Source organism: Bradyrhizobium sp. CB2312, assembly GCF_029714425.1.
Classification (GTDB): domain Bacteria; phylum Pseudomonadota; class Alphaproteobacteria; order Rhizobiales; family Xanthobacteraceae; genus Bradyrhizobium.
Window position 1 is genome coordinate 1,306,716 of sequence record NZ_CP121668.1, and the last position, 902,249, is coordinate 2,208,964.

Consider the following 902,249-nt stretch of genomic DNA (forward strand, 5'->3'; position numbering starts at 1 on the left):
GCCGTGCAGCGCGCCCTTGGCCCACAGCCCGCCGGCCTGGTCCAAGAAGTTCGCCATCTGCGAGGCCATCCGGCCGAAGCGGGTGCCGGTGCCGACGATGATCGCGTCGTAATTGGCGAGGTCCTCGATCTTGGCGATCGGCGCAGCCTGGTCGACCTTGTAGTACGAGGCCTTGGCGACTTCGGCCGGCACCAGCTCCGGCACGCGCTTGACGTCGACGGTGACGCCGGCCTCGCGGGCGCCTTCGGCAACGGCATTCGCCATCGCTTCGATATGGCCGTAGGCGGAATAATAGAGGACGAGAACTTTGGTCATGGTGGTCTCCGTTGGGTGGGTTTGATGTGTTGAGTTGTTTTGTTCGCTGTCATTGCCGGGCTTGACCCGGCAATCCATCGGGCTTGAAAAGCTCCTTGCGAAGGTGATGGATGCCCGGCTCAAGGCCGGGCACGACGAGTTGTTTTGTGGTTACGCCGCGTCGACGAGTACGATTTCCGAATCTTCCAGCGCCGTGATCTTCAGCTTGGCCTCGTCGCGGATCGCGGCGCCGTCGCGGGCGTTGACGCGCACGCCGTTGATCTCGATCGAGCCCGCCGCCGGCACGAGATAAAGATGCCGCGCCGTCTGCGGCGCGTACTCGGCGCTCTCGCCGGCCTTCAGCGTGGTGGCGAGCACCCGCGCATCGGCGCGGATCGGCAGCGCATCCGTGTCGCCTTCGATGCCGCTCGCGATGGTGACGAGCTTGCCGGAGCGATTCGCCTTCGGGAACGGCTTCGAGCCCCAGGTCGGCTGTCCCCCGCGCGCCGTCGGCTCGATCCAGATCTGGAAGATCCGGGTTTGCGTCGGCTCGAGATTGTACTCGGAGTGGCGGATGCCGCTGCCGGCGCTCATCACCTGCACGTCGCCGGCTTCAGTCCGCCCTTCGTTGCCGAGGTTGTCCTGATGGGTGATCGCGCCCTCGCGCACATAGGTGATGATCTCCATGTTGGCGTGAGGATGAGCCGGGAAGCCCGTGTTCGGCGCGATCTCGTCGTCGTTCCACACCCGTAAAGAGCCGTGACCCATGTTGTTCGGATCATAGTGGCTGGCGAAGGAGAAATGATGCTTGGCCTTGAGCCAGCCGTGGTCGGCGCCGCCGAGCTTGTCGAAAGGTCTGAGTTCGATCATTTGCGTAGTCCTTGGTTTGAACGGGCGGGCGTTGATCAGGCGTTGAAACCGCCGTCGACGTTGAGCACGGTGCCGGTGACGAAAGAGGCTTGCGGGCTTGCGAGGAACACGACGCCGGCGGCGACCTCCTCGGGGCGGCCGAAGCGCTGCAGCGCGTGCTGCTTGCGCTGGGTCTCGGCGAACTCGCCGCCGTCCTTCGGATTCATGTCGGTGTCGATCGAGCCGGGCTGCACCACGTTCACTGTGATGCCGCGCGGGCCGAGGTCGCGTGCCGCGCCCTTGGTGTAACCGACCACGGCCGCCTTGGTGGCGACGTAGTCGGCAAGGCCAGGGAACGAGGCGCGGTCGGCGAGCATCGATCCGACCGTCACGATGCGGCCGCCTTCACCCATCAATTGCGAGGCAGCGCGGATCGCCGCGATCACGCCGTGCACGTTGATGCCATCCTGGCGGGCGAACGCTTCGGTGTCGGCCTTGGCATCGTCGATCGCACCACCGGCAGCGACGCCGGCATTGTTGACGAGGATGTCGAGATGGCCGAACTCCTTGGCGACATCATTGACGAGCTGTGTCACGTCCTTGGCGGAAGCCTGGTCCGCCCTGAAGGCGCGGGCCTTCACGCCCTTGGCCTTCAATTCGGCGACGACCGCTTCAGCCTTGTCGGGCGAGGCGACATAGCTGATGGCGACATCCGCGCCTTCATCGGCTAGAGCGCGGGCCGAGGCCGCGCCGATCCCGCGCGAGCCGCCGGTGACGAGGGCAACCTTGCCTGAGAGCTTCTTGGTCATTGGATTTCTCCAGTTCCTGAATGTCTGATGACCCTTGGATAAGCCTCCGCCTGTGGTATAGAAATAGAAACTGTTGAAACGCATTGTTTCCTGAAATATCCCTGACGGACCGACGCCCATGGCAAAACTCCCCGATTTCGAGGCGCTCGCGATTTTCGCAAAAGTCGTGGAATTACGGTCGTTTGCGGGGGCGGCGAGCGAACTCACGATGTCCAAGGCGACGGTGTCCAAAGCGGTCACCCGGCTGGAGGAGCGGCTCGGCGCCCGCCTCTTCAACCGCACCTCGCGCCGGCTCGCGCTGACCGATGCCGGCCACAAGCTCGCCGACCGCGCCACGCGCCTGCTTGCCGACGGCGAGGCGGCCGAGAACGAGGCGCTGGCGCAATCGGTGGCGCCGCGCGGCCTGGTGCGGCTCGCGGTGCCCATGACGTTCGGCATCAAGGCGGTGGCGCCGCTGCTGCCGGAATTCTTCGAGACCTATCCGGAAGTCTCGGTCGATCTGCACTTGAGTGATGCGACCGTTGATCTCATCGGCGAGGGTTTTGACATGGCGGTGCGGATCGCGCGGCTGCCGGATTCTTCGCTGATTGCGCGGCGGCTCTTCACCATGCCGCGCTTCACCGTGGCCGCGCCGTCTTATCTCAGGAAGCATGGCCGGCCGACGCATCCGATGCATCTCGCCGAGCACAAATGCTTCAGCTACGCCTATCTCTCCACGCCCAATGTCTGGCACTACACCAATTCGGCCGGCGAGCAGGCGAGCGTGCGTCCGGGCGGCCCCCTCAGGGTCAACAATGGCGAAGCCGTGATGCCCTCGCTGCTCGCCGGCCTCGGCATCGCGGAGCTGCCGGAGTTCATCGTCGGCGACGCCATCTCCTCCGGCGCCCTCGAAGTCATCCTGAAGGACTGGAAGCAGGCCGAAGGCGCCGTGCACCTCGTGACCCCGCCCGGCGGCCCGCGCCCCGCGCGCGTCGAGGCGCTCGCAGATTTCCTCGCGGCGAAGCTCCCGGGCACCTGCAAGCGGCAGCCGAGGAAGGGCGGCAAAGCCGGATAGATTGGTGGGCACGGCGCTTTGCGCCTTTGCCCACCCTACGAGTCTATCGTCCGCGCAAGCTATCGTAGGGTGGGCAAAGCAAAGCGTGCCCACGTCTTTGCCTGAGGGATCGCAAGTGTGTCGATATCGACGCGCTCAGGGCAGGCCGTTCTTCTTCGGCGTTGTGCCGCAGGGATATGCGCGACATCGCGGGGCAATTCGGTGAGTGATGGTGGGCAAGGCGCTTTGCGCCTTTGCCCACCCTACGACACCTCGCTTTTCGGCCTGACTACGGCACCTTCACGCCGTCGATCGCGATGATGCGCAAGTTCGGCTTCAGCGTCTCGTCCAGCTGCGTCTTCAACTCGTGCACGCGCGGGTCGGTCGAACGCGCCGCGCACACCGCGTATTGATGGACCGATTGCGCCAAAGCGCGCCGCGCTTCCGGCGTTCGCGTCAGGTCGGGCTTCGAAAGCCGCAGGACGATCGCTGCGAGATTCACCAGCATCTCGTCCAGGGCGACGTCGATGGTAGCAAGATTACGCATGACCCACTCCTGGAAGGGCAACCGCCGCTCCAGGGATGCGTTCCGGGCCGGGCTGAACATGGTGAATGCCTGGTAAACGTCTTGTTCTTGCCGATCGCCACGCTAGGCTGGGGCCGAAACAAGAAAAGTCCAGGGAGGGGAGTTGCCATGGATCGACGCGATATCCTGCGCGCCGTTGCCGCATTGCCGTTGTTGCGAGCTGCATGGCCGGAGCCGGCCTTCGCGCAAGCCTATCCGGCGCGCAACATCACCCTGATCGTGCCGTTTCCGGCCGGCGGGCAGGCCGATCTTGCGGCGCGTCCCGTCGCGATGGCGCTGGAGCGGATTCTCGGCAAGCCCGTGATCGTCGACAACCGTGCCGGCGGTGGCGGCGGATCGGTCGGCAACGCCGCGGCGGCGCGCGCCGAGCCCGACGGCCACACGCTGCTGATGACGCTGTCCTCGCTCGCGGTGCTGCCCGAAGCCGACCGGCTGTTCGAACGGCCGGTCGCCTACGAAGTCTCGCAGTTCATGCCGATCGCGCGCGTGCTCGCCGATCCCACGCTGCTCGCGGTGCCGGCCTCGGCGCCATGGAAGACGGCGCAGGAGTTCGTCGAGGATGCAAAGAGACGGCCCGGTCAGATCACCTACGGCTCCTCCGGTCCCTACGGCACGCTGCATGTGGCGATGGAGATGTTCGCTGGCAGCGCCGATATCAAATTGCTGCACGTGCCGTTCCGCGGCGCGGGGCCGGCGCTGACCGCGCTGCTGAGCGGCACGGTGCAGGCCATCGCCGCGGCACCCGGCACGCTGAAGCCGCAGGTCGACGACGGCAAGCTGCGCGTGCTCGGCAATTGCGGCGCCCAGCGCATCGCGAGCTTTCCTGACGTGCCGACGTTCCAGGAGCTCGGCTACAAGGACGTCGAGATGTACATCTGGGCCGGCTTGTTCGCACAGAGCACGCTGCCCGCGCCGATCGCGACCCGCTTGCGCGAGGCGATGGCGCAGGTGATGTCGAGCCCCGACGTGCTCAAATCGTTCGAGGCTTCGGGCAGTCTCGTCGCCTATCAGGACGCGCCGGCCTTCTCCGAATTCGTCGCGGCCGACAGCACGCGCCTGATCGCGGCGGTGAAGAAGATCGGCAAGGTGGAGTAGGTTCCAGCCGCACTTTCACATTTTTTTGTTGGTTCAGAACCTGACCGCGTCTCATTGATTGAGGACAAATTGAGAGAAGCGAGAAGGATCTGGATATGCGAACAGAGCGGATTGCGCTGGGTGTGGCGCTCGCGATCGGCGGCATCGTCGCGCAGGGCGCCGCCTTCGCGCAGGAATATCGCGGCACCATGGAACAGCAGATGGCCTGCACGCCGGATGTGTGGCGGCTGTGCAGCGACCAGATTCCGGACGTGAACCGCATCGTGGCCTGCCTGCAACAGAACTCGCCGCAACTCTCCAGTGGCTGCCGCGCGGTGTTCCGGTCCAACAACCAGGTGCAGCCGCAGCAGCAGGTGCCGCGTGGTCGTGCCGCGCCGTCGCCGCGCTATAACAATGCGCCGCCGCCACCTCAGCAGGTGCAGCCGCGGCCCTACGACGATGACGACGATTAGCGCTGTCTAAAGCATGATCCGGAAAAGTGCGCAGCGGTTTTCCGAAAAGATCATGCGCAAACCACAAGCCAAAGCGCGATGAAGATTTCATCCTGATCTCATCGTGCTTTTGCGCATGATCGGAAAACCAGGCAGCAGTCGGCGCGAAAGATTGCGATCGTGCCGCCTGGTTCAGCGCTCTGGCTTGCTGTCCGATTGAGGTCGATGTCCAAGCGCCGTCCGCAAGGCCACGGCAAAGAGAATGGCTGCGACTGGCCAATGGAACCAGATCTTATGGCCAGTGAAGAGATTGATCAGAATCAGGAAGACCGACACCGTGAGTGCCGCTGCAACCGGCCGGGGCAGCTTTCTGAGCCAATCCGTGACGACATTCGTCGACGATGGTGGCGCGCGCCTGTCTTCCATTCGCGGAGCACGCGCTCTCTCCGAGGGCGTTGCGTTTCCCTTGATCGGGAAGCTCCCTTGCCCGGCGGTCCCGCCGCCAAGGGTCAGCCGATAGCTGGTCATGGGAGCAATGTTCTTCATGGGGCGCTGGCCGAGACAGTCGAAGCCAACGGATAATTTGTTGTGCACCTGATCGTAGACGGAGCTCGAGATCACGACGCCGCCGGGGTCAGCGAGTTCTTGCAGCCGCGATGCGATATTGACCCCGTCGCCATAGATGTCGGAACCATCGACCATCACGTCGCCGAGGTTGATGCCGATGCGAAACTGCATCGGGTTCGCCTGAGGCGCGTCCGAACCTTGACTGGAAATTTCCTGCTGAATCTCGACCGCGCATTGAACGGCCTCGACGACGCTGGCGAACTCGGCGATCACGGCATCGCCCCAGGTATTCACGATGCGGCCGTCATGACGCTCGACCAGTCGCGCAATGGCGGTGCGGTAGCGGCGGAGCGTCTCCAACGTTCCGGTCTCGTCCGCTTCCATGAGACGAGAATAGCCGTACACGTCAGCGCACAGCACGGTTGTCAGTCGTCGTTTCACCTTGTCGTCGGTCATCCTCAGTATGGTAGCCTTCCTGACGGACAAATGCATCAGGCATCGCATCCGGAGCCGCCTATCCCGAAACCGTCATAATCGTGCAACGTGGCACTCAGCCAAGGCCTAAAGCATGATCCGGAAAAGTGCGAAGCGGTTTTCCGGAAAGATCGTGCGCAAACAACAACCTAAAGCGCGATGACGATTCATCCGAATCTCATCGCGCTTTAGACACGAGCTTGGTCTGGGTCCGCCGTCGCCTCGATGGACGGTGCGAAACGTTTCGGCCCTCCGGCGGCGCCCATCAGCCGCCCCCAAACCTGGTGGCTTCCCGCACCAGGATGTCGATCAGCATTTTGGCAGGCATTTCCCGCACAAGCGCGGCTGCCTGCCCTGACCAGAGTGGCATGAAGTCGGCGCTCCCATTCGGCTCCGCCGCAGCACGCAGCGGCGGCAGCTCGCCCATCGGCAGTGGAAAGTCCGGTGCCGCGTCCGACCAGGGACCGATCTCGGCGGCAAGGCGATTGACAAGAACTCTCGCCGGTCGTCCGGAGAACACGTTTGTCACGACAGTCCGGTTTGCCCGCGCATTCCGCAGCGCCTCGCGATGGAGCGGGGGTGTCGCCGTCTCGGTACAAAGCAGAAATGCAGTCCCGATCTGCGCGCCGGCGGCTCCGAGCGCGAACGCCGCCGCGATCCCTCGCCCATCCGCGATTCCGCCTGCAGCGATCACGGGCACGCCGACGGCGTCGGCCACCTGGGGCACCAGGGCAAATGTACCGGCCTGCGAGGCGATCGCGCGCTTGCGATCGGAATCGAGGAATATGCCGCGATGCCCTCCGGCATCATATCCCTGCGCGATGATCGCATCAGCGCCATGCTTTTCGAGCCAGCATGCTTCGTCGACCGTCGTCGCGGATGAAATCACCTTGCAGCCTGCGGCCTTGACCCGATCGACCAGCCTGGGCTCGGGCAAGCCGAAATGAAAGCTCACCACCTCCGGCCTGACATCCTCGACCACGGCGCACGCCGCCTCGCCGAAGGGAGCGAGATCGAGGCGCGGTGTCACCGTTGCAGGGTCGATGCCGAGTTCGCGATAATAGGACGCAAGCTTCTCGTGCCAGGCTCGCTCGCGAGCGGCGTCCGCTTTCGCCGGATCGTGGCAGAAGAAATTGAGGTTGATCGGTTTCGTCGTCAGTCGTCGGAGCTCCGCGACATTCTTCAAAACGAGTTCCGGGGCCATGATCGCGCAACCGATCGAGCCGAGGCCGCCGGCATTGGACACCGCGGCCGCAAGTTCGACCGTGCAAAATCCGGCCATCGGCGCCAGCACGATGGGATGGTCGATCCCAAATAGTTCAACGACACGTCGGTCGGACCACATTGCACACCTCCTACCAGCGACCAGCGGACGCGCCGCCGTCGACATGCATGACCTCGCCGGTGACAAAGGCCGCTCGCTCCAGATACATCACGGCATCGACGACCTCCCGTGTTTCGCCCATGCGGCCCATTGGCTGCAGGCTCGCGAGGAAGCCAAGCGCTTCCGGCGCGTGCATCGGGGTCGCGATCGCACCCGGAGAAACGGCGTTCACGCGGATATTCCGGCTTGCGTACTCGATCGCGAGCGAGCGGGTGATCGCGTTGAGCCCGCCTTTGGTCAGTGCCGCGAGCGCCGCTGCCAGCGAGGCCATCGGCTGCTCGGCGATCGTGGCCGTGATGTTGACGATGTGACCCGAGCCCGCGAGCAGCATCCTCGCCGCCGCCCGCTGCGTCAGGTGGAAGAAGCCCGCGAGATTGACCCCGACCATCGTGGCAAAGTCGGCTTCGGAATACTCCGTAAAGGGTTTTGCAATGAAAAGGCCGGCGTTGTTGATGAGCGTATCGATCCGTCCGAAGCGTTCGATGGCCAGTCCCACGATGCGATCGGCGGTTCTTGCGCTGGTTATGTCGCCCTCGACCGCAAGAGTCGACGGATCTTCGCTCTTTGCAATCGAACGGGAGGTGGCAACGACGTGATAGCCGATGTCGCGATAGGCCCCGAGCAACGCCGCGCCAATGCCTCGCGATGCCCCGGTGATGACGGCAACTTTCCGTTCGGATGTCATATTCGCTCCTTCACGCAATCAGTGTGCGGATGAGCGAACAGTTACCTTGATCGAGGTCGCGCGCCTGTGCATCGCCTGCTCAGCTATTGTCATTTCCTGCTGTCGGCGGCAGCAGATCATTACATCCGTAACGAAGTCAGGCCAGCAGGCTGCGCCGATATTGCGCCGGCGTCTGGCCGGTGGCGCGCCGGAATGCACGGGTGAAATTGGCCTGACACGAAAACCTGAGCGTGAGCGCGATGTCGACCAGGGCCCGGTCGGCGTCGCAGAGCAGATCCTTGGCGCGTTCGAGGCGCCTTGCACTGACATGCCGATGCGGCGATTCGCCGAAGGCGGTCTTGAACGCGCGCGAGAAATGAAATTCGCTCAGGCAGGCAACCGAGGCCAGCCGCGCCACCGTCAGATCGCTTTCCAGATTGGCTTCGATATAGTCAAGCACGCGCGCCAGTCTGCGCCGGTCGAGCCCCTCCCTTGAAGCGGGGTTGGCCAGGTCGGACGGCGACGCACCGGCATGGTTCTGGATCAATCTTGCCACCAGACTCAACGCCAGGGTTTCGGCGAGCAGCCTGCCCGCGGAAGTCTCGTGTTCCAGTTCGGACATGATGGCGTAGGCGATCTCGGCAAGCAGCGGATCGTGGAAACCACCCTCGCGATGGAGTGACCTGATCGCCGTCGTGTTGAACCCGTCCCCAAAATGGTCCGACGAGAACCGACTGGGAGGAAGGTAGAGATGCAGTATCGCTGGCACCGGCTCGGACATGTCGATCAGGCCTTCCTGCACGCCGGCCGGACGCAGCCAGATCGTTCCGCGTTCGGACACGGTCGAATCGATGACCCCGTCCAGCCGTCGCGTGATGACGGACCGACTGCCGCGGACATCGATGCAGACCTCGGCATCCGGCTGCGGCTTGTTCCAGGTGACCGTACCGCTGTGGCTGCGAAGCTCCGCCGCGAGATTCGACCAACCCCGCGTGGCCGATGAGGCCAGCAGCCCGGCGACGCCGTATTTGTTGAAGCTGCGTTTGCCCGGCGGCGTCGGCTGAGGTGCCAATTCCTGATTTCCACCAGATGAATTCACGCGGATGCTACCCTGGAAACATGCCCTGCCAGCTCGATGGCTTTGATGTGGTCGGCCGCGAGGCGGACCGCAATTCCCGCCGGCCCCCATCACGCATCTGCGATCAAGGCGGCGTGAGCCGCCCGGTTCCGCCATCGCGTATCGACGCCTCCCTAAGGCCTGACCTCGCAAACGTCGATCCACTCGGCGCCGACGAGCTCCGCCATGCGGTCCGGCGCGATGCGCACGGCGCTGTGGGTCGAGCCGGCGGCCGGCACCACGACATCGAACGCCTTCAGCGAGACGTCGCAATAGACCGGCAGCGGTGATTTCAGCCCGAACGGGCAGACGCCGCCGACCTCATGGCCGGTGATGTCGGCGACCTCTTCCAGCCCCAGCATCTTCGGCTTGCCGCCGAACTGCGTCTTGACCTTCTTGTTGTCCATCCGTGAGGTGCCGGCCGCGACGATCAGGATCACGCGTTCGCCGACGCGCAAGGACAGCGTCTTGGCGATCATACCCGGCTCGACACCATAGGCCTCGGCGGCCAGCGTCACGGTCGCGGAGCTGATCGGGGATTCGATGACGGAGATGTCGGGGGCTTTGTCGGCGAAGAAGGCGCGAACGGATTCCAGGCTCATTCCAGTCTCACGGGCGGGCGGCGATACCTGGGTGACCCCTAGATGATCCCTGGCAGCTCGGACAGCGCGCGGACGCGGTGGTCCGGCGCGAAGCCAAGCTCGTCCATCTGGGTGCGGATCGCCTTGAACATCGTCAGCGGTGCCACGAGTTCGTTCTCGACGCAAGCCAGCGCCATCGCCTCGGGCGTGACGCGCTCGATCCAGGCGACGTTCAGTCCGAACGACTTTGCCCCGGCGACGTCCCAGGGATTGGAGGAGACGAACAGCACCTCGTTCGGGGCGGTGCCCAGCGCCTCACCGATCAGCTCATAGGCCTCAGGGCTCGGCTTGAAGACCTTCTTCGCATCGACACTGATGGTGGCATCGAGCAGGCCGTCGAGGTTGGTGTTGCGCACCAGCGTGTTGAGCATGTCCGGGCTGCCATTGGAGAGGATGGCGAGTTTTCGCGGCTTGAGCGCGGCGAGTGCTGCCGCCGCATCCGGATAGAGATCGAGATGCAGGTACTTCTCGATCACGCGCTCGAATGCGTCGTTCTCGTAATCAAGCCTGAGCGCGCGCAGCGCATAGGCCAGCGAGTCGCGGGTGACGGCGGCAAAATCCTGGTAGCGCCGCATCAGCGAGCGCAGCCAGGAGTATTCGAGCTGCTTGATGCGCCAGACCTGCGTGATGATCTCGCCGTAGCCGGGAAACGCATCCTCGGTGATCTCCGCGACCGACTGGATGTCGTAGAGCGTTCCGTAGGCGTCGAACACGACGGCTTTGATGGGCATTGGCTGTCCTTCCCGGCAGTTGCGGTCACAAGAGGTCCGCTTGGGGGAGTGCGCATAATCGTGAGCCTACCAAAGCAGAACGGAAGTCTGCCACTGCAGGCGTGATCGGCAGCTAGCGCACCCCTGAGCAGACTCTGAGGACGCCGATACAGCGGAACCGCCATCACGATGATCGGTACTGTGGTGCGGATACGGCTTGCAGCTCAACTGACATGGCGTTCGCTTACAAAGCAAACAGACGGAAAGATCGGTTTCGAAGTTGGTCAGCATCGCTGTCCAGTGCGTCTTCGCCGCAACAGCCAGTGAGAAATGCGATCCGTCCAGCCTCACGCCTTTGTTGTGGCGAATCCAAAAGATAAATCGATGCAGGATTGGGGCCGGGCTGAACACGATGTGTGGTTGGATCGATTGGGGGAACCGTGGCCGCGCGGCTGGCGACGTTGAAGATTTGGCAAGCAAGCTGTATCGCCGGCGCGCTGACAGCGACTTCGCTTGCCGCGCTTGGTCAACTTGCGGTACCGCGCCCAAGCACCGCAACGCCGAATGTAAGAGTGGCTGATGCCTTCAGCGGCATCCCGCTGAATGTGACGACGGTCCTGACAAATGCCGGCGCCGCGTTTCCGGCCCCGGCCATCGAAACGAAATTTGATACAGGATTGTCGGCTAATGCGATTGTTGCGGCGGGATTCAGCGCCGCGGCGCGGGACTCGGTGCCGCCGTCCGATGTATCCACTTCTCCAGAGCCAAGGTTGCAGGTCGCCAGCCTTGAGGCAACATCGCCCGAGAACTCGGCAAAGCTACAGCAGGACGGTCCGCCCGTTGCTTCGCCCAATCCGGCCGAAGGCAAACCGTCGTATCTCAAATACTACGTCTACTCGGAAATTCCGCCGCCGGAGAAACCCGCGAAGATCGCCTTGTCGGCGTTGCGCGACGTTCCGCTCGGAACGCCCGTCCAGGAGATCGAACGTGCAGCCGAAGCGTTCGGTGTCGATGTCAACTTCATGAAGGCGGTCGCCAAAATCGAATCCGATTTCAATCCCAGGCAACGCACCGGCTCCTATATCGGCCTGTTCCAGCTGAGCAAGTTTGAGTTCGGCAAATACGGATCGGGCGACATTCTCAATCCTCGCGACAATGCTATAAGTGCGGCCTACAAGTTTCTCAGCGAGGCTGCGCTATTCGAAATCATGACGCAGAAGAAGCCGACCCTTTCCGACCTCTACCTGATCCACCAGCAGGGCTGGGAAGGAGCCGCCCAACACATCAGCCGTCCGCAGCGGATTGCCTGGAAGTCGATGTGCGCAACCCGGGAGGGCTCGGAGAAGGGCGAGCGATGGTGCAAGCGCGCTATCTGGGGGAACACGCTGCCTGCGGTCAAACGCGAATGGAAGTCGGTCGATAGTCTCACCTCGGGTGCGTTCGTGGCGATGTGGCGGGACCGCGTCGACACGCTCTATGCCCGCTATCCTATGCTAACTGCGGCGGCCGAACGCGCGAGATGAACAGCTGGCGACTGCCCACACGCACACCTCTGGGGCCACATTCGTTTCGTCGAGATGTTGTGTCGGCAATCTAGTTTTCGGCGCCGGGTCAGTTTGCGCTCCGCTTCGAGACTGGGTGGTTGTTCGGCTCCGGCGGCCGGATTGACCCAACACCTCGACCAGTGCCGCTCCGCGGCGCAATCACGCCCGCTTCTGGCCCGAGCCGGACTCAGCACGAGCTGCGCCAACGCGCTGCTGTCAGGGCGGAGCAGACCCCGGACGAAGAGCAGCGCGAGCTAGACAGTCTGTGGATGTCCCCGCCGCGTCCAGGTCTCCCGCTCGGCGAAGACCCGGCTGACCTCAGCCATGTGCTCGGTGCCCCACGTGCAGAGCGGCACCAGCGCTTGGGCCAGGCTGTGGCCCAGAGGCGTGAGGCTGTAGTCCACCCGCGGCGGCACTTCCTTGTAGTCGGTTCGCTTCACGAGACCATCGGACTCCAGCTCCTTGAGCTGCTGGATCAGCATCTTGTCGCTGACGTCGCGCACGGACCGCCGAAGCTCGCCGTAGCGGGTCGGACCGCCCTGCGCGACGAAGTACAGGATCAGCGGCTTCCACTTGCCGGCGATGACCCGCAGGGTTGCGTCGAGGCCGCACGTGAAGCCGGGCAAGGTCGGCGTGCAACCCTGGACGGGTGATTGAGGCGGCGCGGGCGGCAAATTTTGCTTTGAATGATCTGACGACATTTTTTGGGTACTTACCAAAAGGTGCATACTTGTCGATAGGTGGGTAGGCCGCCAGCTCAGTGCAACCTCAATGAAGGGAGCACATCATGAGCAGACTACACGGCAAGACGGCAGTGGTGACCGGCGGCGGAACCGGCATCGGATTTGGAGCGGCGAAACGGTTCGTCGACGAAGGCGCGTTCGTCTATCTCTTCGGGCGGCGGCAGGAGCCGCTCGATGCCGCCGTTGCGCAACTGGGTCCCTCGGCGCGCGCCGTCAGGGGCTCGGTGACCGATCTGTCCGATCTCGACAGGCTGTATGCGGCGGTGAAAGCCGAACGGGGCGGGCTCGATATTCTGTTTGCCAACGCCGGGACCGGATCGTTCGCGCCGCTCGGCGAGATCACGGTCGAGCACTACGACCAGATCTTCGACGTCAACGTGAAGGGGCTGGTGTTCACGGTGCAGACGGCTCTGCCGCTGATGACGAAGGGGGCGTCGATCATCCTCACCGGTTCGAGCACGGGGGTGATGGGGACGCCGCAGTTCAGCATCTACAGTGCGACCAAGGCTGCGATCCGCAATCTGGCGCGCAGCTGGGCGCAGGACCTGCGCGGCACCGGCATCCGCGTCAATGTGCTGTCCCCGGGGCCGACCAAGACGGAGCTGGCGCTGGAGGTCGTAGGCGAGGAAGCGTTCGATGCGCTCGGAAACTCTACGCCGATCGGGCGTGTGGGCGATCCCTCCGAAACAGGGGCGGTGGCCGCTTTCCTCGCATCCTCGGACAGCAGCTTCATGACGGGCGGCGAGGTCTTCGTTGATGGTGGCCTGGCGCAAGTCTGAGGTTTCGTTCACCTCTCCCGCTCATGTCCGCCGAAGCCTTTGGCGAAGGCAGATGCGGGAGAGGTCGGCGCGTCCCGGGCGATGCGAAGCATCGCCCCGCGCGCCGGTTGAGGGCTTTCTCCTCTTGGTGATTGTGCCATTGCGGAAACACCCTCTCCCCGACCCTCTCCCGCAAGCGGGAGAGGGAGTGCGCCTCCGACGCTTTAGGCTAGATCCCCAGCAGCTTCCTTGCGTTCGCCTTCAACACCTTCGGCCGGATCTCGTCGCGGATCTCGATCTTGGCAAAATCCGACAGCCAGCGGTCCGGCGTGATCACCGGCCAGTCCGAGCCGAACAGCATCTTGTCCTGCAGGATCGAGTTGATGTAGCGCACCAGGATCGGCGGGAAGTATTTCGGCGACCAGCCGGAGAGGTCGATATAGACGTTCGGCTTGTGGGTCGCGACCGACAGCGCCTCTTCCTGCCAGGGGAAGGAGGGATGGGCGAGGATGATCTTGAGGTCGGGGAAATCGGCCGCGACGTCGTCCATGTACATCGGGTTGGAATATTTCAGCCGCATCCCCATGCCGCCGGGCATGCCCGAGCCGACGCCGGTCTGGCCGGTGTGGAACAGCGCGATCGCGCCGCCATTGTTGATCTCTTCGTAGAGCGGATAGGCCATGCGGTCGTTGGCGTAGAAGCCCTGCATGGTCGGGTGGAATTTGAAGCCGCGCACGCCGTATTCCTCGATCAGCTTGCGCGCCTCGCGCGCGCCGAGCTTGCCCTTGTGCGGGTCGATCGAGACGAAGGGGATGAGGACGTCGAGATGGTCGGAGGCGATCTCCAGCATCTCCTCGTTCTTGTAGCGGCGGAAGCCGGTCTCGCGCTCGGCATCGACCGGAAAGATCACCGCGGCGATGTTCTTGGAGCGGTAGTAGGCCGCGGTCTCCGGCACGGTCGGCGGATGCTTGCGCGGCGACTTGAAGTACTCCGCCATCTGCGCCTGGAAATCGTCATAGCCGTCGTCGGGATGGGTGCCGCAGGGCTCCTCGGCATGGGTGTGGATGTCGATGGCGACGACGTCGTCGATGTTTGGCAGCTTCAGCTTTGGCATTGGTGTCCTCCCGACGGGTTGTCAAATTGATTATATGATATAACGAATTTGGCAAGGCGTTGCCGGCGGCAAAAGTGCTGCCTGCAAAAGTCCTTGCTGTGCCTGGCCGCGAATGGACAAGATCGGGCCGATCCGGCCGTTTCTACTGTGCATGGGGTTGTTTTCAAGAATTTGCTGGCCCGGAACCAGGCAGTTAACATTGACATGACCTCCCGCCATGCCTTAAGAACCGCCCCGTCCCGGGCGGTCGGTCCGCCAGCGGGAAAAATCTCATTTTGCCACATTCGCGCGTGCCGAAACGGTAGTGCCGAACACGGCCTTTCGAACGTTCAGGATTCTGCCATGAAGGTCCGTAACTCCCTGAAGTCGCTGCGCGGTCGCCATCGCGCCAACCGCCTGGTCCGCCGCAAGGGCCGGGTCTATGTGATCAACAAGGTGCAGCGCCGCTTCAAGGCTCGGCAGGGCTGAGCTAAGCGGCTGATTGCCCTCGCGGTCGCCTTTCGCGCGCTCCCGCAAGACCACGGTCTCACACGAGTTTGACGCCGCCCCTGCTATGCAAGGGCGGCTTTGCGCGTTTAGACTTTGATCATGGCTGTGAGATTCCCTTTCGCGCGCACCCTGTGTCTAGCCCTCGTGCTGGGAACCGCCGGGCTGGCTCCAGCCCTGGCGCAACAGGTCGAGCCGCCGCCCCCGCCCGGCAAGCAGAAGAAGCTCCCGGAGGCGCCTTCCAAGCTGCCGAAGGTCGATCGCAGCAAGAATCTCGATTTCCTGTTCGGCGCGCTGAAGGCTGCACCCGATGAGGTCAGCGCCAAGCATGTCGAGGCGCGGATCTGGGCGATCTGGATCCAGACCCCGAGCGACACCGCGGCGCTGCTGATGGCGCGGGCCAAGACCGCGGTCGAGGCGCAGAAGATCGACATCGCGATCAAGCTGCTGGACTCGGTCATCAAGCTCAGGCCCGACTATATCGAGGCCTGGAACCGGCGTGCCACGCTCTACTACATGCAGAACGATTATGGCCGCTCGCTCGCCGATATCCGTGAGGTGCTGATCCGCGAGCCCCGTCATTTCGGCGCGCTCGCAGGGCTCGGCATGATCATGCAGGAGGTCGGCGACGAGAAGCGCGCCCTCGAGGCCTACCGCAAGGCGCTCGCCGTCAATCCTCACCTCGAGAAGATCCCCGAGCAGGTCAAGGCGCTGACCGAGAAGGTCGAAGGCCGCGATATCTAGAGCACGGCTTTCCAGGAGGATCGTGCTCAAACAATACGGACAACTCGATCAGTTCTTGAGCCGGTGCGGCGGCGGTGGATTAACCACGATGAGACGCGCCGCGTTGCAAGGGGGACTGGCGCCACGGCCGCAGGCTTACCTTCATGGCAGGAGCACAGCCATGAAGCGTTTGATCCTTGCAGTTACATTGCTGCTGGCGTGGGGGACGGTGAGTCTCGCCGACGGGTTGTTCTGGGTGGTCGGCAACCGCGCAACCGGCAAGTGCAACATCGTGACCAGCAATCCCGTGATCGACGGCGACATCTGGTTCGGCGATGGTCCCTACAAGTCCAGGGACGACGCCAAGCTTGCCCGCTCGACCATCCGTGCCTGCCCTGCCGTCACCCCTGACGAGGAAAAGGACGAGGACAGCACGAACTAGGCTGACTGCGTCCTAATGCAGGACGCTGCCGCCGCGCTCAGTCAGTCCGTGATCGGCTGCCGCGGCGTAGGCCCTTGCCAACTCCGCCTCGAGATGCTCGTTGATCAGGAGCAGCGCCCGCACGGCACCGCGCAGATCACCGTTGCAGCTCGCCACGATCTCGTCGATCGCAGTGTCGTTCGATCTGAAGCTCATCGAAAATTCTCCGGTTCAAACCAGGACATATCCTGCCGGCCGTTCCTCGCATCCCCTGAGGCTGCGAGGAGGATCGGCGCCCACCCGCGTCTAAATGGCGGAACCGACCATGGCGATTATATGGAAGCCGCGATGACGACTGCATGAAGCTGGTCCGAGGCTTGTGTGTCACGAGGGAATGGCGTTGATTTTACTCGGCTTTTTAGTTCGGCAATTATGCACATATCCACAGCCCCTCAATTGCGTTGGAAGCGCTGACGCTCTCCGGGCGAAACTAGCGCGTGCAAGACCCGTAATTACCCTGTGCCCTGGAACGTCCGGATTCTCCCCATGATCGTGATGTCAGTCGTGACGGCGCTGGTTCTGCTGGCGCTGGTCACGCAAGCCGGAATCCTGGCCGTGCAGCGCGCCTTTCCACCGCAGGGCCGGATGATCGAGGTCGAGGGCGCGACGCTCCACGCCTTCGACATCGGCCCCCGCGAGGCCGGTCTGCCGATCGTGATGCTGCACGGCGCGAGCTCCAATCTCGAAGCGATGCGGCGCCCGCTCGGCGACATGCTCGCGAGAGATCATCGCGTCATCCTGATCGACCGTCCCGGCCATGGCTGGAGCACACGCGCGCGGCGGCAGGATTCGACGCCGGAGATCCAGGCGCGGATGATCGACGAGGCCCTTGGCAAGCTCGGGATCGAACGCGCGGTGTTGGTCGTACATTCCTGGAGCGGGGCGCTCGGCGCGCGGATCGCGCTCGATCATCCGTCCCGCGTCGCCGGCCTCGTGATGCTCGCGCCCGTCACCCATCCGTGGCGCGGCGGGGTCGGCCGCTACAACCAGATCATCGCAACGCCCGTGATCGGGCCGCTGCTCGCCTACACCATCACGCTGCCGCTCGGCTATTTTCTCGCCGAACCCGGCGCGCGCAACGTGTTCCTGCCGCAGATGATGCCGGATGGTTTCGTGCAGGACTCCGCAACGCCGCTGCTGCTGCGCCCGCGCGAGTTCATCGCCAATGCCTATGATCTGGTGACACTGAAAGAGGCGGTGATTGCGCAAGCTCCGCGCTATGGCGAGATCAAGGTGCCGGTCACGATCATCGCCGGCGAGCCGGACAAGACGGTGAAAACCAGCATCCACGCGCGCCCGTTCGCCGCGACCGTGCCGAATGCGAAGCTGATCGTGCTGCCCGATCTCGGTCACATGGTGCAGAACGCCGTGCCGGATCTGGTGAAGACGGAGATCGAGGCGATGATCGGGAGAATAATCCCGGCGCAGGCGGTCGCCGACTAAAGCGCAGTCGAGCGAAGCGGATGCCGGTTCGCGTGAGAAAAACGCGTCAAAACAAGAGGCAAGAGCTTCGGTTCTGATTCAATCAGAACCGAAGCGGCCGCTTGCACGCTTACTGCTTGATCTTCCCGTCCTTGTCGAACTGCGAGACATAGGACCAGAGATTGTTGATCTCGTTCTCGTTCTTGATGCCGGCGAACGCCATCTTGGTGCCGGGGATCTTGGCCTTGGGGTCCTTGATGTATTCCTTGAAGGTGGCCTCGTCCCAGGTGATGCCGGAATTCTTGTTCGCGTCCGAATAACTGTAGTCCGGCGCGGTGCCGGACTTGCGGCCGTTGAGGCCGTTGAGCTCGGGGCCGACCTTGTTCTTGGCGCCTTCGCCGATCGCGTGGCAGGCCAGGCATTTGTTGAATGACGATTTGCCGGCCGCGACATCCTGCGCCATCGCGGCGGGTGCGGCGGCGGTCACGGTGAGGATCATCAGTGCGCCAAAAGTCAGTTTTGTCATCGGGTGCTCTTCGTCTCTTCCCTGGTGGGTTTGGCCTGTTCGGTCTCTTGCCTGGTCGGCAGTCGTCGAACCCGCCGGTTGTGGCAGGCCCGCCCGGCTTGGACAAGCTTTGAAACCATGACAGGTTTCATGGCTGCCTACTTGTCCCAGAGCGAACTCGCAGGAGATCGCGGCTCCGACTTTCGGATGGCCTACCCAAACCCTCGCGGACGTGATTGATTTGGCGTGACAAATTGATCGTGCGGCGTGAGCCGGAAGGATTTGCCATAAGGGGTTTGATATGGCCATCATGATGCCTGCGAGCGACCAGGCGGTACTCGCGCGCCGCGCTGAGATCGTGGCTGCATTGCGCGCAATCGTGCCCGGCGAGGGCGTGATCGATACGCCTGCCGAGATGCGGGCCTATGAATCCGACGGGCTGACCGCCTACCGCCAGCCGCCGATGGTGGTGGTGCTACCGGATACGACCGAGCAGGTCTCGTTGATCCTGAAATATTGTGCCGGGCAGGGCATCAAGGTGGTGCCGCGCGGCTCGGGCACCTCGCTGTCAGGCGGCGCATTGCCGCTTGAGGACGGGGTGCTGCTGGGGCTCGGCAAGTTCAAGCGCATCCGCGAGATCGATTTCGACAACCGCGTGGTCGTCACCGAGCCCGGCGTCACCAATCTCGCGATCAGCCAGGCGGTCGCGCATGCCGGCTTCTATTACGCGCCCGATCCGTCCTCGCAGATCGCCTGCTCGATCGGCGGCAATGTCGCGGAGAATTCCGGCGGCGTGCACTGCCTGAAATACGGCATGACCACCAACAACGTGCTCGGCTGCGAGATCGTGCTGATGAGCGGCGAGATCCTGCGCATCGGCGGCAAGGGGTGCGAGAATTCCGGTTACGATCTGATGGGCGTCATCACCGGCTCCGAAGGCCTGCTCGGCGTCATCACCGAGATCACGGTGCGCATCCTGCAGAAGCCGGAGACGGCGCGCGCGCTGATGGTCGGCTTCGCGCAAGTCGAGGCGGCCGGCGAATGCGTCGCGCGCATCATCGGCGCCGGCATCATCCCCGGCGGCATGGAGATGATGGACAAGCCGGCGATCCACGCCGCGGAAGCCTTCGTCCATGCAGGCTATCCGCTCGATGTGGAGGCCCTCCTCATCATCGAGCTCGACGGTCCCAAGATCGAGGTCGACGAGCTGATCACGCGCGTCGAGGCCATTGCCAACGGTTGCGGCTCGACCACCTGCCAGATCTCGACCTCGGAGGCCGAGCGCAATTTGTTCTGGGCGGGCCGGAAAGCCGCGTTCCCCGCCGTGGGCCGCATCTCGCCGGACTATCTCTGCATGGACGGCACGATTCCGCGCGGCGCGCTGCCGAAGGCGCTGGCGCGCATTCGCGAGCTCGGTGAAAAGTACCAGCTCGGCTGCGCCAACGTGTTCCACGCCGGCGACGGCAATCTGCACCCGCTGATCCTCTACGATGCCAACAAGCCCGGCGAGATCGAGCGCGCCGAAGCCTTCGGCGCCGACATCCTGCGCGCCTGCGTCGAGTTCGGGGGCGTGCTCACAGGCGAGCACGGCGTCGGCATCGAGAAGCGCGACCTGATGCCGGACATGTTCACCGAGATCGACCTCAACCAGCAGCAGCGGCTGAAATGCGCCTTCGACGCGCAAGGCCTGCTCAACCCGGGAAAAGTGTTTCCGACCCTGCACCGCTGCGCCGAGCTCGGCCGCATGCATGTCCATGCGGGCAAGCTGGCCTTCCCGGACATTCCGCGGTTCTGAGCGATCGCGCGGAGGGAAGAGGCCCGTGAGCCCTTCCCTCCGCAAAACACTCACAGCAGCCCGTACTGCGCCCGCTCGCGCTTTGCCAGCAGCGGCAGCGCTTCGCCTGCGATGCAGGTCTTGAAATGGGCGCTCTCCTGGTGCGCCTTGAACGCGGCCTCGTCGCGGAACAGCTCGTAGAACAGGAACTGGGCCGGATTGTCCTTGCCGCGCGAGATCAGGAACAGCTTGACGCCGTCCTCGCGCTGCGCCTCGGGAAGGAAGCGGTCGAGGATCCCTGCGACCTTGTCGGCCTCGCCCGGCTTTGCCTCCCATTGCGCGACGACGAGCAGGCCGCCGCCATCGACGGCCTCGCTCAGGGATTTCTGCGTGGCATAGTGGTTCATGGCTCTCCTCCTTGCTGTTCGCCTTCAGTCTCGATCGCGACCGGTGTGAGCTTGTAGCGACGGCCCGAACCGGCTTGGTTCGCCGGTCATCGAAGTGTCGATGTCGTGAACGCTGCGGTTATGATCGCAGCGTTGCGGTGGGCCGCTGCAGGATCACGAGCGCGATGGCAATGGTCGCCGGCGTCACGCCGCATTTGATTTTGACGGCGAATTTCGCTACCGCCTTTTCCCGTGGACACGCTCAGGGTCAGAGACGCCAAAGACGTCGAAGAGGTGGTGCGCGCGGCGATTGCCAATGAGCAGCCGCTCGAGATCATCGGTCATGGCAGCAAGCGCAGCATCGGCCACGCCATGGCGACCAACGCCGTGCTCGACGTCTCCGCGCTCAATGCCGTCACCTCCTACGAGCCGAACGAGCTGATCGTCACGCTCCAGGCCGGCGCGCCGCTGGCCGACGTGCTGTCGCTGATCGATGCCAAGAACCAGCAATTCGCCTTCGAGCCGATGAACACGGCGCCGCTGCTCGGCACGCCGGCGGTCGGGACCATCGGCGGGATGATCGCGGCGGGGCTCGCCGGCCCGCGCCGCATCAGGGCGGGCGGGGCGCGCGATCATCTGCTCGGGGCGCACGCCGTCTCCGGTTTCGGCGACAGCTTCAAGACCGGCGGCAAGGTGGTGAAGAACGTCACCGGCTACGACCTCTGCAAGCTGCTCGCGGGGTCCTGGGGCACGCTGTCGGTGATGACTGAAGTCACGCTGAAGGTGATGCCCAAGCCCGAGGCCGAGCGCACCCTGCTGCTGCGCGGGCTGGAGGATGCCGCCGCCAACAAGGCGATGACCGCGGCGCTCGGCTCGCCCTTCGACGTTTCAGCAGCCGCGCATCTGCCGAAATCGGCGTTCCGCGCCAAGACCGAGGGGCTCGGCGATATCGCCGGCCAGGGCGAGGCGCTGACCGTGCTGCGGCTCGAGGGCATCACGGCGTCCGCCGCCCACCGCGCCGGGTCCTTGCGCGAATTGCTGGCGCCGTTTGGAACCGCAACGCTGATCGAGGATGCGGCATCCACCGCGCTGTGGGCCGCCATCCGCGATGTGCTGCCGTTCGCGGTCGGCGGCGCGCTCGGCGCCTGGCCGGTCTGGCGGATCGTCTGCCCGCCGGCATCGGGCGCGGCGCTCGGCACGCAATTGGCGCGCGAGACCGGCGGCGACGTGATCTATGACTGGGGCGGCGGCCTGATCTGGGCCGCGCTGCCGCCGAAGGGGGACGCGCATGCGCCGATCGTGCGCCAGCGCGCGGATGCTTTTGGTGGACACGCCACGCTGATCCGGGCGGCCGAGGACGTCAGGCGCGATGTCGACGTGTTCCATCCGCAGGCGCCTGGCGTTGCTGCGCTGAGCGAGCGGGTGCGCGCCAGTTTCGATCCGAAGGCCATCTTGAACCGGGGACGCCTGAGGCGGGGCGTTGCGGCATGAAGACCGAATTCTCATTGGCGCAGCTTGCCGACCCCGACATCGCGGAGGCCGACAAGATCCTGCGCGCCTGCGTCCATTGCGGCTTCTGCACCGCAACCTGCCCGACCTATGTGCTGCTCGGCGACGAGCTCGATAGCCCGCGCGGCCGCATCTACCTGATCAAGGAGATGCTGGAGAAGGATCAGGCGCCGACCGCCGAGGTGGTCAAGCATGTCGATCGCTGCCTGTCGTGCCTGGCCTGCATGACGACCTGTCCGTCGGGGGTGAACTACATGCACCTCGTCGACCAGGCCCGGGTCAGGATCGAGCAGCGCTATGAGCGCCCCCTGGCCGAGCGGCTGCTGCGCCAGGTGCTGGCCTTCGTCCTGCCGGATCCGCAGCGCTTTCGTATCAGCATGTGGCTGGCGCGGCTGGCCCGCCCGCTCGCCGTATTCCTGCCGACGCCGCGGCCCTCGGCGACACCCGGCCTGATCCAGCGACTCAAGGCGATGCTGGCGCTGGCGCCGGACCGGCTGCCTGCGCCGGGGCCTGCCGCCGGCAGCGTGTTCGCAGCCCGCGGCAAGAAGCGCGGCCGCGTCGCGCTGCTCCAAGGCTGTGCCCAGCAGGTGCTGGCGCCGCGCATCAACCAGGCCGCCATCAGCCTGCTCACCCGCCACGGCATCGAGGTCGTGCTGGTGCGGGACGAGCAGTGCTGCGGTGCGCTGACCCATCATCTTGGCAACGACCACGATGCGTTGGCGCGGGCCCGCGCCAACGTCACGGCGTGGCAAAAGGAAGCGGCCGGGGAGGGGCTCGACGCCATCCTGGTGACGACCTCCGGCTGCGGCACCGTGATCAAGGACTACGGCTATCTGCTGCGCGAGGACACGGCGTTCGCCGCCGATGCGGCCAAGGTGTCCGCGCTCGCCAAGGACATCACCGAATACGTCGCCGGCCTCGGACTGGAATCGACTGCACGGCATGACGACATCGTCGTCGCTTATCACTCCGCATGTTCGTTGCAGCACGGGCAGAAAATCACGGGCCTTCCGAAAGAATTGCTTTCCAAGAATGGATTCGTGGTGAAAGATGTCCCAGAGAGCCATTTGTGTTGCGGCTCGGCGGGGACCTACAACATTCTCCAGCCCGAGCTTGCGGGCAGGTTGCGCGATCGCAAGGTCGCCAACATCGCAAGCGTCAAGCCGGACATGATTGCCGCGGGCAATATCGGCTGCATGGTGCAGATTGCCAGTGGCACGTCAGTTCCGGTCGTACACACGATTGAGCTTCTCGATTGGGCTACGGGCGGGTCGCGGCCGGCATTGAACGCGCGAGTTTGAGCTTTCAAGGGCTGGGCTTTCGTCCGCAGGTGACGGCAGAACGACGCCCGATCGACCATTGTTCGGCGGCAACAGGAGGACCACGATGGCGAAAGCGAAGAAGAAGAAAAGCAAGAAGGCCAAAAAGGCCAAGAAGGTTGTAGCGGCGAAGAAGACCGCGAGGAAAGCAGCCAAGAAGTCCGCGAAGAAGTCTGCCAAGAAAGCCAAGAAGTCGGCCAAGAAAGCTGCGAAGAAGGCCGCGCCGAAGAAGGCTGCGAAGTCGGCCAAGAAGGCTGTGAAGCAGGCTGCGCCGAAGAAGGCTGCGAAGAAAGCAGCACCGAAGAAAGCGAAGGCAGCTCCCGCGCCGAAGCCGTCAGCGCCGGTGGCGCCGGCTCCGGCTCCCGAGCCCGCTGCCGAGACGAGCTGGGCGATGCCTTCGTCTTCTGCGGAGCCGACGCCGGCCGACGGGCAAGGCTAGGCCGCGAGGCTGGCCTTGGACTGGGTCTTGGGCCGGGTCTTGGACTGGGTCCCAAGGTTCGGCGAAAGGCTGGGGCCACCCAACGACGACGACCGACAACAGCAAAGGCCGCGGCGGTGACGCTGCGGCCTTTTTGCATCGTCGTGATGGTCGGGGGGGCGGCGGTCGTTCTCGCCGTCAGCCCGATTCGTGGCGCGGACATCACTGCAGCTCGGTTCTCCGTAGTAACCCGGGCCGCCCAGTGCACTTTGGAATGCAAATAATGTGATCGAGAAGACACACAGCCTGACAACCTTTCGTGGAATCGCCAAAACGCCCAAAAAGTCGGCAGATGCCCGCGTTTTTTGCTTCACGGTTTACCCGCCCCAATCCAAATTGCCGCAGTTACGAATTTTTGAAGTCAGATCGTCTGCCCCGGGGGGCTTCCGGGGGACTGGCTGGTGAGAACTGGTGATGGGGATCGAAATGAAGAAAGTAGCTTTGTTGGCAACGGCGCTGGCAATGGTGACGGGTTCGGCTTTTGCGGCAGACATGCCGGTCAAGGCATTGAAGGCTCCGCCGCCGCCCGCCTTCGACCCCTGGGACATCGCCTTCGGCGGCGGTATCATGAGCGACTACATCTTCCGCGGCGTGACCCAATCCAACCACCAGCCGTCGGTCGCCGCTTATTTCGAGCCGCGCTACAACGTCAACAAGGACCTCCAGCTCTACGTTGGTACGTCCGCGGAGAGCATCTCGTTCCCGAACCGCGCTGCGGCCGAGGTCGACATCTACGGCGGTATCCGCCCGACCTTCGGCATGTTCGCCTTCGACTTCGGTATCTGGGGTTACCTCTATCCGGGCGGAAGCTGCTTTGGCTCGCAAGGCACCCTCGCTCAGGGCAATTGCGGCAGCAGCCTCGACAACTCGGTGGGCCCGATCGGCCTGCCGATCAACGGCAATTTCGCCAAGAAGGACGCGAGCTTCTACGAAGTCTATGCCAAGCTGAACATCACCCTGAACGATCAGTGGGCGGTCGGCTTCAACGAATACTACTCGCCGAACTTCCTGAACCTCGGCGCCTGGGGCAACTACGCTTCGATCACGGGCAAGTGGACCGCGCCCAGCACGACCTTCGGTGCCAGCGGCGTCGGCATGTATGTGTCGGGTGAATTCGGCCGTCAGTGGCTCGGCACCTCCGACATCTTCTACGGCATCGCGGGTGACCCGCGGTATGCCAACGGCATCAAGGAGCCCAGCTACAACACCTGGAACATCGGTGTCGGCTTCACCTACAAGGTGTTCACGCTCGATCTGCGCTACTATGACACCGACCTGTCGAAGGGCAATTGCAACGCCTTCACCAGCGACTTCTCGGCCACCAACTCCAGCCCCGGCTTCGTCACCCCGATCAACGGCGGTGCAAACGCAACCACGGCGTTCGGCTCCAACTGGTGTAGCGCTGCTGGCGTCGCCAAGCTCTCGGTCGACCTGACGGCGATGAGCAACCTGAAGTAAGGTTCTTCCCGAGACGACCTTACGAGGGCGGCAGGGCAACCTGCCGCCCTTTTGCTTTGGGAGGGCTGCCGGAGTTCGCTCCGGATGACCTGTGCGGTCAGGTTCGTTGCCGCTACAACGTCATGGCCGGGCTTGTCCCGGCCATCCAAGTTGCAGCCCGAGGCAACAAGGACGTGGATGCCCGGGCCTTCGCCCCGGGCATGACGAGTCGGTGGAAGCGGCTATCCAAAAACGCGCGTCCCGAACTGGCGCGGGTGTGCCCACCTCAGCGCGCCGCGGTCGTCTCCGCCTGGGCCGCCTCGCCCAGGGTGTGGATATTGCCGTCCTGCACCATCATCACCTTGCGGGTGTGGAAGGCATCCAGCGTCGAGCGGTGGCCGATCGAGACGATGGTGGCCTGCGGCAGCTTGTCCGCGAGCAGCCGGTACAGCCGGGCCTCGGAGGGCTCGTCCAGGGATGCCGTGGCCTCGTCCAGGAACAGATAGTCCGGCGTATGCAGCAGCGCGCGGGCGAGCCCCAGCCGCTGCTGCTCGCCGAGCGACAGGATCCGGTTCCAGTGACCGTCCTCGTCGAGCCGTTTGGCCAGCCGCGGCATGCCGACCGCGTTGAGCGCCTCCGCGATCTTCTCGGGCGCGACCGTGCCGTGCTCGGACGGATAGATCACGGCGTCGCCGAGCGGGCCGATCGGAAAATACGGCCGCTGCGGCAGCATCATCAGCCTGGCCTTTTCGGGAATGGCGATGCTCCCGGTGCCGAATGGCCAGATGCCGGCGATCGCCCGGAACAACGTCGACTTGCCGGAGCCGGATGGCCCGCTCACCAGCACCCGCTCCGCCGGCTCGACCGTGAAGGCATCGGCGCTGACCAGCGGCTCGCCGTTCGGCAGATCCACCAGCAACTGCGCAAGGGTGATTGCCTTGCCACTCGAGCGCGCAACGCCGATGGTCGGCTCGCGCGCGGCGAGGGTGGCGGCGGAGCTGACCGACATCTCGAAGCCGTCGAGACGGGCGACGATGGCGCGCCATTCGGCGAGCGAGCGGTAGGCCGTGACGAAGAAGGACAGCGCATCCTGCACGCTGCCGAAAGCCGAGCCGGTCTGCATCATGTCGCCGAGCTGGATGCGTTTGGCGAAGTAGGCCGGAGCGACCACGACGTAGGGAAAGATCGTTGCCGCCTGGCCATAGCTCGCCGTGAAGGCGGTGAGGCGCTTGGTCCGGCTCATGATCGCGTACCAGTTGGCGATGACGAAGCCGAAGCGGTGCAGCAGATGTCCTCGCTCCGCGCCCTCACCCTTCAACAGCGCGATCTGCTCGGAATTTTCGCGCACGCGGATCAGGTTGAAGCGGAAGTCGGCCTCGAAGCGCTGCTGCTCGAAATTGAGGTTGATGAGCGGAGCGCCGATCCAGTGCGTCAGCCCCGTGCCCAGGACCGCGTAGACCAGCGCGCACCAGACCAGAAAACCCGGGATGACGATATCGGTGCCGTAGATGTGCAGGGGGGCCTTGTTGGACAGGCCCCAGAGGATGACGACGAACGATGCCAGCGTCACGATCGACGACAGCAGACCAAGGCCAAGGACGAGCGTTTGCTCGACGAAGTTCTTGACGTCCTCGGTGATACGCTGGTCCGGGTTGTCGGCCGGGTCGCCCTTGAGCTGCATCCGGTAATGCGTGGCGCCTTCGAGCCATTCGCCGAGATAGTGTTGCGTCAGCCATCGCCGCCAGCGGATCTGGAGCCACTGGTTCAGGTAAAGCTTGTAGACGGCCACTGCGACGTAGGTGAAGGCAAGGCCGATGAAGATCCAGACCTCCATGACGAACTCGTTGAGATCGTAGGCCTGGAGCGCGCTGTAGAACCGGTTCTGCCATTGATTGAGCAGCACGTTGATCGCCACCAGCGTCAGCTCCATCGCGATGACGACGCCGAGCAGGCCGCGGCCGGCCCATTTGTCTTCCGATCGGAAATACGGACCGGCGATTCGCCAGACGACCGCGAGCGTGGCGCTGATGTTCTTCACAGAGCAGGATCTCCTCGAGGGGGGTGTGCACAAGTGCCGGGAGTCAAATGGCTGCGGCCATGCGGAATTTGGCTGCGCTTAGACTAAAGTCGCAAGTTCTGCAATTTGCGTTGGCTTGTCGCGGCTCGCAACCTTAGCATGGGCTTCGACGGCGCGGGGTGGGGGCCTCCAGGATTTCGCGAGCTTGTGAGCGGACGGGAACCGCCACAATTTGCAAGGAATTCGCGTCCAGCTCGGGGGTTATCTTCCCAGCGTCAAGCAGGCTTGGCCGTCCACGCAAGGCCGCCTGCCACAACACATGCGTGGGGGAGGAAGACCATGTGGAATCAAATCTATGATCCGCTGCACAGCCCCGTGCTGTCGACGATCGCCGCGGCGGTGCCCGTCGTCACGCTGCTGGTCCTGATCGCGAGCGGCCGCGTCCAGGCGCATATCGCAGCCGTCATCGCCGTGATCGTGACCAACCTGATCACGATCTTCGTCTTCACCATGCCGGCGAACATGTCGATCCGCGCCTCGATCCTCGGCATCGTGACCGGCTTTTTTCCGATCGGCTGGATCGTCCTCAACGTCATCTTCCTCTACCAGGTGACGGTCTCTACCGGGCGCTTCGAGCTGCTCAAGCGCGCAGTTGGCGGCGTCACCGAGGACCGGCGGCTGCAATTGCTGCTGATCGCATTCTCGTTCGGCGCCTTCTTCGAGGGCGCCTCGGGATTCGGCACCCCGGTCGCGATCACCGGCGCCGTCCTGATCGGCCTCGGCTTCTCGCCGCTCGCCGCATCCGGCCTGTCGCTGATCGCCAACACCGCGCCGGTGGCTTACGGCGCGCTCGGCACGCCGATCCAGGGCCTTGCCTCGGTGACCGGGCTCGATCCCTACATCCTCGGCGCGATGGTCGGCCGTCAACTGCCGTTCTTCTCGCTGATCGTGCCGTTCTGGGTGGTCTGGGCGTTCGCGGGCTGGAAGGGCATGAAGGACGTCTGGCCGGCGATCCTGGTCACCGGCGTGTCGTTCGCGATCCCGCAATTCGTGATCTCGAACTTCATCAATCCCTGGATCGTCGACATCGGCGCATCGCTGATCTCGATGGGCGCGCTGATCCTGTTCCTGCGCGTATGGCAGCCGCGGCAGCTCTGGCTGTCGCCGGCCCTGCGCGGCCATGATGAATCGGCCGCCACCATGGCGACGGCCAAGCCGCTCGACAAGACGCCGTTGACGCAAAGCGAGCTGTTCAGCGCGCTGCTGCCGTGGATCATCGTCTGCGTCGTGATGCTGATCTGGGGCAACGGTGCCTTCAAGACCTGGGCGAACGGGATCTTCGTCTGGAACTATCCAGTTCCCGAGCTGCACCAGATGATCAACAAGATGCCGCCGGTCGCGCCGGCGCCGACCAAGGAAGCGGCGGTGTTCGGCTTCACCTACCTGTCCTTCACGGGTACGGGCATGTTGATCGCGGCGATCATCTCCGGCTTCCTGATGGGCGTCGGTCCGGGCCGGCTGCTCGTTGAATACGGCCGCACCATCCGGCTCTGCGCGATCTCGCTGATCACGATCTCGGCGATGCTCGCGATCGGTACCTTGACGCGGCTCTCAGGCGTCGACGCGACGCTGGGTCTCGCCTTTGCCGCAACCGGCGTGCTCTATCCCTTCTTCGGCACGCTGCTCGGCTGGTTGGGCGTGGCGCTGACGGGATCGGATACGTCGTCGAACATCCTGTTCGGCAACCTCCAGAAGATCACGTCGCAGCAGCTCGGCCTCTCGCCGATCCTGATGGCGGCGGCGAACTCGTCCGGCGGCGTGATGGGCAAGATGATCGACGCGCAGTCGATCGTCGTCGCCTCCACCGCCACCAACTGGTACGGCCATGAGGGCACGATCCTGCGCTTCGTGTTCTGGCACTCGATCGTGCTGGCCTGCCTCGTCGGCGTGCTGGTGACGTTGCAGGCCTATGTCTGGCCGTTCACGGCAATGGTCCTGAAGTAGCTGTCGGCGTCCTGCTTCAACGCCAATCCCCGCGAGGCTCGCCCTCGCGGGGATTTTTGCATCGTGCGCAGGCGAACCTTCTCAACGGCGCCGCCGTCTTATAGAAGGTGCCGCAAATCGGGTCGGTCGAGAGGTGTCATGGTTTCGTTCAAGCTGGTGGTGTGTGCGGCGGTTGCAATGCTCGCGACGTCCGGCCTTGCTCGCGCCGAGGAGGGCTTTCCGTTCGGCACCGAGATGACGCTGGAGGCGCTGCCGCAAGCAGGCTCGAAGCGGATTCCCAACATCGAGATCGGCGACAATGGCGAGGTCGTGCTGGAGCTCTGGTGCAAGGGCGGCAAGGGCCAGTTCTCGGTCGCCGGCAACACCGTGATCTTCGTGCCCGGCCAGATACAGGATCGGTCCTGCCCGCCGGCGAGAGCCCAGGCCGACGACGACCTCGTCGCAGCGCTCGGCAGCATCGAAACCTGGAAGCGCCAGGGCGACGTGCTGACCCTGATCGGCCCGAAGCCGCTGCGCTTTCGCGTGAACGGGAATTAGCTCTCTCGCGTCCCGGACAAGGCGTAGCGCGCAAGCGCTACGACGCAGAGCCGGGACCCAGTTTCTTATCCGCGACTTCGCTTGTGACTTCTGGGACCCGGCTCCGCAGCGCTTTCGCGCTGCGTCCGGGGCACGAGAGTCACGTCACTTCCACACCGACTTGTCCGCGTCCCACCGCTGGCCCTTCAGCTCCTTGGCGAGCGCCTCGATTGAGCCGTTGTCGTCGGGCTGATCGCCTTCCTCGTCGGCCGAAGCGTCATCCGAGAGATTGAGCTTGGCGGCGCTGCTCTCGTCGGCGGTGCTGGTCGCGGGGCTGCCGATCCACAGCATCAGCTTGTCGGTGGTGCCCGGCTTGTCGGGCGAGATCAGGCCTGCGACCTCGATCGTGTCGGTGAGCTCGAGCGCTGGGAAATCCTGGTTCGGCCGCTTGAAGACCAGCTTGAGCTTGCCGGTGGCCGGGTTGAAATTGTGCGACACCGGCTTGGCTGCAAGCGTCCTGCTCAGCACGCCGGCGACGGCCGAAGCGAGCTTGTCGCGGTTGACCTTGTCGCCCTCGCGCCAGTCGGCGGCGGGAATGCGGATGGTGCGATCCATCTCGGTCATCCCCGCGGTCCAGCCGGCCGCGGTGACGCCGGGCATTGCCTTGAACTTGCCGAGCAGCGCGGCTGCACGCTCCGGATCGACCGACATGTTGATGGTCTGCTCGCCGGCGCGCAGCGCGTCGCAGCCGACCGAAAGGCTTGCCAGCGTCACCTCGACGTCCTGGCCCTTCAGGCTCTTCAGGAACTCGGTCGCAGCATCCAGCTTGATCTTGACCGCGATCGCCTCCGGCGAGACGTCGGTGAAATCCTTCGGCTGCGGCGTGATGCCGTCGTCGGAGGTCTGGTTGTCCAGAAACTCCTTTTCGCTGAGATCGGAATTGTCCGGCGAGGTCACCTCGGTCACGGCCTGGCCAATCGAAATCTGGCCTCGGAATTCGAACGTGTCTCCGGTCGGCTTGCGCAGCAGCTTGACGCTGACCGGCGATTTCTCGCCGAGGCTCTGCGTCGTGCCCGTCAGGTTCTGGCCGGCGACCTGGAGATTGACGACGAAGCGGTCCTTGCGCTCCGAATTCTTCGCGATGGGATAGCAGACGTCGAGCACGGCCGCTGTGACGGTCTTGCCCTGGCGCGTTTCCTTCAGCACCACGTCGGCATTGCCGTCCATCAGCCCGTCGATCGAGGTGAAATAGCGCGTCTCGGTTCCGCCCGGCGCGGCGGCCTTCGGCGACAATTTCATCTGGGCGGATGCGACCTCGGGCGAGGCGGCGAGCAGAGCGGCCAAAATCATCGTCGGGCAAACCAGGAGAGCGCGCATCGCCGAAATCCTCGAAGGAACAGAATCGGCCGCCACCGTAATTGGTTTTGGCCGTCGGTTGAATTGCAAAGCGTCAGGGAGAGGATCGGCAAAAAAGAAGGCCGCCCGGAGGCGGCCTTCGTAGGCGCTGTAATGAAGGATGGGCTTAGAAGCCGCCCATGCCACCGCCGGCGGGCATCGCGGGCGCGGCTTCCTTCTTCGGCATCTCGGCGACCATGGCCTCGGTCGTCACCAGCAGGCCGGCCACGGAGGAGGCGTCCTGCAGCGCGGTGCGAACCACCTTGGCGGGATCGATGATGCCCTTCTCGATCATGTCGACATAGTCCTCGGTCTGGGCGTCGAAGCCGAAGGTCTCGGACTTGTTTTCCAGGATCTTGCCGACCACGATCGAGCCCTCAACGCCGGCATTCTCCGAGATCTGGCGGATCGGAGCTTCCAGCGCCTTCAGCACGATGTTGATGCCGGCCTGGACGTCGGCATTGGCGTTGGTGAGACGGCCGACTGCCTTCTTGGCGCGCAGCAGCGTGACGCCGCCGCCGGGGACGATGCCTTCCTGCACCGCGGCGCGGGTGGCGTTGAGCGCGTCCTCGACGCGGTCCTTCTTCTCCTTGACCTCGATCTCGGTGGCGCCGCCGACGCGGATCACCGCGACGCCGCCGGCGAGCTTGGCAAGGCGCTCCTGGAGCTTCTCACGGTCGTAGTCCGAGGTGGTCTCCTCGATCTGGGCCTTGATCTGGCCGACGCGGGCCTCGATGTCGGGCTTCTTGCCGGCGCCGTTGACGATCGTGGTGTTCTCCTTGTCGATCACCACCTTCTTGGCGCGGCCGAGCATCTTCACCGTGACGTTCTCGAGCTTCATGCCGAGATCTTCGGAGATCAACTGACCACCGGTCAGGATTGCGAGGTCTTCAAGCATGGCCTTGCGGCGATCACCGAAGCCCGGCGCCTTGACGGCGGCAACCTTGAGGCCGCCACGCAGGCGGTTGACGACCAAGGTCGCCAGCGCCTCGCCCTCGACGTCCTCGGCGATGATGACGAGCGGCTTGCCCGACTGCACCACGGCTTCGAGCACAGGCAGCATGGCCTGCAGGCCGGACAGCTTCTTCTCGTGCAGGAGGATGTAGGCGTCCTCGAGCTCGGCGGTCATCTTCTCGGGGTTGGTGACGAAGTACGGGCTGAGATAGCCGCGGTCGAACTTCATGCCCTCGACGATGTCGACTTCGGTGTCGAGCGACTTGTTTTCCTCGACGGTGATGACACCCTCGTTGCCGACCTTCTGCATCGCCTGGGCGATCATCTTGCCGATGGCGGCATCGCCGTTGGCCGAGATGGTGCCAACCTGGGCGACCTCGGAGGAGGCGGCGACGGGCTTCGCGCGCTTCTCGATGTCCTTGACCACGGCCAGGACGGCGCTGTCGATGCCGCGCTTGAGGTCCATCGGGTTCATGCCGGCGGCAACCGCCTTGGCGCCTTCGCGCACGATGGCCTGGGCCAGCACGGTCGCGGTGGTGGTGCCGTCGCCGGCGAGGTCGTTGGTCTTGGAGGCGACCTCACGCACCATCTGGGCGCCCATGTTCTCGAACTTGTCCTCGAGCTCGATCTCCTTGGCGACGGTGACGCCGTCCTTGGTGATGCGCGGCGCGCCGAAGCTCTTCTCGATGACGACGTTGCGGCCCTTCGGGCCGAGCGTCACCTTGACGGCGTTGGCGAGAATGTCGACGCCGCGCAGCATGCGATCGCGCGCGTCTCCGGAGAATTTGACGTCCTTGGCAGCCATGGTCTGCAGTCCCTCGTGTTGCGTGATGTGTCTTGGTTCGTGCTGTGCGGCGGAATGATGGATGCCCGGATCGCGCGATCCGGGCATGACATTCAGCGGCCGTTCAGGCGGATGGCCTTAGGCCAGCACGCCCATGATGTCCGACTCCTTCATGATCAGGAGCTCTTCGTTGTCGATCTTGACCTCGGTGCCCGACCACTTGCCGAACAGGACGCGGTCGCCCGCCTTGAGGTCGATCGGAATCAGCTTGCCGGTCTCGTCGCGGCCGCCGGGGCCGACGGCAACGACCTCGCCCTGGGACGGCTTTTCCTTGGCGGTGTCCGGAATGATGATGCCGCCCTTGGTCTTTTCCTCGGCGTCGATACGTTTGACCACGACACGGTCATGCAGCGGACGAAATTTGGATTTAGCCATGACGTTTCCCTTTGGAGGCTCGCTTCGGAAGTAGTGAATTCGGTGGGGCGGCGCTACCGTTCCTCCTCTTCCCGAGGATCGAACGGCGCGCTTAGCAATCGGGCTTTCCGAGTGCTAAGAGTGGCCCGGGAATATGGCTTGGCCGCGATCCTGTCAAGCAAAGGTGGTTAAGCGATTGGTGAGGCGGATATAGGATGGTGGCATTAGAAACTTGGTCGGGGCGCCCGCGTATTAAAGGACGTCATTGCCCCGGCGGCAGTTTTGCGCTTGGCTGCGGGAGGGGTGCGGCCATGGTCTTGTTCGGGGGAATGCCATGATCAAATCAGCTCGCGCGCGCACGGTCGCCAATCTGGCCGCTGCCTCTGGCCTGGCGTTGCTGCTTGGCGCCTGCGGCGGCGGCATGAGCCTGCCGTCGTTCTCGTCCTCCCAGCCGGCACCCGAGGCCGAGCCCGGCGCCGGTCCTGAAATGCCGGCGAGCATCCGTGCCGACGAAATCGTCGGCCGCTGGGGTCTCGCCTCGTTCCAGAACCCGGCCGACCGCGCCCGCACCGAGGCTGCGGCGAGGGCCCAGTGCAAGAACCCCTACGTGATCACCGCCGGCTCCTCCGGTGGCGTGATCATGCATCTGGCCGACCAGGCCACCCCGCAGGAGCTGCGGCTGAAGGGCTCGCCCAGCGGCAAGAACTATATCGGACCGGCCGGCCCGACCCCCGGCGAGCAGGACCGCGAGATCGTCTCGTTCGACGGCCGCGTCCTGATCACCCGCTTCATCGACAAGGACGCCGCCACCCGCTACGGCAACATGGTCTACGTCCGCTGCGCGCCACGGGCGTAGTCTCTCTTCCTCTTCGTCATGCCCCGCGAAAGCGGGGCATCCAGTACGCCGCGGCCTCTCGATTCAATCACTGCCGTCTCTGGAATACTGGATCGCCCGGTCTTCGCCGGGCGATGACAGCGGGGGACGCCGCCAAAAACAAAAACGCCGGCCCCTGGGCCGGCGTTTTGCTTTGTCCGTGTCTCGCGCGCTCAGTCGAACAGCGCGTCGATGTCGTCCTGCGAGGCGTGGCCGACGTCGCCGGCGAGCTTCGGGCCGTTGAGGAGCTTCTCGTCGTCGCTGCGCTGATCGACCGGCGCCGGCACATGGGCCTTGATCGCGTCGACGCCGCCCCAGATGTCCATCATCGCATTGATGTGCTGCTCGATGAACTTCATCGTGGTCATGACCTTGCTGATGCGCTGGCCGGTCAGGTCCTGGAAGTTGCAGGCTTCGAAGATCGAGATGACGCGTTCCTGGATGTCGTCGGCGAGGCGCTTCTGCTGGTCGGCCGAGTCCACCTTGGACATCGCGCTGGCGGCCTGGTCGATCGACTCGGCGGCTTCGAGGATCTGCTGGGTCGCCTGCTCGGTGCCGCCGACGACCGCGCCGAGCTCGCCATTGACCTTGGCCATCTCGCCGCCGTCGAAGCTCTTGCCGTGCAGCGTCGCGATTTCGCGCTTGGTGCGGTCGATGGCGTCGTGGATCAGGTCGAGCTCGACCTTCAGCTTCTCGCACTGCTCGATCTGCGCCCGGTAGGTCTCGAGCATGGTGCGGGCTTCGGACAGTTCGTGGGCCGTGGACGCGTCGATCGCCGCCATGGCCGCGCTGCCGGACAGCGGGGCAGCCACAACGCCCTTCGCCATCTGTGCGCGGATCGCGCGCAACTCCGCCATGATCTCGCTATGCATCGGGCCTGCCTCTTCGGTTACGTCAAGAATCGGCATCTCGCCACCGACGATATCTTCGACGCGAAAACGTTTGCGGTGAACAGCCATCAGGATACTCCCCCCACCTCACTCACGCGTCTTTGTAGGCAGAAGCGATTTAACACGAAGTTCACAGCCGGAACTGTGTTTGCAGACGCGCGCGACGGCGCGCAAAGACGCGATTAACCATGCGTGCGCGGCATTCATCGAAAATAAACGCTGATCGCCAAATTGCAGCCCCGTGTACGACGTGGTGAATCGAAACGCCCTTTCCGTTTACCAAACAAAACGGCTTTTGCTCTTTATTGACCACGTCGAGGAGCGCGATCAGCCATCAGCTCTCCATGACGCAAATGATCTAGACGAAACAGTACAGAGTACGTCGATGTTCAAGAAAATGTCTGTCGCGCTGCTCGGCAGCGCTTGCTCCTTCATGGCCGGCGCGAACAGCGCGAGCGCCTTCGACAACACGGTGCCGAACGACCCTCCTGCGGTGCTCTACGCCCCGCAGGTGCCCCCCGCGCCGGTGCGCGTTGCCTCCAATTCGAACATGGGCGGCGGCTTCATCGAGTTCCTGTTCGGCGATGGTCCTGGCCGCGGCCCGGCCTACGCGCCGCAAGCGCCGGTCTATCAGCAGCAGCCCGGCTATTACGACCAGCGCCGCCTGCCGCCGATGGGCGAGCCGCAGATGCAGGGCGGATATCAGCAGGGCGCGCTCCAGCAGGAAGCGATCGATCCGCGGCAGCGTCCGTTCGATCCGAGATTCGAGAAACAGATCGTTGACTATAGCGGCAAGGAAAGTGCCGGCACGATCGTGGTCGATACGCCGAACAAGTTCCTCTATCTCGTCGAGGGCAACGGCAAGGCGATGCGCTACGGCATCGGCGTCGGCCGTCCCGGCTTCACCTGGTCCGGCGTCAAGTCGATCACGGCAAAACGCGAATGGCCGGACTGGACGCCGCCGGCGGAAATGATCGCGCGCCGTCCGGATCTGCCCCGGCACATGGAAGGCGGCCCGGAGAATCCGCTCGGCGCCCGCGCGATGTATCTCGGCTCGACGCTCTACCGCATCCACGGCTCCAACGAGCCCTGGACCATCGGCACCAACGTCTCCTCCGGCTGCATCCGCATGCGCAACGAGGACGTCATCGACCTCTACGGCCGCGTCAACGTCGGCACCAGGGTCGTGGTGATGTGAGCTCTCTTAAGCTTCTCGCCTTGCGGGAGAGGGGGCATCGCAAAGCGAAGCCGGGAAGAGGCGAGCGTCTGACGTTCGAGATGAAAACGGCCGCCTCCCGGGCGGCCGTTCTTGTTTGTCACGCTATCGGGCAGCCTCACGCGTAATCGCTGCCGCCGTCGTCACCGCCGCCGAAATCGCTGTCGTCGGCCATGTCCATGTTGCCGTCGTCGTGATCGTCGTCGTAATTCTGGTCGTTGTTGTCGCGATCGTTCGAGGCCTGGTCGGAGAAGCCCTGACGGGAGTCGCGGCTCAAGCCGATGTCGCCGAGGCCAGCATCGCGCGCGAGCGAGCCGCCGGACTGATCGCCACTACCACCCCACGGACCGCCACCACCGCGTTCCTCGATGATGGTGGTGTCGCCGAAGGCCTGCTGGTGCCCTCCGCCCATCATGCCGCGGATGCTGGAGAGCAGCAGCGAGCCGCCGACGACGCCGGCCGCGGCTGCCGCGGCCGTGCCGAGGAACGAGCCGCCGCCACCGCCGACCGGCGGGGCGCCATAGCCCGGAGCTTGGCCCTGACCCGGACCTTGTCCGTAAGCCTGACCATAAGGCGGCTGGCCGTAGCCCGGCTGGGTCTGGGGCATCGCCTGGCCGGTGTTCCAGACCGGCCGCTGCTCACGCGGCGGCACGTTCGGAACCGAGCCGCGAGACTGGCTTCCGCCGAACAGCGTGTCGCGCATGGTGTCCAGGAAGCCGCCGGACTGCTGCTGCTGCTCGGGCGCATGGGCCGCTTCCAGCTCCTGGATGCGGTTATGGGCGCGCTTCAGCGCTTCGTCCTGCAACAACGTGGTCTGCACCAGGGCGTAGACCCCGCCGGGGGCCTTGCGCAGGCCGTCGGAGATCGCGGTGATCGCGTCGGGATCACGCGGTGCATTTTCCAGTTTCGAAAGCCGGTCGAAAAGCTCGTCAACGAGCTGGCGTTCCTGCGGCGTCATGATCAGTCTCCCTCGCGCAAACCAAGCGCGAGCAAGATGTAGGGTTCCATTGTGGCCCCAACAGTGCCGGCCATATTAAATTTCGGTATGCGACAAGCTGACCCGCGGCTTGTTTTTGGCCGGGTTCATCCCAGCGTGACGCCACTGTCCGCCAGCAGGCGCGCAAAGGCATCGCTGGCAAGATATGCGTGCTCGCGCTCGCGGACATCGGTCATCGGATCGAGGCCGGTGAGGACGTCATCGACGAAACCGGGATGACACATCACGAGGCCGCCGTCGGGGAGGCCCTGAAGGAATTGCCGCATCAACGCGCCGAAATCGGTAGCGCGCGTGAAATCATAGGCGCCGGCAAAACCCGGATTGAAGCCGAGGCCGGCGCTACCCGCCCGGCGGCGGAATTGCGCGCTGAGGATGTCGAGCACCATGGCCTTCGGTGAGGCCAGCCGCTGGGCAAGCGGCAGGTCGCGGCCGCCCTGGCGCACCCAGGCGTTCGGCGCGCCCTCGCTGACGGCATCGACAAAGCCGTCGCGCACTTGCGGAAAGAGTTGCACATGCTGGTGGCCGTCGACGAAGTCCGGCGCGCGGCCGAACGCTTCCACGAAGGCCATCAGCTGCGCCTTCACCTCGTTGCGAAAGAATTCGCGGTCGAGCCGGCGCGCAAGGCCAGCTCGCAGCAGCTTTGGAAATGGCATGAACATGTCGCCGTCGAGCGGGCGGAAATGCATGGTCAGCGGCCGGAACGGCGCCGACAGCGTCACGTGCAGTCCGATCGCGCCGCGCGGGTTCGCCTTCACGGAGGCCTGGAGCGCCTCGACCTCGCTGCGTTCGATCGCGGGGCCGACCATCATCACCGAGGTTGCGTTGAGACGGCCGCGTTCGATCAGGTCGCGGATGGCGCGGTTGACGCCGGGGCTGATGCCGTAATCGTCGGCGCAGAGCCAGATCCGCCGCAGGCTCGCGGCCGCGCTCATTCGGCCGCGGTCCTCTTGGCGGCGTCATCGGCCTCGAAATGCTTTTCGCTGTGCTCGGCGACGAAGTAGATCGGGCGCGCCTTCAGCTCGGAAAGGATCTTGCCGATATATTCGCCGACGATGCCGATCATGATCAGCTGCACGCCGCCGATCGTCATCAGGCCGACCACGAGCGAGGGATAGCCGGGGACCTGCTTGCCTGTCGTGAAGACCTCCCAGAGGATCGACAGGCCAAACAGAAAGGCGATGCCGGCGAGGATGACGCCGAGCAGGCTGGCGAAGCGCAGCGGCGCCACCGAGAACGAGGTCAGCCCTTCGATCGACAGGCCGAGCAGCCGCGCGGCGTTGAAGGTGGTGACGCCATGGGCCCGCGGCGCCGGCTCGTAATCGACGCGGATCTGGCGGAAGCCGATCCAGCTGGCGAGGCCCTTGAAGAAGCGGTTGCGCTCCGGCAGCTGCCGCAGCGCCGTGACCGCGCGCGGCGAGAGCAGGCGGAAGTCGCCGGCGTCCTCCGGGATCTTCTGGCGTGCGCCCCAGTTGATCAGCGCGTAGAAGCCATGCACGGCGAGCCGGCGCAGGAAGGTCTCGTTGTCGCGATGCGCCTTGGCGGTATAGACGACGTCGTAGCCGTCATCGATCCAGTGCCGCACCAGCTGCTCGACGAGAGCAGGGGGGTGCTGGCCGTCGCCGTCCATGAACATCACGGCGCCGAGCCGGGCGTGGTCGAGGCCGGCCATCAGCGCCGCCTCCTTGCCGAAATTGCGCGACAGCGACACCACCTGGATGTCGATCGCATCGGCCGGCAGGCTGCGTGCGATCGACAGCGTCGCATCCGCGCTGCCGTCGTCGACATAGACGACCTCGCAGGACAGCCGATAGCGCTGCCGCAGGGTCCTGGAGAGATCGCAGATGCGCTGGTGCAGGGCGGAAAGGCCCGCCGCCTCGTTATAGACGGGGACGACAATCGACAGCCCTTTTGCGGCGGCATTCGCTGCGGTGGTCGTCAGGGCGGAAACATCAGAGCCCAGCGTCATCGATCAAGGTTCCAGAGGCGTTCAAGGTCATCGGAGCAGCATATGGTAGCTGCCGTTTGCTGTCGCTACGCTGAACGGACCTGGGGCTCACTGCCGCAGGAACGCCTCGAGCCTGGCGAACAGCGGGTTTTCCCGGTCGAACACATAGTCGAGCGAGACCACCGAGACGGTCTCGGCGCCATGCTCGCGCAGGAAGCTGGCGAGCGCATAGAGCTGGCCCGGCGGGCAGTGCAGCGTCAGCATACCTGACGAGGTCGGGCCGCCGAACGGGGCTTCGACGCCGAACCGGCTGTGGGCCTCGCCGAGCAGGGCGTCGTCGCACTGGCGGAAGCGGGTCCGAACCTCGCGGTATTTGTTGGCCCGCGCTCTTGCGGCGATGTGATCGAGGATGACGCGCGCGGTCTCGCGCGCCTGCGGCGACCAGTCGGCGTCTTTTGACGCCACAAGATTGGCCTGGCTGCGCAGGATCACGCCGTCATCGAGAACCCGCAAGCCGTTGGCGGCAAGCGTCGCGCCGGTGGTGGTGATGTCCACGATCAGTTCGGCGCTGCCCGCCGCCGGCGCGCCTTCGGTCGCGCCCGCGCTTTCGACGATGCGGTAGTCGGTGATGCCGTGGTTCTGGAAGAAGGCGCGGGTGAGGTTGATGAACTTGGTCGCGACCCGCATTCGCATGTGATGCTGCTCGCGGAAGCCGGTGGTGACGTCGTCGAGGTCGGCCATGGTGCGCACGTCGATCCAGGCCTGCGGCACCGCGACGACGACGTCGGCATAGCCGAAGCCAAGCCCTTCGATCAGCGACACGCGCTTGTCGGCGTCCGCGATGTTCTCGCGTACCAGGTCCTCGCCGGTGACGCCGAGATGCGCGAAGCCGCGCGACAGCTGTGCGGCGATCTCGCTGGCCGAGAGGTAGGCGACCTCGACATTGTCGAGGCCCGCAATGGTGCCGCGATAATCGCGGGCGCCGCCGGCCTTCGACAGCTTGAGCCCGGCGCGGGCGAAGAACGCCTCGGTGTTTTCCTGCAGGCGGCCCTTGGAGGGAACGGCCAGAACGAACGGCGCGCTCATGACTTAAGCTCCCACCTTGCGGCCGATCTGGCTCAGCGCATCGATCCAGACCGAGAACCCGACCGCGGGGATCGGCTCGGCCGATCCAAGCTGGGTCATCAGCCCGTCATAGCGGCCGCCGGCGACCAGCGGCTCGGCGCCGTTGCCGCGGTGATGCAGCTCGAATTCGAAGCCGGTGTAATAGTCGAGGCCGCGCCCGAACGCGGTCGAGAAGCGTGTCTGCTTCACGTCGATGCCGCGCGCCGCCATGAAGCCGACCCGGCTCTCGAACTGGTCGATTGCGGCAGCCAGATCGAGCTTCGCATCAAGCGTGAGCGCGCGCAGCGCGGCGATGGCGTCGTCCGGATTGCCTGATATCGACAGGAAGCGCTTGAGCACGGCGATCGCCTCGCGCGGCAGCGCGCCGCCCTTCAGCGTCGATTGCTCCAGGAAACGATCAGCGATCTCCGCCGTGGTGCGGCCGCCGACATTGGTGGTGCCGGCGATCGACATCAGATCGGTGACGAAGGCCAGCGCCGCCTTGCGATCGGAGCCGGCGAGTGCGGCGAGCACGCCCTCATATTCGCTGCGGGTCGCGGTGGCCGCGGCCGCCAGCTTCTCCAGATCTTTCTCCAGACTGATCTTGCGGTTGAAATCCTTGACCAGGCGGCGGCGCCAGACCGGAAAAAGATTCAGCGCGTCGAGCAGCGCATTGAACAGCGCGACGTCGCCGGTGCGGATCTCGACGTCGCGGACGCCGAAGGCGCTGGTCGCTTCCAGCGCCAGCGCCAGCATTTCGGCATCGGCCGCGGCGCGGTCCTGACGGCCGAATGATTCGATGCCGGCCTGAAGGAATTCGCTGGCCTGGCCGCTGCGGTAGCGGAACACCGGACCGAGATAGCTGAATCCGGCCGGCTGGCCGGCGCGGCTAGATGCGAGGTAGTCGCGGGCGACCGGAATGGTGAGGTCCGGGCGCAGGCAGAGCTCCTCGCCGGAGAGGTCCGTGGTCAGGTACAGGCTCTTGCGGATGTCCTCGCCGGACAGATCCAGGAACGGCTCGGCCGGTTGCAGGATCGCCGGCTCGGCCCTGACATAGCCGGCCTGCGCGAACGACAAGAGCAGCGTATCCGCCCAGGCGGCGGAGCCGGCAGCATTTGAGGTGGCAGTCGCGGTCATCTCAGGGTCCATCGTCCCGGTAGAACCGGGCAGGGCAAGGGGAGGCGAATTGGCGCAGCCCTTAGCATGGCCCGAAAGCGGTTTCGACCTCCAATGGATCAATCCCTTAACGGCTTTGGAGCGGGGAGGCCGCAATCTCGCGGAAAGTACTTCAGGTATTTTAATACCTCGGAAACGCGAGGTGTGGCTTTCACTTGGTTTGGCCAGGGACGTCTATGCACACGTCATCGGTGGAAGCGAAGCCAAGTACTGCTGCTTCGAGCGCAGCGTGATCTGCGAACTGCTCGGTCAGCTTGAGAATTCTGCGCCTTTTGGCCCGGGTCCCTTATGCCGAGAAACCGCTTGATGAGTCTGAGTTCCTCGCGCCGCCGCACCCGAGCGACAGTCTCATTGCTGGTCGCTGATTTCGTCCGCCGCATGCGACTCCCTGCAGCAACCGCAGGGCTCGACGTCACATTGAGAAATTGAGCGCGGTGGGCAAGTCGTCGCATACTCATTTTGGGTATGGCGGATCAACCGTTTGCTGCCGCCTTCGTTTACAGTGTGAACATTGGTTTCCGATTCATGCGCAATGCTCCAGATGTTATCCGGGCGGTCTCGCGGCATACGTTGGCCTATATGCTGTTCTCGATCAGCGAGATGTTCCGGCATTACGACGAGTTCGATCCGCTGGACCTTCTGATCGTTCATGCAATTCTCAACGCGAACGTCATCAATGTGATGAACGACCCGTCGCTGGACGAGAGCTTCTCCAGCATTCATGCGGTCGAGCCTGATGCGATCAAGCAAGGTGTGTCGCGGGCGGCGCTCTCTCGCTTCCTCAGCCTGCCGCTCGAGACAGTTCGCCGTCGCGTGACAGGACTTAAGAGGCGAAAGATTCTCGCCGAGACCAAGGCCGGGCTCATCGTGACCGAGCAGAACGCTTTCAGGTTTGGAAACAATCACGAACTGCAGAAGACCAATATGTTGTTCCTGACCAAGCTGCTTCGCGATCTCAAGCGCGCCGGCATCAACGGGCCGGACGATCTGCGCGTCCGCAAGGGCGCTGCATCCACGAGGAAGGCGAAATAAGCGGTAGGATATGGATCGAAGCCGTCTCAACATCGCTCGCGACGGAGCGCAAAAAGTAGCGGCGAACGGGGTGCTGTCGTTCCAGGGGCTGCGGCCATCCTCAGCCCTCGAGCTTCAATCGTACGACTTCGATCATTTCGGCGAAACCGAGCGATATGCCGGCGCATCCAGCATGCCGTTGTCTGCCGGGACAACTGCCATCATGCGCGCCAGGCTCAGCCTGCCAAACATGACCCTCTCGCTGGTGAGGACCTTCCCGCGGATCATTCGCGGTTATGACCTGGCCCATGCCGTCGCCGTGGTGGTTCCGATGGATCATGTGACCGCGACCCGGATCAACGGGCAGACGATTGGCAGCTCGATCGTGATTCTAAAGGGGGTGTCCGACTGCCTGGTCTATGAGCCCGCGGGGCGCCTGATAGGTGTTGCGTATTTCAGTCCGCCCGGGCGCGAATCTTGGGCACAACTAAGCGACGGCTATCACCTGCTGAATACGGCACCTTGCATGCTCGCCGCTCTGCGCGGCTTGATCTCCGCGACGCTTGAAACCGCAGCCTATGATCCAGATTTCCCGGACGAGCCAGCCTCGCGAGGCGTCGTCGAGCAATCGCTATTCGGCGCCATCGATGCCGCAATCCGGACCGGCGTGAACAGTGCGCCTGTCCCATCCTTGACGAATCGCTATCGGCGGATCGTCGTGGACATGGAAGAGTCGATCCGGCGCAATCTGATGATCTGGCCCAAGACCACCGAACTGGCAGAGCAGATGGGCGTGTCTGTGCGGACTCTCCAGAGTGCGACGCTGGCCATCTGCGGCATGAGCCCGAATCGCTACAGCCGGGTCTTGCGCCTTTGGTCGGTGCGCAAGCAGCTGCGTGTCGGCCCGGCAGCGCGCAGTGTGAAGTCCTGCGCGATTGCGCATGGTTTCTGGCATCTCAGCGAGTTCGCGGCGAGCTACAGGGCAGCATTCGGAGAACTGCCGTCCGAGACCCTGCACCGGTCGCTGCGAGGGGAATAGGCTGGCGGCCGCAACTCACTTCGACTTCAGCGCATCAGGTGCTAGTCCCCGCCGCCGCCCCAATCGCCCAGCACCGCCTGCACCAGCGCCAGCGCCGCCACGGCGGCGGTGTCCGCCCGCATGATCCGGGGGCCCAGGGCCAGCCGGAGGATCTTGGGCTGCCGCAGCAGCAATGCCCGCTCTTCCTCGGCAAAGCCGCCTTCGGGGCCGATCAGCACGTCGATCCCCTGGCCCGCGGCCTGCCGCGCGTTTTGCAGGCTCCGGACGGAATTTTGGACATCTGCCGCCTCGTCGCAAAAGATCAGCAGCCGGTCGGCGGGGCGCTGGCTCAGGTAGCGCTCCAGCGGCACCGGCTCGGCGACGGTGGCGATGCTGAGGATGCCGCATTGCTCGGCCGCCTCGACGACATTGGCGCGCATCCGCTCGGTATTGACCCGGGAGGCCTGGCTGAACCGGGTCAGGACCGGTTGCAGCGTCGCGGCCCCCATCTCGATGGCCTTCTGGACCATGTAGTCGAGCCGGGCATGCTTGAGCGGGGCGAAGACGTAAGCGAGGTCGGCCAGCCGGTCCTGGGGTCGGGTCTGCTGCAAGATCACCAGCCCATCCGGCCGCTTGCGGCCCTCGATGGCGGCCTGCCACTCGCCGTCGCGGCCGTTGAAGGCCAAAACCTCGGCCCCGGCGGCCAGCCGCAGCACATTGCCGAGGTAATTGCTCTGGTCGCGGTCGAGCGCGACCTTGGCGTCCTGGGCGAGGGGAGCGTCGACGAACAGGCGGGGGGCGCGGAAATCGTGGGAGGGCATGGTCCAAAGGTCCGATTTGCCGGCGTTCTTAACCGAAAGCAGCACTTTCGGGGGTAAATATCGCCAAATTGGTGCGTCCCGACGCCGCGCTCTTGCCCTATTCGACGGGTTGTTAAGGGCCGGCGGGAATCGTAAAAACGCGAGCACGCTGGTTGCGCTTCAATTGGGAAGACGCCGAACCCCGTAAGCTCCTGCCGGAGAGACTATCTTGATGATCCGTCATTTGATGGTTCCGATCACTGCCGCCATGGTCAGCCTGGGCGCCGCGGGCGCCTATGCGCAAAGCGCCTTCCCGGCGCCGCTGCCGAACCAGGCCGCCAGCAGCTCGGCCTTTCCGCCCGTGAATGGCTCGGCCCCGACCGCTTCTGTCGGCGCGGCACCGCAATCCTCGTTTCCCGTGAATGGCGCTGCGCCCGTCGGCGGCGCCGGCGCCTTCAGCGCCGCTCCGCCGACGCAGGCCGGTCCCGGCGAGGACTGCATGAAGGCCTTCATTCCTCTGCGCGAGGAGGCCGAGAAGCGCGGCAAGTTGATCAAGGCCGCGAGCGACCGTCACGCTCAGCCGGACGAGGCCTGCAAGCTGATTCGCAATTTCAGCCAGGCCGAAACGAAGATGATCAAGTACATCGAGACCAACGCGGCGAAGTGCGGAATCCCGCCGCAGGTCGGCGCGCAGATGAAGGATGGCCACAAGAACACCGAGGCCATGGCGACGAAGGTCTGTAACGTTGCGCAGCAGATGCAGAACCAGCCGCGCGGTCCGGCCGGCCCGTCGCTGAGCGAGGTGCTGGGGTCGGGCTCGGCGCCTGAAGCCAACGCCGGCAAGAAGGGCGGCAGCACCTTCGACACGCTCAACGGCAACGTCCTCACCCGATGAGCGACACATCCGCCCGTGTTGCCGATTCCACCGGCAACTGGGTCGATACGCTCGCGCCACGATGGGCGCGACCTTACTTGCGCCTGTCCCGCTTCGATCGTCCGATCGGCTCCTGGCTCTTGTTGATGCCGTGCTGGTGGTCCGCGGCGCTCGCGAGCGGCATGGCACACGACATCCGCCGCCTGCCGCTCACCATTGTGCTGTTCTTCATTGGCGCCTTTGCGATGCGCGGGGCAGGCTGCGCCTGGAACGACATCACCGATCGCGACCTCGACGCCAGGGTCGAGCGCACCCGCTCGCGGCCGCTGCCCGCGGGACAAATCACCGTGAAGCAGGCGCTGGCCTTCCTGGTCGCGCTGGCGCTGGTCGGCCTCGTCGTGCTGCTCCAGTTCAACCGCTTTGCCGTCCTGACCGGCATCGCCTCGCTCGTGGTCGTCGCCGTCTATCCCTTCATGAAGCGCGTCACCTGGTGGCCGCAGGTCTTTCTCGGGCTCGCCTTCTCCTGGGGCGCGCTGATGGGCTTTGCCGTCACCTTCGGACGCATCGATGTCACCGCGCTGGTGCTCTATGCCGGGTCGATCGCCTGGGTGATCGGCTACGACACGATCTATGCGCATCAGGATGCCGAGGACGACGCGCTGATCGGCGTCAAATCCACTGCGCGACTGTTCGGCGCGCACACCCACCAGGCCTTGATCCTGTTCTACGGTCTCGCGGTGGTGCTGATCGGTGTCGCACTGGCATCAGGCGATGTGCGCTGGCCGGCATGGCTCGGGCTTATGGCCTTTGCGGCGCATCTCGCCTTTCAGATCGCGCGGCTGAATATCCACGATCCGGCGCTGTGCCTACGCCTGTTCAAGTCGAACCGCGATGCGGGCCTGCTGCTGTTCGCGGGATTGCTGGCCGACGCCGTCATGAGGGCGGCGTAGGCCTCGTAGGGTGGGCAAAGGCGCCCTTGCGCCGTGCCCACGATCTTTCTCAATTCGATGGAGGAGGTGGGCACGCTTTCGCTTTGCCCACCTACGGCACCTGTGATGGCCGTTCAATTCCGCGCGATGATCTCGCGTTCGCCGTGATGAACCGGCAGTTCGCGCGCGATACCGGTACGGCGACGCATCAAAAATTTCGGACGGCGGGTGCGGATCGCGTTGGCGCGGCGACGGCGGGCTGCGGGCTTGCGCGCGCCTTCGTCTAGCTGCGGCAGCGCGAAGAGCTCGCTCCAGATCGCCCAGGCCTCGTTGAGTTCTTCGCCATCGGCGCTGACCAGCAGCGGAACGGAGAGCGAGGGATCGCGATGCACGAGGACGAGCGCCTGCGCCTCGTCATTGCCGCGCAGCGCGACGCCCACGAAGTCGCTGACGCGCACGTTGATCGCCATCTGCATGCCGCGGACGGCACGGCGCAGCACGACTCGTTCGCGATGAAGCTCGATCTGCCTGGTGTGTCCGTCGGCGCGCGGATCGTGCGCATCGAAGCGGACCGGAAGGGAAAGAGGGTCGAGCCGCAAGGAGCGGCTCGACCCGGCGGGAGCGACCCCGCATGTTGCTGTTTGACGCCTCACGGCTTTCATTCTCCCCGCCGGGATTATGTTCCCGGTCGATGCGAGGACCTTAGCGCGGCCATTTCCGAAACCGCTTAAAAAGGCTGGTTAATCCAACCTCACCGCCGCGCATGATTGACAAGACCTTGGCGCGCATGATTGACGAGACGTTGCCTTGGCCGTGCGAATCTGAGCTTTTTGCGGGCTGAAAGTGCTTGAAGTCCGCACCATTTGGGCACATCTGGTGGTCAGGGCGCCGGTCGCCCCGAAACCTCCCGCGCCCCAACAGGATTTCGTTTGTGAACCCTTCACCAAGCTCGACGCTTTCGCCCCAGGGCTCTTCACAGGGCTCTTCAAAAGCCAATCGCGATCTGTTCGACCAGTCCGCGCTGTCCGATCTCGCACAGCGGCTGGTGGAGGCGGCGAGGCGCGCCGGCGCCGATGCGGCCGATGCGGTCGCGGTGCGCGGCGTCTCGCAGGGCGTCGAGGTGCGCGACGGCCGCGTCGAGGAATCCGAGCGGTCCGAGGGCGACGATGTCGGCCTGCGTGTCCTTGTCGGCCAGCGCCAGGCGGTGGTCTCGACCAACGACGTCAGCGGCGATGCCGTGACCAAGCTTGCGGAACGCGCGGTCGCGATGGCGAAGGTCGCACCATCAGACAAATATGTCGGTCTCGCCGATCCCGCGCTGCTCGCGCGCGATTTCCCCGAGCTCGATCTGCTCGATCCCGATGTGCCCGCAACCTCGGAGCTCGAGCGCCGCGCGCTCGCGGCTGAAGCCGCCGCGCTCGCCGTGAAGGGCGTGACCAAGTCGGGCGGTGCCTCGGCCTCCGCAGGCATGGGCGGCATGGTGCTCGTCACCTCGACCGGCTTCCACGGCTCTTATTTGCGCTCCAGCCAGGGCATCTCGGCCACCGCCATATCAGGCGAAGGCACCGGCATGGAGCGCGACTACGACTTCACCTCGGCGCCGCATGCCTCCGATCTGTTGTCGCCGGAGGTCGTCGGCCGTTCCGCCGGCGAGCGCACGGTGGCGCGCTTCAATCCGCGCAAGGTCGAGACCTGCAAGGTGCCGGTCGTGTTCGACCCGCGCGTCGCCGGCTCGCTGGTCGGCCATCTCGTCGGCGCCATCAACGGCGCCTCGATCGCGCGCAAGACCAGCTTCCTGAAGGACAAGCTCGGCCAGCAGCTGTTCGCCAAGAACATCCGCATCGTCGACGATCCCCTGCGCAAGCGCGGCCTGCGCTCGCAGAGCTTCGATGCCGAAGGCGTCGCGGTGAAGCGGACCGCGCTGGTCGACGAGGGCGTGCTGACGACCTGGCTGCTCGACTGCGCCACCGCGCGCGAGCTCGGCCTTACCACCACCGGCCATGCCCATCGCGGCGTCTCGTCCTCGCCCTCGCCGGGGCCGTACAATCTGCATCTCGAAGCCGGCACACCGACACCAGCGGAATTGATCGCCGACATCAAGCAGGGCTTCTACGTCACCGATTTGATCGGCTCGGGCGTCAACGGCGTCACCGGCGATTACAGCCGTGGCGCCTCCGGCTTCTGGATCGAGAACGGCGAGATCACCTATCCCGTCAGCGAGGTGACGATCGCCGGCCACCTGTTCGAGATCTTCAAGTCGATGCAGCCGGCCAACAATCTGGAGTTCCGCTACGGCATCAATGCGCCGACGGTGCGCATCGAGGGTTTGACGCTTGGCGGACGTTGACGCGCACTCCCTCGAAACCATCCTGACGCGTGATGCGGCGCTGCTGAAAGACACGGTGCGGGAGGCGGGCAGCCTCGCGCATTCGATGTTCCGCACCGAGCTGAAGAAGTGGATCAAGGGCGCGTCCTCGCCGGTCTCGGAAGCCGACATCGCCGTCAACGACCTGCTCGAGGCGCGCCTGCGCTCAGCGACTCCCGGCTATGGCTGGCTGTCGGAGGAGAGTGCCGACGATTCCACGCGGCTGTCGCGGCGGCTGACCTGGGTGGTCGATCCCATCGACGGCACCCGCAACTATCTCAATGGCCATGACGAATGGTGCGTTAGCGTCGCGCTGGTCGAGGATGCCGCGCCGGTGCTGGCCGCGGTGTACGCGCCGGCCAGCGACGAGTTCTTCTTCGCGGCCCGCGGCCAGGGCACCACGCTCAACGGCAAGACCGTTCGGGCAGCGGGCGGATCGGCGCTCGACTTCTCTCGCGTCGCCGGCCCGAAGCCGATGGTCGAGCGACTCAATACCGCCGGCGGCGACATCAGGCTGCATCCGCGAATCGGCTCGCTGGCGCTGCGCCTGTGCCGGGTCGCCGATGGCGTGCTGGATGCGGCTTTTGCGGGCGGCAACAGCCATGATTGGGACCTTGCGGCGGCCGATTTGATCGTGCAGGAAGCGGATGGTAGGATGAGCGACCTCTCCGGAGATCCCATCCTCTATAACCGCCGGGAAGTGGCGCACGGGGTGCTGGTGGCAGCGGGTCGCGATCGTCATGCGAGCATTGTCGCGCATTTTCGAAACCGCCCCTTAGCCTGAAGCGCTTTCGTCGTGCTTGTCGGTCACTGCTTTGCCGGGCAGCCCGTTAGGAACAGAACCCATGCCAGATAGTGCCCCGCAACAATTGCTGCATCTCGTCATCGGCGGAGAGCTCGTCGATCTCGAGCACAACACCTTCAAGAACCTGGACGACGTCGAGATCGTCGGCCTCTATCCGAACTACGCGACTGCCCACGCCGCCTGGCGGGCCAAGGCGCAGAGCACGGTCGACAATGCGCAGATGCGCTATTTCATCGTCCATCTCCACCGGCTGCTCGACCCTACCCAAGAATCGAAGCCGGCGCGTTGAAGAAACTGCTTCGCAATACGCTGCGAAGCAGCTGGTTTCAGCGTGCCGTCGGGATCCTGGCGGCCGAATATCTGCGCTTTGTCTGGCGGACCAACACGTTCACGTTCGAGCCGCCCGACGTCTATGACATCGTCGAACCGCAGATCCCGGCGATCTTCGCGTTCTGGCACGGCCAGCATTTCCTCACCCCGTTCATCAAGAACAAGGACTCCTACAAGGCCAGGGTCCTGATCTCGCGGCACCGCGACGGCGAGTACAACGCGATCGCCGCCGAACGGCTCGGCATCGGCACGATCAGGGGGTCCGGCGACCATGGCGGCGCCTTCCACCGCAAGGGCGGCGTCGGCGCCTTCAAGGAAATGGTGCGCACGCTTGAGGACGGTTGTAATGTCGCGCTGACCGCCGATGTCCCCAAGCGCGCGCGTGTGGCCGGGCTCGGCATCATCATGCTGGCACGGGAATCGGGGCGGCCGATCATGCCTTTCGCGATGGCGACCAGCCGATTCATCCGGCTCAAGAACTGGGACCGCAGCACCATCAATTTGCCATTCGGGCGGGGCGCATTGGTCGGCATCAAGGAAATCCACGTTCCGCCGGACGCCGACGCGGCCATGATGGAAACCCTGCGGCTCGAGCTGGAAGAAACCCTGAACGAGGCGACCCGCCGCGCCTATGCGCAGCTCGGCCGTCCGGGACCCGCAGATGGCTAGTTCGCTTCCGATGACGCTGCGGATGTATCAGCACCTGGCGAGCGGCCTGGTGCCGCTGGCGCCTGCGCTGATCAAGCGGCGGCTGAAGCAGGGCAAGGAGGATCCCGCCCGCGTCGGCGAGCGGCGGGGTCTGTCCCAGGACGTCCGTCCGCATGGTCCGCTGGTCTGGATCCACGGCGCCAGCGTCGGCGAGGTCCTTGCCGCGGCGGCGCTGATCGAGCGCCTGCGCGACCTCAACCTGCGCATCCTGCTCACCTCGGGCACCGTGACCTCTGCGGCCGTCGTCGCAAAGCGCTTTCCGCCCGACGTCATCCATCAATACGTGCCCTATGATTCGCCGCGCTACGTCGCGCGCTTCCTCGACCACTGGAAGCCGTCGCTGGCGCTGTTCATCGAATCCGATCTGTGGCCGAACCTGATCCTGGCGGGGGCGGCGCGCCGGGTGCCGATGGTGCTGATCAACGGGCGGATGTCGCCGCGCTCCTTCCCGCGCTGGCGGCGGATGCACGGCACCATCTCGGCGCTGCTGTCGCGCTTCGACATTTGTCTCGCGCAGTCGAGGACCGATGCCGAGCGTTTCTCCGCGCTCGGCGGCCGCGACGTCGTCACAACAGGCAATCTCAAGCTCGACGTTCCCGCGCCGCCGGCCGATCCCGCGAGGCTGGAGCGGCTGATGGCGATGACGCGCGGGCGTCCCATCATCGTTGCGGCCTCGACCCATCCGGGCGAGGACGACATGCTGGTCGCGGCCCATCGCAGCCTCGTCGGTTTCTTTCCGCAACTTCTCACCGTGATCGTGCCGCGCCATCCGGATCGCGGCTCCTCGATCGCGGGGGTGATCACGGCATCCGGTCTGAAGCCCGCCTTGCGCTCGCGCGAGGAACTGCCGACCGCCGCGACCGACGTCTATGTCGCCGACACCATGGGCGAGCTCGGCCTGTTCTACCGGCTCTCGCCGATCGTCTTCATGGGCGGATCGCTGATCCGCCATGGCGGCCAGAATCCGATCGAGGCGATCAAGCTGGGAGCCGCGATCGTCCATGGCCCGCACGTCTTCAACTTCGCCGACGTCTACGAGGCGCTCGATGCGAGCGGTGGCGCGCGCCAGACCGACACGCAGGAAGCACTGGTCAAGCAGCTCGGCCAGCTCCTGGCCGATCCCACCGTGCGCGACAAGATGCAGCGCGCCGGCGGCGGCGTGGTGGATCAGCTCGGCGGCGCGCTCGACCGCACCATGAGCGCGCTCGAGCCCTATCTGCTGCAGCTGCGGATCGAGATGGGAGCCGCCAATGCGTGAGCCGGCCTTCTGGTACCGGCCACGTTCCCCGAAGTCGCATCTCTTAAGCCCATTGGGCGCGCTCTACGGCGCCATCACCGCACGCCGCATGGCGCGCAAGGGCTTTGACGCCGGCATCCCCGTGATCTGCGTCGGCAATTATCATGTCGGCGGCGCCGGCAAGACGCCGACCGTGCTGGCGCTGACGAAGCTGCTGCGCGAGCTCGGCGAAACGCCGGTGGTGCTGAGCCGCGGCTATGGCGGGCGTTTGACGGGCCCGGTGATGGTCGATCGCGCGCGTCACACGGCCGCCGACATCGGCGACGAGCCGCTGATGATGGTGCGCGACGTCCCCGTCGCGGTCGCGCGCCGCCGTCTCGACGGCGTCGCGCTGGCGAAGTCGCAAGGCGCCACCGTGATCCTGATGGATGACGGCTTCCAGAACCCGCATCTGAAGAAGGATGCGTCGTTGATCGTGATCGACAGCGAGCGCGGCCTCGGCAACGGCAAGGTGTTCCCGGCCGGCCCCTTGCGCGCGCCGCTCAAGGCGCAGCTCGCGCGCACCGATGCGCTGGTGCTGATCGGCGACGGCCATGCCGCGGACGATGTCGCGGCCGAGCTCGAACGGCGCGGCAAGCCGAGGCTGCGCGCACGCTTGACGCCGGATACGGCCTCGGTCGCGCAGCTGTCCGGCAAGTCCGTTTTCGCCTTCGCCGGCATCGGCGATCCCGAGCGCTTCTTCCGCAGCTTGCGCGCCAGCGGCATCGATGTCGCGCGCACGCGCCCGTTTGCCGATCACCACAGGTTTTCCCACGACGAGCTCGTCCTGCTTGCGGCGGACGCCCGGCGCGAGCAGCTCACGCTGGTGACGACGGAAAAGGACCTCGCGCGCCTGCGCGGCCGCAGCGATGTGCCAGGCGGCATCGTGCCGTTCGCCGTGCAGCTCACCTTCGACGATCCGGCAACGCTGCGGCAGCTGATCAGCGATCACCTCTACAAGGCGCGCGAGCGGCTGTTTTCCAGGCGATGATATTGTAGATCGCGTAGTCTCGTAGGGTGGGCAAAGCGCAGCGTGCCCACCATCATCAGAACCATCCGGGTTGAAAGTGAGAGTCGTGGGCACGCTTCGCTTTGCCCACCCTACAGCCGTTACGGCTGCCATCGCGGTTCAGCACTCGGTCGTGCTCACCACGCCCCAACGGCTATCATTCCGATAATGGTCAGGCACGAGGCGCAGGCCACCATGAAGGTATAGCATTCGGGTGTATTCATCGCTTCCTCCCAAACTGCAGCCAATTGCTTGGCCATTGCTACGCGGGAGAGATCGCCGGTCTTGTCGGCGGTCTTGGAGCCGCTTCAATGCGGCGTACTGCGGCCGGTCTTGCGGTGCGCCTTCGTCCCATCCTCGTCAGCCTGATCCGCAGGAAGACAATTCGCTTCGAGAGCTTCGAAGCGTTCGGTTGCGATCAGAAGCTGCTTGCGCATCTCAGCGAGACGGGCGCGGCAATATTCACGATAGAGCAGGTCCAATATGGTGGGCATGATCACCCCCATCGGGCGATATTCGATTGACTGATGTTCCACCTGCAAATTTTCGAGGTGATCCTAGCCCGTCAGATGGCTCTTCGATATGAGCCCGTTCACAGACTGCGCCAATTCCAATGCTCAACGGCTTTTGGTTGACTTGATTGTCTGCGCGATAAAAGCAACAGGGCCAATTACCTAACATGCATGTTAGCAGCACTGTGTTTCACCAAGACTTCGTCAAACAACTTAAGCGCGCCGAATTGCAACAAAGAATCCAACTACAGCGCGAAATGACTCACCATTGAGTGCACGCGCCGTTCGATGCAACGCAGACCGGCATGATGAGGTCATTTGTCTGTGAGACGGGCGGTTCGAGCGAGCGCGAATACCGTCGGGACGCCGGTACTTTCATCGCCATGCCTCGAGATCGCGCCTTCGCTTTGTCCATCCCGCGGCAGCCGGCCATTCAGGTGACATTCATCGCAAGGCGCCTATCGATGTCGGACGTTCGGGAGAATTCGATGAGATTGCCGTCCGCAGCCTTTGCCGCGAGCTTTGTGTGTCTGATCATTGCGCCGGTGCTGGCGCAAACGCCGGCGCCTGCGCCAAGTCCGACCGCCACCGTGCCGGTTCCCGCGACCAAGCGCGTGACCTGTCTTGCGACGACGCAAAATTTTAAGGGGCAGGAGAAGCGCGACCAGATGCAGCTCTGCATGGCGCAGGCGCGGCTCGATTGCCTGAAGCAGGCGATCGATCAGAAGATCGTCGGCGAAGCGCGGAAGAGTGCGATCAAGACTTGCGTGGGCATGGATGGTCCCGAGCCACAATAGCGGAGCGATGCCACGAGACCGGTGCCATAGGGTGGGCAAAGCGGCTTGTCCGCCGAAGCTCGGAGAGCGAAGGCGGAAGCGTGCCCACGTTGCTCGTCGTGATCTTGAAGAGATGGTGGGCACGGCGCTACGCGCCTTTGCCCACCCTACGAGATCTATGAAATCACGCTCACGGCTGCTTCAGCGCGCCCGGAAAGTGCCGCTGCAAGACGGCAGCAGGCGTGGCGTAGGCTTCCTGCAAATCGACGCTCCAGTATTTCAGCTCGTCGAGCGGAATGCGCGTGTCGGTGATGGCGCAGCGCACGAAGGTCCCCGGCGAGATCACGCGGAAATCGCCGTCGAGATACTGCACCTGCGCTTCGCCATGGCCCGAGGGGCCGAACTTGTTCAGCACGGTCGAAAGTCTCCGTGGAGGGGGCCGCTCCGGGGAAAACCCGGGAGGGCGATGTGTTGGACGGGATGTAGCATAGATAGGGCGGCTTGTCCGCCCGTTAAACCCACCGGTTTGTGATGTTTTGCCGCCGTTTCCCCGTGATAGTGCTGGGCCGAAGGATAGTGACGCAGACACCGATGCGCCTTCGACTGACCGCCCTGTTCCTGATGCTGCTGATCCCGGCCGCTCATGCGTCGCCGGCGCCGCAGCAGGTCGACATTCCGCTGTCGTCGGGCGTGCTTCATGCGCAGCTCTACAAGCCCGAAGGCGAGGGGCCGTTCCCGACCGTGATCGCGCTGCATGGCTGCGGCGGCCTCGGCAACCATTCAGAGCCGGTGCTGCCGCGCTATCGCGACTGGGCCGAGCACCTGCTCAAGGCTGGCAATGCCGTGCTGCTGCCCGACAGCTATGGCTCGCGCGAGCTCGGCCCGCAATGCCGCGTCAAGGAGATGCACGTCAAGGCGCGGCGCGAGCGCGTCGCCGACATCGCGGCGTCGCGCGCCTGGCTGATGAAGCAGACCTGGGTGGCGCGCAGCCGCGTCAGCCTGATCGGCTGGGCCAACGGTGCCAGCGCGCTGCTCTGGGCGGTGCGGCCGCAGGGCGGCGCGCGCGACGCGAGCCCGGATTTCCGCGCCGCCATTGCGTTCTATCCCGATTGCCGGATTTCCGCTGGTCTGGGGTGGAGCACGCGGGTGCCGACCCTGGTTTTGATCGGCGGCAATGACGATGTCTCCTCGCCGCCGGCCTGCCGCCAGATGGTGGACGGCGCGCACGGGCGCAGCGCGCTCGCGCGCATCGTGGTCTATCCCGGCGCCTATCACGATTTCGACCGCGCCAACACGCCGCTGCACGCGGCCGCTGCGAGCGGCGACGCCGCCGCACCCGAGCATGGCCATCTCGGCACGGATTCCGAGGCGCGCGCGGAGTCGCAGAAGGAGGTCGCGGAGTGGCTGGCGCGGTAAGCGGGGCCGCCCGAGGAACAAGGTGAGGCGGACAGCCCCGCATCGACCACCGCCCTGCACGGAGCCTGATGGCCGACCGGGAATCTACGGATCGCGCGCGGTACGAGTTTCAACAGGTGACGGCGCCATCATTCGACCACGATGTCGATTAAACGCAATCCTCATGCGCAATCGCATCACTCTCTTCGCCTCCGCCCTGATCGTCTTCACCGTCGCGGTCTTCCTGTTCGAAGCCCACGCCGGCGCCCCCATGCGCGCGCCGGACCATTGCGGCTTCTGGACCACGATCGACGCGGGATTGTCCTGCCGCTGAAGCTCAGCCTGCTAGTCCCGTCACCCTGAGGTGCTCGCCTCTTCGGCGAGCCTCGAAGGGCGACGGCCCGGCTGCATCTCGGCCGTACATCCTTCGAGGCTCGCTACGCGACACCTCAGGATGAGGGTCTGACATGACGGGGCTGAATGGGCTACGCACTGCCTCCACATCGTCATTGCGAGCGTAGCGAAGCAATCCAGAGTCCCTCCGCGGAACGATTCTGGATTGCTTCGTCGCAAGGGCTCCTCGCAATGACGAGGATGAGAGCGCTCGCCAAGCCACCTCGAAGCCGCCCCTCGCACCTCAGAACAAGCTGCCCTGATCCACCGGCTTGCCGACGCGCTTCGGCGCGGGCTTTGTGTCCTGCGCGGCCGGCTTCGGCTGCGCCGGCGCGCGCTTTGCCGTCGGGACGGTGCGATCCGCATCCGCGGTCGCGCCGACGCGGCCGTCCGCAAACTCGATCTCGACACGTGCGCCGGGACCGATCGAGTCCGCCGCATGCACGGGATGGCCGGCCTCATCGCGCACCAGCGCAAAGCCGCGCGCGAGCACGCTGCGATAGGACAGGGCCGAGAGCAGCTTGCCGCTGTTCTCGACGCGGGTATCGAGCCGGTGCAGCAGCGTTGCCAGCGCGCGCTGCGCGCGCTCGGCGAGGCGATGCGTGCGCTCGCGCTGGCGCGCAATCGCGTTGCGCTGCGCCTGTGCATTGGACAACTTTGAAGCGCGCAGGCGCACCTCGAGCCCGGCAAAGCGGTCGCGCCGCTGCCGCAGCAGCGAGCGTGCGGACAGGCCAAGCCGCTCGCCGCATACGGTGAGGCGGTGATCGGCCTGAGAGATCTGGCCGTGCAGCACCCGCAGCGTCAGTTTTGAACTGGCCGCGGTAAACCTGCGGAAATGCGCATGCGTGTTGGCCTTGAGACAGCGGGGCAGGGACGCGCCCGCCGAATCCAGCCGCTGCCGCGGGATCGCCAGCAGATCACCTGCCGCCGGCAGCGCACGCGCGGCGGCACGCAATTCGCTGCGACGGCTCTCCTGGGCGCGCTGCCAATAGGCGCGGGTGCGGCGACCGAGATCGGCGACCTCGACGAACAATTCGCTGCGCACGGGGACAGCCATCTCGGCCGCCGCCGTCGGTGTCGGCGCGCGCTTGTCGGCGACGAAATCGATCAGCGTGATGTCGGTCTCGTGGCCGACCGCCGAGATCAGCGGGATCATGCTCTCGGCCGCCGCGCGCACCACGATCTCCTCGTTGAACGACCAGAGGTCCTCCAGCGAGCCGCCGCCGCGCGCCACGATCAACACGTCGGGGCGCGGGATCCTGCCACCCTCGGGGAGCGCATTGAAGCCGCGGATCGCGGCCGCGACCTGCTCGGCCGAGCCTTCGCCCTGCACCTTGACCGGCCACACCAGCACGCGGCGGGGGAAACGGTCCTCGAGCCGATGGAGGATGTCGCGGATCACGGCGCCGGTCGGCGAGGTCACGACGCCGATCACCTCCGGCAGCCACGGCAGGAGCTGCTTGCGCGCCTCGTCGAACAGGCCTTCGGCGGCGAGCTTCTTCTTGCGCTCCTCCATCAGCGCCATCAGCGCGCCGATGCCGGCCGGCTCCAGCGCCTCGATCACGATCTGGTATTTCGAGGAGCCCGGATAGGTCGTGAGCTTGCCTGTCGCGATGACCTCGAGCCCCTCCTGGGGCTTGAAGCGCATGCGGCCGTGCACGCCCTTCCAGATCACCGCCTCGATCTTGGCGCTCTCGTCCTTGAGCGCGAAATAGCAGTGGCCGGAGGAGTGCGCGCCGCGAAAGCCGGAGATCTCGCCGCGGACCCGGACATGGCCGTAGGTGTCCTCCACCGTCCGCTTCAGGGACTGTGAGAGCTCGGAGACGGTGAATTCGGGCGCGTTGTGAAGTTGTTCCGCAGGCGGCATCGGCAATCGATTCGGCATTTTGGGGTCAGACCCGACGTTAAGGATTTTCGCCGCGCAGTGCCAATCCGGGGATTGATCGAAAGAGTACTCTGTATTATAGAGTTCTCTATTGTTGATGAGTTTGAGGAGGTGAGCCATGGCGATCCGGTTGCTGCGCGGCGTTTTGAACGGACTGAAATGGGTTCTCTGTGCGGTCGGCGGCGTGGCGCTGATCCTCGCCGCCATGATCGCAACGCCGCTGGAGCGGCCTCCCGAACTGCGGTCGGTCTCCGACTCCAGCAAGGGGATCGACTGGTCCACGCTGCCTCCGCTCGAGCGCTTTCAGGCCCGCGACGGCACCTGGATCGGCTTTCGCCACTACGCGCCGAACGGTCCTGCGACCGATCGCGGCGCGATCTTCATCCACGGCTCGTCCGGCTCCAGCGGCACCGTCAATCACGCGCTGACCCATGCCATCGCGGCGCGCGGGGTGGAGACCTGGGCGCTCGACATCTGCGGCCACGGCGGCTCCGGCACGCGCGGCGATATCGGCTATGTCGGCCAGCTCGAGGACGACCTCGTCGATTTCGTCGCCCATGTCCGCAAGAGCGCGCCGGATCTGCCGCTCACCCTGGTCGGCCACTCCGCCGGCGCCGGCTTCTCGCTGCGCGTTGCCGCCACCCCGATCATGCAGGACATGTTCGTGCGCACCGTGCTGCTCGCGCCCTATCTCGGCTACGACGCGCCGACCAACAAGCCGCATTCCGGCGGCTGGGCCAATGCCGACGTGCCGCGCGTCCTGGGTCTCGCCGCCCTGCGCAAGCTCGGTATCGACTGCTGCTCGCAGCTGACGGTGCTGGCCTTTGCGGTACGGCCGGACTTCGAGAAGATCCTCGTTTCCACCTATTCCGACCGCCTGATGCGCAATTTCGCCACGCGCGGCTATCGCGTCGATCTACCCGCTGCGACACATCCGATCACGATCTTCGGTGGCGCGGAGGACGAGATGATGATCTCCGACAAATATGCGGAGACCGTGCAGGCGATCAAACCGTCGGTTGACGTCAAGGTGCTCGACGGCATCAACCACATGGGCATCGTCACCAATCCGAAGGCGATCTCGGTCATCGCCGACGACGTCGCAACGCGCGGGGCAGGGCAGTCATGATCGACAGCAAGGAAGCGTCCGCAGCGCTCGCCGACATCGACGACATCGTCCAGCGCGTGAAGCAATCCCAGCTCTACGAGCTGGCAAGCCAAGCAGCGGTCTGGTGGGGCGTGCTGGTCTTCGCGGGCAATCTCGTGACCTGGCTCTGGCCGGTCTACGCGGCCTACGCCTGGGTCGTGGTGGACGTGTTGGGCGTCGGCGGCCTGGTTGCGCTCCGCCTGCTCAATCCGCCGCATCATCCCCATGGCGCAGCCTTCGACATCAGGCTGGTGCTGGTTTTCGTGCTGTTCTTCGCCTTCGGCTATCTCTGCACCAGCGTGATCGGCCATTTCGGCCCGCGTCAGCTCGGTGCGTTCTGGCCGCTCTATTTCATGCTGTTCTATACGCTGGCCGGTCTCTGGTTCGGCTACGCCTTCGTGGCGATCGGTCTTGGCATCGCCGCGCTGACGCTGATCGGTTTCTTCTACATCGGCGAGGCGTTCCCGCTGTGGATGGCCTTCGTCAATGGCGGCGGCCTGATCCTCGGCGGGCTCTGGATGCGGCGGATCTAGCGGATGGCCGAGCTCGACGACATCATCCATCAGCCGCTGCGATTGAAGATCATGGCGGCCTTGAACGCATTGCCTGCGACGGCCGGGCTGGAATTCGCGCGCCTCAAGAAGCTCACCGGCGCCACCGACGGCAATCTCGGCGCCCATATCGAGACCCTGGCCAAGGCCGGCTACGTCTCGGTCGACAAGGCCTTCGTCGGCAAGAAGCCGCAGACGACCGTCACCGCCACCGCGACGGGGCGCGGCGCCTTCGCGCGCCATGTCGCGACGCTGCAGGAGATCATCGCGGGGAAGCAGGTGTAGTCTATCGGCAAGGCCGGTACTGTTGGGTGGGGGACTGCCAGCGGGCCACTCATTGTAAACCTAGCGTTTTGGGAGCGCCGGTTAGATGTCTCGTAGCAGGCTTTTGGAGGTCAGCGCGTTGGCTGGATCAATCATGCTCGTGTCCTAGAACCGGAGCGCCCGGCCGCCAGCCTGCTCAGCCAATGCTACGAATGCTTCGCGCGCGGTGATGCACGGGACTTCAGCGCCGCGTCGCCTCAATCACACTTTGCACAGCGAATCTCGCGGATGCCACCTTGTTGTTGTCGCGGATCGCGTCGAGGATAAACGCCTGAGCGTATCTCTCCAGTTCAGGCGACAGGACGATCCGCTGTCCTTTGTGCACGAGGTCTCCGCGGAGGTCCATCAAGGCGAGTACCTTCTCTAACGCGGCCTTATGTAACTCTGAATCTTTCCGATATAGGCGGCTAAGATAGTTCTTTATGTTCTTTCCCGTTAGAATTTCGAGCGCCGTGACATAAGAAACTACTTTTGAGGCGTTGTCGTTTGCCGAGAACGCTGACCCAGCGAACCAGAGCGCGGCATGGGTCCGATTATTCCGCGCATCAAATCGAGTGTCTGGATTGTCATCGGCGAACTTTATTGGTGCCCAATCGACAGGGGACGGACCAACAACGCCGAGCGCTCCGCTGAGGAACTTTTTGCGAGTAGTGCAGAAGTAGGAGGAGAACAGGCAGCGACCAAGCAAGACATTCCCGGACAGTAGCGAGATTAGCCCAAGCGCATCAAACGATCCTGTGAGAGCGGGTGCCTCACGATCATGATCAGATTGACGAGATGCCAATATCATCAACGTCTGATCGCTTAGAATGATCTTGCGCGCAGTGACGTGGATCGCGCCAGCTTCCGCACTGTACGAAAAAGATAGCGTCTCGACCGGAATTGAGAACTCTAACTTGTCGTCGATTGTTACGAACTTAATCATGCCATCGTCGGGTAGTTCGACGGAGCGAGGGAGATATGCTTGCACAAATTCTTGCGTAAAATCCGGGCGACCACGCCATGAGTAGGCTCTTACGTGAAATACTCCATTATCATCCTGACTAGGTTCTGATTTTGGAAAGGCGGTCAGGGTGTCAGCTAGATGAACTTCAAACGCCGAAGGCTCATCCGCGAACCACACCCAAAATCGATCTCCAACCGTTGCCCGGTTTGTTGGCTCCTTTGGATTTCTCTGGTCGATTGATCCGGTCGCGCCCATGATTCTGCCGTTGCTATTTTCCTTAGCGTCACCGCCTGCCGATGCGCTTGGCGAACGCCTCTCGCAGCGGAGCGAGACTCTTGTCCGGACGCTCCGCCAGCTTGCGTGCTCGCGCGTGCCTTCGCACGATCTGCGAGCCCATTTTGCCGCACCGTCGCTTAAGGCCATCCACCTTTGAGCAAATGGCACTTCTTGTATTTCTTGCCGCTACCGCAAGGGCATTTTTCGTTCCGACCGATCTTTGGATTCTTGCCGGCCTGCTTGATCAATGACTCCAACGCATCAATAGATCGCGCCTGTGGCATGTTGGCGGTGGCGGCGTCCATCGCGGCATCCTTTTCCCAAGGAAATTCGATCAATCCACCAAAGCGTACAGTACCGGAGCCGGGCTCCAGGAGTAAACCCGCCCATCTCCCAGCCTTCACGCTGTACTTGCGCAACTCGCAGTGGCGTCGAAGTCTTTCATCCGCGATTCCATTCGGCAGGTTGTTGGTATGAACGGTGATGCCGCTTGCCGCTTCTGAACTCGCGACCGTGATGTCGTGGTGCTTTTTCTCCTTTGCGGCGGCAGCAACTATTGCATCGATCCCTCGGCTTAGCTTTCTGACACTCTCCTCGCCAAATTTCAGCAATTCGAGGCCGACGCCAATGGCCGCCGGCTCAGAGCGGCGCTCGATCTGATTTATAATGCGGCCAACTGCCGTCTCTTTGAGAACGGTGAGGATGCCCGGTGGCACCTTCTCACCCGGCAAGCCATCGCGGCGAGCCGCCATCGCAACGTCCAGATCGACGCTGAGATCATCTTCGAGCGCGATGAAGTCGTTCTCGCCAAGCCACAGATTGCGTTTGAGGTGAAATCCTAGCGCGTTGATCTCATGCGTTCTCGCCAGCTCTTGCGCGCAACTCGAGATAGCTCAAAAACCGCAAGGGAGTTTCTAGAAATTCAGTGACGACGTCGATAAAGAATACGTCGCACACGAGCGGAGTTTGGATGACGCTCGTTGTCTTGAAGGAAAGAAACTGCCGAGCCTGAAAGCTTAGAGCGGGGTAATGATCAGATACAGCGCAGATTGGATAGACCTGCTTGAGCGACGGAAGCGCGATCTCATTTCCTTCAGAGTCAGTGAACGTCACCGAATTGCTGATTAGCTTTTCGCTGCATAGCATCGCTTGGTCACAAGCATCCTGCACAGCGCCTTTGAAATCGGCTCGAAGCTGAAGGTCGTTTCCCTTGCGTGCAGCCAAAGTAAGCTTTTTGGACTTTGACTGCAGAACGATGGCGCGATCTCCGAAGAGAACGAGCGTATCGATCTCGCTGACCTTCTTCTTGCGTGCCTTCGTTTCCCAGATGTCGACATTTCGGAGCACTTTGGTGCTGCCGAACACTCTCTCCAGTCGATCGGCGGTAAATTTTTCTGCGAATAGACCGCGATTTGTCATCGCGGTCGCCTCATAAGGCTTGTCGGCCGCCATCCAATAAAACGGGGTTTCGTACAACGCTTCGGCGAGGCTCGCATAGAGAAAGAGAGTATAAGTCCCGTCCTTTTCCTTAAGGATCGGAAACGCATTTACAGCATTGAACTCATGGAGCGCGGTAAAGGTTGGGTTGCCGTCATCAGGAAAACAAAATGCAGCAAGCACCGCGTCAACTGTCGCGGGATGAATACCGGCACCAGTGACGACATCGGCCGCTGTGAATCCGAATCCACCCAACATGGTCCATTGTTCGGTCGGCAACCCTTTTAAGCTCTTGAGGGTCTTCAACAGATTTTCGCTAAGAAATTCAGAGATCGCGGTGACAACCTTCTGGGCGTCTTCTGCAGAGAACCCCTTATTCTCGGCCAACCACGTGCCATCCCTGCCATACTTCAAAACGGACAAGTCGCGGTATTGCGATGAATAAGCAGACTCCGCGCCATAAAATATTGGCTCGCGCAACAACGCCGCCCCGGTAAAGGGATTGGTCGATCCCGAAGGATCAGCAAAAGCAGCGGCCAGCGCCGCCCTTGCGGGTTCGTTTAGCGCTTCGTGCAGCTCCTTCAGAAGTACTTCTGTGCGTTCAAGATACGACTGGAGTGTCTTCTCGTCAGGGAGCGTCAGGTCGCGTGGCGCTCTAAGCATCAAGCCGATGAGCGTCGAGATTTCGGTGCGGATAAGTCGGTCGAGCGAGAACAGCTTTGCGTAATCTTCACCACGAATTACGTCGCCAAAGCCGATAACGTGATCTCGGTAGCAGAAGTGCGCGATAGCGTGAATGTAACCAGGGCTTACGCACAGGGCCGCGAGATCATCGAAGATCGCTTGTTCTGGGCGAGGGAGAAGAGCTCGAGGAATTGAAACCATGTTGAAAACTCAAGAGCAAGGGGCGGCATTCAGAATGATCAATTAAGAGTTGTAGCTCGGTGATCCGGCAGAACCAAGCCGGTATGCCCCTTTGCGTCACGGCGCAGGGCCACATGCGACGAGCCCAAACCGTGCTTGGACTGAGTCGGCTATAGGGCTCGAAAGGAGGTCTTTGTGCCCGGGCCGACGCCTGCACTGCGCGTCCTGGAATGACGGGAAGGTTGTGGTACCCCCCTTGAGCCCCACCCCGATTCGTGCGACCTCCGCCCCCAGCAAAACCCCTCATTTCGAGCCCTCGATGCACATTCTCCTGCTTGGTTCCGGCGGCCGCGAACATGCCCTGGCGTGGAAGATCGCAGCCTCTCCCCTCGTGACCAAATTCTGGTGCGCGCCCGGCAATGCCGGCATGGCGCGCGAGGCGGAGTGCGTGGCGCTCGATATCGCCGACCATGCCGCGGTGATCGAGTTCTGCAAGAAGAATGCGGTCGAGCTCGTGGTGGTCGGCCCGGAGACGCCGCTCGCTGCCGGCATCGTCGATGATCTCTCGGCCGCCGGCATCAAGGCATTCGGGCCGAGCGGCGCGGCCGCGCAGCTTGAAAGCTCCAAGGGGTTCACCAAGGCGCTCTGCACCGAATTCGGCATTCCGACCGGCGCCTACAAGCGCTTCACCAAGCCTGAGGATGCGCGCGACTACGTCAACAGCCAGGGTGCGCCGATCGTCGTCAAGGCCGACGGCCTTGCCGCCGGCAAGGGCGTCGTCGTCGCCAAGACCGTGCGCGAGGCCGAGGACGCCATCGCCATGATGTTCGAGGGCGCCTTTGGCGAGGCGGGGGCCGAGGTCGTGATCGAGGAATTCCTGCCCGGCCGCGAGATCAGCTTCTTCGCGCTCTGCGACGGCGAGACCGCCATCCCGCTCGCCTCGGCGCAGGACCACAAGCGCGTGTTCGACCATGATGTCGGCCCGAACACCGGCGGCATGGGTGCCTATTCGCCGACGCCGCTGGTGACGCCCGCGATCCACGATGCGATCATGGCGAAGATCATCCTGCCGACGGTCGCTGGCATGAAGCAGCGCGGCACGCCGTTCCGCGGCATTCTCTACGCCGGCATCATGCTGACGACGCAGGGGCCAAAGCTGTTCGAGTTCAACGTCCGCTTCGGCGATCCCGAGTGCCAGGTGCTGATGCTGCGCATGATGTCGGACATCGTGCCGGCGTTCCTCGCCGCCTGCGACGGGGAGCTCAAGCATTTCGACCTGCGCTGGCATCCGGAATCCGCGCTGACCGTGGTGATGGCGGCGAAGGGCTATCCCGGCGATTACCAGAAGGGCACGCGCATCGAGGGGCTCGATGACGCCGCCAAGGTCGATACCGTCGAGATCTTCCACGCCGGCACGGTCGAGAAGGACGGTGCGATCCTCGCCAATGGCGGCCGCGTGCTCAATGTCTGCGCGCTCGGCAAGACCGTGACGGAGGCGCAGAGCCGCGCCTATCAGGCTGTCGACCGGATCAACTGGCCGGACGGCTTCTGCCGCCGCGACATCGGCTGGCAGGCGGTGGAAGCGGAGAAGGCCAAGGGCTGACAGGCTTTTTGCCGGCCGGCGCGCGATTCCTGCGCGCGCCCGTCGGCACTCCAAGAATGCACAGGCAGGCCTTGAACTTAGCTACTGTGCATGGGGTTGTTTTCGACTTTCATGTCGAGGCGCCCCCGCGACTGACCAGACAAGGATGCAGAAAGATGTCCGATCTCGCCGACCTCTATCCCGGCTTCGCCTCGGAATGGATCAACACTTCCTTCGGCCGCATCTTCGCCCGCGTCGGCGGCAGCGGCCCGCCGCTGTTGCTGCTGCACGGCTTCTCCGAGACGCATGTGATGTGGCACCGCGTGGCGCCCGAGCTTGCCGACAGGTTCACGCTGATCATCGCCGACCTGCCCGGCTATGGCTGGTCCGACATGCCCGAGAGCGATGCGCTGCACATCCCCTACAGCAAGCGCGCGATGGCGAAAGCCATGGTCGAGGCGATGGAGCGGCTCGGCCACGTCCACTTCGCGCTCGCCGGCCACGACCGCGGCGGCCGCGTCTCGTATCGTCTGGCGCTCGATCATCCCGGCCGGCTGTCGAAGCTCGCCGTGCTCGATATCCTGCCGACCTATAATTACTGGGAGCGGATGAACCGCGCCTACGCGCTGAAGATCTATCACTGGACCTTCCTCGCCCAGCCCGCGCCGCTGCCTGAGACGCTGATATCTGGCAATGGCGAGTTCTTCCTGCGCTTCAAGATGGCGAGCCAGACCAAGTCGAAGACGCTGGATGCGATCGACAAGCGCGCGCTCGAGCACTACCTCGCCCCCTTCCGCGACCCCGCTCGCGTGCACGCGATGTGTGAGGACTACCGTGCCGGCGCCTATTTCGACTACGACCTCGACAAGGCCGATTTCGAGGCCGGCAAGAAGATCACGGTGCCGATGCTCGCCTTGTGGGGCAATGCCGGCATAGCGCAGGCCGCCGCGACGCCGCTCGACACCTGGAAGCAATGGGCGACCAACGTGGACGGCATGCCGGTGGATTCGGGGCACTTCCTCACCGAGGAGAACCCTGATGTGACCGCGAAGGCGCTGCGCGAGTTCTTCCTCGCGCCTTAGCGGCGCTCCCGAAAAAACTCCTTGAGCAGCCGCGCCGCCTCGCTCTCACCGACGCCGGAATAGACATCCGGCGCGTGGTGGCAGGTCGGCGAGGCAAAGAACCGCACGCCAGACTCGACCGCGCCGCCCTTGGGGTCGGCCGCGCCGTAATAGAGCCGGCGGACCCTTGCAAAGGAGATCGCGCCCGCACACATGGTGCAGGGCTCCAGCGTCACGTAGAGGTCGCAGTCGACGAGGCGCTCGCTGCCGATCTTCCTGGCCGCCTCGCGCAGCGCGATGATCTCGGCATGGCCGGTGGGGTCATGGTCGGTCAGCGTCCGGTTGGCGGCGGTGGCGATGACCTCGTAATTGCGGACCACCACGCATCCGATCGGAACCTCGCCCGATTTTCCGGCGTTTTCGGCCGTCCTGAGCGCCAAATCCATGAAAGAAGGGGCTTTCATGCCTCGTATCATCGCCAGAAACCTGCTAGTAGCTCCGCCTTCAGCAAGAGTGAATACCGGTTTTGCCTGAGCATGCGGCTCGGAACGAGCGCGCGCACTGCTCCCGCGCCGCCCCCTTAAGTGAGATTATTCATGCCTCGCGACAGCGACAAAGACAACGATTCCCGCGGCCGGCGAGGCCCGGCCAAAGGCGGCCGCAGCGGCAAGCCGCGCGGTCCCGAGAAGAAGTTCGCCAAGCGCGGCTTTGAGGGCAAAAGCGAGCGTAGGGACGACCGCGACAGCCGTCCGCCCCGCGGCGACCGCGACAGCCGCCCGTACCGCCGCCGCGAGGAGGGCGATGCCCCGCGCCGCGATTTCTCCGACCGCCCGCGCTTCAAACGCGACGACCGCGGCGGCGAGGGCCGCGGCGAGCGCAGCTTCAAGCCGCGGGGGGACCGTCCCTTTTCTGATCGCGGAGCGCGCGATGGCGAGAAGCGCTCCTTCAAGCCGCGCGGTGATCGCCCCTCCCATGGCCGCGACGACCGTCCGCAGCGCAGCCGGGATCGCGATGATGCGCGTCCAGCCGGTCGCTTCGGCGACAAGAAGTTCGGCGACAAGCGGCCGTATGCGCCGCGCGGCGAGCGTCCGGAGCGCAAGTTCGACGGCGAGCGAAAGTTCTCGCGCGATCGTGGCGAGCGGAGCGATTCAAAGCCGTGGCAGAAGCGCGAGGATCGTCCGCGCAGCGATCGCCCCCGCAAGAGCTTCGACAAGGATTTCGGCGGCCGCGATCGCGGCGAGGAAAAGCCCTGGCGTCAGCGCGATGATCGCCGCGAGGGCGGCCGTGGCGGCGAGGACCGTCCGCGCTTCTCGCGCTCGCGCGATGATCGGGCGTCAGGTGATCGTCCGTTCCGCGATCGGCCGAAATTCGATCGGCCGCGTGACCGCGACAGCGAACGTGGTGACCGCCCGAAATTCGATCGCCCGCGCCAGCGGCCTGAAGGCCGGATGGACTGGCAGGAGCATCCGCGCAGCGAGGGCCGCTTCCGTGATCGCCCGCGCCGCGACAACGAGGACGACAGCAGGATCTTCGAGAAGCGTCCGGCCTTCGGCGGGCGCGGCGCCTATCGCGAGCGCGACCGCGATTTCGAAGGGCGGCCGCGCCGCGACGAGGCGCCGAAGCCGAAGAAGACCGGTGAGCGCATCGCCAAGGCGCTGGCCCGTGCGGGCCTCGCCTCGCGCCGCGATGCCGAGGAAATGGTCACGCAGGGTCGCGTCACCGTCAACGGCCGTGTCATCAACTCGCCGGCGCTCGACATCACGCAGAACGACGTCGTCCTGGTCGACGGCAAGCCGTTGCCGCCGCGCGAGCGCACCCGACTGTTTCTCTATCACAAGCCGCGCGGGCTGATGACGACACATGACGATCCCGAGGGGCGTCCGACCGTGTTCGACAATCTGCCCGAAGGCCTGCCGCGGCTGATCAGCGTCGGCCGGCTCGACTTCAACACCGAAGGCCTGTTGCTGCTCACCAATGACGGCGGGCTCGCGCGCACGCTCGAGCTGCCGGACACCGGCTGGCTGCGCCGCTACCGCGTTCGCGCCCATGGCGACGTGACGCAGGCGCAGCTCGATCAGCTCAAGAGCGGCATCGAGGTCGAGGGCGTCAAATACGGTCCGATCGAGGCGACGCTGGAGCGCGACCAGGGCGCCAATGTCTGGCTGGTGTTCGCGATCCGCGAAGGCAAGAACCGCGAGGTGCGCAACGTCTGCGCCCATCTCGGGCTCGAGGTGAACCGGCTGATCCGGGTGTCCTACGGCCCTTTCCAGCTCGGCGAGATTCCCGAAGGCCAGGTCGACGAGATCAAGTCGCGCGTGCTGCGCGAGCAGCTCGGCGACAAGGTGATCGAGAAGTCGGGCGCCGAGTTCGACGTGCCCGCGAAATCCGCCGGTCGCGGTGACGAAGCGCCGAAGAAGCCGATGAAGCGCGCCGTGATCGCCGACCGCAAGGGCCGCCGCGTGCTGGTGCAGCGCACCGGCAGCGAGGAGGCGCGCGAGCGCAACGAGATGGAGGCGAACGGCTACGGCCCGCCGCGCCGTCCCAAGCGCGGCTATCACGGCAAGCGCGACCTGACGCCGCGGGAGGACTAGCTTGCGCGTCGTCGGCGGAAGGTTGAAGGGGCGCAATCTCGCCTCACCGTCCTCGCGCGACATCCGCCCGACCGCGGATCGCTTGCGCGAGTCCGTGTTCAACATCCTCGTGCACGCTTATGACGATCCGATCGAGGATGCGCGCGTGCTCGATCTCTTCGCCGGCACCGGCGCGCTCGGCATCGAGGCGTCGTCACGCGGCGCGAAGTTCACGCTGTTCGTCGACAACGGCGCGGAGGCGCGGGCGCTGCTGCGCAACAATGTGGAATCGCTGGGCCTCGGCGGCGTGACAAAAGTCTATCGCCGCGATGCCACCGATCTCGGCCCCGCCCATCCCGTCGAGCCGTTCTCGCTGGTGTTCCTCGATCCGCCCTATGGCAAGGGCTTTGCGGAGAAGGCGCTTGTGTCCCTGCGCGATGGCGGCTGGCTGACGCCGGGCGCGCTGCTGGTGGTGGAAGAGGCCAAGGCCGCGCAGTTCGTGACGCCGGAAGGGTATGAGGAATTGGAGCGCCGGGCGTACGACGACACGGAGTTTGTGTTTTTGAAGAAGCCGTAGCGCCGCTGCCGTAGGGTGGGCAGAGCGAAGCGTGCCCACCACCTGTCTCGATCATGCAGAGGTCGTGGGCACGGCGCTCTGCGCCTTTGCCCACCCTACGGCAGCGCGATTACGGCACCGTCACCTTCTCCCGAACAGCTTCTCGACATCAGCGAGCTTCAACTCGACATAGGTCGGCCGGCCGTGATTGCACTGGCCGGAGTTCGGCGTCTCCTCCATCTCGCGGAGCAGGGCGTTCATCTCCTCGGGCCGCAGCCTACGGCCGGCGCGGACCGAACCGTGGCAGGCCATGGTGGCAGCGACGTGCATCAGGCGGCGTTCGAGAGGAAGCGCCTCGTCCCATTCGGCCATGTGCTCGGAGAGATCGCGCAGCAGCCCGCCGGCATTGGTCTTGCCCAGCAGTGACGGCGTCTCGCGGACCGCGACCGCGCCCGGGCCGAAGGATTCGATCGCGAGGCCAAACGAGGCCAGCTCCTCGCTGCGCTCCAGCAGGCGCTCCACCGTGGCCTCGTCCATCTCGACGATCTCGGGGATCAGGAGGATCTGCCGCTGCACGCCGTTCGCGGCCAGCGAGGCCTTGAGCCGCTCATAGACGATGCGCTCATGCGCGGCGTGCTGGTCGACGATGATGAGGCCGTCCCGGGTCTGCGAGACGATATAGGTCTCGTGGATCTGCGTGCGCGCCGCGCCGAGCGGGCGATCGACGAGGTCCGCTACCGGCTGTGTTTCGATCCTGATGTCAGCGCTCGGGGCGCCGACATCGAACGTAGCCTGTGCGCGCTCCGCGAAGACGGGCGCGGCGGAGCCTTCGAATGACGGCATCGGCGCGACCGGAGCGGATGGCGAGGCGCGCCAGTCCCAGCCTGCCGGGCGCTGCGGCGCGAAGGCGGGCCGGAACGAGGCCAAGGCGCTCTCGCCGCTGTTGGCGGCGGTGCGGCGGCCCTCGCGCGCGAGCCCTTCCTTCAGTCCGTGCACGATCAGCGCGCGGACGAGGCCGGCATTGCGGAAGCGCACCTCGGTCTTGGCCGGATGCACGTTGGCATCGACCTCGCGCGGATCGAGCGTGACGAACAGCGCCAGCACCGGATGCCGGTCGCGCGGCAGGTAGTCGGCATAGGCCCCGCGCACCGCCCCGAGGATCAGCTTGTCGCGGACCGGGCGGCCATTGACGAAGAGATATTGCCCGAGCGCGTTGGCCTTGGTCAGCGCGGGCGCCGCTGCATAGCCGGCAACGACGACGCCCTCGCGCTCGGCGTGGACCTCGAAGGCATGGCTGCGGAACTCCGCGCCCAGGATGTCGCCGAGCCGCGTCAGGCGGCCGGCTGCGCCCGGCAACGCTGCGGCCCAGGTCACCGGCGCGCGCTCTTCGCCCGCCAGTGTGAAGGCGACGTCGGGCCGTGCCATCGCAAGTCGCCGCACCACCTCGCGGATCGCTTCCGCCTCGGTGCGGTCGGTCTTCAAGAACTTCAGCCGCGCCGGCGTCGCATAGAAGAGATCGTTGACCTCGACGCGGGTGCCGTGGGCCAGTGCCGCCGGCATGATCTCGGACTTCTCGCCGCCCTCGACCGTCAGCGCCCAGGCGTGCGGCTCGCTGGCATGCCGCGTGGTGATGGACAGCCGCGCCACCGAACCGATCGAGGGCAACGCTTCGCCGCGGAACCCGAGCGTGCGGATCTGGAGCAGATCCTCGTCGTCGAGTTTTGACGTGGCATGGCGCTCGACCGCGAGCGCGAGGTCTTTTGCGGTCATGCCGCTGCCGTCGTCGGTGATGCCGATTCGCCGGCGGCCGCCGCCATCGGTGAAGACGTCGATCCGGCTCGCGCCGGCGTCGATGGCGTTCTCGACCAGTTCCTTGACCACGCTCGCCGGACGCTCGACCACCTCGCCGGCGGCGATGCGGTTGACGACCTGTTCTGGCAATTGGCGGACGGGCATGGGCTCTGGGCTTAGGCTTGCGATCTGGATTCGCTGACGGCGCTATCTTAAGCCGTGTTGCGTCAAAAGCATGTGTTGGGCAACAGCCGTGTGGCGGGCTGGGGAAGAGGGCTGCCTATCACATTGAAGACATTGGGCGTTCGAGAAAATCGCGCAAGCCGGATCAAGCGACGTCCAGCGACCGTCCTGATTGTGGGGGGCCGGGCCGCGGTGTAGCATCGTGAAAAAATGGCAACAGGACGGGAGGACGCCATGTGCCATCTCTTCGCGCACCAGCCCCAACGCGACTACGAATCCCAGACCCGCTCTTTAAGGATCGGCGGGCACTGCACCTCGATCCGGCTCGAGATGGCATTCTGGGACACGCTGGAGGAGATCGCGGCCAAGGAGAGCATGAGCCTCGGCAAGTTCCTGACCACGCTCTACAACGAGGTTCTCGACCACCACGGCGAGGTCAACAATTTCGCCTCGCTGCTGCGGTGCTCGTGTTTGATCTACCGCTCGAAGACGATGGCGCCGGTGCAGGCGTTCAAGCCCACGGTGGCGCAAATCCTAGACGCGGCAGAGTAGTTCCACCGTCATTGCGAGCAAAGCGAAGCAATCCAGAGCCTTTCCGTTGAGGCAGTCTGGATTGCTTCGTCGCAAGTGCTCCTCGCAACGACGGGGAGAGAGCGGTGTGCCGGCCTCAAATCTCCTTCTTCTGCATCGCGCCCGCAATGTAGTCCGCCTGCCGGATCGCCAGCGCGACGATGGTCAGCGTCGGGTTGCAGGCCGCGCCGCTGGTGAACTGGCTGCCGTCCGAGACGAACAGGTTCTTGACGTCGTGGCTCTGCCCGAACTTGTTGACCACGCCATCCCTGGGCTTCTCGCTCATCCGGTTGGTGCCGAGATTGTGCGTGCTCGGATAGGGCGGGGTCGGATAGGTCACGGTGGCGCCGACGGCATCATAGACCGCGGCGCCCTGCTTGTAGGCATGGGCGCGCATCGCGACGTCGTTGGGATGATCGTCGAAATGCACGCTCGCAACCGCCTGCCCATGCTTGTCCTTGACGACGGGATCGAGCGTGATGCGGTTGGTCTCCTGTGGCATGTCCTCGCCGACCAGCCACATGCCGGCCATCCTGGGATAGCCGTCGAGTGCCGACGTGAACGATCGGCCCCAGGCGCCGGGGTTGAGGAACGCTGCCATGAAGGGCAGGCCGATCGACAACGTCTCCATCTCGTAGCCGCCGACGAAGCCGCGCTTCGGATCGTTGACGGATTCATCGCGGATGATTCCGGCCATGGTGGTGCCGCGATACATGTGCACCGATTTCTCGAAGACGGCATAGACGCTGCCGGTCATGTGCCGCATGTAGTTGCGGCCGACCTGGCCCGACGAGTTCGCAAGCCCGTCGGGGAACATGGTCGAGGCGCTGTTGAGCAAGAGCCGCGGGCTCTCGATCGAATTGCCGGCGACCGCGACGATGCGCGCCTTCTGGCGCTGCATCGCGCCGCTCTCGTCGGCATAGACCACGCCGGTGACCTTGCCGCTGGCATCGTGCTCGATCTTGACCACCATGCTGCTTGGGCGAACTTCAAGGTTGCCGGTCGCCTCTCCCTTGGGAATCTCGGTGTAGAGCGTCGACCATTTTGCGCCGGACTTGCAGCCCTGGAAGCAGAAGCCGATCTGCTGGCAGGAGCCGCGGCCGTCGCGCGGCTGGCTGTTGATGGCCATGTTGCCGGTGTGCACGGTCTTGTAGCCGAGCTTCTTGGCGCCAGCCTCCAGCACCTTGAAGTTATTGTTGCCGGGAAGTCCGGGAATGCCGTTGGTGCGGGTCACGCCCATCTTGTTCTCGGCCTTGGCGTACCATGGCTCCATCTCGGCCAGTGTGACCGGCCAGTCCAGAAGATTGGCGCCGGGAATGTTGCCATAGGTGCTCTTCACCTTGAACTCGTGCTCGTCGAAGCGCAGCGAGGCGCCGGCCCAATGTGTCGTGGAGCCGCCGACCGCCTTGACGATCCATGCGGGCAGGCCTGAGAAGTCTTTGGCGACGCGCCAAGTGCCGGACGTGGTGCGCGCATCGGTCCAGGCGAGCTGGGAAAAACTCTCCCACTCGTCGTTGACGAAGTCCTGGTTCTCGATGCGGGGGCCGGCCTCGAGGATGACGACCTTGACGCCCTTCTGCGCGAGCTCGTTGCCCAGCGTGCCGCCGCCGGCACCGGAGCCGACGATCACCACAACGCCGCTGTCGTTCAGATCGAATTTTGCCATATGCGTTCTCCTGAACCGTTGGGGTGCGATTAAGCCTTCGGCAGCCAGTCGATGTCGGCGAAGCCGCGGTTGATGTAGCCGCCGTGCTCGGCGGAAGAGCCCTCGTAGCCGAAGCGAGGCCAGACCTCTTTCTGGTTGTAGAGGGAGACGACGAGGTCGCCGCGCACCTTCTGGAAGAAGTCGCTTCCCTCGATCTCCTTCAGCAGCACCACGCGATCGGCCTCCCAGGGCACCTCGGCATAGGGCGCCTTGTGACGATCCTTCGCGTTCTGATCGAGCCTTGCGATGCCGTCGCTGATGAGAGCCTTGACGGCGGGATCCTTGGCGGCCTTGCCGTCCCACGGCTTGATCGCGATGATGTAATAGCTGTCGCCCAGCACATCGTGCGGATAGATGTCACGCGCGACCTTCAGCAGCGTCTTCATCGTCGCAGGCGAGAGCGCGGTGGCATCATCGGCCCAGGCGTCCTCGATGCTGACGGCGACGCTGGTCGCGACAGCCACGACCGGCACGGCGGTCGCCGCGCCCTTGAGAAAGACGCGGCGGCTGTGCTTGCTTCGACGATCGACTTCTCTCATGGCATTCCTCCGTGGATTTTTGTGATTTGGATTTTCTGTGATCAGCCGAAGCGTCCGCCCCGCTGGATCACCTCGATCTTGTAGCCGTCGGGATCGCTGACGAAGAAAAAGCGCGCCAGCGTCCTGCCGTCGTGCTTGAAATCGCGTAACGGGCCCGGTGCGAGCTTCTCGCGCTCGAAGCGGGCATGTTCGGCATCGAGATCCTCGACCACCACGGCGAGATGGCCGTAGCCATCGCCGAGCGCATAGGGCTCCTTGCGATCGAAATTGACCGTCAGCTCGACCTCGAAAGGTGAGGAGGGGTGACGCAGATAGATCAGGGCGAAGTCCGCGAATTTCAGGTGGTCGGCGACTTCGAGACAGAAGGCACGCCTGTAGAAGTCGAGCGAGCGCGCCTCATCCAGCACGCGGATCATGGAATGAACGGGCTTTGCCATTCAGTTCTGCTCCTTGAGGTAAGCAATGATGGCGGCGCGCGTCTCCGGCTTGGCCTGCCGGTACACCATGGTCACGCCGGGAATGACGGCTTGCGGATTGGTCAGCCATGCATCGAGCCTGGTCTCGTCCCAGGCGAAGTCCGCCTTCGCGAGGGCTTCCGAGTATTTGAAACCGTCGACCTTGCCGGCTGGGCGGCCGACGATCTTCACCAGTGGTGGGCCTTGCCGCGTCGGCTCCGACGAACTCGTGGTGTGGCACACCGCGCATTGCTGCTTGAACAGCGCCGCGCCATCCGGCGGCTTTGCGACCGGCAATGGCATTTGCGCATCGGCGATCCGCACCACCAGCACCATCGCGGTGCACAACCCCAGCACGACTGCGCGCATCGTCAAGGCTCGCCCGTCCACATCAAATCCAGTGTGCGCAAACTCTAGGCGTCGCCAAAGATGCGGTGGTAGTAGCGGGCTATTTTCGCTGCGCGCGGCATGTGGTGTTCCGCGCTGCCTTATATGCGGAGCACAATTCCGCGAAAGCGCCGTCAAATCCCTAAACGATCACCACACCATGCGCATTGCATGACAGCCGCGCCGCTCGAACTCTCTACGCGATGCGATGGCCCGGTGCAGACGAGCGGCGTGGGGAGCCGCCGAGCCACTGATCGCGAAAAAATCCAGGAGAAATGGATGAAGTTGGTGAAGACCTCGATGATCGCATGCGCCCTGTCGGCTCTCATTGCGACGCCCGTTCTCGCGCAAGGCGCCCCGCCCGCCAAGACAGGCGGCACCGTGCAAAGCAAGCCCATGCAAGGCACGATGGGCAGTGGCGATGAGGAGATGAATGCCCAGCCCGGCGCGGCGGGTGAGAAGACCGGCATGAAGCCGAGCAAAGGCACCCGAGGCACGGTCGGCACCACGGGCAGCGCCGCGCACAAGGGGACCGCCGACGATCCCACGGCGGGCGGCGCCGCCCCATCCAAGCGTTACTAATCCCGCCGGGTGACACTGAAAACTCCGGTCGCGTTGCGGCCGGAGTTTTTTCACCTGTGCTTGCTAATCGTCGAAGCGGCCGCCTCGGCCGGCCTTGACGTCGCTGCGGCGCTTCTTGCCGTCGAGCCGGCGCTGCTTGGAGGCGAAGGTCGGCCGCGTCGCACGGCGCGGCGTCGGGCGCACCATGGCCTCCTTGAGGATCTCGACGAGGCGGTCGATGGCGTCCTGGCGGTTGCGCTCCTGGGTGCGGAAACGCTGCGCGTGGATCACGATCACGCCGTCCTTGGTCATGCGCTGGCCGGCGATGCGGGTGAGCCGGATGGCTGCGTCCTCCGGGATCGCCAGCTTGCTTGTGTCAAAACGCAACTGGGCCGAGGTCGCGACCTTGTTGACGTTCTGACCGCCCGGGCCGGAGGCGCGGACAAAGCCGATCTCGATGTCGTCCTCGTCGATGACGAGATCGCGGGATATCCGCAGCATGATGGCACCATTCGTGATGCCCGGACATATCGCGGACGTCCACGTTCGGCAATGGCGCTCATGCAAACGCAAATGGCCGGGACGAGCCCGGCCATCTGAGGAAGCGTATAGAGAAGGGGTCAGTTCGACTTCGTCGCCGGTTGCGCCGCGGCCTGCGGGGTGCGGCCGACCACGACGGTCAGCAGGCCCTGGCCCCAGAGGCGCTTGGCGGCGGCCTTGGCGTCGTCCAGCGTCACCGCGTCGACGATGGCGTTGCGCTTCTCGATATAGTCGATCGGCAGCTTGTCCTGCTGGTACTGCAGCAGCGCCTGGGCGAGCTTGGAGGAGGTGTCGAGCGCCAGCATCTGCGAGCCCTTGAGGTAGGACTTGGCCTCGTCGAGCTCCTTCTGCGTCGGGCCCTCCTCGGCGATGCGGCGCACCTCCTTCTCGATGGCATCGATGGTGTCGCCGGCGCGGTCGGCGCGCGTGCCGGTGTTGCCGATGAAGACCGCCGAATGCTCCATCCAGAGCAGCGATTCGAATACCGAATAGGCGAGGCCACGCTTCTCGCGCACCTCGCGATAGAGCCGCGAGGACAGTCCGCCGCCGCCGAGGATGTGGTTGACGACATAGGCCGCCATGAAGTTGGGATCGCTGCGCTTCACGCCGGGGCCGCCGAAGGTGATCACGGTCTGCGGGACGTCGAGCGTCACGAAGGCGCGCTGCGGCGGCTTGGCCGCCTCGATGTCGGGAACCGGCGTGAGGTTGGCCTTAGCGGGAAGGCTGCCGAAGGTGTGGTCGAGCAGCTTGCCGAGGGTCTCGGGATCGACGTCGCCGACCACCGCGATCTTCAGCCCATCCTTGGCGAGGACGCGGCCGACATAGTCCTTCAGGTCGGCGACCGTGATGGTCGGCACGCTCTCCAGCGTGCCGTTGGTCTGCCGGCCGTAGGGGTGATCGCCGAAGGCGACCTCGAGGAATTTGCGGCTCGCCAGCGAGGTCGGGTTGGTGGTCTCGCGGCGCAGGCCGGAGATCACCTGCGAGCGGATGCGCTCGACATCGGCGGTGTCGAAATGCGGCGAGGTCAGCGCGCTCCTGAGCAGGTCGAAGGCTTCGTCCTTGTTGTCGCGCAGCATGCGCAGGCTGCCGCGGAACGTATCGCGGGTGGCGCTGAAGGAGAGCTCGATGGCGCGGCGATCGAGCCGCTCATGGAAGGTCTTGGAATCGAGATCGCCGGAGCCCTCGTCGAGCAGGTCGCCGACGAGATTGGCGACGCCCGACTTGTCCTTGGGATCCTGCGCCGAGCCGCCGGCAAAGGAATATTCCATGGCGATCAGCGGCACGGTCGCGTCCTGGACGAACCAGGCCTCGATGCCGCCGGGCGAGACCAGGCGCTGGATCTTTGCGGCCGCTTGCGACGGCGAAACGGTCGCGAGCGCAAGCGCCGCGCCGGTGGCAAGGGAGAAGGCAACGCGTCGAAGGAAGGGATAGGTCACGAACGCTTCTCCTCGCGCTTGGCGGTGGCGGTGTCCTTGATCAGATAGCCGGTCACCGAGCGCTTCTTCTCGAGCCATTTCTGCGCGACAGCGCGCACCTGCTCGGCGGTGACCGCTCGGATGCGGTCAGGCCAGCTCCTGATGTCCTCAATCGACAGGCCCGTGGTCAGGGCGCCGCCGTACCAGCGCGCCAGCACCGCCTGGTTGTCCTGGGCGTAGATCGCCTCGGCAATGAGCTGGGTCTTCACCCGCTCGAGGTCCTCGGCGCGGATCGGGTTCTGCGCGATGTCGGCGATGACGCCGTCGATCACCTGCTCGACCTCGGTGAAGCTGATGCCCGGCTTCGGCGCGGCCGAGATCGCGAACTGGGTCGGGTCGAGCGAGATGCTCGAATAGCTGGCGCTGGCAGAGACCGCGAGCGGCTTGTCGACGACGAGGGCGCGGTAGAGATAGGAATTGCTGCCGCTGCCCATCAGCTGCGCGAGCACGTCGAGCGCTGCGCTTTCGCCGGCCGCGGCGGTCGTCGCCGAGGGCACCAGATAATAGCGCCGCAGGTTCGGCTGCTCGACGCGCGGGTCGGCCAGCGTGACGGTGCGCGGCGCCGCCGGCTCCGGCTCCTGCGGGCGGACGCGCCGCGCCGGGATCGCGGGCTGGGCCGGGATCGCGCCGAAATTGCGCTCGACCAGCGGGCGGATGTCGGCGGCCTCGACGTCGCCGGCGATCACCAGGATCGCGTTGTTCGGCGCGTAGAAGCGGCGGTAGAAGGCGAGCGCATCCTCGCGATCGAGCTTCTCGATCTCCTGGTGCCAGCCGATCACCGGCCGGCCGTAGGGATGGTTGAGATAGAGCGCGGCCATGATCTGCTCGTTGAGCCGCGCATCCGGATTGTTGGCGACGCGCATGTTGTACTCTTCGAGCACGACGTCGCGCTCCGGCAGCACGTTCTCGTCCTTGAGGATCAGGCCGGTCATGCGGTCGGCCTCGAACTCCATCATGGTCGGCAGCTGCTCTTTCGGAACACGCTGGTAGTAATTGGTGTAGTCGACCGAGGTCGAGGCGTTCTCGTTGCCGCCGACGCGGAGCACGGTCTGGGAGAATTCGCCGACCGGATGCTTCGAGGTGCCCTTGAACATCAGATGCTCGAGGAAGTGCGCGAGGCCGGACTTGCCCGGCGTCTCGTCGGCCGAGCCGACCTTGTACCAGATCATCTCGGTGACCACGGGCGTGCGGTGATCCGGGATCACCACGACCTGCATGCCGTTGTCGAGCGTGAAGCTGGCGGGCGGAGCCGATGTCACAGTGGTTTGGGCGAGGGCGCTGGCTGAGAGGACACTCGTCGAAAGCAGCGCGGCAAGGAGGCAGGCGGCCGATCGGTAAGAGGACATCATGATCCCTGGTGAGAGGCCGAGGTCCGGATCTCCGGCTCGGTGGCGCGGTATGCTACGCCGCGCGGCTGAGGCTTCGCGTCACGAAGCAGCAAACTCAACGCGTAGGCAAGTTACTGATAGGCAATTTATCGATCGCGGCCGGCGTGCAGGGGCCGCCGGCGCCAGGTCCGCTTGTGTCAGGATGTCGCGTTGGGACGGAACGTTATTGTTCCTTGTCCTTGCCCGACATGATGTCGAAGTAGGTCTTCTTCGTGTTGTCCTTGCCGGCGCCGTAGGTGTAGTTCGGCGAGGGCGTCTGGTAGCCCGGCGGCGGCTCGACCAGCGACTGGCGCGGCGGCTCGCTGGTGAATTGCTTCTCTTCGGGGGTGCCGCCCTTCAGCATGCCCCACAGGCCGCCGCTGAAACCGAGCTGGGCGGGACTGAGCGACGGATTGGAGTTGGTGCCCGGCTGAATCGGATCATTGCTGGTACGCTCGGGCGCCGCGGTCCTGCCGACTTCCATCTCGGCCGGTGAAAGGGTGCGGCCCGCCTGCCAGTTCTCGGTCGCCTTGACCGCCTTCTTCCGCGCGGCAATGGCCTCCTTGCGGCGCTTCTCGTCGGGGTCCTTCGGCCAGTTCGGCGCATTCTTGGCCTGGGCGCCGGCCGGCGGCGGCAGGTCGAGCTTGGGCGGCACGACCAGCGGCGAGCGCTCGCGGTATTCGATGCCGGGCTTTTCCATGCTCTTGGCGCCGATGCCGGACATCAGATTGTCGATGAGCCTCTCTTCGAAGGTCATCCCGTCATCTTCATCTTCGTCATCACCGGCGCGGGCGGCGCCCGTCGCCATGACGAGACCGATGCCGAGCGCGACAGCGGACACTTTCAACGCCCGCCAGACCCCGCCTTGGGGATCTCGAACCATTGAACCGCTGGTTTTCGAGCTGCGCATCGCTGTACCTGTTCCATATTGTGGCAGATTGCCGCTCGCGCGCGGCCTAACCTTCGCAAAAGCAGGGTTCCACCTGTCGGTCCGTATCGGCCGGGATCAGGGCGCTTTTGCGGCGGGTACCCCCAGGAAGGAATCATACAATAGCGCCGCCACCCCAGCAACGATGGCCACGTCGGCGAGGTTAAACACGTACCAATTATAGGTATTTCCGGCGATCTCGATGTGGAGCAGGGCGAAATCGACCACCGCGCCATAGGCGAGGCGGTCGATGCCGTTGCCGATCGCGCCCCCGATGATCAGGCCGAGCGCGACCGTCGCCAGCAGGGTGTGCGAGCGGGCCATCCAGATCGCCAGCGCCACCACGGCGATGGCCTTGACCGCCATCAGCGCGATCTGCGCCGCCTGGCCGTCGTTCTGGAGCCAGCCGAAGCTGATGCCGATGTTCCAGGCCAGCACAAGGTCGAAGAACGGCGTCACCCGCACCGCGCCGCGATGGGCGAGGTCGAACACGTTCAGCAGCCAGAGTTTCGAGGCCTGGTCGAGGATGACCGTGACCACGGCCGAGAGGATGCCGGCGCGGAGCGGGGTCATGGCTGGCCGATCAGACGCTCACGCCCAACGCCTTCCATTCGCGCAGTGCCTGAGCATCGCGCGGGGTGACGTCGGGATATTCGGCGTCCTCGCCGACGCTCGGCGAGATCTTCCAGGAGCGGGCGCATTTGGTGCCGACCGCCTTCTCGACCACGACCGCGACGCCGGGGACGGCATCGAGGCGGAACGCGCTCGCCGGCGCCTCGCCCTCGCGCACCTCGTAGTTCGAGGTGATGCAGACTTCGGCGAGATCGACGTCGAACAGCGTCATCATCATGTCCCTGTCGGCGACATAGATCACCGGTGAGGCCTCAAGCGAGGAGCCGATGTTCTTGGCGGCGCGTTCGAGCTCGAGCGCGCCGGTGACGACGCGGCGGACGTTGCGGATCGTCTCCCACTTCGCGGCGAGCTTGTCGTCGCGCAGGCTTTCAATATCCGTGGGGAACAAGGTCAAATGGACCGACGGCTCCGCTTTGGGGCGGAACATCCGCCAGGCCTCATCCGTGGTGAAGCTCAGGATCGGCGCGAGCCACTTCAAGAGGGCATCGCACAAAAGCTCGATCGCGGTGAGCGCGGCCTTGCGCGCCACCGAGGACGGCGGATCGCAATACAGCGTGTCCTTGCGAATATCGAAGTAGAACGCCGACAGCTCGGAGTTCATGAAAGCCGACAGGCTTGCGACCACGGTCTTGTAGTCGAACGCGGCATAGGCCTTGCGGATGGTTTCGGCATGCCCGGCCAGTTCGTGCAGCATCAGCCGCTCGAGCTCGGGCATCTCGGCATAGGCGATCTTCTCGCTCGCCTTGAAGTGATGCAGCGTGCCGAGCATCCACCGGAGCGAGTTGCGCAGCTTGCGGTACGTCTCGATGGTGTTCTTCAGGATCTCCGGGCCGATGCGCTGGTCGTCAGCATAGTCGGTGGCGCAGACCCACAGGCGCAGGATGTCCGCGCCGGAATCCTTGATCACTTTCTGCGGCTCGACGGTGTTGCCGAGCGACTTCGACATCTTGCGGCCGTTCTCGTCGAGCGTGAAGCCGTGGGTCAGCACGATGTCGTAAGGCGCGCGGCCGCGCGTGCCCGAGCTCTCCAGCAGCGAGGAATGGAACCAGCCGCGATGCTGGTCGCTGCCTTCGAGATACATCACGGTGTCGTCGCCGCCGTCGACTTTGCGAACGATGTTGCCGAGCTGCGGGAAGTTCTGGCGATCTTCCAGCACGAAGGCGTGCGTGGAGCCTGAATCGAACCAGACGTCGCAGATGTCGTCGACCTTCTTCCAGTCTTCGCTCGCGCGGGAGCCGAGGAAGCGCTCGCGGGCGCCGTCCATGTACCAGGCGTCGGCGCCTTCCTCCATGAAGGCTTCGGTGATGCGCTGGTTGACGATCTCGTCCTGGAGGATCTCGGCCGAGCCATCGGCCTTCTCGCGCACGAACACGGCGATCGGCACGCCCCAGGCGCGCTGGCGCGAGATCACCCAGTCGGGGCGGTTGGCGATCATGCCGTTGATGCGGTTCTCGCCGGACGGCGGCACCCATTGCGTGACCGAGATCGCATGCAGCGCGCGGGCGCGCAGCGTGTCGCCCTTCTTCGCATGGCCGTTCTCGCTGACGTCCTTGTCCATCGCGATGAACCATTGCGGCGTGTTGCGGAAGATCACCGGCTTCTTCGAGCGCCAGGAATGCGGATATTGGTGCTTGAGGCGCCCGCGCGCCAGCAGCTTGCCGCCCTCGATCAGCGCCTTGATCACGGCCTCGTTGGCATCACCCTTCTCGCCCTTGTCGTTGAGCACGCGCTTGCCGGTGAAGCCGGGGGCCTGTGCGGTGTAGGCGCCGTTCTCGTCGACGGTGTAGGGGATCGCGGTCGAGATGCCGCGCGCATCGAGCTCGCGGGTGTTGGCCGTCCAGACGTCGAAGTCCTCGCGGCCGTGGCTCGGCGCGGTGTGGACGAAGCCGGTACCGGTATCGTCGGTGACATGCTCGCCGGCGAGCAGCGGCACGATGAACTCGTAACCGCCGCCGAGACCGCGCAGGGGATGGGCGCATTCGACGGCATCCAGCGTGTCGCCGGGAATGTCGCGCACCTTCTCGTAGGACGTGACGCGCGCCTGCTTGAACACCTCTGCGGCCAGCGCATCGGCCAGGATCAGGAGATCGCCGGTCTTGGCCCAATTGTCCGCCGGCGCATCCGTCACCTTATAAAGGCCATAGGCGATCCTCGGCGAGAACGAGATGGCGCGGTTGCCCGGGAGCGTCCAGGGCGTGGTGGTCCAGATCACGACCGAGGCATTGGCGAGCGCACCATGCGCGGGCGAGGTGACGGGAAACTTCACCCACACCATGTCGGAGGTGTAGTCCTCGTATTCGACCTCGGCTTCCGCCAGCGCGGTCTTCTCGACCACACTCCACATCACCGGCTTGGAGCCGCGATAGAGCGTGCCGTTGGCGGCGAACTTCATCAGCTCGCGCGCGATCTGCGCTTCGGCCGGATAGCTCATGGTCTGATAGGGATGATCCCAGTCGCCGATGATGCCGAGCCGCTTGAACTCTTCGCGCTGCACGTTGATCCAGTGCGTCGCATAGGCGCGGCATTCTTTCCGGAACGCCACCATCGCGGCGGAGTCGCGGAAATCCGGCTTCTGCTTGCCCTTCTTGCGGTAGTTCTCCTCCTCGATCTTCCATTCGATCGGCAGGCCGTGGCAGTCCCAGCCCGGCACGTAGTTGGAGTCGAAGCCGAGCATCTGCTGGCTCTTGGTTACGACGTCCTTGAGGATCTTGTTCAGCGCGTGCCCGATATGGATGTTGCCGTTGGCGTAGGGCGGGCCGTCATGCAGCACGAACTTGGCGCGGCCTTCGGCGTCCTTGCGCAGCTTGTCGTAGAGACCGATGTCGTTCCAATATTTCAGGATCTCCGGCTCGCGCTGCGGCAGGCCGGCGCGCATCGGGAATTCTGTCTGCGGAAGGAACAGGGTCTTCGAATAGTCTTTGGCTTCAGACTTTTGGGACTTTTGCGGCTTTTCGGACATGAGGCTGACTGGCTCGGAAGGGCGCGGGAACGGATGGCGACAGGGAATCGCGGGGTGAAACGTCAAAATCCCGGTCTTGCGCCGAGCCTTCAGGCTCAGGCGGAAGCCGGGCCGCTAATCCCTATGATGCGCCGCGCAAACATGGGCCCTCCATAGCAGCCGGGCGGGGCAAGCGCAAAGGTTCGGCGGGTCGGATTCGGGCCTCAATCGATCACGCCAAGCCGCGGAAACGCGTCCGGGGCGGCGGCCAGGACAGTGCGGGCGCGGGCGGAATCGTCGTCCATCTGGCGGATCAGGGCCTCCAAACTGTCGAATTTCAGCTCCTCGCGGATGAAGCCGACGAAGGCGCAGTCGAGCGTTTGGCCGTAGAGGTCGCCCTTGAAGTCGAACAGGAAGATTTCCAGGAGCGGGGCGCCATTATCAAAGGTCGGGCGGCGGCCGAAGCTCGCGACCCCTTCCACCCGCTCGGGCCCGCGGCCGACCCGCACCGCATAGATGCCGTGCTTGAGCCCGCAATTGGCATCCAGGCGGATATTGGCAGTGGGGTAGCCGAGGTCGCGGCCGCGCTTCTCGCCGTGGATCACCTCGCCGGTGATGAACCAGGGCGCGCCCAGCATGGTGGTGGCATCATTGAGCAGCCCTTCGGCGAGCGCGATCCGGATCGCGCTGGAGGAGACCGGCCGCTCGTCGATGTCGACATGCGGCTGCACGTCGACCTCGATGCCGAGCCGGGGTGCCTCGTTGACCAGCAGGCTCGGCGAGCCGACGCGGCCTTTGCCGAAATGGAAGTCGTAGCCGACCGCGATCCCGCTGACGCCGAGGCGCCCGATCAGGTCATGGTGAATGAAGTCTTGCGCGCTGGTGCCGGCGCGCGCCTTGTCGAAGGTCATGACCACGGCACCGGCAAGCCCGGTGCCGGCCAGAAGCCGCAATTTGGCCCGTTCGTCCGTCAGGCGGAATTGCGGGGTGTTGGGGCTGAAAAACCGCCGCGGATGCGGCTCAAAGGTCAACGCCAGCGCAGGACGGCCATGCGCCCGGCCCATTTCCAAGGCCGCAGCGATCACGGCCCGATGGCCGAGATGAACACCGTCGAAATTGCCCATGGCGACCACGGCGCCCCGGGGAATGGCGGAATCCGGCGTGCTGTCGCGGATAACGGTAAAAGGCGGAGCCATCAGGGGAATTCTCGGAGCCGGCGGGACCGGCCGGGACCGTGGCGCGACCGGCCAGATGAAGTCAAGCGGCTGGGTGGGACCGGATTGAACACGATTTCAATTCTTCGAAGGCCTCCCCAGTTAACGGGCTGTTTAACGCCTTGATGCTAGTCCTTGAGCGTGGAACCGCCGGGCTCCGGTCTGGCAGGTCCGATCGTAATATTCCTGGGTTATGCGTTGGGGGAGTCGAGATGGCGGTTGATTTGTCGATGCCGGTTCTGGTGGTGGATGACTATAGCACCATGATCCGTATCATCCGGAATCTGCTGAAGCAGCTTGGCTTCGATAATATCGATGATGCCAGCGACGGTTCGGCGGCGCTGAACAAGATGCGCGGCAAGAAATACGGGCTCGTGATTTCCGACTGGAACATGGAGCCGATGACGGGCTACGACCTGCTGCGCGAAGTGCGCGCGGATCCCAATCTCGCCACCACGCCCTTCATCATGATCACGGCGGAATCGAAGACCGAGAACGTGATCGCGGCCAAGAAGGCCGGCGTGAACAATTACATCGTCAAGCCGTTCAATGCGGCGACGCTGAAGACCAAGATCGAGGCGGTCTTCCCGGACATGGCGAGCGCGTAAGCGCCGCCTGACCACAAAAGAGCTATCTATAGAGATCGTCATGCCCGGGCTTGTCCCGGGCATCCACGTTCTTGGATGCTGGAAGAAAGACGTGGATGGCCGGGACAAGCCCGGCCATGACGGCGTTGGACACTTAGCAATTGGTCTAAGCCGGCGTCAGTTCACGCCGCCGCGTCACTACCACTTCAATTCGCGCATCAGCGCCTTCGGCGGATGGCCGAACAATTCCGTCACCGAGTTCGGGTCGAGCTGGTCGAGGCCCTCGAACTCCTCGGCATGGATGCCGCGGGTGACGAACAGGCAGTCGATGCCGAACTCGCGCGCGCCGGTCAGGTCGGTGCGGACGGAATCGCCGATCGCCAGCACCTTCTTGCGGTCGATCATGTGGCCCTGGCGTTCGCCGGCGAGCCGCATTGCGCGCTCGTAGATCGGCCGGTGCGGCTTGCCGTAGAAGATCACCTCGCCGCCGAGCTCCCGATACAGCTCTGCGACCGCGCCGGCGCAATAGATCAGCCGGTCGCCGCGCTCGACCACGATGTCGGGGTTGGCGCAGACCAGCGTCAGATTGCGCTCGCGCGCCTTAAGCATCATGCCGCGATAATCTTCCGCCGTTTCGGTCTCGTCGTCATAGAGGCCGGTGCAGACGATGTAGTCGGCCTCTTCCAGCGGCGCGGTGGTCGCATCGAGGCCGCGGTAGATCGAGTTGTCGCGCTCGGGGCCGAGCCAGAACATCTTGCTTCCGGGGTGCTCGGCGACATAGAGCCGGGTCAAATCGCCCGATGACACGATTGCGTCATAGGTCTCGTCGGCGACGCCGAGCTTGCGCAATTGCCGCTGCACGGAGTCGGCCGGGCGGGGCGCGTTGGTGATCAGGATCACCGTACCGCCGCGGCTGCGATAGGTGTGCAGCGCCTCGCAGGCTTCGGGGAAGGATTCTAGGCCGTTATGGACCACGCCCCAGATGTCGCTAAGCACGACCTCGACGCCGCCCACGAGCTCGCGCAGGCCTTGGGCGAAATGCAGCGTGGTCATGACGTGCGCGGCCGATCAGATGCGGCGCGCGAGCGCGGCGTTACCGGTGATGCGTTGTGTCGGAGCTGCGGCTGACGTCGCGCTTGATGTTGAGCCTGGGCTGGGGGAAGCGGAGCCATTGGATCCCTGAATGTCCTGCGCCTGGTTCGGCGCGGCCCCGCCGGTAGCAGATGCCCCCTCCGGCCGCAATGGCCGCGGCGGCGCGAACAGGAAGCCCTGGCCGAACCGCACGTCATAGTCGAGCAGATCGACCACGGCCCGCTCGCCCTCGATCCGCTCGGCGATCAGGTCGATGCCGAAGCGGCCCAGCAGGTCGGAAAGGTCGGACGGGTGGATGTCAGAGGTCGACGCCTGCCTGGGGTCGAGCAGCAGCGTCGCCGGCACCTTGATGAAGCGCACGCCCCGATCGGCGAGCTCGCGCGGCTCGATCCTGAGATCGGTGACATGGTCGATCGAGAAGCGGAAGCCGCGCTGGGCCAGCGCGGCGAGATTCTCGGTCTCGGCCGGGCCGAGATTGCGGAAGGTCGATTGCTTGAACTCCAGCACCAGCGAGGGCGCCAGCGCCCGGTTGGCTTCGAGGAAGTCGAGGCATTGCGCGAAGGTGGTGGAATTGCCGAGCGTGGAGGCCGCGACGTTGCAGAACACGCCGACATCCTTGTTGCGCACCATCAGGCGCCGCAGCACCTGCACGCAGCGCAGCATCACCATGTTGTCGATGCGCCCGATCAGCCCGGAGGCCTCGGCGATGCTGATGAACTCCTCGGCGGCGATCAGCTGGTCGCGCTCGTCGCGGACCCGCGTCACGGCCTCGTAGAACCGCACCTTGCGCTGCGGCAGCGTCACCATCGGCTGGAGGAAGATGTCGATGCGGTTCTCGTCGACCGCGTTGCGCAGCGTCGCTAGCAATTGGGTCTGGCTGCGGCCGCTCGCGGCGTGAGCCTGATTGACGGTCTGGGTCTGGACCGCCGGTGCGGCGGGGCGTGGTGGCGGTGCGGCAAGCGGGGGAGGGGCGACCGGCTTCTGATCGAACGGTGCAAGCAGGTCGATTGGCGCCTCCGACTCCGGCCTTGCGACGGGAGCGGGAGAGGGCCCTGGCGCCGCGCCGGCCAGGAGATCCTCATGCGCCGACACCGTGGTGGCGAGCTGCTTGACCAGCCCGCCAAGCTCGTTGATCTCGCCGACCACCGACTGGATGCGGTCGGAGTTGGTCGAATTGGACGAGGCGATGCGGCCCTCGATCGCAGCTAAGCGGCGGCCGAACTCGGCGACCTGGCGGGCGAGATCGGCGGTGCCGCGCGAGAGGTCTGCGATCTGGCCGCCGACATCGCTGCGGTCGCGCAGCCGCATCGACACCGCATTGTAGAGGATCAGGAAGGTCAGCGCGGTCAGCGCCACGATCGCGGATTCGGTTCCGCTGATGCCGGCGACCGAGTAGAGCACCAGCCCGAGCGAGGCGGCGACCAGAACCATGCAGATGGCGATGAAGATCGTCGAAATGCGAATCATGCCGCGCGTTACGCCTCAAAGAGCTGACTGCCTCACCCCGGGAAAACACGGGTCGCGGTCCGAACCCCGTCACGCCTCATGCTCGCCCAAGCCGCACGAGCTTAACATCATTGTTGATTCGAGGGGATAGCGGCGTCCGTGCTGCTTATTTCAAGCCGGCCCGGCGAAAGCCCTCGAGGTAGTGCTCGCGGTCGGCGGCGAGCTTGATCGGCATGAACTCGGCGATCCAGGCCAGCGACACGTTCGGCTGGGTGCGACGGAGTTCCTCCAGGGCGGCATGGGCGATCCCGGTTTGACCGGCCATGCCCGCGGCCGCGGTCAGCACCCGGTGTGCGCCGACGAAGTCGCTGCGCTGGCGCAGGGATTCCTGGGCGAGGCGGATGGCTTCCTGATAGTCGCGGCCGAGGAAGCGGGCATAGGCGGCGATGCCGAAATAGACGGGGGCATAGGGATCGCGCGGGCTGAGGCGGATCGCCCTGCGTGCCGCCTCGTCGGCCTCCTGCCAACGGCCGCAATAGCCCAAGGCCAGACCATAATAGCCCTGTGCCAGCGCAAAATTCGGATTGAGCCGCAGCGCGGTCTCGAATTCGGCGAGCGAGTCGTCGAACCGCCGCGCGAACAGGTTGACGTGGCCGAGCGCATTATGCGCCCAGGCATCCTCGTCGTCGGCCCGGATCGCGGCCCGCGCCGCGCGCTCGGCAGCGGTGATGGCCCTCGCCATCTCCATCCAGCCCATATGCGCAGTGAACATGTAGCTGGTGCCGAGCAGGCCGAGCGCCTTGCCGTAGTTCGGGTCGAGCGCGATGGCCTTTTCGAGCAGCGCCTGCGCCACCACATGGTCCTGCCGCGTCACGCGCCAGTAATGCGACAGTGCGCGCATCACGAGGTCCCAGGCGTCCATGCTGTCGGGCGGCTTGCGCTCGGCGCGAAAATTTTCGGCGGCGTAAAGCTGCGGCTCGATCGCGGCGACGATGGCTTCGGTGATCTCGTCCTGCACGGCGAAGACGTCGGCGAGCTCGCGGTCGTAGCGCTCGGCCCAGAGATGGCTGCCGGTGGCGACGTCGTTGAGCTGCGCGGTGATGCGGACGCGGTCGCCGCCCCTGCGGACGCTGCCTTCGACGACATAGCGCACGCCTAACTCTTCGGCGACCTGCCGCAGATGCACCGTGCGGCCCTTGTAGATGAAGGAGGAGTTGCGCGCGATGACGAAGAACCAGCGCAGCTTCGACAGCGCGGTGATGATGTCCTCGCTGATGCCGTCGGAGAAATAATCCTGCTCGGGCTCGCCGCTCATGTTGGTGAAGGGCAGGACGGCGATCGCGGGACGATCGGGCAGCGGCAGTCCGGTCGGCGCTGCGGTCGTGGGCGCCGCCAAGGCCGCCGGCTTCGCTGCGTCCGAGTGCTCGGTCACCGCGCCGACGAAGCGCACGCCCTTGCGTGCGATGGTGCGGATCAGCCGCTGCTCCTCGCCGTTGTCATTGACCGCGCGCCTTGCCGCGTTGATGCGGCTGGTCAGCGTCGATTCCGAGACGACGCGGCCGTTCCAGACTGCGTCGAGCAGATTGTCCCGCGTCACCACGCGCTCGCGGTTGCGGACGAGATAAATGAGGAGATCGAACACCTGAGGCTCGAGCGCGATGAGCGCGTTCGCCCGCCGCAATTCGCGGCGCTCGGGATCGAGCACGAAATCCTCGAACTGAAACGTCACAATCCCTCCTCGGCTCCCGCGCGGAAATCAAGGCGGCCTCAGCGTAAAATAACGCCGCTCTCAAGGCCAGCGATGCGCATGCGCCCTATCGTCCCGGCGTTTTTCAACCCGCAGGAGTTTGCTCATGTCGACATCCGCCGCACTCAAGCCAGCCACACCCGATCTTGCCGCCGTCAAGCATCGCCAGCACGGCGCCTGGTCGTCCGGCGACTATGCCGTCGTCGGCACCACCTTGCAGATCGTCGGCGAGCAGCTCTGTGAGGCACTCGACATACGCGCCGGCAGCAAGGTGCTGGACGTCGCCGCCGGCAACGGCAATGCGACATTGGCCGCGGCGCGGCGCTGGTGCGACGTCACATCCACGGACTACGTGCCGGCGCTGCTCAAGCGCGGGCAGGAGCGCGCGGCGGCGGACCATCTGACGGTCGAATTCCGCGAGGCGGATGCCGAGGCGCTGCCGTTTGCGGACAACAGCTACGACGTCGTGCTCTCGACCTTCGGCGTGATGTTCACGCCGGACCAGGACAAGGCGGCATCCGAGCTCGCGAGGGTCTGCAAATCCGGTGGCAAGATCGGCCTCGCCAACTGGACGCCGCAGGGGTTCATCGGCCAGCTGTTCAAGACCATCGGCAAGCATGTCGCCCCGCCGGCCGGCGTGAAGTCGCCGGCGCTGTGGGGCACCCCAGCGCGGCTCGAGGAGATGTTCGGCAGCAAGGCTTCCGAGATCGTGGCCGAGCCGCGCATGTTCGTGTTCCGCTACCGCTCGCCGGACCACTGGCTCGATGTCTTCAAGTCCTTCTACGGGCCGATGCTGAAGGCGTTCGCCGCGCTCGACGAGAGCGGCCAGGCCGCGCTGAAGCGCGATCTCTTGGCGCTGCTCGGCGAGTTCAACCATGCTGACGACGGTACGATCGTCGTGCACAGCGAATATCTGGAAGCGGTCATCACCAAGCGGTGAAATCCGGCGCGATCAGGCCGGATCAACTCCGGCCTGATCGTCGCCCTTGGCTAAAGCATGATCCGGAAAAGTGCGAAGCGGTTTTCCGGAAAGATCATGCGGAAACAACAACCTAAAGCGCGATGACGATTCATCCAAATCTCATCGCGCTTTAGAATGGTGCGGTGGCGCCGACCGTGTCGGCCGAGACCGCCTCGCGGCTGCCGAGCGGCTTGGGGCGACCGGTCGTCGTGTCGCGCAGGGTCTGCCGCTCGATCTCCGAGTTCAGCTCGGCGCCGAACATGATGACGATCGCCGACATCCACATCCACATCATCAAGCCGATTGCTGCGCCAAGCGAGCCGTAGGTCGCGTTGTAGTTGGCGAAGGATGAGAGATACCAGGACAGCAGCGACGAGCCCGCGATCCAGAGAATGGCGGCGATCAGCGCGCCGGGGCTCAGCCATTGCCAGCGCGGCGCATCGCGGCTTGGCGCGTAGCGGTAGAGGATGGCGAGCGCGACCATGAGAATCAGGAACAGCAGCGGCCAGCGTGCCAGCGCGACGATCAGCTTGCTCTCGGGGGCGATGCCGAGATGATCGAGCGCGAGCGGGAAGGCGACGACGGTGCCGACCATCACAAGGAGCGCGAGAATGCCGCCGACCGTGAAGGCCAGGGACACCAGGTTCAGCTTGATGAAGCTGCGCTTCTCCCGCTCCTCATAGGCGACGTTGAGCGCGTCGAAGATCGCCTTGACCCCGGCATTGGCGCTCCAGATCGCGAGCACGAGGCCGAACAGGAAGGTGGCGCCGAGCGCCGTATTGCCCTTCGACACCACGCGCCCGACCTGTTCCTCGACGATCTCAAACGTGCCCTGGGGCAGCATCATTGCCAGCTTCTGGAGATTGTCGCTGATGGTGGCGGGATCGGCGAACAGTCCGTAGGACGAGACCAGCGCGGTGACGGCCGGAAAGATCGCGAGCAGTCCGAAGAACACGACGCCGCCGGCGGTGGCGAGCAGGCGATCGTCGTCGATGCGCTGATAGGTGCGCCAGAAGATGTCCTTCCAGCCGGCCCAGGGGATCGCGAACGGGCTTTTCGAGCGGCGGCCGTGGCCGGGCTGCGCCGCCGCGCCGGCCGGGCTGGTTTCCGGCGAGTTCGCCTCGCTGTTGCGATGGTCCGGCGGAGGTCCGGCCCGGGCAAGGCCGGAGTCCTGGAAATAGCGTTCGGCGGTCAGCACGAACACGGCCGTGGCGGCGATCAGCAGCCAGGAATCGAGCTGGTCCGTGCGCCGCACCTGCATCTCAAGCGTCCAGTCTGGGACGGTTGCGCCTGCGGCGTGCAGCCGTGACGCCCAGCAGACCGATTGCTGCGAGCATCAGGCCAACCTGCACGGGGCGGTTGGCGCCCGCCGGCCGACGGCCGCCATGGCCGCGCTCGCCCGGCGCGAGCGGCGCCAGGGGAATCGTCGTGGCCACCTCCTTCACTGCCTGCTTGACCGTTCCGCGCGGGATGCGCGGCGTCGCGATCGCAACCCGCAGCCGGCTCGCAAGCGGCACGATCGGCTTGGCCTTGCGCTTCATCTGAGCCATCGCGATCCCGGCACAGACTGCGGCGAGCACCAGCAGCACGGCGCCGACGGCACCAAAGCCCCAGAATTGCCCGTGGGTGATCGCGACCCAGCGGTAGAGGGCGACCAGACCGACGAAAAATGCCGCGACCACGAACAGGCCCGCGACCGCGAACAGCCCGCCGGCCACCGCGTAGGATGTCACCTTGCCGGTTGCGTGGCTGGTCTGGTCACGCAGATAGGATTGAGCAGCGCGTTTGACGTGATTGAGCTTCAGCGCCATGCCGGCGCGCAGCAGTTCACCCGATGGCGCGAGCATGCGGACATCCTCCGAGAGCGAGAAATTCGTCGGGGGGTGAACGTGGCGGAATTTGACTTGTTCCGTTGGACGGTGATCGCCGCGACGGATCAGCCGAGGTCGGCGGCCGAAATCCAGAACACCTCGCCCTCGGATTCCTCGGTGTCGAGCCAGAGCAGCGGCAGTTCCGGAAACGCCTCGTCGACCACCTCGCGGCCGCGGCCGATCTCGCAGATCAGGCCGCCATTCGCCGTGAGATGATCGGGCGCGTCTTGCAGGATCCGGCGCACCACGTCGAGACCGTCGGCGCCGCCGTCGAAGGCCAGTTTCGGCTCGGCCCGGCATTCCGGCGGCAATGCCGCCATGCCTTCGGCATCCACGTAAGGCGGATTGGTGATGATGAGGTCATACCTGGCATCGCCGAGCGGGACGAACAGATCGCCGCGGTGGAGCGTGATGCGGTCATCGAGCCCGTGCTCGCTGACATTGCGCGCGGCGACCTCGAGCGCGCCCTTGGAGACGTCGACGGCATCGACCGTGGCATTCGGGAAATGATGCGCGGCGAGGATCGCTAGACAGCCTGAGCCGGTGCAGAGATCGAGCACGCGCTCGACCCCCGTGGGGTCGTCGATCAGCGAGCCTGGCTCGCCGTCGCCGCCGAAATGCGAATCCAGGAGCTCGCCGATGAAGGACCGCGGAACGATGACGCGCTCGTCGACATAGAACGGCATGCCGCGCATGTAGATCTTGTTGACGAGATAAGCCGTCGGCTTGCGTGTGGTGATGCGCTTGTGGATGAGATCGAGCAGCATCTTGCCTTCCGCCGCGGTGACGCAGGCATGGCCAAAGATCTCGAACTGGTCGGGATGCAGATGCAGCGCCTCGCAGACCAGAAACACGGCCTCGGCGACCGGATCGGTCGTGCCGTGTGCGAAGGCGAGCTTGGCCTCGGTGAAGCGGCTCACCGCATAGCGGACGAAATCGATCAGCGTGAGCAACTCGCCGCGGCCGACCTTCGCGAGCTTGGGTGCCGCTTTCGCAAGCTTCGGTGCGGCGCGGCCGCGCGTGGTCTTCTTGGATGCTCTTGCCATCAGGATTTGGTCCAGCGTGCGGCAGCCTCGTCGTCGCGGGCGTGGGCCTCGACCCAGCCGGTCCCGGTGGCGCTCTCTTCCTTCTTCCAGAACGGCGCGCTGGTCTTCAGGTAATCCATCAGGAACTCGGCCGCTTCGAACGCCGCCCGGCGGTGTTGCGAGGCGGTGAGCACCAACACGATGTTCTGGCCCGGCATGAACCGCCCGACGCGGTGGATGACCGTGACGCCGTTGAGCGGCCAGCGCGAGATGGCTTCGTCGACGTGGCGCTGGATCTCTTCCTCCGCCATGCCCGGATAATGCTCGAGCGTGAGCGCCGAGATCTTCGAACTGTCCTCGTCGGCGCGGCAGATGCCGGAGAAGCTCACGACCGCGCCGATGTCGGTGCGGCTCTTGGTCAGGACCGCGATCTCGCGCGCGATGTCGAAATCGTCTTCCTGGATGCGGATGGTGACGGGGCAGGTCATGAGCCTAGCCGCCGGTCATCGGCGGGAAGAACGCGATCTCGCGGGCGCCGGCGATCGCGGCATCCGACTTGACGTGGGCGTGGTCGATCGCGGTGCGGATCACCTTGGGCTTCTCGAAGGCATAGGCGTAGGCCTCGCTTTGGCCGGACAGCCAGGCGATCAGCTCCTCGACGGTGCGCACGGTCGCGGGTGGCTCGATGGTCTCCTCGGCCTTGCCGATGCGCTCGCGCACCCAGGCAAAGTACTTCACCTTCATGCCTCATCCTCCTTGATGAGGTGATGGATGCCGGCGCGGAAATAGTCGTAGCCGGTGTACATGGTCAGCAGCGCCGAGGCCCACAGCAGGACGAGGCCGATCAGCGAGACCACGGGAACGAGCTCGTCACCGGCCGGGCCTGCGAGCAGGAAGCCGATGGCGACGAGCTGAACGGTGGTCTTCCACTTGGCGAGCTTGGTCACGGGCACGCTGACGCGGAGCGCGGCGAGATATTCGCGCAGGCCCGACACCAGGATCTCGCGGCACAGGATCACGATGGCGGCCCACAGCGACCAGCCGTGGATGATGCCGTCGGCGGCCAGCATCAGCAGGCAGGAGGCGACCAGCAGCTTGTCGGCGATCGGGTCGAGCATCCGGCCAAACGCCGATTGCTGATTCCAGATCCGCGCGTAATAGCCGTCGAGATAGTCCGTTACCGCGGCGCCGATGAAGATGGCGACCGCGACCCAGCGCAGCCACAGCGGATAGTCCATGATCGACTGCGCATAGATGCATCCGACCACGACCGGGATCGCGGCGATCCGGCCGTAGGTGAGGATGTTGGGGAGGGACATCGCGCGGCTGGTCGTCCCTCGTGTCGTGGCGATGTTCATCCGTCCTACCAATACCGCTGATGGCCTAAGGTCAACCGTCCCTCCCACATGGGGTACGGGATGCGACGACCATATGACCCTGTCCCCTTTAGTTCATCCCGGCTGGGGATGGAAATACTCGAAAATCCGGCGGGCACTCTCGGCGCTCACCCCCGGAACCTTGCCGAGATCGGCGATCGAGGCCCGTTCGATCTCCTTCAAGGTTCCGAAATGATGCAGCAAGGCACGTTTGCGCGACGGGCCGATGCCCGGAATTTCTTGCAAACCGGCCTCGCGGATGTCCTTCTTGCGCAGCTTGCGGTGCGAGCCGATGACGAAGCGGTGGGCCTCGTCCCGCAGCCGCTGGATGAAATAGAGCACAGGATCGCGCGGCTCGAGCTTGATCGCCTCGCGCTCCGGCATGAACAGGGTCTCGCGGCCGGCATCCCGGTCCGGCCCCTTGGCGACCGACATCAGCGACACCTGGGTCAGGCCGAGATTGGCGAAGATCTCCCTGATAGCGTTGAGCTGGCCCCGGCCGCCGTCGATGATGACGAGGTCGGGCCATTGCGGGAAGTCGTCGTCCTTCACCTTGCGGGCGGCGTCCTCGGGCGGATTAATCAGGCGCTTGAAGCGGCGCTCCAGCACCTCGCGCATCATGGCGTAGTCGTCGCCCGGCGTGAGCCCTTCCGACTTGATGTTGAACTTGCGGTACTGGTTCCTCACGAAGCCGTCGGGCCCCGCGACGATCATGGCGCCGACCGCGTTGGTGCCCTGGATGTGGCTGTTGTCATAGACCTCGATGCGTTTGGGCGCATGCGGCAGGCTCAGCGTGGTCGCCATCGCGTCGAGGAGGCGGCTTTGCGTGGCAGTATCCGCGAGCTTGCGGCCGAGCGCCTCGCGCGCATTGGTCAGCGCGTGGGCGACGAGCTCCTTCTTCTCGCCGCGCTTGGGTGCGGTGACCTCGACCTTGTGCCCGGCCTTGATCGCCAGCGCGTTGGCGAGCAACTCGCTCTCCTCGATCTCGTGCGAGAGCAGGATGTTCTTCGGCGGCGGCTTGTCGTCGTAGAACTGGGCGAGGAAGGAGCCCAGCACTTCCTCCGGCGTGAAGGTCTTCTCCGCGCGCGGGAAATAGGCGCGGTTGCCCCAGTTCTGGCCGGTGCGGAAGAAGAACACCTCGACGCAGGAGAAGCCGCCCTCCTGGTGGATGGCGAACACGTCGGCTTCCTCCACGGTGCGCGGATTGATGCCCTGCTGCGACTGGATCGCCGACAGCGCGGCGAGGCGGTCGCGGTAGAGCGCCGCGCGCTCGAATTCGAGCTCGCTGGCCGCCTTCTCCATCTCGCCGGCAAGCTCCTGCTTCACCGCATGGCTCTTGCCGGAGAGGAAGTCGGTCGCCTCGCGCACCAGCGTCGTATAGCCGCCGAAGTCGATCTCGCGGGTGCAGGGACCGGCGCAGCGGCGGATCTGGTAGAGCAGGCAGGGCCGGGTGCGGCTCTCGAAGAAGGAGTCCGTGCAGGAGCGGATCAGGAACGCGCGCTGAAGCGCGGTGATGGTGCGGTTGACGGCGCCCGCGGAGGCGAACGGGCCGAAATAGCGCCCGGGCCGGGTCTGCGCGCCGCGATGCTTCAGGATCTGCGGCGCCCAATGGTCGCTGGTGATCAGGATATAGGGAAACGATTTGTCGTCGCGCAGCTGCACGTTGAAGCGCGGCCGCAGCTGCTTGATTAGGTTGGCTTCCAGCAGCAGCGCCTCGGTCTCGGTGTTGGTCGAGACGATCTCCACGGTCACCGTGGCCGCGATCATGCGCAGGATGCGGGCCGGCTGCGGGGCGCTCTGGCGCGCGTAGTTCGACAGGCGTTTTTTGACGTTCTTGGCCTTGCCGACATAGAGCACGTCGGCGTTGGCATTTAGCATGCGGTAGACACCGGGCGAGGTCGGTGCGAGCCGGACCGCGCGCTCGATGGCCTCATGGCCGGTCGCCAGCGGACCTTCGCCGACCGCGCCGCTCTCTTCGAGGATGTCAGGCAGCAGCGCATCGTCCTCGTCCTCGCCGCTCGTGGTGGCGGGATCGAGGTCCGGCTGCGTCAGGCTCTCCGGCGGGGCGTCGGTCGCGGCAAGGCGGGGCGGTTTGCACTCGCGCTCGTCCGGATTATCGGGGGAATCGTGAACCATGGAGCGAATTTAGGCGCTAGGGGGGCCGATTTGAAGTTCCGGCCATGCCGCACGCACAGGCTGGCGGTGCAGTTCCGGTAACGCTTGCTTAAGCCTGTTAACAGCGCGGTAACCCGGCTTAACAGGCCTTTAACTTAAAACTCTCGATAAATCCTACGCGAAAAAGTCGTGGTTCCGTAACCATGCGGTGGTCTCGCGCGGCGGCGCGGCATCGCGGGCGACGGCAGTTGTGTTGGAGAGTACCGATGAAGAGGTTCGTTGTGGGCGCAGCCGCGTTGGTTGCAGCCGGCTGGACAGCTTCGGCAGAGGCCGCCGATTTCAATTACGGGCAGGGTGCGCCCTATACCGTCAATCAACCGCTCAATGCATATAGCTGGGCCGGTCCCTATCTCGGCGGCAACATCGGTTACGAATGGGGTTCGGTCGACAACAATCCGGCAAAGCCGTCCGGCTTCGTCGGCGGCGTGCAGGCCGGCTATAATTTTCAGAACGGCCCGTGGGTGTTCGGCGTCGAGGGCGACATCCAGGCCGCCGGCGCCGACGACACATTCGCGCCGTGGAAGTTCTCCAATCCGTGGTTCGGCACCCTGCGCGGCCGCGCCGGCTATGCGTTCAGCAACGTGCTGTTCTACGGCACCGCCGGCCTCGCCTTCGGCGAGCTGCGCGCGCAGACCTTCGGCTGGACGGAGTCGCACACCAGCGCCGGCTGGACCATCGGCGCCGGCGCCGAAGTCGGCCTCGCGCCGAACTGGAGCGCCAAGCTCGAATATCTCTACATCAATCTGTCGACGAGCCAGTTCGCGATTACAGGCGTGTCAAACGGCTATAGCGCCAGCGTTGTGCGCGCGGGCGTGAACTATCACTTCTGATAGCTGAAGAAGAAAATACCGGACACAACCTCCCGGTCGCTCGCGGCCGGGATTTTTTTTAAGTCAGTCGCGCTAGGAGAGGATGACCAAGTTGACCGCCTTCGGTCCCTTCCCCTTCTTGTCCGGTTCGACTTCGAAAGTAATGCGCTGTCCTTCGGCAAGGTCCTTCAATCCCGCCCGCTCAACAGCGGTGATGTGAACGAAGACATCGCGACCGCCGTCGTCCGGCTTGATGAAACCGTAGCCGCGCTCGCCGTTGAAGAACTTGACCGTCCCCGTCATGGCCATCGGGAAACTCCCCCTCATTGCTCCTCCGTCGCGACGCAGACTCACGTCACGACATGACCGGACCTTACGAAGCCCGGGAGCTGGCCATCCTTTGGCGGACCTCATCGGTCCGGTCGGATCTTTCTTAGGGCCTTCACTCCGCCGCAACCATTCGCGGAAGCGGAACGTAAAGCCAGTCACGCAAACAGCATAATACGGTTCGTTGCAGATTGACTACCGCTCCTGCATCTTTTTCCCAAGAATGCCGGAGTGTTACGGTCGAGGTACCTCTAATCGGAATCTGGCAGCGCCGCCCTGGCCGAGCGGCACTTCCAGCTCGGGCAGGATGGTCTTGAGCTCGCCGTGTAGCGTGTAGGGGGGATTGACAATCAGGAGTCCCGTGGAGGTGAGCGCTGCGCCATCAAGCTGCGGCGCGACACTGAATTCGAGCCGCAGACATTTTCCCGGAGGCTTTGCTGCGGCTGCGAGCCGCGCCACCGATTGCGCCAGCGTGTCGGTGGCGCGGCGGTTCTTGGCCGGATACCAGATTACATAGATACCGGTCGGCCATTTCGCGAAGGCCGTTGCGAAGGCTTCGCCGAGTTTTTCGAACTCGTCCTTGGCCTCGAACGGCGGATCGATCAGCACGAGGCCGCGCCGTTCCTTCGGTGGAACGAAGGCTGGCAATGCAACCCAGCCGTCGAGATCGACCACGCGGGCCTGCTCGTCACGGCGCAGCACGTCGATCAGCGCCTTGCGCGCTTTCGGCTCGAGCTCGCAGGCGACGAGCCGGTCCTGCGGCCGCAGCAGGCCGCGCGCGATCAGCGGCGAGCCCGGATAAGCCTTGAGCTCACCCTTCGGATTGAAGGCGCGGACGATGTCGAGATAGGGCTTCGTCAGCGCCGCGGTCTCGTTCGACAGGCGCGCCTGCATCAGCCGCGCGATGCCGGTCAGCCACTCGCCGCTGCGCCGCGCCTCGTCGCCTTCGAGATCGTAGAGTCCGGCGCCGGCATGGGTGTCGATGACGCGGAACGCCCCCGGCTTGTCCTGCAGATAAGTGAGAATGCGCGCGAGCACGATGTGCTTGATGACATCGGCGAAGTTGCCGGCGTGGAAGGCGTGGCGGTAGTTCATGGCGGACAGTTACGACATCGCGCGATGAAAGTAACTGCCGTCATTCCGGGGCGGTGCGTCAGCACCGAACTATGGTACGCAATTGCGCACCTGAGAATCTCGAGATTCCGGGTCTGGTGCTAGCGCACCATCCCGGAATGACGACGAGAGCGTTGTGCCTCAACCACCCCTGATCGGCGGCATCGTCACCTGGTCGCGGCGGCAGGCGCGGCGGTCGGTTTCCTCGCAGGCGCGGAACTGCAGATCCTTGCTGAGGCAGATGCGCACTTCGGACAGCCGTGTCCGGTTGCAGGTAACCGAGATGGCGGCATTGCTCAGGCCTGGATTGGCCTTGATGAAGGCCTCCTCGACCTCCGTCGGCGCCACGGTCTTGGCCTGCGACAAGTCGAGATATTCGGCCGGAATCTTGATCGCGGCGCGCGCCTTGCGGATCGTTTCGAAATAGCTGCGGCCTTCGAGGCCCGAGCAGGTGCCGTGCTTGTCCCACTCGTTGAAGATCAGGCCCGGCGCCGGCATCAGATCGAGCATCGAGGAGACGATGTTGCGGTTCAGCCGCGGCGCCGGCCGCTGGCAATATTCGGGGAAGCCGCTCTCATATTGCGGCCACAGCCCGTGCACCACGAAAGAGTAGGGCCGGCCGCTGCACTGGATCTGGGAGCGCCCACCGCGCTCCGCCGCCTCTTCGCAGAACGAAGGCGACCATGACAGGGACAGTACATAGAAATCGAATTCGCCGGGCGCGTTCTGCCGCTTGTCCTGCGCCTTGGCGCCGCCGGCCAGCGTGACCAGCCCGGCAGCCAGGGTCAGCGAGATCATCAGGCGCGAGAATGAATGCAATCTGGAATGAAACATGGCGACGCCCCTCAACTAGACTGTGCAGTCAGCCTAGCAGGCGATAGGAACATTTCAAGAACAAAATGGACGCGAGACGCATTCGGCCGCTTGATCGGGCCGAATCGGGCTTCTCGAATTACTGCCTGGCGGCGCGGCAGGCCGGATTGTAGGCCCAGTTGCGGTCGAGCCCGACCACGCACCATTCGACGCCGTTGCCGTAGCTGGCAAAGCCGCCGTCCTCAATGATCGAGAAATGCACCTTGCGCACCTTGCCGTCGTTGAGCAAGGCATCGCCGGTGCAGTAGCGGCGCGGAATGTTGTCGGACTGCCAGGGCCGGAACGCGACCTCGTGAACGGCGGCGAAGCCCGTGATCTTCAACGGAGAATTCCAGAACGAGCTTTCCTTCTCCCAGAACTGGCTGGCGATCGTCGGCAGCGCCCTATCGCAATCGGCGACGGCGCCGTCATAGCGCGGCCCGCTCAGCCAGAAGTTCAGCTCAAGCGGATTGGCGGCCCTGGCCTCGCCGAGCGACAGCGCTCCGAACATGAGGCCGAGCACGGCGGCGAAGCGGAGCGATTTCAGGGGGAGGGCGCGCATGGGCAATCCGGACAGCTGGTCTTGCGAAGTTCGGACGGTGCCGCGAAGGCCGGGCGGGGTCAAGTGCAGCACGGCAACACTTGGCGAGGAGTTGACCGTAAGGGCGCGCCCGGCAGGGCTTCGGTTCTTTTCACTTCCATCCCGGCACCGTAAACTGGCGCCAACCAATTGGAGTAACGGGAATGCGAATCATTGCGGCCGCGGGCCTTCTCGCCCTGGGGATGATGGCGAGCCAGTCGGCGCGTGCTGACCTCCTTCCAGTGCCACCTTTCAAGGGCAACGACACCGGTGGGATCATCGCCTATTCGATGGCGACCCAGGTCGATGCCCGTCAGGTCGCGGTCGATCACTGCGCGCGCTACGGCAAGGTCGTGAAATTCCTCGCGGTGCAGGCCTATGAGGGCGGCTACATCTCGTTCTCCTGCCGCTGGGTGCCCTATGGCGCCGCCGAACGGCCGATCCGCACGCTGTACTGAGGCGTCGTAACGCCGCCTCTCTCAAGCCGGGAGCCTCCAACATGACGCGCAAACTCGCTTTGCTCGGCTCAAGCCTTTGCCTCGTCTTGTCGGCCGGCGTGGCCAGTGCCGACGACCTGCCGGTGCGCAAGGCCGGCCTTTGGGAAATGAAGATGGTCAGGAGCGGCTCGGCGATGCCGGAAATGACCATGCAGCACTGCACCGACGAGACCGTCGACAAGGAGATGAGCAACAACGTCTCCCCGATGGCCAAGCAGATCTGCTCCAGGCAGGACATCAAGAAGACCGCAACCGGCTATGTCAGCGATTCCGAGTGCAACGTCGCCGGCATCAGCACGACCTCGCATGCCGAGATCACGGGCGATTTCAATTCGGCCTACACGGTGAAGACCTCCTCACACGCGCAAGGCGGCGTTGCCGGCCCCGCGGGCCGCGATACCTCCATGACGCTCGAAGCGAAGTGGCTGGGCGCCTGCAAGCCCGACCAGAAGCCCGGCGACATCGTGATGCCCGGCGGTTTCAAGATGAACGTGCGCGACGTCGATAAATTGAAGGCGCTGCTGCCGAAATAGGTGGGCGTAATGGCGCTGACCGGGATCAAGGCGATCGCGTTCGACGTTCAGGGGACCTGCGTTGATTTTTTCCAGCCGCTGCTGCGCGCCGGAGCCGCGATCAATGCGGCCAAGGGGCTCGACATCGATTGGGCGGCCCTGTCGGCGGAGTGGCGCGAGCTCTATCGCGCTTCGATGGATGCCGTGATCGCCGGCCGCCGCGACTGGTTGCGGGTCGATCGCATCTATCGCGAGGCACTGGACAAGCTCGTCGAGACGCGCGGCCTGTCTGATCGTTTTGACGGTGCCGAGCGTGACGCGCTCAACGAGGTCTGGACCAAGCTCGATCCCTGGCCGGACACGATCGAGGGCTTGACCCGGCTTCGCCGGAGATTTTGCACGGCGACCCTGTCCAACGCCGGTATGGCCAGTGTGATCGCGCTGGTGAAGCACGCCGATTTGCCGTTCGATGCGATCCTGACGGCGGAGCTCGCGACCAGCTACAAGCCTGCGCCGGCAGTCTATCAACTCGCCGTCGACTATCTCGGCTATGGGCCGGAACAGATCCTGATGGTTGCCTGCCACAAATATGATCTGAAGGCGGCGCGCGCATTCGGCATGAAGACGGCCTTCGTGCCTCGCCCATTGGAGTTCGGGCCCGACGCTGCGCCCGATGTCTCGCCCGAGAGCTGGTTCGACGTCTACGCGACCAGCTTCGTGGATCTGGCAGATCGTTTGGCGGCGTGAATGTAGAAAGCTGAAGATCGCGATGCCTGAATAGGTGAGATCGTAGCCCGGAAGCCGGTGCGCTCCCTCGCCCCGTTCTTACGGGGAGAGGTTGGGGTGAGGGGCCTCTCTCCACAGGAGCGATCGTCGAGGGACCTGAACCCCCTCACCCGAATTCGATCTGCGATCGAATTCGACCTCTCCCCGCAGGCGGGGAGAGGTGAAAAGCCAGCTACACCGGTATTCTCACACTCGCCCTCAATCCCCCCATCGGGCTGTCGCCGAGCGTGATGTCGCCGCCATGCGAGCGGGCGATGTCGCGGGCGATGGCGAGGCCAAGGCCCGTGCCGCCTTCGTCCTGGTTGCGGGCGTTGTCCAGCCGCAGGAACGGCTTGAACACTTCTTCGCGCAAGTGAACGGGAATGCCGGGGCCGTCGTCGTCGACGGTGACGGTGAGATAGCGGTGATCGCGCTGGCCGGTGATGGCGATGGCCTTGCCGTAGCGCGCGGCGTTGGTGACGAGGTTGGCGAGGCAGCGCTTGAACGAGGCCGGCTTCACCGTCACCACCGGCAGGCCGTGGAACGCCACCGTCGCGGCGTGGCCGTGGCGCTCGGCGTCGCTGCGCAGCTCTTCCAGCGCCTGCGCCATGTCGGTCGGCTGTGACTGCTCGCCGGAATCGCCGCGGGCAAAGGCGAGGTAATCCTCCAGCATCATTGACATCTCGTCGACGTCCTTGCGCATGCCCTCGAGCTCGGGATTGTCGCCGATCAGCGCCAGCTCGAGCTTGAAGCGGGTCAGGATTGTGCGCAGGTCATGGCTGACGCCGGCGAGCATCGCGGTGCGCTGCTCCATGGTGCGCTCGATGCGCGACTTCATCTCGATGAAGGCGACCGCCGCGCGCCGCACCTCGCGCGCGCCTCTGGGTCTGAAGTTCGGCGCCTCGCGGCCCTTGCCGAAACTTTCGGCAGCGTCGGCGAGGCGCAGGATCGGCTTGATCTGGTTGCGCAGGAACAGCACCGCGACGATCAGGAGGATCGAGGACGTGCCGACCATCCAGAACAGGAAGATCTCCGAGTTCGAGGCATAGGCGGCGCTGCGCTGCGCGAACACGCGCATCACGGCATCGTCGAGCTGGATGCGGATCTCGACCAGGTTGGAGCGACCGACCGTGTCGATCCAGAACGAGCGTCCGATCTGGCGGCCGAGCTGCACCGACAGGGTCTGGTCGAGCAGCGAGAAGAACGGCTTTGGTCCCGGCGGCGGCATGTCGCCGGCGGGCAGGAAATCGACCACGAGGCCGAGGCGCTGCTGCGCGATGCGGCGGATCTGGTCGCGGTCCTTGTCCTGCGGATAGCCCTTGTAGACGTCGATCAGCGCGGCGATGTCCTGCACCACCGCGGCCGACAGGCGGCGCGTCACCGTGTTCCAGTGCCGCTCCATGAACACGAAGGCGACGACCGATTGCAGGATCACCATCGGCACGATCATGATCAGCAGCGCACGGGCATACAGGCCGGTCGGCATCCAGCCCTTGAACGCATTGCCCATCCAGCCATTGGCGGCCGAGACGCGGCCGGCGGCGCTCTTCAGCAGCGTCAGGCCGGTATCGATCGTGCTCATCGCGCGCGCTTCACTGATTTATGGCGAGGCCACCAGGCGGTAGCCGATGCCGCGCACCGCCTGGAGGAACAGCGGATTGGCGGGATCGGTCTCGATCTTGCGCCGGAGGCGGTTGATCTGCACGTCGACGGCGCGTTCGTTGACGCTGCCATTGCCGGTCAGCGCGCTGCGCGGCACGGTCTCGCCCGGCGTTTCCGACAGAATCCGCAGCATCTCGCGCTCGCGGTCGGTGAGGTGAATGACCTCTTCGCCCTGGCGGAGTTCGCCGCGATCGAGATGATAGACATAGGGGCCGAACGCGATCTTCTCGACCGCCGCGGTTTGCGGCGGCGGGGCTGCGCGCTTGAGGATGTTGTTGATGCGCAGCGCCAGCTCGCGCGGCTCGAACGGTTTTGCCACGTAGTCGTCGGCGCCGATCTGCAGGCCCTCGATGCGGGCTTCCGCCTCGTGCCGCGCCGTCAGCATCACGATCGGCACCGAGGAGGAAGTCCGGATGAAGCGGGCGAGATCGAAGCCGGTTTCGCCGGGCATCATGACGTCGAGGATCAGCAGGTCGAAATGCAGGCCCATCAGCTTCGAACGCGCGTCGCCGGCGCTGGCGGCGGTCGAGACGCGGTAGCCTTCTGCGGCGAGGAAGCGCGAGAGCAGATCGCGGATGCGGCGGTCGTCATCGACCAGCAGGAGATGCGGGGCGTCGTCGGCCGGTTGCACCGGCGGTCGTGCGAGCGTGGCAGCGAGCGGCACGGTCACTCCTTGCTGTCTTGATTGACGGAAGCGAAGATCGTCTCCAGCACCTTGTCCGGATCGTCGCGGTCGATCATCGCGCGCAGGAAGCGCTTGACGGTCTCGGCATCCTGCGGCGCCATCTCGGCGAGCGCTTTCGTGATCCGCGTGGTCTGGAGCCCGGCGAGCTTCTGCACCAGCGCCTCGCCCTTCGGCGTCGCGTAGAGCAGGCGCTGGCGTCGGTCATTGTCGCCGGTCTTCTGCACGATATAGCCCTCGTCCAGCAGCTGCTTGAGCACGCGGCCGAGCGACTGTTTTGTGATCCTGAGGACGTCGAGCAGGTCGGCAACCTTCAGTCCGGGATAGCGGTAGACGAAATGCATGACCCGGTGATGGGCCCGGCCGAAGCCGAAGGCCTCAAGTTCCTGGTCGGGATCGCCGACGAAATCGCGGTAGGCGAAGAACAGCAGCTCGATGATATCCCAGCGCAAATTGCCTCCGTCGCCTGCGGCCGGCCGTGGCTCGGCAGCGTCTTGGGGGGGAGTCGCGAAATTTATGTCAGGCATATTGACGTATCTTGGGTTCAATGTTACAAAACCATCGACCCGCACGAAATTTTAGATCGCTTCGCGTCGGGTGGCATCGTAGCAGGGCGGCCGGAGTGAGCCGACAGGCGGCGACGGCCGGAGCAGATCTACCGTGCGATTGTCGAGCGGCATTTCGGCAAAACATACTGGACTTCCGCCTTCCGCAAAAGCATGTCCTCGGCGACATGCTGGCCACGGAAACCGGCCGCAACATGGCTGGCGGCGGTCCGGCCAGGAACCAATCAAGCCAGCCGGGCCCGGAAGCGGGCAGGCGGGCGCGAGAAACCGCGCCGCGACCGGCAGCGGGAGGCAAGGACATGAGCATGACATTCGACATCCAGCCCGCATCCAATCCCACGTCCGAGAAGGATCGCACCGCCAAGCTGGTGGACCCAGGCTTCGGGCGGGTCTTCACCGACCACATGGCGATCGTCCGCTACAACCAGGCCAAGGGCGGCTGGTACGAGGCGAAGATCGAGGCGCGCGCCAGTTTCCAGCTCGATCCGGCCGGCGCCGTGCTGCACTACGCCCAGGAAATTTTTGAAGGCCTCAAGGCCTACAAGCGCGACGATGGGGGCGTGAACCTCTTCCGCCCCGACGCCAATGCGCGGCGCTTCAAGGATTCCGCCGACCGCATGGCGATGGCGCAGCTGCCCGAGGACGTCTTCATCGAGGCGGTCGAGCAGGTCGTGCGCATCGACCGCGCCTGGATGCCGGGCGGCGAGGGCAGCCTTTACCTCCGCCCCTTCATGATCGCGAGCGAAACCTTCCTCGGCGTCAAGCCGTCGTCCGAATACATCTTCGCGGTGATCGCTTCGCCTGTTGGATCCTACTTCAAGGGCGGACCTGCGCCGGTCTCGATCTGGGTCTCGGAGAATTATACGCGCGCTGCCATTGGCGGCACTGGCGCGGTGAAGTGCGGCGGCAATTATGCCGCGAGCCTGCGCGCCCAGGCCGAAGCGATCCAGCACGGTTGCGATCAGGTCGTGTTCCTCGACGCGGTCGAGCGCCGCTACATCGAGGAGCTCGGCGGCATGAACGTGTTCTTCGTGTTCGACGACGGCTCGCTCTCGACGCCGCCGCTGGGCACCATCCTGCCCGGCATCACCCGCGACTCCATCATCAAGCTCGCCCGCGATGCCGGCAAGACCGTGCGCGAGGAGCCGTACTCGCTCGACCAGTGGCGCAAGGATGCGGCCTCGGGCCGCCTGAAGGAAGCGTTTGCCTGCGGCACCGCCGCCGTGATCTCGCCGATCGGCCAGGTGCGCTCGGTGAGCGGCGACTTCGAGATCTCGGGCGGCGCCGCCGGCCCCGTCGCCATGGGCCTGCGCAAGCAGCTCATCGACATCCAGTACGGCCGCACCAACGATCCCCACAACTGGATCCGCAAGGTGTTTTGAAACTCTTCTTCCTTCTCCCCTTGCGGGAGAAGGTGGCGCGAAGCGCCGGATGAGGGGTTTGTCTCCGCGAATTCAAATGTGAGTTCGACTCGCGGATAGAACCCCTCACCCGTCTCGCCGCTTTGCGGCGAGCCACCCTCTCCCGCAAGGGGAGAGGGCAGAAGCGCAAGGTTTGTGGCTTATTGCGCACTGAACGTGCTGCTGCCGCCGAGCGACAAAGCCAGGACACAACAAGCATCCTGGACATCGCGATCATGGCAACAAAGCTCTCCCAGCCGCTGAAGTGGATCGTTCTCGCCGCCATCACCGGCGTCAGCGTTTTCGGCATTCTGACCATCGGTCCTGTGCCGGAAGTCGTCGCGCAAGACCGCTCGCCGATCGTCGACGTGCGCACCACCGACCCCGAGATGAACGCCGCGATCGCCCGCGCCCGCGGCACACTCCCCACCTTCTGGGCTTCTTACGAATCGCCCAAGTCGTCGGAGACCGGTCATTCCCTAAAAGTGCGCTTTTCGACCCGCAAGGGCGGCGAGCACATCTGGATCGCCGAGGTGAAGAAGCTGCCGAACGGGTCTTATTCCGGTTTCTTTGCCAACGAGCCGCGTGACCTGCCCGGCAAGCACGCAGGCGACGCGGTCAAGTTCAGCGAAGCCGACATCTCGGACTGGATGTTCATGCGCAACGGCAAGATCGTCGGCGGCGAAACCATCAAGCCGACGCTGAAGTCGCTGCCGAAGGCGGATGCGGACGCGCTGAGGGCGCGGATGGAGCAGCCGTAAGAGGTTTTCTTCCCTTCTCCCCTTGTGGGAGAAGGTGGCGCGAAGCGCCGGATGAGGGGTTGTTTCCCCGGGGGCTCTCTCGCGATCGTGCTCGGGGATAGAGACCCCTCACCCGTCTCGCCGCTTCGCGGCGATCCACCCTCTCCCACAAGGGGAGAGGGGAAAAGGCCCCGGTTGCCGCCACCGGCCCCGGCTGGTAAACGCCGCGCATGGCCGAGAAACCCAAAAAACCCCAGAAACTGAAGGCGCGCCTGCCGCGCGGGCTCGAGGATCGCGACCCCTCAGCGATCCGGGCGACGCGCGAGATGGTCGAGAAGATCCGCGCCGTCTACGAGCTCTACGGTTTCGAGCCGGTGGAGACGCCGGCGATGGAATACACCGACGCGCTCGGCAAGTTCCTCCCCGACCAGGACCGGCCGAACGAGGGCGTGTTCTCGTTCCAGGATGACGACGAGCAGTGGATCAGCCTGCGCTACGATCTGACCGCGCCGCTCGCGCGCTATGTCGGCGAGCGCTACGGCACCGACGGTCTGGTCCTGCCCTATCGCAGCTACCGCGTCGGCTACGTGTTCCGCAACGAGAAGCCCGGCCCCGGCCGCTTCCGCCAGTTCATGCAGTTCGACGCCGATACCGTCGGCTCGGCGACGCCGGCGGCGGATGCCGAGATCTGCATGATGGCGGCTGATACGATGGAGGCGCTCGGCATCGCGCGCGGCTCCTATGTCGTGAAGGTGAACAACCGCAAAGTGCTCGACGGCGTTCTGGAAGCCATCGGGCTCGGCGGCGACGAGAACGCTGGCCGCAGGCTGACCGTGCTGCGCGCGATCGACAAGCTCGACAAATTCTCCGCCGACGAAGTCCGCAAGTTGCTCGGCCCTGGACGATGGGATGGCGGCGAGGAAGGCAAGGGCGACTTCACCAAGGGCGCCAACCTGAGTGAGGCTGAAGCCGACGTCGTTCTCGCCATCACCAAGCCGCGCGACGACTGGAAAGAGGCGATTGCCGCAGCGGAAACCTACCTCGCCAAGAGCCAAGTCGGTCAGGCCGGCGTCAGCGAGCTGGAAGAGATTGCAAAACTGGTGACGGCGTCGGGGTACGGCGCCGATCGCATCAAGATCGATCCCTCCGTCGTGCGCGGCCTCGAATATTACACCGGCCCCGTCTATGAGGTCGAACTGCTGCTGGAGACCAAGGACGAGAAGGGCCGCCCCGTGCGGTTCGGCTCGGTCGGCGGCGGCGGGCGTTATGATGGTCTCGTCTCGCGCTTCCGCGGCGAGCCGGTGCCGGCGACCGGCTTCTCGATCGGCGTCTCGCGCCTGCAGGCCGCGCTGACCTTGCTCGGCAAGCTCGACACGCGGCCCGAGTTCGGCCCCGTCGTCGTCACCGTATTCGATCGCGACCGCGTCGCCGACTACCAGAAGATGGTCGCGAGCCTGCGCACCGCCGGCATCCGCGCCGAGCTCTATCTCGGCAATCCCAAGAACATGGGCAATCAGCTCAAATATGCCGACCGCCGCAACTCGCCTTGCGTGATCATCCAGGGCTCGGACGAAAAGGCGCGTGGCGAGCTGCAGATCAAGGATCTGATCGAAGGCGCGAAAGCGGCCGCCGCGATCGCCTCCAACCAGGAATGGCGCGAGACGCGCCCGGCGCAGTTCTCGTGCGGTGAAGCCGATCTCGTTTCAAAAGTGCGCGAGGTCTTGGGCCGCCATGACGTAAAGTGGGGATAGCCATTCCGGCAGGCCGTCATGCCCGGGCTTGTCCCGGGCATCCACGTCTTGTTTGATGGAAGGGAACGTGGATGGCCGGGACAAGCCTGGCCATGACGAAAGCAGGGAGACAACGATGCCTGAGATCACCGTCAGCATGGCCGAGGGCCGCACCGACGAGCAGAAGGCCGGCATGATGCGCGACATCACCCAGGCGCTGGTGAAGAATCTCGGAGTTGACGCCGATGCCGTCGTCATCCAGATCAACGAGGCCCCGCTCCGCCACAAGATGAAGGGCGGCAAGACCTTCGTGGAGCGCGCGGCGGCGGCGAAGAAGTGACGCGTTCGCGTCATTCCGGGGCAGCCCGCCAGGGCTGAACCCGGACTCTCGCACCGTAAACTTCTGGATTCCGGGTTCGCGCTTCGCGCGCCCCGGAATGACGAGCAAGCACCATGGACGCACGCGACTTCATCAAGGTCGGCATGAGCGCCGAGCGCACGCTGGTGGTGCCGGTGGAGCGCACGGTCGGGCATTTCGTGCCCGGCATGCCCATGGTCTATGCGACGCCGATGATGATCCTGGAAATGGAGGTGACGTCGGGCGATGCGATCCGCGCAGCGCTCCAGCCGGGCTGGGTCACCGTCGGCACCGAGGTCGACATCCGCCATCTCGCAGCAGCGCTCGTCGGCGCGACGGTGCGGACCACGGCGAAAGTGGTCGCGGTCGAGCGCCGCGTCATCCGCTTTGAGGTCGAGGCGTTCGAGGGAACGCGCAAGCTCGGCGAGGGCCGCCATGCGCGCGGGCTGGTGAATGTCGCGATGTTCAACAAGCGGCTGGGGGCGTAGCGGCAGGGCACGGTCCCGTAATGCCGTAGGGTGGGCAAAGCGAAGCGTGCCCACGACCTTCATCGCCATTTGAGAAATTTGGTGGGCACGGCGCTTTGCGCCTTTGCCCACCCTACGACACCGTCTACTTCGCCAATTCCCTCGACCGTTGCGTCGCCGCCGCGATGGCGCGGATCATCAGCTCGCGCAGACCCGGCTCGCCCATCAGCACGGCGAGGGCCGCGGCGGTGGTGCCGCCGGGCGAGGTGACGTTCTGGCGCAGCGTCGCGGACGGGAGCTCCGACTGGTGCAGCAACTCGCCGGAGCCGGCGACGGTCTCGCGCGCGAGCTTGGTCGCCAGCGCTTCGGGCAATCCGGCTGCAACGCCGGCACGGGCGAGCTCTTCGGCGAGCAGGAACACATAGGCCGGGCCCGAGCCGGACACCGCGGTCACCGCGTCCATCAGCCCTTCGTCGTCGACCCATTCGACCGAGCCGGTGGCGCGCAGCAGCGCGTCGGCCACGGCGCGCTGCGCGGCGCTGACATTCTTCGCCGCGACCGCCACGGTGATGCCGCGGCCGATCGCGGCCGGCGTGTTCGGCATGGCGCGGACCACGGCGCCGCCGATGACCTGTTCGAGCGAAGCGATCGTGGTTCCCGCCATGATCGAGACCACCGAGGTCTTGGCGGAGACGAACGCCTTCAGCTTGGCGCCAGCCTCGCGGAACATCTGCGGCTTCACCGCGACGACCATGGTCTCGACGGTGCCTGCCGTCGTGACATCGGGATTGAGCGCGACGCCCTTGGCGGCCAGCGCGGTGATCTCGGGCGAGATGAACGGATCGACCACCGCGACGCGGCGCGGGTCGAGCCCGCCGGCCAGCCATCCGGTCAGCATCGCGCCGCCCATCTTGCCGGCGCCGGCGAGGAGGATGGTGCCGGTGATGTTTTGAAGAGTGCTGTTTGCCATCGCTGCCGCCACACGTTCGCCGTCGTCCCCGCGAAGGCGGGGACCCATAACCACAACTGGTTCTAGTGGATGGAGGTGTTGGCAACAAGCCGCGTGCCACAAGCGAAATCACGCGGTATGGATCCCGGATCTGCGCGCGCTTTGGGCGCGCTTGTCCGGGATGACGTGGGGAGGGAGCGTCGGCTCTCCTACGTCGTGAGGCGCCCTATGCCTCGCCCACCGTGTCGAACATCGCGGCGTCCATGGCCTGCGCGGTGGTCTTGCCGGCCCACACCACGAACTGGAACGCCGGGAAGTAGCGCTCGCAGGCGTGGATGGCGCCGGCGAGCATGGCCTCGCATTGCGCGGTCGAGGCGGTGAGGCCGCCCGGCAGCACCAGCGCCTGGCGATGCATGATCATGCCGGTGTTGGTCCACAGGTCGAAATGGCCGACCCATAATTGCTCGTTGACCGCGGCGACGAGCCGCTGCACCTCGCTCCGGCGCGGAAGCGGAATCTTCATGTCGAACGCGCACGCCAGATGCAGCGCCTCGATCTCGCCCATCCAGGTGAAGGAGATCTGGTAGTCGGTCCATTGTCCCTTCGAGACAATGGTGAGTTCGTCCTCGCCGGAGCGTTCGAACGGCCAGTTGTTGCTGGCGGCGATATCCTCGACCACCGCGAGCGGGTGATTTCGGGAATCGATATTGCCTTCGAGCAGGGACATGCCGTCTCGACCTCTTGCCTTCTTGTTGTCTTTGATACGCACGCGGTTGGGTCCGGCGCGCGCTCCCTAAACGTCGTCGATCCCGGGAGTCGCTTTCGCGATCTCCCTCGGATCGGCGCGGCCTGTCGCGGATCAAGTGATGTGATTTGCGGAATCTGCGCAACGGGGTCGCGAGTCCGTCCACAAGCCAGGACTCCTTCGTCCACAGCTCATCTGTTGGCCACAATTGTTAACGACGAGAACAAACCGGAATCGGATTCCCTGAAAGCGCCAATCGTTAATTCCGCCGCGCGATGTCCGGGCTGCCATCGCGGCATGGGACCATGCGGATTTTCCATGCGGAACACGCTTGCTGCGGCCCCGAACCGGCGTCATATTTCCTTCTAGGTCGCTCAATCCCGAGCGGCCGATGTTCTCAGGGCGGGGTGAAAGTCCCCACCGGCGGTAAGGGCCGAAAGGCCCAAGCCCGCGAGCGCCTTCCGTGAGGGTTATCCCGAAGGGAAGGGTCAGCAGATTCGGTGCAACTCCGAAGCCGACGGTTAAAGTCCGGATGAAAGAGAACGGTCGGTGGCAGACGCATCGCAAGATGCGGCTGTTTGTCGTTCCGTGTGCCCTGATTCTGGTCCTTAACTGAGGAAAGCCATGAATCAGATGTTGCAAGATCCCCAAACCGAAACGTCCCAAGCGAAGACGTCCGAAGCCACCCGACCGCTGGTTCCACAGGACCCGGTGACGGAGCATCCGCGCTTTGCCAAGCCGCAGCGGGTGGCCTTCGTGCAGGCCTGCTGGCACCGCGACGTAGTCGCGGAAGCCCGCATCGCCTTCATGAAGGAGGCCGAGGCGCGCCACCTCACCCATGTCGACGTGTTCGAGGTGCCGGGCTCGTTCGAGATCCCGCTGCACGCGCAGATCCTCGCCAAGACGCGACGCTACACCGCGATCGTCGCGGCCGGCCTCGTCGTCGACGGCGGCATCTATCGCCACGAGTTCGTCGCCGACACCGTGATCAAGGCGCTGATGGACGTGCAGCTGCGCACCGAGGTGCCGGTGTTCTCAGCCGTGCTGACGCCGCAGCAATTCCACGAGACCGAGGTGCACTACGACTTCTTCCGCCGGCACTTTGCAATCAAGGGCGTCGAGGTCGCGGCCGCCTGTGCAGAGACCTTGCATGGCCTGGAGCGTCTACGCGGCCAGGTCGCGGCGGGGATCGTCGGCTAGGCAGGCTGCCGTAGGGTGGGCAAAGCGCAAGCGTGCCCACCATCCTCGCTACTGAAGTCATTCCGGGGCTCGCGAAGCGAGAACCCGGAATCTCGAGATTCCGGTTCGGCGCTGGCGCGCCGCCCGGAATGACGGTGGTAGATCAAATCAGTCGAAGAGGCTCGACACCGACTCTTCCGCGGCGGTGCGCGCGATAGCGTCGGAGATCAGGCTGCCGATCGGCAGCGTGCGGATGTTCGGCGCCTTGGTCACCGCTTCCGTCGGCAGGATCGAGTCGGTGATCACGAGCTCCTTCAGCCTGGAGCCGGCGATGCGCGCCGCCGCGCCGCCGGAGAGCACGCCATGGGTGATGTAGGCGTAGACGTCCTTGGCGCCCTTGGCGATCAGCGCGTCGGCCGCGTTCACCAGCGTGCCGCCGGAATCGACGATGTCGTCGACCAGGATACAGGTGTGGCCGGCGACGTCGCCGATCACGTTCATGACCTCGGACTCGCCGGGGCGCTCACGGCGCTTGTCGACGATGGCGAGCGGGGTGTTGATGCGCTTGGCAAGGCCGCGCGCGCGGGCCACGCCGCCGACGTCGGGCGAGATCACCATCACCTTGGAGAGGTCGAACTTCTCCTTGATGTCGCGCACCATCAGCGGCGCCGCGTAGAGATTGTCGGTCGGGATGTCGAAGAAGCCCTGGATCTGGCCGGCATGGAGGTCGAGCGTCATGACGCGGTCGACGCCGGCCTGCGTGATCAGATTGGCGACGAGCTTGGCCGAGATCGGGGTGCGCGAACCGGACTTACGATCCTGCCTTGCGTAGCCGAAATAGGGCAGCACCGCGGTGATGCGGCGGGCCGAGGAACGGCGTAGCGCATCGGTGATGATCAAGAGCTCCATCAGATGGTCGTTGGCCGGGAACGAGGTCGACTGGATGATGAAGGCATCCGAGCCGCGGACGTTCTCCTGGATCTCGACGAAGATCTCCATGTCGGCGAAGCGCCGGACCACCGCCTTGGTCAGCGGCAGGTCGAGGCCTTGCGCGATCGCCTGCGCGAGAGCCGGATTGGAGTTGCCGGCGACAAGCTTGATGGAGCCGTTCTTGGCCGACATGGACGCTTCCTCCCGCGCTTTGCTGGATACGACGTTCAACATCAGAGAATACCCACTGGGAGCACGGTTACGACGAGCGAGCAAATATCAGGCCGAAGCGTGCAATGGCAACCCGGGATGCTACGTTTTCCCTTCGAAAATCCTGAGTCGGGCCAACGGCTTGGCCGCAAACTGAGCCCGTGGTTTAGCGGGGGTTATTGCGCGGCATAGCCGAGTGCCGAGGCCGGCATGTCCGGCACTGGGACCTCCTTGATCGCGCTCGCCACCGCTGGTCCCCGCAGGGCCGGAGAGGTGCCTGGGGCATCCGGCGTCCCGTTGATCATGTTGGAAAGTCCGCTGAATCCGGCCTGGGCGATCTTCCGCAGCACCAGGTCGTCGGCCGCAGCCCAGGGATCGCGGGTCGCATCGCGGCCGCCCTTGGCGGAAGTCGGTTCCTCGCCGGAGAGGCGCAGCGCCCGCTGCTGACTGGCGTCGTAGACGTCCCAGACCCAGGCGATCACGGTCTTGCCGCGCACCACCTGGGCGGAGAGGTAGCTGCGCACGCGGTAGGCGGCCGTCCCCTCGCGGGAGACCACGGACAGGCTGCGCAGCTTGGATTCGCTGTCGAGCACGCCGACCATGCGGTCGAACACCTGCGGCGGCGGCCCGTCGATGGATTCGAAGGCGACCGTCGCGCCGGAGCCGGCGCTCGGCGCCATCGCATAGGAGTTGGCGGCACCGCCGCCACCGGCGCAGCCGCCGAGCGCGGTCGCCGCGGCCAGCAGCATGACCGCCAGCACGCGCGAACCCGCGCGGCCCAAGATGAATGACGCATCCCTCATTATGGAGGGCAGCGATATCGTTAAAACGCATTAACGTCTAGGGCGGAGGCGACATAGACCACTGTCGTCGCGTCTACCCACCGTCATTCCGGGCGTCTGACGGACGGACTATGGTGCGCAATTGCGCACCTGAGAATCTCGAGATTCCGGGTTCGATGCTTCGCATCGCCCCCGGAATGACGCGAGGTTGCCCTTGTGTTCACCCCTCCAGCGCGATCGCGTGGATGTGCCGGCCGTAATCCGGCTCCTTGCGATGCACCGAGCGGCGGTAGCTGAAGAAGCGTTCGTCGGCGTAGGTGTCGAGACCCAGATCGTCGATCATCAGGATGCCGGCGGCCTCGAGCCGCTTGCGGATGAAGCCGGCGAGATCGAACATCGCGTGTCCGTCGCGAATTGACGGGATGAAGAACATGGCGTTGTCCGCATCCGCCTCGATGAAGCGCGCCACGAACTCGTTGCCGACCTCATAGCTCTCTTGCCGGATCAATGGGCCGATCGCGGCGATGATGCCGCTGCGTCTGGCGCCGAGTTTTTCCATCGCCGAGATCGTTGCTTCCAGCACGCCGGTGAGGGCGCCCTTCCAGCCGGCATGGGCGCCGCCGATCACGCCCGCGTTGGGATCGACGAACAGCACCGGTCCGCAATCGGCGGTGGAGACGCCGAGCGCGATGCCCGGCGTCTTCGTCACCAGCGCATCGCCCTTCGGCCGCGGGCCGCTCGGCCACTGCGCGTCCGCAACGCGCACGTCGGGCGAATGGATCTGGTGCAGGCTGAGAAAGCGCTCCGGGGCGACGCCGACATGCTCGGCCATGCGGCGGCGGTTCTCCGCAACGAGGGCCTGATCGTCGTTCGAGCCGAGCCCGCCGTTCAACGCCGAATAGATGCCGCTGGAGACGCCGCCTTCGCGGGTGAAGAAAGCGTGGCGCAGGCCGGGCACCGCCGACAGCAGCGACGAAGTGAGGGTCATCAATTGCCTCCGTGGTGCTCGAGATCGCTGAGGCCGGCGATGCCCGACAGCCGCGGCTCGGAGATGCCGAGCACCTTGAACATCGAGCCCATGCCGCTGCGCCCGGTATCGGTCAGGCGCTTCAGCGCCACGGAAATGTCGGTGGCCACTTCCGGCGTCGCCTTCTGCATCAACGCGGCGGCCCGGGTGTCGATGCCGACACGCTTGAGGAAATCGCCTTGCGTCACCGGACCGTGCACGCGCGCGCCGACGTCTTCTGCTGCACGCGCCAGCGCCTGGAAATCGACATGGGCGGTGACGTCGGCCTGGCCCGGTGCCTTCAAGGGGTCAGTGAAGGTGTGGCGCGCGATCGCCTGGAAAGTGTCGCCGGCATCGCTGCGCAGATGGCCATAGTCGATGATCAGCGCCGCGCCGTCCTGGTCGCGCACGCGCGTGGCGAGCTTCATGATCTCGGCGTCCGGCCGCCATTCGAACACCGCGCCGATGGGCGCGGCGCGCACCAGCGGCGGCAGCAGCACATCGAAACGCGGCGTCGGCTCGGCCGCCGCGCCGAATTGAAGCTTGCCGTTGGGGTCGAGCTCGATCACGCGCTCGTGCCAGCCGCTCTCGTGGCGGACCATCTGGTGGATCGGCAGCACGTCGAAATATTCGTTGGCGAGGATGACGCTGGGGCCTTCGGGCACGTCGTCGATGCTGTCGTGCCAGGCGATGTTGCGCACGCCCGACAGGGTCGCGCTCTGCCGCTCGCGCAGCACGGGATTGACCTCGACCATGTGGATATGGAGCGCCTGATACAGCGGCGGCAGCACGCGGAGCGCGCGCAGCGCATCCGCCATCATGGTGCCGCGGCCGGGGCCGAGCTCGATCAGACGCAAAAATTCCGGCGAGCCCATCTGCTTCCACACCGAGGCTGTCCACAGGCCGAGCAGCTCGCCGAACATCTGGCTCACCTCGGGCGAGGTGGTGAAGTCGCCTTCACGCCCGAGCGGGTCGCGCGAGATGTAATAGCCGTGGCGCGGGTGCATCAGGCACAGTTCCATGTACCGCCAGACCGGCATGGGGCCTGAGGATTTGATCAGCGCCTTGATCTCGTTGAGTAGCGGCTGGTCGGTCACGGCGTGCTTTCTCGAAATGAATTAACGAACGGCCTTGTTCGGCTTCGGCGCACCGCGCCGCACTGCCCATACAATAAGTATGCCCCCGACAATAAGCATCGGGATCGACAACAGCATGCCCATGGTTAACCCGCCCCAGAGGAAGCCGAGCTGGACGTCCGGCTCGCGGAAGTGCTCGCCGGCGATGCGGGTCAGGCCATAGATCAGGATGAAAGCGCCGAGGATCATGCCGGGCCGTTTCAAGGCACCGAAGCGGATCATGATCGCGAGCACGGTGAACAGCAGGATGCCCTCCATGCCGGCTTCATAGAGCTGGCTCGGATGGCGGGGCAGCTGGGTGGGATCGTTCGGGAAGATCATCGCCCAGGGCAGGCTGGGATCGGTGGCGCGGCCCCACAATTCGCCGTTGATGAAATTGGCGATGCGCCCGAGCAAGAGTCCGACCGGGGCGACAGCGGTGGTGATGTCGCCGAGCGAGAGGATCGAGATGCCGTTGCGGTAGGCAAACCACATCACCGCGACGACGCAGCCGAGGAAGCCGCCATGGAACGACATGCCGCCCTCCCACAACCGGATGATCGCGGCGGGGTGCTCCATGAAGAAGGGCAGATTGTAGAACAGCACATAGCCGGTGCGGCCGCCGAGGATGATGCCGAGCGTGACCCACAGGATGAAGTCGTCGATCTGCGCCAGCGAGATCGGCGCCGGTCCGCCCCACAGCCGCTGGTTCTTCAAGAGCGAGCGCGCATAGAGCCAGCCAAACACGATGCCGCAGATATAGGCCAGCGCGTACCAGCGGATCGCGAACGGACCGATCTCGATCGCGATCGGTTTGAAGGCGGGGAAGTCGATCAGCAGAAAGGGCATCAGGCCTTCTATGTCTAGACAAGATTGCGGCGATAGAGCGCCAGTAGGCGCTCCCAATGCCGCTCGGCGGCGTCGCGGTCGTAGACCGGGCGCTTGGGAAAGGCAAAGCCGTGATGCGTGCCGGGATAGATCTCGACCTCGGCTTTGGCGCCGCTCATGCCCTGCCTGACTTTCTCGATGATCTCCGTGGGCGCGTAGATGTCGGTCTCGGCGCAGGCGAAATAGAGCTCGGCCTTGGTCTTGCTTGCCGCAAGATGCGGACTGTCGTCCCGGTCGGTCGCAAGCTGGGTGCCGTAGATCGAGGCGGCGGCCTTGACGCGATCGGGGAAGTGCGTGGCGGCGTTGACCGCGTAGCGGCCGCTCATGCAATAGCCGACGGTGCCGACGATTTTGGTGTTCGCGGCGGCCTGGCCCTCCGCATAGGTGAGCAGGGCGCGGGTGTCGTCCATGATCATGGGAATCGTGAGCGAGCCCATCAGGGCGAACATGCGCTTGCGCTCGGGCGCGTTCGGATCGGCCGGCAGCGGGCCGAGCTCCATCACGCCGGAGCGATAATAGAGGTTCGGCAGCATCACGTAATAGCCCGAGGTCGCGAGCCGGCGCGCCATGTCGCGCAGCTCCTCGCGGATCGCCGGCGCGTCCATGTAGAACAGGATGACCGGAAACGGTCCGGCGCGTTCGGGATGGGTGATGAAGGTTGCGGTGTGGCCGTCCTTGGTGGGGATCGCGATCTGCTGGTCGATCATCTCGTGCGCCTTCTGATGCTTCTTATGGCGGGACGTTGAATACGATTGCAAGTAAACCGCGGCGTGACAAGGATACCGCCGCTTCGCTCTTGAACCGTGCGGCGCGGATTGCCATTGTCTTCTCGCGAGTTCGCGCAAAGTTTATCGGCGGCGCCAGGAGACCGACATGACCCAGACCAGCAACCGATTTTTCGACGAGATCGGCCGCCTGATGAACGACGCCGCCGGTGCCGCCCAGGGCGTCAAGCGCGAGTTCGATACGGTGATGCGCACCCAGGCCGAGAAATTCCTGCGCGACATGGACCTGGTCAAGCGCGAGGAGTTCGAGGCGGTCAAGGACATGGCCCGCCTGGCGCGCGAGGAGAACGAAGCCCTGAAGGCACGGATCGCGGCGCTGGAGGCCAAGCTGGGCGGGTCATGACGACTCCCGTAGCCCGGATGGAGCCAACGGGTCGGCGCGAAGCACCGCCCGATGACAGGCTCCGCGAAATCCGGGATCTCGCTCGGCGTTGGAACTGACCCGGATTGCGCTCCGCTCCATCCGGGCTACCAGGGGCCGGTACCTTCCGGCCGCCCATTCTCCTTGTCATTTCCACATCTTCCGGGTAAAAGCCCGCCACGTCCGCGGCCCCCGCACCCCTGGAGGCTTGCTGTGGATGATGCCATGGGCCGCGCTGCGGCCCATTAACTTTTGCAAAAACAAGGACTTAACGACATGGCGACGACCGTCAAGGAATTGAAGGCGACCGCACGTCCGAAGAGCGGCAAGGGGGCCGCCCGGGCTGAGCGTCGCGCCGGGCGAGTTCCCGGAGTGATCTATGGTGACAACCAGCCCCCGCTGACGATCTCGATTGCAGATCGTGAACTGCGCCAGCGCATCCTCGCCGGCCGGTTCCTGACCACGCTGGTCGACATCGACCTCGACGGCAAGAAGCACCGCGTGATTCCGCGCGACTATCACCTGGATCCGGTCAAGGACTTCCCGATCCATGTCGACTTCATGCGGCTCGGCGAAGGCGCCACCATCCGCATCAGCGTGCCCTTGCACGTGGTGAAGGCGGAAGGCTCCCCGGGCGTGAAGCGCGGCGGCACCGTCAACATCGTCGCCCACGCGATCGAGCTCGAATGCGGCGTCGAGAGCATTCCGCAGTACATCGAGGCCGACGTCGGCTCGCTCGAAATCGGTCACTCGCTGCATCTGTCGGACGTCAAGCTGCCGGCCGGCGTCAAGGCGCTGACCCGCGAGGACGCGACCCTCGTCACCATCGTGCCGCCGTCCGGCTACGCCGAAGAGCAGAAGGCCGCGGCTGCGGCTGCTGCTGGTGGCGCGGCTCCGGCTGCGGGCGCTGCTGCTCCGGCGGCCGGCGCGGCTGCTCCGGCGGCTGGTGCTGCTGCTCCGGCGGCTGCCAAGGCTCCCGCCGGCGGCGACAAGAAGAAGTAATCTCTCAAAGCTGGCGCGTGGTCTCTGACCGCGCGCCGAGCGAGGGGCGCGCCGCGTCATGCGACTCTTTGTTGGGCTCGGCAATCCCGGCGCGAAATACGCACGTAACCGGCACAATATCGGCTTCATGGCCGTCGACGAGATCGCGCGGCGTCATGGTTTTTCACCATGGCGCCGTCGTTTTCAGGGCGAGACCTCGGAAGGTGCGCTCGGCACTGAGCGCGTGATCCTGCTCAAGCCCACGACCTACATGAACGATTCCGGCCGCGCCGTGCAGGAAGCGGCAGGCTTCTTCAAGATCGCGCCGGGCGACGTCACCGTGTTCCACGACGAACTCGAACTGCCGCCGGGCAAGGTGCGGGTGAAGATCGGCGGCGGCATCGCCGGCCACAACGGCCTGCGCTCGATCTCCGCGCATATCGGCAACGACTACCGCCGGGTGCGGCTCGGCATCGGTCATCCCGGCGTCAAGGAACTGGTGCACGGCCACGTGCTGTCGGACTTCGCCAAGGCCGACAACGACTGGGTGACGACGCTCTGCGACGCGGTCGCCGAGCACGCGGCACTGATCGCCAAGGGCACGGACGCGACCTTCGCCAACAGGGTGCATCTCGCCATGCAGGCGAAGGGATTTTTGACCAAGGACGAGAACGGCAAGGAATAGGGGCGCCGTTTTGTCCGTCATGCCCGGGCAGAAGCGCGAAGCGCGTCTTCGCGCTAGATGTCCCGGGCATCCACGATCTTCGTTCCGCGCGTTAAGGCGTGGATGGCCGGGTCAAGCCCGGCCATGACGAATACGGATAGAGGACGACCATGGGATTCAAATGCGGAATCGTCGGATTGCCCAATGTCGGCAAGTCGACCTTGTTCAACGCGCTGACCGAGACGGCCGCGGCGCAGGCTGCGAACTATCCGTTCTGCACCATCGAGCCGAATGTCGGCGAAGTCGCCGTGCCCGATCCGCGGCTCGACAAGCTCGCGGCGATCGCCAAGTCGGGCCAGATCATCCCGGCCCGGCTGACCTTCGTCGACATCGCCGGCCTCGTCCGCGGCGCCTCCAAGGGTGAAGGCCTCGGCAACCAGTTCCTCGCCAACATCCGCGAGGTCGACGCCATCGCGCATGTCGTGCGCTGCTTCGAGGACTCCGACATCACCCATGTCGAGGGCAAGATCGCTCCGCTCGCCGACATCGAGACCATCGAGACCGAGCTGATGCTCGCCGACCTCGACAGCCTCGAGAAGCGCGTCGACAACCTCAGCAAGAAGGCCAAGGGCAACGACAAGGACGCCAAGGAGCAGCTCGACCTCGTCAACCGCACCCTGGTGCTGCTGCGCGACGGCAAGCCCGCGCGCCTCGTCGAGCGCAAGGCCGAGGAGGAGCGGGCGTTCTCAATGCTCGGCCTGTTGTCGTCCAAGCCCGTGCTCTATGTCTGCAACGTCGAGGAAGGCTCGGCCGCGACCGGCAACGCCTTCTCCAAGGCGGTCGAGGAGCAGGCGGCGAAGGAGGGCGCGGTCGCCGTCGTCATCTCTGCCAAGATCGAATCCGAGATCGCCACCATCTCGCGCGAAGAGCGCGCCGACTTCCTGGAGACGCTGGGTCTGGAAGAAGCCGGCCTCGATCGCCTGATCCGCGCCGGCTACTCGCTGCTCCAACTCATCACCTATTTCACGGTGGGTCCGAAGGAAGCGCGCGCCTGGACCATTCATCGCGGCACCAAGGCGCCCGGCGCGGCCGGTGTGATCCACACCGATTTCGAGAAGGGGTTCATCCGCGCCGAGACCATCGCTTATGACGACTACGTCGCGCTCGGCGGCGAAGCCGGTGCCCGCGATGCCGGCAAGCTTCGCCTCGAAGGCAAGGAATACGTCGTCGCCGACGGCGACGTGATGCATTTCCGGTTCAATACGTAAGGCACCAACACCGGTGCCGTAGGGTGGGCAAAGCGAAGCGTGCCCACCGATCTCTCAAATCGCGGAATGATGGTGGGCACGGCGCTTTGCGCCTTTGCCCACCCTACGGCACTTGCGCCTGCCTCACTTCATCCCGCCGCCCTGATCCCGGATCGCGCCGAGATGCTCGTTGATGCGGAATACGATCAGGATCAGCTCGGCGGCGATGCGCGAGAACACGACGCCGACGACGACGCTGGCGATCGACGACAGCAGCACCAGGAAGCCGCCGAACGGACTGATCGCCATCGTCGCCAGACCCGAGAAGATGCCGGAGAGGCCGAACAGGCAGATCAGCGCGATCACCAGCCAGTAGAACGTCTTGATGATGGTCGGCGTGATGAAGCGGTCCCATTGAAACAGGTCGCTGAATGAAAACATTGCTCTCCCCAGGGCAAATCGGGACTTTCGGATCGGGACGTCACTCGGGCCTCGGCCTTGACCCGACTCAAATCAAGACAGCCGCCTCCTGTGTAGCACGAGCCATGCGGGCCGGCGGGTTGAGATTGCCGCAAACTGCGGCCACAATCTGTCATTTCCGCAACGCACTCCCAAGATGACCCTGACCTTCGAAGACTTCCCGACCGGCCGGTTCGGCACATTCGGCCCGCGCCATGTCACCCGCGACGAGATCCTGGCCTTCGCCGCCGAGTTCGATCCGCAGCCGATGCATCTCGACGAGGAGGCCGCCAGCAGGAGCATGCTGCGCGGCCTGTCCGGCTCAGGCTGGCACCTCTGTTCGCTCATGATGCGGATGATGGCCGACGGCTTCATCACCCGCGCCGCCTCGCTCGGCTCGCCCGGCGTCGACGAAGTGCGCTGGCTCTCGCCGCTGCGGCCCGGCGACGACCTCATGCTCGACGTCGATGTCGTGGAGGCGCGCGCCTCGAAGAGCCGGCCCGAGCTCGGCATCGTCAAGTTCAAATGTACCGTGCGCAACGCGGTGGGGGAGGCGCTCGCCGAGATGACCTCGCCGATCCTGATCAAGCGGCGCGAGGGGGCAGCCTGATGCGGTTCTTCGAGGACATCGCGATCGGCCAGCGCCGCGAGCTCGGCGCCTATACGTTCACGGCCGAAGCCATCAAGACCTTCGCTGCAAAGTTCGATCCGCAACGCTTTCACCTCGACGAGGAAGAGGGCAAGAACTCGCTGTTCGGCGGGCTCGCCGCCTCTGGCTGGCATGTCGGCTCGGCCTGCATGAGCCTGGTTGTCGCCGACGGCCAGCGTCTGGCGCGCGAGGCCGCGGAGCGCGGCGAGGAGGTCGCGGTATGGGGCCCATCGCCTGGCTTTCGCGACCTGCGCTGGATCAAGCCGGTGCTTGCCGGCGATGTCATCTCTTTTGCCAGCGTCGTCATCGACAAGCGCACCTCCGCCTCGCGTCCCGGCTGGGGCATTCTGACAGCCCGCACCACCGGCACCAACCAGCGCGGCGAGGAGGTCTATTCGATCACTCCCTCGGCCTTCGTGCCGATGCGGAAGACGGGCTGATTTAGAATCGATCGAGCCGGCTGCCTCTTCACCTCTCCCCGCTTGCGGGGAGAGGTCGGATCGCTCTTGCGATCCGGGTGAGGGGTACAGGTCCTTCGATGAATCTCATCCGCGGAGAGAGGCCCCGCACCCCAACCCTCTCAGCGCGAGCGAAGCTCGTCGCGGCCCCGTAAGAACGGGGAGAGGGAGAGGAGAAACCGAGCGAGTGTTGCCCCCGCGCTATGGACGCGATTCCGGGTCGCTGCCATAAGCCTGCTCAACATGGTTACCCGCGAAGCAGTTGGCGGAACCATCGAGTTGCTAACCAATTATGAACCTGTCGCTGTCTAATTGAAACGAATTAGCAGAGGACAGGGGACGAGGACCATGGCAGACCGCGGCGCACTCAAGCTGGTCGGATTCATTTTTGCTACCGCCACGCTGGCCGTGATGCTGGTTGCCGGCATGGTGGTGAAGGGCTACGCCGACGGCGCCTACACCCTGGAAGCCTCGACCGTGGAAGCGGCCAGGTAAGATCTCCAGTAAGATCTCCAGGTAAGATCTTAAGTCTTCGCGGCCGGGATCGGCCTTTCGCTCAGCGACTATAGACGAACGCCAGGACGGCGATCGCAACCACGAGCAGCCCGACAAAGCGCAGCATGATCGTGCCGAACTGGTTCGGCGCGGGCTGCAGCGGGATGGGGTCCGTGTTGTCGGGCCGAATGCTTTCCATCTGACATGTCCCCGGCCCGGCCGTGACGGCACGGGCGCCTGGCATTGGTCGCGGGGAAGGGGGCGTGGGTTCAAAGCGTACACTGCTTCACCTCTCCCCGCTTGCGGGGAGAGGTCGGATCGCTCTTGCGATCCGGGTGAGGGGGTACAGGTCCCACGCTTATCTCGCGTGTGGAGAGGCCCCTCACCCCAACCCTCTCCCCGTAAGAACGGGGAGAGGGAGAGAGACATCCCTCCAGAATCAAAACCGCCGCGCTCCCTTCCGGGAACGCGGCGGCCGGTGATGCTTGGCGCTGGTGCTTAGCTGTTACGCAGGCCGTCGGCGGCGCGCTTCCACTGCGCGACGTTGTCGGAAATCATGCGGGTCGACTTCATTGCGGCCTGGCTGAGCTGGGCGTAGCCGGAGATCTCGCGCTGGACGCGCTGGCCCTCGGCATGGAGCAGGTCGCGCAGGCTCTCCAACTCGGAGATCAGGTTCTCGATCTCGGCGAGCGAAGTGCCGGCGACGCGCTGGATCAGCGAGTTGACGTTGGTGACGGTGGCTTCCGCGCTCGGGTCGAGCGGCGGCGCGTCGGTGGTCGGCGTCGCCGGGCGGCGCAGATAGGCGATGTCGTTGCGGACGAAGTCGCGAATGCCGGCCTCGACCTCGGTCACGGCGGCGAGGTCGTTGTCGACCGTCTCGGTCTCGGTGGATTCGATCTTTTCCGGACGAGTAGCGTTCATCGTTGTTCCCCTGATCGCGTTGAGCGCAGCGCGAGTGTCCCCGCACGACGGCGTTCTGTGAAGGGACTAGGGCGCCCGATTTTGGCCGCAACTGGGCCAAGATGCGGCAAGGGCGGACCATTCGGGGGCTTTGCCGTGGCGTATGGTTAGGGAAGTGTGAACGGCTGCTGTGAAGATGATCCTATCTCTCATTGCGCCTCAATCCTTCGAGACGCGCTCCTTCGGGCGCCCTCAGGGTGAGGGGAAAGGGTGGAGGCTAGGCCTACCAGCTCTTCTTGAAGCCCGCCGTCACGCTCTTGTTGATGGTGCCCTGCGAGGTCTCGCCGACCGAGCCGGAGACGGTGACGTTGTCGAACAGTTTCTGCTCGGCGCCGACCTTGCGCAGCCATTTGTCGTCGGTGGTCGACAGCGACTGGCCGGCGCTGATGCTGGTGCCGGTGTCGGTGATGGTGACCTTGGCGGTCTGGTCGGTCTCGTAATTGCGGGTGATGTGGCCGCCGATGCCGGGCACCGCGGTGGTGCCCTGCTGATTGACGCTGTAGCCGTTCTGGAGCGTCAGCGAGGTGTCGCCCGACAGCGGCACCGACTTGGTCAGCGACGCCCCGAGCTTGCTCTGCTCGGAGCCGGGATCGACGCGGGCTTCCACCGCAGTCTTGTCCCAGATCGAGCCCGCGCCCGGCGCGGTCGCGGTCGCCCAGGCACTGCCCGAGGATTGCGGCAGGCTGCCGCCATTGGCGGCCTTCTGTGCCAAGAGCTCGGACATCGTCCTGGGCTCGCTCGTCACCGTCATGTCGGCGCCAATTCGCGTGTCCCAGAACTCGAACACCGACTGCTTCACGGTCACCGCCGAGGAGCCGTTGGCGTTGGCGTTCGACGACCAGTTCAGCCCGCTATTGGCCGCGGCCTGGGCGCGCTTCTTGGCGGCGATGATGTCGTTGAGCGTGCCGGCGTCGATCGCGAGCTGGCTCCAGTCGAGCTTGTCGACGTCGATGCCCTTCATCACGTCGGGATCGTTGACGTCTGGGGCCTCGGCCGCCTCAGCCTCCTCGTCGGGCGCTGCGGCCGGGCCGGGCGAGAAGGGCGGAATGATCTGCGCCGAAACCGTCAGCGCCGAGCCAAAAATGAACACGGCCGCCAGCACCGGCAGCCTGGTCCAGCCAAAACCTGTCGAGAATTCCATCGTCCTGCCCGCGAGCCCCGGCGCATGCCGTCCGCCAATAATATAAGGCGGCCTTCGGTGATGACCATGCGCCATTCGGTCCGCCGGCATAAATGCTGATCTATCGTTGCGAAATTGTGGCAACTCGCGTGGACGCGAACCAACGGGCCGCGCGAAAAGGCGCGCGCCCAATGACGAGCTCGTGACACGACGGCATCCGGCGGGGCTGGAGGCCAGGACGTCGCGTCAAGCGTCGTCATCGGTCCCGGAGAGCGGGACCCGTTGGCGTCCCCCTCAGCCGGCGCTGGTCATCTTCGGCAGATGAATGGCGCGGCCGAGTGCCTGCTCGACCAGGTCGAAGGTGTCGATCAGCACGCGCATGCTGATCAGCTTGCCCGCCCTGAACTGCGCGAATTGGGCGACCCGCAAGGAGATCGGTTTGTTGGAATCGAGCGCCGTCAGCGAATAGCGCAGCATCGAGGCGGCGGAATCGACGCCCAACATGATGCTCTCGCGGTCGAAGCGGCGGACCTGGAAATTGTCGGCAAGCTGGCGGATGACCTCGAGCACGGCATCCCGGCCCTGGCGCGCGCCGAGGAACGGAAACATGTCGATCGGACCATAGAGCGCCCACTCGACGTCCTCGTCGATCAGGGCCTCGATGTCATCGAAATGCCGGTCGTTGATCGCGCGGTGCAACGCGCGCGAGAAACGCCAGAGGCTGTGCTCTGTCATTTGGGGCAATCCTGAAGCTGGCTTGCAGAAAAAACGGAAAACAGCCCCATGCACCGCAATGTGCCCCGGGGGCGTTCAACTCATTTGTATGCGAACAAGGTAGGGGATTTCGGCCAAAACGCAATTCACGTTTTTGCAATGCACAATTGATGGCGTTTTGTGAGATTTACAACAGAACCCCGTAGTTTCCCGGTTTCTGCCTCACCTCTCCCGCTTGCGGGGAGAGGTCGGCTCGCTCTTGCGATCCGGGTGAGGGGGTACAGATCTCACGGCGACCTGATACGTGGAGAGAGCCCCTCAGACTCAGTCCACCCGCTGCCCCATGATCAGGGGCCCGATCTCGCGCTCCAGCACCTGCTGCACCAGGTCGTAGGAATCGATGATCTCGCGGATCTGCGAGACCTGCCCGCCGCGGAAGGTGTAGAACACCGCCATGTCGAACTGCACGATGCGGTCGTTGCTGCGCTTCTTGAAGTAGCCGTGCAGGTAGGTCGCGACCTCGTCGCCGTCGGCGAGGATGTGCGGCGCCTTGTAGCGGATCTCCGAATAGCGCGACCAGATCGTCTGCCAGAGCTCGCGCAGCTCGGCCTTGCCGTGACGCGGCACCATGTGCGGCAGCACGTCGATCGGCGCATGGGTGAGGAAGTCGACGTCCTCGGTGCAGCACGACAGCGCGGTATCGAGATCGCCGCGCGCGAAGGCGTCGAGCAAATGCAGCACACGCTGCCTATTCAGCTTTTCAACCGTCATGCGGCGCCGCCTTTCCTCGGCCGTGGATTGCAAGGCTATCGCGCGGTGCGCGCGCTTCAATCCGCAAAAACACAGGAAAAAAACAGGACAAGCACACAAGGTATGACGCGCGAGCACAATGCCCGGTTCATGGGGTGCAATTGCGGGTTGCTTCTGGATTCACATGCGCGAATTCGGCCGCGCCCCGTGACACCCCTGCACGCACCGGCGGGCGCGCCGCGTCAGGGAACCCGGCCCGCTTGCGCCCGTTGAGAACTGGACATCGCTCCGGAGACATCGATCCATGAAATCCCCGCTTCCCGCCATCGCCGCCGCACTTCTGATGCTCGGCGCGAGCTCCGCCGCCAACGCTAAGGGCTGCATCAAGGGCGCCGTCGTCGGCGGCGTCGCCGGCCACTATGCCGGCCATCACGGCATGCTCGGCGCCGCTGCCGGCTGCCTCTATGGAAGGCATCATGCGAAGGAGCAGGCGAAGCAGCAGCAACAGCAGGGTCAGGTGAACGGGCAGGGCAAGCTGTAGCGCTGGTCGTTCTCGTGCGAGTCAGGCGGCCACCACTCTCTCACTCCCTCCCCCCTTGCGGGGGAGGGGCGGGGAGAGGGGTGGCCACGAACGCTGACCTCTCCCGGAGCCACCCCTCTCCCTAGCCCTCCCCCGCAAGGGGGGAGGGAACGCAGCGGAGTTCGTCGCTACATTCGCGCGAACGGCGAAGCCGTAAGACTCTGAAGCATCCACACTTGTTCGGCGCCCAAAGGCACGTGACCCATCTCACATCACCTCTCCCGTGGAGCAGCTAACGTCACGTGCATGTCATCAGGGAGACATGCCATGGCCGCCACCATCGCCGCCGCGAGAAAGTCCCGCCTCCACAACGCGCTCGAAGGCCTCGCGCTGACCGCGACGCTGCAGAGCTTCCCGACCTTCGCCGCTGCGGCCTTCCTGCTCAAGCTCGTCGGCAACCACGACCTCGTCGGCGACCCCGGCGTCGCCATCTTCGTCGCCGTGGCATCGCTCGCCCACGCGATGTTAGCTGTGACCCTCGGCCCGAGCTTCCCGGCCTTCTTCAAGACCGTCTACGAGCCGAAATTCTTCGAGGCCCATCTGTCGCTCTCCGACAAGATCATCGCCTGGCGCACCCAGCCGGTCGCGTCACTTCAGCTCGTGACCATCGTGCTGTTGCTGTCGGTGATGGCGGTGGTGACGGCGAGCGTGGGGTAGGGGGACATCTCTCCGCCGTCATTCCGGGGCGCCGCGAAGCGGCGAGCCCGGAATCCATAACCACGAATGGCGCCGCTGCGCCCTACCTCTTCTTCCACCCGCCCCTTCGCCCCGGCACGCCACCCGTCGACTTCGGCGCGGGCCCGAACTCCGGCCCGGACTGCCTTGAGTCCGTCGGCTGGATGATCCGGCTCGTACTTCCGAACGGCTTTGCCGGCAGCGCCGGGCTTGGCCGGTAGGGCAGGGATTCCGGGCCGTGCATCTCGTCGAGATGCGGCTTGTGCACGCGTGAGCCCTTGCCGCCGCCGGCCTTGAGCGCGGTTGCTGCGCTCTTGTTCTTCATGGCGCTGACGGGGAGGTTCGCGGCGTCGCCGTACTTCTTGGCGCCCGCATAGGCGCCGGCCTTGCTCTGCACCGCGCGCTGTTTTGCGGTGGGATCGTCCACCACCGCAAGCTCCGTCGCGCGCAGGCGCTTCACTTCGTCGCGCAGGCGGGCGGCTTCCTCGAAGTTCAGGTCGGCGGCGGCCTCGCGCATGCGCGTTTCCAGATCAGCGAGCACGGCTTCAAAATTGTGACCGATCGAGATGACGTCGTCGGTCATGTCGTGGCCGCCGACCTCGACCAGCACATGGTCGCGCTCGTAGACGGAGTTGAGGATGTCGCCGATCTGCTTCTTCACGCTCTCCGGCGTGATGCCGTTGGCGTTGTTGTACTCGACCTGCTTCTCGCGGCGGCGGTTGGTCTCGGCGATGGCGCGCTCCATCGAGCCGGTCATGCTGTCGGCATAGAGGATCACCTTGCCGTCGACGTTGCGCGCGGCGCGGCCGATGGTCTGGATCAGCGAGGTCTCGCTGCGCAAAAAGCCTTCCTTGTCGGCATCGAGGATCGCGACCAGCGCGCATTCGGGAATGTCGAGGCCTTCGCGCAAGAGGTTGATGCCGACGAGCGCGTCGAACGCGCCCAAGCGCAGATCGCGGATGATTTCGATGCGCTCGATGGTGTCGATGTCCGAGTGCATGTAGCGGACGCGAATGCCCTGCTCGTGCAGATATTCGGTGAGGTCCTCCGCCATGCGTTTTGTGAGAACGGTGATCAGTGAGCGATAGCCGGCCTGCGCGGTGGCGCGGACCTCGCCGACGAGATCGTCGACCTGGGTGCGGGCCGGACGAATGTCGACCGGCGGATCGATCAGCCCGGTCGGGCGAATGACCTGCTCGACGAACACGCCGCCGCTCTCATTCAGCTCCCAGCCGCTCGGCGTCGCCGACACCGCAACCGTCTGCGGCCGCATCATGTCCCACTCCTCGAACCGGAGCGGGCGGTTGTCCATGCAGGACGGCAGGCGGAAACCGTATTCGGCCAGAGTCGCCTTGCGGCGGAAGTCGCCGCGGAACATGGCGCCGATCTGCGGGATGGTGACGTGGCTCTCGTCGGCGAAGATCAGCGCGTTGTCGGGGACGTATTCGAACAGCGTCGGCGGCGGCTCGCCGGGGCGGCGGCCGGTGAGATAGCGCGAATAGTTCTCGATGCCGGCGCAGCTTCCGGTCGCCTCCATCATCTCGAGGTCGAAGGTGGTGCGTTGTTCCAGCCGCTGGGCTTCCAGCAGACGACCCTGATCATGCAGCTGGTCGAGCCGCTGCTTCAATTCGAACTTGATCGACTTGATCGCCTGAACCAGCGTCGGGCGCGGCGTCACATAGTGCGAATTGGCGTACATCTTGATGAATTCGAGCTCGTCCTGCTTGTGGCCGGTGAGCGGGTCGAACTCCTCGATCTGTTCGATGGTGTCGCCGAACAAATTCACGCGCCAGGCGCGGTCCTCATAGTGCGCCGGGAAGATGTCGATGACGTCGCCGCGGACACGGAAGGTGCCGCGGGTAAAATCGGCCTGGGTGCGCTTGTACTGGAGCGCGACCAGGTCGGCGATCAGCTGGCGCTGGTCGATGCGCTCGCCCTTCTTCAGCGCGAAGGTCATCGCGGTGTAGGTCTCGACCGAGCCGATACCGTAGATGCAGGACACCGAGGCGACGATGATGACGTCGTCGCGTTCGAGCAGCGCGCGCGTCGCCGAGTGGCGCATGCGGTCGATCTGCTCGTTGATGGATGAATCCTTCTCGATGTAGGTGTCCGTACGAGGGACATACGCTTCCGGCTGATAATAGTCGTAATACGAGACGAAATACTCGACCGCGTTGTCCGGAAAAAAGTTCTTGAACTCGCCGTAGAGCTGGGCGGCGAGCGTCTTGTTCGGCGCGAGGATCAGCGCAGGGCGCTGCGTTGCCTCGATCACCTTGGCCATGGTGTAGGTCTTGCCGGAGCCGGTGACGCCGAGCAGCACTTGGCTGCGGTCGTTGCGCTCGATGCCCTCGACCAGCTCCTTGATCGCGGTCGGCTGATCGCCGCGCGGCTCATAGGACGACTTGATCTCGAAGCGCACGCCGCCTTCGGACTTTTCCGGGCGCGGCGGGCGGTGCGGCGTCCACACCTTCATGGAGCCGTCGTCCTTGCGGAACTCCGGCCGGCCTTCGCGGATCAGCGATTCCAGGGCATCGGCGGTCGCCTTGACGCCGAGCGCCTCCATCTTGGAGCGCGGCGGACGCGCCAGCGCTTCGGCGTCATCCTCCTCGGTAGGAAGGCCGAGCTGCCGCGCCAATTCCGGATCGAGCGTCGGGATCGTGGCCGCGGTGCCGTAATTGGCCTGCGGTGCCTCGTCGAAACCCTCGGTCGAGACGCGCGCCCCCGGCGGCTGCGGGTTGGGCCGCAGCGGCATCGGCTTGGCCGTGTCTTTGGCCGTGTCCTGCGGAAACTCCTTCGGCGTCGAGGCGCGCGCGCGATGGGCGGCGGCCTCGCCGCCAGCGCGGCGGTCGCGCGAATTGTCCGGCGGCGGCTGCAGCCCGGTGCCCGATCCCAGCCCGGCATCGCCGCGATTGATCGCGGGATTCAGCAGCTCGGCCAGCGCCGGTCCGATCGGCTGCACGTCGGGCCGATGAGCCTTCGAATTCGGTGCTTTGGATTTCGGGGATTTCGGGGGAGCAGGTTTCTTCGCCATGAGCCGAATATGGGACGAGTCCGCCCCTCAATAAAGGGCGAATGACCCACCATGCTCAGGCTGCTGACAGCAGGTTGGCAGCAGGACCCGCTCACGCCGCCGGCAGCGGGCCCTCGTCGTCCCCGGCCGCCTGATGCGGTTTCAGGATGTCGAGGTGGATGCCTCCGCAATCGGTGCAGCGCATGGTCCAGTACTCGCATCCGGCGCGGCCGCCGATCACACGGAGCACCGCGAGATCGCCGTTGCATTCCGGGCATTTCGACAACACGCTGCGGGTGTGGATCCGAGGCCGCGGTGTGTCTTCGAATTCCATGACTGACATGACCGGTTCCCTGCTTTACCCCGCTGCTGGTCCCTCGGAAATCCGCCTATTCGTCGTCGCTGTCGGCGCGCCGGCGGAAGCGATCGATGTGGTGCTTGGCGTCGGCAATCGCGGCGTCGCTGTTGGGCCAGGCGAAGCCGACTTCCATGGCCGGAAACAGCACGCCGTCGATGGCAAGCGGGCTGAAATCGGCGCGCCGGATCCGGGCATGCCAGAGGCCTTTGCCAGCCTCGAAGGATTCAATGTCAAAGCCGTCGTAGAGGGTCGTCATTTGTAGTCCCCAAATGCTCTTGTCGGAGGGTTAGAGGACCACGTTTGCCGATTTCGGTATGTGAAGCCGTTCACATGCGGTCCGGCTTTTTCACCCGTACGGGTGAGGGGCCGGAGCGTTTGGAAGCTGGAACTAGCCGCGTGCGGTAGCCCGGCCGAGCCGCCGCGGCCGGGCTGCGGGTTCCGATGCGACGCGCATGATCCAGCGGCGGAACGCGGCGAAGTCGCGCTGCTCGGTCTGGAAGCTGCGATAGACGAGATACCAGCGCATGCCTTTGGGCACCGAGAGATCGAATGGCGCGACCAGCCGGCCGGCGGCGATGTCGTCGTCGATATAGGGCCGGATGCCCATGGCGACGCCGAGCCCGTCGGCGGCAGCTTGCAGCGCCTGGCCGTAGAACTGGAACTCGGGTCCGCGTGGATTGATGCGCGTGAGGTTCGCGGCCTTCAGCCAGATCGGCCAGTCCTCCGGCGAATGTTCGACGCGGATCAGGCTCGGACCTTTGAGGTCGGCCGGGCGCTTCAACGACGTGGCGAGGCGTGGCACGCAGACCGGCGTAAGGTCGCCGGCGAATAGCGGCTCCGCGACCAAGCCCGGCCAGTCGCCGGTGCCGAGCTTGATGCCGCAGCTCCAGTCCTCGCCGAACGGCACCGAGGCGCCGCCGGTGGTGAAGCGCACCTCGATGTCGGGCTCCTCGCTGCGAAACTCCGACAGGCGCGGGATCAGCCAGCGCATCGCGAAGGTGTGGCCGACACCGATGGTCAGCACGCGCATGCCGGACGGCGCCGTCACCTGCGCGGTGAGGCTGGCCAGCGCGTCGAAGATCGGCGTCAGCCCGCTCTGATAGGCGCGGCCGGCCTGCGTCAGCACCAGCCGGTTGGCCTTGCGCTCGAACAGCGCGACGCCGAGCCGCTCTTCCAGCAGATGCACCATGCGGCTGACCGCGGCCGCTGACACGCTGAGCTCGAGCCCGGCCGCCGCAAAGCTGCCGGTCCGCGCCGCCGCCTCGAATGCCTTGATGCCGTTGAGAAACAGCAGCCGCCGCAATTGCCCGACCCTCAGGAAAGCTGATGCCAGGCCAAGATAACTCAGTTTGCGCGAGGTGAGCAAGCGAGGCAGAAATATCAACGTAATTCGGGCTGATTTGTTGAAGGCGGAGCGCGGCCCCTTCGCCTCTCCCCGCGCGCGGGGAGAGGCCGGAATTTGCGCAAGCAAATTCCGGGTGAGGGGGACTCTCCGCGAGTCTCACTGCTTCCGTCCCCGCGGAGACTCCCCCTCACCCCACCCTCTCCCCGCAAGCGGGGCGAGGGAGTGAAACAGTCTGCGTCCCTTACGTGCCCTCTACAGGAGAACCCCTACGTGACGCCCATCATGATCGCTGCCCTTGGATTGCTGATGGTGGCCACCGCGTTCCTGTCGGGGCTGTTCGGCATGGCGGGCGGGCTGATCCTGATCGGCGTGCTGCTCGCCTTGATGCCGCTGCCGACGGCGATGGTGCTGCATGCGATCACGCAGATGGCCTCGAACGGCTGGCGCGCATTCCTGTGGCGGTCGCATATCCGCTGGCGGCCGGTCGCGAACTATATGGTCGGCGCTGCCATTGCGCTCGCGGCTTGGTCGATCACGCGCTACGTGCCGGACAAGCCGGTAGCGCTGCTGATGCTGGGTGCGACGCCGTTCATGGCGCGGCTGCTGCCGTCGAACATCAAGCCGGACCCTGATAGGCTCTGGCAGGGCACGGTCTACGGCACGATCTGCATGGGCCTGATGCTGATGACCGGCGTCTCCGGCCCACTGCTCGACACCTTCTTCCTCGGCGGCGATTTCGGCCGGCGCGAGAAGGTGGCGACCAAGGCGATGTGCCAGCTCGTCAGCCATTTCACCAAGCTGATCTATTTCGGCGGCGTGATCGACCAGGCCGCAAGCCTCGACCCCGTGCTCGCCGGTGTCGCGATCGCGGCCTCGATGCTCGGCACCACGCTGGCGCGGCGCATCCTCGAAGCCATGACCGATCAGCAATTCGTGGCCTGGTCGAACAAGCTGATCACCACAATCGCCTGCTATTATATCGCCTATGGCGGCTGGCTCCAGCTTCGCGCGCCGGTGCTTGCCGCCTTTGCCAAAGGTGGATTGCAATAAAGGGAGGTTTGCAATGAGCGGTAACGCCGATCCGCTGGTGCTGGACTTCGTCGAATGGGTCGCGCGCGAGCCGCGCGCCTATGCCGAGGTGATCGCGACCTGGAAGACCTCGTGCCCGCGCCTCACCATCTGGGAAGACGCCACTGAGCGTGGCTACGTCGCCCGCGAGACACTGCCCGGCATCGGGCTGGTCATCGCCGTGACGGAAGGCGGCGAAAGGTTGCTCCGAACGAACGGGCGGTGAGCGCGTTGCTTCCGACGGGCTCTTGCCGGAGTGCTAGCGCGAAGGCGCCGCCAGCCGTGGCCGGATGATCTCGACCATACGTTCAGCCGAAGTGCCCGGCGGAAAGAAGCCGAGATATTTTCCGTCGCGGCCCATGAGATAGATGAAGGACGTGTGGTCGACCGTGTAGTCGCCGGCGTCCTTGCCGATCGGGACCTTGGCAAAATAGACCTTGTAGGCCTCGGCTGCCGCCGCGATGGCGTCGAGGCTGCCGGTCAGCCCGAGCAGCCGCGGATGAAACATCGGCACGTATTCGGCGAGATGCTCGGCCGTGTCGCGTTCGGGATCGAGCGTGATGAAGACCGGCTGCACGGCGTCGGCATCCGGCCCGAGTTGCTCGAGCGCCTGTCCAATCGCCATCAGGTCGGTCGGACAGACGTCGGGGCAATAGGTGAAGCCGAAATAGACCAGCATCAGCCGTCCGCGAAAGTCGCGATCGCTGCGATGCTTGCCGGTCTGGTCGATCAGCTCGAACGGCCCGCCGACCGGCTCCCGATTCCACATCAGGATGTCCATGGTCTCCGCGGCCGAGCGCGCCTGCGCCACTCCCGCGCAGGCGAGCGCCAGCATCACGCAAAGCCAGCGGCTGGCGCCTCGCATCACAGCCCGAAGGTGAGGCGGCTGCCCGTCGTCGTCACCACCACCTTGCCCTCCATCTGGGCATTGGCCTCCTGTGCGAAGTTGAGCCCGCTGCAATGCATGGGCACCACGACATCAGGATTGAGCGCCTTGATCTCGCTCACGACCTGCGTGAGGTAGTCCTTCGGCGCGGGGCCGAGATGAAAGCCGCCGACGATGGCGTGCACCTTCTCGATGCCCGACACCTCCTGCGCCTGCTTCACCGAGTTGACGATGCCGACATGGCCGCAGGACGAGATCACGACGAGGCCGAGATCCCGCACGTTGAAGCAGGTGGCATGCTCGTGGATGTGCTCGTCCGGGACGATCTTGCCGTCCATCTCCGCGGGCAGATAGTGGCCGACATTGCAGCCTAGCCCGTCCTTGATGCCGAACTCGACCAGCGTGTTCGGCAGCACGCGCTCGCTGCTGCGGCGGGTGATCTTGCCGGTGGTGAAGGCATGGTCCGCGATCACGGTCGGCGTTTCGCACAGCACGGTCGTCACCTTCTGCGCCGCGAGCTGGCGGCGGTCGAGGGTGCCGAAATCGGCGAACTGCCCCTGCGTCGGCGTCGGGGTGACGCGGTGGCAGAAATTGTCCTCGCCGCCCGCATAGAGCTTGAGGTCGGCGGGGAGCTTGTCGCGGAACTTGTCGAGGAAGCCGTTCAGGCCGCCGAAATGATCGTAATGGCCGTGGCTGACGATCAGCGCATTGAGCTTGGCTGGATCGACGCCGATCAGCGCCACGTTGTTGAGCAGAACCTCCGGCGTGTAGCCGTAGTCCAGCATCAGCGTGCGCTGATTGCCGCCGCCTTCGGATTCCAGCCAGAGCGACAGGCCCCATTCATTGTGCAGCGACTTGCGGAAATCTCCGCTGCGTGCAGCCGGCGCGATCGAGACGCCATTGATCTGCTTGGGGCGGAAGAACAGGTCGAAGCTCGAATCCACGAGAACGCGGATCGAGAGCTTGTCGACGGTCGGAACGGCGATCGGCGCGGCGCGCGCGATCTCGACACAGGTGAAGGCGTTTGCGGCTGCGGCTCCGGCGAGGGCCGCTGAGCCGAGAAGGAAATCGCGCCGTGGAAGGGTCCTCGTCATTGCAATGCCTCCCGCTGTTTGAAATGCCCGAGCTTAGGTCCAATCCGGGGCCGGCTCAACAAGCAGCGGCCGGTCCGGCGCGAGGGCGAGGCCATCGGTTTGCCGGGTCACACCCCGACACCGGCGACAGGATGGTTTTCTTGCGCTCCCTGCCACGAAGGCTACTCTGTTCGGCAGCTGCAGCAATGGGATTGATCATGTCACTCAAACTGTTCGAACTCGTCGGCACCGACGCCGCGCGCCCCTTCAGCCCGTATTGCTGGCGCGCGCGGATGGCGCTGGCCCACAAGGGCCTTGCGGCGGAATCGCTGCCCTGGCGTTTCACCGAGAAGGGCGCGATCGCGCCGCACGGCTCGGAAAAGGTTCCGGTGCTGCTGCATCACGACAAGCCGGTGGTCGATTCCTGGGCGATCGCGAATTATCTCGAAGACACTTTTCCGGATCGCCCGTCGCTGTTCGGCGGCGAGGGCGGCCGCGCCATGGCCCGCATGATCAACGCCTTCGGCGACATCGCCATCGTCGGCGGCATCTTTCCGCTGATCGTCGCCGACATTCCCAAGAACCTTGCCGAGACCGACGCCGCCTATTTCCGCCAGTCGCGCGAGGCGCGTTTTGGCGGCAAGAGCCTGGAAGAGGTGATGGCGAGCCGCGACACCGGCGTCATCGCGTTCCGCAAGTCCCTGGAGGTGATGCGGCAGACCCTGAAGAAGCAGCCCTTCATCGGTGGCAGCGCGCCGAACTATGCCGATTACATCGTGTTCGGCGGCTTCCAATGGGCGCGGGTGACGAGCCCGTTCAAGCTGCTGGAGGCGGATGATCCGATCTACGCCTGGCGCGAGAAGCTGCTCGATGCGTTCGACGGCATGGCGCGCAAGTCACCGGGGCACGCGGTGTAGGGCACACTGTCGTCCCGGTGAAAGCTTCTTAGGGTGGGCAAAGGCGCGAAGCGCCGTGCCCACGTCTTTCCCGCACAGGCAGTGACAATCGTGGGCACGCTTCGCTTTGCCTACCCTACGATGCTGGAGAATGTCGCGCGTTCTCGCGCTTAACGAGCGCCTGCCGCCGCCTTCCGCAAGCATTCCCGGCACAGACAATCCTCGCCCTTGACCGGCATCGGCAGCTTTGCCGTTTCCTCCGCGCACCAGCAATTGCCCGAGAGGTCGCAGCCGAACTCGGTGCCGCAGCGGGAGCAGGCGAGGCGGCGCGGTTCCGGCAACGGAAATTCTTGCGGAATTGTCATGATTTGCCCAAAAGCTGCGCCGTCATTTTCATGTCGGGTTCATCTGTCGCTGCGGTATATTAGGCGCCGCGCAGCTATCAGGAAAGCGGCTGGCAAGGCGCGAAGGACAAATCGATGGCCCGCGATTCGCAAGCCGCGCTCGTCGCGCTCAACCGCTTCGGCTTCGGCGCCCGCGGTGGCGCCTCGGGCGATCTCATCAATGCAGCCTCCGATCCCCGAGGTTTCGTGAAGGCGGAACTGGCGCGCCCCAATGGCGTGCTGCTCGAGGCGCCGGGCCTGCAATCGACGCCGCAGCTCGGGCAGGCGGTGTTTGCCTATCAGGACCAGGTCAAGCAGGCGCGTGAGGCGGCCGCCAAGGCCGGCACGCCCCCCGAAGCGCAGGCACCATCAGATCAGAAGCCGGGCCTCCGCCGAAACCTCTCGCTGAATGCGGTCGCAACCGAGATCGCGGGCCAGATGACGGATGCGAAGCCGGCCGACATTGCGGCAAAGCCCGAGACCATGCAGCCGGGCGCTGCTCCGCCGCCGGCCGCAAAGCCTGCACCGCAGCCGCTCAACGTCATCCAAAAGACCTTTCGCGCCGAGGCGCTGGCGCGGTTGCAGCGCGCGACGCTGGTGGAGTGCGGCTTCACCGAGCGGCTCGTCGTGTTCTGGTCCAATCATTTCTGCATCTCCGCCAGCAAGGGCGAGCTGGCGCGGATCTGGGCCGGCGCGTTCGAGCGCGAGGCGATCAGGCCGCACGTGCTCGGGCGTTTCGCCGACATGCTGAAAGCCGTCGAGCAGCATCCGGCGATGCTGTTCTTCCTCGACAACCAGCAATCGCTCGGCCCGGACTCGCGCGCCGGGCAGAACCGCAAGCGCGGGCTGAATGAAAATCTCGCGCGCGAGATCATGGAGCTGCATACGCTCGGCGTCGGCGGCGGCTACACGCAGGAGGACGTCACCTCGCTCGCGCGCATCATCACGGGGTGGACCTTTGCCGGCCGGCAGGGGCAACTGGGAACGCCCGGCTCCTTCGTGTTCAACACCAATGCGCATCAGCCCGGGCCGCAAGTGCTGCTCGGCAAGACCTACGAACCGGCGGGCCTCGCGCAGGGCGAGGCCGCGCTCGCCGACATCGCGCGCCATCCCTCGACCGCGAATTTCATCGCGACAAAGTTCGTCCGCCACTTCGTCGCGGACGATCCGCCGCCGGCGCTGGTGGCGCGGCTGCGCGACGTGTTCGTCAAGACCGACGGCGATCTCAAGGCGCTGGCCACCGCGCTGGTCGATTCCGACGAAGCCTGGAAAGCGCCGCTGACCAAGATGCGTAGCCCTTACGACTTCCTGGTCGCGAGCGGCCGGCTGCTCGCGCGCGTGCCGGAGGACCCCGGCGCCTATCTCAACAATCTCAATCTGCTGGGACAGCCGCTGTGGTCGCCGGCCGGCCCCAACGGTTTCCCGGATACCAGCGCCGCATGGGCTGCGCCCGAAGGCATCAAGCTCCGGCTCGACATCGCCGCGCAAATGGGCGCGCGGCTCGGCAACAACATCGATCCGCTCGACCTGCTCGAATTCGCCGCTGCGGACGCGGCGTCCGTCGAAACCCGCAAGACCATCGAGCGCGCGGAGTCGCGCCAGCAGGCGCTGGCGCTGCTGTTGATGTCGCCGGAAATGCAGAGGAGATGATGATGATCGACTGCGTCGAGAACCGGCTCCTCACCTCGCGCCGCAGCCTCCTGCTCGGCGGCGCCTCGTTCGCGGCCTGGGCCTATTTGCCGAAATTCGCGCGCGCGGCCGACGGGCGCGATCCCAGGTTGATTGTCGTGATCCTGCGCGGCGCGCTCGACGGGCTCTCGACCGTCGCGCCGGTGGGCGATCCCGATTATGCCGGTCTGCATGGCTCGATCGCGCTGGCGGCCGACGGCGCGCATCCCGCGATCATGCTCGATCCTTTCTTCGCGCTGCATCCGTCGATGCCGGAATTCGCGCGCATGTATCGCGACATGCATGCCGCAGTGATCCACGCGGTCGCGACGCCCTATCGCGACCGCTCGCATTTCGACGGCCAGGACGTGCTCGAAAGCGGCTATGCCGGCCCGGGCCGCGTGCAGTCCGGCTGGCTCAACCGCGCGCTGGAAGCGCTGCCGCGCGGCGAGCGCGTATCGAGCGGGCTTGCGGTCGGCCCGACCACGCCGCTGGTGCTGCGCGGCAATGCGCCGACCGTCGGCTGGGCGCCGGTCGTACTGCCGCAGGCCGATGACGACACCGCGATGCGGCTCGCCGATCTCTACCGCCACCGCGATCCCGCGCTCGCCGCGGCCTTGTCGCAAGGCCTCCAGCTCGAGAAGGCTGCGAACGGCGACGACATGAAGCGCAAGCCCGGCAACCAGGTCGTGCAGATGCGCCAGGTCGCGCGCGGTGCAGCCAAGCTGATGGCGGCCGACGACGGCCCGCGCATTGCCGCGCTCGCCTTCGACGGTTGGGACACGCATGCCAATGAAGGCGGCCCGGTCGGGCGTCTCGCCTTCCTGCTTGGCGGTCTCGACGGTGCGCTCGCCGAATTCGAAAGCGGCCTCGCTGATCGCTGGCACGACACCGTCGTTGTCGTCGCCACCGAGTTCGGCCGCACCGCGCGCATCAACGGCACCGACGGCACCGACCACGGCACCGGCACCATCGCGCTGCTCGCCGGCGGCGCCGTGAAAGGCGGCCGCGTCATCTCCGATTGGCCCGGTTTGAAGCCCGCAAACTTGTATGAGGGCCGCGACCTCAAGCCGACGACAGATCTGCGCTCGGTGATCAAGGGCGTGCTGCAGGGGCAGTTCGGCTTGTCCGATCGCATGCTGGCGGAAACAGTGTTCCCCGACAGCGCGGCGGCACGGCCGATGAAGGGATTGGTGGCCTAACCCACAAGCGCCGTCATTCCGGGGCACGCGTAGCGCGAGCCCGGAATCCCTACTCCCGATTGGGGTTATGGATTCCGGGCCCGCGCCTTGCGGCGCGTCCCGGAATGACGACATGATGAGCCGGACATCAGGAGATCACCGCATGTACATCGCCATGAACCGCTTCCGCGTCGCCAAAGGTTCCGAGGCCGATTTCGAGCAGGTCTGGCTCACGCGCGACACGCATCTGGACAAGGTGCCGGGCTTCGTCGAATTCCACCTGCTGCGCGGGCCGGAGCTGGAGGACCACACGCTTTACGCCTCGCACACCGTGTGGGCGAACCATGCCGCGTTCGAGGCCTGGACCAAGTCGGAGGCGTTTCGCGCGGCGCATCATCGGGCGGGCGACAACAAGCCGCTTTATCTCGGCCATCCCCAGTTCGAGGGCTTTGAGGTGATGCAGACTGTGGGGCGCGGCGCCAAGTAGGCCGCGCCGCAGAGATCAGCGCCGCAAAAATCAGCCCAAGGTGATCCTGTCGATCTCCGCCATCTCCTCCGTGCTGAGCTTCCAGGCGATCGCCTTGACGTTCTGCTCGATCTGCTCGACGCGGGTGGCGCCGGCGATCACGCTTGACACCTGCGGGCGCGCGGCGAGCCAGGAGAAGGCGAGCTCCAGCATGCTGTGCCCCCGCGCAGTCGCGAAGGCCTGCAGCTTCTCGACGATCGCCTCGTTGCGCGGCGTGACATAGCGGTCGCGCAGCCGCGGCGTCTGGCCGAAGCGGGTGTCGCCGGGCGCGGCTTCGCCCTTTTTGTACTTGCCAGTCAGAAGGCCGCTGGCGAGCGGGAAGAACGGCAACAGGCCGAGCTTGTACTCCGTTGCGGCCGGCAGCAGGTCCTTCTCGATGTCGCGCACCACCAGCGAATATTCGTCCTGGCACGAAACGAAGCGCGTGGTGTTCATCGCGCGCGCGACATACTCCGCTTCCGCAATGCGCCAGGCCGGAAAGTTCGAATTGCCGATGTAGCGCACCTTGCCCTGGTGGACGAGATCGTCGAGCGCGCGCAGGCTCTCCTCGATCGGCGTCAGCGGGTCGTAGTCGTGCTGCTGGTAGAGGTCGATGTGGTCGGTCTTCAGCCGCTTCAGGCTCGCTTCCACGGCCTCCATGATGTAGCGGCGCGAGGCGCCCTGCTTGGTGCCGTCCTCCGCCATGGGCTTCGAATATTTCGTCGCCAGCACGATGTCCTTGCGGCGATCGCCCAGCACGGTGCCGAGCACGGTCTCCGAGCCGCCCATGTTCGAATAGATGTCGGCGGTGTCGAACAGCGTGATGCCGAGATCGAGCGCGCGATGGATCACCTTGCGCGAGGCCTCTAGGTCGATGCGCTGGCCGAAATTGTTGCAGCCGAGCCCGACCACGGACACGCGAAGGCCGGAGGCGCCGAGATTGCGAATTTCCATGGGAGGTCCCTGTCACAAGTCTACAGCGGTGTATTGTGACCGCGGTGCACTCGACCGGCAAGGAGCCCACCTGCGCTGCTGCCATGCGGGCAAAAAAATGCGGCCCCTGTCAGACGCGGCGACTGACGGGGACCGCTTGGGGCGCTTGATCGGTGACGGGGGGCCTGATCAGACGCAGCTGCAACTTAATCCCGGTGTGTTACGCGCCGGTGACAGGCAAAGTTATCCACAGGGTGTCCGTGTGGCTCGCAGAACGGTCAAATGCGGAAGGGTCCGTCATGCCCGGGCTTGTCCCGGGCATCCACGTTCTTGATACCGCGCGAAGATCGTGGATGGCCGGGACAAGCCCGGCCATGACGGCGCCGAAGCGTAATGCCCGGCCCGCAAAAATCAGAAGATCTTGCGATAGACGATGAAGCCGGAGCGCTCCGCGACCTTGTCGTAGAGGCTCTGCGCGGTGACGTTGGTCTCGTGCGTCTGCCAGTAGACCCGCGGGGACCCCGCGAGTTTGGCGCGCTCGTAGACGCCGTAGATCAGCGCCGAGGCGACGCCCTTGCCGCGCGAAGCTTCCAGCGTGAACAGGTCCTGCAGATAGCAGGACGGCTCGATCGCGGTGGTGCTGCGGTGGAACAGGTAGTGCGTCAGCCCGACCAGCTTGCCGTCGCTCTCGGCGACCAGTGCATGCACCGGCTCATAGGCATCGAAGAAGCGCTGCCACGTCACCTTCGTGATCTCGGGCGCCAGCGCGGTCGGGCCGGAGCGGCCGTAGAAGGCGTTGTAGCCGTCCCACAGCGGCAGCCATTGATCGTAGTCATGCCTCGTGACGGCGCGAATGGTGAGCGACATGTGAGAATTCCGCAATCGATGAAGCGTCCTTCATACGTGATAAAGGGCGCGTCGATCAATTGTCTGCCGCTCTACTCCGCCACGCGCAGATATCGGATCAGCTTGCGGTTCGAGGGATCGCGCAGCGAGCGGTAGTAGTCGGCGCGCTCCGGCGCGTCGGTGTGGCGGACGAGGTCGGTGACCGGCGTGTAGCTCAGCATGCGGCCGCCGTCGGGCAGCGCGTTGCAGACGAAGCGCAGCACCTCGCCATTGCGCAGCTTGATGTTGATCGGCGTGGCATCGCCGATCCGCACCATCTCCATGCGCTGCGCGATGAAGGTGCCGAGCTCGTCCTCGGGCAGCTCGAACGCGCCGGTGTCGCGGCCGTGATACATCAGCGCGATGAAGGGCGGCTTGCCGTCGGCGATCTCGTCCGGCAGCGCAAAATAATCGCGGAAGGCGCGGTTGATGAATTCGGCCCGCGTCTCGGCATCGAGCAGCACGATGCCGATGTCGACCTGGTCGAGCGCGGCCGACAGCCGCGCGGCAGTGGCGTGGCTCTGGCGCTCGGCGGCGAAGCTCGCGAGCAGCCGCTCGCGCATCAGGCCGGTGATGCCTGCGGTGCCGAAGGCGGTGACGGTGAGAAGGCCGACCAGATCGGCCGCGGCATGGAGCGACATGGCGCGGTGGCCGAGGCAGAACAGCGCCGCGCCGATCACGGCGAGCACCGCGCTGGTCATCGCGGAGGCGAAACCCGACAGCGCGCCCGCAAGCGCGACGACACAGACGAGCACCGGCGCAGGCGAGGAAAGAGGAATGGTGCGATCGAGCAGGATCGCGAGCAGCGCAACCGCTACCGTCAGCACCGGACCGGAGATCGCACGCCATCCGAACCGCATCTCGTTCCTCCCTGAACGAGTAAGGCGGTCAGACTGACCTACCGTTGCGCCAGCGCAATCCGATTTCGTGCGGCGCGCTTAAGAGGCGCTTGCGGTTCCAGGAAAAGCTTTCGGATGATTTAGAGCGTTTTCGAGCGAAGTGGATACCGGTTCGCCTCAAGAAAACGCATCAATACAAGAATCTGGAGCACCGTTCCGATTCCGGCGGAGCGGGGCTCTAGCCCAAATGCGCGTGCTTCATGCGCTCTTGCTGCGCGGGGACATGCAGCGTCGACGTTCCCGGACCCTTGCGCGTGCCGACCAAGATCAGCAGCGACGCCGCGACCAGGATGGCCGCAGTCAGGGTGATTGCAACGATGACCACAGGCGATTTCATCGACGTCCTGTCGCGATGCCGGTTGGAGCGGGCCACGCGGCGCCTTGAAGGCTAGTCGAGGATGAGACGGGAATCAGACCGGCAGGCCCATCGCCATGGTCGCCTTGGTCGACAGCACCGTCAGGGTGACGATCAGGCACAGCGAGAGCGCGGCGACGGCGAGCGAGGCCGCGACCGCGTTGGTCAGCCGGGAAGACGAAACGGTATCGGTTCGGCTTTGAAAGCCCGCCGTGCCGGACGCCCGAATCATGGTCTAAATCCTTCAATGTGCGAGCGAATCACCCGCGACATCGAACAATTTCACTATTTCAACGGGCAATATTGGGGCGGCTATCGCGCCGAAAATGGCGAGATTGCGGCGAGGATGAACCTTATGCCCACTATTCGCCAGCGCGGGCGAGCCCTCAGGCGCCCGCGGCGATGCTGGCGGGATTGTCGATGTCGGCCGGCCGCCAGTCCATCGATACATAACCGGGCGTGGCTTCCACCCGCTTCAGCCAGTCCCGGATCGCCGGGAAGGCCTGGAGATCAAAGTCGCAGCGCTCGGCGAGGTGGGTGTAGCCGTACAGCGCGATGTCGGCGACCGTGAGCTGGCGGGCGGCGAAATAGGCGTTGGTCTTGAGATGGTTCTCCATCACCTGCAGCGCGCCATAGCCGCGCTCCATCCAGTCCTCCAGCGCGTGGGTCTGCAGGTCGCGGCCGCCCTTGACCAGTGACAGCCAGAAATAGGCGGCGCCGATGTTCGGCTCGAGCGCGTGCTGTTCGAAGAACATCCATTGCAACGCTTCGGCGCGGTCGATGCGATTCTCCGGCGCGAGCGGCGTGCCGACGGCGACGTACCAGAGGATGGCGTTGGACTCGGCGAGAAAGCGGTCGTCGCCGACATCGAGCAGCGGCACCTGGCCCGACGGATTCTTGGTCAGAAAATCCGGCGTGCGGCTTTCGCCGCGCAGAATGTCTACCTCGATCGCTTCGTAGGGCACGTTGAGCAGCGCCAGCGCAAGGCGGACCTTGTAGCTGTTGCCCGAGCGTTGCATCGAATAGAGCTTGTACATTCGGGGAGTTTCGAATCCGTGGTTGGGAATGGCGCGGCACGTGTTGCCCCGCAGCGCGGGTAAACAATGATGCCGATGCGAATCCGCCGCAAGGGCCAGCCGATAGAAAAACTCGAAAACCCTACCGCACTGCAACGCCGCGGAAGATCATTTCCGCGCGACGATGCAAATGAGTTCACGCTTGCGTCAACGCACGGGATGCATTCGACCGTGCATTAGTGAGACGGTTGAGCAGTCAGAGCTGGGACGCCGAGATCCTCCACATCGTCATGGCCGGGCATAGCCGTCCGAAGGACGGCGTCGCTTCCGCTCGCCTATGACCCGGCCATCCACGTCTTAGCGACGCCGCACGAAGAACGTGGATGCCCGGGACAAGCCCGGGCATGACGACCTTTGGTCTCATCGCAACACGCAAAATTGCTCCGAGGACAAGCCTTGCGGGATATGAGCGGTTTGCCCGACAAAGTTGCGGAAAATTGCGGGAAATCGCGCCTTGAAACGCTCCAAATCCGTAAACTTTTGCCGGATCGGGCCGAAGTTTCTTGCGGCGCAGCGATACACGTTTTAGGGTGGCTGCATTCCCACAATTGGAGTCGTGAGGCCCAAGTGCTCACGACGCTTGTCAGGAGATGACGATGTCCTTCCTTGCCGCTGCGCTCGACCGTGTGAAGCCGTCCGCGACCATCGCGGTCACGGATAAAGCACGCGCGCTGAAAGCGGCGGGCCGTAACGTCATCGGCCTTGGCGCCGGCGAGCCCGACTTCGACACGCCTGCGAACATCAAGCTGGCGGCGATCCGCGCCATCGAAGCCGGCAAGACCAAGTACACCGCGGTCGACGGCATTCCCGAGCTGAAGGACGCCATCATCGCGAAGTTTCAGCGCGAGAACGGCGTCGCCTACAAGCCGAACCAGATCATCGTCGGCACCGGCGGCAAGCAGGTGCTCTACAACGCGCTGATGGCGACCATCAATCCGGGCGACGAGGTGATCATCCCCGCGCCCTATTGGGTCAGCTATCCCGAGATGGTGGCGCTCGCCGGCGGCGAGCCGGTGCCGGTGGTCTGCACCGCCGCGACCGGCTTCAAGCTCGGGGCCGAGGCGCTCGAGCGCGCGATCACGCCGAAGACCAAATGGGTGATCCTGTGCTCGCCGTCGAACCCGACCGGTGCCGCCTACACCAGGGCCGAGCTGAAGGCGCTCACCGACGTCTTGGTCAAGCATCCGCATGTGTGGGTCATGACCGACGACATGTACGAGCACCTCGTCTATGACGACTTCCAGTTCACCACGGTCGCGCAAGTCGAGCCCAGTCTCTACGACCGCACGCTCACCGTGAACGGCGTGTCGAAGGCCTATTGCATGACCGGCTGGCGTATCGGCTATGCCGGTGGTCCGGCGCAGCTCATCAAGGCGATGTCGACCATCCAGTCGCAGTCGACCTCGAACCCCTGCTCGATCGCGCAGTGGGCTTCGGTCGAGGCGCTGAACGGTCCGCAAGACTTCATCCCCGCCAACAACAAGGTGTTCAAGGAGCGCCGCGACCTCGTCGTCTCCATGCTCAATCAGGCCAACGGCATCGAGTGCCCGCGGCCGGAAGGCGCGTTCTACGTCTATCCGTCCTGCGCCGGCACGATCGGCAAGAAGGCGCCGTCGGGCAACGTGATCTCGAACGACGAGCAGTTCGTCACCGAACTGCTCGAGACCGAAGGCGTCGCCGTGGTGCAGGGCTCGGCCTTCGGCCTCGGCCCGGCCTTCCGCATCTCCTACGCGACCAAGACCTCCGACCTCGAAGACGCCTGCAAGCGCATCCAGCGCTTCTGCGGCAATCTGCGTTGAGCCGAAGACAGTGCGAATTGGAAAGGCCCGCTTCGTGCGGGCCTTTTTGTTTGTGTTTCGATGAACGGAGTCGGATGGACCTCTGCTCTGGTCGGCGTTGTGCATGGCCCCTCACCCGGATCACATCTGCGATGTGATCCGACCTCTCCCCGCAAAGAGCGGGGAGAGGTTAGTCCGCCGATAGCGCGAATTTTTGCTGTGAGGGATGCACGGTTCTCTCACTCTCTCTCCCGTTCTTACGGGGAGAGGGAGTGAGGGGCCTCTCTCCAAGCGTTCATTTCAGATACGTCCGATCTGGCAACTCCAAAATTCCTGTGGCATAGACCATCACGCAACACGGGTGGGGCGCTCTCTCTGCTCGCATCACATTCATAGCCGGAGATCTTTCATGCGCCGTTCGTTCATCTTCGCCGGGCTCGCTGCCGCCAGCCTCGTTGCCTCCGTCGCAAACAGCGATGCGCAGCAGCAGCGGATGGTCCGCGTCGGCGTGCTCGAATGCCGCGGCGGCGCCAGCGTTGGCTTCATCGTGGGATCGGTGACCAATCTCGGCTGCGTGCTGCGCGCCGAGGGCGTGCCTGAAGATCGTTATGTCGCGACGATCCGTAAGGTCGGCCTCGACATCGGCATCACCCAGGAGACCACGCTGGCCTGGGGCGTGTTCGCGCCGGTCGACCGGCTCGGACCCGGCGACCTCTCCGGCAATTACGCGGGCGCGCAGGGCAGCGCCTCGGTCGGCGTCGGCCTCGGCGGCAACGTGCTGGTCGGCGGCTCCAACAATTCGATCGCGCTCCAGCCGCTCAGCGTGCAGGGCCAGGTCGGCCTCAACGTCGCCGCCGGCCTCGAAAGCCTGGAACTCCGCCCGGGCCGTTAAAATTTTCGGTCATCGCGGATGAAACGCTCTCCTCACCTCTCCCTTCGGGAGAGGTGGAACGGGCGGCCGATAGCCGTGTCAGTCATCAAGACTTGTTCTAATTGATTTTCTAACCGACGACGCACCGCAGCGACGTTTGATGCTTGCCAAAACTCGGCGACGGGCAGAGCATCACCGTTTGCCGACCCAATCATGGGCCGAGCTCCACACCAAGGAGGCGGCGAATGGGACAAGACGTCAGAAGTCCCCGAGGTCCACGGTGCATTGCGCTGGTGGGCCCTTTCCAAAGCGGTAAAACCACACTTCTCGAAGCAATCCTGGCGCGAACGGGCGCAATCCCGCGTGCCGGCAGCGTCGATGCCGGAACATCCGTCGGCGACGCCACACCCGAGGCCCGTCATCACAAGATGACCGTCGGCCTCACTGCCGCCACCACGAGTTTCATGGGCGACAGCTACACCTTCCTCGATTGTCCCGGTTCCGTCGAGTTCGCTCACGACATGCGCGCCGCGCTGCCCGCGGTCGATGCCGCGATCGTGGTCTGCGAGGCCGACGAGAAGAAGCTGCCGCAGCTTCAGATCATCCTGCGCGAGCTGGAAGAGCTGAAGATCCCGCGTTTCCTGTTCCTCAACAAGATCGATCGCGCCAGCCAGCGCATCCGCGAGACGCTCGCGATGCTCCAGCCCGCCTCACGCGTGCCGCTGGTGCTACGCCAGATCCCGATCTGGAAGGGCGATCTGATCGAGGGCTTTGTCGATCTGGCGCTGGAGCGCGCGTTCGTCTATCGCGAGCACAAGGCCTCCGAGGTGGTCGCGCTCGAAGGCGGCGATCTCGATCGCGAGAAGGAGGCGCGCTTCTCGATGCTGGAGAAGCTCGCCGACCATGACGATGCGCTGATGGAGCAGCTGCTCGAAGACATCCAGCCGCCGCGCGATGCCGTGTTCGATGATCTCGCCCGCGAACTCCGCGAAGGGCTGATCTGCCCCGTGCTGCTCGGGGCCGCCGCGCGCGAGAACGGCGTGCTGCGCCTGATGAAGGCGCTGCGCCACGAGGCGCCCGGTATCGCGGAGACCGCAAAGCGGCTCGGCGTTCCCGACACCAAGGATGCGCTCGGCTACGTCTTCAAGACGCTGCATTCGCAACATGGCGGAAAGCTGTCGCTGACGCGATTGCTCGCCGGCCATCTCGACGACGGCGCGACGCTGCAATGCTCCTCCGGCGGGATCAGCCGCATTTCCGGCATCCTTGCCGTCAACGGCGCCTACGACACCAAGCGTGCCGCGGCGGACGCCGGCGACACCGTCGCGCTCGCCAAGCTGGACCCGTTCAAGACCGGTGACACGGTCTCGAACGGCAAGACCCCGCCGGCTGCGCTCACCGCCCCGGAGCCGACGCCGCCGGTGCTCGCGATGTCGATCGCGTCCACCGACCGCAAGGACGATGTGAAGCTCGGACAGGCGCTGGCGCGCCTGCACGAGGAGGATCCCTCGCTGGTCATCGTGCAGAATCCGCAGACCCATGACACCGTGCTGTGGGGGCAGGGCGAGATGCATCTGCGCGTCGAGGTCGAGCGCTTGCGCGATCGCTTCGGCGTCAAGATCTCGTCGCATCCGCCCGCGATCGGCTACCAGGAGACCATCCGCAAGCCGATCACCCAGCGCGGCCGTCACAAGAAGCAGTCCGGCGGCCACGGCCAGTTCGGCGACGTCGTGCTCGACATCAAGCCGCTGCCGCGCGGCGACGGCTTCAAATTCGCCGAGAAGGTGGTCGGCGGCGCGGTGCCGCGCAACTACATCCCGGCGGTGGAGGAAGGCGTCGTCGACGGCTTGACGCGCGGCCCGCTCGGCTTCCCCGTCACGGACGTGCAGGTGACGCTGACCGACGGCTCCTATCACAGCGTCGACAGCTCCGATCTCGCCTTCCGCACGGCGGCGCGGATCGGATTGAACGAAGGCCTGCCGCAATGCCAGCCGGTGTTGCTGGAGCCGATCCACGTCGTCGAGATCGTCTGTCCGACCGATGCCACTGCCAAGATCAACGCGATCCTGTCGGCACGGCGCGGCCAGATCCTCGGCTTCGACACCCGCGACGGCTGGAGCGGCTGGGACTGCGTCCGCGCCATGATGCCGGAAGCGGAGATCGGCGAGCTGATCGTCGAGCTGCGTTCGGCCACGGCCGGCGCCGGCAGCTTCACCCGCCAGTTCGACCACATGGCCGAAGTCACGGGCCGCGCCGCCGACCAGATCATCGCCGCGCATCAGCACGCGGCGTGATTTGGCTCTCGCGCAGTAAGGGGCGCGCACTCTCTCACACCCTCTCCTCGCTCTTCGCGGGGAGAGGGTGGGGTGAGGGGCTGTCTCTAGGCGTGCGGCGTTTTCATTTAGCTCGAGCTCGCGCCCAAATCTCCGTCATTGCGAGCGCAGCGAAGCAATCCAGACTGTCTCTGCGGAGGCAGTCTGGATTGCTTCGTCGCAAGTGCTCCTCGCAATGACGGTGGGGACAGACGGGCTCGTAAGCGAATTCCCTTGCCCTCCTCGCTAAATGATGTATTTTACATCATTGTAAATGCTCCAGACATCACTTATAAGATCTGATACGTGAGGCCAAGGTGATCACGTCGTTCCAGATGCGGGCAGCCCGCGCGCTGCTCGGCATTGACCAGAAAACCCTGGCCGAGCTCGCCGGCGTGTCGCTGCCGACCATCCAGCGGATGGAGGCCTCGACCGGCAATGTTCGCGGCGTGGTCGAGACCTTGATCAAGGTGGTCGAGGCGTTCGACCGGGCCGGCGTCGAGCTGATCGGCGAGCAGACGCGCAGCGACAGCGGCGGGCGGGGCGTTCGCCTGAAGGAGCCGGGGCCGCCGCGCCGCGTGGGGGCATGATCGCGTTGGTCGTGCTTGGGATCAGGATGAGCTAGCGCATCGCTGCGCAACGCGCCGCACGATGCATGGAGCATTGTGGGGGCAGCGGAGCACTTTGCCGACATGAGCATCACAAGCGATCACGCAAGCGGGCTGCATCGGCTGCGCCGGCCGACCTTCGCCGAACTGTACTTGCCAAAACTCGTTACCGTCTGGCGCGAGGGCTATGGCCTATCGGATTTCCGCGCCGACGTCTTTGCAGGCCTCACGGTTGCGATCGTCGCGCTGCCGCTGTCGATGGCGATCGCGATCGCTTCCGGCGTGACGCCCGACCGCGGCCTCTACACGGCCGTCGTCGGCGGCTTCATCGTCTCGCTGCTCGGCGGCAGCCGCTTCCAGATCGGCGGGCCCGCCGGCGCCTTCATCGTGCTGGTCGCGGTGACCGCGGAGCGGCATGGCGTCGACGGTGTCATCCTCGCCACCATGATGGCGGGCGCCATCCTGATTGCCGCGGGCCTGCTGCGGATCGGCACCTACATCAAGTTCATTCCCTATCCCGTCACGGTCGGCTTCACCGCCGGCATCGCCGTGATCATCTTCGCCAGCCAGCTGCACGATCTCGGCGGCATCACGCTGGCAGGGAAGGAGCCCAGCGAATTCGTGCCAAAACTGGTCGCGCTCGCCGGCGGCCTGCACACCATCAATCCGTCCGCGGTTGCGGTTGCGATCGCCAGCATCGCCATCATCGCCGCATTGCGGATCTGGCGGCCGTCCTGGCCGGGCATCCTGATCGCGGTCGTGTTCGCGGCGATCGTGTGCGCGGTGTTCTCGCTGCCGGTCGAAACCATCGGCAGCCGTTTTGGCGGCATCCCGCGAGAATTGCCGTCACCCGCGCTGCCCGCATTCTCGCTTGCGAAGGCGAAAGGCGTGCTGCCCGATGCGATTGCCTTCGCGCTGCTCGCCGCGATCGAGTCGTTGCTCTCGGCGGTAGTGGCCGACGGCATGACCGGACGACGTCACCGTTCCAATTGCGAGCTGGTGGCGCAGGGCGTCGCCAACATCGGCTCGGCGCTGTTCGGCGGCATCTGCGTCACCGGCCTGATCGCGCGCACCGCCACCAACATCCGCGCCGGCGCGCGCGGGCCGGTCGCCGGCATGCTGCATGCGGTGTTCCTGCTGCTGTTCATGCTGATCGCGGCACCGCTCGCGAGCTACATCCCGCTCGCCGCGCTCGCCGCCGTGCTGGTGGTGGTCGCCTGGACCATGGCGGAGAAGCAGGAGTTCGCGACGCTCTTGCGCTCGTCCTGGGGCGACGCGGTGGTGCTGCTCGCAACCTTCCTGCTCACGATCTTCCGCGATCTCACCGAAGGCATCCTGGTCGGCTTTTCGCTCGGCGCGGTGCTGTTCATCCATCGCATGGCGGAGATGACCGGCATCGAGGAGCGCCTGCCGCTGGTGGCCGCCGACCGCCCCGATGACGGCAATGGCGAGCGCGTTCCCTACGATCCCGCGCTCGCGGTCGATCGCGACGTGCTGGTCTATCGTATCACCGGCGCGTTCTTCTTCGGCGCGGCCTCGGCGATCGGCAACGTGCTCGACGGCGTCGCCGACAAGCGCAAGGGATTCGTGGTGGATTTCGCCGCGGTGCCGTTCCTGGATTCGACCGCGGCCAACGTGCTCGGCCGCGTCGCCGCCAAGGCGCATCGCCAGGGCATCCGCCTGTTCATCACCGGCGCCACGCCCGCGGTCCGGCGCGCGCTGCTTACCCATGGCGTGACGCCGCCGCGCGCCCGCTATCGCGAGACCATCGCGCGCGCGGTCTCGGACATCAAGGGCGGTGCGGCGAAGCCGGCGCCGGGCGATGTGGCCGGGAGCTGATGTCGCACTGAGCCTCCCGGCTTGACAGAGCCCGCGGGACGCGAAATGGATCGCCTCCAAATACGACCCCACGGAGGCGACGACAGTGACCAAGGCTCCCGCAGCCTGCTTGATCGGATGGCCGGCCGCGCATTCGCGCTCGCCACTGATCCATCGTTACTGGCTGCGCACGCTCGGCATCGCAGGGGGCTATGTCATCGAGGCGGTTCCGCCCGACGATTTGCGCGATTTCGTGCTGCGGCTGTCGCTGCGCGGTTTTGTCGGCGCCAATGTCACCATCCCGCACAAGGAGGCGGTGCTGGCGCTCTCGACACCCGACGCGCGCGCGCGGGCCGTCGGCGCCGCCAACACGCTGTGGTTTGCGGATGGCGAGCTGCGTTCGACCAACACCGACGTCGAAGGTTTCATCGGCAATCTCGACGCCAGCGCACCCGGCTGGGACAGGGCGGAGGAAGCGCTAGTGCTCGGGGCCGGCGGTTCCTCGCGCGCGGTCGTGTTCGGCCTGCGCGAGCGCGGCATCAAGCGCATCCATCTCGCCAATCGCACCATCGCGCGGGCCGAGACTCTCGCAGAACAGTTCGGGCCGAACGTGCATCCTGTTACGTGGGACCGGATCAACGACGTGCTGCCGCGCGCAAAACTTCTCGTGAACACGACCTCGCTCGGCATGCACGGCCAGCCGTCGCTCGATGTTGATGTCGCGCGCCTGCCGAACGAGGCCGTCGTCGCCGATCTCGTCTATGTCCCGCTGGTGACGCCGCTGCTTGGGGCCGCGCAGGCGCGCGGGCTCGAGACCGCCGACGGGCTCGGCATGCTCCTGCACCAGGCGGTGCGCGGCTTCGAATTGTGGTTCGGCCGCAGGCCCGAGGTCACGGCCGAGCTGCGCGCATTGGTCGAGGCCGATCTCACAAAGACTTGAGAGAATAGTAAGAGGTCTTCGGCGTTCTCCATCCGTGGGGACAATCGGAGACCGTCATGACCGTTCAACGCCAAACTTTCACGCGCCCGCTCATCGCTGTTGCGATGGTGGCCGCTTCCACCTTCTATGCTTTCGCGCAGAAGGCGCCGGTGCCGACGCGCGTGCGCGGCACGATCGAGAGCGTCAATGGCGATACCATGCAGGTCAAGTCGCGCAGCGGCGAGGACGTCAAGCTGCGCATCGCTCCTGACGTGAACGTGTCAGGCATTACAAAGATTTCACTCGCCGACATCAAGGTTGGCTCCTTCGTCGGCGCCACCACCGTGCCGGGACCGGACGGCGGCCAGAACGCGGTCGAGGTGCACGTCTTTCCGGAGAGCATGCGCGGCACCGGCGAGGGTTCGCGGCCCTATGACCTCAAGCCCAATTCCAGCATGACCAACGCCACGGTGTCGGAGAGCGTGGTCGGCAATGACGGCCACACGCTGCTGGTGAAATACAAGGACGGCGAGAAGAAGGTGTTCGTCGCCGACAACACGCCGGTGGTGACCTTCGTGCCCGGCGACAAATCCGATCTGAAGGCCGGCGCGAAAGTCATCGCCTTCATGAAGCAGCTGCCGGACGGCTCGTTCGAGACCAACCGCGTCAGCGTCGGCCGCGACGGGCTGACCCCGCCGATGTGATCGGCCGAGCAGGGAATAGCGGCGGTCGCACGGGGTTGCCGTGATGTACCGCCGCAACGTCCTGGAGGGACAAGGCCATGCCGACACTGATCAACTGGATGCCACGCGCCGCCGTGGCTGCATTCGTCACCTTTATTGCCGTTTCATCCGCCTCGGCGCAGCAGGCGCCGACGGTCCGCATCCGCGGCACCATCGAGAGCGTCGACGGCAACATGCTCGGCATCAAGACCCGCGAGGGCAGCGACGTGAAGGTGCGCATGACCGACAACGTCGCGGTCTTCGCCGTGGTGAAGACCGAGCTCTCCGAGATCAAGGAAGGCTCCTATATCGGCGTCACCGCCATGCCCGAGCCGGATGGCACCCAGAAGGCGATCGCCGTGCACATCTTCCCGGAGAACCAGCGCGGCGCCGCCGAAGGCTTCCGCCCCTGGGACGCCCGCGCCAATTCGACGATGACGAATGCGACCGTGGCGCAGACGGTGAAGGGCACCGACGGCCAGAACATCACGGTGAAATACAAGGACGGCGAGAAGAAAGTCGTGGTGCCGCCGGACACCCCGATCGTCACCTTCGTTGCCAGCGACACGTCGGAGGTGAAGCCCGGCGCCAAGCTGATCATCTTCGGTGCGGCGAAGAAGGACGACGGCTCGCTGGAGGCGAACCGGGTCAATGTCGGGCGGGACGGGATCACGCCGCCGATGTGAGTGATCGAGCGCTGGACTCGTAGGGTGGGCAAAGGCGCACTTGCGCCGTGCCCACGTCTTCTCTCGCTTCGGGAGAATTGGTGGGCACGCCTCGCTTTGCCCACCCTACGGCACCGTCGCTGCGGCTACACCGCAATGATATGATCGTCGATCTCGTCGATCCGGTTGACGCCGCACAGACCCATTGTGGTCAGCAGCTCCTTCTGGATGATGTCGATCGCCTTGGCGACGCCGGCCTGGCCGCCGGCGCCAAGCCCATAGGCATAGGCGCGGCCGATCATGCAGGACTTGGCGCCGAGCGCGAGCGCGCGCATCACGTCCTGGCCGGAGCGGATGCCGCCGTCGAACATGATCTCCATCTTGTCGCCGACCGTGTCGACGATCTCCGGCAGCGCCTCGATCGAGGATGGCGCGCCGTCGAGCTGCCGGCCGCCATGGTTCGACACCACCAACGCCTGCGCGCCGGTCTTGGCGGCTTCCTCGGCGTCCTCGACGTCCAAAATGCCCTTGATGATGAGCTTGCCCGGCCAGATGCTGCGGACCCACTCGACGTCCTTCCAGTTCAGCGTGGTGTCGAACTGCGAGTTGATCCAGGTCGACAGCGACGTGATGTCGTCGCTGACCTTCAGATGACCGGCGAGATTGCCGAAGGTGCGGCGCTTGCCCTGCAGCACGCCCGAGACCCAGGCCGGCTTGGTGGCAAAATCGATCAGCTTCGCCAGCGACCACTCGGGCGGCACCGTCATGCCGTTCTTGATGTCGGCGTGGCGCTGGCCGATGACCTGCAGGTCGACGGTGAGCACCAGCGCGCTGCACTTCGCGGCGATGGCGCGCTGGATCAGCTCCTTGATGAAGCCGCGGTCCTTCATCACGTAGAGCTGGAACCAGAACGGCTTCTCGACATTGGCGGCGATGTCCTCGATCGAGCAGATCGACATGGTCGATTGCGTGAACGGGATGCCGGCGGCCTGCGCCGCGCGGCAGGCGTAAATTTCGCCGTCGCCATGCTGCATGCCGAGCAGGCCAACGGGCGCGAGGATCAGCGGCATGGTCGAGGGCTCGCCCAAAATCGTGGTCGAGGTGTCGCGCTTGGAGACGTCGACCAGGATGCGCTGGCGGAATTTGATCGCCTGCATGTCCTCGCGGTTGGCGCGCAGCGTTTCCTCGGCATAGGAACCGCGGTCGCAATAGTCGAAGAACGCCTTCGGCACGCGGCGCTTATGCAGCGCGCGAAGATCGTCGATACAGGTGATGTGCTTCATGAACGTGTCCCCGGCCCGTCGTAGCGGAAGTCTTGCGTCGGAAGATTGAGGGGTCATCTAGCATGGTTGGATGCACAGCCAAATCGTTTGAGAGGAGGGCGCCATGACGAAGCCACACGCGGGACCGTCGCCGGAACAGATCAAGGAGAAGCAGGCTCTCGAGGAGGCCCTGGAAGAGGGGCTGGAGGAGACCTTCCCGGGCTCTGATCCCGTCAACGTCACCCAGCCGCCGCCGAGCCGTGACGACGGCCATGTCAAGCGCTCCGGCTAGGCCGGGTTCCGCCCCCGTTTCGGCGCTGCGGCGGGAAATATAACGTTAACAACCCTTTATCGACGCAGGGAGTACCCCTGTTCCGTAACGATTGATCACATTTTTTGAAGCCAAATTGACCGCATTGGGCTTATAAGACCTCAGCAAATCAGGGATGCGGGGCCCGAACGGGCAGCCCGTGGTTGTAGAGGGGTCCCCTGGTTGTTGCGCTGGGGGACGATATGAGTCGCAAATATTTCGGGACGGACGGGATCCGGGGCCGCGCCAACGGACTGATCACGCCGGAGCTCGCGCTCAAGGTCGGCCAGGCCGCCGGCCTTGCATTCCAGCGCGGCGACCACCGCCATCGCGTCGTGATCGGCAAGGACACCCGCCTGTCCGGCTACATGATCGAATATGCGATGGTCGCGGGCTTCACCTCGGTTGGCATGGACGTGCTGCTGGTCGGCCCGATGCCGACGCCGGCGGTCGCGATGCTGACCAAGTCGATGCGCGCCGATCTCGGCGTGATGATCTCGGCCTCGCACAATCTGTTCGAGGACAACGGCATCAAGCTGTTCGGCCCGCAGGGCTTCAAGCTCTCCGACGACGTCGAGAAGCAGATCGAGCAGCTGCTCGACGAGCCCATCGACAAGCGTCTCGCACAGAGCGCGAGCCTCGGCCGCGCCCGCCGTATCGACGGCGTGCATGACCGCTACATCGAATTCGCCAAGCGCACCCTGCCGCGTGACCTCTCGCTCGACGGCCTGCGCGTCGTGATCGATTGCGCCCACGGCGCCGCCTACAAGGTGGTGCCGGAAGCGCTGTGGGAGCTGGGCGCCGACGTGGTGCCGATCGGCGTCGACCCCGACGGTTTCAACATCAACAAGGATTGCGGCTCAACCTCGCCGGAAGCGCTGTCGAGGAAGGTGCGCGAGATGCGCGCCGACATCGGCATCGCGCTCGACGGCGACGCCGATCGCGTCATCCTGGTCGACGAGCGCGGCCACCTCGTCGATGGCGACCAGCTGCTCGCGGTGATCGCGCAGAGCTGGAAGGAAGACGGACGGCTGTCGCGGCCCGGCATCGTCGCCACCGTGATGTCCAATCTCGGCCTCGAACGCTTCCTGAAGGGGCACGGGCTCGATCTCGTGCGCACGCCGGTCGGCGACCGCTACGTGCTCGAGCAGATGCTGAGCGGCGGCTACAATCTCGGCGGCGAGCAGTCCGGCCACATCATCCTATCCGACTATGCCACCACCGGCGACGGCTTTGTCGCCGCGCTGCAAGTGCTCGCCGTGGTGCAGAAGCTGCGCCGTCCGGTGTCGGAGGTCTGCCACCGCTTCGATCCGCTGCCGCAGATCCTCAAGAATGTCCGCCACAAGGGCGGCAAGCCGCTCGATGATTCCGAGGTCAAGTCGGCGATCTCCGACGGCGAGAAACGCCTCAACGGCCACGGCCGCCTCCTGATCCGCTCCTCCGGCACCGAGCCCGTGATCCGCGTCATGGGCGAAGGCGAGGACCGCATTCTGGTCGAGGACGTCGTCGACACCATCGTCTCCGCGCTCGGCCAAGCCGCGGCGTAAGCGAGCCGGATCAGGGGTCTCTGTCCCCGCCACAAATATCGTAGGGTGGGCAAAGCGAAGCGTGCCCACGCATCTGTCACCGTATCGGAAAGATGGTGGGCACGGCGCAAATGCGCCTTTGCCCACCCTACGATATCGGACACGCGGCGGGGGTTCTTCCTTCTCCCCCTGTGGGAGAAGGTGGCGCGAAGCGCCGGATGAGGGGTTGTCTCAGCCAGCTCAAATCGAGAGGTCCATGCGCGGAGAGATACCCCTCACCCGTCTCGCCGCTACGCGGCGAGCCACCCTCTCCCACAAGGGGAGAGGGTAAGACCCGCGCATTCCAGCCATTTGCGATTGGCGCTGGTTCTACCGCGCGTTGCATCGTAATGAGCGGCTGCGGCGGTTCGCCGCGCCCGCCGGGATGCTCCATTGAACAAGCCTGTCGTCGTACCTGCGGAAACGCTGACCGAGCCCGTTGTCGTCAGCGACGTCGCGCCCGTTGCCAAGTCGGCGGCGGGGCCGGCCTATATCGTGCTCGCCGGCATCAGCTTCTCGCACTTCCTCAACGACACCATGCAGTCGCTGATCGCCTCGGTGTATCCGATCCTGAAGGACACCTACGCGCTCGACTTCGCGCAGATCGGCATGATCACGCTGGCCTTTCAGTTCACGGCCTCGCTGCTGCAGCCGGTGGTCGGACACTACACCGACAAGAAGGCGCAGCCTTATTCGCTGGCGATCGGCATGGCCTCGACCTTCTTCGGCCTGTTGCTGCTCAGCGCCGCGCACCAATATCTCGTCATCCTCGTCGCCGCCGCGCTGGTCGGTCTCGGCTCGGCGGTGTTTCACCCCGAATCCGCGCGCATCGCGCGGCTCGCCTCGGGCGGCCGCTACGGCTTTGCGCAATCGGTGTTTCAGCTCGGCGGCAGTTTCGGCACCTCGATGGGGCCGGTGCTGGCCGCGCTGATCGTGGTGCCGTTCGGGCAGGGCAGCATCGCCTGGTTCTCCTCGATCGCGTTCCTCGCGATTCTCATTCTCTGGCGCATCGGGCGCTGGTATGCGCCGCAGATCGCGGCGAAGAAGGCTGCGCCGATCCATACCCAGCCCGGCGGCCCGAGCTCGCGCCGCGTCGCGGTTGCGCTGCTCGTGCTGGTGGCGCTGCTGTTCTCGAAACAGCTCTATGTCTCCAGCCTGTCGAGCTACTACATCTTCTACCTGATCGACCGTTTCGGCGTGTCGACGCAGGCGGCCCAGATCTATCTCTTCATCTTCCTCGCCGCGAACGCGGTCGGCGCCTTCTTCGGCGGTCCCTTGGGTGATCGCTTCGGGCGCAAGATCGTGATCTGGATCTCGATCCTCGGCGCGCTGCCGTTCACGCTGGCGCTGCCCTATGCCGGGCTCTACACCAGCGCGGTGCTCAGTGTGATCATCGGCCTCATCATCTCCTCGACGACGTCGTCGATCATCGTGTTCGCGCAGGAGCTGGTGCCGCACCGCTTCGGCATGATCTCCGGCGTGTTCTTCGGCGTCGCCTTCGGCATCGGGGGCTTAGGCGCCGCCGTGCTCGGCAAGCTCGCCGATCACACCTCGATCGCGTTCGTCTATCAGGTCTGCGCGTACCTGCCGGCGATCGGCCTGCTTGCCGTGTTCCTGCCCAAACTGCCGCAGCACGCGCGTTAACAAAACCTGCTCCGCTGTATTGCTGCTTCATACATCGTTAGCAATTGCGGCGTCCACAAAGCGTCTTCCAGCGAAGTAGGCACTTCCTGCTGCCGCATTTTTGCAACGCTCTCACCGCATCCCGCGTGTGCGCTCAGAAAAAATCAACCTTAAAAATTAGGGTTAAGTGGCGCTTAAGCATTTGATGCCATCGTCCTCCCGTGAGTTTCCAGAACGTGGGGCGTCTGCATTTTGCCTCACCGGCCATAAGGACGAAGCCAATGCGTAGCGTTAAGTCTCTTCTTGCCGCGGGTGCGGCATCCCTGATCTCGTCGATGGCGTTTGCCGCCGACATGCCGATCGCTGCCCCGCCTCCCATGTACGCGCCGCCGGCTCCGCCCGCCGATTTCGGTGGCTGGTATCTCCGCGGCGACATCGGCTTCAGCAATCAGAGCGTGAAGAATATCCGCAAGTCCGATCCTGCAGCCTATTCCCAGATCAGCTCCCTCAACGAGACGACGGGCTTCGACGCGGCGGGCATCTATGGCCTCGGCGTCGGCTATCGCGTCAATAGCTGGTTCCGGACGGACTTCACGGCTCAGTACCGCGGCAACTCCAACTTCAAGGGCACGGATGTCTTCCAGGCCTCTGCCTACGGTGTCGGTTATTCCGGGATCGACAATTACCACGCCAGCAAGTCGGAATTGCTCTTCCTTGCCAACGCGTACGTCGATCTCGGCACGTGGTGGTGCATCACTCCGTTCATCGGCGCCGGCGTCGGTGCGGCGCGCGTCAACATTTCGAACTTCACGGATACTGGTGCCGTCTCGCCTTTCGTGGCGCCTGGTCCGACCGTCACCAACGGAACGTTTCCGGGCTTCGCGACCGCAGCTAGCGGCTCGAAGTGGAACTTTGCGTGGGCAGCCCATGCCGGTCTGGCCTACAAGGTCAACCCGAGCCTGACCCTCGAATTGGCCTACAGCTACGTCGATCTCGGGAGCGGCACCACCGGAGCCATTTCGGACTTCACGGGCTTCACCCGCGGCAATACCTTCAAGTTCAACGACATCACCTCGCACGACGTGAAGCTCGGCGTGCGCTGGGATCTCAGCAGCCCGCCGGCCTACATGCCGCCGCCGCTGGTCACCAAGGGCTGATCTTCGAGCCCATCGGTTAAAGTCTCTTAACGGCGCGGGATCATCCCGCGCCGTTTTGCTTTGCGTATTTTTCATGGCTTCGCGGCGGCGAAGAGCTCCGGCGCAACCATTGGTTAAGGTTAACGAGCCATGATCATGGCGAAAGTTCGAGTTTATTTGGAGCGTTGCGATGCGTGGGCTTTTGTTGGCGGCGGCGATGTTCGGGACGGTATCTGCCGCGCATGCGGCCGACATGCCGGACCTGCCGATCCTGCGCGGCAGCGTCACCGACGGTCTGTCGAGGACGAACCACAATTGGGACGGCTTCTATGTCGGCGGCACCGCCGGCTACACGGCCGATGCGACCGATTTCGGCCAGAGCGTCGTCGGCCTGACCAACTACATCTTCCGCGACAGCGTGCTCCAGGGGCCGACGTCCACGTGGTCGCTGCTGCAAAAGGCCAACACGCAGGGCGTCAATTACGGCGGCTTCATTGGCCGCAATTGGCAGTGGTACGACGCCATTCTCAGTCTCGAAGGCACCTACAGCTATTTCGGCAACCTCTCGACCGGGTCGACCGGCTCCAATGCGCTCGTGATCGTCAACCCGCCCGGCGAGGTACGGCCCGACGGCATCACCCACAATTATGCCGTGTCGCTCACCGGTACCGCCACGGCCCAGGTCAAGGACATGGTCACGCTGCGCGGTCGCGTCGGTTGGGATGGCGGCCCCTTCATGCCCTACGCGTTCTTTGGCGCTGCCGTCGGACGGATGGACGTCACCCGCACCGTGACGAGCGACGTGAGATTGCGCACGGACACGACGATCACGAACGGGTTGGGCGGCTTTACGACCATCATCGGAACGACGTGGGATCCCGTTCCGACGCAGTCGGGGACGCAGGGCCAGCACAGGACCAACACCTTCGCGGTGGGTTGGACCGCCGGCCTCGGCCTCGAATATTGCATCTGGGACGGATTGTTCGCACGCGTGGAATACGAGTATGTGAGATTCTCGCCTGTCATGAACACGGTCGTCACGCTGAACAATGCGCGCGTCGGGCTTGGCTACAAGTTCTAACGCTGCTTCGTCGCGTCGCGGTTGACAGGTTCGCTGCGGCCTGATGCTCTGTTGCCCGACATGGGGTGACAGCGATGCAGATCTACGGCGACAGCAATTCCGGCAATTGTCTGAAGGTGAAGTGGGTCTGCGATCACCTCGCATTACCCTATCAGTGGATCGAGATCGACACCCGCAAAGGTGAGACGCGCACGCCGCAATTCTTGGCCATGAACGGCGCCGGCCAGGTGCCGACCGTCGCCTTCGACGACGGCCGCACGCTGGCGCAGTCCAATGCCATCATCCGCTATCTCGCCCGCGACAGCGCGCTGATCCCGCGCGACGCCTTCACGGCGGCCAAGATGGACGAATGGCTGTTCTGGGAGCAATACAGCCACGAGCCCTACATCGCGGTGTGCCGCTTCCTCATCGTCTATCTCGGCAAGGCCGCCTCCGAGCTCGACCCTGAAAAGGTCAAGCGCGGCTATGCGGCACTCGACCGCATGGAGCAGCATCTTTCCGGCGGCCGCTACTTCGCCGGTGAGGCAATGTCGCTCGCCGACGTCTCGTTGCTCGCCTATACCCGCGTTGCGCATGAAGGGGGCTTCGATCTCGGTCGTCACGCGGCCATCCGCCGCTGGATTGGTGAGGCCGAGGCCTTTCTCGGCCTGCCGCCGGCGCGCTAAGGCATGATCCGGACCCGGAGGGCCGCGTTAGCGCAAAGTGCGCAGCGGTTTTCCCTCGCGACAAACGCGGAACGCGTTTGCGCGGAGATCATGCGCAAACAACAAGCTAAGCGCGATGACGATTCATCCCGATCTCATCGCGCTTTAGGCTGGAGTTTTTCGACATGACCGACAAGTCCGTCTCCATCCGTCCCGCGCGCCGCGAGGACGTCGCAGCGATCGTGGCGATGCTTGCCGACGATCATCTCGGGCGCGGGCGCGAGCGCGTCGAGGATCCGCTGCCTGCGGCCTATTACGCGGCATTCGATCGGGTCGAGCGCGATCCGAACCTGACGCTCGTGGTGGCCGAGAGCGAGGGCAGGGTGGTCGGCTGCCTGCAACTCGCAGTGCTCGGGGGCATCAGCTCGCAAGGCGGCGTGCGCGGTCTGCTCGAGGATGTGCGCGTTGCCGCCGATTGTCGCAGCCGCGGCATCGGCGAGCAGTTGGTGCAATGGGCCGTTGCCGAAGCGAAAGCGCGCGGCTGCAAGCTAGTCGAACTGTTGACGCATCAGACGCGCGTCGATGCGCAGCGCTTCTACAAGCGGCTGGGATTTACCGCGAGCCATGTCGGCATGACTGTCCGCTTTTGAGGCAGTAGGAGCGTTTTCGAGCGAAGTGGATACCGGTTCGCGTAAAGAAAACGCGTCAATACAAATATCCAGAGCCCCATTCCGATTGTATCGGAATGGGGCTCTGGCCCTTGGCGTTGCGCAAGCAACCAAATCGGATCGCGCATTCATTCATCTTAAGAGCTGATAAACTACCCGCCCGTCGTTCACGTTCCCGCAGGAACGAACGGTGCTAGGCAGCGTCAGACACCGGGCTCGGTCGGTTCGGGGATTTCGATGACAAGCTATTCCATGATCAAGGTCGGCAACGGCTACGTTGTGCAGGCCAATGACAAGTGCATCTTGAAAGTCAGCAGCCGCCGCCGGGCCGCGCAATTGATCAGCGAGGCCACGGACTTGCTGAACGCGCTCGCGGCGGTTGAATCGCCCGATATCGCAGCCGAGCCGCCATCACTCCGCCGTGAGCCGCCGGAACTTTCTTGACTGGTCTGCCCGATTCCCGTATCAGCCGCGGCGGGACACCTCCCCCCAACGGGAGGCTTACTATCTGGAAGGGTAGATCATGACTGTAGCGAAGCCCGCTTCGCGGCCGACCGTGCCGCATTTCTCCTCCGGCCCCTGCGCCAAGCGTCCCGGCTGGAACGCCCAAAATCTCAAGGACGCAGCACTCGGCCGTTCGCATCGCGCGAAGGTCGGCAAGACCAAGCTCAAGCTCGCGATCGATCTGACGCGCGAAGTGCTTGAAGTGCCCGCCGATTATCGCATCGGCATCGTGCCGGCGTCCGATACCGGCGCGGTCGAGATGGCGCTGTGGTCGCTGCTCGGTGCACGGCCCGTCACCACACTTGCCTGGGAATCCTTCGGCGAGGGCTGGGTCAGCGACATCGTCAAGGAATTGAAGCTCAAGGACGTCACCAAGCTCAACGCAGCTTATGGCGAGATTCCCGACCTCTCGAAGGTCGACCCTGCGAGCGACGTCGTCTTCACCTGGAACGGCACCACCTCCGGCGTGCGCGTGCCGAACGCCGACTGGATCAGCGCGACCCGCGAAGGCCTGACCATCTGCGACGCGACGTCCGCCGCGTTCGCGCAAGCGCTTGACTGGTCCAAGCTCGACGTCGTCACCTTCTCCTGGCAGAAGGCGCTCGGCGGCGAGGCCGCGCACGGCATGCTGATCCTGTCGCCCCGCGCTGTGGAGCGGCTCGAGACCTACAAGCCGGCCTGGCCGCTGCCAAAAATCTTCCGCATGACCAAGGGCGGCAAGCTCAACGAAGGCATCTTCGTCGGCGAGACCATCAACACGCCGTCGATGCTCTGCGTCGAGGATTATCTCGATGCGCTGAACTGGGCCAAGTCGATCGGTGGCCTCAAGGCGCTGATCGCCCGCGCCGACGCCAACACCAAGGTGCTGGCCGACTGGAAGGCGAAGACGCCGTGGATCGACTTCCTCGCCAAGGACGCGTCGATCCGCTCCAACACCTCGGTGTGTCTGAAGTTCACCGATCCCGCGATCACCTCGCTTTCCGACGACGCGCAGGCCGACTTCTCGAAGAAGCTGGTGGCGCTGGTCGAGAAGGAAGGCGCCGGCTACGACTTCGCCTATTACCGCGATGCGCCGGCCGGCCTGCGCATCTGGTGCGGCGCCACGGTGGAAGCAAAGGACGTCGAGCTGCTGACGCAGTGGATAGACTGGGCCTTTGCCGAGACCAAGGCTTCGCTCGCGAAAGCCGCGTAGTTGTTTTCTTCGCCTCTCCCCGTTCTTACGGGGAGAGGCCGGGTCGCGCAGCGATCCGGGTGAGGGGCTCTCTCCGCGAGCACTTCGCCTGTGGCTGCCCTCACCATAGCCGATGCTCCACATCGGCGTCCTTTCTAGGAACGGCGGTCGAAGGCCGCCTATGCCCTCTCCCCGTAAGGACGGGGAGAGGGAGAGCAACAAGCTTCCAAGTCACTCACGCATTTCCGGCTCTCGGGCCGATCCTCCCTTAGGGACGGTGAAGGACACATCCCCATGACCAAACCCAAAGTTCTCATTTCCGACGCTCTGTCTCCCGCCGCCGTGCAGATCTTCAAGGACCGCGGCGTCGAGGTCGACTTCCAGCCCAACCTCGGCAAGGACAAGGACAAGCTCGCCGAGATCATCGGCAATTACGACGGCCTTGCGATCCGCTCCGCGACGAAAGCGACCGCCAAGATCCTGGAGAAGGCGACCAACCTCAAGGTGATCGGCCGCGCCGGCATCGGTGTCGACAATGTCGAGATCCCGGCCGCGACGGCCAAGGGCATCATCGTGATGAACACGCCGTTCGGCAATTCGATCACGACCGCCGAGCATGCGATTACCCTGATGCTGGCGCTGGCGCGCGAGATCCCGCAGGCCGATGCCTCGACCCAGGCCGGCAAGTGGGAGAAGAACCGCTTCATGGGCGTCGAGATCACCGGCAAGGTGCTCGGCGTCGTCGGTTGCGGCAATATCGGCTCGATCGTTGCCGACCGCGCACTCGGCCTGCGCATGAAGGTGGTCGCATTCGATCCGTTCCTGTCGCCGGAGCGCGCCAAGGACATCGGCGTCGAGAAGGTCGATCTCGACGAGCTCCTCAAGCGCGCCGACTTCATCACGCTGCACACGCCGCTGACCGAGAAGACGAAGAACATCATCGACGCGGCCGCGATCGCCAAGATGAAGAAGGGCGTGCGCCTGATCAACTGCGCCCGCGGCGGCCTCGTCGACGAGCAGGCCGTGGTCGAAGCGCTCAACTCCAAGCACATCGCGGGCGCTGCCTTCGACGTCTTCGTCGAGGAGCCCGCGACCTCCAACGTGCTGTTCGGCCATCCCAACGTGATCTGCACGCCGCATCTCGGCGCCTCCACCACGGAAGCGCAGGAGAACGTCGCGCTACAGGTCGCAGAACAAATGTCGGACTATCTGCTCACCGGCGCGATCTCGAACGCGGTCAACTTCCCCTCGATCACGGCGGAAGAGGCGCCGAAGCTGAAACCCTTCATCGCGCTCGCCGAGAAGCTCGGCTCGTTCGCCGGCCAGCTCACTGAGTCCGGCATCCGCAAGGTCGAGATCACCTATGAGGGCCATGTCGCCGAGATGAAGATCAAGGCGATCACCTCCGCGGTGCTGTCGGGCCTGCTGCGGCCGATGCTGGGCGAGGTCAACGTGGTGTCCGCGCCCGTCGTCGCCAAGGAGCGCGGCATGGTGGTGGACGAGATCGTGCGTGCCTCCCAGAGCGACTATGAGAGCCTGATCACCGTCACGGTGGCGACTGAACGCCAGGAGCGTTCGGTTTCCGGCACCGTGTACCATGACGGCAAGCCGCGCCTCGTCGACGTCAAGGGCATTCGTATCGACGCCGAGTTCGGCAAGTCGATGATCTACATCACCAACGAGGACAAGCCGGGCTTCATCGGCAAGTTCGCAAGCCTCCTCGGCGATGCCAAGATCAACATCGCGACCTTCCATCTCGGCCGCGTCGCCCCCGGCAGCGATGCCATTGCGCTGGTCGAGGTCGACGGCGCCGTGCCGGCCGACCTGCTCGCCAAGGTGCAGGCCCTGCCGCAGGTCAAGCAGGCCAAGGCGCTGACGTTCTGATCCTTCACCTCTCCCGAAGGGAGAGGTCGGATCGCATCGCAAGATGCGATCCGGGTGAGGGGTTAGGCTCTCACCGTATGCTGCGGCCCCTCACCCGGATTGCTGGCGCAATCCGACCTCTCCCCGATGGAGAGAGGTGACACAGCAAGCCGACAGAGTTGGATTTTATCGCACCAGTCACCGATATATTCCGACCTACGGAACAACGCCGCCTTCCAACGAGGGCGGCGTTTTTATTTTTCCCGCGCCCGGCAATCTCAGTGTACCAATGGCGTCAGGACAATTCGTTCAGAGAACGTTCTGCTCAAATCGTTCGACAAGGGAGAAAACAATGCGTGAAGCCGTCATCGTTTCCTATGCACGCACGGGCCTCGCGAAATCCGGCCGCGGCGGGTTCAACATCACGCCGCCGATGTCGCTGGCGGCCCACGCCATCCAGCACGCGGTCGATCGCGCCGGCGTCGACAAGGACTATGTCGAGGACTGCTATCTCGGCAATTGCGCCCATGGCGCGCCGAACATCGGCCGCCAGGCCGCGCTGCTCGCCGGCCTGCCGAAGACCACCGCCGGCGTGTCGGTGAACCGCTTCTGCTCCTCGGGGCTGCAGACCATCGCGATGGCCGCCAACTCGATCCGCTCGGATGGCGCCGACTGCATCGTTGCCGGCGGCGTCGAGAGCATCTCGATGCCGGGCGGCGGCACGCCGAAGGAATCGATCGATCCTGAGCTGCTTAAGGTCGCCCCCGATATCTTCATGGCGATGATCGACACCGCCGACATCGTCGCCGAGCGCTACAAGCTCAGCCGCGAATACCAGGACGAGTTCTCGCTGGAATCGCAGCGCCGCATGGCCGCGGCGCAGCAGGCAAACAAGTTCAAGGACGAGATCGTCCCGATGAAGACCAAGATGAAGGTGGTCGACAAGCAGACCAAGGCCGAGAGCATCGTCGACTACGTCGTCGATCGCGACGAATGCAACCGGCCTGAGACCACGATGGAAGGATTGGCAAAACTCGAGCCGGTGAAGGGTCCCGGCAAGTTCGTCACCGCTGGCAATGCCAGCCAGCTCTCGGACGGCGCCGCCGCCGTGGTGCTGATGGAAGCCAAGGACGCCGAGAAGCGTGGCCTCAAGCCGCTCGGCCGCTTCGTCGCCTGGGCGACCGCTGGCTGCGAGCCCGACGAGATGGGCATCGGCCCTGTGTTCGCGATCCCGAAGCTCTTGAAGCGCACCGGCCTCAAGATCGACGACATCGATCTGTGGGAGCTCAACGAGGCCTTCGCCAGCCAGTGCCTCTATTGCCGCGACCAGCTCGGTATCGATCCGGCCAAGTACAACGTCAACGGCGGTTCGATCGCGATCGGCCATCCCTTCGGCATGACCGGCGCCCGTCTCACCGGCCATCTGCTGCAGGAAGGCGCCCGCCGCAAGGCCAAGTGGGGCGTCGTCACCATGTGCATCGGCGGCGGCCAGGGCGGCGCGGGGCTATTCGAGATCTACAGCTGAGATCAGGCTGCATGAATGCGAAAGGGCACGGCGCAAGCCGTGCCCTTTTTGTTTGGGTTTTGACGGCTGAACAGTAGGAGACGCGCCGCGCTCTCACTCCCTCGCCCCGTTCTTACGGGGAGAGGTTAAGGGTCTCACGCCCCCGCCACCACCGGCGCGAACACGACTTCGATCAGCGTGCCGGAGCTGCCTGCGCTCTTGATGTTGAAGCGGGCGCGGTTGGCTTCGACCAGCGCCTTGGTCAGCGACAGGCTGAGCGCCGAATTGTCCGAGGCGTCCCCGGGCGGCGGGGTGCGGAACGGCTCCATCGCGGCGGCGAGCTCGCGCTCGGAGAGGCCGTGGCCGGTGTCGCGGATGCGCAGCGCGATCTCGCGGCGGTCGGTCATCGCGGTGGAGACGATGACCTGGCCGCCGGCGCTCGCGAGCCGGATCGAGTTCGAGATCAGGTTCATGGTGATCTGCCGCATCGCGCGCGCATCGGCTGCGACCTGCGGCAGCGCATGGCCGAGCGAGGTGCGGATGATGATGCGCTCGCGGTTGGCCTGCGGCTGCATCACCACGACGCAGGCCTCGACCAGGTCGTTGAGGTTGAGATTGGCGAAATTGAGATCGAGCTTGCCGGTCTCGATCCGCGACAGCTCCGAGAGATCGTCGATGATCGTGATGACGCGCTCGCCGGAGGCGCGGATGTCCTTCAGGTATTCGCCGTAGCGCTCGTTGCCGAGCGCGCCGAAGCGCTCGGAGATCATCACCTCGGCAAAGCCGATGATGGCATTGAGCGGCGTGCGGATCTCGTGGCTGATCCGCGCCAGCATGTCGGCTTTCGCGTTGGCGGCTCCGTCGACGAGCCGGCGCGCCTGCGTCAATTCGCTCTCGCCCTTCTTCGCGTGCGAGAGGTCGCGGAACACGGCGAAGAAGTTCGGGCCGTCAGGCCGCGTGCGGCCCATGATCATGGCGAGCGGAATGACGCCGCCCTTCTTCTCGCGCCCCAGCACCTCGCGGCCATGGTCGAGCAGGCTCGCAATGTCCTGGCTCTTCACGCTGTCGAGATAGTCGGCGACGATCTGCTGGCTCTCGGGCGCGAACAGGCTGACGAGGTTCTGCTCGAGCAGCGTTGCGCCGTCATAGCCGAACAGCGCCTCGGCGCTGCGGTTGCAGGCGTGGATGTTGCCTTCGGCATCGAACATGACGATGCCCTCGGCCGTGGTGTCGAGGATCGCGGCGAGATCTTCGGCGTCGGCATCGCCGGCTTCGGGCTCCGGCTCGACCGGCACCACCGCGACCGCTTCAGTGGCAACAGGCGGCGCAACGACAGCCTGCGGCAGCGCGCAGATCAGCGCATGCGCGCTGTCGCCGTCCCAGTCGATGGTGTGCAGATGCGCTTCGGTGGTCGCAAGCGGCGCCTCGCCATTGGCGATCGCCGCGCTGATCGTGATCGGCGTGCCGGCTTGCGAGGTGCTGCTCGCCGAGGACACGCCCATTTCGACATAGAGCGCATCGAGCCCGCCGGCATCCTCCAGCGCGTGGATGCTGGTGTAGCCCATGCGCGCGAGGAAGGCGGGATTGGCATAGAGCAGGCGGTCGAGGCGATAGATCAGGATGCCGGTCGGCACGAGGTCGAGCAGCGCGCGGTCGCGCATGCTGTGGCCGAGCGCGGGCGGGGCGGGCTCGGTCAGCCATTGCGCCGCAGCTTGCGGCGCCTCGGGCTCAACCGTCGGCGCTGCGATCTCCGCAGCCATCGGCTCGGCCGCGCTGATCGCATCGCGCTCGCGCTCGAGCCGCTCGGAGAGTTGCCGGGCGAGCTCGTTGAACGCGCTGTTCTCGACCGGCGTCAGCGTCGGCGATCGGGCGTCACCGGGCGGGCGGAACGGCACGACATTGGGCGAAGTTTCCAAGGGCGTTTCCGAGGGAATTTCCGAGGGCGTTTCCACTGGCGTTTCCGGATCGGTTGGATGTGAATTCGCGTCGGGAGTGGGGTCGGGCAGTTCGGCGACAGGTTCAGGCGTAGCTTCAGGCTCGGGGGCGGGCGGCTCCATCGGCGGCGGCTCTGCTTCAGGCTCGGGCTCAGGCGCGGCGATGTCGGCGGGCGCCTCGCGCTGCGCCATTGGTTCGACGAACAGCTCGAAGCGGCGCAGCGCATCGAGCCGGTTGAGGCCATCGAGATCGCGGCAGACCCCAAAGCCCCGAAAGCCCGCAAAGTTGCGCATCCGGTCGTAGATCGGCAGGCCCGCAAGCTCGACCGGAATATGCTCGCCGCCATCTGCCGGCCAGCTCACGGTGATGCCGGCCCAGGTGTCGTGGCTCGCCAGCGCCTGCGCGACGCGCCCCTCCGGGTCGAGCGAGAACTCTTCCGCGATCTCGCGCCAGGGCCGGCCGAAGCCGGCGGCGGTGTGCGCGCCCATCAGACGGATGAACTCGTCGGAGCCGAGCACGAAGCGGCCTTCTGCATCCATCTGCCACAGGAAGCGCAGCGGATGCTGGCGCGGTGACGCTGCTGACGGCGACTCACCCATGCCGGATGTGATCGGCGCGGCTTGGGGCGGCACAATGGCTGCGGGCGGGTTTTCAACCGGAGTTTGGGCGTCGTCGTCGTTCGAGTCGTGGACGGTTTCTTGGACGGTTTCTTGGACGGGCTCCTCAGTCGCTTTGACGGCGTCCTGGATCGGGACGATCTCTGCTGCCGCTTCGCGCGCAAGCGGCTCGGACGTGCTCTCGATGGTGTCGTCTACCGTCTCGACCGGCTCTGCGAAGGCATCGAACAGATCGATACCGGCAGGCGCGTCCTGCGATGGTGGCGCTTCGCTCCGCATCTCGGCGGCTTGCTGAGCAGCCTGAATCGGCGCATCCGGCACGCTTGCCGGCGCGGCCTGCTGCACAGCCGGCGTGATCAGCGCGACCAGGGCGACATCGGCGCCTGTGCCGACCCGTTGCAGCACCATCCGGCCGTGAGCGATCGCCGCCTCGGCGCGGCCGTATCTCAGCGCATCGCTGCGGGCCCGGTCGAGCCCGGCACCATTCAGATCCTGGCAACCGAGCAGGAGACGGGCGGCCTCGCTGGCGCCGGCGAACACCCCGTCGGGCGCGAACGCGGCCATCGGCACCTTGGCGCCGGCGACGAGGCGATGCAGCCGCTCGGTCAGCGGCATGCTGCGCGTTGCGGCATCCATCGCGGTGATGAGCACGCCAAAACTTCCATCAGCAAACTCGAGCCGCGCGCAGGCGCAGGTCATCAGCATGCCGAGCCGGGCGCCAAAACCTTGCAGCCGTTCCAGCCTGACCGCGCCGCCCACCGGCAGCCGCCGCGCCAGCCGCGCGACCTGGCGGCGATGGCTGTCGGCCGGGCCGAAGGTTTTTTCCGAGAGCGCCGCGGCATGGGCCGCGCCGAAGAATTTTGCGCCGACCGGATTGGCCCACAGCACGCGGGCGCCGTCGATCGACCAGAGCCAGCTCGGCAGTGGCGAGGTCGCGTGCACGGCCAGCCGGGGATCGCTGACGCCTCGCAACTGGAAATCCGAACTCGTCATCCGACCGGCTTTAAGTCCTGCGTATCAGCTTCAGAAGGCAGACTGCCGGGAATGACAGCCTTAAGAAAGGGTTAGTATCGCCCGCGGGCGCGGGCAGGTCCACGGCCCCCCGTCCGCAGGGGCGGCCATAAGCCGCGATAACCTTAATGTGGCCGTACCCGCAAGCCGCAAGCCCGGTTGCATCCGCAGGAATCGGCGGGGACCGGCGTCTCGCGTCATACCGGCAATACCGTCCGCCGCTAGTCTTGGCGCGGGCGCGCCGGGGCACGGCCGACATGGCCGACAGCAGCAGGACAGGAGTGGAAGGGATGACCCAGCAGGGACAAGACCGTTTCGAGCTTCCGCCGCAGATGCGCGCGATGGCGGAAACGAGCTTCAAGCAGGCGCGCGAGGCTTTTGAGAAGCTGCTCGCCAATGCCGAGGCCGCCGCCGGCTCGATCGAGCAGCGCGGCGCCAGCATGCGCTCCGGCGCCCGGGACATCGGCGCCCGCGCGGTCGCCTTCGCCGAGACCAATGTGCAGGCTTCGCTCGACTACGCCCAGTCCCTGGTCCACGCCAGGGATCTGTCCGAGGTGATGCGGCTGCACGGCGACTACGTCCAGGGCCAGATGAAGACCCTGGCCGAGCAGGCCAGCGAAATCGGCCAGATCGTCAGCCGCGCCACCATGGACGCGACCCGGGCGAAGCACTGAAGCTTGATGGGATGAGGCACTCGCGCCCCGACGGCGGTGCGTTCCCTCCCCCCTTGCGGGGGAGGGCTAGGGAGAGGGGTGGCCCAGAAAAAGGTGCCGGTGTTGATGCACCGGAGAGTGCGCTCCAGACAGAGTCCCCGTGTGGCACCCCTCCCCCTGCCCCTCCCCGCAAGGGGGGAGGGAACGGAGAGACGGTTGATTAGTACCGCAACCCTGAGTTCCCCACCCCGGGAACTTCACCCTTCAAGATTAAATTATCGCACCGCCCCCCTGGATCACATTGCGGTGCACAATGTTGACATGATGGGCAGCAATAGTGATCGCGCTGGGCGAGCCATCTCCATTGTTTCGCGTTTCCAGTCTTTCGTACCCGCTGAATTTGAGGCCTTCGGGGCCCGGCGGGCGCGCCAGAAGGCTCACTCCATTTTTTCATCATCGTGAGGGACGACCATGACAGGTGCGACTGATCCGTTTTCTGCCTCGATCATTCCGTTCGAGGTCCCCGAGCAGATGCGTGCGTTCGCCGAGAAGGGCGTGTCGCAGGCCCGCGAGAACTACGCCAAGTTCAAGGATGCCGCCGAGACCCATAACGGCACCGTCGAGGCCGTGTTCACCACCGCCAGCAAGGGCGCGAGCGAGTACACCGCCAAGCTGGTCGAGTTCATGAAGGCCAACAGCTCGGCCTCGCTGGACTTCGCCCAGGAGCTGCTCGCCTCCAAGACCCCCTCGGATGCGTTCACGCTGTGGACCGGCCACGCCCGCACCCAGCTCGAGACCTTCCAGGCCCAGGCCAAGGAGCTGGTCGAGCTGACCCAGCGCATCGCCAACGAGACCGCCGAGCCGATCAAGGCGAGCGCCTCGAAGTTCTACAAGCCCGCCGCCTGATCAAAACGGCGGATCGCACGCTTAAGAAACCCGGGCCGCGAGGCCCGGGTTTTTCTTCACCTCTCCCGCTTGCGGGAGAGGCCGGGAGAGGGCTCTCTCCTCACGGGGAGTGTCGCCGCCAAGCGGGCGAGGAGAGCGCAGCACCGCTGTGGTCACCATCAGGCCCGATTTAGTCGGACGGAGTGTGATTTACGCTGGTTTTTCGTCCGTTTGCGGCCTTGCCAAAAACCCCCGTTGCACCTAGTTTCCGCCCCGTCCAGCCCCCCTCGGTGACCAGCCCTCCCAGGGCGTCCCAAGGCGCGGCTCGCAAGGATGCAGTTGTAGCTCAGTTGGTTAGAGCGCCTGTCTGTGGAACAGGAGGTCGGTGGTTCGAGCCCACCCAACTGTACCAAGGTTGCGGATAACGCCGCGTTCTCAGCATCTTACTGATAGACCAGCCGGATTTGCGCCGCCTAAAATACAAAAGGCTGCACAAATGGCGTTGCGAATGGTCGCACTCAACAGACTTCCTGACAATCGATGGTTCGCCCGCAAGGTTATCCCCGAGGACGTTCGGGAGGATTACCAACGGCTGCACGGCGTGAAACGCGAGGCCCATCTGAAGTTGCCCGCCGACACGCCCCGACATGAAGCTAAGGTCCGCTTGGGAGAGTGGGCAGCCGAGGTCGAGACTCGCATTGCCACCCTGCGGGCCCAGAGGAACGGCGAGGGACAGCCGCTTACAAGACTGAACGCAATCGCGCTCGCCGGCCGTTGGTACAATTGGTTCGTGAAACTGCACGAGAATGACCCTGGACCGGCAAAGCGCTGGAAGGAAATGGGCGATCACCTCGTGTGGGATGTGATTTATCCCGAGGCACCCGAAACCTACCACGACAACCCCAAGGCCGATCCTCACTGGGAGTGGCAGAAGGAGCCCGAGGTCCGCGAAGCGGTGAGGCCGCAGGTTGCGGAGCTGGCGCGTGTAGCGACATTTCTTGCCAGTGAGGGTAAGGCGCTGAACGCCACCGCTTATGCGCTTTTTGTCGATGCTGTTAGCGACAATCTCCTGCTCGCCATAATATTGCTGGAGAGGCGCGCGAATGGCGACTACTCACGCGATGACTGCGGATTCCGCTCGATGTCGCCCACCATTCCGAGATGATCTCGCCCACCATTCCGATTTGAAGTCGCCCGCCCGTTCCGAGATGATGTCGCCCACCATTCCGGGATGATGTCGCCCGGGTGACGAGACCTCTTCTGGCTCCCATAGGGTCAACCCTTTCGGCTTTGCGAAGGGGACCTGGATGCCGACGGAGAGGCTTGCGATGCGCCGTGTGCGCGATGTGATCAGAATGAAGGCGGCCGGGCTGCCGAGCCGCGAGATTGCGCGACGGGTGGGCGCGGCACCCTCGACGGTGCGGCTGGCGCTCCGGCGGTTCGAGGCCGCGGGCTTGAGCTGGCCGTTGCCAGACGACGTCACCGACACGGTTCTGGAACTTCGCCTGTTCGCTAAGACCGGCAATGGCAACCGTCAGGGTCACCGCCGCATCGCCGAGCCCGACTGGGCGACGGTGCACCGCGAGCTCAAACGCAAGCACGTGACGCTGTCGATCCTGTGGGAGGAATATATCGCCACCGAGCCCGGCGGATACCGGTACTCGCGCTTCTGTGAGCTCTACCGCGCCTGGGAGGGCCGTCTGTCGGTGACGATGCGCCAGGCCCATGTGGCTGGCGACAAGCTGTTCGTCGACTACGCCGGCGATGGCGTGCCGGTGGTGGTCGACCGCCTGACCGGTGAGCGCAGAACGGCGCAGATCTTCGTCGCCGTGCTCGGCGCATCGAGCTTCACCTACGCGCAGGCGACGTGGACGCAGGGGCTCGCCGACTGGATCAGCGCCCATGTTGGCGCCTTCGCGGCGATCGGCGGCATACCGGCGCTGCTGGTGCCCGACAACACCAAGGTCGCGGTCATCAAGGCGAGCCTGTACGACCCGCAGATCAATCGTACCTATGCGGAGATGGCGGCGCATTACGGCACCGCCATCTTGCCGGCGCGGCCGCGCAAGCCGCGCGACAAGGCCAAGGTCGAGCAGGCCGTCCTCATCGTCGAGCGCTGGCTGCTCGGTCGCCTGCGTCATCGCACCTTCTACAGCCTGGCCGAGGTCAATGCGGCGATCGGCGAACTGCTCACGAGGCTGAACGAGGAACGGCCGATCCGACGGCTCGGCGTGACACGCCGCCGGTTGCTCGAGGAGGTCGACCGGCCGGCGCTCAAGCCATTGCCGGTGTCCCCTACGTCCTCGCCGAGTGGCGGATCCGCCGCGTCAGTCTCGATTACCACGTCGAGGTGGAGAAGCATTACTACAGCGTTCCGCATCGCTTCGCCCGCGCCGAGGTCGAGGTGCGGTTCACGGCCCGCACCGTCGAGATCTTCCACAAGGGCGAGCGGATCGCCGCGCATCAGCGCATGAGCGGCAATCACAAACACACCACCGTGCCGGAGCACATGGCCTCCAGCCATCGGCGCTACGCCGGCTGGACCATCGCGCGTATCCGCCAGGACGCCGCCGCGATCGGGCCGGCGACCAGCGCGTTGTGCGACCTCATTCTCGACGAGCGCTCGCACCCCGAGCAAGGCTTCCGCGCCTGCCTCGGCATCCTCAGGCTCGCCGCCTCCTATGGGCGCGAACGGCTGGACGCCGCGGCTGCGCGGGCGATCGACATCGGCGCGCGCACCTATGGCTCGGTCAAGTCGATCCTCGCCAATAATCTCGATCGGCGTCCTGCTCACCAGCGCTCCGCGGACGATGCGCCGATCCTGCATGCCAACATCCGCGGACCGCGCTACTACAATTAGGAGATCATCCCTTGCTCACCCATCCGACCCTCGACCGCCTCAACGCCCTCGGCCTCCACGGCATGGCCAAGGCCTTCGCCGACATCGAAGCCACCGGTGAGGCCGCAAGCCTCGGTCACGCCGAATGGCTTGCTCTGCTGCTCGAACGTGAAGCCTCGCTGCGGCACGACAAACGGCTCGCCACCCGCCTGCGCTACGCCAAGCTGCGCCAGCAGGCGTGCGTCGAGGACATCGACTACCGCACCCCGCGCGGTCTCGACCGTCCGCTGTTCGCCAAGCTTGTCGAGGGCCGCTGGATCGACGACCACGTCAATCTCCTGATCTGCGGCCCGGCCGGCGTCGGCAAGAGTTGGCTCGCCTCGGCGCTCGGCCACAAGGCCTGTCGCGACAATCGCTCCGTGCTCTATCAGCGCGTCCCGCGCCTGTTCGACGATCTGGCGCTCGCCCGCGGCGACGGTCGCCATCCACGCCTGTTGCGCGGCCTTGGCCGTGTCGATCTGCTGATCCTCGATGATTGGGGGCTCGAGCCGCTCGATGCCGGCGCCCGTCACGACCTCCTGGAAATCCTCGAAGATCGCTACGGTCATCGCTCCACCATCGTCACCAGCCAGCTCCCCGTGGACCAGTGGCATCTGCTCATTGGAGATCCCACCTATGCCGACGCCGTGCTCGATCGCCTCGTCCACAATGCCCATCGGCTCGACCTCACCGGTGAGAGCCTGCGCCGAAGCCGGCAACCCGCCCGAAAGACCTGAGCCCGTCGCCCTGTGGACATGCCGCTGCGCTTGGACAACGCCAAGGCGTTGCCCACATGCCCACAGCAACCGCAACAGAAACAGAAGAGTTCAAGCCGCGATTCCGGGTTGACCGCCCGGCTCGCCCAATGCCAGAAAATCTATCGGCCAGAATGCCTCGCTCCCGGGCGAGATCAAATCGGAAAGGTGGGCGACATCGTCTCGGAATCCCCGGGCGACTTCATATCGGTACACCCGGGCGACTTCGTCGGAATCCGCAGCGATGACACCCCTGAGAGCTTTCCGCAGTTCACGGACGGACCCGTGCGCGGCTCAGGCGTGAGCTGCTGGGAATTGTTCGAGGCTTTCGTTGTTGCGACAACGCCCGCACCTAACACGGTCGCACGCTGGCGAGCCGTATTCCTCGAAATGCAACGTGAGTTTGCCGAGGTGGGCGCGGATGGGATCACCGAGGACGCTGCGCGCAAGTGGGTGCATGGTCTCATAACCGAGGAACGTACGGCGATCACCGTCCGCGAGATTTGGCTTTCTGCCTCGCGTCGAGTGTTTGGATGGGCGCGCGAGCATAAGCGCGTTCGCCAAAATCCCTTCAAGGAAGTCAAGGTTGACGTTCCCCGCAAGGTGCAGACTCGCGAGGACGGTCGCAGCTTCACCACCGCAGAGGCCAGCATCATTCTAAAAGCCAGCCTTGCGTATCAAAAGCCGGACACGCCAACCGAGAGGGCGCGCCGTTGGGTGCCATGGCTGTGTGCGTATTCGGGAGCGCGGTCAGGTGAAATCACCCAGTTGCGCGGCGGCGACATTGAAGAGCGGAATGGCTTCTATGTGATGAAGCTGACGCCCGAGGCGGGCACGGTCAAGACAGGCAAGCCACGCGTTGTGCCAATCCACGAACACCTGATCGCTCAGGGCTTCATCGAAATGGTGCACCAGGTTGGCAAAGGGGCGCTGTTCTACAATGACAAGACGCCACAGAAGAAAAGCAATGATCCTTTGAAGCCGTCGCGTTCTCGCGCCGACACTGCTCGCGCTCACTTGGGAACATGGGTTCGAGGATTGGGTGTTGATGATCCCGAACTCAGTCCTAATCATGCTTGGCGCCACCTCTTTAAGCGAATCGGCGATGAAATTGAGATGCCGGAGAAAATGAACGACGCCATCACAGGGCACACGCAGGCGACTGAGGGGCGCAAATATGGCCCGCCGACTGCGGTGGCCATGGCCGAAGCTCTAAAGAAATTCCCGCGCTACAACCTGGATTGAACGTGTAACCCCTTCGCTGGACAGGTCGCGTCTGACCGCTGAGCAAGCCAACGTCTACATGCGGCACCAAGGCAAGCCGATGATGGCGCAAGATGGCTAAACTACGAGAAGCGGACCAAGCTCTAGCCGTCCAGCAAGTCTCATTTTGAACCATGGCCGACGGTGGCCACTTTGGAACCGGCGCACGCTGATCGGCATATTAGGAATCGGGAACTCAAACCCACGGTTAGGACCCGAGGTAGCGTCATGCAGAAACGCCGACGATTCAAACAGCAGGTGTCCCTTGAAGAGCGCCTTGCCGAAGAAGCCAGACGCCTCCGCGAAGAAGCCGAATTGCTCCCTCATGGGCCGGTACGTGACGAGGCCCTGCGCAGGGCTCGCCAAGCCGAGACGGGCTCGCATATGAGCGAATGGCTGGGGTCCCCGGGTTTGCAGCCCCCGAAATGAGACTGATTAACAACAAAACTGATGTGTGCTAGTTTATCTCCATCACCGTCAATAGTCTGGGCGACGGTGACTGAGAGTGCTTCAGGCTCCCGCCTAGTTCGAGTGGCGAGCCATGTGTGAGAAGTGCCAAGAACTTCAGGGTCGCATCGATAAATTCCAGCGCGTTCTGGCTCATCATTTTGATCCCCTCACAAAGGAACTGCTGAGAAAGGGCCTTGCTGAGATAGAGGCCGAAAAGGCTGCGCTTCACGAGGAGCGCAAGTGAAGGCTCCTCACGAATCGGCCTTCCGCAGAGCTTGTCCGCTTTGAGCATCTCAATGAGCGTGTTATTGTTCGCGCATCACCGGCCGAGGTTATGCCCATAGGCGTCGGTGGCTGAGAGACGCGATGCGCTCCCGCCTAGAAGCGTCGAGGATCGCGTGCCCCGATACTATTTTAATGTCAAAGACGGCAAGACTACCCTTGATCACGAGGGGACGAACCTCGCTGATTTGGATGCCGCGCACAAGGCCGCTGTGACGCTCAGTGGGGAAATGCTGCGCGAGGGAGCGAGTAAATCGCTGTGGAGCGGCTCTCCGTGGGAGCTTTGGGTTACGGACGAGCCGGGCGGCCTCGGGCAAACTCTCTTCACGCTGTTTTTCTCAACAGTAAGGGGACCGTGAAAGTCGGCGGTCGTGGCCTTTTTGGAGAACTCTCGCCTCATGAACTTGGAAGGGCGCTATGGAACGGTATTTCTTCGATATTCAGAGCGGCCGCGAGTTGTTTGCAGACGGGGAAGGGTTGCCTTTGCCGAATCGAAAAGCAGCCGAAGTTGAAGCAATTCAAACCCTGGTTGGGATCGTCAAAGAGTCGGTCTTTAGAAGCGAGCCGCCCGACTTGGCGGTGGAAGTTCGCTCGGGGACCGAGCGGTTGTTCTGTGTTTCTATAGTTCGCCGCAACGCAAGTACTAAGCATTAAGGCCGCCGTGCATTGCGTGTCGTCTCCTTCTGGCCCGCTGCTGACCTTGCCACGAGCCCCCGCATGGTCCGCTATCCGTCGTAGACCTGACCAGCCCTGAAGTAGGGTTTTAGTCGCAGTTTGACCCTAAACCGACATTCGGTCGGTCGAAGTGTTCGAAAATTCCCGAGCTGCCATTGGCGGTGTCGGTATCGCAACGTTTATCAGTCAGTTCTGCTGTTATTAACCAGTTGTTTATACCTGACCAACAGGAGCGGAGCATGCCCAGCGCCTCCGAATGCCGCGAGCTAGCCAGCAGCTATAATAACCAGTCGACAGTAGAGGGGATCTCCCCGAGGCGATCCACTCTGCTTAGAAACATCGCGCATAGCCTGAGCAGTTTAGCGCACCAATTGGAAATGCTCGCGCAAGATGTCGCCTCGCGAGAGTAAGTGCCCACGGAGGGGAAGCCGATGCGATATGCTAGAAAGGATTTAGCTGTCTCTTCTCTCCCCCTCGTCAGCGGGGATTATTGATGGTGAGCGCTCCTCTAATTCCCGAAGCCGATCGATTTGGCCTCTAAGGCTCTCCGGTTGCTCCGGCGTAGGCTTCAGCGACGTACGCAGTTGCTGGCCGATCAGTTTCATTATTGCTCGGCTGTGTTGGTGGTCTATCTCGTTGCGATGAGGCATAGCGAAGTCTCCTTCGACAAAAAGCGCCGAGATCAGAAACCAGCGCCTGCCGACCGCAGCTCTTCCGCTTCCCGGGCATTCCGTGAACTGGAGACCGCCGCTTTTGGCTATCTGCGCGAGCGCTTTGTAGTTGAGAACAGCGGGTCCTATTGGACCTTTGGCTATCCGCGACATGCGCCGTTTTAGTTGACGGCGAGCGACGGTCTCACCGTGCCAAGTCGGGCCGAGACACTTCGTTCCGAATTCTCTTCGCGAAGATGCGTCTGGCTTGCTGCCCAAGACAGCGGCCGCGCCGCAGACTGGCCGGGCTTACGCCGGCTCCGGCGACCTATCCGGTCGCAGATGTCTAGGCTCACACGCCGGGTTAGTTGCGCAATGGACTTCGGGATTTGTTCGATTGGTAGGTTTGCTTTTGTGGCGCTAAGCGGACGGATCGATTTGTGAATGCGAGTCCCAAGAGAGGCCGCCCGCGGGCTCCCGAGGGAAACCTGGGTGCGGCCCTGTTTCTTGTTACGCTGCTTTCACGAGGTAGCTTTTCGATCCCCGGCCGACGCCGGGAAGGTAGGTTACCTTTCCCTCCCTGAGCGCCTGTGTGGTCGGGTGCTCGCTGTTATTCAGCGTTTCTCGTAGCTTCTTCAAGCTGGGGAGCTGTATGTCCCGCTGAATAATAGACAAGGATACCGGGCCAGCGTCCTGCTTCTCCATATAGGCGATGAGCCTGACGTGAGAGCTGCCGATACGAGGTTTCTTCTCCTTCGGAGCGTCCAGCGCGAAGGCCCAGTCCGTCACCTTGATCCCCGGCATATCGGCCTTGATGTCATCGAGCACCGCATCACCAAAGGCATCCGTGGGCAGCACAATAAAGATGTCAGCAGGAGGACAGCGGCCCTCGGCATCAACCACTTGTCGGCAGCGAATACGGTTTACAGCTTGGATCACAGACACGGACATCTGGCGTTGCTCCATCACTTGGCGGACGTTCTTGTATTGCTTCCATTCCGGTGATTGCAGCCATTCGTCATCCTGTGCCCCTTGGAGCGCGCAGAACACGCCGGTGGCCCACGTCTGAGGAAGATAGGGCAGTCCAAGGATCACGGCCGTATCGCAGTCTTGCCATGTGTTCCGACCGTCTACAGCGCCCCAGTGCCCTACGGAGTATTGCTTGAATGGCAATTTCTCAACCCAGCTATCGCCCCCGTTCTTAGACTTCTTTGTAATGACGGCCTCAACATCCTTGTGAACGCATAGAAACACTGAGCGCTCTGGGCCGATGGCTTCTTCGAGGCCCTTCTTGATACGGGGCAGGCGCTCATTGATCTTATCAATCATGGTGTTCTTTCCGACGCCGCCGCCCCGAGCCACATGAAGCGTTACGCTGCTGTAGTCCCGCGCATGGCTGGGGACAGGGATCAGTCTGTGGCGGTCTTCAAACAGGTCCCAGAGGAAGTTGGCTTTGGCTGTGGCATCCATCACCACAGGTCCGGGAGCATCCAAGGGAACAGCGAGGGATGCTGTGTTGATCGAATGCCAATCACCTGACCGGGAGTAGTAGGCGAACTGCTCAAGACACGTCTGCACCGTCGTGATTGTGTCCGCTACACGCTCGGCTAGTTGGGCCCGGTCCTTTGTACTGCTCCGAGCATACACAATCTTATCGTAGGGCAGCGCGCTCATCGCCAAGATGAAGGGGGCGAAGTCTGCATCGACCGGCGCACCCCCTTCTCCCCAAATCATCGACATGGGGCTGGCATGGTCATCAGAATCGGCGAAGGCAACAAGTACGCGATGCACCTGTTCGAGAACGCCAACCTGCTGCGGAAACGCGGAGCGGAGTTCCGGTGGGATGAGGTTGATGACAAAGCCAAGGTTCTCGGTGGTGGCGTGGCTTTCATCAACCACGTTAGCGAGCGCCTCGTCGATAACAGTTAGGTACCTCTCCCCACCACGCCAAGACACCAAACGGTCCCAAGCTTTCCAATCGCGCCCCTTGGTATCCCGCTTGGCTTTGATGAACGCCGCGTGGGTAATAATCACAACATCACTCGCGTGTAGTTGCTCTGGCGTAGCGTAGCTGTCGGAATGATGCACGACAGCCACATCACGTCCTGCCAAGGTGTTAATGGTTTTGCGTATAGTGTCAGCGTCCTCTTTCAGCCGCGTAACGATGAGCATACCCACGGGCTTTAGTTGCGTGCCTTCGGCCTCGTGATTGAGGCCCGTTTGCATGGCAGCGTAGACACAGGCGCCCTGCGTTTTGCCTGTACCTGTCGGTGGCTGTAAGATGCGCCAGGGTGATTGAACACCGGAGGCAGATTCCACTGTTGCTAGCTGGAAGGTTTCGCCCATGATGCGCCATAGGTTCATCAGGGCTGACGATGAGTGGAGCCCTAGCCCATTAGGCCGGAGTGTCGTCCAGTACTGGTTCATCCGCTGGGCGAACTCAACAGGGCAAACAAGAGCGAGAGCGTGCTGCTCCCGGAGAAGAGTGGTGGTAGGGGTCATAGTGGGTGGTGTTCCTTATGGACACGACAAGCCGATAGGTGCCCTTGGGAGCACCAGCGGTGGGCTTGTGAATGGGATTAGGAGATTGGCGGCGGTCGAATACGACCTTGATGGAAAGCACCCCTCGAAAGCCCTAATAAGGAAGACATTAGAGGGTTCAGGGGGTCCTTTGCGGACAGGCAGGAAATGTTTCAGAGCGTAATGGGCAGGGTCCGCTTTTGAAGGGCACAGGACTTACCTGCCGATTTCACCCTTGGATTTTGACTAGCCCAGCATAGAGAGCAGATTGCAGAAGCTAATTAGCCAGCAATTAATAGCTGCTGTTATTCCCCTCCGCTGTTTTCTACGGGCCTCTGTTAGCAAGCTCATCGAGCACACCCTCAGCAGTACCCGTAGCTAACTGTAGGACCGCCATGCGCGGTAGCTTCGTGTACTTCATGATGATGGCCAGCGCCGCCAGCTTGTCGCGTGTCCCTGTGGGGCCCAAGGCCAGCTTGAAGACTTCTCGGAGCGTTGCCTCTGCCATACCATCATCTGTATCTGGAACAGGGACGCTAGACTGCGCTGCTGCTGTGGAGGTTGCTTCTGCTGTTTCTGGAAGCACACCGGCACCCTTTAGGGTCTGGATGGCCGTGCCGGCCTGTGTGTCAGCAATAGCCCAAAGGCGGTCAGCCTCCTCTCGACGCATCCCGTTGGGAATTCCCGTCCGCTTAAAACGCTCAGGGTCAGCTTTGCGCAGCTCTTCCCTTCTGCTGTCCCGCTCGGCCATCTTGGCCCTGTATTCCGGTTCGGCCCATTTGGCCTTCATGGCCGCTGAGTGAGATGGTGGGTGGTTAGTCTTGCCTCTTGGTAGTCTCGCCATTGTGTTGTCTGTGTTCCTTTCTAGCGCCGCTGCGGCGCGGCTGAGTGCTGTGTGTGGTTACTGATATTGGGCAAGCGTCGCCTGACTGTCGCGCGGCGATCAGGATGGAAGGCAGCGTCAATCAAGGTGAGAGAGTTTCGCTGGGCTCGTGACGTAGGGAGGGCGTAGCCCGACCGGAGTTACGAGCCCAGCGTCGGCGCGATCCCGAGGAGGACCGCGCCGACTGGTGATCGCGGCCGGCGGGGTTATGCAAGTGGTTCTTCCGCCAAGAGGAATCACTCGCGTGCCCGGCCGACACATCACAGATCACCAGATGAGGCTCTACATGAAGTACCGTCAGACCGATAGCCCGCCAGTGGCGGCGGCCAAGGCATCATTCAGTGCGTCGACCGCCTATCGGATCGAGAGAGACCCCCGATTTCCATCGCAAAGGAAGGCGCCCCGCGGCCGGCGACGGCCGGACCCGCTGAGCGACGTGTTCGAGACCGAGATCGTCCCGATCTTGAAGGCGGCACCTGGCTTACGGCCGGTGGCGGTGTTCGAGGAGATGCTACGGCGTCATCCGGATCTCGGCAGCGGTATCCGTCGTACCCTGGAACGTCGGATCCGTGCATGGCGGGCGATCCACGGCGAGGAGCAGGAGGTGATCTTCCGCCAAACCCACGAGCCTGGCCAACTCGGCCTCTCCGACTTCACAGACATGGACGAGTTGGGTGTTACGATTGCGGGTGCACCGCTCGATCATCGTCTCTATCACTTCCGTTTGGCCTATTGCGGGTTCGAGCACGCCCATGTCGTGCTTGGCGGCGAGAGCTTTGTTGCCTTGGCCGAAGGCCTGCAGAATGCCCTCTGGTCGCTCGGTGGGGCGCCGCGGGAGCATCGGACCGACAGTCTGTCGGCCGCATTCTGCAATCTCGATCGTGATGCACGGGACGATCTGACGCAGCGATACGAGGCCCTTTGTGCCCATTACGGCATGCGGCCTTCCCGCAACAATCGAGGTGTTGCTCACGAGAATGGTTCGATCGAAGGGCCCCACGGTCATCTCAAGCGAGCAATCGCGGATGCCTTGCTGCTGCGCGGAACTGTCGACTTCGATGATCTTGCCACCTATCGCGGCTTCATCGACGAGATCGTCAGCCGCCGTAATGCCCGCAACGCCAAGCGGATCGATAGCGAGCGCGTGGTGTTGCAGGAGCTGCCCGATCGGCGCACCTCCGACTACGAAGAGGTGATCGTCCGCGTGACATCGTCCGGCGGCTTCACCCTGCGCAAGGTGTTCTACACGGTGCCATCGCGCCTGATCGGTCACCGGCTGCGGGTGCGCCTTTACGATGATCGTCTCGACGTGTTCGTCGGCGGCACCCATCTCGTCACCCTGCCGCGTGGGCGGCCGCATCCCAATGGCAAGTACGACCAGGTCGTCGATTATCGGCACGTGATCCATTCCCTGCGGCGCAAGCCGATGGCGCTTCTCAATCTGGTCTACCGAGATCGGCTGTTCCCGCGCGATGCCTATCGGAAGACCTTCGATCGCTTGCGCGAACGCTTGCCGGACAAAAAAGCCTGCCGGATCATGGTCGATCTCCTCGCGCTCGCTCATGAACGCGGCTGCGAGACCGAACTCGCCGATCAGCTCACCGCCGACCTCGAGGCCGGCCGACTGCCCGACCTCAACCGGCTACGTGCTCACTTCGCCCCCGATCCCGCCAACCTGCCGAACGTCGTGGTGCAGCTCGTGCCGCTTGCGACCTACGAATGCCTCATCGGTACCGCCGAGACCGGAGGTGCCGCATGAGCGTAACGAACACGGTGGATGCCGCGCGCCTCAATCTGTTGCTCAATGAGCTCCGGCTGCCTGCCATCAAGGTGCTGTGGGCGCAATTTGCCGAACAGTCCGACAAGGAAGGCTGGCCGGCCGGCCGCTTCCTCGCGACCATCGCCGAGCACGAGATCGCCGAACGCGGCCGCCGTCGGATCGAACGACACCTTGTCGAAGCACGTTTGCCCGCCGGAAAGACCTTCGACAGCTTCGACTTCGAAGCCGTGCCGATGATCTCGAAGGCGCAGGTGATGGCGCTCGCCGCCGGTGACAGCTGGCTGGGCAAGGGCGCCAATTTGCTGTTGTTCGGCCCGCCCGGCGGCGGAAAGAGCCACTTGGCGGCAGCGATTGGCCTGGCCCTCATCGAGAACGGATGGCGCGTCCTCTTCACCCGGACCACCGATCTCGTGCAGAAGCTCCAGCTAGCGCGACGCGAGCTTAACCTCGAGGCGGCCATCAATCGTCTCGATCGCTTCGATCTCCTGATTCTTGATGATCTCGCTTACGTCACCAAGGATCAGGCCGAGACCAGCGTGCTGTTCGAGCTCATCAGTGCACGCTACGAGCGCCGCTCGATGCTGATCACCGCCAATCAGCCATTCGGCGAATGGAACAGGGTCTTCCCGGATCCCGCCATGACCCTCGCCGCTATCGATCGCCTCGTTCACCACGCCACCATCGTCGAGATGAACGTCGAGAGCTATCGCAGACGGACCGCCCTCGAACGAAAACGCGGTCCAGGACGGCCGCCATCGCACGCGACACCTAAAACCGTGGCTGATTGACGCTGCGCGACAATCAGAGTTCAACAAAACTCTTGCGCGCGACAATCATCGCGGCAATCATCATCAGGCCGCGACACTGCCTCGCCATCCTGATCGCCGCGCACTTCCTACCCAGATTGCCGCGCTACAGCCTGACAGCGAACCCAAGTTACTAGCTGTGATGGTTGGTCATCTGTGATGCTGTTGGGCTGCGTGCCTTTGGGAGGGCGCCACGATGGGAGCCTTCCTCTATAGAGCGGGCCTGATAATTGGCTAAGTGCTTGAGTCTGTTGCTTCCAGCCGGATTGATACGCTTGCTGTAGAACGTAGGTACGTTTGAAAGCTAAGCCGCTGGATTCATTAGGAATCGAGGGTCAATTTGGGGCCCAATACGGTACTCTCAAGAAAGCGCACCGTGCTGTTTAGCTGAGCAGCGGCTTTGGCCTTTAGCCCGACCTTTTTGAAGCCACGGGGGCCCAAAATTTCCGGCAGGGGCCCCAGGTCGGCCCGGAGTCCCGTTAGCTAACTTTTCGGTTGTGAAGCGTGAGTGCGACCCTTGCTGTAGTACGTCAGGGTGATAATTCGCTAAGTCGATGGATTCGCTAGGAGCGCATGGGTATTTGGGGCTAGCTCAACCCCGCTCCAGCACGTTAGCTACGGACTGCGCGTACCAGCGTCCGCCACGAGCCGTAGGGATACCGCGCGCATTCAATGCGTCGGCAATCTGCCGCAGCGTGCTCGCACCGGCCTTCTGGGCCTCGCGGATGATCGGCAGCACATTCGCAGCGTAGCGGTCGGCCTCGGCCTTCACAGCCTCCACAGCGCCCCTGCGAGCAACATGGAGCTTAGGATTGCCCAAGGTGACACCGCGTGCCTTAGCCGCCGATAGGGCCTGCCTTGTGCGGGTGGAGATGAGCGCGCGCTCCTTCTCAGCCAATGCGGCGAACAGGTGGAGCACGAACGGATCGACATCGGGCCCCAACTCAGCGACCACAAAAGGCACCTTGTGCGCCATGAGGCCGGAAATGAAGTGTACGTCCCGGCTGAGCCGGTCCAGCTTTGCTACAGCGACGTGGCACCTCAGTTTCCGTGCGGCGGCCAAGGCAGCCTTGAGCTGCGGTCGGCGGTCGAGAGCGTCCGAGCCCTTGCCTGTCTCCACCTCAACAAACTCACGTACCACTTCGTATCCCTCGGCATTCGCGAAGTGAGCGAGGGCGTGCCGTTGCGCTTCAATGCCCAAGCCTGAGCGCCCCTGAGCCGAGGTGGACACGCGGATATAGGTGATGAGCGGCGCGCGTTGCATTGCTAAGGCCCTTCCGTCTGTAAAGAACCTTATCGTCCGTTTAAGTTATGTACACCGGTCGTTTTGGAATCCCTGCGATTCCGTTTTGCATGCCTGTCCCCAATGCAAGGGTTGGGGAAAGCTGGGACAGCGCACGTTGCGCGGGTAGCGCTGGAGGGCCTGCACGCGGGAATCAGATACATAGGGAGGCTGAAGGGCAGGGGATTATCCAATGGCAGAACAAGACCATACCGCCGAGCGTGGCTCACTCATCCGCGTTCAGCAGTTCGATGTTTCCCAGTTGCCTCGTCGCGAGGATCTAGGGCGCGAGTGGTCCTTCGAGGCGGCTGTGGCCCCAGCCGAGCGCGCCATCGCCCTGTTTCAGTTGGTCCCTGAACACATCGTGCCGCTGTTGCCGCCAAGCGCTCGTAACCAACTCCGGGCAGCTGCCGACACGGTCTACAGTCTCTTTGAGCAGATCAGAAACTTTTCTGCCCAAACGCCGAACGCAACGGCCGAACGACAGGGGCTCATCAATAGCCTCAGGGACAACTACGAAACCTGGTTCAACCAAATTCAGCCAGCGCTCGTTTTCTCTACCAGCATTCAGCGCGATTTTTCGCGCCTTGAAAACGAAGCCCGAGCGGCTGCGCAATCGGCGAAGGACGAGGCCGCTAGGCTTACTTCGACGTTAGCTGAGCACCAAAAGGAAGCCGAACGTGTCTTGGAAGACGTTCGTAGGGTCGCCGCAGAGCAGGGGGTTGGGTTTCAAGCAGCTTACTTCAAATCTGAAGCAGAGAAGCACGACGCAGCCGCAGGAACGTGGCGCGTCTGGACAATCTTGGCGGCGGCTCTGGTGGCCGTGGTCGCAGGAGCATCCTTGTTCATTTCAAAGGTCGAGCTGCTTAAGCCTCAGGATGCATATGAGGCCATTCAACTGTTGGCAGCTAAGTTGGTGATCTTTACCACAGTGGGCTATCTCGTCGTGTTGTGCGCGCGGAATTTTCTGGCGCACACCCACAACGCCATCGTGAACCGCCATAGGCAAAACGCGCTGCTCACCTTTCAAGCTCTCGTGGATGCCGCGAAGGGAGAGGACAAGAAGGACATTGTGCTTACTCAAGCCGCCGCGTGCATGTTTGCTCCTCAGGAGACCGGCTTCACTAAACATCAGCCCGAAGGTGGTCCAAGTATCATTCAGATGTTGGGAAAGCTTCCGGCCGACAAAGCGGCACATGGCTAGTGACAGTCAGTCCACCCGCACTTCCATAGAGAAGCAGAATGGCACGTAAACCACCAGAAACAACCTACCGGCCCGCAGAGTTGAGCATCGAGCAAATCCAGCGCGCTATTCCAAGACTGGAGAGGAGGATTGCTGATCTGAAAAACCTGAACACGTCTGGAATGCACGACCGGGGAGGTCCAGCAATCCAAGCCATTAAGGTTTCGATTGAGCAAACTCTGGAAGAGGTCTTTGGCGCGTACACAACAGAATACAAGCGGTACAGTCCGGCAGCAATTTTGTCGGGCGGGCCGATAATCGTCGGCCGAGGATCGTCGATCGACCACCGCCCGTACTACGAAAGGAGCCGTCTGGCGTCGATAGCTCTTCTGGAGCAGGCAGTGCAGAGCTTGATTGAGCGCAGAGACGACCTCGTTGGTGTTCAAACTGTCGTTGTTGAAGACGAAGGACAGGATGAAGTCGAGGTCTCCAACAGGATTTTTGTTGTCCACGGTCGAGACGGCGAGCACCGGGAAACAGTGGCTCGCTTTCTCGGGCAACTCGGGCTCGAAGCCGTCATTCTTCATGAGCAGCCGAATAAGGGACGGGCGCTGATTACAAAGTTTCAGGAGGTTGCTGCCGACATTGGATTTGCGGTCGTCTTAATGACCCCAGATGACTTGGGAGGTATTCGGGATGGCGAGCAGCATCTTCGCGCGCGTCAGAACGTGATCTTTGAGCTGGGCTTCTTCATCGGGGCGCTGGGGGCGGACCGGGTGGCTGCATTGGTGAGCCCCCAGGTAGAACGTCCATCGGACTTCGATGGAGTTGTTTACATCTCATTGGAGGGTGAGTGGCGGCTTCCCTTGTGTAGAGAGCTTCGTGCGGCCGGTTATGATGTTGATCTTAACAAGGTTCTTTGAAAAGCAACTCCAGACCCTACGAAACCCGCTGAAGACCCACCCAATCGCTGCGCCAAGGATCAGTGTCAATCGGCGTTCGACTGGGACCCCCTATCGGCATCCAAAAGGGACCCCTTTGATCGGCGCGCTCTGCTGGTAGCGCTCGGGTCGTCGGAGCTGGTCGGGGTTGCGGAGACGGCGCGAGCGCGGGTTGTTTGAACATCGTCGCGGCTTTTGAAGCGCCAACTGTCGTTGCCGGTCTCAACGATGTCGCAGTGATGGGTCAATCGGTCGAGTAGCGCGGTGGTCATTTTGGCATCGCCGAACACGCTGGGCCATTCGCCGAACGCAAGATTGGTGGTGACAATGATGGAGGTGCGCTCGTAGAGCCGGCTGATGAGATGGAACAGGAGCTGACCGCCCGATTGCGCGAACGGCAGATAGCCCAGCTCGTCGAGAACGATGAAGTCCATGCGGGTCAGATGCTCAGCGAGCCGTCCCTGCCGTCCGTTGCGGGTCTCGGTCTCGAGCCGGTTGACGAGATCGACGACGTTGTAGAAGCGTCCTCTAGCACCATCGCGGATGCAACTTCTGGCAATGGCGATGGCCAGATGGGTCTTGCCTGTGCCGGTGCCGCCAACCAGCACGACGTTGCGTTGCTGGGCGATAAAGCCGCCGCCAGCGAGATCATTGACGAGAGTTTGATTGATCGGCGTGCCGTCGAACTGGAAGTCCGCGATGTCCTTGGCAAGCGGCAGCTTGGCAATGGTGAGCTGGTATTTGATCGAGCGGGCTTGCTTCTCGTTGATCTCGGCGTTGAGCAGGTCGCCGACAATGCGCTGGGGTTCGTGCTGGCGCTTGACGGCAGTTGCCATGATCTCGTCGAAGGCAGCCTTCATGCCGTAGAGCTTGAGTTCGCCCATGAGGTCGAAGATTTGGGTTCGTTCCATCAGATGGTCCTCCGGAGGTTGTCGTAGCGGGCACAATCGGCGATCGGTGCATGACGGAGTGTCAGTGCGGCCGGCGTCATGATGTTGGCCGGTGGGGCGGGTTCACGTTGACGGGCCAGGATATTGAGAACGACATCGGCGGAATGGACGCCATGACCGAGCGCTTCGGCACAGGCCGCTTCCACCGCGGGCAGACCGTCAGTCAGCACCGCGTTGAGGATGTCGACCATCTGCCGATTGCCATCGTCGGTGCTGGCAAGCTTGCGCCGGATCCGCTCGATCGCAGCCGGCAGCACCCAGTCTTTGAAGGGAGCACCGTTGCGCAAGGCGCCGGGTTTGCGGGCGAGCACCGGCACATAATGCCAGGGGTCGTAGACGGTATCGCCGCGGCCAAAGGATCGCGGGTGCTCGGCAACGATGCGCCCATCCTGACGGATCACGATACGATCGGCATAGGCTTGAACCTCGACCGGTCGTCCGACTGCGCTGGCTGCGACGGAGTACTTGTTGTTGTCGAAGCGCACCAGGCAGGTCTTCGAGACCGATGCCGTCACCGCATGGAAGCCGTCGAAGCGGCCGGCATAGGGAACGAGTTTGGGGCGCTCGGCTTCGAACACGTCCCAGATCGTCTGATCGGTCAGCTCCGGATGGCGATGAGCCTTGGCGTAGGCGATGCATTTGTCGAGCAGCCAGGCGTTTAACTCGTCGAGGTTCTTGAAGCGCAGCCGCGGGGTGAAGAAGCGTTCGCGGACCAGCCCGACCTGGTTCTCGACCTGCCCCTTCTCCCAGCCCGACGCCGGCGTGCAGGCGACCGGATCGACCAGATAGTAGCTGCACATCTGCAGGAAGCGGCGATTGTAGAGACGGCCTTTACCGACGAAGATCGTCTCTACGGCGGTCTTCATGTTGTCGTAGATGCCGCGGGTGCAGGTGCCTTTGAACAGGGCGAACGCCCGGTCGTGGGCGTCGAACACCATCTCCTGCGTCTCTCGCGGATAGGCCCGCACGAACAGCATGCGGCTGTGACAGAGCCGGACATGAGCAGCCTTCACCATCACTGTGGTGCCGCTCAGCAGGACGACCTCGTGGCTCCAGTCGAACTGGTAGGCTTCGCCTGGTGCAAAGCTCAGCGGCACATACGCCGACGCTGTCGAGGTGCCGCGTTCCTTGCTCCACCGTCGTGCGTATCGACGAACCGCATCATAGCCGCCGACATAACCGAGGCCGCGAAGCTCTTCGAATATACGGATCAGCGTCAGCCGTTCCCGCGCCGACTTGCTCTCATTCCCTGCCAGCAACCGGTCAAGCTCGGCACTCCAGGCACCCATCTTCGGGAGCGGCTGCGTCTCGCGCTCATACCGGAACTCCGTCGCTTGAGAACGAATGACCTTGCGAACCACCTTCCGCGATACGCCAAGTTCTCGGCAGATCGCCTTGATCGGACGACCATCAACAAAGTAGGCGCGACGGATCTTACCAATCGTCTCCACCACCAGCATCCCAACCTCGGCTTCCATGACTCGATGGAAGCCACTGTGGACCCTTGTCCCGGGGTCCCGATTGGATGCCGATTACCCCGAATACGGGGTCCTTATTCCATGCCGAAACACAGATCAGTAGGACCACGGGCGGCAGGGTAACCAGCCAAGCCTCTTGGGCCTGATCGCCTGGGCTGCTGTATCTGGCGTTGATCGCCGTCAGAATATCGTCGCAGCCGCACCGACTTTTCCGCCTGGACGTGCGGCTTCTCGTTTCAGCTCGGCATCTAAGACATCAGCAGGGTCGCGGCGGCTCAAAGAGCCTAGAGCTTCGCAAAAAGTCGTAGACGTGGTTTGCTCGCGCGCACGTTGCGCCAGTCCAACTTAATCAATAGTGTCGGACGATTCCCGGGGGGCCGGAAATGACCGATTGGTACTTATGGGACGGTGAAAGCCAGCGCGGTCCGATGGATCGCCGCGAACTGGATAACCGTATTCAATATCATCCTAACCCAAGCCTTGTTCGCGTTTGGCGTCAGGGGTTTTCGGGGTGGCAGAAGGTTGAGGATGCGTTTGATGTGGCGCAGAAAAGCCCGTTGGCCCCCTCGACCTTCGAGCGGCCTTTGGAATCAACCGGCAGTTCAAAACGTCAGAACGTCGTTGCTCAACATTGGCGGGGCGAGTATCCGCTTGGGATTTCGTATTGGCTCATTGGCTTTATTGGCAACATTGCTGCGTATGTTGTCGTCGCAATAATTTCCGCTTTGATTGGTGGGGCAATCAACCCAATCGGCATCCTGCTTTTCTATATTTCGCTCTGGTCGTTCATTGTCTGTCTCGCGATATGGCAATCAGTAGGCATTTGGCGGTCAGCGCAACATAGGATCGATCAACGTGCCACCTTGAGCAAACGGGCTCCCTGGGCTGGGCTAGCCAAAGTTATGGTTTGCCTCAGTGTATTGCAGACAATCGGAGTCCTCGCAAAGACGGCTATTCCGCAAATCGCGGAGGCAACCCGTATTGCGTTTATGGATGATCCGGACATTCCCCCATATTCAATAAGAGTCATGGGCAACGGATCGGAAGCCGAGATATCTGGCGGTATCAAGTTCGGTCTCTCTGATGAATTCGAAAAGGTCCTAAATGCATCAAGGGGCGTGCGCGTCGTTCACCTCGACAGCATTGGTGGCCGTATTGGTGAAGGTCAGAAGCTCAACGCTCTTATCAAGACCCGCGGTCTCGATACTTATGTCGATGTAAAATGTTTGTCTGCTTGCACCTTGGCCTTCGTTGCAGGTCGAAACCGAATCCTGAAGCAGGGCGCCCGGTTAGGATTTCACAGAGGAGCTTTCGCTGGAGAAGATCAGATCGACGGTAGCCTAGAAAGGTCAATCTACGCAGCATCTGGCGTCAGCGTTGCGTTTGTCGATCGAGCTTTGGCGACAAAAAATGCCGACATGTGGCGACCTTCAGACGCGGATTTGGTGTCAGCAGGGGTCGTGACTAAGGTCACAAGCGGCGACGAGTACGCAATCGCTGGCGATGGTGGCAGGCTAGCACGCGAAGATTGGGATAAGGGGCTTCAAAAGGCCTCGCTGGTGTACAGAGTGATGAAGGAGAAGTATCCGCACTTGTATGGTGAGATACTCGACACGTTCATGGATGGCACGATCAAGGGAGCACCGCAGGCTCAAGTGATCGCAGAGGCTCGAACCAAACTAAATAATCTCATAAAGGCGCGCCTTCCTTATGCCGACGATGCTGTTTTGGTCGACTTTGGACGCCTTGTCGTTGACCAATATCGCGCGCTCCAGAGCCAAGACAAAGATGCCTGCTACCGATTTGCATCAGGCCAGGGCGATCAAAACGTAATTCGATTGATTCCCAAAGAACTCACAGAACGCGAACTGGAGTTAGATGCACGCATTATCTCCTCAAGCCGAACCCAATATGGCGCACCCAATAACGACAAGGCTTGGGAAAAAATCGTCTCGCGCCTTACCTCCAGGGGGTACTCAGCTAAAGACCTTCAGCTCTTGACGGGCACGGTTAACGCTGCTGACCACGCTCGTTACTGTGACTTGGCCATCGTACTCTACCAGGAGATAGGCAACTTGCCGTCTATTGAGGCTGCTGCGCTTCTTCGAGAGTTCTTCGCGCCGTCGTAGTTTGGATCGTCGCGTATGAACCCAGTCAGTCTCGGGGCGCGCGCCTGCGCCGTATTTCTTGCACTGGCGCTCATTTCCGAGCTCACGTTCGGTCATGGTTGTACCGGCCGCAGACTCAAATTTGAGAATTAGATACAGTCGGCCGCAGCGGCAAGCAACAATTTAGAATTCCCCGGAATTCCGATTTGCAGGCGCGCGTCGCAGGTGCGAGGAAGAACCCGCCTAACTGCTGAGAGGGGCCGCAGCAATCTTGGGTTCCCTTATTGCCGCATCTCGCTATAAAGTAGATCAGGGCACCGGCGCTGGCGAATTCGGCCAAGCGCTGTCAGTTCGGGGCGGCGGAAATTTCGAAAACAGAGGAATTGCGATTGCACTTTGACCGTGCGGGGCCTGTCCGCGGCGGACGTTTTTCATTTGATCACAGTTAGCTATGGCAGGATTTTCACAGGTATTCGATCAGGGCAATTTGCTGCGCGCCTATCGGTGGATACTCAGCAACCCAGAGCCGTTTTTCAAAGGGCATTTCCGCGCGGCGTATTCCGATTATGCGCTTTCGTCCGAGGCTAATCTAAAGTTCCTGAAGCGGCAGATTAGTCAGGAGCGTTTCACGCCGACACCGGCTTCTAAACTCTACCTCCCAAAGACATCCGGCATTTTGAGGCCAATTTCCCTTCTCACCGTTAACGACCAAATAGCCTATCAAGCGGTGGCAAACCTTGTTGCTGAAGCGGTCTTCAGAAAAACAAGAGCACGTTACCGTACTAACGTTTTTCAGCACCTATACGCGGGCAAAAGCTCTCGCTTCTTTTACTTGAAATGGCAGGACAGCTATCGTGCATATGCTTCGTATGTACGTTCCTATTATCACGCGGGCTATCAGTATGTGGCCAGCTTCGACCTGACAGCGTTCTACGACACGATTGATCACCACGTGTTGAGGACGCTTTTGCGAGACTTGCGCATTGATCACGATACCGTTGATTTTTTGATGCGATGTCTGCGCGAGTGGACCTGCGCGACCTGGAGTGACGGAAGAAAGCCCATCTACCATGAGCACGGCATCCCACAGGGACCGTTGTCATCGGGTATAATCTCGGAAGTCGTTCTGCGACACATTGATGATGCTGGCTTGCGCTCGGTCAGAGACATTCGCTACCTGCGCTATGTCGATGACATTAAGATCACGGCCAAGTCAGAGGATGCTCTTCGGCGCAGATTGGTGACCCTTGATCTGGCAGCCAAGGAAATTGGGCTGTTTCCGCAGTCCTCAAAGATTGCTATCCGCAAGATCAGTGATCCTGCCGAAGAAATTAAATCGGTAAGTCAGCCTCCTGAGCCATCGGTACTCAGGGGGAGCAGTCAAGAAACGATCAGGCGTCGTGTTCAGCTACTGGCCAATCGCGGCATACCAACGGATGTAACCCGCTTCAGATATGTCTTGGCGTCCCTTGCTCCGTCGGCAAAAACAAATGGCGTTTTGCTAAAAGTTCTTCGGCGTCAACCTCAATTGTCGGATACCCTGATCCGGCACTGGGGCAAATACAAAAAGCTGCCCATAAAACTATCCCAAGCCCTGATCGACTTGGTTTTGCAGTCTGAAATCTATCACGCGGTGAATGCGATGATACTTGACCTCCTTTTGGGTCGCGTGAACACCTCGCAAGAATTGGTGCTTTCAACGTTCGCTTACGAGCGTCTGTTTGCTGGACGGTATCGCAGCTCTTCCATTGCGCGGCCGCAGCCAACCTATAAAGTCGCGCTGGCGCGGTGGGCGTTGCTCTCGGGCCGTATGACCTATCGCGATTTTGAAACACTGCTATTCAGTGAACGGGATTGGTGGGTTCGGCAGGGGATGCTCCATCATCTTGACTCTGCCAAGTTTGGTAATCCTGGCTATGCTGCACTCCTGAATGCTTCCATGCGGGTAGACAACGACCCCGACTTTTCGAGGGCTGGTGCTGCGCTTCTCTTTCAATCTACCTTGCCGTTAACGAAACCCTACGACGATTGTGCTCTTTCAGCCCGTCTTCTCCTGAGAGCGACAAAGATTATACCCAAGGCTGGGCGAGCCCCAAGTCTAATTGGACCGATCCTTGCTTACGTTCTCGGTGTGCCGAAGACACCTTACGATTGGCAACGATTTTTCGGGCCAGACCATGCGGCAGCAGAACAAATCGCCATAAAGGCAAAGCAGCGGTTTGAGACAGACATCGACGCTTGCGTCGTATCGATTGACAGTTTCTGTGATGCTGCCATGCGGAAAATCTACCAGAAGCGGGGCCTGATCATGCCAGCGTATGGCGCCGCGGTCGGGGCATCATCACCAGCTTGGCTCCGAGCGTTACCCCTCTTGAAGGACGGGCTTTACGAGTTGCATCAGCTGCGCATCAAATCCTTCACAGCTCACCCGGTCCATACGAAAACAGGAACGGCCAATACCCGAATTAAGCACTCTCAATTTTATAGGGTGCGGAAGCTACTGGTTGCTGCCTTCCGCCAGCTGGAGGCGAGCATTGTGCCGTAGGTTGAAATAATACAAAAAGTGGGTACAAACCACACGTGACTGGCGCAAAATTATGCTTGTTTATCAACACGTAAGCTGAGTGCAGGCAGTACCCACCCAACTGTACCAGTCCAGTTGAATTGCCCCGCATAGATCTGACGTATTTGCGCCGCCTGGCGGGCGGTACCCACCCAACCAAGCGTGGGCAGCGGGCGCAACGACGTTGATTTGCATCAAGGGTACGACAGAAACAACGTCGATAACGGCAACGAGCCGCGAACGGTGCGGTGGCGCATTCGCCTCCCTCAATCAGCGGGGATCATCATGCCATGCTCCCGGCCTAACGATCCAAGCCGTCGCCTTGTTCTCAGCGCACTTGCGGCGCTCCCAACATTCTCCATGCCGGTCGTTGACAATGCGCAGGCGCAAACAACAACCGGGCAAGCACCCGGTCCGGCCGGGGGCGGCTTTTCATTCGCTGCGGTCGGCGATACCCGACCCATGATGTACCTCCCGTTGAAAGAAGGACAACCGGACCTCAGCAAGTTCTTCGTCGAGATGTTCGGGTTGGTCATGCCGGAAAAGGTCGCCGAGGCCGTCGTCGCGAAGGATGTGAAGATGATCTTCGATCCGGTCACAAAGGACCTGATCAAGATTGTCATGCCATTCGCATCCAAGACGGAAGTGATGACCCTGACGGTAGATAAGGGTTGGGTCACCGAGGCATCCGTTGAAGACGTGAAACTGCTCCCTGGAGTCCATCGGACGATGTTCCGGCTTCAGGGCGGCGAATGGGTGACCCGTGAAATCGTGAAGGACGTTCAATCCGGTCGCGCCAAATTCGTGGTGAATAGCGGTGACGCCGTCTGGTGGGGCAATCAGGGCTTGACTGTCAGCGAGAGCCCATACTGGAAGCGCGTGAATGATACGATGTTGAAGAAGCTACCCGCGCCGGATGACGAGATGCGCGCAGCCGGTCTGGATGGGCGCTTCTTCATGAGTGTGGGCAATCATGAGGTGTGGGCCGACCCGAAGATTGAGGGCGTTCTTTCGGCGGTGCCGTATCTGAGGAAATTCGGCGTCACGCCGGAAAACCTCATCTACAAATTCGATTTCAAGGGCACCCGCCTCATCTATCTCTGGAGTGGCAAGTACGACTACCGTTCGCCGTCGCTGTGGGACGCTGATCGGCCAAAATATGCCGAGCAGATGACCCAGCTTCAAAAGTGGATGGACGAGGCGAAGGCCAATGGCATTCGGAAGGCGTTTATCGTCTTCCATTATCCCGTGTTTGCGCGGTCAGGCTTGGGCCCGATCCCGGCTCCCGATAACCCGCACAAGGTGATTGCGTCGTATGCCAAGGACATGGAGGTGGTCGTATTGAACGGGCATGTCCACACCACGGAAATCTATGACGTAGATGGGATAAAGTATCTGATGTTGGGCGGTGGGGGCGCAGAACAAGACCCGATCCTGCCGGGGCGAACCAGCATCAAGGTGCCCGCTGACTATCCGCAGGACCTCTACTGGAAGGGCCAGCCTCCGCAAGAGGAGTACAACTACGTGCTGGTGGACGTCGAACCAGGCCAGAAGACGAAATTCACCCTCAATCGCTTCCGGCCGTGGTCGGCAGAGCCATTCGGGACCGAGGAACTCTTCAAGTGAGCAGGGCACCTGTGTTTACGGAGTGAGGTTCTGGCGACAGCTATTCTGATCATTCACGGCTTGGTCGCGGTCGCACTGCTTGGCGCGATAACACACCAGACTTTAGCGGCATGGGGATCGGCGGGCGCGCGACGCGGCTCGTTCTTTGGCCGCTTTCGTTCCATACCGTCAGTCACGTTCGCCAACGCCGTGGTCGTGCTGTACGCCATTTCCACGCTTCTGGGTGGGACCCTTTATCTTTATTTCCGTGTGGATGTCAGACCCGAATTGGAGCGTGCGGGTCACTGGCATGTCCTCGGCTTCTTCGACCTCAAGGAACATTTTGCAGCAATCGGGCTGGCGTTGCTGCCCGCCTACTGGGTCTGCTGGCGCCGGCCGCTTGCCAACGAACCTGCTCAGACGCGCACGGCGCTCACCTCGATACTTGCCTTCATCATTTGGTGGGGCTTTCTGTCCGGTCACGTCGCTAACAACATCATGGGTTTCGGCTCATGACTTCATCAGCCCCGTTCCGCCGCTTTGCATTCGCATTCGGGACCACGTTCGCGGTCCTCTACGTGGTCGCGCTCGCAAGGGACCTTGCTCTTTTCACCGTTTTCCCGTCGCTCGGCATCGTGCTCGCGGGCACGCATCACTCGCGAGACGTTGCTGACCCTGCGATGGGATTTCTGGCTCCAGCGATGTACTGGTACGGGTGGGCCGCGACGGCCGCGCTCGGGGCACTGATCGTCGCTCTCGTTGTTGCGTCGTTCGCCGAACGCTTGGCGCGATACGTTTGGCCGGGATGGGTGTGGGTCATTCCTGTCCTCTCGATGATCGCTTGCGTCTATCTCACTCTGCCTTGGTTTCGACTTTAGCTTGGTTCCTCGGCCGCATCGCGTCCAGCCTTCCCGAGGAAATTCGAGCGCAACAATCGTTGGGGATCTCATGTCGAACGTAAGCGTAGCGCCGAGGCCCTTTGGATTGTTTGTACGGAGTCTTGAGAGCACCGCTAGAAGAGTCATCTTCTGCAAGGGTGCTCATAATGGACGACCAATCTGACGACATAAGACGACCGTTGTCACCACGTATCGAAGTGTATGCTGGTGCAGGTCGCAAGCGCTGGCCGGACGATTTGAAGGCGCAGATTGCCGCCGAAAGCCTCGAGCCGGGTGCGGTTGTCACGGATGTCGCCCGTCGTCATGGCTGCCGGCCCCAGCAGGTGCATGACTGGCGGCGCCGGGCGCGGTTGGGCCAGTTGGTGCTTCCGGCGTCGGCGGACACGCTGTCGTTCGTGCCGGTGGTATCGGAATCGGCGTTGCCGGCGACCGCAGAACCGTCCGGGTCGCCGGAAGCCGCCGTTGTGACGGTCGAGTTCCAAGGGGCGCGCGTAGAGGTGCGCGGGACGCCTGGCCTTGCTGTGCTGAGTGATGTGTTCCTAGCGCTCCGACGGACACGTCCATGCTGACAATGCCCGCGAGCCTCATGATTTACGTGGCGACGCAACCTGTGGACTTCAGAAAAGGTGCGGAGGGCTTGGCGCTGTTGGCGAAGGAGACGCTGGGCCATGACCCGATGAAGGGCGTAGCGGTGGTGTTCCGTGCGAAGCGCGCCGATCGGGTGAAGATTGTCGTCTGGGATGGCAGCGGCCTTGTGATGTATTGGAAGCGGCTCGATGGCAGCGGCTTCAAATGGCCTCCCATCGTGGCCGGCGTGATGCGGATGAATGCCGCCCAGTTGTCGGCGCTTCTGGCCGGCATGGATTGGACACGCATGCACGCGCCTCGAATCCCGCAGCCGAAAGCGCTTGCGTAAAAATACAAATCTTCGCTGCATCACGGCGCGAAGCATGGCAAGCTCGGGCCATGAGTGATTTGCCCGATGAGCTGCCGAGCGATCCAGCCGAGTTGCGTGTCTTTGCCGCGGCTCTGCTGGATCGCTGCGCCAGGCTCGAGCGGTTACTCAAGCTTGCGAAAGATGCGCAGTTCGGTCGATCCTCGGAAAAGCTGGACGCTGATCAGCTGCAGCTTGTTCTGGAGGACATCGAAGAGGCCGTCGCGGCCCTCGAAGCCACCGAGGATCGCGCCAATCCCAGAGTTTGCGAGAAGAGGACGGCCGAGCGCAGAACCAACCGTGGTCAGCTGCCGGAGCATTTGCCGCGCATCGTGGAAACCCTGATGCCGGCCGAGACCTGTTGCCCGTCTTGCGCGGGCGACCTCTTTGAGATTGGTCGGGATGAGAGCCAGAGGCTGGACGTCGTTCCGGCGCAGTATCGCGTCATCGTCACCCGCCGGCCTAAGCTCGCCTGCCGCGCCTGTCACGGCGTCGTCCTCCAGTATGCTGCTCCCGAGCGACTGATCAGGGGAGGATTGCCCACCGAGCGGCTGGTCGCGCATGTGATCGACGCGAAGTATCATTGGCATTTGCCGCTTTACCGCCAGGCGCAGATGCTGGCGACGCACGGAATAGCGCTGGACCGTTCCACGCTCGCCTTCTGGGTCGGCTATGCCGCCCAGGAACTGAAGCCGTTGTGGCATCGGCTGCGCCAGCTTCTGCTCGCCTCCTCGAAACTCTGCGTCGATGAGACCCCGGCGCCGGTGTTGGACCCGGGCCGCGGCAGAACGAAAACCGGCTACTTCTGGGCGCTGTCGCGCGACGACAGGCCCTGGGCCGGGCCTGATCCACCTGGAGTGGTCTATGCCTATGCACCGGGCCGCGGCGCCGTTCATGGCTTGCGGCTGCTTGAGGGCTATCGCGGCATCATCCATTGCGACGGCTATCAGGCCTACAAGACCATGACCCGAGAGACGCGTGCGGACGCCCTGTCCGGGACGCTCGCCTTCTGCTGGTCGCATCTGCGGCGGCAGTTTGTGAAGATCGAACGGGAGGTGGCGCCAGCGCCAGCTCCGGTTGCCCGCGAGGCTCTCGAGCGTATCGCCCAGCTTTATGCGATCGAGAAGGCTCTCCGCGGCCGATCTGCGGACGAGCGCCACGCCGGCAGGCAGGCGCATGCCAGGCCTCTGGCCGCAGCCTTGAAGCAGTGGTTTGAGGCCAAGCTTGATCACCTTGCACAGAAGAGCGACACGGCGAAGGCTTTGCGCTATGCGCTGCGGCATTGGAACGGCCTGACGCTATACCTTGATGACGGGCGCATCGAGATGGATACCAATGCGGTCGAGCGAGCGATGCGGCCGATCAAGCTCAACGCCAAGAACTCCCTTTTTGCCGGCTGCGACGAGGGCGCCGAGAATTGGGCAGTTCTGGCTTCGTTAATCGAGACCTGTAAGCTCAATGGCGTCAGTGCCGAGCACTGGCTCGCTGATGTTCTCGCGAAGCTCGTTAATGGCTGGCCTGCGGCGCGACTGGACGAACTGCTTCCCTGGGCATCGACCTATACGATGCATGCGCTCGATCCGAGACTGGCAGCATGAGCCTTAACACGACCGTCGTCCGGATCAGGGTAACCCTCAAGGACGTGAAACCGGAGGTGATGCGGTGTCTTGTCGTACCGATCACTTTACGTCTTGACCGGCTGCATCTGACGCTTCAGGCGGCGTTTGGCTGGACGAATAGCCATCTCTTCGAGTTCCTAGCCGGCGGCGGCCGTTGGGGTATCCCTGATCCCGATGGAGATTTTGACCCTCAGCCCATCGATGCCCGCAAGACGCGGCTCTCCAATATCGTTCAAGAGACCGGCGCCAAGACGATCCATTATCTCTACGACTTCGGCGACAGCTGGGATCACGTGATCAAGCTTGAAAAGTGGTTCGACAACACGACAACGGAAGGACTTCCCCTCTTGCTCGAGGCCGCCGGCCGTTGTCCTCCGGAAGATGTCGGTGGTGCGTCAGGCTATGCCGAATACCTCGACGCCATCAGCGAGCCCACCCATCCGGAGCACGAACAAATGCGCCTCTGGGGCCCCGAGCAGTTCGATCCCAACGTCATCGACCGCAAGGCGCTTGAGGCGGCGGTCAACGCATTGTCCGACATATGGAAGCCGCGACGACGCGCTACGCGGACAAAGTAGGCGTCAAGCATCAATCAAAAGGGCCGCAGAGCTACGCTTACTGTCGAACTCCGATCTCGCGTTGTCGATTGCGCTTGGTGTCGGTCTTGCGGCCGCGACGGGCCTCCGGGTGTTCCTGCCGATGCTGGTTGCCAGCGTGGCCGCTTACTCGGGTTCGCTTGCTTGGGGCGACGGTTTCGCGTGGCTTGGAACACCTGCCGCAATGCTGATGTTTGGCGTGGCCGCGCTCCTGGAGGTTGCTGCGTATTTCATTCCCGGCGTGGACAATTTGCTCGATGTCATCGCCGCGCCTGTTGCCGTGATCGCCGGAGCCATCGTGTCGGCGGCGACCATGGCAGATCTTCCACCGATGATGAAATGGACGGCCGCCATCGTCGCGGGTGGCGGCGCGGCCGGCATCGTGCACGGCGTCACCGCGGCTCTGCGGGCCAAATCGACAGTCATGACGGCCGGCCTCGGCAACTCGACCGTCGCGACCGCCGAATTGGGAGGTGCGCTCCTCGTCTCAATTCTTGCCCTGGCCGCGCCGGTAGCCGCATTCGCGATCGTCATTCTGATGCTCTGGCTGGCGATACGTTTGATCCTGCGCTTGCGGAGATCAGTTCCTCGCAAGGATGCACCGGGATGACCGCGTGACCGCTCGTGCTGCTACCCTACCCACACCACGATCACCACCACCACTCGCGCCTGACCGCCGCATTGGCTGCCGATTCACAGGAAGAAAGGGCCTGGGGAGATCCCCGAATTGGGCGCTTCTCCATCGACAACTAATGATTGCCGTTGCTGGCGGCATCCAACACGGTTTAGACTGACCTTAGGAACACATCGCGGAGATGTGCCATGCGTCGGATTTGGTCCGAATTCCTTTCATTCGCATTTTTCATCAGCGTAGGAATGCCCTCGGGCAGTTGCGTAGCACAACCGGTCATTGACGCCGAAGTCGTGCTCCAAATTTGCCAAGCGTTCTCGAAAAAGTCCGCCGAGAACATGCCAGCGATCATTTTACCGGAAGCTGGCAAGTCGTTCATTGAAATTTATGGCAGGCTCTCCGGCTTACTTGAAGGCTGTTTGTCAGCGACCGAGACCAGCCGCAATTCAGGTGGCGTCACTTTTCTGGTCCAGAATACCCGTTACGACAGCGTCTGGTACTTTTCCACTGACGAGGGATCGATCCGACGTATTAATATCGAACGATATAAACCAGTTACTTTGGCCGATGACGAGTTATGGCAATCTCCATTTGCCATTGCAGCAGCATCCCAGGCCACTCTTGGTATAGCAGGTCTATTAGCGGGAACAGCCGAAACAGACTCTACAGCTCCCATAACTAAAGGTGGGCCGCCCAAAGCGATAGCCCCGCCGTCCGAGCCATATACCGTGGAGTTCTTCTATGCGACGGACCGAAAAGAGTCCTCTGACGCAATAGAGTTCGAGGGACGCACCAGCACCCAGACAAGCGACGGTTCTACCTATAGCTCGAACGGTTGGACAGCTGTTAGCGGCTACACGGGAGAGCGCAGCCATGATCTTAGCTTCGGTGCCATTCGGGTTCGCGTCCCGGAAGGGCATCATATTGGAAGGATAGAATTGCCATCGAACAGGAGAATCTTTGGCATTACCTTCTCAAGGGATGGCCCTGATCCCAAGAAGCATTTTACGATCCGCAGCATCGCAAAAACGAGCGAAGATCAGTGGATCAAATCGCTATCGTCGACCAAGAAAAAGAAAGCCCTAATATTCGTGCATGGGTTCAACACCAAATTTCGAGACGCCGTCTTTCGCACAGCCCAGATAATTTGGGATCTTCAATTCGGCGGTACTGCAGTTTTGTTCTCGTGGCCGTCTCGTGGCGAGATAGCGGACTATCTCTATGACAAAGACAGCGCGCTTAGTTCACGTGTAGCACTACTCCGCGTGATAGATAACCTTCGCAAAGCAAAATTCGAAACCGTCGACATCATAGCCCACAGCATGGGCAACCTGATTGTAGTGGATGCATTGTCAACTACTGCGGCAACAAAATCGCCTACTGTGATTGCTCAACTGGTTATGGCCGCGCCGGATGTTGACCGCGACATGTTCATTCAGGAAATTCCGCGAGTTGCAAAGGTCGCCAAAGGCTTAACACTCTATGCATCTAAGAACGACAAGGCCCTTCAGCTTTCGAAACGAGTTGCTGGCAGGATTCCTCGCGCTGGAGACGTACCGGAGTCCGGGCCGATTATCATCAAATCCGTATCGACCATCGACGTTAGCGCTATCGGAGACGAATTGTTCGGGCTCAATCACAACACATTCGCTACAACCCGAAACGTTTTGAATGATCTTAAAATACTCCTTGAAACCGGCGCACCACCGCCTAGGCTAACTGAAGTTCGCGGCGTTCCCGAGCCTCCCCAAACAGCCTCTTATTTCCGATATGCGCCTTAACTTAGAGTGCTAACGCGCTGGCGACGAGGCGCATCATTTTCGGCAACTATCCCGAGAAGGAATGACGGTGACAGTGCACCAAACTCTCGACGCGGGGAGGGCCCTGTCCGCAACGCTGCTCAAGGCCAATTTTGTGCGCTGTCACCGTAGCTCCTTAGGTCGCAATGCGATATCGGTAGCGAGCCAAGGACGTTGATGGAAAAGCAAGCTGGGCGAGAACGATCGTGAGTTTCTTCGAGCGTCTCAAGACAGAAGCATCCGTTGAGTGGCGGGCCTACACCGAGCATCCCTTCACGGACGGATTGGCAGACGGCTCGCTCCCCGAAGCGGCGTTTCGTCACTACCTGGTTCAGGATTACCTGTTCCTCATCGAGTTTGCGCGCGCGTACGCGCTCGCGGTCTACAAGTCGCCCAGACTTGCCGACATGCGTGAAGCCGCGGCCGGCCTTTCGGCCATCCTCGATGTCGAGATGAACCTGCACGTGAAGCTCTGTGCCGGTTGGGGTCTATCCCCGTCCGATCTTGAACAGGCCCCGCCGGCCGCCGAGATGCTGGCCTATACACGCTACGTGCTCGACGCTGGAATGCGCGGCGATCTGTTGGCACTCAAGGTGGCGCTTGCCCCCTGCGTGATCGGGTACGCGGAGATCGCAACGCGGCTCGCCTCGCGACCCCAAGCGGACGCTGCGACGAACCCCTATCGCATCTGGATCGCCGAATACGCCGGCGCGCCGTACCAGGAGGTCGCTGCCAGAGCGCGGGCGCACATGGAGCATCTCGCCGATCTCTATGCCACGCCGGCCCGCGAGGCCGAGCTGATCGCGATCTTCAAGGAAGCCACCCGGCTCGAGGCAGATTTTTGGGAGATGGCCTGGCGCGCGGGCTAAAGCGCGATGAGATTGGGATGAATCGTCATCGCGCTTTAGGTTGTTGTTTGAGCATGATCTTTTCGGAAAACCGCTTCGCACTTTTCCGGATCATGCTTTAGCGTGCTGAATAGCGGTCCCGGCAATCGTTTGGGCTCATGACCTGAAGGTCATGCGATGACGGGAGGGCGAACGGCCTCTACAAAATCTGGAAGTGCCGCCCCTACCTCACCCCCGCCACCATCACGACCACCACCGGCAACGTCACCGCCGCCAGCAACGTCCCCAGCGCCACCGCGCCTGACACCGGGTTCACCAGCCGCTGATACTGCGCGGCAAAAATGTAGGCGTTGGCGCCGGTCGGCATCGCCGCGAACAGTACGATCACGCCGGCAGCATTCGGCGGCAGGCCGAGCAGTTTTGCCAGCACGAACGCTGCCGCGGGCATCGCCACCAGCTTGAGCGCGCACATCACCAAAATGCTGAGCTTCTCGCCCTTCACCTCGAAGCGGAACAGGTTGATGCCGAGCGCGATCAGGGCGGCTGGCGATCCCGCCTGCGCGAGCAGCTCGACCGTCCTGTCGACGACGGGATTGAGCCCGAGGCCGGTGAAGCGCCACACCACGCCGAAGCCGATCGCCAGCATCAAGGGGTTGCGGGAGAGATCGGCGAGCACGGGGCGGATCACCGACAGCGGCGAGCCCGTGCGCTTGCGGCTGACGAGCTCCATCTGCAGGATGCCGCAGAGCCAGAGCAGCGGCGTGTTCACCGACAGGATCAGCGCCATCGGCCCCGCTCCCTCGTTGCCCAGCGCCGAGAGCACGAGCGGAATGCCGAGCATCACGATGTTGCCGTAGACCGAGCCGATCGCGAACACGACGCCGTCCTCGCGGTCCTCGCGCCGCGCGCGCAGCAGGGCCGAGAGGATCAGCGCCGCGATCCAGGTGAGCGCGAGCGCGCCGTAATAGGCACCCCACATGCGCCACGGGCTGACGTCGGGGAATTCCGACACGACGATGGTGCGGAACAGCAGCGCAGGGATCGCGATGCTGAAGGCGAATTCGCTGATGCCCTTGTGCGCGGTCTCCGAGACGAAGCGGAACAGCACCGAGGCATAGCCCGCCGCGATCAGGGCGAACACCGGCGCGACGATCAATACGGTGGCCATGCGCCCCTCAACCTCACGGGGATATGGCCTCACCACCCCACGCGCCCTCGATGGTGCCATCATGCCCCTGTTTTGCCCGACGTGTCAAACGGATTTCGTAAAATCCGCAAAGGTTGCGAAATTCGCGAGGCAGCCCAGTGCCATGGCTACTGTGCATGGGGTTGTTCTCGAATTTTTGCCCGACCGACCCCACCGCCGTCATCCCCCGCGAAGGCGGGGGATCCAGTACGCCGCGGCTTATCGGGGAACATCAGGCGTCTCGGAGTACTGGGTCGCCCGGTCAAGCCGGACGACGACAGCGGAGGAGATGGCGGGCTCCGTCAACCACGGCACCTGCGCCACGGCCCCGCCGCTGTTGCCGAGAGCGCACAGCGGCCCGTTTTCGCTTCCCCCCTCGGTTGCCAACCAACCGCCGTTCACCCACTATTCCCTCCTGTTCGACATTTGGGGGGAACGATGCCGGTGTTTCGCTTCAGACAATCCATGGCTGCCGCAGGCCTCGCGCTTGCGCTGGCCGTCCTGGTCCAGCCAGGCTCTGGCTTTGCCTACACGCCCGAGCAGCAGCAGGCCTGCACGCCGGATGCGATGCGGCTGTGCGGCGAGTTCGTTCCGAACGTCGACGCCATCACCGCCTGCATGATCCAGAGGAAGTCGCAGCTCTCGCCGCAATGCGCGGTGTTCTTCCGCCGCGGCCCGGAGCGGGGCGAGGCGGCCGCGCCGCGCGCCGGCAGGCCGACCAACGTCGCGCCGAGAAGCGCCTCGACGACCTCGAAGAAGAAGCCGGCGGCGAAGGCAAGCAAGAAGAAGAAAACCGACGAGGGCTGAACGCGGCTAGCTGCGTTCCTCGCTTGAAACCTTGTGATGCCCGGGCGCTCCCCCGGGCATTTGCATTCCGTGCTCCGCTTGTGACCGATGTCACGCAGGCTTGCCGTTCCCGGGGCGGAACGACTCCCGCCCTCAGCCTCGCGACAGCTTCCGGACTCCTTTTGTTCGCGCGAGCGCCGCGCGGATTTGCGGTCCTTACGGACGCGCGCGATGGAAAAGAGTCGGTCGAAGGTTTGCGCGGGCAGGTTGCATTCCGGTTGGCCCGCCGCGCTGCTCAAAAAGCGCACAGGCGCTTGCATTACAGGCGTTTCATTGCAGTTCGCGTCTCGTCGCTCCCGGCAGTGTGACTCAAAAGCCAACACGTCTTGTTATTTCGTGGCGGCGACGCAACTCCCGATAAATTTTTCTTTCCCGAATCAGCGGGGTGATTCATTTTCGTGGCCTGGGGTCAATCTGGGAGGCCGAAGGTATGAACGTTATTGTTTTTGCATCGCGTAAAGGCGGCTCGGGGAAGAGCACCCTGGCTGCACATCTCGCCGCGCAGATCAAGGCGACCAAGCCCATTCTGCTCGTCGATGCGGATCCGCAGGGCTCGCTCACGCTGTGGCACAAGCTGCGTGGCACCAACGAGCCGCCGATCAAGGCGGCGGTGAACTCCGTCAGCGGCATCGTCTCCGCTGCCAAGCGCGACGGCTATGAATGGGTGTTGATCGACACGCCGCCGAACCTGTCGGCCGTCGTCGACGACGCGATCAAGAATGCCACCATGGTCGTCATTCCCGCCCGTCCCGGCGTGTTCGACGTCAACGCGGTGCAGGAAACCATCCAGATGTGCCGTGCGGCGCGCAAGCCCTATGCGGTCGTGCTCAACGGTGCGCCGGCCAAGCGCGACGAAGCCGAAAGCCCGATCGTCACCATCGCCCGCGAGGCGCTGGCGAAATTCCGCGCTCCGGTGTGGGGCGGCCAGATCACCAACCGTTCGGATTTGCTGATGGCGCTGAGCCACGGCGAAGGCGCGCGCGAGTATCAGGCCGAGAGCCGCGCGGCCCAGGAAATCGCAAGGCTGTGGGCGGCGATCGAGCGTTCAGTGAAGGCTATTCGCGGCACGGCGTCGGCGTCCGGCGCAATGCACAAGCAGGCAGCATAATTTCACACATCACTCCCCGGACGACGAACGCGCGGATGCCCGCGCGTTTTGCGTTTCTGCCTTCGCCCGTCATTCCGGGATGGCGCGCAAGTGCCAGGCCCGGAATCTCGAAATGAAAGTCACGCCACCATCAGCATGTAGAACACGATGACCGGCGACAGGGTCAGGATCACCGACCAGATGCCGACGGCCCAGAGAATGTCCCCGGTGGTAAAGTTCTGCTGTGTGGCGTCGTAATGCGACGCCGCCTCGTTATGACTATTCACAAACGCCCCCGCGATTTCTTCGCTTATGGGCGTGGACGATAGGCGGGATGCTTTAAGATTCCGTCCCGCAGGCTCCTGCGCTTTTCCAGCGCATTTGCCACCACGGATTAACCATCCGCGCGGCGCGCCGCCGTCAGGTGAGCCAGATCCGAAACAGCAGCACCGGCATCAGGCCGAGCACCACCGCCCAGAATCCGAACGACGACACCACGAGAATTCCCTGCAAAAGATCGGCGGGCGCGAACTGGCTTGCGGCCGTAGGCCGGTTGCGATTCCCCATTGGATATTCCCCCTTCGGTAGACTTTGAGGGAAACGATAGGCGCCCTTGCGTAAACGAGACGTGGATGCGCCATGGGGCAGTAGCGAACGGAATTCGCGCGCGGTTAACCACGGCGCCTCTTATCCTCTCCCCTTGCGGGAGAGGGTGGCTCGCCGCGTAGCGGCGAGACGGGTGAGGGGTCTCTCCTCACGGGCAGTCTTGCGCGTGGACAGAGACCCCTCATCCGGCGCTTCGCGCCACCTTCTCCCGCAAGGGAGAAGGTGCAGCGTGCTTGGGGAGAGAGTGACTACGCCGCGACTTTCATCCGTCGCGCGATCTCGCGATCGATTGTCGCCGCGAGCTCGCTGCTCACCTCCACCATCGGCAGGCGCACCTCGGGGCTGTCGATCAGGCCGCTGCGCCACAGCCAATACTTCGCCGGCGCCGGGCTCGGCTCTGCGAATAACAACCGCGTCAGCTCCGCGATCTCATTCCAGCCCGCCTGCGCGGCATCGTGGTTGCCGCGCTTGTGCTCGCTATAGATCGCCGCGAACGCCGCGGTCTCGACATGGGCCGACAACACGATGCCGCCGTCGGCACCGTCGGTGAGCGCCTCGAGATAGTTTGCGTCCTCGCCGGTCAGCACCCGAAAACCTTTCGGGCGGTCGCGCAGCAGCGCGATCGATTGCTCGCGGCTCGCGCCGCAATCCTTCAGCCCGACGATGTTGGGATGCTCGGCAAGCCGCAGCATGGTCTGGTTGGTGATGTTGACCGCGCAGCGATAGGGAATGTTGTAGAGCGCGAGCGGCCAGGCGGCGTGATCGGCGAGCGCCTCGAAATGCGCCGAGAGCCCGCGCTGCGATGGCCGCACGTAATAGGGGCTTGCGATCAAATAGCCGTCGATCGGCCAGTCCGCGGTCTCGTCGAGGCGATCCTTCAGCCGCGCCGTGTCTGCGCCCGACAGGCCGAGGCAGATCGGGATGCTGCGGCGGCCCGCCGCCATCTCCTCGCGCACCACGGCAACGAGGCGCTCGAGCTCGGCTTCGCGCAGGGTCATGCCTTCACCCGAGGTCGCCCCCAGGATGAAGCCGTCGATAGCCTGTCCGCAGTAATGCCGGGTCAGCCGCCGCAGCGAGGTCTCGTCGAGCTTGCCGCCTTGAAACGGCGTCACCAGCGGCAGCCACAGGCCGTGCAGTTGATCGCGTAGTCCGGTCATGTTCCATCTCCTTCTCGGGAAAAAACCTGAGACGGAGGGCACATGAAAAAACCCCGTCCAGGTGGCGGGGTTTTCGGGATTGGCTCGCGATGACGAAGTCAGCCTAGCGCGCGCACCATTCCGAGGTCCCCGGATGGGGGCCTTTTTTCGAAACGAGGGCGCACGACTTCGTGATCATGGGCAAATGATGCGGGGTATGCCTGGAACTGTCAATACACGCGGAGGGCGAAAGCCGAATGACAAGAAAAAAAGCCGGGCCCAAAGAGCCCGGCTTAGGTATTGGCCACGTGAGGCCGACACAATCACCTTCCAAGAGGGATTACTGAACTCCCGCGCCACTGGAGGAGGGGGACAAATGCGCAACGCGAAGGCTCAGCGTACAAACAGTATGGGCTTCTCCAGCGCCATGCAGCAACAGCCGAGGCCGCATGTCAGACATGCGGAAATCAGGACGGCCAGCGCTGCGCCTTGCTGACCACGAAGTCGCGGAACACCTGCACGCGCGCGACCGTCTTCAACTCCTCGGGATAGACGAAGTAGGTGTCGAGCTGGATCGAATCGGACTCGCCGAACAGTTGCACGAGGCGGCTCTGCTCTTCGACGAGATAGTCGGGCAGCGCGGCGATGCCGAGGCCCTGCTGACAGGCGCGGACGAGGCCGAGGATGTTGTTGACCTTGAAATAAGCCTCGCGCGGACCCGAGCCGTTGCGCGCAGCTTCGACCAGCCAGTTGCGGTTCTGAAGATGCGGCGCGAAGTTGCCGTCGGAGAGCGTGATGATGCGGTGGGAGTCGAGCTCCTCCAGCGTGCGCGGCGTGCCGAAGCGCTTGATGTATTCCGGCGAGCAATAGGCGTGGAAGCCCATCGCGAACAGCTTGCGCTGGATGAGATCAGGCTGCGTCGGTTTGCGGGTGCGGATCGCAACGTCCGCCTCGCGCATCGACAGGTCAAGCTCCTCGTCGGTGACGATCAGCGAGATCCGGATCTCCGGATAGAGCGCGGTGAACTCGCCGAGCCGCGGGATCAGCCAGTTGATGCCGACGCCGGGCGTGGTGGTGATCTTGAGGTCGCCGCTCGGCCGCTCGCGGCTGTCGGTCAGTTTGGCGCGCGCCGCCTGAAGCTGCATGAACACGTCATGCGCGGTGCGGAACAGGAGGTCGCCCTGCTCGGTGAGGATCAGGCCGCGGGCGTGGCGGTGGAACAGCGAGACCGAGAGCTCCTGCTCCAGCGCCGAGACCTGGCGTGACACCGCCGATTGCGACAGGCCGAGCTGCTCGCCCGCATGCGTGAAGCTGCCTGCTTCCGCCGCCGCGTGAAACACCTTCAGCTTGTCCCAGTCCATGTCTGTAAATCCGTCGCGTGTTCGAGGCATGATCGTTATTCCGCTGCAGCGCGCTCGCTGGCGCGCAGGGACAGGAATCGTTCGGCTTCGAGAGCTGCCATGCAGCCGAGGCCCGCGGCCGTGACCGCCTGACGGTAGGTCTCGTCGGCAACGTCGCCGGCGGCGAACAAGCCGGGCACCGAGGTCGCGGTCGAGTTCGGGGCGACCTCGACATAGCCCGACGGTTTCAGCTTGACCTGGTCTTTCACGAGCTCGGTCGCCGGCGCATGGCCGATGGCGATGAAGATGCCGTCGGTCTTCACGTCCTTGAGCGCGCCGGTCTTGACGTTCTTGAGGCGCACATGGGTGACCTTGTTCGGGTTCTCGGTGCCGCAGATCTCGTCGACGGCAGAGTCCCAGATCACCTTGATCTTGGGGTGCTTGAACAGGCGCTCCTGCAGGATGCGCTCGGCGCGGAAGTGATCGCGGCGATGCACGATGGTGACCTGCGAGGCGTGGTTGGTGAGGTACAGGGCCTCCTCGACCGCGGTATTGCCGCCGCCGACCACCATGACGTCCTTGTTGCGGTAGAAGAAGCCGTCGCAGGTGGCGCAGGCCGAGACGCCGCCACCCTGGAACTTCACCTCGGACGGCAGTCCAAGCCAGCGCGCCTGTGCGCCGGTGGCGAGAATCACGCTGTCGGCGAGATAGACGTCGCCACTGTCGCAGGTGAGGCGGAACGGCCGCTGCGAGGTGTCGAGCTTGATCACCAGGTCGGAGACGATCTTGGTGCCGACATGGACCGCCTGCTTCTCCATCTGTTCCATCAGCCAGGGGCCCTGGATCACGTCGGCGAAGCCGGGATAGTTCTCGACGTCGGTGGTGATGGTGAGCTGGCCGCCCGGCTGGATGCCCTGGATCAGGATCGGCTCGAGCATCGCCCGCGCGGCGTAGATCGCCGCGGTGTAGCCGGCGGGGCCGGAGCCAATGATGACGACCTTTGCATGAACAGGAGCGGACATTTCGATGGACGCCTTTCACGGGGGATTTGCAGCGCGGGCGCGGAACGTGCCGGGAGGCCTCGCGGAGGCGCTGAAATATCAGAGCTAATCTAAGCCTTCTGGTGAGCCATGCAAGAATTGCATTCCCTGTCAGCGGATTTTTCCAACACGGAACAAAAGTCGATTGCGCTGCACGCGCAATAAAATTGCGCTGGCCGCGCGGACTGGGTATGAGGATTGCGACAAACCACCCAATACCGCCGCAAAGGCCAGGAGTTCCAATCACGTGTCGCGGAACCTAGACGAGATCGACCTGAAAATTCTGACCGAAATCCAGGCCGACGGTCGAATCACGAATGTCGAGCTGGCCAAGCGGGTCGGCATCTCGCCGCCGCCGTGCCTGCGCCGCGTCCGGACGCTGGAGGAGGAAGGCTATATCCACGGCTACCGTGGGCTCCTCGACGCCCGCAAGCTCGGCTTCGACGTCACCGTGTTCGCCGCCGTGCACCTCTCCAGCCAGGCCGAGGCGGATTTGCGCGCCTTCGAGGAGTTCGTCCGCGCCGAGCCCTTGGTGCGGGAATGCTGGATGCTATCGGGCGAGGTCGATTTCATCCTGAAATGCGTCGCCCCCGACATGGCGACCTTCCAGGATTTCGTCACGCACCTCACCGCCGCCCCGCACGTGCGCAACGTGCGGACCTCGCTGGTGCTGCATAATTCGAAATACGAGGCCGCCGTGCCGCTGGACGTGAAGGGAAGAAGGTAGGGCGCAAGCCTGTTGGACCCGTCATCCTTTCGAGGCTCGCCGAAGAGGCGAGCACCCTCAGGGTGACGGTGAAAGAGCGGCCCGCTAAAACAAAAAGGCCGCGCATCGCGCGGCCTTTTGAACATTAGCGCAGCGGGAAAACCCTACCGCCACTCCACCTTGGTAATCTCGTACGCCTTGGCGCCGCCGGGCGTATTCACCTCCACGGAGGCGCCCTTCTTCTTGCCGATCAGCGCGCGGGCGAGCGGCGAGGTGATGGAGATACGGCCCTTCTTGGCGTCGGCCTCGACCTCGCCGACGATCTGCCACACCGTCTTCTTCTCGGTGTCCTCGTCGACCAGCGTCACGGTGGCGCCGAACTTGATGGTGTCGCCGGAGAGCTTCGAGATGTCGATGATGTCGGCGCGCGCGAGCTTGTCCTCGAGCTCGGCGATGCGGCCCTCATTGTGCGACTGCTCTTCCTTCGCGGCATGATATTCCGCGTTCTCCGACAGGTCTCCGTGCGAGCGCGCCTCGGCGATATGCTCGATGATCCGCGGACGGTCCACGGACTGGCGCTGCTTCAATTCTTCCCCGAGCGCGACAAAGCCGGCCTGGGTCATCGGAACCTTTTCCATCTCTTCTCTCGTCCTTCGGCTTCGCGCCCCCGCAAACGGAGGGGCGCGGCAACCTTGATTCGTCGCTATGTCCGGGGCTGAGCACGCGGCCACGGAGGGTTATGTGGGTCTGGCGCCGGAACAGAACAACCACATGGCCGGACAGTTCCTCCGGCCATTGTGGCTTCATTGCCAATCACTTAGCGGAAAGGCTGAGCTTTCCGCGCCCGCGATCAGGTTTCCGAAAAGTAGCTCTGCAGGGTACGAACCTCAAGGTCCCCGCCCAGATAGGCGCGGATGCCCTGCGCGGCCGCCACGGCCCCGGAAAGAGTGGTGTAATACGGCACTTTATGCAAGAGGGCCGCGCGCCGCAGTGAACGGCTGTCCGCCAGCGCCTGCGGGCCTTCCGTGGTGTTGAAGACGAGCTGGACATCGCCATTGGTGATGGCATCGACGATGTGCGGCCGCCCTTCCAGCACCTTGTTCACCTTCTCGGCCGGGATGCCCTCGTCGGTGAGGAAGCGCGCCGTGCCCGACGTCGCCAGCACCTTGAAGCCGAGCGAATGCAGTTCGCGCACAGCGTCCGCGATGCGCGTCTTGTCGCTCTCGCGCACCGAGACGAACACCGTGCCCTTGCGCGGCACCCGCGTGCCGCCGCCGAGCTGGCTCTTGGCAAAGGCGACCTCGAAATTGCGGTCGATGCCCATGACCTCACCGGTCGAGCGCATCTCGGGACCAAGCACCGTGTCGACGCCGGGGAAGCGTGCGAAGGGAAACACCGATTCCTTGACGCCGACGTGCTTGAACTCGCTCTTCTTCAATTTGAAGTCGGCGAGCTTCTCGCCGGCCATGATGCGCGCGGCGATCTTCGCGACCGGCGTGCCGATCACCTTGGCGACGAAGGGCACCGTGCGCGAGGCGCGCGGATTGACCTCGAGCACGTAGATCTCGCCGTCCTTGATGGCGTATTGCACGTTCATCAGGCCGACGACGTCGAGGCCGAGCGCGAGCTCGCGGGTCTGCCGCTCCAGCTCGTCGATCATCTCCGCGTCGAGCGAGTGCGGCGGAAGCGAGCAGGCGCTGTCGCCGGAATGGATGCCGGCCTCCTCGATGTGCTCCATGATGCCGACGATGAAGACGTCCTTGCCGTCGCAGAGACAGTCGACATCGACCTCCGTGGCGTCCGACAGATAGCGGTCGAACAGCAGCGGGTTCTTGCCGAGCACGGTGTTGATCTGCCCGGTCTTGTCGTTCGGATAGCGCGCCTTGACGTCGGCTGGCACCAGCTCCGGCAGCGTGCCGAGCAGATAGTCGTTGAGCTGGTTCTCCTCGCGGATGATCTGCATCGCGCGGCCGCCGAGCACATAGGACGGGCGCACCACCAGCGGCAGACCGAGATCGGCGGAGACGAGCCGCGCCTGCTCGACCGAATAGGCGATGCCGTTCTTCGGCTGCTTCAGCCTGAGCTTGTCGAGCACGCGCTTGAAGCGGTCGCGGTCTTCGGCGAGATCGATGGCGTCGGGCGAGGTGCCGAGGATCGGCACTTCGGCAGCTTCCAGCGCGCGCGCGAGCTTCAGCGGCGTCTGGCCGCCGAACTGCACGATCACGCCGTGCAGCGTGCCGTTGCTGCGCTCCTTCGCGATGATCTCCAGCACGTCCTCGGCGGTGAGCGGCTCGAAATAGAGCCGGTCGGCGGTGTCGTAGTCGGTCGACACCGTCTCCGGGTTGCAGTTGACCATGATGGATTCGTAGCCGGCGTCATGCAGCGCGAAGCAGGCGTGGCAGCAGCAATAGTCGAACTCGATGCCCTGGCCGATGCGGTTGGGCCCGCCGCCGAGGATGATGACCTTCTTCTTGTCGGACGGCGTGCTCTCGTCCGCAGGCGCGCCAGCAAACAGCGCCTCATAGGTCGAATACATGTAGGCGGTGGGCGAGGCGAATTCGGCGGCACAAGTGTCGATGCGCTTGTAGACGGGGCGGACGTCGAGCGCGTGGCGCTTCGCCGTCACCTCGGCTTCCGTCATATGGGCGAGCACCGCGAGGCGCGCGTCGGAGAAACCCATGGCCTTGAGCGTCCGCATGCCGAAGGCGTTGCCGGGCAGGCCATTCTTCCGGACCTTCTCCTCCATGTCGACGATGCCGCGCATCTCGCCGAGGAACCACGGGTCGATCTTGCAGGACTTGAAGATCTCCTCGTTGGTCCAGCCGAGGCGCATCGCCTGGGCGACCTGAAGCAGCCGGTTTGGCGTCGGCGTGCCGAGCGCGGCGCGGATCGCGTTCTTGTCGTCGTCGCGACCCAAACCCTCGATCTCGATCTCGTCGAGGCCGGTCAATCCGGTCTCGAGCCCGCGCAAGGCCTTTTGCAGGCTTTCCTGGAAGGTGCGACCGATCGCCATGACTTCGCCGACCGACTTCATCGACGTGGTCAGCGTGGTGGAGGCGCCGGGGAATTTCTCGAACGCGAAGCGCGGCACCTTGGTGACGACGTAGTCGATGGTCGGCTCGAACGAGGCGGGCGTCGCGCCGCCGGTGATGTCGTTGGCAATCTCGTCGAGCGTGTAGCCGACCGCGAGCTTGGCGGCGACCTTGGCGATCGGAAAGCCGGTCGCCTTCGAGGCCAGCGCGGAAGAGCGCGACACGCGCGGGTTCATCTCGATGACGACCATGCGGCCGTCCTCGGGATTGACGCCGAACTGCACGTTGGAGCCGCCGGTCTCGACGCCGATCTCGCGCAGTACCGCCAGCGAGGCGTCGCGCATGATCTGGTATTCCTTGTCGGTCAGCGTCAGCGCCGGCGCGACCGTGATGGAATCGCCGGTGTGCACGCCCATCGGATCGAGGTTCTCGATCGAGCAGACGATGATGCAATTGTCTTTCTTGTCGCGCACCACCTCCATCTCGTACTCTTTCCAGCCGAGCACGGATTCTTCGATCAGCACTTCGTTGGTCGGAGACGCGTCGAGGCCGCGCTCGATGATGTCGAGGAATTCTTCCTTGTTGTAGGCAATGCCGCCGCCGGTGCCGCCCATGGTGAAGGAGGGACGGATGATCGCGGGCAGGCCGATCTCGGACAGCGCCATCATCGCCTGTCCGAGCGCATATTCCTGATAGCGCTTGCGGCGGTCGCCTTCGCCGAGCGTCCATTGCCGGTCGAGCTCTTCGACCGCCGCGCCCGACAGCTTCTCGCGTTCGGCGTGGTATTTGTCGCGGAAGGACTTCTTCAACTCGGACGCGTTGGCGAGCCGCGACTTCGGCGTCTGCAGCCCGATCTTCTCCATGGCGTTGCGGAACAGCTGGCGGTCTTCGGCCTTGTCGATCGCATCCGCGGTGGCGCCGATCATCTCGACGTCGAACTTCTCCAGCGTGCCCTGCCGGCGCAGCGACAGCGCGCAGTTCAGCGCGGTCTGGCCGCCCATGGTCGGCAGCAGCGCGAAGCCGCCGGGAATGACGTGGCGTTCCTTCTCGATGATCTTGGCGACGATCTCGGGGGTGATCGGCTCGATATAGGTGGCATCCGCCAATTCCGGGTCGGTCATGATGGTGGCCGGGTTGGAATTGACGAGGACGATACGATAGCCCTCTTCCTTCAGCGTCTTCACCGCTTGCGTGCCCGAATAGTCGAACTCGCAGGCCTGCCCGATCACGATGGGACCGGCGCCGATGATCAGGATGGTGGTGATGTCTGTACGTTTGGGCATCAACTCTCGCCGGACTGGAATTTGGGCACAAAAAAAGGGCGCGCCTGTTGCGCGTCCCTTTGGCCGAGAGCGCGGTGGTCTCCCTCGCGCGCGGGTGGGTCTTAGACCAGTTTTCGGGGCGGCGAAACCCCGAAAAACGCCCATCAACCGGCAATTTTGACGGGTTTTGGCCGTGCCTGCCAGCCGCGGGCGAGGTGCACCAGAAGCGAGGCCGCAACGCTCGATCCGCCGATCCAACCGAGGTCGGTTGCCGACAGGGTGGCCAGCACCGCGCCGCCGAGCGCCCCGCCGATGGCGAAGCCGAGATACATCGCGGAGGCATTGAGCGAGAGCGCGATCATCGAGGCCTGCGGCTCGATCCGGATGATGCTGGCGATCTGGGCCGGATAGAATGCCCACCCGGAGAGGCCCCAGAGGAAGATCGCGCCCAGCACCGCGTAATGCGCCTGGCCGGGCATCAGCTTCAGGACCAGCGAATGCAGGATCAGCGCGCTCGCCATGCCGGCGAGACCGAGGGCCGCGGTTGCGAGCGTGCCGAGCCGGTCGGCGAGGATGCCGCCAAGCATGTTCCCGATCGCGGCGGCACCGCCGAACACCAGCAGCGCCAGGCTGATCTGCGAGGCATCGAAGCCGAGGCCATGCAGCGGGACCGCGAAATAGGTGAACACGGTGAAGCCGCCGAGCGCCCAGAGAATGGTGATCAGCAGCGCGATCACGACATTGCTGTGACGCGCGACCGCCAGCCGTTCGCCGAGCGAAGCCGTGTTGCGCGGCAGGCCACGGGGCAGACCGAGCAGGAGACCCGCGAGCGCGGCGGCGCCGATCAGCGCGACCATGGCGAAAGTCGCGCGCCAGCCGAGCAGGCTGCCAATGAGATTGCCGAGGGGAACGCCAATGACCGTCGCAACCGTGAGGCCCGAAGTGACCAGCGCCACCGCGCGGCCGCGCCGTTCGGGGGATGCGACGGCCACCGAGACGGCGAGCGCCGTCGGCATGCATAGGCCGGAACCCAGCGCCATCAGCATCCGCGAAGCCAGCAGCAGGGCATAGTTGCTCGCCACCATGGCCGCGAGATTGCCGGCGATGAAGGTCGTCAGCGCCAGCGCCAGCACGGTGCGGCGGTCGATATTGTTCAGCGCCACCGCCAGGATCGGCGATCCCACGGCATAGGTGAGGGCATAGGCGGTGACCAATTGGCCCGCGGCGGAGACCGATATCGAGAGATCATTGGCGATCGCCGGCAAAAGGCCAGCAATGACAAAGCCTTCGGTGCCTATCGCGAAGGCCCCGAGGGCCAGCCAGAATACGCTCATGTGCAGTGGATCCCTATGTTCAATGTTTATTGAACTATCGAGCGCAACGGTTTCAGTGTCAATTGGTTCAAGAACTATTGAACATTGCGGCCGCTTTGCTATGATTCCGGATCATGAGCCGCACGCCTCTCCATCCCACCCGCGAGCAGATCGAGCTGCCGATGGTTCTGGATTGCCTGAGCGATCCGATCCGATTGGCGATCGTCTACCAGCTCGCGCAGCAGGAACGTGTCAGCAGTGAGCTCTGCTGCGGCGACTTCTCCGCGCTCGCCGGCAAATCCAACCTCGCCTATCACTTTGCAAAGCTGCGCGAATGCGGCCTGATGCTGACGCGCGTCGCCGGCACCAACCGTTTCATGCGGCTGCGCCGCGAGGATCTGGATGCGCGGTTTCCGGGCCTGCTCGATGCCGTGATCAGCTCGGCGGCCAAGGATGCGGACCGGCTTCAGCTGCTTCCGGAGTGCGAGGTGGTTGAGGCGGACTGAAGTTGAGACGATTGCGTGCGATTTGGCCGGCAGTCCGTCTTCGCTTTCGCTTCGCTCCAGCTACGCCGGACACGCTTCGCCCCTTTCGGGCCTTGCGTGGCTGCGCCACGCGTAGCCCCGAAAGGGGCGAAGCGTGGAGACCCGGCCTGGATTTGAACCAGGATGAAGAGCGTTGCACCGCCCTCGCGTAGACGCTTCCGCCACCGGGCCGTCGCGATCATGCCTGATCAGGATACCGCGGGCCACCTCAGCTAATTATTATGCTTAACGAACCAAAGGCGGCCGCGCGATGAAGGACATGCGCCAGCGATTGTGGCCGATATTGCCGTGGGCGCGCTGGACCGCGAAGCCCGCGGCCCTCAGCTTGGTGGTGATCTCGTCCTCACTGTAGCGCTGGAGCCCGATGCGCGAGCGCAAGTGACGGTAATCTGACAGCGCGGTGCTGATCAGCCCGACCAGCGCATCCTTCAGAAAACCGTGCCGCAGGCCGAAGCTGAGCAGCGCCATCACGTCGCGGCCCATGCCCACATTGGGCTGCAAGATATCGCCGAGCACGAGCTTGCCGGAGGGCTTCAGGATGCGGCGGATGTTGAGCAGTGCGGCGTCGAGCTCGTCGGGTGTCATGTATTGCGCGACCGAGTTCATCACCGCGAGGTCGATCGACTGGTCCTGCATCTTGCGGACGTCGTCGAGCGAGCGGACGCGGATCTTCGTGTTCGGGGCAAAGCGCGCGATCAGCCGGCCGCGCACGCCGGGGGCCGGCTCGGCGAGGATCAGCTTGCCGCAGGCCGATGCCACCTGGCCCGCCGACAGCGCCTCGCCGCAGGCATAGTCCAACACCGTCGCGTCGGGCGAGGGGATGTAACCAATGATGTCCCGCGCGATGATCTGGAAGTGCAAATCGCGATGCAGCTTGCTGACATAGATCGTATGCGTCGAGTCGTAATAATCGATCCAATCGTCCATGATATCCGAGGGTCCGGGCCGAATGGTTCCTGCCAAGGAACCGGCGCTGGCCGCCTTGCGTTAGGGGTGCGACGGCGCGCCGTCAATGTCCGCGTCCTAACAGGAAGGTTCATCGTGAGCAAAGCCCCCAGCAAGGTCTCGCCCGACCTCGACACCCCCACCGATTTGTCATCCCAGGCGGTCAACAAGGTTTCGGAGGCGCTCAATGTGCTTCTGGCCGACGCGTTCGCGCTGTATCTGAAGACCAAGAATTTCCACTGGCACATCAGCGGCCGGCATTTCCGCGACTACCATCTGCTGCTCGACGAGCAGTCCGACCAGATCTTCGCCACCACCGACCAGCTCGCCGAGCGCGTCCGCAAGATCGGCGGCACCACGCTCAAATCGATCGGCCAGGTCGCAAAGCTCCAGACCATCAAGGACAACAACGAGGACTACGTCCCGCCGCGCGAGATGCTGCGTGAGCTGATGCAGGACAACAAGCACGTGGCCGCCGCGATGCGGAAGGCGCATGAGGTCTGCGACGAGGCCGGCGATGTCGCGAGCGCCAGCATCCTCGAAGTCTTCATCGACGAGACCGAGCGGCGGACGTGGTTCCTGTTCGAAGCCACACGGCAGGAAGGTGGCAACGAGGCGTAAGGGCCGGCTGCTGTAGCTCCGTAGGGTGGGCAAAGCGACTTGTCCGCCGTAGCTCGAAGAGCGAAGGCGGAAGCGTGCCCACGAACTGCATCTTGCCGATAGGTTTGGTGGGCACGGCGCGCAAGAGCGCGCCTTTGCCCACCCTACGGCACCGTCTTTGTAGCTACCGCCACAACCGCATCAACGCGCCATTCTTGCCCGTCACGGGATCGGTCGGCGGCAGCGCCACCTTCGGAATCGCCTTCAATGCCTTGGCGTGATTTTCCGGCGTCGCGCGCGTGATCTCCATCTTCGCACCCGGCGGATAAGCACCGATCACGCAGAAATCACTACTCGCCCTGACGCACTGATGCCCGGTGCCGGCGGGCAGGATCGCGACGTCGCCCGCCTTGATCTCCAGCTCCTGGCCGTGATCGCCGCCGAAGCGGACTCGCGCATGGCCGCGCGCGACGCCGAGCACTTCATGCACGGTCGAATGATAGTGGAGATAATCGTAGACGCCATTGCGCCACGTGCCGCCCCAGTCATTCGCCTCGAACAGGTTTTCGATCGTCTCTTCCGGATGCTTGGGATCGAGCTTCACCGCACCCTGGTAGACCAGGAAGGGAAGGATGTTGTTCGGCACGAGCCCGTCATCCTCGAACACGATGGCGAGCGGCTCGGCCTTGTCGCGAACGACGGACATGGCTGGGGCTCCTGCGTGAGCGTAGCAGGGAACAACGAGGGGCGGGAGACGACGTTCCTCTGACGAAGAAGCCCGGGACCAGGCCCGGGCTCGATGCGTGACACAGCTTTGCGAGCGAGCTTACGCGCTCTTCTTCTGCCGCATCAGATCGGCAAAGCGCTGGAACAGATAGTGTGAGTCGCGCGGACCCGGTGAGGCCTCGGGATGGTACTGCACCGAGAACACCGGCTTGCCGTCGAGCTGGATGCCGCAATTGGATCCGTCGAACAGCGAGATGTGGGTCTGCGTCGCGCCCTTCGGCAGCGTCGTCTCGTCCACGGCAAAGCCGTGATTCATCGAGGTGATCTCCACCTTGCCGGTGGTCTCGTCCTTCACGGGATGATTGGCGCCGTGATGGCCCTGATGCATCTTCTTCGTCTTCGCGCCGACGGCAAGGCCCAGCATCTGGTGGCCCAGACAAATCCCAAACGTCGGCGTGCCCGACTTGATGACGTCCTGGATCACGGGCACGGCATATTTGCCGGTGGCGGCCGGATCGCCCGGACCGTTCGACAGGAACACGCCGTCCGGCTTCATCGCCAGGATGTCTTCCGACGAGGTCGTTGCCGGCACCACCGTCACCTTGCAGCCGACACCGGCGAGCAGGCGCAGGATGTTGCGCTTGATGCCGTAGTCGATGGCGACGACATTGAACTCCGGCTTGTCCTGGCGGCCAAAGCCCTTGTCCCACAGCCAAGGGGTCTCGTCCCAGGTGAAGCGCTGGCCGCTCGTGACCATCGGCACGAGGTCCATGCCCTCGAGGCCAGGCCATTCGCGGGCTTCTTCCTTGAGGCCGTGCAAATCGAATTCGCCGGTCCTGGAATGCGCGATCACGGCGTTGGGCATGCCCTTGCTGCGGATCAGCGCGGTCAGCGCCCGGGTGTCGATGCCGGAGAGGCCGATGATGCCGCGCGCCTTAAGCCAGGCGTCGAGATGCTTGGTGGCGCGGTAGTTCGAGGGATCGGTGATCGCGGTGCGCAGGATCACGCCGCGCGCCCCTGGCGTCGCTGCCATGTTCACCGTCTCGATGTCTTCCTCGTTGGTACCGACATTGCCGATATGCGGGAAGGTGAAGGTGATGAGCTGGCCGGCATAGGAGGGATCGGTGAGGATCTCCTCATAGCCGGTCATCGCGGTGTTGAAGCAGACTTCACCGACGGCGTGGCCTTCGGCGCCGAGACCGAAGCCTTCGAGCACCGTGCCATCGGCGAGCACGAGGAGCGCGGTCGGTTTATGGTCCGGCCAGGCGGTATCGTTTTCATGTTGGGTCATGAGCCCGCTTCATAAGCCCCCCACGGGCGCCCGTCAAAGCGCAGAAGCGCCGATTCACATGCGTTTTTGCATATTTGACGGGCGGCTTCAGGCACTTAGGCAGGAACCAGCAACTTTGCGCCATTTCGGCCCCTGATGGGGAAACAAAGCACCGGCAGCCGGTCCAGTCTGGCCTCTTGGCCGCGAACGGCTTAGATCAGGCGCGACAGATTGAGAGGATCCCGGCCATGCTGCGCGACGACATCAACAATGCGGTCAAGGAGGCCATGAAGGCCAAGGACGAGCGCAAGCTGTCCACGCTGCGCATGGTCAACTCGACCATCAAGAACGCAGACATCGACGCGCGCGGGCAGGGCAAGCCGCCGCTGACCGACGCCGACCTGCTCGCAGTGCTCCAGAAGATGATCAAGCAGCGCCAGGAATCGGTCGAGCTCTACGACAAGGGCGGCCGCGCCGAGCTCGCCGCGCAGGAGCGTGAAGAGATCGCGGTGATCTCGGCCTATCTGCCGAAGCAGATGTCGGACGACGAGGTCATGAAGGCGATCGCGGACGCCATCGGCGAAACCGGCGCTGCCGGCATGAAAGACATGGGCAAGGTGATCGCGGTGTTGCGCACGAAGTATGCCGGCCAGATGGATTTCGGTAAGGCGTCCGGATTGGTGAAGGCCGCACTGACGGGCTAGCCGTCATTCCGGGGCGACGCGAAGCGTCGAGCCCGGAATCCATCGTGCTGCTCAGTCCGTTGCTTAATGGATTCCGGGCTCGCGCTACGCGCGCCCCGGAATGACAAGAAGAAAGGGAGAGCAAAACCGATGACCGGCGCGATCAAGCCGTTCCGCATCGCCATCAGCGACGACATCCTCGCCGACCTCAAATCGCGCCTCGACCGCACGCGCTGGCCGGAGGCGGAGCTGGTGGACGACTGGAGCCAGGGCGCGCCGCTGCAATGGATCAAGGAGATCTGTGGCTATTGGGCGAGCGGCTACGACTGGCGCGCGCGCGAAGCGAAGCTCAATCGCTTCGATCAGTTCACCACCGAGATCGACGGGCTCGACATCCACTTCATCCATGCCCGCTCGAAAGAACCGTCCGCGCTGCCGCTGATCATCACCCATGGCTGGCCGGGCTCGATCGTGGAATTCCAGAAGGTGATCGCGCCGCTCACCGATCCCGCCGCGCATGGCGGCAATCCCGCCGATGCGTTTCACGTGGTCTGCCCGTCGCTGCCGGGCTTCGGCTTCTCGGCCAAGCCGAAGAGCACCGGCTGGGGTGTCGACCGCATCGCCGCGACCTGGGCCAAGCTGATGGACCGGCTCGGCTATAACAGTTACGGCGCGCAAGGCGGCGACTGGGGCTCGGCGGTGACGACCTCGCTCGGCGCGCAGGACGCCGAGCACTGCGCCGGCATCCACATCACGCTCGCCTTCAACGCAGCCCCGAAAGTCGAGGGCGAGCCGACGGCGGAGGAGAAGCGCGCGCTCGCCGGCCTCAAGCACTATGTCGATCTCGACTCCGGCTATTCCAGGCAGCAATCGACGCGGCCGCAGACGCTCGGCTATGGCCTGACGGATTCGCCGAGCGGGCAGGCGGCCTGGATCCTCGAAAAGTTCTGGGCTTGGACCGATTGCGACGGCCATCCCGAGAACATTTTTAGCAGGGACGAGCTGCTCGACAACGTCATGCTCTATTGGGCGACCGAGACGGCGACCTCGTCCGCGCGGCTCTATTGGGAGAGCTTCGGCAAGCGCCGCACAACGCCGGTGGTCAAGGTGCCGACCGGCGTCGCGGTGTTCCCGAAGGAGATCATCACGCCGGTGCGGCGCTGGATGGAGCCGAACTTCCACAACATCACCCATTGGAGCGAGATGGAGAAGGGCGGCCATTTCGCCGCCTTCGAGCAGCCGGAGCTGTTCGTGCGCGATGTCAGGACGTTTTTCCGGACGGTGCGGTCTTAGTGCGTCGTCATTCCGGGGCGCCCGAAGGGCGAACCCGGAATCCATCGGGCCGCAGCAAACGCTGCGCAATGGATTCCGGGCTCGACGCTGGCGCGTCGCCCCGGAATGACGCCTGAGAAACAAGATGCCTCCCCATCGTCATGCCCGGGCTTGTCCCGGGCATCCACGCGCTTAAAGTGGCTGTTCAAGCAAGAAGAACGTGGATGGCCGGGACGAGCCCGGCCATGACGCCGAGACTCCGGGAAGACGACCAAGCCCATGCTCACCGAAGCCGCAACCTACGACGAGCTCTATCGCAACTTCCGCTGGGACATCCCGGCCCGCTTCAACATGGCGGAGGCGTGCTGCGACCGCCATGCCGACGGCACCGGCCGCCTCGCGCTGGTCTATGTCGACGAGAACGGCGCGACCACGCGCACCTCGTTCGACGAGATCGCGGACATGTCGCGGCGCTTCGCCAATGTGCTGAAGGCCGACGGCCTTGTGCGCGGCGACCGCGTCGCGGTGTTCCTGTCGCAATCGCTGGAACTGCCGATCGCGCATCTGGCGGCTTTCCGCGCCGGCCTGATCTCGATTCCGCTGTTTGCTCTGTTCGGCGAGGACGCGCTGGAGTTCCGCCTGTCGAATTCGCAAGCAAGAGCCATCGTCACCGACGAGGCGGGCTGGGAGAAGCTGACGAAGATCCGCGATCGGTTGCCGTATTTGCAGGACATCTATATCACGAGCGGCGCGGTTCATGCCGGCGCAAAACCGTTCTGGTCAGCGATCGAAACCGCGTCCGAGGACTTTGCGACCGTCGATACTTCCGCCGACGATCCCGCGCTGATCATCTACACCTCAGGCACCACGGGCAACCCGAAGGGCGCGCTGCATGCGCATCGCGTCGTGCTCGGCCATCTCCCGAACGTCGAGATGTGCCACAACTTCCTGCCGAGGCCCGGCGACCTGATGTGGACGCCGGCGGATTGGGCCTGGATCGGCGGCCTCATCAACGGCCTGTTCGCATTCTGGTACCACGGCATCCCGCTGGTGGGACATCGCGCGCGAAAGTTCGAGCCGCAGGCGGCGATGCAGATGATGGCCGATCTTTCCGTCCGCAACGTCTTCCTGCCGCCGACAGCGCTCAAGCTGATGCGGCAGGCGGGCGTGAAGAATCCCGGCGTCAAGCTGCGCAGCATCTTCACCGGCGGTGAATCGCTCGGCGGCGAGCTGCTCGGCTGGGTGCGCGAGACCTTCGGCATCGACGCGCACGAAGTGTTCGGCCAGACCGAGTGCAATCTCGTGATCGGCAGCAACTCGAACCTGTTTCCGATCCGCCCGGGCGCGATGGGCAAGGCGACGCCGGGCTTCGACGTCCGCATCGTCGACGACAAGGGCGAGGAACAGCCGCGCGGCCAGCGCGGCATCATCGGCGTGCGCCAGCCGTGCCCATGCACGATGCTGGAATACTGGCGCAATCCGGAGGCGACGGCGAAGAAATATGCTGGTGAATTTCTCTTGACCGGCGATCTTGGCGTGCAGGATGAGGACGGCTATTTCTGGTATGTCAGCCGCGAGGATGACGTCATCACCACCGCCGGCTATCGCGTCGGCCCTTCCGAGATCGAGCACACCTTGATGAAGCATCCGTCGGTGGCGATGGCCGCGGTGGTCGGCATTCCCGATCCGATCCGCACCGAGTCCATCAAGGCGTGGATCGTGCTGCGTCCGGGCTTTACCGGCAGCGATGCGCTTGCGCGCGAGATCCAGGACTTCGTCAAGGTGCAGCTTGCCGCCCATGAATATCCGCGTTTCGTGGAGTTCGCCGAGACCTTGCCGATGACGGCGACGGGCAAGGTGCTGCGGCGCGAGCTGCGGGCGAGGGGATAGCTTCCGACAATGGCAAAGGCCTCTCAAGCCGCGGGGCTTCACCGCGCCTCGCTCGACAAGCTGCACGATCTCGATGCGGCGCTGGAGCTGATGTATTACGGCTGGCGCGGCATGACGCTGGAGGCAGACGAATATCTTGCGAAGCAGGGCCTGTCGCGTCCGCATCATCGTATCCTCTACGTGGTGGCGCGCCGGCCCGACATCGCGATCGGCGCGCTGATCGAGATCCTCGGGATTTCCAAGCAGGCCCTGAACCGGCCGCTCAATCTGCTGCTCGAGCGCAAGCTGGTGACGTCGAAGCGGTCGCCCGAGCAGCATCGCTCGAAACTGCTGCGCCTGACCGCCGCGGGCCAGCGCATCGAGCAGAAGGCGTCGGACCATGAGCGCAAGGTCCTGCGCGAGGCGTTCGACCGGGTCGGGGCGCCGGGGGCGGCGGCATGGATGGCCGTGATGGGATCGATCGCCGACAACAACTGACGAATCCTGAAGTCAACATAGTTGACATGAGGCGCGCGCTTTGCCACCTTCCCGGCAACGAGCCGGGGAGGGCTGCGTCATGGGCGCAAAGAAAATGGATCGCGCGGCCGCCGAGCGCTTCGTCGCGGCTTGGTGCGCGAACTGGTGCAAAGTCGACATCGACGCGGTCGTCGCGCATTTTGCCGATGACGCACAGATGCGCAGCCCTCTGGCGCTGTCGCTGACCGGTTCTCCCGTCGTCACGGGCGCCGAGAACATCCGTGCCTATTGGCGCCAGGCCTATGGCCACATCGAAAGCGCCGACCTGAAGATCCTGAGCTGGAGCTGGGACGAGGTCATCGCGCGCCTGATCGTGTGGTGGCAGCTCGGCGACACTCGCGCCAGCGAGTTCATGGATTTCGACGATGCGGGCCGTGTGGTGCGCAGCGAAGCTTTTTACGGAAAATGACCATGCACCTTTCGGATTTCGTCCTGCTGCTCAACGCGCTCTGGTTCGGTGGCGCTTTCATTCAGTTCAGCATTGCCCAGCGCAACACGCTGAAGATCTTGCTGCCGCGAGAAGAGCGTAGCAATCCGATCGCGCCGACGCTTGCGGCCAGCGTTGCGTTCCTCGGCGGGATGAATCTGCCGATCGGGTTGTTGTCGCTGTATCTTCTGGCCGCTCGCCCCTCGTTCTTCCAGCCGGTCGAGGCGCAGCTCGCGCTATTCCTGTTCTTCGCCGCCTGCCATTTCAGCCAGTTCGCCTACAATCCCGGTCCTGATGCGCGGAGGGCGCGTCGGGGTGGCATACTGGCCGGTGCTCAAAGGCCCGATGCTCAGGATCTTCGTCATCGACGCGGCGCTGTTCGCGGCCAATCTCGGCGTGGCGCTGCTGCTCGTATCTCGCTGACTTGAGCATGATCTTTTCGGAAAAGTGCGCAGCGGTTTTCCGGAAAGATCATGCTCAAACATCGACCGAAAGCGCGATGACGATTCATCCCGATCTCATCGCGCTTTAGCGCGACGGCGCCGACAGGGCCGACCGCAGCGTCGCGGCGAGGTCCTGCCGCCGGAATGGCTTTGTCAGGATGCGGGCGTCGACCCCATCCGGCGTCTTGACCGGATTTTGGCTGTAGCCGGACGTGAAGAGCACCTTGAGCCCGGGCCGCAATTGGTTTGCTTGCCTCGCAAGCTCCGGCCCGAACATGCCGCCGGGCATCACGACGTCGGTGAACAGCAGATGGATGTCCCCGGGCTGGCGCAGCACCTCCAGTGCCGCAGGCCCGTTCGACGTTGCAATGACGCGGTAGCCGAGGGTTCTCAGCTCGCTCTCGACATAGGCTCGCACCATCTCGTCGTCCTCGACGACGAGAATGGTCTCGTGTCCGTCGGGGGCAACGATCGGCTCCGCTGGTAACGGCTCCTCGCTCGGCGCCGTCGCAATACGGGGGAAGAACAGCCTGACGACGCTGCCCTGTCCCGGCTCGGACTGCAATTGCACGAGTCCGCCGGATTGCTGCGCAAATCCGTAGACCATGCTGAGGCCGAGGCCGGTCCCCTTGCCGACCTCCTTGGTCGTGAAGAACGGCTCGAACGCGCGGCTCGCGGTGTCCGCCTCCATGCCGCAGCCGGTATCGGTCACGGCCACCATGACATAGTCGCCCGGCCGCGGCTCGCCGTTGACGTCGAGATCGGATTCGCTGAGCGAGTTGTTGCGCACCTCGACCGTCAGCTTGCCGCCGTCAGGCATCGCGTCGCGCGCGTTGAGCACGAGGTTGAGCAGGGCGGTTGCCAGCTGACCGGGATCGACGCTGGTCAACCATAAACCCGGTCCGAACGCGAAGCTGCACTCGATGTGCTCGCCCAGCGTCCGACGCAGCAACTGCTCCATGCCGAGGACTCTTTCGGCAATGTCGATCTCGCGCGGCCTCAAGGGCTGCTTGCGCGCGAAGGCGAGCAGGCTGCGTGTCAGGTCGGAGCCGCGCTCGGCGGCGGTCGCGATGTCGTCGGCGATCCCTTGCAGTTCCTTGTTGCCCGCCAGCCTGTCGGCCAGATGCTCGGAGTTGCCGAGAATGACGGTCAGCAGGTTGTTGAAATCGTGCGCCACGCCGCCGGTGAGCTGGCCCATGGCTTCCATCTTCTGGGACTGGCTGAGCTTGTGGCTTAGGTCGGCGATGGCGGCACGTTGCTGCTCGAGCGACTCGGCGGTGCTGTTGAGGAGCATCATCAGTCCGCCGAGCTCGCCCCCCGGATAAGGCGGCGGAATGCGTGCGCTGAGATCGCCGAGCCCGAGCCGTTTCGCCATCGCGGCAAGCCGCCCGACCTGGCGCCCGACGCTGACGGTCGCGAGGATCCAGACGCCGGCGAGCAGCAGCAGCGAGGCCACCGCGAGAATCGCCATGTCCTCGTAGAGCCGGCGGTTCGCCGCCGCGACCAGCCCGTCCTTGGACCGTCCAACGATGATATAGAGGCCGGCCTTGCGCATCGACGGTGAGCGGGCGACGGCCCAGACCTGCGCGCGGCCTTCGCGATCGGTCAACTCGCGCGAGGCCTCGCCGTCGGACGAGGCCGCGAAGCGGAACAGGTCCGAGCCCGCGATCGACGCGCCGACGGGCTCGCGCCAGCCACCTAATTTGGGCGCGACCAGCACCGTGCCCTTGCTGTCGACGAGCAGGATCTCCTTCTCGGCGAGCAGACGCCTGTCGTGAAATTCCGCGAATTTGTTCAAATTGAACGAAGCGAGCAGGACGAATTTCAGCGCGCCAGCGTCCGAGCGCACGGGATAGGCGATCTGGAGCACCGATAGTCCGGTGAGGCGGCCGAACACCGGCTCCACCGCGACGACGCCTTGCGAGACCTTCGCCTGCTTGAAATAGGCGCGGTCATTCAGATCGAGCGTGCGGTTCGTCCGCAGCGAATCGCAGAACAGGCTGCCGTCGGGATCGATAGTCAGGATTCCGGTGAACTGCGGGTATTCCTCGCGCACATCGGACAGGAACGCCGAGCATGCCGCCTTGTCGCGTGTGTCAACGTCGCGGGCGCGGGCCAGGCCATAGTGGAGCTGGGCGGTGCCCTGGATCTTCTCGTCCAGGTCGCTGGCGATGTCCTCGGCGGATGCCGCGAGATTGGCCAGGGCCGCGTCGATCTCGCCCATCCGGTTCTGCACGAAACGCAAGCCGACGAGGATTGCCGGCACGAGCATGGCCGCGATGACGAGGATCAGTAACCGGGTACGCAGGCTCATCGGTGGGGCGGATCCGCTCTTCGCGCGTGTTTGTTCGGAGGTACAATTTGCGGCACGATCGTCTGCTCAGTCCATAGGGATGGGCTCGAAAATCGCACGGAAGAGACAAGCATCTCGCTTTGCGCGTATTGTATCATCATTGCAATCTTCGCGTCATCCGCCATCGTTGCATGTGGGCGCGGCAGCGCTAATATTGTCATCCGCGCGCGACGAAAGATCGCGCCGGCAGACGAGGGAGGAAGCCGATGTCCATCTCGGGCAAGGTCGATCCGGTGGTGCGTGCCGTCGCGGCGACCGACATCGCGGAGGCGCTGGTCGAGGGCCTGCGCGATTTCCAGGCGCTGCCGCTCTACGGCCTTGTCTTTGGCGCGCTCTACGCCGTAGGCGGTATCGTCATCATGCTCTGCCTCACCGCCTTCGGCATGGTCTATCTGGTCTATCCCCTTGCCGCCGGCTTCGCGCTGATCGGGCCTTTCGTGGCGATCGGCCTTTACGAGGTCAGCCGCCGCCGCGAGCGCGGCGAGCCGGTCTCGTTCGGCGCGATCTGGTCGACGATACGCTCGCGCAGCGAGATCGGCTGGATGGCCTTCGTCACGCTGTTCGTGTTCGTGATCTGGATGTACCAGGTGCGGCTCCTGATCGCGCTGCTGCTCGGCCTGCATGCCTCGTTCTCCAGCCTTCAGGAATTCATGACGGTGGTGCTGACGACGAACGAGGGCCTGCTGTTCCTCGCGATCGGCAATGCGGTCGGCGCCGCGCTGTCGCTGATTCTGTTTTCGCTGACCGTGGTGTCGTTTCCGCTGCTGCTCGACCGCGAGGTCGATTTCGTCACGGCGATGGTGACGAGCGTGCGCGCGGTGGTGACGAGCCCGCTGCCGATGATAGGGTGGGCCGCCGTGATCGTGATGCTGCTGATCGTGTCAGCGCTGCCGTATTTTCTCGGACTGGTGGTGACGCTACCGGTGCTCGGGCACGCGACCTGGCATCTGTATCGGCGGCTGGTGGTGCCGGTGTCGTAGTCATCCCGGCCTTCGCCGGGGCCACTCAGTGCCGTAGCGTGGGCAAAGCGAAGCGTGCCCGCCGGTCAGTCGTGGGCACGGCGCAAGGGCGCCTTTGCCCACCCTACGATTTTGATGGTGTCGTGTGATGGCGTTGGTGCCCATCAAGGTCGTCGCCCCCGCGAAGGCGGGGGCCCATAACCCCAGGGAGACGTGTCGGGCGAGCCGATAACCGCGAGTCTTCGCCAAACCTCTTCCTGTGGCTATGGGTCCCGGGCTCGCGCTTCGCGCGCCCCGGGACGACAGCTTGATCTGTAACGCCTACGGCGTCTTGATCCCCATTGCCTTCAGCGCATCGAGCATGCGCTGCGGCGGCCCCATTTTCACCACCAGCGGCTTGCCGGTCTCGAGCACGCTCTTGAGGCTGGAGAGAATCGCGGGCCAGCCGGAGCGGCCGCCGGCGAGGATGTCGTCGCTGAGCGGCCGGTCGTGGCCTTCGCTCATGGTCAGGCGCACCGCGTCGCCGACCTGTTCGATCTCGTAGGTGACGAGCGTCGGCCCAAGCTTCTCGATCAACTCGGGCCAGTTCACGTTGAACGTGACCGAGAGCTTTCGCGGCGGGTCGTAAGCGAGAACCTCGCCGCTGATGTGCAGGGCCCCATCGGGCGTGCGCACGATGAACGCGCCGCCAAGGCGCGGCTCGACCTCCACGCTGTTGCCGAAGAAATAGAGCCTGCTGAACCCGGCCGAGGTCAGCGCCTCCCAGACTTTCTCCGGCGTGGACGCGATGTAGATGGTGTAGACAGTCAGAGGCTTGAACTGATCGAGGTTCATTTTGCGTCGAATCCCTTGTTGAGGGCTGCGCGTGGGATGCCGAGCAGCTTGCCGGTCTCGAGCAGGCTCTTGAGTTGGGACAGGATCGCCGGCCAGCCGTTGGAGACGGCGCCGAGATATTTACCGCCTTCGACGAAGCCGTCATGCAGCACGGTCAAACGCACGAGCGAGCCGAAAGGTTCGATCGTGAAGACGACGCGCGAGATCGGTTCGCCGCGCAGTTCCTCGAATTTGTGGTGCTTGAAGCTGTAGGACAGGCGTCGCGGCGGATCGGCTTCGAGAATTTCACCGGAATCGGTGACCTCGCCGTCGAGCATGAGCGCGAAGGGAGAGCCGACCTTCCAGTCCGACTTCACCTCGGCGCCGAACCAGTATTGCCGCGTGAACTCGCTCGACGTCAGCGCCTCCCACAGCTTTTCCGGCGTGGTCTCGATGTAGCTCACATAGACGAATTGGGGCTTACTCATCGCGCTTCTCCAACTGGCGTTTCAACTCGCTGAGCGCGGCGAGCTTGCCGCGCTCGAACTTCTTGATCCAGCGTTCGCCGATCTGATGGATCGGCACCGGATTGAGGTAGTGCAGCTTCTCGCGGCCATGCCTGATGGTCGTGACCAGGTTGGCCTCTTCGAGAATGACAAGGTGTTTTGTGACGGCCTGCCGCGTCATCGCGAGGCCTTCGCAAAGTTCGTTCAGCGTCTGGCCGTTTCTGGCGTGAAGCCTGTCCAAGAGCGAGCGTCGTGACGCATCGGCGAGCGCTTTGAAGACCTCATCCATGGTGGCAATAATAGGCAACCAAATGGTTGCATGTCAAGTGCGGCGTCATTCCGGGGCGCGCCACCGGGTCCGCGCAAGGCGCGGCCCGATGACAGGCTCCGCGCGAACTATGGTGCGCAATTGCGCACCTGAGAATCTCGAGATTCCGGATAACCGCTGCGCGGTTTCCGGAATGACAACTTGAGAAATCGTGTTTTGGTCGCCAACAATCGGCCGTGCTAGCGTTGAAGCTCAGCCAACACAGATTGGTTCCGGGAGGACTTTGATGTTCCGTTGCGTCCTGACTGCTGCCTGCCTCGTCCTTTTTGCCGGCAGCACTGTTGCCCACGCGCAAAAACAAACCATTGGCGCGCCGCCGGAAGCTTCCAACATGAAGCTGGTCGGCAGCAACGACCTCCAGGCGCGCAGTGCCTATCAGCCCACCATCCATCACCAGGGCGATCGCTGGATCGCCTATATCGGCCATCACGGCGGTACCGACGACGTGCCGGCTCCCGTCAATCCGATGACGGGGCAGGCGGAGCCGAACGGAACCTCGATCGTCGATGTCACCGATCCCGCGCGTCCCAAATATCTGCGGCATCTGCCGGGGCAGGAAGGCAAGTATGAGTCCGGCGGCGCGCAGATGGTGCGGGTCTGCGACGGAAAATCGTTGCCGAAAGGCGATCCCAATGCGGTCTACATGCTGCGCACCTTCGGCAGCGAAGCGCATGAGATCTGGAACGTCGCCGATCCCGCCAATCCGGTGCTCCTCACGCGCATTGGCGGTCTGAAGGACACGCACAAGAGCTGGTGGGAATGCGACACCGGCATCGCCTTTCTCGTCTCGGGCGCACCGGACTGGCGCACGCGGCGCATGACGCAGGTCTATGATCTCAGCGATCCCGCGCATCCCCAGAAGATCCGCGACTTCGGCCTGCCCGGCCAGGAGCCGGGTTCGACCGGCGCGGTGCCGACCGAATTGCACGGGCCGATCTCGACCGGGCCGAACGGCAACCGCATCTATTTCGGCTACGGCACCAACAAGGGCGGCATCCTGCAGATCGTCGATCGCGAGAAGCTGTTGAACGGGCCGAAGGAGCCGACGCCGGACAATCTGCGCTATCCCGAGATTTCGCGGATGCCGATGTCCGCCTTCAACGGCGCGCACACGACGTTCCCGATGCTCGACATGCCCGTCGCCGAGTTCGCCGAGGACAAGGATGGCAAGACGCGGGACATCGTGATGATCGTGGACGAGGCGATCCTCAACGAATGCGGCGAGGCGCGGCAGATGGTGTGGTTTGCCGACGTCACCACCGAGACGCGGCCGATGATGATCTCGAGCTACACCGTGCCGGAGGAGAGCGGGCGGTTCTGCCAGCGCGGCGGCCGGTTCGGCTCGCATTCCTCGAGCGAGAACATGGCGCCGGTCTATTACAAGAAGATGGCCTTCATCGCCTTCTTCAATGCCGGCGTGCGCGCGCTCGACATCCGCGATCCCTATCATCCGAAGGAGGTCGGCTATTTCATTCCATCGATCACTAGCGCGACCGACAAGCGCTGCATTCCGGTCGAGGGCGGCGAGCGCTGCAAGGTCGCGATCCAGACCAACAATGTCGAGACCGATGAGCGCGGCTACATCTACATCGTCGATCGCGCCAATACCGGCCTGCATATTCTCGAGCTGACGGGACCTGCGCGCACCGTGGCCGGCCTGCCGAAGAACTGACGATGCGACGCGCGGCGATCATGCTGATGGTCATGCTGGCTCTCGGCGCGCCGTGGCGCGTGTGCGCAGATGAGGCGGAACGCGTCGGGCAATGGCGGGAGATCAACTGGCCGTTTTCCCGCGATGGCTGGCCCACGGGCCGCGCGTTCCGCTGCACCGCGGGCGGATGCAATGGAGCCGAGCTCTACGTCCGTGCCAAGCGCGGTTTCTGCAATTGCGACACCGGCGTTGCCGATGACGAGGAGGTCGACCGCGTCACCGATATCGATCTGGTCAGCCCGCGCTTTGCGCCTGTCGCGCCAGGAGAGGAAGTCAGCGTTGCAGCGATGAGCGGCCGGGCGAGGCGGTATGATCTCGACATGCCCGATGGTGTTCATCACGCCGCGATCGGCGTCGCAGTCTCGCGCCGGTGCGATCTGTTCGTTGCGGTGGTGCAGGGGCGTGGAGAGGCCGGTGCGATGCAGCGCGCGGCGCTCGTCTTTCTGGAGACGGAGGAGATGAGAGGATGGATGACGGCGGCGCTGGATGGGAAGTGAGGGAGACGGGGTCGCGCGACCAACTCCGCTGTCGTCACCCGCGAAGGCGGGTGATCCAGTACTCCGAGGCGGTCGTGGGGTACGGAGAAGCCGCAGCGTACTGGATACCCCGCTTTCGCGGGGTATGACACCGCTGGTTGGGCGCGCGCCCTGCGCTCAACTCACTTCCGTTCCCCTCCATCCCATGCATTAATATCCCCAAACCCTCCTCAGCCGAGTCCCGCCCATGATGTCCATGCAAGCCTATCTCGCCTTCGTCGCCGCCTGCATTGCGCTGGCGCTGCTGCCGGGGCCGATCGTCACCCTCGTGATCGCCAATGGCCTGCGCCATGGCACGCGCGCGGCGCTGACCAATGTCGCCGGCGCGCAAGCCGGCCTTGCCATCGTGATCGGCATCGTCGCGATCGGGCTGACCTCGCTGATGGCGACCATGGGCTACTGGTTCGACTGGGTGCGCTTTGCCGGCGCGGCCTATCTGGTCTGGCTCGGCGTCAGGCTGATCTGGGCGCCGGTCGAGGGCGTCAATGTCGACGAGCCGCCGGCGCCGCCGCGCGGCGGCTTCTTCCTGCAAGGCTTTCTGGTGCTGCTGTCGAACCCGAAGGTGCTGGTGTTCTTCGGCGCCTTCATCCCGCAGTTCATGGACATGAACCAGCCGCACTTTCCGCAAGTCGCATTGCTGGGCGCCACCTTCATGGTCACCGCCGTGATGACCGACGCGCTCTACGCCATCGCCGCCGGGCGCGCCCGGAAATTCTTCTCGGCTCGCCGCACCCGGATGATGTCGCGCGTCTCCGGCGGCTTCATGATCGGCGGCGGTATCTGGCTGGCGCTGACCCGGGCCAAATGAGCCCCGTTGAACCTTCGTAGGCGGCAATGCGTCCAAGGGAGCATTGCCGCTGACGAAGGATTATTGCCGTGCCGAATTTACCGCCGCTCGTTTACGCGATGCTGCTTGCGCCGCTCGCGCTGATCCTGATTGCCGCTGTCGTGAAGACCTGGCAGGCGCGCGAGGCGCGCAGCTGGCCGCAAGTCGCCGGCAAGGTGGTCACATCCGTTGCCGAAGTGCGCGAGGTCAAGGTCTCCGACGACGAGCGCGAGGACGGCTTTCGCACGGAGAGCCGCAATTTTGCGAATGTGACTTATGAATACGCGGTCGGCGGGCATAAGCTGAGCTGCAACCGCATCTCGATCGGCGAGGACCTCGGCAATTTCCAGGTCGCCGAGAAGCTTGCGAAATACCCGGCCGGCAGCATTGTCACCGTCTATTACAATCCGAAGCATCCCGATCAGGCGGTGCTGGAACGCGATCTGCCCAAGGGCCTGTGGGGCTGCCTTGGCATCGGTTCAGTGATCGTGATCGCCATCATCTTCGGCTCGACCTTCGGCCTCAACCAGAGCTACCAATATTTCGCGCACCACATCGGCCGGCCCGATCTTGCGGGTCTCGTCGTCGGCTTCGGCGCTTTCGGCCTGGTCATCGCGCTGATGGCGTGGGCGGTGCAGCGGCAGGCCTCAATGGCGACACGCTGGCCGGTCGTGCCGGGCACCATCAAGCTGTCGGAGATGGAAGAGTATCACGAGGCGAGCGAGCCCGGCGAGGCGCGCGGCGTCGAGATGTTCGCGCGGCGTGTGTCCTACACCTACAGCTATCAGAACGTCCGCTACACCAATGAATGTGCGCGAGTCGCTGCGGAAACGCCGGCGGCCTCCGGCAAGATGCTGGAGAAGCTGATGGCCCGCTACCAGGACGGTGCCACCGTCGAGGTTCGCGTCAATCCCGACAACCCGGCCGAGGCCACGCTGGACGCCCGCGGCGACGGCCGCTTCGCCTACGTGCTATGGGGCATCGCCGCGATCTTTGCCGCACTGGCGGTGTTCGTCGCGACGCGGGGCGGCTAGAAGTGAGAGGCCGATCAGTTCGTCGTACTCCGCTGCGCTCCCTCCCCCCTTGCGGGGGAGGGCGGGGGAGAGGGGTAGCCCAGCAAAGACTGTATCCGTCGTCGAGAAGAATTCTCGCTCTCATGAGAGAGCGCGCCGTGTGGCACCCCTCTCCCTAACCCTCCCCCGCAAGGGGGGAGGGAACGCACCGCGTGTCGTGGCGGCACTTTGCCTTACACCAACAGCTCCGCCCGCAACTCCACCTCGATCTCGGCAAAGATCCTTCCCAGCCGCTCGGCCCATTGCTGCTGGCCGGCCTGGTCGGCGATGAGATCCTGGCGGATCTCGATGCCGGTGTTGACGAGGCCGCGGGCTTCGCCATGCACGGGGATGGTGTAGTCGCTGAGGTCGCTGACCGCATAAGGCTCGTTGTCGCCGACGACGAGATCACCCTCGCTGCGCAGATGTTTCAGCAAGAGCTGCGGCAGCACGGTGTCGCGGTTGTAGAGCGCGCCGATGTGCCAGGGGCGTGCGACGCCGGCATAAACCGGCGTGAAGCTGTGCAGCGACACCAGCACCGTCGGCCGCTTGTCATGCAGGCGGCGGTTGATCGCGGCATCGATGCGATGATGATAGGGCTCAAAAATCTCGCGCCGCCGCGCCGCGCGCTCGCTCTCGGTGATGGCCTCGTTGCGCGGAACTCTGGTGGCTTCGGAGATCACGGGGATCGAGCTTGCGACGCCGGGCGAGCGGTTGCAGTCGATCACCAGCCGCGAATAGCGCTGCGCGATCAGATGCGCGCCCAGCATCTTGGCCAGCCGCTCGGCAACGCCAGCGATGCCGATGTCCCAGGCGATGTGTCTGACAAGCTCGCTCTCGGCGACGCCGAGATCGCCCAGCGCGCGCGGCAGCACCCGTCCGTAATGATCCGAGGTGAGCAGGAACGGCGATGCGCCTTCTGCATTCACTTCATGCACCGGTGGAATGTCCCCCTCGCCAAGAAGTTGATCGGCCGTGTCGACTGCGTCCAGCGTCATTCCTGATTGCCTAACGAAAATGCAATTGCCCCTCGAAATCAGGCAGGAATCGCCTGTCCGAAATTGATCCCAGCTTGCCGGACGATGCCGCCACCCGCGATTCATCTCAAGACCGAATATCGCGCGCTCCCGCCCTTGATTGGGGCGACATTTGCCACGCGCGACGCTGTCGCTTCGCGTGATTGGCGGTTATAGACACGCCATGACCTCCGATCGTCTCTTCGTCTACGGCACCCTGATGCGCGGCTTCGACCATCCGATGGCGCGGCTGCTCGCGGGCCATGCGGATTTCCTCGGCGAAGCGACCTGCCGTGGCCGGCTCGTTCTTGTGAAGCATTATCCGGGCCTGCTGATGTCGGATGCGGCCTCCGACATCGTTCACGGCGAGCTGTTTCACCTGCGCGTGCCGGACGAGCTGCTGGGCGAGCTCGACATGTACGAGGCTTGCGGCGAAGGTTTTCCGGAGCCGACCGAATATCTGCGGCAGCTGATCGACGTGACAGGCGCGGATGGCAGCACAGGCAAGGCCTGGACCTACGTCTACAACTGGCCGGTCACCGACCTGCCGCGCATCGAGTCCGGGCGTTTTCTAGAGCACTAACCGCGGATGCCGACTTCACCTCGCCCCGCTTGCGGGGAGAGGTCGGATTGCATCGAAGATGCAATCCGGGTGAGGGGGAGCCTCCGCGAGTCCAATTCTCACCGTCCTTGCGGAGACTCCCCCTCACCCCAACCCTCTCCCCGCAAGCGGGGCGAGGGAGCAGACCGTCATCGTGGCTGCTTTCTGGCTCACTAAGCCGACAGCACTTCCTTCACCACGCGCACGTCGACCTCATGCTCGACATAGGTCCATTCCTCGGTTTGCCTGAGCATCCCGACCAGCTCCTCGAACAGCGAGGCGTCCGCGGGGGCGAATTCGAACCAGGTCAGGAAATCGAAGGGGCCGCCGAGGTCGCGGCAATGATAGAGCTGGCGCGCGATCGCGGGCAGGAAGCGAAGACTGCTCGCGATGTGGTGCGACTTGTCCTCGAAGATCTTGCGGCGCTCTTCCTGCGTCAGCTCCCACCACGCCTGCGATTTGCGGATCGGGATCAGCGCCGCGCTGGTGGCTTCCAGCCGGCCGAGCCCGGCCTGCACGGCCACGAGCTGCTCCTTCTCGGCCCGCTCGGTGTAGCGCAAGCTGGAGGGCACACCGACCAGCCGCCAGGCATTGCGCGAGGGTACCAGCGGCAACGAGACGGCATCGCTGTCGGTGACCGACAGCGCCGGCACGAAGGGCAGGGGCTCGCCCGTCACCGGTGAAATCGAGGTGACGCGCCAGCCCCCGCTGTGACCGCCTCGAAAGGTCCTGAACATGGAGCCATGGAAGCGTGGAAGCGGGCTGGGTTCAAGCCTTACCACCATCATTCCGGGATATTGGTCCCGTCATCCTGAGGTACTCACACTGCATAGCTGTGTGAGCCTCGAAGGATGAATCGGCCCGGATGCAGCCCGGCCGTCGCCCTTCGAGGCTCGCCGAAGGGGCGGCACCTCCAGCGACAATGGCTTCGCCATTGCGCGGGGGTGACGGGACCAGGCCCTGTGAATAGGTCGAATAACCCGGATAACCCGCCTAAAGCTGGCCTTTAGCCGGCCCGCACCTATATCCCTGATCCTTCGCCCGACTCACCCCGGTTTGCGCTACACCCAGGCCATGCGCTTCACGCCCCAGTTCCTCGACGAGCTTCGTGCCCGGCTTTCGGTTTCCGAAGTCGTGGGCAAGCGCGTCAAGCTGAAGAAGGCGGGGCGGGAGTGGAAGGGGCTGTCGCCGTTCCAGCAGGAGAAGACGCCGTCCTTCTACGTCAACGACCAGAAGGGATTTTACCACGACTTCTCCTCCGGCAAGCACGGCGACATCATCACCTTCGTGATGGAGACCGACGGGCTGCCGTTCGCTGAAGCCGTCGAGCGGCTCGCGGGCATGGCGGGCCTGCCGCTGCCGGCGGTGACGCCGGATGCGGCGCGATTCGAGCAGCGGCGCAAGTCGCTGCATGACGTCATGGATCTCGCCGCGAAATTTTTCGCGGAGACATTGGCCTCGCGCGTCGGAGCCAAGGCGCGCGGCTATCTCGCCGACCGCGCCATCTCGCCGGCGACGCAATTGCAGTTTCGCCTCGGCTATGCGCCGCCGCCGCCCGAGCGCTTCGCGCTGAAGGAGCATCTCGGCAAGCTCGGTGTCTCCGTCGAGGACATGATCGAGACCGGCCTGCTCGTGGCGGGCAACGACATTCCCGTTCCTTATGATCGCTTCCGCGACCGCGTGATGTTTCCGATCACGGACTTGCGCGGTCGCGTCATCGCCTTCGGCGGGCGCGCGCTGGAGAAGGACGTTCCGGCAAAATACCTGAATTCGCCGGAGACGCCGCTCTTCCACAAGGGCGACAATCTCTACAATCACCAGACCGCGCGCAAAGCCACGCATGATGGCGGCGCGCTGATCGTGGTCGAAGGCTACGTCGACGTCATCGCCATGGTCACCGCCGGTTTTCCAGGGGCCGTCGCGCCGCTCGGCACCGCGCTCACCGAAAGCCAGCTCGCGCTGCTCTGGAAGATGGCGGACGAGCCGATCCTCTGCTTCGACGGCGACCGCGCCGGGCAGAAGGCCGCGTATCGCGCTGCCGACCTCGCGCTGCCGTTCCTCGCACCGGGAAAAAGCCTGCGCATTGCACTGCTGCCGGAAGGGCAGGACCCCGACGATCTCGTCCGCTCAGGTGGGCGCGGCGCGATCGAGGAGGTGATCACAGCGGCCCGTCCGCTCGCCGACATGATCTGGTCGCGCGAGCTCGAAGGCGGCAATTTTGCCACCCCCGAGCGCCGCGCCGCGCTGGAAGCGCGCATCAAGGAGCTCACTGGCGGCATCCGCGACGAGGTGGTGCGGCGCTATTATCGCGACGATTTCGTCGAGCGGCTTCAGCGCACCTTCGCCCCCGAGGGCGGGCGCGGCTTTGGCGGCCGGGGCAATTTCCGCCCCGGTCAGGGCGGACGGTCGTTCCAGCCCAGGGGCGGGGCCGGCGCGAATCGATTCGGCGGCCAGGGATTCGGCGGCCAAGGGCGCCGCGGCCCGCCCGGGCCCACGCTGCTGCCCTCCGGCCCCTACCAGGCGGCGAGCCCGCAGCTGGCGGCTAGCCCGATCATGAAGGGCCAGCGCAGCGCCATCTCCCGCCGGGAGGCCCTGATCCTGCAATGCCTGATCAACCACCCCTGGCTGCTGCATGAGCACCTCGAGGAGGTCGCCGCCCTGGAGCTGGCCCATCCCGAGGCCCACAAGCTCAGGGCCGGAATCATCGCTGCCTTCGCCAACGACCATCACCACTCCCCGGACCCCGAGGAGCAGGCCGAGAAGATGCGTGGCGACCTCGAGAAGAGCGGTTTTTCGCAGCTCCTTCAAAGGGTTGAGAATGCCATCACCACCGCTGCGGTGTTCGGGGCCCGCGAGGGTGCGGCGCGGGATGACGTTCTTGCCACCTGGCACCAGCTCGTTGCCTTGCATCGGCAATACCATTCACTACTTAGAGAGCTGAAAGACGCCGAGCTGGCCTTGGGGGAAGACCCCAGCGAGGCCAATTTGGCGTGGCTGCGTGACGTGAAGGCTCGGCTGGCCGAGGTCGACGGTACCGAGGCCCTGATCGAGGGTTTTGGCGAGCTGTCGGGCCGGTTCCAGAAGAGCGTGTGATGAAAGAATCATGCGGACGGCCGGGGTCGGAACCGCTAAAAGACTCGCCAAATCCAAGGTTTGGCGGCAAAAACAGGGTTAATCGAGGCTTAACGGTCTTGTAGCACTTTGGCCACCAGGCGGCCGCAGGCAGAACAGACGCGTCAGGAATGAATCCGCGCAATCGCTGTTGGCACTACACCTGCATCCGCTGCGACAAAGAGGCTCACGAAGCGTTAGGCAAATCCGGCGAGAGAGAGTTGGGGGTGGCGAGAGACACGTGCGCCGCCTTTTCCGTGTCGAGAGCTGCCGAAGCGAGAGCGTCGAGCAACAGGTTCAAGTGGATTCACGCGGGGCGCGGCGATCGTCTCGCATGAAGCGCGTTTAGGAGCAATGGATGGCCACCAAGGCAAAGACGCTGCAGGCGAAGGACAAGGAAAAAGACGACAAGGCAGCGGATGCTCCCGAGAAGGATTCCCAGGACGCGCCCTCGCCGTTGCTCGATCTGTCCGACGCGGCAGTGAAGAAGATGATCAAGCAGGCCAAGAAGCGCGGCTTCGTGACCTTCGATCAGCTCAATGAAGTTTTGCCGTCCGACCAGACCTCGCCCGAGCAGATCGAGGACATCATGTCCATGCTCTCGGACATGGGCATCAACGTCACCGAAGCCGACGACAGCGAGGGCGAAGAAGAGAAGGACGAGGCCGACGACGAGACCGATAACGAGCTCGTCGAGGTTACCCAGAAGGCCGTCACCGAGGTCAAGAAGAGCGAGCCGGGCGAGCGCACCGACGATCCCGTGCGCATGTATCTGCGCGAGATGGGCACGGTCGAGCTGCTCTCCCGCGAAGGCGAAATCGCGATTGCCAAGCGCATCGAGGCCGGCCGTGAGGCGATGATCGCGGGCCTGTGCGAAAGCCCGCTGACCTTCCAGGCCATCATCATCTGGCGCGACGAGCTCAACGAAGGCAAGATCTTCCTCCGCGACATCATCGATCTCGAAGCGACCTATGCCGGCCCCGACGCCAAGGGCGGCATGAACACCGCGATGATCGCCGGTCCCGCCGGCGAGAACGGCGAAGCGCCGGCCGAAGGCGGCGAGGCCGTCGCGTCTGCCGCTGCGCCCGCGCATGTCGCCCCGCCCGCCGCGCCTCCGTCGCCGACCCCGTTCCGCGCCGCGCAGCCCGCCCCTGGCGGTCAGGGCGGCGAGGAGAAGGATCCGGGCGAAGCCGCCGCCGAAGCCGACATGGACGAGGACGACGAGTTCGAGAACCAGATGTCGCTCGCGGCCATCGAGGCCGAGCTCAAGCCGAAGGTTGTCGAGATCTTCGACAAGATCGCCGAAAGCTACAAGAAGCTGCGCAAGCTTCAGGAGCAGGACATCCAGAACCAGCTCGAGAGCACCTCGCACGGTCCCTCGCTGTCGCCGCACCAGGAGCGCAAGTACCGCAAGCTCAAGGACGAGATCATCGTCGAGGTGAAGTCGCTGCGCCTCAACCAGGCGCGTATCGACAGCCTCGTCGAGCAGCTCTACGACATCAACAAGCGCCTCGTCTCGCACGAGGGCCGCCTGATGCGTCTCGCCGACAGTCACGGCGTCGCGCGCGACGACTTCCTGCGCAACTACACCGGCTCGGAGCTCGATCCGCGCTGGCTCAACCGCGTCTCGAAACTTTCCGCAAAAGGCTGGAAGAACTTTGTCCACCACGAGAAGGACCGCATCAAGGACCTTCGTCACGAGGTGCATCAGCTCGCGGCGCTCACCGGGCTCGAGATCATCGAGTTCCGCAAGATCGTGCACTCCGTGCAGAAGGGCGAGCGCGAGGCACGCCAGGCCAAGAAGGAGATGGTGGAAGCCAACCTCCGTCTCGTGATCTCGATTGCGAAAAAGTACACCAATCGCGGCCTGCAGTTCCTCGACCTGATCCAGGAAGGCAACATCGGCCTGATGAAGGCGGTCGACAAGTTCGAGTACCGCCGCGGCTACAAGTTCTCGACCTACGCGACGTGGTGGATCCGGCAGGCGATCACCCGATCGATCGCGGACCAGGCGCGCACCATCCGCATCCCCGTGCACATGATCGAGACGATCAACAAGATCGTGCGCACGTCCCGCCAGATGCTCAACGAGATCGGCCGCGAGCCGACCCCGGAAGAGCTCGCCGAGAAGCTCGGCATGCCCTTGGAGAAGGTCCGCAAGGTTCTCAAGATCGCCAAGGAGCCGCTCTCGCTGGAGACGCCCGTCGGTGACGAAGAGGATTCACATCTCGGCGATTTCATCGAGGACAAGAACGCGATCCTCCCCATCGACGCCGCGATCCAGTCCAACCTGCGCGAAACCACCACGCGCGTGCTCGCCTCGCTCACCCCGCGCGAAGAGCGCGTCTTGCGCATGCGCTTCGGCATCGGCATGAACACCGACCACACGCTGGAAGAAGTCGGCCAGCAGTTCTCGGTGACGCGCGAGCGTATCCGCCAGATCGAAGCGAAGGCGCTGCGCAAGCTGAAGCATCCGTCGCGGTCGAGGAAGCTGCGGTCGTTCCTCGACAACTAATTCGGATCGTCATGCCCGGGCTCGACCCGGGCATCCATCCAAACGAAAACGGCGGGCCGAAAGCCCGCCGTTTTTCTTTTATGCCGCTGCTTCGCGCGACCCGCGCGCAGCGCCTACTTCTTCTTCGCCCCCACCCGCTCGATCCGCTTGATCTCGAGCGCCGGCCGTCCCGACTTCTCCGCGATCTCGCGGTCCTGCTCCATGATGAAGTTGCGGGCGGGTTCGTCGCCGTCGAGGCCGCCGAGCAGCTCGGCGGGGACGCGGCGGTTGGAGCGCTGGGAATCGTCTTCATAGACGACGTTGAAGAAGGCGAATTCGCCTTTGGGATTTGTTCCGGGTTTCTTGGCCATGGCGGCTTGTCGTCGATCAGGCCGCCGCAGTCAAATGACTTCGCGACTTGTCAAATGCGAAAGTGAGCCGCCCTTGCAATCGATCGACGATATCTGTTCGTGAGATTGAAGCGCCCGGCGCTTCGCGAGGTTCGAAGCGAGCCCTCAATAAACGGCGGGCCGCGAAAGCCCGCCGTCTATTTTTGGTCTTCAGCGTTGCCCGGGGCTGGCAGGGCAACAACCTAGAATAGAAGCGTATAGACTGCGTCATGCGGTGGCAAGACAAATCATGGGAGCGCCGATGTCGCAGCGAGCGCAGCAGATATGCGCTTGTCGTGGTGTCAAGTTCCAATGCAGCATCGAAGCAATTGTTTGGATTATCAAAGCAGTTTGTTCGCATCTGCGGCTCTTGCGATGCAGCGAGAGCGATCCGGCTTGTAGGAATACGCGCCGATCTGCACATTCTCCCGTCCGCGTCTGGATCGCGCGATAACATATGTTAATGGCAGCGGCGCCACGCGACGTGCGTTCACCTTGTCCGGGCGCGCTTCGCCAGCTCCTGCGCGGCGAGTCGCGATCCGTGGCCGCCACGTCCGCCGTCATCGTCCTTGCGCCCCTGCGCCATGATCGCGCTGCCCATCGCCGTGGAACCGAAGGTGATGAGGAACGACGCCAGCAGCAGTCCAAGTGCGACGCCGCCCGCGCGGTCGGCGAAAATCAGCTCGCGCAGATGCGCGGGGTTCAGCCAGAGCAGTCCGCCGACGAGCAACACTGCGGCGCAGGCGCCGATCGCGAGGTTGATGGCGAGCAGGCGGAAGAGGGGACTGCGGAGGAGATCGGTCGGTCGAGGTTGCTGATTGTTGGGCATGGCCTGCTGCCTCATGCTGGCCCAACGCACCAACTGACGGCGCCGCGCGAGCATCGATACTATAGCGGCTAGTCTCTCATCCGTCACTCCGGGCGCGCGTTGCGCGAGCCCGGAATCCAAGTACTCACCACCTCTGCTGCGTGATGGATTCCGGGTTCGCCCTTCGGGCGCCCCGGAATGACGAGAGCAGGGGGTTACGGTGCCACCAGTTCGACCCGCCGGTTCAGCGCGCGGCCGGCGTCCGTTGCGTTCGAGCCGACCGGCGCCAGCAGGCCGACGCCGGCGGTGCGCAGCCGCGTCGGCACGATGCGAAAGCTCTTCACCAGCTCCGCTGCGACGGCCTCGGCGCGTCGCTTCGACAGATCGAGATTGTATTCATAGGCGCCCTGGCTGTCGGTGTGGCCGACGATGAAGACGCTCAGCTGCGGCTGGCTGGTCAGCAGCTTTGCGATCTGCTCCAGCGTCGGGCGGCTTTCGGGTTTCAGCACCGCCTTGTCGGTGTCGAAATAGATACCGTAGAGCGCGATGTGGCCGGTCTCGCCGAGACCTTTCGCCATCGCAGCGGCATCCACCATCTTGTTCGCGATCGCACCTAACTCGGCGACGGTAACCTGCGCATAGATGTCCTGGTTGTTCTGGCTGACGAGGACGCTCGCAAAAGTCTCGCGGCCGCCTTCGGTCTTGCGGCCGGCAAAGTAGCGGTAGCTGAAGCCGTCGACCCACATCTGCGGCACCGGGAGTGTGTCGATGCTTTCGGTGAAGGGAATGGCGCCGCAGGCATCGGTGTCGCAGGCAAGCAGCGTCTCGAAGCCGGCCTTGGCCAGCTGCGTCTCGAAATTGCGCGACACTTCCAGGATCGAGGGGCCGGGATTGGTGCGATAGGCGATGCGGACAATGCGGCCCTCGAGCCGCCGTGCGTCCGTCGGCTGGCCGTCTTTGAAGGGCGCCGCCTGCATCCGCGCCGCGTCAAATTCCTTCACGACATAGCCGGTGATGACGCTGCCGGCGAAGCGGCCGATGCCGGGATAGTCGCGCCCTCCTGCGACATCGCGCGTCTGCGCGGAGGCGGCAACGGTGTGGAGCGAGAGCAGAGCGAGGACGGCGAGCATCCGGCAACGAATGGGCATGGTCATCTCGATCAGGTTGGGGCAGGGGTGAGCGCTGCTCCTTAGTCGCGTTCGCGGCGGGATCGGTTCTGGCGAGTTTTGCCGCTTTGACGCGAATCCGGTTCCCGGGCATGATCGCCTGCTGCTTTCCTACGCAAATTCCAAAAGGACCTCCGCATGTTGAGACCGCTTCTCGCCGCCGCCTCCATCCTCTTGCTGGCCGGCGGGTCGGCACAGGCTGCGCGCTGCGGCGGCGACTTCAACAGCTTCGTCGCCAGCATGGCTGCGGAAGCGCAAGGAGCCGGCGTCTCGGCGAGCGTGACCAGCGCGGCCTTCAGCGGCATCACCCAGGATGGCGCGGTGCTCGCCTTCGACCGGCGCCAGCGCTACACCTTCAACAAGAGCTTTGAGCAGTACGTCTCGACCCGCGTCGGTGCCGGCCGCATCAATGGCGGCCGCGCGCTGCTGCAGCGTCATGCCGCACTTCTCTCGCGCATCGAGCAGCAGTTCGGCGTGCCCCGCCAGATCTTGGTCGCGATCTGGGGGCTGGAGAGCGATTTCGGCAAGGGCGACATTGGCAAGCTGCCGGTGATCCGAACGCTGGCGACGCTCGCGCATGATTGCCGCCGCACCGATCTGTTCCAGGGCGAGTTGCTCGCCGCGCTCAAGATCGTGCAGCGCGGCGACCTGCCGCTGCGCGATCTCATCGGCGCCTATGCGGGCGAGATCGGCCAGACCCAGTTCCTGCCGTCGTCCTATATCAAATACGGCGTCGACTTCGACGGCGACGGCCATGTCGACCTCCGCCACAGCGTCCCCGACGTGCTCGCCTCGACCGCGAACCTGCTGCACACCAATGGCTTCAAGATGGGCCAGCCCTATGGCGAAGGCAGCGCCAATTTCGAGGCGATGCGCGAGTGGAACAAGGCGGTAGTGTACCGGAAGACGATCGGCTATTTCGCGGACCGGCTGATGGGGCAGTAGGGGCTGAGCGGCTGAGCGTGCGCCACACATTCACTGTCATCGACCGCGAAGGCGGGCGATCCAGTACGCCGCAGCAGCTCGATTCTAGCCGCGCCGTCTCGGAGTACTGGATTCCCCGCCTTCGCGGGGAATGACAGTTCGTAGGGTGGGCAAAGGCGCAAGGCGCCGTGCCCACCATTTCCGTCCGTTATCGGAAGTCGTGGGCACGCTTTCGCTTTGCCCACCCTACGACAGCGGTGGGTGAGGTGACGCCATCGCGTCCCTGATTACGTCCCCTTCGCCATCTTCTCCAATCGCCGCTGCAACGGCGCCCAGTATGTCCCCGGGCGGAAGCGCTGGAGCAGGTCCATGAAGCGGGCGTCGTTGCCGATCAGGATGCGCGGCTCGTTCCGCTCGATGCCCTTGATGATGCGCAGCGCCGCGTCCTTCGGCGTGGTCTTCGCCGCGGTCTCGAACCGCTCGATCATCTGCGAGCGGCGCTCATTGTCGGTGACGCCGACGCCGGTGCGCGAAGAACGCGCAATCGCGGTGGCGACGCCGCCGGGATGGACGACCGACAGCTTGATGGGACTGCCCGCCACCGCAAGCTCGTGCCGCACGCTCTCGGAGAAGCCCCGCACCGCGAATTTCGCGGCGGCATAGGCCGATTGCCCGGGCGGGGCGATGATGCCGAAGATCGAGGAGAGGTTGACGACATGCGCCTCTGGCTTCGTCTTCAGATGCGGCAGAAAGGCGCGCGTGCCGTGCACCACGCCCCAGAAATTGATGTCGAATAGCCACTCCATCTGCGCCTGGTTGATCTCCTCGAACGTCCCCAGCAGCGCCACGCCGGCATTGTTCACGACAATGCCGAGCGCGGGATGCGCCGCGATCGCATCGGTCGCGAACTGCGCGATGTCGCTCGCTTCGCCGACATCGACGCGGTGCACGCTCACCTTTCGCTGTCCTCCGATCTCCGCAGCGAGCGTCTTCAGCCCGGCCTCGTCGCGATCGGCGAGCGCGAGATCGCAGCCGCGCCTGGCGAGCTCGATTGCGAGCGCGCGGCCGATGCCGCTGGCGGCTCCCGTGATGGCGGCAGCGCCGCGAATCGCAGTCATGATGTTCCCCCAAGCCCCTGATGATGGAACCACGATTTACATTTTTTTGAAACGAAACCGAACCGTAGCCTCTCCCGGTTTTTAACATACGTTACGAAAGCAAGCATTGGAGTCGCTGATGGGACAAGCAAAACCATTTCGCGCGACAGCGCTGATCGTTGAAGACGACGCCATGCAGCGGGAGATGCTGTGTGTCCTGCTGGAAGAGAGCGGTTACCAGGTGATCCAGTGCGAAAGCGCCGAGGCCGCCGAGCGCATCCTCGACAAGAACGCGGGCGCGCTTTGCCTGATGATGACCGACGTGCAGCTCGCCGGCCGCATGAACGGGGTCGAGCTCGCGCACGTCGCCAAGGACCGCAACCCCCGGCTCGACGTCGTCGTGACCTCCGGCCGTCCCCTGAAACAGCCCTTGCCTGACGGCGCGAAATTCTGGGCCAAGCCATGGGCGCCGCTGGATGTGCTGCGCGAGGCCGAGCTGGCGCAGATGTCTTGATGGGCCCAGTTGTCCTGACGGCCAAGTCCGGCTTTCTTGCAGTGAGGCGGACTGCTAAGCTCCGGCCATGACCTGGTCCTTCCTGCTCACTTCGCTGATCGTCGTCGCCTCGCCCGGCACCGGCGTGCTCTACACATTGGCGGCGGCGCTGACGCGGGGCTCGCGCGCCAGCGTCGCGGCCGCCTTCGGCTGCACGCTCGGGATCGTGCCGCATATGACGGCGGCGATGCTCGGGCTTGCCGCGGTGCTGCACACCAGCGCGCTCGCCTTCGCCGCGCTGAAATGGTGCGGCGTGCTCTATCTGCTCTACATGTCCTGGCAGGCGCTGCGCGAGACGGGGGCGCTTGCGGTCGAGGGCAGGATCAAGGAGCGGTCGGCTGGCCGCGTCATCGTCACCGGCTTTCTGATCAACATCCTCAATCCGAAGCTGTCGATCTTCTTCCTCGCCTTCCTGCCGCAGTTCATCGCCGCGGACGAGGTCCATGTGCTGGCGCGGATGCTGGAATTGAGCGGCGCCTTCATGGCGATGACCTTTGCGGTGTTCGTCGTCTACGGCCTCTGCGCCGCCTCCGTGCGCGAGCGCGTCATCTCCCGTCCCGCCGTCATGGCCTGGCTGCGCCGGAGCTTTGCCGCGGGCTTTGCCGCACTCGGTGCCAAGCTGGCGTTCGCGGAACGGTAAATTCCTCACCTCGTCCCCGTTGCTTCCTTCACCTCTCCCCGCCTACGGGGAGAGGTCGCATCCCATCGCGGATGGGATGCGGGTGAGGGGGTACAGGTCCATCGACGATCTCGCGTGTTGAGAGGCCCCTCACCCCAACCCTCTCCCCGTAAGAACGGGGAGAGGGAGAAACCAGCAGCGCAGCGGGCCAATAAAAAAGCGGGCCTGTTGCCCGCCACCTTCAAACCAGCCGTGCCCGATACCCGGGCGGAGCGAGGCTCCACCCGGGCAAAGAAAAAGAAGCCTCGTTACTTCTTCTTCGCCTTCTTGGCCTTTTTCGCCTTCTTCTTCGTCGCCTTCTTCGCTTTCTTAGCCATAGGATCCTCTTAAGGGTTAATGGTGAAACGCGACACGAGGAACGCTCGGCGGAGGGCCAGCCTCGCAACATCCTCAAAGACGAACTCAGCAGATTCGCAGCTCTCTGCCCCGCGTTGTCACATCTGTGTCATCCCGTTATCCACAGCTCAGATGCATTTTCAGGTGATTTTGACCCGCGAATCCGCGTCGCGACGCGCGGCGAGGCGACCGTGCCTCGACACAGGCGACGTGCCTAACGATCCGATAGTCGCGGCACGGCGTTCATGAATTCAAAACCAAGGGCGCGCTTTCGGCGATCGCAGTGAGGTTCCGTTAAGCGCAATCCGCGCATGATCTTCCGCAAGAACACGGGGACGGGGTCATGGACGAACTTCTGCCAGAGACAGGGGGCGGGACGCTGCGCGTATCGCGGGCGCCATGCTGAACGTACCGACGCTTTGGACCGTCATCATCATCAATTTTCTCGCGCTGGGTCTGATCTGGGCCTATGTCGCCCACGCCTATCCGAAGTTCGAGGCGGCGCGGTATTGGACCGCGGCTGCGGTGTTGGCGGCAGTCGGTGCGGCGATAACGATGCTGCGCGAAGTGATGGATCCGGGCTTTCCCTTGATCGCAGGCGGCGCCCTGATGATCTTTTCGTCGTGGCTCGCCTGCATGGGAGTGGCCAGATTTTATCACCGTCCGGTGTCCTGGACCGTGGCAGTCGCCAATTCTCTCTTATGCAGCGCTGGCCTCGCATTCTTCCTGCTCGTCACCGACAACATGCCGATGCGGGTCGTGATCTACTCGCTGGCGCAATCGACGCCGGTTGTGATGACGCTGCCGCTGCTCCTGCGCAGGCAGGAGGGCCGGGAAAATCCGGGTGCGCGTCTTGCTGCGATCGTGGGTTTTCTGCTGTTGTCCATCCACGCAGTCCGCTCTGCCGCGGTGCTGTTCGGCTATGGCGGGGCGATCACCGCGATCAACTTCAACGGTCTGCAAGCCCTGATGATCCTGTTGCTGGTGTTCCTGGCGATGGGCTGGAATTTCGCCTGTCTCCTGATGGCGATCGAACGATTGCGGGGCGAGGTCGCCGACCTCGCGCTGCTCGACGATCTCACGGGAGTGGCCAACCGCCGCCATCTGTTGCAGCGGCTGTCGGAGGAATGCGCCCGTTCCGAGCGCAGCGGCGAGCCGTTCTCGCTGCTGGTGATGGATCTCGACGGCTTCAAGACCATCAACGACACCCATGGCCATGCCGCCGGTGATGCCTGCCTGCGGCACTTCACCCTGATGGCGCAGACGCGCCTGCGGCCCGGCGACATGCTCGCCCGCACCGGCGGCGACGAGTTCTGCGTCGTGCTGCCGTCCTCCTCCTTGCGCGAGGGAGCCACGATCGCCCGCCGCGTGCTCGAGGTGTGCCGGCAGGATGCCGTGAGCTGCACCGGCACCGACATCCCGATCGCGATCTCGATCGGCGTTGCCGAGTGGGACCGCAGCGTCGGCCAATTCCCTGACAGGCTGATCGCGCATGCCGACCACGCGCTCTATGCCGCCAAGAAGAACGGCAAGAACGATTTTGCGGTCTACGATCCGGCCCCGCCGCTCGCGCCCGAGCCGGGCGGCTTAGCCGAGACCGCGCGCAAATTCGCGTAAAGCCTGCTAGGGTTCGGGTTCGTTATTGGACCCGCATGATGATCTCCCGCCTGCTCGCGGCGATTTTCGCCGCACTCCTCCTGACCGCACCAGCCGCCGCAACCGACACCGAGCTCGCAAAGCTCGCGCGCGCCTCCGGCACGCCCGACATTCCCGGCCTGAAGATCGTCTGGCTCGCGCCGTGGGGCGACGTCCAGAGCGCCCATGCGTGGCGCAACATCATCGTGCACCAGACCGAGGGGCCATCAGGCTCGGCGCGAGGCGGCGCGGCGGAGCAGGCGAAGAATCCGACCCGCCGCGGCGTCACGGTGTGGGTCGAGACCGACGGCACGGTCTATTGGGCGGTCGCGGAAAACCTGGTGCCGACCCATGGCGACGGCGCCAACCGCAACGACAACAAGTACATCGACAACAGGTCGACCTACCGCCAGGTGGTGCGCGACAATTCGATCGGCGTCGAGTTCGCCGGCAACTATCCCGATGTCACCACGGGTCCGACCGATGCGCAGGTCGCAGCCTGGAAGATCCTCGTGAAGGTGCTGCGCGCGCGCTACGACATCCCGCTCGACCACGTCTATGCCCACAACTGGATCGACCACAAGGACGCCCGCTATTGCGAAGGCTGCTGGCTCGCGACGCTGGCGCGGGTGTGGGGGGAGTAGAGCTAAAGCGCGATGACGATTCATCGAAATCTCATCGCGCTTCAGTGAGCCTTCCCCGTTCAGGGGAACGCCTTGGGGAGGTCGGCCGACGGCTTCGTGACGATCTGATGCGCATCGCGCCAGATCACCTCACGCTGGTGCGAAGTCGTGATCGTGCGCACCGGCAGGCCGCCCTCCTCGAGCAACCAGGCGCAGTAACGCGCGCGGCTGACCGCTTCGCGGGCCCGGGGATCGAACCAGCAAATGCCCCAGATCGAATCGCGCCGCTTGAAATGCCGCGCGATGCGCCCGGGAAGCGGCAGATGCTGTGCGAACCAGTCGAACTGGTCCGAGAGCTCCTGCCGGATCCAGTCGGGACAATTGGTCCGCTGGATGTACCAGGACGCACGGAAGAAGCCGCTCTCCACACGGCTGCGCGGGTGGATGAGCGGTGTAACGAACCGCAAATACATGACGACACGGCGTGACGCCGTGTTGCGTCACGCCCCTCGTAACCAGATGGGATGAAATGGAAGAACAGCCGCGAAGCGGCGTTCAGCTCAGGACCGGTTGCCGGTCGCGGATGGGCGGCGGCGGTCGGAACATGTCGATCTCAACTTCATGCCGCCTCCCTTGTGAGCGTGAGCAAAGCGGCGCGGTATTGCGCCGGGGCCGCAGCACATACACCAGCCGACGTCGTGGGACAAGCGTGGCGAGGTGACCTCACACCGGCTGCGCCATCCAGCCGAACAAGCGCCGGATCAATCCCGGTTGCCGCGGCACCTCCGGCGGGCCGTCCGCCGCCAGCACGCGCTTGAAGAAGTAGTCCAGGAAGACCATGTCGTTCGGCTCGGTGACGGTGAACGTCTCGTCGCCGAAAAACACGCTGTAACTGAAGAAGAACGGGCCCATGAGTGGGATCGTCGCTGTGCCCGCATAGTCCTTGGAGATCACGAACTCGGACGGCTCGAGCCCGTGCTCGCGCATGGCTTGCTCGACCAGCGGCAGCTTGCGCATGAACTGGGCGGAGAAGCCGCCGACGGTGGACTGCAGGATGATCGACACGGTGTCCGTCCATGGATGCTGTCGGTCATTTTGGGTCGGTTGACCGGCCGCGCGGGTTCAAGGCAAGCTTGGTTCTGAACGATGTTGGGTGAGGTTGATCACCCAATGGGCGGATCGGCAGGCCCGACTCGGTATAGGCATCAGGCATGGGAACACTGACATTCGAAGAACGCGCCGAGGAATATCAGTGGGCCAGCGATACGGCTTTCGACGGTATCCGATTGGAAGTTCTTTCGAGCGGAGGGGATGTGCTCTTCGACGTGAGCGTGCCGGACAGAGGTCCGATCACTGTCGACACGTTCGGTAAAGACGTCGCCGCAAACCTGCTGATGGTCGCGATCGAGGTTGCGCAACGCCCGCGATAGTCAGTTCGCCTCTCTAGGAGCCGGGCACGCCAACATCATATCCGGCGATCGCCGAGAAACCTGCACGTCGCCCAAACAAAAAAGCCGGCGTTGCCGCCGGCTTTCCGTCTTTCTCGATCCGCCAATTCGTAGGCGCTAAACCCTCGCCTTAGAGCGCGGCTTCCAGCGCGGCCTGTTCCTGCCTTGCGATCGTGCCCTTGACCGCGGACTGTACCTTCTCGAAGGCGCGGACCTCGATCTGGCGGACGCGCTCGCGCGACACGCCGAACTCGGCGGCAAGATCTTCCAGCGTCATCGGCTCATCGGCGAGGCGGCGGGCCTCGAAGATGCGGCGTTCGCGCGGGTTGAGCACGCCCATGGCGCCGTTCAGCGCGTCACGGCGGTGATCATACTCCTCGTGCTCCGCCATCAGGGCTTCCTGGTTGGGCGTGTTGTCGACCAGCCAGTCCTGCCATTCGCCGGCTTCGCCGTCGTCGCGGATCGGGGCGTTGAGCGACGCGTCGCCACCGAGGCGGCGGTTCATGTCGATCACGTCCTGGTCCGTCACGCCGAGGCGCTTGGCAATGGTCGCGACCTGGTCGGGGCGGAGATCGCCTTCGTCCAGCGCGTTGATCTTGCTCTTCGCCTTGCGCAGGTTGAAGAACAGCTTCTTCTGGTTCGCGGTGGTGCCCATCTTCACGAGCGACCAGGAACGCAGGATGTACTCTTGAATCGACGCCTTGATCCACCACATCGCGTAGGTGGCGAGACGGAACCCCTTCTCGGGTTCGAAACGCTTCACCGCCTGCATCAGGCCGACATTGCCTTCCGAGACGACCTCGGAGATCGGCAGGCCGTAGCCGCGATAGCCCATGGCGATCTTGGCGACGAGCCGGAGGTGGCTGGTGACGAGTTGGTGCGCCGCGTCGCGATCGTCATGCTCACGCCAACGCTTGGCGAGCATGTATTCCTGCTGGGGTTCCAGCATCGGGAACTTGCGGATCTCAGCGAGGTAGCGAGAAAGGCCAGATTCTCCATTGAGAATCGGCAAAGCAGCGGTACGGGCCATAGTGCGCCCTCCAAAGGTTCAGGCCCCCGATAGCGGCGGGCCAGGCAGACGACCGCTGTGTCAAAGCCGGCCGGGCTGCGATGTTCCGCGTTGGTGAATTTCAACGCAGGGGCAATATACCCCATGGGGGGTCGAAAAGGGAAGGATTGCTGACGTCACGTCCCCGTGTGGCAGCTATAACTTTTTGTAAGGTAACGCTTTTCTGGAACCGCCTGCGTCATAGCGCCGCTTTTAGCGCGCTCTGAAGGAGAAGCAAATCCTCCGGCAGCGGCGCTTCCCAGTGGAGTAATTCTCCCGTCCTGGGGTGCTCCAATACCAGCAGATAAGCATGCAGGGCCTGCCGTCCGAGCGCCGCGAGAGCGGCCTGCGACTCTGGGCCGAGCTGGTTCGCCTTGGTCTTGAAATGCGGGCCATAGACGGCGTCGCCCATCAGGGGATGGCCGATATGGGCAAGGTGGACGCGGATCTGGTGGGTGCGGCCGGTCTCGAGCTCGCAGGCGAGCAGGGCGGCAACGTCCTTGCCGTCGCGCCCGGCAAAGCTCTCGATGATCTCCCAATGCGTCACGGCCTCGCGGCCGCCCTGGCGCACCGCCATCTTCTCACGCGCATGCGGATGGCGGTCGATCGGCGCATCCACTGTGCCGCGATGCCGGCCGGGGAGCCCCCAGGCAAAGGCCATATAGCCGCGCCGCATCTCGCCGGTGCGGCCGTGATCGGCGAACTGCGCCGACAGCGAGGCATGCGCCATGTCGTTCTTGGCGACCACCATCAGCCCCGTGGTGTCCTTGTCGAGCCGATGGACGATGCCGGGCCGGCGCACCCCGCCGATGCCCGACAGCGAAGCGCCGCAATGGGCGATCAGCGCGTTCACCAGCGTGCCGGTCTCGTGGCCGGCTGCGGGGTGCACGACGAGGCCCTTGGGCTTGTTGATGACGATGATATCGTCGTCCTCGAACACGATATCGAGGGCGATCTCCTCGCCTTTGGGCTCCGCCGGGGCCGCCTCCGGCACGTCGATTATGATCGTATCGCCGGATGCGACGTGATAAGCGGGGTCCCGAATGGCGGCGGCCTTCAGGCTCACCGCGCCCGCCAGGATCAGGGTTTTGAGCCTCGATCGCGACAGGTCCGGCAGGCGTGCCGCCAGCACGCGGTCAAGCCGGGCCGAGCCCTCGTCGCCTTCGACCACGACCTCCAACCTTTGCGCTGACCCAGAGCTTTCCATGACGACGTCTGATACCGCTATTCCCGAACCGACCCCCGAGCAGGCCGCGCTGTTCGCGCGGGTGCGGCGGATGATGCTGATCGCGGGGTTGACCACGGCGCTGGCGATCTGCGCCGTCCTGATCGCGGTGGGCTACCGCCTTTTCAAGTCGGAGGGAAGGGCGGTTGAGACCGCCGGCGACGTCACCGCGACCCTGCCCAAGGGCGCCAGAATCGTCTCGACCGGGGTCGCGGGCGACCGGCTGGTGGTGACGCTCGATATCGGCGGGGTCACCGAGATCCGCACCTTCGATGCCCACACCCTTAAGCCCGCCGGAAAGCTGAAATTTGCCAATGAGCCGTAAAAGGGCGGTTCGGGTCCTTGCGGCGGACAAATTTCGAGGCTATTGGCTACCCCTCACGCTCCCTTCGTCTAGCGGTTAGGACGCGGCCCTCTCAAGGCTGAAACAGGGGTTCGATTCCCCTAGGGAGCGCCAAATCCGCGATATTCCTCGACTTTCTGCGACAACATACGACATCGGGCCGCGCGACGGCGCCCGGTCATAGGTTGCGCGCCGCAGCGTCGCCGCTGATGAAGTGATCGCGTGAACCCGCCTTGCATTCACTCCGGCGCAAAATGAACCACATCGCGCCGTCGCTGCTGCGCCGCGCGATGGTTGCATGACGAGCGCATGGCTCGGGCTCCTCTCAACGCCTGTTCGAGCCGTGATCGCGAGAGGAGCCCTGGCCGCAAGTCCTGGCCGCAAGTCCTGGCCGCAGGTTCAGTGATGCGCCGAAATGCTCCTGACGGTCTCGGTGAGCATATCACCCGACGCGGAACGGCCGACGTCGCCCAAGCTGATGATGCCGACCATCCGCTTGCTCTTGTTGATCACCGGCAGCCTGCGGACCTGCAGCTTCTCCATATGATGCATCGCCTTGGCGAGGTCATCGTCCTCGCGGCAGCAATGGATGCCCTCGGTCATCACGTCGCGCGCCGTCGCGCGGCCGGCATCGAAGCTGTGGCTCGCGAGCCCTTTGCAGACGATATCGCGGTCGGTCACCATTCCGACCAGCTTGTCGTCCTCGCCAATCGGGATACAGCCGATGTCATGCGCCCGCATCAGTTTGGCAAGCTCGGTGATTGGGGTGCTGGGGCTGACCCAATCGACACCCTTGTGCATCACGTCTTTGACTTTCATGGCGAGCCTCCGTTCGTGGGTTTCGAGTGCGTTGATGCAATGCAGCGGCAGCCCCATCTTCCGAACTCCGACCAGACAAGCGCAGACGCGCTCGCCGCCACCCTGCTGAACAGTATGACGGCGAGCTCGCGGCCAGAGTTCCCGCCCAAGATCGCAAGGACAATGGGCGGTGTACAAAATCCTCAGTCATGCGCGCTGAAGCGCCCGTGCGGTGCGTTGGCCGTCAGGCGCGCAAACTGCGCGTGCCCCATATGAAGCAGCGTCTCGTGATCGCCGGCTTCCATGTAGATGTCCGGCTGCGCCCCGATGCTGTCGTCGACGATGATATCCAGTCCGTAGCATTTGCCGACGGCGGGAACTGCACCGCGAGTACAGTCGCTGAACAGCCGATTGATCTCGGCTTCATCGGCCATATGGACATTGTCGCCGAGGCTTGTCCTCAGGTCTGACAAGCGAAGGTGATGCGATGCGGGCAAGATGGCCAGCATGTATCCGCCGTCGCGCCGCAACACGATGCCCTTGGCGAGGCGGTCGCCCGAGATATGGCATGCCTCGGCCGTTCGAGCGGACGTCATGCTGAGCTCGTGCGGAATCACCTCGTACTGGATGTTCTCAGCGGCTAGGTATTTCTGGAGCGTGGGAGCAATGGCCATAGCATCACCTCCGATGCAGAATGGAAACCATCCACCGTGAGGTCGACCCTGCAGACTCTCGCCATACGATGGGCGGCTGCCTGACTAGAAACCCAACATAGGTCTTCCATCCGCAAGCTGCAATTCATTTCCCCTCGGAGCCGCAGCGAGCGTGCGCGGGAGCAAGCTTGCGCAGGCTCGGCGCGGGCGCTCTCTCACGCCGTCGTGCCGTCGATCGAGCGGCGGATCACCCGCTGCACTTCAGCATTCGAAAGAAACAGATCGTGGTTGATGATGCCCCAGCCTTCCTGGGAGGCATCGACCACGCGCACGCCGAGCCGCTGAATGACATCCTTCTCGGCGGCGCCGACTCTGGTCATTCCACCTGCGATCTGGCCCGACAGCGCGAGTGCGCGATCGTTCGTCGCGGCGATCACGGTGATCTTGCCGGCGAGCGGACCGATGCGGTGGATTGCCGACGAGAATACGTCCATGTCGATATCGGGCGCGGCAAACACGACCGCGCCGATCTTGCTCGTCACCGTGTCGCCGTATCGCGCGTAGAGCTGACGCAGGCTTTCGAGCGTGAGCATGGTTCCCATGCTGTGTGCAACGATATGCACGCGGCCGCCTGGAGCCGACACCAGCGCAGAGAGCACGCGCTCGAAATCGTCGCGAGACCACATCGCGCTGTCGCGGTCATAGGCATAGTCGAACAGTCCTGCCTTGGAGGGCCAGGAGAATGCCATGGTCCGGCCGCGGAACTTGATCCCATCGGAGAGATGGGCGGCATCCAGCACCGCCGTCTCGAATGTCTGCTTGAAGCCGTGCACATAGATCAGCACGTCCCCTCCGCCGGCCTGCGCGGCGAGATCGCCGGCGTCGGCCGACACCGGCTCGATCCGGTCAAGGCGCCAATCGCCGAGCCCAACCGAGGCGAGAGACAGGCGGCTCTCGTCCGGCGCCACCAGCTTGGCCCGCGCGACCGTCATGCTCGTCGCACGTTCCGGCCCAAACCAGGGTTTGGTGCGGCCGCCGTTGATTGGCTTGCGCGTGGTGGTGACAAGCAAGGTGGGATCAACGGAGAGTGACGACGCGTCGAAACGCGCGCCGGTCGCGCCCAGGCCGGCGCATCCGCCGAGCGCGAGGGCACTGCCTGCCGACACAAGCCCGCCGAGCAGTGCGCGGCGCGAAACAGAAATATGAGAATCGCGTTGCAGATGACGTCGGACGATCACACGGAACCCCAGGGAACTTTGCCCACCGTAAGCCGCCCCGCCTGACTCCCTGAATGACAATGCGGGCGAGAAGACGGCAGAGCAACTTCGCGCTCGGTTGCGTGGACGTGGCGTTCGCGTACGGCGCCGCCGGACTTGCGAGCGTCCGGCGAAGTTCCCTAACTGTGTCCGAGAGTGGACATCAGATCAGCCGACGATTTCGATCTCATGCAGCGCGCACCACTCGCGCAACGCTCGCTCCGTGGCTTTCGCCTGGAACGCATGCCAGCGATCGATCGCGCCTCTTCTGGCAAGCAGCACTTTGAATTTCGGATAGGCGCCCCGTTTGCTGAAGAAATAACGGACGTCGTCGACATCGTCCGGCAGAAACTCGCGGGCAAAATCCAGCACCAGTGGCTTGCCCAGGCCGAGTTCACGCTTGTCAGGGAGCGGGACGTACTTCTCCTCGTCGTCGATGTCGTCAGGCGGGTCGTCGTCGAAATCTTCTGAGTCCAGGCCCTTGGTCTGATAGTAGATCTTTCCGGTCTGTCTGCACACGAAGGCACGAAACTGCGCCACGCCGCCGTCGGTGTTGGCGAACTCGAAGGCTTCGGTGATGTCCCCCAAACTCACTGGCACTGTGTTCTCCATCAACGACAAAATACAGCAACACGCAGATATTGTAACAGGGGTAAGGTCCTCGATCGCGAACTGCCCGTCGGACAAAACAGTCCGTCACTGCCAACGCCTTATGCCGAAATATTTCCACGTTACCGAAATTCGGATTTGTCGCAGCTATCGGCCCTTCGTTCAGCGCAGGAGTTATGGGTGCCAGCTGGCGCCCGGTCTTCCCTGCGCCCCTTCTTTCGAGAGGCTGCGAAGAAGCGCAGAGCTCGGGCAAGTCATGCCGCGAGATTGCGAGCGCGTGTCTGCTATTCGCCTGCCAAAATGCTACCACATGCGGGCATGATGCATCGGCATCAACGAGGGTGGTCGTTGTTCGCGGAATCTGCCTTGATGCGATTTCAGCGCGGAGGAGTTTTGATATGAGCGGTTTGGTGATCTCTGGCGGCCGGGTAGTGGATCCCGCGAGCGGGATGGATGCCGTCGGCGACGTGGCGGTGGTGGACGGCAGGATCGCCGCGGTCGGTACAGGCCTCGGCGGCGCCGAGCGGGTGATCGACGCCGCCGGCCTCGTGGTCGCACCTGGCTTCATCGATCTGCACGCGCATGGCCAGTCGATCCCGGCCGACCGCATGCAGGCGTTCGACGGCGTGACGACCACGCTTGACCTTGAGGCCGGCGTGCTGCCGGTCGGGTCCTGGTACGAGCGCCAGGCGCGGAAGGGCCGCGTGCTGAACTACGGCGCCGCCACCAACTGGGCCTTTGCCCGCATCGGCGCGATGACGGGCTCCAATGCCGAGAGCTCGCTGGAGGCGTTCGGCAACGCGATGCGCGACCGCCGCTGGATGGACAATGTCGCGAGCGATGCGGAAGTCGCCGGCATCATCGAGCGCCTTTCGCGCGGCCTCAACGAAGGCGGCATCGGCATCGGCATTTTGAACGCCTATGCGCCGGGCGCCGGCGTGCAGGAGCTGACCGCGGTCTGCCAGCTCGCCGCCAAGCAGGACGTGCCGACCTTCACCCACGTCGCCTACATGTCGCGCATCGACCCCGAAAGCGCGGCGGAGGCCTATATCCGCCTGATCGGCTATGCCGGCGCCACCGGCGCGCACATGCACATCTGCCATTTCAACTCGTCGAGCAAGACCGACATCGAGCGCTGCCGCGTGCTGGTCGAGAAGGCGCAGGCGCAGGGCCTGCCGATCACCGTCGAGGCCTACCCTTACGGCACCGGATCGACCGTGCTCGCCGCCGCGTTTTTCAGCGATCCGCAATTCGTCGAGCGCAACGGCACCGGCTACGACTCCGTGCAGCGCGTGACTGACGGCTATCGCTTCCACGACCGCGAGGAGCTGCTCAAGGCGCAGGCCGAGGAGCCGTCCTCGCTGGTGCTCTGGCACATCCTCGACACCGAGAACAATGCGCATCACCGCGACCTGCTCGACATGTCGGTGCTCTATCCCGGAGGCGCGATCGCGTCGGATGCGATGCCGTGGACGACGTCGGATGGCAAGACCTATACCGGCGACGCCTGGCCGCTGCCGGACGATGCCACCTCGCATCCGCGCTCGGCCGGCTGCTTCACGAAGTTCATTCGCGAATGGGTGCGCGAGCGCAAGACCGTGTCGCTGCTCGAAGGCGTGCGCAAATGCGCGCTGATCCCGGCGGAGATCCTGTCGCAAAGCACGCCCGCAATGCGCGCCAAGGGCAGGCTTGCGAAGGACGCCGATGCCGACATCGTCGTGTTCGATTATGAGAAGCTCTCGGATCGCGCGACCTTCACGGCGATGAATCGTCCCTCGGAAGGCGTGCGGCATCTGATCGTGAGCGGCCAGGTGTTGATCAGCGACGGCGTGCTCGATGTCGCGGCGCGGCCCGGAAAGCCCGTGCGCCGCCCGATCGTCGAGGGCTGACCCATGCCGGTCCCCATTCTCCTGGTGACAGGCTTTCTGGGGGCAGGCAAGACGACTGTCGTCAATCACCTGCTGGCGAACGCGGAGGGGCGGCGGATTGCCGCCGTGGTCAACGATTTCGGTGCGATCAACATCGATGCGGAGTTGATCGCGGGCGCGAGCGACGGCGTGGTCAGCCTTTCCAATGGCTGCATCTGCTGCTCGCTCGAAGGTGATCTACTCCGTACGCTCTCGACGCTGCTGCGGCGCGATCCGAAGCCGGACTACATCGTCATCGAGACCAGCGGCGTCGCCGATCCCGGCGACGTCGTGCGCAACCTGATGGACCCCGTGATCCTGCGCGAGGCTCCGCTGGAGACTGTGCTCTGCGTGATGGACGCCGCGACGCCGCCGGCTGCGCTCGACGACGCCCTTCAGCGCTCGCAGTTGCGCGTCGCCGATATCGTCGCGCTGGGCAAGCTCGATCTGGCGGACGAAGGCGCGGGCGCGCGAATGCGCGAGGCCATCCGCGCGCAGCGCGTCCCCGCCGTGGTGGTCGATGCCAGGCACGGTGAGATTCCGTCCGCGCTGCTATTCCCAGCGCCCCCGGATCGCGCGTCCGCGCTGCGCGATCCGGGGCCGAAACGCCCGGCCGAAGAGCGCTTCGAGACGCTGAGCTGGACCTCCGAGCAGCCGCTCTCGCTGCCGCGCTTGCAACAGGCCATCGGCCGGCTCGCACCAAAGCTTGCGCGCGCAAAGGGCCTGTTCGAGACGATCGAGCAGCCCGGCCGGATGATGGTGTTCCAGTTCGCCGGCGGCCGCGCCACGCTGGCGCCGGGCGAAGCTCCGGCGGAAGGCGTGCCGCGCGCGCGGATCGTCTTCATCGCCGAGCTCGGCGTGCTCTCGAAGGCCGAGCTCGACGGGATCATGGACGCGTGCGTTGCGGGCTGAAGCTGTCGCAGCCTCACGCAAACTGCGCGATGCCGTTTCCGACCGACCAGTTCTCCGCGGGCGCATCGAGCACATTCACGAACACGTCCTCGGGACGGATGCCCGGGTTTTCGCCGAGCAGCTCCGCGATGCGCCGGTACAGCGCCTTCTTCTGCTCCGCCGTGCGCGAGGCGAACACGGCGATCTGGATCAGCACGGCATCGTCGCTGCGCTTGACGCCGTAGGCGTTGCCGCAGCGGAAGTTTGCTGGCGAAAGCTCGCTGATGGTCATGAACTCGTCGCCCTCGGGCACGTTCAGCGCCTCGCGCATGGCGCGATAGAGGCTGTCGAGGATCGCCTGCCGGTAGGCGTCCGGCTTTCCGGCGCGCATCGAGATGTGGAGGAGAGGCATCAGCTGGTCCCTTTGCATGCGGCGCCGATCGGCCGCGGCGCATGCAAGCGCCGGCCGTCCGGCCCGTTGACGAAACGGGCTATCAATCCCAATTTGTTTTTGACACGATGTCGAGAAACCATGTTATTGACATCGTGTCAAATATTATTGCGGGCAAGAGGAGCAGCATTTGAGGCCGCGCGAGTTCGACCACGACGAGGTGCTGCGTATCGCGTTCGACCAGTTCTGGCGCAAGGGCGTGCGCGGCACCTCGCTGTCCGACATCGCGCGCGATGCCGGCGTTCAGCGCGGCAGCCTCTATAATGCCTTCGGCAGCAAGGAGGCGCTGTTCCTGCTGGCCTATGAACGCTACGCGGGCGATTACCTCGTCGCCCTGCAAAAGGCGCTCGGCGCGGGCAGCTTGCGCAAACGCCTCACCGCGTTCTTCGACCTGACCATCACCAACTTCCGCTCGGGTTCGCCGCCACGCGGATGTCCGACCACGCGCGGATTGATGGAGCTCGGCGCGGCTGAAGGCGAGGGGCTGGACGAAGAGGCGCGCCAGGCTTTTGCGAGCCTCGTGTCGCGCATCACCGCTCTGGTTCAGAACACGTTGGCGGCGGGTGCGGAGCGCGGCGAGTTCAGCGGCAATCCCGCGGCCGTAGCGCTTCACATCGTCACGGTGACGCGGGGCCTTGCCGTGCTCGAACGCGCCTTCGATGACGAGCCGCAGCTACGCAAGATTGCCGCTCACACGATCGATCTCGTGCTCGGCAAGAAGGGCGGCTAGGCGATAATCACGAGAACGACGACCCCAGCGGTGGTCGCGCTGGGATCGTCTGGAGGTTTTCATGGAGGGCATCGAGCTCTGCGTCTCCATGGCGAAGTTGATAGCGCAAGCCGGCTTTATTGGCGAATAGAACCCGTCAAAGCATCAGCACAAGGCGAGCGCATTGACCGCGCGCGTGGCGGCAGCCTCCGCCCCGGAGGGAACGAACTGGCACATGATGGCCTCAAGCTCGCCAGGCTGCTTGCGTCGCGCAACCGCCAGCAGCCGCATCAACTCTGCCTCGTCCTGCGAGAGGCGCCGGCACGACGGCGGCATGAAGCACAATTCGCAGGGCCGGCCGCTGCGCAGAATCCTGACCAGCGCGGCCGCCCGCGCCACCAGCAGCGGGCTGTCGGCGATGTCAGGCGCCTCGTCGGCATAGCGATACGCCGCCTCCCAGCAATCGGACGCGCCGGTCGCATAGGCCGCCCCGATGAAGCGGAACAGCGACAGCGCGATGCGGCAAAACTGATCGTAGCTTTCGACGCTTCGCGGCGTCGCATGCACAGCCTGAAGCGCACAGCGCGGCGACTGGCCGGCTTCCGGGATCGGCACGGAACCGCACGCATCCTGCATCATGAACGATCTCGTCAATGCAGCGTGGGGCTTCCGACCAGCCAGGTCTTCATCGCCATCGTCCGATCATGATCGAAGGATCGAACATGTCGGTCGGGCAGGATCAGGCCGGCCATGCGGAAGATCGTTGCGAGCCCCCGCACGGGCGCGAGCGCCCAATCCGCACCCACCGGCGGCAGCCAGGATTCGAATTGCTCACGCGCGATGTCGATGCGTTCCTGCTGCGCGGCGGCGATGGCGTGCAAAATTCCGTGCTCGCTTTCGCTCATGCGCGGACAAGTGGGGCAGTGCACCTCGATCGCCGTATGGGCGGTGCAGGCAAAGATCTCGATGATGGACTCCAGAGAGGGCACGGCATCGCCGACGCGGAAATGATCGTACACCTGCTGGATGTCGGCCGCGGTCGGCACGGCACTGCCGCTGCGCGCCTTTGCCCGAAATCCCCAGATGAACAGCCGCTCCGCCGCGCACAGCGCGGGAAGGTCGAGGGACCTGCGATATGTCGATTGATGCATTGAGCCTCCGGCCCTTGGCGTGCGCGCATGCCGTAGTATGCGCTGACGATCTGTGCCGATGGTTCGGTCAGGGCCGTCTGCAAGTCAACGCGTGGAGGGGCGATATCGAAATGTTCTAGATTGGAAGAGCTTGCATCTCGAACGCGGCTGACGGGAACCCGAATGCAGGCGATCGCGCACAGCGTGCAGGAGGACACCAACCAGGTCTCGCAAAACATCTCCGGCGTCACCGATGCGACGGCGGAGACCGGCCAGGCGGCGGGCCTCGTGCTGCAATCGAGCGGAAGGCTGACCCAGAAGCTGCAGTCGCTGGAGAACGAGGTCAGCGCCTTCGTGGCGGGCGTGCGAGCGGCCTGATACGGCGCCGACAGCGTCTGCCGTGGTGCGGATAATTCGCCGCGTCGCGGCGCATGCGGGCCATTGATATTCCGGCCTGCGGGACCGGTCATCGCGACCGGCTTTCCCGCCCTTGACGGCTGCGGCTAAAGTGAAGAAGCAGGATCATCGAACCTGCCGACCCGCGGCCCGCGCGGGCATGGAGATCGCCGCATGTCGTTCAAGAAACTCCTGATCGCCAACCGCGGCGAGATCGCCATCCGCATCGCGCGCGCGGCGGCCGATGCCGGCATCGCGACGGTCGCGATCCACCCCGCGGACGATGCGCTGTCGCTGCATGTCCGGGTTGCCGACGAGGCAGTCGAAATCCCCGGCCGCGGGGCGCGGGCCTATCTCGATATCGACGCTGTGGTGAAGGCGGCCAAGAGCGCGGGCTGCGATGCCGTTCATCCCGGCTACGGCTTCCTCAGCGAGAACGCGGCGTTCGCAAAAGCCTGCGCTGACGCGGGCATCTACTTCGTCGGACCCAAGCCGGCGGCGCTCGAACTGTTCGGCGACAAGGTCGCGGCGCGCCAGCTGGCAAAGCGTTGCGGCGTGCCGATCATCGCCGGCACCAGCGGGCCGTCGAGCCTCGAGGAAATCGCGGCATTCTTCGCCTCGCTCGGCAGCAATGCGGCGATCGTGATCAAGGCGATGGCCGGCGGCGGCGGTCGCGGCATGCGCATCGTCGAGAATGCGGCGGATCTGGCCGAGGCCTATGCGCGCTGCCAGTCCGAGGCGAAGGCCGCGTTCGGCTTCGACGGCGTCTATGCCGAGCGGCTGATCCGGCAGGCGCGCCATATCGAGGTGCAGATCATCGGCGACAAGCACGGCGCGATCTCTCAGCTCTGGGAGCGCGAATGCACCATCCAGCGCCGGCACCAGAAGCTGATCGAGGTGGCGCCGAGCCCGTCGCTCAGCGACGGCTTGCGCGGCCGTATCATCGAAGCGGCGAAGCAGCTCGCGGCTGCGGCCTCGTATGACAATCTCGGCACGTTCGAGTTCCTGGTCGACGGCACGGCCGAGGACAGCTTTGCTTTCATCGAAGCCAATCCGCGTCTCCAGGTCGAGCACACCGTGACGGAAGAGGTGCTCGGCCTCGATCTCGTCCGCGCCCAGCTCGCGGTCGCCGCCGGTGCCTCGCTGGCCTCGCTCGGTCTGGCACAAGGTTCGGTCACGAGGCCGCGCGGCTATGCGATGCAGCTCCGCGTCAACATGGAGACGCTGGACGAAACCGGCGCGACCCATCCGACCGGCGGCGTGCTCGCCGTGTTCGAGCCGCCGTCCGGGCCCGGCGTGCGCGTCGATAGTTTTGGTTATGCCGGCTACAAGACCAGCGCCGCCTTCGACTCGCTACTTGCAAAAGTCATCGTGCATACGCCGGGCGAGGCCTGGCATGACGTCGTCGCAAAGGCATCGCGCGCCTTGCGCGAGTTCCGGATCGACGGCGTCGTCACCAACATCGCCTTCCTTCAGGCCGTGCTGGCCCATCCTGATTTCAGGACCAACCGCATCGCGACCGATTTCATCGACCGCAACGTTGCGAAACTGGTCGAGGCAGCGGACGGGGCAGCCAAGCCGCTCTACTTCGCGGCGACCGAGCGCGGCGATCACGGCGCGGAAGCGCATATCGCGCAAGTCGTGCCCGAAGGCGCGGTGCTGGTCGCAGCGCCCTTGCAGGGCACCATCGTCACTATCCAGGCGAAGGAAGGCGAGATCGTCCGCCCCGGACAGCAGCTCGCCGTGATCGAGTCCATGAAGATGGAGCATCTGGTCATGGCCGAACAGGGCGGGCGGGTGACAAAACTCGTCGCCGGCGACGGCGTCACGCTGATGCATGGCGAGCCGATCATGTATCTCGAGCCGCTCGACGTCGCGGCTGACAGCGCCGCGGCGGAAGCCGACATCGATCTCGACCATATCCGCCCTGACCTCGCCGAGCTGATCGCGCGCCAGGCCAATACGCTTGACGCCAACCGCCCGGCCTCGGTCGAGCGACGCCGCAACACCAACCAGCGCACCGCGCGGGAAAACGTCGCGCAGCTCGTCGACGACGGCTCGTTCATGGAATATGGCAGCCTTGCGATCGCGGCGCAGCGGCGCCGGCGCAAGCTCGACGATCTCATCAAGAACACGCCGGCCGACGGCCTCGTCATGGGCGTTGCCACCGTCAACGCCGGGAAGTTCGGCGGAGACGCCGCGCGCTGCATCGTCGTGGCCTACGACTACACCGTGCTCGCGGGCACGCAGGGCCACATGAACCACAAGAAGATCGACCGCATGCTGACGCTTGCGGAAGACTGGCGCGTGCCGCTGGTGTTCTACGCGGAGGGCGGCGGCGGCCGGCCCGGCGACACCGACCGGCTCGGCATGACCGGCCTCGACGGCCCGTCCTTCGTGCAGTTCGCAAAACTCTCCGGCCTCGTGCCCGTCATCGGCGTCGTCTCCGGCTATTGCTTCGCCGGCAACGCGGCGATGCTCGGCTGCTGCGACGTCATCATCGCCACCAAGAACGCCTCGATCGGCATGGGCGGCCCGGCGATGATCGAAGGCGGCGGGCTCGGCGTCTATCATCCGGCGGAGGTCGGCCCTGTTACGTTCCAGTCGCCGAACGGCGTCATCGACATCCTGGTCGAGGGCGAGGAGGAGGCGACGCGCGTCGCGCAAAAGTATCTGTCCTATTTCCAGGGCGCGGTGCAGGACTGGGAGGTGGCCGACCAGCGCCTGCTCCGTCGCGCGATTCCTGAGAACCGGCTGCGCGTCTACGACATCCGCAGCGTGATCGACCTCGTCGCCGACAAGGACAGCGTGCTGGAGCTGCGCCGCGACTACGGCGTCGGCATGATCACCGCGCTGATTCGCATCGAAGGCAAGCCGTTCGGCCTGATCGCCAACAATCCGCGCCATCTCGGTGGCGCCATCGATGCCGATGCCGGCGACAAGGCGGCGCGCTTCCTCCAGCTCTGCGATGCCTTCGACCTGCCCATCGTCTCGCTCTGCGACACGCCCGGCTTCATGGTCGGGCCCGAGGCCGAGAAGACCGCGATCGTCCGCCACGTCTCGCGCATGTTCGTGACGGGCGCGAGCCTCACCGTGCCCTTGTTCGGTATCGTGCTGCGCAAAGGCTATGGCTTGGGGGCGCAGTCGATGATCGGCGGCGGCTTCCACGCCTCGTTCTTCACCGCGGCCTGGCCGACCGGCGAGTTCGGCGGCATGGGCCTGGAGGGCTATGTCCGCCTCGGCTTCCGCAAGGAGATGGAGGCGATCGCCGATCCCGAAGAGCGCGAGACCTATTATCGCAACAAGGTTGCCGAGCTCTACGCCAACGGCAAGGCGGTCTCGATCGCCTCGGTGTTCGAGATCGACAACGTCATCGACCCCGCCGAGACGCGGCGCTGGATCATGGCGGGCTTGCGCTCGGTGCCGAAGCCGGCGCCGAGGGCAGCGAAGAAGCGGCCGTGTATCGACACGTGGTGAGGGCGGTGCAGCAACGCGCGCTTTAACGATCTGGGCAATCTGCGTCCACACCGTCATGCCCGGGCTTGTCCCGGGCATCCACGTCCTTTCGCATGCGCGGCATAGACGTGGATGGCCGGGACAAGCCCGGCCATGACGATGAGGAGACAGCGCGCCGTGCTTGCGTTCCCGGTTCCCGATTGACATCCCCGCCCGTGCTGCCAGACTTTGCACGATAATATAGGGTGGAGACGTCCGCGATGGCCAGCCTTTCGGCCTCGAACCATGTCGCCCGTGTTCTGTCCGTCGCCAATCATGTGGCCGACGTCGATGCCTCCTCGCGTATCGCCAATTCGTGGCGGCGCTGCCTGATCAGCCACAAGCTCGATCCCGCCCGCCAAGGTCCGCCGCAGACGCTCACCGAGGCCGAGATCCGTCACGTCGCAGGACCCATGGAAGAGGTGATCAGGCTCGCGACGCCCGACCTCGACGATCTCGCCCGCGTGCTGCGCGATGCCGGCTATTGCGTCAACCTCGCTGACGCGAACGCGACCATGCTGTTCAGCCGCCTGCCCGGCGAGGCCGACGCGAAGATGTTCCTGGACTGGAAGATCTACACCGGTTCGAACTTCGCCGAGACGTTCGAGGGCACCAACGGGCTCGGCACCGCGCTTGCGGAGGAGAAGCCGATCCTGGTGCATCGCGACGAGCATTTCCGTGCGCAGTGGCGCATGTTCTCCTGCGCGGTGGCGCCGCTGTTCGACCAGGCCGGGCGGCTCGCCGGAGCCATCAACATCACCTCCTGCCGCGAGGATCTCGAGCGCACGGCGCATCAGCTGGCGCTGGCGGTGACGATGGAGGCGACGCGGCGGGTGGAGGGCGCGATCTTCCGCGGCCATTTCCGCAACGCCTGGATCGCGACCGTGCCGGGCGACGGCGGCAGCGGCCTCATCGCCTATGACGACGACCGCCGCATCGTGGGCGCCTGCCGCTCGGCGCGTGCGCTGCTCGGCCTTACCGATGGCATGATCGCCTCCGGCATCGATCTGTCGCGCTACCTCAAATTCGATCATCACGCCGGGCGCAGCGCGGACGATGTCGTCGCGCTGCGCCGCGCCGACGGCAGTGCCTTGGGCCAGGGCCATATCGCGCCGCCGCAGCGTGCAAGGTCGCCCGTTCCGCGGCGAGATGTGCCCGCGGATCGCTTCGACGCGCTGAACCGGCTCGCCGGCCGCGATCCAGGCCTCGTCAAAAGCGTCAAGCGTTTGAGGAGCATCGGCGATCACAATCTGCCGGTGCTGCTGCATGGCGAGACCGGCGTCGGCAAGGACGTGTTCGCACGCGCGATTCACGCCGCCAGCAACCGCGCGCGCAACGATTACGTCGCGCTGAACTGCGCGGCGATGCCGGAAAGCCTGATCGACGCCGAGCTGTTCGGCTACGAGGCCGGCGCCTTCACCGGCGCGCGGCGCGAGGGGTCGAAGGGTCTGATCGTGCAGGCCGATGGCGGCACGCTGTTCCTCGACGAGATCGGCGACATGCCAATCGCGCTGCAGACGCGCCTCTTGCGGGTGTTGGAGAACCGCGAGGTCTGGCCGCTCGGCGCGCGGAGGCCGGTGCCGGTTGACATCCGCCTGATCAGCGCCACCCATCGCGACCTCGGCCGCATGGCGGAGGAGGGCGCCTTCCGCGCCGACCTCTATTTCCGCCTGCGCGGCATGGAGGTGCGATTGCCGGCCTTACGCGATCGCGCCGACAGGGACGATATCATCCGCCAGATCGCGCGCGAGGAAGCGCCGAACTGTCGTCTTTCTGAAGAGGTCTGGGCGCTGCTCTCGGCCTATCCCTATCCCGGCAACATGCGTCAGCTCCGCCACGTGTTGCGGCTCGCCGGCTGCACGGCAGAGAACGGCGTCATCACGGATGCGGACCTCGATCTGCCGCCGTTCGGCGGACGAGGAGCGGAGCCCGATCTGGTAGCGGCCGAGCGCGCCACGATCGTCGAGGTCTTGCGCAAGCACAGCGGCCGCGTCACCGAAGCGGCCCGCGCGCTGAAGCTCAGCCGCGCCACGCTGTATCGCAAGATCAAGCAGCTGAAGATCGAGACGGCGCAGTAGGGTTTAATTGCACGCCGCGAGCATTCTTCCCCTCTCCCCTTGTGGGAGAGGGTGGCTCGCCGCTTAGCGGCGAGACGGGTGAGGGGTATCCATCCGCGAGTCCAATTCGCATTGGAATACGCAGAGACATACCCCTCATCCGGCGCTTCGCGCCACCTTCTCCCGCAAGGGGAGAAGGTGCAGCGAGCTAGCCGCGCCGCCTACGAAAAATCCGTCCAGCTCAGATGTCGCGAGTCGAGGTCGCCGACTGAAACGGTCTCGTGGATTTCGTCAGGGACGTGGAAACTGCTCCGCAGATAGACCAGCGGCCTCGCCGCGTCCGAATGCGATACCCCACGCACCTCGCCGACGAAGATCGAATGGGTCTCGGTTTCGAACTCCTGCGCCAGCACGCAGTCGAACGCGGCGACCGCATCGCTGAGCACGGGTGCGCCGGTCGCGCCGCGCGCCCACTGGCCGAAGGCAAAACGGTCGTCGCCGTTGACGCCCTTCTGCCCGCTGAAGGTCAGCGCCAGCAGCGCGTGATCCTCGTGCAGGAAGTTGATCGCAAAGGCGCCTTCCTCGCGGATGCGCGCATGTGCACTGGCGTTGCGGTTGACGCAGACGATCAGCGACGGCGGATTGTCGGACAGCGAGCAGGCCGACGTCACGGTCAATCCGGTGCGCTTGCCGTGCTCGGCGCCGACCGTGACCAGCGCCACCGCGCCTGCGCATTGGCGCATGGCCTGCTTGAAATCCTTTGCGTCGACGCTCACGCCGAAATCTCCGAAATGAAAGCGGGTGCGGCACGATCGCGCCGCACCCGCATCGGGTCAAGCTGCCTTGCGCGCGGAGCCGAGATGCGTCAGGCGCGGCATCACCTCGTTCTTGAGCAGCGAGAGCGAATGGTGCCAGGCTTCGGCCTTGTGCTTGTAGTCGAAGCCGAACACCAGCAGCACGCCGAAGCCGCCGACCTCGTCGTAGATCTTCTCGATCTTCTCGGCGACGGTCGCGGGCGAGCCGACGATCCAGTTCCGCTTGGCGCAATATTCGACCGTGACGTCACTGTCGGGCACGTCAGGTGCGTGCTTCAGATAGTCCTTGAAGCCGAAATGGCCGAGCAGCGGCAGGAAGTATTCGTGCATCATCCGGCCCATCATGTCGCCGGTCGAGAGCTTCCAGGCCTCTTCATCCGTGTCGGCGACGAACACCTCACGCACCAGCCGCCAGTCCTGCCGGTTCGGTTTGCGCCCGGTCTTGGCGGCGCCGATCTCGACCGAGTCCCAATGGCTGCCGACATAGGCCGGGTTGAGGTTGAGGCTCATCGGGATGAAGCCGCGCTCGCCCGCGAGCTTCAGCGTGTCCGAGTTCTTCGATAGCCCGGCAACGCCGATCGGCGGATGCGGTGCCTGCAGCGGCTTGATGTGCGGTTTCAGGAAGTCGAACATCGTGTCCGGCTTGGTCACCGTCCAGTATTTGCCCTTGTGGGTGAACGGCGCCGGCTCACTCCAGAGCTTCAGGATGATCTCCAGCGCCTCGCGGGTCATGTCGCGGTTCTGCCCGCTCATGCCGTCGACGTTGAACATCGCCCAGTCGCTCGGCAAGCCGCTCGCCGCGACGCCGAAATTGAGCCGGCCCTCGGACATATGGTCGAGCATCGCGACGCGGTTGGCGAGCTCGGCCGGGTGGTGATAGGGCAGCAGGAAGCCGCCCGGCCCGATGCGCAGGCGCTTGGTCTGCATCAAGGCCTGTGCGATCAGCAGGTCCGGCGTGGGATTGGGTTCCCAGGGCGCGGTGTGGTGCTCGCCGACCCAGGCCTCCTGATAGCCGAGCTCGTCGAGCCAGCGCATGACTTGCAGGTCCCAGTCGTTCCCTTCCTTCAGGCCGCACTCCGGCGGATGCGAAGGCATCGTGAAATAGCCGATCTCCATGGGTTTCCTCATCTGATGTTGACGCGTCTTGCTGCGCGGTTCACGGACGTGAGTGGAGAGGCTTCAGCAAGGCGTGTGCCAGCGCGGACCACAGCTCAGACCTGCGAGAAAAGGCTGGTTTGCGGCCGCAATAGCCGATATCCCGGGGCTGATTTGCGAGGCCCCGTCTCATTGTCGCGAGACGGCGTCTTGCCGCTGAGACAAGGATACGCGCCACGATGACCGAACCCGCTTTTGTCGCGGTGGACTGGGGCACCAGCAGTTTTCGCCTGTGGCTGGTCGACCGCGCCGGTCAGGTTCTGGCGGAGCGCCGCAGCGGCGAGGGCATGCTGACGGCGGCGAAGGCCGGCTTCTCCGGCGTGCTTCAGTCGCATCTTCGAGCAGTCGAGGCGCCCGATCCTCTGCCCGTTCTCGTCTGCGGCATGGCCGGCGCAAAAACCGGTTGGGTCGAGGCCGGCTATGTCGACACGCCGGCGCCGCTCGCCGCCATCCTGAAGCAGGCCGCGCGCGTGCCGGGCGAGGCGCGCGACATCCGCATCCTGCCGGGCATCGCGCAGCGCGACGCCAGCGCACCGGACGTGATGCGCGGCGAGGAGACGCAGCTGCTCGGCGCGCTTGGCCTCGATGCCGCCGGCGAGGCGCTGGTCTGCATGCCCGGCACCCATTCGAAGTGGGTGCGGCTGATGGACGGTACGGTCGCTCATTTTTCCACCTTCATGACCGGTGAGCTCTTCAGCGTCGTTTCGCGCGAGACGATCTTGTCGCTCGCGGTTGCCAATGCCGACGACGCTGAAGATGTCGCGAGCTTCAAGGCGGCGGTGAAAGCTGCGTTCGAAGCTCCGGCCTTCGCCGCCAATCTCCTGTTCGGGGCGCGGGCGCGGCAGCTGCTGTTCGGCGGCACGCCGGCTGCGGCGCGCGAAACGCTGTCGGGCACCTTGATCGGCGCCGAGCTTGCCGCGGGGCTCTCGGGTACGGTGCCGAAAGCGGGCATCACGCTGATTGCGTCGGGGCGGCTTGCGACGCTGTACCGGCTCGCCTTCGATGCGCTGTCGGTCACCGTGCAGCCGGTCGATGCGGATGAAGCGGTCCGCCGCGGCCTGTCGATGGCCGCTGCGGCGATCTGGACCAAGTAAAAGGATTTTTGAGATGAGCGTTCCCTTTCCGCCGATGCAGCGTCCGCTGGTCGCGATCCTGCGTGGCGTCAAGCCGGAGGAGACCGGGGCCATCGTCGGCGTGCTCATCGAGGCCGGCATGACCGCGATCGAGATTCCCTTGAACTCGCCCGATCCGTTCCGCTCCATTGCAACAGCCGTGAAGCTCGCGCCGGCCGGCGTACTGATCGGCGCCGGGACGGTCCTGACTGCCGCAGACGTCGACCGCCTCAACGATGTCGGCGGCAAGCTGATGGTCTCGCCCAATGTCGATACTGACGTGCTGGCGCGCGCGCATCAGCACGGCATGGTGACCTTGCCCGGCGTGTTCTCGCCGACCGAGGCGCTGCTCGCGGCACGCTCCGGCGCATCGGGCCTGAAATTCTTTCCGGCGAGCGTGCTGGGGGCATCTGGCATAGCGGCGATTCGCGCCGTGCTGCCGGCGGGCGTGATGATCGCCGCCGTCGGCGGCGTCTCCGATCAGAACTTTGCCGAGTACATCAAGGGTGGCGTGACGGCGTTCGGGCTGGGCTCGAGCCTCTACAAGCCCGGCATGTCGGCCGCCGATGTCGCGGCGCGCGCGAAGGCGACGATTGTGGCCTATGATCGGGCGATTGCGAAAGACTGAAGCACCAATAAACCAGCCGTGATGCCGTCACGGTCGCGCTTTATCCTATCTTGCTCTACCGGCGAGATCAGGAGACCGACATGACGATCAACAATGTGGCCGATCTGTTCGTGGCGACACTCGAACAGGCCGGCGTCAAACGCATCTACGGCATCGTCGGCGACAGCCTGAACGCCCTCACCGAGGCGCTGCGCCGCCGCGCCACTATCGAGTGGATCCATGTCCGGCACGAGGAGGTCGCGGCCTTCGCGGCCGCCGGCGAAGCCGAGATGACGGGAAACCTCGCGGTCTGCGCGGGTTCCTGCGGCCCGGGTAATCTGCATCTGATCAACGGCCTGTTCGACGCGCATCGCAGCCGTGTTCCCGTGCTGGCGATCGCGGCGCAAATTCCGACCGCAGAGATCGGCGGCGGCTATTTCCAGGAGACACATCCGCAAAACCTCTTTCGCGAATGCAGCCATTATTGCGAGCTGGTCTCGGACGCGAGCCAGCTTCCTTATGTGCTGGAGAACGCGATCCGCGCGGCGGTCGGTCTGCGCGGCGTCGCCGTCGTCGCCATGCCCGGCGATGTCGCCTTCCGCTCGCCGCCCAAGCGCGAGATATCGACGATGCGCGGGCTTGCGCTGGTCGCGCCAAAGGTCGTGCCGCAGGCCGATGAGCTCAAGGCGTTGGCGGATCTCCTCAACGGCGCCGAGCGCATCACGCTGTTCTGCGGCCGCGGCTGTGCCGGTGCGCATGCGCCGCTGATGCAGCTCGCAGAGAGCCTCAAGAGCCCGATCGTGCACGCGCTCGGCGGCAAGGAGCATGTCGAATACGACAACCCCTACGATGTCGGCATGACCGGCTTCATCGGTTTCTCCTCGGGCTATGCCGCCATGCACGCCTGCGACGCGCTGGTGATGCTCGGCACCGATTTCCCCTACAAGCAATTCTTCCCGACCGATGCGAAGGTCGCGCAGATCGACATCCGTCCGGAAAATCTCGGCCGACGCTGCAAGATCGATATCGGCCTCGTCGGCGACGTCAGGCTGACCATCGAGGCGCTGCTGCCGCTGCTCAAGACCAAGACGCAGCGCCGGCATCTCGACGATGCGGTCGCGCACTACAAGAGGGCGCGCGAGGGCCTGGACTCGCTTGCGAAGGGCACGCCCGGTAGCAAGCCGATCCATCCGCAATATCTGGCCAAGGTCATCAGCGACCACGCGTCCGACGATGCCGTGTTCACCGCCGATGTCGGCACGCCCACGGTGTGGGCCGCACGCTATCTCGACATGAACGGCCGGCGCCGATTGATCGGCTCGTTCGCGCACGGCTCGATGGCCAACGCCATGCCGCAGGCGATCGGCGCGCAGGCTGCGCAGCCCGCCCGGCAGGTGATCTCGCTCTCGGGCGACGGCGGCTTCACCATGCTGATGGGCGACCTGATCACGCTGACGCAGATGAAGCTGCCGGTGAAGGTCGTCGTCTTCAACAACGGCGTGCTCGGCTTCGTCGCGCTGGAGATGAAGGCGGCGGGCTTCGTCGACACCAATGTCGATCTGGAGAATCCCGACTTCGCGGCGATGGCGCGTGCGATGGGCATCTTCGCCAAACGCGTCGAAGACCCCGGCGAGCTGCCGGGCGCGACGAAGGAGATGCTGGCGCACAATGGCCCCGCGGTGCTCGATGTCGTCACCGCGAAGCAGGAGCTGTCGATGCCACCGACCATCACGGCCGAGCAGGTCAAGGGCTTCAGCCTCTGGGTGTTGCGCGCCGTGATGAACGGCCGCGGCGACGAGGTGCTCGACCTCGCGAAGACCAATCTGCTGCCGCGGTGATTTCAGCTGAGGAAGTTCGGTTCACCTCTCCCCGTCGGGGAGAAGTGGGCACCCGATTCAGCTGCGCTTTGCGGACGGCAGTGGCAGCCGCTCGTGGCGGCGTTGGAAGCGCTGCCAGTGCAGCACGATGCCGATCAGCAAGGCCGGCAGGAAGCCGAGCGCGATCAGGAAATGCGGCAGCTGCGTCGGCGAGATGAACGCCATGGCGATGTCGGATATCAGCCAGAGCGCCGCGAACATCACCGCGAAATCGGTGCGTGGGCAGCGCAGATAGTAGAACACGGCGGTGATGACGATGGCGGGCCCGATCGCAATCCCGATCATCACCGCCGTCAGCTCTTTCGGCGTCAACGCGTCGAGCACCATCGCTGCCAGCAGCCAGAGCGCGGCGAACATGGCGACGATGTCGAGCGGATGCCGCAACCCAATACCTCTCGCAGGAAATGCGCTATCGTTGTGGCCCGGCCCCCTGCCGTCAAGGGAAAATACGCCTATTCCTCGTCGCTTCCGGGCGTTGGCCGCAGCATCAAATGGCCGAAAGCGGTGGCGATCGGCTTGTCCGCATCGTCTTGCCAGGCCCGCGCCTCGAAAGCGACGATGCGCCGGCCCTGCTTTACGATCGAGACATCGGCAATGCTGTCGAGCGCGCGGCCGGAACGCAGATAGTTGACGGTGAGCCCGATCGGCTTGGGCAGCGCGGCGATGCCGAGCTCGCGCGTTACGCCGACGATCGCGGTGGTCTCGAGAAAAGCGCCGGTCATGCCGCCATGGATCGCGGGCAGGATCGGGTTGCCGATGATTTTCGGCGAGAACGGCATGGTCAGCGTGCCGTCGTCATTGATGCGGATGCCGAGGCAGCGTGCGAACGGGCTGCTTGCGAACGGGCCGTCCGGATCCTCCGGTGCTTCCAGCGTCGGGATGCTGCGCGCATCCATCCTGCGGTCGGCGAGCATGTTGGTGCGGTTGGCGCCGATCATGAAGCAGGCGGTCGCGGTCGCGACCGGATCATCCTCGGACTCCTGATACGCCGTGGAGCGCACGAACGCGATCGAGCGCGTCGTACGGTAGCAGACCGAATGCGCCTTGATGTTGAGACCCGGCGTTGCCGGCTTCTGGTAGTCGATGCGCAAGTCCAGGGTTGCGATCGCTCGTGTGCCGTCGAGCGCGAGTTGCACGGCCATTCCGCAGCTCTCGTCCAGCATCGCGGTGACGACGCCGCCATGTAGCACGCCGGTCTCGCTATCGCCGACGAAGACGGGGCGGTAGGGCAGGCTGGACCAGGCCTCGCCGGGCGCAAAGCGGTCGAGCTGGAGCCCGCTGATATGGCCGTAATCGGAACGGCGGCCCTTGATCGCCTCGGCGAGTTCCTCGAAGGGGAGGGTGGCAGGTGGAGTGGACATGACGACGTTCTAGACCAGTGGCGGGCGCCGCGCAAAACCCCCGAATGCGCCGGCAGGCCGGGCCGGTTGGGCCTCGACAGGGCGGTCGGAAGCAACGATGGTGGGCGCTTCGTTCGTTTCGACCAGCCGCAAGGAGCGCCCATGACCGACCCCGAAACGCCCGCCCAGGGGCCCGTCACCATTTCGAGCTCGAGCTCGGAGCGCGCGCCGATCATCTATTTCGACGGCGCCTCCTGCTTCGGCCATCACAACGGCGCGATCCAGATCGAGCTCGCCGCGAACCTGCTGATGCCGGTCGGCGCCGCGGTCAGGGTCGACGTGGTCCAGACCGCGCATCTGCGTTGCAGCGTGGCCGCCGCGCTTGCCTTGCGTGAAGCGCTCGACAAGGCTCTGGCGATGTACAAGCAGGGCCAGCAGCAGCCGGCGGAGGAGATTCCGACGGTGAAGAATTGAGATCACCACGAAATCAGATCTCATCCTGAGGGCCCGCCAACGTCGGGCGTCTCGAAGGATGGCCGCAAGCGCGCGGCCCTCCGCAGCGAATAGCTTCGCCTAGCTCACATGCACCTTCGGCTTCTTGCCGCCGTTCCACTTGCCGTCGAGCGCGCGCTCGATCTGGGCGGCGAGTTGCAGCAACAGGCCGTCATTGGCCTGCTTGGCGATCGCCTGGATGCCGAGCGGCAGGCCGTGGTCTTGCGCCGCCATCGGCATCGAGATCGCCGGCATGCCGCAGAGATTGGCGAGCGGCGTGAAGGCGAAGAAGCGCCAGAGATTGCCGAACCAGTCGAGCACATCGGGATTGTCGGAGATGGTGAGATATTCTTTTGTGCCGACCTTCGGCGTCGGCAGCGCGGTGATCGGCGTCAGGATCACGTCCCACTGCTCGAAGAACGCGCCGAAGCCGCGCGAGGTGGTGTTGAATACGCCCTGCATCTTCGCGCGCTCGGCGAAGCTGGTGTGACGGCCGGCTTCCCAGATCCGGATATTCATGGGCTCGATCAGGTCTTCCGGCGGCTTTTCAAGCCCGCGCGCGGCGAGCATGTTGGAGATCACCACGGCAAAATTGCTGATGTAGCAGGTGGTCTGTGCCGCGAAGGCAGCGCGGAAGTCGAGCTCGGGCAGCGCGTAGTCGACGTGATGGCCGAGGCCTTCGAGGAAACGGCCGGTCTTCTCCAGCTCGGCGGCGATCTCCGGCGTCGCGGTGTAATCGCCCCAGGTGTGGGACAGCGCGATACGGAGCTTGCCCGGATCGCGCTTGATCATCTCCAAATAAGGCTGCGCCGTGGTCCAGAACGGCATGAACTCGCCGGGCGCGGGCCCACGGGCGTGATCGACGAAGGCGGCGGTGTCGCGCACCGAGCGCGACTGGCAGCCCTGGATCGAGACGAGGCCGGTGAGGTCGGACATGTGCGGCGCGAGCGAGAACACGCCGCGCGAGACCTTCAGGCCGATATTGCCGTTGACGCCGGCGGGAATGCGGATCGAGCCGCCGCCGTCGGTCGCGTGCGCGATTGGCACCACGCCGGCCGCGACCATCGCGGCGCTGCCTGCCGATGATCCACAGGTGGTGTAGTCGGTATTCCAGGGATTGCGCGTGACGTAGACGGCGGGATTGTCGGCCGAACTGCACACGCCGAATTCCGGCGTCGTGGTGCGCCCGATCAGGTTCAATCCCGCCTGGCGAAACTTGCCGGTAAGGAACGTGTCGGCGGCGGCGCGATTGCCGCGCATCAACAGCGAGCCCATCTCCTGGAGCCGGCCCTTCATGGTCGGGCCGAGATCCTTCATCAGGAAGGGCAGGCCTGCGAAGGGACCTGCGAGATTGGCGCCGTCTTTGGCGGGCTCGGCGATCACGTCCTCGAACAGCTCGACCACGCCCGACAGCGCCGGATTGACCTTGGCTACGCCGGCGGCCGCCTGCCGCGCCAGTTCCTTGGCCGTCAGCTCGCCCTTGCGGACGCGCGCCGCCAGCGCGACGCCATCGTGCTGCGCCCATTCATTCCAGCTCATCGGCAAAGTCATGAAGTCAAATCCCCTAAGATGCGGGCGCCACCTTTTTCGCAAGGGCCCGCATGAATCAACCGAGCCGGCGCGAAGGGCAGGGTTGCGCCGGGCGGAGGGGTCGCGGCGTCATTAAGGCAGCCGCGCGATGACCGCAACCGGCCCGCCGCCGGCCGGCCCCTGATGCTCGGCGCCGCCGGAGACGTAGATCGCGCCGGTGCCGGCAAGCCCCGCGATCAGGCCGCCGACCGCGGCGCGAGCATGGCGCGTCGAGCTGATGTCGGTGTCTTCCAGCATGGTGTGCCGGTAGCCGCGCACTGTGCCATCAGGCGAGGCCTCGGCCTTGGCGAAGATGTTGACGAGCTCGCGGCCCGGCTGCGGCGTCGTGCCAAGCCCGACGCTGTTCAGCGCCGACACCACTGCAGGGGCATCGATCGCATCACTCATCACGGCATGCCCGATCTCGAGCTCGCTCGCTGACGACGCCGAGTTGCCGAGCACGATGACGACATTGTGCATCAGCTCGATGCCTGATGAGGTCGAGGCGACGTTCGAGAACAGGTCGTGGCGCCGCAGCACGTCCTCATCGCGAATGTCAGATGAGGTCTCACCGAGCGCGACCGCAACCCCGAGCGCGGAGGCGCCGCGCGAATAGGCCATCGAGCTGTAGGAGCTCGTCGTCGCCGTCTTGTTGCCGCGCGCGATTGCCGCCGCGACCCGTTCGCTGGTGAGCAGCGGGCATTTGATCTGGACGAAATGAACGTCAGTGGGATCGGTGATGCCGGCATCGTCCATGGCGGCTTTCACGGCCGTGGCCGTCTCAGCGATCTGAGCGGTGCGGCCAAGCTCCTCGGGCAGGAAGTCTCTCGTATGCGCCATGCCGATGCTGAGCCGCTTGCCGGAGAGGCTGGCCGTTCGCTCGGCCTCGCGGCGCGTGAACACCGTGATATGCGGGCTGAGCACGCCTTCGGTGCCGCCGGACATCACGAAGGCGATGCGTTGCTCGACGGCCTCTGGCGACAGCCCGAGCTTGGGCGCCAATGCCGTGCACAGCGCGGCGACGGCGTATTCCCGCGTAAAATCGTTGACGCCGCCATTGCCCTCGGTCTTGCCGAGAATGGCGAGGATCGATGTGGGATCGATCGCGCCGGAGCCGATCAGGGCCATCAGGCCGGAGACGTCACCGGGGCCCCTGGTGGCGATCTTGAAGACGCCGACCGCAGTTGTCCGCATGATAGTCCTCGTGTGGAGTTCGGTGGTCCGGCAGATCAAACAGGCGCGGAACACGGGGCTGATGTCAAGCGGCACGCGTTCATCTCTGACCGTCACCCTGAGGTGCTCGCCTCCTCGGCGAGCCTGACGGGTCTGCTGTTCTGGTCTGCCGTGACGCAAGCGAGAAGCCGCCGACATCCCACGATTGTGGCGAGATCGCATCGGTCTGGCAAAAAAATCCCTTGTCGACGGTCTGTCGCGGTACCTTGATGAATCAACCTTGGTTGGTCCATAAGCGGCGTCCCGCGGCCGGATTTCGGTCTGCGTCGCGTGCTTGGATAGAGGGAATTCTCGCGTGGCAAATATCAACCAGAAAATTGCGCAGGAGCTTGGGGTTCGGGCCGAGCAGGTCGAGGCGGCGGTGACGCTGCTCGACGGCGGCGCCACGGTTCCCTTCATCGCCCGCTACCGCAAGGAAGCGACCGGCGCGCTCGACGACGCACAATTGCGCACCCTGGAGGAGCGCCTGGTCTACCTGCGCGAGCTCGAGGATCGCCGCAAGGCCATTCTGGAGTCGGTGCGCGAGCAGGGCAAGCTTGATGCCGCGCTCGAAGCGTCGATCATGGCCGCCGACAGCAAGGCGAGGCTCGAAGACATTTATCTGCCGTTCAAGCCGAAGCGCCGCACCAAGGCGGAAGTCGCCAAGGAAGCCGGCCTCGAGCCGCTCGCCAATCAGCTCATCGCCGAGCCCGGTAACGATCCGAAGGTTGTAGCCGAGGGCTTCATCAACGCCGAGAAGGGCGTTGCCGATGCCGCCGCTGCGCTCGACGGCGCGCGCGCCATCCTGGTCGAACGCTTCGACGAAGACGCCGACCTGATTGGCGCCTTGCGCGAAGACGTGTGGACCAATGCGCGCATGGCGTCCAAGGTGCGCGACGGCAAGAAATCCGAGGGCGAGAAGTTCGCCGACTATTTCGAGTTCTCCGAGCCACTGACGAAACTCCCCTCGCACCGCATCCTCGCGATGTTCCGCGGCGAGAAGGAAGAGATTCTCGATCTGCAGATTCAGGCCGAGGAAGCGCCGCCCGCGGGCGTTCCGGGCGCCTATGAACTGAAGATCATGAAGCGGTTCGGCATCGCCGACCTCAAGCGCGCCGGCGACCGCTGGCTGATCGACACCGTGCGCTGGGCCTGGCGCACCAAGATCCAGGTGCATCTCAACATCGATTTGCGCATGCGGCTCTGGAACGCGGCCGAGACCGAGGCCGTCCGCGTGTTCGCCTCCAATCTGCGCGACCTGCTACTCGCGGCGCCCGCCGGCACCCGCGTCACCATGGGTCTCGATCCTGGCTACCGCACCGGCGTCAAGGTCGCTGTCACCGACGCGACCGGCAAGGTCGTCGATACCGCGGTGATCTATCCGCATGAGCCGCAGCGGCAGTGGAACGAGTCGCTGGCGACACTCGGCCGGCTCGCCATGAAGCATCGCGTCGAGCTGATCGCGATCGGCAACGGCACCGCCTCGCGCGAGACCGACAAGCTCGCAGGCGATCTCGTCAAGGGCCTCGCCGAGCTGAAGATGTCCAAGATCGTGGTGTCGGAAGCCGGCGCGTCGGTCTATTCGGCCTCCGCCTTCGCCTCGGAGGAATTGCCCGGCCTCGACGTTACCCTGCGCGGTGCGGTCTCGATCGCCCGCCGCCTGCAGGATCCGCTCGCCGAGCTCGTCAAAATCGAGCCCAAGGCGATCGGCGTCGGCCAGTATCAGCACGACCTCGGCCAGGCCAAGCTCGCCAAATCGCTCGACGCCGTGGTCGAAGACTGCGTGAACGCGGTCGGCGTCGACGTCAACACCGCCTCCGCGCCGCTGCTGGCCCGCGTGTCGGGCGTCGGCACGGGTCTTGCCCAGAGCATCGTGGCGCACCGCGACGCCAACGGTCCGTTCAAGTCGCGCAAGGCGCTCAAGGACGTGCCGCGGCTCGGGCCGAAGGCGTTCGAGCAGTGCGCCGGCTTCCTGCGCATCCTCGGCGGCGAGGACCCGCTCGATGCCTCCGGCGTGCATCCGGAAGCCTATCCGGTGGTGCGCCGGATTCTCGCGGCGACCAAGAGCGACATCAAGGCGCTGATCGGCTCAAGCGAGATCGTTCGCACGCTCAAGCCGAAGGACTTCGTCGACGAGACCTTCGGTCTGCCGACCGTCACCGATATTCTGCGCGAATTGGAAAAGCCCGGCCGCGACCCGCGTCCGGCGTTCAAGGCCGCGGTGTTCAAGGAAGGCGTCGAGGAAATCAAGGACCTCCAGAAGGGCATGATCCTCGAGGGCACCGTGACCAACGTCGCCGCCTTCGGCGCCTTCGTCGACATCGGCGTGCACCAGGACGGCCTCGTGCATATCTCGGCGATGTCCAGGAACTACATCAAGGATCCGCGCGAGGTGGTGAAGCCCGGCGACATCGTCAAGGTGAAGGTGCTGGACTTCGAGGTGGCCCGCAAGCGCATCTCGCTCACCCTGCGCCTCGACGACGAGGTCGGCGCCAAGAAGGACGCGCCGGGCATGCAGCGCGACAACTCGCGCAACACGAGCCGCATGACCTCGTCGGCGCCGCGCAAGCAGGAATCGTCCGGCGGCGGCGCCCTCGCCGAAGCCATGCGCCGCGCCGCCGAGAAGAGCAACGGCAAGCGGGCTTGATTTCTTTAACCTCTCCCCGCCCTTTGCGGGGAGAGGTCGGAATTCGCGCGCAGCGCGGATTCCGGGTGAGGGGCAGTGCAAACTCTCGACCAGATCAATGGTCCATCCGGCTCCTGTGCGCCCTCAATTTAAATCGAATTCGTGGACACAGCCCCACCCTCTCAGCGCGAGCCAAGCTCGTCGCGCCCCCGCAAGAACGGGGAGAGGGAGTGCACGAGCTGGGCCTCCCTAACACCCGCGTCAGAATCTGGCGCGTTTGTAAGTTGAAGCTGCCCGTTCCTTCCCCTCATCTGATCATCCTCGTGCGGCGCGGTGACCGCCGCAGTGAAGGAGGATGCTTCGATGAACAACAGGCTTCTCAAAAGCTTCACCGCGGCGACGCTCGCAGCGATGATGGCGGTTGCTTCACCAGTGCTCGCGCGTGGCGGCGGTGGTGGCGGTGGCGGCGGACACGGCGGCGGCTTTGGCGGTGGCGGCTTTGGTGGCGGGGGCCATGGCGGCTTCGGCGGCGGCGGGCATTTCGGCGGCGGCGGCATGCATGGCGGAGGTTTCGGCGGCGGCATGCGTGGCGCAGGTTTCGGCGGCATGCGTGTCGGCGGGATGGGCGGCGCCAGCTTCGCCCGTGTCGGCGGGCCAGGCTTTGCTCGACCTGCCTTCGGCGGACCACGCTTCGCGCATGCGGCGATCGGACCGCGCTTTGCCGGCGCCGGCTGGCACGGCAGGACCTTCATCGGCCGCCACGCCTTCTTCCGGCATAATCACTTCCGTCGTTTCGCTTTCATCGGCGGGCCCTTCTACGCCGATTATTACAACTATTACGACGATGGCTGCTGGCGCAGGAGCTTGACGCCCTATGGCTGGCAATGGGTCAATGTGTGCGGAGACTATTGGTAGACGCATCGCCGTACCGCACCATTGTCGCGATCGCCACCGGGCGGTTCCGCTCAGCCCCGGAACGGGATAGTCTGGTGGCGATCGTCGCGCGGAGTTTCGCATGACCGGAGGTCACCGCCGCATCCTGGTCGTCGAGGACGATCCGGAAACCGCAGGCCAGCTCGTCGAGGAATTGACCACCTCGGGCTATGAGGTCGATCTCGCCGCGACCGGGCGCGAGGCCCTCAGCCACGGCGCGGCACGCGACTATGCCGTGATCACGATCGACCGGATGCTGCCCGATATCGACGGCATCACCGTGATGCGGCAGTTGCGCGATGACGGCATCGCCGCGCCCTTCCTGATCATCTCGGCGCTCGGCGAGGTCGATGACCGCGTGCGCGGCTTGCGCGCCGGCGGCGACGACTATCTCGTCAAGCCGTTCTCCTTCGTCGAGCTTCTTGCTCGTCTTGAGGCATTGGGCCGTCGCAGCGAGACCATCGCCAAGGAAACCATCCTGCGCGTCGGCGATCTCGCCGTCGACCTGATCGCGCGCAATGCCAGCCGCCGCGGCCGCAAGATTCCGCTGCTGCCGCGCGAATTCCAGCTGCTCGAATATCTCGTGCGCAACGAGGGGCGCGTCGTTTCCCGTGCGATGCTGCTCCAGCATGTCTGGGATCTGCATTTCGATCCTTCCACCAACATCATCGACGTCTATGTCGGGCGCGTCCGCCGCAAGGTCGACGATGCCCAGGCCTATCCGCTGATCCACACCATCCGCGGCATCGGATATTGCCTCCGTGCTCCTGGCTAAGACGCTCCGCTCCTCGACCTTTCGCCTGGCGCTGATCGCGATCGCGGTGTTCGGGCTGATCGTCGCGGCGATCATGGCCTATGTCTATTTCGGCACGCTTGCCTATGTGCGGAGCCGGGTCGGCAATGCCGGCGATCACGGCGACTTCACCGCGATGATCGGGCTCGCGATGTTCGCGGTCGCCTTGCTGCTGGCCATGCTGGCTGGCCTTGCGGCAGTGCTGGTGACGCGGCGCACGGTCGGCCGGATCGAGGAGATCAATGCCACCAGCCGCGCGATCATGCTGTCGGGCCTCGACCGGCGCATTCCCTTGCGCGGCAGCCACGACGAATGGGACCGCGTCGCCGAAAACCTCAACCAGATGCTCGACCGCATTGAGACCCTGATGGGCGAGGTCAAGCAGGTCAGCGACAATGTCGCCCATGATCTGCGCACGCCGCTGACACGGATGCGCGGGCGGCTGGAAAAGGCCTACCACACCCCGCGCAACAGCGAGGCCGACGCCGCGCTGATCGGCGACACCATCGCCGATCTCGATGCCGTGCTCGGCATGTTCGCCTCCATCACCCGGATCTCGGAGATCGAGACCCGCGCCCGCAAGGGCGCTTTCCGGAGGCTCAATCTCGTCGAGGTTGCCAGCGAGGTGGTCGAGCTCTACGACGCCGCCGCCGAAGAGGTCGCGACCCGTCTCAGCATCAGTGGCGACCGCGAGGTCTCCGTGACGGGCGACCGCGACCTGCTGTTCGATGCCATCGCCAATCTCGTCGACAATGCGATCAAGCACGGCCGCGCAGGCGGGCAGGTCACGGTGACCTGCCGCAGCGCCGAGGGCGGCGCTGACATCGCGATCGCGGATGACGGTCCGGGCATTCCCGCCGAGCAGCGCGATCACGTCTTCAAGCGTTTCACCCGGCTCGAACAGAGCCGCTACACGCCGGGCAACGGCCTGGGCCTCAGCCTCGTCGCAGCCGTCGCGCGCCTCCACGGCGCCGAGATAACCCTGCACGACAACGCGCCGGGTCTCACGGTCCGGCTCAGCTTCCCCACGTCATAGCTCGATCACGCCGCGGCGTGCGGCATGCGCGACCGCATCGGTGCGGCCGGTGGCATCGAGCTTGTCGAGCAGCGAGCCGACATGGAATTTCACCGTGTGCACGGAGATGTTGAGCTGCCGCGCGATCATCTTGTTGGAGGCGCCCTCAGCCATCAGCGCCAGCACGTCGAGCTCGCGCTGCGTCAGCGCGATATCCTCGGGCATGCGGCGCGGATCGCGCGCGATGACCGTCGCAGCAGCCTGCTCGCCCGGGGCGGCAAGACGAAGCCCCGCGACGCTGCCGAGCAGCGTTGCGAGGCGATCGGCAAGGGCGGGATCGTCGATCTCGAGGGACAGAACGATCTCCGGCGTCGTGTCCGCGCTCACGCCTCCGGCCTCTCGCCGATCGTGACCTTGAAGCTGGCCGGCTCGCCGCCGCGGCGCACCGCGACGTCGACCACCGTGCCGACGCTCGCCGGCCCCAATGTCCGCGACAGCGCCCGCACGCCTGAGAGTTTCTGGTCGTTGACCGCGACGATCACGTCGCCCTGGCGAATGCCGGCCGCGGCGGCCGGCCCCGCCTTGTCGACATTCATCACCATCGCGCCGACGCCGTCGTCGAGCCGCACCGGCTGGAGCCCGAGGCCGAGATAGCCGCGGGCGATGCGGCCGCGCGTCTCGAGCTGCGCCGCGACGCGCTCGATCGTCGCTGTGGGAATGACGAGCACGCGCCGCGGCCCGAGCACGGCCATGCCGAAGGCCTCGCCCGATGCATCGAGCGCGAGCCCGCCCTCCTGGCTATCGCGCAGGCGCACGTCGAGCTCGATCCGCGCATCGATGTCGCCGCCGCGTAGGGAGCGCCAGCCTTTGCCCGATGCCGATACCATTCCAAGCGCCGCGCTCGGGGCGTCGCGATCGGTGGTGACGACGACCGAGAGCGAGCCGAGGGCGGGCACCGTCGCGGCCCGTTTCACCGGCGCGATATTGGTATTGGCGCGCAGCAGCGCAATATCGGTGGTGTGGTCGCGACCGGCGATCGTGGCGGCGACAGCGCTGCCGTCGGGCAGGCCGATCTGGACCTCGCCCTCGTCGGCCAGCGCCTCGTCGGCGGTGACGATCAGGCCAGGCTTCCAGACGAAGCCGGTCGAGCGGGAGCGATGCGAATGCACGGAGACGATGGACGGCGCGGTGCGCGTCACGACGTCCGCGAGCGCGGACGAGAGTGAAGACAGAGGAGTGGGGTCGGTCATAGCGGGCTCCTGTAAGCTGCCCACAATCTGGGATGTCGCCGGCATTTGCGAAACTGGCCGGGTGGCCAGGACTTCGCGTCAGGACTTCGCGTCAGGACTTCGCGTCAGGACTTCGCGTCAGGACCTGGCTTCCGTAAGAACCACGGCCGACGAATATGTGATTGGGAGGCGCTCACGGGAACGTGTAGCAATCGCCAAATTGCACCGCCCGGCCTCGAGCCTTTTCCGCGAGCCCTGACTGATGACCATCGATCTCACCCGCCGCACCCTGCTTCAACTCGCCGGCGCCGGCTCGCTCGCGATGGCCGCCGCGGCGGCCGCCCGTGCCGAAGGCACGCCGCAGGGCGGCGGACCGACCTATGCCAGCCGTACGCCGATGCGGGTCGGCATGGTGACGCTGCGGGTGAAGAACCTGGACACGGTCGCGGATTATTACCGCGACGTGATCGGGCTCACCGTGATGGAGCGCTCCGCGACGGGTGCAAAGCTCGGCACGGCCGGCATCCCGCTGCTGGTGCTGGAGGCCCGTCCCGAGGCCGCGATTGAGTCCCGCAGCGCCGCCGGCCTCTACCACACAGCCTTCCTGATGCCGACGCGCAAGGATCTCGCACGCTGGCTGGTACACGCGGCCTCGCACCGCGTGAAGCTGTCAGGCTTTGCCGATCATCTCGTCAGCGAATCCGTCTATCTCGATGACCCCGAAGGCAACGGCATCGAGGTCTATGCCGACCGCGATCCCTCGCAATGGCAGTGGAGCGAGGGCAGCGTGAAGATGGCGACCGACGAGCTCAACATCCCCGACCTGTTGTCGCTGACCAATACGCGCGTGCCCGATTATGCCAAGGCGCCGGACGGACTGCGCATCGGCCACATGCATCTGCGGGTCGGCGATCTCGCGCAGGCGCAGAACTTTTACCATGGCACAATCGGCCTCGACCCGACCCGCAGCCGTAACGGCGCTGCGTTCCTGTCGTCGGGCCGCTATCACCATCATCTCGGCATGAACGTCTGGCAGAGCCAGGGCGCCGGTCAGCGCGACGAAACTGCGACGGGCCTTGCCTGGTTCTCGCTGGTGATGGCGAAGCAGGAGCTGCTCGCCGCGCAGGAGGAGCGCCTGCGCAAGGGCGGTGCGAAGGTCACGGCGCTTGCGGATGGCGTGGAGGCGATCGATCCCTGGGGCACGCGGGTGCGGCTGATCAAGGTTTGATCGCCGGCGCGGGCATTGGTAAGACCGGTCAGGCGCTAGCCAGCTTTCGTGGCCAGCTTTCCGGGGGCCCACCTGACATGACCGATTTCCACGGCGTCTTCCCCTATCTTGTCTCGCCCGTCGATGCGGATGGCGCGATCCGCACGCAGGTGCTCGCAAAGCTCTGCGACGATCTGGTCGGCGCCGGCGTGCACGGGCTGACCCCGCTGGGATCGACCGGCGAGTTCGCCTATCTCAATTCCGCGCAGCAGATGGCGGTCGTGCAGACCACGATCGAAGCCGCGAAGGGCCGCGTGCCGGTCGTGGCCGGCGTCGCCTCCACCTCGACGGCGGATGCGGTGGCGCAGGCGAGGGCGTACCAGAAGTGTGGTGCTAGCGGCATCCTGGCGATCCTGGAGGCGTACTTCCCGCTCGCCGATGCCCAGGTCGAATCCTATTTCCGCGCCATCGCGGACGCCGTGGACATTCCCGTCGTCATCTACACCAATCCGCAATTCCAGCGTTCCGATCTGACGCTCGACGTGATCGCGCGCCTCGCCGAGCATCCGCGCATCGGCTACATCAAGGACGCCTCGACCAATACCGGCCGGCTGCTCTCGATCATGAACCGCTGCGGCGATGGCTTGCGCGTGTTCTCGGCCTCCGCGCATATCCCCGCCGCGGTGATGCTGATCGGCGGGCTCGGCTGGATGGCGGGCCCGGCCTGCATCATCCCGCGCCAGAGCGTTGCGCTCTACGACCTCTGCAAGGCCGGCCGCTGGGACGAGGCCATGGCGCTCCAGCGCAGGCTGTGGCGCATCAACGAAGCCTTCGCCCGCTTCAACCTCGCCGCCTGCATCAAGGCCGGGCTTGCGATCCAGGGCTACGACGTCGGCGATCCCGTCCCGCCGCAGGCCCCGCTCACGGCGGATGCGCGCAAGGTCGTGGAAGCGGCTTTGAGGGAGCTCGATTAGCGAGCCGTCATTCCCGACACGATCAGTGCCGTAGGGTGGGCAAAGCGTAGCGTGCCCACGATCTTCGCGTCCGTCGAGCGATGGTGGGCACGGCGCAAGCGCGCCTTTGCCCACCCTACGGAATCGCAGATTTACGGGACGGCATGCCGAAATCGCGGATATTCCGTCCAAAACCGCGGCTGGCCTCGCATGCCTCGATCCGCTAAAAGGCGCCCGCACTTTGAGGCTTAGAGGACCCCACGGAATGAACATTCTTCCCGGCAATTTGCGTTTCGGAGCGGGCCAGCCCGTCAAGCGTTTGGAAGACCAGCGGCTGCTCACCGGGAAGGGGCAATTCATCGACGACAAGCCGGAAGACGGCGCGTTGTGGTTGCATGTGCTGCGCTCGCCGCATGCGCATGCGAAGATCGTCTCGATCGACACCAGCGCCGCGGCCGCGATGCCCGGCGTCACCGCGATCTACACCGGCGCAGATCTGATCAAGGACGATATCGGCGCCATCCCCACCTTGAGCATCTTCAAACGCCCCGACGGCAAGCCGATGACGGTGCCGCCGCGCCGCCTGCTCGCCCATGAGATCGTTCGTTACGCCGGCGAAGCGGTGGCGGCAGTCGTGGCTTCCTCTCGTGCTGAGGCGCAGAGCGCGGCCGAAGCGATCGCGATCGAATACGACGTGCAGCCTGCGGTGGTCGATCCGGTCGAGGCCGTAAAACCCGGCGCGCCCGCGGTGTGGCCGGAGGCGCCCGACAACATCGTCGGCGCAATGAGCTATGGTGACGCTGCCAAGGTGGACGAGGCGTTTCGCGAAGGCCGCGCATACCGTCGAGCTCGACCTCGTCAGCCAGCGCCTTGTGCCCTCCGCGATGGAGCCGCGCTCGACCATTGCCGAGATCGACAAGAAGTCCGGCCGTCTCCTCCTGCACGTGCAGTCGCAGACGCCGGCCTCGACCCGCGACGTGCTGGCGGAAGCCGTGCTGAAGCGCCCGAAGGACAGCGTGCGCGTGCTGGTCGGCGACATCGGCGGCGGCTTTGGCCAGAAGACCAACCTCTATCCCGAGGACGGCATCGTCGCCTATGCCGCGACCAAGCTGAACAAGAAGATCCGCTGGCGCGGCGACCGCACCGACGAGTTCGTCGGCGGCACCCACGGCCGCGATCTCACCTCGACGGCGTCCTTCGCGCTCGACGAGAAGGGCAAGGTGCTGGCCTATCGCGTCAAGTCGATCGGCTGCACCGGAGCGTACTCGTCGGGCGCTGCGAACATCATTCCGCTGGTGCTCGGGCCGTTCGTGCAGACCGGCGTCTACGATCTGCCGCTGGTGCATTTCGAGGTGCAGTCGGTGATGACCCACACCGCACCAGTCGGTGCCTATCGCGGCGCAGGCCGCCCCGAGGCGGTCTTCATCGTCGAGCGCCTCTTTGACGCCGCAGCCCGCAAGATCGGCATGGATCCGCGCGCGATCCGCAAAGCCAACTACATCAAGCCGGCGCAGCTGCCCTACACCAACGCCGCCGGCCAGGTTTACGATTCCGGTGCCTTCGCGCACATGCTCGACCGTGCCGTAAAGCTTGCTGACTGGGACGGCTTTGCCGCGCGCAAGAAGGCCGCGAAGAAGAAGGGCCTGCTCTACGGCCGCGGCCTCACCTCCTACATCGAATGGACCGGCGGCCGCGCCCACACCGAGAAGGTCAGCCTGCACGCGACCTCGCAGGGCCGCGTCGTGCTGCATTCCGGCACCATGGCGATGGGGCAGGGCTTGCAGACCACCTACACCCAGATGATCTCCGACACGCTTGGCATCTCCATGGACAAGATCGACGTCGTCCAGGGCGACACTGATCTTGCCATGGGCTTTGGCAGCGTCGGCTCGCGCTCGCTGTTCGTCGGCGGCACGGCCGTGGCGGTGTCCTCCAACGATCTGATCCAGAAGGCGCGCGAGAAGGCGGCGAACGTACTGGAGACCTCGGTCGAGGACATCGAGTATCAGGGCGGCGTGCTCACCGTGGTCGGCACCGACCGCTGCATCAGCCTGTTCGATCTTGCCGAAAAGGAAAGCGGCGCCAAACTCAGCGTGGATTCGGAAGGCGAGGTGGACGGTCCGAGCTGGCCGAACGGCACGCATATCTGCGAGGTCGAGATTGATCCGGAGACCGGCGTCTCCAAGGTCGTGCGCTACACCACCGTCGACGACGTCGGCATCGCCGTGAATCCGATGCTGGTCACCGGCCAGATCCATGGCGGCGTCGCGCAAGGCATCGGCCAGGCGCTGTATGAAGGCGTCTCCTACGATGCCGACGGCCAGCTCCTCACCGCGAGCTACCAGGACTATTGCATCCCGCGCGCCGACGACGTGCCGCCGATCGTGGTGACGCTGGATGATTCCGCACCCTGCCGCACCAATCCGCTCGGCGCAAAAGGCTGCGGCGAATCCGGCGCCATCGGCGGCCCGCCTTGCGTCACCAACGGCGTGATGGACGCGCTCGCCGAGCTCGGCATCACCCAGCTGAACACGCCGCTGACGCCGCAGAAGATCTGGCAGGCGATCCGGGACGCGAAGGTGGTGGCCAAAGCGTAGAGTTATTGCGCGCAAGCTGTAGCCGCATTCTCAACCGTCGTCCCGGACAAGCGCGCCACAGCGCGCGCCGATCCGGGACCCATAACCACAGGGAGTAGTTTGGCGCGAAGCTGGCAACTCCGAGTCCCCGTAACCACATCTGCCTGTGGTTATGGGTCCCGGATCTGCGCTTACGCTTGTCCGGGACGACAGCGGAGGGTGTCGCGCCAGTGGGGGCTACAACGCTCAAATCCCCAGCATCATCTTCGCAATAATATCGCGCTGGATCTCCGACGTGCCGCCGAAGATCGTGTAGGCCCGGCCGTTGAGATATTCCGGCACCACCGTCAGCATGTCCTCAGGCGTTGCCGGCTCGTGGTTCAGCCTGTAGAGCGGGCGCATCGGCTCGACGGCGAGGGCGTCGTGGCCGATCACGTCGGCGCCGAGGCGCGTCACGGCCTGGCGGATCTCGCTGTTGCGCAGCTTCAGGATCGACGACACCGCGCCGGGATTCTGCCCGGTCTGGAGCGCCGAGAGCACGCGCAGCTCGGTCATCTCGAGCGCGTCGATGTCAACCTCGACCTCGGAGATGCGCGAAGCGATATCGGGACTGTCGATCGCGCGCCCGGTCAGGTCGGACTCCGCGAGCTCCGCGATGGCCTTCAACCCTTCGCGCAGCTTCGCTGACGCGATGCCGGAGCCGCGCTCGAACTCGAGCAGATACTTGCCGTAGGTCCAGCCCTTGCCTTCCTCGCCGACACGGTTGGTCACGGGCACGCGCACGTCGTCGAAAAACACCTGGTTGACCTCGTGGTCGCCGCCGATGGTGAGGATCGGCCGCGTGGTGATGCCCGGCGTCTTCATGTCGATCAGGATGAAGCTGATGCCGTCCTGCTGCCGCGGCCCGTCGCTGGTGCGCACCAGCGCGAACATGCGGTTGGCATGGTGGGCGTGCGTGGTCCAGATCTTGGTGCCGTTGATGACGTAGTCGTCGCCGTCGCGCACCGCGCGCGTCTTCAGCGAGGACAGGTCGGAGCCGGAGCCCGGCTCTGAATAGCCCTGGCACCAATAGTCCTCGCCGGAGAGAATCCGCGGCAGGTAAAAATTCTTCTGCTCGGGCGAGCCGAAGCCGATGATGACGGGCCCGACCATCTTCACGCCCATCACGTTGACATTCGGCACGCCCGCGCGTGCGGACTCGGTCTCAAAGATCCAGCGCTGCGCCGGCGTCCAGTCCGGACCGCCATATTCGACCGGCCAGCCCGGCGCGCCCCAGCCGCGGCTGTGCAGCGCGCGCTGCCAGGCCATGCCGATATCGGGGTCGGAGAATACCGACGGCGTTAGCGCGGTCGCGCGCTTCACCTCGTCGGTGAGGTTTTTGGCGATGAAGCCGCGCACCTCGTCCTGGAAGGCGCGCTCCTCGGCATTGAACGTGAGGTCCATGATGCGCTCCTGGGGTCAGGCCGTACGGCCGAGCTGGGCGTGGCGGGCATAGTGGTGGGCGCTGCCGCCGAACAGCGTGTCGAAGGCGACCAGCCGCTTGAAATAGGCGCCGACCTCGAGCTCCTCGGTGACGCCCATGCCGCCATGGAGCTGGATCGACTGCTCGCCGACGAAGCGCGCGCATTTGCCGATTTTTGCTTTCGCGCCTGATGCCGCCCGAGCACGCTCGAGCGGCTCAGCATCCACCTTCAACGCCGCCCGCAGCGCCATCGAGCGCGCCTCGTCCACCTGCATCGCCATGTCGGCGAGGCGATGACGGATCACCTGATTGGCGGACAGCGGCCGGCCGAACTGTTTTCGAATTTTGGTGTAGTCCAGCGTGGTGTCGAGCAGCGTCTGCATGATGCCGACGGCTTCTGCGCCAAGCGCAGCCATGGCGCGGTCGACCGCCCATTCGATCGCGGGCAGTGTGTCGCTATCGTCACCGAGGAGAGCATCCTGCGGCAGCTCTACGCCTGATAGCTCGATGTTGCAGGCCCGTCCGCCGCCGAGACGTTGATAGTCACTCATGGCAACGCTCGGCGTTTTCGCCGGTACCAGGAACAGGCCGATGCGCCCCGACGGTCCCCGATGATCGTGGATATGCGCGGAGACGATGATCTCATCGGCAGCGTGGCCGTCGAGCACGCCGATCTTGCTGCCGGAGAGGCGCCAACCCTCCGCTGTCTTGTGAGCGACGGTCGCGACCTTGGCGAGATCGAACCGCGCCGCGCGCTCGGAATGCGCAAAGGCGAGTTTTAGCGATCCGTCCGCAACCTTCGGCAGCCGCGCCTCCTTCTGCCCGGTGGTGCCGCACTTCTCGATCAGGGCCGCTCCAAGCACCACGGTCGCGATGTACGGCTCGGACACCAGCCCGCGGCCAAACGCTTCCATCAGAATCCCGATCTCGACCGGGCCGCCGCCGAGCCCGCCAAACTCCTCAGGGATCGGCAGCGCCAACCAGCCGAGCTCGGCGAACTGCTTCCAGACATCGGGGCTGAAGCCAAGCGGATCGCTCGCCATCTTGCGGCGGTGATCGGCATCGTAGCTTTCGGCCACGAAGCGCTCCGCGCTCTCGCGCAGCAGCCGTTGCTCGTCACTGAGATTGAGGTCCATGTCGCTACTCCGCGGCCGCCGGCGGCTTGCGCACGGAGGGATGCAGGCCGGACGGATCGACGATCATGCTGAACTCCTGAAGGTTATGGGCGTGGCAGAGCTGATGCAGCGCAAAGGCCTGGTCGATCGCGGCAGGCTGGCCCATCACGTCGACCGAGCGGTTCACCGCCTCCTTGGTCAGCTTCAATGCAAAGGACGGCTTTGCTGCGATCCGGCGCGCCAGCTCCAGCACGCGTGCCGACAGCTCCGCACGCGGCACGACCTGGTTGACCATGCCGAGCTGATGCGCCTCTTGCGCGCTCCAGCTGTCGGCGGTGAACAGAAACTCCTTGGCCTTGCGCGGGCCGAGCTCCCAGGGATGCACGAACCACTCGACACCGCAGACGCCCATGGTGACAACGGGGTCGCAGAACTGCGCATCGTCGCTGGCGACGATGAGGTCGCAGGCCCAGGCCAGCATCAATCCGCCCGCGATGCACTTGCCATGCACCTCGGCAATGGTCGGTTTTGCCAGATTGCGCCAACGCCGCGTGATCTGGAGATATATTTCCTGCTCGCGTGCGAAGTGGCCGTGTGCATTGGGTTCGGCAAAGCCGCCCCAATTTCCTACCGGCGGAAAATCGACGCCTGCGGCATTCTTAGCCCCGGGGCGCAGGTCATGGCCTGAAGAGAAGTGCGGCCCGTTGCCGGCGAGGATGATGACCTTGACCGTATCGTCCTGCACCGCCGCGTCGAAGGCGGCGTTGAGGTCGTAGGTCATTTGCAGGTTCTGCGCGTTGCGCGCATCTGGCCGGTTCATCACGATCCGGGTGATCGCCGGCTCCGGCCGCTCCACGAGGATGGTCTCGAACGAGGACATCGCGTTCCCCCTGGCGTTTCCATTGTTGTTTTGCCGGAGTTGACTATGCCAGCCGGGGATAGGCAAGAGGCTTGCGTCTGTCGGCTGCCTTTAGTGTCGTCGCCAAGACGTCTGGCGTCTCGCGCATGCAATCTGGTAGTTTGCACCAGATTCCACCGGGAGAAATTTGATGCGCAAGATCCTCACCGTGCTGGCGGCGCTGGCCTCGCTCAGCCTCACCAATTGCGGCTACAACGCGATCCAGACCGAGGACGAGCAGATCAAGGCCAACTGGTCCGAGGTCGTGAACCAGTATCAGCGCCGCGCCGATCTCGTGCCCAACCTCGTCAACTCGGTGAAGGGCTTTGCGCAGCAAGAGAAGGACGTGCTGCTCGGCGTCACCAATGCCCGCGCCAAGGTCGGCAGCATCCAGGCAACGCCGGAAGTGCTGAACGATCCCGCCGCCTTCCAGAAATTCCAGGCCGCCCAGGGCGAGCTCTCCAGCGCGCTGTCTCGGCTCCTCGTGGTCACCGAGAACTATCCGCAGCTCAAATCGGATGCGCTGTTCAAGGATTTGATGTCGCAGCTCGAAGGCACCGAGAACCGCATCACGGTTGCCCGCAACCGCTACATCAAGGCGGTGCAGGACTATAACGTCACCATCCGCTCGTTCCCGAGCAACTTCACCGCCATGGCGTTCGGCTACAAGGAAAAGCCGAATTTCTCGGTCGAGAACGAGAAGGAGATATCGACCGCGCCGAAGGTGGATTTCAACGCCGCGCCTGCGCCGTCGAAGTAGCCGCGTTCGGCACAGATGCGCGCCCCACCCACCACTGTCATTCCCCGCGAAGGCGGGGAATCCAGTACGCCGCGGCTCCTCCGTATCCCACCGGCGTCTCTGGAATACTGGATCGCCCGGTCGAGCCGGGCGATGTCCGCGAGGGTGTGGCGGGCTCGTTCGGTCATGCTCTCTCGGATTGCCCTCGCCGTCGCGCTGGTCCTCACCTTTGCCGTCCCCGCCTTTGCCGACGTCGCCGTGCCCCAGCTCACCGGCCGCGTGGTCGACCAGACCGGCACGCTCTCCAGCAGCGACGTCGCCACGCTCACGCAGAAGCTGCGCGATTTCGAGACGCGCAAGGGCAGCCAGGTTGCCGTCCTGATCGTGCCGACGACGCAGCCGGAGACGATCGAGCAATACTCGATCCGCGTCGCGGACGCCTGGAAGATCGGCCGCAAGAAGGTCGACGACGGCGCGATCCTGGTCGTCGCCAAGAACGACCGGCATTTGCGCATCGAGGTCGGCTACGGCCTCGAAGGCGCGCTCACCGACGTCACCTCGCGGCGGATCATCGACGAGATCATCACACCGAAATTCAGGACGGGTGATTTTGGCGGCGGTATCTCGGACGGCGTCGATCGCATGATCCGCGTCATCGACGGCGAGCCACTGCCGGTTCCTTCACCGAGCGTGAATTTTGGCAATCTGGACGACCTCGGACCGCTCTTCATCGTGACGCTGTTCGCCTCGATCGGGGTGGGCGGGTTCTTTCGCGCCATGCTGGGGCGGCTGGCCGGATCATTGGTGACCGGCGGCATCATCGCCGCGCTCGCCTGGTTCATTCTCGGCTCTTTCGCACTCGCCATGGTCCTCGGTGTCGTCGGCTTCATCATTGGGTTCATTGCCGACCTGTTCTCGGCGATGGCGCCAAGCACGAGGTCGTCGCGCGGCGGCTCCTGGTCGAGCGGCAGCTCGGGAGGCGGCTGGAGCAGCGGATCGTCGTCCAGCGACAGCGGCAGCTTCAGCGGAGGCGGTGGCAGCTTTGGCGGCGGCGGCGCCTCGGGGAGCTGGTAGGTCATGAGCATCAGGCGTATCACCAGGCATCTGCTCCAGCACCATTGGCGGGCGAAGCAGATATTTCCGCAAGCCGTGCTCGACCGCATCGAGCAGGCGATCAAGAGCAGCGAGACAACCCATTCCGGCCAGGTCCGCTTCGTGGTCGAAGGCGCACTCGACGGCCGACCGCTGTTCCGCAACCAGCCGGCGCGCGCGCGTGCGCTCGACGTGTTCTCGCATTTGCGGATCTGGGACACCGCGCACAACAACGGCGTCCTGATCTATCTGCTGCTCGCCGACCGCGATGTGGAGATCATCGCCGACCGCGGCATTGATGCGAAGGTGGGTGCCGAGGGCTGGGAGAGCATCTGCCGCGCGATGGAGGCCGAGTTCGCCGCGGGCCAGTTCGAGCGCGGCGTGATCGGCGGCATCGCCGCGGTGTCGCGGGAGCTGGCCAAGCACTTTCCGCCGGGCGGCCCGCATCCGAACGAACTGCCGGATGCGCCGGTGGTGATGTAGCCGGGGCGATAGTCCACCCCCCGTCATTGCGAGGAGTCCCTGCGACGAAGCAATCCAGACTGCCACCGCGGAGACATTCTGGATTGCTTCGCTGCGCTCGCAATGACGGGTTTGACAGAGGCGCTCGCAAGCCTCAATCATCCAGCTTGTTCAGGTCCCGCACCGACTGCATGATCGGCTCGAAGTTGGAGCGCGCGTCAAGCGCGTCGAACAATTGCGCGGTGTCTTCCAAGAGGCCATGCGAGCGTGCGATCGCAATGCGGACGTCCTCCTGCGGGGTGTCGGACAGCCGCCCATGTCCCGACAGCAGGATCTTCGAGTCCAGCCCCTTCAGCCGTTCCAGCGACTGGATGTAGTCGGCAATGCTGCCGGAGCCGAATACGCCCATCACCCCACCCGGCATCAATGTGTCGGCGGCGAACAACAGGCCCTTGTCCTGGTCGTACAGCGTGATGCAGGCCGAGGTGTGGCCCGGCGTATGCATCACGTTGAGACGGAAATTGCCGAGGTCGATGAGATTGCCTTCCTCGAGCCAGATGTCGACATTGATCGGCACGTTCGGCTCGTTGAACATCTTGCGCAGCATCGAGAAGTCGTCGCGCAGCATGATCTTGTTGGCGGCGAGCCGGTGCGCGGCGATGAAGGTGCGGCGCTCGTTGAAGTGCCAGGCGGCGCCGATATGGTCGAGATGCTCGTGGCTCAGCACCACCATGTCGATTGTCTCCGGCGGGCACTCGGCGAAATTCAGGCACTCCACCATCGCCGGGTAGTTCGAGGACAGGCCGACATCGATCAAGATGGTGCGCGCCGAGCCGCGCACGAGATAGGCATTGGCGGCGCGGTTGGCGAAGCGGATCTGGTAGACGTCGTCGGCGGCCTGGATCAGCGAGCAGGTGTCGTTCTTCATCAGGACCGGAAAGGCGGTCGGCTTGCGGTCGCTCATGATTGCGCCGCCCGATAGGTGACCGCGTTGGAGGCGCGCAGGCGTTTTGAGAGCGCATCCATCACCATCAGCGCGAACGCCGGCTGCTGGCTGACGAGATAGACGAAGCGGGCGTGATTGATCCGCATCACCCTGGTGTTCGGCGCCGCCGCGATCGCGGTCGCCGAGCGTGCCGAGCCGTCGATCACGGCCATCTCGCCGAAGAACTCGCCCTTGCCGAGCTTGACGATGGTGGTCCTGCTCGCGCCGTTCACCTTGGCGATCTCGACCTCGCCGTCGAGGACGACGAACAGCTCGCGGCCGGTCGAGCCCTCCTCGAAAATGACGTCATCGACACCAAACACGTTGATGCATTTCTCGATCGTCATGGCACCCCCTTGGCACCCCCAAACGCCTTCTGGCTGACGGGACCGCCCATGTTAGCCGGAGGCCGATGACGGGCAAGCAGCCCCTTCGGCTAAGGCGAGGGTACGCCGCACAGCAGCATCGGCTGACGATTTGTTGCACGCCGCCACGCCGGTTCCATTTTCCCGACCCAATTCGGCCCCCGATGAGTTCCTAAAATTTCGGTAAGCGGGTCCGGAGGTAAGGATTTCGCAAGCAATGAAAGTTACCAAAAGGTCAATCCAGACTGGAGTATTTGAGCCGTGAGCGAACCAATGCCCGAGCAGGCTGCCCAGGAGACCGGCGAACAGACGAGCGTCGTCGAAGCCGCCGCGACCGCGCCGCAGGCCGTCGAGGCTGCCGCCAGCATCGAGGCCCCCTCGATCGCCCCCGATCATGAGGCGCCGCCGAAGCCTGATCCGGTGAAAGCAGATGCCCCCAGGATCGAACCGCCCCGGATCGAGGTGCCGAAGTTCGAAGCCAAGCCCGAGACCAAGACCCAGACTAAGCCCGAAACCAAGCCCGAGCCGAAGCCCGGCAAGCTCATCGTCATGGCGCCCTCGGACCGGTCCTGGGAGCGCGAGGAGTTTGCCCCGCATGTGAAGCCGGACACCCCGCGCGCGACCAGCGACCAGCGGCGCCTGTCGGCGATGGCCGCGGTGGTCGCGATCGCCGCTTGCGTCGGTGCCATCAGCGGCGCGCTGGCGACCGCGGGCATGATGCATTTCGCAGCCCTGGCCCCGGCCCCCGCGCCGGCGCAGGTCGCGGACACCAGCGCGCTGGAATCCTCGGTCGCCAGGATCGATGCCGACCTCGTCGCCCTCAGGGCGAATGTCGAGCACACCTCCAAGACCGGCCTCAGCCAGTTCAACCGGGCCAATGACCGCCTCGACAAGCTCGAGAAGGCGCAGGCCGAGCCGATGGCCAAGATCGCAAGACTGTCGGAGACCGTCGACAAGCTCCGCGCCACCCCGCCCGTCGCCCCCGCACAGGCTGCGGCAGCGCCCGCCAAGGAGACCACCGGCTCGATCGCTCCGACCCAGGTTGCGACCGCGGCCGCCACACCGGCTCCCGCGCCGGCCGCGCCCAAGACCGAGGTCGGCCGCTTGCCGACGCTCGAAGGCTGGAGGCTGCGCGACGTCGCCAATGGCGGCGCACTGATCGAGGGCCGCGACGGCCTATATGAGGTCTATGCCGGCGATCCCATTCCCGGGGTCGGCCGCGTCGATGCGATCCGTCGCCAGGACGGCCGCTGGGTGGTCGTCACCAGCAAGGGCCTGATCGTCGCGCGCTGAGTCGCCAATATCTTGTTTTTAAGGAGGCGCTTCACCACCGTGTGAAGCGCCTTTTTACTTGAATAGGCTGGCACACGCGGTGTTACTGGAGGCATGAGCCGCGCGTTGCGAATTCTGGTTGCTGTTGCCGCATTGGCCGGCGGCTCTGTTCCGCTTTTCGCGGCCGAGAGCGCGCTGATGCGCGGCACGGCGATCACCGATCCCGATCTGCTGAAGAAGCTAGACCAGAACGACGTGCTGACGATCCCCCGGCTGCTCTGGCCGGAGCGGAACGCGAACGTTCCGCTGACGACCGACCAGATGTTTTCGCAACTGCCGCAGCTCAAGCAGATTCCGCCCGCGATCGACACGGAGCTCGACCGCTACGTCGCGCAGCAGAAGGCGGCCTGGCCGAGCGAGACCATCGGCGTCGGCGAAGGCTTTGACGTCCAGCTGTTCGATCGGGCCAATCTGAAATCGCCCGACACGCGCTTCGTGCTGGCCGGCATCGTCAACCGCATGGACCGCGCCTATGTCTCGGAAGAATCCTGCGGCGAGATCCGGCTGATCTATCGTCTCGCGCGTTTCGACAACAAGCCGGACGGCGGCAAGACCGCAACGCGCCTGCCGATGACGTTCAATCTGGTGATGAAGGCGAGGGACCCGCACCAGACGGATGCGAGCGGCAAGCCGCTCACCTGTGCCGAGGTCGCGCGGCGCTGGCTCGACAATGGCGACTGGCAGCGACTGATCGGCGGCAGCGTTCATCCTTCCGACGCCACGCTCGACCGCATCGAGACCAACATCCAGGTCTCCGTCGCGCCGAAATCGGCGCTGCACGATTTCCGCTCCGACTATCTGCTCAAGGTGTTCAAGTACGACGCCGCGACGAAGACGTTCGAGGAATCGACGCTGGAGAACCAGATCGATCGCGACCGCATCGTCGCGGACGATGCGCTGCGGCGCGATTTCAAGGAATGGCTGCTCGCGCCGGATAATCTTCGCGCGTTCGATCGCGGCACCGTGCTGATCCCCGAGAAATTCCTGGCCAAGGCCGCGGTGGTGCCGACGCCCGCCGGGCTCGATGCCTCCGCGTTGCAGCCGGAATTCGGCATGATGGCAGGTGAGGGCAGGGACAATCCGGTCTTCACCGACAACGACGTGGTCGGCGCGCTGAAGCAGGCCGCCGCGCGCGGCGACATGCAGAACGTCCGCTCGGTCGCGGGCTTCCAGCGCCGCCTCAACGACGTTACCTGCGCCGGCTGCCACCAGACCCGCGGCATCGGCGGCTTCCATTTCCCGGGCGTCGACTGGCTCGCGGACAAGCCGTCCAACTCCACCATCGTGCCGGCCTCGCCGCATTTTGTCGGCGACCAGGTCCGCCGCCGCGACATCCTGACCGCCTTCGCCGCGGGCAATCGTCCTGATTTCTCACGCGGATTTGCCAGCCGGCCGCAGACCCGCGGCAGCCAAGAGCTTGCCGGCACCGAATATCAGGACGGCTGGGGCGCGCATTGTTCCCTGCAAAATGCGGGATCGGGAACGCGGGATGAGAGTTTTACGTCATGGAGCTGTGCTAAAGGTTTGACCTGTCAGGCTGCCGCGGCCTCGCGCCGCATCGGCATGTGCTTCATCAAGACGCGTTAGCGCGTGATCCGAAAAAGTGCGTAGCGGTTTTTCGAAAAGATCACGCGCAAGATAAGGCCAGCAAGCGATTTTGGATGACCCATGACGGATACCAGCGACGCCGACAAGGAGCGCAATCGCGAGATCGCGCGCAATGAAGAGGCCAAACAGATCACCGGCAGCGTCCGCGTCAGCACCTGGGCAGTCGCGGTGGTGGTGATCGTCGGCGGGATTTTATTTACGCTGGGCTGGCTGGCGTTGAGGTAAGCCGCGCTTTCTTGCGATTGAAAGCGCGCGGAGCGAGCGCGGGGTTCACCTCTCCCCGCTTGCGGGGAGAGGTCGGATCGCTCTTGCGATCCGGGTGAGGGGTACCGGTCTCGCGGCGATCTCGCGTGTGGAGAGAGGCCCCTCACCCTGACCCTCTCCCCGTAAGAACAGGGAGAAGGGAAGAAACAGCAACCTCACTTCGCGTAATTCACCATCCGTTTTCCCGGCAGCAGCTCATACGCCGATTTCCAGCCAGGCAGCGCCGCCATGCGACCGAGCCAGGCATGGATGGCGGGATGGCTCGCCGCGAAATCGAAACCGTGCTCGTCGCTGGGATAGTGCAGATACGCCATCATCGAGATGTCCGCGACCGTCGGCCTGGCGCCGATCGCGAAGGCGTTGTGCTGGAGATGGCCCTCGAGAATGCCGAGAAAGTCGTCGAGCCGCCGGCGGAAATGCTTCAGCACCTGCGGATCGTTTTTCTCGGTGAAGGCCCGCATGAAGCGATAGGTCGCCATGTAGCCGGTGAGCTTGTGGTTGTCCCAGAACAGCCAGCGCAGCAGCTCGAATTTTTCATCCTCGGTCTCGGCGCCGAAGCGGCCATATTGTTCGGCGAGCTTCAGCAGGAGCGGCGCGGTCTGCGTCATCTTCACACCGTCGATATCGAGCACGGGAATCTCGCCCATCTCGTTGACGGCCTTGCGCCATTCCGCCGTGCGCGTGACGCCGCCGCCGAAATCGGTCCACACCGGCTCGAACGTCTCGCCGCACAGCGTCAGCATCAGCGCCAGCTTGTAGCTGTTGCCGGATTCCGGGAAGTAGTGCAGGCGGTAGCTGGGCATGGGACCTCACGGCATTTGTGTTTTGCCGATTGTTATAGCGAGATCGCTCCACATCGTCATTGCGAGCGCAGCGAAGCAATCCAGCAATGCATCCGCGGAAAGACTCTGGATTGCTTCGCTGCGCTCGCAATGACGGAGTTTGCGGAGACGATGGGGCTAACCCACCGCCCCCGACCCCCTCAGCGCCTTGATCGCCGCTTCGTCGTATCCCGCCCCGCGCAAAATCTCGTCACTGTGCTCGCCGACCGCGGGCGGCTTGCGCGGCTGGACCTTCTTGGCGCCGTCGATCCAGATCGGGCTGGAGATCGTCAGCATGGTGTCGTTCTCGAACGGCACCAGCACCTCGTTGTCGAGCATCTGCTTGTCGGTGGGGATGTCGTCCAGAATGCCGACGATGCCGAACACGAGCCCGTTGCCGTCGAGAATTTTTCGCCATTCGGCGATATCCTTGGTGGCAAAGGTCTCGTCAAAAATCTTGATCAGCTCGACCGAGCGGACGTGGCGATCCGCCTTGGTGGCGAAGCGCGGATCGGCGATGAGGTCTTCGCGTCCCAGGCACTTCGCAAGCGTCGGAAACTGCTTCTCCTCGCTCAGCAGCGACAGGATCAGCCAGCGGCCGTCCTTGCACTGGTAGTGATTGGCTACCGCGTTGAGCGCGCGCTCGCGTGGCCGCCGCTCGGCGAACTTGGCGCCGCAGAGTTTTGCCTGTGCCAGCACGCTCGCGGCCCACACCCCGTTGGCCATCAGATTGGAGGCGACATGGGAGCCCTTGCCGGTCTTCTCGCGCTGATAGAGCGCCGTGACGATCGCGCTGTAGAGCGCCATGGCGCAAGGGTGGTCGCCCATGCCGGCGACCGAGCGGGCCGGAGTGGTGTTGGTGTCGGCGCGGACGAGGTCCATCAGGCCGGAACGTGCCCAATAGGCGTTGCTGTCGAAGCCGGGTTTGTTGGCCTCTTCGCCCTTCTCGCCATAGCCGGTGAAGGAGGCGTAGATCAGCCGGTCGTTGAGATGGGCGAGGTGGTCATAGGTGATGCCGAGCTTGGTGCGCACAGGCGGCGGCATGTTGGTGATGAAGACGTCGGCCTCTTCCACCAGCTTGTAGAGCACGGCCTGCGCCTCGGGCTTGGCGAGGTCGAGCGCGATGCTCTTCTTGTTGCGAGCCTCCAGCAGCCAGGCGTAATTGTGCTCGCTGCTCGGATAGCCGGGAATGTTGGGCAGATTGCGATAGGGGTCGCCGGCGCCGGGCGGCTCGATCTTGATGACATCGGCGCCGAAATCCGACAGCACGGTCGCGGCTGCGGGCGCTGCGATGAAGCTCGCGCAGTCCAGAACCTTCAGCCCCGCAAAAATGCCCTTTTCCATCGCGGCGTAGCTCCCTCGCTCTTGTTGTTTCCCGTGCGCTGGAATTGGCGCAGGCCAAGTCATGCCAGCATTAGACCGATGTTTCGCGGGGATGCAACGGCGCTAGGCGCAGGGCTCATTGCTGTGCTCCGTCATCCTGAGGTGGCCGCGAAGCGGCCCTCGAAGGATGACGGAGCTGCTATCGTGCGCTGATGCGGGCCGCGAATTCAGACGCGTTCTCACTCCTCTCCCGCCAGCAGTGCCGCGTTGCCACCCGCGGCCGCGGTGTTGATCGTCACCGTCTGCTCGGTCGCAAAGCGCGCGAGGTAGTGCGGGCCGCCGGCCTTGGGGCCGGTTCCGGACAGGCCATTGCCGCCGAACGGCTGCACGCCGACCACGGCGCCGATCATGTTGCGGTTGACATAGATGTTGCCGACCTGGACGCGGTCGATGATCGCCTCGATGGTGTCGTCGATGCGCGAATGAACGCCGAGCGTCAGCCCGTAACCGGTGTGCGCGATCGCCTGCAGCACGTGCTCGAGGTTTTCCGCGCGGTAGCGCACGACGTGGAGGATCGGGCCGAACACCTCCTCCTTGAGCTGGCCGGCGTCCTTGAGCTCGAAGATGTGCGGCGCGACGAAGCAGCCTTCGGGCGCCTTGCCGGCAAAGTGCAGCTTCGCCTCGCGCGTCATCCGCACGATATGCGCATCGAGCCGCTGTTTGGCCTCCTGGTCGATCACCGGGCCGACATGGGTTGCGACCTCCGCGGGATCACCGATCTTCAATTCGCGCGCCGCGCCCGCGATCATCTCGATCATGCGGTCGGCGACGTCCTCCTGCACGAACAAGAGCCGCAGCGCCGAACAGCGCTGGCCCGCGGAACGGAACGCTGAGGTGACGACGTCGTCGGCCACCTGCTCGGGCAGCGCGGTCGCATCGGCGATCATCGCGTTGATGCCGCCGGTCTCCGCGATCAGCGGCACGATCGGCCCGTCCTTGGCGGCGAGTGTGCGGTTGATCAGGCGCGCGACCTCGGTCGAGCCGGTGAAGACGACGCCCGCGATATCCTGATGCGCGGTGAGCACTGCCCCGATGCGGCCGTCGCCGGTGACGAGATGCAGTGCGCCCTTGGGAATACCGGCCTCGTGCAGCAGGGCGACCGCCTCGCGCGCGATGCGTGGCGTCTGCTCGGCGGGCTTTGCCACGACGCAGTTGCCGGCCATCAGCGCCGCGGTGATCTGGCCGAGGAAGATCGCCAGCGGGAAATTCCACGGCGAGATCGCGACGAACACGCCGCGACCACGCATCGCGAGCGCATTGCTCTCGCCGGTCGGGCCCGGCATCGCGGCATCGACGCCGAACAGCTTGCGCCCTTGCGCGGCGTAATAGCGGCAGAAGTCGGCGGCTTCGCGCAACTCCGACAGCGCATCGTCGAGCGTCTTGCCGCCCTCACGCTGCAACAGCGCGATGAAATGCGCGCCGCGGCTCTCCAGGAGATGCGCGGCCTGCTCCAGCGCCGCCGCGCGCACCGCCGCCGGCGTCCGGCTCCAGGCGGCGAAGCTGGCGCGTGCCGCTGCCACCGCCGCATTGGCCTGATCAGGCGCCGCATCGGCAATCGGCTTGAGATCGGTCGCCTCAGCCCGGACGTCCGTCAGCAACTGATCGAGCGCGGCATGCTCACCGAACTCGACGCCGCGTGAATTGCGCCGTTCCGGCGCGAACAGATCGCCCGGCAACGGAATTTTTGGATGCGCCGCCGCCTGCGGCCGGACGATGGCATCCGCCGGTCGCTGCAACAGCGCCGGGACCGGCACGCGATAATCGGCGGCCTGCGCGACGAAGGAGGAGTTGGCGCCGTTCTCCAAGAGCCGTCGCACCAGATAGGCGAGCAGGTCGCGATGGCTGCCGACCGGCGCGTAGGTGCGGTAGGCGATATCAGGGTGATCCTTGGCGAGCTGCTCGTAGAGCGCTTCGCCCATGCCGTGCAGGCGCTGGAATTCGAAGCCGCCGCTGCCATGCGCAAGCTCCAGCACGGTCGCGACCGTCAGCGCGTTGTGGGTGGCGAATTGCGGGAAGATGCGCGGCCGCAACGCCAGCATCTTGGCGGCACAGGCGACGTAGTTCAGATCCGTCATCGCCTTGCGTGTGAACACGGGATAGCCGTCGAGCCCGCGCTCCTGCGCGCGCTTGATCTCGGTGTCCCAATAGGCGCCCTTGACGAGGCGCACCATCAGCTTGCGGTCATGAGCGCGGGCCAGCGCATCGACATAGTCGATCACGGCGCTGGCGCGCTTCTGATAGGCCTGGATCGCGAGGCCAAAGCCGTCCCAGCCGGCGAGTGATGGGTCGGCGAGCGTCGCCGCGATCACGTCGAGCGACAGCTCCAGACGGTCGGCTTCCTCGGCATCGACGGTGAAGTTGAGGTCATACGCCCTGGCGCGTTGCGCGAGATCCAGCAGCAGCGGCACCAGCTCGGCCATCACACGGTCACGGCTGATCGCCTCGAAGCGCGGATGCAACGCCGAGAGTTTTACCGAGATGCCGGGCCGGTCGGGCAAGGGATGGGGACCCGCGGCCTTGCCGATGGTTTCGATCGCACTGGCATAAGCATCGAAATAGCGTTTCGCATCCGCCGCGGTGCGGGCGCCTTCGCCGAGCATGTCGAAGGAATAGCGTGGCTTCTGGCCGGAGCGCGGCTTGCCCCGCTCCAGCGCCTGCTCGATGGTTTCACCGAGCACGAAATGATTGCCCATCAGCCGCATCGCCTGGCGCGTCGCGGTGCGCACCGCCGGCGCGCCCAGCCGCTTCACCAGCCGGCCGATGGTGCCGTCGGGCGTCTCGCCGGGCTGGATCACCCGCGCGGAGAGGCCGAGCGCCCAGGCCGAGGCATTGACGAGGAACGCGGTGGACTTGGTCTCGTGATGGATGAAGTCGCCCTCGCCGAGCTTGTCCTCGATGAACTGGTCGGCGGTGCGGGCATCAGGCACGCGCAGCAGTGCTTCGGCCAGCACCATCAGCGCCAGCCCTTCCTTGGTCGAGAGCGCGAACTCCCGCAGCATGTCCTCGACCCCGCCGAGCCGGTCGTCGCGCTTGCGGATCGCCTCGATCAGCCGCGTCGCGGTGCGGTCGATCCGCGCCTCCTGCGGCGGGCTCAGATGCGAGGCCGGCAGGAGCTTTGCTGCGATCTCGGCATCATCGGGGGCGTAAGGCGCGGTGAAGAGCGGTGGAATGTTGGGCATGGCGTGTCCTGTGGCTCAAATTCAGGATAAGGCCGGCATGACCGCAGTTCGATAGACAAGATAGCTATTTTGCCTTAGAAAATGAAGACAAATAGTAATATGGCCACATAAAATATGGAACTTGATCGAATCGACCGCAAAATTCTCTCAGTCCTGCAGCAGGATGGGCGAATCGCCAATGTCGAGCTGGCCGAGCGCATCGGCCTGTCGCCGACCTCGATCGGCGAGCGGCTGAAGCGGTTGCAGCGCGAGGGCTTTGTCGAGGGCTATGGCGCGCGCCTCAATCCGCACCGGCTGGGCCTTGGCCTGCTGGTGTTCGTCGAGGTGCTGCTCGACAAGACCACGCCGGACAATTTCGAGCGCTTCGCGCGCGCGGTGAAACTCGCGCCCGAGGTGCTGGAGTGTCACATGGTTGCAGGCGGCTTCGACTATCTAGTGAAGGCGCGGCTTGCGGACATGACCGCCTATCGACGCTTCCTCGGCGAGACCCTGCTGTCGATGCCGGGCGTGCGCGAGACGCGAACCTATGCGGTGATGGAGGAGATCAAGCGCGACGCACCGTTGCCGGTGGAGTAACGAAGTGCGGTCGCGATTGTCATTGCTGTGGCGTTGAGGATGCGGTTTTCGCGGGAAAAATAGCTCTCCGTGTGCAGTCGCAACCCCTGTCGTCGAATGCACTGGCCGTCTTCTGAAATTTTTTTGGCCCCGCTCCCGGACTGATCCGGGAGGCAGCAAAGGCTGGCGGGCTTATACTTTGAGGTTCTCTGCGGAGGTCTTGCCCCGGTTTGCGATCTCTTCGTATTCAACCGTCTGTCCCTCGTTCAGGGTGGACAGGCCGGCTTTCTGCACTGCCGAGATATGCACGAACACATCTTTGCCCCCCGACGCAGGCTGGATAAATCCATAACCCTTCGTCGGGTTGAACCACTTGACCGTACCTTTAGCCATCACGACTTCTCCGCGGGTCTTCCTCCGAGATTGCGAACCGCCAGTCCCCGCCAACCGGCCGGTTCGGTCCTAACAGGATACGCGGATTGTGGCGGGCTTGGTAGCTCAAACCACAACCGCATTTCGCCGAATTCCGCTCAACTTCGCGGCGTTTTTGCCGGTTTTGCCCGTTTGGCGGTCAAATGGCCGGGAGTGCCCCTGCCGTCCATCAATAAGTCGCGGCCAGGTAATCGACGATCTTGCCGACATCGGCATCGTCGATCGGTGCGCCATAGACCTTGATCATCTTGGTGACCTCGGCCTGCCAGAAGCCCTTCTTGTCCTTCATCGGCGGCTGCGTGGCGACATAGTCGGACGAGTGGCAGGCGGTGCAATTGCCCTGCACGACCTCGAGATTGGGCCCGGGCTTGAACGCGGCGACCTCATCGGGGGTCTTGTAATTGATGGGCGCTGCAAGCGCCGAGCCCAGCAATGCGACGAAGACAAGCGAGGCGGCGAGGAGAACGGTGCGCTGCATGATCATTCTCCCTCAGGCCACGGTGACGCGCGTGGTTTCGACGACGTTGCGCAAGTATCCCGCGGGGTTCCAGCGCGGCGTATCCGGCTGGGTCTCGCCGCCATTGCCGGTGGCGCGCACCTTGAGCTCGACCTGGCCGGCCGCAAGCTTCACCGGCAGCTTCCATTCGCGGAACGCGTATTTGCCGAGATCCTTGCCGAGCTTGGCGGGCACCCAGGTCTTGCCGCCGTCGGTGGAGACCTGGACCTCCTTGATGCCCTTGCCGCCGTCGAAGGCGATGCCGCGCAGCGTCGTGCGTCCCGCCTTCAGCTTGGCGCCGTCGGCGACGCTGGTGATGAAGGAGCGGATGGTGAAGCGGTTGATCGGGATCGTCGCCTTCGGCGCGGTGCCCGGCTCGACCGCATTGTTCGGCGTATCGGGAATGCGATAGGCCGACTTCATCCAGAAGCCGTCATAGACGTTGTCGATGACGGTGATCTCGTTGAGGTGCTTGACCCAGTAGGTGCCGTAATAGCCGGGCACGACCAGGCGCAGCGGGAAGCCGTTGAGGAACGGCAAATCCTCGCCGTTCATGCCGTAGGCCAGCATCACTTCACCGTCGCTGGCGTGATCGATGTCCAGCGCCTTGATGAAATCGGGCGTCTTGTCGCTGGCCGGGCCGTCCATGCCGTTGAAGGTGACCTGTTTGGCGCCGGCCTGCACGCCGGCCATCTCGAGCACGGCCTTCAGCGGCACGCCGCGCCAGCGCGCGCAGCCCATCGCGCCGTTGGCAAGCTGGCCGCCGGCAACGCGCGGCTCGGAGAAGCCGCGGCTGTTGCCCGAGCACTGGTTGACGGCGACGATCTCGGTCGCCTTCATCTTCCTGATGTCCTGGAGCGACAGCTTGAGCGGCTTGTCGACCTTGCCCTTGACCTCGAGGGTGAACTTGTCGGGGTCGAGATTGTAGGGCAGGTCGGAGAGATGATAGCGCACGAAGAACGCGTTATTCGGCGTGATCGGGCCGTCGTTGAAGACCGCGAACGGCGTCTCGAGCTGCGGCGGCCGGCTGGTCAGCCCGATCATCGGCCGCTTCTGCGGATACTTCACCAGCGGCCGCTCGCCATTGGCGAAGGGCAGCGCGACGGTGTCGAGGGCCAGCGCTTTGGTGGAATTCAGTGTGGCCGCCATGGCGGCAAGTCCCGCTCCTTTGAGCAGGTCGCGTCGATCGAACATGTCGTCTCCTCCCGGAGCTTTCGTTGGACCAGCGGTCATCACCGCGATCCCGTGCTCATCTGTCGCAACGACTCGGGCGAAGTCAATTCGTGCTTTCGCAGCAAGCCCATGCCGCTGCGTTGCAGCAAGCCGGTGTTACGTTTGTAACGAGATTGATCCGAACTGTAGCGGCGAACGATGGTGCACCTCTCCCGCTTGCGGGAGAGGTCGCGCTCCGGGCGATGCGAAGCATCGTCCCGCGCGCGGGTGAGGGCTTTCTCCTCTAGGGGATAGGGCTTTCTCCTCTAGGGGATTGTCCCGTTGGGGAGAGACCCTCTCCCCAACCCTCTCCCGCAAGCGGGGGAGGGAGCGCACTTCCGGTGTGGTTAGGCGTCTTACGCCGCCACGCGCTCGCCGCGGTCGACCAGCGCCGCAAGCTCTCTCGCATCGGCGACCACGCGCACGGCCATCGGCTCGTCGCGGCCGCGGATCGCGACTTCCTGCTGCGGCAGCGAATCGTCGCCAAGGCCGGCGGTGCGGCGGACTTCCTCCGAGACGATGGCCTCGCAGGCCAGCGTCTTGGTCATGTCCTGGAGGCGGGCGGCGACGTTGACGGCGTCGCCGAGCGCGGTGAACACGATGTGATCGCGATAGCCGATATCGCCGATGATGACTTCGCCGCCATGGATGCCGATGCCGAAGCCGATCGGCTGGCGCAAATCATGGCTGAGGAGCTCGTTGAGCTCGTCGATATTGGCGGCGATGCCGCTGGCCGCCTTCAGCGCCTGCCGGCAGGCGTGTTGCGGATCGGCCGACAGCCCGAACAGCGCCAGCATGCCGTCGCCGACGAACTGGTTCGGCTGGCCGCCATGCTCGATCACGGCCTGCGAGACCGCGCCGAGGAAGCGGTTGACGATGAAGACGGTGTCGAACGGCAGCCGCTTCTCGGCAAGCTGCGTCGAGCCGCGCATGTCCACGAACAGGCTGACGAGATAACGCTCCTGGCCGATCCGGGCCGGCGTCGAGGCGTGCGCGCCCGCCGACAGCGTGTGCGGTGTGAAGAGCTGGAAGAAGGAGAGGTCACACTCCGGCCGCAGCTGGCAGGCAAGCCGGATCGAGGGATCGGCGGTGCCGACGCGGGCGAGCACGAACGCTTCGCGCTGCGACGGCTCGGGCAGAGCGGCATGGTCGCCGATGATGCGGATGCGGCAGGTCGAGCAGCGGGCGCGGCCGCCGCAGACGCTGGCATGCGGCACGTTGTGGCGCAGGCTCGCCTCCAGCACGGACAGGCCCTTGGGCACCCGCACCGTCTTGCCGTTGCCGTAGGACAGCGCGATCATGCCGCCGCGCCGCTCGCGCAAAGCGCGCACGCCGCGCGCCGCCAGCACCAGCCCGAGCAGGCCGACATAGCCGATGGTGAGGGTGTTGGTGATGCGGTCGAGCGTTGCGGCCTCGGCCGTCGAGCCGAGCTGGCGGCGGGTCAGATTGTGCGTGCGCCATTCGCCGTCGTCGGCATCGAACATCACGCTACGGCCGCCCTGGTAGACGCCGAGCAGCGACAGCGTCGGGATCAGCACGGCGGCCGCGAGCAGATAGGGCGCCGCGCGCATGAAAAACGGCTTCAGACGAAGCCAGAAATAGATGCCGATGCAGCCGTGGATCCAGGCGATGGTGAGCAGGGTCGTCATGCTCCAGATGCGGTTCGAGCTGAAGAACAGATAGAGCTCCTGCGGATAGAGCTTCTGGTGCCCGTACAGCGTCTGGCCGAGCCGCACGCCGATCACATGCGCCATGACCAGCGCGGGGATGCTCAGTCCCAGCACGAGCTGGAGCGGCTCGATGGTCTTCCAGCGGAACTGCCGGCGCTGATACAGCGCGTAGACGCCAAGCCCCATATGGGTCAGGGCCGCGCCGTAGAACACGATCGCGACAGGCAGGAATTGCCAGAACGCCGTGTGATAGTAGACGGCGATCTGCATGGCATCGACCGAGATGTTGCCGAGCGCATGGTTGAGGAAATGGCTGATCACGTAAGAGAACAGGATGATGCCGCAGACCAGCCGCACCTGCCGCACGCCGGTCGCGCGGACGAGTTCGGGCATGTGGACGGGAGCGGTGGCCATGATTCGCTTGTATCAGTTCATCAATGAGAACAGCCAGCCTAGCTTTTAATTCCCGGAGTGGACAGCTGGCCCGATCACATGCGCGATAGTTGCCAAATAAGCTGCTGTCGTCCCGGACAAGCGTAGCGAAGCGGAGCGCCGATCCAGGACCCATAACCCCAGGGAGCGGTCGTGTGACGGACTGGTAACTCCGAGTCTTCGCCAAACTCCGCCCTGTGGTGATGGGTGCCGGGTCTGCGCTTCGCTTGCCCGGGACGACACCGATGCTGGGACCCCACATTGACTCCCCCTTCCAAGTCGGGGAAAAGCGCGGCCGTGACGATCGCTCCCGACATTTCTGCGAAGCCGGCCGGCGCCCAGCGCCGGCTCATCCTCGTTGCGGTGCTGATCATCGCCGCGATGACGGTGCTGCGCATCGTCTACGCCTCCGCGATCGAGCTGCGCACCGACGAGGCCTATTACTGGACCTGGTCGAAGGAGGGCGCGCTGAGCTTCCTCGACCATCCCCCCATGATCGCCTGGTTCGTTCGCTTCGGCACCGCGATCTTCGGCGACACCACGCTCGGCGTGCGCTTCGGCGGCATCGTCGCCATGCTGGTGACGCAGCTGCTGCTCGCCGACATCGTCCGTCGTCTCACCCATGATGCGCGCGCGGTCATGTTCGCGGTGCTGATGCCGGAGGCCGCGCTCTATTACGGCCTGCTGATGGCCAAGGTCGCGCCTGATGTCGCCATGATCCCGTTTGCGGTGGCGATGATATGGGCGCTGGTGCGGCTCGCGCAAAGCGGCGACGGACGCTGGTGGCTCGCGGCCGGGCTGTTCGCCGGATTGTCGCTGCTGTCGAAATTCACCGCGATCATGTTCGCGCCCGCGGTGGCCGCCTTCCTGCTGGTGCCGGATTGGCGCTGGCGTTGGCTGCGCAGCCCGTATCCTTACCTCGCGGTGCTGATCGCCGTCGCTGTGTTTTCGCCGGTCTTGATCTGGAACGCGCAGCACGATTGGGCCTCGTTCCGTTTCCAGGGCGTGCGCGCCACCACCAATTACGGCGTCTCGCTGCGCACGGTCGGCGACTACATCGGCCTGCAATTCGGCCTCGTCGGCTTCGTCATGCTGCCGGTGATCCTCTCGGCTCTCGCGATGACGGCATGGCGCGGCTACCGCAGGCGCGAGCCGGTCGCGATCCTGCTGTCGACCGCGGTGCTGGTGCCGTTCTTCTATTTCCTCGTGAAGTCGATGACGCTCCGCGTCGGCGACACCTGGCCGATGTTCATGTGGCCGGTCGGCTTCGCCGCCGCCGCCGTCAATCTCGCCGTGCTGTCGCGCGAGGGTCGGTCGGCAAGGCTGATCCGGTTGAGCGTGTTCTGGCTCAACACGGCGGTGGTCTCGGGCATCGCCTTCGTCGTCATCGTGTTCCTGTACTACATCGCAGCGCCCTGGAATCTGCTCGGCAAGATCGACCCGATCGGCGCCGAGGCGGGCTTCGAGCAGGTCGCAGCACGTGCCCAGGCCGCGCTCGACGAGACCGGCGCGACCTGGATTGCCACCACGGACTACCGCACCTATGCCATGATGCGCTGGCTGTTCCGCGGCCGCGTGCCCGTCATCGAGCTCAACGAGCGCGGCCGCTTCCAGGATTTCGGCGACCCCGGCCTGGACCAGATCAAGGGCCACGCCGGCATCTATGTCGGCCGCGAGCCGGACAATCGCGCACCGGTGTGGGAATCGATCCGCGCGCAGCGCCAGCCGCTCGGCGACGTCGAACGCCGTTGGCGCGGTGTTCTCACGGATACCTATGTGATTGAAAAGCTCACCGGCTGGACCCCGGAGCTGTCCCCGCCAAAGGATTCGCCGCTGTTTTGGTGGAAGGTGCTGGCGGGGGAATTCGAAAAGCGTTCGCTCGGATAGCGCGTTTCTCTTCCTTCTCCCCTTGTGGGAGAAGGTGGCGCAAAGCGCCGGATGAGGGGTATCTCTCCGCATATTCCACTGCGAGAGCTTCATTCGCGGTGAGAGACCCCTCACCCGTCTCGCCGCTTCGCGGCGAGCCACCCTCTCCCACAAGGGGAGAGGGTGCCGCGAACGCGCGGCGCGAAGGATTACTCCTCCTCGTCCTTCTTCCGCAGCAGATCCGTCGCGAGGTCCGACAGTTTCGGCGGCGGCAGGGCCGCGAACGGCAGCGGGCGCGTCACATCGATCGCGGCCAGGCCCAGCCGCGCCGTCAAGAGCCCGTTCAGCACGCCTTCTCCCAGTCGCTGCGACAGCTTTGCCGCTATCCCATGGCCGAGCATCTGCTGCACCAGGCTGTCGCTCGCGGCCATGCCGCCGGTGATGGCGAGATGGGCGATGACGTGGCGGAGCAGGCGGATCATGCCGAGCGCGCCGGGACGGCCGCCATAGAGATAGGCGAGCTGCCGGATCAGCCGCAGCGCGGCGACGAACACGAACAGCACGTCGATCGCTGCGCGGGGCGAGACCGCAGTCACGATCGAGACTTTTTGCGCGGCCGACGACACCAGCCGCCGCGCCTCCGCATCCAGCGGCGACATCAGCTCGCGCTCGGCGAGGCGGATCATGTCGGCGCCGTCGATGATCTCGCCGGCGTGGCTCTCCAGCGTGGCGCGGGCGCGCGCGAGCTGCGGGTTCTGGTGCGCGATCTTGATGAGATCCTGGACGATGACGCCGCTCTCCTTGCGGTCGTCGCTGGCAAGCACCGCGGCTGCGCGCTGATGCAATTTCTCGATGGTCGCAAGGCGTGCAAGTCCAAAGGCCTCACGGCCGATCACCACCGCGAGCGCCAGCGCGGTGACGAAGGCGAAGGCGAGACCGACGAAGCCGAGGCTTTCGCTGCGCGCAAACAGATCCTCGATCAGGTGGACCACGCCGAGCCCGGTGCCGAGCAGCGTCAGCCCGGCGAGGCCGGACCAGAACAGCGTACCCCACGGAAAGCCGCGCCGCGACGGCAGCGCGGCTTCAATCGGCACCGGCAGCGCCTGCGGATCGTGCTCCGGCGTGATCTGGATGGTGGCGCGGCTGAGCCGGCTGGTTTCGTCGGCTTCGGTGACGACGACGCCGGGATCGTCGAGCCGGAACGTTGCCGGCCGCCGTGGCTTCGATCGGTCGTTCATGACAGCTTGTCTCCGATCAGGAACTGCAAGGCACGGTCGAGGCGGATGTGTGGCAGCGTGGGCTCGTTCGCGCCTTCGCGCTCGAGCCTGGGCGGGCGGAAGCGCAGGAAGCGGAAATCGCTCTTTTCGGCCGCCTGTGTCGACAGCCCGCGGAACGCGTCCCTGCCGTTGAACAGCGGCTCGGGATCGAGCGGCAGATCGCCCGGAAAGGTCGCAACTTCGGTGTTGCCGTCGAAGAACTCGCCGCCGGCGCTTTCGCCCGCGGCCGGCGTTCCCAGGATCGACGGCAATTTGTCGCGGCCATGCGCGACCTGCGCCTCGCGCGTGGCACGCACCGCGGCGAGCGCGACGACGTCGATCGCCGCGCCGGTATTTTCCGCGCGCGCAACCGCCCGGGTCACCGCTCGGCGCAGCACGGCCTCGAGTCGGTCGTGGCTGGAATGATGCAGATGGTCCGCCTTGGTCGCCGCGAACAGGATGCGGTCGATCCGGGGTCTGAACAGGCTGGAGAGGATGGTGCTGCGGCCGATGTTGAAGCAGTCGAGAATGCCGGCCAGCGCGGCTTCGAGATCGTGCAGCGCCTCCGGGCCGGAGTTGAATGCGGCGAGCGCGTCGGCCAGCACGATCTGGCGATCGAGCCGGGCGAAATGATCCCTGAAGAACGGCCGCACCACGACGTCCTTGTAGGCCTCGTAGCGGCGCACCATCATCGCCCACAGCGATCCCTCGCCCGCCTGACCGCCAACGGGCACCTCGAGCGGCGCAAAGGTCAGCGCCGGTGTGTCGGCGAGATTGCCGGGCATCAGGAAGCGGCCGGGCGGCAGCAGGCTCATCGCGAACTGCTCGTCGCGGCAGGCGCGCAAATAATTGGTGAAGAGCTTCGCCGCCGTCAGCGTCGCCTGCTCGTCCTCGCGCGCTTCGGGCTTCAGCGTTGCGAGATGGGCGTGCCAGTCCGCGGCGAGATGCGCTCGCGGCGTCTCGCGCGACAGGGCCAGGCTTTCGGCGGACCATTGCTCGTAGCTCTTCTGGAGCAGCGGCAGGTCCAGCAGCCATTCACCGGGATAGTCGACGATGTCGAGCGTCAGCGTGCGGTCGGCGCCGTTCGGGCGCTGGTAGTCGATGACGAGGCGCAGCTCGCTGATGTCGACGGTCGAGTTCGGCCAGCACCGCTCCTCGATCAGCGCGCGCAGATGGTTCTCATAGGCAAAGCGTGGCACGGCATCGTCGGGCTGGGGCGCGAGATGCGCCCGCGCGATCCGGCCCGAGGCATAGGCCTCGAACACCGGAAACCGCCCGCCGCGGGTGAGGCCATGGATCAGCGCCGTGATGAATACGGTCTTACCGGCGCGCGACAGGCCGGTGACGCCAAGCCGCACCGTCGGGTTGAAGAAGTGCTCACCATAGTCGATCAGCGCCCGGGCCGACAGGCGCGCCTCCTCGACCATGTCCTGGAAACTGAATGCCATATGAACGTTGAGGGGGCTCGGGCGAGGGATACGCAAAATGGATTAATCACAAAAGTGGCAACTGCCTGATGAAAATCAAGCTTTCATACTTCTACCGTCTTTGTCGGCAAATCAGCCGTTTGAACGACGCGCCGGCCCCGAAAGACGCATACAAAAGGGCATTGCCTCAAGCTTTCCCGGATTGCCATGACCGTCTTCCAATTGAAACAGTTCGCATCCACCTCCGTCCACGCCGCAGCCGACGTGATCGGCTGGAACTACGATCGCGCCGAGATGATCGCCGACGGAATCATCCATGGCATCGGCGTCCTCGCCGGCCTCATCGCCGCGACCGTACTGGTGGTGCTGACGGCGATCTATGCGACCGCGATCGACATTGTCGGCGTCTCGATCTATGTCGCCGGCCTGCTCTCGATGCTGGTGTTGTCGGCGACCTATAATCTCTGGCCGATCTCGCCGGCCAAATGGCTGCTGCGCCGGTTCGACCATTCCGCGATCTACCTGCTGATCGCTGCGACCTACACGCCGTTCATCCTGGAAGTGAAGGACAGCGTGTTCGCGCTGGTGCTGCTCGCCGGCGTCTGGTGCGTCGCCATCCTCGGCATCGTGCTGAAGCTGTTTTACCCCGGCCGGTTCGACCGCGTCTCGGTCGGCATCTATCTCGCGATGGGCTGGAGCGGCCTCATGCTTTACGACGCCGTGGTCCGGGCGCTGCCTGCGCTGGTGCTGGGTTTCATCCTTGCGGGCGGCCTGTTCTACAGCTTCGGCGTGATCTTCCATGCCTGGCGGCGGCTGCGCTTCCAGAATGCGATCTGGCACGGCTTTGTCTTGGCCGGCGCGGCATGCCATTATACCGCGGTGCTCGACCTCGTGTTGAGCTGAGCAGGATCCGCGACGCGGAATAAGCGGCGCGGTATAAAGCGGTACAAGACAAGAGGAGACGTCGCATGCAGGTGACCGGCAAGGTCGTGGTCGTCACGGGCGGCGCCAATGGCATCGGCAGGGCGCTGTGCGAGGCCTTTCACCACGCGGGCGCAGCCAAGGTCGTGGTCGCGGACATGGATGCCGCCAACGCGCGGGCGGTCGCCGCCACGGTGAATGGAGCGGCGTTCAAATGCGACGTCGCGCAGGAAAAGGACATCACGCACGTCATCGAGGAGACCGAGCGGCAGTTCGGCCCCATTGATCTCTTCTGCTCCAATGCCGGCATCGGCGGCGGCTTCGATCCGATGTCGGAGAATGCCGGCGGCGCCTCCGACGAGCCGTGGCAGCGCAGCTGGGCGATCCACGTCATGGCCCATGTCTATGCCGCGCGGCATCTGATCCCCCGCATGAAGGCGCGTGGCGGCGGCTATTTCCTCAACACCATCTCGGCCGCGGGCCTCTTGTCGCAGGTCGGCAGCCCCGCTTATTCCACCACCAAGCACGCCGCGGTCGGCTTTGCCGAAAACCTCGCGATCTCGCACAAGGCCCACAACATCAAGGTCTCGATCCTCTGTCCGCAGGGCGTCGACACCAACATGCTGCGCTCGATCCCCAAGGGCCCGCAATCCGGCGACGGCGATCTCACGCCGGAGCAGGTGGCGAAGGACGTCCTCGCCGGCCTCGAGCAGGAAACCTTCCTGATCCTGCCGCACCCCCAGGTGCTCGGCTACATGCGCAAGAAGACCGAGAATTACGACCGCTGGATCGGCGGCATGGCGAAGATCCAGGCGAAGATGCGGGAGGAGTTCGGGAAGTAAGCGACGCTGTTTCCACGAACGACCTGTCATGCCCCGCCTAGTGCGCAATTGCGCACGGGGGCGGGGCATCCAGTACGCCGCGGCCTATCGATTGAACCATTGATGTCTCGGAGTACTGGATCGCCCGCCTTCGCGGGCGATGACACCGAGACTGCAGCTACGCCGCCGCCTCATCCTCCATCCGGCTCGCCCGCAGCGCCCGCGCATAGAGCGTCATGCCCTCGCGCACCGTACGCTGCTCAGCCGGCGTCAACGCCGCCAGCGCCCCGCGCACCTGCTGCCGGCCGAATGCGTGCAGCGCGTCCAGCGTGCGCCGTCCCTTCGGCGTCAGCGACAGCAGCTTGCTGCGCGCATCCGCCTCATCCGGCGTCTCCCGCAGTTCGCCGCAATCGATCAGCTTGCGCACCAGGCGGCTGACGCTGGATTTCTCCAGTCGGAGGAAATCGCCGAGCTCGCCTGAATTCATCGGGCCGCGGATGCCGATTTCCAAAATGGTGTGGACCGCCGACGGCGGATAGTCCGATGCCGCCACCGTGGCATCCATGAAGCCAAGCTCGCGCACCATCAGCCGCGAGGCGGCGCGGATGTCGTCGATCAGCGAAAGCTCGGCCATCTTGACTCCCGGCTTATAGTTGTATCATACAACTATATGCGCGCAACGAAGCGCGCAAGCGTTTTGGAGTGTGCCATGAGCGGAACTTTGCCATCGGGGATGCGGATGCGAGGTAAGGTCTGCCTCGTGACGGGTGGCGGCAGCGGCATCGGCCGCGCCACGGCGCTCCGGATGGCGTCCGAAGGTGCGGAGGCGGTCATCGTCGCGGGCCGGCGCGAGGCCGAGATCGACGCGACTGCCGCGGCGTGCCGCGAGCTCGGTGTGGAAGCGATCCCACTCAAGACCGACATCACGAAAGAAGAGGACGTCGCGCGGCTGGTCCGTGCGGCCATCGAGCGCTGCGGCCGTCTCGACGTCGCCTTCAACAATGCCGGTTTTCAGGAGCGCCGCGCGCCGCTGGAGGAGCAGGGCACCGAAACCTATGACAGCGTGTTCGACACCAATGTCCGCGCGCTGTTTTTGTGCCTGCGTCATCAACTGCCGGCGATGCTGGCGCAGGGGCGCGGCAGCATCGTCGTCAATGCCTCCGTCAGTGGCGTGCGCAACCCCAATCCCGGCTTCTCGCTCTATTCGGCCTCGAAGGCCGCCGCGATTTCGCTGACGCGTTCTGCCGCGATGGAGAATGCCCCGCGCGGCATCCGCATCAACGCCATCGCGCCCGGCCGCGTCGTTACCGACATGATGCTGCGCGCCGGCGTCGGCGATGTCGCAACCGTCAGCGCAGGCCTGCCGCTGCGGCGGATGGGCAGCCCGGAGGAGGTCGCGGAGGTCGTGGTGTGGCTGTCGTCGGATGCGTCATCCTATGTCGTCGGCCACGTGCTGGCGGCGGACGGCGGATTTCTCGCTTCGTAGCTTCGTTGTGGTGCGGCAGATTCGGTGTCGTAGCCCGGATGAGCGAAGCGTAATCCGGGAATCGTGCCACAAGCGCGTCGGCCCCGGATTGCGCTTCGCTCCATCCGGGCTACACGCGCCTCAATGCTTCTGCCCGTACAGCACCGGCACCGCCGAATCCACGATCACCTCGACAAGGCTCGCGCCCTCATGCGCCATCCCGCGCTTGAGCGCTTCGCCGAGCTCCGCCGCCTTGCTGACCCGCACCGCATGGCATCCCATGCCTTCGGCGAGCCGCACGAAATCGATCCCCGGCAGCTCGAGCCCGGGCACGTTCCGCACCTGCATCACCTGGCTGAACGAACGCATGGCGCCGTAGCCGGAATTGTTGATGACGACAACCGTCACTGGCAGCTTGCGCTGCGCCGCGGTCCACAGCGCCTGGATCGAATACATCGCCGAGCCGTCGCCGATCAGGCACACGGTGCGCTGCTTCGGCTTGCCGAGCGCCATGCCGACGGCGGCGGGCAGCGAATAGCCGAGGCCGCCGCTCGCCATGGTGTAAAAACTGTCCTGGCCCCGCATCGGCAGGAATTTTTGCATCGCCGGCCGATGCGAGGGCACCTCCTCGACCAGCGACGCCCCATCCGGCATTGCCTGCGACAGCGAATGCAGCAGGAATTCGATCGGCAGCGGATCGGCGGCCTGCGGCGCCGGCGGCAGCGCGCGGCCTTTTGGCGTGGCGCGCTTGCTCTCGGGCAGAAGGTCGAGCAGCATCGCGAGCGCCGGCTTCATCGTCGCGATGATGCTCGTGCCGACGGGCGTCACCGCCGCGGCGTCCGGATCGTCCGTGATCTGGAAGATCGTCGCGCCGCCGTCAAAGATCGCGGCATGGCCCTCGACATGGAAGGTGAACACCGGCGCGCCGATGACCACAACAAGATCATGCTCGCGCAGCGCATCGGAGAGCTGTGCGGGCGAAGCATGCAGGAAGCCTGCGAATTGCGGGTGGCGCTCGGGGAACGAGCAGCGCGCCGAGAACGGGCTGACCCAGACGCTGGCCTTGGCCTTCTCGGCCACGCGCACCATCAGATCGACCGCGCCGGCGCGGTCGACCCCGGGGCCGACGACGAGGGCAGGGTGCTTTGCAGAGCCGAGCGCCGCCACCAGCGCTTTCATGGCGTCCGGCTCGGGCCCGATCTCGCGGCTGACCTTGCGCGCCTCGACCGGCGCGCAGGCATGGGCCCAGTCGTCGATCGGGATCGACACGAAGGTCGGCCCGCACGGCGGCTGCATCGCAGTGTAATAGGCCCGCGCGATCGCGGCCGGGACGTCCTCGGGCCGCGCCGGCTCGACGCTGTACTTCACATAGGGCCGCGGGAACTCGGAGGCGCGCTCGGCGTAGAGGAACGCCTGGAGCGGCAGGATCGAGCGCGCCTGCTGGCCGGCGGTGATCACGAGCGGCGTCTGGTTGCGATGCGCGGTGTAGATGTTGCCGAGCGCGTTGCCGACGCCGGCCGCCGAATGCAGATTGACGAAGCCGGCATTGCGCGTCGCCTGCGCGTAACCGTCGGCCATGCCCACCGCGGAGGCTTCCTGGAGCGCCAGCACGTAGTCGATGTCGTCGGGCCAGTCGCTCAGGAACGGCAGCTCGGTCGAGCCGGGATTGCCGAACACCCTGTCGATGCCGAAGGCACGCAGCAGGTCGAGCGTCGCCTGCTTCACGGTGACGGACTTGCTGCCGGTCTTGCCGTTCTTGGACATTGGTTTCCGTCCCTTGTTGCTTATGGAAGGTAGCAGCCTCACCCCGTCATTGCGAGGAGCCCTTGCGACGAAGCAATCCAGACTGTCTCCCCGGAGGGATTCTGGATTGCTTCGCTGCGCTCGCAATGACGACGGGGAGACAGCGGTGACTCACCACACCGCCGTGCCCTTCATCGTCGGCTGCCCTTCCGCGTTCGCGGTCCACAGCTCGGTCCCCGTCTCGGTCTCGTTGGCGTTGATGGAGAACTCGGACCCTTCGAACAGCGGCTGCACGCCGCGATAAGTAAATTTCTTCGGCGCCTTGCCGCCGCGAAGCTTCGCCGCCATCTCGATGATCAGCGCCGCCTGCAGCGGGCCGTGGAAGATCAGGCCCGGATAGCCCTCGACCTTGGTGACGTAGTCGCGGTCGTAATGGATGCGGTGGCCGTTGAAGGTGAGCGCGGAATAGCGGAACAGCAGCACGGGATCGGAGACATGGGTCTCGCGGTGCTGCGCCTTCGGCGGCGGAGGCGGCGCCTTGGCGCTCGCGGGTGCGCTGCTCGTCATCTCGCGATAGACGATGTCCTGCCGCTCGCGGATGGCGGTGCCGCGCGGGGAGGAGATGCTGTGCTCGACCGAGACGAAGCACAGCGCGCCGGTCGAGCCCGTCTTCACCTGCACATCGGCGATGCGCGAGGTTCGCGTCGATTCGTCGCCGACGCACAGCGGCTGCAGGAACTCGATCTCGCCGCCGGCCCACATCCGGCGCGGCAGCGGCACCGGCGGCAGGAAGCCGCCGCGAGTGGGATGGCCGTCGGGGCCGAGCATCGACATCGGAAACACCGGCTGCGCCAGGCACCAATGCACCGTGAACGGCGCGGCGTCACCCTTGTTGGGCTCGCCCACGTCCTGGAACAGTGTCGCGCGAAGACCCTTCACGAGCTGCGCGCTGACGATGTCGGTGGCCTCCGTGCTGCGGCCGATCCATTGCCGCAAGTGATCGATATCGAGCTTCTCGGTCATGACGCCTCGCTCTGTTACTTCTTCTGGGGCTTTTCGCCGACCGCGGGCACGGCGCCGTAGGCGCGGGTCTCGCCGACGACGATCGGCGCCGGCGCGGGATAGCTGACGCGGCCGTTCGGCGTATCGACCTCGATGCGGCGCAGATGCGGATGGTTGGTGAGGTCGGCCATGGTGTTGACCTCGGCGAAGGCGATGTCGGCGTCCGAGAGCCGCTTGAGCAACTCGTCGCGCGTCATCCTGCCGAAGATGTCGGCGACCGTCGTGTCGGTGAAATCGCGATTACGCACGCGCTCGACCATGTTGGCGACGCGCGGATCGGCCGGAAGATCTGGCTGATCCAGCACCTTCACGCACAGCGTCTTCCATTCACGCTCGCTCTGGATCGAGATCAGGATGTCCTTGCCGTCCTTCGAGGTGAACACGCCGTAGGGCGCGATCGAGGGATGGCGCAGGCCCATGCGCTTGGGCGGATTGCCGGCCTCGGAGTTGAGCAGCGGCACGGTGCACCAGTCCGCCATCACGTCGAACATGGAGATGCGGATGTCCGCACCTTTGCCGGTGCGCCCGCGCCCGATCAGCGCTTCCAGGATCGCCGCGTGCGCCGTCGCGCCGGTCGCGACGTCCACGATCGACATGCCGACGCGCGAGGCGCCGTCGGGGTTGCCGGTGATCGAGGCAAGGCCGCTTTCGGCCTGGATCAGGAGATCATAGGCCTTGCGATGCGCGTAGGGGCCTTCGTCGCCATAGCCGGTGATGGTGCACGAGATCAGTTTGGGATAATCCTTCAGCAGCCGCTCGCGCGAGAAGCCGAGCTTGTCCATCGAGCCCGGCTTCAAGTTCTGGATCAGCACATCGGCGCTTGCGATCAGCTTCTCCAGCTCGGCGCAGCCTTCTTTCGTGGCGAGATCGACCACCGCCGATTGCTTGCCGCGGTTGAGCCAGACGAAATAGCTGCTCTGGCCCTTGGCTGCCGCATCGTAGCCGCGGGCGAAATCGCCCTCGGGCCGCTCGATTTTGATCACCTCCGCGCCGGCATCGGCCAGGCGCGAGGAGCAGAACGGCGCCGCGACCGCCTGCTCGACCGCAATCACCCTGATCCCGTCAAGTGCTCCCATGATGGTGGCCTCAGTACGAGCGCGGCATGCCGAGCACATGCTCGGCGACGAAGGACAGCACGAGATTGGTCGAAATCGGCGCGACTTGATAAAGCCGCGTCTCGCGGAATTTGCGCTCGACGTCGTATTCCTCGGCAAAGCCGAAGCCGCCATGGGTCTGGATGCAGGCATTCGCCGCTTCCCACGACGCGTCGGCCGCGAGCATTTTTGCCATGTTGGCCTCCGCGCCGCAGTCGAGCCCGGCCTCGTATTTGCGCGTGGCTTCCTTCACCATCAGCTCGGCCGCGCGCATCGAAGCGTAGGCCTTGGCGATCGGGAACTGGATGCCCTGATTCTGACCGATCGGCCGGCCGAAAACGCTGCGCTCCTTGGCATAGTTCGTCGCCTTTGCGATGAACCATTTGGCGTCGCCGACGCATTCGGCTGCGATCAGGATGCGCTCGGCATTCATGCCGGAGAGGATGTAGCGAAAGCCCTTGCCCTCCTCGCCGATCAAATTCTCCGCCGGCACCTTCATGTCGGTAAAGAACACTTCGGTGGTGGCGTGATTCATCATGGTGCGGATCGGGCGGATCTCGAGACCGTTGTTCTTGGCCTCGCGCATGTCGACGATGAACACGGAGAGACCATCCGTGCGCTTCTTGACCTGCTCCTTCGGCGTGGTGCGCGCCAGTAGCACCATCAAATCGGAATGCTCGGCGCGGCTGGTCCAGATCTTCTGGCCGTTGACGATGTAGCTGTCGTTGCCTTCCTTGCGCGCGAAGGTCTTGAGCGAGGAGGTGTCGGTGCCGCTGGTCGGCTCGGTGACGCCGAAGGCCTGCAGCCGTAACTCGCCGCTCGCGATCTTCGGCAGATATTTTGCCTTCTGCTCGGCATTGCCGTGCCGCAGCACGGTGCCCATCGTGTACATCTGGGCATGGCAGCCGCCGCCGTTGCAGCCCGCGCGCTGGATCTCTTCGAGGATGGCTGCGGCCGCCGAAAGCTTCAGGCCCGCGCCGCCATATTCTTCCGGGATCAGCACCGAGAGATAGCCGGCCTCGGTCAGCGCATCGACGAAAGCCTTCGGGTAGGCCATCTCGCGATCGAGCTTGCGCCAATATTCGCCGGGAAACTGCGCGCAGAGCTTTGCGACGGCTTCGCGGATGTCGGCATGATCTTCGCTGTGGTGTTCTTCACTCATGGCGTTTCCCATTGGTAGCGGCAGTCAAGATAACGCCGGCCAACCCTCTGGCGTTGTGAAAACATCGCCAGCCCCCTATGCTCATTTGCTATAGCGTATGGAGTAGCCTTCCAGGATTGGCAAGCATGGATTTCCGGCAGCTCAGGACCTTCAGTTGCGTGGCGGAGCTCGGCAGCCTCAGCAAGGCGTCCGACACGCTGCGCGTCGCGCAGCCGGCGCTCTCCAGGCAGATCAAGCTGCTGGAACACGAGCTGCGCACCGAGCTGTTCACCCGCAACGGCCGCGGCATGGTGCTGACCGAAGCAGGGCGTCTCTTGCTGGCTCGCACCTCCGGCATCGTGCGGCAGATCGACCAGATCCGCGACGACATCCAGTCGGCCAAGGGACCGCCGTCCGGGCAGGTCGTGCTCGGCCTGGTTCCGACCGTGAGCTGTGTGCTGTCGGCGCGCTTTGCGCGGCGCTGCGTCGAAAAGTTTCCCGGCATCACGCTGCGCATCGTCGAGAGCTACAGCGGTCATCTCGTCGAATGGCTGCATCGCGGCGAGATGGATCTCGCCATCCTCTACGGCCGTTCCGCCGATCTGCACCTCAATGTGCAGAGCCTCGGACGCGACAACATCGTCGCGGTCGGCCCGCGCGGCTGCGGGCTTGCGCGCAAGAAGAGCGTCGACATCGGCTGGCTGCTGCGGCAGCGCCTGGTGCTGCCCAGTCATTCCCACGGCCTCCGCGCGCTGATCGAGCACGCCGCCGCCCAGCGCAAGATCAAGCTCAACGTCCAGTTAGAGGCAGATTCGTTCCGGGTGCTGACGAGCCTCGTCGAGGAAGGCCTCGGCTTCGCGCTCTTGCCGCCCTCGTCGGTCCACGGCGAGGTCGCGGACGGGCGGCTGGAAACGACAGTCGTCTCGAAACCGATGACGCGCGAGCTCATTTTTGCTTCTCCGATCGACCGCCCGCCCTCGACGGCCTCGCTGGCCGTCACCGCGCTGTTGCGCGAGGAGGTCGCCGCCTGCCGCAAGGAAGGCGTGTGGGACATCAAGTTGAGTTAGCGCTCGTGTCGTAGACCAGCCGCGCGCGGTCGGCCCTTCGCATCCTTTGCGAGCTGTCATGCCGGAATTTTATAGCTGGGCTAGGGTCGCCCACTCTTAGCCCCACTCTCGGCGTCATTGCCCGCGAAGGCGGGCAATCCAGTATCCCAGAAGCCGCAGTGCTTGAGCCGAGAAGCCGCGGCGTACTGGATGCCCCGCCTTCGCGGGGCATGACAGTGAGAATTGGAGAGGCGGCCCCCTCCAAGGTCGTCCCGACAGCAGCGCCTATCCCGGAATCCTCACCGGCAGCGACTCATATCCCTTGATGAAGCTCGAATAGATCCGCTTCGGCTCGCCGACCACCTCGATGCGGTCGAAGCGCTTGAGCATCTCCTCCCAGACGATCCGCAATTGCAGCTCGGCGAGGCGCATGCCGACGCAGCGGTGGATGCCGAAGCCGAAGGAGAGATGCGTGCGCGGGCGGGGCCGGTCGATGATGAAGTCGTTCGGGTTCTCGAACATCTCCTCGTCGCGGTTGCCGGAAACGTACCACATCACGACGCGGTCGCCCTTTTTGATGTGCTTGCCGCTGATCTCGGTGTCTTGCAACGCCGTGCGCCGCATATGCGCGAGCGGTGTCTGCCAGCGGATCACCTCGGGCACCATGGAATCGATCAACTCGGGATTTTCGCGCAGCTTGTCGTACTGCTCCGGGTTCTCGTTCAGCGCCAGCACCGAGCCGGACATGGTGTTGCGCGTGGTGTCATTGCCGCCGACGATGAGCAGGATGATGTTGCCCATGAGGTTGTCGGGGTCCATGAAGCGCGTGGCGTCATTGTGGGCCATCAGCGACAACAGATCGTTGCGCGGCGCGGAATTGACGCGCTCGTTCCAGAGCTTCGACATGTAGGCGTAGCACTCGTCCATCTCGCGGCGGCGCTCTTCGGCGGAGGCGACGATGCCGCTCTTGGGCAGCGCGGTCGCGACGTCGGACCAGCGCGTCAGCTTGCGCCGCTCCTCCCAGGGGAAGTCGAACAGGGTCGCCAGCATCTGCGTCGTCAGCTCGATCGAGACCCGCTCGACGAAATTGAAGGTCTCGTTGCGCGGGAGGTTGTCGAGCACGGTCTGCGAGCGCTGCCGGATCAGCTTTGCCATCTCGTCCAGATGGGCTGGCGTGAACATCGGCGAGACCGTCTTGCGCTGCGCCGAATGCCTGGGCTGATCCATCGCGATGAAGCTCGGCCAATCGTAACCTTCCGGCACGTCGCGGATGCCGATGCCGCCGAGCGTGGAGTCCGAGGAGAAGATGCCGTGATTGGTATCGACATGCATGATGTCGTTGTATTTCACCACGGACCAGTACGGCTCGATCGGCGCATTGGTGCAGTAATGCACCGGCTCTTCCTTGCGCAGCCGCTCGAACCACGGCCACAGCGTGTCGTCCTGGAACAGCCTCGGCGCGCCGGGATGGAACTGCGCCAGCGGTGTCGCATAGGCCTCCTCGCGCGCCCGGCGCATGCGTTCGGCCTTGTCCACTTTAACCGGCGCTTGGATGTTCATGGTTGTGGCTCCAGTTGGTTCTTCCTTCACCTCGCCCCGCTTGCGGGGAGGTCGGATCGCATCGTTAGATGCGATCCGGGTGAGGGGGACTCTCCGCGAGCCCAATTCTCTCCGTCCCCGTGGAGACTCCCCCTCACCCCGACCCTCTCCCCGCAAGCGGGGAGAGGGGGAGTTCTTCGTTCACGCCGCAATCTTCACCGGCAGGGTTTCCAGTCCCTTCACGAAACTCGAATAGACCCGCTTCGGTTCGCCGACCACGTCAATATGGTCGAAACGCCTAAGGATCTCTTCCCAGATAATCTTGAGCTGGAGTTCGGCAAGACGCAATCCGACGCAGCGGTGGATGCCGAAGCCGAAGGACAGATGCGTGCGCGGGCGGGCGCGGTCGATGATGAAATCGTAGGGCTTTTCGATCGCCTCCTCGTCGCGGTTGCCCGAGACGTACCACATCACGACCTTGTCACCCTTCTTGATCTGCTTGCCGCGGAACTCGAAATCGGAGAGCGCGGTGCGGCGCATATGCGCGAGCGGCGTCTGCCAGCGGATCACCTCGGGCACGAAGCTGTCGAGCAGCGCAGGATTCTCGCGCAGCTTGCGATACTGCTCCGGGTGCTGGCTCAGCGCGAGAAGCGAGCCCGACATGGTGTTGCGCGTGGTGTCGTTGCCGCCGACGATCAACAAGACGAGATTGCCGAGGAAGTTCTTGGCATCCATGTCGCGGGTCGCCGCGCCATGCGCCATCATCGACAAGAGATCGCTCTTCGGCGGCTGTTCGATGCGTTCCTTCCACAGCCGCGAGAAATAGCCGGCACATTCGGTCAGCTCGGCCAGCCGTTCGTCCTCGGTCGCGACGAGGCCGTCAGGCCCGGGAATGGTGGTGGCGATGTCGGACCAGCGCGTCAGCTTGCGGCGGTCTTCCCAGGGGAAGTCGAACAGCACCGCGAGCATCTGCGTGGTGAGCTCGATCGAGACCTGGTCGACCCAGTCGAACACCTCACCGCGCGGCAGATTATCCAGGCACTCGGCCGAGCGCTTACGGATGTTGATGGCGAGATTGTCCAGATGCGTGGGCGTGAACATCGGCGCCACGGTCTTGCGCTGCGCGGCATGGCGCGGCGGGTCCATCGAGATGAAGCTCTCGCGGCGCAGGTCGGGATCGATGTCGCGGATGGTGATGCCGCCGAGCGCCGAAGCCGAGGAGAACACCGAATGGTTGGTCTCGATCTCCATGATGTCGTTGTAGCGCGTCACCGACCAGTACGGCCCGAACATCGAGTCCTTGCAATAGTGCACGGGGTCCTCGCGGCGCAGGCGGTCGAAATAGGGCCAGAACGTATCGGTCCTGAACAATTCAGGATCGCCGGGATCGAACTGCTCCAGCGGCAGTGATGACGCGCGCTCGCGCAATGCGTCGAGCTTGGACGCGCTCTCCATGGTCCCGTGCATGACCGTCTCCCTGGCTTCCCCCGCGCCTTTTTATGAATTCTGCGCTGCGGGATTTGATTTGCAATTACAGCCGGTTGTCTGCGCCGGAGCAAGGGAGAGTTTTGCCACATCCAACCTTTGCGAGAGGGATTGGGCGGACGTCACGGGGATGTGTCAACGTGATCTCCCGCACGCCGTTTGTCATGAAATCCTGTCAGAAATCGGCTGGAATCGAGCTAAATCGAACCCGCCCATCTTGGGGTTCGACTAACCCCTGATCTATAAGTTTGATCCCGACAGGTCCGCACCCCGAGGTTGCCGCCGTGAACGACATGCAATGGACCCCGATCGGGTCCGAACCCTTACCGCCGCCGCTGCCGCCGACGCGGGTCGATTTCACCGGCAACCGCACCGAGTTCCGGAAAATGGTCACCAAGGGTGCCATGCTGGAGCTGGTCACCTTCGGCTTCTACCGGTTCTGGCTGGTCACCGACATCCGCCGTCATCTGTGGTCGAACACCGCGATCGACGGCGACGCCGCCGAATACACCGGGCGGGGCAAGGAGCTTTTGATCGGCTTCCTGTTCGCGCTCGCGATCCTGGTGCCGATCTATCTCGCCTATTTCCTCATCGGCATCGAGTTCGAGCGCTGGCAGGGCTTTGCCTCGACGCCGCTGTTCATCAGCTTCTACGCCTTCGGCCAGTTCGCGATCTTTCGCGCGCGGCGCTATCGCCTGACCCGCACGGTCTGGCGCGGCGTGCGGTTCTGGATGGACGGCTCGGGCTGGGCCTATTCGTTCCGCGCCATGGCGTGGGGCTTGCTCGTGTTCCTCACGCTCGGCCTGGCGCTGCCCTGGCGCGAGGCTTCGCTCGAACGCTACAAGATGCGGCACACCCATTTCGGCGATCTGCAAGGCGAGTTCGAAGGCAACGGCTGGACCTTCTTCAAGCGCGGCTGGTGGCTGTGGCTGCTCAGCCCGATCGCGCTCATCATTTTCCCGCTCGCCCCGTTCTTCTATGCCGAGTTCAAGGCGCGCGAATGGCGCTGGTGGCTCGAGGGCATCCGCATCGGCGGCGTCAGCGTGTCCTCGGAGTTGCCGCACAATGCGTTCTATGGCCTCTACTGGAAAGTGATCGGCTGGTGGATGCTGCTCTCCACCATCTTCGGTTTCTATCTCGGCGGAGCCACCATACTCCTCGTCAAGCTGAGCGGCCTGCCGGCCGAGCAGGCGTTCGGGCCCGACAATGCCACCAGGAACATCCCGATGATGGTGGCGATGGTCATCGGCTATCTCGCGTTGGCACTTGCGATCAACATCGTCATGCGGGTGTATCTGCAGCGCGACATCTGGGCCAAGGTGCTGGAAACGGTCGAGGTGCACAACATCGGCGCGGCTGCGGACGTGCGCGGCAGCGGCGAGCTTGCCAGCGCGCTCGGCGAAGGCTTTGCCGACGGGCTCGATGTCGCGGGATTCTGATCTGTGAGTGAGCTGTCCACCGAGGCCCCGGCGCAGTCCGCCAAGCCGACCATCTTCTTCGACGGCGTTTCGAGCCGCAGGCGGCAGGTGACGCTCGCGCTCGGCGATGCGCTCGAGATCGTCGAGGAGGGCGAAGCGCCGGTGCGCTGGGCCTATGCCGACATCCGCCGCGCCGACAGTCCGGCCGGCATCTTGCGGCTGTCCTGCACGACCGCGCCGCTGCTGGCGCGGCTCGAGGTCCGCGACGTCGCGCTGGCCACGCAGGTGATGGTCCGCTGTGCGCGGCTCGACGAGCACCAGACCTCGCGCCGCGGGCTGGCAAAAATCGTCGGCTGGTCGGTGGCCGCCGCCGTCTCCATCGTCTGCGTCGTGCTGTTCGGCGTGCCGCTCGCCGCCGACCGGCTCGCGCCGCTGGTGCCGAAGCCGATCGAGCGCCGCATCGGCGATGCCTCCGAAGTCCAGGTGAAGACCATCTTCGGCCGCAGCGTGTGCGAAGAGCCCGCGGGCAAGGCCGCGTTCACCAAGCTCGTCAACCGCCTGCGCGATGCCGCCGGCCTCGACGATGATGCCATGACCGCCGGCGTGCTGCCGACGGCGGTGCCGAATGCGTTCGCGCTGCCGGGCGGCAAGGTCTACGTGCTGAGGGGCCTGCTCGACAAGGCGCAAAACCCCGACGAGCTCGCCGGCATCCTCGCCCACGAGCTCGGCCATCTCAAGCATTACGACAACATGCGTGGGCTGATCTACAACGGCGGCACCTCGTTCCTGATCGGCCTGTTGTTCGGCGACGTCACCGGCTCGAGCGCCGTGATCTTCGCCTCGCGCAGCGTGGTCGAAGCCTCCTATTCGCGCGAGGCCGAAACCGGCGCCGACACTTTCGCGATCGAGATCATGCACAAGCTCGGCCGCTCGCCGAAGCCCGCCGCCGAGCTGATGTTCCGCATCACCGGCAAGGAAGGCGGCAGCGGCTTCACGATCCTCGCCAGCCACCCGCTGACCGAGGACCGCCTTGCGCGGATGACGAAAGAGGATCGCCCCGCCAGCGGCCCGCCGCTCTTGACGGACAAGGAATGGCAGGCGCTGAAGGGCATCTGCGGCAGCGGGAAGATTTAGGGCGCGTACCCATAATTCCAGCAAAAGTCTGTTTCACCTCTGAAAGCAGACATCACGGCGTCGAAGACCGAGGACTACTGGGGGCCAAGAAGAGACATCCGGGCCGGAGCGCTGACTAACCTGGCAGCGCTCCAACGAAGGATATGTCGAGGTCCTTCTTCGTCCGCTATGCCGATCGGCGACCCAGCGACCTGTATCAACGCCGCGGGTCGACAGCGAAGTGCGAGGTGACGTTATCGATCTCGCCGCGGGTAATGCCCATATCCCTTAGTTCTCTATCATTTAGAGAGTACAAATCGGCTTGCGCCCTCTTTCGTTTTCGCCTTGCTTGAAACGCAACCCAATAAGTTTCGAAGAAACGGAAGGCACGCTGTGTCGAAGGGATGGAAGGGATGGTCTGTCCCAACTCGTTCGTCTTCATAGCTGCACCTCTCGAGCCTGCTTTGGCTTGAAGACTGTCAAAGCAAGTGCCGGCGCGCTTAATGAATGGCTTACATTTCCTTTACCGCAGGCTTATTCTTTGTATTTCACTCCAGATTAGAGCGCCTTTTGATATCCGAAGACTACCAAGGAGAATGGTGCTTTGCGCTATGTCTTTGAGGACTACGTCTTTGACACGGACCGGCGCGAGCTGCATCGCGGAAGCGACGTGGTCGCTATCGCGCCGCAGGTTTTCGATCTGCTCGATTACCTGATCAGAAATAGGGAGCGTGTCGTCACAAAGGACGATCTCATCAGAGCTGTTTGGAATGGACGCATCGTTTCGGATGCCGCACTGACGACTCGCCTCAACGCCGCTCGGAACGCGATTGGCGATTCTGGCGAGAAACAGCGCCTAATCAAAACGTTGCCGCGCAAGGGCTTCCGCTTCGTTGGCGCAGTGCAGGAGGCGCAGTCTATTGGGGCGCTCGTCGTTGCCGATGAGGGCGACCTGAATCGCAAAAGCGTTGCCCGCCCGGAACATCCCTATACTGTGCTCGGGGATGAACTTGGCTTGGGGACTGACGACGGAGGAGCGGCGTCGATGCCGGCTTTGGCACCGCGCTTGTCTATTGTTGTTCTACCATTTACCAGCATCGGCGGTGATCCCGAGCAAGAGTATTTTGCCGACGGCGTGACCGAAAGCCTGACTACGGACCTATCGCGCATCAGAAGCTCGTTCGTAATAGCCAGCAGCACATCGTTCAACTTCAAGGGCAAAGCAGTTGACGTGAAGCAGGTCGCGCGTGAATTGAAGGTCCGCTATGTGCTGGAAGGCTCCGTGCAGCGAAGCGGAAATCGGCTTAGAATTAATGTGCAACTGATCGACGCGGAAACAAGCAATCAGCTATGGGCCGAACGCTTCGATAAGTTCATCGCCGACCTTTTCGATATGCAGGACGAAATCGTATCAAGGCTCGCCAATACGCTGGATGCCCAGCTCATTGCGGCCGAGGCGCGGCGAGCCGAGCGTTCGTTACATCCAGACGCAATGGAATTGTATTTCCGAGGTATTGCATGCCTACACAAGGGGCTGACCAACGAACACCTGGGGCAAGCGCGAAGCTTCTTCGAGCGCGCCTTGGTGCTCGATCGCGATAACATCGAAGCACTCGTTGGCGCGGCGGCAGTCGACTTCAATAAGGCCGCTAACTTTGGTGTTGACGATCGGGCCGTGCTCCTCGCGACGGCCGAGGCGACCTTAATGAGGGCGTTGTCGCTGGCTCCGCAATACGCCGAGGCTCACATGTATCTGGGCGCCGTTCATATTTTTATGGGGCGCGTCGCCCAGGGCATTGTCGAATGTGAGCAGGCTTTGTCGCTGGATCGCAATCTCGCGAATGCTCACGGCTGGATCGGTCTTGCCAAGCATTTTCTTTGTCATGCCGAGGAGACCGAGACCCATGTCCGTGAAGCGTTGCGCCTCTCACCCCGCGATGTGTTCGCGCACCGGTGGATGATGTGGGCTGGCATTGCGAGCGTTTACCTCGATGCCAACGCCGAGGCGGTCGCCTGGCTGCGCCGGAGCGTCGAGGCCAACCGCAATTTTCCCCTCGCGCATTTCCATCTTGCTGTCGCGTTTGCGCTGCTTGGGTCGCTCGAAGAGGCCCGCGCCGCCGCGGAGGCGGGGCTAGCGTTGGATCCAGCCTTTACCATCCGCCGGTTCCAGAGCCAGTCACCCAGCAACAGTCCGAGTTACTTAGCGCGGCGCGAACGCTTCTACGCGGGCATGCGTATGGCCGGGGTACCTGAAGGGTGATGTCAGACATGGGTCACGATCAGACATCCCGGACTTTGCCCAGCTTGTCCCCTAAGTCCCTGCACCGGGACCGTGAGCAGCACCAAAGCAAACGACATGGCTGAACAAATGATCCTGGCGGCTTGTGATCGGCGAACCACTTTCGTCATCAGTGCGTGTCCGAATGGTTGGTGTCGGGGTCGCGGATGCACCGCGCCAAGCGGCCGTGTCTTGGTCGCTGGCAAGGAATTTTCCGTTCAGAAACGACGGGAAGCCCGTCCACTGTGTCAAACAAGAATCTAGGTTCGCCGCTTATCGCGTCCCGTAGGCGCGATCGCCGGCATCGCCGAGGCCCGGCAGGATAAAGCCGTTCTCGTCGAGGCCTTCATCCACCGCAGCCGTCCAGATCGGCACGTCCGGATGCAGTCCGCGCAGCCGCTCCAGTCCTTCCGGGGCGGAGATCAGGCAGGCGAGGCGGATATCCTTGGCGCCGCGTTCCTTCAGCCGGTCGATGGCAGCGACGGCCGTGTTGGCAGTGGCGACGACAGGCGTCACCACGATGGCGAGGCGCTCGCCGAGATCGGACGGCGATTTGAAGAAGTACTCAACCGCGGCAAAGCTGTGCGGCTCGCGATAGAGGCCGATATGGGCGACGCGCGCGGTCGGGACCAGGTCCATCATGCCGTCGACGAAGGTCGTGCCGGCGCGCAGCATCGGCACGAACACCAGCTTCTTGCCGGCGATTTTTGCCGAGTGCATCGTCGCCAGCGGCGTCTCGATCACGGTGTCAGCGAGCGGCAAATCGCGCGTCACCTCGTAGCACAAGAGCATGCCGATCTCCTTGATCAGCTCGCGAAACGATTTGGTCGAGATGGATTTGTCCCGTACCAGCGTCAGCTTGTGCTGCACCAGCGGATGATCGACGATCGTGACGCCTTCCATGATCGGCTACCTTTCTTCCTTCTCCCCTTGCGGGAGAAGGTGGCGCGAAGCGCCGGATGAGGGGTTCTCTCCACTTGCAATACCGTTGGTGAGGATAGAGACCCCTCACCCGGCTTCGCTTTCGCGAAGCCACCCTCTCCCACAAGGGGAGAGGGTTTAGAAAACCGTGCCGTCGCTGATCACCCTGAGCGGCGGCGAACCATCGGGGCGGCGCGCAAAGGCGATGGCGCGGCCCGCGGCCCAGCTGCCGCCTTCCAGGATGCTGGCGAGCGGCAGTGTCTCGGGCGTGCGGCCAAGTTTTGCGCGAACCAATTCGGCGAGACGGTCGAGCAACGCGACGGTCAGCGCGCGCCATTCGACGACGAGCAGGGAATCCACCTCATGCGCACGCTCGGCATCGGCAGCGTCGCGCAGGCGCAACACCTCGTGATCGACGAACAAGCCGCCATTGCGGTACTCGGCAAGCCCGGTGAGCCCATCGATGTCCGTGACCTCAAATCCAGCCCGCTGGAGTGGCTCGATCAGCGAGTAGCTCAGCCATTGCGACAGCTTGTGCAGCGGCACGAGGCCCGCGGTTGCGTCATCCGTCTTGAGCGCCGGATGGCGCCAGCAATCGCCGAGCGGGACACCCGCGAGCTCGAGCCGCGATGGCCAGATCGGCCCTAGCTGGTTCAGCACCGCGGACAGGATGGCGGGCGCGGGAATGGCCCCGTCCGTAGCCTGCGCAGCGATGTGGTCGAACAGGCCGCCCGGCCGCGGCGTGTCTTGCAGGCCGAAAATCTCCGCACGGTCCGCAACGAGTTCGCCCAGACGCCGCAGCAGATCGGTCCGTCCCTCGAGCCCAAGCAACGGATTGGCATCGTTCACCTGGAACGCGGATGTGAGCGCGGCGAGCGGCAGCTCTGCGAGCACGCCCGCATCGACCCTGAACGGCGCGCGGGTATCGCGCGAGAAGAGGCCGCTCGCGAACATATCGAGGCTGGCGATCGCAAGCCCCTCGGACCGGCCGATGCTTTCCCCCGTCACCGCGTCGCGATAGCGCCACGCGGCGCCCGCGCCGGCATCGAGCAGCACGCTGACGATGGCGAGATCGAACTCGGCGCGCGCCCGCGCTGCGCGATCCGGCCATGATGCAGCGTCGGCGAACCGCGCCCAGCGATCGACGCCGCCAAGCACAAAATGCCGCCAGCGCGCATGGAACGGAATGTCCAGCGTCGGATAGGCTTTTCGCGTGACTGCGAGCACGGCCTCAGCGACGCCGTCCATGCGGTCGAGATCGATCGTGAAGTGGCTCAAACCGCCGGCGAGGCCGGTCTCGAGCATCTGCCCAGCCCGTGCGCGCACCGCTGTCGCGGTGAGCAGCGAGCGTGCCTGTCGTTCCAAAGCGTCCGCCATCGCGCGATCAGTATTTTTCCAGCGAACGGCCGACCACGCCGTCCATATCCTTTTCCGGCGCGATGTCGGTCGAGTAATAGCCCGCGGCCTTCTTGGCGGCGATCTCGACATGGGCGTCGGCCGGGATCAGCTCGGGCGGGATCGGCACGCGCTCGACGATGTCGATGCCCTGCGAGGTCAGCGCGTCGTATTTCATGTCGCTCATCGACAGGAAGCGGTCGATGCGCTTCAGGCCCAGCCAGTGGATCGTATCCGGCATCAGCTGCTGGAAGCGCGCGTCCTGCACGCCGGCGACGCATTCGGTGCGCTCGAAATAGGCGGCGGCGGCGTCGCCGTCCTCCTGGCGCTTGCGCGCATTGTAGACCAGGAATTTCGTGACCTCGCCGAGCGCGCGGCCTTCCTTCCGGTTGTAGACGACGAGCCCGAGCCCGCCCTCCTGCGCGCCGCGCGCCGATTCCTCGATGCCATGGATCAGATAGGGCCGGCAGGTGCAGATGTCGGAGCCGAACACGTCGGAGCCGTTGCACTCGTCATGCACGCGGCAGGTGATCTTGGTGCGATGGTCCGGCAGTTTTGTCACATCGCCGAACATGTAGACGGTGGTACCGCCGATCGGCGGCAAGAACACCTTCAGGTCCGGCCGGGTCACGAGCTCGGGGAACATGCCGGCGGTCTGCTCGAACAGCGTGCGCCGCAGCTCGGTCTCGTTGGTGCCGAACCGCGTCGCAAGGCCGGGCAGGTACCAGACCGGATCGATTGCGATCTTCACCACCGAGACGCTGCCATTGGCGTGCACGACCTCACCGTCGGCGCGCAGCCGCTTTGCGGCCAGCGCTTCGCGGATCTCCGGCAGATCGAGCCGCGCCCGCGTCACCGCGATGCTTGGGCGGATATCGACGCCCTCGGCGATGTCCTTGCCGAAATTCTCGGCGACGAGATGTCCCCACGGATCGAGTGCGACGATCTTTGCGGGATCGCGCCATTGCTCGAACGGGCCGATGGTCGCGGCCGGGAAGGTGTTGGTGAGATCGGGGCGCTTGATGGGATCGAGCGCGCCGGCGGAGACCGCGAGCGCGCGGTACATCGCGTAGGAGCCGCCGTGGCTGCCGATCACGTTGCGATCTCCGGCGCGCGACACCGTGCCGATGATCGGACCGCGGGCGCGCGCATCTGCGGCACCCCAGTGGATCGGGAAGGCAGCTTTCTTGCCCGGCTCCGGATGGGAGGTCAGGCGGATATGCTCGGTACGGTTCGCGCGGCTCATGTCCAGGCTCCCAAAAAGCCAACGGCCCGCCGCTTGGACGGGCCTGGCTCACCTGCATCGCCCATGCGGAGCACCGGCGACGCAAGCTCAATCCAACATATTGTAGCGGCGAGCCACGACAGACAAGTTAATCGTAGGTCGGGGCGGGCTACCTCCCATGAGATATGGCGCAGGGCTGCCGGGCGCCATGGTCCGGGCGGACCGCCGGGGCACATTTGCCCGCGCGGGAATTCTGTAAGATATTGAAATTACTATATTTATCTTGCTGGTGGGGAGCCGCGCCGAGCGCTTGCGTGCCATGCTCCGCGCGCGGTGCGGCCGCGACCGACTGGATAAGCCGCCCGCATTCGGACATATGGTCCGGATCGGCTCTGCCCCGGAGAATGCCATGTCCACCGCCAGCTATATCGACCCGCGCAACGGAAAGCTCTACCCGCTCGACCAGCCGCGCTGGTGCTCGGACGAGCGCACGCCGCTGCTGGTGACGCCGGGGGCTGGCATCTCGCGGGATGACATCGACAGCCGCACGCGATCGCTCTGGCGTTATCGCGCGGCGCTGCCGGTCGAGATCGCAATGCCAATTACGCTCGGCGAAGGCTGCACGCCGCTGGTTCAGCAGGGTTGGGGTGACCTGCGGCCCTTTTTCAAGCTCGAATGGTTCAACCCGACCGGCAGCTTCAAGGACCGCGGCTCCTCCGTGATGCTGTCTTTCCTGCGGCAGATCGGCGTCGACGCCATCCTGGAAGATTCCTCCGGCAATGGCGGCTCGTCGATGGCGGGGCTGGGTGCCGCCGGCGGCATGCGCGTGAAGATTCTGGCGCCGGCCTCGACGTCGCCGGCCAAGATCGCGCAGGTGCGCGCTTACGGCGCGACGGTGCAGCTCGTCGAGGGTCCCCGTGAAGAGTCGGAAGCCGAGGCCATCCGCCAGTCGAGCCAGACCTTCTATGCCAGCCACAATTGGCAGCCGTTCTTCCTCGAAGGCACCAAATCGCTGGCCTATGAGATCTGGGAAGACTTCGGCTTCCGCGCGCCCGACAACGTCATCGTCCCCGTCGGCGCCGGCAGCAGCCTGCTCGGCTGCGCCTTCGGCTTCCGCGAGTTGCTGAAGGCCGGCCAGATCGCAAGACTGCCGCGCCTGTTCGCGGCGCAGCCGCAAAACTGCTCGCCGATCGATGCGAGCTTCCAGGCCGGCGTCGATACGCCCGTCGCGCGCGAGGTGAACAAGACCATTGCGGAGGGAACCGCGATCAAGAATCCGCTGCGCCTGCGCGAGATCATCGCCGCCTTGTGCGAGAGCGGCGGCGGCACCATTGCGCTCACCGAGGACGAGATCGTCGCCGCGCTTCGCCGTCTCGCGCGGCAGGGCCTGTTCGCCGAGCCGACCAGCGCCAGCGCGGCGGCTGCATTGGAGAAACTTTCCGCGGCTGGGGCCATCAAGGCGAGCGAGACCACGGTCGCCGTCCTCACCGGCACGGGGCTGAAGGCCGCAACCACCGTCGCCGATCTCGTGCAGTAGGGCGAGGAGGCCGCACTTTCTTCCCTTCTCCCCTTGTGGGAGAAGGTGGCGCGAAGCGCCGGATGAGGGGTCTCTCTCCGCGTACTCAAGCTAGAACTGGACTCGCCGAGAGAGACCCCTCACCCGTCTCGCCGCTCCACGGCGAGCCACCCTCTCCCACAAGGGGAGAGGGTGAGGGATCACTCCTTCAGATCATTCACTTGCTTCACCCAGGCCCGGACATCCGCGAGCACTTGCGGCAGAACGGCCTTGACGTCCGGTACGGTCATGCCGGCCTTGATGCGGGGGTCGTAGAGCAGGTTGAGGATGTACTGGTCGTAGACGTCGAAATAGCCCATCGAGACGTTGTCGTTGAACATGGTCCAGGGCACGCTCGTGGTGTCGTTGATCGGCCCGAGCGATTGCAGCAGCTCCTCATAGGCGCAGTCGAGGAAGGTGAAGTCGCCGTTGTCGACGGTGAGGATGACGTCGGAATGCTCGATCTCGAAATCGTCGTTCTTGCGGAACCCGGACAGGCATTGCGGATCGAGCGAGGAGCGGATCTCGCGCGCCTTGTCCACGCCGTAGAAGGTCGCGATGGTGCGGAAGAGATCGCGGTCGCGCACGAGCTTGACCCGCACGTTCGCAGCTTCGCTGGTCCCGGTCATGGCGATGTCGAGATGCTGTACGCGCTTGCCGATGTCGGCCACGACCTTGGCGAGCTGCGCCTTGCGGTCGGCGCGGTCGCTCTCGGCGTAGACCCGCACCGGCCCGTCGAATTTGCGGATGCGGTCGACGCGGCCGGCGAGGTGATATTCGGCGCCGAACGCCGTCTTGAAAAAGCCTTCGACGATCTCGCCGTCGGTAAAACTCTTCTTCTCGCTGCGCTGGCGCGAGGCGATCGCGGGCAATTCGCCCGCGGCGGCGATGGTAGCGGTGTCAGGCACGGATGCGAGCGCTGCAAGCGCCAGCAGGGCGAGGCGGACGGCAGCCGAGGGCTGGTTGAATGCGCTCATCGTTGCGCGACGCTGCCGTATTCGCCTCGCGCGCACAAGCCCACAAATTCACGCGCCCGGCGGGTTCCCCGCGCTCAAGCACGATGCCTAGGGTGGGCAAAGGCGCAAAGCGCCGTGCCCACCAACTCAAAATGGTTGGTACACCAAAGGACCGCGCGTTGGCGCGATCCTTCGGCTTTGCCCACCCTACGGAAGTTCGCGCAGGCCTTAGTTGTTCAGCACGACCACGGGAGTGCCGACGGAGACGCGGCTGTAGAGGTCGGTGACGTCGTCGTTGGTCATGCGGAAGCAGCCCGAGGACACGGCCTGGCCGATCGTCTCCGGCTCGTTGGAGCCGTGGATGCGGTACAGCGTCGAGCCCAGATACATCGCGCGTGCGCCGAGCGGATTCTCGATGCCGCCCTTCATGTGGCGCGGCAGGTCGGGCCGGCGGGCCAGCATCTGCGAGGGCGGCGTCCAATCCGGCCATTCCTTCTTGGCGGTGATCCTGTGCACCCCGCCCCAGCGGAAGCCGTCGCGGCCGACGCCGATACCGTAGCGCAGCGCCTGGCCGTTCTGGAGCACCAGATAGAGCCGGCGCTCGGCCGTGTTCACCACGATCGTGCCGGGGGCATAGTTGCCGTTGTACATGACGGTGGTGCGGGGGATTGGGCTCGAGCCGCCGCGGAAGAAGAAGTTCGGTCCGCCGCCCATGATGTCGCGCGAGTCGAACCCTTCGGCGAATGCGCCGGGCACGGTGGCGGTCAGCAGTGCGATGGCGGCAATCGGCGCGGCGAAAAACCGGATCATTGGTACCCCCAAGCAAAAAATCTCTTCAACAAGGGCCAGAGGCCATATTCGCGGGCTTTTCGCAAGCCACGGCCCCGTGAGGAGGCCTTGCTTAACGAATGGCGTTAGCAAATCGGCAACCGCGACAGTTTGCCGGAAAGCATGAGAGCGTTTTCAAGCGAAGTGGATACCGGTTCGCATCAAGAAAACGCGTCAAAACAAGAATCTAATGCCCATTTCGATTCCATCGGAACGGGGGCATTAGCCAAGCCCGCGAATTGCGGCGCGGGGCAGGGCCGCAATGGCCGCTCTTGCTTTGACGGCACGCGCGAACAATGATTGATCGCGGGGATCACTGGAAATCGCCGGTTGCGGGAGCAGACAGAATGAACGGTGCGGAAAGCCTGGTGCGGACGATGGTCAAGGGCGGGGTGGACGTCTGCTTCACCAACCCGGGCACCTCCGAGATGCATTTTGTCGCGGCGCTCGACCGCGTTCCCGGCATGCGCTGCGTGCTCGGCCTGTTCGAGGGCGTGGTAACGGGCGCCGCCGACGGCTATTTCCGCATGAAGGGCACCCCGGCCTCGACCCTGCTGCATCTCGGCCCCGGCCTCGCCAACGGCCTTGCCAATTTGCACAACGCCAAGAAGGCCAATTCCGGCATCGTCAACATCGTCGGCCAGCACGCGGTCTACCACATCGGCTACAACGCGCCGCTGACCTCGGACATCGAGGGCCTGGCCCGGCCGATGTCGTCCTGGGTCCGCACCTCCCCGGATTCCAAATCGGTCGCCGCCGACGGCGCCGCGGCCATTGCGGCTGCGAAAAGCGCGCCGCCGCAGATCGCGACCCTGATCCTGCCCGCCGACACCGCCTGGAACGAGGCCGACGGCATCGCCGAGGTGCCGGCCGAGCAGCAGCGCGCGAGCTATTCGCCGCAGGCGGTCGAGCGGGCCGCCAAGATTTTGCACGGGGACGGCGAAGGTACGCTGTTGCTGATGACCGGCAGCGCGCTGAGCGAGCAGGGCCTGGCGCTGGCCGAACGCATCGCCGGCAAGACCGGCTGCACCGTGATGGGCCCGACCTTCCGCCCGAAGATGGCGCGTGGCCGCGGCCGCTTCTCGATCGACCGCATCCATTACGTGATCGAGAACGCGCTGCCGATGCTGGAGAAGTTCCGCCACATCGTGCTGGTCGAGTCCGACGATCCCGTGGCGTTCTTCGCCTATCCGAACAAGCCGAGCATGCTCAAGCCCCAGGGCTGCGAGGTGCATCGCATGACCTCCTGGGGCGAGAATTCGGTCGCAGCGCTCGAAGCGCTGGCCGGCGCCGTGAAGGCGAGCGCCAAGGACGTCAAGCCGCAGGCGTTGGCTGAACTGGTGAAGCCGACCGGCGCGCTGACCTTCGCCTCGATCGCGCAGGCGATCGCCTGCGCCATCCCCGAGAACGCGATCATGGTCGACGAATCGCTGACCACCGGCCGCGGCTTCTTCCCGCCGACGGCGGCGGCTGCGCCGCACGACTGGCTGCAGAACATGGGCGGCTCGATCGGCTTCTCGACGCCGCTGTCGATTGGGGCTGCGATCGCCTGCCCGGACCGCAAGGTCATCACCATGGTCGGCGACGGCAGCGCGATGTACACGATCCAGTCGCTGTGGACGCAGGCCCGCGAGAATCTGAATATCGTCACCATCGTGTTCGCCAACCGCATCTACCAGATCCTGCGCGGCGAGTTCGACAATGTCGGCGCCGGCGAGCCCGGCCAGCGCGCCAACGACATGCTCCGCCTCGACCGCCCGACGCTCGATTTCGTCGCGCTGGCCAAGGGCATGGGCGTGCCCGGCCGCGCCGTCACCAATGCCGACGAGCTCAACAAGGCGCTGGCCGAGGCGGTCGCCGAGCCCGGGCCGCGGCTGATCGAAGTCCAGATGTAGGGCGTACCAACCCAGAGCGCCGAGGCCCGGAGGCACGATGCAGACCGAGCTGAACAAGGTGATCGCGGCGCTCCGGGACTTCTACGCGCACGAAGCATTCTTGTTCGAGAAGGACATCGGCGAGCGTGCGATCACGCATCGCTTCGCCGTTTACCTGGAGCGACAGTTCTCGGGCTGGGCGGTCGACTGCAATTACGACCGGCTCGGCGAGCGCACGCTGCATCTGCCGCACGGCACCATCATCTCGACCGACGATCATCTCGGCAAGTCGATCTATCCCGACGTCGTGGTGCATCAGCGCGAGATCCCGAACAACCTGCTCACTGTGGAGATCCGCAAGGCGAGCAATCACACGCCGCTCGATCACGACCAGCACAAGCTGAAAGCGATGACCGATGCGCATGTCTGGTTCGCCTATTGGATCGGCGTGCTGCTGGTGCTGGACAAGTACGGGGTGACCACGTCGGAGGTCTATGCCGGCGGCATCGTCGAGCAGCCGCTGTCGCGCTGGTTCGCGACGCGCCTTGGCGAGAGCGGTCTCGGCGCTGCGCGTTAACGGCTGTGGAATCAATGTCAGCCCTCGGGTATGCCCGCCAACAGCATGCCATCGCGAATACGCCTGCTTCCGGCACGAAACGTTGGATCAGTGCTCAGTATGAGCCCTCGCGTGCGGCGTGTTGTGAAGGCGGGGTCGAGCGCAAGTCCCTCGCGGGCGGCAGCCTTTGCGTCATCGATCAATCCCACCAGCGCCAAGGCCGCAGCAAGCTGGAGATGCACGATCGTATTGTTCCGGTTCGCTTCAAGACTCCGGCGCAACCAATCGATCGCCTCTTCATAGGCGCCCAGGATCAGCTTGGCGACACCGAGCCAGTGCATCCATCGATAGGTGAAACTGTCGCGGGGAGAAATCCGGAGCGCTTGCTGGATGTGAGCCTCGCTTTCGGCGCCTTGGCCAACAAAGACCTTTGCAAATCCGATCAGCGCATGGGCCGTGGCCATGTTGCGGTCAAGCGCCAGCGCCTGCTCGAACTCCACGATTGCCTGCGAGCCGCGTCCCGTGAACAGGTGCAAGACGCCAAATGCAAGACGTGCGCGGGCGTGGCGCGGGTTCATCGACAGGACCTTGGTCAGGTTAACGTCCGCCGCATTGAAATACGCGTCACGGTCATTCACCATGAACGTGGTGGCGGTTGACAGGTCGACGTGAGCTATGCCGACCAATGCTTCGACATTCTCTGGATCAAGCACCAGGGCCCGTTCAAAAAAGCCGCGAGCTTGTGCCAGGCGTTCGGGCGTTAGTCCTGTGTTCCACAAATGGCGGCCTTGGAAACACAAATCTATCGCATCGGGATGCGGCGCGCGCTCCGCGCGTCGCGCCTCGGCTTCGATCAGCTGAGCATCCAGGGCATTGGCAAGTCTGGTAACGATTTCATCCTGCATTTCGAGCAGGTCGGTCATCGGCTTGTCGAAGCGATCGGTCCAAAGATGGGCGCGTGTTTCGGCATCGATCAGCTGGACGTTCACGCGGAGCCGATCGGCTCCGCGCTGAACCGAGCCCTGCAGGACGTACTTTACATTCAGCTCCCTGCCGAGCTGTCGCACGTCTATGGCCTTGCCGCGGAAAGTGAGCGCAGTGTTGCAGGCAATCACGAACGTGCCGTCGATCCTCGACAGATCGGCGGTCAAGCTTTCGGTGATGCCGGCGGCGAAATAATCCTGGTCCGGCTCACCGCCGAGGCTGGCCAGAGGAAGCACTAGGATGGAAAGATGTGGCGGTGACGGCACTGGCGTCGAGCTGCCGTCATGCATGGCCGAGCCGGCAGGCTCAACCATAGCGTTATCCACGCCCTGCACGGCGCCAACGAAGCGGAAACCTTTGCGCGGAAGCGTCTTGATGAGACGCTGCTGTTCTCCGTTGTCGCCGATGGCGCATCGTACGACATTCAAACGGGTCGTGAGCGCGGCATCGGATACCGCGCGTCCGTTCCAGATCGCGCTGATCAGCTCATCCTTGCTGACGACGCGTTCCCGGTGACGTATCAGGTACGCGAGCAGGTCAAATACTTGCGGCGCCACGGCCAACACATCCGGTCCGCGACAAAGCTCGCGCCGGTCGGTGTCCAATGCGTGGCCCTCGAAGAGATAGCGCAAGATCGCTCCCGTCTGGCATCAGAAATGTAGCATAGGGCGCAACGCAAAAAATAAGCCGCTGGTGAGGAAAATGTGAGCCCGGCGTCAAGCGCGCTCCGATCTGTCTTGGCAAGGTCGCCCGGTGGGTAGTCACCCCCCGGAGAGAGCGATGAGCACGATTTATGCTGCCGCGGGATCGGCGCAGACGTCCGTGTCGACGCGGCGAGCCCCAAATTTTCTCAAGAGGTATTTTGACGCCTATTGTGCTTGGCGTATCCGTCAGACCTTGCGCGCGACGTTGGACGGCCTGAGCGACCTGGAGCTCAGGGACATCGGGGTCGCGAGAGGCGAGATCGACTATCTCGTTCGAGCTGATCCGTCGATCGACCCACGCGGCTTCTAGACCGGAATGAGCTCTGGCTGCATCGACGCGGCCCTGGGGCGCGCGGTTCGCCTATCCCCCTTGGGACGCGAGTAGACGACAAGGCCGCCCGCATGACGCGAGCGGCCTTTCATCGTTCGTCGCAAGCTCAGTGCAGCGGATCGCCCTGGCCGAGCGCGTAGGCGACGAGGTCCTTCAGTGCGAAGCCGGAGCCGGTTACCGGGGCCCATTGCGGGTCGAGCGACAGTACGGAGGAGCTGTCGCCGAACATCAAGCCGAGGAAGACCTCGGCGACGATGCGGCCGCCGACGGGGCCGAGCTGCGGCGTGTTGACGGTGCCGGGGCCGCCGGTGACGGGAATCGTGACGGCGGTCTGGAATTGCCGCGCCTCGGCCAGGATATAGGTCCAGAGCGGGCAATTGCCGGCAAACACGCCGTTCGCGATGGTCGCGATCTTGGTTTGGGGGTCGCCCGCCTCGGGGTGGTCGACGGCCTTGCCGATGATGATCTGATCGTCCGTCAGCGGTGTCAGGTTCATCGCCCTGGCGACGGCTTGGCCGGAGGGCAGGCCGAGCCGCCAGCCGCGTTCGAGATTGCGCAGCGCCAGCGAGGCCGGATTGGAGGCGACTTCCGGTGGCAGCTTGCGCAGCGGATCGACCAGCGAGGTGTCGATGCGATAGGCGAACTGAAGCCGCCGCTTGTTGTCGGGATTGCTCTCGTCGTTCTCGTCGCCAAAGGGGCGCGTGTCGATGTCGATGAAGCGGCCCCAGTCGATGGCGCGTCCCGGGCCCATGGCGCGGAAGCCGGTCAGCGCGTTCTTGTCGGGATTGTTGGGATCGGGGAAGATCTGAAGCAGCATGTTGTCCGCGTCGTTGAGCCGGTAGCCCGGGCGGATCATGGAATGCCCGAGCCGGTAGGCGGCGACGGAGAACTCGACCGGCATGAACGGGTAATTGTGCCAGTGATAGTGGGCGAGCTTGCTGCGGTCGTAGCTGCCCGCGGTCTTCAGCGCGTTCAATACGTCGGCGTGGACGATGCGCGGCAGGAAGTCGTTCAGCACGACATATTGATAGTGGAAGCGGACGCGCTGCTGCACCTCCTCGAACGACAGGCTGTCATTGTCGTCGACCATGCGGTTGTGAAAGCGCAGCATCAAGCCCTGGAACTGCGAGACGATGCTGTTCTCGTCGTTGCGGGGATCGCCGATCAGCGCGCGGCCCTTGAAGCGCGGCAGGTCGTTGGCGTCGGGGACGCCCGCGCCGGTCAGCTTCTCGCCGAGCAGGAACTTGATGCCGTCATACATGTAGGGCTGATCGTTCGGGCCGCGGCCGTAGAGATTGTCCAGATCGAACGACGGCGTGCGGAAATCGACCAGCCCGTCGGGATCCTGCTGCTTGGTCAGCGAGCTGACCGGATCGAAGGTGATGTCGTGATCGACGAACTGGCCGAAATAGGTGTAGAGCGCGGGAATGCCGCTCTCTTCCGCGTCCGGCGGGTTTTTCGGCGCATCGAAGCTGCCGATCATCTTGTCGGCGAGCGCCGACAGGTTGGCGATATTGTCGGCGTCGGTGGGTCCGAACTTGGCCGGGTTGAGGCTGAGCTTGCGGAACATGCGGCCGAAGCGGCCTTGCGAAAGCGGGGATCGGATCGTGTTCAATCCGCGCGGAATAATTGCGTGGCGGCTGCTCATTTCAAATTCCTCCCTGAAAAGTCACATGGAAAATCGACTAAAGTTAAAGTTGTTCGAAGCAGAATATGCATGTGACGCTAGATCAGGTGATTGGGCGCCACAAGCCGCTGCTTCACACAATGCGCGATGTCGATGTCGTTCCGGGGAGGGCGCTACGCGCAAGCTGCGGTCGTGCTTTGCAAATTTTTCCCGGAGCGATGACGGATAACATTCTCGTCATCGACGGGAGCAAGCAGTTTTTCGCGCATGAGTTCGCCGGAGTATCGGCGAAGCAGAAAGTCTTCACGTGAAAATTGTGGCGGCGCGCGCCTCGTGCGCACGCCGCCACAACGTCGTCAGTAATAGCGCTGCTGCGAGAACGCGTAGCGCGGATTGATGCCGCAATAGGCCGACGTGCCGGATGCACTGGCCTGGCACTGCTGATAGCTCGCGAATTGGCAGTTGCCGGGATAGCCCCAGCTGCGGCCTTGCAGGCAATACCGGTCGTTTGCGGCGTGAGCCTGGGCCGCCGGGAAGGTCGCGGCGATCAGGGCTGCAAACGATGCGAGGGTGAGGATAGTGCGACGCATTCAAACTCCTTCGAGAGCGAGTGAATGAGGAACCGCAAGCTCCATCTGCGTGTTCCGGGACTTGGCCGACACTTTGTCGTGCCCGTCTTGGTCTGCGCAGTGGGCACTGCGTTCGACATGGGTCTATGATGCGGCGCGAGCCGCGGTCAGCAATGTGATCTCGGCCACAGTTTGCGGCAGGCTTCGCGCCTATCGTCCGCGGACTTGCACGCGCCGATCCCGGGACGCGGCGGCTTCGTCTCGTTCGGGTCAGGTCATTTTGGAGGCTTTGATGCAAAGGTCATATTTGCTGGCTGCGACAGCAGTGCTGGCGCTTCTTGCGCAAACACCGCTCGCGCTGGCGCAGAACGCGCCGGCCGCCGGCGGAACCGCAGCGCCCGCGACCACCGCTGCGCCGGCGGCGACGACAGCGCCGGCGACGACAACGACAACGCCGGGCACAACCACCGACAGCTCCAGCCAGCCATCCGACTCCAAGAAGAGCGCGTCGAAGAAGTCCGCGAAGAAGAAGATGACGCGGCAGCAGGAGATCGATCATTCGATCGACAGCGGCACGGTTCCGGCGCGCTATCGCAGCTCGGTGCCCAAGCAGTACCAGCAATATATTCCGTTCGATAAGCAGTGACGCATTGCACGGCGGTGCGGCGCGACTCGGCGTCGCGCCGCACCACTGGTCCTGCCGGCCGGAATCGGGCGATACATCCCTTGTGGCGGCCTGCCCGAGCGGTGCTAGAGTAGGCCGAAGCCCCGGGGGGAGTAATGAGCGACGACGTGAAGGATGCTGGCCTTGTGGCCATGATCAGCAGCATCCTGGGGGGTAACAAGCGCGCGGACAGCGTCGTCGCGCCGCCGCTCGCGGAGGTTCCGCCAACCGCGCCGTCGAACGGATTTGATGCGGCTGCCGCCATCGTCCCCGAAGCGAACCTCGTCAAGCGCGCGGACGCGGCTGCACCGATCGCGCCGGAGCCGGCCGCGCCGCCCCCGAAAATCACGAGGACTGCCGACGGCAGGCAATTGCTGCCCGCGGAAGCGATCGCCGAGCTCGTGCTCGGCGAGCTGCACAAGCTGGAAGATTTTCCGGCGACCGGTGCCTCGGTCACGGTCTATGGGTACCGTCACTGGAACGCCATGATCACCTTCGCGCCGTTCTCGACCAGCTTCCAGAACGCCACGCGGTTCCGCCAGGCCATGCCGGATCTCGTCTTCAAGCTCCGTCGTTTCGTCCAACTTGAGATATAAAGCGTTTTCAAGCGGAAGTGGATTCCGGTTCGCGTGAACAAAACGCGTCGAACCAAGAAGCGAGAGACGCGTTCCATCGGAACGGGACTCTCGTCAGGCAAATCGCCCGCGGCGCCCGCGCGCCGCAATCAGCCAGACAAGTTCGACAGGATCTTCGAATTGAGCGTCGCCTTTACCAAGGAAGAAAGCGCCGAGACCGCATCCGAGACGCTGCTCCCGGATCGCCCGATCTCGCCTCATCCCAACCTCGTGACCGAAGCCGGCTTGCAGGCCTTGCAGTCGGAGCTCCAGGAGGCGCGCGCGGCCTATGAGGCGGCGCAAGCCATCGAAGACGTCAACGAGAAGCGCCGGCAGTCGGCGGTGCCGTTGCGCGACGTTCGCTATCTCACCGAACGGCTGCGCACGGCGCAGGTCGTCGCGAAGTCCGAGTCATCAGATACGGTCGCCTTCGGCAGCACGGTGACCTTCCGCCGCACTGACGGCCGCGTGCAGACCTATCGCATCGTCGGCGAGGACGAAGCCGATCCCAAGGCCGGATCGATCTCGTTCGTCGCGCCGGTCGCGAGATCGCTGATGGGCAAGGCGGTCGGCGACGTCGTGGGCTCGGGCGCGCAGGAGATCGAGATCCTGTCGATCGCGTAGCGAGCGGTGCGCCCTCTCCATTCCGTCCCCCCTTGTGGGCAGGGCAATCGCATATGAGTTGCACGATGCGGCGGCATGGGCACTGGGCTCCCTCTCCCGCTTGCGGGAGAGGGTTGGGGAGAGGGTGCCTCCGCAACGGGATAATCCCCAAGAGGAAAGAGCCCTCACCCGCCGCGCTCTGCGAGCGCGTCGGCCTCTCCCGCAAGCGGGAGAGGCGGAGCAAGCCCGCAGACAATCCTCGTGAAATTCACATGCGATTGCCCTACCTTGTGGGGGAGGGAACGCACCTCGGTCGAGGCTTGCAGATCTCACCTTATGAGACCTCTCAGACCTGCGGCAGCGCAACCCCGGTCAGCCTGCCCAATTTCTCGATGAGCTCATCCTGAAACTCCGGATCGGTCGCCTCCCTCGCCGGCTGCTGCTGCTCGAGATGATGCCAGTAGCGCCCGCTGACCTGAGCCGCGGCATCCCCACTCACCGCCAGCCAGGACTGGGTCCGCTGTCCGGTGTCGAGATCGACCGGCGCGCCCGCGCCACCCATCTTCGTGCGCACCCATCCGGGATCGACGGCGTTGCTCAGCACCTTGGGCCAGCGTCTTGCCAGCGCGAAGGCCAGCGCGACCACGTGCAGCTTGCTCTCGGCATAGGCCTTGGCCGAATCCCACGCCCGCTTCGTCCAGTCGAGGTCATCAAGCGAATCCTCGCCACCCCGGTGCAGTCCGCTGCTGAGATACACCAATCGGCCGGGCCGCTTGATCAGGGCGGTCAGCATGTAGGGTGCAAGGGTATTGATGGCGAGTGTTTCGGCATGGCCCTCCGGCGTCGCGCCGCGGCCCGGCCGCGTGTAGACGCCGGCATTGTGGATGATCGCATCCATGCGCCCGATCGCGTTGACCTGATCGGCGATGCTCCTCACATCTGCACCTCGCGCGAGATCGCCGACCACCATCCCGGCGGAGCGCGATGCGAGCTCGCCGATCGCGCTGGTGCGGCCCGCCGATCGCGCGTGCAGCACCACGCGGTGCCCCTGATCGGCGAGCGATTGCGCCGCCGCCCGGCCAAGGCCGTCGGTGCTGCCGGTGATGAAGATGGTCGCCATGCGCTGCTCCTCGAAAGCGTTTCTGCACGCACTCTACAATGCGCGCTCATGGCTTCCGATACTGTTCGTCGCTCACTTTCTCCAGCCAGTCCACGTTCTTGCCGCCGGAGGATTCCTGGATGGCGATATGGGTCATCGCCGTCGTCGGCGACGCGCCGTGCCAGTGCTTCAGTCCCGGCGGAAACCACACGACGTCGCCGGGCCGGATCTCCTCGATGGCTCCGCCCTCGCGCTGCACCCACCCCAGTCCCGCGGTGACGACGAGCGTCTGCCCGAGCGGATGTGTGTGCCAGGCAGTGCGGGCCCCCGGCTCGAAAGTGACCTGGCCCGCGCCTACCCGGGCGGGATCAGGAGCCTGGAACAGCGGATCGATCCGCACCGTTCCGGTGAACCAGTCCTGTGGTCCCTTTTGTGACGGGCGCGATCCGTTGCGCTTGATGTCGATGTCCATATGAGCCTCCTCTTGTGCCGCCGATGCGCGCGCCTGCGTCCGGCGGATTCCGATCACAACGGCGCTGCCGCCAATGAGCACGTCCCTGCGCCTGATCACGTCATGTCTCCGCTCATCGCGGCCGCTTTTCGAGGACGTCCTTGATAACCGGCGCCGCAGAGAACGCGTTGGGCCATCCGGCGTAGAAGGCGAGATGGCCGAGCGCCTCGCCGGCTTCCTCCCGGGTCAACCCGTTATCCATCGCGCGGTTCAGATGGTAGGTGATCTGCGCGACCTGACCGGTCGCGATGAGCGCGCTCACGGTGACGAGGCTGCGGTCGCGCGGCGCCAGGGCCGGCCTCAGCCAGAGATCGCGGAACAGTGCGTCGGTCGTGTACTGCACGAGGCTCGGCGTGATCTGCCCGAACTGCTCGCCGACGCGTGTCGCCCGCTGTTTCTCCGCGGCTTCGTCGAGCGGCAGGTGTGGCTCCGAAGCCGGCGGAAGCTGATCGGCTCCGATGTTGCGGCTCTTGAAGACCTCGCGTGCCGCCGGGATCGCGTCCATCGCATTGGCCCAGCCGGTGTAGAAGGCGAGGTGCGTGATGATCTCCGATATCTCCGACGGCTTCACGCCGTTGTCGAGCGCAAGTGCCAGATAGTGCGGCAGCTCGACCGTCTGGTCGCGCGCGATCAGGGCCGCGACCGTGACGATGCTGCGGTCTCGCGGCGAGAGACCTGGTCGCTTCCAGAGATCGCCGATGACGAATTTTTGCGCATAGCCTTCGAGCGCTGGCGCAACGGCGCGGATGTCTTCCGATGTCGACATGGGATTTGCTCCTTTGACGGCTGTTTGCTCCGCGGCGACCGGGTCGCCGGCGACCAGCCAGACCGACAACAAGGTGCTTGCGAGCGTTCTCATTGTTGATGTCCTTCGACGGTGAACGGGTGAGCGAGCAGCCACCAGGCGACCAGTGCGGCGCAGAGCACGGTGAGGGCGCTCGCGAGAAACAGGAGGTTCAGCCGCGCGCCGCTCGCGATCAATCCGAGCGCGGGGCTGGCGATGCCCTGGGCGAGGTCGAGAAAGGCGGTGTAGGCGCCCATGGCGAGGCCGCGATTCTGCGCCGGCACGCGGCGCACCGCCTCGACGCCGAAACCGGGATAGATCAGCGAGAAGCCAAATCCGGTCAGTGCGGCGCCGGCCAGCGCCATCTCGGGTCGGCTCGCCAGCCAGATCAGGGCCTGCCCGGCGGCTTCGATCAAGGCACAGAGCAGCGCAACCCTGGCGCCGCCGATCGCATCGGCCAGATGACTGAAGAAGACGCGCGCCAGTATGAAGGCAACCGCATAGGCCGTATAGGCAAGCCATCCATCGGCCCATCCGCGGCTGGCAAACAGCAAGGCGACGAACGTCGTCACCGCGCCGAAGCCGACGCTGCCGAGGGCCGATCCGAAGCCCGGCACCCATACGGCGCCGAGCACCTTGGCGAACGACAAGCGCGCCTGCTGCACCGGCGCGACCGTTGGAAGCTGCGCAACGAACAGCAGCGCCAGCAGCGGCGCCGCTAACGTGGCGAACGCGATCGCCGCGAAGCCATAGGCGGCGTAGAGCGCGGCGCCTGCGGGCGCACCGATGGCGAAGGCCGCGAACATCGCGGAGCCGACCCAGGCGATGACCTTGCCGGTGTTGCCGCTGTCGACGAGTGCCAGCCCCCAGCTGACTGCGGCCGTGATGATGAAACTTTCGGCGCCGCCAAGCAGGCCGCGGCCCAGCAGCAGAATGGTCACCGAGGCCAGCGGCGCCTCGGTGAAGCCGAGCGAGAGCAGGTACAACAGCCCGGATGCCGCGGCCGCGACGAGGCCGGCGATGACGCCGCGCTTCGCCCCGCGTCGGTCCGAGAAGTGACCGGCCCACGGCCGCGAGACCAGGGATGCCGCGAACTGGCTGCCAGCGACGAGGCCGACCACGAACGTGCCGAACCCCAATCCGTCGTGGACGTGGAGCGGAAGCACGGGCATCGCCACGCCGATGACGAGGAAGGCGAGGAAGACCACCGCCATGATCGGCAGCAACGTCGCGGTGACGCGAAGCGATGCGGCGGGCTGCATGGTCGTGACCGGCATGCTGGTTTCGGAGCTCCTGGTGGCTGCTCCGAACCTAGGGCCTTCGCTGATCCCCGATTAGATGATAGATTTCGAATGCGGTTATTAGGACTGCTAATCAATGCACCGGGACGACGCGAGCGACCTTCTTGCCTTCCTCGCCGTGGCGCGGGAGCGCAACTTCACGCGCGCCGCCGCAAAGCTCGGCATGACGCAGTCCGCGCTGAGCCAGATCATCCGCAATCTGGAAGAGCGGCTGGGTGTCCGGCTGCTCAATCGAACGACGCGAAGCGTCACGCCGACCCAGGCCGGCGAGCGGCTGTTCGAGAGCATCGGCCCCAAGTTCACCGAGATGGACAACGATCTTGCTGCACTCAGCGAGTTTCGCGAGAAGCCTGCCGGGACTGTCCGGCTGACGGCGACGGAATATGCCGCCGGCGAGATCCTGCTGCCGGCGCTGGGAAAGCTTCTGCCGAAATACCCCGACATCCATGTCGAGATCATCATTGATTACGGCCTCACCAACATCGTGGCGCAGCAGGTCGATGCCGGCATCCGTCCCGGCGAGCTCGTCGCCAAGGACATGATCGCGGTGCGCGTCAGCCCCGATCTCCGGATGGCGGTGGTCGGATCGCCCGCCTACTTCGCCGAGCGCAAGCGGCCGAAAACGCCGCAGGATCTGACCCACCACAATTGCCTCAATCTGCGCCTGCCGACGCATGGCGGCAGTCTCTATGCCTGGGAGTTCGAAAAGAACGGGCGGGAGCTCAACGTGCGGGTCGAGGGCCAGCTGGTGTTCAACAGCGCAGGGCTTTTGTTGGAGGGAGCGCTGAAGGGATTGGGCCTCGCCTATCTCACCGAGGGACACGTGCAGCCCTATTTGTCACAGGGCCGTCTTGTCCGCGTGCTCTCGGATTGGTGTCCGCCGTTCTCGGGATACCATCTCTACTATGCCAGCCGACGTCAGCCGTCTCCGGCTTTCTCGCTGCTCGTGGAGGCGCTGCGATACCGCGGCAAGTAGAATTGGGCGGCTGTCTTGCGCATTGCGTGGCAAAGAGCGCCCTCGACAGGAGCCATTCCATTCGCCTAAAGCATCAGCCACCCGCTTCCGCTGTCTTGTCCTGATATCGATGGTCTCCGCTATGTCCGCGCAACACATCCCGATGGTTGGATGAGACGGTTTCTGTCGGGAGCGTTGCCGTTCTACGCGCTGGCGGGCCTCGCCATGTGCATGTACCTCGTCCTGTACAAGACTGAGCTCTTCGACCTGAACGCCGTCGTCCAGGGCGCGACCGGTTCATGGTGGTTTCCGGTCTTCATGTTCGGCTGCGTGCTGCTGGAGTCGGTCTTCCCGTATTTCGGCTATTTTCCCGGCACCGCCCTGATCCTGATGTCCGTGGCACTCAATCCGAAGCCCGCCGACGTCTCCGTTTTCATTATGGCGTGGCTGGCCATCATCGTGGGCGCGGTCTTGAGTTACGGACAGGCGCGTTTCTTCAGACCGTTCCTGCAGCGGGTCGCCTCGAAGGCGGCCCTGACCCGATGCGAGTCCCTGTTCGACGCCTACGGTCCCTACGCGCGCGTCGCCTTGTTCGTTCATCCCAACGCCTCTGCGATGTATTTCACCGCACTAGGCCTGCTCGGCCGCAACCTGACGCGAGAGCTCGCCTATCTCTGCGCAGGCGCCGCGGCCGCCGTGGGCATTCTGTTCGTCATCGTGACCAGATTAGTGTCGTCCGTCGGCGCCACCGATGACGGGCAATTGCAGGTGCTGCTGGCGGCGGGGCTGGTCGCCATCGGAACGCTGGTTGGTCTCTACGCGGCGTTGCGGCCGGGGCGGGTCGCGTAAAGCTTGGAGGCGTGAACCGGCGCCGTCTCTCCGTGCTTCCGTCATTGCGAGCGCAGCGAAGCAATCCAGTCTGCCTCCGCGGACACACTCTGGATTGCTTCGCTGCGCTCGCAATGACGGCACGCGGGACTTCCGATGCTGCCATCATGCGCCTGTTTTGCCCGACGGGTCAATCAAAATTCGGAAAAATCGTAACCCATTGATCCGACTGATGTCGGCTACTGTGCATGGGGTTGTTTTCGAGATTTTTGACGAGGCAGCCCAAAAAGCTGCCATGCACCGATGGTCGTCCGCAACCGATGGGGTTCAGAGAATGGATGGTGGGCGCACAAGGGATCGAACCTTGGACCTCTCCCGTGTGAAGGGAACGCTCTCCCGCTGAGCTATGCGCCCGGGACCATCATGCAGGCGCCCGGACTTGTCAGTCGGCCGGTGCATTGGAGCCCGCGATTTAGAAGTGCGGGCCGAAGGTGTCAAGTTTCGAGGTGCCTTGCGGAGGCGAAAACCTTGGCCGATCGCGCAATCCGGCCGCGAGGCCGGGTTTCGGCCCGCTTACGCGCCCTGCTGGCGGGCGCGGGAGGCGTGGGCCTGCAGCGCCCGGATGCGTTCGGCGAGCGTTCCACCGCCCTCGGGCAGGCTCGGTGCGCCATTGGTCGCGGCGTCGTTGGCCGGGCGCGGCGCCGGCTTCGGCGGCTGGCCGGCCTCGGCCGCGAGCAGGGCCTCGATCGGCGAGTTCGGGCCTTCGAGCTGCATCGCGAGCTTGGCCACTTCGGCGGCGATGTCGTTGATGCGCTCGCGCAAGAGCGCGTTCTCCATGCGCTCGGTCGCCCAGGAGCTTTCCGCCTGCTGCTGGATCGCGTTGATGTCGCGCTGGAGTTTGCCGCGCTCGTCGCGCGCGGTGCGGAGCTGCTCCTCCAGCGCGGTCTTTTCCGCGCGCAGCGATTCGAACGCGGCCGACGACTTGCCGCCGCTCAGGGCCGCGATCTCGACGCGCAGCTCCTTGACGGTGCGCTCGGAGGTCTCGTTGGCCTGACGGAGCTGGTTGTTCTCGTAGTCGCGCTCGGCGAGCAGCTTGCCTTGCGTGGCGAGGCGGCCTTCGAGGTCGGCGACGCGGCCCGACAGCATCTCGGCTTCCTTGACCTGCACGAGGAGCTGGCGGTCGAGCTCGTTGACGCGCTGGCTGAGATTCTCGACCCGGCCGCGCGCGTCGCCAAGCTCGCGCGAAGCGGTTTCGGATTCGGTGCGCTCCTGCGCGAGGCGCGCTTGCGTGGCGGCGAATTCCTTCTCGGCATCGCCGACGCGGTTCTTGAGCTCTTCGATCTGGGCGCGCACCGCGACCAGCTCGACCTGGCGGCTCTCCGCCATCATCGAACGGTCGGACAGCTCGGAATTGATTTTCGCGAGCTCACCCTGCTTGTCGGTCAGCGCCTGCTCGGCGGTGCGCAAGGATTCGGTCTTGGCGCTGAATTCCTCTTCGGTGGCGCGAAGCTGCTCCTTCACCGCCTTCTCGCGCGCCTCGAGCGCGAAGATCGTGGCGTTCTTTTCGCCGAGCTCGATCTTCATGCGGTTGATGGCATCGCTCTTCTTGCCGAGCTCGGCGAGCTGGCTGGTGGTCTTGTTCTTGAGCTGCTCGACGCTCATCTCGAGCCTGCGCGCCGACATGGCGAATTCGGCACGGAGCTGGTCCTTGTCGGCCTGGATCTCGGCCATCGACAGCGGGGTCGCGGCCTCGAGCCGGCGCGTGGTCAGGCGGACCGCGCGGTTATGCACCAGCGGCACGATGGCCAGCCCGCACAGCATCGAGAGCAGGAAACCGATCGCCAGGTACATGATCGGTTCGACCATGGGCCAGAACTCCGAGAGCTAAGGAAAAATTTACCAACAACAATGCATGGCGGGCCGGCAAAAAGCCAGCCCCGCCCTGTCGTTAACGTGAATCCGGAACTTGTCCGGGGAGGGCGCTCTAGAACGGGTTCCAGGTCGCGCGCGGCGTGTATTTCAAATAGCCGATATTGGCGCCCAGCCGCAGGCCGAGGCCGGAGCGGATCGGCACCAGCACGATGTTGTTGGCGGTGAGCGCGGTCATGCCGAAGCCGCCGATGATATAGGCCGAGCCGTCGATGCCGGCGAAGCGCTGGTAGATCGCGTTGGTGGCGGGCAGGTTGTAGACCAGCGTCATGGTGCGCGCGCCGTCGCCGCCCCAGTCGAAGCCGAGCGAGGGGCCCTGCCAGTAGACCCGGAGGTCGCCGGCGTTCTTGGTGTAGAGCGTGCCTTCGCCGTAGCGCAGGCCCGCGACGAAGGCGCCGGAGCCTTCCTCACCCAGGATATAGCCATTGGGCAGGCCCCATTGGCTGACCGCCTTCTCGATGATCGAGGCGAGCCCGCGCGAGACGTTGCCGAAGAAGCGGTGACCGGCGCCCACCAGCTCGTCCGGCCCATAGGTGTTGGGCGTCGGGGTCCGCTGCGGCGGCGGCAGGTTTGGCGGCGGCGCCTGCTGGGCGGAAGCCGGCACGATCCAGCCCACCATCGCGGCAAGCGCGAGTGCAGCAAGGCGTGATGCGAAAGTCATAAAAGAACCCCTGCTATCGAATCCGATCGCTTCCTTAACCTGACGCCAACAGGCACGGCTCTAGGTTGCGCCGGATGTCCCCTCGACTCGGATGTTATCCGCAGCAACTATGACGGCACAACGGCAGGAAGATAGCCCTTTGCGCCCCGGAATTGCCTTGATCGGGCTCGCGATCCGCCTTCTGGCGGGCCTTTGGCTCGCCTGCCTGGAGCTGCCGGCGCAAGCGGCCACCACCGAGCGGATCGTGGTCAACCGCTTCTCGGGCGTCGCCATCGAGGGTTTTGACCCCGTCGGCTATTTCGTCGACGGCACCGCCGAGCAGGGGACGGCGGAGTTCGAGGCGAACCTGTGGGGGGCGGTCTGGCGTTTCCGGAACGAGGGCAATCGGGCCTCCTTCCTGGCCCATCCCGAGATCTATGGCCCGCAATTCGGCGGATATGACCCGGCCGACATCGCCCGCGGCGTCACGGTCCCCGGCAACCCCCGCTTCTTCGTGATCGCGGCGCAGCGGCTCTATCTGTTCAGCCTGGAAGCCAATCGCGACGCCTTCGCAGCCGATCCCGAACGCTTCCTCTATGAGGTCGGCAAGCGCTGGCCGGCGCTCCAGGACAAACTTAGTCAGTAGCGGCCTACCGCCTGGGGGTCGCCCCAGGCGATGAAGTCCGGGATGATGAAGCCGCTATCGCGGCGCTGGCCGAAAAGGAGCTCGCCGCCCTTGCCGTCGGTGACCTTGCCGCCGGCAGCGGTCACGACCGCGCAGCCGGCCCCGACGTCCCATTCCGAGGTCGGCCCGAAGCGGGGATAGATGTCGGCGCTGCCCTCCGCGATCCGGCCGAACTTCACCGCCGAGCCACAGGTCATTCTCACGGAATTGGGCCGGCCACCGATGAACGCCTCGCTTTGGGGATCTCCATGCGAACGGCTCACCGCCGCGACCCAGGGCTCGCCCTCGGTCGGCAGCTTGCGGGTGCGGATCGGTTCAGCAGCACCGATGGTGGCGCCGTCAAACCTGACGCGCTCGGCGCCGCGCCCGACGATGCCGCGCCAGAGCAGCCCCAGCGCGGGCGCGCTGACGATGCCGAGCAGCGGCACGCCTTCGGTCACGACGGCGAGGTTGACGGTGAATTCGTCGCGGCCGGCGACGAACTCCTTGGTGCCGTCGAGTGGATCGATCAGGAAGAAGCTGCCCTGAAACGGCGGCGAGGCGAGCTGGGTCCGCTCCTCCGAGAGCGTCGGAACGTCGCTGGCGAGCTGCGCCAGGCCGTCGGCGATGATGCGGTCGGCGGCCAGGTCGGCCTCGGTCACCGGCGATCCGTCCTGCTTGCCCTCGACCCGCATCGCCTCACGGTTGACCGCGAGGATCGCCTCGCCCGCCTTCACCACCAGCGCGGTGAGCGGCTCCATCAATCGGGCTGCGGCCTCGGCGTCGATGATGCTCACCTGCATGCCTCATTCATCGGCAAATATCGCCCCTCTTCACCTGATTCGCCCCGATCGATTCGCTTGGGCCTTTATGGCCGCTTCGAACCTATCGCAAGCTAGCTGCCACAGGCTGGCGAATGTTAGAACCCGCAGCATCCGTCAAGCATGCGTGATTCGCGGCGTCCAGCGCCGTGCAATTCCAGGAACCCTCCAGGACCCCTTTATATGTCTGACGCCTCGTCGCCCGCGACCGCTACTGCCCCCGATATGCTCGAACTCGCAGCTCTCCTGTGCTCGCGGGTTTGCCACGATCTCATCAGCCCCGTCGGCGCCATCGTCAACGGGCTCGAAGTGCTCGACGACGATCCCAAGCCGGAAGACCGCGAATTCGCGCTCGACCTGATTCGCAAGAGCGCCAAGACCGCCTCCGCCCGCCTCCAGTTCTGCCGTCTCGCCTTCGGCGCGGCCGGCTCGTCCGGCGCGCAGATCGACCTCGGCGACGCCCAGACAATGGCGCGCGGCCATATCGAGGACGGCAAGTGCGCGATCACCTGGAATCTGCCGCGGCTTTTGCTGCCGAAGAATCGCGTCAAGCTGCTGCTCAACATGCTGGTCGTCGCCCAGCATACGATCCCGCGCGGCGGCATGCTGACGGTCGATCCGATCGGCGAGGGCGAAACCATGAGCTTCCGCATCACCGCGACCGGACACAATGCGCGCCTGCCGCAGAACATCTCCGAGCTCCTCAGCGGCGAGCGGGGACCTGCCGCGGATGCGCATGCGATCCAGCCTTATTATACGCGCCTGCTCGCACAGGCCTGCGGCCTCACCGTGAAGCTCGCGCCGGAAGGCGAGGCCATCATCGTTACCGCTTCGTAAACGCGCCCGTCGCGGTTCGAACCGTTAATGTAATCTTTACGAGGCGCTTCGGCTTGTCCGGAGCGCCTTATCTCTTTGTTGGTTCCGTTCTTTTGCACATACTCAACCATTATTAAACGCTTTGCGGTGAAGCTGGCTTCATTCCGAAATGGCGCATCACGTCTCGTGCGCGCCCTCCCTGTATGAAGGCCTGTTTTCATGGATGATCTGTTGCGGGAGTTTTTGACGGAGACCAGCGAGAGCCTGGACACCGTCGACAATCAGCTGGTGAAGTTCGAGCAGGAGCCGAACAACGCCAAGATCCTGGATAACATCTTCCGCCTGGTCCACACCATCAAGGGCACCTGCGGCTTCCTCGGCCTGCCGCGGCTCGAAGCGCTGGCGCATGCCGGCGAGACCCTGATGGGCAAATTCCGCGACGGCATGCCGGTGACCGGCCAGGCCGTGACGGTGATCCTGTCCTCGATCGACCGCATCAAGGAGATCCTCGCCGGCCTCGAGGCAACCGAAGCCGAGCCCGAAGGCAACGACCGCGATCTCATCGACAAGCTGGAAGCGATGGTCGAGCAGGGCATGGCCGCAATGGCTGCGGGCGCTGCTGCTCCCGTTGCTGAAGCCCCGCCGCTGGTACCGGAGGCACCCGCCGCTACACCCGCACCCGCAAAAGAAATGACGAGGGGTTCGCTGATCGAGCAAACCCTGGAGCGCCCGCTGCGTCCCGGCGAGGTCTCGCTCGACGAGCTCGAGCGCGCCTTCCGCGAGACCGCGATCGAAGCGCCGGTCCCCGCGCCCGTCGCGAAGGCCGAGCCGGCACCTGCGCCGGCGGCCGCGGTTCCCGCTCCCGCAGCGAAGGAAGCCAAGGAAACTGCAAAGCCCGCCAAGGAGAAGGCCGCGCCGAAGAAGTCGATGGCCGACGAGAGTGTCGGTGAGGGCGACCGCATCGCCAACCAGTCGATCCGCGTCAACGTGGATACGCTGGAGCATCTGATGACCATGGTCTCCGAGCTGGTCTTGACCCGCAACCAGCTGCTGGAGATCTCCCGCCGCAACGAGGACACCGAGTTCAAGGTGCCGCTGCAGCGCCTCTCCAACGTCACCGCCGAGCTGCAGGAGGGCGTCATGAAGACGCGCATGCAGCCGATCGGCAATGCCTGGCAGAAGCTGCCCCGCATCGTTCGCGACCTCTCCAGCGAACTCGGCAAGCAGATCGAGCTGGAGATGCACGGCGCCGACACCGAGCTCGACCGCCAGGTGCTCGACCTGATCAAGGATCCGCTCACCCACATGGTGCGCAACTCCGCCGATCATGGCCTGGAGACCCCCGCCGAGCGCTTGGCTAGCGGCAAGGGCGAGCAGGGCACCATTCGCCTGTCCGCCTATCACGAGGGCGGCCACATCATCATCTGCATCGCCGACAACGGAAGAGGCCTCAACACCGAGAAGATCAAGGCCAAGGCGCTCTCGTCAGGTCTCGTCACCGAGGCTGAGCTCGAGAAGATGAGCGAAGCCCAGATCCACAAGTTCATCTTCGCGCCGGGCTTCTCCACCGCGGCCGCCATCACCTCGGTGTCGGGGCGCGGCGTCGGCATGGACGTGGTCCGCACCAATATCGACCAGATCGGCGGCACCATCGACATCAAGTCGGTGGCGGGTGAAGGCTCTTCCGTCACCATCAAGATCCCGCTGACCCTCGCGATCGTCTCCGCGCTGATCGTGGAAGCCGCCGGTGACCGCTTCGCGATCCCGCAGCTCTCGGTGGTCGAGCTGGTCCGCGCCCGCGCCAACTCCGAGCACCGCATCGAGCGCATCAAGGACACCGCGGTCCTCAGGTTGCGCAACAAGCTGCTGCCGCTGATCCATCTCAAGAAGCTGCTCAAGATCGACGACGGCGCCGCCTCCGATCCCGAGAACGGCTTCATCGTGGTCACGCAGGTCGGCAGCCAGACCTTTGGCATCGTCGTCGACGGCGTGTTCCACACCGAAGAAATCGTGGTCAAGCCGATGTCCACGAAACTGCGTCACATCGACATGTTCTCCGGCAACACCATTCTGGGCGATGGCGCGGTGATCATGATCATCGATCCCAACGGCATTGCGAAAGCGCTCGGCGCCGCCGGCTCCTCGGCCCATGACATGGCCGACGAGAACGGCGCGCACCACATCGGAAGTGGCGAGCAGACCACCTCGCTGCTGGTGTTCCGCGCCGGCTCGTCCCAGCCCAAGGCGGTCCCGCTTGGCCTCGTCACGCGCCTCGAAGAGCTGCCCGCCGACAAGATCGAGTTCTCCAACGGCCGCTACATGGTGCAGTACCGCGAGCAGCTGATGCCGCTGGTGGCCATGGAGAGCGTCACCATCGCTTCGCAAGGCGCCCAGCCGATCCTGGTGTTCGCCGACGATGGCCGCTCCATGGGTCTCGTCGTCGACGAGATCATCGACATCGTCGAGGAACGGCTCAACATCGAGGTCGGCGGCTCCTCCTCCGGCATTCTCGGCTCGGCCGTGATCAAGGGCCAGGCCACCGAGGTGATCGACGTCGGCCACTTCCTGCCGATGGCGTTCGCCGACTGGTTCACCCGCAAGGAGATGAAGCCGTCGATGCACTCGCAGTCGGTGCTGCTGGTCGACGACAGCGCCTTCTTCCGCAACATGCTGGCGCCCGTCCTCAAGGCCGCCGGCTACCGCGTCCGCACCGCGCCGACCGCGCAGGAGGGCCTTGCGGCACTGCGCGCGCAAAGCTTCGACGTGATCCTGACCGACATCGAGATGCCCGACATGAACGGGTTCGAGTTCGCGGAAGTGATCCGCTCCGACAACAACCTTGCGGCAACGCCGATCATCGGTCTGTCGGCGCTGGTGTCGCCGGCGGCGATCGAGCGCGGCCGGCAGGCCGGCTTCCACGATTATGTCGCCAAGTTCGACCGTCCCGGCCTCATCGCGGCGCTGAAGGAGCAGACCGCGGGCGCGGCCGGCGCCTCCGAGCTGAGCCGGGCGGCGGCGTAAGAGCGCGAGGAGATATCTGAGATGAGCAAGAAGACGCAAATTGGCGAAGGCGCCATGGTCGAATACGTCACCGCGATGATCGGCGGCCAGCTGTTCGGCCTGCCGATCTCGCGCGTCCAGGACGTGTTCATGCCCGAGCGCGTCACCCGCGTGCCCTTGGCCTCGCGCGAGATCGCCGGCGTGTTGAACCTGCGCGGCCGCATCGTCACCGTGATCGACATGCGCGCCCGTCTCGGCCTGCCCAAGGTCGAGGACGGCAAGGCGCCGATGGCGGTCGGCGTCGACCTTCGCGGCGAATCCTACGGCCTCCTGATCGACCAGATCGGCGAGGTGCTGCGCCTGCCCGAGGACGGCAAGGAGGAAAACCCCGTCAACCTCGATCCCCGCATGGCCAAGCTCGCCGGCGGCGTCCACCGTCTCGACGGCCAGCTCATGGTCGTCCTCGATGTTGACCGCGTGCTCGAGCTCGCGCCCGAGATGATGGCGGCCTGATACGGCAGCAAGCGCCGCCGACGGACTTGCAATTGGAAGTACCCCCCGCAAAGGGGGAGGAAGCAGAGGTTCACATGCGAACTTGTCTCGTCGTTGACGATTCCAGCGTCATCCGCAAGGTTGCGCGCCGGATTCTGGAGGGCCTCGACTTCCAGATCCTCGAAGCCGAGGACGGTGAGAAGGCGCTGGAGGCCTGCAAGCGCGGACTTCCCGACGCGGTGCTGCTCGACTGGAACATGCCCGTGATGGACGGTTACGAGTTCCTCGGGCACCTCCGCCGCATGCCCGGCGGCGACCAGCCCAAGGTGGTGTTCTGCACCACCGAGAACGACGTCGCGCATATTGCACGTGCGCTTCATGCCGGCGCCAACGAGTACATCATGAAGCCGTTCGACAAGGACATCGTGACGGCGAAATTCCAGGAAGTCGGCCTGATCTGAGTAAGCACCCGGAGGCTGAACGGATCCTTCGGCGATTGTTTTCAACTGAACCGTTTCAGTCTGAGTTGGTGAGTAATGAGTGTTGCGTTCGCAGGTAATTCGACCACGGGTCCCTCGCGCGAAGCCGGGCCGCTGCGGGTGATGATCGTCGACGACTCCGTCGTCATCCGCGGTCTGATCTCGCGCTGGATCGGTGCCGAGCACGACATGGAAGTCGCGGCCTCGCTGCGCACCGGGCTCGAGGCGGTCAACCAGCTCGAACGCATCAATCCTGACGTTGCGGTGCTCGACATCGAAATGCCCGAGCTCGACGGTCTGTCGGCGCTGCCGCGACTGCTGGCGAAGAAGCGCGACCTCGTCATCATCATGGCTTCGACCCTGACCCGCCGCAACGCGGAGATCAGCTTCAAGGCGCTGTCGCTCGGCGCGGCCGACTACATTCCGAAACCGGAATCGACGCGCGAGGCGCAGGCCGCGGACATCTTTCATCACGACCTGATCCAGAAAATCCGTCACCTCGGCGCGCGGCTGCGCCGCAAGCCCGCGGTTGCGAGCCCACCGCTGGCGCCCGCGAGCCCGGCTCCGGCCGCACGTGGACCAGCTGTTGCGCGGCCCGCTGCGCCCGCGCCGGCTCCGGCGGTGCATGCGCCGTCGTCAGGGGTGTTGTCGACGCGCCCGTTCTCGACCCAGGCCCCGAAGGTGCTGCTGATCGGCTCCTCGACCGGCGGTCCGCAGGCGCTGATGGCGCTCGTCACCGAGCTCGGCCCGGTGATCGACCGCTTCCCGGTGCTGATCACCCAGCACATGCCGCCGACCTTCACCACCATTCTCGCCGAGCACCTGGCGCGTTCGAGCCGCCGCCCCGCAGCCGAGGCGGTCGACGGCGAGCCGGTGAAGCCGGGACGGATCTATCTGGCGCCCGGCGGCAAGCACATGCGCGTCGCGCGCAGCGGCGCGGACGTCGCGATCGCGCTCGATGACGGCCCCGCCGTCAATTTCTGCAAGCCCGCGGTCGATCCGCTGTTCACCTCCGCCATCGACATCTGGCACGGGAGCATCCTCTCCGTGATCCTGACGGGCATGGGCTCGGACGGCATGCGCGGCGGCAAGGACATCGTCGCGGCAGGCGGCAGCGTGATCGCGCAGGACGAAGCCTCCAGCGTGGTCTGGGGCATGCCGGGTGCGGCCGCCAATGCCGGCATCTGCGCGGCGATCCTGCCGCTCAACCAGATCGGCGCCAAGGTCAATCGCCTGTTCGCGGGAGACCGCTCGTGACGCCCGCAGATTACGATTATCTGCGCAAGTTCCTGAAAGAGCGCTCCGGTCTCGATCTCTCCGCCGACAAGCAGTATCTGGTCGAGAGCCGCTTGCTGCCGCTCGCGCGCAAGGCAAGTCTTCCCGGCATTCCCGATCTCGTGCTGAAGATCCGGAACGGCGATGGCCGGCTTGCGACCGACGTGGTCGAAGCCATGACCACCAACGAGACCTTCTTCTACCGCGACAAGATTCCGTTCGATCATCTGCGCGAAACCATCCTGCCGGGCCTGATCCAGGCGCGCGCGGCGCGCAAGTCTTTGCGCATCTGGTCGGCAGCGTCCTCGACAGGGCAGGAGCCCTATTCGATCGCGATGTGCGTGAGGGAGATGGGCGCGGCGTTCGCCGGCTGGCGCATCGAGATCGTCGCCACTGACCTCTCGCAGGAGGTGCTGGAGAAATCCAAGGCCGGCGTCTACAGCCAGTTCGAGGTGCAGCGCGGCCTGCCGATCCAGCATCTGATGAAGTATTTCACGCAAACCGGCGAGCTCTGGCAGCTCAACGCCGACATCCGCGCGATGGTGCAGTTCCGCCAGCTCAACCTGTTGCAGGATTTCTCCCATCTCGGCACGTTCGACGTGATCTTCTGCCGCAACGTGCTGATCTATTTCGACCAGGACACCAAGGCGGTGATCTTCGAGCGGATGGCGAAGGGGTTGGAAGCCGACGGCACGCTGTTGCTTGGCGCCGCCGAATCCGTCGTCGGCATCACCGATGCGTTCCGTCCCATCACCGAGCGCCGTGGCCTCTACCAGCTCAATCCGGCACGCTCCGGCCGTCCGATGGGCGGATTGATGCCGCAGCCGCTGAAGGTCGCCGCGGCAAGGTGATTTGCCGCACGGCGCGGCGATCGGAGTGAGTGACGTTGATGCGGATGACCGGTAGCACCTGCCGGCCCCTCCGTTGCACGCGACGCTTCACTCGCAATTGAGCAGCGCAGATTACTCGGCTACCGCGCAGCAGAGCGCGCGCGGCGATGCGACGCGATCGCGCTCCTCATCAGCATCTGGCGGTTGTGCTATGGTGCCGATCGTCCCGCCGGACAGAGGCGGGAATTCGCTCAAGATCATGACCTATTTCGAGGAGGACATACTATGCGAATGTCTTGTGCCTCTTATTTCCTGCTGGCGGTGCTCTCGTTGCCTGCGACGGCTGTTGCCGGCGAGCAGGTACTCGAATTCAAGCTCGTCACCAAGCCGATGGACGTCAAGGTCACGGAAGTCGCGAATGTCGAAGGTCAGACAGTCATATCCGGCAAAATGTTCGGCGTTGCCTTCTTCAAGGACGGCCGCATTGCCGTGAAGGACTTCGTCAATTCCTCCGACTTGCTCAAGGGCTCAGGACCGATTTTCGGCTACAGTACCTACACCTTTGACGACGGCTCCTCGATCACGGCGCGCTACGCCGGCGCGGTCAAGGACGGAAAGGCGAAGGGCGAATATACAATCTTGTCGGGCACCGGGACTTACGCAAACGCGACGGGCACGGGTGGCTTCGAGAGCGTGCAAAGTGGGTTCAAGGGCGCCGGTCTGTACGACGGAAGATTTATCGTCAAGACCCCCTAAGCCAGCACGCGAACCTTGGCGCTCGCGCGCCTTTGCCGATGAGGTCGCGAGCGCATTTCACAAAATCGCATGCGGCAGGAAGCGCGAGCTGTTGCCCGTGATCGGACTCTCGTCCTCGCGGATCGACAGGCCGCAGGGCTCGTGGTTCACCAGCCAGCTTCCCACCACGGGATAGACGCCGGAAAAATTCGGCAGCGGTGATAGCGCCTGGCGCACGAAGCCTTCCGCACCGTAGGGGCCGGCGTGCTCGTCGAGCGGCATTCCGCCCGACACCAGCGTGACATTGGCGCCTTCGCGCGACAGCAGCGGCTTGCGTACATACGACGTTCCGAGCTCCGCCGCCCGCGCGTCGTCCTCGAAGAAGGCCGGCAGCAGATTGGGATGGTTCGGAAACATCTCCCAGAGCAGCGGCAGGATGCCCTTGTTGGAGAGCACGGCCTTCCACGGCGGCTCGATCCAGCGCGTCGGCGCGCTCGCGAGCTTCGCGCCAAAGGCGTCCTGGAACATCCACTCCCAGGGATAGAGCTTGAAGACAAGCTCCATGTCGCGGTCGTCGAGATCGACGAAGCCGCCGGCTTCATCGCGCCAGCCGATCTCCTCGATGTCGAGCAGCGTGGTCGAGAGCCCCGCCTGGCGTGCGGTGTCCTCGAGATAAGCGAGCGTGCCGGCGTCCTCCTCGTTATCGGTAGCGCCGGTGAGATGCAGATGCCGACCGGCGCCGGTCGCCTTCCACGCCTCGATCAGCCGTTCGTGGATGGAGTTGAACTGATCGGCGCGTGCGGGGATGATGCGGCGTTCGATCGCCTGTTCGAGCCAGGTCCATTGAAACACCGCGGCCTCGAAGATCGAGGTCGGGGTATCGGCATTGTATTCGAGCAGCTTTGCCGGCGCTCCGCCGTCGAACTTCAGATCGAGCCGGCCGTAGAGGCTGCGGTCGTCACGCTCCCAACTCTCGGCGATCAAACTCCAGAACGCCTCCGGAATCTTCAAGCGCCGCAAGTAACGCTCATCACTGATGACGCGGCCGGCGAGCTCCAGGCACATCGCATCAATCTCGCCGGTCGGCGTCTCGATGCCGCGTTCGATCTCGTCGAGCGTGAAGGCATAATAGGCGCGCTCGTCCCAATAGCGCTCGCCGTCGATGGTGTGGAAGGCGAAGCCGTATTGCTCTGCGGTCTCTCGCCAGTCGTCGCGCTCGGGACAGACGATGCGTTGCATGGATCAACCGCCGTGGCCGCCATGGCCATGACCGCCATGGCCATGTCCGCCGTGGTCATGTCCGCCGTGGCCGTGCATGTGATGCAGCGTGCCGCCGAAACCGCCATAGTTCGGGCGGCAATAGGGCTTGCCGTCGAGGCCGGGAACGGCTTCGAGCCCGGGGCCGCATGGCTGTTCGCGCCTGGTGAATCCCATCGAGGCCGCGCTGACCGCGGCGCTTCCCATCAACGTCAGCATGACCCTTCGCGAGCGTTTCATGTTGCGTCCTCCCGCGCGACTTTAAGCAGACCGGCGCGCGGCGTTGAATTCAAAACCTCGCGCTTCAGCCGCCGCCCGAAAAACCATGGCCGAACGAGCCGAAGCCGCCGCGGCTCACGCTGCTCGAGCCTGAATCGGACGACGTGCCCGACGAGGAGTGGCTCGAGGAATCGCTGCTGAAGAAGCTCGATCGCGACGACCAGCGCGAGCCGCCGTTGCCGCCTGACGAACTGCTGCTGCTGGTGCTGCACGTCGTGGTCGTCTGCCCCGGCAAGGCTCCGGGGGAGGGCTCGCAGGTCTGGTGCGGCATCAGCGTGTAGGCGGTGGTGCCGACCGCGATCGTGCCCATCACCAGCAGCGCGACATGGCCGGAGCGCTTCACCGGCGGCCGCGAAGGCGGCGGCTCAGCGGGCGGCCGGCGCTTGCCGAAATCCTTTTTGGTGGGTTTGTCCGCCATATCAGTTGATCACGTCAGTAGATCATGCAGGCGGCGTTCAGGAGGCCAGCGGCGAGCGAGGACAGGCCGAGCCAGATCGCGGGCGCAAGCTCGCCGGCAGCAATCCGCGCCGACAGGTTCGGCACCGGCACCTTGACGAGAAACAGCACGATGATCTGGACGATCAGCGCGATGATCGCCCAGACCATGCAGTCCAGCACATTGGCCGAATGCGCGATCGCGCTGACCAGCGGCGCCACGAAGCCGAGCAGGCTGAGGCCGAGCGCGATCGCAGCGGCCGGCTCGTTGTCGCGGATCAGCTGGAACTCGTTGTGCGGGGTGATGCGGGTATAGATGAACAGATACGCCACGATGGCGATCAGGCCGGTGCAGAAATAGACCAGGAAGGCGGGCAGGCCGGCGAGTGATTGCAGGATCATCGTTCCCCCATCGTGCAGCGACCATTCGTCGGCATCGGGAGGATAGCGGTTCAATGCCGGGGGAGCGACGAAGCGGCGCTCCCGTCCCCAAAAACAAAACCCCGCCATTTGCGGCGGGGTCCAGGCTGGGAGGAGCGAGCCCGATGGCTCGCGACGTAAAGGGATCAGGCCGGGATGCGCTCGTCGGCCTCGTGCGGCTCGCGCAGCACGTAACCGCGGCCCCACACGGTCTCGATGAAGTTGCGTCCCTCGGAAGCGTTGGCCAGCTTCTTGCGGAGCTTGCAGATGAAGACGTCGATGATCTTCAGCTCGGGCTCGTCCATGCCGCCATAGAGGTGGTTGAGGAACATTTCCTTGGTGAGGGTCGTACCCTTGCGGAGCGAGAGCAGCTCCAGCATCTGATATTCCTTGCCGGTCAGATGCACGCGCTGGCCGCCGACTTCCACCGTCTTGGTGTCGAGGTTGACGACGAGATCGCCGGTCTGGATGACCGACTGGGCGTGACCCTTGGAGCGGCGCACGATCGCGTGGATGCGGGCCACCAGCTCGTCCTTGTGGAAGGGCTTGGTCATGTAGTCGTCGGCGCCGACGCCGAGACCCTTGACCTTGTCCTCGATGCCGGCGAGGCCGGAGAGGATCAGAATCGGTGTCTTGATCTTGGAGACCCGAAGCTGCTTGAGCACGTCGTAGCCGGACATGTCGGGCAGATTGAGGTCGAGGAGAATAATGTCGTAATCGTATAACTTACCGAGATCGACGCCTTCTTCCCCCAAATCGGTCGTGTAGACGTTGAAGCTCTCAGACTTCAGCATCAGCTCGATCGACTGCGCGACGGCGCTGTCATCTTCAATCAGCAAAACGCGCATGCCAGTTCCCCATAGTCGCCGCTCCTGGGCGTCAGGTCGGCCGCATTCGCGGCACTCAACAAAACGCCTTTGAACAACTGATTCGGATCCTGACGACAGATGGTTAACAAATCCTGATTCTGGAACGCAAGTCCCCCCGGTGCAATTTTTCTCGAATCGCCCTAAGGTGTTGCGCGAGAAGCAGCTTTCGTCACCCGACTCCGTTCAAGTTCCACTTTAAGAGGCGGCGCTAACCGACTCCCGCGACTCAGCCTTCTTCTGAAGGGAAGTCACGCTCAGTCACAAAGACAGTGACGCAATGATTAATGATGCGGGTAAACACGAAGTTAAGCGCCGTTCAGAAATATGGCGAAACTTAAGGTTTCCACGGTGAGGGCCAAATCATGAAGGCGCGCTCCTGATGAAGGCTCTTGCCGAACAGATCGGCGACATCGACGGCGTCAACATTTATGGCCGCGTGGTCGGCGTGCGCGGCCTCATGGTCGAGGTCGCTGGACCCATTCATGCGATGTCGGTCGGCGCGCGGCTCGTGATCGAGACCGGCGCCAATCGCTCCATTCCCTGCGAGGTGATCGGCTTCTCCGGCAACAACGCTGTCGTGATGCCGTTCGCCGGTCTCGACGGCGTGCGCCGCGGTTGCAAGGCGGTGATCGCCAATGCCGCAAATCAAGTGCGGCCGTCGTCGGCCTGGCTCGGCCGCGTCGTCAACGCGCTGGGCGAGCCGATCGACGGCAAGGGGCCGCTGCCGCAAGGTTCCTCGCCGATGCCGTACCGCAATTCGCCGCCGCCGGCGCATTCGCGCAAGCGCGTAGGCAGCCCGCTCGATCTCGGTGTGCGCGCGATGAACACCTTCCTCACCTGCTGCCGCGGCCAGCGGATGGGCATCTTCGCAGGCTCGGGCGTGGGCAAATCGGTGCTGCTCTCGATGCTCGCGCGCAACGTCGATGCCGCGGTCAGCGTCATCGGGCTGATCGGCGAACGCGGCCGCGAGGTGCAGGAGTTCCTGCAGGACGATCTCGGCGAGGAGGGCCTGGCGCGATCCGTCGTCGTGGTCGCGACCTCCGACGAGCCGGCGCTGATGCGGCGACAGGCGGCGTATCTGACGCTCGCGGTCGCCGAATATTTCCGCGATGAGGACCAGGATGTCCTCTGCCTGATGGACTCGGTGACGCGCTTTGCGATGGCGCAGCGCGAGATCGGCCTGTCTGCCGGCGAGCCGCCGACCGCCAAGGGCTACACGCCGACCGTGTTCACCGAGCTGCCCAAGCTGCTGGAGCGGGCTGGACCGGGCCTGGGCGAGGGCGCCATCACCGCGATCTTCACGGTGCTGGTCGACGGCGACGACCATAATGAGCCGATCGCGGATGCCGTGCGCGGCATCCTCGACGGCCATATCGTGATGCAGCGCTCGATCGCCGAGCGCGGCCGCTACCCCGCGATTAACATCCTCAAATCCGTCTCCCGCACCATGCCGAAATCGGCCGATCCGCAGTTCTGGCCGACCATCCAGCGGGCGCGCCAGGTGATGGCGACCTATGCCGATATGGAGGAGTTGATCCGGTTAGGGGCCTACCGGGCCGGCTCCAGCCCCGAGGTCGACGAGGCGATCCGCCTGCACGAGCCGCTGGAGGCCTTTCTGCGGCAGCGCAAGGACGAAAATGCATCCCTGGCCGATGGCTATCGCCAATTGGCGCAAATCCTCGGTAATTTGGAAACGGAACGCTAACTTTGTCGCGTCATCATCCGCTCCCACAGAGTAGCAGAGCCGGTCTTGGCCCAAATTGGGCCTGTGGGGAGACCGGTGTCGTCCCACGCGCAGCTAGGGGACTTCTGGGGAGTACGAGTCGATGAAGTCACGAGATACCCTCATCCGCCTGAAGAAGTTTCAGGTCGACGAGAAGCGCCGCCGGGTCACCCAGATCGAGACCATGATTGCCGATTTCCAGCGGATGTCGGTCGATCTCGAACGCGAGATCCAGACCGAGCAGGAGCGCGCGGGGATCAACGATCCCTCGCATTTCGCCTACCCGACCTATGCCAAGGCCGCGATCCAGCGCCGCGAGAACCTGACCCGCTCGGCCGACGAGCTCAAGGGGCAGCTCGACGAAGCCAAGGCCGCGCTGGCCGAAGCCTTCGAGGAGCTGAAGAAGGTCGAGCTGCTCGACGAGCGCGACCAGGCCCGCGAACGCGCCGAGGAGAACGCCCGCGAGCAGGCCGACCTCGACAGCATCGGCCTGATGCGCGCCCGCATCGGAGCGGTCGCCTAAAAGGCGCTGCCGGCAAACCTGCCGAGAATTCACAAAACCCGGGCCGCAAGGTCCGGGTTTTGCCTTTGCTGTCCACAGTGTGGCGCCGCGCCCCCTTGGTGGTCGGCTTTGCCGCGCGCTATGGTAGCGGAGTGCCAGGGCCTGCGCGAAAAGCGGCGGAGCCGTGCGCGTTTGGGGGACTGAATGCTGACGCCAGCAGAGCTGGTCGGGCTGATCGAGGCGGTGGCGAAGGGCGACCAGGCCGCGTTCGAGCGCCTCTACGCGGCCACGCGGGCGAAACTCTATGGCGTCGTGCTCCGTATCTTGCGCCGACAGGATCTCGCAGAGGAGGTCATTCAGGAGACCTACGTCAAGATCTGGAACGGTGCCGCCCAGTTCAATCCGGCCTTGTCGTCGCCGATCACGTGGATGGCGTCGATCGCGCGCAATCGCGCCATCGACATCATCCGGAAGAAATCCGAACTCTCCATCGAGGAAGAGCCTCAGGCGATGGAGGTTGCGGCCGACAGTCCCGATCCGCTGGCGCGGCGGGAGATGACCGAGGAATTGAAGCGGCTTTTGGAATGCATCGGCCGGCTCGAGCCGGATCGTCAGAGGCTCGTTCTTCTCGCCTATTACAACGGCTGGAGCCGCGAGCAGCTGGCCGAGAAATTCGCCGCGCCCGTCAACACGGTGAAGACGTGGCTGCGGCGCAGCATGCTGGATATCCGGGAGTGCCTCGGACTTTAGAGGATGATGAGAGTGGCACGAACCAAAGCGGCAACAGTCGACCTCTCCCCGTCGGGGAGAGGTCGGCGCGTAGCGCCGGGTGAGGGGCCGCGGATTTCACGAGAGAGCGTAACCCCTCACCCGGACCGCATCTTGCGATGCGATCCGACCTCTCCCTTCGGGAGAGGTGAAGGAAAGTGATGGCCTACACGGAGGACCATATCGCGCTCGCCGCGGAATATGCGCTCGGCACGCTCGACGCCGAGGAGCGCGCGCAGGTCGAGACCATGATGGCGGTGGACAGGGCGTTCGCCGACATCGTGCAGGCCTGGTCTTACCGGCTCGGCGTCCTCAACCAGATGGTCGGCAATATCGAGCCGCGTCCGATCGTGTGGGAGAACATCAGGTCCGAGATCGCGCGCACGGCGCTTGCGCAGGAGCCGCCGGCCCCGTCCGCAGTCGTGCCGCCGCCACCTCCGCCGGTCGAAACCGCGCCGCCGGACTTGCCGTCGGAGCAGACGCCGGAGCCTGAGCCGCAGCCTGCCGAGGCAGAGCAGCCCGAGACGATGCGTCCTTCACCCGATGCGATTGGCGACATCGCGCCGGTCTTCATGCCGCAGGTCCACGCACCCGATCCTGAGGTCGTGCACGTGCCGCAGGTGCCGATCGTCGACGACACCAACGTGATCTATCTCGAGGGCCGCGTGAAGCGCTGGCGCACCATCGCCTCCGCCGTCGGTACGCTTGCGGCCGCGCTGCTGGTGACGCTGTCACTCCAGATCTTCCGGCCCGACGCGCTGCCGGGTGCGTTGCGTCCCGCACCGCGCATCCAGACCGTGGAGGTGAAGACGCCGGCGGCGCCGCTCGCCGCCTCTGCGCAATATGTGGCGCTGTTGCAGGGCCAGGGCGGCGGCCCGGCCTTCATTCTCACCATCGACGGCGCGACGCGGAATTTCACGGTGCGCAAGGTCGGCGCGACACCGGAGCCCGGCAAGAGTTTCGAGCTCTGGCTGATCTCCGACAAGCTGCCGCGCCCGCGCTCGCTCGGCGTGATCGGCTCCGGCGATTTCACGGCACGCCCCGTTCTCGGCTCCTACGACGCCGATGTCGTCAGCGGCGCCACCTACGCCGTCACCGTCGAGCAGGCCGGCGGCTCGCCGACGGGACAGCCGACCTCCGCGCCGGTGTTTTCCGGCAAGCTGATCGAGACCGTGCCGCCGTCCCAGCCGCAGGCGCCCGCGAAGAAGTAGGCGACAGGAACTGGTTCCTGTCGCCACGGTCCATCCCGCCGTCGCATTCCGACAAATTCCGCCCAATCCAGCCCCGATTTGAACCTCCCCGCAATTCTGGGCGTCAAATGCCCGGAATTTGCAGTCGGCGTCGCCGATCATGATGGCGCGCGCGCGCCGGAGAGGGGCAGGAAATCAGATGGATGCAGCAAGGACGCCGGGCATCTTCGTCCACCAATATGCAGGACTGCCGCACGGTCCGGCCTTCGAACAGTGGCGCGAGCGGGCCTTCGGTGCCTGCGGTCTCGACATCGGGCCGAGCCACGGCGACAGCATCGACTGCCGGCTCCAGATCAGCGTGGTCGACAATATCGCGCTCGCCCTTCCCGAAGGCGCCTCCGCGCAATACACGCGCACGCAGAGCCATCTTGCCGACGGCAGCGACGACCTCGTGCTGATTTCGGCCCATGCGGGCCTCGTTCGGGTCGGGCAGAACGGCCATACCGTCGAGCTTGCGCCGGCGCAGATGGTGCTGGTCGACATGAGCGTCACCGGCACCGTCGGGCACACCGACGAGGACCGCTTCACCACCATCCGCATGCCGCGCCGCGCGCTGCTCGACATCAATCCGCGCGCCGAGGAGAAGCTGTCGCAAGTGCTCTCCGACGGTGCGGTGGCCGAGACCATCTTCCGCTATCACGCGCTTGCCGCCCATCACGCGCCGCATCTCGACGCCGTCGGACAGCGCCTGACCGCGCAGCACATGGTCGATCTCGTTGGCCTCCTGCTCGGCACCGATGCCGAGCATGCAAGCCTCGCCCGCGGCCGCGGGCATGCGGCGGCACGTCTCGATCTCATGCGCGCCGACGTGATGGCCGCGCTCGGCCGCAACGATCTCTGCCTGTCCGAGATCGCAACGCGCTCGGGGCTCAGCCCGCGCCAGGCGCAACGCCTGTTCGAGCAGGCCGGCACGACCTTCACCGAATTCGTGTTGGAGCAGCGCCTGTTACAGGCGCGCAAGCTGCTCGGCGATCCCCGCGCCAGGGCGCGCAAGATCAGCGACATCGCGCACTCCTCGGGGTTCTCTGATCTGTCCTATTTCAACCGCGCCTTCCGCAAGCGCTTTGGCGCGACGCCGTCGCAATTGCGCGAGGCCTGAGCCACGTTTTTGTGCAGCGGGTGCCGCGCTGCCGCAGTTGGTCGGCCGGAGCCAATGCGCTATACCTGCCAGCGCGGGCAGACCGTAGGAATCCTTGGGAAAGCGTAGTAGGCGGACATGGCGCGTATCGTCGTGCTCGGCGCCGGGTTTGCAGGCCTGTGGGCGGCCATCGGTGCCGCGCGCATGCGCGAGGAGATCGGCGCTAACAGCGACATCGAGATCCGCCTCATTGACCGCAATCCCTATCACAACATCCGCGTGCGCAATTACGAGGTCGATCTGTCCGAGGTCGCCATTCCGCTGCCGCAACTGCTGGATCCGATCGGCGTCAGTCACGGCATCGGCGAGGTCGAGACCATCGATCCGGCACGGCGTGAGATTTCGCTGGTCACTGACCGCGGTGACGAGACGCTGAGATACGACCGCCTGGTGCTGGCGCTCGGCAGCGAGGTGATGCGGCCCGACATTCCGGGCCTTGCCGAGCATGCGTTCGACGTCGATACCTATGCCGCGGCGCTCAATCTCGAGGAGCATCTCACCTCGCTCGGACGCAGCGTGCCGTCGCCGGGGCGCTCCACGGTCGTGGTGGTCGGCGCCGGCTTTACTGGCATCGAGGTCGCGGCCGAAATGCCGGACCGGCTGGCGCGCGCGGGCATCACCGGAAGTCGCCGTATCATCCTGGTCGATTCCAATCCGGCCGTCGGCGCCACCATCGGCGCGCATGCGCGTCCCGTGATTGAGACCGCGCTGGCTTCGCTCGAGGTCGAGACAAGGCTCGGCGTGCGTGTCGCATCGGTCGAGGCCGCCGGCATGCACCTGAGCTCGGGCGAGTTCATCCCGACCCAGACGGTGATCTGGTGCGCGGGGATGCGTGCAAGCCGTCTCGCGGCGAGCTTTCCGGACGCGCGCGACCGCCTCGGGCGCCTGCTGGTCGATCCCTTCATGCGGGTGGCGGATGTCGGCGGCGTGTTCGCGGCCGGCGACGTCGCCTCGAGCGTCGTCGATGGCTTGCATCCGACCGTGATGTCCTGCCAGTTCGCGCGGCCGATGGGCCGTTTCGCGGGCCACAATGTCGTGGCCGATCTCGCGGGCCGGCCGATGCTGCCGCTGCGGATCGACTGGTACGTGACGGTGCTCGATCTCGGCGGCTGGGGCGCGCTCTATACGGAGGGGTGGGATCGCGAGGTCCGCACGACCGGTCAGGCCGCGAAGGCGACCAAGCAGACCATCAACTGCAAGCGGATCTATCCGCCGCTCTCGGGCAGCAAGGACGAGCTGTTCGCAGCCGCAGCGCCGACGGTGCAGGCGCCGCCGCCGACTTACGGGGTGAGGTAGTTGGGGCGGGCGACGGCCGCGCCCTTTACTCCGTCATTGCGAGCGCAGCGAAGCAATCCAGAATCTTTCCGCGGAGACAGTCTGGATTGCTTCGCTGCGCGCGCAATGACGAGGTACCCAGACATGAGAAAGCGCCCGTGGGGGGCGGGCGCTTTCTGTAGTCGACTTGGGGTTGGGGTCGTCTACATATCCACGCGGCGACTTTGGGGGGCTGGTAAAGAGCCGCGTGAATTCACAAAACTCGCTAGATCTCCTTATCGAACGAGGGACGCGTTCGAGCTGGTGATAACGACCGGCTTGCCGGCCTTGATGACGCGGGCCGTCTGGGTCAGACCTTCATCCGAACCCGAGCGTGCCGTGATGCCGAAGCCTGCCACCGCGATCCCTGCGACGAGGGCCACGACCACAATCTTCAAATGGGTCGAGCGATCGGCGCTGTAGATCGAGTGGTTCATGGAAGCCTCCTGCCGCCATCTACCCGAAGTAGTCGCCGGCCGTTTCAGGCAGGTTCATGCTTCCGGTGCCCAACAACGTAGTATTGGGGGGATTCGTTCCCAAGAGGCCATCACAAGAGCGTGAAAGGACGTGAAAGATCGCGATCAAAAACGACGCTGGATCGTTCGATTATATAATTATTTCAAAGATGTAATGTGCTCGTCGGGCGCCTTTTCGGCCTTTGGTCGACAAAGCGCCAGGAACTCAAAAACCATTTGCCTGTGGCCGAAAAACACACGGCTTCTTAAGGCAAATCAGATGCTTCCGACCGTTTTCAACCTCGCCCTGGGGTGGATTTCAGCCTGCGACAGCACGGTCGTCTGGGCCCGGAACCGCTCGACCAGGGAACGTACGAACGGACGAATTGCCGCAGAGGTGACCAGCACCGGAGCCTCGCCTTCGCGGGCGGCGCGCTCGAACGCCTCGCGCACGGCCGTCATGAACTCCGACAGTTTCGAGGGCTGCATCGCGAGGCTGCGCTCCTCGCCCTGGCCGATGATGGATTCGGCGAACGCCTGTTCCCACTTCGCCGAGAGCGCGATCAGCGGCAGATACCCGTTGTAGGAGGTGTTTTGCGCGCAGATCTGTCGCGCCAGGCGGGCGCGGACGTGCTCGACCATGGTCGCGGGATTGCGCGAGAAGGCGAGCGAGTCGGCGATGCCTTCGAGGATGGTCGAGAGGTCGCGGATGGAGATACGCTCGGCCAGCAGCAGCTGCAGCACGCGCTGGATGCCGGAGACCGTGACCTGTCCCGGCACGATGTCCTTGACCAATTCGCTCTGCTCCTTCGGCAGCTCCTTGAGCAGCTTCTGCACCTCGCCATAGGAGAGCAGGTCCGACATGTTGGCCTTGAGCAGCTCGGTGAGATGGGTCGAGAGCACGGTCGCGGCGTCGACGACGGTGTAGCCCTTGAGCGAGGCCTCTTCCTTGAGGCTGGCATCGACCCAGGTCGCGGGCAGGCCGAACGTCGGCTCGGTGGTGTGGATGCCGGGCACCTGAACCTGGCTGCCGCCGGGGTCCATGACCATGAACTGGTTCGGCCAGATCTTGCCGGTGCCGGCGTCGACCTCCTTGATCTTGATGATGTAGGTGTTGGCTTCGAGCTGGACGTTGTCGAGGATGCGCACCGCCGGCATCACGAAGCCCATCTCGATCGCCAGCGAGCGGCGCAGCGCCTTGATCTGCTCGGTGAGGCGGTCGGTGCCGTCGGGTCCGTTGACGAGCGGCAAGAGGGCATAGCCGAGCTCGATCTTGAGGTCGTCGATCTTCAGCGCCGCGGAAATCGGCTCCTCGGCTGCAGCGGCGCCCGGCGCGCCGGGCTGACCTGCCGCGGGGGCGGTCTTGGCGGCTTCCTCGGCCTTGACCGTGGTGCGCTTGTGGTTGCGGGCGTGCCAGGCCAGCGCGCCGGCGCCGGCGCCGAGCGCGAGGAACGGGATGGTCGGAATGCCCGGCAGGGCCGCCAGCACCAGCATCACAGCCGAGGACATCGCCAGCGCCTGCGGATAACCGGAGAACTGCTTCATCAGCGCCTTGTCGGCCGCGCCGGAGACGCCGGCCTTGGAGACGAGCAGGCCCGCCGCGGTCGAGACGATCAGCGCCGGCACCTGGGTGACGAGGCCGTCACCGACTGTCAGCAGCGTGTAGCTGCGCCCGGCGTCGGCGAAGGAGAGGCCCTGCTGCGCGACGCCGATGATCATGCCGCCGACGACGTTGATGAAGACGATCAGGAGGCCGGCGATGGCATCGCCGCGGACGAATTTCGAGGCGCCGTCCATGGCGCCGAAGAAGCCGCTCTCGTCCTCCAGCTCCTTGCGCCGCTGCTTGGCGACCTTCTCGTCGATCAGGCCGGCGGAGAGGTCGGCGTCGATCGCCATCTGCTTGCCGGGCATGGCATCGAGGTGGAAGCGGGCGGCGACTTCGGCGATACGGCCCGAACCCTTGGTGATGACGACGAAATTGACGATGATCAGGATGGCGAAGACGATGATGCCGATGACGAAATTTCCGCCCATCACGAAGCTGCCGAAGGCTTCGATGACGTGACCGGCGGCATCCGTGCCCTCATGCCCGTGCGACAGGATCAGGCGCGTCGAGGCCATGTTGAGCGACAGGCGCAGCATGGTCGAGATCAGGAGGATGGTCGGGAAGGCCGAGAATTCGAGCGGCGCCTGGATGAACAGCGAGGTCATCAGGATCAGGATCGAGAGCGTGATCGAGATCGCCAGGAACAGGTCCAGCACGATCGCGGGCAGGGGGAGGATCAACACCACCAGGATGGTGAGGATGCCGAGCGCGAGCGCGATGTCGCCGCGCTTGAGGACGCTGACGATCTCGTTGAGGGAGGGGATGCCGGGCTTGGCTGCGCCTACGCCCTGTCCCGCGGTGACGTCGACCATGGTAGCTGCCTCCCCGCGCGACTGCCGGCCGCGCGCCCCAAATGTCTGCGCGGCGGCCGAGGGGCCGCCGTTCCGAAAGTGAGGCACCGCACTGGCGTCCACAGGGGATCCCCCGTTCTAACGCGGCCGACGACACTCGACTTCACCCGGCAATTTTTGCCCGGTGTATGGTTAGCAAAGGGTTAACGAAGGGTGCGGCAGGAGGTCTGGGCAGGGGAATTCGGGGGCTGCGGGCACGGAAGAAGTCGTCATGCCCGGGCTTGTCCCGGGCATCCACGTTCTTTGTGCCGCGTGGAAAGGGGTGGATGGCCGGGACGAACTCGGCCATGACGTCGTGGAGGTGTCTGGTGCTCAAGTCGGCGGCGAGGAAGCCGCCGCCTACTTCGCCTTCTCCATCTTCGTCACCGTGTACCCGGCCGGCGCCTCCTCGGCCTCGAAGGTCACCTTGTCGCCGACCTTCACCTGCTTCAGCAAAGCGGGGTCCTTGACGCGGTAGACCATGGTCATGGGCTCCTCCATGCCGAGGTTCTTCGCCGGGCCGTGCTTGAGCGTGATCTTGCCGGCGCCTTCGTCGATCTTCTTGACCTCGCCGCTGATCGAGGCGGCGAAGGCTCCGGTGGCAAGGCTCGCCGTCAGCGCCAGTGCTGCCGCGATGCGGATGATGCGGTTCATGGGAGTCTCCATCAGTTTACGGTGACGTGGCCGACCATGCCGTAGTCGCGATGGCCGGGGATCAGGCAGGAAAACTCGAACGTGCCAGCCTTGGTGAACTTCCAGAGGATCTCGGCAGTCTTGCTCGGCGCGAGCCGCACGCCGTTGGGATCGTCGTGCTCCATGTGCGGATGCTTCTTCATCACCTCCGCATGCGCGAGATTCTCCTTGGGTGTCGCGAGCAGGAACTCATGATCCTCCTTGCCGACATTGCGCAGCACGAAGCGGATCTGCTCGCCGCGTTTGACCTCGACCTTGGCGGGCGCGTAGTCCATCTCGTTCATCAGGATCTCGATGATACGCGCGGGCTTCTTGGGATCGCCCGGCTCGCCGGCCGAAAAGGTCCCGTGATCGTGCTGGTCGTGGGCAAAGGCCGGTGCGATTGAAAGCGCAGCCAGCGCGAATCCGAGTTTGATCGTCGTCTTCATCTTCTTCTCCAGTTGGTGGTTCATCGAAACGCTCACATCTTCATGTGCTTCATCGGCGGGGTGCCGCCTTGCTGCCGCGCCGGCTCTGCGGCCGGTGGGGTGACTTCGTAGGCGACGGTGCCTTGCGGGAATTTGTAGGGGCCGGGATCGCGATAATCGTCGCGCGCGAGGTCTTCGCGGATCTTCATCACCGTGAACATGCCGCCCATCTCGATCGGCCCGAACTGGCCGGTGCCGGTCATCATCGGCAGCGTGTTGTCTGGCGCGGGCATCTCCATGTTGCCCATCGCCATGCCGGTCGAGCCCATGGCCATGCTGTCGGGCGCGAGCTTGCCGACGGCCTTGGCAAGATCCTTGCGCGACACGCCGATGAGCGTGCGCACCTCGTGTCCCATTGCGTTCATGGTGTGGTGCGACTTGTGGCAGTGGAACGCCCAGTCGCCGGGATTGTCGGCGAGCACGTCGAATACCCGTACCGCGCCGACGGGAACGTCGGTGGTGGTTTCGGGAATCTGCGCGCTCTCCGGAATCCAGCCGCCGTCGGTGCAGGTCACCGCGAAGCTGTGGCCGTGCAGGTGGATCGGATGGTTGGTCATGCTGAGATTGCCGATGCGCACGCGCACCTTGTCGCCGAGCCGCACCGGCAGCGGATCGATTCCCGGAAACACCCGCGAATTCCAGGTCCACATGTTGAAGTCAGTCATCTCGTTGACCTGCGGCAGATAGCTGCCGGGATCGACGCGATAGGTGCTCATCACGAAGACATAGTCGCGGTCGACGGGCCGGAAATTCGGGTCGCGCGGATGCACGACGACCATGCCCATCATGCCCATCGCCATCTGCACCATCTCGTCGGAATGCGGGTGGTACATGAAGGTCCCGCTCTTCTTCATCTCGAACTCGTAGACGAAGGTCTTGCCCGGATCGATGTGCGGCTGGTTCAGGCCGCCAACGCCGTCCATGCCGCTTGGCACGATCATGCCGTGCCAGTGCACGGTGGTGTATTCAGGCAGGCGGTTGGTGACGAAGATGCGGACCTTGTCGCCCTCGACCGCCTCGATGGTCGGGCCCGGCGACTGGCCGTTATAGCCCCACAAATTCACCTTCATGCCTTCGGCGAACTCGCGCACCACGGGCTCGGCGACGAGATGGAATTCCTTCCAGTCGCCGTTCATGCGGAACGGCAGCGACCAGCCGTTCAGCGTGACCACGGGGCGATAATCGGGTCCGCTGATGGGGTGCAGCGGCGGCTGCATCACCACCTTGTCCATGTGCGGGGCTTCCGGAATCGAGGCCGCCTGCACGCGGCCGCTGACGACGGATGCGCTGGCGAGCGCGGCAGTGCCTAAAAATCCTCGGCGGGAAAACATGATGGCCTCCGTCTCAGTGGTCGCCATCGGCAGACGCTGCCGCAGCGATGGTGGTTGAAGGGTCGCTGCCGGAAGTCGGCGAGCCGCCGCCATTGACGGCGGTCTGCAAGTCGGCCTGCGCGAGGAAGAATCTTTGTCTGGCATCGATCGCGCCGCGCAGCGACGCCAGGCGCTGCCGCGCCTCGGTCAGCAGTGCAAAGATGTCGACCTGCATGCTGGAGAAACGCAGCTGCATCTCCTCGGTGATGATCTTGCGCAGCGGAACGATCTCACGCTGGAAATGGCTGGCTATGTCGTACGTGGACCGATAGGTGCGATAAGCATCGCGCGCCTCCGAGCGAACGTTCACGGCACGCTCGGTCAGGCGGTTGAAGGCGAGATTGTAGGTCTCCGCCGCCTGCCGCACGCGGACCTCGCCGCCGTCGAAGATCGGAATCTGGAACTGCACGTCGAAGCCGCGTTCGCGGAACGGCGGCCCTTCCGGATCCTGGGTGCGGCGGGAGATGCCGGCGAGATCAAGCAGCGTCACGAAGCGCGTCGCCTCGGTGAGGTTCAGCGCTTTTGCCAGCGCCGTCAGTTCCAGCCGCGCGATCTGCAGGTCGATGCGATGGGCGACCGCGTCGGCCTCGATCGAGGGCAGGGCTTGCGGCCGGCCCGGCAAGGGCGGCAACTGATTGGGCAGACGGAAGTCGAGGCCGTCGTCCCACAGTCCCATCAGGCGCGCGAGTCTTTCGCGCGTGCTCGTCGCGGCCTGCCGCGCTGTGGCAAGGTCGGCGGTGGTCTCGGCGTAGAACACCTGTTCGCGGGCCTGGTCGAGCTTGTTGATCGAGCCGGTCTCGCCGAGCTTCACGGCGAGCTGGGCGGTCGATTCGGCCGTGGCCTTCGCGTCCGTCAGCAGCACCACCAGCTCGTTGCAGGTGACCGCGCGGACATAGGCGCGGCGCACGTCGGCCGCGAGCCGCAACGTCGCCAGCGCCGCGCGCAATTGAGCCTGACGGAAGCGGTCGCGGGCGATCTCGGAGCGGAACGGCAGTGTTGCGAGGGCGAGGATGTCGCCGACGACCTGGCGCTCGATCTCGTTTGCGCCATTGCCCGAGATCCGCGAGATCGAGAACACGGGGTTGGGTGGCAGGCTCTGCTCGACCTGTTCGGTTTCGGCCAGCGCCAGCTCGTTGTAAGCGGCTTGCAGCCCCTTGTTGTTGAGCAGCGCGATCTGCACGGCGGTCTCGACGGTCAGCGTGCGCGCCAGCAACCGGCGGACGGTCGCGTCGACGGCCTCGGCGCCTTCGGCCGATCGGACGAAGGCGACGTCCTTCTTGATGGTCTGGCTGGTGAGGTCGGAGACCATCGTCATGCCGCCGTCCGGTGAGAATGCCATGCAGCCGGAGAGTCCGAACGCGGTGAGCATGAGCAGGCCCCGCGCAAGATGATGTGCCATGTCGCGCTCCTACCGGTCTTGCTTCGGCTGCGGCGCGACGGCGTCGTTGCGGTCGCGCCATGGTGCCGGGGTCGCGGGCCGCAGGCTGGTGTAGGGCGCGATGGTCGAGCGATAGCCGACGCGTGCCACCTTCGCCGCCGGATCGGCGGGATTCGCGCTCGCAATTTGCGTGGTTGCCGGCATGCAGCCGGACAGCGCCAATGCAGCCAAGGCCAGCAGCGGCCAATTGAATAGAAAGCGTCCTCGACGCGCCGCAGATGCGGCGGCGGACTTCGCCCCGGAAAGCGTAAGCATGAATCATCCCTGATCTGTCTGGAGACCACAGGTCCGCGCGCGCGGATGCACGCTCGGCCTGACGTCGTCGCGTGTCAGATCAGGCGATGGGAGGGCGGTAGCGCTGAGGCGGCGCCGTGCTGTGCAGGCTGGCCACGATCTCGGGCGCGCAGGCGGAGACGGGCTGAAGCGGCTTTGCGACGCTGGGCAGATCGGCCGGCAGCGCGCTCACGCACATCATCGCGCAGCACGGGCCAGCCTTGCCCTTGCCGTCATGATGATGCGACGCGGGTGCGTCCTGTGCGGCGGTCTGGTGATGCGCGTGCGATCCTGCGCGGTCATGAGACACGTCGCCGTGCACATGATTCGCGGCCATCTGGTGATGTGCCGGAACGAGGTCGGCAAGACGCGCGTCGTCGAGGCATGGCGCTGGACCACTGCCCCAGGCAAGGGCGGCTGCCGGCGCGAGCACGCAGAACAGGTAGGCGAGAGCAATGAGGCGCCCCACCCTGATCCGCATCGATCGTGTCAATCGCAACAACATTCCGCCGACATGCTCTTCGCGCGGCAATGTTGCACACGCAGATTGCAAACTAATGGCAAAGCGCGGTTTCGCCAAGCTCCTTCTTACCGCAGTGCACCGCGCATGCCCATTATCGCGGCACGATGCTTGACCGCGAGGCGATCCGCGAACATGGTCCGCGCCGTGCACGCGCCAAATCATCCAGAACAAAGACCGGCTTCCTTCACTCCTGATTCCCGTCAGGCATGGGTGCGACTGCTGCTCGCGCTGCTGATCGGCTCGATCGGGGGCGTCGGCATGTGGGCGATCGTGGTGATGATTCCCGCCGTGCAGGCCGAGTTCGCCGCCACGCGCGGCGCGGTGTCGCTGGCCTTCACGCTGATGATGTTCGGTTTCGGGCTCGGCGGCGTGATCGCGGGCAAGATCACCGACAGGTTCGGCATCGTGCCGGCGATGGCGATCAGCATCGCCTTTCTTGGCGTCGCCAATACGCTGGCGGGGTTGTCGACCCAGCTCTGGCAGTTCGTGGCGGCCTATTTTCTGATCGGGCTCGGCACGTCCGCGACCTTCGCGCCGCTGATGGCAGAGGCTTCGCACTGGTTCGAACGCTATCGCGGCCTGGCCGTGACCATCGTCGCCAGCGGCAATTATGTCGCCGGCACGATGTGGCCGCCGCTCGTCAATTGGGGCATGCAGACGATCGGCTGGCGTACCACCCATATCGGCATCGGCCTCGTCTGCGTGGGCCTGATGACCATCCTGGTGCTGGTGCTGCGCGCGCAGATGGGCAATGACACGGTCCATGACCACGCCAAGGCACCTCCGCCACGGGTCGATCTCAAGCTCTCGACCAACACGCTGACAGTGCTGCTCTCGATCGCCAGCATCTCCTGCTGCGTCGCCATGGCGATGCCGCAAGTCCATATCGTCGCCTATTGCGGCGACCTCGGCTACGGCGTGGCGCGCGCCGCCGAGATGCTGTCGCTGATGATGGCCTGCGGCATCATCAGTCGGATCGGCTCTGGCTATCTCGCCGACAAGATCGGCGGCATCCGCACGCTGCTGGTGGGATCGCTGACGCAAGGGTTTGCGCTGGTGTTCTACCTGTTCTTCGACAGCCTCGCCTCGCTCTACATCATCTCGGCGATGTTCGGCCTGTTCCAGGGCGGCATCGTGCCGAGCTACGCCATCATTGTGCGCGAGGCGATGCCGGCGAGCGAAGCCGCAACCCGCGTCGGCATCGTGATCTTCGCCTCGGTTTTCGGCATGTCCTTCGGCGGCTGGGTGTCGGGCGTCATCTTCGATGCCACCGGCTCCTACGGCGCGGCCTTCGCCAACGGCGTCGCCTGGAACGCGCTCAACATCGGCATCGTCGTGCTGCTGCTGATCCGTTCGCGGATGGGCTCGGTCAGGGCCGGTCCGGGCTTGGCCACTTAGACCGCCTGTCCCGCCTTCAGCAGCGAGCAGCCGGTGATCTTGTAGCTGCCGTCGGCCTGCTGCTCGAGCGTGTACAGTGCCTCCCAGGCTTCGCCATTGGCGTCGACGATGTGGACGTGCTGGGCGATCCAGTTGCCTTCGCTCTTGCTCTCGCCGAACTCAAAGCTCTTGTGCCGGTAGACCGGCGCGTAGCCGTTCTGCACCATGGACATGAAGATGTCGGGGGCGGGGAAGATCTCCTTGATCGCCGGTGCAGCGTAGGAATAAGCCGCGGCCGCATCGTTGCGGCCGAACGCCTGCTCCTGGGCGCGGATGACGCTCTGTGCCGCCGCGACATCGTCGGCACGTGCTGAGATCGGGCTGAACGCGATACTGAGAGCGACGAGCAAGGCGGCGATGCGCATGACAGGCTCCGCGTTGAAATCCCGGCGGTGCTGATCCTAGCACGACCTTTGGAGGTACGGGCTCGCTACCGCTTCCGTTTCACCGCCGGCTTCGCGGGCTTCGTGGTGCGCGCCTTGGCCTTGGCGGCCGTCTGCACCCGCAGCCCGTCCACGAACACGTCGAGCATCCGCAGCACAGAGGATTGCCAGCCGGGCTGGTCGTGCATGTAGCACATGCCGAAGAACGCGCGCAGCAAGTCCTCGGGACTGATGTCGGCGCGCATCTCGCCGGCCGCGACTGCGCGGTTGAGCAGCGAACCGATGGCCTTCGTCAGCCGATCGAACGAGAAGGCGTGCAGCTCGGAACCGCTTTGGACCGCAAGCGCCAGGGCTGCCACCATGCCCTTCTTGGTGGCGACGAATTCGACACCCGAGCGCAGCCAGCGTTGCAGGGCATCGACCGGATCCTTGGCATTCTTCAACTGCTCGGCAAGCTCGCTGAGCTGCTCGACCTCTCGTCGGTACACCGCCTCGAACAGATCCTCGCGCGTCGGGAAATGCCGGTAGAGCGTGCCGATGCCGACGCCGGCGCGTTTCGCCACCGCTTCGAGGCTCGCCTCCGGACCGCCCGCGTTGAACACGACCTTGGCCGCTTCGAGCACGCGCTCGCGATTGCGCACGGCGTCGGCGCGGGGCTTTCGGGTCTGGTCAGTGTGGTCGTCCATATCAGGCAATGTAGATCACGAATTGGTTAGATTGAACCCTTGGCTGGCTTCATCGCGTTGTATGCGCATGGGCTTTTGACGATTTCCAAATATTTTTGCGCGGCCCTTGTTAAGCGGAGGGTGCCTCCGTATCTTCGTTGGGATGTTGGCCGGGTTCCGCCCGGTCCACACGATATCGACGGCGGCCACGGCGGTGGCGCGCCGAGCGATGAGCCATGTCCATATCTGATCGGAGCCTTGTATGAACCACTCCATCAGCCTCACCGTGAACGGTGCGCGGCGCGACTTCGTCCTCGACGATCCGCGCGTCACGCTGCTCGATCTCCTGCGTGAGCGCCTCCATCTCACCGGTACCAAGAAGGGATGCGACCGCGGCCAGTGCGGCGCCTGCACCATTCTCGTCGACGGCAAGCGCATCAATTCCTGCCTCGCGCTCGCCATCAGCCATGACGGTGCCGACATCCTCACCATCGAGGGCGTCGCGCGCGGCGACCAGCTTCATCCGGTGCAGGCCGCCTTCATCGCCCATGACGGATTCCAGTGCGGCTTCTGCACGCCCGGCCAGATCATGAGCGCGATCGGCATGATGCAGGAGGCGCAGGCCGGCAACGATCCCGAGCGCATCCGCGAATGCATGAGCGGCAATCTGTGCCGCTGCGGCGCCTATGCCGGCATCGTCGATGCCGTGCTGGAAGCGCAGGCCGGCATGGACGAATCCAATCAGAGGCGCTCCGCATGAAACAGTTCGATTATGTCAGGCCGGTCACGATCGCTGAAGCCGTCGCTGCGGCCGCCCAGCCGGGCGCTGTCTATCTTGCCGCCGGCACCAATCTGCTCGATCTGATGAAGGGCGGCGTCAGCCGTCCGGATCGCCTGGTCGACGTCACGCATCTCGACGGGCTCGATCAAATCGAGACCCTCGCCGACGGATCGTTGCGCATCGGCGCGCTGGTCAGCAATGCCGATCTCGCGCATGATGCGGAATTCGCGCGGTCGTATCCTGCCGTGGCCGAAGCGCTGCTCTCCGGCGCGTCGGCTCAATTGCGCAATGCCGCGACCGTCGGCGGCAATCTGCTGCAACGCACGCGCTGTGCGTATTTCTACGACACCGCCAGCCGCTGCAACAAGCGCGAGGCCGGCTCTGGCTGCGACGCTCGCGAGGGTGAGAACCGCACCCATGCCGTGCTCGGCTGGAGCGAGAGCTGCATCGCCGCCCATCCGTCCGATTTCTGTGTGCCGCTCGTCGCGCTCGACGCCGTCGTCGAGATCGAGGGCAGGAGCGGCCGTCGCGAGATCGTGCTCGACGAGCTGCATCGCTTGCCCGGCAATACGCCGGAGCGTGAATCGGCGCTGGAGCCCGGCGACCTCATCGTCGCGGTTCGCCTGCCGCCGCTCGCCCGCGGCTTTGCCGCGCATGCGCGCTATCTCAAGGTTCGCGAGCGCACATCCTATGCCTTTGCCGTCGTTTCGGCTGCGGCTGCGTTGCGGATCGAGAACGGCAAGATCGCCGAAGCGCGGCTTGCGCTCGGCGGCGTCGCCGCAAAGCCCTGGCGTGCCCGCGCGGCGGAGGATGTGCTCAAAAACGTCGCGCCCACGGCCGACGCATTCCAGGAAGCCGCCTGGCGCGCGCTCACCGACGCAAAGCCATCCGGCGACAACGCCTTCAAGATCGAGCTCGCGCGCCGCATCGTCGTGCGCGCGCTGACCCTCGCCGCCGCCGGTACGCCCGCGCGCATCCCCGCGCTGCCGGCCTCTCCCTTTGCCTCCACATCCGGAGCCATCCATGCCTGAGCTCAATCTCACCAGCGCACCCGCCCATCTGCGTCACGGCTCGAACATCGGCCAGCCGCTGACCCGGCGCGATGGCGTGCTCAAGGTCACGGGCCGTGCGACCTATGCCGCCGACAATCATCCGCACGGGATGCTGTTTGCGGTGATGGCGGTGTCGGGCATCGCGCATGGCCGCGTCACCTCGCTCGATGTCGCCGCCGCAAAACGCCATCCCGGCGTGGTCGACGTCATGACGCCCGACCACAAGCCTGCGCTCGCGATCGATCCGGAGATCAAGACCAATCCATTCGTGTTCCGGATGGAGGTGTTGCAGAGCAATGAGGTCCGCTACGCCAACCAGCCGATCGCCGTCGTGATCGCGGAAACGCTGGAAGCTGCCACCGAAGGCGCCGCATTGCTGGCGCCGCGTTACGAGACGCTGCCCGCGCTGGTCGGCCTCGATGCCGGCGGAAGTTATGTGCCGCCGGTCGTCGGCGTCGGCAATCCCACGGAAAACCACCGCGGCGATGTCGAGGCGGGCCTTGCCGCGGCCGAGAAGCGGATCGATGCGATCTACGAGACGCCGCCGCAATATCACAACGCGATGGAGCCGCACGCGATCGTCGCTCATTGGGACGGTGACAATCTCCGGATCGACATGCCGACGCAGGGCCTGATGCTGTCGCTGGCGCGCGTTGCCGAACTGTTCGGCATTGCGCATGACAAGATCCACATCCGCAGTCCGTTCCTTGGCGGCGGCTTCGGCTCGAAGGGGCTGATGGCCGGTCCCCCGGTTCTCGGCATCATGGCGGCCAAGCTGGTCGGCAAGCCGGTCAAGCTGGTGTTGCGCCGCGAGCAGATGTATGGGCCGGTCGGTCATCGCGCGCCAACGCGCCAGCGCCTGCGCGTCGGCACCGACGGCGAGGGGCGGCTGACCGCGCTCGATCATCACGCCAGGACCGTGTCGAGCACATTCGACGATTTCTACGAACCCGCGGCCGATGCCTCGCACACGCTCTATGCCGCGCCGGCGATCCGCACCTCGCATGACGCCGTGCGCGTCAACACCGGCACGCCGCTGTTCATGCGCGCGCCGGGCGAAGCGACCGGCTCGATCGCGCTCGAAAGCGCAATCGATGAGATGGCCTGGGCCTGCGGCATCGACCCGCTCGCCTTCCGCCTCAAGAACTATGCCGAGGTCGAGCCGATGACGGGACGACCCTTCTCCTCAAAGGCGCTGCGGGCCTGCTACGAGCAGGGCGCGGCGCGCTTCGGCTGGGCGAAGCGCTCGCTTCAGCCGCGGCAGATGCGCGACGAGGCCGGCCTTCTGGTCGGCTGGGGCATGGGCACCGCCACCTTCCCGGCGCTGATGTTCCAGGCCGAGGCGCGCGCTGTGATCCGCCGCGATGGCTCAGGTGCCATGGAAATCGGCGCACACGACATGGGGCAGGGCGCCTGGACCGCGCTCGCCCAGATCGCGGCCGATGCCGTCGGTCTCGACATCGACCGTGTCGAGTTCAAGGCCGGCACATCCGACCTGCCCGATGCCGGAATCGCTGGCGGCTCGGCCCACACGGCGACCGCAGGTGCCGCGATCCACAGCGCCGGCGCGGCCGTGATCGCAAAGCTCGCCGATCTCGCGACCGGCGACGAACGCTCGCCGCTGTTCGGCGCCGGCAATGCCGGCGTGATCGCGCGCGATGGCCGGTTGATCCGGCGCGACGACGAGAGCCGCGGCGAAAGCTACACTGAGATCCTGGCGCGCGCCGGCGTTGCCGAGGTCGAGGCGCGCGGCACCGGCGCGCCGAATCCTGCGGCGATGGAGGAGTATGCGATGCATGCCCACGGCGCGGTGTTCGCGGAGGTGAAGGTCGATCCCGAACTCGGCCAGGCCCGCGTCACCCGGATGGTCGGCGCCTTCGCGGCCGGGCGCATCGTCAATCCGCATCTGGTGAAGAGCCAGCTGTTCGGCGGCATGATCTGGGGCATGTCCTTCGCGCTGCACGAGGAAGCCATCACCGATCGCCGCAGCGGGCGGATCATGAATGCCAATCTCGGCGAGTACCATATCCCCGTGAATGCCGACGTGCCGCCGCTCGACGTGATCACGGTCGAGGAGCACGATCCGCATGTCAATGCGCTGGGCATCAAGGGTGTCGGCGAGATCGGCATCACCGGCAGTGCCGGCGCGGTCGCCAATGCCGTCTGGCATGCGACCGGCGTGCGCGTGCGTCGGTTCCCGATCAGGATCGAGGAATTGCTGACGGAGCGTTGAAGCAAAAGGCGGGGCGAGATCGTCTCGCTCCGCCGCGCACATCTAAAGCGCGATGAGATTAGGATGAATCGTCATCGCGCTTTAGGCTGTTGTTTGAGCATGATCTTTTCGGAAAACCGCTGCGCACTTTTCCGGATCATGCTTTAATGCAGCTTCTTGCGGAGCGCCTTCAGCGCCTCGCGCTGCGTCTCGATGTACTCGGCAATCGCCTTGCGCAGCTCGCGCGAATGGAGCTTGTCGGCATCGCGCTGCACTTCGTCGAGCGCAGCCTCTGCATTGGCGAGCGTGATCTTCATCTGCGAGCCTTATGAAGCGGCGCCGGAATGTCTCTCGGCTACGGCTCGCATCATATAGAGGATCGGCGCGCGGAAATTGAGATGGATCAAGCTCCGTAAGACACCGGGCACTCCCGTAGGAGCCCGGATAGCGCTGATCGCGCGTTAGAACGTCGGCGGCGTGCAGGCCGAGATCACTTCGCACGGCTTGCCGCCGACACAGCGGAAGCGATGCGGGCGGCGGCTCTCGAAATAATAGGCATCGCCAGGATTGAGGATGCGGCGCTCGTCCTCGACGGTGACTTCGAGCTTGCCCGAGATCACGATACCGCCTTCCTCGCCGTCATGGACGAGGTGCACACGCCCGGTGTCGCTGCCGGGCTCGTAACGTTCCTTCAGGATCTGCAGGCTGCGGCCGAACAGATTGTCGCCGACCTGCCGGTACGAGATCGGCTTCTTGCCGACCTCGGTCAGCTCCTCGGCGCGGTAGAAGATCTTGCGCCTGGACTCCGGCTCCAGCGCGAAGAATTCAGCGAGCCCCATCGGGATGCCGTCGAGGATGCGCTTGAGCGCGCCGACCGACGGGTTCATCTGGTTGGACTCGATCAGCGAGATGGTCGAATTGGTGACGCCGGCGCGCTTTGCCAGCTCGCGCTGCGACAGCTTGTGGCGCGCCCGGATGAATCGCAGCCGTCCACCGATGTCGACGCTCATGCCCTTGGCCCTGTTTCAGGTGTTGCGGATCGCGCAAATATGGACCGGCAGCCCCAGTGAAATCAATGGCTTGCAGGTCACCAGAAAAGGACTTGTTGCGCTATCGAAGCCGTGGCTCTGCTAGCGGGTCAGCAAAGGAGCGCGGCCGTGACCCTTCATCAGATTCCAAACACTATCAAGACCGACTCGTTCTGGATGCCGTTCACGGCCAACCGTCAGTTCAAGAAGGCGCCGCGCCTGTTCTCCTCGGCCGAGGGCATGCACTACACCACGGTCGACGGCCGCAAGGTGATCGACGGCTCCGCGGGCCTGTGGTGCGTCAATGCCGGGCACGGCCGCAAGCAGATTGCCGCGGCGGTCGAGCGGCAGCTGATGACGCTGGACTTCGCGCCGACCTTCCAGATGGGCCATCCGCTCGCGTTCGACTTCGCCGAGCGTCTCGCCGAGATCGCGCCGAAGGGCCTCGACCGCGTCTTCTTCACCAATTCAGGCTCTGAATCGGTCGACACCGCGCTGAAGATTGCGCTGGCCTATCACCGCGCCAACGGCCAGTCGAGCCGCACCCGCCTGATCGGCCGCGAGCGCGGCTATCACGGCGTCGGTTTCGGCGGCACCTCGGTCGGCGGCATGGTCGCCAACCGCCGCGCCTTCGCGACCCTGCTGCCGGGCGTCGATCACATTCGCCACACGCATGACCTTACCCGCAACGCCTTCGCCAAGGACCAGCCCGAGCATGGCGCAGAGCTCGCCGATGATCTCGAGCGTCTGGTCGGCCTGCATGGCGCCGAGACCATCGCCGCCGTCATCGTCGAGCCGGTGCCGGGATCGACCGCGGTGCTGCCGCCGCCGAAGGGCTATCTGCAGCGTCTGCGCGAGATCTGCGACAAGCACGGCATCCTCCTGATCTTCGACGAGGTCATCACCGGCTTCGGCCGCCTCGGCACGCCGTTCGCCGCCAACTTCTTCGGCGTCACGCCGGACCTGATGACGACGGCCAAGGGCATCACCAACGGCACCATTCCCTGCGGCGCCGTGTTCGCGAGCCGCAAGGTGCATGACGGCATGATGGTCGGCCCCGAGAACCAGATGGAGCTGTTCCACGGCTACACTTATTCCGCGCATCCGACCGCCTGCGCCGCGGGTATCGCCACGCTCGACATCTACAAGGACGAGGGCCTGCTCACGCGCGGCGCCACGATGGCCGAATACTGGCGCGATGCGCTGCATTCGCTGAAGGGTCTGCCGAACGTCGTCGACATCCGCAATTGCGGCCTGATGGGCGCGGTCGAGCTCGCCCCGCGTGACGGTGTCGTCGGTGCGCGCGGCTATGACGTGATGGTCGACTGCTTCAACACCGGTCTCTACCTGCGCATGAGCGGCGATAGCTTCGCGATGTCGCCTCCGCTCATCGTCGAGAAGAGCCATATCGACCAGATCGTCTCGATCCTCGGCGACGCCATCAAGAGGGTGGCCTGATAATTGCCCTCGCCGCTGTGGAGTTTTATCTTGCAGCGGCGAGCGTGATGCCGCGGGAGTTTGACCAAGCGTGAAAGTTCTGATCCTCGGCAGCGGTGTCATCGGTGTCACCTCTGCCTACTACCTCGCACGTGCCGGCCACGAAGTGACGGTCGTTGACCGTCAGCCTGAACCGGCGCTGGAGACGTCGTTTGCCAATGCCGGCGAAGTGTCGCCCGGCTATTCCTCGCCATGGGCCGGCCCCGGCGTGCCGGTGAAGGCGGTCAAGTGGCTGTTGATGAAGCACGGCCCGCTGGTGATCCGGCCGAAGCTCGATCCCGTCATGTGGGTCTGGCTGCTCAAGATGCTGCGCAACTGCACCAGCGCGCGCTATGCGGTCAACAAGAGCCGGATGATCCCGATCGCGGAATACAGCCGCGATTGCCTGCGCGATCTGCGCCGCGACATCGGCATTCAATATGACGAGCGCGCCCAGGGTACGCTCCAGCTGTTCCGCTACCAGGCCCAGCTCGACGGCACCGCCGAAGACATCGCCGTGCTCAAGCAGTACGGCGTGCCTTTCGAGGTGCTGAGCCGCGAAGGGTGTATCGCGGTCGAGCCGGCGCTATCAGGCGTGAAGGAAAAGTTCGCCGGCGGGCTTCGCCTGCCGCAGGACGAGACTGGCGACTGCCACATGTTCACGCAGGCGCTGGCGAAGCACGCCCAGGCGCTCGGCGTGCGCTTCATGTTCAACACCGGCATCGACCGCATCGTCACGGACGGCGCACGCGTCACCGGCGTCGTGACCAGCGCCGGGATGTTGCAGGCCGACTCTTACGTGCTCGCGCTCGGAAGCTGGTCGTCGCGCCTCGTCGCGCCGCTCGGCATCTCGCTGCCGGTCTATCCGGTGAAGGGTTATTCGATCACCGTGCCGATCAAGGACGCCTCTGGTGCGCCGGAATCGACCGTGATGGACGAGAGCTACAAGGTCGCGATCACCCGTCTCGGCAATCGCATCCGTGTCGGCGGCACCGCCGAGATCTCCGGCTATTCGAGCAAGCTGTACGACGCGCGCCGCGCCACGCTCGATCATTCGTTGACCGACCTGTTCCCGCGCGGCGGCGATCTCTCCAGGGCGACGTTCTGGAGCGGCCTGCGCCCGATGACGCCGGACGGCCCGCCGGTGATCGGCCCGACGCAATACGCCAATCTCCACCTCAACACCGGCCACGGCACGCTCGGCTGGACCATGTCCTGCGGTTCGGGGCGCGTGCTTGCGGACATGCTGTCGGGCAGGAAGCCGGAGGTCGATGTCAGCGCGCTGACGGTGGAGCGGTATCAGCACCGGTTTGGATGATTGACGCTGTCATTCCGGGGCGCCTCGAAGAGGCGAACCCGGAATCTCGAGATTCCGGGTTCGGCTCTTCGAGCCGCCCCGGAATGACGGCGAGTTACCCCGCCCCCGTCACGCAATTCACCCACAGCACCACGGCCTTCGCATCATTCGCCGGGTTGGAGAACCGGTGCGGCCTGCGGCTCGCAAAGCGAAAGCTGTCGCCGGTCTTCAGCGACCACGTCTCGCTGTCCACCGTCAGCATCATCTCGCCCTCGAGCACGAGGCCGGCTTCCTCGCCGTCATGGGTGTAGAGCTCATCGCCGGTGGAGCCGCCGGGCTCCAGATGCACCAGGAACAGGTTGAGCCGGTTGTCGGGACTGGCCGGACTGAGCAATTGTTTCGACACGCCGGAGCGCCACAGCTTCAATTCGGGCCGCTGCAATCCGCGCGTCACCACCTGATCCGATACGCCGTCGGCGCTCGGGCTGGCGCCGAACAGTGCGGCGATGCCGACGCCGAGCACGTCGGCGAGCGTGGCGAGCACGCGCAACGACGGCGAGGAGAGGCCGCGCTCGATCTGGCTGAGGAAGCCGATCGAAAGCTCGGTGCGCGCCGCGACCGTCTCCAGCGAGAATTGCCTGACACGCCTGAGATCGCGGATGCGGCGGCCGACTGCGACGTCCATCGCCGGCTCGGCCGGCTTGGCGGTAGCCTTGACCGGCACCTTCTTGGCCTTCACCTTCGTCGCCGGCTTTGCGGCGGCCGGTTTGCGCATTCTTTTGCCACCGCTCACGTCAAACCGCTTCCTTCATGTGCATGAAAACCGCTTGCATCGTCCGCGAAAGTGTGACCAAATTTTCATATTGGTGAAAATAGGCCGAAACGGCTTGGCCCGCAACGTCTGATCACGATGCGCGAGCGCCGTCATCGGCCAAGCCCAAAAGGGGGATGCGATGAAGCGTTTTGGTCTGGCCGCGGTCGCGGCACTCGCAATTGCAGCGATAACGCCGGCTTCGGCGCAGCAGGTGCTGAAAGTCGGCTCGACGCCGACGGGCATTCCCTTCACCTTCCTCGACACCAAGACCAACACCATCCAGGGCATCATGGTCGACCTCGTCACCGAGGTGGGCAAGGATGCCGGCTTCAACGTGCAGATCGAGCCGATGCAGTTCTCGGCGCTGATCCCGTCGCTGACCTCGAGCAAGATCGACATCATCGCCGCCGCGATGTTCATCACGGCGCCGCGCAAGGAAGTCGTCGACTTCTCCGACCCGATCTACACCTATGGCGAAGGTCTGGTGGTGCCGAAGAGCGACACCAAGGCCTATGCCACCCAGGACGATCTGAAGGGCGAGACCGTCGGCGCGCAAGTCGGCACCGCTTTCGTCGATGCGCTGAAGAAGAGCGGCCTGTTCGCCGAGGTCAAGGCCTACGACACCATCCCCGATATCCTGCGCGACGTGAACACCGGCCGCCTCAAGGCCGGCTATGCCGACTATCCGATCCTCGCCTACAATCTGAAGCAGGGCGGCTTTCCCGAGGTGCGCCTCGTCGACGGCTACAAGCCCGTCACCGTCGGCTCGGTCGGCATTGGCGTACGCAAGGGCGAGACCGCGCTGCTCGGCAAGATCAACGCGTCACTGGCGAAGCTGAAGGCCAACGGCACCATCGACAAGATCCTCGATAAATGGGGCCTGAAGGCCCAAGGTTGATCGAGGCCGATAGCGCGTCATTGAAGGCTGCCCGATGAAAGGTTTTTGGCACGACACCGTCGAGTTCTTTCCGATCCTGATGAATGGCGTCGCGCTGACGATCATCGTCACCATCGGCTCGCTGCTGCTTTCGACGGTGCTCGGCCTGATCTGGGCGATGATGCGGGTCTCCGGCATCAAGGCGCTGTCGATGCTCAGCGCCAGCCTGATCAACGTGATCCGCGGCATCCCGATCATCGTGCTGCTGTTCTACCTCTATTTCGTCATGCCCGATCTCGGCGTCAGGCTGTCGGCCTTGCAGGCCGCGATCCTCGGGCTCGGCATCGCCTATTCGGCCTATCAGGCGGAAAACTTCCGCGCCGGCATCGAGGCGATCGACAAGGGCCAGATCGAGGCGGCGCAGTCGATCGGCATGGGCTGGTGGCTGACCATGCGCCGCGTGGTGCTGCCGCAGGCCGTGCGCATCGTGTTGCCGCCCTACGGCAACGTCATGATCATGATGCTGAAGGACTCTTCGCAAGCCTCGACCATCACGGTCGCCGAGCTCGCGCTGCAAGGCAAGCTGATCGCGTCATCCACCTTCAAGAACACCAGCGTGTTCACGCTGGTGGCGCTGATGTATCTCACCATGAGCATTCCGCTGATCCTGCTGGTCCGTCACTTCGAGAAGCGGGCCGGAAAGAAATGATCGAGCTGAACGACGTCCACAAGAGCTTTGGCAAGGTCGAGGTGCTCAAGGGCATCACAGCCTCCGTGCAGAAGGGCGAGGTGGTTTGCATCATCGGGCCCTCAGGCTCCGGCAAGTCCACCATCCTGCGCTGTATCAACGGCCTCGAAAGCTACGACCGCGGCGAGATCAGCGTCGAAGGCCTGAAGGTCGACCGCGATGCGCCGTCGATCGTGAACATCCGCACCCAGGTCTCGATGGTGTTCCAGCGCTTCAACCTGTTCCCGCATCGCACCGCGCTGGAGAACGTCGTCGAAGGACCGCTGTTCGTGAAGAGGGAGCCGCGCGCCCGGGCGTACGAACACGGCCGCGCGCTGCTCGCCCGGGTCGGGCTTGCCGAGAAGGCCGACGTGCATCCGCCGCAACTTTCCGGCGGCCAGCAGCAGCGCGTTGCGATCGCGCGGGCGCTGGCGATGCAGCCCAAGGCGATCCTGTTCGACGAGCCGACCTCGGCGCTCGATCCCGAGCTTGTGGGCGACGTCCTCGGCGTGATGCGCAAGCTCGCCGACGAAGGCATGACCATGGTCGTCGTCACCCACGAGATGGGCTTTGCCCGCGACGTCGCCGACCGCGTGTTGTTCATCGACGGCGGCGTCATCGTCGAGCAGGGGCCGGCCAAGGCGCTGCTCAACCAACCCCAGCACCCGCGCACGCAGGACTTCTTGCGCCGCGTGCTGCATCCGCTCTGACCGGACTTCTATAATGACGCGCCTGCCACTGCCGCCCTCGCTTTACGCCGACACCGCCGTCGCGCCGGTCGCGACGCCGCCGCTCGATACGGACAAGAGCGTGTCCGTTGCGATCGTTGGTGGCGGCTACACCGGCCTTTCCACCGCGCTGCATCTGGCGGAGCAGGGCGTCGAAGCCCTGGTGCTGGAAGCGCAGGAGCCGGGCTGGGGCGCGTCCGGCAACAATGGCGGCCACACCAATCCCGGCCTGAAGCACGACCCCGATCAGATTGAGGCGGACTTCGGCGCGGAGCTCGGCCGCCGCATGATCGCGTTCTCCTACGGCACCACGAACTTCACGCATGATCTGATCCGCCGCTACCAGATCCCGTGCGAAGCGCGGCAGAACGGCACGCTACGCGCGGCCTATAACGAAGCCAGCGCCGCGGCGATCGAGAAGACGGCGCAGCAATGCATCCGTCGCGGCATGCCGGTGTCGTATCTCAATCGCGAGCAGTTGCGCGAGACGACCGGCACCGACCGCTATATCGGCGCGATGCTCGACACGCGCGGCGGCGATTTGCATCCCCTCAGCTACGCCCGCGGTCTCGCGCGCGCTGCGATCTCGGCGGGCGCGAAGGTCCACGGGGAGACGCCGGCGCTGTCGTTGCGCCGCGACGGCAGCCGCTGGCGCATCGAGACGCCGCGCGCGGTGGTGCATGCCGACAAGGTCCTGCTCGCGACCAATGGCTTTACGGACGATCTCTGGCCCGCGCTCCGCCGCACCATCGTGCCGGTGTTTTCCTCGATCGCCGCCACCGCCCCGCTGTCGGACGCGGTTGCCCGCTCGATCATGCCGACGCGCCCCGTTCTCTACGAGAGCGGCCACATCACCGTCTATTACCGTATCGACCAGCAGAACCGCCTCTTGATGGGCGGCCGCGGCCCGATGCGCTGGATCAAGTCACCCAACGATGTCGCCTATCTCATGCGTTATGCGGAGAGACTGTGGCCGCAGCTCAAGGGCGTCAGCTGGACCCATGGCTGGAACAGCCGCCTCGCCATCACCGGGGATCATTACCCGCATGTGCACGAGCCGGCGGAAAGCATCCTGATCTCGCTCGGCTGCAACGGCCGCGGCGTCGCGCTCTCGACCGCGATGGGCGCGCAGCTTGCGCGCCGGCTGATCGGCGGCGCCAAGGCCGAGATCGACATGCCGATCACGGGCATCAAGCCAATCCCGATGCATGCGTTCTGGCCGGTCGGCGTGACGACCGCCGTGATCGCGGGCCGCGTGCGCGACCGGCTCGGCATTTGAAGAAGAAGGCGCCGCCCGGTCAGGAGCGACGCCTTGCAACACTTGCAATTAGGAGCGTCAGCAGCGGCCCTGTTTCCACAGCCCGGGCGGGCAACCGTGACCGCGCCAGCCGACCTTGCGTCCATGATGCCATCCGGGCGGAGTTCCATAGCGATGCACATGGTATCCGCCATGATGGCCATGGCCATGGCCGTGACCATGACCGCCCTTGGCCAATGCCACGCTGGGCATGGTCAAGCCGGCAGCGATGATCATTGTTGCGGCGAGCGCGAGCTTCTTCATCCGAAATCCTCTCTTGTTAGGCACGCATCTGTCGGTTCGACGAACCGACATCGATCGCGATGTCGCGCGCAAATGCGGAGGAGTCGTGACGCTCAGGATTCGACCACTGCGTCGGCCCAGGGGTGGAAGATCTCGACCGCGCCCGAATTGCTGTCGCCGTCGCGCATCACCACGCTCGGGCAGGCAAATTTTTGCGGCACGGCCTGCACCCGGCTCTCTTCATAGTCGAAGCGGCTGGCCAGGACTTCGCGCACGTCCGCCGGCAGTCTGGCATCGCCGATCACGATCGCGCCCTCGCTGGCGTCGATGCGCGGCTGGTGGATGGCGGCATCTAAGTCCATGCCGAAATCCATCGCAAAGGACACGAGCTGCATCACCGAGGGCAGGATGCGGCGGCCGCCGGAGGCGCCGACGGCGAGGCGCTTGCCGTCTTTGGTCTCCGCGATGACGGGCGTGTAGTTGCAGAGGCAGCGCTTGCCGGGCGCGAGCGAATTGGTGGTGCCCGGCGTCGGATCGAACCACATGATGCCGTTGTTCATGGTGATGCCGCTGTGCGGCGTCACGTATCTCGAGCCGAAGGACGAGAGCAGCGTCTGCGTCACCGCCGCGATGTTGCCGTGGCGGTCGACCACGGAGAAATGCGTGGTGCAGGCGGGCGCGAGATATTCGGCGCCGAGCGAGCGCTTGCCGTCGGCATCGCCCATGTCCTTGAGCCGCTCGCGGAAGGCCGCCTGCAAGGCGAGCGCATATTCGACATAGGCGGAGGCATCCGGCGTGCCCGCCGGCTTCAGGCTCTGCTGCAACAGGCACAGCGCATGCGCCATGGTCGGCCCGGCCGTGAGCTCCGGCGTCGCATAGACCTTGCCGTCGCGATAGGGAATTGCCAGCGGCTCGCGCAGATGCGCGCGGAACGCGGCGAGGTCCTCCACCGACAGCGAGCCGCCGTCGGCCTTGATGTCGGACGCGATGCTCCGGGCAAGGTCGCCCTGGTAGAAATCGCGCGGGCCGGCTTCGGCGAGATGCGACAGCGTCGCCTTGAGCGCATCCTGCGGCAGTCGCGTCTCGGACTTGATGCCCCATGACGCGCTTGGCGGCAGGCCATCCTTCAGATACGCGGCCGCGCTGGCGGGATAGCGCCTGAGATCAGCGGCCGAGCCCGCGATCGTCAGCGTTGTCCACCAATCGGCCAGCAAGCCTTCGCCGGCGAGCCTGGCTGCCGGCGCGACCAGATCCTTCCACGGCATCTTGGCGTAGCGGCGATGCGCCTCCTCCATGCCGGCGACGACGCCGGGCACGGCGACCGAGCCGGGGCCGTGGATGTTGCGGTCGTCCTTCACCCGCGGCCAGGGGAAGAGGTCGGAGGCCGCGCCTTCGCCGCTGAGTGGATAGTCGGCGGTGCGCAGGCTCTCCGGCGCGCACATGCCGTAGTCGATCACCTCGGTGCGATTTTCCCTGGCGCGGTAGAGCACCATCGCGCCGCCGCCGCCGATGCCGCTGTTCCAGGGCTCCAGCACGTTCAGTGCGAAGGTGGTCGCGACGATCGCGTCCACGCAGTCGCCGCCCGCAGTCAGCACCTGCGCCCCGACTTCAGCCGCCCGCCGCGATTGCGAGGCGACGATGCCGCCCTTGGATGTGACGGCGGGCTTGCGGACGGTTTGGTTGAGGCTGAACTGATGAGGCATGATGTCGTCTTGATCTCTGTTGTTTTTGGTTTGTGGCGCTGGCGCGGAAGCTCAGCATTGGCGGGGCGCGCGGAGGATGGCACATTGCCGTCAACGAGAACAAACGGAGGCGCGACATGGCAGGTGTGAAACAGGCGCGGGATGGCGCGGTCGGGATCCTGACGCTCGACGAGCCTGCAAGCCTGAACGCGATGACGCCGGACCTGCTTGGCGCGCTCGCGGCCGCTATCGCCGAGATCACCGAAGATGACGACGTCCGCGCGCTGGTCCTCACCGGTGCGGGGCGCGGATTTTGCTCAGGACAGAATTTGAAGGCGTCCGAAGCGCTCGGCGAGGACATCGCCGCCGGCGTGATGCGCTTCTACTGGCCGGCCTTCAAGGCGCTCCGCGAATGCTGCGTGCCGGTGGTCGTCGCCGTCAATGGTGTCGCCGCCGGCGGCGGCTTCAGCCTCGCAATGGCCGGCGACATCATTGTTGCGGCGCGGTCGGCGAGCTTCATCCAGGTGTTCAGCCGCATCGCGCTGGTGCCCGATCTCGGCTCGACCTGGCTGCTGCCGCGCCTGATCGGCCGGCAGCGCGCGCTCGAGCTGATGCTGCTGAACGAACCGCTGACGGCCGAACGCGCCCAGGAGATCGGCCTGGTGCGTGAGGTCGTCGACGATGCCAGGCTGATGGACGAGGCGCTCGCGTTGGCGCGCCGTCTCGCCGACGGCCCGACGCGCGCTTTGGTCGCAACCCGCGCGCTGGTCGAGGAGAGCGAGCACGCGACCTACGAGGCGCAGTTCCGCCGCGAGATCGAGCTTCAGGCGACGATCCGCAAAAGCGCGGATGCGATCGAGGGCCGCACCGCCTTCGTCGAGAAGCGCAAGGCGAAGTTTACGGGAAGTTGAGGAGAAGACCGTTCCCCCACACTCGTCATGCCCGGGCATAGCCGTCCGAAAGACGGCGTCGCTCACGCTCGCCTATGACCCGGGCATCCACGTCTTTGCGTCCCAAGAACGTGGATGGCCGGGACAAGCCCGGCCATGACGGAGAAGATCGAGATGCTGGGGAAAGCCGCCGCGCTCAGAGCGAGCGGTTCAGCCGGCTGGCCTGGTACTTGGCGTGCCATTTCGGGCCGGGCCCGCGCATGTAGTGAAGCTCGGGGCGATAGGGGTTGCCGGCGATCCGCACCAGCTTCTGCCATTTGGCGGCGACGAAGCTGAGCGGCTGGCGAATGAGGCTGAGTGACAGCACGGCATCACCTCAATGCGGCTTGCCGAGCATGGCGGTGAAGGGGAGATCGAACAGATCCTCGCCGTCGGAGCCGCTGACATGGATCACCCAGTCGCGCCAGTCTTCGGCACCTGGCGTCAGGATCATCGAGCTCATGATCTGGGCGGCGCGGTCGCGCGCTTCGGTCAGGTTGGCGACGGCAGCGCCGCTGCGATCGATCAGCGTGCCCTCGGTGTTGGAGCAGTGAAAGTAGACCTGGACCATATGCGTCTCCTATTGGGAGCGATTGGGACGGCAAACCGATACCACCGGAGGCCTTCGCGAAACATTCGGGGCGAGCCCGGTAAGGGAATTTACGGAGATTGGTCGGCTCCAAGGTCGTTACGGGTTTAATCACAGGCGGGTGATGATCGACTGGACGGCGTATCGGCGGCATGGAACAAGCTTTACGAGAAAGTCCGGGGGGCCGCCGTGAATCAGCTCACATTGTCGCGGAAATGCCGACGCCTGTTGGCGGCGGTCCTCGCCGGCGTGCTTGGCGCCGCGCCAGGAGCATCCTCCGAACAGGTGAAGAAAAGCGGCTATGCGATCGGCACGGACCTCTGCGGCAGCGGCGATCTCGCCTTTCCCAGGGTCCAGATCGACATGAAGGCAGGGTTCTGCGCCGGCCTCGTCGCCAGCGAGGAGGACCATCTCAAATTTCCGCGCTCGATCGTCCAGGTGCCGGGCCGCGACCTGTTCGTGGTCGCCGACATGGGCGGCTGGGGCCACACCGACGGCCGGCTGCTGCTGCTCGATCCGCGCGCGCCGCAGGGCCAACGCTTCAAGGAGCTGCTGACCGGGATCGAATATCCATTCGGCCTCGTGATCGGGCCCGACAAGAAGCTCTATGCCTCGTCCGCGGAGGCGATCTTCCGGTTCGATCCGCTGGCGGAGAATCCGCGCGGCACGGTCGAAACCATCATCCGTCACATGCCGGGCCGGCGGATCAAGCTGCCCGACGGCACCAGGCTCGACGAGAGCGCGCATCCGCTCAAGCAGTTCGTCTTTGATAAAAATGGTCGGCTGTTCGTCAATGTCGGCTCGCACAGCGACGACTGCATCACGCCGGCGCCGATCACAAAGTCCTGCGCAGTGGCCGAGGGCGAGTCGGCAATGGCGTCGATCTGGCTGTTCACGCCGCCCGCAGGCGGCGTCTTTCCGGTCTTGAAGCCGAACGACCCCGATCCGGCGCATACGGTTTACGCGCGGGGACTGCGCAATTCGATGGCGCTGGCGCTGCATCCGAACTTCCCCGACGCCGGCTACGCCTTCCTGCAAGGCGAGAACGGCCGCGACCTGCCCGATATCTTCAAGCCGAACGAGGAGATCAATGCGATCGAGCAGGGCAGGCATTATGGCTGGCCCTATTGCTATGACCTCTCGACGCCGAGCCCCGAATTCCGGCTGGTGCTGCAAACGGGAATCTACAAGTCGCTGTGTACCGTCAATGCGCTCTACAAGCCGCCATTCTCGCTACTGCCGCCGCACGGCGCGCCGCTCGCGATGCTCTATTATCACGGCGCCAAATTTCCGGAGCTGGAGGGCAAGCTCCTGGTCGGCCTGCACGGCTATCGCCCGACCGGCAGCCGCGTTCTCGTCTATGACGTCGACGATCACGGTTTCCCAAAACCCGCTCCGGCGCCGGTGCGCTATCATGTCAGCTGCGCCGCCGATCCGACCCACAGCTTCCAGACCGAGGCGGGCGAGGTCGCCGCCGCGCCGTTCGAGGAACTGATCGCCGGCTGGCACCGCGTCAACGGCGCGCGGCCGCAAGGTGCTCCGGTCGGCATGACGGTCGCCGAGGATGGCGCGATTTGGCTGGTGGAGGACAAGAACCAGACCGTGATCCGCATCGATCGCGCCGCGGGTGATCCACCGGCGCCGCTCCCCTGCGACACGCGCAGCCAGGCGATGATCGACCAGCTCGCGGTCTTCGTTGCGAGAGACGCGCAGAACAGCATCCGTCTCACCACGCTTCGCAAGGGGCTCGTTGAAAAGCACTGCGTCGGCTGCCACTCCGATTTCGGCCTGAAGGCGGGACAGTCGGACGCCGAGAAGGACAAGACGGTGCTGCGTTTCATGCTGTCGCAGGACGGCTGGATCTACCCCGGCGACCCCGAGTCCGGCCGGTTGCGCACGCGGCTGCGCGGCATCGGCGCGGAGAAGCTGATGCCGCCGGGCGGCGAGAGCCTGCCGAAGACCGAGCCCGGCTACACGCGCCTGCTCGACACCGCGGACTTGCTGGTCGCGAAAATGGTTCCGGGCACGCGGATGCGGATCAAGGCCGGCCCGCCGCAACGCAAGTTCTTTGGCAAAACCAACAAGGAATGCGGCGAAATACCGGCCGGCAAGGTCGTCGTCGTGACACAAAGGAGCGCTGTAGACAAATCCGGCTTCAGCCGTTTTTTCCGGCCGGCCGATCCCTATCTGAATGGCGAGTGCAGCGACGACGATGGCTATTACATCCGGCAGGAATATCTGGTGCCTGTGCAGTAGCATTGTCCTCGTCATTGCGACGGCGTCCGCTCAAGCAGACACGAAGCTGTTCGAAAGCGTGCAGGTGACGCCGGGCGGCGAATACACCTTTGGTATCGAAGGGCCCGCCGCGAATCTCGACGGCAATCTCTTCGTGGTCAATTTCGGCAAGCCCGGCACCATCGGAAGGCTGCCCGTGGGCCGCGCGGCGTCGGAGCTGTTCGCGACGCTGCCCGAGGGCAGCGTCGGCAACGCCATCCGCTTCGATCGCAGCGGCACCATGTTCATCGCCGACTACAAGAAGCACAACATCTTCGCGATCCCGAAGGGCGCGACCGAGCCCGTCGTGTGGTTTCATTCCGACGAGATGAAGCAGCCCAACGACATCACGCTCGCGCGCGACGGCACGATCTATGCGAGCGATCCGAACTGGAAGGGCAGGGAAGGCCACATCTGGCGCATCGCCAAGGCCGCCGATGGCTCGGTGCAGGGGCAGGTAATGTCGGCGCCGCGCGCGATGGGCACCACCAACGGCATCGATCTCGGCCCCGACGGCAAGACGCTCTATGTCGGGGAATCCAGCAGCGGCCAGATCTGGTCCTATGCGATCAACGGCAACGAGCTCACCGGTGCGAAGATGGTCAAGGCATTTCAGCCCGACACCATCGACGGCCTGCGCACGGACGTCGCCGGCCGCCTTTTCGTTGCGCGCATCCTCAAGGGCACCATCGCGGTGATGAAGCCCAATGGCGCGGTCGAGCGCGAGATCGCGCTGAAGGGCAAGGAGCCGACCAACCTCGCCTTCGGCGGCAGCGACGGCAAGACCGTCTTCGTCACCCAGCGCCAGGGCGGCTTCATCGAGGCCTTCCGCACCGACCAGCAGGGCCGCGAGCACTGTCTCCAGCGCGGGCGCTGCTGAGCATGATCCGGAAAAGCGTGAAGCGGTTTTCCGAAAAGATCGTGCTCGAATAAAGAGCGTCGAACGCGTTCTGCTTTCGGCGCAGAGCGGCGCGGCAAGGGCGGCATTCTTCTTGCTTGCATCCGGCCGCCGCAGCGATCAAGACATCTGTGGCACTATTCCAAGAGCGCATGCCACGGAGTGTTTGAGTGAAAGCCGTCCATACCGAGCTGCACCGCAGCCATGATCCGCAATTCTTCCTGGTTCGCGGCGTCGTCAAGCGCACGACCGAGCAGCCCGAGCGCGCCGACCGCCTGCTCAAGGGTCTGAAGGACGGCAAGCATCAACTGGTCGAGCCCAAGACATTCGGGCAGGGGCCGCGTGCGCGCATTCACAGCCCGGAATATCTGTCGTTTCTGAGCGAAGCCTGGGACGCCTGGACGGCGCTCGGAGATTCCGGCCCGGAGATGATCGGCAACATCCATCCCGTGCGTCATGCCGCGACTTATCCGACCCATATCGTCGGCAAGCTCGGCTGGCACACCGCCGACACCGCGGCGCCGATCGGTCCCGGCACCTGGGCCGCGGCCTGCGCCGCGACCGACGTTGCAGTCACCGCCGCGCAGATGGTGATGGACGGCGAGGATGCGGTCTACGCGCTCTGCCGTCCGCCCGGCCATCACGCCTATCGCGACATGGCTGGCGGCTTCTGTTTCCTCAACAACAGCGCGATCGCCGCCGCACATCTGCGGCTCAAGCACGAGCGTGTCGTGATCCTCGACGTCGATGTCCATCACGGCAACGGCACGCAAGGCATTTTTTACGCACGGCCGGACGTCTACACGATCTCGATCCACGCCGATCCCGTCGCGTACTATCCCTTCGTGTGGGGCTATGCGCATGAGCGTGGCGAGGGCCCCGGCCTCGGCACCAATCTCAACATCCCCCTCGCCATCGGCACAGGCGATGACGGCTATATCCAGGCGATGGACATCGCGCGCAAGGCGATCGAGTCCTTCGCGCCCGGCGCCCTCGTCATCGCGCTCGGCCTCGATGCCTCCGAGCACGATCCGCTGCGCGGCCTCGCCGTCACCACGCCCGGCTTCCGCCGGATCGGCCAGGCCATCGCCAAGCTCGGCTTGCCGACCGTGTTCGTGCAGGAGGGCGGCTATCTCTCGGATATTCTGGGAGCCAACCTGACCTCGGTGCTGGCGGGATTCGAAGAGGCGAGGTGATCCAGATCAGCCAACAAGACAGGTGTTACGAACCTGTCTTGTTGCCGGCCAGCGCTTCACCGGCTTTTACTGCGGCCTTCAAATTATCAAGGATCGTCGCTGCGTTGTTTCCGGCAGTAGCCAGATCGCTGAGAGTTAGATTCTTCAGAGGATCGGCGAGCTTTCTGTTCTCGGCGAGGACAGCCTTTGCCAGGTCGGCGATCGGTGGTGTCCCCCGGAGCTGGTTGCGTTTGGCGGCATACGCGGCATAGGCTTCGTCCAGTCTCGTGCCTGAATCGATGGCGAAGAGCGGGGGATAGCCGCGGACCTTCGAGAGTGGATTGTCGCGGATGAAGCGTAATTTCTCCTGCGCACAGGAGTCCCATTTCACGAAGGCAGCATGCTCGTTGCCGACGAACACGGGATAGAACTTCTTCACGTTTGCGACCGCCGCCTCCAGCGGCGCCTCCATGCGTTGAGCGGCCTGCTGCATCTTGACGGCATTGAAGTTCAGTACCGCACTGCTAATGACCGCTTGAAACGCTGATGCGGCGGCCGCCGTTCCCGTCGGGAATCCCGGCACGTTGTTGGCGACGTCCTTCGCGATGCTCGTCAAGCTCGCGATGTCCTCCTGCGCTTGCTTGTTGGCATCAGCGATCGAGTTCAGCGTCTTCAAATAGGCGGCCAGGAAGATAAGGCTCTTCTGCCACGCCTCGGACACCTTCTCTTCCTTGACGAATTGCGCCGGATCCTTGGCGCTTAGAAGCCGTCGTTGCTGCATGTCGTTCGGATCGCCGCAGCTATACGACCCGGCTGACATGAAATCGAGGGTGTCATTCTCGAGTTGAAGTTGGGTGATGAGCGTCGCCTCGCGCTCAGCGGTCGTCTGAAATGCCGCCTGAAGCTGTGAGACCGAGCCCGGAACGAGTTTGGAAAGATCAGTACCGACGCAACCAGAAACGAGCGTGCCAAGCACGCCGCAGCAATGACGGCTTTCATGAAATGCCCCTTTTCAAATCCCCGTGCGAGTGTTGCAATTGCAGGATGCATATGACTAGGAGACGAGGTCGCAACGTCTCCCTTATCCCCACAATTAACAGTTGTGGGAGCGGTAGCTGGTTGAACGCAGAGGGGCGTCGTCGCGTTTCAGTTGACGGGGCGCGCTGGCAGGTTCGTAAAGCGCGATGAGGCGAGCTTTCGGCCCTTGCGCCGAAACGGGAGAGGACGACGAACCTAGAACATCCCGCTCACCGCGAGCGCCTTGCAGACGTGCTGCATCTCGGTCTCATCCGCGACCATGTCGAGCATGATCGTGGTCAAGCCCTTCGCCGCGAACGCCTTCAGCTTCGCGCCGATCTCCGCGTAGCTGCCGACGAGATAGGGGCAATCGGCCTGGAAGGTCAAAAACGGCAGCAGCCAGTAGCCATTGTCCTGAAGTTCGCCGTTCTGCCCTTCATACAGCCGCCGCTTCCACACGGAGTCGCTATTCTCCACCGTGAGCGCCAGCAGCTCGCGATCATCGACGCTATCGCGAAAGCGCGCCTTCGCCGCTCGCCGCGCCTCGTCGCGGCTCTCGCGGGCGAAAATTCCAAAGTTCATGCCCGGTGCATCGAGGCTGTGATCGAGATCGGGCGGCAGCATCTGCATCTTGATGCAGCCGGTCTCCTTCGCCACGCGCTGCGCCGTCTCGGACTGGCCTGCGATCAGAAATTCCGGCATCAGCTCCGCCGGCAGGCGCGGACGCAGTTGCAAATTGCTGGCGCGGTAGAACCGGCCGTCGATCGTCACCGGGCGCGGGCTCGCGAGCAGCTGGCGCATCAGCGCGACGAATTCGCCGAGCCTGACATAGCGATCGCCATGCGACTGCTCATCGCCGAGGCCCTGCAAGTCACTGACGGCGGTCCCCGTGATCATGTTGAGGTAGACCTTGCGGCCGTAGAGCTGCGCGAAGGACGAGACGAACTTCGCCGCCGTGAACGGGTGCATGTAGACCGGGTTGACCGCGATCAGCGGCGAAGACCGCGCCGTTTCCGCCATGATGTGCTGGGCCATCGCCCAGGGCTCGACGAACACGTCATTGCCTTCGAACAGCAAAATGCCTTCGAAGCCGTTGCGGTCGGCGAACTGCGCCACGCCCATCAGCTCGCCGACATATTTTCTGGGGTCGCGGTTGCGCGAGATCGCGGGAAAGACGCGCAGCCGCGCCGGCGTCATTCCGCCGCTTCCTGGAACGGCCAGGCGTTGCGGCTGATGGGAAGGCCGCCGTCTGCGCGGGAGCCGTCGGCGATCGCAAGGCGATGCGACGGGGAGGGCGAGCACAGCGAGAAGCGCCACCCCTGGGGATCGTCGGCGATATCCGGTTTGAAGCTGATCTCGATCGCCTCGCGCGAGACCTGCATCGCGAAGGCGTCGAGCGGCAGGTTGAGCCCAAAACCCCTCGCCTTCAGATAGGCCTCCTTGAGCGTCCAGTAGTCGAAGAAGCGCTCGATCGCGGCGGGCTCCGGCAGTCCGCGCAAGGCTTCGACCTCTTCCGGCGCGAAGAAGCGAAGCGCGGTCGACAGCGGCGCCACCCGCCGCGACACGGTCTCGACGTCGACGCCGACGGCCTCATGCCTGGACACGACGCAGGCGACGCAGCCGTCGGCATGCGACAAGCTGAAGTGCAGCGCGGCCGAGGTCTTGGGCGCCGCGACATACGGCCGTCCGTATCGCCCGGCACCAAACGACCAGTCGGAGGGCGCGACGTTGGGCGCGACCTGGGACAGCGCCAAGCGCAGCATCGCGTGCGCGAAAATATACTGCCGCCGGTGCCGCTCGAACACGAAGCGGTCGGCGCGAACCCGTTCGTCGACCGAGAGCAGGCGGCGGCACGCATCGGCGGCGCCCGGCGCGTCAATGGTCTCGATCAATCCGACAAACAGTTCAATTCTGTCGTCTGCCATCAATTGGGCCTTTGGCATCGGGCTGAGGCTGGATTGCCGGTCCCGACAGAAGAAACAACTGAGCAAGAATCAACTGAGCGGACCGTTTGTAACGGTCCACCCGGGCAAATTCTTGTCGATTTGCAGGCCGGTTTACAGGCGCAAGCTTGTGCGAGACCCCAACTCGACGCGCGAGCGGCCGATTTCCGTAGAATGAAGCCCGAGGATTCGTGCGGCGTCCCGGCCGACGAACCTTACTTCTTCTTCTTGGCTTTCTTCGCGCCGCCCAGCACCGAAAGGCTGGCGTCGACGTCCTTCAGCGCGGCCTGGAGCTTCTTCTTCTCGTTGCTCAGCAGTTTTTGCAGGGCCTTGCGGTCCTTGTCGCTCAACGAGGTACCCTTGGTAAATTTGATGAAACCCATAACATACTCCCCCGGTTGAAAATGATCGTCCAAATCAAAAGGCGGGAATAATCTTGCGCGGTGGCGCCAAATAATCAAGATGCAACTTGCCCATTCACAGCTTTGGCGAGTGAACCCGTATTCGCCCGTGCTGTATAGCCGGTCATGCCGCTCGGCGCGCGAGCAATCGGCCGAGCGGTGTGTTGGGTTGGGCGCTGGCGGCCGCCAGCAGCGCGACGAGATCCTCCATCCACTCGCCGATCATACCGCCGTCGAGCAATTCGCTCTTGTAATTGCATGACCCCGTGATTCCGGTCGGGCGCTCCTTGAGCATCAGCGACAGCCAGGTCTGGTCGATCGGCAGCACAGGCTGGCCTTCGCGCGCGACGTTGCCGATCGACGTTGTCGTGAGATCGGGCAGGTCGAGCGGCTGGCGCAGCGGATTTTGCAGCGTGAAATAGACCTGGAGCAGGGCGGCCGGATCGATCCCCTCCTGCTCCAGATGGTCGGCCACGATGTTGAACGGCAGCTCCTGCCGCGCATGCGCGTCGAGCACGCTCTGGCGTACCCGGGCCAGGGCTTCGACGAACGACAGCTCCGGCGAGATTCTCGTGCGGACGATCACCGTGTTCTCGAACGGGCCGACGATTCGGTCGGTGTCCGGCTGGGCACGATTGGCCATGGCCGTGGCGACCGCGATGTCGCTACGGCCGGTTCGCGCCACCAGCAGGGCCTTCAGGCCGGTGAGGAGGCACATGAACAAGGTGCCATTGTGCTGGCCGGCAAAGGCTGTGAGCCGTGCGATCAGGTCGGGCTCGAGATTGACCGGATGATGGCCGGTGGATGGGCCCGGGCTTGATTCGCCGTCAAAGAGCGCGGCCGCCCCGCGCAAATTCTCGATCCAGTCGGCGGCCTGGCGGCGGGCGGCGTCGGTGCTGCACCACCAGCGCTGCCAGCGTGCGACGTCCGCGAAGGCCGGTGGCGGTTTCGGCAGCGGCACCGACGGATATCCGGCCAGCGCCGCATAGCGGCTCGACAATTCCTCGAACAGCACGCCGATCGACCAGCCGTCGACGATGGCGTGATGCAGCGTCAGCAGCAGCACGTGATCGTCGGCATGGAGCCGCAACAACCGTGTCCGCAGCAGCGGCGCCTGCGTGGTGTCGACCGGGGTGTACGTCTCCTGTTCGATCAGGAGGTCGATCTTCCTGAGTTCCAGGGCCTTGCGGCGCTTGTTGTTGTGGGGGTGACCGTCGCCGATCGTCTCGACCGTCAGCACGCGGCGGAGCTTGCCCGGCGGCATGATGCGGCTGGTCGGCTCCTCGTCAGCCCAGCCGAACGTGGTCCGCAGCGATTCGTGCCGGGCTGCGACATCATCGAGCGCCTGCGCCAGCGCGGCCGGATCGAGCGGGCCCTGGAGACGGAAGGCAAAGGGCAGGTTGAACAGCGGCAGTCCCGAAAGGTTCTGCTCGATCCGCAGCATCTGGTCCTGCGCGATCGAGAGCACGGGAAGTCCGCTTTCGGCCAGCCTTGATTCAATCAGTCTTGATTCAAACGGCCTCTGCAAGCTAGCGGCAGGCTTGCGCGGCTTTGCCGCCACGGCCTCGTCGACCCGCCGGGCGAGCTGTTCGATCGTCGGTGCCTCGAAGATCGTCTTGATCGGCAGCGACACGCCGAGCGCGCGGGCGATACGCGCCATCGCCTGGCCCGCCAGCAGCGAATGGCCGCCGAGGTCGAAGAAATTGTCGGTGACACCGATGCTCTCGACCTTCAGCAAATCGATCCAGATGTCAGACAGCACCTTTTCGGTGAAGCGCCGCGCCGGCACGGCCGCATCCGGCCCGGACGTCTCTACCTGGGCAGGTGCCAGCAGCGCCGACCGGTCGATCTTGCCATGGGCATTGAGCGGTACCTGCTCCAGGAACAGAAATGCGGACGGGACGGCGTGGGCCGGCAGCCGCCTCTTCAGGAATTCACGCAGCTCGCTGGCGCTGCTCCTGCTCCCCGGCTTTGCGACGATATGGGCGATCAGCCTGACATCGCCGGCCGCCTCGCGGCGCGGCTCGACGATGCCGGCGCGCACAGCCGGATGCTCGGCAAGCGCGTTCTCGATCTCCTTGAGCTCGATGCGGTAGCCGCGGACCTTGACCTGATGGTCGGCGCGGCCGAGGCATTCGATCGTGCCGTCACTGCGGCGGCGGGCGAGGTCGCCGGTCCGGTAGAGACGGCTGCCGGCTCGGCGCGCAAACGGATCGGGCAGGAAGCGCTGCCGGCTCTGCGCGGGATCGTTGACGTAGAAGCGGCCGACCCCGGCACCGCCGATGCAGAGCTCGCCGACCACCCCGACCGGCTGCGGCTGGAGGTTTGCATCGAGCACGTAGAGCTGGGTGTTCGGCAGCGGCGCGCCGACCGGCACGTTGGTTGTCGTCATCGCTGGCGCCCTGGTGAGGCGATGCAGGGAGACGTCGTCGGAACATTCCGACGCGCCATAGGCGTTGATCAGCGGCACTTTCGGGCAGCGGGCAAACCAGGCGCGGCAGAGATCGACCGGCAGCGGCTCGCCGGTCGAGATCATCAGCCGCAGTTTTGCGAAGGCGCGCCGGATCTGGGGCTCGTCCATGCGATCGAGGATCACGCGGAGCAGGGAGGGCACGATCTCGAGCACCGTGATGCCCTCGCGCGCGATCTCCTGCGCGAGCAGGATCGGGTCCTGCACGGTCGCGTTGGCACAGACATGGACCCGCGCGCCGACCATCGGCCCGGCGAGGAATTGCCAGACCGAAATGACAAAACTCTGCGGCGCGGTCTGGGCGATCACGTCCCTGGCCGTGAGGCCGAGCTCGGCGATCAGCGAGGCCAGATGGTTCGACAGTCCGCGCTGCTCGATCATGACGCCCTTCGGCGCGCCGGAGGAGCCGGACGTGTAGATGAGATAGGCAAGGCTCGCGGCGTCGCGCGGTGCGGCGCGGATCGGCTTGGCCGCCCCAGGCGCGATCGCGTCTTCGAGCTCGGCCACATGGATGCGCGCGACCAGCGGATCGAGCAGCGCCTCGACCATGGGCGATTGCGCGCGGGCAGCCAGCAGCACCCCGGCGCAGCTCGATCCCAAAATGGTCGCGAGCCGCGCTGGCGGCTGCTCGGGATCGAGGTTCAGGAAGGCCGCGCCCGCGCGCTGCACGCCGATCATCGCGGCGACGAGGTCGGGTCCCCGCTCTGCAAGCAGTGCAACCACGCTCTCGGCGCCAACGCCTTCGCGCGCCAGCCAGCCCGCCACAGTCTCGCTGCGGCGCGCCAGCTCGCGATAGGTCAGGGACGTTCGACCATCGGACATAGCGATCGCGTTCGGCGTCTTCTTCGCCTGGGCGTCGAAGCGTTCGCTGAGGTTGCCGCGCTTGCCAAAATTGACGCGGGCTCCGCGGCCTTGCGCCAGCAGCTGCCGGCGTTCGGCCTCGGCCAGCAGCGGCAGGCGCGAGATCTGCTGTTCCGGGTTGGCGATGGCGGCCTTGAGCAGGGTCTTGAATTGTGCGGCCATGTCCTCGATCGTCGCCGCGTCGAACAGGTCGGTGGCGTATTCGAAGAAGCCGGTGAAGCGGCCGTCGGCCTCGACCAGCTCCAGCGTGATGTCGAAGCGCGCGACCTTTGGATCGATCTCGATCCGCCGCGTCGACAGGCCAGGGAAGCGCGCCGCCTCGATCGAGGCGTTCTGGAGGATGAACATGATCCGGAACAGCGGATTGCCGTCCGTCCGTCGCGCCACCTGCAAGGCGCGCAACACCTCCTCGATCGCGAGGTCCTGGTTGCGGTAGGCATCGAGCGTGACCTGCCGCACCCGCCGCAACATCTCGCCAAAACTGGGATCACCGCCGAAATCGTTGCGCAGGATCAGCGTGTTGGCGAACAGCCCGATCAGGCGCTCGCTCTCGATCTGGTTGCGATTGGCGATCAGCGATCCGGTCGCGACGTCCTCATGCCCGGTGTGGCGGAACAGCAAGCACTGGAACGCCGCGAGCAGCGTCATGAACGGCGTGACGCCCTGGTCCTGGCTCAGCGCGCGGATATCGCCCGACAGCGTCGTGGAGAACTCGAAATAATGACGGGCGCCGTGACCGCTCCAGACCTCCGGTCTCGCCCGGTCGGTCCGCAGCGGCAGCGTGGTGACGCCGTCGAGCTGGGTCCTCCAGTAATCAAGTTGCTCCTTTGCCGCCAGCGTCTGCGCCCAGCTCTGCTGCCACAGCGCAAAGTCGCGATACTGGAAGGTGGGCGAGGGAAGCGCCGCCACCGCCTTCTTGCGTGCCGCGGCGTAATGGGCGGCAAGCTCCTCCCAGAACAGCCGCTGTGACCAGCCATCGGTGACGAGGTGATGAACGTTGACCACCAGCGCGTGGCTGGATCTGTTGAACGAGAGCAGCGTGACCCTCAGCGGTGGCTCGCGCGACAGATCAAATGGATATTGCGCGAGCTTGAGCGCCTCGCGCTCGACGACCGCGGCCAGCGTGCCGGCAGGGCAGGGCTTGAGCTTGATCCGATCGAACCGCGGCGGCGATCGCAGCACGCGCTGTGCCGGCTCGCCGTGCTGTTCGACGAAGACCGAGCGCAGCGCCTCATGCCGCGCGCAGATCGCGGTGAGGCCCGCAGAAAGCGCAGGGACATCGACTTGGCCTTTGAGGATCGCGACTTCGACGACATTATAGTTGTAATGCGTCGGATCGAGCCGGGAGAGCACGTACATCCGCTGCTGCTGGAACGACAGCGGCGCGTCGGTTTCTCTCGCCTGGCGCCAGGCCGGCAGCCCGGCTTTACGATAGCTTGCGGCGGTCTCGATCCGCGCCGCAAGCGCAGTGACCGTGGCGCAATCGAAGATGTCCTCGAACGAGAAGTCGACGCCGAAGCGTTCGCGCAGGCGCGAGCGCATCTGCGTCACGGCGAGCGAATCCGCGCCCAGCGCGAAGACGTCCTGATCGATACCGACCTGCGGAAGCTCGAGGAGACTGGCCCAGATCTCAGCGAGCTGGGTCTCCAGCGTGTTGCGCGGCAGTTGCTCCTCGTCGGCGTCCTCCGCCGTCGCGATCAGCTCGGCCAGCGCATTGCGCTTGACCTTGCCGCTGGCGCCTTTCGGCAGCGCCGCCACGCTGCGGATCAGGCTCGGCACCTTGTAGGCCGCGAGACGCTTGCGCGCGAATTGGCGCAGCTGGTCCGAAGTCGCCTCGGAATTCGGCCGCAGCACCACGACGGCGGCGACATTCTCGCCGAGCTTTGGGTGCGGGACGGCGAACACGCCGGCCTCCAGCACCGCCGGATGGCTCAAGAGGATCTCTTCCACTTCGAGCGGCGAGATCTTCTGGCCGCCGCGGTTGATGACGTCCTTGATGCGGCCGACGATGAAGAGATAGCCGTCGGCATCGAGATAGCCGAGATCGCCGGTCCTGAACCAGCCGTCGCGGAACGCGGTCCGCGTCGCCGCCTCGTCATTATAATAGCCGCGGCTCATGTTGGGGCCGCGCAGCATGATCTCGCCGCGCTCGCCGCTCGCAAGCAGCCGGCCGGTCTCGTCCATGATCGCGATCTCGGGGCCGGCGGCGCGCCCGACCGATCCGACCTTGCGTAGCTCGAACGGATTGGCCGCGATCTGCGAGGCCGCTTCGGTCATGCCGTAGGTCTCGAGCACGGGAACGCCGAACGTCGCCTCCAATCCGTTCAGGATCGCGGGCGCGAGCGAGGATGACGCCGAACGGATCACGCGCAGCGACGACGAACGGGCGCGGTCCGGGTCGGCTTCCGCCGCCGTCAGCAGTGCGCGATGGATGGTCGGCACCGCCGTGTACCAGGTCGGTTGCAGCTCCCGCATCCAGCCGAAGAAGGACGCGGCATCGAAACCCTCGGTGCAGATCACGCTGGAGCCTGCGGCCAGCGCCGTCAGCAGGCCGGAGATCAGGCCATGGGCGTGAAATAGCGGCAGAACGTTGAGCAGGCGATCGTTCGGCGCGAGCGACAGCACGCGGCCGGCATTGTAGGCGGAGAGGCACACATTGCGCTGTGTCAGCGGCACCATTTTCGGTCGCGCCGCCGTGCCCGACGTCAAGAGGATGAATGCATCGTCGTCGCCGCGCGAAGCGCCGCTGCCGCTGGCTGGAGCGACCGTCGGGCCGATGAATGCGCAGCCGCCGAGGTTGTCTTTCGGCCCCGGAACGAAATCGATCATCGCGATGTCGAGCGTCCTGGCGACGTCACGACTTGGTGAGTTCAAGTCGGCCCGGGTGACGAGCGCGGTGAGCTCCAGTTCGCTGAAATAGCGTTGCAGCTCGTCCGCGGTCAGATCGGGATTGACGGGAACGCAGGCGCAGCTTGATGCGACCGCGATCAGCGCCAGCGCGCTGTCTGCACCGCGTGGCAATGCAACGGCGATCCGGTCCGCAGGGCCGATGCCAAGTCCGCGCAGCGTGCGGATCAGATGCCGGATCAGCTCGTCCAGCCCGCCATAGGTGAGGGCCGGCCGGCCAGGGGCGAGGAGGGCCGGTGCTGACGGCGCTTTCCGCGCATAATGCTCGAGAAGACCGCCGATATGGGCAAAGGTGCTGGTTTCGGCACTTTCGCCGTCCGATCCCTCTCCCGCTCCGGATGCAATGTCGGACAACGCCATTCCCTTTTGATCTGATTGGGCTATTCTTCCCAAGACTTAGGGAACGCGTCCAGTCTGAGGTGAAGTTCGGGCCTCAAAATCTGTGGTTGAGGGCCCCAAAAGCCCTTCGACGGAGTGATGGTCGGGCAGAATCACCATGCTGGAGAACGAACCGGACACGGGAACGGGAAGCGGGCTGAAGCGCTGGCTTGAGGATATCGGTCTCGGCCATTACAGCGATCTCTTCGCACAACACCGCCTCGATCTCGACGTCATGGCGGACCTGACCGAATCCGATCTGGTCGAGCTCGGCTTGCCGCTCGGCGATCGCAAGCGGCTCCAGCGGGCGATGGCCGCGCTGTTCAAGGCGGAAACCGCGGAGACGCCGGCGCCAGCGCCGCGCCCGCAAACCCGGACGGAAGTCGGCGCCGAACGGCGTCAGCTCACCACCATGTTCTGCGACATGGTGGATTCCACCTCGCTGTCGGTGCAGTTCGATCCGGAAGACGTGCGCGACATGATCGCGAGCTTTCGCGAGACCTGCGTCCGCGTGGTGAAGCATTACGAAGGTTTCGCCGCCCGTTTCGTCGGCGACGGCATTCTGGTCTATTTCGGCTATCCGACCGCGCATGAGGACGATGCCGAGCGCGCGGTGCGTGCCGGGCTCGAGATCGTGCGCGTGCTTTCGACCGCCCGTGCGATCGAGCCGCGCGGGGCGCTCAGCCACTCGCCCGCCGTCCGCATCGGCATCGCAACCGGCCTCGTCGTGGTCGGCGACCTCGTCGGACAGGGCACCGAGGAGCGCGACTCCGCGGTCGGAGAGACCGTCAATCTCGCCGCGCGCCTGCAAGCCCTGGCGCCGCCCAATGGCGTCGTGATTTCCTCCTCGACCCAGTCGCTGCTGAAGGGGAAATTCGACTACCGCAATCTCGGCGTCCATGTCCTCAAGGGCATCTCGGAGAAGGTGCAGGCCTGGCACGTGGTGCGTGCCTCGCGGGTGGAGACCCGCTTTGCCGCCGCCATGGGCGGACGGCTGACGCCGCTCGTCAACCGCGAGGAGGAGATCGCGCTGTTGATGGGCCGCTGGCAGCAGGCCAAGGACGGCGACGGCCAGGTCGTGGTCAAGTTCGGCGAGCCCGGCATCGGCAAGTCGCGCATCATCCAGGAGATCTTCGAGCGGATCTCGGGCGACCGCCATGGCCAGGTCTCGTTCCAGTGCTCGCCCTATTACACCTCGACCGCGTTCTATCCGTTCGCCGAGCAGCTCAAATTCTCGCTCGGCCTCGACCGCGAGGATCCGTCCGCGATGTCGCTGGCGAGCCTGGAGACCGCGGTCGCCGCCGCGCATGGCGACATCGAGCAGGTCACGCCGCTGTTCGCCGCGCTGCTGTCGATACCGACCGGCGATCGCTATCCGCCGCTCGACCTGTCGCCGCAACAGCAGAAGGACGCGACCGTCGCGGCGCTGGTCAATCATTTCCTCGGGCTTGCGCGCGAGATGCCGCTGGTGATCGCGTTCGAGGATCTGCACTGGATCGATCCGACCTCCCGCGAGGTGATCGACCTTCTGGTCGACCGGGCGCAGAACCGGCCGATCCTCGTCATCATCACCGCGAGATCCGAATTCCAGCCGAGCTGGAACGCGCATTCGCACATCACGACGCTGGTGCTGAACCGCCTGAGCCGGCAGCTCCGCACGACGCTGGTCGAGCGCGTCGCCGGCAGGGAGCTTCCCAAGGAGGTCGTCGAGGAGATCATCGTCAAGACCGACGGCGTGCCGCTGTTCCTGGAGGAGCTGACCAAGACCGTTCTCGAATCCAACCTGCTGACCGAACGGCACGGACGCTACGTGCTGTCGGGCCCGTGGCGGCAGCTTGCGATTCCGGCGACGCTGACCGACTCGCTGATGGCGCGGCTGGACAGGATGGGTCCGTTCAAGCGGATCGCGCAGATTGGCGCCACCATCGGCCGCGAGTTCTCCTACGAGACGCTACACGCGGTCGCCAACACGCCGGCCGAGCAGATCGAGGCTGCGCTCAATCATCTGGAGGAGGCGGGGCTGATCATGCGCCGCGGCCATCCGCCCGATGCGCTCTACTCCTTCAAGCACGTGATGATCCAGAACGCCGCGCATGCGAGCCTCTTGCACAGCGAGCGTCGCAAGCTGCATTCCCGCATCGCCCAGGTGCTGGGGGAAATGTATCCGGAGAAGACCGAGCGCGAGCCGGAGCTGCTCGCCCATCACCTGACCGAATCAGGCCAGAGCGAGGGCGCCGCCAGCTTCTGGCTCAAGGCCGGCAAGCAGGCGGCCAAGAGCGGGGCCAATCTGGAGGCGATCGGCCATCTACGCCGGGGCTTGAGCGTCGTGCAGGCCAATGCGCGCATGCAGGGCGCCGACGAGATCGAGCTCGAGCTGCGCATCGCGCTCGGTAACGCGCTGATCGCGGCCAAGGGCTATGCGGTGCAGGAGGTCGAGGAGAACTACACCCGCGCGCTCGAGCTCGGTCAGCAGCTCGACGACGAGGAAAAGACCTTCGCCGCCACGCGTGGCCTCTGGGTGTGCCATTTCATCCGCGCCGACCTCACCCGCGCGCACGATCTCAGCGTCGAGCTGTTGAAGTTCGCCAAGCGCGAGCGGCTCAACGACCGGACCCACCCGGCGCAGCAGACCGGCTATCTGATCGAGGCGCACCGCTCGATCGCGATGACCATGCTCTATCGCGGCCGCTTTGCCGCGTCCCAGCATCATCTGCACCGCTGCATCAACCTCTACAGCCCCGACCTGCACTCCGATCTGATGGAGCGGCACGGCACCGATCCCGGCGTCGTCTCGCTGTCCTATCTCGGCTATCTCCTGTGGTTCCTCGGCCGGCCAGATGCCGCGCGCCAGCACAGCGAGCAGGCGATCCTGCATGCGGAGAAGATCCGCCATCCCTTCTCGCTCGCCTTCGCGCTCGTGTTCGGCGCCTATCTCTGCCAGCATCTGCGCGACATCGAGGGCACGCGCGACTACGCCAACCGCGCCATGATCATCGCCACCGAGCACAATTTCCTGCACTGGAAGCAGCAGGCCGCGATCCTGCGCGGCTGGGCGCTGGCGCAGCTCGGTGAGGCCGACGAAGGCATCAGCCAGATGCGCTTCGGCCTCGACGAATACGAGGCGATGGATTCCTGGCTCGCCGGCTGCTGGTTCCGCTGCCTGCTGGCGGAAGCCTATGCCAAGGTCGGGATGCGCGATGCCGCCTTGCGCGCGCTGGACGGCGCGCTCGCGACCGCGCGGCGGACCGGCGATCACTCCTACCTCGCCGAGGTCTATCGCCTGCAAGGCGAGATCACGCTGCTCGACCGTGACCCGGCCTCGGTGCAGGAGGCCGAGGATCTGTTCGCGCTGTCGCTGGAGACCGCGCGCAAGCAGGGCGCGCTGTCCTGGGAGCTTCGCACCGCCGTCAGCCTTGCGCGCCTGTCGCACGAGGCCGGCAAGCGCGAGCACGCAAGCCTCCTGCTGGTGCCGATCGTCGGCAAATTCAGCGAGGGCTTTTACACGCCGGACCTGAAGCAGGCGATGCAGCTCGTCAACGAGCTCGGTGCGGAAGTATCCGTGCGCGAACCGGCTGATCCCGTGCGATGAGTGACCTTGCCGCCGCGCGTGCGCGTTACGTCGCGATGATTGCCAAGCGCGAGCGGATTTCCTCACCGCGCTTGCTCGAAGCGCTGGCTGCCGTCCCGCGCGAGGATTTTCTCGCCAGAGGCCCTTGGCGTATCAAGAGCGAGGCGGCGCGCAGCTACCGGCTGACGCCAGATGCCGATCCGGTTCATCTCTATGACAATGTGCTGGTCGCGATCGACGCGCGCCGCAAGCTCGACACCGGGCTGCCGAGCCTGTGGGCGCATTTCGTCGATTTGCTCGAGGTCAAGGAGAAGGACCGTGTCGTGCAGATCGGCTGCGGGCTTGGCTATTTCTCGGCGGTGCTGTCGAAGATCGTCGGCCCAAAGGGCAGGGTGCATGCGATCGAATGCGACGAGCGGCTCGCGGCGCGGGCCGCGACCTATCTCCGCGCCTATGATAATGTCGCGGTCGTCCACGGCGACGGCTGCCGCGACATTGGCGAGCCGGCCGACGTGATCATCGTCCACGCCGGCTTCTCGCATCCGCATCCGCTCTGGCTGAAGTCGCTCCGCCCGCGCGGACGCCTTTTGGTGCCGTTGACCCAGCGCGACCGCGAAGGCGCCGCCCTCAAGATCACGCGCAAGGGCAAACGCTTCGAAGCCGAGGCGGTGCAGCAGATCCGGATCTTTCCCGGCCAGGGCCGAGGCGTGACTGCGCTCGACGACCGCGTCGCAGACTGGTGGCAGCGCGCCTCTGCCCTGGCCCCACTGCGCTTTCGCGGGATAGAGCAGGGGCTGCCGTCGGATGGCTAACGATTCGTTTCATTTTACCTTGATTGCGAATCCAAGTTTCCAATGTCTCGCACCGCTTGTATGACTGCGGCTCGATGGCCATTCGGGCGCGCTCCATGCATTCCGTTGCACTGCTGACTGCCAGCTATGCCAAGGATATCGAACGCTTTTCGCTGCTCAGCGAGAGCATCGACACCTGGCTGACGGGATACACGCGGCATTATGTTCTCGTTAACGATGAGGATGTGCCGCTGTTCGAACGGTTCGCGTCCGACAAGCGCGTCATCGTTCCGGCCTCGCGTTACTTGCCGAAATGGCTGTTCGCGCTGCCGCCGGCGCTTCAGTTCATCAGCAGCCGCAGGGTCTGGCTGTCGCTGCTGTCGTCGCCCGTGCACGGCTGGCACATCCAACAGATCCTGAAGATCGCCGGCGTCCTCAACGCGCCCGAGCAGCGCGTCTGCATCCTGGACTCGGACAATCTGTTCTTCCGCGAATTCGACGTCGGCCAGTATGCCGGCGGTGAGAAGACGCCGCTGTTCGTCACGCGCAAGGGGATCGACGCTGGTCACCCCTTGCATGTGCTGTGGCTGCGCACCGTCGACCAGCTCCTCGGCGTCAGGGACCGGTCCTTCCCCGCGGACGACTATGTCGGCAACGCGCTGGTCTGGGACAAGGACAGCGCGCGGGCGATGACCGCCGCCATCAAGTCGGCGACGGGCCTGAGCTGGGCGCTGGCGCTGTGCCGGAAGAAGAAGTTCTCCGAATACCTGCTTTACGGAAACTTCGTCGCGAACTCGCCGGAACATCTGGCGAGGCATCGGGTCACCGAGGACAGCATCGCCGTCTCGCACTGGGACGACACCCGCCTCGACCGCGCCGCGATCGAGGCGATGATGCGGGCCGCTTCGCCGGAGCAGGTCGCGCTGTGCATCCAGTCCTATTCGTCGACCTCGATCGACGACATCCGCGACGTGTTCCGCTTCAGTTCGCGCGATCGCCGCGCCCCGAGTCTTTCGCCGGATCACATCGGCGATGCGGCGGAATTCGAAGTGCCGAAGACCCTCAAACGTCCTTCGTGAACTTGCTGATCACGTCCATGAACGGTTTTGGCTTGAACTCGCCGTCGAGCGGCAGCGGACGGTTCGGCTGCTTGTCGGCGCGGGCGAAAACGCCGTTGATCCAGCTGTAGCGGTCCGAGAGACCCCAGGTCAGGATCGAGCGCACCGGCCCGCTGGTCGAGATCGCCGTCAGGAGATCATCGACGCGTTTGGCGACGATGGCATCGCGCTCCGCCGCATTTCCGGTTAGCTTCTGATCGTCGACGTCGAGCTCGGTGACGTAGACCTCGAGCCCCCACGCGCGCAGCTCGGTGACGAACTCGGCGAGGCCGTGCGTGTCGATCTCGAGCTCGGCATGCAGATGCGATTGCAATCCCACGGCATGCAGCGGCACGCCCTGGTCGAGCAGGTCCATGATCAGCGTGCGGTACGCCGCGCGCTTGGCGATGAACGAATCCTTCGCCGACTCGATGTCGTATTCGTTGATCGCGAGCTTGACGAAGGGATCGGCCGCGGCCGCCGTGCGGAAGGCCAGAGGGATCCAGCGCTCGCCGAGATGCTGCGTCCAGAACGTGTCGCGCCGGTCCTTCACACTGCGGGGATTGTCCAGGATCGGCTCGTTGACGACGTCCCACGACGTCAGCTTGTCCTTGTAATAGGACACGACGGTGCCGATGTGATCGACATAGGCGCGCTCGACGCCTTTGGCGTCCTTGATCTGCTTGGTCCAGTCCGGAATGTCGTGATACCAGGCGAGCGCGTGGCCGCGCATCGTCAGATCGTTCTTCTGCGCGAATTCATAGATGGCGTCGGCGCGTTCGAACGCGAATGTATGGGCATCCGGCCGCAGCATCGGCCATTTCAGCTCGAGCACCGGCACCACCTGGGTGCAATAGGTGCTGATGGCATCGCCAAGCCGCGGATCGGCTTGCAGGTCCCACAGTGTCGCGGCGGCGCCATAGCCGGGACGGCGCTGGGCGAACTTCGACGTCGGCGCGGCAGACGCCGACGCGCCCGCGACAAGGGACGCGGCACTGCCGAGGAGAAATTCGCGTCTGTCGAGCCTAGTCACGGCCGTCCTTTCGGAACCAACGCGCCATCGTACCAAGCGGCGCGTTGCGACGCCGGGGTTTTCCGTTGTTGGGTTAACCTTGTGGCGTTGTTCCAGTCTGGATCAGGGCTTTCGCCTCGCGGTCGCGAGAATCGCTTCGGCGAAAGGGCAAATTTAACGCTAACGGGCGAAAGCGGCGTCAAAACCTCATTCGCCGCCCGGTCTGCAGACTTATGTGACACTCTTGCGCGATGCTGCGGCGCGGTTCGTTCGCCCCGCCAAGATCCCGTTAAGGCCCATTGATTGACGGCCGTCATCATCGCAACGGTCCCGCATGCTGAACCGCCATTTCTCGATCTATCTCGTCGCCTATATCCTGCCCGCGGCGGTGGGCTTCTTCGCCGTCACGGCCTACACGCGGCTGCTGACGCCCGCGGAGTACGGCGTCTATGTCGTTGGCATCAGCCTTGCCGGCATTCTGGGCGCGATCTTCTTCGCCTGGATTAAGCTGTCGGTGTCGCGCTATCAGGCGATGTCGGCGGAGGTGGATTTCCGCGGCACGGCGATGGTCGCCTTCGCACTGACGGCGGCGGTGCTCTGCGCCACCACGCCGCTGGTGTTCCTGTTCCGCAGCGATCTCAGCGCCGAGCTGCTGCTGGCCAGCATGTTCGTCGCGATCATGGCCAATGCAGTCGATGTCGGCCAGGAGTTCGAGCGTGCCAAGCTGCGCCCCTATCGGTTCGCCGCGATCTCGATCGTGCGCAGCATCTCCAGCGTCGGCTTCGGCCTCGTCGGCATCTGGCTCGGTTGGGGCGGCCTCGGCCTGCTTGCGGCCTTTGGCCTCGGCTCGCTCACCGGCATCATTCTCAACCTCGTCGGCGACCGCAGCAAGATCGCGCGCTTTCAGCGCACCCAGTTCATGCAGCTGGCGCGCTACGGCCTGCCGCTGACGCTGGCCGGACTGTCCGTCGCGGTCTATTCGGCCTGCGACCGGCTCATTGTGGCTTATCTGCTCGGCAAGGACGCGGCTGGCATCTTCGGTGTCGCCGCCGATCTGCCGCGCCAGTTCATGGTCATGATCGCCTCCAGCGTCGCCGCGGCGACCGTACCGCTGGTGTTCCGGTCGCTGTCCGAGAACAGCAAGGAGACGACGCGGGAGCGACTGACCGAAAGTCTCGAGCTGCTGCTCGTCGTCGTCGCGCCGGTCGCGGTCTGGCTTGCGCTCGCGGCCGACCAGGTCGCCGGCACGCTCGTCGGCGTCGACTTCCGCGCCGGCGTGTCGGCGCTGCTGCCGACCCTCGTGCTCGCGCGCTTCTTCGGCATCGCCAACCAGTTCTATGTCCAGATCAGCTTTCAGCTCGCCGAGCGGCCGTTCATGCTGGCGGCGCAGTCCTTCCTCACGCTCGTTCTGAGCGTGCTGCTGATGTTCGTCCTGGTCGCCGGCTACGGCCTTTACGGTGCGGCGCTGGCGACGCTCGCGACCGAAGCCATCGGCTTCCTGGTCGCCGTCGTGCTGATGCACCGCGCCCATCCGGTCCCGTTCGATCTCAACCGCCTCGCCGGCGTTGCCGCTTCCGCCGCCGTGATGGCGGCTGCAATCCTGGTCGCGCGATCGCAAGCCGGCGGCACTGGTCTCGTGTCGCTCATCATCGTCAGTCTTACCGGCGGCCTTGCCTATGCCGCGACGGCCTGGCTGCTGAACGTCGCCAATGTCCGGACGCTGTCGCTGCGCTTCGCGCGCACGTTCAACCGGAAAGCGCTGGGCGTCTAGCCGGGCGCATCACACCCGGAGGCAGGTCTGACGCATGCGGCGATATGTGATCCGGATTGCGATCTTCGGTCTGCTCGGTCCCGCAGCAACGTATCTCGGCCTCTATTTGCTTGTGAGACATGCCGAGAGGTGGTGGTGGCCGCAGCCTGCGATCTATCTCGTCGAACTGCCGCCATTTCTTCTTTGCGCCGTCATTGACGGCGCGCTGAAGGATGCGCGCGCCTGGGAGCGTGCGGTCATCGCCGGGTTCAGCGCGCTCGTCGCATCGAGCCTGGCATTGGCCATTGCCTATGGAGGGCTCAGAGCCTGGACGCTCGGCTTGGTCGCGCCGTTCGCGGCGGTTGCCTGCTCCATTCTGGCGACAGGGACGGATGTGACGGGCAGCACGGATCCGATCGACCGGCTCTAGGTGGCGAGCATCTTCCGCGGTACCGCCGTCCGCCGCATGCGAGTTTCCCCTTGCGTTCTATTCCTTGTCACGGAATGCTGCGGACGAGCCGGGCCAGCCACGCCACATTTCATAGCGGCGGCCCGAGCCATGTCGTTAGCGCTTGAAAAGCAAAGTTCGTTCTGCTCATTAGGGTTTAGAAAATGCGCTGCAACATGCGCAAAAAGCCCATCGACTAAAGTCGATAGCCAGCGAGGAAACAAACAATGCGCAAGCTCACTTTGGCCATTGCCGTGATCGCCCCGATGCTCGGTCAACCAGCTTCGGCTGAGGACACCATCAAGATCGGCTATATCGATCCGCTCTCCGGCGGCGGCGCCAGCGTCGGCGAGGGTGGTTTGAAGACCTTCCAGTATCTCGCCGACGAGCTCAACGCCAAGGGCGGCATCCTCGGCAAGAAGATCGAGATCATCCCGCTCGACAACAAGACCAATCCGCAGGAGAGCCTGGTGCAGGCCCAGAAGGCGATCGACGCCGGGGTGCGTTACATCACGCAAGGCAACGGCTCGTCCGTCGCCGCGGCGCTCTCGGACTTCGTCACCAAGAACAACTCGCGCAATCCCGGCAAGGAGGTCCTGTACTTCAACTACGCCGCCGTCGATCCGAGCCTGACCAACGAGAAGTGCAGCTATTGGCATTTCCGCTGGGATGCGAGCTCCGACATCAAGATGGAGGCGCTCACCAACTACATGAAGGACGCGCCGTCGATCAAAAAGGTGTACCTGATCAACCAGGACTATTCGTTCGGCCAGTCTGTCCGCACCGATGCGCGCAAGATGCTGGGTGCGAAGCGGCCCGACATCCAGATCGTCGGTGACGAGCTGCATCCGCTGCTGAAGGTCACGGATTTCTCGCCGTACATCGCCAAGATCAAGGCCTCCGGCGCCGATAGCGTCGTCACCGGAAATTGGGGCCAGGATTTTGCGCTGCTGCTCAAGGCCGCGGCTGATGCCGGTCTGAAGGTCAACTGGTATACTTATTATGCCGGCGGAGCCGGCGGCCCCACTGCCGTCAAGCAGACCGGTCTGGATCATCAGGTGTTCCAGATCACCGAAGGCTTTGCGAATTCCGGCAACAAGGCTGCGATGGACTACGAGAAGGCGTTCCGCGCCAAGGTCAATCTGTCGCTGTGGTATCCGCGCGCAGTCAACGAGATGCGCATGTTCAAGGCGGCGGCCGAGAAGGCCAATTCGATCGACCCCGTGAAGATGGCGGCGGCGCTCGAGGACCTGAAGTTCGAGGTCCTCGACGGCGGCCAGGGCATCATGCGCAAGGACGACCATCAGTTCCTGCAGCCGATCTACATCTCCTCCTTCGGCAAGCTGACCGAGAGCGAGCCGTTCGACGAGGAGAGCACCGGTTGGGGCTGGCATCTGGTCTCGAAGATCGACACGCCGCAGGCCATGGTCTCCACGACCTGCAAGATGGCGCGGCCGTAATCACTGAGCTTGTCGTTGTCCCGCGGTCATCATGGGCCGCGGGTTGACGGCAGCAGGACTGTGTTTGATTGGTCGATGTTCACCGGGGCCATCAGGCCCCGGATATCCATGAGTGCGCTGTGCTTGAACTCATTGTCATTTCGACCCTGAACGGCGTGCTGTTCGGCATGCTGCTCTTCCTGTTGTCGAGCGGGCTCACCGTCATCTTCAGCATGATGGGCGTGCTCAACTTCGCCCATGCCAGCTTTTACATGCTCGGCGCCTTCTTCGGCTTCCAGCTCACCAAGTGGTCCGGCTTCTGGCCGGCGCTGGTGCTGGCGCCGCTGCTGGTCGGCGCCATTGGCATGGCCGTGGAGCGTTACGGCCTGCGCAACACCCACAAGCACGGCCATGTCGCGGAACTGCTGCTGACCTTCGGCCTTGCGTTCGCGATCGAAGAGATCGTGTCGATGATCTGGGGCAAGAGTCCGGTCGATTACCGCGTCCCCACGCTGCTCGACTTCCCGGCCTTCACGGTGTTCTCGACCAACTACCCCGCCTACAAGATCTTCATGCTGGCCGTGTCGGTCGTGATCTTCGTCGCGCTGCTGATCGTGCTCAAGCGCACCCGCGTCGGCCTGATCGTGCAGGCGGCGCTGACGCATCCGCACATGGTCGGGCATCTCGGCCACAATGTCGGCCGTGTGTTCATGGTCGTGTTCGGCGTCGGCAGCGCGCTCGCCGGCCTTGCCGGCGTCATCGCGGGACCGGCCCTGGTGACGCAGTCCGACATGGCCGCGGCGCTCGGACCGATCCTGTTCGTGGTCATCGTGTTCGGTGGCCTCGGCTCCTTGCCCGGCGCCTTCATCGCTTCGCTGGTCATCGGCCTGGTGCAGACCTTTGCAGTGGCGCTGAACGGCTCGCTCGCCAGCGCGTTCGGTCCGCTCGATCCGTCGGCGGGGCCGTCCGTCCTCACCGACGTCTGGAACGTCACGATCGCCCAGGTCGCGCCGATCGTGCCTTATCTTCTGCTGGTGATCATTCTGATCGTACGCCCCATGGGCCTGATGGGGACGCGCGAGTCATGACCACCACGAATACGTCGACATCCAAGATTGCAGACAAGCCCGCCGGCGACGGAATGCGCTTCTACGGCGTCTGGCTGATCGGCATTGCCGCACTGATCGTGCTGCCGATGGTCTTCTCCTCCGGCGGCTCGCTGACGTCGTTCAGCCTGATCGGCATCGCGATCGTGTTCGCGCTGTCCTACAACATCCTGCTCGGCCAGACCGGCCTCTTGTCATTCGGCCATGCCGTGCATTACGGCCTCGGCGGTTTTGCCGCCTGCCACATGATGAATGCCGTGGTCTCGCACGGCTGGCCGATCCCGCTGCCGTTCATTCCGTTGTTCGGCGGGCTCGGCGGCCTGGTCTTTGCGATCATCATCGGCTGGGTGATGACCAAACGCGCCGGCACCGTGTTCGCGATGATCTCGCTCGGCATCGGCGAGCTGGTGGCGTCGTCCTCGCTGATCCTGCGCTCCGTGTTCGGCGGCGAGTCCGGCATCACCACGGACCGCACCGCGCTGCCAAAAATGTTCGGCTGGTCGTTCGGGCCGCAGCTTCAGGTCTACTACCTCATCGCGTTCTGGCTCGTGCTGTCGGCGATCGCGATGTACGCGCTGACCCGGACGCCGCTAGGGCGGATCAGCAATGCCGTCCGCGACAATCCGGAGCGCGTCCAGTTCATTGGCTACGATCCCCACGTCGTCCGCTATCTCGCCTTCTGCTTTGCCGGATTCTTTGCCGGTGTTGCGGGCGGGCTTGCCGCGATCAATTTCGAGATCGCCAACTCCGCCTATCTCGGCGCGATCCAGTCCGGCCTCGTGCTGTTCTCCACCTTCATCGGCGGCACTGCCTATTTCTTCGGCCCGATCCTCGGCGCGATCCTGGTGACTTATCTGCAGCTCGGACTGACCAGTGTCACCAGCGTGTGGCAGCTCTATTTCGGCATCATCTTCATCGGCATCGTGATGTTCTCGCCGGGCGGTATCGCGGGCCTCGTGATGATGCACCGGCCGCTGGTTCGCGCCGGAACGCTGTGGACGGTGATCCCGTCCTATCTCGTCGCCGTTGTGCCGACCGTGGCGCTCGCCTGCGGCGTCATTCTCACGATCGAGACCATCGCGCGCTATTCGGGCGGGGACGTCATCAACCTGTTCGGGATCGGCTTCAGGCCGACATCGCCGGTGACCTGGGTCGCTGCCGCGGTTCTCGTGATCGGCGGCGCCTTCGTCGCGCGGCTGACCTGGCGGCGGATCGCGGATGCGTGGGACAGGGCTGCCACGGTCGCCCGCGACCGGGGGTATTTGGCATGACCGTAGCGATCGAAGTCCGCGCCGTCGAAAAGCGCTTCGGCAATGTCGGCATCATCCGCGACCTCAATCTCAGCGTCGCCCAAGGTGAGCGTCACGCCATCATCGGCCCGAATGGCGCCGGCAAGTCCACGACGTTCAACCTGATCAGCGGGCACATCAAGCCGACCTCGGGCGAGGTGATGCTGAATGGCGACCTGATCTCGGGCCTGAGGCCCTTCGAGATCAACCGGCGCGGCCTGTCGCGCTCGTTCCAGGTGACCAACGTATTTGCCCGGATGTCGGTCTGGGAGAACGTCCGCTGCGCCGTGCTGTGGGCGACGGGGCATCGCTACGCGTTCTGGAAGAACGTCGACCACCTGCCAGAGGTGCGCGAGCGCACCGCGCAGATCCTGGATGACATCCATCTGACGCATCGGCGCGACGTTCCGGCTGGGCTGCTCACCTACGCCGAGCAGCGCGAGCTCGAGATCGGCATCACCATCGCGAGCGGCGCCACGGTCGTCATGCTGGACGAGCCGACCGCCGGCATGAGCCATGCCGAAACCGATCGCGCGGTGTCGCTGATCCGCCGGCTGACCGAAGGCAAGACCCTCGTCATCGTCGAGCACGACATGAGCGTCGTGTTTGGTCTGGCCGATCGCATCTCGGTGCTGGTCTACGGCCACATCATCGCCTCGGGTACACCGGAAGAGATCCGGCGCGACCCGAAGGTCAAGGAAGCCTATCTCGGCGAGGAAGCGCACTGATGCTCGAGGTCAGGGATCTCCACGCCTATTACGGCAAGAGCCACATCCTCCAGGGTGTCGATCTCGACGTCGCCGCCGGCGAGGTCGTGAGCCTGCTCGGCCGCAACGGCGTCGGCCGCTCCACCACGGTCAAGGCGATCATGGGCGAGGTCGCGCCGCAGGGCACGATCCGCTTCAAGGGCAAGGACATCGCAGGGCTTCCCAGCTACAAGATCGCGCGGCTCGGCCTCGGCTATGTGCCTGAGCATCGCGATATCTTTCCGAGCCTGACGGTTCGCCAGAACTTGTTGCTCGGGGTCAAGGACACGCGCCGTCCCGGCAAGTGGCGGCTGCAGGACATGCTCGACATGTTTCCCAATCTCGCCGCGCGTGCCGACACGGCCGCGGGCGTGCTGTCGGGCGGCGAGAAGCAGATGCTCACGACCTGCCGCACGCTGATGGGCGATCCGGATCTCATCATGATCGACGAGCCGACCGAAGGCCTCGCGCCGCTGATCGTGCAGCAGGTCGGCGATCTCATCGCGCGTATCGCGGAGGCCGGTGTCGCGATCCTGCTTGTCGAGCAGAAGCTGTCGATCGCGATGCGGATTTCGAAGCGCGTCTACATCATGGGCCACGGCCGCGTCGTGTTCGAGGGCACGCCCGACGAGCTCAAAGCCAACGCCGCGGTGCGGCAAGAGTGGCTCGAAGTCTGACGCTCACAGGGCGGACATCCGTTCGCGTGCCGATCCGCCCGCACCCCGGCTGCCTGGCAGCCATGTGACACAGCTCTGTGTGATGACCGTCACATCCTGCCGTCTCCGGCTGGCCTAGCGTAGGTCCGTTCATCTTCGCCCCGGTTCTGGTCATGACCGCCACCGACTTTGCTGCCGTTTTGCGCAAGCTGGGTCTTGCCGCCGCGCTCATCTGCGCGCTCCTCAGCCTCACCGTGTTCGCCGTGCTGCTGATCATGCAGCATGAGCCGGCCGCGCAGGCCGCAGTGCGCGCGTTGCCGCTCATGGTCTTTGCGCTATTCGGCCTGTTCGGCGCCGCAATGACCCGGCTGATCGGGCGCCGGACCCATTAGCCGGACATTCTGCCGCAGTGATTCCCCAGCCCCGGATCAGCCCCGGCCCCGGGCCATCTTCCGCCTTTCCGGGCCGTCGTATATGAGAGATTTGCCGCCGGACCGGTCCGAATATCGCCAGATACGGAACGCAAGGTGGCTGCGAATTCTTAATCCAAAGATCGCAATCTGACATGCGATCGACACACGGACGCGGACTGGACCGGGGTATGGGCATGAAAGACCTGATGACGACGGCGCAATCCACGATGGCGACGCGGCGTTGGCGGACCTCCGGACTTGTTGCGCTCGCGACGATCGCCGCCCTGACCGGGCTGACCGCCAGCGCCGAAGCGGCCAAGCAGGCCCGCCAGGCGGCCGAGGCGGTGGCGCCGCGCGAGGCCGGCGAGCCGATCATGGCGATCGTGTCGATCAAGAGCCAGCAGGTCATCTTCTACGATGCCGACGGCTGGATCCTGCGTGCTCCCGTGTCGACCGGTACCACCGGACGGGAGACGCCGGCCGGCGTCTTCGCCATCATCGAGAAGGACAAGGACCATCACTCGACCATGTATGACGATGCCTGGATGCCGAACATGCAGCGCATCACCTGGAACGGCATCGCGCTGCATGGCGGGCCGCTGCCCGGCTATGCCGCCTCGCACGGCTGCGTGCGCATGCCGTTCAACTTCGCCGAGGGCCTGTTCGACAAGACCAACATCGGAATGCGGGTGATCATCTCGCCGAACGATGCGGCCCCGGTCGATTTCTCCCATCCCTCGCTGTTCGTCCCGAAGCCGGAGGCCATCGCGGCGGCCCCTGGCCGTATCGGCAAGCTCTCGGCTGAAGCCGAGGAGGCGACGCGTGCTGCTGACGAGACCAAGAAGGCAGCGGCTGCGGCGGCGAAAGAGGCGCAATCGCTTCCGGCGACGCTGCGCAAGCTGGAGCAGCAGAAGACCCGCACTGATGCCGAGAACGCCTATGCCGACAAGCTGCTTGCGAATGCCAAGACCGACCAGGCCAAGGCAAAGGCCGAGGAGCTGAAGCAGAAGGCGGCCGCCAAGGCGGCGGACGCGGCAACCCAGCTCGATGCCGCCAAGGCCGCGGCGCAGCCGAAGCGCGATGCCGTCGCCGCCACCAAGGAAGCCGCGAAGGTTGCGGCGACCAGGAAGGCCGATGCCGTGAAGGCGGCACTGGACGCAAAGCTCGCGCTCGAGCCGGTCTCGGTCTACATCAGCCGCTCGACGCAGAAACTCTATGTGCGGCGGAACACGCACAAGCCGGCGCCGGACGGCGGCGGCGAGGTGTTCGACACCAGCATCGAGGTCCCCGTCACGATCCGTAATCCGGACCAGCCGCTCGGCACGCACATCTTCACGGCGATGGCGAAGAACGACACCGGCCTGCGCTGGAGCATGGTCACGATCGACGACGGCGACAATGCCAGGAGCGCGCTCGACCGCATCACCATCCCGCAGGAAGTGTGGGATCGCATCGGGCCGACTGCCTTGCCGCGCTCGTCGATCATCATCTCGGACGAGCCGCTGAGCAGCGAGACCAACTACCGCACCGAGTTCGTCGCGGTGCTGAGCAACCATCCGCAGGGCGGCTTCATCACCCGCAAGCCGACCGCGCCGCCGATGGCCGTTGCCAGCGATGACGGCTACTGGGACAATGGCGGCAACGGCTTTGGCTTCTTCTTCCAGCAGCCGAACCCGCAGCAGCCCGTCAATCCGCGTCGCCGCGGCCAGTACCAATATTATCAGCCGGCGCAGCCGATGCCGCGGAGCTTCTGGTAGGAGAGCGCTCTAAAGCATGATCCGGAAAAGTGCGAAGCGGTTTTTCGGAAAGATCATGCGTAAACAACAACTGAAAGCGCGATGATGATTTATCCAAATCTCATCGCGCTTCAGGGTGACCCCGTCGACATGCCCTGCAGCTGTCGAAGCGGATTGAGCGGGCCAAGCGGGATCAGCTCGAACCGCATGAGATGCGCTTCGCCCAAGGGCAGCTTTTCGAGCATGTCGTGAGCCGCCGCGACATCCGTGACGTTCAGGATGAACGCGACGCCGACGCGATCCTGCAGCGAGTACCACTGGTCGATCTTGCCCTCGAGATAGAGCTTCACCGTCTCCCGCACTTCCTTCGGCAGGATGGCGCGCGCGGCGGCGGCGTCGGCGCCGGGGCTGATCGTGCCGATCGCGAGAATTCGGGTGGTTGGCGTCGGCGGCGTGGGTGACTGCGCGCGTCCCGGGACCGCGGACACCAGGCAGAGGACGAAAGTCACCAAGGCGGCAGCGAGTGTAGGTTTCATTCGAGTTCTCCTTGCCCTGAGGTTTACGCTGTTCAACTACATAGGCTGCGTCGTGCTGCATCGCCGCCGGCGCGCGGCGGCGATGCAGGCTCGAACTTCAGGCGCAGGTCCAGCGCATTGTCACTTGCCTTGATTCACTTGCCTTGGATCAGAAGACCCAGCGGCGCGAGCGGGCCGACCGGCATCAGCTCGTAGGTGCAGAAGCCGTCAGTCACGAGCGGCAGTGCGTCCACGGTCGCCTTAGCCTGTTCGACGGACTCGGCGTTCATCAGGAAGACCACGCCGGGCTTGTCCTGGCGAAACCAGAACTGCTCGATCTTCCCGTCGAGATACAGCTTGAGCGTAGCCGGGACTTCCCGCGGCATGATCTGCTGCCGCTGCTCCGGCGTCGGCGCTTTGGTGATGTTGCCGATGGCGATGACTTTCATGGGGCTCTCCTTTTGGATGGTGTTCGTCAAAGGACGGCGTCCGGTCCGAAGGCCCTGCAGAGAGGGGCGAAAGCGCCAACTTTGGAGGCATTTGCGCCATCGATAATCGCGTCGATCATCCGCAAAAGCGTTGTTTTCTCAGATCGCTACGACTATCTCTCGTTCGCGGTGTGGGCCTCGGACCGAGCGCCGATGGGGAGTAGGCTAGGCCGCCCTCCGCACGAGCGGTATTGTCGTAAACGACAACTTTGAGAGCATTTCCGCCATGCGCATCGCGTTGCTCGCCCTCGAGGGATTTTGGGACACCGGGCTGACCGTGACGCTCGATGCATTCACGATCGCCAACAACTTCGCAGCCGCCCAGGCGGGCGGCGCACCCCATTTTGACGTGTCGATCGTTGGCGTGCGGAGGAAGGTCCGCTCCGGGCAGGGCTTTGCGCTCCCGGTCAAATCCGTGACGCCCGACCTGAAGCCGGACTGGGTCATCGTGCCGGCGTTGAATACGAGCCGGCCGGAACAATTGATTCCGGCGCTCGGCCGTCGCGACGTCAGGCAGGCGGTGGGGCAGCTTCAGTCCTGGTACGCCAATGGTGCGCGCATCGCTGCATCCTGCATCGGGACGTTCGTTCTTGCCGAGGCGGGGCTGCTCGATGGACAGGGAGCGACGACCACGTGGTGGCTGTCACCGCTGTTCCGTCAGCGTTACCCGAATGTCAGGCTCGATGAGAAACGCATGCTGGTGACATCGGATCGCGTCGTCACGGCGGGCGCCGCCATGGGACATCTCGATCTCGCATTGTGGTTCATACGTCAGGCCAGCCCCGAGCTTGCCGGCGTCGTGTCGCGCTACTTGCTGGCCGACCTGCGCTCTTTGCAGGCGCCGTTCATCATTCCCAATCATCTCGCGCAGGCCGATCCGCTCATCCAGCGTTTCGAACGCTGGGCGCGTGGGCATTTGAAGCAGGGGTTTTCGTTGCAGGAGGCCGCCAGCGCGCTCGCGACCAGCGCGCGAACCTTGCAGCGCCGCTGCGAGGCGGTGCTCGGCAAGTCTCCGCTGTCCTACTTCCAGGACCTCAGGGTCGAGCGCGCACAGTCGCTGCTGCATGGCAGCGGTCTCGACGTCGATGCGATCGCCGCCGAGGTCGGCTATGAGGACGGCGCGACGCTCCGAACACTCTTGCGGGAACGTCTCGGACGCGGCGTGCGCGAGCTTCGCGCGAACCTGCGCTGACCGTCCGCGGCTACGGCCGCGCTTCGATCACGATCGCCTGGATCTTGCCGTCGATTGCGCCGGAGCCGTGGCGCGACCGAAGTTCCTCGGCAACGAGATCCGTCGCGGCCTGAAGCTTGCTGGCATCCCTGGCCTCGATCTCGCTGCGCAGCGGCGTGCCCTGGCAGAGCGCGATCGCGACATAGTCCGCCGACGGTGCATGGCTGATTTCAGTTCGCGTTTCGATCGAGATATCGCGGAAGCCGGCACGCTCGAGGTCGAATCTGATCAGCGCCTTGTCATGATAGCCGTGCGGCGTCCGGCTCATGAAACGGGGCGGATCATCGGGAAACATCCTGGCGAGCGCGATCGTTGCTTCGTCGCTGAGCACATTGTCCTCGATGCGGTCCCAGACGTTGAACACGAATGTGCCGTCGCTCTTCAGGACACGCTTCACTTCGCCGTAGGCCTTGACGCGGTCCGGAAAGAACATGGCGCCGAACTGGCAGCAGACCACGTCGAATTCGGCGTCGCCAAAGGGCAGCGCCATGCCGTCCGCCTGGCGCCAGGTGATGCGGTCATCGTCGCCTTGCCGCTGCGCCGCGACCGTGAGCATCGGCTCGTTGAGATCGGTCGCGACATAACGGACGCCGTGCGGCAATGCCGCCGCCACCGCGCGCGTCACTGCGCCGGTGCCGGCCGCGATCTCGAGCAGCACGGAAGGCGAGCGCGCCGCGATGCGCCTTGCGATGTCTTCCGCGTAAACGGAGAAGATCATCGGGACCAGATATTCGTCGTAGATTTTTGGGATCGAGCCGGCGAAAACCTTGTCAGTGCTGGACATGCTTGCCTCGCTGAAGGTTCGGACGCGAGGCTAATGTTAGCACAGCTCCCCGTCTACCGCGCCAGCAGCACGGTGACCCCGCCGGCGATAAGCGCCTACGATTTCGTGACGACTTCGCGGATCGGCCGCGTGCCGTCCCAGTTTGCCGCCGCCTGCCGGACTTTTTCGAAGAACGGCCCCTTGGTGCCGCTGATGTCGGAGATCTCGATGATCGTTCCCGGGTGCGCCTGTGTATCGAAATAGGCAAAGCGTCCCTTGTCGCCGCCGATCTGACCCTCATGGCCGATCCTGTAGCCGAGCCCGATCGCCTTGTCGTAGAGCGACTGGTAGTCATGGCTCCAGTAGGACATGTGCTGCAGCCCCTCGTGGCCGGCGTCGAGGAACTCCTTGTACAGCGAGGGCGCGTCGTTGCGCTGCTGGATCAGCTCGATCTGGAGATCACCTGAGTTCGCCAGCGCAATGCTCATCTCGACCGCGGAGTCCTGTCCGCGATGACGGAACCAGTCGGTCTTGACGCGGTCCATGTAGTACCAGGGGCCGACGCCCATCACCTCAATCCAGTGTTTCATCGCGGCCTGGATGTCCCGCACCATATATCCGTTCTGGCGCACCGCGCCGAAGATGCGGCTCATGCCCGCGCTCCTCTTGTCTATCTAATCACTTCACCTCGATGCCGGCGTCCTTGGCAACCTGCTTCCAGGCCGCTATGTCGCGGGCGTTGATGTCGCGCTGCTCGTCGCCCGGGACGAATTGCGGCGTGATGCCGAGCCCCAAAAGCTTTTCCTTCACCTCGGCATCGCCGAGCGCGTCCTTGAGCGCCGCCGACAGCTTCGCGGCGATCGGCGGCGCGAGGCCCGCGGGCGCATACATCGCCCAGGACAGGCTGCGATCGAACGGCACGCCCTGCTCCTGGTAGGTCGCAACGTCCGGCAGGCTCGGCGAGCGCTCGCCGCAGGCAGCCAGCGCCTTGATCGAACCGTCCTTCACCAGCGGCGTCGCGGTCGCCATGTCGAGCGTCGCCAGCGAGATGTGGCCGCCGAGCAAATCGCCCGCGAGCTTGGCGATGCCGTTGAACGGCACGTGCTCCATCTTGATGCCGGTCTGCTGCATCAGGATTTCCGCGCAAAACTGCCCGGTCGAGCCGATGCCCCAGCTGCCGTACTGGATCGGCTCGCCCTTCCTGGCGAGCGCAATCAGGCCCTTGATGTCGTTGGCGGCAAAATCCTTGGTCGCCACCAGCATGATCGCAGAGACGCCGATGCGGCCGATGGTCGTAAAATCCTTGATCGAATCGTAGGGCAGCTTGGGATAGATCGCGGGTGCCAGCACATGCGTGGTCATGCCGCCGACGGTGATGGTGTAGCCGTCATTCGCTGAGGTCGCGACCATCTGCGTGCCGAGCGTGCCGGCCGCGCCGGTGTGGTTCTCGATATAGATGCTCTGGCCGAGCGTCTTGCCCATCTTGTCGGCGAGCAGACGGCCGATCACGTCGCCGCCACCGCCGGCCGCGTAAGGCAGCAACATGCGGATCTTGCGGGTGGGGTAAGCGGCAGGGTCTTCGGCGTGCGACGGCAGCGCCATCGACAGCAATGCGAGAAACGAAAGCGTGACGGTGCGCAGCATCATGATGGCATTCCCCTAATCCTCGAAACGAAATCTGTAGGCGTCGCCGTACCGGATCACGCGGCCCGCGGTCGGCGCCGGAAAATGGCCGGTGAGCAGATAGCTTGGCGTGTCCGCAAGCTCCTTCAGTAGCGCCACCCGCGTCGCGACCGCGGCGGCCGGATCGACGTCGGCGGCGTTCGACAGCCACGGCGCGGCGCACTGGATTGGATGATGGATCACGTCGCCCGACATCACCGCATGATCGTGACCGCCATTGAGATGGATCTGCATGTTGCCGGCGGTGTGGCCGGGCGCCGGCGCGAAGCGCAAGGCGGCGTCTCGGTCGTGGAACAGGCGATGATCGGTCTCGACGAGCTCGGCGAGGCCCGCCGCGACCACCGGCAGCACGGAATCCTCGAACGAGCCGTGATTGACCGGACTCCTCGGCGCGGCATTGTGTGCGGTCTCGAAATGCCGGTACTCCTCGCGCCCCATCAGATAGCGCGCATTGGGGAAGGTCGGCACCCAGCGCCCGTCGAGGAGGCGCGTGTTCCAGCCGACGTGATCGACGTGCAGATGCGTGCACATCACGAAGTCGACCTGTTCGGGCTTCACACCCAGCGCCCGCATGTTCTCCAGATAAGGCTGGTTCAGATTGTTCCACGCCGGTACGCGCGGCCGCTTCTTGTAATTGCCACAGCAGGTATCGACGATCGCGGTCCAGCGCGGCGTGCGCACGAGGTAGGAGTGATGGCTGAGAATGAAGCGGCCGGTCTCCGGCTCGATATAGCGGTGATCGAGCCAGCTCCGGTTCTCCGCGATCACCTCGTCGGTGACGTTGGCGAACAGCCAGGTCTTGTCGAAGGCGAGCGAAGGGATCTCGCTGACGAGATCGACCCGCATGCTGCCGATCTTCACCTGTCGCATGCTTCAGTTCTTCAGGAGGTCGCCGAACGGCACCCAGCGCGAGCCGTCGAACCGGATCAGCTGCAGGCTCATCATCGGCGTGTAGTGCTCCGGCGAATTGTTCACAGCGGTGCCGTTGATCAGCATCGGCAGGTGCACGTCCCTGAGTGACGTCGCCTGCTTCATCACATTGGCGCGGGTGAGGTCGTTGCCGGAGGCCTTCAGCACCGTCACCAGTGTCTGCGCAATGGTGTAGCCGTAGACGTTGAGCCAGTCGTACTTGTTCGCCTCCGGCAGGCACTTGTCCATGAACGCCAGCCATTCCTTGTAGCCGGGGTCGTCCTTGTTGGCGGGATCGGTGGCGTCCTTCAGATACTGGCTGGAGATGACGTCGGTGGAATTGTCCTTGCCGGCCGGCTCCAGCACGCCGCTGATCGAGGCCGAGACGTTGGAGATGATGGTCGTCGGCTTCCAGCCGATCTCGCCGATCTTGCGGATCGCCTGCGCGGCAAATTTCGGCGTCGCCGCGACGAGCACGACGTCGGCGCCCGCGGTCCTGAGTTGCAGGATCTGGGTGTCGACGGTCGGCGCCGAGGTCTCATACGCCGCGCGGGCGACGATGGCCTCGCCGCCGCCGAGCCCTTCCTCCAGCGCCTTCAGATAGTCCTTGCCGAGATCGTCGTTCTGGTAGAGCACGCCGATCTTCGCGTTGGCGTGGCTCGTCTTGATGTATTTGGCGTAGGCGATCGCCTCGTCGCGATAGGTCGGCTGCCAGCCGACGGTCCAGGGGAAATTCTTGGGATCGTCCCACTTCGCCGCGCCTGAGCCCAGGAAGAGCTGCGGCACCTTGCGGTCGTTGAGATATTTGTGAACGGCGCTGTTGGTCGGCGTACCGACACCGCCGAAGATCAGCAGCACCTCGTCGCTCTCGACCAGCTTGCGCGTCTGCTCCACCGTCTTCGGCGGGCTGTAGGCATCGTCGGCGATGATCATCTGGATGCGCCGCCCGTTGACGCCGCCCTCGTCGTTCACCTTGCGGAAATAGGCTTCCGCAGATTTTGCGATCTGGGCGAAGGCCGACACCGGCCCGCTCAGCGGCGCGGTCGTGCCGATCTTGATGGTCTTGTCGTCGGCACCGGGATCGTATTTCGCGGTTTGAGCAGAGGCGGTGCTGGCCGCGAGCAACGGCAACAGGATGCAGGCCGCGGACAAGCGAAGGCGGGCAAGGCGCGCCATGGGTCGTCTCCCCAAATTTGCTCTCCGCCTCTCATTGGAGCGGAGTTGAAACGCGAGAACGTTGCCCTTGCGGGCCACGATCGCTGCCGCCAGACTGGCGAGACGAACGATCGTTCGTACGGTTGACTAGCGAACGATCGTTCGTTAGTCAAGCCGTCATGGCTGTCCATACCTCCAGCGCGGCGGAAGCGGCTGCGCCCTCGACCCGCGAGCGCATCCTCTCCGAAGCGCTGAATTTGTTCGCGCAAAGCGGCTATGGCGGCGCCTCGATGCGCGAGCTGGCGCGCCGCGTCGGCATCCGCGAGAGCAGCCTCTACAATCATTTTTCCGGCAAGGCGGCGATCCTGGAAGCGATCGTCAGCGAGCACGGCCCGGCAAGCTCGGCGAGCCGGCTGGAAGAAGTGCGCTACAAGCAGCTGGCGCGCCAGCCTGCCGCGTTCTGCCGGCAGTTCGCGCTCGACCTCGTCGAGCAATGGTCCGATCCGCGCGAGCACCAGTTCCAGAAGGTCATCACCGCCGAGCGTAACCGCGTGCCCGGCATCCGCGCCAAATTCGCCGACCATTTCTATGCGCGCGAGCAGAGCATGATGACGGATTATTTCCGCGGCTTTGCGCTCGCCGGCCTGATCTCGACCACCGATCCGCGCGAGACCGCGCGGCTGTTCGCCGCCGGTCTGATCTATATCCGCCTCGAGCATTACGTGATGGGCGCGGCGCCCTCGCCGCGGCCGAAGGTGATCGAGGCGATCGACCGCTATCTCACTTTCTTCCTGTCGCTGATCGCGGCAGATGACGGGGACGACGACAACAAGAAACGAAAGCCGAAGGGAGAGAACCGTGGCAAGGCTGCCCCTGATTGATCCTGAGACGACGAGCGGCGACATCCGCGCCTCGTTCGACCGCATGCCGGTCAAGCTCAACATCTTCCGCATGATGGCCCATGCAGAGGCCAACATGATCCCGGCAATGCGGCTCGGCAATTCGATCCTGCACAAGCAGAAGCTCTCGGCCGTCAACCGCGAGCTCCTGATCCTCCAGGCTGCGCAGTTAGAGGGCGGCGCCTACGAATGGCGCCAGCACGTGCCGATCGCGCTCGGCGTCGGCTGCACCCAAGCGCAGATCGATGCGGTGGAGCGAAGCGATTACGACGCGGCCGGCTTGAGCGATGCCGAGCGCGCGCTGCTGAAGTTCGGCCGCGAGGTCGTCGAGAACGTCCGCGTGCCCGACGCGACCTTCGCCGCTGCGCGAGAACATTTCAGCGACCAGGAGATCGTCGAAGCCATCGTCGCCCTCGGCTTCTACATGATGATGGCGCGCCTGACCGAAGTGACCGAAACCGATCTCGATCCCGCGGCCGGCATGAAGGTCTATGATGGCGGCAAGAAATAGGCGGTTGAGATGAGCGATACCGAGAGTAAGCCGGAGCGCTATGTCCGCCCGCCAAGCGCGGAGTCGTTAGGTGAAGCGCCGGGCAGGGCACGCCTGAAGGGGCGCCGCATCCTGATCGTCGGCGGCGGCCAGCGCGTGTTCGACGCGGCCACCGATCCGATCGGCAACGGCCGCGCCATGAGCATCTTGTGCGCGCGCGAGGGCGCGAAGGTAGCAGTCGCCGATCTCAACCGTACCTCCGCCCAGCAGACCGTCAAGCACATCACCGATGAAGGCAGCGAGGGCTTTGCCATCACCGCCGACGTCACCTCCGAAGCCGACGTGACGCGGATGATCGAGGAAGCGCACCGCGCGATGGGCGGCCTCGACGGCATGGTGCTGAACATCGGCACCTTCGGCAGGACCGGGCTCGATAATGTCAGCCCGGAGGAGTGGAATAGGATCTACGACGTCAATGTCCGCGGCCCGATGCTGTGCTGCCGCGCAGGCCTGCCGAAATTCGACAATGGCGGCGCCATCGTCTTCATCTCCTCGATCGCGGCCCTGAAAGCGGGATCGCAGATGGCGGTCTACGACTCCTCGAAGGCCGCGCTCGGCGGCCTGATGCGCAACATCGCCCATCTCGGCGCGCGCCGCGGCATCCGCGCCAACCTCGTCTATCCCGGTCTCGTCGACACCCCCAACGGCCGCGAAGCCGGCGCCGGCCGTCCCAACCGCGGCAAGGGCCACGTCCCCTTCGGCCGCCAGGCGACCGCATGGGAGATCGCCTACGCCGTGCTGTTCTTCCTGTCGGACGAGAGTGTCTACGTCACGGCGCAAACGCTGGCGGTCGATAGCGGTTTGAGCGGGATGTAGCTCCCGCCGCGCGAGCCGCCCCGGATTACGCTGCGCTCCATCCCGGCACCGGCGACCTCGCGCCTTGCGTGAACTCAGCGTGAAAGACCGCCGAGCCACGTCTTGCCAGGGAGTCCGTCCCGCGCGATAATGGCCCTCATATTGAAGCCTGAAGTTGAGCTGCGCCGGCTAGCCGGCGATTGATTTCGTCAGAACCATCTGTTTTCCGGAGCGGTCATGCGCCAGCTGAAGGTCGACGGAAAGCCGCATGATGTGAATGTCGAGGACGACATGCCGCTGTTGTGGTGGCTGCGTGACGAGCTCGGCAAAACCGGCCCGAAATATGGCTGTGGCATCGCCATGTGCGGCGCCTGCACGGTGCATGTCGGTGGCCGGCCGGTGCGGTCGTGCTCGCTCAGGATCGGCGACGTCAAGGACAACGCCGAGATCACCACGATCGCCGGGCTGGAAACGCAGGCCTTTCACGCGGTACAGGCGGCGTGGATCGAGCATCAGGTGGCGCAATGCGGCTATTGCCAGCCCGGGCAGATCATGGCCGCCGCAGCGCTGCTGCAGGCCAGGCTGGTCGAAGGCAATCCGCCGCTCGCCGAAAAGGATTTCGACGTTACGGTCGATCACGTGATGTCGGCCAATCTGTGCCGTTGCGGCACCTACACGCGCATCCGCGCGGCGATCAGGACCGCTGCCGCCCGGCTGCAAGGACAGAAGTCGTGAGCCGCGCGGGAACGATCTCGCGGCGCATTGCGCTGCTCGGAGCGGCCAGCGTGGCGGGCGGGCTCGTGTTCGGCTTCTACTATACCGAGCCGTTCCGCGTGAATCGGCGCCTCACGAACGGCATCAAAAAGGGCGAGCACATGCTGACGCCCTATGTGCGGATCGACCAGAGTGGCGTCACCCTCATCACGCCGCGCGCCGATCTCGGCCAGGGCGCCTATTCGGTGCAGGCGGCGCTCCTCGCCGAGGAGCTGGATATCGCCTGGAACGACATCAAGGTCGATCCGGGCGCGCCGAGCTCGGTCTACGCCAACACCACGGTGGTCAGGGAGGGCGTGCCGCTCTCCGTGATCGGCCATTTCAATTCCGTTGCGGAGATCATTGGCCAGGGGGCCGGCAAGATCCTGGGCCTCCAAGTGACGGGTGGCTCTTCGACCGTGGCCGACGCTTGCGACAAGCTGCGTGTTGCCGGCGCCACCGCGCGCGAGGTGCTGCTGCGCGCGGCCGAGAAACAGACCGGTGTTGCAAGAGCCAAGCTCGCGACGCGGGACGGCACGGTGATCCTGCCGGACGGACGCGCGCTCAGCTACGCGTCTCTCGCCGAGACGGCGGCGACGATCGAGGTTCCGTCCGGCATCGTGCCGAAGGATCCGAAGGATTGGCGCTATCTCGGCAAGCCGATGCAGCGGATCGACATGATGGCCAAGTGCACGGGCACCGCGACCTTCGGCATCGACATCCGCCTGCCCGGCATGGTCTACGCCACGGTCTGCACCAATCCGCGCCTCGGCGGCGCCCTGCGCAGCTATGACGATTCGAAGGCCCTGAAGGCAAGAGGCGTGCTGAAGATCGTGCCGGTCAAGGGCGGCGTCGGTGTCATCGCCGACAACACCTGGCGCGCGTTCGAGGCCGCAAGGCAGATTGAATGCGACTGGGGGGACGCGTCCTATCCGGCCAGCAGCGCAGCGATGTTCGATGCGGTGCGGGCGTCCTTCGTCCCGAAGTGCCGCCTGATTATCGGCAGGAACGATGGCGACGTCGATGCTGCATTCGCCGCCGGCAAACCGATCAAGAGCGAATACTGTGTGCCGTATCTCGCCCATGCCCCGCTCGAGCCGATGAATGCCGTGGTCCAGCTCAAGGATGGCCGCCTCGACATCTGGACGGGGACCCAGATTCCGGCATTCCTGGTCAAGACCGCACGGGAGATGACCGGGCTGCCGGAAGACGACATTCACGTTCACGCGCAGCTGTGCGGCGGCAGCTTCGGCCGCCGCCTCGAGGACGATTATGTGCGTCAAAGCATCGAGCTCGCCATGGCCTATCAGGGGCCGCCGATCAAGATGACATGGACGCGCGAGGAGGACATGACCCACGACCTCCCGCGACCGCTCGCCGTCGCGCGCATGAGCGGGACGGTGAAGAATCGCCAGGTCGAGGCCTATGATCTCGCCATCGCCGCGCCGTCGGTGAACGCCTCGCAATTCAGCCGGCTGAACCTGCCGTTCCCGGGGCCCGATGCGGCGATCGTGGCAGGCGCCTGGGATCAGCCGTTCGCGATTCCGAATTACCGGGTGCGGGGCTACCGCGTCCCCGAGCTGGTGCCGGTCAGCTCCTGGCGCTCGGTTGGTGCGTCCGGCAACGCCTTCATGCACGAGTGCTTTTTGGACGAGCTGATTCATGCCGCGGGCGCCGATCCGCTGGAGGAGCGACTGCGGCTGTGCGCGAACAATCCTGTGTACGCGCCATCCTACAAGGTGCTCAAGGCCGTCGGCGAGATGTCGAACTGGGGCAGCAATCCCGGCGCCAACCGCGCGCGCGGCCTTGCCTTCACGCTGTCCTTCGGCGTGCCGGTCGCCGAAGTGGTCGAGGTCGAGAAGGTTGGTGATGCCATCGCGATCAGGCGCGTCTTCGTCGCCGCCGAGGTCGGCACGGTGCTCGATCGCGACAATCTGACGAACCAGGTCGAGGGCGCCGTGATCTGGGCGCTCGGGCACGCCATGAATGCCGAGCTGACTTATGATGATGGCAAGGCGATGCAGAAGAACTACCACCAATATGAAGGCATGCGCTTCTATCAGGCACCGCAGATCGAGGTCAGGCCGCTGGAAAACACCGGGCTCGAACACATTCGCGGCATCGGCGAGCCGGCCGTTCCGCCGGCCGCGCCCGCGCTCGCCAACGCCATCTTCGCTGCGACCAATATCCGGGCGCACGAACTGCCGCTGATCAGGCACCCGCAAATCAGGTTCGTCTGAGGGGAGGGGCCGATGATCCCCTACGCGCTCGCCATCCTGCCGGTTGCGGGTCCCGCGCAGGCACTGGCGGAGGATTCCGCGTCCGGCCTCGCGCTCTGGAGCAAGATCCACGAGGTCTTCTCGCATCCGCGCTGCGCCAACTGCCATGTCGGAACCGATCGGGTGCCGATGTGGTCCGGGCCTGAATACGGCGCCACGCCGCGGCCGCATGGCATGCACATCAGTGCCAAAGGTGGCGACGACGGCATCAACTATCTCGCCTGCACGACCTGCCACTCGAAGCAAAACTCGCTGACGCCGCACGGTCCGCCTGGGGCCACGAGTCCAAAGGGCGAGGCGGAGTGGCAGCTCGCGCCGGTCAAGATGCAGTGGTTCGGCAAGTCGAGTGCCGAGATCTGCAAGCAGTTCAAGGATCCGGACAGCAATGGCGATCGCAAGACGATCACCGAGCTCGTTCATCACGTCACGACCGAGCCTCTGGTGCGCTGGGCATGGACGGTGGAGCGGGAGCGAAGGCCGCCTCATTCGGCGGAACAGCTCGGCAAGCTCATCGAGGATTGGGGCAGCGCCGGCGCGCCTTGTCCGTAGAGCGAGTTGCGCCTATAGCGGGGTTGAGGATTCCATCGCGCGCATGATGCGCGAATGACATCGGCTCACCTGCTGTCCAAGACCTTGACCCCATGAAAACCACGCTGCTGACATCCGAAGACTATACGCGCTCGCCCTGGAAGAACGGCGGCGGCATCTTCACCGACATCGCGGGTGCGCATCGCACCGACGCTCCGGTGAAGGATTGGAACAGCCTGCTCTGGCGCTTTGCCTCGACGCCGATCGTGGCGCCCGGTCCCTTCTCCTACATGCCCGGCATCGACCGCCTGCAGATGATGATCGCTGGGCGCGGCCTGGTGCTGAAAGCACCGGGTCGGGAATTCGACGAGCGTGAACCTTTTACGACGGTGCGCTTCGCCGGCGAGCTCGAGATCGTCACCGCGCTCGAGGCAGGCCCCGTCGAGGTCGTCAATCTGATGGCGCGGCGCGGTGCGGCGGAGATCGCGCTTGTGGCGCTCAGGGAACCCGGCGACCGTGACCTTGCCGCCGGCACGCATCTGGTTTACGCGGTTTCCGGCGATTGCGGCATTCGTCTCAATAGCGAGGATTTCGTCATCCCTGGCGGCTGCACGCTGAAGGTCGAGCTGACTGAGGCGTCCCGACTGGCCTTCGTGTCGGGACCTGCGGTGCTGGCGTCGATCCAGCTCGTCGGCTGAACGGTCTGTCCCTGGCCGCTGCGCACAATCTGCGCAACTGGCCAGGTTGACGCGGCGCCGCCGGAGCACGATATCTGCCTGATGCAGGACCGCCGCGAAGGGCAGGATATGAGCGCGCCAGACACAAAACCCTCCGCCACGCTGTCACCCTCCGCCACGCTGTCCGACGGCGTCGTCGACTGGATGACCAACGGAACGCGCGATCAGCGCTTCATCGACAACATCTTCGCCGAGATGTGCATCCGCCTGCAGCAGGCCGGCATTCCGCTCAAGCGGGCGACGATGCACATCCGGATCCAGCATCCGCAATGGCTCGGCGCGGGCTTCATGTGGTCGGACGGCATGCGTGAGGCGAAGATCACGCGGGTGGACTTCGACGTCGTCGAGCGATCCGAGTTCATCGGTAGTCCTATCAATGAAATGATGGACGGCGCGACCGAGCTACGCGAAAGGCTCGAGGGCGATCCGTCGCTCGGCCGCAAGCATGCGATCTATGACGAGATGCGCGCGAAGGGCCTGACCGACTATGTCGTCTGGCCGCTCCATCACACCCTCGGCAAGCGCCATTTCGTCACCTTCGCAACTGACCGGCCCGGCGGCTTCGACGACGCGCATGTCGCGGCCTTGAAGAACGTGTTGCCGGTGCTGGCGCTGGTCAGCGAGATCCGCATCAAGAACCGCCTGGCGCGAACGCTGCTGGAGACCTATGTCGGCTCGCACGCCGGCGAGCTGATCCTCGCCGGCGCCACAAGGCGCGGCACCGGCACCACCGTGCGCGCCGCGATCATGATCTGCGATTTGCGCGATTTCACCAAGATCTCCGACAATTGGCCGCGCGACGACGTCATCGATCTCCTCAACGACTATTTCGACGCGATGTCCGAGCCGATCGCGAAGCATGGCGGCGAGATCCTCAAATTCATCGGCGACGGTCTGCTTGCGATCTTCCCGCTGAGCCAAGCGGATGCCTGCGCCAACCTGCTGCATGCCGTGACTGAGGGGCGCGAAGCCATGGCCGCGCTGAACGCGCGCAACAACGGCACCGGCCGCGCGCCGCTGAACTACGGCATCGGCGTCCATGTCGGCGACGTCATGTACGGCAATATCGGATCAATGAGCCGGCTCGACTTCACCGTGATCGGCCCCGCCGTCAACATGGCCTCGCGCCTGGAGGCGCTGACCAAGCAGGTCGGGCGAAACGTGCTGCTCTCGCGCGACTTCGCCGAGCTGGTCCAGCCCAAATTCGAGCTGGAGCGGGTCGGCAAATACGAGGTGCGCGGCTTCAGCGATCCGATCGAGCTGTTCGCGTTTCCCGGCTGACACGCGCGCGAGCGCGTGGTCGTCACCCATCTCCATGTCACCTTTCGGTCAGGGCCGGCTTGAATGCCCGCGCCCGCGATCAGGCCTGCCTTCTCGCGGCATTTTCCGAGATCGAACGAAAATTCGGATCCGTCGACCTGACGTGGCCTGCCGGTTGCGCAAACGCACGCTTGCACGGCTCGCCCTTGATCCGCGATGGGGCAAGTCGTGCGGATGGGCAAATGGAGAGGCCCGGTTGAAAGAGATTGCCGCGCAGGACTCCTAAGGTGGTTTCGTTGGCGATATCCGGCGTGACAACAGAGGAGGCTTCAATGCCAACCTGCTCCGAAACTCTTCACGGCCGAACCGGGCGATGCGCAGTCTGCGACGGCAAATTTGGTCTCGTTCGCTACTACACGTGGCGCAGGCCTCTTTGCTCGAAGAGGTGCGTCGAGCGTTTCGCGGCGCGCCGTCAGGATGATCGCGACTGGGTCGGGCGTTTCCCGATCGCTTTCGACAGGCTTGCAGAAAACCCCGTGAGGATCCCATGACGCTCCAGATGTCACGACGTGGCAAGGAATATATGGAAACGGCGCAGAGCCTGCTCCGCGCGGCCCGCAGCATGACTGACGATGCGGTCGCGGCGCGGCTGAAGATGCTGGCCGAGGATTATCAGCGGCGCGCCGAAAAGGCCTCGAGCGCCGATGCAGCGAGGCCAGTGGCGCGCTCGGCCGCTAGAACCGGGTACGACTGGTCGAAGGAGCTGGCGTGAGATGATCCGGATCATTGCCGTGCTCTGTCGTCTTGCCTCTCCGACGGACTGCCATGAACAGATCGTCACGACCTCGGACTTCGCCGATGTGACGATGCAGTCCTGCCTGATGGGCGCGCCGCAGCTCGCCGAATGGATGGCGCAGCATCCGGCCGAACGTCTGGCTGCCTGGCGCTGCACGATCGGCAAGCGAGGCGACGGCGGGGGTGCTTAGGCTGCGGAGAACGGGGCAACGTGCCGGCAAGCACCGTTGCCAACGCGGCAATGTCCGATTACGTTTTGGCCGAGGTCAGCCAGACGTTCCTGTGATCGGCCGCAGGTCATGCCAAAATTCCTTCGCATCGGTCTCCATCAGTCGAACGTCTCCGGGTACACGTCGAAGGCGTGGTGCGTCAGGCGCGTCGGCTCGACCATTTTCCTGAAATGGGGCGCCGTGGAGGTCCAGGGCACGGGGAGCGGCCGCAAGGTCTACTGGAGCCGTACGCCGCAGGAGAAGACGATCCGGTGCGGCAGCGCGGAGCGCGCCCAGGACTATGCGAAATCCGCGATCACGCGGCGCCGCAGCCATCGCTATGAGCCGCTCGGCGGGTCCATCGCGAACCGGCCCCGATCGGCCGCGTCCAGCGTCGAGCTCAAGCAGGCGCTCGCCACCATCCTGATCGTCGATATCGTCGGTTCAACTGCGAAAGCCGCAAAACTCGGCGATGCACGCTGGACCAAGGTGATGGGCCACTATTACGCAGCGGTGCGCAAGGAACTGAAGAGCTCTCGCGGCAAGGAGGTGGTGACGACCGGAGACGGCGTGCTCGCGACCTTCAAGGCTCCGGCCGCCGGCATCAATTGCGCGACCGCGATCCAGAAGGCCGTGCGCACGCTGGGCCTCGAGATCAGGGTGGGGCTGCATGCCGGCGAGTACACCATCAGCGGCGGCGAGATGGTCGGGCTCGCCTTCCACATCGGCACGCGCGTCGCGGCCAAGGCGCGCGCCGGCGAAGTCCTGGTGTCGAGCGCGGTCAAGGACCTGATGAAGACGCCGTCCACGATCCGCTTCAGGGATCATGGCAGCCATCAGCTCAAGGGCGTGCCGGAGCGCTGGCGGCTGTACCGGGTGGAGGGGTGAGGGCTGCGCGTGCAGCCAGCCCTTCGTCGTTCATCCCATCGCGGCTGCGCCACGCGGACACCAGGCCCTCCAGCTCGCGCCGAACGTTGTCCACGACGCCGGCCCAGTCATCTCGCTTCGGCTGCCGGAACAGCCGCATCGACCGGTACCACGGGCTGTCGTCGCGATTGAGCAGCCAGCGCCAGTCCGGATTGAAAGGCAGCATGGTCCAGACCGGCGCGCCGAGCGCGCCCGCGAGGTGAGCGACGCTGGTGTCCACCGTAATCACCATGTCGAGACAGCCGATCAGCGCCGCGGTGTCGCAAAAGTCCGTGAGATGATCCGTCAGGTCGACGATATCAGGACGTTCGCCGAGGAAGGCTCGGTCCAGATCGCGGGGGCCCTTCTGCAAGCTCACGAACTGAACGTCGCAATCCAAGAGAGGAGCGAGCGTCTTGAGTGCGATCGATCGGTCGTGATCGTTCTTGTGGGCCGGATTGCCCGACCAGACGAGACCGACGCGGAAGCGATTGCGGGCGCCAAGCCGGTCTTCCCACGCCTTCACGCGCGCCACCGGGGGCGCAGGAAGGTATGGCTCCGGGCTCGGGATCGTGTCGAGCCGCGTCTTCAGCGCTAATGGCAGGGTTCCAAGGGGACAGTGGAGGTCGAACGGCAGCGACGCCGCGGACGGTCGGCCGACACACATTGCGACGCCGGACACCTCGGATAGCAGCTGCTGGATCGGAGGCTGGACCTCCAGGATGACCCGTGCTCCGAGCGCGGCCACCATGGGGACATAGCGCGCAAACTGGATTGCGTCGCCGAATCCCTCGTCGGCATGAAGCAAGATGGTCTTGCCTTCGAGCGGTTGGTCACCAAGCCAAACAGGCTGGGAAAAACCGCGATTGAGCAAACCGACAGGAAGTTTCCAGCGCGCTTCGCGCCCGAGCCAGCCTGGCTCGAAGTCTCCGGTCAGCAACTGAAGTGTCGCCAGATTGTAGGTGGCCACCGCATTGCCCGGGGCGACCGTCAGCGACCTGCGGAAGGTCGCGAAAGCTTCATCCAGAAATTGCAGATTCAGCAGGACCAAGGCCCTGTTGGAAAGCGCTCCGGAAAAAGCCGGTTGAAGCTCGAGCGCCCGATCGAAACACGCCAATGCCCGGTCCATTCGGCCAAGTTTCACATGGAGCACGCCAAATTTGTTGTGCGTGTCGGCCAGGCTGGGGTCGAGCGCAATGGACGTCTCGTAGGCGGCCTCCGCTTCCTCGAACCGCTTCATCTCCTGGAGGCAATCGCCGCGAATTTGATGCAGGAGTGCGAAATCCGGGTCCGGTGTCTCGGCCACATCAAGGCATTCGAGGGCTTCCGCATACCGTCCGAGACTGAACAACAGCCTTCCGCAGCAGTTCGCCGCTTCCAGATATTGGGGATACAGCTCTAACGCCCGCTGGAAGTGCAGCACGGCCTCGTCCGTGCGCCTGTGTTGCCGGTGCATATGGCCGAGGTAATTCGAGACGACTGCATCCAGCGGTTTGGCGATCGGGGCCTTGCTCGGGAGTTGCCGTGCTCCCGACCGCCATTTGGACACCAGCCCATGGAGCTCGCGCCGAACGCAGTCCACGACGCTGACCCAGTCGTCTCGCTTCGGCTGCCGGAACAGCCGCATCGACCGGTACCACGGGCTGTCGTCGCGCTGGAGCAACCAGCGCCAGTCCGGGTTGAAGGGCAGCATGGTCCAGACCGGCACGCCAAGCGCCCCGGCGAGGTGGGCGACGCTGGTGTCGACCGCGATCACCAGGTCGAGACAGCCGATCAGCGCCGCGGTTTCGCAAAAATCCGTCAGCTGCTCCGTCAGGTCGACGATGCCAGGCCGTTCGGCGAGAAAGGCCCGGTCCTGATCCCGAACGCCTTTTTGCAAGGAGACGAACTGGACGTCGCAATCGAGCAGCGGCGCGAGCGCGCGCAGCGCGATCGATCGATTATGATCGTTGTTGTGATCCGGATTGCCCGACCAGACGAGGCCGACACGGAAGCGGTCGCGCCGGCCGAGCCGGTCCTCCCACGCCTTCACCCGCGCCGCCGGCGGGGCAGGAAGGTAAGTGTCCGCGAACGGGATCGTGTCGAGCCGCGTTGCGAACGCCAGCGGCAGGCTGCCAAGCGGACAGTGCAGGTCGAACGCGGTCGACGCCGCGGCCGATCGGCCGATGCATGCTGCGACGCCGCTGTTGCCTTCCAGAAGTGGCTGGATCGGCGGCGGCACCTCCAGGACGACCCGAGCCCCGAGCGCGGCCACCATCGGCGCATAGCGCGCGAACTGGATCGAATCGCCCAATCCCTCGTCGGCATGCAGCAGGATGGTCTTGCCTGCGATCGGGGTGTCGCCGAGCCAGAGCGGTGCGGAAAAGCCGCGATCGACGAGGCCAAGCGAGGCTTTCCAGCGCGCCTCGCGTCCCAACAGGCCCCGCTCGAAATCTCCGGTCAGCATCTGCAGCAGCGAGAGATTCCAGATCGTGTGCGCGTTGGTCGGATCGGCCGCCAGCGCCGCGCTGAAGGCCGCGAAGGCCTCGTCCAGCAATTGCATGCTCCACAACGCCCGCGCCTTTTCGGTCAGCGCTGCGGGGAAGTTTGGACGAAGTGCGAGTGCGCGATCGATGCAGGCAAAGGCCTGCTCCATTCGGCCCAGCCGCGAATGAAGCGTGCCGAGGTTCTTGTGCGTCTCCGCCTCGAGGGGGGCGAGCGCAATCGACCGCTCGAAATCGGCCTGCGCCTGCGCGAACCGGCCGAGGCGCTGCAGGCAAAGCCCGCGCGTCTGATACAGCGGCGCGATGCCGGGATTGTGCCTCTCGAACAGGTCGAAGCATTCGAGCGCTTCGGTATAGCGGCCGAGATGAAACAGCGATTGGCCCTGCTTCAAGGCCTCGAAATGCTGCGGCAAAGCTCGTGGTGCGACCGTTTTGGACTGTTGCTTGGCCGCAGCCCGGCGCTCTTGGCGATTCATGTGGTGACCAGAAGGAGACCAGGTAAAAATTGCTGACCGGGCCAGGTGTGCGGAATCCACCGAGCACGGCCATAGCGTCCCGTTGGGGCAGTTTCTGGCGCGAAGCTGGTGTGAAGCTGATGCGGATTGAACGTTCCGTGATGGAATGTTCAGGATTCGCAACAAAAATTGCAGCTTTCGTCGCGGGAGACGTGAGGGTTGAACCTGCAGCCAGACCGTCATGAGCGGCCCGACTGAATTCTTGTTTACGTTCGATGCGGGGCAGTCGAATCCGCCCTTACGGCTCGTGTTCGCGGGCGATTGCACGCGCCTCAGGCAAATCGAAAACGACTTCGTGACTTGGGAATAAGCACCGGGCTACGCACGTCTAGGCGTGGTGGATTGGATCTCTTGCCTCGCGGGAGATCGCCCAATCGAGAAGGAGTAGCCACGATGACATCATTCAGAAATCCCATGGGGTCGGTGCTGTTCAAGGCCCTGTTGACCGGACTGGTCGTCACTGCAATCTCTGGCACGCCGCTGCAGGCGCACGAGCATCGCGCCAGCGATCGACACGCCGAGCAGAGCGTGGGGTCCAGCTTCCGTCGCATCGCGGGCGATCGGTCGATCGCGACGCCGGCCTACCACGCATTTGCGCCGGCGCCCGCGGAGCAGCCGGGTGGCGTTTGCGACCACGGAGATAACCCGATGATATGCTGAGGGCGGACGGCGCGGTGCGCATTGTGGTGGCAGCGCTGTCAATTGACGGGTCTTCGGATCCGTGAAGATGGTAGAGCCGTTGAGTGCACTGTCACCGTAATCCTCGAAGGTCGTCGCTTTTCGATCCTCGTCGCCAACTGGGAACCGCGAGCAAGGATGACGCTCAAGATCGGGGTGATTTCGGACACGCATGGGCTGTTGAGGCTGGAGGCCGAGCACTGCCTCGCCGGCGTGTCCCACATCATCCACGCCGGTGATATCGGCACTCCGGAGATCGTGGACCGCCTTAACCGGATCGCGCCCGTGACCGCCATCAGAGGCAACGTCGACACAGGCGACTGGGCGAGGCGCTACCGTGACACCGAAACGTTGCGCCTTGGCGGCCGCGGCCTCTATGTCCTGCACGATCTCAAGCAGCTTACGATCAAGCCGAAGGAGCTTGGGATCGATGTCGTGATATCGGGCCACTCCCATCGCGTCACGATCGAGACCGTCGATGGCGTGCTCTACCTGAACCCGGGAAGCGCGGGGCGCAGGCGCTTCAAGCTGCCGATCACGCTGGCAACGCTCGATTTGGATCGGATTGGCGCTCTCCAACCTGTCATTCATGATCTCGGCAACGTGTGACAGCCGCACGCAGGCTCCTGCGGTCTAAGTGCAACAGACCGTTATGAGCGGCCGAATGTTGGTCAGCTCCGTTGATCTCCTGCGATCTTGTTCGAGCCCAATTGCTTTGGTTGCGTTTCGTTCACGCCGTTCCTGGTGCGAAACTGGTGCGATGCTCCGAAACTTGCCTGAAGGCCCTAAGTCGGCGATCGGCAGCGTTTGGTAGCGCAGACCTTTGGACGAACTCGCAAGTTGCAAAATTGGTCCAAGAGTGGACCAAAACGGCCATGATTGCTTTCACGATCGGCCTTTTGCGGTCATCTCGGTTGGAGTCCGATCGGATCCGCACATCTGGGTATGGGCCGGACAGCGGCGCGCTTAATGGGCGCTTAATGCTTTTGCGCAACAGATAGATTACCAGCGCGGAATTAGTCCTAGTTACAAATGCGAGCCGAGCTCCCGAGGAGGGGAAATCGGATGGGACTGCTTTTTGTCGGAGTGCTGGCAGGAGTCCTGATCGGCTTTGGCTGGTTTGCGCCTTCCCGGGGGTATTTCCTCGGGTGCGCGTCACGACCCTGTTTCGACAGGGTTGCTGTCGCCCAATCCGCGCAGCCAATGCCGAAGGCGTCGGCGCCAGAGCCTGCGGTCGTCAGATCGAATTCCGCAACGCCGGCAAAGCCCGGCAAGACATCACCTCCGAAGAAGCGGGGATCGACCGATCTTGCCAAAGCGGCGTCGCCGCGGACGACGATCAGCGTCCCGGCGCCCGAACGGGCCGCGGAAATGTCGGATCCTGCTCTGGACAAGGCGAAGGTTGCGATCGCGACGCAGATGGGGGCTCCGGAAACGGTCGAACTCAGCGACGTGAAGCGCGCAATGCGAAAGAACATGCTTGGACGCCCCGTGGATACGATTTGCGGGCGCGCGAAAGGAAGAAACGCGTCAGGCGGCGAGACCGGAGAGCGGCCGTTTCTGTATCTCGTGAAGGAGGATGAAGCATATGTCGTCGACGGCAGGTCAGGGTCGGCGGCGTCAACAGCGTATCGAAATATCTGCAATTTAGGGGATGCGTCGACGGCGCCACCGGACGGTACACGCCCCAAATGATTTGAGCGGAAAGAATTTCCACCCAGGTGTCAAGTGATCCCGCAGCGGATGCGGAACTAACGGCGGCACTGCGCCGCTCTCGTGATGATGCATTCAGGATGAGTGCAGCAGCAGGGGAGACGCAATATGGAATGGGAATATCGCGGAAGTTCTTTTCAGCTCGAGGACATCATGCACGACATAACCAGCACTTCAAAACGGCTCAATGAATCGCTTCACTTGCCGGTTCTGGTGATCATCGAGCCGCTCCTGTTGCCTCGTACATGTATTCTGCAGATCCTCAGGAGGGAGTTGGACGAAGTTGAGATCCTTGACATGGCAACGGCCCAGGGCCTGGACTGCACGTCAGCCCGCGATGTTCGTCTGGTGATGCTGAGCATCGCGGACAAGCCCATCGGCGATCCCTCGGTTGAGGACGATCTCGCCTTCGTTGCGGAGTGTTGTCCCAACGCCGCCACCGTGGTCCTGTCAAACCATGACGACGAGCCGACCGTGCAGGCCGCGATGCAGCGGGGCGTGCGCGGTTTTCTTTCCACCTCGCTACCGATCGAGATCGCGATAGCCGGCCTGCGCCTTGTTCTTGTCGGCGGCGCCTACAGGCCGTTGCCCGTGGCCGGGATCAACAGGATACCGGATTTCGAGCCACCGGATGCGCGCGGGCCCGCATATCTGGTGAACGAGGGAGCCAGAGTGGCTATCGACAGGAGCGTGACCGATCTCACGCCTCGTGAGCAACAGGTTCTGGCGGAACTGGAGCTCGGCCTGCCCAACAAGCTGATCGCCGCCAAATTGGGCCTCTCGGAAAGCACGGTCAAAATGCACATTCAGCATATCATGAGGAAATGTGCCGCGCACAATCGCACGGAAGCCGTCCTCCGCTGGCGCGGCCGGTTGCCCGCGCAGATTCGCGATCACGACCCTGGCGCTGCTCCCATGCAGGAGACCTAGTCTTCTCTGAATGCACCACGGAAGCTGTCGAGCAGGGGCCTGAGCGCGTAGAGAGCCACGGTGCCGCGCCCCGTCGTGATGAACACTTGAACCGGCATGCCGGGGACGATCTGGATGTCGTTCGCGACGATCTGCCCGTCGTCGATCCGGATCTTGGTCGCGTAGTATGGCTGGTCGGTACGCTTGTCGAGGAGCCGGTCTGCGGATACGTGCACGACGGTTCCCTTCAAGCGAGGTACGCGACGCTGATTGTACGGTACGAGGTGAACCTCGGCGTTGAGGCCGGGATGAACCACATCGATGTCCTCGGGCCTCAGGCGCGCGGTTACGATGAGACGGTCTTGCCGGGGCACCAGGTCCATGAGCGGAGCACCCGCCCCGATGACGCCGCCGGCTGTATGAACCCGCAGATCGGTTATCACGCCGTCCTCGGGCGCCTTGACCTCCGTTCGCGATAGCTGATCCCTGGCCGCAAGCAACCGCTCGCGGAGCTGGAATATCTGGTTCTGTGCTTCACGAAGCGACTGTGCGATCTCGTTCTGCCTCTCGCTCTCGAGCTTGAACAACGTGGCCTGCTGTTCGCTGATGACCTGCCCGGCGCGGGCAATCTGCGCGGCGGTCTCGCCGCGGCGGCCCTCGACCTCGGCCAGCTCCCGCTGCAGGTTCAGAAGCCGCGGCCGCCGTTCGAGCCCCTTGTTGACGAGGGTCGCGACCATATCCAGTTCCTCCCGAACGATGTCGACCCGCTGCCCGGTGGCGGTTTCCTGCGCCTTGAGACCTTCGATCTCCTTCTCGACCTGATGCCTTCGTTCGCGAATGACCGCAAGCTGCGACTCGTGAACCTGCAGGCGCGCCTGGAAAATGAATTGCTGCGCCGACACTGCAGCGGCGGCCACTCCGCTCTGCCTGCTGTCCTGTTCCAGCGCGTCCGGAATTGCGATGCTCTCGAACCTCTGCTGCTCGGCTTGAAGCCGAGCGGCTCGAGCAGCCGCATCCCAAAATTGGCCTTGAAGACTTTGCACCTCCGAGCTCGCCCTTGTGTCCTCCAGCGCGATCAGCGTCTGGCCGCTTCGCACGATATCGCCATCCGACACCAGGATCTTGCTGACGATACCGCCTTCCAGGTGCTGGATCGTCTTGCGGCTCGATTCCGATTCCACGACGCCGGACGCGATCGCGGCGCTCTCGAGCGGCGCGAGGCTCGCCCATGTCCCGAGCCCCAGCATGAAGCAGAGCACCAGCAGATTGCCCGCAACGGTAATACCGCGAAGCCTTCCGCGCGGAGAGGTCGGCGTGGGCGTCGAGCACCATGGAAATTCCAGAGGCTCGTAATCGTCGATCGCGGTCACCACGACGCCAGATCGCCGCACGGGCGGGGGGCTTGTCGGCGCTCGCATGAGCTGGTCCCAGATCATGGGAAGCCTCGAGACGGCGGGATGCTTCCATATGGTGAGAGAATTCCAGATCATGGCGCAATCTGCGAAGTAACCTGCGGGCGGCTCAGGTGCCGTTCAAAGATGTCCTCGCTGTCGCCGAACGCGGCGACCGCACCGTCCTCCATGATGGCAATCTTGTCCGTGGCGGCGAGCAGACCCATCCGGTGAGTGACGACGACGAGGATGACCCCTGCGAGCTTCATGCGCTCGATCGCATCCAGGAGCATTCGCTCGCCCCCGTAGTCGAGGCTGGCGTTGGGTTCGTCGAGAACGACGAGGCGTGGACTGCCGAAAAAGGCGCGGGCGAGACCGAGGCGCTGGCGATACCCGCGCGAGAAGGTTGCTTCACTCTGAACCACCGTGTCGTACCCCAGCGGCAGGCGCATGATCGCCCCATGGATACCGACGAGCTTGGCCGCTTCGATGACCTTCCGCCGATCGACATCTTCAAGGCGTGCGATGATGTCGTTGATCGTGTCGCCGAGGAGGCTGATGTCCTGGGGGAGATATCCGAGGCGGTCGCCGTTTCGGCCCTCGCGAAGCAGCGAGACGTCGGTGTCGTCGAGAAGGACACGGCCGCGCGTTGGCATCGACAGCCCGGCGATCACCTGGCCGAGCAAGGACTTGCCCGACCCGGACGGACCGATAATGCCAAGGCATTCTCCGGGCATGAGGCTGAACGAGACGCCGTTCAGGAGAAGATGGTTGGTCCCCGCAAGCCGCACGTCGACATTGTCGACGACGAGACCGCTTCGCGCCTGCGGCGGAGCAACCTCCGCGCTCTGCTGCCGGGCGACGGGAAATGCGGCAAGCAGAGCGCCGAGCCGCTGACAGGCGCTCGCGGCCGTCACGAGTGATTTCCAGCCTGCGACCGCGCTTTCGACCGGGGCGAGCGCCCGGCTGAACATCAGCGTGGCAGCAAAGATGATGGCCGGACTCTTCCCGTGATCGAGGACGAGCCATGCGGCGGCGCCCATGATCAGGACCTGCGACAGCGCGCGAACCGGCTTGGCGGCCAGTGAGACGATCTCGCCTCGCCGGAGTGCCACATCGTGCTCTCTGCGCGCGTGCTGCGCGTCACGGTGGATCATGCGTGCGGCGTTGTCGAACATTCCCATGGCGCGGATCATGTGGATGTTGCTCGCTGCAGTCTGGAGGCGGCCGCAGCTTCTGGACAGCGCGGCGCCGGATCTGAGCAGAACGTCTTCCGTGACCAGCTCTCCGGCAACCGTGAGCGCGAACAGGAAGGCGACGCAGCAGGCGCCGACCACGCCAAGCAGGGGATGGATCAGGAAGAGGACAAGGAGGAACAACGGCGCCCAGAGCGCGTCGAACAGCATCGGACATGCGCCGGACTCGACGAACTGGCGCAGCACGGTGAGATCCCGATATGCGCCCGACGCCTGCGTCCAATCGCTGCGAAGCGCCGATTCGAGGCCGGCCGAGAGCACGCAAGGACGAAGGCGATCGTCGAGCCAGGCGCCAAGGCGCCCAAGGACGGCGCGCCGCAATGCATCGAACACGCCGCCGACGACCACCGTGACCGCGACAATGAGCGTGAGCAGGAGCAACGTGTCGCCGCTCCGGCTCGACAACACCCGGTCGTAGATCTGAAGAAGATAGATGGAGGGCGCAAACAGAAGCAGGTTGTAGCTGCAGCTATACGCGAATACGAGACCGAGCGGTCCTGCGCAGGACCGGAGGGCCGCGTGCAGTGGGGTCCCGATCTGCGGCAGGATGGGCAACCGAAGGGGCGGCATCAGCATGATCGTCACCGCCTGAAATCGAGGTCCGGCGCACTTGGCCGGCGTACTTGGCCGATGGCCAAAATCATCCGCCGACGGGTTCGGCGGGGTATGGGCCCGAACTTCAGGACCGGTGGCGGCGGCCACCGGTCCTGCCGGACGAGCCGGTGATCAGAACGTGTCGAGATGGAAGCTGACTTCGCCGCCCAGCGCGGCGTTGCCGTCTCCGCCATGGCCGCCGATGCCGGCCACGACCTCCTGGTGCTGGTCCACCGCGACCTTGTTGATCTGGGTCGCGTCCGTATTGGCGTAGACCTTGGAGGTATCGTGGCCGCTGTAGGACTTCTGGCTTCCGTTCGACTCGGCGTCGCCGCCATGGGCCTTCGAGAACCACGAGGCCTTCGCGTTGGCGCCGCCGGCATCCCAATCTGCCGTCTGTTTGACGTGATCGCCGGTGTTCACGTGAACGTCGGCACCGACTGCCTTGTTGGTTGGGTCGAAGTTGAGCGTCGGCTTGCTGATGATGGCTCCCTTGAAGGTGCCGTCGCCGCCATTTCCGACGCTCTGACCACCGGTGCTGATCGATTTGAACTCGATCGAGTCCGAGATGTTGATCGCTTTGGGCATCATGTGTGCCTCCCTCTGTTGGCTTTCGTGCATCATCCATCCCGATCAGGCGGACGCGCGCGGGAAGTCTGATCCGCCCACGCGCGATGGCGATAGATGTCAAATCGGACACCATCCGGCTTGGTCGACCTACGTACGAAAGTATGACGTTCGTCGCGCAACGCCGGAGCGCGAGACATCCGGGGGGCCGCAGGGCGAGCTTGCATGCGCAGAGCATCGACGCAGCTCGCGATCGAACTTGTGCGAGCGGCACGATGTCCCGCTATGCCATCAGGTGAAGATCCGACAGAAGATGGGCGGAGAGATCGCCACCCAGCGCGAGATTGCCGTGGCCGCCGTCCCCGCCAACACCGGCGATCTGGATCGCACTCTGGTCGATGTGCACGTTGTTGACCTGATCGGCTACGGCCGTCGAATGGGGACCTGCGATCGCGATATTGATCGGTGCATAGATCGCGACGCTGACATCGATCAGGCTGCCGGCAAAATATCCGTTGCCGCCATTGCCTGCGCCGTTCGAGCCGGTCGCGATCGTGTCGGAGCCGCCCCACAGGCCATGGGAAAGAAGGTTTGCATGGCCGCCCGCCGCGGCGTTGGCGTTGCCGCCGTGCCCGCCAATGCCGGCGATCTGCATGATGGATTGATCCACGTAGGCGTCGTTGGTCTGGACCGAATGAACGCTGGAGCCATAGCCTGCGACCGCGATGTTGATCGGGTCGTACACCACGACGGAGGAATGGACGAGACTCCCATGGAACGCGCCGTCGCCGCCATTGCCGGCCTGGCTTCCGCCGGTTTGAACGTCCCCGACGCCCCCTCCGTTGCTTGATCCCCAGCTGGGGTCGAGCGTCATGACGCTGCCGCCGGCGGCCACGTTGCCATTTCCGCCACTGCCGCCGACGCCCGCGATCTGGGTGGCCGACTGATCGATGTCGACCGTGTTCGATTGACTTGCATGCGCAGTGCCGCTCGAGGCCGCCACCGCGATGTTGATCGGATGATAGATCACCACGGGAGCGTCCACGATCGCACCCGAGAAATGGCCGCTGCCGCCGTTTCCGGCGCCGTTGTCGCCGCTCGCGATCACGCCGGCGCCTAAGGACGTACTGACGCTGCCTCCCAATGCAATGTTGCCGTTGCCGCCATGGCCGCCGACGCCGGCCATCTGAAAGGCGGATTGATCGACATTCAAATTGTTGGACTGGTTGGCCAGGGCGATCGCGCCGTATCCCAGGCTCACCGAGATGTTGATCGGTTCATAGACCAACAGGGACGCGTGAATGAGACTTCCGTAGAAGTAGCCGTCTCCGCCGTTCCCGGCCGTGTTGGCCCCGCTCTCGACCGTCGCAATGCCCGTTCCGGGATGCGATACGCCGGACGCGGGTGTGGTGGACGAAACATCCAGGCCCGCCGCAGCGTGATTGCCGGCGTGGCCGCCTACCTCGACCTCCGATGTGGGGTGTTTGGATTGAATCGGGTCGGAGTCACGATACTGGGTATTCGCGCTCGCGGCGTGCGCTTCAGCGGACGGGCCGGGACGATGGACCAGGGTGCCACCACCGACCGCGTCGGTCGGGAACGGAGCGCTCGGTGCCGGACCCGCTTCGTCGTCGCCATCGTACCCATCGTGCCGATGAGAGGCGTGATGCAGCCGGATCCCATCCGACATCCGCGAAAAATCCATCCTAGCCTCCCTCATCGCAATCGCTCCACGCAATCGGACGGGTTCTGCACGGACAGAATGTCATCCCGGGAAGGTCGAAAGCCCAGTCGTCAGTTCGGATATAGCGCTTCGTCTGGCAGCCGTAACATCGGCTACATCCATTCGGGTAAAGTGACAGCCTTCGCAACTTTGCGCGCGCCAATGCTTGAAAGTGCGACCTTGAGGGGATGGCGAAAATGGACAATCGAGCTGACGGCCAAGTCGCCTGGATCGTCGCCTGCATCTCGCCTGCGGCCAAAATAAATCCACCGCGTTGCCTGATTTAAGTCGCATTGCGACCTAGATCACGGCCAAAACTTCCGTCCGGGCAGGGGGCGCAACACCGGGGTTTTTCATGTCCGGTCATTTGCGAGTTTATTACGCCGCTTTTGCGTTTCTTGCGGGTCTGTCGACATCATCCGCGTTTTCGGCTCCCCTTTCCGAACTCTTCAATGCCGGTCCCGCCACAGCCCCTGCGTCCGCTTCCGCGGAAGCGGAGTGCTTGACGCGGCCCGGCAAGCCGAGCGCCGATGGCCAGCACTGGTTCTATCGGGTGGAAGGCCAGCGCAGATGCTGGTTCCAGATCGCCAAAGGAACGGAGACGGCGAAGAAGCTGGTTCAGCAACGCGCCACCAAACAGCGTGTCGCCACGGCCGAAGAGAACCAGACCGCGGCGCGCAAGCGGAAGTCTGGCGTGGATGCGCGCGCGGAGCTGCCGCGCTCCGCACCTGCGGATACGTCCCGGCCGAGCCCGTCCGTGCCCGTGCAGGTAGTTGATGCCAGTCCCGTCCTCGCCGGGATCGCAACCCGCGCGTCGCTGGTCCCCCTTGCCAAACGCGACCGGCTCACGGCCGACGAGATCGCGCTGCGCCAGGTCGACGTTGAGGCACTCCTGGTGGCGACGCCGGCCGCCAGCGAGGTTGTTGCCGCTGCGACGATGCCGCTCGCACTTTCCACCGCCGAGGCGGACGATGACGGATGGGTCTGGACCTGGCTTGGCATGCTGCTGATGGCTTTGGGTCTTGTCTCCGTCCTGAGCGCTGCTCGAACCACTCGGTGGGATGTGCTGCTTCCCCAGCTGAGGTCATCTTTCGCTGGCCAGAGGCTGCTGCAGGTCAAACGCGACCTCGCGCAAAGGTGCGGCAAAGCCGTCACCGAGGCCTGGTTCTACGTCCGCCCGTACAGCGTCAGCAGGTCTTCGCCATCCAGCTTACATATTCCAGAGACAATGCACTTAATTCATGAGCCTTCGAACCCGCGGAGCAGCCGGGTTCATTGACTGCACTGTCACCGTAATCCCGACGCCAGACATGCCTGGATGTGCGGGTCACGCAACGGTGAGCGTACTGATTTGCCGTTCGCGCAGCTGTGATTTTCCACTGCGTGTCTTTTCTCAAGCGCGTACCTACCTAACCCCTGTCCAAAAAAAGTTCGAAGGAAACGCTTTCGACAGAGCAGCCGATTCTGGCCAGCGGGAATGCTCCGCACGAAACAACAACCGTTCGGAGCACGACTATGATTGGATTCAGGACTTCCATTATTGCAGCAATTATGTCGATTGGCGCGATAAGCTCTGCAAGCGCCCAGTGCCCGACGTGGGCTACGCAAAATCCAGCTTCGTTTCAGGCGCAATATCCCGATAGGGATGTGTTGAACGACTGCGAATTGACGCCAGCAGGCAGAATGGGCCTCGAACTCCCCGGCGGCGCGGCTCCCTGGTTTGGGCCCAACAGGGCCTATGGGGCAATGCCTGGCGTTGCTCAGCACCACAGCTTTCAGCACCGATCGCGGTGAGTATCTGAAGATAAACCCGAATGGTCGGATTCCGGCCCGTCGATCGCGATATCGAGAAGTTCGAGGCCGCCTCCAAGTCAGGCAATACATAAAATCTGATTGATCTGATTAGGCGGATCTTATGCCTGCTCCAAGGCGGCGGGAATGATTTACCGCGTGTTCAGGACCGAGTGGTGTCATGGCCCATTCCTTTGAAATCCCGCTTTTGTCGTTCGATTATTTCAAACTGCGAGCGCATCAATGGCTGGTATCACGTCATTCTTGGCCGAGTTGGACGAAGCAGTTGCGAGAGGAAATCCCGAGAGTTGTCTGCGGGCGCTCTGGCATGCGGCAGACATCCTGATCGCCGGCACTTATTCCGAGGAGCAGATCTGGACTTTCGGTGAGGTCATCGGTCGTCTCGCGCAGGAGATTGAAGCGAGCGCGCGGGCGAAGCTCGCAGGAAAGCTCGCATGCAGCCCAAACGCGCCCTATGCGTTGACCCGGCAGATGGCAAGCGACGACTGCATCGATGTCGCGTGGCCGGTTCTCAGTCAGTCGGAGCGCCTTGACACCGAGACATTGATTGCGTGTGCCAAGAACAAGAGCCAGCAACATCTGCTTGCAATCTCCAAGCGACAAACGGTCCCGGAAGCGGTCACCGATGTCCTGGTGGTGCGGGGATCTCCCGAGGTCGTAACCTCGGTCGCATCGAATGCTGGGGCGAATCTCTCGAAATCCGGATTTCTGCACCTGGTGCGACGGTCAGAAGGGGATTCGATCCTTGCTGAGTCGGTGGGACTTCGAAAGGATATTCCTCGGCATCTCTTCCACCAGTTGATCGCCAAAGCCTCTGAAGAGGTGCGGCAAAAGCTGAAGAGGGAGCGTCCGGATATCGAAAATCAGGTCCATCGCGTCGTGGTCGATGTCACCGGGGCCATTCACGCCAGGTTTGGCCCGGCGTCGAAGGATTACTTCACGGCGAAACGCACGGTGGCAAAACTGCACGAGAGAGGCGAATTGACAGAAGACAAGGTCTTCGAACTTGCTCACTCTCTCAAGTTCAACGAGACCACCGTTGCCCTGTCGTTGCTCTGTCGGCTTCCAGTAGACGTCGCGGAACGGGCATTGATCGAGAGGGATCGCGAGCCGGCGTTGATCTTGGCCAAGTCTCTCGATTTCTCATGGCCCACCACGATGGCGCTGCTGTTCCTGGGCGCCGCCAACTACCGGATAACCGCGGGCGAGCTGGATCAATTGAAGATCAATTTCCACGGGCTGAACGTCAAGGCGTGCCGGGAGGTCGTCACCATCTACCGAACGCGAAAGGAGGAGGTTTTCGGCGGCTCGTTTCAACAACCCCGGCGCATGATCTAGGATCGCAATCGCGGTGACGGTGCACCTAATTGATGAGCCTTCGAACCCGCGAACGCGGCCGAGATCATTGACTACACTGTCAAACTGATCCGACCGCAATCCCGGATAAGTCTCGTGCCGGCGCCTTCGCTCCTTGGTTTCGGTGCGGCACGCCTCGTTTCAAAAAGGCCTGCAATACAGCACGGTTTCTTCGGGGTAGATCGTAAAATGATCCAGCCACATCTTGTAGCCGAGGTTCAGGGAATTGATGAAGAGGGGAATGTCGACCCAGTCATTCGGCTTGTGGTAGACGCAAATCGCCAATGATGGTTTGAACCGTTCGAGCGTGCCCACGGCGCCTTTGAGCGCGGAAAGCTCGGCCCCCTCGATGTCCATTTTTATGAAATCGACACGGGGCAGATTTCTCTCACGAACCATATCGTCGATGGAAATGGTTCTGACTTCGGTCGCGCCGTGGAAGAGGGGGCGTTCGGAAACCTGGCTCCCCGGACCATTGTTCATCATATAGAGTATCTTTTCGGATGTCTCCCATACCGGTCTCTCGATGATCTCGATATTCGACGCATATTTGGGATTCAGTTCCAGGTTCTGACGCAAGATATCGAGATTTTCTGGTATGAATTCGAACCCGATCACCTTGCCCTCGGGTCCCACCTTCGTTGCAAAATACAGGCTCGTATCACCGTAGCAGCTGCCGGCTTCGATGACGATATCCCCGGTCTTTGCTGCGATCGCTGGCTTGACACCGCTATACTCGTATTGCGTTTTCAGGAACGTGGCGTCGATCCCGATGGGAGCGGAAAACAGATTGAGATCGTAGCCGATGTCCTTCAGATCGAAATGAGTCAGCTCGAAGTTCATGTTCCTGATTTTCTTCGCAGGCAGACGGTTCGTTTGCAGACTTCGTGCCAGGCTCCGTTCCTGCCAATATTTTGGCGAATTTCGAAAGAGCTTGACGAGGTCATGCCCTATCACGCGTTGAAGATACAACTCCAACAGGACGTCTTTCGAGTAATCGTCTTGCAGCAACTGCCAGGTATCCAGCAAGACCAGAGGAAGCGCCTTTGAGTTTTTCAATCGCGCCATTGCCTGGAGCTTGCTCTGATGCTCTTGCATATCGTGGCCCAGCGTTCGCTTGGGCTCAGGTCAATAACGATCCGCCTCGTGGTTTCGTTCAAGGTCTCTCGTGGCAACCTCGTACACCTTGGCCTGCAGGTGAGACAGGAATGAAATTGCAACATCTGCGGACATTTGAGCTTCTGACGACATTTGAATGGCTGAGCCTCTCTTCGATCCGGCGGCAGTCGGGACCCGACAGTGCACCTCATTCCGAGCCTTCGAACCGGCGAACGCGACCGGAGTCATCGAGGGCACCGTCACGGCAGGTTCGCGTTCTCGTGCCGTCAGTTCGCGTTCAGCTGTGCTTGCGGGGTCCACCGTGCGCGGCCGTAGCGTCCGGTTCGGGGAGTTTCTGGTGCGAAGCTGGTGCGAGGCTGGGCGGCCTGAATATTTCATGACCTCATCCGTCAAGGCGCCCGGCTCTCCGCGCGGCCGCGCCACGCGTAGCCCGAAGGGCGAAGCGTGGTGGGCCCGGCAGGACTCGAACCTGCAACCAGACCGTTATGAGCGGCCGCCGGCCCCGAGCCCCTATTTCGCGCTCGCGAAAACATCCGCTGCGTAGACCACCTTGCCGCCCACGACCGTCAGCAGAGACGTCGTGGCGCCGATTTGCTCGACGGGGACGGACATGAAATCCCGATCGAGAATCACGAAGTCGGCGAGCTTGCCGGCCTCTAACGTGCCGCGCCGCGTCTCGTCGAAGCAGAACCAGGCGCTTCCCACGGTGTACAGGCGCAAGGCATCTTCGCGGCTGGGTGTTTCGTCCGGGCCGCGCGTCGATAGTCCGCCGACGGTCTTGCCGTCGAGCATCCATTGCAGCGCGACGAACGGATTGTAGGATGCGACCCGATGCGCATCCGTGCCGGCTCCGACATGGACGCCCGTGCGCAACGCCGTGACGATGGGCGGCATGCTGCGCGCGGCTTCGCCCGCCTGCGCTACGATACGGTCGCCTCCGAGGTACATGGCGTCCTGCATGGTCCAGCCGACACCGAGGGTCTTCATGCGCGCCAGCGTTTCGGACGAGGCGTTGTCGAGATGGGCGATCGACCAGCGCAGCGGGGCGATCGGCGTCTCCTTGTTGACCTCTTCATAGAGGTCCAGGAGTTGGTGGACGGATTTGTCTTCCTGCCAGTGGATGGTGACGGTAAGCCCTTGTTTGGCTGCCCAGCGAACGATCTCGAGGAACTTGTCCCTGGCGGCCGCGTCGGGCGCGTTGTTGTTGTACATGGCGCCGGTGATCCGCTCGCCGATTCCGTTGAATCGCAGCATGTCGTCGCCGAATCCCATCGGCAGGAATGGCGTGAGACTCTTGTACTCCTCGAATTCCGCGCCGACATTCTGCGCGAACAGGCTGAAGGCTATTCGCACCGAAAGTGATTTCTCGCGCCAAAGCTTTTGCAAGGCGGCGTAATGGCCAGGATAAATGCTGAAGCCGCCGGGATCCACGATCCCGGTAATTCCGAGGCGATTGAGCTCCGTGAAGAACTGCCGGGTCCCGGCGACATTGTCTTCGACATTCGGCCTCGGCAGGCGATCGAACAGCGCGGAGATGCTGACGATGGAGCCGTTGAACCAGCCCGTGGTTTCGCCCGATGCGGCGCGCTCGGCCGTGATTCCGGCCGGCAACAGATCCGCGGATATCCCGAGCGCTTGCAGCGTTTTCGGCGTCATCAGCACCGCCGAATAGAACAGCTGGATGTACGCCGGATTGTCGGGAACTGCCGACATCACCTCGGCCAGGGTTGGCCGCCGCTTCTCCGCAAACTGCAACTCGCTCCAGCCACCGGCCACGATGATCCAGGACGCCGGGCGCGCTTTTGCCGCCTGGCGGAGGCGATCCATGGCCTCTCGAATCGTTTTTGCGCCGATCCAGTTGACCTCGGTTGCGTAGGTCAGGCCGGCGCGCACGGCGTGAATATGGGAATCGATCAATCCGGGAATGATCGTGCGTCCGCCTGCGTCGACGCGGCGCGTCGCGGACCCGATCAGACCTTCCATGGCATCGTTGCCGCCAACTGCAACGATCTTGCCTTCGCGGACCGCGAGAGCCTGCGCGATCGTCGATGCGCCATCCAGCGTCACGATTTTTGCGTTCGTGACAACGAGGTCGGCCTTTTGTGCGTAAGCCAAATTGGCCCAGCACGAGATCACCAAGATCGCCAGAAGCTTGCGCATGTTCAGTCCCGAAATGAGAGAGCCAGGCGTGAGAGAGGCAAGAGTGAGAGAGGCAGGAGTGAGGAAGGTAGCCGCGGCGCCACACATCCGCCGCTGGATGCACGCGCGGATGTCGCGTGTCGCACCGGGGAGTGTGGTGATCTTGATCATGTCTGGCTTCAACAAAATCAGCCAGTCCACCGGAAAATTCGGTAAGGGGTCAAGGAATTGATTTTACAGCCCGCCTTCGCCCGTTGGCTTCGGCGCGGCAGCCTTCGCCCGCTTCGCAGCAGTTCGTCCGTCTTCGCTCTCACTTCGCTAGGCTACGCCGGACACCACGCTCCGCCCCTGGTTCTCCGCGCGGCTGCGCCACGCGTAGCCCGACGAAGGTGTGGGGCCACTTTGAGAGCGACTCGGTTATCCCTTTGAAAGCGTTCGATGCCCCGTTTTGAAAACGACTCGATTTTGACTTTAAGAGCGACTCGATTACCCCCTTTTTCATTTTGAGAACGACTCGATATCGCAAGTGGCTGCGATTGCTTGATAATTTGTGGTATTTTTTTTGATGGAGAGCCCGAACGTGAGAAATGCGTGTGAATCGGCGTGGGGTCCCGACGCCGATCGGCACGACAAGTCTCTGATTCACATCACGTTGGAGGGGTGATGCTTCGGTGCCGATTCACAGACTATTTCCAGCCAGCCGCCGATGATCGCCGATGAGCTTCGGCGACAAGCCGACGTCTTCATCGACCTGATGGAGTTGCGATCCAAGCTCGGCCGGGACCTCTCGGAGCGGCCACCCTCGCGCGAGCGCGCCGTGCCGCCGCCCCTAGGACAGCATGTTCAGCGGCGCGCCCGCCCGGTTCGGGCGCCCGGCGAAAGCGACGATCTCAATCCGTAGATCGACTTGTGCGTCATTTGACTTGCGTACCAGTTCCGTGCCTCACCCAATCGCCGCGTTCGTGCTTTGAGCGCCGGGAAATTTCCCAGGTTTCTGCAACTGTTCTCCGTAGAATCCGCAAGGGCGGCCGTATCGTAGGAGAGGCCGCTCCCCAACACGTGGCGACGTTAGGTAGCGTTTGCCCGAGCTCGTTCGCGCGCCTCCCGCCGACGATCGCGGCGTTCGCGCCGCCGCTTCGCCCGATCCGCCGGTTGCGGGAGGGCAGGCACTGGCGCAGCAACGGTCTCGACTGAAGGTGCATCGCCGCCCTTCACGCGATTTTCCTGCCGGACGTGACGCCCGAGGCTTACGTCACGGCGTCCATCCCCGCGTTCCCAAGAGAACGCCGTGATTCCTGCCGGGAACGTTGAAATCGTAGATCTTCAGGTCAGACCAATCGAGCTTTCCGCGAAGTTCGGCCAAAGACCCTTTATCCAATTTCTCATACACCTGAACGGCAAAAAGGATCCGGCTCGCAGGAAACCTGTCGCCGACCTTCCCGATAATCTCCGTTATGGGAGGTTCGGTTCGACGCAGATCCAGCCCTTCAACCTCATTCAGCGCGGTGCCCCAAGGCGGTGCCACGAAGAGTATCATGGCGTCGTCCCTTGCAGCATCGACTTGCCCCAACATAGCGCGGTAGTCGCCGCGCTTCAGATCGATGGTGTGATCGACTGCGGCGAGGTTCTGTTTGGTCAGGTGATAAACCTGAGGGTCGAATTCGAACGCGATCCCGCGTGATCGCGGCACGTGTCGCAATATCCAGTACAACGTGTTGCAAGAGCCGGCGAACGGGTCGACGACGATCCACCGGCCGCCGACCGGAAGCGACGCGGCCACGGCGGCCACATCCTGCCCGATGCGGTCCGCAACGGCATCTCGGGTGCACTCTACCGCGGTCCGGCCGAGCAAACGCACCCCGCGTGCGTACCACTGCGCCGGTGCCATTCCGTACAACCGGATGAAGTCCGGATCGGAGAAGCTGTCGCTGCCGTACCGGCGGACCTCTTCCAAGGTCAGCAACTCGTTGCGCTTAGATCCATGCAGCAGCAACGTTCGGTCATGAAGCGGCGTCTCGGGCTCCTTCCGATGCTCGTTCATGTGCGGATGCTCCTAAGATCGGCTTTCTAATTTAGGGCGCCGGCGGGGGGCCTACGAACAGTCCTTGATGGAGGAAATGGACGGTCAGCGATGCGATGCGACAACCACGAAGGACTCCTGAGGAAACGTCAGCCTACCGTTCGCCAGCATTGAGGAATCCAAACGGCTCGCCACGTCGTCGGCGATAGCTGCGATCATGCGTTCACGCCCGGAGTCGTCCTCATCCTTCAACAGCGCAGCCATCGGGGTCGCGGTGAGCTGGAAGCGAACGTAATCGAGCGTCGACGGAAAGCTGATCTGCTTGGTCACGGACTCGACGTCGACACGGTCGAAACCCGCCTGTCGCACCCAATTACCCACCTCGTCGGCGTTGCAGGAAAGATGCTCGGCGCGTTTGGTTCGCGAGGACTCTGCGCCGAGAAACTTGTCCAGCGACTGCACGAAGGCGTGTGCGGCCGGCGTGTGCTCGATGGCGCTGTAGACGCTGAGCCCGAGGCGTCCGGACGGCGTCATGACCCGATCCATCTCTCTAAGAGCCCGCGGCCGGTCAGGAAAGAATTGCAGTCCGAGCTGGCAGAGCACGACATCGAAGCTGTGCGATGCCAAGGGCAAATCCAGTGCGCTGCCCTCAGTCCACTCGACCTCGCTGGATTTCGCCCGGGCGACGGCCAGCATCGCCTCGTTGAGGTCTACGCCGACCAGCCTTCCGACGTGGCCGCGCCCGGCCAGCCGGCGCGCCACGACGCCGGTCCCGCACGCCACGTCCAGTACGCTTTCTTCCTTCGCCGGCGCGATACGATCGAGCAGATCATCCGCCCAAGCCGAGGTGATAGCGGGGACGAGATAGCGCTCATACAGCTCGGGAGCGCTGGCATCCATCTGCCAATGTTCGTGAACTGCCATAACACCCTCTTGAAATTGGCCGGGTGTAACCGAGAGAGATCAACAAATATTCCCCATGCTGGCCGATAACTACGGCCAACACAAGGTCTCTGAAGGTATGCCTGGTTCTGGGCGTGCTGATAGAAATTGGCGAGGAAGATCGGCCGCTCGGTTCAGCGTCCCAGCCGCTTCTCGACGCGCTTGCGGCTGTTGCCGACCTTCTTCACGGCTTTCTTCACCGCAGAGGCTGATCGACCGGCTTTCTTCGCTTCGTAGCGGACTTCGTAGTCCTGTCCTTTGGCCACCCGGGCCCGGTCCTGTTTGCGTCCACGCGCGGTCTTCTTCTTCGCTGCGGCCATCGGCTCCTCCTCTTGCGAACTGATGGCGATGCAATGCCGCAAGGATTCGTGGGTTCCGGAAACGAATCCAGCCGTCCCGGCTTTGAGTCCTAGCTGTTGCGTGGAGTTGCTTGCGCGGCGTTTCAGCGGCGTAGACCGGCGGTGATCGGCGTCAAGGCGCCGTTGCCCGGCTTCTAGAACCGGCCTTGGCATCATCGATCGAGAAGGTGCCGTCTGGAGTCCGGCACCCGGTCTTCAAGGGACTGCGGGAGGACCTCTGACGCTCGGCATCGGACGCCACGAAAGGACGGGTGAGACATGAACGAGAAAGCCGACATCGATCGCGTCTGGGACATCATCGAAAAGGTCGGCGTGTGCATGCTGACGACGCAATTCGCAGGTGGGCTACGTGCGCGCCCCCTCCAAGCAAGGCCCGACCGCGAGGCCCGCCTGATCTTCTTCGTTACGGACGTCCACAGCCCGAAGGAGGATGAGGTCGCGGCCGCTCCCAATGTCGTTATCATCTTCATCGATGCGGATGAGAAGGCCTATCTATCGATCACGTGCCGTGCCTCCGTCTTACGCGACGTCGAGAAGACGAAGGCGATGTGGCGGAAGACGATGAGGTATGGTGGCCCGACGGTCCGGGCAGTCCCGACGTGAGCTTGCTCCGGATCGAGCCTTCCACGGCCGAATTGTGGGACGGACCGGCGAGCGCAGCGGTCACCGCCTTCGAGTTCGTCAAGGCGAAGCTGACAGGGCAGGAGCCGAACCTCGGCGAAAACCGGAAGTCAACCGTCAACATGTGAGCGGGCGTCGGCTCTACAACAAGGTCACGGCCGATGCACGAACGATGATCTTGTCCTGCCGGAAGTCCGCCTGCAGGCGCTGCCGGCATGTCGTCCACCAAGACTCATCGAGTGTTTCAGTCAGGACTTCAAACACGATGATCTCGTCGCGCACCGTCTTGTCCCCCTCACGGGTCGTGCCCTGGGCGGGAGAGCGGGTGAATGCGGTCAATCCACCGAATCGCTCGGTCAGTCTCTCGCGGAACGCGGAAAACTTCTCGGGATCGAACGGCCGCCCTTCGTTGTCATTCAGGGGAAGAAGTATCTCGACCAGGTGCATTGGAAACATTCCTTCAGAACCGCAGCATTCCAAACACGAAAAGAAGCGCGACCGTGATGACGGCGGAGATCAGCAGAGAGCCGAAACAGCCTAGGCGGTTCGAAAAGAACAAGAACATGTTCGCGCCGTCGCGAAGGATCGGAATGCGAGACTAACCAGCCAAACCCCGACGTCGTTCCGGAAAGCCGGTCGCACTCCATCCCTCGTCAGTCGTCAAGAAGCTTGCCGATCAGTTGGAGGAGTGCCTGGTGCTCGGGGCCGCTTCCACCCGCGCCAAGGAATTGCCCGATCTCCGTCAGCGAAGTCCGGCCACCGGAGCTGCGGTTCGGCTCGTGCTCCACCATCGGCACACCTGATTGCGGATCCCGGACCAGACGCCAGATGTCACCATTGGGGCTTTCGTAGAGAACTCTTGCGGTCATGCCATTCAACAAATTTGGCCCGGCGCCGTTCCCGATGGGTGGCCTGTAAGAACCAAGCCTCAGCTGAGGCGTTGAGTCACCGATGTCGGACGCTTTTGACTATTTCCGTGCCCATGCCGTCCGAGCCCTTTGCAAGGCTCGAAGGATGCGTCGCGGAAGAATGAAGCACCTGCAGATGATGGTAGGGAGAGTGTATCACCTGCTCACCAAGGAGGCCGCATACGGGCCGAATCTACAGCATCTGGACGAGTTCCGGGCCGCGCAGAAGCTCGAGAAGTCGCTTGAGTAATGGCGTCGCGATCGAGCAGCCGGTGGACGTGCGAAGGCCTGGCGGCCGCAACAACTACGTGCAAACCTCCCGGAGGAACAGGCCGCGGGAGCAGGAGCGTTGAATGCTGGCCGCTGATACCCAAACTGTGGCCAAGCTCCTGCGAGAATACGCGCACCGGACCTCGTTGCGCGGAGGCAATCCGTACCGCGCCAAGGCGTATTCCCGCGCCGCGGACAGTCTCGCCGCCCTGGCAATTCCGCTCCACGTCGTGATCGAAGAAGGCCGGCTCACGGAGATCCCCGGCGTCGGTGATGCGATCGCGGACATCATCACCAGATTGCACCGGACCGGGAGCCATCCGAGCCTGGAGAAACTGCGCAAGGACGTGCCGGCCGGCGTCCTCGAGATGCTGACCGTGCCCGGCCTGCGCCCGGACAAGGTGCTGCGTCTCTATAACGATCTCGGCATTGCCTCTCTCGCCGAACTGGAAGCCGCCGCCAAGGACGACCGCATCAAAAAAGCCAAAGGACTCGGCACGGCGCTGCAGACCAAGATCCTGCAGAATTTGGCCATCGCAAAGAGCGGAGAAGGCCACCTCCATGTGCACCGCGCTGCCGCGCTGCTTGCGCACGCGAAGGACTCGATCCGGAAGGCCCGGCCCGAGCTCAGGCGCGTGACGATCGCTGGCGATTTCCGCCGCGGCTGCGAGCTCGTCGGCGATCTCGCGATCGTTGCGGAGGCTGCCAAGCCGGACAAGACATCGACGCCATCGGCCGACGGGCTGCAAATCCATCTGTCCGACCGCAAGCACTTCGGCGCCTCCCTTCTCTTCGCGACAGGCTCCGCCGCTCATGTCGAACAACTCCAGGCTTTGGCGGCGGAGAAGGGGATGCGATTGGAGCCAGACGGCTTGCACAAGGGGCGCACCCTGATCGCCGGCGAGGAGGCTGAGATCTACCGCGCCCTCGGTCTGCCCTTCATCGACCCTGAACTCCGGGAGGGGCGCGGCGAGATCGAGGCGGCTTTGAAAGGCAAGCTTCCGAAGCTCGTCACCGACCAGGATCTGCGCGGCATCCTTCACTGCCACACCGATGCCTCCGACGGCACCGAGACGCTGGAGACCATGGCTAAGGCCACACGCCAGCGGGGCTTCGAGTATTTCGGCGTGGCGGACCATTCCAAGTCCGCCCACTACGCAGGCGGCCTCTCCGTTGAGGAGATCGCGCAGCAGCACCGGGAAGCCGATCGACTGAACAAGCGCTTCGGCAAGGACTTCCGGATCCTCAAGGGTATCGAGTCCGACATCCTGGCGGACGGGTCGCTCGACTATGACGACGACGTTCTGGAGCGCTTCGATTTCGTGGTCGCCAGCATCCATGGGCGCTTCAAGCTGGATCGCAAGGCGCAGACGCAGCGCCTGCTTCGGGCTATTTCCGACCCTCACACCACCATCATCGGCCACATGACGGGGCGACAGCTCCAGCGGCGGCCGGGCTATGAAATCGACGTTGAGAAGGTACTGCGAGCGTGCGCCAAGCACGACGTTGTGGTCGAGATTAACGCCCACCCATGGCGGCTCGACCTGGACTGGCGTTGGCACCAGGCGGCCCTCGACTTCGGTTGCATGCTGAGCATCAATCCCGACGCGCACTCGATCGCCGAACTCGACCACATGCACTGGGGCGTCGTGATGGCCCGCAAGGGCGGTGTCCCCGCCGACCGGATCCTGAATGCGATGACGCTTGCCGAGATCACGCGTTACCTGCGCCAGAAGCGGCGCTCGCTCGCCCGCGCCGCTTGATGCCGCAGAAGCACGAATTCTCATTGCGGGGAAGGGTGGTGGCGGTCGCCGCCGATCGCGGGCACCACTTCAGCAAACCAATTCAGGAGCGCATAATCCTGGTGGAAGGCCACGGCGTCGAAGGCGACGCCCACGCCGGCCCGTTCATCCGGCACCGCTATTTGGCACGCCGCCGTCCCCGCCTGCCCAATCTCCCGCAAGTCCACCTGATCCCATCCGAACTCTTCCCGTCTCTCCTCGAAGCTGGTTCGAGGTTGGCGCCGGCGACCTTGGCGAGAACCTCACCACCGCCGGATTGGACCTCGAACGGATCCCGCTCGGGACCTTGATCGAGCTCGGGCCGTCCGCGGTCGTCGAGCTGAGGGGCCTCCGGACGCCCTGCGTCCTCATCGACCGCTTCCGAGCCGGGCTTAAGCGGCACGTGCTCTCGTCGGCGGAAACGGGCCCTCCGTTCAAATCGGGGGTGCTGGGCGTGGTACGGGCCGGCGGGACGGTCGCGGCTGGTGATACCGCGCGGGTTCGCCTTCCGTGCTCCTCGTTTCGGCCGCTGCCGGCCGTGTAGAAAGACCCTACCATGGCCCGAAAATCGACCCTGCCTCGTCGCCTGCAGCCGATGCTGGCCACGCTGACGGATGCGCCGTTCGACGATCCCGATTGGGTCTTCGAGGACAAGTTTGATGGTTTCCGCATGGTCGCGGAGATCCGGCGTGGTCGGGTCGCGCTCTACAGCCGTAATGGGAAGATCATCAGCCACTCCTACCTCGAGGTCGCGAAAGCGCTTGAGGGCGTGAAGGCAGACGCCGTGATCGATGGCGAACTCGTCGCGGTCGGCAAGGACGGCGTCTCCCATTTCCAATTGCTCCAGAACGCGCTGCGCCATGAGGCCAAGCTTCTGTTCTGCGCGTTCGATCTCATGTTCGCGGACGGAGAGGACCTGCGTGCGCTGCCGCTCCTCGAGCGCAAGAAGCGGCTAAAGGCTATTCTGCCGCGCCACAAGCTGATCGCATTCAGCAACCACCGCAAAGGCGAGGGGACGAAGTTCTTCGCAGAAGCGGAGCGGAGGCATCTCGAAGGCATCATGGCCAAGCGTGCCGACAGCTCGTACGCGTCCGGACGCCGGACCGCCGACTGGCTGAAGATGAAGACCGCGCAGCGGCAGGAGGTCGTGATCGCCGGCTTCACGGCGCCGAGGCGAACCCGACCCTTTTTCGGCGCTCTCGCGCTGGCAGTGCGGGAAAATGGCGGGTGGCGGTACATCGGCCACGTCGGCACCGGTTTCAGCCACCAGGTTCTGGAAGAGCTTCACAGCAAGCTGGTGAGGCTCAAAACCGCCAGATCGCCGTTTCCTGCCAAGGTGAAGGATGAGCAGGTCACGACCTGGGTCCGTCCTTCGCTGGTCGCAGAGGTGAAGTTCGCGGAGTGGACCAGCAAGGGAGAGCTGCGCCAGCCGGTTTATCTCGGCCTGCGATCCGACAAAAAGGCCAAGGACGTCGTTCGCGAAAAGAGCTGGTCGCGAAAATAAGGCAGCGGAGGCGGGTCAAAAGACCTGGGTTCAGCCCGCGTCGCGCTCGGCTGCTGAAGGCCACGGCGGCAAGGGCGGCAACCCAAGAGCCTTGCGTACAGGTCCGAACGACTTCCGGTGAACTGCGCATGCGCCAAGCCTGGCGAGGGCTTCGTAATGAGCCGGCACCGGGTAGCCCTTGTGGTCCGCGAATCCATAGCCGGGGTGACGCATGTCGAGCGTCCGCATGATGGCGTCGCGCTCGACCTTCGCGAGGATGGAGGCGGCGGCGATGCTTGCGGACTTGGCGTCGCCCTTGATGATGGCCTGCTGAGGGAGGTCGATTTCCTTCAACCGCTTCGCATCGATGAGCAAGTGTTGCGGCGTCAGCCCTAGCCCCCGGACTGCACGCTGCATAGCCTGAATGCCTGCCCAATGGATGTTGATCGCGTCGATCTCCTCGACCTCGACAAACACCACGCACCAACTCTCTGCTTTGTCCTTGATCTCCTTCGCGAGTTCCTCGCGAGCCGCGGCGTCGAGTTTCTTCGAGTCGTCGATTCCCACTATTCGTGTGCCGGGTTTCAGGATCACGGCAGCGGCGGAGACTGGCCCGGCGAGCGGGCTCATGCCGGCCTCGTCCACGCCTGCCACAGCATGTTGGCCACTTTCCCAAAGAGAGGTCTCGAAGCGGAGCATCTTGCGGAGGCGCTGCCCTTCGGACCTGTTTTCGAAGCGACGCTTATCGATCGAAGCCAGGATGGCACGGGCTCCCGCGCGGCAGTCGGCGCGCAAGATCTGCTCGACGCTGGCCTCGAGCGGCCTTTTCTCGACGACATAGCGCTTACGCAACACATCGAGCGAATATTGGGACATAGCGGCCTTCGCACAGACTAATCGGGGAAGCGTGTCCGTAAACTTTGTGGCGATTGTCTGAAGTTAGGCCTTGCCGCCATCGTCAGCCTACGTAGCGCCCCGTCAAGAGGAACCGCCGGCTCTAGCTGGGGGTCGGTATTCTGCGCGGCTACTGATCTGTATCTACGACCCCCGATCTCCGAACGGAACCAACCGCTGTCTTCATTCCTTTAGAAAGGAGTGGAGCCTCGATCCCAGGGTGCTTCCGAGGGACAGGCCCATGCTCCGAGAGACTCGCCACGAAGAACAGGTTCTGGACCGCACCGCCGAGGTCGCAGCCACCATTGCCGAAGAAGGCCTTCGCTATGTCAGCGACTCCGCGCCCGGTTACACCCGCAAGCGGACGGGGACTACCTTCAGCTACTACGACAAGGATGGGAAGCGCATCACCGATGCCGCCGTTGTCCGACGCATCAAGTCCATCGGCATCCCGCCGGCCTACGAATCCGTCTGGATCTGCCCCTCCGCCAACGGCCACATCCAGGCGACCGGGCTCGATGCGCGGGGGCGCAAGCAGTACCGCTACCACGCGAAATGGCGCGAGCTGCGCGACCAGAACAAGTACGAGCACATCATCCAGTTCGCCGCTGCGCTGCCCGCGCTGCGCGACCGTGTCGCCGCCGATATGAAGCTGGACGGACTACCCCGCGAGAAGGTGCTGGCCACGATTGTCAGTCTTCTAGACAAGACATTGATCCGGGTCGGCAACGCCGAGTATGCCGAGAAAAACAGATCTTACGGGCTCACCACCATGCGCCGCAAGCACGTCGCGGTCGGTCGCGGCGTCCTTCGGTTCGACTTCACGGGCAAGTCGGGCAAACAATGGAAGCTTCGCGTCGAGGACAAGCGGATAGCTGCGATCGTGAAGCGCTGCGCGGAGATCCCGGGACACGAACTCTTCAAGTACCTTGACGACGACGGACAGCCCCGCACCATCGATTCCGGCGACGTCAACGCCTACATCAAGGACGTCACGGGCGAGGACTTCAGCGCCAAGGATTTCCGGACCTGGGCGGGGACGGTTCTGGCGGCGTTGGCCCTGGCCGAATTCAAGAAGTACGATAGTCAGGCCGAGGCGAAGCGCAACGTCGTCGCCGCGATCGAGAGGGTCTCGAAGCAATTGGGCAACACGCCGACCATCTGCCGCAAGTGCTACGTGCACCCGGAAGTCCTGAACGCCTACATGTCGGGTGATCTTGTGAAGATGATTGAAGCCAAGATCGCGCAGAAGTTCAAGCGCCCATTCGCCAAGCTCACTTCCGACGAGATCATGGTGCTGGCATTTCTCCGCAAACGTCTCGGCTCGGTAAAGGCCCCCGCCTAGTGCAATCCCGAAGCGAGAAATTGCTTTGGCTGGCAGCGTCAGCTCGCCGTCCCCGGCAGGTGGTGGAAGGACGGTCAGCTCTTCTGGCGCGAACTCTTCTTCGCAGTTGTCGCAGCGGCGTGGGATTTCGAGCATCCGCGCATTTGCTCACGTAGTTGGCGGAATTCGGCAAAGGCGGCCGGAATGAACCCAAGAACCGCTGGTCAGTTGGTACCAGGAGAATACAAAAAAGTCGCGCCCACAGGAATGGGCGCGACTTTTCTCGAATAGCCAAAGATGATCAGGAATGATGCCCTCGACTATTTCTCTTTGATGACAGTCGTGCTGCTACTGCCAACTGTCCCTTCCTCGCAGACTTTGGTCCGCTTGATGCGATCTTCGGCTTCCACGCGGCTCTTGAAAGCCATCGGGCCGATCTGTGTTACGACCTCCTTGTCCGCCGGGCGTGTGGTGGTAACCGTGCATTGGCGGCTCGGACCTTGCACGACATAGTACTCATCGGCCAGTGCTGGGGCGGTGCATCCGATGATTAATGCGCCAGCAAGAAGAAGTGGTGCCTTCATTGTCGCCTCTCTCTGTTCAAGTGCTGCCGGCCGGTGCGATCAAGAAGCCACGTGCTAGCGCGCACGCGACCGCTCATGCTCCCTCCTGTCGGCGGCTCTGTAACTCGTTGCGGACTACAAGAGTTCCGAAAGGCCACGTCATCAGAACCAAGCCTTGGAACGAGGCCAAGGTGCTGCAGGGCCAGTTACTGGATGATGTGCTCAGGTTCTGATGGCCGCTGCATGGCACGCGGGCTTTCGTTCAGAAGCACAAACAAAAATGCCGCCCCGAAGGAGCGGCGAGTGCGAAACCTACATATGAGCGGAACTCATTTCTTCATGGCGTCTGCTGCGTCTCTCGCCGCATCCTTAACGTCACCTGCGGCATTATGTGCAGCGCCCTTGGCCTTGTCAGCCTTGCCTTCCATTTGCAGGTCCTTATCGCCAGTCAGCTTACCCGCGCCTTCCTTGATGCTGCCCTTGGCCTTATCGGCGGCACCTTTCACATGTTCGCGATCCATAACGCGCGCTCCTTCGATCTGAATAGCACTCCAACGCACCTGAAGGTGCAGCGTTCCAAATAGCGCCGATGAGCAAAGCCAATCGGCTGAGTGGACCTGTGCGGTAACCATGTTGACCCAAGAATGTTCGACCTCGGGAGCTACTTTTTATGGCGCCGTGGCACTGAAGAAGGTGTGCAATCCCGAGGCGGCTGGTGCTCTCGGTTGGGCGAAGGACGTTCCGCAGCATCTTTGCCGGTACAGCAGAAGTCGCGAGGGCGTTGCACATTTGCAACCCGCACAGCCATTCGAGGTAGTAAGCTGCCGAGCAGAATGACTGAAACATACTTCGTGTTTACTTCGATACGATCAGCGGGGACGGAAAGTGTTTGATGTCTATCGCAATGATAAGCGCGAGTTGCTGGTTCTAAGCAATGGCTCTGCCATACCTGTCGTTTGCTCGCACAATAACTGGCGCAAGAAAAGAAAAAGAGTTCTGAAAGTCAGCGACGAGATCAGGGCGGCCGTTGAGGGGCAAGGCTATTACGTTCGCAGCTTGCGGGTTACTAAGAGGGGATTGATCTAGGCAAAGCTAGGTCGTCGCGCCGCCATCCAACTGCGCCAGCCCCGCCTCGGTCACGTTGATATCTTCCTCAATCTGCTGAATGGTTGTCCCACAATCAAATCCCGTGCGTGCCTTTAGGTCCACGGCCAGCTTCCGGCGCTGCATGCGCAAATCGTCGAGAGCCCTCCTGTCATTCAGGCGAACGTAAGCGTTCACAATAAGCTCGATTGCGTTTGGCATTCCCTGCCCCAGTCCTCATTACCTAACCCGCAACGCTCAGCCCGCGAGACTCCTCATAACGGCATCTCTTCGCAGATTATGTCCGGCAGCCGACAAATGGGACGCCCCTATGACCAGGCCGAGCCGCCTTAATCTCATGAGGGCAAGAGGGTTGCATAATTCAATGGAAAGTCCGGCTCCCAATATCGCTATGGTGCGCTGTTCATCGCTATCTAGATCAGCCCATGAAATGTCCATCACGCGGCTCCGCGTTAAACGATTATCTAAAACCCAAACGCGTGCCTGATTTGCCGCAGCATAGCCATGGCCGCGTCGGTGTACCGACCGTTGGTTAGGTAGTGATCCACCTGCGCTGTGCTAATCAGCGCGACAACTGCCACTGTGAAGCCCTTAAACATTGGGCCTCTCCTTCAAGAGACCGCCAACCGGGCGTGTCGAAAAATCAAAGCGTTCTTGGAATTGGCTGCCGCCTATGGCGACCTAATAGGGAAATGGTGACACTGACTTGTAACCGGTTCCTTAACGGGCGTGATGTACGGACGCGAGCGCGCCGCCAAGGCGAAGACGCTGAAACGAGCAATGTATCGCTCCAGCTCACGGATCGCCGTCGTCTTCCGATTGGCGCTGGCGGGATGGCTAGGCCAGGCCCTTGGAAGACAAGCATGCGTTTATTCACGCTTCACATGCAAGCCGGTCAGCGACCTTGCGCGCCTCCATTGCCCACTCTGCCGAGGCGCCATAGATCGCGGCAAAGCTATCGCGCGCACGGCCGATCAGCCCTCAATGTGCTTCACCGTCGAAATCGGCCAGCGACCTTCATGTCCCGCGACCGAGATGCGAAGTCCGTGCTCATCATCGAGAAAGACGCGATCAATTGTGCCAGCCTTGCCGTCAGTCAAGACGACCGTCTTGCCGACCAGCTCCGTCTCGGCCTCGTGAAGTTCGCGTAAGATGTTCATCGCTCGCGCGTCGCCGGTACTTGCAGCACTCACGAATGCACCCTGTTTGGTGCGAATTCTTGTATTCTACCACTCTGGTATTTTGACGCGAGCACGCAATCGGGTGATGCAGCGCACCCTCCCAGCAGCACGCGCTCGACCGTGAGACCCGCGATCAATCAGTGAATGGTTGACTTCACGGGGTCCGCCGACTGACCGAGAGTTGCATTTTCCTCGGCCTCCTGCACTCGGCCTCGAAGTATCTCAAGTTCGGCAAGCTGAGAAAGAAGTGCCTGAGCGCGCTGGCACAGGACAACGCGGTTGTACGCACGATTGCGGTTACTCATTGCACGCCCCCGATGTTTGAAGAGTTAGTTCCTTGGGTCGGTTCTCATCCCCCTGCAAGGGTTTTCTCACTCGGCCAGATCATGCGAGCTGGTCGAGCTACCGACGTTGCATTCCCGGAAGTGGGACGATAGCTCAAGCTCAGCCAAGTGCTCCCAGCATTCCGCGTCCGCGAGGAGTTTCCATTTGTTCATGCTGTTGTAAGCGGCCTGTTGACGCCATAGCCTTCTCGACCTGGCAAAATCCTTTACGCTGGTTCGTTACGATGCGCGCGGCAATGGTCTCTCTGATTGGGACGTCGGCGAAGTCTCCTTCGATGCGTGGGTCAGCGTATGGAGACGGTTGTCGATGCCGCTGGCCTCGACCGATTTCCCTTGCTCGGATATTCACAAGGCTGCGCCGTCTCGATCGCCTACGCAGCAAAGCACCCCGATCGCGTGTCGCACCTGATCTTGTGCGGCGGATTTGCAATTGGCTTCAATAAAAGACCCAATACCACTACCGCCGATTGCGAGCGTTGGGCGGCCATGAAGACATTGATGAAGCTCGGGTGGGGTTCGGACGACGCAACATTCCGTCAGATGTTTACATCTCAGATGATGCCGACTGCCACGCGGGAGCAGGCCGACGCGTTCAACGAAATCCAGCGTCTGAGCGCTTCGCCCGAGTGCGCTGTGCGCTACCTTGAGACAGTTGGCGAGTTCGACGTTCGCCATCTGTTGTGCCAGGTCAGAGCGCCGACGCTGGTGATGCATGTCCGCGACGATGTTCGGGTACCGATTGCCTTGGGCCGCGAAATGGCCGCTGGAATTCCGAACGCCAGATTCATTGCGTTGCCGGGCAAGAACCACGTCTTGCTTGAGCAAGACCCAGGCGTGACGCAGTTCTCAAGCGAACTGAAAAGCTTTGTGAGTGCCCAGCTTGATGGAGCCGCCGATAAGCAAACCTCGATTGTTCCAATTACAAGACATGTCCGACGCAGCAACCGCGGCCCCATGTCGGCTCTCGGTCGGAAATCGGACGGGTACGATAGTCGCGGCGCCTCTCGGGGGCGGATCTTTCTTCACGCTCCGCGTGAGGATCCAGAGCGTTTACGTCGGGCAGGGGAGCGCTGCAGCGTCAGGGGCTTCGTTCTAGTGGCGCCGTCATCTAGGTCTCAACCCATAACTTCCGAGAAGAGCTGTTATCGGAAGGTATCGATCTCCAGTGAATTGCGCCCGAAGTATCAGAAGGCAACCTCCCGACCGATAAGGTTTCATACGAAACCTTATCAGTTTTGCCGTCTCGGCCGTTAGCAAACCTCCCGTGCGGAAGCATACTTGAAACCGGCGCTCAGATCCTACGGCGCGCACTGTAAGTCTGTGCACTTTGGGGGCACGTGCACCACTGCATGATGGTCGACTCGGCCTGCCATTGTTAGTTTCAATGCGCACAGGCTCGCTGTGAGCTTGCGGACGTTTTGAGGGACATCCATGCATATCGACCCGGCGAGGCTTGGACCGACGGCCAACGAGTTGCCGCGAACCCGCTCGACTTTGATGCCTCTTCTTGAGCCAGAGCGTAAGTTCAATTTTCTAAGGCACAGAATCCAAGGAGCATGTTTGAAGTTGCGCACTGGTCATGCGTTCAGCCTATCGGACGAATGTTTGGCCGCATAAGCATGCGAAGCGTTATCAGCTCGCGACTCGTAATAGTCGGCAAGGTCCTTAAGGTGACCCGCGATCGCTGAGTCGGTCATGGTTTGGGCTGCGCGGAGCAAAGTCCATGCTGTCTCTAAATATGCCTTGCCTCGTTGTGAGATCTGGACCATCACGAGACCCTCGCGCGGTTCTCTGGCAGCTGGTTGAAGGTGATCTGGAGCCAGCCCACCCAATTGCGGTCACTTTCCCTGCGGGCTCTGAAGCGATCGACGCACTTCTTGGAACAAAGAGGTGTTCGCCACGAGTAGTGCCGGACGAGACCAAACTTGCCACCACAAACTGCGCATCGCGCGGCACTACCGGATCTAGGACTTTCGGAGCAGTTGGGCATTGTAATCTCCTCTTGGCTTTATCGCAGCTGTTAGTAGATCATCCTTTTTTCACGATCGCACTTCATGAGGCCATGCGCTTTTCCAACGCATGCATGCTAGGGCGATTGAGATCAGCAACTCAATTGAACGTTTAGTCGTCGCGTCATCCAAATGGTGCCGGGGACCGATACGAAGGTCTAGGGCGCTCCTCCTCAATGCGGACCACTCGCGCAAATGGTCTTTGCGTGCGCAAACGGACGAAATCTTGGTCGACAATCGCTTTGGGCCGCGCGTTTCAACGAACGCATCGACCACATGGACCACGTTGTCCTCGCTTACCCAATCCTCCAGGCAGTCCGGCAAGAGCGATACGGATGGGACGCTTCGCTGAAGGCGCGGACGGATCCCGGTCGGCCCCAATCAGGAAACGGAGAAGGGTCCGCGTATCCAAAAATCCTGAGTGTCATTTGGGGGCACTATCTAGGTCACCACCACAAAGATCCGAGTTCGGATTCGCGAAATGTTTCTGTTGACGTCCTCCTCAATTTGCAAAGTCGCGATATCTTTCGCTCTCTTACCTGGTGCGGCACCCGGTCGGCGAAGTCGCGCCGACAGATCCATCGTAGGTGCGGCGTCAGAGTCAAGGACGGCGGCGCGCGTTGGCATGCGCAACCTCGATTGGCCCAAGGGCGGCAACGGGTTTCGGAGTCCCTGCAGAGGCAGCTGGCATTCCTCGCTACGGCATCACGCGGCGAGCTGGCAATAACGATCTTCTATCAACTCTACGGCGAGAGGTGATTCCACTCGTCGGCGTTGCGATGTCACTCTCGTCATGTTCAACATGACCAGGAGCTACAAATGTCAGCCCAGCAGCCGGTTCTCAGGCCGCCCCGCGCCGGCGAGACGGTGACCTCGAGCGGCGGCTCGAGCATCGAGATGAAAGTGGATAGCCGCCAGTCCGGAGGTGACTATGGCGCTGTCCTGTGGACGGTACGGGCGGGGAGGAGCCGCCGCTGCACACCCACTCGCGCGAGGACGAACTGGTCTACGTGGTGCAGGGGCAGCTAATCGCGCGGGTCGGCGATGCCCGCGTCGAGGTGGGACCGGGCGCCTACGCGGCTCTTCCCCGCGGTGTGCCGCATACGATCAAGGTGGTCGGCGACCAGGCACCCTGCTGGTCAGCTTGTGCCGGGTGCGGATTCCGCTCGATGTCGCCCACCATTCCGAGATGATCTCGCCCACCATTCCGATTTGAAGTCGCCCGCCCGTTCCGAGATGATGTCGCCCACCATTCCGGGATGATGTCGCCCGGGTGACGAGACCTCTTCTGGCTCCCATAGGGTCAACCCTTTCGGCTTTGCGAAGGGGACCTGGATGCCGACGGAGAGGCTTGCGATGCGCCGTGTGCGCGATGTGATCAGAATGAAGGCGGCCGGGCTGCCGAGCCGCGAGATTGCGCGACGGGTGGGCGCGGCACCCTCGACGGTGCGGCTGGCGCTCCGGCGGTTCGAGGCCGCGGGCTTGAGCTGGCCGTTGCCAGACGACGTCACCGACACGGTTCTGGAACTTCGCCTGTTCGCTAAGACCGGCAATGGCAACCGTCAGGGTCACCGCCGCATCGCCGAGCCCGACTGGGCGACCGTGCACCGCGAGCTCAAACGCAAGCACGTGACGCTGTCGATCCTGTGGGAGGAATATATCGCCACCGAGCCCGGCGGATACCGGTACTCGCGCTTCTGTGAGCTCTACCGCGCCTGGGAGGGCCGTCTGTCGGTGACGATGCGCCAGGCCCATGTGGCTGGCGACAAGCTGTTCGTCGACTACGCCGGCGATGGCGTGCCGGTGGTGGTCGACCGCCTGACCGGTGAGCGCAGAACGGCGCAGATCTTCGTCGCCGTGCTCGGCGCATCGAGCTTCACCTACGCGCAGGCGACGTGGACGCAGGGGCTCGCCGACTGGATCAGCGCCCATGTTGGCGCCTTCGCGGCGATCGGCGGCATACCGGCGCTGCTGGTGCCCGACAACACCAAGGTCGCGGTCATCAAGGCGAGCCTGTACGACCCGCAGATCAATCGTACCTATGCGGAGATGGCGGCGCATTACGGCACCGCCATCTTGCCGGCGCGGCCGCGCAAGCCGCGCGACAAGGCCAAGGTCGAGCAGGCCGTCCTCATCGTCGAGCGCTGGCTGCTCGGTCGCCTGCGTCATCGCACCTTCTACAGCCTGGCCGAGGTCAATGCGGCGATCGGCGAACTGCTCACGAGGCTGAACGAGGAACGGCCGATCCGACGGCTCGGCGTGACACGCCGCCGGTTGCTCGAGGAGGTCGACCGGCCGGCGCTCAAGCCATTGCCGGTGTCCCCCTACGTCCTCGCCGAGTGGCGGATCCGCCGCGTCAGTCTCGATTACCACGTCGAGGTGGAGAAGCATTACTACAGCGTTCCGCATCGCTTCGCCCGCGCCGAGGTCGAGGTGCGGTTCACGGCCCGCACCGTCGAGATCTTCCACAAGGGCGAGCGGATCGCCGCGCATCAGCGCATGAGCGGCAATCACAAACACACCACCGTGCCGGAGCACATGGCCTCCAGCCATCGGCGCTACGCCGGCTGGACCATCGCGCGTATCCGCCAGGACGCCGCCGCGATCGGGCCGGCGACCAGCGCGTTGTGCGACCTCATTCTCGACGAGCGCTCGCACCCCGAGCAAGGCTTCCGCGCCTGCCTCGGCATCCTCAGGCTCGCCGCCTCCTATGGGCGCGAACGGCTGGACGCCGCGGCTGCGCGGGCGATCGACATCGGCGCGCGCACCTATGGCTCGGTCAAGTCGATCCTCGCCAATAATCTCGATCGGCGTCCTGCTCACCAGCGCTCCGCGGACGATGCGCCGATCCTGCATGCCAACATCCGCGGACCGCGCTACTACAATTAGGAGATCATCCCTTGCTCACCCATCCGACCCTCGACCGCCTCAACGCCCTCGGCCTCCACGGCATGGCCAAGGCCTTCGCCGACATCGAAGCCACCGGTGAGGCCGCAAGCCTCGGTCACGCCGAATGGCTTGCTCTGCTGCTCGAACGTGAAGCCTCGCTGCGGCACGACAAACGGCTCGCCACCCGCCTGCGCTACGCCAAGCTGCGCCAGCAGGCGTGCGTCGAGGACATCGACTACCGCACCCCGCGCGGTCTCGACCGTCCGCTGTTCGCCAAGCTTGTCGAGGGCCGCTGGATCGACGACCACGTCAATCTCCTGATCTGCGGCCCGGCCGGCGTCGGCAAGAGTTGGCTCGCCTCGGCGCTCGGCCACAAGGCCTGTCGCGACAATCGCTCCGTGCTCTATCAGCGCGTCCCGCGCCTGTTCGACGATCTGGCGCTCGCCCGCGGCGACGGTCGCCATCCACGCCTGTTGCGCGGCCTTGGCCGTGTCGATCTGCTGATCCTCGATGATTGGGGGCTCGAGCCGCTCGATGCCGGCGCCCGTCACGACCTCCTGGAAATCCTCGAAGATCGCTACGGTCATCGCTCCACCATCGTCACCAGCCAGCTCCCCGTGGACCAGTGGCATCTGCTCATTGGAGATCCCACCTATGCCGACGCCGTGCTCGATCGCCTCGTCCACAATGCCCATCGGCTCGACCTCACCGGTGAGAGCCTGCGCCGAAGCCGGCAACCCGCCCGAAAGACCTGAGCCCGTCGCCCTGTGGACATGCCGCTGCGCTTGGACAACGCCAAGGCGTTGCCCACATGCCCACAGCAACCGCAACAGAAACAGAAGAGTTCAAGCCGCGATTCCGGGTTGACCGCCCGGGTCGCCCAATGCCAGAAAATCTATCGGCCAGAATGCCTCGCTCCCGGGCGAGATCAAATCGGAAAGGTGGGCGACATCGTCTCGGAATCCCCGGGCGACTTCATATCGGTACACCCGGGCGACTTCGTCGGAATCCGCAGCCGGGTGGGCTGGAGCGCTTCTTGGTCCTCCGGGACGGCGAGAAGCCCGATCCGGCTCCTTTCGGCCTGGCGTTCCCCTAGGGGCGGGGACCGGGACTCGCGGCGTTCGTCACCTTGCGACCTCGCGGGCCCGGACGCCGGCCGCTCGCGACTGCGCCAGATGACTGATTGCACGCGCGCCGATCGGCGGCATCGCAGCTCCGAACGGCGGGTTGTCCCGTGATCTGCGGCTGAAGTTCAAGTGGCGGCACCGGCATGAAATGGAGGCAGCCCAGACGGATGATGGCCTGGAGCCCGAGCGCATCATTTCCGCGCGCGCCCGTTGGCACGACGCAAACGGCGCCGCTGAGCTGCGCAACGCATTTAGGTGGCTTTTGAAGTAGTCGCAGTGAACTCAAATCCTCTCGTCGGATGCTGGACACAACCCACGATTTTATGCCACGCGAACGACGATCGGGCGACGGTCGGCAGGACTCACGGATCGGTCTTGAGGTTTTTCGCGAAATGTTCAACGAAAGCGCGGGCCGCGAGTTTCGCTCCGCGTCCGGCCGGGAATATAGCGTTGACCTCGGCGGCACCCATGTTCCAATCCTTGAGGATCTGCACTAACGCACCCGACTTGAGCTCGGCGCGACAGCCCCAGAGGCTGCAGGCGACGATCCCGATTCCGGCGACGCCTCCAGCCACGGCCGCTTCGTTGATGTTCCCCGACAATGGAGCTTCCACCTTTATGGATACTGTTCTTCCGTTCTTCTCGAAGCAACAGACGCCATTCGAACCTGGAACACCAATCAACACGGGATGTCCGGACAGATCGTTGGGTGTTTTCGGGTACCCAGCCCGTTTCAGGTAGGCCGGCGAGGCGGCGATGAGCAGAGGGTTTGATCCTACCCTTCTTAGAGTCGCGGAGGAATCCTCCAACTTTCCGGACCGGATCGCGACGTCAATCGCGCCCCTGATGAGGTCTTGGCGACCGTCATCCATCGCCAAATCGATCCGCAGCGCAGGGTGCTTCGAGATGAAGGCTGGAAGGCGCGGAATGACCTCCCGAATTGCCATGCTAGGCGACAGGCCTATCCGGAGCACGCCGCGAAGCACGCCCTTGCCGTGAATGGCTTGGGTCGCTTCTTCCAGAATGGCGAGCGCGGGCTCGACCTTCGCGAGGTAGTCCGCCCCGGCTTCGGTGAGCACAACGGCCCTTGTCGATCTCGCGAAGAGGGCCGCTCCTACCTCGCGTTCGAGCGACGCGATGTGTCGGGACGCCGAAGGTTGCGAAAGTCCGAGATCCTTGCCGGCCCGCGAGAAGCTACCGGTATGTGCGACACGGACGAAGAGTGTTAGAGCAAGGAGGCGATCGGTCATGTCGTCTCTGCGCAGGGTTTGGCATGTTGGAGCTGGGTTTCGGATCCAAATTATGCGAAAATCAAATGAGTTGCGAGCCCACAACGGCGATCTTCGCGCCACAGAGGAAGCGGTGCGCATTGATAATCCTAGTTATCTAGTTCACGCTGGAAAAGAGCGTCAGGCGTCGAACAAGTCGACGGCGCACGTCCCACTAGTCGGTAGCATGATCGATCTTCTTGGGTGGATCTACACGCACGCTTAGGAAGAATGCGGCATCATCTTTACCCACAAACGGCGTTCGGCAGAATTCCTGCGCAGAGACTTCAGGAGAGAGCGCCGATTTTTGGCATCTGGACTTTCTCGCTTCGGAGTTCCGCCTTTCTCCAAAGCAGGCACTTTCACAACAGGAGCGCGCCGACAAAATATTCGACGGCAAACAATGGCTGACCTCGCGGGACTCGACGGTTGCTTGAGTGAAACGTAACGGCTAATCAGCTGGGCTGATGCTGCCTGGCTCTTCTCGGCACTGCCTGCTGCGCAAGCGAATGTCGTATGCAGCCGATGAAGGCGATCGGGGCTCCATAAACGGCCTCAAGTATAGAAACTGAGAGTCGACGGATCAGTTGAAGCAACTTCCGTGACCGCCTTATTTGTTTCCGATTTGGTAATTTGCCGTTGACGTCAACCGCGTGATGGTGGAGGGCGCTTCATAGTCAAAAGCTCCGTCACATCGTGTCGATCAGCTGCCGAGGAGATGGCAGCTGTCAGCCATTTCCCATCTGGGTACGTTTTGGCTTGGTCGTAGAGGTTGACCAGATGCGAGCGCCAGCCATAGCGCCGCTGCTCAAACTTCTCTCGCTCTGCTCTCCCCAAGACCACCAGGACGCTAAACCGCCTGTATTCCGGTAAAAAAGTGCAGAATGCCTTGGACTTCTTGTAGCGCAGGGACCAGCCGCGCTTCTTGCCGGCATATAGCCAATCCGGCGCGAAAACACCGGGGTAGTATGCTCCGATCCAATTCCGCAGCTCGACCCAATGCACAAACGCCTTCTGACCTACCCAGTCCCGGACAGTGTTGTCATCCGGCGGCTCTAATTTTTCAGTGATCCTGTCGCCGATCCGCGGAGACTGCTCCATGCTGCTTTCCTTTACCACATCTCGCAAGCGTCGGAAGACTTGGCGGGCTGCACCTCGATCTCGCGCTAGGATTTCACGCAAATTCTTGCGTTTTTGATCGTTGCTTCGAGGAACTGCCCTCGGCCCGTAATTGAGGCGCAGGCAAATCGCTCGTCAAAGAGAAAATAGGGGCCGCGGATTCGTGGACACGTAATTTGGACTTTGGGCACGGCTTGGAGAAGGCGTAGCCGAGCTTTGCATCAGCAAACCGAGATGACGTCTCCAATAACGATATCGTCTATGTGGCGGCTTCGTCGCTTTATATTCGAAACGTCATGCATGCTATCGGGCTGCAAGCCATGCGTTTGCGATCAGGGGCGGGTCAATGCAGGCATCATATTTCGCCTGCCACACTGCGGGCGGGTGCGATCCCTGTACACGAGCCGCCGGCAGCGAGCGCTCAACAGCGCTGCTCGAGCCGCAAGACAGGCCAAAGCTTGGGCCAAAGCCGACGTCATTGCCGGCCAGGAGGAACGCAGATACACACAGAACAGCGCGATGATCATGAGGCCGGTATTGATGCGCGAACCTCGTGATTAATTTCGGCTGAGCCCGCCACTGCTTCCGACGTGTGAGTTTGGGAGCAAAATGGTGCCGTGGGTTTGGTCGCCAGCACCGTGTTGTACGGGTTGCCAAACACAAACACCTTCGACGTGCGCCAAATGATTCGCTCCAGTTCCACGAATGTGCGCATCTTTAGCCGGTACTTCCACAACAGCATGTGTTGAATGAAGTTCCAGGTTACTCCCCAGGCCAAGAATGGTAGTCGCCGATAGTGGATTGGACTGAACCCAAGTCGGCGCATCTTGTAGACGAGAAGATTGGCCCCGATAAAATTGTAGCGCCAATTCTCGAAGAAGGCGGTGACACTCAGGTAATCCTTGGTACGGCGACAATGATCCAGCGACCCCGGCGAATGGATCAGCAACCGTCCTCCCGGCTTGAGCATCCGCCAGCATCTAGCTAGCCAGGCGTCCAGGTCTTTCGTGTAGCCAATCGACTCGATCGCATAGATGGCATCAAAGTGTTCATTTGAGATCTAGGCTGTCGAAATCGATGACTATCACCTGTCCACGCCCACCAAGGCTCGCAAATTTCCGCCGGCAGATCTCCGCCTGCACAGATGAATTGGTCACGCACACAATCTCGATATTGCTCCGCCTGGCCAGGTATTCGGCTGCCGCGCCGGAGCCGCATCCGAGATCTAGGAATCGCATCCCGTCTTTCGGCTTCAAAAGTGCACATTCGGCCTCGTAAGGGTGCGAAAATGCCAATCGTGGAAACACACACGTGCTGTAGTTCGATTGCTCGTCGCGATACGTACCGAATACGTCATCATATGTGCGCTTTTCGTCGTCGTGTTTGAGAAAGTCGTGCGGCCTTGGTGTCCATTCAATCAGTTGGCGCTGCTCGAATTCATTCAGCTGGTGGCCGATCTTGCTCGCGTCCTTCGGTCGGGTCACCAAAAGAAAAAGTACGTAATGAAACAAGTTGTATGCCATAAACAGCGCGCCGATGACGGCCGCTATGACCTGAGATAGTAGAACAATATTCAAGGCTGCTCCTGTGATAGCGGAAAAATTCTGTGTTTCCCACGGATGCAGCCTATGACAATCGCGATCAGCGGTTCAATTGAACGTAGGTAATCGTACGGCATCCAAAGTGGTCATGGAACGATGCGAAGGTCTCGCCCTTAAAGGCGAACTCGTCACGCCACAGCCAAATTCGTAATGACGCTGTAGATGCTCGACGTAATGCGCTGGCAGTGACGGCGGCTGCCCTAGTGCGGAAGTGGCCGGCCATAGACCTTTGTGTCGGTCCCATGATCCCTTGTGATGCCCGACGTCTACCGACGTACAATTGAGCCGGTGATCGCGATCATCTTAGATACCGTATGCGGTAGCGAGAGACCTCCCCCCAGCCCACCTCGCTATCGCTGCCCGCCTTGGACGTTCCTCCTGAGGCGTGGGCCGCCTGCGGTAACGCAGGCGGCCTTTTGCGTCGCGACGCACTCCGTGCGCCTCGACCGAGCCAGCAGGCAGTTGCAAAACAAAGCCGGCGGCGTAGCGCCCGCCGCGTTTCTCTTGATCGAGCCGCGTGTTGCCGCTCCGGTAATTAGTGTCTACTGCCACAGTTGGCTGCGGGGCGTCCGCCTTGAAAAACATCGTCGATCTCGTAACGCGGTTTTGGCAAGGGAGCCAGCCCGCGTCCAATAATCAGGTAGCGGCTATAGCCAAAAATCGTGATCGATCCAGCAGGGCCGATTCTGTCCGCATTCTGCAACTCTGCGATCAAGAGCAGTACGGCACAAATTTGGGGTGACCGCGTGCCAATCGGTTTCTCGGCTCCTTTGGAGAGCGTGAGGAATGCGAGGTACACGCAAGTCGCACTTATTGATATTATCTGCTGTAAGAAAATCCCTGGTTGCAGTTACAGTGGTGGGTGCGTCCTGCTCGATACCGGCTATGCCCAGATAACAAGTAAATTCCGCGTCGCCACGGAATGACGCGATGGGCCAAAACCAGAATTCTCTGTTGCAGACCTTCACCATCTTTTGTTGGCGACAGGGCTGAATTTCTGGATAGTAGTGAAGATTACGCCGCCGGACGCGCGGATGCCGTGGCTTGATCGTTGATCGGCAAAGTGAATTGCACGGTGATGCCTGGCCCGGCGTTCGGGGTGGCCCATATGCGTCCCCCGTGAGCTTCGACAATCGAACGGCAGATCGATAGCCCCATGCCCATGCCGCCCGGCTTGGTGGTGTAGAATGAGTCAAACAGGCGTTCAAAACTCTTCGGGTTGAGTCCCGGACCAGAATCCTGCACGGCGACAAGCACTCTGCCCGATGCATCCTTCCCAGTGCCGATCAGCAACCCCCGCGACTCTTCGCTTACACCGTTCATCGCTTGGACGGCGTTGATGATCAAGTTAAGCACCACCTGCTGAAGTTGGACTCGATCTCCTTGAATGGGCGGCAAGCTCTCCGCGAGTTGCGTCTGCACCGAGACATTGTTTTTCATCACTTCGCCACGGGTCAGGGCAATGACCTCAACGACCGCTTCGTTGACGTCCAAGGCATCCTTCCGCGGGGGCTCTTTCTTGACGAGGGCACGGATGCGGCTGATGATCTCGGCCGCACGCTGTCCGTTCGCGACGGTACGACCAAGCGCCTCCCGGGCCTTGTCCAGATTTGGCGGTTGGCCATCCAGCCAGCGCAAGGCCGCCCCGGCATTGTTCATTCCCGCCCCGAGCGGCTGCATGACTTCATGTGTAATCGAGGCCGCCAGTTCTCCCATGGCGGTGACCCGTTGGATATGGGCAAGATCCGCCTGCGTCTGACGCAGGGCCTCCGCGGCGCGCTTGCGCTTGGCCACGGAGGCGAGGAGGGCAGCCAGATCGACGAGCACGAAACCGGCGATCCCCACCGCCAAGGGAGTCCGATCGAGGGTCGCGTCCTCGTGGGCGACCTCGGTCGTGGCGGGAGCGGTACAGATGGCCGCCCGCATCCCCGTGTAGTGCATGCCGGAAATGGCGACGCCCATGATGATGGCGGCGGCGAGCTTCTGCCCAGGGTCCGTGGTTCCGAACGCCAGCCACAGCGCCGCCGTCGCCGCGCCGATCGCGATGATCACGGAGAGCGCGAACCACAGGGGGTCGTAGCTCAATTCGACGGGCCCCCGCATGGCCGCCATGCCGGTGTAGTGCATGGCGAGGATGCCGAGCCCCATGAAGACGCCGCTGAGGACGAGGCGGGGGCGCCATGCGCCCGGGCTACTGATGACGTAGAAGCTGCCGCTCGTGCCCAAGATCGCCAGCACGAGGGAAAGGACAGTTAAGCCGACATCGTAGGACACCGGCATCGGCAGCTCGAAGGCGAGCATGGCGACGAAGTGCATCGACCATATGCCGCCTCCCATGGTGAGGGCGGCCGCCGCCAGCCAGATGGGGTGCGTGGGTATGCGGTGCGCGGGTCCTTGGGCAAGCGCCACGCGTCCGCCGAGATCCAGGGCCGTGTAAGACGCGAAGCCAGCGACCAGGATGGACAGGGCAACGAGGGACGGATCGTATGTTGCGGTAACGATCATCGGGATTTTCCCCATTTCAAAGCAGAGACGAGGGAGGCACCATCCGAGGCATCACAACCGATATTCCCCGGATGCCGGCTCCTACCAGTGCGCCACGCAAGGGATATTGTCAGTACGATGAGGTAAGGACTCGCTTCCCTCAAGGGCGACGATAGTTCGGCAGCGAGGCTGTCTCAAGCGAGGCGCGCTATCTGCACGGTCATCGGCGGCACCGGTCCGATGGCCACCAACGGCGCCGCCAGAAAAGCCAGCGTTTGGGTGGCGATTGGCTGTGCTGGTATCATGAATGCGCACTTCGTCTGTCGGATGGCCGTCGTTCATCGCTACCAGACGACTGCCGCCCTGATTGTTTGTCGCCCCATTGTTAGAGCGGCAGCTTTCGACACGGGGGAGCGTGTTGAATACACGCTTTTGATATCAGGCGAACCGGCCAGGACTGAGGCCTTTTTCGAACCAAGCGCTAGATACTGAATCTAGCTCGCAAACGGATGAGGAAGCATCCGAACTTTTCCCGTTCGGATGCCCGATCGAATGTTGGTTGAGCGTCACAAGCGACGTTCTGGCGTCGGGTCGACGGCGTCTTGCTTGCCTCTGTAAGGAGACTCACAATTTGGCCGGCGCAAATTGCGGCTCCCGCCGGAGCGACTCCGCCCCCCGGCTGTCGAGCAACACGAACAGCCTCGGCATATGTCTTGATCTTCTTTTCTAACGCTAAGTCGGCTGGATCGCGCGGCTGCTCGCCGGTTGGCTAACCGCCGGTTGGCTGCTCCAGGCGATGGTTGTGCCGCTTGCTCTCCCTGGACGGACCGCAGCGATTGCTGCAAAGAAGACTATCAACATCAATGCAAAGGACTTCAGCAACTTTTGAAACCTTCTCCACTGCCTTGTCGGCCTCGTTGTCCCCTGATCGATCTCGGCGTCGCTGCCCTGTTCGTTCGTGTTCGTCGGCTTGCCGATGCCCCTTGCCAGCTTCGCCTGTCGGCAGGTCCACGTTGTGCGCCAGTGCCATCGTGCTGCGGCAGAGGTGGGCGATCTTGGTCCCTAAGGGGAGTTGTCGGGCAGTCTCTTTTGCCGAGAGCGACGCTCTTGACTCGTTGCGCAGGTGGTCGGCGTTAGAGTCCGAGCGCCATAAAACCTTCGCATCGTATCAGTGACCCTTTAGAGCCCAACGGTTACTGATCGTTCAATTGAGCCGCTGATGGCGATCAGCTTAGGCCGGATGCGCTGGAAAGTGCATAGGCTCTTGGATGCGACAGTGAAAATGGGATGATGGACGAATTGCGAACGACATTGGTCGCAAGATTCAATAATTACGTTTGGGTGCGCCGCTTGTTTGATGACGCCCGTTGGGAAGCTAAGGACGTTCGCTATCGCGTGCGCATTGATAGCGAATGGGTTGATGATCGGAACGACGCTGTCTTGGATGGGCCGAACTGAGCTGGTCGCACGACGGTCTGGCCCTACAATCTAAACGGCGCTTTAGTTGGCGTCAGATGTGCCGAGCCAGCATGGCCTGATCGCAAGCGCAGGGCGATCACGTCTTGCACACAAGCGTGAGTGAGACATGTCCAATCCCATCGCAAAGATAGTCAATCGTCACCTGAAATCTGGAATACCCGAGACGCAGCTGAGCGCATCGCGGGCATTCCTTCAACCTATGCAGAAGACGTGGTCATCGGCGAGCAGGAAGACTGGTTTTTCGGGTTATGCGGGCGTCGAAACTCGCGATTAAGGCGGTACAGGCGCAGATGCCGGAAATGGACCTCGCGTTCACCGGCCTAATTCAGACAATGGGGGACATGTCTACCTACACTTGGGCGCTTGCAGGGAAAGACGGCAACCCCGTCGTCAAGGCCCGGGAGGTTAGCTGTAAAAAACGTATCGACTGATGATCCGCTCGTGCTTCACCATGATCATGGCGACTAAGACAACAGCACAATCGATTCCGCCTCACGGAAGTCGGGCTATACCACTGCCGAGATCGCGCGTTCCATGTCCGGCGCAACTGTGGCCTGTGCGGCGTCAACTTGGAGATCTGCCCAGCGCATGTTTTTATAGTTGAAGCCCGTGGGTAGCGTGGGCTTCACCACCATGAAGTAGGGCGATAGATCGAAGTCGCGCGGCGCATATAGAGACGAATGACGGATCTCGGCGATCTCGCACCGCCCGGACTTGTTCTCCATGTGCGTGATGTTGGGCAGGATCGGGTAACGCACGGCGTCGAATGCCTGCGCAATCAGAGACGAACAGATGGTCCGACGCGAATCGCCGGAGCCGAGCGCAATGGTTCGTTGACGCCAACGTTGCGTGAATGGACAAGGGAATAGATAGCGCATGAGGTCGACGACGTTTTTGAAATCGTAGCCGAGACCTATCCGTTCGAATGCGTAACGACAGACCTGTTCGCGGTCCGCATCGCTCAGGCCGACTGGTCGGCATATGCGGGTTTGGCAATGCAAATACTTCGACAGAGGGGCCGACACGACCCCTTCGTCGATATTGGCTTCAATCAGGACGTGCGGCTCGCCGCAATTTGTGGCGCCCGATATCGGTCCGACGTACAACGCCGAATGCGACCATGTCGACTGAGTGATATATTTGATGCTGCTGGAAATACGACCTTTGCCCTCGACCAGCAGGACGTCACCGGGTTGAAGAGTGTGGCGTAGGGCAGTCGTTGCATCGTCCGAGGTGGGGGGCTCACACCGATTGGCCGGCTTCTGCAGCCGGGCCATCAAACGTTCGACGTTGTCGAACATCCAGCCCATCACTCTTTCCTTTCTTTTTGGCCGTTTTCGTATGGCAGTTCCAGACGACTATTCCCTCTTATCTAAGCCTATTCAGGAAAGACGGACTGGACCATTACACTGAGGTCGATCTGCGCACTGCATTTGTCTGAAACAACCATACCAAAGGATACGATTGATCACCCGGGCCGTTCCCAGTGATGGGAAAGCCGCACTTGGTCCGGCGGCTGCTATCGGCGGTGCTCTTCATCGGGCGCACGTGCGAGATCGCGGGGTCGAGCGAGCTGACCAATGAGGGCACTCAACGCCTCCATCGACTTTGCACTGGGGCTAATTTCGAGTTTTGACCTTCGCGTCGTTTCACCTACATGCAAGGGTCATGTCGGTTCAGTGGACAACAATTGGCAGGCAGGACCGCTTGGCTCCGTCGAGAATGACTCAAGAACCAGTGCGCATGACCGCGGAAGGCTAAAACTGTTCAAACGGGCGTTCGCCTTCCTCAAACCGGAAGCATGTTGATCACTGTACCAAGAACAAAGCACAGCGACCCGATAAGATAAAGCCAGTTCGCTAAATTGCCCATGCGATATCCCGTCGATTGGCCGGCTGGGGTTCTGCAGCCTTGTTCATTTCAGCATCTCTCCTCAGGAGAACGCAGGGGAAGTTTATCCATACGGCGGACACGTCGGCGTATCGGTCCAGGTCGCCGTCGCAAAAGCGCCGAGGTTGATAACCTCAGTACTAACCATCGGATGACCCCGCTGCGCCCAATAGCGCACGTCCGTTGTCACGGAAGGTATCGCTACCTTGATCGATCTGGCATTGAGCAGTGCAGAAGACGATTTAGCGGAGGCGGTCCACCACTCACGATAATTACCTTCGAGTGCTGCGGAGGGAAATCACGTCCCGCCATAGAATCGATAAACGATCGTTATTGCCGCCGCGATCCGCAAGTGCCAAAGCTAAGAATTCAGCCGTCACCAACTGTAGAGACTCCGTTGCCGCCGGGGCGCGCGCTTATGCATCGATCTTGACAATGTTGATCATGAAGCAGCTGCTCCAGTCGACTTGTCGTGCACTGTCCTCGCATACTCAGGACTGATAGCGGCATGAGCCAAGTCCTCGTCCTCGAACCTCAAGAAATGCGAGCTGACCCACGAGCGTTACATCGCTCTCCGGCTCAGTTTTTTGGTACGAAAACGTACAGTTGGATAGCTCGTTTACTCAAAAAGTATTAGGACGTTGAATCTGATGTATGAAGTTCGCAACAGATTATTACGTCTGCTCCCACCTGATGAACTCAAGCACGTTCTGTTGCTCTCGGAAGAGGTGCCGCTTACGAAGCGGCAAGTTCTTCATCGCTACGGCGTTCGCATGCAACACGTCTATTTCGTCGAGAGTGGTCTTGTGTCGGTCGGTGCCAAGGTGGGACCGCAACAGTTCGTTGAGGTGTGGCTGATCGGCTCGGAAGGGCTTGCCGGAATACATCTCGCGTTGACAGCAAAAACGCAGCCGACGCACCGTCGAATTGTGCAGGTGGCCGGCGCGGCCAATCGCCTCACCGTAGATCGCTTTCAGGAAGCGATTGCCCGTCTGCCGACGTTCCGCAGCGTGGTGCACGCGTATATCGCTTCCGTGCTTATTCAGACCGCCCAATCAGGGGCATGTAATACGGCCCATCAACTACAGCAGCGCCTGGCGCGATGGCTCCTGCTCGCTCGCAATGCCCTGGGCTCTGACGAGATCCCTCTTACACACCAAGTGCTCGCTCAGCTTCTCGGAGTGCGCCGCGCAGGCGTTACGGATTGCCTTCTTCAACTCAGGAAGGATGGGCTTATTGAAATGATGCGTGGCTGCCTCGTAGTCCGTGACGTATTTCGGCTGGCGCAGATCTCCTGCCATTGCTGGAGCTTGATCGAGCGCGAGTACGAGCGGCAACTGCTGAATGTTGGCACTCCGAATAGCGAATTGTTGGTGCATGGGAACCGATAGTTATTTGCGATGCCAAGCCAAAATAGCTGATTCCCAAGGTTGTTGCAGTTGGCCCACCGACACATCGATCTGCGTCTTCAAGCGAGTCCTCATAGTTGGCCTCGAGGATCCGTCGTTCACTTCGCATGCGGATCCGAAGCGAGTCTGGTCATCCTTCAGTATGTCCAACTTCGTCAGGGCTAGTAGACGATAGGCACGCTTGTGTGCGCTTTTGCAGGACTACGCTGTCAAGTGGCAAGGCAGGCGCACGCCCCGGCGCTACCTGACCACACGGGAATTAGGAGCACAGGAATGGAAGAACAAGAAGCGTTGCGAGTGATGCGGGTTCTCATCGAGCATGGGTGCGGAGCGGATATCGATATCGAGGACGCTATGGCGCAGTCTTGGCTCACAGAGGCAGGTCTCAGCGATTACGAATCCGAGCGTGGAATTGGGTTTGCCGGCGATTACAGATGGATAGTTCTGAGTGGGTGGGGGCGATTTCGGATCACCCAGGCCGGACTTGTCGCTGCGATGCGGGCGTGAGTTTGTTCTAAGCCAAAACTGGAGGTCGAGCTAATGGGCTTTAATCAGGGCGGCGTTGTAGGCATCGGGCAGAGGCTTGGCCTCGTTCTCGATGTATCATTCAGTACCACTCATGACCCCGGCCTTCGCGGAGCGAGACTGACACCACGTCCGACCAACCCCGCACCGAGATGAACAATTCCCGTTGACGTTGGAGAGGGGGCGCCCTTTGGGGCCGCCAGCCTCGAAACAATCTAACACAACCGGGCTGAGCCGCGGCAAAACCAGCTTTTTGTCGGCACCTTATTGGAGCCGCGACGCCTGCACATCGTTGGGGGGGACCTCGTCGAAGGCTTTTGCCTTTTCCAAGTCGCGCCTAGTCCATTGGGGGGTATCGATTACGCGCGCATATCGCTGGCCGTATAGCGCTACTTAGCGACAATTTGCTTTTCACCTTCCAATCGGACCTTCGAACGAAAAAGCCCGGAGCTCGCTTTGAGCCCCGGGCAGTCAAGGGAGGAAACGCCTGCGGCGTTGGTGTCATTCACCGGCCATCAGCCAGTCCGCTGGCACCAAGCCGGAGCACAAAGTGGTTCGGTTCATCGTCGGCATCGAGAACTCCGTGAGCGGCTCACTCCTCGCCACATCAATTTCAGCCTGAAGTAGCTCCTCTGGACGCCGGCGCCGTCTTCAACCCGCGGCGCGCCCGTTCAAACCCAAACGCGCGACTGGCTCTGCGGGCGCGTTGAAGACTGACGTGGTGAGCAGGACAGCGGCAGCGAGGACCCAGTAATACCAGGCGTCGAGCCCCGCGAATTTGAAGGCAAACGGCGCGATGACAAACACCACCCCAACAGCGCGATCGACCCAAAGGTGCAGCCAGTACGGAATGATGCGGACGAGCCCGGTGGGATGGTTGGTCATGGCGGCCAAGAGTAGCGCCGCGACGCCGACAACAACCGAAAGCCACATTGCGATCGGTTCGCTCTGACCGAGCTTCAGCTCGAACGGCGCTGCCATCAAGACGATCGCGACAGGATAATCGATCAGGTAAGCGTGGATAGACTTGGTGATGAAGCGGAACGACATCGGTGACTCCTATGTGCTTGGTTTCTCGAGCGGGTTCTTGCGACGCAGCGAGTGCAGCCACCTAAGATGACGATCACGCCGTCCTATGCTGGCAAGTACTCCGCACGACCGTCGCGCCCGGTTAGACGCGCAGAAAGGCTATGCCGATACGCCAACCATTAGAAATGCCCGGTCGTTATTGTTTCCATTCCACTCGCTCGGCGCCACGCAAGGGCAGCACGCGCCGGGTCGACGAGCGGCTGGTCCAGGCGGCCGGCGCAACGCTGCCAGCGCTCTCGCTGCTGCGGAAGTGGCGTTATCGATTTCATTCCCTGCAGCTTGAGCGCGCCGTAGAGCCCCTCCAGGCGCGTAATCTCGCGGTCCTTCGCGGTGACCAATGACGGCCAGTCGAAATGCGCGACCGACAAGCGCCAGCCGAATTTCTGTAGCCTCATCGAACGAATCGTTGAAACGGCTCGCGTACACAAACAGCATCTTCGGCACGCAGCCGCGAATGACACAGGTCTCTCCCAGTCGGTGCTCCTGGGCGAGCATCACTTTCGCGTCATGTCCCGATGCCACGCGCGCAGCGCGGACGCCTCCTGACCCGCTCCCGACGAACGGCCGTGAGTCCTAGCGCATACGCGGCCACTTCGGACTCGCGGCTTCGTGTTTTGGACTTTCGGCTCATCGCATCCGTCGACGATCAAGGGCGGCCGTGCAGCCTCGCTCAGCAACCACGCCCCGCTTCTTGGCCGCGTCTACGTACACTTTGAGAAGGCTTGCCGTCGCAACGTCGTCGAGCTCGTCGCGGAGCTTGGCCGCGATGCCTACGCACCCCGCGCGTTCCGGAGGAGATCCAGTACAGGAAGGATGTCAGATGGGTTTGACCGGTGAGTTTGATCCGGATCGACTTGCGAGTAGGCGATGACCCCGTCTTGATCGACAACGAACCGTGCCGGGATTGGAAGCATCCAGCTATCTTCCCCATGAAGGCTTGGCAGATCGATTCCGCTCTTCAGATGCAATGTCTGGAGGCGCTCGGGAATGCGCCAACGAACGCCGAACTGCAGCGCGATCTTCCCGCATTTGTTGCTCAAGATTGGTAGCGTTACGTCTTTGGTCCTTCGGGTTCTTGCATTCTCCTCAATTGTCTGCGGCGAGATGACGACTAGCGAAGCTCCACCTGCCTCGATTGATGGGCTATAGAAGATCAAAAAGGAGCGGACCGCGGCGCAGTATCGAGGCCAAGGAGGTCTTTACGCCATCTTGGCCGGGCAGACAGAAGCCCGGCGCGAGTCGTCCGGCGGCTAACGCCTTCTCAGCCTGGCCGGAGGCCTTCAGGTATTCGGCAGCCTGCCTCAGGGCTATTTCGATGTCAGTGGTCATTTCCGGCGTCCAGTGGTCAGAACAGCTTGCGTTCCAATGCCCGAGCTGAACGATAAGAGCTCCTCCCGGTGGCGGTCTTTGGCAACTTTGATCTATTCAGCCCGTCATGAGCCAATCGCAGATTACCCAGGCCAGCCGACGAGACGTTGAGTCCCCGCGCAATGAACCACCCTTCATTCCCATCCAACGCGCGATGGCCACCCGGATGATAGTTCGACCTTTGGAGACCGCCAGAAGCCGCCGCAAGGATGAAGCATATCGAGGACAATGATGCCGGCCCTTTGACGTTGACGCGGCATGGTCGGTTTGGCCTTCGATCGTCAGGCCACGCAGGCTTGCACCAGAGCTCCTCGGTCTGCTTATCCTCGACCAGCATCGCCTTGGCGTGGCGCGCCAGCGCTTGGGTCGGGGCGTTGGTATTACCGCTGCTGATGTTCGGCATGATTGAGGCGTCGATCACCCGGAGGCCGTCGACCCCGCGGACCCTGAGCCTCGCGTCAACCACCGCTCGCGCATCTTGGCCCATCCTGCACGTGCCGACCGGGTGCCACATCGTCGTCACAGCGCGCTTCGCCCATTCGCCGATCTCGGCATCCGACCGGATGCGCGGCCCCGGCTCCATCTCTTCCTCGATAACCGGCGCCAACGACTCCTGCGCCATAACCCTGCGGATCGCGTGCACCGATTCCACCACGGCTCTCAAGTCTTCCTCCTCGCCGATGAAGTTCGGATTGATCAGGGGCATCGACGTCGGGTCGCTGTCGGCCAACCGCACCCAGCCACGGCTCTTGGGCTGAAGCACTACGAGTTCGAAGGTGATGACGGAGCGGTCGCCCGTCGGGCTGAGTTCCTGGTTCGCGATGATAGGAGCGTGATAGCATTGGATCGTGGGTTCGGCGGTGAAGTCGGACGGATTCCAGTGGGAAACCGTCTCGATGCCATTGCCCGCTGCGGGGGCCATCCTTGGTGACGAGATAGCGAAGGCCCGCCTTCACGGTGCCGAGGCCTTGCGCGACGGCCTGATAGCCGAGATCGCCCTTCACATAGGCACGCACCGGTACCATCGGATGGTCTTGCAGATTTTCGCCGACCTCTGGAGAATCGACGATTACGGCGATACCGTGCTGGCGAAGCTGCTCGGCTGGACCGATGCCCGAGTGCATGAGGATCTTCGGGCTATGGACGCTGCCGGCCGACAGCACGACCTTTCCGGCTGTGATCCTGGCGCCCTCCATGAGCTCGACGCCAACAGCCTGCTTGTTTTCGATGAGGATGCGGACGACCGTCTTGCCGGTGACAAGAGTCACGCGGCCCGACGTCAGGTGTGGACGCAGATAAGCGTCGACCGCGCTGCAGCGCTGCTGGTTTCCGACCGTGGACTGCACGGGTGAGACGCCGATCTGGCTCTTGCCGTTATAGTCCGGATTGAAGGGTAGCCCATATTCCTGGAAGGCCTTTAGGCAGTATTGGTTCAGTTCATTGATGCCTTTGGGCTGCTGGACAGCTAGGCCGCCATCGATGCCGTGAAATTGGTCGTGAAAGGTGTCATTGTTCTCCTGCGCGATAAAGACGGGGAGCAAATCGTTATACGACCAGTAGCCAGTCTCGCCGACCGCGTCCTGCCACGCTGTGTAGTCGCGTATCTGACCGCGAACGTAGGCCATAGCGTTGATCGAGGAGCCGCCGCCAAGCACCTTTCCTGAGCGATAGGCTCGCTTGGTGCCGTGCTGGGGAACAGTCTCATATTTCCAGACATGCCGATCGTGTGCCAATATCTTGGCGAAGCCGGCAGGAATGTGGATGAACGGATCGCGATCTGTGTCGCCTGCTTCGATCAGCGCGATCGAAGCATCGGTGTGTTCGGCAAGATAACTCGCGACCACACATCCCGCTGCCCCCGCACCGACAACGACAATATCGTAGGCTTGTTGAGACATCAGCGGCTTTTCTCTCTTGCGCCAATCTGCATCGTCCGACGCCGTCTACCGCGGAGCGCCATCGAATGATCCTGAGAGTGATCGCACCATACGGGTCAAACAGTGACTTCGCGTCGCGAGCGAGGGAAATGAACTCTCGACATGAAATCGATAGACGATCGTTGTTGCCGCCGCCGCCCGTGCGTATTGCTTCATCGCGTTGGCGCTGCGGGTACTCCATGTACAGGTCGCGCGCAGGGATTTCCCATTCCGGCAACCTGCTCCAACTCGGGGCGAAGCATCCGGACCTTGTCGAGGTAGTCATCCCACTTCTCTCGATTTGGGAGCGTCTCAAAGATCACCGAAAACATATAGTATCTCGCTCTTGAGTGCCGCGACTCAGTCGATCTCGTATGCCCCCGCCGCGAGTGTGTCTGCAATTTTAATCGCTGCGAACTGTACGCCCTCGACTACAGTCTTATGATCGCGCCCATCCTGGTCGCCCTGTTGATTAAGAACCGAACCGTAAAGGCATGATTTCGATGATGGCGTGGGTTACAGGCGCGCCTTGAGGATGTCTCATCCCAGTTGTCGAGAGTTCCGCGCGGGCGACTTCTTGAGCAGGAGGAGCTGCTCCGACATGGCCCTCGAACCAATCGACGCCGCACGCCTTCCAGCCGAATGGCAGACTTCAACGACCCGCCGCCAATTTCCGCAACGAGCAGGCGCGCGGCTGAGCGACGCCGAAGCTGCATAGAAATAATCACGTTCCACCCCCTCACGATTCGGTTTCGTCGTAAGAAGCAGATATCTGTATCTGTACCACACCTTTGCATCTTTGGGCGCCGGGTCGATGGCATCGATTCCATAGCTATAGGTCATTAGACGAACGAATCTTGAATCGTATTTTGGTGGCTCGCGAACAATACGAACATCACGACATACCACGCTCAAGAGGTGGACGATGAAAGCTATTGCAGTGAGCAGCCAGGCTGCGGGAACGGCCGGAATGAAGCTGGTGGAGCGGCCGGGGCCGCAGGCAGCGATAAACGATGTCGTCGTTCGGGTTCATGCGTCGGGATTCGTCGGGACCGAGCTGGCGTGGCCCTCGACCTGGACCGATCGCCTCGACCGTGAGCGGACACCGTCAGTTCCTGGGCACGAATTGGCCGGAGTGGTCATCGCCCTCGGCTATGGCACGACAGGGCTGTCGGTCGGACAGCGAGTGTTCGGCCTCGCGGACTGGTATCGCGACGGCACCCTGGCGGAGTACGTGGCGGTCGAGGCACGCAATCTCTCGCCGCTGCCCGGAGATGTCGACTTTACATTGGCTGCGAGCTTACCCATCTCGGGCCTCACCGCATGGCAGGGATTGTTCGACCACGGCCGCTTACGGGCGGGCCAGAGCGTCCTCGCGCATGGGGCTGCCGGCGCAGTCGGATCGATGGTGTCCCAGCTCGCACGTGAGGCCGGCGCCTACGTCATCGGCACCGGACGGGCCGCAGACCGTCAGAAGGCGCTCGACTTCGGCGCGCAAGAGTTCGTCGACCTCGAGAACGACGCCTTGGAAGACGTCGGCGACGTCGATTTGGTGTTCGATCTCATTGGTGGAGATATTGGCAAACAGTCTGCGCGGCTGGTGAGAGCCGGAGGAACGCTGGTGTCGATCGTCGGGCCCGTCGAGATACAGCCCGCCAACTTCTTAGCGATCGACTTTGTCGTCGAGCCCGATCGCGCCCAACTGGGTGAGATCGTCCAGCGGGTGCGAGACGGGCGACTACGGCCGAACATCGGAAACGTCTCGCCGCTCCATGACGCTGTTGCCGTCTTCAACCAGGCTAAACGGGTCAACGGGAAGAAGGTCATCCGCGTTTGTCCGTGAGCGACACGCGCGCGCCGATGCATGCGGCGTCCCTTGCCTAGATCGATCCGTCCCTTCAAGCAAGCATGTAAGCCATTTCACCGCGCTTTAGCGGATCAGCTTTCTCGGCTCGGCCGAACGGATCTAGCCCGGAGTTCATTGGCTTGAGCTTTTAGAGGGTCTCGCGAATTACTCGTAGCTCATTGTCGATGGTGAACCTAACGACGATTCTGCGCGTACTACGCGACTCTTGAGGACTACATCGCGTTCCGGAAAGGAGCCATTATAACCTGAGGGGTAAAACCCGGTCCTCACGCTGTCAGCCGCGACAGGATCTCGATGGAATGCCGCCTAGTCGGGAATGGCGGTCACGCCCGCTGGTCCGGACGGAGTCGATGGGCCTGCTTAATCCGGTCGTTTAGCGGTTCGCTATCAACCGCGCGTACCTGGTTTGACGGCCAGTCGCCCAGCCGTCTGAGCCTCGCAAGTAGCGTGTCAATCAAGGGAAGAGCTCCGCGTTGGGCAAGGCCGCCACGCAGATTTGGAGGCGCTGGCCATCTCCGCCCACCATGCGCTTGTCTTGTTTAATTGAAAAGGTAAGTGGCTATGTAAATCTTCTCAATCGCATTCTCTCCGGATTCGATCGATTCATTCTGGGGCGGCGCGACACATCGTTTTCTGCGACGGAATGCTGCGCTAAAATCGAAGCGGTCGCCCGATGATCGCCCGAGTGCCGAGATGGGCTACGGCAGTGCTCGTTTCGATCGCGCTCAGGGCTGGGGCCGTCAGCAAGACCGCAGCGGCGAGAACGGGGTAGCAACAGATGTCGATCCCACCAAAATGGAGGGCAGACGGGTGAGTAATGGAAATCGGGCCAGATGCGCCATCCATCCATGGATGCAGCCAGTAATGGATGACCCGGACGAGCCCCGTCGCGTGGTCCGCGAAAGTGGGCGGCAGAAGCGCTGCAATGCGGGTCACCGCCCAAAGCCAGAGCGCGACAGGACTGTTCTTGCTAAAGTTCAACCGGAAAGGTGCGATCATCAAGACGCTGGCTGCAGGATAGTCGATGAGGTGGGTCTGGATAGACTTTGTGATGCGGCGAAAGGGCATAGCGCAACTCCTGCATGCTGGGCTGCTCATTTGAGTTCTTGTGACATCGAGAGTAGGAGCGGCGAACGAGATCAACCGCGTTGATGGGCGGCGCGGCTTGCCACCGAGTATCGATGAGGTGTACGGGGAAAGTATTCTTGTCTGTCCGCCGTTAGAAATGCAGGATCGTTATCGTTTTCATTCTCCGGAGCGGCCGCGTCTAAGGCGCTTAATTCAAGCGGGCCGGTACGAGAGTTTAGAAAATTGGTTTGCGCAGAAATCTCTTCCATTGAATGCTCCCGATTTGTACCTCAGGATCGGTGCCAGCCGCGCACGGGCGGCAGCGAGTCCCCACCCGATCGAGTCTGAGCAAATCGTGTTCTTATCTCGCATTCACAGCGCCAAAGTAGTGTGAATGCGCTATCGTTCTGTTCGTGGCCAATCACTTGGAGGCGTGCTCTCGATCTAGATGTGCGTCGAGAGGAAGATGCCAACGAGCAGCACAAAAATCGTGCCCCACTACAGTGGCGAACGATCGCTCAACGCGATCGATGGCACGCAACTCCTGCCTGAAACACGTGCGTTCCGTGTCGCGTATCCCCGGTCGCACGGTCTGATCGCAATCCTGATCGATGTTGGACGCTCATGGATGAGTCCGCGTAGCTAAAGATGCTTGGCGACTCGACGATTTGATCGACTAATGATCGATGTATTCGATGCACTGGCTGCGGCCGCCAGCCGGACATCTCGTTAGCGGTCCCAATGCGGCTCCGTAGGCGCCGTTACGACTGCGGAGGAGCCGGCGTGAGAGTATCCGTCCGGTGAAGCTTTCAATTACCCACATTTAGCCCGGAGGGCTGAGGAAGCGCACCAACCTATTGCATCGCAGGAATCGACCGTGATTCCTTGACTGGCACCGATTCGCAGGGAGCGGTGCCAATGGACGAAGAAGCCGACGCATGGTTTGATCGCGAACTCGCTGGCTGCAACCTTGCCGACGAGCGCCTGAATAAGCGGCTCCGCAAACTGGTAGCGCAGATCGGGAGCGCCATGGGAGAAAGCATTCCGCTGGTGTGCCAGGACTGGGCTAATACCAAGGCCGCGTATCGTTTTTTCTCCAACGACCGGGTCAGTGAGGCGGATATTCTGGCTGGCCACTTTCAATCGACGCGTGAGCGCACGATTGCCACTGACGGGCCTATTCTAGTGCTCCACGATACGACCGAGTTCAGTTATCAAAGAGAGAACTCAGACGCGAGCGCATCCGGAGCAGCCTCTGGCAGGCTATGCCGGACTGATGCAGGCCGACGCCTACGCCGGCTTTGGCAGGCTCTACGAGGCCAATCGCAAGGGCGGCCCGATCATCGAGGCCGCGTGCTGGGCGCACGGCAGACGCAAGTTCTTTGATCTCGCGCGGCTCACCAACGCCGATCGCGGCCGAGGCGGTCAAGCGCATCGATGTCCTGTTCGCCATCGAGCGCGAGATCAACGGTCTTGCTGCGCAGGAGCGTTTGCGTGTGCGCCAGGGGCGTAGCCGCCCTCTGATCGTCGAGCTGGAGGCTTGGTTGCTTGAGCAGCGCGCCAAGCTCTCCAGGAACAACGACACGACCAAAGCGATCAATTACTGCCTCAGCCGCTGGGATGCATTTACCCGCTTCCTTGATGACGGACGGCTTTGCATGTCGAACAATGCTGCAAAAACATCGCGGCTAGCGGCGGCGAGAGGCGCCGCGCGCTGCCAAGCTTTGCTGTCACAATTCGCCCTAGTTACCACCGGTGGCACGAGGAGTTGGGACAGTAATAGTTCGATACATTGGATTTCAAAGGCGGTGATCCAATCGCGGGTCGCCTGGAGGCCGCATTAACCTCCTTGCAAGTACGTCCAGCTCCTCGGAAGCGTAGGAGATCTTATCAATACGGCGGACACGTCGGTGTGTCAGTCCAGGGTGCGGTTGCAAATGCGCCGACACGCGGTCCGGGCAAGCAACCTGACCTGTAATATCCGTAACCGTAGGCCGCATCGTATGACTCATCGGTCGGGTAGCCCCAATACGAACTATCGGCGGGATAGCCCCAGCTCGAATAATAGGCGGGGTAGCCCCAGTGCTGATGGTAGGGAGGGCTCCGCCGTACTCAATAGCGCACGTCCGTCGTTCCGGTAGGTACCGCCGCTTTGATCGACGTGCCATTGATCGGCGCGGCCGACGATTCAGCCGTGGAGACGACGGCGATAGGAACAGCAATTGCGAGCGCAGCCGCGAGGCCGCGGACTTGAGTCTTCATGGTAGCTCCTTTTCGTTCTGGACTGCTAACGAGAATAGCTCTGCAACGTCGGCGATGGAAATCACCTCTCGCCATCGAGTCGATAGACAATCATTATTGCCATGCTGCACAATGCCCAAAGCCGGGGATTACCCATGAGCTGCATCCGCGGAGAGTTCTAGTATCGTTGTTGCGCTTTGTGCTGAGGGTTACGCATCGAGGGGGTTACGCATCCAGACGACATCTGTAACAAACACTTCATTTTCGCTCTTTTAATTCCCCTAAGTGCGTCAGGAGAGGCACTGAATGCCCGTGGCAACCCTATTATCCGCCAGGGGCTGTTTGTCACGGACACCCTTCTACCGACCTGACTACACGCGATTTGAGTGTGACTGGGAGAGGCTGGCAAAGAACCTCTCTTTCCTAAAGACGAGCAAGTTCGTGGTCACGCAACAGAGCCCCGGCGGGAAATGCGATATCGCTAGGGCACAGACACTGCGGCAACGCAGCTGGGGCGCCGCCTACGAGGTTGAGATGTACCAAGCAGGGCTCTATGACTGATTTGCAGCAGAGAATGCAGAGACGAATGAGCCACGTCGTGCCGCAAGCCGCATCGACTTGAGGCGACTGATCGGCATGCGGCTTCGTGGCGTTTTCTTGAGCAGCTGGCCCCTAAGAAAGGCGGCGTGACTCGATCCTCCTTTCGTGCCGCGGGTCTGCCCAAGCGGGGGAGCATGAAGCCAATAGAGTCGGGACTTGTCTCTCTAGCGGGGGTGGTCCCGAGGATCGCCCCTAGAATTGGCCTTCATTCTGAGGGGCAGCCCGAAGATCATTATGTCGAGTGCCAAGGCCACACCGCGTGTCTCGCGAGTAGTCACCGCCGCTCTATTGAGTGCGGTTGCCGGGATAGCCGCGCTTCCAGATCTTCGCCAGCTGTCTGAGAATCGCTCGGGCGAGCGACCCGGATTCGTGGCTCAAATAAGGAGCCTCCACGTTGTACGCCAGCGTTGTGAATGTTACCATTGTTTGAGGCAGGGATAGATGCGTTGCGGAGATTTTCCAGTGTACTCTGCCAGTCCCGAGCGCGGACAGTCTTTATAAACGCGTCAAGAGCCGGCGAGTATTGCCTCCCCGCCACGGCCATGAGCTGCACCTCACGCCCAATTGGGTCGCCCTCAATCGGTATAGCAGCGAGCGACGGCAGCCTTGGAGCGTGCTCTGGGGCCAAAATGGCTCCAAAACCGGCGGATGCCATTTGCTGAAGATGCCTTTCCTGATCACTGGTGTGTACTACCTTAGGGCCAGGATGGTCGCCAAAACACTCTCGCATGAATCTGCCCACGACGTCACATCCGAGCCGTTCGAGAAATACCACCTCGCGCAAGTCTTGGATGGGGATCGCGGCTTGCCTCGCTATCGCATGTTCTCGAGATAGGACAAGAACGTACCGCTCTTGGAAGAGCGGCCAATGGTCGATCCTCTCAGGTAGCTCCACGGTATCGCCGACAAGGGCCGCATTAATTTCGCCATCCAAAAGCAACGCAACGAGCTCGTCGGCATCGGCTTCGCGTAAATCGAATCGAAGTTCAGGGATGGTCCTGGCGAGTTCCGCGAGCAATTCCGTAATCAGTGCGGCGGAAATTGACGGCGCCAAGCCGATCTTGAGGCGGGCGATTGCCTTCTTTTGATAGCTTCGCGCCTGACGCCTTACCGCCTCCGCAGCGAGAAATACCTCCTCCAGCTTGGGCAGAATTATTTTGCCAAGCTCGGTGAGCTGGGTGAAACGACGTTCACGGTGAATCAACGCACCGCCGAGCTCCTCCTCCAGCTTGTGGACCGCCTTTGTCAGTGCCGGCTGGGTTACGTTGCATTGCTTAGCAGCCTGCGTAAAATTGAGCGTCCTTGCGAGGGCCAAGAAGTATCGCACCTGATGGAACTGCAGATGCATGCTCACACTCGAGAGATTTGCCATGGTCCGGACCATTTCAGGTCGTCGCCATGGGAAGCAGGGGCGATGGCAAAAGGATTGGTCGTGGAGTTTCCGACGAAATGGGAGCTGTGCATCGGCCCGGAGCTCTCGATATCCCTGGTGCGAAAAGTTCTCTTACCGACGCTCTTTCCTGCTAACGCCGCGGAGGATGATATCAGCTCAACTCGAGGGTCCGGAAAACACCCCGGATCATGAAGCTTGCATTGCGTCGATCCGATCTCGATATGCCGATAGCGACCTTGGATGTCGACGTTATGGGCGCAGCGTTTAGTATCCCTCACGGTCACTTCGACACCGGTGGGCAATACAGTTGACGCTGGGAATATGGTTCGCATCCTGGTTATCCGTGACGCTGCAGTCCTGATGTCTCGCGAGAGATAGAGCAGATTGCGCGTGACGGTAAGCTCGGTTCTTGTTGCGGCGTTCTCATTCTTGCGGATTTATCGAGTGAGTAGTTCCGCTTCGTCTCTGGCCTGCTCGGCAGCTCCGTGGTCTCGATCACCTATCAATCTAAGTTGGCTTAAAAGTGAGCCGCGGCCTACAAGCGAGAATAAATTGCACAGGTCGCCCTTGGTTAGTTGATTGGTAGCTGCCCTTTTTGAATTAGCAACTAAAGCGCGCTTGCCACCCCGGGGTCGCCATCTGTCATTGCATCAAGGCGACTCAACGGGCCAACTCAATAACTGGTGCAGCTCTGTCACGTGAGCGACGGGCACGTGCTTGAAATCGCAAAAGCCCAAAGACACCAAGATTCGCACCGTCGATAGATATTCGCTCCGCTGTTGGTTCGCTGCAGGATATCCGATTCACGCGGCTCGATTTGACTGTGCGGGCAACGTGAATCGAAAACTTGCTCCCCGAGGTTCGGCGGCAGTGGCCCATAGTCGTCCCCCGTGCGCTTCGATGATGGTGCGGCAGATCGACAGACCCATGCCCAAGCCGCCGGGCTTTGTCGTATTGAAGGCGTCAAAGACGCGCTCAAGATCCGCTGAGCTCAGACCTGGACCCGAATCCCGCACCTCGACAAGAACGCCATCCGGCTCGCTCTTCGCGGTGGTGATCACCAATTCTCGCGCCCCCTCGCAGATCGAGCTCAAAGCTTCGATCGCGTTGATGATCAGGTTCATGATCACTTGTTGCATCTGAACCCGATCTCCTTGAATGAGCGGCAAGCCGTCCACGAGGTGTGACTGCACCACAATGCCATTCTTCTCGACTTCGCCACGGGTCAGGGCGATGACCTCGAGGATTGCTCCGTTGATGTCCACGTCTTCTTTCCGGAGAGGTGCTTTTTTGAAAAGCGCGCGCATCCGGCCGACGATCTCGCTGACGCGATTGCCGTTAGCAAAGATCCGGTTGAGAGCCTGCCGAGCTTTCTCCAGATCTGCCGGTTCTTTGCTTAGCCAGTGCAACGCCGCTGAGGCATTGTTGAGCGTTGCACCGATCGGCTGATTGACTTCATGGGCAATCGAAGCAGAGAGCTGCCCCATTGTTGCGACCCGATTCGCGTGCACGAGCTCCATCTGCACCTCGCTGTAACGCCGCTCGCTTTCGCGAATTTCCTCCTCTGCCCGCTTGCGCTGGGTTAAGTCTACCACGAAGGCAACGCCCTGGTCGTGTCGCCCGCCGAACGTCGCTGCCCCGACCAGCACCGGCACGCGGCTGCCGTTTTTCAGGAAGTACTCCTTCTCATAGGGTTGCACGGTTCCGGTCGCCTCCAGCTCGGCCACGCGTCGGTCGTCGGCATCGCGCCATTCGGTGGGCGTTAGATCCCGCCAGCGCAGTCGACCGGAGACGAGATCGTCGCGGTCGTATCCGACGATGCGGAGAAAAGCTTCGTTGGCATCGATGATCCGATCGTCACGATCCCAGACGAAGATGCCGATGATGTTGGCATCCACTAGTCGTCGGATCCTGGCCTCCCGCTCGGCTAGCTCGCGGTACAGGCTGGCATTCTCTATTGAGATAGCCGCCTGGGAAGCGAGCAGTGTGAGCACCACCATTCGAGTAGGAGTAAATGCGGCAGTCGCAAAGTTGTTCTCCAAGTACAGCATTCCAATCAACCTGGTCTGCTTAAGTATCGGGAGGCAGAGCACTGATCGTGAGCGATGGTCGCGAATATAGGCATCTGCTGAAAACGAGCTCTGACTGGACGCATCGTGCAGGAGAACGCTTTCTTTTGTCCGAAGGACGTAGTGAAACACAGACTCCGGGAGATCAGCGGCCGTGACGCGTGCCTGTTTCAGGACCACGTTCACATTGTCACTGCTGGTTGTCGCTTCTGCTTCAATTTGATATTTGTCGTCCCGCGAAAGTATCAAGAGGCCTCGATCGGCGCCCGCGTGTTCGATTGCTGAACTCATGAGGGTGTTGATTAACTTCTCGAAGACGATCTCGCCTGACACTGCTTCCGACACTCTGAGTACGGTAGCCAAGTCGAGTTGTTCGATGGGTGTCACTATCGTCGCCGCGGAATCCCGGATCGACTTGTCCACCTTGAGGTGCGGATAAAGCTCCTCGAGTTGGCGGACCTTTCCGTCGGCTCCCCAGCGCAGGTAGCAGGCCCGCGCCGCCCGCAAATAGGTCGCTGCGATCTTCTCGTAGCCGCGCTCTGCGTAGAAGCGCCCGGCGATCTCGTTGGCAATTGCCTGGTTGTGCACGAATCCCTGTTTGTGAGCCTCGCGGATGGCCTTGTCGTACAGCTCCTGAGCGTTCTGCACCTGGCCCTCGAGGCGGGCGATTTCGGCGCCGACCAACGTGGCGCGATCTTCGAAGGTTTCGGGGTTGGCCTCCGTCCACATTTGGAGCTGCCGGTAGTGGTCCAGCACAGAGTCGAAATGCCTCGGTCTCTCCTCCGGTGTGGCGTGATCCCAGACCGCCGCATGCGCCAGCGCGCCATAGAGTCGATACTCCGCTGACTCGAACATTGCCGCCGACGTCCAAAGCAGCGGTTCGGCGTGTAGCGAGGCGTCAACCGCCGACGCAAGGTCTCCGGCGAAAAAGTGCGCCTGCAGCTTTCGCGTCCAGTAATAGAACTCGGCGAGCACTAAGTCGGGGCTCTTGGCTAAGCGGCGTTCGGTATCGATTTCACTGTATCCCTCGTGATCCAGGCATCCGAAAGTTGCAGTTAGCCCGCGCAAGGTGAGGATCAAACCGAGTTGTGCTTCGCAGCGCTCGATGGCCAGGCCGAAACGCGCCCGCCTAGCGGATGCCAGGCCGTTCTCGCATTCCTTTTGCACTTCGGCGAGTGGATCCCCGGCGGCGAGGCAAACCGTGACAGTGAGCAACTCGCACTCGGCTGTCAGATACTCGATCGAGAAGATGAGCTGGTGATTACGTTTCCAAGTCCCTTCTTCAAGAAGGGCTCTGCCGGCTCTGAGATACTTGAGCGCCGAATCGTATGCTGTCGAGAGCTTCGCGCGCCGGCCGGCGATCAGATTAAGTTCCGCGACGCGCTCGCGATCCTCGACTAAGGTGATGAGATGGGAGCCCCGGTTGAGTTGATTGACGATCTCAAATATCGCCTCCTCACGTTTTTCAGCGGGCGTGTGCTCGGCGAGGAGCATTCCGATGCGCAGGTGAGCCTCGGCACGTAGTTCCTTCGGAATCAGCGAGTAGGCGGCTTCCTGCACGCGGTCGTGCAGGAAACGGTAGGAATTGTCCGCACGGAAGATGAGGCCCGATCGCACGGCTTCCCAGAGATGGTCGTGGATGTGCTCGACTGAGCCCTGATACCCAATCCGCAGCATCTCGAACTCTGCACTGTTGCCCATGCAGGCGAACTGCTGGAGTACCTTCTGGGTTTCTGGCGGAAGGCGCTTCAACTTCTCGACCATCAGCTCTACAACATTGTCCGTGAAACCTTTGTCACGAATGCGGAGCAGGTCCCATACCCAACGGCGCTCGCGATAATCGAATTTCAGTAGGCGATCGTCCGCCAGAGTAGAAATGAACTGGATTGCGAAGAACGGGTTGCCCGAGGTCTTTTCGTGGATCAAGTCTGCCAGTGGGGCGCCGCGCTCCAGTTGACAGTGAAGGGAGTCCACAATCAGTTTGCCTAGATCGTCGCGACTGAGTGGTGTGAGAACGATGTCCTGCACTGCCGCTCCGGCCTGACGGATCGCTTCCAGCTTACGCAGGAGCGGGTGGGTGGCATTGACCTCGTTGTCCCGGTACGCACCAATGATCAGCAAGTGCTGCAAATCGTTGCGGGTCAACAGGTCTTCGAGGAGGTCGAGTGTGGCGACATCTAGCCATTGCATGTCATCGAGGAAGAGCGCGAGCGGATGTTCGGGTCGCGCAAATACGCCGATGAACCGTCGAAATACGATCTGAAAACGTCTCTGCGCTTCCTGCGGCGGCAATTCGGGCACTCGCGGCTGTTCGCCAATGACATGCCTTAATTCCGGGACCAGATCGACGAGGAGCAGTCCGTTGGGACCCAGCGCCTCACGAAGTGCGTCCTGCCATTTGCGCAGGTCTTCCTCGTTCTGGCTGAGGAGCCGCCGGACGAGGCTCTGAAACGCCTGGGCCAGCGAGGCGTGCGGAATGTCGCGCTTGTACTGGTCGGATTTGCCTGATGCAAACAAGCCGCGTGGCGGCACGAGCGGCTTGTGGAGCTCATTGACGACTGCGGATTTTCCGATGCCGGAGTATCCAGAGACCAGCACCAGTTCTACTCGGCCACCGCCAACGATGCGGTCGAAGGCGGTCAGCAGAGCGTCCACCTCGCGGACCCTCCCGTACAGCTTCTCGGGGATCATAAGGCGATCTGGGGTGTCGTGAGCGCCAGGAGTGAAGTCATCGATCGACCCCTGGGACTCCCATTGGGACAGGCAGCGCCGAAGATCGCTCTCAACTCCCGCCGCTGTCTGATACCTCTCCTCCGCCGTCTTGGAGAGCAACTTCATCGTGATCGCGGAGACCGAGGCCGGTACGGTTCCTACGCGCTCGCTGGGTGCGGCTGGTTGTTTCGCGATGTGACAGTGCACCCATTCCATCGGGTCGGAGGCCGCGAATGGGAGACTCCCGGTCAGCATCTCGTAAAAGGTCACCCCAAGCGAGTAAAGGTCGCTCCGAGAATCGACCGAACGGTTCATTCGTCCCGTCTGCTCGGGTGCCATGTAGGCGAGCGTTCCCGCGATGAACTCTGGAGGTTCGGGCGACTGGCGCTCGCGCGTAAGTTTGGAGGCAATCCCGAATCCCGTGAGCCACGCGTTGCCGGTGTCGTCGACGAGGACATTCGCAGGCTTGATATCCTTATGTATGAGGCCCTGCTGATGGACTTGACCGAGTGTTCTTGCCAACCCAATGGCGGTGCTAAGGAAACGAGTCAAGTCGAGCGGTTGCCCCTGGTCACGCTTAAGAATCCGATCCAGCGGCTGACCGCCAGGGTCCTTGAGCAAGAGGATCGTCCGCCCTTCGTGACGAGTAATGGCCAGAGGCTTGGCAGCCCACGCGGGATCGAGTTCGGCTCCGAGCGAGTATTCGTGCATGAGCCGCCTGATACTCTGAGGCGACGGCTGTTCGAAGAGTGCGATCGCTAGGACCGGCGAAGAGGCGTCATGCTTTCGGCCGCGGTAAAGGGTAAAGTCCGCGCTTTCCCGCAGGGGCACCAGCACGTACCCCGAGAGCCCCGGGATAGGTGACATTCTTGTTGCCACAGCATCACCACTTTACCAAGCTGCCTAACCTTCACGCAGCGCTATCATAGCGCTACCCGGTTCTCGCGCGCATGCGTCAATCAGGCGGTCTTCGTCCTATGCGTGCGATGCGCAATACGCCGGATCAACAGATATCGCTGACCGATCCGGATGCCCGTTCGATGGCCACCAGCGGACGTGGATCGGGTGTCGTCGGCTAAAATGTCCAGGTCGCGGTGGACACCGCGACACCATCTGATTGTTACGCACGAGGTCATAAACGTCGGTCGACAACGGCCGCGGGCCGATCCTATCCGTTTGCACACAACCAACACCCGGAAAGGACATATCGGGATCACCGCTTCCAGAGAGGAAAAAGGCGCTTAGTGCCAGGCGGGAGATCGTAAATCAGACGCCGGCCGCTGCTTTCATTTCACCCGCGAGTTCATCGTAGCAGACCGTCCACGCCTCACGAACAGCTGGCGTGAGATCCTCTCCAAGCGCCTGTTCGAGCGTCCAGAGCAACGCTTCCCGCACCGCGTCGTAGTCGGCGAGCTTAACCCCGTACTCGACATGGCGGACGGCAAGGTCATGGATCGCAGGCGAAAGTTGATCCAGCGCGGGTAGATTGTAGACGACCATAGCGAGCATGCTCATTAGCTTGACGCCCTGAATACGCATGTTGTTTCTGAAGAGCGGCCGGAAATTCGGATTGGTGGCGAATAGCCGCTCGTAGAACAACGCCCCGGCGACCTCAGGCATCGCCGCCAGCCGGGCGAAGGTGGTCTGAACGAGCTCCTGCTGCACAGCATCCACGATGTCATTTCCTTTGCGTGCAGGCGCGGCTCACTCGGCTGCGCGCGACACATAAAAGCAATCGGATGCGACACCTCAGGCGCATGCGTCGTGCAACCTGACGCATCTCCGTGGGTCGCGACATCATTCACACGGAAGCCGTCGCGAGGTCGTCTCATTTAGCGCCAAGCAACGTCTCATTTAGCGCCAAGCGGGAGATCGCCCCGAGCATTCACGATGTGTCCTTTCCTGTCGTGCGCTGGCCATTCTCTCGTCCTTGCGACGCCGCACGCAGCATGGTGGGCGGGCTACCGAACTCGCTTGCGAACGCGCGATAAAACGTCGCCATACTGTTGAACCCCCAGCCAAAAGCTATATCGATCACCGATCGGCCGGTTCCCGTCGCGTCGGCGACAGCGTCGCGGCACCGGAGCAGTCGCTCGCGCGAAACGTATCGGGCGAAACTGACATTGTTTGCTTCGAACAGGCGATGCAACTGGCGCGCCGAGATGCCGAGTGCGGCCGCGGCGCTGGCGGCGGTCAGGGAAGGATCGGCGAGATGCAGGTCGACGTAACGCTTGGCGGCCGCGAGCCGCGCCGATTGTAGCGAATCCCGCCCCCCATTGATGCCTTCGTTGGAGATGTTACAGCTCAGTGCCACGAGACCGCAGAGATTGCGCAGCACGGCTTCACCGTGTTCGCTGGAGAGCAGCGGGGCTTGCCCCTTCACCGCATCAATAGCTGCGCCGAGCAGCGAGCCGAGCGGCGAGGCACCGGCCAACCGAAACGGGCGTTCCAGTCGACCCCCGGTTATAAGCGGCGAGAGTGCAGCCCACGGGATGACCAGCATGTCGAACGACTCTGGGCCCTTCCATTCCGCGTTGAATTGCCATTCAGTCGAGCTTATGCAGAAATCGCCGGGCTCATGAATCAGGTCGACTGGCGTGCTGCGTGCCGCGGCCCTCCAGATGACGGGCGCGCGAAATCGGCGGACGAAGAACGCTTCAATCTTGTCCCTGGCAACGTCGGCCGCCGTCCGTTGGACCCTCTCAAGTCCCGAACTTATCTCCAGCAGCGCAAATTCGCCTGCAATCGATCCACTCGCTTCCGCGCGAAAGGCAGCGGGATCCAGAATCTCGCCCGGCGTGATGCTATGGGCCTGCTTCGCGAAATAGTCGCACCAGAACCTCACGCGGTCGCGCGGCGCAATATGGTCCGTAGAAAAATGGACTTGCATGATCATCCCGTGGGCCGACCAAATGCCTTGGAACCTAACTTAGACCGGTTACATGGGCAAAGCGAGGGTACCAGACTTTGGGGCTGCCACTTTTTAAGAGCGGATGTGGAGAGTTCCTTTGCGTCTCGGTTCCAGCGGGCGAGCTGATCGCCGCACCCGCCTCTCCGCGGCCTTAACTGAACAACAACCGAATGGCGATCGGCGCAAAATGAGACATCGTGCGGCGCACGGTGAGACGACGGTAGTGACCTGCGAGACTATGCTTACTCAAATTCGAGTGTAAGGCCGAGTAGGTCCTATGAACAAGGTGGGTACACAAAGGAGGTTGAAAATGGCAACCAACGCAACAAGCACGATGATTTTGGATGGCGACTTCGACAAAATGGACTTCCGAGGAGAAGTCGTCGACGGGCACCTCGTCACAAAAGGAATTCTTGCAGACCAAGCGGCAATAGATTCTATCCCAGTAGGGATATACGTTCTCGAAAAGGATGCCACTGTCGTCAAGTGCAACAAAGCTGCAATCGCGGGTTGGGGACGCACGCCGTCTCTGGGAGCCTCGGAGAAGTATTGCGGGTCACACCTTCTGCGTTACCCTTCAGGAGAAGTGATGCCGCACGAACTTGCACCACCATCCGTGGTGATCAACAACGGCGCCACCGTTCGCAACGCCGATGTGATTTGCGAGCATCCCAACGGCAATCGTCTCCTGGCGCTCGTTAATGTCTTTCCGATTCGTGACAACGACGACGAAGTGATCGGAGCCGTCAACATTTTCCGTCACAATACCAGCAAGACTGTCCCTGGCTTACTCTCCGAGTCTGCAAATAATTCCGATTCCGAGATCGGTGAGGGGGAGGAGCAGTGAGGCTCCCTTCGCCGCTTCGGGTTCCGTAGTTCTTCATAGGGACCTTCTCGGCATGTGGCGTACCGGGAGCTCAAAGTTTGTCCGCCGCACCCGGCTGACCGCGTTTTCGGGCCCTGGAAATTACAAGGTACGCTAACTAGGCGCGCGGTGCTTTTGCGCGCGCCATACTTTTCCGATGGAGCTAGCTGTGCGATCGAACGAGCGACGTGAACGAGAGCGTGAGTTGCGTGCCGCTGGGCGGCTGCCCCCAGGACAGTCGCTTACGCTCGAGTGGCCGGTGAAGCATGTGGGCCCGGTGCCGGTCTTTCGTCCCAGGACGTGGGATTTTCGAGTGTTCGGCCTGGTAGAGGAGCAACTGCGGCTTTCGTGGGAGGAACTTTCCAATCTGCCGCAGAGCGAAGTATTTGCGGACATGCACTGCGTAGTGCACTGGAGTCGGTTCGACAACCATTGGGAAGGATTGCTCGCCACAGAATTAATGAAGCGAGTGAAGCTGCGGCCAGAGGCGCGGCATGTGATGGTCCATGGCGAGAATAACCACACGGCAAACCTGCCAATCTCGGATTTTCTGCGCCCGACGACGATCTTCGCCCTACGGCATAACGGCGAACTCCTTACGGCCGAGCATGGCTACCCGTTGCGCCTCGTGGTGCCAAACCTCTATGCGTATAAAAGCGTGAAGTGGGTACGCGGGATCGAGTTTTTGGATCGCGAATCGCCGGGCTTATGGGAATTTAACGGATATCACATCCACGGCGACCCATTCAAAGAGCAACGATCTTCGAGCTGAAACTCGGGACCGAACCTGGAGCGCCGGCAGCTGATATTTTTACACGAAGTTGGGAGAGTATCTCGTGGCGCAGCATTCTATTCAAAAACGCGCAGTAGCCGAGGAGCCAACTATAGCCGTCGTTGACGATGACAGGGACTTCCGCGACTCACTCGGAGATCTGTTCAACTCGGTCGGCTTCAAGGTCAAGTTGTTTGGGTCGGCCGCGGAGCTGCTCGAAGGCGAATTATTACCCGACGTGGTGAGCTGCCTTGTACTTGACGTTAGATTGCCGGGCTTGGGCGGTCTCGACTTCCAAACCGAGCTGTCGAAAATGAACGCTTCCATTCCCGTCATCTTCATGACCGGCCACGGCGACATTCCGATGTCGGTTAAGGCGATGAAGGCAGGCGCTGTCGATTTTCTGACGAAGCCGTTCCGCGATCAGGACATGCTGGATGCGGTGACGATCGCACTGGAGCGCGATCGGACGCGGCGAAAGGTCGAGCAGCGGCTTACGGACCTGAAATCGCGTCTCGAACGTTTAAGCCCGCGCGAGCGAGAGGTGCTGGCTCTCGTGACCTCTGGATTAAAGAACAAGCAGATCGCTTTCCAGCTAGGCGTAGCTGAGATCACTGTGAAGGCGCACCGCGGCCACGTGATGCAGAAGATGGGTGCGCAATCGCTAGCCGAGCTTGTCAGAATAGCGGAGACGCTCGGTATAAAGTCGCCACGGTCCTAATCGATTCGTGGTGGCTCCATCAGCGAAAATTGTTTAGGCGCAAACCAACTGAAGCTTTTGATGCCGGAAGTGCCCCCCTGACGCGTCGAGCGCAATGACCTGGCATCAGCGCAAGCGTTCGGAAGTGGCCCAAATCGGGTTGACCTATTCAGAAGTTCTGGATCAATTATTCCAAAGTATAGCATCGATTATTCCGAGGTCTGGCATGGGCCGTCCACAATATAATCGCGGCTCCAAACGCTTGTCGTTACAGTACGATGATTGGATAGCCCGCGGTGCGCTTCTTGAGATACGGAACGCGAAATGCGGCGGTCCGCGTCCCCAGCATAGAAGGCGGGGATATGTCTAGCGAGACTCAGATTTCGATCATCGATGATGATGAGCAATCTCGCGAGGCGTTAGCGGGTCTCATGCAGGCAGTGGGCTTCACGACTGAGGTCTTTGCATCCGCAATGGATTTCTTGGCGTCTCCTAACGTCCGTCATACCTCCTGTTTGATCGTTGATGTCCACATGCCGCGCATGACTGGGACTGAGTTGCATAGCCGCTTGGTAGGATCTGGCTACGACATACCAACAATTCTGATCACGGCTTACCTCGATGACGGCGCGCGAACTCGAGCTCTGGGTCAGGGCGTCGTTGGCTACCTGACCAAACCCATTGACGAAGAGGTTCTGCTCGGATGCGTCGAATCGGCTCTGCAGCGCGCAAAATCGGATGAAAACCCATCATGACCGCAAAATCATCTCCACCAAGGCAGTTCAACAAATGAGAGGGTTCCAGCGTGGAACGCGGTGGGCCACGAGAAGTTCGCCAGTTTGATGTCCTCACCTCCATGCTGTAGCCGCCCGATGAATGTCAGCTCACCTTCACGCTCCGTTAGCAGCGACGGATTTAGGGAACCCGGGATCACTCGGTGGCGTTTGGGCGGGGCGGTCCCCTTTGCGCCGCTTCAGCTTTCGGTCGCTTTGCTGAGCTCCCACGGCGGGGTTTCTGCGTTCTGTTCGCCACGAGTCTTCCGGCTCAGCCGGTTGCTTGCGGTCTATGGGGGAGCATCGAGTGCGGGAGGTCTCCGATTTGCGGCGTGTTAACCGGTTCGGCGGATTAAGACCGAAATGACCCGTTTACGTGGGATACCGTGCTCACCGTTACGTCGCGCGAACGGATACTGCTAGGCCACCACTCGTAGATGCAGGTCTTCTTCCGGCTCATGAGCTGCGTTCCTAAAGCGCCGAAAGCCAGACCGACCTCGACGCAATGAGAGGCCGAGATGCCTCCACATTCCGAATACCAAACTTGGTCGCGACGTCGCAGGTCATTCATATGTCAAAGGAGGAGCCACGCTTCGGCGGTAATCCGCCGGGGCAATTCCCGTCGCCTTCCGGAACGCCGTGGCGAACGCGCTACGACTGCTGAAGCCTACCGCCCGACCGATTTCCGTCATCGAGCCCGCTCGTTTTTCCAGCAGCAACTTGGCGTGCTCAACACGATGCTTAGTTTGGTACCGATGTGGCGGCATTCCGACAGATTGCTTGAATACCCTGCAGAAATGATATGGGCTCAGACGAACGAGCTGCGCCAACGTACCAATCGGTATCCGCTCATTGAGATGTTCCTGGATATAGGCGCTGACGAGTCGTTGCTGCCACGGTGCAAGGCCGCCTTGGAGTTGAGGTTGAATGCTGGGCATCCCGCAAGTGAAACGCACGATTTCATGTATGAGCAGAGTACCGAGGCTCCCGAAGTACATCGGGTCTCCTGCACGGCTCTCGACGAACGCCTTCAGCTTGAGCGCGGTGTGCCAGAGCGCTTCGTCTTCAAATAGTATACGTGGAGCGTTCGGTAGGTCGGTGATGCCACGCTTAGAAAGAACCTTCAGGTTCTCAGGTTCGAAGTAGAAGTACATGAGCCGCATCTGCGACCCGCGCAGCTCGTGCCAATCGTGAAATTCGCGGCCAGCCGGCACGAATGTCAGTTTCCGCTCGAGGTTTCGGAGCGCAGATCGCGGCAGACCTTCCACGAATGTCTCTCCTTCACTGCGCTCTCCCTTCTCGTACATCACGAGCATATGGACTGGAGCCCGAAAATGATTCTGGATTCTACCTCGTCCGGTGAATCGCAAGGATTCGGCCGTCATGCCATGCCCATTTACCTTGAAGCGTGCCACAGTGTCGGAAGGAGAGATTTCAACGACAGGATGGATCACGTCCGCCACGAGGTGACCATCTGATTGGCGAATTGTATCAAAAATGGAGCAGTCATGGTCGCCTTCAAAGTTTCGGGACGGGGTTATCGGAAGCAACGCTTGCGATCTTGAAAGCTGGTGCCGATCGTTAGGGCCACGCGGCGAACGGCGTAGCGTCGTCGAATTCTCCCGTAAACGGACTTGGTGGAGTTCGGCTCCCAGTTTGGAGGTCGGAAGCAGTAGGGGGCCTTCTGGCATGGCTTCTCCTGTTCGCTCAAAGTGGGTTCGTGCTGTCAACTGACCGTCATTTGCTAGACACATGGGGTCGACCTCCGGGTGCCTATTCAGGACTCTTTAATTCCGTTGTCGCGGTGTTTCTGCGTGGGCACTAGGCCGAGCGCCGGCTTTCTTCACCCGAATCCGCGACGAACGGGTCGAGGTGAGCATGCCGTGTGATACCTTGGTCCTCAATTGCACTCGCATTTGCGCGTCTGACAGGAAGGGCCAAACGGGGATAGACTTTCGCGGAGCCGAGCTGCGACTTTCGTATATCCAGGCTTCGACTTAATTCACGCGGAGCTTCACATGGCCAACTCGGAGTCCTGAACCGTCGGGCGCGCCGCCGAGTTGGTTGGATGTCCCTCAGGATCCCGCGCATGCTACGGAGAAGCACAAGACCAGAAATACCGGGCGGCGGGTCCTAACCTGGAACGACTGTTCTTCAAGCGCCTATTGTTTCGCCTGGACCCAATTTTGGTGCAGCTCTAGTTTGCCGCGCCGGCTAGTCAGGCCTGTAGCAAATCAATAATTCCGTACGCCCTACTCGGAGGCAAACTATGCAGTCGCCGAGCAAACTCGTCAGACGCGGCAAATTAGTCGTTCGGAGGTGGTAGATCATCGCGTCCGCCCGAGCTTGCGACTTTGTGGCGAGTGCAATCGAAATGCGTACCTAATCTTCGCGGTCACAACACCATAGGCCACTATGCGCTCATCGTGATTGGTGCGAGATAGTTCTCACGAGTTCGGTCACGGGTTTGATTTTGAAGATGCGTGGCCGATTCTCGAAGGATGCACTGGTACCGCGATGGCCGTTTGGAAACGTACCGCTTGATAGCGCTCCCCGTGGCCCGCATTTTCTATCCCGGCCCCTGAGACCCGCGAAAGCGATTGCTACGCGGACACCCCTAACTCCCTCCGTACTGGTCTTGATCGTAGGCCTGCAAGATGCGGACAAAATCGGCCATGCTGGATTGGTCTCGATTTTCGGCCATAGCCCCAAGTTGTGTGTTGGGCGCGGGCGGGCTCCCTCGCCAAAACCAGATTAGGAGATCCACGATGTTTTTCATGGTCGGCTCTCCGCAGCGAACCGTCGAACTAAGGGCTTGCGGGATCGGCGAAGCACGTTTCGGTCAGGGGAAGGGTCGGTCGGGCGCTACGCCGCCGACCTTATCCTGCAACTGCCTGCTCGCGGGCCGGTTCCGTTGCGTTTCATTCCGTATCAACAGCTAGCACGGTGCGCGTGATTGACGCCATTGGGCGCAGGTATCAAGTGACAGTGCAGAGGTATTGGTTGAATAGAACGCTGGTCTATCCGGAATGAGAGTACGCAAAAGAAGGGCCGCCTGCGTTGCCACAAGCGGCCCAAGTCTAGGGAGGCGCCCAAGGTGGGCAGCGATGGCGGGGGGAGAGGAGGACCATCGCGGCCTCATACATACGATGATCGCGATAGGCGGCTCAATTGAACGCCAGTACGGACCAGTCATCCAAATGGAGCAAGGGTCCTATACGTAAGCTTAAGGCGCTCCACACGACGAACGGCTTCTGCTGCCTTAAGCCGCCACCTTTACCGCACTCGACTATCCGCCTGGCCATAACTGCCCCTCCGAGTCGAGCGCCGCGAGCGAGAGTGCGAATAGCTACTGCATGCTTCGATCGTTAACACGATATGCATGCGTCAGACGCGAGACTGTTTCTCCAGGTGATCACGGATTCCGCCCGCTATCCACATCCTCCTTGTCAGCTGGATGACTACACAACACCGAGGCTCAGAGTGGCTAAATCCACTTCGCGCAAAATCTGCGTGGTGGACTAAGGCGGACCACTCGATAGAAATGTCTAGTCGCCGATCTTCGGGCATCGAAATGATAACCGGGGGTAATTTGCGACCCCGTGCCTCGTGTGATGCAATGCTCATCGGCTTTGCAGGCGAAAAGAGAGCAGAGTCCCTACGCGAGCCGCGTTAGGAAGCGAGCGATTCCCCGCCTACTGGTTGGCTTCGAGGAGATCGAGAGTTGAAGCAGAGCTTTAGCGCCTACAGCAACCCAGGCAATTTCGTGCGCGTCGCCGCAAAGCTGCTGCCTTTGCTTTGGGGTTCGACAGCAGTCGCCTTCGCGATTGGTCTATTTGGAACGTTCGACGCGCCCTCCGACTACCAGCAAGGTGAGACTGCGCGAATTATGTACATCCACGTCCCCGCCGCCTGGACCGCAATGCTTGCCTATACATTCATGGCGATGTCTGCGTTCGGATCCTTGGTATGGCGTCATCCACTCGCCGATGCGGCTCAAAAGGCGGCAGCGCCCCTCGGCGCAGCTTTCACTTTCATTTGCCTCGTCACGGGCTCGCTATGGGGCAAACCAATGTGGGGTACTTATTGGGTCTGGGACGCACGGCTCACCTCCATGCTGGTTCTGCTACTCATTTATCTCGGTCTCATCGCGCTTTGGCAGACAATCGAGGACCCGAGTAGGGCGGCTCGAGCAGTTTCGATTATGACCCTGGTAGGTCTTATCGACATTCCGATTGTGAAGTTCTCGGTTGATTGGTGGAACACGCTTCACCAACCCGCGTCGGTGTTCCGGATGGAGGGCTCGGCGATTGCTGGCTCGATGCTATGGCCGCTGATCGCTATGGCGCTCGCATACTCGCTCTTGTTCGTGACGCTCCACGCTATGTCAGTTCGCAACGAGATCCTGCGACGCCGAGCCCGGCGGCTTGCGATCACGCGGGCGGCTAGTGGCGAAACGGCGCTGGCGCGCATGCCGACTGCCGAATTGGGTTCCTGAACCTATGTTGCGGCATGACTCATTCATAATTGCGGCATTTCTGGTGACGGGCACCGTCCTGGCGGGAATGATCGTGGCGATTCTTATCGACTATGGTCTTCAGCGTCGTACCTTGGCCCGCCTTCTCGATCACTCGGATCGGCGCGGTCGCGCATGAGCAACATCCCGGCCTCAACTCACCTATCATTGAGCGCGTCGACGCGCCGAAGCGCACTGGCCCGCTTGTGGGTGGTTATCCCTTTATTGGTCTTCTGCGGAATTGCGACACTGCTTTTAGTGCGGCTCGGGGCCGGTGACCCCTCACTCGTGCCCTCTGCTCTGATCGGCAGGTCAGTGCCGCAATTTGCGCTGATGCCGCTCGAAGGGCTTTCAACATCCGGTCCACCTGGCTTGTCGAGCGCAGATTTGCGGAGAGGGCACGTGACGATCTTGAACGTGTTCGCATCATGGTGTGTTGAGTGTCGGGAAGAACAACCGGCCCTGATGGCGTTGGCAAGCGACCCTACGCTGCAACGACTGGGTGTGAAACTGTCCGGCATTGTCTACAAAGACGATCCCAGAAATGCGCTGGCCTATCTTGCCGCTCACGGCAACCCGTTCGCACAGGTCGGCACTGACCGCTCAGGCCGAACGGGGATCGATTTCGGTGTTTATGGCGTTCCCGAGACGTACGTGATCAAGGGCGATGGCACAATTGTGTACAAGCTGGTTGGTGGCATCTCGGACGCAAGCCGGCCTGGTTTGGTGGACGCCATTGCCGAGGCTGAGCGTCCATGACGGCTGCATTGCACGCTCTCCATCCTTCCGGGATTGATGCAAGAAGGATCGTTTCTTGCCTCAGCGTTGTAGTGCTCCGTCCGCTACGTTGTTCGGGAATTCCGAGTTGGCAATGAAAGCGGAACAGTCAGGTGGCCCGAGCCTCACTGGCGGCGCATGCCGGCGGACGGTGCGCTGTGCGGTGGCGAGGACGAACGGAGGTCTTTGAAAACGTGCTGTGGGTCATTTTTGCAATGATGACGTCGTCAGTCGTGCTGGCGCTGGCCCGGTCGCTCTCTGAGCGGCGCGAGGCTGTTCGCGCTCGTGATCTGGATGTGACGTTCTATCGCGATCTTCTGACCGAAGCGGATGAGGACGTGCGCAGCGGAATGCTAGCACCTGAGGAGTCCGTGACGACTCGCGCCGAAATCGAGCGCCGGCTGCTCGCGTCACTCAACTCGGCCTCCGAGGGCTGGTCGCATACGTCGCGCCGCGGAGGTCAGCGACGCGCTGCAGCGGCTTTTGCGATCGCCTTAGTCCTGCCGCTCGTCGCGCTCGCGTCGTACCTCAAGGTCGGCGCTCCCAGCCAGCCTGACATGCCGATCGCATCGAGGCGGTCCAATGCAGATTTTAGCCTCGCTGCCGCAGTTCCTGACATCCACGCCGGCCAAGCCGGAGCTGACATTGAAGGGCTCCCTCCAGAGCAACGGAGCAACGCGATCCGGGGAATGGTAGCGGAGCTCGCCGAGAAGCTCTCGAAGGACGGCCATCACCTTCAAGGATGGCTACAACTTATCAGGTCTTACGCGGCATTGGGTGAGCGCAAAAGGGCCGAGGCGGCTGTCGCAAGCGCACGTGCTCAGCTAGCAGGCGATGCGCAAGCGTCGGCTCGCGTGGATGAACTCGTCAGACAGCTTCGTTTAGAGGAGTAGATATTGACACGAAAGGGTAGGCGCCTCGCCATCATCAGCGCAGCTGGCGTCACTTTGACGATCGCGATAGGGCTCATCCTGTTCGCGTTGCGAGACAGTATTGTCTTCTTTTATGGGCCGAGCGAGCTGGCCGCAAAGGCGCCGCCGCCGGGCACCCGGTTGCGCATCGGCGGCCTAGTGAAACGTGGCTCACTCACTCATGAGGGGTCGTCGACTGTCATCTTCGCGGTGACAGACCTAAAGCACGATGTCGAAGTCAGCTACACCGGATTGTTGCCGGATCTCTTCCGTGAAGGACAGGGCGTCGTCGCCGAGGGCACCGTGGAAGGACCGAGCCTTCTTCATGCGGACACCGTGCTAGCAAAACACGACGAGCGATATATGCCCAAGGGGGTAGCTGACAAGCTCAAGCAAGAAGGCACTTGGCGCAGCGAAAGATCTGCGCGAGCGCAATAGCGCCGCTCCCACGAAACATCCCCGCTGATGGGACCACAAGATGATCATTGAAACTGGACATTACGCGCTCGCTTTGGCTCTCGCTGTCGCGCTGCTTCAATCAATTCTGCCACTCTGGGGAACCCGGACTAGGGATTCGGCACTTACTTCAATCGCGGTCCCTGCCGCAATCACCCAGTTCCTGCTCTTAGCTTATGCCTTCGCAGCACTGACCTACGCCCATGTGGCGTCTGACTTCAGTCTCGTGACAGTCGCCGAGAACTCACTCACCACCAAACCGCTTATATACAAAATCGCGGGCGTCTGGGGCAATCACGAAGGATCCATGCTGCTTTGGGTTTTGATTCTTGCGGCTTTTGGAGCGGCTGTAGCGATTTTTGAACGCGCTATGGCGAACGAACTACGCGCGAATACCCTGGCGGTCCAAGGCTGGATCTCCCTTGCCTTCCTCTGTTTCATTCTGTTCACCTCCGATCCCTTCTTGCGACGATTTCCTGCGCCGTTTGAGGGGCAGGACCTTAATCCGCTTCTTCAAGACCCGGGCCTTGCCATACACCCGCCGCTCCTTTACGTCGGCTATGTCGGTTCTTCGATCGTGTTCTCCTTCGCGGTAGCCGCGCTGATCAGTGGCCGACTAGACGCCGCTTGGGCCCGCTACGTTCGGCCTTGGATACTGATCTCCTGGATCTTTTTGACGCTTGGCATCGCCATGGGGTCGTACTGGGCTTATTACACCCTAGGCTGGGGCGGATTCTGGTTCTGGGATCCGGTCGAAAACGCGTCACTGATGCCCTGGCTTGCGGGCACCGCGCTCCTCCATTCGGCTGCTGTCATGGAGAAGCGTGAAGCCCTCAAGATTTGGACACTGTTCCTGGCGATACTTACGTTCTCGCTGTCGCTGCTGGGTACGTTCCTCGTGCGCTCCGGAGTACTGACCTCCGTCCATTCGTTCGCCAGTGACCCGGCTCGCGGCGTCTTCATCTTGGTCATACTGACCGTATTCATCGGCGGGCCACTCGCGCTCTACGCGTGGCGCGCGCCGTCCCTGAGCGAGCGGAGCGTGTTCGCACCTTTTTCACGCGAGAGCGCGCTGGCAGTCAACAACCTGCTGCTGACCACCTGCTGTGTTACGGTTCTAACCGGCACGCTCTATCCGCTCGCGCTTGAGGCGCTGACGGGAGACAAGATCTCGGTCGGCGCGCCGTTTTTCAATTTAACGCTCGGCCCGCTCGTAGCGCCTATCGTTCTGCTGATGCCGCTCGGTCAGTCGATCGCCTGGAAGCGCGGCGACCTGCTCGGCGCAGCGCAACGGGTGACGGTCGCGGCCTTGGGTGGTCTTGTAGTCTCCATTGTGCTCGTTGCCGTCATCCGGGGCGGCCCCGTCTTCGCCGCAGCCGGTCTCGGCATCGCCGTCTACCTCATCGTTGGTTCGTTCACCGATGTGGCGTCGCGTATCTGGGCACGAGGGCAAGGCGGCCGGGTTATGCTAGCCCGCGCGATCGGGCTGCCGCGCTCCGCGTGGGGGGCGGCGATCGCTCACGCCGGCCTTGGCTTGACGCTCATGGGCTTGGCGGCGACGGGTTGGGGTGTGGAGCGGATCGCGACCGTCAAGTTAGGCCAGAGGATCGATCTCGGCCCTTATCAGGCCACCATCGAGAATTTTCGATTGCAGCAGGGCCCGAACTACTCCGAACTCGTTGGCCATACGGTCATCAGCCAGGGCGGCACATACGTGACCGCCGTCGAGCCAGCCAAGCGCAGCTTTCCCACACGACAGACAACCGTCACCGAGGCGGGGATCGTAACGCTGAATTTTGGGCAGATCTACATTTCGCTTGGGGACCGCCACGCGGATGGTTCGATTGATGCGCGCCTGTTCTGGAAGCCGCTCGTGACGAGCATCTGGATCGGTGCGATCATTATGGCGTTTGGAGGAATCGTGTCGTTGTCCGATAGACGCCTCCGAATTGGCTTCGCGCGCCGCGCGGCTCGCCTCCGCGTCGCCGACAGCCGCGCAGCGCCGGAGCCCGCCGAATGACGTGGCTTCGTCGCATTCTTCTGCTTTCGATCGTACTCGCAAGCGTGGCCCCTAGCTTGGCAAGGGCGGTTCAGCCGGATGAGATCCTGACCAATTCGAAACTTGAGGCACGCGCGCGCGCTATTTCCGCCGGACTGCGCTGTCTGGTCTGTCAAAACCAGTCGATCGACGATTCCAAGGCAGAGCTCGCGCGGGACCTTCGCCTGCTCGTGCGCGAGCGCCTTAAGCTCGGAGAGAGTGACGAGCAGGTCCGCGCTTTTCTGGTGAAGCGTTACGGAAACTTTATCCTGCTAAAACCGCCACTCGACTTGGAAACCGCTCTCCTTTGGGGAACGCCGGCTTTCGTGCTCGTAGCGGGCGCCATCGCTCTCCTGTTCAGATTGCGCCGCCAGCAGTCCACGCCAGCCGCACCATTGAGCCAAGCCGAGCGGGATCGGCTTGCCGCTGTGTTTGACTCCGATACCCCGCTATAGGCTCCTCCTGAGGTCAAGCGGTCTTGGCTTCAGGCCGAAGTCGTTCCACGTAGAGTGCCCTGAAAGAAAACTCAATCGTTGTATGCCCTCATTATTCTGCCGCGCTACGAAGTGCTGCGGCCGCAGCTATCGGAGCGAGCGCGATGGACGCGAGTCCAAGCGCGCAGAGGACCAGGAACGGTGTCAAAAAGGGCATTGTGGCGCTTTGCGCCGCGGAGACACCGAAGATCAGCACCGGTACGGCTAGTGGCACGACGAGGATCGATAGCAATAGACCGCCGCGCCGCAGGGTGACAGTAACGGCCGCCCCGATCGCCCCCAGAAAGGTGAAGGCCGGCGTGCCAACCAACAACGTTGCTGCTACCGATCGGAGGGCGGGACCATCCAAATCCAACATCAAGCCAAATAGAGGCGAGAGCATAACGAGCGGCAGCCCCGTTACAAGCCAGTGAGCCATGCACTTCACAAGAACAATGAGTTCTAGGGGCGCCGGCGACAAAAACATTTGGTCCAGCGAGCCGTCCTCTTGATCCGCCTGAAACAGACGGTCGAGGCCCAATAGGCTCGCGAGAAGTGCAGCTATCCATAGAATTGCTGGGCCGATGCGCGACAGCAAACGCATGTCAGGCCCGATGGCGAAGGGTACGACCGTCACAAGACTGAGGAAAAAGAACAGACCGAGCATCCCGCCGCCACCGATGCGGCGGGCTAGCATGAGGTCGCGAAGAAAAACGATGAGGAGAATACGGGTCATGGTGCCCATCCGGTATCGCTATTACGTCGAGACCGCTGGACTGAAATCGGAAGAGCAGCTTGATCCCTTCTTTCCCGACCTCGAGACAGACAGCTACTTGGGGTGCGACCGCTCTTCGGCGAAATGGCCATCACCGGGCTCCAAGCCTGACTTCGATTGTCCCTGGTAGACCAAGAGGTTCGTGGGTCGCGGCCAGCGTCAATCCTCCGCTTCCGAGATGGCTCGCGACGATAGCCTTCAGTAAGGCGCGCGCGTGCCGGTCGAGCGCAGTTAGCGGTTCGTCGAGCAGCCATAGAGGGCGATCGACGATTAAGAGCCGAGCTAATGCGACGCGGCGACGTTGCCCGGCGGAAAGATAACCGACTGGCAGATCGAGAACGTGGGCCAACTCCATGTGGTCCAGCGCCTGTAACGCGGTTCGCCGGTCTCGCCCCAAAAATCCCAGGCCAATCTCGAGGTTTTCGCGGGCGGTCAACGCCGATTTCAGCCCGTCGAGATGGCCCACGTAGTGGAGGCGTTCTGCCAGGGGCGCCGGATCCGCGGCTTCGGACTCCACCCACGACATGCGGCCGGATCTCAGTGGAAAAAAACCGGCGATCGCACGCAAGAGCGTAGATTTGCCCACTCCGTTGGGACCCGTCACTTCGGCGATTTGACCCGAGCCTAGTCGCAAAGATATCCCGCCAAGCAGGATGCGCTCGCCGCGCGCCACGGACAGATCTTCGATCAGCAGATGGGACCGCTCCGTGATATCCATTTTCAGTTCTCGTTGTCCGTTGTTTCGCTGTGATCGTTTTCAAGGAACCCTCGTTTGGAGGGCTTATCGAAATGAACGACAATTTTGGACAAACGTGTTCGAGTGGGTTCGTGGGGGAGAACAGTCCAGGACGCTGAGGAGGTCCGCTCTTCGGGGCTGCCCATTACGGATGCGAGCACCGATTATGAACGCCGACAGCAAGATGTGCCACGCGATCGCCCATACACACGTGAAAGGGATTGTCTGTCCCATCTTGCTGCCTTGCTGCACGACCGGGGACGCCCGACGCCCTCAGAGTGTACTCTGCACCGTCGGTGAAAGCCCAGCCGATGAGGCCGCGGAAGGTGGTCGCGAAAGGAGCGCTGCCGATCACGGCTCTCAGGAAAGAGAAAGGGCGTCCCAGGTCTCAGCCAGCGCAGCTGCGAGTTCAGCTATGTGGGTATCTGCGTGATATGGCGACGGCGTGATGCGCAGCCGCTCCGTCCCACGCGGGACCGTCGGATAGTTAATCGGCTGGATATAGATGGCGTGACGCTGTAGAAGGCGATCGGCTGCCGCCTTACACAACTCCGCATCGCCGACAATCACAGGCACGATGTGGGTTCCGGTCGGGAGAACCGGAAGCCCGGCGGCTTGGAGCGCCTCTTTCGTTGCAGCGGCCTGTCGTTGGTGTGCTTCGCGCTCGGCAGACGAGTGTTTCAGGTAGCGAACAGATGCACGCGCTGCGGCGGCAATCGGTGGAGGGAGGGCGGTCGTGAAGATGAATCCGGGCGCGAAGCTGCGCACCGCATCGCAAATAGATCGCGACGCCGATATATAGCCGCCAATGCAGCCAAATCCCTTGGCGAGAGTACCCTCGATCACTGTCAAGCGGTGCATCACACCCTCGCGCTCGCTAATTCCGCCGCCGCGAGCGCCGTAGAGGCCGACAGCGTGAACCTCGTCAAGGTAGGTCATTGCCCCATACCGCTCGGCAATGTCGCAGATTGCGCCGATCGGCGCCACATCGCCGTCCATTGAGTAGACGGATTCGAACACGACGAGCTTGGGGCGGCTTCCCGCTTCGCGCAGCAAGGCCTCAAGGTGACTAAGATCGTTGTGGCGAAAAATCCGCTTTTCGCAGCCTGATTGACGGATGCCTTCGATAATCGAATTGTGGTTGAATGCATCAGAAAAGATTACGCACTCTGGAATCAGCTTACCGATCGTGGATATGCTGGCCTGGTTCGATATGTAGCCAGATGTGAAGACGAGACTTGCCTCCTTGCCGTGCAGATCAGCAAGTTCGTCCTCTAAATCAACCAAAGGCGAACTATTTCCCGCGATGTTGCGAGTTCCACCCGCTCCTGCACCGCAGCGGCGTGCCGTGGCGGTCAGCGCGCCCACGACCTCCGGGTGTTGTCCCATGCCCAGATAATCATTCGAGCACCAAACCGTGATTTCAGTAACGGACCCGTCAGGGCGTCGCCATCTGGCGGTTGGGAAGCGACCGGAGACGCGTTCGATGTTAGCGAAGACGCGATAACGTTGTTCCCCGCGCAGGCGCTCAAGAGAAGCGTGGAAGTGACGTTCGTATGTTTCGGGCGAAAAATTGACGGCGCCCTTGAAGAAGGTCGCTGTGGGCCTCGTCAACGCTCTTTTCATGCACAACATGTCCGCACACGAATGTGTGTCCGTACACGAATGTCCATTACCTGAGCTTCCGTGCGCAGGATCCTTCGCTTGACGCTCAGTCGATATGTCCAGATCTTCCATGTCAACCTTCCCTATCCGTCTCTCGAGCATAGGTCGACCATAGCCCAACACGCAGAGCACTTCGCACTCGTCTCAGTTATGATTTTAAAACCCTCCGGTTATGATCGAGCGCCGCTGCCTGAGGCAGCTCAGACCTAAGCTAAGCTCCTGCCGTTTTGAATGGTGGCGCACGCTGCCCGGGCGCAAAATCCCTCTGGTCCCGACTTGGTCCCGAAAGCTAAGTCAACTGTACGGCCAGATCAGTAAGATCAGCGAGATGGTTCGTCGCTCACCGCACTCTAAGATGCCGCTCAGATTATAGTTCAAGCCGCTCGATGGCTGCCACCAGTGAAGAGTGGGGCGATCGTGTCATGCACCAATTTTGACGTAGGAGGCCTCTTCAGCGGTGGCGCGGCGAGGTGTGCCAGTCGAGACACTATGCCTTCTCGAAGCGGAGTGCCTTTGCCAACACGATGGACATTAGCTCGTAAGCTGCGGCGACACGACATTCGCTCAGAATAGGCAGAGGCAAGCCGCGAGCGAGCGGACGGCGCTAAAAGGGATTGAGTGATCGGAGCTCAGTATCGGCCGAGAAACTGCACTGGCCCCTTCCGTCGGATCACGTACGACATTTGGAATAACAAGAATTGGATACTCAATGGCCCAATCTGCAGATGAGCAACGCGTCTAGCTCATCAGCACCGACTGGACATGGTCGTTAGTCGCAACTCACTCCGCCGCTCTGCGAAAGAACAGTAAGAGTCGATGATCAAACATCGAAAGTTCGAGTGCGTCATTTCCATCGGGCATCGATTTTATGCCCCTTTGTTGCTTTCGCACTTGGGGATCCACGCCTAGTCTAATCAGCGCGTAGTTAACGAGACCACCTGCGCAGAAAATGCAGTCATTGCCTCATCGGCAATATCGAGCTGTCATAGGAGAGAGATTATGAGACGCACCGTACTGGCACTTTCCGCGGTCCTTGGCGTTGGCGCTCTAGCAACCGCAGCCTTCGCGCAGCAACCACAGCTTCCGCCACCCGACGATTGGCACGCCACCGGCCGCTATCTTCCTGAATACACGAAAGACGGGGACCTTATTCTGCCAAAAAACTTTCACGAATGGGTTTACGTTGGATCGCCACTGACGCCCAACTTTTTGAATCCGCCTCAAGCAAACTTCCCGGAATTTCATAACGTGTATATCGAGCCCGGTTCTTACGATATTTACAAGAAAACGGGCGTCTTCCCTGAAGGAACAATCTTCGTGAAGGAATTGCAGCTCATGCAGCCTGCCACCAATCCGGACGGTTCGAGTACCGCGCCATCGGGGAAAGGATTTTTCCCGGGGGCTTTCAACGGAGCTGATGTGACCGTCAAGGACACCGAGAGATATAAGGCAAGCGACGGTTGGGGCTATTTCAACTTCAATCACCATGAACCAAAAGCGGCCAGTGCTAAAGTCCGGCCGGTCGAGGAATGCGGCTACTGCCACATCGCAAGCGCGAAGCGAGATGACGTATGGACGCAGTTCTACGCGTTGCTCGACCAGGTGCCGCTACCGCCCGGCCAGAGTGGCTCCAAGAAAATGCCGCCCAGCGAGAATCCGTCTATCAAAAAGTAGGACACCCGTAATGAAAAGTCTCAGAAGTGCGGCCCTGGCGTCCGCATCGTTCATCGCTGTGGCCGCCGGGTGCCTCGTAACGCAACTCGTACCGAGCCAGGCCGCTCCTGCGCAGGAGCAACTCGTTGACGGGTCAGGCAACATGCATATTCCGAAGGACTATCGAACGACCTACGAATTCCTCGGGAGCTGGTCTGTTGCAGGTGACAAAGGCGCTAAGGAGATGCACGTGGTCTACGCGTCGCCCGGAACTGCGGCGGCCTATCGGGCGAGTGGCAAATTTCCCGATGGTTCGATCCTGGTGAAGGAAGTGTACGCCGCGGCCACGTCGGATATGACGACTGGGACCGTTAGCCATCAACAAAGCCTCAAAGGATGGTTCATGATGGTGAAGGACGGCAAGAACAGCCACCCCGATAATAAGTTGTGGGGCAATGGTTGGGGCTGGTCCTGGTTTAATGCGGATGACCGGATGAAAACGAGCTCAACGAACTTCCAATCAGACTGTCTAGGTTGCCACATCCCTGCCAAAGCGACCGACTGGATCTATGTTCAAGGCTATCCCGGCCTCAAAAAGTGACAGGCTGTCGGCGAACCTGCTTCAATATCACCTGTGCAAAACCAAACTGAATGCAAAGAGGTAGCGTCATGAAGCCCAGCGAGAGGCTCGTCAGATGCGTTTGCGGATCGATGGTGATGTTTGTGACGGCATTTTCGACACCTCATGTAAGTCTAGCGGCTGATACAGCCGCTGGCAAAATGATCACGAAGCAATTTCTTACGTCGGGCCAGGTGGACCTGGTACGAGAGGTGGTGACGCTACCGCTCCATCGCGGCCGTCTTGCGTCGGGAGAGACCGTTTGGTTCGTGCTCACCGACGTAAGCGATTACGCTACTTCGAAAGAGATGGGGCTTACGTGGGCGCCGAGTCTCGCTGATGCCAAGGACCTGAAGAGCACACGGGTTGCGGAAATGGACGATTCGGGTAACTTCAGATTTGAATCAGGGCGGGTCGATTTCTCGCCTTCGCAGAAGTTGGTCGGAGGGGACGCGCCCAACTATTTTCCTCCTAAGACAGCCCGAGCCGGATCTGTTGGGGATGCGAACTACAGCCCACTGGTGCGGGTGGCCAATCGTATGAATATTGTTTTCAATGCGCCGATCATCGCGTTCGATGTCGGGCCGGATAAAATTTCATTCTGCAACGGCAGCCCTGACTACTCCGTGGTGACAGACTCCGTAGCAAGCATCTGTCCTGATAAGGGCACTGTCGACTTGAAACTCCGGTCTGGATTCGCGAACGGAAAACACCTGCGTTATCTTAGTTTTGACGCAAATTCCGAGGAGTCCGCGACCCTTGAGGCGTCCACCTTTGCGCCTGCGGAAAGCGACATTCTTCAGAGCGGTGCGATTGAGGTGATCTATACGATTTTGAATGGCAGCATGGGGACGAAAGATCCCAATCGCCAGGGACTCAACAGTGCCATCAGGGGAGAGGGGCCTTCGCTCGACATCCTCGCGCACTTCACTGAGATCAGCGCCGGATACTCCCCGATGTGGGACGTACGACTAGCCGAGTGGACCAATGAAGCTATCGCGAAGGATCAAAGGAAACTGATCACTGACGGCGACGATCTTGAATCCAAAAGTGCGGCGGGCTTACTGGTGAGCCCTGCGGGAGGGCCGGTGAAGACGACGGGAAATCTAGTGAATTGTCCGGTTGTAGGCTTCACCAATGAATAGCCGCCCGACCGCATAATTGCGGCTCCCCTGCGAATGCGAGGAGCGCAATGTCTCTTCGCCACTGAGGCTTCCCTTCCAATCGCCGCGCGCCACGGCCATGCCATACTGCAGGGTTTATGCTCCGGCGGGCCTCGCGACTGGTGGCTCGCGAAAGACGGGTGCCGTTGATCTCGGTCCACGCATAGCTAGGCATAAGCGCCAGCAGCTCGATACCAACGGACGCTGCGGGGTCGGTCGGCAGTCGGGGCGGCGACGCGTGTGGCGCCGTCGCTCCGGCCTCGCCAGTCACAGAGGACCGCGGGGCGACGACTCAAGAGCCGTTTTAGCGCCACATGCCGCAGGCGAGGTCCGTATCGCTCCGGAGCCCGATGAGCCCTGTCGATCGTTTCGACCCTGGTCTGTGGTGATGCCGGTCGCTGAACAGGCCGCGCCCGAGAATGTCTTAGTAAGAACCGGATGGAACGTGCAGGGTTCATCGAAAAGGCTGTAGCCCTTCAGGTCGCCTCAAGTGAGCAGGCTAGGATGCTCTAATTGCCAGTCCGCGAGGCTCGCATCTCTCGCATCGATGCACGTACGTTCGCGCTGCGAAGGAGGTTGGTCCAGCCTCTCGCCCGTTTGCTGGACCTGGGCTCGCGGCGACATCACGCGGCCGCGGCGAGAGCGCGTACGAACAGCTGCGGTGTGGCGCGAAAGTTCAGTGCTCTTCGGTCTTGAGCTCACCGACATGCTTCTGGGTGTAAAGTTCGAGCCCGATGCGGTTGATCAAATCAAGCTGTGTCTCGAGGAAATCGATATGGTGGTCCTCGTCCGTCGTCAGGTTCTCGAACAGGTCGCGGGTGACATAATCCTTCACGGAATGACAATGCGTCGCCGCCTCTTGGTACAGCGCCCGCGCGCTCATCTCGGTGGCGAGATAGCAATCGACGATTTCCTTGCCGTTCTGGCCGATCCGCAACGGATCGAGCACCTGCATGTTGGGAAAGCCTTCGAGGAAGATTATCCGGTCGGCGATGCGGTCAGCGTGATGCATCTCCTCGATCGATTCTTTGCGCCAAACATTGGCCATCTCCAAGAGGCCCCAATTGGCCAGCAGGCGGTAATGCAGCCAGTACTGGTTGAGGGCGGTGAGCTCGTGACGCAGCCCCTTGTTAAGATACTCGATGACTCTGGGGTCGCCCTGCATGATGGCCTCGAAGGCTTGACGGGGTCTCGGCCATTTTAGCTTAGAGCGCTCCTGAGTAAAATCGAGCGAGCAGGTATCCGCCCAGGGCACGAGACTAAGAGGCATCTGTCCCGCAAATCCAGGGAACTTTGGCTCTGCGGGCGCGATTGTCGCTCATCCAGCGGTCATCCATGATCTTTGCGGGCAGCCGGCCTGGCAGGCCGTGCGCGTTCTGTAAGCCGCAAGGATGATGGTTTTAAGGGGGCGCACTGAGAGACCGCATTCGGAGCGGCAGCCGGGGTAGCAGGATCTATTCGGCATCGCGGTGCATCCTCGTCAAAAGTTTCAAAGAAGCTGGCGGCCATTGAACGGCGCCCTCCATGGGAAGAGAGCCTTGAGCGCTAATGTCTGGAATCAGCTGAATCTGTATGGTCACTGGTGACCACTAGCCGCAGAGCCGACGGAGTACGCCGGAGCGCCGCTCTGCGCCGGCGAAAGATGGAAACTCTCGGTTAGCGTAGATGACACGACTGGAGTCTGTTGGCCCTGAGTAGCAGCCACCACAGCGTTTCGAGCATCATTGAAGACCTCCTTGATCTCCCTCGAGGCTTTCATCTGCATAAGAAGAGCATTCATCAGCTGACTATGCAGTCCTTTAGGGTCTTCAACTACTTCTCCAGGACCGGCTGAGCTCAGGACAAGCGCGTTCTCGGCCGGTGGAATGGGTGCTAGCCCATGTGAATAAGTCCTAAAGCGTCGCTCGTACGGATTGCGGCGTGAGGCTTCAATGACTGCGAGCCTGACGCGTGCTCCCGAAGTTCTGAGTTGTGAAAGGAGGCGGTCGATGCTTACGCCTTGTCGACGAACATCCTCTTCACTCCAAATCGTCGCATCGATAGGGATTAGGTAATTCTGTCCGTCAGACTGGATGCCGTAACCTCCGAAATAAACCAACACAACTGAGTTCGAATGCAGTCGTTTTCTTAGATGATCGATTGCGCGGGTCATTCCGAGACGCGTCGTATTCTCAAGTGCATAGACAAAAAAGCCGTCCTCGCGAAGAGCATTTGTCAAGGCATCCGCATCGCGTGTTATTTGGGGAAGAGGAAAGTCCGCATCGGGATAGGCTGAATTGCCAATCACCAACGCCAGTCGACTAGTATCGGGGGGCGTGGCGTCGCCCGGCTGGATGGACTCGCTCATGGACCGAGGTGTCTGCGGCCGCATTGCCCCGTCGGAAGCGGCTGAGAGCAAGCTAAGCAGGACGGCAACGCTAGCTAGTTTGGGAGATCTCATTCCATTATGGTCTCCGGCTCACCGAAGAACATTCGTCCGGTAAGATGGCATAGCGGCAATAGCGTTCCGGCCAGAGTCGAGTAGGCGCGTGGCGAGATTGCGTCTTCAATTACGTTGTGCCGACCAGTAGCCTGAGCAGCGCGCTGATCCTGAGTGGCCGCTCCAGGTTCCTCGACCGGTGGTCGCGAACAGTTTGCCAGTACCCGCGGCATATTTGTCGTGGACTGTCACGGAGGCGCGAACTGCGCCCGACTTCGCGACGTAACCCCGAAGCTTCACGAGATTTGGATGAGTAACAATCCCGTTGGTCACGTCGACAGTAAAACCGTAGCTGGAATCGCAGGTTCCTCGTTGCGTCACAAAGACGAGGTCCCAGGAGCCGTCGTAGGCCGAGCGACCGTATGCTGCCGGTTCAAGAGGATGACCAGGCCGCACCCTTAAGCGCTCATCCGTCGTCAATGGCGGTATGGCCGCTTTGATGGACGTACTAACAATTGGGGCAGCTGACGATTTGGACGACGCGGCAATTGCGATCGGAATCACAAGTGCGAGCGCAGACGTGCAAATGCGAAATCGAGCGTTCATGGCAAATCCTATTAGAGTTGAACTCTGCGGGAGAATGACATTGCAGCTCGGGCCAGTGAAATCACCTCTCGCCATGAAGTCGATAGACGACCATTATTGGCGGACCGCTAGAGTCCAAGGGAGCCCAGCGCGATGGCGCCGCTAGCTGAGGAAATTTGTCGCGCGCATTGGCATTGGTCCCTGGTCGCGGTCGGGCTTCTGCTTCGCCCGATGTCATCGGCCTCCTTATATTCGTGCGAGTGGGGAACCGCGAAGTAAGGGTAGGTCGCCGCAAATGCTCTGCCGCACTGGCAATCGCGCTTCCGACCGCGGCGGGGACGGGCGGGCGCTTTTTGGCTAACGAGACGCCCACGGCACCATTGCTATTGCTGAGACTCGGAACCCGCGGCAAAGGATCGTCGCGTGAACACCCCTTCTTGGTCGCGAAGAGTTCTACCGGACCGAGGCGACTAGGTGCAGCTGGCGCCCGCCGCACGCCGCACGCTTCTGAGCTATTCCGATAACACTCGGCTATCGACTTTATGGCGAGAGGTGATTTTAGTTTCCGCCGTCGTTGGCCCAATCTAGATGCATCGTCGCCCGTCCCCGGCTGCGACTGGAGTTGCCGACGTTATCTCGAACGATCCGATGCCAGGAGATCCCGAAATGCACATCGGCGAGACAATCCCCGGCGCCGTCGAGCGCCCGCCGCTGGAGGACGTGGTCGTGCTCGTGGACGGATGCGGTGTTGCGGTTGGAGTGGAGCGTGCGGTCAGAAGGATGAGCTGCGTGCACGATGATGGTGGCGGCCGCTCATTTAGATGTGTGGAGATCCAAGTCGTCGGGTCCGACGGCGAGGTATCGGGGATTTTGCGCCATACCGATCCGCCGTGCGAGGCGCGAGGCGCCGTCGGGGGGACAATGGCGGAGACGATAGCGGACGTGAGGCAGTTCGTTCACGACATTAATAATCTTCTCACCGTCATCGGGAGCGGTCTGCGGGAAATCGAGCGTCAGAGCGATGCTGCATACCGGAGGGCCATCGTCGATAAAATGCAGGATGCGATCACACGAAGCGCGTCGCTTAGCCGGCAGCTCCTTGACGCAGCGAGGCCGCGCCCAAAGTCTAATGGTACAACAGGCAGTCAGCTCGCAGTGATAGCGGGGACGCTTGACGGGGTATTGCATCCAGACGTTTCCGTCCGCACGGAAATCGTCCCTGCGTTATGGACCTTCAATGCCGACGCGGAAGAGCTGTACTTCGCCTTGCTCAATCTCTGCCGAAACTCGGCCGATGCAATGCCAACCGGCGGCGTGATTACTGTCGCGGCGCGGAATTTCGAGCCTTCCACCGACACTGCCGGAGAGTTTGTCGAGATTGTCGTCGCCGACCATGGAGAGGGCATGCCCGAGAATGTCCTTTCGCAGGCCTTCACCCCATACTTCACGACAAAGCTCAAAGGTAGCGGGACCGGACTCGGACTCCCACAGGTCCGGCACTTCGCTGAGAGACAAGGTGGCGCGGTCTGGATAGAGAGCGAGCCTGGTGCCGGAACGGTGGTGCGCCTCTTCCTGCCGCGCGTGCAGCCAACTGGGCTCTCCTGCAGCGTCGTCGAAACAAGGATTTTATACACACCGTCAACCGGTGGTGGCGTATTCCGAACCTTCAACACCGCGACGGCCGCGCCAAGGTCGTAGCCAGGCGCGAACACTCGGGACCGCGCAGCGATGAGGCTCATATTTCTGTCAGGCCGACTTGATCGACCGGTCGATCACGATACGGAACATGTGCTCGGCCCTCCCGACGCCGAGATCTCGCTGGTCGAGTACGGCAGCTACGCGTGTCCGCACTGCAGGGCTGCCAACGATCGCATCGCGCAGGCGCGCGATCAACTCGGCGACCGCATCTGCTATGTGTTCCGTCACAAGCCGCTTGCGAACAACAGTCTTTCATTCTGGGCTGCACAGATCGTTGAGCTCGCTCGGACGCCCGAAGCGTTCTGGTCCGCGCACATGAAGCTAATGACGAGATCGGCGCAGCTCACGGAAGACGATCTCTTCGCGGTGGCCGCAGACCTCGGTGTGAACGCGGACCTCTCGCTTGGCGAGAGCGAAGCCGTACGGCGGGCGAGGTCGAGAGTGGAGTCGGACATCGCAAGCGCGCGTGCGAGCGGAGTGAGATTCACGCCAAGTTTCTACATCAACCGTCGGCGCTACGACGGGCCGTGGGACGAGAGTTCCTTCGTTGATGCGATGCTTGGCACGCTCGGTCACCGCGTTCGTACGGCTGCCTTGGACTTTGCGAGCTGGGGCCCGTCAGCCGGCATTCTGCTCGTCCTCGCGGCCGTGGCGGCAATCATCTTGACGAACTCGCCCATCGGGCCGCACTTCGAGGCGCTCTGGCTCCGCGAGTTCGGCGTGAGCTTGGGCAACATAACCTTTCGGAAGCCCATCTTCGATTGGGTCAATGACGGGCTGTTAACAGTGTTCTTCGTGGTCGTTGGATTGGAAGTCAAGCGCGAGATGACGGTGGGCCATCTCGCAAGCCGTCGTTCGGCCGCGCTTCCGATCGTGGCCGCGCTCGGCGGCATAGTCGGACCGGCGCTTCTGTATGCGCTGATAATCCCAGCGGGGCCGTGGTCGCACGGATGGGGTGTCCCGATGGCGACCGATACCGCGTTCGCGGTTGCGTTGATTGCGGTGATGGGCTCCCGGGTCCCTGTGGAGCTGCGTATCTTCCTCACTGCGGCCGCCATCGTTGACGACATCGGCGCGATCGTCGTCGTCGCTCTGTGTTACTCTGGTGAGATCCATCTGGCTTACCTTGCTGCGGCCGCCACAGTTGTAGTTGCGCTAGTGCTGCTGAGCCGATCTGGAGTCTACTTTCTGTCGCCCTACATCCTGTTGGGGGTTGCGCTGTGGGCGTCCGTATACGCTGGCGGCCTTCAGCCTACATTGGCCGGGGTGGTACTTGCGTTGTTTATTCCGACGCGACCGCCCGCCAACTTAGAAGCCCTGCTGACGCAGGCGAGCATCATCATCGCGTCCGAGGCTCGGCACGAGGGTGAAGTTCTTAGGAACGGCCCCTCTACTTCGGCTCTGCACGCGCTCGAGGCAATCTACGAGAGACTTGAGTCGCCCGCCGATCGGTTGCTGCGACATGCCGGCGCGCGATCGAGCTACGCTATCCTCCCAATCTTCGCATTGGCGAATGCGGGAGTGATGATCAACCCAGGCGTCTTCGTCGGCCATGGCCGGCTCATGGCCGCGATCGTCGTTGGTCTCGCTTTAGGAAAACCGCTCGGCGTCTTCCTCGCGGCCGCCGCGGCTGTGCGCACAGGCCTAGCCGTCAAGCCAGACGAGTACTCGTGGCGACAGTTGGGCGGAGCAGGAGCCTTCGCTGGGATTGGCTTCACGATGTCGCTCTTCATCGCCGGTCAGGCATTTCCAAACGCCACCGACTTCTCGGCCGCAAAAATTGCTGTGTTCGCCGCCTCGATTCTCTCTGCCGCCGTTGGGACTGTCGTCCTCTGGGGAGCTTCGCACCGGGAGCTTATCGGAGATGCGTCGCGGAGCCTCGGCATGAAATCATAATAGCAAGCCGGACAATGGAAAGGAGATGGTTCTTTCCTGCCCATCAGTGGCACGAGGCTGTCCCCCAGATTCACAACCACGCGTGAAACCTGGGGTGCACTTAACCGAAATCTCCTGGCATCCCATCATCAATGAAACCAGCAACGCTGAAGTATCTTGGCAAACCGTCGCGTTTGAAGGAGCCGAAATGACGCACGTATATTTCCACTGTTCGAACACCAAGAAGGTTTTCGTCGATCGCCGCGGCGCAGTGGTGGAAGATATTGCTGATGCGAGGGATCATGCGAACCGTATCGTACAATCTCTCACTAGAGAGAGCAGCCTCGAGGATTGGCGTGACTGGATTTTGCATGTCAGTGATGATCAGGGCGATGAACTCTTCGTTGTGCCCTTCACGTTCGTGCTCGGCGAGCCGAATTAAGGTCCCCGTGTTCCGGGCGACCCTCGGACCAAGGCGCGTAAGTCCCACCTGAAATGCAAGCAGCTGGAACCTGACAAGGTTAACTTCAGCGTCAGCGCAGCCAGATCAAGATTTGATTTAACCTGCCGACACAAAATGAGGAGTTCTCGCGCGCGCTGGGCAACAAACGCGGTCGCCAGCTTTGAGGTTTAGGCCGCGTGCTCATAAACTCGGCGACGTGATGCGACGAAAGCCACGAAGGCCTTGGCGTCAGCAATGCTGGCGACCACAAGCTGTTGCCACCGTGGCCAGACGCCGGGAATCGCGTTCAGTTGTTTGCTCGTCGCGCTTGATAGATGCCGAGCGATGGTGCTGCTGATAGATGCGGACATTATGGGCCAAGTACGATGTGCTTGCGCGAGCATCGTTGCAGCGATACGGATACGGCACTGATTTGATTTCGATTAGGATCCAGGTAGCTCGACCTCTGCCATCGAGCTATTGCGACTTTATGTGACGCACCAAGGATTGGACATGCTCGGGGCGTGTGGTCTTCAGAATCCCATGACCGAGATTGAAAATGAACGGTCCCCGGCCCAAGGCCGCCAGGATGCGGTCGGTTTCTGCATACATCGCTGCGCCTCCCGCCGCCAGTAGTTGGTTGTCCAGGCTGCCCTGCACGCAGCACCCAAGGGCGCCCTGTATTCTGTCGGCAGCCCAAGCGAGCGGGACGGTGCTGTCCAGGCCTACACAATTGACCCCGGTCGCCTCGGCGTAGCCAACGTAAAGCAGACCGGCGCCGCGCGGAAAGGCAATGATCGGGGTGTCGGGATATTTGGCGCGAAGGGCGCTGACGATCGCGGCTACCGGCTGCACGCACCAGCGCTGGAAGAAAGGTTCAGGGAGGATACCCGCCGAGCTCTCAAATAGCTGGATGGCTTCTGCGCCCGACTCGATCTGTCGTGCCAGGAACTGAGTGATGGCTTCGGTCAAAAGGTCGATCAGCGGCTGAAACTCCTCTGGGTCGCTCAACGCCCATCGCTTGATAGTGGCATGGTCGGTGGCACCTCCGCCGCGACCCTCAACCATGTAAGTAGCCACTGTCCAGGGCGCCCCCGCGTAGCCAATCAAGGCCACGTTTGGAGGGAGGGCGACGGTGAGTCGTCGCACCGTCTCATAGATCGGCGCCAATTTCTGGTGCAACCAAGTAAGAGTAAGGCGCGCCACATCCGCAGCCGAACGGATCGGGGGCGACAGAACCGGCCCATCGCCCTCCTTGTATTCGAGCACTTGGCCAAGGGCTGCGGCAATCTGCGGAAGGTCCGCGAATAGAATGGCCGCATCGAATCCAAATCGCCGGATCGGCTGAAGCGTGACTTCTACCGCGTGGTCCGGCGAGTTGCACAGCTCCAGCATTCCGCCGGCTGCGGCCCGCGTTACAAGATACTCAGGCAGGTACCGGCCAGCTTGTCTCATAAGCCAGATTGGCGGTCGTTCCGTACGTTCGCCGGCAAGCGCACGCAGAAGCAACTTTCTTGGCTCGTAAACCACTATGGAAGCACTCCCTGTACAGCTTCAGAAGCGGAAATACCATTTGCCGCCATCAGGACCACACCGCAAAGCGCGCTTACATTGGTTGGCGCGGTCATAGCACACTGACAATCATCACGATCATGGACGAACGTCCGCTGTGGGTCTTGGCCGTGTAAAAACGATCTCAAAGGGCGTCGGTCCCGGAAGCGGGGAGCCGCGTGTGTCTCAGGCCCCGATCGCAGCGATCAGCGGCTTGATCCCGACGATGTTCATGACCCGTGTCAGATTATAGGCCAGCACCGAGAGTGCCATTTCGGCGGCTACTTTTGGAAGCGTTTTGGTGAGGAAGTGTGTCGCTCCCATGCGGGCCTTCATCGTGCCGAACGGATGCTCGACTGTCTCTCGACGCTGGCGCATGGCTTGTGGGTTTGCATCGAGACGCTGCTGCACAGCCTCGAGCAGATGCTCATGCTCCCATCGTGGAATCCGCCGCTCTGGCCCTGTCGTGCACTGCGATTTAAGCGAACAATTTTGACAGGCCGTGGTCCAGTAGCGCCGTAGCCGCTTCCCGTCTTCCTCGCTCGTGAAGCGATAAGGCAGTTGCTCTCCAGCTGGGCAGCGATAGGCGTCCTCTTCAGGCAAATAGACAAAATCCTGCTTGCCGAAGCGCCCATCTGACTTGGCACCCGACGTCTGTGGCTTGGGCAGAGTTACCGTGATGCCGGCCTCGTGGCACGCGAGGATCTCCACGCTGCTGAAGTAGCCGCGATCGGCAACGGCCTCGAGCGCATCGGTCTGGAGCACTTCTTTCGCCTGCTTTGCCATATTGGCCAGTTGAGCCCGATCTGAGCCGCTGTTCGTTACCTCATGCGTCACAATCAGATGGTGCTCGGTATCCACGGCGACCTGCACATTGTAGCCGACGACGCCGGAGCCGCGGCCGCTCGTCGCCATCGAGCGGCTATCGGGATCAGTCAAGGAGATTTGCTGGTCAGGCGATGCAAGCATCTGCTTCTCGTAAGCGGCAAGCTTGCCCATTTCCTCCTTCAGCTTCGTCAGCTTTTCAGTAAGCCTCGTCACCTTCGTGGCCAGGGCCTCCGTCGGCTCCTGCCGGTCGGCCGTGTCAAGTTGGCCTAGATACCGCGCGACGCTCTCCTCCAGCTGGGAGCGTCGCCGCTCCACCTTCGCCCGGGTGAAGTTCCTGTCCCGGTTGTTCACCGCTTTGAACTTGCTGCCGTCGATGGCAACGCTCGCCGTCGTCAGGAGACCCATCCCACGGCAGAGTTCAACGAAGCGCGCACACACCCTGCGCAGCGCCAGGCCATTGTCCTTGCGGAAGTCGGCAATCGTCTTGTGATCGGGAGTGAGCCGACCCAGCAGCCACATCAGTTCGACATTGCGTCCGGCTTCTCGTTCGAGCCGCCGGCTCGACTGCACCCGGTTCAGATAGCCATAGATGTAGAGCTTCAAGAGAACCGAGGGATGGTACGATGGCCGACCGGTCGCCGCCGGCTCAACCTCGAAGCTCATCTCGGCCAAATCGAGCGCATCGACAAACGCATCGATCACACGGACAGGATTACTCTCGTCAATGAAATCATCGAGGCATTCCGGCAACAGCGTGCATTGCCCACGATCCGCCTCCTCAACGAAGCGCCTCATCGATTCCCCAAAAAAGAATCACCGGAGAATCATAGCAGCGGCACAGCGTTTTCACACAGCCAGGGTCATTTCGACGGGTTCTGCAGGATTGTCGGCAGGATGACATCTACTTCTGCTTGTAAGCGCCGAACCGAGTTTGGGCGGCCCCTGTGATTCAAACTCGCCAACGAGGGCTCGAATCAAGCGCTACGAACTCGCCGACTATGAATGGACCGCCATCAAGCCAATGCTGCCGAACAAGCCGCGTGGCGTTCCTCAGGTGAACGACAGACGGGTCCTCAATGGCATCTTCTGGGTCCTCCGATCATGAGCGCCCTGGCGTGATCTGCCGGCGGCGTTTGGCCCATACACCACTTGCTACAACCGCTTCGTTAGGTGGCGGCGGGCCGGTGTTTGGAGCCGCATCTAGTGTAGTCGGCCAAGTTCCAGGCTCTGCACTACGTGCTAAAGTCGCATGCTGTATCCCAGATCCTGAGTCCATCATCATGCTAGGTATCGAATTCAGATTGCCCTTTGCTCTTCCATCATACGATGCACGGCCTTCAGTATCTCGCCTGCACCTTGCTGAAGAAGCTTGTGCCCGAGACGTCGGCCGATTGCCTCGGCCTGATCGGCCGGACCAACGCATTCATCAGCAATCTTCGATTGCCCATCTGGATGAGTCACCTGTCCTCGAAGCGTTAGTGTCCCGGCGACCCACGTGGCGGAAACGCCGATGGGTAGGCTGCATCCCGCATCGAGACTTCTCATCAGGGCGCGCTCTGCATCTACTTCAATGCGCGATTTCCGATCTTCTATCTTATGAAGCAATGCTATGAGTTCCGTATCCTCTTCGCGAGCTTCGGCCGCGAGAGCGCCTTGGCCGGGTGCATACGGAAAGACATTCGCGTCCAGAACCTGTGAGGCCTCATGTAACAGCCCTAGCCGGGACAGTCCTGCCGCTGCCAATAGAGTAGCGTCTATTCCGTCCCGGATCTTTGCCTTACGAAGCCTTGGAGAAACGTTCCCGCGAATGGGTCGAACATCGAGACCTCTGCATAGAGCGAGAAGTTGCGCTTTGCGGCGAATTGATCCGGTGCCGACGCGTAGCCCCGGTCGTAGCTGATCCAGTGTAACGCCACAGATGGCGTCACGAGCATCCTCTCTCTTGGGAACAGCCGCTAATACCAAGCCTTGCCGCAATCTAGTCGGAAGATCCTTGAGAGAATGAACGACCAGGTCAACTTCCTTTCGCATAAGCGTGTCTTCTCCCTCCTTCGTGAATGCTCCGACGCCCCCAAACTGATGAAAGGACGACCTTCGATCTCTATCGCCAACCGAACTTGTGAAAATAATCCTTACTTCAGCGGCCGGCTCGACGCCGCGAATAAGATTGGCGACGTGACTGGCTTGCCAGCGGGCCAGGTCACTTCGCCTGGTGCCGAGGCGAATTTCCATGATCAAACCTCTTACTTGTTGGGTAGCTCGTCGCAGGACGCTGACCGGTAGTTCCTGGACGATGTGGCGATGAGTTTTCGGCCTTCATTCGTTGATATTCCGAAGCGGCCTCTTCGGCTGTCGCGAAGTTCTTGCTATAAATGAAGGTTTCGCAACCAGTGCTGATGCGGGCGTAGTAGGGCTTTCGCCGCCTAGCATAGTCCGAGCGCTTCCTGACGCCGGGGAAGCCGTGTTTGTTGACTATGATGCGTGGCATGTGAACTTGATCCCGGCTTAGGCCCTTATCGTTAGTTGCCTCGGGCGCGCTATTTGAAGGGATTCATGGACGTGGAGTAGGTTGGCGATTTGGCGTAGTCCGTCGGAACGTTCCAAAGCGTTGCAACATACCAGGCGGTCCAAGCAACGATGAGGAGGCTCAGCACCCACACCCAAACAGGGATTGGCGAGGGCGATTCCGCCCGGTGCGGCTCAAATGGCTCTTCGGCTCCAAACGCGTTGACTATGAAGCGGAGCGTACCGTGAACGAGGGCCCCATCCCCAAGCCCGCTAATTGTGATCCCAGGGCCGTTGCGAACCTGGAATTGGAGGCGTCGGATGCCAACCTGGCCGGTGGCGTCCTGGGCTTCGATGCGCAGGGCGTGCTCGCCGTCGGCGAGGCTCTTTGTGTCGAGCGATATCTGCGCCGGCGGCCGCTGATCGGTCACTGGATCGGCCGCTTCGTCGAGATAGATTCGGATGCGCGGATCGGGCACGTGCTGCATTCCTTTAACGGTCGGCATGCAGGACGCGATATTTTGGATGTTCGGGGTCTCGTTCGCCCGGGGCGATAAGCATCGACACGGCCGCCACGATGCAACTAACTGTCACGAGCCCGGCTCCGCCCGCCACTAGCACGTTGCCGAGCAGTGGTCCGGCAAGGTTCGGACCGCCAGCACCACCAGCGGTCGCAGGCGAGGTGCAGAGGTAGCCAAGCGCCGAGAGAATCCAGGCGGTAATCGTATCGGTCATCGTCACCTCCTATTTTTTGCTGCGGAGCTTCGTGACCTCGGCAGGCGTCACCAACGCCCCGTGGTTACCCCAGGACGTGCGCTCGTGATTGATGATATCGGCGATCTGCTGATCAGAGAGCCGGTCAGCGAACGGTGGCATCTCCACTTCGTACTTCTGGCCGTCGATTACCTTGCCGCTGAGGCCGCGCAGCATGGTGACGATGTGTTCGGCAGGATCAGTGGCATTAACGACCGGATCGCCCGCAAGTGGCGGAAATGTGCCAGGAACGCCTTTGCCCTCCGCACCGTGACAGACGCCGCAGTTGTCGGCGAAGAGCTTCGATCCTTCCGCAGCATCGAACGTCGATGCCGGGGCCGCTACCGGTGAGGCCTCTTTCGGCGTCGCTGCTTGCTTTTGCAATGGTTCATTGGCACGGGCCGCGACGACATCAGCCGCACTGATTAAGGCACCACGATTGCCCCACGAGGATCGTTCGTGATCGATGATGTCAGCAATCTGCTGATCAGACAGTTGATCGGCAAACCCCGGCATTTGCGCTTCATAGCTCTGACCGTTGATTACGCGCCCGCTAAGTCCATGCAGCACGGCGCCAATGTGTGCAGTGGGATTGGCGTCGTTCACCACCGCATCTCCAGCAAGCGGCGGAAACGTTCCCGGCACACCCATGCCTTCCGCGCCATGGCAGGATGCGCAGTTGTCGGCGAACAATGCAGCGCCCTTGGTGGCTTCAAACCCCAGGGATCCAGTCGAAGAGCTCTTAGTCGCGGCGCGGGTCTGTGCCGGAGCGAGTGGGGGCTGCTTCAGTGATAACAGATAGGCAACTAGCGCCTTGCCGTCGTCGCTGGGGATGACCATATCGCCTGGCGCGAATTGGGGCGGCAATGGCACCGCTTTCTCTCCTGGTGGCAGTCTGCCCACAGTCCTAAACAGCCAGGGGAAGGCTGGCATGATCGATTGTGGTACAACTGCACGCGGTTGATAGAGATGGATGTACTGCCATATGCTACTCGATTGCCGCGCGCCGATATTGCTCAAGTCTGGACCAGTGCGCTCCGAACCTAGCAATTCCGTAGTCTGGTAGGCGTAATCGCCCGGCGCAGACGGGCGGCCAAACGGCTTATCTCCGGAGAGCGGGCGTACTTGCTGGGTATGGCAATAGAAGCAGCCTTCGGAGACATAGACGTCTCGACCCCGCGCCTCAATCGGGGTTAGTGGCTTAAGGCCTGGCGTCGGCGGCACCTTCGACAGCCAGATCCCCGGCAGCACGCCCATAAGAACCGCCAAACCAGTGTAGATCAGCGTTGAGCCGCCAGAAATGGCAAATGTCCTGTTCATGCTGGCACCGTCTTGGCTGCGGCAAGCTCGGCGCGGGACCTACCGTAGGTCATCGTCCAGACGTTGAAAGCGAAGACTAGATGGCCGGCAAACATCAGGGAGCCGCCGACGGAGCGCCACATCCAGTATGGCGCGGCATCTTCGATCGACTGGATGAAGGTGAGTCCTCTGAACCAGTCGAGCCCCTGAATGGTGCCGGCGGCCGACAGCGCCGCAACATAGATGACTACACCTACGGCAGACAGCCAAAAATGAATGCCCATCGCTAGATTATAGGGATACTTCCCGGTTGCGCGCGGCAACAGTCCATAGATGCCGCCCCAGATCGCGAAGGTGACGAAGCCATACATCGTGAGGTGCGAGTGCCCTACCGTGTAATTCGTCAGATGCCAAAGCTGCTGCAGCGACCGAAACGCCTCGAATGTGCCTTGCGCTGATCCCAGTAAATAGCCGTAGACGCCGACGAGGATGAAAACCGCGGGCGAGCGATATACCCATTCGTGAGTCCCCCGGAAGGTGAGAAGGAAGTTTGCTGAGCCGCTCAACACTGGAACGAGCATGGCCACACTGAAGACGATGGCCGTAGTCTGCAGCCACCATGGTAGTGGACTGAATTCAAAATGATGAGCCCCGATGATTGGATAAAAGATGAGATTGGTCCAGAATGCAAAGACGCCGAGAGAATATGAATAGATCGGCCGATTCAGGAGTTTCGGCAGCGCATAGTACGACACACCAAGCGATAGAGGCGTGAACCATAGTCCGACGGCGTTATGCATGAAGAATGCCTGTACCGCGACCTGACCCAGGCCGTACTGATACCAGGGCAACATCGACACCACGACCATAACAATCGTCCACAGCGTGCCCCCGATAGTATACCAATTGGAAATATAGATATGCTCACCATCCCGGCGCTCGACAGTGGCGATCATATTCAGGGCCGCGGTGATCAAGCCAAGTCCAAGGATTACGCGAATCCACCACAGCCATTCGCGATACTCCTGGCCGTAGGTGAACCCGAGATCGAGCGTGACTGTGCCCAGTACCGCGGCAAGATTAAGGAGCGCCAGACTGATCCATGCGAGGCGCTCGCTGTAGAGCCTTACGCCAGAACTGCGAGCAGCGACGAACAGCGCAAGCCCAATCAGCGCCTGGCTCGCCCAGGCATAAAATGTTCCGCTGGTGTGTATCGCGCGCAAGCGACCGAACGACAGCGCCGGCGTGGTCGCGAAATCGGGGTAAGCGAATTTGAAGCTGACAAGGAGCCCCACGGCCGTGGCGAATACAAGCCAGATTGTGGCCGACGCCACGTACGCCGCGAGCACCCGCGCCAAAACGCGGTCATCCGGAGGGAGCGCGCGAAGTGGAATTGCTGCAGGGCCACCTGACATCATCCGTCTCCTCGACGAAATTGTTCAGCGTTGCCCTGAGGGGCACCAAAAGCGTGACGCCAGCGGCGCTGCAACCGGGCGGCTTGATCGAGAAAATCCGGCGCGATCAAGTTGTACACTTCTTTGTGGCTGGGCTGGCCGAAGGCATGGAGCGTCTCGCCAATCTTGATCGCCGTTGCGTACCGATCGCCATCTTTCCGTGGCCTACCGAAATAGGCGACCTTACCAGCTACTGAGGTCGGTGTTACGCCGTTGCTTTGCATATCGAGCCTCCCGGCTTCTCGATCCGACCGCGTGTTGGTGACGCACTTTGAAGGCTGCGGTACGACGATGCGTTGGAGAATGAGCTTGCAAGACCGCCAAAGGAAATCACCTTTCGACATAGAGTCGATAGACGACCGTTATTGGCGACCGACGGCGTCGTGGCGAGGAATGCCACCCGTCGCGTCTCCAGAGATCCAGGTTGCCGTATGCCGATCGCCTTGTTGGCGACACGGTGAGCGAGCGGCGTCGTGGAACGAGCCAAGTCGAGTTGTCCGAAGGCGCGAGCGCGGGTCTCTTGGGCCTGCAGGCATTCCACGCTATGGCGTCGCCACGCCGCGGAGGCGGCAATAACGATTGCCTATCGAATCTATGGCTAAAGGTGAGTTCACGCGCCGCAGTTGCGGGGTCATTCTTCAACCAGCGTGTTCAAATGCTAAATGCCGCCAACGGGACGCGACCAAGCGGAAGGCAACGAGTTGTCCGCCGGCATTATTGAACCAGAGGTAATCCGCGCTCACATCTCTCGCGACGCGCCGCAACAGTTCATCAAATGCCGCGGCGCCCTTAAAGTTAGGTAATCGCTTTGCGCAGCACTTCTTCTCGCTACGGCGCCGGCGCCCGATTGTTCCATTGGTTGACGGTCATGCTGGTTCTTGTTGCTTATGTGCTGAGCAGTGGCGATGGCTACTCGCTCTATTCCGCCTCCGCGGACGGGCTCCGAAGGATACACGAGGCGCTCGGGGTTCTTGTCTTCGGTGTCGTCGCACTGCGGTTGATATGGCGCCTGATCGGCGGCGCGCCAGTGAAGCAGCCGATGCCGCGATGGATGACTCTAACCGCGCAGCTCGTCCATTTCGCTCTTTATGCGTTGCTCATTGCGATTCCTACTACGGCCGTGCTTGGTACCTGGCTTGAGGGGATCCCCGTCACCCTTCCGGGATTCGACATCGCTCCCCAGATCACGAAGGCGCGTAGTCTTGGTCATCTGATCATGGGAATACATACCACGCTGGGTTACACCATTCTCTGGGTTGCCTGCGTGCATACAGCCGCGGCTCTCTTCCACTACTTTTATCTGCGCGATGACGTGCTTCAGTCTATGGTTCCCGGCGCATGAATGATTAGTCCGAGCACCGCGGAGAGCTGTGTTCTCTCTGAACTTTGCGATGTATGCTTGCAAACTCGCTTAATCCAATGCGCCGTCGCTCCAGCCGACGGGACCTCCTTGAGACGGTGCACTGACACAAATACGGTAGATGTTGTCAAAGTCCGTGCAGTCTTGCAGGATGCCGAAGCCTCCTCAGACCGCCGTTGTTAGCTGGCGCACTTTGAGTGACCGAATTGCTGGCTATCAACAAGTATAGCAATATTGAGGTTCGTTGGTTCTGAGTCGCGCAAGTAGTTTAAGCAATCGACGCAAATGAAGATCTGGGTTGGGGTTATCAATATTACCGCAAATAGCCTCGACGGCGTGGGCAGTTGGCTTTCCGTGAATGTGCAGGCGGTGTGGCCAAGATCGTTAATGCGACGCAGGCTGGGTGAACCGAAGTGAACTCTTGCACTCGTCTATTTGTGGCTCCTTGAGAACCGTCGTTGTCTCACTGCGCCTAAAGCGTCAGTTGCTAGGCGTTGTGAGCCGGCTGTCATTGGTGTCAAGGACGAACACAGCGAGCAGCTTCGCCGGCTCGGTCTTGCTTGCGTTGCGGCTGATCGAGTGGAGCGCACCCGGAGATTCAGACCAGCTCTCGCCGGCCCGATAGATGCGCGTCCCGCTATCATTTACTTTCGACTCGATCGCGCCTGAGATCACATAGGCATAAATAAAAGCCGATTTCGCATGGGTGTGGGGCGGAGAGGCCGCACCCGGCGCGTAATCGACTTCCACAGCAATCAGCGACTTGCCAGAAATATTGGGAATAGTCGCCTCGAAGTTCTTCGTGACGGTCTGCGCCCGGCTATCATGGGCGCAAATAAGGCCGGGCAATGAGAAGACTAGAGCGGCGCTGATGATGGTGCGGATCTTCATGAGCTTAATCCTTGCTTTGCGCGCCTCGGGGTGGCTCGTTTGGCTCGAGCGATGCTAAGCTGGCGTCATCTCACGGGGAAATGTCTGACTGTTATGGTTTCCATTCCAACGCGACAATCGTGTTTATGAGGTCGAAAGTGCGCGGAGAGGCGGCTCCTTTCTGATCGTTCGGCGGGAGGGACCCACGTGCCGCACGCACCTGTTGATTAGGCGTGCCACGTCAACGCCACGCACGACATCATTGACGTGCCGCGATGTCAGTGCGGAATGATAGGCGGCCGTTTCTTGCAGGCTGGGACGGTGACCGATTGCCGAGGCGGTGAGTTTCTGCAGACGCGGACACTCGCATCTGGCTCGGAGTGGGCAATAACTATCGTTTATTGACTTTATGGCGACAAGCGATTTTGCGTCCCCGGCGTTCTGGGATCATTCTCCAAGCCAACATCGTAGAATTTGATTCTGAGACCGTCATGCAATGTCGGCCTGAGAAGTTAGAAGGCTCGATATGCCAGACAACCGCCTCTCCAAATCGGCGCGCCGGAGATTGGATCAGCGAGTCGACGTGGTCGTTGGATGCGCGGGCCGTTCTTGACGAAGCCGCGGGCGGTTTGAGCGCCATGCGGTTCAAACAGTGAGACCGATAGTGATGCTACAGAACGGCGACAGTTTTCCCTCTCTTACCTTTGCTCGCGTCGGGGGCGGCAGAATCAACTTGCCTGCCGATCTAGCAGGTTGGTTCGGCGTGGTTATATTCCACCGTGGTTCCTGGTGCCCGTACTGCAACGCTCAGCTGGCCGCTTTCGCGCGAGCGGCGGACAAATTCGCCGATGAAGGCATCAAGGTCGTCTCGGTATCGGTAGACGACCGGGAAAAGTCGGAGATGCTCGTCGAAAAGCACGAAATTGGTTTCCCTGTCGCGTACGGTGCTGACGCGCGAGCGGTTTCCGCGGTGACCGGCGCCTTCGTCAATGACGATCCCGTCTGCCTCCAGGCCACCGGCTTCGTCCTGAACCCCGAAGGTCGGGTGGTGACGGCCGTCTATTCGACCCGCGCGATCGGCCGTCTGATGCCTGACGATGTGCTCGGCTTTGTCCGCCACCTCAAATCTTTAGCAAAAAAATGAAAGCCAGCGGAGGATTAGCTGGGAGATAGATAAATGCGCAACTGTCTGGATGGTGCTCGGCTCGGGGCATGATCTGGGGTCCCACCACGCGGTCTACCGCGGCTCACCGCCTAGATAACCGCAACACAACTTCGACGAGGTGCGGCATTCCGCGTTTGACTATTTGAGTTGGCGAACGCTGCTGGTAGCAGCTCCCATCAGAGCAAACGTCATTCCTGCAACCAAACAAAGGACCGCGCTATGATCTCCGCCTACGCCGAAGATAAGCGAAATCAAGGCGGAGCCCAGCGACCATCCGACGTAGCGAGCCGCAGCATTCATCCCACTTGCGGCCCCGCTACGTCCGATTGGTCCAGCCGTCATCATCGCAGTGTTGTTCGGGGTCTGGAAAAGACCGAAACCGATACCACAAAGGGCTAATCGCCACGCCATATCCGACTTTGCCGGATTTGTTGGCAAGAAGACCATCAGAAGCAAGCCGGCCGCCAATAACGTCAAACCGATGCTGCAAATCAATGAGGTTGGGAAGCGGTTTGTCAAGCGACCGGCGATCGGGGCCGTGACGGCAGTCATAAACGGCCAAGGCGTCAAGAGCAAACCTGTTTCTACAGCAGAAAGATGCATCCGCGTCTCAAATAGGAAAGGTAAAGAGACGTAGGCCAGGATTTGTGCGGCATATGAGCAGACAGATGTCCACACCGATAAGCTAAATTGGCAGCATTGGCATGGGATGCTTCTGTTGTTGTCGAATGAAGAGACCAAAACAGAAAAGACCTGCGACGATCTCTCCGATCCCAATGGGCGCGTCGCTGCTACCCAGCGTACCGACGCCGATGACAAAAAGCCCGAATCCAAGGGTGTTGAGACCGCTCCCGGTCAGAACGAGGGCGCGAGGGAATCGAACGTCTGGTGGTGCGGCGTTGATAAAGAGCGGTACCGCGAGGCCGAATGGCAAATTCACCAGAAACAACCACGGCCATTTTGCAACGGCAAGTATTGCAGCGGCGATGGTGGGTCCCAATGCACCTGGTATCGCAACCGCCAACGCAACCAGTGCAAGGCCTTTACTGACCATGCCGCGCGAATAGACCACGCGTACGAGGGCAACGCCGGCGACAGAAAGCCCAGCCGCTCCAGCTCCCTGAATCAAGCGGGCACCCACCAGCACAGGCAATGTTGGAGCGAACGCGCAGGCCAAAGACGCGAGAACAAAAATGGTCAGACTGGCGGCATAGATGCGTTTTAGGCCGAGCGATTCAACCATACTTGAGACGGGCAGCAAGCAGACTGTTGCCGAAAGCTGATACGCATTTACGACCCAAACGGTCGCCGCGTCATTGCCTGCAAAAGAACGTGAGATATTCGGCAGGGCGATATTCACGATTGCGCTTCCGAGGGAGCTTAGACCAAGTCCAAGCAAGATGCAGAACATTGTCCTGCATCGTTTTGATGGCGCTAAACATTCCGCTCCGCCCATCAGTAAGCAATCCCCTGCAAGAGCTTTGAAGAGTCGACTTTGCGCGGACTCTCAGCAGCGGGCTCCTTGGATCGAAACTTGATGTCGATCAGTCGTTTCGGCCAAAATTGCGAACTTTCAACACTACGATCTGTCGCCAAATGACCTACATGACTCGGCAAAGGTTCTTTGCAGGGGGGTTCTCCGAGGTGAGACCGTCGGATTGCATGCGCATCAAGATCGCAAGTGATCTTTGCTGCTTCGAGAAGGCTGCAGGTCTACACCTCATCAGCGGTGGCCGGATCGTAGTCATCGTTTGGCGGCGCCACACTAAGAATGGTTCGCTTGGAAGCATCGACAGGAGAGCAAATCAATGCGTTGTCCAAAAGACGTATGCCAGAGCTGACGAAACTCACGAGGCGAATGCACCGATCCTGACTCCAGACATTCCCGCGATGATTGCTGACGCTACGACCGCGCTTATAGCGAGGCAGGTACCCCAAAGACGACCGGCAACACGTTGATCAACACCGTGTGCGATCAGCACCAGCCTTAATCCTGAAGCGAGATGGCTCAGGACAAAGAAGACGCCGAGCGCGTAGTGAGGCACTAGACGGATGTTCCAAGCGTCATGAATGAGGCCGGTCGGAGCTCCGATTGCGAAATTCCAATCCGTGGGTATGCCGAGAAAGCTTCGAGCGTAGACGAAAACTGAATTCATGTGGCCGAGAATAAAGACTGAAAGGTAGACTCCCGAAGCTACCTGATAGGTCCTCTGGAAGTTATGCGCCGAAGCGCTCCAGCGCCACGCCAGATGGATGCCGGTGCCGATCTGGAAAAGCATCGTTGCCACCAACAACGGTTCACCTACGTTAGAGCGATAAACTATGCGTCCGATCTTCATTACTGCGGCGTGCGCGTCAGGACCTATCAAGCCGAACAGATGATTGGCGAGATGAAACACTACATATAGGCTGAGGACCAGGGCCGTTACTCCGTGGACACTCCGCCAACCTCCGACCACAGGCTCAGCTGATTTAACTGGATCTCGGGCAGGCTGCGACCATTTCGCGATTGCGAGCCAGATCGCGCACCAAATGACCTCATCGGGAATAGGGCTCTTGATTAGGGCTTGCACAACGCCGAGAAACACATAGAGCGTCGGCGACACTACGCTCGCATAGGCGAGGCGTCTTGAAGCGGGACCGGACGTTGGTCGACAAGCCAGGGCGATCCCGAGAAACGGCACCACGAACGCAACAACCAAAACAAAGGTCGCGCTGGCGACTGCGAAAGGTGGCAGGCTCACCACTTCCGTACCGACGATAGCATGGAAAGCATCGAGCAGAAATGGATAACAAATCGCCGCCGCCGCCGGTGCAAGAGCGAGATAGCTGTATCGCTTCTCGAGATGCGTCCTGCGATTTTGCTCGCCAACACTTGCGTCCATCATCAACCCTACAGAGTCACGGCCGAGAAACCGAGTACGAGGCGACTTCCGAGGCAGGCAGGTAGTGCAAAGGTTCTGCAGAAGGCAAGTAATGCCCAGATAGAACGGCGCAGCTATCACGCAAGACACCAAACCCGCTAGCCGGTCGAAATGTATTTGAGTTATTCATGGGCATCATGAATGGCTGAGTTCACAGTTCTCAATGCGTGTCGCTCGCGCAGATTGCGGATGAGCGTCTCTCTGCGCTTGCGGCCTAAGTAGCGTTTACCTTGTGCGGTCATTACGGCGTTCATTGCGGATTCGCCGACTCAGCCTGGCTAAGAGGTCTCTACTGAAACAATACGCCGGGCTAAATGTGCGATATGGTCGTGCATTCCGACTACAAAATCATGCCACTCGGAAAGCACCAATAACAATCGTTTATCAAGTCCATGGCGAATTGCAATTTCCCTTCGCCGCGCTGCAAGGTCACTCTCTCGTACTGCAACTTTCAGTGCTGAACCGACACGCGGGACACGTTGCTATTGGAGACTCGACATGCAGCGCAGCGGCGCAATTGAGGCTGTCGCTTCTAATGGCGGTGCCGTCAATCGAGTTATCTGCTTCCAAAATATTGGCGAGTTTCCTGCAGTATTTGCCTTTGGATCGATCAGAAATGACCGAAAACGTCACGTTGCCGCAAGAAGACACTGCCGACCTGTCTCAGTCAGTCGAGCGTGCGGCTAAGGGAATGGCTGTGGCGATCCGGTTCATCCGACCTCGATCTCGTCGCTCTCGCCGATGCATCGGCGCATCGATCTGTATGCTGCTTGCGCTTGTGATGGCCGGATGCAACGAAAAGGCGCAGTCGCAAGCGGCCGCGCCGCCATCGGTGTCGGTGGCACAACCGGTCAAACGGATCGTCACCGACTGGGACGAGTTCACTGGCCGGTTCGAGGCGATCCAGGAGGTGCAAGTCCGCGCCCGCGTCGGTGGCTTTGTCACTAGTGTCGAGTTCAAAGACGGCGACATGGTGCGCGTTGGCGATCTGCTCTACGTCATCGATCCTCGTCCATTCGAGGCGGTGGCGACCCAAGCGAACGGTCAGCTTGCCGATGCGCGCGCCAAGACAGAGCTGGCCAAGCGCGAGCTTGAGCGCGGGCTCACCCTCGTAAAGACCAGTGCTGTCTCCGAGCAAGTTGTCGACCAGCGTCGCGAAGCTTTGGAGGCAGCTCACGCCGCCGAGACTATCGCCCAAGGCGCGCTGAAGGCCGCCCAGCTTAATGTCGAGTTCACGCATGTGGCGGCGCCGATCACCGGCCGCGTCAGCCGTCATTTCGTGAGCGTCGGTAACCTCGTGCAGGGGAGCGACAATGGCGGCTCGACGCTGCTTACCACCATCGTGTCAATGGACCCAATGTACATTTATTTCGACGTTGACGAGGCGACCTATCTCAAGAACAGCAAGCTGTGGTTCGAGGGTAAGCGGCCGAGCTCACGCGATACGCCTAATCCAGTGCAGGTGGCGCTGACCGGCGAAGCCAAACCATCGCATGAAGGCCGTATGGATTTCATCGACAACCGGCTCGATGTCTCCACCGGCACGCTGCGCAGCCGCGCGATTATTCCGAACCACGATCTATCCATCCTGCCCGGCCAGTTCGGCCGCGTCCGGCTGATTGGCTCCTCGCCGTATGAGGCGCTTCTTTTGCCGGATGTAGCGATCGCGACCGATCAGTCGCGCAAGATCGTGTTCGTGGTCAAGGATGACAACACTGTGGAAGCGCGTGCGGTCGAACTTGGCCCGCTGGATCAGGGACTGCGCGTTGTTCGCACAGGCCTGAAGCCGGAGGATCGTGTCATCATCGACGGCCTCCAGCGAGCACGCGTTGGCGCTAAGGTGAGCCCGCGCAGCGTCGAGATCAGCGGCAGTAAGTCATGAATCTCGGACGTCTTTCCGTCAATCAGCCCATTCTGGCGATGGTGCTGTCGATCGTGCTCTTGATTGTGGGCGCGATCGCGTACCAGACGCTGCCCGTCTCTGAATATCCGCAGGTAGTGCCGCCTACGGTTACGGTCACCACGCAATACCCCGGCGCCTCGGCACAGACCGTGTCCGATACGGTCGCAGCTCCCATCGAGCAGGAGATCAATGGGGTCGAGGACATGCTGTACTTGTACAGCCAGGCGACCTCCAACGGCCAGCTCACGATAACCGTGACTTTCAAGCTTGGCACCGATCTCGACAAGGCCCAAGTGCTGGTGCAGAACCGCGTCGCGATCGCGCAGCCGCGGCTGCCGGAGGAGGTGCAGCGCAACGGAGTAGTCACCCGTAAGAACTCACCCGACATCCTGATGGTCGTGTTCATGCTGTCGCCCGACGATAGCTTCGACCAGCTCTACATATCGAATTATACGCTGTTGCAGGTGCGCGACCAGCTTCTGCGGCTCGATGGCATTGGCGATATCCAGATGTTTGGCGCGCGCGACTATTCGATGCGGTTGTGGCTCGATCCTGACCGGATCGCCAATCTCGGTATGACCGCAAGCGACGTCATTGCCGCGGTCCGGGCCCAAAACCTGCAGATCGCGGGCGGCCAGATCGCAGAGCCACCGATTGCGGATCGCGCATTCCAGCCGAACCTGGTCTTCACTGGGCGCCTCAAGGATATCAGGCAATTCGAGGACATCGTGGTGAAGGCTGGTTCCGACGGCCGTACCGTACGGCTGCGCGACGTTGCGCGGATCGAGCTTGGCGCGCTGGCCTACACTACCAACAGCTTCATACTACGAAAGTCAGCCGTTGCGATGGTGGTGACGCAGCGGCCCGGATCGAATGCGCTGGCCACCGCGAAGCATATTTCCGAGACGATGGTGAAGCTCAAGGCGAGCTTCCCAAAGGGGCTCGATTACAACATCGGCTACAATCCGACCGAATTCATCGCCCAGTCGGTTCATGAGCTGATCAAGACGATTTACGAGGCGATGGCGCTCGTGGTCATCGTGGTGCTGGCGTTCCTTCAAGGTTGGCGGCCTGCGATCATCCCAATTGTTGCGATCCCGGTGTCGCTGGTCGGCACATTTGCAGCGATGGCTGTGCTCGGCTTCGGCATCAATAACCTTACGCTGTTCGGCCTCGTACTTGCGGTCGGCATCGTGGTAGACGACGCCATCGTGGTTGTGGAGAATGTCGAGCGACATCTCCAGGCAGGTATGAGCCGGCGCGAGGCGGCTCTCAAGACGATGGAGGAGGTCGGCGGCGCGCTGGTCTCGATCGCCCTCGTGCTCTGCGCGGTGTTCGTGCCGACCGCGTTCCTCGGCGGCATTTCCGGGCGATTCTTCCAGCAATTCGCCGTCACAATCGCGGTCGCGACCGCGATCTCTTGCTTCTGTTCGCTAACGCTGTCGCCAGCACTGGCCTCCCGGATTCTTACTCCGCATGAGCAGAAACGTCCAACGGCGCGCTGGAACATCGTTGCACGTGGTTGGGACGGCTTCACCGCGCTTTTCAATTGCATCTTCGAGCGCCTAGCGCATGGCTACGCGGCCGCCACCGCCATCGTGATCCGACACACGGTGGTGATGCTGGCAATCTACCTCGCGCTGATCGGCGGTGCTGGCTGGCTGCTCGCCACCACTTCTCAGGGCTTCATCCCGGCGCAGGATCGTGGTTATCTGATCATCTCGGTGCAATTGCCGGGCGCCGCGTCGCTGGTGCGGACCACCGCGGTGGTGCGGGAAATCGAGCGAATTGCGCTGGATACCCCAGGGATCATCCGTGTCGCGGCGTTTGCTGGCTTCTCCGGCGCGACCCGCACGCAGGCGGGCAACGCCGCGGCACTGTTCCCCGTCTTCGACGACCCCGAGGCGCGAGTTAGGAAGGGCCTGACTGCCAGCGTGATCACAGCGGATCTGCGAAAGCGGCTGTCGGCGATCCAGGGCGCCTTCATCATCGTCATTCCACCGCCTGCGGTGCCAGGGATCGGCACCGGCGGCGGCTTCGCCATCCGCATCCAGGATCGACAGGGGCGCGGTCCCGAGCTGCTCGGAGCTGCCACGGACGAACTCGTGGCCGCCGCGCGGAAGTCGCCAAACCTAACGTCGGTGTTCTCGCCGTTCACGGCGAATACGCCGCAGCTATTCGTCGACATCGATCGCGTGAGGGCGCAGAAGCTCGGTGTTCCCATCGCCAGCATTAACGACACGATCCAAACCTACTTCGGTTCGACCTATGTCAACGATTTCAACCTGTTTGGGCGCACCTATCATGTCACCGCGCAGGCCGATCTGCCATTCCGAAGAGAGGCCTCTGATTTGGCGCGGCTGCGTACCCGCAACGCGGCCGGTGACATGGTTATGCTGGGGAGCGTAGTGGACTTCAAGGATATCTCCGGGCCCGATCGTGTCGCGCGCTACAATCTCTACTCAGCATCCGAGCTGCAGGGCGAGCCGGCGCCAGGCGTGAGCTCGAAGACCGCGCTCAACACCATCAAGCTATTGGCCAACAAAACATTACCGAGCGGTTTTTCTTTCGAATGGACCGATCTGTCCTATCAACAAGTGACGGGTGGCAGTGCCGGGCTCTATGTGTTCCCGATCTGTGTGCTGTTCGTCTATCTGGTGCTGGCGGCGCAGTACGGCAGTTGGACGTTGCCACTCGCGGTGATCCTGATCGTGCCGATGTGCCTCTTCGCGGCCACCATCGGCGTGCGCATCATGGGCGAGGACATTAATATCCTGACCCAGATCGGCTTCGTGGTGCTGGTGGGACTTGCGGCCAAAAACGCGATCCTGATTGTCGAGTTCGCGCGGGACATCGAGCTTGAGGGCAAACCGCGCCTGGAGGCGGTGATCGAGGCCTGCCGGTTGCGACTGCGGCCGATCCTGATGACCTCGTTCGCCTTCATCCTCGGCGTGCTGCCGCTCGTCGTCTCCACCGGTCCCGGATCGGAGATGCGCCAGGCCGTCGGCGTCGCCGTGTTCTTCGGTATGCTCGGAGTTACGCTGTTCGGCCTAATCTTCACGCCGATCTTCTACATGGTCGTGCGCAACCTCGCGGAAGGAAAGGATGAGGGCAAGCCGACCCACGCGATGGCCGCCGCGGCGGAGTGAGTTGCGGTTACGCCGATCGAGATGAAGCCAGAACGGCCGCCGCCGAAGAGGCAAATGACCGAGGAGAGAATTCCCATGAAGGCGATCATTGTGACGGACCGGGCTGCGGGAACGGCCGGTATGAAGCTGGTGGAGCAGCCCGAGCCACAGGCAGCGATAAACGACGTCGTCGTTCAGGTTCGTGCGTCGGGTTTCACGTGGGATGAGCTGACGTGGCCACCGACCTGGACCGATCGCCTCGATCATGACCGAACACCGTCGATCCCTGGGCACGAGTTGGCCGGAGTGGTCACCGCGCTCGGCTATGGCACGACGGGGCTGTCGGTGGGACAGCGCGTGTTCGGCCTCACGGACTGGTATCGCGACGGCACACTGGCTGAGTATGTCGCGGTCGAGGCGCGCAACCTCGCGGCGCTGCCGGGCGATGTCGATTTCACCGTCGGCGCGAGCCTGCCGATGCCGGGCCTGACCGCGTGGCAGGGACTGTTCGAGCACGGCCGCCTTCAGGCGGGGCAGAGCGTCCTGGCGCACGGCGCGGCTGGCGTAGTCGGTTCTATGGTAACCCAGCTCGCACGTGAGGCCGGCGCCTACGTCATCGGTACCGGACGCGCTGCGGACCGTCAGAAGACGCTCGACTTCGGCGCGCAAGAGTTCGTCGACCTCGAGAACGATGTTTTGGAAGACGTCGGTCCAGTCGATCTGGTTTTCGATGTCTTCGGCGGCAACATCGGTAAGCGGTCCGCGGCCCTGGTTCGAGCCGGAGGAACGTTGGTGACGATCGCCGGGCCGCCCGAGGCACGGCCCGCCAACGGCTTTGCGGTAGATTTCGTCGTCGAGTCCGATCGTGCCCAACTGCGTGAGATCGTCCAGCGGGTGCGGGACAGACGACTGCGGACGAACGTCGGCGCCATCTCGACCCTCGACGATGCCGTCGCAGCTTTCAACCGGACCGGGCGGCGCAACGGGAAGACGATCATCCGCGTTCGCCCGTAGGGACCTGCTGGCGGAAAACGGCGGCCGCGACGGTCTCAATCGTGCGAACCTGCTGTTCGTCCTCGAGGCGAGGAAGTTAGTTGTGTCACCGCCAAATCGTGTACGGATGTCCTCTCGCAGCGCGGCTAACTACGGCATCCGCCAAACTCGCCTCGCTGCTTTGAAGGGCCCGGATCGTGCCACGCGCAGCGCCGCCTCTCACGAGTAGTCTCACCGTCACTCTTCTGAGCAAGATTGCCGAGTAGTCGCGCTTTCCGATTTTCGCTCCGAGCTTCCGGAGGATCGCGTGCGCAACTGAGATATGGAAAAAGAAGTCCCGTAGTACTAGGTGCCGGATGTAGTCGTCGCCGCCCAACCATCCACGAACGGTAGGCAGCGTAAGTTCGTACGTGTGGGACTGCGCACCGGCAATCTCGTCTGGCTGCACAGTTTTCAGGAAGCTGCGAGTTTCGATTAGTCTAATGTTCAACGCCGGATATGACATCGCGATGTCGCGTGGTTCCGGCGGGGCGCCTCGCATTTAATTTTGCAATGTGTGCCTCGACCTTGTTGCAAATCACGGAGAACTGTTCTCCGAAGGTGATCATGTCTGGCGCGAGCCTCTCGCCAAGAATCGCCCCGGCCTCAAATCCTTTGAAGCTTTCGAGCGCCTCCACGTGTCGGTTCCCTCGAACATCAGTCGATCGACATAGGACCGCGATTCGGACGCTTGCACAGTCGGCAGTAAGGACGTTTCACATCAAAAACGGGCCGCACCTTGCTGAGGTCTCGCCTAACGAGCTCCTATTTCAGTGTTGCCAGATAGCCGACGAGGTCGGCCCGATCGGCTGAGTTCGTCATCCCCGCGTAGGGCATCTTGTTTCCGGGAACCACTTTCTGGGGCGATTCAAGATACGCATCGAGAATCTTGGTGTCCCAAACAATATCGGACTTCTTCATCGCGTCACTGTAGTGGAATCCCGGGGCGGTACCTGCCTTCCTGCCAATGAGTCCTCCCAGACCGGGTCCAACACGGTTGGTCTGATCCGTAGTGTGGCACGTAGCGCAAGCTTGGAAGACGATTTTTCCGTGCTCAGCGTTCTGCGCGTAGCCCGGATCGGCAGCTGCTCCCGCAAACAAGAGCGTCGCGAAAAAAGCTCCAACCTTTCCTGCGTTGTTCATTGCGAACATCCTGTTTTACCTAGCTCAAAGTTGGCGCAGCCGCGCAACGAAAGTTGAAATCGTCGTCGAGTTAAAGCATGAGAAGTGCTAGCCACTTGATATCGGGGGAACGGCGAGCCGATAGCTGGTAATTTCATCGGGACTCCTTTGCCCGCGCGCCGCGCGAATTGGCGCTATTGTCTGCAGTCGCTTTAGGTCGTTGGCATCCGGTGGCCGGGCCCTCGAGGCCTAGGATCGGATACAGCGGAGGAAATTGAAAATTCCTTTTGGATATGCATTCGATAGGTACGGGTATCGCAGAGTGCTGTGCGCGTCTGCCCTGGCTTTGTTGCGATCAGCGGTTGAAGACTCTGCTGTCGTCGAGGTGTCGGTCGTCATAGCAGGGCATGAAAGGGCAGTTTGCGGTCTTACGGTTAGTCGCATAAGTATCGCGGGGCAGACCAAGCAGTGGAGGGTGACAGGACTACCTGCTTGCTCGACACTGTACATCCGGGCTTGGTTGGTCTCGAACCGCTGCGATTGGGCTGAGGTTCCTGTCGACGCGCGTTGGTGCGCGTTCGCGCGAATTTATGATAGTTCGCAGGTAGGTTGCGACGCTCAGCCGGATTATTCATGTCGCGGCTGAATATATCTAATTCGGCTGCAACCACTACTCCGTGAGCCGCAACTGGCTATTTCCTCAGCGTTCAGTCGAACGCAACGAAGACCGAACCAATCAAAATCCTAGATCAGATCAGAGCGCGGAAGGCCCGTTCGCTCGATTTTGATGCTGGCTGCTCGCGTGAGGTGGCGTTGTCCCGCCGTCCGGAGCTGAGTTCATATGAATCTGAGCAACAAAAGGTTTTTGGACGTGGCAGGTGAGCCGTTCTGGCGTATATCGCGAAAAGACCTCGACAAGTTGATGACCACATTGGACATTACCTTCGTGAGGCTGTCGAAATGCTTGCTTGCGGCTGGTGCCCACTTGGCCGTTGCCCGCGTGGACGCGTGCACTATCCACTACTGCCTTCGAGGCGTCGGTTTCATCCTGATGGACGGGGAAAGCCCCATCCGTCTGACGCCGCATACATTGGTAATCGTTCCGCCCGGACGCGCAATGAGTATCGTCGCCACGGAGCGCCCGACCGCACTACGAAATGTCGGCAAGGGCAGCGTAGGCCTTTTCGTGCCCGGCTCGTCGTACCGGCACACTGTCGGAGATGGCCGACCGACACTCGTACTTGCGTGCGGCACGTTTCGAGCGACTTACGGCCCAGCGCTTGACTTGTTCGCATCCCTTGCAGCGCCGATTGTTGAGACATTCGACGTAAATGACCAGCTCGACCAGGTGATCGCTTGCGCATTAGCCGAGCTAGTGGCCCAGGATGTCGGTGTGGGGCCAATGTCGGCAGCGCTGCTGAAGGTCGTATTGCTCGCCCTGCTTCGACGTTGCCTGGTCTCGACGAAAGCCTGGGTGGAGCGCTTCGCGATCTTAAGTGACCCGCCAATCGCACGAGCTTTCGCTGAGATGGCCTCGCGTCCCTCCCTTCCGCACACGGTTAAAAGTCTGTCGCACGCCGTCGGTCTGAGCCGCTCAGCTTTCATGTCGCGATTCTCCGCTGCCTTCGGAGAGGCACCCATGTCATTGCTGCGCCGCCTAAGGATGCGCCACGCTGCTGATCTCCTCTCGGCCAACGCGCTATCGATCGACCAAGTCGCCCTAAACGTCGGCTACCAGAGTCGGAGCAGCTTTACGCGCAGCTTTCGTAGATACTACGGGAGCGACCCGTCAGAATACCGGTCCAATGCGCAGAGCGAACGCTCGCCAAGGGCTGCTCCGGCCAAAGAGGCGATAGAGCAATCCGACGCCGCGTGAGGATAGTTCGTTCTGCAAGAGTGTTGGCACGATCTACTCAGTGTCCTCCGGGATTGGGCGCGGCGGCCTCGTGAATGTTTGGCGACAGGCCACGAGGTGCGGGGCTGCCTAGCAAGAGATGGAGGGCAACTCGAGATCACACGTCTCCGTTCCGCCGCAACGCTTCGAAGGATTCCGATCAACCCAGGGCGGGAAGGCCCGCAAGCAGTGGTCTGGCGGCCCACAGACGTGACGCGGGTGAGGAGTGCGCGTGGACTAACGACGGCGTGGTTTAGTCGAGATGCCACGGTTGTATCGCGCATCCTGGCGAGAATGCGGCGGCGCTGAAAGCACTCACCGGCTCGGATCCCAGCTAGCATCTCATAGGTCTTGGTTGGAACGGGTGAGGCCTCAAGCGATGGGATCGATGCGCTGGAATCGGTTCGTTGTCGACGTGCGTGTCAGCGCGGGTGAGGTCGGCATCTCCAGGGTCCTTTCGGCGGCATGTCTCCCTGGCGGACTTCAATCGACCAGTCTCGAAGCCGCGCGACCTTGATGAAAGCGTCCTGTGCCGGCGAGTAGCGGCGCCCCTGCACAGCCAGCAGCCGCACCTCCCGCGAAATCGGGTCCCCCTCGAGGGGAATGGTCTTTAGCGTCGGAAGGCGTGGCATGTGCTCGGGCGCGAGTATCACGCCGAAGCCAGCTGCGGCCATGTATTGAAGGTGCAAGTCGTGACCGCTGCAGTGGCCCAGATGGGGAGGTTCCTTGGGGAAATACGACCGTTGGATCTTCGGAGCGACGTCGCATCCTACGCGCTCGAGCAAGACGGTCTCGCGGAGGTCGTCAATCCCAATTGAGGGGCGATTTGCGAGTTGGTGTGTCGCCGCCACAACCGCGACGTAGCGCTCTTCGAAGAGCAACCAGTCGTCGATGCGCGCGGGTATGTCCTGAACGTCCCCGACGATTGCGGAGTTGATCTCTCCCTCAAGCAGCAGGTCGATGAGCGTCTCCGCCGCGCCTTCGCGCAGCTCGACGGTAAGTCCTGGGACAAACTTTGCGATCTCAGCTATCAGATCAAGGACGAGCGAAGCCGAGATGGAGGGGGCGAGGCCGATCTTGAGTGGTGCGACCTCCTTGCGTTGGAATTTATTAGCTCTGCGACGCGCCGTCTCTGCCGAGGCCAGCGTGCGCGCCAACATCGGAAGAACTTCCTTCCCGAGGTCGGTGAGTTGCGTCAGCTGGCGCTCACGGTAAATCAACTGGCCCCCGAGTTCCTGCTCCAGCTTCTGAATCCCCTTAGTCAAAGCGGGCTGTGTTACATTGCACTGCTCGGCCGCGCGGGTGAAGTTAAGCGTGGACGCGACCGCGAGGAAATAGCGAATTTGATGAAGTTCCATGGGTCTCCGATAACTTGCTCCTGTCTATGCTCTTGACGCCGTGACGGGGGCCGCCGAAATGACGGCATATGGATGCCACTTGCATGCACACGTTGGCACGGCTCAGTCTATTGGTTTGGACGCACGGACACGCTTTCTGGAGGCTCTGAGAGCCGGGCTAGTGCACAGCGAGGTGGGCGGAGCTCCCTGACGAGGAAATCGGCAAATGCCCTGCGGCAGGCTTTATGGTCTTTCCCCACACGAAAAGCGCATTCAGTTCTATCGAGCCGAAATCCCATTCAGGCAGCACCCGCACGAGCTGCCCAGTCTCCAGCTCTGCCCACACGCTGATTTCGCCCGACGCGGCAATCCTGAGCCCGGCGGCGGCGCTTGCTGTGGCTCCGTCGCTGGTGGTGGTCGCGAGCTGACTCTCAACGCGCTCGGAGGTGATACGGCCGTCTTTGCGTAAGGAGAAGGTCGGCGATGAGTGCGCCGGACTGACGATCACCGAGTGGTGCGCGAGGTCCAAGAGCGTGTCGGGCGCGCCGTGCTCTCGTAGGTAGTCTAAAGGGGCCACAGTACCCCCGGAAGCTGTATGACTGACCCTTCTTCATTTTAGCAAGAATGAGGGATTTGCCCGCCATACTCACCACGGCGACCGCAGCTCAAGGGCGAAAATCCGCGTCACGAATCTGATCCGAAGGTTCCGTCGAGCCGATCCTCATCGACGAGTGCGCCCTCTCCCCGCGACAAGGCGTGCCTCAGCCCCTCAGCGACGGTCGGCTGGCAACTCCAAGACGAAATATAGTTTTTCCTCCAACCGGCCTCATCGAAAATATGGAACCTAGCATCGCCCGCTCATCGTGTACGGCCGAAAATTCGGTTTCGCGCGAAGGTGCGAGCCTGATTGCGAAGCAAATCCCGCATGGATTGTGGGCGTCCGCCGGTTCGAAGCGGACGAACTCTACGATTTGTTCGAGTGCATTAAACCTTCGGATCGTCGTCCCACGCCCTTTTGGGTGCCCGAGCTCAACCGGCGCTCAATTGAGCCGCTCGTGACAATCGCCTTAGGCTTGGCGCAACGGAGATCAAAGAAAGACCTGGATGCGTTATCGCCCGGCCGAAATGTAAGTCCCTCGCAACACCTGCCATTCTGGAGCCTGATCATGAGAAGAATCACTGTTCTCGTCGCCTCGGCTCTGATCATTGCATCTACTAATGCCGGGCCTGCCGCAGAGTCCAACTTAAACAAGGATGTTAACGCCGCTCGCGCGGCCTTGGCGACGGTGCACAGCAAACCCGCGAATGCGGCCGACAAAGATGAGGCTTGCCGCGTCTACCTCGCCTCATTCTATCAGTCCGCGATGCTGCGGCAAGCCGCTGCTGGCGGCGTCGACGGCGCGCGGGTGTTAACTGCGCTCGATTCCGTGATCAATATTTTCAACGATCTGTTGGCGCCGAAATGCGGCGGTTGACCCTCACTGTTCTCTGACAATGACAATGGGCGCGGGGCCGCAGATGATCGTATTCCCGTTTACAACCACCTGGATATGGTTTGAGACCGCCATGGCAATTCACTCAATCTCCAACACTACACTCCACAATTTGATCGCAGGTCCCACGATCTTCATCTGCGACGAGTGCGTCGAGCTCTGCATGGACATCATCCGCGAGGAGAACAAGTCCTCGCTGGTCAAGTCGCGCGACGGCATTCCGACGCCGAAGGAAATCTGCAAGGTGCTTGATGACTACGTCATCGGGCAGAGCCATGCGAAGAAGGTCCTGTCGGTCGCGGTGCACAACCACTACAAGCGCCTCAATCACCAGACCAAGCACAACGACGTCGAGCTCGCGAAGTCGAACATCCTGCTGATCGGTCCGACCGGCTCGGGCAAGACGCTGCTCGCCCAGACGCTCGCCCGCATCCTGGACGTGCCGTTCACCATGGCGGATGCGACCACGCTGACCGAAGCTGGCTATGTCGGTGAGGACGTCGAGAACATCATCCTGAAGCTGCTCCAGGCTGCCGACTACAATGTCGAGCGCGCTCAGCGCGGCATCGTCTACATCGACGAAATCGACAAGATCAGTCGCAAGTCCGACAATCCCTCGATCACGCGCGACGTGTCGGGTGAGGGCGTGCAGCAGGCGCTGCTGAAGATCATGGAAGGCACGGTGGCTTCGGTCCCGCCGCAGGGCGGCCGCAAGCATCCCCAGCAGGAATTCCTGCAGGTGGATACCACCAACATCCTGTTCATCTGCGGCGGTGCGTTCGCCGGCCTTGAGAAGATCATCTCGGCGCGTGGCCGGTCCACCTCGATCGGTTTCGCCGCCCAGGTGATGGCGCCGGAAGACCGCCGGACCGGCGAGATCTTCCGTCACGTCGAGCCTGAGGATCTCTTGAAGTACGGCCTCATCCCCGAATTCGTCGGCCGTCTGCCGGTCGTGGCGACGCTCGAGGATTTGGACGAGACCTCGCTGAAGAAGATCCTCACCGAGCCGAAGAACGCGCTGGTGAAACAGTACCAGCGGCTGTTCGAGATGGAGAACATCGAGCTGACCTTCAACGACGAGGCGCTTGGCGCGGTCGCCCGCAAGGCGATCGAACGCAAGACCGGCGCGCGTGGTCTGCGTTCGATCCTCGAAGCGATCCTGCTCGAGATCATGTTCGACCTGCCGGGCCTGGAAGGTGTGGAAGAAGTCGTGATTTCCCGCGAAGTTGTGGAAGGCACGGCGCGTCCGCTCTACATCTACGCCGATCGCTCGGGGCGCATGGTGGGAAGCCGCGCTATAGCGTACTAACTCGACCGGGCCAAACGACTGACGCCTACAACATCCGATCCGTTACTTGTTCTTACCCCCTCGTTTGCTAACTGCACCGGGGCCCAAATCGCCGTCAACGAACCTTAATCGCTAAATAGTACGATAATGTACCATGATAGGAGTGAAACGTGGGTGAGATCATTCGATTTGCACCAAAGTCAGAGCGAGAGCGAGCTCGACTTGTTCGAGAAGCTCGAGCAATCTATGACAGCGTCTTCCCGCCGTCTGAATTCGCCTGCGACCAGTCGGACAATGCATGCGCAAGCCACATGCGCGTGGGCGCAGACATCGATCGCGGCGATGGGGGCGTATCATGATCGCGATCATCGCCGTACTCTGCAGCCTTTCTTCTCCAGCAAATTGCCACGAGCAGACCGTCACCACCTCGAACTTCGCTGACATCTCGATGCAGTCCTGCCTGATGGGGGCACCGCAGCTTGCCGACTGGATGAATCAGCATCCGACCGAGCGCCTCGCGGCATGGCGCTGCGTGCTCGGCAAAAAGGATGGCAGGGGCGCTTAGGGTCCCCGGGCCGATTTTGCTCCTCAAATAGGTTCCGCGACTCCGCGCTCGATCAGCGAGGAGTCAATTTGCTTGGGTCCAGGCGGGCATGAGGAAATCCGCCAGGACTGGGATGAGATAAGCGCGGCCGAGCTCGACCAAGGCGGTCATGATCAGTTTTCTGATCGGAGTGAAGTATTCGCCGTAGGCGGCAGCTAACCGGTCACGTCAGCGACAGACGTCGATCACCACCTGTGCGCCGACCGTGGCTCTTTGGCCATCTCCAGTGACGATGTTGATGCACACGACGCCGCGACAATGTCATGCCCCCTGGAGTAGAACGATCTTCGAGCTAATGATGCCTCTGCCGCCGATCACTATCTCAACAGGTTACTTTCCTTCGACGGTCGCGGGACGTTCACATTGTTTCGATACGCCACCGAGGAGCTGCCGGCTCTTCCTGGCACGTCCAGTAGAAAGTAAAGAAAACAAACTTCGTAAACGCCCCCATGGAAGCTCCCACCGTCGCGGTTGAGGCGTCGCGGGTAAATTCGATGGCATGGACCGCTTCCGCCCTACGACGAAAGACCCTCGCTCCTCTTAAGTCCTAAGGGGGTTATTTGATGAGCGCGGTAAGCGCCTTGTCATTGGTGTCGAGGCAGTAGACAGCGAGCAGCCTCGCGCCTGAACTCACATCAGCGTGGGGCGGCCATCGATAAGGCTGCGCTACGCGGCGGTCGAGATAATAGTTCGGATCTTCGCGGGCTTTCTACCTCTGGGTATCGACCGGCCTTTTTTCGGAGCCGGCACTTATGCCCCGATGGGCTTCACACCGTACTTTTGATAGTAGGTACTCCTGATTTCGTCCTGACTTCGAGGAGGGCGGGCGAAGACATGGGCTGGAGATAGCAACGGGCTGATTGAAGTGGTTTCGATTTTGACAACGTGATCGACAGGATACTCTAGGCCATTCGTCGCCCGAACCCAGTCGGCGATCATCAAGGACTCGCCATCTTCTGGCGGCAGTATCAACGCACGGCCCTTGAATCGGTAGCCGCGCCTCTGGAAGATGTCGACTACGTTAATTTCGACAGCGGGATTGCGCTTCAAGTTCAATATCGTCCGAGGCGAGGCGATGTCGGCGAAGTATAGAACGCCGTTTTTCACCGTCAAAGACGCCTTCGGGGAAAGATTTGGTGTTCCATCCTCGTTGACTGTCGCCACAAACGACAATATCGCTTGTTTGATGATTGCCTCCATGTCGGCAGTGATTTCAATCATAGATACCACTCCTTGATCTTCGCGAGCGCTTCTAGCCAGCTGTCACTTGTAGCCCGCGTTGCACCGTTGGCCGCGCGAGGCCACGGGTGAGCCACGCCTGCACATGAAGAAAGCGGTCGAAGCCGACGAGATCGCGTGCTTCGTAGAAGCCGATCAAATTGCGCACCCAGCCGAGCAGCGAAATGTCGGCGATGCTGTAGTCGGCCCCCATCACCCAGTCCCGGTCCGCGAGCCGTTGGTCCAGGACACCGAGCAACCGCGCTGATTCGTTCGCATAGCGGTCGCGCGGGCGCTTGTCTTCATAGGCCTTACCGGCGAATTTGTTGAAGAACCCGACCTGGCCGAACATCGGCCCCACTCCGCCCATCTGCCACATCACCCACTGGATCGTTTCATAGCGGGTGTTTGGATCGGCCGAGATGAATTGTCCGGTCTTGTCGGCAAGGTAGAGGAGAATCGCGCCCGATTCGAACAGCGCGAGCGGTGTTCCGCTAGGCCCATCAGGGTCGTAGATTGCGGGAATCTTTCCGTTGGGGTTGAGCGCGAGAAACGCCGGGTCGTGGGTTTCGTTCGCCATGATGTCGATCCGGTGCGGCTCGTAAGGAAGGCTCGTTTCCTCAAGCATGATGCCGACTTTCACTCCGTTGGGCGTGGAAGTGGAAAAGAGTTGCAGCCGATCGGGATACTGGGCCGGCCAGCGCGCAAAAATTGGATGATCGACGGTCACTTTCTTCCTCCTAGATAAGCGGGCCGCGCCGGGCCGGGGCAAAGGCGAATTCTCCGCCAGGATGCGAGCCGAGCTTGCCCGCTGGTGCATCCAGAAAAGCAGGCAACGATACGGCCGCGGTATGGCATGGGTATCCGGGCACGACCTTGGAAATCAGCTGAGAGACGACGGGATGGATGGGCACTGCCTGCCCCACGCACAGGCCCGCGGGGAAGCGCTGACAATCCATGGGGGAGGGGAGAACCGCTCGCCTTCGCTGCTTCCTCACGGACGAACTCGGATGATCGTTTTCCCGCTGATCCGTCGCGTCGGATTGAAAGCGGCGACAGCCTCATCAAGGGGCGCGATGTTTCCGATGTTTGTACGCAGTCGTCCGTCCCGTACCCGCTGGACGATCTCACCCAGTTGCGCGCGATCGGACACCAGAACGAAGTCGATCGTCAAGCCGTCGGCGGGCCGCGCTTCGGTCGGCCCGGCGATGGTTACCAACGTTCCTCCGGTTCGAACCAGGCCGGCGGACCGCTTACCGATCTCGCCCCCGATGACGTCGAAAACCAGATGGACACCCCCGGCGCCTTCGAGATCGTCGTTCTCGAGGTCGACGAACTCCTGCGCGCCGAAGTCGATCGCTTTCTGACGGTCGGCGGCACGTCCCGTGCCGATGACGTAGGCACCGGCCTCTCGTGCGAGCTGTGTCACCATCGAGCCGACCGCGCCGGCCGCGCCGTGCACGAGAACGCTCTGCCCCGCCTGAAGGCGACCGTGCACGAACAGTCCCTGCCAAGCAGTCAGGCCCGGCATCGCCACGGCCGCCCCCACCGAGAACTCGACGTCTCCTGGCAGCGGTGCGAGATTGCGTGCCTCCACTGCCACATACTCGGCCAGAGTGCCGCCGCGATACGAGTCCGAGAGACCGAACACCCGTTGTCCTACCGACAGTCCGGTCGTGCCATAGCCGAGAGCGGTGACAATACCTGCCAGCTCCTGGCCGGGAATCGTTGGCGACCGGTCACGGTCGAGACGATCGGTCCAGGTCGAAGGCCACGTCAACTCGCCCGAGGTGAATCCAGACGCATGAATCTGAACGACGACGTCATTTATCGCTGCCTGCGGCTCGGGTCGCTCCACCAGCTTCATCCCCGCCGTTCCCGCAGCCTGGTCCGTCACAACGATCGCTTTCATGGGAATGATCTCCTCTGTCATTTGTCTCATTGCTGGGTATGTTGCGGCGATAATCTGCGCTTCAATCGGGATAAAGCGGCGCCCAGAATAGCGACGATTCTCATGACACTGTTCCCTGTGCTGGTGAACCGCTAGCGGTCGAGCCGTCGGACGTGCTCTTCCCGGTCCTGTCGATGTGCGGATTGCGCGCACCGAGAAGGGTGAATAGGGTGGCGACGACGGCAAGTCCGCCGTATCCGAGCGTGATCTGCGGAAGCGAGAACAGGCTGGAAAGTTGCCCGGAGATGAGGCTCGGGAAGGCGGCGCCGCTGTAGCAGAGAAGGTAGATCGCGCTGAAGATTGGTGCCCGTTCGGCGAGCGTGCTCCCGTGCAGCAAGCCGCGTGTGGCGGCGCTGATGGCGATGCCCTGGCCGGCACCGGCAACCATGGTCGCGGTGATGAACAACGCCAGTGCGCCGGCTAAGATTGCAGTACTGATGCCGATCATTCCGGCCACGAAGGTGATCATACCGACGCGTTGGGCTACCGCGGATGTGAACCAGCCACCAATGGGAGCGCCGAGAACGCTGGGGGTCATATAGGCAGCGAACACTAGCCCGAGGATCAACGGGCTGCGGGTGTGGAGTTCATCTTGTACAAGCGCAGGCATGAACGCTTGGTAGAAGCCCCCGCTGGCCCAAGTAGCCAGAAACACCGCCGCCGCGACAGGGAGCAGATGCCTGACCCGCGCCGGTACGCTGACCTGGGGTAACAGCGATCGCCAAGCGCCCGGAGTCGGAGTTGCTGTTTCCGGACTGATTGCGACGAGTGCAACAGACAGTAATAGGAAGCAAACGCAGACGAGATAGATGAGTTCGCGCGGCCAGGGGCCGAACTCAACAAGCGCGCCGGATGCTATGGCGCCGATAGCGACGCCGAGCATCGGTCCTTGACTAGTGACAACGGACGCCAACCATTCCGGTCTGCTGGGTGCCGCATCGACGATGTAGGAGGTCAGACTGCTGCCAGCCAACCCGGTGCCGAGGCCGACGAGGAGCCGACCGGCCAGCAGAGTGTCGATGTCGTGCACATTCAGCAGCAGCAGACACCCCAGCAGGAGAAGACCGAGGCTAGTGATCGCAGTGACCCGGCGGCCCAGATGATTGGACAGCCGTCCCAGTACCAACAGTGCGGATATGGTGCCGACGGCGTACGCGACGACGGCCATCGAAATACCGGCGTTAGTGAACCCGTCTTCTGTCCGGTAGGTGTTGTAAAGGGGAATCGGAGCGGCCGCGGCGGCGAATGAGACGACCAAGGAAACTACCGCTGATAAAAATGCCAGCGGGAGCATTCCGCTCCGGTGAGACTGGCTGATCACTGGTGGCAAGTTTTGCATCGAGTAGCTAATCGGTCGTCTTTCAAGGAATTCGGGCGCGCAGGTCCGAGTTCTCCGGTTGGTTTTGCTTCATTAGGTGGCGGTGATATTGGTGCCAAGCTGACGAGTGACTCCATCGCTGAGAGCTGCCACAGCCGTCCTTTGGTTATTGTCGATCAGATACCGCCATCGTCGATCCGCGCGGCGTACGACGTCGCTCGCTGAGCCTCCAACGTATTTGCGTAGACATTTGCCATCAATTGACCGATCCAGCACGATCACGGTGAAATCGCCGGCAATGTACACATCACGCGCGCTGGCCTTGAGCGGCAAGCCGTACTTGAGATCCTACTCGAGTCGGGCGGTGATTTCGGTGGTAGTAGTTTGTCCGTCACTCGTGATGAGAATGGGGTTTGGGTCATACACTCGCATCATCGCGCTGACCTTGTCGGAGTGAAAACGCTCGAGCAGCGACGTGAGAATGTCTTCGGGTTTGGAAGCGAGCGGATTGGATCCGGACATCAGGGGTCTCCTGCTCGTGTTGAAACGGTTGTCCTGGTGGTCATTCGACTGGGTGGCTGTCAAGGTTGCAGCGCGGTTCGAAAGTTTCCAATAGCCAGTACTTATGGTTTCCATAGCGGGGGGAATTGTGCGGCGACAGTCCTCAATCCCGTTCTTAGATCAAGACAAGTTGCTTAGCCGCGGCTGTGTCATCTACGTTAACCGAAAGCGTTGATCTTCGACCGGCGTGGAGCGGCGCTTCTGTGTCCTCCGTCCGATCTGCAGCTACCGGTCGCCCCGATTGATCAAACAGATTTCTGCTGACCTCCAAAGATCAAAGGTCAAGGCTGATTTCCCATGGCGGTCGACACGCAACCATCTCCTCCTTGTTTGGAGGCTCCGACGCGCACTGGTTCCGTCTCCTATCGGTGACGCCGTATTACTGAGGGTCTTCCTTCGAGTTTCATGATCATCTGCTCCTGTAATGTCCTCAGCGACCGGGATGTTCGCTACGCGGTGAACACGGCTGACGGCGCGCTGCGCAATGCCAAGCAGATATATGGGCACCTCGGTTGCAGCGCCGAATGCGGCCGCTGCGCGCACACCATGAGGACGATTATTGACGAGGCGTACAGGGGGCGCGCACTAGCCTGTCAGGCCGGCTGCCCGCATGGTAGGACCAAGGATGAATGAGTCCAAATTCGCGTCCACAATAACCTAAGTTCCCGTGATTTTGCTGGACAGGTGCCCCTCGGTTTCCTGCCCAGAGAATGCCTGTCTGCTTGTTCTTCGTCAGAATCGTTCTAAACTTGCGAGGGTCAAGAACGGGCCTCAAGTCTTGGAGTTCATCATGCAGGGCGACCCGAAAGTCATCGAGTATCTCAACAAGGCACTGCGGCACGAACTCACGGCAATCAATCAGTACTGGCTGCACTACCGCTTCCTGAATAATTGGGGTCTCCTAGAGATGGCCAAGGTCTGGCGCAAGGAGTCCATCGAGGAGATGGAGCACGCTGACAAGCTCACCGACCGCATCATCTTCTTCGACGGTTTCCCAAACATGCAGGTGCTCGATCCCCTGCGCATCGGCCAGAACGTCAAGGAGATTATCGAGTGCGATCTCGCCGCGGAGATGAGCGCGCGTGCCCTCTATGAGGAAGCGGCGACCTATTGCCACAGCGTAAAGGACTACGTCACGCGCGATCTGTTCGAGAAGCTGATGAGCGATGAGGAACATCACATCGACTTTCTCGAAACCCAGCTCGATCTAATCGGCCGCATTGGCCTCGAGCTCTACTCCCACAAGCATGTCGGCGGGCTCAAGACCGAAGAGCACTGAATTGTTGCGCCGTCCACGGCAATCGAAGAGGTGTGGCGTCGAGCAGCTGTAGTGATTGGTGCCGCTCACGCTTCCCTCAGTTGTGCTCGATCGTAGGCAACCGTACAGTGCGCTTTGCGACTGTTCCAGCGCCGCGGATGCAGGTTCATGGGGGCCGTGGTTTCGCCACCGGCAAATGACGAGTTTTCCATGATTGCCGACTGGGTCCGTGCGACGAACGGCGGTATTCTGTCCATCATCTCGTCGGAATTGAAACCACTTCAATTTCACGGCTTCTTTCTCCCGCTCCTGTCTTTGCTGATCCTCCTCGGGAGCCAGGAAGAGATCGGGGACACATATCGTTGGAAATACTAGCTGATCTCCAGACCGTAGTAATCAGAAGCGCGCTCGGCGCAATACGATATGCTGCGTGGCAATTCAGGTTCTCGAGGTCTTACGTCTCAAGTCGACTGGTTGAGTCATCTCCTGCAAATCATCACCGTTACCGGCCAGCTTGAGGTCCGCTGCGCCTACGGCGCACCATGGCGTGTTATCTGGCCTAGGGCGGCGGCGAACGAGATCCCCTACCATGTCATAGTCAAGGGCCGGGCGATTTTCGAGGACCCTGAATCGAAAACGGTGCAGGAGCTTGGGAGCGGGGATATCGTGCTGCTCCCTCACGGTTCGGCGCATGTGCTGCACGACGGCAGCGGCAAAACGCCAATCAACACGCACGAAAGCAGGGGCTCCGCAGGATGGATGTTGAGCGAGAACAATGGACGGGGTGAGCAACTAGATCTGCTGTGCGGACGATTTTTCGTCGTGCCACCCCATGATCGATTAGTCCGCAACTACCTGCCAGCAAATCTGGTCGTGCGGGCTCTGAAAAACCACGGGGAAGAGGACATCGCGTCGGCATCGAGTCAACTTTCCGGACTGGTGAGCCTAATGCGAATGGAGTCCGTTGAGGATAGAGCGGGAGGACGCGCCATTCTGAACGCGCTTTCTTCGGTCTTGTTCACTCTCGTTCTCCGCGCCGCGAGCGAAGGCGGCAAATCCACCGAAGGCTTATTGGCCCTTGCTGGCAATCCGAGATTGGCAGCGGCCATTGCTGCGATGTTCGCTGATCCGGCGCGACCCTGGAAGCTTCCCGACCTCGCCGATCTATGCGGCATGTCACGCGCAACATTCATGCGCCAATTTCAGGACAAGTTAGGCCGCTCCGCCCTCGACCTGTTGACCGATCTTCGCATGAGCATGGCGGCGAACGAGCTCAAGAAGCCAAGGATCAGCACGGAAGCTGTGGCTGAGATGGTCGGGTATCAATCGGTTTCGGCATTCCGGCGAGTGTTTGCGGAGAGGATGGGGATGACACCGGGGGAATGGCGCCGACTGGCGCACAACGGAGATGAGTCCGAACCGTCGCCAGAATGATCCTTTTGAGCACCAATTTGAGCTAATTGAGGCTCGAAACGATCGTGCCCAACGGTAAATTGGGCTCCGTCACTTGATAACGGAGCAACCCAATGAACCAAGCCGCTACAACTGTTGCCGCTGCCGATCCGGAGCCCTGCCGTTCGCTTGGGCAGCCGCTGCCGACAAACGCCGTGATCGAAACTATTCTGAGCCGCAGTGCTGCGAAGTATTACGACGCGACGGCCGTCCTCAGCGACGATCAGATCCGCGACCTCGTGCGGATCGGCACGTCAGCGCCGACATCCTTCCATCTGCAGAACTGGCGCTTCATCGCCGTGCGCTCGCCCGAAGCAAAGGCACGGCTGCTTCCGATTGCCTGGAATCAGCCCGCAATCACCGAAGCAGCCGTGACCTTCATCATCGTCGGCCAATTGGCCGATGCCAGCACGGTCCCTGAGCGCCTGGCTTCGGTCGTGGAAGCCGGGATCATGCCGGCACATCTGGTGCCGGAATGGGAGGGGCCTGCCCGCGGCTTGTACGACAATCATCCGCAGCGCCAGCGCGACGAGGCCGTACGCTCCGCGAGCTTCGGTGCCGCAGCTATCATCTATGCGGCCCGCTCGCTAGGCCTGGGGTCGACACCGATGATCGGTTTCGATTCAGAAGCCGTGCACAAAGAGTTCGGCCTGGCCGAACACGAAATCCCGGTCATGCTGTTGACCGTCGGGCCGGAGCGGGCCGGCAACTGGCCGCAGAAGCCGCGTCTGCCCGTGGCCGACGTGCTGCACTTCGCCTAACCAACCCTGAAATCAATCATTTAAGGAGAAGTATCATGACCAGAGCCACCGCTCTGAAGCCGGAACACGTGCCGGCTGAATCGAAACCGACACTCGATGCGTTCACCAAGAACATCGGGTTCACGCCGAATATGATGGCGGCCTTCGCGCAGAGCCCTATCGCGTTCAACGCGTGGGCCACACTGCTCGGCTCCTTGAGCAAGGCGCTCGACGTGAAGACTCGTGACAGTATCGGCCTCGCCGTCTCCGAAGTGAATGGCTGCAATTATTGCCTGACGGTGCATAGCTTCACGGCCGAACATATGGCCAAGCTGCCGGCCGAGGACATTATTCTCGCCCGAAAGGGGCACGCCAGGGATCCGAAGAGGGATGCCGCCATCCAGTTTGCACGCAAGATCATCGAGACCCGCGGCCATGTCACAGACGCCGATCTGCAAGCCGTCCGCGATGCTGGCTACACGGATGCGAACATCATGGAGATCGTCGCGCTTGTAGCCATGTATTCGCTGACGAACTTCTTCAACAACGTGTTCAATCCCGACAAGGACTTCCCCGCAGTCGCACCGGCCGGCTCGATCTGAGCTGCCGGTGGTATCAACCGCCTCCAAGGAGCTATGGAGGCCGTTGATGCAAGAGCTTCCTAGCCATTTGGATCGGTCACATGAATATCCTCCACATTGATAGCAGTCCTCGCCCGAAATCGCATAGCCGTGAGCTTTCGGCTGCGATCGTCAAAAAGCTTCTTCAAGGTGCGCCGGATGCGAGCATCAGGCGGCGTGATCTTGGAGCTGATCCTTTGCCTCACGCCACGGCTGACTACGCGGACACGCTGTCATCGCCGGCCACACTGGCTGCACCGCTGAAGGGCGCTTTGGACCTTGCCGAAACGCTCATTCGGGAAGTCGAGGCGGCCGATGTGATTGTCATTGGAACGCCGATGCACAACTTCACTATCCCTTCGGTTCTCAAAGCGTGGATCGACCAGGTCCTACGCGTCGGCCGCACGATGGAGTCAACGTCCGCCGGGAAGGTGGGAATGATTCCGGATCGTCCCGTCTTTATCGGCGTCGCTTCCGGCGGCGTCTTTACCGGGCAGCGAGGAAATCAGCCTGATTTTCTCACGCCCTATCTGACGCTGGCACTGAACTCTATTGGGCTAAAGACGCTGCAATTCCTTCCGCTGCAAGCCACCGCGTTTATTGAAGAGGGACAAGTTCCGCTAGCGAGCGAGAAGGTAATTGACGCTATCGACTTGACAGTCGTGCGAGAGCTTCGAGACGTAGCTGCTTGATCAGCCGTGCTCGCGAGGATCGCTAGACCGTATCGCAATGCTCTCCGTGCTCTGGACAAAGTCGCACCGGCGGCATTCTGAGGGCCCATGGCAAGCCTTGAGAATCGCCCGTTTAACCTCCGGCCCTCCGCGGGACTATCAACACGAGGTCTTCCGATGATTAGTACGCTTCCGCAAATCGGCGACAGGATCACCGACAAATCAGCATCGCCCGATGAAAGAACCGTTCGCGAGTGGATCGGCGCAGATGGCTTCGAATACTGGGCCAAGCTGCGGACCTGGATCGATGAATCCTACCCAGAAGTTTTCGCGCCGGATTGGCTCTACGGTGGAAAGAACCGCGGTTGGTCCCTGCGTTACAAGAAGACCAAGGCGTTCTGTCACCTGGTGCCGGAATTCCGACGAGTTTCAGCTGTGGTGGTCATGGGTAGTGCAGAGCGAGAGAAGTTTGAGGAGCGGCGCTATGTTTGGCACCCGCAATTGATCAAACTCTACGATGACGCGAAAACATACATCGACGGAAAATGGCTAACGATTGCCGTCGCATCGGCAGATGATCTGCATGATGTGACGAATCTTCTGACTATGAAGCGCCCGCAAAAGTCGCGCGGTTGAACAGGAGTCTCTCGGTGAGTCTACCTACCGGCACGACAGTTGCAGTCGCCGACAGCGAGACGGTCCGTCTGTTCTACAAAAAGGGGGCGTGAAGCCTGGGTGTGACGCCGACCAAAGTAGGTCCCCTATAGCTCCTGCAAGCTGTTGAAAACTTGATCTCGACTTCAGCGACGGGCCGCGAAAACTGGCGACTTCCGACCAAAGTACGTCTCCTGGCGACTTCTTTAGAAAGGGATCGTAGGGGCGCCGGCCGGGGGATCTTGCAATAAGTCGCTACGAAGAGGCCGGTCTGCCTCCTCCCTCCATCATTCGACCTTGTAAGATCGCGACGATCGAGGCCCGCCACGCGGAACGGCTCGGTCGCATCGAGCCTCGTTTGATGATCGAAGTTGTATCAGAGATGCGCAGCATTCTGGGTAGCTGATCCGCCGAGAGTAGCCGGCCTCGTGCCGACCACGTTGCCGAGCAGCCGGCGGAGCGTGTCGACTCCTCGCGCGGCGGCGAGCTGCTTGACGTCGGAGACGAATTTCGCATGCCATTCGAAGAATGCGATGGCTCGCTCGGGATGCTTCTTCCACTTCTCGCAGAAGTTCTCGCCCGCGGTGGTCTGATTCCATAGATACCACTCGGTCCGCGCGCCGACCATTCGCCGCTCGATCGTGTTCGGCAGGCAACCGGAGCAAGCGGAGGACAACGGCATTAGGGGACTACTTCGCATAAGGAGGCATCTCCGAAGAAGTGTCGGCCCTACTCGAAGAACTACTGTCGTTTTGGGTTCGATCTGAGTCTCTCTGCTTCAATTGGAGTCTGTCGCCGCGGGAAATGTCGGAAGTCCGATCGGCTCTAACCCGCCTTCGGGCCTATATCGCTCGGCGTACGATGAACGGATCATCGTCATCCTTGGATTCATCCGCGGTGATGACTTTCAAGATTGCCTGCCATGCGTGCTCGGCCTCCGCGATGCCAAAGTGCGCGTATAGTGCCTCAACGAACGCGCGGGTACCGAACACATCGAGGTTGATCCGGCGCATTCCCTTCAATGCGTCTCGCCCATCGGACTCGTCCATAAGGACGATGATTGTCTGCCGCGGCTGCACCTTGCCACGAAAGCTCTTCAGCGTCTGGATAATGATGGCTTCGCCTAGATCGCGGGAATTGGGCTTCCTCTCTGGATCCGAGCCCTGAGCCCTCCAGCCGTCCAACGCAAGTTGGTACGTTCTGTAGGTATCGGTTTCCACGCGACGAATGCGGAATTTGTTCGCGGCGATCCACGAACGTGTGTAGGCAAGCCAGCGGCTCCGCGGATCCTTACCCGAGTCCGGATCGCGCGTGACTTCCTCCATGACCATGTCTGTCATCCAGATCGTGCCGCAGGGCTCCATCAGCCAATCCAGGCGCTCGATCGCCGACAGCATCACAATCGGCGGCGCATCCATGATGAGGAATATCGGATCTTTATCGCTGAACCTCTGAGCGTTCACTTGGCGCCTCGAACAAAGTGCTTTGCAAACCTGTCGGCTTCTCGGCGCACCAGGTCCTGGTTGATGCCAGCAGCGGCATCCTTTGCCATGTGATGGACGGCCTCGACCGGGTCGTGCTCGGGATAGCCAAGCACATCGTCGGGTTCGGGGCCGAACACTGTCGGCTGCCGTGCAATCGCTTCGAGCGGGATTTCTTCGCGAGCCAGGGTTTTCAATCTGCGGAATTCCTCGACCGACATCACTACAGCGCGCGGCTTACCGTGGCTGGTGATAACGACCGGCGCTTGAGCAGCAGCTCGCTGGATTTCACCGGACTGCTGCTGGAGGTCCAAAGAAGAAAATAGACGCATGGGCATAATACGTAAAATACGTGTTTTTATCCGAATGTCAACGGCTCAGCTCTAGCCGACCCGCTTCCAGCCCGGCTGCGCAGTCCTAACCTTCTCTAGCCGGGATCGACCCCGATAGAACCAAAATTCGGCTGGACTGCCTCGGATGGAGCCAGAATAGGACTCGAACTGGCTCGCCTGCTCCTTCTGGTTTACGGACTCAGATCGAATGCGAAACGACAGGGGTACCGCGTGGAGGGCCAAGCTTGATTTGTCGCGACATGTGACGTATATTTAGCGACACGTGACGCGAGGGTTGCTATGACTGCCACGGCCGAGAAGCCGGCTCCAAAGGGGCCGGGCAATGATCTGCAGAAGGTGGCCGATTTGCTCGGCGGGCCACGCATCCTGTCGCGCCGGATCACAAGCGCCCTCGACGCCCATGAACTGCTGCTGGACGGACTGCCAGGCTCTGCGTTGACCCACTTCGTTCGTCACCTCCTTATCATTCAAACGGACTCTTTGGAAAAAGCCTTCGGAATGAGCCTTCGCACCTTTCAGCGACGCAAGGACGCTCCGGACAAGCCGCTCAGCCAGGAGCAAAGTGGGCGGACCTGGAAGTTTGCCGAAATCCTGGCGAAGGCCACCGACGTGTTCGGTTCGCAGGAAGAAGCCGAGCAGTGGCTCGAGCGTCCGGCCATCGGTCTTGACCAGCGTCGTCCGATCGACCTGCTTGCCACTCCGGCCGGCATCGAGCTCGTTGAACAGTACCTCACACGCCTCGCATACGGCGTCTATGCATGACGCCTTCTGTAGGGCCATTTGGAGGTGGCAAGCTCATCGCTTGGCGCCTCGATCAGGCGCGCTTTGCGTCGGCTTGGGATAGTGGCGAAGGCGCATTCCAGGTTGGCGGCCGGTGGAACAGCAAAGGCGTTCGCGTTGTGTATTGCGCGCTTGATCCAGCGACCGCGATACTCGAAGTGGCGGTTCACAAAGGCTTCAAAGCACTCGACACTCTCCCGCACGTGTTGACCGCGCTTCATATCGCCGACGTGTCTGACATTCATATTGTTCGCCCTGCCGACGTTCCGAACGCCAATTGGCTGCGACCGGGCATCCCAGGCGCAGGCCAGCAGGCGTTCGGGGATGCGCTCCTGGCCAAGCACAAATTCGTCGTGATCCCAAGTGTGGTGTCCAATCACAGCTGGAATCTGATCTTCGACCCGACCAGGGCGAAAGGCGCGTACCAGCAGCATCTTCAGGAAGCGTTCGCGCTAGATACGCGCCTTCATCCTTCGACATCACCGCCCTAATTCTTCGCCATAGCAGTACGATCTGGCCTGACCGACCAAGCGACTCCAATGGAACCCTAATTCTGGCTACCTGACTCCGATGGAACCAGAATAGACTCCGAAGGAGCCATAATCCCCCGACTGAAATTAATGGCTTTTCTCGCTCCGAGACTCAGATCGAACGCGAAACGACACAAGCTGTCGTTTGCCGTTCGATCTGAGTCTTTCTGCTTCAATCGGAGTCTACCGCCCCTGCGGGTGGCCGCGGGCACACAAGGCGGTCCCGCCGCCGTGCCCCGCGGCTGACATTAGGACCAGATCAAGACTTCCTCTCATCAGCCGCATCCCGCCAGGTCGGGACCGCGCCTCAAGCAAGCTTTTTTGCCGTGGCGCCAGTAGCGCGCTTACCGCGCGGGCGGCTATTTGCCGACGAGCCAACCGTCCGACTTCTCGGTACAAGAGCTAGCTTGTAGCCAAGAACGACCGTCGCCTTGCTCAGCGTCTCGAGCGTTGGATTGCCGCCCGCGCGAAACGTCTTGTAGATCGCTTCGCGGCTCAGTCCAGTTTCGCGAGAGAATTTTGAAACTCCCCGAGCCTTAGCTAGATCTCCGATAGCGACTGCAATGAACGAAGGATCGTCGCTATCAAGCGCTGCTTCCAGATAGGCTGCCTGCTGATCAGGCGTCTTCAGATAGTCCTGAACGTCGAACTTGGTTGTCTTAAGTGGCATATCAAACCTCCTTCGCCATCCGCTTGGCGGTCCTGATGTCCTTGTTCTGGTCCACTTCCGAGAGTGGCCGGCACGAAGTCGAGCCGCGCGGATATCTCCGTCGAAGAACTCGGTACCCTGATCGAGATCAAGTACGTTCACGGTCCGTCAGATCAGAAACGCATTTTCGAGGAATACTCGCAGGATCTTGTTCTTTACGCGAAGTGGCCGCACCTGAAGACGCTCGTCTTCCTGATCTACAACTCCGGTGACCTGCGCGACCCTGACGAATTCAGCAAGTTAGGCGGCATGCAGGAAGTCGCTGGGCGCCGCTTCAGCGTTGAAGTTGTGCTGGCGTAGATCTTGGGTCCTTTCGCTGTGAACTACTGCCAGGATGCTTGATTTCTAAGGCCAAAAGATCGCATCCATGCCCGGCCGCGTTGGCTCCTCAGAGACGACCTGCTCGGCCCAGCTATCAAGGAAAGTAGCGGACTTCCGAAAGAGCGATGCGCGTCCGGACTCGTGGAGCATGATCTGCTTCAACATTTGTCCGGCGATTGAATCCTTGAATGCCACCTGATAGCCCAGGCTCTCCAGGTTGTGGAGGCCGAATTCGTGCGCCAGAAGCCGCACGTCGTCGGCGTGAAGGTGCCCGAGAAACATTCGGGGCTCGCGGGCGGTGTCGTGGCAGACGGCCCAGCCCGGTGGTCCTGAGATCATTCCGGGCCGCTGCCAGCCTTTCTCGGCATAGCAGAGACACGGCAGGGCGAATGCCCGGCCGATCAGGTCAACGCTTGACTCCCTGCGGCTGGAATTCTCCATCTCCAGTACGACGCGCCCCGTCTCCACTACGGCCCGGAACGTAACGCCGGCGACTTCCTGCTCATGGAACACAAACTTTGTCGCTGGTTGCTTCATGGCTTCCTCGATCGGTGATCAGGTCAATTTCGCAGGTGTCGGAGGACGCAAGAGCGTGATTAGACCCCCCTGACTTTTTTCGAGCTCAAAAATCGACGAAAAAAAATCGAGGGAAATTCGTTAGTGCTGTCAGGAGGATCTAGGATCGAGTCGTTTTCAAAACGAAATCGAGTCGTTCTTAAAGCGGAAATCGAGTCGTTTTCAAAGTGTCCGCACAGAAGGGCGAAGCGTGGTGGGCCCGGCAGGACTCGAACCTGCAACCAGACCGTTATGAGCGGCAGACTATCGATCACCTTCGTTGATTTTGCTGCGGTTTCGCCTGTGTTCGATCGCGTTTGTTGCGTTTCGATGAGGTCGTTTCTGGTGCGAAACTGGTGCGGTTGCCAGTTCGCGGTTCGGAGGTGAGTGGCTCAATAGTCTCACCTTCTTCAAGCGCTTTGCCGTCGTCCTCTCAAGGCTGAAACAGGGGTTCGATTCCCCTAGGGAGCGCCAGCAAATTCAGGCACTTAGTTGCCCGCTAGCCGCGTTCGTTGAATATTGGTTGAATAAGACGCTGGTGAACAGCAGCGAACGCGTGCGGAATTTGCTCCCAATATTGGCAAACCAACCTCGGCGCGATGCCTCACTGTGGCTGGCGCATTCGCGAAAAATCTCTCCGTTGCCCTTGGTGTCCGGAAATATCCAAACCGCCGCTGACGTGCGCTGTCGTACGCCAGCGCCCTCGGATGTTCGCATTGACGTTGCTCGTCGCACAGCCAACTCTCATATCAAGCTCTGTGCGAATAGGAGGGCCACGTGAGATACAATCGACGAGAGAAAACTGGCGCACAACAGTCACAAGTCAGTCTATCTCCTCCGAAAGCCACAGAACTGAACGCGTCGCCATTCGCCCAGCGGCTCACCTGCACGATTGACGATGCATGCGAAGTGACCGGTCTGGGACGCACGAAGCTTTACGAGTTGATAGGTGCTGGGCGTATCGTCACGACAACGATCGGACGTCGATGGTTAGTAGTGGTGCGCTCACTTCTGGCGCTCCTTGAAACCAACATGTTGAACTAATCGATGTGCGATTTAAGGGAGCAACCCACTTTCAACGCGCTATTCTCTGTCACTCATTTCGATGACACGGCTCAGCCAGTCGAACTCGTCCGCTCACTACCGCATCATCGCGCTCCTGTCAGAATTCGGCAGCATGGGTAAATCGGCCGCGTCTGCTGAGAGAAGCACGCATCGGACCAGGATATAGAGCCAACTGATGGAGAGTTGCGCCTCAATGCGGCTGTGCTAGTACGCCCACTCTCGAATCGAGGAGCTAAAAGTGGCGAAGAAGGCAAAGAAGACGGCTACGAAGAAGAAACCTGTGCGTCGCGAATACACAAAGGCCGACGTGAAGGAGCTGCGCGCTCATTCAAAAGCGAAGACTCCGGTTGCAAAAATTGCGAAGCTCACAAAGCGCTCCGAAGGCTCACTCCGCCAAAAGGCGCTCAAGCTGGGAATTCGGCTTGGTCACCAGCGCTAGGAGCGGCTTCATGACGCTCTTCAATCGAGTGTTCTCGACCAAAACGTTGTTGCAAATCATCTGCGTTCTCGTTGCTGTCGTCGCAATGAAGTTGTTGAGCGCTCATTATGACTTCAGCTGGGCAGCCGCAGCTGGCGGTTGACTAAAAGAACACCCTAGAAGGTTAAGCAGAAAAGAAGCCCACCTAGTGGTGAGCAATCAAGCGGCGTTCAACGTACGAAGTTTCGCCTTCAGAGCCGCAGGGTGAAGGAGACTAGTCAGAATCTAGTGGGGGCGATTGGCGCCTCTCTATGCGCGGATGGCGAAGACCTTGCCGGTTCCGTGTGTGTCAACGTCGACAAAACCATCCTGCATGAATTGCACGCAATCCGTGAGAAATGAGTCCAAGACCGCGGCAATTTCTGTCGGCGTAAAATGAAAGAGGCTGCGCTTGCTCTGGGTGTCCGACGCGACCAGAAGCCCGTCCGGCAAATAGGCACTTCCTGACAATACCGCGATGACGCGGGCGTGCAGCATCTTGTCGGAAATGACCTTGGGCGTCCGGCGCTCCGGATGGCGCGCTCTCATGTCGTAGTTGTTGAAGATTTCCGAAGCCGTATGGATCAAGAACGGCTCGCGCCATTCCACATCTGCCTTGACGGAAATTTCGTGGACATCGAGCTCCGAGTCGCGAAATCGATCGGTTACGAGCCGGCGCTCGATCAGCCGCCGCATGCAAACGGCGGCGACGCCGATTGCTCGCTCGAGCATGTGAAGTGGATTATGTTCCGTGTCGATATCGGTCAACACCTCTTCAAGGTGTTGCAGTATGCGGCGTCGTTGCTCGGACAATTCGTTCTTCCACGTATAGGATTGCCAGTCCGACGAGCTTACGCAGCCAAGCTTTCGCGCTTCCACGAAGCTTTCGGGAAGATCACCTTCATTCATTAGTAGTCAGTGCCTCCCTGGCTATACGTTCTCTCGCCGCTTTCTGCCGCGCGAAGTATGTCGCAACGATCCTTTCCAGCGGCCGGTTCCGTCGTGTTTGTCGGCACGCTGCCGTCTCAAAGTTAAGGTTGACGAGACAACCGCAAAAGCTCTTAAACGCTTGGCAAGCTCAACCGGCAAGCCCCAAACTGGCAACAGCGCATGTCTGACAAAGACGTCCACAAGCTATACGAGGGCTTCGACCCCGAAACTCTGGATGCGGTTGACGTAACGCTTTGCGCGGACTGCGCCAAGCATCCAAGCCTGAAGCGTTTCGTTGAGCTGCACGCGGTCGAGGGGCCGGTCTGCGGAGTCTGCCAGGAGACCGGTTATCCCTATGCGGCGTGCGCGCCCGAGCGCAAGCGGGAACTTACCAATCTGATCAGCGCGCTTATTCGATTTTACTACAACGAATATGAGTACAACCATCATTGGGGCGGTGATTACGGGCCAGAAAGCCTCTTGGTGAATCCCAATCCGATTTTGGAAGATTCGTCCTCGACGGCACGAACCCGGATGCCCGATCGCAGCATTGAATTCTTGTACGCGCTACTTTCAGCGGAGCCGTACCCTCCTGTGGATGAGGGCATCTCCATCTACGCTGGGCACGACGATGACGTGCGGGGCATGAATTTCGCCCTGAAGGAAGAGGTAAGTCCGATCCTCAGGTCGTACGTCGCTCGGCTTGCCAGGCAGAACCATTTCGATATTGAGCCAGACTTGCTGGGTTTTCTGGATGAGTTTTCCGATCGCGTGACACGTGTCGTGGCGGGCGGCACCAAATTCTTCCGTGCGCGGATTGGCGTCGAAGCGAAGTTTGCAGATCACTCTGATTTTGGCTGGCGACGCTCGATTGTGCGACAACCCTATACCGGGACATCGTTGGGGGCGCCTCCGCCCCCGCGCGCCTCCGGGGGAAGGTTAAATCGCGCAGGCGTTTCCTTTCTGTATCTTGCCTCCGACGCCGCGACCGCAGCGGCTGAGGTTCGGCCGCATCCTGGACATTTCCTTTCGATCGGCGAGTTCGAATGCCGGGAGGACATCAAGATCGCATCACTCGATGCCGACATCATGCAATTCGCCGGGAACGAGCGCGAGCTTGAGCTATTTCACTTTCTCTACTCCGCGGACCAATTAATGGCCACGCCTGTCCTCCCCGAGAAGACGGCGCGCTATTCGATCACCCAGTTGATCGCGGATTGTCTCCGGCAGAAAGGTTTCGATGGTGTGTCCTTCAAAAGCAGCATTAGCGCCGGACAGAATCTTTGCGTATTCAAACCAGAGCTCTTCGTACCTGTGGAAGGCAACGGGATCGTGCAACAGGTAAAGTCATTGGTGTACGAGCTTGCGGCGATCCCAACGATCCTTCAACCAAACACAGATCACATCCGGCTGGATGAGTGAGAGGGGCTCCCTCCCGTGATCCCGCATAGCCAGGGCTGGCAGGGTTCGTAGGCCACTGTAGATCGCTGTCAGGCGCGGCGAGGGGCGAGGGTGCTGCCAGCGGATGACGCACGCGAGCGAAGCTGCAGCTTCACAATGGCAGTTCGCCGTTCGCATGCGTTCCGATCCACACCATTTGCTCTGCCGCGGGTCGTCGCCGTCCCGGCTTCGTGTTGGGCGCCCTTTCGCGCAAACCGTGAGGGCAGCTAATCGATGATGGCCACCAACGAAATGAAGCTGACCACCATCGCGCGTCGCCAGTGCCGGGTTGGCGCACGCTCCCTTTTCGAGAAGATATTGGAACGGGCGACGGTACTGCCCTTTTTCGACATCACTCGCAGTGTCCGCATAGATAGGTCAGAGACAGCTGCTATCCACAGCGGTCCGTACCGAGGGGTTCTGAATTAATCGCCGCACCCCTGTGACCGATTTACGGCAAATCGCCAGCAGGATTGGCCTAGGGCTGCCTGGCGAGCCTCCGTGCCGCATTGACTCCGGAAAATCTCCTCGAATCAGGGAATTGGACCTATCGAACTTGGCGACAGTCCGTCGAATCGGCTAGTTTTGCACCCCTCATACAGTACTTGTGCACTGGCGTTGCGTCTGCTTCCGAACCCGGAGCATGCAATGGCGAGGAATACCAAGGCTGAGCGTAAATTGGCGGAAGCGCTCGAGTTTCGCGCAAGCGCGAAAGCTCTTCTGCACGACCGATATAACGACTGGAACGACTGGGAATTTGAGTGGCTCACCGACGAAGTGCGGCGGTCCCCGGACTATGTCTACACCGAGAAAGAGTGGGCCGTATTGAAGCGGCTTCAACACTATTCCCTCTCGTTCGCGGATTATGCCGGCTACTCGGTCCCAGAGATGAGCGCAATTGCGTATGTCAGCCGCTTCGACTTTCAAGAGCACGAGCAGGAATTCGCCGAGAAAGTTCATCGCTGGGGTGCGACGCATCTCAAGCGACGCCAGATCCGTTTCCTTGCGAGCTTGTGTCGTCGATTCGAAAACATCGGATATGATCCTTTGCCGGACCATGAGCTGCTCGAGGAGCCCGAGGCTGTTGAAAAGGCGCCCCTGTCCTCGGCGGCGTAAACCGATGGCCCAATACGATTCGTTCGGTGGTACGCGCATTCGTTGCTTTAGGCTAAGTCCAAAAGCAACTAACCGCGACACGAACGATCCGGGACAGCGTCGTCCTGATCACTTTCTCAGGCGACGTAAGAGCTTGACAGCATCCCTCATGGACGACCTTCAAGCCACGCTATCTCGCCAAGCGTGAGAAATACGATCAAGCCTCTTTCTGCTCCCGTCGCCACCACATAATCGCGCAGCTGTCCGGCGTACGCATTTCGCGTGGCTGCGGATGGATTGACGTCCGATTTCCAGTCTATTGCCACCTCGATCCGCTCGCCTCGAATCGCGAGTGCGTCCGCACGGCCTGCGACCAAATACCCTGCAGATGCCGCCCAGACGGGCACCTCCGGGACAAGAAACGATCGCAATGCCGCGATCTCGGGCAGGGCGAGCGCGCGCAACGCACACCGCGCCATTTCGTCCGAATCCGGAAGTTGCTGCCGACCGTCCGCCTCCGCCTGCAACTGAAGGAGTAGAACCTGTGCGCGCGAAAGCGCGGCCTCCTGGTCTTCCTCCAATTCTCCCGTCAAAAATTCCTCCATGAGCTTATGAAGGACAACCCCGCGCAATGCCCCAGCACCCACGACTTCCCTTTGCTCGGCAAGCGTGTCAGAGACCACCACCGCGTCCAGCGTATCGTCGAGACGATCCTGATCGTGGTCGCTCGGACGGCGCCAGACGATCGGTGGCGCGCTATCCCTCACCTTTTTCTGTTCCAACGCAAACACGTCCGCCGATTGTTCGTTGCTGAATGTCGCCGGCTGCCGGACATCGGAGATCGAAAGGTTCGAGAGCTCAAGTTCGGGAATGTCCCGTTGGAGGAGGTCGATCGAACTAAACCACGTGCTTTTCGAAGCCTGCGGGATATGTGGGAGGATCAGCAGGTCGCGTGCACGCGTGGATGCGACGTACCAGATTCGCTCGCGTTGATTGGCGTCTTCCCGGCTTTCTTCCGCGCGTGCGACCGCCAGATCCGGCGACGCCACCCCTCCGACCATCCAGTGCAGCGTGTTGTCGGACTGGCGATGCACAAACTGATCCGGCCGATAGAGTTCCGTCGTTGAGTTGATCGGGATCACGACCGGCCACTCGAGACCTTTTGCCGTATGGATGGTCATGATCTCGATCGCGTGCTCGGCGGCATCGATGCGGCCCTCTGGCGCGCGCACATTACGTTCCCAGTCCGCCTGCAGGCTCCGGACAAATGTAGGAAGCCCCGAGACCCCATAGCTGCGTGCCCGTTCGATAAGGGCGTCCAGATTGGCGAGCGCGCGCGCGTTGCGATTGCCGTGACGGGCCGCCATGATCACGCGGACGTTCAGCCGTTCGACCGCCTCCGCCAGGATCTGGCTCGGCGTCGTGATTGCCGCTCTTCGCCTTAGCTCCTGCAAGATCACGAGGACTGATCGGGCGACCGGATGCCGAACCAAAGCGGGATCGGTTCTCACGTTGAAAAACTCCGGACGTTCCCCACCCCCCGGCAGGGAAGCGGTGATGTCGAGGAGTTCCTGGTCACTCAGCCCGACCAGTGGCCCGCGCATAAGGGCGCCGAACGCGAGCGTATCCGAGGAATCCGCGAGCACGCGAAGGAGCGCGAAAACATCCTGCGTCTCCTGCCGCCGCATCAGTGTTTGACCCGCTTGCGACGATACGGCCAAGCCGCGCTGCTCGAGCGCGCGCTCATAACGCCAGAGCTCCCGGTGTCCGGGCGTCAGAAGGGCTATATCCCCGGGACGGAGGGGACTGAAGGTGTTGTCCGCGCGTCTGATCATCACGTTTCCGATCAAGCGGGAACAGATGTCCGCAACCTTTGAAGCTTCGGCCTCACGGAACATCTCGGCGTAGATGCGTCCTTCGGTGGCCACCTGGACCGTGAACCGCGTCACGCACGGCACGGGGTACGAATGATCTGGAATGGTCGGCGCAAGTGCGACATATTTGGGCTGGCCCGGCTGTGCGAACACCGGCGCGAAGCAGGAATTGACGTGGTCAATGATGGCCTGCTGGGATCGGAAGTTTGCCGTTACCTCAATGACGGCGCCGCCCTCCTGCGCGCTGATAAGCTGGCGACAAAGCTCATAGGCCTCGATGTCCGCGCCCCGGAAGCGATAGATCGCCTGCTTCGGATCCCCGACCAGAAAGAGAGAGCCTGGCCGCAAGCGGCTGTCTTCCCAGCGTGCCGGACGATCATCAGTCGCGGCGATAGAGAACAGGATCTCGTTTTGGACGCGGTCGGTGTCCTGGAATTCGTCGACCAGAATATACTTGTATCGCTGTCCGATCGCGCGGCGAACCTCCTCATAACCCCGGACCAAAGACCGCACATGCAGGAGCAGGTCGTCGAAGTCGAGGACGGCTGCGGCGCGCTTTCGGGCCTGGTAACTTTCGAGTAGCAGATCGAGCGAGGACGACAGCGTACAGACAAGCGAGGCGGCAATGTGCCCGATCAGTTCGTTCCAGGCGTCATCGACCGCCTGATAATGGTAGAGCGCCATCTCGCTGGCGTGCTCACCGGGATAAGCACCAAAGAGCTCCGCTGACTCTTCATACGTCCTGAGCTGCAGGCCCTTTCTGAACAGGCGGCAAGAACCGCCCCCGCAGAGTTGCCACAGTGCCGCGAAGTTCGGGCGGCTCTCCAATACGCGATCATATCGTGTCGCAAGCCGACGCAGCTCTTGGGCGATGCCACGCGCGTGCTTGTCATTGGCAGTGCTTGCTTCCCACCTGCCAAAATCATCGACGGCCTGCACAAACACGATATCGGGCCGCGCGTCCTCCGGCGGCAATATTGGTGCGGCTTCCGGGTGCTTCCGCCGCAGCAAGGCAAGCTCGGAAACGAGGTCGACGACTTTCAGCGGAATCTGCTCCGCGAGAACCACGATGGGGTCGTCTTCGATCGCGTCCGCGGCGAGCCTGCGCGAAAACCATGCAGACAGCTCGCCAAGGAATAGCGAGCTCGCTACGGTTTCGTCCACGATGCGGGCGCCGGGATCAAGGCCAGCCTGGACGCCATGGCTGCGAATGACGGCCTGGCAGAATCCATGGATCGTCGTCGCGGTGAGTTCGTCCAGCCCCGGGGCCGCCGCAGAGAGCGCCGCGCGCTGGGCAGCCGAGAGGCCGTCAGGAAGCACGGGTTTGATGAAGTCGGGTATGTCACCTGCGAGAAGCCGGTCCACGGTCTCCTTTATGCGGCGCGCGAGCTGGCTTGCTGCGAGCTCGGTGAAGGTGATCGCGGCAAGATCCGCAGGGGAGTAACCACTCGCCAGCATCATGGCGACGCGACCGGCCATCAGCGAGGTCTTCCCCGTTCCCGCGGCGGCCTCGACCAGCAAGATCGAAGTGAAGTCGGTCATCGCGCGACGGCGACTGTCTTGGTCGATCAGCGTCATTTGGACGAATACCAGAGCTTGCCAAGTTTCTGGCTGGCTGCACGGAAGTCGGTGGCCTTGCGACGGAGATAGCTTTCACGGTCCGCCGGCAGCGCAAGACGCATATCATCGTAGACCGCGTCCTGCTCCGAGCGCGGCGCAATCCGCCCGCTTCGTAGGATTTGCACGGCCGCGACCAGATAGGTGTTGGCCTCCGCGACTGCAGCATCAAGCTCGTCGCCCTTCAATTCGAACCTGGCCGGCTCGTCGGCGAGATAGATCAGCCTTGTGACGATAGTTCTGATCTCGGGGAGCAAAATCCTGACGGCCATCGCATAGAGCACGCGCTGGAGCTCACGCCCTTGTCCGAGCGCAATGCGCTGGCTCTTCGGCGGCGGTTTGATGCTCTTGTAGTCGGTGATCTGCGCACCATCGCCGGAGGCGCGGATGTCGAGCCGATCTATCCGACCACCAAACACAAGACCCGCTTGCTCGATCGGAACCTTGACTGTCTCATCCCAAGGCCATTCGCCGCCTGTTCGCATCTCCTGGCCGAACGGGACTTCGCTCCAGCTCCTCGTATCAGCCCTGGTCGAATCGTCGCAGGCAAGGCCCTTGGCCGTGCGGCGAGCGGCTTCCTTCACGGTATGTTGCCAGAGGATGGCTGGCGGCACCGACCGCTGTAGCGGCCAGGACGCCAGAACCTTGCTGGATGCTGCCGCAATGGCGGCCTCGATTTCGTCCGCGTTGGCGCGCGCGAAGCCCAGCCTTGGCTCAAGCCGTATTATCGCGCCGGCAATGAGCTCGTGCACCAGTTCGCCAAAGGCTATCGGATCAAGCTGAAGCGGCTCGCCCTCCAGGCGGATGGAGCGCCATCCCAGCGCGTAGCGCCAGACGTAGCCGAGCGGGTCCCGCAGGAGCCGCTGAAGCGACGTCGTCGATTGGGTCCGGGCGAGAGCGGCCAGGATCGCGGGATGGTCGGCTGCCACCGAACCGTCGTGGCGTGTCAGCGTCTCGTCCCGCTGCCAGGCGCGCCAGCATGATTGGCTCTGTCGTACGTGCTCGAGCGCCCCCGCATCGCGCGGCCGCGCCAGAAGCCGGTCCGCTTCGCTGAACGCATGCTCGGGGATGCGGTCGCGCTTGTGGACCAGCTCGTTCGCGGGATAGAGCGCGCTTGGTGACAGGATGCTCCCCTTTGCATTGCGCTGTGGCCGCGAGACGATCAAGTGCTCGCGGGTCCCACTGCAGATGACCTCGAAGTGCCGGCGGTCGCGATCTGCTGTCGTCAATCCATGCAGCATCTGGCGGTCGAGAAGATGGTGGGGGATCAGAGGATCATCATTCTCGAGCCGAGGCCAGGATCGGCTGGTCAGGCCAAGGAGTCGCGTGAACGGTCGCGGGCTCGCAGCGAGATGCGAAGCAGGGCACCACACAACGCTGTTCGCCGGGTCCCGGCCATCGCGCACCCGCATCGCCTGCAACGAAAGCGAAACGGAGTGAGGTGGTGCGCTCCGCAAGGCTTCGTTCCACATGGCGAGGCTCGCGCCGCTGAGCAGAAGCCGGCCGGCTTCGTGGCCGGCCTCAGGGCCGCGCGCGAGAAGCTCGAGAATCGGAAGCAAGGCATCTTCGGCAGCCATGTCGTCCGCGCGATGGGATCTCGCCGCGATGAGCGCCTCGCGCCACTGTTCAAGCGTCCTCAGGCCCGCGCCGCGCGATATGCCGGCAAACCAGTCTTTCGGAAGGGTGCCCGCGAAGGGCCGTGGCGGCAGCCGTCTGATGAGACGCCAAATCCGCTCCTGGCTGAGACCGGTGGTCAGAACGTCAGCCAAGGCGGCACAGGCTTGCCCATCCGGCGTGCTCAGCGCCGGTATGCCGTGTGAGAAGTGCAGGGGTAGGCCCGCACTATTTGCATGGGCGAGAAAATGGTCGTCCCAGTCCGTCGTCGACGTCGCCGCAATTCCGATGTCCTCCGCGTTTGCCTTGCCGGAGGACAGCAGCCGACGCACCCAGCGAAGCGCCTCCACCACCTCGGATTTGGGATCTGCGCTTGTCTCGGCCGAGAATGTCGCCTGCGGTGTTACTGGCAGCCGGTGGAGGAAGCCCTTGAACCACGCCTGCTCCTCCGTCGGGCCTGGGATGTTCCAGGAGAGCTCGGTGAATCGCGCAATCTCGTTGAGCAGGGGACGCCAGACGGCATCGATCTCAACGATCCCATCAAGCGTGACCGGCCCGAGCAATGAGCTGGAAAAATTAGCCCGCGCTAATGCAGCGTCGCGAAGATCGCGGGGCAGCATCCTGGAGGCGGGAAGGCGTTCTCTGATGCGTGTTTCGAGGAGACAGAGATCCGCGAAGCGGCCGACGTGCGGCAAGGACGAAAGATCGATATCGGCGCGCCAGATCGCGATGAGCGACTGAAGGACCGCGCGGGGCATCCCCGGCAGGCTCGATACACGGCCGAGGTCACGGAAGCCGCCCGCCGCCAGCGCCGCCTGAATGGCGGGATAGAGAATGTCGGTCGCGATGGGCGCCACGAATCCGCCGGCAAGACGGGCGGCAAGGAGTGGCAGTGTGATGATTTCACGGCCGGTGCTTCCTTCGCGCGCCGCCTTTAGGCGCTGCATCCGTATCGCAAGCGGTCCGTCGACCACGAGAGTTGATCGCCGGATCATCGCCTAGAACACTCGCACTGGCACCGGGGCGTTGTATAGGCGCAGCCAGTAGCCCAGGGTCAACGCCTCATGGCGATTGAAGAACGTTTCGAAATCGAAAACATGCCGATCGCCATTGAGGTCCGTGAGCAGCACCTCGCTGCGGCCAAGACTGCCGCCGCGCTGCGAACCGCAATAGCCGACGATCGTCGCGAACAGGTCGGTCTCGCGCATGGTGCCGAACCGCTGACGGAAAGGCGGCGATTCAACGCAATATCGGCATGGGTTCGCAGCATCGAAATCGGCCTTGCGGCGTGAGCGATGAGGATGCCCGGTGACGAGAGCTACGATTGGCCGGCCGCCATGGCCTTCTTCGACAAAGCGCCAGAGCGTGGAGGTCATGGTGTTGCCGAACCCCTTGCTCAGGCTCTTGACGTAGGCAAGGCTCGGAACCGAAGCCGTAGCCTCTTCCACAAAGCGGCGCGCGAGAAAAAGCAGCTGGCCGGCGGCGTAGTTCGCCTCCGCCTCCATGATCTGATGACATGCGGGCGTGAGCGTCTGCTCGGTGTCGCCTAACATCATGCCGATGTGCCAAGGGATCATGTCGTGGCCGATCTCGTGGGCCTCGTTCCAGCGGTGCTTGAGGATGGGTAGATCCCGGTCGAGCAGGATCCGCTTCTGGTCGGGCAGATAGAGCGCTTTCAGGCTGAGACTCTTGACCGCATCGCGCAGGATGGTCGGGCGCAATAGAACTTGAAGGCCGGCGACCTTCATCCGCGAGAAGGTTTCGCGCAGAAGACTGTCGTCGGTGGTCGAGTAATAGCCGCGGTCTAGCTTCAACAGGTCCCGAACCAGGCGCAGATCGACCGGCGGCTCGGGGTTGCCAAGGCCCCGCAGGACCTTGTCAACCTGTCCGTCGATGTCGGCGATCGTCCGATCTTTGAGGCTGACGTTTTTCACTTCACTCGTTTGGGATCCTGCTCGCTCAAGACAGCGACGAACGCTTCAAGTGCGGAATTCTCTTCCGGCGTGAGCTTGTGCACGGCCTCGGAGCGCGCAGCAAATCGCACAGCTTCTCGCCGGAAGCCGGCATCATTCGCCGCGGCGAGACCTGCGAGCTGCATCAAGCGCCGCTGCGACACCTCGAAGGTCTGCGCCAGTTTGAAGACCGTTCGTGGCTCCGGAACATAGTGGACGTCGTCCTCGATCACGAGGAGCTCGCTGGCGTCAAGGTCGGCGACCTCGGCCAGCCGTTCCATCGAAAAGCCGCGGCGACGTCGCATCAAGTTCACGAATTTGCCGAACGCGATGCGGGTTTCCTCGACGGCAGCAGTCTGTGCGGTGGTGGCCGGCCGCTCCTCCGGCACCGGGTCGAACGCGAGCAAGCCGGCGCCGATGACGGCATCGCCTTCACGACGTGCCCGAGCCATCCACCACTCTTTGCTTCGTTCAAGTTTCATCGTTCTCCTCCTTTTCGAAGAACGCGCGAGCTTGCTCGCTAGTCATCTCGAAATATCTTAAATTCTGGTACGCTGCATCCTGCCCCAGATCGGTCATCCCGATCTTGCGGTAGAAGTTATCCGCTTGGGGCAGCGAATGCAGCCCCAGACGTCCCTTGAAGCCCTCGTCCTCGCTGAGCGCGACTGCTGCCGTGATCAGGGCTGAACCGACGCCGCGCAGGCGCGGAGCGTTCCCGAGGTCTGGCCGGTTCCAGGGAGCGACCTCGAGGTAATCGAGATAAACGAGCGGCTTGCCGCGCTGGTTGGCCTCCCGTGCCGCCTTTGTCAGATCGACCTGTGCCATGCCTTGCGTCTCGCCGAGCGCGACAATGCTGAATCCGCGGAAGGCCAGCAGTCCCTGCACGCGGGCCGTCTTCTTGCTCCAATCCCAGTGCCAGCTTTGCGGCCACTGATCGAACGGTACGCCCTTGCGCACAAGCTCCTGAAGTATGGTCAAGAGGGCTGGTCGCCACTTTGTCTGCCAGTCGTCGAGCTGCGCCTGCTCGATTGCATCGCGCAGCTCGGCTTCGACATCTGCACCGGTCGCGACATCGAGAAGATAGATTTTCGAGACATCGACCGTCATAGAAGCATCAACTCCGCCTTCTCCTTCGTCGCGTCGTTCTCGAACAAGAGCTTTTCGCCCTTTTCGACCCGAGCATCGATCGTTTGATAGAGGCGCAAGGCCTGCCGGAGCACGGCAGTCTTGGTGATGTCCTTCCGGGCCGACAATTCGTCCAGAACCCGCATCTCGGCGTCGGTGAGGTTCAGCGTCATCGTTCGCTTCGCCGTCATCTCATCCTCCGTCGTTGTGCGCAGCATATAGAGAATCAATGGATTTTGTCAATGCGAAATAGCTGTATTTTCACCCCTTGAATAGCTAAAATTTGGCTATTATATCCTGGTCTCAACGCCGCCGCCCCTGGGCCGCCGGCCAAAATGGAGCAGGATATGGGACGGCAACACGTCGGCCATGACGAGATCGCCACCTTTGCGCAGGACAAGGTGAACCTGCCCAAAGAGACGGCGGATGAGTACCGGGCTCAAGCCCGGCGGCTTCGCGAGAAGCTCGAAGGTTATCTGTCCGAGCATCCGGACTTCACGCTGAAGAAGATGCTTCTCTCGGGCAGCCTGGCGAAAGGCACGGCGCTTCGGTCCCTCAACGACATCGACATCGCCTGCTACATCAGCGGCGCCGACGCGCCGAAGGACGTGCAGGCGCTGCTCAACTATCTCGCCGAGCGACTGCGCAAGGCCTTCCCCAACTTCAACCCCGACCAGGTCCAGCCGCAGACCTATTCCGTCACCGTCTCCTTCCGGGGGACGGGCCTCGATGTCGACGTCGTGCCGATCCTCTATGACGGCGACCCCAAATGGTACGGCAATCTCGTCAGCCAGGACGACGGCTCATTCCTGAAGACGAGCATTCCGCTGCATCTGGATTTCGCCGCCAAGCGGAAGCGCGCCCAGGAGAAGCATTTCGCGCAAGTCGTCCGGCTGGTGAAGTTCTGGGCGCGGCGCATGAAGCAGGAGCGGGACGGCTTCCGCTTCAAATCCTTCATGATCGAGATGATCTTGGCCAAGCTCTGCGATGATGGCCTGGATTTCGCCGACTATCCGGAGGCGCTCCAGCATTTCTTCACTTATGTCGCCCGCACCGACATGCGCTCGAAAATCGTCTTCAGTGATTACTATCCGGCCTCCTCGGTCGGCGCATTCACCGACACGGTGCAGATCATCGACCCCGTGAACGCCACCAACAACGTCGCCCGCCTCTACACGACGGCGAACGCGGGGGCGATCGTCGATGCCGCGCTTGACGCCGGCGATGCGGTCGATGCGGCGCTTGCCGCCCCCAACAAGCAACTGACCGTCGCCTATTGGCAGAAGGTCTTCGGCTCCTCCTTCCAGGCGTGAGGTCAAAATGTCCTACAGCTACAGCTTCACCGAAAGCACGACCTTCACGGTCACCCACGCGCGGCACATGGCCGCCAAGGTCGCGACCGATCTGAAGCGCATGCAGCGCTTCTACGGCAGCCCTTCCGACAAGAGCATCGCCGAATTCGAGGCGGAGGCGACCGAGCTGATCAAGGCTGGCTATCTCGGCACCGTCACCTACGGCTTCCAGAAGGACGGCAAGTGGGTCGAGCCGACACTGCGCTATACCGCGCGGGATCTCGCTGGCGCGGCCGCCAACGACGACGATCCCGGCCGCATCCGGCATAACGCGGACGTCAGCGGCGCAACGTTCAAAAGCTATCTCACCTACAGCGCGGCGTGGCACCAGCTCACGCAGACCCAGCGCGACTTGTTCGAGGCGACATTGCCGATCTCGCGCAGCGGCGCAGCCGAGCCGGGCGTCTCGGGTTATCTCGCAAGCGACCGCACCTATTCGTCCGGGGGCAGAGCTCTCGATCGCGCCATCGTCAGGAGTTTCTGATGAACACCAAGCCGACCCTCGATGAGCTGTTCGAGCGCCGTATCACCTATCCCGACATCGATCCGCAGGCGCGTCTCGCCCGGCTGGTCGGGCTCGACGAGCAGAAGAACCGGCTTGCGAAGATCCTCGGCCTGCTCGTCAATCCGAGTGGCCTCGCCGACTGGGCGAAGAAGCATCATCCGGGTGCCCAGGCTTTGCTCGACGCGGTGCTGCGGCGCCCGCCACTGGTCGTGCTCGCCGGCGACGTCGGCTCAGGCAAGACGGAGCTTGCCGAGACGATCGGAGATGCGGTGGCGCGACAGGAGAAGATCGACATCACGCTGCTGCCGCTCAGCCTGTCCACCCGCGGCCAGGGCCGGGTCGGCGAGATGACGCAGCTGCTCTCGGCCGCGTTCGACTACACGGTGGCGGAGGCGACCAAGCTCAAATCGGCGTCTGGCCGCTCGCGCGGGGCCGTGATCCTGTTGGTCGATGAGGCCGACGCGCTGGCGCAGTCGCGCGAGGCGGCTCAGATGCACCACGAGGACCGCGCCGGCGTGAACGCCTTCATCCGCGGTATCGACCGGATAGCCAATGCGAAGCTGCCGGCGGCCGTCCTGATGTGCACCAACCGCCTCAATGCGCTCGATCCGGCCGTGCGTCGCCGCGCGGCCGACGTGCTGAGCTTCGCTCGACCCGCGGACGAGCAGCGCCGTTTCGTGTTGTCCAGCCGGCTGGAGCCCATCGGCCTCGGCCGCCATCATATCGACGCCCTGGTCTCGGCGACCGGGCCGCAGCGGGGTGGCCGCGACCACGGCTTCACCTTCTCCGACCTGACGCAACGGCTGCTGCCCACGATCGTGCTAGACGCATATCCGACCAGGGCGGTCGATGGTGCGCGCGCGGTGGAGATAGCCCGGTCGATGGTTCCGACGCCCCCCTTCCGCGACGGCGAGCTGCCGAGGTGAGAGCATGACGCAGGCCGTAACCGTCAGGCGCGATGGAGACACCTTCCAGGCGCGGCTGTTCTGGTATCACGCAGCGCGTCTGCTTGACCCGGAGAGCCCAGTCGTGCGTGTGGGCTTCGAGACGGGACCGAAAAGCTTTGACGACATCTGGGTCGAATATGATGCCGCGCGCAGCGCAGTCGACCAATATGGCGACCCGCTGCGGCGCGAGCACATGCAGTGCAAATGGCATGTCACGCCCGACAACTATGGCTACTCCCATTTGGTCGATCCGGAGTTTATCAACGCCAATGCGCGATCGTTGTTGCAACGAGCGCGCGAGGCGCAGCTCGCTTATGCACCCCAAGGCAGCGGCGTAAGGTTCAAACTGGTCACTAACTGGCGCCTCGATCGCAACGACCCGCTGCGCGAAATGGTCGGCACCCGCTCCGGTGCGATGCGGCTCGAGCGGCTATATGGCTCGGTGACCGACAACAGCAAGGCCGGCGCCGTGCGCAAGGCTTGGCGCGAGCATCTCGGCATCGATGAAGCCGAGCTTCGGCTGCTGGCGCGCACGCTCGCCTTTGGCGAGGCGACCGACACTCTCGATGGGCTGCGCGATCAGCTTGACCTGTTGTTTGCCTATGTCGGCCTGCAGCGCATTCCCGCCAACCAGAGCGCGTTCCCCTATGACGATGTCGTCTTCCAGTGGATGGCGCAAGGGCGGCTCGAATTCGACCGCGCTGGCTTCCGCGCCGTCTGCGCCCGGGAAGATCTGCTGGGCGCGGCGCGAGGCGGACCGCGGGTCTTCGGCGTCAAATCCTTCGAGCACGCCTTCGATCGCCTCGAGGAGCGTTGTCATGCCGTGCTGGACATGATCCCGTCCTTTGACGAGCGATATATCCGCAGCGACGCCGACTGGGAAACGAAGCTCTATCCCGCGCTGCGAGGCTTTCTGCTCGCTGCTGCCAAGGACCAGCCGCGCCTGCGGCTTGCGCTTGACGCCCACGTCACGCTGGCCTTCGCCGCCGGCTCCATCATCAACATCAAGTCGGGCCGCCAGGTCGAGCTTGAGCAGCGTAGCACCGGCCGCCGGCTCTGGTCGGCCGATGACGTAATTTCCGATCCGAGCTGGCCGGCCCTCGTCGCGGAAACGGTGGAGCTGAGGGGCGATCAGCCGGATCTCGCCGTCGCGCTTGGCCTGACCCATGACGTTTCGGCCGACGCGCGCCGCTACTGCGAAACCGCGCTTCCAAATGTCGGACGGCTTTTGATCTTGAAGCCGAATTCTGGATCGGGCGCACAATCCGTTACCTGTGGGCGCCACGCTTTCGAACTCGCTGACTCTGCGACCAGCGCGGTTCGGGCCGTGAAGGCCGACGGGATCGGCATGACCCATCTATTCATCGCCGCGCCCAACGCCTTCACGTTCTTTCTCGGCCAGCGCCAGACGGCGCTCGGTCATGTCCGGCTCTACGAGTTCGATTTCGACGGCGGCCGTGGCCGTTCCTACACGGCCGCTTTGACGCTTCCGTTCGCCAAGGCGAACGCATGAGGCAAAACCCAAGAGCGCAGCTGACGCGTGATCCGCTAGGATCCAGCGCCACGCGGCCGTTTCCGTTGCGGGGCGCCACTCGCTTTCGTCTTCAGCTGTGCGATCTCGCCGATCATCTCTTCTATCCGCTTGTGAAGGTCCCGAATTTGCTCCCGATCCTCGCGCCGATGGCGCTCGAAGGTTTCGATTGTCCGTTGTGCAGCGCGAAAGTCGGCTTCCGCATTGCGTAGGGCCGACTGCAGGGAGCCAAAGTTCCGGGCCAAATCGTCCCTCTCGGTCGCAACCTGCTTCATGCAGCGTTCCGTCTCCTCCCGCTTGCTTTGGGCGAGCGCAAGCTTCTCCGACAGCACGAGCCTGCTTTTGTCCAGATCGGTGATGTGGGTCCGAGGACCAGCGTTCTCTTCGCCAATCGTATTGGTTGATGCCGCGGGCACGCCTGCCCAATACTTGGCGAGAAGAAGCAGGATTTCCTGGGAGGCTTCGGCCGTGAGGTGCAGCAACTCACGTTTCAATGCGGGTGGTAGGCGTCCGGCAAGCGCAGGACCTTGCGGCGGCCGCCAGGGCATCCCGGCAAGGACCGTCTTGATCCGTTTGACATTTCCCCCTCCCAGCCGCATCCGGACGCGCATCGGATTGATTTCTTCGCCCCGTGCAATCAATGCTTGCGCAGCCGCCACAATTTCGGAATCGGTATATTTTTGCGGGCGGGGCATAGGTCCAGTCGTCGGTTTGTTTGATTTGTGCTAACTTATTTTACACACGGTTCCCCGCGATGAAAGGGTAGAATGAGCTTTCTTGATGTCATTCCGCACACGTTGTTTCGCCAGCTGTCGTCGCCGGCGCACGTTCGCAACGTAGCGATCCTGGAAGCCATTTTTGAGCAGTTCTTCGACGATTTTGCTTTCGCGCCGAAGAAATCCGAGGTGCTGCAGGTCATTCGCCAGGTCCTCGAGAACCCCGATTTCCGGAGCGTTTCTGACGAAGACGAGCCGAGCTCGACCAGCGAGATTGCCGAGTACGTTATCTATGCGCGATTGCGGGACGACGGCTGGATCATGGAAGTGGCGAACCGAAAGGCCGCCGAGGTCTACATGCCCCGCGAGGCCCACGCTCTGCTTTCCTCGCTGATCACGCTTAAGGAGGAACTCAAGGTCGACATCTCAGCCGAGGCCAGCCTGATCGACAGCGGCATCTTCGCCGCCTATCAGGATCCCGTGGCCAAGGTCATGAACATTGCCAGTGCGCGCCGACAAGCGGTGCAGTTGCGGCGTTCGATCGACGGTGTCCTGACGTCCCTCCATCGGATCGAAAAAAACCTGATGCGGTCCGAAGGCCTCGCTGACCTTCTGGCCAAATTCATGGAACGCTTTGTCGAGAAGATACTACTGGAGAACTACCGCGCGCTGAAGGCGTCCGCCTATAATCCGATGCGCTTCCAGCGCAGTATCCTGACGAACACCGATCTGTTCATCAACGATGAGGGCCAGATTGCGCGAGCCGCCGTTGCGCTTGCGGATCAGGGCATGGTCGCCGACATCGCCGCAGCCGAAACCCAGATCATCCAGGATCTCATGCGCATCCGTGCTGTGTTCGCCGGTCTCGGAGAAAAGCTGGACGTGATCGACCGCTTTTCGCATCGGCTCGAGCGCCGGATTGCCACAACGGTGCGATACCAGGAGACGGCGCGCAACGTGCGCGAGGAGAGATTGCGGGACGCGATCCGCCTCGCGTTTGCCCACTGGAGCGCCGGCAACGACGAATGCGTCACGCCACTAGTTGAAATCCCGGTTCCTTATGCGAACGCCACCCTGGCTCTGGCGAAGAAAGCGCGCGAGCCGGTCGAACCGCAGACGCGCGAGTCGAAGACGGTCGATCCGGCGGACGTCAAGCGTGAGCAGATGATCGACGCCTATGTCGCCGCCATGGACGTTACTCCCCGCGCCGTCGCCGAACGTATGCGGAGGCTGGTGCCGGATGACGGCAGCTTCTTCGATCTCGACCAGTTCGAGCCGGAATCGGCCCGTGACATCGCCATCCTCTACGAAGCACGGTCCGGTGCGCTTGCATCGAACCCCGAATTCGAAGTGCGCACGAGCGCCGCTCGGGCCACAAACAGATTTGTTTCCGGCCCCGGCGTGCTCGTGCGCCGCAGACAAGGCAAAGCATGACCTACTTCTCGCGGTGGGCGACAAGGCAAGCCGCCCAGGACCCTAACTTCAGCGCTGAGCAGCTCACTGAGACGGCCAACCGCCTCCTGCATCGGCAGTTCGTCTCCCGCGGTGATTTCGGCGGAGCTGCGCATTTCGACCGTATCGCGAGCAACCTCGACTATTTCAAAGACCTGTTCGCGAGCTTCGGGTTCAGCTTCGTCTTCAATGACACCTGGGGCTATGCCGGATTCGTCAGCCCGGTCGCCTATGGCAATGCGCGGGTACCGACACAGGAAACCATCGTCCTCCTCTGCCTTCGCATGCTTTACAACGAAGGCGCCGAGAAGGGCTATTTCGTCGACTCGAGCGCGCAGATCCTCGTCGAAGAAGAGGAGATCCAGACCGTCTTTTCCTCCATGGGGTCCCGGACCCTCAAGCCGGGCGAATTGCGATCGATTCTCACGACATTCAAGCGCAAGGGTTTGGTCACGTTCGACCAGAATCATTCGCTGCAAGTGTCCGCCGACATCCACATCCGCCCCACAATCACCGAGGTCGTCGACGATTCTTTCCTGGCTCGCATCGAGGTATGGGCCGGTCAGCCGGTGCGGGCCGCTGAACCTGTCTATCACGAGGATGATGCCGCAGACGATGCCTCCGATAGCGCGACGGAGAGCTCACCATCATGATTCCGGCCTTCGTGTTGTGCAACATCGCCGCCGTCAATTTCTATCTCTATGCCCAGGACTTCCCCATTTCCGGGCGCGGCAATGCAGTCTTTCTCGGTGGCAACGGATCGGGCAAATCCGTTCTGCTCGACGCGATCCAGATCGTCATGACGGGCATGAACCGGCGTTACCTCGATCTCAACAGCCGCGTTTCCGAGGGAGGGCGTAGCACCAGAACCGTGCGCGAGGCCTGTCTTGGCCTGCTCGACGACGGTGAAGGCTATCAGCGCGACGCTTGCCTTACATATATCGCTCTCGGCTTCGAGGCTGTCGACGGATCGCGTCGCTGCACCGCAGGCGTCTGTCTCGAGGCCAAGGCATCTCTCAGTGAAGAGAACGTCCTCGGCCTCTTCATCCTGGAGGGCGAGATACTTGGTTTCGCAGATTTCATCCATCCGAAACCCAGGGGCTTTGAGGAGAAGGCGTGGCCGACCTTCCTGGATGAACAGCGCCGCAAGGGACGAGAGGTCAAGACATTCCAGCGCCAGAAAAATCAGGCCTTTTTGCGGGAGCTTTACGCGATCATCAACGCGAATGCCCGCGGGACCCAACTTGATCCCGATCGTGCGCGGGCCGCGCTGCGCCAGGCGCTGTCCTTTGACATCGCGCAGATCACGAGCGTCACCGACTTCGTCAAGCGCTTCCTGCTTGACGACCTCCCGATCGAGATCGAGACATTTCAGGCGCGCTACAACACATGGCGCGACATGCAGAAGACCATCGAGCGCGTCGAGGCGGAGATCAGGACGGTCGAGACAATCCGAGCGGCATGCGAGCGCGTGATGGAGGATCAATTCAACACGCGCATGTGGAATTACGGTGCTCAGCGCGCGGAATACGATCGTTATGGTGCCTTCATTGCCAAGCAGCGCCAAGAGATCGCCGAGATGCAGGAGAAGCTCGATAGCACGAGATCCTATCAACAGACGCTCGCCGAAGGGATCGAGCAGATCCGGCGCCGACTGGACGCCATTAAGGACCAGATCGACGGAACACCGGCCTTTGAGCAGATCAAGAAAGCGCAGGCTGAGAGGAACACCCAGGACGCCATCCGCAAGGCGGGTGTCATCGAGGCTAAGCCGATCTTCGATGCGCTCAACGCCTTGCGCGAAGCTACGCACAGCCCCGCCTTTCCCACCGGTCTTGCCAAAATCACAGATTTTGCTTCGAGGCTGACGTCCGACCTGGTCGGCGTCCACGATGCCGCTTGGCCGAAATCTCCCAAGCAGATCGCGGCGCTCGTGTCCGCTGTGCCGCAGCTTTCCGATGTCCGGGCCGTGCTCGACGAGCGCCATCAGAACGCCGCCTCGGCCAAGGCGAGCTTGACGAAGGAATTTGACGAGGGCGATCGCATATTGAAGAAGCTGCGGTCGGGCGGCACCTACATGTCGAACGACACGCAGGACTTCCTGGCCGATATGGCGAAGATGCGTGTGCCGGCGCGAAGTCTTTCGGAAGTCGCCGACATCGCTCCTGCGTTTGCCGAATGGCGCGCCATCATCGAATCGATCCTCGGCGACTGGGCCGATGCCCTCATCATCGAGCCGCGTTTCATGGACCAGGCCTACCGCCATTTCGACAGCCACTATAAATCGACCAGAGCCAAGCTGATTCAGTCGGAGAATGTGCTGGCCCAGGACCAGAGTGTCCGCTCCGGTACGTTGGCCGAGGCGGTGGTTGCCGATAACTCATATGCGCGCGCGTTCCTCAACGTGCGGCTCGGCCGTATCATTCGCGCGCGTTCCGCCAATGATATCCGCAAGGGCGATCTCGCCGCATCAGCCGACGGCAAGTACGCCCATGGCCGCGGCATCGAGTATCGCCAGCTCAAGCAGATTCCGCGCCTGGGACAATCGGTCCGCGAGCAGCAGATCGCCCAGCTCAGCGAACAGCAACGCGAGCTCGAGACAAAGTTGCAGACCGCGCGGGACAATGAACGCCGATCATTCGCTGTCCTTGAGGCCATCAAACGCGCAGAGACGATTCTCGTGACCAATCGCGGCGCGGCGGCCCAGCTGCTTGAGACAATCGAATCCGCGGATCGCGAGAGCGAGCGCCAGGTCGTCCTCATTCGCGACCTCGAGGCCGAGTTGCCGCAAGGGGTCATGGAGGAAAAGCGCGAGGTCGAGCAAATGCTCGTTCAATACAAAAAGGAAAGAGACGAAGAGGAGGGGAAGGAAGACGAGCTCATCGACGCCATCGGGCAACGAAAGGGCGCGATGAAGACAAACGCGGATGAACGCAAGAAGGCCGCCGAACGTGCCTGCGAGGCGTTCCCGCCATTCGACCGGCGCTGGCAGCGGCACGATCCCGCGATTGGCCTAGAGGCGTTCGCCCGGCGCGCTCGCGCTGCCTATGTGCAGGAGCGCGCCACACGCGGGCATCCCGCGCATGTCCGCAATCACTTTGAGGGCCTTCTCAAGGACAGGGCACCGGCCCAGCGGGTAGCGAGGCTGAACGCCGCGATCCAGGACTATGTTCAGGCAAATCCGGACCAGCATCCGCACTTCGAGTGGACGCAGTTTGTCGCGACCGAACAGACGACCACTCTTTACGACTGGATCGACTCGAGGCATCGCGAGCTCACCCAAACCATTTTGCGTAACTTCAAGGGTCAGATTGATAAAGCTGTCGCCGCCCTGGTTGAGACAATGGTGCACGACTTCCTGAGCCGCCTTAGCGGCAACATTGATGCGGTTGACCGCATTAAGGACGATCTGAACCGGGCGTTGCGCGGCAGCGTCTTCATGGGGGAAGTTTATCAGATCCGCCAGGAGCGTGATCAGGACAAGGAGACCATCCGCTACCTGATCGATCGGCTCGACATCGTGGCGCCGAAGGCCACCGCTCTGATGCAGAGCAATCCGGATCCGAACGATCCTGATCAGGTGAAGATCAAAGAGTTGATCGACATGCTGACGATCGAGAATGGCGACGATGCCCAGAATCGCCGCCGAATTCGCGAGCTTGCGGACTATCGGAGTTACTTTCGTTTCAGCATCGATATCTGCGATCCGCAGCAGGGCTACCGCAGGATCTCCGACCTCGAGCAGCGCCGCGGCAAGGCCAGCGGAGGACAGAAGTTCGTCCCGTTCTATATCTGCCTTGGCGTCGCGGCCGCGTCAGCCTACTTCAATCACCTCGGAGGCAGTCGCGAGGCGCCGCCTCAATCGGCGCTCATGCTGATGGACGAGGCATTCGAGAAGCTCGATCCCGACAATATCTACAAGATCATCCGGTTCTACGATCAGCTGGGCTTGCAGCTCATCATGGCCGCGCCAAAAACGCACCAGGCTCTCTATCAAGAGACGTTCGATACATTGATTTCGATTATCAAGGTTGGTCGCGCGATCCAGGTGACTCCGCAGCACTTCCATCACGAGGCTCACGCTCTCTTGCGCAAAGAGAATCCGATGCATCAGCCGCGAAGCTTCTTCGAAGATCGTGTCCGCGAGGAGCGGAGGCATGCCGCGGAATAATCAATACACCGCGGAGACAGTGCTGAATCGGCTGCTCGACCGCTTTGAGGCGCCGCTGGCTCGCTCACGCGACATCACGCGGACGATCGACTACACCTTGGTCGGGGGTCCCGCCGCGCAGGACGAATTTCATCGTGTGCTGCGGGATGCGGAACGAGCGGGCGGTATCGCGCTCGAGCAGGATCGACTTGGACGCTTCACCGGCGAGTTCGCGCGGGTGCGCCTCGTCGATCCTGACCAGCTTTATCGATTCCTGGTCAGAGCGCCCGCAACAGCGACCGCTGAGACCGCGCATCAGGCGATACTATCCGCCATCCCGGAGATCCTGGCCGATGCCTTCTTCCAAGACATCGAGCAGGAGGCGATTGCAGCCTGGAAAAGCAACAAGACCTTTCTCGGGCTCTCGGTGGGCGAGATCAACACGTTCCTCACGATTATCCGTCTTGTGCATGGCATCGTGAACCTGTCGGGCCGCGATATCGATCACCGGACTTTTTCTCGCCGAATCGTAAAAGACAGCAAGGCCCTGGAACGCGTGGAAGGACGCGTCGCCCAGTTGCTCCGGCGTCGCGATCCGAGCCTGGCCGGTGAAGAGCCGCGCGAGGTTCTGGAAGCGAGTGGCGTCGCGCGTCGAGCCCATCTCCTGCAGGTCAAGGGTCCGCTTCGGCTCTCTTCCGACGCGCTGAATATCCATGGTACTGGAGATGCGTTTATTGGCCTTCCATGGCTCTCGGTTCGGCAAGCTTCTTTGGCTCACGGCGTCGACTACGTGATGACTGTCGAGAATCCGACCAGCTTTTGGCGCTACAGCACGGAAATCGATGGAAACTATCTCGCACTCCTGACTGATGGATTTCCGGCGCGCGATGTCTTGTCGAGCATGGTGCATCTCGTTCGGCACGCTCTTCTCCTGGCGCCGGAAACCCCACTGTACCATTGGGGTGATATCGATGCAGGTGGTTTGAGAATTGCCGCCCATCTCGAAGATGCGTTCGGAACTCGTCTTCAACTGCATCAGATGGAGCCAAAACTCGCGCGGGACTTCGGGTCACCGCTGCAATCGCAGAAAGGTCTCGAGAAACTCGCTATGCGCTCAGGCGAAATCGGACAATTAGCGCTTTGGCTTCGCGGTGAGCAAGCAAAAATGTTGGAGCAGGAGGAACTCGATCCGATACCCCCAATTCTCGCGGGCGGGAGGCTTCTTTCGTCATGAGCGAAAGTAGCGTCGCATCTGCCGGGGGAATCACGATCGGAACGCAACCTGGCTGTCTTGTTGATTAGTCGCGCTGCTCCGCGGATGCGTAGAAGGCGTCCATATCGACATGGATGATCTTCGCCGATGCGGTGCTGGCGCCGTCGGTAGTCAGTCTCGTCGGTCACGTCGTTGGCCCTGTTAGGTCTTCCTTGACGCCGCGAGTGACGATCCGAAGTGTCTCATCCGGTAGAGGCCGCTGCAGCTTCAGGGCCTCGTCCGGAGGAGCCGTCATCCAGGTCTCTACCTCATCCGGCGCCGTTAGGATCACAGGCATCGCTTTGGGGTGGATGGCGCGGACCTCGGCATTCGGCTCCGTCGTGAGGAACGCGTAGAGGTCGTTGGTCGTCTCACCTTCCTTGACCTTCCGGACGGACGTCCAGTTGGTCCAGATGCCGGCGAAGCAGGCGAGGGGGCGGGTCTCGTCGAGCGCAAACCAAATATCGCCGCCCTCGGCCTTGTTGAATTCGCTGAAGGAGATGAACGGCACCACGCAGCGATTTTCGACGCCGAGCCATCGAGTCCAGTGCTTGCTCGTCACGTTGCGGATGTTGGTCGTGCCGCCATCCGGCTCCATTCTGAACAATTCCTTGAAATCCACAGCCTTGCCCTTGGCCTGAAGCTTCTCGGCTCGTTTCTTGGTGGCGTCCATCAGCGCCTTCGATGACGACGGCATTCCCCATCGCGCCGTAGCGAGTTCGCGGCCCTCGGCTCCGTTGCGCACGATCGGTGCCTGATAGTCCGGAAACACCCCCGGCATCGGCGCCAGATTTCCAACGTATCGATTCACGACGCGGAACAGCGCGCTGATCGCGGCTTGGTTGGTCGTGATCGAATAAAGATTGCAGATGTGGACGGCCCCCCACTTGTCAGGATTGTAGCAGACTTTTGGCCAGATCGCTTGCTATCAGATGTCCGGCCTGTTTGCGCGGACAACGCCCGCTGGCCGAGATGGTGTTCGCTACGCGCGCTCCAAGCACATGGGCGACATTCTTGTTGCCAGTGTAATCTTCGGAAGCTCGCGCGTATCGACCGATCGGTCCTTCCATCTACTGCGTCCTGCAAGTTCGTGGGCAATCCGCCGAGCGACCTGCTCGCGGGCCGATTTCAGATCAAGTCGGCATGACGGCTACCGGCTGCTTGTACACGCCGCCCGATATCATCAAGCGCCAAGCGATGCGGGCAAACTTGTTGGCCAAGGCCACCGCGACCAACTTTGGCGGCTTTCGCTCCAGCAGCGAAGCGAGCCATGGTGTGGGCCTATGACGGCCCTTTCGAATATGCCTCAGCAGTGCGGTCGCACCGACGATCAACGTCGATCGCAGTATAGAATCTCCAGCCTTTGTAATGCCGCCGAGCCTTTGCCGGCCGCCAGTTGAATGATCCTTAGGTGTCAGCCCGAGCCACGCCGCAAAGTCGCGACCCGATCTGAAGGTCTCTGGCGGCGGCGCTTTCATGCTTAGCATGGACGACCCAATCGGACCGACGCCGGGAATCGTCGCGATCCGCCTGCTGACATCATCGTCGCGGTGCCACCTCATCAGCTTGGCTTCGATCTTTGCCAGGCGGGCTTCGACCGCGGCATATTCCTCTGCTTGGAGTCGGAAGAGATCCTTTGCCATTTCCGGCAAGCTGTCATCCTCGAGTACCCGTTTGATAAGTTGCGCGACATTCTGCCGACCGGCGGGGCCGACGATGCCGAATTCAGCCGCATAGCTCCTGAAAGCATTGGAAAGCTGCGACTTCATGCTGACCAGGCGTTCCCGCACAGTCATTAACATGCAGGCCGCTTGCCGTTCCTTCGATTTGACCGGTACAAACCGCATACTCGGCCGGGTGACCGCCTCGCACAGCGCTTCGGCATCGGCCGCGTCGTTCTTGCCGCGCTTCACGTAAGCCTTCACGTACTGAGGGGGGATCAGCTTCACCTCGTGACCGAACGACTGCAGCAGGCGCGCCCAATGATGCGAGCTGCCGCAGGACTCGATGGCGACGAGAACCGGTGGAAGCCGCTCGAAGTAGCGGATCATCTCGGCTCGCCGGAACTGGCGGCGGACCACCACCACCTCATTATCATCAACACCATGAAGCTGGAAAACCGACTTGGAAGTGTCCATACCGATGCGAACAGGAAGATTCATCAGACTTTCCTCTCATCTAGCTGTGACGCTGACAGCGCCATAGAACCGTGGGGATTGAGAGGCCGTCCACACCAGCACATTGGTCAGGATTCGGTTCGAGGGTGGCGCGGCTGCCACGTCAACTGTAGCAGAGTCGCGGATGGACGCCGGCCCGCCTTGGCGCATCTGCGGCAGCGCAGCCGGCTGGCGAGATCGTACACGAAGGTGGTCGGCGGGTGCTTCATCGCCGCGAGGTCGACGTCGCTGGGCGTCTTGCAGCGCGAGCACCTGATCTCCAGCCAGGGGAAGCCTCCGTTCACGGCCTGATCGATCGTCGGGGATGGGTCGATCGGTTCGCCGTCGCTCCACATCCGCTCGTTCCACCTTTCGCAAAGCAGCCTGTCGGCCTGCTGGATCATCGCCTCGCCTTTGGCCCGCATCTCCGCCGATTGGGTCGCCAGCATGCTAGCCATCGCGCGTGCCTTGCCGAGCTCTTTCGCCAGAGCCTTGCGATCGCCGCCCGACAGGGGCGTAGGGTGATACTTCGGGGCCATCCGGACATCCAGGCGCAACGAGATCGGATCGGCAAATCCAGAGCGACTACGGCGTCTCGAACGCTGGCCAGCACCCGTCTTCTTCATGCCTGCCGGTGCGCTGCCGGCAGGTGTTGTCGAGCAACCGCTGCGCCACGTCCTTCCAGAGCGCGTTGGCGCCATACAAGCGGACGGCATCGGCAGTCTGGATTTCCACGGTCCGCTCGCAGCGGCGGCAGGAGACGCGGAGCACGTGGCCCTTGATTTCCGAAAGGCATCGCTGCCGGGCCTGGGCCACGGTCGCGCCGGCGCGAGGGTCCTTGAGCACCGATTCCCAATATTCGGCCGGGAGGGGAGCATCTGGACCCGCAGCGGACGGCGCTTGTCTACGGGCGGCATCAACGGCCAGTTTTTCCATCTGCTTCGGGGTCGGCATGCGCCAGCTCGCGGGTCGGTCGGTCATGCCGAATTAGAACATAACACGAACAAATGTCGAGTCCGCCGTAGGCAGGCGCTGAGAAAAATCCTCATATGGGACGGGTCCCGATGTCGGAACCAAGCCGGATCGTACGTCTTGAATCCGGTATTAGTATCGGAGTTCCCCCGGCATGGCCCCCCAACTGGAAAGGCTTCCTGCGTCTTTCCCTCGTCACCTGTCCGGTCGCGCTCTATCCGGCCACCTCGGAATCCGAAAAGGTCTCGTTCAACCAGCTCAACCGGAAGACCGGCCACCGCATCAAGTACGCCAAGGTGGACGCCGACACCGGCGAGGAGGTCGACAACGAGGATATCGTCAAGGGCTACAAGGTTGATACTGATACCTTCATCGAGGTGACCAAGGAGGAGCTCGAGAACGTTGCGCTGGAATCGACGCGCACCATCGAGATCGACGAGTTTGTCGACCGCAGCGAGATCGATCCGCGATATCTCATTCGCCCCTACTACCTGCGTCCTGACGGTAAAGTCGGGCACGATGCCTTCGCCGTTATCAGGGAAACCATCCGCGAGATGAACAAGGTCGCGATCGGCCGTGTGGTGTTGACCAATCGCGAGCACATCATCGCGCTCGAGCCGCTCGACAAGGGCCTGATGGGAACGCTGTTGCGCTACCCCTACGAAGTGCGATCAGCTGATGAGTATTTCGACGACATCCAGGATGTCAAAGTTACCAAGGACATGCTCGATCTAGCCAAACACATCGTCAATCAGAAGGCGGGCCATTTCGAGCCGGACAAGTTCGAAGACCAGTACGAAACGGCCCTCATCGATCTCATCAACCAGAAGCGCGCCGGCAAGCCCATTACCGCGAAAGCGCGTCCCCGCGGGGAGAACGTGGTGGACCTGATGGACGCGCTGCGAAAGAGCATCGGAAGAGAGGCCGCGTCCGCGACAGAGGCACCCAAGAAATCAGGAAAAAAGCCGCGCAAGGCGGCGGCCGGGCAGAAGGAAATGCTGATGCCGATCGCAGGCAAGAAGCCGGCGAAAGAGACCGCGGCGAAGAAGCCGGCGGCCAAGCCGCAGCGGAAGTCGGCTTAGGTGTCGCGAAGCATCCGGTGACGCCGGACGATCACCACTTCGTCGTCTGCGGCAGGCTCTGGCGAATGGCAAATCCCATCTCGACGAGGTTACGCGAGATCATCTCGTCGGCCGTCTAATGGCGGCCCGGCGGGTCGGTGTGCGCGCCAGGAAGGCGGCCGACCGCGAGGCCGAAGTAACGGTGCATAGGACCGAGGACGAGGCTAAGCAGGCGCTCGGGGAGCGCGGTCCGGCATGGCGGGACGGCGGCTCGCCGGCTCTCGATTGCTCTGCAAAGTAGGAGCGATATGGCTGCGGTGAAAAAGACTTCCAGGAGATCGACCTTGAGCGCGGGCATTCTCGCATACCGCAAGGGCGCTCGGGGGCTCGAGGTTCTGCTCGTTCACCCCGGCGGTCCGTTCTGGCGTAAGAAGGATGATGGCGCATGGTCCATTCCAAAGGGCGAAATCGAGGCCAATGATGCTCCGGAGAATGTCGCTCGACGCGAGTTTGCCGAAGAACTCGGCCCGAGCGCTTCGATAGGCCCACTTAAGGCGCTGGGGGAAGTCCGACAGCGAGGTGGGAAGCGGGTCATCGCATTCGCCGGCAAGGGCCACTTTGATCCGGCAGCGCTGACCAGCAATACGTTCGATATCGAATGGCCGCCCCGAAGCGGTCGACAGCAGAGCTTTCCCGAAGTCGACCGCGCGGAATGGTTTGATATCGAGCTCGCGCGGACCAAGCTGCTCTCCGCTCAGGTAGAGTTCCTCGATCGTCTTTTGGCGATCGCAGTCGAGAGTGCCGGGAAATGATGTTCAGGATTGGAATCATTTCGGACACGCACGGTCTGTTGAGGACCGAGGCGGAACGAGGCCTGACGGGCGTCGATCACATCATCCATGCCGGCGACATCGGGCGCCCCGAGATCGTCGACGCGCTTCGCCGAATCGCCCCCGTCACGGCCATTCGTGGAAACGTGGACAGTGGCGAATGGGCTCGCGACTACCCCGACACGAACCTTGTGCGCCTGGCGGGAAAGTCGATCTACGTTCTGCACGACTTGAAGACCCTGAAGGCTGACCCCGGCGCCGGCATCGACGTCATCGTCTCCGGGCATTCCCACCTGCCGAAGATCGACACGGTCGGTGGCGTTCTCTATCTGAATCCCGGCAGCGCTGGACCCCGGCGTTTCAAGCTGCCGATCACGCTTGCGACGCTCGAACTCACGCCTGACGGCGTGCGACCAGAAATCCACGACCTTGGAGGCGACTGACTGCCCACTGCGGAGGGCTGGAGGAGGCGAGTGCGTCAATCCTTCCGTTTGCCGGGTTACGCCCGGAGGGAAGCGCTATTTGCGCGGACGTTCTCGCTCGCGCACGACCTCCTTCGCCCGCTTGTCGGACCTGAGCCCAAGGTAGACGGGCTGGCGCAGTTCGCCCTTGCTCGTCCACTCCGCAAATTTGACCTCGGCAACCAACGAGGGCCTGACCCAGGTCGTGGCGGCCTCGTCCTTCACTTTGGCGAGGAAGGGTGATTTAGGGGTCGCCAGCTTCACGAGCCTGGCATGGAGGTCTGCCAGAACCTTATGGCTGAAGCCCGTGCCGACATGACCGATATACCGCCATGCGTTGTCTTCCCGCACGGCGAGGACTAGGGCGCCGAAGTATGGCCTCGTGCGCTCGGCGCTGTGAAGCCCACGATCACCACTTCCTGCCGCTTTGATGTCTTGATCTTCAGCCAATCCGCCGTCCGGCTTCCGGAGGCATACGCGCTGTCGGCGCGCTTCGCCATGATGCCTTCCAGACCCTCGGCCTCGGCGAAAAATTTCGTGCCGTTCGCTTTGCGGTGACGGCTGAAGGCGATCAGCCGGTGACGTGGCAGGATCGCTTTCAGCCGCTCCTTGCGCTCGAAAAGAGGCCGTTTGCGCAGGTCCTCTGCGTTCTGAAACATGAGATCGAAGGCGCAATACAGGAGCTTCGCTTCATGACGCAGCGCGTTTTGCAGCAGCTGAAAATGCGAGACGCCGTCCTTTCCGATCGCGACGAGCTCGCCGTCGATCACGGCGTCCCCCTTCACGCCCTCCAGCGCTTTGGCGACCTCGATATAGCTACGGCTGATGATCTTGCCATTGCGGCTGTCAAGCGCAACCTTGCCCCGGAGGATTTCCGCGATCATCCGGAAGCCATCGTATTTATCCTCGAAAACCCAGCCGCGGTCATCGAACGGCGCGTCGGTGAGCGTAGCAAGCATTGGCTGTAGGCGTTTGGGCAGGGTCGACGTCCTGCTCATTCAAGGGCCAATCCTTCAGAGCGTGTTGCGTAATGCATGGACGGCACCTTATCGCTCGAGGTGGCCGGGGCCGGTTCGATGAAGCCGGGGAGAAGCGCCTTGACATCGATAGCCGCCGGCCTTTTACGCTGAAACGCCACTAAAGAACTCCACGCTACAGCCGATTCAAATTGGCGGAGTTCGAATCGTTCCGGAACCTGCGAATCCTTGTCGCGTTTTCTTCGATGTCACGCAGGAGGCACCGATGGCGGTAGCGAAGAAGAGCAAGACGGCGCGCGGACGAAAACAGGACCGGACGCTGGTGGCCGGTGGACAAGACTACGAAGTGCGGTACGAGGCGAAGAAGACAGGAAAGTCGGCACGCGCGGTGAAAAAAGCAGTCAAAAAGGTCGGCACTTCGCGCAAGCGTGTGGAGAAACGGCTGGGCCGCTGAGTCGGAGCGACGGGCTGGCGTCCGAGGGTGGCGGCGATCCTTCTAGTCGGAGGGGCATTCAGGGCAGGTATCACCGATCGAGTCCAGAACGTCGCGAACCGCGGCCTCCGCTGTCTGACGGGATACGCCTTCCGGCAGGTCTCGACGGGCGATGTCGAAGGCCCGCTCTCGGGCATGCGGATCGGCGCGGTCCTGCATCCAGCCATGCTCCTCGCACTCGCGGATGGCGCCGGCTTCGTGCAGCACGTTGATCGCCCAACCGCGCAGGGTGCGGATCGCCGGCCGTCTCTGCTTGGTCATCAGCATTGAAAGAATCACCCTCGCTGAGACGAATCGTTTAGTCCCGCAGACGTTCCCCATCGCTAACACACGACTGGGATTCCGCATCGTGGGATCTCGTGGTCCTTCGAAGCCCGCATTTTCCAGCCGGCCAGGTGCCAGGGTGGGCGAGAACGAACTAAAGAAACCGTTTTCCGATACTTCAGACACCTTATCCGTTTTGCGAGTGCGGCTGTCGCCGCACCGGGCTCTCGTGAACCGAGCCGCGCAGCGTCTCGGTAGGGTAGGCGCGGGACACCTCGAAGAGGATATCCCTACGCCTCCCCCCAAACCGTGCGGGCACTTTTCAATGCACACGGCTTTCCGTACGCGCATGCTCTCGACCGGAGACGGCTGCACGGCATGACGGGCACAGGACAATGGTCTTGCGCCGCCAACCGGACCGTTTCCAGACCGTCAGCGATCCGCTTCGCAGGTCACCTAGGCGGCGGAGATGATGCATCTCGAATGGTCCTGTCGTATCGCTGCACGCTTCGCATTTGCGGGCGTTAAGTCGATCGATCAGATCATTTGGGCGTTTGACCCACCACGCACCTGCCGTGACGTTGTCGATAGTCGGACTTGTCCAGTAGGCTCGGGTGAGATGCTTCAGTCTCCACAGCTTGATGCTGCGAAGCTTACCACGGACCACGGAGCTAACCTCGTAGTCCGTGCCTTTCCACAGCCGCGCCATGGTTTTTGCTCTCGTCGTCCGATGTCGCATCGCCAGCGTCTTCACAAGACTGCGGAACACGACAAGCTCCAGCAATCCCAAGGCGCTCTTGATGTCGTCGGCAAACGAATGGTAGTTCGCAAACCCACGGAACTCTGAGTTATAGGCGAGGACGGTTGCAACGTCGCTGGTTACCAGGAACTGCTCGCGCGGACTGCCGGTCTTCTTGGCGAGATCGCCATAGCCGTGTTGCTTGCAGAACTTGGTGACTTCCTTGCGCGGCACCCGCAGGCTGACATTGCCGGTGGTCGGCCGACGCATCACACGCCATGTCCGTCCAGCCGGTCCTTTGCGGCTGGATTTTCGTCCAGCCCCGTAGGATGTGTATGTCGAGACGCGATAGCTCAAGAAGGTCACTCCCTTTGAAGCGGCGTGAACCCCACTTTTCTCGGGCGACACGGCGAGCTTCAAGGTCTCCGTCATGAATCGTTCGACGCAGGCCATGATCTCACACGCTTCCCGCTTGCTCCCGATCACGCCGATGAGGAAGTCGTCGGCATAGCGACAGTAGCGGAGCCTTTTGAAGTTGGGGTCCATCGGATCGACGGAAGGCACTTTCCGTCTCTCCTTATTGATGGCTTTGATCTCCGCAAATGCAGCATCGATCTCGGCCCGATCCGCGCCTGCGGCACGGAGCCGTTCAATCTTCCGGCGGAGACTGAGGACGCGCCGTTCCAGCGCCACGTAGCGCGGGAATGGACGTCGCTCACAGCCTTTGTCGAAGTTCGCCTTCATCATCTGCATGTGCTGGTCCAGCTCGTGCAGATAGATGTTGGCGAGCAAGGGCGAGACAACGCCGCCCTGCGGCGTGCCACTGTAAGTGCGTCCGTAGACCCAATCTTCCATGTAGCCTGCTTTGAGCATTCCTTCGATCAGACCGATGAACCTATCGTCATCGATCCGCTTCCTTAGAAGCCCAAGCAGGATGTCATGGTCGATGTTGTCGAAGAACCCACGCACATCCACTTCGACCAGCCACTTGCAGCCCGTCCAACTCTTCTTGATGAGCTTGAGTGCGGTATGACAGGATCGCCCCGGGCGGAACCCATGTGATTCATTGAGGAACACAGGTTCATAGATCGCTTCGAGTAGAATCCTGACCGCCTCCTGAACGAGCCGGTCTTCCACCGTGGGGATACCCAGCGGTCGTGTCTTGCCGTTGTCCTTCGGGATATAAACCCGCCGGACCGGCCGGAAGCGATAAGTGCCATCTGCCACGCGCCTGGCGATGTCGGCGAGCTTCTCCAGCGACATGCCGTCGAAGGTCTTGCCATCTACACCAGGCGTCAGGGCTCCCTTGTTGCGGGAGACCTTTTCGTAGGCCCACTCGAAGAGATGCGGACATCTCATCAGGCGGTGAAGGCCATTTACGCGCTTACCCGACCGCGACAAAGTCGGCAGTGATTCAATTCTTCTCTGGATGGTAACGGCCTGCATCAGCAGAACCTTTCCGTCGAAGAATCTCTTCTACGCATACTGCACATGCCGTTATTCGCGGCATCGTCCTTCCCCGATCGGAGGCGCTTTCGGTCCGGTCGCCCGGCCTTATACGCATGATCGTCCGCCTCGCGGCGGCTGTCCCGGCCATTACGCCGGGCATTTGGGTACTATGACGGCTCCGTCGCCATACAGGTCCTCGAAAGAACCTGTTGTAGGCGATCCCGTAGTTACGTGTGTGGGGAGTCGCGGTGTGTTTAGGTGTCCCATTCGTCTCCTTGACCCACGGATGGTGGTCGTCCCACGCGGACTGGTGGCAATTCGCACTGGCCGGTGCGATCCGCCCCGCGCGGCGTAGCGTGTCAGCCGCGTTCGCTACTGCCAGCCCTTTGGCGACTGGAAACTGGGATTCAGGCAATACAGCTTTCACCATGCACACCTTACTCTGTGCTCTCCACCGGGCTGCGGCGCCCGATTTCGAGACGTTTCCCGGCATGCTCTGGTCCCGTTCCTCTTTCGAGGTCTCAGTCGTTTCCGACACCGGTAAGCCGGGTAAGTAAGAGCCCAACCAGCAGGCTCCATTCTTTCGAACACTCCCTTCTTCTTCACGCCACAACGGCGCACACCTTGCGGCTTCGATCCCTCGCGCTAGAGCTTTGGTGTTCCTCGCCGGGGGCACTCGGGCAAGGGGCTCGCCTGCGGCGATCGCTATCACTGCCCCGTTCCCGGGTGCCGCTATTGAACCGGTCTCGTCGCTGCACTCGGACCCGCGTGCCCCTTCGGGTCGCTATGCTCACGCTCTCCGGGTGCCATTTTCCGTTGAAGCGATGCGCCTCTGGCGCACGCTTGATCGGGCCTGCGGCCCAGGGAGATGAAGGGGCTGAGAGTAAGAGTGCAGGCTGGGTTTTTCCGTGACGGGTTACAAGCTGCGAGAGAGGCTCGCGGCGCCCGTCGCGGAGACCCGCGATGTCAAACCCTACTGCGTGCGCGCGCGACGGCCAGGACCGGGCAAACCTCTATAACGAAATCACCGATAAAATCATTGCCGAGCTTGAGGCCGGGCGCGTCCCATGGGTTCAGCCCTGGGGTACGGCCGCGGCGAACGCGCCGCTGGCCATGCCGAAAAACGCATTGACGACCCGGCAATACAGCGGCGTCAACATCCTCCTCCTTTGGCAAGCGGCAATCGAACGCGGATTTAGCGGTCAAACTTGGCTCACCTTCCGTCAGGCGCTCTCGCTTGGCGGCCATGTTCGCAAGGGAGAGCGTGGCACCACTGTTGTCTACGCTGATCGTTTCGTGCCGAATGACGAAAAGCGACGCGCCGCTGAGACCGGCGAAGACGCGCAGGCAATTCCATTCCTCAAACGATTTACCGTTTTCAACACCGATCAGTGTCGGGAACTGCCCGATGGTATCGCGGCCGCCGCGCCGCCGCCGTCCGCTGGCCTCATCGAACCCACGGTCGACGCCCTGATCAAGGCTAGCGGAATTCCGTTCCGGATCGGTGGAGATCGCGCATTCTATGCAACAACCGAAGACTATGTTCAGGTCCCGCCGCCGCAGGCCTATTTCGAGCCCATCAACTGGCACCGCACGGCACTGCATGAACTCGGTCATGCCACTGGGCATCCCTCGCGCCTTAAGCGCGACCAGAGTGGATCCTACGGTACGAAGAAATATGCCTTCGAAGAACTGGTCGCTGAGTTGAGCTCCGCGTTCAGCTGCGCGTCGCTCGGGATCGTCCCGACCGTGCGCCACGCCGACTATATCGGCTCCTGGCTCGAAGTCCTGCGCGAAGACAATCGGGCCATCGTGCGTGCCGCCTCGCAGGCGAGCAAGGCCGCAGACTATTTGCTCGACTTCGTTCCAGGGTCCATTCAGCCCGCGTTGCTGGACACGGTTGTTGCCGGTCACAAGGCTGCGTGATGCTCGGCCTCGTGGCCGCGCGAGAGTGAGAGGAGGTGAGCCTGTTCGCGACGGGTTGGAAGCCGAGAGAGAGTCTTTCGGCCGCCCGTCGTGGAGAGCCAAAATGACGAAAGCCGTACAAAAAATCACGCTGTCGCCTTCCCGGGACATTCCGTTCAACAAGCTCGTACTCAGCCAGTCGAACGTTCGTCGCGTTAAGGCCGGTGTCTCGATCGAGCAGCTCGCCGAGAGCATCGCGCAGCGTACGCTTCTGCAAAGCCTGAGTGTCCGGGCCGTTGTTGATGCAGATGGCAACGAGACCGGCATGTTCGAGGTGCCGGCGGGCGGCAGGCGCTATCGCGCTCTGGAACTCCTGGTGAAACAGAAGCGGATGTCCAAGACGCAGGCGGTGCCGTGCGTCGTTCGCGAAGGGGGCATCGCTGAGGACGATTCGGTGGCGGAGAACGACGAGCGGGTGGGCCTGCATCCGCTCGATCAGTTTCGGGCCTTCCAGATGCTCCGCGATCTCGGCATGAGCGAGGAAGACATTGCCGCGCGCCATTTCGTAAACTCCGCGATCGTCAAGCAGCGCCTGCGCCTGGCGTCGGTCTCGCCGCAGTTGCATGACGTCTACGCCGAGGACGGCATGACGCTTGAGCAGCTCATGGCGTTCTCAGTCACTGCGGATCACGCCCGCCAAGAGCAAGTCTGGGACAACGTCAGCCGCTCCGGATATGACGAGCCATACCAGATCCGGCGCTTTCTCACCGAGAACACCGTGCGCGGGTCCGATCGCCGGGCCCAGTTTGTGGGCCTCGATGCTTATCAGCGCGCGGGTGGCGGCGTTCTGCGGGATCTGTTCGAGCACGACGACGGCGGCTGGCTTCAAGACATCGTGTTGCTCGACCGCCTCGTAACGGAAAAGCTCAAAGCCGAAGCTGAGACGATTGCTGCCGAAGGCTGGAAGTGGATTTCAGTCGCCGTAGAGTTCTCCTACGGTCACGCTCAAGGCCTGCGAGAAATCGAGGGCAAACCTGTCGATCTCTCGCCTGAGGAACAGGCCACCATCGATGCCCTGAATGCCGAGCAGGCCAAGCTTGAAACCGATTACCAGGATGCCGACGAATTGCCCGAAGAGGTCGATCAGCGTCTAGGCGAAATCGAGTCGGCGCTGGCGGCGTTCGAAGATCGGCCGATGCTCTTCGATCCGACCGAGATCGCCCGAGCTGGTGTCTTCATCAGCATCGATTCCGAAGGACGCCTTTCGGTGGACCGGGGTTACGTCCGTCCAGAGGACGAGGCGCCAGTAAATGATCCTGATGTCGGGCAGGGCGCCGATGCGTCGTCGACCGAAGGTCAAGAAGAGAGCCCTTCCGCCCAGCGCACCGTGATCGCGGTCGCAGGTGGCGTTCCTGATGCCGAAGAGGATGATGAGGACACGGCCAAACCTCTGCCGGATCGGCTCATCACCGAGCTGACGGCGCATCGCACGCTGGCGTTGCGGGATGCGCTGGCAGAAAATCCCGCGATCGCATTCCAGGCGGTGTTGCATAACTTCGTGCTGACGGCCTTTTATCGGTTCGCATCGTCCGGGAGCTGTCTGGAGATCGGCCTTCGTACACCGACCTTTCCCGCTCAAGCTCCGGGGCTGCGAGAAAGCGGCTCAGCCAAGGCCGTCGAGACGCGGCATGAGGCGTGGAAGGCACGGTTGCCGAAGAGCGAGAACGATCTCTGGGATGCGCTGACGGCTCTCGATGGTGGTGCACAGGCATCGCTGTTCGCCCACTGCGCGTCATTCGCGGTCAACGCCGTCTATGAACCGGCCAACCGCTACAACCAGGGCCGTGTCTCCGCTCACGGCGTCCGCACGCGTCTTGACCAGGCTGATGTGCTTGCGCGCGCAGTCGGGCTTGACATGGTACAGGCTGGCTGGCGACCGACCGTCGACAACTATCTGGGCCGGGTCACCAAGCCGCGAATTCTGGAGGCGGTGCGGGAAGCCAAGGGCGAGTCGTCGGCACAGCTGATCGACCATCTGAAGAAGGCTGAGATGGCCAAGGAGGCCGAGCGTCTACTCGATGGCTCGGGCTGGCTGCCGGAGCCGCTGCGCCTCGTCGATCCCGATGCGGCGCCAGTGGCGCAGGAGGGCGAAGCGGGCCCGCTGCCCGAATTCCTCGCCGACGAGGAGGATTCGGAAAACGTCAGCGAAGATGATCCGCAACAGCTCGACGCGGCTGAGTGACGTCCATAGAGCGGGATGGTTTCGGCCGTCCCGTGGTTGTTTGGGGACCAGTGCGCAGCGCTGGTCCCATTTTTATGGGCGAGGTCTGAGAGGGAGAGCCGGGCCGCGAAGGGTTTGAGCCGTCGAGGTCAGAGGAGAGCGCCTGACGGTTCGACCCCTTCCTGCTCTCTTGAGACATCCTGCCATGACCGAATCTTTCCCGGGCGGCGCCGCCGCCGCGCCGCTCTCGATGCGTGCCGCTGCAAGTCTCACCTCCGCCGCTGTTAGGGCCGCGCGACAGCTCCTGACCGAGCTCGAACGCGGCCGGGGCATCGATGCCGCTGTTCTGCGCGGTGCCATGGAGGCTGCCTTCGGCGCCTCGGACGCGGCCGGCGCCTGGAACTGGAAGACGGCCTATGACGTCTGCGAGGCGGCAACCGTTCTCTTCCTTCGCAAGTTCGGCCCGGCCATACGGGCCAGGGCTGGCTCGACGGCTGCCATGCTGCCGATGCTGGCGAAAGTCGCGAACCGTCTGCCGACCCACACGCGGCGTTCCGAGGACAGTCAGGCGCTTCAGCAATTCTCGACGCCGATTCCGCTTGGGCTGGCCGCTTGCGCCGCAGCCGGTATCACGCCTGCCGAGCGCGTTCTGGAGCCCTCCGCGGGGACCGGCTTGCTCGCCATTCTGGCCGAGCTCGCTGGCGGCTCTTTGATCTTGAACGAGTTGGCCGAAGGCCGCGCGGCGCTGCTCGATCATTTGTTCGCCCACGTCAAAGTCACGCGGTTCGACGCTGCGCAGATCGATGATCACCTCGACGCGAACGTCTTACCGAGTGTTGTCCTGATGAACCCGCCGTTCTCTGCGGTGGCGAATGTCGATCGACGGATGGCGGACGCTGCTTTCCGGCACATCGCTTCGGCGCTCGCGCGTCTCTGCGACGGTGGGCGCCTCGTTGCCATCGCTGGCGCGAGCCTTACGCCGGAAAACCCGGCCTGGCTAGAGGCCTTTGTTCGCCTCCAGGAGCGAGGGCGGGTCGTGTTTTCTGCGGCGATCGACGGCGCTGTCTACGCCAAACACGGCACTCAGACGGACACGAGGCTGCTCGTGGTCGACAAGTTGCCCGCTGCCGATCCGAAGGCTTTTCCTGCCTCGCAAGGCATGGCCGGCGATGTCACCACTTTGCTCAATTGGGTAACCCAGCATGTGCCTCCGAGGCTGCCCGTCGCCGCGCCGATCGTGGCCGATATCGTTAGGCGCCCTGCAATGTCCCGATCGGCTGGCACCATTGCATCAAGCCCGTCGTCCACTTTGGGGAGCGCACCGGAAGGTGTGGAACTGGCGTACGAGATCGTCGAATGGTCGCCGCCCGAAGGCGCCCGGCTCACGGATGCTCTCTATGAGGAATACGGATTGCAGTCGATCCGTATACCTGGATCGTGCGCGCATCCCACCAAGCTCGTGCAGTCCGCCGCGATGGCATCCGTTGCGCCGCCGAAGCCGTCCTACCAGCCGCACCTGCCTTCGGCCCTGGTGGCAAATGGAGTTCTCTCGGACGCCCAGATCGAGAGCGTCATTTATGCTGGCGAAGCGCATTCTGATTTTCTCGCGGGGTCTTGGACGGTCGATGCGACCTTCGATGTGGTGGCCGCCGCGCGCGAAGGCGTGGAGAACGCCGTCCGCTTTCGTCGCGGCTGGTTCTTGGGCGATGGCACGGGTGCGGGCAAGGGGCGGCAGGTCGCTGGCATCCTGCTCGACAACTGGCTTAAGGGGCGCCGCCTGGCGGTCTGGATCAGCAAGTCCGACAAGCTGATCGAGGACGCGCAGCGCGACTGGTCGGCGCTCGGCATGGAGCGGCTGCTCGTGACGCCTCTGTCCCGGTTTCGCCAGGGCACGCCGATTCGACTTTCGGAAGGCATCCTTTTTGCCACCTACGCCACGCTACGCACCGACGAGCGTGGCGAGAAGCTTTCGCGTGTTGGGCAGATCGTCGAATGGTTGGGTTCGGACTTCGACGGAGTGATCGTCTTCGACGAGAGCCATGCCATGCAGAATGCGGTCGGGGGCAAGGGCGAGCGCGGCGACCAGGCGGCCTCTCAGCAGGGGCGCGCTGGCCTGAGGCTCCAGCACGCCTTGCCCGATGCTCGCGTGGTTTATGTGTCGGCGACGGGCGCTACCACAGTCCACAACCTCGCTTATGCCCAACGCCTTGGCCTCTGGGGCGGTGCTGATTTCCCGTTTGCCACGCGGGCCGAGTTCGTCGAGGCAATCGAGGAGGGTGGAGTTGCGGCGATGGAGGTGCTGGCGCGCGATCTCAAGGCGCTCGGGCTCTACGCGGCCCGCTCGTTGTCCTACGACGGTGTCGAGTACGAGCTTGTTGAACACCAGCTTACGCCGGAGCAGGTTCGCATCTACGACGCCTATGCGGATGCGTTCAGCATCATCCACAACAACCTCGATGCGGCAATGCGGGCCGCCAACATCACCGGCGAAACCGGGACGCTGAACGGGCAGGCAAAATCCGCTGCCCGATCGGCCTTTGAGAGTGCCAAACAGCGCTTCTTCGGGCACCTGCTGACCTCGATGAAGACGCCGTCGCTCATCCGATCGATCGACCTCGATCTCGACGCCGGCCATGCTGCGGTCGTTCAGATTGTTTCAACGGGCGAAGCGCTGATGGAGCGCCGGCTCGCTGAGATCCCGACCGAAGATTGGAGCGACGTCCAGGTCGACATCACCCCGCGCGAGTATGTGCTCGACTATCTCGCCCATTCCTTCCCGGTCCAGCTCTACGAACCGTTCACCGACTCTGAGGGCAACCTGTGCTCTCGGCCTGTCTATCGCGACGGCCAGCCAGTCGAGAGCCGGGAAGCCCTCGCCCGCCGCGACCGCCTCATCGAGAAGCTCGCATCGCTCCCGCCGGTGCCCGGCGCGCTGGATCAAATCGTGCAGCGCTTCGGCACCGACTTGGTCGCTGAAGTGACCGGCCGATCGCGCCGCGTCGCCCGCAAGGGCCATCGGCTGGTGGTCGAAAACCGCGCCAATTCGGCCAACCTCGCCGAGACCTCGGCTTTCATGGACGACGTCAAGCGGATCCTCGTGTTCTCCGATGCGGGCGGCACGGGGAGGAGCTATCACGCCGAGCTGTCGGCCCGGAATCGCCGTCTGCGCGTCCATTACCTGCTCGAGCCCGGCTGGAAGGCCGACGCTGCGATCCAAGGGCTCGGCCGGACCAACCGCACCAACCAGGCGCAGCCGCCGCTGTTTCGTCCTATCGCGACCGACGTGAAGGCGGAAAAGCGCTTCCTCAGAACCATCGCACGTCGGCTCGACACATTGGGGGCCATTACGCGCGGCCAGCGCCAGACCGGAGGGCAGGGCCTGTTCCGGCCCGAGGACAATCTCGAAAGCCAGTACGGGCGCGATGCGTTGCGTCAACTCTACACGCTGCTGGCGCGAGGCAAGGTCGAGGGATGCTCGCTCGGGAGGTTCGAAGATGCGACCGGCCTGAAGCTGACGGACGCCAACGGGCTCAGGGACGACCTGCCGCCGATCACAACCTTCCTGAACAGGTTGTTGGCGCTCACCATCGATCTGCAGAATGTCCTGTTCACCGCCTTCGAGCAGCTCTTGACCGCTCGGATCGAAGGTGCGGTCGCGGCGGGCACTTATGACACCGGGCTGGAAACGCTCCGCGCCGAGAGCTTTGTCGTCACTGACCGGCGGACGATCTATGTCCATCCGGGTACTGGCGCCGAGACCCGGCTGCTCACGATCACCCAGCGCCAGCGCAATCATCCTGTGAACCTGGATGACGCTCTCGATCGCCTTTCCGATCGTCGTGCTGTCCTGCTGATCAATGAGCGGTCGGGACGAGCCGCCGTGCAGATCCCAACCGCGAGCGTCATGCTCGACGACGGCGAGATCGAGCGCCGCGTCCGCCTGATCCGGCCTATGGAGCAGCACCAAGTCTCCTTGAACATGATGGCGGAGAGCCATTGGGTCGATGCGGACCGAGAACGCTTCGCCGCAGCCTGGCTGGCGGAGCTTGCCGAGGTCCCCGAGTTCACGGAAAGCACGATCCATGTCGTTGCGGGATTGTTGTTGCCCATCTGGAAGCGGCTGCCGAACGAATCGACCCGCGTCTATCGGCTCCAGACCGACGCGGGCGAGCGCATCATTGGCCGCAAGGTTTCTGCCGCGTGGGTCGCAAACGCCATTTCGGTGGACGCGCCCACGCTGTCACCGGACGCTGCCTTTGCCGCCGTGACGGAGGGACGCACCATCCTCGACCTCGCCGAGGGGCTCCAACTCCGCCGCGTCCGGGTGATGGGCGCATACCGCATCGAGCTGTCGGGATTTAACGACACGATGCGCGATCGCCTCCACGCTTACGGTCTCTTTGGAGAGATCATCTCCTGGAAGCTGCGAATGTTCGTGCCCACCGACGCAAGCGGCGTCGGGATCCTGACAAAGGTGCTCGACACCTATCCGGTCGCGCGCGTCAGTGAACGGGAGGCCGCGTGATGGCTCCCGACGCCTCCGAACTGGCACGCCGCCTCGCGCGCGAGGCCGAGGCCGTGTGCCGATACTATCTTTCCAATGGCAAGCGAGCGGGGCGGTATTGGGTGGTCGGCGACGTCCACAACACGCCGGGCCGCTCGATGTTCGTGCGGCTCCAGGAATCGCGGAAGGGACCCGCCGGCAAGTGGACTGACGCTGCGACCGGCGAGCATGGCGACCTCCTCGACATCATCCGCGAATGCCGGGGTTTGCGCGACTTCAGCGAGGTCACCAAGGAAGCGAGGCGGTTTCTGAAGCTGCCTCATCCTGAGCCGCAGCTGGCCTCGAAACCCGTTCGCTCGTTTGCACTGGCCGGATCGCAGGAATCCGCCCGTCGGCTCTTTGCGATCTCCAGCCCGATCGAAGGCACGGCAGTCGAAAAATATCTGCAGCGCCGCGGAATAGCCCGCGCCCACCATGGCGGCAGCTTGCGCTTCCATCCACGTTGTTACTACCGGCCGGATGAGGATTCGCCGACCGAAACCTGGCCGGCAATGATTGGCTGCGTCACGAACCTCGAGGGGCGGATCACCGGAGCGCACCGAACCTGGCTCGATCCAGACGGCTTTGATCGCATTCGTCTCGGCAAGGCTCCGGTCGGGACGCCACGACGGGCCATGGGTGACCTGCTCGGCAACGCCGTTCGATTCGGCGTGGTGGACGACGTGCTCGCTGCCGGCGAGGGAATCGAGACCATGCTGTCGCTACGTTACGTGCTGCCGACTATGCCTATGGCCGCGGCGCTCTCGGCCAATCACCTCTCAGCCATGTTGCTGCCGTGTGGCCTGCGCCGGCTCTACATCGCCCGCGATGAAGATGCCGCTGGAGATGCCGCGCAGGCTACTCTCATTCAGCGCGCGGAAGAGGCCGGCATTGAAGCGATTGCATTGTCACCTCGGCTGGGCGATTTCAACGAAGACCTGCACATCTTCGGTCTCGAGACCCTCCGAGCAGCGTTGCAGCTTCAACTCGTACCAGAGGACGTCGTCCGCTTCCTGCATTCGTCGACGGTAGCCGCAGAATAGGCCGGTGCTTCGATCGACGTTAATTGGTCGGTCATAACGAGGCCATTGCCGGAAGAGGGCGCGACCTCGGCCTTCTAGAGGGCGATCGGACGGCAGCCGGACCGGGCCGGCAATGGCTACGCCCGGCTATTTTCCGCCGCGCGCCGGCGATGAGAAGACACATCGGCAATCAAACCAGCGCGCTTTGCATCGCGAAGCAAAATAGCCGGTCTCCGCCATCCTCCGCTGCCGCTTCGGCCCTCCGCTCCGCTCCGGGTTCTGGCCCGCTCCGCCCGCCGTCTGAGTGATCGCCACGAAGGCCGCGATGGGCGCGGCCGATCCGGCAAAGGGCCCCTCCAATGACCGACCACGACGACATTGAACCGCCGCACGCCTCTTCTCCAACTGACCAGGTCCTCACCGAATTACAGCTCTTCGGCTACCGTCCCTTCGACGACCAGCCCGATCCACGACCACTTCCCGAGGGCAAGATGATCGCTGGTGCCATTGCCGACGTGTTCGACGCCCTGGTTGCGACCCTGAGCGACACGCGGCTCGAGCCGGACCTTAATGATCTGCTCTGGTCGACCGTCAACCTGTTCCATCGTGCCGTTGACCGCATTGAGCGCCACCTCGACGACAACGAACAAGCGCAGCAGAAGAGCCAGCGCGAGCAGAATGGCTCGGAAGTCCGATCGGTTGAACTCGAGCGCCTGACGGTCGAAGGCATCACTTTGATCGAGCGCCGCAACTGCATGGAGCTCTTCCGCGACCAGGCCATCGAGCGGTTTGAGACCCACACCGGCTCATTCTGGCGTCCCCGATCGGGCTCGCTGGTGAACCACCGCACGCTGACCGCAGCGATGATCGACTCCCGCGACTTCATCGCTGCCAAGAGCCGCGCCGAGACCGAGGTCATGCTACCTTCTGGGCCGAAGATCGCGCTCACCGGAGGGCTAGACTTCAACGACCATCACCTCGTCTGGGATCGCCTCGACAAGGTTCACGCCAAGCATCCCGACATGGTGCTGCTCCACGGCGGCTCCCCTAAAGGAGCCGAACTGATCGCGTCCAAATGGGCGACGACCCGCAAGGTACCTCAGATCGCTTTCAAGCCCGACTGGACGAAACATGCCAAAGCTGCGCCATTCAAGCGCAACGACGCCATGCTCGAACTCCTGCCGATCGGCGTCATGCATTTCCCAGGCACGGGAATCCAGGACAACCTCGCCGACAAGGCAAAGCGTCTTGGCATCCCCGTCTGGAGGTTCGGCGGCGCATGAGCGTCGTTCGCCGTCGGTCATCGAAGCGGAGTTGCATTCGCCGTAACTCCGCCTCGTTTCCATTTTAGGTCTGAGGTTGCGCCGTGGTGGTGGTGGAAGGCGCGACTGGTAAATTTATGCACATGGAGCCACCACCATGCTCGCCCTTGGGCTTGTTCTCAACACACTCGGTATTGGCTTGTTCTGTTGGGCGATCTTTGCGCTCGCTGTGTATGCTTTGCCGTTTTTTGTCGCACTGAGTATCGGGATGGCGACGTTGCAGAGCGGCGCTGGCCTCGTTGGCGCGCTGCTTATCGCAACGGCCGGCGGTGCGCTGACGCTTGTCCTCGGCCAGGTCGCCTTTGCTGTTACTCGGTCCTTGGCCTTGCGCATCGCGATCGCGACAGCATTCGCTGTTCCCGCCGCCGTCGCCGGCTATCATGTGGCGTTCGCCGTGTCCCATATCGGAGTGCCTTCGCTGGCCTGGCGTGAGGTCTTCGCTTGCATCGGCGCACTTTGCATTGGCATTACCTCATGGACGCGCTTGATGGTTTTGGCGGAGACTCGCCCGTTCGAGCCGCGTGGGGTGGTGAAGAACCCGTCCTAAGCAGTCTTACGGCCGCATGGCCCGAGGGGATGACCGTTCACCGCCTTCATCGTCGAACCGTTTCGCGCAGATCGGCGCGGTTGGACGGGGGATGATCGAAACCTGATCGAGAGGTAGTCGCGGCCTTCCTCGGAACTCCTCAATCAAGCTGCCGGCATTCGGTCTGGCCCGCGCAGCCGTGGCGGAGCGATGCTATCTCGATCGGTTCTTGGGAGACGATGCCGCCTTTTGTAGGAGATGGTTTCTCTTTCCCCGCTGAATCGTTCCGACCTCTTGTTCGTCAAAATCGAGATAGCCACGCTTCTCCAGAGATTGTGGTTCAGCACGCGGACGCACGTGGCCTCGTTGATGGCTTGATCTGGCCGAAGACCGGCTTCGCCTCGATCGTCTGAGCCGCAACGCCGTTGATGCGACTTTCTTCCCCTGGGCTTCGCCCATTCCTCGCGAGACAAGAAAGTCGCCACAACGACGTCCTCCGCTGCGCTCCGGCCCGAGCGGGTGCGTCGCCGATCGTCCTCGGCCCTAGATCGCCATCGAGATCCTATGGTCAATGGCGGCGACGTGTTTTGATGTGGATGTTGTGGCCGTCGAACAAGGAAGAGCAACATGACTCCCAATGAACACCCGAGCCAGGGAACGCACAAAGAGATCAACGCGATCTTTGTTTCAGTGGAGTTGAGTCGGAAAACTTGGCTGATCACGTCTTTGTCGCCGGGAGCTGGTGAAAAACTGTCCCGCCACACGGTTACGGGCGGTGACGTTGCCGGACTCCTCGAGCGTCTCGTCGGCCTGAGACAGAAGGCTCTTAAACGTACGGGGCGGTCTTACCCAGTCATCGTCATTCAGGAAGCAGGGCTAGACGGCTTCTGGATGCACCGTGTTCTAGAGAGAGAAGGCTACGAAAGCCATGTCGTTGATGCGGCCTCGATCGCCACGTCGCGGCGTATGCGCCGCGTGAAGACCGATCGGTTGGATGGAGAGACCCTCATCCGATCCTTACTGGCTTTCAAGCGCGGCGAACCTCGCGTCTGCTCCATGCTACGGGTACCGTCACCTGTGGAGGAAGATCGCCGCCGCATCGTGCGAGAGCGCAAGGTGCTGATGGAGGAACGCATCCGGCACAGCAACCGAATCAAGGGACTTCTCTTCTCGCAAGGGATCACTGGCTACGATCCGCTGCGGCGCGATCGCCGAGAGTGGCTCGAGAGATTGCAGACGGGTGATGGACGCAAGCTTCCTGATCACATGAAGCGCCAGCTGCTACGTGAACTCGATCGACTGGAAGTGCTGCTGGACCAACTCAAGGCCGTCGAAGCCGAACGAAACGCCTTGCTTGCGGAAGAACGGCAATCAGCCCGCGAGGTTGGCTTGCTCTCAAAGGTCGTCGGCGTCGGACCTGAGTTTGCGGCAGTGCTCTGGGGCGAAGGACTGTTCCGGCACTTCGACAATCGAAGACAGGTGGCGGCCTATGCCGGCCTCGCGCCGACGCCCTGGCAAAGCGGATCGATCGATCGGGAACAGGGGATCGGAAAATCCGGAAATCGACGTTTGCGCTCAACATTGTTGGAAATGGCCTGGCTCTGGCTACGCCATCAGCCGGGTTCGACGCTCAGTCGCTGGTTCAACCAGCGTGTCGCCCAAAATGGTGGCCGCTTCAAGAAAGTGATGATCACGGCGCTGGCGCGCAAGCTGATCGTAGCTCTGTGGAAATATGTCAGCGCGGGCGTCGTGATAGAGGGAGCGGTCGTCCGTCCATGACGACATCATCAGATCGCAGTTCGGCCCGGGCCTAATCAGCCTGCCGGAACCAGGTGGACGACCGCACCGCGGCTTGGCTGAAGCGCCGTCATCGAGAATGGTCTCGTCCTCCTGAACCCTTGCCGCCGAAGGCGGGATTATGGTGCGGCCGCACGTGCGGCGACCGGATGTGAGGTTGATACGTGCATAGGCGCGGATCAGGAAATGGGTTCAGACCTTGGTTCAAGAGCGGAAACAGCCAGTACGCGCAGCGCCGAACGCGCTGAAGAGGCGCCGATCGCCAGCGTCGTTCTCTGCTGATGATTCCGGCGAAGCCCCGATACGGCCTCTCATTTCGGCGGGTCTAGCGTCGGCCCGGCCTTGGCCTGCAACGGCTCCGCCGACCTTCTTCCCCTGCGGCTGCGCCGCATTCCTCGCGCAGCAAGAAGCTCGGCTACCGCCGTCCTCCGCTGACGCTGCGGTCCTTCGGATGCAGACATCCGGTCCGTCGCTTCTCGCCCGCCATCGAGGCCGCATCGGGCGGCTTCGGACAACTCTCAGGAGATACGACCATGGCTCAGATCGGCACCTTCACCCGCAGCGAAGACGGCTCTTTCGTCGGCACGATCCGCACTCTCAACATCAACATCAAGGCGACCATTAAGCCCGCCGCTAAGGAGAACGAACGCGCTCCCGACTACCGCGTCACCGCCAACGGCGTCGAACTCGGCGCCGCCTGGAGCAAGGCGGCGAAGGACTCGGGTGCCGAGTACCTCTCGCTCAAACTCGACGATCCGTCCTTCACCGCGCCGGTCTACGCCTCCCTCGTCCAGGGCGACAACGGCGAGCATAAGCTCATCTGGTCGCGATGACCGGCCAAGGGCGCTCCGCTTCTCGGCGGGGCGCCCAGCTTTCTTCCTCGCCACTTCGCAGCGCGCATAGCGCCTTGACGAGTGGCTCCTCATGTGAGGCCGCGGTGGTCGCGGGCTCGAAACACAACAGGAGAAGTGACATGGCTAACATCGGTTCTTTCAAGAAGGTCGGCAACGATTTCCAGGGCGAGATCGTCACTCTGAGCCTGCAGGCCAAGGGCGTCCGCATCGTCGCCGAGACCAATCGCTCCAACGACAATGCTCCCAGCCACCGCATCTACGTGGGCCGTGCCGAGATCGGGGCCGCCTGGTCGAAGCGCTCCGAGGAGGGCCGCGACTACCTCTCGCTCAAGCTCGACGATCCTTCCTTCAACGCGCCGATCTACGCGAACTTGTTCGATGACGAGGGCGGTGAAGGCTACACCCTCCTCTGGTCGCGGCCGCGCAAGAACGGTGAGTAAGAGCGCCCACCAAGCCCCGTCCGGTCCGCCGGGCGGGGCGCTTCGCCGCAGGCCTGAGGCGGCTTACGATTTGCTAAGCCGCGCAACCCTTTTGAGCAGGTCTCCGGGTTCGACCCCTAATGCTTCAGCAATTTGCCCGAGGACGGTGACGCTTGCTGATACGTCGCCGCGCTCGATGGCGCCGACATAACGGGCGCTTAAACCCGCACGCTCGGCCAACTCCTCCTGCGTCATTTGTAGATCGTGGCGTTTCCGACGCAGGTTCACAGCCATGATCTCTTTGAGATCCATGGCGATATGGGAACTGAGCCGGAACGATCGTTCTAGGAACGATCGTTCCTATTCGCATCCAAATGTGCTAATGATGATCACGCTATGCGCGGCCGATCTTCGTCGCGTACTTACCGGACGGATTCAAAAGAAATCCGGGATTCTACCGGGCAACGTGGGTCTAGCTTGCGACCAGACCATGGCGTAGGTTCCTGGCATTCCAAAGTGGGTATGATGCAGAAGCCATCCCTCGATCCAGACGTGGCGGACAGTGCGCCGAATGAGCCGGCACCGACGGCCTATGACGAACAGCACGTCGTCACGTACATTCGGCTTCTGCAGGCGGAGGGTGAGGGCGCCGACTGGCGCGAAGTCGCTCGAGTGGTCTTGCATATGGACCCAGAGCGAGAGCCAGATCGTGCGCGGCGCGCATATCAGAGTCATCTTGCGCGCGCTAAATGGATGACTGAACAGGGCCGCCTACTACGTGGCACCGGCTCGAAATAGAACAGAATCGCCGCCTGGTGACCTGCAGGCAGAACTATTTTCTTTTGCTGACCGGTGGTCATTCCAGTGCACCACGTGGTGCCAAACTAGGGGCTTCCTACAACCGTCTCGTTCATACCTATTGCGCCGCAATCGTTGTTAGCAGCGTGCAATGGGGCGCAAGCAAATGCCTGAATTCGACTGGCGGTCGCCAGATTCCTACAAGAGCCTACAAGACGCCGAGATCACCGACATCGCCTGGGAATGTCTCCGCCGTAACGCCGATTATCAGCGTGAGTACGAGGTGATGATTGCCCGCAGCCAGAATGGCGAAGTGACTGAGGAATTCAGGAGGAAATGGGGCATCTGCTTTCGCCCATGACCCGCAGAGGTCCTTTGACGAGCAGACGATCTTTTGGGCGCCAGAGGTTTTAGCGGCGGTCGTTCCGGTCAAGGTCGCAGTGCCTGAAGACGGCGGCGCGCAGTCTCAGCCACTGCTCGACCTTACAGCTGGTCAGGTGCGCCGCGCCGTCGACGGCTGGCACGCGGTGCTGCGCATCGGTGCGGTAGATCACCGAATCTGGTCCAAGGAGCCGCCGGTGCTCGGCGAGTCATACGCAGCCGAATTGCCGTTTGATGGCGATTTCGACGCGCGCGCATATGCAGCACGGCGGCTGTGGCGGGCGATGAATGGGCGCGCGCCAGGTCCTGCATTTCATCAACTTTCGAAACAGCGGCGCGAGCGCTTGAGTGCTGCGATCCGTGCGCTCGATGCGCATAGCGCCGGCAGCAGCTATCGCGTTATCGCCGAAGCGCTGTTCGGCAAGAAGCGTGTTCCCGATCGCGCCTGGAAGACGCATGATCTGCGCAATCGAACGGTCCGCCTGGTGCAAGGCGGCCTCGCGTTGATGCGCGGTGGTTACCGCAAGCTTCTGCGGCCAAGGCGTAGGAACGAGTAGCGCAGCCCCCGAGGGGTACCGAAAATCGTACCCCCTACATTCGGCATCCCCCTCCGAGATCTTGCTCCTCCATGATGACCCCACGCACGCCGGCCTAGCCAAGCGTCGTGCGCTGTCCTCTTGGAGTCCTCAAATGCCAGATCCGATGGCCGGTCTTCCCCCGCGGTTCCTGCGTACGCCGGAGGCTGCGCGCTATCTTGGCCTATCCGGTCGCACGCTTGAGAAGCACCGCACGTACGGTACTGGACCGACGTATCGGAAGATCGGTGGACGCGTCGTCTACGCCGTCGAGGATTTGAAGGCGTGGGCCGACCGGGGCGCCAAGACGTCGACCTCCGATCCCGGGAAGGGAACCGTGCTGCCGGCCAAGAAGCAGCCGGCCCTGCGTCCCTATGCAGGTCAGGAACGTCGCTGATCGCCGCGTGAGAGCAAGAACCATGCGGCGCAAGCACCCTTCCGAGCGAGAGCAGCTTGAGCTCTTTCGGGCGCTACCCGGCGATCTCGCGCCGCGCGACGCGCAGGATCTGATGGCCTATCCGTTCTTCTCGCTCGCAAAAACGAAGCGGATCGCGCCGATCGATTTCCGTGCCGGTGCAATCGCCATTCGCGTCGAAGCGGTGCCGGAACACGGCATGGCGACCATCTGGGATGCAGACGTTCTGATCTGGGCCGCCTCGCAGATCGTCGAAGCCCGTGACGCCGGCTTGAAGCCGTCGCGCCTGATGGCTGCAACGCCGTACGAGATTCTGACGTTTGTCGGCCGCGGCACCAGCGCGCGCGACTATGACCGCCTGAAGGCTGGTCTCGACAGGCTTCAGTCAACGACCGTGCTGACGTCGATCCGCCAGCCGGCAGAACGGCGGCGGCATCGCTTCTCCTGGATCAACGAGTGGAAGGAGACGGCCGATGCAAATGGTCGGCCATTTGGCCTCGAATTGATTCTGCCTGATTGGTTCTATGCCGGCGTCATCGATGACGCGCTCGTGCTGACGATCGACCGGGCTTATTTCGATCTGACGGGCGGGCTCGAGCGGTGGCTCTACCGGCTCGTGCGCAAGCACGGCGGCCGGCAGGAGGGCGGCTGGAGTTTTGATCTTGTGCACCTCCATGCCAAGTCCGGCATCCTCTCGCCGCTCAAGCACTTCGCTTACGACGTCCGTCAAATCGTCCAGCGCCAGACATTGCCCGGCTATCAGCTCGTGCTCACGCGCGATCCGAACGGCACCGAGCGCCTGAACTTCGCGCCGGCTCCCTTTGATCCCTTAACGGCACGCCTGCGCCGGCGCGATCTCATTCCAAATTCGGAGGACAACCTGTGAATCAGCTCGTGCTATCGGGGACCGCAACCCTCGTGCTATCGGGGACCCGATCCTCGTGCTATCGGGGACCCGAATCGAGCTTAAGAGCTTGTTTCTGCGCGCTTTCCGGCCGTCCTAACTTTACTAACATACTGACACTAACTTCTTGTTGTGAATCAGTATGTTGTGAACAAGTCGGCCGCGCGTGCAACGAGGATGCCTCATGCATCCACTCTCTCACGCGCAAAGCTTCGCTGCAATACGATTGTTGTCGCCACTGCACGCGCGCGGGCGCGATCGCGCGCAAATCTTCGCGATCACTGACGTCAACATCATCGCCTGGTGCGCGTCACGTCCTTTTGCAGCAACTCGCTCGTCGAGGAGAACTCGCTAACATCCGTGGTTGGCACGATGGCCACCACAAGCCGGAATTTGAGGAAAGGGCGGTCAGGCTAACCAGCGCCGTGCTTGATGGCTTCAAACGTTGTCATGAAGCCGCCGGCAAGAAAAGTTGCGATCTCACCCAAATCCCCGTCTCCTCGGGAGACGCCGCTCCGCCGTGGCGGAAGGAAAAGGCGCGCGTGGGAGCGGCCGGGTCGCTGAGGCCCTTACATCGCCGCAGCGACCCGGCCGCGCTTGCCGCCGGCGCCAAACCGGAACGTCGTGCCATCGATCCAGATCTTGTGCAGCAGCACGGCGAGCGCGCGCGCCACCGCGGTCGGCGCGCGCTTCAGACCCTTCTTCCTGGCCAGCCGCAGCCCCCACAGCCGCAGCTTAAAGTTCTTATGGATCCGCGTCAGGATCGCGATCGCCGCCTCGTACAGCATCGCCCGCGTCAGCTCGTCGCCGCATTTGGAGATGCTGCCGATCCGATCGGTCTGGCCCGATTGATAGCGCCGCGGCGTCAGGCCGAAATGCGCGCCGACATTGGTCGACTTCCTGAATCGCGCCGGATCGTCGACGGTCGCGCGGAAGGTCAGCGCCACGAGTGCGCCAACACCGGGCACCGTCATCATCCGCCGCACCGCGCTGTCGCCGCGGGCCGCCGCCAGCACCAGGCGCTGCAGCTTTGCCAGCTGCAGCCGCATCGCGCTTCTAGCGTCCAGCAACGGTGCGACAATGGGCTCCAGCTCCTTCTTCCCGGCCATGATCTCGCGCACCCGCGCGTCAAAGCGGCCGACCGAGATCTCGCCGACCTTGAGACCGAACGGGCGCAGCAGGCCACGGATCATGTTCTCCATATCCAGCACCTTGCCGAGCAGGGCCTTGCGTCCGACCAGCAGCGCCCGCAACGTTTGCGCGCCGTCCGATTTGACATGGACCGCACGGAACCAGCCGGTCCGCATCATCTGGGCGATGCCCTTGGCGTCGTTCCGGTCGGTCTTGTTCAGCATCGCGTTCAGCGCCGCCTTGGCGTGCCGGGTCTCGATGCAGGTCACGGGGAGGCCCTTTTCAGCGAGCGCCGTGTACAGCCAGGCGCTGTAGGAAAAGGCCTCGAGGCCGACGCACCGGATGTGAATGCCCCATTCCGCCAAAAACAGCTCGATTGCGTCCGGATCGGTCTCGAGTTTCGTCTCCCGGACGACCTTGCCGTCGCCGTCCACCACGCAAACATTCGTCGCCTCCAGCGACACGTCGAGCCCTGCATAGACGTCCATCGTTCGCCTCCACCGCCGACCGCCGGAACGCACCGCGCGTTCCGTTCGCGAATCGTTGCGAGGCATTTTCGCTGCAGTTTGGCCGCCGAGGGGGCACCGGTCAGTACCCCGGCTAAACAGAAATCCTTCGGATTTCTTCTAACGGACCAGGCTGGACATCGCATCACAGGCGACTGGCGCCCGCGGGCTGTCATTCCTCCTTTCCGGCATGAGCCGCACAGCTGCTTCACCGGCGCCAATGCTTACGGCTCCACATTCGCCGTTCCGGGAGCAGCAGCATGAACGACCTCACCGAGGTGGAAGTGCTGTGGCTCGACAAGCGGATCGAGAACCGCATTCGGTTCGGTCGTATCGTCAAGGAACGGAAGCTCGATCGCCACCGGCGCGTCCTGTCGTTTGCGCCCGGAAGTATCTTTGCTTTCGTTCGCTGGACATCCAATGACTTTGGAACGGTCATTTCGCGGATCGATATCCTGCGGGCGGTCGCGCCGGGACAGCGCTGCTCCACCGTCCCTTATGTGAAGCCGGGCGGGGAGATCCTGCTCCGTCTGTCCGGCTGGCCGAAGGTTGAGCGCGTGCTGCAGATGATCGATGCCGTTGAGGCACTCGCCATTGCTCCCGCCGATGTCGCGCCTGATCATTGGCATCACGTTCATAACCGTTTGTCCGTCAACGAAAACCCGCGCCCCTACACGAAAGCGCGCCACCAGGCCTGGCTTCACCGGCAGAGGGTAACGCGATGAGCGACCGCTTGAAGACGCTGGCGGTCACGTTTGGTGCCGCTGCCGCGCTCGCCGCGACAATCGTCCTGGAGCCGCTGCCACTCTACATCTGGAATGCATCGGCAAGCGTGCCGATCGGTCTCTATCGCCTGCGACCGGCTGAACGCTTCCACGTTACCGAGCTGGTCGCCGTGCAGCCGCCGGAGCCGCTTGCGACATTCCTTGACCTTAACGGCTACCTGCCAATCGGCGTCCCCATGCTCAAGCGGGTCCTTGCGCTGCCGGGGCAGACGATCTGCAGAAGCGGGCCCACGATCTCGGTCGACGACATTGCAATGGGGGAAGCGCGGGATCGCGACGGCCGCGGCCGGCCGCTGCCGAAATGGCAGGGCTGCCGCGTTGTCGGCGACGGCGAGCTGTTTCTGATGAACTGGCAGTCGGACGACTCTCTTGATGGCCGATATTTTGGACTTCTTCCGGCATCTAGCGTGATCGGCCGTGCGATCCCGGTGTGGACGTGGGAGGAGTGATCGTGCGCATTCCAAGTGCTCTCCTCGCCATGCTCCAGTTCGATCGGTTGCGGCATCAGTCCTCCGTTTCGATCGATGTCTGCAAGGCTGGCGCGAGCCAGACCGCGTATATGAGTCGGTCGGTCACGCGCGTTGGTGCTGTCGTTTCCCTGGTGCTTCTTCTGACCGCGTTCGACAGTTTTGCTATGGCCCAGAGCGGATCAGCCCCGCAGCCGGCGATCGGTCAGACCGCTCACGCATTTGCCGGTTTCATCAATGAGGCCTCACAACGCTTTGCGATTGCGCCGAACTGGATCCGGTCAGTCCAAAGCATCGAGAGTGCTGGTGACGTGCACGCCAGATCGCCAAAAGGCGCAATGGGCCTGATGCAAATCATGCCGGCGACTTGGGCGGAACTTCGCGAGCGCTACAATCTCGGGAACGACCCCTACGATCCGCGCGACAACATTCTGGCCGGCACAGCCTATTTGCGCGAACTGCTCGATCGGTATGGCTCGTCTGGCGTGTTTGCCGCGTACAACGCGGGACCATCTCGCTATGAAGAGTATCTCGCAGGAGGTTCTCTGCCAGACGAGACGCGGGCATACGCCGCAAAGCTTGCAAATCTGCTCGCCGTCGAGCTGCCGCCGACGTGGACCTCCAGCGGACAGTTATCAGCAGCTGGGACGCTATTCGTCACGCGATCCGACCTCATGAAAACGCACGAGTGGTTGCGAGCGCTTATGCCGTCGAGTGGTGTCGCGATCGCAATCTCGGCGCCCGATGTTTCGCGCATGGTGCCCCGACCTGTTGGTGTGTTCGTCCCTCGATCGGATGCGGGAGTATCGCAATGACCAATTGCGCGAGTTCGCAAGTCTTGGCGTGCTTCACCGAGCAGGTGATATGTGCTGATGGCGTACGGGCGATGCCTTCGGCCCGCGCTCTACTCGTCGCTTCGCTCCTCACCGAGCCACCCTTCGGGTGTCTCGGCCCTTCGGGTAACGATCGCTATCGCAAGCACTTGGAAGCAGTGGGGGCTTCGCGATTTGGCTGCCAAGTCGCGGCGGCTCTTTCGGGGACCGGTGACCGGGAGACAACGACACAGCATGTTGAGGAGGGAACGAAATTAGAGATCCGCGCGCGCGGTGAGCGTCCCCTGGCGGGGCCGCGAAACGGGGAATGTCCGCTATCTCTTGCCTGCTGCCGCCCTTCGGGGACGAGAGCGCCGGACTGCTTGGACAGCCCTGTTCACGAACCTGATGAAGAGCATGCGACGGCCGAAGTGCTGAACGCGAAGGAACGCATGGACCCCGCCTGGTGAAGGCCACTGCAACGCGGTGTGGTGACGTTTGTGCGTCGTAGATGGAGGGAAGCAGCGATGCTTATTTTGCGAGGACTCGAGGAAAAACCTAGGAATGAGTTGACTTTGCCCGCCCGATTAGGAAGGCGAGATAAAAGAGGCTCGCCGGTCGAACCGCAAGCCATTGGCATGGCTTGGGTTCTGGCGTGCCGGTCGGTCGGGGCGCGTGCCGCGCCTTGCATTTTGACGAATGCAATCAAAGGCGTTTTCGGCACCATTTGCGCTTTTGATCGTTGGGAGGCTCTGCCGTGAGTGTGGGCGACAGCGACCTGCGTATTCGGCCTGGGCGCATTCGCAGCACCCGCGCGCCGAAGCAGAAAAGCTTCATCAATCAGGTGCTGAGGGCGGCGAAGAAAGCAGGACACACCTCGGGTCAGGCTGCGGCCGGGACGCGTTCGGCGGCCTATGGGCGCTCGACCTTTGGCCGCGGTCGGCTGTCTTTTAACCGCGCCAGATTGTTCAGCCCGACGCGGCGCGTTGTGGTGAAGGCGCGCGTCGTTCGTCACAAAGGGCGAGCCTTCCGTTCAGCACCGCTGACGGCCCATCTCTCATATCTGAAGCGCGACAGTGTGACCCGGAATGGTGAGCGTGCCGAGATGTTCGATGCCGGCAGCGACCGCGCCGATAGCGCGGCTTTCGCAGAACGTTGCAAGGACGACCGTCACCATTTTAGGTTCATCGTCTCGCCGGAGGATGCCGGCGACATGACCGATCTGAAGGCCTTCACCCGCGATCTCGCCAGGCAGATGGAGACTGATCTCGGCACGCGGCTCGATTGGGTGGCCGTCGGTCACTGGAATACCGACAACCCCCACGTCCATTTTCTCGTTCGGGGGATAGATGAGGAGGGGGCGGATCTCGTCATCTCCCGTGACTATATCAGCCGGGGCCTCCGTTCACGCGCCGAAGAACTGGTCGCGATCGAACTGGGTCCAAAACCGGAACACGATATCCGCAATTCGCTCGAGAGGGAAGTCATCGCGGAACGATGGACGCGGCTTGATCGGGAGATCCGGCTGACAGCCGACGAGACCGGCTACATCGATCTTCGCCCAGAGCATCCCGGCAAGTCCGATCCCGATATCCGGCGCCTGATGGTCGGCCGCCTTCAACACCTGGAGAAGATGGGCCTTGCTGCCTCCGCCGGGCCGGGGGAGTGGATGGTCGGGCTCGAAGCCGAGCGCAGCTTGCGCGACCTTGGCATGCGCGGCGACATCATCAAGACCATGCACCGCGCCTTTACCGAGCGTGGTGAAGCGCGCGGCATTGCCGACTTCGTCATCGAGGGTGGACAGCCGACGTCCCAAATCATCGGACGGCTGGTCGGCCGTGGATTGCATGACGAACTGACTGGCGAGGCCTACGCCTTGATCGACGGAACAGACGGACGTGCACACCACGTGCGCTTCCGCGGGATCGAGGCCTTCGACCACGCACCGCCGGTCGGGGGCATCGTCGAAGTCCGACGCTTCGGTCAGGCCGGCGATCCGCGGACGACCGTGGTGCTGGCGATCCGCTCTGACCTCGATCTAGCCGAGCAGGTCACCGCGAAGGGCGCAACCTGGCTCGACCACAGGCTGGTCGAACGCGACCCCATGCCGCTCGCCATGGGCGGATTCGGCCGCGAGACCCGCGACGCCATGGGAGCCCGTACCGAGCATCTGATCCAGAAGGGCCTGGCACGGCGGCAGGGCCAACGCGTCATCTTGCAGCGGGACCTCCTGAACACGTTGCGCCGGCGTGAGTTGGAGGAGGTGGCAGCAAAAGTCTCGGCCGACATCGGCTTGCCTCATGTGAACGCCGCCTCTGGGGAGCATGTGGCGGGCACGTATCGCCAGCGGCTGACGCTCGCCTCGGGACGCTTCGCCATGATCGATAATGGGCTCGGCTTCCAGCTCGTGCCCTGGTCGCGCGAACTCGAGAAGAGGCTCGGCCAACACGTCACCGGTGTCGTGAAGGACGGCGGTGGTATCGAATGGGGCTTTGGTCGCAAGCGCGACCTCGGCCTCTAGCAATCTCGCCAATTCAGTTGCGGAAGGACGCTCGGAATGTCCGGAACCAAAATCCTCTGGGGACAGGTGATCGTTGTCGGCCTGATCGTCTTGCTGGCCATCTGGGGAGCAACCGAGTGGACGGCCTGGCGACTTGCCTACCAGCCCGAGCTTGGCCGGCCCTGGTTCGAACTGTTGGGCTTCAAGATCTATTATCCGCCGATCTTCTTCTGGTGGTGGTTCGTCTACGATGCCTACGCGCCTCAGGTCTTTGTCGAGGGAGCCTTCATCGCGTCGTGGGGGACCTTTGTTTCGATCGCTGTGGCGATCGGCATGTCGGTCTGGCGGGCCCGCGAGGCCAAGAATGTCGAGACCTATGGGTCGGCGCGCTGGGCTAATGCGGAAGAGGTTCGAGCGGCCGGACTTCTCGGTCCGGATGGTGTGGTACTGGGCAAGCTCGATCGCGACTACCTCCGCCATGATGGGCCGGAGCACGTGTTGTGTTTTGCACCCACCCGTTCAGGTAAGGGCGTTGGCCTCGTTGTCCCATCTCTTCTCGCTTGGCCGGGTTCGGCCATCGTGCACGATATCAAGGGGGAGAACTGGCAACTGACCGCGGGTTTCCGCTCGCGGCATGGCCGCGTCCTGTTGTTCGACCCAACCAACTCGAAATCCTCGGCTTACAATCCGCTTCTCGAGGTCCGGCGCGGGGAATGGGAGGTTCGCGATGTGCAGAACGTCGCCGACGTCCTGGTCGACCCCGAAGGCTCTCTCGACAAGCGGAATCATTGGGAGAAGACCAGTCATTCGCTCCTGGTCGGCGCTATCCTCCATGTCCTCTATGCCGAGGTGGACAAGACCCTGGCCGGTGTCGCCGCCTTCCTGTCCGATCCGAAGCGGCCGATCGAGGCGACGCTGAAGGCAATGATGACCACTGCGCACCTTGGCGAGCAGGGCGCCCATCCCGTGGTCGCCTCGACCGCGCGCGAACTCCTCAACAAATCCGAGAATGAACGCTCCGGCGTCCTGTCCACGGCGATGTCGTTTCTCGGGCTCTACCGCGATCCCGTGGTGGCCCAGGTGACCTGCCGTTGCGACTGGCGGATTGCCGATCTGATCGCGGACAGCCACCCGACGACTCTTTACCTTGTGGTTCCGCCCTCCGATATCTCGCGGACCAAGCCGCTGATCCGTCTGGTGCTGAACCAGATTGGTCGTCGCCTGACTGAAGACCTGCACGCCCGCGACCGTCGGCGTCGAGTCCTGATGATGCTCGACGAGTTCCCGGCACTGGGGCGGCTTGATTTCTTCGAGTCCGCGCTCGCCTTCATGGCGGGGTACGGCATCAAGAGCTTCTTGATCGCGCAGTCGCTCAATCAGATCGAGAAGGCCTATGGGCCCAACAACGCCATCCTCGACAACTGCCACGTTCGCGTCAGTTTTGCGACCAACGACGAGCGGACCGCCAAGCGGGTGTCCGATGCACTGGGCACCGCGACCGAGATGCGAGCGATGAAGAATTATGCCGGGCACAGATTGAACCCCTGGCTGGGGCACCTGATGGTCTCGCGCCAGGAGACGGCTAGGCCGCTGCTGACCCCGGGCGAAGTCATGCAGCTTCCGCCGATGGACGAGATCGTCATGGTGGCGGGGACGGCGCCGATCCGGGCGAAGAAGGTCCGCTACTATGAGGATCGGCGATTCACCGAGCGGGTTTTGCCGCCGCCGGATCCGGCGAGGGCCGGTCGATCCTCGCGAACGGACGGATGGTCAGCGCTCGGAGCGCTGGAGCCGACGGGAGGTCCAACTGACAAAGCCGCGGAGGCCGAGAAAGTCACGGCGAACAGCGGACTCCGTCGTGAACCTGAACTCCCCGATCACGTTGCTATCGTCAGGGAAACAATCGAATCGACACCGGCAGAAGAATTTGCCGCCGTTCTTGACGATGATGAGGATGCTGTCCGCCAGTCCCGGCTCATACGCCAACAGATGCGCGGTGTCGCCCGTCAAGTCGCCATGGACCCAAATGACGGTATGGAGCTCTGAGGCGATATGCGCGACCGGATGAATGTCTATTTCCCGCCAGAGCTTCTGAAACAGATCTCGGAGCTTGCCGATCGCAAGAAGCTTTCTCGGTCTGCGATCGTGGAAGCTGCGGTCGCTTCGTTTCTATCGCCGGACGGCGCTGATCGGCGAGAGGCCGCGTTTACCCGGCGCCTCGACCGGCTGTCGCGTCAGATGCAGAGGCTCGAGCGCGACGTTGGGTTGACGGCGGAGACCTTGGCTCTGTTCATTCGGTTCTGGCTGACTATTACGCCACCGTTGCCCAACGATGCACAGGCGGCCGCGCAGGCAAAGGGCAGGGAGCGCTTCGAAGGATTTGTCGAGGCGCTTGGGCGTCGCTTGCAAAAGGGCCAAAGCTTTCTGCGCGAGATTCCGGAAGATATCCGCAGTCAGGAGACGGTTGACGAAACCTGATTGAACTACGTAGGAAGGCCATTTCGCCAGTCCTTCTTTTTCTTCGCTAGCCTACGCCCGCAGCGATTTTGCTAAACTGACGAAAAGCTGGTCACGCTATCGGCTCGCGCGAGCTGCCAGCAACAGGGGTCAGCATGCAGATTTCAGGGGCATGGCGCCTCACCGCGCGCGTATTTCTCCCGTTTGCGGTTGGATACTATCTTTCGTATCTGTTTCGAACGATCAACGCTTTGATCGCCAGTCATCTCATCTCGGATGCTGGGCTTGGGGCTGCCGACCTCGGGTTGCTTACGTCGGTGTATTTCCTGGTGTTCGCGGCGGCTCAGATCCCGGTCGGCATTTTGTTGGATCGCTTTGGTCCGCGCCGCGTCCAGAGTGTTCTGCTCCTGCTCGCAGCCATCGGCGCGGGAGTGTTCGCGGTATCGACCGACTTCCTGTCACTTTTGATCGCGCGCGCAATGATCGGGCTTGGTGTGGCAGCGGCACTGACGGCAGGTCTGAAATCCATCATCCTTTGGTTCCCCAGGGAACGAGTTGCCTTGCTGAACGGCTACATGATCATGCTGGGATCACTTGGAGCGGTGACTGCTACGGCTCCCATCGAACACCTACTCGCTTGGATGGGGTGGCGGCAGCTCTTTGAGATTCTGGCGGCCGCCACCGGTGCGACGGCCATTCTCATCTATGTCGCGGTGCCCGAACGAGGCATTGTGCCATCAACAACGCGCGCCACCCTTGGCTCCGTTTTTGCAGATCGTCGCTTTTGGCGAGTGGCCCCATTTTCGGCGACTTGCATTGGATCAGCCTGGTCTCTGCAAGGACTGTGGGCATCACCATGGCTGACCGACGTGGAGGGGCTTGATCGCGCAAGTCTCGTAAGACAGCTGTTCATAATGTCGATCGTTTTGAGCTGCGGCGCCTTGTTGTTCGGGATGACCGTCCATTACGTCAAACGAAGGGGCATCGAGGCGGAGACGGTATTAGCGACGGTTGCGGTGCTGTTTATCGCAGCCGAGCTAGCTTTGATCCTGCGAGTGCCTCTGCCGTCCATCTTGCCCTGGTCCGTTGTCGCAATTGCCGGAACGGCAACGGTGGTCAGCTTCGCGGTAATAGCAGATTACTTTCCGCCGCAGCTTGCCGGTCGTGCCAACGGCGCCTTGAACGTCTTGCACTTTGGTTGGGCTTTTCTGGCACAATACGCGACAGGCCTGATCCTTGAGCAATGGACCGCGATCGATGGTCATCGGCCGGTCCAGGCCTATCAAGTCGCGTTCGGCCTCAACGTCGCACTGCAGATCGCGGCCTTGGCCTGGTTCGTGCTGCCTTGGCGCCGATCCGTCGCCTCATGGATGAGTTCAATTTCTTTCTTCATGCCTGCTAATATCTCCGACGCTGTTGAGTCAGTTGGCCTGTATGAGAATTCGGTCGTCCTCCTGCCTGCTGATGACGATGCGGAGTGGTGAACAGCAGCTCGCGCTGAGCCAATGCGACTGAGTAGCCGTCAAATACCAGTTTTCAGTCTTTCTTTTTCTACGCCAGCCTACGATCACGGAAAGCGCTTGTTGCGCTAAGTGCATTGGTGCATTTTCTAATCATCCCCATCTGAGGACGCGCTTTGGGCGTCCTCATTCGTGGGGGCGAGCGGTGACAATCCATTCCATTCAATCGGAAGCGAATTCGCGCGGTGCGCGAATGCTGCGCAGCGCACTTGGCTCTGCGATTGCCGGCTACCTCGAAGACGACGCGATCATCGAGGTGATGCTCAACCCGGATGGACGGCTGTGGGTCGACCTGTTGTCGAGTGGCCTGATCGACACAGGCGAAACTCTCTCCGCAGCCGATGGCGAGCGCATTGTCCGCCTGGTAGCACATCATGTCGGTGCCGAGGTGCATGCCGGTGCGCCGAGGGTATCAGCCGAACTACCCGGGACCGGTGAGCGCTTCGAAGGACTCTTACCCCCGGTCGTTGCAGCACCGGCCTTTGCCATCCGCAAGCCCGCCGTCGCCGTGTTTACGCTCGACGACTACGTCGCCAGGGGAATCATGACCTCGGAGCAGGCCGAGATCCTGCAGAACGCGGTCGTCGCACGGAAGAACATCCTGGTCGCCGGTGGGACATCGACCGGCAAGACAACCCTGACGAATGCGCTTCTGGCCGAGGTGGCGAAGACCTCCGATCGGGTCGTGCTGATCGAAGACACCCGCGAGCTACAGTGCAGGGCGCCCAATCTCGTTGCGCTGCGGACCAAGGACGGTGTGGCCACGCTGTCGGATCTTGTCCGCTCGTCCCTCCGACTGCGTCCTGACCGCATTCCGATCGGCGAAGTCCGAGGTGCCGAAGCACTCGACCTGCTCAAGGCCTGGGGCACCGGCCATCCCGGCGGCATCGGTACCATCCATGCTGGGACTGCGCTCGGTGCGCTGCGGCGGCTCGAGCAACTCATCCAGGAAGCCGTCATCACGGTTCCGCGCGCCCTGATCGCCGAGACCATCAACCTCGTCGCCGTCCTTGCGGGCCGCGGCGCCGATCGTCGCCTCGCTGAGCTCGCCCTCGTCACCGGGCTCGGGGCCGCCGGCGACTACAGCCTTTCAACAGCAGGAGACTGACATGCGTCAGCAATTTCGCTTTTTTCGAGGTGCATCGTTGGCCGCCTTCGGCGCGGTGCTTTTGGCGTCGGCGCCGGCGTGGGCGGCTGGCTCGAACATGCCGTGGGAGCAGCCACTCAATCAGATCTTGCAGTCGGTCGAAGGCCCGGTCGCGAAGATCATCGCCGTCATCATCATCGTCGTGACCGGGCTCACGCTCGCGTTCGGTGACTCGTCAGGTGGTTTCCGCAGGCTGATCCAGATCGTGTTCGGTCTGTCGATCGCATTTGCCGCCTCGAGCTTCTTCCTGTCGTTCTTCTCCTTCGGCGGCGGCGTGGTGATCTGATGGGTGAACTGGTCACAGGCTTTGTCGTGCCCGTTCACCGCGCGCTCACCGAGCCAATTCTGATGGGCGGCGCGCCGCGGTCGGTTGCGATCGTGAACGGCACGCTTGCGGCAGCCCTTGAGCTGGGATTGCGGCTCTGGATCGCGGGTCTTGTCCTCTGGTTCATCGGCCACATGGCCGCCGTCTGGGCCGCCAAGCGCGATCCAGCCTTTGTCGACGTCGTGCGCCGACATCTGCGTATTCCCGGCCATCTCAACACCTGAGCTCGATAATATGATGAACCTTGCCGAATACCGCCATTCCAACGCGCGTCTTGCCGACTTCCTGCCGTGGGCCGCCTTGGTCGACGAGGGGATCATCCTGAACAAGGACGGCTCGTTCCAACGGACGGCGAAGTTCCGGGGACCTGACCTGGATAGCGCAGTGCCGGCTGAACTCGTCGCCGTCGCGGGTCGCCTGAATAACGCCCTGCGCCGCCTGGGATCTGGTTGGGCAGTCTTCGTTGAGGCGCAACGCCATTTTGCGGGTGCTTATCCGCCGAACACCTTTCCGGATGTCGCGTCCGCACTGGTCGACGCTGAGCGCCGAGCTCAGTTTGAAGAGGCGGACGCTCACTATGAATCCAGTTACTTCCTCACCTTTCTTTACCTGCCCCCCGAGGAGGGGGCCGCCAGGGCGGAGCGACTACTCTATGAGGGACGCGATCGGAGCGTTGGAGCCGACGCGCACGAGGTGCTGCGCGGGTTTGTCGATCAAACCAACCGCGTACTGCAACTCGTCGAAGGCTTCATGCCCGAATGCGCCTGGCTCGACGATCAGGACACACTGACCTACCTGCACTCGACGATCTCGACCAAGCGTCACCGCGTTCGGGTGCCCGAAATTCCCATGTACATCGATGCGCTCTTGGCCGACCAGCCGTTGACCGGCGGGCTAGAGCCAATGTTGGGCTCAGCCAATCTTCGGGTCCTGACGATTGTCGGCTTTCCGGGCGCTACGACCCCGGGGATCCTGGACGACCTGAATCGTCTGCCATTCTCGTATCGGTGGTCGACCCGGGCAATCATGCTCGACAAGATTGATGCCACCAAGCTTCTGACCAAGATTCGACGGCAGTGGTTCGCCAAGAGAAAGTCGATTGGCGCCATTCTCAAGGAGGTCATGACGAACGAGGCGTCGACGCTGCTCGATACCGACGCCCACAACAAGGCAATAGATGCCGACGCGGCTTTGCAGGAACTGGGGTCGGATCAGATCGGGCAAGCCTTTGTCACTGCAACAATTACCGTCTGGGATCGCGATCCCAATGCTGCCGACGAAAAGCTGAGGTTGGTCGAGAAGGTCCTCCAGGGCCGCGATTTCACCTGTATGATCGAGACGGTGAACGCCGTTGAAGCGTGGCTCGGCAGTCTGCCCGGGCACGTCTACGCCAATGTGCGGCAGCCGCCGGTATCGACCCTCAACCTCGCCCATATGATTCCGATGTCGGCCGTGTGGGCCGGCGAGGCGAGGGATCTGCACTTCAAGGGTCCGCCGCTTCTGTTCGGCAAGACCGAGGGATCAACGCCGTTCCGATTCTCACTCCACGTCGGCGATGTCGGTCATACCCTCGTGGTGGGGCCGACAGGCGCTGGCAAGTCAGTGCTACTCGCGCTGATGGCGCTACAGTTCCGCCGCTATCCGAACTCTCAGGTTTTTGCGTTTGACTTCGGCGGTTCAATCCGGGCGGCCGCGCTCGCCATGAATGGCGACTGGCATGATCTCGGCGGTGCGCTGTCTGCCGGAGACGAGAGCCCCGTCGCCCTGCAACCGTTGGCCTGGATCGACGATTCCGTCGAGCGGGGGTGGGCGACGGAATGGATCGGCGCGATCCTGGCGCGAGAAAAGCTTGAGATCACCCCGGAGGTCAAGGATCACCTGTGGTCGGCGCTGACGTCTCTTGCCTCGGCGCCGAGGGAGGAGCGCACCCTCACGGGCCTGTCGGTTCTGCTGCAATCGAACTCCCTGAAACGCGCCTTGCAACCTTATTGCCTCGGCGGTCCATCCGGGCGCTTGCTCGATGCTGAATTCGAGCGCCTTGGCGAGGCCTCGGTGCAGGCATTCGAGACCGAAGGCTTGATCGGAACGAGTGCTGCGCCGGCCGTGCTGGCGTACCTCTTCCATCGCATTGGTGATCGTCTCGACGGCCGGCCAACACTCCTGATTGTCGACGAAGGCTGGCTTGCCCTCGATGACGAGGATTTTGCAGGGCAACTCCGGGAATGGCTGAAGACGCTTCGGAAAAAGAACGCGTCCGTTATCTTCGCCACCCAGTCGCTTTCGGACATTGATGGATCTGCGATCGCGCCGGCCATCATCGAAAGCTGCCCAACGCGATTGTTGCTGCCGAACGAACGGGCGATCGAGCCGCAGATCACTGCCATCTACCGCCGCTTCGGCCTCAATGACCGCCAGATCGAGCTTCTGAGCCGGGCTACGCCAAAGCGCGACTACTATTGCCAGTCTCGTCGCGGCAACCGGATGTTCGAACTTGGTCTTGGCGAGATTGCGCTCACATTTACCGCAGCCTCTTCCAAGACAGACCAGGCTGTCATCACGCAACTCATCGCCGAACATGGAGCCGACGGCTTCGTGCCCGCCTGGCTCCAGCACCGTGGCGTCGCCTGGGCCCTCGACCTGATCCCCAATCTCGTCAATCTGGAGAAACCGCTATGAAGCGTCTTGGTCTGTTGGCGGCCGCTGGCACTGTCGCACTAGTGCTTGGCGTCGCGGTGCCCGCACGGGCGCTGATTGTCTTCGATCCCAACAACTATGTTCAGAACGTCCTGACCGCCGCGCGGGAGCTCCAGCAGATCAACAATCAGATCATCTCGTTGCAGAACGAGGCGCAGATGCTCATCAATCAGGCGAAGAACCTGGCAAACCTTCCGTATTCATCGCTGCAGCAACTGCAATCCTCGATTCAGCGGACCCAGCAATTACTGGGCCAGGCGCAGCGCATTGCCTATGACGTCCAGCAGATCGATCGCGCGTTCTCGACGAACTACGCGCCGGCCGCTGGAAACCAATCCAGCCAGTTGCTGGTCACCAACGCTCAATCGCGGTGGCAAAATACTTACGCGGCAACACAAGACGCGCTTCGAGTCCAAGCCGGCATCGTTGACAATCTCGACACTAACCGCATCCAGACGTCCGCGCTCGTAACGTCAAGCCAAGGCGCTAGCGGCGCTCTGCAGGCAACGCAAGCTGGCAATCAGATCCTTGCGCTGAACGCGCAGCAGCTCGCCGACCTCACCGCTGTCGTGACGGCGCAAGGCCGGGCGCAGAGTCTTGAATCAGCTCAGCGCGCCTCGGCCCAGGATCAGGGACGAGAACAACTTCGGCGCTTCCTGACACCTGGGCAGGGCTATCAATCATCCAACGTGCAGATGTTCCACTAATGACCGACTTAAAGGCATTCAAGGCTTTGTCGCTGCTTACGACAATCGGCCTAGTAGCCGTCGCTGCCTGCACGATTCAGCTGCGTGGCGGAGACAATTCTCCGCCGACACCGAGGGCGGAGCAGACGACCGATGCAACCAGCTCAGACCTCGCGCGCTGCCGCGGCGTCACTCCGGAAGAAACAGCGGATTATCGGCAATGTAAGGGCGTTTGGGCCGAAAACCGGCGACGCTTCTTGGGCAAGAAAGCCGGTGCCGCTGTTCCAGGCCAAGAGAAACCGCCCGTAACGTTGGCGCCCGCCCCAAAAGACCAGAGCCGGATCCCGCAAGGATATCCGCAACCGGTGACGCCCGAGGCGAGCAAGCCATGACGGGTACGGGGATCATCGACCAGTTCTTGGAAACGTTCACGCGTTATATCGATAACGGCTTCGGGCTGCTGCGAAGTGACGTCGGATATCTCGCCACGACTCTTGCCGCGATCGACATTACGCTTGCTGCGTTGTTCTGGAGTTGGGGGCCGGACGAGGACATCATCGCCCGTCTCGTCAAGAAGACGCTCTTTGTGGGCGTCTTTGCCTACCTCATCGGCAACTGGAACAGCTTGGCGCGCATCGTCTTCGAGAGCTTTGCCGGTCTTGGCTTGAAGGCATCTGGCACAAGTCTCTCCGCGTCGGACTTCCTGCGGCCGGGAAAGATCGCTCAAGTCGGACTCGACGCCGGCCGTCCGCTGCTCGACTCGATCTCCAACCTGATGGGCTACATCAGCTTCTTCGAGAATTTCGTCCAGATCGTCGTTCTCCTGTTCGCCTGGGTCGTGGTGTTGCTCGCCTTCTTCATTCTGGCGATCCAGCTCTTTGTCACCCTGATCGAGTTCAAGCTCACGACGCTTGCCGGCTTCGTGCTCATTCCGTTTGGCTTGTTTGGCAAGACCGCCTTCGCAGCAGAGCGGATCCTGGGCAATGTCATATCCTCCGGAATCAAAGTCTTGGTCCTGGCCGTCATCGTCGGGATCGGATCGACCCTGTTCTCGCAGTTCACCGCTGGCTTTGGCGGCAATCAGCCAACCATCGAGGACGCGATGACACTGGTGCTCGCGGCGCTCTCCTTGCTGGGCCTCGGTATCTTCGGTCCGGGTATTGCAAACGGCCTGGTGTCGGGCGGACCTCAGCTCGGTGCCGGTGCCGCGGTTGGAACGGGCCTTGCTGCCGGTGGCATTGTTGCGGCGGGCGCGGGTCTTGCCGCCGGCGGTGTTGGTCTCGCTGGCGGCGCAATTGCTGGGGCCGCGCGCGGCGGGGGCGCCGTCTGGAGTGGAGCGTCCGCCGCCTATCGAAGCGGAGGCATTGCTGGCGTTGCCGAGGCTGGCGCCTCGGCTGCCATGAGCCCGTTGCGTCGTGCAGCCGCCGCACTCGGCGGAGGTGGGGAAACCGGTGCGTCGGCCGCGAGCACTTCGGCCGAAGGGCAACCCGATTGGGCGCGACGCATGAAGCGTGCCGAGACTATTCGGCACGGTGCATCAGCAGCCGGCCAAGCGGTCCGCTCAGGCGATCATAGTGGCAGCGGCTCATCCGTCGATTTGTCTGAAGGAGAGCGCTGACACCTCACCCTACAGCGCCTCAAAATCCGAGCCACCGCACGACTTGAAACCGATCACTCGATACCAGGGGCAACCATCGATGTTCAAACGATCATCAGTACACTACGGGCGAATGCCCGAGCCGACTACGCCTTATCAAAAGGCAGCTCAGGTTTGGGACGAACGCATCGGATCGGCGCGAGTGCAAGCGAAGAACTGGCGCCTGATGGCATTCGGTTGCTTGATGCTTTCAGTCGGTCTCGCGGGTGGACTTGTCTGGCAATCAAATCAAGGCTCGATCACGCCGTGGGTGGTTGAGGTCGATCATCTTGGAAAGGCCCAAAGGGTTGCGCCAGCTAACATCGACTATCAGCCGACTGATGCGCAGATTGCCTACCATCTGGCGCGCTTTATCGAGGATGTCAGGAGCCTACCTGCCGACGGAATCGTTCTGCGCCAAAACTGGCTTCGGGCCTATGATTTTACAACCGATCGCGGCGCGGCTGCGCTCAACGACTTCGCGCGCAACAACGACCCGTTCGCAAAGCTGGGTAAGGCGCAAATCTCCGTCGAGGTCTCGAGCGTCATTCGCGCCTCTTCGGAGAGCTTTCGGGTGGCTTGGACCCAGCGCACCTACGACAACGGTTCGTTGAGCTCGATTGAGCGCTGGACTGCAATTCTCTCGATCGTCATCGAGACGCCCCGCGACGCCGAACGCCTGCGCAAGAATCCGCTTGGCGTTTACGTCCGCGCGATCAACTGGTCAAAGGAGTTGAGTCAGTGACCAAGACGCAATTTGACGTTAATTCGAAGCGCAGCAAGCTCAATTCGGCTTGGACCGTGTTCGTGAACTCGAAGCGTGCAGTTCTGTCCGCTATTCTGCTTTGTCCGTCGGCGCTCGGTGGGTGCGCGACCTACATTCCGCCGGAGATCAGCTATGACACCGAAGTGCCACCGCTATCGGCGACGCCGGTGGCTGTCAACGACAGATCGCGATCGCTTCACGTTCCACCCCTCTGGAAGCCCGCTCTCGGCGGCAAGTCGGGAGAGAAGGAAGATGCTGAACCCGTGAGCCGGGTTGAGACAGCAAATAGCGCAGCCCGGGTCGAACCGCGCAAGCGGGGCTATTTCAACGCGGCGCAAATCTACGCCTACAGTCCCGGCGCGCTCTATCAGATTTACGCCGCGCCGGGGCAGATCACGGATATCGCGCTCGAGGAGGGAGAACAGTTGACGGGATCAGGGCCGATCGCGGCCGGAGATACCGTACGCTGGGTCGTGGGCGATACCGAGAGCGGGAGCGGGGACACACGGCGTGTCCACATCCTGGTCAAGCCGACCCGAGCTTCGATCGAGACCAACCTGGTGGTCAATACTGACCGGCGCACCTACCTGATCGAGCTACGCTCCCGCGAGCGGCCATACATGCCATCCGTTGCCTGGTACTATCCTGAGACGGTACGCGAACGGTCGCGTTCAGCTGCTCTGAAGCCCGTCCTTCCGGATCCGGCGCAGCGAATCTCCCGCTATGCCATCGAAGGCGACAGTCCTCCCTGGCGGCCGCTCGCAGCATATGACGATGGCCGCAAGGTCTATGTCGAATTCCCGCAAGGCATCGTGCAGGGCGAGATGCCTCCGCTCTTCGCCATCGGTCCAGACGGCAAGACTGAACTCGTCAACTACCGCGCTTACGGCAACGTATTGATCGTCGATCGGCTATTTGCTGCCGCGGAACTGCGGCTTGGCGGCGAGCACCAGCAGAAGGTCCGCATTGTTCGGACCGACGGGAGGCCGTCGTCATGAACACCCGGAATGGAAACGATCAGGAACAAGCCGCTCCGCCTGAGACACAAGAGGATCAGTCCAGGAGCTTCCGCTTGAGAGCAGAGCATCCGCGCGTGACGCGATTGTCGCGGAAGATCCTGGCCGGCGGGAGCGCAGTTGCATTACTTGTCATCGGCGGAGCGGTGCTGTGGTCGCTGCAGAGCAATCATCCACGCAATCAAGCGGCCGATGAGCTTTACAGTACCGACCATCACAATGTTGCCGACGGAATTACGATGCTGCCGAAGGACTATGCCGGCGTTCCGCGCCAGCCAATCCCGCAGCTTGGTCCGCCGCTCCCCGGCGACCTTGGTCGGCCGATCCTTGCCGCTCAGGGCCAGTCACCGGCGATCGGCGCCGATCCGGAGCAGCAGCGCCGGGAACAAGAGACCGAGGCAGCCCGCACCAGCCATTTGTTCGCTGCGATCAATGGCGGAGCGCGTCCGTCCGCTGCGGCGGTTGAAAACGACCGAGTCACGCCACCGTATGCAACGAGCACTGGCGATGATGGATCTGCGCAGAACGGCCAGGACCGCAAGCTTGCCTTCGTGAACGCCTCTGTGGACCGCCGAGCGGTAAGCCCTGACCGTATCGCCAAACCCTCTTCACCATACATCGTGCAGGCTGGGACGGTGATTTCAGGGGCGCTTATCACCGGGATCCGATCGGACCTTCCAGGCCAAGTGACCGCGCAGGTCATGGAGAACCTTTTTGACTCACCGACCGGCCGCTTTCTGCTTGTGCCCCAGGGAGCGCGTCTGATCGGGGTCTACGATAGCCAGGTCGCTTTCGGCCAGTCCCGTGTCCTGCTCGTCTGGACCCGGTTGATCATGCCGAATGGACGTTCTATCGTTCTCGAGCGGCAGCCTGGCGCTGATGCCGCAGGATATGCAGGCCTCGAAGACCAGGTCGACAATCACTGGGGTGAGCTGTTTAAGGCTGCGGCACTGTCCACGTTTCTGGCGGTCGGGACCGAACTGGGAGCCGGCTCTGATACCAACAGCAACGACAGCGCAATCATCCAAGCGTTGCGGCACGGCGCCTCGGACTCACTGAACCAGACCGGACAGCAGGTAGTTCGGCGCAGTCTCAACATCCAGCCCACGCTGACCGTGCGACCTGGTTTCCCGGTTCGTGTTCTCGTCAATCGCGACCTCATACTTGCGCCATATGGAGGATAGGGATGCCCAAGCTTAGAATAGGAGAGCTTCCAGACGACAAGCCGGTCAAAGTGAGTGCGGAGCTGCCCGCGGCCGTGCATCGTGATCTCATTGCATATGCAGAAGTGCTTACGCGTCAGTGTGGTCAACTGGTCGGTCCAACTAAACTCATCGCCCCAATGTTGGCGCGCTTTATGGCCGCTGACCGAGAATTTTCTAAACTGAAACGTGAAGGCCACGTACCGGCCACCGGCGAAGGACAGTGATGCTCGTGGTTTCCTCGAAGCCGTTGCCCACGCTAAATAGTTGCCAGCACAGCGAAACGCTGCCGAGTTGGCATCAAGAGCTGAGATATGGCGTCGCAAAGTTCTTCCGAGTTTGCCCCGAAACAGCTCCGATTGCCAATTTTTCCCAGTTTTCAGCGCGGGGCGCGGGGGCGTCGACGTGAAGTTATTCGGTCATCTTTCGCGTTACACTGCTCCGGCCATCGACACTGACAGGCACGTCACCCTCGATCGTGGCCCGACGTACGACGCGATGCTGGTCCCCGTAATCGTTGACCGCGTAATGCTGCGTTGCGCGGTTATCCCACAGCGCAATATCGCCCTCTAACCAATTCCAACGCACAGTGTTTTCGGGCGCGGTGATGTGAGACTGGAGCAGATCGAATAGCTTTTGTCCGTCGTATTTGCGGATTCCAATAAAGTGCTTCACCAAGGCGCCGAGCACTAGCGTCCGCTCGCCCGTTTCGGGATGGACGCGTACGACGGGATGCTCGGTCTCAAAAACCGTTCTGGTGAACACCTCGTCAAAATGTTTCTTGTCGACCTCACGGACCCGCGCGATCCCGGCGTAATCGAAGACGTTGCTGTGAACGGCCCATAGGGCCTCGGCAAGCCGTTGTAGCGGCGGCGGCAGACCAAGATAAGCGGCAGCTGTGTTCGACCATACGGTGTCGCCTCCGAACATTGGCATTACAACGGCCCGCAGGACCAAAATCTTGGGATAGGCGTCGGCGAAGGTCCCATCCGCATGCCAAACGTCGGCACGACCGCCGCCGCGAGTGGAGTCCAGTTCGAGGAGCGACGCCATCCCTTTGGTAGCACCGAGCATCGGATGTGGCACTAGCTTTCCGAGACGAGCGGCAAAGCGCTCATGCTCAGCGTCATTGAGATGTCCTTGATTGCGGAAGAAGATCACCTTGTGCTCGAGCAATAAGCTGTTGATCGCGGCGATCGTGTGGTCCGGTAGGTCGCCTGATAGCTTGATATTTTTGACTTCGGCACCGATGCGCGCTGCACGTTTCGCAACATCGGTGCTCGGAATGGCGCCTCCGATCAAAGCGTTTGTGCTCATCTTTGCGTTTCCAAGCCTTTGCAGTTCTTCCTCACCCCTTGGGACAAATGATCTTCAGCAAGCATCGTGCCAAGCAAAACGCAAGTATGTACTCGATCATGGGCAGTAAACGAATCGTGGCATTTGGCACGAGTCACTCGAACTGAGCCAGTGGTTGGGCCGAGTGACGAAAGAACTCGCTCACCGAGCCACCCCTTCGAATGTCGAATCGCGAAGCGACACCAGGAGCGAGCAAACGGCAGGTCTTGAATGGCAATAGATTATGGTGGTCATGAATTATGTAGTCCGGCCCTGCCGCGCGGAAGCGCCCCTCGAAAACAAATCATCCCACGATTGATACGTTGACGAGACGAGATTGCGGGCAAGTTCCGTCTCAACTGGCATATCGCTCACTATGACGATGACGGTTCTTTCTGGGGACAAATCATTGGCCTGCATATACAAGCGTCGCGGCTCTTGCTTGCTCATGCTCCTAGACTGAGTTGCGCGGCTCGCAACTCGCTGAGGTGAGTCTCCATTCCAAGTCGTTGTCACTTGTGCGCGAATTGGTTCAACAATGTAATTGCTTCCGGGGGACGAGATGGAGTTTGCAGAGCGTGAGCATTGCTGCCTCCGCGGCTCTTTTCTGGATTGCTTTGTTTTGAGCAATGGCCATCCCGGGCGGCGCAGGGAGCCGCAGAGTCGAATGGGCTTTCGAAAGTCTGGACGCTTACTATGCGCGTTGTACTGGACCTGACACAGATTGTGCCTCTGTCAGAATGCGGACAAGTGTCTGCACAGTGCGGCAAGCCCGAGCTGACGTTTCCGTTCGTGAATTTCGCGAGTTAATTGATGGCCCGACCGCTGGGGTTCGTGAGAGCTGTAGATGTAAGATGGCTGCGGCGCTGCTGGTCATGCACATTTTCGTCTCAGTCCTGAACCAAGATAAGAGCTGCAACTTCCTGGTCCCGTGCCAGTTTGCTCGCCGCTAGGCCGGTGGCGATACCAATGCGATCAGGCGTGGGGCGGTTTTGGCTCATCTTGCGTTTGCCTTGGACCATGGTGATAGGGATGCGCACGCCGACGATTTCACGCAACTGGGCGCCGATGAAATCCGCGGGAGCATCGCTGACGGCCCAGGGCGTCGCACGTGATGTCTCATGGATATTCGTCAGACGCGTCACAACCTCAAGCAGGCGAGTGGGATCCTCGAAGAACTCAATCGGCCCATGGGCGTGGACCGCGATGTAATTCCATGTCGGAACCACATGTTCAGCTTGTCGCTTGCTAGGATACCAGGATGGCGTCACATAAGCCTCTGCGCCAGTAAAGATTGCCAGAGCTTCTCCGATCGGGGCCGTGCGCCATTGCGGATTGCCCTTCGCCAAGTGCCCGTATAGTGCGCCGTGTTCGCCTTCGCTCTCGTCGAGGAAGAGCGGAAGAGGCGTCGCAAGTGGCCCATCTGATGTCGCTGTGACTAGGTTGGCCAATCGGGCGCAGTGGATTGTCGCTCGAATATTCTCGATGTCGTCATCTCGAAAGTGGGTTGGTATGTACATGAAGGCTCTCCGTTGCAGGTCGTCGAGATAGACGCAAGTCGATATGCGAGAAAACTGTCAGTTTTAGTCGCTCCCGTAGAGCTTCTCCGCTTCCTCTTTCGACGTGACGGCTTCGGATTTATTTGGGACACGGGCAATTCCACTCAGCCGCTTCAGTGCGTGAAGCTGCCGTTGGGTTGGTGTTTCCGTAGCTATTATCCTGCGGGCTGAGCCAGGCATCCATGGACCCTCAGAGATCGTACCCCGGCTCGCCTGTATGAAGCGATCCGGCAGCTGTCCCTCGACCCGTACCGAGTCGGGTTAGGCGAACCAGTCCTTGATCTTGGCAAGATCGACACCGACCTCTAAAGCCGTCTTCATCGTCTGAACTGCGTCGGTGGGTAGAAGTCGAAGGTGATCGCAACCAACCGGTCATTAAAACACGAGAGTTCCCGTCTATGGTGGACGCCTCGCCCGAGGGCAATCGGCCGAGGAGATTGTCGATTCCATCGCTGACGCGCGATCAGGTTGAGGCCGCGACCGAATTCGCCGTAGCGAGGGTGCCCCTATCTCCCGCGGAAGCTGGCGCTGGCAGAGCTAGCCGGCTTTGGGTTCGATGACGAAGCCGAGGCGGGCGAGGTTGCGCCGCGCCGGATTCCGCAACCGCGTATTTCATCGACGAGAACGCGGTTCTTGAGTTTGGCAATGGTGCCAACGCGAACGTGCGCAAGTGGCTTGCAACATGGTCCTAGATTAAAGCGCGCTCTGCGCGAGCGCGGCGCCCCCCGGAACAGGAATTCGCCCGAGGGCATCGCCGTGTGCAGGTTCTCGGTCAGCGAGTGGAACGCACCCAATTGTCCTTCGAGCGAGGTCACGATGGCGAGCCGAGCAGCGCATCCCGCTGCAGGCCCGTGTTCCGAGACGCGCATGAGGCCAACCAACATAGGCGGATACCCATCTAAAATAGGTTTCCGTATGGTAGCGCATGGCGACAGAGTTTCCGCATATGTTTTGCGGCACCAGGCGCTTAGCCTAGGAGTCTACTACAAGATTCGGTAGCTGGCTAAAGCCAACTTGACGCCCTACGGTTCGGTTGCCTTCCCCGCTGCATCATCGACCAACAGAAGTGAACGCAAGCGCACGTAAAGTCGGTGACCGCAGCGCCTGTGGGCACCTTGCGCCCCTCCATCGCTTAGAGAGTGAAGTGCTACCGTGTCCGAACAACCCCTGCCGATGCTGCCGATGTGGCGCGTCGATCACATCGAGCCCTCGCCCGAGATGTTGGCGCTGCGCGCCAACGGTCCGATACACCGCGTGCGTTTCCCGTCTGGGCACGAAGGCTGGTGGGTGACAGGCTACGACGAGGCCAAGGCGGCGCTGTCGGACGCGGCGTTCCGGCCGGCGGGAATGCCGCCGACGGCGTTCACCCCGGATTCGGTGATTCTTGGTTCGCCGGGGTGGCTCGTGTCGCACGAGGGGGGCGAGCATGTCCGGTTACGCACGCTCGTCGCGCCGGCCTTCAGCAGCCGCAGGGTGAAGCTGCTGACGCCGCATGTCGAGGCGATCGCTGCGCAGTTGTTCGAGAACCTGGCGGCCCAGCGCCAGCCCGCCGACTTGCGGCGCCACCTCTCGTTTCCGCTTCCGGCGATGGTCATCAGCGCCCTGATGGGCCTGCTCTATGAGGATCACGCCTTTTTCGCTCGGCTGTCCGACGAGGTGATGACGCACCAGCATGAAAGCGGCCCGCGCAGGGCGTCGCGCTTGGCCTGGGAAGAACTGCGCGCCTACATTCGCGACAAGATGCGGGACAAGCGCCAGAATCCGGGCGACAACCTGCTGACGGATCTGCTCGCGGCGGTCGACCAGAGCAAGGCGACCGAGGAAGAAGCAATCGGCCTGGCGGCAGGCATGCTGGTGGCGGGGCACGAGAGCACCGTCGCGCAGATCGAATGCGGCCTGCTGGCCATGTTCCGCCATCCGCAACAGCGCGAACGCCTGGTCGGCGATCCATCCCTGGTGGACAAGGCCGTGGAGGAAATCCTGCGCATGTATCCGCCGGGCGCGGGCTGGGACGGCATCATGCGCTATCCGAAAACCGACGTGACCATCGCGGGCGTGCATATTCCCGCCGAGAGCAAGGTGCTGGTCGGCCTGCCGGCAACGTCGTTCGATCCTCGCCATTTCGACGCGCCGGAAATCTTCGACATCGGGCGCCAGGAAAAGCCGCACCTGGCGTTCTCTTACGGTCCGCACTCCTGTATCGGCGGAGAGCTGGCCAGGCTGGAACTCAAGGCGGTGTTCGGTTCGATCTTCAAGCGCTTTCCCGCGCTGCGCTTGGCCGTCGCGCCCGAACAATTGAAGTTGCGCAAGGAGATCATCACTGGCGGGTTCGAGGAGTTCCCGGTTTTCTGGTGATGTGCGGACGCCGCTGGGGACGCAATCGTGTCCGCGGTTTGCCGGCGCACCTGCCTGCATCGCTCAGATCAGCCAGCCAACAGGTAACGAAGATGGACGTGCAAGAAACCACGGCAGCATGCCGGGACGCGTTCGCCGAACTGGCGTCGCCAGCGTGGATCCACGACCCTTATCCGTTCATGCGGTGGTTGCGCGAGCACGACCCGGTGCATCGCGCGGCGTCGGGCCTTTTTCTGTTGAGCCGCCACGCCGACATCTACTGGGCCCTCAAGGCCACGGGCGATGCGTTTCGGGGACCGCCGCCGGGCGAACTGGCGCGCTATTTTCCGCATGCGGCGACCAGCCTGTCGCTCAATCTGCTGGCCTCCACGCTAGCGATGAAGGACCCACCGACGCATACGCGTCTGCGGCGGCTGATCTCGCGCGATTTCACCATGGGCCAGATCGACAACCTGCGGCCGAGCATCGCGCGGATCGTCGAAGCGCGGCTGGACGGCATGACGCCCGCGCTGGAGCGCGGGGAGGCCGTGGACCTGCATCGGGAATTCGCGCTGGCCTTGCCCATACTGGTCTTCGCCGAACTGTTCGGCATGCCCCAGGACGACATGTTCGGGCTCGCCGCGGGCAACGACGCCATTTTGGAAGGCCTGAGCCCACACGCCAGCGATTCCCGGCTCGCCGCGGCGGACGCGGCCAGTGCCAAAGTGAAGGCCTACTTCGGCGCTCTCATACAGCGTAAGCGCACCGATCCGTGCCACGACATCGTGTCGATGTTGGTCCTCGCACACGACGATGATGCCGACACGCTTTCAGATGCGGAGTTGATCAGCATGTTGTGGGGCATGCTGCTGGGTGGCTTCGTCACCACTGCTGCGACCATCGACCATGCGGTCCTGGCGATGCTGGCCTATCCCGAACAGCGGCACTGGCTGCAGGGAGACGCCATGCGGGTGAAGGCATTCGTCGAAGAGGTCCTGCGTTGCGACGCGCCCGCCATGTTCAGCTCCATTCCGCGTATCGCCCAGCACGACATCGAATTAGGCGGGGTGGTGATCCCGAAGAACGCGGACGTGCGCGTGCTGATCGCGTCTGGGAATCGCGATTCCGACGCCTTCGCCGATCCCGACCGCTTCGATCCTTCCCGGTTCTACGGCACTAGTCCCGGCATGTCGACCGACGGGAAGATCATGCTGAGCTTCGGCCACGGCATCCACTTCTGCCTCGGTGCGCAACTGGCCCGGGTGCAGTTGGCCGAAAGTTTGCCGCGGATTCAGGCGCGCTTGCCCACGCTGGCATTGGCCGAGCTGCCGACCCGGGAGCCCTCCGCATTCCTTAGGACGTTCCGCGCGCTGCCGGTGCGGCTGCATGCGCAGGGGCTGCGATGCGAGTCTTAGTCGACCAGGATCTGTGCGGAACCAGCGGACAGTGCGCGCTGACGCTACCGGGTATTTTTCGCCAGCGCGAATCGGACGGCGTGGCCGAAGTGTGCGGGGCGACAGTTCCGCAGGCGCTGCACGCGGCCGTGCGTCTCGCAGCCAGCCAGTGCCCGGTCGCCGCCATTCGGGTCATCAGAAGCGAAGCTAGCCGTGAGGAGCGCGCCAGCGCCGACAGTGCGCCTTCTCCAGCGGACGCGGAGCGGCATGCCGCGAGAGACCAACGCAATCCAAGAGGACACGATGGGACGGTTTGAAGGCAAGGTGGCCGTGGTGACCGGCGCCGGCGCCGGGATCGGCAAGGCATGCGCCCTCGCAATCGCGCGTGAGGGCGGCAAAGTGGTGGTCGCCGACATCGATGGTTCGGCGGCCACGGCTTGTACCGCCCAAATCGCGGCCGAGGCGGGCCACGCGCTGGCTCTGGCCATCAACATTGCCGAGGCGCAGGCTGTGGCAGCGCTGTTCGATGCGGCGGAGCGGCACTTCAGTGCGGTCGATCTCCTGGTGAACAATGCGGGCGCCATGCATCTGACTCCGCGCGACCGCGCGATCCTCGACCTGGACCTGGCGGTCTGGGATGAGACCATGGCAACCAATCTGCGCGGCACATTGCTCTGCTGCCGGCGGGCCATCCCTGGGATGATCGCCCGCGGCGGTGGCGCGATTGTCAACATGTCGTCGTGCCAGGGGCTCAGCGGTGACACCACGCTGACGTCCTACGCCGCATCGAAGGCGGCGATGAACATGCTATCGGCCTCGCTCGCCACCCAGTACGGTCATGCGAAGATCCGCTGCAACGCGGTTGCGCCGGGTCTCATCATGACCGAGCGTCTCCTGGCCAAGCTGGACGAGTGCATGCAACGGCATCTCCGCCGGCACCAGCTCCTGCCGCGCGTCGGCCGCCCCGAGGACGTGGCCGCGCTGGTGGCGTTCCTACTCTCTGACGATGCTGCGTTCATCACCGGCCAAGTGGTGTGCATCGACGGCGGCATGCTGGCGCATGTGCCGACGTACGCCGACGGTGGAAACAGCCGCGCCGCGCCGCCTTCCGGCGAGACCGCCGAAGCGGCTGCGTCGCCGCGCTGGTGATGGACATGCTGCTCAACCCGCTGAACCGTCGAGATCGGCTGCGGCACGACATCCCGGTCGTGCCCGGCGCTTTCCCCTTGGTCGGGCACCTTCCCGCTATCGTCTGCGACCTGCCGCGCCTGCTGCGGCGTGCGGAACGGACGCTGGGCAGCCACTTTTGGCTGGACTTCGGCCCTGCCGGACACATGGTGACCTGTCTGGATCCGGATGCGATCGCACTGCTCCGCCACAAGGATGTGTCCTCGGCGCTGATCGAAGATATCGCGCCCGAATTGTTCGGTGGAACGTTGGTCGCCCAGGACGGCGGCGCGCACCGGCAGGCGCGCGGCGCGATCCAGGCGGCGTTCCTGCCCACGGCGCTGACCCAGGCGGGCATCGGCGAGCTGTTCGCGCCCGTCATCCGGGCGCGGGTGCAGAGGTGGCGCGACCGGGGCGACGTAACCATCCTGCGCGAAACAGGCGATCTAATGCTCAAACTCATCTTCAGCCTCATGGGAATCCCCGCGCAGGACCTGCCGGAATGGCGTCGCAAGTACCGGCAACTTCTGCAGTTGATCGTCGCGCCCCCGGTCGACCTGCCCGGACTGCCCTTGCGGCGCGGTCGGGCCGCCCGAGACTGGATCGATGCGCGGTTGCGCGAGTTCGTTCGCGACGCGCGCGAACATGCCGCGCCCACCGGGTTGATCAACGACATGGTGAGCGCCTTCGACCGGAGCGACGATGCGCTCTCCGATGAGGTCCTAGTCGCCAATATCCGCTTGCTGCTGCTCGGTGGTCACGACACCACGGCGTCGACTATGGCCTGGATAGTAATCGAGCTGGCGCGGCAGCCTGGGCTGTGGGACGCTCTGGTCGAGGAGGCGCAACGCGTGGGCGCGGTGCCGACCCGGCACGCGGACTTGGCGCAGTGTCCGGTCGCCGAAGCGCTGTTCCGCGAGACGCTGCGCATGCATCCGCCGACGCCGCTCCTGGTGCGTCGCGCAGTGCGTGAATTGCGACTCGGCCAACGGCGCATTCCCGCGGGCACCGATCTATGCATCCCGGTGCTGCATTTCTCGACCTCGGCGCTGCTGTACGAGGCGCCTCATCAGTTTCGCCTGGCGCGGTGGCTGGAACGCACCGAGCCTATCCGGCCGGTGGACATGCTGCAGTTCGGGACCGGCCCACACGTCTGCATCGGCTACCACCTGGCATGTCTGGAACTGGTGCAGTTCTGCGTCGCCTTGGCGCTGACCATGCACGAGGGCGGGACGCGGCCGCGGTTGCTGAACGGCGTCGAAAAAGGCCGCCGCTATTACCCGACCGCACATCCGTCCATGACTATCCGCATCGGATTCTCATGAGCTGGGCATCACATGCCCCTATGGTGAGGCAGGGGCGCTGGCGAGGCGCGGGATTGCTGCACTCGGCGCGCGCTCGGTGCGACGCAGACAACACCGCGGCGGCTCGCCTGTCAGGGACAAGGACATGAACAACATGCAGCCCGGTTCTACGCCACAGGATGACAGAAGTGGTGATTCCGCGCTCGGCGGATTGGGCGCGCAGGCGCGGGGCGCATCCGGCGGGCTGCTGCCCGAGATCTGGATGCATGAGGGCGCAAACCGGATCGAACAGGTGCTGGCGCGTCTTCTCTGCGCCCAACACGACGGTGAGACCGAGCTGATGGCGGCGATGCGCTACGCCACCTTGCATGGCGGGAAGCGCACCCGCGGCTTGCTATGTCTGGCTGCCGGCACACTGGCCGACGCGCCGGCGCACATGCTCGATGACGTTGGCGCCGCCATCGAGATGATACACGCCTGCACCCTGGTCCACGACGATCTGCCCGCGATGGACGACGACGTGCTTCGCCGCGGCCTTCCGACCGTGCACGTCAAGTTCGGCGAAGCTACAGCGATCCTGGTCGGGGATGCGCTGCAAGCGCACGCCTTCCTGACCCTGGCGAGCCTGGACGCGCCGGGCGACAACCGTATCGCGCTCGTGCGCGAACTGGCGCAGGCGGTGTCAGCCGAGGGTGCCGCCGGCGGGCAGGCCTTGGATCTGTCTCTGGTGGGAAAGCACGTCGAGCTGGACAGGATCGTGGCGATGCACCGGATGAAGAGCGGAGCGCTAGTGCGCGCGTCCGTTCGCATGGGCGCCCTATGCGCTCTAGCGGAGAATGCCGCGCACGCTGCGCTGTACTGTGCGCTCGATCACTACAGCGCCTGTTTCGGCCTGGCGTTGCAGGTGATCGATGACATTCTCGACGTGACAGCGGATGCCGCGACGCTGGGCAAGACCCCCGGCAAGGACGCGGCGGCGCAGAAGCCGACCTGCGCGTCGATCATGGGACTGCAGGCAGCACGCCAGTTCGCGCTGGATCTGTTGCGCGATGCCGGGGAGGCCATCGCGCCGCTGGGACCGCGTGCGGAACGGTTGGCGCAACTCCTAGAGCGGGCCAACGCGTATCTTTTCAAGCACGCGCCATGCGCATGAGCGCGCCCGTCCGGATGAACACGCCCTCGTGCCGCTGCGATCGACGGCGAGAGATGCTGCACTTTGTCCGAGTCGCGGTGCCGATCGCAGCGGTTGCCCGCCCCGGCGCACGCGGCGCCCCGCGCGCAAGCCTACGCGGCGGACCGGCGCGAGCATCGGGGACCTCGCCACGCCGGAGCAGGGCGGCCGTCCGGCGCTCCCTACGCGACGAGCATGCGGGCGACATGGGCTGCGTCTGCCCGATCCCGGTTCTCTTCAATCGTCTGCATAAGGAACATCCATCGTGAACGCGCTGTCCGAACAGATTCTTTCCGAATTGCGCGGCCTGCTGAGCGAAATGAGCGATGGCGGCAGCGTCGGTCCGTCCGTCTACGACACGGCGCGGGTGCTGCGCTTCCACGGCAACGTCACCGGTCGGCAGGACGCATACGCGTGGCTCATCGCGCAGCAACAGGCCGACGGCGGATGGGGAAGCGCGGACTTCCCGCTGTTCCGGCATGCGCCCACCTGGGCAGCGTTATTGGCATTGCAGCGCGCCGATCCTCTTCCCGGTGCTGCCGACGCTGTCGGGGCTGCAATCCGGTTCCTCCAGGTCCAACCCGATCCCTACGCGCATGCGGTGCCGGAAGACGCGCCGATCGGCGCGGAGTTGATCCTGCCGCAGTTTTGCGGTGAGGCCGCATCCTTGCTGGGTGACGCGGCGTTTCCGCGCCATCCAGCGCTGTTGCCGTTGCGACAAGCGTGCCTGGACAAGCTGCGGGCATTGGCGATGTTGCCGAGCGGTCATCCGTTGCTGCACTCCTGGGAAGCCTGGGGGACGTCGCCGACGACCGCATACCCGGATGACGAGGGCAGCATCGGCATCAGTCCGGCGGCCACCGCCGCGTGGCGTGCGTACGCCGTGACGCGGGGAAGCACGCCACAGGTCGGGCGCGCGGATGCGTATCTCCAGATGGCATCGCGGGCGACGCGCAGCGGCATCGAAGGCGTCGTTCCCAACGTGTGGCCGATCAATGTGTTCGAGCCATGCTGGTCGCTGTACACCCTTCATTTGGCCGGGCTGTTCGCGCATCCCGCGCTCGCCGAGCCGGTCCGCGTGATTGTCGCGCAGCTCGACGCCCGCCTGAGCGTGCGCGGTCTGGGTCCGGCCTTGCATTTCGCGGCTGATGCGGACGACACGGCCGTTGCGTTATGCGTCTTGCACCTTGCAGGCCGCGACGCGGCGGTCAATGCGTTGCGCCATTTTGAAATCGGCGAGCTGTTCGTCACCTTCCCCGGCGAGCGCAATGCCTCGGTGTCGACCAACATCCACGCCCTGCATGCGTTGCGACTGTTGGGAAAGCCGGCCGCCGGCACCAGCGCCTACGTCGAGGCCAATCGCAACCCGCACGGTCTATGGGACAACGAAAAATGGCACGTTTCGTGGCTGTATCCCACCGCGCATGCGGTCGCTGCGCTGGCGCAAGGCAAGCCCCAGTGGCGGGACGAGCGCGCGCTGGCGGCGCTGCTGCAGGCGCAGCGCGGCGACGGCGGCTGGGGCGCCGGTCGCGCGTCCACATTCGAGGAAACCGCCTATGCGTTGTTCGCATTACGCGTGATGGACGAGAGAGAAAAAACCACAGGGCGCCGGCGCATCGCACAGGTGGTGGCGCGTGCGCTAGAGTGGATGCTCGCCCGCCATGCGGCGCATGCACTGCCGAAAACGCCATTGTGGATCGGCAAGGAACTGTATTGCCCCACTCGGGTCGTGCGCGTGGCCGAACTCGCCGGCTTGTGGCTGGCGCTTCGTTGGGGGCGGCCCGTCCTGACCGAGAGAGCAGGAGCGACCCCATGATCCCGGCAGAACGCGCGCTGCATCAGGTGCTGGAGTGGGGGCGTTCCCTGACCGGGTTCGCTGACGAGCATGCCGTGGAAGCGGTCAGCGGTGGCCAGTACATTCTGCAGCGTATCCGCTCGAGCCTGCGTGACATCAGCGCCCGCACCGGTCGCGATCCGCAGGACGAAACACTTATCGTGGCGTTCTATCGCGAACTGGCGCTGCTGTTCTGGCTCGACGATTGCAACGACCTTGGCCTGATCGTGCCGGAGCAGCTCGCCGCGGTGGAGCTGGCGCTGGGGCAGGGCGAGCCGTGCGCGCTCCCCGGATTCGAGGGCTGCGCTGTGCTGCGCGCTTCGCTGGCCGCGCTAGCCTACGATCATCGCGACTATGCTCAGCTTCTCGCCGATACTAGGCGCTACTGCGCGGCGCTCCGCGCCGGACACGCGCAGGCGGCAGGGCCGGAACGCTGGTCCTACGCCGAGTACCTGCATAACGGCATCGATTCGATAGCCTACGCCAACGTGTTCTGTTGCCTGTCGTTGCTGTGGGGGCTGGACATGGCGACCTTGCGCGCGCGTCCGGCGTTTCGCCAGGTCCTGCGACTCATCTCTGTGATAGGGCGCCTGCAGAACGATCTGCACGGACGCGACAAGGACACGTTGGCCGGCGAGGCCGACAACGCGGCGATCCTGCTGCTTCAGCGCTATCCAGCTATGCCTGCGGTGGAGTTCCTTAACGACGAGCTGGCCGGCTATACGCGCATGCTGTACCGGGTGACGGCGGAAGAGTGCTTTCCGGCGCCGTGGGGATCGTTAATCGAGGCCATGGCGGCCATGTCCACGCAGTACTACCAGACCTCGGCCACCCGCTACCGAAGCGACCCTCAGGGGCGAGACCAGCGTTCGCCGGCCTGACGTCGCAGGAGGCGCGCCGTGCGCGCGCTGCCGCGGTCCGGTCCGACGCAACGCCGTGGCCGATGCGACGGATGGAGCGAGCATGAGCAACACCGCTCTGAGCCGGCGCAAGGACGACGATCTGGAGATCGTGTTGGATCCGCGACACGACGTGACCTTTGCTGGTTTCGGTCTGCGCATCTTCACTTCCGGCCAAGCGTAGCTGCGTCATCCAATACAGCGGCCGCTCGCGCCGCTACACCATTGGCTTGCATGGCGTCTGGACCGCCCAAAAGCCGAGGCAGGAGGCGAAGGTCCAATTGGGGCGTGTCGCACAGAGCGACAATCCCGCGGAGGAACGCCAGCTCTGGCAAGGCGATCACCGTCAAGGAGCTCTGCGCTCTTTACCTCAACGATCTGAACGCCGGCCCTATCCTAGGAAAGGGTGGACGGCCGAAGAAGCCCAGTACCATCATCACCGATACCCGCCGCATTCGAGCGCCATATCATCCCGCTTCTTAGCAGGCGGCGCGTGAGACAAACCAAGGCAGACATCAAAGGTACTGAAGGATATCATGGCCGGCAAGACGCGAGCCTCGGTCAAGACAAAAAAGCTACGCGGGAAAGTCATTGTTCGCAGTGGCAACGCGGACGGCCGGGCTTCTTGGCGGCATTCTCACGTACGCCGTCGAGGCGGGAACCATCGCCATCAATCCCTGGTCTGAGAAAACCGGCCAACGTGCGGAGCCGCCGGCTCAGAGAAGCCGAAATATCGGATAATTGGCGAGATACTGCGAAATAGCAGCAAGAAGGACGGGAAGTACGTCACGACGGCCGACATCATCCGCCAGATAACCGGCTGTCGGTGGAGCTAGGTGATCGGTCTGATGTGGACCGAGGCCGATAGACGGCTAAGGCGGCGACCTTACAGTCCCCCTTCGATCACACGGAAACGAGGGCGCCCATTTTTGTACGGCGAAACGGCACCGGCGTGCGTTGTATCGGTCACACTGAGCGCGCCTGCAATTTGGGCAGACAAGAAGGTGGGCAATTATCGATTCCGGAGTGTCTCGCACCAACTCCGACCGAAACCATCTCATGGTGATCCGACAATTCGGACAGCCCGGGAGTTCGAGGTGCCCGAGCGCGTTCTCTCCCGCGCGTACTACACGCGGAAAATGCCCCAGCGGGACACTCGGGTAAAGAGCAGACAGCGCCTGCAGACGGGCTCGATTGATAAAAAATGATCGCGGCCCTTCTTGGCTCCGCGGTTCTCCGAGGCAGACAGCGCCTCGTCGATCGAATTGCTGACGTGGTCGCCCTCGAACATGACGTTCGATGACATGACGTCCTCGCTGACCAGGCGCTGCTAGAGCCGAAAGGTCAGCCCCTTGCACTTCTTCCCAGGTTGTCCTTGGCCTGGAGCAAGAACCGCCGCTCGTCGTCATCGAGATCTTCAATCACGGCAAACGCAGCTCGAGCTGCAGCCACGAACGCAACCGACCCGGCGAACCGGTTCACGGCGCTCCGTTTGCTCCCACCTCCACCTTTGTTGAGCTGCGTCACGGCGAATACGGCGATGCCCAGGCGGTTAGCCATGTCGGCCAACGAGCCAACGGCTCCAGGACTTCCCGGGTCTCGACGTTGCCGTTGCCATCGCTGCCGCCCATATACGCCGAGATCGGATCGACGATGATCACACTGACAGCGCTTGGCTGCGCAGAAAACCAGCGCACACCGAGTAATGTGCGCCGACTTTAGTCATGACAGCGCTGCTAACGTCGCGGCTGCGTCGGTTGATTCCGTATGGGTGTCTGCAACACGACCGACGGCTTTGGTGAGATTTAGCCTGTTTGGATTCTTCGACGATTTCGGGCGCCTTCAATTTTCCCGTTCAAAGGATTGGCATGGCGGCCCTCACGCTCGATCTGAAGTTACGTGTAGTGCCTGCGGACGGTCCAACATTCATAGCCTTCCCCGGTAAGGGCTACGGGCGCCTCATATTTGCTCGGGGCCAACATTGTCATCGCAAGAAATTTACACGCCGTCGGTTGCTGCAGCCGATCGGGATCTGATCTTCGTAGTAATCGAGCGCCACCGCGAGCTGTCCGCGCACTACGATGCGGCGGCGTCGCTTTCGGCTAAGCTCGAGGATGGTGCCGAATTTGCTGCCGCCGACGAAGTCACCGGCCAAACGAACCTGGCTCTCACGGAGCATGCAAATGTGCTCATTCGGTCGAAGCCAGCCACGATCACGGGCGTGATCGCTCTGACCAGATACGTCGCCGGCCTGCGGGAATGGGAGCTGCCCGATGATGATGCGTGGTACCCGCAATTCTGATGGCGCGGACGCAATGACGCTCGCGCATGCCATAGGCAATCCGCTTCTCCCGCCCGGGCCAAAGTCGAAAACCCCGGTTGGAAGCCGGGATTTTCTTTTTTGCTGTTACAGGCACCAACTCTCCTAAACCGCCGCGGTGCGGTCAGTAGCGCACCTCCGGATTGAGCCGAATTTGACTTCGGCTTCGTTCCGTCCAACGCTCGATCGTAAGCCGCAGGTGTCGGTTGGTCTGCGCTCCTGCTCCACCTCAATCGATTGGTGGAGATCTCACGTCACATAAAGTCTCCATCCGAATCGGACTCTGGTGAAGGTTCATCATCACTCGGCGTTTTGATTTTGGAGAGATACATCGGAGAATTGGTTGCACGTTGCCATTCACCACCCCTGTATCTCCACTGTCTGGACTGGGTGGGATCGAGTACCATATCATTGTGATCTACATGAACGAAGCCCATTTGTTCTGCACGGGCTCTCGCTTCATCATTGGCAGGACGCCAGTTCACCAGCGGCCGTTCGCCGTCTTGCTGTAGTTGGTGCTCAAGCAGAATATCGCCGGCGTTGCCGACGAGCGGATGAGCAACCTGAAAATCCACGATTGATGTGACGTCAGTTCGTCCGGGGAATTGTTCTCGCCACCGTTGGCTGGTGAACTCAGCCGCCATAGGAAATCCGGCTTCCGTTCGTTGGAGGCCGACGCTCCTATTTCCCAGTTGGTAGCTGTAATATCGCGCGGCATCAGAATCCCTTCGGATCGCGTAACTGCTAGCGACATCCGCGGTGCGCCTGGCTCTTTCGGATACAAATTCTGAGTATTCCTGCGGATTGCTGGCGATATGATTGATCTCGTCACCATGAAAACTCCTCACCCGTTCCCGGAATTCGGCTTGGTCGATCTCAACAACGGGAGATCTTGAAGTGAGGTAATAACTCGGCTGCGAGGATGAGCTGGCACCCGAATCCTGCAATCCCATTCTACCGAACGCGTCCGCGAAATAGTCAGCATTCCTGTGCTCCGGGGAGCTCGCGTAATGATACTCATCAGCGGATGGAGCATCCGACCAATTGTTAATTCGACCGCCCATGGCGACCACACTCCTATGGTTGTTGCATTGTGTTCAGGTCATTAGACCTGGCGCCGCCGATAAGCAGCTTAGCTGTCCGTAAGCTGACGCCGACAATAAACGGAAGGCAAAATTCTCTGATCGGCTTTGTAGCAACCGGCTTGCAGGACGCCGGCGAAGACCGCCAGATGCATCTGGGGATGCTCGCTTCGTGGGTCGCTCGAGGCGTAATCACCGCTGCCGGCGGCGGGAACCCGGCGAAGGGCCGGTCGTCGCGCTTATGTAAATCTCGACATAAGCGGGATTAGGCACACCCCCGTGATTGTGCGCAGCTCGCAGGAACAGGAGCCTGTATCTATGGGATTCTCGGACGACGTCCGGCTGGCGAACTGAGCATAATTTCGGTCTTTCCTATGGAGCCTAATCAGCTCGATAGGAGATCAGCATGCAAACCGCCACGGCCTCGTGCTTGGGGAGGAGGAGTATTCTTCAACGTTTCGCAATACCAGGAACACTTGCGGCCAGGGCGATATGCGCCGAACACTCAGCGCGACTACCCGCCTCGCCGGTTTCCTTTGGCGAACGCCTGGCAGCGAAGCGTGTGACGCTCGAATTCATTTCAACATCTGGTTCAGCAGATTGGCCAATCGTGCCGCGGCAAGCGCAGCCTGATTGCGAGCTACGTTGCGAGCGTTGGTCTCATAATCTCGAGTTAGTTGAACCGGTGTCGTGTCATTCGGGATGGGAGCTGCATAAGCATTCTGCTTGGCCAGCTCGAAGCTTTCTTGGGCCCAGGTGGCAGGATCGAGAATCTGAGCCTTCGCGGAATCTGGCACGACACCGTTGAATTTGTCCTCGGCGTCGGTGATCGCTCCGAACACTGGCGAATAGCCGCCGAACAAGCTATCCCAATAAGCATGAAGCAGGATCGTCTCGCCCGTGGCTGGTATGACTTTTTCTGCGTTACCGCCGCGGCAATGGCGGGTCGACTACAACGATACGCGACCCCACTCGCAACTCGGATGGAAAACACCATCGGAGTTTGCCTTCACCTGCAACCCGCGATGGGATCTGGCGCTGCGCTACGCCGATGGCTCCGCACCAGCTCCCGTCGCTACCATCGCCCATTCGGGTAAATCCAACAGCCGGGGCGAACTCAGGACTGGACAAAACTTGATGTGGTGGAACGGCCCGCTCCAACAGCATCAAAGTGCTAGAACGTGGTCGTTGTTCGAACGCCACAAAGGAGGGACCGTTCCGTGAAACAGGTTAGCACCATCGGGTTAGATTTGGCCAAGCACGTTTTCCAGGTTCACGGCGCGGATACGGAGGGCTCGCCCGTGTTCAACAGGAAATTGCGGCGCAGCGAGGTTCTGCGCTTCTTCGAGAAACTGCCACCATGCCTGGTGGGGATGAAAGCCTGCGGTAGCGCCCACTATTGGGCGCGCGAGATCGCAGCTCTCGGTCATGAGGTGCGGCTTATTCCGCCGGCTTATGTCAAACCCTTCGTAAAGCGAGGCAAAACGGATGCGGCGGACGCAGAGGCCATCAGCGAAGCGGTGACCCGCAAGACCATGCGCTTCGTCCCGATCAAGACGGCCGAGCAACAGGCTGCCGCGATGGTGCTGAAGACCCGCGCACTTCTAGTGCGGCAGCGAACGCAGGCGGTCAACGCGTTGCGCGCGCATCTGGCTGAATTGGGCATCATCGCCACCGCTGGCCTGGCAAAGGTTGAGGCGCTGATCGCAATCGTACGGGATGAGACAGATGCTCGCCTGCCCGCAGCAGCGCGCTTCGCGCTGAGGGCTATTGCCGACGAGATTGAAGCTTCAGCCGACCAAATCGAGAGGCTCGAGCGCGCGATTGTTGTGGAGACCAAGCACGACGAGGACATGCGTCGGTTGACCACGATACCTGGCGTCGGCGCCATCACGGCGGCGACGATCAAGGCGCTCGTGCCGGATCCCGGCGGGTTCAAGTCGGCTCGCCACTTTGCCGCCTGGCTCGGATTGACGCCGCGGCCTCATTCAAGCGGAGGCAAAGAGCGACTGGGAGGAATATCGAAGATGGGAAATCCGGAACTCCGCTCTCTGCTCGTTGTCGGGGCGACGGCCGTCTTGCGGGTTGTCCGAAACGACGCTCGGGCGCGGCCGTGGCTGAAGGCGCTTCTCGCCAGACGGCCCTTCAAGGTTGCCGCGGTCGCGCAGGCCAACAAGACGGCGCGGATCATCTGGGCGCTTCTGAACAAGGGCGGGACGTACCGACGTCCCGACCCGCTGACTGCCGCGGCCGCCGTCTGCTGGACGCAGTGACCGCCAAAGCGATCTGACCGGCGCAGGCCGGCAGAGGGCAAGGTGCAACAACAGCCGATGAACCCATGGGACGACATCCCGAAACGAGTGAAGCTACTGCCCCCAATGCGCTCAAACGCGTAAACTTGATTTAGCCCCTCGTTCCGCGGATCTCATCGAGGCCAGCGGCCATGTGCCGCGCGCAAAGGCCGGACATATGACCGCACCGTTCCAATGTGTGAAATCGACTGAAAAAGCTCTTGCCACGCGGGCCGTTCCACATATGGGGGCAAGGTCACCCGCGACGTCCTGAAGCATGCGTGAGACGAAGTCCCTATTTCGGCCGGCCACGCGAAGTAGTCGTTGCAAAGCGTCATGACGCAAGAGTTTCGAATACTCTAGTCATAAATGGTCGAGTTTTCCGGTCTCAAATCATGTCCCATGGCGCTTCCTTGCAATGGTGCGATAAGGATGCACCATCAAAGGCAGGGGCTAAACATCTAGCGAACCTGAACCCGCGGTAAGCGCGCCGCAGGCAAGCGGACGACGATCTGCCTGTCCGTGATGTCGACGACTCCTTGCGCTTCCTCCCGTCATTGTACCGCAATTCTACCGTCACTCCCGATGCAGATGGGGTAAAGGGCTCAGGCGCAAGGCTGATCCACCCCTCCCCCAAATTCAGAATGATCGGTCGATCCGCCCGGAGTCGGGCGTCGAGTAGCACCAAGTCCAATCGGAGAGACTGGAGCCGCACGTTGAGCCGTCGCCGCACGCCATCACGTGGCCAGATACGCAGGCTGTTAGCGAACGTCTCCTTGTTGCCGCCGTGACAAACCTTCCCAAAGATGGGATCGTCGGCAACGATCGTCGCAGCAGCGCGGAGCGCCCCACAAAATCCCAGGTCGATCTCGCACGAGTAATACCACGTTCCACGGTGATGCGTCTCTACCGCGCTACCAGCAGAGCACGCTGATCAAAGGAGGCCCTTTTGGACGCCGATGGGAGTCCTACCGGCATCGAGCACCCAAGGACCGATGATGCCATATCTAGCGAGAGCGGCTACGACACGTATTCCAGTGGCCATGAGGCATGGTGCCCGCAGGCGTTCGTCGCGCCTGAAGCGACCATGTGTTCGCGCCGTTTTGGTCGATGCCTAGGTCTCACACATGAAGACGAGACGATCCCGGTCGACCTTGTCCTGGCTCTCGCGCAAGCCTCGGCGCCCTTCGAAGCGTCCGGACGGTCTTGCTCTGCGTCATGGGAGTCTCTTTTTGCGCGTGATCTTGTGACGCTCGAAGAAGCGGCGGATCGTGCCATAGCCAAAGCATAGGCCCTCTTTGCTCAAGCTGTGCCGCAGTTCATCGATAGTGCTATCGGGGCGAGGCCTCGAGCACAGCCATGATCGTCGCCCGATGGGCCTCGACCCGGTGCGATTCCCGAGGCCGTTGGGCCTTTGGCAGAGCACCGCGCCGTGCTCCCGCTCGCGCCTTCGTCATCGGAGTACGCTCGCTGGGCTCACTCCAAAAGCTCGGCAGCCCGCCGTTGTGAAGCGCGCCCTCAATACAGACGACCTTGTCCATTCCCAATTCCTGTTTCGGCAGATGGTCGCGGCCCCGCTCCTCCTTCAGCACGCGCATAGTAGTTCGTCAGCGCCCGGTTATATCCGACGAACAGCGCTCGCTCAGCCTCAATCTTCCACACATCGATCCAGCTATTCGATACCTGCTGCATTGAGCTGCTCCGCGATGCTTTGAAACGACGTCTCAGAGCTAGCGCCCTCGCGGCGCTCGCTACCAATCGTACGATTTTGCACGCCAATCTACGATCTTCCGCCACCCCGATGGTGGCACCTCGGATAATGGGCACGACTGATACGATTGTGAGGATTTATGGAGGCCCGTTTGCTTGGGCGCCGACTTCGATGCGCTGAAGACGCGACCATCGGAGCTCGAGACGCAAAACAGCCGCACGCTTGGTTGGTTGCGGGCTGCTCGGCTTGACTTCGATATTAGAGCGAGGAACCCACGGTCGCGCCAGCGAGTTGCGCCACGAGCCAATCCGCGAAGGCTCGTACCGCAGTTCTCTGTCGGCTGGCGCGCGGGCAGATCAGACGATGGCCGACGTAGCGGATATCGTTGGCTCGCCCTGCGAGCGGCGCAACTAGTCGCCCGCTCGCCAGTTCGCGTTCGGCCAGGAGCGTTGATTCCAACGCTACTCCCAATCCCTCCGCAGCCGTTGCGATTGCAAGAAAGCTGCGATCGAACCTCATCCCGTGGAGCGCAGGTGCTTCCAATCCGTTCGCCGTGAACCATTGGTGCCACTGAACCTGCTTCACGTCGGAACGGATAAGGGTTCGATCGAGGAGATCGGCAGCATTCCTGATTGACTTTGCAAGCGCCGGGGAGCAGAGCGGGGTGACCGTCTCCTCGGGGAGAGGAACAATTTCGACGCCCTCAGCACGCGGCGGACCATAGACAATGTCGATATCAAAATCGTCATTGCTGAAACGCGCGTAGTCCGTGTTTGCAGCCAGTCGAACCTCGAGCTTCGGATAGGCGGCGAGAAATTGTGCAAGCCGCGGTGCCAACCATTGCGCGGCAAAGCTCGGAGCTGAGTGGACGCGCACCAGTTGCGGTCCGCGCGCGGCGACTTCCTCGAGACCGCGGCGGAGTTGGTCGAAAGCCGCTCCGGTGTGGCGCATCAGATTCTCGCCGGCTGGCGTGAGCCGCACGGATCGCGCGCTGCGCTCAAACAATACGGTCCGAAGCGTGTCCTCCAACTTGCGGATGGCATGACTGACCGCGCTGGGCGTCAGGTGAAGCTCATTCGCCGCATCGCGAAATGATCCAGTGCGGGCAGCGGCTTCAAAGGCGCGAATTGCCGATATCGGAACATTGGACAGCATCCCATAAGTGAACCAGATTCATCGATCCGTGACAACTGTGCGCTTGTCCGTTGCGCGTCCGCGGTTCATTCCTAGCCGTGCAATGGGAAAAACAATTTGCGGGAGAAACTGATGCTGCTCAGCGGTAAGACGGCCATCATTTCGGGCGCAGCATCGCCGCGCGGCATCGGGCTTGCCGCGGCACGGCGGTTCGCTGCCGAGGGAGCTCGGGTCGCCATTCTGGACATCGATGCCGACGCTGCAGCATCGCTTGGAAAGTCCCACATCGGCCTTCGGTGCGACGTCGCCGACAAATCGTCCTGCGAGCAGGCCGTCGCCCGGGTGATCGAGTCCTTCGGCAGCATCGATATTCTGATCAACAATGCTGGCATCACCCAACCGGTGAAGCTCTTGGAAATAACGGCGGCCGACTGGGATCGCATCCAGGACGTCAATCTGAAAGGTGTTCTGTTCCTCTCCCAGGCCGTGATCCCGCACATGCGCGCGCGCAAGTCCGGATCAATCGCCTGCATGTCGTCGGTCTCGGCCCAGCGTGGCGGCGGAATTTTTGGCGGCCCGCATTATTCGGCCGCCAAAGCCGGCGTGCTTGGTCTCGCCAAGGCGATGGCCCGTGAATTCGGTCCGGACGGCATCCGCGTCAATTGTGTGACGCCCGGCCTGATCGGCACCGATATCACCGCGGGCAAGCTGAGCGACGAGATGAGGGCGAAGATCCTGGAAGGCATTCCGCTCAATCGCCTTGGCACGGCAGAGGATGTCGCCAGCATCTACACCTTCCTGGCTTCGGATCTTTCCGCCTACGTGACCGGTGCCGTGATCGACGTCAATGGCGGCATGCTCATTCACTGAGCCAGTAAGATAAGGTCCAGATCGATGGAAACGCTGACCAACACGCCCAAGCTGGCGGACCGCGCCTACAACATTCGCCGCAATGCGCTGCGCATGGGCGAAGTCCAGGGCCAGGGCTATATCGCACAGGCGCTGGACATTTCCGACGTCCTCGCCGTGGCCTATTTTCACGCGATGCGCTACCGGCCGGAAGATCCGTCCTGGGACGAACGCGACCGCTTCCTGCTCTCCAATGGTCACTATGCCATCGCGCTCTACGCGGCTTTGATCGAGGCGGGGATCGTCCCTGAGGAGGAGCTCGAAACCTATGGCAGCGACGAGAGCCGCCTGCCGATGTCGGGCATGGCCTCCTACACGCCGGGAATGGAAATGTCGGGCGGCTCGCTCGGGCTTGGGCTCAGCATCGCCGTCGGCATGGGGCTGGGGCTGAAGCGCAAGAAATCCGAGGCGCGGGTGTACACCTTATTCTCGGATGGCGAGCTCGACGAGGGCTCGGTCTGGGAGGCCATCCAGTCGGCGGGCCACTACAAGCTCGACAATCTGATCGGCATCGTCGACGTCAACAATCAGCAGGCGGATGGTCCTTCGACGCAGGTCATGGCGTTCGAGCCGCTGGTCGAGAAGCTTCAGGCCTTCGGCTGGTTCGTGCAGCGCATCGACGGCAACGATCTCGATGCCGTGCTTGCGGCGTTCGATGCGGCCAAGTCCCATACCGAGACCAAGCCGCGGATGATCGTCGCCGACACGCTGATGGGGAAGGGCGTTCCTTTCCTGGAGCAGCGCGAGAAAAACCATTTCATCCGCGTCGAGCAGCACGAATGGCAGCTCGCGCTGGCCGCGCTGGAAGCCGGGAGGCAGGTATGAAGACCGTGAGATCAGCACCGCAGCCGGGCAAGTCGCGCCTGACAACCTCGGCGATGATCGCATCGATCGCGGCTGAAGGACAAAAGACGAAGCCGGCGCCCTTTGGACACGCTCTCGTCGAGCTTGCACGCAGCCGCCCTGATGTGGTCGGCATGACGGCCGATCTCGGCAAATACACCGACCTGCACATCTTCGCGAAGGAATTTCCGGACCGCTATTATCAGATGGGCATGGCCGAGCAGCTTCTGTTCGGCGCGGCTTCCGGTCTTGCCGCCGAAGGCTTCATGCCGTTCGCGACCACCTACGCCGTGTTCGCCTCGCGGCGCGCCTACGACTTCATTCACCAGACGATCGCGGAGGAAGACCGAAACGTGAAGATCGTCTGCGCACTGCCCGGCCTGACTTCGGGCTATGGCCCGAGCCACCAGGCCGCGGAGGATCTCGCACTATTTCGCGCGATGCCGAATATGACGGTCATCGATCCCTGCGATGCTCATGAAACCGAGCAGCTGGTGCCCGCCATCGCGACGCATCAGGGGCCGATTTACATGCGCCTGCTGCGTGGTCAGGTGCCCGTCGTGCTGGACGAATATGACTACAAGTTCGAGCTCGGCAAGGCCCAGCTGATCCGTGACGGGAAGGACGTGCTGATCATCTCATCCGGCATCATGACCATGCGTGCGCTCGAGGCCGTGCAAACTCTGACGAACGACCGCGTCGATATTGCGGTGCTCCACGTTCCGACCATCAAGCCGCTCGACGCCGAGACAATCTTGCGTGAGGCAAGCAAGCCGGGCCGCCTTGTCGTCGTTGCCGAAAACCACACGACCATTGGCGGCCTTGGCGAGGCAATTGCCGCGCTTTTGATGCGTTCGGGCGTTCATCCGCCGTTCCGCCAGATTGCATTGCCGGACGAATTTCTTGACGCCGGCGCACTTCCGACACTGCACGACCGCTACGGCATTTCCACCGCAGAGGTCGCAAGGCAGATCAAGCTGTGGCTCTAGCGCACCAGCACTAAGCGCCAATCAGGCCAAGCCCAAGTGAAGAGTTACGCCCGCTGCATGTTGCGGCGGGCGAGCGATGGCTCTTGCCCGAATGCGGCTGTCGAGGAGCCCGGAAAGCTGAAAACCAGCGCAGGCTGATGCAGCCGGCACAACGTCAATACACGATCAGGAGGAAAACATGACTGTCTCGAAACCTGGACGCGTCAGCCGCCGTTCGCTGTTGCTGGCGGCCAGTGCCGTACCTCTCTGCGGGATTCTGACCCGCCCGGTATCTGCCACCGAATTCGTCTACAAGTTCGCGACCGGACAGGATCCGTCCCATCCGGTGAATATCCGGGCGCAAGAGGCGATCGACCGTATCCGCGAAGCGACCAGCGGCCGGCTGGAGATCAGGCTGTTTCCGGCCAATCAGCTCGGCTCCGACACCGAGCTTCTAACCCAGGTTCGCAGCGGTGGCGTCGAGTTCTTCAATCAGTCGTCCTCGATCCTTGCCACTCTGGTACCTAGCGCGGGCATCGTGAATACCGGCTTCGCGTTTGCCGACTACGACAGCGTATGGAAGGCCATGGATGGCGATCTCGGCACCTATATCCGGGCGCAGATTGCCAAGACACCGATCATGGCGGTGTCGAAAGCCTGGGACAACGGCTTCCGCCAGGTGACCTCGTCCGGCCGCGAGGTGCGCACGCCGGATGATCTGAAGAATTTCCAGATCCGCGTTCCGCCCGCGCCGCTGCTGACCTCGCTGTTCAAGGCCCTCGGCGCCGGACCGACGCCGATCAACTTCAATGAGGTCTATTCCGCGTTGCAGACCAAGGTCGTCGACGGGCAGGAGAACCCGCTGCCAATCATTGCGACCGCGCGTCTTTATGAAGTCCAGAGCACGTGCAGCCTGACGGGGCACGTCTGGGACGGCTACTGGATCCTCGGCAACAAGCGCGCCTTCGAGCGCCTGCGCAAGGACGTGCAGGAGATCGTGGCACGCGAGCTTGACCGCTCCGCCATCGATCAGCGCGCCGACATCGCAAAGCTCAGCCAATCCCTGCGCACTGACCTCTCGGCCAAGGGTCTCAAATTCGTCGACGTCGATCGCACCGCCTTCCGTCAGGCCTTGTCAAAAACCAGCTTCTACGCCGACTGGAAAGCCAAGTTTGGCGAGGAGGCATGGTCGCAGCTCGAAAAAGCGGCGGGCCGGCTATCATGACCAGCATGAGCCATACCCGCATGTCGATGCCGGTATGGCGGCCGGCGCGTCGCAGGCAGGCCGGCGCAGTTGGGTGATAACGGCGAACACGGTGCTTGGTCATGTCGTCGCGGTCCCGGCAGCACTGCTCGTGCTGGCGGAGATTGCGGTACTGTCTGCCGGCATCGTGGGTCGATACGTGTTCCGCTCGCCCATCATCTGGTCCGACGAACTCGCGGGCATTCTCTTCCTCTGGCTCGCCATGTTCGGTTCCGTGATTGCGTTCCAGCGCGGCGAGCACATGCGGATGACCGCGATCGTCGGCGTTCTCAGCGCTGAGGTTCGGACGTTTCTGGACGTCGTGGCGGCCGCGGCGTCGCTCGCATTTCTCGTCCTCGTCGTCTGGCCCGCCTATGAATTCGCCGCAGACGAGGCATTCGTCACCACGCCGGCGCTCGAGATCGTCAATAGCTGGCGTGCGGCGGCTTTGCCGATCGGGATCGGATTGATGCTCATCGCAGCGGTCCTCCGGCTCATCCGCATCGCGAGCCTGCGCAGCCTGCTGGCGTCCTTGGTGATCGTCGCAGGCATCATCGCGACGTTCGTTGTGCTGGCGCCGATCTTGAAGCCGCTCGGCAATCTGAATCTTCTGATTTTCTTCGTTGTCGCGGTTGGCGCCATGGTCATCGCGGCCGTGCCGATAGCGTTTGCGTTCGGTCTCGCCACGGTCGGCTATCTCGCCCTGACAACCAGCACGCCCGACGTGGTGATGATCGGACGAATGGATGAGGGCATGAGCCACCTGATCCTGCTTGCGGTGCCTCTCTTTGTCTTTCTTGGTCTTCTGATCGAGATGACCGGCATGGCGCGCGCCATGGTCGGCTTCCTGGCGAGCCTCTTAGGCCACGTGCGCGGTGGATTGCACTACGTGCTGGTCGGGGCGATGTATCTGGTCTCCGGCATTTCCGGCTCCAAGGCGGCGGACATGGCTGCGGTAGCTCCGGTGTTGTTTCCCGAGATGCGACAGCGGGGAGCCAAGCCAGGCGATCTGGTTGCGCTTCTCGCGGCAACTGGCGCGCAGACCGAGACGATCCCGCCGTCACTGGTTCTCATCACGATCGGCTCGGTCACCAGCGTTTCGATCTCGGCCCTATTCACCGGCGGCTTGCTTCCGGGCGTGGTGCTTGCCGTCATGCTCGCGGCCGTGGTGTGGTGGCGATACCGCCGCGAGGACCTGTCTCACGTCAAGCGGGCGACGGGGCGGCAGATCGGTCGCGCTTTTGTCATCGCGATACCAGCCATCGCGTTGCCATTCGTGATCCGGACCGCCGTCGTCGAAGGCGTCGCAACGGCAACGGAGGTCTCGACCATCGGCATCCTGTACTCGGCCTGCGCGGGTCTCTTCATCTACCGCCAGTTCGACTGGCGCCGCATCTATCCGATGCTGGTCGAGACAGCCTCTCTGTCAGGGGCGATTCTGCTCATCATCGGAGCGGCGACAGGCATGGCCTGGGCGCTGACCCAATCGGGATTTTCTGCCTCTCTGGCCAGGTTCATGACCACCCTTCCGGGCGGAGTTCCGGTCTTCCTTGTCGTGACGATCGTGACCTTCGTGATCCTGGGCAGTGTGCTGGAAGGGATTCCTGCCATCGTCCTGTTCGGTCCGCTCCTGTTCCCGATCGCGCGGCAGGTCGGGTTGCACGATGTCCACTACGCGATGGTCGTCGTTCTCGCCATGGGCATCGGACTGTTCGCGCCCCCGTTCGGTGTCGGCTATTACGCGGCCTGCGCCATCAGCCGCATCAATCCGGACGAAGGCATGAAGCCCATCGTGGGGCTACATGGTCGCACTCCTGATCGGCACACTGATTGTTGCCGCAGTGCCCTGGCTGTCGATCGGCTTCCTTTGACAACACGGCCGCGCGCCAGCCGCTCGGCGTGGCTCGCCGGTATCACGCCCTTCAATTTCCCGGTCATGGTCCTGATGTGGATGTTTCCGGTCGCTCTCGCCTGCGGAAATGCGTTCATTCTGAAGCCTTCTGAGCGCGACCCTTCGGCGTCGCTCATCATGGCGGAGTGGTTGAAGGAAGCAGGTTTGCCGGACGGCGTGTTCAACGTGGTGCAAGGCGACAAGGAAGCGGTGGATGCGCTGCTGCATCACCCGGATATTTCGGCGAACAGCTTCGTGAGCTCCACGCCGATCGCGCAGTACATCTATTCGACGGCCGCGGACACCGGCAAGCGCTGCCAGGCGCTCGGTGGCGCCAAGAACCATATGATCGTGATGCCCGATGCCGACATGGATCAGGCGGTGGATGCGCTGATGGGGGCCGCCTACGGCTCCGCCGGCGAACGCTGCATGGCGATCTCGGTTGCTGTGCCCGTCGGCGAGGAGACTGCGGACAGGCTGATCTCCGCGCTCGAACCCAAGGTCAGGGACCTGAAAGTCGGGCCGGGTACCGACCGCGAAGCGGAGATGGGGCCCCTCGTCACGAAACAGCACTTGGAGAAGGTCCGGAGCTATATCGATGCCGGTGTCGCAGAGGGCGCAAAGCTGCTGGTGGACGGACGCAGGTTCAGGCTGCAGGGCTATGAGAATGGCTTCTTCGTGGGCGGTACCCTGTTCGATCAAGCGAGACTAATCGGCGCAGAATAAGGCGGAGCTGCACCAAAATTGCGTCAGAGCCAATATTGCAGACGATGACGTAATTGCGGTCGGCGCCCGCGGCCCGAAAGGTCCGCTATCTTCAAGCCTTCCCGCAATCTCACGAATCGGATGGGACCATGAAGCAATATGTTGGGCTGGATGTCTCGCAAAAAGAAACGTCAGTATGTGTGGTCGACGAAGTAGGCCAGGTCTTGTTCGAGGGAAAGGCCAAGTCCGACCCGGGGGCGCTCACGGCACTGCTTCGCAAGCGGGCGCCACAGGCGGAGCGCATCGGATTTGAGACCGGGGCGATGGCGAGCTGGCTTTGGCATGAACTTCGTAGAGTTGATCTTCCGGTGGTCTGCATCGACGCGCGGCATGCCCACGCGGCTTTGTCCGTGCGCATGAACAAGAGCGATCAGAATGATGCTCGAGGACTGGCCGAACTGGTGCGAGTTGGCTGGTATCGAGAAGTCAAAGTCAAGAGCGAGGAAAGTCAGAAGATCCGCGCGATACTCGTCGCGAGATCTCGGCTCGTGGCCATGCGTCGAGATATCGAGAACCAGGTCCGCAGCCTCATCAAAGAATACGGTTTGCTGTTGCACGCGCGATCGGACTGCAGTTTCGCAATCAGGTCTGCGAGCTATTGGGCAAAGATCATCAGCTCCTCGGTGTGATCGCGCCGCTTCTGTCGATCCATGAACAGATCTGCAAGCAGCAAAGCGACTTCGACAACGACGTCCGCCAATTGGCGAAGTCGGATGAGACGACGCGCCGCCTGATGACGGTTCCTGGTGTTGGCGTGGTAACCGCCTTGACCTTCCGCCATACGATCGACGACCCATCGCGCTTCCGATCGGCATCGAGCGTTGGCGCCTATCTGGTTCTTACACCTCGGCGCAACCAATCTGGCGGAACTGACATCAATGGCAAAATATCACGATGGGGCGACCGTCTTCTCCGAACTTACCTGTTCGAGGCCGCGACTGTCCTGCTTTATCGAACGAAGAAATGTTCCTCGCTCAAGGCCTGGGGAATGAAGCTCGCCAAGAGGATTGGCATGAGGAAGGCGAAGGTCGCCATCGCGCGCAAGATCGCCGTTGTTCTGCACTGCATCTGGGGCGACGGCACATCGTTCGACTGGGGCCAGGCGAAGGAAGCCTGATCCGATTTTGTAAAGTTCCTGGTCCGGCCTGCCGGACTGGCGATGTCCCGCTGGGACGGTATTGTGGCGACCTCGTTCATTCGGCTGGTGGCGGCTTGACTGTACTCCGCTGCAGACGTTGAGGCGTCCGACCCGGACATCATCATGAGGCGCTGCGCGACCTCGGAAAGGACCATGACCCCAGCGAAGACATCAACCAGCCCGTACGATTCACGCCTGGCCAGCAGAGCATGTATCAGCCGCGCCCGCGCCGTCTCCGCAACCCCGACCAGCTCCGATGGCGGGGGCGCTACCACCGCGCCATGGGCGAGTTCAGAAATGCAAGCTTGACAACAAACCGCAATTAAAGGGCCGAATGACACCGCGTAGTGTCGACTGCCCGCGGGGCGGCAAATCTCTTCCTGCCGCATGGTTGTCGCGACACGGCGGCCTTTTTGGTTACCGGCGCCCGAAGCATCAGTACGAGACCAGCACGAGGGTGGCGACGAACATGCGCCACGGTTCGAGTTGTGGCGAATTCAGCCGCTTTAGTCGGATACTGGGGTTCGTGGCGCTTCAAAGTAGTCTTCAAGGCTATAGAGCTTAGCGCGCTGCACCTCACAGAGTGCCTCATGCCAAAGATTGGATAAGATATCGCAGGTTCAGCTGGTGTGGGGAAAGGCGGTAGCGCTCCCCCGCTACCATATCCAGGGGTGTCCGGCCCGGAGACATAGGTCACGGATCGTACCTAAGAGATGGGTGACAACCTCGTGCCGAACGGGTTGTCGAGGGGTTGCAGGGTTTTCTGCTCCAGGTCGAAATATCCCAAATCATAGTGCATGAAGCTGACGAGCCAAATGCCGTCGTCGACCTCCTTGATGCCGAGCTTTTGTCCGGCCAGCACGGTGGAGAGATTGATCCGCTTGCGATGCAGGCAAAGCCGTCCGCAGGCGGTGACGAGTAGCTCGTGATCGTGGAACGGATAGGTCAGTTCCGGCAGGCCGGCATAGCAGCGCGTTGAGGCCAGGTAGCGCTCGGCAGGGCAGTTCATGTCGAGGGCCTCGTGGGGACGCTCGGCGTTGAACTCGCGGAGGAACGCGTCGAAGCGCTCCTGCTGCTGCAAGCTATTGGCGCCCGGCGGCCGAGTGGTTTCCTTCTTGAGGGTGAGGTGCATGCGCTCGTGGCGTCCGTTCTGCTGCGGATGGCCCGGCTTGATGCGCTCGATCGCAATCCCGAGCCGCAGCCACCACACCGAGAGCTTTGAGAGATTGAACAAGGCGTTGGGGCTGGCGAAGGGCACGCCGTTGTCGGAGCGGATGGCCAGCGGCAGCCCGCGCTCGCGAAACAGCCGCTCGAAGGCGGCAATGGCCGGCTCCTCGCGGGTGGAATCGAGCGCGTCGCACAGCAACAGGAAGCGCGAGGCATGGTCCGTGACGGTCAGTGGATAGCAGTAGCGGCCATTGCCGAGCTTGAACTCGCCTTTGAAGTCGGTGCACCACAGATCATTGGGTACAGCGCCCGCGGACAGCGGCGTGCCGCGCGCGCGGTGGCGCGGCACGCCGCCGCGTTTGACCAAACCATGGCGATCGAGCACCGCATGAATGGTGCTTTTGGCGGGAAGCCTGACATCGCCGTCGAGCCGCCGGACCAGCAATTCACGGATCTTGCGCGCGCCCCAGTGCGGCTTCTCGGCTTTGAGGCGGACGATCAGGCCCTCGACTTGCTCCGGGAGCTGATTGGCATAGTGCACCGGCCGCCGCGAGCGATCGCTCAGGGCCGCCAACCCCTGTTCCTTGTAGCGATCGAAAATCTTGTAGCCGGTCTTGCGTGATATGCCGAACTCCCGGCAGACGTCCGTCATGGCCTCCCCGTCCAGCAGACGGGCGACAAAGCGAAGGCGCTCTTCCATCACCGAACTCGCTTTCCACGGCATCCACACCTCCCGCAGAACAAAAGCGGAAAGTGTAACCCATGTGTCCGGTACGGACCGTTACCTATCTCTCGGGTCGCTCAGGGTAGCTACCAACCCCGGAAATTCTTCAGCAATTCCAATGAAATCACCGCTTTCCGCGGTGGCGGCGTGACCTGTGTCCCCACGATTGGACACGGTGTTCGAGATGGCTCGTCATGCCTATGTTTGCCGCCGGGACGGCAGATACCTGTTTAGAGTGCGCCTGCCGGCTTGCCTCATGCCGGCATCCAAGCCAGCGTTTCGGATGAGCCTGCGGACATCCGACCAGAAGTTCGCAGTCCGCCGGGCCGCCCGAATTGCGAGCTGGATGATGAGCGTCAAGGCCGCCGAAGATCCGAAGGAGGCGCTGCTGGCCCTGTGGCCACGGCTGCAGGCGTTGGCGATCGAGCCCGTTCGGGACGAAGCCGATTTCGTCGAGCGACGCGCGTTTCAGTCGACGGCATTTTGCGCCCAATACGCCGTGCGCTCCCAGAATCTCAAGCCCAACGATGTTGTGCCCGGCTGGGACGAGCACTTCGTGGCGCTGGTTCGAGAGAACAGCCGCGCGTCCAACGCGCTCGAAAAGGCTCGGTCCGTCGAAGGACAATTGGAGCAGAAGCGCCTGGTGTATGCGCGGGCCAACCAGCCGCTTGTGCTGTCACCGCCGGAAGAGGCGATTCGGATCTTCGGTGCCGAGGCGCCCCTCGTGCCGGTCCAGCCAGCCCCGGTGCAATCCACCAAGTACGTCCGGCTGAAGATGTCGGAGGTGCTGAGCCGTTTTGTGACCGCCCAGAGAGCCCAGGGGTTCGATGGTCGTGTGGAGAGTGAGGTCGCTCCGATCGTCACTTTCGTGATCAATCTTCTGAACGATCCCGTGATGCTGGACATCAACGGAGATCACCTCCTGACCATCACCAAGGAGGTTGCCGAGATTCCGCACCCGAAGGGCTTTGGGCAGGATGAGCGCTCGCTATACTTCCGTTGGTCGGCGGCTCGGGAGAACGGCTGGATGCGCGAGCGTGACGGACAAGCAGTCCAGCTCAAGCGCGTCAGCCAAACCACCCTCGATGGCAAGTATGCGCCCGGTCTGAACGCATTCTGGAAGTTCGCCGTCGACCACTGGTTCGCCTATGGACCGGTCCCGTCCTTCGAATTCGGCACCAAGCTCAACCGTCCGGCGGCGGAGCGGGATGCCTACAATGAAGATGAGGTCCTCACCTTCTTCGGCGCAGCTCCCTTCACCGGCTGCAAGAGCATCGCCCATTGCTGGATCTCTGGCCATCAGTACGTTCAGGGTTACTTCTTCTGGGCCAATCTGATCGAACTGCTCGCCGGCATGCGCCCGAGCGAGATCGCGCAGTTGCGCTGCCGCGATATCCTGGATTTCCGGGGCGAACCGCACTTCCGGTACGCACCGTTCGCGCCCGACGAGACAGAAAAGCAGCGGTTCGATCCACAGCCCGGTGGAACGCGAGGCAAGACGAACTCGGCCTATCGGTGGATCGCAATCCACCGGCTGTTGCTCAAGCTGGGCATCATCGAACATCGCAATGCGATTGTGAGTGCCTACCGGCAGGCAAAGATCAAGGAGGCTGCCGGCCGGGATCATCTCTCGGAAGAGCAACTGGCGGCTATCGAGGACCAGGCTTACGAGCAATGGCTCTTTCCCGACTGGAAGGTCTATGTGAGACCCAAGACTGAGCAAATCATGTGGAGCCACGTCCTCACCAAGGCGTGCACCTATGGTCTCAAGAAGCTGAAAATTCACCGGCCTGGTCTTTCGAACTATTCGGCGCGTCATGCCTTCAAAGGCATGATCGATGATGTTCAGGGCTTGAGCGAACGTTCCCGCAAGGTGATCTTTGGCCATTCGACGAAGGGAAACGTTTCGGACGGGTAAAGGAGGAAGGAGGGAAAGTTCTCGCAATATTGGACGGCTTTGACAAACCGTTGTCGAACGGCCGCTTAACCCGAAACTTATGGGATCAACTCCGTGAGTTGGCGCTCAAGCCGAGCCTGAGGCTCGTTACTGCTAGTCGCCGAACGCTACGCGATCTAATCCGCAATCCTGAATCTCAAACCAGCGATTTCTGGGGCATTTTCGACCCGTCACCGGTGCGCGTTGGGTGTTTTGACGAGAACGACCTTGCAGCATTACTTCATCAGTTGCCGCATCTTAAGCTAACGGGTGGGGCTCAAACCGAGCTCTGGAACGCCAGCAATGGGTGTCCTGTGATGATGCTCGAGGCGCTAAACTGTCTCTGTGACGAAATCTCCGAGGCTGTCACGGTAACGCCGGAAGTGATGAAATCGTCGTGTGAAAGCGCCTATCCATACGTTAAGGACAAGATCGATTCGCTTTGGAGGGATTGTTCCCCTCAAGGCCAAGATCTTCTATTTCGAGTCATGGAAGAAGGTGCGGTACTTCGAACCGGCTCCATCGGCGCTGATGCCGAGAGTCTCATGGACAAGGGTTTCGTCCGGCTGGTTGGAAATAAGGTGCAGGGCGTTAGCCGACTTCTAGGAAGATACCTTGAAGAGCAGCCCAATGAGAATAGTGCGCTGCTCCGAATGTTCGGTGATGTCCATTCTTACAACAACAATTTGAAAGCAGCTTTGGAGCACCGGCTTAGCCAGGTCGAGAATTTGGATGGCGTACTCAATCGGTACCTCAGGCAGGGTGTTGGAGATTTTCCCGAGCATCCCGGAATGTTTCTTTCGAGCGTCCACGGCATGCTTGAACAAGCGCTTACGCTCATCTGGAAAGCAGAATGCTGGGACACTCAAAAAAATAGGCCGTGGATTCCAAGCGAATGGTTCTCTCTCTGGCAGCGGAATGAGGAGAAAATCCCAGAGGAATGGAAGACACGCTTCCCGGAGGGAGGCCAGCGGTTGCGCCTGCTCGATCTGATGACCGGAACGCAGAAGAGCGATCGACTAGCGCGCTGTGCGACCAAAAATACCTACGTGCTAGCGAATGCTTTGCAAGGATTTCGCGATTTTGGCGTTCATCCTAAGGCGGCTGAGATTGATCTCGGGACTGCCTACGCGGCGCTTCATCTTTGCGTCGAATTGGCGGCGCTGTTGGCAAGGGAGCTTCCGAACTCAAACTAGAACGTAGGGAGGATGCTTCCCGCTGCTCACTTTAGAGCTCCCGCGTTCTTCCTGAAATTGCATTCATAGCATTCGGCCTGAATATTACGGATATCGTCGGTCCCGCCGTGATAGACTGGGACTATATGACCTTTAGTCCACACCGCTTTGTATCGCGGATCTGGACGCGGGGCGATCGTTGCCCAGGAACGTTTGCGTTCAGCGCAGGTCGGAGACACAGCGAGTACAGCGCGCCATTCGGATGCCGTGTGCTTTCCGCCGTTCGCGGCGAGGCGCGTGTTGCGACTTCTACCGCGTGCGTTGCGGCAATCCATGCAGCGGTTCCAGTTATTGAAACGGCCGCCACCGCACTTCGTGCAGATCCTGCCGTCTTCTTTGTCTCTCGACATAAGTCTCTTCTCGCAAATCGGATCGGAGGGCCTACTTAGACCTGCGACCGCTTTTGGCGGTTCGTTCCTGGCTGCCCATTAGCAAAAAGTGTTTCGTGACGAAACATTTACTGCGTTGTGGGAAGAACACAAAGACGAGCGACGGACTGTGTTTCGGCATGGAATAAGGACCCCGTATTCGGGGTAATCGGCATCCAATCGGGACCCCGGGACAAGGGTCCACAGTGGCTTCCATCGAGTCATGGAAGCCGAGGTTGGGATGCTGGTGGTGGAGACGATTGGTAAGATCCGTCGCGCCTACTTTGTTGATGGTCGTCCGATCAAGGCGATCTGCCGAGAACTTGGCGTATCGCGGAAGGTGGTTCGCAAGGTCATTCGTTCTCAAGCGACGGAGTTCCGGTATGAGCGCGAGACGCAGCCGCTCCCGAAGATGGGTGCCTGGAGTGCCGAGCTTGACCGGTTGCTGGCAGGGAATGAGAGCAAGTCGGCGCGGGAACGGCTGACGCTGATCCGTATATTCGAAGAGCTTCGCGGCCTCGGTTATGTCGGCGGCTATGATGCGGTTCGTCGATACGCACGACGGTGGAGCAAGGAACGCGGCACCTCGACAGCGTCGGCGTATGTGCCGCTGAGCTTTGCACCAGGCGAAGCCTACCAGTTCGACTGGAGCCACGAGGTCGTCCTGCTGAGCGGCACCACAGTGATGGTGAAGGCTGCTCATGTCCGGCTCTGTCACAGCCGCATGCTGTTCGTGCGGGCCTATCCGCGAGAGACGCAGGAGATGGTGTTCGACGCCCACGACCGGGCGTTCGCCCTGTTCAAAGGCACCTGCACCCGCGGCATCTACGACAACATGAAGACCGCCGTAGAGACGATCTTCGTCGGTAAAGGCCGTCTCTACAATCGCCGCTTCCTGCAGATGTGCAGCTACTATCTGGTCGATCCGGTCGCCTGCACGCCGGCGTCGGGCTGGGAGAAGGGGCAGGTCGAGAACCAGGTCGGGCTGGTCCGCGAACGCTTCTTCACCCCGCGGCTGCGCTTCAAGAACCTCGACGAGTTAAACGCCTGGCTGCTCGACAAATGCATCGCCTACGCCAAGGCTCATCGCCATCCGGAGCTGACCGATCAGACGATCTGGGACGTGTTCGAAGCCGAGCGCCCCAAACTCGTTCCCTATGCCGGCCGCTTCGACGGCTTCCATGCGGTGACGGCATCGGTCTCGAAGACCTGCCTGGTGCGCTTCGACAACAACAAGTACTCCGTCGCAGCCAGCGCAGTCGGACGACCGGTCGAGGTTCAAGCCTATGCCGATCGTATCGTGATCCGTCAGGATGGGCGCATCGTTGCCGAGCACCCGCGATCCTTTGGCCGCGGCGATACCGTCTACGACCCCTGGCATTATGTGCCGGTGCTCGCCCGCAAACCCGGCGCCTTGCGCAACGGTGCTCCCTTCAAAGACTGGGTGCTGCCGGCTGCGATCGAGCGGATCCGGCGCAAGCTTGCCAGCACCGACGATGGCAATCGGCAGATGGTCGACATCCTCAACGCGGTGCTGACTGACGGTCTGCCCGCGGTGGAAGCGGCCTGTGCCGAAGCGCTCGGTCATGGCGTCCATTCCGCCGATGTCGTTCTCAATATCCTGGCCCGTCAACGTGAACCCGCCCCACCGGCCAACATCATGACGCCGGCCGCACTGACACTCCGTCATGCACCGATCGCCGATTGTGCCCGCTACGACAACCTCCGGAGGACCATCTGATGGAACGAACCCAAATCTTCGACCTCATGGGCGAACTCAAGCTCTACGGCATGAAGGCTGCCTTCGACGAGATCATGGCAACTGCCGTCAAGCGCCAGCACGAACCCCAGCGCATTGTCGGCGACCTGCTCAACGCCGAGATCAACGAGAAGCAAGCCCGCTCGATCAAATACCAGCTCACCATTGCCAAGCTGCCGCTTGCCAAGGACATCGCGGACTTCCAGTTCGACGGCACGCCGATCAATCAAACTCTCGTCAATGATCTCGCTGGCGGCGGCTTTATCGCCCAGCAACGCAACGTCGTGCTGGTTGGCGGCACCGGCACAGGCAAGACCCATCTGGCCATCGCCATTGCCAGAAGTTGCATCCGCGATGGTGCTAGAGGACGCTTCTACAACGTCGTCGATCTCGTCAACCGGCTCGAGACCGAGACCCGCAACGGACGGCAGGGACGGCTCGCTGAGCATCTGACCCGCATGGACTTCATCGTTCTCGACGAGCTGGGCTATCTGCCGTTCGCGCAATCGGGCGGTCAGCTCCTGTTCCATCTCATCAGCCGGCTCTACGAGCGCACCTCCATCATTGTCACCACCAATCTTGCGTTCGGCGAATGGCCCAGCGTGTTCGGCGATGCCAAAATGACCACCGCGCTACTCGACCGATTGACCCATCACTGCGACATCGTTGAGACCGGCAACGACAGTTGGCGCTTCAAAAGCCGCGACGATGTTCAAACAACCCGCGCTCGCGCCGTCTCCGCAACCCCGACCAGCTCCGACGACCCGAGCGCTACCAGCAGAGCGCGCCGATCAAAGGGGTCCCTTTTGGATGCCGATAGGGGGTCCCAGTCGAACGCCGATTGACAGACTCCTGAGGGGACATGAGGCGGTACAATAACAACTACTTTGACTTGTTATATTCGCATAGTTTGCGCGTAAGAATGTGCGACGACTTATTTGCTTTAACCAGAGCCGAAATGGAAGCATTGGGAAAAGCTCTTGAGACCGATCTCGACGGGCACGAAGAGCCGCTTCGTGCCGCGTTTGCTCTATTTGCAAACTCGATCGTGGCCGATATTTCGATTGGTCGCCGCCTCCATCTTTCGAACTACCTCTCCGACTTAGCGAAAACGGCGGAACACTTGGTTGATTTGATCGAAGAGCCTTCAAATATCTCAGACGAATATCCGCTTGTTCATTACCAGCTGACATCGAACTGGGACAAGGCGAGGTCAAGTTTGAGCAAGGGCCAGCTTGCGAATTTGGCAAGGGAGCTCAGAAGTTTATTCGACGACGCGACTCGCATTGCAAAGGACCATCCGGCTGAAAAAAGAGCCGCGGGTCGCAAATCGTATGCTGCCGCTAGAGAGCTCTTGCTGTCATTGCGGTCGCTTGCGATGCAAGCCGGAGTCGAGCTGTCGAATAATAGAAACCGGGATGCATTCAGGCGCTTCAAAAGCTTTGCAACGATCGCCATCGGGCTGGCCGCGTCAAAAGGTCGGGATAAGCTTGAGGTGCTCAAACTGCCCGACGAGCTGGACAAAGGTGTGCGCACAGCTCTGGGCTGGCAAGAACGCCTCGTTATCCCGCGCCTGAGCTGGCACCTCAGGGAAGCCTTGAAGGAAGAGGATTTGGAGCAAAAATCAAATCTATAAATTTGAATTCTGTCCTTAGTTGCTGTGCCGATGAAGAGTATTGCAACCCTCGCGGATATCAAATTGCGAGGCATAGATGGCAGGGCAGACTACGGCAGACGGCGTGGGCGAGAGCTCTTTCGAACTGGCGAAGCCGCAGAAGCGCCGCGGCGGCATGGGCCATAACTCCGGGGTCGTCTCTGAGGCCCTGCAGGAAGATCTTTCGTACGAAACAATCTCGAAGCACCTCTCGTTGGCACAGGTGAAGGTCTCCGAATACGACGCCGCGTGGCGGTCCTGCGCTGCAGAACTTGAGAAGAAGGGCGCGGAAACGCTGCTGTCCGCGATTCTGTGCGGCGTTCTGGCAACCCTTTGCACTGGTCCCGCCGTTGTTGGAGTTGTCGTTGTTTGGGCGGTGACTTGGCTGTCCGGGAACGCGCGTTCCGCTTTCCCGGCTCTCGCGCTCGCTAGCCTAGTTGTCTTCGCCGCGACTGCGGCCCGGGTTGAGGTGCCCCATATCTTGGCAGGCTTTCGATCGTACCTCAAAGCCGTCACGCAATACGGCGCGGCGGGCATCTACAACATATGGATCAGGTCGTTTGCAGAGCCCACAGAATGGCTGACCAATTTCCCAATCGGTCTGCTCGTCGCGTCGGCCGTTGTTCTACTGCGAGACGCGAGGAAGCGTTCGTTCTCGGCCGAGCTGCTTGCGACGAAATTTCCCTCCCGCCGCCGAGACGCGCCCCTCGTGCGCCTCCGTCGCTGGTGGCTCTCGCGTCGTCCGCATGTCAAGGGACTTATTACGCTCGGTACTGACCACGTGACGGGCGCTCGCGTCACCATCGGGGTCACGGCGATGCTGCGTCATACGCTTGCCGTCGGTTCGACCGGAACTGGAAAGACCACCACGATTCGGGTCCTCGTCGAGGAATGGCTCCGCGCAGGGTTTTCCGTGGTCTTTGTATGTGGAAAGGGAGATTCCACGCTGGCCACCGAGAATTGCGCTCTTGCTGAACGGTTGGGAGCCGAAACCTACCTCTTCGATGCGAACGATCCCAGCCGCTCGTGCATCTACAATCCGGTCTCATACGGCGACGCGACAAGCCGTGCCAACAGAGTGATGGCAATGTCGGATCACAGCGAGCCGTTCTTCTACAAGATTAATCTCGGTGTTGCGCAGACCCTATTTACGGTCCTGGAGGCGATAGGTTTCCGCATCGACTTCCTCCAGGTAGCGCGATATCTCGATCTGAAGAGCTTGCTCGTTGCGCTTCGACGCAAGAACTTTGTTAATCGCGAGCACGTTCAGTCGCTTGCAAATCAGATCGTCGAACAACAGAAGAACGAGCAACACATCGCGGGCTTGCGAGCAGACATTCGTAATCTATCTCAATCATCTCTGGCGCCGCTTTTCGACACTCGCGATTCGAATCGAAAAGTCATCGAGCTTGCCCAGGTCCGAGCCGAGAACTCATATGTGCACTTCGTGCTGCCGGCGCTGGCCTATCCGGATTGGACACGTCAGCTTGGCCGGTTGATCGTCGAGGATATCAAAGCTGCCTCGGCCGTGAACGAAACGCCCTGGCTCATCGTGTTGGACGAGGCCCACAGCTACGCTGCCGAGAATCTGATTTCCCTTGCGAGCATGGGACGGTCCTTCAATCTCGCACTGGTCATTGGGACGCAGGCCTATGCGCAGCTCCAGAACGTTTCCGCGAAAGGGCCGCACGCGTCATTCCTCGACGCTTTATTAGCGTCAATCAATTTGCACCTCATTCACGCGCTCAACGCGCCGTCCGACGCGGAGACGGCGGCAGCACTTATTGGAACGGCGGCCGATCTTGAAGTGACAGCGCAGACGGAAAGTGACCTTCCAAATTCCCTCGGCTCACTCCGATCCGTGCGTTCGTACAAGCACCACCCCGACCGGCTGAAGAGTTTGCCCATCGGAGAGGCAATCTTCCTGAACAAAGTCTCCGGAACTGTGTCCCATGTCAAAGTCCGCAAACCAAACTGAAAGGAACATCAAGATGCGCAGATTTGAGATCGTGAGTACCGCCAAACGTCCGCTGCGGTTCGTGGCGACCCAAATTTTCGGGGGCGATTTCATTGTTATTGGCGAGTCGGCAGCAGAGGTTAACGTGGAGGGAATCATCGATTGCCTTCGGGAGGAGGATGGATTCAAATATGGGAAGTGCCGGATTATGTGGGTGACACGCGCCCAGGATTCCATCACTGAGTACCGCATGGTGCGCGAACTTCACTTGCCGGAGACTGGGGGACGGAGTCCGTTTGAATGGGGAGATCCCTACTCCTTCGAGCACCTGACGGAGGACCTACAGAAAGCTGTGATCGCTTGCGAGGACCTCCTGGCGGCGCCGGGTCAGCTGCAACGCGTAGGGGGCGACTAATCTCGGGTCTTGCCCAAACGGATGGTGTAGCTCCAAAGAGCAAGTCCGCCCGCACGCGCGCCCTCACATGGCGCAGTAGCGGGCGAACGGCTTTACCATGGTTATCGATGGTTCGCCGTTAGGTCGGGGTCGCTGACACCAACCTGATGCAATCGACCACCTATGATGGAGAAGATTCTGCCGGGTGATACGGCAGCGTATTCTCTCGCGCTTCCCAGGCGACCAGCGCACACCCCTGTTCGGAAGCCGCTGGGTCGGTGAGAAAGGTTGCAAGGACATATCTTGTTCATTTATCGTTGCACCCGCCGGGAGGGGCGGATCAATGTCCAAGAAGCGTGGCGCCGTTGTCATAGGGGTCAATAAGACGGGCGGCTTGCCTGCTCTCCATGCTTCAGTCAGGGGCGCGGAAGACTTCGGAAAATGGCTCGCTGAAGAGGGCTTTGAGGTCGTGACCATCACCGACGGCGCCGGTCCCGTGACTCACGGACAAATCGCTAGGGCAGTCGAAAGGTTTGTCAACTCTGGGACCTTCCAGCAGCTTATCATCTATTTTTCCGGACATGGCTACTGGAAGAATGAAGCGGAGCTTTGGCTCCTCACCGATGCGCCCGCCGACGCTAACGCAGCGGTTAGCTGGGCCGAGACCGCCGAGTTCGCCAAGGATTGCGGAATACCCAGCGTCGTTCTGATCTCTGATGCATGCCGCACGATTCCTAATACGCCCCGCGCGCTCAAGGTGCGAGGAAGCATCATCTTTCCCAATGAAGACGTGCAGCGAACTCGCGCAAAGGTCGACAAGTTCGTTGCTGCAGCGCAGGGCACCTCGGCTTTTGAGGCGCCAATAGGCGAGCAGCAGGCCACGGAAAACGTCTTCACCCACTGTTTCCTGCAGGCCTTCGAAAAGCCTGATCCAGACATGGTTCGCGAAATCGTGGAGGACGGCAAAGCCATCAAGATCATTCCCAACCGTGCGCTTGGCAAATACCTGCAGCGCGAAGTCACGTCGTTGCTGGCAAGTGTAAACATCCAGCTGAACCAGGCCCCCGATGCCGAGGTGCTCTCCGATGATGACGTCTACATTGGCAAAGCCAGGTTGCAGGCTGATTTGAGTGGCGACATTGCGGACGTGGTGCCTTCCCCACCAGCGGTTCATATGAGGGACGTGGCGTCGCTTGCTCTGGAAGAAGCGCTGGGACAGCAGACAGCGATTGAGCCGGATGAGATACGCGCGATCCACAGGCTCGCGCAGGAGGCCGAATTCGAGAATGTCATCGCCAGGGTCGGAACGATCGTACCAGAGGTCCGTCGCTTCGAGACAGGGACGGGTTTCGCCATCGTTGGCGCAGTAATCTCGGACGCCATTGTAGCGAACGGCGAGCGCCCTATCATTCGTTCGCATGGGGACGACCAGAATCCAGGGGTCATTCGAGTTGAGGCGCACCTCGCTCCTGCGTGCACAGTTATGGTCAGGTTTACAAATGGCTGCGGCGCGGCACTCCCCGCCTTGAACGAGTTCATTGGCCATGTAGTCGTGGACGGCGGGAAGATCGTGAATGTCAGTTACGTGCCCTCGGAAAACACGCACCGTTGGGCGGACTACAGCAATCGTCGGGAACGGTTGGATCGCTTGCGTGCGGCAGCGGCTGCTGCTGCCCAGTTCGGTGTGTTTCGGCTGAATGACAGGCAGAGAGCCAGTGACCTCGCCGAGCAAGTCCGTGTCGAAAAGGGCCTCGATCCTACGTTGGGGATATACGCAGCTTACGCCTATTCAGAGGCCGATCGACGTGAGGACGTCCAATCGGTTCTCGATTTCATGGTTCAGGATCTGGACTGCCGGTTGTTCGACATCGCCCTACTAGCCCGGCAGATTACGGACCGAGTTAATCCCGGCCCGCCGGTTGTTCCATTCTGTCCGACATTGACGCAGGGCTGGAATCTGTTGCGTGCACGGGGCGTGACGCTTCCCGGCGTTCTCGATGAAGCCCAAGACGAACTTGAGCCGGCCCTCTGGACGACTTTTGCGCCAGCGCGCGCGCAGGCGATTTTTTACGCGATCGAACGCGGTGAGTTGGGAGAAATCCGATGAGAATTTTGTTGGTGCATGGTCGTAGCCAGGGTGGCAAAGATCCCCTGAAGCTGAAAGCGGAATGGATCGAAACCTTGACGAAGGGGCTGCACAAGGCAGGCTTGTCACTGCCTGCCGACGTCGCATTTGATTTTCCATTCTACGGTGACCGTCTCGACCAGTTTGTTCAGCAGTTCGAATTACCAGCCGATCCGGCCATCATTCCCAAAGGCAGTCCGGTATTCGACGAGTACGCTGAATTTCGAGCGCAGGTGGCCGATGAGATGCGGCTTCGTGCCGGCATTGGCGATGCGCAGGTTCAGGCTGAATTGGGGCCAGTACCCGCCGAGAAGGGAATTCAAAACTGGAAATGGGTACAGGCCGTCGTTCGCCTTATCGATCGCCGTCTGACAGGCGTATCGCAAGACACGATTGAAGTCTTCCTGCGAGACGTGTTCCTGTACACGCAGCGTGACATGGTCCGTAATGCTGTCGATCAGATCGTCGCAGACATGCTGTCAAAGGACACGGCAGTGGTCGTTGGACATTCACTGGGCAGCGTCGTGGCGTATAGCGTCCTCAAGGCAAAGCCGGGCCAGGTTCCTCTTTACGTGTCGGTCGGCTCACCTCTTGCGATTCGTGCGGTTCGAAAGCGCCTGACCCCGATCTCAAACCCGGTTGGCGGCAAGGGGTGGTACAACGCCTATGATCCACGAGACATCGTTGCGCTATATCCTCTCGACGGAGACAATTTCGACGTGAACCCGTCGATCACCAACAATGGCGCGGTCAACAATCATACTGACAACAGACACGGCATCATTGGCTATCTGGACAATGTCGACGTAGCAAAGATCGTCTGGTCTGGCCTGCAATAGTTGAGCCGTCGACATTTCATCCTGCCGAACGGTCGAGGTTGCAGATTGCATGACACCGGAAGTCAAAGCGGCGATTGGGCGGTTGCGAGCGATCCGGCTGGATGGCAAGGAGGGCGTCGGAAGTGCATTCGTTGTCGGCAAACGACATCTGCTGACAGCGTTTCATGTCGTTGGTGATCGGGCCGCGAGCGCGGCGAAGGGATCGCTGGCGTTGTATCGGGACCTGTGGTTCGAGCCAATGGGGCTCGAGTCTGAACGCGTTTCCGTCAAGATCGTCGAGGATGCGAGCGATGCAGTGGCGGATTGGGCGTTGCTGGAGGCGACCCGCGACTTTTCTGGGATTCGTCCGCTGCCGCTTGGTGAAATCGCCGAGAGCGAGATTGAGGGTCAGCTTGGCAAACTACTTTTCGAGACCTGGGGGTTTCCGACGCTTGCGCGTCTGACCGGAAGTGGTGTTGCGATCTCCGGCCGCGTCCAGGATCGCGACGCGCGATATCAGGATGCATGGACGTATCAGCTCTTCAGCGAAAATGCCGCAGCAGCCCTGGGAGATCCTCTAAATGGATTGTCAGGCGCTCCATGCCTCGTGGACGGCGCTGTCGTCGGTATCATTCGGTCAAACCTCATCGCCCAAGCCAGGACCGGAGCGGTCGAAGTGCCGCATATCGCGGGCGGCATTCTCTATGCTTGCCCATTGGCAACAACCAGCTTGCAAGAACGCTGCGCGTCCTACGGGCTTGCGCTCGATCCGATCCGCGGTCTGCCAGGACTGCCACGTCAAAAGCTTCCAGTTGAGCCGTTCCGATATCTTCACTGGTATGGCACCGAGCATGCGGAGGTGTTCTTCGGAAGGAACCGCAAGGTTCGCAGCCTTTACTTCCAGGTGACCGATGAAAATACACCTGCCGTCACGCTGTTTTATGGCGCCTCCGGAATAGGAAAGTCGTCTCTCCTGGAGGCGGGTTTGTTGCCACGCTTGTCACTCTATCATGAGGTCGGAGTCTCCCGGCGGGAAGCTTCAAGGCGATTGATCGATATCTTCAGTGATACGCTGGATGTCGCGCGAACTGCATCACAGGAGACCGGCCGCCCGGCCGTCATTGTGCTCGACCAGATCGAGGAGGTCTTCGCGGACCCCAAGGTCGATGGGAACGCCGAGTTAGTGTCGCTGGCGCAACGCATCAAGGGTGAGTTAGCGCAGCGAAATGATCACCTTCTCAAGATCATCCTGTCTTTTCGGAGCGAGTGGCTCGCCAACGTGCGCACCCGATTGACTGATGAAGGGTTGGCTGTCGGTGAGTTCTATCTAGAGCGGCTGGCGCGGGACGAGATCGAGGAAATTGTGCGCGGGATCAGCAGTACTGAACGCCTGCGAAAGTTCTATCAATTTGCGGTGGACAAGGACCTGCCGCGGCGCGTGGCAGACGACCTGTTGGAAGACCCCTCATCACCGGTCAGCCCGGTTCTGAGCATCATTCTGACGAGAATGTGGAACGAGGCCAGGAATGGCCGCCCCGATGAATGGAGGCTTAGCGTCCAGACTTATGAAGAGCGCATGCGGAGCAGGTTGGATCTCAACCGCTTCCTCGCCGAGCAGCTGGATGCAGTGGCTCAAACGCATCCGGAGGACATTGCGTCTGGCTTGGTCACGGATGTGTTGTACCGGCATACAACCGGCTACGGGACAGCAACGGAGCTATCAGGATCGGAGATCGAGAAGCTGTACGGCAAGAGCGTCAGCGGTGGGCAGGCCGATCACGTGCTCGATGTGATGAGGTCCCTGGGTACTAACTCATTGCTGTATTCGATCGAACACAACACCACCGTCTCGCCCGGAGAACAGGGCGGCATCACTCGATTAGCTCACGACACTCTGGCACCGTTGGTTCGTGCAAATTACGATACATCGGTGAAGCCTGGGCAGCGGGCAGAACGCATCCTTCAGAGCCGGGTTCAGGACTGGGACCCTGCTCATCCGGAGAGTGGTCTTATTGACCCGGTCGACCTTGCCGTGGTCGAGCACGGAAAATCGGGGATGCGCGCGTGGACCGAGCGCGAGGCCTCGCTCATCGCTGCGTCGGCAGCGTCTCGCGATCAGTCAGCTCGGCGCGATAAGGTAGCGAAGGCTTTCGCTGTGCTTGCCGTCCTGTTGATTGCTGCTGTCACGGGCGTAGCAGCGACCTTCTATTTCAAAGGCAACCATTGGCTCGATCTGTACAAGACAGCCACAGCGAGATTCTATCTTGCGGAGTCTCTCGGTTCGCTCCAACCTGATCCAAAATTCAACAATCCAGCCGCAGCGCTCGCGCTCGCGTATGCAGCTCAATCAATCAAGCCAAATCCACGCGCGTCGGAGATCATCGCTAAAGCATTGCAAAGTGTCCCATACTGGAGAAAGCTAGATTTGGGCGGGAGCCCGGTGCTCTTCGAGGAAGATGACGAAGGAGATCAAACTGTCGTAACACCAGATATCAGGCGCGTCGTTGTTCGATCTGACACTAACAGACTAAAGATCTGGGATGTGGACAATGATCGCATCATCGATCAAGTCGATCTGATGCCTGATGAGAGAGTCAACATTGCGGCCCGACATCGCGGAGCGGTACTGGTGATCAAACGGCCCGATGGCAATGGCCAGGGGCTGAGTTCGTTTCGGCTTTTTGATCTCACCGCTGAGCGGCCGCTAGAAGCACTCACAACAATAGTTCAGGGAGCCAGGGACGTAACATGCGCCGAGAATGCCAGTCGATGTTTTTTCCTCTTCCCGGATGGGAAGATCGAATTATTCGACAATGTTAAAGGCATTCGCAAAGCTGCTGCCTCCAACTTGTCGTATGGCGCCGCTCATAAGCTTGTGACGGACGCTGGGGGAGACGCCCTTGTCATAGCCGGTCCCGAGCGAAGTTACATTCTCAGGTCGGACCCGAACGGTAACCTTGTTCAGGTCTTTGAGGAATCCGGCGAATCCTCTCAGCTAAATTGGTTGTGGTTCTCCGATCGGCGGAAGTTGATGGTGATTCACACAAGCACCGCCGACCTCTTCGATCTCGAGCAGTCAACGCGCGGCTCCGTGGACTTGTTTGCGAAGAGCGATGATCGGAATTACTGGGCACCACGCACAATCTGCGTGTCCGACGATGGCGAGAAGATACTTGTCGCAGATGGAAGCCGAGCTGGAACTGTTGAGCAATTAACCATCGAGTGGAAAGCGGCTCCTTTTGTTACAGCTCGAACAACCTTACTGAGCGCAGACAAGCAATCAACGCAGTCAGGATCGTGCGTTGTCTCTCCGAATGGAAAATATGCGGCTGTTATAAAATCCGTGGGAGGTGGGGAAAGCACGTTGGCATCCTGGATCGAGTGGTTGCCGCTTAAGGAGGGAGCTACTGAAACCTCCTTCAGATCAGAATGGGAATTGTCGACGCAGGGAAGTGCGCTCTCCCATGTAGCATATAGTTTGGATTCGTCTCGCATTTTGGCTTGGCGTCAAGGTGTAGGGATGTTCGTGTTCCGTGTTCGCTCGACAGACCTCCCGCCGCTGGCCCAGTTGCCCTTCATTCAGATGTCGCCGGCGTTGCCCGATCCGATTTATCGCCGATTTTCGCCGAAAACCATCAGCGCTACGCGTCAGAATTCAGTTTTGATCGCGTACTCGGACAATGATGTCCGTCACTACGACTTTGCCGCGGGTGCTGAGAAGATCGTTCCTATACGTGACATTGGCGCAATTCTTGATGGTGATGTTCTTGACGATGGAACGATCACGGTTTGTGGCGCTGGGGGGATCTACCGCCTCGCGAGCGACGGGAAGGCTGCATCAGTTGAGAGCCCAGGCCCGGTGCACCAATGCTACGTGAGCGACAACGTCGCTGTTCTGCAGTTGACAAATAGTGCTCTCGTCTACGATGCAACGTTGCTGACACAAATCGGAAAGATAGCTCTGCCATCAAAGCTGCAGTGGTTCGGGACTAAAATCACATCGGAAGCGATAAATGTGTACGCCACGGAGGATGGCAACAGATTCCTGCGCTGGACGACTCGCAGGTCGAGCCCAGAGGCGTTCGGCTCCTCGAAGAGTATTCAACTGAATCTCATCAAGACCGATGGTCGAGTTCGGCGTCGCAGCGACTTACGATGGCGGTTCGACGAAATTTTTCTGCTAACTATCCAATTCATCGAGCAGTTCAAGTCTGTTTTGAAGGTCTATGATATCGAAACAGGCGCTGAAACCTCGCGCCTCGGAGCGCCCAATGGTGGTTGGCCCGAGTGGATTGAGGATATCTCTTACGTCCAGAGAACCCCGCAGGGAGACCTGGCAATGGTCCTTCAGATTGGATGTCGTGGCAGAGGGATTGGAAGTTGCGTCGGGGTCGGTGTGTGGCCCGCTGCCGGCGGACCTCCACGCTATTGGGTCGAAGTGAATGGTGTAGAGGGCAATGTTGTCGCGGGCCGACCTGTGGCGGGTGATCCGGTCGGGCAGATTGTCTTGCAAGACTTCAAGAAGCTGACATGGCTGCGGATCGCGGATGGATCGATCATTGGTTCGCTAACGCTCATGGATATCGGGTCTAGCCAGCCGCCGATCCCCTGGCCTTCTCTGGATGCCACTGGCCGTTGGCAATTGCCATCTGAAGCGGGTTACCGCGCGGTAATTGATGCGATGCGCTTAGGCGGCCTGCACGATGCATCCTCGCTTACAAGCGCCACAATAGGTGCGGCCGAAGAGACGATGCCTGAGGAGCTTAAGTAGTCAGTCGTCGAGCGTCGGCAGCGAGGCTGGGGCCATATTCGGCAGTGGCTCTTCAGCGGCCTGGCTTGGCCGCAGAAGGCAATGATTGAGAACCCTTCACGCATTTCGGAAAGTGAAGCTCCGGTCCGGAGAGAGCTTTATACAAGTTGAGATGCCGCCCATCTTGGCAATAGCGGCCCGATTTGGCCGACGTTCCACAGCACGAAACTCAGGGATCGATTCGACCCGCTGCGGTTGCATTTGGAGCCGGTAAATTGTATCACCAGCACAAGACACAGTCGCTTAGACGCGGCGATTTTCGTTGATTTCGCTGAAGAATTTCTGGCCAGGGTAGAGAGTCCCTCCCCCGCTACCAAATGTTTCTTCACCCGCTGTACAGCCTTAGAATGGCGCTCCCAAAGTTCCTGCGGGCGGCCCTCTGCCTCAACGCCGGTGGTACGTGATCGATGCGAGACGCGCAACCTCGCCCGACCTGTTCGCCCTGCTTGCATCCATCGGGATAAATCACGATGACGATTCAAGAACCCCTGTCGCTTGCAGATATCGCTACGCAATTCAGCACTATCGATCCCAGCTTCACCAGCTTCCACGGCAAGCTATTTAGCTTCATCCCACCGGATCCTCAGCGATTTCATGATCTTTGCCGCTCGTTGACCCTCAAGGCCGACATTTTTCCGAACAGGCATCCAGCGATCGCAATCGTAAGAAAGCTGGCAAGCTGAGTTCCACTGCAATCGAAGCAAGTGTTGGCCGTGGAGAACGGGCAGTTCCAGATGCTGGCGCAGGTAGGCCCGCTAGCTCTCCCAGACTGCACATATCTGGCTCTGATTTCTCCGGTTACGAGCGAAGGTGCGGAAAGGCTCTACACTCCCGCGTTTGAATCGATCAGTTTTCTGCGGGCGTTTATTTCGCTCAGTTTCGGAAAGCTCCCCTTCTACACTTCAATAGCTGATTTCAACTTCAACGCGAAAGGCGAACTTAGCTTGGCAGGCGAAGTGGTGCGACGGCCTCTTTACGGTGATGTCTTAAGATTCTGGATGCTGGACTGATGAACGAAATCGCGAGTCGGCTAGCGCTCCAGCAGGACGAATTCCGAGATCGTCTGAAGCGGGCGTGCAATTTCATCAATGCGGCAATGGATCAAAAAGACGAGGCATTCCGATTTTCCTCGTACTGGATTGCTCTCGAAATCATTGTCGGAGGAACCAGCGATGCCATTCGATCGAAATTGGCTGCTGCATACGGCGAGCGCAATAAATCCTTCGCGGACGAGAGGCTATTCTACAAAGAGATAGAGCGCCGCCGGCATGATCTCGTACATAAGGGCTCCTTCGGGACGCTGCAGTCCTATCAAGAGCGGTTAATGCAGCTCTATTTTTGGGACATTGTGATGGCGCGCATCGGTCTTAAGCGTCGTGGGCTCGCGCTACTGTTTGCAGAGAGTGGGCTGCGACTTTCGCGGGAGTGAGGGAGGCCAGAACGAACTCGGCTCCCGGGAGAGCACGGCATAAGCCGTCCGACCATTGCGCAGGGAAGGCCGAGTGATTGGCTCCACCTGTATGCTGCTGTGCGGTCCTCCTTCGCGCACTTTTCGCGCAGCGGACCGCGGGTGCGAGGTCAGCACCCGGCCTTCCCTGCGCCCTCTTGACTCGAGAGGGTGAGAGATGAAGTAAAGCTCGGGCGGATTGCGCCGCGAGAGCGCGAAGGCGTGTCTGCTGTTTGACACTGTCTGCTGTTCGACGATCGAGGCCGACCACAGGCTTGGCGGTCGACACGGAATCCGCCTGACGACGTCAGACGTGAAGGAACACTTCAACATGATCGAAGCTTGAATCGGCGGGTCGGCATCGCCGCCGATGGCTGGCCTGCGCGGTCCCGCCTCCAGCCGCCCATACCCCCCCGGGCGGGGCTGCGCTTCATGATGAGGAGACGCAATTGTCCGAGTCGAACGAGCAAGAGATCAGGGAGCGCGCGCATCAATTGTGGGAGCGTGCCGGCAAGCCGGAAGGCCGCAAGGATGAATTCTGGCACGCGGCCGAGCAGGAGCTGCGCAACGAGAACAGGTCCAGCACTATGCGGACGCCGGATACGCTGTGACCGGCGTCTCGCGATCAAGAAAAAGCCGCCGGGTTCTGCACCCTGGCGGCTTCGAGAAGTCCTGAGCTGTTGATCGCCTCCGCAGCCTCATGCGTACCGCCGTTACCTTGTTTGCGGCCATGCCCCGAGGAGTCTAGGCGAGGGCGCCTGATTCTGCTGTGACCCGAAGCACACATCACGCGGAATGTCGCAGAGCCCGCGGGCCAGCGCGGGCCTCGCGTTCGCCGCGCCTCCGCGCGCGTCCTCAGACCCGATACCAGCTTGCCAGATTCCACGTGATGGTGTCCCAGCCCGAGATGTCGGTCATCAGGCTGTTGACGCTGGCGTTGACGATGTGGCGCGAGAGCAGCGGCAGGAAGACGTGGGCCTCGCAGAAGGTCTCGTCGACCTTGATCAGCAGCGCGGCGCGCTTGACCGGGTCGAGCTCGCTCTGCGCGGCCTTGTAGGCCTTGTCGGCTTCGGGATCGGAATAGCGCGAATTGTTGCGGCCGAGCCATTTGTTGTCCTTGGTCGCGATCTCCCAGGATACGCACTGGTTGAGCAAGCGCTCCGGATCGGGCTGCGGCTGCGTCGTGTTGTACATCTCCATGTCGGCGTAGAATTTCGAGTAGGTGTCGGGATTGCCGACATCCGAGGAGAAGAACACCGAGGCGGTGACCGCCTTGATCTCGATCTCGATGCCGGCCTTCTGGCAGGCCTGCTTGATGATGGCTTGCGTCTTCTGCCGCGGGCCATTGGTCGAGGTCTGGAACACGTATTTGAGCTTCTTGCCGTCCTTCTCGCGGATGCCGTCCGCGCCCCTGGTCCAGCCGGCCTCGTCGAGGATCTTGTTCGCCTTGTCGATGTCGAACTCGTATTTCAGCTTGGGGGACTTGAACTGCTTGGGGGCGTTGACGAAGCTCGCGGTTGCGAGGGCGCCGCGTCCATAGATGAACTTCTGGATCGAATCGCGGTCGATCAAGAGATTGATCGCGCGGCGAACGGCGGGATCGGACAGCGTCGGGTGCTTGGTCTTGACGCTCGAACGCTCGCCGTCGACCTCGGTCCAGGGGTCCGTCGTGTTGAGGATGATGAACTCGACATTGCCGGAAGGCGTGATGTCGAGCTTGCCTTTGCCGCCCGCCTCCATGCGCTTGAGGACCTCCTCCTCCACCTGCATGTTCCAGGCGAAGTCGTATTCGCCGGTCTGCAGCACGGCGCGCGCCGCGGAGACCGCGTCGCCGCCGCCCTTGATCTCGAGCGTGTCGAAATGCGGTTGGTTCTTGATGTGATAGTCGGGATTGCGTTCGGCGCGGATCAAGTCGCCCGGCTTGAACTCGACGAACCTGTACGGCCCGGTGCCGACGGGCTTCAGATTGCCGGGAGCCTCGCGTGACTTTGCGCCGATATAATCGGCGAAATGATGCTTCGGCAGGATCTGGCCGACCTGGCCGCCGACGAACGGGTCGGCCCAGAACGGCGTCGGCGCCTTGAAGATCACCTTGACGGCGTGGTCGTCGATCTTCTCGACCGTGATGTTCTGATAGGAGCCCGTGGTGAACGCCGCGGTCGCAGAATCCGCGGCGTATTGCCAGGTGAAGACGACGTCGTCGGCGGTGAAGGGCTTGCCGTCATGCCATCTGACGCCCTGCTTCAGCTTCCAGATCACGCTCATGCCGTCGGCCGCAAGGCCACCGTTCGCCTTGGTCGGAACCTCGGCGGCAAGGCAGGGGACCAGATTGCCGTCCTTGTCCCAGCCGGCGAGCGGCTCGAAGAAGATGCGCGAGGCGATCTGGTCCTTGGTGCCGAGCGCGAAATGCGGATTGAGCAGGGTGGGCGCCTGCCAGAGCAGGAGCTTCAGCAGGCCGCCGCCGCCGGCCTTGGTCGGCTTGTAGGGCAGCGTGGCGTCCGCCATCGCCACGTCGTTCCAGAGCAGGATCTGGCTTGCAACAGGCGCCGCAATCCCGACCGTCGCCATTGTCCGGATGAACGAGCGTCGCGACAGGGTGCCTTGCTTCACCTCCGCGACCAGGTTGCGGATTTCGTTCTCGTCCATCAGATGGCCTCCACTTGGAACATTCGTCGCCAGCACCCCATCATGTTTCATCATGGACGAGGCGGCAATGCCGGCAAGGGACGGCAGGAGCGGAAAACCCTGCGGCGAAATGGCGGAGGCACACGCCCGACAAGCGTGGTCGGTCGCGGCAACGCCTGCATTCACGGGGACGGAGGTGGAACGCCGCAGCGCGACAGCCGTTCCATCTTTTTAGCGGGATCAGGAGACACCGATGGGCGAGGGAGAAGACCATTTTGCCCGGCTGCTCGGGCGCGCGGCGATGGACGTGTGGGGCGACATGCCCCGCGACATCCAGGAGGCGCTGTTCGAGACCGCGATGAAGCAGCGCGACGGCGAGCGCGAAGACCTCGCACGGCTGCTGCACGCGCGTCACCCCCGCACGCAGCATCCGGTAAAGCCCGCTTGAAGCGCCGGGCCGTTCGTCCCCAAGGAGGAACGTTCACAAACGAACCTCGTTTTCCAGACGGCCGTTGCGTCAGACGCGGTGGGCGCGAGAGGCACGCGAATTTGTTCGGCGAGGTGATCTTCGTGAGCGACATGTTTATCGGAATGTCGATCGGAAAATGGTACGATCCGATCTCGGAGCGATGGATCGCGCCGCCCGAGGCCAAGCCGGCCGCGAGACGCTCACGCTCGGAGCCGGAGACAAGCCCCGACGTGCGCAAACGGTGCGAAACCCAGCGTATATGGAATCTGCTGGTCGACAGCGCGCGAGGATGACGTCGAGAGCTTGCGGCTGGCGGTGACGCGCCGGCCGCCCGTCGCGGGCCTGATCGCCGCCGCGAATTCGTTTCACGTTCGGTGGTGAATCGAGAAGGCGCAGCCCATGACCTGCCGCCAATATGGATATTCATTTCATTGATTTCGCACGGCGGAGAAGCGAATACGGTTCCCATCATTGCCGCTGACTGCCGGAGACCAAGATGTCGTTTCGCCTTCCCCTGATCCTCGCAACCGTGCTCGCCGCCTGGTCCGCTGCCGCGAGCGCCGAGACCATCAAGATCGGCGTGACGCCAGGACCGCACGCGCAGATCCTCGAGGCGGTGAAGCCGATCGCCGCCAAGCAGGGCCTCGACATCCAGCTGATCGAATTCTCCGACTACGTCGTGCCGAACGCCGCGCTCGATGCCGGCGAGGTCCAGGCCAATTCGTTCCAGAACCAGCCTTATCTGGACAACCAGAAGGCCGACCGCGGCTACAAGATCGAGGCCGTCGCGCTGACCGTGAACTTCCCGATCGGCGTCTATTCGAAGAAGCACAAGGCCTTCGCCGATATCCCTGAGGGCGGCAAGGTCTCGATCCCGAACGACCCGACCAATGGCGGCCGCGTGCTGCTGCTGCTCCGCGACAAGGGCGTGATCAAGCTGAAGGAGGGCACCGGCTTCAAGCCGACGGTGCTCGACATCACCGAGAATCCGAAGAAGCTGAAGTTCATCGAGGTCGACGCGGCGCAGGCCCCGCGCGCGCTCGACGACGTCGACGCCGCCGCGATCAACACCAATTACGCAACCCAGGCGGGCCTCGATCCGGTCAAGGACCCGATCCTGCGCGAGGACCCGAAGGGCCCCTATGTCAACCTGATCGCGGTGCGCACCGCCGACAAGGACAAGCCCTGGGTCAAGACCCTCGTGGACAGCTATCACACGCCCGAGGTCAAGGAGTTCGTCCTGACCAAGTTCAAGGGCGCGGTGCTGCCGAGCTGGTAGGCACTCTGCCTAGCCAGGCTTCAGGGGCGGGGCCGTCCCGGCGGGCAGCCTTGCGCAATGCCTGCTTGTCTGGAGCTGCGCCAACCGACATCATCGGGGCCCATCCTCGCCCGGCAGGGGTCGTAATGAAACGCTTCGCAAACCTGAAACGACTGGGATTCTTCACGCGCCTCCTTGACGAGGCGCCGCCCGCCGAGCGCTATCGCTTCGCCGCCGAGCAGATCGTGCGCGCCGAGAAGGCGGGCCTCGATTCCGCGTGGATCGCGCAGCATCATTTCCACGAGCGGGAAGGCGGCCTGCCGTCGCCCTTCACCTTCCTGGGCTATGTTGCAGCCCAAACCTCGCGCATCCGCCTCGGCACCGGCATCGTGACGCTGCCGCTCGAGAACGCGGTGCGGGTGGCCGAGGACGCCGCCGTCCTCGATCTCATCTGCAACGGCCGCTTCGAGCTCGGCGTCGGCACCGGCGGCAACCCGTCGGCCTTTGCCGCCTTCGGCCTCGACAGCACCCAACGCAACGAGATCTTTGCCCGCAATCTGGCGATCGTCCGCGCCGCGCTGACCGGCAAGCCGCTCGAAGGTGGCGACACGCTCTATCCGCAGCGGCCGCAACTGGACGGCCGGATCTGGCAGGCGACGTTCTCGGTCGCCGGCGGTGCCCGCGCCGGCAAGGCGGGCGACGGCCTGCTGTTGTCGCGGACCCAGCCGCGGACCAAGGACGGGCCGAAGGCCACGCTCGCCGAGATCCAGAACCCGATCATCGATGCCTATCTCGAAGCGCTGCCGCCGGGCTGCGAGCCGCGCATCATGGCCTCGCGCAGTGTCTTCGTCGCCGACGACCGCGCCGAGGCGATGCGCCTCGCAGACATCGGGCTGCGGCGCGCGCTACCGCAGTTCATGAAGGGCGGGCACTTGCCTCCCGGCGAGACGCTGGAGGAGATGATCACGGCGTTCGACACCCATGTCGGCGTGGCCGACGACGTCATCGCCTCGCTCCGCACCGATGCCACGCTGGAGCGGGTGACCGATCTGGTCTTCCAGGCCCATTCGGTCGATGCGCCGCATCCCTATATCCTGCGCTCGATCGATTTGGTCGCCGAGAAGGTCGCGCCGGCGCTGGGCTGGGTCCGTGCGGCGCGGCCGACGGGCATCAACGTGTTGCACGAGGCTGAATGATGAGCACGACGGATATCATCGACACGCTGGCGGGGATCGAGCCGGGCTCGGCCCTGGACGCCATCCGCGCCCGCCGTCTTCAGGCGCGCGAGAATGCTCAAAAGAGCTATCTCTCGCTGTTCGAACCGATCGATGCCGGCGAGTTCTCGCTGGTGGAACGCGCGGCAGTCGCGCTCTTCGTCATCGGCCTGCATCGAGAGCCCAATGTGACCGCCTTCTACCGCGCGAAGCTAGCTGCGACCACCGATGGCGCGCGTTTGGTCGAAGCAATCGAAGCTGAAATCGGCCGCGGCGAAACCTCGGGGCCGTACGGCGCGTATCCGGCCGGACCGTTGTCGATCGAGAACACGGCCGGCTTGATCTACCGCGTCAGCGCGGAGGGCAAGTCCGTCCTTGGCGCAAGGCTCGCTGCGGCGTTCGAGCATGCGCATCTGCTGGTGTTCCGCCCGCGCGATGCCGCCTCCGCCGACATGAAGGCGCTGCTCGCCGCCGGCTGGTCGACCACCGGCATCGTCACGTTCTCCCAGCTCGTCGCATTCCTGTCGTTCCAGGTGCGCGTCGTCAGCGGCTTGCGCACGCTCGCAGCCGTGAACGCATAAGAGAAGGCCGCAATCATGAGCGCCACCGTCAATCCGCCCGTCGTCTTCACCCAGGATGAGCTCGGCTGGGTCTCCTGGATCGAGCCGCTGCCCGAGGCCGAGCTGACCGAACGGCATTTCAATGGCCTCGTCGATCGCGCCCGTGCCAAGTCGGAATATTTCCGCCTGCTGGTGCGCGACCCCGAAGTGCTGGAAGCGCGCACCAAGACCGACAAGGACATCTTCTACAACGTCGCCGACGGCCTGCCGCGCGCCGAGCGTGAGCTCGCGGCTGCCGCGACCTCGCGCTACAACGGCTGCATCTATTGCGCCTCGGTGCATGCGCGCTTCGCCAGCACCTATTCCAAGCGCCGCGACGATGTGCAACGCCTGCTCGACGAGGGCGTCAAGGCCGATCTCGGCGAGCGCTGGAATGCCGTGGTCAAGGCCTCGGTGGCGCTGGCGGCGACGCCGATCGCGTTCGGTCCTGAAAATATCGCGGAGCTGCGCCGGGCCGGGCTCGACGATGCCGAGATCGTCGACGTCATCAACGGCGCCTCGTTCTTCAACTGGGCGAACCGGCTGATGCTGTCGCTCGGTGAGCCCTCGAAATAGGCAATCTCACCGGCACAAGAATTGCTGCTTGTATCAACATTGAGTGGATGGAGCCGTGCATGAGCAACATCGATCGCCGAACCCTGGTCAAAGGCTCGCTCGCCATGATGGCGGGCGCCGCCTTCTCGCGCGCTGCCTTCGCGGACGCTGAGCCGATCCTGCTCGGCGTCAGCGGTCCCTTGACCGGACCGAATGCGCAATATGGCACGCAGTGGAAGCAGGGTTTTGATCTCGCGCTCGACGAGATTCAGGCGGCCGGCGGCATCAACGGCCGCAAGCTCGCCTATCAATTCGAGGACAGCCAGAGCGATCCTCGCCAGTCGGTCGCGATCGCGCAAAAGTTCGTCTCCGATCCCCGCATCGTCATGGAGCTCGGCGATTTCTCCAGTCCCGCCTCGATGGCGGCCTCGCCGATCTATCAGCGCGGCGGCCTCGTGCAGTTCGGCTTCACCAATTCGCACCCTGACTTCACCAAGGGCGGCGACTTCATGTGGAGCACGTCGGTGAGCCAGGCCGACGAGCAGCCGCTGCTGGCGCGCTATGCGGTGAAGCGGCTCGGCCTGAAGAAGCTCGCGGTGCTGCACCTCAACACCGATTGGGGCCGCACCAGCCGTGACTATTTCGTCAACGCCGCGAAGGAGTATGGCGCGGAGATCGCGGTCACCGAAGGCTATATCGCGGAGGAACGCGACTTCCGCTCCACGCTGGTGCGTGTGCGCGATGCCAATCCGGACGGACTGATCCTGATTTCCTATTACTCGGACGGAGCGCTGATCGCGCGCCAGGCGCGCCAGGTCGGATTGAAGCAGGTGATCTGCGCCGCAAGCTCGGTCTATTCGCCGAAATTTTTGGAGCTCGGCGGCGAGGCGGTCGAGGACGTCCATGTCGGCACGCGCTACTTCCCGGAAGATCCACGGCCCGAGGTGCAGAAATTCATTGCCGGCTTCAAGAAGAAGTACAACGGGCTGGAGCCCGACGCCTTCAATGCCTACTCCTATGACGCGATGAACATGGCGGCCGCGGTGGTGAGGATCGGCGGCGCCGACCGCAAGGCGATCCGCGACGGCTTCACGAAGGTCAAGGACGTCCCGAGCGTCATCTTCGGCACCGCGACGTTCGACGTCGCGACCCGCCGCGTCAAGGGCGCCATGAATGCCGAGCTGGTCGTGCGCAAGGGCCAGTTCGCACTCTGGGACGGCAAGCCGACCTGACCTTTCTCCTCATTAGGAACCCAGCGTGTCCTCCTGGCTCGACTACACGATCAACGGGCTGATCGTCGGCAATGTCTACGCTCTCGTTGCGGTCGGGCTCGCGCTGATCTTCGGCGTCAGCCGGCTGATCAACTTCGCGCAAGGCTCGATCTATCTGGTCGGCGCCTATATCGGCTGGGTCGCGGTGGTGCAGCTGCATACGCCGCTGCCGCTCACCATCATCGTGGTGGCCGCGGCCGCAGCAGTGGTCGGCCTGATCATCGAGCGGTTCGGCCTGCGGCCGCTGCAGAACTCGGTGCGCATCGCGCCGCTGCTTGCGACCATCGGCATCAGCTTCGTGCTCGATCAACTGGTGATGCTGACCTTCTCGCCCAACCCGCGCGCGCTGCCGAGCCAGTTGCCTGATGTCCGCTTCCAGGTCGGCGGCGGCACCATCGGTCCGCTCGATCTCCTCATCGCCGGCGTCGGCATCAGCAGCGCGCTCTTGCTGTTCGTGTTCCTGCGCTACAGCAAGCTCGGCTGGGCGGTGCGCGCGGCCTCGCAGGACCGCGACGCCGCGATGCAGATGGGCGTCGACGTCAACCGCGTCAATCAGGCGGTGTTCGGCATTGCCGCCGCGCTCGGCGGCGTCTCCGGCATGCTGGTCGGCATGTACTACAACCAGATCGACACCGCGATGAGCCTGCAGGCGACGCTGAAGGGTGTCGTCGCCGAGGTCGTCGGTGGCGCGGGCAACGTGCCCGGCGCGGTGATCGGCAGCCTGCTGCTGGGATTGGTCGAGAGCTACGGCGTCGCCGTGTTCGGCACCAGCTATCGTAACCTGTTCGCGTTCCTGCTGCTGGTCGTTGTGCTCGTGCTGCGTCCGAACGGATTGTTCGCCAGCGCGCGGCAGGCGCCGCCCGAGCCGCTCACCGGCACCTTCATCGCGCCGAGCCGCCCGGTGCGCATTCCGCGCTGGGCCTTGGCTGTCGCAGCCGCGATCTTCGCGGTCCTGCCGTTCTTCCCGGTGTCCTTCTATGTGCTCCAGACCCTGATCAATGCTTGGCTGCTCGGCATGCTCGCGCTCAGCCTGACGCTGGTGGCGGGCACGATGGGGCAGGTTTCGCTCGGGCACGCCGCGCTGCTCGCGATCGGCGCTTATACCTCCGCGCTGCTGTCGTTGACCCTCAACGTTCCGGTCGGTCTCGCCATCATCGCCGGCGGGCTGATGAGTGCGGCGCTCGGCACGACGCTGATCTCGCCGTCGTTCCGCCTGCGCGGGCACTACGTATCGATCGCGACGCTCGCGATCGGCGAGATCGTCTCGCTGGTGATCCTGAACTGGGAAAGCGTCACGCGCGGCCCGATCGGCATCTCCGGCATCCCGCCGCTGTCGCTGTTCGGCTACGATCTGGTCAGCCCGGCATCGATCTACTGGTTCAGCTTTGCCGTGATGGTCGCACTCGCACTGCTGCAGGGCCGCTTGCTCACTTCGCATCTCGGCCGCAGCTTTCGCGCCATCCGTGACGACGACATTGCCGCGCGCGCCTATGGCCTCAGCCTCAACCGCTACAAATCGCTGGCCTTCATCTTCGGCGGGTTCGCCGCCGGCGTCAGCGGCGGCATCGCCGCGCATCTCTACTCCTACATCAACCACGAGACCTTCAACACGCAGCAATCGATCCTGGCGCTGACCGTCGTGATTCTCGGCGGCCTCGGCAATGTCGTCGGCGCCATCGTCGGGGCGGTGGCGCTGGTTGGCCTGCCGGAAGTGTTTCGGATCGCGGCGGAGTACCGCATCCTGATCTACGGCATCGTGCTGCTGCTGCTCGTGCGGTTCAGGCCGCAGGGCCTGCTGGGGACGATGTGATGGCGGAGCCCATGCTGTCCCTGCGCGGGCTGACGCGCCGCTTCGGCGGCCTCACCGCCGTCGATGCCATCGATTTCGATCTCGCCAGGGGCGAGCTGATCAGCATCATCGGTCCCAACGGCGCCGGCAAGACGACGCTGTTCAATCTCGTGACCGGGCTCGACCGGCCTGATGCCGGCGTGGTCCACTTCGAAGGTCAGGACATCACGGGCTTGTCGCCGGAGCGGCTCGCGGCCGAAGGCATCGCGCGTACCTTCCAGCTCGGCCGCGTCTTCGGCAATCTCAGTGTCATGGACAACGTCCTGATCGGCGCCCACACGCGGCTGCGAGCTGTGAAGCCGGCCGTGGCGGTGATCGGCCCGCTGCTGGAGCTGGGCCTGGCCTTGTTGCGCCCCTCGAGCGTCAAGGCGGAAGAAGAACGGCTCCGCGAAGAAGTGAAGGCCATCCTCGCCCGCTTCGGCGAGCGATTGCTGCCGCGCATCGACCAGCCGGCCTACAGCCTGTCCTATGCCAACCGCCGCCGTGTCGAGATCGCGCGTGCGCTCGCGCTCAAGCCGCGCTTGTTGCTGCTGGACGAGCCGACCGCCGGCATGAACCCCACCGAGACGGCGGAGATGCAGGCCCTTGTCGCCGAGCTGAAGGCCGAGGGCCTGACCATCCTCCTGATCGAGCACAAGCTGGAGATGGTGATGCGCCTCTCCGACCGCGTCATCGTCATGGACGAGGGCAAGAAGATCGCGGAAGGGCCGGGCGAAGAGGTGCGGAGCGATCCAAAGGTGATCGAAGCCTATCTCGGCCACGGCCTGACGCCGGAGCAGGAGAGCGCGGCATGACGGCGAGCACACCCGAACCGCTGCTGGCGCTATCGAACGTCAATACGTTCTACGGCCAGGCCCAGGTGCATTTCGATCTCTCGATCACGGTCGCGCGCGGCCACATCGTCTGCCTGCTCGGCGGCAATGCCAGCGGCAAGTCGACGACGATGAAGATCATCTTGGGACTCGTGAAGCCGCGTGCGGGTGATGTGACCTTCGACGGCGCCTCGCTGCTAGGTTTGACCACGCCGCAGATCGTCCGCCGTGGTATCGCTTCGGTGCCGGAAGCGCGGCGATTGTTCGCGGACATGAGCGTCCGCGAAAACATCCTGATGGGCGCCTTCGTGCGCAACGATAGCGATGCGGTGGCGCAGGATCTCGACAGGATGCTCACGCTGTTCCCGAAGCTCGGGCAGCGGCTGTCGCAGCGTGCCGGCTCGCTCTCCGGCGGCGAGCAGCAGATGGTGGCGATGGCGCGCGCGCTGATGAGCCGTCCCAGGATGATCGTGATGGACGAGCCGACCATGGGCCTGTCGCCGCTCTATGTCGACCGCGTGCTGGAGCTGATCCGCACCATCAACCAGGAGGGCGTCTCGGTCTTCATGGTCGAGCAGAACGCCAGCCTCGCGCTCGAGATCGCGCACGAGGCCTATGTGCTCCAGACCGGCAGGATCGTGCTGTCCGGCCCGGCGCGGGCCCTGAAGGACGACCCCCGCGTGCGGGATGCCTATCTCGGCGGCTCCGAGGCGGCGTAGTTGGATCTATCCATTCGTCATGGCCGGGCTTGACCCGGCCATCCACGCCTTAGCCAACGGGCACGAAGAACGTGGATGCCAGGGACAAGCCCGAGCATGACGAATCTCCCTGCAAATTTCGCATACGCGATCGTCCGGCGATAGTTGGGGGCTGGCCCGTGTGATCATTCTATGAAAAGATCACACCACTGACGCAATGTCGCGCGCAGTGGACGGATTGAATTCGTGACGAGATGGTCCTTGCGGGCGGTCGAGCCCGGGATGGCGTTGCTGTTCGGCGGGCTCATTGCCGCCAACGTCGCCGAATGTCTGGGCCTTCGCGGCGTTCGGCGATCGTCCGACGGTGATGGCGACCGCGCTGCTGGCTTGGGTGTTCGGGCTGCGTCACGCCGTCGATGCCGACCACATCGCCGCCATCGACAATGTCGTGCGCAAGCTGATGCAGGCGGGCGATACGCCGCGCAGCGCCGGGCTTTATTTCGCGCTCGGCCATTCCACCATCGTCGTGGTCGCGGCCATGCTGCTCGCACTCGGCGTCGTCAGTCTTGGCGCCGACAGCCTGCTCAAGCAGATCGGCAGCCTGATCGGCACCTCGGTGTCGGCGCTGTTCCTGCTCGTGATCGCGGCCATCAACCTCGCCATCTTCGCCGGCCTATGGCGAGCGTTCCGCATCGCGCGCGAGCAGGGCGTTCACGACGCCGAAGGGCTCGACGCGCTGCTCGCCAATCGCGGATTTCTCGCGCGGCTGCTTGGCCCGATGTTCCGCCTGGTGACGCGGCCGTGGCACATGTATCCGCTCGGCGTCCTGTTCGGCCTCGGCTTCGACACCGCGACCGAGATCGGCCTGCTCGGCATCTCCGCCACGGAGATCGCGCGCGGCGCCTCGCTCGCCGATATCCCGGTCTTTCCCGCGTTGTTCGCATCAGGCATGGCGCTGGTCGACACCGCGGACTCTACGCTGATGGTCAGCGCCTATCGCTGGGCCTTCGTCGATCCCTTGCGAAAACTCTGGTACAACCTCACCATCACTGGCGCTTCCGTCGCGGTGGCGCTGCTGATCGGCGGCATCGAGGCGCTCGGGCTGATCGCCGATCGGCTTGGTCTGTCCGGAGGCGTGTGGGTGCTGGTCGACGGTCTCAACGGATCGCTCGCCAATCTCGGTTTTGCCGTGATCGCGTTGTTTGCGATCGCCTGGCTCGTCTCGGTCGCGCTCCACCGCCGCATGTTTGCTGACGATCGCGGTGTCGCACCTGACATGCTGATCGATGCGACCGAGGTGCCGCGACGGGCCTGAATCCCCGGGATCAGAGCGAAGCCGCGCTCGCTGCCTGCTCTGCCGGCAGCTCGTCTGCATTGGGATCGCCCGGCGCGGTCGCCCAGGCCAGCTCCACCAGCGTCACGATCCTGCGCCCGCCGCCGTCGAGCTGGACGACGATCAGGCCCTGCTCCTCCATATAGCCCAGCAACCGCTGGGCGCGGCGCAGCGAATGCGAGCCGTAGGCGCGGGCGATCGCGGCATCGCCGGGGCAGGGCCAGCCTTCCTTTGCGGCGCGCGCGATCATCATGAACACGCCCTGCATGTCGTCGGGCAGGATCGAGGCGCGCAGCGACACCTCCTGCCAGGCGTCGTCCTCGGCGAGATCAGTGCCGAGCCCGGCGCGTGCATGCGTCAGCATGCGGCGGAATTCGTTGAGGTCGGGCACCGCCGAGCCGAGGCCCTCGATGCGGCAGCGGACCACGAACTCCTGGTAGAGCACGCCGATGGCGCGGAAGCCGGCATCGGGCTCGGCCAGCACGGCACGAAGCGTACGATCGACGCGCTCGCGCCGCTCGGCGAGCTCCTCGGCGCTGACGGACACCTCGACCACCTCAGGCCGGACCTCCGGCGTCGCCGCAGCCTTCGCCGCGCGGAGCTGCTCCAGCAAATCAGGCGCCGGCCGGCGCTGCGGCCGGCTGGCATCGGGCGGCGGCGCCGCCAGAATCACGGCGCGCGCATCCTCCAGCGTCGCTTCGGGCAGCGGCATCAGCCGCGGCGTGGAATTGCGCGGGCTGGTGTCGGTCGCGCCGATGTTGAGGCGCAAGGGACGGCGCGACAGCGCAGGCCCCAGCGCCATGAACTGTCCGCGCTCGAGATCGCGAAATGATTCGGCCTGCCGTCGCTCCATGCCGAGCAGATCGGCGGCCCGCGCCATGTCGATGTCGAGGAAGGTGCGGCCCATCAGGAAGTTCGAGGCTTCCGCTGCGACGTTCTTGGCGAGCTTGGCCAGACGCTGCGTCGCGATGATGCCGGCAAGCCCGCGCTTGCGGCCGCGGCACATCAGATTGGTCATGGCGCCCAGCGACAGCTTTCGCGCCTCGTCCGAGACTTCGCCGGCGACGGCAGGCGCGAACAGCTGCGCCTCGTCCACGACGACGAGCATCGGGTACCAATGGTCGCGGTCGACGTCGAACAGCCCGCCGAGGAACGCTGCGGCACGCCGCATCTGGTTCTCGGCATCGAGCCCTTCGAGATTGAGAACGGTCGAAACCCGATGCAGCCGTGCGCGTTCGCCGGCAACCTGCAAGCCGCGCTCGGTGTGATCCTCGCCGTCGATCACGAGATGGCCGAATCGCTCCGCAAGCGTGACGAAATCGCCCTCAGGATCGATGATGGCCTGCTGCACCCACGGCGCACTCTGCTCCAGGAGGCGCCGCAGCAGATGCGATTTGCCGGAGCCCGAATTGCCCTGCACCAGGAGACGGGTCGCCAGCAATTCCTCGAGGTCCATGGCGGCCGCGGCGCCTGCCGTGGTCTGCCCCATCTCGATCGCAACCGTCATGCCCCGACTCAAGTCCCCATCATCTGCGGACAGGGGCTTTATCAATCCGGCCCGGGCGCGTCGAGCGCTACGCTGCGAATCAGGCCGTGTTGCCCACGGCGGAGTTCAGGCGCGATTCGACAACCGTAGAAGTGCGGGCCGATAGGGCGCCTGCGGATCGTCGTCCTCATTCTCGGGAATCGCGCAGGAGCCGAATTCCTGCTTGATCCGCTCGATCTCGGCGATGCGTTCGTGCAGCCGCTGCAAATGTTCGGGCGATTTTGCCCTCCAATAGCGGAATGTGTCCTGCGTCAGCGGCAGGAACGCGGTGCCGAACAGCGTCGGTTCCGGAACGACGGTACGCCCGAGCAGCATGAACCGGTCGGGGCCGGACACGATCAGGGTCGCATAGCCACGATTGCCGATTCGCCTGATGCCGTTCAGCGACCATTCGGCGAGCTTGCTGAAGTAAGGCTCTTCCCGCCAGCGATCGGGACAATGGTCGTCGACGGTGACGTTGACCGCGTCCTGGCTGAAATGGACGATGAGCCCGGCCTTCGCGGGGAACCACTCCTCGTCGAGATGGCCCTGGAGCCAGGCACAGACGAACGAGCGGCACATCTGCGGACGGCGGTCGTAGATGGTGCATCCCGTGCCGGTCTGCCAATGCTTGCAGAGCTGGTTCACCGGCTTGTCGACCGCGGCCACCTCGAGGATATCGCAACAGGCATTGCAGGACCCGCATTGCCGGGCGGGACGCGCCGTTTTCGGCAGGCCGGTCGCGCGAAACCCTGGCCGTCGCGGACCAGCAGCTTCTGCTTCTCCAGCGCGTTCAACGCACGTTCGATCTTGAGGCGGGACAGTCCGGTGGCGTCGATCACGCCCTTCAGCGTCGTTGCGCCCGCCTCGACCGCGCGAGCGACGCTCAGCATTGCCTGATCCATTTTTATTTATCTTGTTGGTTTGCGTCCGCTCCCGGACGCCGGCACTGCATAATGGCTGAGGCGAAAACCTATCTTTCTCCTTTTTGCGGGACAATAAGCGGGGGCTGACCTGCGCGCATGCGGCGCCTGCGCAAATGCAGGATCGCGAACGCAGTTCGCCGATCGCTTCAAGCGTCCGCGACGGGGAGCTTCGCTCGCGCTTGACGGATTTGCAGGCAAAACGGCGTCATTTCACCGCCGTGCAGTCCAAACGGACGATGAGCAGCCCGCGTTCTCTCACGCAGCTGTGATATGCGCGATGCGTGTGCTCGCGCGCGGAGAGGCGACACGTTTGCGTGATTGTGCGGTGATGATGAGGCGCCGCGTGGCGCGTTGCTCGTGCATCTCACCGGGAACTGGCCGGGATGCGAGGGCGATCGAACGTGGCCCGGATGGAGCGCAGCGCGATCCGGGCAACGGAGCGCGCTGCGTCAAGGTCGACGATATCCGACAGGAACGGAAGCGGCGCGCTACTGCGCGCCGGACCCGCCCTGCACGATCTTCTCGTTCAGCTTCTGGTCCACGGTGTCGACCGTGCGGTCGATCTCGGCGTTGGGCACGCCGAGCTGATGCGAGATCAGCTTCACCAGGAGATCGACGCGCTCGATGAAGGGCGCGCCGCTCGCGACCGCGCGCGCGGCCGACGAGGGCTTGAGCAGGCTCTCGGCGGCCTTGGCGTATTTCGCGAACGGCACCTGGTCCTGCGGATCGGCGCCGAGCTTGCGGGCGATCGCATCGACATGGTCGTAGATCGTCTGCGAGCGCTGGAGGTCGCCGTGCACGGCGTCGCGGATCGACTGCGGCTCGTGCGGCGTGATGCAGCGGTAGTTGCCGGTCAGCAGCATCGACCATTTCGCCAGCGGCACGAACAGGGAGTCGAACACTTTCAGCTTCACCGGCACGTCGTGGCCGTCGAGCGTCACCGCGTCGATGTCGGCCTCTAGCTCGCGCAGCACCTTGTTGTGCTTCTCGTCGGCGAACGCCGATGCCTTGAAATTCGTGGGCAGGCCGACATGAAGCACGTTGGCGGCTTCCTCGGGCGGGCGGAACGCCTGCGGATCGGGCGAGCACAGGGTCACCAGGCCCGGCTCGAAGCGCTCCCACACCTGCGCATTGGTGTAGGCCTCCTCGAGATCCATGTCCGCGAGCGCCGGAATCCGCTTCAGATAGGGTAGCGGCGGCATGTTCATGATCGACAGGCACGGCAGCTTCGCCGCGGCGATCTTGACCATGAGAACGCGGACCGTGTGGTTGGTGTATTGCGGTTCCTGCATCGCAAGGCCGACCATGTCATAGCGCGAGAGGTCGACATTCTGCGGCGTTATCGCGTCGAGCTTGCCGGGCAGGTCGCGCGAAAAGATCGCCCGGTGCACGGCTTCGTCGCGCAGCTTGATGCGTACCTCGGTACCATCGCGGTTGATCAGCTCAGCGGTTTTGGCGCGGCAGACCAGGGTGACGTTGTGCCCGGCCATCAGCAGCTTCGTGCCCAGCAGCGAGCCGTAAGAAGCCCCGAGAATCAATATGTTGCGCGCCATATTCCGTCCCCTCGACAATGTGCGTGATTTTTGAGCCCCGGCCGTCGTCCGCGGGCGAGTTGCCGGCATGTAAGGCGAACTACGTGGGGATGGCAACTGGGATAATGCATACAAGGCGTTAGAGGATGTTCCATCGTCCGGATGGCGTGCGGTTTCCCAATCGGGCTGAGCGGGCTCGCCGGTCGCGCCCCAAAGGACAATTCCCGGCCAGCCGCCACCAACATATTCTGTCCTACCGAAATTCCGTTTAACGGATGTTTTGCATGTCCCCGAGCCGGCTATGCACGCTAGAATACATATCGTCTCACGATATATAAAGTGAGACCCGTCAATGGGTTCCCGTCCCTCTCTGTCGATAGTCGTGTTGACGAAATGGCAACCAGCCGCATCTTTCGCCATCTCGTGATTGGCGGCGCGACGGATTGAGGCCGTAAAAATTCCGCGCTCAAGGCTGATACGAGATGCCGCATCGTCACACGGGGCTGTTTTGATCATTGATGACACAAATGTTAAAACGCGGGGATCGCGAACATGGCAGAGTGGGGAACCTCGGTCGCACGGCGCGGGGAACTGACCACTGGGTTGATCCAGCCTAAATCTTTGAATGAGGCCTGCTCGTTGCGATCGGCAGACGCCAGATCGACGGACATGGTCAGGCGCGTCGCGACGGAATCGAGCGGGCGCGCAGCGCGCCATGCTGGAAGTGAAGCCGGCAAGTCTAGCAACCGCTGACGCTGCTGTTCGGAGATCATGATGGACGGTGGTTATTGGCCTCATGGTTCTTGTGACGGCGCCGGTGGAAACTTGGTACGTTTGCGCAGACGCGCGTCCGAATTCTTCGAGAGCCTGCCCGTTGCAGAACTGGCGAGCGAGGCACACAGGCAGCTGTGGATTTCGGACTGGGCTAGGGTCGCAGAAGACTATCGGACCTTGTCCGAATTCGCGCGCGCGGGCGGTTCCAGTCGAATCGCGCGCGAAGCGTGGATGTGCTCGCAGACCGCGATCGAAGTCGCGCGAACCTTGTCTTGTCGGGAAGACATCGCGGACGCCGCCCTAGCAGACAAGGTCGCGACCGGCCTGAAAAGCTTCGAGGATGACGCTGGTCTTGCGATCGATCGAGTCGAGATCGATTGCTTTGGTCAGGAGGTGCTTGCCGGCTTCTTTGTCCAGGGCGGGCGTCGGGGGCCCTGCGCACCCGCGGTCATCTGCGTCAGTGACGAAGACATTACCCGCAGCTCGATGATGCGCCGGCTGCCGGCAGCCTTGCGTCGCCGCAACATGTCGCTGCTGCTGATCGACGCCTGCAATTCGTCCCATCATCGTTCTTTCAAGCCGGAGCACATGCTGCAATGCTGCCTGGACTATCTGGAGGCTCGTCCGGATGTCGATCGGCAGCGGATCGCAATCTATGGCGAAGGAGCCGCCGCCCCGCATGCATCCCGTCTTGCGCTTTGGGATCGCAGAATCGCTGCCGCCGTCTGCGACGGTGGCCTTCTGACGCAGGTCATGCGCCGAGCACCATTTCGCTGGATGACCGGACTGAAGCAGAGCGACCAGGACGGGAGTTCGACAGGCTCGATGCTGCCGTCGCATCGACTATCTTGCCCGCTTCTGGTGGTTGTCGGCAGTCGCTCGATGGTGCGCGAACGCGAGGCTCGCGAACTTCAAACGCTCTATCGGCAGGCCGGAGCCGATTGCTCGATCGTGGTGCCGAACCGCATCCCTCATCCGCTGGGCGAGGTCGAGAATTTCATCGCCGTGGACGACTTCATTTTCGAATGGCTCGACAGCAAGCTTGGAGCTGGCCGTCAGCTGGATCGCGTCACTGATCTCTAGAGCTTCGGTTCTGATTAAATCAGGACCGAAGCTTCTGGATTCTTGTTTTGACGCGCTTTCGTCACGCGAACCGGCGTCCACTTCGCTCGAAAACGCTCCAGCCGGATCAGAGAGGATCGCGTGCAGGCGCGCTCCGGCGCGGCGTGACGACGATCAGCGATGGCCCGGCGGTCCTGCGCCCGACGTCGGCGGATCACGAAGCGTCGATGGCCAGCAATCGCGCAGCAAGCCGCGCATTCTTGGCGAGCTTGGCCAGCGCAGCATTCAAATCGGCCAAGGTCTCCTCATCGAGCTCATTGAACATGGTCGAATTCAAGGCGAGCCTTCTCTTGGAGAGCTTGCCGATTTCCGTCGTCGCCTTCTCTGTCAGCGACATCAGGACGAAACGGGCGTCGTCGGCTGCCGGTCGCCGCGACAGGAATCCGCCCTTCTCGAGGCTCTTGGTCTGGTTGGTCACGAAGGCCGGATGGATCCGCAGCTTGTTCGCGATGTCGATTCCCGCGACGCCGCGCCCCCCATCGAGTTCGGTGATGGCCATCAAGATGAGCCACTGCGGCTCGGTAATGCCTAGCAGGGTGGCCCAGCTGGCGTGGATGTCCTCGAGCTGAGAGTGGATTTCGACGACATTCCAAATGAAGTCCGTAATGGCTCTGTCGAGCCTCTTCTCAATCATGTGGTCCCGGGATCGCTCAGGCAGAAGGAAATCAGACAGGTCAGCAAAGTAGATCTTTGTACCGGGATATTGGGCACGTGTCCCGTGCATAGCGTGCGGGAGGCGTGGCTGCCTGTCGTGCCGCGAAAACTATTCGGTCGTTCAGCACTTGCAGAAAACAATTAATTGAGTTACACGTTGTCCCACTCAAAGTTTGCTGCTCTTGACCACGTCGACAGCTAGCAATGTGAGACCTCCAAGAAAGCCCTCGGGATGCCCCCTGAGGGCTTTTTCTTTTGTTTTCAGTGATTCCCCGGCCGCAAAACACCCCTGTTGCTTGGCGGCAACATCCTCTTCCGAACTTGCGCTTCATTCAATCAATGAATTGAGGCCATTGTTTTTATAAACTATACGTGAAGCACGACGGAGGGGGGGCACCTCACTGTCGTTTCAGTCCGGACCTTCAGTGCGGACCTGAATTGAACGGAAATTGATGTGGGTAACGCGGCCTCCAGCGAGGACCCGGCCCCCTGAACCGACATCTGGAGGTTTACTAATGAAGTTGACGAAGACGCTCTTTCTCGGCTCGGCAGCCGGCCTGATGGCCGTCTCCGGCGCGTTCGCAGCCGATCTTCCCGTGAAGGCCAAGGCGGTCGAATACGTGAGGATCTGCTCCCTGTACGGTGCCGGTTTCTACTACATCCCGGGCACTGACACCTGCATCAAGCTGGGTGGTTATCTGCGCGCTGAAATTGGTCTGAACACTAACAGCATCTATGACTCGCAGCGCACCTCGCCTGCCAGTGGGCGCAATCGCCTGAGCAACTACTACACCATGCGCGCTCGTGAAGATCTCAACATCGACACGCGCACCGCAACCGAGTACGGCGTCGTCCGCACCTTCTTCGATGCGACGTTCTCCTGGACCACCGGCGGTTATCAGGGCACGGGTTCTGGCTTCGGCGGCACCGCCTATACCGGCACGCTGGCCCTCAACAACGCTGGTGCGACCCCGGCTCTGGTCGGTTCGTCGATCAACCCGACTGACGGCGGCACCTCGGGCGGTTCGCTCGGCGTGTACTACGCCTTCATCCAGTTCGCCGGCTTCACCATGGGTAAGGCCGTGTCGCAGTTCGACGCGCCCTGGACCAACTATCCCGGCAACAACTTCGACGGTCTCGTCGGCGGCTCGGGCACCGTTACGGGTGTCAACCAGTTCACCTACACCGCTGACTTCGGTCAGGGCGTGACGGCGGCGTTCTCGGCTGAAGACGCAACTGCGTACTATCAGGCCGGCAACCTCAACATTAGCAGCGCTGCTGGTGCTGCTGCTATCGCCGGTTTGACCACTGGTGCGCTGGGTGCCAACGCCATCGGCGGCTCGCGTTCGCCGAACCTCGTCGGTATGGTGCGTGTCGATCAGGCTTGGGGTCTCTTCCAGGCGTCGGTGGCTGCGCATGACAACCACGTTGCCTACTACGGCGCGACCGAACCGACTGGCCACCCCGACGACAAGTGGGGTTGGGCGGTTCAGCTCGCTCTGTCGATCAAGAACATCCCGACCGGTGCGGGTGACGTGATCAACATTTCGGGCGTCTACACCGACGGTGCCACCCGCTACAACTTCCAGAACCTGGCGGGCGGCTCGTACCTCATGTACGGCAGCTCGGGCGTTGCCTACCAGAGCGTCGCCGCGGTTACCGCTCCGGACACCACGTTCATCACGGGCGGCTCCCAGGAAAGCGTCAAGACCTGGGGCTTCCGTGGCGCTTACACCCACAACTGGGATCCCTACTGGAACACCGCGATCTACGGTGCCTACGCGGCTGCCCAGTTCGGTGGTGGGACTAAGGCATTCCTCTGCGGCGTTGGCGGCATCTTCTCGTCGGTTGCGGGCGTGACCTCGTGCAACCCTGACTTCAACATCGGTCAGGTTGGCTTGATCACCCGCTGGACCCCGGTCAAGAACCTCACGTTCTCGGGCGACTTCACCTGGACCCACGTCGACCAGAAGTATGCTGGCGTCATTGCCGGCGGTACCAACTTCCCGGTCGCCAAGCCGGCCGCGACTTACGAGCTGAAGGATCAGGACTCGTTCACCCTGCTGCTCCGCGCTCAGCGCAACTGGTAAGTTCGGTCGAAAGCAGTTCGACGAAGCACCCGGCGGGCAACCGCCGGGTGTTTTTTTTGGGGGGCGCAGTCGGCGATGCAGGCGATTCGTAGCCCCCGACGGAGATTCGTAGCCCGGAGGGAGTGCAGCGTAATCCGGGTTCTTGCCACGAGCGATAGCGGCCCCGGATTGCGCGGAGCCTGTCATCGGGCGCCGCTTCGCGCCGACCCGTTGGCTCCCTCCGGGCTACGGAGCTCGGCATGTGTCGCTCCCCGTCAACCCCATGGCGGAAAATATTCCGCTTTACCGAAATTCGGATTTGTCGTATGTGTCGCCCATCCCGGCTCATCCTTGAGGGGCGATCATGTGGTCGTCATGTTCGCGAGCCGGGCTTTGCGGTGGACGCGGCAGCGTCGGGGCGCGAGTGGCCAGGGGCAGGGCGGATTGCTCTCCGTGAGCCCTAAGGCTTCGTGCGGACGGACGGCGCTGTCAGGTTCGTCTCGCCTGTAAGTTTTCGGCTCTGTCGACAGGGCTGGGAAAACTGCGGCGAATAGCGGGCCGTGCGTACGGCAAAACCGTGTGGTCCTGGCCGTCGTTGCTACGGTCAAGCCTTGGCGGATGCGGCAGTCGCGTCAACCGGCGCGCTGCCGGCGACTTCTGTAAGGGCGAGGGAGGCCAGAACGAACTCGGCTCCCGGGAGAGCACGGCATAAGCCGTCCAACCATCGCGCAGGGAAGGCCGTGTGTTGGGCTTCACCTGTATGCTGCTGTGCGGTTTCCTTGCGCTACCTTTCGCGCAGCGGACCGCGGGTGCGAGCCGGCACCCGGCCTTCCCTGCGCCCTCTTGGCTTCGAGGGTGGAGAGATCAAGCAAAGCTCGGGCGAATTGCGCCGCGAGATTGTGAAGCTGTGTCCGCGAGGCCGTAGGATGGGTAGAGCGAAGCGAAACCCATCATGCCTCGGCGTTCACGAGAGTTGATGGGTTTCGCTTCGCTCTACCCATCCTACGACGCCGTTCCGAAAATTGCGTTACTGCCTCGTATTCCGTCACTGCGAGCGCGGTGGGGCTCGCGACACTCCGGAAGACTATGCGCGTCTCATCCCTGGCTCGCCACGCGCGCACGGTCGAGATGCTCCTCGATCTTCGGGCGATCGCGGGTGCGCTCGAAGCTGGTGCAGAGCAGCTCTGTCTCTTCGAGCGAAATCGGGGCCCGATACAACCGGCACATGAACTCGGCCGCTGCGCGTCCCTTGCTGGTGCCGGCATGGCCAGGGCTGCGTTCGGCAAGGAACATGCAGTCGCGGCAGATGCTGGCGTCGAGCCGCTGATGGGCCGCGTCGAGATGATTGAGAATCTCGCGAAGCGAGTCGCGCAAGCGAATGCACTCCTCGGTGCCGAGCGCCGTGACCGCGTTCACCACATGGTTGATCGGGTCGTGCTGGTTCAGGCATTTCTCGCCCTGCGCGGTGACATGGAGCACCACGGACCGCTTGTCCTCGTGCGAGGGCTTTCGCACCAAATAGGACTTGCCCTCCAGCGTCTTCACGATCTGCGACGCAGTCGCCCTGGTGGCGCCGATGAAGCCGGCGAGCGCGGAGGGCGTGCGCGAAAACCTGTTGGCGCGGCCAAGAAAGCGCAGCGCCATCCATTCCCGATCGCGCAACCCGTGCTGATTGCCCTCGAAATACCAAGCTCTCGCCGCCTGAACCAGCAGCTCGACAGCCTCACGTGCCAACGGCATGGATTTACCTCGCCCCGGGAATCACTTCTGCGGCGCCCCGGAGCCGCATTCCGCCGATGCACACGAATCTTTTACGGGAGGCCGTATGACCCGCAATGTCCGACTCGCGCGTCATGCCCGGCGTCCGCGCGAAAGCACGGACTGCTCGGCACCCGACTTGGACTGACGGGGATTGCAAGCCGCGACGCGAGACGCGGCGTCGCCGATGGTAGGCCAATCGTGGCGTCGTCGAACGAAAGCCCGAGTTGCCGTCACTGGCGGACGATGGATCGGAGTTGTTCAACCGAAGCCCCTGAAGTTCAAGTCACACGCAGACGTTTCTTTATGTTCACCGAAACGATGAATGAGCTTCCCAACAAAATCAAGTCAAGACACCCAAGGAGACTGGATGTCGCTCGAAGCAATTGTCACGTTCAAGACAATCATCGCGCTTCGGGACACATGATGGTGATCGCAATATGCAGTATAACAAGCGGCCTGCGCGCAAATATACGATGGTTTTGTTTGCACGCTTATTGCCGTCTGTTGTCGGAGCAGCGTGATCGAAGCTTGTGCATGGCGACGATCCGCATCGGCGCGCCGTCCACAACTTGTGCGATCCGCAAGAGAATCGCCAAGGGAACTCGCAGGGTTTGCACGCAGCGGTTGTTGCCGTAATACCCGCAAAATGGGGCCGGTTGGATCACTTTCAACCTGGCCACGCGAATCTCGACCGAATGGATGACGTGCTTGCGACGGAAATGTCGGCGATGATGCATGCACATGCGCGGCGAGCGTGGCGGCACGCATGATCGACTGTCTAGATCATGAGCATGGCTGCAGTGGCGGGCACCAATTGCGCACCTTTGCTAACGCGTTTTCGAGCGAAGCGGCCGCCGGTTCGCGTGAAGAAAATGCGTCAAAACAAGAGCTTCGGTTCTGATTCAAACAGAACCGAAAATGCGCTACTCACCCCTGAGCATGTCCCGGAGCTCGCGGAACGGATCGGCGCTCGGCGGAGCCGAGGCGTCTTGCCGCATGGCGCTGTAGATCCTCGGTACCATGTCGATGGCCTGGTCAAGGCCCGAATCACGTCCCGACTGATATCCGCCCATCAGGCGGAGGTCGCGCGTGTCCTCGTATTTGGCGATCATGGTGCGCAGCTTGCTCACCAATTCGCGCTCCTCGGGGTCCCAGACGTTGTGGGCGAGGCGCGACACCGAGGCCAGCACGTCCACGGCCGGATAGCGCGCCTGGTCGGCGATGTGTCTGGAAAGCACGATGTGGCCGTCGAGCGTGCCGCGGATGGTGTCGGCGATCGGCTCGTTGTGATCGTCGCCGTCGACCAGCACGGAGAAAATGCCAGTGATCGAACCGGATCCCTCCTCGCCGGGGCCGGCGCGCTCCAACAGGCGGGGCAGGTCGGTGAAAACAGTCGGTGCATAGCCGCGCGCGACCGCGGGCTCGCCGGCGGCCAGCGCGACCTCGCGGGCGGCGTGGGCGAAACGGGTGATCGAATCGACCACGAGCAGCACCGATTCGCCCTTGTCGCGGAAATATTCGGCGACGGCCATGGCCGTCTTCGGCGCCAGCCGCCGCATCATCGGGCTTTCATCTCCCGTCGATACGATGGTGACGGCGCGGTTGCGGTTGGTGCCGAGCACGTCCTCGATGAACTCGCGCACCTCGCGGCCACGCTCGCCGACGAGCGCCAGCACGACGGTGTCGAAGCCCTGGCTGCGGGCGAGCATCGCAAGCAGCGTCGACTTGCCGACGCCGGAGCCGGCGAAGATGCCGACGCGCTGGCCGGCGCAGATCGGGGCGAACAGGTCGATGACGCGCACGCCCGTGCGCAGCGGCTTGTGCACGCGCGCGCGCTTCATGGCCGACGGCGCCTCGGCCTCGGCCGAGACGGCGCGCGACCCCGGCGTGAGCGGGCCCTGTCCGTCCAGCGGGGCGCCAAGCGCGTTGATGACGCGGCCCTTCCAGCTCGGATCGGGCGCGAACGACAATGGCGGCATCCGGTAGGCGACGGAGCCGAGGCCACCGGCAAATTGCCGGTCGAACGGCTTTGCGATGATGCCGTCGCTGTCGATCCGCACCACCTCGCCGATCTGCGGCTTGCCGCCGGAATTGACGCCGATGAGTTCACCGAGCCTGACGAAACGCGACAGGCCGGAGACGCGGAAATGCGTCGGCGCGATCTCGGAGATCGCGCCGCTGACGCTGGCCAGGGGAGTGCTCTGCTGAAGCTCCAGCAGCGCCCACTCGAGTTGCCGAAGAGCGTTCAAGGAAACCGTCCACCCTCAATGCGCGCGCGGCGCAAACTACTTGCAGGTCTATTTGCCCGGCTCGCCCAGCGTCCGGATTGCGTTCTGGAGCGAGCTCTCGGTGCCCTCGATCATCGAATTGGTGCCGTCGAAGGCACGCGAAGCCGCGATCAGCTTCGTCAATTCCATCATCGGATTGGCGCCGGAGCCCTCGACATAGCCCTGCTTGAAGCCGTCGCGGGAGAAATCGGCGATGGCGGTCGCAGGCCGGTCGGGCGTGACGCCGGAATTGCCGTAGCGCTCGAGATTGGCATCAGCGGGGATGTTGAACAGGCCGATGGTGCCGATCTCGTTGTTGTCCTGGGTGATCGCGCCGCTGCGCGCGACCGAGATCGGTCCGCCGTTCGGGTCGAGCGTGATCTGCGCGCCGCCGGCGTCGATGACCGGGAAGCCGGCCACGGTCTGAAGATCCCCGTTGGGAGCGATCTGGAGGCGGCCGTCGCGGGTATAGACCGTGCCGTTCGGGCCGGCGAAGGCGATCCAGCCCTGGCCGACCACGGCGACGTCGAGCGGGTTGCCGCTTTCGGTGATGCTGCCTTGCTCGCGCGAGATGATGTTGTCGCCGGGCGAGGAGAAGGCGACCGGGTTCGCGCCGGCCTTGGACAGCACCGTCTCGAACTTCACCACGTCGGTGCGGAACGCCGACGTGTTCACGTTGGCGACGTTGTTGGCGATCGTCTGGAGGCGCTTTTCGAGCGCGACCTGCGCCGACAATCCCACATAGAGAGCCGATTGCATGACTTACCTGTTGAATCGAATGTTCTGAAGCGTCGTGAGCATGTCGGTATCGAGGTTCACCGATGTCGACGCGCCGGCGATCAGTACCAGGGCGGGGTTGGTGGAGTTGTCGCTCTGGGCCTGGGTCGCATCCCACATCGCGGCAAAGCGCTGCACGAATTTGGTGACCTTGATCGGGTCCTGGAACTCGGTGAGATCGATCTTGTCCGTGATCATCTTGGCCTGGGCGTCGATGTCGGACGAGCTGATCGTCGACGACCAGCCCATGGCGGTCTGGACCACCTGGGTCAGCGCCTTGTCGGCGAGGATCTGGTAGGCGTTCGTGATCGTGGAGGCCTTGCGGGTGAAATAGAGCGCGAGCCGCAGGCCCTCGTTCTGGTTGCCGGCGTTCTCCTCCAGCGTCTGCGTGACGTATTGGGTCGCCGTGCCGGTCGTGGCCGCGGTGGTCGAGGTCGCCTGGTCGCCGAGAGCGGCGAAATTGAAGGCGGTGGCGAACTGCCGGTAGCGGGTGTCGGAGAGCTTGTTGGCGAAAGCGTCCTTGTCCGAGACCCCCTCGGTCAGCACCTTGCGCATGAACGCCTTGGCATAGGTCATGTCGCTAAGGCCATAGGCCTTCATCGCATAGGAATAGAGGCGGTAGTCGTTCAGGAAGTCGTCGATCGTCTTCACGTTGCCGATATGGCTGAGGAAGTAATCGGTATCGCGGCTGACATCGGGCTGCGTCGCGACCTGCGTCATCGACTTGCTCATGTCCGTGGTCAGTCTGGTGTAGTCCGCGATGGTCGATAGCATGGCACGCGCCCCTTTGGCCGCCTTTGCGACCTGTCCCAAGCTGCCGCCAATTGCTTGCGCGGGGCTGGCGATGCGGCAAGCCAGCTTCGCGCAAGCGTCGCCGACTAGAGATTCCCGGTGGGATCGGCGATGGAGCGGCGTGTTGGGCAGTTTCGTGGGGATTTTCATCACGGTAGCGGCGCTGCTCGGCGGTTTTGCCGCCATGGGCGGGCACTTGGCCGTGCTGATGCAGCCTTGGGAATTCGTGATCATCATAGGCACCGCGGTCGGCACCTTCATCCTGGCCAATCCGTGGAAGACGGTCGTCGACAGCGGGGTTGCCTGCATGCAGGCCATCACCAACGCGGTGCCGGGACAGCGCTATTACCTCGACCTGCTCGGGGCGCTGCACGCCCTGATGCGTGAGCTGCGGGGCAAGGGCCGCAACGAGGTGGAAGCGCATATCGACGATCCCTCGTCGTCCGAGATCTTCAAGGCGTTTCCCAGCGTGCTCGGCGACCCGTCGCTGCTCCAGTTCATCTGCGACTATGTCCGCCTCATCATCATGGGTAACGCGCGCACGCACGAGATCGAGGCGCTGATGGACGAGGAGATCCACACCATCGTGAAGGGCAAGCTGGCACCTTACCATGCGCTGGTGACGGTGTCCGAGGCGATGCCGGCGCTCGGCATCGTCGCCGCGGTGCTCGGCGTCATCAAGGCGATGGGCGCGCTCGACCAGTCGCCGAAGCTGCTCGGCGGCTTCATCGGCGCGGCCCTGGTCGGTACCTTCGCAGGCATCTTCATTTCCTACGGTGTGCTTTCGCCCTTCGCGATCAAGATCAAGATGACGCGCGAGAAGAAGTGCAGGCCCTACATCATCGTCAAGCAGACGCTGCTGGCTTTCATGAACGGCGCCATGCCGCAGATCGCGGTCGAGCACGGCCGCAAGATGATCTCGAGCAGTGAGCGTCCCTCGATCGACGTCGTCGAGAACGAGACGATCGCGGGCCCCAAGGCTGTCCCGACCGAGGCTGAACCGAAGGCGGCCCGCGCATGACGATGGAAGACGTCGAGGTCGATCAGCGGAAGCAGCTGCCGAACTACCTGCTCGATGCGGCGGGTATCTCGATCGAACGCATGCCGATGCTCAATGTGATCTTCGATCGCATGGCGGCATCGTGCACCGACAGCCTGCAACCGATGGCCGGAACGCCGTGCTATTTCTCGGTCAACGGCATCACCAACGACCCCCTCGGCGACATCATCAAGGACTACGAGGGCAACGCGGTCGCCGCCGTGCTCTATGCCGAGCAGTGGGATTCGCGCGTCATCATCATGCTGGACCGCGACTTCGTGTTCACGATGGTCGAGGCGATGTTCGGCTCCGACGGGGCCGAGCCGCCGCTCGATGTCGAGCGCACTTTCTCGAACATCGAGATCCGCCTGGTCCAGGCGCTGTTCGAGCGGTTCGCCAAGGCGCTGCAGGGCGCCTTTGCCGGCACGTCCAACGTCACCTTCCGCGTCGAGCGGGTCGAGACGGCGATGGCGTCGCTGGCGATCGGCCGCAGCAGCAACATGTCGATCTGCGCGAACATGATGGTGCAGGCGCTCTATCGCGGCGGCCAGATGTTCCTGATCATTCCGCACTCTGCGCTCAACCCGCTGCGCCAGAAGCTCGCACATGTCGTCGTCAGCGACGGCAGGGCGTCCGATCCGCGTTGGCGCGAGCAGATGGAGAGCGAGGTCAACAAGACCGAAGTGACGTTGACTGCCGTGCTCGACGAGAAGATGATAACCCTCGACGATGTCGTGAAGTTCCACGTCGGCCAGGTGCTCGAGCTCGAAGCCACGCCGCGCACGCTGGCCCGTCTCGAAAGCAACAACCAAGTGCTGTTCTGGTGTCAGATCGGCCAGCTCGATGGCTATTATGCCATGCAGGTGGCAGATCCCGTCGATCAGAAACGGGAGTTCGTCGATGATATCCTATCTCGTTGATGCCGTGCTCTTGATTGCGCTCGCCTTCACCAGCATGCGGGTGACCCGGATGCACCGCGAGCTCGCGCGCTTGCGCAGCTACCAGGGCGAGTTCTCGACCATCGTCCACGAGACGGCAGGCGCCTTCGACACCGTCATCACCGCTGCGCACGATTCCACCGCGAATCTCGGACGGCTCGCCAACGTGCTGAGCACGAAGATCGATCAGGCTCACGAGGCGATTGCGGCACTCGATGCGAGGAGCGGGCTCGCGTCCGCCACAGGCGGCGCCGACGTGAACAAGCATTGAAGCCGGAGCAGGCTGAACACATACGACCGGAGCGTCGCGGCGCTGCGGGGGCGGAACTACCAAGAGGCGATACCACATGGCGCAATCCTTCGACTATGAGTCTGCATCTGCATCGGAAGAGACCGAGGCGTCTCCGCTGGAGCGGCTGGCCGAGATTGCCGCGCGCACGGCCGAGGAGACCGGCAAGTTCGCCAACGTCGATGCCATCATGCGGATTCCCGTCACCATGCAGGTGGTGCTCGGCTCGGCGACCATTCCGGTTGCGAACCTGATGAAGCTCGGCCGCGGCGCGGTGGTCCCGCTCGACCACCGGGTCGGCGAGCCCGTCGACGTCGTCGTCAACGGCCGCATCGTCGCCCGCGGCGAGGTGGTCGTCGTCGAAGAGGACAACTCCCGCTTCGGCGTCTCGCTCACGGAGATCGTCGGACCGCTGGGGCAGGGTGATACCTGACCATGGCGGCACAGGTCGCTCCCATCAAGCAGCGAGGCGTTGCCACGCTGGGTGGAACGGAAAAGGTCGCGGCGCTCCTGCTGGCCATGGGCCGGCAGGCGGCCGCGAGCGTGCTCGCGCAGTTCGAGCCCCAGGATATCCGCATCGTCACCAAGGCGGCGGCCGAGTTGCGGCCGATCACCGCGCAGGAACTCGAGGGGATCGTCGAGGAATTCGCCCAGCAGTTCTCGATGGGCGCCAACATCCTCGGCACGCTCGGCGGGCTCGAGGCCGTGCTCGGTGACGTGCTTCCGGCCGACCAGGTCACGGCGATCATGTCGGACCTGCTCGGCAATTCGAGCCGCTCGGTGTGGGACCGCGTGTCGTCGGTGTCGGAAAATTCGCTGGCAACCTACCTCTCCAAGGAGCATCCGCAGACCGCGGCGCTGATCCTGTCCAAGGTCAAGCCGTCCTGCGCTGCCAAGGTGATGAGCCAGCTGCCGTCGAGCCTGCGCAACGAATTGATGCGGCGCGTGCTCAGCCTCAAGCCGATCGTCGACGACGCGATGAAGGTCCTCGAGAAGACGCTGCACGAGGATCTGACGCTCAACTTCGCCCGCAACCTCGGCGCGGACACCTATGCCCGCGTCGCCGACATCATCAACAAGATGGAGCGCGGCCACATCGAGGACATGCTGAAGAGCCTGTCGGAGAAGCGGCCGAAGTCGGCCGAAGTGCTGAAGGAGCTGCTGTTCACCTTCGACGACGTCATCAATCTGGCCCCGAAGGCGCGCACCATGATCTTCGACCAGGTGCCGACCGACCGCATCGTCGTCGCACTGAAGGGCACCGACAAGCGTTTCCGCGAAACCATCCTGTCCGCGGTTGCCTCGCGCGTTCGCCGTGTCGTCGAGAGCGAACTTGCCATCGGCGAGCCGTCGAACCAGCGCGACGTGCTGGAGGCGCGCCGCGTCATCACCGACCTCGCGCTCGCCCTCGCGGAGAAGGGTGAGATCGAGCTCAACCCCGACCAGGAGGATGAGCTGGTCTTCCGCTGACCGCTGAACGGGCATGGCAGAAACATCCGATCAGGACAGCAAGACAGAAGAGCCGACCGAGAAGAAAGTCCGCGATGCGCTCGAACAGGGCAACATTCCGGTCTCTCGGGAGGCGCCCATCTTCGCCTTGATGGCCGCGCTGATGGTGATCCTGACGTTCCTGATCGGTCGGGGCGTGCAGCAAATAACGCTGACCTTGAAGGGTCTTCTCGACGACCCCGACGGATTCCCGCTCGGCACGGCGGCAGATGCGCAGAACCTCCTCACGGTCGTGGGGCTCGAGGCGCTGCGGTTTCTGACGCCGCTGCTCGTCATCCTCGCCGTGTTCGGGCTGGCGGCCTCGCTGCTGCAGAATGCGCCCAACCTGGTTCTCCAGCGCATCATGCCGGACTTTTCGCGAATTTCTCCGCTCAGCGGCTGGAAGCGGCTGTTCGGAACGCAAGGCCTCGTCGAGTTCGCCAAGTCGATGTTCAAGCTCGCCTCGGTGACCGCCGTCGTCGCCTTCGTGCTGCGCTCGTCCGAGGCGAAAGCCTTCGAGGCGATGTACACCGATCCGGTCGCGCTGCCGGAGATGATCCTCAGCATCGCGATGCGGATCGTCTCGGCGATCTGCATCGCCACCATCGTCCTGGTCGCGATCGATCTCGCCTGGGCGCGCTTCCATTGGCGGCGCGAGCTGCGCATGACCAAGCAGGAGATCAAGGACGAACACAAGCAGGCCGAGGGTGATCCGCTGATCAAGGCCCGCCTGCGCTCGCTGGCGCGTGACCGCTCGCGGCAGCGGATGATCGCCTCGGCGGCGCGCGCGACGCTCGTGATCGCGAACCCGACGCACTTTGCGATCGCGCTGCGCTACAAGCGCGAGGAGAACGCGGCGCCGCTGGTCGTCGCCAAGGGCATGGACGTGATCGCGCTGAAGATCCGCGAAGTCGCCGAGCAGAACCGGATTCCGGTGATCGAGAACAAGGCTCTGGCGCGCGCGCTCTACGAGGCGGTTCAGGTCGATCAGGTGATTCCGGCCGAATTCTTCCGGCCCGTCGCCGAGATCATCTACTTCCTGCAGTCGAAGCAGGCGCCGCGGCCCGAGAAGGTCCAGTAGATTTCCTGGGATGGCGCTTCGCGCAACAGCTTGACGAAAGCTTAACGCCCTAGGGTTCTCCCGAATGGACCAGAATGGGGCTGTCGTGGGACCGCTTTATCTCTTCGAACTCGCATCGTCGCAGGCGCGTTACCTCGAACTCCGCCAGCAGACCATCGCGACCAACGTCGCCAATGCGAACACGCCGGGCTTCAAGGCGCGCGACGTCGAGCCCTTCAACAAGGTGCTCGACACGATGCCGGTCCGGCTTGCGACGACATCGCCGTCGCACTTGCAGCTGTCCGCGGCCGAGACCGACACGCGCGCGACCGCCAAGAAGGACAGCTGGGAAGTGGTCCACTCCGGCAACTCGGTCAGCGTCGAGCAGGAAATGATCAAGGGCAACGACGTCAATCGCGACTACTCGATGAACGCGGCCGTCGTGCGGTCGTTCCACCGCATGCTGCTATCGAGCGCGAAGACCTGAGGTGAATTGACATGCTGGACGCACTGAGTGCTTCTCTGACGGTCGCGAGCTCCGGGCTCGAAGCGCAGTCGACGCGCATGCGCATCGTCTCGGAAAACCTCGCCAACGCCACGTCGACCGGCCGCACGGCCGGCGCCGATCCGTATCAGCGCAAGACCATCACCTTCGATGCCGCGATGGACCGTGCCTCCGGCGCCCAGCTCGCGAAGGTCAAGGAGATCGGCGTCGACACCACGCCTTATCGCGTCGAGTACGATCCGGGCCATCCCGCCGCCGACAAGGCCGGCTACGTCAAGCTGCCGAACGTCAACATGATGATCGAGATGGCGGACATGCGCGAAGTCAACCGGTCGTATGAAGCCAATCTCCAGGTCGTGAAGCAGGTGCGCTCGATGCTCGGCATGACCATCGACCTTCTGAGGAGCTGACAATGCTTGAAGCGATTTCATCCACCGCGATCTCCGCTGGGCAGGCCGCGTCCCGCGCGACCGAGACCCAGGCTATCGCGCCGGCGGCGCCGACTGCGGTCAAGGCAGGCGACGATCTCGGCTTCGAGTCGGTGATGAAGCAGGTGACGACGGACGCGATCGGCACGCTGAAGGCGGGCGAGGCGGCGTCGATCTCGGCGATGCAGGGCAAGGAGTCGACGCGGAAGGTCGTCGAGGCGCTGATGTCGGCCGAGCAGGCTATGCAGACGGCGGTCGCAGTCCGCGACAAGGTCGTGCAGGCCTACCAAGAAGTCGTTCGGATGTCGATTTGATCTGAGGGAGTGACGATCGTGAAATCGCTCGCCATTGCGGCCACGGGCATGAACGCCCAGCAGACCAACATCGAAGTCATCGCGAACAACATCGCCAACATCAACTCGACCTCGTACAAGCGGGCGCGCGCGGAATTCACCGATCTGTTCTATCAGATGGACCGCATGCAGGGCGTCGCGAACGTCAACGGCTCCTCGCCGATCCCGGAAGGCGCCAATCTCGGCCTCGGCGTCAAGTCGGCGGCGATCCGCAAGCTGCACATCCAGGGCGCGCTGACGCAGACCGGCAACCCCTATGACCTCGCCATCAACGGCCGCGGCTGGTTTCAGGTGCTCGGTCCCAACAACGAGGTGCAATACACCCGCGCGGGCTCGTTCAACACCAATGCCAACGGCCAGCTCGTCACCATCGACGGCTACCTGCTCGACCCCGCGATCACGGTGCCGCAGGGAACGGTGCAGGTCACGGTCAACCAGACCGGACAGGTGTTTGCCAAGCTCGATACCGAAATCAACCCGCGGCAGATCGGCCAGCTCAACCTCGCCAATTTCGCTAACGAAGCGGGCCTCGAGCCGCTCGGCGGCAATCTGTATCGGGAGACGACGGCATCAGGTACGCCCGTCGTCGGTCTGCCGGGCGATTCCGGCTACGGCAAGATCAACCAGCAATATCTCGAAGCCTCGAATGTCGATCCCGTCAAGGAGATCACCGAATTGATCTCGGCGCAGCGCGCCTACGAGATGAATGCCAAGGTCATCCAGGCCTCGGATGAAATGGCCTCGACCGTATCGAAGGGCCTTCGCTAGTTCCGGTGTTTCCATGTTGAACAGGGTGGGCCTGATCGTGCGCGGGTTGGCCGCCGTGCTGCTGGTTCTCGTCTCCACGCGCATCGCCGTGGCCGAGGAGAAGCGGCTTCCCGTGCCGGCCGTGTCGATCCGCGCCGGCGAGCTGATCCGGGACGACATGATCACGGAGCGCGTCTTCGCGCCGAACGTGCTCGGCGTTGCCATGTTCATCGAAGGACGCCAGGTCCTGGTCGGCCGGATGGCGCGGCGCAACTTGCTGCCGGGCCAGCCGATCCCGACCAATTCGGTGGAAGAGCCCTGGACCGTCGCACGCGGCGCCATGGTCAAGGTCGTGGTCGAGGACAGCGGCCTGTCGATCGTCACTTACGGCTCGGCGATGCAGCAGGGCGCGCCTGGCGCGCTGATCCCGGTGCGCAACACCGATACCGGCGTGATCATCAGGGGCATCGTCCAGCCGGACGGCACCGTCAAGGTCGTGGACGGGTCATGACCAGGTTCCTGCTCGCGCTCGTCCTCCTGCTCTCCGCCGCCAGCGCCCAGGCCGCCGTCCGCATCAAGGACATCGCGGACATCAAGGGGCTGCGCGAGAATCAGATCGTCGGCTACGGCCTCGTCATCGGCCTGAACGGCACCGGCGACACGCTCCGCAACGCGCCATTCACGGAACAGTCCCTGCAATCGATGCTCGAGAACATGGGCATCAACGTCAGGAACGAAACAACGAGCACCAACAATCCGCCGCGTCCGACCACGCTGCGCACGCGCAACGTCGCGGCCGTGATGGTGACCGCCGATCTGCCGCCCTCGATCGGGCCCGGCGAGCGCATGGACGTGACGGTGTCCTCGCTCGGCGATGCGACCTCGCTGCTCGGCGGCACGCTGGTGATGACGTCGCTGCGTGCGGCCGACGGTGCGGTCTATGCCGTGGCGCAAGGAGCGGTCACGGTCGCCGGCTACAGCGTCGGAGGCCAGGCGCAGAACGTCAGCCAGGGCACGCCGACCGCGGGACGCATTCCGAACGGCGCGCTGGTCGAGCGCGCGGTGCAGGGAAGTCTCCACGAGATGGAGTTCCTGGTTCTGGAGCTCAAGAATCCCGATTTCGTCACCGCGACGCGCATCCTCGACGCCATCAACCGCTACGCCGGCGGCCGCTATCGGGCGCAGATCGCCTTCGAGCGCGACTACCGCACGATCGTGCTGTCGAAGCCGCGCTACGTCGGGCCGGTCCGCTTTCTCGCGGAAGTCGGCGAGCTGACGGTCGAGCCTGATACCCCGGCGCGGGTGGTGATCAACGAGCGTACCGGAACGGTGGTGATCGGACGCGACGTTCGCATCTCGACCGTCGCCGTGACGCACGGCAATCTGACGGTTCGTGTCACTGAGCTTCCGGTGGTGTCGCAGCCCGCGCCGTTCTCTCAGGGGCAGACGGTCGTCGTGCCCCAGACCATCGTCGAGGCCAACGAAGCCGGATCGCAGGTGGCGATCCTCAGCGGCGTCGATCTCCAGCGCCTCGTGCGCGGCCTGAACCAGATCGGCCTGAAGCCGTCGGGCATCATCGCGATCCTCCAGGCCATCAAGACCGCCGGTGCGCTCCAGGCCGACGTCATCGTGCAATGATGCACAAGCGTCGTGCAAGCTTGGTCGCTCAATGCTCAGGTCTCGACCGAGAATCGCACGCGACCCGATGCTGAAGCTGGATCACAAAGCCAAACTCCTCGTCCTGGTCGCGGCGTTCGCGTTTGCGGGCGGATCGCCCGTGCTGGCGCTGGACGAGGGCAAGCCGACGAAGCCGCTCAACCTGCTCTCGTTCGCGCGCGGCCGCGCGGTGGGAGCGCAGAAGCCGTCTGCATCGGCGGCGCCGATATCGGGCGACAATGCGTCGATCCGCGCGACGGCGTGGGCGGCCGAAGACCAAGGTCCCGCGGTCACCGGTGCGGTGCCGGCCCCTGCGACGCCTGCACCGACGCCGGCGCCCGCAGCCGCGCCGATACGTCCCGCCAAGCCCGGCAGCGTCACGGCACCGCCGAAGCCTGCGCCGGCGCAGGCCGCCGTGCCCGCGGACAACGAGGTCGCGCTGTTCTGCAGCAACGTTGCCGATCCCGCCGTCGATGCGCGGCTGGCCTGGCAGCTCAAGGAGCTGGAAAAGGCCGAGGCCCAGCTCCGCGAGCGGATCGCCGAGGTCGAGGCCAAGCGCGCCGAATACGAGAAGTGGATGGCGCTGCGCGACGACTTCCTGAAGAAGGCCGAAGCGCAGGTCGTCGAGATCTACTCGCGCATGAAACCGGACGCCGCAGCCACCCAGATCGCCGGCATGGCGGACGAGACCGCCGCCGCCGTGCTCGCCAAACTCAACCCGAGGACATCGAGCGCAATCTTCAACGAGATGGATACGGCGCGCGCGGCGCACCTTGCCGACCTGCTCGGCGGAATGCGCCGCGTGGATGACGGAAAGACCAAATAGATGAAGAAGCCGATCCTCATCCTGTCGCTCCTGCTGTCGTCGGTGCTCCTCGCCGGATGCTTCAATGATCCAGCGGAGGTGCTGACCGGTCCGCGATTGTCGCCGGTCGGCAGCGGCCTCAGGACGCAGGCCGAACCGATCCCGGTGACGCCTCGCGTTCACACGCCCGTCAGCTATCGCTCGACCTGGGACGACGGCACCGATCTCTACCGCGATCCCCGCGCCCGCCGCACCGGCGACGTCGTGACGGTGATCATCTCGATGCAGGACAAGGCCAAGCTCGACAACAAGACCGACCGCTCGCGCGATTCGCAGGTCAAGTTCGGGCTGGACTGGCTGATGGACGTTGCCGGATGGAAGGACAAGGGCCAGGCCAACGCCAACCTCTCGACCAACACCCAGATCAAGGGCAATGGCCAGATCGATCGCACCGAGGACATCAAGCTGTCGATCGCGGCCGTCGTCACCGACGTGTTGCCGAACGGCAATATGATGATCAGCGGCTCGCAGGAATTCCGCGTCAACACCGAGATGCGCGTGCTCAACGTCGGCGGCATCGTGCGCCCGCGCGATATCTCGCGTACCAACACGATCTCCTACGAGAAGATCGCGGAGGCGCGCGTCTCCTACGGCGGCCGCGGAAATCTGTCTGACGTGCAGCAACCCGGATGGGGACATCGGATCTATGACGCCGTGGCACCATTCTGAGAATAGCGGCGGCCGGGCCGCGTCGCGAGGGCTGGGGACGTGATGCGCCTGATCGCGGCCATTGTGGTGCTGACCCTGATCGCGATCGGCGCGGGCGCGATCGCCGGGCTGCATCTATTTGCGGCCGCGGAGCGCGTCGCCGACGCGAAGAAGACCGCCGCGCCGCCGCCTCTTGCCACGAGTTACGCCGGTAGCGCGCGGCTCAGGAAACTGTCCCCGATCGTGACCAATCTCGGCGCACCGTCCAACAACTGGGCGCGTATCGAAGCCTCCATGGTGACCGATAGCATGAGCGACGAGGATGCCGGCATCCTGGCGGCCCATATCAGCGAGGACATCGTGACCTATCTGCGGTCGGCGTCGGTCGGCCAGTTCGAGGGATCCCGCGGGCTCCAGCATTTGCGCGACGACCTGACCGAGCGCGCCAACATTCGCTCGTCGGGCAAGGTCCGCGAATTGATCATTGAGACGTTGGTGATTCAGTGAAATTGAGAGTCCTGCTGCTCGCGCTGGTCCTGGTCGTCCTGCCCGAGGTGGCGTTCGCCCAGATTCCGGACCTCAACTCGCTGCTGCCGCCCGGCAACGGCTCGACCAGCGGCCGGATCATCCAGCTGATGGCGCTGATCACGGTGCTGTCGGTGGCGCCGGGACTGCTGATCATGGTGACGAGCTTCACGCGGTTTGCGGTGGCGCTGTCGTTCCTGCGCTCCGGTCTCGGCCTTCAGACCACGCCGGCCAATCTGGTGCTGATCAGCCTCGCGCTGTTCATGACGTTCTACGTGATGGCGCCGACCTTCGACCGCGCCTGGGAGACCGGCGTCCAGCCGCTCATGAAGAACGAGATCTCGGAGGAAGAGGCCTATCTGAAGATCACCGATCCGTTCCGCGAGTTCATGCTGGCGCATGTCCGCGACAAGGATCTCCAGACCTTCGAGGCGCTCGCCGCCGAGAGTTTTCGCAAGAAGTTCGACGACAAGCGCATCGATCTGCGCGTCATCATTCCGGCCTTCATGATTTCCGAACTCAGGCGCTCGTTCGAGATCGGATTCCTGATCATGCTGCCGTTCCTGGTCATCGACATGATCGTGGCGACGCTGACGATGTCGATGGGCATGATGATGTTGCCGCCGACGATCCTCGCGCTGCCGTTCAAGATGCTGTTCTTCGTGCTGATCGACGGCTGGAATCTGCTCGCCTCGGGCCTGGTGCGGTCGTTCTCGTAAGGCGGCGACCGCCCGCGCGGCCGGTTATGGTTAGCGAGAAGTACCGCATCATGGTTAGCGGTGGGTAATGTTAACCATATGATTTTGCTGAGAAATTCAAGCCGATCTTAAGCTGCGCGCAAGATTCGGCGTGCTAGCAATGCGGCACGGCGGGTTGGACCCCACCCACTTCAGTCCAAAGGCATGATGCCGCCCCTCCGTACCGGTGAAAGCCCGGTATGTCCCCTCGTGAAAATGTAACGCGTACATAAAGGGACATCGCAATGTCACTGCTTACGAACTCGACCGCCATGACCGCACTCCAGACCCTGCGGTCTGTGGGCTCGCAGCTCTCCACCACGCAGAACCGGATTTCCACCGGCCAGCGCGTGGCCACCGCCTCCGACAACGCCGCTTACTGGTCGATCGCGACCTCGATGCGCGCCGACAACGCCGCGCTCTCCGCCGTCTCCGACTCGCTCGGTCTGTCGGCCGCGACCGTCGACACCGAATACACCGCTCTGAACACGGTTATCGGCGACAAGAACTCCGGCTTGGTCAAGCTTCAGTCGCTGCTGGTCGAAGCCAAGACCGCCGGTATCGACCGCACCAAGATCCAGGCCGACATCACCCAGATCCAGCAGCAGATGAAGAGCACCGCCGATGCGGCGACCTTCAACGGCGTGAACTGGCTGAGCACGACCGCCTCGACGCCGGCGACGGTCGACCTTGTGTCGTCCTACTCCCGCGTCAAGAGCACGCCGACCACGGGCGCGATTACCCTGACGGTCTCCGCCTACTCGCTCTACACCGCGACCTCCAGCGGCATTCTGGACACGCAGGCCAGCGGTGTGTCGGTCGCCAACATGAAGATCGGCACGCTGAACGATGCACCGACCGACCAGGCCGTGCTCGATACCTACATCGCGCAGGTCACCGCTGCGATCAACTCGGCCGCTTCGGCCGCCGCCGATCTCGGCGCGGTCAAGAACCGTATCTCGACCAACACGGAATTCGTCAAGTCGCTGATGGACTCGGTTGATCGCGGTATCGGCCAGCTCGTCGACGCCGACATGAACCAGGAGTCCACCCGTCTGGCGGCCCTCCAGGTCCAGCAGCAGCTCGGCGTGCAGGCGCTTTCGATCGCCAACAACAGCAGCCAGAGCATCCTGTCGCTGTTCCGCTAAGCCGAACGACAATCCGGGGAGGGCCGCGCTTCTCGCAAAGCGCGGCCCTTTCGTTTGGCTTGACGCTACGCGCATGCCTTCAATTCGGCTGCTCTGTTGCGGTCGGGACACAGAGCCACAAGCCTCGCACAAGCTTCGCACGTTACGGTCGCCGTACGACAGGTTGGGCCTAACCGCTTTTCAGCAGCCCAAAGGCATGACGCCGCCCTGTCGTACCGGTGCAAGTCCGGTATGTCCCCACTCAATCAATCTCAAAGGGACATCAAAATGGGTTCTAGCCTTCTCACCAACTCGTCTGCAATGACCGCGCTGCAGACCCTCCGCAACGTCAGCTCGCAGCTCGCGACCACGCAGAACCGGATCTCGACCGGCCAGCGCGTCTCGACCGCGTCGGACAACGCCGCCTACTGGTCGATCGCAACCTCGATGCGCGCCGACAACGCCGCGCTGTCCGCAGTCTCCGACTCGCTCGGTCTGTCGGCCGCGACCGTCGACACCGAATATACCGCCCTGACCGCCGTCGTCGGCGACAAGACCGGCGGCCTGACCAAGCTCCAGGCGCTGCTGGTCCAAGCCAAGACCGCCGGTATCGACCGCGGCAAGATCCAGGCCGACATCACCCAGATCCAGCAGCAGATGAAGAACACCGCCGATGCGGCGACCTTCAACGGCGTGAACTGGCTGAGCGCGACCGCCTCGACCCCGGCGACCTTCGACCTGGTGTCGTCGTTCTCCCGCGTCAAGAGCACGCCGACCATCGGCTCCATCACCCTGACGATCTCCAGCTACTCGCTCTACACGTCGGGCACGAGCGGCATTCTGGACACGCCGACCAGCGGTGTGTCGGTCGCTAACCTGACCATCACCTCGCTGACCGATGCGGCCACCGACCAGGCCACGCTCGATACCTACATCGCGCAGGTCACCGCTGCGATCAACAAGGTGGCTACGGCCGCCGCCGATCTCGGCGCCGTCAAGAACCGCATCTCGACCAACACGGAATTCGTCAAGACCCTGATGGACTCCGTGGATCGCGGTATCGGCCAGCTCGTTGACGCCGACATGAACGCGGAATCGACCCGCCTGCAGGCGCTCCAGACCCAGCAGCAGCTCGGCGTTCAGGCGCTCTCGATCGCCAACCAGAACAGCCAGAGCATCCTGTCGCTGTTCCGCTAAGCCCGAGAACCATCCGAGGGGGCCGCGCTTCTCGCGAAGCGCGGCCCTTTCATTTTGGCGTGACGTCCCGCGCATGCCGTGACTCCGGCTGCACTACTGTGGCCCGGTTACGGCGCCGCAAGCCTCGCACAAACTTCGCGTGCTATCGCCGCCGATACGACAGGTTGGGCGCGCTTTTCCGCAGCCCAAAGGCATGACGCCGTCCTGTCGTACCGGTGCAAGCCCGGTATGTCCCAAAAGATTCATTCTATTTCCAGGGGACGTCAAAAATGAGTTCTAGCCTTCTCACTAACTCGTCTGCAATGACTGCGCTGCAGACCCTCCGCAACGTCAGCTCGCAGCTCGCGACCACGCAGAACCGGATCTCGACCGGCCAGCGCGTCTCGACCGCGTCGGACAACGCCGCCTACTGGTCGATCGCAACCTCGATGCGCGCCGACAACGCCGCGCTCTCCGCGGTCTCCGACTCGCTCGGTCTGTCGGCCGCGACCGTCGACACCGAATATACCGCTCTGACCGCCGTCGTCGGCGACAAGACCGGCGGCCTGACCAAGCTCCAGTCGCTGCTGGTCCAAGCCAAGACCGCCGGTATCGACCGGGCCAAGATCCAGTCGGACATCACCCAGATCCAGCAGCAGATGAAGAGCACTGCCGATGCGGCGACCTTCAACGGCGTGAACTGGCTGAGCGCGACCGCCTCGACCCCGGCGACCTTCGACCTGGTGTCGTCGTTCTCCCGCGTCAAGAGCACGCCGACCATCGGCTCCATCACCCTGACGATCTCCAGCTACTCGCTCTACACGTCGGGCACGAGCGGCATTCTGGACACGCCGACCAGCGGTGTGTCGGTCGCCAACCTGACCATCACCTCGCTGACCGATGCACCGACCGACCAGGCCGTGCTCGATACCTACATCGCGCAGGTCACCGCTGCGATCAACAAGGTGGCTACGGCCGCCGCCGATCTCGGCGCCGTCAAGAACCGCATCCAGACCAACACGGAATTCGTCAAGACCCTAATGGACTCCGTGGATCGCGGTATCGGCCAGCTCGTCGACGCCGACATGAACGCGGAATCGACCCGCCTGCAGGCGCTCCAGACCCAGCAGCAGCTCGGCGTTCAGGCGCTCTCGATCGCCAACCAGAACAGCCAGAGCATCCTGTCGCTGTTCAAGTAAGCTTCGGCTTTCAAGACGACCGTGCTCCCCATGGGAGCACGGTCCCCGCCATGAACGGTGGATTTGGCGGCACATGATGTGCCCGCAATGACCTCCTGACGCCAGACTTCATGCAGCACCCGCAGCCGATTGCGTTGGCGTGCGTTCGCGTGCGCGACAGCTGCTGCCGGACCGTCTGCGTCGGAGCAAAATTCTTGCAAAATTACAACGCCTCGCCAGCGAACTGACACATTCGTGTCCTTGCGCAACCTTCAGACAAGGTTGGCAGCGGAGTGTCCTCTACGTTCGCATTGGTACGAGGTCATATGCTGTTCAGTCGTGCGCAGATACAGCAACTGCTCAACAATCTGCTGGAGCTTGGGCCGCGACGCCTGATGGCCTTGGGACTGATCGGCTTTGCCGTTCTCGTCACCGTCGTCGGCGGCGCGTATTATCTGAGCCGGCCGGAATTCGAGACCCTCTATACCGGCCTGACCCGCGAGGACGTGACGCGCATGGGCGCGGCGCTGCGCGAGCAGAACATCGCCTTCGACGTCAATACGGCCGGTGACGCTGTCTCGGTACGCCCGAGCCAGACCATGCAGGCGCGGATGCTGCTCGCCGAAAAGGGCCTGCCGACCAGCGCCAATTCCGGTTACGAGCTGTTCGACAAGATCGGCTCGCTGGGCCTGACCTCGTTCATGCAGGAAGTGACCAAGCTGCGCGCCCTCGAGGGCGAGATCGCGCGTACCGTCCAGTTGATGAAGGGCGTCAAGGCGGCGCGGGTACATATCGTGCTGCCGGTGCGCGGCTCGTTCCGCGCGACGCAGCAGCCGCCTTCGGCCTCCGTCGTGCTGCGCACCGACGGCGCGATCGAGGCGCGCACCGCGCAGTCGATCCGCCATCTCGTCGCAGCCGCCATTCCCGGCATGAGCCGCGACAAGGTGACCGTGCTGGACGCCGACGGCTCGATGCTGCTCGCGGAGGAAGACGAGGCGAGCGCTGCGCCGACCAAGATGGCGAGCCTCCAGAAGACGGTCGGCGGCATGGTGCAGGAGAATATCCGCAAGGCGCTGACGCCGTATCTGGGCCTCGACAATTTCGAGGTGAGCGTCGCCCCGCAGCTCTCCACCGACAAGCGGCAGATCAACGAGACCGTCTACGATCCGGAGAGCCGCGCCGAGCGTTCGGTGCGGAATGTCCGCGAGAAGGAATCGTCGCAGAACGCGGACCGTTCGCAGCCGACCACGGTGCAGCAGAACCTTCCCGACCAGCAGGTCAATTCCGGCGGCACCAAGAATTCCAGCGAGGACAAGACCCGTCGCGAGGACGTCACCAATTTCGAAGTGTCCTCGAAGACCACGACGACGGTGAGCGACGGCTATTCGGTCAAGAAACTCTTCATCGCCGTGCTGGTGAACCGTGCGCGGCTCGTCGCCGACCTCGGCGACAAGAGCAACCAGGCCATCATCGACAGCAAGCTCGCCGAGATCAGCCAGCTCGCGGCGACCGCCGGCGGACTGGACAAGACGCGCGGCGACCAGATCCAGGTGACGGCCGTCGACTTCATCGAAGGCTCGCGCGAACTCGCGCCGGTGCCGCCGATCAGCTTCGTCGAGATGATCAACAAGCAGCTCGGCAGCGTCATCAACGCGGTGACGATCCTCGCCGTCGCCTCGATGCTGGTCTGGTTCGGGCTTCGTCCCGCGGTCAACGGCATCCTGACTCACCGCGCGCAGCAGGAGCAGACCGAGGCCGCCGAGGCCGCTGAGCTCGAGACAGCCGCGGCTCTCGCCTTGGCCGAGAGCCAGGATCCCGAGCTCAACCTCGTCGAGGACCTCGAAGGCAAGATGCAGCGCACGCCGCAGAAGCGGCTGGAGCAGATCGTCCGGCTCGATCAGATGCAGGCGGCAGCAATCCTTAAAGACTGGATGCGACGCGAGGAGGCGGCATGAACGCGGCAATCGGAAAACTCCTGACGCAGTTCGACGCGAGCGGCCGGGTCAAGTCGCCGCCGCCTCCGCCGCCCAAGATCCAGGACGTGCTGACGCGACAGAAGGAGGCCTGGCGCGAGCCGCAGCCGCCGGCTCAGCCGCAACGCCAACCTCAATCGCAGCCGCAGCTTCAGTCGCCGGCTCCGGCGTCCGAGGCGGAAGCCCCACCGGCCAACCTTCTCGAAGACGCCTATCGTCGCGGCCTTGCCGCCGGCGTTGCGGAAGGCGATGCCAAGGTCGCCGAGGAGCGGGTGCGTAGCGCCATCCGGCTGGGCGAAGAGCGCGCCAAATGGTCCGACCAGCAGGCGGCAGCGATCGTCAGCGGTTTCGAGGCGGCATGCCGCGAGATCGAGACCAACATCGCGAGCTCCGTCGCCCGCATATTGCTGCCGTTCCTCGCCGATGCGGTCCGCGACAAGGCGATCGGGTCGCTGGTCGAGCAGGTCGCGGCTCTGACCGGCAATTCGCCGGTGCCGGTGTTCAAGGTGACGGGTCCGAGCGAGCTGCTTGATCTCGTGAGGACGCAGCTCGACGCCTCCAGGCGAGCAAGCATCGAGTACGAGCCCGCCGAGACCTTGGAGGTCCGCGTCGTCGCCGACCAGACCGTGATCGAGACCCAGATATCGGCGTGGAGCGAGCGCCTGAAGGACGCGCGCCGGTAGTCGCCATGGAAGAGGTCAAGCATGAGATCGTGATCGTCCGCCGGCGCAGCGCCTTCGCCGAGGAGGCGCATCACGGCGGCGTTTGGAAGATCGCCTATGCGGATTTCATGACCGCGATGATGGCGTTCTTCCTGGTCATGTGGCTGCTCAACGCCCTCAACCAGGACCAGAAGCAGGTGGTCGCGAGCTATTTCAATCCGATCAAGCTCGCGGAGAACGCGCCTGCACCGAAAGGACTCAAGGATCTCGCCAAGAGGGAGCCGTCGCAGTTCGAGGGCCAGGACGGCAAGCGGCAGCCGGCCGGGCCGAACGAAGAGCGTCGCGGCGACTCGCCGACGGCGGAGAAGCCGGCTTCCTTCGAAGAGAAGGTGCTGTTCCGCGATCCTTTCGCGACGCTTGCCGAGATTGCCAACAGCTCGAACCAGGCCTCGGGCCAGCGTCGCGCCGGCGCCCTGACCTCCGCCGAAGAGGAAGGCCTCAAGGGCGGCGACGCCTATCGCGATCCGTTCGATCCCGGCTATTGGAAGCTGGCGCCGCAGATGTCGAAGGATGCGGACCGCTTCGTGGACAGTGAGCCAAAGCCGAATGCTTCGGCGCGCGAGGGCGCATCCGGACCGGGGCAGGGCGCGCCGCAAGCGCGCCGTGCCCTGCAGGATGACGCCGGCGGAAGCGTGGCTCCGAATGCCGATGCGGCGTCCGCAAGCCTGTCGCCGCTGCTGCCGCCGGGACCTGCGCCGTCGCAGGCGCAGCGCGATGGCAGTGCCCAGGCGAATGCGCAATCAGGCGCCCAGGCTACCGCTCAAGCCAATGCCGCCGCGCAGTCGCGCCCTGGCGATCAAGCCAAGAATTCCGATCCGCGCGATGCGGCGCAAACGCAGCAGCCGACCGTCAAGCAGCTCCAGTCCGCGATCGCGGATGCGTTGTCGGACATCAAGGCCGGCGCGGGACCGGCGGCCGAGGTGCGTCAGGTCGAGGAAGGCCTGCTGGTCAGCCTGACCGACGATGCGAGCTTCGGCATGTTCGCGGTCGGCTCGGCCGAGCCGCGGCCCGAGCTGATCCGCGTGATCGACAAGATCGGGCCGCTGCTGATGAAACGCCAGGGCGTGATCATCGTCCGTGGCCACACTGACAATCGGCCGTACAAGTCCGAGAACTACGACAATTGGCGGCTGTCGACGGCCCGCGCGCAGATGGCCTATTACATGCTCGTCCGCTCCGGCGTCGATGCGCAGCGGATCGAGCATGTCGAAGGATACGCCGACCGGCGGCCGAAGCTTCCGAACGATCCGGCGGCCGCGCAGAATCGCCGCATCGAGATCCTGATCCGGGAGAAGCGCCCTTGATCAGGCTGCTCCTCTGCGCAGCGTTGCTGATGCTGGTGCCGCTGACGGCTGCACGCGTCGTGGCCGAGACCGCACCGGCGCCGGCTCCTGCGCCGGCATCGACGTCGAGCGAACCATATGAGCTCGTGCGTGGATTGCAGGCGGTGCAGGACGGTATTGCCAACGGCGACACCGCGGCGCATGGCAGCCACATCGCGCTGATCCGGCAGATCGGCGAGAAGTTTCTCGCCGCCGATGCGAACGTGTGGAGCAATCCGCAGAACGGCCAGGCCGTCGTCATCTACATGCTCAGCGGCGGCGCGCCGCAACTGGTTCGCAAGCTGCCGCGCGACAAGATCAATGTCGAGGGGCGGCTGTTCGACGGCGCGCTCGCCTATGTCGAGGGCCGCCAGGACGAAGCGCGCGAGCTGCTCAAGGACGTCAAGCCGCGGACGCTTCCGTCGGGCCTGGGCGGACAGGTCGCGCTGGTTCAGGGTGCGCTGTTCGCACGCTCTGAAGCATCGCTCGCAATCGAGCGTCTCGACGACGCGCGGCTGCTTCTGCCCGGCACGCTGGTGGAGGAAGCCGCACTGCGCCGCGAGATCCTGCTGGTCGGACAGGCCGAGGATTTCGACAAGTTCGAGTTCCTGACGCTGGCCTATATCCGCCATTATCGCAACTCGATCTATGCCGGCGACTTCTGGCAGCGCTTCTCCTCGGGTCTGACGCAATCGAGCATCGCGCTCGACGAGCGCCGCTTCTCGCGGATCGGCAGCCTGCTGGAGCAGATCGACCGCACGAGCCGCCTCAAGCTCTATCTCGTGATCGCACGCGCCGCGATGCTGCGCGGACGGATGGAAGTGACCCGGCTTGCCGGCGAGCGTGCGCTGACGCTCAGTGCCGATGCTTCTGCGGAGCGCGAGCGGGCGCATCTCTTCCGCGGTGCCTCGCGTGCCCTCACCGATGAATATGACGGCGGTCTTGCCGAGCTGAAGGCGCTCGACCGCTCGAAACTGCCCGAGCGCGACGTTCCGCTTCTGAATGCGACGGTGCAACTCGCGCTCGACGTCCGCAAGCCGTTCGCGAGCGGGTCTGCCGCCGCCGACAAGCCGCCGGCAACGCCGGCGCGTCTCGATCTCGCGTCGTCGACCGCGGCCCTCGCACGCTCGCAGAAGCAACTCAGCGAACTCGAACTTCTCACCAGGGATCGTCGTCCATGACGAAGCTCAGCGGAACCTCAGGACAGGTCTTCTCCGGCCTAGCCGAGAGCCTCAACATGCGCGGGACGTCGCGTTCGGGGAAAGGCACCGGTGCGAAATCGCAGGCGGATTCGTCATTCAATGATTTGCTCCACACCGTCTCGAACCTCGCGAAGCGGGCACTGAGCGATGAGGGCGGCGACACGGCCGTGAAGACCGCAACGCTGCGCACGCGCTTGGCGCACCCGACCGGGAAGAACGGCACGGTGCACGAGCGCGCCGAAGCGGCCGACGAGCCCGAAGCAACGGAGAAGACTTCCGACGAGAAAACCAGCAAATCGTCGGAGAAGCAAAATCCGGTCGATATCGCCTCGAAAGCGGATGCCCAGAGCCGATCGAGCACTCCGGTGATCGCTGGCCCGGAGCTCGCAGCCGCGAATCCGCAGATGCAATTGCCGACGAGCGACAGGAAGGACACGCCCGCGCGAGATGAGCGGTCCTCCTCGACCAAGCGGGAGGTCCAGGCAGCTTCCAAGGCGGCTGCGCTCGATTCCGCGGCGAGCACTGCAGATCCAGCCAGCCCACGCGCGCAAGGTCCGGCTTCGCAAGCGGTGGCAGCTCAGCAGGCCACGCCGCAGCAAGGCGGCGAGGCTGCGAAGGCAATGCCTGCGACGTCAGGCTTCGAAGCCGTCACGGCCAACGTCGAGCGCGCGGTCAAGGCCGCGTCGCGGGACACCTTGCCCGAAGCGACCAAGGTCACCGTCGTCCAGCAGGAGACCCATCTGCCGCCGGCGCAATTCAACGCGCCGCAGCAGGTCGCCAATGCGGTCGTTACGGAGTTGAAGGAAACCGCGGCGCCGGGGGCATCCGCGGCCGATCTCGCGATGTCACAGACCAACGCGCCGGAGCCGCTCAAGATTCTGACCATCAATCTCGAGCCGCCGCAGCTCGGTAACGTCACCGTGCGCCTTCGTCTCGTCGGCACCGAGGTGTCCGTCCACCTTGCGGCCGAACGCAAGGACACCAGCCAGATGCTGGACCAGCAGCGCGACCAGATCCGCGATCTGATGCAGTCGGCAGGTTACGTTGCTGACGTCGCACCGGTGCAGCACGGCTCGCTGGATGGATTCCAGAGCGGCTCCGGCCAGTCGCAACCGCAGCTCCCGGGCCAACAACAGCCGCCGCCCCAGTCGCAAGGCACGTTCGACGGTGCCGGCACTTCGTCGGGACAATCGGATGGCGAGGCGAGGCAGCCCCGCCAGGAGCGCCAGTCCAACCAGGAGACGCGTCATGATCAGGACGTGGGCCAGCAGACTCGTCGCGGCCCTGTTTATCTGTAACGCGGGCACCGCGGCAGCGGCAACCGACAATGCGCGTCCCTGCGAGCGCGAGATGGCGCGTGCGTCCCAGCAGCACGGCATTCCGCTCGGCATTCTCTATGCGGTCGGCCTGACCGAAACCGGACGGCGCGGCGCGCTCTATCCTTACGCGCTGGGTGCCGACGGCCAGACCGTGTTCGCCAAGGACATGAACGACGCGATCGCGAATTTCGAGGCGATGCGCGCCAAGGGCATCAAGCTCATCGACCTCGGCTGCATGCAGATCAACCACTACTATCACGGCGACAAATTCACGTCCGTGCGCGCGATGTTCGATCCGGCCAAGAACGTGGAATATGCCGCGCGCTTCCTGAAGGAGCTGAAGCAGCGCGAGGGCAGCTGGACCATGGCGGTCGCCCGCTACAATGCCGGCCCCAACAATCAGCCGGCGCAGAAGCGCTATGTCTGCCACATCGTCGCGCATCTCGTATCGAGCGGCTTCGGCGCATGGACCGACAAGGCGCGCTCGTTCTGTCAACCAAAGACGACATGACCAGGACAACCCTAAAGTTGTGCATGGTTCCCAATCATCAGCCCCGCGCAAGCAAGAACCCGCATTGTAGCGGCAACCTACCGAAGGAGCCTAATTCATGAGCCTGTATGGTGTTATGCGCACCGGCGTGTCCGGAATGGGCGCGCAGTCCAACAAGCTGTCGACGGTTTCGGACAACATCGCAAACGTCAACACGACCGGCTACAAGCGGGCCTCGACCGAGTTCTCCTCGCTGATCCTGAAGAGCGGCTCCGGCAACTACGACTCCGGCGCCGTCGAGACCACGGTGCGCTACGCCATCAGCGACGCGGGACATACGCAGTTCACCACGTCGACCACGGACCTCGCCGTCCAGGGTAACGGCTTCTTCGTGGTGTCGAACGCCAACAACACGCAGCAATATCTGACGCGCGCCGGCTCGTTCGTGCCGGACGCCCAGGGCAATCTGGTCAACGCGGCGGGCTTCTACCTGCTGGGCCAACCCGGTAACGTGAATAATTTCTCGCAGAACAGCCTGTCCGGCATGCAGATCGTCAACATCGCCCAGGTTTCGCAGGTGCCTGTGCCGTCGACGGCGGGCACGCTTACGACCGGCAATCTGGATCCGAAAGCAGCCGTGATCGCCGGTCCGCCCGGTCCGGCGTCATATTCGTCGAAGAGCTCGATCGTGGCCTACAACAATATCGGCCAGGCCGTTACGCTCGACGTCTACATGTCCCACACGGCGACAGCCGCCGGCTCGGACACCTGGCAGATTGGGGTCTACGACTCCGCGACGGGTACGTCGCTAGGCGCCGCCACCACGTTCACCTTCGATACGACGGCAGCCGGCAAAGGCACGCTGGCCGCGGCGAGCCCGAAGACTCTCTCCTTCACCGTCCCTGGCGGTGCGCCGATGACCATGAACCTGGCGAACATGACGCAGGTCGGAACCGACTTCAGCTTCAAGGCCACCGTCAATGGCAGCGTCCCCTCGGCCATCGACAAGGTCAATGTCGACGATACAGGCCACGTGACCGCGGTCCTCAAGAACGGACAGTCGCTGACGCTCTTCACCATCATGCTTGCCGACGTCGCCAGCCCCGACAATCTGACGCCGGAGCCGGGCAACGTCTATTCGACCAACATGAAGTCCGGCAACGCGCAGGCCGGGAACGCCGGCACCGGCGGCCTCGGCACGATCAAGTCCGGCGCCCTGGAAGGTTCCAACGTCGACCTCGCGGACGAGCTCACCGGGATGATCGAGGCCCAGCGCGGCTTCACCGCCAACTCGAAATCGTTCCAGACCGGCGCCGACCTGCTCGACATCGTCGTCAACCTGAAGCGCTGAATTCTTCAGCGCTCGTTCCGGGCAAGAGCCAATCATGTCCCTTACCGCCGCTCTCGACTCCGCTCGCTCTTCGCTCATGGCGTCGGGCATCCAGTCCTCGACGATCTCGCGCAATATCGCCGGCGCCAGCTCCGCCGGCTATTCGCGCAAGATCGCCGTGCTGGACAATCTGCCCGGGGCCGGCGTCTATGTGGCGGCGATCCAGCGCGCCGCGAGTTCAGGTCTCTACGACAACGTCCTGATCGCGACCTCGTCGTCGACCAAGCAGACCGCGATCTATGACGGTCTCCAGAAGATCGCATCCGCCACAGTGGACGATCCGGAGCTCAACCAGTCGCCGACTGCGCAGCTCAATGCGCTGAAGAAGGCGCTGCAGCAATATGCCAACGCTCCGGACAACACCACGCTGGCGCAGGCGGCGGTGACGTCCGCCAAGGACATGGCGAACGCGCTCAACCAGGCGACGCAGACCGTGCAGTCGGTCCGTGCGGGTGCGGATGCCGACATGAAAACGTCGGTCCAGAACATCAATCAGCTGCTCTCCCAGTTCGGGACCGTGAACACCGCGATCGTGAAGGGCACGATCTCCGGCGACGACGTCACCGACTATCTCGACCAGCGCGACAGCATCGTCGCGCAGCTGTCGCAGGAGCTCGGCGTCACCATGTCGCTCCGCCCCAACGGCGACGCGGCGCTCTACACCGACAGCGGTGTGGTGCTGTTCGACAAGACGGCCCGAACGGTCAGCTTCGCGGCGACCAACATCTATGCGCCCGGCACCACTGGCAACGCGGTGGTCATCGACGGCGTCCCGGTAACCGGTGCCAATTCGGTGATGCCGCTGAAGTCGGGCAAGCTCGCGGGCCTCGCCCAGCTGCGTGACAAAGACACCGTCACCTATCAGAGCCAGCTCGACGAAATCGCGCGCGGCCTGATCAATACCTTCAGGGAGAGCGATCAGACCGCCGCGGCGCTGCCCGACGTTCCTGGTCTCTTCACCTATCCCGGCGCGCCGGCGATGCCTGCGAGCGCCACCGTCTCGGTCGGCCTGGCCGGCCTGATCAGCGTCGCGGCGTCGGTCGACCCGGCCAAGGGCGGCAACCCGAATCTGCTGCGCGATGGCGCGATCAGCGGCAACGTCGCATACCGATACAACACCGCAGGCAACGGCGGCTACTCGGCCCGGCTGCAGCAGCTCATCGGCGGCATGGATGCCGCGCAGCCGTTCGATGCAACCACGCAAGGCAAGCCGAACGGCAGCCTGATCGACTTCGCATCGTCGTCGACCAGCTGGATCGAAAACCAGCGCAAGACCGCGGACGCCAACGTCAGCTACCAGAAGACGCTGCTCGACCGCAGCACCGCGGCGCTGTCGAACGTCAGCGGCGTCAACATGGACGACGAGATGTCCTTGATGCTCCAGGTCGAGCGCACCTATTCGGCGTCGTCGAAGATCATCTCGACCGTCGACCAAATGCTGCAGAGCCTGCTGGCTGCCGTGGGGAAATAAGCCATGATGAGCGCGAACTACATCTCGACCTTGATGCTATCGTCGTCATTGAGGTCGTCGATCACGAACAACCAGTCCCTGCTCAGCAAGGCGTCGAAGGAGGCGACCACCGGCCGCTTTTACGATGTCGGCCTCGAGCTCGGGGCCACGACGGGAGGCGACCTCACCCTGCGTGCCGACCTCAGCTTCGCCGATCAGCTTGTCGACACCAACGGGCTTGTCGCGGGACGCCTCGACGTGACGCAGAATCGGATCACCCAGCTCAACACGACCGCAACGTCCTTCCTCAAGGATCTGATCGCGGCCCGCAGCACCGACGGCGGCGGACGGATCATCCTGCCGCCTGCGTCCTCCAACCTGCAGGACCTGATCGGCGCGCTGAACGTCTCCTATAACGGTTCGTTCCTGTTCTCAGGCATCAACACGCAGAACCAGCCGGTGACACCCTACGCCGCCGGCTCCGCGAGCAAGAACCGGGTCGACGCCGATTTCTCTACGTTCTTCGGCTTCTCGCAATCCTCGCCCAACGTGAAGAACATAACGCCGGCCCAGATGCAGACCTTCCTCAACACCACCTTCGATGCCGAGTTCGCGAGCCCGGCCTGGAACACCAACTGGTCGTCGGCCACCGACCAGGTCATGCAAAGCCGTATCTCCACGACCGAGATCGCCGATACGTCGGTCAGCGCCAATCAACCCGCCTTCCGCATGCTCGCCGAGGCCTACACCATGATGGCCGATCTCGGGAACGCGAACCTGGATCAGTCGACGTTCCAGGTCGTCGTGGACAAGGCGATCGGCCTCGTCGGGAACGCCATCACCGGCCTCGCTACGCTCGGCGGCGATGTCGGCACGGTCCAGCAGCGGCTCACCTCCGCAACCGACAAGCTCAAGACGCAGCAGGACATTCTGAACAATCAGATCGTCGGTATGGAGAAGGTCGATCCGGCCGAAGCCTCGGTGCGCGTCAACACCTTGCAGACCCAGATCCAGACGGCGCTCGCGCTGACGTCGCAGCTCCAGAAGATCAGCCTCCTCAACTATCTCTGAGCCAAGGCTCGTAACCTTTGTCTTGTTCGTCGATTTCCTGCGCAGTGTGGTCCTGATGACGTTTGAAGCCTATGAATCGGTCGTCGATGATAGCGGCTATGAGGCGAGGGGCCGCGAGCGCCAGGCGCTCAGCCTCGGCATCGACCGCCTGGAGCGCCTCCAGAAGGGACGCGCCAGTTTCGAGGATCAGGTCCAGAGCCTGCTCTACGTGCGGCGGCTGTGGGCGATCTTCATCGAGGATCTCGCGCATCCGGAGAACGGGCTTCCCGAGAAGCTGCGGGCCGACATCATCTCGATCGGTCTGTGGGTCGTCAAGGAAGCCGACCGCCTTCGCGAGGAAAAGTCGGACGACGTGACGCAGCTCATCGAAATCAACCGCATGATCCGAGACGCGCTTTAATGAAGATCTCCTTGCGGGCGGGCGAACGGATCTACATCAACGGCGCGGTTCTGCGTGTGGACCGCAAGGTCTCGGTCGAGCTCGTCAACGACGTGATGTTCCTGCTCGAAGGGCAGGTCATGCAGGCCTCCGACGCCACCACGGCGATGCGCCAGCTCTATTTCATCGTCCAACTCATGCTGATGAACCCGACCGACGTCCGCGATGCTTCGACGCTCTATCAGCAGCACCACGCGGCCCTGGTCGCGGTGTGCGAAAGCCGCGAGATGCTGGAGGGACTTGCCGCGGTCGACGAGCTGGTCGAGGCGACCCGTTATTTCGAGGCGCTCAAGCGAATTCGGGCGCTGTTCCCGGTGGAGCAAGCCATCCTGGCCGGCGCCGCCGCCCCATTCGAGGCTGCCTGACAGCGGAGAGGCAACATGAACGTCCCCAGCGCGACCGACAGCACCAGCAAGTCGTCCGATACGAACAACTCGACCCAGTCCACGTCGAAGACCGGCGTCGACTACAACACGTTTCTTCAGCTTCTCGTCGCCGAGATGAAGAACCAGGATCCGACCAATCCAATGGACACGTCGCAATATATGAGCCAGTTCGCCCAGCTCTCGACGGTCGAGCAGGCCATGCAGACCAATAACAAGCTGGATGCGCTGCTGTCCTCGCAGTCGCTGTCGCAGGCGGATGGGCTGATCGGAAAGAAGGTCACCTTCACCGACTCGACCGGCGCGTCCTTCAGCGGCAAGGTCGCATCGATCTCCATCAACACCAACGGTTCCGTCGCGACCCTCGAGGACGGCACGAAAGTCGCCGTCGGGCCCGGGCTCACGATCAGCCAGTCATGAACGAGCGCGACGCCCTCGACATCGTCCAGGCGGCGATCTGGACCATCATCGTTGCCTCCGGCCCCGCGGTCGGGGCCGCAATGCTGGTCGGCACCGCCATCGCGCTGCTGCAGGCGCTGACCCAGATCCAGGAGGCGACGCTGACCTTCGTTCCGAAGATCATCGTCCTTCTCGTGGTCGTCGCCGTCTCCGGCTCCTTCATCGGCGCTCATCTCTCCACTTTCACCGAGATGGTCTATTCGCATATCGAGCGCGGCTTCTGAGCCGCGCGGCCGTCGGCCACCACCCTCGCGTAAGCTTTGCGCGGCAGATTACCGGGCGGACCCTCTGCCGGTGACCCATGGCCGATACGTTAGCTGCTAGCCTGCCCAGCCCGCGCCGATTCGGGGCGGACGCCTTCTTCGCGGGCGGCATCGTGACCATGCTCACGATCCTGTTCCTGCCGATCCCGCCGATCCTGATCGATCTCGGACTTGCCTTCTCGATCGCGCTGTCGGCGCTGATCCTGATGGTCGCGCTGTGGATCCAGCGGCCGCTCGATTTCTCCGCCTTCCCGACCGTGCTGCTGATCGCGACGATCCTGCGGCTGGCGCTCAACGTCGCGACGACCCGCCTGATCCTGTCGCGCGGCGGGGAGGGCGAGCAGGCCGCGGGCTACGTCGTCGCGGGCTTCTCGAAATTCGTCATGGGCGGCGACTTCGTCATCGGCCTGATCATCTTCGCGATCCTGGTGACGGTGAACTTCGTGGTGATCACCAAGGGTGCGACGCGTATCGCCGAAGTCGGCGCCCGTTTCACCCTGGATGCTATCCCCGGCAAGCAGATGGCGATCGACGCCGACCTGTCGGCCGGTCTGATCGACGACAAGGAGGCCCAGCGCCGGCGCCGCGAGCTCGAGGAGGAAAGCGCGTTCTTCGGTGCCATGGACGGTGCCTCGAAGTTCGTCCGCGGCGACGCCATCGCCGGCCTGCTCATCACTGCGATCAATATTTTCGGCGGCATCGTCATCGGCGTCACCCATCACGGCCTGACCCTGTCGCGTGCCGCCGACGTCTACACCAAGCTCTCCGTCGGCGACGGTCTGGTGTCGCAGATGCCGGCGCTAATCGTGTCGCTGTCGGCCGGCCTTCTCGTCTCCAAGGGCGGCACCAGGGGATCGGCGGAGCAGGCGGTGCTGCGGCAGCTCGGCGGCTATCCCCGCGCCGTGTGGGCCGCTGCGTTGATGATGTTCGTGCTGGCACTGATGCCGGGCCTGCCGATGGCGCCCTTCCTGCTGCTCGGCGGCGTCATGGCTTTCGTCGGCTACTCACTGCCGAAGCGGCAGGCGGCGCTCAAGCAGAAGGAAGACGCGCGCAAGGCCGACGAACGCGCCCAGGCCGAGGCCAAGGAATCCGTCAAGGAATCGCTCAAGACCGCCGAGATCGAGCTGGCGCTCGGCGGCCACCTTTCGGTTCATCTGCTGGGCGCGCGCACCGAGCTCGCTCACCGTGTGGCCAAGATCCGCAAGAAATTCGCCAAGCAGTACGGCTTCGTCATTCCCGAGATCAAGCTCACCGACAATCTGTCGATCGATCCCAAGGGATACCAGATCCGGATTCACGACACGCGCGTTGCGCATGGCGAGCTCAGGCTCGGCGAGGTGCTGGTGCTGGTCGACAAGGACGGCAAGCCCGACGTGCCCGGCGAAGAGGTGATCGAGCCCGCCTTCGGCATGAAGGCGCTGTGGGTGACGGAGGCCTTCACCGACGAAGTCAAGCGCCAGGGCTGCAAGCCGGTCGACAATCTCTCGGTGCTGCTCACGCATTTGAGCGAAGTGATCCGGGCGAATCTCGCCCAGCTGCTGTCCTACAAGGACATGCGCGCGCTGCTCGATCGGCTCGATCCCGAATACAAGCGTCTGGTCGAGGATCTCTGCCCGTCGCAGATCTCCTATTCGGGCCTGCTGGCGATCCTCAAGATCCTGCTGGCCGAACGCGTGTCGATCCGCAACCTCCATCTGATCCTCGAAGCCATCGCCGAGATCGCGCCCCATGTGCGGCGCTCCGAGCAGGTCGCCGAGCACGTGCGCACGCGTCTGGCGCAGCAGATCTGCGGCGACCTCTCCGACAACGGCGTGCTCAACGTGGTCCGCCTCGGCAATCGCTGGGATCTCGCCTTCCACCAGAGCCTGAAGCGCGACGCCAAGGGCGACGTGGTCGAGTTCGACGCCGATCCCCGCCTGATCGAGCAGTTCGCGACGGAGGCCAGCACGGCGATCCGCAAGTTCACCGAGAGCGGCACCAGCGTGGTGCTGGCAGTGACCCCCGAAGCCCGTCCCTATGTCCGGATGATCCTGGAGCGGGTGTTCCCGACGCTGCCGATCCTGTCGCATGTCGAGGTCGCGCGCTGCGCCGAGATCCGCGCGCTCGCAGCCATATCGTGATCAGCGGCCTTGCCGACAGCGTGCTGGTCACGTTCATCGTGTTCTGCCGCATCGGCGCCTGCCTGATGTTCGTGCCCGGCTACTCCAGCGTCAACGTCCCGGCCCAGGTCCGCCTGTTCATCGCGCTCGTGACGACGTTTGCGCTGGCGCCGATCCTGATCGCGGTCCTGAAACCGCTCACAGAGAATGCGGCGCCGCTGACGCTGGCACTGCTGATCGGCTCCGAGATCCTGGTCGGCAGCGTCATCGGCCTCGGCGGGCGCGTGTTCTTCCTGGCGCTCCAGACCATGGCAACCGTGATGGCGAGTGCGATCGGGCTCAGCAACATCCCGGGCACGCCGATAGGCGACACCGATCCGGCGCCCGCTTTGGTGCCGCTGATCATGGCGTCCGTCACCACGCTCTTCTTCATGACCGATCAGCATTGGCAGGTCCTGCGCGGGCTGATGAACTCCTACGACGTCTGGCATCCCGGCAGCAGGCTCGGCGGCAGCATGGCGCTGGACCAGCTGGTCGGTCGTCTGTCGGAAGCGTTCGTGCTGACGTTGCGGATCACGAGCCCCTTCATCGTCTACTCGGTCATCGTCAACCTCGCGGTCGGCTTCATCAACAAACTGACGCCGGCAATTCCGGTCTATTTCATCTCGGTGCCCTTCGTGCTGTTCGGCGGCTTCCTGCTGCTCTACCTCACCAGCGACGAGTTGATGACGCAATTCATGCTCGGCGTCTCGTCGTGGCTGGCGGAGTGATCGGTCATGAGGTCGCGCGCGGACAAGCTCGCTCGGTTGGTCTCCCTCGTGAAGCTCCAGCTCCGGCTGTCCGAATGGCAGCTTGCGCATCTACGGCAGCAGGAGAAAAGCTTGCAGGATGAGCAGGAATGGCTGGTCGGAGCCTTGAACGAGGGAAAGCCGCCGGCGGGTTCGTCGAGCGAGTCGATCGCGCGACGGCTCAACAGGACCAGCGTCGGTGCGCGCGCGGTTCAGGCGCATGCATTGCAGCAGCTCGACCGGGTCCGCGCCGAGAGCCGCCGCGTGAAGCAGTTCGAGGAAGTCGCCAAGGCGGCGCTCGCTGACAAGCTTCGAGAGGCCGAAAAGCGCTCGCTCGAGGAGATCGCAGGAACAAGCCTCACCGTGCGCGAGTGGACGCCACGGCCAGCCAGCCGGAACAAGACATGATCGTGACAGCGACGCCCGACCTCGTTCTCGACGTTCTCGATGCTGCCGATCCCGTGACACAGCGCGCAGCGGCCGCGAAGCTCGATGCGCTGAAATCATCCGACGCAGATTTCGCCGCCACGATGGACGCGGAGGTCGGCAAGGCCAGGACGGCGACAGCCGATCAAGCCGCGAAGGCCGCTGAAACGCAGTCGACTGCCGTGAACGGGGCGCCGGTGCAGGTCATCAAGGCGCCGGCCTCCGGCGAGGTCTACCGGAAGTTCGAAGCCTTTATCCTCCAGACCTTCGTCGAGACGATGTTGCCGAAAGAGTCGGAGCAGGTCTTCGGCAAAGGCACGGCCGGCGGCGTCTGGAAGTCGATGCTGGCGGAGCAGCTCGGTAACCAGCTGGCCAAGGGCAAGGGCATCGGCATTGCGAAGCAGCTCGCCGCTGCGAATCCGGCCGCAGCGAACATTACGGGGAAGGCCGGATCATGATCCGGGAATGGGTGACAGACGTTGAGGGGTGAATTTCCTATGCAGGCACAAGAAAGCGCGGCGGCCCTGGTGATGGAGCAGCCGGTCGCGGACACCGAGGCGATTACGATGGAAGCGGCAACAGGCGGCGCGCAGCTGCCCGTGCTATTGCCGAATGCCGGCGGCGCGGCGGTGGTTGACGGCATCGACGCGGCGAGATCGGACGAGGTGCGCGGCCTGCTGGCGGCGATCCGCCGGCTCGAGAGCATCGTCGAGGAGGAGACGATTGCGCTCACGACGCGCAAGAAGATCGATTTCGACGACTTCAGCGCTCGCAAGAGCCGGAGTATGCTCGAATTCGTCCGCCTGATGCGGGCACGAATGCATCTCGGCGCCGAGGCCGTGATCACCGAAGAGATTCAGCGGTTGCGCGAGAAGCTCGAGCGGAATCGCTCGGTCCTCGAAATGCATTACGAAGCGGTGCGCGAGGTCGCGTCGATCATCGTCAAGGCGATCAAGGACGCCGAGTCGGACGGCACCTATACCGGTCGCGCAGCGCAGGACGGAAAATGATCAGACTCGTGCTGGCCGGCCTCTGGGTCTGCATCCTCACCGCGGGCACGAGCTATGCCGTGGCCTATTGGAAGGAAAACGGCAGCCTGTTGCCGGCGAAGGACGAGTATCTCGATGGGCTGCAATACCAGAAGACGCGGGCGCTGAGCGTGCCGATGATCGAGGGTGGCAGCGTGCAGGGCTACATCGTGGCGCGCTTCGTCTACACCATCGAGGCGCGGACCATGCACCAGCTCAACGTTCCGCCGGAGCCGTTCGTCGTCGACGAGGCTTTCCGCAGGATCTACGCCGACGACCGTCTCGATTTCAGGAAGCTCGCCCGTTACGATCTCTCGATCCTGACGACGGCGATCAAGCAGCGCGTCAACGAGCGGATGCAGGCCGACGTCGTCCAGGACGTCCTGGTCGAGGACTTCAACTACGTTTCGAAGGAAGAATTCCAGTCGAAGCCGTAGGCGTCGCAGGACAAGCGTGAGGCGGCTCTCTGGCTGCACCGCGCTGCGTGGCCTGACTCCAGCTGATCTCAGCCCGTGAAAGCACAACGGCCTCTGCGAAGGATGCTCCGCAGAGGCCGTTGTCGGTTTCGCAGCAGCGCCGGCCGTCTCAGTTTCCGGCGGGGTATGCCGCAGCGGCCGGGGCGGCGTGCGCCGTGTTCAGGAGGATGCCGACCTCGTCGAGCTCCTGCATCGGCACGTCGATGGTCTCGCCGGCCGGGATGTTGAGGCGGTACCCGACGTAGCGCCGGGCCACGATCGCATCGAAGCCGAGGCGGTCGCGAAGCTTCTTGCGCAGCTTGCTGACGTGGCTCTCGATCACGCTCTCGTCGAAGGTCGACTCGAAGATGCCGTAGACCGCGTTGAAGATCTGCGTCTTGGTGATCCACTTGCCGTGGTTGGCGACCATATATTCGAGAATGCGCAGTTCGCGGCGGGGCAGGGTGAGGGCGTGGCCCGCGATCTCGGGGTCACGTCCGTTAAAGAAGACCTGGATCCGGCTCTCGCAAGGTCTCGGCAGGTCACCAACCCGGCGGCGTGCGATCGCGGCCGTACGGGCGAGGATCTCGCGCAGGTGTATGGGCACGTGCACGACGTCGTCGACGCCCGATTCGAACAGCTCCAGCGTGTTCTTGAGCATCTTCTGGCCGCTCATGGCGATGATGGGAGCCGAGGAGCGCTTGCGCATCGCCCGCGGCAGGCTTCCGCGGGCATCGCAATCCCCGAGCAGGAAGGCATCGACCGCTGCCAGATCCGATTCACTCGCAGATTGCAGCCAGTCCCAGAATTCTCCGGAGGAGAATCCGATCGACGATACACCTTCGCGAACGAGCCCTCCAACGTAGCTGTTCGTGACGCTCTCGCGATCATCAACGATAATATACATCAGTCCTTCGCCCCTGTTTCGCACTTGCAGCGGCCGGGTGGTTGTTTGTGATGCCCCGGCTCGGCAGCCATGCTGTTTGACGATATTTCCTTCCCGCGAACCGTTGTTATGGTTTCGATATTCGCGGGCAGCCCTACCCATTCAGTGCCTGCGTGAGCAGGCCTGCTACTTCGACTCGATACTGAACGCTTACTGTGTGAGGCTCGGCGGTGTCTTACGGATCACCCCGCGGAGCGGATTGAGAATGCGACCTAGTACAGTTGCGCCAAGTTGCTCATCGTGTCCGAACGCTACTGAACCTTGTCGATCTCCTCGCCAACTGGCGAGAGAATCACTTGAGTAGGACCGTAACAATTGCCTAATTCCGATCAAGCGCGCGCCGCAAAGCGGTTGCTATGCATGTTTGATGCTGTTGATTTGTTTCGAGTTGTTTCTTGATATGTTGAATCGCATCAGTTGATTTGAATTTTGAACTAGTTTTGCACCGTGGCGGTTCTAAAGTTCCGCATGCCCGTATAATCCCAGCAATTTTGAGTGGTGCTGCCGGTGACGCGTAGCGAGGGGTTTTCAACCCCGGATTGACTCGTGCTCCCATTTTTCCACATGCGACAATTCGACTCATGTGTGGTGGCTGGACTCCAGCTTGGCGAAATCTTGGCGAGTGTGTGTCTTTCGAGTCGCACTCTCGCCATGTGCGTGACGCGTTCGACTCATGTGAGGTCGCGTCGCGCGCGTTGAAAAGCTTTTCGACGCGCACGTTTCAGGCAAGCTTCGGCAAATAATCTCGTCGATCAACAGATCGAACTGAACGGAGCATTTTCACATGTCGTCCGATGGACAAGCTCGTCCCAACGAAACCGCTGATGTTTCCGCGGCGGCGAAGCCGGCTCCGGCGGCAAGCATGATGAAGGACAACGCGACGCAAAACGCCAAGCCTGCTCCGAACGCCAAGCCCGCAGCGAGCGCGAAGCGCGTGTCGGCCGCGGTGAACGATGAAGTGCTGGCGAAAGAGGCGCTCGAAGGGTTGAAGCGCATTCGCGCCAAGGCGCGCCTCGACAAGATGGCGATACCCAAGCCCGCGCCGGCCGTGATCAAGCCGGCAGTGATCGTGGCCAAGCCGCCGCCGCCGCGTCCGCCCTGGGTCGTGCCGCTCGCAACATTGGCGGTCGCCGCCATCCTGGTGGTCTGCGCCTGCACCGGCGTGATCGCTTATCTCACCACGCAGCCTGCCCAGAGCAACGTCGCGGCCAACACCGAGATCAGGATTCTGCGCGAGACGGTCGCGCAATTGCGCAAGCAGGTCTCGGGCGTGTCCGAAAATCTCGACGGCCTGCGCACCGCGGTCGATCAGTCGAGCAAGGCGACCAATGACCGCTTCGGCAGGTTCGCCGAGAACCTCGACCGCATCGAGCGGGTGAGCTCGTCCTCGACGGCGAAGCTCGACAAGCTCGCCCAGGTGCAGGCTCAGGCGCCGGCGCCCGCGGCCGTTGCCTCGCAGCCGCCGTCACAGGCGGCACCGATGCTGGCTTCGCTCGCGCCGCCCGAGGTCACGGGATCGGTGCCTCCGTCCGCGCCGCGGAAGGTCGTCAAGGGCTGGTCGGTTCGCCAGGCCTATGAGGGGATCGCGATCCTGCAAAGTCCGAACGGCGTCATCGAGGTCGTGCTGGGACAGCAGGTGCCAGGTCTCGGCCGCATCGAGGAGATCAGGAACGAGAACGGTCGCCTGGTGGTGGAGTCCAGCGGCGGCGTCATCTATTCGTCACGCAAGGCGACGCCCTGAGCGAACGCCGCTTTCTATTGGCGGTGATGCTCGAAGCTGGTGCATAGCAGATCCACCTCCGCTTCCGCGATCGGCGCGCGAAACAGGCGGCAGCTGAACTCGACTGCCTTGCTGTCCGGGGTGTTGCGATCTTCGCGCAGGAAGATGCATCGCTTGCAAACGTCGGTGTGGTGCCGCTGCTCGGCCGCGTCGGACTGATCCAGCACGTGCCGGAGCGCATCGCGGAAGCGGACCTTGGCCGCGTCGTCGAGGACGGCGATCGCCTCGACGAGAACGCTGACGGGATCGCGCACCAGGAACTTCTTGCCCTGCTGCGTCACGCTCAGCATCACCGACCGCTTGTCGGTGGCCGAGCGCTTTCGCTCCAGATAACCGAGCCGCTCGAGCTCGCCGATGATGAACGATGCGGTGCCGCGCGTGGTGCCGACGTAGCTTGCGAGCGCCGAAGGCGTCCTGGAAAACCGGTTGGCGCGGGAGAGGAATCGCAGCGCCATCCACTCGCGGTCGCGCAAGCCGTGCTTGGTGCCTTCGAACCAGAGGATTCGCGCGACCTGCTCCAACAGTTCAATCGATTCACGAGCCAAATTCATTTCAATTCCAGGTCGGATAAAGCTTTATTCAATTGAGCCTTGGGTAGCGCAATCTGGGTGGACGACAATGGATCTCCGGCGGTCCTTCGTCCGGGATGGACGGCGGAGCGCTCTTGGAAGAGGCCCTTCGGTTTCCAAGAGGGAACCGCCGGACGTGGAACTAGAGTGTCACAAAGAAAGTTCGAGTGAATCGCACGGCTCAACTCTTCGGAAAATTTCAGTCAAATGACTGCGCTTCGCCGGCCGGATTCCGACGGCGCGCGGCGTCTGGGCAACATGATGTGTCGTTGCCGTCATCGCACAGCCCATTTGTTGCGGCGGAGCGTCTCGAAGTGCGCGAAGCGGCCGCAGGTCCGCAGCTTCTGACCGCGTGGGTTGCGGCAGCAGAACCGCAATGTTGGGTTAATGGATGTTGCGTCGCAGCGCAGCCACGCGGTTAAAGCCCGCATACGATCAAATCCGAACGGCTGGCGAATGGGTCCGTCCCGCGTTCAGAGTCCGGCGCGGCCGATGGTCCGCGGCAACGAAGGGATGAGACGGAGCCGCGTGCTCGCAGGCTGGTGACTTGCCTTTGCCCGTTAACTATCGGCGAATGCGTCGCCCCGGGGCACCACAATAAGCAGGAAGGGATACCGATGAGTTCCGAAACCACCATGACATCCGACGTCGTCGGCCTGACGAAAGTCGCACCGGTCTCGCGCGCGGATTCATGAGCGCCACGGCGGCCGTCGCCGCTGGCTACACGCTCGCGGCCGGCCCGGTTCGCGCCGAAGTCATCACGACCGACACCAATGGGCTCCAGGCCGGGGATGCCAAGATCAAGGTCGGCTCCGAGGAGATGCCGGCCTATTTTGCCCGCCCTGCCGGCAACACCAAGGCGCCGGTGATCATCGTCGCGATGGAGATTTTTGGCCTGCACGAATACATCAAGGACGTGACGCGGCGCCTCGCCAAGCTCGGCGCGTTCGCGGTCGCGCCCGACTATTACTTCCGCAAGGGAGCCGATCTCACCAAGATCACCGACATCAAGGACCTGCTGCCGATCGTCAATTCCAAGCCGGACGCAGAGCTATTGTCCGATCTCGACGCGACGGTGGCCTGGGCGGGATCGCAGGGCGGCGACACCACGAAGCTCGGCATCATCGGCTTCTGCCGCGGCGGACGCACCGTCTGGGAATATGATGCCCATAGCGGCGCGCTCAAGGCCGGCGTGGCCTTCTACGGTCCGCCGGTCGATCCGGCCAATCCGCTCTGGCCGAAGAGCCCGATGCAGCTCGCCCCCGAGATGAAGGCGCCGGTGCTCGGCCTCTATGGCGGGGCCGATACCGGTATTCCGGTCGCGCAGGTCGAGCAGCTCAAGGCGGCGCTGGAGCAGAACAAGAAGACGGCTGAATTCAAGATCTATCCCGAGGCGCCGCACGGCTTCCATGCCGACTATCGCGGCAGCTACCGCAAGGATGCCGCGGAGGATGCCTGGAAGCAGGCGCAGGCCTGGTTCAAGAAATACGGCGTATTGAGCTGACGCCGGAGCATGATCCGAAAAGCGTGCAGCGGTTTTCCCTCGCGACAAACGCGGAACGCGTTTGCGCGGAGATCATGCTCAAAAATGAGGGCGGCCCGAGTGACCGCCCTTCCTCTATTCAAGGCTCACTTCGTCATCGCGCCGTAGACGATGTCCTGGACCTGCTCGCGATAATATTTGCGCAGCTCGCCCGGCGCCGCCGTTCCCACGACCACGACGAGACGTTCCTTCGGATCGCAGAAGAACTGCGTCCCGTAGGCGCCATTCCAGGTGAACTCGCCGGGATTGCCGGGCACCGACGACAGGCCTTCACTGGTGCGGACCGCGACCGCGAGGCCAAAGCCAAAGCCGGCGCGATGCGGCTCGATGTTGGCCACGTTGTTCTTGATCTCGGGGCCAAGATGGTTGGTCGTCATGTGATGCACCGTCTTGGGTGAGAGGATGCGCTGGCCGTCGAGCTCGCCGCCATTGAGCAGCATCTGCCCGAAACGGGCATAGTCGCCGACCGTCGCGAACGAGCAGGCGCCGCCGCAATCGAATTTGGTCGGCGTGTCCAGAAGCTTGATGGCTTGCGGCTTGCCGGTCAGCGGATCGTTGGCGAATGGGCGGGCGAGGCGGGGACGCTGCGCATCGGTCGGGTGGAAGGTCGCGTCCTTCATGCCGAGCGGCTGCCAGACATTGGCGGCGAGATAGTCGCCGAGCTTCTGCTCGCTGACTTTCTCGACGACGGCGCCGAGCACGTCGATCGAGAAACCATATTCGAACACGGTCGAGGGCTGATGCGCCAGCGGCAGCTTGGTGATGCGCTCGATGAAGGCCTGGGTGTCGCCTTCGATCGCCGGCGCGGTGCCATCGGGGTATTGCCGCGCCACCGGGCTCGATGAGTCCGGGCGGCCGCCATACATCAGGCCGGACGTGTGCCGGTAGAGATCGTGGATGAAGATCGGCGAGGCCTGCGGTTCGAGCTTCAGCGAGCCGTCGGCCTGCTGAACGCCGACCTTCATGTCGGCAAAGCCGGGATAGTAATCCGACAGTTTTGCCTGGAGCGGGAGCTGGCCCTTTTCCATCAGCGTCAGGCCGGCGACGGCGGCCATCGGCTTGGTCATCGACGCCAGCGCGAAGATCGCGTCGATCGGCATCGGCATGCCCTTGTCCGGATCGAGCATGCCATAGGCCTTGTGGTGCACGAGCTTGCCGTCCCGCGCGATGGCGACGACCGCGCCGGGCACGCGCTTGGCGGCGATCTCTCGGGCGAAGAAACTGTCGAGCCGCGCCAGACCCTGCTTGGAGAATCCGGCGTCATCGGGATTTGCTTCGGGCAAGGGTGCGGCACGCGCGGCACCGAACGTGATGACGGCAGCCGCGGCCGCGATCATGGCGATCGTCTTCTTCATTGTATCCTCCCAGGCGAGCTCATTATGCGAGTGGCTCGCGCGACGCCTAGATCACGACCGCGCTCGAGCGAAGTCAAGCGCGGGTGCGGCATGTCTGGGACGCACCGGAGGTGCCTAGCGTCCTTCGCCGGCGCGCCACAGCGCATCGAGGCCGTGGCGGTAGGTCGGATAGGCGAGCGCGACGCCGAGCTCTTGCTTCAGTTTCGCGCTGGAGACCCGGGCGCTGCTGGCATAGAAGCTGCGCGCCATCGCCGACATCTCGGCGGTCTCGAAGGCTTCTTCCGGCGGCGGCGCAACGTTCATCAGTTGCGCGGCATAGGCGATCACGTCCTGCGGGGGTGCCGGCTCGTCGTCGCAGACATTCCAGATGCCGCCGCCCTGGCACTGGACCGCCGCCATGATCGTGCTGGCGATATCGTCGACATGGATGCGGTTGAACACCTGGCCCGGCTTGATGATGCGCCTTGCCGTTCCCGCGCGCAACGTCACCAGCGCGTTGCGGCCGGGGCCGTAGATGCCGGCGAGCCGCAGGATTACGGCATCGCCGCCGGTTGCGTCGGTCCAGGCCTGCTCGGCCGCAACGCGCATGCGCGTGCGCTCGAGCGCAGCCTGCGGCGGCGTGCTCTCATCGACCCATCCGCCGGCGTGATCGCCATAGACGCCGATGGTGGAGAGATAGACGACCTTGCGGCGGCCCGCTGCCAACACATCGCGGAATGCGGAAATGGCGGGATCTCCGGTGCTGCCGGGCGGGATCGAGATGAGAAGGACTTCGGCCTCGCTGATGCGTTTGACCGTCTCGCGCGCCGGACTGCCACCGGAAAATTCGTGCACCTCGATGCCGGCGAGATCGTTCCGCTGCGCGGGATCGCGCACGGTGCCGGCGATATGGGAGAAGCTGTCGGCGAACCTGCCGACGAAGTACCGGGCGCTGTAGCCGAGGCCGAGGATGAAGAGCCGCATGCGTCTCCCGTGCAGGTCAAGGTTCCCGTTCGCGCTGGCCGCGCGTACCGCTCATAAGAGATTTTTGGGTCCGACAAAAGATATTGCGATTTGTCTCGCCGGCCGGTGCAGGCAATGGTCGCTCAAGACAGGGAGGCATCGACCATGCAGGCGGAAGCGGCGATCATAACGCCCTCTGGTGCGGTAGAGCTGATCCGCAGCGCGGCCGCGCTGATCTTCGACGTTGACGGCACCCTCGCCGAGACCGAGGAGCTGCATCGGCAGGCATTCAACCACGCCTTCGTCCGCCATGGTCTCGACTGGCAGTGGGACCGTGCCGTCTACAAGGATCTGCTGCGGGTCACCGGCGGCAAGGAGCGCATGCGTGCCTACCACGCGAGGCTGGCGGCCGCCCCGGCATTGTCGGATGCGGATATCGCTGAGCTCCACCGCATCAAGACCGCGCATTATGCCGAACTGATCGAAACCGGCTTCTGCCCGTTGCGGCCGGGCGTGGCGGAGCTGCTCAGGTCGGCGCGGGCGCGCGGCCAGCGGCTTGCGATTGCGACCACGACGTCTCACGGCAACATCGACGCGCTGCTGTCGCAGGCGCTGGGGGCGCGCTGGGCCGCGCAGTTCGATGCCATCGTTGCCGGCGACGATGTCAGGCACAAGAAGCCGGCGCCGGACGTCTATCTCGAGATCCTGGCGCGGCTGAAGCTGGACGCATCCGACTGTCTTGCGATCGAGGATTCCGCCAACGGGCTGATCGCGGCGTCGCGGGCGAACATTCCGGTTCTCATCACGCGCAGCATGTTTTTCTGGGACGACGACTTCAGCGCGGCGCGGGTGGTGCTGGATGACCTGTCGGAACTCGGGGCTCCCAAATAAAAAACTGGAAAACAACCCCATGCACAGTAGCTCACGCCGGCGTGAGGGCCGCGGTCAGTGGACCCGGTGACTCGCCCTATCGTCTTCGGCCTGCTCGACAATCTGCGCAATCGGGCTCGACTGGTGATGCACCAGGCGCCAGCCGTCGCCAACACGGCGAAAATGGTTGGCGGCGGCCAGAGCGGTGCCGTCGACGATCTCGATGCAGAGCACGCGGGCGCTGTCGCCGTCGACGATGGCCTGCGGTTCAGCGCAGACGATCTGCGGCCGCTCCGGATTTTGCAGGATGTCGCGCCAGCTCCCGATCACCGTGGCGCGCCCGACGATGGCAGGCCAGCCGGGATGGATGCAGGAAATGGCGTCGTCATCCGCCCACATCCGTTCCATGCCGGCGAAGTCGCCGGTCGAAAAGGCGGCGTAGAAGGCCGCGTTGGCGGCGATGACCTTCCTGTCCTTTGCCATACCTCTCGGGTGGGCCAATGACAGGGAAAAATCAAGCGCGACTTGCGTTTGATTTTGCGTTCGATTTGGCCGCAGTGCAGCATTGCCCGCTTTGTAGTCACGCCGAGACGAGTGTCTCCACCGCCTGTCGCGCACCATCCTTGTAAAGATGGCCCAGCGCCGAGGTCACGGCCTCGCGCAGCCGCGGATCGGTACCCAGCGGCCCGAATACTTTCTCCACGCCGAGCAATGCGGGCGCGAGCCGCTCGGCGACAGGACCTGCCTCCCGCGCCAGCGCGGCGAACTCGGCGGCGAGCGGATCGCGCACGTCGATGGGGCGGCCCTGCTCGTCAATGGCGCTGACGTAACGCATCCAGCCGGCCACCGCGAGCGCATGCGTCGCGATCGGCAAGTCCTTGCGCAGGCGGTCCTGGATCGCGCCGAGCAGCCGCTGCGGCAGTTTTTGCGAGCCGTCCATCGCGATCTGCCAGGTGCGATGATGCAGTGCCGGATTGGCGAAGCGCTTGAGCAGCGAGGCGCGATAGGCGGCAAGGTCAGTGCCTGCGGGCATCGTCAGTGTCACAGCGGCCTCTTCCATCACCTGCGCGGCGAGGCGCGCGAAATGCGGATCGACCATGGTGTCGGCGATGGTCTCGTAACCTGAGAGATAGCCGAGATAGGCGAGCGCGGAGTGGCTGGCGTTGAGCAGCCGCAGCTTCATCAACTCGAACGGCTTGACGTCAGTGACGAGCTCGACGCCCGCGGCGGCAAGGTCGGGCCGGCCCGCCGTGAAGTGGTCCTCGACCACCCATTGCGTGAACGGCTCGGTCATCACAGGCCAGGCGTCGCGCAGGCCAAGCGCGTTCGAGACCGCATCGCGGTCGGCGTCCGTCGTCTCCGGTACGATGCGATCGACCATGGTCGAGGGGAAGGCGGCATTATCCGCGATCCACTTGCCGAGGTCCTTCGAGCGCAGCGCGGCGAACTGCGTCACGATCCGCTGCACGGTATGGCCGTTGGCGGCGAGATTGTCGCAGCACAGCACGGTGAAGGGGACCAGCCCTTGCGCGCGCCGGCGCGCCAGCGCGGCAACGATGAAGCCGGGCGCCGAGCGCGGCGCGTCAGGGTTGTTGAGATCGTGCACGACATCGGCATGCCGCTCGTCGAGATCGCCGGTCTGCGGCGTGTGGCAATAGCCCTTCTCGGTGACCGTGAGCGAGACGATGCGAATGGCGGGATCGGCCATGCGCTCGACCAGTGCCGCCGGCTTCTCGCGTGCGACCACGCTGTCGAGCAGCGCGCCGATGACGCGGTGCTCGGTGCCTTCGGCAGCACGTACGGCAACGGTATAGAGATGATCCTGCGGGGCGAGGGCGTCGCGGGTATCAGGGCTGCGCAGGCTGGCGCCGACAATGCCCCAGGACGAGCTGCCGCTGGCAAGACAATCGTCGATGACGACGGCCTGATGCGCGCGATGAAAAGCCCCGAGGCCGAGATGCACGATGCCGGGTGTGACGCGCGACTGGTCATAGGCCGGTCGGCGGATGGCCGGCGGCAACCGGTCGAGATTGGCGCTGCCAAGACGCATCGAACTTGGGCGCATGGACGTCTCCCCTCTGCTTTGCCGCTGCTTGACATGGCCCCCGTCCTCGGTCAATGCTCCGGTCAATTGGTAAGACCAATTTTCCAAAATTGGCGGGCCGCGGATCGGGACGACCCCGCGCGACCCTTTCGGGGAGGCCAGCGTGCCGCTGGAAGCTGTGGAGGCGAGACGGCTTTATCGCCAGGTCGCCGATCAATTACGAAGCCTGATCGACAGCGGCGAGTACGCGGTCGGCAGCCGCTTGCCGACCGAGCGCGAGCTCGCCGAGCAGCTCAAGATCTCGCGGCCGACCGTGCGCGAGGCCCTGATCGCGCTTGAGGTCGAGGGCCGCGTCCGCATCCGTGTCGGCTCAGGCATCTATGTGATCGAGCCGGCCGACGCCGCGCCGGCGCCTGCGGCCGCCGTCATCGAGGGCCCGTTCGAGCTGCTGCGCGCCCGCGAATTTCTGGAAAGCGCCATCGCCGAACAGGCCGCGCGCGTGGCGACCAAGGACGACGTCGCCCGCATCGACGCGTCCCTCGTCGCGATGGAGAACGTCGAGCATCCAGGCGAAGCCTCGATGGTGCACGACCGCGCATTCCACATCGCGATCGCCGGAAGCCTTGGCAACGCCGTTCTGCTCCGCGTGGTCGGCGAGCTGTTCGACCAGCGCCTCAACCCCTATTTCGCGCAGCTTGCGCATTATTTCGAGAGCCCCGGCACGTGGCGCACCGCGCTCGACGAGCACCGCGCCGTGCGTGATGCGATTGCCGCGCACGATCCGGACAGTGCGCGCGAGGCCATGCGAAAGCATCTGGCGCGCTCGCAGGAGCGCTTTGCGCAGAATTTTGGCGCCGAGTCCGCCGCAGCAGCCTCGTCTGCCGGGCGGGACCGGGCGGGGCGACATCAGGCCAAGCCGGCAACACCGAAGCAAGTGGCGAAGAAGCAGGCCAAAAAGCAGGTCAAGGGCGGCCGCTTGCCGCAGCGATGAGATTGGGCGGCTCGCATCCGTTTCGGGGGCGGGCGAACAAGAAGCAGAGTTTAGTCAGTGGAGGATAAGTCGATGTTGAAGAAGATGACGATGGTGCTGGCGGCCTCGGTCGCGGCGATGGTCGCGGCGACCAATCCGGGTATGGCCCAGACCAAGCTCAAATGGGCCCATGTCTACGAGACCTCGGAGCCGTTCCATACCGCCTCGGTCTGGGCCGCGCAGGAGATCGGCAAGCGCACCAACGGGCGTTACCAGATCGACGTCTATCCGGCCTCGCAACTCGGCAAGGAGGCCGACATCAACCAGGGCCTTTCGCTCGGCTCGGTCGACATCATCATCTCCGGCTCGAGCTTCGCGGCGAAAAGCTTTCCGCCGATCGGCGTGACCTATTATCCCTACACCTTCCGCGATGCCGATCATCTGCTCGCCTACACCAAGAGCGATATCTTCAAGGAGCTCGCCAAGGGCTACGAGGACAAGAGCGGCCACCACATCGTCGCGGTGACCTATTACGGCGTGCGCCAGACCTCGTCGAACAAGCCGATCAAGAGCTGCGCCGACCTCAAGGGCCTGAAGATGCGCGTGCCCGACGTGCCGGCCTATCTGGCCATGCCGCACGCCTGCGGCGCCAACACCGCGCCGATCGCGTTTGCCGAAGTCTATCTCGCGCTCCAGAACGGCACCGTCGAGGCGCAGGAGAACCCGCTGACCACGATCGAGGCCAAGAAGTTCTACGAGGTGCAGAAGCACATCGTGCTCACCGGCCACATCGTCGATCACCTCAACACGGTGGTGGCGGGCGCGCTCTGGAAGAAGCTGTCCGACGAGGACAAGAAGATCTTCACCGACGTCGCGCAGGAGGCCGCTGCGAAAGCGACCGCCGAGATCAAGCAGAACGAGGCCAAGCTGGTCGCCTTCTTCAAGGAGAAGGGCCTGACCGTGACCGAAGTCGACAAGAACGAATTCCGCGACATCGTGCTGAAGAACGTTCCGTTCGAGACCTTCGGCTATCGCAAGGCTGATTGGGAACGGATTCAGGAAGTCAAATGACGACGTAGTCGTCATCCCGGGGCGGCTCGAAGAGCCGAACCACGGTGCGCAATTGCGCACCTGAGAATCTCGAGGTTCCGGGTTCTCGCTTCGCGAGCCCCGGAACGACGATTGAGGAGAGATATTCCCATGTCCACCGCCGAAATACACCGGCAGATCACCGCCGACGAGATCGCCCATACCTTCGAGGAAGAGGCGACGCCGAAGGTCGATCTTGGCGTCTATGCTTTCGAGGACTGGGTGGCGCTCGTGATCTTCTGGGTGATGGCGCTCGCCGTCTTCCTCCAGTTCTTCACCCGCTACGTCCTCAACGACAGCTATGCTTGGACCGAGGAGATCGCGACCTATTGCCTGATCGGCGTGGTCTTCATCGGCGCCTCGATGTGCGTGCGGCTGTCGCGACATATCCAGGTCGACCTGATCTACCGCTACCTGCCGCACATGGTGGCGCGCACGATGTCCACGCTGATCGACCTGATCCGGATCGCCTTCTTCGGCTACGCCATCAAGCTGGTCTGGGTCTACATCCAGATCGTCGGCGATGAATCCATGACCACGATCAATCTTCCCAAGGACTACGTCTATTACGCCGTGCTGGCCGGCTTCGTGCTGATGTTCGTGCGCTCGGTGCAGGTCGCGCTGCAACATCTGCGGCAGGGCTATTCGATCCTGCCCCGGCGCCTACGACGGTTTTGAAGGATAGTATCATGCTGTTGCTGCTTGGGGGCTTCCTCATCCTGATGCTGATCGGCGTTCCCGTGGCGATCGCCATGGCCGCGTCGTCGCTGCTCTACATCCTGGTCAGCGGCGTGACGCCCGACGTCACGCTGGCGCAGCGCATGATCGCCGGCGTCGAGAGCTTTCCGCTGCTCGCCGTTCCGTTCTTCATCCTGGCCGGCAATCTCATGAACATCGCCGGCGTCACCGGTCGCATCTACAAATTCGCGGTCGCGCTGGTCGGCTGGATGCGCGGCGGCCTCGGTCACGTCAACATCATCGGTTCGGTGATCTTCTCCGGCATGTCCGGCACGGCCATTGCGGACGCCGCCGGCCTCGGCACCATCGAGATCAAGGCGATGAAGGATCACGGCTACTCCACCGAATTCTCGGTGGGCGTCACCGCGGCCTCGGCGACGCTTGGCCCCATCATCCCGCCGTCGCTGCCTTTCGTGATTTACGGCATGATGGCCAACGTCTCGATCGGCGCGCTGTTTCTGGGCGGCGTCATTCCCGGCATCGTCATGACGCTGCTGATGATGGCGACCGTCACCTATTTCGCGCACAAGAACAAATGGGGCAGCGACACGCCGTTCTCCTGGCCGCAGCTCGGCTCGGCCGGCCTCGAGATCGCCATCGTGCTGGCTTTCCCGCTCGCGATCTGGCTGATGGTGCTGGCCGGCATGTCGACCAACATGGCCGTCGTCATTGGCCTCGGCACGCTGCTGGCGATCGACTGGTATTTCGACTTCTCGGCCGTGATGGCGCTGATGGCGCCGGTGATCCTGATCGGCGGCATGACGCTCGGCTGGTTCACGCCGACGGAAGCCGCGGTCGCCGCCGTGATCTGGTCGCTGTTCCTCGGCCTCGTCCGCTACCGCACCATGACCTTGAAGACGGTGGCGAAGGCGACCTTCGACACCATCGAGACCACGGCCTCGGTGCTGTTCATCGTCACCGCGGCCTCGATCTTCGCCTGGCTGCTGACGGTGTCGCAAGCCGCCCAGATGCTGTCGGACTGGATGCTCAGCATCACCCACAACAAATGGGTGTTCCTGGCGCTCGCCAACATCCTGATCCTGTTCGTCGGCTGCTTCATCGACACCACGGCGGCGATCACCATCCTGGTGCCGATCCTGCTGCCGATCGTGCTCAAGCTCGGCATCGATCCGATCCATTTCGGTCTGATCATGACGCTGAACCTGATGATCGGCCTGTTGCATCCGCCGCTCGGCATGGTGCTGTTCGTGCTCGCCCGCGTGGCAAAGCTCTCGGTCGAGCGCACGACGGTGGCGATCCTGCCCTGGCTGGTGCCGCTGCTGCTCGCGCTGATCGCGATCACCTACATTCCCGAACTGACCCTTTGGCTGCCTAAATACATGGGGCTCTCCAAATGACCTCGACCGCTCTCGCCGCAACCCTGTTCGGCCCCGAAGATTTGCGCATGATCGAGCATCCGCTCGACAAACTCGCGGACGGAATGGTGCGCGTCCGCTTCGGTGCCGGCGGCATCTGCGGCTCCGACATGCACTACTTCCGCCATGCCCGCACCGGCGACTTCGTGGTGAAGTCGCCTCTGGTGCTCGGCCACGAGATATCGGGCGAGGTCGTGGAGATCTCAGGCGCGGCCGCCAATCTGAAGGTCGGCGACCGCGTCGCGGTCAATCCGTCGCGCTGGTGCGGCCATTGCGTCGCCTGCCGCGAAGGCCGGCCCAATCTCTGCGAGAACATCTACTTCATGGGCTCGGCCTCGAAGACGCCGCACATGCAGGGCGGCTTCGCCAATTACTTCGATGCGATTCCCGCGCAATGCGTGAAGATACCGGATCACGTCTCCTATCAGGCGGCGGCGCTGGCCGAACCGCTCGCGGTCTGCCTGCACGCGGTGGCGCGCGCCGGCAACATCGAGGGCAAGCGCGGCATCATCTTCGGTGCGGGTCCGATCGGGCTCCTGACCATGCTCGCCGCGCACCGCGCCAGCTTGGCCGACATCACGGTGGCCGACATCGCGCCGGCGCCGCTCGCCTTTGCGACCAAGCTTGGTGCTTCCCACGTCGAGAACGTGTCGGCCGGCGAGGAGGGCCTAAAGGCGCAGGCTGCTTCGCGTCCCTATGACGTCGCCTTCGAGGTCTCGGGCACGGCTGCGGGACTTGCGAGCGCCATTGGTATCGTCCGGCGCGGCGGTGTGGTGGTGCAGATCGGCAATCTGCCGGGCGGCCAGATCCCGACGCCGTCGAACGCGGTGATGGCGAAGGAGATCGATCTGCGGGGCTCGTTCCGCTTCGGCTTCGAGTTCATGACCGCGGTGGAACTGATCTCCGCCGGCAGCGTCGATGTGCTGTCGCTGGTCACAGCCGAGCGGCCGCTCTCGACCGCACCCGATGCGCTGCGCCTGGCGCTCGACCGCTCGCAGAGCGTCAAGGTCGTGCTGACCGCGAACTGACCTTGGAGCCCCGTTCCGATGGAATCGGAACGGGACTCCAGATTCTTGTATTGACGCGTTTTCTTTACGCGAACCGGTATCCACTTCGCTCGAAAACGCTTTAGGAGAACGCGCATGATGCTCGAGGGATGGCGCTGGTACGGACCGGACGATCCGGTCTCGCTTGATGACGTCAGGCAGGCCGGGGCGAGCGACATCGTCTCGGCGCTGCATCAGGTGCCGATCGGCGAAGCCTGGACGCGCAAGGCGGTCGAGGAGCGCAAGAATTTCATTGAGAACGGCCAGCCCGGCCGTTCGCAACTGACCTGGTCGGTGGTGGAATCGATTCCGATCCCTGACGACGTCAAGCGCCTCGGGGGCAAGGCGACCAAATCCATCGAGGCGTGGATCGCCAGCCTGGAGGCGGTTGCCGCCAGCGGCATCAAGATCATTTGCTACAACTTCATGCCTGTGGTGGACTGGTGCCGCACCGATCTCGAATGGGAGCTGCCGAACGGCGCCCGCGCCATGCGCTTCGACCAAGACCGGTTTGCGGCGTTCGAGCTGCATATCCTGAAGCGGCCGGCGGCCGCTCAGGAATACTCGCCTGGGCAGAAGGCGCGGGCGAAAGCGCTGTTCGAGAAGATGAGCCAGGCCGACATCGACTATCTCATCATGGTGATAGCCAGCGCGCTGCCGGGCTCGACCACCGAGCCGATGACCATTCCGCAATTCCGCGACCGGCTCGAGACCTATCGCGACCTCACGCCAAAGATCCTGCGGCAGCATCTCGCCGAATTCCTGGCGCGCGTGGCGCCGGTCGCCGAGCAGCTCGGCGTCTCGCTGACCCTGCACCCCGACGATCCGCCGCGCCCGCTGTTCGGGCTGCCGCGAATTGCTTCGACTGCCGACGACTATCAGGCGCTGTTCGATGCCGTGCCGTCGAAGGCGAACGGCATCTGCCTGTGCACGGGCTCGCTCGGCGTCCGCGCGGAGAACAATCTGCCAGAGATGGCCGAACGGTTTGGCCCGCGCATCGCCTTTGCGCATCTGCGCGCGACCAAGCGCGAGGCTGACGGCCTGTCGTTCTACGAGTCCGATCATCTCGACGGCGACGTCGACATGGTCGCCGTGCTCAAGGCGCTCTTGAAGGAGAACGCGCGGCGCGCGCCGGACAAGCGGATCGTGTTCCGGCCCGATCACGGCCACCGCATGCTCGACGATCTCGCCGCCACCAAGCGCACCAATCCGGGCTACACCGCGATCGGCCGCCTGCGTGGCCTCGCCGAGCTGCGTGGCGCGATCCGCGCCATCGAGCATCGATAGGACCTGATACGGTGGATGCTGCTTTGCCTCTTCCCGTAAGCGGCAAGACAGCCGCGCCATTCTAAGATGTCGTCATGTCCGGGCTTGTCCCGCCTGCGCGGCCGAAGCCGCTTCGGCGAGGCGAAGGCCCGGGCATCCACGTTCTTGGTGAAGACGTGGATGGCCGGGACAAGTGTTTAGTCCGGAGACATGGCTGACACCTGTTCGGACACATCACTGACAGGTTGGTCGTTGGTCAAGTCGATCGATGCGACCTGCCAGCTGGCGAAGAAGATTCCGTAATGGCCGTCGCGGTCCAGCGGGCGGATCGCGAGATGTTCGCGTGCGAAGGCCTGGGGAACCTTCCAAAATCGTCCCTTGAAAGAGATATAGGGTCTGGTCGATGAGACCCGGCGCACGATCTCTGTGCTGTCGTATTCGACCTTCGGAATGCGCGCCGGCATGGCACGGGCGCTCGGCCGGAAGCGATCGGCGGGGACGTGCATATCGATGCCTTGGTGGGGGCGCTCCAGATTGTAGACCGGTCGCCAGGCGTCGAAGGCGCGCTGGACTTCCGCGAGGGTACGGAAGCGACGCATGGCAAAAACCTCGGCCTTCAGGGTGCGATGGAAGCGTTCGTTCTTGCCGCGGGCCTGCGGGTGACATGGCCTGGCGTGCACCACCCTGACGCCGAGCTTGAGCAGCCACACCTTCAGTCCGGTCCAACGAACGCCGGACGTATCGCCCCAAGGTGAGCCGTTATCGGTGTAGAAGGCCTCCGGCAGGCCATAGCAGCGGAACGTCGCCGTCAGGTGATCCTGCACGGTGAGACGCTGCTCGTCGGCGCAGGCCTTCAGGCACAAGACATAGCGCGAGTGATCGTCGACGACGGTCAGCGGATGGCACCGTGTCCCGTTGGCGAGCGGCAGGTGGCCCTTGAAGTCCATCTGCCACAGCAGATTGGGAGCTTCCTTCTCGAAGCGGTGCCCCGGATTGGGTGGCGCAGTCTCACTCGGTGTGACCCGGCCGTTCCGGCACAGGATCCGGTGCACCGTTGACGGCACCGGCACCGTCTGGCCATCCCGCTTCAGGCAATGGGCGATCTTGCGTGCGCCCCAGGCGGGATGCTTGTCCCGCACAGCCAGAACCTGTGCCTCGACCGCAGCCTTGCTGCGCTTGGGCATCGCATGCGGGCACCGGGAACGGTCGGCCAGCTCCCGATCGCCAGCCTGCCAGCGCCGCAACCACTTGTAACCGACATCAGGACTGATGTTGAACCGACGGCAGAGCTCGCGCCGGTTGACGCCTTCCTGCAAAGCCAGCCGCACGAACTCGTGGCGCTGATCCATTGCTGACACCTCACTCCAAGGCATGGACGGCCTCCCGAATCGGACCAATCCAGCCAATGTTGATGTGTCAGCTATGTCTCCGAACACCCGTCAGTGATCTGTCCGGGCTAAACAACAAGCCCGGCCATGACGATGTGGCAGCTTCCATGTCCCAAGCGCTAGCCCGATGCGACTAGTCGGCTGCAAGCTGGGAGCGCCGTTACGCCAATACTCGCGGAGATTGTCTTCGGTTCCTGGGTGTGCCACAGTGGCTGCATTGGATTTTGACTGACGCATTGCAGCCATAGGCCATTTATAGGAGCTGAGCATGAGCTTCCTGGTCGAGCGCCCGCCCGAGCAATATGATCGGGCCGCCTTCTCCGGTTTCAACACATCGAACACTTTCAATCTCGGCACTGCGCGCGCGATGATGTGGATGTCGCAGCTCGCCTACGAGACGCACGTCCCCGCGACCATCGACGCCGTTTCCAAGCTTCTGCAACTCTCCGCGGTGAGTGTGCTGAGCAAGCCGGCGGTCGCGGCGCTGCCGATGACGGATACGCGGGGGCGTCATCGCCAGGAAGGACGATGCGACCATCGTGGCCTTCGCGGGCACCGATCCGCTGCATCTTCTGAACTGGGTCAGCGACTTCACGCTGGGCCGGCCGCATGCCGCCGTGCATCAGGGCTTCCAGGATGCGGCGGCCGCGGTCTGGAATGACGTCAAGGACGCGCTCGCGGCCGCGCTCAAGGCTGGTTCGCCGATCTTCATCACCGGACACAGCCTGGGCGCCGCGATCGCGGTGGTCACCGCGGATCTCGCGCGCCGGGAGCTTCAGCTCGGCAATGCGCAGGTCTACCTGTTCGGCTGTCCGCGCGTCGGCCGCGCCGACTTCGTCGCGCCCTACAACATCACCTTCGGAGCGACGACCTACCGTCTGGTGCACGGCGAGGACATCGTCCCCACCGTGCCTCCGCCGCTGCTCGGATTCCACCATGTCGGCGGCTATCTGGGCTGCGCGTCCGGTGCAAGATTCGGCGCCGGCCCGACACAGATCGCGTTCGGATCGGATGAGCCGATGGCGGACGCCGGGCTCGGCGCGCGGCTCCGCGGGCTCTTCGTGGGCTTCTCGCAGAATGCGCGGGACGATACGCTCGGCGAGCTCACGTTGGCCTTGCCGCCCGGGATCGGCGATCATCTGCCGGATCGTTACTGCGCCGCGCTGACCCCGGCGCGGTAACGGGCGGCACGCGGCGCCGAAGGGCCGGTGAGGGTAGCCCCGCGCTCGGTGTCATCGCCCGACTTGATCGGGCGATCCAGTATTCCAGAGACGGTGGTGAGTCCTCGATAGGCCGCAGCGTGCTGGATTCCCCGCCGGAGCCTGTCATCGGGCTCGCCAAAGGCGAGACCCGGTGGCGGGGAATGACAGTGGTGTGTGCGGAGACCGGCTTCGTCTGCCGCGCCGAGCCCTTACCGCATCATCACGCCTTCGCTTCCAGCCACGCCAGGATCATCTCCACGATCTGTGTCCGGCTCTTTGCCAGCAATCTGGGCTCACTGAGGTCGCGGTCGAACAGGGCGCCGAAAGTGTAGCGGTTGGCGACGCGGAAGAAGCAGTAGGAGGAGATGGCGAGGTGCAGGTCGATGGCGTCGACGTCGTCGCGGAAGACGCCTTCGCCGCGGCCGCGTGCAAGAATGCCGTCGAGGGTCGCGATCACGCTGGCATTGAGCTGGCGCAATTGCAGGTTCTGCTTCAGGTGCTTGCCGTGGTGGATGTTCTCGATCGAGACGAGGCGGATGAAGTTCGGGTTGCGCTCGTCATGGTCGAAGGTGGATTCGATCAGCCGGCGCAATCCCTCGCGCGCGTCGCAGCTCTCGATGTCGAGCTGATCCTCCAGCGCGCGGATGCTGCGATAGGCCTCCTCCAGCACGGCGAGATAGAGCTGCTCCTTGCCGCCGAAATAGTAATAGATCATCCGCTTCGACGTGCGCGTGCGCGCCGCGATGGCGTCGACGCGGGCGCCCGAATAGCCTTCCGAGGCGAATTCGGCCATCGCCACTTCGAGGATATCGCGCTTGGTGCGTTCGGGGTCGTTGGTGCGCTTCGATGGGGGCGGCATGCGCTCGAGCATTGCTGTTTCTCCCGCCAGTTTCCACGGATCACCTCGAAGGTGAAGGCAAGTTTCGCCTGCCGGGGCACTGGTCCAACGCATATTGCACAAACGCACCAGTTTGTACATTGAAGCAGAGGACTATTAATGCGGCGCGATGCGATGTGTTGTTCGCGGTCGCCTCTCTTGATCTCATCATCTCCGAGATCTGGGCCGACGCGGTACTAACGGCAAACACCGATCGTAAGCCCCGATACAGACCTCTCGTCAAACGCGCAGCCGATAGCAGGTTGTCTTGCGCGCGGGAATTACAACTCCTCCAAATCTGGGGATTGACCTTCCGCAGCTGTCGCATCGTCTTGCGACTCTAGATGCCTTCTACTGGCTCACGCGTCGCGCATTGCTTATTGGCCCAACGCGAACTTGCGGGTCGTTCGTCTCGTCACGATCGAGGCGGCCTCGGGAACGGGTGTTGGGGAGACGACGTTGAACGAGTTGAATTTGCCGCGCGCAGCGGCGCTGTCCGTTGCATGTGTTTCGATCGTACTCGCCGCGCATCCGGCCGAGGCCCAACAGTCCCAGCAATCCGCCCCGCGCGGCGTTGCCGCGGCAAGCCAGGATCTGCCTCCCGTCACCGTGCAGTCGGCACAGCGCCGGCATGCATCCACCCCCGGCCAGCGCAAGCCGTCGCAGGCATCGCGCGCCGCTTCGTCGCGGCGGGCGGCAAGCCGCGACAATTTGACGGCGCCCGCCGTTCCTTCGCTCGGTGCGCAACGGTCGGGGCTGCCCGCGTCCTTCGCGGGCGGACAAGTCGCGCGCGGGGCCCAGCTCGGCCTGCTCGGCAATAGGGATTACATGGCGACGCCGTTCAGCGTCACCAGCTACACGGAGCAGACCATCAGGGATCAGCAGGCGACCAGCGTTGCCGAAGTGCTGACCAACAGCGATCCATCGGTCCGCGCCGCCATCGGCAGCAGCAACCGTTATGACGCGATGACCATTCGCGGCTTCCGCGTGGAGAACAGCGAAATCGCTCTGAACGGCCTCTATGGTCTCGTGCCGAACTATCGTGTCAATCCCGCGCCGATCGAGCGCATCGAGCTGTTCAAGGGACCTGCCGCGTTCCTGTTCGGCATGGCCCCGCAAGGCAGCATCGGCGGCAGCGTCAACGTCGTGACCAAGCGTGCCGGCGACGATCCGCTGACGCGATTGACCGCCGGATACATGTCCAATGCCCGTTTCGGCACTGAGCTCGACGTGGCGCGCCGCTATGGCGACCAGAAGGAGTGGGGCGTCCGCTTCAACGGCGCAATGGATGGCGGCAACACCACCATTGATCGGCAGTCGGTGCGCGACGGCGCCGGCTCGCTCGGCGTCGACTACCGCGGCGAGCGGTTCAGGTGGTCGGCCGACATCATCTATCAGGATGACTGGATGCGGGCAGCGGCGCGCGGCTACACGCCGGTTGCCGGCATCGCCGTCCCCGCCGCTCCGGATCCCCGGATCAATCTCGCGCAGCCCTTCGACTATGCGCGTGCCACCAGCCTCACGGGGCTGACGCGCGCCGAATACGACCTGACCTCGGACATCACGGTGTTCGGTGCTATCGGCGGCAATCGCTTCGGCTTCGACAAGCAAGAGGCGCCGGGAGCGACCATTCTCAACACCGCAGGCGACGCGTCGTCGACGTCGCGATTCCAGACGGGAAAATCGGAAGCCGCATCCGGCGAAGCCGGCGTGCGGGCTCGCTTCGACACCGGTCCGGTCGCCCACGAAGTCGTCGTCAACGGCAGCTCGCTGCAGCGGACCGACTGGCTCGGACAGACCAACTACGCGAACTATCTCACCAATATCTACACGCCGACCTTGCTGGCGGGGCCGGGCGTGCAACTATCGTCCGTCCCGGAAGGTAAATCGGGCTCGCTCACGCTGCAAAGCGTCGGTGTCGCCGACACTCTCTCGGTCATGAACGGCCAGCTGCAGCTGACCGTCGGTGCGCGTCAGCAGAAGGTGGTGTCGAGCAGCTTCGACACGGTGAGCGGCCTCGAGACTGCGCATTATGACCAGAGCGCGACCTCGCCTTCGGTCGCGCTGCTGGTCAGGCCGATTCAGCAGCTCTCACTCTACGCCAGCTATATCGAGGGTCTCACCCCCGGGCCGACGCCGCCGACCGGGGCCGCCAACCCGAACCAGGTGTTCGCGCCGTTCAAGACGCGGCAATATGAAGTCGGCACCAAGCTCGATCTCGGCGGCTTCGGTGCGAGCCTTGCCGCGTTCCAGATCAACCTGCCCGCCGGCGTCACCGACCCCGTGACGAAGATCTTCAGTCTCGACGGCGAGCAGCGTCACCGCGGCGTCGAGTTGAACATGTTCGGTGCGGTCGCGCCCGGCGTTCGCGTGCTTGGCGGCGCGACGTTCGTCGACGCACGTCTGACCAGCACGGCGGGCCACGTCAACGACGGCCATCATGCCGTCGGCGCGCCCGATCTTCAGGGGAATCTCGGCGTCGAGTGGGATACGCCGTTCCTGCCGGGGCTGACGGCAACCGCGCGCACGATCTACACCAACCGCGCCTATGTCAGCGCCGATAATGTCCAGTCGGTGCCGGGCTGGATGACCTTCGACATCGGCGCGCGCTACGCGACGAGGCTTGCGGGACGGCCGACCACCTTCCGTGCCAGCGTCACCAACCTGTTCGACAAGCGCTACTGGATTGCCAATCCCACGGGCTATGTCATCAGCGGCATGCCGCGCACGGTATGGCTCTCGATGACGGTGGATTTCTGAGGGCCCGAGCTCGCCGTCAGAACTGCACCTCGCCGGGAATGTCGTCCGCGCTGAGACCCACGGCCTCAAAACCCTTCAGCATCCATTCGCGGGTCTGGCCCAGCGAGCGGTTGTAGTCGGCCCAGGCGCTGAGGAAGTCCTTGTAGCGCCGGTCGGCTTCGGCGCGGATGCCCATGTTGGTCGGCAGCGTCAGGAGCGGCCGTGGCACCGCGAGTTCGCCGAGCGTCGGGTTCTTCTTCAAGGTCGCGACCGAGAGCACCGCCAGCGAGATGTTGCAGTCGGCGCGTCCGGTGGCAACCGCAAGGATCGCCTCGTTGCGTTCCTTGAAGCCGAGGATGTTCGCCTTCGGGCAATAGCGCCGCGCGATGGTCTCATGGGTCGAGCCGATGTCGACGGCGATCTTGACCTCGGGCTTGTTGAGCTCCGCCCAGGTCTGCGGCTTGGCAAAGCCCTTCTTGGTGATGACGGTGAAGGAGTGCACCAGGATCGGCGTGGAGAAGTCGATGACCAGCGAGCGCTCCGGCGTCGGATTCACCGCGAAGGCAAGGTCGATCTTGTCGGCCTGCAGATCGAGGATCTGGTTGCCCCAGGTCGATTCCAGCGTCTCGACCTTGGCCCCTAACTTGGCGGCGATGTCGTTCGCCATCTCGATGCAGGCGCCCGACCATTGATTGGTGGTGAGGTCCTTGTGGAAGTAGGGATCCTGGCCGGCGATGACGGCGATCCGCAGCACGCCGCTCTTCTTGATCCGTTCGAGCGTCGAGGCGGGCGCGGTGTCGGCCCTGGCCGATCCGGCCCCGGCGATCGCGGCGCCGGCGAGGGCGACGGTGGTGAGTGCGTCCCTGCGATTCATGGCAGTCTCCTGGGCAGTCGCTTCTGCTGAACGTTCAAACCCGGCGTCTGGACTATTTCTGTATTCAGTTTAAAATGCAAGACGGTATTTTGAATTGGATGGGATAGCCAACCACGTGCGTGCCCTCTTCGTCGACGCCAACGACACCCTTGCCGCGGTGACTGAAAAGCTGCTGCGTGCCGACAATCTCCCGGTCGCCATCAACCGCAATCCCGCGATCACGCCCGACGACCTGCCGCGCCTGCTTGATGGCGCCGAGATCATGATCGTCGATCATACCGCGGTGCCGACGGCGATTGCCGCCAAATGTGCCGGCCTGAAGCACGTCGTCTTCCTCGGCACCGGCGCGCGCAGCTACATGAATCCGGAAGAGCTTGGCCAGCACGGCATCTCGGTTCACACCATCAAGGGCTATGGCGACACCGCGGTCGCCGAATGCGCGATCGCTCTGATGTGGGCCTCGGCGAAGAGCTTTGGCGAGATGGATCGAGGCATGCGCGAGGGCAATTGGCTGCGCCGCGATGCGGTGCAGCTCACCGGAAAGACGCTCGGCCTGATCGGCTTTGGCGGCATCGCCGCGGAAGCCGCACGGATGGCGGCGGGCTGCGGCATGAAGGTGATCGCCTGGAACAGGTCGCCGAAGACGCATCCGGGCGTCGAATTCGTCTCGCTGGAGAAGCTGCTCGCCGAAAGCCATGTCGTCTCGCTGCACCTGCTGCTCAACGACGAGACCAAGGGGTTCCTGTCGCGCGAGCGCATTGCGATGATGCGCCCGGGGAGCATCCTGATCAACACCGCGCGCGGCGCCGTGGTCGACGAGGACGCGATGCTGGATGGCTTGCGCTCCGGCCACATCGCCCATGCCGGCCTCGACGTCTTCACCGTCGAGCCGCTGCCGGCGGGCCATCCGCTGACGAAGCTGCCGAACGTGACGCTGTCGGCGCATTCGGCGTTCCGTACCCCCGAGGCGAGCGACAATCTGATCGGCGCGGCGCTCGATCATTGCCGCCGCATCATCGCGGGCGGCCGGTAGTGCAATCATCGAAGCCGGGCATGATGCCTGCGCAGGAGAGGAGAGGCCTTTCGATCTTGCGCGCTCTGCCCGCCTGTCCTACCCACCTCCGAACGAGATTTGCGCCAATATTTGCGCACGGCGCCGCACGCAGCGCCAGAGCCAGCAGGGAGCCGTCATGACCATTCGCAACACCCGCACCGGGGGCCAGATCCTGATCGATCAGCTCGTCGCCCAAGGCGTCGAGCGCGTCACCTGCGTGCCGGGCGAGAGCTATCTGGCCGCGCTCGATGCGCTGCATGACAGCCCGATCGACGTCGTGATCTGCCGCGCCGAAGGCGGCGCTGCGATGATGGCGGAAGCCTATGGCAAGCTCACCGGACGGCCCGGCGTTTGCTTCGTCACGCGCGGCCCCGGCGCGACCAATGCCAGCCACGGCGTCCACATCGCGATGCAGGATTCGACGCCGATGATCCTGTTCGTCGGCCAGGTCGATACCGGCATGCGCGAGCGCGAGGCGTTCCAGGAGCTCGACTACAAGGCGGTGTTCGGCTCCATGGCGAAATGGGCGGTCGAGATCGACCGCCCCGACCGCATCCCCGAGCTGGTCGCGCGCGCCTTCCGCGTCGCGATGCAGGGCCGCCCCGGTCCCGTCGTGATCGCGCTGCCGGAGAACATGCTGACCGAAACCGCCGCCGTTGCCGATGCCATGCGCATCGAGCCGGCCGTGAGCTGGCCGGCGCCATCAGATCTCGAGCGCGTCGGCGCGATGCTCGCGAGCGCCAAGGCGCCGCTCGTCATCCTCGGCGGCTCGCGCTGGACCGATGAAGCGACCAAGAGCATCGCGCGCTTTGCCGAGCGGTTCGACCTTCCGGTCGCGACCTCGTTCCGCCGGGCCTCGCTGATCGATGCCGACCATTCGCATTATGCCGGCGATCTCGGCATCGGGCCGAGCCCGGGCCTGAAGGCGCGCATCGACAACGCCGACGTCGTTCTGCTGATCGGCGGCCGCATGTCGGAGATGCCGTCCTCGTCCTACACGCTGCTCGAGATTCCGACCCCGCAGCAGAAGCTGATCCATGTGCATCCGGGCTCGGAAGAGCTCGGCCGCGTCTATCAGCCGGCGCTGGCGATCCAGGCGACCCCCGCCGCCTTCGCTGCCGCCGTCGAGACGCTGAAGCCGTCAGGCGCGGTGGCCTGGAAGGGCGAGGCGGCGAAGGCGCACGCCGATTACCTCGCCTGGACCGACAAGGCGCGCGAGCTGCCGGGCACGTTCCAGTACGGCCAGGTCATGACCTGGCTGCGCGACCGGCTGCCGAAGGACGCGATCGTCTGCAACGGCGCCGGCAACTATGCCGGCTGGATCCATCGCCATCACCGCTTCCACAGCTTCGCCGCCCAGCTCGCGCCGACCTCGGGCTCCATGGGCTACGGCGTGCCCGCGGGCGTGCTGGCCAAGCGTCAATATCCGGATCGCGTCGTCGTCGCGTTTGCCGGCGACGGCTGCTTCCTGATGAACGGGCAGGAATTCGCGACCGCCGTGCAGTACGACGCGCCGCTGATCGTGATCGTCGTCGACAATTCGCAATACGGCACCATCCGCATGCACCAGGAGCGCGACTATCCCGGGCGCGTCGTCGGCACCCAGCTGAAGAACCCCGACTTCGCGATGTATGCGAAGGCGTTCGGCGGCCATGGCGAGCGGGTCGAGCGCACCGAAGAATTCGCGCCGGCGTTCGAGCGGGCGCTGGCCTCGGGCAAGCCGGCGATCCTCCACTGCATCATCGATCCGCGCGCGATCTCGGTCGGCAAGGATTTCACGCCCGCGGTGAAGGCGTAGGCGATGGCGGCGGACCGCCACGTCGCGATCATCGGCGCCGGCGCGGTCGGCGTGATCAGCGCCATCGAGGCGCTGCGCGAGGGCCATCGCGTCACGCTGATCGATCCGGGCGAGCCCGGCGGCGAGCAGGCGGCGAGCTACGGCAATGCCGGCTGGCTCTCCTCGCATTCGGTGATCCCGCCGGCGGAGCCGGGCGTCTGGAAGAAGGTGCCGGGCTATCTGATGGATCCGCTCGGCCCGCTCGCGATCCGCTGGTCTTACTTGCCGAAGGCCTTGCCTTGGCTGATCAAGTATTTGTTGTCAGGCTGGACCGAGGCGCGGGTCGAGAAGACGGCCTTCGCACTGCGTGATCTCCTCAAGGACGCGCCGCTGCTGCACCGGAAGCTCGCCGAAGAAGCCGGTGTGCCTGAGCTGGTCGAGCGCAACGGCGTGATGCACATCTTCCCCTCGCGCGGCAATTTCGACAACGATCTCGGCTGGCGTCTGCGCAAGAAGGTCGGCGTCGAATGGATGGAGCTCAATGCCGACGAGATGCGCCAGCGCGAGCCGGACCTGCATCCGCGCTATACCTTTGGCGTCGTGGTGGAGGAAGCCGGCCGCTGCCGCGATCCCGGCGCTTATGTTGCGGCGCTTGCCAATCATGCGATCGCCAGTGGTGCGAAGCAGGTGCGGGCCAAGGCGACCGGTCTGAAGCTCTCCGGCAACAAGCTCGTCGCCGTCATCACCGAGACCGGTGAGGTTCCTTGCGATGCTGCCGTCGTCGCGGCCGGCGCGCGGTCAAAACAGCTCACCGCATCGGTCGGCGATCCCCTGCCGCTCGAGACCGAGCGCGGCTATCACGTCATGATCGAGAATCCGGAGTCAGGTCCCCGCAGCTCGATGATGGCATCCGACGCCAAGATGGTGGTGAACTGGACCAACAAGGGTCTGCGCGCCGCCGGCACGGTCGAAATCGCGGGCCTCGAGGCTGCGCCGAACTGGAAGCGCGCCGAGATCCTGCGCGACCATCTCCTCAGCATGTTCCCGAAGCTGCCGAAGGACATTCCGTCCTCGCGCATCAAGACCTGGTTCGGCCATCGCCCGAGCATGCCCGACGGACTACCCTGCATCGGCCATGCGCGCGCCTCGCGCGACATCGTCTACGCCTTCGGCCACGGCCATGTCGGCCTGGTCGGCTCGGCCCGCACCGGCCGTCTCGTCGCCCAGCTTCTGAGCGGCAAGACGCCTGAGATTCCGCTGGCGCCGTTTTCGCCCGCTCGCTTCCTCTGAGGTCGCATCATGACCAGTCCAGCCAACGCATCTTCCCGCATCGCCCGTGGCGGCAAGGCGATCTACGGCGCACCGCTCGGCATCCTGATGCTGGAAGCACGCTTTCCGCGCATTCCCGGCGACATGGGCAACGGCACGACCTGGCCATTCCCGGTGCTCTATCGTGTGGTGAGTGGCGCCTCGCCGGAGAAGGTGGTGCTGAAGGGCGCCGCCGGCCTGTTGCCTGACTTCATCGACGCGGCGAAGGACCTGGTTCGGCTCGGCGCCGAGGCCATCACCACCAATTGCGGCTTCCTCTCGCTGTTCCAGAAGGAGATCGCGGCCGCCGTCGGCGTGCCGGTCGCGACCTCGTCGCTGATGCAGGTGCCATGGGTGCAGGCGACGCTGCCGCCGGGCAAGCGCGTCGGCCTCGTCACGGTGTCGGGCTCGACCCTGACGCCGGCCCATCTCGAAGGCGCCGGCGTGCCGCTCGACACGCCGCTGGTCGGCACCGAGCACGGCAAGGAATTCTTCCGCGTCCTGATCAAGGCCGAGAAGGACGACATGGACATCGCCCAGGCCGAGCGGGACGTGGTCGAGGCGGGCAAGGAGCTCGTCGCCAAAAACCCCGATGTCGGCGCGATCGTGCTCGAATGCACCAACATGCCGCCCTATGCGGCGGCATTGCAGGCCGAGGTGGGGCTGCCCGTCTACGACATCTATTCCATGATCACCTGGTTTCATGCTGGGCTGCGCCCGCGCGCCTTTGCCTGATTCTTGCTGTCGTAAAGGTCTGAACAGGCCTCGCTAACGAGTCGTTTGGATTGCCACGGTCCGCTCGGCCCCGGTATATTTGGATCGTGTTCGGGCTTGAATGCAGTTGATGATGAGCAACGCGGAACTGACTTCCGATAGTATCGTCGATCGCGTCTATGAGCAGCTCAAGGCGATGGCCGTGAGCTATGAGTTCAAGCCGGGCGAGCGGCTCAACGAGGGTGAGCTGGCAAAGCGCCTCGGCGTCAGCCGCACGCCGCTGCGTGAAGCGCTCAACCGGCTCAACACCGAAGGCTTCCTGCGCTTCACGCCCGGCAAGGGTTTCTTCTGCCGCGAGCTCGACGCGCACGAGATCTTCGACCTCTACGAGCTGCGCAAGTCGATCGAGGTCGCCGCGGTCCGCCTCGCCGTCAAGCGCGCGAAGGACGAGGACATCGACGCGCTCCTGAAATTCCTCGGGGCCACCGGTCCCGATCCCGGCGAGCGCACCTCGGTGGAGCTGGTCGAGCTCGATGAGACCTTCCACGAACGGCTGATGGCGATGTCCAACAATGCCGAGATGCTGCGCGTCCTGCGCAACGTCAACGCCCGCATCCGCTTCGTGCGCTGGATCGACATGGACCGCGTCAACCGCTCGAACACCCAGGCCGAGCATCGCGCGGTCGTCGAAGGGTTGAAGGCGCGCAATGAGGAAGCCTGCGTCTCCGTGCTGGAAAAGCACATCGACCGCCGCCTCGACCGCATCACCTCCGCGATCAAGGAAGGCTACGCGCAGATCTATATGCCGGCCACGGCGAGATCAGCGGCGAATTGAGGTTCTTCCTTTCTTCCTTCTCCCCTTGTGGGAGAAGGTGGCGCGAAGCGCCGGATGAGGGGTATCTCTCCGCGCGTATGGATGCATATGAGTGCGGCGAAAAAGACCCCTCACCCAAGTGAGTATTTGTCGACCCGCGGCGATGCCCTCTCCCACAAGGGGCGAGGGCGCAGCAATGCGCAGCTATACAATCCCTCGATATCTGCTCATGCCAGACGGTCAGAGCTTTCGTGTCGGAACATCGCTAGCGTGCTGCTCGAAATTCACGGAGAACACGCGGTGCACAGCCCTCAACTTAGTCCCGAAGCTCGCGCTGGCGACGACTGGCCGTCCGAGCTCTATCGCATCCTGAAGGCCGCCGATGTCCGGCAGATGTCCTATGTGCCGGATGCCGGCCACAGCCAGCTCATCCGCCTGTTCTCGGCCGACCGCGACGTCACCACCAATGTGCTGACGACGGAGGAGGAGGGCATCGCGATTGCCGCGGGCGCCTGGCTTGGCGGGCAGCGCAGCGTGCTGCTGATGCAATCGAGTGGTGTCGGCAATTGCATCAACATGCTGTCGCTGTCGGCGATCGGTCGCTTCCCGCTCTTGATGCTGGTGACGATGCGCGGCGAATGGGCCGAGTTCAATCCCTGGCAGGTGCCGATGAGCCGGGCGACACAGCCGTCGCTGGAGGCGATCGGCCTGAAGGTGATGCGCGCAGAGACGGCGGAAGACCTGGTCGAGACCGTCGAATCCGCAGCCTCGCTCGCCTACGAGTCCGACCAGCAGATCGCGGTCCTGATCGGGCAGCGCCTGATCGGCAAGAAGAAGTGGTGATCTCGATGTCCGTTCCGTCTCAGCTCGACCGCCGCGCTGCCGTCGCGGCACTTCTCAAGGATCGCAAGAATACGCTGGTGGTCTCTGGCCTCGGCTCGCCGACCTACGATCTGCATGCGACCGGCGACCGCGACGACAATTTTTATCTCTGGGGCGCCATGGGCGGCGCCGCGCTGATCGGGCTTGGTCTCGCGCAGGCGCAGCCTTCCAAACGCGTCCTCGCTCTCACCGGCGACGGCGAGCAGCTGATGGGCCTCGGCGGCATCGCCACCATCGGCGTCGCGCGTCCAAAGAATCTCGACATCGTCGTGATCGACAACCAGCATTTTGGCGAGACCGGGATGCAGGCCAGCCACACCGGCCGCGGCGTCGATCTGACGGCGATCGCCACGGCCTGCGGCTTCGCCGCGACCGGAACCGTGCGGACGCTCGAGGAGGTAGAGCACCTCGCCATGCAAATCGCCACACCGGCCGCGGGCCCGCGGCTTTTTGTCATCAAGGTCAAGGCCGAAAATCCACCGCGCTCGCTGCCCTCGCGCGATGCCGTCTTTATCAAGAACCGGTTCCGTGCTCATCTCGGGTTTGCGGCGGCTTGAACCGGAGTCTTATCCGGGATAGCTCGCTGCCTGAGCAGCTATCCTGGAGTAAGACCATGAAACTATCCGGCAAGGTCGCCGCCATCACCGGCGCAGCACGCGGCATCGGCAAGGCCTGCGCGAAGCGATTCCTCGACGACGGCGTCAAGGTCGTCATCTCGGATGTCGATGCCGATGGTCTGGCCAAGACGGCCGCCGAACTCGGGCGGCCGGCCGCCTTGCGGACTGTCGTGGGTAATGTCGCCAAGCGCGCCGACGTGGACCAGCTCGTCGCCACTGCCGTGAAGGAATTCGGCCGGCTCGACATCATGGTCAACAATGCCGGCGTCGCCCGCAACCGTGACATCCTGGAGATCTCCGAAGCGGAATTCGACGAAATCATCGGCATCAACTTGAAGGGCGCGTTCTTCGGTGTGCAGGCGGCCGCCAAGCAGATGATTGCGCAGGGCGGCGGTGGCGTCATCATCAACATGTCCTCGGTGAACGCGCTGCTGGCGATCCCGGCGCTGGCGACCTACGCCATGTCCAAGGGCGGCATGAAGCAGCTCACGTCGGTCGCTGCCGTCGCGCTCGCCCCGCACAACATCCGCGTCGTGGCGGTCGGGCCGGGGACGATTTTGACCGACATGGTGGCGTCGTCCATCTACACCTCGGAGGAGGCCCGCAAGACCGTGATGTCACGCACGCCGGCCGGTCGTGGCGGCGAGCCAAGCGAGGTCGCCTCCGTCGTCGCGTTTCTCGCGAGCGACGATGCGTCCTACATCACCGGACAGACCATCTATCCGGATGGCGGCCGGCTGATCCTGAACTACACGGTGCCGGTGAAGGACAAGTAGGGCCTAAAGCATGATCCGGAAAAGTGCGCAGCGGTTTTCCCTCGCGACAAAAGCGCGTTTGCGCGGAGATCATGCGCAAACAACAAGCTAAAGCGCGATGACGATTCATCCTGATCTCATCGCGCTCTAAGACTTCACCGCGCCCGACGTCATGCCGTCGATGAACTGGCGCTGCAGCAGGACGAAGATCACGACGATCGGCAATACGATCGTCACGGCCGCGGCGAGCATCTCGCCCCAGTCGGTCGAATACTGGCCGGTGAGATTGTAGAAGCGGACGATCGCCGTGACGTTGCTGTCGTTCTGCAGGAACGTCACGGCAATGACGAACTCGTTCCAGGCGTTCAATCCGACGATGATGGCGACCGTGAGCAGTCCCGGCCGCATCATCGGCAGGATCACGTGGAAGAAGGTCTGCCACGGCTTTGCGCCATCGACTTGTGCCGCTTCCTCCAGCGCGACGGGAATAGCCAGCGCATAGGTACGCAAGAGGAAGATCGCGAAGGGCGAGAACATCGCGGTGTAGATCAGTGCCACGGCGGGAATCGAATTGACGAGGCCGAGCTTCGCGAAGATGAAATAGAGCGGGTAGAGGTAGAGCTGCACTGGGACGGTGATCGTGGCCATGAAGTAGAAGGTGATGAAGCGCCAGAACTTGCCCTTCTGCCGTGCCAGAACGTAGGCGCAGGGCGTCGCGGTGACGCAGACCATCACGATGGTCAGGATCGCGACCTCGGCGCTGTGCAGCAGGCTCGGCCCAAGCTGGGCGTTGCGCCAGGCCGAGGAAAAATTCTCCCAGTGCAGTTGGGACGGCAGCGCCAGTGGATTGCTGCCGATCTCGACCGTCGTCTTCAGCGCGTTCATCACGGCGAGCACGATCGGCAGCAGAGAGCTGAACGACGCGACGCCGATCAGCCCGAGGGCGAACGTCCTGCTCCAGCGATCTCCGATCATGTCGATTGCGCGTCGTCGGTGATCTGGAGCCAGAGATAGATGGCGGTGGCGCACAGGCCAAACAGGCTCATGACGCAAGCTGCCGCCGCGGCCTGGCCGACGTCGCCCTCGAAGAAGGCGTGGCGGTAGGCAAACGTCGCCAGCACCTCGCTGCCATAGGCGGGGCCGCCACGGGTGACGATGAAGATGAACTCGAACACCTGGAACGACCAGATCACGGTGAGAATGAGCATGAGTGTCAGCGTGGGGCGAATGCCCGGCAGCAGCACGTAGCGGAACAGCGCGAAGAAACCGGCGCCGTCGAGGCGCGCCGCCTCGATCTGGTCGACGCTGATCTGCCGCATCGCCGCCAGGAAGACGACGGCGAGAAAGCCCCACCAGTGCCAGATGTCGACCGCGGCAACCGCGTAGAGCGAACGGTCGGGGTCGGCGAGGGGATCGGAGATCGAAAAGCCGTGCTCGTTCAGCCACGCGACGATTCCGGTCGCCGGGCTGAAGATCATGCCTTGGAAGATGCGCCCGGTCACTGCGACCGCGATGATGCGCGGCAGGAAGATGATCGACTGCACGACGATGCGCGCCTTCGGCGCCATCAGCAGCGCCGCGGCCATCACCAGCGCAAGGCAAACCGGAACGGTAAGGAAGATCGCGGTCCAGATGAAGTTGTTGGTCAGCGCCGACCAGAACACGGGATCGGCGGCCATGTTCTGGAAATTGGCGAGGCCCGCCCAAACCGGCGTCCCGACGCCATCCCAGATGAAGAACGCCGCCGTGAATGTCAGCACGGCGGGCACCAGGATGATGCAGATATTGATCAGCAGCGCCGGGAGCGCGAACAGCCACATCTCGAGATCAGGCCGTCCGTGGCGGCAGCGGCGGCACCTTGCCTTCCCTGGCTTCCTGGCTGAACAGCGTCTGCATCCGCGTCAGGTAGGCATCCGGCGTGATCTTGTTGAGCCAGACCTGCTCGATGCCCTCGATGAGGTAGGAGTTGGTCGCGCCCGGCCAGAACGTCCAGGTGGTGAAGCCGTACTGTCCCTTGCTGAAGGCCTCGTGCAAATTCGCGATGGTCTTCTCGAACAGCGGATAGCCGATACCGCTCAGCATCTCCGGCGGCAGATCCTTGACCGGCAGCGCCCACTTCCCCGGCCAGTCGCGGTTCATCGCTTCGTAGAACTTGCGCGTGAGCATGAACTCGAACACGGCGGCGGCGCCTTCCACGTTCTGCGAGGTTTTCGCGATCGACAGCGTCGCGCCGCAGGCCAGATGCACCAGCGACCCCGTGAAGGCCGAGCCGAGCGTCGGCGTCGGCGCCACGTCCATGACCGTGTCGGGCTTCGACATGCCGTAGGACTTGGTGCCGAACGACCAGGTTCCGCTGAACGCCATCGCGGCCTTGGCATTCACGACCTGGAGGAAGCTTTGCTCAATCGTCAGCGAGAAGTAATTCTTGCCGAAATAGCCCTTGTTGTACCAGGCCTTGGATAGTTCGACGGCCTCGACGAAAGGCGGCGCTGTCCAGGGCAGCTCGCCCGAGAGCGCCTTGCGGACATTGTCAGGGCCCGCGACGTTGTTGAAGAACACCGTCATCAGCCACTCGTTGACGCCCTTCCAGTCGGCATTGCCGGCGCCAAAGGGGATGATGCCCTTGGCGAGCGCGGCGTCTGCGACCTCTTCCATCTCCTTGCGGTTGGTCGGCAGCTTCCAGCCGTTCTGCTTGAACAGCTCCTTGTTGTAGAAGAGATGCATCGACTCGTAGTCGCGCGGCAACGCATAGAGCTTGCCGCCATAGACGCTGGTGTTGAGCAGCGGTGCGAGGAAACGTTCCTTCCACTTGTATTTCCCGGCGAAATCGTCGAGCGGCAGCACCTGGCCGGCATTCGCGATCGCGGTGAGATAGGCGGGGCCTGCGGTCTGCACGATGTCAGGGCCGTTGCCGGCGACGAGGGCGACCTTCAGCAGGTTGTTGACCGCTGCGCCCTTCACTTCGAGCTGGAGCAGATACTTGTCCTGCGAAGCATTGAAGGCCTCGACCAGATCGTTGCGCAGCGCAGCCTGACCGTCGGAATTCGCCTGGCCGAACCAGAACGTCACGACCTTGCGCCCGTCCTGGGCGTACGCACCGCGCGGCAGGCCTGCCGCAAGAGCCGCGGCGGGAATGGAAGCAACGAGCTGGCGTCGGGTCATGGTCATGGCGAAGAACCTCGGTTTCCTCGGGGCACGGTGGCAATTGTTGATTTTGCCTTAGTAATACGTATAACTAGGCGCGATGGCGACGTCAACAACGAGGACGAAGCGGGGGAAAGGGCGCGACGAAGCGGCGCCGTCCCGCCCCACGCAGAAGGATATTGCGCTCGCGGCCGGCGTTTCGCAGGCCGCGGTGTCACTCGTCCTGAACAAGGCTGAGACACCCTCCGTCCCACCGGGGACGCGCACGCGCATCCTCGAAGTCGCGCAAGAGCTGGGCTACCGGCCGAACCATCCGGCGCGCATGCTGCGCAGCGCACGGACCATGACGTTCGCGTGCGTCATTCCTGATATCACCAACCCGTTCTATCCGGGCCTCGTGCGCGGCCTGCAGACCGTTGCGGCGCCGGCTGGCTATGACGTGCTGATCTTCGACACCGACGGGCAGCCCGAGCGCGAGGCGCGCGCGATCGACTGGTTGCTGCAAGGCCGCGCCGACGGCGTCGTTGCGACCTTCTTTCATCTGCGCGTGCCGCAGCTTGCGGTGCTCGCACGCAAGGGCATTCCGCTGGTGCGGCTGGAGAGCCGGCACAAGCCGGACGGGCCGCTCGCGATCGACAGCGTCTATATCGACAACGCGGAAGCCGCCGCAGAGATGACGCGGCTCCTCATTGCGCGCGGGCATCGCCGCATCACCATGATCCAGGCCGAATTCGGCCCGAGCCAGCGCCGCGCGCAGGGCTACGGCGCAGTGATGCGGGAAGCAGGGCTTACCCCCGATTTCATCACCGACAGCGCCTATTCGGAAGAATCCGGCGCGCGCGCGATGAAGCGACTGCTCGAACGCAAGGGCGAGCGCCCGACCGCCGTGTTCGGCGCTAGCGACGTGCTGGCGCTCGGTGCGATGGAAGCGGCGCGCGGCGCGGGGCTGTCCATTCCCAACGATATCGCAATCGCAGGCTTCGACGACATTCCGGTGGCAAAGCTGCTCGGCCTCACCACGGTGCGGCAGCCGGAGTTCGACCTCGGCGCGCTGGCGGCGAGGACGCTGGTGAAGCGGCTCGCGCCGGGCGGACTCGAGGCGCCCGGCAGGAGCCATGAGCTGAAATTCGAGATCATGCAACGCTCGTCGGTCTGACCGGGCGACGCAGATTGAACGCGGGAGTGAACAAGTGACCTCTATTCCTCATGATTACGCGGAGCGCGTCTATGCCGGCGTGCTCGGCAAGCTCATCGGCGTCTATCTCGGCCGGCCCTTCGAGGGCTGGACCTATGAGCGCATCATGCAGGAGCTCGGGTCGATCAACTATTACGTCAACGAGCGCCGCGACGTCGCGCTGCGCTCGCACCATCTGGTCGTCACCGACGACGACGTCTCCGGCACCTTTGCATTTCCGCGCGCGCTCGCCGACAACGGCTATCCGAAGCGCCTGACCGCAAAGCAGATCGGCCAGGCCTGGTTGAACTACATCGTCGAAGAGCGTGCCGTGCTATGGTGGGGCGGCATCGGCAATTCCACCGAACACACCGCTTATCTCCGCCTGAAGTCCGGCATATCAGCGCCGCAGAGCGGCTCGATCGAGCTGAACGGCGCCACGGTGGCCGAGCAGATCGGCGCGCAGATCTTCATCGACGGCTGGGCGATGGTGAGCCCCGGCAATCCCGAGCAGGCCGCCTATCTCGCCGACCAGGCCGGGCGCGTCAGCCATGACGGCGAATCCGTGCATGCCGCAAAACTGCTCGCGGCGATGGAGGCGCAGGCTTTCGTCGAGCGCGACGTGCAGAAGCTGATCGACACGGGCCTTGCCTTCGTGCCGAAAGACGCGTTGATCCGCCGCGTCGTCAACGACGTCCGCGACTGGCATGCCGGTGACAACGGCGACGACTGGGAGCGCACGCGCGCGCTGATCGCCGAGCGTTACGGCTACGACAAATTCCTCGGCAATTGCCATGTCGTGCCGAACCATGCGCTGATCATCCTGGCAACGCTCTACGGCGAGAACAGCTTTCAGGAGGCGATGCGGATCGCCAACACGGCCGGCTGGGACACCGATTGCAACGCCGGCAATGTCGGCTGCCTGTTCGGCATCCGCACCGGCCTTGCCGGCCTCGACGCCGGACCCGATTTCCGGACCCCCATCGCCGACCGTATGTACATCTCGACCGCCGATGGCGGTGCCGCGATCACCGATGCGGTGATCGAGACGCAGTCGCTGGTCGCGGCGGGATTGGCGCTCGCCGGTGCGCCCGCACTCGCGGTTGCCAAGAACGGTGCTCGTTTCAACTTCAATTTCCCGGGCAGCTTGCAGGGCTTCCACGTCAAGAATGGCTCGCCGGCGCGGCTGCACGAGGCCGAGCTCAGCAACGTCGCCGGCCACAGCCGGACCGGCGAGCGCAGCCTTGCGATCGACTTCCGCCGCCTCGCGCCGGGTCGCGTGGCGCGCATCGCCAGCCCGACCTTCTTCGACCGGGAGGTGTTCACGATGCCGACCTATCAGCTGGTCTCCTGTCCGACGCTTTATTCCGGGCAGCGCGTCGAATGTCGGCTGGAGTCGGAGACGGACAGCGGCACGGTCGCCGCGCGCCTCTTCGCCAGCGTCTATGACGAGCGCGACGAGCTGGTACAGATCTATGGCGATGCGCAGGAGCTGACCGGCGGTTGCGAGGCCGTGCTGAGCTGGCAGGTGCCGGAGACGCACGCCTATCCGGTCTTCGAGATCGGCATCGAGATCGAGACGCTCGATCCGCTCGGCGTCGACGGCACGCTGTATCTGGATTACCTGACCTGGGGCGGTGCGGCCGACACGGTGCTGAAGCGGCCGGACAACAATCTCAGCACGATGTGGAAGCACGCCTGGGTCAACAATGTCAGCCAGTTCCAGACTCGCTGGGAAGGCCTGCGCGTCACCAATGGCGACGGTCTCGGCTTCATCTCGCAGGGCTCACGCGACTGGAAGGATTATCGCGTGACCACGGAGATCGCGCCGCTGCTTGCGAATGCCTGGGGCCTCGCCGCGCGCGTGCAGGGCCGCGAGCGCTATTATGCGCTGATGTTCGATCACGCGGAGGGCGGCCGCGTGCGCCTGGTGAAGCGGGTGCATGACGAAGTGGTGCTCGCCAGCGAGCGCTTCGCCTGGGAGCTCGACCGCAAATACAAGGTCGAGCTGCGCGTGTTCGGCACCGGGATCGAGGCCTATGTCGACGGCACGAAGCTGTTCAGCGTGCAGGATGCCGGCGAGCTTCCCTTGATGGGCGGCGCGGTCGCGCTGGTCGTCGACAGCGGATCGATCTCGGCGGAAGAGGTGAGGGTGGCGCCGCTCTAGCGGCGCCTCACTCTGCGGCGATCGTCATCCCGTAACCCAGCCGCTTCGAAATCCCACCGGCGCAGTCGCGCAGCGCATGCGCGATCGGGCTGTCCCAGCGAGCATCAAACGTGCCTTCCGGCCCCATCGCGGTGATGACCAGCGCGACATGGCCGGAATGGTCGAACACGGGTGCTGCGAACGCGTTGACGCCGGGCAGGGGATCGCCGAGCGCGCGGGCGAGGCCATGCTTGCGGACTTCGGTGAGCATTTCGGCGACCTTGGCGCCTTTCACGGCGCGCTTCGGATTGTAGCCGACGCCGTGGCGGTCGAGCCCGCTTTCGAGCGCGGCGTTGATGGTCTTCTCCGGCAGGAACGCGGCAAAGGCGCGGCCCGTGGCGGTCTCCAGCAGCGCCATCACCGAGCCTGCACGCATCACGATGTGCACGGGTTGGCCGGGCTCTTCCAGCTGCACCACGGTCGGGCCATGCGTGCCCCAGACCGCGAGCGAGACGGCGTGGCCGATCTGGCTCGCAAGGCCCGCGATCTTCGGCCGCGCGATGCGTACGCCGGACAGGCGCCTCAGGCTGATCAGGCCGAGCTCCAGCGCCAGCGCGCCGATCTCGTAGCGGCCGGTGGTCTCGTCCTGCTCGATCAGGCCGGTGCGGGAGAAGCTGGCGAGATAGGGATGCGCCTTGGCCGGCGTCATGCCGGCCTCGCGGGCGAGATCGCGCAGCATCATCGGCTCGCCGCTCCTGGCGAGCGCGCGGAGCAATTCTCCGCCGACCTCGATCGACTGGATGCCGCGGCTTTCTCTCTTCATGCGCCTCCGATGCGCTTGAGTTTTTGTTTGAGCATGATCCTTTCGGAAAACCGCTGCACACTTTTCCGGATCATGCTCTACGCCGCGTCGCGCTTGGTGGCGCTGTCGGCGAGATGACGGCCGGCAATGTAGCCGAAGGTCAGCGCCGGCCCAAGCGTGATGCCCGCGCCGGGATAATTGCCGCCCATGATGCTCGCCATGTCGTTGCCGGCGGCATAGAGCCCGGGAATCACCCGGCCCTCGGCGTCGAGCGCCCGCGCATTCTCGTCGGTGACGATGCCGGCATAGGTGCCGAGATCGCCGATCACCATCCTGATGGCGTAGAACGGGCCGTTCTCGATCGGGGCAACGCACGGGTTTGGGCCGTGCAGCGCATCGCCCTGGTAACGGTTATAGGCTTTTGAGCCCTTGCCGAAGGCGGCATCGTGCCCCAGCGGGGCGGTCGCATTGAACTGCCTGACGGTCTCGGTGAAAGCCTTGGCGTCGATGCCGGCCTTCGCCGCGAGCGCCTCCAGCGTGTCGCCGCGCATGAGATAGCCGGTATCGAGGTGATGACCCAGCGGCATCGGGAACGGCGGTACGCAGCCGAGGCCGTACTTTCGAAGTGTCGGGTGATCGCAGACGAGATAGGCCGCGATCTCCTCGCCAGGCTTTGCGGCCTTGATCATGGCCTGGACGAAGTCGTGATAGGAATTGCCCTCATTGGCAAAGCGCTTGCCGTCGCGCATCACCGCGATCACGCCGGGTTTGGCGCGGTCGATGAAATGCGGCATCACGCCCTTCGATCCGTCCTTGCGCGTGGTCAGCGACACCGGCACCCACGCCGCCGCATTCGGCAGCCGGTCCTCGACATGCCCGCCGGCGCTTTCAGCAAGGCGCAGGCCATCGCCGGTATTGCCGGTCGGTCCCGGCGAAAAATGCTCAACGCCGGTCGGCGCATGCGGGAACATCTTCTTGCGTCGTTCGACGTCGTGTGGGAAGCCGCCGCAGGCGAGCACGACGCCCTGCCGCGCGCGGACGCGCACGTCGCGGCCCTCACGCGACACTGTCGCGCCGGTGACCGCGCCGTTCTCGACCGTCAGCTCGCGCACCGGCGAGGACCGCCACATCGGAATCTTCAGATCCTGCGCCGACTTCGCGAGACGCCCGGCGAGCGCATTGCCGTTGGTCAGCGTCATGCCGCGGCCGTAGCGCATCACGTCCATCAGGTGGCGCGACAGGCGTTTTGCGACATAAACCGCCGAGGTCAGCGACTTCGTCACCCGCATGAAGTGGATGATCTCCTTGCCGCTTCCGAGCATCATGCCGAACACGGTGAGCTCGGGCAGGGGCATGCCGAGGGCCTTGATGGAGTCACCGAGCTCGCGGCCGTCGAACGGTCGCGTCACCATGGAGCGGCCGCCCTGCGCTCCGCCAGGCGCTTCGGCGTGATAGTCCGGGAAGACCAGCGGCATGTCGAAGCGCAGCGCAGTCTTGGTGGTGAAGAAATCGACGGCTTCAGGGCCGGCGCTCAGGAAAGCGTCGACGCGCGCGGCGTCGTAATTGTTGCCGGCCTCGTGCCGCAGATAAGTGCGCGCCTGCTCCGGCGTCTCCGTGATGCCATAGGCCTTCGCCAGCGACGTGCTGGGAATCCACAGCCAGCCGCCGGAGCGGGCGGTGGTGCCGCCGAAGCGCGGCTCCTTCTCGACGATCAGCACGTCGAGGCCGCGATAGCGCGCGGTGATCGCGGCCGACATGCCGGAGCACCCCGATCCGGCCACGAGCACATCGCACTCGTATGTTTCGCTTGCGTTGCGCTCGTTGCCGGTCATCTGGACCTCACTTCTTCAGGAGCGGACATTTGGATTCGGAGACCGGGCGGAAGGCGTCCTCGCCCTTCACGGTCTTGACGATCTCCAGATAGTCCCAGGGCTCCTTGGACTGCTCGGGCGTCTTCACCTTGGCGAGATACATGTCGCGGATGACGCGCCCGTCCTCGCGCAGCTTGCCGCCGTGCACGAACGTATCCTCGATCGGCAGCTCGCGCATCTTGGCCATCACCTTGGCCGGATCGTCGGTACCGGCGGCCTTGATGGCCTTGAGATAATGCAGCACCGAGCCATAGACGCCGGTCTGGATCATGGTCGGCATCACCTTGGTGCGCTCATAGAATTTCTTGGACCAGGCGCGGGTCGCCTCGTCCATGTTCCAGTAGGAGGCCGTGGTCATGTAGGTGCCCTGCGCGGCCTTCAACCCGATCGCATGTACGTCGGTGTCGAACATGAGCAAGCCCACGAGCTTCTGGCCGCCCTGCACCAGGCCGAACTCGCCGGACTGCTTGATCGCGTTATCGGTGTCCTGGCCGGCATTGGCGAAAGCGACGACGTCGGACTTCGAGCTTTGCGCCTGCAGCGCAAACGAGGAGAAGTCCGCGGTGTTGGTCGGATGCTTGACGCCGCCGAGCACCTTGCCGCCCATCTCATTGATGAAGCGCGTGGCGTCCTTCTCAAGCTGCTGGCCGAAGGCATAGTCGGCGGTGATGAAGTACCAGGATTTTCCGCCTTCCTTGATCACGGCGGAGGCCGTCACCTTCGACAGTGCGTAGGTGTCGTAGGTGAAGTGCACGGTGTTCGGGCTGCACAGCTCGTCGGTCAGCGAGCTCGCGCCGGGGCCGGAGAGCAGGGCGATCTTGTTGCGTTCGCGCACCATGTTGTGCACGGCGATCGCGATGCCGGAATTGGGGATGTCGACGACCGCGTCGACCTTGCCGTTGTCGAACCAGCCGCGCACGATCTGCACGCCGACGTCGGTCTTCATCTGGTGGTCGGCGCTGATGATCTCGATCGGCTTGCCGAGCACGGTCGGGCCGAATTCCTCCACCGCCATTTTTGCGGCCTCGACCGAGCCTGGCCCTGAGTTGTCGCGGCCCCAGCTCGACAGATCCGTCAGCACGCCGATCCGGACCGCGTCGTCGGAGACTTGCGCGTTCGCAACATTGGTCATGGCGGCCGATGTCATGGCCGCGAGCATGGCGCAGGCCAAAAGCCCTCTCATCGTTCTTCCCTCTCTTTTGTGGGCCGCCTGGCGCGGCCGGTTGTTCTGGCAGCAAATTAGATATTAGCGAATGAGTTTGTCAATGGCGAATAACGCCGCGCGCGAGTTCCGGCATCGCCGGGGGAGACATCACGAAGAGGTGCGCGCAGCAGTTTCAACGCCCGTCATTGCGAGCGCAGCGAAGCAATCCAGAGTCTTTCAAAGGAGACAGTCTGGATTGCTTCGTCGCTTCGCTCCTCGCAACGACGGTGTTGAAACAGTTGTGCGCAACTGTCTCTCGCTGTGGTCCTCGTTGACGATTATGCTCGGACAAGTTGCAACCGCCATCACGATTGGCCATGATGCCATCTGGAATTCATGGGGCCTGGCAATGACGGCAGCAACGGGGGTCTCCACATCAGTGGAGAAATCGACGACGGCGCATGTGGTGTGGGCGAGCGCGCTCGGCACCGCGATCGAGTGGTACGACTTCCTGATCTACGGCACGGCGGCCGCGCTGGTGCTCAACAAGCTGTTCTTCCCGAGCTTCGATCCCTTTGTCGGCACGCTCGCGGCGTTCTCGACCTATGCGGTCGGCTTCGTGGCGCGGCCGATCGGCGGCGCGATCATCGGGCATTACGGCGACCGGCTCGGGCGCAAGAAGATGCTGGTCGCGACCATGATCGCCATGGGGCTCGGCACCTTCCTGATCGGCTGCCTGCCGACCTACAGCCAGATCGGCGTGTGGGCGCCGATCCTGCTCATTATCCTGCGCTTCATCCAGGGCATTGGACTGGGCGGGGAATGGAGCGGCGCAGTGGTGATGGTGATCGAGCACGCCGGCAATCGCCGCGGCTTCTATGGCAGCCTCGTGCAGATCGGCTTTCCCGTCGGTGTCGCCGCCTCAACTGGCATCTTCGGCCTGATGACGCAGCTGCCCGAGGCGGATTTCCTGAGCTGGGGCTGGCGAGTGCCGTTCTGGATCAGCATCTTGCTGGTCGGCGTCGGCTTCATCGTGCGGCTCAAGCTTGCGGAGACGCCGCACTTCAAGGAGGTCGTGGAGCGCAAGGAAGTGCTGGCGCAGCCGGTGTGGGAAGTGCTTCGCCGCGACTGGCGCAGCTTTCTGCTGGCAATCGGCATCACGGTGTCGGAGGTGGGCCTTGCCTATCTCCTCACCGTCTTCACAGTCGTTTATGCCACCACGAAGCTCGGCCTGCCGCGGCATGTGATTCTGAACGCGGTGGTCTATGCCGCGATCGTCGAGTTCGCGACGCTGCCGCTGGCCGGCTGGCTCTCCGACATTTTCGGCCGCAAGGCGCTGTATCTCGCCGGTGGCGTGTTCTCGGTGGCGCTGGCGTTTCCGCTGTTCTGGTTCCTCGACACCAAGGAGCCGGCGCTGATCACGCTCGCGCTTGTCGTGACGATGACGCTGACGCATGCGCTGCTGTTCGGGCCGAAGGCCGCCTTCATGCCGGAGCTGTTCCGCACCCAGGTCCGCTACAGCGGCGCATCGCTGGGGGCCAATGTCGCAGCCGCGTTGAGCGGCGGTTTCTCGCCGCTGATCGCGACGGCGCTGCTGGCATGGGCCGGCTCCTACTGGGCGGTGTCGGTGTACATCATCGCGCTGTCGATCATCACGATCATCGCCACCTTGATGGCGCCGGAGACGGCGCGCGATAGCTTGAAATCCTGAAATCACTCAGCGGCAGGCGGCCACGTCCTGCATCACCAGAAAGGTGATGCTGGCGGGCGGCAGGCGAATCCGGCCAGCGAATGCAGTTCGCGGCACAAGGCGGGGCAGATCGTCGCCGCCGGTCAGGGCGAGCGTCGGACCGTTCAATTGCACGCGCGCACTCTGGAGGCGGCGCGCCCGAAGCGTGTAGCGCTCGGCCTGCGCCGCCAATGTTACGACGTGCGATCGATGTTGCGAAATGTTGATGAGGAGCACGGACGCCGCGCCTTTGGTCGTGGGATGACAATGCGGATAGGCGTGAATGACCCGCGTCGAGGCCATGCCCGCGTCGAGCACGGTCGTTCCCATCAGGCGATGCCAGAGCAGCGCGGCCCAGTAGTTCGGCCGCGGCCGGAACGTCTTCTCGTCGAGCAGGCCGTAGTCGCTCGCCGCGAGCGTGTTGTGCATCACCACCTGCACGCCGGCCTTGGCCAGGCGGCCGAGCTGGTCGAGATAGCGAAAGCTGTCGAGAAAGGTCGCGTCCCAGGGATTGCCGCCGCATGCTGCATCCGCGGTCTCCGTCAGCCAGATCGGTTTGCCCGGCTCGAATTCGTCGCGCAAGCCGCGATAGACGGCGAGCGCGGTGTCGGTCCGCGACAACCAGTCCTCGGACAGCGCCCGTGCCGGATCGTCGTGCACGCCGCAGCGGGGCGAGAGCGTATTGTAGTGGTGATAGGAGACGCGATCGAGTCCCGGGCCTGCTGCGGCGAGCAGATCGCGCGAGTTGATGCCGGTGGCCGCGGATGAGGTGGAGTCGCCGACCGAGCCAGGTCCTGCGATCAACGTCTCCGGCGACGTGCGCTTCATCCACGTCTGAAAGATCTTGAAGTCGCGGCCGTATGCATTCGCGTCATATCCCGCCGGCGGGCCATTGCTCGCCGCGAGCGTCGGCTCGTTCATGAATTCGGCGGCAGCGATGCGTCCGTCCAGCGATCGCGTAAAGTCGACGAGGCGCTGGGCCTGGTCCGGCGTCCAGGCGCCGTCAGCGTCGCGGCTGCCCGGACTGACGGCGAAAGACGTCACAATCTCCGCATCGGCGGCGCGCGCGAAGTCAGCGACGCCGCGCCATTGCGTGCGGCTGAGCACGGTGTCGAAGCCGGCAGGCGGTGCGGCCGGCGGATTGTCGGTGTCGGCGAAAAAGGTCGCATTGGCCCAGGTGCCGCTCACGCGCAAATAGGCCGGCCCGAGTGCCGCGGCCAGCTTGCGCAGCCGCGCGTTGGCGAGATCGATCGGCGGGCGATAAGCGTAGCGATCGCCACGACCGCCTCCTTGCGCGTAGGGTTTCCAGAACCGTCCTCCGGTGACCTCCACCATCTCGATGTTGTACGACTGGAAGCGCGGATCGATCGTGCCGATCGCTCTCATCGCTTTGGGATCGACGATCGCCGCGCCCTTGCTGGCTCCCGGTGATAGCGCGATGACGAACAGTGCCATTCCGGCGGCGCGAATCGCGCGCGCAGCTACGTCCAGACTGCTCCAATCGGTCTCCTGCATGGCGGTTGTCTCGTCACATGACTGATCCTAGCCCGTCGTTCGCATGATGCACTGCGATATCGAGGCCAAAGGCGTTGCCTGGAGATGTCCGATCCACTATCGGTCGGTCCGACGCAAATGGCCGTCCCCTGGAGCATAAGACATGAAAAAACCCTCCTCGCCCACGCGACGCGATCTGCTCGCAAGCGCCGCCGTGGTGACCGCAGCCACCATCGCCGATAGCTCTCCTGCGGCAGCGCAGGCCGGGCCCAAGCCGATGTTCGCGGTGCCGATGGTGACGATCCCGATCGTTGGCGAGACCCAGGTGTTCCAGGTCCGCCGCATCTACTGTATCGGCCGCAACTATGCCGCGCACGCGATTGAGCGCGGCTCGGATCCGAACCGCGAGCCGCCGTTCTTCTTCCAGAAGCCGACGGATGCGATCCAGAACGTCGCGATCGGCGAGGTCGCCGATCATCCCTATCCGTCGCTGACCAAGAATTATCATCACGAGGTCGAGCTGGTCGCGGCGCTGAAATCCGGCGGCACCAACATCCCCGCCGAAAAGGCGCTCGACCATGTCTATGGTTACGCGCTCGGCCTCGACATGACCCGGCGCGATCTCCAGAACGGCATGGCCGCCGAGAAGAAGCCGTGGGAGGTCGGCAAAAGCTTCGACCACGCCGCGGTGATCGGCCCGATCCACCCCGCCAGCAAGACCGGTCATTTCGAGAAGGGCGCGATCTCGCTCGCGATCAACGGCGCGGTGAAGCAGAGCTCGGATCTCAGCAAGATGATCTGGAGCGTCGCCGAGCAGATCGCAAAACTGTCGGAAGCCTTCGAGCTCAAGGCCGGCGACATCATCTATTCCGGCACGCCCGAGAATGTCGGCCCGGTGGTGAAGGGCGACGTGCTCTTGTGCAAGCTCGAGGGCCTGCCGGACATGTCGATCAAGATCGTCTAGAGCGGAATGGCGTTAGGTTGAATCGAGTGCCGCAGGCTCGGTTCACCTCGCCCGCTTGCGGGAGAGGTCGGCGCGAAGCGCCGGGTGAGGGCTTTCTCCTCTAGGGGAGTGTCCCATTGCGGATGCACCCTCACCCCAACCCTCTCCCGCAAGCGGGAGAGGGAGCGCACCTCCGCCGTTGCAGCGGTCAAGCCTCATCTCATCATGCTTTAGCTCGCGCTGGTCGGCTTCCGCTGGAACCGCGATCGGCAGCGGAGGCCCTTGAAATGCCGGAGTTCCATCCGCGATTGCCCCGTATTGGGCCACGGACAAACCCGCTGCGGCCATATTTGCATAAGAGTGATCTCCCGTGAGGGAGGCGCTCTGATGAACAAGGCTTTGATCACTGCCATCGTGCTGCTGGCCGGAGTGCCGGCAAGCGCCGTTGCGCAAGAGCGCGCAAGCTCTGCGGCGATAGGCGCCGTGTCCGGCGCCGTCGTGCTCGGCCCGGTCGGTGCCGTCGCGGGCGCGGTGATCGGCTATACCGCCGGACCTTCGATCGCGAGGTCCTGGGGTGTGAGAGGTTCGCGGTCGGCAAGACATCGGCAGCCCTCACGACGCGAGGCGACCCCGGTGGCTGCGACCACCGCTCCACCGCGCACGCGCCAGGCGATGGAGGCGAGCGGTCAGATGAGAGCTGCGAGCAATCCGCCGGTCCAGGCCGCCCCCGCGGTGCAACCGGCTCAAGCCGCGCCTGCGGCGCCGGCCGAGACAACGACGCCGCCCGTTCAGGGATTCGATTAAGGCTGGCGGCCTCACCTCTCCCCGCTTGCGGGGACAGGTCGAATTCGATCGCAGATCGAATTCGGGTGAGGGGGTACAGGTCTCTCGACGATCTTCCGTGCGGAGAGAAGCCCCTCACCCCAGCCCTCTCCCCGTAAGAACGGGGCGAGGGGGCGCACCGTTGATGCGGTCGCAGTTTGATTCAACTCAAAAAAATCTAGGCCGCAGTGGTCTTCGGCCGCAGCCGGTCGACCGTCCGCGCGATCAGTGAGGCCACCTCCGGCACCTTCGGCCCAATCCGAAACTCCGGCCCCGCGACGACGACTGAAAGCCTGCGATCGCCGATCGGCAGCGGGATTGCCGCGCCGGCAAGGTCGCGGCTGTAGTCCGCAAAGCTCTGGCAATAGCCGCGCGAGATCGAGTTGCGCAGCTCGGTCTCGACGGCCTCGATGCTGATCGGCGTCGAGGGGCCGTATTGCTTGAACTCGATCTTGCGATAGACGCTATCGCGCTCCTCCTGCGAATATTGCAGCAGCAGCGCGCGGCCGCTCGCGGTGGCGTGGATCGGCACGCGGTGGCCGATGGTGGCGAAATAGCGGATCGCGGCTTGGGATTCGACGACGTCGATGAACACCGCCATCACGCCGGCCGGCGCCACGATCGAGGCGGTTTCGCCGGTCTCGGCCGAGAGATCGGCGATCAGCTGATGCGTCCACGGCGGCAGCGGTTCGACCTCGGAGATCATCCGCGCCATCGCGAGCCACCGCGGCGTCGGATAGAAGCCGGCGCGCGGCCGCGGCTCATAGAGATAGCCCTTCTCCGACAGCGTCGCGAGCAGGTTGAAGGTCGACGAGCGCGGCCAGCCGAAATGATCGGCAATCTCGGCAAGCGTCGCCGGCTTCCTCGTTTGCGCGAAGAATTCCATGATCTCCAGGACGTTGGCGGCTTGGCGAACGATCATGGCGAGGTTTGCGTCCTAGGGTTGGCCGAGGATCTTCTTCGCGGCGCGAAGATGCGGTTTGTCGATCATCTGGCCGTCGAGCCGCAGCGTGCCGGAGTTCGGATTGCTCGCGAACGCCGCGATCACCTTCTCCGCCCAGGCGCGCTCGGCGTCCGTCGGCTCGAACGCCGCGTTGACGACATCGACGTGTTTGGGATGGATCAGCGCCTTCGCCGAAAAGCCGTCGCGGCGCGCCGCGCGCGTCTCCTGCTCGAGGCCCGCCAGATTGTCGATGTCGGTGTAGACGGTGTCGATCGGCGCGACCTCGGCCGCGGCCGCCGCCATCAGGCAGAGGTCGCGTGCGAGACGATAGGGGCTGTGGAACACGCCACCGCTCGCTTTCTCAGTGGCGCCCAGCGAAGCCGAGAGATCCTCCGCGCCCCACATCAAGCCGGCGAGGCGAGGGGAGCAGCCCTTGTAGCTGCCGAGGCCGAAGACGGAACTTGCTGTCTCCGTGGCGACGCAAACGATACGGGTTGCACCGACACCGATGCCGGATGCCGCTTCCAGGGCTTCGAGCCAGGTCGCGACCTGCCGCACGTCGTCGCTGCCCTGCGATTTCGGCAGCACGATGCCGTCGGGCCTGCCCGGCATCACCGCGGCAAGATCCGTGAGCGTAATGCCGGTGTCGAGCGCATTGACGCGGACATAGAGCTGATGCGGGCCGGGACGGCCCTTCAGCATCGCCAGCGTGAGGGTGCGCGCCTCCGGCTTCTTCTCGGTGACGACGGAATCCTCGAGATCGATGATCAGCGCGTCGGCCTTGCCTTCGCTCGCCTTCTCGAATTTGCGCGGGGAATCGCCCGGCACGAACAGCATCGAACGCATCAGACCGGCCTCTTGTGCATCAGCGCCATGCGACGGCATTTGCCGACGATCTCGTCGTTCTGGTTCAAGGCGTGGTGCTCGAATTCGACGATGCCGGCCTTGGGCCGCGATTTGGATTCCCGCACCGAGAGCACCTTTGTCGTCGCCCGCAACGTGTCGCCATGGAAGACCGGTTTCGGAAAGGTGACGTCGGTCATGCCGAGATTGGCGACGGTGGTGCCCAAGGTCGTATCATAGACCGTCATGCCGATCATGATGCCGAGGGTGTAAAGGCTGTTGAAAATGCGCTGGCCGAATTCGGTCTTTTCGGCGAAATGCGCGTCGATGTGCAGCGGCTGCGGGTTGAGCGTCAGCAGGCTGAACATGGTGTTGTCCATCTCCGTGACGGTCCGGGTCAGCGGATGCCTGAACTCCTGGCCTACGGAAAAGTCTTCGAAATAAAGTCCGGCCATCGCGGTCTCCTCCCTGCATCTTGCGATTTGGCCCGCGCTGTCGTTAGGGCGGCGCGGCCAGATGAACTGCTTTTTGCTCTGCCAGCTGCTCGATCTCCTCGGCCGAGAAGCCGGCCTCGCGCAAAATGTCGCGGCCGTGCTGGCCCAGCGTCGGTGCGGGACCGGCCGGCTCGGGCTGGGTCACGCTCCAGGTGGAGGGCACGCGCATCTGGCGGATGCGTCCCTCAACGGGGTGATCCACCGTCCTGAAGAAGTCGATAGCTTTGAGATGTGGATCGTCCAGAACAGTCTCCAGCGTGTGCATCGGCATCACCGGAATGTCGGCGCGTTCCAAGAGTTCGCGCCATTCCGCGGTGGTACGCGTGAGGAAGACGTGGCCGATCTCCTCGTAGATCTCGTCGATGTGTTTTGTCCGCGCGGCGTGGTTGGCAAAGCGCGGCTGATCCAGGAAATGCGGCTCTCCGATCGCCTCGAAGAAGCTGCGCCAGTGCTTGTCGTTGTAGATGAGGACGCAGAGATAGCCGTCGCTGGTCTTGTAGGGCCGGCGATAGCGCGAGAGCAGGCGGGCGTAGCCGCCATGATCGAGCGGGGGATCGTAGGTGAGACCACCGAGGTGATCGACCAGCACGAACTCCGCCATGGATTCGAACATCGGCACGTCGATGCGCTGGCCGATGCCCGTGCGCTGCTGATGCATCAGCCCGCCCATGATCGCATTCACCATCATCAGGCCGACGATGCGGTCGGCGATGGTGACGGGCACGTAGCGCGGCGTGCCGTCGCCGGCGGCAGCTAGCAGCGTCGGGATGGTGGCGGCGCCCTGGATCAGATCATCATAGGCAGGCTTGGCGGCATAGGGACCGGACTGGCCGTAGCCGAATGCGCCGACATAGACGAGGGCGGGATTGATCGCGGCCAGCGTCTCGTAGTCGAGGCCGAGCCGCGCCATCGCTTGCGGGCGAACATTGTAGACCAGCGCGTTGGTGCTCTTGGCCAGTCGCAGCAGCGTGTTCCGGCCTTCCGCCTTCTTGAGGTCGAGCACGATGCTGCGCTTGCCGCGATTGGCGTTGTGGAACATCCCGCCCATGCCGGGCACGCGACCAGGACCGATCTGGCGAACGATGTCACCCTCGGGGCTTTCGACCTTGATGACGTCGGCCCCCATGTCCGCCAGCACCTGGGTGCCGTAAGGGCCCATCAGCACCGAGGTCAGATCGAGAATGGTGAAGCCGGCGAGCGGTCCCATGGGTCCCCGTTAGATAAATTCACATATGTGGAATTAGAGTTCACGAAGCGTCGGTGTCAATTCGACGGCTCCGCCCCCGGACGCATGGCTCCATGCACAGTTCATATACTTGACATATAAATTCACGTATATGTACATTTTCTTCAAGCAAGAAATGGGGTGAGGACCGGACTGTGCTGCAGCGTTTCGCTGTCGCCTTCCGCATGGGCGCTTCAGGGAGAAAAAGATGAAGACGAAACTGGTCTGGACCGCCGCTGCGTTCGCACTCTCGCTGCCGGTCTCGACATTTCAGGCGCAGGCGCTGGAGCTGAAGGTCGCCGACTCTTTCCCCGCCGGTCATTATCTCGTCCGCCTGCTGCTCAAGCCCTGGATGGACGATGTCACCAAGCGCACCAACGGCGCGGTGACCTTCACCTATTATCCGAACCAGCAGATCGGCAAGGCGGCCGACATGCTGCGTCTGACACAGTCGGGCGTGGTGGACATCGGCTACATCGGGCCGTCCTATGTTTCCGACAAGATGCCGCTGTCGGAAGTCGCGCAATTGCCGGGCGCGTTCGCGACCAGCTGCCAGGGCACGCTCGCTTACTGGAAGACCGCGCGCGAAGGCATTTTGGCCAAGCAGGAATATGCCCCGAACAAGATCAAGCTGCTGATGGCCGTGGTGCTGCCGCCCTATCAGGTGTGGACCGTCAAGTCGAAGGTGGAAACCACCAAGGACATGCAGGGCCTGAAGCTGCGCACCACTGGCGGCGCACAGGACCTCACGCTGCGTGCGCTCAACGCCGTGCCGGTGCGCATGGCCGCGCCCGATGCCTACGAGTCGCTGTCGCGCGGCACCATGGACGGCCTGTTGTTCCCGCTCGACAGCGTCGTGTCCTACGGCCTCGACAAGCTGGTCAAGCACGCCACTGAAGGCGTCAGCTTCGGCAGCTTCATCGTCGCCTATTCCATCAACCAGTCGGTCTGGGACAAGCTGCCCGACGACGTGAAGAAGGCGATGAACGAGGCCTCGGAGGCGATCACGCCGAAGGCCTGCGCCGACGTCGACAAGGAAGGCGAAGTCACCAAGAAGCACATGCAGGACGAAGGCGTCAGCTTCGATCCGCTGCCGGAGGCGACGCGCGCCGAGATCAAGGACAGGCTCAAGGATGTCGGCAAGCAGTGGGCGAGCGGGCTCGACAGCCGCGGCAAGCAGGCCTCTGCCGCGTTGAAGGAGTTCGACGACTTGCTCGCCGCCGGCCACAAGTAATCCCAAAACGAAGAGGGAGGCGCGAAGTGATCGAACGGGCAGGGCAAGTGCTCGGTGCGCTGGAGCGCGCGCTGACGGTGATCGCGGTGGTGTTCCTGTTCGTGATCATGCTGCTGGTGGTGACCGACGTGTTCATGCGTTACGTGCTGAACAGTCCGTTCGCCTTTACCTACGATCTGATCGGGCTCTATCTGCTCGCCGGCGTGTTCTTCTTCACGCTCTCGGACGGCCTGCGCGAACATGCGCATGTCGGCGTGGACATCCTGCTGTCGCGGTTCTCGCCGACGGGACGGCGGCTGTCCGAGATCGTCACCGCGCTCGCCGGGCTGTTCGTGTTCGTCCTGATCTGCAAGGTCGGGTTCGAACGCGCGCTGGAGAATTACGAGCAGCACGATGTGCTCTCAGGCGCGATCCCCTGGCCGACCTGGATCTCGGCGGCGCTGGTGCCGTTCGGCTGCGGTGTGCTGGTGCTTCGGCTGGCGCTTCAGCTCGTCGGCAATGTGCTGAGCCTCGTCAGCGGTCGCGACCTCTATCCGCTGCCGCCGGTGACCGGCGTCGGTGAAGCACGTAGCTTCGAGTAACGGCAGGCCGCCATGACACCTTTCATCGTTCTCGCCCTGTTGTTCGGCCTGCTCGCGCTCGGCACGCCCGTCGGCTTCGCCATGGCCTTTTCCGGCTCGGTCGGCCTCGTCGTGGTCGGCGACTGGTCCACGCTGTTCGGCATTCTGCAAACCGCGCCGCTCTCGACCGTCTCGTCCTATGAGCTGATCACCATCCCGATGTTCCTCCTGATGGCGGACCTCGTGCTGTTGTCGGGCGTCGCGGATGATCTGTTCAAGACGGCGTCGGCCTGGGTCGGCCGCATCCCCGGCGGCCTCGGCATGGCGACCGCGCTCGCCGGCGCCGGTTTCGGCGCGATCTGCGGCACCTCGACGGCCTCCGCCGCGACGCTGTCCTCGACCAGCCTGCCGGCGATGATCCGCCAGGGCTATGAGCCGAAGATGGCCGCGGGCGTGGTCGCGATCTCGGGCACCCTGTCGATGCTGCTGCCGACCAGCGTTGCGCTCGTCATCTTCGGACTGCTGGCCGAGGTGAACATCGGCAAGCTGCTGATCAGCGGCATCATCCCGGCGATCCTCGTCACCATCACCATCATGGCCACGATCTATTTCCTGGTCTGGCAGGATCCCGCGCGTGCCCCGGCTGCGAAATCGGTGCCATGGCGCGAAAAATTTGCGCTGCTATGGCAGGTCTCGCCGATGGTGGTGCTGTTCTCGATCGTGACGGGCACGATCTATCTCGGCGTCGCGACGCCGACGGAGGCCTCGGCCTTCGGCGCGTTCGGTGCCTTCCTGCTCGCGATCGTCAAGGCAAGATCACGCCGACCTCGCTCTACAGGACGCTGCTGCGCGCCTGCCACGGCACCTGCATGATCATCATGATCCTGGTCGGCGCCTCGATCTTCGGCTATTTTTTCACGCTCACCCATGTCACGCAGGACCTCGTCGCCTGGATCGGTAGCTTGCCGACCTCGCGCTGGGTGATCATCACGCTGATCCTGTGCGGCTACATCGTGCTCGGCTCGTTCATGGACCAGATCGCGATCCTGGTGCTGACCGTACCGATCGTGCTGCCGCTGATCAAGACGCTCGGCTTCGACCCGATCTGGTTCGGCGTCATCAAGATCGTCACCGCCGAGGTCGGCATGATCACGCCGCCGGTCGGATTGAACTGCTTCATCGTCGCCCGCTATGCCAAGCGGCCGGTCGCGGAGGTGTTCCACGGCACCTTTCCGCACTTCATCGCGCACCTGATCGCGATTGCGATCCTGGTGGCGTTTCCGTCTATCATCCTCTGGCTGCCCTCGCAGATGGGGCGCTAAGCTTAACGAGCCTCCACAAGGAGACCATCATGGATTTCGCGCTCACCGATCAGCAGGAAGCCATTCGCGATGCCATCGCAAAAATCTGCGAAGGCTTTCCCGACGCCTATTGGCTGAAGAAGGACCACGATGGCGGCTTCCCGCACGATTTTCATAAAGCACTCGCCGATGCCGGCTGGCTCGGCATCTGCGTGCCGGAGCAATATGGCGGCTCCGGGCTCGGCATCACCGACGCTGCGATCATGATGCGCACCATCGCGGAATCCGGCGCCGGCATGTCCGGCGCCTCCGCGGTGCACATCAACGTGTTCGGGCTCAATCCCGTCGTCGTGTTCGGCACCGAGGAGCAGCGCAAGCGCATGCTGCCACCGATGGTCGAGGGCCGCGAGAAGGCCTGCTTCGCCGTCACCGAGCCCAACACCGGCCTCAACACCACCCAGCTCAAGACCCGCGCGGTCGCCAAGAACGACCGCTACATCGTCAACGGCCAGAAGGTGTGGATCTCGACCGCGCAGGTCGCGCACAAGATCCTGCTGCTGGCGCGCACCACGCCGCTGGAGGAGGTGCGTTCGCCGACCCACGGGCTCAGCCTGTTCTATACGGACTTCGACCGCAACAGGATCAAGGTCCACGAGATCGAGAAGATGGGCCGCAAGATCGTCGATTCCAACGAGCTGTTCTTCGAGGACTTTGAAATTCCGATGGAGGACCGCATCGGCGAAGAGGGTAAGGGTTTTGAGTACATCCTCGAAGGCATGAACCCCGAGCGCATCCTGATCGCGGCCGAGGCCGTTGGGCTGGGTAAGCTGGCGCTCTCGCGCGCGACCGAATATGCCAAGACCCGTGTCGTGTTCAATCGTCCGATCGGAAAAAATCAAGGCATCCAGCATCCGCTCGCGGTGAACTGGGTCGAGCTCGAGGCCGCCTGGCTGATGGTGATGCAGGCGGCCTGGCAATACGACAAGGGCTTGCCCTGCGGAGCCGGCGCGAACGCCGCGAAATATTTCGCAGGCGAAGCCGGGTACCATGCCTGCGAGCAGGCGGTGATGACCCATGGCGGCTTCGGCTACGCCAAGGAATTCCACGTCGAGCGCTATTTGCGCGAAGTGCTGATCCCGCGTATCGCGCCGGTCAGCCCGCAGCTCGCGCTCAGTTTCATTGCGGAAAAGGTGCTGGGCCTCGCGAAGTCGTACTAGGCTCCGCGCGAATGGCTCGGCAGGAAGCCGTGAATGTCGAGTTTTCCGGCTTGATCCGGGAGAACGATCTCGTCGTGTGCGGGCAGGCGACGGCCGAGCCCGTCACCCTCACCGAAGCGCTGGTTGCGCAGGCCGGGCATCTGCCCGCCTTCCGCATCATGGTCGGGCCGATCTTCTCGGACACATTCTCCGCGTCCTGCGCGCCGAACGTCTCGTTCCAGAGCTATGGCGTGATCGGCAATGCGCGGCGACTCGCGAAGGCCGGGCGGCTCGACGTGATTCCGAGCAATTACAGCGCCTTCTGCGCCGACTTCGCCGCGCGCCGCCATCAAGCCGATGTCGTTCTGGTGCAACTTGCGGAGTCCGGGGGACGGCTCAGCGCCAGCCTCTCCAACGACTACGTCATCGATGCCGCGCGCGGCGCGCGCTGCGTCATTGCCGAGATCAATCCGGATGCGCCCTTCACGTTCGGCGCGGAATGGCCGCAGGACGTGCCGATCCATGTGCGTGCGCCCGCTCGCCGTCCGCCGGTGGAATTGGCCTCACCGCCGCTTGATGACGTCTCGCGCCGCATCGCAGCGCATGCGGCGGGCCTGATTGCCGACGGCAGCACGCTCCAGTTCGGCGTCGGCCGGATTCCGGATGCGATCCTGTCCTCGCTGACCCATGCGCGCCATCTCGGCATCCATTCCGGGCTGATCAACGACGCTGTTGTCGACCTCATCGCGTGTGGCGCGGTAACGAATGCGGAGAAGGGGATCGATGCCGGGATCACGGTCACCAACCAGGTGATCGGCACGCAGCGGCTCTATCGCTTCGTTCACGAAAACAAGATGGTTTCGGTGCGGCCGACATCCTATACGCACGGCCAGAACGTGCTGGCGCGGATCAACCGGCTGGTCGCAATCAACTCGGCGCTCCAGGTCGGGCTCGACGGCAGCGTCAATTCCGAGACGCTCAATGGCATTGCGATCGGCGCGATCGGCGGGCAGCTCGATTTCGTGCGCGGGGCCAATGCGTCTGGTGGTGGCAGGGCGATCATTGCGCTGCCGGCGACAGCGTCGGACGGGAGCAGCCGCATCGTTGCCAATGTCGAGACGGTGACGACCCCCCGCGCCGATGTCGACGCCATCGTCACCGAATGGGGCATCGCGGAGCTGCGCGGCTGCGGCCTTGCCGAGCGCGCGCGCCGCATGATCGCGGTCGCTGCGCCCGAGCACCGCGAGGCGCTGTCGGCACTGCTTCGCGCCGCGCGCTAAAGCATGATCCGGAAAAGTACTAAGCGGTTTTCCGGAAAGGTCATGCGTAAACAACAACCTAAAGCGCGATGACGATTCATCCAAAATCTCATCGCGCCTTAGGCGCCTCAGTTGATCATCGCGAGCGTCCAAGACGAGATCGTCGAGGAGGTGGTCGGCCTATTCGGTCGCGATCCGTTCCATCGCCATGGCACGAAGCCGGGCGCGCTGGATCTTCACGCCATTGGCGCTGTCCGTGACCGGGAAGGCGTCGACGAGATAGATCCGCGCCGGCACCTTGTAGCCGGCGAGCCGTTCGCGCAAGCGCGCGGTCAAGGCCTCCTGCTGCGGCGGTTCCGCAGCCGCAATCACGAAGGCGACGCAGCGCGCCTGGCCTTTCAGATCAACCGCGACGACCTGGGCATCCGCCACGCCCGGGCAGGATTTGAGCTCGTCCTCGATCTCGCCGGGGGCGACGAGAAAGCCGCCGAGCCGCATCGCGTCGCCCGCGCGGGTCTCGTAGACGAAGGCGCCGTCACCGCGCAGCCGGCCGATATCGCCGGTGCGGAAGAAGCCGTCGGTGGTGATCGCATCGCCCGTGGCCTCGGGATTGTTGAAATAGCCGAGGAAGCGCGAGGGCGCGCTGATCTCGATCTCGCCGGAGACGCCGTGGGCGGCAAGCTCGCCGGTCTCGGTGTCACGCACGCGCACTTTTGCGTCAGGCGACATCGGCCAGCCGCCGCCTTCGATGCGGTTTGCGAAGGTGTCGCCGCCGCGGGCAATCGAGAACAGCGCCTGCACCTCGCTCGAGCCGTAGAGCCCGAATAGCCTCATGCCGCGCGCTTCGGCTTCTGCGGCGAGCTCGCGCCAGCCGGGCTGGAATGCGGCAAAGCCGCAGATTTCGAGATGCGGGAACGGCCGTGGCGCATCGGTGAGGGCGAGGATGCGGCGGAACATCTCATCCGAGCCGAAGGAGTGCGTGATCCTGTGCTCACTGAGAATTTTCAGCGCCGGTGCCGCTTCGAAAGCATCGAGCACATGGATGGTCGCGCCCGCCGCGATGAAACCGAGCAGGCTCGTCATGCCAAAGGTGCCGCAGAACGGCAGCATGGCCAGCAGCGAATTGCGCTGCGGATCGAGCTGGAGCGCATTGGCAATGGAGACGGCGTGGCTCGCCAGCGTCCGCTGCGAATGCGCAACGAGCTTTGGTCCCTTGGTCGTGCCTGATGTCGTGTAGAGCAGGACCGGAAGGTCGACGTCGTCTTGAGCCAGCGGGGCAGGCGGATGGACCGCGTCGAAGGCATCGAAACGCACGCAGGGCCACTGCGCCGGAATCCTGTCCGCACCGACCACGGCAAGCTGTTGCAGCGCGGGGACATCGTCCTTGGCAATGTCGGCGAGGATGGCGGCGAAATCGATCGAGCGGAACGCGGCCTCGACCACCATTAGCTTCGCGCCGGACACCTTGAGCAGATGCGCGACCTCCGCGCTGCGGTAGCGCGTATTGACGGCGGCGACGATGGCGCCGAGGCGGGCGGCGGCGAACAGCAGCGCGATCCATTCGACCCGGTTGACCAGCCAGACCGCAACGACATCGCCTTTGCCGATGCCTTGCGCGGCAAGCCAGGCAGCGGTCTGCTCGACCCTCGCCAAAAATTCCGCGCGCGAGACCGGTGTGCCGTCGAACACGAAGGCGGGCTCGGCAGCCTCAGGGCGGATCAGCGATTGCAGCGAAAAATCGTTGGCGCTCATGGCAACCGGAGTAACCCGGCGGCGCGCGGCTGTCTACTTGGTGCCGAACATCCGGTCGCCGGCATCGCCCAGGCCCGGCACGATGTAGCCGTGGTCGTTGAGCCGCTCGTCGATCGCGGCGGTCCAGACCGGCACGTCGGGATGCTCGCTCTGGAACTGCGCGATCCCTTCGGGTGCGGCCAGAAGGCAGACGAAGCGGATGTCGCGGGCGCCGCGCGCCTTGAGCAGGGAGGCGCCGGCGCAGGCCGAGTTGCCTGTCGCCAGCATCGGGTCCATCAGAATCACGGTGCGGTCGGACAGGTCCTGCGGCGCCTTGAAGTAATATTCCACGGCCTGCAATGTCTCGGGGTCGCGATAGAGCCCGATATGGGCGATGCGCGCCGAGGGCATCAGCGCCAGCATGCCATCGAGGAAGCCGACGCCGGCGCGCAGGATCGGCGCCAGCGTGAGCTTCTTGCCGGCGATCTTCGGCGCCTGCATCGGCGCGATCGGTGTCTCGATCTCGACCAGCTCCAGCGGCAGGTCGCGCGTCACCTCGTAGCCGAGCAGCATCCCGATCTCGTTGAGAATCTCGCGAAAGCTCTTGGTCGAGCGGTCCTTCTCCCGCATCAGGGAGAGCTTGTGCTGGACCAGGGGGTGGGCGACGACGTGGACGCTGCTGTTGCTCATGAAACCGCTCTACACGGTTCCGTGAAATTGCGCCAGATCGGCCGGGCTTTTTCCGCGGGATACGCGGGCCTCAGACGGGCATCGCGACAGCCATGCGGGCCCGGCTGCTTGCCTCGTAGGCAGCCATGGTCAATTCGCGGTCGAGATCCTAGACCCCGAGCCCGCGGGCCAGAAGCGTGATCACGAGCGTCAGGACCGCGCCCCAGATCAGGCTCAGCGTCATGGTCAGGATCGTCGTCGTGACCGCGTGCTCGAGATTTCCCTTGAGGAGCTGCATGCTAGCCGTCCGGCGCCGCGGTGAGGCGCAGGCCGAGCAGCAATGCGCTGATCAGCGCCACCAGGATGGCGATCTTGAGCTCGATCATGCCGGTGGCCTCGTGGTCATGCGCGCCAGAAGCCGCATGGCTCCCTCCACCAGCACGATCAGCGGATTGCCGCGGTTCTCGACGTCGAGCTCGATCGTCTCGGTGGGAAACACCAGCGCGCACCGCGTCGGCGCGCTCTGGCGATTGGCGAATTCCACCGCCGAGCTCTTGAACAGGAACAGACCGCCAATGCGGCCGTTCGCCTCGCGCGCGACCCAGAGGCCGGCGCTGTTGCGCCCGATGAAGAAGGCCGGGATGGCGGCGCTGAGGACGTCGGGATCGAGTGGCTTGAGCATCGCCTGCGCCTGCCGGGTCTTCGGCCGGCGATGTGCGGCTTGAAGAGCGATTGCGGCCATGGCGGCCTCTTCACACATCTGCAAGGTCATGGGGGCCTCCCTGCGGCTCAGGCGTGCAGATGCCAGACGTAGATTGCGGTCTTGAGCGCGATCAGCGCGGTGAGCACGCTGCCCATCGAGAGCAGGGCGAGCGCGCCGAGTGCGACGCGCTTGAGCGAGGCTTTGCGCTCCGTTGACAGCAGCGCCGGGCGTTCGGCGTGGAAGGGCCGGTCAAGGCCATGTGTCAGGATCGACATGTTGGAAGTCCTTGTCCTTGGCACGGCGGGACGGCCGCTCCAATCTGCCGTTTATGATGTCCATCGCTGCGTAGGATTGCGAGATGACCGCCGGGGTGCCGGCATAGGAATCTCATAAAGACGCCGAGCGTCGCGCCGACAGCCCCCTGAAGAGATCGGGGTTCCGCTTCGGCAGCGGCTGCGGCGGCGCCGGCTCCGAATGCGTCATCCCGATCGCCGCGGTAAAGGCAAGCCGCAGCCGCGGCTCATCGATCTGCTTGCAGAAGCCGTCCAGGATCGCGGCCGCGTTCGGGTGCTGCCCGCCGATGGCCGCGCAGAGCTGCGAGCTGGTGCGCCGGAAGAAGTGCAGCGAATCGTTGGCGTGACGCCGCCCGCCGAGGTGATCGAGCTCGGCCGCGAGCGCCGCGACGTTGAGCCTGTCGGACTCATCACGTGTCACGGCAAAGCGCAGCAGCGCCAATTGCCAGGCGTGGAGCAGCCTGTGAGACCCTTCGACCAATGTTGGCATGCGATGCCCGCCCGCGACGCCTCAGGCCCCGACGCCGTCGATCAGTTCCTCGTCCGCGATCGCGGCGAATGCCCGGATCACCTCCCGCTGCGCGGCCGCCTCCAGCGGCACGATCGGCAGCCGTGTGGCTTCCGACATCAGGCCGAGCACGCTGAGCGCGTATTTGAGCGCAGCCGGGCTCTCTTTCGCGAGGCAGGCGATCAGCGGAATGAGGCGCTTGTGCAGGTAGCGCGCCGATTGCAGGCGCCCCTGCCTGACATGCGAGAAGATCGTGCGGCAGAGATCGGGAGCGATATTGGCGACCTCCGAGATCGCGCCATCGCCGCCATCCGTCATGAAGCCGAACGCGGTGCTGTCGTCGCCGGACAGGAAGCGGAAGCCCGCCGGCAGATGCCGCGACAGGCGCATGGGGCGGGTGATGTCGCCGCTCCCATCGCGCAGGCCCACGAACTGGCGGGACTCGATGAGACGCAGCAGCGTCTCGTCGGCCAGCGGCCGCAGCGTGCGGGAGGGGATGTCGTGCAGGATCACCGGCAGGCCGATCGCGCCTGCGATGGCGCGGAAATGCGCGAGCATGCCCTCCTGCATCGGCTTGTTGTAGGCGGGGACGACCGACATGACGGCGTCGGCGCCGGCCGCTTCCGCGCGCCGTGCGAGCTCAATGGCATGGCTCGTGGAATTCGAGACGGCGCCGGCAATGACCCGGACGCGGCCGCGGGCGACATCGACCGCGGTGCGGATGACCAGCTCCTGTTCGGCCGGCGAGAGCGTCGATGCCTCGCCGGCCGTCTCGCAGACCACGACCGCGGGAGCACTCGCCGCGATCTGGCGCTCGCAGAGCGCGGCGAACGCCTTGATGTCGATCGCGTCCGCTGCGTCGAACGGCGTCGGCAGGTCCGGAATGAAACCGGTAAACCAGGCTGAGGGAGGGATGAACATGGCTTTCCCGCTGGAAGGCGCCGGTTCAGGCGGCGCGCTGCGAGACGATGCTGCTGGGGCGTTTGCCCATGTCGAGCTCGATCTCGCGCGGCAGCTCGACGATGGTTTCAGGGTGCTGCCCGTTCTCGAACAGCGCATATTTGATGGCCTGGGCGCGGCTGACGAACAGGCCGCCATAGAGGCCGTTCTGCTCCTGCGCGACCCATTGTCCCCTGTGGTTGCGGCCGACGAAGACGATGGTCGAGGGGGAACTGTACGAGGGAGGTTCGACGAGCTTCATTGACGTAGTCCTTCCGATTGACAGAGGCGGCGAACGCAAGTCCGCAACCATCCGATCAATATCTTTTCAAGCGAATATGATTTCGAGTGAGGCGGTGTGGCGATCTCATAGGAAGCGCATAAAGCTGTTCAGCTCAGCTCGCTGACGAGATGAACCAGCGCGAACAGCGCGCCGAATGCGGCGCATTCGTCCCAGTGATTAAGAACGGCGCCAAACAGCGGCTCGCGCCTGAGGAGGCCGACGGACGCACACAGGATGATCGACATCCAGAGCAGGGCGGCAAGGCTGCGTCCGAAGCCGATGCTGCCGAATGCGGCAAAGGCAGACAGCAGCACGACGCGCACGGCGAAGCGTGCCAGCACGCGCGCCGGGCCTGGCGTCTGCGGCATGTTCCGGGATTGCGGCAAGCCTGAACCCGTCGGTCTAGAGCATGATCCGGAAAAGTGCGCAGCGGTTTTCCGAAAAGATCATGCTCAAAAAATAACCTAAAGCGCGATGACGATTCATCCTGATATCATCGCGCTTTAGCCGAAGTTCTCACAGGCGGCCGGCACGTAGAGCGGATCGAGGGTCTGGCGCACCGAGGGAACGCTCGGCCGGGACGATTCGACTTCCAGCGCCTGGACCTCGACGAACGCAGACAGGAGTGCGATCGCAAGATCGCTGTGGCATCCCTCGACCGCGGCGTCCAGCCAGTCCGGCAGCTCTCGTTCGCGCGAGAGCGCGCAATGCCATTCGCCTTCGTCATAGGCGATGCGGCGGACCTGCCAAAGCGGCAGCTCGATCCCTATCAGAGCCAGCGCAGCATCGGTCCAGGCCTCCGCGTCGATCAGGCGCATGAGGCGCGCCGTACGCGCGCTCTGGCCCAGCGAAGGAAATCGGCGGCAGGCGTGGTCGATGACCTCGAGCATCAACACCCGCGTCATCGCATGCGCATTGCCCAGACGCTTGCCGAGCGACGGTGGGTCGTATTGGCGGAGAGCGGCAGTCATGTCAGGCCTCCTGGAATGGGTGTCGGTCAGTCGGCCGGCCTCTCCAAGATGGCTGGAACGGCATTTGAAAACGAGATGAGGAGGGAGTGAGAGATATAGGGATTCCATAAAGGCACGGGCCCCGCCGGACCGGGCGCGCGGCTGGCGCCCATGTCCGACCATCGCTTTTTGCGAAATGTCCGCAGCTTTTCGCGGCAGGCGTTTATGGAAGACCAGGGCGACGGTCCGCCATAACTATCGGCAGTGAAGGTGATGCCGGATCGGCATCGCTGCCGTCTCGGGCCAATATCCGGAGTGCTTTGCCGGTGTCATTCGGCCGCCCTCAACCACGGCCGGTCTTTATGGGATTCCTATAAGGTCGCCATAGGGCTCATCTCGAAAACCTATGCGCGTGATGGCACCTCGGTGCGGTGAAAGCTCCGGCCGGTCGCCGGAGACATGCATTGCATTGGCGCGGCGCCGCGATCCGGACACAGGCCGGGTATTCGTCGCGCAACGAGGAGCAATTCCATGATGGACATTCTCATGCTGGCGCTGGGCTTCGTCTTCTTCGCCCTTGCGATCGGCTACACCTATGCCTGCGAACGGCTGTGAGGGAGCGGACCATGATCTTCGACTATGCGCTCGCCGGCGCCGTCTCGTTCGGCCTCCTGGTCTATCTCACTTATGCGCTGCTGCGGCCGGAGCGCTTCTGAGCCGTGTTGCTGCTTGTCGAATTGCTGCTGGCGGACGTCCTGCTCGTCGCCGGCCTGCTGGCGGCGCTCCTGCCGCTGTTGCGCCAGACACAAGGTCTGAAGGGTTAATGCCATGACTATGATCGGTTGGATCCAGATCATTCTTTTTTGCGTCATCATCGTCGCGCTCACGAAACCGCTGGGCGGGTACATGACGCGCGTTTTCAACGGCGAGCGGACCTTCCTGTCGCCGGTGCTGCGCCCGATCGAGGCCGGCATCTACTGGATCTCCGGCGTCGACGAGAGGCGCGAGCAGCATTGGCTGACCTACACGGTCGCCATGCTGCTGTTCCATGTCGGCGGCTTCCTCATCATCTACGGGGTAATGCGGCTCCAGGCCATGCTGCCCTTCAATCCGGCAGGCCAGGGCGCGGTTGCACAGGATCTCTCCTTCAACACCGCGATCTCCTTCATCACCAACACCAATTGGCAGAACTACGGCGGCGAGAGCACGGTTTCCTATCTCGTGCAGATGCTCGGCCTGACGCACCAGAACTTCCTGTCGGCCGCAACCGGCATCGCGCTCGCGGTGGCCCTGATCCGCGGCTTCTCGCGCGCCTCGGTGCGCACCGTCGGCAATTTCTGGGTCGACGTCACCCGCACCACGCTTTACGTGCTGCTGCCGATCTGCGTGGTCTACACGCTGTTCCTCGTCTGGCAGGGCATGCCGCAGACGCTCGGGCCGTATGTCGAGGCGACGACGCTCGAAGGCGCCAAGCAGACCATCGCGGTCGGCCCGGTCGCCTCGCAGGTCGCGATCAAGATGCTGGGCACCAATGGTGGCGGCTTCTTCAACGCCAACGCGGCGCATCCCTTCGAGAACCCGACGGCGCTGTCGAATTTCGTGCAGATGCTGTCGATCTTCCTGATCGGCGCCGCCATGACCAACGTGTTCGGCCGCATGGTCGGCAACCAGCGCCAGGGCTGGGCGATTTTGGCCGTGATGGGCGTGCTGTTCGTCGCCGGCGTCGCCGTCACCTATTGGGCGGAAGCGCACGGCACCTCGACCATGCAGGCGCTCGGCCTCACCGGCGGCAACATGGAGGGCAAGGAGGTCCGCTTCGGCATCGTCGCGTCCTCGTTGTTCGCCGTGATCACGACGGCCGCCTCCTGCGGCGCGGTCAACGCCATGCATGACAGCTTCACCGCGCTTGGCGGCATGATCCCGCTGATCAACATGCAGCTCGGCGAGATCATCGTCGGCGGCGTCGGCGCCGGTCTCTATGGCATGCTGCTGTTCGTCGTGCTCGCGATCTTCGTCGCCGGCCTGATGGTCGGCCGCACGCCGGAATATGTCGGCAAGAAGATCGAGGCGCGCGAGGTCAAGATGGCGATGCTCGCGATCCTGGTGCTGCCGCTGATGTATCTCGGCTGGACCGCGGTCGGCGTGGTCTATCCGGCGGCAGTGGCCTCGATGGCCAATGCCGGCCCGCACGGCTTCACCGAGGTGCTGTATGCCTTTACTTCGGCGACCGGCAACAACGGCTCGGCCTTCGCGGGCCTCACCGGCAACACCTTCTTCTACAACCTCACGCTCGCATCCGCGATGTTCGTCGGCCGCTTCTTCATGATCGTGCCGGCGATGGCGATCGCGGGCTCGCTCGCGGCCAAGAAATCGATCCCGCCGTCGGCAGGCACGTTCCCGACCACGGGCGGACTGTTCGTCGGCCTCGTCGTCGGCGTGATCCTGATCATCGGCGGCCTGACCTTCTTCCCGGCGCTCGCGCTCGGCCCGATCGTCGAGCACCTCGCGATGAACGCCGGCCAAGTGTTCTGAGCCAGTGTTCTGAGCCAAATGTTCTGAACCAAGTGTTCTGACAGCCTTCTGATTGTTGGAGTGACCTCCATGGAAACGATGAAACTGCAAAAACGTGCCCCGATGTCGGCAATGCTCGATCCCAAGATCGTGCTGCCCGCGATCAGCGCGTCCTTCACCAAGCTGAACCCGCGGCTGATGGTGAAGAACCCCGTGATGTTCGTGGTCGAGATCGTGGCCGCGCTCACCACCGTGATCTTCCTGCGCGATCTCGTCACCGGCGGCGCTGGCCTCGGCTTCACCTTCCAGATCATTCTCTGGCTCTGGTTCACGGTGCTGTTCGCCAACTTCGCCGAAGCGGTCGCCGAAGGCCGCGGCAAGGCGCAGGCCGACTCGCTGCGCAAGACCCGCACCGAGAGCCAGGCCAAGCTGCTGACGGGCGCGGGCGAGGCCTTCAAGCTGGTGCCGGGCACGAGCCTGAAGGTCGGCGACATCGTGCTGGTCGAAGCCGGCGATACCATCCCCTCCGACGGTGAGGTGATCGAGGGCGTCGCCTCCGTCAACGAGGCCGCCATCACCGGCGAATCCGCGCCCGTCATCCGCGAATCCGGCGGCGACCGGTCGGCGGTCACAGGTGGCACGCAGGTGCTGTCCGACTGGATCCGCGTGCGCATCACCGCCGCGCAAGGCTCGACCTTCATCGATCGCATGATCAAGCTGGTCGAAGGCGCCGAGCGCGCGAAGACGCCGAACGAGATCGCGCTCAACATCCTGCTCGCCGGCCTCACCATCATCTTCGTATTCGCCACCGTCACCATTCCGAGCTATGCGGCCTATGCCGGCGGCTCGATCTCGGTGATCGTGCTGGTCGCGCTGTTCGTGACGCTGATCCCGACCACGATCGGCGCGCTGCTCTCGGCGATCGGCATCGCCGGGATGGATCGCCTGGTGCGCTTCAACGTGCTGGCGATGTCGGGCCGTGCGGTCGAGGCCGCCGGCGACGTTGACACGCTGCTGCTCGACAAGACCGGCACCATCACTCTCGGCAATCGCCAGGCCACCGCATTCCGTCCCGTGCGCGGCGTCACCGAGCAGGAGCTGGCCGACGCGGCCCAGCTCGCCTCGCTCGCCGACGAGACCCCGGAAGGCCGTTCCATCGTCGTGCTCGCCAAGGAGAAATACGGCATCCGCGGCCGCGACATGGCCGAGTTAGGGGCCACCTTCATCCCGTTCACGGCGCAGACTCGCATGAGCGGCGTCGATGCCGGCGGCTCGTCGGTGCGCAAGGGTGCGGTCGAGGCCATGCTGAATTATGTCGGTGGCGGCGCGCCGCTGGCCCTCGCATCGGGCAATACGGCCCGCGCCATCCAGCCAGCGCCGCTTTCGGAGGCCGGCCGCGAGATCCAGGCCATTGCCGACGAGATCTCGAAAGCCGGCGGCACGCCGCTTGCGGTCGCCAAGGACGGCAAGCTGCTCGGCGTCATCCAGCTCAAGGACATCGTCAAGGGCGGCATCCGCGAGCGCTTTGCCGAGCTGCGCCGTATGGGCATCCGCACCATCATGATCACCGGCGATAATCCGATGACCGCGGCTGCAATCGCGGCGGAAGCCGGTGTCGACGACTTCCTGGCGCAGGCAACCCCCGAGGACAAGCTCAAGCTGATCCGCGACGAGCAGGCCAAGGGCAAGCTGGTGGCGATGTGCGGCGACGGCACCAATGACGCGCCGGCGCTCGCCCAGGCCGACGTCGGTGTCGCCATGAACACCGGCACGCAAGCGGCCCGCGAGGCGGGCAACATGGTCGACCTCGACTCCAACCCGACCAAGCTGATCGAGGTGGTCGAGATCGGCAAGCAGCTGTTGATGACGCGCGGTGCGCTGACGACCTTCTCGATCGCCAACGACGTCGCCAAATACTTTGCGATCATCCCGGCGATGTTCCTAGCGTTCTACCCGCAGCTCAACGTGCTCAACATCATGAACCTGTCGAGCCCGCAGAGCGCCATCCTCTCGGCGATCATCTTCAACGCGCTGATCATCATCGCGCTGATTCCGCTGGCGCTGAAGGGCGTCGCCTATCGCGCCGTCGGCGCCGGTGCGCTGCTCCGCCGCAACCTGTTGATCTACGGCCTCGGCGGCATCGTCATTCCCTTCATTGGCATCAAGGCGATCGATCTCGTCGTGGTTGCCTTGCACCTGGCTTGAGTTCGTCATTGCGAGCGGAGCGAAGCAATCCAGAAATGTCTCCGCGGTTGACAGCCTGGATTGTTTCGTCGCTTCGCTCCTCGCAATGACGAGAGAAATTGGAGAAAACACATGCTCAGAGAAATCCGCCCCGCCATCGTCCTTCTGCTGGTGCTCACCGCCATCACGGGCCTGGCCTATCCGCTCGCGATGACCGCCATTGCCGGCGCGATCTTCCCCGCGCAGGCGAACGGAAGCCTGATCGAGAAGGACGGCAAGGTGATCGGCTCCGCCCTGATCGGGCAGGAGTTCAAGGACGACAAATATTTCCACGGCCGTCCCTCGGCGACGCTGGCGCCGGACCCCAATGATTCGACCAAGACGGTCTCCGCGCCCTACAACGCCGCCAACTCCGGCGGCTCCAATCTCGGCCCGACCAGCAAGGCGCTGGCCGACCGGCTGAAGGAGGATGTCGACAAGCTCAAGGCGGAAAACCCGAACGCCGCCGTGCCGGTCGATCTGGTCACCACCTCGGCCAGCGGCCTCGACCCGGACATCTCGCCGGAGGCCGCGCAATTCCAGGTGCCGCGCGTCGCCAAGGCGCGGAATATGCCGGAAGACGCGGTGAAGCAGCTCGTGGCCTCAAACGTTCAAGGCCGCTGGCTCGGCCTGCTCGGCGAACCCCGGGTTAACGTTCTCGCGCTGAACCTCGCGCTCGATCGCGCGTCGGCGAAGTAGCGGACTATGCCCGTGGCATCAGGATGATTATATTGGCCTGATGGTTCAACAGCGCCGCGATCCCGAACAACGTCCATCGCCCGAGGCGCTGCTGGAGGCAGCGCGGCGGGAGGAGAGCGCGAGCGGCAAGCTGAAGATCTTCGTCGGCGCCGCTCCCGGCGTCGGCAAGACCTACGAGATGCTGCAGAGCGCCCATGCCCGGCGCAAGGCCGGCATCGACGTCGTGGTCGGCTTCGTCGAGACCCATGGCCGCGCCGAGACCGAGGCGCTGGTGCGCGGCCTCGAAGTGGTCCCGCGCAAGCGGCTCGACTATCGCGGCCAGACGGTCGAGGAGATGGACCTCGACGCCGTGATCGCGCGCCGGCCGCAGATCGCGCTGGTCGACGAGCTCGCCCACACCAACGCCGCCGGCAGCCGCCATCCCAAGCGCTATCTTGACGTCGAGGAGCTGCTGTCGCACGGCATCGACGTCTACACCGCCGTCAACATCCAGCACATCGAGAGCCTGAACGACGTCGTCGCCCAGATCACCCATGTCCGGGTGCGCGAGACCGTGCCGGATTCGATCTTCGACCGTGCCGATGCGATCGAACTGATCGACCTCACGCCGGACGATCTGATCCAGCGGCTGAAGGAGGGCAAGGTCTACGTGCCCAAGCAGGCCGAGCGGGCGCTGGAGCACTATTTCTCGCCCGGCAACCTGACCGCGCTCCGCGAGCTTGCGCTCCGGCGCACGGCCGAGCGGGTCGACGAGCAGCTGCTCAACCACATGCAGGCCAATGCCATCGCCGGCCCCTGGGCTGCGGGCGAGCGCATCCTCGTCTGCGTCAGCGAGGATCCGCGCGCGGCCGGCCTCGTCCGCTACACCAAGCGGCTGGCCGACCGGCTGCACGCGCCGTTCACCGCGGTCTCGATCGAGACCCGGCGATCCCTGCAATTGTCCGACGAGGAGCGCGATCGGCTCGCCGATACGCTGCGGCTGGCGGAATCGCTCGGGGGCGAGGCGCTGACCATTCCCGCCGTCGGCCGCCGCATCGCCGACGACGTCATTAGTTTCGCCCAAGCCAACAACGTTACCCAGATCGTGATCGGCAAATCCACGCGCTCGCGCTGGTTCGAGATCACGCGCGGCTCCGTCGTGCATGATCTGGTGCGCCGGGCCGGCAATATCAGCGTTCACGTCATCCCCGGCGACGAGCTCGCGAGCGAGCCGGCACCGCAGACCGCGGTGCAGACCGCGGCGCGGTCGGAGCCGTTCGATGCACGGCCCTATCTGAAGGCGCTCGGGATCACCGCGCTTGGCCTTGCCGCAGCGGTGCTCATCAAGCCGTATTTCGGTGTCGAGAACGTCGACCTGATGTTCCTCACCGCGGTTGTGGCCGTTGCCGTGCGCTACGGGCTGTGGCCCTCGTTGCTTGCGAGCGTCGCGGCGTCGCTGGCCTACAACTTCTTTTTCCTGCCGCCGGTCTACACCTTCACCATCACCGATCCGACCAATGTCGCGGCGTTCTTCTTCTTCATGCTGATTGCGTTCGTCGTCTCGAACGTTGCGGGACGCGTGCGTACGCAGGCCGACACTGCGATCGGCCGCATCAGGACCACCGAGCAGCTCTATGCGTTCAGCCGCAAGCTCGCCGGCACGGCCACGCTCGACGACGTGCTGTGGGCGACGGCCTACCAGATCGCGCTGATGCTGAAGGTGCGCGTCGTGCTGCTGCTGCCGGAGGACGGCCTGCTCACGGTGAAATCAGGCTATCCGCCGGAGGACCAGCTCGACCAGGCCGACCTCGCCGCCGCCAACTGGGCCTGGAGCAATGACCGTCCCGCAGGCCGCGGCTCGGATACCTTGCCGGGCGCCAAGCGGCTGTTCCTGCCGATGCGCACCGGGCGCGGCCCGATCGGCGTCATTGGCATCGACAACGACCGTACCGGTCCGCTGCTGACGCCGGACCAGCGCCGGCTGCTCGATGCGCTGGTCGACCAGGGCGCGCTGGCGATCGAGCGCGTGCTGCTGGTCGAGGACATGGATCGCGTCCGGCGCACCGTCGAATCCGAGCGGCTGCGCTCCGCGCTGCTCACCTCGATCTCGCACGACCTCAAGACGCCGCTCGCCTCCGTGCTCGGCGCGGCCTCCACCATGCGCGATCTCGCCGGCGCGCTGTCCGACAGCGAGAAGCGCGACCTGCTCGCCACCGTGATCGACGAATCCGAGCGGCTCAACCGCTTCATCGCCAACCTGCTCGACATGACCAAGCTCGAATCCGGCGCCATCGTGCCGAACACGGCGCTGCACGATCTCGGCGAGATCGTCGGCAGCGCGCTCAGGCGCGCGAGCAAGATTCTCACGGCGCACAAGGTCGAGCTGGTGCTGGCCGCCGACCTGCCGATGCTCCAGCTGGATGCCGTGCTGTTCGAGCAGGTGCTGTTCAATCTGCTCGACAATGCGGCCAAATATTCGCCGCCGGAGACCACGATCTCGATCAAGAGCCGGCGCGAGCGTGATCAAGTGGTGCTGGAAGTCGCTGACGAGGGCGGCGGCATCCCGCCCGGCGAGCTCGAGAGCGTGTTCGACAAGTTCTACCGCGTGCAGAAGGGCGACCATGTCCGGCCCGGCACCGGGCTCGGCCTTGCCATCTCCCGCGGCTTCGTCGAGGCGATGCGCGGCACGATCTCGGCCGCCAACCGCAGCGACCGCACCGGCGCCGTGCTCATCATCCGCCTGCCCATCCCGGCACAGACCCCCGCATTGGATACCGCCGCATGAGTGCCGCCCCGATCAAGGTCCTGGTCATCGACGACGAGCCGCCGATCCGCAAATTGTTGCGGATGGGGCTCGCGACGCAGGGCTACGACATCCTGGAAGCCACCAACGGCAAGATGGCGCTGGAGAAGCTCACGGAGGAGCCGGCGCTGATCATCCTCGATCTCGGTCTGCCCGACATCCAGGGCCACGAGCTCTTGCGCACCATCCGCGCCCGCAACGAGGCCGTGCCGATCGTGGTGCTGTCGAGCCGCGGCGACGAGGCCGGCAAGGTGCAGGCGCTCGACCTCGGCGCCGACGATTACCTCACCAAACCGTTCGGCATGGACGAGCTGCTGGCGCGCCTGCGCGCCGCGCTGCGTCACCAGCTCCAGGTGCAGGGCGAGCGCCCGATCTTCCGCACCGGCGATCTCTCCGTCGATCTCGTTCGCCGCATCGTCAAGGTCGGCGAGCGCGACGTGAAGCTGTCGCCGAAGGAATATGATCTCCTGCGCGTGCTGGTGCAGCACGCCGGCAAGGTGCTGACCCATCGTTTCCTGCTCAAGGAGCTCTGGGACGAGCTGACCGATGCGCAATATCTGCGCGTCTATGTCCGCCAGCTCCGCCAGAAGATCGAAGCCGATCCGGAGCGCCCGCACTATGTGCTGACCGAGACGGGCATCGGGTACCGGCTGAAGGCGGGGGATTGAACACTTCCGCCGACCACGCCTATGGCGTTGGCCCGCGTCTGTATCCACGTCGTCATTGCGAGCGTAGCGAAGCAATCCAGAGTCTTTCCGCGGAGGCAGTCTGGATTGCTTCGTCGCAAGGGCTCCTCGCAATGACGCCGGTGTAAAACTACCCCGCCTTGCGGTGCCGCGCCGTCGTCCGATGGGTCTTCCGCGCGCTGCGCTGCCGCCCGGTCGCCCGCCGCGCGTGCGACTTCGCCGCCGTCTTCTTGCCGCCGCGTCCTTTCAGGCTCTGTTTCAGCGCATCCATCAGGCTGACGACGTTGCCCGGGCGCTCCTCGGGCTCCGGCAGCTCGATCTTCTTGCCGCTTGCCTTGCGCTTGACCAGTGCCTTCAGCGCGGTCTCGTACTCGTCCTTGAACTTGCTGGGATCGAAATGCGCCGCCTTGCTGTGCAGGATGTGCCCGGCGAGCTCGACCATGTCCCTGGTGATCTTCGGGCTCTTGATGTCGCCAAAGAACTCGCCCTCGTCGCGCAGCTCGTAGGGGAAGCGCAGCGTGGTGCCGAGCAGGCCCTTCCCGAGCGGTTCGATCGCGATGATGTGCTCGCGGTTGGTCAGCACGATCTTGGCGAGCGCCACGCGATCCTGGTCCTTCATGGCGTCGCGGATCACGGCAAAGGCGTCGGCCGCCGCCTTGCCGTCGGGCGCGATGTAATAGGGGTGGTTGAGATAGCGCTGGTCGATCTCCTCGCTCGGCACGAAGCTTTCGATGTCGATGGTGTGGTTGCTCTCGATCTGGACGGCTTCGAGCTCCTCCGGTTCGATCTCGACATATTTGCCCTTGCGCAGCTCATAGCCGCGACCCTTCTGGTCGCTCTCGACCACGTCGCCGGTCTCGGTATCCACCATCTGCTGCTTGAGCCGGTTGCCGGTCTCGCGGTTGATCAGGTGAAACCGCGTCTTCTCGGCCGCCGTCGTCGCCGGGTAGAGCACGACCGGGCAGCTGACCAGCGACAGCTTCAACGTTCCCTTCCAATAGGCGCGCGGGGCCATTCCGTTCTCCAGTGATTTCAAGGCGTTTTGGAACCCCAACCGCGCCATCGGGTTTTGGTTCCGGGCGGGACTTTTGCCGTGATAGGCTTTGACTCTGACAAGAGAAGCGGGACCGGTCGTGCTGCAAAAACTCTCCACTTACCGAAAAAAGCGTGATTTCGGAAAGACGCCGGAGCCCTCGGGCAAGACCGCAGTGGCGCCGTCCGAACAGCGACGTTTCGTGATCCAGAAGCATGACGCGACGCGGCTGCACTACGACCTCAGGCTCGAATTCGACGGCGTCTTCAAGTCCTGGGCCGTGACCAAGGGGCCTTCGCTCGATCCCCACGACAAGCGGCTGGCGGTCGAGGTCGAGGACCATCCGCTCGACTATGGCGATTTCGAAGGCACGATTCCGGAAGGCCAGTATGGCGGCGGCACGGTGATGCTGTGGGACCGCGGCACCTGGGAATCGGACGATCCGGACGCCGGCTTCAAGAAGGGCGATCTCAAGTTCACCCTGCATGGCGACAAGCTGCACGGCAGCTGGGTGCTGGTGCGCATGCGCAACCGAGGCGGCGAAAAGCGTACCAACTGGCTCCTGATCAAGCACCGCGACGACTACGCCAGCGATAGCGAGGATATCCTCAGCGAGGATAAGTCGGTCGCCTCCGGTCGTGCGATGGAGCAGATCGCCGATGGCAAGGGCCGGGCGCCGAAACCGTTCATGCTGGCGAAGGGCACCAGGGCCAAGGCGGATGCAGTCTGGCAGTCCAACCGCGCCGAGGAGGCGAAAGGGAAGACGGTCAAGCCGGCGCCGCGCACCGCGTTGAAGGCTGGCAAGACCGCAAAGACCGCGAAGAAAAAGGCCACGACCGCAACGAACGCCAGGGAGGTCGCGGAGATGCCGGATTTCGTCGCGCCGCAGCTCTGCACCTCCGTCGAGCGTCCGCCAGCCGGCGATGGCTGGTGCCACGAGATCAAGTTCGACGGCTATCGCGTGCAGCTCCGGGTCGAGGACGGCACGGCGACGCTGAAGACGCGCAAGGGCCTCGACTGGACCGACAAGTTCGCTGCGATCGCGAAGGAGGCAGGCGCGCTGACGGACGTGATGATCGACGGCGAAATCATCGCACTCGACCGTAACGGCGCGCCGAATTTCTCGTCGCTCCAGGCCGCATTGTCGGACGGCAAGACCGAGGACCTGATCTTCTTTGCCTTCGACCTCTTGTTCGCCGAAGGCCGCGACTATCGCCGCCTGCCGCTCGGCGAGCGCAAGGCGCGGCTGAAAGAGCTGCTGGAAGCGCGCAAGCGGAAGTCGACCCAGATCCGCTATGTCGAGCATTTCGAGAGCGGCGGCGACGCCGTGCTGCAATCGGCCTGCAAGCTCGAGCTCGAAGGCGTGGTGTCGAAGAAGCTCGACGCGCCCTATCGCTCCGGCCGCACCGAGAGCTGGACCAAGGCCAAATGCCGCGCCGGCCACGAAGTCGTGATCGGCGGCTACAAGACCACCAACGGCAAATTCCGTTCGCTGATGGCGGGTGTGCATCGCGGCGATCATCTCGCCTTCGTCGGCATGGTCGGCACCGGGTTCGGCGCCGACAAGGTCAAGCGCATTATGCCGTCGCTGCAGGCGATGGAAGCCAAGGAGAGTCCGTTCGGCGGCAAGAACGCGCCAAAGAAGACGCGGGACGTGCATTGGCTGAAGCCCGAGCTCGTCGCCGAGATCGAGTTCGCCGGCTTCACCGCCGACGGCAATATCCGTCAGGCCGCGTTCAAGGGGCTGCGCCAGGACAAGCCGGCCGAGGAGGTCGAGGCGGAAACGCCCGTGGACACCGAGCTCGCAAAGCCTTCCGCGAGAAAGCGTGCAACGCCGAAGTCTGGCAAGAAGGATGCCGGCACTGCCGAGGTCATGGGCGTCGTCATTTCGAAGCCCGACAAGGAGCTATGGCCTGACGACGGCGAGGGCGAGCCCGTCACCAAGCTCGATCTCGCGCATTATCTCGAAGCGGTCGGCGAGTGGATGATCGTGCACCTCAAGGGCCGGCCGTGCTCGCTGATCCGCGCCCCCGACGGCATCAAGGGCGAAAGCTTCTTCCAGCGCCACGCCATGCAGGGGACCTCGAACCTGCTGGAGCTCGCGCGAGTCTCCGGCGATCGCAAGCCATACTTGCAGATCGATCGCATCGAGGGGCTCGCGGCCGTGGCGCAGATCGGCGGCGTCGAGCTGCATCCCTGGAATTGCGCGCCCTACGCCTATGACACGCCGGGCCGGCTGGTGTTCGACCTCGATCCGGCGCCGGATGTCGATTTCGCCGACGTCGTGGAGGCCGCCAAGGAGATGCGGCAGCGGCTGACCGACATCGGCATGGAGAGTTTCTGCAAGACCACCGGCGGCAAGGGCCTGCACGTGGTGGTGCCGCTGCTGCACGGCGCGCGCGACAAGGTGAGCTGGAAGGAGGCCAAGGCGTTTGCGCAAGGCGTCTGCCAGTGGATGGCGGACGACGATCCCGAGTGCTATCTGCTCAACATGTCGAAGAAGCTGCGCAAGGGAAAGATCTTCCTCGACTACCTGCGCAACGACCGGATGTCGACGGCGGTGGCCCCGCTGTCGCCGCGTGCTCGCGCCGGCGCGACCGTGTCGATGCCGGTCACATGGGCGCAGGTGAAGAGCGATCTCGATCCGAAGAAATATACGCTGCGGACCGTGCCGGGCCTGCTGCCGCGCTCGAAGGCCTGGGAGGGCTATGACGACGCGGCCGCCTCGATCAAGGCGGCGATGAAGAAGCTGGCGGGGAAGGTGAAGTAGATCGGTGCCATGGGCAGGGGATCCGTAGGGTGGGCAAAGCGGAGCGTGCCCACCAATGTACGCTTCGAGAGAAAAGGTGGGCACGGCGCAAGAGCGCCTTTGCCCACCCTACGAGATCCTCGTTGTGTCGCTAGATCCGTCCCATCAGGAGCAGGATCAGCAGAATGACGATGACGAGCCCGAGGCCGCCGCCACCGTAATAGCCGGTGCCGTAGAACGGACCGCCGCCGATGCCGCTGAAGCCGCCGAGCAGGGCGATGACGAGAATGATCAGAATGATCGTACCGATAGACATGCGAGTCTCCTCCAGCCCTTTGTGGAAAGGGTCGTTTGCAACCTGTCCCGTTGTGCGAATGGCAACTTGCCGCAGGTTTTATAGTTCCCACATTGAAACACGGCCGGACCATCATCTTGCATGGAACCTTTGCTGGTTCGGCCGGCATGAGTAGGTGAGATCAGTCAGCACAGGGCAGGGCCATGTCAGCACCGCTTGTCGTTTCCATTCCGCATCGTCTCGGCCGCGAGGAGGCGGTGCGCCGGCTCAAGAGCGGCCTTGGACGTGCGGCCGCAAGCATTCCCGTGATGCAGGTCGAGGAGGAGCGCTGGAGCGGCGACACTCTGGCCTTCCGCATCCGCGCGCTCGGGCAGATCGCGACCGGACAGGTCGATGTCGCCGACGACCATGTGAAGGTCGAGGTGATGCTGCCGTGGCTGCTGCAGCGCTTCGCCGAGATGGCGCAGGCGGCGATCAAGAAGCGCGGGCAGCTACTGCTGACCAAGGACGGCGGGAAGTGAGCTTCAGGCGCGCATGCGCTGCCGCGCAGGCCTGATGGCGCTCGCCGCGTTGGCCAGCTTGACCGATGCGGGAAAATCGCGGAAAGCCCGTGCGAGCGGCAGTTCGTTGCCGGCAAAGCCCGGCACGGTGTAGCCGTCGATGTCCACGGTTGCGTCGAGACTTTCGAATGCGGGCCACTCCCGGCCGGCCCGCGTGAAGGCGGCGAACTGATGTCCGACCACGACGATCACAGCGGCGCGGCCGTACCGCCGGGCGAACGCGATGACGTGATCTGCGTCCGCGCCGTGCACCTCCAGCGGCCGGTAGTCGCCCTGTGCGAAGACCTCGGCATGGTCATTGCGCAGCTTGAGCAGGTGCCGCGTCCACGCCAGCTTGAGCCGGCCGTCCGGCCAGTTCCTGGTTAGGCCGCCCCAATCCGGATTGTCGAGCACGCCCAGCGCCGCGTGCCGGGCGGAAAAATCCACGGGGCGGCGGTTGTCGGGATCGACCAGCGAGAGGTCCCAGAATTCGGTGCCCTGGTAGAAGTCGGGCACGCCCGGCAACGTTGCCTTCAGCGTGAGCTGGCTCAGCCCGTTCAAGGCGCCGAGCAGCGCGATGCGGCGCGCTAGCGTCTGGAGCGCCTCCAAAAATTCACCCGACAGCGCGGGATCGAGGATCTTTGCGATGAAGCTTTGAATGCCGTTCTCATAGGCCTCATGCGGATTGAGCCAGCTCGTCTCCTCCTTGCCCTCGCGCGCGGCTTTCAGCGCATAGGCCTGGATCCGCTCGATGAAGCCGGCATCGGCCGGTTCTTCGAGCGGCCAGGCGCCGAGCAGGGTCTGGTAGAGCATGTATTCGAACGTCGCCGACGGCGCGCGCAGATTGCCGTGGAGGGCGAGATGCGGCGCGTTCAGCACCTTCCAGCGCGACACCGCGCTGGTCCATTCGCCCGGGATCTCGCTGAGCGCCGCGATCCGCGCGCGGGCATCCTCGCCGCGCTTGGTGTCGTGGGTCGCGGTCGCCGTCATCCCCTGCGGCCATTCCCTCGCGCGCGCTCGCATCGCCTCGTGGAAGGCGGCAATGGTGAGGCCGTTGCTGGCGGGATCGCCGCCGACCTCGTTCAGCGCGAGCAGCCGGTGGAACTGGTAGAACGCGGTGTCCTCCAGCGACTTCGCCATCAACGGCCCGGTGAACTGCTGCACCTTCAGCGCGAAGCGGCGCACGCGCGGGGCGCTGTGCGGCGGCCGGCCGGGCTTGAGCAGGTCCATCGTCAGCGCATCGCGCAGGAAGTCGAAGATGCCCTCGTCGGCCGCGAACCATTCGGCGCGGGCGCGCTCGATGGTATCGTCGATCAGCTTGCGGTCGAGCGCCGTCGGGCCGCTATGGGTGAGATATGTGCGGTACACCGGGAAATGCAGCACATAGAGCTCGAGCGCCTGCCGCAGGCTGTCGGCGGAGAAGTCGCGAGTCGAGTAGTGGCCGTTGGCGATGCGCGCGAGCAGGCGCGTCAGCACGGTGAACTCGGAGGTGAGCAGCGTCTCCAGCACGCGCCGCTTGGCCTCCTTGACGTAAGGCGCAAGCCGCGGCGGCCGGTTGCTGATCTGCCGCCAGGTCTCGTCCAGCGCCTCCAGCCCCTTGGCATCGACCAGGACATGGGTGATCGCGTTCATCCACTCATAGCCGGTCGTGCCCTGCACGCCGGCGAAGTGCGGCAGCTTCTCGTGCTCGCACAGGATCTTCTCGATCACGGTGTAGAACGGCTTTGTATTACCTTGCGCGTCGCGCACCAGCCGGCGCAGCCGCTGGCAATATTGCGCGGGATCGCGCAGGCCGTCGATGTGATCGAGACGGATGCCTTGCAGCTTGCCCTCCGCAACGAGCTGCTTCACCAGCCGGTGCGTGGCGGCGAACGTGCCGGGGTCCTCGACGCGCAGGCCTGCCAGCCCGTTGACGTCGAAGAAGCGGCGATAGTTGATGTCGCTGGAGGCGAGCCGCCAGTGCCCGAGCTTGTAGTGCTGGCGCTCCAGAAGGTGATGCAGCGCCAGCGTATGCGCGGGTCGATCCTTGGCGGCACGGTAGGCGGCAAGCCCGCGATGGATGATATCGGCCGCGCCATCGATCTCCTTCAGCTCCGTCTTGAAGGCGGGAGCCTCCTTGCGGCTAGGCCGGCGCAGCCCGGTGTAGCGCGCCGCGAGCGCCAGCAGGCGCTTGCCGGCCTCGGTCTCGGCGGCGTCCGCTTCCTTCACGATGATGCGCAGCATCTCGCCATAGCGTTCCGGCGCGATCGGCAGGCGATGCTCGAAATACCAGGCGGAAAAGCTGCCCTCGTCGGGATCGTAGCGCAGCTCGATCTCGCCGCACTCCAGCGCCTCGCCATAGGACGCGCCGAGGATCGGCAGCAGCACGCCGCCGCGGGCGCGGTAGGCCAGTTGATCCCAGTCGATGTCGAAGGATACCGCGTGCGGCGAGGCCTGGCCCCATTCCAGCACGTCGAGCCACCAGGGATTGTCGGCAAAATGCACGCCGACATGGTTGGGCACGAAATCGATGATGAGGCCGAGGTCGTGCTGCTTCAGCGCATCGCTTAGCCGCGCAAAACCGGCTTCGCCGCCAAGCTCGGGATTGAACTGGCTGTGATCGACGGTGTCGTAGCCATGGGTCGAGCCCTTGCGCGCCTTCATCACCGGCGAGGCGTAGAGATGCGTGATCCCCAGCGCCTTGAGATAAGGCACGACAGCGGCGGCCTTGTCGAAGTCGAAATCCGCGGTGAGCTGAAGCCGATAGGTCGCAAGCGGAATGGGGGGAGGCATGTCAACCTCCGAGGCGCCAGACCACCGACCAGGGCGGGAGCCGGTCGCCGGCCGCGCCGCCCCAGATCGGCGGGCCTGCATTGTTGTCCGAGTGCGTGATGTCGCGGTCCGACAGATTGGCGACGAGACGCAACGTCGTGCCATCGCCCATGCGCCAATGCGCGGAGAGCAAGCCGTTGTCGGCCGCCTCGGCATCGCCGAACCTCGAGCCCCTCAGCCGCGGCGCGATCTCCTTGCGGCGGAGCATGAGCAAGTCGCGGACCAGCGCGAGCCGCTTGTCCTGCTCCGGCGTGCGGCCGGTCCAGTCGAGCACGGCTGATCGCAGCGTGGCCGGATCGAGCGGGTCGGGCACCTCGTCGCCGTATGTCTCGTAAGCCCAGGCATATTCCTGCTTGCGGCCCTTGCGCACGGCGTCGGCAAGCCCGCCCTGGAAGTCGCAGAAGAACGGGAAGGGCACGGTCGAGCCCCATTCTTCGCCCTGAAACAGCATCGGCACCATCGGCGCCAGCAAGGTCACTGCGAGCGCGGCTTCGACCTGCTGCGGCGAGGCGAGGCTCTCGAGCCGGTCGCCGAACGGACGGTTGCCGATCTGGTCGTGGTTTTGCAGGAAGTTGACGAAGGTCGCCGGCGGCAGATCGCCGCTCGGCTCACCGCGCGGCTTCTTGCCCCAGAATTCCGAGATCTCGCCCTGATAGACGAAGCCGGAGGCCAGCGCGCGGGCGAGGTCCATGCGCGGCGTCTGGTAGTCGCCATAATAGCCGTTGAGCTCGCCGGTCAGCATCACGTGCCAGACGTGGTGATAGTCGTCGTTCCACTGCGCGCGATATTTGCCGTTCGGCGGCTCCTGCGCGGCGTCGAGCAGGCTGGCGCGATTGTCGCCGTTCTCCAGCACGAGGTGGATGTGCCGCCCGGTGGCCTTGGCGAGCTCGCCGGCGGCGGCGCTGAGGTCCTGCAGCATCGACTGCTCGCCGGGCACCGCCATGATGTGATTGGCGGCATCGAGCCGCAGACCGTCGAAGCGGTAGTCGCCGAGCCAGGACAGCGCGTTCTCGACCGCGAATGCGCGCACCTGCGGCACGCGATAGTCGATCGCGCTGCCCCAGGGCGTGTGCGCGTCGGTGAAGAAGCCAGGTGCATAGCGGCCGAGGTAATTCCCCTCGGGACCGAAATGATTGTAGACGACGTCGAGGAACACCATCAGCCCGCGCAGATGCGCCTCGTCGATCAGCGCTTTCAGATCCTCGGGCCGGCCGTAGGCGCTGTCGGGCGCATACCAGAGCACACCGTCATAACCCCAGCCGCGGCGGCCGGCGAAATCGGCGAGCGGCATCAGCTCCAGCGCGGTGATGCCGGTGGCGACGAGATGATCGAGCCTGTCGATCATGGCGCGGTAGGTGCCTTCGGCGGTGAAGGTGCCGACATGGGTCTCGATCAGCACCGTCTCTTCCCAGGGACGGCCGCGCCAGTCGCGCGCGCGCCATGTGAAGGCGTCGTGGTCGATCACCTCGCTCGGGCCGAACACGTCGTCGGGCTGGAAGGCCGAGGCGGGATCTGGCACGTCGATCTCGTCGTCGATCCTGAATTTGTAGGGAGTGCCGACGGCAAGATCGTCGATGTCCGCGACATACCAGCCGTCCTGCCGCCGCTGCATCGCGTGCCGTCGCTCGAGCAGCAGATCGACGCGGCGCGCACCGGGCGCCCACAGGCGGAACGACACGCCGTCTTTCGTCGGCCTCGCCCCGAAGGATGGCCTCATGGCGCCCCCGCGAAGGCGAGCACGGAGCGCGGCGGCGCCTTGCTGTCGCTACCGGGCAGGAAGTCGATGCTGTTCAGCTTGGCATCTGTCGTGTTCAGGATCTGCTGCCAGCTCTTGTATTCGTCGATCTCGGGCAATTTGAATGCGATCTCTTCGGGGGCGGCGTTCAGTACGATAAAGATCGCAGCCGCGCCCGGTTCCACCGGGCCCATCACATAAGAGAGGAACCGACCTTCCGGAAACTTCCAGTCGCTCTCCGTCATCTCGTCGCCGGCAGGCGTCAGCCACAGCGCGCCGTAGGAGGCGCCGTCGGCTAGGCGTCCGTCGAGCCAGCGATGGCTGCGAAGCTGCGAGAAGCGGCGACGGATGTCGGCGAGCTGGCCGACGTAATCGACCATGTCCTCGCCGTCGTTGCCGAGATTGTCCCAGCCGACCCAGCCGACCTCGTTGTCCTGGCAATAGGCGTTGTTGTTGCCGGATTGCGAATTGCCGACCTCGTCGCCGGCCAGCAGCAGCGGAACGCCCTGCGCGAGCATCAGGCAGGCCAACACGTTCTTGCGCAGCTGCCGCCGCAGGCCGAGGATTTGCGGATCGTCGGTCGGGCCCTCGACACCGCAATTGTTGCTGTGGTTGTCGTTGGAGCCGTCGCGATTGTCCTCGCCGTTGGCCTCGTTGTGCTTCTCGTTGTAGCTGAAGAGGTCGGCCAGCGTGAAGCCGTCATGCACGGTGATGTGATTGATGCTGGCGCGTGGCCGTCGGCCGTCATGGTTGAACAGGTCGGACGACGCCGTCATGCGGCTGGAGATGTCGCCGATCAGGCTGCCTTCGCCGCTCCAGTAGCGGCGCATGGCGCTGCGATAGCGATCGTTCCACTCCGACCATTGCGACGGGAAGGCGCCGACCTGGTAGCCGCCGAGGCCGAGGTCCCAGGGCTCGGCGACCAGCTTCACGTTCGCCAGCACGGGATCCTGCCGGACCGCGGTCAGGAACGAGCTGCCGCGCTCGAAACCGTTCGGCCCGCGCGCGAGCGTGGTGGCGAGGTCGAAGCGGAAGCCGTCGACATGGCAGACCTCGACCCAGTAGCGCAGCGAATCCATCACCATCTGGAGCACGCGCGGATGGGTGAGGTTCACCGACGAGCCGCAGCCGGTGAAATCGTCGTAATAGCGCGGGTTCTCGCGGTTCAGCCAGTAATAGGAGGCGTTGTCGATGCCGCGATAACACAGCGTCGGGCCGAGATGATTACCCTCGGCGGTGTGGTTGTAGACGACGTCGAGCATCACCTCGATGCCGGCATCGTGCAGGCGCGCCACCGTGGTGCGAAAGGAATCCAGCGCGTTGTCCTGGGCGTAGCGCGGCTCCGGCGCGAAGAAGGACAGCGTGTTGTAGCCCCAGTAATTGGCGAGCTTCTTTTCCACCAGAATACGGTCGTCGACGAAGCTGTGGATCGGCAAGAGCTCGATCGTGGTGACGCCGAGCTTCTTCAGATGCTCGATCATGGCGGGCGAGGACAGCCCGCCATAGGTGCCGCGCAAATTCGGCGGCACGTCGTCGCGCTTCTGCGTCAGGCCCTTGACGTGGGCCTCGTAGATGATGGTGTCTTCCCAGGGGATGTGGGGCCGGATCTCGCGGCGGCCCCAGTTGAAGGTCTCGTCGACCACGACGGCCTTGGGCATGCCGCGCGCATTGTCGCGCCGGTCGAAGGAGAGGTCTTCGCGCGGCGAGCCGGTTCGGTAGGCGAAATGCGCATCGCTCCAGACCAGCCGCCCGGCGAGCCGCTTGGCATAGGGGTCGAGCAGCAGCTTGTTGGCGTTGAACCTGTGGCCGTGCTCGGGCTCGTAGGGGCCATGCACGCGGTAGCCGTAGAGCTGTCCCGGCGAGACGTCGTTGAGATAGCCGTGCCAGACGTCCTCGGTGCGTTCAGGCAATTCGATGCGCTCGAGCTCGCGCCGTCCTTGCATGTCGAACAGGCAGAGCTCGACCTTCTGTGCGTTGGCGGAGAACAGCGCGAAATTGGTGCCGCGTCCGTCCCAGCTTGCGCCGAGGCGTGCGGGCGATCCAGCGGTCAGGCGCATGGTTCAGCTTTCCGGAACGAGGAAGATCGCGCCCAAAGGGGGAACGGTGAGGCGGAGCTCGCCGTCAACGGCCTGGACCTCGCCGATGTTCCCGACGTCGCCGCCGCCGTAATGGCCGGAGTCCGAATTGAACACTTCCTTCCACTTGCCGGCAAAGGGCACGGGCACGCGATAGTTGCGATAGACGTTGGGGGAGAAGTTGACGAGGACGAGACAGCGTGCGTGCTCGTCAAAGCCCTTGCGCAGCCAGGCGAACACGTTGCGGTTGGCATCGTCGGTGATCAGCCATTCGAAGCCGGCCTGGTCGCAATCCATCTGGTGCAGCGCCGGCACGGCGCGATAGAGCCGGTTGAGGTCGCGGATCAGCGCCTGGATGCCGGAATGGTATTTGTATTCGAGCAGGTGCCAGTCGAGCGACTGGTCGTGATTCCATTCGCGGCTCTGCGCGATCTCCGCGCCCATGAACAGCAGCTTCTTGCCGGGATGGCCGAACATGAAGCTGTAGTAGGCGCGCAAATTCGCAAAGCGCTGCCATTCGTCGCCGGGCATGCGGCCGAGGATCGAGCGCTTGCCGTGCACGACCTCGTCATGTGACAGCGGCAGGATGAAGTTCTCCGAGAAGGCGTAGTGCAGGCCGAACAGGATCTCGCCGTGATGATGCTTGCGATGGATCGGATCCTTGCTGATGTAGTTCAGCGTGTCGTGCATCCAGCCCATGTTCCACTTGTAGCCGAAGCCGAGCCCGCCGAATTCGACCGGGCGCGACACCTGCGGCCATGCGGTGGATTCCTCGGCGGCGGTGGTGGCTTGCGGGAAGCGGGCGAACAGCTCGGTGTTGAAGCGGCGCAGGAAGTTGATCGCCTCGATGTTTTCGCGCCCGCCATACTGGTTCGGGATCCAGGCGCCCGGCGGGCGGCTGTAGTCGAGATAGAGCATGGAGGCGACGGCGTCGACGCGCAGGCCGTCGATCGCATAGCGCTCCAGCCAGAACAGCGCGTTCGACACCAGGAAGTTGGTCACTTCGGTGCGGCCGTAATTGTAGATCAGCGTGCCCCAGTCGAGATGGCGGCCCTGGAGCGGGTTGGCGTGCTCGTACAGCGCCGTGCCGTCGAAGCTGCCGAGCCCGTGCGGATCGTCAGGGAAGTGGCCGGGCACCCAGTCGAGCAGCACGCCGATGCCCTCGCGATGGCAGGCATCGACCAGGGCGGCGAAATCGTCCGGCGTGCCGAAGCGGCTGGTCGGCGCATAAAGTCCGGTCGGCTGATAGCCCCAGGAGCCGTCGAACGGGTGCTCGCTGACGGGGAGGAATTCGAGATGGGTGAAGCCCATGTCGCGGGCATAGGCCGGCAACTGCTCGGCGAGCTCGCGATAGGTCAGCCATTCATTGCCGTTCTTGCGCCGCCACGAGCCGAGATGGACCTCGTAGATCGACATCGGCGCCGACAGCGCGTTGATGCCGTCGGGCGCCGGGCGGGGGCGTGGCAGATGCGCCTCGTCGAACACGATCGAGGCCGTCTTTGGCCGCACCTCGCTCGCAAACGCCAGCGGATCGGATTTCAGCGGCAGCAGATGGCCGTGCGGGCCGATGATCTCGAACTTGTAGTGATCGCCACTCTTCGCATGCGGAATGAACAATTCCCAATAGCCGGCACCGCGCACCCGCATCGGATGGCGCCGCCCGTCCCAGAAATTGAAATCGCCGACCACGGACACGCGCCGCGCATTCGGCGCCAGCACCACGAAGCCGATGCCGTCGATGCCTTCGAGCCGCATCGGATGCGCGCCGAGCTTGTCGTAAAGGCGCTGATGGGTGCCTTCGCCGAGCAAATAGAGATCGAAATCGGTCAGGATCGGCGGAAAGCGGTAGGCGTCCTCGAACTCGACGACATTGTCGCCGAATTTTGCGCGCAGCTGATAGTGCTTGGAGCCATTGGGCAGCGCGCCGATGAACAGGCCGGCTGCGTGGACACGGTCGAGGGCTGCGACCTCGCCATGCTCGCCGACCGCCTCGACATTGGAGGCTTCGGGCAGGAACGCGCGCACCACGCTTTTGCCGCCCTCGGGATGCAGCCCGAGATAGTGGAAGGGGTCGGAGTGACGGCCTTCGATGATGGCGTAGGCTTCGGCAGGCAGTTTAGGCATGGGCTTCGCTCTCGGTACTGGACAGAATGCGAAGCAGTCCGGTCAGCGGCGCATGGAGCCCCTCGGGCCGGTGGGACAGCTCGTACTCTACTTCGTCGAACGCTTCATCAAGCAGGAAAAACCTTAACAGGCCTTCCGAGGCTTGCGCATCGTCCGGCCAGAGCCGGCGATCCGTCATGGCTTCGTCATAGGCAGTGAGGAACGTCGCGGTCGCACGCTCGCGCCATTCGTCGAGCGCAGCGGCGAGCCGGTCTTGCTCGTCGGACGCGCCCGTGCGCGCGCGGCCAAGGGCTGCGTTGACCGAAAGGTCGATCGAGCGGATCAGGCCGGCGACGTCGCGCGCGGCAGGCAGCTTGCGCCGCTTGTCGGCCAGCGGCAGACGCGGATCGCCGTCGAAATCGATGATGAAGATGTCATCCTTCACGATCAGAATTTGCCCGAGGCGGAAGTCGCCATGATGACGGATGTTCAACCCGCCGATCCCGGAACGCAATAGTGCATTCAGCCGGTCGGGCAGGGTGTTGCGTGCCGCGATGATGCGGTCGATCAGCGGCCGGTCCGCCTCCCGCAGGCCGTCGCGGCTCTCAGCGAGGCGCTCGAACACCCGCTCGGCGCGCGCCTTGAGGTCGGAGACCCAGCGCTCGATTTGTGTTGAGCCGATCGGCTCAGGGGCGAGATCGTCGGTCTTTGCCGCGGCCAGTGCGACATGCAGCTCGCCGAGCCGCCGGCCGATCTGCGCCATGAAGTGCAGATAGGGGGCCTGCTCCTGGGTCTCGCGGTGCGTTTCCCCTGGCGGCAGCACGCGCTGCTCGTCGATATAGCGGTCGAGATAGCCCGTGGTCACCGTCCAGCCGTCGCCCTGGTTCTCGACATAGGCATGCAGCACGCCGAGCGCGCTGCGGTGATCGCCCTCGATCAGCTCGACGCTGCCGAGCAGCGCCGGCGCGTTGGCAAAGCGGGCCACTTCCGTGAGATAGCGGCCGATCTCGATCTCGGGACTGGTCCCGCTTTGGAGCCGGCGGTAGATCTTGGCGACATATTGGTTGTCGACCAGCGCAGTGCTGTTCGACTGCTCGATCGCGCGGATGCGCTGGGGCTCCTTGATGGTGTAATCGGCGAACCGGCTGGTGGCCTTGAACTCCAGCCGCAAATTGTTCTCGTCCACCACCAGGTTTTGCGACAGACCCCGCAGGAAAAGCCCGATGAAGATCTGCTCGGTCGCAACGTCAAGCAGCGTGCCTTCGCGCGCGCCTTGGCGCACGGCGGCGAGCGCCTTCGGGTTGAAGCGTTCGCGGTCGAAGCGCACCCACTCGATCTGCATCGGCATCACGTAGCGCGTGGTGACGTCGTCCCGCGTCGTCTCGAAGAACGCGATCCAGGGTCTGTTGTCGCCGATGTCGCTGAACGGCACCGCGGAGGTGAGCGTGGCCTTGATCTGCTTGGGATTGTGCTCGGGGTACCAGCGTGTCCGCGACAGGAAGCCCGGCAGCACGTCGCGTTCGAACACGCCGCGCTCGCGCGCCAGCGACACCCAGTTCGAATTGACCGGCACCACCAGCGTCTCGAACTCCGGCACCGCGCGCGGCGTCACCGGCTCGGACTTGTCGCGCTCCTGAAGCTGGAACCAGTAGAAGCCGTAGGGCCCCAGCGTGATCATGTAGGGCAATTCGCCGATCGGGGGGAAGCGCGTGCGCCCCAGCATCTCCTGCGGAATGCGATCCTTCCACGGTGACAGATCGAGCTCGGTCGCCTGCGCTGCGCGCGACAGATTGGCGACGCAGAGAATGACCTCGTCGCGATATTGCCGCACATAGGCCAGCACCGCGCGGTTGGCCGGGCGGATGAAGGTCATGGTGCCGCGGCCGAAGGCGAGCGTCGACTTGCGCACCGAGATCAGCCGCTTGGTGGCGCTGAGCAGCGAGGACAGACTGCGCGACTGCGCCTCCACGTTCACCGATTCGTAGCCATAGACCGGGTCCATGATCAGCGGCGCGTAGAGCCGGGCCGGATCGCAGCGCGAGAACCCGCCATTGCGATCCGGGCTCCATTGCATCGGCGTGCGCACGCCGTTGCGATCGCCGAGATAGATGTTGTCGCCCATCCCGATCTCGTCGCCGTAATAGACGATCGGCGTGCCCGGGAAGGACAGCAGCAGCGAGTTCATCAGCTCGATCTTGCGGCGGTCGTTGTCCATCAGCGGCGCGAGGCGTCGGCGGATGCCGACATTGATGCGCGCACGGGGATCGTTGGCATAGGTGGTCCAGAGATAGTCGCGCTCGACGTCGGTGACCATCTCCAGCGTCAATTCGTCATGATTGCGCAGGAACAGCGCCCATTGGCAGCTCGCCGGGATATCAGGCGTCTGGCGCAAAATGTCGGTGATCGGGAAGCGGTCCTCCTGCGCGATCGCCATGTAGATGCGCGGCATCAGCGGGAAGTGGTAGGCCATGTGGCACTCGTCGCCACGGCCGAAATATTCCTGCACGTCCTCCGGCCATTGGTTGGCCTCGGCCAGCAGCAGCTTGCCCTTGGAGTACGCGTCGAGCTCCTGGCGCAGGCGCTTGATGATCGCATGCGTCTCCGGGAGGTTCTCGTTCGAGGTGCCCTCGCGCTCGCAGAGATAGGGAATGGCGTCGAGCCGGAAGCCGTCGACACCGGCGTCGAGCCAGCGCTTCATCACCTGGATGATGGCGCTGACGACGCGCGGATTGTCGAAATTGAGGTCGGGCTGGTGCGAGAAGAAGCGGTGCCAGTAGAACGCGCCGGCCTCCGGATCCCAGGTCCAGTTCGACTTCTCGGTGTCGGTGAAGATGATGCGCGTGCCCTGGTATTTCTGGTCGGTGTCGCTCCAGACATACCAGTTGCGGGCGCTGGAGCCCGGATGGCTGCGGCGCGCGCGCTTGAACCATTTGTGCTGGTCGGAAGTGTGGTTGACGACGAGCTCGGTGATGACGCGCAGGCCGCGCTTCTGCGCCTCCTGGATGAAGCGCTTGAAATCCTTCATCGTCCCGAAATCGGGGTTGACCGAGCCGTAGTCGCCGATGTCGTAGCCGTCGTCGCGGCCGGGCGAGGGATAGAACGGCAGCAGCCACAGCGCGGTGACGCCGAGGTCCTGCAGATAAGGCAGCTTCTCGGTCAGCCCGGCGAAGTCGCCGATGCCGTCATTGTTGCTGTCGGCAAAGGCCTTGACGTGGAGCTGGTAGATGATGGCGTCCTTGTACCAGAGCTCGTCCACGATCTCGGCAGACTCGGCCTTCTTGGTGTCGACGGAAGACAATACGTTCATGGCGTGACCCCTTACGCCAGGCAGCGGAACAGGAGTGCCGGATCGCGGTCGGGATCGATACGCAATTTGAGCCCACCCCATTCGATGCGGCACTGTTCGCCGGTGAGGAGATTTTCGAGTGCGGTGACGTGGCGGCGTTCGCCGCCGACGTCGATGGTGAGGTCGCCGAGCGGCAGCCAGAATTCGCGTGGATGACGCGAGAGCGCGATGACGGCGATTGTCGTGTTGGCCGGGTCAGTCGCCTCCTTGGCAAAGGCGATGGTCTCGCCGTCCTCAGCGCCGAGGAAGCGCAAGCTTGCGGTCTGCTGGAGCGCCGCGTTCTCGTTGCGGATGCGGTTGAGCGCGGCGATGTAGGCCTTGATGTTGCCTGGCTTGTCCCAGTCGCGCTGCCTGATCTGGTACTTCTCGGAATCCTGATACTCTTCGCGGCCGGGCACGGCCTCGTGCTCGAGCAGCTCGAAACCGCTGTAGATGCCGAAGCTGCCCGACAGCGTCGCTGCCAGCGCGACGCGCGATTTGAAGGCCCAAATCTCGCCGCTCTGGAGATGAAAGGGCAGGAGGTCAGGCGTGTTCACGAACAGGTTCGGGCGATAGAAGTCGCGCTCCGGATAGCGCGTCAGCTCGTCAAAATATTGTTCCAGCTCCCACCTCAAAGTATGCCAGGGAAAATAGGTGAAGGACTGCGCGAAGCCGAGCTTGGCGAGGCCTTTCATCGGCTTCGGCTTCGTAAACGTCTTGGAGAACAGGATCACCTCGGGGTGCCGCCGGCGGATGTCGCCGATCAGCCAGTCCCAGAACGGCAGCGGCGCGGTGTCGTGGTTGGCGATGGCGAAGATGGTGACGCCATGGTCGATCCAGAACAGCATGGCGTCGCGGAACGCGTTCCACAGCCCGACCCGATCGACCGAGGCGAAATCGGGGATGACGATGTCCGAATAGGGACGATCGGCCGTCCGCACCGAGCGGTCCGGCCGCCATTTGAACCATTCCGGATGCTGCGTCAGCCAGGGATGATCCGGCGAGCATTGCACGGCGAAGTCGAGCGCGAGCTCGAGGCCGTATTCGAGGCAAGTGGCGACCAGCGCGCGGAAATCCTCGATGGTGCCGAGCTCGGGATGCAGCGCATCGTGTCCGCCTGCGGCTGAGCCGATCGCATAGGGCGAGCCCGGCTCGCCTTCGGTCGCCACCGGCGCATTGTTGCGGCCCTTGCGGCGTGTGTGGCCGATCGGTTGGATCGGCGTGAGGTAGAGCACGTCGAAGCCCATCGCGGCGATATCCGGCACGCGCGCGATGCAGTCGCGCAGCGTGCCGTGCCGGCCGGGGACCCGGCTCTGGCTGCGCGGCATCATCTGGTACCAGGCGCCAAAGCGCGCCTTGTCGCGGTCGATAATAAGCGGGAAGGGCGGCGAGCGGGTCAGGTCGGGCCGCGACTGGCTTTCGGCCATGGCCTTGCCGAGCTCGGCCCCAAGCAGCGGGGCGACGTTTCCGGTCTCAAGATAATCCTCGCACTGCCTGATGATGACAGCTGCAGCGTCCTGTCCTGCGCCATGCGCCTTGGTCAGCAGGCCGGCGCCCTCGACCGCGTCGAGGCTGACATCGGCGCCGGTGCGCTGTTTTCGCGCGACACCGTTTGACCAGGTCGCAAATTCGTCGGTCCAGGCTTCGATCACATAGACATATTGGCCGGGCTCGACAGGCGTGAACGCGCCGGACCAGCGGTCATTGCCGTGATGGATCATCGGCTCGCTCCGCCATTCGCGGTCCTGCTCTCCTCGCCAGATCAGCGCGGCGGATATCACGGCATCGCCACCGCGATAGATGTCGGCCCAGACCTCGACGCGCTCGCCCGCAATCCGTTTCACGGCGAAGCGGCCGCCGTCGATCAAGGGATAGACGTTTTCGATGAGGAAAGCGCTGCCGGCAGCGGCACTCTCGACAGTTTGAATTGTCTTGTTCACGGTGATGCCATTGACAAGAAAGCAGGAGCCCGTTTCCCTTGTCGGGAACCTACGCTTGGTACCACTATAGAAAGCCGCTTGTGTGTCATTGGTTCCCTCGGGAACGGCAAGCGCAGTTTGCGAGTTACCCCTGACTAACCTCTTCCGCGACCTCGTTAAAATCGATGCCACCGGCCAGACAATGGCCTGCAAGCTGCGTGCCGAATGGATCTTTTAGCTCAAGCCCGGATCAAGGGCGTTCAATCTGAATTTATCGACGCCCTCGGCAAGCTGCGGGTCACCGATCCCGTGGCCCTTAAATCCATCCTCGACGCCCTGCCGGAAAAGCGGGTTTACCGCTTCGTCGCCGGGCCGGTCGTGGTCCGTGCCCTGGGCAATCCGCGCACCGAATTGGCGACGATCGGCGCCGCGCCGCTCAGATGGAAAATCATCGGCAAGGACAGCGTCATCGCGCAAGGCGAGACGCGCGAGCCTGTGATCGCCTGGCCGGCGGGCCTCCCGCCCGGTTATCACCGGCTGACACTCACCGATGCCGAAGGCGTGAGCGAAGACGTGCCGATGATCGTGGCGCCGGAGCGCGCCTTCGGCGGCGATTTCGACCGCGGCTGGCTCCTCGCCGTGCAGCTCTACAGCGTCCGCTCGAACCGCAATTGGGGCATCGGCGATTTCACCGATCTGGCCGGGCTCCTCCGGCTGGCAAAACAGCTCGGCGCCGACGGCGTCGGGCTCAATCCGCTGCACGTGTTGTTCGACGATCATCCCTCAGATTGCAGCCCCTATTCGCCGAACAGCCGGCTGTTCCTCAATCCGCTCTATATCGACGTCGAGGCAATCCCCGAATTTTCCGCAGATCTCGTGCCGGATGCGGCTGCGACCGCTGCGCGGCTCCGCCAGGGCGATCGCGTGCCCTACGCCGCCATGGCGGCCTTGAAATGGCCGGCGTTGCGCGCCGCATTCAACAGCTTCGTGACCAGCGCGAGCGCGGCGCGCCGGAAGGCGTTCGACGCCTTCCGCGCCGAACGCGCGCCGCTGTTGTCGCGCTTTGCCTGTTTCGAGGTGCTGCGCCATCGCTTCACGGGGCCGTGGTGGGACTGGCCGGCGGAATGGCAGCAGCCGGATGAGGCGAAATGCGCGGGCTTGCGCAACGGCCCCGACAAGCGCGAGGTCGAGTTCGTCGAATTCGTGCAATGGACGGCGGACAGCCAATTGCGTGCCGCAAGGGAGCTGGCGAGCCAGCTCGGCATGCGCGTCGGACTTTATCTCGACGTTGCCGTCGGCGTGCAGTCCAACGGCTTCGACGCCTGGAACGAGCAGATGGCGATCTCGCGCCATCTCGCGGTCGGCGCGCCGCCCGACGTGCTCAACACCGTCGGCCAGGACTGGGGCCTAGCCGGCTTCAATGCCGGCGGCCTCGAAGCGCAGTCCTTTGTGCCGTTTGCCGACATGCTGGCCGCGTCGATGCGCCATGCCGGTGCTATCAGGCTCGATCACGTGCTCGGTTTGAAGCGGCTTTATCTGGTGCCGCGCGGCTTCAAGCCCGACAACGGCGCCTATGTGCAGATGCCGTTCGAGGCGCTGCTCGGCGCGGTGGTGCGCGAGAGCGCAGCCCACAAATGCATCGTGATCGGCGAGGATCTCGGCACGGTGCCGGAAGGTTTCCGCGAGACCATGCAGGATTTCGGCATCTGGTCCTACCTCGTCATGATGTTCGAGCGTGACGATTCCGGCCATTTCCGCAACATCGACCACTACCGGCCGAACGCGCTGGTGACGCTGAACACCCATGATCTGTGCACCTATGCGGGCTGGCGCTCGTTCAGCGATCTCAAGATGAAGCGCTCGCTCGGGCTCGATCCCGGCGAGGACGACCAGGCCCGCTGGGACGCGCTCGGCGCGCTCGACGAGATCCTGCGGCAGAACGGCATCAGCGCCAACGACCTCTATTCGGTGCTCGCCTTCCTGTCGCGCACGCCGTCGCGGCTGCTGGCGGTGTCGCTGGAGGACCTGCTCGGCGTGATCGACCAGCCCAACATTCCCGGCACGATCGACGAGCATCCGAACTGGCGCCAGCGCCTGCCCGTTGCGCTCGACCAGATCGCCAAGAAGGTCGATCTCGCGGCTTTGAAGGCCGCGACGCGGGAACGTTCCTTGGCCAATGGGCGTTGATGAGCCGGGGTTTCCAGGCTCGAACGACATTGTCTCAGAGGATCGAGGACTACGCGCTGATCGGCGATTGCGAGACCGCTGCGCTGGTCGGGCGCAACGGCTCGATTGACTGGCTGTGCTGGCCGGCCTTCGATTCCGACGCCTGCTTCGCCGCGATCCTTGGGACAAACAAGAACGGCCGCTGGCTGGTCACGCCAGCCGATGACGTCGTCAAGTCCACGCGCCGCTATCGCGGCGACACTCTCATCCTCGAGACGCGCCTTGAGACCAGGACCGGCACCGTCGCGCTGGTCGACTTCATGCCGCCGCGCGGCAAGGCCTCGGACGTCGTCCGGCTGGTGCGCGGCATCAGCGGCACGGTGAAGATGCGGATGGAGCTGGTGATCCGCTTCGGCTTCGGCGTCGACATTCCCTGGGTGCGGCGGATCGACCACTCCCTGCTCGCGATCTGCGGCCAGGACATGACGGTGCTGCGCACGCCGGTCGAGACCCGCGGCGAGGACCTCACCACGGTGTCCGATTTCGAGGTGAAGGAGGGCGAGACCGTCGCCTTCGTGCTGACCTACGGTCCCTCGCATCTCGAGCCGCCCGGGCCGATCGACCCCGAGCAGGCGCTCGAAGAGACCGAAGCGTTCTGGAAGGACTGGTGCCGCCATTGCACCCGCGACGGCCCCTATCACGATCTCATCGTGCGCTCGCTGATCACGCTGAAGGCGCTGACCTTCGCTCCCACCGGCGGCATCGTCGCCGCGCCCACCACCTCGCTGCCGGAGAAGCTCGGCGGCAGCAGGAACTGGGATTACCGCTTCTGCTGGCTGCGCGATGCCACCTTCACGCTGCTGGCGCTGATGAACTCGGGCTACACCGAGGAAGCCTCGGCCTGGCACAACTGGCTGTTACGCGCGGCCGCCGGCGCGCCGGCGAACATGCAGATCATGTACGGCATCTGGGGCCAGCGGCGCCTGCTGGAATGGGAGGCGGGCTGGCTCGCCGGCTATGAGGGCGCGCAGCCGGTGCGCGTCGGCAATGCCGCGCATGCGCAGCTCCAGCTCGACGTCTACGGCGAGTTGATCGACGCCTTCCACCAGTCGCGCATGGCCAAGCTGAAGCTCGACGAGGAGAGCTGGGCATTGGAATGCAACGTGCTCAATCACCTCGCCGAGGTCTGGGACAAGCCCGACCACGGCATCTGGGAGCGGCGCGGTCAGCCGAGGCATTACGTCTTCTCGAAGGTGATGACCTGGGTCGCCTTCGACCGCGGCATCAAGAGCGCCGAGACTTTTGGCTTCAAGGCGCCGCTGCTGCACTGGCGCGCCTTGCGCGAGGCCATTCATCGTGACGTCTGCCGCAGGGGTTTCGACGCGGAGGGGAATGCTTTCGTCGAGTCCTATGGCTCGAAGCTGCTCGATGCCAGCGTGCTGCTGCTGCCCGGCGTCGGCTTCCTGCCGGCCGACGACCCGCGCATCCGCGGCACCATCGCGGCGGTCGAACAGCACCTGATGCGCGACGGCTTCGTGCTGCGGCACGACCCGCGCGAGGTGCCTGCGGACCAGCCGCCGCTCGAAGGCGCGTTCCTGGCCTGCAGCCTGTGGCTCGCCGATGCCTATGTGCTGTCGGGCGATCTCGACAAGGCGCAAGTCTTGTTCGACCGCGTGGTCGGCATTGCCAACGATGTCGGGCTACTCGCCGAGGAATATGATTCCGTGGCGCGACGCCAGACCGGCAATTTCCCGCAGGCCTTGACCCACATCGCGCTGATCAACACCGCGCATAATCTGTCGGCGGCGAGGCAGAAGAGCGAGAAGCCGGCGATGCAGCGGTCGAAGTAGTGACCGTGCATGAGCTTTGATTGCTACCAGAGCGGAGGTGCGCTCCCTCCCCCGCTTGCGGGGGAGGGTTGGGGAGAGGGTGTCTCTGCTGGGCGAGAACCCCCGAGAGGAGAGAACCCTCACCCGCCGCCTCTCCCGCAAGCGGGAGAGGTTGAAACCAGCTGGCAGCCCGTCTAGCCCACCCCATTCCACTTCAAGACCATCTCCATCGCCTCGGCAAAACCATCCTGCTCGTTGCTCGCGGTGACGTGGGTGGCCTGGTCCTTGACGTTGTCGGTGGCGTTGCCCATGGCGATCGAGGTGCCGCTGACGCGGAACATGGCGAGGTCGTTCTGCATGTCGCCGATGGTGGCGACCGCATCGGTCGAGATGCCGAGGCGCTTGGCCATGGCCTCGACGAACGTGCCCTTGTTGAAGCCGGGCGGAGTGATGTCGAGATAGTAGGTCTGCGAGCGCACCGCGGTGGCCTCGCTGCCGAGGGCCTCCTGCATCGCCTTCTCGCAAGCCTCGAGCCCGGCGGCATCGGCGCTGGCGCCGACGATCTTGCAGGCGCTGGCGAGGTACGGCGAAAAATCCGTCACGATGGTGGGGTCGGAGCGGATGGTGTGCTGCTCATGCGCGACATATTTGCCGTTCGGGTTGTCGATCAGCCATTTGTCGTAGGTGAACAGCCAGATGTCGGCGCCGAACTCGCGCAGGATCTGCAACGACCGTTCGGCGGCGCCCGCCGGAATCAGGTGCTGCTCGACCGGCCTCATCTCGGGATCGATGATCGAGGAGCCATTGAACGGGCCGACCGGCAGCCACAGCGCCAGCGGCTCGATCAGGAAGCGCATGCCGATGGCGGGGCGGCTGGAGGTGATGGTGAAGCCGATGCCGGCCTGGTGCAGCCGCTGCACCGCGCTCCTCGCGCGCTCGGTCAGCGTTTTGTCCTTGGTCAGCAGCGTGCCGTCGACGTCGGAGACAACGAGTGAGATTTTCGTCATGGCAGGACCTTTGGTTATGGCCTCAGCGTCGCGCCGCCCAGTTTCAACTGCCGGACGATGCCGTCGACGATCGCCTCGACAGTCTCGTCGATCGAGACGGTGACGACGTGCTCGCCCGCCTCCGGCGGCTCGAGCGTGTCGAACTGGCTCTTCAGCAACCCGGGCGGCATGAAATGACCCTTGCGCTGCGCCAGCCGCTCGGCGATCAGCTCCTTCGTGCCCCTCAGGAACACGAAGCGGACGTCGTCGCGTCCGCGCAGCAGCACGTCGCGGTAGGTGTGCTTCAGCGCCGAGCAGGCGATGATGACGTGCCCGCCCTTGCCGCAGACCCGCGCGATCTCGTCGGCGATGGCGTTGAGCCAGGGCCAGCGGTCCTCGTCGGTGAGGGGATGGCCGGCCCGCATCTTCTCCACGTTGCTCGCGGGGTGAAAGCTGTCGCCGTCCTCGAAGCGCCAGCCGAGCCGCTCACCGAGCGCGGCTGCAACTGTGCTCTTGCCCGAACCCGACACGCCCATCACGATCAACGCACAAGGTGCTTCAACGCCCGCCACGAATTCCCTCCGGAAGCGCGGCCCTGTCGACCAGCCAGACGGTCTCACCATTCGAGCGCGCGCGTACAGCCGGCAGATTCTCGCCATTGAGGAGGCGCGTCAAGATCGGCTGCTTGTCGTGCCCGGCAATCTCGAACAGCATCTCGCGGCAGGACGCCAAAGCGGGCAGCGTGAGCGACACCCGCGGCACGAACGGCGCGACATTGGCCTTGGGCACGCCGACGACCCAGCGCGCGGTCTCCTCGATCTCGGGATAGCCGGGAAACAGCGAGGCGGTGTGACCGTCCGGCCCTGCACCCATCAGGACCATGTCGAACAGCGGCCGCGCCGGATCGAGCCGGTCCGAGCCGTAGAAGGCCTGCAGCTCGCGCGCATAGGCCGCGGCGCTGGCATCGGGATTTCCGGCGGTGGTCGGGATCGGATGGATATGGCCAGCGGGCGCATTGCGATCGAGAAAGGTCGCGCGCGCCACCGCCATGTTGTTGAGCGGATCGCTCTCTGGGACAAAACGCTCGTCACCGATGAACCAGTGCACGCGGTCCCACGGAATCCTGCCGCGCCATGCGTCGCTGCCGAGTAGTTGATAGAGCTTCTTCGGGCTGGAGCCGCCGGTGAGGCAGATCGCGATGCGCGAGGGATTGGCTGATATCCGCGCCATCACCCGCTCGGCTGCGGTTTGCGCCAGAGCCTCGGCGTCGGCCGCGACGATCAGCTCCGGCTGGCCGGCTGCAGCCATCACGAATATTTCCGCCAGCTGCGCCCGTCGCGGCGAAGCAGCTCGTCGGCGCATTTCGGGCCGTCGCTGCCGGCCTGATAGGTCTCGATGCCGTTGGTGCCGGCATTTTTCCAGGCGTCCAGGAACGGCTGCACCGCCTGCCATCCGGCCTCGACGCCGTCGGCGCGCTGGAACAGGATGTTGTCGCCGATCATGCAGTCGTAGATCAGCGTCTCGTATCCGGTCGAGGGATCGGCGCGGAAATAGTCGCCGTACTTGAACTTCATCTCGACGCCGTCGATGGTGATGCTCGGCCCCGGAATCTTGGCGTTGAACTGCAGCTCGATGGTCTCGGTCGGCGCGATGCCGATGGTGAGGAAGTTCTGCGACAGGCGGTCGACGTCCGTGCCCGTGAACATCGACAGCGGCGCCTGCTTGAACTTGATCGCGACTTCCGTGCGCTTGTGGCCGAGCGCCTTGCCGGTCCGCAGATAGAACGGCACGCCGGCCCAGCGCCAATTGTCGATCATCAGCTTCAGCGCGACAAAGGTCTCGGTGCTGCTGCCGGGCTTGACGTCCTCGGTCTTGCGATAGTCCGGGATCTCGTCCTCGCCGATGCGCCCCGCGAGATATTGCGCGCGCACCGAGCTTCGCAACGCCTCTTCCTCGTTCGGTTGCTGGATCGCGGTGAGCACGTCGGCCTTCTCCGAGCGCACGGAATGCGCATCGAAACGGGCGGGGGGCTCCATCGCCACCAGCGACATCAGCTGGAACAGATGGTTCGGCACCATGTCGCGCAGCGCGCCGGTGGCATCGTAGAAGCCGCCGCGATGGCCGACGCCGAGCTTTTCCTCCACCGTGATCTGGACGTGGTCGATATGATTGCGATTCCAGATCGGCTCGAACATGCCGTTGGCAAAGCGCAGCACCAGGATGTTCTGCACCGTCTCCTTGCCGAGATAATGATCGATCCGGTAGATCTGGTGCTCGTCCATGATCTTCAGCAGCTCGCCGTTCAGCGCGCGCGCCGAGGCGAGGTCGGTGCCGAACGGCTTTTCGATCACGAGCCTGCGCCAGGCGCCGTTCTCCTTCATCATGCCGGTGCGGCCGAGCTCGCGCGCCGTCGGCGCGAACGCGGCCGGCGGGGTCGCGAGGTAGAACAACCGGTTGCCGCCGGTGTCCTGCGCGCATTCCAGCGAATCCAGATGCTCGCGCAGGCGATCGAAAGAAGGCGGGTCCTTCGCATCGGCTTCGACGAAGGTGACGCATTCGAGCAGCTTCCGGGCGATGTCGTCGTCCACGGGCCGCGTCGCGAATTGCCGCAGGCCCTTCAGCAGGCTGTCGCGCAGCTCGTCATCCGACTGGCCCCTGCGGGCCACGCCGACGACGCAGAACTTTTCCGGCAGCAGGTGCTCGGCGGCGAGATTGTAGAGCGACGGCATCACCAGGCGATGGGTGAGGTCTCCGGTGACGCCGAAGATGACGAAGGCGCAATTTTCCGGCTTGCGCTTGGCTTGCGGGTCTTTTGTCACGAATGTTGGGCCTTCGTTTGTTACTTGTTGCTTCAGCGCTTATTTGGGCTCGCCGCGCCCGGCGGCTTCGGCTCCTTGTGGCCGCCGAAACCCGCACGCATCGCGGAGAGAATTTTTTCGGCGAAGGTGTGTTCCTTGCGGGAACGGAAGCGTGTGTAGAGCGCAGCGGTCAGCACCTCTGCCGGCACCGCCTCGTCGATCGCCGCATTGACGGTCCAGCGTCCCTCGCCGGAATCTTCCACGAAGCCCGAATATTCCGACAGAAGCGGGCTGTCGGCGAGCGCAGTGGAGGTGAGGTCGAGCAGCCAGGACGGGATCACGCTGCCGCGCCGCCAGACCTCGGCGATGTCGGCGAGATCGAAATCGTAGCGATGATCCGCCGGCAGCGCCTCGATATTGGCATTCTTGAGGATGTCGAAGCCTTCGGCATAGGCCTGCATCAGGCCGTATTCGATGCCGTTGTGGATCATCTTGACGAAATGGCCCGCGCCGACCGGACCTGCATGGATGTAGCCCTGCTCGATGCGGGGATCGCGTCCCTCGCGTCCTTCGGTGCGCGGGATCTCGCCGGCGCCCGGTGCGAGCGCGGCAAAGATCGGATCGAGCCGGTCTACCACGGCCTTCTCGCCGCCGATCATCATGCAATAGCCGCGGTCGAGGCCCCAGACGCCGCCGGAGGTGCCGACGTCGACATAATGGATGCCGCGCGCCTTCAGCGCCTTGCCGCGGCGGACGTCGTCCTGCCAGAAGGTGTTGCCGCCGTCGATGATGACGTCGCCGTCCTGCATCACGCCGGCGATCGTCTCGATCGTGGTCTCGGTGATGTGGCCGGCCGGCAGCATCACCCAGGCCGTGCGCGGCCGCTCGAGTTTCGAGATGAACTCTTCGAGCGTGGCCGAGCCGACCGCGCCGTCTGCGGTAAGGCCGGCGACGGCCTTGGCGTCCTTGTCATAGACCACGGTCGTATGGCCGTGGCGCATCAGGCGGCGAACGATGTTGCCGCCCATCCGGCCGAGGCCGATCATGCCGAGTTGCATGTGAGAGATCTCCTTAATTCAGCGCATCGTTGAGCGCCGCATTGAGCGCCGCGAGACCTTTCTTGAGCGGGCCCTTCAGGTGCACCCGCAGGGCGCGCCGGCCGCGCTCGGTGAGCACGTCGAAGTCGCCGCGCGCCTGCGCCGCCTTGATCACGCCAAAGCTCGCCTTCTGGCCCGGCACCGGAAGGTCCTTGGCGTCGTCGGCGGTTATCTGGAGGAACACGCCGCTGTCGGGTCCGCCCTTGTAGGCCTGACCGGTCGAGTGCAGGAAGCGCGGCCCGAACTCGGCGCAGGTGGCGACATGCCGCTTGTCGCGCACCTCGAGCCGCATGGCCTGGAGCGCGTCGATCGTGGCCTTGTCGCGCGCGATGTAGCCGAGCAGGGCGACGTAGTCGCCGTCGCCCGAGCGCGACAGATGCGCCTTCAGCCAGGAGCTGAGGTCGCCATTGGCACCGGCCGCGCGCAGCGCCGTGGCGTTGGCCTCGTCGGTGTAGAGATCGGCCTCATCCGTGCTGACCACCGGCTCCTCGGCAGGCAGGGCGCCGGTCTTCTCGAACGACGCGGTGAGCTCGCGGGTCTTGATCTTGGCTGCTTCCACGTCGGGCTGGTCGAACGGGTTGATGCCGAGGATGCTGCCCGCCACTGCGGTTGCCATCTCGAAGCGGAAGAACTCTTGGCCGAGATGGTCGATCGACTTCATGACGATGCGCGCCACGGGATGGCCGGCCGCCTCGATGGCGGCAAGCTTGGAGTCATGGGCCGCATCCGCTTCGCCTTCGGTGCGGATGTCGATGAAGAAGCGGTCGTTGCCGTAAACCGCGGACTCGCCCAGCGGCTCGCCCTCGATCGGGATCAGGCCCTTGCCTTCCTTGCCGGTCGATTCCGCGATCAGCTGCTCGGCCCAGGCGCCGAAATCGGCGATCTTCTTCGACGCCAGGATCGTCACCTTGTCGCGGCCTTCGAGGCCGGCGAGGCCCATGGCGAGGCCGAGCTGCACGCCCGGGTTTTCGCTCGGCGGCACGTCCGGCCCGCACGAGCGGGCCATCGCCAGCGCATGCTTGATGAAGGTCTTGACGTCGATGCCGGCGGTCGCCGCCGGCACCAGGCCGAATGGCGAGAGCACCGAATAGCGTCCGCCGATCGAAGGCTCGCCATGGAAGATGCGGGCGTAGTTCAGCTTCTTCGCCGCCTTCTCCAGTGACGAGCCGGGATCGGTCACCGCGATGAAGCGGAAGCCGGTCTTGGCCTTCGGGCCGAGGGCCTGCGCGACGCGCTCGTGGAAATAGTCCTTCATCGCGTTCGGCTCGGTGGTGCCGCCGGACTTGCTGGAGACGATGAACACGGTGCTGGCGATGTCGATGTTGGCCTCCATCGCCCGCACCTGCGCCGGATCGGTCGAATCCAGCACGTGCAGCTTCGGGAAGCCGGGCTTCTTGCCAAAGGTCTCGGCCAGCACCTCAGGGCCGAGGCTCGATCCGCCCATGCCGAGCACGACGGCATCGGAGAATTTCTGCCCCTTCACGCGATTGGCGTAGTCCTCGTAATCGGCGACGTCTGCCTTGGCCGCGCTGTCGAGCCAGCCGAGCCATTTGTTCTCGTCCGTTCCGGTCCAGACAGACTTGTCGCGCTGCCACAGCCTGCGGATTTTGGCGGATGCGCGCCATTCCTCGGTGCTCTTGGCCACGGCCTTGCCGAGCCCGTCGCCGAGCGAGAGCTGCTGGCGATCGATCGCGGGTCCGAGCACGGTGGCGCGCTTGTGCGCGACCGCGCCATAGAGCTTGTCGGCGGCATCGGCAAACTGCCTGACGCCGTCCTTGACCAGCTCCTCGGTGATGGCGTCGAGCGACACGCCGGAGCGCTCCAGCTCTTCCAGCACGCGCCTTGCGTCGTCGATGTTTTCTTCCAGGCTGTCGCGCGGCTTGCCGTGATCGCGGAACGCATCCAGCGTTGCCGGCGGCACGGTGTTGATGGTGTCGGGGCCGATCAGCTCCTCGACGTAGAGGACGTCGCTGTAGTCCTTGTTCTTGGTGCCGGTCGAGGCCCACAGCATGCGCTGCCGCTTGGCGCCCTTGGCCGCGAGCTTCTCCCAGCGCGGACCGGAGAACAGGCGCTTGTAATCCTGATAGGCGATCTTGGCGTTGGCGATCGCGACCTTGCCCTTGAGCGCGGCGAGCCGCTCCTTCTCGGATGGGTCGTTGGCGCGGGCGATCCTCTCGTCGAGCTGCTTGTCGACCATGGTGTCGATGCGGCTGACGAAGAAGCTGGCGACGCTCGCTACATGCGAGGGGTCGCCGCCGCCGGCGACGTATTTCTCCAGGCCCGCAAGATAGGCTTCGGCCACCTCGAGATAGACCGCCTTGGAGAACAGCAGCGTGATGTTGATGCTGATGCCTTCGCCGATCAGCGTCTCGATTGCCGGCAGGCCCTCGGGCGTCGCCGGCACCTTCACCATCAGGTTCTTGCGGCCAACGTCCTTCCACAGCCGCCGCGCTTCGGCGACGGTGCCGGCGGTGTCCATCGCCAGATAGGGCGAGACTTCCAGGCTGACATAGCCGTCGCCGCCCTTGAGGCGGTCATAAACCGGGCGTAGCACGTCGGCCGCGTTCTGAATGTCCTCGACCGCGACCGCCTCGAACAGGTCGGCCACGGTGCGGTCGCCGCGCTTCAGCGCCTTGCCGATTGGAGCGTCGTACTCGTCCGAGCTGGCGATCGCCTTCTCGAAGATCGAGGGATTGGAGGTGACGCCCTTGACGCCGTCGGTGTCGATCAGCCGCTTCAGGTCGCCGTTGGCGATGAAGCCGCGGGCGAGGAAGTCCAGCCAGACGGCTTGTCCGTGCTTTTCCAGTTCTTTGACGGGATTCATGGTGCTTATTTATCTCCAAGCCTGGGGGCGAGGGGTTTCCGCGCCTGTCCTGACGCGCTATCCTCTAGCTTACATGCTCCCCGGAGGGAACCAATCAAGGGTATTTGCGTCATACTCTCAGTGTAACTCCGTCGCGATCATGGCGATCCAGGCGGGAGTAGCCGTGTTGCGTAAAAAGTCGTTGGCCGAACGGTTCGGCCGAGGTCCCGTTGCATAGCGCCGGCCACGTTGCCGTAGGCCGATCGCGAACCGTCATGCTGGGGACCGCATGCACGCACATACTGGCGGCGCTACAGTCGCCGTTGCCAATAGCCCGCAATCGATCGCGCCGTCCGCAAGCGTCGAGGCGTCGTGCGATCTCGAAATCAGTGAATGCGCGACACACCTGCGACTGCTGGTCGCGGCGGGCTTTGTGATGACCCTGCTCAGTGCAAGCCTCGCCTTCGACTTGTGGGACGGGCTCGGCGACTACGGTACGACGGACGGCTATGTCGGTGTCGCCTTGTTTGGCTTGGTGACCAGCAGGCTGATCCGGCTGCACCCGGCCGAGCTGGGCCGGTGGTGCTCGTCACTCCTTTCGGCATCCGCGATCTGCGCATCGGTCATGAATTCCTGCTGTGGGACTCCATTGCGGAGATTTCGGCTGAGGAAAGCCGCGGGCACAAGATGATCGTGCTGACGCCGACGCCGGCCTTGCGGCGGCAGCTCGGCGCCATCCGCGGCTTGGGCCGACGGGCGCAGAGCGATCGGATTGTCATCCATTCGGAGGGGGTGGCGACCGATTTTGATACATTGCTGCGTGCTTGTCGCGACTGTCATGCCGCCGGCGGTCCGCGCACTGCATTGCAGCAGGAAGATGAACGAGCGACGCAAGGCGGCGCTCAAGGCTTCGCCGTAGAAGCGTCATAAGATCGCCGCCCGCAGCTCGCTATGCTGCGGCGCCGGATGGGCGCATCCCCGGTAATGCCCGGATGTTGCGACCAAGTGACATTTTCTGGAAATGAGCCAATATAGACATAGATTCGCACAAATTACAGGCATGTGCCTGTTCGTAACTCATGGAGTGCCTACGTTGTGCGTTGCGTCGAGTTGGCACCCGGGTGTCCAATGATCGTCATGTGCTCACGCTGATTCGAAATGGCCTGAGGAACGGTCCGGTAACTGCTTTCGTTTCAGCTTGTAGCGGAACTCACGCGGAGAGGGATCATGTACAACGATTCTCTATTCAACGCTTTCGCTCGGTCGTTCGAGGCGAGAAGCCAGCACGACATGTCGATGGCGGAATATCTGGAATCGTGTCGAAGCGATCCCATGAAATACGCAAATGCGGCCGAGCGACTGCTAGCAGCGATCGGCGATCCGCAGACGATTGACACGGCCAAGGACCCACGCCTTGGCCGTATTTTTTTGAACCGCACCATCCGCACCTATCCGGCCTTCGCCGGCTTCTACGGTATGGAAGAAACCATCGAACGCATCGTCGGTTTCTTCCGGCACGCGGCGCAGGGCCTCGAAGAGCGCAAGCAGATCCTCTATCTGCTCGGTCCGGTCGGTGGCGGCAAGTCCTCGCTCGCCGAGCGGCTCAAGTCGCTGATGGAAGTGCAGCCGATCTACGTGCTCAAGGCCGGCGATGAGCTCTCGCCGGTGTTCGAGAGCCCGCTCAGCCTGTTCGATCCCGATCATCTCGGGCCGATGCTGGAGGAGAAATACGGCATTCCGCGCCGGCGTCTTACCGGTCTGATGAGCCCGTGGTGCTACAAGCGGCTGGAAGCCTTCGGCGGCGACATCTCACAGTTCAGAGTCGCAAAAATCCAGCCGTCGCGGCTGCGTCAGATCGCGGTCTCCAAGACCGAGCCTGGTGACGAGAACAACCAGGACATCTCCTCGCTGGTCGGCAAGGTCGATATCCGCAAGCTCGAGACCTACGCGCAGAACGATCCTGATGCCTACAGCTATTCCGGCGGCCTCAACCGCGCCAACCAGGGCATCCTCGAGTTCGTCGAGATGTTCAAGGCGCCGATCAAGATGCTGCACCCGCTGCTGACCGCGACGCAGGAGGGTAACTACATCGGCACCGAGAACATCGGCGCGATCCCGTTCACCGGCGTCATTCTCGCGCACTCCAACGAGGCGGAGTGGGCGAGCTTCAAGGCCAACAAGAACAACGAGGCCTTCATCGACCGCATCTGCGTGATCAAGGTGCCGTACGTGCTGCGGGTCACCGAAGAGCAGAAGATCTACGAGAAGCTGATCCAGGGGTCGGAGCTGGCGTCTGCGCCGTGCGCGCCGTCGACACTGGAAACGATGGCTCGGTTCTCGGTGATGTCGCGCCTGCGCAAGCACGAGAATTCCACGCTGTTCGGCAAGATGCGGGTCTATGACGGCGAGAGCCTGAAGGAATCCGATCCGAAGGCGCGCAGCGTCCAGGAATATCGCGACGCCGCCGGCGTCGACGAAGGCATGGACGGCGTCTCCACCCGCTTCGCCTTCAAGATCCTGGCTGCGACCTTCAACCATGACCCGCAGGAGGTCGCAGCCGATGCCGTGCACTTGATGTATGCGCTGGAGCAGTCGATCCGCCGCGAGCAGCTGCCGGAGGAAACCGAGAAACGTTACTTGGAGTTCATCAAGGCGGAGCTGGCACCGCGCTATGCCGAGTTCATCGGCAACGAGATCCAGAAGGCTTACCTCGAATCCTACTCGGATTACGGCCAGAACCTGTTCGACCGCTACGTCGACTACGCCGACGCCTGGATCGAGGACCAGGACTTCAAGGACCCCGACACCGGCCAGCTTCTTGATCGCGAACTGTTGAACCAGGAATTGACGAAAATCGAGAAGCCGGCCGGCATCGCCAACCCCAAGGACTTCCGCAACGAGGTGGTCAAGTTCTCGTTACGGGCCAGAGCACAGAATGCCGGCAAGAATCCGACCTGGACTTCCTACGAGAAGATTCGCGACGTGATCGAAAAGCGGATATTCTCTCAGGTCGAGGACCTGCTTCCGGTCATTTCCTTCGGGTCGAAGAAGGACGGCGAGACGGAGAAGAAGCACGGCGAGTTCGTGGCACGCATGGTGGAGCGCGGCTACACCGAGCGTCAGGTTCGCCGGCTCGTCGAATGGTACATGCGTGTGAAGCAGGCCGGTTGAGGCGGATGGGAACGTGGCCATTCATATTATTGACAGGCGCCTGAATCCGGGCGGCAAGAGCCTTGAGAACCGGCAGCGGTTCTTGCGTCGGGCAAAATCGCTGGTGCAGGGCGCCGTCAAGAAGACCTCGCAGGAACGCGACATCAAGGATGTCCTGGAGGGTGGTGAGGTCACGATTCCACTCGACGGCATGCACGAGCCGCGTTTCCGCCGCGAAGGCGGAACGCGCGACATGGTGTTGCCCGGCAACAAGAAGTTCATCGAGGGCGACTACCTCCAGCGCTCCGGCCAGGGCAGCGCCAAGGATTCGGGTCCTGGCGAGGGCGACAGCGAGGACGCCTTCCGCTTCGTGCTCTCCCGCGACGAGTTCGTCGATCTCTTCCTCGACGATCTCGAGCTGCCGGATCTCGCCAAGCGCAAGATCGCGCAGACCGAGAGCGAGGGCATCCAGCGCGCCGGCTACACCACGTCGGGCTCGCCCGCCAACATCTCGGTGAGCCGCACCGTGCAGCTCGCGCTCGCCCGCCGCATCGCGCTGCGCCGTCCGCGCAAGGGCGAGATCGAGGAGCTGGAGGCGGAGATTGCCGCCTGCACCGACGAGGACCTGCGGGCCGAGCTGATCGAGAGGCTGGACAAGCTCAAGGCGAAGTCCAAGCGCATTCCCTTCATCGACCCGCTCGACATCCGCTACCGCCGCTACGAGAAGGTGCCGCGGCCGGTCGCGCAAGCCGTGATGTTCTGCCTGATGGACGTGTCTGGGTCGATGTCCGAGCACATGAAGGATCTCGCCAAGCGCTTCTACATGCTGCTCTACGTGTTCCTGAAGCGGCGCTACAAGCATGTCGAGATCGTCTTCATCCGCCACACCGATCGCGCCGAGGAGGTCGACGAGCAGACCTTCTTCTACGGCCCGGCCTCCGGCGGCACGCTGGTCTCCAGCGCGCTGCAGGCGATGCACGAGATCGTGCGCGAGCGCTTCAATCCGGCGGACTGGAACATCTACGCCGCGCAGGCGTCCGACGGTGACAACTCCTATTCCGACGGCGAGCTCACCGGCATGCTGCTGACCGACAAGATCCTGCCGGTCTGCCAGTTCTTCGCCTATCTTGAGGTCGGGGAATCCGGCGGCAGCGCCTTCGATCTCTCCGACTCCTCGCTCTGGACCCTCTATGACCGCTTGCGCAACAGCGGCGCACCGCTCTCGATGCGCAAGGTCTCGGAGCGCAGCGAAATCTTCCCGGTGTTCCACGATCTGTTCCAGCGCCGCGATACTGCACAGGAGAAAGCCGCTCCATGACGGAACGCTTGTTCGAAGGCGCGGATTGGGACTTCCGCACCTTGCAGCGCATCACCGATGCCTGCGAGGAGGTGGCGCTGAAGGATCTCGGCCTCGACGTCTATCCGAACCAGATCGAGGTCATCACCGCCGAGCAGATGCTGGACGCCTACTCTTCGGTCGGCATGCCGCTGTTCTACAAGCACTGGTCGTTTGGCAAGCATTTCGCGTTTCACGAGGCGTCTTACCGCAAGGGCCTGATGGGGCTCGCCTATGAGATCGTGATCAACTCCTCGCCCTGCATCTCCTACCTCATGGAGGAGAACACGGCGACGATGCAGACGCTGGTGATCGCGCACGCCGCCTTCGGCCACAACCACTTCTTCAAGAACAATTATCTGTTCAAGCAGTGGACCGATGCCGAAGGCATCCTCGACTATCTCGACTTCGCCAAGAACTACGTCGCGACCTGCGAGGAGCGCTATGGCCGCATCGAGGTCGAGCGCACGCTGGACGCCGCCCATGCGCTGATGTCGCACGGCATCGACCGCTATCCCGGCAAGAAGAAGCTGGATTTGCGCGCCGAGGAGAAGCGGGCAGGGCGCCGCCGCCAGCACGAGGAAGAGGTCTTCAACGATCTCTGGCGCACCGTGCCGAAGGGCGCCGCCAAGAGCCGCTCGGCGCTCAGCATCGAGCGCCGCCGCAAGCTGCTCGGCCTCCCGCAGGAGAACCTGCTCTATTTCCTGGAGAAGAGCGCGCCGCGGCTCGCCCCCTGGCAGCGCGAGCTGTTGCGCATCGTCCGCCACATCGCGCAATATTTCTATCCGCAGAGCCAGACCAAGGTGATGAACGAGGGGACGGCGACCTACGTCCACTATCGCATCATGACCAAGCTGCACGAGCAGGGCCGCATCACCGACGGCAACTTCCTCGAATTCCTGGGATCGCACACCAACGTGGTGTTCCAGCCCGAATTCGACGACCCGCGCTTCTCCGGCTTCAACCCTTACGCGCTCGGCTTTGCCGTGATGCAGGACATCGAGCGCATCGTCACTAGGCCCGAGGACGAGGACCGCGAATGGTTCCCCGACATCGCCGGCAAGAACGACGTCATGGGCGTGCTCCGCGACGTCTGGGCCAATTACCGCGACGAAAGCTTCATCGGCCAATTCCTGAGCCCGAAGCTGATGCGGCAATTCCGCATGTTCCATCTGCACGACGATCCCGAGGAGCGCGCCGGCATCAGGGTCGATGCCATCCACGACGAGCGCGGCTTCCGCCGCGTCCGGCGCGAGCTGGCGCGGCAGCACGATGTCGGCTTCATCGATGCCAATATCGAGGTGGTCGACGTCGATCTCTCCGGCGACCGCCGGCTGATCCTGCATCACCACGTCATCAAGGGCTCGCAGCTCAACGAGACCGACGCCAAGCGCGTGCTCCAGCACCTCGCCGATCTCTGGACCTATGACGTCTCGCTGATCGAGGTCGATGCCAACGACAAGGTTTTGCGCGAATACGTCGTGAGCCCGCGCCCGATCCCGGCGGCGGTGGCCTGAGGCTATCTTTCACTGTGACACGATACTCGCGCACCGAAGGCGGTGCGCTCCCTCCCCCGCCTGCGGGGGAGGGTTGGGGAGAGGGTATCTCCGCAGTGGGAGTCCCCCAGAGGAGAGAACCCTCTCCCGGCGCGCGGGACGATGCTTCGCATCGCCCTGGACGCGCCGACCTCTCCCGCAAGCGGGAGAGGTTAAACACAGTCCGCGGCTGCTGAAGAGATCAAGTCGAAAGCTTCTTCGGCGGCTTCTTCTTGACCTTCGCCGCATTCAGCTCCACGGCCGCGCGGATCAGCGCCTTGAACGCCTTCTCGTTGATTTTTTCGCCCTCGCGAATATCGATCGCGCGCCGCACGTTGCCGTCGAGGCTGGAGTTGAACAGGCCGGCCGGGTCATCCAGCGCCGCGCCCTTGGCAAAGGTCAGCTTCACCACTTCCTTGTAGCTCTCGCCGGTACAGATGATGCCGTCATGCTCCCACACCGGCACGCCGCGCCATTTCCATTCCTCGACGACCTCAGGATCGGCCTCTTTGATCAGGCCGCGGATGCGCCCCAGCATCTCGCCGCGCCAGTCGCCGAGCTCCTTGATCCTGCCGTCGATGAGCTTCGCAGGCGAAGCTCCATCCACGTCCTTCGCGCTGCTCTTCTTTGCGGGCACGGCTTTCTTCATCATCTCGCCTCGTTCACGCGTTGCTGCGGCTGACATAGGGCAGCGCGAACAGATATAGCCCCGTCGCGAGCAGGGGGATCAGCGGGACGAATGCCATCAGTCCGATCCACGTGGCCTGAATCTGCATGGTCAGGGCAACAATGTTCGCGATCACCGCGATCGTGAAAGCCATCGACAGCCAGCGATGGATCTGCCGAACCCATTTATTCCCGTTCAATGAAACCTCCCTTGAGTTGATCGGATGAAGAGCAGCGACGGAGCTAGCCGGCCCGCGCCAGCAACTCGTCGAGCTTGTTGAAAAACTGCTTCCAGCCGGCATGTGCGCCGCCGAAAGCCTGCTTCTGCGTCGGGCTGAAGCCCGCCTGCTCGACGCGTAAGTGCGTGCCGGCGACCGTCGGCGTCAGCGTGAAGGTCACGATGCTTTTCAGATCGAACGCGGCGTCCTCATGCGAGAAATTCCAGGTGTAGGCGAGCGTCTTCTGCGGCTCGATGGTGAGCACCTCGCAGTCCAGCACGCCGCCCCATTCGCCGCGCAGATTGAATCTGTGACCGACCGTCGGCTTGAAATCGTTCTGCATCAGCCATTCCTCGATCAGATGCGGCTGCGTCAGCGCGCGCCAGAGACGCTCCACTGGGGCGGCAAATTCGCGCTCGACGACCACTGAGCGTTTCTCGGTCAATTGTTCGGTCATTGGTCCATCCTCTTCAGCAAATCATCCAGTGCATCGAGCCGGTTCTGCCAGAACCCAGCCATCTGGCTGGTCCAGTCGATCAGCGGATTGAGCGCGCCGGGCTGCGCGCTGTAATGGGTCTGGCGTCCCTCATGGCGGTCACGCACCAGGCCCGCCTGCTTCAGCGCGCCCAGATGTTTCGAGACCGCCGGCTGGGAAACGCCGGATCGCGCCGTCAGTGCCCCGACCGTCTGCTCGCCCTCGCGGCACAGCCGCTCGAAGATCGCCCGCCGGGTCGGATCGGCGAGCGTCCTGAACAGGAGGTCGTGGGCAGCGGACATGCGAAATCCATAACTCGGAGGTTATGGATTGACTCATAACCGTAGAGTTATGGGTAAGTCAAGCGCGATGGACATGGGTTGGGGGAGGGCGCCGCAGGCTTCTCTTACCTCTCCCGCTTGCGGGAGAGGTCGGCGCGTTCCGGGCGATGCGAAGCATCGTCCCGCGCGCCGGGTGAGGGCTCTTTCCTCTTGGGGATTGTCCCTGCGTGGAGACACCTCTCCCCAACCCTCCCCCCAGGCGAGGGAGGGGGCGCACCGATTTCGCGGCGGCCGAAGTGCTCAAGGCCGCAGGTAGAGATACCCCTGCGATTGCAGCTCGGCCAAACGAACCACGCCGCCCTTCTCCGCGATAACGAACCCGGGCAACAGCTCCGTGAGCGTCACGTTCTGCGCCTTCATCGTGTTGGCGCAGGCGGCAAGCTCGACGCCGTCCTTGGAGAATTCACCGACGCGCTTGCTGACGTCGGGATTGGCCTGCGCCGCGTGAAACGGTTTCAGCGCGGGACCGTGGACCACCAGCGCGATCGTCACGTGCTCGGGGCCGCCGACGCCATCGATATGGTTCTGGATGTTGCCGAGCACGAAATTGACCTTCTCGGCGTCGCTGAGGTGATAGACGACCTTGAGCTTGTTCGCCGATGGGGGCTCGGTCGCAGCCTTTGCTCGCGAGGTGCCGAGCGCTGCGCCCAAAGCCGAGACGGCGCTCCACAACATGTTCCGGCGGTTCATGGTGATTTCTTTCGACTAGGCCTGATTTCGCCGCACGGATATCACTTGTGGCGCAGCGCGGCGAGTTCCTTGCGGTCGGTCACCAGCGAGGCGCATTCGCTGGTGTCGGTGCGGTCGAGGCGGAAAATCCCGTCGTCGGCCTCGGCCTCCAGAGATCGCTCGGCCTCGTCGTCCGGCTTGTTGTGCAGCCAGACCCTGACCCGCGCGAGGCGCACGACGGCCGATCTATCGTCCTTCGACAGTGCGACGCCGATGCCGCCGCCCTCGCAGTCGACGCCGCAGCCGAGGCGGACCTCGTTGCCATCTTTCACGAACACGACGTGGTGGCAGTCGCCGCTGGAATCGAAATCGCCGCTGCGATGGCGGTAGCGGAAGCCGAGACGGAAGGAGTTGTGCAGCTCCTTGTCCTCCTTGTCCAACTCGGCCGAGACCAGCAGCTTCATCGTGGCGACCTTCTGCTTCGGATGCCGCGCCAGATGCTCGGCATCGTAGCGGCGGACGAAGCACGCGTAGGCCTTGTTGCTGGGGGCGCCTGCATAGATGCGCGCGTTGAAGCTTTCGGCCTCGGCCTTGCTCGCCTCGCGGATGTCGTCAGCCTCCTCGGCCCGGGCGGCGCCGGCCAAGGCGGCAAGGACAAGCGGAAGGACGAGGGCAAGCTTCATGATCGCACCAGACGCGTGGGCCGTGGCCCGCAGGGAGAGGGGCCGGTCGGCGGTTAGTCGCGGGCGGCGCGGGGCGCGTTCAAGCGGTTTCTGGCCCCTTCCTCGCGGGGAGCCTCGCGCAAGGTTCCAGTCTTAATAATCTAGAAGGAGGGGCGCTGATAAACCCCAGATTGTTGCAAATGCTGGTGGCGGTCAAAATGTCCGTAAGTCAGAACTTGCCCAATCTTGCGATCGGCTATTCCCTCGCGCGGCTGCTGAAGATATTGGCCGCCGGCGTGCTGATGACGCTCGTGTGTGCTGCGATCGCATTCAACTGGTTTCCGATCAAGACCCTCACGCCGTTCCAGATCACGGCCTGCTATGTCGGCCTCGCGTTGTTCGGCCTTGTCACCTTGCGGACGCTCTGGACGCTGCTCTTCGCCAGGGCGCCCGTCGTCTTCATCACCCGTGTCGGCATTCGCGACACCAGGATCGCCGACGACACCATCGCCTGGAGATCGGTGCGGGACATATCGGTCTGGCAATTCCGCAACCAGAAGATCGTGGTGCTCAAGCTTGATCCCCTTGTCGCCGACCGCTTCGACGTCGGCTTTCTCAAGCGCATCATCTCGATGATGAACCAGGCGGTCGGCGCCGAGGGCGTGCTGATCAATCCGAGTGGCCTGACCATGGACGGCGAGACGCTGCTGGAGACCTGCAAGCAATATTGGAAGGCCGGCCGCCTCGCTTATTCCGGCCGCGCCGCAGTTGAGCCCGAGCCGGTCAGCTAGTCCGGTCCGCAGCCGAGGCGGACCTCGTTGCCTTCTTTCACGAACACTGCGCGGTGGCAGTCGCCGCACGCATGACGCGCTCAGCTCGCATGCGCGCGCAGAGCGGAGCGAGGCCGCGTGGTTCCGCGCACGGCCTTAGTCGAACCTCGGGCGGGGAAGGTTCAATCGAGCTCTGGCCTTCACTCCGAGGGGAACTCGATGCCGCGCGCCTTCGACATTGTCCAAATTCGTCAATGTGATAGCGTTCACAGACGATTGCTTTCGGCAGTCTTAGGGTGGGGCCGCCTCTTGTAGTGTGTGGAGTCCCCGCGATGGGAGAAATTCGCGACTTCAGATCCGGCAATCGAGGGGAGCCGCCTCCGAGCGGGGCGCTGCCTCGGCGACTCGCTGCGATCATTGTCGGCGATATCGCGTCCTACAGCCGCTTGATGCAGGCTGACGAGGAGGGCACGCACGCCCGCGTCAAGCGGATCGAGCGGGATCTCATCATGCCCAGCATCGTCGAGCACCATGGAAGCCTGGTGAAGACGACCGGCGACGGCTTCATTGCGATTTTCGATAGTCCCGTCGAGGCTGTTCGATGCAGCATCGTCATCCAGCAAAATCTCGTCGGCCGCAACACTTCGCAGCCGAAGCATTCCCGGATCGAATACCGGATCGGCGTCAATCTCGGTGATGTCATCGTCGAGCCGGACGACATCTATGGCGACGGCGTCAACATCGCCACGCGCATCGAAGGCATTGCCGAGCCGGGCCAGGTCTACATCTCGGGGGCGATTTACGAGCAGATCAAGCACAAGGTGGTGTGCGGCTACGAGTCGCTCGGCGATCGCAAGGTCAAGAACATCACCGATCCGGTGCGAGTCTACCGCGTGCTGCCGGACGCAGACGCGGTCGGCAGAACGCGAAGCCGGCGCGAGAATGCCTTGATCTTTTTCCTCGGGATCAGCGTGCTGATCATCGCCGCCGGCGTACTTTGGTATCTGCTGTCCCAGCCGGCTGGCAGGCGGAACGAGCAGGCCGCCGCACCGACCGCCGCACCGACCGTCGCACCGACCGTCGCACCGACCGTCGCGCCGGCCGCATCTCCAAGCCCGCAGCCCGCTCCACGCGAAGCGGCGACGCAAACGCCGGAGCCGTCTCCCACCTTGGCTTCGGCACCTCCGCCGCCCTCGCCGGTACCCAGCCCATCGGCGATACCCGTCCGTGAACCCGAGATGATCGCCATTCGCGGCGGCAGCTTCGCCATGGGAAGCAATGATGATCCGACCGAACGTCCGGTCCACCAGGTCACGGTCAAGCCGTTTTCGATCGGCAAATATCCGGTGACCGTGCAGCAGTGGAACGAATGCGCCGCCGCGAAGGCGTGCGCCTTCACGGCCGTGGGCAAGGACGATGCGCCGGTCAGCAATGTCAGCTGGACCGATGCGCAGCAATATGTGGCCTATCTCTCCCAGGCGGCGAAGAAGCCGTACCGGCTTCCGAGCGAAGCCGAGTGGGAATATGCGGCGCGCGGCGGAACGCAGGGCAAGTATTGGTGGGGTGACAAGCTCCAGCCGGGCATGGCCGGGTGCAAGGATTGCGGTGATCTAGCAGCCGAGCAGCCGGCGAAGGTCGGCAGCTTCAAGCCCAATCCGTTCGGGCTGTACGACATGGGCGGCGCCATCGACCAGTGGGTCGAGGATTGCTGGCACAGAAGCTATCAGGGCGCGCCCGGCGACGGCTCGGCATGGACCGGCGGTGACTGCGCCTCGCATGTCCTGCGCTCGGGCTCCTGGAAGAACGATTCAAGATATGTGCGGCCGTCAAACCGCGATGGTTACGACACCAATGTCCGTTACCCAACGCACGGATTCCGTGTCGCGCTCAGTCCGTGATTGCCGGAGTAGATTTGATGAAGCTCATGTCCTGTGTCGCACTTGCGGCTGCGATCGCATTGCTCCCGGGTGCGGCGTACGCGCAGGGCAAGACCGCGCCTAAGGACGCCAAGGTCTATTTCATCACGCCGCGCGACGGGCAGAAGGTTCGCAGTGGATTTTGGGTCCGGTTCGGCTTGCGCAACATGGGCGTGACGCATGCCGGCGACGACTACCAGAACGCGGGTCATCACCACCTGCTGGTCGACGTCAACGACCCCATCGACCCCAAGGAGCCGATCCCGCAGGACAAGTCGCATCTGCATTTCGGCGCGGGGCAGACCGAAACCATGCTCGAACTCCCGCCCGGCACGCACACACTGCAATTGGTGTTGGGCGATGCGAAGCACTATCCGTTCGAACCGCCGGTCGTATCGGACAAGATCACGATACGTGTCCGGCAGCCTGTTTCCGGCAAGTAATCACCGCAGGCTGGCGTTGATCTTGTCCAGCACCGCCGAGCCTGGGCAGAGATCGTCGGCTTCCAGTGTGTTGAGCGGCGTCTCGACCGTGTTGAGATGCTCGTGCAGATCTTCCGCGTCGGGATCGACATAGAGAAGCCCGGTGACGATCTGGCCCTTGGCGGCGTGCCTGGCGAGGAAGGTCTGGGCGCCGAGCCTGTCGTGCGGATCGTAATCGGCGTCGATCTTGCGCAGCGCGATCTTGCTGCCGTCATGCTGCTCGACCATCTGCACCGTGCCCGGCGCGTAGTCGACCGCAATGGGATCGCGGCCAACCAGCACGTCGAGCCGGTTCACGGCGTCATTGTGCTCGCGGACATAGTCGAAGCTCTTGGTCGAGCCGGCATGGTTGTTGAAGGCGATGCAGGGGCTGATGACGTCGATGAAGGACGCGCCCTTGTGGCGGATCGCAGCCGCGATCAGCGGCACCAGCTGGGCCTTGTCGCCGGAGAACGAGCGCGCGACGAAGGTCGCCCCTAACTGCAGCGCGATCGCGACGAGGTCGATGGCGTTGTCGGTGTTGGTGACGCCCTTCTTGGACTTCGAGCCGCGGTCGGCGGTGGCCGAGAACTGGCCCTTGGTGAGGCCGTAGACGCCGTTGTTCTCGACGATATAGGTCATGTTGACGCCGCGTCGGATCGAATGCGCGAACTGGCCGAAGCCGATCGAGGCGGAATCGCCGTCGCCGGAGACGCCGAGATAGATCAGGTCGCGGTTGGCGAGATTGGCGCCGGTAAGCACGCTGGGCATGCGGCCGTGCACGGAGTTGAAGCCGTGCGAATTGCCGAGGAAATAGTCCGGCGTCTTCGACGAGCAGCCGATGCCGGAAATCTTTGCCACCCGATGCGGCTCGATCGAGAGCTCGTAGCAGGCCTCGATGATCGATGCCGTGATCGAGTCATGACCGCAGCCAGCGCACAGCGTCGAGATTTTGCCTTCGTAATCGCGATGCGTGTAGCCGAGCTCGTTCTTCTTGAGGCCCGGATGATGGAATTTCGGCTTGGCAATATAGGTCATGACCGTTTCTCTATGCCCCGACGTCTTCTATCGGCGAAAGTGGTGGAATAAGCCCCGTTGTATCCACGGCGTCATTGCGAGGAGCCCTTGCGACGAAGCAATCCAGAAATTGCTCCGCGGAGAGATTCTGGATTGCTTCGCTGCGCTCGCAATGACGATGTGGATACAGTTTGCCATCATGACACGGCCTTGCGGAGCGGGGTCACCTTGAGGTGATCCTGGTGATCGCCAATGGCTTTTGCGATGAAACGGGCAGTGATTGGGGTGCCGTCGTAATGCACGATGGGCACGAGCCGTACCGGATCGATGCCGTTCTCGTTGACGATGAGCTGGCGCAGCTGGCTGTCGCGGTTCTGCTCGACCACGTAGACGAAGTCGTGCTCGGCGAGGAAGCTCGCGACGCTGGAGTGGAACGGGAAGGCGCGGATGCGCAGGCGGTCGAGCTGATGCCCGCGCGCCTCCAGGAGGCCGATCGCCTCGTCCATCGCCGGCGAGGTCGAGCCGAAATAGATCACGCCATACTTGGTCGGCCGTTCCGCATTGGCCTGAAGCGGCCGCGGCACGAGGTCCTGCGCGGTCTCGAACTTGCGCACCAGACGCTGCATGTTGTCGGCATAAACAGGGCCTTCCTCGGAATAGCGCGCATAGCGGTCGCGCGAGGTGCCGCGGGTGAAGTAGGAGCCCTTGGTCGGATGCGTGCCGGGATAGGTGCGGTAGGGGATGCCGTCGCCGTCGACGTCGAGGTAGCGGCCGAAGTCGCGGCCTTCCTCCAGCATCTCCTCGGTCATCACCTTGCCGCGGTCGTATTGCCTTGCGTCGTCCCACTTCAGCGGCCGGCAGAGCCGGTGGTTCATCCCGATGTCGAGATCGAGCATCAGGAAGATCGTGGTCTGAAGCCGCTCGGCGAGATCGAATGCGGCGGCAGCGAACTCGAAAGCCTCGGCGGGATCTTCCGGAAACAGCAGCACATGCTTGGTGTCGCCGTGCGAAGCATAGGCGCAGGCGATGATGTCGCATTGCTGGGTGCGGGTCGGCATGCCCGTCGAGGGCCCGGCGCGCTGGATGTTCATGATCACCGCCGGGATCTCGGCGAAGTAGGAGAGGCCGATAAACTCGGTCATCAGCGAGATGCCGGGGCCCGAGGTCGCGGTGAAGGCGCGGGCGCCGTTCCAGGACGCGCCGATGACGATGCCGATCGAGGCCAGCTCGTCCTCGCCCTGCACGATGGCGTATTTCGCCTTGCCGGTCTCGGGGTCGTGCCGGTACTTCTTGCAATGGGCGGTGAACGCTTCCGCCACCGACGAGGACGGCGTGATCGGATACCACGCGCACACCGTGGCGCCGCCATAGACAGCGCCGAGCGCGGCAGCGCTGTTGCCCTCGATGAAGATGCGGTCGCCGACCTTGTCGGATTTCTTTACCCGCAGCCCAATCGGGCATTTCAAATTCTGCAGCGCCCAGTCGCGGCCGAGATGCAGCGCATGGACGTTGGAGGAGAGCAGCTTCTCCTTGCCTTTGTACTGCTCGCCGATCAGCTGCTCGATCAGCTTCGGGTCCATGTCGAGCAACGCCGAGAGGCTGCCGAGATAGATGATGTTCTTGAACAGCTGGCGCTGGCGCGGATCGGTATAGGTCGAGTTGGTGATCGCGGTGAGCGGTACACCGATCACGGTGATGTCGTCGCGGAATTTGGTCGACGGCATCGGCTTGGTGGAATCGTAGAACAGGTAGCCGCCCGGCTCGATGCCGGCGACGTCCTTGTCCCAGGTCTGCGGGTTCATCGCCACCATCAAGTCGACGCCGCCGCGGGCGCCGAGATGGCCGTCTTCCGTCACCCGCACCTCGTACCAGGTCGGCAGGCCCTGGATGTTGGAGGGGAAGATGTTGCGTGGGGAGACCGGCACGCCATGGCGCAGGATCGCACGCGCGAACATCTCGTTGGCGCTGGCCGAGCCCGAGCCGTTGACGTTGGCGAAGCGGACGACGAAGTCGTTTACGCTGCTGATCGGCTTTTTGTCGGGCATGATGATCCTGCGTAAGTCATCTCGATGAAATATTTCTGCATGTCCCAGGCGCCGGTGGGGCAACGCTCGGCGCACAGCCCGCAATGTAGGCAGACGTCCTCGTCCTTCACCATCACGCGCCCGGTCTTGAGATCGGAGGAGACGTAGAGGTCCTGGTCCGCGTGCGGCGAGGGCGCCTTCAGGCGCTGGCGCAGGTCGCTCTCCTCTCCATTATCAGTGAAGGTGATGCAATCCATCGGGCAGATGTCGGCGCAAGCATCGCACTCGATGCAGAGCGAGGTCGAGAACACGGTCTGCACGTCGCAGTTCAGGCAGCGCTCGGCTTCGCCCAGCGCCAGCTTGACGTCGTAGCCGAGCTCGACCTCGGCGCGGATGTCCTTCAGCGCGACGACCTTGTCGCGATGCGGCACCTTGAAGCGCTTGTCGTTGGAGATGTCGTTGTCATAGCTCCATTCGTGGATGCCCATCTTCTGTGAGGAGACCTGCACCTCCGGCAGCGGCCTTTCGGTGATGTCCTCGCCCGACAGCATCTTGTGGATCGACAAAGCGGCGTCATGGCCGTGCGCCACCGCCCAGATGATGTTCTTGGGCCCGAACGCGGCGTCGCCGCCGAAGAAGACCTTCAGATTGGTCGAGGCGAACGTCTTCTGATCGACCTTCGGCATGTGCCATTTGTCGAACTCGATGCCGCAATCCTGCTCGATCCAGGGGAAGGCGTTCTCCTGGCCGACCGCGACCAGCACGTCGTCGCAGGGAATGGTCTGATCGGGATCGCCCGAAGGCACCAGATTGCGACGGCCTTTTGCGTCATATTCGGCTTTGACGTGCTGGAAGGTGACGCCGATGAGCTTGCCGGCGACATGCTTGAATGCCACCGGCACCATGTAGTTGAGGATCGGGATGTCCTCGTGGATCGCGTCTTCCTTCTCCCAGGGCGAGGCCTTCATCTCCTCGAAGCCGGAACGCACGACCACCGTGACTTTCTCGCCGCCGAGCCGGCGCGCGGTGCGGCAGCAATCCATTGCGGTGTTGCCGCCGCCGAGCACGATGACGCGTTTGCCGATCTTGTCGGTATGGCCGAACGACACATTGGCCAGCCATTCGATGCCGATGTGGATGTTGGCGGCGGCCTCTTTCCGGCCGGGGATGTCGAGCTCGCGGCCGCGCGGGGCGCCGGAGCCGACGAAGATCGCGTCGTACTTCTCGGCGAGCAGCGCCTTCATGCTCTCGATGCGGTGACCGCCCTTGAACTCGACGCCGAGACCCAGGATGTAGCCGGTCTCTTCGTCGATGACGGAATTGGGCAGGCGGAATTTCGGGATCTGCGTGCGCATCATGCCGCCGGCTTCCGGATCGGCATCGAACACCGTGCAGTGATAGCCGAGCGGGGCAAGATCGCGCGCGACGGTCAGCGAGGCCGGGCCGCCGCCGACCAGCGCGACGCGCTTGCCGTTCTTCGGCGAGGGCTTCGGCAGGCGCTGCTTGATGTCGTCCTTGAAGTCGGCGGCAACGCGCTTGAGGCGGCAGATCGCGACGGGATTTTCCTCGACGCGTCCGCGCCGGCACGCCGGCTCGCATGGACGATCGCAGGTGCGTCCCAGGATGCCGGGAAACACGTTCGATTGCCAATTGATCATGTAGGCGTCGCTGTAGCGGCCTTGTGCGATCAGTCGGATGTATTCGGGAACCGGGGTGTGCGCAGGACAGGCCCACTGGCAATCGACCACTTTGTGAAAGTAGTCGGGGGCCGCGATATCGGTCGGTTTCATTCCTACCCTGTCCGCGCAGGCTCAAAGGACCCGGCGGCCTCTTCTTGAGCTTGGCGAACGCTTAACGCGCGTCGATCTGGTTTCTGAATGACGTCATTGGGTTAGCTTATTAGAACCGGTCCGAAGTACAACGGCAAATTTGCGCGCTTCCCCGCTTTCATGGGAGCTGCGCGCGCACAGCATTCCGCGCTGCGCGCGACATGCGTGCGGTGCAATATGTTGCAGTGCGTGTGTGCGCGTCAGCCGCGTGCGATGTCGCTGTTCGCGAGGTCCCACATCAGGCAGTAAGTGCCGACGGAGACCGGCAGCGGGAAGGGCGATGCGGCAGGGCCGGTGAAGCGCTCGGCGATCACGGCTGAGACCGCTCCGACATGCGTGCCGTCGATCAGCACGAACCAGTCGCGCGCGCCGTCGTTGCGCGCCGCCGGAATTCCCGCCGTCGCGCCCGACAATTCGGGCTCGCTTTCGAGCAGATGCATCGAGATGATGCCATCGCGCGTTTCCGGCGCCAGCCTTTCTTGCAGTGCATCACGCCATGCGCCGGCATTGTCGGCATTCGGCCGCAGCCGCACCACGCCGAGCGCAACCCCGCGCCCTGTGCCGTTGCTGATGGTGATGCGCGCGACCACGCGCAGCATGTCCTTGAAGCGCGCCATGGTCTGCCGCGACCAGTCGGTCGGGCTTGCGAGCCGCGCCTGGTAGGCGGGGCTGTCGAGCACGTCGAGCGTGGCGGTCGAGTACAGGCAGAGATATTTGGGATTGGCGGCATGCGCGACATAGCGCCGCGCCTCCAGGAAACCCTCGATCGCGACCCGCTCTTCCAGGTGCTCGCGATCGTACCAGCGGTTGAAGTCGGCCTCATCGGCGGCGTCGATGTTCATCGACGTCAGCAGCATCCCCTTCCCGGCGAGTGGCATTTTCTTGTTGTCCTTCCCATGCTTCCCCTCATGGTGAGCGTCCGGACGATGCTGCGCATCGCCGGGTGAACCATGAAAGGCCCCCGCTGCTACAGCTCGGCCTTCATCCTTCGAGACGCGCGCAAAAGGCGCGCTTCTCAGGATGAGGGTCTAGATCTCTAGCGCGAGATTTTCGACGCGACGTCTGCGATCGCCCTCATGACCGCGTCCCTCACGCCGGCATCATAGAGCGAATGGCCGGCTTCTTCCACGATCCGAATCTCGGAACCGGGCCAGACCTTCGTCAGCGCATGAGAGGTCTCTGGCGGGCACAGCAGGTCGTAGCGTCCCTGGACGATGATGCCGGGAATGCCTTCGAGCTTTCCGGCGTCGCGCAACAGCTGGCCTTCGCTCATGAAGGAATTGTTGACGAAATAATGCGCTTCCATGAACGGCGTCGCCGGCAGCGTGCGCCAGACGTTGAGCGAGGCGAGGTCCAGCCGTGTCTTGGCCGGCTTGTGCTCGGACAATGTGCGCTCGGTGTCGTGCCAGGCCCGCGCCGCCGGCCCATGCACCGCCGGATCGGCATCGAGGATGCGGCGCCAATAGGCGTCCACCGGATGGCTGCGCTCCTCGGGCGGCAGCACGCCCAGAAAATCCTCGGAGAGCGCGGGATAGAATTGCGACAGGCGCGAGGTGAAGGCGGTTTCGACCTCGGCCCGCGTGCCGAGGAACGTCGCGCGCAGCGCGATGCCAGAGACGCGCTCGGGATGTGCCTCTGCATAGGCCAGCGCCAGCGTCGCCCCCCAGGAGCCGCCGACCAGCATCCAGCGTTCGAAGCCGAACTTCTCGCGGATCTTCTCCATGTCCGCGACGAGATGCGCCGTCGTGTTGTGCTCGCGCGATCCCTTGGGACGGCTGCGGCCGCAGCCGCGCTGGTCGAACAGCACCGCGCAGAAGCGTTCGGGATCGAACAGCTTGCGATGATCGGGCTGGCAGCCGCTGCCGGGGCCGCCATGCAGATAGATCGCGGGGATGCCGTCGGGGCGGCCGACGCTCTCGACATAGAGCTCGTGACCGTCGCCGACGTCGAGCATGTCGGAGGTCAGCGGCGCAAAGGGATCGGCGCGTTTGGCGGATACGGCCGCGTCGGCGTCAGGCACCATTCTCGGATTCCAGAGTGCCCCCGGCGAAATTGCGATAGAGGAAGCGGTTGGTCTCGCCCTCGGCCTCGCGCTCGGCCTGCTTGAAGATGGTCTCGTGCAGCGGCGACAGCGCACAGGCCGGATCGGTGTTGGCGGCATCGCCCGTCAGCGCGAAGGCCTGGCAGCGGCAGCCGCCGAAATCGATCTCGCGGAATTCGCAGGACTTGCACGGCTCCTTCATCCAGCCGGTGCCGCGATAGCGGTTGAAGGCGTCGGAGTTCTGCCAGATCCAGGCGATCGAATGGTTGGAGCGGACGGATTCGAAGTCGAGCCCGGTGATGCTCTCGGCGGCATGGCAGGGCAGCACCTTGCCGGCGGGCGAGATGTTGAAGAACTGCCGGCCCCAGCCGCCCATGCACTTCTTCGGCCGCAGCGCGTAATAGTCCGGCACGACGTAGTCGATGGTCAGCCGGCCTTTGTGTTGCTCGCGCGCCTCCTCGACGAGGCGGGTGCACTCCTCGAGCTGCGCGACTGTCGGCATCAAGGCGGCGCGGTTCTTGAGCGCCCAGCCGTAATATTGCACATTGGCGACCTCGAGCCGGTCGGCGTCGAGATCGAGCGACATCTGGATGATGTCGGGGAGCTGATGCAGGTTCTGGCGATGCATCACCGCGTTGACGGTGAGCGGCAGATCGAGCTCGCGCGTCCACTTTGCGACCTCGAGCTTCTTGCGGTGCCCGCCCTTGTAGCCGGCGACGCGATCGGCGAGGCCTTCCTCGATGCCCTGGAAGCTGATCTGCACATGGCAGAGGCCCGCATCGGCAAGGTCGCCCAGCTTCTCGCGCGTCAGCAGCACGGCCGAGGTGATGAGGTTGGTGTAGAGGCCGGCGTCGCTGGCGTGCTTGACCAGCTCGACGAGATCTTTCCGCGCGGTCGGCTCGCCGCCGGAGAAATGCACCTGCAGCACGCCGATCTCGGCGAGCTCGCTCAAGACCTTCTTCCACTCGTCCGTTGTCAGCTCCTTGCCGGAGCGGTCGAGCTCGACCGGATTGGAGCAATAGGGGCATTGCAGCGGGCAGCGATGGGTGATCTCGAGCAGCACCGCGAGCGGGATGCCAAAGGTCTCAGCCGTCGAGCGCTGCTTCTCCAGCACCGCGAGGCTGTCGCTGGTCTCGGGCGGGACGACGGGATTGCCGAGCACGTCGGTCATGACGTCTTCTCCCGGGCCTCGGTGAGGAAGCCCTTGTCGGCGAGATCCTGCAGCATCGCGATGACATCAGTGAGAATCGCCTCGCGTGGAGCGGCGTATTTCGCAGCTAGCTGATCGGCGACGTCGCCGACATTGCGCTCGCCGTTGCAGAGCTGCAGGACCTCGACCGCGATCTCGTCAGGCGCCAGCACGCGCTCCGGTGCCAGGATCACCCAGACCTTGCGCGTCTCGTCATATTTCAGCTTGGCATGCCGCGGCAGCACGGGGCGGCTTGCCTCGCTGACGCTGATGTTCCGCGGCCCGGCCATTGCTCTTGTTCCTCAGCTCGCTTTGGGCACGAAGGCGCCCGGCGGAATGTGACCCTCGACATAGGCGTGCTGGAGTGCATCGAGCTGCACCCATAGCACGTTGGTCTTGAAGATCAGCGCATTGCACACAAGCGCGCGCTGCTCCGGCGTCGTGGCATGCGCCTTGACATAGTCGAGCGCGAAGCCGGCATCGCGCGGCGCCTGCGCCAGGCGACGCTTGAAGTAGCTCATGATATCAGGATTGACGAAGTCGTAATGCTCCAGCATGCCGGAGATGCGTTCCTCGTGCAGGTTCGGCGCGAACAGCTCGGTGAGTGACGAGGCGATCGCCTCCAGCGGGCTCTTCTCACGGCAGTAGTGAACATAGGCCTCCACCGCAAAGCGGGTCGCCGGCAAGATGCCTTCGGTCGATTCCACATAGGCCGTGTCGAGGCCGAGACCTTCGGTCAACTTCAGCCAGCGCTCGATGCCGCCCTCGCTGCCGACATCGCCGTCATGGTCCTCGATGCGATGGCGCCATTCGAGCCGCGTGGCGCGGTCGCGGAAGCGCGAGATCACCACCGCGTCCTTGATCGGGATCGTGCTCTGGTAATAGTAGCGGTTCAGCGCCCAGGCCTGCACCTGGCCCTTGTTCAGCTTGCCGCCGTGCAGCAGCTTATGGAACGGATGCAGGCTGTGATAGCGCGTCGCGCCGATATGGCGCAGCGTCGCTTCCAACTCCTCAGCCGAGTTGAGGCGGATGTCCTTGCCGATCGAGAGCGCGGTCATTCCAGTCATGGACGCGGCATTCACAGCACGATCTCCGTTCCGTCGGCGGGGATCTGCCAGCCCGCCTCTTCGGCAGTCTTGCGCTCGCTTGAGCCGGGCAGCAACGCCGGATTCGAGTTGTTGATATGCAGAAACATCTTCCTTCCGATAGTGAGATCGGCCAGCCGCGCGATCGCGCCGTCGTGACCGGACATCGCGACATGGCCCATGCTCTTGCCGGTCTTGTGGCCGAGCCCGGCCTTGATCATCTCGTCGTCCTGCCAGACCGTGCCGTCGAAGAACACCAGCGAAGCGCCGTCGATCTCGGCCTTGAGCGCGTCGGTCACCTCGGCGCAGGCGGCGATGAAGTAGAAACATTTGCCGGTCGACTTGTCGGTGATCTTCAGGCCGAGCGTGTCGCCGTCACCGGTCTCGCCGCCGGGATGCGCCTTGCCTTCGAGATACCAGGCCGACTTGCCGGGCACGGCGAACGGCAGCACCTCCAGTCCGGAGCGCGTGCCATCGGTCAGCCGCGGCTCGAACGGCTCGCCGATTCCGATCGGCAGGCGCTTGACGTTCTTCTCGTTCAGCACGTTGAAGATGTTGTTGCTGGCAAGGATCGCCAGCACCTTCTCGTGCGCATAGACCGTGAAGGGCGAGCCCTCGCGCATCGACAGCAGGCCGGCCACCGCGTCCACTTCGCCGTTGGTCAGGATCACGCCTGCGACAGGCGTATGGCGCAGCGCGCCGGGCCTCGGATGCAGCTGCGGCGTGGCATTCAATTGCTGGCGAAGATCAGGGGAGGCGTTGATCAGGAACCAGTGCTCGCCATCGCCGCTGAAGGCGACCGAGGCCTGGGTTCTCTGGAGGTCATGCCCGTGCGCGCGGGCGGCCCGGCAGCCCTCGCAGCCGCAATTCCATTGCGGGACTCCGCCGCCGGCCCCGGCGCCCAGGACGACGACGCGAAGCATGATCCGTCTCCTGGAGGCAAATTCGCGAAGTGGATCTCAGGCCGACACGGTTTCCGTCATTCGGAAACCGATCGTGACCGAAAGATCCACCTGCGCAGAACGCAAACGCACCAACCGCTTACTTGCGGGTGGCGCTCACATACATGTTGATTTCCATGCCGCAGGGCACTTCGACGATCTTCGGGGCTTTCCAGGCCATTTTGGCTCTCCATTTCGCGAATTCGGACGTGTCCGCCCGTGGGTTAAAGTAATGCGGGCGCAAAAGTTCGCCAGTGAAATTTTCCCGAGCGCGCGTATGTTGCGCCGCGAAAAATGGTAATGGAACATCACTTCCGGTGACGCTGCCTTGCGCTTGGCGCATTCGGTCGTGAACCCTGTCCTGATAAAGCAGTTGTGAGCGCACCGCAGCTTTCAATCCGGTACAGGCGACCCAAGTGGACCTCGTGATGCCCAAATACTTCTTCAACACCCGCATCGGCGACGAACTGATCGTGGATCCCGACGGAGAGGACCTGCGCAACCCCGATCGCGCCTGGGAGGTCGCCCGCCAGATGATCCTGGAAGTGGTGAAATCCGAGGGGGCCCAGCCGGCGCTGCTCGAGGCCGTCATCGAGGTCACCGACGACGACGGCGAGATCGTGCTGGAGTTTCCCTTCACCGAGGCCTTGCTGGACATGCCGGATCAGTCGGCGACCCGGCACTAGCCGACCCCCGCTCTCTCCACGTCATTGCGAGGAGCCCTTGCGACGAAGCAATCCAGACTGCCCCCGAGGAGGCGCTCTGGATTGCTTCGCTACGCTCGCAATGACGGGGGTTTCCCTGCGAAATCCGCATGGCTTTGCCGCGTTCCCGGCGCTAAAAGACGCCGGTTACACGGAGCAACCCATGCAAGATCTCTGGCGCCTGTCGGCCGCCGACCTCGCCGCCCTCGTCAGGTCCAAGAAGGTATCCGCTAAAGAGGCGGCCAAGGCCGGCCTCGCCCGCCTGGACGCGGTCAATCCCCAGCTCAACGCCGTGATCGACCACCGGCCGGAGGACGTGCTCAAGCAGGCCGACGCCGTCGATGCCGCCATCGCCCGCGGCGAGGACCCCGGCGTGCTCGCCGGCGTGCCCGTCACCATCAAGGCCAATGTCGACCAGGAAGGCTTTGCCACCACCAACGGCCTCAAACTCCAGCGCGACCTGATCGCGCGCGAGGACAATCCGGTGGTCGCCAATTTCCGCAAATCGGGCGCCGCTCTGCTTGGCCGCACGAATTGCCCGGCGTTCTCCTATCGCTGGTTCACCACCAACCTGGTCCACGGCGACACCAAGAATCCGCGCGATGCCTCGCTGACCCCGGGCGGCTCGTCCGGCGGCGCCGGCTCGGCGGTTGCGGCCGGCATCGGCCATATCGCCCACGGCACCGACATCGCCGGCTCGATCCGCTACCCCGCCTATGCCTGCGGTGTGCACGGCCTGCGCCCGACCTTGGGCCGCATCCCCGCTTTCAACCCGGCGCTGCCGGAGCGGCCGATCGGACCGCAGATCATGGCGGTGTCGGGCCCGCTCGCGCGCACCGTCAACGATTTGCGCATCTCGCTCGAAGCGATGTCGGCCCGCGACATCCGCGACCCCTGGTTCGTGCCGGTGCCGCTGGAAGGCCCCGCAAAGCCCAAGCGCGCCGCGCTCTGCCTCAACCCGAACGGTCTTGCGACCGCGCCGGAGGTGAAGGCGGCGGTGAGCGATGCCGGCAAGCGCCTGGAGCGTGCCGGCTGGACCGTGGAGGCGATCGAGGACACCCCGCCGATGCGTGAGGCGGTCGAGTGGCAAATAAAGCTCTGGCTCGGCGACGGCTATGAGGCGCAGCTGGAAATGGCCGAGCGCGAGGGCGATCCCGGCGCGCTGGCGTGCCTTCGCGGCAACCGCGCCAGGGTCACGCCGATGGACCAGGCCAATTACGCCAAGGCGCTGACCCGAAGAGCCACGCTGACCCGCGACTGGATGCAGTTTTTCGAGAAATATGCGGTGCTGCTGACGCCGGTCTCCGGCGAGCTGCCATTCCCCGATCATCTCGACCGCAAGGACGACGCCTCCTTCAAGCGGGTCTGGGAAGCGCAGCTGCCGCAGATCGCGATTCCCTTCATGGGCCTGCCGGGGCTCGTGGTCTCCACCGGCCTCGTCGGCAAGGCACCGGTCGGCGTGCATGTCGTCTCCGGCCGCTATCGCGAGGACCTCTGTCTCCTTGCAGGCGAAGCGATCGAGGCGGGCGGCGTGCCGCCGTCGCCGATTGATCCCGTGGGTTAGCGATGTCGGCGATTTACGACTTCAAGGCCAATTCGCTCGCCGGCGAAGAGGTGCCGATGCGCCGCTTCGAAGGGCAGGTGCTGCTGATCGTCAACACCGCGAGCAAATGCGGTTTCACGCCGCAATATCGCGGCCTCGAGGATCTCTACCGCGATCTCTCGCCGCGCGGCTTCTCCGTGCTCGGCTTTCCCTGCAACCAGTTCGGCGCGCAGGAGCCGGGGCAGGCGAGCGAGATCCAGGCGTTCTGCTCGACCCATTACGACGTCACCTTTCCGCTGTTCGAGAAGATCGACGTCAACGGGCCGCAGGCGCATCCGTTGTACGAGTACCTGAAACGCCAGCAATCCGGCCTGTTGGGGGCCTCCATCAAATGGAATTTCACCAAATTCCTGGTGGACCGTGCCGGCAAGGTGATCGCGCGCTATGCGCCGACCGCGCGGCCTGAAGGGCTGCGCAACCAGATCGAAACACTGTTGTGAGCGAGACAATCATGAGCGACGAATTTCCCGACCGCCTGTCGGTCGATCCGAACAGCCCCTATTACAATGCGGACATTCTGGCGCGCGACGTCGGCATCCGCTTCAAGGGCATCGAGAAGACCAATGTCGAGGAGTACTGCATCAGCGAAGGCTGGGTCCGCGTCACCGCCGGGAACGCCAAGGACCGCTACGGCAACCCGCTGACCATCAAGGTGCATGGGCCCGTGGAGCCGTATTTCAGGGATAAGAAGTAAGCGCGCTGCGCTCTCTCCTCGTCATTGCGAGGAGCCCTTGCGACGAAGCAATCCAGAATCTTTCCGCAGTGACACCCTGGATTGCTTCGCTGCGCTCGCAATGACGAAAACAACCACTGAAAGCCACAGCCCCATGTCCGTCCGCATCGTCGACGTCCGCGAGATCACAAAACCGATCTCCTCCCCGATCCGCAACGCCTATATCGACTTCACCAAGATGACGACCAGCCTCGTCGCCGTCGTCACGGACGTCGTGCGCGATGGCAAGCGCGTTGTCGGCTACGGCTTCAACTCCAACGGCCGCTACGGGCAGGGCGGCCTGATCCGCGAGCGTTTTGCCTCGCGCATCCTCGAAGCCGATCCGAAGTCGCTGCTCGATAGCGCCGGCGACAATCTCGACCCCGACAAGGTCTGGGGCGCGATGATGACCAACGAGAAGCCGGGCGGCCATGGCGAGCGCTCGGTCGCGGTCGGCACCATCGACATGGCGGTGTGGGATGCGGTGGCGAAGATCGCGGGCAAGCCGCTGTTTCGTTTGCTCGCCGAACGTCACGGCGTGACCGCCAATCCGCGCGTGTTCGTTTACGCCGCTGGCGGCTATTATTATCCCGGCAAGGACCTCTCGATGCTGCGCGGCGAGATGCGCGGCTATCTCGATCGCGGCTACAACGTCGTGAAGATGAAGATCGGCGGCGCGCCGATCGAGGAAGACCGCACCCGCATCGAGGCGGTGCTGAAGGAGATCGGCAAGGACGCGCAGCTCGCGGTCGACGCCAACGGCCGGTTCAATCTGGAAACCGGCATCGCCTACGCCAAGATGCTGCGCGATTATCCCCTGTTCTGGTACGAGGAAGTCGGCGATCCCCTCGACTACGCGCTGCAGGCCGCGCTCGCCGAATTCTATCCGGGCCCGATGGCGACAGGCGAGAATCTCTTCAGCCATCAGGACGCCCGCAATTTGATCCGCTACGGCGGCATGCGCCCGGACCGCGACTGGCTGCAATTCGACTGCGCGCTGTCCTATGGCCTGTGCGAATACCAGCGCACGCTCGGCGTGCTGAAAACCCACGGCTGGTCGCCCAGCCGCTGCATCCCGCACGGCGGCCACCAGATGTCGCTCAATATCGCCGCGGGCCTAGGCCTTGGCGGCAACGAAAGCTACCCCGACCTGTTCCAGCCCTACGGCGGCTTCCCGGACGGTGTCCGCGTCGAGAACGGCCACATCACCATGCCCGATCTCCCGGGCATCGGCTTCGAAGGCAAGTCCGATCTCTGTAAGGAGATGAAGACGCTGGCGGAGTAGAGGGGCTGCGGCGCTCGAGTGCTTGAGGCACGAAGGCCGCACCACACACTCCGTCATTGCGAGCGCAGCGAAGCAATCCAGAATCTTTCCGTTGACGCAGCCTGGATTGCTTCGTCGCAAGAGCTCCTCGCAATGACGGTGGAGCGAGCTGTGCCGTTTACCCGCGGTCTCGCTCTGCGATGCATGGTGGTGCGGAATTGCGCGCGATGTTGCTACATACTCCGTCATTGCGAGCGAAGCGAAGCAATCCAGAGTCTTTCCACAGCGGCAGTCTGGATTGCTTCGTCGCAAGAGCTCCTCGCAATGACGATGTAGCGAGAGTTGCGTCTCTATCGCTTCAATTGCAGATGATGCTCGCGATCATCTCTTGATTGTGCTATCGTGCACCCTCGTCAATTGAGCGCAATCATGAAGCAACCCTGCGTCTACATGTTCGCCAATCGTCGCAATGGAACGATCTATACTGGCGTCACCTCGAATCCGCCGCGCCGCTCGTTCGAGCATCGCGAGGGCCTGGTGAAGGGCTTCTCATCGAAGTATGGCTGCAAGCTCCTCGTCTGGTACGAGCTGCACGCCACCATGACCGACGCGATTGCGGGCGAGAAGCAGATCAAGGGCGGAAGCCGGGAAAAGAAGCTCGCCCTGATCGAGAGCGTCAATCCGGACTGGACGGATCTGTACGACACGCTGATCTGACCGCTAGTGCGGAGACCGCGAGAGGGCCGCCACACACTCCGTCATTGCGAGCGCAGCGAAGCAATCCAGAATCTTTCCGTTGACGCAGCCTGGATTGCTTCGTCGCAAGAGCTCCTCGCAATGACGGTGGAGCGAGCTGTGCCGTTTACCTGCGGTCTCGCTCTGCGATGCATGGTGGTGCGGAGTTGCGCGCGATGTCGCTACACACTCCGTCATTGCGAGCGCAGCGAAGCAATCCAGAATCTTTCCATTGAGGCGGCCTGGATTGCTTCGTCGCTACGCTCCTCGCAATGACGATGTGGCGCAGGTGCCCCTACGACAGCCGCATGTCCAGCAGCCTGCGCCCTTCGCCCTTGAGCAGCTTCTTCACCGCGCTCGACGCCACGACCTCGCCGTCATTCGCATACGCTTCGTGGTTCTTCTCGATGTCGTCGAGGCGGTAGAGGTAGTTGACCATCACGCCGGCGGATTCGCGCACGCCCTTGGGTGAGAGGTCCCCGAGCCAGTTGATGCGTTCGAGCCGGGCGCCGTTGCCGAGATGGAAGCGGGCGACGGAATCGATCAGCTTGCCCTTTGGCGTACGCGCCTTCAGGAAATAATGCGCGGCGAGCGGCTCGATCAAGGCGCGGAGCTGCGTCGTCGTCTCGGGGTTCTCGAACCATTTGGGATCGTCGAGGCGCTTTATGAGCTCGCGGTCCTCGTCCGACAGCGGCAGGTCCCTGTCCTGCCTGATCCATTGCATGAAGCCCGGCACCGGCGACAGCGTCACGAAGGTGTCGAGCTTCGGTGTCTCGCGCCGCAGCTCTTCCACCACCTGCTTGATCAGGAAGCTGCCGAACGAGATGCCGCCAAGGCCGCGCTGGGTGTTGGAGATCGAGTAGAACACCGCGGTGCGCGCGCGATCGATCGGCAAATGCTGGCGATCGACCGCGAGCAGCGGTTGAATCGCGCCCGGGATTGTCTCGGTCAGCGCCACTTCGACGAAGATCAAGGGCTCGTCGACCATTGCGGGATGGAAGAAGGCGTAGCAGCGCCGGTCGACCGGATCGATGCGGCGGCGCAGATCGTCCCAGTCGGAGATCTCGTGCACGGCTTCGTAACGGATGATCTTTTCGAGGATGTTGGCCGGGGTGGACCAGTCAATCCTGCGCAGCACGAGAAACCCCCTGTTGAACCACGAAGAAAGAAGATGCGAGACGTCGCGATCGAGCGCGGCGAGGTCGGTGTGCCCGTTCATCATGCCGAGCAGGTCGGCGCGCATGGCGACGAGATCGCCGGTGCCGCCGGGCGCGCGGTTGAGGCGGCGGATCAGCTCCTGCCGCCGCGGCTCGGAGGCGAAATGCAGTGAACTCGCGTCCTCGTCGCTCGGCTTGGCGCGCCACTTCTCGATGGCTTTGGAAAGGCGTTCCCGGTCCGGCCCGAAGTCGCGCACCAGAGCCTCGAAGAAGGCGCGGCGTCCTGCCGCATCGAGATCCCTGTAGAGATCGAGCACCTCGCGGGCCATGGCGGTGCCGGAGGCTTCGCCCCGGCCCGACAGCAGCGCGCCGCAGAGCGCGATCAATCCGTCGGCGTCCTGTTTGGTATCGGCAGAATCGCGGCGCAGCAGCGTGCGGCCGCGCTCGGAGATGGTGGCAAGCAGGTCGGAGAAGAAGGCGTTGGCCATCTGGGCTTTCGTGTCAGGTTTGTGCGATGCGGAAGCTTACACGGGATTTAGGTGGAAGCCGATCACAATCAAGCAGGGGAATGCGGCATCTTTAGTCGGGCCGTGCGCTTCGAGAAGGCTGGCATGCCGGGTGAGGGCGGGATCTCGTAGGCTGCGGTCTATCGGTTCAACCGCTGCCGTAGGGTGGGCAAAGGCGCACTTGCGCCGTGCCCACCACCTTTCGATGGCCGCGAGACTCGATGGGCACGCTTCGCTTTGCCCACCCTACGGCTCTGGGGATATACCAGCGCTCTCTCCCCGTCATTGCGAGGAGCCCTTGCGACGAAGCAATCCAGACTGCCGCCCGGGAAAGATTCTGGATTGCTTCGCTGCGCTCGCAATGACGGGGGTTGGCGCTACCCTACTTCCCCGCAAACTCCGTCGGCGTCCGTCCCGTCACCTGGCGAAACGCCGCCGAAAAAGCCGGCACGCTGGCATAGCCGAGCTGGGTCGCGAGCTGCTTCACCGATACGCTCGCATCCGTCGATATCCGCTGGATCGCCGCCGCAATCCTGGCGCGCTGGCACCAGCTCTTGAAGCTCAATTGCGTCTCGCTCGAAAACAGCCGCGACAGCGTGCGCGCGGAGGTTCCGACCTCGCGCGCCAGCGTGTCGATGTCGTGTAGCCCAGTGGGATCGTCCAGCACGATCATCGCGGCGCGCCGGCAGCGCGGCTCGTGCGGCAGCGGCACGAAGGTTGCGGAATCCTCGGCCTGGTGCAATTCCAGCATGACGAGGCGCACCAGCAGCCCGGTGCGCTCCTCGGTGTTGCGCGCGTCGAACAGCGCCAGGATCGCCTGGTTGAGCAGCGGCGACACCCGCACCACGAATTCCCGGGTCAGTCCCGCATAGCGCTGTTCGCGCTTCAGCCAGGCGAGGTCGAAATACAGCGTGCGCATCTCGATGTCGGCGAGCAGGTCGATGGCGTGCTCGAGCCCCGCCGGCACCCACACCGCGCGGTCCGGCGGCACCAGCCAGCGCCCCCCGGGCGTCGTCACCTGCATCGTGCCCTTGGCCGCATAGATCAGCTGTGCCTCGCGATGCATGTGCAGATCGATCCGCATACCCTTGGGATAGTCGCGCGCGACCAGATGCACGCCCGCCGGCGAGCGATGGTTGCCCTGGACCTCCCGCAGGATTGGCGTTTCCAAGATTGGCGTTTCCAAGACAGTCATTGGCAGCATCCCGTCATGCCAAGGACATATAACTCATTTCGGAGCAGGAGAGGATTCCGAATGAACAGCCCCAGCAGGGTCATCAGTTTCGTCAACGCAGGCCATTTCATCGACCATTATTCGATGCTGATCTTCGCCGCCGCCGTGATCATCATGGGGCCGGCGCTCGGCATGGCCTATTCGGAACTTCTGCCCTACGCGACGCCTGGCTTCGTCGCTTTCGGCGCCGGCTCTCTGCTCACCGGCTGGCTCGGGGACCGCTGGAGCCGCCGCCACATGATGCTGATCTTCTTCGTCGGCATCGGCGCCTCCATGATCTCGGTTGGCTTCGTGCAGACCCCGGCGCAGCTCGGCGCGGCGCTGCTCGCGATCGGCATTTTCGCCTCGATCTACCATCCCGTCGGCACCGCCATGATCGTGTCCTATGCCGATCGGCTCGGCCGCGAGATGGGCATCAACGGCGTCTGGGGCAATCTCGGCGTGGCCTCCTCGGCGCTCGTCACCGGCGTGATCGGCCAGTATCTCGGCTGGCGATCAGCTTTCATCATTCCCGGCGCCGTCACCATCCTGATCGGCATCGCCTTTGCGATGCTGGTGGTGCACGAGGACCGCAAGGGCAGCAAGCAGGCGGCGGCGCAGGCGCGGGTGGCCAAACAGGACATGTGGCGCGTGGTGCTGTCGCTCTTGATCGTGGTGATCGCGATCTCGACGACGTTCAATGCCGTCACCGTCGCGCTGCCAAAGCTGTTCGCGGAGCGGCTGGCAGATCTCACCAAGAGCCCCGCGCTGCTCGGCGTCATCGCGGCCTGCGTCTATGTGTTCGGCGCCATGACGCAGTACACGATCGGCCGGCTGCTCGACCGTTATTCGCTGAAGACGGTGGCGCTGCCGCTGTCCTTCATGCTGGCGCCGTTTTTGTATCTCGCCGCGAGCCTCAACAATCTGCCGCTGATCGTGGTCTCGATCGGCATCGTCATGGGCGCGTTTGGCCAGGTCACGGTCAACGACGCCATGGTCGGCAAATACACCACCGAAGAGTGGCGCTCGCGCGCCTACGCCGTGCGCTACTTCGTCGGCTTCACGGCCGCAGGCGCCTCCGTCGGCCTCGTCGCCTGGCTCTACGAGCAGGGCGGCTTCGTCACCATGCTGCACGCGTTCGCCGGCCTCTGCCTGCTCGCGATTGCCGCCGCGATCATCCTGCCGCGCGAGATCCGGACGCCGCAGGCGGCGTAAGGACTCCGTCATTCCGGGCGCGCGTAAACGCGAGCCCGGAATGACGGAGAGTTGCCCGGCGCCTCTCCTCCGTCATTGCGAGGAGCACTTGCGACGAAGCAATCCAGAATCGTCCAGAGGAGGGACTCTGGATTGCTTCGCTGCGCTCGCAATGACGGGGGATACGGTGGGCCGCGGGATATGGCGCCCCATCGCGCATACCACCCATCATGCCATTATGCCGGTGTTTTGCCCGACGGCGCAAGTGATTTCGGCAACGCCGAATATTCGCCAGCCTGTTCAACGCCATCTCTACTGTGCATGGGGTTGTTTTCGCACTTTTTGTTTTCGCCCCTGGAAACGCCGCGCGAGAAGGGGAACCCGCTCCACCTCCCACGGGTTCTATCTCCGTGGCCACGGCACCTGCCGGGCTGGCAAACGGGGAAAAGACACCTGCATGCAGTGGAGCCTGCTCCGACCGGTCGGCCTTGTCCCCGCAGCGCTTGTCCTTACCACCGTTGCGGCCGGTGCCGCGGGCGGCAAAACGGCCGGCCCGTCCGAAT

General features: G+C 63.4%; 836 protein-coding genes, 5 tRNA genes, 25 pseudogenes and 1 riboswitch (2 of these 867 cut by a window edge). Of the genes and pseudogenes, 487 read left to right on the forward strand and 379 right to left on the reverse strand.

Annotated elements, in window-relative coordinates; all coding sequences use genetic code 11:
• From wrbA to QA642_RS06175, 3 genes are all read right to left on the reverse strand, one after another.
• Positions 1-315, reverse strand: partial view of an NAD(P)H:quinone oxidoreductase gene (gene wrbA, locus QA642_RS06165; RefSeq protein WP_283083865.1) — the 5' portion only. 285 nt of this gene lie to the left of the window's left edge; only the first 315 of its 600 coding nucleotides appear in the window; the start codon lies at positions 313-315; its stop codon lies off the left edge, out of view.
• Between the two features lie 150 nt (positions 316-465).
• Entirely contained in the window at positions 466-1,164 is a 699-nt protein-coding gene (locus QA642_RS06170) for a pirin family protein (RefSeq protein ID WP_283083866.1), read from the reverse strand.
• Between the two features lie 35 nt (positions 1,165-1,199).
• Positions 1,200-1,952 (reverse strand): 3-oxoacyl-ACP reductase family protein, encoded by a 753-nt coding sequence (locus tag QA642_RS06175; protein ID WP_283083867.1) that lies wholly within the window; start codon positions 1,950-1,952, stop codon positions 1,200-1,202.
• A 118-nt stretch (positions 1,953-2,070) separates the two neighbouring features.
• Here QA642_RS06175 and QA642_RS06180 point away from each other — a divergent pair, with 118 nt between their 5' ends.
• The gene (locus tag QA642_RS06180; protein ID WP_283083868.1) at positions 2,071-3,006 is read left to right on the forward strand and encodes a LysR family transcriptional regulator; all 936 of its coding nucleotides are present in this window, start codon (positions 2,071-2,073) and stop codon (positions 3,004-3,006) included.
• 268 nt (positions 3,007-3,274) lie between these two features.
• Here the strand turns inward: QA642_RS06180 and QA642_RS06185 are convergent, their stop codons facing one another.
• Positions 3,275-3,532 (reverse strand): hypothetical protein, encoded by a 258-nt coding sequence (locus QA642_RS06185; protein WP_283083869.1) that lies wholly within the window; start codon positions 3,530-3,532, stop codon positions 3,275-3,277.
• A 147-nt stretch (positions 3,533-3,679) separates the two neighbouring features.
• Here QA642_RS06185 and QA642_RS06190 point away from each other — a divergent pair, with 147 nt between their 5' ends.
• A complete protein-coding gene (locus QA642_RS06190) occupies positions 3,680-4,666 on the forward strand; it encodes a tripartite tricarboxylate transporter substrate binding protein (protein ID WP_283083870.1) in 987 nt (328 codons plus the stop codon).
• A 95-nt stretch (positions 4,667-4,761) separates the two neighbouring features.
• Entirely contained in the window at positions 4,762-5,118 is a 357-nt protein-coding gene (locus QA642_RS06195; RefSeq protein ID WP_283083871.1) for a hypothetical protein, read from the forward strand.
• A gap of 171 nt (positions 5,119-5,289) precedes the next feature.
• Here the strand turns inward: QA642_RS06195 and QA642_RS06200 are convergent, their stop codons facing one another.
• The 6 genes from QA642_RS06200 to QA642_RS06225 all read right to left on the reverse strand — a co-directional run bounded on the left by QA642_RS06200 (position 5,290) and on the right by QA642_RS06225 (position 10,675).
• On the reverse strand, positions 5,290-6,120 hold the full coding sequence (locus QA642_RS06200; RefSeq protein ID WP_283083872.1) for an adenylate/guanylate cyclase domain-containing protein: 831 nt from the start codon (positions 6,118-6,120) through the stop codon (positions 5,290-5,292).
• A gap of 283 nt (positions 6,121-6,403) precedes the next feature.
• Complete coding sequence (locus QA642_RS06205; RefSeq protein WP_283083873.1) at positions 6,404-7,483, reverse strand: nitronate monooxygenase; 1,080 nt, start codon at positions 7,481-7,483, stop codon at positions 6,404-6,406.
• A 10-nt stretch (positions 7,484-7,493) separates the two neighbouring features.
• A complete protein-coding gene (locus tag QA642_RS06210; RefSeq protein WP_283083874.1) occupies positions 7,494-8,207 on the reverse strand; it encodes an SDR family oxidoreductase in 714 nt (237 codons plus the stop codon).
• A gap of 136 nt (positions 8,208-8,343) precedes the next feature.
• Positions 8,344-9,285 (reverse strand): AraC family transcriptional regulator, encoded by a 942-nt coding sequence (locus QA642_RS06215; protein WP_283083875.1) that lies wholly within the window; start codon positions 9,283-9,285, stop codon positions 8,344-8,346.
• Between the two features lie 152 nt (positions 9,286-9,437).
• On the reverse strand, positions 9,438-9,905 hold the full coding sequence (locus tag QA642_RS06220; protein ID WP_283083876.1) for a YbaK/EbsC family protein: 468 nt from the start codon (positions 9,903-9,905) through the stop codon (positions 9,438-9,440).
• 38 nt (positions 9,906-9,943) lie between these two features.
• The gene (locus QA642_RS06225) at positions 9,944-10,675 is read right to left on the reverse strand and encodes a haloacid dehalogenase type II (RefSeq protein ID WP_283083877.1); all 732 of its coding nucleotides are present in this window, start codon (positions 10,673-10,675) and stop codon (positions 9,944-9,946) included.
• 419 nt (positions 10,676-11,094) lie between these two features.
• On the opposite strand from QA642_RS06225, the gene QA642_RS06230 reads away from it, so the two are divergent.
• A complete protein-coding gene (locus QA642_RS06230; protein ID WP_283083878.1) occupies positions 11,095-12,177 on the forward strand; it encodes a transglycosylase SLT domain-containing protein in 1,083 nt (360 codons plus the stop codon).
• A 275-nt stretch (positions 12,178-12,452) separates the two neighbouring features.
• Here the strand turns inward: QA642_RS06230 and QA642_RS06235 are convergent, their stop codons facing one another.
• Positions 12,453-12,824: a helix-turn-helix domain-containing protein gene (locus tag QA642_RS06235; protein ID WP_283086812.1), complete on the reverse strand. Its 372-nt coding sequence runs from the start codon at positions 12,822-12,824 to the stop codon at positions 12,453-12,455.
• Positions 12,825-12,985: 161 nt separating this feature from the next.
• Between QA642_RS06235 and QA642_RS06240 the strand changes: the two genes are divergently transcribed.
• Positions 12,986-13,720 (forward strand): SDR family oxidoreductase, encoded by a 735-nt coding sequence (locus QA642_RS06240; protein WP_283083879.1) that lies wholly within the window; start codon positions 12,986-12,988, stop codon positions 13,718-13,720.
• Positions 13,721-13,928: 208 nt separating this feature from the next.
• Here QA642_RS06240 and QA642_RS06245 read toward each other — a convergent pair whose 3' ends face one another.
• Positions 13,929-14,813 carry an amidohydrolase family protein gene (locus QA642_RS06245; protein WP_283083880.1) on the reverse strand — a complete coding sequence of 295 codons (885 nt, stop codon included), beginning with the start codon at positions 14,811-14,813 and terminating at the stop codon, positions 13,929-13,931.
• A gap of 342 nt (positions 14,814-15,155) precedes the next feature.
• Between QA642_RS06245 and ykgO the strand changes: the two genes are divergently transcribed.
• From ykgO to QA642_RS06260, 3 genes are all read left to right on the forward strand, one after another.
• Positions 15,156-15,281, forward strand: coding sequence for a type B 50S ribosomal protein L36 (gene ykgO / locus QA642_RS06250; RefSeq protein ID WP_006611362.1), 126 nt, complete (start codon positions 15,156-15,158; stop codon positions 15,279-15,281).
• A 120-nt stretch (positions 15,282-15,401) separates the two neighbouring features.
• Positions 15,402-16,043 carry a tetratricopeptide repeat protein gene (locus QA642_RS06255; protein ID WP_283083881.1) on the forward strand — a complete coding sequence of 214 codons (642 nt, stop codon included), beginning with the start codon at positions 15,402-15,404 and terminating at the stop codon, positions 16,041-16,043.
• Between the two features lie 160 nt (positions 16,044-16,203).
• The gene (locus tag QA642_RS06260) at positions 16,204-16,464 is read left to right on the forward strand and encodes a hypothetical protein (RefSeq protein ID WP_283083882.1); all 261 of its coding nucleotides are present in this window, start codon (positions 16,204-16,206) and stop codon (positions 16,462-16,464) included.
• 12 nt (positions 16,465-16,476) lie between these two features.
• On the opposite strand, the gene QA642_RS06265 is transcribed toward QA642_RS06260, so the two are convergent.
• A complete protein-coding gene (locus QA642_RS06265) occupies positions 16,477-16,659 on the reverse strand; it encodes a hypothetical protein (protein ID WP_027563119.1) in 183 nt (60 codons plus the stop codon).
• A gap of 330 nt (positions 16,660-16,989) precedes the next feature.
• Between QA642_RS06265 and QA642_RS06270 the strand changes: the two genes are divergently transcribed.
• Positions 16,990-17,946, forward strand: a complete 957-nt coding sequence (locus QA642_RS06270; RefSeq protein ID WP_283083883.1) for an alpha/beta hydrolase — start codon at positions 16,990-16,992, stop codon at positions 17,944-17,946.
• A 109-nt stretch (positions 17,947-18,055) separates the two neighbouring features.
• Here the strand turns inward: QA642_RS06270 and cycA are convergent, their stop codons facing one another.
• Positions 18,056-18,451, reverse strand: coding sequence for a cytochrome c-550 CycA (cycA, locus tag QA642_RS06275; protein WP_283083884.1), 396 nt, complete (start codon positions 18,449-18,451; stop codon positions 18,056-18,058).
• Between the two features lie 280 nt (positions 18,452-18,731).
• On the opposite strand from cycA, the gene QA642_RS06280 reads away from it, so the two are divergent.
• Positions 18,732-20,225, forward strand: a complete 1,494-nt coding sequence (locus tag QA642_RS06280) for an FAD-linked oxidase C-terminal domain-containing protein (protein ID WP_283083885.1) — start codon at positions 18,732-18,734, stop codon at positions 20,223-20,225.
• A gap of 50 nt (positions 20,226-20,275) precedes the next feature.
• Here QA642_RS06280 and QA642_RS06285 read toward each other — a convergent pair whose 3' ends face one another.
• Positions 20,276-20,611, reverse strand: coding sequence for a putative quinol monooxygenase (locus tag QA642_RS06285; RefSeq protein WP_283083886.1), 336 nt, complete (start codon positions 20,609-20,611; stop codon positions 20,276-20,278).
• Between the two features lie 231 nt (positions 20,612-20,842).
• Here QA642_RS06285 and QA642_RS06290 point away from each other — a divergent pair, with 231 nt between their 5' ends.
• The 4 genes from QA642_RS06290 to QA642_RS06305 all read left to right on the forward strand — a co-directional run bounded on the left by QA642_RS06290 (position 20,843) and on the right by QA642_RS06305 (position 25,354).
• Positions 20,843-22,081, forward strand: coding sequence for an FAD-binding protein (locus tag QA642_RS06290; protein WP_283083887.1), 1,239 nt, complete (start codon positions 20,843-20,845; stop codon positions 22,079-22,081).
• Positions 22,078-23,400: a glycolate oxidase subunit GlcF gene (gene glcF / locus QA642_RS06295; protein WP_283083888.1), complete on the forward strand. Its 1,323-nt coding sequence runs from the start codon at positions 22,078-22,080 to the stop codon at positions 23,398-23,400. The genes QA642_RS06290 and glcF overlap by 4 nt, the downstream gene beginning before the upstream one ends.
• 85 nt (positions 23,401-23,485) lie before the next feature.
• The gene (locus QA642_RS06300; RefSeq protein ID WP_283083889.1) at positions 23,486-23,857 is read left to right on the forward strand and encodes a histone; all 372 of its coding nucleotides are present in this window, start codon (positions 23,486-23,488) and stop codon (positions 23,855-23,857) included.
• A 465-nt stretch (positions 23,858-24,322) separates the two neighbouring features.
• Complete coding sequence (locus QA642_RS06305; RefSeq protein ID WP_283083890.1) at positions 24,323-25,354, forward strand: TorF family putative porin; 1,032 nt, start codon at positions 24,323-24,325, stop codon at positions 25,352-25,354.
• 265 nt (positions 25,355-25,619) lie between these two features.
• On the opposite strand, the gene QA642_RS06310 is transcribed toward QA642_RS06305, so the two are convergent.
• The gene (locus QA642_RS06310) at positions 25,620-27,371 is read right to left on the reverse strand and encodes an ABC transporter ATP-binding protein/permease (RefSeq protein WP_283083891.1); all 1,752 of its coding nucleotides are present in this window, start codon (positions 27,369-27,371) and stop codon (positions 25,620-25,622) included.
• Positions 27,372-27,689: 318 nt separating this feature from the next.
• On the opposite strand from QA642_RS06310, the gene QA642_RS06315 reads away from it, so the two are divergent.
• Positions 27,690-29,354 (forward strand): L-lactate permease, encoded by a 1,665-nt coding sequence (locus QA642_RS06315; RefSeq protein WP_283083892.1) that lies wholly within the window; start codon positions 27,690-27,692, stop codon positions 29,352-29,354.
• 138 nt (positions 29,355-29,492) lie between these two features.
• Positions 29,493-29,891 (forward strand): META domain-containing protein, encoded by a 399-nt coding sequence (locus QA642_RS06320; RefSeq protein ID WP_283083893.1) that lies wholly within the window; start codon positions 29,493-29,495, stop codon positions 29,889-29,891.
• Positions 29,892-30,035: 144 nt separating this feature from the next.
• Here the strand turns inward: QA642_RS06320 and QA642_RS06325 are convergent, their stop codons facing one another.
• The 3 genes from QA642_RS06325 to QA642_RS06335 all read right to left on the reverse strand — a co-directional run bounded on the left by QA642_RS06325 (position 30,036) and on the right by QA642_RS06335 (position 33,438).
• The gene (locus tag QA642_RS06325) at positions 30,036-31,247 is read right to left on the reverse strand and encodes a hypothetical protein (protein WP_283083894.1); all 1,212 of its coding nucleotides are present in this window, start codon (positions 31,245-31,247) and stop codon (positions 30,036-30,038) included.
• Between the two features lie 145 nt (positions 31,248-31,392).
• Positions 31,393-33,024, reverse strand: a complete 1,632-nt coding sequence (groL, locus tag QA642_RS06330) for a chaperonin GroEL (RefSeq protein WP_283083895.1) — start codon at positions 33,022-33,024, stop codon at positions 31,393-31,395.
• Between the two features lie 117 nt (positions 33,025-33,141).
• The gene (locus QA642_RS06335) at positions 33,142-33,438 is read right to left on the reverse strand and encodes a co-chaperone GroES (protein WP_027546050.1); all 297 of its coding nucleotides are present in this window, start codon (positions 33,436-33,438) and stop codon (positions 33,142-33,144) included.
• Positions 33,439-33,751: 313 nt separating this feature from the next.
• Here QA642_RS06335 and QA642_RS06340 point away from each other — a divergent pair, with 313 nt between their 5' ends.
• Entirely contained in the window at positions 33,752-34,273 is a 522-nt protein-coding gene (locus tag QA642_RS06340; RefSeq protein ID WP_283083896.1) for a hypothetical protein, read from the forward strand.
• A gap of 191 nt (positions 34,274-34,464) precedes the next feature.
• Here the strand turns inward: QA642_RS06340 and QA642_RS06345 are convergent, their stop codons facing one another.
• Positions 34,465-35,250 carry a protein phosphatase CheZ gene (locus tag QA642_RS06345; protein ID WP_283083897.1) on the reverse strand — a complete coding sequence of 262 codons (786 nt, stop codon included), beginning with the start codon at positions 35,248-35,250 and terminating at the stop codon, positions 34,465-34,467.
• Between the two features lie 316 nt (positions 35,251-35,566).
• Between QA642_RS06345 and QA642_RS06350 the strand changes: the two genes are divergently transcribed.
• A complete protein-coding gene (locus QA642_RS06350) occupies positions 35,567-36,379 on the forward strand; it encodes a L,D-transpeptidase (protein ID WP_283083898.1) in 813 nt (270 codons plus the stop codon).
• Between the two features lie 136 nt (positions 36,380-36,515).
• On the opposite strand, the gene QA642_RS06355 is transcribed toward QA642_RS06350, so the two are convergent.
• The 5 genes from QA642_RS06355 to QA642_RS06375 all read right to left on the reverse strand — a co-directional run bounded on the left by QA642_RS06355 (position 36,516) and on the right by QA642_RS06375 (position 41,580).
• A complete protein-coding gene (locus QA642_RS06355) occupies positions 36,516-37,355 on the reverse strand; it encodes a DUF2076 domain-containing protein (RefSeq protein ID WP_283083899.1) in 840 nt (279 codons plus the stop codon).
• Positions 37,356-37,480: 125 nt separating this feature from the next.
• Positions 37,481-38,326, reverse strand: coding sequence for a ChbG/HpnK family deacetylase (locus QA642_RS06360; RefSeq protein WP_283083900.1), 846 nt, complete (start codon positions 38,324-38,326; stop codon positions 37,481-37,483).
• Positions 38,323-39,360: a glycosyltransferase family 2 protein gene (locus QA642_RS06365; RefSeq protein ID WP_283083901.1), complete on the reverse strand. Its 1,038-nt coding sequence runs from the start codon at positions 39,358-39,360 to the stop codon at positions 38,323-38,325. Before QA642_RS06365 ends, QA642_RS06360 begins: the two co-directional genes overlap by 4 nt.
• An 87-nt stretch (positions 39,361-39,447) precedes the next feature.
• Positions 39,448-40,425, reverse strand: coding sequence for an ATP phosphoribosyltransferase (hisG, locus tag QA642_RS06370; protein WP_283083902.1), 978 nt, complete (start codon positions 40,423-40,425; stop codon positions 39,448-39,450).
• A gap of 3 nt (positions 40,426-40,428) precedes the next feature.
• Positions 40,429-41,580: an ATP phosphoribosyltransferase regulatory subunit gene (locus QA642_RS06375; RefSeq protein ID WP_283083903.1), complete on the reverse strand. Its 1,152-nt coding sequence runs from the start codon at positions 41,578-41,580 to the stop codon at positions 40,429-40,431.
• Between the two features lie 504 nt (positions 41,581-42,084).
• On the opposite strand from QA642_RS06375, the gene QA642_RS06380 reads away from it, so the two are divergent.
• Together QA642_RS06380 and QA642_RS06385 are read left to right on the forward strand one after the other, a co-directional pair.
• Positions 42,085-42,651 carry a hypothetical protein gene (locus QA642_RS06380; protein ID WP_283086813.1) on the forward strand — a complete coding sequence of 189 codons (567 nt, stop codon included), beginning with the start codon at positions 42,085-42,087 and terminating at the stop codon, positions 42,649-42,651.
• A 10-nt stretch (positions 42,652-42,661) separates the two neighbouring features.
• Positions 42,662-43,669, forward strand: coding sequence for a helix-turn-helix domain-containing protein (locus QA642_RS06385; RefSeq protein WP_283083904.1), 1,008 nt, complete (start codon positions 42,662-42,664; stop codon positions 43,667-43,669).
• Positions 43,670-43,710: 41 nt separating this feature from the next.
• On the opposite strand, the gene QA642_RS06390 is transcribed toward QA642_RS06385, so the two are convergent.
• Entirely contained in the window at positions 43,711-44,469 is a 759-nt protein-coding gene (locus tag QA642_RS06390; protein WP_283083905.1) for a 16S rRNA (uracil(1498)-N(3))-methyltransferase, read from the reverse strand.
• A 211-nt stretch (positions 44,470-44,680) separates the two neighbouring features.
• Between QA642_RS06390 and QA642_RS06395 the strand changes: the two genes are divergently transcribed.
• Both QA642_RS06395 and ubiA read left to right on the forward strand, forming a co-directional pair.
• Complete coding sequence (locus tag QA642_RS06395) at positions 44,681-45,343, forward strand: hypothetical protein (protein WP_283086814.1); 663 nt, start codon at positions 44,681-44,683, stop codon at positions 45,341-45,343.
• Positions 45,340-46,272, forward strand: a complete 933-nt coding sequence (gene ubiA / locus QA642_RS06400) for a 4-hydroxybenzoate octaprenyltransferase (RefSeq protein ID WP_283083906.1) — start codon at positions 45,340-45,342, stop codon at positions 46,270-46,272. Before QA642_RS06395 ends, ubiA begins: the two co-directional genes overlap by 4 nt.
• A gap of 113 nt (positions 46,273-46,385) precedes the next feature.
• Here the strand turns inward: ubiA and QA642_RS06405 are convergent, their stop codons facing one another.
• Positions 46,386-46,904, reverse strand: a complete 519-nt coding sequence (locus QA642_RS06405) for a DUF6101 family protein (protein WP_283083907.1) — start codon at positions 46,902-46,904, stop codon at positions 46,386-46,388.
• Positions 46,905-47,182: 278 nt separating this feature from the next.
• Here QA642_RS06405 and QA642_RS06410 point away from each other — a divergent pair, with 278 nt between their 5' ends.
• The 6 genes from QA642_RS06410 (at position 47,183) to lpxK (ending at position 52,726) form a co-directional block, all read left to right on the forward strand.
• The gene (locus tag QA642_RS06410) at positions 47,183-48,598 is read left to right on the forward strand and encodes a TldD/PmbA family protein (protein WP_283083908.1); all 1,416 of its coding nucleotides are present in this window, start codon (positions 47,183-47,185) and stop codon (positions 48,596-48,598) included.
• Positions 48,585-49,400, forward strand: a complete 816-nt coding sequence (locus QA642_RS06415; RefSeq protein ID WP_283083909.1) for a 3'(2'),5'-bisphosphate nucleotidase CysQ — start codon at positions 48,585-48,587, stop codon at positions 49,398-49,400. The genes QA642_RS06410 and QA642_RS06415 overlap by 14 nt, the downstream gene beginning before the upstream one ends.
• A 61-nt stretch (positions 49,401-49,461) precedes the next feature.
• On the forward strand, positions 49,462-49,710 hold the full coding sequence (locus QA642_RS06420; RefSeq protein ID WP_283083910.1) for a DUF4170 domain-containing protein: 249 nt from the start codon (positions 49,462-49,464) through the stop codon (positions 49,708-49,710).
• A complete protein-coding gene (locus tag QA642_RS06425; RefSeq protein WP_283083911.1) occupies positions 49,707-50,420 on the forward strand; it encodes a lysophospholipid acyltransferase family protein in 714 nt (237 codons plus the stop codon). The genes QA642_RS06420 and QA642_RS06425 overlap by 4 nt, the downstream gene beginning before the upstream one ends.
• Positions 50,383-51,717 carry a 3-deoxy-D-manno-octulosonic acid transferase gene (locus tag QA642_RS06430; protein WP_283083912.1) on the forward strand — a complete coding sequence of 445 codons (1,335 nt, stop codon included), beginning with the start codon at positions 50,383-50,385 and terminating at the stop codon, positions 51,715-51,717. The genes QA642_RS06425 and QA642_RS06430 overlap by 38 nt, the downstream gene beginning before the upstream one ends.
• Positions 51,710-52,726: a tetraacyldisaccharide 4'-kinase gene (lpxK, locus tag QA642_RS06435; RefSeq protein ID WP_283083913.1), complete on the forward strand. Its 1,017-nt coding sequence runs from the start codon at positions 51,710-51,712 to the stop codon at positions 52,724-52,726. Before QA642_RS06430 ends, lpxK begins: the two co-directional genes overlap by 8 nt.
• Before the next feature lie 326 nt (positions 52,727-53,052).
• Here the strand turns inward: lpxK and QA642_RS06440 are convergent, their stop codons facing one another.
• Positions 53,053-53,280, reverse strand: a complete 228-nt coding sequence (locus QA642_RS06440; RefSeq protein WP_283086815.1) for a hypothetical protein — start codon at positions 53,278-53,280, stop codon at positions 53,053-53,055.
• Between the two features lie 464 nt (positions 53,281-53,744).
• Between QA642_RS06440 and QA642_RS06445 the strand changes: the two genes are divergently transcribed.
• Positions 53,745-54,053, forward strand: coding sequence for a hypothetical protein (locus QA642_RS06445; RefSeq protein WP_283083914.1), 309 nt, complete (start codon positions 53,745-53,747; stop codon positions 54,051-54,053).
• A 169-nt stretch (positions 54,054-54,222) separates the two neighbouring features.
• Here the strand turns inward: QA642_RS06445 and QA642_RS06450 are convergent, their stop codons facing one another.
• Positions 54,223-54,447 carry a DUF2093 domain-containing protein gene (locus tag QA642_RS06450; RefSeq protein WP_027563082.1) on the reverse strand — a complete coding sequence of 75 codons (225 nt, stop codon included), beginning with the start codon at positions 54,445-54,447 and terminating at the stop codon, positions 54,223-54,225.
• Between the two features lie 176 nt (positions 54,448-54,623).
• On the opposite strand from QA642_RS06450, the gene QA642_RS06455 reads away from it, so the two are divergent.
• Positions 54,624-55,448 (forward strand): dienelactone hydrolase family protein, encoded by an 825-nt coding sequence (locus tag QA642_RS06455; RefSeq protein WP_283083915.1) that lies wholly within the window; start codon positions 54,624-54,626, stop codon positions 55,446-55,448.
• 163 nt (positions 55,449-55,611) lie between these two features.
• Positions 55,612-55,761 (forward strand): hypothetical protein, encoded by a 150-nt coding sequence (locus tag QA642_RS06460; protein ID WP_167336549.1) that lies wholly within the window; start codon positions 55,612-55,614, stop codon positions 55,759-55,761.
• A gap of 303 nt (positions 55,762-56,064) precedes the next feature.
• Here the strand turns inward: QA642_RS06460 and xseA are convergent, their stop codons facing one another.
• Positions 56,065-57,687 carry an exodeoxyribonuclease VII large subunit gene (gene xseA, locus QA642_RS06465; RefSeq protein ID WP_283086816.1) on the reverse strand — a complete coding sequence of 541 codons (1,623 nt, stop codon included), beginning with the start codon at positions 57,685-57,687 and terminating at the stop codon, positions 56,065-56,067.
• Positions 57,688-57,823: 136 nt separating this feature from the next.
• Here xseA and QA642_RS06470 point away from each other — a divergent pair, with 136 nt between their 5' ends.
• The 3 genes from QA642_RS06470 to QA642_RS06480 are packed head-to-tail and all read left to right on the forward strand — an operon-like array spanning position 57,824 to position 59,688.
• Positions 57,824-58,834, forward strand: coding sequence for an alpha/beta fold hydrolase (locus QA642_RS06470; protein WP_283083916.1), 1,011 nt, complete (start codon positions 57,824-57,826; stop codon positions 58,832-58,834).
• Complete coding sequence (locus tag QA642_RS06475; RefSeq protein ID WP_283083917.1) at positions 58,831-59,385, forward strand: hypothetical protein; 555 nt, start codon at positions 58,831-58,833, stop codon at positions 59,383-59,385. The genes QA642_RS06470 and QA642_RS06475 overlap by 4 nt, the downstream gene beginning before the upstream one ends.
• A gap of 3 nt (positions 59,386-59,388) precedes the next feature.
• Positions 59,389-59,688, forward strand: coding sequence for a transcriptional regulator (locus QA642_RS06480; RefSeq protein ID WP_283083918.1), 300 nt, complete (start codon positions 59,389-59,391; stop codon positions 59,686-59,688).
• Between the two features lie 220 nt (positions 59,689-59,908).
• On the opposite strand, the gene QA642_RS06485 is transcribed toward QA642_RS06480, so the two are convergent.
• From QA642_RS06485 to QA642_RS06495, 3 genes are all read right to left on the reverse strand, one after another.
• The gene (locus QA642_RS06485) at positions 59,909-60,928 is read right to left on the reverse strand and encodes a HEPN domain-containing protein (protein ID WP_283083919.1); all 1,020 of its coding nucleotides are present in this window, start codon (positions 60,926-60,928) and stop codon (positions 59,909-59,911) included.
• Between the two features lie 158 nt (positions 60,929-61,086).
• Entirely contained in the window at positions 61,087-61,701 is a 615-nt protein-coding gene (locus QA642_RS06490; protein ID WP_283083920.1) for an SEC-C metal-binding domain-containing protein, read from the reverse strand.
• A gap of 100 nt (positions 61,702-61,801) precedes the next feature.
• Positions 61,802-63,271 (reverse strand): nuclease-related domain-containing protein, encoded by a 1,470-nt coding sequence (locus tag QA642_RS06495; protein WP_283083921.1) that lies wholly within the window; start codon positions 63,269-63,271, stop codon positions 61,802-61,804.
• A gap of 298 nt (positions 63,272-63,569) precedes the next feature.
• Here QA642_RS06495 and purD point away from each other — a divergent pair, with 298 nt between their 5' ends.
• A complete protein-coding gene (purD, locus tag QA642_RS06500; protein ID WP_283083922.1) occupies positions 63,570-64,853 on the forward strand; it encodes a phosphoribosylamine--glycine ligase in 1,284 nt (427 codons plus the stop codon).
• Between the two features lie 155 nt (positions 64,854-65,008).
• Positions 65,009-65,914 carry an alpha/beta hydrolase gene (locus tag QA642_RS06505; protein ID WP_283083923.1) on the forward strand — a complete coding sequence of 302 codons (906 nt, stop codon included), beginning with the start codon at positions 65,009-65,011 and terminating at the stop codon, positions 65,912-65,914.
• Here the strand turns inward: QA642_RS06505 and QA642_RS06510 are convergent.
• A complete protein-coding gene (locus tag QA642_RS06510; protein ID WP_283083924.1) occupies positions 65,911-66,369 on the reverse strand; it encodes a nucleoside deaminase in 459 nt (152 codons plus the stop codon). The genes QA642_RS06505 and QA642_RS06510 overlap by 4 nt on opposite strands.
• 120 nt (positions 66,370-66,489) lie before the next feature.
• On the opposite strand from QA642_RS06510, the gene QA642_RS06515 reads away from it, so the two are divergent.
• The gene (locus tag QA642_RS06515; RefSeq protein ID WP_283083925.1) at positions 66,490-68,484 is read left to right on the forward strand and encodes a pseudouridine synthase; all 1,995 of its coding nucleotides are present in this window, start codon (positions 66,490-66,492) and stop codon (positions 68,482-68,484) included.
• A 1-nt stretch (position 68,485) separates the two neighbouring features.
• Positions 68,486-69,040 (forward strand): 16S rRNA (guanine(966)-N(2))-methyltransferase RsmD, encoded by a 555-nt coding sequence (gene rsmD / locus QA642_RS06520; RefSeq protein WP_283083926.1) that lies wholly within the window; start codon positions 68,486-68,488, stop codon positions 69,038-69,040.
• A 120-nt stretch (positions 69,041-69,160) separates the two neighbouring features.
• Here rsmD and mutL read toward each other — a convergent pair whose 3' ends face one another.
• Positions 69,161-70,975: a DNA mismatch repair endonuclease MutL gene (gene mutL, locus QA642_RS06525; RefSeq protein WP_283083927.1), complete on the reverse strand. Its 1,815-nt coding sequence runs from the start codon at positions 70,973-70,975 to the stop codon at positions 69,161-69,163.
• A 252-nt stretch (positions 70,976-71,227) separates the two neighbouring features.
• Here mutL and QA642_RS06530 point away from each other — a divergent pair, with 252 nt between their 5' ends.
• Entirely contained in the window at positions 71,228-71,545 is a 318-nt protein-coding gene (locus tag QA642_RS06530; RefSeq protein ID WP_283083928.1) for a ribbon-helix-helix domain-containing protein, read from the forward strand.
• A gap of 115 nt (positions 71,546-71,660) precedes the next feature.
• On the opposite strand, the gene QA642_RS06535 is transcribed toward QA642_RS06530, so the two are convergent.
• Genes QA642_RS06535 through QA642_RS06550 form a run of 4 tightly spaced genes read right to left on the reverse strand, consistent with a single transcriptional unit; the run spans position 71,661 to position 74,631 of the window.
• Positions 71,661-73,229 carry a GMC family oxidoreductase gene (locus QA642_RS06535; protein ID WP_283083929.1) on the reverse strand — a complete coding sequence of 523 codons (1,569 nt, stop codon included), beginning with the start codon at positions 73,227-73,229 and terminating at the stop codon, positions 71,661-71,663.
• A gap of 29 nt (positions 73,230-73,258) precedes the next feature.
• A complete protein-coding gene (locus QA642_RS06540) occupies positions 73,259-73,807 on the reverse strand; it encodes a gluconate 2-dehydrogenase subunit 3 family protein (RefSeq protein WP_283083930.1) in 549 nt (182 codons plus the stop codon).
• 41 nt (positions 73,808-73,848) lie between these two features.
• Positions 73,849-74,244 (reverse strand): VOC family protein, encoded by a 396-nt coding sequence (locus QA642_RS06545; RefSeq protein WP_283083931.1) that lies wholly within the window; start codon positions 74,242-74,244, stop codon positions 73,849-73,851.
• A complete protein-coding gene (locus QA642_RS06550) occupies positions 74,245-74,631 on the reverse strand; it encodes a c-type cytochrome (RefSeq protein ID WP_283086817.1) in 387 nt (128 codons plus the stop codon). It lies immediately after the preceding gene.
• Between the two features lie 297 nt (positions 74,632-74,928).
• On the opposite strand from QA642_RS06550, the gene QA642_RS06555 reads away from it, so the two are divergent.
• The gene (locus QA642_RS06555; protein ID WP_283083932.1) at positions 74,929-75,231 is read left to right on the forward strand and encodes a hypothetical protein; all 303 of its coding nucleotides are present in this window, start codon (positions 74,929-74,931) and stop codon (positions 75,229-75,231) included.
• 63 nt (positions 75,232-75,294) lie between these two features.
• Here QA642_RS06555 and arfB read toward each other — a convergent pair whose 3' ends face one another.
• From arfB to QA642_RS06590, 7 genes are all read right to left on the reverse strand, one after another.
• Complete coding sequence (gene arfB, locus QA642_RS06560; RefSeq protein ID WP_283083933.1) at positions 75,295-75,711, reverse strand: alternative ribosome rescue aminoacyl-tRNA hydrolase ArfB; 417 nt, start codon at positions 75,709-75,711, stop codon at positions 75,295-75,297.
• Positions 75,712-75,830: 119 nt separating this feature from the next.
• Positions 75,831-77,186 carry a pitrilysin family protein gene (locus QA642_RS06565; protein WP_283083934.1) on the reverse strand — a complete coding sequence of 452 codons (1,356 nt, stop codon included), beginning with the start codon at positions 77,184-77,186 and terminating at the stop codon, positions 75,831-75,833.
• Positions 77,183-78,571: a pitrilysin family protein gene (locus QA642_RS06570; protein WP_283086818.1), complete on the reverse strand. Its 1,389-nt coding sequence runs from the start codon at positions 78,569-78,571 to the stop codon at positions 77,183-77,185. The genes QA642_RS06565 and QA642_RS06570 overlap by 4 nt, the downstream gene beginning before the upstream one ends.
• A gap of 205 nt (positions 78,572-78,776) precedes the next feature.
• On the reverse strand, positions 78,777-79,502 hold the full coding sequence (locus QA642_RS06575) for a hypothetical protein (RefSeq protein ID WP_283083935.1): 726 nt from the start codon (positions 79,500-79,502) through the stop codon (positions 78,777-78,779).
• Between the two features lie 96 nt (positions 79,503-79,598).
• Positions 79,599-80,093 carry a signal peptidase II gene (gene lspA / locus QA642_RS06580; protein ID WP_283083936.1) on the reverse strand — a complete coding sequence of 165 codons (495 nt, stop codon included), beginning with the start codon at positions 80,091-80,093 and terminating at the stop codon, positions 79,599-79,601.
• 10 nt (positions 80,094-80,103) lie between these two features.
• Positions 80,104-83,112, reverse strand: coding sequence for an isoleucine--tRNA ligase (gene ileS / locus QA642_RS06585; protein WP_283083937.1), 3,009 nt, complete (start codon positions 83,110-83,112; stop codon positions 80,104-80,106).
• A gap of 203 nt (positions 83,113-83,315) precedes the next feature.
• A complete protein-coding gene (locus tag QA642_RS06590; protein ID WP_283083938.1) occupies positions 83,316-84,287 on the reverse strand; it encodes a bifunctional riboflavin kinase/FAD synthetase in 972 nt (323 codons plus the stop codon).
• 230 nt (positions 84,288-84,517) lie between these two features.
• Between QA642_RS06590 and QA642_RS06595 the strand changes: the two genes are divergently transcribed.
• A complete protein-coding gene (locus tag QA642_RS06595; protein WP_027551917.1) occupies positions 84,518-84,913 on the forward strand; it encodes a response regulator in 396 nt (131 codons plus the stop codon).
• Positions 84,914-85,090: 177 nt separating this feature from the next.
• Here QA642_RS06595 and QA642_RS06600 read toward each other — a convergent pair whose 3' ends face one another.
• The 3 genes from QA642_RS06600 to QA642_RS06610 form a co-directional block, all read right to left on the reverse strand.
• Positions 85,091-85,945: a TIGR01459 family HAD-type hydrolase gene (locus QA642_RS06600; protein ID WP_283083939.1), complete on the reverse strand. Its 855-nt coding sequence runs from the start codon at positions 85,943-85,945 to the stop codon at positions 85,091-85,093.
• A gap of 15 nt (positions 85,946-85,960) precedes the next feature.
• A complete protein-coding gene (locus tag QA642_RS06605) occupies positions 85,961-87,451 on the reverse strand; it encodes an EAL domain-containing protein (protein ID WP_283083940.1) in 1,491 nt (496 codons plus the stop codon).
• Between the two features lie 145 nt (positions 87,452-87,596).
• Positions 87,597-89,159, reverse strand: a complete 1,563-nt coding sequence (locus QA642_RS06610; protein ID WP_283083941.1) for a winged helix-turn-helix domain-containing protein — start codon at positions 89,157-89,159, stop codon at positions 87,597-87,599.
• Positions 89,160-89,283: 124 nt separating this feature from the next.
• On the opposite strand from QA642_RS06610, the gene QA642_RS06615 reads away from it, so the two are divergent.
• Complete coding sequence (locus tag QA642_RS06615) at positions 89,284-90,117, forward strand: class I SAM-dependent methyltransferase (protein ID WP_283083942.1); 834 nt, start codon at positions 89,284-89,286, stop codon at positions 90,115-90,117.
• A gap of 151 nt (positions 90,118-90,268) precedes the next feature.
• Here the strand turns inward: QA642_RS06615 and QA642_RS06620 are convergent, their stop codons facing one another.
• The 7 genes from QA642_RS06620 to uvrC form a co-directional block, all read right to left on the reverse strand.
• On the reverse strand, positions 90,269-91,399 hold the full coding sequence (locus QA642_RS06620) for a YihY/virulence factor BrkB family protein (protein ID WP_283083943.1): 1,131 nt from the start codon (positions 91,397-91,399) through the stop codon (positions 90,269-90,271).
• A 1-nt stretch (position 91,400) separates the two neighbouring features.
• Positions 91,401-91,985, reverse strand: a complete 585-nt coding sequence (locus tag QA642_RS06625; RefSeq protein WP_283083944.1) for a phage holin family protein — start codon at positions 91,983-91,985, stop codon at positions 91,401-91,403.
• Between the two features lie 89 nt (positions 91,986-92,074).
• Positions 92,075-93,055 carry a 50S ribosomal protein L3 N(5)-glutamine methyltransferase gene (gene prmB, locus QA642_RS06630; protein ID WP_283083945.1) on the reverse strand — a complete coding sequence of 327 codons (981 nt, stop codon included), beginning with the start codon at positions 93,053-93,055 and terminating at the stop codon, positions 92,075-92,077.
• Entirely contained in the window at positions 93,055-93,522 is a 468-nt protein-coding gene (locus QA642_RS06635; RefSeq protein ID WP_027563049.1) for a molybdenum cofactor biosynthesis protein MoaE, read from the reverse strand. Before QA642_RS06635 ends, prmB begins: the two co-directional genes overlap by 1 nt.
• A 4-nt stretch (positions 93,523-93,526) precedes the next feature.
• On the reverse strand, positions 93,527-93,778 hold the full coding sequence (gene moaD / locus QA642_RS06640; protein ID WP_283083946.1) for a molybdopterin converting factor subunit 1: 252 nt from the start codon (positions 93,776-93,778) through the stop codon (positions 93,527-93,529).
• Positions 93,775-94,392: a CDP-diacylglycerol--glycerol-3-phosphate 3-phosphatidyltransferase gene (pgsA, locus tag QA642_RS06645; protein WP_283083947.1), complete on the reverse strand. Its 618-nt coding sequence runs from the start codon at positions 94,390-94,392 to the stop codon at positions 93,775-93,777. The genes moaD and pgsA overlap by 4 nt, the downstream gene beginning before the upstream one ends.
• Before the next feature lie 93 nt (positions 94,393-94,485).
• Positions 94,486-96,546 (reverse strand): excinuclease ABC subunit UvrC, encoded by a 2,061-nt coding sequence (uvrC, locus tag QA642_RS06650; RefSeq protein ID WP_283083948.1) that lies wholly within the window; start codon positions 96,544-96,546, stop codon positions 94,486-94,488.
• A 245-nt stretch (positions 96,547-96,791) separates the two neighbouring features.
• On the opposite strand from uvrC, the gene QA642_RS06655 reads away from it, so the two are divergent.
• Positions 96,792-97,415, forward strand: a complete 624-nt coding sequence (locus QA642_RS06655) for an outer membrane protein (RefSeq protein ID WP_283083949.1) — start codon at positions 96,792-96,794, stop codon at positions 97,413-97,415.
• Positions 97,416-97,487: 72 nt separating this feature from the next.
• Here QA642_RS06655 and QA642_RS06660 read toward each other — a convergent pair whose 3' ends face one another.
• From QA642_RS06660 to QA642_RS06675, 4 genes are all read right to left on the reverse strand, one after another.
• Entirely contained in the window at positions 97,488-97,703 is a 216-nt protein-coding gene (locus QA642_RS06660) for a cold-shock protein (RefSeq protein WP_008544396.1), read from the reverse strand.
• A gap of 252 nt (positions 97,704-97,955) precedes the next feature.
• Complete coding sequence (rlmJ, locus tag QA642_RS06665) at positions 97,956-98,816, reverse strand: 23S rRNA (adenine(2030)-N(6))-methyltransferase RlmJ (protein ID WP_283083950.1); 861 nt, start codon at positions 98,814-98,816, stop codon at positions 97,956-97,958.
• 159 nt (positions 98,817-98,975) lie between these two features.
• Complete coding sequence (locus QA642_RS06670; RefSeq protein WP_283083951.1) at positions 98,976-99,668, reverse strand: ribonuclease T2; 693 nt, start codon at positions 99,666-99,668, stop codon at positions 98,976-98,978.
• Between the two features lie 118 nt (positions 99,669-99,786).
• Positions 99,787-100,248, reverse strand: a complete 462-nt coding sequence (locus tag QA642_RS06675; RefSeq protein ID WP_283083952.1) for a hypothetical protein — start codon at positions 100,246-100,248, stop codon at positions 99,787-99,789.
• Positions 100,249-100,430: 182 nt separating this feature from the next.
• On the opposite strand from QA642_RS06675, the gene QA642_RS06680 reads away from it, so the two are divergent.
• Genes QA642_RS06680 through QA642_RS06690 form a run of 3 tightly spaced genes read left to right on the forward strand, consistent with a single transcriptional unit; the run spans position 100,431 to position 102,022 of the window.
• Positions 100,431-100,724 (forward strand): hypothetical protein, encoded by a 294-nt coding sequence (locus QA642_RS06680; protein WP_283083953.1) that lies wholly within the window; start codon positions 100,431-100,433, stop codon positions 100,722-100,724.
• Positions 100,725-100,765: 41 nt separating this feature from the next.
• Positions 100,766-101,296 (forward strand): DUF3617 family protein, encoded by a 531-nt coding sequence (locus QA642_RS06685; RefSeq protein WP_283083954.1) that lies wholly within the window; start codon positions 100,766-100,768, stop codon positions 101,294-101,296.
• Positions 101,297-101,305: 9 nt separating this feature from the next.
• Positions 101,306-102,022, forward strand: coding sequence for a haloacid dehalogenase type II (locus QA642_RS06690; protein ID WP_283083955.1), 717 nt, complete (start codon positions 101,306-101,308; stop codon positions 102,020-102,022).
• Between the two features lie 211 nt (positions 102,023-102,233).
• On the opposite strand, the gene QA642_RS06695 is transcribed toward QA642_RS06690, so the two are convergent.
• The 3 genes from QA642_RS06695 to QA642_RS06705 are packed head-to-tail and all read right to left on the reverse strand — an operon-like array spanning position 102,234 to position 104,911.
• Positions 102,234-103,622 carry an ATP-binding protein gene (locus QA642_RS06695; RefSeq protein WP_283083956.1) on the reverse strand — a complete coding sequence of 463 codons (1,389 nt, stop codon included), beginning with the start codon at positions 103,620-103,622 and terminating at the stop codon, positions 102,234-102,236.
• 18 nt (positions 103,623-103,640) lie between these two features.
• Positions 103,641-104,372, reverse strand: a complete 732-nt coding sequence (locus tag QA642_RS06700) for a response regulator transcription factor (RefSeq protein WP_283083957.1) — start codon at positions 104,370-104,372, stop codon at positions 103,641-103,643.
• The gene (locus QA642_RS06705; protein ID WP_283083958.1) at positions 104,369-104,911 is read right to left on the reverse strand and encodes a MarR family transcriptional regulator; all 543 of its coding nucleotides are present in this window, start codon (positions 104,909-104,911) and stop codon (positions 104,369-104,371) included. Before QA642_RS06705 ends, QA642_RS06700 begins: the two co-directional genes overlap by 4 nt.
• Before the next feature lie 338 nt (positions 104,912-105,249).
• Here QA642_RS06705 and QA642_RS06710 point away from each other — a divergent pair, with 338 nt between their 5' ends.
• The 5 genes from QA642_RS06710 to QA642_RS06730 all read left to right on the forward strand — a co-directional run bounded on the left by QA642_RS06710 (position 105,250) and on the right by QA642_RS06730 (position 109,666).
• Complete coding sequence (locus tag QA642_RS06710) at positions 105,250-106,332, forward strand: branched-chain amino acid aminotransferase (RefSeq protein ID WP_283083959.1); 1,083 nt, start codon at positions 105,250-105,252, stop codon at positions 106,330-106,332.
• 254 nt (positions 106,333-106,586) lie between these two features.
• Complete coding sequence (locus tag QA642_RS06715; RefSeq protein WP_283083960.1) at positions 106,587-107,111, forward strand: DUF2314 domain-containing protein; 525 nt, start codon at positions 106,587-106,589, stop codon at positions 107,109-107,111.
• Positions 107,112-107,320: 209 nt separating this feature from the next.
• Positions 107,321-108,841, forward strand: a complete 1,521-nt coding sequence (gene hisS, locus QA642_RS06720) for a histidine--tRNA ligase (RefSeq protein WP_283083961.1) — start codon at positions 107,321-107,323, stop codon at positions 108,839-108,841.
• Positions 108,842-108,956: 115 nt separating this feature from the next.
• On the forward strand, positions 108,957-109,160 hold the full coding sequence (locus QA642_RS06725) for a tautomerase family protein (protein ID WP_008144861.1): 204 nt from the start codon (positions 108,957-108,959) through the stop codon (positions 109,158-109,160).
• 113 nt (positions 109,161-109,273) lie between these two features.
• Positions 109,274-109,666 carry a hotdog domain-containing protein gene (locus tag QA642_RS06730; protein ID WP_283083962.1) on the forward strand — a complete coding sequence of 131 codons (393 nt, stop codon included), beginning with the start codon at positions 109,274-109,276 and terminating at the stop codon, positions 109,664-109,666.
• 124 nt (positions 109,667-109,790) lie between these two features.
• On the opposite strand, the gene proC is transcribed toward QA642_RS06730, so the two are convergent.
• Entirely contained in the window at positions 109,791-110,615 is an 825-nt protein-coding gene (gene proC, locus QA642_RS06735; RefSeq protein WP_283083963.1) for a pyrroline-5-carboxylate reductase, read from the reverse strand.
• Positions 110,616-110,820: 205 nt separating this feature from the next.
• Positions 110,821-111,321 carry a YbjN domain-containing protein gene (locus QA642_RS06740; RefSeq protein ID WP_283083964.1) on the reverse strand — a complete coding sequence of 167 codons (501 nt, stop codon included), beginning with the start codon at positions 111,319-111,321 and terminating at the stop codon, positions 110,821-110,823.
• A gap of 407 nt (positions 111,322-111,728) precedes the next feature.
• Positions 111,729-111,887, forward strand: a riboswitch (FMN riboswitch).
• A gap of 76 nt (positions 111,888-111,963) precedes the next feature.
• Between QA642_RS06740 and QA642_RS06745 the strand changes: the two genes are divergently transcribed.
• The gene (locus tag QA642_RS06745; protein ID WP_283083965.1) at positions 111,964-112,539 is read left to right on the forward strand and encodes a 6,7-dimethyl-8-ribityllumazine synthase; all 576 of its coding nucleotides are present in this window, start codon (positions 111,964-111,966) and stop codon (positions 112,537-112,539) included.
• Positions 112,540-112,686: 147 nt separating this feature from the next.
• Here QA642_RS06745 and QA642_RS06750 read toward each other — a convergent pair whose 3' ends face one another.
• From QA642_RS06750 to QA642_RS06775, 6 genes are all read right to left on the reverse strand, one after another.
• Entirely contained in the window at positions 112,687-113,640 is a 954-nt protein-coding gene (locus QA642_RS06750) for a ribose-phosphate pyrophosphokinase (RefSeq protein ID WP_283083966.1), read from the reverse strand.
• A 194-nt stretch (positions 113,641-113,834) separates the two neighbouring features.
• Positions 113,835-114,461, reverse strand: coding sequence for a hypothetical protein (locus QA642_RS06755; protein WP_283083967.1), 627 nt, complete (start codon positions 114,459-114,461; stop codon positions 113,835-113,837).
• Between the two features lie 199 nt (positions 114,462-114,660).
• Positions 114,661-115,428 (reverse strand): peptidoglycan editing factor PgeF, encoded by a 768-nt coding sequence (pgeF, locus tag QA642_RS06760; protein ID WP_283083968.1) that lies wholly within the window; start codon positions 115,426-115,428, stop codon positions 114,661-114,663.
• A complete protein-coding gene (locus QA642_RS06765; protein WP_283083969.1) occupies positions 115,428-116,543 on the reverse strand; it encodes an SAM-dependent methyltransferase in 1,116 nt (371 codons plus the stop codon). Before QA642_RS06765 ends, pgeF begins: the two co-directional genes overlap by 1 nt.
• Positions 116,544-116,564: 21 nt before the next feature.
• A complete protein-coding gene (gene lgt / locus QA642_RS06770) occupies positions 116,565-117,410 on the reverse strand; it encodes a prolipoprotein diacylglyceryl transferase (protein WP_283083970.1) in 846 nt (281 codons plus the stop codon).
• Between the two features lie 14 nt (positions 117,411-117,424).
• Positions 117,425-118,156, reverse strand: a complete 732-nt coding sequence (locus QA642_RS06775; RefSeq protein ID WP_283083971.1) for a dienelactone hydrolase family protein — start codon at positions 118,154-118,156, stop codon at positions 117,425-117,427.
• 166 nt (positions 118,157-118,322) lie between these two features.
• On the opposite strand from QA642_RS06775, the gene QA642_RS06780 reads away from it, so the two are divergent.
• The 4 genes from QA642_RS06780 to ychF all read left to right on the forward strand — a co-directional run bounded on the left by QA642_RS06780 (position 118,323) and on the right by ychF (position 121,508).
• Positions 118,323-118,577: an accessory factor UbiK family protein gene (locus QA642_RS06780; RefSeq protein WP_283083972.1), complete on the forward strand. Its 255-nt coding sequence runs from the start codon at positions 118,323-118,325 to the stop codon at positions 118,575-118,577.
• 294 nt (positions 118,578-118,871) lie between these two features.
• A complete protein-coding gene (locus QA642_RS06785; protein ID WP_027563015.1) occupies positions 118,872-119,597 on the forward strand; it encodes a 50S ribosomal protein L25/general stress protein Ctc in 726 nt (241 codons plus the stop codon).
• A 58-nt stretch (positions 119,598-119,655) separates the two neighbouring features.
• Entirely contained in the window at positions 119,656-120,261 is a 606-nt protein-coding gene (gene pth, locus QA642_RS06790; RefSeq protein ID WP_283083973.1) for an aminoacyl-tRNA hydrolase, read from the forward strand.
• A gap of 149 nt (positions 120,262-120,410) precedes the next feature.
• A complete protein-coding gene (gene ychF, locus QA642_RS06795; RefSeq protein ID WP_283083974.1) occupies positions 120,411-121,508 on the forward strand; it encodes a redox-regulated ATPase YchF in 1,098 nt (365 codons plus the stop codon).
• Positions 121,509-121,631: 123 nt separating this feature from the next.
• On the opposite strand, the gene QA642_RS06800 is transcribed toward ychF, so the two are convergent.
• Positions 121,632-121,928, reverse strand: coding sequence for a DUF4282 domain-containing protein (locus tag QA642_RS06800; protein ID WP_074119364.1), 297 nt, complete (start codon positions 121,926-121,928; stop codon positions 121,632-121,634).
• Positions 121,929-122,103: 175 nt separating this feature from the next.
• Here QA642_RS06800 and QA642_RS06805 point away from each other — a divergent pair, with 175 nt between their 5' ends.
• From QA642_RS06805 to QA642_RS06815, 3 genes are all read left to right on the forward strand, one after another.
• On the forward strand, positions 122,104-122,556 hold the full coding sequence (locus QA642_RS06805; RefSeq protein ID WP_283083975.1) for a MaoC family dehydratase: 453 nt from the start codon (positions 122,104-122,106) through the stop codon (positions 122,554-122,556).
• Entirely contained in the window at positions 122,556-123,035 is a 480-nt protein-coding gene (locus QA642_RS06810) for a MaoC family dehydratase (RefSeq protein ID WP_283083976.1), read from the forward strand. The genes QA642_RS06805 and QA642_RS06810 overlap by 1 nt, the downstream gene beginning before the upstream one ends.
• 366 nt (positions 123,036-123,401) lie before the next feature.
• Positions 123,402-123,548 carry a hypothetical protein gene (locus tag QA642_RS06815; RefSeq protein WP_007596790.1) on the forward strand — a complete coding sequence of 49 codons (147 nt, stop codon included), beginning with the start codon at positions 123,402-123,404 and terminating at the stop codon, positions 123,546-123,548.
• 61 nt (positions 123,549-123,609) lie between these two features.
• Here the strand turns inward: QA642_RS06815 and QA642_RS06820 are convergent, their stop codons facing one another.
• From QA642_RS06820 to QA642_RS06840, 5 genes are all read right to left on the reverse strand, one after another.
• Positions 123,610-123,747: a hypothetical protein gene (locus QA642_RS06820; protein ID WP_283083977.1), complete on the reverse strand. Its 138-nt coding sequence runs from the start codon at positions 123,745-123,747 to the stop codon at positions 123,610-123,612.
• 299 nt (positions 123,748-124,046) lie between these two features.
• On the reverse strand, positions 124,047-124,469 hold the full coding sequence (locus tag QA642_RS06825; RefSeq protein WP_283083978.1) for a hypothetical protein: 423 nt from the start codon (positions 124,467-124,469) through the stop codon (positions 124,047-124,049).
• 262 nt (positions 124,470-124,731) lie between these two features.
• Positions 124,732-125,649, reverse strand: coding sequence for a hypothetical protein (locus QA642_RS06830; RefSeq protein ID WP_283083979.1), 918 nt, complete (start codon positions 125,647-125,649; stop codon positions 124,732-124,734).
• 273 nt (positions 125,650-125,922) lie between these two features.
• Complete coding sequence (locus tag QA642_RS06835; protein ID WP_283083980.1) at positions 125,923-126,363, reverse strand: nuclear transport factor 2 family protein; 441 nt, start codon at positions 126,361-126,363, stop codon at positions 125,923-125,925.
• Between the two features lie 303 nt (positions 126,364-126,666).
• Positions 126,667-127,113 (reverse strand): nuclear transport factor 2 family protein, encoded by a 447-nt coding sequence (locus tag QA642_RS06840; RefSeq protein WP_283083981.1) that lies wholly within the window; start codon positions 127,111-127,113, stop codon positions 126,667-126,669.
• 283 nt (positions 127,114-127,396) lie between these two features.
• On the opposite strand from QA642_RS06840, the gene QA642_RS06845 reads away from it, so the two are divergent.
• Both QA642_RS06845 and QA642_RS06850 read left to right on the forward strand, forming a co-directional pair.
• On the forward strand, positions 127,397-127,633 hold the full coding sequence (locus QA642_RS06845) for a hypothetical protein (protein WP_283083982.1): 237 nt from the start codon (positions 127,397-127,399) through the stop codon (positions 127,631-127,633).
• A 306-nt stretch (positions 127,634-127,939) separates the two neighbouring features.
• Positions 127,940-128,329 carry a hypothetical protein gene (locus tag QA642_RS06850; protein ID WP_283083983.1) on the forward strand — a complete coding sequence of 130 codons (390 nt, stop codon included), beginning with the start codon at positions 127,940-127,942 and terminating at the stop codon, positions 128,327-128,329.
• An 82-nt stretch (positions 128,330-128,411) separates the two neighbouring features.
• Here the strand turns inward: QA642_RS06850 and uvrB are convergent, their stop codons facing one another.
• The 4 genes from uvrB to QA642_RS06870 all read right to left on the reverse strand — a co-directional run bounded on the left by uvrB (position 128,412) and on the right by QA642_RS06870 (position 133,018).
• Positions 128,412-131,378 carry an excinuclease ABC subunit UvrB gene (gene uvrB / locus QA642_RS06855; protein ID WP_283083984.1) on the reverse strand — a complete coding sequence of 989 codons (2,967 nt, stop codon included), beginning with the start codon at positions 131,376-131,378 and terminating at the stop codon, positions 128,412-128,414.
• Positions 131,379-131,469: 91 nt separating this feature from the next.
• Positions 131,470-131,700, reverse strand: a complete 231-nt coding sequence (locus QA642_RS06860; RefSeq protein ID WP_283083985.1) for a hypothetical protein — start codon at positions 131,698-131,700, stop codon at positions 131,470-131,472.
• A 46-nt stretch (positions 131,701-131,746) separates the two neighbouring features.
• A complete protein-coding gene (locus QA642_RS06865) occupies positions 131,747-131,971 on the reverse strand; it encodes a hypothetical protein (protein WP_283083986.1) in 225 nt (74 codons plus the stop codon).
• 132 nt (positions 131,972-132,103) lie between these two features.
• On the reverse strand, positions 132,104-133,018 hold the full coding sequence (locus QA642_RS06870; RefSeq protein WP_283083987.1) for a LysR substrate-binding domain-containing protein: 915 nt from the start codon (positions 133,016-133,018) through the stop codon (positions 132,104-132,106).
• A gap of 312 nt (positions 133,019-133,330) precedes the next feature.
• Between QA642_RS06870 and QA642_RS06875 the strand changes: the two genes are divergently transcribed.
• Together QA642_RS06875 and QA642_RS06880 are read left to right on the forward strand one after the other, a co-directional pair.
• Entirely contained in the window at positions 133,331-134,110 is a 780-nt protein-coding gene (locus tag QA642_RS06875) for a sulfite exporter TauE/SafE family protein (RefSeq protein ID WP_283083988.1), read from the forward strand.
• A gap of 13 nt (positions 134,111-134,123) precedes the next feature.
• A complete protein-coding gene (locus QA642_RS06880; RefSeq protein ID WP_283083989.1) occupies positions 134,124-134,354 on the forward strand; it encodes a hypothetical protein in 231 nt (76 codons plus the stop codon).
• A 33-nt stretch (positions 134,355-134,387) separates the two neighbouring features.
• On the opposite strand, the gene QA642_RS06885 is transcribed toward QA642_RS06880, so the two are convergent.
• Together QA642_RS06885 and QA642_RS06890 are read right to left on the reverse strand one after the other, a co-directional pair.
• Positions 134,388-134,993 carry an SCO family protein gene (locus tag QA642_RS06885; RefSeq protein WP_283083990.1) on the reverse strand — a complete coding sequence of 202 codons (606 nt, stop codon included), beginning with the start codon at positions 134,991-134,993 and terminating at the stop codon, positions 134,388-134,390.
• Positions 134,993-136,108: an MBL fold metallo-hydrolase gene (locus tag QA642_RS06890; RefSeq protein WP_283083991.1), complete on the reverse strand. Its 1,116-nt coding sequence runs from the start codon at positions 136,106-136,108 to the stop codon at positions 134,993-134,995. The genes QA642_RS06885 and QA642_RS06890 overlap by 1 nt, the downstream gene beginning before the upstream one ends.
• 197 nt (positions 136,109-136,305) lie before the next feature.
• Here QA642_RS06890 and QA642_RS06895 point away from each other — a divergent pair, with 197 nt between their 5' ends.
• Positions 136,306-137,004: a glutathione S-transferase family protein gene (locus tag QA642_RS06895; RefSeq protein WP_283083992.1), complete on the forward strand. Its 699-nt coding sequence runs from the start codon at positions 136,306-136,308 to the stop codon at positions 137,002-137,004.
• Positions 137,005-137,153: 149 nt separating this feature from the next.
• Here QA642_RS06895 and QA642_RS06900 read toward each other — a convergent pair whose 3' ends face one another.
• Positions 137,154-137,348, reverse strand: coding sequence for a cysteine-rich CWC family protein (locus QA642_RS06900; RefSeq protein WP_283083993.1), 195 nt, complete (start codon positions 137,346-137,348; stop codon positions 137,154-137,156).
• A 114-nt stretch (positions 137,349-137,462) separates the two neighbouring features.
• On the opposite strand from QA642_RS06900, the gene QA642_RS06905 reads away from it, so the two are divergent.
• The 3 genes from QA642_RS06905 to QA642_RS06915 all read left to right on the forward strand — a co-directional run bounded on the left by QA642_RS06905 (position 137,463) and on the right by QA642_RS06915 (position 140,702).
• Positions 137,463-139,016 carry a DUF1800 family protein gene (locus tag QA642_RS06905; protein WP_283083994.1) on the forward strand — a complete coding sequence of 518 codons (1,554 nt, stop codon included), beginning with the start codon at positions 137,463-137,465 and terminating at the stop codon, positions 139,014-139,016.
• Between the two features lie 2 nt (positions 139,017-139,018).
• A complete protein-coding gene (locus QA642_RS06910; protein WP_283086819.1) occupies positions 139,019-140,236 on the forward strand; it encodes a DUF1501 domain-containing protein in 1,218 nt (405 codons plus the stop codon).
• Positions 140,237-140,378: 142 nt separating this feature from the next.
• Positions 140,379-140,702 (forward strand): antibiotic biosynthesis monooxygenase, encoded by a 324-nt coding sequence (locus tag QA642_RS06915; protein WP_283083995.1) that lies wholly within the window; start codon positions 140,379-140,381, stop codon positions 140,700-140,702.
• Positions 140,703-140,732: 30 nt separating this feature from the next.
• Here QA642_RS06915 and QA642_RS06920 read toward each other — a convergent pair whose 3' ends face one another.
• From QA642_RS06920 to QA642_RS06945, 6 genes are all read right to left on the reverse strand, one after another.
• Positions 140,733-141,674 (reverse strand): aldo/keto reductase, encoded by a 942-nt coding sequence (locus tag QA642_RS06920; RefSeq protein ID WP_283083996.1) that lies wholly within the window; start codon positions 141,672-141,674, stop codon positions 140,733-140,735.
• Between the two features lie 390 nt (positions 141,675-142,064).
• A complete protein-coding gene (locus tag QA642_RS06925; RefSeq protein WP_283083997.1) occupies positions 142,065-142,520 on the reverse strand; it encodes a GNAT family N-acetyltransferase in 456 nt (151 codons plus the stop codon).
• A 71-nt stretch (positions 142,521-142,591) separates the two neighbouring features.
• On the reverse strand, positions 142,592-143,398 hold the full coding sequence (locus QA642_RS06930) for a PAS-domain containing protein (protein WP_283083998.1): 807 nt from the start codon (positions 143,396-143,398) through the stop codon (positions 142,592-142,594).
• 217 nt (positions 143,399-143,615) lie between these two features.
• Positions 143,616-143,774 carry a hypothetical protein gene (locus QA642_RS06935; RefSeq protein WP_283083999.1) on the reverse strand — a complete coding sequence of 53 codons (159 nt, stop codon included), beginning with the start codon at positions 143,772-143,774 and terminating at the stop codon, positions 143,616-143,618.
• 73 nt (positions 143,775-143,847) lie between these two features.
• Positions 143,848-144,024 carry a hypothetical protein gene (locus tag QA642_RS06940; RefSeq protein WP_283084000.1) on the reverse strand — a complete coding sequence of 59 codons (177 nt, stop codon included), beginning with the start codon at positions 144,022-144,024 and terminating at the stop codon, positions 143,848-143,850.
• A 154-nt stretch (positions 144,025-144,178) separates the two neighbouring features.
• Complete coding sequence (locus QA642_RS06945; RefSeq protein ID WP_283084001.1) at positions 144,179-144,829, reverse strand: glutathione S-transferase family protein; 651 nt, start codon at positions 144,827-144,829, stop codon at positions 144,179-144,181.
• A gap of 635 nt (positions 144,830-145,464) precedes the next feature.
• Between QA642_RS06945 and QA642_RS06950 the strand changes: the two genes are divergently transcribed.
• From QA642_RS06950 to QA642_RS06985, 8 genes are all read left to right on the forward strand, one after another.
• Complete coding sequence (locus QA642_RS06950; protein WP_027562985.1) at positions 145,465-146,667, forward strand: pyridoxal phosphate-dependent aminotransferase; 1,203 nt, start codon at positions 145,465-145,467, stop codon at positions 146,665-146,667.
• Between the two features lie 388 nt (positions 146,668-147,055).
• Entirely contained in the window at positions 147,056-147,538 is a 483-nt protein-coding gene (locus tag QA642_RS06955) for a DUF992 domain-containing protein (protein WP_027562984.1), read from the forward strand.
• A 224-nt stretch (positions 147,539-147,762) separates the two neighbouring features.
• Positions 147,763-149,811: an elongation factor G gene (locus QA642_RS06960; protein ID WP_283084002.1), complete on the forward strand. Its 2,049-nt coding sequence runs from the start codon at positions 147,763-147,765 to the stop codon at positions 149,809-149,811.
• 335 nt (positions 149,812-150,146) lie between these two features.
• The gene (locus QA642_RS06965) at positions 150,147-150,419 is read left to right on the forward strand and encodes a helix-turn-helix transcriptional regulator (RefSeq protein ID WP_283084003.1); all 273 of its coding nucleotides are present in this window, start codon (positions 150,147-150,149) and stop codon (positions 150,417-150,419) included.
• A gap of 102 nt (positions 150,420-150,521) precedes the next feature.
• A complete protein-coding gene (locus tag QA642_RS06970; protein ID WP_283084004.1) occupies positions 150,522-152,276 on the forward strand; it encodes a SulP family inorganic anion transporter in 1,755 nt (584 codons plus the stop codon).
• Positions 152,277-152,361: 85 nt separating this feature from the next.
• Positions 152,362-153,195: a shikimate dehydrogenase gene (locus tag QA642_RS06975; RefSeq protein ID WP_283084005.1), complete on the forward strand. Its 834-nt coding sequence runs from the start codon at positions 152,362-152,364 to the stop codon at positions 153,193-153,195.
• 56 nt (positions 153,196-153,251) lie between these two features.
• Positions 153,252-153,878 (forward strand): hypothetical protein, encoded by a 627-nt coding sequence (locus QA642_RS06980; RefSeq protein WP_283084006.1) that lies wholly within the window; start codon positions 153,252-153,254, stop codon positions 153,876-153,878.
• Positions 153,879-153,976: 98 nt separating this feature from the next.
• Entirely contained in the window at positions 153,977-154,582 is a 606-nt protein-coding gene (locus QA642_RS06985) for a hypothetical protein (RefSeq protein WP_283086820.1), read from the forward strand.
• Between the two features lie 125 nt (positions 154,583-154,707).
• Here QA642_RS06985 and QA642_RS06990 read toward each other — a convergent pair whose 3' ends face one another.
• Entirely contained in the window at positions 154,708-155,844 is a 1,137-nt protein-coding gene (locus QA642_RS06990; RefSeq protein WP_283084007.1) for an alpha-hydroxy acid oxidase, read from the reverse strand.
• Between the two features lie 103 nt (positions 155,845-155,947).
• Between QA642_RS06990 and QA642_RS06995 the strand changes: the two genes are divergently transcribed.
• From QA642_RS06995 to QA642_RS07045, 11 genes are all read left to right on the forward strand, one after another.
• Positions 155,948-156,115 (forward strand): hypothetical protein, encoded by a 168-nt coding sequence (locus tag QA642_RS06995; RefSeq protein WP_283084008.1) that lies wholly within the window; start codon positions 155,948-155,950, stop codon positions 156,113-156,115.
• Positions 156,116-156,336: 221 nt separating this feature from the next.
• Complete coding sequence (gene glmM, locus QA642_RS07000; RefSeq protein ID WP_283084009.1) at positions 156,337-157,680, forward strand: phosphoglucosamine mutase; 1,344 nt, start codon at positions 156,337-156,339, stop codon at positions 157,678-157,680.
• A gap of 411 nt (positions 157,681-158,091) precedes the next feature.
• Positions 158,092-159,342, forward strand: a complete 1,251-nt coding sequence (locus tag QA642_RS07005) for an MFS transporter (RefSeq protein ID WP_283084010.1) — start codon at positions 158,092-158,094, stop codon at positions 159,340-159,342.
• A gap of 260 nt (positions 159,343-159,602) precedes the next feature.
• Entirely contained in the window at positions 159,603-160,478 is an 876-nt protein-coding gene (locus QA642_RS07010; RefSeq protein WP_283084011.1) for an outer membrane beta-barrel protein, read from the forward strand.
• Positions 160,479-160,647: 169 nt separating this feature from the next.
• Positions 160,648-161,538 (forward strand): outer membrane beta-barrel protein, encoded by an 891-nt coding sequence (locus QA642_RS07015; protein WP_283084012.1) that lies wholly within the window; start codon positions 160,648-160,650, stop codon positions 161,536-161,538.
• A gap of 74 nt (positions 161,539-161,612) precedes the next feature.
• The gene (locus QA642_RS07020) at positions 161,613-162,203 is read left to right on the forward strand and encodes a glutathione S-transferase family protein (RefSeq protein WP_283084013.1); all 591 of its coding nucleotides are present in this window, start codon (positions 161,613-161,615) and stop codon (positions 162,201-162,203) included.
• A 164-nt stretch (positions 162,204-162,367) separates the two neighbouring features.
• A complete protein-coding gene (locus QA642_RS07025) occupies positions 162,368-162,832 on the forward strand; it encodes a GNAT family N-acetyltransferase (protein ID WP_283084014.1) in 465 nt (154 codons plus the stop codon).
• A 255-nt stretch (positions 162,833-163,087) separates the two neighbouring features.
• Positions 163,088-163,294 carry a hypothetical protein gene (locus tag QA642_RS07030; protein ID WP_283084015.1) on the forward strand — a complete coding sequence of 69 codons (207 nt, stop codon included), beginning with the start codon at positions 163,088-163,090 and terminating at the stop codon, positions 163,292-163,294.
• Positions 163,295-163,373: 79 nt separating this feature from the next.
• The gene (locus QA642_RS07035; protein ID WP_283084016.1) at positions 163,374-164,546 is read left to right on the forward strand and encodes a phosphoserine transaminase; all 1,173 of its coding nucleotides are present in this window, start codon (positions 163,374-163,376) and stop codon (positions 164,544-164,546) included.
• 273 nt (positions 164,547-164,819) lie between these two features.
• Positions 164,820-166,409, forward strand: coding sequence for a phosphoglycerate dehydrogenase (gene serA, locus QA642_RS07040; protein ID WP_283084017.1), 1,590 nt, complete (start codon positions 164,820-164,822; stop codon positions 166,407-166,409).
• Between the two features lie 331 nt (positions 166,410-166,740).
• Positions 166,741-167,913 carry a thiolase family protein gene (locus tag QA642_RS07045; protein WP_130365359.1) on the forward strand — a complete coding sequence of 391 codons (1,173 nt, stop codon included), beginning with the start codon at positions 166,741-166,743 and terminating at the stop codon, positions 167,911-167,913.
• Between the two features lie 134 nt (positions 167,914-168,047).
• On the opposite strand, the gene QA642_RS07050 is transcribed toward QA642_RS07045, so the two are convergent.
• Positions 168,048-171,437, reverse strand: a complete 3,390-nt coding sequence (locus tag QA642_RS07050; protein ID WP_283084018.1) for a PAS domain S-box protein — start codon at positions 171,435-171,437, stop codon at positions 168,048-168,050.
• A gap of 308 nt (positions 171,438-171,745) precedes the next feature.
• On the opposite strand from QA642_RS07050, the gene QA642_RS07055 reads away from it, so the two are divergent.
• The 8 genes and pseudogenes from QA642_RS07055 to QA642_RS07090 all read left to right on the forward strand — a co-directional run bounded on the left by QA642_RS07055 (position 171,746) and on the right by QA642_RS07090 (position 178,318).
• A complete protein-coding gene (locus QA642_RS07055) occupies positions 171,746-172,129 on the forward strand; it encodes a phasin family protein (RefSeq protein ID WP_283084019.1) in 384 nt (127 codons plus the stop codon).
• A gap of 450 nt (positions 172,130-172,579) precedes the next feature.
• Positions 172,580-173,014, forward strand: coding sequence for a phasin (locus QA642_RS07060; protein ID WP_283084020.1), 435 nt, complete (start codon positions 172,580-172,582; stop codon positions 173,012-173,014).
• Between the two features lie 314 nt (positions 173,015-173,328).
• Positions 173,329-173,405, forward strand: a tRNA-His gene (locus QA642_RS07065).
• Between the two features lie 96 nt (positions 173,406-173,501).
• The gene (locus QA642_RS07070) at positions 173,502-174,158 is read left to right on the forward strand and encodes a hypothetical protein (RefSeq protein WP_283084021.1); all 657 of its coding nucleotides are present in this window, start codon (positions 173,502-173,504) and stop codon (positions 174,156-174,158) included.
• A 163-nt stretch (positions 174,159-174,321) separates the two neighbouring features.
• Positions 174,322-175,853 (forward strand): annotated as a pseudogene (gene istA, locus QA642_RS07075) (IS21 family transposase).
• 11 nt (positions 175,854-175,864) lie between these two features.
• Positions 175,865-176,608, forward strand: coding sequence for an IS21-like element helper ATPase IstB (gene istB, locus QA642_RS07080; protein WP_271597274.1), 744 nt, complete (start codon positions 175,865-175,867; stop codon positions 176,606-176,608).
• Positions 176,609-176,638: 30 nt separating this feature from the next.
• Positions 176,639-177,871, forward strand: coding sequence for a hypothetical protein (locus QA642_RS07085; RefSeq protein WP_283084022.1), 1,233 nt, complete (start codon positions 176,639-176,641; stop codon positions 177,869-177,871).
• A 246-nt stretch (positions 177,872-178,117) separates the two neighbouring features.
• The gene (locus QA642_RS07090) at positions 178,118-178,318 is read left to right on the forward strand and encodes a hypothetical protein (RefSeq protein WP_283084023.1); all 201 of its coding nucleotides are present in this window, start codon (positions 178,118-178,120) and stop codon (positions 178,316-178,318) included.
• 28 nt (positions 178,319-178,346) lie between these two features.
• Here QA642_RS07090 and QA642_RS07095 read toward each other — a convergent pair whose 3' ends face one another.
• Entirely contained in the window at positions 178,347-178,631 is a 285-nt protein-coding gene (locus QA642_RS07095; RefSeq protein ID WP_283084024.1) for a hypothetical protein, read from the reverse strand.
• Positions 178,632-178,737: 106 nt separating this feature from the next.
• Here QA642_RS07095 and QA642_RS07100 point away from each other — a divergent pair, with 106 nt between their 5' ends.
• The 3 genes from QA642_RS07100 (at position 178,738) to QA642_RS07110 (ending at position 180,132) form a co-directional block, all read left to right on the forward strand.
• Complete coding sequence (locus tag QA642_RS07100) at positions 178,738-178,980, forward strand: hypothetical protein (protein WP_283084025.1); 243 nt, start codon at positions 178,738-178,740, stop codon at positions 178,978-178,980.
• Positions 178,981-179,038: 58 nt separating this feature from the next.
• A complete protein-coding gene (locus QA642_RS07105) occupies positions 179,039-179,275 on the forward strand; it encodes a hypothetical protein (protein ID WP_283084026.1) in 237 nt (78 codons plus the stop codon).
• A 605-nt stretch (positions 179,276-179,880) separates the two neighbouring features.
• Positions 179,881-180,132: a hypothetical protein gene (locus tag QA642_RS07110; protein ID WP_283084027.1), complete on the forward strand. Its 252-nt coding sequence runs from the start codon at positions 179,881-179,883 to the stop codon at positions 180,130-180,132.
• Between the two features lie 324 nt (positions 180,133-180,456).
• On the opposite strand, the gene QA642_RS07115 is transcribed toward QA642_RS07110, so the two are convergent.
• Entirely contained in the window at positions 180,457-182,448 is a 1,992-nt protein-coding gene (locus tag QA642_RS07115; RefSeq protein WP_283084028.1) for a hypothetical protein, read from the reverse strand.
• A 343-nt stretch (positions 182,449-182,791) separates the two neighbouring features.
• A complete protein-coding gene (locus QA642_RS07120; protein WP_283084029.1) occupies positions 182,792-183,256 on the reverse strand; it encodes a hypothetical protein in 465 nt (154 codons plus the stop codon).
• 301 nt (positions 183,257-183,557) lie between these two features.
• Here QA642_RS07120 and istA (QA642_RS07125) point away from each other — a divergent pair, with 301 nt between their 5' ends.
• A complete protein-coding gene (gene istA / locus QA642_RS07125) occupies positions 183,558-185,108 on the forward strand; it encodes an IS21 family transposase (protein WP_283084030.1) in 1,551 nt (516 codons plus the stop codon).
• Positions 185,105-185,917 carry an IS21-like element helper ATPase IstB gene (gene istB, locus QA642_RS07130; protein WP_208764263.1) on the forward strand — a complete coding sequence of 271 codons (813 nt, stop codon included), beginning with the start codon at positions 185,105-185,107 and terminating at the stop codon, positions 185,915-185,917. Before istA (QA642_RS07125) ends, istB (QA642_RS07130) begins: the two co-directional genes overlap by 4 nt.
• Before the next feature lie 610 nt (positions 185,918-186,527).
• On the opposite strand, the gene QA642_RS07135 is transcribed toward istB (QA642_RS07130), so the two are convergent.
• On the reverse strand, positions 186,528-187,199 hold the full coding sequence (locus tag QA642_RS07135) for a recombinase family protein (RefSeq protein WP_283084031.1): 672 nt from the start codon (positions 187,197-187,199) through the stop codon (positions 186,528-186,530).
• 211 nt (positions 187,200-187,410) lie between these two features.
• Here QA642_RS07135 and QA642_RS07140 point away from each other — a divergent pair, with 211 nt between their 5' ends.
• Both QA642_RS07140 and QA642_RS07145 read left to right on the forward strand, forming a co-directional pair.
• Positions 187,411-188,421, forward strand: a complete 1,011-nt coding sequence (locus QA642_RS07140; protein WP_283084032.1) for a hypothetical protein — start codon at positions 187,411-187,413, stop codon at positions 188,419-188,421.
• A gap of 38 nt (positions 188,422-188,459) precedes the next feature.
• On the forward strand, positions 188,460-189,323 hold the full coding sequence (locus QA642_RS07145; RefSeq protein ID WP_283084033.1) for a nucleotide-binding protein: 864 nt from the start codon (positions 188,460-188,462) through the stop codon (positions 189,321-189,323).
• A 65-nt stretch (positions 189,324-189,388) separates the two neighbouring features.
• Here QA642_RS07145 and istB (QA642_RS07150) read toward each other — a convergent pair whose 3' ends face one another.
• On the reverse strand, positions 189,389-190,252 hold the full coding sequence (gene istB / locus QA642_RS07150; RefSeq protein WP_166107168.1) for an IS21-like element helper ATPase IstB: 864 nt from the start codon (positions 190,250-190,252) through the stop codon (positions 189,389-189,391).
• Positions 190,253-190,260: 8 nt separating this feature from the next.
• A pseudogene (istA, locus tag QA642_RS07155) lies at positions 190,261-191,751 on the reverse strand (IS21 family transposase); the annotation flags it as partial.
• A gap of 401 nt (positions 191,752-192,152) precedes the next feature.
• Between istA (QA642_RS07155) and QA642_RS07160 the strand changes: the two are divergent.
• From QA642_RS07160 to tenA, 12 genes are all read left to right on the forward strand, one after another.
• On the forward strand, positions 192,153-193,898 hold the full coding sequence (locus QA642_RS07160) for a GYF domain-containing protein (protein ID WP_283084034.1): 1,746 nt from the start codon (positions 192,153-192,155) through the stop codon (positions 193,896-193,898).
• A gap of 430 nt (positions 193,899-194,328) precedes the next feature.
• Complete coding sequence (locus QA642_RS07165; RefSeq protein ID WP_283084035.1) at positions 194,329-196,422, forward strand: RNA-directed DNA polymerase; 2,094 nt, start codon at positions 194,329-194,331, stop codon at positions 196,420-196,422.
• A gap of 378 nt (positions 196,423-196,800) precedes the next feature.
• Entirely contained in the window at positions 196,801-198,066 is a 1,266-nt protein-coding gene (locus QA642_RS07170; RefSeq protein WP_283084036.1) for a metallophosphoesterase, read from the forward strand.
• A 60-nt stretch (positions 198,067-198,126) separates the two neighbouring features.
• Positions 198,127-198,561 (forward strand): hypothetical protein, encoded by a 435-nt coding sequence (locus QA642_RS07175; RefSeq protein WP_283084037.1) that lies wholly within the window; start codon positions 198,127-198,129, stop codon positions 198,559-198,561.
• Positions 198,558-198,923, forward strand: coding sequence for a hypothetical protein (locus QA642_RS07180; protein ID WP_283084038.1), 366 nt, complete (start codon positions 198,558-198,560; stop codon positions 198,921-198,923). Before QA642_RS07175 ends, QA642_RS07180 begins: the two co-directional genes overlap by 4 nt.
• Before the next feature lie 167 nt (positions 198,924-199,090).
• Positions 199,091-199,513, forward strand: a complete 423-nt coding sequence (locus QA642_RS07185; protein WP_283079831.1) for a transposase — start codon at positions 199,091-199,093, stop codon at positions 199,511-199,513.
• A 2-nt stretch (positions 199,514-199,515) separates the two neighbouring features.
• Positions 199,516-199,860 (forward strand): IS66 family insertion sequence element accessory protein TnpB, encoded by a 345-nt coding sequence (gene tnpB / locus QA642_RS07190; RefSeq protein ID WP_271597244.1) that lies wholly within the window; start codon positions 199,516-199,518, stop codon positions 199,858-199,860.
• 50 nt (positions 199,861-199,910) lie between these two features.
• On the forward strand, positions 199,911-201,476 hold the full coding sequence (locus QA642_RS07195) for an IS66 family transposase (protein WP_283084039.1): 1,566 nt from the start codon (positions 199,911-199,913) through the stop codon (positions 201,474-201,476).
• Entirely contained in the window at positions 201,473-202,075 is a 603-nt protein-coding gene (locus QA642_RS07200) for a plasmid pRiA4b ORF-3 family protein (protein ID WP_283084040.1), read from the forward strand. Before QA642_RS07195 ends, QA642_RS07200 begins: the two co-directional genes overlap by 4 nt.
• 109 nt (positions 202,076-202,184) lie before the next feature.
• Complete coding sequence (locus tag QA642_RS07205; protein ID WP_283084041.1) at positions 202,185-202,703, forward strand: DUF4126 domain-containing protein; 519 nt, start codon at positions 202,185-202,187, stop codon at positions 202,701-202,703.
• 212 nt (positions 202,704-202,915) lie between these two features.
• Positions 202,916-204,505 carry an alpha/beta hydrolase gene (locus tag QA642_RS07210; RefSeq protein WP_283084042.1) on the forward strand — a complete coding sequence of 530 codons (1,590 nt, stop codon included), beginning with the start codon at positions 202,916-202,918 and terminating at the stop codon, positions 204,503-204,505.
• A 224-nt stretch (positions 204,506-204,729) separates the two neighbouring features.
• Complete coding sequence (gene tenA, locus QA642_RS07215; protein ID WP_283084043.1) at positions 204,730-205,392, forward strand: thiaminase II; 663 nt, start codon at positions 204,730-204,732, stop codon at positions 205,390-205,392.
• Positions 205,393-205,594: 202 nt separating this feature from the next.
• Here the strand turns inward: tenA and QA642_RS07220 are convergent, their stop codons facing one another.
• Positions 205,595-206,539 (reverse strand): AEC family transporter, encoded by a 945-nt coding sequence (locus QA642_RS07220; protein WP_283084044.1) that lies wholly within the window; start codon positions 206,537-206,539, stop codon positions 205,595-205,597.
• Positions 206,540-206,995: 456 nt separating this feature from the next.
• On the opposite strand from QA642_RS07220, the gene QA642_RS07225 reads away from it, so the two are divergent.
• Both QA642_RS07225 and QA642_RS07230 read left to right on the forward strand, forming a co-directional pair.
• The gene (locus tag QA642_RS07225; protein ID WP_283084045.1) at positions 206,996-207,364 is read left to right on the forward strand and encodes a hypothetical protein; all 369 of its coding nucleotides are present in this window, start codon (positions 206,996-206,998) and stop codon (positions 207,362-207,364) included.
• 469 nt (positions 207,365-207,833) lie between these two features.
• A complete protein-coding gene (locus QA642_RS07230; RefSeq protein WP_235547902.1) occupies positions 207,834-208,511 on the forward strand; it encodes a ParA family protein in 678 nt (225 codons plus the stop codon).
• Between the two features lie 119 nt (positions 208,512-208,630).
• On the opposite strand, the gene QA642_RS07235 is transcribed toward QA642_RS07230, so the two are convergent.
• The 5 genes from QA642_RS07235 to trxB form a co-directional block, all read right to left on the reverse strand.
• On the reverse strand, positions 208,631-208,777 hold the full coding sequence (locus tag QA642_RS07235; protein ID WP_283084046.1) for a hypothetical protein: 147 nt from the start codon (positions 208,775-208,777) through the stop codon (positions 208,631-208,633).
• A gap of 133 nt (positions 208,778-208,910) precedes the next feature.
• On the reverse strand, positions 208,911-209,057 hold the full coding sequence (locus tag QA642_RS07240; RefSeq protein WP_283084047.1) for a hypothetical protein: 147 nt from the start codon (positions 209,055-209,057) through the stop codon (positions 208,911-208,913).
• A 287-nt stretch (positions 209,058-209,344) separates the two neighbouring features.
• Positions 209,345-210,253, reverse strand: coding sequence for a 4-hydroxy-tetrahydrodipicolinate synthase (locus tag QA642_RS07245; protein WP_283084048.1), 909 nt, complete (start codon positions 210,251-210,253; stop codon positions 209,345-209,347).
• Positions 210,254-210,699: 446 nt separating this feature from the next.
• On the reverse strand, positions 210,700-211,623 hold the full coding sequence (locus tag QA642_RS07250) for a LysR family transcriptional regulator (RefSeq protein WP_027563737.1): 924 nt from the start codon (positions 211,621-211,623) through the stop codon (positions 210,700-210,702).
• A 5-nt stretch (positions 211,624-211,628) separates the two neighbouring features.
• On the reverse strand, positions 211,629-212,594 hold the full coding sequence (gene trxB / locus QA642_RS07255) for a thioredoxin-disulfide reductase (RefSeq protein ID WP_283084049.1): 966 nt from the start codon (positions 212,592-212,594) through the stop codon (positions 211,629-211,631).
• 265 nt (positions 212,595-212,859) lie between these two features.
• Here trxB and QA642_RS07260 point away from each other — a divergent pair, with 265 nt between their 5' ends.
• On the forward strand, positions 212,860-213,339 hold the full coding sequence (locus QA642_RS07260) for an Lrp/AsnC family transcriptional regulator (protein WP_200498109.1): 480 nt from the start codon (positions 212,860-212,862) through the stop codon (positions 213,337-213,339).
• Between the two features lie 143 nt (positions 213,340-213,482).
• On the opposite strand, the gene greA (QA642_RS07265) is transcribed toward QA642_RS07260, so the two are convergent.
• From greA (QA642_RS07265) to QA642_RS07275, 3 genes are all read right to left on the reverse strand, one after another.
• The gene (gene greA, locus QA642_RS07265) at positions 213,483-213,956 is read right to left on the reverse strand and encodes a transcription elongation factor GreA (protein WP_027563740.1); all 474 of its coding nucleotides are present in this window, start codon (positions 213,954-213,956) and stop codon (positions 213,483-213,485) included.
• A 212-nt stretch (positions 213,957-214,168) separates the two neighbouring features.
• Complete coding sequence (gene carB / locus QA642_RS07270) at positions 214,169-217,633, reverse strand: carbamoyl-phosphate synthase large subunit (RefSeq protein ID WP_283084050.1); 3,465 nt, start codon at positions 217,631-217,633, stop codon at positions 214,169-214,171.
• A 143-nt stretch (positions 217,634-217,776) separates the two neighbouring features.
• Positions 217,777-218,946, reverse strand: a complete 1,170-nt coding sequence (locus tag QA642_RS07275) for an MFS transporter (protein ID WP_283084051.1) — start codon at positions 218,944-218,946, stop codon at positions 217,777-217,779.
• Between the two features lie 113 nt (positions 218,947-219,059).
• On the opposite strand from QA642_RS07275, the gene QA642_RS07280 reads away from it, so the two are divergent.
• On the forward strand, positions 219,060-219,431 hold the full coding sequence (locus QA642_RS07280; protein WP_283084052.1) for a helix-turn-helix transcriptional regulator: 372 nt from the start codon (positions 219,060-219,062) through the stop codon (positions 219,429-219,431).
• A gap of 134 nt (positions 219,432-219,565) precedes the next feature.
• On the opposite strand, the gene QA642_RS07285 is transcribed toward QA642_RS07280, so the two are convergent.
• Together QA642_RS07285 and QA642_RS07290 are read right to left on the reverse strand one after the other, a co-directional pair.
• Positions 219,566-219,641: transfer RNA gene (locus QA642_RS07285), tRNA-OTHER, on the reverse strand.
• Positions 219,642-219,695: 54 nt separating this feature from the next.
• A complete protein-coding gene (locus tag QA642_RS07290; protein WP_283084053.1) occupies positions 219,696-220,397 on the reverse strand; it encodes a class I SAM-dependent methyltransferase in 702 nt (233 codons plus the stop codon).
• 114 nt (positions 220,398-220,511) lie between these two features.
• On the opposite strand from QA642_RS07290, the gene QA642_RS07295 reads away from it, so the two are divergent.
• On the forward strand, positions 220,512-221,036 hold the full coding sequence (locus tag QA642_RS07295; RefSeq protein WP_027563745.1) for a DNA starvation/stationary phase protection protein: 525 nt from the start codon (positions 220,512-220,514) through the stop codon (positions 221,034-221,036).
• A 163-nt stretch (positions 221,037-221,199) separates the two neighbouring features.
• On the opposite strand, the gene QA642_RS07300 is transcribed toward QA642_RS07295, so the two are convergent.
• Together QA642_RS07300 and carA are read right to left on the reverse strand one after the other, a co-directional pair.
• A complete protein-coding gene (locus tag QA642_RS07300) occupies positions 221,200-221,721 on the reverse strand; it encodes a cupin domain-containing protein (RefSeq protein ID WP_283084054.1) in 522 nt (173 codons plus the stop codon).
• Positions 221,722-221,841: 120 nt separating this feature from the next.
• A complete protein-coding gene (gene carA, locus QA642_RS07305; protein ID WP_283084055.1) occupies positions 221,842-223,032 on the reverse strand; it encodes a glutamine-hydrolyzing carbamoyl-phosphate synthase small subunit in 1,191 nt (396 codons plus the stop codon).
• A gap of 227 nt (positions 223,033-223,259) precedes the next feature.
• Here carA and QA642_RS07310 point away from each other — a divergent pair, with 227 nt between their 5' ends.
• From QA642_RS07310 to QA642_RS07335, 6 genes and pseudogenes are all read left to right on the forward strand, one after another.
• The gene (locus QA642_RS07310) at positions 223,260-223,715 is read left to right on the forward strand and encodes a GatB/YqeY domain-containing protein (protein ID WP_283084056.1); all 456 of its coding nucleotides are present in this window, start codon (positions 223,260-223,262) and stop codon (positions 223,713-223,715) included.
• Between the two features lie 129 nt (positions 223,716-223,844).
• On the forward strand, positions 223,845-224,987 hold the full coding sequence (locus QA642_RS07315; protein WP_283084057.1) for an epoxide hydrolase family protein: 1,143 nt from the start codon (positions 223,845-223,847) through the stop codon (positions 224,985-224,987).
• 258 nt (positions 224,988-225,245) lie between these two features.
• Complete coding sequence (locus QA642_RS07320; RefSeq protein ID WP_283084058.1) at positions 225,246-226,856, forward strand: acyl-CoA synthetase; 1,611 nt, start codon at positions 225,246-225,248, stop codon at positions 226,854-226,856.
• 9 nt (positions 226,857-226,865) lie between these two features.
• A complete protein-coding gene (locus QA642_RS07325) occupies positions 226,866-227,333 on the forward strand; it encodes a MarR family transcriptional regulator (RefSeq protein WP_283084059.1) in 468 nt (155 codons plus the stop codon).
• A gap of 79 nt (positions 227,334-227,412) precedes the next feature.
• Positions 227,413-227,781, forward strand: a complete 369-nt coding sequence (locus QA642_RS07330) for a nuclear transport factor 2 family protein (RefSeq protein WP_283084060.1) — start codon at positions 227,413-227,415, stop codon at positions 227,779-227,781.
• A 2-nt stretch (positions 227,782-227,783) separates the two neighbouring features.
• Positions 227,784-228,222 (forward strand): annotated as a pseudogene (locus QA642_RS07335) (hypothetical protein).
• 105 nt (positions 228,223-228,327) lie between these two features.
• Here QA642_RS07335 and QA642_RS07340 read toward each other — a convergent pair.
• Positions 228,328-230,556: an ATP-binding protein gene (locus QA642_RS07340; RefSeq protein WP_283084062.1), complete on the reverse strand. Its 2,229-nt coding sequence runs from the start codon at positions 230,554-230,556 to the stop codon at positions 228,328-228,330.
• Between the two features lie 245 nt (positions 230,557-230,801).
• Here QA642_RS07340 and QA642_RS07345 point away from each other — a divergent pair, with 245 nt between their 5' ends.
• Positions 230,802-231,575, forward strand: a complete 774-nt coding sequence (locus tag QA642_RS07345) for a DUF2189 domain-containing protein (protein WP_283084063.1) — start codon at positions 230,802-230,804, stop codon at positions 231,573-231,575.
• Between the two features lie 300 nt (positions 231,576-231,875).
• On the opposite strand, the gene QA642_RS07350 is transcribed toward QA642_RS07345, so the two are convergent.
• The 3 genes from QA642_RS07350 to QA642_RS07360 are packed head-to-tail and all read right to left on the reverse strand — an operon-like array spanning position 231,876 to position 233,162.
• Positions 231,876-232,388, reverse strand: a complete 513-nt coding sequence (locus QA642_RS07350; protein WP_283084064.1) for an SRPBCC family protein — start codon at positions 232,386-232,388, stop codon at positions 231,876-231,878.
• Positions 232,385-232,855 (reverse strand): SRPBCC family protein, encoded by a 471-nt coding sequence (locus QA642_RS07355; RefSeq protein ID WP_283084065.1) that lies wholly within the window; start codon positions 232,853-232,855, stop codon positions 232,385-232,387. Before QA642_RS07355 ends, QA642_RS07350 begins: the two co-directional genes overlap by 4 nt.
• The gene (locus QA642_RS07360) at positions 232,848-233,162 is read right to left on the reverse strand and encodes a helix-turn-helix domain-containing protein (RefSeq protein WP_084809905.1); all 315 of its coding nucleotides are present in this window, start codon (positions 233,160-233,162) and stop codon (positions 232,848-232,850) included. Before QA642_RS07360 ends, QA642_RS07355 begins: the two co-directional genes overlap by 8 nt.
• 265 nt (positions 233,163-233,427) lie before the next feature.
• On the opposite strand from QA642_RS07360, the gene QA642_RS07365 reads away from it, so the two are divergent.
• The 4 genes from QA642_RS07365 (at position 233,428) to QA642_RS07380 (ending at position 237,308) form a co-directional block, all read left to right on the forward strand.
• Complete coding sequence (locus QA642_RS07365; RefSeq protein WP_283084066.1) at positions 233,428-234,873, forward strand: hypothetical protein; 1,446 nt, start codon at positions 233,428-233,430, stop codon at positions 234,871-234,873.
• Between the two features lie 2 nt (positions 234,874-234,875).
• Positions 234,876-235,409: a hypothetical protein gene (locus tag QA642_RS07370; RefSeq protein WP_283084067.1), complete on the forward strand. Its 534-nt coding sequence runs from the start codon at positions 234,876-234,878 to the stop codon at positions 235,407-235,409.
• 226 nt (positions 235,410-235,635) lie between these two features.
• Entirely contained in the window at positions 235,636-236,256 is a 621-nt protein-coding gene (locus tag QA642_RS07375; RefSeq protein ID WP_283084068.1) for a LysE family translocator, read from the forward strand.
• 68 nt (positions 236,257-236,324) lie between these two features.
• On the forward strand, positions 236,325-237,308 hold the full coding sequence (locus tag QA642_RS07380; protein WP_283084069.1) for a DUF3592 domain-containing protein: 984 nt from the start codon (positions 236,325-236,327) through the stop codon (positions 237,306-237,308).
• 212 nt (positions 237,309-237,520) lie between these two features.
• Here QA642_RS07380 and QA642_RS07385 read toward each other — a convergent pair whose 3' ends face one another.
• Positions 237,521-238,324: an N-formylglutamate amidohydrolase gene (locus tag QA642_RS07385; protein ID WP_283084070.1), complete on the reverse strand. Its 804-nt coding sequence runs from the start codon at positions 238,322-238,324 to the stop codon at positions 237,521-237,523.
• A gap of 202 nt (positions 238,325-238,526) precedes the next feature.
• Here QA642_RS07385 and QA642_RS07390 point away from each other — a divergent pair, with 202 nt between their 5' ends.
• Positions 238,527-238,925 carry a gamma-glutamylcyclotransferase family protein gene (locus QA642_RS07390; protein ID WP_283084071.1) on the forward strand — a complete coding sequence of 133 codons (399 nt, stop codon included), beginning with the start codon at positions 238,527-238,529 and terminating at the stop codon, positions 238,923-238,925.
• Between the two features lie 191 nt (positions 238,926-239,116).
• Here QA642_RS07390 and QA642_RS07395 read toward each other — a convergent pair whose 3' ends face one another.
• Positions 239,117-239,680: a chlorite dismutase family protein gene (locus QA642_RS07395; RefSeq protein ID WP_283084072.1), complete on the reverse strand. Its 564-nt coding sequence runs from the start codon at positions 239,678-239,680 to the stop codon at positions 239,117-239,119.
• Between the two features lie 337 nt (positions 239,681-240,017).
• Here QA642_RS07395 and dnaG point away from each other — a divergent pair, with 337 nt between their 5' ends.
• Together dnaG and rpoD are read left to right on the forward strand one after the other, a co-directional pair.
• A complete protein-coding gene (gene dnaG, locus QA642_RS07400) occupies positions 240,018-242,036 on the forward strand; it encodes a DNA primase (RefSeq protein WP_283084073.1) in 2,019 nt (672 codons plus the stop codon).
• A gap of 376 nt (positions 242,037-242,412) precedes the next feature.
• The gene (rpoD, locus tag QA642_RS07405; RefSeq protein WP_283084074.1) at positions 242,413-244,569 is read left to right on the forward strand and encodes an RNA polymerase sigma factor RpoD; all 2,157 of its coding nucleotides are present in this window, start codon (positions 242,413-242,415) and stop codon (positions 244,567-244,569) included.
• Between the two features lie 113 nt (positions 244,570-244,682).
• Here the strand turns inward: rpoD and QA642_RS07410 are convergent, their stop codons facing one another.
• The 3 genes from QA642_RS07410 to QA642_RS07420 all read right to left on the reverse strand — a co-directional run bounded on the left by QA642_RS07410 (position 244,683) and on the right by QA642_RS07420 (position 246,899).
• Complete coding sequence (locus QA642_RS07410; RefSeq protein ID WP_235540456.1) at positions 244,683-244,919, reverse strand: hypothetical protein; 237 nt, start codon at positions 244,917-244,919, stop codon at positions 244,683-244,685.
• A 508-nt stretch (positions 244,920-245,427) separates the two neighbouring features.
• Entirely contained in the window at positions 245,428-245,766 is a 339-nt protein-coding gene (locus tag QA642_RS07415; protein ID WP_283084075.1) for a hypothetical protein, read from the reverse strand.
• A 194-nt stretch (positions 245,767-245,960) separates the two neighbouring features.
• Positions 245,961-246,899, reverse strand: a complete 939-nt coding sequence (locus QA642_RS07420; RefSeq protein WP_283084076.1) for an OmpA family protein — start codon at positions 246,897-246,899, stop codon at positions 245,961-245,963.
• A 150-nt stretch (positions 246,900-247,049) separates the two neighbouring features.
• Here QA642_RS07420 and QA642_RS07425 point away from each other — a divergent pair, with 150 nt between their 5' ends.
• Complete coding sequence (locus QA642_RS07425) at positions 247,050-247,856, forward strand: lytic murein transglycosylase (protein WP_283084077.1); 807 nt, start codon at positions 247,050-247,052, stop codon at positions 247,854-247,856.
• Between the two features lie 266 nt (positions 247,857-248,122).
• Here the strand turns inward: QA642_RS07425 and QA642_RS07430 are convergent, their stop codons facing one another.
• Positions 248,123-248,953 carry an SDR family NAD(P)-dependent oxidoreductase gene (locus QA642_RS07430; RefSeq protein WP_283084078.1) on the reverse strand — a complete coding sequence of 277 codons (831 nt, stop codon included), beginning with the start codon at positions 248,951-248,953 and terminating at the stop codon, positions 248,123-248,125.
• 118 nt (positions 248,954-249,071) lie between these two features.
• On the opposite strand from QA642_RS07430, the gene QA642_RS07435 reads away from it, so the two are divergent.
• From QA642_RS07435 to QA642_RS07450, 4 genes are all read left to right on the forward strand, one after another.
• On the forward strand, positions 249,072-249,446 hold the full coding sequence (locus QA642_RS07435; protein ID WP_283084079.1) for a response regulator: 375 nt from the start codon (positions 249,072-249,074) through the stop codon (positions 249,444-249,446).
• A 67-nt stretch (positions 249,447-249,513) separates the two neighbouring features.
• The gene (locus QA642_RS07440; protein WP_283084080.1) at positions 249,514-250,125 is read left to right on the forward strand and encodes a LysE family translocator; all 612 of its coding nucleotides are present in this window, start codon (positions 249,514-249,516) and stop codon (positions 250,123-250,125) included.
• A 774-nt stretch (positions 250,126-250,899) separates the two neighbouring features.
• The gene (locus QA642_RS07445; protein ID WP_283084081.1) at positions 250,900-252,117 is read left to right on the forward strand and encodes a GGDEF domain-containing protein; all 1,218 of its coding nucleotides are present in this window, start codon (positions 250,900-250,902) and stop codon (positions 252,115-252,117) included.
• A gap of 35 nt (positions 252,118-252,152) precedes the next feature.
• Positions 252,153-252,779, forward strand: coding sequence for a peptidoglycan recognition family protein (locus QA642_RS07450; RefSeq protein ID WP_283084082.1), 627 nt, complete (start codon positions 252,153-252,155; stop codon positions 252,777-252,779).
• Between the two features lie 59 nt (positions 252,780-252,838).
• Here the strand turns inward: QA642_RS07450 and QA642_RS07455 are convergent, their stop codons facing one another.
• A complete protein-coding gene (locus QA642_RS07455; protein WP_283084083.1) occupies positions 252,839-253,231 on the reverse strand; it encodes a hypothetical protein in 393 nt (130 codons plus the stop codon).
• Between the two features lie 250 nt (positions 253,232-253,481).
• Complete coding sequence (locus QA642_RS07460) at positions 253,482-253,823, reverse strand: hypothetical protein (protein WP_283084084.1); 342 nt, start codon at positions 253,821-253,823, stop codon at positions 253,482-253,484.
• Between the two features lie 146 nt (positions 253,824-253,969).
• Here QA642_RS07460 and QA642_RS07465 point away from each other — a divergent pair, with 146 nt between their 5' ends.
• Complete coding sequence (locus tag QA642_RS07465; RefSeq protein WP_283084085.1) at positions 253,970-254,188, forward strand: hypothetical protein; 219 nt, start codon at positions 253,970-253,972, stop codon at positions 254,186-254,188.
• Between the two features lie 148 nt (positions 254,189-254,336).
• Here QA642_RS07465 and rpoH read toward each other — a convergent pair whose 3' ends face one another.
• Both rpoH and QA642_RS07475 read right to left on the reverse strand, forming a co-directional pair.
• Positions 254,337-255,236 (reverse strand): RNA polymerase sigma factor RpoH, encoded by a 900-nt coding sequence (gene rpoH, locus QA642_RS07470; RefSeq protein WP_283084086.1) that lies wholly within the window; start codon positions 255,234-255,236, stop codon positions 254,337-254,339.
• A 217-nt stretch (positions 255,237-255,453) separates the two neighbouring features.
• Positions 255,454-256,461: an RluA family pseudouridine synthase gene (locus tag QA642_RS07475; RefSeq protein WP_283084087.1), complete on the reverse strand. Its 1,008-nt coding sequence runs from the start codon at positions 256,459-256,461 to the stop codon at positions 255,454-255,456.
• On the opposite strand from QA642_RS07475, the gene QA642_RS07480 reads away from it, so the two are divergent.
• Together QA642_RS07480 and QA642_RS07485 are read left to right on the forward strand one after the other, a co-directional pair.
• Positions 256,460-256,804, forward strand: coding sequence for a hypothetical protein (locus QA642_RS07480; protein ID WP_283084088.1), 345 nt, complete (start codon positions 256,460-256,462; stop codon positions 256,802-256,804). The genes QA642_RS07475 and QA642_RS07480 overlap by 2 nt on opposite strands.
• 57 nt (positions 256,805-256,861) lie before the next feature.
• Positions 256,862-256,936 (forward strand) — tRNA-Glu (locus tag QA642_RS07485).
• A gap of 285 nt (positions 256,937-257,221) precedes the next feature.
• Here QA642_RS07485 and QA642_RS07490 read toward each other — a convergent pair.
• The 4 genes from QA642_RS07490 to QA642_RS07505 form a co-directional block, all read right to left on the reverse strand.
• Complete coding sequence (locus QA642_RS07490) at positions 257,222-257,641, reverse strand: CBS domain-containing protein (RefSeq protein WP_283084089.1); 420 nt, start codon at positions 257,639-257,641, stop codon at positions 257,222-257,224.
• 182 nt (positions 257,642-257,823) lie between these two features.
• Positions 257,824-258,294: a YbaK/EbsC family protein gene (locus tag QA642_RS07495; RefSeq protein WP_283084090.1), complete on the reverse strand. Its 471-nt coding sequence runs from the start codon at positions 258,292-258,294 to the stop codon at positions 257,824-257,826.
• A 194-nt stretch (positions 258,295-258,488) separates the two neighbouring features.
• A complete protein-coding gene (locus QA642_RS07500) occupies positions 258,489-259,439 on the reverse strand; it encodes an alpha/beta fold hydrolase (RefSeq protein WP_283084091.1) in 951 nt (316 codons plus the stop codon).
• 258 nt (positions 259,440-259,697) lie between these two features.
• Entirely contained in the window at positions 259,698-260,129 is a 432-nt protein-coding gene (locus tag QA642_RS07505) for a hypothetical protein (RefSeq protein ID WP_283084092.1), read from the reverse strand.
• A gap of 407 nt (positions 260,130-260,536) precedes the next feature.
• Here QA642_RS07505 and QA642_RS07510 point away from each other — a divergent pair, with 407 nt between their 5' ends.
• Both QA642_RS07510 and QA642_RS07515 read left to right on the forward strand, forming a co-directional pair.
• Entirely contained in the window at positions 260,537-262,027 is a 1,491-nt protein-coding gene (locus tag QA642_RS07510) for an amidohydrolase family protein (protein ID WP_283084093.1), read from the forward strand.
• 3 nt (positions 262,028-262,030) lie between these two features.
• Positions 262,031-262,957, forward strand: a complete 927-nt coding sequence (locus QA642_RS07515; RefSeq protein ID WP_283084094.1) for a GTP-binding protein — start codon at positions 262,031-262,033, stop codon at positions 262,955-262,957.
• Positions 262,958-262,970: 13 nt separating this feature from the next.
• Here the strand turns inward: QA642_RS07515 and QA642_RS07520 are convergent, their stop codons facing one another.
• A complete protein-coding gene (locus QA642_RS07520; RefSeq protein WP_283084095.1) occupies positions 262,971-263,348 on the reverse strand; it encodes a tautomerase family protein in 378 nt (125 codons plus the stop codon).
• A gap of 169 nt (positions 263,349-263,517) precedes the next feature.
• Here QA642_RS07520 and QA642_RS07525 point away from each other — a divergent pair, with 169 nt between their 5' ends.
• Positions 263,518-264,117, forward strand: coding sequence for a TetR/AcrR family transcriptional regulator (locus tag QA642_RS07525; RefSeq protein WP_283084096.1), 600 nt, complete (start codon positions 263,518-263,520; stop codon positions 264,115-264,117).
• Between the two features lie 144 nt (positions 264,118-264,261).
• On the opposite strand, the gene QA642_RS07530 is transcribed toward QA642_RS07525, so the two are convergent.
• Both QA642_RS07530 and QA642_RS07535 read right to left on the reverse strand, forming a co-directional pair.
• Positions 264,262-264,735, reverse strand: coding sequence for a hypothetical protein (locus QA642_RS07530; protein WP_283084097.1), 474 nt, complete (start codon positions 264,733-264,735; stop codon positions 264,262-264,264).
• Between the two features lie 11 nt (positions 264,736-264,746).
• Positions 264,747-265,247 (reverse strand): hypothetical protein, encoded by a 501-nt coding sequence (locus tag QA642_RS07535; RefSeq protein ID WP_283084098.1) that lies wholly within the window; start codon positions 265,245-265,247, stop codon positions 264,747-264,749.
• Between the two features lie 165 nt (positions 265,248-265,412).
• On the opposite strand from QA642_RS07535, the pseudogene QA642_RS07540 reads away from it, so the two are divergent.
• The 3 genes and pseudogenes from QA642_RS07540 to QA642_RS07550 form a co-directional block, all read left to right on the forward strand.
• Positions 265,413-265,604 (forward strand): annotated as a pseudogene (locus QA642_RS07540) (chemotaxis protein); the annotation flags it as partial.
• Between the two features lie 192 nt (positions 265,605-265,796).
• The gene (locus QA642_RS07545; protein ID WP_283084100.1) at positions 265,797-269,099 is read left to right on the forward strand and encodes a carboxyl transferase domain-containing protein; all 3,303 of its coding nucleotides are present in this window, start codon (positions 265,797-265,799) and stop codon (positions 269,097-269,099) included.
• A gap of 239 nt (positions 269,100-269,338) precedes the next feature.
• Complete coding sequence (locus QA642_RS07550) at positions 269,339-271,195, forward strand: sigma-54-dependent Fis family transcriptional regulator (protein ID WP_283084101.1); 1,857 nt, start codon at positions 269,339-269,341, stop codon at positions 271,193-271,195.
• A gap of 200 nt (positions 271,196-271,395) precedes the next feature.
• Here QA642_RS07550 and QA642_RS07555 read toward each other — a convergent pair whose 3' ends face one another.
• Both QA642_RS07555 and QA642_RS07560 read right to left on the reverse strand, forming a co-directional pair.
• On the reverse strand, positions 271,396-271,950 hold the full coding sequence (locus QA642_RS07555; RefSeq protein ID WP_283084102.1) for a flavin reductase family protein: 555 nt from the start codon (positions 271,948-271,950) through the stop codon (positions 271,396-271,398).
• Positions 271,951-272,007: 57 nt separating this feature from the next.
• Positions 272,008-273,105 carry an LLM class flavin-dependent oxidoreductase gene (locus QA642_RS07560; RefSeq protein ID WP_283084103.1) on the reverse strand — a complete coding sequence of 366 codons (1,098 nt, stop codon included), beginning with the start codon at positions 273,103-273,105 and terminating at the stop codon, positions 272,008-272,010.
• A gap of 218 nt (positions 273,106-273,323) precedes the next feature.
• Here QA642_RS07560 and QA642_RS07565 point away from each other — a divergent pair, with 218 nt between their 5' ends.
• The 3 genes from QA642_RS07565 (at position 273,324) to poxB (ending at position 276,701) form a co-directional block, all read left to right on the forward strand.
• Positions 273,324-274,238 (forward strand): 2-dehydro-3-deoxygalactonokinase, encoded by a 915-nt coding sequence (locus tag QA642_RS07565; RefSeq protein WP_283084104.1) that lies wholly within the window; start codon positions 273,324-273,326, stop codon positions 274,236-274,238.
• A 13-nt stretch (positions 274,239-274,251) separates the two neighbouring features.
• Complete coding sequence (locus QA642_RS07570; protein ID WP_283084105.1) at positions 274,252-274,884, forward strand: 2-dehydro-3-deoxy-6-phosphogalactonate aldolase; 633 nt, start codon at positions 274,252-274,254, stop codon at positions 274,882-274,884.
• Positions 274,885-274,964: 80 nt separating this feature from the next.
• On the forward strand, positions 274,965-276,701 hold the full coding sequence (gene poxB, locus QA642_RS07575) for a ubiquinone-dependent pyruvate dehydrogenase (protein WP_283084106.1): 1,737 nt from the start codon (positions 274,965-274,967) through the stop codon (positions 276,699-276,701).
• Between the two features lie 57 nt (positions 276,702-276,758).
• On the opposite strand, the gene QA642_RS07580 is transcribed toward poxB, so the two are convergent.
• Positions 276,759-277,124 (reverse strand): hypothetical protein, encoded by a 366-nt coding sequence (locus tag QA642_RS07580; RefSeq protein WP_283084107.1) that lies wholly within the window; start codon positions 277,122-277,124, stop codon positions 276,759-276,761.
• A gap of 68 nt (positions 277,125-277,192) precedes the next feature.
• Positions 277,193-278,101: a hotdog domain-containing protein gene (locus tag QA642_RS07585; protein WP_283084108.1), complete on the reverse strand. Its 909-nt coding sequence runs from the start codon at positions 278,099-278,101 to the stop codon at positions 277,193-277,195.
• Between the two features lie 141 nt (positions 278,102-278,242).
• Here QA642_RS07585 and QA642_RS07590 point away from each other — a divergent pair, with 141 nt between their 5' ends.
• Complete coding sequence (locus QA642_RS07590; protein WP_283084109.1) at positions 278,243-278,554, forward strand: hypothetical protein; 312 nt, start codon at positions 278,243-278,245, stop codon at positions 278,552-278,554.
• 99 nt (positions 278,555-278,653) lie between these two features.
• Here the strand turns inward: QA642_RS07590 and QA642_RS07595 are convergent, their stop codons facing one another.
• Together QA642_RS07595 and QA642_RS07600 are read right to left on the reverse strand one after the other, a co-directional pair.
• Positions 278,654-280,123: an amidase gene (locus QA642_RS07595; RefSeq protein ID WP_283084110.1), complete on the reverse strand. Its 1,470-nt coding sequence runs from the start codon at positions 280,121-280,123 to the stop codon at positions 278,654-278,656.
• A gap of 111 nt (positions 280,124-280,234) precedes the next feature.
• Positions 280,235-281,335 (reverse strand): ring-opening amidohydrolase, encoded by a 1,101-nt coding sequence (locus tag QA642_RS07600; protein WP_283084111.1) that lies wholly within the window; start codon positions 281,333-281,335, stop codon positions 280,235-280,237.
• 334 nt (positions 281,336-281,669) lie between these two features.
• On the opposite strand from QA642_RS07600, the gene QA642_RS07605 reads away from it, so the two are divergent.
• From QA642_RS07605 to QA642_RS07620, 4 genes are all read left to right on the forward strand, one after another.
• Positions 281,670-284,000 (forward strand): Tex family protein, encoded by a 2,331-nt coding sequence (locus QA642_RS07605; protein ID WP_283084112.1) that lies wholly within the window; start codon positions 281,670-281,672, stop codon positions 283,998-284,000.
• A 342-nt stretch (positions 284,001-284,342) separates the two neighbouring features.
• Positions 284,343-284,894, forward strand: coding sequence for a hypothetical protein (locus QA642_RS07610; RefSeq protein WP_283084113.1), 552 nt, complete (start codon positions 284,343-284,345; stop codon positions 284,892-284,894).
• 100 nt (positions 284,895-284,994) lie between these two features.
• Positions 284,995-285,687, forward strand: coding sequence for a response regulator transcription factor (locus QA642_RS07615; protein WP_027563808.1), 693 nt, complete (start codon positions 284,995-284,997; stop codon positions 285,685-285,687).
• On the forward strand, positions 285,674-286,741 hold the full coding sequence (locus QA642_RS07620; protein ID WP_283084114.1) for a HAMP domain-containing sensor histidine kinase: 1,068 nt from the start codon (positions 285,674-285,676) through the stop codon (positions 286,739-286,741). Before QA642_RS07615 ends, QA642_RS07620 begins: the two co-directional genes overlap by 14 nt.
• Here QA642_RS07620 and QA642_RS07625 read toward each other — a convergent pair.
• Together QA642_RS07625 and QA642_RS07630 are read right to left on the reverse strand one after the other, a co-directional pair.
• Positions 286,736-287,107: a helix-turn-helix transcriptional regulator gene (locus QA642_RS07625; RefSeq protein ID WP_283084115.1), complete on the reverse strand. Its 372-nt coding sequence runs from the start codon at positions 287,105-287,107 to the stop codon at positions 286,736-286,738. The genes QA642_RS07620 and QA642_RS07625 overlap by 6 nt on opposite strands.
• A complete protein-coding gene (locus tag QA642_RS07630) occupies positions 287,104-287,970 on the reverse strand; it encodes a S1C family serine protease (RefSeq protein ID WP_283084116.1) in 867 nt (288 codons plus the stop codon). The genes QA642_RS07625 and QA642_RS07630 overlap by 4 nt, the downstream gene beginning before the upstream one ends.
• A gap of 241 nt (positions 287,971-288,211) precedes the next feature.
• On the opposite strand from QA642_RS07630, the gene QA642_RS07635 reads away from it, so the two are divergent.
• From QA642_RS07635 to QA642_RS07645, 3 genes and pseudogenes are all read left to right on the forward strand, one after another.
• The gene (locus QA642_RS07635) at positions 288,212-289,177 is read left to right on the forward strand and encodes a VOC family protein (protein WP_283084117.1); all 966 of its coding nucleotides are present in this window, start codon (positions 288,212-288,214) and stop codon (positions 289,175-289,177) included.
• 77 nt (positions 289,178-289,254) lie between these two features.
• Complete coding sequence (locus QA642_RS07640; protein ID WP_283084118.1) at positions 289,255-290,130, forward strand: dihydrodipicolinate synthase family protein; 876 nt, start codon at positions 289,255-289,257, stop codon at positions 290,128-290,130.
• Positions 290,131-290,374: 244 nt separating this feature from the next.
• A pseudogene (locus QA642_RS07645) lies at positions 290,375-292,706 on the forward strand (xanthine dehydrogenase family protein molybdopterin-binding subunit).
• A gap of 225 nt (positions 292,707-292,931) precedes the next feature.
• Here QA642_RS07645 and QA642_RS07650 read toward each other — a convergent pair.
• From QA642_RS07650 to QA642_RS07660, 3 genes are read right to left on the reverse strand one after another with little or no spacing between them, the layout of a single operon-like run.
• Positions 292,932-294,128: an acyl-CoA dehydrogenase family protein gene (locus QA642_RS07650; protein WP_283084119.1), complete on the reverse strand. Its 1,197-nt coding sequence runs from the start codon at positions 294,126-294,128 to the stop codon at positions 292,932-292,934.
• Between the two features lie 15 nt (positions 294,129-294,143).
• Positions 294,144-295,283 (reverse strand): acyl-CoA dehydrogenase, encoded by a 1,140-nt coding sequence (locus QA642_RS07655; RefSeq protein ID WP_283084120.1) that lies wholly within the window; start codon positions 295,281-295,283, stop codon positions 294,144-294,146.
• A 4-nt stretch (positions 295,284-295,287) separates the two neighbouring features.
• Complete coding sequence (locus QA642_RS07660; protein WP_283084121.1) at positions 295,288-296,142, reverse strand: enoyl-CoA hydratase; 855 nt, start codon at positions 296,140-296,142, stop codon at positions 295,288-295,290.
• Positions 296,143-296,311: 169 nt separating this feature from the next.
• On the opposite strand from QA642_RS07660, the gene QA642_RS07665 reads away from it, so the two are divergent.
• The 3 genes from QA642_RS07665 (at position 296,312) to QA642_RS07675 (ending at position 298,474) form a co-directional block, all read left to right on the forward strand.
• Positions 296,312-296,920 (forward strand): LemA family protein, encoded by a 609-nt coding sequence (locus QA642_RS07665; RefSeq protein ID WP_283084122.1) that lies wholly within the window; start codon positions 296,312-296,314, stop codon positions 296,918-296,920.
• Positions 296,921-297,085: 165 nt separating this feature from the next.
• Positions 297,086-297,973 (forward strand): YgcG family protein, encoded by an 888-nt coding sequence (locus QA642_RS07670; protein WP_283084123.1) that lies wholly within the window; start codon positions 297,086-297,088, stop codon positions 297,971-297,973.
• Between the two features lie 3 nt (positions 297,974-297,976).
• On the forward strand, positions 297,977-298,474 hold the full coding sequence (locus QA642_RS07675) for a TPM domain-containing protein (RefSeq protein WP_283084124.1): 498 nt from the start codon (positions 297,977-297,979) through the stop codon (positions 298,472-298,474).
• Positions 298,475-298,607: 133 nt separating this feature from the next.
• Here the strand turns inward: QA642_RS07675 and QA642_RS07680 are convergent, their stop codons facing one another.
• Positions 298,608-299,417, reverse strand: coding sequence for an MBL fold metallo-hydrolase (locus QA642_RS07680; protein ID WP_283084125.1), 810 nt, complete (start codon positions 299,415-299,417; stop codon positions 298,608-298,610).
• A complete protein-coding gene (locus QA642_RS07685) occupies positions 299,414-299,785 on the reverse strand; it encodes a Crp/Fnr family transcriptional regulator (protein ID WP_283084126.1) in 372 nt (123 codons plus the stop codon). The genes QA642_RS07680 and QA642_RS07685 overlap by 4 nt, the downstream gene beginning before the upstream one ends.
• Before the next feature lie 291 nt (positions 299,786-300,076).
• Here QA642_RS07685 and QA642_RS07690 point away from each other — a divergent pair, with 291 nt between their 5' ends.
• The 3 genes from QA642_RS07690 to QA642_RS07700 all read left to right on the forward strand — a co-directional run bounded on the left by QA642_RS07690 (position 300,077) and on the right by QA642_RS07700 (position 302,968).
• Entirely contained in the window at positions 300,077-301,096 is a 1,020-nt protein-coding gene (locus tag QA642_RS07690) for a hypothetical protein (protein WP_283086821.1), read from the forward strand.
• Positions 301,097-301,189: 93 nt separating this feature from the next.
• Positions 301,190-302,722, forward strand: a complete 1,533-nt coding sequence (locus QA642_RS07695) for a hypothetical protein (protein ID WP_283084127.1) — start codon at positions 301,190-301,192, stop codon at positions 302,720-302,722.
• 81 nt (positions 302,723-302,803) lie between these two features.
• Positions 302,804-302,968, forward strand: coding sequence for a hypothetical protein (locus tag QA642_RS07700; RefSeq protein ID WP_283084128.1), 165 nt, complete (start codon positions 302,804-302,806; stop codon positions 302,966-302,968).
• 194 nt (positions 302,969-303,162) lie between these two features.
• On the opposite strand, the gene QA642_RS07705 is transcribed toward QA642_RS07700, so the two are convergent.
• From QA642_RS07705 to putA, 3 genes are all read right to left on the reverse strand, one after another.
• Positions 303,163-303,810 (reverse strand): glutathione S-transferase family protein, encoded by a 648-nt coding sequence (locus tag QA642_RS07705; RefSeq protein WP_283084129.1) that lies wholly within the window; start codon positions 303,808-303,810, stop codon positions 303,163-303,165.
• 156 nt (positions 303,811-303,966) lie between these two features.
• Positions 303,967-305,172 (reverse strand): CoA transferase, encoded by a 1,206-nt coding sequence (locus tag QA642_RS07710; protein ID WP_283084130.1) that lies wholly within the window; start codon positions 305,170-305,172, stop codon positions 303,967-303,969.
• A 218-nt stretch (positions 305,173-305,390) separates the two neighbouring features.
• Positions 305,391-308,390, reverse strand: coding sequence for a bifunctional proline dehydrogenase/L-glutamate gamma-semialdehyde dehydrogenase PutA (gene putA / locus QA642_RS07715; RefSeq protein WP_283084131.1), 3,000 nt, complete (start codon positions 308,388-308,390; stop codon positions 305,391-305,393).
• Positions 308,391-308,504: 114 nt separating this feature from the next.
• On the opposite strand from putA, the gene QA642_RS07720 reads away from it, so the two are divergent.
• Complete coding sequence (locus tag QA642_RS07720; protein ID WP_283084132.1) at positions 308,505-308,966, forward strand: Lrp/AsnC ligand binding domain-containing protein; 462 nt, start codon at positions 308,505-308,507, stop codon at positions 308,964-308,966.
• 171 nt (positions 308,967-309,137) lie between these two features.
• Here QA642_RS07720 and QA642_RS07725 read toward each other — a convergent pair whose 3' ends face one another.
• The 4 genes from QA642_RS07725 to QA642_RS07740 all read right to left on the reverse strand — a co-directional run bounded on the left by QA642_RS07725 (position 309,138) and on the right by QA642_RS07740 (position 313,169).
• On the reverse strand, positions 309,138-309,338 hold the full coding sequence (locus QA642_RS07725) for a cold-shock protein (RefSeq protein WP_008563500.1): 201 nt from the start codon (positions 309,336-309,338) through the stop codon (positions 309,138-309,140).
• Between the two features lie 208 nt (positions 309,339-309,546).
• Positions 309,547-309,855, reverse strand: a complete 309-nt coding sequence (locus QA642_RS07730) for a cytochrome c (RefSeq protein ID WP_283084133.1) — start codon at positions 309,853-309,855, stop codon at positions 309,547-309,549.
• Between the two features lie 12 nt (positions 309,856-309,867).
• Entirely contained in the window at positions 309,868-311,067 is a 1,200-nt protein-coding gene (locus QA642_RS07735; protein WP_283084134.1) for a molybdopterin-dependent oxidoreductase, read from the reverse strand.
• A 374-nt stretch (positions 311,068-311,441) separates the two neighbouring features.
• A complete protein-coding gene (locus tag QA642_RS07740) occupies positions 311,442-313,169 on the reverse strand; it encodes an adenylate/guanylate cyclase domain-containing protein (RefSeq protein WP_283084135.1) in 1,728 nt (575 codons plus the stop codon).
• Between the two features lie 399 nt (positions 313,170-313,568).
• Between QA642_RS07740 and QA642_RS07745 the strand changes: the two genes are divergently transcribed.
• Positions 313,569-315,074, forward strand: a complete 1,506-nt coding sequence (locus tag QA642_RS07745) for a glycosyltransferase family 39 protein (RefSeq protein ID WP_283086822.1) — start codon at positions 313,569-313,571, stop codon at positions 315,072-315,074.
• A 188-nt stretch (positions 315,075-315,262) separates the two neighbouring features.
• Here QA642_RS07745 and QA642_RS07750 read toward each other — a convergent pair whose 3' ends face one another.
• Positions 315,263-316,291 carry a TIGR01620 family protein gene (locus QA642_RS07750; protein ID WP_283084136.1) on the reverse strand — a complete coding sequence of 343 codons (1,029 nt, stop codon included), beginning with the start codon at positions 316,289-316,291 and terminating at the stop codon, positions 315,263-315,265.
• Positions 316,288-317,757: a YcjX family protein gene (locus QA642_RS07755; RefSeq protein WP_283084137.1), complete on the reverse strand. Its 1,470-nt coding sequence runs from the start codon at positions 317,755-317,757 to the stop codon at positions 316,288-316,290. The genes QA642_RS07750 and QA642_RS07755 overlap by 4 nt, the downstream gene beginning before the upstream one ends.
• Positions 317,758-317,943: 186 nt before the next feature.
• On the opposite strand from QA642_RS07755, the gene QA642_RS07760 reads away from it, so the two are divergent.
• Together QA642_RS07760 and QA642_RS07765 are read left to right on the forward strand one after the other, a co-directional pair.
• On the forward strand, positions 317,944-318,639 hold the full coding sequence (locus tag QA642_RS07760; protein WP_283084138.1) for a hemolysin III family protein: 696 nt from the start codon (positions 317,944-317,946) through the stop codon (positions 318,637-318,639).
• Between the two features lie 65 nt (positions 318,640-318,704).
• Positions 318,705-319,499, forward strand: a complete 795-nt coding sequence (locus tag QA642_RS07765) for an SDR family oxidoreductase (protein WP_283084139.1) — start codon at positions 318,705-318,707, stop codon at positions 319,497-319,499.
• Between the two features lie 157 nt (positions 319,500-319,656).
• Here the strand turns inward: QA642_RS07765 and QA642_RS07770 are convergent, their stop codons facing one another.
• Positions 319,657-320,112 (reverse strand): MarR family transcriptional regulator, encoded by a 456-nt coding sequence (locus QA642_RS07770; RefSeq protein WP_283084140.1) that lies wholly within the window; start codon positions 320,110-320,112, stop codon positions 319,657-319,659.
• A 75-nt stretch (positions 320,113-320,187) separates the two neighbouring features.
• Here QA642_RS07770 and QA642_RS07775 point away from each other — a divergent pair, with 75 nt between their 5' ends.
• A complete protein-coding gene (locus tag QA642_RS07775) occupies positions 320,188-320,964 on the forward strand; it encodes a glucose 1-dehydrogenase (protein WP_283084141.1) in 777 nt (258 codons plus the stop codon).
• A 120-nt stretch (positions 320,965-321,084) separates the two neighbouring features.
• Here the strand turns inward: QA642_RS07775 and mdlC are convergent, their stop codons facing one another.
• From mdlC to QA642_RS07795, 4 genes are all read right to left on the reverse strand, one after another.
• The gene (gene mdlC, locus QA642_RS07780; protein WP_283084142.1) at positions 321,085-322,707 is read right to left on the reverse strand and encodes a benzoylformate decarboxylase; all 1,623 of its coding nucleotides are present in this window, start codon (positions 322,705-322,707) and stop codon (positions 321,085-321,087) included.
• A 150-nt stretch (positions 322,708-322,857) separates the two neighbouring features.
• Entirely contained in the window at positions 322,858-323,709 is an 852-nt protein-coding gene (locus QA642_RS07785) for a MaoC family dehydratase N-terminal domain-containing protein (protein ID WP_283084143.1), read from the reverse strand.
• Between the two features lie 14 nt (positions 323,710-323,723).
• Positions 323,724-324,824, reverse strand: coding sequence for a CaiB/BaiF CoA-transferase family protein (locus QA642_RS07790; protein ID WP_283084144.1), 1,101 nt, complete (start codon positions 324,822-324,824; stop codon positions 323,724-323,726).
• A 10-nt stretch (positions 324,825-324,834) separates the two neighbouring features.
• Complete coding sequence (locus QA642_RS07795; RefSeq protein WP_283084145.1) at positions 324,835-326,004, reverse strand: acyl-CoA dehydrogenase family protein; 1,170 nt, start codon at positions 326,002-326,004, stop codon at positions 324,835-324,837.
• 125 nt (positions 326,005-326,129) lie between these two features.
• On the opposite strand from QA642_RS07795, the gene QA642_RS07800 reads away from it, so the two are divergent.
• Entirely contained in the window at positions 326,130-327,050 is a 921-nt protein-coding gene (locus tag QA642_RS07800) for a LysR substrate-binding domain-containing protein (RefSeq protein WP_283084146.1), read from the forward strand.
• A 264-nt stretch (positions 327,051-327,314) separates the two neighbouring features.
• Here QA642_RS07800 and QA642_RS07805 read toward each other — a convergent pair whose 3' ends face one another.
• The gene (locus QA642_RS07805) at positions 327,315-328,589 is read right to left on the reverse strand and encodes a cytochrome P450 (RefSeq protein WP_283084147.1); all 1,275 of its coding nucleotides are present in this window, start codon (positions 328,587-328,589) and stop codon (positions 327,315-327,317) included.
• A 180-nt stretch (positions 328,590-328,769) separates the two neighbouring features.
• Positions 328,770-330,035: a cytochrome P450 gene (locus QA642_RS07810; RefSeq protein WP_283084148.1), complete on the reverse strand. Its 1,266-nt coding sequence runs from the start codon at positions 330,033-330,035 to the stop codon at positions 328,770-328,772.
• A 311-nt stretch (positions 330,036-330,346) separates the two neighbouring features.
• Here QA642_RS07810 and QA642_RS07815 point away from each other — a divergent pair, with 311 nt between their 5' ends.
• Together QA642_RS07815 and QA642_RS07820 are read left to right on the forward strand one after the other, a co-directional pair.
• The gene (locus QA642_RS07815; RefSeq protein WP_283086823.1) at positions 330,347-331,492 is read left to right on the forward strand and encodes a YjgN family protein; all 1,146 of its coding nucleotides are present in this window, start codon (positions 330,347-330,349) and stop codon (positions 331,490-331,492) included.
• Positions 331,493-331,495: 3 nt separating this feature from the next.
• Positions 331,496-332,605: a M48 family metallopeptidase gene (locus QA642_RS07820; RefSeq protein WP_283084149.1), complete on the forward strand. Its 1,110-nt coding sequence runs from the start codon at positions 331,496-331,498 to the stop codon at positions 332,603-332,605.
• A gap of 196 nt (positions 332,606-332,801) precedes the next feature.
• Here the strand turns inward: QA642_RS07820 and QA642_RS46475 are convergent, their stop codons facing one another.
• A complete protein-coding gene (locus QA642_RS46475) occupies positions 332,802-333,026 on the reverse strand; it encodes a DUF1127 domain-containing protein (RefSeq protein ID WP_349253829.1) in 225 nt (74 codons plus the stop codon).
• 162 nt (positions 333,027-333,188) lie between these two features.
• Between QA642_RS46475 and QA642_RS07825 the strand changes: the two genes are divergently transcribed.
• Positions 333,189-334,844 carry a winged helix-turn-helix domain-containing tetratricopeptide repeat protein gene (locus tag QA642_RS07825; RefSeq protein WP_283084150.1) on the forward strand — a complete coding sequence of 552 codons (1,656 nt, stop codon included), beginning with the start codon at positions 333,189-333,191 and terminating at the stop codon, positions 334,842-334,844.
• Between the two features lie 291 nt (positions 334,845-335,135).
• Here the strand turns inward: QA642_RS07825 and upp (QA642_RS07830) are convergent, their stop codons facing one another.
• The 3 genes from upp (QA642_RS07830) to QA642_RS07840 all read right to left on the reverse strand — a co-directional run bounded on the left by upp (QA642_RS07830) (position 335,136) and on the right by QA642_RS07840 (position 338,424).
• Positions 335,136-335,765 carry a uracil phosphoribosyltransferase gene (upp, locus tag QA642_RS07830; protein WP_283084151.1) on the reverse strand — a complete coding sequence of 210 codons (630 nt, stop codon included), beginning with the start codon at positions 335,763-335,765 and terminating at the stop codon, positions 335,136-335,138.
• Between the two features lie 156 nt (positions 335,766-335,921).
• Positions 335,922-337,160 (reverse strand): URC4/urg3 family protein, encoded by a 1,239-nt coding sequence (locus tag QA642_RS07835; protein ID WP_283084152.1) that lies wholly within the window; start codon positions 337,158-337,160, stop codon positions 335,922-335,924.
• Positions 337,161-337,167: 7 nt separating this feature from the next.
• Positions 337,168-338,424, reverse strand: a complete 1,257-nt coding sequence (locus tag QA642_RS07840) for a GTP cyclohydrolase II (RefSeq protein ID WP_283084153.1) — start codon at positions 338,422-338,424, stop codon at positions 337,168-337,170.
• Between the two features lie 388 nt (positions 338,425-338,812).
• Between QA642_RS07840 and QA642_RS07845 the strand changes: the two genes are divergently transcribed.
• Complete coding sequence (locus tag QA642_RS07845) at positions 338,813-339,940, forward strand: threonine synthase (protein WP_283084154.1); 1,128 nt, start codon at positions 338,813-338,815, stop codon at positions 339,938-339,940.
• A gap of 179 nt (positions 339,941-340,119) precedes the next feature.
• On the opposite strand, the gene QA642_RS07850 is transcribed toward QA642_RS07845, so the two are convergent.
• Both QA642_RS07850 and QA642_RS07855 read right to left on the reverse strand, forming a co-directional pair.
• Entirely contained in the window at positions 340,120-340,935 is an 816-nt protein-coding gene (locus tag QA642_RS07850) for a DUF2927 domain-containing protein (protein WP_283084155.1), read from the reverse strand.
• Between the two features lie 207 nt (positions 340,936-341,142).
• Complete coding sequence (locus QA642_RS07855) at positions 341,143-341,724, reverse strand: L,D-transpeptidase (protein ID WP_283084156.1); 582 nt, start codon at positions 341,722-341,724, stop codon at positions 341,143-341,145.
• 365 nt (positions 341,725-342,089) lie between these two features.
• On the opposite strand from QA642_RS07855, the gene QA642_RS07860 reads away from it, so the two are divergent.
• Positions 342,090-343,637: an acetolactate synthase large subunit gene (locus QA642_RS07860; protein ID WP_283084157.1), complete on the forward strand. Its 1,548-nt coding sequence runs from the start codon at positions 342,090-342,092 to the stop codon at positions 343,635-343,637.
• Between the two features lie 37 nt (positions 343,638-343,674).
• Positions 343,675-344,193, forward strand: coding sequence for a hypothetical protein (locus QA642_RS07865; RefSeq protein WP_283084158.1), 519 nt, complete (start codon positions 343,675-343,677; stop codon positions 344,191-344,193).
• A 17-nt stretch (positions 344,194-344,210) separates the two neighbouring features.
• Here the strand turns inward: QA642_RS07865 and QA642_RS07870 are convergent, their stop codons facing one another.
• Positions 344,211-345,788, reverse strand: a complete 1,578-nt coding sequence (locus tag QA642_RS07870) for a winged helix-turn-helix domain-containing protein (protein ID WP_283084159.1) — start codon at positions 345,786-345,788, stop codon at positions 344,211-344,213.
• Positions 345,789-345,936: 148 nt separating this feature from the next.
• On the opposite strand from QA642_RS07870, the gene QA642_RS07875 reads away from it, so the two are divergent.
• Positions 345,937-346,170: a DUF1127 domain-containing protein gene (locus QA642_RS07875; RefSeq protein WP_283084160.1), complete on the forward strand. Its 234-nt coding sequence runs from the start codon at positions 345,937-345,939 to the stop codon at positions 346,168-346,170.
• 127 nt (positions 346,171-346,297) lie between these two features.
• Here the strand turns inward: QA642_RS07875 and QA642_RS07880 are convergent, their stop codons facing one another.
• A complete protein-coding gene (locus tag QA642_RS07880) occupies positions 346,298-347,839 on the reverse strand; it encodes a heme peroxidase family protein (RefSeq protein WP_283084161.1) in 1,542 nt (513 codons plus the stop codon).
• A gap of 65 nt (positions 347,840-347,904) precedes the next feature.
• Here QA642_RS07880 and QA642_RS07885 point away from each other — a divergent pair, with 65 nt between their 5' ends.
• Complete coding sequence (locus tag QA642_RS07885) at positions 347,905-348,129, forward strand: hypothetical protein (protein ID WP_283084162.1); 225 nt, start codon at positions 347,905-347,907, stop codon at positions 348,127-348,129.
• Positions 348,130-348,174: 45 nt separating this feature from the next.
• Here QA642_RS07885 and QA642_RS07890 read toward each other — a convergent pair whose 3' ends face one another.
• A complete protein-coding gene (locus QA642_RS07890) occupies positions 348,175-348,408 on the reverse strand; it encodes a DUF3551 domain-containing protein (RefSeq protein ID WP_283084163.1) in 234 nt (77 codons plus the stop codon).
• 271 nt (positions 348,409-348,679) lie between these two features.
• On the opposite strand from QA642_RS07890, the gene QA642_RS07895 reads away from it, so the two are divergent.
• From QA642_RS07895 to greA (QA642_RS07905), 3 genes are all read left to right on the forward strand, one after another.
• Positions 348,680-349,033 carry a hypothetical protein gene (locus tag QA642_RS07895; protein WP_283084164.1) on the forward strand — a complete coding sequence of 118 codons (354 nt, stop codon included), beginning with the start codon at positions 348,680-348,682 and terminating at the stop codon, positions 349,031-349,033.
• Between the two features lie 134 nt (positions 349,034-349,167).
• Positions 349,168-349,647, forward strand: coding sequence for a hypothetical protein (locus tag QA642_RS07900; RefSeq protein WP_283084165.1), 480 nt, complete (start codon positions 349,168-349,170; stop codon positions 349,645-349,647).
• A gap of 159 nt (positions 349,648-349,806) precedes the next feature.
• A complete protein-coding gene (gene greA / locus QA642_RS07905; RefSeq protein WP_283084166.1) occupies positions 349,807-350,289 on the forward strand; it encodes a transcription elongation factor GreA in 483 nt (160 codons plus the stop codon).
• Between the two features lie 325 nt (positions 350,290-350,614).
• Here the strand turns inward: greA (QA642_RS07905) and QA642_RS07910 are convergent, their stop codons facing one another.
• The 4 genes from QA642_RS07910 to QA642_RS07925 all read right to left on the reverse strand — a co-directional run bounded on the left by QA642_RS07910 (position 350,615) and on the right by QA642_RS07925 (position 353,939).
• Positions 350,615-351,388, reverse strand: a complete 774-nt coding sequence (locus tag QA642_RS07910; RefSeq protein WP_283084167.1) for an SDR family NAD(P)-dependent oxidoreductase — start codon at positions 351,386-351,388, stop codon at positions 350,615-350,617.
• A 46-nt stretch (positions 351,389-351,434) separates the two neighbouring features.
• Positions 351,435-351,833, reverse strand: a complete 399-nt coding sequence (locus tag QA642_RS07915) for a cupin domain-containing protein (RefSeq protein ID WP_283086824.1) — start codon at positions 351,831-351,833, stop codon at positions 351,435-351,437.
• A 118-nt stretch (positions 351,834-351,951) separates the two neighbouring features.
• Complete coding sequence (locus tag QA642_RS07920; protein WP_283084168.1) at positions 351,952-352,737, reverse strand: carboxymuconolactone decarboxylase family protein; 786 nt, start codon at positions 352,735-352,737, stop codon at positions 351,952-351,954.
• Positions 352,734-353,939, reverse strand: coding sequence for an arabinose transporter (locus tag QA642_RS07925; protein ID WP_283084169.1), 1,206 nt, complete (start codon positions 353,937-353,939; stop codon positions 352,734-352,736). The genes QA642_RS07920 and QA642_RS07925 overlap by 4 nt, the downstream gene beginning before the upstream one ends.
• Before the next feature lie 100 nt (positions 353,940-354,039).
• Between QA642_RS07925 and QA642_RS07930 the strand changes: the two genes are divergently transcribed.
• Together QA642_RS07930 and QA642_RS07935 are read left to right on the forward strand one after the other, a co-directional pair.
• Positions 354,040-354,939, forward strand: a complete 900-nt coding sequence (locus tag QA642_RS07930) for a LysR family transcriptional regulator (protein ID WP_283084170.1) — start codon at positions 354,040-354,042, stop codon at positions 354,937-354,939.
• Positions 354,940-355,089: 150 nt separating this feature from the next.
• The gene (locus QA642_RS07935; RefSeq protein WP_283084171.1) at positions 355,090-355,767 is read left to right on the forward strand and encodes a hypothetical protein; all 678 of its coding nucleotides are present in this window, start codon (positions 355,090-355,092) and stop codon (positions 355,765-355,767) included.
• A gap of 318 nt (positions 355,768-356,085) precedes the next feature.
• Here QA642_RS07935 and QA642_RS07940 read toward each other — a convergent pair.
• The 3 genes from QA642_RS07940 to QA642_RS07950 form a co-directional block, all read right to left on the reverse strand.
• Positions 356,086-356,160 (reverse strand) — tRNA-Val (locus QA642_RS07940).
• Between the two features lie 159 nt (positions 356,161-356,319).
• Positions 356,320-357,612, reverse strand: coding sequence for a hypothetical protein (locus QA642_RS07945; protein WP_283084172.1), 1,293 nt, complete (start codon positions 357,610-357,612; stop codon positions 356,320-356,322).
• 118 nt (positions 357,613-357,730) lie between these two features.
• Positions 357,731-358,336, reverse strand: coding sequence for a DUF1134 domain-containing protein (locus QA642_RS07950; protein ID WP_283084173.1), 606 nt, complete (start codon positions 358,334-358,336; stop codon positions 357,731-357,733).
• A gap of 139 nt (positions 358,337-358,475) precedes the next feature.
• Here QA642_RS07950 and QA642_RS07955 point away from each other — a divergent pair, with 139 nt between their 5' ends.
• Positions 358,476-358,961: a YHS domain-containing (seleno)protein gene (locus QA642_RS07955; RefSeq protein ID WP_283084174.1), complete on the forward strand. Its 486-nt coding sequence runs from the start codon at positions 358,476-358,478 to the stop codon at positions 358,959-358,961.
• On the opposite strand, the gene QA642_RS07960 is transcribed toward QA642_RS07955, so the two are convergent.
• Complete coding sequence (locus QA642_RS07960; RefSeq protein ID WP_283084175.1) at positions 358,955-359,782, reverse strand: 3'(2'),5'-bisphosphate nucleotidase CysQ; 828 nt, start codon at positions 359,780-359,782, stop codon at positions 358,955-358,957. The two genes, QA642_RS07955 and QA642_RS07960, sit on opposite strands and share 7 nt — an antisense overlap.
• A gap of 201 nt (positions 359,783-359,983) precedes the next feature.
• On the opposite strand from QA642_RS07960, the gene QA642_RS07965 reads away from it, so the two are divergent.
• The 7 genes from QA642_RS07965 (at position 359,984) to QA642_RS07995 (ending at position 367,448) form a co-directional block, all read left to right on the forward strand.
• The gene (locus QA642_RS07965; RefSeq protein WP_283084176.1) at positions 359,984-360,637 is read left to right on the forward strand and encodes a histidine phosphotransferase ChpT; all 654 of its coding nucleotides are present in this window, start codon (positions 359,984-359,986) and stop codon (positions 360,635-360,637) included.
• 198 nt (positions 360,638-360,835) lie between these two features.
• Positions 360,836-363,637, forward strand: coding sequence for a hybrid sensor histidine kinase/response regulator (locus QA642_RS07970; protein ID WP_283084177.1), 2,802 nt, complete (start codon positions 360,836-360,838; stop codon positions 363,635-363,637).
• A gap of 21 nt (positions 363,638-363,658) precedes the next feature.
• Entirely contained in the window at positions 363,659-364,129 is a 471-nt protein-coding gene (locus QA642_RS07975; protein ID WP_283084178.1) for a chemotaxis protein CheW, read from the forward strand.
• 74 nt (positions 364,130-364,203) lie between these two features.
• Positions 364,204-364,569, forward strand: coding sequence for a response regulator (locus QA642_RS07980; RefSeq protein ID WP_007600538.1), 366 nt, complete (start codon positions 364,204-364,206; stop codon positions 364,567-364,569).
• 75 nt (positions 364,570-364,644) lie between these two features.
• The gene (locus QA642_RS07985) at positions 364,645-365,844 is read left to right on the forward strand and encodes a chemotaxis response regulator protein-glutamate methylesterase (protein ID WP_283084179.1); all 1,200 of its coding nucleotides are present in this window, start codon (positions 364,645-364,647) and stop codon (positions 365,842-365,844) included.
• Entirely contained in the window at positions 365,841-366,713 is an 873-nt protein-coding gene (locus QA642_RS07990) for a protein-glutamate O-methyltransferase CheR (protein ID WP_283084180.1), read from the forward strand. Before QA642_RS07985 ends, QA642_RS07990 begins: the two co-directional genes overlap by 4 nt.
• A 264-nt stretch (positions 366,714-366,977) precedes the next feature.
• Positions 366,978-367,448, forward strand: a complete 471-nt coding sequence (locus QA642_RS07995; protein ID WP_283084181.1) for a hypothetical protein — start codon at positions 366,978-366,980, stop codon at positions 367,446-367,448.
• Positions 367,449-367,505: 57 nt separating this feature from the next.
• Here QA642_RS07995 and QA642_RS08000 read toward each other — a convergent pair whose 3' ends face one another.
• The 5 genes from QA642_RS08000 to ctrA all read right to left on the reverse strand — a co-directional run bounded on the left by QA642_RS08000 (position 367,506) and on the right by ctrA (position 370,666).
• Complete coding sequence (locus tag QA642_RS08000) at positions 367,506-368,666, reverse strand: glutathionylspermidine synthase family protein (protein WP_283084182.1); 1,161 nt, start codon at positions 368,664-368,666, stop codon at positions 367,506-367,508.
• Positions 368,667-368,669: 3 nt separating this feature from the next.
• Positions 368,670-368,924, reverse strand: a complete 255-nt coding sequence (locus QA642_RS08005) for a hypothetical protein (RefSeq protein WP_283084183.1) — start codon at positions 368,922-368,924, stop codon at positions 368,670-368,672.
• Positions 368,925-368,988: 64 nt separating this feature from the next.
• Complete coding sequence (locus QA642_RS08010) at positions 368,989-369,381, reverse strand: hypothetical protein (protein ID WP_283084184.1); 393 nt, start codon at positions 369,379-369,381, stop codon at positions 368,989-368,991.
• A 14-nt stretch (positions 369,382-369,395) separates the two neighbouring features.
• Positions 369,396-369,800 (reverse strand): DUF350 domain-containing protein, encoded by a 405-nt coding sequence (locus QA642_RS08015; RefSeq protein ID WP_283084185.1) that lies wholly within the window; start codon positions 369,798-369,800, stop codon positions 369,396-369,398.
• A 164-nt stretch (positions 369,801-369,964) separates the two neighbouring features.
• Positions 369,965-370,666: a response regulator transcription factor CtrA gene (ctrA, locus tag QA642_RS08020; RefSeq protein WP_016848562.1), complete on the reverse strand. Its 702-nt coding sequence runs from the start codon at positions 370,664-370,666 to the stop codon at positions 369,965-369,967.
• Between the two features lie 400 nt (positions 370,667-371,066).
• Here ctrA and fliI (QA642_RS08025) point away from each other — a divergent pair, with 400 nt between their 5' ends.
• The 6 genes from fliI (QA642_RS08025) to QA642_RS08050 all read left to right on the forward strand — a co-directional run bounded on the left by fliI (QA642_RS08025) (position 371,067) and on the right by QA642_RS08050 (position 377,364).
• On the forward strand, positions 371,067-372,392 hold the full coding sequence (gene fliI / locus QA642_RS08025) for a flagellar protein export ATPase FliI (RefSeq protein ID WP_283084186.1): 1,326 nt from the start codon (positions 371,067-371,069) through the stop codon (positions 372,390-372,392).
• A gap of 121 nt (positions 372,393-372,513) precedes the next feature.
• Positions 372,514-372,933, forward strand: a complete 420-nt coding sequence (gene fliJ / locus QA642_RS08030) for a flagellar export protein FliJ (RefSeq protein ID WP_011084990.1) — start codon at positions 372,514-372,516, stop codon at positions 372,931-372,933.
• 183 nt (positions 372,934-373,116) lie between these two features.
• Positions 373,117-373,662 (forward strand): sigma-70 family RNA polymerase sigma factor, encoded by a 546-nt coding sequence (locus QA642_RS08035; protein ID WP_283084187.1) that lies wholly within the window; start codon positions 373,117-373,119, stop codon positions 373,660-373,662.
• A 179-nt stretch (positions 373,663-373,841) separates the two neighbouring features.
• Positions 373,842-374,891, forward strand: a complete 1,050-nt coding sequence (locus QA642_RS08040; RefSeq protein ID WP_283086825.1) for an anti-sigma factor — start codon at positions 373,842-373,844, stop codon at positions 374,889-374,891.
• Between the two features lie 178 nt (positions 374,892-375,069).
• Positions 375,070-376,029 carry an AraC family transcriptional regulator gene (locus QA642_RS08045; RefSeq protein ID WP_283084188.1) on the forward strand — a complete coding sequence of 320 codons (960 nt, stop codon included), beginning with the start codon at positions 375,070-375,072 and terminating at the stop codon, positions 376,027-376,029.
• A gap of 117 nt (positions 376,030-376,146) precedes the next feature.
• The gene (locus QA642_RS08050; RefSeq protein WP_283084189.1) at positions 376,147-377,364 is read left to right on the forward strand and encodes an NAD(P)/FAD-dependent oxidoreductase; all 1,218 of its coding nucleotides are present in this window, start codon (positions 376,147-376,149) and stop codon (positions 377,362-377,364) included.
• A 254-nt stretch (positions 377,365-377,618) separates the two neighbouring features.
• Here QA642_RS08050 and QA642_RS08055 read toward each other — a convergent pair whose 3' ends face one another.
• The 8 genes from QA642_RS08055 to QA642_RS08090 all read right to left on the reverse strand — a co-directional run bounded on the left by QA642_RS08055 (position 377,619) and on the right by QA642_RS08090 (position 385,094).
• On the reverse strand, positions 377,619-377,819 hold the full coding sequence (locus QA642_RS08055; RefSeq protein ID WP_092193413.1) for a hypothetical protein: 201 nt from the start codon (positions 377,817-377,819) through the stop codon (positions 377,619-377,621).
• 294 nt (positions 377,820-378,113) lie between these two features.
• On the reverse strand, positions 378,114-380,255 hold the full coding sequence (gene flhA / locus QA642_RS08060) for a flagellar biosynthesis protein FlhA (RefSeq protein ID WP_283084190.1): 2,142 nt from the start codon (positions 380,253-380,255) through the stop codon (positions 378,114-378,116).
• A 378-nt stretch (positions 380,256-380,633) separates the two neighbouring features.
• Positions 380,634-380,927 carry a copper-binding protein gene (locus QA642_RS08065; RefSeq protein ID WP_283084191.1) on the reverse strand — a complete coding sequence of 98 codons (294 nt, stop codon included), beginning with the start codon at positions 380,925-380,927 and terminating at the stop codon, positions 380,634-380,636.
• Between the two features lie 11 nt (positions 380,928-380,938).
• Positions 380,939-381,394, reverse strand: a complete 456-nt coding sequence (locus tag QA642_RS08070; protein ID WP_283086826.1) for a cupredoxin family protein — start codon at positions 381,392-381,394, stop codon at positions 380,939-380,941.
• Positions 381,395-381,426: 32 nt separating this feature from the next.
• A complete protein-coding gene (locus tag QA642_RS08075; RefSeq protein WP_283084192.1) occupies positions 381,427-382,764 on the reverse strand; it encodes a copper oxidase in 1,338 nt (445 codons plus the stop codon).
• A 13-nt stretch (positions 382,765-382,777) separates the two neighbouring features.
• A complete protein-coding gene (locus QA642_RS08080) occupies positions 382,778-384,202 on the reverse strand; it encodes a TolC family protein (protein WP_283084193.1) in 1,425 nt (474 codons plus the stop codon).
• A gap of 9 nt (positions 384,203-384,211) precedes the next feature.
• Complete coding sequence (locus QA642_RS08085; RefSeq protein ID WP_283084194.1) at positions 384,212-384,496, reverse strand: hypothetical protein; 285 nt, start codon at positions 384,494-384,496, stop codon at positions 384,212-384,214.
• 79 nt (positions 384,497-384,575) lie between these two features.
• Positions 384,576-385,094 carry a hypothetical protein gene (locus QA642_RS08090; RefSeq protein ID WP_283084195.1) on the reverse strand — a complete coding sequence of 173 codons (519 nt, stop codon included), beginning with the start codon at positions 385,092-385,094 and terminating at the stop codon, positions 384,576-384,578.
• Positions 385,095-385,169: 75 nt separating this feature from the next.
• On the opposite strand from QA642_RS08090, the gene QA642_RS08095 reads away from it, so the two are divergent.
• A complete protein-coding gene (locus QA642_RS08095) occupies positions 385,170-386,435 on the forward strand; it encodes an MFS transporter (protein ID WP_283084196.1) in 1,266 nt (421 codons plus the stop codon).
• Here QA642_RS08095 and QA642_RS08100 read toward each other — a convergent pair.
• Both QA642_RS08100 and QA642_RS08105 read right to left on the reverse strand, forming a co-directional pair.
• Positions 386,432-386,839 (reverse strand): DUF4864 domain-containing protein, encoded by a 408-nt coding sequence (locus QA642_RS08100; protein ID WP_283084197.1) that lies wholly within the window; start codon positions 386,837-386,839, stop codon positions 386,432-386,434. The two genes, QA642_RS08095 and QA642_RS08100, sit on opposite strands and share 4 nt — an antisense overlap.
• A 65-nt stretch (positions 386,840-386,904) precedes the next feature.
• Positions 386,905-387,543, reverse strand: coding sequence for a TetR/AcrR family transcriptional regulator (locus QA642_RS08105; protein ID WP_283084198.1), 639 nt, complete (start codon positions 387,541-387,543; stop codon positions 386,905-386,907).
• Positions 387,544-387,784: 241 nt separating this feature from the next.
• On the opposite strand from QA642_RS08105, the gene QA642_RS08110 reads away from it, so the two are divergent.
• From QA642_RS08110 to QA642_RS08120, 3 genes are read left to right on the forward strand one after another with little or no spacing between them, the layout of a single operon-like run.
• A complete protein-coding gene (locus tag QA642_RS08110; protein WP_008140891.1) occupies positions 387,785-388,282 on the forward strand; it encodes a 2Fe-2S iron-sulfur cluster-binding protein in 498 nt (165 codons plus the stop codon).
• Positions 388,279-389,334 carry a xanthine dehydrogenase family protein subunit M gene (locus tag QA642_RS08115; protein WP_283084199.1) on the forward strand — a complete coding sequence of 352 codons (1,056 nt, stop codon included), beginning with the start codon at positions 388,279-388,281 and terminating at the stop codon, positions 389,332-389,334. The genes QA642_RS08110 and QA642_RS08115 overlap by 4 nt, the downstream gene beginning before the upstream one ends.
• Entirely contained in the window at positions 389,327-391,588 is a 2,262-nt protein-coding gene (locus tag QA642_RS08120; RefSeq protein ID WP_283084200.1) for a xanthine dehydrogenase family protein molybdopterin-binding subunit, read from the forward strand. Before QA642_RS08115 ends, QA642_RS08120 begins: the two co-directional genes overlap by 8 nt.
• A 143-nt stretch (positions 391,589-391,731) precedes the next feature.
• Here QA642_RS08120 and QA642_RS08125 read toward each other — a convergent pair whose 3' ends face one another.
• Positions 391,732-391,884, reverse strand: a complete 153-nt coding sequence (locus QA642_RS08125) for a hypothetical protein (RefSeq protein ID WP_283084201.1) — start codon at positions 391,882-391,884, stop codon at positions 391,732-391,734.
• A gap of 144 nt (positions 391,885-392,028) precedes the next feature.
• Positions 392,029-392,577, reverse strand: a complete 549-nt coding sequence (locus QA642_RS08130) for a cupin domain-containing protein (RefSeq protein WP_018646206.1) — start codon at positions 392,575-392,577, stop codon at positions 392,029-392,031.
• 147 nt (positions 392,578-392,724) lie between these two features.
• Between QA642_RS08130 and QA642_RS08135 the strand changes: the two genes are divergently transcribed.
• On the forward strand, positions 392,725-394,053 hold the full coding sequence (locus QA642_RS08135) for an aspartate aminotransferase family protein (RefSeq protein ID WP_283084202.1): 1,329 nt from the start codon (positions 392,725-392,727) through the stop codon (positions 394,051-394,053).
• A 70-nt stretch (positions 394,054-394,123) separates the two neighbouring features.
• The gene (locus QA642_RS08140; RefSeq protein WP_283084203.1) at positions 394,124-395,389 is read left to right on the forward strand and encodes a D-amino acid dehydrogenase; all 1,266 of its coding nucleotides are present in this window, start codon (positions 394,124-394,126) and stop codon (positions 395,387-395,389) included.
• A gap of 94 nt (positions 395,390-395,483) precedes the next feature.
• On the opposite strand, the gene QA642_RS08145 is transcribed toward QA642_RS08140, so the two are convergent.
• On the reverse strand, positions 395,484-396,143 hold the full coding sequence (locus tag QA642_RS08145) for a cupin domain-containing protein (protein WP_283084204.1): 660 nt from the start codon (positions 396,141-396,143) through the stop codon (positions 395,484-395,486).
• A gap of 178 nt (positions 396,144-396,321) precedes the next feature.
• Here QA642_RS08145 and QA642_RS08150 point away from each other — a divergent pair, with 178 nt between their 5' ends.
• The 4 genes from QA642_RS08150 to QA642_RS08165 are packed head-to-tail and all read left to right on the forward strand — an operon-like array spanning position 396,322 to position 399,793.
• Positions 396,322-397,080 carry an ABC transporter substrate-binding protein gene (locus QA642_RS08150; RefSeq protein WP_283084205.1) on the forward strand — a complete coding sequence of 253 codons (759 nt, stop codon included), beginning with the start codon at positions 396,322-396,324 and terminating at the stop codon, positions 397,078-397,080.
• A 34-nt stretch (positions 397,081-397,114) separates the two neighbouring features.
• Entirely contained in the window at positions 397,115-397,768 is a 654-nt protein-coding gene (locus QA642_RS08155) for an amino acid ABC transporter permease (RefSeq protein ID WP_027562571.1), read from the forward strand.
• Positions 397,765-398,496, forward strand: a complete 732-nt coding sequence (locus QA642_RS08160; RefSeq protein ID WP_283084206.1) for an amino acid ABC transporter ATP-binding protein — start codon at positions 397,765-397,767, stop codon at positions 398,494-398,496. The genes QA642_RS08155 and QA642_RS08160 overlap by 4 nt, the downstream gene beginning before the upstream one ends.
• A gap of 10 nt (positions 398,497-398,506) precedes the next feature.
• On the forward strand, positions 398,507-399,793 hold the full coding sequence (locus QA642_RS08165; RefSeq protein ID WP_283086827.1) for an FAD-binding oxidoreductase: 1,287 nt from the start codon (positions 398,507-398,509) through the stop codon (positions 399,791-399,793).
• 57 nt (positions 399,794-399,850) lie between these two features.
• On the opposite strand, the gene QA642_RS08170 is transcribed toward QA642_RS08165, so the two are convergent.
• Both QA642_RS08170 and QA642_RS08175 read right to left on the reverse strand, forming a co-directional pair.
• On the reverse strand, positions 399,851-400,075 hold the full coding sequence (locus QA642_RS08170) for a hypothetical protein (protein WP_283084207.1): 225 nt from the start codon (positions 400,073-400,075) through the stop codon (positions 399,851-399,853).
• 92 nt (positions 400,076-400,167) lie between these two features.
• Positions 400,168-401,757 carry a gamma-glutamyltransferase gene (locus QA642_RS08175; RefSeq protein ID WP_283084208.1) on the reverse strand — a complete coding sequence of 530 codons (1,590 nt, stop codon included), beginning with the start codon at positions 401,755-401,757 and terminating at the stop codon, positions 400,168-400,170.
• 116 nt (positions 401,758-401,873) lie between these two features.
• On the opposite strand from QA642_RS08175, the gene QA642_RS08180 reads away from it, so the two are divergent.
• Positions 401,874-402,647 carry an enoyl-CoA hydratase-related protein gene (locus tag QA642_RS08180; RefSeq protein WP_283084209.1) on the forward strand — a complete coding sequence of 258 codons (774 nt, stop codon included), beginning with the start codon at positions 401,874-401,876 and terminating at the stop codon, positions 402,645-402,647.
• Between the two features lie 175 nt (positions 402,648-402,822).
• Here the strand turns inward: QA642_RS08180 and QA642_RS08185 are convergent, their stop codons facing one another.
• Positions 402,823-402,993 (reverse strand): hypothetical protein, encoded by a 171-nt coding sequence (locus QA642_RS08185; protein WP_283084210.1) that lies wholly within the window; start codon positions 402,991-402,993, stop codon positions 402,823-402,825.
• A 9-nt stretch (positions 402,994-403,002) separates the two neighbouring features.
• A complete protein-coding gene (locus tag QA642_RS08190; RefSeq protein WP_027562577.1) occupies positions 403,003-403,236 on the reverse strand; it encodes a hypothetical protein in 234 nt (77 codons plus the stop codon).
• A gap of 207 nt (positions 403,237-403,443) precedes the next feature.
• Between QA642_RS08190 and QA642_RS08195 the strand changes: the two genes are divergently transcribed.
• From QA642_RS08195 to QA642_RS08205, 3 genes are all read left to right on the forward strand, one after another.
• On the forward strand, positions 403,444-405,510 hold the full coding sequence (locus tag QA642_RS08195; protein WP_283084211.1) for a PQQ-dependent sugar dehydrogenase: 2,067 nt from the start codon (positions 403,444-403,446) through the stop codon (positions 405,508-405,510).
• Positions 405,467-406,408, forward strand: a complete 942-nt coding sequence (locus QA642_RS08200; protein ID WP_283084212.1) for an SMP-30/gluconolactonase/LRE family protein — start codon at positions 405,467-405,469, stop codon at positions 406,406-406,408. The genes QA642_RS08195 and QA642_RS08200 overlap by 44 nt, the downstream gene beginning before the upstream one ends.
• Before the next feature lie 188 nt (positions 406,409-406,596).
• Positions 406,597-407,622, forward strand: a complete 1,026-nt coding sequence (locus QA642_RS08205; RefSeq protein ID WP_283084213.1) for a histone deacetylase family protein — start codon at positions 406,597-406,599, stop codon at positions 407,620-407,622.
• A gap of 25 nt (positions 407,623-407,647) precedes the next feature.
• On the opposite strand, the gene QA642_RS08210 is transcribed toward QA642_RS08205, so the two are convergent.
• The 5 genes from QA642_RS08210 to QA642_RS08230 all read right to left on the reverse strand — a co-directional run bounded on the left by QA642_RS08210 (position 407,648) and on the right by QA642_RS08230 (position 417,560).
• Complete coding sequence (locus QA642_RS08210; protein WP_283084214.1) at positions 407,648-408,577, reverse strand: hypothetical protein; 930 nt, start codon at positions 408,575-408,577, stop codon at positions 407,648-407,650.
• A gap of 257 nt (positions 408,578-408,834) precedes the next feature.
• The gene (locus tag QA642_RS08215) at positions 408,835-409,815 is read right to left on the reverse strand and encodes an LLM class flavin-dependent oxidoreductase (protein WP_283084215.1); all 981 of its coding nucleotides are present in this window, start codon (positions 409,813-409,815) and stop codon (positions 408,835-408,837) included.
• Positions 409,812-410,543, reverse strand: a complete 732-nt coding sequence (locus QA642_RS08220) for a 4'-phosphopantetheinyl transferase superfamily protein (RefSeq protein ID WP_283084216.1) — start codon at positions 410,541-410,543, stop codon at positions 409,812-409,814. Before QA642_RS08220 ends, QA642_RS08215 begins: the two co-directional genes overlap by 4 nt.
• Before the next feature lie 233 nt (positions 410,544-410,776).
• Positions 410,777-410,944 (reverse strand): hypothetical protein, encoded by a 168-nt coding sequence (locus tag QA642_RS08225; RefSeq protein WP_283084217.1) that lies wholly within the window; start codon positions 410,942-410,944, stop codon positions 410,777-410,779.
• A gap of 142 nt (positions 410,945-411,086) precedes the next feature.
• Entirely contained in the window at positions 411,087-417,560 is a 6,474-nt protein-coding gene (locus QA642_RS08230; RefSeq protein ID WP_283084218.1) for a non-ribosomal peptide synthetase, read from the reverse strand.
• 136 nt (positions 417,561-417,696) lie between these two features.
• Between QA642_RS08230 and QA642_RS08235 the strand changes: the two genes are divergently transcribed.
• From QA642_RS08235 to QA642_RS08245, 3 genes are all read left to right on the forward strand, one after another.
• Entirely contained in the window at positions 417,697-421,167 is a 3,471-nt protein-coding gene (locus tag QA642_RS08235) for an AAA family ATPase (RefSeq protein ID WP_283084219.1), read from the forward strand.
• Positions 421,164-421,958 (forward strand): rRNA adenine N-6-methyltransferase family protein, encoded by a 795-nt coding sequence (locus tag QA642_RS08240; RefSeq protein WP_283084220.1) that lies wholly within the window; start codon positions 421,164-421,166, stop codon positions 421,956-421,958. Before QA642_RS08235 ends, QA642_RS08240 begins: the two co-directional genes overlap by 4 nt.
• 95 nt (positions 421,959-422,053) lie before the next feature.
• A complete protein-coding gene (locus QA642_RS08245) occupies positions 422,054-423,016 on the forward strand; it encodes a DUF6492 family protein (RefSeq protein WP_283084221.1) in 963 nt (320 codons plus the stop codon).
• Here the strand turns inward: QA642_RS08245 and QA642_RS08250 are convergent.
• Positions 423,000-424,067 (reverse strand): endo-1,4-beta-xylanase, encoded by a 1,068-nt coding sequence (locus QA642_RS08250; protein ID WP_283084222.1) that lies wholly within the window; start codon positions 424,065-424,067, stop codon positions 423,000-423,002. The two genes, QA642_RS08245 and QA642_RS08250, sit on opposite strands and share 17 nt — an antisense overlap.
• Before the next feature lie 313 nt (positions 424,068-424,380).
• Between QA642_RS08250 and QA642_RS08255 the strand changes: the two genes are divergently transcribed.
• From QA642_RS08255 to QA642_RS08295, 9 genes are all read left to right on the forward strand, one after another.
• Positions 424,381-425,817, forward strand: a complete 1,437-nt coding sequence (locus QA642_RS08255) for an oligosaccharide flippase family protein (RefSeq protein ID WP_283084223.1) — start codon at positions 424,381-424,383, stop codon at positions 425,815-425,817.
• Positions 425,818-425,851: 34 nt separating this feature from the next.
• Positions 425,852-426,226 carry a hypothetical protein gene (locus QA642_RS08260; RefSeq protein WP_283084224.1) on the forward strand — a complete coding sequence of 125 codons (375 nt, stop codon included), beginning with the start codon at positions 425,852-425,854 and terminating at the stop codon, positions 426,224-426,226.
• Between the two features lie 245 nt (positions 426,227-426,471).
• Positions 426,472-427,704 (forward strand): branched-chain amino acid ABC transporter substrate-binding protein, encoded by a 1,233-nt coding sequence (locus tag QA642_RS08265; RefSeq protein WP_283084225.1) that lies wholly within the window; start codon positions 426,472-426,474, stop codon positions 427,702-427,704.
• A 119-nt stretch (positions 427,705-427,823) separates the two neighbouring features.
• Positions 427,824-428,771: a branched-chain amino acid ABC transporter permease gene (locus QA642_RS08270; RefSeq protein WP_283084226.1), complete on the forward strand. Its 948-nt coding sequence runs from the start codon at positions 427,824-427,826 to the stop codon at positions 428,769-428,771.
• Positions 428,768-430,060 carry a branched-chain amino acid ABC transporter permease gene (locus QA642_RS08275; protein ID WP_283084227.1) on the forward strand — a complete coding sequence of 431 codons (1,293 nt, stop codon included), beginning with the start codon at positions 428,768-428,770 and terminating at the stop codon, positions 430,058-430,060. The genes QA642_RS08270 and QA642_RS08275 overlap by 4 nt, the downstream gene beginning before the upstream one ends.
• Positions 430,057-430,806, forward strand: coding sequence for an ABC transporter ATP-binding protein (locus tag QA642_RS08280; protein WP_283084228.1), 750 nt, complete (start codon positions 430,057-430,059; stop codon positions 430,804-430,806). The genes QA642_RS08275 and QA642_RS08280 overlap by 4 nt, the downstream gene beginning before the upstream one ends.
• Positions 430,806-431,501, forward strand: a complete 696-nt coding sequence (locus QA642_RS08285; RefSeq protein WP_283084229.1) for an ABC transporter ATP-binding protein — start codon at positions 430,806-430,808, stop codon at positions 431,499-431,501. Before QA642_RS08280 ends, QA642_RS08285 begins: the two co-directional genes overlap by 1 nt.
• 152 nt (positions 431,502-431,653) lie before the next feature.
• Positions 431,654-431,872, forward strand: coding sequence for a hypothetical protein (locus tag QA642_RS08290; RefSeq protein WP_283084230.1), 219 nt, complete (start codon positions 431,654-431,656; stop codon positions 431,870-431,872).
• Between the two features lie 215 nt (positions 431,873-432,087).
• Positions 432,088-433,650, forward strand: coding sequence for a L,D-transpeptidase (locus tag QA642_RS08295; protein WP_283084231.1), 1,563 nt, complete (start codon positions 432,088-432,090; stop codon positions 433,648-433,650).
• A gap of 110 nt (positions 433,651-433,760) precedes the next feature.
• On the opposite strand, the gene QA642_RS08300 is transcribed toward QA642_RS08295, so the two are convergent.
• Positions 433,761-434,165, reverse strand: coding sequence for a hypothetical protein (locus tag QA642_RS08300; RefSeq protein WP_283084232.1), 405 nt, complete (start codon positions 434,163-434,165; stop codon positions 433,761-433,763).
• A gap of 134 nt (positions 434,166-434,299) precedes the next feature.
• Complete coding sequence (locus tag QA642_RS08305) at positions 434,300-434,593, reverse strand: hypothetical protein (RefSeq protein ID WP_283084233.1); 294 nt, start codon at positions 434,591-434,593, stop codon at positions 434,300-434,302.
• A gap of 265 nt (positions 434,594-434,858) precedes the next feature.
• On the opposite strand from QA642_RS08305, the gene QA642_RS08310 reads away from it, so the two are divergent.
• Positions 434,859-435,824, forward strand: a complete 966-nt coding sequence (locus QA642_RS08310) for a helix-turn-helix domain-containing protein (RefSeq protein ID WP_283084234.1) — start codon at positions 434,859-434,861, stop codon at positions 435,822-435,824.
• A gap of 10 nt (positions 435,825-435,834) precedes the next feature.
• Here the strand turns inward: QA642_RS08310 and QA642_RS08315 are convergent, their stop codons facing one another.
• The 5 genes from QA642_RS08315 to QA642_RS08335 form a co-directional block, all read right to left on the reverse strand.
• Positions 435,835-436,647 (reverse strand): class I SAM-dependent methyltransferase, encoded by an 813-nt coding sequence (locus QA642_RS08315; RefSeq protein ID WP_283084235.1) that lies wholly within the window; start codon positions 436,645-436,647, stop codon positions 435,835-435,837.
• 95 nt (positions 436,648-436,742) lie between these two features.
• Entirely contained in the window at positions 436,743-437,279 is a 537-nt protein-coding gene (locus QA642_RS08320) for a VOC family protein (protein ID WP_283084236.1), read from the reverse strand.
• Positions 437,280-437,304: 25 nt separating this feature from the next.
• Positions 437,305-438,273: a tripartite tricarboxylate transporter substrate binding protein gene (locus QA642_RS08325; protein ID WP_283084237.1), complete on the reverse strand. Its 969-nt coding sequence runs from the start codon at positions 438,271-438,273 to the stop codon at positions 437,305-437,307.
• Between the two features lie 12 nt (positions 438,274-438,285).
• Positions 438,286-439,179, reverse strand: coding sequence for an MBL fold metallo-hydrolase (locus QA642_RS08330; protein ID WP_283084238.1), 894 nt, complete (start codon positions 439,177-439,179; stop codon positions 438,286-438,288).
• A 3-nt stretch (positions 439,180-439,182) separates the two neighbouring features.
• Positions 439,183-440,394 (reverse strand): ABC transporter substrate-binding protein, encoded by a 1,212-nt coding sequence (locus QA642_RS08335; protein WP_283084239.1) that lies wholly within the window; start codon positions 440,392-440,394, stop codon positions 439,183-439,185.
• Positions 440,395-440,552: 158 nt separating this feature from the next.
• Between QA642_RS08335 and QA642_RS08340 the strand changes: the two genes are divergently transcribed.
• The 11 genes from QA642_RS08340 to QA642_RS08390 all read left to right on the forward strand — a co-directional run bounded on the left by QA642_RS08340 (position 440,553) and on the right by QA642_RS08390 (position 450,066).
• A complete protein-coding gene (locus QA642_RS08340) occupies positions 440,553-441,254 on the forward strand; it encodes a TetR/AcrR family transcriptional regulator (RefSeq protein ID WP_283084240.1) in 702 nt (233 codons plus the stop codon).
• Positions 441,232-441,783: a carboxymuconolactone decarboxylase family protein gene (locus tag QA642_RS08345; protein WP_283084241.1), complete on the forward strand. Its 552-nt coding sequence runs from the start codon at positions 441,232-441,234 to the stop codon at positions 441,781-441,783. The genes QA642_RS08340 and QA642_RS08345 overlap by 23 nt, the downstream gene beginning before the upstream one ends.
• A 9-nt stretch (positions 441,784-441,792) precedes the next feature.
• Positions 441,793-442,638 (forward strand): SDR family oxidoreductase, encoded by an 846-nt coding sequence (locus tag QA642_RS08350; RefSeq protein WP_283084242.1) that lies wholly within the window; start codon positions 441,793-441,795, stop codon positions 442,636-442,638.
• Between the two features lie 216 nt (positions 442,639-442,854).
• A complete protein-coding gene (locus tag QA642_RS08355; RefSeq protein WP_283084243.1) occupies positions 442,855-443,352 on the forward strand; it encodes a (2Fe-2S)-binding protein in 498 nt (165 codons plus the stop codon).
• The gene (locus QA642_RS08360; RefSeq protein ID WP_283084244.1) at positions 443,349-445,610 is read left to right on the forward strand and encodes a molybdopterin cofactor-binding domain-containing protein; all 2,262 of its coding nucleotides are present in this window, start codon (positions 443,349-443,351) and stop codon (positions 445,608-445,610) included. The genes QA642_RS08355 and QA642_RS08360 overlap by 4 nt, the downstream gene beginning before the upstream one ends.
• Before the next feature lie 12 nt (positions 445,611-445,622).
• Positions 445,623-446,198, forward strand: a complete 576-nt coding sequence (locus QA642_RS08365) for a hypothetical protein (protein ID WP_283084245.1) — start codon at positions 445,623-445,625, stop codon at positions 446,196-446,198.
• A gap of 92 nt (positions 446,199-446,290) precedes the next feature.
• A complete protein-coding gene (locus QA642_RS08370; RefSeq protein WP_283084246.1) occupies positions 446,291-446,875 on the forward strand; it encodes a HutD family protein in 585 nt (194 codons plus the stop codon).
• Between the two features lie 108 nt (positions 446,876-446,983).
• Positions 446,984-448,195 carry an adenylate/guanylate cyclase domain-containing protein gene (locus QA642_RS08375; protein ID WP_283086828.1) on the forward strand — a complete coding sequence of 404 codons (1,212 nt, stop codon included), beginning with the start codon at positions 446,984-446,986 and terminating at the stop codon, positions 448,193-448,195.
• A 526-nt stretch (positions 448,196-448,721) separates the two neighbouring features.
• Entirely contained in the window at positions 448,722-448,946 is a 225-nt protein-coding gene (locus QA642_RS08380; protein WP_283084247.1) for a hypothetical protein, read from the forward strand.
• 1 nt (position 448,947) lies between these two features.
• On the forward strand, positions 448,948-449,160 hold the full coding sequence (locus QA642_RS08385; RefSeq protein WP_283084248.1) for a hypothetical protein: 213 nt from the start codon (positions 448,948-448,950) through the stop codon (positions 449,158-449,160).
• Positions 449,161-449,268: 108 nt separating this feature from the next.
• The gene (locus QA642_RS08390; protein ID WP_283084249.1) at positions 449,269-450,066 is read left to right on the forward strand and encodes an adenylate/guanylate cyclase domain-containing protein; all 798 of its coding nucleotides are present in this window, start codon (positions 449,269-449,271) and stop codon (positions 450,064-450,066) included.
• Here the strand turns inward: QA642_RS08390 and QA642_RS08395 are convergent.
• Positions 450,020-453,103, reverse strand: a complete 3,084-nt coding sequence (locus tag QA642_RS08395) for a tetratricopeptide repeat protein (RefSeq protein WP_283084250.1) — start codon at positions 453,101-453,103, stop codon at positions 450,020-450,022. The genes QA642_RS08390 and QA642_RS08395 overlap by 47 nt on opposite strands.
• A gap of 372 nt (positions 453,104-453,475) precedes the next feature.
• Here QA642_RS08395 and QA642_RS08400 point away from each other — a divergent pair, with 372 nt between their 5' ends.
• The 4 genes from QA642_RS08400 to QA642_RS08415 all read left to right on the forward strand — a co-directional run bounded on the left by QA642_RS08400 (position 453,476) and on the right by QA642_RS08415 (position 456,403).
• The gene (locus QA642_RS08400; protein ID WP_283084251.1) at positions 453,476-453,742 is read left to right on the forward strand and encodes a hypothetical protein; all 267 of its coding nucleotides are present in this window, start codon (positions 453,476-453,478) and stop codon (positions 453,740-453,742) included.
• Positions 453,743-453,898: 156 nt separating this feature from the next.
• A complete protein-coding gene (locus tag QA642_RS08405) occupies positions 453,899-454,369 on the forward strand; it encodes a metallophosphoesterase family protein (protein WP_283084252.1) in 471 nt (156 codons plus the stop codon).
• 456 nt (positions 454,370-454,825) lie between these two features.
• Positions 454,826-455,455: a hypothetical protein gene (locus QA642_RS08410; RefSeq protein ID WP_283084253.1), complete on the forward strand. Its 630-nt coding sequence runs from the start codon at positions 454,826-454,828 to the stop codon at positions 455,453-455,455.
• A gap of 126 nt (positions 455,456-455,581) precedes the next feature.
• Positions 455,582-456,403, forward strand: a complete 822-nt coding sequence (locus QA642_RS08415; protein ID WP_283084254.1) for a response regulator transcription factor — start codon at positions 455,582-455,584, stop codon at positions 456,401-456,403.
• Here QA642_RS08415 and QA642_RS08420 read toward each other — a convergent pair.
• The 4 genes from QA642_RS08420 to QA642_RS08435 form a co-directional block, all read right to left on the reverse strand.
• On the reverse strand, positions 456,400-457,752 hold the full coding sequence (locus QA642_RS08420; protein ID WP_283084255.1) for an HlyD family type I secretion periplasmic adaptor subunit: 1,353 nt from the start codon (positions 457,750-457,752) through the stop codon (positions 456,400-456,402). The genes QA642_RS08415 and QA642_RS08420 overlap by 4 nt on opposite strands.
• Before the next feature lie 116 nt (positions 457,753-457,868).
• On the reverse strand, positions 457,869-459,605 hold the full coding sequence (locus QA642_RS08425) for an ATP-binding cassette domain-containing protein (protein WP_283086829.1): 1,737 nt from the start codon (positions 459,603-459,605) through the stop codon (positions 457,869-457,871).
• Positions 459,606-459,755: 150 nt separating this feature from the next.
• On the reverse strand, positions 459,756-460,214 hold the full coding sequence (locus QA642_RS08430; RefSeq protein WP_283084256.1) for a hypothetical protein: 459 nt from the start codon (positions 460,212-460,214) through the stop codon (positions 459,756-459,758).
• 259 nt (positions 460,215-460,473) lie between these two features.
• On the reverse strand, positions 460,474-461,895 hold the full coding sequence (locus QA642_RS08435; protein WP_283084257.1) for a hypothetical protein: 1,422 nt from the start codon (positions 461,893-461,895) through the stop codon (positions 460,474-460,476).
• 373 nt (positions 461,896-462,268) lie between these two features.
• Here QA642_RS08435 and QA642_RS08440 point away from each other — a divergent pair, with 373 nt between their 5' ends.
• Both QA642_RS08440 and QA642_RS08445 read left to right on the forward strand, forming a co-directional pair.
• Positions 462,269-463,192 carry a hypothetical protein gene (locus QA642_RS08440; protein ID WP_283084258.1) on the forward strand — a complete coding sequence of 308 codons (924 nt, stop codon included), beginning with the start codon at positions 462,269-462,271 and terminating at the stop codon, positions 463,190-463,192.
• A gap of 755 nt (positions 463,193-463,947) precedes the next feature.
• Positions 463,948-465,063 carry a DUF2336 domain-containing protein gene (locus tag QA642_RS08445; RefSeq protein WP_283084259.1) on the forward strand — a complete coding sequence of 372 codons (1,116 nt, stop codon included), beginning with the start codon at positions 463,948-463,950 and terminating at the stop codon, positions 465,061-465,063.
• Between the two features lie 159 nt (positions 465,064-465,222).
• Here the strand turns inward: QA642_RS08445 and QA642_RS08450 are convergent, their stop codons facing one another.
• The 3 genes from QA642_RS08450 to QA642_RS08460 all read right to left on the reverse strand — a co-directional run bounded on the left by QA642_RS08450 (position 465,223) and on the right by QA642_RS08460 (position 468,360).
• Entirely contained in the window at positions 465,223-466,179 is a 957-nt protein-coding gene (locus QA642_RS08450) for an FkbM family methyltransferase (RefSeq protein ID WP_283084260.1), read from the reverse strand.
• A 466-nt stretch (positions 466,180-466,645) separates the two neighbouring features.
• Positions 466,646-466,710: transfer RNA gene (locus QA642_RS08455), tRNA-OTHER, on the reverse strand.
• Entirely contained in the window at positions 466,711-468,360 is a 1,650-nt protein-coding gene (locus QA642_RS08460) for an amidohydrolase (protein WP_283084261.1), read from the reverse strand. It lies immediately after the preceding tRNA gene.
• Positions 468,361-469,024: 664 nt separating this feature from the next.
• On the opposite strand from QA642_RS08460, the pseudogene QA642_RS08465 reads away from it, so the two are divergent.
• Positions 469,025-469,240, forward strand: a pseudogene (locus QA642_RS08465) (NYN domain-containing protein); the annotation flags it as partial.
• Between the two features lie 351 nt (positions 469,241-469,591).
• Here the strand turns inward: QA642_RS08465 and QA642_RS08470 are convergent.
• From QA642_RS08470 to QA642_RS08480, 3 genes are all read right to left on the reverse strand, one after another.
• Positions 469,592-470,380 (reverse strand): hypothetical protein, encoded by a 789-nt coding sequence (locus QA642_RS08470; RefSeq protein WP_283084262.1) that lies wholly within the window; start codon positions 470,378-470,380, stop codon positions 469,592-469,594.
• Between the two features lie 84 nt (positions 470,381-470,464).
• A complete protein-coding gene (locus QA642_RS08475) occupies positions 470,465-471,259 on the reverse strand; it encodes a methyltransferase domain-containing protein (RefSeq protein WP_283084263.1) in 795 nt (264 codons plus the stop codon).
• 176 nt (positions 471,260-471,435) lie between these two features.
• Complete coding sequence (locus QA642_RS08480) at positions 471,436-471,621, reverse strand: DUF3606 domain-containing protein (protein ID WP_283084264.1); 186 nt, start codon at positions 471,619-471,621, stop codon at positions 471,436-471,438.
• Between the two features lie 357 nt (positions 471,622-471,978).
• On the opposite strand from QA642_RS08480, the pseudogene QA642_RS08485 reads away from it, so the two are divergent.
• A pseudogene (locus QA642_RS08485) lies at positions 471,979-472,409 on the forward strand (pyridoxamine 5'-phosphate oxidase family protein).
• Positions 472,410-472,422: 13 nt separating this feature from the next.
• On the opposite strand, the gene QA642_RS08490 reads toward QA642_RS08485, so the two are convergent.
• Positions 472,423-472,728, reverse strand: coding sequence for a hypothetical protein (locus QA642_RS08490; protein ID WP_283084265.1), 306 nt, complete (start codon positions 472,726-472,728; stop codon positions 472,423-472,425).
• A gap of 206 nt (positions 472,729-472,934) precedes the next feature.
• Positions 472,935-473,150: a hypothetical protein gene (locus tag QA642_RS08495; RefSeq protein ID WP_283086830.1), complete on the reverse strand. Its 216-nt coding sequence runs from the start codon at positions 473,148-473,150 to the stop codon at positions 472,935-472,937.
• A 392-nt stretch (positions 473,151-473,542) separates the two neighbouring features.
• Here QA642_RS08495 and QA642_RS08500 point away from each other — a divergent pair, with 392 nt between their 5' ends.
• The 3 genes from QA642_RS08500 to ligD (QA642_RS08505) all read left to right on the forward strand — a co-directional run bounded on the left by QA642_RS08500 (position 473,543) and on the right by ligD (QA642_RS08505) (position 476,744).
• Complete coding sequence (locus QA642_RS08500) at positions 473,543-475,222, forward strand: DNA polymerase/3'-5' exonuclease PolX (RefSeq protein ID WP_283084266.1); 1,680 nt, start codon at positions 473,543-473,545, stop codon at positions 475,220-475,222.
• Positions 475,223-475,517: 295 nt separating this feature from the next.
• Complete coding sequence (locus QA642_RS46480; protein WP_349253830.1) at positions 475,518-475,784, forward strand: hypothetical protein; 267 nt, start codon at positions 475,518-475,520, stop codon at positions 475,782-475,784.
• A 12-nt stretch (positions 475,785-475,796) separates the two neighbouring features.
• Complete coding sequence (gene ligD, locus QA642_RS08505) at positions 475,797-476,744, forward strand: non-homologous end-joining DNA ligase (RefSeq protein ID WP_283084267.1); 948 nt, start codon at positions 475,797-475,799, stop codon at positions 476,742-476,744.
• 30 nt (positions 476,745-476,774) lie between these two features.
• Here ligD (QA642_RS08505) and QA642_RS08510 read toward each other — a convergent pair whose 3' ends face one another.
• Positions 476,775-477,599 carry a ribonuclease HII gene (locus QA642_RS08510; RefSeq protein ID WP_283084268.1) on the reverse strand — a complete coding sequence of 275 codons (825 nt, stop codon included), beginning with the start codon at positions 477,597-477,599 and terminating at the stop codon, positions 476,775-476,777.
• A gap of 259 nt (positions 477,600-477,858) precedes the next feature.
• On the opposite strand from QA642_RS08510, the gene QA642_RS08515 reads away from it, so the two are divergent.
• Complete coding sequence (locus QA642_RS08515) at positions 477,859-478,962, forward strand: DNA topoisomerase IB (protein ID WP_283084269.1); 1,104 nt, start codon at positions 477,859-477,861, stop codon at positions 478,960-478,962.
• Between the two features lie 299 nt (positions 478,963-479,261).
• Here the strand turns inward: QA642_RS08515 and QA642_RS08520 are convergent, their stop codons facing one another.
• Both QA642_RS08520 and QA642_RS08525 read right to left on the reverse strand, forming a co-directional pair.
• Positions 479,262-479,525: a hypothetical protein gene (locus QA642_RS08520; RefSeq protein ID WP_283084270.1), complete on the reverse strand. Its 264-nt coding sequence runs from the start codon at positions 479,523-479,525 to the stop codon at positions 479,262-479,264.
• A 308-nt stretch (positions 479,526-479,833) separates the two neighbouring features.
• Positions 479,834-480,025 (reverse strand): CsbD family protein, encoded by a 192-nt coding sequence (locus QA642_RS08525; RefSeq protein WP_283084271.1) that lies wholly within the window; start codon positions 480,023-480,025, stop codon positions 479,834-479,836.
• 364 nt (positions 480,026-480,389) lie between these two features.
• Here QA642_RS08525 and QA642_RS08530 point away from each other — a divergent pair, with 364 nt between their 5' ends.
• Positions 480,390-480,590 (forward strand): hypothetical protein, encoded by a 201-nt coding sequence (locus QA642_RS08530; RefSeq protein WP_283084272.1) that lies wholly within the window; start codon positions 480,390-480,392, stop codon positions 480,588-480,590.
• Positions 480,591-480,596: 6 nt separating this feature from the next.
• Here the strand turns inward: QA642_RS08530 and QA642_RS08535 are convergent, their stop codons facing one another.
• On the reverse strand, positions 480,597-480,809 hold the full coding sequence (locus QA642_RS08535) for a hypothetical protein (protein ID WP_283084273.1): 213 nt from the start codon (positions 480,807-480,809) through the stop codon (positions 480,597-480,599).
• Between the two features lie 773 nt (positions 480,810-481,582).
• Positions 481,583-481,768 carry a PRC-barrel domain containing protein gene (locus QA642_RS08540; RefSeq protein WP_271576445.1) on the reverse strand — a complete coding sequence of 62 codons (186 nt, stop codon included), beginning with the start codon at positions 481,766-481,768 and terminating at the stop codon, positions 481,583-481,585.
• Positions 481,769-482,424: 656 nt separating this feature from the next.
• Between QA642_RS08540 and QA642_RS08545 the strand changes: the two genes are divergently transcribed.
• The 5 genes from QA642_RS08545 to QA642_RS08565 all read left to right on the forward strand — a co-directional run bounded on the left by QA642_RS08545 (position 482,425) and on the right by QA642_RS08565 (position 488,429).
• A complete protein-coding gene (locus tag QA642_RS08545; RefSeq protein ID WP_283084274.1) occupies positions 482,425-483,387 on the forward strand; it encodes an alpha/beta hydrolase in 963 nt (320 codons plus the stop codon).
• Positions 483,388-485,155: 1,768 nt separating this feature from the next.
• The gene (locus QA642_RS08550) at positions 485,156-485,335 is read left to right on the forward strand and encodes a hypothetical protein (RefSeq protein ID WP_283086831.1); all 180 of its coding nucleotides are present in this window, start codon (positions 485,156-485,158) and stop codon (positions 485,333-485,335) included.
• A 163-nt stretch (positions 485,336-485,498) separates the two neighbouring features.
• On the forward strand, positions 485,499-487,031 hold the full coding sequence (gene istA / locus QA642_RS08555) for an IS21 family transposase (protein WP_271597275.1): 1,533 nt from the start codon (positions 485,499-485,501) through the stop codon (positions 487,029-487,031).
• Between the two features lie 11 nt (positions 487,032-487,042).
• Positions 487,043-487,786: an IS21-like element helper ATPase IstB gene (gene istB / locus QA642_RS08560; protein WP_271597274.1), complete on the forward strand. Its 744-nt coding sequence runs from the start codon at positions 487,043-487,045 to the stop codon at positions 487,784-487,786.
• Between the two features lie 472 nt (positions 487,787-488,258).
• The gene (locus QA642_RS08565; protein WP_283084275.1) at positions 488,259-488,429 is read left to right on the forward strand and encodes a hypothetical protein; all 171 of its coding nucleotides are present in this window, start codon (positions 488,259-488,261) and stop codon (positions 488,427-488,429) included.
• 91 nt (positions 488,430-488,520) lie between these two features.
• Here QA642_RS08565 and QA642_RS08570 read toward each other — a convergent pair whose 3' ends face one another.
• The 5 genes from QA642_RS08570 to QA642_RS08590 form a co-directional block, all read right to left on the reverse strand.
• Positions 488,521-489,408: a LysR family transcriptional regulator gene (locus tag QA642_RS08570; protein ID WP_283084276.1), complete on the reverse strand. Its 888-nt coding sequence runs from the start codon at positions 489,406-489,408 to the stop codon at positions 488,521-488,523.
• A gap of 663 nt (positions 489,409-490,071) precedes the next feature.
• Positions 490,072-490,527, reverse strand: coding sequence for a DUF3788 domain-containing protein (locus QA642_RS08575; protein WP_283084277.1), 456 nt, complete (start codon positions 490,525-490,527; stop codon positions 490,072-490,074).
• 541 nt (positions 490,528-491,068) lie between these two features.
• The gene (locus tag QA642_RS08580) at positions 491,069-491,605 is read right to left on the reverse strand and encodes a methyltransferase domain-containing protein (protein WP_349253869.1); all 537 of its coding nucleotides are present in this window, start codon (positions 491,603-491,605) and stop codon (positions 491,069-491,071) included.
• A complete protein-coding gene (locus QA642_RS08585; protein WP_283084278.1) occupies positions 491,595-492,122 on the reverse strand; it encodes a class I SAM-dependent methyltransferase in 528 nt (175 codons plus the stop codon). Before QA642_RS08585 ends, QA642_RS08580 begins: the two co-directional genes overlap by 11 nt.
• 1,038 nt (positions 492,123-493,160) lie before the next feature.
• On the reverse strand, positions 493,161-494,651 hold the full coding sequence (locus QA642_RS08590; protein WP_283084279.1) for an MHYT domain-containing protein: 1,491 nt from the start codon (positions 494,649-494,651) through the stop codon (positions 493,161-493,163).
• 1,266 nt (positions 494,652-495,917) lie between these two features.
• On the opposite strand from QA642_RS08590, the gene QA642_RS08595 reads away from it, so the two are divergent.
• On the forward strand, positions 495,918-496,088 hold the full coding sequence (locus QA642_RS08595) for a hypothetical protein (RefSeq protein ID WP_283084280.1): 171 nt from the start codon (positions 495,918-495,920) through the stop codon (positions 496,086-496,088).
• 527 nt (positions 496,089-496,615) lie between these two features.
• Here the strand turns inward: QA642_RS08595 and QA642_RS08600 are convergent.
• Entirely contained in the window at positions 496,616-497,419 is an 804-nt protein-coding gene (locus QA642_RS08600; protein WP_283084281.1) for a YiiX/YebB-like N1pC/P60 family cysteine hydrolase, read from the reverse strand.
• Between the two features lie 1,230 nt (positions 497,420-498,649).
• Here QA642_RS08600 and QA642_RS08605 point away from each other — a divergent pair.
• Complete coding sequence (locus tag QA642_RS08605; protein ID WP_283084282.1) at positions 498,650-499,390, forward strand: Crp/Fnr family transcriptional regulator; 741 nt, start codon at positions 498,650-498,652, stop codon at positions 499,388-499,390.
• Positions 499,391-499,681: 291 nt separating this feature from the next.
• Positions 499,682-499,915 (forward strand): hypothetical protein, encoded by a 234-nt coding sequence (locus QA642_RS08610; protein WP_283084283.1) that lies wholly within the window; start codon positions 499,682-499,684, stop codon positions 499,913-499,915.
• Positions 499,916-500,584: 669 nt separating this feature from the next.
• Here QA642_RS08610 and QA642_RS08615 read toward each other — a convergent pair.
• Positions 500,585-500,983 (reverse strand): hypothetical protein, encoded by a 399-nt coding sequence (locus tag QA642_RS08615; protein ID WP_283084284.1) that lies wholly within the window; start codon positions 500,981-500,983, stop codon positions 500,585-500,587.
• 329 nt (positions 500,984-501,312) lie between these two features.
• A pseudogene (locus tag QA642_RS08620) lies at positions 501,313-501,583 on the reverse strand (FAD-dependent oxidoreductase); the annotation flags it as partial.
• A 317-nt stretch (positions 501,584-501,900) separates the two neighbouring features.
• On the opposite strand from QA642_RS08620, the gene QA642_RS08625 reads away from it, so the two are divergent.
• Positions 501,901-502,071, forward strand: coding sequence for a hypothetical protein (locus tag QA642_RS08625; RefSeq protein ID WP_283084285.1), 171 nt, complete (start codon positions 501,901-501,903; stop codon positions 502,069-502,071).
• 94 nt (positions 502,072-502,165) lie between these two features.
• On the opposite strand, the gene QA642_RS08630 is transcribed toward QA642_RS08625, so the two are convergent.
• The 3 genes and pseudogenes from QA642_RS08630 to QA642_RS08640 form a co-directional block, all read right to left on the reverse strand.
• On the reverse strand, positions 502,166-502,351 hold the full coding sequence (locus QA642_RS08630) for a hypothetical protein (protein ID WP_283084286.1): 186 nt from the start codon (positions 502,349-502,351) through the stop codon (positions 502,166-502,168).
• A gap of 16 nt (positions 502,352-502,367) precedes the next feature.
• Positions 502,368-503,312 (reverse strand): GMC oxidoreductase, encoded by a 945-nt coding sequence (locus tag QA642_RS08635; RefSeq protein WP_349253870.1) that lies wholly within the window; start codon positions 503,310-503,312, stop codon positions 502,368-502,370.
• Between the two features lie 163 nt (positions 503,313-503,475).
• Positions 503,476-504,288: pseudogene (locus QA642_RS08640) on the reverse strand (GMC family oxidoreductase N-terminal domain-containing protein); the annotation flags it as partial.
• 943 nt (positions 504,289-505,231) lie between these two features.
• On the opposite strand from QA642_RS08640, the gene QA642_RS08645 reads away from it, so the two are divergent.
• A complete protein-coding gene (locus QA642_RS08645) occupies positions 505,232-506,149 on the forward strand; it encodes an NADP-dependent oxidoreductase (RefSeq protein WP_283084288.1) in 918 nt (305 codons plus the stop codon).
• A gap of 675 nt (positions 506,150-506,824) precedes the next feature.
• On the opposite strand, the gene QA642_RS08650 is transcribed toward QA642_RS08645, so the two are convergent.
• Both QA642_RS08650 and QA642_RS08655 read right to left on the reverse strand, forming a co-directional pair.
• On the reverse strand, positions 506,825-507,241 hold the full coding sequence (locus QA642_RS08650) for a hypothetical protein (protein WP_283084289.1): 417 nt from the start codon (positions 507,239-507,241) through the stop codon (positions 506,825-506,827).
• Positions 507,242-507,312: 71 nt separating this feature from the next.
• Positions 507,313-507,510, reverse strand: a complete 198-nt coding sequence (locus QA642_RS08655) for a hypothetical protein (RefSeq protein WP_283084290.1) — start codon at positions 507,508-507,510, stop codon at positions 507,313-507,315.
• Positions 507,511-508,159: 649 nt separating this feature from the next.
• On the opposite strand from QA642_RS08655, the pseudogene QA642_RS08660 reads away from it, so the two are divergent.
• Together QA642_RS08660 and QA642_RS08665 are read left to right on the forward strand one after the other, a co-directional pair.
• Positions 508,160-508,339: pseudogene (locus QA642_RS08660) on the forward strand (transposase); the annotation flags it as partial.
• 142 nt (positions 508,340-508,481) lie between these two features.
• A pseudogene (locus QA642_RS08665) lies at positions 508,482-508,920 on the forward strand (transposase); the annotation flags it as partial.
• A 433-nt stretch (positions 508,921-509,353) separates the two neighbouring features.
• Here QA642_RS08665 and QA642_RS08670 read toward each other — a convergent pair.
• From QA642_RS08670 to QA642_RS08680, 3 genes are all read right to left on the reverse strand, one after another.
• On the reverse strand, positions 509,354-509,503 hold the full coding sequence (locus QA642_RS08670) for a hypothetical protein (RefSeq protein WP_283084291.1): 150 nt from the start codon (positions 509,501-509,503) through the stop codon (positions 509,354-509,356).
• Between the two features lie 853 nt (positions 509,504-510,356).
• Positions 510,357-511,430 carry a LysR family transcriptional regulator gene (locus tag QA642_RS08675; RefSeq protein WP_283084292.1) on the reverse strand — a complete coding sequence of 358 codons (1,074 nt, stop codon included), beginning with the start codon at positions 511,428-511,430 and terminating at the stop codon, positions 510,357-510,359.
• Positions 511,431-512,278: 848 nt separating this feature from the next.
• A complete protein-coding gene (locus tag QA642_RS08680) occupies positions 512,279-516,967 on the reverse strand; it encodes a trifunctional serine/threonine-protein kinase/ATP-binding protein/sensor histidine kinase (protein WP_283084293.1) in 4,689 nt (1,562 codons plus the stop codon).
• Positions 516,968-517,251: 284 nt separating this feature from the next.
• On the opposite strand from QA642_RS08680, the pseudogene QA642_RS08685 reads away from it, so the two are divergent.
• Positions 517,252-517,402: pseudogene (locus QA642_RS08685) on the forward strand (IS5/IS1182 family transposase); the annotation flags it as partial.
• A gap of 120 nt (positions 517,403-517,522) precedes the next feature.
• Here QA642_RS08685 and QA642_RS08690 read toward each other — a convergent pair.
• On the reverse strand, positions 517,523-517,930 hold the full coding sequence (locus QA642_RS08690; protein WP_283040526.1) for a globin domain-containing protein: 408 nt from the start codon (positions 517,928-517,930) through the stop codon (positions 517,523-517,525).
• Between the two features lie 211 nt (positions 517,931-518,141).
• The gene (locus tag QA642_RS08695) at positions 518,142-519,152 is read right to left on the reverse strand and encodes a helix-turn-helix domain-containing protein (RefSeq protein WP_283084294.1); all 1,011 of its coding nucleotides are present in this window, start codon (positions 519,150-519,152) and stop codon (positions 518,142-518,144) included.
• A 325-nt stretch (positions 519,153-519,477) separates the two neighbouring features.
• Between QA642_RS08695 and QA642_RS08700 the strand changes: the two genes are divergently transcribed.
• The 4 genes from QA642_RS08700 to QA642_RS08715 all read left to right on the forward strand — a co-directional run bounded on the left by QA642_RS08700 (position 519,478) and on the right by QA642_RS08715 (position 522,259).
• On the forward strand, positions 519,478-520,014 hold the full coding sequence (locus QA642_RS08700) for a PAS domain-containing protein (protein WP_271587676.1): 537 nt from the start codon (positions 519,478-519,480) through the stop codon (positions 520,012-520,014).
• A gap of 175 nt (positions 520,015-520,189) precedes the next feature.
• Entirely contained in the window at positions 520,190-520,804 is a 615-nt protein-coding gene (locus QA642_RS08705; protein ID WP_283084295.1) for a sulfite oxidase-like oxidoreductase, read from the forward strand.
• A gap of 64 nt (positions 520,805-520,868) precedes the next feature.
• Positions 520,869-521,525 carry a response regulator gene (locus tag QA642_RS08710; RefSeq protein WP_279372764.1) on the forward strand — a complete coding sequence of 219 codons (657 nt, stop codon included), beginning with the start codon at positions 520,869-520,871 and terminating at the stop codon, positions 521,523-521,525.
• 341 nt (positions 521,526-521,866) lie between these two features.
• A complete protein-coding gene (locus tag QA642_RS08715; RefSeq protein ID WP_271587679.1) occupies positions 521,867-522,259 on the forward strand; it encodes a response regulator in 393 nt (130 codons plus the stop codon).
• A 581-nt stretch (positions 522,260-522,840) separates the two neighbouring features.
• Here the strand turns inward: QA642_RS08715 and QA642_RS08720 are convergent.
• A complete protein-coding gene (locus QA642_RS08720) occupies positions 522,841-523,968 on the reverse strand; it encodes an AraC family transcriptional regulator (protein ID WP_283084296.1) in 1,128 nt (375 codons plus the stop codon).
• Between the two features lie 2,033 nt (positions 523,969-526,001).
• Between QA642_RS08720 and QA642_RS08725 the strand changes: the two genes are divergently transcribed.
• The 7 genes from QA642_RS08725 to QA642_RS08750 all read left to right on the forward strand — a co-directional run bounded on the left by QA642_RS08725 (position 526,002) and on the right by QA642_RS08750 (position 531,430).
• Positions 526,002-526,775 (forward strand): heme ABC transporter permease, encoded by a 774-nt coding sequence (locus tag QA642_RS08725; RefSeq protein WP_283084297.1) that lies wholly within the window; start codon positions 526,002-526,004, stop codon positions 526,773-526,775.
• Positions 526,776-526,842: 67 nt separating this feature from the next.
• Positions 526,843-526,932 carry a hypothetical protein gene (locus tag QA642_RS46485; RefSeq protein ID WP_342740874.1) on the forward strand — a complete coding sequence of 30 codons (90 nt, stop codon included), beginning with the start codon at positions 526,843-526,845 and terminating at the stop codon, positions 526,930-526,932.
• Complete coding sequence (locus tag QA642_RS08730; RefSeq protein ID WP_283084298.1) at positions 526,929-527,552, forward strand: DsbE family thiol:disulfide interchange protein; 624 nt, start codon at positions 526,929-526,931, stop codon at positions 527,550-527,552. Before QA642_RS46485 ends, QA642_RS08730 begins: the two co-directional genes overlap by 4 nt.
• Positions 527,553-527,764: 212 nt before the next feature.
• On the forward strand, positions 527,765-528,463 hold the full coding sequence (gene ccmI, locus QA642_RS08735; protein ID WP_283084299.1) for a c-type cytochrome biogenesis protein CcmI: 699 nt from the start codon (positions 527,765-527,767) through the stop codon (positions 528,461-528,463).
• Positions 528,464-528,466: 3 nt separating this feature from the next.
• Positions 528,467-528,919: a cytochrome c maturation protein CcmE gene (gene ccmE, locus QA642_RS08740; RefSeq protein ID WP_283084300.1), complete on the forward strand. Its 453-nt coding sequence runs from the start codon at positions 528,467-528,469 to the stop codon at positions 528,917-528,919.
• 40 nt (positions 528,920-528,959) lie between these two features.
• Positions 528,960-530,957, forward strand: a complete 1,998-nt coding sequence (locus QA642_RS08745; RefSeq protein ID WP_283084301.1) for a heme lyase CcmF/NrfE family subunit — start codon at positions 528,960-528,962, stop codon at positions 530,955-530,957.
• A complete protein-coding gene (locus QA642_RS08750; protein ID WP_283084302.1) occupies positions 530,954-531,430 on the forward strand; it encodes a cytochrome c-type biogenesis protein in 477 nt (158 codons plus the stop codon). Before QA642_RS08745 ends, QA642_RS08750 begins: the two co-directional genes overlap by 4 nt.
• 91 nt (positions 531,431-531,521) lie before the next feature.
• Here QA642_RS08750 and ccmB read toward each other — a convergent pair whose 3' ends face one another.
• From ccmB to hemA, 3 genes are all read right to left on the reverse strand, one after another.
• Positions 531,522-532,184 carry a heme exporter protein CcmB gene (ccmB, locus tag QA642_RS08755; RefSeq protein ID WP_283084303.1) on the reverse strand — a complete coding sequence of 221 codons (663 nt, stop codon included), beginning with the start codon at positions 532,182-532,184 and terminating at the stop codon, positions 531,522-531,524.
• Between the two features lie 130 nt (positions 532,185-532,314).
• Positions 532,315-532,941, reverse strand: a complete 627-nt coding sequence (ccmA, locus tag QA642_RS08760; RefSeq protein WP_283084304.1) for a heme ABC exporter ATP-binding protein CcmA — start codon at positions 532,939-532,941, stop codon at positions 532,315-532,317.
• A 378-nt stretch (positions 532,942-533,319) separates the two neighbouring features.
• A complete protein-coding gene (gene hemA / locus QA642_RS08765; protein WP_283084305.1) occupies positions 533,320-534,585 on the reverse strand; it encodes a 5-aminolevulinate synthase in 1,266 nt (421 codons plus the stop codon).
• Between the two features lie 1,038 nt (positions 534,586-535,623).
• Here hemA and QA642_RS08770 point away from each other — a divergent pair.
• From QA642_RS08770 to QA642_RS08780, 3 genes are all read left to right on the forward strand, one after another.
• Complete coding sequence (locus tag QA642_RS08770) at positions 535,624-536,298, forward strand: cytochrome P460 family protein (RefSeq protein WP_283084306.1); 675 nt, start codon at positions 535,624-535,626, stop codon at positions 536,296-536,298.
• 10 nt (positions 536,299-536,308) lie between these two features.
• A complete protein-coding gene (locus tag QA642_RS08775; RefSeq protein ID WP_283084307.1) occupies positions 536,309-536,878 on the forward strand; it encodes a cytochrome P460 family protein in 570 nt (189 codons plus the stop codon).
• A gap of 68 nt (positions 536,879-536,946) precedes the next feature.
• Positions 536,947-538,041 carry a hypothetical protein gene (locus QA642_RS08780; protein ID WP_283084308.1) on the forward strand — a complete coding sequence of 365 codons (1,095 nt, stop codon included), beginning with the start codon at positions 536,947-536,949 and terminating at the stop codon, positions 538,039-538,041.
• 694 nt (positions 538,042-538,735) lie between these two features.
• Here QA642_RS08780 and bfr (QA642_RS08785) read toward each other — a convergent pair.
• Both bfr (QA642_RS08785) and QA642_RS08790 read right to left on the reverse strand, forming a co-directional pair.
• On the reverse strand, positions 538,736-539,224 hold the full coding sequence (gene bfr / locus QA642_RS08785; protein ID WP_283086833.1) for a bacterioferritin: 489 nt from the start codon (positions 539,222-539,224) through the stop codon (positions 538,736-538,738).
• Between the two features lie 411 nt (positions 539,225-539,635).
• Positions 539,636-540,406 carry a caspase family protein gene (locus QA642_RS08790; protein WP_283084309.1) on the reverse strand — a complete coding sequence of 257 codons (771 nt, stop codon included), beginning with the start codon at positions 540,404-540,406 and terminating at the stop codon, positions 539,636-539,638.
• A 1,323-nt stretch (positions 540,407-541,729) separates the two neighbouring features.
• On the opposite strand from QA642_RS08790, the gene QA642_RS08795 reads away from it, so the two are divergent.
• The 3 genes from QA642_RS08795 to QA642_RS08805 all read left to right on the forward strand — a co-directional run bounded on the left by QA642_RS08795 (position 541,730) and on the right by QA642_RS08805 (position 545,078).
• Positions 541,730-542,761, forward strand: coding sequence for an ATP-binding protein (locus tag QA642_RS08795; RefSeq protein ID WP_283084310.1), 1,032 nt, complete (start codon positions 541,730-541,732; stop codon positions 542,759-542,761).
• 30 nt (positions 542,762-542,791) lie between these two features.
• Positions 542,792-544,657: a Na+/H+ antiporter NhaA gene (gene nhaA, locus QA642_RS08800; RefSeq protein WP_283084311.1), complete on the forward strand. Its 1,866-nt coding sequence runs from the start codon at positions 542,792-542,794 to the stop codon at positions 544,655-544,657.
• A 187-nt stretch (positions 544,658-544,844) separates the two neighbouring features.
• Complete coding sequence (locus QA642_RS08805) at positions 544,845-545,078, forward strand: hypothetical protein (RefSeq protein ID WP_283086834.1); 234 nt, start codon at positions 544,845-544,847, stop codon at positions 545,076-545,078.
• A 477-nt stretch (positions 545,079-545,555) separates the two neighbouring features.
• On the opposite strand, the gene hemE is transcribed toward QA642_RS08805, so the two are convergent.
• On the reverse strand, positions 545,556-546,608 hold the full coding sequence (gene hemE, locus QA642_RS08810; protein WP_349253831.1) for a uroporphyrinogen decarboxylase: 1,053 nt from the start codon (positions 546,606-546,608) through the stop codon (positions 545,556-545,558).
• 207 nt (positions 546,609-546,815) lie between these two features.
• Positions 546,816-548,252, reverse strand: coding sequence for an IS1182 family transposase (locus tag QA642_RS08815; RefSeq protein ID WP_283079740.1), 1,437 nt, complete (start codon positions 548,250-548,252; stop codon positions 546,816-546,818).
• Positions 548,253-548,478: 226 nt separating this feature from the next.
• On the opposite strand from QA642_RS08815, the pseudogene QA642_RS08820 reads away from it, so the two are divergent.
• Positions 548,479-548,658: pseudogene (locus tag QA642_RS08820) on the forward strand (transposase); the annotation flags it as partial.
• A 95-nt stretch (positions 548,659-548,753) separates the two neighbouring features.
• On the opposite strand, the gene hemC reads toward QA642_RS08820, so the two are convergent.
• From hemC to QA642_RS08845, 5 genes are all read right to left on the reverse strand, one after another.
• Positions 548,754-549,689: a hydroxymethylbilane synthase gene (hemC, locus tag QA642_RS08825; RefSeq protein ID WP_283084312.1), complete on the reverse strand. Its 936-nt coding sequence runs from the start codon at positions 549,687-549,689 to the stop codon at positions 548,754-548,756.
• 305 nt (positions 549,690-549,994) lie between these two features.
• Positions 549,995-550,468, reverse strand: coding sequence for a cytochrome C (locus QA642_RS08830; protein ID WP_283084313.1), 474 nt, complete (start codon positions 550,466-550,468; stop codon positions 549,995-549,997).
• Positions 550,455-550,697 (reverse strand): hypothetical protein, encoded by a 243-nt coding sequence (locus QA642_RS08835; protein WP_283084314.1) that lies wholly within the window; start codon positions 550,695-550,697, stop codon positions 550,455-550,457. Before QA642_RS08835 ends, QA642_RS08830 begins: the two co-directional genes overlap by 14 nt.
• A gap of 9 nt (positions 550,698-550,706) precedes the next feature.
• Entirely contained in the window at positions 550,707-552,035 is a 1,329-nt protein-coding gene (locus tag QA642_RS08840; protein ID WP_283084315.1) for a c-type cytochrome, read from the reverse strand.
• The gene (locus tag QA642_RS08845; RefSeq protein ID WP_283086836.1) at positions 552,032-553,363 is read right to left on the reverse strand and encodes a cbb3-type cytochrome c oxidase subunit I; all 1,332 of its coding nucleotides are present in this window, start codon (positions 553,361-553,363) and stop codon (positions 552,032-552,034) included. Before QA642_RS08845 ends, QA642_RS08840 begins: the two co-directional genes overlap by 4 nt.
• Before the next feature lie 38 nt (positions 553,364-553,401).
• On the opposite strand from QA642_RS08845, the gene QA642_RS08850 reads away from it, so the two are divergent.
• A complete protein-coding gene (locus QA642_RS08850) occupies positions 553,402-553,665 on the forward strand; it encodes a hypothetical protein (protein WP_283084316.1) in 264 nt (87 codons plus the stop codon).
• A 671-nt stretch (positions 553,666-554,336) separates the two neighbouring features.
• Positions 554,337-554,810 carry a cytochrome b/b6 domain-containing protein gene (locus tag QA642_RS08855; RefSeq protein WP_283084317.1) on the forward strand — a complete coding sequence of 158 codons (474 nt, stop codon included), beginning with the start codon at positions 554,337-554,339 and terminating at the stop codon, positions 554,808-554,810.
• 498 nt (positions 554,811-555,308) lie between these two features.
• Here the strand turns inward: QA642_RS08855 and QA642_RS08860 are convergent, their stop codons facing one another.
• Positions 555,309-555,719, reverse strand: a complete 411-nt coding sequence (locus QA642_RS08860; RefSeq protein WP_283084318.1) for a cupin domain-containing protein — start codon at positions 555,717-555,719, stop codon at positions 555,309-555,311.
• A gap of 646 nt (positions 555,720-556,365) precedes the next feature.
• Between QA642_RS08860 and QA642_RS08865 the strand changes: the two genes are divergently transcribed.
• Positions 556,366-556,842: a redoxin domain-containing protein gene (locus QA642_RS08865; RefSeq protein WP_283086837.1), complete on the forward strand. Its 477-nt coding sequence runs from the start codon at positions 556,366-556,368 to the stop codon at positions 556,840-556,842.
• A 159-nt stretch (positions 556,843-557,001) separates the two neighbouring features.
• On the opposite strand, the gene QA642_RS08870 is transcribed toward QA642_RS08865, so the two are convergent.
• The 3 genes from QA642_RS08870 to QA642_RS08880 all read right to left on the reverse strand — a co-directional run bounded on the left by QA642_RS08870 (position 557,002) and on the right by QA642_RS08880 (position 559,751).
• On the reverse strand, positions 557,002-557,541 hold the full coding sequence (locus tag QA642_RS08870; RefSeq protein WP_283084319.1) for an MFS transporter: 540 nt from the start codon (positions 557,539-557,541) through the stop codon (positions 557,002-557,004).
• Positions 557,542-557,548: 7 nt separating this feature from the next.
• Positions 557,549-558,223, reverse strand: coding sequence for an MFS transporter (locus QA642_RS08875; RefSeq protein ID WP_283084320.1), 675 nt, complete (start codon positions 558,221-558,223; stop codon positions 557,549-557,551).
• A gap of 487 nt (positions 558,224-558,710) precedes the next feature.
• A complete protein-coding gene (locus QA642_RS08880) occupies positions 558,711-559,751 on the reverse strand; it encodes a hypothetical protein (protein WP_283084321.1) in 1,041 nt (346 codons plus the stop codon).
• A gap of 727 nt (positions 559,752-560,478) precedes the next feature.
• Between QA642_RS08880 and QA642_RS08885 the strand changes: the two genes are divergently transcribed.
• The 3 genes from QA642_RS08885 to QA642_RS08895 all read left to right on the forward strand — a co-directional run bounded on the left by QA642_RS08885 (position 560,479) and on the right by QA642_RS08895 (position 565,832).
• The gene (locus tag QA642_RS08885; RefSeq protein ID WP_283086838.1) at positions 560,479-561,669 is read left to right on the forward strand and encodes an efflux RND transporter periplasmic adaptor subunit; all 1,191 of its coding nucleotides are present in this window, start codon (positions 560,479-560,481) and stop codon (positions 561,667-561,669) included.
• Entirely contained in the window at positions 561,666-564,839 is a 3,174-nt protein-coding gene (locus tag QA642_RS08890; RefSeq protein WP_283084322.1) for a multidrug efflux RND transporter permease subunit, read from the forward strand. Before QA642_RS08885 ends, QA642_RS08890 begins: the two co-directional genes overlap by 4 nt.
• Positions 564,840-564,914: 75 nt before the next feature.
• Positions 564,915-565,832 carry an NADP-dependent oxidoreductase gene (locus QA642_RS08895; protein WP_283084323.1) on the forward strand — a complete coding sequence of 306 codons (918 nt, stop codon included), beginning with the start codon at positions 564,915-564,917 and terminating at the stop codon, positions 565,830-565,832.
• A gap of 458 nt (positions 565,833-566,290) precedes the next feature.
• Here QA642_RS08895 and QA642_RS08900 read toward each other — a convergent pair whose 3' ends face one another.
• Complete coding sequence (locus QA642_RS08900; RefSeq protein WP_283084324.1) at positions 566,291-566,488, reverse strand: DUF1993 family protein; 198 nt, start codon at positions 566,486-566,488, stop codon at positions 566,291-566,293.
• Between the two features lie 127 nt (positions 566,489-566,615).
• Positions 566,616-566,993: a cytochrome c family protein gene (locus tag QA642_RS08905; RefSeq protein ID WP_283084325.1), complete on the reverse strand. Its 378-nt coding sequence runs from the start codon at positions 566,991-566,993 to the stop codon at positions 566,616-566,618.
• An 820-nt stretch (positions 566,994-567,813) separates the two neighbouring features.
• Here QA642_RS08905 and QA642_RS08910 point away from each other — a divergent pair.
• Positions 567,814-568,848 carry an AraC family transcriptional regulator gene (locus QA642_RS08910; protein ID WP_283084326.1) on the forward strand — a complete coding sequence of 345 codons (1,035 nt, stop codon included), beginning with the start codon at positions 567,814-567,816 and terminating at the stop codon, positions 568,846-568,848.
• Positions 568,849-569,288: 440 nt separating this feature from the next.
• On the opposite strand, the gene QA642_RS08915 is transcribed toward QA642_RS08910, so the two are convergent.
• The gene (locus QA642_RS08915) at positions 569,289-570,224 is read right to left on the reverse strand and encodes a LysR family transcriptional regulator (protein WP_283084327.1); all 936 of its coding nucleotides are present in this window, start codon (positions 570,222-570,224) and stop codon (positions 569,289-569,291) included.
• Positions 570,225-570,381: 157 nt separating this feature from the next.
• Positions 570,382-570,732 carry a hypothetical protein gene (locus QA642_RS08920; RefSeq protein WP_283084328.1) on the reverse strand — a complete coding sequence of 117 codons (351 nt, stop codon included), beginning with the start codon at positions 570,730-570,732 and terminating at the stop codon, positions 570,382-570,384.
• A 637-nt stretch (positions 570,733-571,369) separates the two neighbouring features.
• On the opposite strand from QA642_RS08920, the gene QA642_RS08925 reads away from it, so the two are divergent.
• The 4 genes from QA642_RS08925 (at position 571,370) to QA642_RS08940 (ending at position 573,549) form a co-directional block, all read left to right on the forward strand.
• A complete protein-coding gene (locus tag QA642_RS08925; protein WP_283084329.1) occupies positions 571,370-571,678 on the forward strand; it encodes a hypothetical protein in 309 nt (102 codons plus the stop codon).
• A gap of 91 nt (positions 571,679-571,769) precedes the next feature.
• A complete protein-coding gene (clpX, locus tag QA642_RS08930) occupies positions 571,770-573,005 on the forward strand; it encodes an ATP-dependent Clp protease ATP-binding subunit ClpX (protein WP_283084330.1) in 1,236 nt (411 codons plus the stop codon).
• Positions 573,006-573,154: 149 nt separating this feature from the next.
• On the forward strand, positions 573,155-573,343 hold the full coding sequence (locus tag QA642_RS08935) for a hypothetical protein (RefSeq protein WP_128935377.1): 189 nt from the start codon (positions 573,155-573,157) through the stop codon (positions 573,341-573,343).
• Entirely contained in the window at positions 573,340-573,549 is a 210-nt protein-coding gene (locus tag QA642_RS08940) for a hypothetical protein (RefSeq protein WP_128935376.1), read from the forward strand. Before QA642_RS08935 ends, QA642_RS08940 begins: the two co-directional genes overlap by 4 nt.
• Positions 573,550-574,338: 789 nt before the next feature.
• Here the strand turns inward: QA642_RS08940 and QA642_RS08945 are convergent.
• From QA642_RS08945 to QA642_RS08970, 6 genes are all read right to left on the reverse strand, one after another.
• Positions 574,339-574,809: a pyridoxamine 5'-phosphate oxidase family protein gene (locus QA642_RS08945; RefSeq protein WP_283084331.1), complete on the reverse strand. Its 471-nt coding sequence runs from the start codon at positions 574,807-574,809 to the stop codon at positions 574,339-574,341.
• A gap of 31 nt (positions 574,810-574,840) precedes the next feature.
• Positions 574,841-575,536: a glutathione S-transferase N-terminal domain-containing protein gene (locus QA642_RS08950; protein ID WP_283084332.1), complete on the reverse strand. Its 696-nt coding sequence runs from the start codon at positions 575,534-575,536 to the stop codon at positions 574,841-574,843.
• A 264-nt stretch (positions 575,537-575,800) separates the two neighbouring features.
• Complete coding sequence (locus QA642_RS08955; protein ID WP_283084333.1) at positions 575,801-576,718, reverse strand: NADP-dependent oxidoreductase; 918 nt, start codon at positions 576,716-576,718, stop codon at positions 575,801-575,803.
• A gap of 100 nt (positions 576,719-576,818) precedes the next feature.
• Positions 576,819-578,051: an MFS transporter gene (locus QA642_RS08960; RefSeq protein ID WP_283084334.1), complete on the reverse strand. Its 1,233-nt coding sequence runs from the start codon at positions 578,049-578,051 to the stop codon at positions 576,819-576,821.
• Positions 578,052-578,168: 117 nt separating this feature from the next.
• Complete coding sequence (locus QA642_RS08965) at positions 578,169-578,408, reverse strand: hypothetical protein (RefSeq protein ID WP_283084335.1); 240 nt, start codon at positions 578,406-578,408, stop codon at positions 578,169-578,171.
• A 15-nt stretch (positions 578,409-578,423) separates the two neighbouring features.
• Entirely contained in the window at positions 578,424-578,597 is a 174-nt protein-coding gene (locus QA642_RS08970; protein ID WP_283084336.1) for a hypothetical protein, read from the reverse strand.
• A gap of 444 nt (positions 578,598-579,041) precedes the next feature.
• On the opposite strand from QA642_RS08970, the gene QA642_RS08975 reads away from it, so the two are divergent.
• The 8 genes from QA642_RS08975 to QA642_RS09010 all read left to right on the forward strand — a co-directional run bounded on the left by QA642_RS08975 (position 579,042) and on the right by QA642_RS09010 (position 584,013).
• Positions 579,042-579,269 (forward strand): (2Fe-2S)-binding protein, encoded by a 228-nt coding sequence (locus tag QA642_RS08975; protein ID WP_283084337.1) that lies wholly within the window; start codon positions 579,042-579,044, stop codon positions 579,267-579,269.
• 157 nt (positions 579,270-579,426) lie between these two features.
• A complete protein-coding gene (gene bfr, locus QA642_RS08980; protein WP_283084338.1) occupies positions 579,427-579,915 on the forward strand; it encodes a bacterioferritin in 489 nt (162 codons plus the stop codon).
• A gap of 147 nt (positions 579,916-580,062) precedes the next feature.
• Positions 580,063-580,269 (forward strand): hypothetical protein, encoded by a 207-nt coding sequence (locus QA642_RS08985; protein WP_283084339.1) that lies wholly within the window; start codon positions 580,063-580,065, stop codon positions 580,267-580,269.
• Positions 580,270-580,317: 48 nt separating this feature from the next.
• Positions 580,318-581,328 (forward strand): AraC family transcriptional regulator, encoded by a 1,011-nt coding sequence (locus QA642_RS08990; RefSeq protein WP_283084340.1) that lies wholly within the window; start codon positions 580,318-580,320, stop codon positions 581,326-581,328.
• 92 nt (positions 581,329-581,420) lie between these two features.
• Positions 581,421-582,107 (forward strand): nitroreductase family protein, encoded by a 687-nt coding sequence (locus QA642_RS08995; protein WP_283084341.1) that lies wholly within the window; start codon positions 581,421-581,423, stop codon positions 582,105-582,107.
• 35 nt (positions 582,108-582,142) lie between these two features.
• The gene (locus QA642_RS09000) at positions 582,143-582,688 is read left to right on the forward strand and encodes a peroxidase-related enzyme (RefSeq protein WP_283084342.1); all 546 of its coding nucleotides are present in this window, start codon (positions 582,143-582,145) and stop codon (positions 582,686-582,688) included.
• A gap of 80 nt (positions 582,689-582,768) precedes the next feature.
• The gene (locus QA642_RS09005) at positions 582,769-583,398 is read left to right on the forward strand and encodes an NAD(P)H-dependent oxidoreductase (RefSeq protein ID WP_283084343.1); all 630 of its coding nucleotides are present in this window, start codon (positions 582,769-582,771) and stop codon (positions 583,396-583,398) included.
• Positions 583,399-583,554: 156 nt separating this feature from the next.
• Positions 583,555-584,013: a DUF3788 domain-containing protein gene (locus tag QA642_RS09010; RefSeq protein ID WP_283084344.1), complete on the forward strand. Its 459-nt coding sequence runs from the start codon at positions 583,555-583,557 to the stop codon at positions 584,011-584,013.
• A gap of 394 nt (positions 584,014-584,407) precedes the next feature.
• Here the strand turns inward: QA642_RS09010 and QA642_RS09015 are convergent, their stop codons facing one another.
• From QA642_RS09015 to QA642_RS09025, 3 genes are all read right to left on the reverse strand, one after another.
• Positions 584,408-584,659, reverse strand: a complete 252-nt coding sequence (locus QA642_RS09015; protein ID WP_283084345.1) for a hypothetical protein — start codon at positions 584,657-584,659, stop codon at positions 584,408-584,410.
• 214 nt (positions 584,660-584,873) lie between these two features.
• Positions 584,874-585,494, reverse strand: a complete 621-nt coding sequence (locus QA642_RS09020; RefSeq protein ID WP_283084346.1) for a hypothetical protein — start codon at positions 585,492-585,494, stop codon at positions 584,874-584,876.
• Positions 585,491-585,844: a type II toxin-antitoxin system prevent-host-death family antitoxin gene (locus QA642_RS09025; protein WP_167767542.1), complete on the reverse strand. Its 354-nt coding sequence runs from the start codon at positions 585,842-585,844 to the stop codon at positions 585,491-585,493. The genes QA642_RS09020 and QA642_RS09025 overlap by 4 nt, the downstream gene beginning before the upstream one ends.
• A gap of 300 nt (positions 585,845-586,144) precedes the next feature.
• Between QA642_RS09025 and QA642_RS09030 the strand changes: the two genes are divergently transcribed.
• Positions 586,145-586,627, forward strand: a complete 483-nt coding sequence (locus tag QA642_RS09030; RefSeq protein ID WP_057198597.1) for an antitoxin Xre/MbcA/ParS toxin-binding domain-containing protein — start codon at positions 586,145-586,147, stop codon at positions 586,625-586,627.
• Positions 586,624-587,136, forward strand: coding sequence for an RES domain-containing protein (locus QA642_RS09035; RefSeq protein ID WP_283084347.1), 513 nt, complete (start codon positions 586,624-586,626; stop codon positions 587,134-587,136). Before QA642_RS09030 ends, QA642_RS09035 begins: the two co-directional genes overlap by 4 nt.
• Positions 587,137-587,482: 346 nt before the next feature.
• Here QA642_RS09035 and QA642_RS09040 read toward each other — a convergent pair whose 3' ends face one another.
• The gene (locus QA642_RS09040) at positions 587,483-587,845 is read right to left on the reverse strand and encodes an addiction module antidote protein (RefSeq protein WP_283084348.1); all 363 of its coding nucleotides are present in this window, start codon (positions 587,843-587,845) and stop codon (positions 587,483-587,485) included.
• 63 nt (positions 587,846-587,908) lie between these two features.
• On the opposite strand from QA642_RS09040, the gene QA642_RS09045 reads away from it, so the two are divergent.
• The gene (locus tag QA642_RS09045; protein WP_283084349.1) at positions 587,909-588,184 is read left to right on the forward strand and encodes a hypothetical protein; all 276 of its coding nucleotides are present in this window, start codon (positions 587,909-587,911) and stop codon (positions 588,182-588,184) included.
• Between the two features lie 45 nt (positions 588,185-588,229).
• On the opposite strand, the gene QA642_RS09050 is transcribed toward QA642_RS09045, so the two are convergent.
• The gene (locus QA642_RS09050; protein WP_283084350.1) at positions 588,230-588,742 is read right to left on the reverse strand and encodes a hypothetical protein; all 513 of its coding nucleotides are present in this window, start codon (positions 588,740-588,742) and stop codon (positions 588,230-588,232) included.
• 1,321 nt (positions 588,743-590,063) lie between these two features.
• Here QA642_RS09050 and QA642_RS09055 point away from each other — a divergent pair.
• Both QA642_RS09055 and QA642_RS09060 read left to right on the forward strand, forming a co-directional pair.
• Positions 590,064-590,264 carry a hypothetical protein gene (locus QA642_RS09055; protein WP_057848204.1) on the forward strand — a complete coding sequence of 67 codons (201 nt, stop codon included), beginning with the start codon at positions 590,064-590,066 and terminating at the stop codon, positions 590,262-590,264.
• Between the two features lie 10 nt (positions 590,265-590,274).
• A complete protein-coding gene (locus QA642_RS09060) occupies positions 590,275-590,406 on the forward strand; it encodes a hypothetical protein (RefSeq protein ID WP_256374860.1) in 132 nt (43 codons plus the stop codon).
• Positions 590,407-590,552: 146 nt separating this feature from the next.
• On the opposite strand, the gene QA642_RS09065 is transcribed toward QA642_RS09060, so the two are convergent.
• Positions 590,553-591,191: a hypothetical protein gene (locus QA642_RS09065; protein WP_027543510.1), complete on the reverse strand. Its 639-nt coding sequence runs from the start codon at positions 591,189-591,191 to the stop codon at positions 590,553-590,555.
• 201 nt (positions 591,192-591,392) lie between these two features.
• Between QA642_RS09065 and QA642_RS09070 the strand changes: the two genes are divergently transcribed.
• Both QA642_RS09070 and QA642_RS09075 read left to right on the forward strand, forming a co-directional pair.
• On the forward strand, positions 591,393-592,634 hold the full coding sequence (locus QA642_RS09070; protein ID WP_027543509.1) for an RES family NAD+ phosphorylase: 1,242 nt from the start codon (positions 591,393-591,395) through the stop codon (positions 592,632-592,634).
• A gap of 666 nt (positions 592,635-593,300) precedes the next feature.
• Positions 593,301-593,768: a hypothetical protein gene (locus QA642_RS09075; RefSeq protein ID WP_283084351.1), complete on the forward strand. Its 468-nt coding sequence runs from the start codon at positions 593,301-593,303 to the stop codon at positions 593,766-593,768.
• Between the two features lie 146 nt (positions 593,769-593,914).
• Here QA642_RS09075 and QA642_RS09080 read toward each other — a convergent pair whose 3' ends face one another.
• From QA642_RS09080 to QA642_RS09105, 6 genes are read right to left on the reverse strand one after another with little or no spacing between them, the layout of a single operon-like run.
• Entirely contained in the window at positions 593,915-597,199 is a 3,285-nt protein-coding gene (locus QA642_RS09080) for a UvrD-helicase domain-containing protein (RefSeq protein ID WP_283084352.1), read from the reverse strand.
• Positions 597,196-599,847, reverse strand: a complete 2,652-nt coding sequence (locus QA642_RS09085; RefSeq protein WP_283084353.1) for a PD-(D/E)XK nuclease family protein — start codon at positions 599,845-599,847, stop codon at positions 597,196-597,198. The genes QA642_RS09080 and QA642_RS09085 overlap by 4 nt, the downstream gene beginning before the upstream one ends.
• 3 nt (positions 599,848-599,850) lie before the next feature.
• Positions 599,851-600,786 (reverse strand): DUF955 domain-containing protein, encoded by a 936-nt coding sequence (locus tag QA642_RS09090; protein ID WP_283084354.1) that lies wholly within the window; start codon positions 600,784-600,786, stop codon positions 599,851-599,853.
• The gene (locus QA642_RS09095) at positions 600,783-601,256 is read right to left on the reverse strand and encodes a helix-turn-helix transcriptional regulator (RefSeq protein ID WP_283084355.1); all 474 of its coding nucleotides are present in this window, start codon (positions 601,254-601,256) and stop codon (positions 600,783-600,785) included. Before QA642_RS09095 ends, QA642_RS09090 begins: the two co-directional genes overlap by 4 nt.
• 19 nt (positions 601,257-601,275) lie before the next feature.
• The gene (locus QA642_RS09100; protein WP_283084356.1) at positions 601,276-601,911 is read right to left on the reverse strand and encodes a GNAT family N-acetyltransferase; all 636 of its coding nucleotides are present in this window, start codon (positions 601,909-601,911) and stop codon (positions 601,276-601,278) included.
• Complete coding sequence (locus QA642_RS09105; protein WP_009734077.1) at positions 601,908-602,120, reverse strand: ribbon-helix-helix protein, CopG family; 213 nt, start codon at positions 602,118-602,120, stop codon at positions 601,908-601,910. Before QA642_RS09105 ends, QA642_RS09100 begins: the two co-directional genes overlap by 4 nt.
• A gap of 156 nt (positions 602,121-602,276) precedes the next feature.
• On the opposite strand from QA642_RS09105, the gene QA642_RS09110 reads away from it, so the two are divergent.
• Genes QA642_RS09110 through QA642_RS09125 form a run of 4 tightly spaced genes read left to right on the forward strand, consistent with a single transcriptional unit; the run spans position 602,277 to position 606,246 of the window.
• Positions 602,277-603,242 carry a CBASS oligonucleotide cyclase gene (locus tag QA642_RS09110; RefSeq protein ID WP_283084357.1) on the forward strand — a complete coding sequence of 322 codons (966 nt, stop codon included), beginning with the start codon at positions 602,277-602,279 and terminating at the stop codon, positions 603,240-603,242.
• A gap of 7 nt (positions 603,243-603,249) precedes the next feature.
• A complete protein-coding gene (locus QA642_RS09115) occupies positions 603,250-603,765 on the forward strand; it encodes a hypothetical protein (protein WP_283084358.1) in 516 nt (171 codons plus the stop codon).
• Entirely contained in the window at positions 603,765-604,712 is a 948-nt protein-coding gene (locus QA642_RS09120; RefSeq protein ID WP_283084359.1) for an AAA family ATPase, read from the forward strand. The genes QA642_RS09115 and QA642_RS09120 overlap by 1 nt, the downstream gene beginning before the upstream one ends.
• A gap of 4 nt (positions 604,713-604,716) precedes the next feature.
• Positions 604,717-606,246, forward strand: a complete 1,530-nt coding sequence (locus QA642_RS09125; RefSeq protein ID WP_283084360.1) for an SAVED domain-containing protein — start codon at positions 604,717-604,719, stop codon at positions 606,244-606,246.
• A 35-nt stretch (positions 606,247-606,281) separates the two neighbouring features.
• Here QA642_RS09125 and QA642_RS09130 read toward each other — a convergent pair whose 3' ends face one another.
• Complete coding sequence (locus tag QA642_RS09130; RefSeq protein WP_283084361.1) at positions 606,282-606,959, reverse strand: hypothetical protein; 678 nt, start codon at positions 606,957-606,959, stop codon at positions 606,282-606,284.
• A 72-nt stretch (positions 606,960-607,031) separates the two neighbouring features.
• Between QA642_RS09130 and QA642_RS09135 the strand changes: the two genes are divergently transcribed.
• The 4 genes from QA642_RS09135 to QA642_RS09150 are packed head-to-tail and all read left to right on the forward strand — an operon-like array spanning position 607,032 to position 613,816.
• Complete coding sequence (locus tag QA642_RS09135; RefSeq protein WP_283084362.1) at positions 607,032-608,414, forward strand: Wadjet anti-phage system protein JetA family protein; 1,383 nt, start codon at positions 607,032-607,034, stop codon at positions 608,412-608,414.
• Entirely contained in the window at positions 608,411-609,085 is a 675-nt protein-coding gene (locus QA642_RS09140; protein WP_283084363.1) for a DUF4194 domain-containing protein, read from the forward strand. The genes QA642_RS09135 and QA642_RS09140 overlap by 4 nt, the downstream gene beginning before the upstream one ends.
• Complete coding sequence (locus QA642_RS09145) at positions 609,082-612,603, forward strand: SbcC/MukB-like Walker B domain-containing protein (RefSeq protein WP_283084364.1); 3,522 nt, start codon at positions 609,082-609,084, stop codon at positions 612,601-612,603. Before QA642_RS09140 ends, QA642_RS09145 begins: the two co-directional genes overlap by 4 nt.
• Complete coding sequence (locus QA642_RS09150; RefSeq protein WP_283084365.1) at positions 612,590-613,816, forward strand: Wadjet anti-phage system protein JetD domain-containing protein; 1,227 nt, start codon at positions 612,590-612,592, stop codon at positions 613,814-613,816. Before QA642_RS09145 ends, QA642_RS09150 begins: the two co-directional genes overlap by 14 nt.
• 163 nt (positions 613,817-613,979) lie before the next feature.
• On the opposite strand, the gene QA642_RS09155 is transcribed toward QA642_RS09150, so the two are convergent.
• The 4 genes from QA642_RS09155 to QA642_RS09170 form a co-directional block, all read right to left on the reverse strand.
• Positions 613,980-614,705: an SOS response-associated peptidase family protein gene (locus QA642_RS09155; protein ID WP_283086839.1), complete on the reverse strand. Its 726-nt coding sequence runs from the start codon at positions 614,703-614,705 to the stop codon at positions 613,980-613,982.
• A 262-nt stretch (positions 614,706-614,967) separates the two neighbouring features.
• Positions 614,968-615,996, reverse strand: a complete 1,029-nt coding sequence (locus QA642_RS09160; protein ID WP_283084366.1) for an IS110 family transposase — start codon at positions 615,994-615,996, stop codon at positions 614,968-614,970.
• A gap of 83 nt (positions 615,997-616,079) precedes the next feature.
• Positions 616,080-616,529, reverse strand: coding sequence for a hypothetical protein (locus QA642_RS09165; RefSeq protein ID WP_283084367.1), 450 nt, complete (start codon positions 616,527-616,529; stop codon positions 616,080-616,082).
• 46 nt (positions 616,530-616,575) lie between these two features.
• Positions 616,576-616,971 (reverse strand): hypothetical protein, encoded by a 396-nt coding sequence (locus QA642_RS09170; RefSeq protein ID WP_283084368.1) that lies wholly within the window; start codon positions 616,969-616,971, stop codon positions 616,576-616,578.
• A gap of 83 nt (positions 616,972-617,054) precedes the next feature.
• Between QA642_RS09170 and QA642_RS09175 the strand changes: the two genes are divergently transcribed.
• The 3 genes from QA642_RS09175 to QA642_RS09185 all read left to right on the forward strand — a co-directional run bounded on the left by QA642_RS09175 (position 617,055) and on the right by QA642_RS09185 (position 619,296).
• A complete protein-coding gene (locus QA642_RS09175) occupies positions 617,055-618,044 on the forward strand; it encodes a Ku protein (RefSeq protein WP_283084369.1) in 990 nt (329 codons plus the stop codon).
• Positions 618,045-618,331: 287 nt separating this feature from the next.
• The gene (locus QA642_RS09180) at positions 618,332-618,835 is read left to right on the forward strand and encodes an NUDIX domain-containing protein (RefSeq protein ID WP_283084370.1); all 504 of its coding nucleotides are present in this window, start codon (positions 618,332-618,334) and stop codon (positions 618,833-618,835) included.
• Positions 618,832-619,296 (forward strand): metallophosphoesterase family protein, encoded by a 465-nt coding sequence (locus tag QA642_RS09185; RefSeq protein ID WP_283084371.1) that lies wholly within the window; start codon positions 618,832-618,834, stop codon positions 619,294-619,296. The genes QA642_RS09180 and QA642_RS09185 overlap by 4 nt, the downstream gene beginning before the upstream one ends.
• A 75-nt stretch (positions 619,297-619,371) precedes the next feature.
• On the opposite strand, the pseudogene ligD (QA642_RS09190) reads toward QA642_RS09185, so the two are convergent.
• Positions 619,372-620,312: pseudogene (ligD, locus tag QA642_RS09190) on the reverse strand (non-homologous end-joining DNA ligase).
• 244 nt (positions 620,313-620,556) lie between these two features.
• Between ligD (QA642_RS09190) and QA642_RS09195 the strand changes: the two are divergent.
• On the forward strand, positions 620,557-620,745 hold the full coding sequence (locus tag QA642_RS09195; protein WP_283084372.1) for a DUF3606 domain-containing protein: 189 nt from the start codon (positions 620,557-620,559) through the stop codon (positions 620,743-620,745).
• Between the two features lie 42 nt (positions 620,746-620,787).
• Here the strand turns inward: QA642_RS09195 and QA642_RS09200 are convergent, their stop codons facing one another.
• Both QA642_RS09200 and QA642_RS09205 read right to left on the reverse strand, forming a co-directional pair.
• On the reverse strand, positions 620,788-621,051 hold the full coding sequence (locus tag QA642_RS09200; protein WP_283084373.1) for a hypothetical protein: 264 nt from the start codon (positions 621,049-621,051) through the stop codon (positions 620,788-620,790).
• A gap of 319 nt (positions 621,052-621,370) precedes the next feature.
• Positions 621,371-623,233, reverse strand: coding sequence for a reverse transcriptase domain-containing protein (locus tag QA642_RS09205; protein ID WP_283084374.1), 1,863 nt, complete (start codon positions 623,231-623,233; stop codon positions 621,371-621,373).
• A gap of 966 nt (positions 623,234-624,199) precedes the next feature.
• Between QA642_RS09205 and QA642_RS09210 the strand changes: the two genes are divergently transcribed.
• The 9 genes from QA642_RS09210 (at position 624,200) to QA642_RS09250 (ending at position 637,866) form a co-directional block, all read left to right on the forward strand.
• Positions 624,200-625,162: a zincin-like metallopeptidase domain-containing protein gene (locus QA642_RS09210; RefSeq protein ID WP_283084375.1), complete on the forward strand. Its 963-nt coding sequence runs from the start codon at positions 624,200-624,202 to the stop codon at positions 625,160-625,162.
• 103 nt (positions 625,163-625,265) lie between these two features.
• Complete coding sequence (locus QA642_RS09215; RefSeq protein WP_283084376.1) at positions 625,266-627,383, forward strand: ParB/RepB/Spo0J family partition protein; 2,118 nt, start codon at positions 625,266-625,268, stop codon at positions 627,381-627,383.
• A 184-nt stretch (positions 627,384-627,567) separates the two neighbouring features.
• On the forward strand, positions 627,568-631,887 hold the full coding sequence (locus QA642_RS09220) for a strawberry notch-like NTP hydrolase domain-containing protein (RefSeq protein ID WP_283084377.1): 4,320 nt from the start codon (positions 627,568-627,570) through the stop codon (positions 631,885-631,887).
• On the forward strand, positions 631,887-632,948 hold the full coding sequence (locus tag QA642_RS09225; RefSeq protein WP_283084378.1) for a toprim domain-containing protein: 1,062 nt from the start codon (positions 631,887-631,889) through the stop codon (positions 632,946-632,948). Before QA642_RS09220 ends, QA642_RS09225 begins: the two co-directional genes overlap by 1 nt.
• 338 nt (positions 632,949-633,286) lie before the next feature.
• Complete coding sequence (locus tag QA642_RS09230) at positions 633,287-634,210, forward strand: DUF2493 domain-containing protein (protein WP_283084379.1); 924 nt, start codon at positions 633,287-633,289, stop codon at positions 634,208-634,210.
• Between the two features lie 136 nt (positions 634,211-634,346).
• Entirely contained in the window at positions 634,347-634,796 is a 450-nt protein-coding gene (locus tag QA642_RS09235; protein ID WP_283084380.1) for a hypothetical protein, read from the forward strand.
• Between the two features lie 606 nt (positions 634,797-635,402).
• Positions 635,403-636,554, forward strand: coding sequence for an IS110 family transposase (locus QA642_RS09240; protein WP_283084381.1), 1,152 nt, complete (start codon positions 635,403-635,405; stop codon positions 636,552-636,554).
• Positions 636,555-637,105: 551 nt separating this feature from the next.
• A complete protein-coding gene (locus tag QA642_RS09245; RefSeq protein WP_283084382.1) occupies positions 637,106-637,405 on the forward strand; it encodes a DUF736 domain-containing protein in 300 nt (99 codons plus the stop codon).
• A gap of 140 nt (positions 637,406-637,545) precedes the next feature.
• The gene (locus tag QA642_RS09250) at positions 637,546-637,866 is read left to right on the forward strand and encodes a DUF736 domain-containing protein (RefSeq protein WP_018454792.1); all 321 of its coding nucleotides are present in this window, start codon (positions 637,546-637,548) and stop codon (positions 637,864-637,866) included.
• Between the two features lie 63 nt (positions 637,867-637,929).
• Here the strand turns inward: QA642_RS09250 and QA642_RS09255 are convergent, their stop codons facing one another.
• On the reverse strand, positions 637,930-638,157 hold the full coding sequence (locus QA642_RS09255; protein WP_027531631.1) for a helix-turn-helix transcriptional regulator: 228 nt from the start codon (positions 638,155-638,157) through the stop codon (positions 637,930-637,932).
• 213 nt (positions 638,158-638,370) lie between these two features.
• Here QA642_RS09255 and QA642_RS09260 point away from each other — a divergent pair, with 213 nt between their 5' ends.
• The 5 genes from QA642_RS09260 (at position 638,371) to QA642_RS09280 (ending at position 640,900) form a co-directional block, all read left to right on the forward strand.
• The gene (locus QA642_RS09260; RefSeq protein WP_249158107.1) at positions 638,371-638,643 is read left to right on the forward strand and encodes a DUF2285 domain-containing protein; all 273 of its coding nucleotides are present in this window, start codon (positions 638,371-638,373) and stop codon (positions 638,641-638,643) included.
• Between the two features lie 166 nt (positions 638,644-638,809).
• Positions 638,810-639,004, forward strand: coding sequence for a DUF6499 domain-containing protein (locus tag QA642_RS09265; protein WP_283084383.1), 195 nt, complete (start codon positions 638,810-638,812; stop codon positions 639,002-639,004).
• 79 nt (positions 639,005-639,083) lie between these two features.
• Positions 639,084-639,581, forward strand: coding sequence for a DUF2285 domain-containing protein (locus QA642_RS09270; RefSeq protein ID WP_283084384.1), 498 nt, complete (start codon positions 639,084-639,086; stop codon positions 639,579-639,581).
• A 133-nt stretch (positions 639,582-639,714) separates the two neighbouring features.
• Complete coding sequence (locus QA642_RS09275; protein WP_283084385.1) at positions 639,715-639,996, forward strand: helix-turn-helix domain-containing protein; 282 nt, start codon at positions 639,715-639,717, stop codon at positions 639,994-639,996.
• 22 nt (positions 639,997-640,018) lie between these two features.
• On the forward strand, positions 640,019-640,900 hold the full coding sequence (locus QA642_RS09280; RefSeq protein WP_283084386.1) for a replication initiator protein A: 882 nt from the start codon (positions 640,019-640,021) through the stop codon (positions 640,898-640,900).
• Between the two features lie 587 nt (positions 640,901-641,487).
• On the opposite strand, the gene QA642_RS09285 is transcribed toward QA642_RS09280, so the two are convergent.
• Positions 641,488-642,537: an IS110 family transposase gene (locus QA642_RS09285; RefSeq protein WP_283084387.1), complete on the reverse strand. Its 1,050-nt coding sequence runs from the start codon at positions 642,535-642,537 to the stop codon at positions 641,488-641,490.
• Positions 642,538-642,815: 278 nt separating this feature from the next.
• Between QA642_RS09285 and QA642_RS09290 the strand changes: the two genes are divergently transcribed.
• The 18 genes from QA642_RS09290 (at position 642,816) to QA642_RS09375 (ending at position 660,795) form a co-directional block, all read left to right on the forward strand.
• Positions 642,816-643,280: a DUF2840 domain-containing protein gene (locus QA642_RS09290; protein WP_283084388.1), complete on the forward strand. Its 465-nt coding sequence runs from the start codon at positions 642,816-642,818 to the stop codon at positions 643,278-643,280.
• A complete protein-coding gene (locus QA642_RS09295; RefSeq protein ID WP_283084389.1) occupies positions 643,277-643,789 on the forward strand; it encodes a S26 family signal peptidase in 513 nt (170 codons plus the stop codon). Before QA642_RS09290 ends, QA642_RS09295 begins: the two co-directional genes overlap by 4 nt.
• Entirely contained in the window at positions 643,786-644,622 is an 837-nt protein-coding gene (locus tag QA642_RS09300) for a lytic transglycosylase domain-containing protein (RefSeq protein ID WP_283084390.1), read from the forward strand. The genes QA642_RS09295 and QA642_RS09300 overlap by 4 nt, the downstream gene beginning before the upstream one ends.
• Before the next feature lie 754 nt (positions 644,623-645,376).
• On the forward strand, positions 645,377-647,140 hold the full coding sequence (locus tag QA642_RS09305; RefSeq protein ID WP_283084391.1) for a DUF3363 domain-containing protein: 1,764 nt from the start codon (positions 645,377-645,379) through the stop codon (positions 647,138-647,140).
• Between the two features lie 36 nt (positions 647,141-647,176).
• A complete protein-coding gene (locus QA642_RS09310; RefSeq protein ID WP_283084392.1) occupies positions 647,177-649,165 on the forward strand; it encodes a conjugal transfer protein TraG in 1,989 nt (662 codons plus the stop codon).
• 6 nt (positions 649,166-649,171) lie between these two features.
• Positions 649,172-649,597 carry a CopG family transcriptional regulator gene (locus tag QA642_RS09315; RefSeq protein WP_283084393.1) on the forward strand — a complete coding sequence of 142 codons (426 nt, stop codon included), beginning with the start codon at positions 649,172-649,174 and terminating at the stop codon, positions 649,595-649,597.
• 134 nt (positions 649,598-649,731) lie between these two features.
• The gene (locus QA642_RS09320; protein WP_283084394.1) at positions 649,732-651,060 is read left to right on the forward strand and encodes an MFS transporter; all 1,329 of its coding nucleotides are present in this window, start codon (positions 649,732-649,734) and stop codon (positions 651,058-651,060) included.
• A gap of 229 nt (positions 651,061-651,289) precedes the next feature.
• The gene (gene trbB, locus QA642_RS09325) at positions 651,290-652,204 is read left to right on the forward strand and encodes a P-type conjugative transfer ATPase TrbB (RefSeq protein ID WP_283084395.1); all 915 of its coding nucleotides are present in this window, start codon (positions 651,290-651,292) and stop codon (positions 652,202-652,204) included.
• A 1-nt stretch (position 652,205) separates the two neighbouring features.
• Positions 652,206-652,529: a TrbC/VirB2 family protein gene (locus QA642_RS09330; protein ID WP_092220456.1), complete on the forward strand. Its 324-nt coding sequence runs from the start codon at positions 652,206-652,208 to the stop codon at positions 652,527-652,529.
• On the forward strand, positions 652,529-652,792 hold the full coding sequence (locus QA642_RS09335; protein ID WP_283084396.1) for a VirB3 family type IV secretion system protein: 264 nt from the start codon (positions 652,529-652,531) through the stop codon (positions 652,790-652,792). Before QA642_RS09330 ends, QA642_RS09335 begins: the two co-directional genes overlap by 1 nt.
• A gap of 10 nt (positions 652,793-652,802) precedes the next feature.
• Positions 652,803-655,244 (forward strand): conjugal transfer protein TrbE, encoded by a 2,442-nt coding sequence (gene trbE, locus QA642_RS09340; protein WP_283084398.1) that lies wholly within the window; start codon positions 652,803-652,805, stop codon positions 655,242-655,244.
• Entirely contained in the window at positions 655,241-655,969 is a 729-nt protein-coding gene (gene trbJ / locus QA642_RS09345; protein ID WP_194392096.1) for a P-type conjugative transfer protein TrbJ, read from the forward strand. Before trbE ends, trbJ begins: the two co-directional genes overlap by 4 nt.
• Positions 655,969-656,340 carry a putative entry exclusion protein TrbK-alt gene (gene trbK-alt / locus QA642_RS09350; RefSeq protein WP_283084399.1) on the forward strand — a complete coding sequence of 124 codons (372 nt, stop codon included), beginning with the start codon at positions 655,969-655,971 and terminating at the stop codon, positions 656,338-656,340. The genes trbJ and trbK-alt overlap by 1 nt, the downstream gene beginning before the upstream one ends.
• On the forward strand, positions 656,337-657,566 hold the full coding sequence (gene trbL, locus QA642_RS09355) for a P-type conjugative transfer protein TrbL (RefSeq protein ID WP_283084400.1): 1,230 nt from the start codon (positions 656,337-656,339) through the stop codon (positions 657,564-657,566). Before trbK-alt ends, trbL begins: the two co-directional genes overlap by 4 nt.
• 79 nt (positions 657,567-657,645) lie before the next feature.
• Positions 657,646-658,329 (forward strand): conjugal transfer protein TrbF, encoded by a 684-nt coding sequence (gene trbF / locus QA642_RS09360; RefSeq protein WP_283084401.1) that lies wholly within the window; start codon positions 657,646-657,648, stop codon positions 658,327-658,329.
• On the forward strand, positions 658,326-659,348 hold the full coding sequence (trbG, locus tag QA642_RS09365; RefSeq protein ID WP_167381183.1) for a P-type conjugative transfer protein TrbG: 1,023 nt from the start codon (positions 658,326-658,328) through the stop codon (positions 659,346-659,348). Before trbF ends, trbG begins: the two co-directional genes overlap by 4 nt.
• A complete protein-coding gene (locus QA642_RS09370; RefSeq protein ID WP_283084402.1) occupies positions 659,345-660,550 on the forward strand; it encodes a TrbI/VirB10 family protein in 1,206 nt (401 codons plus the stop codon). The genes trbG and QA642_RS09370 overlap by 4 nt, the downstream gene beginning before the upstream one ends.
• Before the next feature lie 2 nt (positions 660,551-660,552).
• Complete coding sequence (locus QA642_RS09375) at positions 660,553-660,795, forward strand: DUF2274 domain-containing protein (protein WP_283084403.1); 243 nt, start codon at positions 660,553-660,555, stop codon at positions 660,793-660,795.
• 184 nt (positions 660,796-660,979) lie between these two features.
• Here QA642_RS09375 and QA642_RS09380 read toward each other — a convergent pair whose 3' ends face one another.
• Together QA642_RS09380 and QA642_RS09385 are read right to left on the reverse strand one after the other, a co-directional pair.
• Positions 660,980-661,885, reverse strand: a complete 906-nt coding sequence (locus QA642_RS09380; protein ID WP_092220473.1) for a TauD/TfdA family dioxygenase — start codon at positions 661,883-661,885, stop codon at positions 660,980-660,982.
• A gap of 908 nt (positions 661,886-662,793) precedes the next feature.
• Positions 662,794-663,423, reverse strand: a complete 630-nt coding sequence (locus QA642_RS09385; RefSeq protein WP_092220475.1) for an FMN-binding negative transcriptional regulator — start codon at positions 663,421-663,423, stop codon at positions 662,794-662,796.
• A 1,191-nt stretch (positions 663,424-664,614) separates the two neighbouring features.
• Here QA642_RS09385 and QA642_RS09390 point away from each other — a divergent pair.
• The 9 genes and pseudogenes from QA642_RS09390 to QA642_RS09430 all read left to right on the forward strand — a co-directional run.
• Positions 664,615-665,817 carry a cytochrome P450 gene (locus QA642_RS09390; RefSeq protein ID WP_283084404.1) on the forward strand — a complete coding sequence of 401 codons (1,203 nt, stop codon included), beginning with the start codon at positions 664,615-664,617 and terminating at the stop codon, positions 665,815-665,817.
• 92 nt (positions 665,818-665,909) lie between these two features.
• Positions 665,910-667,211 carry a cytochrome P450 gene (locus tag QA642_RS09395; RefSeq protein WP_283084405.1) on the forward strand — a complete coding sequence of 434 codons (1,302 nt, stop codon included), beginning with the start codon at positions 665,910-665,912 and terminating at the stop codon, positions 667,209-667,211.
• Entirely contained in the window at positions 667,199-667,507 is a 309-nt protein-coding gene (locus QA642_RS09400) for a ferredoxin (protein WP_092220483.1), read from the forward strand. Before QA642_RS09395 ends, QA642_RS09400 begins: the two co-directional genes overlap by 13 nt.
• A complete protein-coding gene (locus tag QA642_RS09405) occupies positions 667,494-668,339 on the forward strand; it encodes an SDR family oxidoreductase (protein ID WP_092220485.1) in 846 nt (281 codons plus the stop codon). The genes QA642_RS09400 and QA642_RS09405 overlap by 14 nt, the downstream gene beginning before the upstream one ends.
• A complete protein-coding gene (locus QA642_RS09410) occupies positions 668,339-669,682 on the forward strand; it encodes a cytochrome P450 (protein WP_283084406.1) in 1,344 nt (447 codons plus the stop codon). Before QA642_RS09405 ends, QA642_RS09410 begins: the two co-directional genes overlap by 1 nt.
• Positions 669,683-669,815: 133 nt before the next feature.
• Entirely contained in the window at positions 669,816-670,814 is a 999-nt protein-coding gene (locus QA642_RS09415) for a polyprenyl synthetase family protein (protein ID WP_092220495.1), read from the forward strand.
• Between the two features lie 283 nt (positions 670,815-671,097).
• On the forward strand, positions 671,098-672,648 hold the full coding sequence (locus tag QA642_RS09420; RefSeq protein ID WP_283084407.1) for a hypothetical protein: 1,551 nt from the start codon (positions 671,098-671,100) through the stop codon (positions 672,646-672,648).
• A complete protein-coding gene (locus QA642_RS09425) occupies positions 672,645-673,547 on the forward strand; it encodes a hypothetical protein (protein WP_283084408.1) in 903 nt (300 codons plus the stop codon). Before QA642_RS09420 ends, QA642_RS09425 begins: the two co-directional genes overlap by 4 nt.
• Before the next feature lie 121 nt (positions 673,548-673,668).
• Positions 673,669-674,398 (forward strand): annotated as a pseudogene (locus tag QA642_RS09430) (integrase arm-type DNA-binding domain-containing protein); the annotation flags it as partial.
• Between the two features lie 293 nt (positions 674,399-674,691).
• Here QA642_RS09430 and QA642_RS09435 read toward each other — a convergent pair.
• Together QA642_RS09435 and QA642_RS09440 are read right to left on the reverse strand one after the other, a co-directional pair.
• Positions 674,692-674,871 (reverse strand): hypothetical protein, encoded by a 180-nt coding sequence (locus QA642_RS09435; RefSeq protein WP_143130849.1) that lies wholly within the window; start codon positions 674,869-674,871, stop codon positions 674,692-674,694.
• A 38-nt stretch (positions 674,872-674,909) separates the two neighbouring features.
• Positions 674,910-675,134, reverse strand: a complete 225-nt coding sequence (locus tag QA642_RS09440; protein ID WP_283084409.1) for a hypothetical protein — start codon at positions 675,132-675,134, stop codon at positions 674,910-674,912.
• Positions 675,135-675,546: 412 nt separating this feature from the next.
• On the opposite strand from QA642_RS09440, the gene QA642_RS09445 reads away from it, so the two are divergent.
• Entirely contained in the window at positions 675,547-675,867 is a 321-nt protein-coding gene (locus QA642_RS09445; RefSeq protein ID WP_283084410.1) for a hypothetical protein, read from the forward strand.
• A gap of 272 nt (positions 675,868-676,139) precedes the next feature.
• Here the strand turns inward: QA642_RS09445 and QA642_RS09450 are convergent, their stop codons facing one another.
• Together QA642_RS09450 and QA642_RS09455 are read right to left on the reverse strand one after the other, a co-directional pair.
• Positions 676,140-676,949, reverse strand: a complete 810-nt coding sequence (locus tag QA642_RS09450; RefSeq protein WP_283084411.1) for an effector protein NopP — start codon at positions 676,947-676,949, stop codon at positions 676,140-676,142.
• 593 nt (positions 676,950-677,542) lie between these two features.
• Positions 677,543-677,878 (reverse strand): S1/P1 nuclease, encoded by a 336-nt coding sequence (locus QA642_RS09455; RefSeq protein ID WP_349253871.1) that lies wholly within the window; start codon positions 677,876-677,878, stop codon positions 677,543-677,545.
• A gap of 28 nt (positions 677,879-677,906) precedes the next feature.
• Between QA642_RS09455 and QA642_RS09460 the strand changes: the two are divergent.
• Both QA642_RS09460 and QA642_RS09465 read left to right on the forward strand, forming a co-directional pair.
• A pseudogene (locus QA642_RS09460) lies at positions 677,907-678,047 on the forward strand (integrase core domain-containing protein); the annotation flags it as partial.
• Positions 678,048-678,187: 140 nt separating this feature from the next.
• The gene (locus QA642_RS09465) at positions 678,188-679,240 is read left to right on the forward strand and encodes an IS110 family transposase (protein WP_283084412.1); all 1,053 of its coding nucleotides are present in this window, start codon (positions 678,188-678,190) and stop codon (positions 679,238-679,240) included.
• 1,536 nt (positions 679,241-680,776) lie between these two features.
• Here QA642_RS09465 and QA642_RS09470 read toward each other — a convergent pair.
• On the reverse strand, positions 680,777-680,950 hold the full coding sequence (locus tag QA642_RS09470) for a hypothetical protein (RefSeq protein ID WP_271604429.1): 174 nt from the start codon (positions 680,948-680,950) through the stop codon (positions 680,777-680,779).
• Between the two features lie 277 nt (positions 680,951-681,227).
• Positions 681,228-682,124 (reverse strand): LysR substrate-binding domain-containing protein, encoded by an 897-nt coding sequence (locus QA642_RS09475; protein WP_283084413.1) that lies wholly within the window; start codon positions 682,122-682,124, stop codon positions 681,228-681,230.
• A gap of 111 nt (positions 682,125-682,235) precedes the next feature.
• Between QA642_RS09475 and QA642_RS09480 the strand changes: the two genes are divergently transcribed.
• The 7 genes and pseudogenes from QA642_RS09480 to QA642_RS09510 all read left to right on the forward strand — a co-directional run bounded on the left by QA642_RS09480 (position 682,236) and on the right by QA642_RS09510 (position 689,839).
• Positions 682,236-682,973: an SDR family oxidoreductase gene (locus QA642_RS09480; RefSeq protein ID WP_283084414.1), complete on the forward strand. Its 738-nt coding sequence runs from the start codon at positions 682,236-682,238 to the stop codon at positions 682,971-682,973.
• 24 nt (positions 682,974-682,997) lie between these two features.
• Positions 682,998-683,837 (forward strand): transketolase, encoded by an 840-nt coding sequence (locus tag QA642_RS09485; RefSeq protein WP_283084415.1) that lies wholly within the window; start codon positions 682,998-683,000, stop codon positions 683,835-683,837.
• On the forward strand, positions 683,834-684,844 hold the full coding sequence (locus QA642_RS09490) for a transketolase family protein (protein WP_283084416.1): 1,011 nt from the start codon (positions 683,834-683,836) through the stop codon (positions 684,842-684,844). The genes QA642_RS09485 and QA642_RS09490 overlap by 4 nt, the downstream gene beginning before the upstream one ends.
• A gap of 178 nt (positions 684,845-685,022) precedes the next feature.
• Positions 685,023-686,048: a TRAP transporter substrate-binding protein gene (locus QA642_RS09495; RefSeq protein ID WP_283084417.1), complete on the forward strand. Its 1,026-nt coding sequence runs from the start codon at positions 685,023-685,025 to the stop codon at positions 686,046-686,048.
• Positions 686,045-687,937 (forward strand): annotated as a pseudogene (locus QA642_RS09500) (TRAP transporter large permease subunit). The gene QA642_RS09495 and the pseudogene QA642_RS09500 overlap by 4 nt, the downstream one beginning before the upstream one ends.
• Before the next feature lie 95 nt (positions 687,938-688,032).
• A pseudogene (locus QA642_RS09505) lies at positions 688,033-688,683 on the forward strand (aldehyde dehydrogenase family protein); the annotation flags it as partial.
• Between the two features lie 128 nt (positions 688,684-688,811).
• Positions 688,812-689,839 (forward strand): annotated as a pseudogene (locus QA642_RS09510) (IS110 family transposase).
• Between the two features lie 727 nt (positions 689,840-690,566).
• On the opposite strand, the gene QA642_RS09515 reads toward QA642_RS09510, so the two are convergent.
• Positions 690,567-691,751 (reverse strand): IS481 family transposase, encoded by a 1,185-nt coding sequence (locus QA642_RS09515; RefSeq protein ID WP_283084418.1) that lies wholly within the window; start codon positions 691,749-691,751, stop codon positions 690,567-690,569.
• A gap of 256 nt (positions 691,752-692,007) precedes the next feature.
• Between QA642_RS09515 and QA642_RS09520 the strand changes: the two genes are divergently transcribed.
• The 14 genes and pseudogenes from QA642_RS09520 (at position 692,008) to QA642_RS09585 (ending at position 710,865) form a co-directional block, all read left to right on the forward strand.
• Positions 692,008-693,669 (forward strand): hypothetical protein, encoded by a 1,662-nt coding sequence (locus tag QA642_RS09520; protein WP_283084419.1) that lies wholly within the window; start codon positions 692,008-692,010, stop codon positions 693,667-693,669.
• Between the two features lie 29 nt (positions 693,670-693,698).
• Positions 693,699-694,883 (forward strand): hypothetical protein, encoded by a 1,185-nt coding sequence (locus QA642_RS09525; protein ID WP_283084420.1) that lies wholly within the window; start codon positions 693,699-693,701, stop codon positions 694,881-694,883.
• Positions 694,884-695,531: 648 nt separating this feature from the next.
• Positions 695,532-697,022 (forward strand): annotated as a pseudogene (istA, locus tag QA642_RS09530) (IS21 family transposase); the annotation flags it as partial.
• Between the two features lie 8 nt (positions 697,023-697,030).
• Positions 697,031-697,894, forward strand: a complete 864-nt coding sequence (istB, locus tag QA642_RS09535) for an IS21-like element helper ATPase IstB (RefSeq protein WP_166107168.1) — start codon at positions 697,031-697,033, stop codon at positions 697,892-697,894.
• A gap of 113 nt (positions 697,895-698,007) precedes the next feature.
• On the forward strand, positions 698,008-698,685 hold the full coding sequence (locus tag QA642_RS09540; RefSeq protein ID WP_283084421.1) for a hypothetical protein: 678 nt from the start codon (positions 698,008-698,010) through the stop codon (positions 698,683-698,685).
• 76 nt (positions 698,686-698,761) lie between these two features.
• On the forward strand, positions 698,762-700,681 hold the full coding sequence (locus QA642_RS09545) for a helicase HerA-like domain-containing protein (protein WP_283084422.1): 1,920 nt from the start codon (positions 698,762-698,764) through the stop codon (positions 700,679-700,681).
• A 13-nt stretch (positions 700,682-700,694) separates the two neighbouring features.
• Positions 700,695-701,075: a hypothetical protein gene (locus tag QA642_RS09550; protein WP_283084423.1), complete on the forward strand. Its 381-nt coding sequence runs from the start codon at positions 700,695-700,697 to the stop codon at positions 701,073-701,075.
• A gap of 322 nt (positions 701,076-701,397) precedes the next feature.
• On the forward strand, positions 701,398-703,161 hold the full coding sequence (locus tag QA642_RS09555; RefSeq protein WP_283084424.1) for a caspase family protein: 1,764 nt from the start codon (positions 701,398-701,400) through the stop codon (positions 703,159-703,161).
• Entirely contained in the window at positions 703,158-704,018 is an 861-nt protein-coding gene (locus QA642_RS09560; RefSeq protein ID WP_283084425.1) for a hypothetical protein, read from the forward strand. Before QA642_RS09555 ends, QA642_RS09560 begins: the two co-directional genes overlap by 4 nt.
• Before the next feature lie 49 nt (positions 704,019-704,067).
• Positions 704,068-708,768: a serine protease gene (locus QA642_RS09565; protein ID WP_283084426.1), complete on the forward strand. Its 4,701-nt coding sequence runs from the start codon at positions 704,068-704,070 to the stop codon at positions 708,766-708,768.
• A 509-nt stretch (positions 708,769-709,277) separates the two neighbouring features.
• Entirely contained in the window at positions 709,278-709,490 is a 213-nt protein-coding gene (locus tag QA642_RS09570) for a hypothetical protein (RefSeq protein WP_283084427.1), read from the forward strand.
• Between the two features lie 24 nt (positions 709,491-709,514).
• Complete coding sequence (locus tag QA642_RS09575) at positions 709,515-709,817, forward strand: hypothetical protein (RefSeq protein WP_283084428.1); 303 nt, start codon at positions 709,515-709,517, stop codon at positions 709,815-709,817.
• Entirely contained in the window at positions 709,817-710,236 is a 420-nt protein-coding gene (locus tag QA642_RS09580; RefSeq protein WP_283084429.1) for a HEPN domain-containing protein, read from the forward strand. The genes QA642_RS09575 and QA642_RS09580 overlap by 1 nt, the downstream gene beginning before the upstream one ends.
• A gap of 467 nt (positions 710,237-710,703) precedes the next feature.
• A complete protein-coding gene (locus tag QA642_RS09585; protein WP_283084430.1) occupies positions 710,704-710,865 on the forward strand; it encodes a DUF2934 domain-containing protein in 162 nt (53 codons plus the stop codon).
• Between the two features lie 244 nt (positions 710,866-711,109).
• Here the strand turns inward: QA642_RS09585 and QA642_RS09590 are convergent, their stop codons facing one another.
• Positions 711,110-712,900 carry a peptide ABC transporter substrate-binding protein gene (locus QA642_RS09590; protein ID WP_283084431.1) on the reverse strand — a complete coding sequence of 597 codons (1,791 nt, stop codon included), beginning with the start codon at positions 712,898-712,900 and terminating at the stop codon, positions 711,110-711,112.
• Between the two features lie 232 nt (positions 712,901-713,132).
• Between QA642_RS09590 and QA642_RS09595 the strand changes: the two genes are divergently transcribed.
• The 11 genes and pseudogenes from QA642_RS09595 (at position 713,133) to QA642_RS09645 (ending at position 722,919) form a co-directional block, all read left to right on the forward strand.
• Positions 713,133-713,327, forward strand: a complete 195-nt coding sequence (locus QA642_RS09595) for a hypothetical protein (protein ID WP_283084432.1) — start codon at positions 713,133-713,135, stop codon at positions 713,325-713,327.
• Between the two features lie 131 nt (positions 713,328-713,458).
• Complete coding sequence (locus QA642_RS09600; protein WP_283086842.1) at positions 713,459-713,641, forward strand: hypothetical protein; 183 nt, start codon at positions 713,459-713,461, stop codon at positions 713,639-713,641.
• A 203-nt stretch (positions 713,642-713,844) separates the two neighbouring features.
• Positions 713,845-714,627, forward strand: a complete 783-nt coding sequence (locus tag QA642_RS09605; protein WP_283084433.1) for a MetQ/NlpA family ABC transporter substrate-binding protein — start codon at positions 713,845-713,847, stop codon at positions 714,625-714,627.
• 125 nt (positions 714,628-714,752) lie between these two features.
• Positions 714,753-715,802 (forward strand): putative FMN-dependent luciferase-like monooxygenase, encoded by a 1,050-nt coding sequence (locus tag QA642_RS09610; RefSeq protein ID WP_283084434.1) that lies wholly within the window; start codon positions 714,753-714,755, stop codon positions 715,800-715,802.
• The gene (locus QA642_RS09615; protein ID WP_283086843.1) at positions 715,802-716,401 is read left to right on the forward strand and encodes a CMD domain protein; all 600 of its coding nucleotides are present in this window, start codon (positions 715,802-715,804) and stop codon (positions 716,399-716,401) included. Before QA642_RS09610 ends, QA642_RS09615 begins: the two co-directional genes overlap by 1 nt.
• Before the next feature lie 15 nt (positions 716,402-716,416).
• Entirely contained in the window at positions 716,417-716,995 is a 579-nt protein-coding gene (locus QA642_RS09620) for an alkylhydroperoxidase domain protein (protein ID WP_283084435.1), read from the forward strand.
• Positions 716,996-717,054: 59 nt separating this feature from the next.
• Positions 717,055-718,206 (forward strand): ABC transporter substrate-binding protein, encoded by a 1,152-nt coding sequence (locus QA642_RS09625; protein WP_283084436.1) that lies wholly within the window; start codon positions 717,055-717,057, stop codon positions 718,204-718,206.
• A 25-nt stretch (positions 718,207-718,231) separates the two neighbouring features.
• Positions 718,232-720,055 (forward strand): ABC transporter permease, encoded by a 1,824-nt coding sequence (locus tag QA642_RS09630; protein WP_283084437.1) that lies wholly within the window; start codon positions 718,232-718,234, stop codon positions 720,053-720,055.
• The gene (locus QA642_RS09635) at positions 720,055-720,888 is read left to right on the forward strand and encodes an ABC transporter ATP-binding protein (RefSeq protein ID WP_283084438.1); all 834 of its coding nucleotides are present in this window, start codon (positions 720,055-720,057) and stop codon (positions 720,886-720,888) included. Before QA642_RS09630 ends, QA642_RS09635 begins: the two co-directional genes overlap by 1 nt.
• Positions 720,885-721,625 (forward strand): ABC transporter ATP-binding protein, encoded by a 741-nt coding sequence (locus QA642_RS09640; protein ID WP_283084439.1) that lies wholly within the window; start codon positions 720,885-720,887, stop codon positions 721,623-721,625. The genes QA642_RS09635 and QA642_RS09640 overlap by 4 nt, the downstream gene beginning before the upstream one ends.
• A gap of 261 nt (positions 721,626-721,886) precedes the next feature.
• Positions 721,887-722,919 (forward strand): annotated as a pseudogene (locus tag QA642_RS09645) (HoxN/HupN/NixA family nickel/cobalt transporter).
• Positions 722,920-722,929: 10 nt separating this feature from the next.
• Here QA642_RS09645 and QA642_RS09650 read toward each other — a convergent pair.
• The 4 genes and pseudogenes from QA642_RS09650 to QA642_RS09665 form a co-directional block, all read right to left on the reverse strand.
• Entirely contained in the window at positions 722,930-724,444 is a 1,515-nt protein-coding gene (locus QA642_RS09650; protein WP_283084440.1) for an ATP-binding protein, read from the reverse strand.
• A 105-nt stretch (positions 724,445-724,549) separates the two neighbouring features.
• Positions 724,550-725,367: pseudogene (locus QA642_RS09655) on the reverse strand (YkgJ family cysteine cluster protein).
• A 509-nt stretch (positions 725,368-725,876) separates the two neighbouring features.
• Entirely contained in the window at positions 725,877-726,941 is a 1,065-nt protein-coding gene (locus QA642_RS09660; protein ID WP_283084441.1) for a 2-dehydropantoate 2-reductase N-terminal domain-containing protein, read from the reverse strand.
• Between the two features lie 509 nt (positions 726,942-727,450).
• Complete coding sequence (locus tag QA642_RS09665) at positions 727,451-727,693, reverse strand: hypothetical protein (RefSeq protein ID WP_283084442.1); 243 nt, start codon at positions 727,691-727,693, stop codon at positions 727,451-727,453.
• Between QA642_RS09665 and QA642_RS09670 the strand changes: the two genes are divergently transcribed.
• Positions 727,692-728,777 carry an alpha/beta hydrolase gene (locus QA642_RS09670; RefSeq protein ID WP_349253832.1) on the forward strand — a complete coding sequence of 362 codons (1,086 nt, stop codon included), beginning with the start codon at positions 727,692-727,694 and terminating at the stop codon, positions 728,775-728,777. The genes QA642_RS09665 and QA642_RS09670 overlap by 2 nt on opposite strands.
• A 193-nt stretch (positions 728,778-728,970) precedes the next feature.
• Here the strand turns inward: QA642_RS09670 and QA642_RS09675 are convergent, their stop codons facing one another.
• A complete protein-coding gene (locus tag QA642_RS09675) occupies positions 728,971-729,450 on the reverse strand; it encodes a MarR family transcriptional regulator (protein ID WP_342740886.1) in 480 nt (159 codons plus the stop codon).
• 535 nt (positions 729,451-729,985) lie between these two features.
• Here QA642_RS09675 and QA642_RS09680 point away from each other — a divergent pair.
• Positions 729,986-731,560: a porin gene (locus tag QA642_RS09680; RefSeq protein WP_283084444.1), complete on the forward strand. Its 1,575-nt coding sequence runs from the start codon at positions 729,986-729,988 to the stop codon at positions 731,558-731,560.
• Positions 731,561-732,634: 1,074 nt separating this feature from the next.
• Here QA642_RS09680 and QA642_RS09685 read toward each other — a convergent pair.
• From QA642_RS09685 to QA642_RS09700, 4 genes are all read right to left on the reverse strand, one after another.
• Positions 732,635-733,279: a MarR family transcriptional regulator gene (locus tag QA642_RS09685; protein ID WP_283084445.1), complete on the reverse strand. Its 645-nt coding sequence runs from the start codon at positions 733,277-733,279 to the stop codon at positions 732,635-732,637.
• A 944-nt stretch (positions 733,280-734,223) separates the two neighbouring features.
• A complete protein-coding gene (gene fliI, locus QA642_RS09690) occupies positions 734,224-735,549 on the reverse strand; it encodes a flagellar protein export ATPase FliI (protein WP_283084446.1) in 1,326 nt (441 codons plus the stop codon).
• 48 nt (positions 735,550-735,597) lie between these two features.
• On the reverse strand, positions 735,598-736,326 hold the full coding sequence (flgF, locus tag QA642_RS09695) for a flagellar basal-body rod protein FlgF (RefSeq protein ID WP_283084447.1): 729 nt from the start codon (positions 736,324-736,326) through the stop codon (positions 735,598-735,600).
• Between the two features lie 3 nt (positions 736,327-736,329).
• Positions 736,330-737,118 carry a DUF1217 domain-containing protein gene (locus QA642_RS09700; protein ID WP_283084448.1) on the reverse strand — a complete coding sequence of 263 codons (789 nt, stop codon included), beginning with the start codon at positions 737,116-737,118 and terminating at the stop codon, positions 736,330-736,332.
• Between the two features lie 142 nt (positions 737,119-737,260).
• Here QA642_RS09700 and motA point away from each other — a divergent pair, with 142 nt between their 5' ends.
• From motA to QA642_RS09890, 38 genes are all read left to right on the forward strand, one after another.
• Positions 737,261-738,157, forward strand: coding sequence for a flagellar motor stator protein MotA (gene motA, locus QA642_RS09705; RefSeq protein ID WP_283084449.1), 897 nt, complete (start codon positions 737,261-737,263; stop codon positions 738,155-738,157).
• Entirely contained in the window at positions 738,154-739,095 is a 942-nt protein-coding gene (locus QA642_RS09710; protein ID WP_283084450.1) for a FliM/FliN family flagellar motor switch protein, read from the forward strand. The genes motA and QA642_RS09710 overlap by 4 nt, the downstream gene beginning before the upstream one ends.
• Complete coding sequence (locus tag QA642_RS09715) at positions 739,076-739,384, forward strand: hypothetical protein (RefSeq protein WP_027565133.1); 309 nt, start codon at positions 739,076-739,078, stop codon at positions 739,382-739,384. Before QA642_RS09710 ends, QA642_RS09715 begins: the two co-directional genes overlap by 20 nt.
• A gap of 76 nt (positions 739,385-739,460) precedes the next feature.
• Positions 739,461-739,835 (forward strand): flagellar motor switch protein FliN, encoded by a 375-nt coding sequence (gene fliN / locus QA642_RS09720; RefSeq protein ID WP_283084451.1) that lies wholly within the window; start codon positions 739,461-739,463, stop codon positions 739,833-739,835.
• A gap of 2 nt (positions 739,836-739,837) precedes the next feature.
• Positions 739,838-740,872, forward strand: coding sequence for a flagellar motor switch protein FliG (locus QA642_RS09725; RefSeq protein WP_283084452.1), 1,035 nt, complete (start codon positions 739,838-739,840; stop codon positions 740,870-740,872).
• Positions 740,873-740,885: 13 nt separating this feature from the next.
• The gene (flhB, locus tag QA642_RS09730) at positions 740,886-741,971 is read left to right on the forward strand and encodes a flagellar biosynthesis protein FlhB (protein ID WP_283084453.1); all 1,086 of its coding nucleotides are present in this window, start codon (positions 740,886-740,888) and stop codon (positions 741,969-741,971) included.
• Between the two features lie 64 nt (positions 741,972-742,035).
• A complete protein-coding gene (gene flgB / locus QA642_RS09735; RefSeq protein WP_283084454.1) occupies positions 742,036-742,437 on the forward strand; it encodes a flagellar basal body rod protein FlgB in 402 nt (133 codons plus the stop codon).
• Between the two features lie 11 nt (positions 742,438-742,448).
• Positions 742,449-742,865, forward strand: a complete 417-nt coding sequence (gene flgC, locus QA642_RS09740; RefSeq protein WP_212348702.1) for a flagellar basal body rod protein FlgC — start codon at positions 742,449-742,451, stop codon at positions 742,863-742,865.
• A 2-nt stretch (positions 742,866-742,867) separates the two neighbouring features.
• Positions 742,868-743,197 carry a flagellar hook-basal body complex protein FliE gene (locus QA642_RS09745; protein ID WP_283084455.1) on the forward strand — a complete coding sequence of 110 codons (330 nt, stop codon included), beginning with the start codon at positions 742,868-742,870 and terminating at the stop codon, positions 743,195-743,197.
• Between the two features lie 18 nt (positions 743,198-743,215).
• Complete coding sequence (flgG, locus tag QA642_RS09750) at positions 743,216-744,004, forward strand: flagellar basal-body rod protein FlgG (protein WP_283084456.1); 789 nt, start codon at positions 743,216-743,218, stop codon at positions 744,002-744,004.
• A 13-nt stretch (positions 744,005-744,017) separates the two neighbouring features.
• Positions 744,018-744,494 carry a flagellar basal body P-ring formation chaperone FlgA gene (flgA, locus tag QA642_RS09755; protein ID WP_283084457.1) on the forward strand — a complete coding sequence of 159 codons (477 nt, stop codon included), beginning with the start codon at positions 744,018-744,020 and terminating at the stop codon, positions 744,492-744,494.
• Entirely contained in the window at positions 744,491-745,621 is a 1,131-nt protein-coding gene (flgI, locus tag QA642_RS09760) for a flagellar basal body P-ring protein FlgI (RefSeq protein ID WP_283084458.1), read from the forward strand. Before flgA ends, flgI begins: the two co-directional genes overlap by 4 nt.
• A gap of 67 nt (positions 745,622-745,688) precedes the next feature.
• A complete protein-coding gene (locus QA642_RS09765) occupies positions 745,689-746,465 on the forward strand; it encodes a MotE family protein (protein ID WP_283084459.1) in 777 nt (258 codons plus the stop codon).
• Entirely contained in the window at positions 746,466-747,173 is a 708-nt protein-coding gene (gene flgH / locus QA642_RS09770; RefSeq protein WP_283084460.1) for a flagellar basal body L-ring protein FlgH, read from the forward strand.
• A gap of 42 nt (positions 747,174-747,215) precedes the next feature.
• Entirely contained in the window at positions 747,216-747,659 is a 444-nt protein-coding gene (locus tag QA642_RS09775) for a flagellar basal body-associated FliL family protein (RefSeq protein ID WP_283084461.1), read from the forward strand.
• Positions 747,656-748,396, forward strand: coding sequence for a flagellar type III secretion system pore protein FliP (gene fliP, locus QA642_RS09780; RefSeq protein ID WP_283084462.1), 741 nt, complete (start codon positions 747,656-747,658; stop codon positions 748,394-748,396). Before QA642_RS09775 ends, fliP begins: the two co-directional genes overlap by 4 nt.
• Before the next feature lie 263 nt (positions 748,397-748,659).
• Positions 748,660-749,562 (forward strand): flagellin, encoded by a 903-nt coding sequence (locus tag QA642_RS09785; RefSeq protein ID WP_283084463.1) that lies wholly within the window; start codon positions 748,660-748,662, stop codon positions 749,560-749,562.
• A gap of 267 nt (positions 749,563-749,829) precedes the next feature.
• Positions 749,830-750,738, forward strand: coding sequence for a flagellin (locus QA642_RS09790; protein ID WP_283084464.1), 909 nt, complete (start codon positions 749,830-749,832; stop codon positions 750,736-750,738).
• Positions 750,739-751,007: 269 nt separating this feature from the next.
• Positions 751,008-751,916 carry a flagellin gene (locus QA642_RS09795; RefSeq protein ID WP_283084465.1) on the forward strand — a complete coding sequence of 303 codons (909 nt, stop codon included), beginning with the start codon at positions 751,008-751,010 and terminating at the stop codon, positions 751,914-751,916.
• 305 nt (positions 751,917-752,221) lie between these two features.
• Positions 752,222-753,850 (forward strand): flagellar basal-body MS-ring/collar protein FliF, encoded by a 1,629-nt coding sequence (gene fliF / locus QA642_RS09800; RefSeq protein ID WP_283084466.1) that lies wholly within the window; start codon positions 752,222-752,224, stop codon positions 753,848-753,850.
• Positions 753,847-754,551: a hypothetical protein gene (locus QA642_RS09805; RefSeq protein WP_283084467.1), complete on the forward strand. Its 705-nt coding sequence runs from the start codon at positions 753,847-753,849 to the stop codon at positions 754,549-754,551. Before fliF ends, QA642_RS09805 begins: the two co-directional genes overlap by 4 nt.
• A gap of 5 nt (positions 754,552-754,556) precedes the next feature.
• Positions 754,557-755,894 carry a MotB family protein gene (locus tag QA642_RS09810; protein ID WP_283084468.1) on the forward strand — a complete coding sequence of 446 codons (1,338 nt, stop codon included), beginning with the start codon at positions 754,557-754,559 and terminating at the stop codon, positions 755,892-755,894.
• Entirely contained in the window at positions 755,891-757,093 is a 1,203-nt protein-coding gene (locus QA642_RS09815; protein WP_283084469.1) for a chemotaxis protein, read from the forward strand. The genes QA642_RS09810 and QA642_RS09815 overlap by 4 nt, the downstream gene beginning before the upstream one ends.
• On the forward strand, positions 757,090-758,412 hold the full coding sequence (locus tag QA642_RS09820) for a flagellar hook-length control protein FliK (protein WP_283084470.1): 1,323 nt from the start codon (positions 757,090-757,092) through the stop codon (positions 758,410-758,412). Before QA642_RS09815 ends, QA642_RS09820 begins: the two co-directional genes overlap by 4 nt.
• Positions 758,363-758,944, forward strand: coding sequence for a transglycosylase SLT domain-containing protein (locus QA642_RS09825; protein ID WP_283084471.1), 582 nt, complete (start codon positions 758,363-758,365; stop codon positions 758,942-758,944). The genes QA642_RS09820 and QA642_RS09825 overlap by 50 nt, the downstream gene beginning before the upstream one ends.
• A 97-nt stretch (positions 758,945-759,041) precedes the next feature.
• On the forward strand, positions 759,042-760,274 hold the full coding sequence (locus QA642_RS09830; protein WP_283084472.1) for a flagellar hook protein FlgE: 1,233 nt from the start codon (positions 759,042-759,044) through the stop codon (positions 760,272-760,274).
• 34 nt (positions 760,275-760,308) lie between these two features.
• Positions 760,309-761,784, forward strand: a complete 1,476-nt coding sequence (gene flgK / locus QA642_RS09835; RefSeq protein WP_283084473.1) for a flagellar hook-associated protein FlgK — start codon at positions 760,309-760,311, stop codon at positions 761,782-761,784.
• A 3-nt stretch (positions 761,785-761,787) separates the two neighbouring features.
• Positions 761,788-762,834 carry a flagellar hook-associated family protein gene (locus QA642_RS09840; protein WP_283084474.1) on the forward strand — a complete coding sequence of 349 codons (1,047 nt, stop codon included), beginning with the start codon at positions 761,788-761,790 and terminating at the stop codon, positions 762,832-762,834.
• A gap of 55 nt (positions 762,835-762,889) precedes the next feature.
• Positions 762,890-763,234 carry a flagellar biosynthesis regulator FlaF gene (gene flaF, locus QA642_RS09845; RefSeq protein ID WP_283084475.1) on the forward strand — a complete coding sequence of 115 codons (345 nt, stop codon included), beginning with the start codon at positions 762,890-762,892 and terminating at the stop codon, positions 763,232-763,234.
• On the forward strand, positions 763,234-763,638 hold the full coding sequence (gene flbT / locus QA642_RS09850) for a flagellar biosynthesis repressor FlbT (RefSeq protein ID WP_283084476.1): 405 nt from the start codon (positions 763,234-763,236) through the stop codon (positions 763,636-763,638). Before flaF ends, flbT begins: the two co-directional genes overlap by 1 nt.
• A 15-nt stretch (positions 763,639-763,653) precedes the next feature.
• Positions 763,654-764,076, forward strand: a complete 423-nt coding sequence (flgD, locus tag QA642_RS09855; RefSeq protein ID WP_283084477.1) for a flagellar hook assembly protein FlgD — start codon at positions 763,654-763,656, stop codon at positions 764,074-764,076.
• A complete protein-coding gene (gene fliQ / locus QA642_RS09860; protein WP_283084478.1) occupies positions 764,073-764,339 on the forward strand; it encodes a flagellar biosynthesis protein FliQ in 267 nt (88 codons plus the stop codon). The genes flgD and fliQ overlap by 4 nt, the downstream gene beginning before the upstream one ends.
• 77 nt (positions 764,340-764,416) lie before the next feature.
• Complete coding sequence (flhA, locus tag QA642_RS09865) at positions 764,417-766,498, forward strand: flagellar biosynthesis protein FlhA (RefSeq protein ID WP_283084479.1); 2,082 nt, start codon at positions 764,417-764,419, stop codon at positions 766,496-766,498.
• Entirely contained in the window at positions 766,495-767,247 is a 753-nt protein-coding gene (gene fliR, locus QA642_RS09870; RefSeq protein ID WP_283084480.1) for a flagellar biosynthesis protein FliR, read from the forward strand. The genes flhA (QA642_RS09865) and fliR overlap by 4 nt, the downstream gene beginning before the upstream one ends.
• Before the next feature lie 6 nt (positions 767,248-767,253).
• Complete coding sequence (locus tag QA642_RS09875; RefSeq protein WP_283084481.1) at positions 767,254-767,673, forward strand: hypothetical protein; 420 nt, start codon at positions 767,254-767,256, stop codon at positions 767,671-767,673.
• Positions 767,670-768,149, forward strand: a complete 480-nt coding sequence (locus QA642_RS09880) for a rod-binding protein (protein WP_283084482.1) — start codon at positions 767,670-767,672, stop codon at positions 768,147-768,149. The genes QA642_RS09875 and QA642_RS09880 overlap by 4 nt, the downstream gene beginning before the upstream one ends.
• A gap of 39 nt (positions 768,150-768,188) precedes the next feature.
• Positions 768,189-768,701 (forward strand): flagellar biosynthesis protein FlgN, encoded by a 513-nt coding sequence (locus QA642_RS09885; protein WP_283084483.1) that lies wholly within the window; start codon positions 768,189-768,191, stop codon positions 768,699-768,701.
• A complete protein-coding gene (locus QA642_RS09890; RefSeq protein ID WP_283084484.1) occupies positions 768,698-769,156 on the forward strand; it encodes a hypothetical protein in 459 nt (152 codons plus the stop codon). The genes QA642_RS09885 and QA642_RS09890 overlap by 4 nt, the downstream gene beginning before the upstream one ends.
• Before the next feature lie 148 nt (positions 769,157-769,304).
• On the opposite strand, the gene QA642_RS09895 is transcribed toward QA642_RS09890, so the two are convergent.
• On the reverse strand, positions 769,305-770,081 hold the full coding sequence (locus QA642_RS09895; RefSeq protein ID WP_283084485.1) for a response regulator transcription factor: 777 nt from the start codon (positions 770,079-770,081) through the stop codon (positions 769,305-769,307).
• A gap of 823 nt (positions 770,082-770,904) precedes the next feature.
• On the opposite strand from QA642_RS09895, the gene QA642_RS09900 reads away from it, so the two are divergent.
• A complete protein-coding gene (locus tag QA642_RS09900) occupies positions 770,905-771,861 on the forward strand; it encodes a hypothetical protein (RefSeq protein WP_283084486.1) in 957 nt (318 codons plus the stop codon).
• A 14-nt stretch (positions 771,862-771,875) separates the two neighbouring features.
• Here QA642_RS09900 and QA642_RS09905 read toward each other — a convergent pair whose 3' ends face one another.
• Complete coding sequence (locus tag QA642_RS09905; RefSeq protein ID WP_283084487.1) at positions 771,876-772,451, reverse strand: MarR family transcriptional regulator; 576 nt, start codon at positions 772,449-772,451, stop codon at positions 771,876-771,878.
• 635 nt (positions 772,452-773,086) lie between these two features.
• On the opposite strand from QA642_RS09905, the pseudogene QA642_RS09910 reads away from it, so the two are divergent.
• Positions 773,087-773,973 (forward strand): annotated as a pseudogene (locus QA642_RS09910) (dienelactone hydrolase family protein).
• A gap of 125 nt (positions 773,974-774,098) precedes the next feature.
• On the opposite strand, the gene QA642_RS09915 reads toward QA642_RS09910, so the two are convergent.
• Together QA642_RS09915 and QA642_RS09920 are read right to left on the reverse strand one after the other, a co-directional pair.
• The gene (locus QA642_RS09915; RefSeq protein ID WP_283084489.1) at positions 774,099-775,367 is read right to left on the reverse strand and encodes a serine hydrolase domain-containing protein; all 1,269 of its coding nucleotides are present in this window, start codon (positions 775,365-775,367) and stop codon (positions 774,099-774,101) included.
• Positions 775,368-775,481: 114 nt separating this feature from the next.
• The gene (locus tag QA642_RS09920; RefSeq protein ID WP_283084490.1) at positions 775,482-776,330 is read right to left on the reverse strand and encodes an SDR family oxidoreductase; all 849 of its coding nucleotides are present in this window, start codon (positions 776,328-776,330) and stop codon (positions 775,482-775,484) included.
• Positions 776,331-776,474: 144 nt separating this feature from the next.
• Between QA642_RS09920 and QA642_RS09925 the strand changes: the two genes are divergently transcribed.
• The gene (locus QA642_RS09925) at positions 776,475-777,200 is read left to right on the forward strand and encodes an HAD family hydrolase (protein ID WP_283084491.1); all 726 of its coding nucleotides are present in this window, start codon (positions 776,475-776,477) and stop codon (positions 777,198-777,200) included.
• A gap of 54 nt (positions 777,201-777,254) precedes the next feature.
• Here QA642_RS09925 and QA642_RS09930 read toward each other — a convergent pair whose 3' ends face one another.
• Together QA642_RS09930 and QA642_RS09935 are read right to left on the reverse strand one after the other, a co-directional pair.
• Positions 777,255-777,662: a nuclear transport factor 2 family protein gene (locus QA642_RS09930; protein WP_283084492.1), complete on the reverse strand. Its 408-nt coding sequence runs from the start codon at positions 777,660-777,662 to the stop codon at positions 777,255-777,257.
• Positions 777,663-777,759: 97 nt separating this feature from the next.
• Positions 777,760-779,244, reverse strand: a complete 1,485-nt coding sequence (locus tag QA642_RS09935) for a mannitol dehydrogenase family protein (RefSeq protein WP_283084493.1) — start codon at positions 779,242-779,244, stop codon at positions 777,760-777,762.
• 142 nt (positions 779,245-779,386) lie between these two features.
• Between QA642_RS09935 and QA642_RS09940 the strand changes: the two genes are divergently transcribed.
• The 6 genes from QA642_RS09940 to uxuA all read left to right on the forward strand — a co-directional run bounded on the left by QA642_RS09940 (position 779,387) and on the right by uxuA (position 785,729).
• The gene (locus QA642_RS09940; RefSeq protein ID WP_283084494.1) at positions 779,387-780,214 is read left to right on the forward strand and encodes a FadR/GntR family transcriptional regulator; all 828 of its coding nucleotides are present in this window, start codon (positions 779,387-779,389) and stop codon (positions 780,212-780,214) included.
• 90 nt (positions 780,215-780,304) lie between these two features.
• Positions 780,305-781,264, forward strand: a complete 960-nt coding sequence (locus QA642_RS09945; protein ID WP_283086845.1) for a sialic acid TRAP transporter substrate-binding protein SiaP — start codon at positions 780,305-780,307, stop codon at positions 781,262-781,264.
• A gap of 129 nt (positions 781,265-781,393) precedes the next feature.
• Entirely contained in the window at positions 781,394-781,960 is a 567-nt protein-coding gene (locus tag QA642_RS09950; RefSeq protein ID WP_283084495.1) for a TRAP transporter small permease, read from the forward strand.
• A gap of 11 nt (positions 781,961-781,971) precedes the next feature.
• The gene (locus tag QA642_RS09955) at positions 781,972-783,378 is read left to right on the forward strand and encodes a TRAP transporter large permease (RefSeq protein ID WP_283084496.1); all 1,407 of its coding nucleotides are present in this window, start codon (positions 781,972-781,974) and stop codon (positions 783,376-783,378) included.
• Entirely contained in the window at positions 783,375-784,424 is a 1,050-nt protein-coding gene (locus tag QA642_RS09960) for an L-idonate 5-dehydrogenase (RefSeq protein ID WP_283084497.1), read from the forward strand. The genes QA642_RS09955 and QA642_RS09960 overlap by 4 nt, the downstream gene beginning before the upstream one ends.
• 114 nt (positions 784,425-784,538) lie before the next feature.
• A complete protein-coding gene (uxuA, locus tag QA642_RS09965; protein WP_283084498.1) occupies positions 784,539-785,729 on the forward strand; it encodes a mannonate dehydratase in 1,191 nt (396 codons plus the stop codon).
• Positions 785,730-785,905: 176 nt separating this feature from the next.
• Here uxuA and QA642_RS09970 read toward each other — a convergent pair whose 3' ends face one another.
• A complete protein-coding gene (locus tag QA642_RS09970) occupies positions 785,906-787,081 on the reverse strand; it encodes an IS481 family transposase (RefSeq protein WP_283079492.1) in 1,176 nt (391 codons plus the stop codon).
• A gap of 554 nt (positions 787,082-787,635) precedes the next feature.
• Here QA642_RS09970 and QA642_RS09975 point away from each other — a divergent pair.
• A complete protein-coding gene (locus tag QA642_RS09975) occupies positions 787,636-788,277 on the forward strand; it encodes a lipase family protein (RefSeq protein WP_283084499.1) in 642 nt (213 codons plus the stop codon).
• A gap of 241 nt (positions 788,278-788,518) precedes the next feature.
• On the opposite strand, the gene QA642_RS09980 is transcribed toward QA642_RS09975, so the two are convergent.
• On the reverse strand, positions 788,519-789,169 hold the full coding sequence (locus QA642_RS09980; RefSeq protein ID WP_283084500.1) for a TetR/AcrR family transcriptional regulator: 651 nt from the start codon (positions 789,167-789,169) through the stop codon (positions 788,519-788,521).
• A gap of 465 nt (positions 789,170-789,634) precedes the next feature.
• Here QA642_RS09980 and QA642_RS09985 point away from each other — a divergent pair, with 465 nt between their 5' ends.
• Positions 789,635-791,935 (forward strand): TonB-dependent siderophore receptor, encoded by a 2,301-nt coding sequence (locus tag QA642_RS09985; protein WP_283084501.1) that lies wholly within the window; start codon positions 789,635-789,637, stop codon positions 791,933-791,935.
• A 16-nt stretch (positions 791,936-791,951) separates the two neighbouring features.
• Here the strand turns inward: QA642_RS09985 and QA642_RS09990 are convergent, their stop codons facing one another.
• Positions 791,952-792,788, reverse strand: coding sequence for a transporter substrate-binding domain-containing protein (locus QA642_RS09990; RefSeq protein ID WP_283084502.1), 837 nt, complete (start codon positions 792,786-792,788; stop codon positions 791,952-791,954).
• Positions 792,789-792,903: 115 nt separating this feature from the next.
• Between QA642_RS09990 and QA642_RS09995 the strand changes: the two genes are divergently transcribed.
• The 8 genes from QA642_RS09995 (at position 792,904) to QA642_RS10030 (ending at position 800,730) form a co-directional block, all read left to right on the forward strand.
• Positions 792,904-793,821 carry an NAD(P)-dependent oxidoreductase gene (locus QA642_RS09995; RefSeq protein WP_283084503.1) on the forward strand — a complete coding sequence of 306 codons (918 nt, stop codon included), beginning with the start codon at positions 792,904-792,906 and terminating at the stop codon, positions 793,819-793,821.
• Between the two features lie 157 nt (positions 793,822-793,978).
• Positions 793,979-795,640 carry a thiamine pyrophosphate-binding protein gene (locus QA642_RS10000; RefSeq protein WP_283084504.1) on the forward strand — a complete coding sequence of 554 codons (1,662 nt, stop codon included), beginning with the start codon at positions 793,979-793,981 and terminating at the stop codon, positions 795,638-795,640.
• Between the two features lie 3 nt (positions 795,641-795,643).
• A complete protein-coding gene (locus tag QA642_RS10005; RefSeq protein WP_283084505.1) occupies positions 795,644-796,909 on the forward strand; it encodes an FAD-binding oxidoreductase in 1,266 nt (421 codons plus the stop codon).
• A 9-nt stretch (positions 796,910-796,918) separates the two neighbouring features.
• Positions 796,919-797,662 (forward strand): aspartate/glutamate racemase family protein, encoded by a 744-nt coding sequence (locus QA642_RS10010; protein WP_283084506.1) that lies wholly within the window; start codon positions 796,919-796,921, stop codon positions 797,660-797,662.
• A 109-nt stretch (positions 797,663-797,771) separates the two neighbouring features.
• Complete coding sequence (locus QA642_RS10015; RefSeq protein WP_283084507.1) at positions 797,772-798,476, forward strand: GntR family transcriptional regulator; 705 nt, start codon at positions 797,772-797,774, stop codon at positions 798,474-798,476.
• Between the two features lie 279 nt (positions 798,477-798,755).
• Entirely contained in the window at positions 798,756-799,298 is a 543-nt protein-coding gene (locus QA642_RS10020) for a thiamine pyrophosphate-binding protein (protein ID WP_283084508.1), read from the forward strand.
• Between the two features lie 5 nt (positions 799,299-799,303).
• Positions 799,304-799,894: a thiamine pyrophosphate-dependent enzyme gene (locus QA642_RS10025; RefSeq protein WP_283084509.1), complete on the forward strand. Its 591-nt coding sequence runs from the start codon at positions 799,304-799,306 to the stop codon at positions 799,892-799,894.
• A 56-nt stretch (positions 799,895-799,950) separates the two neighbouring features.
• On the forward strand, positions 799,951-800,730 hold the full coding sequence (locus QA642_RS10030; protein WP_283084510.1) for an SDR family oxidoreductase: 780 nt from the start codon (positions 799,951-799,953) through the stop codon (positions 800,728-800,730).
• A 126-nt stretch (positions 800,731-800,856) separates the two neighbouring features.
• Here QA642_RS10030 and QA642_RS10035 read toward each other — a convergent pair whose 3' ends face one another.
• The 3 genes from QA642_RS10035 to QA642_RS10045 are packed head-to-tail and all read right to left on the reverse strand — an operon-like array spanning position 800,857 to position 803,877.
• The gene (locus QA642_RS10035) at positions 800,857-801,684 is read right to left on the reverse strand and encodes a carbohydrate ABC transporter permease (RefSeq protein WP_283084511.1); all 828 of its coding nucleotides are present in this window, start codon (positions 801,682-801,684) and stop codon (positions 800,857-800,859) included.
• Positions 801,681-802,529, reverse strand: a complete 849-nt coding sequence (locus tag QA642_RS10040; RefSeq protein ID WP_283084512.1) for a sugar ABC transporter permease — start codon at positions 802,527-802,529, stop codon at positions 801,681-801,683. The genes QA642_RS10035 and QA642_RS10040 overlap by 4 nt, the downstream gene beginning before the upstream one ends.
• 7 nt (positions 802,530-802,536) lie before the next feature.
• Positions 802,537-803,877: an extracellular solute-binding protein gene (locus QA642_RS10045; RefSeq protein ID WP_283084513.1), complete on the reverse strand. Its 1,341-nt coding sequence runs from the start codon at positions 803,875-803,877 to the stop codon at positions 802,537-802,539.
• 76 nt (positions 803,878-803,953) lie between these two features.
• Here QA642_RS10045 and QA642_RS10050 point away from each other — a divergent pair, with 76 nt between their 5' ends.
• Positions 803,954-805,009 (forward strand): LacI family DNA-binding transcriptional regulator, encoded by a 1,056-nt coding sequence (locus QA642_RS10050; RefSeq protein WP_283084514.1) that lies wholly within the window; start codon positions 803,954-803,956, stop codon positions 805,007-805,009.
• A gap of 34 nt (positions 805,010-805,043) precedes the next feature.
• Positions 805,044-807,194 (forward strand): ADP-ribosylglycohydrolase family protein, encoded by a 2,151-nt coding sequence (locus QA642_RS10055; RefSeq protein ID WP_283084515.1) that lies wholly within the window; start codon positions 805,044-805,046, stop codon positions 807,192-807,194.
• 7 nt (positions 807,195-807,201) lie between these two features.
• On the opposite strand, the gene QA642_RS10060 is transcribed toward QA642_RS10055, so the two are convergent.
• From QA642_RS10060 to QA642_RS10070, 3 genes are all read right to left on the reverse strand, one after another.
• Positions 807,202-807,996 (reverse strand): IclR family transcriptional regulator, encoded by a 795-nt coding sequence (locus QA642_RS10060; RefSeq protein WP_283084516.1) that lies wholly within the window; start codon positions 807,994-807,996, stop codon positions 807,202-807,204.
• 77 nt (positions 807,997-808,073) lie between these two features.
• On the reverse strand, positions 808,074-809,807 hold the full coding sequence (locus tag QA642_RS10065; protein WP_283084517.1) for an FAD-dependent oxidoreductase: 1,734 nt from the start codon (positions 809,805-809,807) through the stop codon (positions 808,074-808,076).
• Between the two features lie 7 nt (positions 809,808-809,814).
• A complete protein-coding gene (locus tag QA642_RS10070) occupies positions 809,815-811,029 on the reverse strand; it encodes an ABC transporter substrate-binding protein (protein ID WP_283084518.1) in 1,215 nt (404 codons plus the stop codon).
• 370 nt (positions 811,030-811,399) lie between these two features.
• Here QA642_RS10070 and QA642_RS10075 point away from each other — a divergent pair, with 370 nt between their 5' ends.
• Positions 811,400-812,701, forward strand: coding sequence for an MFS transporter (locus QA642_RS10075; protein WP_283084519.1), 1,302 nt, complete (start codon positions 811,400-811,402; stop codon positions 812,699-812,701).
• A 6-nt stretch (positions 812,702-812,707) separates the two neighbouring features.
• On the opposite strand, the gene QA642_RS10080 is transcribed toward QA642_RS10075, so the two are convergent.
• Complete coding sequence (locus QA642_RS10080) at positions 812,708-814,234, reverse strand: hypothetical protein (RefSeq protein WP_283084520.1); 1,527 nt, start codon at positions 814,232-814,234, stop codon at positions 812,708-812,710.
• Positions 814,235-814,376: 142 nt separating this feature from the next.
• Between QA642_RS10080 and QA642_RS10085 the strand changes: the two genes are divergently transcribed.
• Both QA642_RS10085 and QA642_RS10090 read left to right on the forward strand, forming a co-directional pair.
• Positions 814,377-815,177 carry a fumarylacetoacetate hydrolase family protein gene (locus QA642_RS10085; RefSeq protein WP_283084521.1) on the forward strand — a complete coding sequence of 267 codons (801 nt, stop codon included), beginning with the start codon at positions 814,377-814,379 and terminating at the stop codon, positions 815,175-815,177.
• A 366-nt stretch (positions 815,178-815,543) separates the two neighbouring features.
• A complete protein-coding gene (locus QA642_RS10090) occupies positions 815,544-815,960 on the forward strand; it encodes a hypothetical protein (protein WP_283084522.1) in 417 nt (138 codons plus the stop codon).
• A 196-nt stretch (positions 815,961-816,156) separates the two neighbouring features.
• Here QA642_RS10090 and QA642_RS10095 read toward each other — a convergent pair whose 3' ends face one another.
• Genes QA642_RS10095 through QA642_RS10110 form a run of 4 tightly spaced genes read right to left on the reverse strand, consistent with a single transcriptional unit; the run spans position 816,157 to position 819,465 of the window.
• Positions 816,157-816,900 carry a helix-turn-helix domain-containing protein gene (locus QA642_RS10095; protein ID WP_283084523.1) on the reverse strand — a complete coding sequence of 248 codons (744 nt, stop codon included), beginning with the start codon at positions 816,898-816,900 and terminating at the stop codon, positions 816,157-816,159.
• 15 nt (positions 816,901-816,915) lie between these two features.
• Positions 816,916-817,767 (reverse strand): CoA ester lyase, encoded by an 852-nt coding sequence (locus QA642_RS10100; RefSeq protein ID WP_283084524.1) that lies wholly within the window; start codon positions 817,765-817,767, stop codon positions 816,916-816,918.
• On the reverse strand, positions 817,767-818,219 hold the full coding sequence (locus QA642_RS10105; protein WP_283084525.1) for a MaoC family dehydratase: 453 nt from the start codon (positions 818,217-818,219) through the stop codon (positions 817,767-817,769). Before QA642_RS10105 ends, QA642_RS10100 begins: the two co-directional genes overlap by 1 nt.
• A gap of 43 nt (positions 818,220-818,262) precedes the next feature.
• Positions 818,263-819,465, reverse strand: coding sequence for a CoA transferase (locus QA642_RS10110; protein ID WP_283084526.1), 1,203 nt, complete (start codon positions 819,463-819,465; stop codon positions 818,263-818,265).
• Positions 819,466-819,691: 226 nt separating this feature from the next.
• On the opposite strand from QA642_RS10110, the gene dctP reads away from it, so the two are divergent.
• The 5 genes and pseudogenes from dctP to QA642_RS10135 all read left to right on the forward strand — a co-directional run bounded on the left by dctP (position 819,692) and on the right by QA642_RS10135 (position 825,054).
• On the forward strand, positions 819,692-820,717 hold the full coding sequence (gene dctP / locus QA642_RS10115; protein ID WP_283084527.1) for a TRAP transporter substrate-binding protein DctP: 1,026 nt from the start codon (positions 819,692-819,694) through the stop codon (positions 820,715-820,717).
• A gap of 26 nt (positions 820,718-820,743) precedes the next feature.
• Entirely contained in the window at positions 820,744-821,298 is a 555-nt protein-coding gene (locus QA642_RS10120; protein ID WP_283084528.1) for a TRAP transporter small permease, read from the forward strand.
• Between the two features lie 12 nt (positions 821,299-821,310).
• Positions 821,311-822,599: pseudogene (locus QA642_RS10125) on the forward strand (TRAP transporter large permease).
• 29 nt (positions 822,600-822,628) lie between these two features.
• Positions 822,629-823,795 carry an acyl-CoA dehydrogenase family protein gene (locus tag QA642_RS10130; RefSeq protein WP_283084529.1) on the forward strand — a complete coding sequence of 389 codons (1,167 nt, stop codon included), beginning with the start codon at positions 822,629-822,631 and terminating at the stop codon, positions 823,793-823,795.
• An 11-nt stretch (positions 823,796-823,806) separates the two neighbouring features.
• Positions 823,807-825,054: an acetyl-CoA hydrolase/transferase C-terminal domain-containing protein gene (locus QA642_RS10135; RefSeq protein ID WP_283084530.1), complete on the forward strand. Its 1,248-nt coding sequence runs from the start codon at positions 823,807-823,809 to the stop codon at positions 825,052-825,054.
• 159 nt (positions 825,055-825,213) lie between these two features.
• On the opposite strand, the gene QA642_RS10140 is transcribed toward QA642_RS10135, so the two are convergent.
• The 10 genes from QA642_RS10140 to QA642_RS10185 all read right to left on the reverse strand — a co-directional run bounded on the left by QA642_RS10140 (position 825,214) and on the right by QA642_RS10185 (position 831,130).
• Positions 825,214-826,785, reverse strand: a complete 1,572-nt coding sequence (locus QA642_RS10140) for an AMP-binding protein (RefSeq protein ID WP_283084531.1) — start codon at positions 826,783-826,785, stop codon at positions 825,214-825,216.
• 33 nt (positions 826,786-826,818) lie between these two features.
• Entirely contained in the window at positions 826,819-827,454 is a 636-nt protein-coding gene (gene upp / locus QA642_RS10145; RefSeq protein ID WP_283084532.1) for a uracil phosphoribosyltransferase, read from the reverse strand.
• A gap of 148 nt (positions 827,455-827,602) precedes the next feature.
• Positions 827,603-827,731, reverse strand: coding sequence for a hypothetical protein (locus QA642_RS10150; protein WP_265441509.1), 129 nt, complete (start codon positions 827,729-827,731; stop codon positions 827,603-827,605).
• An 84-nt stretch (positions 827,732-827,815) separates the two neighbouring features.
• Positions 827,816-828,205, reverse strand: a complete 390-nt coding sequence (locus QA642_RS10155; protein WP_283084533.1) for a hypothetical protein — start codon at positions 828,203-828,205, stop codon at positions 827,816-827,818.
• Positions 828,206-828,222: 17 nt separating this feature from the next.
• The gene (locus tag QA642_RS10160; RefSeq protein ID WP_283084534.1) at positions 828,223-828,411 is read right to left on the reverse strand and encodes a hypothetical protein; all 189 of its coding nucleotides are present in this window, start codon (positions 828,409-828,411) and stop codon (positions 828,223-828,225) included.
• A 112-nt stretch (positions 828,412-828,523) separates the two neighbouring features.
• Positions 828,524-828,871 (reverse strand): hypothetical protein, encoded by a 348-nt coding sequence (locus QA642_RS10165; RefSeq protein WP_283084535.1) that lies wholly within the window; start codon positions 828,869-828,871, stop codon positions 828,524-828,526.
• 69 nt (positions 828,872-828,940) lie between these two features.
• Positions 828,941-829,858, reverse strand: a complete 918-nt coding sequence (gene dapA, locus QA642_RS10170) for a 4-hydroxy-tetrahydrodipicolinate synthase (RefSeq protein ID WP_283084536.1) — start codon at positions 829,856-829,858, stop codon at positions 828,941-828,943.
• 25 nt (positions 829,859-829,883) lie between these two features.
• Positions 829,884-830,138 (reverse strand): hypothetical protein, encoded by a 255-nt coding sequence (locus tag QA642_RS10175; RefSeq protein WP_283084537.1) that lies wholly within the window; start codon positions 830,136-830,138, stop codon positions 829,884-829,886.
• Positions 830,139-830,266: 128 nt separating this feature from the next.
• Positions 830,267-830,527: a hypothetical protein gene (locus tag QA642_RS10180; protein WP_283084538.1), complete on the reverse strand. Its 261-nt coding sequence runs from the start codon at positions 830,525-830,527 to the stop codon at positions 830,267-830,269.
• Positions 830,528-830,662: 135 nt separating this feature from the next.
• The gene (locus tag QA642_RS10185; RefSeq protein WP_283084539.1) at positions 830,663-831,130 is read right to left on the reverse strand and encodes a hypothetical protein; all 468 of its coding nucleotides are present in this window, start codon (positions 831,128-831,130) and stop codon (positions 830,663-830,665) included.
• A gap of 438 nt (positions 831,131-831,568) precedes the next feature.
• Here QA642_RS10185 and QA642_RS10190 point away from each other — a divergent pair, with 438 nt between their 5' ends.
• The 7 genes from QA642_RS10190 (at position 831,569) to QA642_RS10220 (ending at position 839,992) form a co-directional block, all read left to right on the forward strand.
• On the forward strand, positions 831,569-831,724 hold the full coding sequence (locus tag QA642_RS10190; protein WP_283084540.1) for a hypothetical protein: 156 nt from the start codon (positions 831,569-831,571) through the stop codon (positions 831,722-831,724).
• An 11-nt stretch (positions 831,725-831,735) separates the two neighbouring features.
• Entirely contained in the window at positions 831,736-831,825 is a 90-nt protein-coding gene (locus QA642_RS10195; RefSeq protein ID WP_018641117.1) for a K(+)-transporting ATPase subunit F, read from the forward strand.
• A gap of 112 nt (positions 831,826-831,937) precedes the next feature.
• A complete protein-coding gene (kdpA, locus tag QA642_RS10200) occupies positions 831,938-833,641 on the forward strand; it encodes a potassium-transporting ATPase subunit KdpA (RefSeq protein ID WP_283084541.1) in 1,704 nt (567 codons plus the stop codon).
• Between the two features lie 69 nt (positions 833,642-833,710).
• Positions 833,711-835,825, forward strand: a complete 2,115-nt coding sequence (kdpB, locus tag QA642_RS10205; protein WP_283084542.1) for a potassium-transporting ATPase subunit KdpB — start codon at positions 833,711-833,713, stop codon at positions 835,823-835,825.
• 111 nt (positions 835,826-835,936) lie between these two features.
• Positions 835,937-836,542 (forward strand): K(+)-transporting ATPase subunit C, encoded by a 606-nt coding sequence (locus tag QA642_RS10210; RefSeq protein WP_283084543.1) that lies wholly within the window; start codon positions 835,937-835,939, stop codon positions 836,540-836,542.
• 40 nt (positions 836,543-836,582) lie between these two features.
• Complete coding sequence (locus tag QA642_RS10215) at positions 836,583-839,306, forward strand: sensor histidine kinase KdpD (RefSeq protein WP_283084544.1); 2,724 nt, start codon at positions 836,583-836,585, stop codon at positions 839,304-839,306.
• Positions 839,303-839,992, forward strand: a complete 690-nt coding sequence (locus QA642_RS10220) for a response regulator transcription factor (RefSeq protein ID WP_283084545.1) — start codon at positions 839,303-839,305, stop codon at positions 839,990-839,992. The genes QA642_RS10215 and QA642_RS10220 overlap by 4 nt, the downstream gene beginning before the upstream one ends.
• Before the next feature lie 148 nt (positions 839,993-840,140).
• Here QA642_RS10220 and QA642_RS10225 read toward each other — a convergent pair whose 3' ends face one another.
• Positions 840,141-841,025 carry a Ku protein gene (locus QA642_RS10225; protein WP_283084546.1) on the reverse strand — a complete coding sequence of 295 codons (885 nt, stop codon included), beginning with the start codon at positions 841,023-841,025 and terminating at the stop codon, positions 840,141-840,143.
• A 118-nt stretch (positions 841,026-841,143) separates the two neighbouring features.
• Between QA642_RS10225 and ligD (QA642_RS10230) the strand changes: the two genes are divergently transcribed.
• Positions 841,144-843,813 (forward strand): DNA ligase D, encoded by a 2,670-nt coding sequence (ligD, locus tag QA642_RS10230; protein WP_283086846.1) that lies wholly within the window; start codon positions 841,144-841,146, stop codon positions 843,811-843,813.
• 130 nt (positions 843,814-843,943) lie between these two features.
• On the opposite strand, the gene QA642_RS10235 is transcribed toward ligD (QA642_RS10230), so the two are convergent.
• A complete protein-coding gene (locus QA642_RS10235) occupies positions 843,944-844,108 on the reverse strand; it encodes a DUF3309 family protein (RefSeq protein WP_018318514.1) in 165 nt (54 codons plus the stop codon).
• Positions 844,109-844,290: 182 nt separating this feature from the next.
• Here QA642_RS10235 and QA642_RS10240 point away from each other — a divergent pair, with 182 nt between their 5' ends.
• Positions 844,291-844,608: a polyhydroxyalkanoic acid system family protein gene (locus QA642_RS10240; RefSeq protein WP_283084547.1), complete on the forward strand. Its 318-nt coding sequence runs from the start codon at positions 844,291-844,293 to the stop codon at positions 844,606-844,608.
• A 3-nt stretch (positions 844,609-844,611) separates the two neighbouring features.
• Here QA642_RS10240 and treY read toward each other — a convergent pair whose 3' ends face one another.
• Genes treY through QA642_RS10270 form a run of 6 tightly spaced genes read right to left on the reverse strand, consistent with a single transcriptional unit; the run spans position 844,612 to position 858,615 of the window.
• Entirely contained in the window at positions 844,612-847,398 is a 2,787-nt protein-coding gene (gene treY / locus QA642_RS10245) for a malto-oligosyltrehalose synthase (protein WP_283084548.1), read from the reverse strand.
• A 1-nt stretch (position 847,399) separates the two neighbouring features.
• On the reverse strand, positions 847,400-849,154 hold the full coding sequence (treZ, locus tag QA642_RS10250; RefSeq protein ID WP_283084549.1) for a malto-oligosyltrehalose trehalohydrolase: 1,755 nt from the start codon (positions 849,152-849,154) through the stop codon (positions 847,400-847,402).
• A complete protein-coding gene (glgX, locus tag QA642_RS10255) occupies positions 849,151-851,229 on the reverse strand; it encodes a glycogen debranching protein GlgX (protein ID WP_283084550.1) in 2,079 nt (692 codons plus the stop codon). Before glgX ends, treZ begins: the two co-directional genes overlap by 4 nt.
• A 3-nt stretch (positions 851,230-851,232) precedes the next feature.
• A complete protein-coding gene (glgB, locus tag QA642_RS10260; protein WP_283084551.1) occupies positions 851,233-853,371 on the reverse strand; it encodes a 1,4-alpha-glucan branching protein GlgB in 2,139 nt (712 codons plus the stop codon).
• On the reverse strand, positions 853,364-856,657 hold the full coding sequence (gene treS, locus QA642_RS10265; protein WP_283084552.1) for a maltose alpha-D-glucosyltransferase: 3,294 nt from the start codon (positions 856,655-856,657) through the stop codon (positions 853,364-853,366). The genes glgB and treS overlap by 8 nt, the downstream gene beginning before the upstream one ends.
• Positions 856,658-856,668: 11 nt before the next feature.
• Complete coding sequence (locus tag QA642_RS10270) at positions 856,669-858,615, reverse strand: maltotransferase domain-containing protein (protein WP_283084553.1); 1,947 nt, start codon at positions 858,613-858,615, stop codon at positions 856,669-856,671.
• 204 nt (positions 858,616-858,819) lie between these two features.
• On the opposite strand from QA642_RS10270, the gene malQ reads away from it, so the two are divergent.
• Entirely contained in the window at positions 858,820-860,781 is a 1,962-nt protein-coding gene (malQ, locus tag QA642_RS10275; protein ID WP_283084554.1) for a 4-alpha-glucanotransferase, read from the forward strand.
• 29 nt (positions 860,782-860,810) lie between these two features.
• Positions 860,811-862,610: a glycoside hydrolase family 15 protein gene (locus QA642_RS10280; protein ID WP_283084555.1), complete on the forward strand. Its 1,800-nt coding sequence runs from the start codon at positions 860,811-860,813 to the stop codon at positions 862,608-862,610.
• Between the two features lie 173 nt (positions 862,611-862,783).
• Here the strand turns inward: QA642_RS10280 and QA642_RS10285 are convergent, their stop codons facing one another.
• The 6 genes from QA642_RS10285 to QA642_RS10310 are packed head-to-tail and all read right to left on the reverse strand — an operon-like array spanning position 862,784 to position 870,294.
• Positions 862,784-863,596 (reverse strand): HAD family hydrolase, encoded by an 813-nt coding sequence (locus QA642_RS10285; RefSeq protein WP_283084556.1) that lies wholly within the window; start codon positions 863,594-863,596, stop codon positions 862,784-862,786.
• A 14-nt stretch (positions 863,597-863,610) separates the two neighbouring features.
• On the reverse strand, positions 863,611-864,147 hold the full coding sequence (locus tag QA642_RS10290; protein ID WP_283084557.1) for a gluconokinase: 537 nt from the start codon (positions 864,145-864,147) through the stop codon (positions 863,611-863,613).
• Positions 864,134-864,883, reverse strand: a complete 750-nt coding sequence (pgl, locus tag QA642_RS10295) for a 6-phosphogluconolactonase (protein ID WP_283086847.1) — start codon at positions 864,881-864,883, stop codon at positions 864,134-864,136. The genes QA642_RS10290 and pgl overlap by 14 nt, the downstream gene beginning before the upstream one ends.
• A complete protein-coding gene (gene zwf, locus QA642_RS10300; RefSeq protein WP_283084558.1) occupies positions 864,883-866,394 on the reverse strand; it encodes a glucose-6-phosphate dehydrogenase in 1,512 nt (503 codons plus the stop codon). The genes pgl and zwf overlap by 1 nt, the downstream gene beginning before the upstream one ends.
• 32 nt (positions 866,395-866,426) lie before the next feature.
• Positions 866,427-867,431, reverse strand: coding sequence for a phosphogluconate dehydrogenase (NAD(+)-dependent, decarboxylating) (gnd, locus tag QA642_RS10305; RefSeq protein ID WP_283084559.1), 1,005 nt, complete (start codon positions 867,429-867,431; stop codon positions 866,427-866,429).
• Between the two features lie 13 nt (positions 867,432-867,444).
• On the reverse strand, positions 867,445-870,294 hold the full coding sequence (locus QA642_RS10310; RefSeq protein WP_283084560.1) for a bifunctional transaldolase/phosoglucose isomerase: 2,850 nt from the start codon (positions 870,292-870,294) through the stop codon (positions 867,445-867,447).
• A gap of 268 nt (positions 870,295-870,562) precedes the next feature.
• Between QA642_RS10310 and QA642_RS10315 the strand changes: the two are divergent.
• From QA642_RS10315 to QA642_RS10330, 4 genes and pseudogenes are all read left to right on the forward strand, one after another.
• Positions 870,563-871,203 (forward strand): annotated as a pseudogene (locus QA642_RS10315) (hypothetical protein).
• Between the two features lie 297 nt (positions 871,204-871,500).
• Positions 871,501-873,444, forward strand: coding sequence for a PrkA family serine protein kinase (locus tag QA642_RS10320; RefSeq protein ID WP_211404878.1), 1,944 nt, complete (start codon positions 871,501-871,503; stop codon positions 873,442-873,444).
• Positions 873,445-873,463: 19 nt separating this feature from the next.
• Positions 873,464-874,741, forward strand: a complete 1,278-nt coding sequence (locus QA642_RS10325; protein WP_283086848.1) for a YeaH/YhbH family protein — start codon at positions 873,464-873,466, stop codon at positions 874,739-874,741.
• A complete protein-coding gene (locus tag QA642_RS10330) occupies positions 874,738-876,276 on the forward strand; it encodes a SpoVR family protein (protein ID WP_027560789.1) in 1,539 nt (512 codons plus the stop codon). The genes QA642_RS10325 and QA642_RS10330 overlap by 4 nt, the downstream gene beginning before the upstream one ends.
• A gap of 220 nt (positions 876,277-876,496) precedes the next feature.
• Here QA642_RS10330 and QA642_RS10335 read toward each other — a convergent pair whose 3' ends face one another.
• From QA642_RS10335 to QA642_RS10360, 6 genes are all read right to left on the reverse strand, one after another.
• Positions 876,497-876,943, reverse strand: a complete 447-nt coding sequence (locus tag QA642_RS10335) for a DUF1801 domain-containing protein (RefSeq protein ID WP_283086849.1) — start codon at positions 876,941-876,943, stop codon at positions 876,497-876,499.
• A gap of 13 nt (positions 876,944-876,956) precedes the next feature.
• Positions 876,957-877,160 (reverse strand): hypothetical protein, encoded by a 204-nt coding sequence (locus QA642_RS10340; RefSeq protein WP_283084561.1) that lies wholly within the window; start codon positions 877,158-877,160, stop codon positions 876,957-876,959.
• Between the two features lie 43 nt (positions 877,161-877,203).
• Positions 877,204-877,635, reverse strand: coding sequence for an SRPBCC domain-containing protein (locus QA642_RS10345; protein ID WP_283084562.1), 432 nt, complete (start codon positions 877,633-877,635; stop codon positions 877,204-877,206).
• Positions 877,632-877,955 (reverse strand): metalloregulator ArsR/SmtB family transcription factor, encoded by a 324-nt coding sequence (locus QA642_RS10350; protein ID WP_074120355.1) that lies wholly within the window; start codon positions 877,953-877,955, stop codon positions 877,632-877,634. Before QA642_RS10350 ends, QA642_RS10345 begins: the two co-directional genes overlap by 4 nt.
• 279 nt (positions 877,956-878,234) lie before the next feature.
• Entirely contained in the window at positions 878,235-878,684 is a 450-nt protein-coding gene (locus tag QA642_RS10355; protein WP_283084563.1) for a DsrE family protein, read from the reverse strand.
• Between the two features lie 41 nt (positions 878,685-878,725).
• Positions 878,726-879,346, reverse strand: a complete 621-nt coding sequence (locus tag QA642_RS10360; RefSeq protein WP_283084564.1) for a hypothetical protein — start codon at positions 879,344-879,346, stop codon at positions 878,726-878,728.
• A gap of 197 nt (positions 879,347-879,543) precedes the next feature.
• Here QA642_RS10360 and QA642_RS10365 point away from each other — a divergent pair, with 197 nt between their 5' ends.
• The 3 genes from QA642_RS10365 to QA642_RS10375 all read left to right on the forward strand — a co-directional run bounded on the left by QA642_RS10365 (position 879,544) and on the right by QA642_RS10375 (position 882,454).
• Entirely contained in the window at positions 879,544-880,116 is a 573-nt protein-coding gene (locus tag QA642_RS10365; protein ID WP_283084565.1) for an STM3941 family protein, read from the forward strand.
• 311 nt (positions 880,117-880,427) lie between these two features.
• The gene (locus QA642_RS10370; protein ID WP_283084566.1) at positions 880,428-881,993 is read left to right on the forward strand and encodes an SUMF1/EgtB/PvdO family nonheme iron enzyme; all 1,566 of its coding nucleotides are present in this window, start codon (positions 880,428-880,430) and stop codon (positions 881,991-881,993) included.
• Positions 881,994-882,010: 17 nt separating this feature from the next.
• The gene (locus tag QA642_RS10375; protein WP_283084567.1) at positions 882,011-882,454 is read left to right on the forward strand and encodes a DUF4399 domain-containing protein; all 444 of its coding nucleotides are present in this window, start codon (positions 882,011-882,013) and stop codon (positions 882,452-882,454) included.
• Here the strand turns inward: QA642_RS10375 and QA642_RS10380 are convergent, their stop codons facing one another.
• The 10 genes from QA642_RS10380 to pqqA form a co-directional block, all read right to left on the reverse strand.
• Entirely contained in the window at positions 882,455-883,510 is a 1,056-nt protein-coding gene (locus QA642_RS10380) for a 2-oxoacid:ferredoxin oxidoreductase subunit beta (RefSeq protein ID WP_283084568.1), read from the reverse strand.
• A 176-nt stretch (positions 883,511-883,686) separates the two neighbouring features.
• On the reverse strand, positions 883,687-885,534 hold the full coding sequence (locus tag QA642_RS10385) for a 2-oxoacid:acceptor oxidoreductase subunit alpha (protein ID WP_283084569.1): 1,848 nt from the start codon (positions 885,532-885,534) through the stop codon (positions 883,687-883,689).
• The gene (locus tag QA642_RS10390) at positions 885,504-887,303 is read right to left on the reverse strand and encodes an FAD-dependent oxidoreductase (protein ID WP_283084570.1); all 1,800 of its coding nucleotides are present in this window, start codon (positions 887,301-887,303) and stop codon (positions 885,504-885,506) included. Before QA642_RS10390 ends, QA642_RS10385 begins: the two co-directional genes overlap by 31 nt.
• 239 nt (positions 887,304-887,542) lie before the next feature.
• Complete coding sequence (locus QA642_RS10395; RefSeq protein WP_283084571.1) at positions 887,543-888,220, reverse strand: DUF4286 family protein; 678 nt, start codon at positions 888,218-888,220, stop codon at positions 887,543-887,545.
• Between the two features lie 158 nt (positions 888,221-888,378).
• Entirely contained in the window at positions 888,379-889,365 is a 987-nt protein-coding gene (gene pip / locus QA642_RS10400; RefSeq protein WP_283084572.1) for a prolyl aminopeptidase, read from the reverse strand.
• Positions 889,355-890,554, reverse strand: a complete 1,200-nt coding sequence (gene pqqE, locus QA642_RS10405; protein ID WP_283084573.1) for a pyrroloquinoline quinone biosynthesis protein PqqE — start codon at positions 890,552-890,554, stop codon at positions 889,355-889,357. Before pqqE ends, pip begins: the two co-directional genes overlap by 11 nt.
• Positions 890,551-890,862 (reverse strand): pyrroloquinoline quinone biosynthesis peptide chaperone PqqD, encoded by a 312-nt coding sequence (gene pqqD, locus QA642_RS10410; RefSeq protein ID WP_283084574.1) that lies wholly within the window; start codon positions 890,860-890,862, stop codon positions 890,551-890,553. Before pqqD ends, pqqE begins: the two co-directional genes overlap by 4 nt.
• 12 nt (positions 890,863-890,874) lie before the next feature.
• Entirely contained in the window at positions 890,875-891,654 is a 780-nt protein-coding gene (pqqC, locus tag QA642_RS10415; protein WP_283084575.1) for a pyrroloquinoline-quinone synthase PqqC, read from the reverse strand.
• Positions 891,651-892,580, reverse strand: a complete 930-nt coding sequence (gene pqqB, locus QA642_RS10420; RefSeq protein ID WP_283084576.1) for a pyrroloquinoline quinone biosynthesis protein PqqB — start codon at positions 892,578-892,580, stop codon at positions 891,651-891,653. Before pqqB ends, pqqC begins: the two co-directional genes overlap by 4 nt.
• A 118-nt stretch (positions 892,581-892,698) precedes the next feature.
• Complete coding sequence (gene pqqA / locus QA642_RS10425; RefSeq protein ID WP_007595659.1) at positions 892,699-892,779, reverse strand: pyrroloquinoline quinone precursor peptide PqqA; 81 nt, start codon at positions 892,777-892,779, stop codon at positions 892,699-892,701.
• 247 nt (positions 892,780-893,026) lie between these two features.
• Between pqqA and QA642_RS10430 the strand changes: the two genes are divergently transcribed.
• The 6 genes from QA642_RS10430 to QA642_RS10455 all read left to right on the forward strand — a co-directional run bounded on the left by QA642_RS10430 (position 893,027) and on the right by QA642_RS10455 (position 897,598).
• The gene (locus tag QA642_RS10430; protein WP_027560770.1) at positions 893,027-893,284 is read left to right on the forward strand and encodes a hypothetical protein; all 258 of its coding nucleotides are present in this window, start codon (positions 893,027-893,029) and stop codon (positions 893,282-893,284) included.
• A 181-nt stretch (positions 893,285-893,465) separates the two neighbouring features.
• On the forward strand, positions 893,466-894,866 hold the full coding sequence (locus QA642_RS10435; protein ID WP_283084577.1) for an amidase family protein: 1,401 nt from the start codon (positions 893,466-893,468) through the stop codon (positions 894,864-894,866).
• 2 nt (positions 894,867-894,868) lie between these two features.
• Complete coding sequence (locus QA642_RS10440) at positions 894,869-895,345, forward strand: glutathione peroxidase (RefSeq protein ID WP_283084578.1); 477 nt, start codon at positions 894,869-894,871, stop codon at positions 895,343-895,345.
• A gap of 11 nt (positions 895,346-895,356) precedes the next feature.
• Complete coding sequence (locus tag QA642_RS10445) at positions 895,357-895,599, forward strand: DUF3297 family protein (RefSeq protein ID WP_035730878.1); 243 nt, start codon at positions 895,357-895,359, stop codon at positions 895,597-895,599.
• Positions 895,600-895,732: 133 nt separating this feature from the next.
• Positions 895,733-896,902, forward strand: a complete 1,170-nt coding sequence (tarD, locus tag QA642_RS10450; RefSeq protein ID WP_283084579.1) for a D(-)-tartrate dehydratase — start codon at positions 895,733-895,735, stop codon at positions 896,900-896,902.
• Positions 896,903-897,310: 408 nt separating this feature from the next.
• Positions 897,311-897,598: a GIY-YIG nuclease family protein gene (locus tag QA642_RS10455; protein ID WP_283084580.1), complete on the forward strand. Its 288-nt coding sequence runs from the start codon at positions 897,311-897,313 to the stop codon at positions 897,596-897,598.
• Between the two features lie 313 nt (positions 897,599-897,911).
• Here QA642_RS10455 and QA642_RS10460 read toward each other — a convergent pair whose 3' ends face one another.
• Together QA642_RS10460 and QA642_RS10465 are read right to left on the reverse strand one after the other, a co-directional pair.
• Positions 897,912-899,261: a malonyl-CoA decarboxylase gene (locus QA642_RS10460; RefSeq protein ID WP_283084581.1), complete on the reverse strand. Its 1,350-nt coding sequence runs from the start codon at positions 899,259-899,261 to the stop codon at positions 897,912-897,914.
• 400 nt (positions 899,262-899,661) lie between these two features.
• Complete coding sequence (locus QA642_RS10465) at positions 899,662-900,483, reverse strand: helix-turn-helix transcriptional regulator (protein ID WP_283084582.1); 822 nt, start codon at positions 900,481-900,483, stop codon at positions 899,662-899,664.
• Positions 900,484-900,534: 51 nt separating this feature from the next.
• Between QA642_RS10465 and QA642_RS10470 the strand changes: the two genes are divergently transcribed.
• On the forward strand, positions 900,535-901,707 hold the full coding sequence (locus tag QA642_RS10470; RefSeq protein ID WP_283084583.1) for an MFS transporter: 1,173 nt from the start codon (positions 900,535-900,537) through the stop codon (positions 901,705-901,707).
• Between the two features lie 436 nt (positions 901,708-902,143).
• A protein-coding gene (locus QA642_RS10475; RefSeq protein WP_283084584.1) for a cation:proton antiporter crosses the window boundary here: on the forward strand, positions 902,144-902,249 show its beginning. The gene runs 2,162 nt beyond the window's last position; only the first 106 of its 2,268 coding nucleotides appear in the window; the start codon lies at positions 902,144-902,146; its stop codon lies off the right edge, out of view.

What these genes read in the sequence shown, in the direction of transcription:
- QA642_RS06170 (WP_283083866.1), bottom strand. Translation starts at nt 1,164, where the DNA reads ATGATCGAACTCAGACCTTTCGACAAGCTCGGCGGCGCCGACCACGGC.
- QA642_RS06175 (WP_283083867.1), bottom strand. Translation starts at nt 1,952, where the DNA reads ATGACCAAGAAGCTCTCAGGCAAGGTTGCCCTCGTCACCGGCGGCTCG.
- QA642_RS06180 (WP_283083868.1), top strand. Translation starts at nt 2,071, where the DNA reads ATGGCAAAACTCCCCGATTTCGAGGCGCTCGCGATTTTCGCAAAAGTC.
- QA642_RS06185 (WP_283083869.1), bottom strand. Translation starts at nt 3,532, where the DNA reads ATGCGTAATCTTGCTACCATCGACGTCGCCCTGGACGAGATGCTGGTG.
- QA642_RS06190 (WP_283083870.1), top strand. Translation starts at nt 3,680, where the DNA reads ATGGATCGACGCGATATCCTGCGCGCCGTTGCCGCATTGCCGTTGTTG.
- QA642_RS06195 (WP_283083871.1), top strand. Translation starts at nt 4,762, where the DNA reads ATGCGAACAGAGCGGATTGCGCTGGGTGTGGCGCTCGCGATCGGCGGC.
- QA642_RS06200 (WP_283083872.1), bottom strand. Translation starts at nt 6,120, where the DNA reads ATGACCGACGACAAGGTGAAACGACGACTGACAACCGTGCTGTGCGCT.
- QA642_RS06205 (WP_283083873.1), bottom strand. Translation starts at nt 7,483, where the DNA reads ATGTGGTCCGACCGACGTGTCGTTGAACTATTTGGGATCGACCATCCC.
- QA642_RS06210 (WP_283083874.1), bottom strand. Translation starts at nt 8,207, where the DNA reads ATGACATCCGAACGGAAAGTTGCCGTCATCACCGGGGCATCGCGAGGC.
- QA642_RS06220 (WP_283083876.1), bottom strand. Translation starts at nt 9,905, where the DNA reads ATGAGCCTGGAATCCGTTCGCGCCTTCTTCGCCGACAAAGCCCCCGAC.
- QA642_RS06225 (WP_283083877.1), bottom strand. Translation starts at nt 10,675, where the DNA reads ATGCCCATCAAAGCCGTCGTGTTCGACGCCTACGGAACGCTCTACGAC.
- QA642_RS06240 (WP_283083879.1), top strand. Translation starts at nt 12,986, where the DNA reads ATGAGCAGACTACACGGCAAGACGGCAGTGGTGACCGGCGGCGGAACC.
- QA642_RS06245 (WP_283083880.1), bottom strand. Translation starts at nt 14,813, where the DNA reads ATGCCAAAGCTGAAGCTGCCAAACATCGACGACGTCGTCGCCATCGAC.
- ykgO (WP_006611362.1), top strand. Translation starts at nt 15,156, where the DNA reads ATGAAGGTCCGTAACTCCCTGAAGTCGCTGCGCGGTCGCCATCGCGCC.
- QA642_RS06255 (WP_283083881.1), top strand. Translation starts at nt 15,402, where the DNA reads ATGGCTGTGAGATTCCCTTTCGCGCGCACCCTGTGTCTAGCCCTCGTG.
- QA642_RS06260 (WP_283083882.1), top strand. Translation starts at nt 16,204, where the DNA reads ATGAAGCGTTTGATCCTTGCAGTTACATTGCTGCTGGCGTGGGGGACG.
- QA642_RS06265 (WP_027563119.1), bottom strand. Translation starts at nt 16,659, where the DNA reads ATGAGCTTCAGATCGAACGACACTGCGATCGACGAGATCGTGGCGAGC.
- QA642_RS06270 (WP_283083883.1), top strand. Translation starts at nt 16,990, where the DNA reads ATGATCGTGATGTCAGTCGTGACGGCGCTGGTTCTGCTGGCGCTGGTC.
- cycA (WP_283083884.1), bottom strand. Translation starts at nt 18,451, where the DNA reads ATGACAAAACTGACTTTTGGCGCACTGATGATCCTCACCGTGACCGCC.
- QA642_RS06280 (WP_283083885.1), top strand. Translation starts at nt 18,732, where the DNA reads ATGGCCATCATGATGCCTGCGAGCGACCAGGCGGTACTCGCGCGCCGC.
- QA642_RS06285 (WP_283083886.1), bottom strand. Translation starts at nt 20,611, where the DNA reads ATGAACCACTATGCCACGCAGAAATCCCTGAGCGAGGCCGTCGATGGC.
- glcF (WP_283083888.1), top strand. Translation starts at nt 22,078, where the DNA reads ATGAAGACCGAATTCTCATTGGCGCAGCTTGCCGACCCCGACATCGCG.
- QA642_RS06300 (WP_283083889.1), top strand. Translation starts at nt 23,486, where the DNA reads ATGGCGAAAGCGAAGAAGAAGAAAAGCAAGAAGGCCAAAAAGGCCAAG.
- QA642_RS06305 (WP_283083890.1), top strand. Translation starts at nt 24,323, where the DNA reads ATGAAGAAAGTAGCTTTGTTGGCAACGGCGCTGGCAATGGTGACGGGT.
- QA642_RS06315 (WP_283083892.1), top strand. Translation starts at nt 27,690, where the DNA reads ATGTGGAATCAAATCTATGATCCGCTGCACAGCCCCGTGCTGTCGACG.
- QA642_RS06320 (WP_283083893.1), top strand. Translation starts at nt 29,493, where the DNA reads ATGGTTTCGTTCAAGCTGGTGGTGTGTGCGGCGGTTGCAATGCTCGCG.
- QA642_RS06325 (WP_283083894.1), bottom strand. Translation starts at nt 31,247, where the DNA reads ATGCGCGCTCTCCTGGTTTGCCCGACGATGATTTTGGCCGCTCTGCTC.
- groL (WP_283083895.1), bottom strand. Translation starts at nt 33,024, where the DNA reads ATGGCTGCCAAGGACGTCAAATTCTCCGGAGACGCGCGCGATCGCATG.
- QA642_RS06335 (WP_027546050.1), bottom strand. Translation starts at nt 33,438, where the DNA reads ATGGCTAAATCCAAATTTCGTCCGCTGCATGACCGTGTCGTGGTCAAA.
- QA642_RS06340 (WP_283083896.1), top strand. Translation starts at nt 33,752, where the DNA reads ATGATCAAATCAGCTCGCGCGCGCACGGTCGCCAATCTGGCCGCTGCC.
- QA642_RS06345 (WP_283083897.1), bottom strand. Translation starts at nt 35,250, where the DNA reads ATGGCTGTTCACCGCAAACGTTTTCGCGTCGAAGATATCGTCGGTGGC.
- QA642_RS06350 (WP_283083898.1), top strand. Translation starts at nt 35,567, where the DNA reads ATGTTCAAGAAAATGTCTGTCGCGCTGCTCGGCAGCGCTTGCTCCTTC.
- QA642_RS06355 (WP_283083899.1), bottom strand. Translation starts at nt 37,355, where the DNA reads ATGACGCCGCAGGAACGCCAGCTCGTTGACGAGCTTTTCGACCGGCTT.
- QA642_RS06360 (WP_283083900.1), bottom strand. Translation starts at nt 38,326, where the DNA reads ATGAGCGCGGCCGCGAGCCTGCGGCGGATCTGGCTCTGCGCCGACGAT.
- QA642_RS06365 (WP_283083901.1), bottom strand. Translation starts at nt 39,360, where the DNA reads ATGACGCTGGGCTCTGATGTTTCCGCCCTGACGACCACCGCAGCGAAT.
- hisG (WP_283083902.1), bottom strand. Translation starts at nt 40,425, where the DNA reads ATGAGCGCGCCGTTCGTTCTGGCCGTTCCCTCCAAGGGCCGCCTGCAG.
- QA642_RS06375 (WP_283083903.1), bottom strand. Translation starts at nt 41,580, where the DNA reads ATGACCGCGACTGCCACCTCAAATGCTGCCGGCTCCGCCGCCTGGGCG.
- QA642_RS06380 (WP_283086813.1), top strand. Translation starts at nt 42,085, where the DNA reads ATGGCGGATCAACCGTTTGCTGCCGCCTTCGTTTACAGTGTGAACATT.
- QA642_RS06385 (WP_283083904.1), top strand. Translation starts at nt 42,662, where the DNA reads ATGGATCGAAGCCGTCTCAACATCGCTCGCGACGGAGCGCAAAAAGTA.
- QA642_RS06390 (WP_283083905.1), bottom strand. Translation starts at nt 44,469, where the DNA reads ATGCCCTCCCACGATTTCCGCGCCCCCCGCCTGTTCGTCGACGCTCCC.
- QA642_RS06395 (WP_283086814.1), top strand. Translation starts at nt 44,681, where the DNA reads ATGATCCGTCATTTGATGGTTCCGATCACTGCCGCCATGGTCAGCCTG.
- ubiA (WP_283083906.1), top strand. Translation starts at nt 45,340, where the DNA reads ATGAGCGACACATCCGCCCGTGTTGCCGATTCCACCGGCAACTGGGTC.
- QA642_RS06420 (WP_283083910.1), top strand. Translation starts at nt 49,462, where the DNA reads ATGCCAGATAGTGCCCCGCAACAATTGCTGCATCTCGTCATCGGCGGA.
- QA642_RS06430 (WP_283083912.1), top strand. Translation starts at nt 50,383, where the DNA reads ATGCGCAGCTCGGCCGTCCGGGACCCGCAGATGGCTAGTTCGCTTCCG.
- lpxK (WP_283083913.1), top strand. Translation starts at nt 51,710, where the DNA reads ATGCGTGAGCCGGCCTTCTGGTACCGGCCACGTTCCCCGAAGTCGCAT.
- QA642_RS06445 (WP_283083914.1), top strand. Translation starts at nt 53,745, where the DNA reads ATGAGATTGCCGTCCGCAGCCTTTGCCGCGAGCTTTGTGTGTCTGATC.
- QA642_RS06455 (WP_283083915.1), top strand. Translation starts at nt 54,624, where the DNA reads ATGCGCCTTCGACTGACCGCCCTGTTCCTGATGCTGCTGATCCCGGCC.
- QA642_RS06460 (WP_167336549.1), top strand. Translation starts at nt 55,612, where the DNA reads ATGCGCAATCGCATCACTCTCTTCGCCTCCGCCCTGATCGTCTTCACC.
- xseA (WP_283086816.1), bottom strand. Translation starts at nt 57,687, where the DNA reads ATGCCGCCTGCGGAACAACTTCACAACGCGCCCGAATTCACCGTCTCC.
- QA642_RS06470 (WP_283083916.1), top strand. Translation starts at nt 57,824, where the DNA reads ATGGCGATCCGGTTGCTGCGCGGCGTTTTGAACGGACTGAAATGGGTT.
- QA642_RS06475 (WP_283083917.1), top strand. Translation starts at nt 58,831, where the DNA reads ATGATCGACAGCAAGGAAGCGTCCGCAGCGCTCGCCGACATCGACGAC.
- QA642_RS06480 (WP_283083918.1), top strand. Translation starts at nt 59,389, where the DNA reads ATGGCCGAGCTCGACGACATCATCCATCAGCCGCTGCGATTGAAGATC.
- QA642_RS06485 (WP_283083919.1), bottom strand. Translation starts at nt 60,928, where the DNA reads ATGGGCGCGACCGGATCAATCGACCAGAGAAATCCAAAGGAGCCAACA.
- QA642_RS06490 (WP_283083920.1), bottom strand. Translation starts at nt 61,701, where the DNA reads ATGGCGGCTCGCCGCGATGGCTTGCCGGGTGAGAAGGTGCCACCGGGC.
- QA642_RS06495 (WP_283083921.1), bottom strand. Translation starts at nt 63,271, where the DNA reads ATGGTTTCAATTCCTCGAGCTCTTCTCCCTCGCCCAGAACAAGCGATC.
- purD (WP_283083922.1), top strand. Translation starts at nt 63,570, where the DNA reads ATGCACATTCTCCTGCTTGGTTCCGGCGGCCGCGAACATGCCCTGGCG.
- QA642_RS06505 (WP_283083923.1), top strand. Translation starts at nt 65,009, where the DNA reads ATGTCCGATCTCGCCGACCTCTATCCCGGCTTCGCCTCGGAATGGATC.
- QA642_RS06510 (WP_283083924.1), bottom strand. Translation starts at nt 66,369, where the DNA reads ATGATACGAGGCATGAAAGCCCCTTCTTTCATGGATTTGGCGCTCAGG.
- QA642_RS06515 (WP_283083925.1), top strand. Translation starts at nt 66,490, where the DNA reads ATGCCTCGCGACAGCGACAAAGACAACGATTCCCGCGGCCGGCGAGGC.
- mutL (WP_283083927.1), bottom strand. Translation starts at nt 70,975, where the DNA reads ATGCCCGTCCGCCAATTGCCAGAACAGGTCGTCAACCGCATCGCCGCC.
- QA642_RS06530 (WP_283083928.1), top strand. Translation starts at nt 71,228, where the DNA reads ATGTGCCATCTCTTCGCGCACCAGCCCCAACGCGACTACGAATCCCAG.
- QA642_RS06535 (WP_283083929.1), bottom strand. Translation starts at nt 73,229, where the DNA reads ATGGCAAAATTCGATCTGAACGACAGCGGCGTTGTGGTGATCGTCGGC.
- QA642_RS06540 (WP_283083930.1), bottom strand. Translation starts at nt 73,807, where the DNA reads ATGAGAGAAGTCGATCGTCGAAGCAAGCACAGCCGCCGCGTCTTTCTC.
- QA642_RS06545 (WP_283083931.1), bottom strand. Translation starts at nt 74,244, where the DNA reads ATGGCAAAGCCCGTTCATTCCATGATCCGCGTGCTGGATGAGGCGCGC.
- QA642_RS06550 (WP_283086817.1), bottom strand. Translation starts at nt 74,631, where the DNA reads ATGCGCGCAGTCGTGCTGGGGTTGTGCACCGCGATGGTGCTGGTGGTG.
- QA642_RS06555 (WP_283083932.1), top strand. Translation starts at nt 74,929, where the DNA reads ATGAAGTTGGTGAAGACCTCGATGATCGCATGCGCCCTGTCGGCTCTC.
- arfB (WP_283083933.1), bottom strand. Translation starts at nt 75,711, where the DNA reads ATGCTGCGGATATCCCGCGATCTCGTCATCGACGAGGACGACATCGAG.
- QA642_RS06570 (WP_283086818.1), bottom strand. Translation starts at nt 78,571, where the DNA reads ATGTCCTCTTACCGATCGGCCGCCTGCCTCCTTGCCGCGCTGCTTTCG.
- QA642_RS06575 (WP_283083935.1), bottom strand. Translation starts at nt 79,502, where the DNA reads ATGCGCAGCTCGAAAACCAGCGGTTCAATGGTTCGAGATCCCCAAGGC.
- lspA (WP_283083936.1), bottom strand. Translation starts at nt 80,093, where the DNA reads ATGACCCCGCTCCGCGCCGGCATCCTCTCGGCCGTGGTCACGGTCATC.
- ileS (WP_283083937.1), bottom strand. Translation starts at nt 83,112, where the DNA reads ATGTCCGAAAAGCCGCAAAAGTCCCAAAAGTCTGAAGCCAAAGACTAT.
- QA642_RS06590 (WP_283083938.1), bottom strand. Translation starts at nt 84,287, where the DNA reads ATGGCTCCGCCTTTTACCGTTATCCGCGACAGCACGCCGGATTCCGCC.
- QA642_RS06595 (WP_027551917.1), top strand. Translation starts at nt 84,518, where the DNA reads ATGGCGGTTGATTTGTCGATGCCGGTTCTGGTGGTGGATGACTATAGC.
- QA642_RS06600 (WP_283083939.1), bottom strand. Translation starts at nt 85,945, where the DNA reads ATGACCACGCTGCATTTCGCCCAAGGCCTGCGCGAGCTCGTGGGCGGC.
- QA642_RS06605 (WP_283083940.1), bottom strand. Translation starts at nt 87,451, where the DNA reads ATGATTCGCATTTCGACGATCTTCATCGCCATCTGCATGGTTCTGGTC.
- QA642_RS06615 (WP_283083942.1), top strand. Translation starts at nt 89,284, where the DNA reads ATGTCGACATCCGCCGCACTCAAGCCAGCCACACCCGATCTTGCCGCC.
- QA642_RS06620 (WP_283083943.1), bottom strand. Translation starts at nt 91,399, where the DNA reads ATGCAGGTGCGGCGCACGGACCAGCTCGATTCCTGGCTGCTGATCGCC.
- QA642_RS06625 (WP_283083944.1), bottom strand. Translation starts at nt 91,985, where the DNA reads ATGCTCGCGCCATCGGGTGAACTGCTGCGCGCCGGCATGGCGCTGAAG.
- prmB (WP_283083945.1), bottom strand. Translation starts at nt 93,055, where the DNA reads ATGGCAAGAGCATCCAAGAAGACCACGCGCGGCCGCGCCGCACCGAAG.
- QA642_RS06635 (WP_027563049.1), bottom strand. Translation starts at nt 93,522, where the DNA reads ATGACCTGCCCCGTCACCATCCGCATCCAGGAAGACGATTTCGACATC.
- moaD (WP_283083946.1), bottom strand. Translation starts at nt 93,778, where the DNA reads ATGAAGGTGAAGTACTTTGCCTGGGTGCGCGAGCGCATCGGCAAGGCC.
- pgsA (WP_283083947.1), bottom strand. Translation starts at nt 94,392, where the DNA reads ATGAACATCGCCACGACACGAGGGACGACCAGCCGCGCGATGTCCCTC.
- uvrC (WP_283083948.1), bottom strand. Translation starts at nt 96,546, where the DNA reads ATGGTTCACGATTCCCCCGATAATCCGGACGAGCGCGAGTGCAAACCG.
- QA642_RS06655 (WP_283083949.1), top strand. Translation starts at nt 96,792, where the DNA reads ATGAAGAGGTTCGTTGTGGGCGCAGCCGCGTTGGTTGCAGCCGGCTGG.
- QA642_RS06660 (WP_008544396.1), bottom strand. Translation starts at nt 97,703, where the DNA reads ATGGCCATGACGGGGACGGTCAAGTTCTTCAACGGCGAGCGCGGCTAC.
- rlmJ (WP_283083950.1), bottom strand. Translation starts at nt 98,816, where the DNA reads ATGAACTACCGCCACGCCTTCCACGCCGGCAACTTCGCCGATGTCATC.
- QA642_RS06670 (WP_283083951.1), bottom strand. Translation starts at nt 99,668, where the DNA reads ATGTTTCATTCCAGATTGCATTCATTCTCGCGCCTGATGATCTCGCTG.
- QA642_RS06675 (WP_283083952.1), bottom strand. Translation starts at nt 100,248, where the DNA reads ATGCGCGCCCTCCCCCTGAAATCGCTCCGCTTCGCCGCCGTGCTCGGC.
- QA642_RS06680 (WP_283083953.1), top strand. Translation starts at nt 100,431, where the DNA reads ATGCGAATCATTGCGGCCGCGGGCCTTCTCGCCCTGGGGATGATGGCG.
- QA642_RS06685 (WP_283083954.1), top strand. Translation starts at nt 100,766, where the DNA reads ATGACGCGCAAACTCGCTTTGCTCGGCTCAAGCCTTTGCCTCGTCTTG.
- QA642_RS06690 (WP_283083955.1), top strand. Translation starts at nt 101,306, where the DNA reads ATGGCGCTGACCGGGATCAAGGCGATCGCGTTCGACGTTCAGGGGACC.
- QA642_RS06695 (WP_283083956.1), bottom strand. Translation starts at nt 103,622, where the DNA reads ATGAGCACGATCGATACCGGCCTGACGCTGCTGAAGAGCGCCGCCGGC.
- QA642_RS06705 (WP_283083958.1), bottom strand. Translation starts at nt 104,911, where the DNA reads ATGCCTGACATAAATTTCGCGACTCCCCCCCAAGACGCTGCCGAGCCA.
- QA642_RS06710 (WP_283083959.1), top strand. Translation starts at nt 105,250, where the DNA reads ATGAGCATGACATTCGACATCCAGCCCGCATCCAATCCCACGTCCGAG.
- QA642_RS06715 (WP_283083960.1), top strand. Translation starts at nt 106,587, where the DNA reads ATGGCAACAAAGCTCTCCCAGCCGCTGAAGTGGATCGTTCTCGCCGCC.
- hisS (WP_283083961.1), top strand. Translation starts at nt 107,321, where the DNA reads ATGGCCGAGAAACCCAAAAAACCCCAGAAACTGAAGGCGCGCCTGCCG.
- QA642_RS06725 (WP_008144861.1), top strand. Translation starts at nt 108,957, where the DNA reads ATGCCTGAGATCACCGTCAGCATGGCCGAGGGCCGCACCGACGAGCAG.
- QA642_RS06730 (WP_283083962.1), top strand. Translation starts at nt 109,274, where the DNA reads ATGGACGCACGCGACTTCATCAAGGTCGGCATGAGCGCCGAGCGCACG.
- proC (WP_283083963.1), bottom strand. Translation starts at nt 110,615, where the DNA reads ATGGCAAACAGCACTCTTCAAAACATCACCGGCACCATCCTCCTCGCC.
- QA642_RS06740 (WP_283083964.1), bottom strand. Translation starts at nt 111,321, where the DNA reads ATGTCCCTGCTCGAAGGCAATATCGATTCCCGAAATCACCCGCTCGCG.
- QA642_RS06745 (WP_283083965.1), top strand. Translation starts at nt 111,964, where the DNA reads ATGAATCAGATGTTGCAAGATCCCCAAACCGAAACGTCCCAAGCGAAG.
- QA642_RS06750 (WP_283083966.1), bottom strand. Translation starts at nt 113,640, where the DNA reads ATGTCGGCCAAGAACGGCTCCATCAAGCTTGTCGCCGGCAACTCCAAT.
- QA642_RS06755 (WP_283083967.1), bottom strand. Translation starts at nt 114,461, where the DNA reads ATGAGGGATGCGTCATTCATCTTGGGCCGCGCGGGTTCGCGCGTGCTG.
- pgeF (WP_283083968.1), bottom strand. Translation starts at nt 115,428, where the DNA reads ATGACCCTCACTTCGTCGCTGCTGTCGGCGGTGCCCGGCCTGCGCCAC.
- lgt (WP_283083970.1), bottom strand. Translation starts at nt 117,410, where the DNA reads ATGCCCTTTCTGCTGATCGACTTCCCCGCCTTCAAACCGATCGCGATC.
- QA642_RS06775 (WP_283083971.1), bottom strand. Translation starts at nt 118,156, where the DNA reads ATGATCGACCAGCAGATCGCGATCCCCACCAAGGACGGCCACACCGCA.
- QA642_RS06780 (WP_283083972.1), top strand. Translation starts at nt 118,323, where the DNA reads ATGACCCAGACCAGCAACCGATTTTTCGACGAGATCGGCCGCCTGATG.
- QA642_RS06785 (WP_027563015.1), top strand. Translation starts at nt 118,872, where the DNA reads ATGGCGACGACCGTCAAGGAATTGAAGGCGACCGCACGTCCGAAGAGC.
- pth (WP_283083973.1), top strand. Translation starts at nt 119,656, where the DNA reads ATGCGACTCTTTGTTGGGCTCGGCAATCCCGGCGCGAAATACGCACGT.
- ychF (WP_283083974.1), top strand. Translation starts at nt 120,411, where the DNA reads ATGGGATTCAAATGCGGAATCGTCGGATTGCCCAATGTCGGCAAGTCG.
- QA642_RS06800 (WP_074119364.1), bottom strand. Translation starts at nt 121,928, where the DNA reads ATGTTTTCATTCAGCGACCTGTTTCAATGGGACCGCTTCATCACGCCG.
- QA642_RS06805 (WP_283083975.1), top strand. Translation starts at nt 122,104, where the DNA reads ATGACCCTGACCTTCGAAGACTTCCCGACCGGCCGGTTCGGCACATTC.
- QA642_RS06810 (WP_283083976.1), top strand. Translation starts at nt 122,556, where the DNA reads ATGCGGTTCTTCGAGGACATCGCGATCGGCCAGCGCCGCGAGCTCGGC.
- QA642_RS06815 (WP_007596790.1), top strand. Translation starts at nt 123,402, where the DNA reads ATGGCAGACCGCGGCGCACTCAAGCTGGTCGGATTCATTTTTGCTACC.
- QA642_RS06820 (WP_283083977.1), bottom strand. Translation starts at nt 123,747, where the DNA reads ATGGAAAGCATTCGGCCCGACAACACGGACCCCATCCCGCTGCAGCCC.
- QA642_RS06825 (WP_283083978.1), bottom strand. Translation starts at nt 124,469, where the DNA reads ATGAACGCTACTCGTCCGGAAAAGATCGAATCCACCGAGACCGAGACG.
- QA642_RS06830 (WP_283083979.1), bottom strand. Translation starts at nt 125,649, where the DNA reads ATGGAATTCTCGACAGGTTTTGGCTGGACCAGGCTGCCGGTGCTGGCG.
- QA642_RS06835 (WP_283083980.1), bottom strand. Translation starts at nt 126,363, where the DNA reads ATGACAGAGCACAGCCTCTGGCGTTTCTCGCGCGCGTTGCACCGCGCG.
- QA642_RS06840 (WP_283083981.1), bottom strand. Translation starts at nt 127,113, where the DNA reads ATGACGGTTGAAAAGCTGAATAGGCAGCGTGTGCTGCATTTGCTCGAC.
- QA642_RS06845 (WP_283083982.1), top strand. Translation starts at nt 127,397, where the DNA reads ATGAAATCCCCGCTTCCCGCCATCGCCGCCGCACTTCTGATGCTCGGC.
- QA642_RS06850 (WP_283083983.1), top strand. Translation starts at nt 127,940, where the DNA reads ATGGCCGCCACCATCGCCGCCGCGAGAAAGTCCCGCCTCCACAACGCG.
- uvrB (WP_283083984.1), bottom strand. Translation starts at nt 131,378, where the DNA reads ATGGCGAAGAAACCTGCTCCCCCGAAATCCCCGAAATCCAAAGCACCG.
- QA642_RS06860 (WP_283083985.1), bottom strand. Translation starts at nt 131,700, where the DNA reads ATGTCAGTCATGGAATTCGAAGACACACCGCGGCCTCGGATCCACACC.
- QA642_RS06865 (WP_283083986.1), bottom strand. Translation starts at nt 131,971, where the DNA reads ATGACGACCCTCTACGACGGCTTTGACATTGAATCCTTCGAGGCTGGC.
- QA642_RS06880 (WP_283083989.1), top strand. Translation starts at nt 134,124, where the DNA reads ATGAGCGGTAACGCCGATCCGCTGGTGCTGGACTTCGTCGAATGGGTC.
- QA642_RS06885 (WP_283083990.1), bottom strand. Translation starts at nt 134,993, where the DNA reads ATGCGAGGCGCCAGCCGCTGGCTTTGCGTGATGCTGGCGCTCGCCTGC.
- QA642_RS06890 (WP_283083991.1), bottom strand. Translation starts at nt 136,108, where the DNA reads ATGACGAGGACCCTTCCACGGCGCGATTTCCTTCTCGGCTCAGCGGCC.
- QA642_RS06895 (WP_283083992.1), top strand. Translation starts at nt 136,306, where the DNA reads ATGTCACTCAAACTGTTCGAACTCGTCGGCACCGACGCCGCGCGCCCC.
- QA642_RS06900 (WP_283083993.1), bottom strand. Translation starts at nt 137,348, where the DNA reads ATGACAATTCCGCAAGAATTTCCGTTGCCGGAACCGCGCCGCCTCGCC.
- QA642_RS06905 (WP_283083994.1), top strand. Translation starts at nt 137,463, where the DNA reads ATGGCCCGCGATTCGCAAGCCGCGCTCGTCGCGCTCAACCGCTTCGGC.
- QA642_RS06910 (WP_283086819.1), top strand. Translation starts at nt 139,019, where the DNA reads ATGATCGACTGCGTCGAGAACCGGCTCCTCACCTCGCGCCGCAGCCTC.
- QA642_RS06915 (WP_283083995.1), top strand. Translation starts at nt 140,379, where the DNA reads ATGTACATCGCCATGAACCGCTTCCGCGTCGCCAAAGGTTCCGAGGCC.
- QA642_RS06920 (WP_283083996.1), bottom strand. Translation starts at nt 141,674, where the DNA reads ATGGAAATTCGCAATCTCGGCGCCTCCGGCCTTCGCGTGTCCGTGGTC.
- QA642_RS06925 (WP_283083997.1), bottom strand. Translation starts at nt 142,520, where the DNA reads ATGTCGCTCACCATTCGCGCCGTCACGAGGCATGACTACGATCAATGG.
- QA642_RS06930 (WP_283083998.1), bottom strand. Translation starts at nt 143,398, where the DNA reads ATGCGGTTCGGATGGCGTGCGATCTCCGGTCCGGTGCTGACGGTAGCG.
- QA642_RS06935 (WP_283083999.1), bottom strand. Translation starts at nt 143,774, where the DNA reads ATGAAATCGCCTGTGGTCATCGTTGCAATCACCCTGACTGCGGCCATC.
- QA642_RS06940 (WP_283084000.1), bottom strand. Translation starts at nt 144,024, where the DNA reads ATGATTCGGGCGTCCGGCACGGCGGGCTTTCAAAGCCGAACCGATACC.
- QA642_RS06945 (WP_283084001.1), bottom strand. Translation starts at nt 144,829, where the DNA reads ATGTACAAGCTCTATTCGATGCAACGCTCGGGCAACAGCTACAAGGTC.
- QA642_RS06950 (WP_027562985.1), top strand. Translation starts at nt 145,465, where the DNA reads ATGTCCTTCCTTGCCGCTGCGCTCGACCGTGTGAAGCCGTCCGCGACC.
- QA642_RS06955 (WP_027562984.1), top strand. Translation starts at nt 147,056, where the DNA reads ATGCGCCGTTCGTTCATCTTCGCCGGGCTCGCTGCCGCCAGCCTCGTT.
- QA642_RS06960 (WP_283084002.1), top strand. Translation starts at nt 147,763, where the DNA reads ATGGGACAAGACGTCAGAAGTCCCCGAGGTCCACGGTGCATTGCGCTG.
- QA642_RS06970 (WP_283084004.1), top strand. Translation starts at nt 150,522, where the DNA reads ATGAGCATCACAAGCGATCACGCAAGCGGGCTGCATCGGCTGCGCCGG.
- QA642_RS06980 (WP_283084006.1), top strand. Translation starts at nt 153,252, where the DNA reads ATGACCGTTCAACGCCAAACTTTCACGCGCCCGCTCATCGCTGTTGCG.
- QA642_RS06985 (WP_283086820.1), top strand. Translation starts at nt 153,977, where the DNA reads ATGCCACGCGCCGCCGTGGCTGCATTCGTCACCTTTATTGCCGTTTCA.
- QA642_RS06990 (WP_283084007.1), bottom strand. Translation starts at nt 155,844, where the DNA reads ATGAAGCACATCACCTGTATCGACGATCTTCGCGCGCTGCATAAGCGC.
- QA642_RS06995 (WP_283084008.1), top strand. Translation starts at nt 155,948, where the DNA reads ATGACGAAGCCACACGCGGGACCGTCGCCGGAACAGATCAAGGAGAAG.
- glmM (WP_283084009.1), top strand. Translation starts at nt 156,337, where the DNA reads ATGAGTCGCAAATATTTCGGGACGGACGGGATCCGGGGCCGCGCCAAC.
- QA642_RS07010 (WP_283084011.1), top strand. Translation starts at nt 159,603, where the DNA reads ATGCGTAGCGTTAAGTCTCTTCTTGCCGCGGGTGCGGCATCCCTGATC.
- QA642_RS07015 (WP_283084012.1), top strand. Translation starts at nt 160,648, where the DNA reads ATGCGTGGGCTTTTGTTGGCGGCGGCGATGTTCGGGACGGTATCTGCC.
- QA642_RS07020 (WP_283084013.1), top strand. Translation starts at nt 161,613, where the DNA reads ATGCAGATCTACGGCGACAGCAATTCCGGCAATTGTCTGAAGGTGAAG.
- QA642_RS07025 (WP_283084014.1), top strand. Translation starts at nt 162,368, where the DNA reads ATGACCGACAAGTCCGTCTCCATCCGTCCCGCGCGCCGCGAGGACGTC.
- QA642_RS07030 (WP_283084015.1), top strand. Translation starts at nt 163,088, where the DNA reads ATGACAAGCTATTCCATGATCAAGGTCGGCAACGGCTACGTTGTGCAG.
- QA642_RS07035 (WP_283084016.1), top strand. Translation starts at nt 163,374, where the DNA reads ATGACTGTAGCGAAGCCCGCTTCGCGGCCGACCGTGCCGCATTTCTCC.
- serA (WP_283084017.1), top strand. Translation starts at nt 164,820, where the DNA reads ATGACCAAACCCAAAGTTCTCATTTCCGACGCTCTGTCTCCCGCCGCC.
- QA642_RS07045 (WP_130365359.1), top strand. Translation starts at nt 166,741, where the DNA reads ATGCGTGAAGCCGTCATCGTTTCCTATGCACGCACGGGCCTCGCGAAA.
- QA642_RS07050 (WP_283084018.1), bottom strand. Translation starts at nt 171,437, where the DNA reads ATGACGAGTTCGGATTTCCAGTTGCGAGGCGTCAGCGATCCCCGGCTG.
- QA642_RS07055 (WP_283084019.1), top strand. Translation starts at nt 171,746, where the DNA reads ATGACCCAGCAGGGACAAGACCGTTTCGAGCTTCCGCCGCAGATGCGC.
- QA642_RS07060 (WP_283084020.1), top strand. Translation starts at nt 172,580, where the DNA reads ATGACAGGTGCGACTGATCCGTTTTCTGCCTCGATCATTCCGTTCGAG.
- QA642_RS07070 (WP_283084021.1), top strand. Translation starts at nt 173,502, where the DNA reads ATGGTCGCACTCAACAGACTTCCTGACAATCGATGGTTCGCCCGCAAG.
- QA642_RS07090 (WP_283084023.1), top strand. Translation starts at nt 178,118, where the DNA reads ATGCAGAAACGCCGACGATTCAAACAGCAGGTGTCCCTTGAAGAGCGC.
- QA642_RS07095 (WP_283084024.1), bottom strand. Translation starts at nt 178,631, where the DNA reads ATGCTCAAAGCGGACAAGCTCTGCGGAAGGCCGATTCGTGAGGAGCCT.
- QA642_RS07105 (WP_283084026.1), top strand. Translation starts at nt 179,039, where the DNA reads ATGGAACGGTATTTCTTCGATATTCAGAGCGGCCGCGAGTTGTTTGCA.
- QA642_RS07115 (WP_283084028.1), bottom strand. Translation starts at nt 182,448, where the DNA reads ATGACCCCTACCACCACTCTTCTCCGGGAGCAGCACGCTCTCGCTCTT.
- QA642_RS07120 (WP_283084029.1), bottom strand. Translation starts at nt 183,256, where the DNA reads ATGAAGGCCAAATGGGCCGAACCGGAATACAGGGCCAAGATGGCCGAG.
- istA (WP_283084030.1), top strand. Translation starts at nt 183,558, where the DNA reads ATGCAAGTGGTTCTTCCGCCAAGAGGAATCACTCGCGTGCCCGGCCGA.
- istB (WP_208764263.1), top strand. Translation starts at nt 185,105, where the DNA reads ATGAGCGTAACGAACACGGTGGATGCCGCGCGCCTCAATCTGTTGCTC.
- QA642_RS07135 (WP_283084031.1), bottom strand. Translation starts at nt 187,199, where the DNA reads ATGCAACGCGCGCCGCTCATCACCTATATCCGCGTGTCCACCTCGGCT.
- QA642_RS07140 (WP_283084032.1), top strand. Translation starts at nt 187,411, where the DNA reads ATGGCAGAACAAGACCATACCGCCGAGCGTGGCTCACTCATCCGCGTT.
- QA642_RS07145 (WP_283084033.1), top strand. Translation starts at nt 188,460, where the DNA reads ATGGCACGTAAACCACCAGAAACAACCTACCGGCCCGCAGAGTTGAGC.
- istB (WP_166107168.1), bottom strand. Translation starts at nt 190,252, where the DNA reads ATGGAACGAACCCAAATCTTCGACCTCATGGGCGAACTCAAGCTCTAC.
- QA642_RS07160 (WP_283084034.1), top strand. Translation starts at nt 192,153, where the DNA reads ATGACCGATTGGTACTTATGGGACGGTGAAAGCCAGCGCGGTCCGATG.
- QA642_RS07165 (WP_283084035.1), top strand. Translation starts at nt 194,329, where the DNA reads ATGGCAGGATTTTCACAGGTATTCGATCAGGGCAATTTGCTGCGCGCC.
- QA642_RS07170 (WP_283084036.1), top strand. Translation starts at nt 196,801, where the DNA reads ATGCCGGTCGTTGACAATGCGCAGGCGCAAACAACAACCGGGCAAGCA.
- QA642_RS07180 (WP_283084038.1), top strand. Translation starts at nt 198,558, where the DNA reads ATGACTTCATCAGCCCCGTTCCGCCGCTTTGCATTCGCATTCGGGACC.
- QA642_RS07185 (WP_283079831.1), top strand. Translation starts at nt 199,091, where the DNA reads ATGGACGACCAATCTGACGACATAAGACGACCGTTGTCACCACGTATC.
- tnpB (WP_271597244.1), top strand. Translation starts at nt 199,516, where the DNA reads ATGCCCGCGAGCCTCATGATTTACGTGGCGACGCAACCTGTGGACTTC.
- QA642_RS07195 (WP_283084039.1), top strand. Translation starts at nt 199,911, where the DNA reads ATGAGTGATTTGCCCGATGAGCTGCCGAGCGATCCAGCCGAGTTGCGT.
- QA642_RS07200 (WP_283084040.1), top strand. Translation starts at nt 201,473, where the DNA reads ATGAGCCTTAACACGACCGTCGTCCGGATCAGGGTAACCCTCAAGGAC.
- QA642_RS07210 (WP_283084042.1), top strand. Translation starts at nt 202,916, where the DNA reads ATGCGTCGGATTTGGTCCGAATTCCTTTCATTCGCATTTTTCATCAGC.
- QA642_RS07220 (WP_283084044.1), bottom strand. Translation starts at nt 206,539, where the DNA reads ATGGCCACCGTATTGATCGTCGCGCCGGTGTTCGCCCTGATCGCGGCG.
- QA642_RS07225 (WP_283084045.1), top strand. Translation starts at nt 206,996, where the DNA reads ATGCCGGTGTTTCGCTTCAGACAATCCATGGCTGCCGCAGGCCTCGCG.
- QA642_RS07230 (WP_235547902.1), top strand. Translation starts at nt 207,834, where the DNA reads ATGAACGTTATTGTTTTTGCATCGCGTAAAGGCGGCTCGGGGAAGAGC.
- QA642_RS07240 (WP_283084047.1), bottom strand. Translation starts at nt 209,057, where the DNA reads ATGGGGAATCGCAACCGGCCTACGGCCGCAAGCCAGTTCGCGCCCGCC.
- QA642_RS07245 (WP_283084048.1), bottom strand. Translation starts at nt 210,253, where the DNA reads ATGACCGGACTACGCGATCAACTGCACGGCCTGTGGCTGCCGCTGGTG.
- QA642_RS07250 (WP_027563737.1), bottom strand. Translation starts at nt 211,623, where the DNA reads ATGCCTCGAACACGCGACGGATTTACAGACATGGACTGGGACAAGCTG.
- trxB (WP_283084049.1), bottom strand. Translation starts at nt 212,594, where the DNA reads ATGTCCGCTCCTGTTCATGCAAAGGTCGTCATCATTGGCTCCGGCCCC.
- greA (WP_027563740.1), bottom strand. Translation starts at nt 213,956, where the DNA reads ATGGAAAAGGTTCCGATGACCCAGGCCGGCTTTGTCGCGCTCGGGGAA.
- carB (WP_283084050.1), bottom strand. Translation starts at nt 217,633, where the DNA reads ATGCCCAAACGTACAGACATCACCACCATCCTGATCATCGGCGCCGGT.
- QA642_RS07275 (WP_283084051.1), bottom strand. Translation starts at nt 218,946, where the DNA reads ATGAGCGTATTCTGGCTGGCCCTCGGGGCCTTCGCGATAGGCACCGAA.
- QA642_RS07280 (WP_283084052.1), top strand. Translation starts at nt 219,060, where the DNA reads ATGAGCCGCACGCCTCTCCATCCCACCCGCGAGCAGATCGAGCTGCCG.
- QA642_RS07290 (WP_283084053.1), bottom strand. Translation starts at nt 220,397, where the DNA reads ATGGACGATTGGATCGATTATTACGACTCGACGCATACGATCTATGTC.
- QA642_RS07300 (WP_283084054.1), bottom strand. Translation starts at nt 221,721, where the DNA reads ATGTCCGTCGTTCGCGACAAGGCCGAGCCGCTCGCCATCGTGTTCGAG.
- carA (WP_283084055.1), bottom strand. Translation starts at nt 223,032, where the DNA reads ATGACCCAACATGAAAACGATACCGCCTGGCCGGACCATAAACCGACC.
- QA642_RS07310 (WP_283084056.1), top strand. Translation starts at nt 223,260, where the DNA reads ATGCTGCGCGACGACATCAACAATGCGGTCAAGGAGGCCATGAAGGCC.
- QA642_RS07315 (WP_283084057.1), top strand. Translation starts at nt 223,845, where the DNA reads ATGACCGGCGCGATCAAGCCGTTCCGCATCGCCATCAGCGACGACATC.
- QA642_RS07320 (WP_283084058.1), top strand. Translation starts at nt 225,246, where the DNA reads ATGCTCACCGAAGCCGCAACCTACGACGAGCTCTATCGCAACTTCCGC.
- QA642_RS07325 (WP_283084059.1), top strand. Translation starts at nt 226,866, where the DNA reads ATGGCAAAGGCCTCTCAAGCCGCGGGGCTTCACCGCGCCTCGCTCGAC.
- QA642_RS07330 (WP_283084060.1), top strand. Translation starts at nt 227,413, where the DNA reads ATGGGCGCAAAGAAAATGGATCGCGCGGCCGCCGAGCGCTTCGTCGCG.
- QA642_RS07340 (WP_283084062.1), bottom strand. Translation starts at nt 230,556, where the DNA reads ATGAGCCTGCGTACCCGGTTACTGATCCTCGTCATCGCGGCCATGCTC.
- QA642_RS07345 (WP_283084063.1), top strand. Translation starts at nt 230,802, where the DNA reads ATGTCCATCTCGGGCAAGGTCGATCCGGTGGTGCGTGCCGTCGCGGCG.
- QA642_RS07350 (WP_283084064.1), bottom strand. Translation starts at nt 232,388, where the DNA reads ATGAACCTCGATCAGTTCAAGCCTCTGACTGTCTACACCATCTACATC.
- QA642_RS07355 (WP_283084065.1), bottom strand. Translation starts at nt 232,855, where the DNA reads ATGAGTAAGCCCCAATTCGTCTATGTGAGCTACATCGAGACCACGCCG.
- QA642_RS07360 (WP_084809905.1), bottom strand. Translation starts at nt 233,162, where the DNA reads ATGGATGAGGTCTTCAAAGCGCTCGCCGATGCGTCACGACGCTCGCTC.
- QA642_RS07365 (WP_283084066.1), top strand. Translation starts at nt 233,428, where the DNA reads ATGTTCCGTTGCGTCCTGACTGCTGCCTGCCTCGTCCTTTTTGCCGGC.
- QA642_RS07370 (WP_283084067.1), top strand. Translation starts at nt 234,876, where the DNA reads ATGCGACGCGCGGCGATCATGCTGATGGTCATGCTGGCTCTCGGCGCG.
- QA642_RS07375 (WP_283084068.1), top strand. Translation starts at nt 235,636, where the DNA reads ATGATGTCCATGCAAGCCTATCTCGCCTTCGTCGCCGCCTGCATTGCG.
- QA642_RS07385 (WP_283084070.1), bottom strand. Translation starts at nt 238,324, where the DNA reads ATGACGCTGGACGCAGTCGACACGGCCGATCAACTTCTTGGCGAGGGG.
- QA642_RS07390 (WP_283084071.1), top strand. Translation starts at nt 238,527, where the DNA reads ATGACCTCCGATCGTCTCTTCGTCTACGGCACCCTGATGCGCGGCTTC.
- QA642_RS07395 (WP_283084072.1), bottom strand. Translation starts at nt 239,680, where the DNA reads ATGTTCAGGACCTTTCGAGGCGGTCACAGCGGGGGCTGGCGCGTCACC.
- dnaG (WP_283084073.1), top strand. Translation starts at nt 240,018, where the DNA reads ATGCGCTTCACGCCCCAGTTCCTCGACGAGCTTCGTGCCCGGCTTTCG.
- rpoD (WP_283084074.1), top strand. Translation starts at nt 242,413, where the DNA reads ATGGCCACCAAGGCAAAGACGCTGCAGGCGAAGGACAAGGAAAAAGAC.
- QA642_RS07410 (WP_235540456.1), bottom strand. Translation starts at nt 244,919, where the DNA reads ATGGCCAAGAAACCCGGAACAAATCCCAAAGGCGAATTCGCCTTCTTC.
- QA642_RS07415 (WP_283084075.1), bottom strand. Translation starts at nt 245,766, where the DNA reads ATGCCCAACAATCAGCAACCTCGACCGACCGATCTCCTCCGCAGTCCC.
- QA642_RS07420 (WP_283084076.1), bottom strand. Translation starts at nt 246,899, where the DNA reads ATGACCATGCCCATTCGTTGCCGGATGCTCGCCGTCCTCGCTCTGCTC.
- QA642_RS07425 (WP_283084077.1), top strand. Translation starts at nt 247,050, where the DNA reads ATGTTGAGACCGCTTCTCGCCGCCGCCTCCATCCTCTTGCTGGCCGGC.
- QA642_RS07430 (WP_283084078.1), bottom strand. Translation starts at nt 248,953, where the DNA reads ATGACTGCGATTCGCGGCGCTGCCGCCATCACGGGAGCCGCCAGCGGC.
- QA642_RS07435 (WP_283084079.1), top strand. Translation starts at nt 249,072, where the DNA reads ATGGGACAAGCAAAACCATTTCGCGCGACAGCGCTGATCGTTGAAGAC.
- QA642_RS07440 (WP_283084080.1), top strand. Translation starts at nt 249,514, where the DNA reads ATGACCTGGTCCTTCCTGCTCACTTCGCTGATCGTCGTCGCCTCGCCC.
- QA642_RS07445 (WP_283084081.1), top strand. Translation starts at nt 250,900, where the DNA reads ATGCTGAACGTACCGACGCTTTGGACCGTCATCATCATCAATTTTCTC.
- QA642_RS07450 (WP_283084082.1), top strand. Translation starts at nt 252,153, where the DNA reads ATGATGATCTCCCGCCTGCTCGCGGCGATTTTCGCCGCACTCCTCCTG.
- QA642_RS07455 (WP_283084083.1), bottom strand. Translation starts at nt 253,231, where the DNA reads ATGTATTTGCGGTTCGTTACACCGCTCATCCACCCGCGCAGCCGTGTG.
- QA642_RS07465 (WP_283084085.1), top strand. Translation starts at nt 253,970, where the DNA reads ATGGGAACACTGACATTCGAAGAACGCGCCGAGGAATATCAGTGGGCC.
- rpoH (WP_283084086.1), bottom strand. Translation starts at nt 255,236, where the DNA reads ATGGCCCGTACCGCTGCTTTGCCGATTCTCAATGGAGAATCTGGCCTT.
- QA642_RS07480 (WP_283084088.1), top strand. Translation starts at nt 256,460, where the DNA reads ATGACGACGTCTGATACCGCTATTCCCGAACCGACCCCCGAGCAGGCC.
- QA642_RS07475 (WP_283084087.1), bottom strand. Translation starts at nt 256,461, where the DNA reads ATGGAAAGCTCTGGGTCAGCGCAAAGGTTGGAGGTCGTGGTCGAAGGC.
- QA642_RS07490 (WP_283084089.1), bottom strand. Translation starts at nt 257,641, where the DNA reads ATGAAAGTCAAAGACGTGATGCACAAGGGTGTCGATTGGGTCAGCCCC.
- QA642_RS07495 (WP_283084090.1), bottom strand. Translation starts at nt 258,294, where the DNA reads ATGGCCATTGCTCCCACGCTCCAGAAATACCTAGCCGCTGAGAACATC.
- QA642_RS07510 (WP_283084093.1), top strand. Translation starts at nt 260,537, where the DNA reads ATGAGCGGTTTGGTGATCTCTGGCGGCCGGGTAGTGGATCCCGCGAGC.
- QA642_RS07515 (WP_283084094.1), top strand. Translation starts at nt 262,031, where the DNA reads ATGCCGGTCCCCATTCTCCTGGTGACAGGCTTTCTGGGGGCAGGCAAG.
- QA642_RS07520 (WP_283084095.1), bottom strand. Translation starts at nt 263,348, where the DNA reads ATGCCTCTCCTCCACATCTCGATGCGCGCCGGAAAGCCGGACGCCTAC.
- QA642_RS07530 (WP_283084097.1), bottom strand. Translation starts at nt 264,735, where the DNA reads ATGATGCAGGATGCGTGCGGTTCCGTGCCGATCCCGGAAGCCGGCCAG.
- QA642_RS07535 (WP_283084098.1), bottom strand. Translation starts at nt 265,247, where the DNA reads ATGCATCAATCGACATATCGCAGGTCCCTCGACCTTCCCGCGCTGTGC.
- QA642_RS07545 (WP_283084100.1), top strand. Translation starts at nt 265,797, where the DNA reads ATGTCGTTCAAGAAACTCCTGATCGCCAACCGCGGCGAGATCGCCATC.
- QA642_RS07550 (WP_283084101.1), top strand. Translation starts at nt 269,339, where the DNA reads ATGGCCAGCCTTTCGGCCTCGAACCATGTCGCCCGTGTTCTGTCCGTC.
- QA642_RS07560 (WP_283084103.1), bottom strand. Translation starts at nt 273,105, where the DNA reads ATGGAGATCGGCTATTTCACGATGCCTTCGCATCCGCCGGAGTGCGGC.
- QA642_RS07565 (WP_283084104.1), top strand. Translation starts at nt 273,324, where the DNA reads ATGACCGAACCCGCTTTTGTCGCGGTGGACTGGGGCACCAGCAGTTTT.
- QA642_RS07570 (WP_283084105.1), top strand. Translation starts at nt 274,252, where the DNA reads ATGAGCGTTCCCTTTCCGCCGATGCAGCGTCCGCTGGTCGCGATCCTG.
- poxB (WP_283084106.1), top strand. Translation starts at nt 274,965, where the DNA reads ATGACGATCAACAATGTGGCCGATCTGTTCGTGGCGACACTCGAACAG.
- QA642_RS07585 (WP_283084108.1), bottom strand. Translation starts at nt 278,101, where the DNA reads ATGTCCACTCCACCTGCCACCCTCCCCTTCGAGGAACTCGCCGAGGCG.
- QA642_RS07590 (WP_283084109.1), top strand. Translation starts at nt 278,243, where the DNA reads ATGACCGACCCCGAAACGCCCGCCCAGGGGCCCGTCACCATTTCGAGC.
- QA642_RS07595 (WP_283084110.1), bottom strand. Translation starts at nt 280,123, where the DNA reads ATGACTTTGCCGATGAGCTGGAATGAATGGGCGCAGCACGATGGCGTC.
- QA642_RS07600 (WP_283084111.1), bottom strand. Translation starts at nt 281,335, where the DNA reads ATGCGGACAACTGCGGTCGGCGTCTTCAAGATCGCCACCAGGGGCCCC.
- QA642_RS07610 (WP_283084113.1), top strand. Translation starts at nt 284,343, where the DNA reads ATGAACAACAGGCTTCTCAAAAGCTTCACCGCGGCGACGCTCGCAGCG.
- QA642_RS07615 (WP_027563808.1), top strand. Translation starts at nt 284,995, where the DNA reads ATGACCGGAGGTCACCGCCGCATCCTGGTCGTCGAGGACGATCCGGAA.
- QA642_RS07630 (WP_283084116.1), bottom strand. Translation starts at nt 287,970, where the DNA reads ATGACCGACCCCACTCCTCTGTCTTCACTCTCGTCCGCGCTCGCGGAC.
- QA642_RS07635 (WP_283084117.1), top strand. Translation starts at nt 288,212, where the DNA reads ATGACCATCGATCTCACCCGCCGCACCCTGCTTCAACTCGCCGGCGCC.
- QA642_RS07640 (WP_283084118.1), top strand. Translation starts at nt 289,255, where the DNA reads ATGACCGATTTCCACGGCGTCTTCCCCTATCTTGTCTCGCCCGTCGAT.
- QA642_RS07650 (WP_283084119.1), bottom strand. Translation starts at nt 294,128, where the DNA reads ATGGACCTCACGTTCAATGCCGAGGAGCGCGCCTTCCAGGACGAGGTG.
- QA642_RS07655 (WP_283084120.1), bottom strand. Translation starts at nt 295,283, where the DNA reads ATGGACCTCAATCTCAGTGACGAGCAACGGCTGCTGCGCGAGAGCGCG.
- QA642_RS07660 (WP_283084121.1), bottom strand. Translation starts at nt 296,142, where the DNA reads ATGTCCTCGTTCGAGACCATCCTCGTGGAGCGGCCGGAGCCGGCGATC.
- QA642_RS07665 (WP_283084122.1), top strand. Translation starts at nt 296,312, where the DNA reads ATGCGCAAGATCCTCACCGTGCTGGCGGCGCTGGCCTCGCTCAGCCTC.
- QA642_RS07670 (WP_283084123.1), top strand. Translation starts at nt 297,086, where the DNA reads ATGCTCTCTCGGATTGCCCTCGCCGTCGCGCTGGTCCTCACCTTTGCC.
- QA642_RS07675 (WP_283084124.1), top strand. Translation starts at nt 297,977, where the DNA reads ATGAGCATCAGGCGTATCACCAGGCATCTGCTCCAGCACCATTGGCGG.
- QA642_RS07680 (WP_283084125.1), bottom strand. Translation starts at nt 299,417, where the DNA reads ATGAGCGACCGCAAGCCGACCGCCTTTCCGGTCCTGATGAAGAACGAC.
- QA642_RS07685 (WP_283084126.1), bottom strand. Translation starts at nt 299,785, where the DNA reads ATGACGATCGAGAAATGCATCAACGTGTTTGGTGTCGATGACGTCATT.
- QA642_RS07690 (WP_283086821.1), top strand. Translation starts at nt 300,077, where the DNA reads ATGCCCGAGCAGGCTGCCCAGGAGACCGGCGAACAGACGAGCGTCGTC.
- QA642_RS07695 (WP_283084127.1), top strand. Translation starts at nt 301,190, where the DNA reads ATGAGCCGCGCGTTGCGAATTCTGGTTGCTGTTGCCGCATTGGCCGGC.
- QA642_RS07700 (WP_283084128.1), top strand. Translation starts at nt 302,804, where the DNA reads ATGACGGATACCAGCGACGCCGACAAGGAGCGCAATCGCGAGATCGCG.
- QA642_RS07705 (WP_283084129.1), bottom strand. Translation starts at nt 303,810, where the DNA reads ATGCCCAGCTACCGCCTGCACTACTTCCCGGAATCCGGCAACAGCTAC.
- QA642_RS07710 (WP_283084130.1), bottom strand. Translation starts at nt 305,172, where the DNA reads ATGGAAAAGGGCATTTTTGCGGGGCTGAAGGTTCTGGACTGCGCGAGC.
- putA (WP_283084131.1), bottom strand. Translation starts at nt 308,390, where the DNA reads ATGCCCAACATTCCACCGCTCTTCACCGCGCCTTACGCCCCCGATGAT.
- QA642_RS07720 (WP_283084132.1), top strand. Translation starts at nt 308,505, where the DNA reads ATGGAACTTGATCGAATCGACCGCAAAATTCTCTCAGTCCTGCAGCAG.
- QA642_RS07725 (WP_008563500.1), bottom strand. Translation starts at nt 309,338, where the DNA reads ATGGCTAAAGGTACGGTCAAGTGGTTCAACCCGACGAAGGGTTATGGA.
- QA642_RS07730 (WP_283084133.1), bottom strand. Translation starts at nt 309,855, where the DNA reads ATGCAGCGCACCGTTCTCCTCGCCGCCTCGCTTGTCTTCGTCGCATTG.
- QA642_RS07735 (WP_283084134.1), bottom strand. Translation starts at nt 311,067, where the DNA reads ATGTTCGATCGACGCGACCTGCTCAAAGGAGCGGGACTTGCCGCCATG.
- QA642_RS07740 (WP_283084135.1), bottom strand. Translation starts at nt 313,169, where the DNA reads ATGGCCACCGCTCCCGTCCACATGCCCGAACTCGTCCGCGCGACCGGC.
- QA642_RS07745 (WP_283086822.1), top strand. Translation starts at nt 313,569, where the DNA reads ATGACGGTGCTGCGCATCGTCTACGCCTCCGCGATCGAGCTGCGCACC.
- QA642_RS07750 (WP_283084136.1), bottom strand. Translation starts at nt 316,291, where the DNA reads ATGAACGACCGATCGAAGCCACGGCGGCCGGCAACGTTCCGGCTCGAC.
- QA642_RS07755 (WP_283084137.1), bottom strand. Translation starts at nt 317,757, where the DNA reads ATGGCATTCAGTTTCCAGGACATGGTCGAGGAGGCGCGCCTGTCGGCC.
- QA642_RS07760 (WP_283084138.1), top strand. Translation starts at nt 317,944, where the DNA reads ATGACCGTCTTCCAATTGAAACAGTTCGCATCCACCTCCGTCCACGCC.
- QA642_RS07765 (WP_283084139.1), top strand. Translation starts at nt 318,705, where the DNA reads ATGCAGGTGACCGGCAAGGTCGTGGTCGTCACGGGCGGCGCCAATGGC.
- QA642_RS07770 (WP_283084140.1), bottom strand. Translation starts at nt 320,112, where the DNA reads ATGGCCGAGCTTTCGCTGATCGACGACATCCGCGCCGCCTCGCGGCTG.
- QA642_RS07775 (WP_283084141.1), top strand. Translation starts at nt 320,188, where the DNA reads ATGAGCGGAACTTTGCCATCGGGGATGCGGATGCGAGGTAAGGTCTGC.
- mdlC (WP_283084142.1), bottom strand. Translation starts at nt 322,707, where the DNA reads ATGTCCAAGAACGGCAAGACCGGCAGCAAGTCCGTCACCGTGAAGCAG.
- QA642_RS07785 (WP_283084143.1), bottom strand. Translation starts at nt 323,709, where the DNA reads ATGACCGAGAAGCTCGATATCGATCACTTGCGGCAATGGATCGGCCGC.
- QA642_RS07790 (WP_283084144.1), bottom strand. Translation starts at nt 324,824, where the DNA reads ATGGGAGCACTTGACGGGATCAGGGTGATTGCGGTCGAGCAGGCGGTC.
- QA642_RS07795 (WP_283084145.1), bottom strand. Translation starts at nt 326,004, where the DNA reads ATGAGTGAAGAACACCACAGCGAAGATCATGCCGACATCCGCGAAGCC.
- QA642_RS07800 (WP_283084146.1), top strand. Translation starts at nt 326,130, where the DNA reads ATGGATTTCCGGCAGCTCAGGACCTTCAGTTGCGTGGCGGAGCTCGGC.
- QA642_RS07805 (WP_283084147.1), bottom strand. Translation starts at nt 328,589, where the DNA reads ATGAACATCCAAGCGCCGGTTAAAGTGGACAAGGCCGAACGCATGCGC.
- QA642_RS07810 (WP_283084148.1), bottom strand. Translation starts at nt 330,035, where the DNA reads ATGCACGGGACCATGGAGAGCGCGTCCAAGCTCGACGCATTGCGCGAG.
- QA642_RS07815 (WP_283086823.1), top strand. Translation starts at nt 330,347, where the DNA reads ATGCAATGGACCCCGATCGGGTCCGAACCCTTACCGCCGCCGCTGCCG.
- QA642_RS46475 (WP_349253829.1), bottom strand. Translation starts at nt 333,026, where the DNA reads ATGAAGACGAACGAGTTGGGACAGACCATCCCTTCCATCCCTTCGACA.
- upp (WP_283084151.1), bottom strand. Translation starts at nt 335,765, where the DNA reads ATGGAAGGCGTCACGATCGTCGATCATCCGCTGGTGCAGCACAAGCTG.
- QA642_RS07835 (WP_283084152.1), bottom strand. Translation starts at nt 337,160, where the DNA reads ATGGCGGACGCTTTGGAACGACAGGCACGCTCGCTGCTCACCGCGACA.
- QA642_RS07840 (WP_283084153.1), bottom strand. Translation starts at nt 338,424, where the DNA reads ATGAGCCGCGCGAACCGTACCGAGCATATCCGCCTGACCTCCCATCCG.
- QA642_RS07845 (WP_283084154.1), top strand. Translation starts at nt 338,813, where the DNA reads ATGTCCACCGCCAGCTATATCGACCCGCGCAACGGAAAGCTCTACCCG.
- QA642_RS07850 (WP_283084155.1), bottom strand. Translation starts at nt 340,935, where the DNA reads ATGAGCGCATTCAACCAGCCCTCGGCTGCCGTCCGCCTCGCCCTGCTG.
- QA642_RS07855 (WP_283084156.1), bottom strand. Translation starts at nt 341,724, where the DNA reads ATGATCCGGTTTTTCGCCGCGCCGATTGCCGCCATCGCACTGCTGACC.
- QA642_RS07860 (WP_283084157.1), top strand. Translation starts at nt 342,090, where the DNA reads ATGAACGGTGCGGAAAGCCTGGTGCGGACGATGGTCAAGGGCGGGGTG.
- QA642_RS07865 (WP_283084158.1), top strand. Translation starts at nt 343,675, where the DNA reads ATGCAGACCGAGCTGAACAAGGTGATCGCGGCGCTCCGGGACTTCTAC.
- QA642_RS07875 (WP_283084160.1), top strand. Translation starts at nt 345,937, where the DNA reads ATGAGCACGATTTATGCTGCCGCGGGATCGGCGCAGACGTCCGTGTCG.
- QA642_RS07880 (WP_283084161.1), bottom strand. Translation starts at nt 347,839, where the DNA reads ATGAGCAGCCGCCACGCAATTATTCCGCGCGGATTGAACACGATCCGA.
- QA642_RS07885 (WP_283084162.1), top strand. Translation starts at nt 347,905, where the DNA reads ATGCATGTGACGCTAGATCAGGTGATTGGGCGCCACAAGCCGCTGCTT.
- QA642_RS07890 (WP_283084163.1), bottom strand. Translation starts at nt 348,408, where the DNA reads ATGCGTCGCACTATCCTCACCCTCGCATCGTTTGCAGCCCTGATCGCC.
- QA642_RS07895 (WP_283084164.1), top strand. Translation starts at nt 348,680, where the DNA reads ATGCAAAGGTCATATTTGCTGGCTGCGACAGCAGTGCTGGCGCTTCTT.
- QA642_RS07900 (WP_283084165.1), top strand. Translation starts at nt 349,168, where the DNA reads ATGAGCGACGACGTGAAGGATGCTGGCCTTGTGGCCATGATCAGCAGC.
- QA642_RS07910 (WP_283084167.1), bottom strand. Translation starts at nt 351,388, where the DNA reads ATGGCGACCATCTTCATCACCGGCAGCACCGACGGCCTTGGCCGGGCG.
- QA642_RS07920 (WP_283084168.1), bottom strand. Translation starts at nt 352,737, where the DNA reads ATGAGAACGCTCGCAAGCACCTTGTTGTCGGTCTGGCTGGTCGCCGGC.
- QA642_RS07925 (WP_283084169.1), bottom strand. Translation starts at nt 353,939, where the DNA reads ATGCCGGTCACGACCATGCAGCCCGCCGCATCGCTTCGCGTCACCGCG.
- QA642_RS07930 (WP_283084170.1), top strand. Translation starts at nt 354,040, where the DNA reads ATGCACCGGGACGACGCGAGCGACCTTCTTGCCTTCCTCGCCGTGGCG.
- QA642_RS07935 (WP_283084171.1), top strand. Translation starts at nt 355,090, where the DNA reads ATGAGACGGTTTCTGTCGGGAGCGTTGCCGTTCTACGCGCTGGCGGGC.
- QA642_RS07945 (WP_283084172.1), bottom strand. Translation starts at nt 357,612, where the DNA reads ATGGTCGAACCGATCATGTACCTGGCGATCGGTTTCCTGCTCTCGATG.
- QA642_RS07950 (WP_283084173.1), bottom strand. Translation starts at nt 358,336, where the DNA reads ATGACTTTCGCATCACGCCTTGCTGCACTCGCGCTTGCCGCGATGGTG.
- QA642_RS07960 (WP_283084175.1), bottom strand. Translation starts at nt 359,782, where the DNA reads ATGCAGGTGAGCATCATCGACGCCGAGGCCGCAGCCCGATTGATGGAG.
- QA642_RS07965 (WP_283084176.1), top strand. Translation starts at nt 359,984, where the DNA reads ATGTCTGACGCCTCGTCGCCCGCGACCGCTACTGCCCCCGATATGCTC.
- QA642_RS07970 (WP_283084177.1), top strand. Translation starts at nt 360,836, where the DNA reads ATGGATGATCTGTTGCGGGAGTTTTTGACGGAGACCAGCGAGAGCCTG.
- QA642_RS07975 (WP_283084178.1), top strand. Translation starts at nt 363,659, where the DNA reads ATGAGCAAGAAGACGCAAATTGGCGAAGGCGCCATGGTCGAATACGTC.
- QA642_RS07980 (WP_007600538.1), top strand. Translation starts at nt 364,204, where the DNA reads ATGCGAACTTGTCTCGTCGTTGACGATTCCAGCGTCATCCGCAAGGTT.
- QA642_RS07985 (WP_283084179.1), top strand. Translation starts at nt 364,645, where the DNA reads ATGAGTGTTGCGTTCGCAGGTAATTCGACCACGGGTCCCTCGCGCGAA.
- QA642_RS07995 (WP_283084181.1), top strand. Translation starts at nt 366,978, where the DNA reads ATGCGAATGTCTTGTGCCTCTTATTTCCTGCTGGCGGTGCTCTCGTTG.
- QA642_RS08000 (WP_283084182.1), bottom strand. Translation starts at nt 368,666, where the DNA reads ATGCAACGCATCGTCTGTCCCGAGCGCGACGACTGGCGAGAGACCGCA.
- QA642_RS08005 (WP_283084183.1), bottom strand. Translation starts at nt 368,924, where the DNA reads ATGAAACGCTCGCGAAGGGTCATGCTGACGTTGATGGGAAGCGCCGCG.
- QA642_RS08010 (WP_283084184.1), bottom strand. Translation starts at nt 369,381, where the DNA reads ATGGCGGACAAACCCACCAAAAAGGATTTCGGCAAGCGCCGGCCGCCC.
- QA642_RS08015 (WP_283084185.1), bottom strand. Translation starts at nt 369,800, where the DNA reads ATGATCCTGCAATCACTCGCCGGCCTGCCCGCCTTCCTGGTCTATTTC.
- ctrA (WP_016848562.1), bottom strand. Translation starts at nt 370,666, where the DNA reads ATGCGCGTTTTGCTGATTGAAGATGACAGCGCCGTCGCGCAGTCGATC.
- fliI (WP_283084186.1), top strand. Translation starts at nt 371,067, where the DNA reads ATGAAGGCTCTTGCCGAACAGATCGGCGACATCGACGGCGTCAACATT.
- fliJ (WP_011084990.1), top strand. Translation starts at nt 372,514, where the DNA reads ATGAAGTCACGAGATACCCTCATCCGCCTGAAGAAGTTTCAGGTCGAC.
- QA642_RS08035 (WP_283084187.1), top strand. Translation starts at nt 373,117, where the DNA reads ATGCTGACGCCAGCAGAGCTGGTCGGGCTGATCGAGGCGGTGGCGAAG.
- QA642_RS08040 (WP_283086825.1), top strand. Translation starts at nt 373,842, where the DNA reads ATGGCCTACACGGAGGACCATATCGCGCTCGCCGCGGAATATGCGCTC.
- QA642_RS08045 (WP_283084188.1), top strand. Translation starts at nt 375,070, where the DNA reads ATGGATGCAGCAAGGACGCCGGGCATCTTCGTCCACCAATATGCAGGA.
- QA642_RS08050 (WP_283084189.1), top strand. Translation starts at nt 376,147, where the DNA reads ATGGCGCGTATCGTCGTGCTCGGCGCCGGGTTTGCAGGCCTGTGGGCG.
- QA642_RS08055 (WP_092193413.1), bottom strand. Translation starts at nt 377,819, where the DNA reads ATGAACCACTCGATCTACAGCGCCGATCGCTCGACCCATTTGAAGATT.
- flhA (WP_283084190.1), bottom strand. Translation starts at nt 380,255, where the DNA reads ATGGTCGACGTCACCGCGGGACAGGGCGTAGGCGCAGCCAAGCCCGGC.
- QA642_RS08065 (WP_283084191.1), bottom strand. Translation starts at nt 380,927, where the DNA reads ATGAACCGCATCATCCGCATCGCGGCAGCACTGGCGCTGACGGCGAGC.
- QA642_RS08070 (WP_283086826.1), bottom strand. Translation starts at nt 381,394, where the DNA reads ATGAAGACGACGATCAAACTCGGATTCGCGCTGGCTGCGCTTTCAATC.
- QA642_RS08075 (WP_283084192.1), bottom strand. Translation starts at nt 382,764, where the DNA reads ATGTTTTCCCGCCGAGGATTTTTAGGCACTGCCGCGCTCGCCAGCGCA.
- QA642_RS08080 (WP_283084193.1), bottom strand. Translation starts at nt 384,202, where the DNA reads ATGGCACATCATCTTGCGCGGGGCCTGCTCATGCTCACCGCGTTCGGA.
- QA642_RS08085 (WP_283084194.1), bottom strand. Translation starts at nt 384,496, where the DNA reads ATGCTTACGCTTTCCGGGGCGAAGTCCGCCGCCGCATCTGCGGCGCGT.
- QA642_RS08095 (WP_283084196.1), top strand. Translation starts at nt 385,170, where the DNA reads ATGGTCCGCGCCGTGCACGCGCCAAATCATCCAGAACAAAGACCGGCT.
- QA642_RS08100 (WP_283084197.1), bottom strand. Translation starts at nt 386,839, where the DNA reads ATGCGCATCGCCGCCTTGCTCGTCGCTCTCAGTATCGCGTTCAGCCCG.
- QA642_RS08105 (WP_283084198.1), bottom strand. Translation starts at nt 387,543, where the DNA reads ATGGACGACCACACTGACCAGACCCGAAAGCCCCGCGCCGACGCCGTG.
- QA642_RS08110 (WP_008140891.1), top strand. Translation starts at nt 387,785, where the DNA reads ATGAACCACTCCATCAGCCTCACCGTGAACGGTGCGCGGCGCGACTTC.
- QA642_RS08115 (WP_283084199.1), top strand. Translation starts at nt 388,279, where the DNA reads ATGAAACAGTTCGATTATGTCAGGCCGGTCACGATCGCTGAAGCCGTC.
- QA642_RS08120 (WP_283084200.1), top strand. Translation starts at nt 389,327, where the DNA reads ATGCCTGAGCTCAATCTCACCAGCGCACCCGCCCATCTGCGTCACGGC.
- QA642_RS08125 (WP_283084201.1), bottom strand. Translation starts at nt 391,884, where the DNA reads ATGAAGATCACGCTCGCCAATGCAGAGGCTGCGCTCGACGAAGTGCAG.
- QA642_RS08130 (WP_018646206.1), bottom strand. Translation starts at nt 392,577, where the DNA reads ATGAGCGTCGACATCGGTGGACGGCTGCGATTCATCCGGGCGCGCCAC.
- QA642_RS08145 (WP_283084204.1), bottom strand. Translation starts at nt 396,143, where the DNA reads ATGCGCAAACCGGCCGCCGCAAAGCCGGCGACGAAGGTGAAGGCCAAG.
- QA642_RS08150 (WP_283084205.1), top strand. Translation starts at nt 396,322, where the DNA reads ATGAAGCGTTTTGGTCTGGCCGCGGTCGCGGCACTCGCAATTGCAGCG.
- QA642_RS08155 (WP_027562571.1), top strand. Translation starts at nt 397,115, where the DNA reads ATGAAAGGTTTTTGGCACGACACCGTCGAGTTCTTTCCGATCCTGATG.
- QA642_RS08160 (WP_283084206.1), top strand. Translation starts at nt 397,765, where the DNA reads ATGATCGAGCTGAACGACGTCCACAAGAGCTTTGGCAAGGTCGAGGTG.
- QA642_RS08170 (WP_283084207.1), bottom strand. Translation starts at nt 400,075, where the DNA reads ATGAAGAAGCTCGCGCTCGCCGCAACAATGATCATCGCTGCCGGCTTG.
- QA642_RS08175 (WP_283084208.1), bottom strand. Translation starts at nt 401,757, where the DNA reads ATGCCTCATCAGTTCAGCCTCAACCAAACCGTCCGCAAGCCCGCCGTC.
- QA642_RS08180 (WP_283084209.1), top strand. Translation starts at nt 401,874, where the DNA reads ATGGCAGGTGTGAAACAGGCGCGGGATGGCGCGGTCGGGATCCTGACG.
- QA642_RS08190 (WP_027562577.1), bottom strand. Translation starts at nt 403,236, where the DNA reads ATGGTCCAGGTCTACTTTCACTGCTCCAACACCGAGGGCACGCTGATC.
- QA642_RS08200 (WP_283084212.1), top strand. Translation starts at nt 405,467, where the DNA reads ATGGCTATTACATCCGGCAGGAATATCTGGTGCCTGTGCAGTAGCATT.
- QA642_RS08215 (WP_283084215.1), bottom strand. Translation starts at nt 409,815, where the DNA reads ATGACGCCGGCGCGGCTGCGCGTCTTTCCCGCGATCTCGCGCAACCGC.
- QA642_RS08220 (WP_283084216.1), bottom strand. Translation starts at nt 410,543, where the DNA reads ATGGCAGACGACAGAATTGAACTGTTTGTCGGATTGATCGAGACCATT.
- QA642_RS08225 (WP_283084217.1), bottom strand. Translation starts at nt 410,944, where the DNA reads ATGGGTTTCATCAAATTTACCAAGGGTACCTCGTTGAGCGACAAGGAC.
- QA642_RS08230 (WP_283084218.1), bottom strand. Translation starts at nt 417,560, where the DNA reads ATGGCGTTGTCCGACATTGCATCCGGAGCGGGAGAGGGATCGGACGGC.
- QA642_RS08235 (WP_283084219.1), top strand. Translation starts at nt 417,697, where the DNA reads ATGCTGGAGAACGAACCGGACACGGGAACGGGAAGCGGGCTGAAGCGC.
- QA642_RS08240 (WP_283084220.1), top strand. Translation starts at nt 421,164, where the DNA reads ATGAGTGACCTTGCCGCCGCGCGTGCGCGTTACGTCGCGATGATTGCC.
- QA642_RS08245 (WP_283084221.1), top strand. Translation starts at nt 422,054, where the DNA reads ATGCATTCCGTTGCACTGCTGACTGCCAGCTATGCCAAGGATATCGAA.
- QA642_RS08255 (WP_283084223.1), top strand. Translation starts at nt 424,381, where the DNA reads ATGCTGAACCGCCATTTCTCGATCTATCTCGTCGCCTATATCCTGCCC.
- QA642_RS08260 (WP_283084224.1), top strand. Translation starts at nt 425,852, where the DNA reads ATGCGGCGATATGTGATCCGGATTGCGATCTTCGGTCTGCTCGGTCCC.
- QA642_RS08265 (WP_283084225.1), top strand. Translation starts at nt 426,472, where the DNA reads ATGCGCAAGCTCACTTTGGCCATTGCCGTGATCGCCCCGATGCTCGGT.
- QA642_RS08275 (WP_283084227.1), top strand. Translation starts at nt 428,768, where the DNA reads ATGACCACCACGAATACGTCGACATCCAAGATTGCAGACAAGCCCGCC.
- QA642_RS08280 (WP_283084228.1), top strand. Translation starts at nt 430,057, where the DNA reads ATGACCGTAGCGATCGAAGTCCGCGCCGTCGAAAAGCGCTTCGGCAAT.
- QA642_RS08285 (WP_283084229.1), top strand. Translation starts at nt 430,806, where the DNA reads ATGCTCGAGGTCAGGGATCTCCACGCCTATTACGGCAAGAGCCACATC.
- QA642_RS08290 (WP_283084230.1), top strand. Translation starts at nt 431,654, where the DNA reads ATGACCGCCACCGACTTTGCTGCCGTTTTGCGCAAGCTGGGTCTTGCC.
- QA642_RS08295 (WP_283084231.1), top strand. Translation starts at nt 432,088, where the DNA reads ATGAAAGACCTGATGACGACGGCGCAATCCACGATGGCGACGCGGCGT.
- QA642_RS08300 (WP_283084232.1), bottom strand. Translation starts at nt 434,165, where the DNA reads ATGAAACCTACACTCGCTGCCGCCTTGGTGACTTTCGTCCTCTGCCTG.
- QA642_RS08305 (WP_283084233.1), bottom strand. Translation starts at nt 434,593, where the DNA reads ATGAAAGTCATCGCCATCGGCAACATCACCAAAGCGCCGACGCCGGAG.
- QA642_RS08310 (WP_283084234.1), top strand. Translation starts at nt 434,859, where the DNA reads ATGCGCATCGCGTTGCTCGCCCTCGAGGGATTTTGGGACACCGGGCTG.
- QA642_RS08315 (WP_283084235.1), bottom strand. Translation starts at nt 436,647, where the DNA reads ATGTCCAGCACTGACAAGGTTTTCGCCGGCTCGATCCCAAAAATCTAC.
- QA642_RS08320 (WP_283084236.1), bottom strand. Translation starts at nt 437,279, where the DNA reads ATGAGCCGCATCTTCGGCGCGGTGCGCCAGAACGGATATATGGTGCGG.
- QA642_RS08325 (WP_283084237.1), bottom strand. Translation starts at nt 438,273, where the DNA reads ATGATGCTGCGCACCGTCACGCTTTCGTTTCTCGCATTGCTGTCGATG.
- QA642_RS08330 (WP_283084238.1), bottom strand. Translation starts at nt 439,179, where the DNA reads ATGCGACAGGTGAAGATCGGCAGCATGCGGGTCGATCTCGTCAGCGAG.
- QA642_RS08335 (WP_283084239.1), bottom strand. Translation starts at nt 440,394, where the DNA reads ATGGCGCGCCTTGCCCGCCTTCGCTTGTCCGCGGCCTGCATCCTGTTG.
- QA642_RS08340 (WP_283084240.1), top strand. Translation starts at nt 440,553, where the DNA reads ATGGCTGTCCATACCTCCAGCGCGGCGGAAGCGGCTGCGCCCTCGACC.
- QA642_RS08350 (WP_283084242.1), top strand. Translation starts at nt 441,793, where the DNA reads ATGAGCGATACCGAGAGTAAGCCGGAGCGCTATGTCCGCCCGCCAAGC.
- QA642_RS08355 (WP_283084243.1), top strand. Translation starts at nt 442,855, where the DNA reads ATGCGCCAGCTGAAGGTCGACGGAAAGCCGCATGATGTGAATGTCGAG.
- QA642_RS08365 (WP_283084245.1), top strand. Translation starts at nt 445,623, where the DNA reads ATGATCCCCTACGCGCTCGCCATCCTGCCGGTTGCGGGTCCCGCGCAG.
- QA642_RS08370 (WP_283084246.1), top strand. Translation starts at nt 446,291, where the DNA reads ATGAAAACCACGCTGCTGACATCCGAAGACTATACGCGCTCGCCCTGG.
- QA642_RS08375 (WP_283086828.1), top strand. Translation starts at nt 446,984, where the DNA reads ATGAGCGCGCCAGACACAAAACCCTCCGCCACGCTGTCACCCTCCGCC.
- QA642_RS08380 (WP_283084247.1), top strand. Translation starts at nt 448,722, where the DNA reads ATGACGCTCCAGATGTCACGACGTGGCAAGGAATATATGGAAACGGCG.
- QA642_RS08385 (WP_283084248.1), top strand. Translation starts at nt 448,948, where the DNA reads ATGATCCGGATCATTGCCGTGCTCTGTCGTCTTGCCTCTCCGACGGAC.
- QA642_RS08390 (WP_283084249.1), top strand. Translation starts at nt 449,269, where the DNA reads ATGCCAAAATTCCTTCGCATCGGTCTCCATCAGTCGAACGTCTCCGGG.
- QA642_RS08400 (WP_283084251.1), top strand. Translation starts at nt 453,476, where the DNA reads ATGACATCATTCAGAAATCCCATGGGGTCGGTGCTGTTCAAGGCCCTG.
- QA642_RS08405 (WP_283084252.1), top strand. Translation starts at nt 453,899, where the DNA reads ATGACGCTCAAGATCGGGGTGATTTCGGACACGCATGGGCTGTTGAGG.
- QA642_RS08410 (WP_283084253.1), top strand. Translation starts at nt 454,826, where the DNA reads ATGGGACTGCTTTTTGTCGGAGTGCTGGCAGGAGTCCTGATCGGCTTT.
- QA642_RS08415 (WP_283084254.1), top strand. Translation starts at nt 455,582, where the DNA reads ATGGAATGGGAATATCGCGGAAGTTCTTTTCAGCTCGAGGACATCATG.
- QA642_RS08425 (WP_283086829.1), bottom strand. Translation starts at nt 459,605, where the DNA reads ATGCTGATGCCGCCCCTTCGGTTGCCCATCCTGCCGCAGATCGGGACC.
- QA642_RS08430 (WP_283084256.1), bottom strand. Translation starts at nt 460,214, where the DNA reads ATGATGCCCAAAGCGATCAACATCTCGGACTCGATCGAGTTCAAATCG.
- QA642_RS08435 (WP_283084257.1), bottom strand. Translation starts at nt 461,895, where the DNA reads ATGGATTTTTCGCGGATGTCGGATGGGATCCGGCTGCATCACGCCTCT.
- QA642_RS08440 (WP_283084258.1), top strand. Translation starts at nt 462,269, where the DNA reads ATGTCCGGTCATTTGCGAGTTTATTACGCCGCTTTTGCGTTTCTTGCG.
- QA642_RS08445 (WP_283084259.1), top strand. Translation starts at nt 463,948, where the DNA reads ATGGCTGGTATCACGTCATTCTTGGCCGAGTTGGACGAAGCAGTTGCG.
- QA642_RS08450 (WP_283084260.1), bottom strand. Translation starts at nt 466,179, where the DNA reads ATGCAAGAGCATCAGAGCAAGCTCCAGGCAATGGCGCGATTGAAAAAC.
- QA642_RS08460 (WP_283084261.1), bottom strand. Translation starts at nt 468,360, where the DNA reads ATGCGCAAGCTTCTGGCGATCTTGGTGATCTCGTGCTGGGCCAATTTG.
- QA642_RS08470 (WP_283084262.1), bottom strand. Translation starts at nt 470,380, where the DNA reads ATGAACGAGCATCGGAAGGAGCCCGAGACGCCGCTTCATGACCGAACG.
- QA642_RS08475 (WP_283084263.1), bottom strand. Translation starts at nt 471,259, where the DNA reads ATGGATGCCAGCGCTCCCGAGCTGTATGAGCGCTATCTCGTCCCCGCT.
- QA642_RS08480 (WP_283084264.1), bottom strand. Translation starts at nt 471,621, where the DNA reads ATGGCCGCAGCGAAGAAGAAGACCGCGCGTGGACGCAAACAGGACCGG.
- QA642_RS08490 (WP_283084265.1), bottom strand. Translation starts at nt 472,728, where the DNA reads ATGCACCTGGTCGAGATACTTCTTCCCCTGAATGACAACGAAGGGCGG.
- QA642_RS08495 (WP_283086830.1), bottom strand. Translation starts at nt 473,150, where the DNA reads ATGACCGCAAGAGTTCTCTACGAAAGCCCCAATGGTGACATCTGGCGT.
- QA642_RS08500 (WP_283084266.1), top strand. Translation starts at nt 473,543, where the DNA reads ATGCTGGCCGCTGATACCCAAACTGTGGCCAAGCTCCTGCGAGAATAC.
- ligD (WP_283084267.1), top strand. Translation starts at nt 475,797, where the DNA reads ATGGCCCGAAAATCGACCCTGCCTCGTCGCCTGCAGCCGATGCTGGCC.
- QA642_RS08510 (WP_283084268.1), bottom strand. Translation starts at nt 477,599, where the DNA reads ATGTCCCAATATTCGCTCGATGTGTTGCGTAAGCGCTATGTCGTCGAG.
- QA642_RS08515 (WP_283084269.1), top strand. Translation starts at nt 477,859, where the DNA reads ATGCTCCGAGAGACTCGCCACGAAGAACAGGTTCTGGACCGCACCGCC.
- QA642_RS08520 (WP_283084270.1), bottom strand. Translation starts at nt 479,525, where the DNA reads ATGAAGGCACCACTTCTTCTTGCTGGCGCATTAATCATCGGATGCACC.
- QA642_RS08525 (WP_283084271.1), bottom strand. Translation starts at nt 480,025, where the DNA reads ATGGATCGCGAACATGTGAAAGGTGCCGCCGATAAGGCCAAGGGCAGC.
- QA642_RS08535 (WP_283084273.1), bottom strand. Translation starts at nt 480,809, where the DNA reads ATGCCAAACGCAATCGAGCTTATTGTGAACGCTTACGTTCGCCTGAAT.
- QA642_RS08540 (WP_271576445.1), bottom strand. Translation starts at nt 481,768, where the DNA reads ATGAACATCTTACGCGAACTTCACGAGGCCGAGACGGAGCTGGTCGGC.
- QA642_RS08545 (WP_283084274.1), top strand. Translation starts at nt 482,425, where the DNA reads ATGGAGACGGTTGTCGATGCCGCTGGCCTCGACCGATTTCCCTTGCTC.
- istA (WP_271597275.1), top strand. Translation starts at nt 485,499, where the DNA reads ATGCGCCGTGTGCGCGATGTGATCAGAATGAAGGCGGCCGGGCTGCCG.
- QA642_RS08570 (WP_283084276.1), bottom strand. Translation starts at nt 489,408, where the DNA reads ATGACCGATCGCCTCCTTGCTCTAACACTCTTCGTCCGTGTCGCACAT.
- QA642_RS08575 (WP_283084277.1), bottom strand. Translation starts at nt 490,527, where the DNA reads ATGGAGCAGTCTCCGCGGATCGGCGACAGGATCACTGAAAAATTAGAG.
- QA642_RS08590 (WP_283084279.1), bottom strand. Translation starts at nt 494,651, where the DNA reads ATGATCGTTACCGCAACATACGATCCGTCCCTCGTTGCCCTGTCCATC.
- QA642_RS08595 (WP_283084280.1), top strand. Translation starts at nt 495,918, where the DNA reads ATGATGGACGAATTGCGAACGACATTGGTCGCAAGATTCAATAATTAC.
- QA642_RS08600 (WP_283084281.1), bottom strand. Translation starts at nt 497,419, where the DNA reads ATGGGCTGGATGTTCGACAACGTCGAACGTTTGATGGCCCGGCTGCAG.
- QA642_RS08605 (WP_283084282.1), top strand. Translation starts at nt 498,650, where the DNA reads ATGTATGAAGTTCGCAACAGATTATTACGTCTGCTCCCACCTGATGAA.
- QA642_RS08610 (WP_283084283.1), top strand. Translation starts at nt 499,682, where the DNA reads ATGGAAGAACAAGAAGCGTTGCGAGTGATGCGGGTTCTCATCGAGCAT.
- QA642_RS08615 (WP_283084284.1), bottom strand. Translation starts at nt 500,983, where the DNA reads ATGTCGTTCCGCTTCATCACCAAGTCTATCCACGCTTACCTGATCGAT.
- QA642_RS08630 (WP_283084286.1), bottom strand. Translation starts at nt 502,351, where the DNA reads ATGACCACTGACATCGAAATAGCCCTGAGGCAGGCTGCCGAATACCTG.
- QA642_RS08635 (WP_349253870.1), bottom strand. Translation starts at nt 503,312, where the DNA reads ATGGCCCCCGCAGCGGGCAATGGCATCGAGACGGTTTCCCACTGGAAT.
- QA642_RS08645 (WP_283084288.1), top strand. Translation starts at nt 505,232, where the DNA reads ATGAAAGCTATTGCAGTGAGCAGCCAGGCTGCGGGAACGGCCGGAATG.
- QA642_RS08650 (WP_283084289.1), bottom strand. Translation starts at nt 507,241, where the DNA reads ATGCCCTTTCGCCGCATCACAAAGTCTATCCAGACCCACCTCATCGAC.
- QA642_RS08655 (WP_283084290.1), bottom strand. Translation starts at nt 507,510, where the DNA reads ATGGAAGAGATTTCTGCGCAAACCAATTTTCTAAACTCTCGTACCGGC.
- QA642_RS08670 (WP_283084291.1), bottom strand. Translation starts at nt 509,503, where the DNA reads ATGAAGACTCAAGTCCGCGGCCTCGCGGCTGCGCTCGCAATTGCTGTT.
- QA642_RS08675 (WP_283084292.1), bottom strand. Translation starts at nt 511,430, where the DNA reads ATGCATCTGCAGTTCCATCAGGTGCGATACTTCTTGGCCCTCGCAAGG.
- QA642_RS08680 (WP_283084293.1), bottom strand. Translation starts at nt 516,967, where the DNA reads ATGCACGAATACTCGCTCGGAGCCGAACTCGATCCCGCGTGGGCTGCC.
- QA642_RS08695 (WP_283084294.1), bottom strand. Translation starts at nt 519,152, where the DNA reads ATGATCATGCAAGTCCATTTTTCTACGGACCATATTGCGCCGCGCGAC.
- QA642_RS08700 (WP_271587676.1), top strand. Translation starts at nt 519,478, where the DNA reads ATGGCAACCAACGCAACAAGCACGATGATTTTGGATGGCGACTTCGAC.
- QA642_RS08705 (WP_283084295.1), top strand. Translation starts at nt 520,190, where the DNA reads ATGGAGCTAGCTGTGCGATCGAACGAGCGACGTGAACGAGAGCGTGAG.
- QA642_RS08715 (WP_271587679.1), top strand. Translation starts at nt 521,867, where the DNA reads ATGTCTAGCGAGACTCAGATTTCGATCATCGATGATGATGAGCAATCT.
- QA642_RS08720 (WP_283084296.1), bottom strand. Translation starts at nt 523,968, where the DNA reads ATGCCAGAAGGCCCCCTACTGCTTCCGACCTCCAAACTGGGAGCCGAA.
- QA642_RS46485 (WP_342740874.1), top strand. Translation starts at nt 526,843, where the DNA reads ATGATCGTGGCGATTCTTATCGACTATGGTCTTCAGCGTCGTACCTTG.
- QA642_RS08730 (WP_283084298.1), top strand. Translation starts at nt 526,929, where the DNA reads ATGAGCAACATCCCGGCCTCAACTCACCTATCATTGAGCGCGTCGACG.
- QA642_RS08745 (WP_283084301.1), top strand. Translation starts at nt 528,960, where the DNA reads ATGATCATTGAAACTGGACATTACGCGCTCGCTTTGGCTCTCGCTGTC.
- QA642_RS08750 (WP_283084302.1), top strand. Translation starts at nt 530,954, where the DNA reads ATGACGTGGCTTCGTCGCATTCTTCTGCTTTCGATCGTACTCGCAAGC.
- ccmB (WP_283084303.1), bottom strand. Translation starts at nt 532,184, where the DNA reads ATGACCCGTATTCTCCTCATCGTTTTTCTTCGCGACCTCATGCTAGCC.
- ccmA (WP_283084304.1), bottom strand. Translation starts at nt 532,941, where the DNA reads ATGGATATCACGGAGCGGTCCCATCTGCTGATCGAAGATCTGTCCGTG.
- hemA (WP_283084305.1), bottom strand. Translation starts at nt 534,585, where the DNA reads ATGAAAAGAGCGTTGACGAGGCCCACAGCGACCTTCTTCAAGGGCGCC.
- QA642_RS08770 (WP_283084306.1), top strand. Translation starts at nt 535,624, where the DNA reads ATGAGACGCACCGTACTGGCACTTTCCGCGGTCCTTGGCGTTGGCGCT.
- QA642_RS08775 (WP_283084307.1), top strand. Translation starts at nt 536,309, where the DNA reads ATGAAAAGTCTCAGAAGTGCGGCCCTGGCGTCCGCATCGTTCATCGCT.
- QA642_RS08780 (WP_283084308.1), top strand. Translation starts at nt 536,947, where the DNA reads ATGAAGCCCAGCGAGAGGCTCGTCAGATGCGTTTGCGGATCGATGGTG.
- bfr (WP_283086833.1), bottom strand. Translation starts at nt 539,224, where the DNA reads ATGCAGGGCGACCCCAGAGTCATCGAGTATCTTAACAAGGGGCTGCGT.
- QA642_RS08790 (WP_283084309.1), bottom strand. Translation starts at nt 540,406, where the DNA reads ATGAGCGAGTCCATCCAGCCGGGCGACGCCACGCCCCCCGATACTAGT.
- QA642_RS08795 (WP_283084310.1), top strand. Translation starts at nt 541,730, where the DNA reads ATGCACATCGGCGAGACAATCCCCGGCGCCGTCGAGCGCCCGCCGCTG.
- nhaA (WP_283084311.1), top strand. Translation starts at nt 542,792, where the DNA reads ATGAGGCTCATATTTCTGTCAGGCCGACTTGATCGACCGGTCGATCAC.
- QA642_RS08805 (WP_283086834.1), top strand. Translation starts at nt 544,845, where the DNA reads ATGACGCACGTATATTTCCACTGTTCGAACACCAAGAAGGTTTTCGTC.
- QA642_RS08815 (WP_283079740.1), bottom strand. Translation starts at nt 548,252, where the DNA reads ATGAGGCGCTTCGTTGAGGAGGCGGATCGTGGGCAATGCACGCTGTTG.
- hemC (WP_283084312.1), bottom strand. Translation starts at nt 549,689, where the DNA reads ATGGAAATTCGCCTCGGCACCAGGCGAAGTGACCTGGCCCGCTGGCAA.
- QA642_RS08830 (WP_283084313.1), bottom strand. Translation starts at nt 550,468, where the DNA reads ATGCCGACCGTTAAAGGAATGCAGCACGTGCCCGATCCGCGCATCCGA.
- QA642_RS08835 (WP_283084314.1), bottom strand. Translation starts at nt 550,697, where the DNA reads ATGACCGATACGATTACCGCCTGGATTCTCTCGGCGCTTGGCTACCTC.
- QA642_RS08840 (WP_283084315.1), bottom strand. Translation starts at nt 552,035, where the DNA reads ATGAACAGGACATTTGCCATTTCTGGCGGCTCAACGCTGATCTACACT.
- QA642_RS08855 (WP_283084317.1), top strand. Translation starts at nt 554,337, where the DNA reads ATGCTGGTTCTTGTTGCTTATGTGCTGAGCAGTGGCGATGGCTACTCG.
- QA642_RS08860 (WP_283084318.1), bottom strand. Translation starts at nt 555,719, where the DNA reads ATGAAGATCCGCACCATCATCAGCGCCGCTCTAGTCTTCTCATTGCCC.
- QA642_RS08865 (WP_283086837.1), top strand. Translation starts at nt 556,366, where the DNA reads ATGCTACAGAACGGCGACAGTTTTCCCTCTCTTACCTTTGCTCGCGTC.
- QA642_RS08880 (WP_283084321.1), bottom strand. Translation starts at nt 559,751, where the DNA reads ATGATGGACGCAAGTGTTGGCGAGCAAAATCGCAGGACGCATCTCGAG.
- QA642_RS08885 (WP_283086838.1), top strand. Translation starts at nt 560,479, where the DNA reads ATGGCTGTGGCGATCCGGTTCATCCGACCTCGATCTCGTCGCTCTCGC.
- QA642_RS08890 (WP_283084322.1), top strand. Translation starts at nt 561,666, where the DNA reads ATGAATCTCGGACGTCTTTCCGTCAATCAGCCCATTCTGGCGATGGTG.
- QA642_RS08895 (WP_283084323.1), top strand. Translation starts at nt 564,915, where the DNA reads ATGAAGGCGATCATTGTGACGGACCGGGCTGCGGGAACGGCCGGTATG.
- QA642_RS08905 (WP_283084325.1), bottom strand. Translation starts at nt 566,993, where the DNA reads ATGAACAACGCAGGAAAGGTTGGAGCTTTTTTCGCGACGCTCTTGTTT.
- QA642_RS08910 (WP_283084326.1), top strand. Translation starts at nt 567,814, where the DNA reads ATGAATCTGAGCAACAAAAGGTTTTTGGACGTGGCAGGTGAGCCGTTC.
- QA642_RS08915 (WP_283084327.1), bottom strand. Translation starts at nt 570,224, where the DNA reads ATGGAACTTCATCAAATTCGCTATTTCCTCGCGGTCGCGTCCACGCTT.
- QA642_RS08925 (WP_283084329.1), top strand. Translation starts at nt 571,370, where the DNA reads ATGAGAAGAATCACTGTTCTCGTCGCCTCGGCTCTGATCATTGCATCT.
- clpX (WP_283084330.1), top strand. Translation starts at nt 571,770, where the DNA reads ATGGCAATTCACTCAATCTCCAACACTACACTCCACAATTTGATCGCA.
- QA642_RS08940 (WP_128935376.1), top strand. Translation starts at nt 573,340, where the DNA reads ATGATCGCGATCATCGCCGTACTCTGCAGCCTTTCTTCTCCAGCAAAT.
- QA642_RS08945 (WP_283084331.1), bottom strand. Translation starts at nt 574,809, where the DNA reads ATGATTGAAATCACTGCCGACATGGAGGCAATCATCAAACAAGCGATA.
- QA642_RS08955 (WP_283084333.1), bottom strand. Translation starts at nt 576,718, where the DNA reads ATGAAAGCGATCGTTGTGACGGACCAGGCTGCGGGAACGGCGGGGATG.
- QA642_RS08960 (WP_283084334.1), bottom strand. Translation starts at nt 578,051, where the DNA reads ATGCTCCCGCTGGCATTTTTATCAGCGGTAGTTTCCTTGGTCGTCTCA.
- QA642_RS08970 (WP_283084336.1), bottom strand. Translation starts at nt 578,597, where the DNA reads ATGTCCGGATCCAATCCGCTCGCTTCCAAACCCGAAGACATTCTCACG.
- QA642_RS08975 (WP_283084337.1), top strand. Translation starts at nt 579,042, where the DNA reads ATGATCATCTGCTCCTGTAATGTCCTCAGCGACCGGGATGTTCGCTAC.
- bfr (WP_283084338.1), top strand. Translation starts at nt 579,427, where the DNA reads ATGCAGGGCGACCCGAAAGTCATCGAGTATCTCAACAAGGCACTGCGG.
- QA642_RS08985 (WP_283084339.1), top strand. Translation starts at nt 580,063, where the DNA reads ATGGGGGCCGTGGTTTCGCCACCGGCAAATGACGAGTTTTCCATGATT.
- QA642_RS08990 (WP_283084340.1), top strand. Translation starts at nt 580,318, where the DNA reads ATGCTGCGTGGCAATTCAGGTTCTCGAGGTCTTACGTCTCAAGTCGAC.
- QA642_RS08995 (WP_283084341.1), top strand. Translation starts at nt 581,421, where the DNA reads ATGAACCAAGCCGCTACAACTGTTGCCGCTGCCGATCCGGAGCCCTGC.
- QA642_RS09000 (WP_283084342.1), top strand. Translation starts at nt 582,143, where the DNA reads ATGACCAGAGCCACCGCTCTGAAGCCGGAACACGTGCCGGCTGAATCG.
- QA642_RS09005 (WP_283084343.1), top strand. Translation starts at nt 582,769, where the DNA reads ATGAATATCCTCCACATTGATAGCAGTCCTCGCCCGAAATCGCATAGC.
- QA642_RS09010 (WP_283084344.1), top strand. Translation starts at nt 583,555, where the DNA reads ATGATTAGTACGCTTCCGCAAATCGGCGACAGGATCACCGACAAATCA.
- QA642_RS09015 (WP_283084345.1), bottom strand. Translation starts at nt 584,659, where the DNA reads ATGGTCGGCGCGCGGACCGAGTGGTATCTATGGAATCAGACCACCGCG.
- QA642_RS09025 (WP_167767542.1), bottom strand. Translation starts at nt 585,844, where the DNA reads ATGCGTCTATTTTCTTCTTTGGACCTCCAGCAGCAGTCCGGTGAAATC.
- QA642_RS09030 (WP_057198597.1), top strand. Translation starts at nt 586,145, where the DNA reads ATGACTGCCACGGCCGAGAAGCCGGCTCCAAAGGGGCCGGGCAATGAT.
- QA642_RS09035 (WP_283084347.1), top strand. Translation starts at nt 586,624, where the DNA reads ATGACGCCTTCTGTAGGGCCATTTGGAGGTGGCAAGCTCATCGCTTGG.
- QA642_RS09040 (WP_283084348.1), bottom strand. Translation starts at nt 587,845, where the DNA reads ATGCCACTTAAGACAACCAAGTTCGACGTTCAGGACTATCTGAAGACG.
- QA642_RS09050 (WP_283084350.1), bottom strand. Translation starts at nt 588,742, where the DNA reads ATGAAGCAACCAGCGACAAAGTTTGTGTTCCATGAGCAGGAAGTCGCC.
- QA642_RS09060 (WP_256374860.1), top strand. Translation starts at nt 590,275, where the DNA reads ATGACGCTCTTCAATCGAGTGTTCTCGACCAAAACGTTGTTGCAAATC.
- QA642_RS09065 (WP_027543510.1), bottom strand. Translation starts at nt 591,191, where the DNA reads ATGAATGAAGGTGATCTTCCCGAAAGCTTCGTGGAAGCGCGAAAGCTT.
- QA642_RS09070 (WP_027543509.1), top strand. Translation starts at nt 591,393, where the DNA reads ATGTCTGACAAAGACGTCCACAAGCTATACGAGGGCTTCGACCCCGAA.
- QA642_RS09075 (WP_283084351.1), top strand. Translation starts at nt 593,301, where the DNA reads ATGGCGAGGAATACCAAGGCTGAGCGTAAATTGGCGGAAGCGCTCGAG.
- QA642_RS09080 (WP_283084352.1), bottom strand. Translation starts at nt 597,199, where the DNA reads ATGACGCTGATCGACCAAGACAGTCGCCGTCGCGCGATGACCGACTTC.
- QA642_RS09085 (WP_283084353.1), bottom strand. Translation starts at nt 599,847, where the DNA reads ATGATCCGGCGATCAACTCTCGTGGTCGACGGACCGCTTGCGATACGG.
- QA642_RS09095 (WP_283084355.1), bottom strand. Translation starts at nt 601,256, where the DNA reads ATGGCTCGGGCACGTCGTGAAGGCGATGCCGTCATCGGCGCCGGCTTG.
- QA642_RS09100 (WP_283084356.1), bottom strand. Translation starts at nt 601,911, where the DNA reads ATGACGGTCGATGTCTCGAAAATCTATCTTCTCGATGTCGCGACCGGT.
- QA642_RS09105 (WP_009734077.1), bottom strand. Translation starts at nt 602,120, where the DNA reads ATGACGGCGAAGCGAACGATGACGCTGAACCTCACCGACGCCGAGATG.
- QA642_RS09110 (WP_283084357.1), top strand. Translation starts at nt 602,277, where the DNA reads ATGGGACGGCAACACGTCGGCCATGACGAGATCGCCACCTTTGCGCAG.
- QA642_RS09115 (WP_283084358.1), top strand. Translation starts at nt 603,250, where the DNA reads ATGTCCTACAGCTACAGCTTCACCGAAAGCACGACCTTCACGGTCACC.
- QA642_RS09120 (WP_283084359.1), top strand. Translation starts at nt 603,765, where the DNA reads ATGAACACCAAGCCGACCCTCGATGAGCTGTTCGAGCGCCGTATCACC.
- QA642_RS09125 (WP_283084360.1), top strand. Translation starts at nt 604,717, where the DNA reads ATGACGCAGGCCGTAACCGTCAGGCGCGATGGAGACACCTTCCAGGCG.
- QA642_RS09130 (WP_283084361.1), bottom strand. Translation starts at nt 606,959, where the DNA reads ATGCCCCGCCCGCAAAAATATACCGATTCCGAAATTGTGGCGGCTGCG.
- QA642_RS09135 (WP_283084362.1), top strand. Translation starts at nt 607,032, where the DNA reads ATGAGCTTTCTTGATGTCATTCCGCACACGTTGTTTCGCCAGCTGTCG.
- QA642_RS09140 (WP_283084363.1), top strand. Translation starts at nt 608,411, where the DNA reads ATGACCTACTTCTCGCGGTGGGCGACAAGGCAAGCCGCCCAGGACCCT.
- QA642_RS09145 (WP_283084364.1), top strand. Translation starts at nt 609,082, where the DNA reads ATGATTCCGGCCTTCGTGTTGTGCAACATCGCCGCCGTCAATTTCTAT.
- QA642_RS09150 (WP_283084365.1), top strand. Translation starts at nt 612,590, where the DNA reads ATGCCGCGGAATAATCAATACACCGCGGAGACAGTGCTGAATCGGCTG.
- QA642_RS09160 (WP_283084366.1), bottom strand. Translation starts at nt 615,996, where the DNA reads ATGAATCTTCCTGTTCGCATCGGTATGGACACTTCCAAGTCGGTTTTC.
- QA642_RS09165 (WP_283084367.1), bottom strand. Translation starts at nt 616,529, where the DNA reads ATGGCCCCGAAGTATCACCCTACGCCCCTGTCGGGCGGCGATCGCAAG.
- QA642_RS09170 (WP_283084368.1), bottom strand. Translation starts at nt 616,971, where the DNA reads ATGACCGACCGACCCGCGAGCTGGCGCATGCCGACCCCGAAGCAGATG.
- QA642_RS09175 (WP_283084369.1), top strand. Translation starts at nt 617,055, where the DNA reads ATGTCGGAACCAAGCCGGATCGTACGTCTTGAATCCGGTATTAGTATC.
- QA642_RS09180 (WP_283084370.1), top strand. Translation starts at nt 618,332, where the DNA reads ATGGCTGCGGTGAAAAAGACTTCCAGGAGATCGACCTTGAGCGCGGGC.
- QA642_RS09185 (WP_283084371.1), top strand. Translation starts at nt 618,832, where the DNA reads ATGATGTTCAGGATTGGAATCATTTCGGACACGCACGGTCTGTTGAGG.
- QA642_RS09195 (WP_283084372.1), top strand. Translation starts at nt 620,557, where the DNA reads ATGGCGGTAGCGAAGAAGAGCAAGACGGCGCGCGGACGAAAACAGGAC.
- QA642_RS09200 (WP_283084373.1), bottom strand. Translation starts at nt 621,051, where the DNA reads ATGCTGATGACCAAGCAGAGACGGCCGGCGATCCGCACCCTGCGCGGT.
- QA642_RS09205 (WP_283084374.1), bottom strand. Translation starts at nt 623,233, where the DNA reads ATGCAGGCCGTTACCATCCAGAGAAGAATTGAATCACTGCCGACTTTG.
- QA642_RS09210 (WP_283084375.1), top strand. Translation starts at nt 624,200, where the DNA reads ATGTCAAACCCTACTGCGTGCGCGCGCGACGGCCAGGACCGGGCAAAC.
- QA642_RS09215 (WP_283084376.1), top strand. Translation starts at nt 625,266, where the DNA reads ATGACGAAAGCCGTACAAAAAATCACGCTGTCGCCTTCCCGGGACATT.
- QA642_RS09220 (WP_283084377.1), top strand. Translation starts at nt 627,568, where the DNA reads ATGACCGAATCTTTCCCGGGCGGCGCCGCCGCCGCGCCGCTCTCGATG.
- QA642_RS09225 (WP_283084378.1), top strand. Translation starts at nt 631,887, where the DNA reads ATGGCTCCCGACGCCTCCGAACTGGCACGCCGCCTCGCGCGCGAGGCC.
- QA642_RS09230 (WP_283084379.1), top strand. Translation starts at nt 633,287, where the DNA reads ATGACCGACCACGACGACATTGAACCGCCGCACGCCTCTTCTCCAACT.
- QA642_RS09235 (WP_283084380.1), top strand. Translation starts at nt 634,347, where the DNA reads ATGCTCGCCCTTGGGCTTGTTCTCAACACACTCGGTATTGGCTTGTTC.
- QA642_RS09240 (WP_283084381.1), top strand. Translation starts at nt 635,403, where the DNA reads ATGACTCCCAATGAACACCCGAGCCAGGGAACGCACAAAGAGATCAAC.
- QA642_RS09245 (WP_283084382.1), top strand. Translation starts at nt 637,106, where the DNA reads ATGGCTCAGATCGGCACCTTCACCCGCAGCGAAGACGGCTCTTTCGTC.
- QA642_RS09250 (WP_018454792.1), top strand. Translation starts at nt 637,546, where the DNA reads ATGGCTAACATCGGTTCTTTCAAGAAGGTCGGCAACGATTTCCAGGGC.
- QA642_RS09255 (WP_027531631.1), bottom strand. Translation starts at nt 638,157, where the DNA reads ATGGATCTCAAAGAGATCATGGCTGTGAACCTGCGTCGGAAACGCCAC.
- QA642_RS09260 (WP_249158107.1), top strand. Translation starts at nt 638,371, where the DNA reads ATGCAGAAGCCATCCCTCGATCCAGACGTGGCGGACAGTGCGCCGAAT.
- QA642_RS09265 (WP_283084383.1), top strand. Translation starts at nt 638,810, where the DNA reads ATGCCTGAATTCGACTGGCGGTCGCCAGATTCCTACAAGAGCCTACAA.
- QA642_RS09275 (WP_283084385.1), top strand. Translation starts at nt 639,715, where the DNA reads ATGCCAGATCCGATGGCCGGTCTTCCCCCGCGGTTCCTGCGTACGCCG.
- QA642_RS09280 (WP_283084386.1), top strand. Translation starts at nt 640,019, where the DNA reads ATGCGGCGCAAGCACCCTTCCGAGCGAGAGCAGCTTGAGCTCTTTCGG.
- QA642_RS09285 (WP_283084387.1), bottom strand. Translation starts at nt 642,537, where the DNA reads ATGGACGTCTATGCAGGGCTCGACGTGTCGCTGGAGGCGACGAATGTT.
- QA642_RS09290 (WP_283084388.1), top strand. Translation starts at nt 642,816, where the DNA reads ATGAACGACCTCACCGAGGTGGAAGTGCTGTGGCTCGACAAGCGGATC.
- QA642_RS09295 (WP_283084389.1), top strand. Translation starts at nt 643,277, where the DNA reads ATGAGCGACCGCTTGAAGACGCTGGCGGTCACGTTTGGTGCCGCTGCC.
- QA642_RS09310 (WP_283084392.1), top strand. Translation starts at nt 647,177, where the DNA reads ATGTCCGGAACCAAAATCCTCTGGGGACAGGTGATCGTTGTCGGCCTG.
- QA642_RS09315 (WP_283084393.1), top strand. Translation starts at nt 649,172, where the DNA reads ATGCGCGACCGGATGAATGTCTATTTCCCGCCAGAGCTTCTGAAACAG.
- QA642_RS09320 (WP_283084394.1), top strand. Translation starts at nt 649,732, where the DNA reads ATGCAGATTTCAGGGGCATGGCGCCTCACCGCGCGCGTATTTCTCCCG.
- trbB (WP_283084395.1), top strand. Translation starts at nt 651,290, where the DNA reads ATGCTGCGCAGCGCACTTGGCTCTGCGATTGCCGGCTACCTCGAAGAC.
- QA642_RS09330 (WP_092220456.1), top strand. Translation starts at nt 652,206, where the DNA reads ATGCGTCAGCAATTTCGCTTTTTTCGAGGTGCATCGTTGGCCGCCTTC.
- QA642_RS09335 (WP_283084396.1), top strand. Translation starts at nt 652,529, where the DNA reads ATGGGTGAACTGGTCACAGGCTTTGTCGTGCCCGTTCACCGCGCGCTC.
- trbE (WP_283084398.1), top strand. Translation starts at nt 652,803, where the DNA reads ATGATGAACCTTGCCGAATACCGCCATTCCAACGCGCGTCTTGCCGAC.
- trbJ (WP_194392096.1), top strand. Translation starts at nt 655,241, where the DNA reads ATGAAGCGTCTTGGTCTGTTGGCGGCCGCTGGCACTGTCGCACTAGTG.
- trbK-alt (WP_283084399.1), top strand. Translation starts at nt 655,969, where the DNA reads ATGACCGACTTAAAGGCATTCAAGGCTTTGTCGCTGCTTACGACAATC.
- trbL (WP_283084400.1), top strand. Translation starts at nt 656,337, where the DNA reads ATGACGGGTACGGGGATCATCGACCAGTTCTTGGAAACGTTCACGCGT.
- trbF (WP_283084401.1), top strand. Translation starts at nt 657,646, where the DNA reads ATGTTCAAACGATCATCAGTACACTACGGGCGAATGCCCGAGCCGACT.
- QA642_RS09370 (WP_283084402.1), top strand. Translation starts at nt 659,345, where the DNA reads ATGAACACCCGGAATGGAAACGATCAGGAACAAGCCGCTCCGCCTGAG.
- QA642_RS09375 (WP_283084403.1), top strand. Translation starts at nt 660,553, where the DNA reads ATGCCCAAGCTTAGAATAGGAGAGCTTCCAGACGACAAGCCGGTCAAA.
- QA642_RS09380 (WP_092220473.1), bottom strand. Translation starts at nt 661,885, where the DNA reads ATGAGCACAAACGCTTTGATCGGAGGCGCCATTCCGAGCACCGATGTT.
- QA642_RS09385 (WP_092220475.1), bottom strand. Translation starts at nt 663,423, where the DNA reads ATGTACATACCAACCCACTTTCGAGATGACGACATCGAGAATATTCGA.
- QA642_RS09395 (WP_283084405.1), top strand. Translation starts at nt 665,910, where the DNA reads ATGGACGTGCAAGAAACCACGGCAGCATGCCGGGACGCGTTCGCCGAA.
- QA642_RS09400 (WP_092220483.1), top strand. Translation starts at nt 667,199, where the DNA reads ATGCGAGTCTTAGTCGACCAGGATCTGTGCGGAACCAGCGGACAGTGC.
- QA642_RS09405 (WP_092220485.1), top strand. Translation starts at nt 667,494, where the DNA reads ATGGGACGGTTTGAAGGCAAGGTGGCCGTGGTGACCGGCGCCGGCGCC.
- QA642_RS09410 (WP_283084406.1), top strand. Translation starts at nt 668,339, where the DNA reads ATGGACATGCTGCTCAACCCGCTGAACCGTCGAGATCGGCTGCGGCAC.
- QA642_RS09415 (WP_092220495.1), top strand. Translation starts at nt 669,816, where the DNA reads ATGCAGCCCGGTTCTACGCCACAGGATGACAGAAGTGGTGATTCCGCG.
- QA642_RS09425 (WP_283084408.1), top strand. Translation starts at nt 672,645, where the DNA reads ATGATCCCGGCAGAACGCGCGCTGCATCAGGTGCTGGAGTGGGGGCGT.
- QA642_RS09435 (WP_143130849.1), bottom strand. Translation starts at nt 674,871, where the DNA reads ATGTCATCGAACGTCATGTTCGAGGGCGACCACGTCAGCAATTCGATC.
- QA642_RS09450 (WP_283084411.1), bottom strand. Translation starts at nt 676,949, where the DNA reads ATGGGCGGTCGAATTAACAATTGGTCGGATGCTCCATCCGCTGATGAG.
- QA642_RS09470 (WP_271604429.1), bottom strand. Translation starts at nt 680,950, where the DNA reads ATGCAGCAGGTATCGAATAGCTGGATCGATGTGTGGAAGATTGAGGCT.
- QA642_RS09475 (WP_283084413.1), bottom strand. Translation starts at nt 682,124, where the DNA reads ATGCTGTCCAATGTTCCGATATCGGCAATTCGCGCCTTTGAAGCCGCT.
- QA642_RS09480 (WP_283084414.1), top strand. Translation starts at nt 682,236, where the DNA reads ATGCTGCTCAGCGGTAAGACGGCCATCATTTCGGGCGCAGCATCGCCG.
- QA642_RS09485 (WP_283084415.1), top strand. Translation starts at nt 682,998, where the DNA reads ATGGAAACGCTGACCAACACGCCCAAGCTGGCGGACCGCGCCTACAAC.
- QA642_RS09490 (WP_283084416.1), top strand. Translation starts at nt 683,834, where the DNA reads ATGAAGACCGTGAGATCAGCACCGCAGCCGGGCAAGTCGCGCCTGACA.
- QA642_RS09495 (WP_283084417.1), top strand. Translation starts at nt 685,023, where the DNA reads ATGACTGTCTCGAAACCTGGACGCGTCAGCCGCCGTTCGCTGTTGCTG.
- QA642_RS09515 (WP_283084418.1), bottom strand. Translation starts at nt 691,751, where the DNA reads ATGCCGTGGAAAGCGAGTTCGGTGATGGAAGAGCGCCTTCGCTTTGTC.
- QA642_RS09520 (WP_283084419.1), top strand. Translation starts at nt 692,008, where the DNA reads ATGCCGGCATCCAAGCCAGCGTTTCGGATGAGCCTGCGGACATCCGAC.
- istB (WP_166107168.1), top strand. Translation starts at nt 697,031, where the DNA reads ATGGAACGAACCCAAATCTTCGACCTCATGGGCGAACTCAAGCTCTAC.
- QA642_RS09540 (WP_283084421.1), top strand. Translation starts at nt 698,008, where the DNA reads ATGGAAGCATTGGGAAAAGCTCTTGAGACCGATCTCGACGGGCACGAA.
- QA642_RS09545 (WP_283084422.1), top strand. Translation starts at nt 698,762, where the DNA reads ATGGCAGGGCAGACTACGGCAGACGGCGTGGGCGAGAGCTCTTTCGAA.
- QA642_RS09550 (WP_283084423.1), top strand. Translation starts at nt 700,695, where the DNA reads ATGCGCAGATTTGAGATCGTGAGTACCGCCAAACGTCCGCTGCGGTTC.
- QA642_RS09555 (WP_283084424.1), top strand. Translation starts at nt 701,398, where the DNA reads ATGTCCAAGAAGCGTGGCGCCGTTGTCATAGGGGTCAATAAGACGGGC.
- QA642_RS09560 (WP_283084425.1), top strand. Translation starts at nt 703,158, where the DNA reads ATGAGAATTTTGTTGGTGCATGGTCGTAGCCAGGGTGGCAAAGATCCC.
- QA642_RS09565 (WP_283084426.1), top strand. Translation starts at nt 704,068, where the DNA reads ATGACACCGGAAGTCAAAGCGGCGATTGGGCGGTTGCGAGCGATCCGG.
- QA642_RS09570 (WP_283084427.1), top strand. Translation starts at nt 709,278, where the DNA reads ATGACGATTCAAGAACCCCTGTCGCTTGCAGATATCGCTACGCAATTC.
- QA642_RS09580 (WP_283084429.1), top strand. Translation starts at nt 709,817, where the DNA reads ATGAACGAAATCGCGAGTCGGCTAGCGCTCCAGCAGGACGAATTCCGA.
- QA642_RS09590 (WP_283084431.1), bottom strand. Translation starts at nt 712,900, where the DNA reads ATGGACGAGAACGAAATCCGCAACCTGGTCGCGGAGGTGAAGCAAGGC.
- QA642_RS09595 (WP_283084432.1), top strand. Translation starts at nt 713,133, where the DNA reads ATGGGCGAGGGAGAAGACCATTTTGCCCGGCTGCTCGGGCGCGCGGCG.
- QA642_RS09600 (WP_283086842.1), top strand. Translation starts at nt 713,459, where the DNA reads ATGTTTATCGGAATGTCGATCGGAAAATGGTACGATCCGATCTCGGAG.
- QA642_RS09605 (WP_283084433.1), top strand. Translation starts at nt 713,845, where the DNA reads ATGTCGTTTCGCCTTCCCCTGATCCTCGCAACCGTGCTCGCCGCCTGG.
- QA642_RS09610 (WP_283084434.1), top strand. Translation starts at nt 714,753, where the DNA reads ATGAAACGCTTCGCAAACCTGAAACGACTGGGATTCTTCACGCGCCTC.
- QA642_RS09615 (WP_283086843.1), top strand. Translation starts at nt 715,802, where the DNA reads ATGAGCACGACGGATATCATCGACACGCTGGCGGGGATCGAGCCGGGC.
- QA642_RS09620 (WP_283084435.1), top strand. Translation starts at nt 716,417, where the DNA reads ATGAGCGCCACCGTCAATCCGCCCGTCGTCTTCACCCAGGATGAGCTC.
- QA642_RS09625 (WP_283084436.1), top strand. Translation starts at nt 717,055, where the DNA reads ATGAGCAACATCGATCGCCGAACCCTGGTCAAAGGCTCGCTCGCCATG.
- QA642_RS09635 (WP_283084438.1), top strand. Translation starts at nt 720,055, where the DNA reads ATGGCGGAGCCCATGCTGTCCCTGCGCGGGCTGACGCGCCGCTTCGGC.
- QA642_RS09640 (WP_283084439.1), top strand. Translation starts at nt 720,885, where the DNA reads ATGACGGCGAGCACACCCGAACCGCTGCTGGCGCTATCGAACGTCAAT.
- QA642_RS09650 (WP_283084440.1), bottom strand. Translation starts at nt 724,444, where the DNA reads ATGACGGTTGCGATCGAGATGGGGCAGACCACGGCAGGCGCCGCGGCC.
- QA642_RS09660 (WP_283084441.1), bottom strand. Translation starts at nt 726,941, where the DNA reads ATGGCGCGCAACATATTGATTCTCGGGGCTTCTTACGGCTCGCTGCTG.
- QA642_RS09670 (WP_349253832.1), top strand. Translation starts at nt 727,692, where the DNA reads ATGATGGACGGTGGTTATTGGCCTCATGGTTCTTGTGACGGCGCCGGT.
- QA642_RS09665 (WP_283084442.1), bottom strand. Translation starts at nt 727,693, where the DNA reads ATGATCTCCGAACAGCAGCGTCAGCGGTTGCTAGACTTGCCGGCTTCA.
- QA642_RS09675 (WP_342740886.1), bottom strand. Translation starts at nt 729,450, where the DNA reads ATGATTGAGAAGAGGCTCGACAGAGCCATTACGGACTTCATTTGGAAT.
- QA642_RS09680 (WP_283084444.1), top strand. Translation starts at nt 729,986, where the DNA reads ATGAAGTTGACGAAGACGCTCTTTCTCGGCTCGGCAGCCGGCCTGATG.
- QA642_RS09685 (WP_283084445.1), bottom strand. Translation starts at nt 733,279, where the DNA reads ATGCCGTTGGCACGTGAGGCTGTCGAGCTGCTGGTTCAGGCGGCGAGA.
- flgF (WP_283084447.1), bottom strand. Translation starts at nt 736,326, where the DNA reads ATGCAATCGGCTCTCTATGTGGGATTGTCGGCGCAGGTCGCGCTCGAA.
- QA642_RS09700 (WP_283084448.1), bottom strand. Translation starts at nt 737,118, where the DNA reads ATGCTATCGACCATCGCGGACTACACCAGACTGACCACGGACATGAGC.
- QA642_RS09710 (WP_283084450.1), top strand. Translation starts at nt 738,154, where the DNA reads ATGACGATGGAAGACGTCGAGGTCGATCAGCGGAAGCAGCTGCCGAAC.
- QA642_RS09715 (WP_027565133.1), top strand. Translation starts at nt 739,076, where the DNA reads ATGATATCCTATCTCGTTGATGCCGTGCTCTTGATTGCGCTCGCCTTC.
- fliN (WP_283084451.1), top strand. Translation starts at nt 739,461, where the DNA reads ATGGCGCAATCCTTCGACTATGAGTCTGCATCTGCATCGGAAGAGACC.
- QA642_RS09725 (WP_283084452.1), top strand. Translation starts at nt 739,838, where the DNA reads ATGGCGGCACAGGTCGCTCCCATCAAGCAGCGAGGCGTTGCCACGCTG.
- flhB (WP_283084453.1), top strand. Translation starts at nt 740,886, where the DNA reads ATGGCAGAAACATCCGATCAGGACAGCAAGACAGAAGAGCCGACCGAG.
- flgB (WP_283084454.1), top strand. Translation starts at nt 742,036, where the DNA reads ATGGACCAGAATGGGGCTGTCGTGGGACCGCTTTATCTCTTCGAACTC.
- flgC (WP_212348702.1), top strand. Translation starts at nt 742,449, where the DNA reads ATGCTGGACGCACTGAGTGCTTCTCTGACGGTCGCGAGCTCCGGGCTC.
- QA642_RS09745 (WP_283084455.1), top strand. Translation starts at nt 742,868, where the DNA reads ATGCTTGAAGCGATTTCATCCACCGCGATCTCCGCTGGGCAGGCCGCG.
- flgA (WP_283084457.1), top strand. Translation starts at nt 744,018, where the DNA reads ATGTTGAACAGGGTGGGCCTGATCGTGCGCGGGTTGGCCGCCGTGCTG.
- flgI (WP_283084458.1), top strand. Translation starts at nt 744,491, where the DNA reads ATGACCAGGTTCCTGCTCGCGCTCGTCCTCCTGCTCTCCGCCGCCAGC.
- QA642_RS09765 (WP_283084459.1), top strand. Translation starts at nt 745,689, where the DNA reads ATGCTGAAGCTGGATCACAAAGCCAAACTCCTCGTCCTGGTCGCGGCG.
- flgH (WP_283084460.1), top strand. Translation starts at nt 746,466, where the DNA reads ATGAAGAAGCCGATCCTCATCCTGTCGCTCCTGCTGTCGTCGGTGCTC.
- QA642_RS09775 (WP_283084461.1), top strand. Translation starts at nt 747,216, where the DNA reads ATGCGCCTGATCGCGGCCATTGTGGTGCTGACCCTGATCGCGATCGGC.
- QA642_RS09785 (WP_283084463.1), top strand. Translation starts at nt 748,660, where the DNA reads ATGTCACTGCTTACGAACTCGACCGCCATGACCGCACTCCAGACCCTG.
- QA642_RS09790 (WP_283084464.1), top strand. Translation starts at nt 749,830, where the DNA reads ATGGGTTCTAGCCTTCTCACCAACTCGTCTGCAATGACCGCGCTGCAG.
- QA642_RS09795 (WP_283084465.1), top strand. Translation starts at nt 751,008, where the DNA reads ATGAGTTCTAGCCTTCTCACTAACTCGTCTGCAATGACTGCGCTGCAG.
- fliF (WP_283084466.1), top strand. Translation starts at nt 752,222, where the DNA reads ATGCTGTTCAGTCGTGCGCAGATACAGCAACTGCTCAACAATCTGCTG.
- QA642_RS09805 (WP_283084467.1), top strand. Translation starts at nt 753,847, where the DNA reads ATGAACGCGGCAATCGGAAAACTCCTGACGCAGTTCGACGCGAGCGGC.
- QA642_RS09810 (WP_283084468.1), top strand. Translation starts at nt 754,557, where the DNA reads ATGGAAGAGGTCAAGCATGAGATCGTGATCGTCCGCCGGCGCAGCGCC.
- QA642_RS09820 (WP_283084470.1), top strand. Translation starts at nt 757,090, where the DNA reads ATGACGAAGCTCAGCGGAACCTCAGGACAGGTCTTCTCCGGCCTAGCC.
- QA642_RS09825 (WP_283084471.1), top strand. Translation starts at nt 758,363, where the DNA reads ATGATCAGGACGTGGGCCAGCAGACTCGTCGCGGCCCTGTTTATCTGT.
- QA642_RS09830 (WP_283084472.1), top strand. Translation starts at nt 759,042, where the DNA reads ATGAGCCTGTATGGTGTTATGCGCACCGGCGTGTCCGGAATGGGCGCG.
- flgK (WP_283084473.1), top strand. Translation starts at nt 760,309, where the DNA reads ATGTCCCTTACCGCCGCTCTCGACTCCGCTCGCTCTTCGCTCATGGCG.
- QA642_RS09840 (WP_283084474.1), top strand. Translation starts at nt 761,788, where the DNA reads ATGATGAGCGCGAACTACATCTCGACCTTGATGCTATCGTCGTCATTG.
- flaF (WP_283084475.1), top strand. Translation starts at nt 762,890, where the DNA reads ATGACGTTTGAAGCCTATGAATCGGTCGTCGATGATAGCGGCTATGAG.
- flbT (WP_283084476.1), top strand. Translation starts at nt 763,234, where the DNA reads ATGAAGATCTCCTTGCGGGCGGGCGAACGGATCTACATCAACGGCGCG.
- flgD (WP_283084477.1), top strand. Translation starts at nt 763,654, where the DNA reads ATGAACGTCCCCAGCGCGACCGACAGCACCAGCAAGTCGTCCGATACG.
- fliQ (WP_283084478.1), top strand. Translation starts at nt 764,073, where the DNA reads ATGAACGAGCGCGACGCCCTCGACATCGTCCAGGCGGCGATCTGGACC.
- flhA (WP_283084479.1), top strand. Translation starts at nt 764,417, where the DNA reads ATGGCCGATACGTTAGCTGCTAGCCTGCCCAGCCCGCGCCGATTCGGG.
- QA642_RS09875 (WP_283084481.1), top strand. Translation starts at nt 767,254, where the DNA reads ATGAGGTCGCGCGCGGACAAGCTCGCTCGGTTGGTCTCCCTCGTGAAG.
- QA642_RS09880 (WP_283084482.1), top strand. Translation starts at nt 767,670, where the DNA reads ATGATCGTGACAGCGACGCCCGACCTCGTTCTCGACGTTCTCGATGCT.
- QA642_RS09885 (WP_283084483.1), top strand. Translation starts at nt 768,189, where the DNA reads ATGCAGGCACAAGAAAGCGCGGCGGCCCTGGTGATGGAGCAGCCGGTC.
- QA642_RS09890 (WP_283084484.1), top strand. Translation starts at nt 768,698, where the DNA reads ATGATCAGACTCGTGCTGGCCGGCCTCTGGGTCTGCATCCTCACCGCG.
- QA642_RS09895 (WP_283084485.1), bottom strand. Translation starts at nt 770,081, where the DNA reads ATGTATATTATCGTTGATGATCGCGAGAGCGTCACGAACAGCTACGTT.
- QA642_RS09900 (WP_283084486.1), top strand. Translation starts at nt 770,905, where the DNA reads ATGTCGTCCGATGGACAAGCTCGTCCCAACGAAACCGCTGATGTTTCC.
- QA642_RS09905 (WP_283084487.1), bottom strand. Translation starts at nt 772,451, where the DNA reads ATGAATTTGGCTCGTGAATCGATTGAACTGTTGGAGCAGGTCGCGCGA.
- QA642_RS09915 (WP_283084489.1), bottom strand. Translation starts at nt 775,367, where the DNA reads ATGAAGAAGACGATCGCCATGATCGCGGCCGCGGCTGCCGTCATCACG.
- QA642_RS09920 (WP_283084490.1), bottom strand. Translation starts at nt 776,330, where the DNA reads ATGCGGCTCTTCATCCTCGGCCTCGGCTACAGCGCCCGGTACTTCGTC.
- QA642_RS09925 (WP_283084491.1), top strand. Translation starts at nt 776,475, where the DNA reads ATGCAGGCGGAAGCGGCGATCATAACGCCCTCTGGTGCGGTAGAGCTG.
- QA642_RS09930 (WP_283084492.1), bottom strand. Translation starts at nt 777,662, where the DNA reads ATGGCAAAGGACAGGAAGGTCATCGCCGCCAACGCGGCCTTCTACGCC.
- QA642_RS09935 (WP_283084493.1), bottom strand. Translation starts at nt 779,244, where the DNA reads ATGCGCCCAAGTTCGATGCGTCTTGGCAGCGCCAATCTCGACCGGTTG.
- QA642_RS09945 (WP_283086845.1), top strand. Translation starts at nt 780,305, where the DNA reads ATGGTGCTGGCGGCCTCGGTCGCGGCGATGGTCGCGGCGACCAATCCG.
- QA642_RS09950 (WP_283084495.1), top strand. Translation starts at nt 781,394, where the DNA reads ATGTCCACCGCCGAAATACACCGGCAGATCACCGCCGACGAGATCGCC.
- QA642_RS09955 (WP_283084496.1), top strand. Translation starts at nt 781,972, where the DNA reads ATGCTGTTGCTGCTTGGGGGCTTCCTCATCCTGATGCTGATCGGCGTT.
- QA642_RS09960 (WP_283084497.1), top strand. Translation starts at nt 783,375, where the DNA reads ATGACCTCGACCGCTCTCGCCGCAACCCTGTTCGGCCCCGAAGATTTG.
- uxuA (WP_283084498.1), top strand. Translation starts at nt 784,539, where the DNA reads ATGATGCTCGAGGGATGGCGCTGGTACGGACCGGACGATCCGGTCTCG.
- QA642_RS09970 (WP_283079492.1), bottom strand. Translation starts at nt 787,081, where the DNA reads ATGCCTTGGAGTGAGGTGTCAGCAATGGATCAGCGCCACGAGTTCGTG.
- QA642_RS09980 (WP_283084500.1), bottom strand. Translation starts at nt 789,169, where the DNA reads ATGCTCGAGCGCATGCCGCCCCCATCGAAGCGCACCAACGACCCCGAA.
- QA642_RS09990 (WP_283084502.1), bottom strand. Translation starts at nt 792,788, where the DNA reads ATGAATCGCAGGGACGCACTCACCACCGTCGCCCTCGCCGGCGCCGCG.
- QA642_RS10000 (WP_283084504.1), top strand. Translation starts at nt 793,979, where the DNA reads ATGACCATTCGCAACACCCGCACCGGGGGCCAGATCCTGATCGATCAG.
- QA642_RS10005 (WP_283084505.1), top strand. Translation starts at nt 795,644, where the DNA reads ATGGCGGCGGACCGCCACGTCGCGATCATCGGCGCCGGCGCGGTCGGC.
- QA642_RS10010 (WP_283084506.1), top strand. Translation starts at nt 796,919, where the DNA reads ATGACCAGTCCAGCCAACGCATCTTCCCGCATCGCCCGTGGCGGCAAG.
- QA642_RS10015 (WP_283084507.1), top strand. Translation starts at nt 797,772, where the DNA reads ATGATGAGCAACGCGGAACTGACTTCCGATAGTATCGTCGATCGCGTC.
- QA642_RS10025 (WP_283084509.1), top strand. Translation starts at nt 799,304, where the DNA reads ATGTCCGTTCCGTCTCAGCTCGACCGCCGCGCTGCCGTCGCGGCACTT.
- QA642_RS10030 (WP_283084510.1), top strand. Translation starts at nt 799,951, where the DNA reads ATGAAACTATCCGGCAAGGTCGCCGCCATCACCGGCGCAGCACGCGGC.
- QA642_RS10035 (WP_283084511.1), bottom strand. Translation starts at nt 801,684, where the DNA reads ATGATCGGAGATCGCTGGAGCAGGACGTTCGCCCTCGGGCTGATCGGC.
- QA642_RS10040 (WP_283084512.1), bottom strand. Translation starts at nt 802,529, where the DNA reads ATGTGGCTGTTCGCGCTCCCGGCGCTGCTGATCAATATCTGCATCATC.
- QA642_RS10045 (WP_283084513.1), bottom strand. Translation starts at nt 803,877, where the DNA reads ATGACCATGACCCGACGCCAGCTCGTTGCTTCCATTCCCGCCGCGGCT.
- QA642_RS10050 (WP_283084514.1), top strand. Translation starts at nt 803,954, where the DNA reads ATGGCGACGTCAACAACGAGGACGAAGCGGGGGAAAGGGCGCGACGAA.
- QA642_RS10060 (WP_283084516.1), bottom strand. Translation starts at nt 807,996, where the DNA reads ATGAAGAGAGAAAGCCGCGGCATCCAGTCGATCGAGGTCGGCGGAGAA.
- QA642_RS10065 (WP_283084517.1), bottom strand. Translation starts at nt 809,807, where the DNA reads ATGACCGGCAACGAGCGCAACGCAAGCGAAACATACGAGTGCGATGTG.
- QA642_RS10070 (WP_283084518.1), bottom strand. Translation starts at nt 811,029, where the DNA reads ATGAGAGGGCTTTTGGCCTGCGCCATGCTCGCGGCCATGACATCGGCC.
- QA642_RS10075 (WP_283084519.1), top strand. Translation starts at nt 811,400, where the DNA reads ATGACGGCAGCAACGGGGGTCTCCACATCAGTGGAGAAATCGACGACG.
- QA642_RS10080 (WP_283084520.1), bottom strand. Translation starts at nt 814,234, where the DNA reads ATGCAGGAGACCGATTGGAGCAGTCTGGACGTAGCTGCGCGCGCGATT.
- QA642_RS10085 (WP_283084521.1), top strand. Translation starts at nt 814,377, where the DNA reads ATGAAAAAACCCTCCTCGCCCACGCGACGCGATCTGCTCGCAAGCGCC.
- QA642_RS10090 (WP_283084522.1), top strand. Translation starts at nt 815,544, where the DNA reads ATGAACAAGGCTTTGATCACTGCCATCGTGCTGCTGGCCGGAGTGCCG.
- QA642_RS10095 (WP_283084523.1), bottom strand. Translation starts at nt 816,900, where the DNA reads ATGATCGTTCGCCAAGCCGCCAACGTCCTGGAGATCATGGAATTCTTC.
- QA642_RS10100 (WP_283084524.1), bottom strand. Translation starts at nt 817,767, where the DNA reads ATGCGTTCGATGCTGTTCGTGCCGGGCGATTCCCCGCGCAAATTCGAG.
- QA642_RS10105 (WP_283084525.1), bottom strand. Translation starts at nt 818,219, where the DNA reads ATGGCCGGACTTTATTTCGAAGACTTTTCCGTAGGCCAGGAGTTCAGG.
- QA642_RS10110 (WP_283084526.1), bottom strand. Translation starts at nt 819,465, where the DNA reads ATGGGACCGCTCGCCGGCTTCACCATTCTCGATCTGACCTCGGTGCTG.
- dctP (WP_283084527.1), top strand. Translation starts at nt 819,692, where the DNA reads ATGAAGACGAAACTGGTCTGGACCGCCGCTGCGTTCGCACTCTCGCTG.
- QA642_RS10130 (WP_283084529.1), top strand. Translation starts at nt 822,629, where the DNA reads ATGGATTTCGCGCTCACCGATCAGCAGGAAGCCATTCGCGATGCCATC.
- QA642_RS10135 (WP_283084530.1), top strand. Translation starts at nt 823,807, where the DNA reads ATGGCTCGGCAGGAAGCCGTGAATGTCGAGTTTTCCGGCTTGATCCGG.
- QA642_RS10140 (WP_283084531.1), bottom strand. Translation starts at nt 826,785, where the DNA reads ATGAGCGCCAACGATTTTTCGCTGCAATCGCTGATCCGCCCTGAGGCT.
- upp (WP_283084532.1), bottom strand. Translation starts at nt 827,454, where the DNA reads ATGAGCAACAGCAGCGTCCACGTCGTCGCCCACCCCCTGGTCCAGCAC.
- QA642_RS10150 (WP_265441509.1), bottom strand. Translation starts at nt 827,731, where the DNA reads ATGCAGCTCCTCAAGGGAAATCTCGAGCACGCGGTCACGACGACGATC.
- QA642_RS10155 (WP_283084533.1), bottom strand. Translation starts at nt 828,205, where the DNA reads ATGACCTTGCAGATGTGTGAAGAGGCCGCCATGGCCGCAATCGCTCTT.
- QA642_RS10160 (WP_283084534.1), bottom strand. Translation starts at nt 828,411, where the DNA reads ATGTCGATCCTGACACATGGCCTTGACCGGCCCTTCCACGCCGAACGC.
- dapA (WP_283084536.1), bottom strand. Translation starts at nt 829,858, where the DNA reads ATGTTCATCCCTCCCTCAGCCTGGTTTACCGGTTTCATTCCGGACCTG.
- QA642_RS10175 (WP_283084537.1), bottom strand. Translation starts at nt 830,138, where the DNA reads ATGAAGCTCGTCGAACCTCCCTCGTACAGTTCCCCCTCGACCATCGTC.
- QA642_RS10180 (WP_283084538.1), bottom strand. Translation starts at nt 830,527, where the DNA reads ATGCCGCAGACGCCAGGCCCGGCGCGCGTGCTGGCACGCTTCGCCGTG.
- QA642_RS10185 (WP_283084539.1), bottom strand. Translation starts at nt 831,130, where the DNA reads ATGACTGCCGCTCTCCGCCAATACGACCCACCGTCGCTCGGCAAGCGT.
- QA642_RS10190 (WP_283084540.1), top strand. Translation starts at nt 831,569, where the DNA reads ATGCATTGCATTGGCGCGGCGCCGCGATCCGGACACAGGCCGGGTATT.
- QA642_RS10195 (WP_018641117.1), top strand. Translation starts at nt 831,736, where the DNA reads ATGATCTTCGACTATGCGCTCGCCGGCGCCGTCTCGTTCGGCCTCCTG.
- kdpA (WP_283084541.1), top strand. Translation starts at nt 831,938, where the DNA reads ATGACTATGATCGGTTGGATCCAGATCATTCTTTTTTGCGTCATCATC.
- kdpB (WP_283084542.1), top strand. Translation starts at nt 833,711, where the DNA reads ATGGAAACGATGAAACTGCAAAAACGTGCCCCGATGTCGGCAATGCTC.
- QA642_RS10210 (WP_283084543.1), top strand. Translation starts at nt 835,937, where the DNA reads ATGCTCAGAGAAATCCGCCCCGCCATCGTCCTTCTGCTGGTGCTCACC.
- QA642_RS10215 (WP_283084544.1), top strand. Translation starts at nt 836,583, where the DNA reads ATGGTTCAACAGCGCCGCGATCCCGAACAACGTCCATCGCCCGAGGCG.
- QA642_RS10220 (WP_283084545.1), top strand. Translation starts at nt 839,303, where the DNA reads ATGAGTGCCGCCCCGATCAAGGTCCTGGTCATCGACGACGAGCCGCCG.
- QA642_RS10225 (WP_283084546.1), bottom strand. Translation starts at nt 841,025, where the DNA reads ATGGCCCCGCGCGCCTATTGGAAGGGAACGTTGAAGCTGTCGCTGGTC.
- QA642_RS10235 (WP_018318514.1), bottom strand. Translation starts at nt 844,108, where the DNA reads ATGTCTATCGGTACGATCATTCTGATCATTCTCGTCATCGCCCTGCTC.
- QA642_RS10240 (WP_283084547.1), top strand. Translation starts at nt 844,291, where the DNA reads ATGTCAGCACCGCTTGTCGTTTCCATTCCGCATCGTCTCGGCCGCGAG.
- treY (WP_283084548.1), bottom strand. Translation starts at nt 847,398, where the DNA reads ATGCCTCCCCCCATTCCGCTTGCGACCTATCGGCTTCAGCTCACCGCG.
- treZ (WP_283084549.1), bottom strand. Translation starts at nt 849,154, where the DNA reads ATGAGGCCATCCTTCGGGGCGAGGCCGACGAAAGACGGCGTGTCGTTC.
- glgX (WP_283084550.1), bottom strand. Translation starts at nt 851,229, where the DNA reads ATGCGCCTGACCGCTGGATCGCCCGCACGCCTCGGCGCAAGCTGGGAC.
- glgB (WP_283084551.1), bottom strand. Translation starts at nt 853,371, where the DNA reads ATGCCTAAACTGCCTGCCGAAGCCTACGCCATCATCGAAGGCCGTCAC.
- treS (WP_283084552.1), bottom strand. Translation starts at nt 856,657, where the DNA reads ATGAACGTATTGTCTTCCGTCGACACCAAGAAGGCCGAGTCTGCCGAG.
- malQ (WP_283084554.1), top strand. Translation starts at nt 858,820, where the DNA reads ATGGATCTTTTAGCTCAAGCCCGGATCAAGGGCGTTCAATCTGAATTT.
- QA642_RS10285 (WP_283084556.1), bottom strand. Translation starts at nt 863,596, where the DNA reads ATGACGAAAATCTCACTCGTTGTCTCCGACGTCGACGGCACGCTGCTG.
- pgl (WP_283086847.1), bottom strand. Translation starts at nt 864,883, where the DNA reads ATGGCTGCAGCCGGCCAGCCGGAGCTGATCGTCGCGGCCGACGCCGAG.
- gnd (WP_283084559.1), bottom strand. Translation starts at nt 867,431, where the DNA reads ATGCAACTCGGCATGATCGGCCTCGGCCGGATGGGCGGCAACATCGTT.
- QA642_RS10310 (WP_283084560.1), bottom strand. Translation starts at nt 870,294, where the DNA reads ATGAATCCCGTCAAAGAACTGGAAAAGCACGGACAAGCCGTCTGGCTG.
- QA642_RS10320 (WP_211404878.1), top strand. Translation starts at nt 871,501, where the DNA reads ATGTACAACGATTCTCTATTCAACGCTTTCGCTCGGTCGTTCGAGGCG.
- QA642_RS10330 (WP_027560789.1), top strand. Translation starts at nt 874,738, where the DNA reads ATGACGGAACGCTTGTTCGAAGGCGCGGATTGGGACTTCCGCACCTTG.
- QA642_RS10335 (WP_283086849.1), bottom strand. Translation starts at nt 876,943, where the DNA reads ATGAAGAAAGCCGTGCCCGCAAAGAAGAGCAGCGCGAAGGACGTGGAT.
- QA642_RS10345 (WP_283084562.1), bottom strand. Translation starts at nt 877,635, where the DNA reads ATGACCGAACAATTGACCGAGAAACGCTCAGTGGTCGTCGAGCGCGAA.
- QA642_RS10350 (WP_074120355.1), bottom strand. Translation starts at nt 877,955, where the DNA reads ATGTCCGCTGCCCACGACCTCCTGTTCAGGACGCTCGCCGATCCGACC.
- QA642_RS10355 (WP_283084563.1), bottom strand. Translation starts at nt 878,684, where the DNA reads ATGAACCGCCGGAACATGTTGTGGAGCGCCGTCTCGGCTTTGGGCGCA.
- QA642_RS10360 (WP_283084564.1), bottom strand. Translation starts at nt 879,346, where the DNA reads ATGAAGCTTGCCCTCGTCCTTCCGCTTGTCCTTGCCGCCTTGGCCGGC.
- QA642_RS10365 (WP_283084565.1), top strand. Translation starts at nt 879,544, where the DNA reads ATGTCCGTAAGTCAGAACTTGCCCAATCTTGCGATCGGCTATTCCCTC.
- QA642_RS10370 (WP_283084566.1), top strand. Translation starts at nt 880,428, where the DNA reads ATGGGAGAAATTCGCGACTTCAGATCCGGCAATCGAGGGGAGCCGCCT.
- QA642_RS10375 (WP_283084567.1), top strand. Translation starts at nt 882,011, where the DNA reads ATGAAGCTCATGTCCTGTGTCGCACTTGCGGCTGCGATCGCATTGCTC.
- QA642_RS10380 (WP_283084568.1), bottom strand. Translation starts at nt 883,510, where the DNA reads ATGACCTATATTGCCAAGCCGAAATTCCATCATCCGGGCCTCAAGAAG.
- QA642_RS10385 (WP_283084569.1), bottom strand. Translation starts at nt 885,534, where the DNA reads ATGCCCGACAAAAAGCCGATCAGCAGCGTAAACGACTTCGTCGTCCGC.
- QA642_RS10390 (WP_283084570.1), bottom strand. Translation starts at nt 887,303, where the DNA reads ATGAAACCGACCGATATCGCGGCCCCCGACTACTTTCACAAAGTGGTC.
- QA642_RS10395 (WP_283084571.1), bottom strand. Translation starts at nt 888,220, where the DNA reads ATGCCACTCGCCGGGAAGGGGATGCTGCTGACGTCGATGAACATCGAC.
- pip (WP_283084572.1), bottom strand. Translation starts at nt 889,365, where the DNA reads ATGGTGCCTGACGCCGACGCGGCCGTATCCGCCAAACGCGCCGATCCC.
- pqqE (WP_283084573.1), bottom strand. Translation starts at nt 890,554, where the DNA reads ATGACCGACGTGCTCGGCAATCCCGTCGTCCCGCCCGAGACCAGCGAC.
- pqqD (WP_283084574.1), bottom strand. Translation starts at nt 890,862, where the DNA reads ATGGCCGGGCCGCGGAACATCAGCGTCAGCGAGGCAAGCCGCCCCGTG.
- pqqB (WP_283084576.1), bottom strand. Translation starts at nt 892,580, where the DNA reads ATGCTTCGCGTCGTCGTCCTGGGCGCCGGGGCCGGCGGCGGAGTCCCG.
- pqqA (WP_007595659.1), bottom strand. Translation starts at nt 892,779, where the DNA reads ATGGCCTGGAAAGCCCCGAAGATCGTCGAAGTGCCCTGCGGCATGGAA.
- QA642_RS10430 (WP_027560770.1), top strand. Translation starts at nt 893,027, where the DNA reads ATGCCCAAATACTTCTTCAACACCCGCATCGGCGACGAACTGATCGTG.
- QA642_RS10435 (WP_283084577.1), top strand. Translation starts at nt 893,466, where the DNA reads ATGCAAGATCTCTGGCGCCTGTCGGCCGCCGACCTCGCCGCCCTCGTC.
- QA642_RS10440 (WP_283084578.1), top strand. Translation starts at nt 894,869, where the DNA reads ATGTCGGCGATTTACGACTTCAAGGCCAATTCGCTCGCCGGCGAAGAG.
- QA642_RS10445 (WP_035730878.1), top strand. Translation starts at nt 895,357, where the DNA reads ATGAGCGACGAATTTCCCGACCGCCTGTCGGTCGATCCGAACAGCCCC.
- tarD (WP_283084579.1), top strand. Translation starts at nt 895,733, where the DNA reads ATGTCCGTCCGCATCGTCGACGTCCGCGAGATCACAAAACCGATCTCC.
- QA642_RS10455 (WP_283084580.1), top strand. Translation starts at nt 897,311, where the DNA reads ATGAAGCAACCCTGCGTCTACATGTTCGCCAATCGTCGCAATGGAACG.
- QA642_RS10460 (WP_283084581.1), bottom strand. Translation starts at nt 899,261, where the DNA reads ATGGCCAACGCCTTCTTCTCCGACCTGCTTGCCACCATCTCCGAGCGC.
- QA642_RS10465 (WP_283084582.1), bottom strand. Translation starts at nt 900,483, where the DNA reads ATGCTGCCAATGACTGTCTTGGAAACGCCAATCTTGGAAACGCCAATC.
- QA642_RS10470 (WP_283084583.1), top strand. Translation starts at nt 900,535, where the DNA reads ATGAACAGCCCCAGCAGGGTCATCAGTTTCGTCAACGCAGGCCATTTC.